The sequence below is a fragment of the Butyricimonas faecihominis genome, assembly GCF_033096445.1.
GTDB lineage: Bacteria > Bacteroidota > Bacteroidia > Bacteroidales > Marinifilaceae > Butyricimonas > Butyricimonas faecihominis.
Genome location: NZ_AP028155.1, coordinates 2,097,990 through 3,020,735, shown reverse-complemented (window position 1 = coordinate 3,020,735; position 922,746 = coordinate 2,097,990). Strand labels below are relative to the sequence as shown.

722 protein-coding genes, 14 tRNA genes, 3 rRNA genes, 1 other RNA gene, 7 pseudogenes and 8 riboswitches (1 of these 755 cut by a window edge) are annotated in these 922,746 nt (G+C 42.6%); of the genes and pseudogenes, 443 read left to right on the top strand and 304 right to left on the bottom strand.

The window, feature by feature from the left end:
* The 12 genes and pseudogenes from R8806_RS12545 to R8806_RS12490 all read right to left on the bottom strand — a co-directional run.
* Positions 1-490: the 5' portion of a type 1 glutamine amidotransferase family protein gene (locus R8806_RS12545; protein ID WP_124316857.1), read on the bottom strand. It extends 101 nt beyond the left edge of the window; 490 of the gene's 591 nt are visible here — the first part of the coding sequence; it begins with the start codon at positions 488-490; its stop codon lies off the left edge, out of view.
* Between the two features lie 4 nt (positions 491-494).
* Positions 495-1,091 carry an ORF6N domain-containing protein gene (locus R8806_RS12540; RefSeq protein WP_124316858.1) on the bottom strand — a complete coding sequence of 199 codons (597 nt, stop codon included), beginning with the start codon at positions 1,089-1,091 and terminating at the stop codon, positions 495-497.
* A 17-nt stretch (positions 1,092-1,108) separates the two neighbouring features.
* A pseudogene (locus tag R8806_RS12535) lies at positions 1,109-1,704 on the bottom strand (ORF6N domain-containing protein).
* Between the two features lie 17 nt (positions 1,705-1,721).
* A complete protein-coding gene (locus R8806_RS12530; RefSeq protein ID WP_124316859.1) occupies positions 1,722-2,312 on the bottom strand; it encodes an ORF6N domain-containing protein in 591 nt (196 codons plus the stop codon).
* 17 nt (positions 2,313-2,329) lie between these two features.
* On the bottom strand, positions 2,330-2,917 hold the full coding sequence (locus R8806_RS12525) for an ORF6N domain-containing protein (protein WP_124316860.1): 588 nt from the start codon (positions 2,915-2,917) through the stop codon (positions 2,330-2,332).
* Between the two features lie 130 nt (positions 2,918-3,047).
* A tRNA-Arg gene (locus tag R8806_RS12520) sits at positions 3,048-3,122 on the bottom strand.
* A gap of 80 nt (positions 3,123-3,202) precedes the next feature.
* On the bottom strand, positions 3,203-3,670 hold the full coding sequence (locus R8806_RS12515; protein ID WP_118303269.1) for an ExbD/TolR family protein: 468 nt from the start codon (positions 3,668-3,670) through the stop codon (positions 3,203-3,205).
* The gene (locus tag R8806_RS12510; protein ID WP_124316861.1) at positions 3,670-4,254 is read right to left on the bottom strand and encodes an ExbD/TolR family protein; all 585 of its coding nucleotides are present in this window, start codon (positions 4,252-4,254) and stop codon (positions 3,670-3,672) included. Before R8806_RS12510 ends, R8806_RS12515 begins: the two co-directional genes overlap by 1 nt.
* A 26-nt stretch (positions 4,255-4,280) precedes the next feature.
* Complete coding sequence (locus R8806_RS12505; protein ID WP_229782998.1) at positions 4,281-4,697, bottom strand: hypothetical protein; 417 nt, start codon at positions 4,695-4,697, stop codon at positions 4,281-4,283.
* 33 nt (positions 4,698-4,730) lie between these two features.
* On the bottom strand, positions 4,731-5,549 hold the full coding sequence (locus R8806_RS12500) for a MotA/TolQ/ExbB proton channel family protein (RefSeq protein WP_124316862.1): 819 nt from the start codon (positions 5,547-5,549) through the stop codon (positions 4,731-4,733).
* A gap of 128 nt (positions 5,550-5,677) precedes the next feature.
* Entirely contained in the window at positions 5,678-6,718 is a 1,041-nt protein-coding gene (locus R8806_RS12495) for an asparaginase (RefSeq protein WP_124316863.1), read from the bottom strand.
* 84 nt (positions 6,719-6,802) lie between these two features.
* Complete coding sequence (locus tag R8806_RS12490) at positions 6,803-7,588, bottom strand: TatD family hydrolase (RefSeq protein ID WP_124316864.1); 786 nt, start codon at positions 7,586-7,588, stop codon at positions 6,803-6,805.
* A 506-nt stretch (positions 7,589-8,094) separates the two neighbouring features.
* Here R8806_RS12490 and R8806_RS12485 point away from each other — a divergent pair.
* From R8806_RS12485 to R8806_RS12415, 15 genes are all read left to right on the top strand, one after another.
* Complete coding sequence (locus R8806_RS12485; RefSeq protein WP_124316865.1) at positions 8,095-8,637, top strand: RNA polymerase sigma factor; 543 nt, start codon at positions 8,095-8,097, stop codon at positions 8,635-8,637.
* Positions 8,638-8,753: 116 nt separating this feature from the next.
* On the top strand, positions 8,754-9,962 hold the full coding sequence (locus R8806_RS12480; protein WP_164719824.1) for a FecR family protein: 1,209 nt from the start codon (positions 8,754-8,756) through the stop codon (positions 9,960-9,962).
* 147 nt (positions 9,963-10,109) lie between these two features.
* Positions 10,110-13,445, top strand: coding sequence for a SusC/RagA family TonB-linked outer membrane protein (locus R8806_RS12475; protein ID WP_229782997.1), 3,336 nt, complete (start codon positions 10,110-10,112; stop codon positions 13,443-13,445).
* Between the two features lie 12 nt (positions 13,446-13,457).
* A complete protein-coding gene (locus tag R8806_RS12470; protein WP_164719822.1) occupies positions 13,458-15,044 on the top strand; it encodes a RagB/SusD family nutrient uptake outer membrane protein in 1,587 nt (528 codons plus the stop codon).
* A gap of 18 nt (positions 15,045-15,062) precedes the next feature.
* A complete protein-coding gene (locus R8806_RS12465; RefSeq protein ID WP_124317748.1) occupies positions 15,063-15,824 on the top strand; it encodes a DUF4843 domain-containing protein in 762 nt (253 codons plus the stop codon).
* Between the two features lie 18 nt (positions 15,825-15,842).
* Complete coding sequence (locus tag R8806_RS12460) at positions 15,843-17,519, top strand: PKD-like family lipoprotein (RefSeq protein ID WP_124317749.1); 1,677 nt, start codon at positions 15,843-15,845, stop codon at positions 17,517-17,519.
* Positions 17,520-17,545: 26 nt separating this feature from the next.
* On the top strand, positions 17,546-18,466 hold the full coding sequence (locus tag R8806_RS12455) for an ABC transporter ATP-binding protein (RefSeq protein ID WP_124317750.1): 921 nt from the start codon (positions 17,546-17,548) through the stop codon (positions 18,464-18,466).
* A 24-nt stretch (positions 18,467-18,490) separates the two neighbouring features.
* Positions 18,491-20,851 carry a Gldg family protein gene (locus R8806_RS12450; protein WP_124317751.1) on the top strand — a complete coding sequence of 787 codons (2,361 nt, stop codon included), beginning with the start codon at positions 18,491-18,493 and terminating at the stop codon, positions 20,849-20,851.
* Positions 20,852-20,993: 142 nt separating this feature from the next.
* A complete protein-coding gene (locus R8806_RS12445; protein WP_317146615.1) occupies positions 20,994-21,554 on the top strand; it encodes an RNA polymerase sigma-70 factor in 561 nt (186 codons plus the stop codon).
* A gap of 82 nt (positions 21,555-21,636) precedes the next feature.
* Positions 21,637-22,818 (top strand): FecR family protein, encoded by a 1,182-nt coding sequence (locus R8806_RS12440; RefSeq protein ID WP_124318008.1) that lies wholly within the window; start codon positions 21,637-21,639, stop codon positions 22,816-22,818.
* Between the two features lie 167 nt (positions 22,819-22,985).
* Positions 22,986-26,522: a SusC/RagA family TonB-linked outer membrane protein gene (locus R8806_RS12435; protein ID WP_124318007.1), complete on the top strand. Its 3,537-nt coding sequence runs from the start codon at positions 22,986-22,988 to the stop codon at positions 26,520-26,522.
* 22 nt (positions 26,523-26,544) lie between these two features.
* Positions 26,545-28,017, top strand: coding sequence for a RagB/SusD family nutrient uptake outer membrane protein (locus tag R8806_RS12430; RefSeq protein ID WP_151412072.1), 1,473 nt, complete (start codon positions 26,545-26,547; stop codon positions 28,015-28,017).
* 14 nt (positions 28,018-28,031) lie between these two features.
* A complete protein-coding gene (locus R8806_RS12425; protein WP_124316593.1) occupies positions 28,032-28,952 on the top strand; it encodes a hypothetical protein in 921 nt (306 codons plus the stop codon).
* A gap of 32 nt (positions 28,953-28,984) precedes the next feature.
* On the top strand, positions 28,985-30,997 hold the full coding sequence (locus R8806_RS12420; protein ID WP_124316594.1) for a TlpA family protein disulfide reductase: 2,013 nt from the start codon (positions 28,985-28,987) through the stop codon (positions 30,995-30,997).
* Positions 30,984-32,159 (top strand): TlpA disulfide reductase family protein, encoded by a 1,176-nt coding sequence (locus tag R8806_RS12415; protein WP_164719617.1) that lies wholly within the window; start codon positions 30,984-30,986, stop codon positions 32,157-32,159. The genes R8806_RS12420 and R8806_RS12415 overlap by 14 nt, the downstream gene beginning before the upstream one ends.
* Positions 32,160-32,249: 90 nt before the next feature.
* On the opposite strand, the gene R8806_RS12410 is transcribed toward R8806_RS12415, so the two are convergent.
* The 3 genes from R8806_RS12410 to dprA form a co-directional block, all read right to left on the bottom strand.
* The gene (locus R8806_RS12410; RefSeq protein WP_317715692.1) at positions 32,250-33,608 is read right to left on the bottom strand and encodes an MATE family efflux transporter; all 1,359 of its coding nucleotides are present in this window, start codon (positions 33,606-33,608) and stop codon (positions 32,250-32,252) included.
* A 186-nt stretch (positions 33,609-33,794) separates the two neighbouring features.
* The gene (gene gdhA / locus R8806_RS12405; RefSeq protein ID WP_124316597.1) at positions 33,795-35,129 is read right to left on the bottom strand and encodes an NADP-specific glutamate dehydrogenase; all 1,335 of its coding nucleotides are present in this window, start codon (positions 35,127-35,129) and stop codon (positions 33,795-33,797) included.
* Between the two features lie 193 nt (positions 35,130-35,322).
* Positions 35,323-36,435 carry a DNA-processing protein DprA gene (gene dprA, locus R8806_RS12400; protein WP_124316598.1) on the bottom strand — a complete coding sequence of 371 codons (1,113 nt, stop codon included), beginning with the start codon at positions 36,433-36,435 and terminating at the stop codon, positions 35,323-35,325.
* A gap of 285 nt (positions 36,436-36,720) precedes the next feature.
* On the opposite strand from dprA, the gene aroB reads away from it, so the two are divergent.
* The 11 genes from aroB (at position 36,721) to R8806_RS12345 (ending at position 53,382) form a co-directional block, all read left to right on the top strand.
* The gene (gene aroB, locus R8806_RS12395) at positions 36,721-37,752 is read left to right on the top strand and encodes a 3-dehydroquinate synthase (RefSeq protein ID WP_124316599.1); all 1,032 of its coding nucleotides are present in this window, start codon (positions 36,721-36,723) and stop codon (positions 37,750-37,752) included.
* Between the two features lie 15 nt (positions 37,753-37,767).
* A complete protein-coding gene (locus tag R8806_RS12390) occupies positions 37,768-38,976 on the top strand; it encodes a 3-phosphoshikimate 1-carboxyvinyltransferase (RefSeq protein WP_124316600.1) in 1,209 nt (402 codons plus the stop codon).
* A gap of 53 nt (positions 38,977-39,029) precedes the next feature.
* Positions 39,030-40,622: an aspartate:alanine exchanger family transporter gene (locus R8806_RS12385; protein WP_124316601.1), complete on the top strand. Its 1,593-nt coding sequence runs from the start codon at positions 39,030-39,032 to the stop codon at positions 40,620-40,622.
* A gap of 81 nt (positions 40,623-40,703) precedes the next feature.
* Entirely contained in the window at positions 40,704-41,279 is a 576-nt protein-coding gene (locus R8806_RS12380; RefSeq protein WP_164719618.1) for an RNA polymerase sigma factor, read from the top strand.
* A gap of 472 nt (positions 41,280-41,751) precedes the next feature.
* Positions 41,752-42,903 (top strand): FecR domain-containing protein, encoded by a 1,152-nt coding sequence (locus R8806_RS12375; protein WP_124317752.1) that lies wholly within the window; start codon positions 41,752-41,754, stop codon positions 42,901-42,903.
* A gap of 101 nt (positions 42,904-43,004) precedes the next feature.
* Complete coding sequence (locus R8806_RS12370; RefSeq protein ID WP_124317753.1) at positions 43,005-46,508, top strand: SusC/RagA family TonB-linked outer membrane protein; 3,504 nt, start codon at positions 43,005-43,007, stop codon at positions 46,506-46,508.
* Between the two features lie 2 nt (positions 46,509-46,510).
* The gene (locus R8806_RS12365) at positions 46,511-48,145 is read left to right on the top strand and encodes a RagB/SusD family nutrient uptake outer membrane protein (protein ID WP_124317754.1); all 1,635 of its coding nucleotides are present in this window, start codon (positions 46,511-46,513) and stop codon (positions 48,143-48,145) included.
* Positions 48,146-48,154: 9 nt separating this feature from the next.
* Entirely contained in the window at positions 48,155-48,805 is a 651-nt protein-coding gene (locus R8806_RS12360; RefSeq protein ID WP_151412073.1) for a fasciclin domain-containing protein, read from the top strand.
* Positions 48,806-48,824: 19 nt separating this feature from the next.
* A complete protein-coding gene (locus tag R8806_RS12355) occupies positions 48,825-49,265 on the top strand; it encodes a hypothetical protein (RefSeq protein WP_124317708.1) in 441 nt (146 codons plus the stop codon).
* Positions 49,266-49,270: 5 nt separating this feature from the next.
* Positions 49,271-50,569 (top strand): thioredoxin family protein, encoded by a 1,299-nt coding sequence (locus tag R8806_RS12350; RefSeq protein ID WP_164719802.1) that lies wholly within the window; start codon positions 49,271-49,273, stop codon positions 50,567-50,569.
* A 5-nt stretch (positions 50,570-50,574) separates the two neighbouring features.
* Positions 50,575-53,382 (top strand): M16 family metallopeptidase, encoded by a 2,808-nt coding sequence (locus tag R8806_RS12345; protein WP_164719804.1) that lies wholly within the window; start codon positions 50,575-50,577, stop codon positions 53,380-53,382.
* 176 nt (positions 53,383-53,558) lie between these two features.
* Here the strand turns inward: R8806_RS12345 and R8806_RS12340 are convergent, their stop codons facing one another.
* On the bottom strand, positions 53,559-54,887 hold the full coding sequence (locus tag R8806_RS12340) for an ATP-binding protein (protein ID WP_124317711.1): 1,329 nt from the start codon (positions 54,885-54,887) through the stop codon (positions 53,559-53,561).
* A gap of 290 nt (positions 54,888-55,177) precedes the next feature.
* Here R8806_RS12340 and R8806_RS12335 point away from each other — a divergent pair, with 290 nt between their 5' ends.
* The 9 genes from R8806_RS12335 to R8806_RS12295 all read left to right on the top strand — a co-directional run bounded on the left by R8806_RS12335 (position 55,178) and on the right by R8806_RS12295 (position 66,145).
* Entirely contained in the window at positions 55,178-55,861 is a 684-nt protein-coding gene (locus R8806_RS12335) for a DUF4163 domain-containing protein (protein WP_124315928.1), read from the top strand.
* 103 nt (positions 55,862-55,964) lie between these two features.
* On the top strand, positions 55,965-56,507 hold the full coding sequence (locus tag R8806_RS12330) for an RNA polymerase sigma factor (RefSeq protein WP_124315929.1): 543 nt from the start codon (positions 55,965-55,967) through the stop codon (positions 56,505-56,507).
* Positions 56,508-56,628: 121 nt separating this feature from the next.
* A complete protein-coding gene (locus R8806_RS12325; protein ID WP_124315930.1) occupies positions 56,629-57,792 on the top strand; it encodes a FecR family protein in 1,164 nt (387 codons plus the stop codon).
* Positions 57,793-57,894: 102 nt separating this feature from the next.
* A complete protein-coding gene (locus R8806_RS12320; RefSeq protein WP_124315931.1) occupies positions 57,895-61,434 on the top strand; it encodes a TonB-dependent receptor in 3,540 nt (1,179 codons plus the stop codon).
* A gap of 2 nt (positions 61,435-61,436) precedes the next feature.
* Complete coding sequence (locus R8806_RS12315) at positions 61,437-62,972, top strand: RagB/SusD family nutrient uptake outer membrane protein (RefSeq protein ID WP_124315932.1); 1,536 nt, start codon at positions 61,437-61,439, stop codon at positions 62,970-62,972.
* Positions 62,973-62,988: 16 nt separating this feature from the next.
* Positions 62,989-63,603 carry a fasciclin domain-containing protein gene (locus R8806_RS12310; RefSeq protein ID WP_164719564.1) on the top strand — a complete coding sequence of 205 codons (615 nt, stop codon included), beginning with the start codon at positions 62,989-62,991 and terminating at the stop codon, positions 63,601-63,603.
* Positions 63,604-63,615: 12 nt separating this feature from the next.
* The gene (locus R8806_RS12305) at positions 63,616-64,038 is read left to right on the top strand and encodes a hypothetical protein (protein ID WP_229782996.1); all 423 of its coding nucleotides are present in this window, start codon (positions 63,616-63,618) and stop codon (positions 64,036-64,038) included.
* A 58-nt stretch (positions 64,039-64,096) separates the two neighbouring features.
* Complete coding sequence (locus R8806_RS12300) at positions 64,097-65,383, top strand: thioredoxin family protein (RefSeq protein ID WP_164719565.1); 1,287 nt, start codon at positions 64,097-64,099, stop codon at positions 65,381-65,383.
* Between the two features lie 72 nt (positions 65,384-65,455).
* Entirely contained in the window at positions 65,456-66,145 is a 690-nt protein-coding gene (locus R8806_RS12295; protein ID WP_124315935.1) for a DUF4163 domain-containing protein, read from the top strand.
* A 56-nt stretch (positions 66,146-66,201) separates the two neighbouring features.
* Here the strand turns inward: R8806_RS12295 and R8806_RS12290 are convergent, their stop codons facing one another.
* Positions 66,202-68,043, bottom strand: coding sequence for a YfbK domain-containing protein (locus R8806_RS12290; RefSeq protein WP_124315936.1), 1,842 nt, complete (start codon positions 68,041-68,043; stop codon positions 66,202-66,204).
* A gap of 114 nt (positions 68,044-68,157) precedes the next feature.
* On the opposite strand from R8806_RS12290, the gene R8806_RS12285 reads away from it, so the two are divergent.
* Positions 68,158-68,736 carry an RNA polymerase sigma factor gene (locus tag R8806_RS12285; protein WP_229782389.1) on the top strand — a complete coding sequence of 193 codons (579 nt, stop codon included), beginning with the start codon at positions 68,158-68,160 and terminating at the stop codon, positions 68,734-68,736.
* The gene (locus R8806_RS12280) at positions 68,723-69,991 is read left to right on the top strand and encodes a carboxypeptidase-like regulatory domain-containing protein (protein ID WP_124315937.1); all 1,269 of its coding nucleotides are present in this window, start codon (positions 68,723-68,725) and stop codon (positions 69,989-69,991) included. Before R8806_RS12285 ends, R8806_RS12280 begins: the two co-directional genes overlap by 14 nt.
* Here the strand turns inward: R8806_RS12280 and R8806_RS12275 are convergent.
* From R8806_RS12275 to R8806_RS12265, 3 genes are all read right to left on the bottom strand, one after another.
* On the bottom strand, positions 69,988-70,944 hold the full coding sequence (locus R8806_RS12275) for a DUF4435 domain-containing protein (protein ID WP_183312879.1): 957 nt from the start codon (positions 70,942-70,944) through the stop codon (positions 69,988-69,990). The genes R8806_RS12280 and R8806_RS12275 overlap by 4 nt on opposite strands.
* A 100-nt stretch (positions 70,945-71,044) precedes the next feature.
* The gene (locus tag R8806_RS12270; RefSeq protein ID WP_124315938.1) at positions 71,045-71,881 is read right to left on the bottom strand and encodes an AAA family ATPase; all 837 of its coding nucleotides are present in this window, start codon (positions 71,879-71,881) and stop codon (positions 71,045-71,047) included.
* Between the two features lie 193 nt (positions 71,882-72,074).
* The gene (locus R8806_RS12265) at positions 72,075-74,111 is read right to left on the bottom strand and encodes an LruC domain-containing protein (RefSeq protein ID WP_124315939.1); all 2,037 of its coding nucleotides are present in this window, start codon (positions 74,109-74,111) and stop codon (positions 72,075-72,077) included.
* Between the two features lie 212 nt (positions 74,112-74,323).
* Here R8806_RS12265 and R8806_RS12260 point away from each other — a divergent pair, with 212 nt between their 5' ends.
* The 3 genes from R8806_RS12260 (at position 74,324) to R8806_RS12250 (ending at position 77,436) form a co-directional block, all read left to right on the top strand.
* On the top strand, positions 74,324-74,692 hold the full coding sequence (locus R8806_RS12260; protein WP_027200508.1) for a DMT family protein: 369 nt from the start codon (positions 74,324-74,326) through the stop codon (positions 74,690-74,692).
* Between the two features lie 192 nt (positions 74,693-74,884).
* Positions 74,885-76,699, top strand: coding sequence for a TrkH family potassium uptake protein (locus tag R8806_RS12255; RefSeq protein WP_124315940.1), 1,815 nt, complete (start codon positions 74,885-74,887; stop codon positions 76,697-76,699).
* A gap of 68 nt (positions 76,700-76,767) precedes the next feature.
* Complete coding sequence (locus tag R8806_RS12250) at positions 76,768-77,436, top strand: potassium channel family protein (RefSeq protein ID WP_124315941.1); 669 nt, start codon at positions 76,768-76,770, stop codon at positions 77,434-77,436.
* Between the two features lie 128 nt (positions 77,437-77,564).
* On the opposite strand, the pseudogene R8806_RS12245 reads toward R8806_RS12250, so the two are convergent.
* The 7 genes and pseudogenes from R8806_RS12245 to R8806_RS12215 form a co-directional block, all read right to left on the bottom strand.
* Positions 77,565-77,831, bottom strand: a pseudogene (locus R8806_RS12245) (AAA family ATPase); the annotation flags it as partial.
* Between the two features lie 97 nt (positions 77,832-77,928).
* Entirely contained in the window at positions 77,929-78,684 is a 756-nt protein-coding gene (locus tag R8806_RS12240; protein ID WP_124315943.1) for an ABC transporter ATP-binding protein, read from the bottom strand.
* Entirely contained in the window at positions 78,681-79,634 is a 954-nt protein-coding gene (locus tag R8806_RS12235; protein WP_373289749.1) for a FecCD family ABC transporter permease, read from the bottom strand. The genes R8806_RS12240 and R8806_RS12235 overlap by 4 nt, the downstream gene beginning before the upstream one ends.
* Before the next feature lie 175 nt (positions 79,635-79,809).
* Positions 79,810-80,808, bottom strand: a complete 999-nt coding sequence (locus R8806_RS12230) for an IS110 family RNA-guided transposase (protein ID WP_124318433.1) — start codon at positions 80,806-80,808, stop codon at positions 79,810-79,812.
* A 396-nt stretch (positions 80,809-81,204) separates the two neighbouring features.
* Positions 81,205-82,293 carry an ABC transporter substrate-binding protein gene (locus tag R8806_RS12225; protein ID WP_229783014.1) on the bottom strand — a complete coding sequence of 363 codons (1,089 nt, stop codon included), beginning with the start codon at positions 82,291-82,293 and terminating at the stop codon, positions 81,205-81,207.
* A gap of 163 nt (positions 82,294-82,456) precedes the next feature.
* Positions 82,457-82,662, bottom strand: a riboswitch (cobalamin riboswitch).
* 46 nt (positions 82,663-82,708) lie between these two features.
* Positions 82,709-82,878, bottom strand: a pseudogene (locus tag R8806_RS12220) (cob(I)yrinic acid a,c-diamide adenosyltransferase); the annotation flags it as partial.
* A 16-nt stretch (positions 82,879-82,894) separates the two neighbouring features.
* On the bottom strand, positions 82,895-83,548 hold the full coding sequence (locus R8806_RS12215; protein WP_229783013.1) for a hypothetical protein: 654 nt from the start codon (positions 83,546-83,548) through the stop codon (positions 82,895-82,897).
* A gap of 259 nt (positions 83,549-83,807) precedes the next feature.
* Between R8806_RS12215 and R8806_RS12210 the strand changes: the two genes are divergently transcribed.
* From R8806_RS12210 to R8806_RS12185, 6 genes are all read left to right on the top strand, one after another.
* On the top strand, positions 83,808-84,494 hold the full coding sequence (locus R8806_RS12210; RefSeq protein ID WP_124318206.1) for a hypothetical protein: 687 nt from the start codon (positions 83,808-83,810) through the stop codon (positions 84,492-84,494).
* 169 nt (positions 84,495-84,663) lie between these two features.
* Positions 84,664-84,865, top strand: a riboswitch (cobalamin riboswitch).
* Positions 84,866-85,100: 235 nt separating this feature from the next.
* A complete protein-coding gene (locus R8806_RS12205; RefSeq protein WP_164719542.1) occupies positions 85,101-86,816 on the top strand; it encodes a PKD-like domain-containing protein in 1,716 nt (571 codons plus the stop codon).
* Between the two features lie 19 nt (positions 86,817-86,835).
* Entirely contained in the window at positions 86,836-88,893 is a 2,058-nt protein-coding gene (locus tag R8806_RS12200; protein ID WP_124315739.1) for a hypothetical protein, read from the top strand.
* An 11-nt stretch (positions 88,894-88,904) separates the two neighbouring features.
* Complete coding sequence (locus R8806_RS12195) at positions 88,905-91,319, top strand: hypothetical protein (protein WP_124315738.1); 2,415 nt, start codon at positions 88,905-88,907, stop codon at positions 91,317-91,319.
* A 177-nt stretch (positions 91,320-91,496) separates the two neighbouring features.
* A riboswitch (cobalamin riboswitch) is annotated at positions 91,497-91,698 on the top strand.
* Positions 91,699-91,838: 140 nt separating this feature from the next.
* A complete protein-coding gene (locus R8806_RS12190; RefSeq protein WP_124315737.1) occupies positions 91,839-93,845 on the top strand; it encodes a TonB-dependent receptor in 2,007 nt (668 codons plus the stop codon).
* A gap of 32 nt (positions 93,846-93,877) precedes the next feature.
* A complete protein-coding gene (locus R8806_RS12185; RefSeq protein WP_124315742.1) occupies positions 93,878-95,038 on the top strand; it encodes a YncE family protein in 1,161 nt (386 codons plus the stop codon).
* A gap of 20 nt (positions 95,039-95,058) precedes the next feature.
* Here the strand turns inward: R8806_RS12185 and R8806_RS12180 are convergent, their stop codons facing one another.
* The 4 genes from R8806_RS12180 to R8806_RS12165 all read right to left on the bottom strand — a co-directional run bounded on the left by R8806_RS12180 (position 95,059) and on the right by R8806_RS12165 (position 99,965).
* A complete protein-coding gene (locus tag R8806_RS12180) occupies positions 95,059-96,996 on the bottom strand; it encodes a TonB-dependent receptor plug domain-containing protein (protein WP_124315736.1) in 1,938 nt (645 codons plus the stop codon).
* Between the two features lie 14 nt (positions 96,997-97,010).
* Positions 97,011-98,129 (bottom strand): DUF5074 domain-containing protein, encoded by a 1,119-nt coding sequence (locus tag R8806_RS12175; RefSeq protein ID WP_124315735.1) that lies wholly within the window; start codon positions 98,127-98,129, stop codon positions 97,011-97,013.
* Between the two features lie 96 nt (positions 98,130-98,225).
* Positions 98,226-98,425, bottom strand: a riboswitch (cobalamin riboswitch).
* 49 nt (positions 98,426-98,474) lie between these two features.
* Positions 98,475-99,293, bottom strand: a complete 819-nt coding sequence (locus R8806_RS12170; RefSeq protein WP_124315734.1) for a GIN domain-containing protein — start codon at positions 99,291-99,293, stop codon at positions 98,475-98,477.
* 75 nt (positions 99,294-99,368) lie between these two features.
* The gene (locus R8806_RS12165) at positions 99,369-99,965 is read right to left on the bottom strand and encodes a MarC family protein (protein WP_124315733.1); all 597 of its coding nucleotides are present in this window, start codon (positions 99,963-99,965) and stop codon (positions 99,369-99,371) included.
* A 116-nt stretch (positions 99,966-100,081) separates the two neighbouring features.
* On the opposite strand from R8806_RS12165, the gene R8806_RS12160 reads away from it, so the two are divergent.
* The 9 genes from R8806_RS12160 (at position 100,082) to R8806_RS12120 (ending at position 113,861) form a co-directional block, all read left to right on the top strand.
* Complete coding sequence (locus R8806_RS12160; protein WP_124315732.1) at positions 100,082-100,639, top strand: RNA polymerase sigma-70 factor; 558 nt, start codon at positions 100,082-100,084, stop codon at positions 100,637-100,639.
* A gap of 46 nt (positions 100,640-100,685) precedes the next feature.
* Positions 100,686-101,858 (top strand): FecR family protein, encoded by a 1,173-nt coding sequence (locus R8806_RS12155; protein WP_124315731.1) that lies wholly within the window; start codon positions 100,686-100,688, stop codon positions 101,856-101,858.
* Positions 101,859-102,000: 142 nt separating this feature from the next.
* Complete coding sequence (locus R8806_RS12150) at positions 102,001-105,627, top strand: SusC/RagA family TonB-linked outer membrane protein (RefSeq protein WP_229783012.1); 3,627 nt, start codon at positions 102,001-102,003, stop codon at positions 105,625-105,627.
* An 11-nt stretch (positions 105,628-105,638) separates the two neighbouring features.
* Positions 105,639-107,366 carry a RagB/SusD family nutrient uptake outer membrane protein gene (locus tag R8806_RS12145; protein ID WP_124315730.1) on the top strand — a complete coding sequence of 576 codons (1,728 nt, stop codon included), beginning with the start codon at positions 105,639-105,641 and terminating at the stop codon, positions 107,364-107,366.
* Positions 107,363-108,529, top strand: a complete 1,167-nt coding sequence (locus tag R8806_RS12140) for a hypothetical protein (RefSeq protein ID WP_124315729.1) — start codon at positions 107,363-107,365, stop codon at positions 108,527-108,529. The genes R8806_RS12145 and R8806_RS12140 overlap by 4 nt, the downstream gene beginning before the upstream one ends.
* Before the next feature lie 19 nt (positions 108,530-108,548).
* A complete protein-coding gene (locus tag R8806_RS12135; protein ID WP_124315728.1) occupies positions 108,549-109,910 on the top strand; it encodes a TlpA family protein disulfide reductase in 1,362 nt (453 codons plus the stop codon).
* Positions 109,911-109,947: 37 nt separating this feature from the next.
* The gene (locus R8806_RS12130) at positions 109,948-111,384 is read left to right on the top strand and encodes a TlpA family protein disulfide reductase (RefSeq protein WP_124315727.1); all 1,437 of its coding nucleotides are present in this window, start codon (positions 109,948-109,950) and stop codon (positions 111,382-111,384) included.
* A gap of 19 nt (positions 111,385-111,403) precedes the next feature.
* On the top strand, positions 111,404-112,486 hold the full coding sequence (locus tag R8806_RS12125) for a thioredoxin family protein (RefSeq protein ID WP_124315726.1): 1,083 nt from the start codon (positions 111,404-111,406) through the stop codon (positions 112,484-112,486).
* A 7-nt stretch (positions 112,487-112,493) separates the two neighbouring features.
* Complete coding sequence (locus tag R8806_RS12120) at positions 112,494-113,861, top strand: TlpA family protein disulfide reductase (protein ID WP_124315725.1); 1,368 nt, start codon at positions 112,494-112,496, stop codon at positions 113,859-113,861.
* A 66-nt stretch (positions 113,862-113,927) separates the two neighbouring features.
* On the opposite strand, the gene R8806_RS12115 is transcribed toward R8806_RS12120, so the two are convergent.
* Positions 113,928-115,121 (bottom strand): phosphoglycerate kinase, encoded by a 1,194-nt coding sequence (locus tag R8806_RS12115; RefSeq protein ID WP_124315724.1) that lies wholly within the window; start codon positions 115,119-115,121, stop codon positions 113,928-113,930.
* Positions 115,122-115,349: 228 nt separating this feature from the next.
* On the opposite strand from R8806_RS12115, the gene R8806_RS12110 reads away from it, so the two are divergent.
* The 6 genes from R8806_RS12110 (at position 115,350) to rpiB (ending at position 121,430) form a co-directional block, all read left to right on the top strand.
* On the top strand, positions 115,350-116,801 hold the full coding sequence (locus R8806_RS12110) for a tetratricopeptide repeat protein (protein WP_124315723.1): 1,452 nt from the start codon (positions 115,350-115,352) through the stop codon (positions 116,799-116,801).
* Positions 116,802-116,806: 5 nt separating this feature from the next.
* Positions 116,807-117,241, top strand: coding sequence for a nucleoside deaminase (locus R8806_RS12105; RefSeq protein ID WP_124315722.1), 435 nt, complete (start codon positions 116,807-116,809; stop codon positions 117,239-117,241).
* 89 nt (positions 117,242-117,330) lie between these two features.
* The gene (gene ruvB / locus R8806_RS12100) at positions 117,331-118,356 is read left to right on the top strand and encodes a Holliday junction branch migration DNA helicase RuvB (protein WP_124315721.1); all 1,026 of its coding nucleotides are present in this window, start codon (positions 117,331-117,333) and stop codon (positions 118,354-118,356) included.
* Positions 118,357-118,564: 208 nt separating this feature from the next.
* Positions 118,565-120,109, top strand: a complete 1,545-nt coding sequence (locus tag R8806_RS12095; RefSeq protein ID WP_151412074.1) for a sensor histidine kinase — start codon at positions 118,565-118,567, stop codon at positions 120,107-120,109.
* Positions 120,110-120,165: 56 nt separating this feature from the next.
* Positions 120,166-120,855, top strand: coding sequence for a response regulator transcription factor RprY (gene rprY / locus R8806_RS12090; protein ID WP_124316462.1), 690 nt, complete (start codon positions 120,166-120,168; stop codon positions 120,853-120,855).
* Positions 120,856-120,998: 143 nt separating this feature from the next.
* Positions 120,999-121,430, top strand: a complete 432-nt coding sequence (gene rpiB / locus R8806_RS12085) for a ribose 5-phosphate isomerase B (RefSeq protein ID WP_124316463.1) — start codon at positions 120,999-121,001, stop codon at positions 121,428-121,430.
* 74 nt (positions 121,431-121,504) lie between these two features.
* Here the strand turns inward: rpiB and R8806_RS12080 are convergent, their stop codons facing one another.
* Entirely contained in the window at positions 121,505-123,787 is a 2,283-nt protein-coding gene (locus R8806_RS12080; protein WP_124316464.1) for an NADP-dependent malic enzyme, read from the bottom strand.
* Positions 123,788-123,940: 153 nt separating this feature from the next.
* Between R8806_RS12080 and R8806_RS12075 the strand changes: the two genes are divergently transcribed.
* Positions 123,941-125,287 carry a TlpA family protein disulfide reductase gene (locus R8806_RS12075; RefSeq protein ID WP_124316465.1) on the top strand — a complete coding sequence of 449 codons (1,347 nt, stop codon included), beginning with the start codon at positions 123,941-123,943 and terminating at the stop codon, positions 125,285-125,287.
* 4 nt (positions 125,288-125,291) lie between these two features.
* Here the strand turns inward: R8806_RS12075 and mutL are convergent, their stop codons facing one another.
* From mutL to R8806_RS12050, 5 genes are all read right to left on the bottom strand, one after another.
* Positions 125,292-127,157, bottom strand: a complete 1,866-nt coding sequence (mutL, locus tag R8806_RS12070) for a DNA mismatch repair endonuclease MutL (protein ID WP_124316466.1) — start codon at positions 127,155-127,157, stop codon at positions 125,292-125,294.
* 10 nt (positions 127,158-127,167) lie between these two features.
* The gene (locus R8806_RS12065) at positions 127,168-127,476 is read right to left on the bottom strand and encodes a hypothetical protein (RefSeq protein WP_124316467.1); all 309 of its coding nucleotides are present in this window, start codon (positions 127,474-127,476) and stop codon (positions 127,168-127,170) included.
* Between the two features lie 28 nt (positions 127,477-127,504).
* Positions 127,505-128,599 carry a lysylphosphatidylglycerol synthase transmembrane domain-containing protein gene (locus R8806_RS12060; protein ID WP_124316468.1) on the bottom strand — a complete coding sequence of 365 codons (1,095 nt, stop codon included), beginning with the start codon at positions 128,597-128,599 and terminating at the stop codon, positions 127,505-127,507.
* 88 nt (positions 128,600-128,687) lie between these two features.
* Entirely contained in the window at positions 128,688-129,398 is a 711-nt protein-coding gene (locus tag R8806_RS12055) for a hypothetical protein (RefSeq protein WP_124316469.1), read from the bottom strand.
* A 428-nt stretch (positions 129,399-129,826) separates the two neighbouring features.
* A tRNA-Ala gene (locus R8806_RS12050) sits at positions 129,827-129,900 on the bottom strand.
* 99 nt (positions 129,901-129,999) lie between these two features.
* Between R8806_RS12050 and R8806_RS12045 the strand changes: the two genes are divergently transcribed.
* The 7 genes from R8806_RS12045 (at position 130,000) to R8806_RS12015 (ending at position 139,890) form a co-directional block, all read left to right on the top strand.
* Positions 130,000-130,581 carry an RNA polymerase sigma factor gene (locus tag R8806_RS12045; RefSeq protein WP_124316470.1) on the top strand — a complete coding sequence of 194 codons (582 nt, stop codon included), beginning with the start codon at positions 130,000-130,002 and terminating at the stop codon, positions 130,579-130,581.
* 109 nt (positions 130,582-130,690) lie between these two features.
* A complete protein-coding gene (locus R8806_RS12040) occupies positions 130,691-131,851 on the top strand; it encodes a FecR family protein (protein WP_124316471.1) in 1,161 nt (386 codons plus the stop codon).
* Between the two features lie 96 nt (positions 131,852-131,947).
* Entirely contained in the window at positions 131,948-135,514 is a 3,567-nt protein-coding gene (locus R8806_RS12035) for a SusC/RagA family TonB-linked outer membrane protein (RefSeq protein ID WP_229783011.1), read from the top strand.
* A gap of 12 nt (positions 135,515-135,526) precedes the next feature.
* The gene (locus R8806_RS12030) at positions 135,527-137,113 is read left to right on the top strand and encodes a RagB/SusD family nutrient uptake outer membrane protein (protein WP_124317906.1); all 1,587 of its coding nucleotides are present in this window, start codon (positions 135,527-135,529) and stop codon (positions 137,111-137,113) included.
* Complete coding sequence (locus R8806_RS12025; RefSeq protein WP_124317905.1) at positions 137,098-137,748, top strand: hypothetical protein; 651 nt, start codon at positions 137,098-137,100, stop codon at positions 137,746-137,748. The genes R8806_RS12030 and R8806_RS12025 overlap by 16 nt, the downstream gene beginning before the upstream one ends.
* Positions 137,749-137,757: 9 nt before the next feature.
* Positions 137,758-138,531 carry a hypothetical protein gene (locus R8806_RS12020; RefSeq protein WP_124317904.1) on the top strand — a complete coding sequence of 258 codons (774 nt, stop codon included), beginning with the start codon at positions 137,758-137,760 and terminating at the stop codon, positions 138,529-138,531.
* Between the two features lie 87 nt (positions 138,532-138,618).
* Positions 138,619-139,890 (top strand): thioredoxin family protein, encoded by a 1,272-nt coding sequence (locus R8806_RS12015; RefSeq protein ID WP_124317903.1) that lies wholly within the window; start codon positions 138,619-138,621, stop codon positions 139,888-139,890.
* Positions 139,891-139,897: 7 nt separating this feature from the next.
* On the opposite strand, the gene R8806_RS12010 is transcribed toward R8806_RS12015, so the two are convergent.
* The 6 genes from R8806_RS12010 to aspS form a co-directional block, all read right to left on the bottom strand.
* Positions 139,898-140,920 (bottom strand): endonuclease/exonuclease/phosphatase family protein, encoded by a 1,023-nt coding sequence (locus tag R8806_RS12010; RefSeq protein WP_229783010.1) that lies wholly within the window; start codon positions 140,918-140,920, stop codon positions 139,898-139,900.
* 188 nt (positions 140,921-141,108) lie between these two features.
* Positions 141,109-142,035 carry a rhomboid family protein gene (locus R8806_RS12005; RefSeq protein WP_124316902.1) on the bottom strand — a complete coding sequence of 309 codons (927 nt, stop codon included), beginning with the start codon at positions 142,033-142,035 and terminating at the stop codon, positions 141,109-141,111.
* Positions 142,036-142,048: 13 nt separating this feature from the next.
* Complete coding sequence (locus R8806_RS12000; RefSeq protein WP_087419625.1) at positions 142,049-142,873, bottom strand: rhomboid family intramembrane serine protease; 825 nt, start codon at positions 142,871-142,873, stop codon at positions 142,049-142,051.
* A complete protein-coding gene (locus R8806_RS11995) occupies positions 142,870-144,303 on the bottom strand; it encodes a PSP1 domain-containing protein (protein WP_087419626.1) in 1,434 nt (477 codons plus the stop codon). Before R8806_RS11995 ends, R8806_RS12000 begins: the two co-directional genes overlap by 4 nt.
* Before the next feature lie 108 nt (positions 144,304-144,411).
* Positions 144,412-145,539, bottom strand: coding sequence for a DNA polymerase III subunit (locus tag R8806_RS11990; RefSeq protein WP_124316903.1), 1,128 nt, complete (start codon positions 145,537-145,539; stop codon positions 144,412-144,414).
* 100 nt (positions 145,540-145,639) lie between these two features.
* Positions 145,640-147,391, bottom strand: coding sequence for an aspartate--tRNA ligase (aspS, locus tag R8806_RS11985; protein ID WP_124316904.1), 1,752 nt, complete (start codon positions 147,389-147,391; stop codon positions 145,640-145,642).
* A gap of 432 nt (positions 147,392-147,823) precedes the next feature.
* Between aspS and R8806_RS11980 the strand changes: the two genes are divergently transcribed.
* Positions 147,824-148,321 carry a CvpA family protein gene (locus R8806_RS11980; RefSeq protein WP_124316905.1) on the top strand — a complete coding sequence of 166 codons (498 nt, stop codon included), beginning with the start codon at positions 147,824-147,826 and terminating at the stop codon, positions 148,319-148,321.
* Between the two features lie 98 nt (positions 148,322-148,419).
* Positions 148,420-149,712, top strand: coding sequence for a tyrosine--tRNA ligase (gene tyrS / locus R8806_RS11975; protein WP_124316906.1), 1,293 nt, complete (start codon positions 148,420-148,422; stop codon positions 149,710-149,712).
* A 54-nt stretch (positions 149,713-149,766) separates the two neighbouring features.
* On the opposite strand, the gene R8806_RS11970 is transcribed toward tyrS, so the two are convergent.
* The 4 genes from R8806_RS11970 to R8806_RS11955 form a co-directional block, all read right to left on the bottom strand.
* Positions 149,767-150,477 (bottom strand): energy transducer TonB, encoded by a 711-nt coding sequence (locus R8806_RS11970; protein WP_124316907.1) that lies wholly within the window; start codon positions 150,475-150,477, stop codon positions 149,767-149,769.
* Positions 150,478-150,687: 210 nt separating this feature from the next.
* A complete protein-coding gene (hflX, locus tag R8806_RS11965) occupies positions 150,688-151,920 on the bottom strand; it encodes a GTPase HflX (RefSeq protein WP_124316908.1) in 1,233 nt (410 codons plus the stop codon).
* A gap of 63 nt (positions 151,921-151,983) precedes the next feature.
* A complete protein-coding gene (locus tag R8806_RS11960; RefSeq protein WP_124316909.1) occupies positions 151,984-152,676 on the bottom strand; it encodes an energy transducer TonB in 693 nt (230 codons plus the stop codon).
* Positions 152,677-152,958: 282 nt separating this feature from the next.
* Entirely contained in the window at positions 152,959-153,654 is a 696-nt protein-coding gene (locus R8806_RS11955; RefSeq protein WP_124316910.1) for an energy transducer TonB, read from the bottom strand.
* A 221-nt stretch (positions 153,655-153,875) separates the two neighbouring features.
* Here R8806_RS11955 and R8806_RS11950 point away from each other — a divergent pair, with 221 nt between their 5' ends.
* A complete protein-coding gene (locus R8806_RS11950) occupies positions 153,876-154,556 on the top strand; it encodes a 4'-phosphopantetheinyl transferase family protein (RefSeq protein WP_124317362.1) in 681 nt (226 codons plus the stop codon).
* Positions 154,557-154,576: 20 nt separating this feature from the next.
* On the opposite strand, the gene R8806_RS11945 is transcribed toward R8806_RS11950, so the two are convergent.
* From R8806_RS11945 to cobI, 12 genes are all read right to left on the bottom strand, one after another.
* Positions 154,577-155,650: a thioredoxin family protein gene (locus tag R8806_RS11945; RefSeq protein WP_124317361.1), complete on the bottom strand. Its 1,074-nt coding sequence runs from the start codon at positions 155,648-155,650 to the stop codon at positions 154,577-154,579.
* 2 nt (positions 155,651-155,652) lie between these two features.
* Positions 155,653-156,738, bottom strand: coding sequence for a TlpA family protein disulfide reductase (locus R8806_RS11940; RefSeq protein ID WP_124317360.1), 1,086 nt, complete (start codon positions 156,736-156,738; stop codon positions 155,653-155,655).
* Positions 156,739-156,848: 110 nt separating this feature from the next.
* On the bottom strand, positions 156,849-157,880 hold the full coding sequence (locus tag R8806_RS11935) for a hypothetical protein (RefSeq protein WP_167513928.1): 1,032 nt from the start codon (positions 157,878-157,880) through the stop codon (positions 156,849-156,851).
* Between the two features lie 14 nt (positions 157,881-157,894).
* Positions 157,895-159,463: a RagB/SusD family nutrient uptake outer membrane protein gene (locus tag R8806_RS11930; protein WP_151412076.1), complete on the bottom strand. Its 1,569-nt coding sequence runs from the start codon at positions 159,461-159,463 to the stop codon at positions 157,895-157,897.
* A 10-nt stretch (positions 159,464-159,473) separates the two neighbouring features.
* Positions 159,474-163,064 (bottom strand): SusC/RagA family TonB-linked outer membrane protein, encoded by a 3,591-nt coding sequence (locus R8806_RS11925; protein WP_124317356.1) that lies wholly within the window; start codon positions 163,062-163,064, stop codon positions 159,474-159,476.
* A gap of 77 nt (positions 163,065-163,141) precedes the next feature.
* The gene (locus R8806_RS11920; RefSeq protein ID WP_124316942.1) at positions 163,142-164,275 is read right to left on the bottom strand and encodes a FecR family protein; all 1,134 of its coding nucleotides are present in this window, start codon (positions 164,273-164,275) and stop codon (positions 163,142-163,144) included.
* 76 nt (positions 164,276-164,351) lie between these two features.
* Positions 164,352-164,918 carry an RNA polymerase sigma factor gene (locus tag R8806_RS11915; protein WP_158571808.1) on the bottom strand — a complete coding sequence of 189 codons (567 nt, stop codon included), beginning with the start codon at positions 164,916-164,918 and terminating at the stop codon, positions 164,352-164,354.
* 84 nt (positions 164,919-165,002) lie between these two features.
* Complete coding sequence (locus R8806_RS11910) at positions 165,003-166,373, bottom strand: redoxin domain-containing protein (RefSeq protein ID WP_124316941.1); 1,371 nt, start codon at positions 166,371-166,373, stop codon at positions 165,003-165,005.
* A 153-nt stretch (positions 166,374-166,526) separates the two neighbouring features.
* On the bottom strand, positions 166,527-167,516 hold the full coding sequence (locus R8806_RS11905) for an aspartate-semialdehyde dehydrogenase (protein WP_118303607.1): 990 nt from the start codon (positions 167,514-167,516) through the stop codon (positions 166,527-166,529).
* Between the two features lie 202 nt (positions 167,517-167,718).
* On the bottom strand, positions 167,719-169,479 hold the full coding sequence (locus R8806_RS11900; RefSeq protein ID WP_124316940.1) for a lipid A phosphoethanolamine transferase: 1,761 nt from the start codon (positions 169,477-169,479) through the stop codon (positions 167,719-167,721).
* Positions 169,424-170,596, bottom strand: a complete 1,173-nt coding sequence (locus R8806_RS11895; protein WP_124316939.1) for a BamA/TamA family outer membrane protein — start codon at positions 170,594-170,596, stop codon at positions 169,424-169,426. Before R8806_RS11895 ends, R8806_RS11900 begins: the two co-directional genes overlap by 56 nt.
* Before the next feature lie 59 nt (positions 170,597-170,655).
* Entirely contained in the window at positions 170,656-171,357 is a 702-nt protein-coding gene (cobI, locus tag R8806_RS11890) for a precorrin-2 C(20)-methyltransferase (RefSeq protein ID WP_317715691.1), read from the bottom strand.
* 217 nt (positions 171,358-171,574) lie between these two features.
* Positions 171,575-171,762, top strand: a riboswitch (cobalamin riboswitch).
* Positions 171,763-171,783: 21 nt separating this feature from the next.
* Between cobI and R8806_RS11885 the strand changes: the two genes are divergently transcribed.
* From R8806_RS11885 to R8806_RS11875, 3 genes are all read left to right on the top strand, one after another.
* A complete protein-coding gene (locus R8806_RS11885; protein ID WP_124316937.1) occupies positions 171,784-172,935 on the top strand; it encodes an ABC transporter substrate-binding protein in 1,152 nt (383 codons plus the stop codon).
* A gap of 4 nt (positions 172,936-172,939) precedes the next feature.
* On the top strand, positions 172,940-173,986 hold the full coding sequence (locus R8806_RS11880) for an iron ABC transporter permease (RefSeq protein WP_124316936.1): 1,047 nt from the start codon (positions 172,940-172,942) through the stop codon (positions 173,984-173,986).
* A 178-nt stretch (positions 173,987-174,164) separates the two neighbouring features.
* A complete protein-coding gene (locus R8806_RS11875; RefSeq protein ID WP_124316935.1) occupies positions 174,165-175,175 on the top strand; it encodes an ABC transporter ATP-binding protein in 1,011 nt (336 codons plus the stop codon).
* 203 nt (positions 175,176-175,378) lie between these two features.
* Here R8806_RS11875 and R8806_RS11870 read toward each other — a convergent pair whose 3' ends face one another.
* The 10 genes from R8806_RS11870 to R8806_RS11825 all read right to left on the bottom strand — a co-directional run bounded on the left by R8806_RS11870 (position 175,379) and on the right by R8806_RS11825 (position 188,703).
* Positions 175,379-175,594 (bottom strand): hypothetical protein, encoded by a 216-nt coding sequence (locus R8806_RS11870; protein ID WP_124318440.1) that lies wholly within the window; start codon positions 175,592-175,594, stop codon positions 175,379-175,381.
* A gap of 69 nt (positions 175,595-175,663) precedes the next feature.
* Positions 175,664-176,344 carry a hypothetical protein gene (locus tag R8806_RS11865; RefSeq protein WP_124318441.1) on the bottom strand — a complete coding sequence of 227 codons (681 nt, stop codon included), beginning with the start codon at positions 176,342-176,344 and terminating at the stop codon, positions 175,664-175,666.
* Positions 176,345-176,560: 216 nt separating this feature from the next.
* Positions 176,561-178,351 (bottom strand): cobalt-precorrin-5B (C(1))-methyltransferase CbiD, encoded by a 1,791-nt coding sequence (gene cbiD, locus R8806_RS11860; protein WP_124317958.1) that lies wholly within the window; start codon positions 178,349-178,351, stop codon positions 176,561-176,563.
* A 293-nt stretch (positions 178,352-178,644) separates the two neighbouring features.
* Entirely contained in the window at positions 178,645-180,465 is a 1,821-nt protein-coding gene (gene cobM / locus R8806_RS11855; RefSeq protein ID WP_124317957.1) for a precorrin-4 C(11)-methyltransferase, read from the bottom strand.
* A 4-nt stretch (positions 180,466-180,469) separates the two neighbouring features.
* Positions 180,470-181,654: a precorrin-6y C5,15-methyltransferase (decarboxylating) subunit CbiE gene (gene cbiE, locus R8806_RS11850; RefSeq protein WP_124317956.1), complete on the bottom strand. Its 1,185-nt coding sequence runs from the start codon at positions 181,652-181,654 to the stop codon at positions 180,470-180,472.
* Positions 181,655-181,772: 118 nt separating this feature from the next.
* Complete coding sequence (locus R8806_RS11845; RefSeq protein WP_151412077.1) at positions 181,773-182,189, bottom strand: endonuclease domain-containing protein; 417 nt, start codon at positions 182,187-182,189, stop codon at positions 181,773-181,775.
* A 121-nt stretch (positions 182,190-182,310) separates the two neighbouring features.
* Positions 182,311-183,717: a precorrin-3B C(17)-methyltransferase gene (gene cobJ, locus R8806_RS11840; RefSeq protein ID WP_124317011.1), complete on the bottom strand. Its 1,407-nt coding sequence runs from the start codon at positions 183,715-183,717 to the stop codon at positions 182,311-182,313.
* A 308-nt stretch (positions 183,718-184,025) separates the two neighbouring features.
* Positions 184,026-185,519, bottom strand: a complete 1,494-nt coding sequence (locus R8806_RS11835) for a PepSY domain-containing protein (RefSeq protein ID WP_124317009.1) — start codon at positions 185,517-185,519, stop codon at positions 184,026-184,028.
* Positions 185,520-185,526: 7 nt separating this feature from the next.
* Positions 185,527-186,453 (bottom strand): sirohydrochlorin cobaltochelatase, encoded by a 927-nt coding sequence (locus R8806_RS11830; protein ID WP_124317008.1) that lies wholly within the window; start codon positions 186,451-186,453, stop codon positions 185,527-185,529.
* A 9-nt stretch (positions 186,454-186,462) separates the two neighbouring features.
* Entirely contained in the window at positions 186,463-188,703 is a 2,241-nt protein-coding gene (locus R8806_RS11825; RefSeq protein ID WP_124317007.1) for a TonB-dependent receptor, read from the bottom strand.
* A 56-nt stretch (positions 188,704-188,759) separates the two neighbouring features.
* A riboswitch (cobalamin riboswitch) is annotated at positions 188,760-188,968 on the bottom strand.
* Positions 188,969-189,012: 44 nt separating this feature from the next.
* Positions 189,013-189,214, top strand: a riboswitch (cobalamin riboswitch).
* Positions 189,215-189,321: 107 nt separating this feature from the next.
* Between R8806_RS11825 and R8806_RS11820 the strand changes: the two genes are divergently transcribed.
* Positions 189,322-191,679: a TonB-dependent receptor gene (locus R8806_RS11820; protein WP_124317006.1), complete on the top strand. Its 2,358-nt coding sequence runs from the start codon at positions 189,322-189,324 to the stop codon at positions 191,677-191,679.
* Between the two features lie 391 nt (positions 191,680-192,070).
* Positions 192,071-193,288, top strand: coding sequence for a C1 family peptidase (locus R8806_RS11815; protein WP_124317005.1), 1,218 nt, complete (start codon positions 192,071-192,073; stop codon positions 193,286-193,288).
* A gap of 197 nt (positions 193,289-193,485) precedes the next feature.
* Here the strand turns inward: R8806_RS11815 and R8806_RS11810 are convergent, their stop codons facing one another.
* Genes R8806_RS11810 through R8806_RS11795 form a run of 4 tightly spaced genes read right to left on the bottom strand, consistent with a single transcriptional unit; the run spans position 193,486 to position 197,678 of the window.
* Complete coding sequence (locus tag R8806_RS11810; RefSeq protein ID WP_124316575.1) at positions 193,486-194,496, bottom strand: histidine kinase; 1,011 nt, start codon at positions 194,494-194,496, stop codon at positions 193,486-193,488.
* Between the two features lie 2 nt (positions 194,497-194,498).
* Positions 194,499-195,938 carry an MBOAT family O-acyltransferase gene (locus tag R8806_RS11805; RefSeq protein WP_124316574.1) on the bottom strand — a complete coding sequence of 480 codons (1,440 nt, stop codon included), beginning with the start codon at positions 195,936-195,938 and terminating at the stop codon, positions 194,499-194,501.
* Positions 195,939-195,941: 3 nt separating this feature from the next.
* On the bottom strand, positions 195,942-196,184 hold the full coding sequence (locus R8806_RS11800; protein WP_124316573.1) for an acyl carrier protein: 243 nt from the start codon (positions 196,182-196,184) through the stop codon (positions 195,942-195,944).
* A gap of 6 nt (positions 196,185-196,190) precedes the next feature.
* Positions 196,191-197,678: an amino acid adenylation domain-containing protein gene (locus tag R8806_RS11795; protein ID WP_124316572.1), complete on the bottom strand. Its 1,488-nt coding sequence runs from the start codon at positions 197,676-197,678 to the stop codon at positions 196,191-196,193.
* Between the two features lie 177 nt (positions 197,679-197,855).
* Between R8806_RS11795 and R8806_RS11790 the strand changes: the two genes are divergently transcribed.
* The gene (locus R8806_RS11790) at positions 197,856-199,172 is read left to right on the top strand and encodes a cobyrinate a,c-diamide synthase (RefSeq protein ID WP_124316571.1); all 1,317 of its coding nucleotides are present in this window, start codon (positions 197,856-197,858) and stop codon (positions 199,170-199,172) included.
* 109 nt (positions 199,173-199,281) lie between these two features.
* The gene (locus R8806_RS11785) at positions 199,282-199,764 is read left to right on the top strand and encodes a ferritin (protein ID WP_124316570.1); all 483 of its coding nucleotides are present in this window, start codon (positions 199,282-199,284) and stop codon (positions 199,762-199,764) included.
* Positions 199,765-199,818: 54 nt separating this feature from the next.
* On the opposite strand, the gene cbiB is transcribed toward R8806_RS11785, so the two are convergent.
* The 5 genes from cbiB to R8806_RS11760 are packed head-to-tail and all read right to left on the bottom strand — an operon-like array spanning position 199,819 to position 204,491.
* The gene (gene cbiB / locus R8806_RS11780; RefSeq protein ID WP_124316569.1) at positions 199,819-200,757 is read right to left on the bottom strand and encodes an adenosylcobinamide-phosphate synthase CbiB; all 939 of its coding nucleotides are present in this window, start codon (positions 200,755-200,757) and stop codon (positions 199,819-199,821) included.
* A 9-nt stretch (positions 200,758-200,766) separates the two neighbouring features.
* Positions 200,767-201,783: a pyridoxal phosphate-dependent aminotransferase gene (locus tag R8806_RS11775; RefSeq protein WP_124316568.1), complete on the bottom strand. Its 1,017-nt coding sequence runs from the start codon at positions 201,781-201,783 to the stop codon at positions 200,767-200,769.
* Position 201,784: 1 nt separating this feature from the next.
* The gene (locus R8806_RS11770; protein WP_124316567.1) at positions 201,785-203,263 is read right to left on the bottom strand and encodes a cobyric acid synthase; all 1,479 of its coding nucleotides are present in this window, start codon (positions 203,261-203,263) and stop codon (positions 201,785-201,787) included.
* Between the two features lie 60 nt (positions 203,264-203,323).
* Complete coding sequence (locus R8806_RS11765; RefSeq protein WP_124316566.1) at positions 203,324-203,896, bottom strand: cob(I)yrinic acid a,c-diamide adenosyltransferase; 573 nt, start codon at positions 203,894-203,896, stop codon at positions 203,324-203,326.
* Between the two features lie 58 nt (positions 203,897-203,954).
* Positions 203,955-204,491 carry a histidine phosphatase family protein gene (locus tag R8806_RS11760; RefSeq protein WP_124316565.1) on the bottom strand — a complete coding sequence of 179 codons (537 nt, stop codon included), beginning with the start codon at positions 204,489-204,491 and terminating at the stop codon, positions 203,955-203,957.
* A gap of 194 nt (positions 204,492-204,685) precedes the next feature.
* Between R8806_RS11760 and R8806_RS11755 the strand changes: the two genes are divergently transcribed.
* The 12 genes from R8806_RS11755 (at position 204,686) to cobC (ending at position 219,521) form a co-directional block, all read left to right on the top strand.
* Complete coding sequence (locus tag R8806_RS11755) at positions 204,686-205,198, top strand: bifunctional adenosylcobinamide kinase/adenosylcobinamide-phosphate guanylyltransferase (RefSeq protein ID WP_183312880.1); 513 nt, start codon at positions 204,686-204,688, stop codon at positions 205,196-205,198.
* A 76-nt stretch (positions 205,199-205,274) separates the two neighbouring features.
* The gene (gene cobT / locus R8806_RS11750) at positions 205,275-206,315 is read left to right on the top strand and encodes a nicotinate-nucleotide--dimethylbenzimidazole phosphoribosyltransferase (protein WP_124316563.1); all 1,041 of its coding nucleotides are present in this window, start codon (positions 205,275-205,277) and stop codon (positions 206,313-206,315) included.
* A 126-nt stretch (positions 206,316-206,441) separates the two neighbouring features.
* A complete protein-coding gene (locus tag R8806_RS11745) occupies positions 206,442-206,858 on the top strand; it encodes an endonuclease domain-containing protein (protein WP_124316562.1) in 417 nt (138 codons plus the stop codon).
* A 173-nt stretch (positions 206,859-207,031) separates the two neighbouring features.
* Positions 207,032-207,793 (top strand): adenosylcobinamide-GDP ribazoletransferase, encoded by a 762-nt coding sequence (gene cobS / locus R8806_RS11740; protein ID WP_087419672.1) that lies wholly within the window; start codon positions 207,032-207,034, stop codon positions 207,791-207,793.
* 70 nt (positions 207,794-207,863) lie between these two features.
* The gene (locus tag R8806_RS11735; protein ID WP_341873028.1) at positions 207,864-208,031 is read left to right on the top strand and encodes a Fic family protein; all 168 of its coding nucleotides are present in this window, start codon (positions 207,864-207,866) and stop codon (positions 208,029-208,031) included.
* 574 nt (positions 208,032-208,605) lie between these two features.
* Positions 208,606-211,782: a SusC/RagA family TonB-linked outer membrane protein gene (locus R8806_RS11730; RefSeq protein WP_229783009.1), complete on the top strand. Its 3,177-nt coding sequence runs from the start codon at positions 208,606-208,608 to the stop codon at positions 211,780-211,782.
* A gap of 13 nt (positions 211,783-211,795) precedes the next feature.
* Positions 211,796-213,283 (top strand): RagB/SusD family nutrient uptake outer membrane protein, encoded by a 1,488-nt coding sequence (locus tag R8806_RS11725; RefSeq protein WP_124317639.1) that lies wholly within the window; start codon positions 211,796-211,798, stop codon positions 213,281-213,283.
* 15 nt (positions 213,284-213,298) lie between these two features.
* Positions 213,299-214,096: a DUF4843 domain-containing protein gene (locus R8806_RS11720; RefSeq protein ID WP_124317640.1), complete on the top strand. Its 798-nt coding sequence runs from the start codon at positions 213,299-213,301 to the stop codon at positions 214,094-214,096.
* A 21-nt stretch (positions 214,097-214,117) separates the two neighbouring features.
* A complete protein-coding gene (locus R8806_RS11715; RefSeq protein ID WP_164719785.1) occupies positions 214,118-215,638 on the top strand; it encodes a PKD-like family lipoprotein in 1,521 nt (506 codons plus the stop codon).
* Between the two features lie 552 nt (positions 215,639-216,190).
* Complete coding sequence (locus R8806_RS11710; protein WP_124318399.1) at positions 216,191-217,336, top strand: PDDEXK nuclease domain-containing protein; 1,146 nt, start codon at positions 216,191-216,193, stop codon at positions 217,334-217,336.
* Between the two features lie 90 nt (positions 217,337-217,426).
* The gene (locus R8806_RS11705) at positions 217,427-218,560 is read left to right on the top strand and encodes a hypothetical protein (protein WP_151412078.1); all 1,134 of its coding nucleotides are present in this window, start codon (positions 217,427-217,429) and stop codon (positions 218,558-218,560) included.
* 433 nt (positions 218,561-218,993) lie between these two features.
* Positions 218,994-219,521: an alpha-ribazole phosphatase gene (gene cobC, locus R8806_RS11700; RefSeq protein ID WP_124316801.1), complete on the top strand. Its 528-nt coding sequence runs from the start codon at positions 218,994-218,996 to the stop codon at positions 219,519-219,521.
* Between the two features lie 3 nt (positions 219,522-219,524).
* Here cobC and R8806_RS11695 read toward each other — a convergent pair whose 3' ends face one another.
* The 13 genes from R8806_RS11695 to R8806_RS11635 form a co-directional block, all read right to left on the bottom strand.
* On the bottom strand, positions 219,525-219,767 hold the full coding sequence (locus tag R8806_RS11695) for a hypothetical protein (RefSeq protein ID WP_124316800.1): 243 nt from the start codon (positions 219,765-219,767) through the stop codon (positions 219,525-219,527).
* A 104-nt stretch (positions 219,768-219,871) separates the two neighbouring features.
* The gene (gene typA / locus R8806_RS11690; RefSeq protein ID WP_124316799.1) at positions 219,872-221,680 is read right to left on the bottom strand and encodes a translational GTPase TypA; all 1,809 of its coding nucleotides are present in this window, start codon (positions 221,678-221,680) and stop codon (positions 219,872-219,874) included.
* Positions 221,681-221,762: 82 nt separating this feature from the next.
* Entirely contained in the window at positions 221,763-222,758 is a 996-nt protein-coding gene (locus R8806_RS11685; protein ID WP_087419689.1) for a class II fructose-bisphosphate aldolase, read from the bottom strand.
* 239 nt (positions 222,759-222,997) lie between these two features.
* Positions 222,998-223,666, bottom strand: a complete 669-nt coding sequence (ung, locus tag R8806_RS11680) for a uracil-DNA glycosylase (RefSeq protein WP_124316798.1) — start codon at positions 223,664-223,666, stop codon at positions 222,998-223,000.
* Between the two features lie 95 nt (positions 223,667-223,761).
* Complete coding sequence (locus R8806_RS11675; RefSeq protein WP_124316797.1) at positions 223,762-224,880, bottom strand: glutaminyl-peptide cyclotransferase; 1,119 nt, start codon at positions 224,878-224,880, stop codon at positions 223,762-223,764.
* A 92-nt stretch (positions 224,881-224,972) separates the two neighbouring features.
* The gene (gene cysS / locus R8806_RS11670; protein ID WP_124316796.1) at positions 224,973-226,442 is read right to left on the bottom strand and encodes a cysteine--tRNA ligase; all 1,470 of its coding nucleotides are present in this window, start codon (positions 226,440-226,442) and stop codon (positions 224,973-224,975) included.
* 125 nt (positions 226,443-226,567) lie between these two features.
* Positions 226,568-227,374 carry a M48 family metallopeptidase gene (locus R8806_RS11665; RefSeq protein WP_124316795.1) on the bottom strand — a complete coding sequence of 269 codons (807 nt, stop codon included), beginning with the start codon at positions 227,372-227,374 and terminating at the stop codon, positions 226,568-226,570.
* Between the two features lie 89 nt (positions 227,375-227,463).
* Positions 227,464-228,366: a hypothetical protein gene (locus R8806_RS11660; RefSeq protein WP_124316794.1), complete on the bottom strand. Its 903-nt coding sequence runs from the start codon at positions 228,364-228,366 to the stop codon at positions 227,464-227,466.
* A 67-nt stretch (positions 228,367-228,433) separates the two neighbouring features.
* Positions 228,434-231,058, bottom strand: coding sequence for a valine--tRNA ligase (locus R8806_RS11655; protein WP_124316802.1), 2,625 nt, complete (start codon positions 231,056-231,058; stop codon positions 228,434-228,436).
* Between the two features lie 61 nt (positions 231,059-231,119).
* Complete coding sequence (locus R8806_RS11650) at positions 231,120-231,962, bottom strand: zinc ribbon domain-containing protein (RefSeq protein WP_087419705.1); 843 nt, start codon at positions 231,960-231,962, stop codon at positions 231,120-231,122.
* 3 nt (positions 231,963-231,965) lie between these two features.
* The gene (locus R8806_RS11645; RefSeq protein WP_124317815.1) at positions 231,966-232,751 is read right to left on the bottom strand and encodes a Nif3-like dinuclear metal center hexameric protein; all 786 of its coding nucleotides are present in this window, start codon (positions 232,749-232,751) and stop codon (positions 231,966-231,968) included.
* Between the two features lie 38 nt (positions 232,752-232,789).
* Positions 232,790-233,122, bottom strand: coding sequence for a MerR family transcriptional regulator (locus tag R8806_RS11640; RefSeq protein ID WP_124317814.1), 333 nt, complete (start codon positions 233,120-233,122; stop codon positions 232,790-232,792).
* Between the two features lie 106 nt (positions 233,123-233,228).
* Positions 233,229-234,203: a M23 family metallopeptidase gene (locus R8806_RS11635; RefSeq protein WP_027200388.1), complete on the bottom strand. Its 975-nt coding sequence runs from the start codon at positions 234,201-234,203 to the stop codon at positions 233,229-233,231.
* A 239-nt stretch (positions 234,204-234,442) separates the two neighbouring features.
* Here R8806_RS11635 and alaS point away from each other — a divergent pair, with 239 nt between their 5' ends.
* The 7 genes from alaS to R8806_RS11600 all read left to right on the top strand — a co-directional run bounded on the left by alaS (position 234,443) and on the right by R8806_RS11600 (position 243,628).
* A complete protein-coding gene (alaS, locus tag R8806_RS11630) occupies positions 234,443-237,070 on the top strand; it encodes an alanine--tRNA ligase (RefSeq protein ID WP_124317813.1) in 2,628 nt (875 codons plus the stop codon).
* Positions 237,071-237,182: 112 nt separating this feature from the next.
* Complete coding sequence (locus R8806_RS11625; protein WP_317715689.1) at positions 237,183-238,208, top strand: hypothetical protein; 1,026 nt, start codon at positions 237,183-237,185, stop codon at positions 238,206-238,208.
* Positions 238,189-238,905, top strand: a complete 717-nt coding sequence (locus R8806_RS11620; protein WP_317715687.1) for a tetratricopeptide repeat protein — start codon at positions 238,189-238,191, stop codon at positions 238,903-238,905. The genes R8806_RS11625 and R8806_RS11620 overlap by 20 nt, the downstream gene beginning before the upstream one ends.
* A 121-nt stretch (positions 238,906-239,026) precedes the next feature.
* Complete coding sequence (locus tag R8806_RS11615) at positions 239,027-240,322, top strand: TlpA family protein disulfide reductase (RefSeq protein ID WP_124317862.1); 1,296 nt, start codon at positions 239,027-239,029, stop codon at positions 240,320-240,322.
* Positions 240,323-240,462: 140 nt separating this feature from the next.
* On the top strand, positions 240,463-241,146 hold the full coding sequence (locus R8806_RS11610; RefSeq protein ID WP_124317861.1) for a hypothetical protein: 684 nt from the start codon (positions 240,463-240,465) through the stop codon (positions 241,144-241,146).
* A gap of 161 nt (positions 241,147-241,307) precedes the next feature.
* Positions 241,308-242,909 carry a sensor histidine kinase gene (locus R8806_RS11605; RefSeq protein WP_229783008.1) on the top strand — a complete coding sequence of 534 codons (1,602 nt, stop codon included), beginning with the start codon at positions 241,308-241,310 and terminating at the stop codon, positions 242,907-242,909.
* 26 nt (positions 242,910-242,935) lie between these two features.
* Positions 242,936-243,628, top strand: a complete 693-nt coding sequence (locus tag R8806_RS11600; RefSeq protein ID WP_087419711.1) for a response regulator transcription factor — start codon at positions 242,936-242,938, stop codon at positions 243,626-243,628.
* A 52-nt stretch (positions 243,629-243,680) separates the two neighbouring features.
* On the opposite strand, the gene R8806_RS11595 is transcribed toward R8806_RS11600, so the two are convergent.
* The 3 genes from R8806_RS11595 to hisS all read right to left on the bottom strand — a co-directional run bounded on the left by R8806_RS11595 (position 243,681) and on the right by hisS (position 252,685).
* The gene (locus R8806_RS11595; protein ID WP_124317736.1) at positions 243,681-249,404 is read right to left on the bottom strand and encodes an alpha-2-macroglobulin family protein; all 5,724 of its coding nucleotides are present in this window, start codon (positions 249,402-249,404) and stop codon (positions 243,681-243,683) included.
* Between the two features lie 199 nt (positions 249,405-249,603).
* Positions 249,604-251,103: a histidine ammonia-lyase gene (gene hutH / locus R8806_RS11590; protein WP_124316334.1), complete on the bottom strand. Its 1,500-nt coding sequence runs from the start codon at positions 251,101-251,103 to the stop codon at positions 249,604-249,606.
* A gap of 211 nt (positions 251,104-251,314) precedes the next feature.
* Positions 251,315-252,685 (bottom strand): histidine--tRNA ligase, encoded by a 1,371-nt coding sequence (hisS, locus tag R8806_RS11585; protein ID WP_124316335.1) that lies wholly within the window; start codon positions 252,683-252,685, stop codon positions 251,315-251,317.
* A 615-nt stretch (positions 252,686-253,300) separates the two neighbouring features.
* Here hisS and R8806_RS11580 point away from each other — a divergent pair.
* A complete protein-coding gene (locus R8806_RS11580) occupies positions 253,301-253,885 on the top strand; it encodes an RNA polymerase sigma-70 factor (RefSeq protein WP_229783007.1) in 585 nt (194 codons plus the stop codon).
* A gap of 30 nt (positions 253,886-253,915) precedes the next feature.
* On the opposite strand, the gene R8806_RS11575 is transcribed toward R8806_RS11580, so the two are convergent.
* Entirely contained in the window at positions 253,916-254,068 is a 153-nt protein-coding gene (locus R8806_RS11575; RefSeq protein ID WP_164719591.1) for a hypothetical protein, read from the bottom strand.
* 241 nt (positions 254,069-254,309) lie between these two features.
* Here R8806_RS11575 and R8806_RS11570 point away from each other — a divergent pair, with 241 nt between their 5' ends.
* The 15 genes from R8806_RS11570 to R8806_RS11500 all read left to right on the top strand — a co-directional run bounded on the left by R8806_RS11570 (position 254,310) and on the right by R8806_RS11500 (position 273,321).
* Positions 254,310-255,407, top strand: a complete 1,098-nt coding sequence (locus R8806_RS11570) for an AraC family transcriptional regulator (RefSeq protein WP_151412079.1) — start codon at positions 254,310-254,312, stop codon at positions 255,405-255,407.
* 97 nt (positions 255,408-255,504) lie between these two features.
* On the top strand, positions 255,505-256,668 hold the full coding sequence (locus tag R8806_RS11565; RefSeq protein WP_124316338.1) for a FecR family protein: 1,164 nt from the start codon (positions 255,505-255,507) through the stop codon (positions 256,666-256,668).
* A gap of 170 nt (positions 256,669-256,838) precedes the next feature.
* Positions 256,839-260,537, top strand: a complete 3,699-nt coding sequence (locus R8806_RS11560) for a SusC/RagA family TonB-linked outer membrane protein (RefSeq protein ID WP_164719592.1) — start codon at positions 256,839-256,841, stop codon at positions 260,535-260,537.
* A 10-nt stretch (positions 260,538-260,547) separates the two neighbouring features.
* The gene (locus R8806_RS11555) at positions 260,548-261,276 is read left to right on the top strand and encodes a RagB/SusD family nutrient uptake outer membrane protein (RefSeq protein ID WP_317715685.1); all 729 of its coding nucleotides are present in this window, start codon (positions 260,548-260,550) and stop codon (positions 261,274-261,276) included.
* Between the two features lie 13 nt (positions 261,277-261,289).
* Positions 261,290-262,135 carry a RagB/SusD family nutrient uptake outer membrane protein gene (locus R8806_RS11550; protein ID WP_317715683.1) on the top strand — a complete coding sequence of 282 codons (846 nt, stop codon included), beginning with the start codon at positions 261,290-261,292 and terminating at the stop codon, positions 262,133-262,135.
* Between the two features lie 33 nt (positions 262,136-262,168).
* Positions 262,169-263,146: a hypothetical protein gene (locus tag R8806_RS11545; RefSeq protein ID WP_124316341.1), complete on the top strand. Its 978-nt coding sequence runs from the start codon at positions 262,169-262,171 to the stop codon at positions 263,144-263,146.
* A 235-nt stretch (positions 263,147-263,381) separates the two neighbouring features.
* Complete coding sequence (locus tag R8806_RS11540; protein ID WP_124316342.1) at positions 263,382-264,485, top strand: TlpA disulfide reductase family protein; 1,104 nt, start codon at positions 263,382-263,384, stop codon at positions 264,483-264,485.
* A gap of 35 nt (positions 264,486-264,520) precedes the next feature.
* Positions 264,521-265,666, top strand: a complete 1,146-nt coding sequence (locus R8806_RS11535; RefSeq protein WP_164719593.1) for a TlpA disulfide reductase family protein — start codon at positions 264,521-264,523, stop codon at positions 265,664-265,666.
* 30 nt (positions 265,667-265,696) lie between these two features.
* On the top strand, positions 265,697-267,172 hold the full coding sequence (locus R8806_RS11530; RefSeq protein WP_229783006.1) for a hypothetical protein: 1,476 nt from the start codon (positions 265,697-265,699) through the stop codon (positions 267,170-267,172).
* Between the two features lie 864 nt (positions 267,173-268,036).
* A 16S ribosomal RNA gene (locus R8806_RS11525) occupies positions 268,037-269,561 on the top strand.
* A 78-nt stretch (positions 269,562-269,639) separates the two neighbouring features.
* Positions 269,640-269,713 (top strand) — tRNA-Ile (locus tag R8806_RS11520).
* A gap of 86 nt (positions 269,714-269,799) precedes the next feature.
* A tRNA-Ala gene (locus tag R8806_RS11515) sits at positions 269,800-269,873 on the top strand.
* A gap of 139 nt (positions 269,874-270,012) precedes the next feature.
* Positions 270,013-272,899, top strand: a 23S ribosomal RNA gene (locus R8806_RS11510).
* A 200-nt stretch (positions 272,900-273,099) separates the two neighbouring features.
* Positions 273,100-273,210: ribosomal RNA gene (rrf, locus tag R8806_RS11505) — 5S ribosomal RNA — on the top strand.
* The 16S, 23S and 5S rRNA genes sit together here with 3 tRNA genes alongside, the layout of an rRNA operon.
* A 37-nt stretch (positions 273,211-273,247) precedes the next feature.
* Positions 273,248-273,321 (top strand) — tRNA-Met (locus R8806_RS11500).
* A gap of 57 nt (positions 273,322-273,378) precedes the next feature.
* On the opposite strand, the gene R8806_RS11495 is transcribed toward R8806_RS11500, so the two are convergent.
* Positions 273,379-274,152, bottom strand: coding sequence for a DeoR/GlpR family DNA-binding transcription regulator (locus R8806_RS11495; RefSeq protein WP_027201863.1), 774 nt, complete (start codon positions 274,150-274,152; stop codon positions 273,379-273,381).
* Between the two features lie 315 nt (positions 274,153-274,467).
* Between R8806_RS11495 and R8806_RS11490 the strand changes: the two genes are divergently transcribed.
* From R8806_RS11490 to R8806_RS11470, 5 genes are all read left to right on the top strand, one after another.
* Positions 274,468-276,045: a glycerol-3-phosphate dehydrogenase/oxidase gene (locus R8806_RS11490; RefSeq protein ID WP_124317034.1), complete on the top strand. Its 1,578-nt coding sequence runs from the start codon at positions 274,468-274,470 to the stop codon at positions 276,043-276,045.
* A gap of 103 nt (positions 276,046-276,148) precedes the next feature.
* Positions 276,149-277,498 carry a glycerol-3-phosphate transporter gene (gene glpT / locus R8806_RS11485; protein ID WP_124317033.1) on the top strand — a complete coding sequence of 450 codons (1,350 nt, stop codon included), beginning with the start codon at positions 276,149-276,151 and terminating at the stop codon, positions 277,496-277,498.
* Between the two features lie 20 nt (positions 277,499-277,518).
* Entirely contained in the window at positions 277,519-278,940 is a 1,422-nt protein-coding gene (locus R8806_RS11480) for a glycerophosphodiester phosphodiesterase family protein (RefSeq protein ID WP_124317032.1), read from the top strand.
* 24 nt (positions 278,941-278,964) lie between these two features.
* Positions 278,965-280,320 (top strand): porin, encoded by a 1,356-nt coding sequence (locus tag R8806_RS11475; RefSeq protein ID WP_124317031.1) that lies wholly within the window; start codon positions 278,965-278,967, stop codon positions 280,318-280,320.
* Between the two features lie 251 nt (positions 280,321-280,571).
* Positions 280,572-281,222, top strand: coding sequence for a tetratricopeptide repeat protein (locus tag R8806_RS11470; RefSeq protein ID WP_124317030.1), 651 nt, complete (start codon positions 280,572-280,574; stop codon positions 281,220-281,222).
* Between the two features lie 112 nt (positions 281,223-281,334).
* Here the strand turns inward: R8806_RS11470 and R8806_RS11465 are convergent, their stop codons facing one another.
* On the bottom strand, positions 281,335-281,931 hold the full coding sequence (locus tag R8806_RS11465) for a MarC family protein (RefSeq protein ID WP_124317029.1): 597 nt from the start codon (positions 281,929-281,931) through the stop codon (positions 281,335-281,337).
* A 97-nt stretch (positions 281,932-282,028) separates the two neighbouring features.
* Here R8806_RS11465 and R8806_RS11460 point away from each other — a divergent pair, with 97 nt between their 5' ends.
* Both R8806_RS11460 and R8806_RS11455 read left to right on the top strand, forming a co-directional pair.
* Positions 282,029-282,808: a short-chain-enoyl-CoA hydratase gene (locus tag R8806_RS11460; RefSeq protein ID WP_124317028.1), complete on the top strand. Its 780-nt coding sequence runs from the start codon at positions 282,029-282,031 to the stop codon at positions 282,806-282,808.
* Between the two features lie 75 nt (positions 282,809-282,883).
* Positions 282,884-283,729, top strand: coding sequence for a 3-hydroxybutyryl-CoA dehydrogenase (locus R8806_RS11455; protein ID WP_124317027.1), 846 nt, complete (start codon positions 282,884-282,886; stop codon positions 283,727-283,729).
* 66 nt (positions 283,730-283,795) lie between these two features.
* Here R8806_RS11455 and R8806_RS11450 read toward each other — a convergent pair whose 3' ends face one another.
* From R8806_RS11450 to R8806_RS11440, 3 genes are all read right to left on the bottom strand, one after another.
* On the bottom strand, positions 283,796-284,371 hold the full coding sequence (locus tag R8806_RS11450; RefSeq protein ID WP_124317026.1) for an RloB domain-containing protein: 576 nt from the start codon (positions 284,369-284,371) through the stop codon (positions 283,796-283,798).
* A 5-nt stretch (positions 284,372-284,376) separates the two neighbouring features.
* A complete protein-coding gene (locus tag R8806_RS11445) occupies positions 284,377-285,660 on the bottom strand; it encodes an AAA family ATPase (RefSeq protein WP_151411483.1) in 1,284 nt (427 codons plus the stop codon).
* Between the two features lie 383 nt (positions 285,661-286,043).
* On the bottom strand, positions 286,044-287,810 hold the full coding sequence (locus R8806_RS11440; RefSeq protein ID WP_164720054.1) for an outer membrane beta-barrel family protein: 1,767 nt from the start codon (positions 287,808-287,810) through the stop codon (positions 286,044-286,046).
* A 745-nt stretch (positions 287,811-288,555) separates the two neighbouring features.
* On the opposite strand from R8806_RS11440, the gene R8806_RS11435 reads away from it, so the two are divergent.
* The 31 genes and pseudogenes from R8806_RS11435 to R8806_RS11285 all read left to right on the top strand — a co-directional run bounded on the left by R8806_RS11435 (position 288,556) and on the right by R8806_RS11285 (position 314,719).
* Positions 288,556-289,077, top strand: coding sequence for a UpxY family transcription antiterminator (locus R8806_RS11435; RefSeq protein ID WP_124318385.1), 522 nt, complete (start codon positions 288,556-288,558; stop codon positions 289,075-289,077).
* A 9-nt stretch (positions 289,078-289,086) separates the two neighbouring features.
* Positions 289,087-289,836: a hypothetical protein gene (locus tag R8806_RS11430; protein ID WP_124318384.1), complete on the top strand. Its 750-nt coding sequence runs from the start codon at positions 289,087-289,089 to the stop codon at positions 289,834-289,836.
* Between the two features lie 217 nt (positions 289,837-290,053).
* Positions 290,054-291,076, top strand: a complete 1,023-nt coding sequence (locus R8806_RS11425; protein ID WP_124318150.1) for a polysaccharide biosynthesis protein — start codon at positions 290,054-290,056, stop codon at positions 291,074-291,076.
* 2 nt (positions 291,077-291,078) lie between these two features.
* Positions 291,079-292,167 carry a DegT/DnrJ/EryC1/StrS family aminotransferase gene (locus R8806_RS11420; protein WP_124318151.1) on the top strand — a complete coding sequence of 363 codons (1,089 nt, stop codon included), beginning with the start codon at positions 291,079-291,081 and terminating at the stop codon, positions 292,165-292,167.
* A 23-nt stretch (positions 292,168-292,190) separates the two neighbouring features.
* Positions 292,191-293,234 (top strand): aminotransferase class V-fold PLP-dependent enzyme, encoded by a 1,044-nt coding sequence (locus R8806_RS11415; RefSeq protein WP_229783029.1) that lies wholly within the window; start codon positions 292,191-292,193, stop codon positions 293,232-293,234.
* The gene (locus R8806_RS11410; protein WP_151411484.1) at positions 293,234-294,181 is read left to right on the top strand and encodes a DapH/DapD/GlmU-related protein; all 948 of its coding nucleotides are present in this window, start codon (positions 293,234-293,236) and stop codon (positions 294,179-294,181) included. Before R8806_RS11415 ends, R8806_RS11410 begins: the two co-directional genes overlap by 1 nt.
* Positions 294,178-294,399: a phosphopantetheine-binding protein gene (locus R8806_RS11405; RefSeq protein WP_124318283.1), complete on the top strand. Its 222-nt coding sequence runs from the start codon at positions 294,178-294,180 to the stop codon at positions 294,397-294,399. Before R8806_RS11410 ends, R8806_RS11405 begins: the two co-directional genes overlap by 4 nt.
* A gap of 71 nt (positions 294,400-294,470) precedes the next feature.
* A complete protein-coding gene (locus tag R8806_RS11400) occupies positions 294,471-295,943 on the top strand; it encodes an oligosaccharide flippase family protein (protein ID WP_317715681.1) in 1,473 nt (490 codons plus the stop codon).
* A gap of 2 nt (positions 295,944-295,945) precedes the next feature.
* The gene (locus R8806_RS11395; RefSeq protein WP_151411486.1) at positions 295,946-297,124 is read left to right on the top strand and encodes a glycosyltransferase; all 1,179 of its coding nucleotides are present in this window, start codon (positions 295,946-295,948) and stop codon (positions 297,122-297,124) included.
* Entirely contained in the window at positions 297,102-298,133 is a 1,032-nt protein-coding gene (locus R8806_RS11390) for a hypothetical protein (RefSeq protein ID WP_151411487.1), read from the top strand. Before R8806_RS11395 ends, R8806_RS11390 begins: the two co-directional genes overlap by 23 nt.
* 9 nt (positions 298,134-298,142) lie before the next feature.
* Positions 298,143-298,865: a carbohydrate deacetylase gene (locus R8806_RS11385; RefSeq protein WP_124318452.1), complete on the top strand. Its 723-nt coding sequence runs from the start codon at positions 298,143-298,145 to the stop codon at positions 298,863-298,865.
* Positions 298,866-298,922: 57 nt separating this feature from the next.
* Positions 298,923-300,038 carry an EpsG family protein gene (locus R8806_RS11380; protein WP_151411488.1) on the top strand — a complete coding sequence of 372 codons (1,116 nt, stop codon included), beginning with the start codon at positions 298,923-298,925 and terminating at the stop codon, positions 300,036-300,038.
* 45 nt (positions 300,039-300,083) lie between these two features.
* Entirely contained in the window at positions 300,084-300,590 is a 507-nt protein-coding gene (locus R8806_RS11375) for a hypothetical protein (RefSeq protein ID WP_317715679.1), read from the top strand.
* A gap of 332 nt (positions 300,591-300,922) precedes the next feature.
* Positions 300,923-301,741, top strand: coding sequence for a glycosyltransferase family 2 protein (locus R8806_RS11370; protein WP_151411490.1), 819 nt, complete (start codon positions 300,923-300,925; stop codon positions 301,739-301,741).
* 12 nt (positions 301,742-301,753) lie between these two features.
* A complete protein-coding gene (locus R8806_RS11365; RefSeq protein WP_124317968.1) occupies positions 301,754-303,061 on the top strand; it encodes a UDP-glucose dehydrogenase family protein in 1,308 nt (435 codons plus the stop codon).
* A 17-nt stretch (positions 303,062-303,078) separates the two neighbouring features.
* Entirely contained in the window at positions 303,079-303,840 is a 762-nt protein-coding gene (locus R8806_RS11360; RefSeq protein ID WP_124317969.1) for a glycosyltransferase family 2 protein, read from the top strand.
* Positions 303,841-303,855: 15 nt separating this feature from the next.
* Entirely contained in the window at positions 303,856-304,074 is a 219-nt protein-coding gene (locus tag R8806_RS11355; protein WP_124317970.1) for an acyl carrier protein, read from the top strand.
* Complete coding sequence (locus R8806_RS11350) at positions 304,074-305,312, top strand: ANL family adenylate-forming protein (RefSeq protein ID WP_124317971.1); 1,239 nt, start codon at positions 304,074-304,076, stop codon at positions 305,310-305,312. Before R8806_RS11355 ends, R8806_RS11350 begins: the two co-directional genes overlap by 1 nt.
* A complete protein-coding gene (locus tag R8806_RS11345) occupies positions 305,309-306,040 on the top strand; it encodes an SDR family NAD(P)-dependent oxidoreductase (RefSeq protein WP_124317972.1) in 732 nt (243 codons plus the stop codon). The genes R8806_RS11350 and R8806_RS11345 overlap by 4 nt, the downstream gene beginning before the upstream one ends.
* A gap of 3 nt (positions 306,041-306,043) precedes the next feature.
* Complete coding sequence (locus R8806_RS11340) at positions 306,044-307,015, top strand: hypothetical protein (RefSeq protein WP_151411491.1); 972 nt, start codon at positions 306,044-306,046, stop codon at positions 307,013-307,015.
* Positions 307,016-307,025: 10 nt separating this feature from the next.
* Positions 307,026-307,706 carry a PIG-L deacetylase family protein gene (locus R8806_RS11335; protein WP_164719892.1) on the top strand — a complete coding sequence of 227 codons (681 nt, stop codon included), beginning with the start codon at positions 307,026-307,028 and terminating at the stop codon, positions 307,704-307,706.
* Between the two features lie 2 nt (positions 307,707-307,708).
* Positions 307,709-308,368, top strand: a complete 660-nt coding sequence (locus R8806_RS11330) for a sugar transferase (RefSeq protein ID WP_124317942.1) — start codon at positions 307,709-307,711, stop codon at positions 308,366-308,368.
* Between the two features lie 9 nt (positions 308,369-308,377).
* Positions 308,378-309,553, top strand: a complete 1,176-nt coding sequence (locus tag R8806_RS11325; protein ID WP_124317943.1) for a DegT/DnrJ/EryC1/StrS family aminotransferase — start codon at positions 308,378-308,380, stop codon at positions 309,551-309,553.
* A 159-nt stretch (positions 309,554-309,712) separates the two neighbouring features.
* Positions 309,713-309,991: a hypothetical protein gene (locus R8806_RS11320; protein WP_124317944.1), complete on the top strand. Its 279-nt coding sequence runs from the start codon at positions 309,713-309,715 to the stop codon at positions 309,989-309,991.
* Positions 309,927-310,328, top strand: a complete 402-nt coding sequence (locus R8806_RS11315; protein ID WP_124317945.1) for a hypothetical protein — start codon at positions 309,927-309,929, stop codon at positions 310,326-310,328. Before R8806_RS11320 ends, R8806_RS11315 begins: the two co-directional genes overlap by 65 nt.
* A 267-nt stretch (positions 310,329-310,595) precedes the next feature.
* The gene (locus tag R8806_RS11310; protein WP_124317946.1) at positions 310,596-311,219 is read left to right on the top strand and encodes a DUF6266 family protein; all 624 of its coding nucleotides are present in this window, start codon (positions 310,596-310,598) and stop codon (positions 311,217-311,219) included.
* Positions 311,220-311,226: 7 nt separating this feature from the next.
* The gene (locus R8806_RS11305; protein WP_124317947.1) at positions 311,227-311,595 is read left to right on the top strand and encodes a 3TM-type holin; all 369 of its coding nucleotides are present in this window, start codon (positions 311,227-311,229) and stop codon (positions 311,593-311,595) included.
* Between the two features lie 145 nt (positions 311,596-311,740).
* The gene (locus tag R8806_RS11300) at positions 311,741-312,346 is read left to right on the top strand and encodes an N-acetylmuramoyl-L-alanine amidase (RefSeq protein WP_151411492.1); all 606 of its coding nucleotides are present in this window, start codon (positions 311,741-311,743) and stop codon (positions 312,344-312,346) included.
* A 216-nt stretch (positions 312,347-312,562) separates the two neighbouring features.
* A complete protein-coding gene (locus R8806_RS11295) occupies positions 312,563-313,192 on the top strand; it encodes a hypothetical protein (protein WP_118305614.1) in 630 nt (209 codons plus the stop codon).
* A complete protein-coding gene (locus R8806_RS11290; protein WP_164720113.1) occupies positions 313,189-313,365 on the top strand; it encodes a hypothetical protein in 177 nt (58 codons plus the stop codon). The genes R8806_RS11295 and R8806_RS11290 overlap by 4 nt, the downstream gene beginning before the upstream one ends.
* A 150-nt stretch (positions 313,366-313,515) precedes the next feature.
* Positions 313,516-314,719: pseudogene (locus R8806_RS11285) on the top strand (ATP-binding protein).
* A 35-nt stretch (positions 314,720-314,754) separates the two neighbouring features.
* Here the strand turns inward: R8806_RS11285 and R8806_RS11280 are convergent.
* The 17 genes from R8806_RS11280 to R8806_RS11200 all read right to left on the bottom strand — a co-directional run bounded on the left by R8806_RS11280 (position 314,755) and on the right by R8806_RS11200 (position 332,314).
* On the bottom strand, positions 314,755-315,747 hold the full coding sequence (locus R8806_RS11280; protein ID WP_118261519.1) for an electron transfer flavoprotein subunit alpha/FixB family protein: 993 nt from the start codon (positions 315,745-315,747) through the stop codon (positions 314,755-314,757).
* Between the two features lie 63 nt (positions 315,748-315,810).
* Positions 315,811-316,593 (bottom strand): electron transfer flavoprotein subunit beta/FixA family protein, encoded by a 783-nt coding sequence (locus tag R8806_RS11275; protein ID WP_087420716.1) that lies wholly within the window; start codon positions 316,591-316,593, stop codon positions 315,811-315,813.
* A gap of 12 nt (positions 316,594-316,605) precedes the next feature.
* The gene (locus tag R8806_RS11270) at positions 316,606-317,745 is read right to left on the bottom strand and encodes an acyl-CoA dehydrogenase (RefSeq protein WP_124316846.1); all 1,140 of its coding nucleotides are present in this window, start codon (positions 317,743-317,745) and stop codon (positions 316,606-316,608) included.
* A 46-nt stretch (positions 317,746-317,791) separates the two neighbouring features.
* The gene (locus R8806_RS11265) at positions 317,792-318,997 is read right to left on the bottom strand and encodes an acetyl-CoA C-acetyltransferase (RefSeq protein ID WP_124316845.1); all 1,206 of its coding nucleotides are present in this window, start codon (positions 318,995-318,997) and stop codon (positions 317,792-317,794) included.
* Positions 318,994-319,653, bottom strand: a complete 660-nt coding sequence (locus tag R8806_RS11260; protein WP_087420719.1) for a 3-oxoacid CoA-transferase subunit B — start codon at positions 319,651-319,653, stop codon at positions 318,994-318,996. Before R8806_RS11260 ends, R8806_RS11265 begins: the two co-directional genes overlap by 4 nt.
* Positions 319,654-319,673: 20 nt before the next feature.
* The gene (kamE, locus tag R8806_RS11255; protein ID WP_124316844.1) at positions 319,674-320,462 is read right to left on the bottom strand and encodes a lysine 5,6-aminomutase subunit beta; all 789 of its coding nucleotides are present in this window, start codon (positions 320,460-320,462) and stop codon (positions 319,674-319,676) included.
* A gap of 133 nt (positions 320,463-320,595) precedes the next feature.
* Entirely contained in the window at positions 320,596-322,152 is a 1,557-nt protein-coding gene (gene kamD, locus R8806_RS11250) for a lysine 5,6-aminomutase subunit alpha (RefSeq protein WP_124316843.1), read from the bottom strand.
* A 15-nt stretch (positions 322,153-322,167) separates the two neighbouring features.
* Positions 322,168-323,580: a lysine 5,6-aminomutase reactivase ATPase KamC gene (gene kamC, locus R8806_RS11245; protein WP_229783028.1), complete on the bottom strand. Its 1,413-nt coding sequence runs from the start codon at positions 323,578-323,580 to the stop codon at positions 322,168-322,170.
* A gap of 81 nt (positions 323,581-323,661) precedes the next feature.
* Entirely contained in the window at positions 323,662-324,672 is a 1,011-nt protein-coding gene (gene kamB, locus R8806_RS11240) for a lysine 5,6-aminomutase reactivase subunit KamB (protein WP_124316842.1), read from the bottom strand.
* Between the two features lie 93 nt (positions 324,673-324,765).
* Positions 324,766-326,010 (bottom strand): lysine 2,3-aminomutase, encoded by a 1,245-nt coding sequence (kamA, locus tag R8806_RS11235; RefSeq protein WP_124316841.1) that lies wholly within the window; start codon positions 326,008-326,010, stop codon positions 324,766-324,768.
* 67 nt (positions 326,011-326,077) lie between these two features.
* Entirely contained in the window at positions 326,078-327,115 is a 1,038-nt protein-coding gene (gene kdd, locus R8806_RS11230) for an L-erythro-3,5-diaminohexanoate dehydrogenase (RefSeq protein WP_124316840.1), read from the bottom strand.
* Positions 327,116-327,329: 214 nt separating this feature from the next.
* The gene (gene kdd, locus R8806_RS11225) at positions 327,330-328,373 is read right to left on the bottom strand and encodes an L-erythro-3,5-diaminohexanoate dehydrogenase (protein WP_027201907.1); all 1,044 of its coding nucleotides are present in this window, start codon (positions 328,371-328,373) and stop codon (positions 327,330-327,332) included.
* Positions 328,374-328,405: 32 nt separating this feature from the next.
* Positions 328,406-329,233, bottom strand: a complete 828-nt coding sequence (gene kce / locus R8806_RS11220) for a 3-keto-5-aminohexanoate cleavage enzyme (RefSeq protein WP_118305606.1) — start codon at positions 329,231-329,233, stop codon at positions 328,406-328,408.
* Positions 329,234-329,247: 14 nt separating this feature from the next.
* Positions 329,248-329,634, bottom strand: a complete 387-nt coding sequence (kal, locus tag R8806_RS11215) for a 3-aminobutyryl-CoA ammonia lyase (RefSeq protein WP_118305605.1) — start codon at positions 329,632-329,634, stop codon at positions 329,248-329,250.
* Between the two features lie 44 nt (positions 329,635-329,678).
* Positions 329,679-330,326: a CoA transferase subunit A gene (locus R8806_RS11210; RefSeq protein WP_087420727.1), complete on the bottom strand. Its 648-nt coding sequence runs from the start codon at positions 330,324-330,326 to the stop codon at positions 329,679-329,681.
* Between the two features lie 276 nt (positions 330,327-330,602).
* On the bottom strand, positions 330,603-331,649 hold the full coding sequence (locus R8806_RS11205; RefSeq protein ID WP_124318269.1) for a helix-turn-helix domain-containing protein: 1,047 nt from the start codon (positions 331,647-331,649) through the stop codon (positions 330,603-330,605).
* 137 nt (positions 331,650-331,786) lie between these two features.
* Positions 331,787-332,314, bottom strand: a complete 528-nt coding sequence (locus R8806_RS11200) for a flavodoxin (RefSeq protein WP_229783027.1) — start codon at positions 332,312-332,314, stop codon at positions 331,787-331,789.
* A gap of 210 nt (positions 332,315-332,524) precedes the next feature.
* On the opposite strand from R8806_RS11200, the gene R8806_RS11195 reads away from it, so the two are divergent.
* Positions 332,525-333,424, top strand: a complete 900-nt coding sequence (locus tag R8806_RS11195; protein ID WP_124317896.1) for a helix-turn-helix domain-containing protein — start codon at positions 332,525-332,527, stop codon at positions 333,422-333,424.
* Between the two features lie 13 nt (positions 333,425-333,437).
* Here the strand turns inward: R8806_RS11195 and R8806_RS11190 are convergent, their stop codons facing one another.
* Both R8806_RS11190 and R8806_RS11185 read right to left on the bottom strand, forming a co-directional pair.
* Positions 333,438-333,722, bottom strand: coding sequence for a virulence protein (locus R8806_RS11190; RefSeq protein ID WP_124317897.1), 285 nt, complete (start codon positions 333,720-333,722; stop codon positions 333,438-333,440).
* A gap of 5 nt (positions 333,723-333,727) precedes the next feature.
* The gene (locus R8806_RS11185) at positions 333,728-333,904 is read right to left on the bottom strand and encodes a transcriptional regulator (RefSeq protein WP_118261509.1); all 177 of its coding nucleotides are present in this window, start codon (positions 333,902-333,904) and stop codon (positions 333,728-333,730) included.
* A gap of 85 nt (positions 333,905-333,989) precedes the next feature.
* Here R8806_RS11185 and R8806_RS11180 point away from each other — a divergent pair, with 85 nt between their 5' ends.
* Positions 333,990-334,784 (top strand): HhH-GPD family protein, encoded by a 795-nt coding sequence (locus R8806_RS11180; RefSeq protein ID WP_317715675.1) that lies wholly within the window; start codon positions 333,990-333,992, stop codon positions 334,782-334,784.
* 431 nt (positions 334,785-335,215) lie between these two features.
* Here the strand turns inward: R8806_RS11180 and R8806_RS11175 are convergent, their stop codons facing one another.
* From R8806_RS11175 to R8806_RS11150, 6 genes are all read right to left on the bottom strand, one after another.
* Complete coding sequence (locus R8806_RS11175; RefSeq protein ID WP_164719874.1) at positions 335,216-336,511, bottom strand: LruC domain-containing protein; 1,296 nt, start codon at positions 336,509-336,511, stop codon at positions 335,216-335,218.
* A gap of 244 nt (positions 336,512-336,755) precedes the next feature.
* Entirely contained in the window at positions 336,756-337,946 is a 1,191-nt protein-coding gene (gene kbl, locus R8806_RS11170) for a glycine C-acetyltransferase (protein ID WP_124317900.1), read from the bottom strand.
* A 343-nt stretch (positions 337,947-338,289) separates the two neighbouring features.
* Entirely contained in the window at positions 338,290-339,453 is a 1,164-nt protein-coding gene (locus R8806_RS11165; RefSeq protein ID WP_124316210.1) for an aminotransferase class V-fold PLP-dependent enzyme, read from the bottom strand.
* 188 nt (positions 339,454-339,641) lie between these two features.
* On the bottom strand, positions 339,642-340,943 hold the full coding sequence (locus R8806_RS11160) for a (Fe-S)-binding protein (RefSeq protein WP_087420734.1): 1,302 nt from the start codon (positions 340,941-340,943) through the stop codon (positions 339,642-339,644).
* Positions 340,933-341,436, bottom strand: coding sequence for a hypothetical protein (locus R8806_RS11155; RefSeq protein WP_124316209.1), 504 nt, complete (start codon positions 341,434-341,436; stop codon positions 340,933-340,935). Before R8806_RS11155 ends, R8806_RS11160 begins: the two co-directional genes overlap by 11 nt.
* 170 nt (positions 341,437-341,606) lie before the next feature.
* Positions 341,607-341,924: a TusE/DsrC/DsvC family sulfur relay protein gene (locus tag R8806_RS11150; protein ID WP_087420736.1), complete on the bottom strand. Its 318-nt coding sequence runs from the start codon at positions 341,922-341,924 to the stop codon at positions 341,607-341,609.
* A gap of 274 nt (positions 341,925-342,198) precedes the next feature.
* On the opposite strand from R8806_RS11150, the gene R8806_RS11145 reads away from it, so the two are divergent.
* Positions 342,199-344,853 carry an ATP-binding protein gene (locus R8806_RS11145; protein WP_164719578.1) on the top strand — a complete coding sequence of 885 codons (2,655 nt, stop codon included), beginning with the start codon at positions 342,199-342,201 and terminating at the stop codon, positions 344,851-344,853.
* Between the two features lie 498 nt (positions 344,854-345,351).
* On the opposite strand, the gene R8806_RS11140 is transcribed toward R8806_RS11145, so the two are convergent.
* A tRNA-Asn gene (locus R8806_RS11140) sits at positions 345,352-345,428 on the bottom strand.
* A 556-nt stretch (positions 345,429-345,984) separates the two neighbouring features.
* On the opposite strand from R8806_RS11140, the gene R8806_RS11135 reads away from it, so the two are divergent.
* From R8806_RS11135 to R8806_RS11045, 19 genes are all read left to right on the top strand, one after another.
* Entirely contained in the window at positions 345,985-346,551 is a 567-nt protein-coding gene (locus R8806_RS11135) for an RNA polymerase sigma factor (protein WP_124316207.1), read from the top strand.
* A 71-nt stretch (positions 346,552-346,622) separates the two neighbouring features.
* Positions 346,623-347,786, top strand: coding sequence for a FecR family protein (locus R8806_RS11130; RefSeq protein WP_124316206.1), 1,164 nt, complete (start codon positions 346,623-346,625; stop codon positions 347,784-347,786).
* A 198-nt stretch (positions 347,787-347,984) separates the two neighbouring features.
* Positions 347,985-351,338: a SusC/RagA family TonB-linked outer membrane protein gene (locus tag R8806_RS11125; RefSeq protein ID WP_124316205.1), complete on the top strand. Its 3,354-nt coding sequence runs from the start codon at positions 347,985-347,987 to the stop codon at positions 351,336-351,338.
* A 16-nt stretch (positions 351,339-351,354) separates the two neighbouring features.
* Positions 351,355-352,815 (top strand): RagB/SusD family nutrient uptake outer membrane protein, encoded by a 1,461-nt coding sequence (locus R8806_RS11120; protein WP_124316204.1) that lies wholly within the window; start codon positions 351,355-351,357, stop codon positions 352,813-352,815.
* Between the two features lie 15 nt (positions 352,816-352,830).
* Positions 352,831-353,526 (top strand): DUF4843 domain-containing protein, encoded by a 696-nt coding sequence (locus tag R8806_RS11115; protein ID WP_124316203.1) that lies wholly within the window; start codon positions 352,831-352,833, stop codon positions 353,524-353,526.
* A 16-nt stretch (positions 353,527-353,542) separates the two neighbouring features.
* A complete protein-coding gene (locus R8806_RS11110) occupies positions 353,543-355,057 on the top strand; it encodes a PKD-like family lipoprotein (protein WP_124316202.1) in 1,515 nt (504 codons plus the stop codon).
* Between the two features lie 222 nt (positions 355,058-355,279).
* Positions 355,280-357,358: an alpha-L-fucosidase gene (locus R8806_RS11105; RefSeq protein ID WP_124316201.1), complete on the top strand. Its 2,079-nt coding sequence runs from the start codon at positions 355,280-355,282 to the stop codon at positions 357,356-357,358.
* A 12-nt stretch (positions 357,359-357,370) separates the two neighbouring features.
* The gene (locus tag R8806_RS11100) at positions 357,371-357,691 is read left to right on the top strand and encodes a 50S ribosome-binding protein YggL (protein ID WP_151411494.1); all 321 of its coding nucleotides are present in this window, start codon (positions 357,371-357,373) and stop codon (positions 357,689-357,691) included.
* 213 nt (positions 357,692-357,904) lie between these two features.
* Positions 357,905-359,941 carry a M13 family metallopeptidase gene (locus tag R8806_RS11095; protein WP_124317788.1) on the top strand — a complete coding sequence of 679 codons (2,037 nt, stop codon included), beginning with the start codon at positions 357,905-357,907 and terminating at the stop codon, positions 359,939-359,941.
* Between the two features lie 360 nt (positions 359,942-360,301).
* Positions 360,302-361,042 (top strand): DUF169 domain-containing protein, encoded by a 741-nt coding sequence (locus R8806_RS11090; RefSeq protein WP_124317789.1) that lies wholly within the window; start codon positions 360,302-360,304, stop codon positions 361,040-361,042.
* The gene (locus tag R8806_RS11085) at positions 361,015-361,368 is read left to right on the top strand and encodes a hypothetical protein (protein WP_124317790.1); all 354 of its coding nucleotides are present in this window, start codon (positions 361,015-361,017) and stop codon (positions 361,366-361,368) included. The genes R8806_RS11090 and R8806_RS11085 overlap by 28 nt, the downstream gene beginning before the upstream one ends.
* A gap of 2 nt (positions 361,369-361,370) precedes the next feature.
* A complete protein-coding gene (locus R8806_RS11080) occupies positions 361,371-362,045 on the top strand; it encodes an ATP-binding cassette domain-containing protein (RefSeq protein WP_124317791.1) in 675 nt (224 codons plus the stop codon).
* Positions 362,026-363,336, top strand: a complete 1,311-nt coding sequence (locus R8806_RS11075; protein ID WP_124317792.1) for a MutS-related protein — start codon at positions 362,026-362,028, stop codon at positions 363,334-363,336. Before R8806_RS11080 ends, R8806_RS11075 begins: the two co-directional genes overlap by 20 nt.
* A gap of 83 nt (positions 363,337-363,419) precedes the next feature.
* A riboswitch (FMN riboswitch) is annotated at positions 363,420-363,541 on the top strand.
* Between the two features lie 93 nt (positions 363,542-363,634).
* Positions 363,635-364,741 (top strand): bifunctional diaminohydroxyphosphoribosylaminopyrimidine deaminase/5-amino-6-(5-phosphoribosylamino)uracil reductase RibD, encoded by a 1,107-nt coding sequence (gene ribD / locus R8806_RS11070; protein ID WP_124317307.1) that lies wholly within the window; start codon positions 363,635-363,637, stop codon positions 364,739-364,741.
* Positions 364,742-364,823: 82 nt separating this feature from the next.
* Positions 364,824-365,471 (top strand): riboflavin synthase, encoded by a 648-nt coding sequence (locus R8806_RS11065; protein WP_124317306.1) that lies wholly within the window; start codon positions 364,824-364,826, stop codon positions 365,469-365,471.
* A 49-nt stretch (positions 365,472-365,520) separates the two neighbouring features.
* Complete coding sequence (locus R8806_RS11060) at positions 365,521-366,774, top strand: bifunctional 3,4-dihydroxy-2-butanone-4-phosphate synthase/GTP cyclohydrolase II (protein ID WP_124317305.1); 1,254 nt, start codon at positions 365,521-365,523, stop codon at positions 366,772-366,774.
* A gap of 11 nt (positions 366,775-366,785) precedes the next feature.
* Entirely contained in the window at positions 366,786-367,247 is a 462-nt protein-coding gene (gene ribH, locus R8806_RS11055) for a 6,7-dimethyl-8-ribityllumazine synthase (RefSeq protein WP_027202226.1), read from the top strand.
* A gap of 700 nt (positions 367,248-367,947) precedes the next feature.
* Entirely contained in the window at positions 367,948-368,445 is a 498-nt protein-coding gene (locus R8806_RS11050; protein WP_124317304.1) for a hypothetical protein, read from the top strand.
* Complete coding sequence (locus R8806_RS11045; protein ID WP_124317303.1) at positions 368,435-369,472, top strand: hypothetical protein; 1,038 nt, start codon at positions 368,435-368,437, stop codon at positions 369,470-369,472. The genes R8806_RS11050 and R8806_RS11045 overlap by 11 nt, the downstream gene beginning before the upstream one ends.
* A 222-nt stretch (positions 369,473-369,694) precedes the next feature.
* On the opposite strand, the gene yidC is transcribed toward R8806_RS11045, so the two are convergent.
* From yidC to R8806_RS11030, 3 genes are all read right to left on the bottom strand, one after another.
* Positions 369,695-371,545, bottom strand: a complete 1,851-nt coding sequence (gene yidC / locus R8806_RS11040; protein ID WP_124317302.1) for a membrane protein insertase YidC — start codon at positions 371,543-371,545, stop codon at positions 369,695-369,697.
* Between the two features lie 59 nt (positions 371,546-371,604).
* Positions 371,605-373,212 carry a CTP synthase gene (locus tag R8806_RS11035; RefSeq protein WP_373289780.1) on the bottom strand — a complete coding sequence of 536 codons (1,608 nt, stop codon included), beginning with the start codon at positions 373,210-373,212 and terminating at the stop codon, positions 371,605-371,607.
* Positions 373,213-373,399: 187 nt separating this feature from the next.
* A complete protein-coding gene (locus R8806_RS11030) occupies positions 373,400-375,259 on the bottom strand; it encodes a DUF349 domain-containing protein (RefSeq protein ID WP_124317212.1) in 1,860 nt (619 codons plus the stop codon).
* Between the two features lie 147 nt (positions 375,260-375,406).
* Between R8806_RS11030 and R8806_RS11025 the strand changes: the two genes are divergently transcribed.
* The 8 genes from R8806_RS11025 (at position 375,407) to R8806_RS10990 (ending at position 381,151) form a co-directional block, all read left to right on the top strand.
* Positions 375,407-376,276, top strand: coding sequence for a lysophospholipid acyltransferase family protein (locus R8806_RS11025; RefSeq protein ID WP_124317213.1), 870 nt, complete (start codon positions 375,407-375,409; stop codon positions 376,274-376,276).
* 76 nt (positions 376,277-376,352) lie between these two features.
* Positions 376,353-377,360 (top strand): glycosyltransferase family 2 protein, encoded by a 1,008-nt coding sequence (locus R8806_RS11020; RefSeq protein ID WP_124317214.1) that lies wholly within the window; start codon positions 376,353-376,355, stop codon positions 377,358-377,360.
* Positions 377,361-377,428: 68 nt separating this feature from the next.
* Positions 377,429-377,998 carry an RNA polymerase sigma factor gene (locus R8806_RS11015; protein ID WP_027202215.1) on the top strand — a complete coding sequence of 190 codons (570 nt, stop codon included), beginning with the start codon at positions 377,429-377,431 and terminating at the stop codon, positions 377,996-377,998.
* Positions 377,999-378,025: 27 nt separating this feature from the next.
* The gene (locus R8806_RS11010; RefSeq protein ID WP_124317215.1) at positions 378,026-378,412 is read left to right on the top strand and encodes a hypothetical protein; all 387 of its coding nucleotides are present in this window, start codon (positions 378,026-378,028) and stop codon (positions 378,410-378,412) included.
* 23 nt (positions 378,413-378,435) lie between these two features.
* Positions 378,436-378,897: a hypothetical protein gene (locus tag R8806_RS11005; RefSeq protein WP_124317216.1), complete on the top strand. Its 462-nt coding sequence runs from the start codon at positions 378,436-378,438 to the stop codon at positions 378,895-378,897.
* A 103-nt stretch (positions 378,898-379,000) separates the two neighbouring features.
* Positions 379,001-379,090 (top strand) — tRNA-Ser (locus tag R8806_RS11000).
* 20 nt (positions 379,091-379,110) lie between these two features.
* A tRNA-Pro gene (locus R8806_RS10995) sits at positions 379,111-379,184 on the top strand.
* Positions 379,185-379,558: 374 nt separating this feature from the next.
* The gene (locus tag R8806_RS10990; RefSeq protein ID WP_124317217.1) at positions 379,559-381,151 is read left to right on the top strand and encodes an ABC-F family ATP-binding cassette domain-containing protein; all 1,593 of its coding nucleotides are present in this window, start codon (positions 379,559-379,561) and stop codon (positions 381,149-381,151) included.
* 796 nt (positions 381,152-381,947) lie between these two features.
* Here R8806_RS10990 and R8806_RS10985 read toward each other — a convergent pair.
* From R8806_RS10985 to R8806_RS10970, 4 genes are all read right to left on the bottom strand, one after another.
* Positions 381,948-382,682 carry a DUF4595 domain-containing protein gene (locus R8806_RS10985; protein WP_124317218.1) on the bottom strand — a complete coding sequence of 245 codons (735 nt, stop codon included), beginning with the start codon at positions 382,680-382,682 and terminating at the stop codon, positions 381,948-381,950.
* A 396-nt stretch (positions 382,683-383,078) separates the two neighbouring features.
* The gene (locus R8806_RS10980) at positions 383,079-384,134 is read right to left on the bottom strand and encodes a DUF3871 family protein (RefSeq protein WP_124318330.1); all 1,056 of its coding nucleotides are present in this window, start codon (positions 384,132-384,134) and stop codon (positions 383,079-383,081) included.
* Positions 384,135-384,550: 416 nt separating this feature from the next.
* Entirely contained in the window at positions 384,551-384,994 is a 444-nt protein-coding gene (locus R8806_RS10975) for a JAB domain-containing protein (RefSeq protein WP_124318331.1), read from the bottom strand.
* Between the two features lie 188 nt (positions 384,995-385,182).
* Positions 385,183-385,662 (bottom strand): hypothetical protein, encoded by a 480-nt coding sequence (locus R8806_RS10970; RefSeq protein ID WP_151411495.1) that lies wholly within the window; start codon positions 385,660-385,662, stop codon positions 385,183-385,185.
* A gap of 394 nt (positions 385,663-386,056) precedes the next feature.
* On the opposite strand from R8806_RS10970, the gene R8806_RS10965 reads away from it, so the two are divergent.
* A complete protein-coding gene (locus R8806_RS10965; protein ID WP_124318245.1) occupies positions 386,057-386,539 on the top strand; it encodes a nucleotidyl transferase AbiEii/AbiGii toxin family protein in 483 nt (160 codons plus the stop codon).
* Here R8806_RS10965 and R8806_RS10960 read toward each other — a convergent pair.
* From R8806_RS10960 to R8806_RS10950, 3 genes are all read right to left on the bottom strand, one after another.
* On the bottom strand, positions 386,536-387,243 hold the full coding sequence (locus R8806_RS10960) for a hypothetical protein (protein WP_317146620.1): 708 nt from the start codon (positions 387,241-387,243) through the stop codon (positions 386,536-386,538). The genes R8806_RS10965 and R8806_RS10960 overlap by 4 nt on opposite strands.
* Positions 387,244-388,568: 1,325 nt before the next feature.
* Positions 388,569-389,351, bottom strand: a complete 783-nt coding sequence (locus R8806_RS10955) for a hypothetical protein (RefSeq protein WP_151411496.1) — start codon at positions 389,349-389,351, stop codon at positions 388,569-388,571.
* A gap of 12 nt (positions 389,352-389,363) precedes the next feature.
* A complete protein-coding gene (locus tag R8806_RS10950; RefSeq protein WP_151411497.1) occupies positions 389,364-390,344 on the bottom strand; it encodes a hypothetical protein in 981 nt (326 codons plus the stop codon).
* Between the two features lie 641 nt (positions 390,345-390,985).
* On the opposite strand from R8806_RS10950, the gene R8806_RS10945 reads away from it, so the two are divergent.
* Positions 390,986-391,165: a hypothetical protein gene (locus R8806_RS10945; RefSeq protein ID WP_124316726.1), complete on the top strand. Its 180-nt coding sequence runs from the start codon at positions 390,986-390,988 to the stop codon at positions 391,163-391,165.
* 50 nt (positions 391,166-391,215) lie between these two features.
* Here the strand turns inward: R8806_RS10945 and R8806_RS10940 are convergent, their stop codons facing one another.
* Positions 391,216-393,060, bottom strand: a complete 1,845-nt coding sequence (locus tag R8806_RS10940) for a hypothetical protein (RefSeq protein ID WP_124316725.1) — start codon at positions 393,058-393,060, stop codon at positions 391,216-391,218.
* Between the two features lie 875 nt (positions 393,061-393,935).
* Between R8806_RS10940 and R8806_RS10935 the strand changes: the two genes are divergently transcribed.
* Complete coding sequence (locus tag R8806_RS10935; RefSeq protein WP_124316724.1) at positions 393,936-394,490, top strand: hypothetical protein; 555 nt, start codon at positions 393,936-393,938, stop codon at positions 394,488-394,490.
* Positions 394,491-394,586: 96 nt separating this feature from the next.
* Here R8806_RS10935 and R8806_RS10930 read toward each other — a convergent pair whose 3' ends face one another.
* The 3 genes from R8806_RS10930 to R8806_RS10920 form a co-directional block, all read right to left on the bottom strand.
* Positions 394,587-395,798: a site-specific integrase gene (locus tag R8806_RS10930; RefSeq protein ID WP_124316723.1), complete on the bottom strand. Its 1,212-nt coding sequence runs from the start codon at positions 395,796-395,798 to the stop codon at positions 394,587-394,589.
* 103 nt (positions 395,799-395,901) lie between these two features.
* Positions 395,902-395,974, bottom strand: a tRNA-Gly gene (locus tag R8806_RS10925).
* Between the two features lie 451 nt (positions 395,975-396,425).
* Positions 396,426-397,112: a hypothetical protein gene (locus R8806_RS10920; protein WP_124316893.1), complete on the bottom strand. Its 687-nt coding sequence runs from the start codon at positions 397,110-397,112 to the stop codon at positions 396,426-396,428.
* 482 nt (positions 397,113-397,594) lie between these two features.
* On the opposite strand from R8806_RS10920, the gene R8806_RS10915 reads away from it, so the two are divergent.
* Positions 397,595-397,804, top strand: a complete 210-nt coding sequence (locus R8806_RS10915) for a hypothetical protein (RefSeq protein WP_151411498.1) — start codon at positions 397,595-397,597, stop codon at positions 397,802-397,804.
* 282 nt (positions 397,805-398,086) lie between these two features.
* Here R8806_RS10915 and R8806_RS10910 read toward each other — a convergent pair whose 3' ends face one another.
* Genes R8806_RS10910 through R8806_RS10885 form a run of 6 tightly spaced genes read right to left on the bottom strand, consistent with a single transcriptional unit; the run spans position 398,087 to position 400,493 of the window.
* Positions 398,087-398,263: a hypothetical protein gene (locus R8806_RS10910; protein WP_167513897.1), complete on the bottom strand. Its 177-nt coding sequence runs from the start codon at positions 398,261-398,263 to the stop codon at positions 398,087-398,089.
* A gap of 2 nt (positions 398,264-398,265) precedes the next feature.
* Positions 398,266-398,415, bottom strand: coding sequence for a hypothetical protein (locus R8806_RS10905; RefSeq protein ID WP_167513898.1), 150 nt, complete (start codon positions 398,413-398,415; stop codon positions 398,266-398,268).
* Positions 398,416-398,442: 27 nt separating this feature from the next.
* On the bottom strand, positions 398,443-398,661 hold the full coding sequence (locus R8806_RS10900; RefSeq protein WP_151411499.1) for a hypothetical protein: 219 nt from the start codon (positions 398,659-398,661) through the stop codon (positions 398,443-398,445).
* Positions 398,662-398,663: 2 nt separating this feature from the next.
* Positions 398,664-398,819, bottom strand: coding sequence for a hypothetical protein (locus R8806_RS10895; protein WP_167513899.1), 156 nt, complete (start codon positions 398,817-398,819; stop codon positions 398,664-398,666).
* Positions 398,819-399,205, bottom strand: a complete 387-nt coding sequence (locus R8806_RS10890) for a hypothetical protein (RefSeq protein WP_151411500.1) — start codon at positions 399,203-399,205, stop codon at positions 398,819-398,821. Before R8806_RS10890 ends, R8806_RS10895 begins: the two co-directional genes overlap by 1 nt.
* The gene (locus R8806_RS10885; protein WP_151411501.1) at positions 399,192-400,493 is read right to left on the bottom strand and encodes a hypothetical protein; all 1,302 of its coding nucleotides are present in this window, start codon (positions 400,491-400,493) and stop codon (positions 399,192-399,194) included. The genes R8806_RS10890 and R8806_RS10885 overlap by 14 nt, the downstream gene beginning before the upstream one ends.
* 449 nt (positions 400,494-400,942) lie before the next feature.
* Here R8806_RS10885 and R8806_RS10880 point away from each other — a divergent pair, with 449 nt between their 5' ends.
* Positions 400,943-401,287 (top strand): hypothetical protein, encoded by a 345-nt coding sequence (locus tag R8806_RS10880; RefSeq protein ID WP_124318454.1) that lies wholly within the window; start codon positions 400,943-400,945, stop codon positions 401,285-401,287.
* On the opposite strand, the gene R8806_RS10875 is transcribed toward R8806_RS10880, so the two are convergent.
* The 27 genes from R8806_RS10875 to R8806_RS10745 form a co-directional block, all read right to left on the bottom strand.
* Positions 401,268-401,615 carry a hypothetical protein gene (locus R8806_RS10875; RefSeq protein WP_124318455.1) on the bottom strand — a complete coding sequence of 116 codons (348 nt, stop codon included), beginning with the start codon at positions 401,613-401,615 and terminating at the stop codon, positions 401,268-401,270. The two genes, R8806_RS10880 and R8806_RS10875, sit on opposite strands and share 20 nt — an antisense overlap.
* Before the next feature lie 285 nt (positions 401,616-401,900).
* Positions 401,901-402,737 (bottom strand): hypothetical protein, encoded by an 837-nt coding sequence (locus R8806_RS10870; RefSeq protein ID WP_151411502.1) that lies wholly within the window; start codon positions 402,735-402,737, stop codon positions 401,901-401,903.
* A complete protein-coding gene (locus R8806_RS10865; RefSeq protein WP_124318453.1) occupies positions 402,734-402,934 on the bottom strand; it encodes a hypothetical protein in 201 nt (66 codons plus the stop codon). Before R8806_RS10865 ends, R8806_RS10870 begins: the two co-directional genes overlap by 4 nt.
* Before the next feature lie 212 nt (positions 402,935-403,146).
* Positions 403,147-403,434, bottom strand: a complete 288-nt coding sequence (locus R8806_RS10860) for a DUF6804 family protein (protein WP_124318472.1) — start codon at positions 403,432-403,434, stop codon at positions 403,147-403,149.
* 27 nt (positions 403,435-403,461) lie between these two features.
* Positions 403,462-403,953: a hypothetical protein gene (locus tag R8806_RS10855; RefSeq protein ID WP_124318473.1), complete on the bottom strand. Its 492-nt coding sequence runs from the start codon at positions 403,951-403,953 to the stop codon at positions 403,462-403,464.
* A gap of 192 nt (positions 403,954-404,145) precedes the next feature.
* Positions 404,146-404,490, bottom strand: coding sequence for a hypothetical protein (locus R8806_RS10850; protein WP_124316950.1), 345 nt, complete (start codon positions 404,488-404,490; stop codon positions 404,146-404,148).
* A 26-nt stretch (positions 404,491-404,516) separates the two neighbouring features.
* Positions 404,517-404,843, bottom strand: a complete 327-nt coding sequence (locus R8806_RS10845) for a tellurite resistance TerB family protein (RefSeq protein WP_124316949.1) — start codon at positions 404,841-404,843, stop codon at positions 404,517-404,519.
* Positions 404,844-405,465: 622 nt separating this feature from the next.
* Positions 405,466-405,969 carry a JAB domain-containing protein gene (locus R8806_RS10840; protein WP_124316948.1) on the bottom strand — a complete coding sequence of 168 codons (504 nt, stop codon included), beginning with the start codon at positions 405,967-405,969 and terminating at the stop codon, positions 405,466-405,468.
* A 490-nt stretch (positions 405,970-406,459) separates the two neighbouring features.
* Positions 406,460-408,358, bottom strand: a complete 1,899-nt coding sequence (locus R8806_RS10835) for a hypothetical protein (protein WP_124316947.1) — start codon at positions 408,356-408,358, stop codon at positions 406,460-406,462.
* 1,330 nt (positions 408,359-409,688) lie between these two features.
* The gene (locus R8806_RS10830; protein WP_124316946.1) at positions 409,689-411,536 is read right to left on the bottom strand and encodes a DEAD/DEAH box helicase family protein; all 1,848 of its coding nucleotides are present in this window, start codon (positions 411,534-411,536) and stop codon (positions 409,689-409,691) included.
* Positions 411,537-411,591: 55 nt separating this feature from the next.
* The gene (locus R8806_RS10825) at positions 411,592-412,431 is read right to left on the bottom strand and encodes a hypothetical protein (RefSeq protein ID WP_124316945.1); all 840 of its coding nucleotides are present in this window, start codon (positions 412,429-412,431) and stop codon (positions 411,592-411,594) included.
* Between the two features lie 165 nt (positions 412,432-412,596).
* A complete protein-coding gene (locus tag R8806_RS10820) occupies positions 412,597-413,706 on the bottom strand; it encodes a hypothetical protein (RefSeq protein ID WP_124316944.1) in 1,110 nt (369 codons plus the stop codon).
* A gap of 99 nt (positions 413,707-413,805) precedes the next feature.
* Positions 413,806-415,023: a site-specific integrase gene (locus tag R8806_RS10815; RefSeq protein ID WP_124316943.1), complete on the bottom strand. Its 1,218-nt coding sequence runs from the start codon at positions 415,021-415,023 to the stop codon at positions 413,806-413,808.
* 113 nt (positions 415,024-415,136) lie between these two features.
* Positions 415,137-415,209 (bottom strand) — tRNA-Gly (locus R8806_RS10810).
* Between the two features lie 7 nt (positions 415,210-415,216).
* Positions 415,217-415,298 (bottom strand) — tRNA-Tyr (locus R8806_RS10805).
* 172 nt (positions 415,299-415,470) lie between these two features.
* Entirely contained in the window at positions 415,471-416,148 is a 678-nt protein-coding gene (locus R8806_RS10800; RefSeq protein ID WP_124316722.1) for a NigD1/NigD2 family lipoprotein, read from the bottom strand.
* A 158-nt stretch (positions 416,149-416,306) separates the two neighbouring features.
* Entirely contained in the window at positions 416,307-418,067 is a 1,761-nt protein-coding gene (locus R8806_RS10795) for a sensor histidine kinase (protein ID WP_124316721.1), read from the bottom strand.
* A gap of 24 nt (positions 418,068-418,091) precedes the next feature.
* Positions 418,092-418,775: a response regulator transcription factor gene (locus R8806_RS10790; protein ID WP_124316720.1), complete on the bottom strand. Its 684-nt coding sequence runs from the start codon at positions 418,773-418,775 to the stop codon at positions 418,092-418,094.
* Positions 418,776-418,786: 11 nt separating this feature from the next.
* The gene (locus R8806_RS10785) at positions 418,787-419,464 is read right to left on the bottom strand and encodes a phosphate signaling complex PhoU family protein (RefSeq protein ID WP_124316719.1); all 678 of its coding nucleotides are present in this window, start codon (positions 419,462-419,464) and stop codon (positions 418,787-418,789) included.
* A gap of 90 nt (positions 419,465-419,554) precedes the next feature.
* A complete protein-coding gene (gene pstB / locus R8806_RS10780) occupies positions 419,555-420,322 on the bottom strand; it encodes a phosphate ABC transporter ATP-binding protein PstB (RefSeq protein WP_027200782.1) in 768 nt (255 codons plus the stop codon).
* 78 nt (positions 420,323-420,400) lie between these two features.
* A complete protein-coding gene (pstA, locus tag R8806_RS10775) occupies positions 420,401-421,264 on the bottom strand; it encodes a phosphate ABC transporter permease PstA (RefSeq protein WP_087420782.1) in 864 nt (287 codons plus the stop codon).
* Positions 421,265-421,272: 8 nt separating this feature from the next.
* Positions 421,273-422,124 (bottom strand): phosphate ABC transporter permease subunit PstC, encoded by an 852-nt coding sequence (gene pstC, locus R8806_RS10770; protein ID WP_087420783.1) that lies wholly within the window; start codon positions 422,122-422,124, stop codon positions 421,273-421,275.
* 75 nt (positions 422,125-422,199) lie between these two features.
* Positions 422,200-423,258: a phosphate ABC transporter substrate-binding protein PstS gene (pstS, locus tag R8806_RS10765; protein WP_124316718.1), complete on the bottom strand. Its 1,059-nt coding sequence runs from the start codon at positions 423,256-423,258 to the stop codon at positions 422,200-422,202.
* Positions 423,259-423,357: 99 nt separating this feature from the next.
* Complete coding sequence (locus R8806_RS10760) at positions 423,358-424,344, bottom strand: porin (RefSeq protein ID WP_124316717.1); 987 nt, start codon at positions 424,342-424,344, stop codon at positions 423,358-423,360.
* A gap of 122 nt (positions 424,345-424,466) precedes the next feature.
* Entirely contained in the window at positions 424,467-425,006 is a 540-nt protein-coding gene (locus R8806_RS10755) for an RsmD family RNA methyltransferase (protein ID WP_124318301.1), read from the bottom strand.
* A complete protein-coding gene (locus tag R8806_RS10750) occupies positions 424,994-425,836 on the bottom strand; it encodes a DUF3822 family protein (protein ID WP_124318300.1) in 843 nt (280 codons plus the stop codon). Before R8806_RS10750 ends, R8806_RS10755 begins: the two co-directional genes overlap by 13 nt.
* Positions 425,837-425,862: 26 nt before the next feature.
* Positions 425,863-426,507 carry a hypothetical protein gene (locus R8806_RS10745; protein ID WP_124318299.1) on the bottom strand — a complete coding sequence of 215 codons (645 nt, stop codon included), beginning with the start codon at positions 426,505-426,507 and terminating at the stop codon, positions 425,863-425,865.
* Positions 426,508-426,690: 183 nt separating this feature from the next.
* Here R8806_RS10745 and R8806_RS10740 point away from each other — a divergent pair, with 183 nt between their 5' ends.
* A complete protein-coding gene (locus tag R8806_RS10740) occupies positions 426,691-428,112 on the top strand; it encodes an ATP-dependent DNA helicase (protein ID WP_118305275.1) in 1,422 nt (473 codons plus the stop codon).
* Positions 428,113-428,320: 208 nt separating this feature from the next.
* Here R8806_RS10740 and R8806_RS10735 read toward each other — a convergent pair whose 3' ends face one another.
* The 8 genes from R8806_RS10735 to R8806_RS10700 all read right to left on the bottom strand — a co-directional run bounded on the left by R8806_RS10735 (position 428,321) and on the right by R8806_RS10700 (position 436,396).
* Positions 428,321-430,063 carry a phospho-sugar mutase gene (locus R8806_RS10735; RefSeq protein WP_124318232.1) on the bottom strand — a complete coding sequence of 581 codons (1,743 nt, stop codon included), beginning with the start codon at positions 430,061-430,063 and terminating at the stop codon, positions 428,321-428,323.
* Positions 430,064-430,227: 164 nt separating this feature from the next.
* Positions 430,228-430,581 carry a 50S ribosomal protein L19 gene (gene rplS / locus R8806_RS10730; RefSeq protein ID WP_027200792.1) on the bottom strand — a complete coding sequence of 118 codons (354 nt, stop codon included), beginning with the start codon at positions 430,579-430,581 and terminating at the stop codon, positions 430,228-430,230.
* Between the two features lie 148 nt (positions 430,582-430,729).
* Positions 430,730-432,427 carry a dipeptidase gene (locus tag R8806_RS10725; protein WP_124317608.1) on the bottom strand — a complete coding sequence of 566 codons (1,698 nt, stop codon included), beginning with the start codon at positions 432,425-432,427 and terminating at the stop codon, positions 430,730-430,732.
* A 32-nt stretch (positions 432,428-432,459) separates the two neighbouring features.
* Positions 432,460-432,921 carry a DUF4293 domain-containing protein gene (locus R8806_RS10720; RefSeq protein WP_124317607.1) on the bottom strand — a complete coding sequence of 154 codons (462 nt, stop codon included), beginning with the start codon at positions 432,919-432,921 and terminating at the stop codon, positions 432,460-432,462.
* Positions 432,922-432,934: 13 nt separating this feature from the next.
* Positions 432,935-433,813 carry a nucleoside phosphorylase gene (locus tag R8806_RS10715; RefSeq protein ID WP_124317606.1) on the bottom strand — a complete coding sequence of 293 codons (879 nt, stop codon included), beginning with the start codon at positions 433,811-433,813 and terminating at the stop codon, positions 432,935-432,937.
* Between the two features lie 194 nt (positions 433,814-434,007).
* Positions 434,008-435,543 (bottom strand): ribonuclease Y, encoded by a 1,536-nt coding sequence (gene rny, locus R8806_RS10710; protein ID WP_087420794.1) that lies wholly within the window; start codon positions 435,541-435,543, stop codon positions 434,008-434,010.
* Positions 435,544-435,815: 272 nt separating this feature from the next.
* Positions 435,816-436,103 (bottom strand): cell division protein ZapA, encoded by a 288-nt coding sequence (locus tag R8806_RS10705; protein WP_124317605.1) that lies wholly within the window; start codon positions 436,101-436,103, stop codon positions 435,816-435,818.
* A gap of 2 nt (positions 436,104-436,105) precedes the next feature.
* Complete coding sequence (locus R8806_RS10700) at positions 436,106-436,396, bottom strand: hypothetical protein (RefSeq protein ID WP_087420795.1); 291 nt, start codon at positions 436,394-436,396, stop codon at positions 436,106-436,108.
* A gap of 88 nt (positions 436,397-436,484) precedes the next feature.
* Between R8806_RS10700 and R8806_RS10695 the strand changes: the two genes are divergently transcribed.
* Entirely contained in the window at positions 436,485-438,158 is a 1,674-nt protein-coding gene (locus R8806_RS10695) for a M23 family metallopeptidase (protein WP_124317604.1), read from the top strand.
* 8 nt (positions 438,159-438,166) lie between these two features.
* A complete protein-coding gene (locus tag R8806_RS10690) occupies positions 438,167-438,442 on the top strand; it encodes a tetratricopeptide repeat protein (protein ID WP_124318352.1) in 276 nt (91 codons plus the stop codon).
* A gap of 439 nt (positions 438,443-438,881) precedes the next feature.
* Here R8806_RS10690 and R8806_RS10685 read toward each other — a convergent pair whose 3' ends face one another.
* Complete coding sequence (locus R8806_RS10685; RefSeq protein WP_124318353.1) at positions 438,882-439,208, bottom strand: DNA-directed RNA polymerase subunit alpha C-terminal domain-containing protein; 327 nt, start codon at positions 439,206-439,208, stop codon at positions 438,882-438,884.
* Positions 439,209-440,148: 940 nt separating this feature from the next.
* Between R8806_RS10685 and rpsU the strand changes: the two genes are divergently transcribed.
* The 14 genes from rpsU to R8806_RS10615 all read left to right on the top strand — a co-directional run bounded on the left by rpsU (position 440,149) and on the right by R8806_RS10615 (position 454,701).
* On the top strand, positions 440,149-440,340 hold the full coding sequence (gene rpsU / locus R8806_RS10680) for a 30S ribosomal protein S21 (RefSeq protein WP_027200801.1): 192 nt from the start codon (positions 440,149-440,151) through the stop codon (positions 440,338-440,340).
* A 66-nt stretch (positions 440,341-440,406) separates the two neighbouring features.
* Positions 440,407-441,318 carry a tyrosine-type recombinase/integrase gene (locus R8806_RS10675; RefSeq protein WP_151411503.1) on the top strand — a complete coding sequence of 304 codons (912 nt, stop codon included), beginning with the start codon at positions 440,407-440,409 and terminating at the stop codon, positions 441,316-441,318.
* 18 nt (positions 441,319-441,336) lie between these two features.
* Entirely contained in the window at positions 441,337-441,633 is a 297-nt protein-coding gene (gene hpf / locus R8806_RS10670) for a ribosome hibernation-promoting factor, HPF/YfiA family (protein WP_027200803.1), read from the top strand.
* A 172-nt stretch (positions 441,634-441,805) separates the two neighbouring features.
* Complete coding sequence (gene tuf, locus R8806_RS10665) at positions 441,806-442,993, top strand: elongation factor Tu (RefSeq protein WP_151411504.1); 1,188 nt, start codon at positions 441,806-441,808, stop codon at positions 442,991-442,993.
* Between the two features lie 89 nt (positions 442,994-443,082).
* Positions 443,083-443,155: transfer RNA gene (locus tag R8806_RS10660), tRNA-Trp, on the top strand.
* 19 nt (positions 443,156-443,174) lie between these two features.
* Complete coding sequence (gene secE / locus R8806_RS10655; protein ID WP_027200805.1) at positions 443,175-443,366, top strand: preprotein translocase subunit SecE; 192 nt, start codon at positions 443,175-443,177, stop codon at positions 443,364-443,366.
* An 18-nt stretch (positions 443,367-443,384) separates the two neighbouring features.
* Positions 443,385-443,933: a transcription termination/antitermination protein NusG gene (gene nusG / locus R8806_RS10650; RefSeq protein WP_087420801.1), complete on the top strand. Its 549-nt coding sequence runs from the start codon at positions 443,385-443,387 to the stop codon at positions 443,931-443,933.
* 23 nt (positions 443,934-443,956) lie between these two features.
* The gene (gene rplK / locus R8806_RS10645) at positions 443,957-444,394 is read left to right on the top strand and encodes a 50S ribosomal protein L11 (RefSeq protein WP_027200807.1); all 438 of its coding nucleotides are present in this window, start codon (positions 443,957-443,959) and stop codon (positions 444,392-444,394) included.
* 24 nt (positions 444,395-444,418) lie between these two features.
* Complete coding sequence (rplA, locus tag R8806_RS10640) at positions 444,419-445,114, top strand: 50S ribosomal protein L1 (RefSeq protein ID WP_027200808.1); 696 nt, start codon at positions 444,419-444,421, stop codon at positions 445,112-445,114.
* Positions 445,115-445,143: 29 nt separating this feature from the next.
* Complete coding sequence (rplJ, locus tag R8806_RS10635; RefSeq protein WP_124316710.1) at positions 445,144-445,662, top strand: 50S ribosomal protein L10; 519 nt, start codon at positions 445,144-445,146, stop codon at positions 445,660-445,662.
* Positions 445,663-445,704: 42 nt separating this feature from the next.
* Positions 445,705-446,082 (top strand): 50S ribosomal protein L7/L12, encoded by a 378-nt coding sequence (gene rplL / locus R8806_RS10630; RefSeq protein WP_124316711.1) that lies wholly within the window; start codon positions 445,705-445,707, stop codon positions 446,080-446,082.
* Between the two features lie 93 nt (positions 446,083-446,175).
* Positions 446,176-449,988, top strand: coding sequence for a DNA-directed RNA polymerase subunit beta (rpoB, locus tag R8806_RS10625; RefSeq protein WP_124316712.1), 3,813 nt, complete (start codon positions 446,176-446,178; stop codon positions 449,986-449,988).
* Positions 449,989-450,078: 90 nt separating this feature from the next.
* Entirely contained in the window at positions 450,079-454,323 is a 4,245-nt protein-coding gene (rpoC, locus tag R8806_RS10620) for a DNA-directed RNA polymerase subunit beta' (RefSeq protein WP_124316713.1), read from the top strand.
* A 63-nt stretch (positions 454,324-454,386) separates the two neighbouring features.
* Positions 454,387-454,701: a DUF3467 domain-containing protein gene (locus R8806_RS10615; RefSeq protein WP_124316714.1), complete on the top strand. Its 315-nt coding sequence runs from the start codon at positions 454,387-454,389 to the stop codon at positions 454,699-454,701.
* 77 nt (positions 454,702-454,778) lie between these two features.
* On the opposite strand, the gene corA is transcribed toward R8806_RS10615, so the two are convergent.
* Positions 454,779-455,840, bottom strand: a complete 1,062-nt coding sequence (corA, locus tag R8806_RS10610; protein ID WP_124316715.1) for a magnesium/cobalt transporter CorA — start codon at positions 455,838-455,840, stop codon at positions 454,779-454,781.
* A 39-nt stretch (positions 455,841-455,879) separates the two neighbouring features.
* On the bottom strand, positions 455,880-457,418 hold the full coding sequence (locus R8806_RS10605; protein WP_206513579.1) for a mechanosensitive ion channel family protein: 1,539 nt from the start codon (positions 457,416-457,418) through the stop codon (positions 455,880-455,882).
* Positions 457,419-457,812: 394 nt separating this feature from the next.
* On the opposite strand from R8806_RS10605, the gene R8806_RS10600 reads away from it, so the two are divergent.
* Together R8806_RS10600 and R8806_RS10595 are read left to right on the top strand one after the other, a co-directional pair.
* Positions 457,813-459,657 carry a 2-oxoacid:acceptor oxidoreductase subunit alpha gene (locus tag R8806_RS10600; protein ID WP_124315988.1) on the top strand — a complete coding sequence of 615 codons (1,845 nt, stop codon included), beginning with the start codon at positions 457,813-457,815 and terminating at the stop codon, positions 459,655-459,657.
* A gap of 2 nt (positions 459,658-459,659) precedes the next feature.
* A complete protein-coding gene (locus tag R8806_RS10595) occupies positions 459,660-460,676 on the top strand; it encodes a 2-oxoacid:ferredoxin oxidoreductase subunit beta (protein ID WP_124315987.1) in 1,017 nt (338 codons plus the stop codon).
* A gap of 54 nt (positions 460,677-460,730) precedes the next feature.
* Here the strand turns inward: R8806_RS10595 and R8806_RS10590 are convergent, their stop codons facing one another.
* On the bottom strand, positions 460,731-463,103 hold the full coding sequence (locus R8806_RS10590; protein ID WP_124315986.1) for a GH92 family glycosyl hydrolase: 2,373 nt from the start codon (positions 463,101-463,103) through the stop codon (positions 460,731-460,733).
* A gap of 118 nt (positions 463,104-463,221) precedes the next feature.
* Between R8806_RS10590 and R8806_RS10585 the strand changes: the two genes are divergently transcribed.
* The 27 genes from R8806_RS10585 (at position 463,222) to R8806_RS10455 (ending at position 506,004) form a co-directional block, all read left to right on the top strand.
* Positions 463,222-465,375, top strand: coding sequence for a cation:proton antiporter (locus R8806_RS10585; protein WP_124315985.1), 2,154 nt, complete (start codon positions 463,222-463,224; stop codon positions 465,373-465,375).
* 17 nt (positions 465,376-465,392) lie between these two features.
* Positions 465,393-468,002 carry a hypothetical protein gene (locus R8806_RS10580; RefSeq protein ID WP_124315984.1) on the top strand — a complete coding sequence of 870 codons (2,610 nt, stop codon included), beginning with the start codon at positions 465,393-465,395 and terminating at the stop codon, positions 468,000-468,002.
* 48 nt (positions 468,003-468,050) lie between these two features.
* Positions 468,051-468,596, top strand: a complete 546-nt coding sequence (locus R8806_RS10575) for an RNA polymerase sigma-70 factor (protein ID WP_124315983.1) — start codon at positions 468,051-468,053, stop codon at positions 468,594-468,596.
* Positions 468,597-468,684: 88 nt separating this feature from the next.
* Entirely contained in the window at positions 468,685-469,848 is a 1,164-nt protein-coding gene (locus R8806_RS10570) for a FecR family protein (RefSeq protein ID WP_124315982.1), read from the top strand.
* A 106-nt stretch (positions 469,849-469,954) separates the two neighbouring features.
* Positions 469,955-473,524, top strand: a complete 3,570-nt coding sequence (locus tag R8806_RS10565) for a SusC/RagA family TonB-linked outer membrane protein (protein ID WP_124315981.1) — start codon at positions 469,955-469,957, stop codon at positions 473,522-473,524.
* A 20-nt stretch (positions 473,525-473,544) separates the two neighbouring features.
* Positions 473,545-475,047, top strand: coding sequence for a RagB/SusD family nutrient uptake outer membrane protein (locus tag R8806_RS10560; protein ID WP_164719566.1), 1,503 nt, complete (start codon positions 473,545-473,547; stop codon positions 475,045-475,047).
* 10 nt (positions 475,048-475,057) lie between these two features.
* On the top strand, positions 475,058-475,957 hold the full coding sequence (locus R8806_RS10555) for a zinc-binding metallopeptidase (RefSeq protein ID WP_124315979.1): 900 nt from the start codon (positions 475,058-475,060) through the stop codon (positions 475,955-475,957).
* 7 nt (positions 475,958-475,964) lie between these two features.
* Positions 475,965-476,966 (top strand): TlpA family protein disulfide reductase, encoded by a 1,002-nt coding sequence (locus R8806_RS10550; RefSeq protein WP_124315978.1) that lies wholly within the window; start codon positions 475,965-475,967, stop codon positions 476,964-476,966.
* Positions 476,967-477,093: 127 nt separating this feature from the next.
* On the top strand, positions 477,094-478,797 hold the full coding sequence (locus R8806_RS10545; protein ID WP_124315977.1) for a S8 family serine peptidase: 1,704 nt from the start codon (positions 477,094-477,096) through the stop codon (positions 478,795-478,797).
* A gap of 19 nt (positions 478,798-478,816) precedes the next feature.
* Entirely contained in the window at positions 478,817-479,950 is a 1,134-nt protein-coding gene (locus R8806_RS10540) for an aspartyl protease family protein (protein WP_124315976.1), read from the top strand.
* Between the two features lie 3 nt (positions 479,951-479,953).
* A complete protein-coding gene (locus R8806_RS10535; RefSeq protein ID WP_124315975.1) occupies positions 479,954-481,123 on the top strand; it encodes an aspartyl protease family protein in 1,170 nt (389 codons plus the stop codon).
* Positions 481,124-481,128: 5 nt separating this feature from the next.
* Positions 481,129-482,406, top strand: coding sequence for a thioredoxin domain-containing protein (locus R8806_RS10530; RefSeq protein WP_229782901.1), 1,278 nt, complete (start codon positions 481,129-481,131; stop codon positions 482,404-482,406).
* A 177-nt stretch (positions 482,407-482,583) separates the two neighbouring features.
* The gene (locus R8806_RS10525; protein WP_124317409.1) at positions 482,584-483,198 is read left to right on the top strand and encodes an RNA polymerase sigma factor; all 615 of its coding nucleotides are present in this window, start codon (positions 482,584-482,586) and stop codon (positions 483,196-483,198) included.
* Positions 483,199-483,674: 476 nt separating this feature from the next.
* Entirely contained in the window at positions 483,675-484,829 is a 1,155-nt protein-coding gene (locus tag R8806_RS10520; RefSeq protein WP_124317410.1) for a FecR domain-containing protein, read from the top strand.
* 149 nt (positions 484,830-484,978) lie between these two features.
* Positions 484,979-488,482, top strand: a complete 3,504-nt coding sequence (locus R8806_RS10515) for a SusC/RagA family TonB-linked outer membrane protein (RefSeq protein WP_167513900.1) — start codon at positions 484,979-484,981, stop codon at positions 488,480-488,482.
* A gap of 12 nt (positions 488,483-488,494) precedes the next feature.
* Complete coding sequence (locus tag R8806_RS10510; protein ID WP_124317412.1) at positions 488,495-490,072, top strand: RagB/SusD family nutrient uptake outer membrane protein; 1,578 nt, start codon at positions 488,495-488,497, stop codon at positions 490,070-490,072.
* A 15-nt stretch (positions 490,073-490,087) separates the two neighbouring features.
* Complete coding sequence (locus R8806_RS10505) at positions 490,088-491,038, top strand: hypothetical protein (RefSeq protein WP_124316440.1); 951 nt, start codon at positions 490,088-490,090, stop codon at positions 491,036-491,038.
* Between the two features lie 5 nt (positions 491,039-491,043).
* The gene (locus tag R8806_RS10500) at positions 491,044-492,177 is read left to right on the top strand and encodes a TlpA disulfide reductase family protein (protein WP_124316441.1); all 1,134 of its coding nucleotides are present in this window, start codon (positions 491,044-491,046) and stop codon (positions 492,175-492,177) included.
* A 16-nt stretch (positions 492,178-492,193) separates the two neighbouring features.
* Positions 492,194-493,330, top strand: coding sequence for a peroxiredoxin family protein (locus R8806_RS10495; RefSeq protein ID WP_124316442.1), 1,137 nt, complete (start codon positions 492,194-492,196; stop codon positions 493,328-493,330).
* Positions 493,331-493,573: 243 nt separating this feature from the next.
* Positions 493,574-494,125 carry a sigma-70 family RNA polymerase sigma factor gene (locus R8806_RS10490; RefSeq protein WP_124316443.1) on the top strand — a complete coding sequence of 184 codons (552 nt, stop codon included), beginning with the start codon at positions 493,574-493,576 and terminating at the stop codon, positions 494,123-494,125.
* A gap of 109 nt (positions 494,126-494,234) precedes the next feature.
* On the top strand, positions 494,235-495,416 hold the full coding sequence (locus R8806_RS10485; RefSeq protein WP_124316444.1) for a FecR family protein: 1,182 nt from the start codon (positions 494,235-494,237) through the stop codon (positions 495,414-495,416).
* A gap of 143 nt (positions 495,417-495,559) precedes the next feature.
* On the top strand, positions 495,560-498,862 hold the full coding sequence (locus R8806_RS10480) for a SusC/RagA family TonB-linked outer membrane protein (protein ID WP_164719607.1): 3,303 nt from the start codon (positions 495,560-495,562) through the stop codon (positions 498,860-498,862).
* 14 nt (positions 498,863-498,876) lie between these two features.
* Positions 498,877-500,325, top strand: a complete 1,449-nt coding sequence (locus R8806_RS10475) for a RagB/SusD family nutrient uptake outer membrane protein (RefSeq protein ID WP_244980126.1) — start codon at positions 498,877-498,879, stop codon at positions 500,323-500,325.
* A 4-nt stretch (positions 500,326-500,329) separates the two neighbouring features.
* A complete protein-coding gene (locus R8806_RS10470) occupies positions 500,330-501,097 on the top strand; it encodes a DUF4843 domain-containing protein (RefSeq protein ID WP_124316447.1) in 768 nt (255 codons plus the stop codon).
* A 13-nt stretch (positions 501,098-501,110) separates the two neighbouring features.
* Entirely contained in the window at positions 501,111-502,682 is a 1,572-nt protein-coding gene (locus tag R8806_RS10465; RefSeq protein WP_124316448.1) for a PKD-like family lipoprotein, read from the top strand.
* Between the two features lie 27 nt (positions 502,683-502,709).
* Complete coding sequence (locus R8806_RS10460; protein WP_124316449.1) at positions 502,710-505,001, top strand: TlpA family protein disulfide reductase; 2,292 nt, start codon at positions 502,710-502,712, stop codon at positions 504,999-505,001.
* A 427-nt stretch (positions 505,002-505,428) separates the two neighbouring features.
* On the top strand, positions 505,429-506,004 hold the full coding sequence (locus R8806_RS10455; RefSeq protein ID WP_221230304.1) for an RNA polymerase sigma factor: 576 nt from the start codon (positions 505,429-505,431) through the stop codon (positions 506,002-506,004).
* A gap of 159 nt (positions 506,005-506,163) precedes the next feature.
* On the opposite strand, the gene R8806_RS10450 is transcribed toward R8806_RS10455, so the two are convergent.
* The 5 genes from R8806_RS10450 to R8806_RS10430 form a co-directional block, all read right to left on the bottom strand.
* A complete protein-coding gene (locus R8806_RS10450) occupies positions 506,164-507,435 on the bottom strand; it encodes a thioredoxin family protein (RefSeq protein WP_229782902.1) in 1,272 nt (423 codons plus the stop codon).
* A gap of 15 nt (positions 507,436-507,450) precedes the next feature.
* Positions 507,451-508,350, bottom strand: coding sequence for a hypothetical protein (locus tag R8806_RS10445; protein ID WP_124315579.1), 900 nt, complete (start codon positions 508,348-508,350; stop codon positions 507,451-507,453).
* Between the two features lie 8 nt (positions 508,351-508,358).
* The gene (locus R8806_RS10440; protein WP_164719530.1) at positions 508,359-509,873 is read right to left on the bottom strand and encodes a RagB/SusD family nutrient uptake outer membrane protein; all 1,515 of its coding nucleotides are present in this window, start codon (positions 509,871-509,873) and stop codon (positions 508,359-508,361) included.
* Between the two features lie 20 nt (positions 509,874-509,893).
* Positions 509,894-513,454, bottom strand: coding sequence for a SusC/RagA family TonB-linked outer membrane protein (locus tag R8806_RS10435; protein WP_124315581.1), 3,561 nt, complete (start codon positions 513,452-513,454; stop codon positions 509,894-509,896).
* A 79-nt stretch (positions 513,455-513,533) separates the two neighbouring features.
* The gene (locus R8806_RS10430) at positions 513,534-514,709 is read right to left on the bottom strand and encodes a FecR family protein (protein ID WP_124315582.1); all 1,176 of its coding nucleotides are present in this window, start codon (positions 514,707-514,709) and stop codon (positions 513,534-513,536) included.
* Between the two features lie 107 nt (positions 514,710-514,816).
* Between R8806_RS10430 and R8806_RS10425 the strand changes: the two are divergent.
* Positions 514,817-515,080: pseudogene (locus R8806_RS10425) on the top strand (thioredoxin family protein); the annotation flags it as partial.
* A 667-nt stretch (positions 515,081-515,747) separates the two neighbouring features.
* On the opposite strand, the gene R8806_RS10420 reads toward R8806_RS10425, so the two are convergent.
* Positions 515,748-515,824, bottom strand: a tRNA-Asn gene (locus R8806_RS10420).
* A gap of 163 nt (positions 515,825-515,987) precedes the next feature.
* On the opposite strand from R8806_RS10420, the gene R8806_RS10415 reads away from it, so the two are divergent.
* The 9 genes from R8806_RS10415 to R8806_RS10375 all read left to right on the top strand — a co-directional run bounded on the left by R8806_RS10415 (position 515,988) and on the right by R8806_RS10375 (position 528,466).
* The gene (locus tag R8806_RS10415; protein ID WP_124315583.1) at positions 515,988-516,320 is read left to right on the top strand and encodes a diguanylate cyclase; all 333 of its coding nucleotides are present in this window, start codon (positions 515,988-515,990) and stop codon (positions 516,318-516,320) included.
* Between the two features lie 84 nt (positions 516,321-516,404).
* On the top strand, positions 516,405-517,883 hold the full coding sequence (locus R8806_RS10410; protein WP_124315584.1) for a catalase: 1,479 nt from the start codon (positions 516,405-516,407) through the stop codon (positions 517,881-517,883).
* A gap of 239 nt (positions 517,884-518,122) precedes the next feature.
* Positions 518,123-518,698, top strand: coding sequence for an RNA polymerase sigma factor (locus R8806_RS10405; protein WP_124315585.1), 576 nt, complete (start codon positions 518,123-518,125; stop codon positions 518,696-518,698).
* 94 nt (positions 518,699-518,792) lie between these two features.
* Positions 518,793-519,896, top strand: a complete 1,104-nt coding sequence (locus R8806_RS10400) for a FecR family protein (RefSeq protein ID WP_124315586.1) — start codon at positions 518,793-518,795, stop codon at positions 519,894-519,896.
* A gap of 136 nt (positions 519,897-520,032) precedes the next feature.
* Positions 520,033-523,320, top strand: a complete 3,288-nt coding sequence (locus R8806_RS10395) for a SusC/RagA family TonB-linked outer membrane protein (RefSeq protein ID WP_229782903.1) — start codon at positions 520,033-520,035, stop codon at positions 523,318-523,320.
* A gap of 21 nt (positions 523,321-523,341) precedes the next feature.
* Positions 523,342-524,775: a RagB/SusD family nutrient uptake outer membrane protein gene (locus R8806_RS10390; protein ID WP_124315588.1), complete on the top strand. Its 1,434-nt coding sequence runs from the start codon at positions 523,342-523,344 to the stop codon at positions 524,773-524,775.
* A gap of 12 nt (positions 524,776-524,787) precedes the next feature.
* The gene (locus R8806_RS10385) at positions 524,788-525,612 is read left to right on the top strand and encodes a DUF4843 domain-containing protein (protein WP_124315589.1); all 825 of its coding nucleotides are present in this window, start codon (positions 524,788-524,790) and stop codon (positions 525,610-525,612) included.
* A 12-nt stretch (positions 525,613-525,624) separates the two neighbouring features.
* Positions 525,625-527,103, top strand: a complete 1,479-nt coding sequence (locus tag R8806_RS10380; RefSeq protein ID WP_124315590.1) for a PKD-like family lipoprotein — start codon at positions 525,625-525,627, stop codon at positions 527,101-527,103.
* 10 nt (positions 527,104-527,113) lie between these two features.
* Positions 527,114-528,466 (top strand): TlpA family protein disulfide reductase, encoded by a 1,353-nt coding sequence (locus R8806_RS10375; RefSeq protein ID WP_124315591.1) that lies wholly within the window; start codon positions 527,114-527,116, stop codon positions 528,464-528,466.
* 41 nt (positions 528,467-528,507) lie between these two features.
* On the opposite strand, the gene R8806_RS10370 is transcribed toward R8806_RS10375, so the two are convergent.
* A complete protein-coding gene (locus tag R8806_RS10370; protein WP_124315592.1) occupies positions 528,508-528,891 on the bottom strand; it encodes an MmcQ/YjbR family DNA-binding protein in 384 nt (127 codons plus the stop codon).
* Positions 528,892-529,056: 165 nt separating this feature from the next.
* Between R8806_RS10370 and R8806_RS10365 the strand changes: the two genes are divergently transcribed.
* From R8806_RS10365 to R8806_RS10345, 5 genes are all read left to right on the top strand, one after another.
* Positions 529,057-530,112 carry an efflux RND transporter periplasmic adaptor subunit gene (locus R8806_RS10365; RefSeq protein ID WP_124315593.1) on the top strand — a complete coding sequence of 352 codons (1,056 nt, stop codon included), beginning with the start codon at positions 529,057-529,059 and terminating at the stop codon, positions 530,110-530,112.
* A gap of 62 nt (positions 530,113-530,174) precedes the next feature.
* A complete protein-coding gene (locus tag R8806_RS10360; protein WP_124315594.1) occupies positions 530,175-533,213 on the top strand; it encodes an efflux RND transporter permease subunit in 3,039 nt (1,012 codons plus the stop codon).
* Positions 533,210-534,505 (top strand): TolC family protein, encoded by a 1,296-nt coding sequence (locus R8806_RS10355; protein ID WP_124315595.1) that lies wholly within the window; start codon positions 533,210-533,212, stop codon positions 534,503-534,505. The genes R8806_RS10360 and R8806_RS10355 overlap by 4 nt, the downstream gene beginning before the upstream one ends.
* A 36-nt stretch (positions 534,506-534,541) precedes the next feature.
* A complete protein-coding gene (locus R8806_RS10350; protein ID WP_124315614.1) occupies positions 534,542-535,573 on the top strand; it encodes a sensor histidine kinase in 1,032 nt (343 codons plus the stop codon).
* Positions 535,566-536,339 (top strand): LytR/AlgR family response regulator transcription factor, encoded by a 774-nt coding sequence (locus R8806_RS10345; RefSeq protein WP_124315596.1) that lies wholly within the window; start codon positions 535,566-535,568, stop codon positions 536,337-536,339. The genes R8806_RS10350 and R8806_RS10345 overlap by 8 nt, the downstream gene beginning before the upstream one ends.
* 61 nt (positions 536,340-536,400) lie before the next feature.
* Here R8806_RS10345 and ssrA read toward each other — a convergent pair.
* Both ssrA and R8806_RS10335 read right to left on the bottom strand, forming a co-directional pair.
* Positions 536,401-536,802: a transfer-messenger RNA gene (gene ssrA / locus R8806_RS10340) on the bottom strand.
* Between the two features lie 60 nt (positions 536,803-536,862).
* Positions 536,863-537,417, bottom strand: coding sequence for a manganese efflux pump MntP (locus R8806_RS10335; RefSeq protein ID WP_087420870.1), 555 nt, complete (start codon positions 537,415-537,417; stop codon positions 536,863-536,865).
* A 99-nt stretch (positions 537,418-537,516) separates the two neighbouring features.
* Here R8806_RS10335 and R8806_RS10330 point away from each other — a divergent pair, with 99 nt between their 5' ends.
* Entirely contained in the window at positions 537,517-538,506 is a 990-nt protein-coding gene (locus R8806_RS10330; protein ID WP_124315597.1) for a GSCFA domain-containing protein, read from the top strand.
* A 256-nt stretch (positions 538,507-538,762) separates the two neighbouring features.
* Here the strand turns inward: R8806_RS10330 and R8806_RS10325 are convergent, their stop codons facing one another.
* Entirely contained in the window at positions 538,763-539,281 is a 519-nt protein-coding gene (locus R8806_RS10325; RefSeq protein WP_124315598.1) for an SPOR domain-containing protein, read from the bottom strand.
* A 147-nt stretch (positions 539,282-539,428) separates the two neighbouring features.
* Between R8806_RS10325 and R8806_RS10320 the strand changes: the two genes are divergently transcribed.
* From R8806_RS10320 to R8806_RS10310, 3 genes are read left to right on the top strand one after another with little or no spacing between them, the layout of a single operon-like run.
* Complete coding sequence (locus R8806_RS10320; protein ID WP_087420873.1) at positions 539,429-540,709, top strand: L-cysteine desulfidase family protein; 1,281 nt, start codon at positions 539,429-539,431, stop codon at positions 540,707-540,709.
* Between the two features lie 9 nt (positions 540,710-540,718).
* A complete protein-coding gene (locus R8806_RS10315; protein ID WP_124315599.1) occupies positions 540,719-541,393 on the top strand; it encodes a TatD family hydrolase in 675 nt (224 codons plus the stop codon).
* Between the two features lies 1 nt (position 541,394).
* Positions 541,395-542,111 (top strand): tRNA threonylcarbamoyladenosine dehydratase, encoded by a 717-nt coding sequence (locus R8806_RS10310; RefSeq protein WP_124315600.1) that lies wholly within the window; start codon positions 541,395-541,397, stop codon positions 542,109-542,111.
* 256 nt (positions 542,112-542,367) lie between these two features.
* Here the strand turns inward: R8806_RS10310 and clpX are convergent, their stop codons facing one another.
* Positions 542,368-543,585 (bottom strand): ATP-dependent Clp protease ATP-binding subunit ClpX, encoded by a 1,218-nt coding sequence (gene clpX, locus R8806_RS10305; RefSeq protein WP_118305787.1) that lies wholly within the window; start codon positions 543,583-543,585, stop codon positions 542,368-542,370.
* Positions 543,585-544,262: an ATP-dependent Clp endopeptidase proteolytic subunit ClpP gene (gene clpP, locus R8806_RS10300; RefSeq protein WP_124315601.1), complete on the bottom strand. Its 678-nt coding sequence runs from the start codon at positions 544,260-544,262 to the stop codon at positions 543,585-543,587. The genes clpX and clpP overlap by 1 nt, the downstream gene beginning before the upstream one ends.
* A 121-nt stretch (positions 544,263-544,383) precedes the next feature.
* On the opposite strand from clpP, the gene R8806_RS10295 reads away from it, so the two are divergent.
* Complete coding sequence (locus tag R8806_RS10295) at positions 544,384-546,777, top strand: glycoside hydrolase family 3 C-terminal domain-containing protein (protein WP_124315602.1); 2,394 nt, start codon at positions 544,384-544,386, stop codon at positions 546,775-546,777.
* Positions 546,778-547,012: 235 nt separating this feature from the next.
* Here the strand turns inward: R8806_RS10295 and R8806_RS10290 are convergent, their stop codons facing one another.
* On the bottom strand, positions 547,013-548,308 hold the full coding sequence (locus R8806_RS10290) for an alpha-L-fucosidase (protein WP_124315603.1): 1,296 nt from the start codon (positions 548,306-548,308) through the stop codon (positions 547,013-547,015).
* Between the two features lie 94 nt (positions 548,309-548,402).
* Positions 548,403-548,945 (bottom strand): RNA polymerase sigma-70 factor, encoded by a 543-nt coding sequence (locus R8806_RS10285; protein WP_124315604.1) that lies wholly within the window; start codon positions 548,943-548,945, stop codon positions 548,403-548,405.
* A 153-nt stretch (positions 548,946-549,098) separates the two neighbouring features.
* Between R8806_RS10285 and R8806_RS10280 the strand changes: the two genes are divergently transcribed.
* The 6 genes from R8806_RS10280 (at position 549,099) to R8806_RS10255 (ending at position 557,502) form a co-directional block, all read left to right on the top strand.
* Positions 549,099-550,286 (top strand): FecR family protein, encoded by a 1,188-nt coding sequence (locus R8806_RS10280; protein WP_124315605.1) that lies wholly within the window; start codon positions 549,099-549,101, stop codon positions 550,284-550,286.
* A 139-nt stretch (positions 550,287-550,425) separates the two neighbouring features.
* Positions 550,426-553,908 (top strand): SusC/RagA family TonB-linked outer membrane protein, encoded by a 3,483-nt coding sequence (locus R8806_RS10275; RefSeq protein ID WP_124315606.1) that lies wholly within the window; start codon positions 550,426-550,428, stop codon positions 553,906-553,908.
* An 11-nt stretch (positions 553,909-553,919) separates the two neighbouring features.
* On the top strand, positions 553,920-555,491 hold the full coding sequence (locus R8806_RS10270) for a RagB/SusD family nutrient uptake outer membrane protein (RefSeq protein WP_124315607.1): 1,572 nt from the start codon (positions 553,920-553,922) through the stop codon (positions 555,489-555,491).
* The gene (locus R8806_RS10265) at positions 555,479-556,135 is read left to right on the top strand and encodes a hypothetical protein (RefSeq protein WP_124315608.1); all 657 of its coding nucleotides are present in this window, start codon (positions 555,479-555,481) and stop codon (positions 556,133-556,135) included. Before R8806_RS10270 ends, R8806_RS10265 begins: the two co-directional genes overlap by 13 nt.
* 10 nt (positions 556,136-556,145) lie before the next feature.
* Positions 556,146-556,874, top strand: coding sequence for an ABC transporter C-terminal domain-containing protein (locus R8806_RS10260; RefSeq protein WP_124315609.1), 729 nt, complete (start codon positions 556,146-556,148; stop codon positions 556,872-556,874).
* Positions 556,875-557,175: 301 nt separating this feature from the next.
* The gene (locus R8806_RS10255) at positions 557,176-557,502 is read left to right on the top strand and encodes an RNA recognition motif domain-containing protein (RefSeq protein ID WP_124315610.1); all 327 of its coding nucleotides are present in this window, start codon (positions 557,176-557,178) and stop codon (positions 557,500-557,502) included.
* Between the two features lie 55 nt (positions 557,503-557,557).
* Here R8806_RS10255 and R8806_RS10250 read toward each other — a convergent pair whose 3' ends face one another.
* On the bottom strand, positions 557,558-558,097 hold the full coding sequence (locus tag R8806_RS10250; RefSeq protein WP_124315611.1) for an RNA polymerase sigma-70 factor: 540 nt from the start codon (positions 558,095-558,097) through the stop codon (positions 557,558-557,560).
* Positions 558,098-558,234: 137 nt separating this feature from the next.
* Between R8806_RS10250 and R8806_RS10245 the strand changes: the two genes are divergently transcribed.
* The 14 genes from R8806_RS10245 to R8806_RS10180 all read left to right on the top strand — a co-directional run bounded on the left by R8806_RS10245 (position 558,235) and on the right by R8806_RS10180 (position 579,636).
* The gene (locus tag R8806_RS10245; protein ID WP_124315612.1) at positions 558,235-559,329 is read left to right on the top strand and encodes a FecR family protein; all 1,095 of its coding nucleotides are present in this window, start codon (positions 558,235-558,237) and stop codon (positions 559,327-559,329) included.
* A gap of 90 nt (positions 559,330-559,419) precedes the next feature.
* The gene (locus R8806_RS10240) at positions 559,420-562,968 is read left to right on the top strand and encodes a SusC/RagA family TonB-linked outer membrane protein (protein WP_229782904.1); all 3,549 of its coding nucleotides are present in this window, start codon (positions 559,420-559,422) and stop codon (positions 562,966-562,968) included.
* Positions 562,969-562,970: 2 nt separating this feature from the next.
* Complete coding sequence (locus R8806_RS10235; RefSeq protein WP_229782905.1) at positions 562,971-564,536, top strand: RagB/SusD family nutrient uptake outer membrane protein; 1,566 nt, start codon at positions 562,971-562,973, stop codon at positions 564,534-564,536.
* 31 nt (positions 564,537-564,567) lie between these two features.
* A complete protein-coding gene (locus R8806_RS10230; protein WP_151411506.1) occupies positions 564,568-565,212 on the top strand; it encodes a fasciclin domain-containing protein in 645 nt (214 codons plus the stop codon).
* Between the two features lie 11 nt (positions 565,213-565,223).
* Positions 565,224-565,766 carry a hypothetical protein gene (locus tag R8806_RS10225; RefSeq protein WP_124315764.1) on the top strand — a complete coding sequence of 181 codons (543 nt, stop codon included), beginning with the start codon at positions 565,224-565,226 and terminating at the stop codon, positions 565,764-565,766.
* A gap of 120 nt (positions 565,767-565,886) precedes the next feature.
* The gene (locus R8806_RS10220; RefSeq protein WP_124315763.1) at positions 565,887-566,474 is read left to right on the top strand and encodes an RNA polymerase sigma-70 factor; all 588 of its coding nucleotides are present in this window, start codon (positions 565,887-565,889) and stop codon (positions 566,472-566,474) included.
* A 132-nt stretch (positions 566,475-566,606) separates the two neighbouring features.
* Positions 566,607-567,734 (top strand): FecR family protein, encoded by a 1,128-nt coding sequence (locus tag R8806_RS10215; protein WP_124315762.1) that lies wholly within the window; start codon positions 566,607-566,609, stop codon positions 567,732-567,734.
* 158 nt (positions 567,735-567,892) lie between these two features.
* On the top strand, positions 567,893-571,228 hold the full coding sequence (locus R8806_RS10210; RefSeq protein WP_164719545.1) for a SusC/RagA family TonB-linked outer membrane protein: 3,336 nt from the start codon (positions 567,893-567,895) through the stop codon (positions 571,226-571,228).
* Between the two features lie 16 nt (positions 571,229-571,244).
* Positions 571,245-572,726, top strand: a complete 1,482-nt coding sequence (locus R8806_RS10205; RefSeq protein WP_164719544.1) for a RagB/SusD family nutrient uptake outer membrane protein — start codon at positions 571,245-571,247, stop codon at positions 572,724-572,726.
* On the top strand, positions 572,723-573,478 hold the full coding sequence (locus R8806_RS10200) for a DUF4843 domain-containing protein (protein ID WP_124315759.1): 756 nt from the start codon (positions 572,723-572,725) through the stop codon (positions 573,476-573,478). Before R8806_RS10205 ends, R8806_RS10200 begins: the two co-directional genes overlap by 4 nt.
* A 20-nt stretch (positions 573,479-573,498) precedes the next feature.
* The gene (locus tag R8806_RS10195; RefSeq protein WP_164719543.1) at positions 573,499-575,058 is read left to right on the top strand and encodes a PKD-like family lipoprotein; all 1,560 of its coding nucleotides are present in this window, start codon (positions 573,499-573,501) and stop codon (positions 575,056-575,058) included.
* Positions 575,059-575,124: 66 nt separating this feature from the next.
* On the top strand, positions 575,125-576,564 hold the full coding sequence (locus R8806_RS10190) for a TlpA family protein disulfide reductase (protein ID WP_124315757.1): 1,440 nt from the start codon (positions 575,125-575,127) through the stop codon (positions 576,562-576,564).
* 27 nt (positions 576,565-576,591) lie between these two features.
* Positions 576,592-577,797, top strand: a complete 1,206-nt coding sequence (locus tag R8806_RS10185; RefSeq protein WP_124315756.1) for a TlpA disulfide reductase family protein — start codon at positions 576,592-576,594, stop codon at positions 577,795-577,797.
* Positions 577,798-577,806: 9 nt separating this feature from the next.
* Positions 577,807-579,636 (top strand): protein-disulfide reductase DsbD domain-containing protein, encoded by a 1,830-nt coding sequence (locus R8806_RS10180; RefSeq protein ID WP_124315755.1) that lies wholly within the window; start codon positions 577,807-577,809, stop codon positions 579,634-579,636.
* Positions 579,637-579,712: 76 nt separating this feature from the next.
* On the opposite strand, the pseudogene R8806_RS10175 reads toward R8806_RS10180, so the two are convergent.
* Positions 579,713-580,526 (bottom strand): annotated as a pseudogene (locus R8806_RS10175) (PD-(D/E)XK nuclease domain-containing protein); the annotation flags it as partial.
* A gap of 110 nt (positions 580,527-580,636) precedes the next feature.
* On the opposite strand from R8806_RS10175, the gene R8806_RS10170 reads away from it, so the two are divergent.
* A complete protein-coding gene (locus R8806_RS10170; protein WP_124315754.1) occupies positions 580,637-581,149 on the top strand; it encodes a DUF4494 domain-containing protein in 513 nt (170 codons plus the stop codon).
* A gap of 182 nt (positions 581,150-581,331) precedes the next feature.
* Here R8806_RS10170 and R8806_RS10165 read toward each other — a convergent pair whose 3' ends face one another.
* Complete coding sequence (locus R8806_RS10165) at positions 581,332-582,309, bottom strand: hypothetical protein (RefSeq protein WP_124315753.1); 978 nt, start codon at positions 582,307-582,309, stop codon at positions 581,332-581,334.
* 351 nt (positions 582,310-582,660) lie between these two features.
* Between R8806_RS10165 and R8806_RS10160 the strand changes: the two genes are divergently transcribed.
* From R8806_RS10160 to R8806_RS10130, 7 genes are all read left to right on the top strand, one after another.
* Positions 582,661-584,256, top strand: a complete 1,596-nt coding sequence (locus tag R8806_RS10160; protein WP_124315752.1) for an Mfa1 family fimbria major subunit — start codon at positions 582,661-582,663, stop codon at positions 584,254-584,256.
* 33 nt (positions 584,257-584,289) lie between these two features.
* The gene (locus tag R8806_RS10155) at positions 584,290-585,306 is read left to right on the top strand and encodes a FimB/Mfa2 family fimbrial subunit (protein ID WP_124315751.1); all 1,017 of its coding nucleotides are present in this window, start codon (positions 584,290-584,292) and stop codon (positions 585,304-585,306) included.
* A 3-nt stretch (positions 585,307-585,309) separates the two neighbouring features.
* Positions 585,310-586,725 (top strand): hypothetical protein, encoded by a 1,416-nt coding sequence (locus R8806_RS10150; protein WP_124315750.1) that lies wholly within the window; start codon positions 585,310-585,312, stop codon positions 586,723-586,725.
* Positions 586,726-586,742: 17 nt separating this feature from the next.
* Positions 586,743-589,067, top strand: coding sequence for a fibrobacter succinogenes major paralogous domain-containing protein (locus tag R8806_RS10145; protein WP_124315749.1), 2,325 nt, complete (start codon positions 586,743-586,745; stop codon positions 589,065-589,067).
* Positions 589,068-589,088: 21 nt separating this feature from the next.
* Entirely contained in the window at positions 589,089-590,726 is a 1,638-nt protein-coding gene (locus tag R8806_RS10140) for an L-type lectin family protein (RefSeq protein WP_124315748.1), read from the top strand.
* Between the two features lie 284 nt (positions 590,727-591,010).
* The gene (gene aspA, locus R8806_RS10135; RefSeq protein ID WP_124315747.1) at positions 591,011-592,423 is read left to right on the top strand and encodes an aspartate ammonia-lyase; all 1,413 of its coding nucleotides are present in this window, start codon (positions 591,011-591,013) and stop codon (positions 592,421-592,423) included.
* 70 nt (positions 592,424-592,493) lie between these two features.
* Positions 592,494-592,976: a DUF3332 domain-containing protein gene (locus tag R8806_RS10130; protein WP_124315746.1), complete on the top strand. Its 483-nt coding sequence runs from the start codon at positions 592,494-592,496 to the stop codon at positions 592,974-592,976.
* Between the two features lie 451 nt (positions 592,977-593,427).
* Here the strand turns inward: R8806_RS10130 and recG are convergent, their stop codons facing one another.
* Positions 593,428-595,530 carry an ATP-dependent DNA helicase RecG gene (gene recG / locus R8806_RS10125; RefSeq protein ID WP_124315745.1) on the bottom strand — a complete coding sequence of 701 codons (2,103 nt, stop codon included), beginning with the start codon at positions 595,528-595,530 and terminating at the stop codon, positions 593,428-593,430.
* Positions 595,531-595,653: 123 nt separating this feature from the next.
* Between recG and R8806_RS10120 the strand changes: the two genes are divergently transcribed.
* From R8806_RS10120 to R8806_RS10105, 4 genes are all read left to right on the top strand, one after another.
* Entirely contained in the window at positions 595,654-596,274 is a 621-nt protein-coding gene (locus tag R8806_RS10120; protein ID WP_124315744.1) for a hypothetical protein, read from the top strand.
* A 127-nt stretch (positions 596,275-596,401) separates the two neighbouring features.
* Positions 596,402-596,953 carry a cob(I)yrinic acid a,c-diamide adenosyltransferase gene (locus tag R8806_RS10115; protein ID WP_124315743.1) on the top strand — a complete coding sequence of 184 codons (552 nt, stop codon included), beginning with the start codon at positions 596,402-596,404 and terminating at the stop codon, positions 596,951-596,953.
* A 23-nt stretch (positions 596,954-596,976) separates the two neighbouring features.
* The gene (locus tag R8806_RS10110) at positions 596,977-597,666 is read left to right on the top strand and encodes a DUF2461 domain-containing protein (RefSeq protein WP_229782906.1); all 690 of its coding nucleotides are present in this window, start codon (positions 596,977-596,979) and stop codon (positions 597,664-597,666) included.
* A 108-nt stretch (positions 597,667-597,774) separates the two neighbouring features.
* Positions 597,775-597,948: a hypothetical protein gene (locus tag R8806_RS10105; RefSeq protein WP_164720125.1), complete on the top strand. Its 174-nt coding sequence runs from the start codon at positions 597,775-597,777 to the stop codon at positions 597,946-597,948.
* On the opposite strand, the gene R8806_RS10100 is transcribed toward R8806_RS10105, so the two are convergent.
* Positions 597,929-598,504, bottom strand: a complete 576-nt coding sequence (locus R8806_RS10100; RefSeq protein WP_124318477.1) for a Fic/DOC family protein — start codon at positions 598,502-598,504, stop codon at positions 597,929-597,931. The genes R8806_RS10105 and R8806_RS10100 overlap by 20 nt on opposite strands.
* Before the next feature lie 229 nt (positions 598,505-598,733).
* Between R8806_RS10100 and purD the strand changes: the two genes are divergently transcribed.
* Both purD and R8806_RS10090 read left to right on the top strand, forming a co-directional pair.
* Positions 598,734-600,002 (top strand): phosphoribosylamine--glycine ligase, encoded by a 1,269-nt coding sequence (purD, locus tag R8806_RS10095; protein ID WP_124317835.1) that lies wholly within the window; start codon positions 598,734-598,736, stop codon positions 600,000-600,002.
* A gap of 8 nt (positions 600,003-600,010) precedes the next feature.
* Entirely contained in the window at positions 600,011-600,985 is a 975-nt protein-coding gene (locus R8806_RS10090; protein ID WP_124317834.1) for a hypothetical protein, read from the top strand.
* Between the two features lies 1 nt (position 600,986).
* On the opposite strand, the gene R8806_RS10085 is transcribed toward R8806_RS10090, so the two are convergent.
* The 3 genes from R8806_RS10085 to R8806_RS10075 form a co-directional block, all read right to left on the bottom strand.
* Entirely contained in the window at positions 600,987-602,318 is a 1,332-nt protein-coding gene (locus R8806_RS10085; protein WP_124317833.1) for a dihydroorotase, read from the bottom strand.
* Positions 602,319-602,447: 129 nt separating this feature from the next.
* Positions 602,448-603,182: a polyprenol monophosphomannose synthase gene (locus R8806_RS10080; RefSeq protein WP_124317832.1), complete on the bottom strand. Its 735-nt coding sequence runs from the start codon at positions 603,180-603,182 to the stop codon at positions 602,448-602,450.
* Positions 603,183-603,193: 11 nt separating this feature from the next.
* Positions 603,194-604,486 (bottom strand): UDP-N-acetylmuramoyl-tripeptide--D-alanyl-D-alanine ligase, encoded by a 1,293-nt coding sequence (locus R8806_RS10075; RefSeq protein WP_124317831.1) that lies wholly within the window; start codon positions 604,484-604,486, stop codon positions 603,194-603,196.
* A 96-nt stretch (positions 604,487-604,582) separates the two neighbouring features.
* Between R8806_RS10075 and ispF the strand changes: the two genes are divergently transcribed.
* Positions 604,583-605,062 carry a 2-C-methyl-D-erythritol 2,4-cyclodiphosphate synthase gene (ispF, locus tag R8806_RS10070; protein WP_087421297.1) on the top strand — a complete coding sequence of 160 codons (480 nt, stop codon included), beginning with the start codon at positions 604,583-604,585 and terminating at the stop codon, positions 605,060-605,062.
* A gap of 197 nt (positions 605,063-605,259) precedes the next feature.
* Here the strand turns inward: ispF and R8806_RS10065 are convergent, their stop codons facing one another.
* The 3 genes from R8806_RS10065 to R8806_RS10055 form a co-directional block, all read right to left on the bottom strand.
* A complete protein-coding gene (locus R8806_RS10065) occupies positions 605,260-606,279 on the bottom strand; it encodes an META domain-containing protein (RefSeq protein ID WP_229782907.1) in 1,020 nt (339 codons plus the stop codon).
* A 104-nt stretch (positions 606,280-606,383) separates the two neighbouring features.
* Positions 606,384-607,898, bottom strand: coding sequence for a GH3 auxin-responsive promoter family protein (locus R8806_RS10060; protein ID WP_124315785.1), 1,515 nt, complete (start codon positions 607,896-607,898; stop codon positions 606,384-606,386).
* Positions 607,899-607,980: 82 nt separating this feature from the next.
* Complete coding sequence (locus R8806_RS10055; protein ID WP_124315786.1) at positions 607,981-608,586, bottom strand: ribonuclease HII; 606 nt, start codon at positions 608,584-608,586, stop codon at positions 607,981-607,983.
* A gap of 184 nt (positions 608,587-608,770) precedes the next feature.
* Here R8806_RS10055 and R8806_RS10050 point away from each other — a divergent pair, with 184 nt between their 5' ends.
* Both R8806_RS10050 and R8806_RS10045 read left to right on the top strand, forming a co-directional pair.
* Positions 608,771-609,304: a DUF4268 domain-containing protein gene (locus R8806_RS10050; protein WP_221230302.1), complete on the top strand. Its 534-nt coding sequence runs from the start codon at positions 608,771-608,773 to the stop codon at positions 609,302-609,304.
* Positions 609,305-609,319: 15 nt separating this feature from the next.
* Positions 609,320-610,423, top strand: coding sequence for a pyridoxal phosphate-dependent aminotransferase (locus tag R8806_RS10045; RefSeq protein WP_124315787.1), 1,104 nt, complete (start codon positions 609,320-609,322; stop codon positions 610,421-610,423).
* A gap of 477 nt (positions 610,424-610,900) precedes the next feature.
* Here R8806_RS10045 and R8806_RS10040 read toward each other — a convergent pair whose 3' ends face one another.
* Genes R8806_RS10040 through R8806_RS10030 form a run of 3 tightly spaced genes read right to left on the bottom strand, consistent with a single transcriptional unit; the run spans position 610,901 to position 613,098 of the window.
* The gene (locus R8806_RS10040; protein WP_124315788.1) at positions 610,901-611,413 is read right to left on the bottom strand and encodes an IbrB-like domain-containing protein; all 513 of its coding nucleotides are present in this window, start codon (positions 611,411-611,413) and stop codon (positions 610,901-610,903) included.
* Positions 611,400-612,704, bottom strand: a complete 1,305-nt coding sequence (locus tag R8806_RS10035; RefSeq protein ID WP_124315789.1) for a DUF3440 domain-containing protein — start codon at positions 612,702-612,704, stop codon at positions 611,400-611,402. Before R8806_RS10035 ends, R8806_RS10040 begins: the two co-directional genes overlap by 14 nt.
* Complete coding sequence (locus R8806_RS10030; RefSeq protein ID WP_118304454.1) at positions 612,679-613,098, bottom strand: hypothetical protein; 420 nt, start codon at positions 613,096-613,098, stop codon at positions 612,679-612,681. The genes R8806_RS10035 and R8806_RS10030 overlap by 26 nt, the downstream gene beginning before the upstream one ends.
* 271 nt (positions 613,099-613,369) lie before the next feature.
* Between R8806_RS10030 and R8806_RS10025 the strand changes: the two genes are divergently transcribed.
* Positions 613,370-614,047, top strand: coding sequence for an efflux RND transporter periplasmic adaptor subunit (locus tag R8806_RS10025; RefSeq protein WP_124315790.1), 678 nt, complete (start codon positions 613,370-613,372; stop codon positions 614,045-614,047).
* Positions 614,048-614,049: 2 nt separating this feature from the next.
* Positions 614,050-615,600: a DHA2 family efflux MFS transporter permease subunit gene (locus R8806_RS10020; protein ID WP_124315791.1), complete on the top strand. Its 1,551-nt coding sequence runs from the start codon at positions 614,050-614,052 to the stop codon at positions 615,598-615,600.
* Positions 615,601-615,610: 10 nt separating this feature from the next.
* On the opposite strand, the gene R8806_RS10015 is transcribed toward R8806_RS10020, so the two are convergent.
* Complete coding sequence (locus tag R8806_RS10015) at positions 615,611-616,627, bottom strand: aldose epimerase family protein (protein WP_164719549.1); 1,017 nt, start codon at positions 616,625-616,627, stop codon at positions 615,611-615,613.
* Positions 616,628-616,769: 142 nt separating this feature from the next.
* Here R8806_RS10015 and R8806_RS10010 point away from each other — a divergent pair, with 142 nt between their 5' ends.
* From R8806_RS10010 to R8806_RS09965, 10 genes are all read left to right on the top strand, one after another.
* A complete protein-coding gene (locus R8806_RS10010) occupies positions 616,770-617,933 on the top strand; it encodes a galactokinase (protein ID WP_317715821.1) in 1,164 nt (387 codons plus the stop codon).
* A gap of 24 nt (positions 617,934-617,957) precedes the next feature.
* Positions 617,958-619,583 carry a sodium/sugar symporter gene (locus tag R8806_RS10005; RefSeq protein ID WP_124315794.1) on the top strand — a complete coding sequence of 542 codons (1,626 nt, stop codon included), beginning with the start codon at positions 617,958-617,960 and terminating at the stop codon, positions 619,581-619,583.
* A gap of 286 nt (positions 619,584-619,869) precedes the next feature.
* Entirely contained in the window at positions 619,870-620,337 is a 468-nt protein-coding gene (locus R8806_RS10000) for a hypothetical protein (RefSeq protein WP_124315795.1), read from the top strand.
* A gap of 265 nt (positions 620,338-620,602) precedes the next feature.
* Positions 620,603-621,163 carry an RNA polymerase sigma factor gene (locus R8806_RS09995; RefSeq protein ID WP_158572041.1) on the top strand — a complete coding sequence of 187 codons (561 nt, stop codon included), beginning with the start codon at positions 620,603-620,605 and terminating at the stop codon, positions 621,161-621,163.
* 69 nt (positions 621,164-621,232) lie between these two features.
* Positions 621,233-622,390, top strand: a complete 1,158-nt coding sequence (locus R8806_RS09990; protein ID WP_124315796.1) for a FecR family protein — start codon at positions 621,233-621,235, stop codon at positions 622,388-622,390.
* A gap of 79 nt (positions 622,391-622,469) precedes the next feature.
* A complete protein-coding gene (locus R8806_RS09985) occupies positions 622,470-625,835 on the top strand; it encodes a SusC/RagA family TonB-linked outer membrane protein (protein ID WP_164719550.1) in 3,366 nt (1,121 codons plus the stop codon).
* A 20-nt stretch (positions 625,836-625,855) separates the two neighbouring features.
* A complete protein-coding gene (locus R8806_RS09980) occupies positions 625,856-627,364 on the top strand; it encodes a RagB/SusD family nutrient uptake outer membrane protein (RefSeq protein ID WP_124315797.1) in 1,509 nt (502 codons plus the stop codon).
* A gap of 9 nt (positions 627,365-627,373) precedes the next feature.
* A complete protein-coding gene (locus tag R8806_RS09975) occupies positions 627,374-628,234 on the top strand; it encodes a DUF4843 domain-containing protein (protein WP_164719551.1) in 861 nt (286 codons plus the stop codon).
* Positions 628,235-628,261: 27 nt separating this feature from the next.
* Complete coding sequence (locus tag R8806_RS09970; RefSeq protein WP_124315799.1) at positions 628,262-629,815, top strand: PKD-like family lipoprotein; 1,554 nt, start codon at positions 628,262-628,264, stop codon at positions 629,813-629,815.
* Between the two features lie 2 nt (positions 629,816-629,817).
* Positions 629,818-631,995: a TlpA family protein disulfide reductase gene (locus R8806_RS09965; RefSeq protein ID WP_124315800.1), complete on the top strand. Its 2,178-nt coding sequence runs from the start codon at positions 629,818-629,820 to the stop codon at positions 631,993-631,995.
* 36 nt (positions 631,996-632,031) lie between these two features.
* Here R8806_RS09965 and R8806_RS09960 read toward each other — a convergent pair whose 3' ends face one another.
* The 5 genes from R8806_RS09960 to R8806_RS09940 form a co-directional block, all read right to left on the bottom strand.
* Positions 632,032-632,583, bottom strand: a complete 552-nt coding sequence (locus R8806_RS09960; RefSeq protein WP_124315801.1) for a 2-oxoacid:acceptor oxidoreductase family protein — start codon at positions 632,581-632,583, stop codon at positions 632,032-632,034.
* Positions 632,584-632,734: 151 nt separating this feature from the next.
* Entirely contained in the window at positions 632,735-633,502 is a 768-nt protein-coding gene (locus tag R8806_RS09955) for a thiamine pyrophosphate-dependent enzyme (protein ID WP_087420937.1), read from the bottom strand.
* A gap of 3 nt (positions 633,503-633,505) precedes the next feature.
* Positions 633,506-634,591 carry a 3-methyl-2-oxobutanoate dehydrogenase subunit VorB gene (locus R8806_RS09950; protein WP_124315802.1) on the bottom strand — a complete coding sequence of 362 codons (1,086 nt, stop codon included), beginning with the start codon at positions 634,589-634,591 and terminating at the stop codon, positions 633,506-633,508.
* Between the two features lie 18 nt (positions 634,592-634,609).
* Positions 634,610-634,837 (bottom strand): 4Fe-4S binding protein, encoded by a 228-nt coding sequence (locus R8806_RS09945; protein WP_124315803.1) that lies wholly within the window; start codon positions 634,835-634,837, stop codon positions 634,610-634,612.
* Between the two features lie 248 nt (positions 634,838-635,085).
* Complete coding sequence (locus R8806_RS09940; RefSeq protein WP_118304444.1) at positions 635,086-636,402, bottom strand: pyridoxal phosphate-dependent aminotransferase; 1,317 nt, start codon at positions 636,400-636,402, stop codon at positions 635,086-635,088.
* Positions 636,403-637,236: 834 nt separating this feature from the next.
* Between R8806_RS09940 and R8806_RS09935 the strand changes: the two genes are divergently transcribed.
* The 29 genes from R8806_RS09935 to R8806_RS09795 all read left to right on the top strand — a co-directional run bounded on the left by R8806_RS09935 (position 637,237) and on the right by R8806_RS09795 (position 665,310).
* Positions 637,237-637,758 carry a UpxY family transcription antiterminator gene (locus R8806_RS09935; protein ID WP_124318213.1) on the top strand — a complete coding sequence of 174 codons (522 nt, stop codon included), beginning with the start codon at positions 637,237-637,239 and terminating at the stop codon, positions 637,756-637,758.
* Between the two features lie 9 nt (positions 637,759-637,767).
* On the top strand, positions 637,768-638,514 hold the full coding sequence (locus tag R8806_RS09930) for a hypothetical protein (protein ID WP_124318212.1): 747 nt from the start codon (positions 637,768-637,770) through the stop codon (positions 638,512-638,514).
* An 18-nt stretch (positions 638,515-638,532) separates the two neighbouring features.
* On the top strand, positions 638,533-639,930 hold the full coding sequence (locus tag R8806_RS09925) for an MraY family glycosyltransferase (protein ID WP_151411507.1): 1,398 nt from the start codon (positions 638,533-638,535) through the stop codon (positions 639,928-639,930).
* Positions 639,931-639,946: 16 nt separating this feature from the next.
* Positions 639,947-641,152, top strand: coding sequence for a UDP-N-acetyl-D-mannosamine dehydrogenase (gene wecC, locus R8806_RS09920; RefSeq protein WP_124317874.1), 1,206 nt, complete (start codon positions 639,947-639,949; stop codon positions 641,150-641,152).
* 2 nt (positions 641,153-641,154) lie between these two features.
* The gene (gene wecB, locus R8806_RS09915; protein ID WP_124317876.1) at positions 641,155-642,384 is read left to right on the top strand and encodes a non-hydrolyzing UDP-N-acetylglucosamine 2-epimerase; all 1,230 of its coding nucleotides are present in this window, start codon (positions 641,155-641,157) and stop codon (positions 642,382-642,384) included.
* Between the two features lie 64 nt (positions 642,385-642,448).
* Entirely contained in the window at positions 642,449-643,000 is a 552-nt protein-coding gene (locus R8806_RS09910; protein WP_229782908.1) for an acyltransferase, read from the top strand.
* A 27-nt stretch (positions 643,001-643,027) separates the two neighbouring features.
* Complete coding sequence (locus R8806_RS09905) at positions 643,028-643,588, top strand: acyltransferase (RefSeq protein ID WP_167513901.1); 561 nt, start codon at positions 643,028-643,030, stop codon at positions 643,586-643,588.
* Positions 643,575-644,165 carry an acyltransferase gene (locus R8806_RS09900; protein WP_124317875.1) on the top strand — a complete coding sequence of 197 codons (591 nt, stop codon included), beginning with the start codon at positions 643,575-643,577 and terminating at the stop codon, positions 644,163-644,165. Before R8806_RS09905 ends, R8806_RS09900 begins: the two co-directional genes overlap by 14 nt.
* On the top strand, positions 644,155-645,627 hold the full coding sequence (locus R8806_RS09895) for an oligosaccharide flippase family protein (RefSeq protein WP_151411508.1): 1,473 nt from the start codon (positions 644,155-644,157) through the stop codon (positions 645,625-645,627). Before R8806_RS09900 ends, R8806_RS09895 begins: the two co-directional genes overlap by 11 nt.
* The gene (locus R8806_RS09890) at positions 645,608-646,903 is read left to right on the top strand and encodes an O-antigen ligase family protein (RefSeq protein ID WP_151411509.1); all 1,296 of its coding nucleotides are present in this window, start codon (positions 645,608-645,610) and stop codon (positions 646,901-646,903) included. Before R8806_RS09895 ends, R8806_RS09890 begins: the two co-directional genes overlap by 20 nt.
* Positions 646,851-647,909, top strand: a complete 1,059-nt coding sequence (locus tag R8806_RS09885; protein ID WP_317715818.1) for a glycosyltransferase family 4 protein — start codon at positions 646,851-646,853, stop codon at positions 647,907-647,909. The genes R8806_RS09890 and R8806_RS09885 overlap by 53 nt, the downstream gene beginning before the upstream one ends.
* On the top strand, positions 647,906-649,177 hold the full coding sequence (locus R8806_RS09880) for a phenylacetate--CoA ligase family protein (RefSeq protein ID WP_151411511.1): 1,272 nt from the start codon (positions 647,906-647,908) through the stop codon (positions 649,175-649,177). Before R8806_RS09885 ends, R8806_RS09880 begins: the two co-directional genes overlap by 4 nt.
* A 13-nt stretch (positions 649,178-649,190) precedes the next feature.
* Complete coding sequence (locus R8806_RS09875; RefSeq protein WP_124316829.1) at positions 649,191-649,613, top strand: acyltransferase; 423 nt, start codon at positions 649,191-649,193, stop codon at positions 649,611-649,613.
* Positions 649,614-649,617: 4 nt separating this feature from the next.
* Positions 649,618-650,325, top strand: a complete 708-nt coding sequence (locus R8806_RS09870; RefSeq protein WP_124316828.1) for a WecB/TagA/CpsF family glycosyltransferase — start codon at positions 649,618-649,620, stop codon at positions 650,323-650,325.
* Positions 650,322-650,777: a WxcM-like domain-containing protein gene (locus tag R8806_RS09865; RefSeq protein ID WP_124316827.1), complete on the top strand. Its 456-nt coding sequence runs from the start codon at positions 650,322-650,324 to the stop codon at positions 650,775-650,777. Before R8806_RS09870 ends, R8806_RS09865 begins: the two co-directional genes overlap by 4 nt.
* A gap of 99 nt (positions 650,778-650,876) precedes the next feature.
* A complete protein-coding gene (locus R8806_RS09860; protein ID WP_124316826.1) occupies positions 650,877-651,215 on the top strand; it encodes a hypothetical protein in 339 nt (112 codons plus the stop codon).
* Positions 651,112-651,489, top strand: coding sequence for a hypothetical protein (locus R8806_RS09855; protein ID WP_164719634.1), 378 nt, complete (start codon positions 651,112-651,114; stop codon positions 651,487-651,489). The genes R8806_RS09860 and R8806_RS09855 overlap by 104 nt, the downstream gene beginning before the upstream one ends.
* Positions 651,490-651,633: 144 nt before the next feature.
* Positions 651,634-652,446, top strand: coding sequence for an AAA family ATPase (locus R8806_RS09850; protein ID WP_124316824.1), 813 nt, complete (start codon positions 651,634-651,636; stop codon positions 652,444-652,446).
* A complete protein-coding gene (locus R8806_RS09845; protein ID WP_124316823.1) occupies positions 652,443-653,375 on the top strand; it encodes a DUF4435 domain-containing protein in 933 nt (310 codons plus the stop codon). Before R8806_RS09850 ends, R8806_RS09845 begins: the two co-directional genes overlap by 4 nt.
* Before the next feature lie 269 nt (positions 653,376-653,644).
* Positions 653,645-654,874, top strand: coding sequence for an ABC transporter permease (locus R8806_RS09840; RefSeq protein WP_124316822.1), 1,230 nt, complete (start codon positions 653,645-653,647; stop codon positions 654,872-654,874).
* Between the two features lie 4 nt (positions 654,875-654,878).
* Complete coding sequence (locus R8806_RS09835; RefSeq protein WP_118304442.1) at positions 654,879-655,652, top strand: energy transducer TonB; 774 nt, start codon at positions 654,879-654,881, stop codon at positions 655,650-655,652.
* Positions 655,649-656,338, top strand: coding sequence for a ComF family protein (locus tag R8806_RS09830; protein WP_124316821.1), 690 nt, complete (start codon positions 655,649-655,651; stop codon positions 656,336-656,338). Before R8806_RS09835 ends, R8806_RS09830 begins: the two co-directional genes overlap by 4 nt.
* Before the next feature lie 82 nt (positions 656,339-656,420).
* Positions 656,421-658,334 (top strand): Ig-like domain-containing protein, encoded by a 1,914-nt coding sequence (locus R8806_RS09825; RefSeq protein WP_124316820.1) that lies wholly within the window; start codon positions 656,421-656,423, stop codon positions 658,332-658,334.
* On the top strand, positions 658,331-659,092 hold the full coding sequence (locus R8806_RS09820) for a DUF3108 domain-containing protein (protein ID WP_087420945.1): 762 nt from the start codon (positions 658,331-658,333) through the stop codon (positions 659,090-659,092). The genes R8806_RS09825 and R8806_RS09820 overlap by 4 nt, the downstream gene beginning before the upstream one ends.
* Before the next feature lie 133 nt (positions 659,093-659,225).
* A complete protein-coding gene (locus R8806_RS09815; protein WP_124316819.1) occupies positions 659,226-660,230 on the top strand; it encodes a DUF4837 family protein in 1,005 nt (334 codons plus the stop codon).
* Between the two features lie 3 nt (positions 660,231-660,233).
* Positions 660,234-661,406, top strand: coding sequence for an exo-beta-N-acetylmuramidase NamZ family protein (locus R8806_RS09810; protein ID WP_124316818.1), 1,173 nt, complete (start codon positions 660,234-660,236; stop codon positions 661,404-661,406).
* Positions 661,407-661,475: 69 nt separating this feature from the next.
* Entirely contained in the window at positions 661,476-664,556 is a 3,081-nt protein-coding gene (locus R8806_RS09805; protein ID WP_151411513.1) for an AsmA family protein, read from the top strand.
* A gap of 102 nt (positions 664,557-664,658) precedes the next feature.
* On the top strand, positions 664,659-664,952 hold the full coding sequence (locus R8806_RS09800; RefSeq protein ID WP_124317983.1) for a nucleotidyltransferase family protein: 294 nt from the start codon (positions 664,659-664,661) through the stop codon (positions 664,950-664,952).
* On the top strand, positions 664,945-665,310 hold the full coding sequence (locus R8806_RS09795) for a HepT-like ribonuclease domain-containing protein (RefSeq protein ID WP_124317982.1): 366 nt from the start codon (positions 664,945-664,947) through the stop codon (positions 665,308-665,310). The genes R8806_RS09800 and R8806_RS09795 overlap by 8 nt, the downstream gene beginning before the upstream one ends.
* Positions 665,311-665,492: 182 nt before the next feature.
* Here R8806_RS09795 and R8806_RS09790 read toward each other — a convergent pair whose 3' ends face one another.
* The 7 genes from R8806_RS09790 to R8806_RS09760 form a co-directional block, all read right to left on the bottom strand.
* A complete protein-coding gene (locus tag R8806_RS09790) occupies positions 665,493-666,671 on the bottom strand; it encodes an AIR synthase related protein (protein ID WP_151411514.1) in 1,179 nt (392 codons plus the stop codon).
* A gap of 144 nt (positions 666,672-666,815) precedes the next feature.
* Positions 666,816-667,532: a LytR/AlgR family response regulator transcription factor gene (locus R8806_RS09785; RefSeq protein ID WP_151411515.1), complete on the bottom strand. Its 717-nt coding sequence runs from the start codon at positions 667,530-667,532 to the stop codon at positions 666,816-666,818.
* Positions 667,533-667,543: 11 nt separating this feature from the next.
* A complete protein-coding gene (locus tag R8806_RS09780) occupies positions 667,544-668,608 on the bottom strand; it encodes a sensor histidine kinase (RefSeq protein ID WP_124317731.1) in 1,065 nt (354 codons plus the stop codon).
* Positions 668,609-668,747: 139 nt separating this feature from the next.
* Positions 668,748-669,968: an ABC transporter permease gene (locus R8806_RS09775; RefSeq protein ID WP_087420952.1), complete on the bottom strand. Its 1,221-nt coding sequence runs from the start codon at positions 669,966-669,968 to the stop codon at positions 668,748-668,750.
* A 155-nt stretch (positions 669,969-670,123) separates the two neighbouring features.
* A complete protein-coding gene (locus tag R8806_RS09770) occupies positions 670,124-670,867 on the bottom strand; it encodes an ABC transporter ATP-binding protein (RefSeq protein ID WP_124317733.1) in 744 nt (247 codons plus the stop codon).
* Positions 670,868-670,888: 21 nt separating this feature from the next.
* Positions 670,889-672,058, bottom strand: coding sequence for an efflux RND transporter periplasmic adaptor subunit (locus R8806_RS09765; RefSeq protein WP_124317734.1), 1,170 nt, complete (start codon positions 672,056-672,058; stop codon positions 670,889-670,891).
* Positions 672,059-672,083: 25 nt separating this feature from the next.
* On the bottom strand, positions 672,084-673,415 hold the full coding sequence (locus R8806_RS09760; RefSeq protein WP_124317735.1) for a TolC family protein: 1,332 nt from the start codon (positions 673,413-673,415) through the stop codon (positions 672,084-672,086).
* Positions 673,416-674,059: 644 nt separating this feature from the next.
* Here R8806_RS09760 and R8806_RS09755 point away from each other — a divergent pair.
* Entirely contained in the window at positions 674,060-675,427 is a 1,368-nt protein-coding gene (locus tag R8806_RS09755) for a Gfo/Idh/MocA family protein (protein ID WP_124317638.1), read from the top strand.
* Positions 675,428-675,496: 69 nt separating this feature from the next.
* Here R8806_RS09755 and R8806_RS09750 read toward each other — a convergent pair whose 3' ends face one another.
* From R8806_RS09750 to R8806_RS09695, 12 genes are all read right to left on the bottom strand, one after another.
* Entirely contained in the window at positions 675,497-676,918 is a 1,422-nt protein-coding gene (locus tag R8806_RS09750) for a monomeric [FeFe] hydrogenase (protein WP_151411516.1), read from the bottom strand.
* Complete coding sequence (locus tag R8806_RS09745; RefSeq protein ID WP_124317636.1) at positions 676,908-677,162, bottom strand: NADH-quinone oxidoreductase subunit NuoE family protein; 255 nt, start codon at positions 677,160-677,162, stop codon at positions 676,908-676,910. Before R8806_RS09745 ends, R8806_RS09750 begins: the two co-directional genes overlap by 11 nt.
* 36 nt (positions 677,163-677,198) lie before the next feature.
* On the bottom strand, positions 677,199-678,383 hold the full coding sequence (locus R8806_RS09740) for a SpoIIE family protein phosphatase (RefSeq protein WP_124317635.1): 1,185 nt from the start codon (positions 678,381-678,383) through the stop codon (positions 677,199-677,201).
* 11 nt (positions 678,384-678,394) lie between these two features.
* Positions 678,395-680,113 (bottom strand): [Fe-Fe] hydrogenase large subunit C-terminal domain-containing protein, encoded by a 1,719-nt coding sequence (locus tag R8806_RS09735; RefSeq protein WP_124317634.1) that lies wholly within the window; start codon positions 680,111-680,113, stop codon positions 678,395-678,397.
* The gene (locus R8806_RS09730) at positions 680,104-680,352 is read right to left on the bottom strand and encodes a (2Fe-2S) ferredoxin domain-containing protein (RefSeq protein ID WP_018338306.1); all 249 of its coding nucleotides are present in this window, start codon (positions 680,350-680,352) and stop codon (positions 680,104-680,106) included. The genes R8806_RS09735 and R8806_RS09730 overlap by 10 nt, the downstream gene beginning before the upstream one ends.
* A gap of 264 nt (positions 680,353-680,616) precedes the next feature.
* Complete coding sequence (gene secDF / locus R8806_RS09725; protein WP_124317882.1) at positions 680,617-683,622, bottom strand: protein translocase subunit SecDF; 3,006 nt, start codon at positions 683,620-683,622, stop codon at positions 680,617-680,619.
* Between the two features lie 97 nt (positions 683,623-683,719).
* Positions 683,720-684,145 carry a retropepsin-like aspartic protease gene (locus R8806_RS09720; RefSeq protein WP_124317881.1) on the bottom strand — a complete coding sequence of 142 codons (426 nt, stop codon included), beginning with the start codon at positions 684,143-684,145 and terminating at the stop codon, positions 683,720-683,722.
* A gap of 466 nt (positions 684,146-684,611) precedes the next feature.
* A complete protein-coding gene (creD, locus tag R8806_RS09715; protein WP_124317880.1) occupies positions 684,612-686,012 on the bottom strand; it encodes a cell envelope integrity protein CreD in 1,401 nt (466 codons plus the stop codon).
* Positions 686,013-686,077: 65 nt separating this feature from the next.
* On the bottom strand, positions 686,078-686,380 hold the full coding sequence (locus R8806_RS09710; protein ID WP_151411517.1) for a winged helix-turn-helix domain-containing protein: 303 nt from the start codon (positions 686,378-686,380) through the stop codon (positions 686,078-686,080).
* Between the two features lie 20 nt (positions 686,381-686,400).
* The gene (locus R8806_RS09705) at positions 686,401-687,054 is read right to left on the bottom strand and encodes a hypothetical protein (protein ID WP_124316727.1); all 654 of its coding nucleotides are present in this window, start codon (positions 687,052-687,054) and stop codon (positions 686,401-686,403) included.
* A 434-nt stretch (positions 687,055-687,488) separates the two neighbouring features.
* A complete protein-coding gene (gene mdh, locus R8806_RS09700) occupies positions 687,489-688,424 on the bottom strand; it encodes a malate dehydrogenase (protein WP_027202820.1) in 936 nt (311 codons plus the stop codon).
* Positions 688,425-688,621: 197 nt separating this feature from the next.
* Entirely contained in the window at positions 688,622-690,037 is a 1,416-nt protein-coding gene (locus R8806_RS09695) for an MATE family efflux transporter (RefSeq protein ID WP_124316728.1), read from the bottom strand.
* Between the two features lie 96 nt (positions 690,038-690,133).
* On the opposite strand from R8806_RS09695, the gene R8806_RS09690 reads away from it, so the two are divergent.
* Both R8806_RS09690 and R8806_RS09685 read left to right on the top strand, forming a co-directional pair.
* Entirely contained in the window at positions 690,134-691,105 is a 972-nt protein-coding gene (locus R8806_RS09690; protein ID WP_124316729.1) for a D-alanine--D-alanine ligase, read from the top strand.
* Between the two features lie 16 nt (positions 691,106-691,121).
* Positions 691,122-691,646: a hypothetical protein gene (locus R8806_RS09685; RefSeq protein ID WP_124316730.1), complete on the top strand. Its 525-nt coding sequence runs from the start codon at positions 691,122-691,124 to the stop codon at positions 691,644-691,646.
* A gap of 123 nt (positions 691,647-691,769) precedes the next feature.
* Here R8806_RS09685 and mnmA (R8806_RS09680) read toward each other — a convergent pair whose 3' ends face one another.
* Genes mnmA (R8806_RS09680) through R8806_RS09655 form a run of 6 tightly spaced genes read right to left on the bottom strand, consistent with a single transcriptional unit; the run spans position 691,770 to position 697,529 of the window.
* Entirely contained in the window at positions 691,770-692,900 is a 1,131-nt protein-coding gene (mnmA, locus tag R8806_RS09680) for a tRNA 2-thiouridine(34) synthase MnmA (protein ID WP_229782909.1), read from the bottom strand.
* Between the two features lie 10 nt (positions 692,901-692,910).
* A complete protein-coding gene (trmB, locus tag R8806_RS09675; RefSeq protein ID WP_124316731.1) occupies positions 692,911-693,669 on the bottom strand; it encodes a tRNA (guanosine(46)-N7)-methyltransferase TrmB in 759 nt (252 codons plus the stop codon).
* Positions 693,656-694,135: a gliding motility lipoprotein GldH gene (locus R8806_RS09670; RefSeq protein ID WP_124316732.1), complete on the bottom strand. Its 480-nt coding sequence runs from the start codon at positions 694,133-694,135 to the stop codon at positions 693,656-693,658. Before R8806_RS09670 ends, trmB begins: the two co-directional genes overlap by 14 nt.
* Before the next feature lie 14 nt (positions 694,136-694,149).
* Positions 694,150-694,770, bottom strand: coding sequence for an NUDIX hydrolase (locus tag R8806_RS09665; protein ID WP_124316733.1), 621 nt, complete (start codon positions 694,768-694,770; stop codon positions 694,150-694,152).
* Between the two features lie 49 nt (positions 694,771-694,819).
* A complete protein-coding gene (locus R8806_RS09660) occupies positions 694,820-696,580 on the bottom strand; it encodes a gamma-glutamyl-gamma-aminobutyrate hydrolase family protein (RefSeq protein WP_124316734.1) in 1,761 nt (586 codons plus the stop codon).
* Between the two features lie 58 nt (positions 696,581-696,638).
* Complete coding sequence (locus tag R8806_RS09655; RefSeq protein WP_124316735.1) at positions 696,639-697,529, bottom strand: S66 peptidase family protein; 891 nt, start codon at positions 697,527-697,529, stop codon at positions 696,639-696,641.
* Positions 697,530-697,620: 91 nt separating this feature from the next.
* Between R8806_RS09655 and metG the strand changes: the two genes are divergently transcribed.
* From metG to R8806_RS09590, 13 genes are all read left to right on the top strand, one after another.
* Positions 697,621-699,651 carry a methionine--tRNA ligase gene (metG, locus tag R8806_RS09650; RefSeq protein ID WP_124316736.1) on the top strand — a complete coding sequence of 677 codons (2,031 nt, stop codon included), beginning with the start codon at positions 697,621-697,623 and terminating at the stop codon, positions 699,649-699,651.
* Positions 699,652-700,088: 437 nt separating this feature from the next.
* The gene (locus R8806_RS09645; RefSeq protein WP_087420982.1) at positions 700,089-700,328 is read left to right on the top strand and encodes a hypothetical protein; all 240 of its coding nucleotides are present in this window, start codon (positions 700,089-700,091) and stop codon (positions 700,326-700,328) included.
* A 184-nt stretch (positions 700,329-700,512) separates the two neighbouring features.
* The gene (locus R8806_RS09640) at positions 700,513-701,094 is read left to right on the top strand and encodes an RNA polymerase sigma-70 factor (protein ID WP_167513902.1); all 582 of its coding nucleotides are present in this window, start codon (positions 700,513-700,515) and stop codon (positions 701,092-701,094) included.
* A 361-nt stretch (positions 701,095-701,455) separates the two neighbouring features.
* On the top strand, positions 701,456-702,619 hold the full coding sequence (locus R8806_RS09635; protein ID WP_124316628.1) for a FecR family protein: 1,164 nt from the start codon (positions 701,456-701,458) through the stop codon (positions 702,617-702,619).
* A 141-nt stretch (positions 702,620-702,760) separates the two neighbouring features.
* Positions 702,761-705,985 carry a SusC/RagA family TonB-linked outer membrane protein gene (locus R8806_RS09630; RefSeq protein WP_124316629.1) on the top strand — a complete coding sequence of 1,075 codons (3,225 nt, stop codon included), beginning with the start codon at positions 702,761-702,763 and terminating at the stop codon, positions 705,983-705,985.
* A gap of 17 nt (positions 705,986-706,002) precedes the next feature.
* Entirely contained in the window at positions 706,003-707,499 is a 1,497-nt protein-coding gene (locus R8806_RS09625; RefSeq protein ID WP_317715816.1) for a RagB/SusD family nutrient uptake outer membrane protein, read from the top strand.
* Positions 707,500-707,504: 5 nt separating this feature from the next.
* Positions 707,505-708,197: a DUF4843 domain-containing protein gene (locus R8806_RS09620; RefSeq protein ID WP_124316631.1), complete on the top strand. Its 693-nt coding sequence runs from the start codon at positions 707,505-707,507 to the stop codon at positions 708,195-708,197.
* 26 nt (positions 708,198-708,223) lie between these two features.
* Positions 708,224-709,585, top strand: a complete 1,362-nt coding sequence (locus tag R8806_RS09615) for a hypothetical protein (RefSeq protein WP_124316632.1) — start codon at positions 708,224-708,226, stop codon at positions 709,583-709,585.
* A gap of 106 nt (positions 709,586-709,691) precedes the next feature.
* Positions 709,692-711,722 (top strand): thioredoxin family protein, encoded by a 2,031-nt coding sequence (locus tag R8806_RS09610; RefSeq protein ID WP_124316633.1) that lies wholly within the window; start codon positions 709,692-709,694, stop codon positions 711,720-711,722.
* Positions 711,723-712,099: 377 nt separating this feature from the next.
* Positions 712,100-714,763, top strand: coding sequence for a TonB-dependent receptor (locus tag R8806_RS09605; protein WP_124316634.1), 2,664 nt, complete (start codon positions 712,100-712,102; stop codon positions 714,761-714,763).
* Between the two features lie 131 nt (positions 714,764-714,894).
* The gene (locus R8806_RS09600; protein ID WP_167513903.1) at positions 714,895-716,001 is read left to right on the top strand and encodes an OmpA family protein; all 1,107 of its coding nucleotides are present in this window, start codon (positions 714,895-714,897) and stop codon (positions 715,999-716,001) included.
* Between the two features lie 207 nt (positions 716,002-716,208).
* The gene (locus tag R8806_RS09595; protein WP_124317621.1) at positions 716,209-717,564 is read left to right on the top strand and encodes a TIGR00341 family protein; all 1,356 of its coding nucleotides are present in this window, start codon (positions 716,209-716,211) and stop codon (positions 717,562-717,564) included.
* 114 nt (positions 717,565-717,678) lie between these two features.
* Positions 717,679-718,638, top strand: coding sequence for a FimB/Mfa2 family fimbrial subunit (locus R8806_RS09590; RefSeq protein WP_124317620.1), 960 nt, complete (start codon positions 717,679-717,681; stop codon positions 718,636-718,638).
* Between the two features lie 15 nt (positions 718,639-718,653).
* On the opposite strand, the gene R8806_RS09585 is transcribed toward R8806_RS09590, so the two are convergent.
* The 4 genes from R8806_RS09585 to R8806_RS09570 are packed head-to-tail and all read right to left on the bottom strand — an operon-like array spanning position 718,654 to position 723,666.
* Positions 718,654-719,916, bottom strand: coding sequence for an MFS transporter (locus R8806_RS09585; RefSeq protein ID WP_124317619.1), 1,263 nt, complete (start codon positions 719,914-719,916; stop codon positions 718,654-718,656).
* Positions 719,906-721,312 (bottom strand): SpoIID/LytB domain-containing protein, encoded by a 1,407-nt coding sequence (locus tag R8806_RS09580; RefSeq protein ID WP_124317622.1) that lies wholly within the window; start codon positions 721,310-721,312, stop codon positions 719,906-719,908. The genes R8806_RS09585 and R8806_RS09580 overlap by 11 nt, the downstream gene beginning before the upstream one ends.
* Positions 721,313-721,314: 2 nt before the next feature.
* Entirely contained in the window at positions 721,315-722,247 is a 933-nt protein-coding gene (locus R8806_RS09575) for a DUF4922 domain-containing protein (protein WP_124317618.1), read from the bottom strand.
* Positions 722,248-722,268: 21 nt separating this feature from the next.
* Positions 722,269-723,666, bottom strand: a complete 1,398-nt coding sequence (locus R8806_RS09570; protein WP_151411518.1) for a glycosyltransferase family 2 protein — start codon at positions 723,664-723,666, stop codon at positions 722,269-722,271.
* A gap of 110 nt (positions 723,667-723,776) precedes the next feature.
* On the opposite strand from R8806_RS09570, the gene R8806_RS09565 reads away from it, so the two are divergent.
* The 7 genes from R8806_RS09565 (at position 723,777) to R8806_RS09535 (ending at position 735,171) form a co-directional block, all read left to right on the top strand.
* Complete coding sequence (locus tag R8806_RS09565) at positions 723,777-726,077, top strand: sensor histidine kinase (RefSeq protein WP_151411519.1); 2,301 nt, start codon at positions 723,777-723,779, stop codon at positions 726,075-726,077.
* A gap of 828 nt (positions 726,078-726,905) precedes the next feature.
* Positions 726,906-727,460 carry an RNA polymerase sigma factor gene (locus tag R8806_RS09560; RefSeq protein WP_164719970.1) on the top strand — a complete coding sequence of 185 codons (555 nt, stop codon included), beginning with the start codon at positions 726,906-726,908 and terminating at the stop codon, positions 727,458-727,460.
* 45 nt (positions 727,461-727,505) lie between these two features.
* Positions 727,506-728,624 carry a FecR family protein gene (locus R8806_RS09555; protein WP_124318076.1) on the top strand — a complete coding sequence of 373 codons (1,119 nt, stop codon included), beginning with the start codon at positions 727,506-727,508 and terminating at the stop codon, positions 728,622-728,624.
* Positions 728,625-728,765: 141 nt separating this feature from the next.
* Positions 728,766-729,797, top strand: a complete 1,032-nt coding sequence (locus R8806_RS09550; protein ID WP_317715814.1) for a SusC/RagA family TonB-linked outer membrane protein — start codon at positions 728,766-728,768, stop codon at positions 729,795-729,797.
* Positions 729,798-729,847: 50 nt separating this feature from the next.
* A complete protein-coding gene (locus tag R8806_RS09545; RefSeq protein WP_317715812.1) occupies positions 729,848-732,268 on the top strand; it encodes a SusC/RagA family TonB-linked outer membrane protein in 2,421 nt (806 codons plus the stop codon).
* 10 nt (positions 732,269-732,278) lie between these two features.
* Positions 732,279-733,772 carry a RagB/SusD family nutrient uptake outer membrane protein gene (locus R8806_RS09540; protein ID WP_151412127.1) on the top strand — a complete coding sequence of 498 codons (1,494 nt, stop codon included), beginning with the start codon at positions 732,279-732,281 and terminating at the stop codon, positions 733,770-733,772.
* Between the two features lie 16 nt (positions 733,773-733,788).
* Positions 733,789-735,171 (top strand): hypothetical protein, encoded by a 1,383-nt coding sequence (locus R8806_RS09535; protein ID WP_124318087.1) that lies wholly within the window; start codon positions 733,789-733,791, stop codon positions 735,169-735,171.
* Positions 735,172-735,283: 112 nt separating this feature from the next.
* Here the strand turns inward: R8806_RS09535 and R8806_RS09530 are convergent, their stop codons facing one another.
* Complete coding sequence (locus R8806_RS09530; RefSeq protein WP_164719985.1) at positions 735,284-736,564, bottom strand: M64 family metallopeptidase; 1,281 nt, start codon at positions 736,562-736,564, stop codon at positions 735,284-735,286.
* Between the two features lie 92 nt (positions 736,565-736,656).
* Here R8806_RS09530 and R8806_RS09525 point away from each other — a divergent pair, with 92 nt between their 5' ends.
* From R8806_RS09525 to R8806_RS09500, 6 genes are all read left to right on the top strand, one after another.
* The gene (locus tag R8806_RS09525; RefSeq protein ID WP_087421017.1) at positions 736,657-737,223 is read left to right on the top strand and encodes an RNA polymerase sigma-70 factor; all 567 of its coding nucleotides are present in this window, start codon (positions 736,657-736,659) and stop codon (positions 737,221-737,223) included.
* An 81-nt stretch (positions 737,224-737,304) separates the two neighbouring features.
* Positions 737,305-738,480, top strand: coding sequence for a FecR family protein (locus R8806_RS09520; protein WP_124317901.1), 1,176 nt, complete (start codon positions 737,305-737,307; stop codon positions 738,478-738,480).
* A 175-nt stretch (positions 738,481-738,655) separates the two neighbouring features.
* Entirely contained in the window at positions 738,656-742,183 is a 3,528-nt protein-coding gene (locus R8806_RS09515; RefSeq protein ID WP_167513941.1) for a SusC/RagA family TonB-linked outer membrane protein, read from the top strand.
* A 10-nt stretch (positions 742,184-742,193) separates the two neighbouring features.
* Positions 742,194-743,702, top strand: coding sequence for a RagB/SusD family nutrient uptake outer membrane protein (locus R8806_RS09510; RefSeq protein WP_124316153.1), 1,509 nt, complete (start codon positions 742,194-742,196; stop codon positions 743,700-743,702).
* A 10-nt stretch (positions 743,703-743,712) separates the two neighbouring features.
* Entirely contained in the window at positions 743,713-744,702 is a 990-nt protein-coding gene (locus R8806_RS09505; protein ID WP_124316152.1) for a hypothetical protein, read from the top strand.
* Positions 744,703-744,762: 60 nt separating this feature from the next.
* Complete coding sequence (locus R8806_RS09500; protein WP_124316151.1) at positions 744,763-745,962, top strand: TlpA disulfide reductase family protein; 1,200 nt, start codon at positions 744,763-744,765, stop codon at positions 745,960-745,962.
* A gap of 78 nt (positions 745,963-746,040) precedes the next feature.
* Here R8806_RS09500 and R8806_RS09495 read toward each other — a convergent pair whose 3' ends face one another.
* Positions 746,041-748,473 (bottom strand): bifunctional UDP-N-acetylmuramoyl-tripeptide:D-alanyl-D-alanine ligase/alanine racemase, encoded by a 2,433-nt coding sequence (locus R8806_RS09495; protein WP_124316150.1) that lies wholly within the window; start codon positions 748,471-748,473, stop codon positions 746,041-746,043.
* Between the two features lie 212 nt (positions 748,474-748,685).
* Positions 748,686-750,140, bottom strand: a complete 1,455-nt coding sequence (gene cls, locus R8806_RS09490; RefSeq protein ID WP_124316149.1) for a cardiolipin synthase — start codon at positions 750,138-750,140, stop codon at positions 748,686-748,688.
* Between the two features lie 57 nt (positions 750,141-750,197).
* Here cls and prmC point away from each other — a divergent pair, with 57 nt between their 5' ends.
* Both prmC and R8806_RS09480 read left to right on the top strand, forming a co-directional pair.
* Positions 750,198-751,058 carry a peptide chain release factor N(5)-glutamine methyltransferase gene (gene prmC / locus R8806_RS09485; RefSeq protein WP_124316148.1) on the top strand — a complete coding sequence of 287 codons (861 nt, stop codon included), beginning with the start codon at positions 750,198-750,200 and terminating at the stop codon, positions 751,056-751,058.
* Positions 751,059-751,070: 12 nt separating this feature from the next.
* Positions 751,071-751,526 carry a regulatory protein RecX gene (locus R8806_RS09480; RefSeq protein WP_087421026.1) on the top strand — a complete coding sequence of 152 codons (456 nt, stop codon included), beginning with the start codon at positions 751,071-751,073 and terminating at the stop codon, positions 751,524-751,526.
* Position 751,527: 1 nt separating this feature from the next.
* Here the strand turns inward: R8806_RS09480 and R8806_RS09475 are convergent, their stop codons facing one another.
* A complete protein-coding gene (locus R8806_RS09475; protein ID WP_124316147.1) occupies positions 751,528-752,247 on the bottom strand; it encodes a Crp/Fnr family transcriptional regulator in 720 nt (239 codons plus the stop codon).
* Positions 752,248-752,269: 22 nt separating this feature from the next.
* Entirely contained in the window at positions 752,270-753,850 is a 1,581-nt protein-coding gene (locus R8806_RS09470; RefSeq protein ID WP_124316146.1) for an NAD+ synthase, read from the bottom strand.
* A gap of 149 nt (positions 753,851-753,999) precedes the next feature.
* Between R8806_RS09470 and R8806_RS09465 the strand changes: the two genes are divergently transcribed.
* Positions 754,000-754,536 (top strand): 5-formyltetrahydrofolate cyclo-ligase, encoded by a 537-nt coding sequence (locus R8806_RS09465; RefSeq protein WP_124316145.1) that lies wholly within the window; start codon positions 754,000-754,002, stop codon positions 754,534-754,536.
* Between the two features lie 324 nt (positions 754,537-754,860).
* Here the strand turns inward: R8806_RS09465 and R8806_RS09460 are convergent, their stop codons facing one another.
* Positions 754,861-755,031, bottom strand: a complete 171-nt coding sequence (locus R8806_RS09460) for a DUF362 domain-containing protein (protein WP_071595998.1) — start codon at positions 755,029-755,031, stop codon at positions 754,861-754,863.
* A 290-nt stretch (positions 755,032-755,321) separates the two neighbouring features.
* Between R8806_RS09460 and R8806_RS09455 the strand changes: the two genes are divergently transcribed.
* From R8806_RS09455 to R8806_RS09400, 12 genes are all read left to right on the top strand, one after another.
* Positions 755,322-755,483 (top strand): hypothetical protein, encoded by a 162-nt coding sequence (locus tag R8806_RS09455; protein ID WP_164719577.1) that lies wholly within the window; start codon positions 755,322-755,324, stop codon positions 755,481-755,483.
* Complete coding sequence (locus R8806_RS09450) at positions 755,437-755,904, top strand: DUF6169 family protein (RefSeq protein WP_124316144.1); 468 nt, start codon at positions 755,437-755,439, stop codon at positions 755,902-755,904. The genes R8806_RS09455 and R8806_RS09450 overlap by 47 nt, the downstream gene beginning before the upstream one ends.
* A 165-nt stretch (positions 755,905-756,069) precedes the next feature.
* Positions 756,070-756,639, top strand: coding sequence for a 50S ribosomal protein L25/general stress protein Ctc (locus R8806_RS09445; RefSeq protein WP_027202775.1), 570 nt, complete (start codon positions 756,070-756,072; stop codon positions 756,637-756,639).
* A 20-nt stretch (positions 756,640-756,659) separates the two neighbouring features.
* Positions 756,660-757,229, top strand: coding sequence for an aminoacyl-tRNA hydrolase (gene pth / locus R8806_RS09440; RefSeq protein WP_087421030.1), 570 nt, complete (start codon positions 756,660-756,662; stop codon positions 757,227-757,229).
* Between the two features lie 142 nt (positions 757,230-757,371).
* Positions 757,372-757,743: an RNA-binding S4 domain-containing protein gene (locus tag R8806_RS09435; RefSeq protein ID WP_124316143.1), complete on the top strand. Its 372-nt coding sequence runs from the start codon at positions 757,372-757,374 to the stop codon at positions 757,741-757,743.
* A gap of 93 nt (positions 757,744-757,836) precedes the next feature.
* Positions 757,837-758,382, top strand: coding sequence for a DUF4924 family protein (locus R8806_RS09430; protein WP_027202772.1), 546 nt, complete (start codon positions 757,837-757,839; stop codon positions 758,380-758,382).
* Positions 758,383-758,418: 36 nt separating this feature from the next.
* Positions 758,419-759,459, top strand: coding sequence for a hypothetical protein (locus tag R8806_RS09425; protein WP_124316142.1), 1,041 nt, complete (start codon positions 758,419-758,421; stop codon positions 759,457-759,459).
* A gap of 1 nt (position 759,460) precedes the next feature.
* Positions 759,461-760,678: a M16 family metallopeptidase gene (locus tag R8806_RS09420; protein ID WP_124316141.1), complete on the top strand. Its 1,218-nt coding sequence runs from the start codon at positions 759,461-759,463 to the stop codon at positions 760,676-760,678.
* 8 nt (positions 760,679-760,686) lie between these two features.
* On the top strand, positions 760,687-761,328 hold the full coding sequence (locus tag R8806_RS09415) for an O-methyltransferase (RefSeq protein WP_124316140.1): 642 nt from the start codon (positions 760,687-760,689) through the stop codon (positions 761,326-761,328).
* A 90-nt stretch (positions 761,329-761,418) separates the two neighbouring features.
* On the top strand, positions 761,419-762,213 hold the full coding sequence (locus R8806_RS09410) for a thymidylate synthase (RefSeq protein WP_124316139.1): 795 nt from the start codon (positions 761,419-761,421) through the stop codon (positions 762,211-762,213).
* A gap of 191 nt (positions 762,214-762,404) precedes the next feature.
* Positions 762,405-762,893, top strand: coding sequence for a dihydrofolate reductase (locus tag R8806_RS09405; protein WP_124318097.1), 489 nt, complete (start codon positions 762,405-762,407; stop codon positions 762,891-762,893).
* Positions 762,890-763,627, top strand: a complete 738-nt coding sequence (locus R8806_RS09400; RefSeq protein WP_124318096.1) for a Kdo domain containing protein — start codon at positions 762,890-762,892, stop codon at positions 763,625-763,627. The genes R8806_RS09405 and R8806_RS09400 overlap by 4 nt, the downstream gene beginning before the upstream one ends.
* 1 nt (position 763,628) lies before the next feature.
* On the opposite strand, the gene R8806_RS09395 is transcribed toward R8806_RS09400, so the two are convergent.
* From R8806_RS09395 to R8806_RS09385, 3 genes are read right to left on the bottom strand one after another with little or no spacing between them, the layout of a single operon-like run.
* A complete protein-coding gene (locus tag R8806_RS09395; protein ID WP_124318095.1) occupies positions 763,629-764,681 on the bottom strand; it encodes a CDP-glycerol glycerophosphotransferase family protein in 1,053 nt (350 codons plus the stop codon).
* Complete coding sequence (locus R8806_RS09390) at positions 764,678-765,415, bottom strand: phosphocholine cytidylyltransferase family protein (protein ID WP_124318094.1); 738 nt, start codon at positions 765,413-765,415, stop codon at positions 764,678-764,680. Before R8806_RS09390 ends, R8806_RS09395 begins: the two co-directional genes overlap by 4 nt.
* 13 nt (positions 765,416-765,428) lie before the next feature.
* Complete coding sequence (locus R8806_RS09385; protein WP_124318098.1) at positions 765,429-766,484, bottom strand: pyridoxal phosphate-dependent aminotransferase; 1,056 nt, start codon at positions 766,482-766,484, stop codon at positions 765,429-765,431.
* A 442-nt stretch (positions 766,485-766,926) separates the two neighbouring features.
* Here R8806_RS09385 and R8806_RS09380 point away from each other — a divergent pair, with 442 nt between their 5' ends.
* The 5 genes from R8806_RS09380 (at position 766,927) to R8806_RS09360 (ending at position 771,033) form a co-directional block, all read left to right on the top strand.
* Positions 766,927-767,736, top strand: a complete 810-nt coding sequence (locus R8806_RS09380) for a glycosyltransferase family 2 protein (protein ID WP_124316540.1) — start codon at positions 766,927-766,929, stop codon at positions 767,734-767,736.
* 102 nt (positions 767,737-767,838) lie between these two features.
* Entirely contained in the window at positions 767,839-768,453 is a 615-nt protein-coding gene (locus R8806_RS09375) for a DUF4254 domain-containing protein (RefSeq protein ID WP_124316539.1), read from the top strand.
* Complete coding sequence (locus R8806_RS09370; RefSeq protein WP_124316538.1) at positions 768,450-769,514, top strand: glycosyltransferase family 9 protein; 1,065 nt, start codon at positions 768,450-768,452, stop codon at positions 769,512-769,514. The genes R8806_RS09375 and R8806_RS09370 overlap by 4 nt, the downstream gene beginning before the upstream one ends.
* Before the next feature lie 107 nt (positions 769,515-769,621).
* Positions 769,622-770,041, top strand: coding sequence for an adenylyltransferase/cytidyltransferase family protein (locus R8806_RS09365; RefSeq protein ID WP_124316537.1), 420 nt, complete (start codon positions 769,622-769,624; stop codon positions 770,039-770,041).
* Positions 770,041-771,033 carry an iron-containing alcohol dehydrogenase gene (locus tag R8806_RS09360; protein WP_124316536.1) on the top strand — a complete coding sequence of 331 codons (993 nt, stop codon included), beginning with the start codon at positions 770,041-770,043 and terminating at the stop codon, positions 771,031-771,033. Before R8806_RS09365 ends, R8806_RS09360 begins: the two co-directional genes overlap by 1 nt.
* A gap of 12 nt (positions 771,034-771,045) precedes the next feature.
* Here R8806_RS09360 and R8806_RS09355 read toward each other — a convergent pair whose 3' ends face one another.
* Positions 771,046-772,125, bottom strand: coding sequence for a CDP-glycerol glycerophosphotransferase family protein (locus R8806_RS09355; RefSeq protein ID WP_124316535.1), 1,080 nt, complete (start codon positions 772,123-772,125; stop codon positions 771,046-771,048).
* Positions 772,126-772,462: 337 nt separating this feature from the next.
* On the opposite strand from R8806_RS09355, the gene R8806_RS09350 reads away from it, so the two are divergent.
* Together R8806_RS09350 and R8806_RS09345 are read left to right on the top strand one after the other, a co-directional pair.
* Positions 772,463-773,755, top strand: a complete 1,293-nt coding sequence (locus R8806_RS09350) for an O-antigen ligase family protein (protein ID WP_164719613.1) — start codon at positions 772,463-772,465, stop codon at positions 773,753-773,755.
* 96 nt (positions 773,756-773,851) lie between these two features.
* Positions 773,852-775,156 carry an O-antigen ligase family protein gene (locus tag R8806_RS09345; RefSeq protein WP_229782910.1) on the top strand — a complete coding sequence of 435 codons (1,305 nt, stop codon included), beginning with the start codon at positions 773,852-773,854 and terminating at the stop codon, positions 775,154-775,156.
* Here the strand turns inward: R8806_RS09345 and R8806_RS09340 are convergent.
* The 12 genes from R8806_RS09340 to R8806_RS09285 form a co-directional block, all read right to left on the bottom strand.
* A complete protein-coding gene (locus R8806_RS09340; protein WP_221230300.1) occupies positions 775,149-776,576 on the bottom strand; it encodes a capsule assembly Wzi family protein in 1,428 nt (475 codons plus the stop codon). The genes R8806_RS09345 and R8806_RS09340 overlap by 8 nt on opposite strands.
* 30 nt (positions 776,577-776,606) lie before the next feature.
* Positions 776,607-777,299 (bottom strand): 2-C-methyl-D-erythritol 4-phosphate cytidylyltransferase, encoded by a 693-nt coding sequence (gene ispD, locus R8806_RS09335; protein WP_124316532.1) that lies wholly within the window; start codon positions 777,297-777,299, stop codon positions 776,607-776,609.
* Positions 777,300-777,313: 14 nt separating this feature from the next.
* Positions 777,314-779,533 (bottom strand): GH92 family glycosyl hydrolase, encoded by a 2,220-nt coding sequence (locus R8806_RS09330; protein WP_124316531.1) that lies wholly within the window; start codon positions 779,531-779,533, stop codon positions 777,314-777,316.
* A gap of 12 nt (positions 779,534-779,545) precedes the next feature.
* On the bottom strand, positions 779,546-780,499 hold the full coding sequence (locus tag R8806_RS09325) for an ROK family protein (protein ID WP_124316530.1): 954 nt from the start codon (positions 780,497-780,499) through the stop codon (positions 779,546-779,548).
* Positions 780,500-780,775: 276 nt separating this feature from the next.
* Positions 780,776-781,483 (bottom strand): tRNA1(Val) (adenine(37)-N6)-methyltransferase, encoded by a 708-nt coding sequence (locus R8806_RS09320; protein WP_124316529.1) that lies wholly within the window; start codon positions 781,481-781,483, stop codon positions 780,776-780,778.
* Between the two features lie 111 nt (positions 781,484-781,594).
* Complete coding sequence (locus tag R8806_RS09315; RefSeq protein ID WP_027202748.1) at positions 781,595-782,005, bottom strand: DUF5606 family protein; 411 nt, start codon at positions 782,003-782,005, stop codon at positions 781,595-781,597.
* Positions 782,006-782,113: 108 nt separating this feature from the next.
* A complete protein-coding gene (locus tag R8806_RS09310) occupies positions 782,114-782,848 on the bottom strand; it encodes a TerB family tellurite resistance protein (protein ID WP_151412129.1) in 735 nt (244 codons plus the stop codon).
* A gap of 1 nt (position 782,849) precedes the next feature.
* Entirely contained in the window at positions 782,850-783,449 is a 600-nt protein-coding gene (gene coaE / locus R8806_RS09305) for a dephospho-CoA kinase (protein WP_124317824.1), read from the bottom strand.
* A gap of 4 nt (positions 783,450-783,453) precedes the next feature.
* Positions 783,454-784,443, bottom strand: a complete 990-nt coding sequence (locus tag R8806_RS09300) for a CdaR family protein (RefSeq protein WP_124317823.1) — start codon at positions 784,441-784,443, stop codon at positions 783,454-783,456.
* A 90-nt stretch (positions 784,444-784,533) separates the two neighbouring features.
* Entirely contained in the window at positions 784,534-784,854 is a 321-nt protein-coding gene (gene yajC / locus R8806_RS09295) for a preprotein translocase subunit YajC (RefSeq protein WP_183312863.1), read from the bottom strand.
* Positions 784,855-784,866: 12 nt separating this feature from the next.
* Entirely contained in the window at positions 784,867-785,304 is a 438-nt protein-coding gene (locus tag R8806_RS09290; protein ID WP_124317822.1) for a DUF1573 domain-containing protein, read from the bottom strand.
* A 37-nt stretch (positions 785,305-785,341) separates the two neighbouring features.
* Positions 785,342-786,112, bottom strand: a complete 771-nt coding sequence (locus R8806_RS09285; protein ID WP_087421311.1) for an AMP nucleosidase — start codon at positions 786,110-786,112, stop codon at positions 785,342-785,344.
* 107 nt (positions 786,113-786,219) lie between these two features.
* Here R8806_RS09285 and R8806_RS09280 point away from each other — a divergent pair, with 107 nt between their 5' ends.
* Positions 786,220-787,479: an S-adenosylmethionine:tRNA ribosyltransferase-isomerase gene (locus R8806_RS09280; RefSeq protein ID WP_124317821.1), complete on the top strand. Its 1,260-nt coding sequence runs from the start codon at positions 786,220-786,222 to the stop codon at positions 787,477-787,479.
* Between the two features lie 4 nt (positions 787,480-787,483).
* A complete protein-coding gene (locus R8806_RS09275; protein WP_124317820.1) occupies positions 787,484-787,927 on the top strand; it encodes a type I restriction enzyme HsdR N-terminal domain-containing protein in 444 nt (147 codons plus the stop codon).
* 720 nt (positions 787,928-788,647) lie between these two features.
* On the opposite strand, the gene meaB is transcribed toward R8806_RS09275, so the two are convergent.
* From meaB to ppdK, 8 genes and pseudogenes are all read right to left on the bottom strand, one after another.
* Positions 788,648-789,760 carry a methylmalonyl Co-A mutase-associated GTPase MeaB gene (meaB, locus tag R8806_RS09270; protein WP_087421059.1) on the bottom strand — a complete coding sequence of 371 codons (1,113 nt, stop codon included), beginning with the start codon at positions 789,758-789,760 and terminating at the stop codon, positions 788,648-788,650.
* 202 nt (positions 789,761-789,962) lie between these two features.
* Positions 789,963-790,229: pseudogene (locus R8806_RS09265) on the bottom strand (HU family DNA-binding protein); the annotation flags it as partial.
* An 11-nt stretch (positions 790,230-790,240) separates the two neighbouring features.
* Positions 790,241-793,063 (bottom strand): fimbrial protein, encoded by a 2,823-nt coding sequence (locus tag R8806_RS09260; protein ID WP_229782911.1) that lies wholly within the window; start codon positions 793,061-793,063, stop codon positions 790,241-790,243.
* Positions 793,064-793,072: 9 nt separating this feature from the next.
* Positions 793,073-794,125, bottom strand: coding sequence for a fimbrillin family protein (locus tag R8806_RS09255; protein ID WP_124317665.1), 1,053 nt, complete (start codon positions 794,123-794,125; stop codon positions 793,073-793,075).
* 101 nt (positions 794,126-794,226) lie between these two features.
* Positions 794,227-795,285: a fimbrillin family protein gene (locus R8806_RS09250; protein ID WP_317715810.1), complete on the bottom strand. Its 1,059-nt coding sequence runs from the start codon at positions 795,283-795,285 to the stop codon at positions 794,227-794,229.
* A 56-nt stretch (positions 795,286-795,341) separates the two neighbouring features.
* Positions 795,342-796,352 carry a DUF5119 domain-containing protein gene (locus R8806_RS09245; RefSeq protein ID WP_124318327.1) on the bottom strand — a complete coding sequence of 337 codons (1,011 nt, stop codon included), beginning with the start codon at positions 796,350-796,352 and terminating at the stop codon, positions 795,342-795,344.
* Positions 796,349-797,548 carry a DUF3575 domain-containing protein gene (locus R8806_RS09240; RefSeq protein ID WP_162613769.1) on the bottom strand — a complete coding sequence of 400 codons (1,200 nt, stop codon included), beginning with the start codon at positions 797,546-797,548 and terminating at the stop codon, positions 796,349-796,351. Before R8806_RS09240 ends, R8806_RS09245 begins: the two co-directional genes overlap by 4 nt.
* Before the next feature lie 654 nt (positions 797,549-798,202).
* Complete coding sequence (ppdK, locus tag R8806_RS09235) at positions 798,203-800,935, bottom strand: pyruvate, phosphate dikinase (protein WP_151412130.1); 2,733 nt, start codon at positions 800,933-800,935, stop codon at positions 798,203-798,205.
* A gap of 267 nt (positions 800,936-801,202) precedes the next feature.
* Here ppdK and R8806_RS09230 point away from each other — a divergent pair, with 267 nt between their 5' ends.
* The 6 genes from R8806_RS09230 (at position 801,203) to R8806_RS09205 (ending at position 807,414) form a co-directional block, all read left to right on the top strand.
* Positions 801,203-802,141: a TIGR01212 family radical SAM protein gene (locus R8806_RS09230; RefSeq protein WP_124318450.1), complete on the top strand. Its 939-nt coding sequence runs from the start codon at positions 801,203-801,205 to the stop codon at positions 802,139-802,141.
* Between the two features lie 235 nt (positions 802,142-802,376).
* A complete protein-coding gene (locus tag R8806_RS09225) occupies positions 802,377-802,868 on the top strand; it encodes a prolyl-tRNA synthetase associated domain-containing protein (RefSeq protein WP_124318264.1) in 492 nt (163 codons plus the stop codon).
* A gap of 48 nt (positions 802,869-802,916) precedes the next feature.
* Positions 802,917-803,576 carry an aspartate kinase gene (locus R8806_RS09220; RefSeq protein WP_087421069.1) on the top strand — a complete coding sequence of 220 codons (660 nt, stop codon included), beginning with the start codon at positions 802,917-802,919 and terminating at the stop codon, positions 803,574-803,576.
* Between the two features lie 163 nt (positions 803,577-803,739).
* Entirely contained in the window at positions 803,740-805,065 is a 1,326-nt protein-coding gene (ffh, locus tag R8806_RS09215; protein ID WP_087421070.1) for a signal recognition particle protein, read from the top strand.
* A gap of 156 nt (positions 805,066-805,221) precedes the next feature.
* A complete protein-coding gene (gene folD, locus R8806_RS09210; RefSeq protein ID WP_087421071.1) occupies positions 805,222-806,097 on the top strand; it encodes a bifunctional methylenetetrahydrofolate dehydrogenase/methenyltetrahydrofolate cyclohydrolase FolD in 876 nt (291 codons plus the stop codon).
* A gap of 84 nt (positions 806,098-806,181) precedes the next feature.
* A complete protein-coding gene (locus tag R8806_RS09205; protein WP_151412131.1) occupies positions 806,182-807,414 on the top strand; it encodes a nucleoside recognition domain-containing protein in 1,233 nt (410 codons plus the stop codon).
* On the opposite strand, the gene R8806_RS09200 is transcribed toward R8806_RS09205, so the two are convergent.
* Entirely contained in the window at positions 807,374-807,940 is a 567-nt protein-coding gene (locus R8806_RS09200; RefSeq protein WP_124318367.1) for a DUF4251 domain-containing protein, read from the bottom strand. The two genes, R8806_RS09205 and R8806_RS09200, sit on opposite strands and share 41 nt — an antisense overlap.
* A gap of 125 nt (positions 807,941-808,065) precedes the next feature.
* Between R8806_RS09200 and R8806_RS09195 the strand changes: the two genes are divergently transcribed.
* From R8806_RS09195 to R8806_RS09180, 4 genes are all read left to right on the top strand, one after another.
* Positions 808,066-808,419 (top strand): BlaI/MecI/CopY family transcriptional regulator, encoded by a 354-nt coding sequence (locus tag R8806_RS09195; RefSeq protein WP_151412132.1) that lies wholly within the window; start codon positions 808,066-808,068, stop codon positions 808,417-808,419.
* 14 nt (positions 808,420-808,433) lie between these two features.
* Positions 808,434-809,414: a M56 family metallopeptidase gene (locus R8806_RS09190; RefSeq protein ID WP_124317796.1), complete on the top strand. Its 981-nt coding sequence runs from the start codon at positions 808,434-808,436 to the stop codon at positions 809,412-809,414.
* On the top strand, positions 809,411-809,947 hold the full coding sequence (locus R8806_RS09185; RefSeq protein ID WP_307720348.1) for an energy transducer TonB: 537 nt from the start codon (positions 809,411-809,413) through the stop codon (positions 809,945-809,947). Before R8806_RS09190 ends, R8806_RS09185 begins: the two co-directional genes overlap by 4 nt.
* Before the next feature lie 188 nt (positions 809,948-810,135).
* Complete coding sequence (locus R8806_RS09180) at positions 810,136-810,783, top strand: energy transducer TonB (RefSeq protein WP_151412134.1); 648 nt, start codon at positions 810,136-810,138, stop codon at positions 810,781-810,783.
* 78 nt (positions 810,784-810,861) lie between these two features.
* Here R8806_RS09180 and R8806_RS09175 read toward each other — a convergent pair whose 3' ends face one another.
* From R8806_RS09175 to R8806_RS09165, 3 genes are read right to left on the bottom strand one after another with little or no spacing between them, the layout of a single operon-like run.
* Complete coding sequence (locus R8806_RS09175) at positions 810,862-812,133, bottom strand: M16 family metallopeptidase (RefSeq protein ID WP_124317795.1); 1,272 nt, start codon at positions 812,131-812,133, stop codon at positions 810,862-810,864.
* A gap of 11 nt (positions 812,134-812,144) precedes the next feature.
* Complete coding sequence (locus R8806_RS09170; RefSeq protein WP_124317794.1) at positions 812,145-813,386, bottom strand: M16 family metallopeptidase; 1,242 nt, start codon at positions 813,384-813,386, stop codon at positions 812,145-812,147.
* Positions 813,387-813,402: 16 nt separating this feature from the next.
* On the bottom strand, positions 813,403-814,350 hold the full coding sequence (locus R8806_RS09165; protein ID WP_151412135.1) for an NAD(P)H-dependent flavin oxidoreductase: 948 nt from the start codon (positions 814,348-814,350) through the stop codon (positions 813,403-813,405).
* A gap of 415 nt (positions 814,351-814,765) precedes the next feature.
* On the opposite strand from R8806_RS09165, the gene R8806_RS09160 reads away from it, so the two are divergent.
* The gene (locus tag R8806_RS09160) at positions 814,766-816,418 is read left to right on the top strand and encodes an MFS transporter (protein WP_124318390.1); all 1,653 of its coding nucleotides are present in this window, start codon (positions 814,766-814,768) and stop codon (positions 816,416-816,418) included.
* Between the two features lie 79 nt (positions 816,419-816,497).
* Here the strand turns inward: R8806_RS09160 and R8806_RS09155 are convergent, their stop codons facing one another.
* Genes R8806_RS09155 through R8806_RS09145 form a run of 3 tightly spaced genes read right to left on the bottom strand, consistent with a single transcriptional unit; the run spans position 816,498 to position 818,916 of the window.
* A complete protein-coding gene (locus R8806_RS09155; RefSeq protein ID WP_151412136.1) occupies positions 816,498-817,445 on the bottom strand; it encodes a glycosyltransferase family 2 protein in 948 nt (315 codons plus the stop codon).
* 2 nt (positions 817,446-817,447) lie between these two features.
* Entirely contained in the window at positions 817,448-817,984 is a 537-nt protein-coding gene (locus R8806_RS09150) for a DUF4199 domain-containing protein (RefSeq protein WP_124317921.1), read from the bottom strand.
* Between the two features lie 14 nt (positions 817,985-817,998).
* The gene (locus R8806_RS09145) at positions 817,999-818,916 is read right to left on the bottom strand and encodes a glucosaminidase domain-containing protein (protein ID WP_124317920.1); all 918 of its coding nucleotides are present in this window, start codon (positions 818,914-818,916) and stop codon (positions 817,999-818,001) included.
* Between the two features lie 50 nt (positions 818,917-818,966).
* Between R8806_RS09145 and R8806_RS09140 the strand changes: the two genes are divergently transcribed.
* The 20 genes from R8806_RS09140 (at position 818,967) to R8806_RS09045 (ending at position 851,100) form a co-directional block, all read left to right on the top strand.
* On the top strand, positions 818,967-819,431 hold the full coding sequence (locus R8806_RS09140; RefSeq protein ID WP_229782912.1) for a cytidine deaminase: 465 nt from the start codon (positions 818,967-818,969) through the stop codon (positions 819,429-819,431).
* A 488-nt stretch (positions 819,432-819,919) separates the two neighbouring features.
* Positions 819,920-821,275 carry a DNA phosphorothioation system sulfurtransferase DndC gene (gene dndC, locus R8806_RS09135; protein ID WP_124317918.1) on the top strand — a complete coding sequence of 452 codons (1,356 nt, stop codon included), beginning with the start codon at positions 819,920-819,922 and terminating at the stop codon, positions 821,273-821,275.
* Positions 821,275-823,401 carry a DNA sulfur modification protein DndD gene (gene dndD, locus R8806_RS09130; RefSeq protein ID WP_151412137.1) on the top strand — a complete coding sequence of 709 codons (2,127 nt, stop codon included), beginning with the start codon at positions 821,275-821,277 and terminating at the stop codon, positions 823,399-823,401. Before dndC ends, dndD begins: the two co-directional genes overlap by 1 nt.
* A complete protein-coding gene (locus tag R8806_RS09125; protein WP_151412138.1) occupies positions 823,391-824,977 on the top strand; it encodes a DndE family protein in 1,587 nt (528 codons plus the stop codon). Before dndD ends, R8806_RS09125 begins: the two co-directional genes overlap by 11 nt.
* Positions 824,978-824,983: 6 nt before the next feature.
* The gene (locus R8806_RS09120; protein ID WP_317715808.1) at positions 824,984-826,090 is read left to right on the top strand and encodes a hypothetical protein; all 1,107 of its coding nucleotides are present in this window, start codon (positions 824,984-824,986) and stop codon (positions 826,088-826,090) included.
* Entirely contained in the window at positions 826,068-827,081 is a 1,014-nt protein-coding gene (locus R8806_RS09115) for a hypothetical protein (protein ID WP_124318045.1), read from the top strand. The genes R8806_RS09120 and R8806_RS09115 overlap by 23 nt, the downstream gene beginning before the upstream one ends.
* 702 nt (positions 827,082-827,783) lie before the next feature.
* Positions 827,784-828,647 (top strand): ABC transporter permease, encoded by an 864-nt coding sequence (locus tag R8806_RS09110; protein WP_124318044.1) that lies wholly within the window; start codon positions 827,784-827,786, stop codon positions 828,645-828,647.
* A 142-nt stretch (positions 828,648-828,789) separates the two neighbouring features.
* Positions 828,790-831,138, top strand: a complete 2,349-nt coding sequence (locus R8806_RS09105) for a golvesin C-terminal-like domain-containing protein (protein ID WP_151412140.1) — start codon at positions 828,790-828,792, stop codon at positions 831,136-831,138.
* Between the two features lie 251 nt (positions 831,139-831,389).
* On the top strand, positions 831,390-831,815 hold the full coding sequence (locus R8806_RS09100) for an immunoglobulin domain-containing protein (protein WP_124318486.1): 426 nt from the start codon (positions 831,390-831,392) through the stop codon (positions 831,813-831,815).
* Between the two features lie 483 nt (positions 831,816-832,298).
* Entirely contained in the window at positions 832,299-832,859 is a 561-nt protein-coding gene (locus R8806_RS09095; protein WP_124318354.1) for an RNA polymerase sigma factor, read from the top strand.
* A 47-nt stretch (positions 832,860-832,906) separates the two neighbouring features.
* The gene (locus R8806_RS09090; RefSeq protein ID WP_164720077.1) at positions 832,907-834,055 is read left to right on the top strand and encodes a FecR family protein; all 1,149 of its coding nucleotides are present in this window, start codon (positions 832,907-832,909) and stop codon (positions 834,053-834,055) included.
* Between the two features lie 105 nt (positions 834,056-834,160).
* Positions 834,161-837,544 (top strand): SusC/RagA family TonB-linked outer membrane protein, encoded by a 3,384-nt coding sequence (locus R8806_RS09085; RefSeq protein ID WP_151412142.1) that lies wholly within the window; start codon positions 834,161-834,163, stop codon positions 837,542-837,544.
* 10 nt (positions 837,545-837,554) lie between these two features.
* The gene (locus R8806_RS09080; protein WP_167513942.1) at positions 837,555-839,012 is read left to right on the top strand and encodes a RagB/SusD family nutrient uptake outer membrane protein; all 1,458 of its coding nucleotides are present in this window, start codon (positions 837,555-837,557) and stop codon (positions 839,010-839,012) included.
* A 31-nt stretch (positions 839,013-839,043) separates the two neighbouring features.
* On the top strand, positions 839,044-839,751 hold the full coding sequence (locus tag R8806_RS09075) for a DUF4843 domain-containing protein (RefSeq protein ID WP_164719909.1): 708 nt from the start codon (positions 839,044-839,046) through the stop codon (positions 839,749-839,751).
* Positions 839,752-839,762: 11 nt separating this feature from the next.
* The gene (locus R8806_RS09070) at positions 839,763-841,286 is read left to right on the top strand and encodes a PKD-like family lipoprotein (protein WP_164719906.1); all 1,524 of its coding nucleotides are present in this window, start codon (positions 839,763-839,765) and stop codon (positions 841,284-841,286) included.
* 1 nt (position 841,287) lies between these two features.
* Positions 841,288-843,264 carry an MGH1-like glycoside hydrolase domain-containing protein gene (locus tag R8806_RS09065; protein ID WP_151412144.1) on the top strand — a complete coding sequence of 659 codons (1,977 nt, stop codon included), beginning with the start codon at positions 841,288-841,290 and terminating at the stop codon, positions 843,262-843,264.
* A 6-nt stretch (positions 843,265-843,270) separates the two neighbouring features.
* Entirely contained in the window at positions 843,271-846,363 is a 3,093-nt protein-coding gene (gene lacZ / locus R8806_RS09060) for a beta-galactosidase, LacZ type (protein ID WP_124317840.1), read from the top strand.
* Between the two features lie 11 nt (positions 846,364-846,374).
* The gene (locus R8806_RS09055) at positions 846,375-847,841 is read left to right on the top strand and encodes a M20/M25/M40 family metallo-hydrolase (protein ID WP_124317841.1); all 1,467 of its coding nucleotides are present in this window, start codon (positions 846,375-846,377) and stop codon (positions 847,839-847,841) included.
* A 26-nt stretch (positions 847,842-847,867) separates the two neighbouring features.
* Positions 847,868-848,797 (top strand): ABC transporter ATP-binding protein, encoded by a 930-nt coding sequence (locus R8806_RS09050; RefSeq protein WP_151412145.1) that lies wholly within the window; start codon positions 847,868-847,870, stop codon positions 848,795-848,797.
* An 11-nt stretch (positions 848,798-848,808) separates the two neighbouring features.
* Positions 848,809-851,100, top strand: coding sequence for a Gldg family protein (locus R8806_RS09045; protein WP_124318209.1), 2,292 nt, complete (start codon positions 848,809-848,811; stop codon positions 851,098-851,100).
* Positions 851,101-851,140: 40 nt separating this feature from the next.
* Here R8806_RS09045 and R8806_RS09040 read toward each other — a convergent pair whose 3' ends face one another.
* Positions 851,141-852,190, bottom strand: a complete 1,050-nt coding sequence (locus R8806_RS09040) for an alcohol dehydrogenase (protein WP_124318210.1) — start codon at positions 852,188-852,190, stop codon at positions 851,141-851,143.
* Positions 852,191-852,328: 138 nt separating this feature from the next.
* The gene (locus R8806_RS20070) at positions 852,329-852,505 is read right to left on the bottom strand and encodes a winged helix-turn-helix transcriptional regulator (protein WP_353844631.1); all 177 of its coding nucleotides are present in this window, start codon (positions 852,503-852,505) and stop codon (positions 852,329-852,331) included.
* A gap of 287 nt (positions 852,506-852,792) precedes the next feature.
* On the opposite strand from R8806_RS20070, the gene R8806_RS09035 reads away from it, so the two are divergent.
* The 11 genes from R8806_RS09035 to R8806_RS08980 all read left to right on the top strand — a co-directional run bounded on the left by R8806_RS09035 (position 852,793) and on the right by R8806_RS08980 (position 876,307).
* Complete coding sequence (locus tag R8806_RS09035; RefSeq protein WP_317715806.1) at positions 852,793-854,538, top strand: GmrSD restriction endonuclease domain-containing protein; 1,746 nt, start codon at positions 852,793-852,795, stop codon at positions 854,536-854,538.
* 117 nt (positions 854,539-854,655) lie between these two features.
* Positions 854,656-859,467 (top strand): RecQ family ATP-dependent DNA helicase, encoded by a 4,812-nt coding sequence (locus tag R8806_RS09030; RefSeq protein WP_124317902.1) that lies wholly within the window; start codon positions 854,656-854,658, stop codon positions 859,465-859,467.
* Positions 859,468-860,562: 1,095 nt separating this feature from the next.
* A complete protein-coding gene (locus tag R8806_RS09020) occupies positions 860,563-863,673 on the top strand; it encodes a SusC/RagA family TonB-linked outer membrane protein (RefSeq protein ID WP_317146624.1) in 3,111 nt (1,036 codons plus the stop codon).
* A gap of 12 nt (positions 863,674-863,685) precedes the next feature.
* The gene (locus tag R8806_RS09015; RefSeq protein WP_167513929.1) at positions 863,686-865,161 is read left to right on the top strand and encodes a RagB/SusD family nutrient uptake outer membrane protein; all 1,476 of its coding nucleotides are present in this window, start codon (positions 863,686-863,688) and stop codon (positions 865,159-865,161) included.
* 11 nt (positions 865,162-865,172) lie between these two features.
* Positions 865,173-866,006: a DUF4843 domain-containing protein gene (locus R8806_RS09010; protein WP_124318013.1), complete on the top strand. Its 834-nt coding sequence runs from the start codon at positions 865,173-865,175 to the stop codon at positions 866,004-866,006.
* Between the two features lie 18 nt (positions 866,007-866,024).
* The gene (locus R8806_RS09005; RefSeq protein ID WP_124318012.1) at positions 866,025-867,635 is read left to right on the top strand and encodes a PKD-like family lipoprotein; all 1,611 of its coding nucleotides are present in this window, start codon (positions 866,025-866,027) and stop codon (positions 867,633-867,635) included.
* Between the two features lie 534 nt (positions 867,636-868,169).
* Positions 868,170-868,700 carry a sigma-70 family RNA polymerase sigma factor gene (locus tag R8806_RS09000; RefSeq protein ID WP_167513930.1) on the top strand — a complete coding sequence of 177 codons (531 nt, stop codon included), beginning with the start codon at positions 868,170-868,172 and terminating at the stop codon, positions 868,698-868,700.
* A gap of 68 nt (positions 868,701-868,768) precedes the next feature.
* A complete protein-coding gene (locus tag R8806_RS08995; protein WP_124318388.1) occupies positions 868,769-869,932 on the top strand; it encodes a FecR family protein in 1,164 nt (387 codons plus the stop codon).
* Between the two features lie 40 nt (positions 869,933-869,972).
* Positions 869,973-873,473 carry a SusC/RagA family TonB-linked outer membrane protein gene (locus tag R8806_RS08990; protein ID WP_151412084.1) on the top strand — a complete coding sequence of 1,167 codons (3,501 nt, stop codon included), beginning with the start codon at positions 869,973-869,975 and terminating at the stop codon, positions 873,471-873,473.
* A gap of 12 nt (positions 873,474-873,485) precedes the next feature.
* Positions 873,486-874,916: a RagB/SusD family nutrient uptake outer membrane protein gene (locus R8806_RS08985; protein WP_124317024.1), complete on the top strand. Its 1,431-nt coding sequence runs from the start codon at positions 873,486-873,488 to the stop codon at positions 874,914-874,916.
* Positions 874,917-874,924: 8 nt separating this feature from the next.
* Complete coding sequence (locus R8806_RS08980) at positions 874,925-876,307, top strand: TlpA family protein disulfide reductase (protein WP_164719674.1); 1,383 nt, start codon at positions 874,925-874,927, stop codon at positions 876,305-876,307.
* 78 nt (positions 876,308-876,385) lie between these two features.
* Here the strand turns inward: R8806_RS08980 and recR are convergent, their stop codons facing one another.
* Together recR and recJ are read right to left on the bottom strand one after the other, a co-directional pair.
* Positions 876,386-877,003, bottom strand: a complete 618-nt coding sequence (recR, locus tag R8806_RS08975) for a recombination mediator RecR (protein ID WP_124317022.1) — start codon at positions 877,001-877,003, stop codon at positions 876,386-876,388.
* A 3-nt stretch (positions 877,004-877,006) separates the two neighbouring features.
* Entirely contained in the window at positions 877,007-878,725 is a 1,719-nt protein-coding gene (recJ, locus tag R8806_RS08970) for a single-stranded-DNA-specific exonuclease RecJ (protein WP_124317021.1), read from the bottom strand.
* Between the two features lie 320 nt (positions 878,726-879,045).
* Here recJ and lysS point away from each other — a divergent pair, with 320 nt between their 5' ends.
* The 5 genes from lysS (at position 879,046) to R8806_RS08945 (ending at position 885,832) form a co-directional block, all read left to right on the top strand.
* On the top strand, positions 879,046-880,770 hold the full coding sequence (gene lysS, locus R8806_RS08965; protein WP_124317020.1) for a lysine--tRNA ligase: 1,725 nt from the start codon (positions 879,046-879,048) through the stop codon (positions 880,768-880,770).
* A 94-nt stretch (positions 880,771-880,864) separates the two neighbouring features.
* Positions 880,865-881,869 carry an NAD(P)H-dependent glycerol-3-phosphate dehydrogenase gene (locus R8806_RS08960; protein WP_124317019.1) on the top strand — a complete coding sequence of 335 codons (1,005 nt, stop codon included), beginning with the start codon at positions 880,865-880,867 and terminating at the stop codon, positions 881,867-881,869.
* Positions 881,870-881,970: 101 nt separating this feature from the next.
* On the top strand, positions 881,971-882,927 hold the full coding sequence (locus R8806_RS08955) for a nucleoside recognition domain-containing protein (RefSeq protein WP_151412085.1): 957 nt from the start codon (positions 881,971-881,973) through the stop codon (positions 882,925-882,927).
* A 4-nt stretch (positions 882,928-882,931) separates the two neighbouring features.
* Positions 882,932-884,134 (top strand): hypothetical protein, encoded by a 1,203-nt coding sequence (locus R8806_RS08950; protein ID WP_124317273.1) that lies wholly within the window; start codon positions 882,932-882,934, stop codon positions 884,132-884,134.
* A gap of 36 nt (positions 884,135-884,170) precedes the next feature.
* Positions 884,171-885,832, top strand: coding sequence for a putative transporter (locus R8806_RS08945; protein WP_124317274.1), 1,662 nt, complete (start codon positions 884,171-884,173; stop codon positions 885,830-885,832).
* Positions 885,833-885,852: 20 nt separating this feature from the next.
* Here the strand turns inward: R8806_RS08945 and R8806_RS08940 are convergent, their stop codons facing one another.
* Positions 885,853-886,416, bottom strand: a complete 564-nt coding sequence (locus R8806_RS08940) for a Crp/Fnr family transcriptional regulator (RefSeq protein WP_124317275.1) — start codon at positions 886,414-886,416, stop codon at positions 885,853-885,855.
* Positions 886,417-886,435: 19 nt separating this feature from the next.
* Positions 886,436-887,482 (bottom strand): tRNA 2-thiouridine(34) synthase MnmA, encoded by a 1,047-nt coding sequence (gene mnmA, locus R8806_RS08935; protein ID WP_124317276.1) that lies wholly within the window; start codon positions 887,480-887,482, stop codon positions 886,436-886,438.
* A 203-nt stretch (positions 887,483-887,685) separates the two neighbouring features.
* On the opposite strand from mnmA (R8806_RS08935), the gene R8806_RS08930 reads away from it, so the two are divergent.
* The 8 genes from R8806_RS08930 (at position 887,686) to R8806_RS08895 (ending at position 898,398) form a co-directional block, all read left to right on the top strand.
* A tRNA-Trp gene (locus tag R8806_RS08930) sits at positions 887,686-887,758 on the top strand.
* Positions 887,759-887,844: 86 nt separating this feature from the next.
* Entirely contained in the window at positions 887,845-888,498 is a 654-nt protein-coding gene (locus tag R8806_RS08925; RefSeq protein ID WP_124317277.1) for an HAD family hydrolase, read from the top strand.
* 63 nt (positions 888,499-888,561) lie between these two features.
* The gene (locus R8806_RS08920; RefSeq protein WP_124317278.1) at positions 888,562-889,134 is read left to right on the top strand and encodes an RNA polymerase sigma-70 factor; all 573 of its coding nucleotides are present in this window, start codon (positions 888,562-888,564) and stop codon (positions 889,132-889,134) included.
* A gap of 84 nt (positions 889,135-889,218) precedes the next feature.
* Positions 889,219-890,373 carry a FecR family protein gene (locus tag R8806_RS08915; RefSeq protein ID WP_124317279.1) on the top strand — a complete coding sequence of 385 codons (1,155 nt, stop codon included), beginning with the start codon at positions 889,219-889,221 and terminating at the stop codon, positions 890,371-890,373.
* Positions 890,374-890,537: 164 nt separating this feature from the next.
* On the top strand, positions 890,538-894,191 hold the full coding sequence (locus R8806_RS08910) for a SusC/RagA family TonB-linked outer membrane protein (protein WP_229783048.1): 3,654 nt from the start codon (positions 890,538-890,540) through the stop codon (positions 894,189-894,191).
* Between the two features lie 12 nt (positions 894,192-894,203).
* Positions 894,204-895,718, top strand: coding sequence for a RagB/SusD family nutrient uptake outer membrane protein (locus R8806_RS08905; RefSeq protein WP_167513931.1), 1,515 nt, complete (start codon positions 894,204-894,206; stop codon positions 895,716-895,718).
* Positions 895,719-895,739: 21 nt separating this feature from the next.
* On the top strand, positions 895,740-896,795 hold the full coding sequence (locus tag R8806_RS08900) for a hypothetical protein (RefSeq protein ID WP_151412088.1): 1,056 nt from the start codon (positions 895,740-895,742) through the stop codon (positions 896,793-896,795).
* 160 nt (positions 896,796-896,955) lie between these two features.
* Entirely contained in the window at positions 896,956-898,398 is a 1,443-nt protein-coding gene (locus R8806_RS08895) for a thioredoxin family protein (protein WP_151412089.1), read from the top strand.
* A gap of 275 nt (positions 898,399-898,673) precedes the next feature.
* On the opposite strand, the gene R8806_RS08890 is transcribed toward R8806_RS08895, so the two are convergent.
* Complete coding sequence (locus R8806_RS08890) at positions 898,674-899,975, bottom strand: chymotrypsin family serine protease (RefSeq protein WP_151412090.1); 1,302 nt, start codon at positions 899,973-899,975, stop codon at positions 898,674-898,676.
* Positions 899,976-900,592: 617 nt separating this feature from the next.
* On the opposite strand from R8806_RS08890, the gene R8806_RS08885 reads away from it, so the two are divergent.
* The 4 genes from R8806_RS08885 to R8806_RS08870 all read left to right on the top strand — a co-directional run bounded on the left by R8806_RS08885 (position 900,593) and on the right by R8806_RS08870 (position 908,317).
* The gene (locus R8806_RS08885; RefSeq protein WP_124317759.1) at positions 900,593-904,087 is read left to right on the top strand and encodes a SusC/RagA family TonB-linked outer membrane protein; all 3,495 of its coding nucleotides are present in this window, start codon (positions 900,593-900,595) and stop codon (positions 904,085-904,087) included.
* An 11-nt stretch (positions 904,088-904,098) separates the two neighbouring features.
* The gene (locus tag R8806_RS08880) at positions 904,099-905,613 is read left to right on the top strand and encodes a RagB/SusD family nutrient uptake outer membrane protein (RefSeq protein WP_164719820.1); all 1,515 of its coding nucleotides are present in this window, start codon (positions 904,099-904,101) and stop codon (positions 905,611-905,613) included.
* Between the two features lie 23 nt (positions 905,614-905,636).
* Entirely contained in the window at positions 905,637-906,692 is a 1,056-nt protein-coding gene (locus R8806_RS08875; protein WP_151412091.1) for a hypothetical protein, read from the top strand.
* A gap of 182 nt (positions 906,693-906,874) precedes the next feature.
* The gene (locus R8806_RS08870) at positions 906,875-908,317 is read left to right on the top strand and encodes a thioredoxin family protein (protein WP_151412092.1); all 1,443 of its coding nucleotides are present in this window, start codon (positions 906,875-906,877) and stop codon (positions 908,315-908,317) included.
* Positions 908,318-908,389: 72 nt separating this feature from the next.
* On the opposite strand, the gene R8806_RS08865 is transcribed toward R8806_RS08870, so the two are convergent.
* The 11 genes from R8806_RS08865 to R8806_RS08815 all read right to left on the bottom strand — a co-directional run bounded on the left by R8806_RS08865 (position 908,390) and on the right by R8806_RS08815 (position 922,599).
* A complete protein-coding gene (locus R8806_RS08865) occupies positions 908,390-910,057 on the bottom strand; it encodes a nucleoside kinase (RefSeq protein WP_124317660.1) in 1,668 nt (555 codons plus the stop codon).
* Positions 910,058-910,117: 60 nt separating this feature from the next.
* Complete coding sequence (locus R8806_RS08860; protein WP_124317659.1) at positions 910,118-911,044, bottom strand: lytic transglycosylase domain-containing protein; 927 nt, start codon at positions 911,042-911,044, stop codon at positions 910,118-910,120.
* A gap of 297 nt (positions 911,045-911,341) precedes the next feature.
* A complete protein-coding gene (locus R8806_RS08855) occupies positions 911,342-911,899 on the bottom strand; it encodes a hypothetical protein (protein WP_124317658.1) in 558 nt (185 codons plus the stop codon).
* Between the two features lie 11 nt (positions 911,900-911,910).
* Positions 911,911-913,254 carry an LPP20 family lipoprotein gene (locus R8806_RS08850; RefSeq protein ID WP_124317657.1) on the bottom strand — a complete coding sequence of 448 codons (1,344 nt, stop codon included), beginning with the start codon at positions 913,252-913,254 and terminating at the stop codon, positions 911,911-911,913.
* Positions 913,255-913,280: 26 nt separating this feature from the next.
* Positions 913,281-914,528 carry a DUF6175 family protein gene (locus R8806_RS08845; RefSeq protein WP_124317656.1) on the bottom strand — a complete coding sequence of 416 codons (1,248 nt, stop codon included), beginning with the start codon at positions 914,526-914,528 and terminating at the stop codon, positions 913,281-913,283.
* A gap of 10 nt (positions 914,529-914,538) precedes the next feature.
* A complete protein-coding gene (locus R8806_RS08840) occupies positions 914,539-915,453 on the bottom strand; it encodes a hypothetical protein (RefSeq protein ID WP_151412093.1) in 915 nt (304 codons plus the stop codon).
* A 39-nt stretch (positions 915,454-915,492) separates the two neighbouring features.
* Entirely contained in the window at positions 915,493-916,689 is a 1,197-nt protein-coding gene (locus tag R8806_RS08835) for a tetratricopeptide repeat protein (protein WP_124318372.1), read from the bottom strand.
* A gap of 12 nt (positions 916,690-916,701) precedes the next feature.
* Positions 916,702-917,043, bottom strand: a complete 342-nt coding sequence (locus R8806_RS08830; RefSeq protein WP_124318371.1) for a hypothetical protein — start codon at positions 917,041-917,043, stop codon at positions 916,702-916,704.
* Positions 917,044-917,073: 30 nt separating this feature from the next.
* On the bottom strand, positions 917,074-919,359 hold the full coding sequence (locus R8806_RS08825; protein ID WP_151412094.1) for a zinc-ribbon domain-containing protein: 2,286 nt from the start codon (positions 919,357-919,359) through the stop codon (positions 917,074-917,076).
* A 33-nt stretch (positions 919,360-919,392) separates the two neighbouring features.
* Positions 919,393-921,126 (bottom strand): zinc ribbon domain-containing protein, encoded by a 1,734-nt coding sequence (locus R8806_RS08820; protein ID WP_124317858.1) that lies wholly within the window; start codon positions 921,124-921,126, stop codon positions 919,393-919,395.
* A 12-nt stretch (positions 921,127-921,138) separates the two neighbouring features.
* Entirely contained in the window at positions 921,139-922,599 is a 1,461-nt protein-coding gene (locus R8806_RS08815) for a murein transglycosylase domain-containing protein (protein ID WP_164719856.1), read from the bottom strand.
* Positions 922,600-922,746 lie beyond the last annotated feature (147 nt).

Genomic DNA, 922,746 nt, shown 5'->3' with positions numbered 1-922,746 from the left:
TACCGTTAGCCGTTACTATGTTATTGTCTCTTACAGCTTGGTCGTTTATGTAATTAGTTTCACCCGTGTACTGGGTACCTGCATATTGTTTGAGGTAATCCAGCGTGTTACTTGTATGTTTTACGTGGTTGAGGAAACCATACATTCCGAGATACACGGAGGCATTACAGATTCCGGCAACCAGTTTGCTTTCCGCAATTGCTTTTTCCACTAATGATGCGATGGGTTTCGCCTCGGGCAAAAACCAGTTCATGCCGCCGATGAGTATAAGTCCTGCATGATCATCCGGTAGGTCGTTAATATCATAATCCGGCAATACCCTGAATCCACCTATCGAGGTAATGGGTTCTTTGGATAGTGACAACGTTTTCACCTTGTATTTAATCGGACATCCCGGTTTGACACCCATATTTAGGCAGGTGGAGATATAAGCACCTTCCCAGTCTGCAAAATTGTTTAGTAGTACAAAAATTACTTCTTTTTTATCCATTCTTTTAATATTTAGTTTTATCATCTTCTTCGTATCCCGGTAACTTGTACCCGATCTGTTTTCTTTCCTTGCATCCTCGGTCTTTTACCTGCAATTCCGCCAAGGTTTGATTTATTAGTTCAAGTTGCATCCGGGTATCGTCGTTAATGTCGTTGTAGTCGGAAAACACTTCTTCGATATAGTTTTCTATCGCATCCATTCGTTTTTCGAGTTCATCGATCTTATTTGTTTTGGGGCTGGCGATCATTTGGCGAATAGCCACAAAAGCCCGCATTATTGAGATATTTACATTAATGGCTATATCACTATTGAGGATTCCGGATAACATCGCTAACCCTTGTTCCGTGAATGCATACGGTAGATATTTCGTGTGTTCCCCTCTACCATTCTTTAAGATTCCAATTTGGAATCTTAAAGCTTCCCACTCTTCAGCTGTTAACTGAAACATGAAATCGGGAGGAAATCTTTTGAGATTTCGCTTTACAGCTTTGTTCAAGTTACCTGTTGTGACTTGGTATAACTCTGCCAAATCTCGATCCAACATCACCTTCCGTCCTCTGATCTCGTATATTTTGCTTTGTATCAATTGTAAATTATCCATGATTATGCTTGCGTTGTTTATTTCTTTTCCTCCTCTTCACATCCCGGTAGTTTGTATCCGATTCTTTTTCTTTCCTTAAATCCCCGGTCTTTTGTCTGCAGTTCCGCTAAGGTTTGATTTATTAATTCGAGTTGAATCATGGTATCATCATTGATGTCATTTTGATCTACTAGAACCTCTTCCATGTATTGTTTGAGTTCCTTTACTTGTGTTTCGATCCTTTCAACACGGCTTTCTATGGGGTTGGACAGCATTTGCCGGACTGCCACGAAAGCCCGCATTATTCCCCTATTTATTTCTATCGCAGGCTTGGAGTTCAAAACGCTACTAAGCATCGCTACTCCGAGTTCAGTAAAAGCGAAAGGAAGATATTTTATATTGCTTCCACGTCCCTTGTTCAAGGTCGCAAATTGCGTCCTTGAAAGTTCGGTTATTTCTTTTTTTGTAAGCTCAAACATAAAATCATCACCTTCAAACCTGTCTATATTACGCCTCACGGCTTCTTTGAGGCGTTTTGTTTCGACACAGTACATTCTGCTAGGTCGAAGTCTAACATCACCTTCTGTCCCCTAATCTCGTATATTTTGCTTTGTATCAATTGTAAATTATCCATAATCACGCTCGTGTTGTTTATTTCTTTTCCTCTTCGCATCCCGGCAACTGGTACCCAATCCGTTTCCTTTCCTTAAATCCCCGGTCTTTTGTCTGTAGTTCCGCTAAAGTTTGATTTATTAATTCGAGTTGCATTCGGGTATCGTCGTTAATGTCGTTATAGTCGGAAAACACTTCTTCGATATAGTTTTCTATTGCATCCATTCGTTTTTCGAGTTCATCGATCTTATTTGTTTTTGGGCTGGCGATCATTTGGCGAATATCCACAAAAGCCCGCATTATTGAGATATTTACATTAATGGCTATATCACTATTGAGAATTCCGGATAACATCGCTAACCCTTGTTCCGTGAATGCATAAGGAAATTTGCGAGTTCCTCCCCAATTTGATATTCCATTTTGGAAGATCAAGTTGGCTTTTAATTCATCAAATTCTTCCTTTGTGAGCTGAAACATAAAGTCTGGAGGGAATCTTTTAATGTTTCTTTGAACAGCTTTGTTCAAGTTACCTGTTGTGACTTGGTATAACTCTGCGAAATCTCGATCCAACATCACCTTCCGTCCTCTGATCTCGTATATTTTGCTTTGTATCAATTGTAAATTATCCATGATTATGCTTGTGTTGTTTATTTCTTTTCCTCCTCTTCACATCCCGGTAGTTTGTACCCGATTCTTTTTCTTTCCTTAAATCCTCGGTCTTTTGTCTGCAGTTCCGCTAAGGTTTGATTTATTAATTCGAGTTGTATCCGAGTGTCTTCGTTTATGTCGTTTTGGTCAGTAAAAACATCTTCGATGTATTCTTTCAGTTCCTTTAATTCGTTTTTTAGTTCACCGATATTATCAACAGGAGAGGTATGTATTAATTGACGCATTGCGACAAAGGCTCGCATGATACCCCTATTTATCTCGATGGCAGTTGGTGAATTAAGAACACTGCTAAGCATCGCTACTCCTAATTCTGTGAAAGCAAAAGGGGCATATTTTATGTTGGATCCTCTTCCTTTGTTCAAGATCACAATTTGTGATCTTGAAATTTCTTCTTTGGTAAGTTCAAACATGAAATCTTCTCCTTCAAAACGTGCTGAATTACGTCTGACTGCTTGTTTAAGTACCCTAGTTTCAATGCCATATAGCTCTGCCAGATCGAAATCTAACATTACTTTCTGGCCCCTGATCTCGTATATTTTACTTTGTATGATTTGCAAGTTAGCCATAATTACGCTTGTGTTGTTCTATACAAATGTAGGGAAAAACGAGAATAGTTTGTTGTTTTGGCTTATATATTGGCTATATAAAAAACAACCTGCTATAACATTTTGTGTTTTAGCAGGTTATGTGGTAAAGTGGTGATCCCCACGGGACTCGAACCCATATCAAAGGAACCGGAATCCTTCATTCTATCCATTGAACTAGGGGACCATATTATCCGAGTGCAAAGCTAATCAAATTTTTAAAAAAAGGGAGCAATTTGCTCCCTTTTTTAATGTATAATAGATAAACTATTTTACCTTTTTACGAGTAGCGTAGCTTACACGTAAAGAATTCGCTTTACGCAATTCTTGTTTTACGTCGGTTACGATACCCATTTTTGTAAACTGATCAACTTTTAAGTTATTCGTGATCATGTTCCGTTCTTCCTCTTTACGAGTTTCTTGTTCAGCGGCAACGAAACTACTGATTTCACTTACGTTTGCCAGCTTATCATTCAACTGAATACGAGGTTCACTTCCGTAAGTAGCCACGTACTGGTCTTTCGGTTTTCCGATGAAGATATTACTAACCAAAGATTTTTTCTCTAGCTTGCTAATCTCTTTTGCTTCGGGCATACCGTTATCAACCATCACGAGAACTTCTCGCATCGTGGTACTAACCATGAAGAAGAATAATAGCATGAACACGATGTCCGGTAGAGACGCTGTTGAAATTGCAGGGGTCTCTTTTCCGCCTTCTTTTCTAAATTTAGCCATTACTTCTTTCCTCCTTTCCCGATGTTTTTAGGTTCAGCCTCGGATATAGCGGTAGGAACAAGTTTTCTCACAGCGTCCATTTGTTCTTCCGTGAGTTCGCTATATTTCTTACCCCATTTTTCCATGGCTTTCATATCCCTAATTTCATTATATGCTGCTGTCAGTTCATCTTGAACGGCAATATACATTTTGTATGAAGTTCCTCGGTCACTTTGAAGAGAGATAATTCCTCTTGAAACTTCAGCTTGTCCGAAGAAAGGAATTTCCTTAACAACTTTACTCGGTAAATCTTCTCTGTTTTGCGGGTTCAAAATAAACTCTTTAGCCTTTTCCTTCAGGTTCTCAATTTGCATCAGTTCCCCGTTCACGGCCAACAAATCGTTCTTGTTTACCAACACTTGTAATATATTACGTTTGGCAACAGGAGGTGCAATCACCTGATCTGGTGGCGGCATCGGTGGTAACCGTCTGAATAATCCCGAATCCACATCCATCGTTGTTGTCATCAAGAAGAATGTCAACAGCAAAAATGCGATATCCGCGGTGGAGGAGGCATTAATTTCTGGTGTTTTTTTTCTTGCCATAATCTCTTTTTTATCCTTCAGGAAAATTATCTAACGCGTCTAATAATTTCTGTAACAACAATAGCACCAATAGCTCCTATTCCCAAGAAATAAGTTGTGATTAGGATGGTGTCAGTGAATTTTAAAGTTCCCGGAACGTTGTCCGCACCGCTATATCCCGGAATATTCATGATAGTTCCGTCAGACATCGAGTAAGCGATTAACACGAGGAGAATGATCCCTGCAAGGGCAATAAAGCTCTTCATCGCTTCCTTTGGTCTGGTGAATAATCTAGCAACCGGGAATATTAACGCTGCAACAATGGCAACGCCAAATAAAAGATATGACCACCATAGTAGTTGTTCCGTGTATACCGGGGTGGAATATTGTGAGTTTGGAAGTTCGCCTCCAAAATAAAATAACCCCAATAACACGATCGTAACGACGAACATTACGATGGTCATGATGTTTAATATTTTGTTTATTTTCTGCATGGTTTAGTGTTTTTGATTGTATTTGACAAGAATGTCTAATAAAGTTACGGAAGCGTCTTCCATGTCATTAACAATACTTTCAATCTTAGCAATACAGTAGTTGTAGAATACTTGAAGAATCATGGCCACGATCAAACCACCCACGGTCGTGATCAATGCAACCTTGATACCTCCAGCCACCAATGACGGTTGGATATCTCCTGCTGCTTGAATCTTATCGAAGGCGTCGATCATACCGATTACAGTTCCCAAGAATCCTAACATCGGGGCCAATCCAATAAACAAACTAATCCAAGACATTCCTTTTTCCAAAAGTCCCATTTGAACAGAACCGTATGATACAACTGATTTTTCAACCATGTCGATTCCTTGATCATAGCGGCATAACCCTTGATAGAAAATACTTGCAATGGGGCCTCTCGTGTTGCGGCAAACTTCTTTTGCAGCTTCAACTCCACCGTTGTTTAATGCATCTTCAACACTTACAATTAATTTTTTCGTGTTGGTAGAAGCCAAGTTCAAGTAAATGACTCTTTCGATAGCGATAGCCAAACCGAAGATCAAACACAAGATAACGAAACTCATGAAGGCGGCACCTCCCTCGATGAATTTTTGTTTCAAGGCAGCGTGGAAAGAAGTACTTTCGATTTGTGATTCGTCTTCTAACACGGTAGGATCTGTCGTTTCCTCTTCTTCTTGATAAGTTTCTGTCGTTTCAGTGGTCTCTGTTTGAGTTGTTTCATTCTCTTGAGCCATTAGCATAGATGATGCTCCAATAGTAAGCATTCCTAAAACTGCTATTAGTGCAAATAATTTTCTCATGATCAATTTAACTGATTTTTAGTTTATTAATAATTAAAATTTAACTCTATAATATCTATTTAAGCTGTTTCGTTCTTGTTTTACACCGTGTGCCGGTTAAAATCGGGCACCAAGGTATAAAAAAAATGTTAAAATCCAATATATTTGGGGGATATTTCTCCCTTTAAGCCGTTATTTAAATATTTTTTTATTTCGTTAGTGTCTTTATATTTGCCCAGTACATACATCATTTTGCATACAGCGGCTTCCGTGGTAATGTCGTGACCGCTGATGACTCCCGCGTTAAGTAGCTCTCTACTTGTTTCATACTTACCCATCTCGACGCTCCCACCTTGACATTGGGTGACGTTATACACGAAAATTCCCTTGGATAGTACTTCCTTGATCTTGTTAAGAAAAACTTTATTCGTGGGAGCGTTGCCTGACCCGTATGTTTCCAGAATGATTCCTTTTAACCCGGGAATCCCTGTTACTGCGTCAATCACTTCCGGTCTCATACCCGGGAATATTTTCAATATGGCGATATTCGTGTCCACGTCACAGAATGCACTTACGGGTTCCGTTCGCAGGGTGTAATCGATTGCACTGTAATCGTAATGAATATGTATCCCGATGTTTGCCAATGCCGGGTAGTTGAATGACTGGAAGGCATCGAAACTTTCCGCGTTTATTTTTGTCGTCCGGTTTCCTCGGAATAGTTTATCCCCGAACAGGATGCAGACTTCCGGGACAATGGCCTTTTCTTGATCGTAAGCGGCTGCTATTTCAATGGCCGCGATCAGGTTTTCTTTCCCGTCCGTTCTGATTTTCCCGATAGGTAGCTGGGAACCGGTAAAGATCACGGGTTTGGTCAAGTTATTTAACATGAAACTCAAGGCCGCGGCCGAGTAGGCCATGGTGTCCGTTCCATGCAGGACAACAAATCCCCGGTAATCATCGTAATTTTTCAAGATGATTGAACAGAGGTCTTTCCACAATTGTGGTTGGAGATCTGAGGAATCTATGATTTCCGGTAAGGTGTAACTATCTATCGTGAATCCAAATTCTTTGATTTCCGGAACCTCGCAAGCGATCTGGTCAAAATTGAAAGGGCATAACGCCCCAGTTTCGGGATCGTTTACCATCCCGATTGTACCTCCGGTATATATGATTAACACGGGTTTTGTCATACGCACTAAGTTAAAAACTAAAACATTACAAGCTTTAAGCTCCCTCTGCACTTTTCGTCAGTAAATTACCTGTCTGCATCTTTTCTATGAACAGTTCGCACTACTGACGTGCAAATTAAATAAATTCATTGCATTATTCGTTGTTATTTCCTCGACTTTTTTCGTGTCGATCCCTAGAATTTCAGCAATTTTAGCGGCTATACACGTAATATAACTACTTTCATTGCGTTTACCCCGGTAGGGAACGGGGGCAAGATAGGGAGCATCCGTTTCTAATACAAGGTGTTCTGCCCCGGTTTTCTCCACGACTTCAGCCATGGATGATTTTTTGAAGGTAACGACACCACCGATCCCCAGTAGAAAACCTAAGTCTATTGCCCGACGGGCATCTTCTTCCGTGCCGGGGAAACAGTGGAGTATACCTTTCATGTTATAGTGTTGTCTTTTTAACACGGTGAATATTTCCATTAGCGAGTCTCTCGAATGGATGATAACGGGCAAATCCATTTCCCGGGCGATGTTTAATTGTCGTTCGAAGACAATAATTTGTTCCTTGTAAAATGTTTTATCCCAGTAAAGATCAATTCCACACTCTCCGATTCCGTGTATTGTTTCTTGGCTTAGTAATTTCTCGAAAAGTTGCATTTCCGTTTTGTAGGATTCGTTTACGGAAGTCGGGTGTACACCCAGCGTGGGGTACATCATGTCCGGGTGGGCTTGCGCCAGTGATAACATTGCTTGCCGGGTCGTGTTGTCAATATCCGGCAGTACAATCTGTCGGACGTTGGCTGCTAACGCCCGTTGAATAACTTCTTCCCTGTCATTGTCGAACTCTTCGGCATAGATGTGTGAGTGAGTATCTATAAACATATTTGTGATATAAGTGTCATTCTTCTTGTCGCGAAAGTAGTGAATTGTTTATGGATTGGCAACTAGGAGTGTTTAGCATCCTTTTTCCCGGGGTTATCCATGTCCGTTACATGGCGGTAGGGCGACTATTGGGAGGCTGTTAGGCGCCATCGCCCGATTGTCGCCCGATGCTCGCCCGATTATCGCCGCCATTTTAACAGATGGAAAACAAAAATAACATACTCGAATATCCCGTCAACCGGGTTAATAACGAGGCTATTCACGCTCAAGAATAAAATTTCGGGCCATTATATCCCCGGTAAAGACCCGGGATAAGGGATGCTATTCCGGGTCTGCGGGATCTATCTCTTCGAAGTTTCTTAACAATAATCACGTTATCTTTATTGTTTTATGTCCGGAAATGAACGGGTATAGAGACGGGCGGCAAGTTTTTTTTTATGGCATGAGTTTGCTGCTTGTCATATTTTTCATTAGGTTTGTGTTTAATAACAAAAGAAAGCATTTGTATGGACGTGGAAAACGAGAGCTCGTTGCGGATAGACGAGCAAGTATTTAAAAAACTGTTTGATAAATTTTATCAAGCCTTGTGCGTTTTTGCGTCCACCTATTTGAAAGACGATGCCTTATCTGCCGATATTGTTCAGGAAGGGTTCGTGAAATTCTGGAATAAACGGGAGGGGTTTGATAATTATTTCAAGGTGAAATCGTTCCTTTATACCATAGTGCGGAATGATTGTTTGAACTATATACGCGATTACAAGTTGAGGCGGGAGGATCTTTCCGTGGTTGAATCTCTTGAATTTTACACGGAGACGCTGGTAGAGGAAGAGGCCTATCGAATGTTTTATAATGCCGTGGAATCCTTACCTCACCAAACCCGACAAGTGATTTTGTTGTCTTTGGATGGCTTGAAAAATAGCGAGATTGCCGGACAGCTGGGAATTGCCGAGAGTTCCGTGCATACGTTAAAGAAAATAGCGTACAAGAAATTGCGCGAGATTTTGCGAGAATATTATTATTTGGTTTTTATTTTCCTCCTGAATAAATAGCTGATTTTTAGAGCTGTTTGTTTTTTCTTTCAAAAAAGTGAATTTTTCGTTCCCCATAAATTCCATTTTTCGTGTTGTAATAGTATAAAAATAATATTACGTGCCGATAAATGAACATGGAACGAAAAAATGAATATAACGAAGAATGGACGGGAAATCCGTTTTTGCTAGCCTCTTGGATCGCAAAAGCCATGGCGGGGGAGTTGTCTGATGAAGAACAGCGGGCTTTGGATGATTGGCGGGAGACTTCCGAGCGGAATCGTCAATTGTATGATCGGATCGTTGATCGGGAGGGGAGGGAATCGAAACAAAAACATTTCACGACTTTTGATAAAGTTTCCGGTTGGCAGGGATACTCGAAAAAATTAAGGAAAACAGAGAAGAAGGCGATGCGCCGGCGAGTGTTTTTACGTTACGCGGCAGTTTTGTTGATCCCCTTGGGTGTTGCTGTTTATGGCGTTCTTCATTCGGGAGAGGAGACCGTCTCTTTGGCGGATCTGAATGCAATCACTCCCGGGGGAACCCGGGCAGAGCTGGTGTTGCCTTCGGGGGAGGTGGTTGATTTGGTTGCGAGATCCGGGGTTATATCGCGTGGGGAAAATACAGTCATTAATAACGAGGGAAAAACTCTTTCCTATAAAAATACAGGAAATCAGGCTCCGATGGACTCTTTAAGATATAACGAGGTGATCGTGCCGAAAGGAGGGGAGTATCAATTAGTGTTGAGTGACGGAACGCTTGTTTATCTGAATTCCATGACGAAGGTGCGTTTCCCGGAACGTTTTTCTGAAAAATGCCGGGAAGTGGAAGTGTGTGGAGAAGCTTTTTTCGAGGTAACTAAGAACAAAGATGTCCCTTTCATCGTGAAGACCGGGGGGTATGAGATCACAGTGTTAGGAACGAAATTTAATGTCACGGCGTACGCCGATGAACATGTGATCACGACAACATTGGTTGAGGGGGTTGTTTCCATCTCTGGTAAGTGTATTGGAGCGGCAAGAACATTATGGCCTAATGAACAGTTGGTGTTAGATCAGACATCTGGAGGCGTGGAAGTTAGGAAAGTGGACGTGAATTATTATACGGCTTGGAAGGATGGTATGTTCCGGTTCCGGGATGTTCGTTTGGAAGAGATCATGCGAGTCGTGGAACGATGGTATGATATGACTGTGGTGTACGAGGATGAGAGTGTCAAGGATTTACATTTCGGTTTTAACATGAGTCGTCTCGAAACGATAGAACCCTTGTTGAATATTTTTGAATTGAACGGCAAAATAAAGATAACGAAAGAGGGAAAAGTGCTGAAAATACAACGAGGTAGATAAAGGCAGGAAATGGTACCAACATTTCCTGCGGGAATTACTTCGTTAACATTGAGATAATTATTAACTAATAATTGGGAGAACAAATTTATGGAAAATTTTCTAATGTTTCTCAGGTGCAAACGTGAGAAATTACAAAAATTATGGCTTATGTCGAAATGGACTTTTTTATTTGTTTTTCTAGGGATAATAAACACGCACGGAACGGTTTATTCCCAGAACGAGCAACAGGTTACAATCTCTATGAAGAATGCCTATTTGAAGGATATTTTATGGGCAATTCAGCGACAAACCACGTTTGTTTTCATGTATCACGAGGAAGATTTGGATAAGGTGGGAAAAGTGAATGTTGAGGCAAAAGCCTCAACGGTGGAAAAGATTCTGAGTGACTGTTTGAAAGGAACCGGCTTGACGTATGTTTTTCAAAATGAGGTGATCGTGCTGAAACCTTTGAATGATGAAAAGAAGAAAGAAATCAAGATTGTCGGTAAGGTAGTGGATAAGGGAAAGATGCCGTTGCCGGGGGTAACGGTGGTGGTGAAAGGAACAAATTTGGGAACGGCAACTGATAGCGAGGGAAAATACAGGATGGTTTTACCCGCCATGCGTGATACTAATTTTGTGTTGGTGTTTTCATTTGTCGGGATGCGGACACAGGAGATTAAATATGTAGGACTGGATTCGATAAACGTTGTAATGGAGGAAGATCACAAGAAAATGGACGAGGTGGTTGTGACAGGGTACTCCAATATTCGTAAAGAGAGTTTTACCGGTAAAGCTACGACTGTAACTAAAGAGCAGTTAATGAAAGTGAATTCAAAAAACGTGATTGCAGCATTACAAACGTTTGATCCTTCATTCCGGATCAAAGATAATAAATTGTGGGGATCGGATCCAAATGCTTTACCGGAGTTTAATATCCGGGGAGAGACTTCTATTGGGCAGACGAAAGGATTGGATGTGGAACAGCAGAAAAGAACACAGCGTACGACTTTGGAAAATAATCCTAATTTGCCCGTGTTTATTTTGGATGGATTCGAGGTGGATGTTCAGAAAATTTATGATTTGGATGTAAATCGTATCGAGTCAATTACCATTTTGAAGGATGCCGCTGCAACAGCTATGTATGGTTCTCAAGCTGCTAATGGGGTGGTTGTCGTTACGACGGTTGCTCCTAAACCGGGAGAGATGCAGATTTATTATAATTTTTCCGGTAATGTGGATTTCCCGGATCTGTCTGATTATAATCTTTGTGATGCGGCTGAAAAATTGGAAGTTGAACGCTTAAGTGGTTTATATTCATCTGATGATCCGGAAAAACAAATTGAACTTACGGCTCAATATTATAAGAAACAAAATGCTATTTTGCGCGGGGTGAACACCGATTGGATGTCGCAACCTTTGCGGAATGCCTTTGGTCATATGCATAGTTTGAATGTATCTGGTGGGGAGGAGAGCATCAGGTATGGTATAGATTTGAATTATAATGCGAGTAAAAACGGTGTGATGAAAGGTTCTTTCCGTCATATTTATGGGGGAGGATTAACGTTGGATTATCGTGCGGGAAGTTGGTTACAATTATTGAATAATATTTCTTATACGGTTACAGAGTCTGAGGATTCTCCTTATGGGCAGTATACTCAATATGCTGAAGCACAGCCTTATGCTGAGATATATGATGAAAACGGACGCTTGTTGAAAGAAGTGCTTGGAACTACTGTTTCTATGATAAATCCCTTGTGGAAAGTGGCCAATTTGTCAACTTTCTATGGCAAGATGAAAAACCGGGATTTAACCAATAATTTCCAGTTGAACATTCATATTATGGAAGGATTGATGTTTAAAGGCCAATTAGGTCTTCGCAGAACGGATGGTCGTACGGATAATTTTAAGGATCCTGCAGATCCTGTATATGATGTAACTCCTGCCGATCAGAAAGGAGAGTTGAGTCGGCAAGAAAATGATAATTGGAGTTGGAATGGAAAAATGATGTTTTATTATAATCATGTTTTCGGCAATCATTTTATTAATGCAACAGCCGGAGGGGAGATTTCTGAAAGCAAAACGGAGTCGTTATCGTATGTATTAAATGGTTTCCAATTGGGGAATATGCATGAACCTCAATTTGCAGCCACTCAGGCCAGGCCGGTAAATGTGTCGGAATCTAAAACTCGTAAGATAGGTTTTTTAGCTTCCGTGAATTACGCCTATAATGATATTTATTTGTTCGACGGCTCTTTCCGTTTGGATGGAAGTTCCGATTTCGGTTCGGATAAGCAATTTGCTCCGTTTTGGTCAGTAGGAGCCGGATTGAATGTTCATAATTATGATTTCTTAAAAGGGCATTGGTTGATTAGTCGTTTAAAATTGAGGGCTTCTTACGGTTCTACTGGAAATGTGGGATTCGCTCCTTATTCGGCCATAACAACCTTCCAAACAGCAACAGATGCATGGTTTTTCACGGGGCCTGCAGCTTCTTTGATGGCTTTGGGGAATTCGCGGCTGACTTGGCAAACGACATATAAGTTGGATGCAGGTTTCAATATAGGTTTACTGAATGATAAAATTACTTTGGAGGGATCGTATTATCGGAATGAAACAGAAGATTTGATCGATGACGTGAAAATTCCGGCTTATTCCGGTTTTACTTCTTACAAGGAGAATTCTGGAGCAACGTTGAATGAAGGGTTTGAAGTTGCGTTGACTTCTACTCTTTTCCAGAATAAAGATTGGATGGTGACGTTTATGGCAAATTTATCTTCTAACAGGAGTAAAATTACTGAATTGAGTGAGGAGATGAATGCTTATAATGAAACGATTCTTGCCGAATACGAGAAAGAAGATTCTAAGTACAAAGATGTGTTAAGCAGGCCGTTGATATTGTATTATGAAGGAAAGTCCTTGTCTGCGATCTATGCGGTTCGTTCCGAGGGAATAGATCCGGCTAATGGACGTGAACGTTTTGTAAAGAAAAACGGGATGTCGACTTACACGTGGGATGCTAATGATCAAGTTGTTGTCGGGGATACGGAACCGGATGCCAAAGGTTCTTTCGGTATCAATGTGGCATGGAAAGGAATCACATTGAATGCTTATTTCAATTATCAGTGGGGAGGACAGAGTTATAATTCAACATTAGCGGAGAAAGTCGAGAATGCTCAGGTTAGCACGCAGAATGTGGATAAACGGGTGTTGTCTGCACGATGGAAAAATGCGGGAGACGTGGTTCCTTATTATGATTTGAGTAAAAATCCGACACAAAATCCGACTTCCAGATTCGTGCAAGATGATAATCGTTTGGATTTTACAAGTCTTTCAATAGGTTATGATTTTAGCCGTCAGTTGATTTCTAAGTGGAAACTCAAAAGCTTGAGCGTGCAGTTTAGTGCGAATGATTTGTGTAAATGGAGAAGTGTGAAAGAGGAGAGAGCTATAAATTATCCGTTTGCGAGAAGTTTTAATTTTTCATTAAATGTTGGATTCTAAATGGTATATGGCATGGGAAATTATATTAAAATATTAGCAGTTGTCATTGTTTTGGTATTTGCGGGATGTAAGGATTGGTTGGATGTTACACCAGCAGGGCAAGCAACTGAAAGTGATTTGTTTAGTACGGGTGACGGTTATCGGTCTGTTCTGAATGGTTTGTATAAGTCAATGGGTAAGCCGGAACTTTATGGTCGGAATTGGTCTTATGGAATGTTGGATTGTATGGCCCAGTTATATAATTTGGAGTCCGGCTCATTCAATGACGAGATGTGTAAAGCTGCAGCCAAATATGAGTACACAAACACGCAAGTATCTTCAAGTATAGAGAGTGCGTGGGGAATTGCCTATAATATTATTGCTAATGCAAATGACTTATTGCAGAATATCGAAAATGCTTCTAATGATATTTTTGCGGAAGGGGAAATGGAAAGGAAGATGATCACAGGAGAGGCATATGCTTGTCGGGCCTTGATTCATTTTGAATTGTTACGTTTGTTTGCTCCGGCTCCCATAAATGATGATGGACGTGCGTATATCCCTTATATAGAATCTTATCCGGTGTTGTCAGCCACAAAACTTGGAGTGAAACCTGTGTTAGAAAAAGTGATTGCAGATTTGGAAAAGGCTAGAGGGTTAGTTGCTGTTTACGATACAACAATAAATGGACAGGGAATTAATTTATCCGGTACGGGACGTTTTAATAACGATTTTACCTATAATTCTCAGACTATATCCGGGCAACAGATCGAGGATTTTGATGCTGCATTGATAGATGATTTCTTTAAAGGACGGGGGTATAGAATGAGTTATAATGCCGTTACTGCTTTATTGGCGAGGGTTTGCCAGTACGCGGGACGGGATCAGGATGCCTTTAATTATGCTGATGAAGTGGTAAAAGCCCATGTGGTATTTAGAGATGGTTCGAAGAATTTGATGTATAAGGATGATTATAGCGGTTTGACACAAGGTTGGGGTAATAATGAAGCAGATTTTAATAATCGAAAAGATTATAAAACGATGTCTAATTTAATTTTTGCTGCCTATAACAGTTTGTCTTATCAAGGAACAGGTAGTTGGTTGAGTGCGGATTGGAAAGGTGGAGTTTCTCCGAATTGGTTTCAAATTTCGGAAAGCTATTTTTCACATGGAGGTGTTGATGAGAAAAGTTCGGATCATCGATGGAATCATATGATTTTTTTAGGTAGTGGCGCCTATCCTGTTTCTGCTAAATATTTTATTCCCACTAATTTGGATACAAGAGATAAAACAGTGAATTTGTTTCCTGTAATTCGTCTTACCGAGATGAAATATATTATGGCCGAGTATTATGCACGTAACGGGAATGTAGGTGAGGCCTATCGAATTTTGAATGAAATCCGTGAAAATAGGGGGATTTATGGAAGTTCACTTGGAGGATCGACTTGGAATGAATTTGAGCAGGAATTACTCCATGATGCGCGTCGCGAGTGGATTTCTGAAGGACAATTGTTTTTCTTGTATAAACGTTTGAATACGGCGATTGTGAATGATAAAGGAACATTGCGTCCTATGACTCTTCAAGAAAGTATGTTCCCTGTGCCAGCAGATATTAAATAACGACATAAACTTTGAATCATGATGAAAAGATATTTATATTTTATGATAATGTTGATGTTTTTGTCCTTCTTTTCTTGCAATGAAGATGATATAAAAGTTTTTGATGGGCAGGCTCAGCTTTATTTTGATAAATTTTATATGAATGCCCTTCAACCGGGAACGGAGGGGGCAGACTCGACTGTGATGTCGTTCTTCTTTTATCCCGATGATACGAAAACAATAGAAGCTGAGGTGGTTGTGAACTATTCCGGATTACCGTTAACGGCAGATATTCCTTTTGGTTTAAAAGTGATAAGTGAGGGAACAACGGCTAATGAAGATGAGTATGATTTGGATGACCAGTATGTGTTTCATGCAAAACCTCTGTTGGAAGGGCAATTGGATATTCAAGATACGATAAAGATTAGGTTGAACCTGTCCGAGCGGTTAAAAAAAATGGAGAAGGGGGTACGGTTGTTTGTTGAGTTAGTACCAGGTGAAGGGATTGGCTTGGGACAGTATGAACGCCGTCGTGCTGTGATAATTTCTTCTTATGTGGCAGAAAGACCGGATTGGTGGAAAGAGAATGGTGAAGTTGAACTTACGCTTTTAGGGAAGTTTTCCAATACAAAATATAAGCTTTTCGTTGAACATGCTGATCCCGGTATGACAATGGACGAAAAGATGATAGAGGAACGTCCGGATTTGGCTATCGGATTGGTTTTAAAATTTAAAGAGTGGCTGATTGCCAATCCCGGACAAAAAGATGAGTATGGTAACGATATAACAGTTGTGATTTAATGATTAAAAGTTGCTATTATGAGAAAGATTCATATATTATTTTGTTTGTCGTTTTTTTTGATATTTGGTTGTTTAGAGGATGAGGGAAATTATGATTATTACGACATTAAGGAGCCTAAATGGCATACAGATCAGCCAATAAGCGTGTATGCGACAGAGCATAACGTGATGAAACTGCGCGGACATGATGCTTTTAGATGGGATACGGATTCTGTTTCGAGGGAGCGGGAAGTACGCTATGAGTGGAAGTTGAATGATGTGGTTATAGCTACAGAAGCAGATATTGATATTCCGGTGGATAGCGTAATTAAATGGACAAAGATGGAAGAACTTTGTGCTACAGACAAATGGGTAAGAGGTTCATTTACTGTTATCGATAAGGAGTTTGAAACTCGTTTCATGAAAGTGGTTTCTTTTTTTATAACACCGTATCGTAGTAATGGAGACTGGTTCGTTTTAACAGAAAAAGAAGGTGAAGGAGAATGTTATTTTGTAAAAAGAACATATAATCGGGAGGAATTGAAGGATGAATTTGAATTGCAGGATTCTTTTAGTGAAATAAATGCATTGTCAATTTCCGGCAAACCTGTTTTCTTGGGATATACTAGAACGGCTAAGAATGTGGGACCGATGGGGTCGGTTACGATTATGACTGACGAGGTTGCTTATGAAGTGGATGCCGCTACGTTCGAATTACATTCCGAACTGAAAGATTTGTTCGGAGGAGGAGTCCCGTCCGGGTTTTCTCCGGTTGCGAGGGTTGATGCGTGGGAAGCTTATAAGGGAACTGGGTTATGTACTTTTTTAGCCAATAAAGACGGTAAGCTTTACAGACGGCAATTGTCAAAAAATAATTTGGGAGGGATGTTTATCAATACTCCTTACGAATTGGATGAAAAAGGGTATAAAATTACGGAATTCGGTACCCGTTTGTATGGATTTACCTCAATTCCTTGTTGGGATGAAAAGAATAATCGGCTGATTATGATTGCTTTCGCTTCGAAACAGGCTGGAAGTGGCTGGGGAGATCCCTCCTATTTGGCGACGAGTTTGATTCCTTTAAAAAATAATGGTTCGTTAACGGATTGTCCTCCGGTTTGGGGATTTGAAAATGGGACTAAAGTATTGAATATGGGATATATGAAGAGTGCAATGTTGAATTTTACGACAAGTCTTAATGTATATTCTGTAATTTATAATGATGCATCAGGAAAGACTTGGTGTGGGGAGTTTATAATGAATCCGTCTGACGGTTCTATAGTGCAGTCTGTTGCTCCGATGTTTCCTTTTTATCCTGAGGGAGCGGATTCTCGTGTAGTAGAGTGCCCTGTCAGGATTTCTGATGATGCTTTGATATTAGTTACTTGTTCGTCATCTAATGCAAAAGCTAAGAATCAAGTGGTATATACGGATGGCAATCATGTGAATTATTTACTTGTTGCTAGCGAGTATGCGAGTAAGTCGATGATTACGGATTTTCCGGAAAAGGTGACCTATATCGGATATGGAACCTCTGATGTCGGTGCGATAGGTAAGTATGACTTGTTAGTTGTCGGAGGTGAAAATGGCACGTTGAAGTTTTATGACATCTCGGATAGAGATCGACCGAAGTGTGTGGAAACAATGACGTTTGACGGAAAGATAACCATGGCGAAAGAGATGGCCACGGGAGTGACGGGTGTAGATGAATATTAACAGAAGTTTGTATAAAATCATATTGTATGGAAGAATCAATTGTAAAGGTGGAGCATTTGTCCCATCGCTATAGTGTGCAGTGGGCGATTCGGGATATTAATTTTGAGATAACGAAAAATGGTATTTATGGGTTACTCGGCTCCAATGGAGCCGGGAAATCCACGACCATGAATATCATGTGCGGGGTGTTAAAACAGACAGAGGGGGATGTTTATATAAAGGGAATCAGTATTAGCCAGAATCCTGTTGAAGCGAAACGACATATTGGCTTTTTGCCGCAAGTGCCGCCGTTACATCCGGATTTGACTGTGGAGGAGTATCTGGAGTTTTGTGCGGAGTTGAGACATATCCCGGAGCGGGAGGTGAAAAAAGCGGTGCGGGAAGTTATGGGTCGTTGTGGTATTTCTCATTTTGCGAAACGGGTTATTCATAATTTATCCGGAGGTTATCAGCAACGGGTAGGGATAGCCCAGGCTATTATTCATAACCCGGAATTGGTTATTTTTGATGAGCCGACGAATGGATTGGACCCGAATCAGATTGTCGAGATTCGTCATTTGATTAAAGAGATAGCGGAAGAACGAACTGTGATTCTTTCTACTCATATCTTGCCGGAAGTGCAAGCAACTTGTGATTATATCCGGATGATCGAACAGGGAAATATGGTTTTTTCCGGAACGGTGGAAGAATTTGATAATTATATACAACCGAACACGTTAGTCGTTTCGTTGGGAGCACTCCCGTTGGTGGCTGACATACAGGCTCTTCCTGGGGTTGTTCGTGTAGAGGAGTTAGGTGGCCCGAGGTTCCGTATTCAATTTTCAGATGTCAAGGAGGCAATAAATAGTATTGTGGAAGCTAGTTATACGCGCGATTGGCAATTAATGGAATTACAACAGGAGAAAAGTTCGTTGGATACCATTTTTGCCGAGTTGTCCAAGAAATAGTGTTAAATTTTATTTGCAGTAAAGATGAGAATTATATTTAAGATAGCGAAAACGGAATTGCGGGATTTGTTTTATTCCCCGATTGCTTGGTTGATTTTGATTATATTCACGTTTCAAACGGGGATGTTGTTTTCCGGAACAATTTCAGAGATTGTGCAATCCCAAAGTATGGGGGGAATAGGATCTAATTTGACTCTCGGTATTTTTGGTGGGCAAAGAGGTTTGTTTGTCGCTGTACAGTCTTATTTGTATTTGTATATTCCTTTGTTGACAATGGGGCTGATGAGTCGGGAATTAGGAAGTGGTTCGATTAAATTGCTTTATTCTTCCCCGATTACGAATGCCCAGATTATTTTGGGTAAATATTGCGCCATGTTAATTTATGGACTGATCTTGGTCGGTGTTTTATTGGTTTACGGAATCTATAGTGTATGCACGATTGAGAACATGGACATTCCTGTTTTCTTGACGGGACTTTTAGGTGTTTATCTGTTGTTGTGTGCTTATGTAGCTATTGGTTTGTTCATGTCCAGTTTGACATCTTATCAAATTGTTGCTGCCGTGGGAACGTTGGCGGTACTTGCCGTGTTGACGTATGTAAAAGGGATGTGGCAGGCTGTTCCGTTTGTTCGGGAAGTCACTTATTGGTTTGGGATGACAGGGCGTTCCGATAATTTTATGTTCGGGATGATTTGTAGTGAGGATGTGCTTTATTTTATCGTGGTTGTGGTGTTATTCTTGTTGATGACTATTATCCGTATGCAGGGACGGCGACAAAAGGTCAGTTGGTTAACTTCTTTAGGTAAATATGCAGGAGTATGGGGGATAGCTGTCGTGTTGGCATTTGTTTCTTCTCGTCCTGTTTTTAAATGTTATTATGACGCCACTCATACGAAAGCAAATACGTTGACGCCTAATAGTCAAGAAATCATAAACAAGTTGAAAGGAGGATTGACAATTACTACTTACGTGAATATCTTGGACAAGTATAATTGGGTGGGTTATCCGAAAGAATATAACAATGATATTCGCCGTTTTGAGCAATATACGCGTTTTAAACCGGAAATAAAAATGAAGTATATACTTTATTATGATACAATAAAAAATGATTATCTAGAGCGGGCATTTCCGGGAATGAGTTATGAGGAGAAAGCGAAGAAGGTGATCGAGATGGAAAAATTGAATCCGAAGAAGATTTTAACTCCAGAACAAATTCGGGCAAAGATTGATTTGAGAACTACGGAAGGGAATCGGACTGTACGTTTGTTGGAACGTGAGTCTGGAGAGAAAACTTTTTTGAGATTATATGATGACCGTGAAATATTTCCTTCGGAATCGGAAATTTCAGCTGCTTTAAAACGGATGGTCATGACCTTACCCACGATTGGTTTCTTATCTGGTCACGGAGAACGGGAAACGGATCGCCCCGGAGATCGTAATTATTGTATGTTTACCCACTTGCCGATGTTGAGACAGGCATTGGTAAATCAGGGATTTAATTACAAAGATGTTACATTGGATCAAGAGATTCCTGAAGATATCAATATTTTGGTTATTGCTGAAATGCGTGAAGCAATGACGGAAGCGGAGAAAGTAAACTTTGATAAATATGTTGCTCGAGGAGGTAATTTGGTAATCATTGGGGAACCCGGTCGGCAAGATGCAATGGGAGCAGTGATGGAACCATTTGGTGTGAAGCTTGTGGATGGATTTTTGATTCAGCCAGAGAAACCGAAAGATCCTGAAGAGGAAAAGAAGGATAATAAGGATCTCGGCCCATTTGCTGGATTCGTTGCGCAGAAACAACCAATAGATTTAATTGTTTCGCAACCGACAAAGGATGCAGTGGAGTTATCGTATGCTTTCGGTTTTATGCGGCCTTATTACGTGGCAGCGATGCCTACGGCTGCTGGATTGGAATATACAACAGATAAAGGATTTGATGTTGTTCCGTTGTTTATGTCTGATTCAATTTGTTGGAACGAGTTGGAGAATACGGAAATTGTTGATCAAGAGGTTGTGTATAATCCGGCCGCAGGAGAGGTACAAAAATCTTACCCGTTAGCTTTGGCATTATCTCGTAAAATGGGAGAACGAGAACAAAAGATCGTTATTTTGGGTGATGCGGATTGCTTGAGTGATGGAGAACTTACTCGCGGTCGAAGTCCTTTGTGGACAGCAAATTCCGTGATTATTCAAGCTAGTTTCTTTTGGTTGTCGGATGGAGAGGTGCCTATTGATGTGAGACGTCCGTATGCGATTGATCGGAAGTTATTTGTGGGAGAGACAGGTGCAGAGATTCTTGATTACGCTTTATTGGGAGTTTTCCCGGGATTGCTGCTTTTCCTTTCCTTGTTCATCTGGTTAAGGAGAAGGGGACGATAGGAAATAAGTTGTATGAGTATGCCGACCGGGAAATAATGTACCGGTCGGTATTTTTTTTTGTAGATGATCATAGGATGATTGGAGCGATTTGTTTATTTATTTCCGAAAACCTATCTTTGTCAAAAATCCTATGGTAGTGAAAATGAATGGTACAGAGCAAGATTTTATTCGTCGTATAAATATAAAAGAGGAGACCGCTTTTCATGATTTATTCCTGAAATTCCGGAATTATCTGGTGCTGTTTGCCATGCGACGCATTGATCAGCTGGATGCGGCGGAGGATATCGTGCAGGAGACTTTTATTACCGTGTGGGAGAATAAAAAGATATATAATTCCTATCAAGGTTTGAAAGCGTATTTGTACGAGCTGGTACAGAATAAGTGTACCAATTACTTGAAACATAAACAGGTGGAGGATAAATATGTTTCTTACGTGAAAACCACGGGGGAGGAGACGGAGGGGGATTATAACTTGATGCAGGAGGAAATCTATCGGGAATTATATATGGCAGTTCGGGAGTTGCCGGAAAAGTGTCAGAAGGTTTTTGAATTGCACTTGGAGGGGAAAAAGAATGATGAGATTGCTGAAATACTGGGAATCTCCGTGTTGACCGTGAAGTCTCACAAGCAAAATGCGATTCATATTCTCAAAAAGAAAATGGGAAATCTCTTCCTTTTATACACCTATATCTACGAGGTGTAATTTTTTTTAAGAAAAATAATAGGTTTTTATTTGCTACTTTTTGCTCCCTTTCTTGTATATGGTGTAAAATAAAGAAGACATCATGGATCTGTACGATGAAAATATTGCCCGGTTAATACGACATTCCTTGATAGGAGAACTCTCCGAACAGGAACGGGGGAAGCTGGAGGCATGGTTACGTGATTCGGAAGAGCATCAGGTACTTTTTGAGAAAATCAAGAAAGAAATTCGCATCTCTTCTGAAAGTTCTCTTTTCCGCTCGTTGAATGACGAGGTGGCTTGGCAAAAGTTTAAAATTACCACCCGGGAAAGGAAAAGACGTGTCTATGTCAGGAGAATTTTGACATATGCGGCGGTGATCGTGTTGCCGTTGGCGGTTGTTACGGTTTTTTTGTTTTTAAATCGGGAAAAGAATACGCTTCCAATAGCGTCTGAACGTGTGGTTAAAATTACTCCCGGGGGGCCGAGGGCGGTATTGATCACGGCCGATCAAACCGTTCACGAGTTAAATGGCGTGCAGGGGCAGCGAGAGATAGAAGTGGAAAAAGGGGTGGTGATTAAACAAGGGGGAGCTAATTTGGAATATGATTCTTTAGTTGCCCCGGTGCAAGAAGTGGCGTTAGCCATGAACACGCTAAAGATTCCTCGCGGGGGAGAATTCCGGTTAAAATTATCGGATGGGACGAATGTCTATTTGAATTCTGCTTCGGAACTGAAATATCCGGTGCGCTTTGATGAAAAGGAACGAAAGGTTTATTTGTCGGGAGAGGCCTATTTTGAGGTGACGAAGGATTCGGATCGACCTTTCTACGTGGTGACGGAGGAGGTACAGGTCCGCGTGTATGGGACTGAGTTTAACGTGAACACGCATCAACCGGGGAAAGTTCACACCGTGTTGGTTGACGGTAAGGTCGGGATCAAAAAAAGAGGAATGACCGGGGAGATTACGATGAAACCGGGGGAATTGGCTAGTTTTGACCGGAATGCGGGAACATTCGAGGTGAAAGAAGTGGATGTGCGGCAATATGTGGTTTGGAAAGACGGGTATTTTACCTTTGAGAACGAGAGTCTGGAACAGATTCTGAACACGCTTTCACTTTGGTATGATGTTGACGTGTTCTTTCAGTCGGAATCCGCTAAACAACTGGTATTTACCGGGTATATGAAACGGTATAATGATATATCTGAAATTCTGAACGCGATTACGGAGGTTGTAGGAGTAAACTTTACGATAAACGGAAAAACTATAATAGTATCTAAATAAAAAACGGAAAGGGTTGGAGCCTTCCCGTTGAACTTTAATGAGATCAATAGGTCGCTGTTGGAGAGTGACGTATTGAAAGTTTAACTGTTCTAATTTACAAATGTATGGAAAAAAAACAATTATGCCATCGATTTTATCGAGGGTATGTTAAAAAACTTTTGATGCTTATGAAATTGTGTCTCTTGTTTATCTGTGTTTTCACGTTGACACTTTCAGCTAGCTCGTTTGCTCAACAAGAGCGGGTTAGTTTTGATTTGAAGAACGTGTCGGTGAAAGTTTTGTTGGATGAAATTCAAAAACAGACGAGTTGGTGTTTCCTCTTTAATCCGGAGCAAACGAAACAATTGGGAAAGTTGTCGTTACGGGTGGAGAATGAAACCGTGGAAGAGGTGTTGAATCGTATTTTGAAGGATACGGATTTAACGTTTAAATTTAAAAATGATCTTATCATGATTGTACCTAAAGAGGAGGTAAAGGATGATGATAAGAAAAAGAAAGATATTCAGATTGTCGGCTTGGTAACGGATAATAATAAATTGCCTTTACCGGGAGTAACTGTGATCGTGAAGGGATTGACGATAGGAACTGCCACGGATGCCAGTGGAAAATATACTTTGTCGCTTCCTAAAACGGAGAAGTTTTCTTTACTTTTCTCTTTTATTGGAATGAAGACGAAAGAAGTGGTATATACTGGTAAAGATACGATTAATGTTGTGATGCAGGAGGATGTCGAGACCTTGGACGACGTGATTGTAACCGGTTATGCAACCATCGATCGCGGTAGTTATGTGGGTGCCGTGACTCAAATTCGTGCGGAGGATATACAGGTGGCCGGGGAAGCTACGATTGACCAGATGTTACAAGGTGTGATTCCGGGAATGTCTGTTGTAAACAGAACCGGAAAGGTCGGGGGATCCCCAAAAATCCGTATTCGGGGAACTTCAACGTTGTTGGGAAACCAAGAACCGCTTTGGGTGGTTGACGGGGTGATACAAACAGATCCTCTTCCTCTTCCGGATGATGCTAGTCCTATTTCTTCCGAGATGGATGGGTTACGGGAAACGGCAAGTAATGCGATTTCTTGGCTTAATCCTGCCGATATCGAAACGATTACCGTGTTGAAGGACGCTTCAGCCACGGCTATTTACGGAACACGGGCCACCAATGGGGTGATCGTGATCACGACCAAGAAAGCAAAAGGAGATGGACTGAATATCTCGTACAGCGGTAATTTTAGCGTGGGTATGAAACCTAGTTATCGTATGTATGACATGATGAATTCTCAAGAGCATATGAGATTTTCTCGGGAGTTATGGGAAGATCGGGATAGCTACAACCAGAATATCCAGCCGATCGGGTATGCCGGGTTGATACAAAAATTGCAAAAGAAAGAGATTACTCAACAGCAATTCGAGCAGGAGTATCGGAAAATGGAGAATATGAATACCGACTGGTTTGACATTCTGTTTCGGAACAGTTTCAGTCATGTCCATAATATCAGTATATCAGCACAAGGCGAAAAAGTTTCCAGTCGTTTTTCGATAGGAATTAATAGCACGAAAGGCGAGGCAAAAGGAAACGATATGTTAACATTAACAGCTAATTCTAATACCACATTCCGGTTGGATGAGCGTTTGATTATTGATCTTCAGTTAAATGGTACCTATCGTGAGACGAAAGACTTTGCTTTTGGAGTAAGCCCTTATGAATATGCACTCAACACGGCACGGGACATTCCGGCTTATAATGAAGACGGGTCTTTGTATTATTACGAAAAAGCTGGAGCAACAAGCTATTCCATTCCCGATAAAGTTGCCTATAACTATAACATTCTAAATGAACGTGATAATTCCGGAACAGAAACGGACGGTACGAATTTGCAGGCAGCTTTAAACCTACGGTGGAATTTACTGAAGGATTTAGAATTTCAGACGACGGCATCTTATGCTATAGCGACGAATAAAATCAAATCATGGGCAACGGAGTACACGCATTATATTGCCCAGATTCGTGGTTATGAGGTGGGAGAAATTCTACCTAACTCAGCGGAGCAATATGCCAGTATTCTTCCGTTTGGAGGTTTATTGCAATCGGAATATGCTCAAACTAAAAACTATTCTTTTAGAAGTAGTTTAGTCTATAATAAGCTATTTAATGAAGATCATCGACTGACCCTGAATTTGGGTTTCCAAGTAAATTCCGTGGAACAAGATGGGAATGCAAACTTGCGCTATGGTTATCTATATTACCGGGGAGAAAAGTTTGCCACGGTTCCCACGGAAATAACGGCTGCCAATGGTTTACTCAAAAATTCACGAGATCTTCATGATGAAATGCGTGCGGGAACCACGGTGACAACAACGAAGAATAACACCGTTAGTGAGTATTTCACGGCTGTATATGGTTATAAAGAACGCTATATTTTGAATTTCAATGCTCGTTTGGATGCATCTAACCGTTTCGGTCAGGATGAAAATAACAGGTTTAATCCCAGTTTGTCAATCGGTGTAAAATGGCGTATCGGTAACGAGCCGTTTATGACGTGGGCTTCTTCATGGTACGATATGTTTGATATTTCATTTTCTTACGGTTGGCGGGGAAATGCCGTGGAAGCCGTTTCTCCCTATCTGATCGCTAAAGATGGCGGGTTAAATAAATATTTCCAACAGTATACCCTTGAAATGGTATCCTTACCTTATCCTGATTTGGGATGGGAGAAAACAGAAGATTGGAACCTGGGAGTAGATTTCTCCTTTTTTGAAGGAAGAATGAGTGCAGGTCTTAGCTGGTATAATAAGATCAGTCACGTTTTGGCTTCGCGGGATGTTCCGATTGAAAATGGGGTCGCCAATGCTTACGTTGATGGAACGACCATGAAGAATACCGGATACGAATTGGCTATTAGTGTCACTCCGGTAAGAACGAAAGATTTTACGTGGTCTCTTTCTTTCAACACGAGTAAGGTAAAAAATACCATTCGGAATAATGAACGGGAAAATACACGTGATGATTATCTCAATGGAACGGCTATTGTTGATGGGGAAAAATACGGGACTTTCTATGGGTTTGCATTTAACGGTTTGGACCCGACTAACGGAAGACCTACATTTAAAAATTTGGATATAGACGTTACGGAGAATGATTTGGATTATCTGGTCAAACTAGGTTGCTTGGAACCGGATATTTCCGGAGGTCTGAATACCTCCTTGCGGTACAAGAGATTGAATTTACGGGCTAGTTTTGCCATGTCGTTCGGTGCGCAGGCTCTTCTCCCTGAATTTTTTGCCACGGCAGGAGCTCCGCGGCCGGAGCAGAATGCCCCGCGTTATCTGTTTAAGCGTTGGCGGGAACCGGGGGATGAGAGAATCACGAATATTCCTTCCATTCCAGCCGGGAATCCAAATGAAATGGCTATTCAATTACCCGTAGAGGGTTATGTTTCCATGAGTCCTTACGCAATGTACAATCAGTCAGACTTGCGGGTAGCTGATACTGATTTTATCCGGTGTCGGCAGATTTCTTTACAATACGATTTACCTGACGCTTGGGTAAATAAGATTGGGGTCAGACGGGCTTCGGTGAATGCCTCTCTTTCTAATCCATTTTTTATTGCTTTTGACAAAGCGTGGGAAGGACGTGATCCTGAGACGGCAACTTGGCCCGCTCGTCGAACCTTTTCTTGGTCGTTGACTCTTAATTTTTAATTGAACGGATAAATTATTTGTTATGATGAAAAATAAGATATTTATTTTAGGGGCTATCACGGGGATGCTTACTTTGGGGGCTTGTGGAAATTTTTTGGAGGAAGAATCCCAGAGTGAGGTAATTCCGAAGACTACATCAGACTTTTCTGAACTTTTGTTGGGTACGGGGTATCCTGATGATGCAGAGCCTAATTTTTCTTTTATTTCTTTGATGGATGATGACTGTGCTCATTTTTTGACTTATGCCAGCACGAGTGATCCGGAAGGAACAGTGGGCACGTCCAATGCGATAACTCAGTTCCCGATCTATTCATGGCAACCGACTCTTGCCGATTATGACGGTTATGATAGTGAGATTAATGTAACGGCAAGTTCTACCACGTATGCCCAGTTCTATTCAAAGATACTGGGGTGTAATGCCGTGTTGGATTACATTGATGATGCGATAGGAACCCAGGAAGATCGAGACCGGGTGAAAGCAGAAGCGCTTGCAGTGAGGGCTTTAATGTATTTTCAACTGGTAAATATTTACGGGGAACCTTATAATCATAATAAGGAGGCGTTGGGAGTTCCGGTAAGATTGGTTTCCGATTTGACGGAAAAGCATATTGAACGTTCCACGGTTGGGTATATCTATGAAGAGGTGATACTGAAAGACTTGCTGGAGGCAGCCCGTTTGCTGGATCCTCTTCCGATTATGCGTAAGAATTACCGGGTCAATCAGCCGGCAATCCATATTTTACTTTCCCGGGTTTACTTGTATATGGAAAATTATACGGAATGTATTGCTGAGGTAAAGAAGGCCGAACAACAAGGTATCCAATTATTGAACATGGTAAATAACTTGGATGTCATTGCAAATGGTAATCTTTACACGCCCATTGCTTATACAAATCCGGAAGTAGAATGGCTATTTGGTCCATGTGCGGTTGCGAATCATTGGGAGTATCAACCGGCTACGGCTCCTGATTTCAGGGCTTTATGGGATCAGGAGAATGACCAGCGTTTCTTGGCAAATTGCTTTAAGTCTCAGGATGAATCAAATACCGTATACATGCAAAAACCCAATGGATCTTCCCAATTGGGGCAATCCATTCGTTCTGCAGAGGCTTTCTTGAATCGAATGGAGGCTTATGCTCTCTCCGGAGAAGAGGGATTGGCCTTGTCTGAATTGAATGATTTTCGAAAGACACGAATTGTCGGTTACTCGGATGTTAATTTGAGCGGTCAGGCTTTGTTGGATGAGATTCGTTTGGAACGCCGGAAAGAACTTTGTTTTGAAGGACATCGTTGGTTTGATTTACGTCGTCAGGGAATGCCGGAGATCAAGCATACTTACAAGGCAGAAAAGGGAGGATCTGTTTATGAATATGTGTTGAAACAGGGTGATCCCATGTACACGATTCCGTTCCCGAATAGTGTCATGTTACAAAATAGATCTCTTGTCCAGAATCCTTCAAGGGAAATGAGTGCGAGACAGGGAGAGATAAAATAATAAAACGAACGGTTATGAAAAAGATAATATTTATTATAATTTGTCTGTGGGGCGTAAGTGTATCTTGTAGCGAAGATCATAAAATAGGAGCACCGGATGAAATTCAGCCGGATTACGTGTTGCCGCAAGGTGATGCTTCCGACGAAGCGAATGCTAGGATACAGGATATATTTGATACGTATGGAAGTTACGTGCTTTATAATTACTCGTCTAAGGATGCATTTTGGACGCAGACATCTGCGGGTACAGGTACACAGACTTACGTAATCAGAATGGGCGAAACTCAATACGTGGACGAGATGCTTGATTACATTCATGAAATCTGGTTACAGTTTTTTCCGGATGACTTTTTGAAGAAAGGGGGATTACCTTACCGGGTCTTTTTGGCCGATTCAATCTATTGGGATCGTTCAGCCGTTTCTCCGGGATGGTATGTTTGCTATAATCAGCGAATTAATGGAAATTCTGTTTCTATTGCGGGGATGAATAAGGATTTAGCCGGTATGGATGCCGTAACTAAAAAAGCGAGAAAGAATGAATTACTATCCACCATGTGGGATTATTACATTGCTCAAGGGTTACTGAATGTTCCTGATGAATTTTATGAAGATACGGATTACGAGAATGCTCCCGTACTTCCTTCTTCCGGTGCAGAAGCTTTGGAAACTTATCGGAAAAGAGGATTCCTACCGTCGTCCTATTATAACGGAGAGCCGGAAGAATGGTACTACGGGGATTATGCTTGGACTCAAGCAAAGGCGAATGATTTGAAGTCTTTTTTGTATCATCTGCGGGAAAAGACGGATGAGGAAGTAGCTTGGTTCCTGAATAACCCGGAATACGAGTTGATCCAGAAAAAATGGAATATTTTAATTGATTACTACAAGAAAGAATTTGGTATTGATCTTCGGAAAATGGGTAATACGACTTTTTAATAAATCACTGTAAAGATAATTGTTTGTAGAGTATGAAAAAGAAATTTGTTTATGTTCTTTTTGCTTGCCTAGCCATGGTTAACATGGCTTTGGGCCAGCAAAACGAGTCCCGCTTGACCTTAAATCCGGAAGTACCCGTGGCCGGTCAGAGTTTGGAATTGACCTATAATCCGAAAGGAGGACCGTTAGAAGGTAGATCCGATTTGGTCGGGATTGTTTATATGTATAATTTTTATCACTGGGAGATGGGCGATGTGCAATTGAAGCAGGAAGGAGATCTTTGGAAAGGAACTTTCGAGATGCCGGAAAATTGTGCTTTTATCGCTTTTAAATTCCAGTCCACGTTTACCTTGCAACCGGACTCAACGGATAATAATAACGATAACGGGTTTATGTTTATCCCCAAAAATAGTGCGGGTGATTATTTGCCGGGTAGATACCTTGCTTGGGGTGTATTCCGGATGCCTTCGCTGGGATCGGAAACCGGGAATTATTTTTCCGGGAACTACAAGGAGATTTCTAACGAGGCCGCGATGATGTGGACGGATCAGGAGACAAAACATTATCCTCAATATGGTCGCCACTTTTTCGGGACTATGAAATCAGTTTTGAAAAAAATGTATGGGGATAACAGTCGTCCCGGAATAGCACACTTGTTGAAAGTCATGGAAAGCCAACCGGATTTGACCGAGAATGAATACGAGGAAATCAGTAGTACTTACCGGATTGATTTGAAAAATAAAGTGAAAGCGGATAGTATCAATCAGGTGATCCTCAAATTGTTCCCGCACGGGGGCTTGGCTCGTTTTAACCGTTCTTTCGAGTTGAATGCTTTGCCTGAAGAGGAATACTTTGCGGCTGCCGATCAGTTTCGAAAAGATTTCCCGATAGAGGCATGGAGGAAGAATCCGAATCCTAGAGGATTCGTGTATAATAATTTTTATCGGGAGTTGGCCACGAGGTATTACAAATCGGGGAATTACAAGAAACTGGAAGAAATATTGCCTGAGATGGATATGGTAATGATCAATGATGTATTCCGGAAAAGTGTCGAGTTTGCTATTCGGAAAACTCCCACGCCACCGGAAACCTATGTCGAGATTTCAAAGAAATTCATCGACCAGATGATTGCTAAGGTGGGTGACGGTTCGTATCGGCAGACGATAGCAGCTTCTCCCCGACAAGCGGAAGAGCTTGCTCGCTTGTGGTTGAATTACTACATCTGTGTTCATGCTCAAGTTGCCGAAAAATGTGGTCGTTACCAAGAGGCCGTGGACATGATGAATTTGATTGACGAGGATCAACGGTATATCTCTTATCCGGCAGGAAATGAGGCATACATCGTGAGTCTGGAAAAGTTAGGAAACCATACTGAGGCTTTCGAAGCAATGAAAGGTGCGGCAAGTGCCGGGCAGATGACTCCGGTAATTTATGACAAATTAAGAGAGCATTATACTACCTTGAAGGAGAAACCTGCCACATTCGAGGCATGGATTGCATCTCTGAAACCGAAGCATGAGGTAGAAAAAATCAAGAATAAACTTCGTGCAGAAATTATAGATATACCTTTTGAACCCTTTGTCATGGAATCACATCAGGGAGGAAAAGTGAAATCTGCCAGTTTCAAAAAAGATGAAATCGTGGTGATTGATTTTTGGGCTTTGTGGTGTGCGCCTTGTATTGCTGCTTTAGATGGGATGCAGATGGCCGTGGATCTTTATGCTAATGATCCGACCGTGAAATTTTATTTCGTGATCACGCAAGATGAACCGAACCGTGAAAAGATAGATGCTCTTTGGAAGAAGAATGATTTCCGGAACATGGAAGTCCTTTATGATGCGAATCCGAAAGGAAAGAATTCACGGAATGTCGTGTATAAATCCATGTTTCCCGGAACATCGGGTATTCCTCAAAAAGCCATCCTTAAAAACGGGCATATCCGCTATCGTGCGGAAGGGTACGGTGGAAGTCCCAGCGGTCTGATGGATGAGATTTCTTATGTTATCGAGATTCTTAAAGAGGAGGGAAATCATGCTGAGAAATAATCTGATTGTCCTGTTGCTTGCAGCAGCAGGACTTTTTTCTTCTTGCGGGAGCGGGAACCACTATTCGCTTACCGGGAGTTTGCCGACTCGTTATGATGGATGTCTGGTTAAGCTTACGCCTGCCACGTTCTTTTTCTCCGAGGAGAAACCCAGTCCAGTGGATAGCGTCAAAATTAAGGATGGTAAATTTCGGTTTGCCGGAACGGTGCAGGAACCGACCGTCTATATGCTGACAATTGATGGAGTGGATTATAAGATCCCGGATATGGCTTCAATAGCCGTGGTGATTGAACCCGGAGACGTTACGATAGAATACGATACGCTGGGAATCATTATGGCGGGAACCCCTGTAAATGAACGGTACATGACGACGATAGGAGAGGCCAAGCGGGAAACCGTGCGTCAACGCCAACTTTTATGGCAGGAACGGGATAGCGTGAAGCGTTTGCCGGGGAGTGTGGAAAATGAGGTAGATAACTACTATAATCTGAAAAGTAGTGCTATTTTCAAGGAGAATGTCATTCCGGCATCAGAAAACTTTATTCGAGAATACGCGGGTACTGAAATCGGGGAGTTCTTCTTCTTTCATTGTTGCGGGAAAGATGTGTATAGCAAGGCTTTTGTAGATGAGGTTTATCCGACTATTCGGCCGGAAATACGGGAGCAATACGAGACTTTAATCCGGGCTCGTCAGGAAAAACAGGATTATTTCGTGCATTCGCAGAAAGTCACAAACGTGGGAATGCCCTATCGGGAGATTGTGGCTCGAACAATAGACGGGAAAGAGATTCGTTTATCGGATTATGTCGGTAAGAAACAACTTATTTTACTGGATTTCTGGGCATCTTGGTGTATCCCTTGTATCCAGGAGGTTCCTCTGCTAAAGAGATTGCAGGAAAAGTATAAAAATCAAGGATTACAAATTGTGGGTGTGTCCGTTGATTCTGATCGGGAAAAATGGCAGGGAGCTTTGAATAAGCATCAGCCGGCAGGCATCCAGATTTCCGAATTGAAAGGTTGGGAAAGTGTTTCCCGTGTTGATTACGGGGTACAGGCGATACCGTTTACGGTTTTAATCGATGCATCCGGTAAAATCCTTGCTCGCAACCCGCATGGTCCGCTTTTGGAAGAGATCATCGAGAAGTATTTTTCTAAAAAATAGAAATCATTTTTAAATGATTTAGGGTTATATCCCGAAAAACTATCTTTGTTTGAAAAGTTTTTCGGGGTATAACCCTAAACATTTACCTTGTTAGGTAAAAATTGGCATTTCCTTGGGCCGGAATAACTTTTTCTGTACCACGTAGTATGCGACCAAAACGGCAGCACCCGTCACGATCCACGAGATGGGATAGATGACCATCAAGGCGTCGAAACTGGGCAATAAGGGACAGACAAGGTATATCCATAGCAATCGTAAGACGCAGGTACCAAACACGGTGAGGATTGCTGGTAGCATGGAATAGCCAAGTCCCCGGAGTGCAGCTCCGGCAATTTCGTATGAGCAGGCAAGACACTGTGTCAATAAGACGATATTCATGCGAAGTGCTGCATAATGGAATACTTCCGGACTGGACGTGAAGAAGCTGATGGCGAAGTGTTTTTGCCAGACGAATAGCACGTTCAGCAAGCCGCAACAGGCAACACTTAATAACATCGTCAGACGGAAAATTCTTTTACAGCGATCAATTTGTCCGGCCCCGTAATTTTGGCTGATAAAAGTTACCGCGGCTTGACTGAAAGCGCTAACGACAAAATAACAGTAATACTCGTAAGTAAGGGCTGCGGCGGAGCCTGCAATGGCTGCAGAACCGAATCGGTTGACGGCTGCTTGTATGAAAATGTTGGCAATCGAAAACACCATCCCCTGTATTCCTGCGGGGACACCGATTTGAAGAACTTTTCGTAATTCGGGACGATTGATGCGGAGGTGCTTGAAGTTTAGTTTGAATGGCCCTTGTTCGTGTCGCAGGATGTATATGATCACGCCTGCGCTGAACATGTTGGCAACGACCGTACCAATAGCGACGCCTGCAACACTCATCTTGAAGACAATGACCAACAGTAAGTTTAGCACGGTATTGATGATCCCGGCAGCAACAAGACAATAAAGCGGGCGTTTCGTGTCTCCCATGCTACGGAGAATGCTTGCCCCGAAGTTGTAAATCATGAAGAAGGGCATCCCGAGAAAGTAAATGCGAAGATACAGAACTGCCAAGTCAATGACATCATCGGGCGTGTCCATAGCTTCCAGTATCGGGCGGGCTATGAGTAAACCTACCACGAGTAGTAGGCACCCGCTTGTCAAGGCGATCACGGAGACCGTGTGTATGGCATTTTTGATTCCCCGTTCATCTTTTTGCCCGATGTAGTTGGCGATCACGACATTTGCCCCGACGGATATTCCCACGAACAGGTTAATCATCAAGCTGATCACCGAACTGTTGCTTCCCACAGCTGCCAGAGCCTGATCGCTGGCAAATCTTCCCACGACGGCTACATCTACCGAGTTGAATAACTGCTGCAGGATGCTACTTGCCGCTAATGGCAGAGAAAACAACAGAATTTTGTTCAGTAAACTACCGTGCAGCATTGTCCATCCGGACCGCACCTTGTGATGATTTATTATGAGTACGCATATTTTGATATTTTCATGACGCGAAAGTACAGGAAACAACCTGATAATAGCATACACGGATTACTTTTTGTTTTATCAATTTTACTGATCGGGTAATAGAGAGGAATAAAAAAATCCGCCTCGTTCGAGGCGGATTCTTTATATAGACTTACTGTATTATTAGCAGTGTCCTTGAGCGCACATAGCCTCAGCAACTTTGATAAAGCCACCGATGTTAGCACCCTTAACATAGTTGATCTTGTTACCTTCTCTACCGAATTTAACGCAAGTATCGTGGATGTCTTTCATGATCTGAGACAATTTAGCGTCTACTTCTTCAGCAGTCCAGCTATATCTCATTGAGTTTTGGCTCATTTCAAGACCAGAAACGGCAACACCACCAGCGTTAGCTGCTTTACCCGGAGCGAAAGTAATGTGCTCGTTCAAGTAGTTAACAGCTTCAGCAGTACAACCCATGTTAGAAGTTTCAACTACCATTTGGCAACCGTTAGCAACCAATTTCTTAGCATCTTCTTCGTTCAACTCGTTTTGGATAGCGCAAGGGAATGCGATGTCACATTTAACTTCCCAAGGTTTAGCTTTCGGGAAGAATTTAGCACCGAATTTCTCAGCGTAAGGAGCTACAACGTCGTTGTTGCTAGCACGCAATTCCAACATGTAGTCTACACCTTCTTGAGTAAGACCTTTTTCATCATAGATGTATCCGTCAGGACCAGAAATGGTAACTAATTTAGCACCTAATTGAACTAATTTCTGAGCAGCACCCCAAGCTACGTTACCGAAACCAGAGATAGCTACAGTCTTACCGGCGATTTTCTCACCTTTTTCAGCCAACATGTGTTGTGCGAAATAAACGGTACCGTAACCAGTAGCTTCCGGACGTACTCTTGAACCACCGAATTCACGGTTCTTTCCAGTTAATACACCAACGAATTCGTTACGGATTCTCTTGTATTGTCCGAACAAGAAACCGATTTCACGAGCTCCAACACCGATATCACCTGCAGGTACGTCAGTATCAGCACCGATATATTTGCAAAGTTCAGTCATGAAACTTTGGCAGAAACGCATGATTTCGTTATCTGATTTTCCTTTCGGGTTGAAGTCAGAACCTCCTTTACCACCACCCATCGGAAGAGTAGTCAAAGAGTTTTTGAAAGTTTGTTCGAAACCTAAGAATTTCAAACCGCCAAGGGTTACTGACGGGTGGAAACGCAAACCTCCTTTGTACGGTCCAATAGCACTGTTGAATTGTACTCTATAACCACGGTTGATTTGTACTTCACCTTTATCGTCGATCCAGGGTACTCTGAACATGATTACTCTTTCAGGTTCTACCATTTTCTCAAGGATCTTGTTAGCCTTGTATTTCGGGTTTGCCTGATAGGTATCCCATACAGTTTCAATCACTTCTTGAACTGCCTGGTGGAATTCTGATTCACCTACGGTTCTAGCCTTTAAGGCATCCATGAATTCTTTAATCTCTGCTTTCATTTGAATATTGTTTAAGTAAAAACTTTAAAAAAACATTTTCATTTACTTGAATTATCAAAATTCGGTTCAAAGGTATGCTTTTGTTTATGATTCCAAAAATTTTTCGAGTTATTTTTTGGTAGGTGCAAACGTTATAATAGTTTAAAATTTCAATCACGATTCATGAAGTGCTATGAATCTGTAATAAAACCTGTTAAATGAGCGTGTAACAATTACCGGGGAGTTGCATCACGTGACCTTCCAGCTCGAGTTTTAAAAGAAGTACGGAGAGGTCATGCACGGGTATGCGTGTAAGTTGATGTAACTGATCGATATTTTGTTCTCCTCTTTTTAACAGAGTCTCCATGAGTAATACTTCATTATTTGTTACGGGGAATAAATCTAGGGACATCTGGTAGGGTCCGGTTGGGAGAGGTGGCCAGTTGAGAATCCGGATCAGATCCTTGATGTTTTCTACCAAGGCGGCAATATTTTGTTTGATCAACAGGTTACACCCGGCGAAGGTCGGGTCTTCCGGTCTTCCGGGAATCGCCATCACGTCCCGGTTGTACGACAAGGCTTGTCGGGCGGTAGACATGGCCCCTCCTTTTATGGGAGATTCGGCGACAAGAATCGCCTCGCTCATGCCTGCCACGATTCGATTGCGTTGGAGAAAGTTTGTCGGTAAAATCTGTGCGCAAGTCGGAAATTCTGAAATTAAAGCTCCCCCTTGTTCCAAAATCTTTTCGGCCATACTTTTGTGTGAGGCAGGATAAACCATGTGTAGGCCGTGTCCGAGAACGGCCTGTGCTTTTAAACCGTAATGCATGCACGCCGTGTGGGCGGTAATGTCGATCCCGTAAGCCAATCCACTGATAATATTCGGGTGGTAACCTGTTTCGGCCAGTTCATGGAGCAACGTGTCTACTCGTTTCTTGCCCATTTCGGTTGCTTTGCGGGTCCCCACGATGGCAATATTCTTCGAGTCGGAGGCATCCAGAATCCCCTTATAAAATAGTACGAGCGGGGCATCCGCGCAATGTTTCAAAAGGCGGGGATAATTCGAATCTTCGATTCCGCATACCCGGATGTGATGTTTTTCCATGACGTCCAACTCCTGTTTTGCCATCTGTAACCAGCGGGAGCGTTCGGGTTGGATGTTTGTCAGGTTATTTTCCCGGAAAAGAGTCTCTATATTTTGATCTGTTTCTTCGAAAAAGCCGGAAATTCCGCCACATTGTTGGAACAAGGAGGCAAAAAGAGCATTGTTAAGCCGGGGTGCCATGGTGATGGCAACCTTTGTCAGGACCGAGTTTTCATGATTCATACGCCGATATTTAAAAGTAATTTATGACAAAAATACACCTTTATAGTTTAAAAAGCGAATGAAATGGAGAAAATGAGTCCATAAGGTTTGTAAAGTTTATAAGGTTTATAAAGTGGCGGGGTGTCCTCCGGGCAAAATCTATCGGCAAACCAAGCTGCCGTGGACAAAGGTCCCGTGGGTGTCCAAGAACTTTATGGACTTTATAAACCTTATGAACCTTATAAACCCTTTCTCTTTTGGGCATCTGATTAAAATAGTTTAATTTTGTACGGAAATACAGGATGAATGGAAAGTATCATTTTTACCACGGATGCCAGCATTGTCCTTGCCGAATTGCTGGGAGGAATCAGGCACGAGAATTTATTTATCGTGGCAGATAAGCACACGGTCGGTTTTTGTGATCGCTTGTTTGAGAAGGTGGATTGGATTCCCTCTCACGTGACGGTTCTGGATTGCGGGGAAGAGTATAAGTCGATTGAAAGCGTCAGCCGGATTTGGATGATGTTGAGTAAACGGGGGGCGCGTCGATCTTCCATTCTCGTGTGCGTGGGAGGTGGTGTCGTGACGGATTTGGGAGGATTCGCGGCTTCCACGTTCAAACGGGGGATGCGTTGCATCAATGTTCCCACGACACTGCTGGCGCAGGTTGATGCATCTTTGGGCGGTAAAACCGGGTTTAATTTCAACGGTTTGAAAAACGAGATTGGCACGTTCTCCATTCCGGAAAAAGTGATTATCGATGTCCATTTTTTAAGTCATTTACCCGTGCGGGAACGAATGTCCGGTTTCGCGGAGATGATCAAGCATGGTTTATTGTCAGACCGGGAGTATTTGACCCGGTTGTTGAGCTTGGAATATCAAGAAACGAGTCCGGAAGATTTTCTGGAGCTGATTCGGCGCTCCGTGACGATAAAAGGTGAAATTGTCTCCCAAGACCCTAGGGAACAGGGACTGCGTAAAGTGTTGAATTTCGGACACACGATCGGGCATGCCATCGAAAGCTTGTCTATCATGCGGGGAATGGCTCTTTTGCACGGGGAGGCGGTGGCATTGGGATTGGTGGCCGAATTATACCTGTCCGTCAAAGAAAAAGGTTTCCCGGAAGAAATTTACCGGGAAGTCCGGAATTTTGTCAAACGATATTATCCGAACTATCCTCTGATGGAGCATGTTGATACCTTGTATGAATTGATGTTGCATGATAAGAAAAACGAACGGCGGGGAGTGAATTTCACGTTACTCCCGGGTATCGGGGAATTTTCATTGGATAATTATTGTTCGAAAGATTTAGTGGTTGAGGCATTGAGCCAAGTGTAAATAACGAGTAGAATTATGGATCGAGTTATCGCGTGGGACAAGACAAAGATTGAAGGTGTGGCTGTTTTACCGGCTTCAAAGAGTATCTCGAACAGGGCGCTCGTGTTATGTGCCTTGGCAGGATGCCCGGTACCGGAGAATTTGTCGGATAGCGATGATACACGGGTGTTGCGGGAGGCCCTGTCCACTTCAGACAGGTTGGTCAACGTGGGACACGCCGGAACTGCCATGCGTTTCTTGACAGCTTATTTTGCCTTGAAAGGCGGGGTCCGGGAATTAACCGGTTCGGAGCGTATGAAACAGCGTCCCGTGCAGGTATTGGTGGATGCTTTGCGGGAATTAGGTGCGAGTATCGCCTACATGGGAGACGAGGGTTTTCCGCCTTTATGGATTACTTCCGCACCTTTACAAGGAGGGCGTTCCCTGTCGTTAGACGCATCCGTGAGTAGTCAATACGTGTCGGCCTTGATGATGATTGCCCCTTTGCTGCCGGGAGGCTTGACGCTCGATTTGGAAGAAAGAATCGTTTCTGCCGCTTACATACGGATGACGGTCGGCATGATGCGCTTGTTCGGGGTAGACGTGCGTTTGGAAGGGAAAAAGATTATTATTCCCGAGAAGGGGTACATCCCGGTAAACCTGCGCGTGGAATCCGACTGGACGGCAGCATCTTATTTCTACGAGATGGTTTCTATTGTCGGGCTGGGGGAAATCTTTATTTCGGACTTGAAAAAAGACAGTTTGCAAGGGGATGCGCTGCAATATAGATTGTGGGAACAATTAGGGGTGCAAACAGAATGGCAGGAATCGGGTGTTCTCTTGCGGGTTGTCGGTGAAAATACGGATTTTTTCGAGGCGGATTTTACTGAAATGCCCGATCTGGCTCTTACTTTTATCGTGACTTGTTGTTTAAAAGATATTCCGTTTCATATTTGCGGCTTGGAAACTTTGTATGTTAAAGAGTGTGACCGGGTAGCCGCCTCGATTCGAGAGTTACATAAATTGGGGTATGATCTGGATGTCTCCGTGCATGGCGAGTTGTCATGGAATCGGGAACGGAATACGTTGATTTCATTGGAAATAGATACTTATCAAGACCATCGTATGGCAATGGCGTTTGCTCCTGTCGGGTTAAAGTTACCCGGTTTGGTCATCCGCAATGCCGGGGTGGTGACGAAGTCTTTCCCTACATTTTGGGAACAGCTGGATAAATTATTGATTTAATCATCCGATTAATCACGAAATCATTAATCGGTAATCACGGAATCTATTTATTTATGGAATCATTATTACAATCTTCTTATTTTGCGTTGTTTTTAATTGTTGCTCTAGGTTTTATACTGGGACGAATTAATTTTAAAGGAATATCGCTGGACGTGTCAGCGGTCATTTTTATCGCCTTGCTTTTCGGTCATTTCGGGGTAATTATCCCGAAAGAACTGGGAAATTTCGGGTTGGTACTATTTATTTTCACGATCGGAATGCAGGCCGGGCCGGGATTTTTTACCTCTTTTAAAGCGAAAGGGAAAGTGCTGGCAATTATCACGTTATTAATCGTGGCCACGGCAGCACTGACCGGAATTGCCTCTAAATATTTGTTTGACATCGATACGCCGAGTGTCGTGGGATTGATTGCGGGAGCGTTGACGAGTACACCGGGTTTGGCTGCCGCTATTGATGCCACGGGTTCCTCGTCCTCTTCCATCGCTTACGGGATTGCCTATCCTTTTGGGGTGATCGGGGTGATTCTGTTCGTGAAACTTTTACCTAAGATATTATGCGTGGACATCCGTGCGGAGGAAAAACGGCTGGAAACCTTGCTGCAACAACAATACCCGGAGATCAAAACGGCTGTTTTCCGGGTGAGTAATCCGAACGCTTTTGACAAGAGCTTGGCTGATTTGCAAATTCGGACCATGACAGGAGCCGTGGTTTCCCGTTTGGTTCACGATAACCTGACCGAGATCCCAACCCCTCTATCCGTGTTGCGGGAGGGAAATTTGATCAAGGCGGTAGGCTCCCCGAATGCTTTGCGGCAGTTAGAAATCTTGGTCGGGGAAAAGATGAATCAGGATTTGCCTCTGGGGGATAGCATTGATATGCAGTACGTGCTGTTGACGAATAAAGAGGTGGCCGGGAAGAGCTTGGGTAGTTTGAACCTGCATCAGAATTATCACTGTACGGTGACCCGTGTGCGTCGTTCCGGTATTGACGTGGCCCCGAGTCCCGATTTAGTTCTGCGTTTTGGTGATAAGTTGACAGTAATAGCCCGGAAGGAGAGCATGAAGGACGTGTTGAATCTTTTGGGGAATGACAAGAGACGTTTGTCGGACACCGATTTTTTCCCGATTGCAATGGGTATCGTGTTGGGCGTGCTTTTTGGAAAGGTGAATATCTCTTTTTCCGATAGTTTCACCTTTTCTCCGGGATTGACGGGAGGAATTCTGATCGTGGCTCTGGTTTTGGGTTATCTTGGTAAGACTGGACCTATCGTGTGGTCTATGTCCGGCCCGGCCAATCAACTGTTACGTCAATTAGGATTGTTACTGTTTTTGGCGGAAGTCGGGACCTCGGCAGGCGTGAATCTGGTACAAACCTTCGTGAATAGCGGGTTAACCCTGTTCGGGGTAGGTTTTGCTATTACCTTGTTGCCGATGATCGTGGCTCTGTTGGTGGGGTACTACGGTTTCCGGATCAATATTTTGGATCTGATGGGAACGATCACGGGAGGAATGACGAGTACACCGGGATTGGCTGCCGCTGACTCCATGACTGACAGTAACATCCCGAGCGTGGCCTATGCAACGGTTTATCCGATAGCGATGGTGTTTCTAATTATCTGTATTCAACTATTAAGTATGTTAATTTGAACATAAATTACGAGGAATACTTTTTATAAGTGGAAAATAAAAAATATTTTTGTCCCACTATGGTTCAAAATAAGTGCGAAATTGGATGAATCAATATTGATAGAGAGATTACGACGGAATGATCGAAAAGCCTATTCAGATTTGTTTGACAGGTATTTCGACAAGTTGTTCACGTTTGCCTTGAATATGGTTTTCCGGGAAGACGTGGCCAATGATATTGTGCAGGAGGTCTTTATCGCGATCTATGAAAAATCGGTTCTGAAAAATTACCAAGGTTCCTTGAAAGCCTACCTTTACACGAGCGTGCGTAATCGTTGCTACAATTACCTGCGGGACGCGAAAGTCGAGGATCGTAACATGGCGTTATACGCCGAGGCGGCAGTCTATTCGGACAACGTGGACATGATTGATCGGGAGGAGATTCTGGAGAAAATCCGGGAGGTGCTGGACGAGTTACCGGAAAAATGTCGGGAAGTGTGCCTTCTTCGTTTCGTGCATGGGTACAAATACAGCGAGATTTCCGAACAGTTGGGGATGAATGAGAATACCGTAAAGGTACAGTTGCATCGCGGGTTGGAAAAGTTGAAACGTTGTTTCTCGGATTATGATTTCGCGCTAGTGCTTTTCATGTTGACGGTTTGTCTTGAAAATGTATAGGCTGTTTCAAATCGGCTCCATTCGTGTGTTGTGACGTGCGTGACCCGGGTAAGCTGTTTTTGTCCTTGAAAAACGAGATCTTGGGGGAAGCTTCTGCCGGGTATGGTTATTATATCACAATTAAATAGTTATTATAGACCAAACCGAATGTTAATATATCCTATCGTAATACAAATATTTGTTATTGTTATAGGAGGGGAATAGGGGAGGAATGGGAGCGGAATGGGAGCGGCTCGCAATATGATAACTGGATGATGAAATTATAATTACGATTTTTCACATTAGTTCAGATTTTTCTTGCTCGCAACATTTATGAAATTGCGGGGGATAATCGAGTTTCAAAAAAACGGTATCACTCGCAAATGGAAGGTTTGATTTTAATGATAAGATAAAATTCTGAAATTTTTTCATTTCTCCTGTAAACATTTTTCGAGGTTTCGTGTTATAGGGACGAAATTTTTAGAAAAATACGATGAAAATAGATTGGAGGTTGATAAAACGGAGCTTTACTTCTTCACTGGATGAGGAGGATAGGCAGGTTTTGGAAGCTTGGCTGGATGAATCGGAAAGACATCGACAGCTTTACGGGGAGATGAAACGTTTCGTGGCGAGGCGGGAGAATTTCCAGTTGAGCGTGGAGACAAAGAAACGATTTAAACAGGATTTCGAGACGAGAGTTGACGAGGCTTACCGGAGACGGGGACGACGGGTGTGGTTGAAGGTGGTGAGTTACGCGGCAATGTTGGCATTACCGATTATTGCGGGAATGTTACTTTGGACAAGGCAATCCGTGGAGGAAGTTGTGGATTACGGTATCGGGCCTATTGAGCATGGCGTGAGAAAAGCGACGTTGGTGTTGAATGACGGGAAAGTCCTTGCTCTTGATACTTCCCGGATGACACTGAAAGAGATTGACGGGGTGACGATTCACACGAATGATCAGGCGTTGGTTTACGTGGATTCTCTGGATGATCAGGATGTTAATTTACAGAATCGCTTGATTACTCCTAAAGGGGGAGAGTACACGATCATGCTGGCCGATGGGACGAAAGTGTGGGTGAATGCGGCGACAGAGATTCGTTACCCGGTGAAGTTTGCGGGTAAGGAGCGACGGGTACGGTTGGAGGGAGAGGCTTATTTCGAGGTGGTGAAGAATACCGAGAAACCGTTTATCGTGGAGGCGAACGGGATGGAGGTGAAGGTGTACGGAACGCAGTTTAACGTGAACTCTCGTCGGGATGACCAGATCCAAACGACGTTGGTGGAAGGTTCCGTGTCGGTGAAACCGAAGGGATTGGCGGAAGTGATGTTGAAACCGAACCAGCAAGCGGTGTTTAACAAGCTCGCGGGACGGGTTACGGTTCGGGACGTGGACGTGTTATCTTACGTGGCGTGGCAGCGAGGAAATTATTATTTCGAGAACAAGAGTATAGGCGAGATACTGGATGAACTATCGTTGTGGTATGATATTCAGGTGTTCTTTGTGAATAACGAGGTAAGAAACGAACGGTTTAGCGGGTATTTGCCCCGTTACGAGGAAATTAATGGGTTGTTGTCTCTGATCGAGAAGACATCCCATGTGCAGTTCGAGATAAAAGGTAGAGTGATAATCGTGCGAAAATAAAATTCCGGACAAGCGGCTACTTATCCGGAGTTTGAATTCATTCGGGTAAACAAATGCGACAATGTTTACCCAAGTAGTTTTTTAATTCAAAAATCAAATGTATGAAAAAAAACCAAAGTTTTTACTATTTCTATGGTAAAAAGAATTTATTGAAAATCATGAGGTTATTATTTATTTTGATGACAATGACCAGCATGACGATTTCTGCCAATGGCTTCTCGCAAGAACAGCGGGTGACGTTGGACGTGAAGAATGTTGGTGCGATGGAACTATTTAAACAGATTCAGAAGGAGACGAATTTGTTTTTCGTGTACAATGATGCCGATTTGGTCTCGTTTAACAACATTTCCGTGTCCGCCAAGGATGAGGCCGTGGAAATTTTATTGAAACGTACTTTTTCGGGTTTGGATTTTTTGTTTGAGGGGAATGTTATTATTGTAAAACCCTCTGTCGCTAAGGATGAAAAGAAGGAGGTAAAGAAATTCGTTATCAAGGGAAAGGTGATCGACGAAAAGAAACAACCGCTCCCCGGGGTGACCATTCGTTTGGATAGTACCACGGTGGGATGTTCCACGGATGCAGCCGGGTTGTTTTCCTTGACGTTACCTGTTTCGAAAGGTAAGTTGATATTCTCTTTCGTGGGTTTCAAACAAGAAGTGAAAACGTTTAAGGCCGGCGATGAGCTGATCGTGATGCTGAAAGAGGAGGTCTCTGACTTGGATGAAGTTACCGTGATCGCTTATGGAGAACGTAATAAAAAGGAATTGATCAGTTCCGTGTCATCCGTGAAGGCAAAAGATTTGGAGGAAGTTCCTTCTGCCAGCTTGGAGAATCTGTTGCAAGGTCACATGGCCGGAGTCGAGGTGAATAACGTGTCCGGGGCTCCCGGAGGTGGGGGTAGCCGTGTCGCCATTCGTGGTTACAATACTTTAATGGTCAAGGGTATCAGTGAAAATACTCCATTGTACGTGGTAGATGGTGTACCGGTTAATTCGTTTACATCTCCTTTAACAGGTACCAACACGCTGGCGGAGATAGACCCTATGACGATTGAATCCGTCGAGGTGTTGAAGGATGCTGCATCGGCTGCAATCTACGGTTCACGTGCTAGCAACGGGGTGATTTTGATTACCACGAAGCATGGTAAAGCCGGGCAGGCTACTTTTCAGGCAAATGCTTCTTATTCATGGACATGGTACCCGGAAACGCCCCTTCAGATTCAAGGTAACGGGGAACGTAAATGGTGGCTGGAGGCTGCTAAACATGTAGTACTCGGTTATTTCGATTCCAATAATCAGTTACATCTTCCCAATTCTCCGGAAGAGGCGATAGGGACTACCGGATTCTATGATTATTTCTGGCATAATGGTATTTCAAATGCACTTAGTGCTCCTCCTCTAAATAGGTTGTTGCAGGATAGTTTGAATCCGTTTTATAATAATTCCACGAACTGGTGGAAATATGCTTTCCACACGGGGAAAACGTTGAACGCGAATCTTCAGGCTTCCGGGGGAACGGAACGGGTGAAATATATGGTGGGACTTGGTTGGTACAACGAGAAAGGTATCAATGTCGGTTCTGATTTCTCCCGGGCAAATTTAATTTCCAATTTGAATTTAACCCCGCGGAAGAATCTTACTTTCGATATTCGTTTGGCTATGTCCTATTCTGATATGAGTATGGCTTCAGGTGGTTTGGGAAGTCATAATATTTCTTATATGACGGTAAACCCCAAAAGTACTTCAACTATGCTGGGTGCTGAAGGAGAAGTTTACGATAAAATATTTGAAAATTTGAATGATGTTTCTGAGAAGAAATATAATTATAATATTCGTTCAAATATTCGTTTAGCTTATAAGATTCTTGAGGGATTGGATTTTTCCGCATCGTTAGGAGTGGACTACACCCAATCTCAAGTAAACCGTTTTGAGCCGAGTACGATGGACTTTAATAACGGACTGAGCGTTTCGTACGGGCAGATGCAGGGGAGCGTGTTGCTTCAAACAGAAGAGTTATTGCATTATAATTTCAGTTTGAAGGAACGTCATAATTTCGATTGGCTATTAGGTTTTTCTTACACCCGTGAAGCTTCGAATAGCTTGAAAGGAAAAGGAAAAGGAGCCCCCAGTAATTATATTCATTATGTAACGTCGGTGATGCCTACGCTAAAGGAGATCGATGGGGTAATGAACGCGATGCAGTCTTTTAATTCTGATTTCAAGGAGAAGATCATGGTCAGTTATTTTGGTCGGGTAGCCTATAACTTGGATCGGAAATATTTGATAGAACTTACTTTACGTCGGGATGGTTCATCCGTTTTCGGGAAAGATGTGCGTTGGGCGACCTTCCCTTCCGTTGCTTTGGGATGGAACTTCTCTGACGAGGCTTTTATGGAAAATTTCTGGTGGTTGAGTCACGGTAAGATTCGCGGTTCCTGGGGTTCTTCCGGACAGGTTTTCTTGGATCCTTATTTAGCGCAAGGAGTTATCGGTGAGGGGGATTCTTTCTTGGGGGTTGCCGGATTGGTTCCTGCACAAATGGAGAATCGGAACTTGACATGGGAGAAATCCGATCAGTATGATCTCGGTTTGGATGTCGATTTGTTCGATTACCGGTTGAAATTGAAGATGGATTACTATTTTAAATACACGAAATCCTTGTTGTGGCAGGTGGATCTTCCCGGAACGGTTTATTTTCACAAGAATTTGTGGGATAATGCCTTGGAGATTTCTAACGAGGGAGTCGAGTTGGAAGCTCAATTGGATATATTGCGCGAGACGGCCGTGAAATGGCGGATGCGTTTCAATGTTTCCAGAAATTGGAACCGTTTGGAGAAAACGAACACGGGTATGGATGTTGACCAGAAATATGTGATCGGACGTTCGGCCAATGAGTTGCGTGTTTTCAGAAATCTTGGAACGGTTCAGAGTGATTCTGAGGTCCCAATTTATTACGATACTAAAGGAAACCCAAAACCACTAGGTGATGGAGGTATGGCTCAGCCTACCCGGTTGGGAATGAATTTGATTGATGATTTAAACGGGGATGGGATTATATCTGAAGATGACAAGTATTTCGCCGGCTCGACCCTGCCTATCGCTCATGGAGGTATTGCTCATGAAATCAAGTGGAAAGGTTTTGATTTGAATCTTTTGTTCAATTACTCTTTAGGACGGAAGATGATTAATGTCTTTAGAAAAGGTTCGTTGATGTTTGAGTCATCAGGTAAAACGGGAGCTATTTTTGAAGATTACCGGAATGTTTCCTTCTGGGAAAAACCGGGAGATAATGCTGATTATCCGATAATGTCTTCTGTTTATAGTTACTATTACGGACAGTATGATGCTTTGATTGATTCTAATATAGAAAAAGTGAATTTCCTTCGTTTGAAACAATTGACCTTGGGATATAATCTCCCGGCAGCTTGGGCGAAGAGAATTCATTTGCAGGGGTTGCGTGTATTCTTCACGGGAGAAAACTTGTTCTTGTGGACTAATTATTCCGGTCTTGACCCGGAAAACGTGGATGTAATGGAAGGGCTGGACAAGATGACCAATTACCCGAGTGCAAGGAAGGTGACATTAGGTTTAACGCTTAAATTTTAGTTATGAAAAAAATACTCTATATTTTATTGATCGCTCTGCTCGCTTCGTGTGACAGTCTGTTGGATGTAGAGCCGGAAACGGAAGTTACGTTTGATAATTTTTACAAGACCGAACAGGATCTAGAAGTGACTTTGTATCAAATGCAGAGTTTCGTGTGGCGAGTTGGTGGTGCCGGGAGCCATGCCGGCATGGGGGATATTAGGGAAGTGACATCCAGCTTGCGCCAGGCATGGGATCCGATAAAAGTGGTTGGAAGTAACGGTACCGGTTCTGCCGACTGGACTGAACGTTATTGGGTGATATACATGGCCAACGTGTTGCTGGATAATATGCATAATGCCCAGGGAAATGTTACCCCGGAACGGTTAGATTTTTACCGGGCTCAAGCTTATTTCGCGAAAGCATTAAGTTATTTTTATTTAAGTCGTACATACGGCGAAGTTCCGATCACTAGAAACAGTTCTTCTTCGGAGCCTTACGGGAAGAAACCGGTATTGGAGGTTCTGGATACGGTGATTGCGAATGCCACGAGGGCTTTTAACATATTGCCGGTTCAAGGGGCCGTGGTGGATCGATTGGGTGCCGTGATTAATTCCAAACAATTCGGGAGTAAGGGAAATGCTTGTGCCTTGCTTGCTCATGCTTATGCGTGGAAAGGGAGTATGATCGATCTTCTCGAACTTGAAGGTGATTCAAAGGATTGTTATAATAAGTCCATCGAATACGCCGGGTATCTGATTAAAGGAGATGTCGGGAATTACACGTTGGTTCGTGATCCGGAAAAGTTATCTCAACTTTTCTCTGATAACGAGGCGAATAATCCGGAGTCAATTTTTGAATATACCTTGGATATGCAGGACGAGTATATTTTCTCGACTTACCTGTTCGGACAAAAATATATCGGTTATCCACAGCATCTGGACTATTCCGCGAGCGAGCATAAATATAAGAAAGAGGAAGCGTTGATTGCCTATTCAACGATAAAATCAATGTATGATGAATCGGATTTACGTCCGCAAGCTTATTTTTATCGATATGCTTATTACAGCACGGATACGGTGGAACTGATGTTCATGGAAGATGAATACACCGAAGAACAAAGACAGTATAACCGGGATAGTGTTCGAGATGAAATAAACAAAATTACCGGAGGTTACGCTTTCCCCTATAGATGGCGGGTCGGGATATATGAAAAGGATGCCTATAATCCGAATCTATTGAAATTGGTGGCGATGAAGTCTAATTATGCCTATTGGCGTTTGGCTGATATTTATTTGTTACGCGCTGAATGTTACGTTAAAGTGGGTGAGGAAAGTTTGGCAAAAAAAGATTTGAACGAGATCAGAAGTTATAACCGGGCAAAAGCTTATCCGAATAGTAGTGGAGACGAGAAAGGATTGAAATACGCTATTTTCCACGAGAGAGAACGGGAATTGTTGATGGAAGGTCACCGGTTCTACGATGTCGTTCGGAACGGGATGGAATACATCAATACTTATTTAGAACCCACCGCCTTCAAAACGATGACCATTGCAGACGTGAAAAGTGGGGCTATTTTTTACCCGATCCACGATTCTGCATTTAAAAATAATAGTTTGTTAAGACAAAATACGTATTGGGCACAATATATAAACTAGAAAAGAGATATGAAACAAATAATATTATTAGGATTACTGGTATTGTCATTTATTGGTTGTACGAAATATAATCAAATTGATACCGGTTTGGCCCAGAAGAAGTACCCGGGAAACATGTACGAATATTTGCATTCAGATTCTTACAATTGGGATTCGCTTTTGGTGTTTATCGATTACCTGGGATTGGAAGATTATTTCACGGGGAAAAAAGCGGGATATGAAGAAATTACTTTTTTCGGACCGACGAATCATTCTATCCGTCGAAAAATATACGAGAAATATACATGGAGTGCTACTTGGCAGAAAGTTTACCTGTATCATAGCGTGAAAGAGTTTATCGAGGGTGAGGGAGAGGAGTATTGTCGTCAGTTGATATTAAGTCATATCGTGAAAGGTAAATACGAGGTTAAAGATATTCCGAGAGGTACCGACGATAATGCCGAGTCCGGAATGATAATGATATCGGTTAACGGATCGAAATTTAGGATTTATTCTTTCCAGGAGCCTTACGAGGAGACTCCGGAGGCGGGACCGGTCGTTCTGTATATAAGAGGAGGGAAATATATGGACACTAAAATTGATGTGGCCTCAACGGATATAGAGCCGACGAACGGGATTGTACATTCTTTGGCTTATGCGTTTACTTTGGGACAGTTTTAATTATTGATAGAGACAAAATATGAAACAAGTTATTCTATTTATATTTATAGCCATACTGGCATTCACTGGGTGTCATGATGTCAAGATTGGTTTTTTGAAAGCAGAAGGTGCTGAGTATGTTCCGGATTCTATTGTTATCCCCGCAAAGTTGGTAACAGCAGAAGAGAATCCTTGGACAAATGACCAGATCCGGATTGATAATAATTCTCCGTGGTTGACGAATGCGATTAGTGGAGTTCTCGGGACAGAGCCGTTACACTATGAATTTGTGAGCGTGAAGGCTTTTGACGGGGGAAATGCGGATTTGTTCTCGAAAGAAATCGTTGTGAGAGGTAATGGTCGGATGGAAGTTCCGCTGAGACCGACGGCACCTAAAGGACGTTACCTGGTGACTATCAAAGTAAGTAACGAAGGTTACTCGGCTGTTTTACCTGATGTATTTACATTTATTATTAAATGATTGTGATGAGAAAATATGTAATGATGATATGCTTCTCCCTGTTTATGGGGTGGAGTATGTCTGGCCAAGGCCAAGGAATTAAGTTCTTCGAGGGAACTTTTGATGAAGCGTTAGCGAAAGCTAAACAGGAAAAGAAATTAGTATTTGTGGATTTCTATGCCACGTGGTGCGGGCCATGTAAGCAGATGGCAGAGAAAGTTTTCACGGATGAGGAAGTGGGAAAATTCATGAATGAGCGTTTTGTCTGTATGCAGATTGACGTGGAAAAAACAGGATGGCAGAAGGAAACGGCGGAGAAGTTTAACGTGACGGTACTACCGACTTTGATATTTTTCAAGGGGGATGCCAGTGTGGTATCTCGTTTGGCCGGAGCCAGAGAAAAAGCTGATTTCTTGAATTTGGCAAAAGTGGCTACTGGTGAGCAGTTGAGTTTTGAGAAACTGTATGATCGGGCTAAATCCAAGAAAGATCTGGCCGATATGCAGTTGGTATTAAAACAAGCTCCTGAATATGTAGGAGGCTTGCAGGGTATGGAAGCTCAAAAATGGATAGTGCGGATTGATAAGTTGTACAATGAGTACACGAAGGCCAAGATGGGACCGGATTTTATCAACAAGGAGGATTTTCAGATTGTAAGCAAGTTCAACAAGAAAAGCGTGAAGGATGATGCCGTGATGGAATTCATGGTGAAGAATTTGGAAACCTACATGAACAAGCTGGGAGAGGCTCCCGGAATTTTGTTGGTGGAGTACAATAATAATGTTATTGGGGAACTGGCGAGAGCCGGTAAGGACGAGTATAAAAAATACTTGGAGAGAATTAACACGGAACTGGAGGCGGCTTACGCTATCATGCCGACGGGAACTTTGACCCCTTACGAGAAGTTCAAATATTACTATGACGGAATGTATTTGTTGTCTTACAAGAAAGATGTGACATCCTACGTGGAATTGATGACTAAGTATCTTGCCGCTTTGGGAGACCAGGTAGGGGCGAATGATTACGGAGAGATTGCCCAGAATATGTACGTCATGAGTAAGGGAAAATTGAATAATGAGCAGTTGGGACAGGTAAAGGATTGGTTGGTGAAAGCGATGCAATACGAGGGAACGGGTTTAATCGACCGGATTAATTTCGTGACGATGTTGGGTGATACTTACAAGGCGTTGAAAGAGTTTGATAAAGCGAAAGAGGCTTATAACCAAGGATACATGGAGGCATTGCAGATCGAGAACAAGATGCGGGTTGCCCAGATCCAAATGATTATCAAGCGGAAGTTGCAGGCGCTGGAATTAGCAAAATGAAAGGTATGAGGGGATTATTATTTACAATTACGATATTTCTTTTCACGGCTTTCGCCCCCTTGGCAGCGCAGGAAGGAATGGAGGGTTTACGTTACGGGAAGTTGGAGAATGGGTTGACTTATTACGTGAAACATTCCAAGGCAGAGCCGGGGCGGGTGAGTTTTTACCTGTTACAGAACGTGGGTTCGATCTTGGAAGAGGATCACGAGAATGGGTTGGCGCATTTTCTGGAACATATGGCCTTTAACGGGACGACTCATTTTCCGGGTGGGGTGATGCCTTATTTGAGAGGGAAAGGTGTTTTCACGTTTAACGCCCGGACTGGCATCAATCAAACCGTGTATAATATCGAGGATGTGCCCACGGCTGACGGGGGATTGGTCGATACGTGTATGTTTATCGTGAAGGACTGGTGTAACGAGATTTTACTAAAAGAGAAGGATATTGATGACGAGCGGGGTGTGATTATCGAGGAGTGGAGAAGTCATTATGACGTGGGACGACGTTTGCAAGAGGGGAGCGCTCCCGTGGTGTATAATCACACGAAGTATGCCCGGCGGAACGTGATCGGCACGGTGGAGTTGTTGAAAAGCTTCCCGTACGACGTGTTACGTGAATTCTACCACAAATGGTATCGTCCCGATTTGCAGTGTGTGATTATCGTGGGGGATATTGACGAGGTGGAGTACGAGAATAAAGTAAAAGAGATGTTCGGGCGGATCCCGGCACGGGTGAACCCGCTGGAACGCTACGAGGTGGAGATTCCCGACCGGGCGGACTTGGATTATATGTTGATCCTGGACCCGGAGAACCGCTCGAAAATGATTTCTTTTCACCAGCGGGCTCACCGGGTGGAAGGATTAGATGAACTGGGACGGAAATCCTACTCGTTCAAGGCTCGTATTTTCAACGCAATCTGGGGACAACGGTTGGCACGTATCGTGAATGACAACCGGGAGAAGTTTTTGAGCGCGTCGGCCGAGTTCGGTTCCTTTGTTCGGAATTACAATGGATTTTCTTTAGACATCGTACCTTATAAGGACAAGGATGTCGAGGCGTTTGAACAGGTGTGGACGGTATGGGAAGAGATTCGACGGTTCGGTTTCACGGATGTGGAAGTGGAACGGGTGCAGGAGGCACTTTTCCAAGAACTGCAGAAAATGGAGAGTGCTGCAGAGAAGGAGAGTAATTCTTACTACGTGAGCGTGTTCCAGTCTCATTTCCTGAGTGGTTTACCTTTCCGGGAGCAGAGCGAGGAGTTAGACGTCTTGAAAGAGGCGTTATTGGAGATCACACCAGAAGATATGGCCGATTGGATTCATTCGTGGGCCACAGATTCGAACCGGATTATCGTGGTATCCGGTAATGACAAGGATTACAAATATTTGACCAAGGATCAGGCGCTTGATGTCATGGCGGAGGTCGCTGAGAAAGACATCCAGCCGGAAGTGATTGAACACAAGATTCCGGAAGAATTTGATTTGAAACTCCAAGGGGGAACAATCAAGAAGGTGAAAAAGTTGGATCGGTTCAAGGCAGAAGAGTGGACGTTGTCCAACGGGGCTAGGGTGTTCTACAAGTACGTGGAAGAGGGGAATGGTTTCTTTTCCATGGCTTGTAGTAGTCATGGCGGGCGTTCCGTGGTGGATGCCGAGGATTTGCCGACGCTGGCTGCGATGCAGGCTTTGGCAATGAAGTCCGGGATATACAAGTACGACCTGAACACGTTGAAGAATCTCGTGCAGGGTAAACAGATTCGTCTGAACATGATGGTAAGTGATTACACGGAAGGTTTTGGCGGTAGCACGAAAGCGGATAATGCCGAGTTGTTGTTCCAGTTGTACTATTTGATGTTCGAGGAACCCCGTTTCGGTAGACCGCAGTTTGACAAATACGTGGAACGTGCTAAATATATGTACGAAAATCGTCGTCAGGCTCCACAGGATCTGGTTCAGGATTCGATTCGGAAGTTGACGACTCGTATCGACGATCGTAACCGGGATTGGGGTGCGGCTTATTTCGACAAGATGAATTTCGAGCGGATGAAGTCGCTTTACCGGGAACGTTTCTCGAATGCGAAAGAGTTTACGTTCTGTATCGTGGGTGATATTGACCGGGACGAGGCCGCCCGTCTGACGTGTGAATATATCGGCTCGCTGCCTTCTCGCAAGGGGAAGAAGGAGGAATATATCATTCGTAATTACGACGTGGATACCGACACGATTGCCCGTGAATTCAAGGTGGTAATGCCGGGAGACAAGGGAATGGTGAATTTGATGTTAGAGAATGACGGGAAGTTTTCCGATAAGGAGCAAATGGCCTTGACAATTTGGGGACAGATGTTGCGGAACCGTTTGTTCGCTATCGTTCGAGAACAGGAGAGTGCCACATATGGCGTTAACGTGGATGCCAACTGCATGACTTTCCCGTATCGTAAAGCTACTTTAATGGTAGGCTTCGAGACGCAACGGGATAAGGTGGAACGGATGAAGGAGATCATTTATAACGAGTTGGAGAGAAGTAAAGATGAGCTTTTCTCGGAGAGCGAATTGTCGCCAATTCTGATCTCTATCCGGCGGATGCAGGATCAACAGAATGAGAATATAGGTGTTGATTACTGGATGAACGTGTTGAATACTTACGCCGAGAGCAAGGTGGACGCCACGAATCACAAGGTTTTCGACAAGATTCTGGAAAGCATGACGATCGAGGATGTTCGTAACGCAGCCCGGAAGTTTTTGAAAAACGTGAAAGTAAGAGACTGGGTAATAAAGTCGGAAGAGGTGAACCCGCTATCCGATTGGGAAAAATAGTGGAGAGTGTGTGACTTGAAATGCGGATTTTAACTCTTGTGAAAGTCTGTACATGAAGTGCAAGAGACCGGAGGGGATCTTCCGGAAGATTACACCGGAACTCAGACCATGTATTTGGCTGAAGGTTCCGGTGTTTTGTTTCTTTGGAATGAGATGTTGAGAGAAATTATCCCGTTTTATTCGTTTATATGATAAATGTTACCAATGGCATATAATGGAATTACCTTGATGTTCTCATAAGCACAGAAATTTTCTGATGAACTCCGGATGCCGTAAGGTGATTGTTTTTCTTTGAGGAACAGGTGTAGGCTTTGCATGGAACCTCTTTTCCCTGACTTGATTTCGATGGGAATTATATCTTCATTTTTTTGAATGAGGTAATCTACTTCGGCATTGCTTCCCCGTTCTTCTCGTTTCCAGAAATACAAATCGTCCTTGTGATAGCAAGAGGTTGATTTTTGCAATTCCAGCCCCGCATAAATTTCTGCAATGGCTCCTTTGTTTACAACTTCAAAATCATCCGAGAGAAATATCTCTGACATATCCAACCCTAATATACGCTGGAATAAACCTGTGTCAAGAGGAAGCATTTTTCTTTTCTTTGGATTGATTTCCGCTCCGATCGGTATTCCATTTGCCGCTGAATGTGTTACGGGAATAACAAGGCCGGCTTTGATTAACAGGTCAAGGGCTTCCTTTATTTGTTTGTAGTTCGCATTTGCTGCACCCGCATAGATAAATGGTTTGCCTGCATTCTGCATAACACTGTCAAAAACTTCTGTGATGCGGGACTCTGGTACTCTTTTTTTGTATTTAGAAAAATCGTCTTTGTATGATATAATCAAGTCGTCCATGATTCTAAGACAATCCAACATGGATTTTCCTTGAACATAGGAAGCGATAACTTCCGGCATCCCTCCTAGTATCAGAAATTTTTTCAACAGTAGCAAGGCTTTTTTATGAATCGGTTCTAAAAGAGCTTTTTGTGGAGTGGCTTTTTGTATTGCTCCCCACAACATTGTTTCCTTGTTGGCAATAAGGAATTCCTCGAATGAAAACGGGTACACGAATAGGGAGCGAACTCTACCCACTCCGAATGAAGGTAGTTCTTCCAATGCGAATTCCAACAATGACCCGGCGGCCACGAGGTGTAGTTCTGGATATTTTTCATAGAAATATCGCAATGAGGAAATAGCCGCTATACATGCCTGAATTTCATCAAAAAATAAGAGCGTTTTTCCCGGAATAATGGGAATATTGTAAATCAGAGAAAGGTTCTCACAGATTTCTTGTGGCGAAATCCCCTTTTCAAATAATGTACATACTTCTTTTTGCTGGTCAAAGTTTACTTCTACAAAATATTCAAAATGTTGAGCCAAATTTTTTATTGCCGATGATTTTCCTACTTGTCTTGCTCCACGGACAAGAAGTGGTTTTCGTTTACTTTCTTTGCTCCAAGCTAAGAGCTGGTCATCTATTTTACGATATAAATATTCATTTTCCATTTTGTCAAGGCATTAAATCGATATTATTTCCATTTTGTCAAGGCTAATATAGTATTAAATTTCCAAAAAATCAAGGCTGAGTGTTGTTTTAAAGATTTTCCTGATACTTCTTTGATCTTCCCTGATTTTGATTGATACTTTTAGAGGGGATAAATTAATATGGTTTATATTATCACTAACTGATTTGACAGTTGGCGTTTTTTATTTCTAAAAGTTTATTTTTTTAAGTATAGACCCGAACTTTTGTATATAGCCTCCGTATAACCCTTAGAATTGAAACAGAAAAGGAGATGATGAGGAATTGTACTTTTGTAGTGGCATTGTTGGCGTTGTTTTTCACGGGATGTGAGGAGGCAACGATAAAAATAGGGAAGGATTTTTTGTCCCACAAGACCAACGAGTTTGATATTACGATCGCCTATCCGGTGTTTACCTCTCAGAAAGCCGAGGTGGAGCAAGGGTGTAAGGCGGTGAACGGGGAGATATCCCGGTTGATTGACAGCTTGCAAAATGATTTAAAGGCACAATTGAACGAGTACCTGCAAAAGGCACGGGAGATGAAAGAAGAGCCGATGATCCCGTTTGAATTGGATGTTAAGGATAGCGTGTTCATGGCGGATCGTCATTATATCAGTGTTCGCCTTGCGGTTTACATGTTGACAGGAGGGGCTAACGGGTTGACTGAGTATTATGCGGTCAATTACAGCTTGAAGGACAAGAAGTTTTTGAGTCCGGAGAGTATTCTGAATTATGACAAGAGTGCGGAGATTGACAAGCAGATTCAACGGAATTTCAAGAATCCGGAGAACTGTTTCTCGGAAGTTCCCACGCTGGCAAATGTAACCACGGTAAATTTTTCGGGAGGTGATATTTGCTTTACTTATAACCCGCTGGTTCTAGGAGCCCATTATTGTGGAGCTGCGGAAATATCCGTACCCCGTATGTTATTGAAAGGTGATTTATTGTTGAAATAGATAGGGAGAATTGTAGGGAAGACGAGGGCGATCCGAAAGGATCGCTCTTTTTTTGCATTGATATTTTTGAAAAAAGTCATATCTTGCAGGCAAAATATAAAGGGTGGATATACTGTTGCATCAATTTAACAGAGGGGACGAGCGAGCCTTTAAAAAGTTGTTTGATAGCTTTTTCGGGGCGTCATGTGCTTTTGTTAAACATTACATACCGGAACATGAGGCCGTGGAAGATGTGGTGCAAGAGACCTTTATAAATCTCTGGGAGAAACGGGGAATTTGCACGGATATGGTATATTTTAAAGCGTATCTTTATAAGTCTTTACGTAATAACGCTCTTTTTTATTTACGCCAGCATCGGGTGAATGAAGAGGTCGATCCTAGATTGGAGGACAATACGGAGTCTGTTCTGAACGTGATGATTGAAGAAGAAGTCCACCGGGAGATTATAGCTGCCATAAGTAAGTTGCCAAAGGAAAGAAGGCGTGTGGTGGAATTGAGTATGGCTGGTTTTTCCCAAGAAGAGATTGCTGAGAAAATGGCAATTTCCGTGAACACGGTGAAGACTCAAAAAAGGAAAGCGTATGCTTTTCTCCGGGAGGAGTTGAAACATTTGTTTATTATTTTCTTGGTGTTGATGAATATGTGATTCCTTGTTGATTATCATGATTTTATTCTGTCAGAATAATAAAAATTGAAAATTTTTAGTTTTCCGGTCACCCCTGAATTCTCTTTTTGCATATTAGGTATGTAAAAGTTGATAAAATAGTATGGAAAAATATAGAGAATCGATCGAGTTGGCGGAGCGAATTACCCGGTATCTGGAAGGGAATCTTTCTGATATGGAGGAATTGGAGTTGGAAAAGGATCTTCAGGGAATCCCCGAGGGAGAGAAATTGTTGGAACGTATTCGAGATCCTAAAGCGATTGTGGTTAAAAAAGAAATTTACGAATCTTTTGATGCGGCAAGGAGTTGGAATAAAATTCAGAAAGCAACAAGTACAAAGAATTCCAAGCAAATCTACCGTGTGTTCTGGTATGCGGCAATATTGATTTTACCGTTGGCAGTTGCAGCGTTTTTTTTGTACGTGAGTCATTTTAAGGTGGGAGAGCGTCCGAATTATATTGTGAACGCTTATTTTGAAAGTCATAAGACGATGTTAGAGTTGCCGGGGGGACAGTTGGTTGCTTTAGATACCGTAAAAAATGTTGCGGAAAAACTAAATCAATATGGTGTGCTTTTAGAGAATGGAATCGGGTTGGATTACACAGGAGTTGATTCAATAGCAGATTCAAAAGTTGAGTATCACCGGATTATCGTTCCCAGAGGAGGAGAATATAATCTGAAATTGGCAGATGGGACAAATGTTTGGGTTTTTGCAGAGTCGGAAATTCGATTCCCAATTCGTTTTAAAGGCAATAAACGAGAAGTATACTTGGAAGGAGAGGCTTATTTTGAGGTACACCATGATCCGGCTCATCCTTTCTACGTGAAAACGAAATCTCTCGATGTAAAAGTGTTAGGGACGAGTTTTAATGTAAAAGCATATAAAAATTCAGGTATTGTGGAAACCTCGTTGGTTGAGGGTATTGTGAGTGTAAAAGATAACGTGTTACGCCCTGATATGCAGGCAACTTATCATGAGCAATTGGGAGATTTCTCTTATCGTAAGATTAAGGGAGAGAATTACCGTTTGAGAAAGGAACAGATGTTCGTGTTCGAGGAAGAACGCTTGGATGACATTTTACAGGAGATGGCTCGTTGGTATGATTTCGAGGTGTTCTACCAGAATCCGGAGATGGCGGAAAAGCGATTTGGGTTTAAGCTGGAAAAGTATGAACATGTTGATTCTTTATTGAAAATATTGGAGTTGACAGGCGAGGTGAAATTTGAGATGCTTGGAAAATCGTTGACGGTGAAAAGTGGTAGTTGACCACGTATTGCTATAAATAAAAATGGGAGCCAGAGATTTTGTGGTGATTATTTCTGACAACCCATTTCATTAAATTCAATATCAATTTAATTTCTCAAAGTTATGAAAAAAAACTTTTGGACGTGGCTCCTGCACGATAAAAAAAAGGAGAAAAGTTCTATATGCATGAAAATTTGCTTGTGTATAGCGTTTTTTTTAGCTAGTGGAGCATTTCGAAGTGTGCATGCACAAACGGAAAAATTAACGCTGAAAAGGGAAAATGCCTCGATGCTGGACATCATTTTTGCTGTAGAGAAACAAAGTAAAATGACATTCGTGTATAGTATGGATGCCGTGAACAAAATTGGTAAGATCACGATTGACGTGAAGGACGTGTTGATTGATAGCGTGATGAATATTTGTTTGCGGAAGACGGATTACACGTACACTCTCGAAAAGAACGTTGTGGTTATCAAGAAGAAAGCTGCGGAAGAAGTAAAAGGTTCTACGGCTGTGACTCCGAAAAAGAGAGTGATCACGGGAACGATCACGGATAAGCAAAAGGGAAAGCTTCCCGGGGTGTCGGTTTACGTGAAGGGAACTACTGTCGGTGTCGTGACCGACGTGAATGGCGTGTATAAATTGGAGCTTCCGGCAACAGCCAAAGCGTTGTTATTCTCTTTCGTGGGGATGAAAACGAAAGAGGTTGAATTGAAGGATCAGACGACGATCAATGTCGTGCTGGAAGAGGAAATTTCCGATTTGGATGAGGTGACCGTGGTGGCTTACGGGGAACGGAAAAAAAGAGAATTGATTGGGGCTGTTTCATCCGTGAAAGCTAAGGAGCTGGAAGAGGTTCCTTCTGCCAGTCTTGAGAATTTGTTGCAAGGACACATGGCAGGTGTGGAAGTGTCGAATATTTCCGGTTCTCCCGGTGGGGGTGGAACCCGTATCAATATTCGCGGTTATAATTCCTTGTTGTCAGAATCACAGACGGATGGAACACCTTTGTACGTGATTGACGGAGTTCCCGTTCATTCATTTACTTCTCCGGTGACGGGTACGAACACGTTAGCCGAGATTGATCCTTCTACTATTGAATCCGTTGAGGTGCTGAAAGATGCGGCATCGGCAGCGTTGTATGGCTCAAGGGCAAGTAATGGAGTAATCCTAATCACCACGAAACAAGGGAAAACCGGTCGGGGTAAGTTCTCCGCGAATGTTTCTTACTCGTATTCTATTCTGCCGGAGACCCCGACACAGACGGGAGGACAGTTGGAACGAATTGCGAATCTCAATAAATTAAGGAATTATTGCACGGCTTACGGAAGCTGGCAAACAGGAATATATAAGATGCCGGAATCTTATCGTGATGCCTATCACCAGAATGGGGCGTATGATTATTTCTGGAATAGCGGGTATCCCTTAACTGAATATCAAATTGGTACAGGGAAACCTTTACAAGATAGTTTGAATCCATTTTACAACAATTCGACGAATTGGTGGAAATATTGTTTCGATGCGGGAAAGATTTTAAACGCAAATCTTCAGGCTTCCGGGGGGACGGAAACCATAAAGTATATGGTAGGGGCAGGATGGTATGACGAAACAGGAATCATGTTGGGGAGTAATTTTAAGAGAGCTAATATCCTGACAAACTTGAATGTTGTTCCCCGTGCAAATTTGAATATTGATGCCCGTTTGTACTTAGCCTACACGGATCGAAGCCGGGGAGCTGCAAATACTTCTTTTACAAATGCAAGTAAGATAGAGCGGTTGACAGTCGACCCGAAATCAAATTTATCCATTTTGCCGGGATCCGGCGAGATTGAGAAGGAGACCTTGAAACAGTTGAACGAATCTTCCGAGAAAAATATTACTTACCGGATCCGGGCAAGTCTGGCCGTTGCGTACGAGTTCGTAAAAGGATTGAAATTGTCTTCGAGTTTATCCATGGATTTCTCTGAAGGGAAACGGAACTCATTTACACCCAGTTATCTGGATGCGGCGAATAATTTGAGTGTATCAACGGGAAGCATAAGTAGTGGAACGCTATTCTCCAATGAGAATCTACTTGTTTATAATAAATCGATCCGGGATAATCATAACATGGAAATTCTGTTGGGTTTGTCTTATTTGAGAGAGGCAAAAGACCAGTTTAGCGGGAGCGGGAAGGGATCTCCAAGTGATAAGATTCATTATGTACTGAATGGATTTCCTACCACGTTCGAGGAATATGGAAGTGTTAAATCCTTACAGGCCTATCGATCCAATTTTGAGGAGAAAATCATGTTAAGCTATTTTGGTCGTGCCGCTTATAATTATAAAAAGAAATATTTGTTCGAGTTCACGTTGAGAAGGGATGGTTCGTCCGTGTTTGGGGAGGATGTGCGTTGGGCCACGTTCCCATCGGTCGCTGTCGGTTGGGCTTTTTCCGAGGAACCGTTTTTCAAGAAATGGTGGTTGAGTTATGCTAAAATACGGGCATCATGGGGAACTTCCGGGCAGCAATTCCGAGATGCCTATCTGGCACATGGAACTTTGGAATTTGCAAATACTTTCTTGGGGAATGCAGGGGTATTACCTTCCCAGATCGTTAATAGAAATTTGACTTGGGAGGAATCAGACCAGTATGATATTGGTTTGGATGTCGATCTCTTTGATTATCGTTTGAAGTTCAAGTTGGATTACTATTATAAATATTCGAAATCTCTGTTATTCAATGTTTCCTTACCGGGAGATTACTATTATCATAAAACCGCGTGGCAGAACGCAATGGAGATTTCTAATGAGGGAATCGAGTTAGAGTTGAATTATGATATATTACGTAACACGGAAGTAAAATGGCGGGGAAAATTTAATATTTCGAGGAACTGGAACCGCTTTGAAAAGTCGTACACGGATATGGATATGGTGAACGGTACTGGCCAGTTGGTTCTTGGGCGTCCTATTTACGGGTTGTATATTTACAAGGATCTGGGAATAATCGAGTCCGAGAAGGATATTCCGGCTTATTACGATCAGCAAGGGAATAAAAATCTGTTGCACTCGATGAATAAGAGTTATCCCTATTCGGCGGGAACCCGGATGATTCAGGATATGAATCAGGATGGAAAAATCAATGATGAGGATCGATATTATGCGGGATCGACCTTGCCGGTTGCTTACGGGGGATGGGCAAACGAGATCATGTGGAACGGTTTCGATTTGAATGTATTGTTTACGTATTCCTTGGGGCGGAAAATTATTAATTTGTACAAGATTTCTTCCTTGCAGAATAATTTAAGAACAAGTACGATTTTTGTTGATTATGCAAACACGACATTTTGGGAGAAACCGGGCGATAAGGCAGATTATCCTATTATAACCTCTAGTACTGATGGTTATATCGGTCAGTTTGGTGGAGATGTCTCTTCCAATATAGAGAAAGTGCATTATTTGCGCTTGAAACAATTGACTCTTGGCTATAATCTCCCGAAAGAGTGGATGAAGAAAATTAATCTTGAAGGGTGTCGTTTGTTTTTTACGGCAGAGAACTTGTTTCTGTTGACAAATTATTCCGGCGTGGATCCGGAAGTGGTGGACCCCTATACCGGGTATGATAATTTCATGTATTATCCTCTTGCCCGGAAGCTAACGTTAGGATTAACTGTAAAATTTTAGCCATGAGGAAAATTATATATATACTACTTTTCCCTTTGTTATGGGGATGTGATAGCGTTTTGGACGTGGAACCGGAGAATGCCATAACATTCACGAATTTCTTTAAAACCGAGGAGGATTTTAATGCCATGATTTTTCAGTTGGAGGGTTTTTTCCGGTACAAACAATTTGAAAATGAAGTGATGGCTTTCCGGGGGTTTTTGGCCGATCAGGTGAATAGCTCCTATTATGGGGATCAACGAATGTTGAATCAAACGTCAATAATAAATTCATTTTCCAATGGTTGGAGAAATCAGTATGATTTGATTTACGTGGCGAACGTGATTCTGGATAATTTATATCGGGCAGAGGGGATTCCGCAGGATAAATTGGACTTCTATGCGGGGCAGGCCTATTTCGTGAAGGGTTTTGTTTATTTCGATTTAGCGAGGAAGTGGGGAGATGCCGTTATCACGAGAAATAGTACCAGTATGGAGGTATATAACAAAAGTTCAATGCTGGATGTGTTGGATGAAGCGATAAAAAATGCCTCGGAAGGATATGAATTGTTACCGAAGTACGAGGATATGCCTCTTCTCGGTGCGAATACTTGGGTGTCAAAGCAATATGGTTGCAAGGGAAGTTGTGCGGCACTCTTGGCTCATTTGTATGCATGGAAAGGGAGCATGATTGATTTGTGCGGTCTGGAAGGAGATGCAAAAAAATGTTATGAAGAGTCGATAGAATGGTCTACGCTTTTGATTGAAAAGAAAGCGGGATTTTACGAGTTGGAACGCACGAGTGAAGAGGTGTGTACGAAAGCCATGAAAGGAATAGGTGCCAGTCAGGAGAATATTCTGGAGTTTGAGCTGGACCGTTTTCAGACTTACCCGATGGCGTACTTCCCGGGCAGGGTATGGATTACTTGGCCGGTAAAAGGTACGGAAACTCCGGGATCCGTGGTGACGAAAGACTTCGTGATCAAGGCCGAGACGGTTAAAAATCTTTACGAGGATACGGATGACCGGAGGGATGAATATTTCTTTAAGCTGGATTCCATGTCGCATGATACGATGTATAAAGTGAATCAAGGATATGCATACGTGTATAAATGGCGAGATGTAGTCTACAGGAATGTGTCGTGGAGTCCTACCCCTCAGGTCGCTTACATTGACGTGAATTATAGCTACTGGCGCTTGGCGGATATTTATTTGTTGAGGGCCGAATGCTACGCAAAACTGGGTGATGATCTGGCAAAAGCGGATTTGAATAAAATCCGCAATCGGGCTCACGCTACGCCTTATCCGGCTCCGGGAGAAAATGACATTCAACTGGCGATCTTTAAAGAACGGGAGAGGGAACTTCTGCTTGAAGGACATCGGTATTATGACATTATACGGAATGGACTGGAATACATACATACTTATATGGATGGTAATTACAAAACACTGGATCAGCAAGATGTAAAAGAAGGAGCTTTGTTTTTACCGATTGGGGATGAAGCATTTAATCTAAATGATTTGATACGTCAGAATATTTATTGGTCAAGATTCGAGTAAATTTAAAATGAAGACAATGAGAAATATAGGAATAATTTTGGTTTTGCTCTCGCTTTTTTCTTGCGAGACGAAATACAATTACATCGATTCGGGTTTAGCGAACGGCCGTTTTGACGGGACGATGTATGATTACCTGCATTCCAATTCTTACGATTGGGATAGCACGTTACTCTTGGTGGAACGTGCCGGTCTGGAAGATTTGTTTCAAGGGAAGCAGGTCGGGTACGAGAAAATAACTTTTTTCGGTCCGACAAATTTATCCATTCTTCGATGGATGATCGAGCAGGGATATAATGCTATTCGGGAAATTCCGGAAGCAACGTGTCGGGAGTTGATATTACGGCATGTGGTTGCCGGGATTCATTGGCGGGATGATATTCCCCGGGGCGAACAGATTTTGGGCGAGACGCAGGGGAAAGGTGGAAAAGTTTTCACCAGTGCTTTCGGGACAAAATTCTGGGTATACTCGTTTCAGGATACCTATCATGATATTCCGGACGTGGGGCCCGTGTATTTGTATGTCACTTCGTTTGACACGAGAACACAGATTGATGTCGCTTCAACTGATATAGAAACGGATAATGGAGTCGTTCATTCTTTGAATTACTCTTATACCTTGGGACAATTATAAAAACGAAATGCTATGATGAAACAAGTATATTTATTTCTTGTGCTGATTATCACCTGTTGGGGATGTCAGGATATGAAGGTCGGGTATTTGAAGGCGGAGAATGCCGGTTATTTACCGAATGAATTGGAAGTGAAAAAAACACTGGATCCGGTGGAAGATGCTGTCAGGATGGCGAATGAGGCTCCTTGGGTGACCCAGAAAATACAGGGAGTATTGGGTACTTCCCCCCTGTCGTTCGAATTTGTAAGCGTGAAGGCTTCGGAGGGAGGAGATGCGGAAGTATTCAAAAAAGAAATTACAGTCCGTGGTGGAGGAGTTATGGAGTTACCGTTATACACGGAACTACCCGTGGGGCGTTATGTCGTTACCTTGAAAGTTTCGAATGATGGTTACTCCGAGTTATTATCGGATGTCTATACGTTTGTGGTAAAATAAATTAATTCGGATAAAGTCTGATTCGATGAATCGGGCTTTATCTAAAACAAAAGTAAAAATGAAAACAATTCTGGTTATTGTATTGATATTTATAGGAGGAATTCAGTCTTTCGGTCAAGGAATTGAATTCTTTAAAGGAGATTATAATGCGGCTTTAGAAAAAGCCAAGCAAGAGGGAAAGATGCTGTTTGTAGATTTCTATGCGGATTGGTGCGGGCCTTGTAAACGGCTGGCTAAAGATGTTTTCACACTTGAGGCTGTTGGAAATTATTTTAATGAAAAGTTTGTTTCCATACAGATTGATGCGGAGAATCCCGCTAATCGTCAGGTTGTGAAACAGAATAAAGTAAGATCGTATCCTACACTGGCTTTTTTTGATGCGGATGGAAAATTACGGTCCCGCTTGGAAGGAGCTCTTGATGGTGCCGCTCTTATAAAATCGGCCAAGGTTGTCACGGGGGAAGAGATGAGCTTTGAGGAGATTTACACGAAGTTCAAATCTTCTAAAAATGATTTGGTACTAATGCAACAGTTGTTGCTAGGGGCCCCCGCTTACGTGAGTACATTGGAAAATATGGAACAGGCAAAATGGATTGCCCGAATCGAAAAATTTTTTAAGGACTATATTGATTTGAAAATGGGACCGGAACTGATAAATGTAGATGATTATCGTATTATCAATACTTTTCATCATACGGATAAGCCGGGGGACAAGTTGATGGAGTTTATGAATAAAAACATGGAGGCTTATTTGAAACTTGGGGAAGGGCCTGCTTATTTTGTGATGGAGTACAATAATAAAATCATGGAGAATATGGCTCGTGCCGGCAAGGAGGAATATAAAAAATACTTGGAACGCATTGATGGGGATATGAAATTGACATATAGCGTGGTTCCACAGAAAACGATGTCTGCCCGGCAGCGTTTCACTTATTTGTATGATGCCGAGTACTTACTTTTTTATAAGAAAGATGGGGAGGGATACGTGACGTCAATGGATGCTTATTTTAAAGAATTGGGAGAGGATGCCCGTGCCGTTGATTATGGAATGGCAGCCCAGCAAGTTTACACCGCTACCGGGGGAAAGGTGCCTGAAAGCGTTATTTTGAAAACGAAAGAATGGACGGTGAAAGCGTTGCAGTACACGGATATTTCGTTGATGGATAAAATTAACTTCTTGGCAATGCTAGGGGATACCAATAAGGTTTTGAAAGAATATGACGAGGCAAAGAAGTGCTATAATCAGGCTTTTATGGAATCCATGCAAATGGAACAGGAAATGACAAAAGCGATGATTCAAATGAGGATCAAGCAGAAATTGGCAGCTTTAGATTTGATAAAATAAAAGTGATGCAATGTGATAACAGTATATTTTAATTTCATAATTTTGTGATATACACAAAAAACAAAACACACAATGAAAAGTACACTAATTATGGCAGTTTTAATGGCATTTGCCTTTGTGGGATGCCAGCCAAAGGTTCAGGAGCTGAACGTGAAGAATGAAAAGGTTACGGCGAATTCTGAGAATTGGGACATTACGGTAAATCGTTCCATGTTCTCCTCTGCTGATGCGAACGTGAACAAGAGCTGCGAGGTCTTGAACAAGAAGATTGAGAAGTTCGTGAATGATTTGCAGGATAGTTTGAAGAGTAACGCGAACGAGTTTTTCCAGTCATGGCAGGAAAGTGGAGAAGAGCGTCCTGTATGGATATACGAATTGCAAGTGGGAGATAGCGTGTTTATGGCAAACGACCAATACGTGAGTGTACGCTTGATTGTTTACACTTTCACGGGCGGTGCGCATGGAATAACGAATTTCTACACCTTCAATTATGACGTGCAGAATCAGAAGTTCTTGACGAATCAGGAGATTCTGAATTATACTAACGAGACTCAGATTAATACCCAGTTGAAAGCGAATTTCAAGAATCCGGAAGGTTGTTTTACGACAGATCCAACGCTGAAAGATGTGACGGCTGTTAACTTTAACAAAACCTCAGTTTGTTTTACCTATGGTCAATATGTTCTAGGTGCTTACGCTTGTGGGGTGGCTGAAGTCGCTGTTCCCCGGACGGCATTGAAAAACGATTTGTTGATTAAATAAAGTGATATTGCTTTATAAAAATTGGCCGGAAAGCTTTCCGGCCAATTTTGTTTTATTCATTTTAGTAAGGCAGCACTTTCGACCAGCCGGATAAACTCTTTTCGATACCCTTCCGGGTCATAATTTGTAGCTTGTTTGGCGAGGTCGATAACGTTATCGAATGTAAAATCGTTCTTGTAATCCGAATTTTGTAATAACATCCCGAATCCTGCAACAGCGGCAGAGAACCGGAAATTTTCGGAACTCTTTTTTATAGGTGTATCTTTGTCGATAGCGGCTACTTCCATTTTAGAACTTTTATGTGAGTTCGGTTGTTTATAGCGAAGCTTCACGGTTAATAATTCCGGACTATCCGTTAAGGCTTTCTTTTCATCTTTTCCTGTTTTCTGGTATTTCAGTGGGTCGATGTTTGGTGCAAAATTACTTTTAACTCCGACCGGGATGATTTCGTACAAGGCAGTAACGCTATGTCCGGCTCCCATTTCTCCGGCATCTTTCGTGTCATCGTTGAAGTCTTTCGCTTCCAGCAGGCGGCTTTCGTAACCGATCAGGCGATAAGCTTGAACTTTAGCCGGATTGAATTCCACCTGAATCTTTACATCTTTGGCAACCGTGAAAAGGGTTCCTCCGAATTCGTTTACTAATACTTTTTTCGCTTCCGTCAGGTTGTCAATATAAGCGTGATTCCCGTTTCCTTTCTCCGCGAGAACCTGCATCCGGTTGTCTTTATAATTTCCCATTCCGAAACCTAATACTGTCAGGTATATACCGGTAGCCCGTTTTGTTTCAATCATCTTTTCTAGTTCTTTGGGTGAAGAAATGCCGATGTTAAAATCTCCGTCTGTGGCTAGGATAATGCGATTGTTTCCTCCTTTAATAAAATTATTCTCGGCAACCCGGTAGGCTCTTTGGATTCCATCTCCACCGGCAGTACCGCCACTGGCATATAATCCATCGATGGCAGCCAGAATTTTGGCTTTATCACTTCCCGGGGTAGAGGTAAGTACTTCTTTTGTTTGGTTCGCGTAAGTAACAATCGCTACTCGATCTTGTGGACGAAGTTGTTTCACGAGTAATTTCAAAGATGATTTCAACAGCGGGAGTTTGTTGGAGAAATCCATGGAACCGGATACGTCAATCAAGAATACAAGATTCGAGGCCGGAAGGTTTTCCGTGGCAATTTCTTTTGCCTTGATCCCGATATGTACCAGTTTGTGCTGCGTGTTCCATGGGGCGTTGGAAACCTCGGTGGTGATACTTACCGGGTCATTTCCTCGTGGGGCGGGGTAATCATAAGCGAAATAATTCAGGAACTCTTCCGTGCGTATGGCATCGACAGGAGGAAGAGTTCCTTGATTAATAAAACGTCGTACATTAGAATAAGCAGCGTTGTCCACGTCGATCGAGAACGTGGAAAGAGGCTTGTCCAAGGCCAACAGGAAGCAATTTGCGGCGAATTCGTTATACTCTTCCGTGTTTTGCTCGGAAGTTAATGTTACGGGCATTCCGGAACGGAGTTTAAGCACGGCACTTTCGTGGTGTATGGTTTCGTATCCGGTAACAATGCACTCGCTTACCATTGCCGTTTCGTCATCCGTATTCAGGTAAACGTTTAATGTCTTCTCTTTTACCGGGATATATAAAATTTCTAACCCGATAAAACTGAATCGTAAGGTATCTCCTACATTCGCCTGTATCGTGTAATCCCCTTGCGAATTGGTGGCTACGCCAATATTCGTGTTTTTAATGAGAACGGTTGCCCCGGGTAATGCCGAACTGTCCGCGGCAAGCATTACCTTACCACTTACTTGAATCTTTTGGGCTAAAACGACATTGGATAATCCAATGAATATAACTAATCCCCATGCTAATTTCTTTAAAACGCTATTTGTTTTCATAAGCTGTTATTTTTAAATTAATTTTATCCTAAGATGACAGACGAAAAGAAATTCCATAAATCTTTAGAGAGAATTTTTTTAATTCTTATATTTGTAAAAATCAATGTATAAATAGTGAAGCGGGGTCAAGAGAACATAACGGATGAAGAACTGCTGAAACGATATTGTGAAAGCGGTGACTTGGCGTATTTCGTGGAGGCTTATAAAAGATACATGCCCTTGGTCTATGGGGTGGCCTTAAAGTATCTGAAGCGACCGGAAGATGCGCAGGATGCCGTTATGCAACTATTCGAAGAATTGATTGTGAAGGTAAAAGAGACGGAAATACAATCCTTCAAAGCTTGGCTATATACTTGTATTCGCAATAACTGCTTGATGGAAATCCGGAAACGGAGTAAAAATTTGTCCGTTTCTTTAGACGATTCTTTTATGGAATTTTGCGATGATTTTCATCTTACTGTTGTAAACGAGAGGGAGAATCGAGAGAAATCGTTGCGGGAATGTATCGAGGGGTTGCCTGAAAGACAACGTGTCAGCGTGAAATATTTCTTCCTGAATGAACTTTCGTACAAGGAAGTGGAAGAACGCACGGGTTTTTCTTCGAAAATGGTAAAGAGTTTTATCCAGAATGGGAAACGGAACTTGAAATTGTGTTTGGAACGTAAAGGAATAACATCAAATGAAACGGATTGACGACATAAAAGAATACCTGCATGGCAACCGGAAAGGTAAGGCTGCTAACCGTATGGAGCGGGAGGCTTTGTCCGATCCGTTCTTGTTCGAGGCATTGGAGGGGTTGACTTCGACTCCCGGTGATCCTCTTGATGGCCTGATTCGTCTGGAACGCCAGTTGAACGAGCGCTCCCGTTCATCTCGTAAACAAAAACGGACATGGATGTATATTGCAGCCTCGTTTGCTATTTTGCTAGCTTGCGGGACATGGTGGTTTACCCGGCAAGAGAAAACTTTTGATGTACCCGTGATGGTAGTTGCTCAATTATCTGATTCGGTGAAAACCAAAGAGAGAGCGATACTGACACTTGAAAGTGGAAACACAATAGATTTATTTGATAAAACGGATTCTTTGACAGTGCCTCCGGGCGATAAAAAACAGTTGTTACGCTCGGATAACCGGGTAGCAAGAAAAAAGGATTCTGTACGGGAGATGGTGATGGAGGAACTTGCTGATCAAGAAGTTTCTTTGGCAAGTGTTCAGATTGAAGATACTTCCCGACTGGTAACCCGGAAAATGAAAGTAAACGATAATCACGTGTCGGGTATGATAACGGATGGGAAGGACAATCCTTTAGCGGGAGTGACAGTACTCCTTTCCGGCTCGACGATGGGGGTAGTCACGGATGCCAACGGCCACTTTAGTTTGGATCTTCCTACATCAGAGGGTTTACTTACCTTTTCTTTTATCGGGATGAAATCTCAGCATATTTTGGTTAAGGCGGGAGACGAATTGCAAGTGAAGATGGAAGAAGATGCAGAAAAAATGAATGAGGTTGTTGTTACCGGTTATGGTGTTGCAAAAAAGAAAGAGGTAGAAATGTCCAATATAAAAATGCAGGAAGTTTCTGTTATAACCAGTCGACAAAATGTTGTACTTGATACGTTGGTATCTAAAGATGATGTCCTCCATTTCAATCAATATATGGAAAAAGCTTTGCGCTATCCGAAAACCGACTTGGATTCGAATAAAATGGGGGCTGTAATACTTTCATTCGAGTTGAACAGGAAGAAAGTCCCCAGCCGAATCCGGATAGAGGATGGTTTCTCGAAGGAGAGCAATAAAGAGGTTATTCGATTGTTGGCCGAGGGGCCTAAATGGGAGAACACGCCATCCGGTAAGCGAATACAAGCCCGTATTCATTTCACGATTGGAAAGAATGGCGAATCCCATAAAGCCATCTTGGAGGTGTTACCTTCCGGGAGGAAACCTTAGAATAGAAGATGAACGTCTTCCTCTATCTTGCGAATGGCGGGATAAGCCCCGAAATGTAAATTCTTTTTCAATTGATCGTCAATACTGTTCCGGTAACCAAAAAGGTTGACATGAGGCGGTTGTTGTGAACCGGAATACGAATCTTTCGCGATTCTCAGTACCTTTTTACAAACTTCCCGGTTCAGCATGTAAACCATATCATAAATATTATGCCCCCGGATAAAGAGATACGTGGTGTCCGGGGTCAGCCCCATCTTTTGGTATTTTTCTTCCAGTATGGAAAGGTTCGCTTTGGGGTAATTCTTCCGGAGTTGGGCAAGTTTTTGTTCGATCCGTCCTTTCAACTTGTTTAACTCGTGGCGTCCGTTCTGTCGGATGTCCGGTCGACGTTGCCATTGAAACGAAATCAGTTCGTTGAAATCAGCGATCGAGAATCGTTTGGGATCTGCCACTAGGAAATATAGATGCCACAGGAATAATTTGTACACGATATTCGAATACTCTTTCAGAAATTGGTGAAAATCGAACACGTTATTAGGTAGGGTCGTGATCCGGTAGCATAACTCGTTCAACCCCTTGTCATAGCAATGATGGTTCTCGAAAGAGTAGGTATAGGTCTGGAAAATGTAATGTTTAACATCAATCCCTTGTTCTTGCAACAAATAGCGATAGTCACTGTCTATGCAGATAAAAAACTTCGGGTTTAAGTATTTGACATATTTCAGACATTGCGTCACGCCTCTGGTTTCATGGCCCCGTTCGTTCCGGGAACCCGCGATAAAATGAAACCGGTCATTCGGGCGGAAATGCTTGAAAATATTGCTCCAGAAAACAATATCGTCTTTATCTTCCACGTGAATAGCTGCCCTACAACGCAAGAGCTGTGCGTCCATCATAAAACGTTTGGCTGCGTGATAATAATATTTTTCTTTAGATACGGGAGGAGAAAACATAACAATTGAAAATTGAGAATTGAAAATGTAAAAAGACCATCAATCTACGATTAAAAGAGCTGGGTTGGAATCTAAAATCATAAATCTAAAATTGATCAGGTTAGTGAATCAATAGGTCTTCGATGAATACCAACTTGTCCCCCCAGCCATCACCGAACAGGCTCGGGGAGTGGGTAGAGGTAATGATTTGGCAATGCGGGTTCAGTTTTTGAATTTCTTCAAAAAGGCGGTACTGCCACTCGATATGTAACGAGATTTCCGGTTCATCCATAAGCAGGATGTAAGGTTGTTCGTCCATCAGGAACACGCGGAGCAGAATAATTAGTAATTGTTTCTCTCCCGACGATAGCTTGTAAAGATGGATAATTTCATCTCCATCCCGGAAGACCAATTGATTCGTCATTGGGTCAATCTCGATGGTCTTCCCTGTTCCGGCAAACAAGTGGTTCACCGTGTCGTAAAATTTGCGAATCCTGCGGTTGATCTTTTCCGCCTGATCCGGAAAATTCGTGGCCCGAAGGCGGTAATCAGAAAACGAATTGTTATTCTCGCCCACGCTGTACACGATTTCCTTTAACTCGCTGAGTAAGGGACTATCTTCTTTACCCATTTTTCGACGGTCTCGGATTGGTACGTCAAAGGTGCTGATCTTTAAATAGTTCACCCCGGCTAACTTTTGTCTTACAGATGCTAGGGTACTATCTTTCCGGAAACTGATCAAGATGTCGTCAATAGTGACCTCGGCCTCGATGTTGTACAATTTCAAGCGTTTAATATCTGCCGAAAGTAAGGCGTCAATAATATTGAAGAATGTGGTTTTCCCGCTACCGTTAATACCTGTCAGGATATTCACGTCGGGATTGAGATTTTCCCACCGGAAATTATATTTTCCCCATATATTGCGGATCTCTATTTTCTGAATCTTGTTCGCTTTCATGATACTGCACTTTGATGGTAAAGTTTATCCGTTATTTGAACAAAGATAGTGTTTACAGACTGAAATCTCTTAAAATTCTTGTTTTTTAAACAAAAATTTGCTTCTTTCGATGGGTGTGGATATATAAAAATCAGAGGCAGGCTGGTAGGCCTGTCTCTGAGATCGTGATATGAAATACTTATTAAAATCAGTATTATTTGGAGGCTGGGTATTCATACCAGTCTTTATTTTCTTCGCCTTTACTTTTTGCCCATTTATAGAACCCCGGGTAGAACTTGTCAATTTTTACACTCTCATCCGGTATCTGATAATCTGTGATAGGAAGATCGATGGCGAAGGGATAGTTATCTTCAGCGACATAGTAATTGGGTCCGATAGGATTTCCTTCTTGATCCAACGAACTTTTATCATTATTACGTCCGAAGAAATACAAATTGGCAAACGGGGTCGGGGGATAATTTGTGAGATGAATTTCACGACGAGCTTCTTTGCTTGTTGCATTGAATCCATCCGTGCTGACACAGATAAATGGATTGTAAAGTTTTTTTCTTGAGACATCATTGATCGAGTTCTTTCCGGCCAGTTCCAAGGTAACGGTTATCGCTCCGTTTTTAACAGCTTGTTGAATGTCATCAAACAACATAAATGTTGGTTTATCTTGGTTGATTTCCATTCCATTCTCGTTGAGGGCGGTTGATGAGGAATTCTCGATTTTAATATTGTCAATATCACTCTTGTCCATGTTCATTTGATAACCGAAAGCGCTTTTTAAAGCTCCGCCTGCATGGATTGGAGTGAATATGTCTTTGATCCCAATAATTTTATTGTCCTTGTCAGTTGTGAATGTGGTATGATACGTGACAACAACATCATTCATGTCATAATCTCCCTGACTGGGCCATAAATCCTCGAATACTAACGTACCTTCGAGGGCGTCACTTTCAATGGGTGGATATTCTTCATCCGGGTCGGTTGTTGGCTTGTTCGGGTCATAGATCGCCTCTTCGGGAGTGGAGGTCAAGTAGAAAAAAACATCTTTGTAATCCTTGTCTCCTCCGTCCTCGAAACCGTTTACAGTAGTTTTACTTTTCTCGTCGTATAGGCTTATGCATACACTTTTATTGTCTTTATTGAATTCATTATTCGAATACCGGATACCATATTTCGGATTCACAATGTTAACTTTATTTCCTGATGCTTGTTTGTAAACTTCAAACCCATCCGGAATCATAAACCATCCGATAGTGATGCCTGCCGGGAATACATTTGTCTCTTTCCCGTTTTTGTCAAAATATTTGAGTTGAATCTGATGACCAGACCATAATGGGGGCATATAATTACTTGTGATTCCGGAGTTTGACCCCCATGTAGAACAATTTGGGAAAGCGATGTATTTGGGTAGGGATTCGAACTCTTCCGCGCTTGGTGGATTCTGGGTTTCGTAATAGTAGTAACCGATTGCATTCCGGTATTCGGCCTCTTCTCCAAGGAATGTCAATTTAATGCTAGCATCTTTCAAGACATTCGTGTTTATAACTTTTGTCGAAACAGCAAAGCTAGAGTTATCTTTGGCGGTCAAAACATCGTTTAACCGGTTTACTAGTCCGTTGGGTACATCAACGGCAACCGGGTACGTGATCCCGTTATGTTCTTCCCTTAGAAGATAATCCGGCATCCCGTTATTATCATATCCTCCAAGGAACTGAATGTTGTACGGGTTCGTTTCCGTGTATGCTCTGGATAGCGCTTTGTCCATGATCGCCATCTGGGATGTCATGACCGGCGTGCTTGGTTGAAGATTTTTGATATAATCTTTCAGGTTGAATTTAATTCCCGAATTTTCGACCTCGACTTCCACGCTGGTCGGTAGAATATAATTCTCCGAATACAGGTAAATTTTCGTGCAAGCTGTTGGCAAATTGACAATACCGGAGTATGTACAATCTTCATCCGTGTACGCTTTTAAAATGGATTTTACATTTTCTTTTTTCTTGGCTTTTCCGTTTTCTAAAATAACGGGATCTTCCGTGAATACCTCGAACACGGCTTTGTTACCTTTCATGCCATAATCAATGTCCAAAGACTTATCGACGGTGGTGGCGAAGTCAAAAATATCTTTTGCCGGTTCATTCTTGTTTGGATCGTAGACATCCTTTTTACAGGCTGAAAACAATACTATACACGTCAACCATCCTAGTAGTAACATGCATACATGCTTGTAATTATTCATTGTCCTTTATATTTTTTACAAAAGTACGGAAGTTTTGCTTGCAAATATTGCAATATAGTATGCTATTTGTTTCCTTATGGAATGAATAGTGGAAGAATAGTGGAAGAATAGTCGAGTGATGTAATATTTGTGGTCTATTTCACGAATTTCTTTGAGAATTTGTATTTTTGTGCCGTCTTCTGAAGACTTATAAATAGATTAAAAAATACAGTATGCAAGGACTTTATGCGATATTATTGCTGATCGTTTCGAACGTATTCATGACTTTTGCTTGGTATGGCCATCTGAAGTTACAGGAAATGAAATGGATAGATAACTGGCCTCTCTTCGGGGTAATCTTGTTTTCATGGAGTATTGCTTTGTTCGAATATTGTGCCCAAGTTCCGGCTAATCGTTTGGGATTCATTGGGAACGGGGGGCCTTTTTCGCTGATGCAGTTAAAAGTGGTTCAGGAAGTGATCACGCTGACCATTTTCATTATCTTCTCCATGCTTTTCTTCAAAGGGGTAACCTTCCAGTGGAATCACTTGGCCGCTTGTGTTTGCTTGGTGCTGGCAGTTTACTTTGTATTCATGAAATAACTATATTGGGTTATCCCCTCTTGTGTTTTACCTTTTCGTGAAAATCAAAAATAGAAAAGTCTAGCGGAAAACTGAAAAATAATGAGTAAACTTGGAGACATTTCCCGGTGTTATCGGAAAGTGAAGAATTATCGGTGATTTATGTAACTTGCGGTAACTGCTTAACGTTATTTATTAAAAAAAGTTGGTGTTATGTTTTCAGTGGAATTCCGCTATCGGGCGAGAAAGATTTATAAGTCTGTAAAACAGATTGTTGAACTGGTAAGTAATGTGTTATTATTTCTAGCCTCTTTTCTCGCAATTATTTTAGTCATTTATCGTTTCGGCTTTGATATGCCGGCTGATTATTCTCATGAGATATACTACACCTATCGAGCGATAATTCGTCTTTTCGTAGTGCTTGGCTTGTTGCGGTTCTTGTTTAATTTCAGGCTGCTACGGGCGGAAAAAGGATTTTGGATAGAAGTGTTAGTGTTACTTTTCCTGTTTGCCTTGACCTTGTTCTCCAAACACTTCGACCGACCGGATTTCGAGGAGACTAACCCCTTCCTTTTCAAGGTCGAGCGAATATTGACGTATGCTGTGGTATTACTATTGAGTATCATACAACTCTCGAAACAGATATTTGTTGTCTTGCGAAGTCGGGTAAAGGCGGAAGTTCTTTTTGCCGCGAGTTTTTTATTTATCATCCTTTTGGGGGCTGTTTTGTTAAGATTACCTAATGCCACGTACGAGGGGATCAGTTTCATGGATGCCTTGTTTACCTCGACGAGTGCCGTGTGTGTGACCGGGTTGACTGTCGTTGATACCGGTGCCACTTTTACGTTGACCGGGCAGGTCGTGCTGCTCATGCTGATTCAAGTTGGGGGAATTGGGGTGATGACCTTTACCAGTTTTTTTGCCATGTCATTCTTGAGTGGCACCTCCTTTCACGATCAGTTCATGATGAAAAACCTATTGAACGAGGCATCTTTGAGCGATATTTTTCGGACGGTCGTGTATATCATTCTGACCACGTTTATCATCGAGGGAATTGGTGTTTACCTTGTCTACATGCAAGTGCAGGATGTAGCGGAAATTGACAATAAACTCTTTTTCGCCTTGTTTCATGGTGTTTCGGCTTTCTGTAATGCCGGGTTCTCCACGTTGCCGGGCAATCTCTATGATCCTTTGATCAGGCATTTGTATGGTTTGCAAGTCATTTTGGCTTTTTTGATTATATTTGGTGGTATCGGATTCCCGATCTTGTTCAATTACGGGCGACTCCTGCATTATGGTATTCGGAATAAGATCAAATGTCTGTTGGGTATGAATTACAAGGTGGTCCACGAACCTCGCATCGTGAGTACGACAACGCGAATCGTGTTACCGACCACTTTAATCCTGCTTGTCGTGGGGACAGCCTTGTTCTGGATATTTGAAAATCATAACGTGTTGGACGGAATGTCATTCACGGGAAAATTTGCCACTTCGTTTATGGGGGCCGTCACCCCTCGTACGGCAGGTTTTAACAACGTGGATATGTCCATGTTACACGTTCCGACAATCTTCCTCACGATTGTCTTGATGTGGATCGGTGCGGCTCCGATGTCCACGGGGGGCGGTATCAAGGTGACAACCTTCGTGATTGCTTTAAAAAATATATGGGCGAATCTCGCGGGGAACGATCGGGTTGTTATCGCGCATCGTCAATTGACTCGGGAGAACGTGAACCGGGCGCATTCAATCATCATGCTATCTATTCTGTGGATCATTCTGGCTGTTTTTGTCATCGTGATTCTGGAACCGAAGGCAACGCTGACTCAAGCTGTTTTCGAGGTCGTTTCTGCCTTGGGGACGGTGGGGCTGACTTTGAATTTGACGCCCCATTTATGTGTGGCAAGTAAAATGACCATTGCCCTCACCATGTTTGTCGGGCGTGTAGGCTTAATCACCCTTTTGGCTTGTTTCATCCGCCATCAGGAAGTGAAACTTTACACGTATCCCGATGAAACCGTAATCGTTTAATCAATTGAAAGTTGAAAACCAAGCTCCGTCTCACATTTTCAATTTTCAATTCTCAATTTTCAATTATTATGAAGTGTATCGTATTTGGATTAGGTAATTTTGGACTTGCACTATCGCAACGTCTGACCAAACGGGGAAACGAGGTGTTGGGAGTGGATTCTGACATCAGTAAGATTAATTTGTACAAGGATTCCATCACGAATACCGTGGCATTGGATGTGAAAAATGAACAAGCATTACAAACGCTACCTTTGACAGAAGTGGATGTGGTGTTTGTGGTGTTCGGGAAAGATTTTGGGACCTCCCTGTTCGTGATTGCGCTATTGAAACAATTTGGCGTGAAACGTATCGTGGCACGGGCCATTTCGCCGGTGCATAAGGTGATTCTGAAGTCTATGGGAATCACGGAGACCATCAATCCGGAATGGGAGTATGCCGATTTCTTCGCGACAAAAGTGGAGTTGGGGACAACTATAGATTCCTATGTTGTTGATGACGATCATTTGATTATCGAGTGGGAGATTCCACCTCGTTTTATCGGGCGAAAATTAGGTGATGCGAAATTCGAAGAAGAATTTGGGTTAAAATTGATAGCCTTAAAACGCTATGATGCTAAAGTCGATAAATCATTGGTAATGAATAACCCGTCCGATGATACCGTTTTTGTTGAAAAGGATGTGTTTGTACTTTTCGGTCATCCGAAGAACTTCCGGAAACTTGGAATCCAGATTGCTTGATTCAAGCGAGTCATAGCCAAGAGACAATTTGTGGAATAAATCTATTTTCGGATTGTCTCTTGGCTGGATGAATCCGAGCGTTATGACTCCACGATCCATTTCTCGATATTCCTTGTTTTCGAACTGAAATTTACACCGATTTTAAATATCTTGCGCTTGTCTGATTGGAATGGTTGAGCGTAATGCTTGTCATGGATTTCTTTTTCTCCCCAGAAATAGGCATCGAGCGTGGAGATCAATAGGCTTTTGCCAAAACGATGCGGGCGACTGAGAAAGTAATAACTACCTGTTTTTACCAGTCGGTAAATCAAGGCGGTCTTGTCAATATAGAAATAACCTTCTTTTCGGATTTTCTCGAAATTCTGGATACCTATGGGATAAATTTTCTCACTCATGCGCGTTCGTTTATGGATAATAATAGAACAAAGATACTCAATTTTATATGATTATCGAAAATGAGCGACAAGTTTAATGCCAGTCTTAAACAGCCTTTCACCGGACACGTATACGCAATTCTTTCGGGTCGAACGTGATGGTCTCGTTACGGAACAGGCGTTCGATATGACCGCTGTTAATCATCTGTCGCGTGGGTAGGTAATGCAAATGCGGACGATCGACCAGGGCGATGGAATCACAGAGCGTGAGAGCAATATCCAGTTCGTGGGTTGAAAAAAGGATACATTTGTTTTGTTCGTGAGCCAGTCTTTGCAATAGCACTCCCAGCTCGTAACGGTTTGGCAGGTCCAGAAAAGAGGTGGGTTCATCAAGCAAGATGATAGGAGTGTCTTGTGCGAGGGCCCGGGCGATCATGATTCGCTGGCATTCCCCGTCCGACATCTGGTCCATTGTTCGTTCGGCATAGGTGGACATATCGAGTAATGCGAGGGATTTATCAACGATTTCCCGGTCTCGTGGTTGCAGTCTTCCTACCCAGTTCGTGTAGGGGGCCCGCCCGAGGGCGACTACATCCCGGCATTTCAAGTTAGGAATCCGAACCTTTTCAGTAGTCACGAAACTGACGGTGCGAGCCAGTTCCTCCGGTCGCAACCCGGCAAGGTCTTTCCCGGCCAGCAATATTCGCCCGGACTTGATTTTCCCTAACCCCGCCGTGGCCCGCAGCAAGGTACTTTTCCCGCTGCCGTTACGTCCCAGCAAGGCGATCAGCCCGCCCCCGTCCAAGCTGGCCGACACCCGGTCCAGCAGGATTTGTTGCCCGTATCCCAGTGTTAAAGATTCCAGTTGTATCATGCCGGTCGAAGATTTTTATATACCACCCAAATAATTACCGGAATTCCCAGCAGGGCGGTAATACAATTCACGGGTAGCACGAGTGTTTTAGCAATAATATCACATATCAACATGGCCACGACTCCTAGTAATATGCTTCCCGGCAAAAGTGTCCGGTGATCCGCGTCGTTAAACAACATACGGGCCACGTGAGGCACGGCAAGTCCGAGAAAGCCCACCGGGCCGCAGAATGCCGTCACGGTTCCGGTCAACAACGTTGTCGACACGAAAATAAGCGTTCTGGCACGCCGTATATTCAGTCCCATCGTCTGGGCATAGCTCTCCCCGAGTAAAAGAAGATTCAATGCCTTGATACAATAAATCGAGAGAATGACGCCCACGCAAATCACGGGAATCATGATAAACAGTTTCGTGGTCGTGACGTGTCCCAAGGAGCCCATCGACCACAGGAAAAACATTTTCAATTGCTCGGCAGAACTCAAGTACTGTAAAATCTGTATGATAGCTCCCGCGATGTAACCGATCATCACTCCCATGATCAACACCCCAAGGATATTTTTCACGTAACGACTGATGATGGCAATCAGTAACAGGACCATGACGGCCCCGCCCCATCCGGCTCCGACAATACCTACCGACTGCCAGAACCCGGAATGTGCCAGTCCCAGCAAAGGAGCCCCTAGGATAAAGAAAGCAACGCCTAGTCCCGAACCGGAGCTTACTCCCAGCAGGTAGGGGTCTGCCAGCGGGTTCCGGAAAACGGTCTGCATCTGCAAGCCGCTTATCGAAAGTGCCACACCGATCAGAACGGCCACGATCACCCTTACCAAGCGAATCGACAGCACGATATTCCGGGTTGTCATATCCGTCTCGTTACCCGTGAACACGTTCCAAACCTGCCCGACGGAAAGTGCCGAATCTCCCGACACCAAGTCGAGCGCGAACAGCACGAAAACCAGCAGGCTCAGGAAAAGGAATATGATCGAATTGCGTTTCACGATAAAATTGAAAATGACATCACCGTTATTAATTTCTTGATTTATGATTTTAGATTCCAGCCGCACGGGGGGACGCTTTAACTACCCCCTCTAACTCCCCCTTATTCTTATGGTTTAAACAAGTAAATCAAGTAAAATTTATGGAATAAATATCATTTTTTCTAATGACGGCAAAAACACGAGCGACCAGCTTGGCCCTGATGGCATTGATGACGGTCATCTTGTTTTTGCCTTCTTCCACCTTTCTCTTGTAATACACTTTCAATTCACTCTTCTTTTTCCTTGTTATAGACAAGGCAGCCATGTGTAGTAACGTTTTTACCTGCTTGTTTGCCCTGCGCGAGACCCTGTTACGGGAGCGCACGCTACTGCCGGAGGTGTACTGGAAAGGGGCGATTCCCGCGTGACAGGCAAACTTTCTCGAGTCGGTGAACCTTGTGAACGCCGCGGTCTCGACGATAAAACACAAGGCGGTTTCCCTTCCAATGCCCTCCACCGAGGTTATTATTTTCATTTGACGTTTTAAAACATCACAAGAATCGATGATTCCCGTTATTTCTCGCTCCACGACATCGATCATCTTCTCTAGTTCCTTGATCACGTGTTTCAACCGGTTTGCCTTCGCCTTGTAAACGGTACTCTCCATGAAATTTTTCTGGTCCGAAAGTTGCCCCTTGTACTTGCTCAAGTCCGAACGGTAAAGAGAGCGTTCCTGTCTCAGTTGCTTGACCCGTTCCAGTTCCGGGGTAAGCTCGTGATACAACATGGCCTTGTCATTGAATCGAGAAGCGTACAACGCTATCCGCCGGGCGTCTACACGGTCGTTCTTGCCACGATGAACTCCCGACGAGTACTTCAACTGGGCGGGATTTTCCAGCCACAAACGACAACCTAGATCCCGGCAAGCCAACGTCAAGGGGTAAGTGTAATTTCCCGTGTGCTCGGCACAAACAAGGCAACTGCAAAGATCCAAGCCCCGCTTTTCCGCCATGTCGACAAGGAAACGGTGGATCGCGGACGGGTTATTATCTATAACGTCCTCTTGCAAAACTTCTTTACCTTGAAGAACGCAAATGTCAAGTTTATTTTTACTCACGTCGATGCCTATAAAACAATTATTTTCCATACTTTTGTGTTTAACAAGTCTAGAGAGAAAGGATTTTGAACCTGTCCCAAGTACCTTAACAATTCAAGTTAATTTCTTATACGGGCCTGGGTTCAAGAAAGGGAAAGGAGTCCAAATAAGGGGACGAGCATGAAAGCTCACCACAGGGGTTGGTTCACTCCATTCCCGCCTTTCTTTCAATACTTTGGTTTATCCTCCAAGTTTAAGCATTTATTATTATTGTTAGCCAAGTGTTCGTCTATTTATTTCGTGTACAAATCTAAGGTACACAGGGGGAGGATACGCTACATTGTAATATCGTAGCGCCTTCTCGCGTTCGTCTCTTCCCCTGTGTAAGGGGGAGCCGGTGGGGGTAGATGCTTTTTTCATTCTAAACTCTAAATTTTAAACTCTAAACTATTCCAAGTGCCTGTAATAATACAAATCCTCCGTCACCAGTTCCGGGTGCAGGATTTTGATCAGGTCCCGGAGTACGATGTCCGGGCGTACAACAGCCGATTCCCAGTAATCATTTCCCCCTTCGGGCGTTAAGCGCAAGTTATTATTATAGATCTTGTTTTCTTGGATGGCTTTCGCGTCCTTGAATTTCGGGTTCATGATCTTTAACTCGTCGAGAGTTGTTGCCATGCCTACATTCAACCACACGTCAGCCTCGCGAATCAACCCGTAGGCTGTTTCCAGTCCGATGGGTTCGGCCCCGTTAGAGGTGTTTTTCTTGTAAATATAATCCCCTCCCGCGTCCGTGATTAATTGTGCCACGTAGCTTTTCACGGAAGGCATGGCCCAACTGTCATTCCACGGCGTGTTCAGCATGACGGTAGGACGTTTTTCCACGTTTGCCGTTAACTGTTTCATGTTGTTATAACGTTCGGGTATTTCTTTAAATACTTTTGTACCTGTTTCCCGGCTATCCGTCAATTCGGAAATGGCAACCAACCATTCAGCCTTGCCCAGCGGAGATTCTTCCAAGTATTCCCCCACGTACATATAAGGAACATTCAATTCTTTTAATTTGTCCGTCACGGTTGATTGCGCGTCCCCGATGCCGTAAAGTAACACGAGATCCGGGGCCAACCCGACAAGAAGTTCGTAATTTACTTCTGCCCCCATGTCTTTTATGGTTTCTTTGTGGGCAAGGACATACGGGTTGGAAACATAATTCATCCCGGAAACTCCGACTACTCGATCTACTTGGTTAATGGCATCCAGCATGGCGATATAAGTGGATGACATGCACACAATTCGTTTGGCTCCCGCAGGAATAATCACCCCGTCAAAATCTTTCGGTGCCTGCTCTCCGTTCCGGGCCACGAAGTAGGACATTTCAATGCCTTCCGCTCCCTGCCAAGGATTACGCACGCGAATAATCGTGCTTTCCGTGTTATCAGCTCCCATGATGTCGAAGCCCGCGGCGTATTCCGGTGAGTAAACTTCCTTCGTGAAGGCGGTCGTGGACTTTGTTTTCGTCTGACAACCGGATAGCATCAGCAGAACGATTGACGTGAATAAAAATAGTACTCGTTTCATATATAATAGCTTTTATGCTTCGAGAGATATATTTACGCGAGCGGGAAAAACCTGAAACGGTAAATCAAAACAGAATGACCTTGCCATCCAACCTGACTACCATCTGAATCCCGCAGATGCAAATCTGTCCCTCATCATAGCAGGTCTTCTGACTTATCCCTTTTATCGTGCCTTCCCAGCATTCTAACCAGTGGCAAACGTACGATAAACTTTTCCTTTAAAAGGGGGAAATACAGCAACGGGTATTGTCCCGGATTTGCACCGGATTCCCTTTTTCATTCAATACAACACGAAGTGGTGTATGAAACTATGACGGTGCGAAAATAGGTCGTAATTTTTAATTAGACAATAAATTGGATAAAAGATTTTTATTTCATTGGTATGAACCACCTGTTAGGCGAGGTTTTCGATGATCAATCCCGTCACGGGGGAGGATGCCAAGCGTGTAATAATGTTTAACTTCTTGCATATCTGTCACAAGGTCCCCCATGCCGATGAATTCCCGCGGGCGTAACGTCCGGTAATCACGATTTCGGAGAGAGGGGGGAGCGTATGGACATTACACTCCCGCGTACACGCTTGGAGAGAAACGGGTGGTATCTTTATTGCCGAAAAACAAGTAGAGATGCAGGGGTGTCCCTTCCGGTTGTTTTGCTGCCGGAATGTCCACGGTCACCTTGCCATCGCCCCGAAACGAGTTAAAACACGTGATCATTTGCGGGGCGCGGGGTAAGGTCCCGTAAAAATATCCCACGTACACTTGATCTGACACGCTCGCTTTCGGGCAGTCAATGTCATTTTCCCAGTTTAGGGTCACGGACCATCCTTCCCTTGTGACACCCGTGATCACCGGTGCATCCAGCGTGCCTGTCGAGAATCGGAATGTCGGGAAAGCCCATACCCCTTCTCCCGGGCGAAAACATCCTCCGTTTTGAGAATGGAATAAGGAATCGCTTTTATTTATTCCCATCTCCTTGGCCATGAGTTTCCATATCGGTAAATCCCCGATGGCACGACGATAGATTCTCCACATTTTACGGGCTTCCGTGAAACGGCTGGAGGATTCCTCTTCCCCCTCGGTTCTTGTTTTTTTAGGGCTCCGTCGTGATTTGCAGGCCCGAACTTTATTGCCGTGTCGGTAATAGGTTATCCCGTCGATCCGGATAGAGCCTTGTGCCAAGAGAGCTACTGGAATAGATAATGTGTTTTCCATGATAATAATTATTTGATAATCACTCGTGTATTAATTCATGAGCAAAAATAGATAGAATATTTTTAATACGCAAATAAATCTTTTATAAAACGCTATTATATATAGCGCTTTAATAGCGTTTTAATAGCGCTTTACATGAAAGTGATCACTTATATCTCATGAATAATACATGTAATAATTTATTTATTTAGTTTGAAAGTGTGACTACATCGGTTTATTTGTGTATCTTTGCTGGCGAGGAACATAAAAATAACAGGATATGGCGGAATTTGTAAATCCACTTGGAAAGATTCGGGGTAAGTTCGGTAACGTGATCACTTACGGGGGACCAAGCGGGAAAAATTATTGCCGGGGGACAAGCATCTCGCGTAAACCGAGTCAGGAACCGCAAAAACGACAGTCCGCGGCTTTCGGGACGATAACGGAACGGAAAATATGGATGAGAAATGCCGTCCAGTTGGGATTTCCCGGAGGGAACGGTTACCCGAAAGGTTTTCGGGGATTTACCAGTGCGAACGTGATGGATGCGGTGACCGTGGAGAAAGCAAATCCGGAAAAACCTTTCAATAGCCGTAAGAAAGCAGTCAAGGAATTTAACGGGGTGATCAACTACGAGAAATTACGCGTGGCAGCGGGTTCGTTGGTGATCCCAGAAATTCGTGCCGAGGTTGATATGGAAAATCGGAGAATCTTTTTCACTCACGAGAAGGAAGAAATCGAGTCCGTTGATTGCTTTCTGGATGATAAGATTTATGCCGTGCTTCTTTGTAAGACGAAATATATTTGTCGTGTCGAGGAGTTGGGACTTCGGGGAGAGACGATAGAAAAAAGCGTGAACTTTTCAGAAAAAATAGCCGGGGAAGGCCTTGTCATTTATGTCTTTGCTAAAAATGCCGACGGGAAGGATGTTTCCGATTCGGTGTGCCTGTGGGAGGCTGAATCGTAAATGAGTGATGGAAGATACGAAATGTGATGAGGTTTCGTTTTATGAGAACGATGAGCTATAACGGATTGTATTGTAATAATTAATAATCATGTCGGGTATTTGTAAATGATAAATTTTGTAAAATTCTAGAATTATAACTTTAAAATTCAAATACTATTTGTTTTTTATATATTTTTGCGACGATTTTGGTGTCACACCCTGTTTCAGGCGTGTGGTGAAAAGGGAATCAGGTGCGAATCCTGAACAGACCTGCTGCTGTAAACTCCACTAAAGTCCGTGAACAAGACTCACATCCACTGTTTCGACACGAAATGGGAAGGGCGTTCAAGGATGGAGCAAGTCAGAAGACCTGCCAATATCATGGATCTAAAGCTTTCTGGGACTAGAGCTTGGATACAGAAAACATTATTTTTATCAGACTGTTGTGCGATAGACAATTATTGCTATTTGTATCTATTTGGACCGGAAAGCTGTTGTTTTGTGTCAGCTATGAATTGAATGCTTGCTTTTGTGGTGTTACCGCGGGCATATGTGGTATGTATTGCAAACAGGAGGTTGAAATAAAAATAGGATGAAAAGAATTGTCGAAATAACAGATTAATGATTATGAGAAAAAAAAATCAGATTAGGCTAGTGTTGCTTGTGATGTTCTTTATCGGGGGCTTTACGGCATGTGATGACGATGATGAAAAGGTTCTCGTCGGTAATCCCGATTTCTCTTTTAATTCAGAGACGGGAGAGTATAAGGTGAAGATAGGTAAAGAGGTGGCACTAAAGGCTTCGGTGACGGATGCAGTGAATCCTGTTTATTCTTGGAAACAGGAGGGGGTGATCGTGGCAAATGACACGGTTTATCTTTTTAAAGGTAGTCAATTGGGAGAGTTTTTCGTGAATTTCCGCCTTGATGCGGATAACGGTAGCGTGGAGAAACAAGTAAAAGTAACCGTGGTGGATCGTTTGGCACCTTCTATCACAATGTCGGCTTCGGCAGTGGCATATTGTGGTTTGGAGAAGGAGATGGCGGCCATGACGGACTACACGGATGAATCGACTACTTTTGAATGGAGCTATAACGGGAAAGTTGTTGGGCATGATTCTATTTATGTGTTTAAGGAGGATGATATTAATGTTTACACGGTGGCGTTAAAGGTGACGAATGAGGATGGGGCCGATGTGAAGAATATCAATATATCAGTTATTCCGGAGGAAAAGCCTATATTATTCTTTGATAACGGGCGTTACGTTTTGCCTTCTCAGTTGAATGATGTGCGTACGATGACTTGTCCGATCGGGAAAAATGTAGTACTCGCTCCCGTGAAATTCTCGATCAGTGATCTGGCTGTTTACGAGTGGAAAGTGGATGGTGTCGTGCAAGAGGGTGAAACGTCAATTTGTTATAATTTTACCCCTTCTGTTGAAGGGAAAACTTATGAGATTACCGTGACGGCAAACGATAAGGAAAAGACGGCGATGGCCACCGTGAATGTCGTTTGCGAGGCTCCGGAAGGAACTCATTTTAGAGAAACGAAAGCTACAAGTAGCTATATTTCGAATACTTGTTATGAATTTATTCCTGCTCCCGGTCAATTTATCAGGTTTACACAGAATCAGACGGCAGAGGATGCCCGGATGTCAATACAGAAGACGTTGGATAGCGGTGGAGGAGAGTCTTGGATAGCTTCTTTGGGAGCTTGGGGCGGTTATTTTATCTTGCAATTTGACCATAGCGTTAAAGATGATGGTAAAGGTGAGGCTGATTTTGATATCGTGGGGAACCCTCTTGGTAAACATTGGTGTGAATGTGGTGTCGTGTGGGTGAGTCAGGACGAGAATGGTAATGGCATTCCTGATGATACTTGGTACGAGCTTAAAGGTAGTGAAACTGGTAAGCCCGGCATCACTCAGCGATATGCGTTGAAGTATTTCCGGCCCACGGCGGAGAAACAGGATGTGCTGTCTATCGATAATGACGGGAATCTCCGTTTCTTGGCCCGTAATGCTTATCACCCGGATAGCGGTTATTTCCCATGGTTCCTTAAAGAAGAGTATTATATATTGACGGGTACTTGTTTGGGAAATCAATTTAAAACCGAGGGACTTGAAACGAACTGGGGTTTTGATTGGGGATACGTGGATAATATTAACGAGCCGACAGGTTTTCGCATCGAGAACGCGATCCAACAAGACGGTTCCCCGGCTAATCTTAAATACATAGATTTCGTGAAGGTTCATACCGCGCAAATGGGACAGGGGGCTGCTGTCGGAGAAGTTTCTACTGAATCCTCGGCTGCTATTGATTTACGTTTAAAAGCTAAAAAATAGGACTAAAAACAAGCGAATTATGAATAAGAATATACTTTGGGGATTTTTTCTCATGCTTTCTTTTATTATCGGTTGTGAAGATGATAATGATCCGTTTTCCGGAGATGACAATTTTATTACCTCGTTTACCCTTAAACAGGGCGATCAAGTTTTTGTCGCGTCTTTTCGGGGTGATACGATTTTATTGAATATGCCTGAGAATGTTTCTTTTTCAGGACTTGCCGCAGAAGTTATATGTAGTGAAAACACGACGATAAAACCCGATCCGTCAATGATTGATAACTGGGAACAACAGATGTATTTTGTTGTAACGTCACATTCCGGGGTGGAACGGAAGTATATGTATATTCCGTCCCGGAGTTATTTTTCTGCCGAGGGAATCATCATGCTTAATACGCAAGAGGAGGTTGATGCTTTTGGTGCGAAGGGGTATTCTCGTGTTGATGGCAGTCTTATTATCGGGCGTCAGGTAGGAACGGATACGATTACTTCGCTGGCGGCGCTTTCCTCTTTAAAAAAAGTGACAGAGAATGTGGTCCTTAATCGTTACTATTTAGGGAATCAGTTCGAGGGTTTGGATAATCTCGAAGAGGTAGGTGGTTCCCTCCAAATCAATTCAGCGGATAGCTTGTGGGTGGTGGTGATGGATAACCTCACTCGTGTAGGCGGTGATTTTAATATCACGAGTGCTTCTGCCGCGGAGGTTTCTTGCCCGAAATTGCAGTCTGTAGGTGGTAGCCTTACTTTGGCAACTCCTTTTGTATCATCAGATTTTTCGGCTTTGCAATCCGTGAGTGGTAATCTTTCCTTGAATGGTAAGTCCACTGTTCAGAAGATGGTTTTTCAATCTCTTGATAAGGTTGGAGGTTCTGTTAGCGTGAATATGCCTGTCGTGCGTCTGGAATTTCCTGAATTGATTTCTTGTGATAACTTGAACGTGGCGAAAGGGTCTCTATTGTTGCTTTATTGTCCGAATTTGCAAACCATTGCTTCTGCATTGAGTATTTTGGAAAATCCGTTATACGAGATTACATTCCCTGTCTTAACCCGTGCGGGAAGTATTAACTTGACGTGTACCGGTGTGAATCAATTTAATTTACCGTTGTTACAATCTGTTGATGGAGATTTCAGTATAGCGACGGCGGGTATTCTTTCCGATAATATCGCATCACTTGAGAGTGTGGGGGGAACTCTTACAATTAAAAGTAGTGCGGAGCGTTTGCAGTTTCCTTCCAGTTTGAAAAGCTTGAAGACTCTTGTCTTGGCGAATGGGATCGGGGAAGTTGATTTGCGGGGTGTTCAGATTGATGAACTGAGATTCACCGGTACCGGGCTTGAAACTACCACGGTTATCGCGGATGATCGTTTCAATGGTGGTATTAAGTTGGAGAATTTAGGTGGGTATATGCCTAAATTACAAGGATTTCATGAAATTGAATGGTTGACGATCAGTTCGTTGAGCTTGCGGGAGGGGACGGTTGAAATCAATGGTATTCGTAAGATAAACGGGGATTTTTCTTACTGGGTGAATTATAACATAAAACCAGTGTCTCTCTCAGATCTTGAGGAAATTGGAGGTAATTTTAAATTATATTCTTCGAGCGTGAAAGAGCATTTTCCCAAGTTGACAACTATTGGAGGGGATGCAACCATGAGTATTGATCTTTATGATGAAGAGACTTTCCCCTTGTTGGCAACCGTGGGTGGGAATATGATTATCCAGACGGGATACTCGTATTACGGGGATCGCGGTCCTCTGGAAATTCTCTACCCGTCTCTTAAACAGGTTGGTGGCACGCTTGATTTGCGTCCACTAGGACCGAATGTTTCGAGTGATAACGATGATGTTAATTACAAGAATACGAAATGGGAGAATTTGGATTTCCTTTCTTCGTTGGAGAAAATTGGGGGGCTACGTATCCGAAAACATGATAAACTTGCTTCTTTTGCCGCGATTAAGGCTGCCGTGCTGACTTGTCCGGAGGATAAATGGCAGGTTGAGGATAATCTTTATAATCCTACTTATAAACAGTTGGTGGAGGAAGGACAATGGACGAAACCAAATATTCAAGAATAAGAATGATGAAAATGAATAGATTTTTATATATACTCGTTGTAAGCTTTATGGCTTTACTTGTCTCTTGCGAGGATGATGACAGTATTTTTTCCGGAGACGAAAATTTTATTACTTCATTCCGTCTTCTTCAAGATGGTAATACTTATACCGGACTTGTTTCCGGAGATACGTTGTTGCTTCTTGTTCCCGAAAATGTGTCTCTTGAGGGGGCAAAAGTGGAGATCGTTTGTAGTGAGAATGCCAGCGTTTCACCTGATCCGGCTGAAGTGGAAAATTGGGGAGAGGCGTTTAATTTTACGGTTACTTCCTATAACAATAATCAGCGGGTTTACAAGTATATGGTTACCAGAACGGTTTTAGCTAGTGAGGGAGATGTCCGTTTGACAACCCCTGAGGAGGTTGAGGCTTTCGCGGCTCGTGGTATTGGTAAAATAGAGGGGAATCTTGTTATTGGTAAGCTGGCGGGAAGCGTGAAGGAGGATTCGCTTACTTCCATTGCTGCTCTCTCGGCTTTGAAGGAAGTTACGGGCGTGGTGACGATTAATCCTACTTACCGGGGAACTTCTCTTGATGGATTGCAGAATCTGCAACGGGCAGGAGGGTTCGTTATGACTCCGCGGCCATATGAGAATGGGCCGTGGGGAATACGTTTCGTACGAGAAGTGAATTTGCCTAATTTGCAGGCTGTTGGTGGGGATTTTACGATTTCTGCCGATACGCTTTATAATCTTAATTTACCTGCTCTTGAGAGCGTGAGTGGCAATTTTAATGTCCAGACTTGGAAGCTTGGGGAATTGGACTTTTCGGCGTTGAAGACGGTAGGAGCTAATTTCTATATCATGGGAAGGCAGTCAAGTTCCAATATTGTTGCTCCAGAGGAAATTGTATTCCCCTCTTTGGCGGTTGTTGGGAACAGGCTTGATCTTACACGTATTTATAATACGAGGAAAATTGCATTCCCGGTATTGCAATCGGTTGGGGTGCTTTATCTTGAGACGATGGAGGTGGTTGAGGAGTTTGATTTTAGTCAATTGACCTCGGTCAGTGATCAGATCACGTTGCAATGGACCCATCGGGTAAAGGAATTTAACCTGCCGAATCTTCGTTCTGCGGGAGGTTTTCGGGTGTATTATATTGAAGATCTCGAAGTAATTGACCTGCATAATCTTGCTACTTTGGGGAAGGGGGGATTGAATATTGAAGTTTGTTACAAGTTAGCTTCTCTTGATCTTTCTGCTTTGACTTCCGTGGTCGGTAAGTATGAATTGAAGAGTGGTGTTTTTACTGATATGAAATCTTTACAAGCGTTGAAAGAAGTGGGAGGTGATTTCACGTTTTCTTCGATGTCTGGTATCACCGCGATTGATGGCTTTTCTAATTTGACTTCGGTTGGAGGAAATTTCACACTATCCGATATGCAGGTAGCGGTATCTTTTACCGGGTTCAGCCGTTTAGAGACGATCGGGGGGAACATGTTCTTGAGTAACTTGAATGAGATTTCGGCTATCAACGGGTTGACGGCCTTACGTTCCGTGGGCAAGCAACTTTCTTTATCAGGAATGAAAAAGTTGGAAAGCTTTACTTTGTTGGCTCAACTTCAGACAGGTTCTCTTACTACTTGTTCTTTCAGCGGACTTGATGCTTTACAAGAGCTTGATCTTACGGGGTTGACTACGGCCACGGTTACGATTTCGGCCAGTCATGTGATTACGTTGAAAGGGAAGGGTTCTTTTGAAGGAGCTTTTACTTTGAATAAAGTTCCCGGGATGAATTTTGTTGGTTTTGACTGGATTGGGAGCTTGAATATTAATGATGTCCCGGTTTCGAAGACTGATCGTGTAGAATATAATTTCTCCGGAGTGAAGGAACTTGGGACTTTAAATATTACTCAAGGGTATAGTGAGAATAAGGGAGTCATTCGTCTTCCTGATCTTGAAGTTGTTGATAATGCTATGAAATTGACTGAAGGTCAGGGGGCACGGATGAGGGTGCAGCCCACGGAATATCCTAAACTCAAGAAGGTGGGTAGTATGACTTATGTGGGTGCGGCTGAAGCCTTGCGTTTCCCTGCCTTAGAGGAGGTGACCGGAAGTATGGAGATCACAACTTCTTTCGTGAACGGGATGTACCCCACGATGCTGGAGGAAATTTATACTCCCGTGTTGAAACGTGTCGGGAAACTTGTCATGACTTCGAGGGCGAATGACGAGACCCAATATAATACGACGATAACGGATTTGGATTGTTTTTCTGCTTTGGAACGTGTTGATGTTATTGATATACACAAACAAGGAGGACTTGTTTCTTTCAAAGGTTTGGAAAAGGCAATCGGGTCTCTTGACGATGAAATGTCATGGCTCGTTGGAGGGAATGCTTACAACCCGACTTTCGAGGAGGCAAAGGCTGGAAAATTGGTGAAACCGTAAGCTGGTTGTTAAACTAATGCCCGAGGGGAAGTGCTCATGATAATAGGTATCGAGCGCTTCCCCTCGAATTTTAATCGATAGGGGGAGGATAGAAATTCCTTTTTGTTTGTAAGCAAGAAATGTTGTGAATAATTGAATTTTTCGTTCTAAAATCCAAATAGTATTTGTTTTTTTATATATTTTCGTAACGATTTTGGTGTCACACCTCGTTTCGGGCGTGTGATGAAAAGGGAATCAGGTGCGAATCCTGAACAGACCCGCTGCTGTAAGCTCCGCCAAAGTCCGTGAACAAGACTCACATCCACTGTTTCGACACGAAATGGGAAGGGCGTTCAAGGACGGAGCAAGTCAGAAGACCTGCCAAGATCATGAGTTCGTAACTCTCTGGGACTAGAGTTTGCGAGGTGCAAGAAAAATAAATCTTTCTTGAATTAATGATTGGGTCCAAGGTGATTGCAAATGAAAGCGATTGCCGGAAATGGAATGATCGGATTTGTTATCGTTGTAATGGCAGAGTAAATGAAATTAATCGTTTTTGGTGTAATTTTATGGTGTTCCTTGTTTGGGAATGGTTCGTGGGCACAAAAAGTGGACACGACAAAGGTGTACAATATTGATGAGGTTGTTGTTTCCGCCAAGCGGGTTCAGAAGGAGGTGATTCCGGTTCAAACGATGGAAGGCCCGGTGTTACAAAGGTTGACGGTGCATTCCGTCGCGGATGCTTTGCGTTATTTTTCGGGGGTGCAGATCAAGGATTACGGGGGAATCGGGGGCTTGAAGACCGTGAATATCCGGGCGATGGGGACCCAACACGTGGGGGTGTTTTATGATGGTATCGAGTTGGGAAATGCGCAGAACGGGACCGTGGATCTGGGACGTTTTTCACTGGATAACATGGAGGCGATCTCTTTGTATAACGGGCAGCGGAGTGCCATATTCCAGTCTGCCAAAGATTTTGGCTCGGCCGGGTCTATTTACATGACAAGCCGTACACCGAGGTTTACAGACGGGAAGAAATATAACGCGAAGGTTACTTTTAAAACGGGATCTTTCGGGGTGGCGAATCCATCGGTGTTGTTTGAACATCGGTTGGGGGAACACGTGAGCGGGGCTTTTAGTTCGGAGTATATGTACACGACAGGAAAATACAAGTTCAGTTACCGGAAAAAGAACGGTTACGATACAACCGAGGTGCGTAAGAACGGGGATGTTCGTGCCTTGCGGGCAGAGTACGGTGTGTTTGGCCGGATGAATGACGGGGAGTGGAAGGCCAAGGCGTATTTTTATGATTCCGAAAGAGGTTATCCCGGAGCATCGGTACGGGAAGAGCCGGGAAAGTTCAAGCATCAGGATCGTCAATGGGATTCTAATTTTTTCCTTCAAGGTTCTTTTTTGAGGCATTTTAGTGGTTATAGTTTACAGATGAACGCGAAGTATGCCTATGATTTTCTGCATTATCTTTCCGATCCCCGGTTGGACGTGAGTACGATGTACGTGAATAATCATTTCCGGCAACACGAAATTTATGTTTCGTCAGCCAATATGTTTGCCATTTTGCCTTTTTGGAACGTGGATGTGTCCGTGGATTTTCAGTGGAACAAGCTGAATGCGGATTTGGTGGATTTTGTCTATCCGACCCGTTACACGACATTAGGGGCCGTGGCAACGGCCTTGCATTTTGATCGTTTTAAATTTCAGGCAAGCGTGTTGGGGACTTTCGTGCATGAGCGGACGAAGGTGGCGAATGGGGCAGCCGATGATATGCAGGAATATACTCCCACGGTCGTGATGGCGTGGCAGCCGTTCCGTGTGGCGGATTTTAACGTGAGGGCTTTTTATAAGCGTGTGTTCCGAATGCCGACGTTGAATGATTTGTATTATACTTTTATCGGGAATATAAATCTGGAACCAGAGTACACGAACCAGTATAACGTGGGAGTGACTTATAATCGCAACTTTGACAAAGGGGTGTTGCAGGGGCTGGACGTACAGGTGGACGCCTACTATAACGAGGTGTCCGATAAGATTATTGCCATGCCGACTTCCAACCAGTTTCGCTGGACGATGGTGAATTTGGGAGAGGTGGAAATTCGAGGTATTGATGTAGCCTTGCAGAGTAATTGGAGGTTCTGTCAACATTGGTTGTTGGATGCCCGGGTGAATTACACATACCAGAAGGCCCAGGATTTTACAAAGAAAGAGAGTACGTATTATGGAGATCAGATTCCTTATATCCCTTGGCATAGTGGTTCGCTGATTTTGAACGGGACGTACAAGAGCTGGTTTTTGAATTATAGTTTTATATACACGGGGAAGCGTTACGAGGCGAGCGCGAATATCCCGGAGAACAGGGCTAAAGAGTGGTACACGAGTGATTTCTCGTTATCGAAGAATTTCTCGTGGCGAAAGACTGCAATTAGACTGACGGCGGAGGCGAATAATATTTTTAACCAACAGTACGAGGTGGTGCAGTGTTACCCGATGCCGGGGACGAACGTGAAGTTTATTATCAACATAGAAATTTAGATAAAGATCGAATGATGTATTGTGAAAATCGAATGAAATTGGGTATGTTAATGTTCCTCGCGTTGGGAATGTTATTGTTTTTTTCTTGTCGGAATGATGATGATGAAATTATTCCGTCCGTGATAACGAAGGTTACCCCGAGCGATTCGGTGCCGGGGCCTGTAAAAGGTTTTTTCCTGTTGAACGAGGGGAATATGGGAAGTAATAAGGCCACGTTGGATTATTTCAATTATGCTTCCGGAGGGTATCATAAGAATATATTCGCGGAGCGGAATCCGGGCGTGGTAAAGGAGCTGGGAGACGTGGGGAATGATATTCAGATTTACGGGAATAAATTGTATGCGGTGATTAATTGTTCTCACTTGATCGAGGTGATGGATGTGAACACGGCGAAGGAAATTACGAAGATCACGGTAACGAATTGTCGTTATATTGTTTTTCATGAGGGATTCGCTTATGTCAGTTCGTATGCCGGACCGGTACAGATAGATCCGAATGCCCGTTTGGGTGAGGTGGTGAAGATTGACACGGCCACGCTGAAAGTCGTGGGGAGTTGTACCGTGGGGTACCAACCGGAAGAGATGGTGATTGTCGGGAATAAGTTGTATGTTGCAAACTCCGGGGGATACCGTGTGCCGAATTACGATAATACGGTGTCCGTGATTGACTTGGAAACGTTTAAGGAGACGAAGAAAATCACGGTGGCGATTAATCTACATCGTATGCGTGTTGACCAAAATGGACTGATTTACGTGACTTCCCGCGGGGATTATTATAACGTACATTCGAATACTTACGTGATAAACGCGAAGAATGATCTCGTGGAAGGAGCTTTGAATTTCCCGGCGAGCGAACTTTATTTGTGCGGCGATTCGCTCTATTCTTACAGTACAGAATATAGTAAGATTACGAGTAAGTGGACGGTCAATTACACGATTTATGACACGAAGGCGAAACGTATTGTTTCTCGGAATTTTATCAAGGACGGAACCGAGAAGTCTATCGTGACTCCTTACGCTTTGGCGGTAAATCCAGAAACGGGCGAGATCTTCGTGGGCGATGCCGGAGATTATGTTACTCCGGGGAGGTTGTATTGTTTCGGGTCCGACGGAAAGAAGAAATGGGATGTGCAAACGGGAGATATTCCTGCTCACATTGTGTTTACGACAAGGCCTTTACAGGAGTTGAAATGAAGATGTGAATAGATGCTTGTTTAAAATTCGAACATGACGGATGCCAAACAATTACGCAATGGCATAGGATAATATTGCGTGGACTCGTAGTAGGCATCAAATAGATTTTCTATCCGAATTTGAGGCGTGATTTTTATTTTGTGTAAAGAGAGTTTGTAACCTATGGTAATATTGTGTATCGTGTAGGCATTCGTTTTATAGGATTCGTCTGCCATCGTGTAACGAATACCTGTATAGTTCGTTTGATAGTTGAGAAAGCAATTCTTGTATTCGATGTTTAAAAGAGCATTTGCTTTGTGCTTGGGGATGTAAGGGAGTTGCTTTTTGTAGGTATCGTCTTCATCGAAATTGCGTTCTCGGTTGACAGAAGGGGAGTAGTTATAGTTGATGTTCAGGCGAGCATGAAAATGATTTGTCCGGAAAATTGCCTTGGCGGATAATTCTGCTCCATAACTACGCACATTTTGTACGTTACGAGGTTCCCAGAACCAGTCTTTTGTGGGTAACCACATGATCCAGCCGTCAATGTCCATCAAATATAGGGCAGCGTCAAGGTTTAGGGTGAAGGGGTCTCCTAACCGGGGTGTATATCCCAGTGTCAGGTCATAGGAGAAACCTTTCTCCGGGGTTAGGTTCGAGTTTCCTCCGGGCTGCCAGTATAGGTCGTTCATTGAGGGGAAACGATAATTGTATGCCACATTACCTTTTAAGGTTAACACGTTTTCATGTAAATGAGCAAAGAGCCCGATGGAATAGGTCGGGGCGAATTCCCCGTCGTTCCACTCTCCCATGAATTGACCATTGACCAACAGCCAAGGGGTTGCGGACCAACGGAAGTTTGCTTGCCATGAAATGACGTTTCGGGCGATGTTGTCAGAGGAAAAATTAGCGGCTTTAATCTGATCTCGGGTATAGTTGAGGGTCGTGTTGAGGTTCACAAATCGGGAGAGATTGTAGTGATAGTCTGCACCCACGTGGTAGGTGACAGAGCGATTAAAGGCTTCTTCGGCATATTTGTATGTTCCGTCACTCCATTTATCATATTGTAGGGTACTGAGGAAATAAGCGCCTTTCAGGAATAGCTTGTGTTTACCCCAAAGGTAATCGAATCCAATGTAACTTCTCAAGTCAAAATCTTCCTGTTTTTCATGTTGTGTGACGCTTACCATGATGGGTTGGGGTAACCTACGGTCACCGTATTGTAACCACACGTTGGCAGAAAGCATCGTGTTGGCGGAAGTTTTGAAGTAAGCCTCTTGCATAAATCCGGCTTGTTTGTATTGTGCCTCTTTTCGTTTTTCCCGGAAGGGATCCTTCATGAGTACTTTGTTCGTGTAGGTGTAATTGTTGTCTGATTGTTGGTAATAAGCTCGCGTGTGGAATGAGTGGCGGGAATTGCCGACACGCACGGATGCTGCTCCCGTGTAAGTGGAGTATGAACCGCCTTCTACAAATGCACGGGTGTGTATCTGATCGTCCCAGATGGGGGCGTTGGATAGATTGATGCTTCCCCCGATAGATCCGGTTCCGTTTTTCACGTTTCCAGCACCATATTGTAATTCCACGTTGTCGGTGAAGAAGACTGGAATTTGTGAGAAGTTGAAGGAACCTGCCATGGGAGGATTGATGTTGAGACCATTCCAGTTGACACGAGTGTGAGTAGAACTGGTCCCTCGAAAAGAAGAGGTTGCCAAGGCGCCTTGACCCAAGCTTTTGATGTACACGACCGAGTTTTCGGAAAGTAATTCAGCTAGGGATTTTGTCCGGTTGGAATTTAATATTTCGATGTCAATCGTGCTGACTCGTGTTCCGGCATTAGCGTCTTTTGCCTTATCAAGCTGTTTCTCCTGTACGAGTACGGTGTCAATTGTGCCATACATGGCAATACTATCACGGTGTTGGCCCTGGGCGAACAGGGATATAAGTGTTAGTAACAGGAGAAACAGCGTGTATTTCATGGGCGGGAAATTATTTATTTGTCGTATTCGGTAAAATGAATCATTCTAGGATATACTCCTACTCGTTGACTGACGATACTACCATTCTCCTTGTATTCCCGGAGGAAACCTCTTTGTCTAGAATAATCCAGACAATCACAGAGGAATACGTCACCATCAGGAGAAATTCCCATACCGTACATCATCCCTAAATCCGGAAGTCTGCGATAGAGAGCTATTTCGTGAGAATCAACATCCATGGTGAAAATAGCTCCGAGTCTGCTGTTTTTTTCAGATAGGATGGTCATGTAAAAGTATAGTTTACTTTTTGTCCGGTCTGTGTCCATTCTCGTGTACCAATCTGTTCCTGTGATACAATCATCAACGTAGTCCTTATCTCCTTCCTTCACGTACGGGATTTCGATGGTATCTTCTACTTTCTCTGTTTCCGGATTAATACCATTCAAGATGACTTTATCACTTTCTGTTGTTAGTATCCATAATTTATGGTTCTTGTCGAGGATCGGTTTGGCTGTTTTCATGATACTACCTTGTAGTCCTTCAACTAGACGCATGGATGAACCTTTTATGTTATCCACGTCAAAGACGCCAATACCTTTGTCGATAGCTGCACAGAATAATTTCTTGTCAATCGTGATCATTTTTTCAATTTGCATGGCTTCTGTTTCTGAGATGTCAATATATTCGATAACAGAATAATCTTTTATATTGATACGTGCAAGTTCTCTTCCTAAGGAGGAGACAATGGCTTCTGTTGCACTGATCGGTTGAATGAAACGAGGTGATATGTTGCTGTCTTCAAAAACGATAGTTGCAATCGAGTTGAATGTTTGAGGCTCGACGATTTCTACTTTTTTAGAACCATTTAGGGCCACAAAGTAATTACCATTGATATAGGTGATTGATTGGGCGATGTCACCTAAAGGCCTGTTGTTTACATCTTGGAATAGGTCAAAAGTGGTACTTCTATCATCATAAATCACGGATAAAGCCCCACTTCCTGTAGTAGCTGCTCCCTCGTTGACCACGATCATGTCGATGTGTTTACTTGGGTCATAGTCAGTATTATCATCATCAGAACAAGCTACGAATGTAGCGAAAAATAAAAGTAAGAATAAAAGTTTTTTCATCATTTTATTTGTTAATAAATTAAAAATTAAGGATGAAAAACAAGGAATAACGTATTTGGTACTACCAGATGCTAATTCGTTGTTTACTTCCCGAAACGTTGAATAAAATGAATGTTGGCAGGTTTTCTGGCTTTCTCTGTCATCCGGTGGCCTTCCCATTCATCACTGAACAGTGGCATAGCAGTGCCGGATCATTAAATAAGAGATTACAGCTGCGGGTACAGCCCCGGATTTACACCGGATTCCCTAATGGGTAATTAGATAAAAATTACCTTTGCTCCAAAATTCGGGTGCAAAGGTAATACTTTTCGAAAAGGGTGCAAAGAGTTATAGATAATTAAGAAATGCCTACTTTTCGTATTTTTTTCTATTCTCAAAGGATTTTGGCGTGATCTTGTTGATGTTGGAGGCTCCCGATGAGTGCAGGGAGAGGATGATCGGATCACCGGAGTATGTAGCTTTTGCGGCACCGGAGGTGTGTAGACTGATTTTTTCTTTGACTTGAAAATGAGCTTTTGCAGCTCCCGATACTTCTGCTTTCAGTTCGTTTATCGGAAAGTCTTCCAGGTTCGCTTTTGAGGCTCCTGATACTTCCATTTTGCAATGTACGGTGTTACCTTTAAGAGAGAGGTTTGATGCTCCGCTAATGTCGAAGGTTGATTCGGGACTGGTCATTTGTCCTTTGAGGTTTGAGGCTCCACTTAGTTCGATGTTAAGTTTTTCTTTTGCTAGGAAATCTCCACCTACAAGCATTTTACTGGCTCCGGAGAGGTCCACCTTTAGCTTGGCTGTCATGAAATCCCCGATGGTTTCCAATTTACAGACTCCGGTTAACTCCACATTGTCAAGGCTGGTAAAGGTAATCTCTGCCGTGAAACGATCATCGTCATTGTTTCTTTTGTTTTTGGTGGTGATTTTCCCATCGATGTAGATATGTAATTTCCCATCGGAATCTAGTTTCAGAACGAGTTGTTTTTCAAGTCGAGCTGGAATGTTTACGGTGACTCCGGTCGTGGTACCTTGTTTAGCCGTTATACTGAAGATTCCGTGAGCCTCGATTCCGGTAATCTTTTGTCCTTGGAAGCGGGAGATGCTGATTTGTTCCTGTGCGAATGCTCCGGTTATTGTGAGGCAGAGCATGAAAATGACAAATGATATTTTTTTCATAATGATCTGTTTTATGATGGGACGCTTAAAGGTAACGAAAAGTTACAGGACTCGGTAGGAAAGGAGGGAATTTTATTATATCATCAATGTTTCCAGTAAGGTGTTCAAGTTGGAGGTGAATATTTTTACCGACATGGCGAGCAGGATGATCCCGAAGAATTTCCGTAAAATGTAGACACCGCCTTTTCCCAATACTCGTTCCACGAGATAGACGTTACGTAGGACGATATATACGACAAGCATATTGAGTATAATGGCAATAATAATGCTGAACACGCTACATTCTGCTTTGAGAGTTAAAGTCGTGGCTAATGCTCCGGCTCCAGCAATCAGTGGGAATATGACAGGGACAATTGTTGCTGATCCTTCCGGGCCATCATTCTGGAAAATTTCTATGTTGAATGTCATTTCGACTGCTAGCACGAAAAGGACGAGCGCTCCTGCAAGGGCAAATGAGGAGATGTCGATGTTGAATAGTTTCAAGAGTCCATCTCCGGCAAACAGGAACGTGATGAATATCGCAAGAGATATTCCTGCGGCTTTTCCTGCATTGACTTTTTTACCTGCACTGTTGAGCCCGATAATAATAGGGGTTGATCCCGTGATGTCGATCACGGCGAAAAGTACCATAAAAGCGGTGAATATTTCTTTTATATTGATGCTAAAGTCCATGTTTCTATTTTCTGCTTGCAAAGATAAAGATAAAAACTGAAATTAGGAGAAAGGAAGAGGTTTTGAAAAAAGTCGTATATTTGTGATGCCCGGGTGCAAAATTTTATTTGGTGTCAATGGATGATTTGAATAGTATATTTATCCGTCAAATAAACGAAAAACAGGAAAAAGCTTTTCATGAGTTGTTTCTGCGTTTTTTTAATTATCTCGTTGTGTATGCCATGAGGCGAGTACAGCGACGGGATGTGGCGGAGGATATTGTGCAGGAGGTTTTCGTGAATGTGTGGGAGGGAAATAAGGAGTTTAACTCGTATGTCGGTTTCAGGGCTTTTCTTTATAATGCTGTGGCGAATAGATGCATGGATTATTTAAAACATCAAGTTGTAGAAGACCGATATGCTGCGGCGGTCATGAAAGAGGAGCATGAATGGGATGAGCTGGATATGGCAGAAGAGGAGATGTACCGGGAGTTACATCTCGTGGTGCAGGAATTGCCGGAGCGAAGTCGTGCGGTGTTTGAATTACATTTGGAAGGGAAGAAGAACGAGGAGATTGCTCAATTGCTTGCTTTATCAGTACTTACCGTGAAATCCTACAAGAAAAATGCCATGCAATATTTAAGAAAGCGCTTGGGTGATGCACATTTTTTATTATTAGTCGGTACATTTTTTTAAATCGGATACCCTCTTTTTGTTTTCGTGGTCGTATTAGGAGTAAAATATGATCATAGATATGGACTATAAAAATGAAATAGGTCATTTGCTTCAAAAATATTTCTCTGGAACGATCATGCCGGACGAACAGCGTTTGTTGGATAGTTGGATGAAGGAGAAGGAAGAGCATAAGCAGTTGTTCGATAGATTGCGGAAAGATACTCGTTTCGCGGAGGAATACGGGATATTTCGTGAGGTGGATACGACTCGGGCTTGGGAGACTTTCCGTGTGAAAAACGGGCTGAGGCGACAACGACGGATGACTACATGGATCAAATATGCGGCTGTAATTGCATTACCTTTGCTTATTGCTGGGGTATGGCTGTTGTTTCCTCGTGGAGGAGAGCGATCAATACCGGTGGCTCAAAATACGAAAATCGTGAAACGGGAGGAGAGTCCTGTTTTGGAGGTTGTTGGTGGAGGTAAAGTGATACTGGAGAAGGAAAAGGATAAAATGATAGAGGCGGGTAGGGGCGTTGACGTTCAACAAAGTTCCGGAATGCTGGTGTATTCGGATTCGGTTGTGTCAGAGTATGTGGATACGAATGTGTTGAGGATTCCCAAGGGTGGTGAGTTTAAGTTACAATTAGCAGATGGGACACGGGTGTATTTGAATTCAGCGACGGATTTAAGGTATCCGGTGGCTTTTACCGGGCCGGAACGACGGGTGTACTTGAAAGGAGAGGCTTATTTCGAGGTCGCAAAAGATGTGGAACATCCGTTTATCGTGGTTACGGATGATGTACAAGTACGGGTGTACGGGACTTCGTTCAATGTGAATACGCTTGGTGCTGATGGGGTTCGTACTGTGCTGGTGGAAGGAAAAGTAGGGATTCGAGGTCAGGATTTGGACCGGGAGTACGTGTTGAAACCGAACGAGCTTGCATTTTATGACCGGAATTCCCGTGATATGAAAATTGAAACAGTTGATCCCGATTTATATACTCTTTGGCGAAAAGGAATTTTCGTGTTCGAGCGGGAGACATTGGAAAATATCATGAATACTCTTTCTTTATGGTATGACATGGAGGTGTTTTTCCAGTCGGAGAGTGCCAAGCAGTTGCATTTTTCGGGACATATGAAACGTTATGAACAGATTGAAGATATTTTGCACGCGATAACGGATGCTACGGGGGTCGTGTTTACGATAAACGATAGAACCGTATGTGTATCAAGATAAAACGGAAGGTCGGCAAACCCTCCGTCTTTATTTCAAAAAGACAATAAACCTCGCATTGGAACCGTGAGGGTTTATTGAATGTTGAATTTATTACCACAAATGTATGAAAAAAAAACGATTATGTTTTCGATTGCCACGGGGCATGAGAGAAAAAATTGAAAAAGTGATGAAACTTTTCTGGATTTTAATGTGTGTGTTCACCTTTTCTGTTTCGGCGGAATCGCTTGCTCAACAGGAAAGAGTCAGTCTGAATCTGAAAGACGTGGCGGTACGGGCTTTGTTTGACGAGATTCAGAGGCAAACGAATCTGTATTTTGTTTTTAACACGGAGTTGACGGATCGGCTGGGACAGTTGTCCGTGAACGTGAAGGACGAGACGGTGGAAAACGTGTTGCAACAGATTCTGAAAGGAACGGGATTGACTTACAAGTTCCGGGGAGATCTGATCGTGATTCAACAGGAGGATAAGAAAGAGGATGTAAAAAAAGGCAAGAGAATAGTCGGAATAGTTATTGATGAGAACTCGGGTGATGTTTTACCGGGTGTAACCGTAAAATTATGTTCGGAATCTTCTGTGGCTTTAGGGACGGCGACGGATTATCAGGGGCGTTTTGTATTGACATTGCCCGTGGTCAAGGGTGCATTGGAGTTCTCTTTCGTGGGTTACGAGACTCAGAAAATGAATTTTACGGAGAAGACGGATAGCTTGAGAGTGGTGTTGAGAGAGAAAATGAACGAGTTGGAGGATGTTGTGGTGACCGGTTATCAGCAAATTGATCGGCGACATTTGACTGCAGCTGTTACGACTGTTAAAATGAGTGATATTGATGTCCCGGGCGTAAATCGTATCGACCAGATGCTGGAAGGACGTATTCCCGGTATGACTTTTATGCAGAATAGCGGTCAGGTGGGAGCTACTCCGAAATTGAGAATACGGGGAACTTCTTCTATTTTGGGTAATCAGGAACCGTTGTGGGTAGTGGATGGAATTATTCAGCAAGATCCGGTGAATATTGATCCCCAACAGTTGAATGATTTGGATTTCGTGAATTTGTTGGGGAACGCTATTGCCGGGTTGAATCCGGATGACGTGGAGCAGATTGACGTGTTGAAGGATGCGGCTGCCACAGCATTGTATGGGGTGCGGGCTGCCAATGGAGTTATCGTTATCACCACGAAAAAAGGGAAGGTGGGTCCCCCGAAATTATCATATTCGTTGACAGGTACGTTTTCTACTCGTCCTCGGTATTCGGATAGAGGGGTGAATTTGATGAATTCCAAGGAAAGAGTAGATGTTTCCCGGGAATTGATGGAACGAGGAGTTCGTTATACTGGTGTTTACAATAGTTTTACGGATTGGATTGGGTACGAGAAGGCATATCTGGATTATTTTAAATATGGTTCTATTAGTTTCAATGATTTTAAAGAGCGTTCCGCTTATTACGAGACGTTGAATACCGACTGGCTTGATCTTTTGTGTCGGGATGTGTTCTCGCATAATCACTCATTGAGTATCAGTGGAGGAAATGAGAGTGCTAAATATTATGCTTCTTTTGGATATGCAAATGAAGAGGGGAATATTAAAGGGGAGAAGAATGAGCGTTACACGGCAAGTGTACGAGTAACTGTGCAACATAAGAGATTGCAAATGCAATTCGGCGTTTCCGGTAATGTTCAGGATAAAACCTATAATCCTAGTGATTTAGGTATTATGAATTATGCTTATAATATGACCCGGGCGATTCCTCTCTACGGTGAGGACGGGGAGTTGTACACGTATAAAAAGGGGAATTATCCATTTAATATCATTCGGGAAATGGAGGAGTCTGATTATACAATTAATCAGAGGAATGCGAGTGCGAATGCACAAGTCCAGTATCGTTTTACAGATGCATTCAAGTTAATAGGTACGGCTTCTTATTCCATGGGAACTTCCGATGATGAAACGTGGTATGGCGAGAACTCGAATTATATCCTTAAATTGAAAGATGCGAATTCGTCCATGACTAGGAGTGAATGTCCTTTTGGTGGGGAGTTGAAAACAAATTCAAATCGTAGTAGTTCTTATACATTCCGGGTACAAGCGGATTACAGCAAGTTTTGGGATAAAAATAAGGACCATTTTACGAATGCTTCTATCGGTTGGGAATTGTCATCTTCTAAATATAATACTACGGCAAACACGGAGCGGGGGTATCTGAAAGATCGGGGAATGACTTTCGCCGCGTTAAAAGGGGAGGATTATTCCAAGTATCCGAAATATTTTGATTGGGTGATTCGGAATTATCCGAAATATAGTAAATCATTGACGAATACAACGTCGTTTTATCTTACGCTAACGTATAGTTACAAGGATCGGTATATTTTTAACGTGAATTCCCGAGCCGATTGGTCTAACGCATTCGGGAGTCGTAGTAACGAGAAACTTTTTCCGGTATGGTCTTTTTCCGGGCGTTGGAATATGACGAATGATGTCGTGAAGAATGTGAGTTGGATTAATAATCTGGCTCTACGCGTGTCTTACGGTATTCAGGGGAATATGCAAAATAATCAACCGACTCAATTAATTATCAATAAAGGCGGGTATGATTCTTCAAAAGGAGGATATATTTCAACTGTGGAGAAGTTTCCTAATCCTGATTTAAAATGGGAAAAGACGTATTCTTTTAATGCCGGGATAGATTTCAGTTTCCTTAAAGATAAAATTCAGGGTTCTATTTCCGGTTATTATAAAAAGACCGTGGATGCCTTTTTGTCCAAGACCGTGTGTGACGTGAATGGGGTGACAACTTATGTCGTGAATTCCGGTAATGTTGAAAACAAAGGTATAGAGTTGTCTTTGAACTTTAATCCGATTAACCGTGCTGTCTCGGCTAATGGGAAAAGAGGTTTTGTCTGGCGTTTTGATCCACAGATCGGGCAGACATTGAATAAGTTGTTAAACGATCGTATCAAACGGAAAGATAAAACGTTACAAGATGAATTGACTCTGTCGCAGTTTTTGAATGGTTCTGTTCAATTGTCCGGAACTCCGCTGAACACTTTCTTTTCATTCAAGTATGCCGGGTTGGATAATCAAGGGAAACCGACATTTAAGGATTTGGAGGCAGATCGGGCGGAGGAATTACATGAAAAGTACAAGAATTTGTCTAAGAAGGATGTGTGGTTGGCCGTGCTAGATGAGTCCGGAACTCGGGTGCCTGTTCTTCAGGGTGGTTTTAATAATTATTTTGGTTACCGAAGTTTTAGTTTAACGGTTAATTTTTCTTATAGCATCGGTAATAAAATTAGATTGTTACGAATTGCTTCCGGAGAATATAGTGCGGTGTCTCCCAAACCGATGCAAAATTTGCGCCGGGAGTTTGTGAATCGTTGGAGAAATCCGGGAGATGAAAAAATAACCGATATTCCGGCTCTGGATATAGAAGGTGGTCAGGATAAAGGATGGTGGAATGCTAATAAATATAAAGTTGAATGGGAGCCAAGTGGCAGTGCCACGATATATTCTATGTATGATGATTCAGACTTGAGGGTCGCGAGCGGGAATTATTTGCGTTTGCAATCTTTGTCCTTACGTTATTTGTTCCCAAGGGCGTTGGCTAAGAAGTTAGGTTTTTCTTCCGGTTATTTATCCTTGTCCGGTTCGAATTTGTTTACTTGGTGTAGTAAGGACCTGAAGGGGCAATCTCCGGAACAATCTGGAACTTCCAGCGTGGTTAATATATCTGTCCGTCCGAAGTATTCGCTTAATTTGAATGTTGTTTTTTAAAACGGTATACGATGAAAAAATATAGTATATTATGGTTTGCAGTTTTACTTTGTGGATTATCTACCTCATGTAAAGATTTTTTGAACGAGTATTCACAAAACTTGGCTTATATTGAAACCGCTTCGGATTTGGAGGAGTTGTTGTTGGGAAGTGGTTACCAAGACCCCGCCATGACGATTTGTCCGGGAGCGGCAATAGCTACATTTGGAAATAAGACACAGAATCGAGATTTTATGACGTGTATCCATTTGATGGATGATGATATAAAAGAAGCTCCAGCTCCGGTTGCAAAGGAATATAAAACAAGATCGTGGCAAATCGTGGCAGGATATTACCGATGGGCGGATGATCCCGCTATCGGTTTGACGGGGATAGCGGTGCAAGATTATATATGGGCGGACTTTTATAGACGTATCGCTGTTTTGAACTCGATCATTTCAGCCATACCGGAACAACGGTCAAAGCATAAGTTCGGCGAGGAGGAGACGTTGAATCAAGTGGGGGGAGAGACTTATTTTTTGAGAGCTTGGTATTATTTTATGTTGACAAATATATACGGGGCTCCATACGATAAGAGTAATCCGAATGCTACTTGGGGTGTTCCTTTAAAATTGTCGGAAGAAGTGATCGATATTTATTATTCACGAAATACGGTAGGTGAGGTTTACGCATCTATCGAGGCAGACTTGAAAAAAGCAATCGAGTTTTTTAAGTTGTTGTCTTCACCTAGGAAAAATGCCCAGCATGGAAGTATTGATGCTTGTTACGCTTTGTTGAGTCGGGTTTATCTTTACATGGAAAGATATGAAGATTGTATTGAGGTTGCGAATAAGATAGAGGGATACGGGGTGAAGAGTTTGAGTTCTTTGCCTGTCACCGAATCTTTTGCAACTTTGGAATCCGTGGAGACGATATTTTCCCACGGGCCACACGAGGCGTATTGGATTTTTGGAGATGATGCAGAGTTAGAGATATCTAGTCGAATAGATATAGATCATTTATTAGCCACTGGTGAGATCGTTATGATAACGACTCGTACGGTGAAACAGAACGGCTGGTCGTATGCTTGTTCGCCCGAATTCGAGGGATTGTTTGATGAGAATGACTATCGTTTAAACCGTTTCTTCAGTCGGACGCGTTATGCGAAGAATTTGGTTCCCCGAAAGTATAAGTCAAAAATATCTATTTCCGAGTATGATCCGGTAAGTATGGATACGGTTGTTTATGCAAATACCGGAACCCCTGCGTCAACTGGAGGGTGGTTACGATATCCCGAGATCCTTTTGAATAAGGCCGAGGCGCAGGCTTGTTTGGGACAATCGGAAGCTGTAAGCACGTTAAGGAGTTTGATGCAATATCGTTATAAAAAGATGCCAACGATTCCTTCCGGAGGAAAGGAACTTGTTGATTTTGTACGATTAGAACGGCGGAAAGAGTTATGTTACGAGGGACACCGTTGGTTTGATCTTCGTCGTTATGCTGTGAACAATACTTATCCATGTAAACGGGCCATAGAACATGTATGTTATCAAATTGCAACGGATGCGGGTGGGAGCGTAATAGCCGAGAAGGTGGGAGAGACAACGTTGGAAGAATATAATGATAATAGTTTTGGTTCATGGATGATCCCTATCCCGCAAAGTGTCATCGAATTTTGCGATGGTAATATGAAAAACCCTGTGAGAGGTGGAGTTACGGCAAATTTTGTAATTGAAAAAGAAGAGGAGGAAACGCTATGAGAAAATTAATTTATATTTTGTTAATAGGAGTATTTATAGCATGTTCCGGGGAGGAAACGTTGACTCCGATGGAAGTGAAAAATTGGTATGTTATTACTCCTACGGAAAATATGGACGAAGTGGATGATATGATTTATCGCCTATATGAGAAATATGATCTTGCAATTTTTTACAAGGATACGATCGGGATGGAGGATCGGGGATGGAAAGATGAAAACGGAGATCCGAAGTTTTATTATGAAGTGCTTCGTTTGGATTACGATATGACAGAAATTGCCAATATCCAGACTAAGATCACGTTCAATAAGGTTGATGTTACTAACCCGGAAAGTAAGGCTGCAATGATGCCGCTATTGAAGTTGCTGAACGAGAAGTTACTGGCTTGGATTGATGGGGTTGACGTATTTATCCCGGCAATCTTGATCGTGCAGGATATGGAAAAGGGAACGAAGCCCATGTATGTTTATCGCGGGTTTGGGGTTTTAGGTTTCGCTTTGAATGGATACGAGCAATCAAATCCGGATTCTCTCTTCCAACGGGCATTTTTACATGAAATTTGTTATGGTGCTTTGCAAGATTCTTTGTCCAGTTTTCAATCTGTTGTAACTAAGGCATTCGAAAATACATCGGCTTCACCGGCTATAATAAAAGAATGTTGGGGGGTAAATTATGAAACGTTCGTGCCTTCTTATGCGGATCGGTTGTTGAAAGTAAATAATATGCAATCCTATTATGATATGAAAGTTCTTTACATGGGAAAAAAGGAAGAGGCCTTAGCTCAACTGGAAAGAGATGATTTAACGGAAACAGAACGAAAAAAATGGGAGAGCGAGGTAAACCTTGCTAATAATGTGATTGCGGCTATGGATAAACAGTTGGATAGTTATGACGAGTATAAAGCTTACGTGGAGCAAAATTGTCCGGAGAATTTTGGATTATTGGCATTGGCTACATATAAATCCGATGGAAAAACTTATTATAATGTCCCGACAGCAGAAAATGATTTTGCTGCTTATCTGGATGCCGTTCTGGATTACGATAAGGAGGAGTTTATGAAGAAATATGAAGCTTATCCTTACGTACAAGCGCGTTATACATTGATGGAGTATGTGCTTAAAGGGGCAGGTTTCAATTTGGAACGGATTAGAGCGGATATAAAATAAAAAGATAAATCATTTATTTATGAAAAAGGTATTATTATTGATCACGGCAGTTTGCTGTGTTGTAGCAGTGTGTGCTCAGGATTTCACGGCAATCAAAGGAAAAGTGAAGGATCAATGGTTGTCACAGGTTAAATTATTTAAGACCGTGGATGGGACTCCGGTGGTGTGTGCGGTAAGTCGGGTGGAGGCGGATGGTAGTTTCGGTTTTCTGGTTAAGCCCGAGAAACCCGGGTTTTACGTGATAGGGGAGGATGAGCGGATGAATTTCCCCGTGTACGTGAAAGGGGGGGAAGAAATAAATATCGAGTTACAAGAAAACAAGGCTAACTTGATAGGCAAGAACACGAGGGAGAACGTGCAATTGTATAAATGGGTGGAATATGCTTATCATGTATGGCTGAAGAGTGTGTTTTTTGATAGAGTATTCAGCACGTATGAGGATTTCTTTCCTGATTTTGAAAAGTTTGTTGCCGGGTTGTCGGAGTTGAAGGCTGGTTTGAAGAGTGGTAACAAGGAGTTCGATGCATTGCTGAGAGAGTGGATTGATTATGCCACGGATTATTATGCTGTTGTTTTTTTACAAACCCCTCGATCGAAACATCCGAAGGTGTCTGATCGACCTGAGTATTACAAGCAGATTATTAATTCGAAGAAATTTGCGGATGAACGTGTGTTGGATTTTCCGAATGGAATTACGATGCTGAGATTGTACTCTATTTTTGCTGTGAACGAGAAGGATGTAAATCCGGCGGATAAGGCCTTGTACGAGCAGACTTGTTTGGAGGCGATCCCAAGTGATCGGCTGAGAGGGGAGTTTGTTGTAAGTCGTTTTTTTTCTGAGTATCGCACGTACGAGGAGTATTTGGACGGGATGAAGAGGTTCGAAAAATATTGGTTATCTCCCTCTTTAAAAGCCCGAGCGGAAGCAGTGGGAACTAAGTTGTACAAGACCCGTGCAGGAGGTGTCGCTGCTGATTTTACTTATCCGGATGTGAACGGTAAACAAGTGTCACTTTCTGATTTTAAGGGTAAGGTGGTGTTGATTGATGTCTGGGCAACTTGGTGCGCTCCTTGCCGGGGAGAGATCCCGCATTTGAAAAAATTGGAGGAGGAGATGAAGGGTATGGATGTCATTTTCTTGGGAGTGTCCGTGGATGAGGCTAGAAATAAACAAAAATGGTTAGATTTTATAGAGCAGGAGAAGTTAGGAGGTATTCAAGTTTTTGCTAGCGGTTGGAGTAAAATTACAAAGGATTACAAGATTAACGGGATTCCGCGTTTTATCGTGATCGACCGGAAGGGGAACGTGGTTTCTTTTGATGCTCCTCGTCCTTCGAATCCAGCTTTGAAAAAGATGTTGGAGGGTGCGTTAGGCAAGTAATGCTTTTAATGAACATGGATGAGAAAAATGTAACAATATGAAATTGAATGTTTTTATTGTAATCAAGGAGATCTTTGTTCTTTGTATTGCGTTGCTTTTTGCCGCTTGTGGTAGTGGGAATAAGTTACATGAACATGATAATGAGTTGGCTAAACTGTCATTGGACGCCTTTGCCGAAGTAAAGGGACAGGTGCATCGGGAAAAAATGGACGAGGTCGGGTTGTATGAAGTGGTGAATGGTGCCGAGACGTTGATTAGTAAAACTCGGGTGGGGAAGAACGGGTGGTACGGGTTTGCGATAGAGCCTGCTCGTCCCGGATTCTACACGGTTGGGGGTGAAAAAACGAGTGAACGAATCCGAGTTTATTTAGAGGCAGGAGACCGGGCAGAGGTGAATATATTGGAAGATACGTTAGTTATAACGAATCGTAATACTCCCGAGAATTTATTGCTAGCCCGGTGGGAGAGCATATTTGAACCAGTGCGTCGGAGGGTGGATCATAAGGATTTTATCTTTTTCACGTATAAAGAGTTATTCCCGTATTACATGGATTTTTTGCCGAAAGTAGAGGAGTTTAAGAGGGAGATTCGTTCTGAGAATCCGTTTTTTGAAGAGTTGCTGAGGCAAACCGTGGAGTATGACGTGGAGTATTTTGCATTGAGGATATTATCGGCTGTCAAGGTGGATCGGGCTGTGATGAGAGGATGTCGTCCCGAGCCGGGGGATTATCCTGATTATTATTCTACGTTAGTGTCGAAAGATAAATTGAACGACAGCAGCTTGTTGCGGCAGCCTTACGGGGTAGATTATTTGATGAGCTACACGAATCTTGCGTTGCAAAAGCTTAACCGGAAGCAAACCATTGTTGATCAATTGGAATGGGTTCCGTGTGATCTACTGAAGGCGGAGATCGTGTTAAGGCATGCCGGGTGGGCGAAAACGTACGAGAAATATGATGAGATCGTAACTTATTTTTCTAAGTATTTGACAACAGAAAGTCATCATCGGAGGATGGATGAACTGAGTGCTAAATTGTACGTGGGGAATAAGGGAGCAAAAGCAGCGGATTTTACTTATCCGGATCGGAACGGGAAATTGGTTTCTCTTTCGGATTTCAAGGGGAAAGTGGTCGTGGTGGATGTTTGGGCAACTTGGTGTGGTCCTTGTCGGAAAGAGATACCGTATTTAATTAAGCTGGAAGAAGAGATGCGGGGCAAAGATGTTGTTTTTATAGGGGTGTCCGTGGATGAAAAGAAAGATCATCAGGCTTGGTTGGATGTGTTGGATAAAGAGGGACTGGAAGGCATACAATTATTTGCCAGTGGTTGGAGCCAGATCGTCAAAGATTATAAAATTAAGGGGATTCCTCGTTTTATGGTGTTTGATCGCCAAGGAAAGGTGGTTACGATTGATTCTCCTCGTCCTTCTGATCCGAGGTTAAAGGCATTATTGGATGCGGAATTAGAAAAATAATTTAAGAAATAGGGTTATAATGAAAAAAATTCTGATATTTTGTTTGATAGTATGTAGCCTCTCACGGCTTGAAGCTCAAGAGCAGGGAGTCCAATTTCAAGAGTTAACTTTTCAGGAAGCACTAAATAAAGCAAAAGCTGAAAACAAACTTGTTTTTGTGGATTGCTACACCAGTTGGTGTGGCCCCTGTAAATATATGTTGAATAATGTCTTTGTTCTTCCGGAGGTGGGTGCGTTTTTCAACGAGCATTTCGTGAATGTGAAATATGATATGGAGCAAGGGGAAGGGAGATATTTAAACGGGCGTTTTCATGTTAGATCTTACCCGACATTCCTGATGATTCGTCCCGATGGAGCCGTGCAACACCGGATCGTGGGTTCCCGGAAAACAGAAAACTTCATGGAGTGTGTTAAACGGGGAGCTGAAGAAAGGACTTCCCGTTATTATCTGGAAAAGCTCTATAAAGAGGGAAAATTAGATGTGGAACAACGTACTTTGTATCGTAAAAGTTTGGAGGATGCTGGAGACCGGGATGAGGTGAAGGCATTAACAGGGGAAGAGTTCAAACAACTTTCCGATCAAGAAAAATGTTTACCGGAGAATTGGTATCTGTATGATCAAGATGAAGTTGGTCCTCAAGACGAGCGATTTGCTTATGTACTAGCTCATAAAGCAGATTTCGATAAGCAAATCGGTAAGAAGGTGGTGGATAAAAGATTGTATGATAATTATTATGGTTTACTCACGGGATTGAAATCCAATGTTCAGGTGGATGATCTGTTTGCTTTTTTGAGTAAGCAGTTAGAGACGGTTGATTTTGTCGGTAAGGAAGGCATCCTTTTATCTCTTCACTTTGTGAAAGCTCAGAATAGCCAGAATATAGACGATATGCTTTGTCTGTTAGAAAAAGATGTGCAGAATTTGCCGCATGCTTTTTTGTGGAAAGCTCCTTTCCTTGATTTTATCATAGAAAAAGGAAGTGAAGAACAGATCGCACGTTATGTCGCTTTGGAAGAAAGAATGATAAATGCATTGGATAATGATAAGATGAAGAATATTACGAAAGAGTTTTTTGCGAAATATCGTTCTAAATTAAATTGAGGGAGACATGAAAAAGGTATTTTTAATATTACTTGTTTTGGTTTTGTCCTTTTGTGCGATAGCTCAAAAACAGGATACGGTTGTGACGATAACAGGACGAGTAGCGTCTGGAAAACCGATGCACCTTTTGGTTGAACGGCAAGTTGGGATGACACAACGGTTGGTGGAGGCTGATGTCAGCGGAGAATATAGTATTACTTTTCCAGTCAAAGAACCTATGTTTTTATCGATAAGTATCGGTCGGCAAGTTTTTTCGGGTAATTTGTTTGTGGCTCCGGGAGCGAAGATTAATCTTGATTTGACTCAAGATGAGAAATTTCAAGGCTCTTATGCTGGGGTAAATAATTTATTACGACGTGTGTTAGCGGAAGAGTTTAAGCCGAAAACAGACGGGATAAAAACGTTTACAAAACCTTATGCCGAGGCGTTGTATCGTGGGTATCAAGAGCGGGAAAAAGTGATTGAAACTTCTGGTTTATCAATGAAAGATCAACAGATAGTCAAGGGATATATGCAATTCCGGTTACTGGAAAATCTGTATATGATGATACTGCGTTCGAAGGCTTTCGGGAAAGTTTTTAATCCTCCCGATGTGGCTCCTGATTACAGTGATCCCGTGTTGAACGTGAAATGGGTCAGAGAATTGACGTTTACCGGAGATTGGTTTGCTTTGTTTCAAGAGTGGTTGTACGCCCAGGTACGAAATGAAAAAATTAAGATAGGTTCTCGTGTAACTTACTTAAATGATATGGCGAGTGTGATTGAGGATCCTGTGTTAAAGGAGGCTTATTTGTTACGAGCGATAAAGTTAGAATTGTTACAAGGAAACGTGAAGGGTTTGGAGGGACGACTTCAAAAAGCAAAGTGTATCGTGAAATCCAAAGCGGGAAAAAACGAATTGGCTGTATGCGCTCAAGAATTGAAAAAAAGTGTGTATCGGGATATGTCAGGACTTGATTTTAGTAAATATAGTTTCCCGAATATTCATGGAGATACTATTTGTTTATCTGAATTCAAAGGGAAATACGTGTTTGTTGATCTTTGGTCCACGGGGTGTAATCCGTGTGTTGCTGAGATTAATTATGCCAAGAGGTTGGAAGATCGGTTGAAAGATTTACCGTTAGTATGGGTTTCGATCTCGTTGGATACACATGTTGATACTTGGAAAAAGTTTGTAAAGCAAAAGGATATGGATGGAGAACAGTTGTTATGTTCCCGGGCATATAAACATCCTTTGATGCAACAAATGGCTGTTCATGGGATTCCGCGTTTTATTATCTTGGACCCGACAGGAAAAGTATGGGATGCCTCTTCTCGTAGACCTTCCGATCCGGTGTTAGGAGAGTTGTTATTGAAAGAGTTGTCTGGAAATTAGTGTTAGATAATAAATATACCCTAACGATTTAAATCGCTAGGGTATATTTACTTATTATGAAGGGCGTTATTTCCCTCTAATAGCCGTGATTCCCGGTAACTCTTTCCCCTCGATGTATTCGAGCAGGGCACCGCCTCCGGTGGATACGTAGCTAACCTTGTCGGCCAAGCCGAATTGGTTGATGGCGGCAACAGAGTCGCCACCCCCGATTAAGGAGAAGGCGCCGTTTGCTGTGGCTTTCACAATAGCATTAGCGATGGCTTTGGTTCCCACGGCAAATTTAGGCATTTCGAATACTCCCACGGGGCCATTCCAAAGGATGGTTTTGGATTGCTCGATGACCTTGGTGAAGGAGGCGATACTTTCCGGGCCTACATCCAATCCTTCCCATCCAACGGGAATTTCCATGGAAGGAACGATCTGGGTGTTGGCGTTATTGTCGAAAGCGTCGGCAGCGACAGTGTCGGTTGCCAATACAAGATTTACACCTTTTTCTTTGGCTAGTTTCATGATTTCAAGAGCAAGGTCGAGTTTATCTTCCTCGCAGATGGAATTGCCGACATGACCGCCCAGTGCTTTTTTGAACGTATAAGTCATTCCACCACCTAGGATGAGGTTATCCACCTTATCCATGAGGTTCATGATAATATCGATTTTGGATGAAACTTTGGAGCCTCCCATGATGGCCGAGAACGGGCGGGTGGGGTTGTGCATTACTTTATCCACGCTTTCCAATTCTCCTTGCATGACGTAGCCGAATAGTTTGTCGTTCGGGAAGAATTTAGCTATGACTGCAGTGGATGCGTGAGCCCGGTGGGCTGTCCCGAAGGCATCGTTGATCCAAACGTCGGCTAAAGAAGCCAGTTTTTGAGCGAAATTCTCGTCTCCTTTTTCTTCTTCTTTGTAAAATCGAAGGTTTTCCAACAGGAGAACTTCTCCCGGTTTCAGGTCTGCTGCAGTTTTTACTGCGCTTTCCCCGATGCAGTCATCGGCGAACTTCACGGGTACACCTAGCAGTTCTTCCAAGTGTTTCTGGATATGTTTTAATGAAAATTTGTCTTCCGGTCCGTTTTTCGGGCGTCCGAGATGAGACATCAATATTACGGAACCTCCTCCCGCCAACACTTTCTTGATCGTGGGAACGGCTGCCCGCATACGGGTGTCGTCCGTGATCTCGAACTTTTCATTTAAAGGTACGTTGAAGTCTACGCGGATAAGCGCCTTCTTGTTTTTAAAGTTGTAATTATCAATTGTCTGCATAGCAATTGTTATTTTAATGAGTAAATTACTTAATCAAAAGATAAAGGTAAGGATAAAATTATTTAAACCAAAAAATATGCAGGAAGGAATTTAGTGGATGTACAGGATGAAAAAATGTGGGTGAAAATTTGTATCACTCACGGAAAATTTGGATTTTTACCTTCAATAAAAATGTGCATGGTAGTGAATAGACTATTAGCTTGGTGAGAGAAGACAAAATTAGCAAGAATGAGACAAGTTGGAATCATAATGTGCTTGGGGATAACAATTTTGTTTTTGTTGTCTTCTTGTCGGAAAAATGAGAAAGCGAAAACAGCAGAATTGTGCAGGGAGTTGGAGAACTCTGTGATGTTGTCGCCTGCGTTTGATTCTTTGGTAAAGGTGTCCGCAGAGTTACCTAATTTTTTTCGTTCGAAAGTATTGTTGGCAGCGGGAAGCTGTTATTCCACTAGGGTGGAGCAGATGCAACAGGCTCGGATTTACTTACGGGAGGCCTACCGGATTGCTCCGCGGGACGTGAAGAATCTGGTGGCGCTGGAATTAACCCGGCTTTACGGTTCTTTGATTTTGCGGGATAGCTGTGCGGAAGAGGCCATTCGTTTTATCAGCCGGGTACCTTCCAAGGTGGTGTTTACCCGGGAGGAAGAGGCTAAATTCTATTACTTGGGAGCTTGTTTTTTTAAATCGATCGATATAGACCGGGCTTTTAGAGCCGTGGATCAGGCATTGTCGTTGTATCGGGGACTTTCGGATACGGAGGGGGAGATTGAGGCTTATCGCTTGAAAGCAACTTTATACGGGGTTTTGCAGGAATATGAAGAACAATATGCCTGTTACGAGGAGGCCTATCGCCTTTTACGACGCTCAAGATTCCGGGGTAAGGTAAAGCCTTTTTACGAGCAGATGGCGGCAAGCCTGAAAAAGTTGGGAAGGCATGAGGAGGCATTACTCTGGTATGAAGAGGTTTTAAAGGAGTTGCCGGATTCAAGCGGGTTTGGACGTTATGGGATACAGGTGGCCGAGGCTTATTCCGGGTTGGGGTATCACGAAAAGGCTCGGGAGATATTGCGGGTTGGACTGGCGAATGAGAAACGAGGTGGGATGCGTAACGTGTTGCTTGCTCGTGTAGCCGAATCTTTTATCCATGAGGGACTTCGGGACTCGGCTTTGATGGCGTTAAAAAGTGCGATAGACTCCTACGAGATATATGCTCGTGAAAATCAATTGAAGGTTCCCGGTGTGATGTTCATGAATTATTTAAGGTATGGGCGTTGTTTGTGGGAGATGGGGGAAAAGGATAAGGCTGTTGCGTATCTGGAAAGTATTAGTTATAAAAAAGCAGAATCCCCGGAGAGTCAATTGGCTCAGGCTCGGGTGTTGGAATTGCTGAGCGAATATCACGAGGATATGGAGAATCGGCAGGCGTTTTGTGACGTCTTGCATCGACGGGATTCGGTTTTGGAGTTGTACGATTCCTTTTATGATAACGGGCGTTATCGTCAAGTGTTGAAAAAATACAAGAATCAAAAATTCTTGCGGGAGATCGAAGAGATGAACCGGAAACAGGAGTCTGCCAACTGGTGGTTGGTGCTGGCATTGCTTGTGACCGTGGGATTGATCGTTTCGGCCTTGATATATACATGGGTTTCGTGGAGAAAAGAAAGAGAATATAAAAAATAGTATTTATGGATAAGCACGAAATGTTCATGCGGAAAGCGTTGGAAGAAGCCCGCTTGGCTGAAGAAGAAGGGGAAATCCCGGTTGGGGCAGTAGTCGTTTGTAAAGGTCGGGTAATCGCCCGGGCCCATAATCAAACCGAGCGTTTGAATGATGTGACGGCACACGCGGAGATGCTTGCCATCACGTCCGCGACTTCTTTATTGGGAGGAAAATATTTAAATGATTGTACCTTGTATGTCACGTTAGAACCGTGCGTCATGTGTGGTGGTGCGCTTGCCTGGGCTCAATTGGGAGAATTGGTGTACGGGGCTGCCGACCCGCATCGGGGGTATGCCCGGCTTTCCCCGTCCGTGTTACACCCGAAGACAAACGTGGTTACCGGAGTTTTAGAGGATGAATGTGGAGAATTGGTAAAAAATTTCTTTGCCAGAAAAAGATAATTAATTTATTCTCCATTTTCCATTTTCCGTTTTCAATTGTTTTGTTGTACATTTACGAATTGAATAGATTGTTATTAATAAAATAGTACATGGGTAATTTTGATATAAGGACCGGGAATGTGCCAGATAGTGAGAAAGAACTGGAGAAGGCTTTGCGTCCGTTGAGTTTTAGTGATTTCCGGGGGCAAAAGAAGATCGTGGATAATCTGGAAGTCTTCGTGGAGGCGGCGAAGATGCGGGGTGAATCTCTGGATCACGTTTTGTTGCACGGCCCTCCCGGATTGGGAAAGACAACTTTGTCGGCTATTATTGCTAACGAGTTGGGAGTCGGGATTAAGATTACTTCGGGTCCGGTGTTGGATAAACCGGGTGATTTAGCGGGGTTGTTAACTAATCTGGAGCCGAATGATGTGTTGTTTATTGACGAGATTCACCGGTTAAGCCCGATCGTAGAAGAGTATCTTTACTCGGCGATGGAGGATTTCAAGATTGATATTATGATAGATAAAGGGCCGGCTGCCCGATCCGTGCAGATCCAATTGAGTCCTTTCACGCTGATCGGGGCAACCACGCGTAGCGGCTTACTGACAGCCCCGTTGAGGGCGCGTTTCGGTATCAATAGCCATTTGGAGTATTATGATCTCGACGTGCTGACGGGGATCGTGGAGCGCTCGGCAGCTATTTTAAGAACAAAGATTACGAGTCAGGCTTCGAAAGAGATCGCGTCCAGAAGTCGCGGGACTCCTCGTATCGCTAATGCCTTGTTGCGTCGGGTACGGGATTTTGCCATGGTGAAGGGAAACGGGGTGGTTGATCTTGAGATCACGACCTTCGCGCTGGAGGCTTTGAATATTGATAAGTTCGGACTGGATGATATGGATAATAAAATTCTGTTGACGATTATTGATAAGTTCAAAGGGGGGCCTGTCGGTTTGACCACGATTGCAACCGCGGTCAGCGAGGACCCGGGAACCTTGGAAGAGGTTTACGAGCCGTTCTTGATTAAGGAAGGTTTTCTGAAAAGAACTCCCCGGGGACGTGAAGTGACGGATTTGGCCTACAAGCATCTGCGGAAGAATCGACGAACGGATGACTGGCAAGCCACGTTATTCTAGCTAATTCCGGAGGGTTGGGAAAGCGGGAAGTGTTGGATAAAATAATAAATTCAAAAGTTTTATTAACGTTAAAAGTGGGTGAAAGCGGAGTTTTGACTTGTTTAATTTGCGGATTGGATAAAATTTTGAAGAGGATCAACGAGTTATATTTTTGTTAAATAGTATTAAGCCTGTCAATTGTTAAAATGGATTTGTTAAATTTGCGTGTATGAGAAAGCAACAGATAATCATATTAGGAATTGTGTTTGGTATATCCTTGCTGGGATTGATTATTCTCCAGACCAGTTATTTCCAAACGGCTTACGAGGTGAAGAAGGAGCAATTCTTCTACTCGGCTAACCGGGCCATGGATGATATGGTCGATTATATCCGCAAGCAGGAAGAGGCGGGAAGGCTTTCTGAGAACAGGAATCTGTCTGAGGCCAGAAGTCGGGGAGTGGAGATTGATGCCCCGATTTATATTGACCCGAAACGTCCGATTGCCGTGAAAAATGACCCGTCAGCAGTTGCCAATTCTATGCTTAATTTGATTGATGATGATTCGGAGGTGAAGGATGTCAGTGAATTCGTGGGAAGTAAGTTCAAGGAAGATAATTTGGCCACTTCTATCTCCAAGTTGCAGCAAGCCATGAAGGAACGAACCGGAGAAAATTACAGGTTTGTACCGGAAGGGAAAGAGGATAAACACGTGATCGAGGGGCGGGTGGATTTGAATAATCTATACGGTTTTATCGGTAACACGCTGACAGATGCGGGAATTCGTTCCCGTTTCGAATTCGGTATCAAGGAAAATGGTAAATTTATTCTGACCTCCAAGAATTTTTTAAGTCATGTCTCGGATGATGTGACGCTTAGCCGGAAGATATTCCCGGGTGAAAGCTCATCGGCTATCCTGTATCTGAAGTTCCCGGATGCATCGTCCGATACGGCAGGTTCCGTGTGGATGGTTCTGCCCGGGGTGCTGATCACGATTGCTATCGTGTTTTGTGCCGTGTTCTGTTTGATCGTTATCGTCCGGCAAAAAAAGTTGTCGGTGATCAAGAATGACTTTATTAATAATATGACGCACGAGTTCAAAACCCCGATTGCGACAATTTCTTTGGCATCGCAGATGTTGAAAGACGGGGCGGTGACGAATACCCCGGAAACCATTGACCGGGTGGCTACGATTATCCGGGATGAGAGTAAGCGTTTAACTTTCCAAGTGGAGCGGGTGTTGCAAACGGCTTTGTTCACGGAGACTCGGATGAAATTAAAGCTAAAGAATATAAATATTAATCAGTTGATTGAAGATTTATTACCTAAATTTAGCTTACGTGTGGAGGATAAAGGAGGTAAGTTCTCTGCTTATCTTGAGGCGGATCAAGATGAAGTGCTTGCGGATGAGGTGCATGTGACAAACGTGATTTCCAATCTCGTGGATAACGCGATAAAATATTGTGTAAAACCACCAGAAATTACCATTTATACTCGTAATAAAGATAAAGAAATTATAATAAGTGTCATTGATAATGGCATAGGAATTGCTAAGAAAGATCAGAAGTTGATCTTCGAAAGATTCTATCGTGTGTCCACGGGGAATTTGCATGACGTGAAGGGATTCGGCTTGGGACTATCATATGTGAAGAAAATCGTTGAGGCTCATGGTGGAAGGATTGACGTGGAAAGCTCCCTTGAAAAAGGTAGCTGTTTTGACATCATTTTACCTTTAACCGTAAAAAAGCAAAAAATAAAGAGAACCTTATTTTTCTAAATTCGTATATTTTTACAGAGAATTAAAAAATGAGAATTATTTAAAACAACATAGCTATGGATGAGAAAATTAAAATTTTATTGGCAGAGGATGATACCAACTTGGGTATGCTTCTTAAAGAATATTTGAGAGCTAAAGGTTTTGACACCGTTTTGTGTGAGGATGGAGAGATTGCATACGAAAGGTTTTTGAACGAACCGTTTGATATTTGCATTTTCGACGTGATGATGCCTAAAAAAGATGGTTTTACGCTTGCAAAAGAAGTTAGACAGATCAATAGCGAAATTCCGATTATTTTCTTGACGGCTAAGTCGATGAAAGAAGATGTGTTGGAAGGATTCAAGTTAGGAGCCGATGATTATATGAGCAAACCTTTCAGTATGGAAGAGTTGTTGCTGCGTATCGAGGCTGTCTTGAGAAGATCAACCGGGTTGAAACCGGAAGACGAACAAGAGATCTTCAAGATTGGTAAGTTAACATTCAATTCTAAGAAGCAGACCTTGTTTGACGGGGAAGAAGAACAAAAATTGACCACGAAAGAGTCTGAGTTACTTCGTCTGTTGTGCTTGAATGTAAACAAGGTATTGGAGAGAAACTACGCTTTGAAGAATATCTGGGCTGATGACAATTACTTTAATGCCAGAAGTATGGATGTTTATATCACGAAGTTACGTAAACATTTGAAGAAAGATCCGTCAGTGGAGATTATCAATGTTCACGGAAAAGGGTATAAATTGATTCTTTGATGATAAAAAGGGGATTCGGAAGAGTCCCTTTTTTGTTAGAAGTTGACAGGTTTCAAGTTGCAAGTTAAAAAGTTTCTATGTAAACTTGCAAACGATAACGAGTCAACTTTTGTTTTATAGTTAAGGACAATAATTTTAAAGAGATGAAAATAGCGATAGCATGTGACCACGCCGGTTACGAATACAAGGAACGGTTGGTAAAATACCTTCGGGAAAAAGGTCATGAAGTAAAGGATTTCGGTGCTTATTCAGCCGAGAGTATGGATTATCCGGATTCGGCTCATCCGATGGCTGCGGCCGTGGAGACTGGCGAGTATGAAAGAGGAATTGCCATTTGCGGAAGTGGTAACGGCATTTCTATGACTGCCAATAAGCATCAGGGTATTCGCTGTGCTTTGTGTTGGAACATGGAGCTTGCTGCTTTGGCTCGTCAGCATAATAATGCGAATGTGGTTGGATTACCTGCTCGTTTCATCGCTTACGAAGAAGCTCAAAATGTTGTAGACGTTTTCTTATCAACGGATTTTGAAGGAGGTCGCCACCAGAGAAGGGTGGAGAAGATTCCGGTGAAATAATTTACAATTTTAGATTTACGATTTATGATTACGAAAGCTAGAATCATAAATCGTAAATCTAAAATCGTAAATCGTCAGATTCGGCACATATCCACCGGCATTTCTTTCTGTGCGTCCGTCACGGCCAAGGTGGTCATGTAAACAATGTCTCTCACGCTACATCCCATTTGTAAAATATGTACGGGTTTATTCAAACCGAGTAGAACGGGACCGATGATTTCGTTGTTTCCTAGTTCTTGTAACACGCCCAAGGCTATACTTCCGGAACTAAGGTTCGGGAAGATAATCGTGTTCACGTCCTTGTCTGCCAGTGGGGAGAACGGGAAACGTGCTTGTCGCAATTCGGTATTGAACGCAATGGATGCGGACATTTCGCCGTCAACTAGGATTTCGGGGTATTTACGATGGAGTGTGTCAACGGCCTCTTGTATCTGTGCCGGACTACCCAAGCGGTATTCCCCGAAATTGGAGTATGAGGTAAGGGCGACAACCGGTTCCACGTTGAATTGTTTTACAGCCTCGTAGGTCAGGACGGTCACGCATTCCAGCGTGTCGGCTGACGGATGACTGTTGACTGTCGTGTCGGCTAGGAAATAAGTACCTTTTTTATTGGTCACGATGTGCATACCCACGGCATATTTACAACAAGCTCTTAGGCCGATGATGTCTTTGGCAGCCCGGAGTACATCGTGGTAATTAGAGTGAATCCCGGAAATGAAACCGTCTGCCTCTCCGGATTCAACCATCATTAAACCGATGAAATTCGGGTTCTTCATCAATTCTTTGGCTTGTTCCAGAATAACCCCTTTTCTTTGTCTTTTCCCGTAATAAGACTGGGTGTATTGATCTATTTTGTCGATCTCTTTTGCCGGGTCGAAAATGGTTAGTTCGGGTAACTCTAATTTATATTGTTTTTGGAGAGCCTCGATCTCGGTTTTGTTGCCGATGAGTATGGGATGAGCGATCTTTTCGGAAAGAATCTCCTGTACGGCCATCAGAGTTTTGATGTCAGCTCCTTCCGCAAACACGATTCGTTTGGGGTTGGTTTTGGCTTTACGGGTCATTCGGCGCATGAGTCGTTCGTCTTGGCCCATGCGTTTTTCCAGTTGATCCCGGTAGGCATCCCAGTCCTCGATTCCCGTGCGGGCAACTCCCGATTCGATGGCGGCTTTTGCCACGGCGGGGGCGATACGACTGATTAAACGGGTGTCCAAGGGTTTGGGAATGATGTAATTCCTGCCGAAAGCGATAGATGGGTCATTGTATGCCATTTTCACGTTTTCGGGAACGGGTTCTTTCGTCAATTCAGCCAGCGCGTAAGTGGCGGCAAGCTTCATCTCCTCGTTTATGCTCCGGGCTTGCACATCCAAGGCTCCCCGGAAGATATACGGGAATCCGAGTACATTGTTGATCTGGTTTGGGTAGTCCGAACGTCCCGTGGCGAAAATGATGTCCGGTCGGCTGTGAATGGCTTTTTCATAGCTGATTTCCGGGTTCGGGTTGGCGAGGGCAAATACGATCGGGTCTTTTGCCATGCTTTGAATCATCTCTTCGCTCAATATATCAGCGACAGAGAGACCTAAAAACATATCGGCCCCAACGAGAGCTTCGGTTAGTGTACGGGCAGAGGTCTTAACGGCAAATTCTTCTTTCTCCGCGTTGAGGCCGGCTCTTCCCGTGTAGATAACTCCTTTGCTGTCGCACATGATCATGTTCTCTTTCTTCACTCCCAATGCTTTATAAAGGCGGGCGCAGGAAATGGCTGCGGCTCCGGCTCCGTTGACTACGACACGAATAGTATCAATTTTTTTCCCGTTGAGTTCGAGGGCATTTAGTAACCCGGCAGCCGAAATAATGGCTGTCCCGTGTTGGTCATCGTGCATCACGGGAATATCCAGTTCTTCTTTGAGCCGGTGTTCGATTTCGAAACATTCGGGTGCTTTAATATCTTCCAGATTTATTCCCCCGAAAGTCGGGGAGATCATTTTAACCGTTTCGATGAATTTATCCACGTCTTTCGTGTCGAGTTCGATGTCAAACACGTCGATGTCCGCGAATATTTTAAACAATAATCCTTTCCCTTCCATGACGGGTTTGCCGGACAAGGCACCAATATCTCCTAGTCCGAGTACGGCTGTCCCGTTTGAAATCACGGCTACCAAGTTGCTCTTGGCTGTATATTTGTAGGCATCAATTTGATTCTTCTGGATTTCCAAGCAGGGTTCCGCTACCCCTGGGGAATAGGCCAGTGAAAGATCATATTGTGTACTATGTGGTTTTGTCGGAACGACTTCAATCTTTCCGGGACGTCCCATTGCATGGTAATGCAGGGCCTGTTTTTTATCCATGTTGTTCATATTTTTAATCATTTTAAGCGTGTGTAAAGCTATTTGGACTTGATTTAAATAACAAGGTGTGATACGTTAATAAAAAGTTAAAGTCAGGACATTAACTCGGGTTAAAAGAATTTATAATTAATTTAGCAAATTGTAACATTGGTGCGTTAGATCATGGGAAAATTTGGAGGCATAATATTGATCTTGATATTATTGATGTGGTGTTGTAATACCCGGAAAACGGTTGTGGAGTTTAATCTTATCGGGTCTTCGGGGATACAGCCGGAGCTGGTGGTTAACGGGGAGGAACGGGAAATTGAAGTGGATGACTCCGGCTATGCCAAATTGATGCTGACGGAGGGCGAACATGGATATGCAACGTTAAAATATGGAAAGGATCGTCTTCCTTTGTTTATTGAAGACGGAACGACATTACGAATATATATTTACGGGGATCATGCTAAAGGGAATATCCGTTTTGAAGGAGACGGCTCTCCTAAGAATAGTTATTTGAATAGTCAGGTCATGAAGAATCTGTCTTTTGATTATGAACTGAATGCCCCGGAGTTTTTAGACCAGTTGAAGGATTTGATTCAAGAGCAGTTTCATTATCTGGATACCATGGGTTTCGATGCCGCTTTTGCCGAGATGGAACGGAACCGGATCAAGTTTTCCACTTATAAAGCGTTGGAAAATTATCCCTTGTATCATGCTTGGAGTACAGGAAACATGGATTATCAGCCGGATACCGCTTATCTTTCCTGTATCAAAAAATTGATCAAAGAAGATGAGAAGTTGTTGGTTCTGAAGGAGTACCAAGAAGGAATGGCCTCCTTGGTTTCGTTGATCAGTACGTACCACATGAAGGAGCTGGATGCCTACAAGCAAGTGATGGCGCAGTTTGATTATGTGATTCACCATTTGACTAACGAGACGCTGGTGGAGTTCCTGATCGATCATTACGCTTATGCTTATTTGCTTGGTGTGGGAATTGACGAGCATATTGATGATGTCTTGCGGGTGTATGATTTTTACGTGAAGGACCCGGCATTGCGGAAACGGTTTCAAGAGATTTATGATCGTTGTGCGAAAATTGTCCCCGGTAGTCCTGCTTTTGATTTTATGTTTACGGATATTGCCGGGCAAGCTGTTGAATTGGAAGATTTCAGGGGAAAATACCTGTTCATCAACGTGTGGACTACTTGGGGCGTTCCTTGTCGCTATGAAAATCTGGCTTGGGAGAAACTGGAGAAAGAGTTTGAAGATGAAAATATCGTGTTCGTGGCTGTTTCTTGTGATAATGACCGTGCTGTCTGGGAAAAGCGGGTGCGGGAGAATCCCAAGGGAGAAGTACAATTATATATGGGGAGTGATCGTTCTTTCATGGATTTTTACATGATTCGCGGGATCCCTCGTTTTATTTTGATCGCTCCGGATGGACGTATTATCAATTCGGATATGTCACGACCTTCTGATCCCGAAACAGCGAAAACGTTGCGGGCTTATCTGAAAGAAAAATAGTTTTTTATTTAAACCACTGGGTTACGTCCTCATTTTTCAGAATGTGGATGATTGTCTTGCCGTCAGCCGTGTAATTGGGATGCTGACAAGCGAATAAGTTGTCGAACAGATCGCTCATTTCCTGTTTGTCCAGTGGGGTATTGTAATCCAGCGATGCCGCCTTTGCGAGTGATAGGGCTATGCGCTCCCTCATTTTATCCCGAATTGAACCTTCCGTGTTCTTGTAATGTTCAATTAGGCTGATAAGCACTTCTTTTCCGCGAGAAGTCGACAAGTCGGACGGGGTGGCGTAGATGGCGTAGCAATTCTTTCCGAATTCTCCGAGTTCAAAACCTAATATGGCCAGATCGTCCATGATTTCTTTTACGAGTAGAAAATCTTCAGCCGAGAGTTCTAGAGTTTCGGGGAACAGGCTTTTTTGTCCGCAGATTTGTTGGTGTGACAAGGTTTCCAGATAACGTTCGTATAGCACCCGTTCGTGCGCCCGTTTCTGATCAATGAACATCAACCCGGAATGAACGGGCGTGACAATGAATCTGCCTTTCATTTGCACGAAAGAGATGATTCCTTCGTGGTCCTCCTGTTTCTCTGCCATTTCGGGGATTTCAGTTTGTACTTCTTCGGTTTTATCTTCCAATCCGGCGAAGAGTGCATCCCAGTTTGCGGGAACTTGTTCCTTGTGCCGGGGTTCGAAGTTCTGGCGTGAACTATTACCGCCTGACTGTTCGAAGTTTGAATCTTCTTTCGAGATCGAGGTGGAATAGTTGAACGGGTTGTAATGGGGGTTATAACTGACCTTGGGAACCTTCGGGAGAATCGGTGAGTCGGGAACCGTGAAGTCAACCTTGCCTTCCGTATCAAAGTCGATTGTCGGGGTTACATTGAATTTGCCTAAGGCCTCTTTTACGCTGGCCAGTATAATTTGGAATATAGCACTCTCGTCTTGAAATTTGATCTCCGTCTTTGTCGGGTGGATGTTCACATCTATGATGGAAGGGTCCACCGTGAAATAAAGGAAATACGAGGGGATCATGTCCCCGCTAATCAAGCCGGCATAGGCTTCCGTGATTGCTTTATGGAAAAAGTTATGTTTCATGAACCGGTTGTTCACGAAAAAATACTGTTCCCCGTAAGTTTTCCGGGCGTGCTGGGGGATGCATACGAAACCATTGATGGTAACGATTCCCGTTTCGCAATTAACCGGGAGTAGTTTTGTATTAATCGTTTTCCCGAAGGCATTAACGATACGCTGTCGCAAGCCGGATGCTGGCAGGTTGTATATTTCGTTCCCGTTGTTGACGAGCGTGAATGCGATATCCGGGGCGGTGAGGGCCACTCGTAAGAATTCCGTGGTAATGTTACGGAGTTCCGTGGTGTCCGATTTCAGAAATTTTCGTCGGGCGGGAATCGTGTAGAACAGGTTTTTAACCAGCATATTTGTTCCCCGGGAACAATTGATATTTTCCTGATTTTTTAATTCAGAATCGGCCACGAAGAGGTAGGTACCCAGTTCATCCTCTTCCCGTTTGGTGCGTAATTCCACCTCTGCTACGGATGCAATTGATGCAAGGGCCTCTCCGCGGAATCCCATCGTGCGGATATTGAACAAGTCCTGTGCGCAGGATATTTTGGATGTAGCATGACGTTCAAAAGCCATGCGGGAATCTCTCGGGGACATTCCTTTCCCGTCGTCAATGACTTGGATAAATCCTTTGCCCGCGTTCTTTAGGATAACTTGTACTTTTGTTGCCCCGGCATCAAGGGCATTTTCCATTAATTCCTTCACCACGGAGGCCGGACGTTGTACGACCTCTCCTGCCGCAATTTGGTTCGCTACCGAGTCGGGTAATAATTGAATTACGTCTGCCATACCGGAATCCTTAGAATAATTTCATGATGAGGTCGATCTTGTACGTTGCCAAATAGAAGATCCCGATCAGTATAATGATAAGAATCATGAAGATACGGGTTGAGTAACCAAGACCTCCTCCGAGACGCTCATTTTTACGTTTGGCGTATTCTTTTTGAAGACTGGCCTTGACATCGGGAATATATTCATCCCCATCTTCCGCTAATCCCAGTTCTGCACGAATACGTTTTTCCCGTTCTTTTCTGGCCTCTGCTTCCGGGTCCCAGTAGCGGGGTTTTAAGTTGAAACGACGGTGTTCCGGTTGTTTAAATAGTCCCATGATTTTTATTCCTTAGCACGTTAAATCTTTAATTGTTCGTTTTCGTTTTCTTCGATGTCTTGCCAAAACTACGGGCAATCCATTTCGGTACGATAAATGCCCCGATGAACAGGTAAGGGTAGTAGCTGATGAGCCTCCATAAAATGGCCATCGCTATGGCAACCCCGGCGCTCGGAAGGAATTCCCCGAGGTATTTGGAGAAGACGAATTCCGCAAAACCGCTACCACCTGGTGTCGGGCTTACCAGCATCATGATCCACATGACGAGTTGTCGTGCAAAGATAAGAAAATGTTGCGCCCAATCATAACGTCCGAACCAAAAAGCCACGAGGATGGCGTTCACTACCCAGTAACGTGCTGTCCACGAGAAGAAAGTCGCTCCGAATGTTTTTAGCCAGAAGGAGAACGGCATACTTCTTAATTCGTGGGAATTCCGGATAATATCGGTTCCGGCTTCGTTGGCATCATGACGCCATTTGCGGAGAATACGCCACCGGAATAATTTCATGATCAGCCATTTCAAGCCCCGAGGATTCTTGAATAACCCGTAGCTTAACACGAGAAGGTAGGCAAGTTTCACGCTATATCCGATAACGGCCACGAGAATTAACCCGTCGGCTACTGCTTTCGTGGTATCCGGCATTTCCCACAGTGCCTGATGGTTGACGAATAGCAGTATGAGTGGAAACATGATGATGAAGTACAATTCGTCAAGAAAGGAGGTTGCCATGACCATGGCGGAACTTTTCCCGACCCCGATACCTTCTTTATGCACGAAAAGGATTGCCAAGCTGGTTCCCCCGATGGCGGAAGGGGTTACTGCCGAGGTGAATTCCCAGAGAAATATGATTCGGATGGATTGTATCCAGTTTAGTTTCCCGCCGGATAGTATTTTGATCCGAATGATATACCCGAAATCCCGGATGGCCATGCACAGGACGGCAACGAATAACCAGAACACGGTGTTCCATGTAAAGGTGATCATGTCAAATGCTTTGGGATCGAATTCTTTATATAACATGTAAGAGACCACGGCCAACCCGATAATGATGGGATATATGATTTTATACGGGCTGATTTTTTTTGTCAGTTTCTGGTTCTCTTCTTGGCGCTCCTGTTCCATAAACTTCGGTTTTTATTTGTGGCTAATTTACGAAAAAAAGGACAACGAGTTTAATACGTTGTCCTTTTTTTCAGGAAAGAGTGGTTAATTAGGCTACGATGATTTTTTCACTACGGGAGAGATTTTCGTGGTATCGTTTACTTACAGCCCGGTGAATGAGGTACATGTAAGGTAGTCCCAAGTTGGTTTCGAGAAGAGAGTTAACCACGATGGTCATGAAACTCGGGTTACGGATTCCTGTGATCAGTAGTACGAATTCCCATGCGAATTGTACTAGAATCCCGATGGCAAGAATCCACGGGATGTTAATCTTTCGGGTTTCATCTGTCGTTCTGATATTGTGAATACAAAGAATGGCATATCCCACGAAGAGGATGAGGGCCATGATGCCATGGTAGGCTCCCGTACCCCTTGAAATGGTGATCGGGGCGAAATTACCCCCGAAACTTTGGCTTAGTAACGAGGTGGTAAACCAAGAGGCGATAATCAAGATGGACCATTCCAATGCTCGTTTGTCCCGGTCGAGCCAGAGCCATATCCATACGAAATTCGTGAAACCGTAACTCATGCTTAACCACAGGAGAAAACAGAACGGATCGGCTCCTTCCACACTTCTTGTCCCTAAATACAGGTAAAAATAACCATAGTCAACAATGAAATACAGGATTCCGGCCAGTAATCCGACAAGGATTGCCAAATATCTTTTCGTGTAAACTAAGGTTGCACCTAAGAAAAGTAGGAACGCGACATCAAGGTACATGTAAAGTGCGTTCATCGTACGCGCTGCAATAACTTCCATTATGTTGTATTTTTAGGTTTAGTGATGATTTATGCAACATAATTTATGCCAAATTGGAATATTTTTGCTGAAATGCTAAAATTGTTCCTACCCGTTTCTGGGGGTTGTAATCTTCCGGGTGAAGTCTTGCCCTCGGTATGGCCTACTCTTGCGTCTTGTCGTTACCTCTTCGTTATCCTTTCGATGAAGTCGACTTCTATAGGAACGAAGGGAGACGGAGAGTGATAACAACATAAAGAGACAGATGTAAGTGTTGGTCTTGGGATGGAAGGGTAGAGAAATAGTTTTGAAATAAAAAATTTGAGTATTTGTACACCACTTTTCCTTGTTTTTTTAAGCCGTTCCAAAACCTAAAAAAAGCCCCGAAAAAACCGAAAACACTCTTTAAAATTTAAAGCATTGAATTTCAATGCTTTAAATGGTGTTCGTGGAGAATATCGGAATTGAACCGACGACCTTTTGAATGCCATTCAAACGCTCTAGCCAACTGAGCTAATTCCCCGTTTGCGATTGCAAATATAGATAAATATTTGAAAATAGGAAATGGTTGAGGTGTGATTTTGTCGATTATTCTTATATTTGCCGTGTAAATCGGCGTAAAATGACCAATGTTGATAATGAGTTGACAGTCTTCTTGCAAATGCAGCAGGGAGATCGGCGGGCGTTTGAATATTTCTTCAACACGTACGTGGATATGTTGCACGCTTATGCTTTGGGATATTGCCGGGATTCGGATGTAGCCGAAGACTTGGTGCAGGAGGCGTTCGTGCGGTTTTGGACGATGCGTGAAAAGATCACTTATTCGGAATCTATTTATGGCTATTTGCAGCGGACCGTGAGAAATACTTGTATCAATCAGAAAGTGCGGGAGCGGGTTGAGGAACGCTATCGGCAGGAAATGCTGAATGGGGAGACGGAGGAGTTCGATTGGGAAAATGACGATGCGTTGGAAGAGCTGAGAAAACTATTATTGGATGCAATAGATCGTTTGCCGGAAAAATGTCGGGAAATATTCGTGTTGAGTTGCGTGGAAGGGTTGAAGTACCAAGAGGTGGCCGATAAATTGGGGGTTACGATTAACACGGTGAAGACGCAAGTGCGTTTTGGTTATAAAAAAGTAAGATCGGATCTGAATCTTCCGGGGACCACCTTGTTCATGCTGTTGAGTATGTTGCTGAAATAGAGTTGCTTCCTTTCAACTTGAAAAATAAAGTAATTTCTTTTGAAAAAAATGTCTGTTTCTTTCACTCGTTTTGTTTCCGATCTTGTTAATAAGGTGTAAAGCAAGAAAAATGGAAACAGAGAATAAAGATCATATAGAGGAAATCCTGCGGCGTTTCTTGACAAAAGGAGAAACGATGAATTGGGATGAGTTGCGGGCGGAGCTGGGGAAGGACGAGTATGCTCACGTGAAGAAGGAGTTGCTAAGGATGAGGGCGATGCGGATGAAAACGAACCGGGAGAAAATTTGGAATGGGGTGCAGGAAAATTTACAACGGGATGCAAGGAGACGGCGCTTGTTGCGGGTTACCCGGTATGCGGCTATTTTAATACTACCATTATCATTATTCCTGTTATTTTGGTTAAATCAAGAGAAAGAATTGGCTCCCGTGAACGTTGCGACTGTCGGGACAATGGATTCCACGGGTATACGCAAGGCTTATCTGGTTTTGGAAGGAGGGGCGAAAATAGAGTTGTCTGCCCCGCATTTGGATACAATCCGGCAGGAGGACGGGTTGCCTCTGGCCGTGGATACGTTGGGAAAATTGGTGTATAATACGGTAGAGGAAGAGGTAGAACAATTATTCTATCATAAAATTGTGGTTCCTCGGGGCGGGGAGTACACGGTGGAGCTGAACGACGGGACCCGGGTGCGGTTGAATGCGGATTCGGAATTGAGGTTCCCGGTGAAATTCGCTTCGAATGAACGGAAAGTGTTTTTAAAGGGAGAGGCCTATTTCGAAGTGGAGCATGACACGTTAAGGCCTTTCCGGGTGGATGTGCATGATGATGCGATAATCGAGGTGCTGGGAACAGAATTTAATATAAATGCTTACCCGGAGAATGATGAAATCTTCACAACGTTGGTACGGGGAAAGGTGCGGGTAGACGATTTGCAGACGGATTCGACAGTCGTGTTGTTGCCGAATCAACAAGCGGTTCTTGTTGGTACGAGGATCGACGTGAAAGAGGTAAACCCCGAAGATTATATTACTTGGATTAACGGTCGATTCTATTTCGAGAAGATGACCTTGGAAGAAATTCTGATCCAGCTGGAACGGTGGTATGACTTGCAGGTATTTTGGACGGACGAGGAATTGAAGTCTTACGAGTTCACGGGTGCCGTGTGGCGGGATAACACGATTCGCCAGACGTTGGATATGATTGAAAAAACTACGGATGTTCGCTTTACGGTCTCCGGCCGGACGGTAACGGTGAATGCCCTGTTATAAAAAAACGGTATCTGTTCGCGCAGATACCGTCTTGATAATTCGACTAGCCTGAAGTTGGATTCAGGGTTGGTCATGTTAAACTATTAATACAAAATTATGGAAAAAAATCGAACGATGCAACAAAATGCGTGTCGGACTCTACGTTCGTCCATTTTGGTAAGTGCAAGAGTGTTACTGATTTTATTGTTCTGTGGCTTATCCGTGGCTTGGAATCCATTGTTTGCACAGGATAAAAGTGTGACGCTTCACGTGAAAGAGCTACCTTTGGGTGAGGTCGTGAAGGAGCTGAAAAAACAGACGGGAAAGGATTTCCTTTTCAGTAACCGGGAGGTGAACGTGGATCGTAATGTCACGGTGAGCGTTTCGAACATGGCGTTAAAGGAAGTTTTGCCTTTGGTCTTTGGTAAAGATTACCGTTTCGAGATCGGGGAAAATGTGGTGATCGTGCGACCATTTGTTGCCGTGAGAACTGATGGGCAGAAAGGCGGTTTCATTGTGAGAGGTGTGGTGATGGATGTAAAGAAACAGCCGTTACCGGGAGTGACGGTGAAAGTGGCAAATACCACCGTGGGTACGGCGACGAATAATGCTGGGCAATTCGTGTTGCGTTTGCCGATCACGAAAGGAAGTCTGGAAATTTCGTTTGTCGGGTTTAAATCTCAGACCGTGAACTTCACGGAAAATACGAGGGACACGATACGGGTTATCTTAAAAGAGGATGTGACCGGGTTGGACGAGGTGCAGGTGATTGCTTACGGGCAACAGAAAAAACGGACGGTGATTAGTGCGGTATCTTCCGTGAAGGCGGATGATATAAAGGAATTACCGACCCATAGTTTGGAAAGTTTGCTGCAAGGACATATGGCGGGCGTGGAAGTAAATAATATTTCGGGAGCTCCCGGAGGAGGTGGTTCTATCGTGGCGATTCGCGGTTATAACTCTTTTTTTGTTGACGGTGGAGGTGAAGGGGAAGATCGTGCTTACGGGACACCTTTGTATGTGATTGACGGTGTGCCCATGCAGGCGTTTACTTCCCCTATCACGGGAACGAATACATTATCCGATTTAGATCCTTCTATGATTGAATCTATCGAGGTATTGAAAGATGCAGCTTCTGCCGCTATTTACGGATCTCGTGCCGGTAATGGCGTGATCTTGATTACCACGAAAAAAGGGCGTGCGGGATTGACTAAATTTACAGCGAATGTTTCTTATTCTGCTTCATGGTTACCGAAAACACCGGAGCAGAGTGGAGGGCAATTGGAACGTTGGTACAATATTCGGGGGTTAAGAAATACGGTAACTCCGTATCAGGATGTGGATGGACATTGGAAAATACCTACTTCTTTCGAAGAAGTGTATCGTTTTAGAGCTACTACCACGAATCAGCCGATGTACGACTGGTTTTTAGGTACATCGTCAAGTGCGAATAGTGCTTATCATTTACAGGATAGTTTGAATGTATTTTTTAATAACTCAACAGATTGGTGGAAATATGCCTATCGCACGGCAAGCGTGTATAACGCCAATATCCAGGCTAGCGGGGGAACAGAAGCTGTTCGCTATATGATAGGTGCCGGTTATTACAAGGAGGAAGGTATTATGCGGAATAGTGATTATCAACGGGCTAACGTGATGACGAATATATCGGTTCATCCCACGAAACGTCTTCAGATAGATAATCAGATTTCTCTTTCTTACACGGATCGTAGTCGGGGAGGAAATAGTGGGGGTGCGAAGATTGAGGGAATGACGGTGAATCCTACGGTAGTTTCCTCGTTATACCCGGGAGATTCTTATATTAAAACCGAATTGTTGGAGAAAATGAATAGCATCACCCAGAAAAATCATGGTTACGGGACCCGCTATAATTTGGTATTGGATTACGAGATAATTCCTGATTTGCATTTACGTGTTTCGGGCGGAATCGATTATAATCAGCAGAATATGAATCAATTCTCGCCTAGTACTTTGGATAAATATTACCATTGGTCAACGTCGGAAGGTAATATTGGACGTAGCCTCTCCATTTTGAACGAGAATTTATTGAGTTACTCTTTTAGCCTGAAACAAAAACATAATTTTGATGTGTTGTTGGGACTTTCTTTCCAAAAAGACCAGAACTATTCCAATGCCGGAAGCGGAAGAAATGGTCCGAATGATTACGTGCAATATGTACAGGGAAAATGGGGAGATGGTGCCGGATTAGTTAATGTTGCTGATCCCAAGAGTGATGAAACGGTTTACGAATCTGCTTTTTCTTATGCTTCGGATTTCGAGGAAGAACGGATGAATAGTTATTTCGGGCGTTTAACCTATAATTTCAAGGAGAAATATATGTTTGAAACGACCATACGTAGAGATGGGTCTTCTGTTTTCGGAGAAAAAGTACGTTGGGCAACCTTTCCTTCGATTGCTGCCGGTTGGGCTTTTTCGGAAGAACCCTTCTTGAAACATTTGTATTGGTTGAGTTTTGGTAAAGTACGTGTAAGTTGGGGTAAATCTGGTCAGAAATTCGGTCAACGTTATCTGGCGCACGGTTTGATGACTTCTAGCGGGAGTTTCTTGGGTACGAGTGGAATTGTTCCGGATACGGATGGAGGGGTTATTAACCGGAAACTGACTTGGGAGGAAACGAGTCAATATGACGTGGGATTGGATTTCAGTTTATTTGACTATCGTTTGAAAGTAACGACTGATTATTATTATCGTTACACGAAAGGACAGTTGAATAAGGTTGATCTTCCCGGTGATATATATTTTCATAAATTCCAATGGCAAAATGCATTAGCTGTTTCGAATCAGGGTATCGAGGTCGAGTTGACTGCGGATATTTTGCGGGAAACAGCCGTGAAGTGGAGAATGAAATATAATGTTTCCCGGAACTGGAATCGTTTCGAGAAAAGTAGTGACGGATATGATTATGAACAAAATGTTTTGGGGGAACCTTTATACCGGATAAGGGTATTCAAAACAAATGGGTTTTATAATTCAATGGATGAAGTTCCCATGTACTACACGGAAGCAAATGGTTTACCGAAACCTTTGAATACAGGTAATACAGGTATCTTTTTTCCGGGAACACGTCGAATATTGGATCTGAATGGTGACGGTGTAATTTCGGAAGCTGACAAATATTATGCAGCAAGCCCTTTACCCGTCGCTCACGGTGGATGGATCAATGAGATAAGTTGGAAACAGTTTGATCTGAATGTTGTTTTTACTTATTCGTTAGGACGTCATATCATAAATAATTACAAGTACTCGTTTGCTCAACCCGGTAATGGACCTGCTCCGATCATGGGTGATACCCGGGATTTTGATGCATGGACTCAAGCGGATAATAAAGAACATGATTTTTCCAAGTTACAGATGTACACGGAGTTGAAGAATCAATTTTCGGGAGTTTATGACACTGCTATTGAGAAGGTTCATATGCTTCGTTTGAAACAACTCACGCTGGGATATAATTTAGATCGCCAAATTGCCGGTAAAATAGGGCTTTCTGGGACTCGTCTATTCATGACTATGGAGAACTTGTTTCTGTTAACAAACTACTCCGGTTTAGATCCGGAGATTGTGAGTATCTTCAGTGGATTGGATGCATTGTCTTCTTATCCGCTTCCCCGGAAATTTACTGTTGGATTGACTATTAATTTTTAAGATGTGACGGGTATGAAAAAGATATTATTTATTTTAATGCTTTTACCGTTTTTCTCCTGCAATGATTGGTTGGACGTGGAGTCTGAAAAATCGGTGACTTACTTGAATTATTTCAAGAGTGAACAGGATTTGGAAAAGGTGTTAATCTCTATGTTTAATAACGAAAAAGGAATATTTGCTCCTTATCATGTAAATGCTTTTGGCTGGGCCGGACTGCCATGTGATAATGCCGGCGACTATGAAGGGTATAGAAAGTTAGATCCTGCTGAATTTTTCAATAAAATGGGTATGGAAGGCTGGAGTGGTCATTATAGTGCCATGTATCTGGCAGATATGTTGGAAGAGAATCAATTCCGTTTTGAGAATATCTCTGATGAGAGGGCGAAATATTGGCTGGCCCAAGCGAATTTTGTTAAAGCATTAATGTATTTTGATTTGGTACAGAATTGGGGAGAGGTTCCTCTTGCCCCCGGAACGGAGTCCACGGAAGCTGAAGGAAAAAGTACGGTCGATGTTATTCTGAAGGAGGCTATACGTTGTGCTGAGGTTGCTTTGATTCTTCCGACGCATGATAAATTAATGGATGCGAATGGTAACGTGATTACCTCGAAACAATATGCCAGTTTAGGCACGGTACACACGTTGCTAGCTAATATTTACGCTTGGATGGGAGGATTGTATGGCGATACGGAATATTGGAAAAAAGCAGAAGAGCATGCGTCTTTGGTGATAGACGGGAAGGTCGGTTTTTATGATTTGGAAAAGACGATTTCTCTTCTGATCGCTAATACTTTGGGCGCAAATAGAACGAGTGACGAAACAATTTTTGCGATAGAAATAAATGAAACGGATGAAAATAGGTTTTGGAGGAAACAATTTGAGGAGCGTTACCCGGGATTGGTTCTGGTCGATTACCCGTATAGTGAAATGAATCCTCAGGAAATAGAATCGAATTATCGGAAACCTTGGATTTCGGTGAGATCTGTGCTGAATTTGTATCCGGATAGGAAGGACGAAAGACGGGACGAATATTGGTATCGATTGGGAGAAGTCAGCTATTGGGAGGATTCAGACTGGGATGATGATGGAAATGTGATTGATTCCGTAGAAATTATATCAGATTATGCTTTTTTAAATAAATGGCGTGATCCTATTCGTACCGTGAATCCGTCATTTATAGATAAAGACGGAGAGGCTCAACTATTGGCGATGGAGGGGAACCGGGTGGTATGGCGTTTGGCGGATCTGATTTTACTTCGGGCAGAATGTCGTGTACGTTTGGGGGAGGCTTCGGCTGTTAACGATTTGAATCGGATACGGAAGCGTGCCGGTTTGGATGATTATGATGGAAGAACTGATTCTGAATCTCTGCGGAGAGAAATTTTTCTAGAACGGGAGCGGGAATTATTTGGGGAAGGACAACGTTATTATGATGTCGTGAGAAACGGGTATTTCCGGGAAGAATTATCCTTGGTGTATGCAGCATTAACTGACAACGATATACGGGACGGAGCTCTTTATCTTCCCGTGTCTCGTAATTCATTTACAAAAAATCCATTAATGAAACAAAATATTTACTGGTCATGGCGGCAACAATAAAACATATAACTAAGGGGGCAATCGTGGTAATGGTGCTATGCCTTTGCTCTTGCACAAAATACAATTATATCAATGGGGGAACGGCAAACGGAATTCATGATTGTACGATGTGGGAATATTTTCACACGAATAGTTACGATTGGGATTCCACGGTTGTCATGATAGAACATGCAGGACTGAAATCTCTTTTCGATGGAACTGGTGAATATAAGCAAATCACTTTTTTCGGTTTGACAAGTAATAGTATCTTACGCTATATGTTAGAAAATAATTACGAGAGAGTGACAGATATCCCGGTTGGAAAATGTCAGGATATTATACAGAAATTGGTGGCTCCGAAACGCATCATGTTGAATGATGTTCCCCGGGGGAACCGGATACAATCGGGAGGGGGAATCGAGAGTGCGTTTGTGGAATATGATGGTTTGGTATTTGATTGTATTAGAGGTTCTCTTTTCTTGTGGACACAAAGGATGGCTTATAATGATATCGAGGATACCGGAGAGATCGCACTTTATATCGCTAGTCGAAATCAGGACGGGACTAGGAATGAGCGTGTTGCTTCCACGGATATACAAACTACGAATGGAGTTGTTCATTCGCTTAATTATGATTTCAGATTCCGTAACTTTTAAAAATAGGCGATGATGAGAAAGATATTATTATTCATGACGCTAGGATGTTCAATCCTGTTGGGTGCTTGTAGTGATGTGGAGGTGGGATACTTGGTTTCGGAACATGCGGCATATACTCAAGATTCTCTGCATTTGTATAATATAGAGAATCGACTGGAGGAGTTGATCAATATATTGAATGAATTCCACGGGAAAACAGGACCTCTTTTGGAAGAGAAAGCCGAATTAAGTGAACTCAGGCAAGAGAAACAATGGGATTTGTGGGATTTTGATGATTATGAGATTGCACCGGTACAAGAGCAATTAGCATCGTGTACGGATGCTGAAACATGTAAAAAATTGCAGGCTTTATTAGATGAGTTGAATGCACAACGGGAGGTGATGCGTAAAGAGATAAAAAACTTGGACGATCAGATATGGAATTTACAGCAACAGGTGAATCAGATTGCCGAGGAGCTGGGTTTTGGTTCTGAGAAGGAATTGACTAATCAAGTGGATAAGTTGAAGAATACTATCGAGTATGAGATTCCTTGGGTGACCTCTCCGATCGAGGGAGTGTTGGGGACTGAGCCTTTGGTGTATTCTATCGAGAACGTGAAGAATGAGAATGCTGCTAATGCGGAACTTTTCCGTAAGGGTTTGTCTATTATGGGAGGGGGACGTATGTACGTGGAGCAAAATCTGGAAGCTCCTGCCGGGCGGTATGTCGTTTCAATTCGCCTTGAGAATAAAGGACAACGTGCTATTCTGGAAGATGCGTTCACTTTTATCGTGGACGAATAGACCTATTTATAATTTGATATCCGCAGGCGGGATGGCCGCTTGCGGATACTTTGAGTGAATGTCTTCAAACGATTTAATTTGTTATTTATGAAAAAGGTGTTTTATTTATTGGTGTTCCTCGTGGGAACGCTAGGGAATCTCTCGGCTCAAATGGTATTGTTTGAAGGGACGTTCGAGGAAGCCGAAGAGAAAGCGAAAGAAGAGAAGAAAGACTTGTTCGTGGATTTTTATGCCGATTGGTGCGGACCGTGTAAAGCGATGGCTTCGGAAGTGTTTACCCGCCCGGAAGTGGGGGAGTATTTTAATGCGCATTTTATCTGTTTACAGGTGAATGTAGAGGCAAAGGAGAATGCGAATCTGGCAAAAACGTATCGTGTTATCGCTCTGCCGACGATGGTATTTATCCGCAGTGGCAAAGAATTACGTCGGATTGAGGGAGTCAAAGCTCCGGAGGCGTTTATCAAGGAGGCTAAAATCGCTTTGGGGGAAGAATTGAGTTTTGACCAATTGTATGATAAATTCAAGAAGGACAAAAAGAATTTTGAACTTCAACAGCAATTGTTATTGGATGCTCCCGTGTTTATGTCTTCCTTACAGGGATATGATCGGGAAAAGTGGGCATCCCGGATAGAAAGTCTTTTTCCGGACTATTTGAAAAATAAGAAGTTGGAGAATATGGTCAATGAACAGGATTTTACGATTCTCTCGATGTATCATTCTCAGGTTTCCAAGCAGGACCCGATCTTTGATTTTGTTGTTGCTCATTTTAATGAATATGCGCAAATCGTTGGGAAAGAACAAGTCAGTGGTTATTTGATTGGGTTGAATAATAGTTATATCATCCAATTGTGCAAGAAAGGAGATTTGGCTTATAAAGATCGTTTGGGACGGGTGAACAGGGATTTGAAAGAGGTGTATTCCGGGATTACTTTCGGGTCCTTGTCCGTGTTGGATGCGATAACGTTATTATCGGATGCAACCTACTATTTATATAAACAGGATGAGAGGAAATTCTTCGAGAATATGGATAAGTATTTAGCGGGAATGGGAGATAAAGCAGAGTTAGAGGATTATACCCAATCGCTAGAGGATCTTTCCGTGGCGTACAACGGGAATCTGTCGAAAACGGCTTACACAAAGAGTATCGTGTGGATCACGAAGGCTTTGGAAAAAGAAATGTCCCCGCAATTGCGTACTCGTCTGTTAATGATGATGGGACAATGTTTTCAGAGTATAGACAACAAAGAGAAGGCAAAACAGGCTTATAACCAAGCTTTCTTGGTGAGTGCGGAAATCTCGGATAAGATGCAGATGAAACAAATTCAAGAAACAATACAACAGTGTTTGTTAGGATTGTAGAAAAAATCTAAAATCGAATATCACTTTGCACCGGATAATGATCGGAATACTTAACGGTATCACGGGTATAAGATACGGTGCCGAGCGTTGGTGTGTGCAGGATGTGGTCAATACGGAACGAGGGGAATTCTCCGATATACGTGTTCCCGAGGCCACGTCCTTTTTCTATGAAACAGTCTTTCATCCCTTCGGACAATGTGTGGTAGGCGAAGGAGATCGGGGTATCGTTAAAGTCCCCGCAAATGATAACCGGGTAGGGGGATTGTAGCATATGATCTTTTATTATTTGCGCCTGTTTTGCCCGGTTTCGGTTGGCGGTAACCAGACGAGAAGATATAGTCTTGACACCTTGCGTGGCATTTTGCGTGTTGCCACTGGTGAGTTCCTTGTATATCTGCTGTTCATTTTTACCTAACCGGTAGGATTCAAGATGTACAGAGTATACCCGGATCGTGTCTTTACCGATGGCAATGTCTCCATAAACGCAGGCGGCCGAATGTCCTTTATCGAATTTAATCACACCTTTATTAATAATCGGATAGCGGGAGACAAGTGCAACATCCCGATTGCGGTGATAATACGGGTAGGCAGGGAATTTTTTGAAGGAGGCTTCCCGTTGAGGAAATTCCTGCATACAAACAATGTCGTTATTACTATTATTTATGTAATTTTCGATCTTTGCAGGTGCATCCTTTTCGCCTATTCCCAACATCTGGATATTGTAAGTCATGATGGAAAGATCATGAGGTGCATCGGGCACGGTTTGCGGGTTCAATCCATAGTAAGTGGTAATTAACGGGTACCCGGCTGCGATGATCAGTATGGATAGAATGGCTATCTTTTTCCAGCGTGCAATCCAGTAAAGCAATAGGATAATGTTTACAATCAATAAATAATGATAGGTGTAACCCAGCAGGGATGAAAAATAAAACACGTTAGGGTTAACATAGGGAGCGGTGTAGCTCCCAAGTAATCCGATCATGGCGATGATCGTGACGATCCTCATGATAATGTCAAATAATCGGCCCAAGGAATTTTAGATTTTAAATTTTAGATTCCAGCCGCACAGGGCTGACGCTTTTTGATTTTCTACTTTTATCTTTTAACTTTTAGCTCCGATCTTTCCAACTACCCCCTCTAACTCCCCCCTGTGTAAGGGGGAGCCAGAGGGGGTAGTTGTTTTTTCATTCTAAATTCTATATTTTTCATTCTTCATTTTCAATTGTTTTTCGATTTGAACAATATCTCCTTTTCTTCTTTTGTCAGGCTTTCATAACCATGTTTGGAGATTTTGTCCAAGATACTGTTGATGCGGTCGTCTTTTCGTTTTTTGTACTCGTTATATTCCATGTCATTCATGTCCGAGACTTTCTTTTTGTACTTGACTCTCATGGTCTTCTTATGGAATAGGCGGCTGTTGCCTAACTTGGTGAAGAGGGATGAAAGTCCTTTGGTCAAGTCGAGATTGCGACGGAAAGACAAGGTGAAAAGATAACCGAACAAGGCTCCCCCGAGGTGGGCAATATGCCCTCCCGCGTTACCGCTAGGGATACTTAGAAGGTCTATGACTGCCGTGAAGATCGCTAGGTGAATAAGTTTCACCGGGCCGATCAGAAACACGTATATCTTGTAGTTCGGGTGATAAGTACACACGGCGAACACGATGGCCATGACGGATGCCGAGGCACCGATGGCCCACGACTGGTAACGTTCAAGCTCGAAAGCGGGAAACAAGGCGTAGGCTGCCATGTAAATAATAGCCCCGGTAATTCCCCCAAGGAGATACACTCCCGTGAGTTTCTGACTGGAGAACGTGTTTTGAAAGATCGAACCGAACCAGTACAGCCAGAGCATGTTGAACAACAAGTGTAGAAACCCGAACTGGGTGAACATGTAGGTAATTATCGTCCACGGCGTGTAAAGCAGACGTTCCGGCAGCGCGGGAACACCTACGTAAGGCAACAGGAGTTGTTCGAAGCCCCGTTGTCCGGCCAGTACGAAGAATACTTCCAGAATCTTGATGACGAGAAAAACACCGATATTGATATAGATCAGGCGGGTAAGTGTCGTTCCTTGTTTGAAGGAGTTCTTTATCCCATTCCAGATTCCACCTGAAAAATTCGATCCATACGCCCTGTTGTACATAACCTATCTTTTTCTAGTAAAACTTCTTGCTGTGTTTTCGCCAGTAAAGAATCAAGAAGAAACCGAAAAGCATACCACCCAAGTGTGCAAAGTGAGCCACGTTGTCACCTACCGAATTCTGTAAACCGAAAAACAATTCGGCGGCACCATACAAAAGCACGAAGTACTTCGCCTTGATGGGAATGGGAATGAACATCAAGTATAACTCAGTGTTCGGGAACAACATACCGAATGCCAGCAATATGCCGAAGACAGCCCCGGATGCCCCGATAGTCGGAACGTTGGTATAGGCCTGAATAATACTTTGCATGTAATATTCTGCCTGTCCGGCAAACTGCGAACTGGCAGGTGCGGCATTCCAAGCATCGACAAATTGCATCAATTGCGAGAGTAATCTGGGGTTGCTCACGTGAGAGCGGACGAACTCGGCGAAGACTCCCGCGTCGGGAGTACTTTGGAACGCGTAGAATTGTTCCTGCATATTGTGCAGACCGTACCAGCTTACCAGCGAGTGGAGAGCGGCTGCGCCTAATCCGGTAACAAAATAGTAGATAATAAAACGTTTGGTACCCCATACCGATTCCAGTATCCGGCCGAACATGAACACGGCAAACATGTTGAAGAAAAGGTGAGTAAGCCCTTCTTGCGTGAACATGTGCGTGATATACTGGTAGATCTGGAAATACTGGGATTGCGGCAAGTGCATCCCAAGTATATTGACAAGATCAACGTCCGACCGCTGGCCGATCATGTTAACGGCCAAGAAAACGAGTACGTTGATAATGATGATGATCTTTACTGCCGGGGTGATCCCGGCGAAGGGTCTATAATTATTCATTGTTCAGCAGGTTTATTATTTTCCTTGTTTTCCGGTTTATTGTTTTTGTCTTGTTTACGTAACACTTTCGGTCCATCCGGGCGATTTGCCGGTTTCTCGTTGGAACGATTACCCTGTTGGTTATTATTCCGGTTTTCTGGGCGGTGCTTGGGCCTGTTGCCTTGCCTGTTTTCGTTTCTATTCTCGTTCCTGTTTTCAGGCTTGTTCCCCGTGTTGTTGCCCGGATTTTCCTTGGGTTTATTCTCGTTATTCGTGTTGTTGTTCTCTTTCTGATTGTTTTTCCGGTTATTACGGTTTCTGGAGTGATTTCGTTTGCCTTGATTTTGTTTTTTCTCGTCAAAACGATTCAAGCTTTCTTCTCCCACCCCGTCCGTGTAACCGATGTTCACTTGTTCTTCTTTTTCGACATCGACAGCTTTTGCCGGAATTTGTCCCCGTTTGTTCATGGCGATGATCTCTTTCACGCGGGCGACGGATAGTTTGATCAACGTACCACGTCCTTCTTTATCGAAAGAGTAGGACATATTGCGACCGAAAATATCTGTTTTCTGGTGATAGAGCATACCTTCGCCCGTGTTCAGCCAGATATTGGTGGACGGGAAATCTTTTTGCTCGTCAATATAAGCATCGACCTCGTAATTCAGACAACATTTCAACTTACCACATTGTCCTGCCAGTTTTTGCGGGTTTAAGGAAATGTCCTGATAACGGGCGGCAGAAGTGGAAACGGAAATAAAGTTCGTGATGAACGTGGAACAGCATAATTTACGTCCGCACGACCCGATTCCCCCGATACGTCCTGCCTCCTGACGGGCCCCGATCTGTTTCATCTCGATCCGGATGTGGAATGTTTCCGCCAAAATCTTGATCAGTTTCCGGAAATCCACGCGGTCATTGGCGATGTAGTAGAAAATGGCTTTTGTCTTGTCCCCTTGGTACTCCACGTCCCCGATCTTCATGTCAAGTCCGAGTTCGGCAGCGATAACACGTGAACGGATCATCGTGTCGTGTTCCAAGGCGATGGCCTGTTGCCATTTCTCGATGTCGTGGGGTTTTGCCTTTCGGTATATCTTTTTCAAGGGATTACGTTCCAAGTCGACTTTTTTCAGTCTCATCTGTTCCCGCACGAGTTCTCCCGTGAGGGATACGATCCCGATGTCATGTCCAAGAGCTGCCTCCACGGCCACGATGTCCCCGATATTTAGTTTCAGATTACTGTTGTTTAAATAAAAACCTTTCCTTGTATTTTTAAACCGGACTTCCACGATTTCAGAAGGAGTGCATCCTTCCGGGGTATCTTCCATCCAGTTATAGACCGTGAGTTTTCCTGCCAGCAGGCGGTGATCAATCACGGGAACAACCTGTGGTTGTTGCTTTATATTTTTGTTTTCGGAGTTATTCTGTACTTCTTCTTCGTTTATCTCACTCATACTGTATTAATTGAAAATTGAAAATTGAAAATTGAAAATGGTGTGATATTTATTTTCGGTTTTCAATGGTTCAATTTTTAGTTTATATCTTTTAGTTTTTCATGTTTTTCACGGTCTGATGTTTTGCATCACCTTGATGCAGAGATCCGTGAAAATTATTTTCCCATTCCCGTTTCGGATGATGTCACTATATGCACGTTCAAATTCATCGAAAAGGGGAATAATATTGCCTTCATGAACGTAGGGAGAGAATCTCGTGGAGAAAGTTTTCTCCCGTTCAGTCATGTATACTATTTTTTCAATACCAAAGTTTCTGACAAAGTTTTCCCGTAACATACGGATGCAATGCATCAGGAAACTTTTTTGCTTTTCTCTTCCGAGAGAAGCGAGTTCATTGACAAATTCGTTGACGGGGAGCATTTTCCGTTCCCAGCAGAGACGCATCATCTGCACGAATTTCTCTTGGTTGTAAACAGATTCGTCGGTTTCGTTCAGCATGCGGAGGGCTCTCAGCCAGCTACCGGATGCCACGTGAGCGACTTGATCGGCCGAGTCCCGGACCAAGTGTTTTTGAAGAACCAGTTGTTTCGCTATGTTTTCTTGGGTCAGAGGGGGTACCTTGATCCTCTGCGTCCGCGAGAGAATCGTGGTGATGATTTCCTCGGCGTGTTCGGTGACCAGCAGGAATAACGTGTTCGGGTAGGGTTCTTCCAGTATCTTTAAAAGTTTGTTGGAACATTCCGTTTTCATCTTTTCGGGCAACCAGATGATCATGACCTTGTAGTCCGATTCGAAGGATTTCAGGTTGAGTTTCCGGAGGATGTTCCCGCTTTCTTCCGTGTATATCAAGGCTTGAGCGTTCTCGTCGGCACCCATGGCTCCTAGCCATTCTTCCATGTCTATGTATAGACTTTTGAGCAGAAGGCTACGCCATTCGTTGATATACTCGTCACTGATCGGTGTTTTTATCTTGGCTGATTTCACCACGGGAAAGACGAAGTGTAAATCCGGGTGAATCAGTTTCTGCATCTTTTTGCACTCCGGGCAGACCCCGCAAGCATCTTCATGTTTATCGCCCGTGCAGAAAAGATACTGCGTGAAAGCTAACGCCAAGGCCAGTGAACCCGCTCCCGTATCACCGGAAAAGAGTTGGGCATGACTGATTCTTCCCGTTTGCAGGGAAGTAATCAGTCTTTGCTTTATTTCTTCATGTCCTATGACGTCTTTAAAAAACACCTTGTTAATTTTAGATTTAATGATTTTAGATTTAAGATTCCAGCCGCACGAATCAACGCTTTTTTTTGACAGGAATCATAAATTCATTCATTTTCAATTGTCAATTTTCCATTTTCAATTGAATTCCCAGTTCCTTGAATTGCTCCGGAGAGATTTCAGAAGGGGAGTCAATCATCACGTCACGCCCGGAGTTGTTCTTCGGGAAGGCAATCACGTCGCGGATAGAATCCAACCCGGCGAACATAGAGGCTAACCGGTCGAAACCGAACGCGATACCACCGTGAGGAGGAGCCCCGAATTTGAATGCTCCCATCAGGAATCCGAACTGAGCCTGTGCGGCCTCGTGCGTGAAACCTAGACAATCGAACATTTTGGATTGCAATGCCGAATCGTGAATACGGATAGAACCACCACCGACTTCCACGCCGTTAATGACCATGTCGTAAGCATTGGCACGTACTTTACCCGGGTCGGTATCCATTAATGGAATATCCTCTGGCTTGGGAGAAGTGAACGGGTGGTGCATTGCATAGAAACGTTGGGTTTCCTCGTCCCATTCCAGCAAGGGGAAGTCTACTACCCACAACGGTTTGAAGACATCCTTATCCCGTAATCCCAGACGATTACCCATTTCCAAGCGTAACTCGCACAATTGGGGGAGGGTTTTGAATTTCGGACCTACTAAAATCAAGATCAGGTCTCCCGGTTCTGCCTTGCAGGTTTCTGCCCATACTTTCAAGTCGGCTTCCGTGTAGAATTTATCAACAGAGGATTTGAATGTCCCGTCCTCGTTGTATTTCACGTAAACCAATCCTTTGGCCCCGATTTGCGAGCGTTTCACGAATTCGGTCAACTCGTCCAGTTGTTTACGGGTATATCCGGCACATTTAGGTGCGCAGATGGCCCCGATATATTCAGCATCGTTGAACACGGCAAAATCTTTCCCTTTGGCAACGGCAGTCAAATCCACGATCTTCATCCCGAAACGAAGGTCCGGTTTATCGCATCCGTATTGCTCCATGGCATCCATCCAAGTCATTTTTTCCAGTTTGGGAATATCCACGCCACGAACTTCTTTGAACAAGTGACTGATCAAACCTTCGAAAACTTCCAACACGTCTTCTTGTTCCACGAATGACATTTCGCAGTCGATCTGAGTGAATTCGGGTTGACGGTCAGCCCGTAAATCCTCGTCCCGGAAACATTTCACGATCTGGAAATAGCGGTCGAAACCGGAAACCATCAGCAATTGCTTGAAGGTCTGCGGGCTTTGTGGCAGGGCGTAGAATTGGCCTTGGTTCATACGGGAAGGTACCACGAAATCGCGGGCTCCCTCGGGTGTACTCTTGATTAATACCGGGGTTTCTACCTCGATAAAGTTCAAGTTACTCAAGTAGTTCCGGGTCAATTGTGCCATGCGGTGGCGTAATTCCAGATTTTTGCGAACGCAGGAACGACGTAAATCCAAGTAACGGTATTTCATCCGGATCTCATCCCCCCCGTCGGTTTGATCCTCGATCGTGAAAGGCGGTACTTCCGATTCGCTCAGAACATTCAATTCATTCACGATAATCTCGATATCGCCTGTCGGTATTTTATTGTTTTTGCTGGCTCTTTCGATCACCGTACCCTTTACTTGGATCACGAATTCACGTCCGAGCTTTGCCACGTTAGCTTTAATTTCTTCGGGAGCCGATTCCTCGACTACCAATTGGGTAATCCCGTAACGGTCACGAAGATCCACGAAAGTCATGGCTCCAAGTTTCCGTACTTTTTGTACCCATCCGCTAAGACAAACGCTTTCATTCACGTTCTCCATTCTTAGCTGCCCACAAGTATGTGTTCTATACATAAATTCTCAATTTTAATTCTGGCATAAACATTGTGCGAAAATAGTAAGAATTTGTCAGTTTAAGGCATAAATAATTGAAAATTGAAATGCGGATACTGAAAATGAAGAGATCCGTGGGAGATCGACGGGAGTTGAGAGGGAGATCGATGCCTACGGGAAGTTGATAACGGTTTTTCCTAGGTATTAAAGACGATCTAATTAGTCGGGTTTAACTCGTGGGGGAATCGGCTTTGTCTCGTCTTTGGGGACCGAACTCCGTTTGAACTCGGATGTAATTCCTCTTGATTTGTTTACAAGGGGAAAGTAGCAGATTTCAGTCATTGGGTGAAACGTGTTGAAACGTGGTAACCAATCGGAAAGTTTTTTTCAATATTATTATCCCGATTTTGTGATGAAACGTGGACAATTGCTTATCTTTGAAATCTGAATGAAATGATTAATAATTTAACGGTGAATTACATTGATGTGATTATATTGCTACCGTTGGTATACGGGGCTTATAAAGGGTTTAGCCAAGGATTGATTGTTGAGATGTCAACGTTGTTTGCGTTGGTGTTAGGAGTGTTTATCTCGTTGAGGTATGCCGTGAACGTGGAGGGCTTTTTGAAGGATTTCGTGGCTTTGCCGGAGTCGTATGCCTATTACATCGCTTTCGCCGTGACTTTCCTACTGGTTATTATCGTGATGCACCTGCTTGGGAAATTGTTGACCAAGTTGATTGATATGGTTTCATTGGGACTGTTTAACAAGTTGTTCGGGATCGTGATGGGCGTGTTGAAAGCTGCTATCGTGGTATGTGTGGTACTTTTCATCGTGAATGCGCTGGACGTTCGTTATGATTTTATTTCGGCAAAAACGAAGAGTGATAGCTTGTTGTACAAACCTTTTGTTAACTTTGCAAATGGCGTTTACGAAAGTGCGATAAAATAAGCTAAAAATTGAAAGCTAAAAATTAAAAGATAAGAGTTGAAAAAACTCGTAACTTATTAACTTATAACTCGCGAAGGCGAATTAAAAATTAAGAATCGATGAATTTTGTTGAAGAACTAAGATGGAGAGGGATGATTCATAATATCATGCCGGGAACCGAAGAACAATTAGCAAAAGAACAAACGACGGCTTATGTCGGAATTGACCCGACGGCTGATTCGTTACATATAGGTCACCTCGTGTCGGTTATGATGATGAAACATTTACAGATGGCCGGGCATAAACCGATTTTCGTGATTGGTGGAGCAACGGGTATGATCGGAGATCCCAGCGGTAAATCCTTAGAACGGAATTTGTTGGACGAGGATACCATTCAAAAGAACATGGCAGGGATTAAGGCCCAGTTGTCCAAGTTTATTGATTTCAATTCGAGCGAGCCGAACGCGGCGATCATGGTGAATAATTATGACTGGATGAAAAATTTCTCTTTCCTTGATTTTATCAGGGAGGTGGGGAAACATATCACGGTGAATTACATGATGTCGAAGGATTCCGTGAAGAAGCGATTAAGCGCCGATTCGACAAACGGGATGTCATTCACGGAGTTTACTTATCAGCTGGTGCAAGGGTATGATTTTTTGTACTTGCGTCGTAATTATAACTGCCTGTTGCAAATGGGTGGTTCCGATCAATGGGGAAATATCACCACGGGCGGGGAACTGATTCGCCGGAAAGATGGTGGGGAAGCTTATGGTTTGACTTGGCCGTTAATGACCAAAAGTGACGGTAAAAAATTCGGGAAAACGGAATCGGGTAACGTGTGGCTGGACCCGCGGCGGACTTCTCCCTACAAGTTCTACCAGTTCTGGCTGAACAGCACGGACGAGGACGCTGCCCGGTATATCAAGATTTTCACGATATTGCCACCGGCAGAGATTGATGCCTTGATTGTAGAACATCAGGAGGCCCCGCATTTGAGAAAGTTGCAGAAGGTGTTGGCGAAGGAGGTGACTTGCCTGATTCACGGGGAGGAAGCTTATGATTCCGCTTTGGAGGCCTCCCAAATTCTTTTCGGTAATGCAACATCCGATGCGTTGAAACGTTTGGATGAAGACACGCTATTGTCTGTTTTCGAAGGGGTGCCTCAATTTGACGTTGCACGAACTGATTTAGAGGCCGGAATTCATATCGTGGACTTGATGGCAGAGAAAACTTCCATGATGTCTTCAAAAGGAGAGGCTCGGCGTGCATTGAAGGGAAATGCGATCAGTATAAATAAGGAGAAAGTGCAGGATCAAGAATTAGTAGTTACTCCCGAATATTTGATCGACGGTAAGTTTATCCTTTTGCAAAGCGGGAAAAAGAATTATTTCTTGATTACGGTGAAGTAAGCGAGTTTATAAAATAAATGAATAGAGGCTGCATCCAATGCAGCCTCTATTCATTTATTGTAATTGAAAATTAATAGGAACCGTGAAAGATACTCTCACCGGTTTCTGTCTTTGCTTTCCGGGAGTCCATTTTGGCATGGATTGAATGACACGAATGGCTTCCTTGTCTAGGGAAGGATCCACGGATCTAGTGACTTGCACGTTTGAAACGCTACCATCTTTCTCGATGACAAATTGTACAAAAACTTTACCTTGGATGTTATTTTCCTGAGCGATCATCGGGTATTTGATGTGCTTGGAAATCCATTTCTGTACATTGCCTCCCGGGAATTTGGGCATTTCTTCAACGACTGCGAATACTTCGGATTCCCCGGAATATTCATCCCCATACCCGTAGTCTCCTTCGTACCCGTTACCCGTGCCGCTAAAGTCGTAAACTCCGTGGTTGGCAACGTTGGCTTCCACGTCCATGATGTCCAAGTTGTCGTCCAAGTTTATTTCTTCATCTACGATCTCTATCAGGTCGGTTAGCCGGGGTGCGGGAGGTGGTGGCGGAAGAGCGTGTTGTATTCGTTGGGTGACGGGTATGATCTCTTCATCCAATTGTTCTTCCGTGTTTATTACTATGAAGCCTTCTTCCATCTTCACGTCGACTTTCCACTCGAAAGCAAGGAATATGCAGGCTAATGCTACGATTAGTCCGATCTCGAAGAAGATTCCTTTTTTGTTTTCGAGGTTTGCCTTTGATGATTTCTTTACTTCCATAATGTTTATTTATGATGGTTAAGCTTATACCTCTAATATACAAAAAAATAGCCAGAAATCAAAATAAACGAATGGTTTTGTCAGAAAATAGGTGAAAGATGTATAATTATATATATTACTGATTCCCAGTATAAAAAAGGAGCGGCATCCAAATGTCGCTCCTGAAGGGGAAAGGGTCTGATTTCCCTATTTTTTTTTCTTGATAGCACCTTATTTTGTCTCTTCGTCTATCTCGAAATCCCGGTACAAGAAATCGTTGAATGGGAAACGTGCCGAGTGAATGTCTTTGGCAATATCGTATATCTTTTCTTTCAATTCCTCGATATTTTCTTTGGATTTAGCTGAAATGTACACGGTTTCTCCTTCCTGTTTGGACATCCACATTTGTTTCAAGTCCTCTAGGCTATAGTTTTTCCGTTCGATAGGAGTGAGATCGTCTTCCTCCTTTTTCGTGTACGTGAAGGCATCTATTTTATTGAATACGGTAATCGTGGGTTTAGAATTATCCATTAGCTCTCCCAGCGTTTCATTTACAACCCGGATTTGATCCTCGAATTGGGGATGTGAGATGTCGACTACATGCAAAATGACATCTGCTTCTCTCACCTCGTCCAGCGTGGATTTGAATGATTCCACGAGGTGGTGGGGAAGTTTACGGATAAAACCGACCGTGTCCGCCAGTAGTAGCGGGACATTTTTTATGGCTATCTTGCGTACCGTGGTATCCAGGGTTGCGAAAAGCTTGTTCTCGGCGAATACTTCCGATTTGCTCAGGAGATTCATGAGCGTGGATTTACCCACGTTGGTATAACCCACTAAGGCTACTCGTACGAGTTTTCCGCGGTTTTTCCGTTGTGTGACCATCTGTTTGTCAATCTTGGCTAACTGCTCTTTCAGGCGGGTGATTTTGTCCCGGATGATGCGTCTGTCGGTCTCGATTTCACTTTCACCCGGACCGCGAAGTCCGATACCTCCTTTTTGTCTTTCCAAGTGAGTCCACATACCCGTCAGACGAGGAAGTAGGTATTGATATTGTGCCAGTTCAACTTGAGCTTTTGCTTCTGCCGTACGGGCTCTTTTGGCAAAAATATCCAAGATGAGATTGGTGCGGTCAAGGACTTTTCTTCCTTTTAATTCTCGTTCCAAATTTCTGATTTGTGTCGGGCTTAGTTCATCATCAAAAATGATCAAGTCAATATCGTTATCTTCGACGTATGTTTTGATCTCTTCCAATTTTCCTTTACCGACAAAGGTAGCCGTTACCGGTTTATCCAAGTTTTGCGTGAATATTTTTACGGTTTCCGCTCCTGCCGTTTCTGCTAGGAAAGCGAGTTCGTCTAAGTATTCACACATCATGTCGTAGCTGATGTTTTCTGATTGTAGCGCTACACCTACAAGAATGGCTTTTTCTGCTTCTTTTTTCGTGTAAAAATATTCGCTCATAAATAGGAAAAGAAGGGGCTGACGATGATCGACAGCCCCTTGTTATAATTTAACATGTCTTATTTACTGTAACTGGAAGTTGATAGGTACAGTGTAAGATACTCGAACCGGTTTACCTCTCTGTTTCCCAGGTTTCCATTTCGGCATGGCTTTTACCACGCGGATAGCCTCCTTGTCCAAAGATGGGTCAACGGATCTGGCAACTTTCACGTCGCTAACACTACCGTCTTTCTCGATCACGAATTGTACGAAAACTTTACCCTGAATGTTATTTTCTTGTGCGATCATCGGGTATTTTACGTTCTTCGCGATCCATTTTTGTACACTACCTCCGGGGAACTGCGGCATATCTTCTACTACTTGGAAAATATCAGCTTCTCCATCACTCTCTTCTTCTCCCCAGCTGTCTCCGTCGTAATCGAAGTTATAATTACTCTTGTTTTCAACATCTGCTTCAACGTCGTCGATTTCAAGTTCCTCGTCAATACTTAATTCATCTTCCACGATCTCGATCAAGTCCGTCAATTTCGGGGCTGGAGGAGGAGGTGGGGGCGGTTTCATCATTTGTTGAGTAATAGGAATGATTTCCTCCTCAACCTGCTCTTCTTGGGTAATAACAAACCCTTCTTCTACTTTCGTGTTGGTCTTCCAGTTGAAAGCACTCAGTAGAATCCCTAGAGCTATAACAAAACCGATCTCAAGGAAAATGGTCTTTTTCCCTTCAAGATCTGCTTTAGGTGATTTTTTTACTTCCATGTTATTAGTTTAATATTATAGTTCTGTTTTTCTCACAATTTGCGTGGGTAAAAATAGTCAAATTCATAATAAACCGCAATATTTCTCTCCTTTTTTTTGAAGAAAATGTTAAAATGATCGCTAAACTTCATTAAAATCTTCTTAAAAGTTTGGGTTGTTGTTCATATCAGGTTGATTTCATGTCGATGATAGCTTGGGAGAGGGAAAGTAAAAAAGGACAACCTTGATCGGTTGTCCTTTTTCGGGATGTTCGTATTGTATGTAAATCACTGTATGTTTCTCTTATTTTAACTGGAATGTGATCGGGATGGTAAACCGAACTCTTACGGCTTTGTCCCGTTGCATTCCCGGAACCCATTTCGGCATGGCCTTAACCACGCGGATGGCTTCTTGTGACAGATCCGGATCAGCGGAGCGTACCACGTTAATGGAACTGATGCTACCGTCTTTCTCTACCACGAATTCAACAAATACTTTTCCTCCGATGCCCATTTCTGCACATCTTGCCGGGTATCTTAAATTTTTCCTAAGCCATTTGTTCAAGTCTCCGTTAAAACGAGGCATTTTTTCAACTGTAATAAACGGAAGATCTCTCTCCCCGGGATCATCACCCTCGTCATCATACCCGCTCTGCCAGTCGGTAGCCTTACCCGTTAAAGAGCCTTTCGTGTTTTCGTTATCATCAACAACGTCCATCTCATTTTCAAGATCCATCTCGTTTTCCACGACCTCGATGAAATCCAAAGGTTTCACGGAAATCTTGGGAAGTGGTTGTGAAGCTCTTTGTGGTACAAAAACGGGAAGAACTTCCTCTATATCACTCGTCTCTACTGGAAACGTGATCTCTTTGGCCTCTTCCTGGTAGTATTTTGTCTCAAAGGCAAAAAACACCGTAGCCAAGGCTACAATAAAACCGATCTCGCGGAAAATAAACCGCTTGTTCTCAAGATCGGAACGGGATGTTTTCTTTGCTTCCATGACGTTTATCTTTAAATGTTATTTAAACGTTAATTTGATGTTTCAAAAATAGAAGATAAAAATGATATAAACAAGTTTTTTGCCGAGAAATGTGAATATTTTCTTAAAATTTTTATCTTTTAATTTTAAAATAACGTTAAGATGCCCGTGTTTATTAGGTTTTTTGGATTATTTGTTTTAGAAAAGAAAATAGTTGTCTCTAACTTTTTTACCTTTGTGTTATGATTGAAGTATTATTTATTCAAATTCCGGCAGGAGCTAATCGGGATAAAATGTTTGTCGGGTTACGATCTGTTGTGTCTAAAGAATGTTGTGCCGAAGTCCTCGGGTATGGAAACAAGGAAGTTGCCCTTCGCAGGTTGTTAGGAGAGGCATTGGTTCGTTTTGCTCTGAAAAAATATTGGAATCTGACCTCGGAAGATTATCGGATTGACCGGGGAGAGAAGGGAAAACCTTTTATTGTGGGTGTAGAAAATGTATTTTTTAATATTTCACATTCAGGGGATTACGTTGTTTGTGCCGTGTCTGATCGGGAGATCGGTATTGATATTGAAAAACGGGCAAAAGCTCGTATGGAGGTTGCGGGACGTTTTTTTCACGGGGAAGAGGTGGCACAATTGAAAATGTTGGAAGAGGATAAGCAGGATCAATTATTTTTTAATTATTGGTCTGTGAAGGAAAGCTTTTTGAAATATATAGGTACCGGATTGGCCCGCCCGTTAAATAGTTTTATTGTTTCGTTTTCCGGGGGAGGTGTGTCTTTATTTGAAAGGGGAAATAAGTTACCGCTATACGTGCATGCCTGTCCGGTGGATGATGGATATGCCTGTCATGTCTGTTGCGAGTACGAAGAATTAACGGGGATACATGAAATCTTTTTAGAAGAGATCACCGGGTGTTAGATGATCTCTTCGTGGGGTTATTACTTGATGCGTGTAATTATTCTTTCGACTTGTTTTGTTTGAGTCGGTTGGAGTTTTTTGCAGATCTCCTCCAAATAAGAACAAGCTTTCTCTTTCTGTTGTTGATTTGCTATTTGTTGGAATCCTTGGAGTTCTTGCAACACGTTCATTTGTTCTTTGGTATCTGTAATCCGTTCGGGTAGATCCCGTAATACCGTGAGAATTTCAGGAATCCTGTCTTTTTGCTTGTTGTCGATTATTTGGCGGAATAACATACAATATCTTAGTGAAAGAACTCCTTTGTAATGGTCTTTTTCAAAAAGTTTAAGGTCAGCGATACGTTTCTCGAAGTCTATTCCCATTGATTTAAAGATGCGGAATTCTTCTAAATAGGCCGACATGATTTTCTCTTCGACTTCTTGCTGTCCGATTTGTTTGCTAAAAGCTTTTCGATTGTCAACCAGATAGCGGAATAGAGGGGTGTCGACATTTGTTATTTCTGTTTTAATGAGGGACCAGTTTTCTGCTTCGCATAGTTTTTTGACTCCCAGTTGGGGCATCGTTTCTCCCAGAACGATTTGTAGTTTTTGTTTATCCTGTTTTTGCAAAATAGTTATATATTTTTTTAGAAATGCCTGCTCTCGGTTTCCCGCGGCGTACTCCTTGTTTAATTCTGTCAGTTCGATTGCGTTTTTGACTTTTTGCACGAAATTATCTTCGGGCTTTGACACGCCTCCCCCGTCCATGCGGCAATAGAGACTTCCGTCATGGTTGATAAACAAGTATGTCGGATAGATTTGTACGTTGTATTTTTGCGCAATATCAATCCCTTCTCCTTCTTGCATATCTTTCATGATGCAGATATAGTTCTTGTTGAAATATTCCCCGCATTCTTTTAACGGGAAAATAAATTTGACCATGTATTTGCATGGTCCACAGGTTTTCGTGTAACAGTCGATGAATAATTTCTTCCCGGTTGTTTTTGCTTTTGCTAGGGCTTCCTGAAAGGTTAGATCCTCGAAGTTCGTACCTTCTTGAGCAATGCTGTTGCTGGCTAGAAGAAGTAATAAGCTAATGATAGAAATAAATTTCATGGTTATGATTTTAAGATGTTTTGAATTAAGTCTTTCATTTCTTTGTCGGGACTAGGGGCAAATACGGTGATGATTTTTCCTTCTTTGTCTATGATGAAATAACGAGGTACTCCTACTATTTGATAATCTGTTTCAAAATGAGAATCTCCTGTGGGAGAGATAATGAGATTTATTAATCCGGTCATGTTGTTTTCCTTGATAGCTTTTAACCACTTATCCCGGGTTCTTTCTTGATCAATAGAAACTGTTAGGAAAATAATGTTTCCATTTTCTTGAAATTCATTCTTTAATTGAATGAACTTCGGCATTTTTTCAATGCAACTGCAACACCACGTGGCCCATACGTCTACAACGATGACTTTGCCTTTAAAATTACCGAATGTGTAGATGTTCCCATCCGAATCTTGTAATGAAGATAATGGTGCCGGTTTGCCTTGGCCCAAGAGTTCATATTGCGTGTATAGTTTTAATATTTCAAGTTTTAAGGGAGAGGATTCTACATGTGATTCTATGATTGGGCGTAGTTGGGCAATTTCTTTTGTACAGCCATTGTTTTGAAGAAGGAATTTTATTTTTTCCAGATAAATCTCATGTAATAATTTATTGTTACCGGAAAAGATTTCATTTAGTTTCGTGTAGTCATTATGATTGAGGGCTCTTGTGGGAAATTGTGTCGAGATGGTGATACCGTCTCTTGCTGCATCAAAAGACTCTCCTTCTTTTAAGGCGAGAATCATGTAATAATAATTCGTGAATTCTTCTGGAGAATTTTGTTGCATGAATGTGATGACAGAGGAGTCATTTAACACTATGGGTGAAATTTCCTGAAGTAAAAGTTGAATATCTTCTTTTTCTCCTTTACTGCAAATGATGTATTCTCCGCTTTTTAAGGTCATAAAGCAATTATTGATGGTAGTAAATGCTGCCGTGTTTGTTCGTTTGGTATTATTGTGATAAGTCTTGATAATATCTTTGGCGGAGGAAAAATTCTTTGACCATTCTTGCTTTAGATGCTGATATGCATTGAGGTTTTGTGCAAAAAGAGGAAAATATAATAGTTGCAGGAAAATTAAAATTTTTATCTTCATATCTTGTGAGAGATTATGTTTTTTTCGAGTTACTCCAACTCCCCTCCCGTGTAAGGAGAGGGGAGTTGTGGTGTGGGATTCGTAATTAACGAAAGGACTTTTGACGCACCTTATTTCTGAGGTCCTTTGGCTATTCCTTCGAGATCAATGTTGTAATTGTTTTTTATATGGTTTACTACGATCTCATATCTTGAGTTGACAAGAGGATATGTTTCCGGAGAATATTTTTCTTGAAATTCTTCTTTCGTGTAAAATATGGCTGCTCTTATGTAGGATAGATAGTCTCTATACGGGTAGGCTTTTGTGTCCCAACTTGCATTTGTATATTCGGATATACTATACGGCGAGCTTTCTTTACTAAAATCTCTGGCAAGAATGTTAATAAAACCTCGAGTTAAATAATAATCTGGCTTGTCTTTTTGACTGTTTGTAATTGCAGTGGTGTAGTCAATTCCTTGTTTAAAACTATCCGGTTCATTTATTACTTTGTTTTGTAAAGCCGCTTCAAACATTAGATAAAGTAATGTTGCTCTTTTGATTTTTAAATCTTGTGAATTAGGATGAGCAATTTGATCGGCAGTGAAGCTAATTGCCCAATAATCAAAACCGTCTGTTTTTAATCCTACAAAATTGCGGTCCCCCGTTCCTGTTCCGGTCCCTGTTCCTGTTCCGGTTCCGGTTCCCGTTCCTGTTCCGGTTCCTGTTCCTGTTCCTGTTCCCGTTCCGGTCCCATTGGGATCCTCTCCCGGGTACAATCCTCTTAAATTATCCAGCATATATATTTTGGCTGGTAACACTAGTTTAGCAATTTCCGGAGTTACATAATTGAGAACATGATTTTTGAGAAAGTCGACGTAATACGGTGTTTGTTCGTCTGTTAAATCATTCCCGTAATATAATTTGCCTGTACCCAAGGAAGTCCATTTGCGATTAAGATCTTGGGGGGTAATACCTTTATATAGTAAGTATACCCCATAGACATCGTGAATGTCCTTGATTTCTTTATCCCACGAATTGTTTCCTTGAGGGAATTCAAGTCGTAAAACCGAATAATTACCGGAAGGGGTAACATCACCTTCATTGTAACAGGAGGTTAATATGAAGATACTACTTATAGCTATTAACAATATGATCTGTTTCATGGCATACTATTTAATTAAAGGTTAATACCGTTGCGTGGTGCGGGGGCCAATGGGTTTTGTTCTAGTAAATTATTCAATTCCAAAGCATCGGGAGGTAATGGAATCGTGTATCCGGGATCATGTTCTTTGAGCGTGTAAACGAGCGTTGATTGCGCATCTGGGTGCCATGTGTGTTGAATTTGTGGCATTCCCCAACGGCGTAAATCAAACCAGCGATGATCCTCAAAGCAGAGTTCTCGACGTCGTTCGTTATGTATAAATGTAATTAATTTCTCGGGGTCCGTGATATTCTCGTTTTGATAATTTAAAGGAAACCGGAATCTTCTAAATTCATTTAGTGTATTTAGGGCTTCTTGTCCGGCATTCGCTACTCCGGCTTTGTAAAGCATGGCTTTTGCCTCACAGAAATTCAAGTAAGCTTCCGACAATCGAAGACTTCTACCAAAAGCATCATTCGTTGCAACCGGTTGATAATATGCCTTAGAACTTACGTTTATTTTCCCGAAAGCTGAGGGCATTGCTTCAAGCTCGTTATCTTCATTGATAATTTGAAATTTACTACGAATGACGTAACGTTCTTTACGCAGGTCGTTTTCTGTTTCGTCAAAACAATTCATGAGTTCTTTCGAGGCTCTAAAAAACGGATGGTCATTTGTTGAGGCGCTTGCGTTGTAAACATATTTGGTTACATCTGTAATATTTCCGTATACCCAAATAACTTCGCTCGACGTCGTGTAAGAGTGATAGTTTATGTAAGAGGGGATACTAGGGTCTTCTTCTGAGTATGTTTTGATTGTGTTCAAATCCAATAAATGAAAATTCCCGTTTGTAATGACATGATTTGCGAAGGTTGCGGCTTTTTCCCATTCTTCCATGTATAAATAAGCTCTGGAAAGAAGGAGATGAACCATGGGAAGGCTGGTTCTTTTGTTGGGTTGCCATTGTTGATCGCTCGGTAAGGTCTTATATAAGCGTTCGGCTTCTAGAAGATCTTTTATAATTTGAACATACACTTCTTCTACGGTGTTTCTCTTCAGTTCGGATTCCTCAATACCACTATTTAACTTCAATGGAACACCTAGCGCTGTTTTATCGTAGTTGTAAGGGGTTCCGAATATGTTGATTAAATTGAAATAAAGGAATCCGCGAAGGGCTAAAGCTTGGGCTTTTACCGAATTGATAGCATTCTTGTCATCGTTTATATCATCAACATAGTCCAGAATAGCATTTGCTCCTAATATCAAGGCATAATAAGAGCTATAAAGGTTTGTGTATTTCTCTCCGGCAGAACCCATAATGTCATACATGTTGGATTGCCAAGTGTAAGGAGCATACCATCTGTTTGCATCTGAACCGACCTGCACTTCTTGATAAGGAGCTGGGGCGATATCGTCATCCAATAGGTGGAGAAATACATTTAATTCTGTAATATCGTTACGAGGATAAGCTTCTCCAAGTAAAAGTTCACTTAAGGAGTTGGCGTCTTTGGGAACAAATTCACTCTTGGATTTGGGTTCGAGAAAATCTCCACAACTTCCAAGAATTAGACTTACAATGCAAAGAAATATAATTCGTTGTTTCATAATGTTATCTTTAAAATCCTACACTTAAACCACAAGAAAAGATCTTGGGCATGACACTATCTCCTAACTCCGGGTCGAATCCATTGAAACGATTACTGCCAATGACGAATGGGTTATTGAGGTTTGCACTAATCGAACAATTGGTGGCTCCGAATTTAGAGCATATCCGGGGTGGCATATTCCACGATACTGAAATTTGATTACATCGTAAAAAAGAGGCATTAACAACCATTGCATCGGAATTTGCCCACATGGAGTAAATGGAATTGGATTGTGTTCCGTCAGGAAGTTGTATGTTATATACGTCTTCGACGGAAGTGTATAAAGCCGGGTAAATCGTGTGTTTTTCATCGCCGGGTTTTTGCCACCGTTTTAGCAGGTCTTTCGACAGGTTATGGTAAGGGTCCGGAAGTTTCCCGTAGTTGAAATTTGCATAAGGATTCGGAAGGCGTTTCTTGGCACCGAGTAACACGGAAAAATCGACACCTAATGACAGACTCTTGTAGCGCACACGTGTGTTAACTCCACCCGTGAAGTAAGGGTCCTTTTGACCGGAATATACCAAAAACGTGGTAGGATCAATATCGGGGTCGATTTCGTCGAAATCAATGCGGTTGAAGGTAGGGTAACCTGTTTGCGGGTCAAGTCCGGCAAAAGAATATGACCAGAAGGCACTTAGTGGATATCCTTTCTTTAATAAACGGTCAGTACTACCGTTAAGGAAATTATCTTTTGTCAGTTTATCTGCTTTTATCCGGACGTCATCGTTTTGGGCTTTATTCCAGTTTTTCGATGCGTTGATACCGATGGTCCATGCGAAATCTTTTCTTTTGTATGGAGTTAAATTTATAGAGTATTCAATTCCGTGATTATGAATCCGACCTCCGTTTAATTTCATAGTTGCTATACCGTATTCTTGTGCAATATCCTGATTGATAATGGCATTTGAACGTCTTCCATAGTATTCGAAACTCATGGTGATACCATTAAACAATTGCATGTCTAACCCTAAGTTCCAAGTTTTTGTGCGTTCCCATTTTAACAGGGGATTGGGCAAACTGGATATGCTCAAGTAATATTCGTCATAACCTTCCATAATTCCCCGGTACTGGGCGATAAGATCAGGGCTTACGGAATTTACAACATTTCCTTGAATCCCGTAGGTCGCACGTAAATTCAATTGGTTGAGCCATGACAGGTAGTTTTTTATAAATTCCTCCTCGGCAATTCTCCAAGATATACCGAAGGAATATGTCGGGTCAAATTGGTTGTTGACATCTTGCCCGAATCTATTAGATGCGTCTGATCTTATGTTGGCATTGAATACGTAGCGATCTTTTAAAGAATAGGCTAACGTAGCAAAAAATGACACGAAATTATTGGTAATACTTGTGTTTGCCCATCCTCCTTGGTAGAGTTTATCCAGCGCACCCCAGGAAATAGGGACGACTCCGCCAACGGGAACAATTTCTGTCGGCTTGGAGGGAGAGACTAATATCTCGCCTCGTTCGGGAACGTATCCCCAAACCGTGTTTGTGTTATTTTTGTTTGCTTCTGAACGGATTTCCATTCCGGCCATTGCGTTGATCCGGTGGAATTCGTGAATGGTTTTGGAGAACACGATTTTGTGTTGCATATTGTACGAGGTATTGTTTGTCTCGTTTGTGGCCAGTTCACCTCCGAATGGTAATAACGCTGCTTTGAATTTGGCGGAACCGGATGACTCTGAGCCATAAGCGTAACCTCGATAGTTGAGTTCAATGTAGGATGTTTTCTCTCCTGCAAATGATTCCGAATTATTCAGGTTGAAAGCAATACTTCCCACGAATTGGTATTGAAGCCAGGTAACAATATTCCAATTCACGTTAAGTGACATATTTACGTTTTTTGCTTTATTTTTAGAGTAACTGTTTTCCATCTCGTTCAAGATGTTGTAACCGTATTCAAGTTGCCCGGTTCTATTTAGTTTGTACTCGTAGTATTGTTTATAAAATACCCGATCTCCGTTTTCATCAACAAAAGGAATTGCCCGGCTGGTTTGTTTTGCGTAAGTTTCAGGACTAACTCCCGGTCCATATCCTTTCCTGTCAGTAAATGAATTACTTAGATTGAAATTAACAGAAAGAGATTCCAGTAGTTGGGCGTTGACATTCAATCGAGCGTTAAATTGTGTCATGTCATCACCTTTTTGCGTTCCGTGGCTTGAAGAGTAGCCAAAAGAAGCATTGTATGTCACTTTCTGGGAACCTCCGGTAATACTTAAGTTATGAGAATGACTGACAGAATTTCGACACAGGATGTCAAACCAATCAGTGTTACACGTTTCCAAGTATTCCATCTGTTTCATGAAATTTTCTTCGCTGATTTGACGATTATTGTACATGGCCATTAACCCTTCATAGGTATATATTTGAGGAAGAGGATCGCTCTGGTACCTGATTCCGGCGTCATAAGCTTCTTTACTGAATTGAATCCGTTCTTTGGAGTTCATGAAGTTGAACATCCCGTAGTTAGGACGGGCTCTAAATGATAAATTCGTTGAATAACGAATGCTTGTTCTCTCTGCGCTCCCTTTCTTCGTGGTAATCACGATGACCCCGTTGGAAGCTTTTGAACCGTAAATAGCCGTTGCGGATGCGTCTTTTAAAACAGTGATTGTTTCAATGTCAGCAGGATTTAACCATGATATCTGGTTCCCGATCAAGTTTTTCATATCTTCCGTTACAGCGGAGCTGGCATCAATGGGGAGTGGGTCTGGCTGGATGATGCCGTCAACGACCCATAGCGGATCCGTGTTTCCGAAAATAGTGGAAGTTCCGCGGATCGTGATTTTAGGTGAACTACCTATACGAGAAGAGGAATTGACGACAACCATTCCCGGAATCTTCCCTTGTAACATTTGGTCGATAGAATTGTATGCCGGCATCATAATATCTGCGGCTTTTACTGTCGTGTAAGAACCTACCATGTCCCGGCGATTGATGCTTTGATAACCTGTCACCACGACTTCATCCAGTTGGGCCTCCTCTGGCTCAAGGATTACCGTCACGGTTTTCCCGGCCATGCAGGAGACCTCTTTCGTTTGCATACCCACGAACGAGAAAATGAGAGTTTGTTCTTTTTGTTCATTTAACGTGATCGTGAAATTTCCGTTTACGTCTGTTGCGACACCCGATTTTGTTCCTTTAATAATTACCGTTACCCCGGGGAGCGGGTTGCCGGCTTGATCGACGACTTTGCCGGTGATCGTGTGTGTCGAAGTCGTGGGGGATGTTTCTTCCGTCTCTTTCACGACGACCACCCCTTCCACCATCGAATAGGTTAAACCGAAGTGTTTTAGTACGGTTTCAATAGCTTTGTTTACAGGTACATTTTTCAGTACGAGGTCTTTACATCTTTTATCTTTTACTTTTTCCAAGTTGTAAAGAAATTTTACCCCGGTTTGTTGCCGAAAAGAATTGATCGCTTCGACAAAAGAAACTTCTTTGTAGTTCATGTTTACTGCTTTGCCTTGTGCTTTTAAGTTCATATGACACGTAAGCAAAACAAATAAAAACAGAAAGCTTGCAAGAACCTGCATGATTCTTCCTTTTTTTTTCATAATTTTGAGACGTTTAGTTATATAAATTAAACCATATCAAACCGGATTTTAGTTGGCGCTTGGTCCGGTTTGTTTTTTTATAAACCTACTGTTAAAGTATTCCCTTTTAATGTTAGTTTTACATCAGCACTTTTTTCGAACATCTCGATGAAAGTTATAATATCCTTGAAACGACTGAGGTCTCCCGAAAAATGCAAATCTTTTACCTCTTCATTCGTGTAGAAAATGTGAATATCGTACCATCTGGACAATTGTTCCAGAATATCTTCCATCCTCATTTCCTCAAACAAGAACATACCATCTTTCCAGCAGGTGAAGTACTTGGTGTCCACTGTTCTTAACTTACTTTCTCCGCTCCCGTTGATCGATAATTGTTGATCGGGAGCAAGGACAATGCTCTTACCATTCGGTAGATCACAAGATACTTTTCCTTGTACTAACGTGGTTACGAGTTTCTCTTTTCCCGGATAGTTACACACGTTAAATTGAGTACCGAGAACCGTGATGTTTCCTAGGGACGTCTTCACGATAAAAGGTTTGCCTTCTTGTTTTGTAACTTCAAAAAAAGCCTCTCCTACCACGGAAACTTCTCTTGTGTTACCCGTGAATTGGATCGGGTACCTTAATTCAGAATCGGCATTCAGCCACACTTTTGTCCCGTCTGCCAACACTAACGAGTATTCTCCTCCCCGGGGAACAACCAGCGTGTTATAGAGGGTTGCCGTTTGCTGTTGAGCCTGTTCGGTATCATACCGTAGCCCCATGGAATCGATATGAATGTTAATCCCGTTTTGTTCGTCGATTTTCACGGAGTCTCCTTTCAATTCAATTTCCAGACCATCATGTTTAATCAAGAAAGCTTTACGTGTTCCCGGATGTACTTCGGTAAGAAAGAGTTCATCTGGGGTAGGTGTCAATTCGGGAAGTTGCTGGAAATACAGGAATGTCCCTGTTCCGATTAGGATAATAATGGCGGCTGCAATTTTTAATAAGCCGGGTGACACCCATCTTTTTCTTGGTTGAACAACTTGCTGGTAGGCCTTTAGGTAATTGAAGCGTTGTTGTTCCCGAAGTTTTTTGGATACGTAACCCTTCTCTTGCAGTTTATCTGCAAGTTGTTTTAGCATATTGTCATCGATAGGTTCTTCCGTGTGTTCTGTGATCTTTTTTAATAGCCACTCGGTCTTATCTGATAATGCATTCCATTTCATCGGATTCGATTTTTATGCGTTATTTTATCTATAAATCCGAAAGTGCTATATGCGGGTGACAGCTAGAGTAATTTTTTTACTTTAATATTTCTAGAATGTATATGAGAAGTAAACTTTGTTTTAAATTTTCTTTGAGAAACACGTAGGCTCTTTTCTTTTGCGTTTTTACCGTGTTGATGCTGATATTCAGTTGGTCGGCAATCTCTTGCACGGTCAAGCCGTCAATACTCAATAGCAAGATGTTTTTACGTTGTTCCGGTAATTGATCAATGACCACGTGTAATTTGCGGATAAGCTCTTCTTCGACGGCTTGGTAGAAATCAACATCTTCAACATCGTCTTGTTCTTTGCTCCATCTTTGTAATCTTTGATTATCGACATTCTTATCCCGGAGATATTTTAAAGCGTTATTGTGTACCGAACGGTATAGATAAACCGAGAGGGCTTTCATCTCTTGGAAATGGAGCGAAGAATTCCAGATGGAGATAAAGCATTCTTGAACGATGTCTTCCGCCACGGTTTCGTCTACAACAATTTTGGTCGTGTAATTGCATAGAGTCCCGTAGAAATAGCGATATAGCTCTTTCCATGCATCAGATTCTTTCTGATTTATCCCTTTTAAGAATTTCTCTTGACTTGACACGGTGTGATTTCCAATTGTTTTTGCAAATAAACAAAAACTTATTGAAATAAAAAAGTTGCGGCCCCATGCACGGGCCGCAAAAGTCTAATCTTGGATGGTCTCTTTGATAAAATCTTCCATGTTGGAAGACTGGAGAGGGGCTTGTAATTCTATGATCTTTCCAGCGGGATCAATGAAAATAAATTGAACCATGCTGGCAGCACTGTAATGACATTTCTGTAAAAAATGTTTATCGAATCCCGCGTAAAGATGAGTCCCGACTTGTGCTTCCTCGTTTTGTATGGTTTGAACCCAGTTGTCTTTTTTATTGTCAATAGACAAGTTAACCAAAACGATGTTTTTCTTTTTAAATAGAGGTTGTAGTTTTTTCAACTCGGAAAATTGTTGTATTGCGGGACTGACACATGGCCACAAATAGAGGCAAACATATTTGCCCTTGAAGTCTTTAAGGGAGAATTCTTTATCTGAAATATCAACGGCTTTAAAATCCGGAGCAGGTTGTCCGGGGGAAACTGCGGCCCAACTATCATACGTCTGCTGGTATTGGGCAAGTAGTTCTTTGTCTGTCACGTGTTTCCGGTAGAAAGCATCCAGTTCCGTACTTTTCTGAATTCCGGCATCCTTGATATAATTGTTGGCAATAATGGTGAGTAAATTCTGTTTAACTTGTTCATCTTTGGTGTTATTGTTGATGTACTCCATTTGTTTCATGGCTTTTTCGTAGGGAGTATGAATAGGCGTTTTACGACTCATGATGAATGTGGGAACTTCGGTCATGAGAGTGCGATATTGCCATAGGCACAATGAATTTAGGTCTTCTTCCAACCAAGCTTTAAGCTCGTTGTAATAATCATCTCCCGGGGTATATTCAATCTTTGCCATATAGGGGTGCATCCGGGGATAGTCGAGTAATGACAAGCCTAGCATGTATTTAATCCGATTTTTTTCGAGTTTGATGAATTTACTGCTTTCCTTTGTCAAGGCTGGTGTCAGGCTGTCTAACAATTGTTGATTCTTCTTTACTTTTTCTTTCAGCAATTTCACAAAGTCTTTTATGTCTAAAGCGAAGTCCTTATTCGCGGGCCCTGATATTTTCACGTTCTTCAAGTAATCGGCAATGTTTTCTCGCACTCCCTCCATTTTTAGTGTTTTCTTCATGCTTTCTCCGTCAAAGGATAATTGGATGTGATCTCCTTTTTCGGCATAAATCGTCTTCTGCTCGGCAAAGCCGTTATGGAGGGTTAAGTAAATCGCATCCATATCTTCGATACGATATTCTGCATGTCCTTTGTCATCGAAATCCATACCAATCATGGACTCTTTCAAGTAGGAAATGACAAAACCCATTTCCGGGGTTTTCTCCACATCTACGGAGAGCGTGATGTTGTTTTGACTTCTTGCAGTATGAGTACAAGAGGTTAGTGCGATTAGAAAAATAATAAACTTACATTTCATGTTACAAGTTTTAAATTTACAATGATTTTACGATCACAGAACACGTTATTAAATCCGGAACGGGTAGTTGCGGGTGACAGTGTTTATAAAAAAAATGAAGGCCGGCAAATAATTATTGCTGACCTTCATTTTTAATAATGAACTTACGGGTTCTTACAAAAGATCGTGTTTGTACAAGTATTCCGCTATCTGCACGGCGTTTGTGGCGGCACCTTTGCGTAGGTTATCGGAAACTACCCACAGGTTGAGGCTGTTGGGTTGGGAGAAATCCCGGCGTAAGCGGCCCACGAAGACTTCGTCTTTCTCGTTGGCTGTGATGGCCATCGGGTAAAGGTTCTGGGCGGGATCGTCCTGCACGATGATACCTTCTGAATGGGCGAGCAGGTCACGAAGTTCGTCAAGGTCGTAATCCTGTTTGAATTCGATGTTTACACTTTCGGAATGTCCGCCCATGACGGGAACCCGTACGGCTGTGGCAGTTACTTTAATCGTGTCGTCATTTAATATTTTGCAGGTCTCGTTGACCAGTTTCATTTCTTCTTTCGTGTACCCGTTGTCGGTGAATGAGTCGCAATGCGGCAGACAGTTCCGGTCAATTGGGTGAGCGTATGCTTTTTTCACCTCCCGGCCTTCCCGTTCGCCTTCGAGCTGGTTGATTCCTTTCAAACCGCTCCCGGTCACGGATTGGTACGTGGAAACGACGACGCGTTTGATCCCGTATTTTTTGTGAAGAGGGGCTAGGGTGACCAGCATCTGTATTGTTGAACAGTTCGGGTTCGCGATAATCTTATCTTCTTTGGTTAAGGTGTTTGCGTTGATTTCGGGGATCACCAATTTTTTCGTCGGGTCCATTCTCCAAGCTGACGAGTTGTCTACCACGGTAATTCCGGCTGCGGCGAATTGGGGTGCCCATTCCAATGAGGTGTCTCCCCCGGCAGAGAAAATAGCGAGTTGAGGTTTCATGTTGATTGCGTCCCGCATACCCATGACCTTGTAGTTTTTCCCCTTGAAGGTAATTTCTTTGCCTACCGAACGCTCGCTGGCTACCGGTATTAACTCTGTTACCGGGAAGTTTCTTTCTTCCAGAACCTGCAACATTTTTCTTCCGACTAATCCTGTTGCTCCTACTACTGCTACTTTCATCGTGTATAATTTGATTTAATGATTAGATTCCCTTTCCGGGAGTCTTTTTATGAGTTAGGTTATATTAACGCCTCAAAAGTAGTGAATAAGCATTGCTTGAACAATAGGGGCATGTTATTTTTTCAACAATCATACGGGATGTTAAATTCTTAACTCTTTTTAATCATCTAATCATAAAATCACTTAATAGGAAATCATAGAATCACTCAATTGAACAGTCCATTCCCCTTTTGAGAATCATCTCTTTATCTTGTTTCTTCAATCCGACCTCGTAATAATTCACGGGTTGGTCGTGGTCTCCGAGGTACATACGTGGTCTCCGGACAAAACCGGGATTGACGAGCGAGTAAGTGGAGTCAAAATAAGGGGTCTGAATCTCGGCCATATTCAACAGGGTATGGAAGATTGAGGCGTTCGAAGAAATGGGGGCGCTACTATTGTAACGTGCGACCTCGTACATCCTCGGCCTAGCGTCGATGTAATTATCCGAGAACCACATCAGGAATGGAATGTGTATCTGGTAATAGGTCGGGATCGGTGAGGCGTGCAGGAATCTTTTCCGGCTGTCGTCCAGTAAATCCTCCCCGTGGTCCGGCGAGTAAATCATGGTAGCATCAGCTCCCGAGTTCTTCAATATCCCGATCAGGCTGTGCAGGAAGTAATCCGTGTACAGGACACTGTTGTCATAAGCGTTGATGAGTTGGTCCTTGTTTTTGTACTCGACTTCCGTGGCGTTGGCCGGTTGGAATTTGGCAAATTCTTCCGGGTAACGTTCTTTATAGTTGAAGTGTGATCCGTAGGTGTGGAAGACAATAAATAGGTTCTCGCTCAACGAATCCACGTATTGCTGTATCAACGGGAGCATTTCTCCGTCGAATTTATTGACCGTGATTAACCCTCCGTCCGCTTGTGGACGTACATTGACATGAATGTCTGCCTCCGCGGCAAAGTAATCCGTGAATGATCGGTTCGGTGTCTGGTTTGACAGGAATATTGTTTTAAACCCGGCCTCTTTGAAGGCAGTTACGATGCTTTTATGCGTGTAGAGGTACTCGTAGTGGCAAGCGTCGGCGGCGGACAAGATGAGTGGTACGCTTTTGTGTGTCGTGTTAGATTGTGTTAAGGCATCTTTGTATAGTACCAAGTTATCCTCGTTTTTTAATAACGGGTTGGTTTCCCGATGATACCCCCACAGTTCCCAGTTTTCAGCCCTTCCAGCCTCCCCGATTACCAGCACGTATATTTCCCGGCGTTGATGAACGGAATCACGGGTGGCATGATAGACGAAATCTTTCGAGGTGACGGGGTAGTTCATGCTGCGGTTCCATTTCACTCCCGCGTAATATAGGTTATACATCACGTTTGCCGGGTATATATCTGTTTTTACCTCGTAGGTGTTATCCCGGTGTTTCTCGAAAGCGACCAGTCCGGAACCAATGATAAAGAAGATGATTCCCCACGTGATCATGTGCTTGCGGAATACGGCAGTACGTTTCACTTTATAGTGTACGGCAATAGAGGCCAGCACGATAACGGGGATATAAAGGACGCAGACAATGATAATGGAGGGCCATATATTTCCCAGCAATTCCCCGGCCTCGGAGGCGTTCGTGGTGGGTAGGTTCAGGAACATATCAACAGCGATGACCGACTCTCCGAAGAGATAGAACAAAACGAGCTGGAAGGCGTGTAAGATCAGTACCGGAATCAGTATCAATTGCATGAGGCCCGCCCGTTTGAACAGGGAGAACACGACCATGTAAACACCAAGTGGTAGCAGAATCAAGATCGTTTTGCCCAGTCCGGAGAGAGGTTCCGTGAAAAGCAGACAGAAATTCGGGACTAAATTCAATGCGATAAAGAGCCAAAACAATAGTTTTGGCCGTTTCACGAAATTCACGATCCCTTTAAAAAGCTTCGTTAATGCCGAAGTAGAATGCGCTGACGCCTTTGCCGAATCCATAATCTAATCTTACGTTTACTCTGTTTTTAAATTCCCAGCGATAACCTATTCCGTAGGTCGGCAGGGTTTGTTTCCACTTGAATTTGTCCATGTCGGGGAACACGTTTCCGGCTCCTGCCCATGCGGTGATTCCGTGGCGGTTGTATATCTTCTGGCGATACTCTACCTGAAATTGTATCAGGTCGTTGTCCCGGTATCTTCCCTCGTAATACCCTCGCATGGCGTATGATCCTCCCATGAGGGAAACCATGCTCCAAGGGGTATTCCCGTAGTTGAATGTTCCTTGTAACTGGCTGGCGAGTATGGCACCTTTCCACATTTTCTGGTAATATCTGAAATCCACGCTTGTGCGTTTGAAACTATCGTCATTTCCCAGCCATCCGGGGAAGAATTGTTGTTCCAGTTGGGCGAAAAAGCCTCTTGCCGGGTTCGGGATAAAGTCTCGCGAGTCATAAGATATAACGAGTCCCGGTCCGAAGGTGTTCACGTTTTTCTTGGCCCCGTTGAGGAACGTGATGTCATCGAAATTCCTTGCCGTGACATTGCGGAACATGAGGTTTGCCCCGGCGTACAAGTTGGGTGCGAGTTTGTATAGAAGTTCCAGTTTTACCTGTTGTTCCAATCGTTTGTACTCTGTCTTGTGATCCTCGTCTTTCCCCGCATCGTAGCCGATTCCCCAGTATTCACTGGGAAACGAGAAAAAGTACATATTGATGTTTGCCCGGAAACGGTCTTTCGGGAAAATCATGTTGCCCCGGATACCTAGCAGGTAAAAACCCGTGGTCGTGACATCCCCGTAAAGGGAAATGTTTGACGGGGAGATGGTTTTATCTTCCCGGTCGATGCGGAACAGTCCGGATGCGACCACGCCGAGTCCCAGTTTCGTGTCACTCGAAAAGTGCGGCCCGCCGATGATGGAGAAGTCGAATTTCTTTTCTTCTTTCACCTTGTTCGATTGCTCGAAATAACGATAGAGACGGTGAAAGAATCCATTCTTCAACGTGTCAGTTGTATTGTTCAGCGAATCTCTTGTCACGAGTTCCCCCGCCATGATGTCATGGAACGGGATAAACAATAAAAGGCATAACGACAATGCACATATTATTCGTTGAATCATATAATTAACCTGTAAAAATGTTTATAATCATTCATCTTGCGTCTTCTTGTACGCAATATCTATGCCAATTGTTTGCAAGGACGAATAATCATTAACGAGAAATAGGGGAAGTCTTTGCGTGTGATGTCGTTGTAAGCAGTCGTGTGTAGCTCGTCTGACGTGCCTACATTTTCGTAATAGTGGTACTCGTGGCAGGGACTTTTTTGCATGAAACGGTGTATTTCTTCCGTGCATTGCGAGAGTTTCATGATCACCACAACATGACCGTTGGAAAGAAGGGTGTCCAGTTCTTTGGCGGTGGTTATTCCCGGTAGGACGACGAGTTTTTCTTCTTGTTTCACAATGTGAAGGCCCGAGATGGCTCCTGCCGCAATAAAAGCAGGGACACCGGCCACGGTGGTAACGGGAAGGTTCATGGAAGCGAGTCTGTCGAACATGGAATTCACGGAAGAGTAAAAACCGGAATCCCCTTCCGCCGTGATGGCAACGTTTTTACCCGTGGCGACAAGGGATGCTATTTCCGTGCAAAGGGCATCATAGGCTTGATTGGCAAACGTGCGATCCTTGGACATGGGGACGTGGAAAAGTCGTATTCGTTCCATGGCCACGGGCAGGGCTTGCAGGATGTCCCGGGAACGGGATTTGGTCTGTGTGCCGGGACAATAGATAATGTCCGCTCCCTGTAAGGCTTTTAATGCCTTCAACGTGATCAATTCCGGTTCTCCCGGTCCCAACGATACTCCCACGATTTTTCCTTTCATGTCTAAATTAGTTTGTAAAGTTTATAAGGTTCATAAAGTTTATAAGGTTTATGGTCCCTTGTGAGGTGCTTAGTTCACGGCAACGGAAGTTGCCGACAGGCTTCGTCCGAAGGACACCCCGTTACTTTATAAGCTTTATGAACCTTACAAACCTTATGAACTCTTTTTCTTCGTTGCAAAAGTCGCTAAAAAAGGAATAGCCTCAAAATAATATTTATATATTTGCAGGCGTCTTGGTGCTTTCATGTTGGAAGAAAAGGGAATCCGGTGAAATTCCGGGGCTGTCCCCGCAGCTGTAAAGTCATTGCCCGTCCGAGAGGGCGGATCTTTTCGTTAGGCCACTGGTGATACCGGGAAGGGGAAAAGATGACAAGCCAGAAAACCTGCCATGAGACGTGATTAATTAATACTTTCGGAGGAAAAGAAATGAATGTAGTGCGTTTTTTTTATCTTTTATGCTTTTGTAGTGTTCTCTTTTGTTGCAAGTCGACTTCACGCAAACAGTCGTCGGGAGAACAGACCGTGAAAGAGAAGGTCGATACGGTTTCCCGGATTCATATTAAGTATGCTAAAGGTTTTTGGTTGGAGGAACGTGAGGGGTACGTGGTACTGAACATCAAGGACCCGCAGGAGAGTAGTCATACTCATTACCAGTACGCTTTGGTTCCGCGTGGATCGACGGTGCAGACCCCAAAAGATTTACCGGTGGTGGCGTTGCCCGTGCGGAGTGCCATTTGCATGACTTCGTTGCAGCTCTCCAATTTCATCAAGTTGGGGGCGATGGATCGGGTGGTGGGAATCACGAGTACTCGTTTCCTGTTTAACAAGGATATGCAACGGCAGGTGGACGAGGGGCTAACCCGTCGTATCGGTATCGAGGGAAATTTCGATAACGAGGTGATTATGAGTATTAATCCCGACCTGATGTTGATTTCCCCGTTCAAACGCGGGGGGTATGATGCCGTGAAAGATATTGGAATCCCGCTGGTGCCTCATCTCGGTTACAAGGAGATGACACCGCTCGGTCAGGCCGAGTGGATCAAGTTTGTCGGCCTATTATTGGGGATGGAGGACGTGGCGAACCGGGAGTTCGATCGAATCGAGCAACGTTATAACTCTTTGAAAGCGATGGTGGGAGAGGTGAAGTATCGTCCCGTTGTATTTAGCGGGGAGTTACGTGGGGGTGTTTGGTATGCCGTGGGAGGAAAGAGCTTTTTGGCGCAATTGTTCCATGATGCGGGGGCGGATTATTTCTTGAAGGATGATCCCCGTTCCGGTGGTGTGACGCTTGATTTCGAGACCGTGTACAATCAGGCAGAGAGTGCCGATTACTGGCGGATAGCGAATAGCTTTGCCGGGGAGTATTGTTACGAGGCCCTGAAGGCGCAGGACGAGCGTTACGCGGACTTCAAGGCGTTCAAGGAAAAACACGTGGTCTATTGTAATATGCGGGAAAAACCGTTCTACGAGAGTATGCCTGCCGAACCGGAAGTCGTGCTGGCGGATATGATACGGGTGTTCCACCCGGAAATCCTTCCTGATCATGAACCGGTGTATTATGATATTTTAAAAAAGTGAGCCGATGAAGAGAGGTAAGTACACGATACTCGTTTTTGCGATCACGATTTCCATTCTCGTGTTCTTGTTGTTAAACTTGTTGCTGGGTTCAGTGGCCATCCCGTTTCGTGCGGTTTGGAATATCTTGACGGGAGGCGAGGGAGATCCGGTGGCATGGCAGAATATTATATTGAAATCCCGTCTTCCCCAAGCGTTGACCGCTTTGGTGGCGGGTGCGGGACTTTCGATAAGCGGTTTGCAGATGCAGACGATTTTCCGCAACCCGTTAGCGGGGCCGTCCGTGTTGGGTATCAGCTCGGGGGCAAGTCTCGGCGTGGCGTTCGTGGTGTTACTTTCCGGTCAACTGGGTGGGGTGGCATTAAGTCGTCTCGGTTTTATCGGGGAGGTAGCCCTGTCGATTGCGGCTATCGTGGGAGCCTTGTCGGTGATGGGGCTGATCGTGCTGGCATCCCGGAAAGTGGCGGGGAGCGTGACATTGTTGATTATCGGGGTTATGATCGGGTATATCGCTAACGCGGTGATCGGGGTGTTGAAGTTTTTTAGCGTGGAAGAGGATATTAAGGCTTACGTGATCTGGGGATTGGGGAGCTTTGCCCGGGTTTCGGGTAACCAGATGATGCTGTTCGTGACGATCATGGCCGTGATTATCCCGTTATCGTTTTTGCTGATCAAGCCGTTGAATTTGCTGATGTTGGGTGATGGTTATGCCCGTAATCTGGGGTTGAATATCAACCGGGCCCGGGTGTGGGTGATTACCTGTGCGGGGGTGTTGACGGCAATCGTGACGGCGTATTGCGGGCCGATTATTTTCCTTGGGTTGGCGGTACCTCACTTGTGCCGGGCAATTTTCCAGACATCCGATCACCGGGTGCTGATGCCGGCCTCGATGCTCGTCGGGGCATCGCTGGCATTGCTCTGCAACTTGATTGCCCGCTTGCCGGGATTCGAGGGTGCGCTACCCGTGAATTCCGTGACGGCATTGGTGGGGGCGCCCGTGGTAGCGTCGGTGTTGTTTAGGAAGAGGAAAAGGCGAGATGCGGTGGAGTTTTAGGGATTCAGTGATTTCGTGATTTATGATTTTAGATTTACAACTACCCCCACCAGCTCCCCCTTGCATAGGGGGTGAGACGAACGAAAGAAGTCGCTTTTATGTTTCAATGTAGCGCATTCTCCCCCTGTGTAAGGGGGAGTTAGAGGGGGTAGTTAATACGTTTTCAGTTATAACAAGTATGAAACAGGCAACCATTCAATTAAGGAATCTGGCGATCGGGTACAAGGGAAAGAACGACACGAAGGTGGTGGCGAGCGATATTTGCACGGCGATTAACGGCGGGGAACTGACCTGTCTGCTGGGGGCAAACGGGGTAGGAAAATCCACGTTGTTGCGCACGCTATCCGCTTTCCAACCCAAGTTGGAGGGAGAGATTGATATTATGGGGCGGGAGATTGGCACGTATTCCGACAAGGAGTTGTCCCGCACGATTGGCGTGGTACTGACGGAGAAATGCGATGTCCGGAACATGACAGCCCGGGAACTGATCGAGATGGGACGCGCTCCCTACACGGGTTTCTGGGGTACGTTGCACGGGGAGGATCGGGAGATTGTCGAACGATCAATCGCTCTCGTGAAGATCGAAAATCTGGCGGATCGTATGGTTCACACGTTAAGTGATGGCGAACGACAAAAAGTGATGATTGCCAAAGCGTTGGCACAGCAAACGCCCGTGATTTTCCTTGACGAGCCGACGGCATTCCTTGATTTTCCAAGTAAGGTGGAAATCATGCAGTTACTTCACCAGTTGACCCGGGAGACCGGAAAAACGATATTCCTTTCGACCCATGATTTGGAGCTAGCCTTGCAGATCGCCGACAAAATCTGGCTCATGGATCGCCAACACGGCATCACGATCGGCACGCCGGAGGATTTGGCTCTTGAGGGACATTTGAGCGGTTTCTTCGCTCGCAAAGGAATTGTTTTCGACATGGAAACCGGATTGTTTCGCGTGGAAAACCAGTATTCATCCCAAGTGCGGTTAGTGGGCCACGGTCAGAAATACGCCATGGTGCGTAAGGCGTTACAGCGTAACGGCATCTTGGCAAACCGGAACGTGGAATCGAGCGTGTGGGTAGAAACGGGAGATTTAACAACTTCCGGTTTCCGGATCTGCCGGGAAGGGGAAAACGTGATTGAAGTGGGGACAATCGAGGAACTACTGGAACAATTGAAAATTGAAAATTGAAAATGAAAAAGACTACCCCCTTTGGCTCCCCCTTGCACAGGGGGAGAAACGAACGCAAGAAAGCGCCTCAATGTTTCAATGTAGTATGTCCTCCCCCTGTGCAAGGGGGAGTTAGAGGGGGTAGTTGGAAAGATTGGAGCTAAAAACTAAAAACTAAAAGATAAAAGTTGAAAATCTAGAAGGGTGATTTCGTGGGTGGAAATCTAAAATGAATAAACCTGTAACTTGCTGAGGGCAAAAAAATAAGGCAGATCCTTATTCAGATCCGCCTTATTTCTTTTGCGGTTATACACTTTCTTGGATTTGTGTACCCGGTTGATGTTCACCGGGTGGAGATGTTCTCGGATCTCCTCGTCCCGCCGGGCTTTTCTCATGGCTTTGAGGTAGTCGGCCCGGGTAATTTTAAATTTGCTTTTCATGCTTCAATTGTTTTAACGTGTTTCCAGTCACGTGTTTTTCAAGTACAAAGATAGCATTTATTTTCGGGATTATTCCGTGTCGGGAAGTGTGATCGCTTTATCCTCGGAAAAGGCCGTGTTATCTGCGCGTGCAAAGAATGGGTGGATACATACTTCACCGTCGTCATCGCGAAGGATGATTTCGCATTTCCCGTCTCTACGGGTAGTCCCGGTTTCTTTTTCGAGCGTGAAAGTGTCGCGGTAATCTGCATAGAATATACCTACCATCATGCGGTCTGTCGGGGCTGCGGAGGGTTCATCCCGCGGATCGTCCCACGTGATGGAGACAAGCGTGCCGTTCCGTGTCGCTCGTAGGTTGAGGGGGAGGGCGAGAGGGCCAAGACTGACTTGAAAACCTTCCATATCAAGAATTTTCCCCTTTTCGTCTAGGTATTTATAGTTGGTTGATTGTATCAGGTTATCATCGGTCATCCCTCGTTGGGCCGCGGCAATCTTCCAGACGGGTAGATCCCCAAATCTCTTGCGAATGAAGGCGAACATGTAGCGGGCAAAGGTGAATTTGGTGTTATTTTTCCTTTGTTTCGGTGTTCGATCAGGGATAATGTTGCCGTTCTCGTCTTTTCTTATCTTTTTCTTGAGAGTAATGCGCTTACTCGGGCAGGCTTGTAACTTGCCAAGCCTGTAATAATAGGTGATGCCTCCCACTCGGAAGCGTTTTTTCGGGGTTAACGAGGTGCCTTCTACTTGCATGATGATGTTTTTAGTGTTTTCGTGCGTGATTCGGAGATTCTTAAACTATTCACTTACTTCCCTCCGGTCCTTCGCTAATGTAAAAATAATCATTTAATTTGATATAAACAATACTTATACTGTATAAGTAGTATATGAATAGTAGAAGAGCAGTAGAAGAGCAGTAGATAGAGTAAAGAGAGGCCAAAGAAGAGCCAGCGAAGGATTGGCGAAGAGCTATCGTTGGCTATGTTCGGGAACTAGCGTAATATCTAGGCTGGCGTGTGGAAGTAGTGGACGGCAGACGGCGAGACAGCGATCAACAAGTAGGGCGAAAAAGGCCGGGGTGTCGGCAAAAAGTTCCCAAAGTTCACGGGCAAGGGTTATTCCGGCGATGCGGGCAACGCTTTCCGGGGAGCAGTGGCTTTCACGGGCGAGGGTGGCGATGAAGTCCCGGTTCATGATGACGTTGCGGCTATGCGTGTCCAGATGTCCCTCGGCGAGCTTGACGGCTTTACCGATCATGATGCCCATCGTGAGGTGGGTGATGCCTTCCTCTTCGGCAAGACGGAGGGTATCTCCGATATAGTTGCCGTAATGTACGAAGGCTTGCGGTGGGAGGTGGGGAAAACGGGAGCGGAGATAATTTTCGCTCTTGGCTCCGGAGTTGATAACGAGTTCCGTGCATCCAAGGGCCCGGGCAACTTGGATCTCTTTGCGTATGGAGTTGACAAAAGCCTCGGAGGAGAAGGGACGGACGATGCCGGAAGTACCGATGATAGAGATTCCCCCGGTAATACCGAGTTTGGGATTGAAGGTTTTTTGAGCGAGTTCGCTACCTCCGGGTACGGAAATGCGGACGGACACGCCGGACAACGTACCATGAGTGCGAAGCAACCGTTCGATCTCACCGGTGATCATGCGGCGGGGTGTTGGGTTGATGGCGGGATCGCCAACGGGTATGCCGATGCCGGGAAGGGTGACCGTACCGACGCCTTCGCCGGGCAGGAATCGCACTCCGGGAATGTCTGTGAGAGAGACGGTGGAAAAAATGGTGTAGCCGTTCGTGACATCCGGGTCGTCTCCGGCATCCTTGGTAACCCCGCAGGTGCAACTATCTTTGGTGAGAACGCACGAACTGACGGGGAGCGTTACCGTTTCTCCATCGGGAAGGGTAATCGTGGCGGAGTGTTGTGGAATTCGTGAAAGAAGGCCTTCGAGGGCAGCACGGGTGGCGGCGGTGGCACACGAGCCGGTGGTGAACCCGCTACGGAGAGGGTAAAAACCGGGAAGGAGGCGTTCCACGCGGTAGCGCAAGCCATGTTCACCGTTCACGACGTAGAAACTGTCGGGGAGCGGCGGACGGCGAATGACGATGACCGGGATGCCCAGTTGCCGGGCTGCGGTGATTTTTTCCTCGTAGTACCCGGATTCACCGCTTTCTTTGGTAAGGATAGCCCCGGGACGTAGCTGGCGGAACAGGGTTAGTTCGTCCTGTCCCTCCTGCCAGAAAAGGAGGTTTTCCGCGGGAAATCCTGCCCGGTGGGCGATCTCCCGGGAGTTATCCCGGTCGAGGACACGGAAATGGCAGGGATGTTTTTCCCAGTAACGTTGTAGTTTGGTTATGGTCTGGACCCCGGAAAGGGCCAACAGATCACGTATTTCGTGAGATTCGAGGTAATCAATGGCGTCATCGAAGGTGTCACACCACACGAGCGATTCGTCTCGTGGCGGATAACGACGTTCGAGGCGAATGACGGGCAGATCCAGTTGTTCGGAAACGGCAGCCACGGTGGTGTGGAGCAAAGAGGCGAAGGGATGGGCGGCGTCGATGATGAGGTGTATGTCGTGTGTCGAGCAAAATTCCGTCATGGCGTCATGATCCATGCCTCCCGCTACCCGGGTCCCATGTTTACATTCGATTTGCTGGGCATTGCCACGGGTGGAGTAGTAGTAGGGACTACCTGCCTCATCGAGTACTTTTACCGCTGTTCTTCCTTCTGTTGTTCCTCCGAAAATGAGAATCATGACGTTTTAATTTTAGATTTAAGATTCCAGCCACGCAAGGCCTTGCTAATTTTAGATTTTAAATTTTAGATTCCAATCGGGATTCGCCTTTGGCGAGTTACAGGTTTCTTTTACTTTTATCTTTTAGTTTTTATCTTTAACCTTTTCGACTACCCCCTCTAACTCCCCCTTACACAGGGGGAGGATGCGCTACATTGAAACATTGATACGATTTCTTGCGTTCGTTTCTCCCCCTGTGCAAGGGGGAGCCGGTGGGGGTAGTTTTTTCATTTTCAATTTTCAATTCTCCATTTTCAATTTCTAAACAGGTGTTTGAACTGGTGTGAATAGAGTTTCGACAGGCCTTGTCGGTTGTCGATGGCGTCACCCACGACGATCATGGTGGTGAGGGTGAGGTTATTCTCTTTCACGATCTTCGCCAAGTCTTGCAATTCTCCCCGGTATATCCGCTCGTCTTTCCACGTGAGATGGTAGCAGGCGGCGACGGGGGTGGTTGGCGGGTAGTGTTGCATCAGTTCGGATTGCACTTGATCAACGATAGAGGCACTGAGAAAGATGCACATTGTGCTTTGCGAACGGGCCAGCAGGTGGAGTTTCTCTTTTTCCGGCATCGGGGTACGCCCTTCTCCGCGGGTAAGAATGATTGTCTGCACTTTTTCGGGGATGGTGAACTGTGACTGCAAGGCCGCTGCCGCTGCAAGGAAAGAGGATATACCCGGTGTGATGTGGTAATCCATGCCGTATTCGTCAAAGAAAGCCATCTGTTCCTGAATGGCTCCGTAGATGCAGGGGTCCCCGGTGTGCAGGCGCACGATAAAGAGGCCCCGGTCATAGAATTCTTTCATGAGAGCGAATTGTTCTTCAAGGGTCATGTCGGCAGAACTGCGCACGGTGGCACCGGGTTTGGCGTAGTACGTGAGTTCCACGGGGACAAGACTGCCGGCGTAGAGGATGAGGTCGGCTTGTTCAAGGAAGTACTTGCCTTTAACGGAGATCAGTTCCGGATCTCCGGGGCCGGCCCCGACGATCTCGATGAATCCCCGGCGTTCGACAGTACGATTCATGGCAACGGCAAAAGTAAAGTCATTGCCCTCACTGAGTTTACCTTTCTGTTTTTCAAGGAGCAGACGGGTATTCCCGGTAGATTTCAGGGCGGCGGCCTCGGCGACGCTGGGGGAAGAAGTTACTTCACGTACTTTCTCCGAGGGGTTGGGAACGGAGATGTTCCGGAGTTCGTCGGGCGAGTACGAGTCCATTGAAAGTATTAAACTGTGAGTAAGAAGGTCGACAACAGGTTCATCCTTTTTGATGTCAATCGTCGCGAGGTTCGTGAGACTGGTCGGGGAGATTCCCGCCTCGATAAGACGTGCGGTGATGTATTCCCGTACACCCGACGGGTCACAGTTTTCCCGACACCCAAAACCGAGGGAAAGCACGTGTGGGCGATAGTAGAGGGTTGGGATAACGACGGGGTAGATGAAGGGGCTGACGATGAGCAGGGCCTCGTAACGATTCTGGTCTATTTCCTGAAAGGAGTTGTAAATGTCGACGTGAGGCGGTGCGGTACGTTCGAGGTTCCGGGTTCCGCTATCTTGGATGTCTAGGAGTAGGGCCACGGGACGGCGGTTGACGAACTTGTAGATGATTTCATTCATCGGCCCGACGGGTTCCGGGATCCATCCCTCGAACCTTTCGTGAATGGTGTCGAGGGCCCAGAGGTCGTTGTTGTCGCTTTGGGTGGTGATGACGGGGACGGCTCCGAGTATGGCAGCGAGCCGACGAGTAAGGGCATTGGCCCCACCGACGTGACCGGAGAGGACAGAAATGGCGTTCCTACCCATGGAGTCGATGCAGACGACGGCGGGGTCCGTGTACTTGGATTGCGTGCAAGGGGCGATGGCCCGGACACAGATGCCGAGAGCGCCGATAAAGACGAGACCTTCGTAGCGGGTAAAGTTGGTGGCGATGAAGGCCGGGATGGAGTCGATGGAGGTACAGGGATTTGCCTCTCCTTCGCCTGCGTAGAATAGTTCTGTTCCGGGAAGTTCCCGGTGTATGGTAAGGGCTGGTGCCAGTCCTTGACGGGAGGCTATGATGATGGCTATTTTTTTCATGGGATTATATTTTTTGTGCTTTCATGATTAATATGGGGTTGTGGTCATCGATGGCCACGTGTTGGGTGCTGACGAGAGTGAAGCCGTGTTGTTTGACGGTTTCGGCGAATAATTCCTGACTTTGCTTAGAGACGGAATTGAAGACGATAATTCCGTCCGGGAGCAGGTGTTCGCTGACTTTCCGGACGATTTGATCCATGTGGCCGCCGTGGCCGCCGATGAATACGGCGTCGGGGGCGGGAAGGTCGTCTAGTTCAGCCTGCAGGAAGTCTCCGATGCGGGTGATGATGCCGGGCGTCCCGAAACGGGCAGCGTTGAGTTCCATGAGGCGCTTGCCCTCGGGGCGTTGCTCGAAAGCCACGACGTGCAGGTGAGGGAACTGGAGTTTCGCCTCGATGGAGACGGAACCCGTGCAGAACCCGATGTCCCACAGGGTTTGATGGCGACGAAGATCCAGTTGTGCCAGCGTGAGCAGGCGGATCGGTGCTTTCGTGATCATGTTGACACGTCCGTCGAGCAGTTCGAAGTCGCTTTCGGGAATGCCGAAATGCCGCTGACGCTCGTACGTGCGGTAGAGAATGAGGCAGTTCGGGTGGCGGAAGGTGAGGGCCGTGGCATCATCGGGAACGAGGACGCGGACGGTTTCGGTGTCACTGCCGAGGGCTTCACCGACGTACATGATGTAGTTGTCATACCCGTAACGGAGCATACGTTCGGCGATGGTGGTCGGCGTGTGTTCCCGGTCGGTAAGCACGCCGATTTTCTCCTGTCCCTCGATGAGTGCTCGGTCGAACTCGTGCCACGGTCTCCCGGTGAGGGAAACGACGTGCATATCATGGTAGGGGAGCAGGAGGCGGTGAGCCAGTGTCTGCAAGGAGTTGAACGTGGGAATCAGGGTGATCTTGGCGTCGGGGAGACGTTTGAGTACGGTGTTGGCGAAACCGAAAAAGAGTGGGTCCCCGGAGGCGAAAACAACGATGTCCGGGTGGTTCTCGTATTGGCGGAACACCTCGTCCAGCGGGACGGTGATGTCGATCCAGAGGTGGGCCTCCGGCAGGTTGTCACGCATGATCTCGTGGTGCCTTTTCCCCCCGGAAAAAACGTGATGGGTGGCGATGGCCGCCCGGGCCTGTTCCGGTAATTCGGGATGATCCTTGTCATCTATACCGATGATTGTGAAGTTATTCATTTTAGATTTAATAATTTTAGATTTAACTCTCTCCCGGTTCCGCCGTACTCCCTCTATAAACAGAGGGAGAGTTGGATTACTCACCATCTTCGGGAATGGTTACCAGCTCCTCCTCTGTTTATAGAGGAGGTGGCAGCGTGGCTGACGGAGGAGTTTGTTGCGTTCCTTCAGTCAGTGCTATCCTTATCGTTTCGAGTATATTTTCCGGTTGTTCAAAAATTAGCTTGTTTTCAAAACGGAGAGTACGGATTCCATGTTTTTGCCAAAGAGATTCTGTCCGGCGTTCATCATTATATCCGCCATCGGGAGTGAAATGACTTGCCCCGTCTAATTCAATGCAAAGTCGGGCCGCCGGGCAATAGAAATCGAGAATATAGGTTTCGATACTAAATTGTCTACGCCATCTTAAATTATTTATTTGTCGTCCCTTGAGGAATTTCCAAAGAGTCGCTTCCGCTGGTGTTCCGTGCTGGTGTAGTTCCCTACGAATGTCCCGTTGTTTTTTCGTGTTGTGGGTAATTTTTGGGTTTGTCATGGTTTATCTTTTATGTTGAACTCCCTCCCCCTTCGGGTACTCCCTCTATAAACAGAGGGAGAGCTGGGTTACTCACTGGCTTCGGGAAATTTTCAATTTTCAATTCTCCATTTTCAATTCCTCAAAGGTCTCTTCCCGGTCGTAGCTGTGCGGCGTCATCGAAACAAAGGATGGCGTTGACGAGGGTGGCGGCGAGGTTACTACCTCCCTTGCGCCCCTCGATGACGAGCTTGGGTAGACGGGTGAAAGATTTCAGCATATGTTTGGATTCCCGAACGTTGACAAAACCGACGGGCGCACCGATAACACCGATCGGATGGGCCTTATCCTGACGCATGAGCTTGCATAGTTCCATGAGGGCCGTGGGGGCATTACCGAAAACGTAGAGTGCTTCGGGATGTTCTTCCACGGCAAGGCGTATGCCGGCTTGTGTGCGGGTGATTTTGAGACGGGATGCCATTTCTGCCACGCGAGGATCGTCGAGGTAGCATTTGACTTCAATGCCGAGACGTTCGAGGGCTCCCTTGCGGATTCCGGAGGCTGCCATGGTGACGTCGGTTACTATCATGCGTACCTTGCCATCGTGCAGGGCAGTATGGAGTGTTTCCACGGCGTCATTGTCGGTGTAGAGAATGTTCTCCATGTCGAAGTCGGCAGTGGTGTGGATGGCGTGTAACAACGCCCATTTACGGCCGAGGGGGATGTTTTTGTCCCTTAATTCGGATTCGATAGTGCGGAAACTGCGCATCATGATTTCCTGCCCGATACCAACGTTTTCGGTACATTGTTCCCGGTAGTAACCGCGGGGAGTGATGATCTTGTCATTCCACGTGTAGGACTGAGAGTTTCCGATGATTACAATCGTGAACATATCGATCTCTTCCGGGTTGAAATCATGTAGTGTCGTGATCTTGACTTCTTGTTCTTCACGTCCGGCTTGGCGGATGTAGCCGACAGGGGTTTCCGGTTCGCGGTATTTGAGAAATAGTTCTTTCAGGCGATAGAGTTGCCAGTAGCGTCCCTCGCTTTTGGGGTTGTAGACGGCAGTCACGAAATCGGCAGATGCGGCGGCTTCTATGCGACGCTCGATCTTTTCCCACGGGGTCATGAGGTCGGAGAGGGAGATGATGCAAAAGTCATGCCCGATAGGGGCTCCCAGTAATGCGGCTCCTTTCTGGAAGGCGCTGATCCCGGGAAGAATTTCTACCTCAACATCACTCGCTTTATCCCGTTTCATTTCAAGAACGAGGGGTGCCATCCCGTATATTCCGGCATCTCCGGAGCTGACAACACAGACGGTGTGTCCTTGTTCGGCATACTCGAAGGCAAGGGCTGCCCGGTCTTTCTCTTTTTTCATCCCGGTATCGATGCACTCCGTTTCGGGGCGGACGATGGATCGGATGAAGTTAAAGTAATATTTGTAACCCACCACGACGTCCGATTGCATGATGGCTGTCCGTACGGCTGGGGTAATGTCTTCCTCGCTACCCGGCCCAATGCCGGCGACATATATTTTTCCGTGTTTCATAAATAAAGACGTTATTTCGAGCAAAGTTACGATTTAGTTTGTAAAGTTTATAAGGTTTGTAAAGTTTATAAAGTGACGGGCGTCCTTCGGACGGAGTTTTGGGCTGTCCAAGAAGTCATTTTATATCAAAAAACTCCTCCGTCACTTCGTGCCACCTCCTCTATAAACAGAGGAGGAGCTGGTGACTTTCCCTGAAGACAGGGAGTATTTCAACTCTCCCTCTGTTTATAGAGGGAGTACCCCGAAGGGGGGAGGGAGTTTGAAAAATGACTTTTTGGACAGCCCAAAAAAGGTACCTGCGGGGGACACTACTTTATGAACCTTATAAACTTTACGAACTTTATAAACCTGTTTTTGAGGTATTTCACCGAAAGTACGATTCCCGTGAAGGAGACAACAGCACCGCCAAGGAGAAGGGTCCAAATGACCACGGTCCATAGTGCGGGGCGCTCGACGAGAAATTTGATGTCAAGGGTGTGAAGACCACGGTAAAGCCAGCGTTTCCAGCGTCCGTTGGTGTCGTAGTGAACGGGACGGAAAGATTCAAGGTTATAGTAATAACAGTCCTTCGCCTTGTTGTCGAACGTGACCTTGTAGACAGGGAGCGGTAGAGGACGACGACGGGATATATAGTAGTTGTCGTACTCGTTCATCTTGGTGATGGAGTAGGTGGTTGAGTCCCCGGCGAGGCGTTTGACGGCAGCGAGGATCATCTCTTCCGTGATGCGGAAAGGACGAATCGTGTCAGTGGAGGCGTCTAAGGTCACTTCCTTGCTGACCGTGCGGAGACGATAGAGGGGAATACCTTGGTAGTGGGTCCACTCGATGGTTTTGACAGGATCATCCGGAGTAGCGGTGAGGGTAATGGCTTTTCGATAGTCCAAGGCATAGTCGGTAGGTGACGGGGCTTGTCTTTCAGCCGGGCTTTGGCGGAATCCGCGGGAGTCCTGTTTGCCGAAGAGCCACGAAGGAAGCGGAGCCATGGACATATAACCGCTCAGTATCCACGTGAAGACAAATATACCGAAGAAGAAACCCGTGATGTGGTGCCACTTGAACCATCGCTTCTTGTACGGGGAGCGAAGAAAGCCTTTCCGGCGAGCGAGCCAGTAGGAACGTATGCCGAGAACGAATCCGGTAAAACACATGAACATTCCGAGATAACATGCCCAGTACATGAATTGTGTCCAAAGATTCTGGTTTTCCCGGATAACGGTGAAATACACCCAATGGGGAATGGCTCCAAACCATGCCCAGAAACGATTGTCGGAATCGGTAAACTGCAGGATATTGGCGGTTCGGGAAGAGACGTAAAGCTGGTATTTTTCCGGACCGTCGAAGTAGAATTTGTAGATGGGAAATTCCCGCTTGTAATGGGCGAGGGGGATCCATTGGTCGAGGGCGTACAGGGTATCCACCCGGGTAATCTTTCGATCGGCACACCAGCGAGCAGCCCGGTTTTCACAGAGTGCGTAGTTAATAACGGGAGCCACGACATTCGTGTCCGCGTATAACTCAACGCTTTGACGTCCTCCCCCTATACTGAATACGGGATCTCCATAAGGGTTGTTCAGGGAGAGTCCGCGGGTTGGCGTTTTGGCCGGGAGGCGGAGTAACACGTCTTGGATGGCGGGCAAGCCATTCGTATCAAGAATTTCCGCACGAGTGAACCGATCTTCTTGGCTTACACGGGGAAAGGAGTGGTAGATCATCACGATTCCGGATATGAACCATGAAAAGCACAGGATACAGAGAATTAACCCCAGTATCCGGTGGATATGGATAAACAATTTGGTTAACATGGGCGGGTTAGTCTATATCGTCTGTTTTCTCGTATTTCTTTTTCTTCACGGTGATGTCTTCCCGTTGGTGTTTGGTGGCGAATTTCACGTGTTGGATGAAAAGTTCCTGTATGGCGGGATATTCTCCCAGTCCTTTGAGCAGGACGTTTACTTTATAGCCTTTCTTTTCCAGTTCGTCTTTCCAGTCCCCGGCGATGTCATTCTTGGCATGGTCTCCGGCCACGAACATGAAGGGTATCAAGGTCACTTCTTTTGCCTTATTCGCTTCGAGTTCGCGGATTACATCATCCATCGTGGGGTAACCTTCGATCGTTCCCACGTGGTAGTTCTTGTGTCCTTGAGCTTTCATCACGTAGTCGAGCATCCCGTAGGTTGAGTTTGCCGGGTGGTAGGTCCCGTGGCATACGAAGACGCAATCCCCTTTTTCCTTGTCCTTGATTGATGCGGCAATCGCTTTTACCACGGCTTGGTAATCCTCGGGAGAATGAAGAAGAGCTGTCCCTAAGCGAATGTCTTTGAACTTCGTTTGGTATGATGCAACTTCTTTTTGCAGGGCTTCCATTTCAATTCCTTCGATGATGTTCGTGGGTTGAAGGATCAAGTGGGTATAACCGTCGGCAATCAGTTTGTCCATGGCCTCGGTCGGATTCAGTTTGACCATACCTTTCTCTTTGAGGCGGCGCATGATCATGCGGGAAGTGTAGGCTTCACGGACTTCCACTCCGGGGAATGTTTGTGACACTTTTTTGTTAATGGCCTCGATGGTCAAGGCTCGGGTGTCATCGTGAGTTGTACCGAAGTGAACCATGAGAATGGCTACTTTGTCATTAGGACCAAGAGTCTTGAATATATCGGAATGTTTGAAACCACCTCCACCGTGGGCAAATGTGAACAGACTTGTCAATAAAAGTAGAGCTGTAAATATGTTTTTCATGATGTTTGTTTATTTGGTGAAACGAATAATGAGACTGGCAAATAGTGTGCGTCCGGGGTTTAGCGTGGCATAGTTTACCCCGCTGGGGCGATCGTCCGTCCAGTCAAAGATGTTGTCAATCCCGGCGTTGATTTCGAACAGGAAGTTACCCACGGGAGCGAAGGTGTGGGTGGTCGCCAAGTTCCAGAGCTGGTACTTGGGGGCGCTGACGTCGGTGTAAATGTCTTTCCCGGTTGTTTTGTCCGTGGTCTTTTTGTAGATGTATTTTGAACCTTGCATTCTCCCGTTGATGTTGGCCCGTAGTTTGTACTTGTTCCATTCATGGCTCCACCCGGCCCGGAAGGTTGCCGCGTGGCGTACCGATTCGCTCAGGCGGCGTCCGGAATCATCGGCGGCATACACGCAGTTGTAGGATCCGGCGGCAGAAAACCCGGCACCCAAGTAGCTATTGATCGTGACATCGAAGCCTTTGATACTGGCTTTGTCGAGGTTGTGGTACACGTTCCGGGTTTTTATCCCGTTCGCTTTATCCTCGTCGGTAACCCCAACGTCGTATTTCTCGATGATGTCTTTCACGTCGTTGATGTACCCGTTGACAGAGACATTCAGATATTTCCCGGCATATTCCACGTTGATGTTGTAGTAGTTTGCTTTTTCCGGTTTCAGGTCTGGGTTCCCGATGGTGATAGCCCCGCGGGCTTCGTAATCGTAATATAGTTCTTGTATGCTGGGGGTTTTAAAACCGGCGGCGTAGGATGTTCTGAAATTGAAGGAGCCGAGGGTGTACATCAAGGCTATTTTCGGGGTAAAGCGGTTCTTAAACATCTCGTTGTACACGTAGCGGAATCCCGGCAAAATTTGCAGGTTTTTCCAGAGGCGAATCTCGTCTTGCGCGTACAGGGCCAGCGTGTAGATCTCTTCCGGTTCTTCGAGGTTTCCGGGGTTTTTCATGTAGTCGTTCGTGTACTCGGTACCTGCGGAAATTTTGTTGTATGAGCCTAGTTTAAACACGCCTTTCAGGTTCCCGTTGTAGTATTTCTGGCGTTTCGTCAATTCCTCGTCCCCGATGCGGAAGGTCGTGTCTTTTTTACTGACCTGTGCCACGGTGTACAGTTTGTTGTATTCGTAGTTGTCCATGTAGAGGTCCAGTGCGATGTAATCGGTGGAGTTTAGCTGGTAGCGTCCGCCCACGCCGATGTTGTAGTCCATGTAGGTTAGGTCATAGGTGTAGCCCCCGTCATCTTTCTTCTCCTGCACGGGACGGTTTACTTCCCGGTCAAAATATCCCCCTTGGGCGTACAGGCTTAGGCTTTTCACCGGGGCGTAGGTGAAGCGTTGATTGACAATGTTGGAATGGAACTTGCTGGAAGCTTCTCTTCTCGTGAGTATGGCTGTGTCCCCGTCAATCTCGTAAGGGCTTAATTGCCAGCCTCCCATCTGTCTCCTTTGGTAGGAGGTGGAAGAGGTGAATTTACCAAAGTGTAGGTCTATGCTGGCATTTTGCGAGAAGCTGGATTCTCCCCCGAAACGGGTCTTGGATTGCACGCTGATCGGGTCTTTCGGTTGTTCCGTGATGATGTTGATTACCCCGGCAATAGCGTCGGAACCATAGAGTGCGGATGCCGCTCCTTTCAGTATTTCGATACGCTTGACCCGGCTCATGTCAATACGGGAGAGGTCGGTGTTGTTGGACACGTCCCCGGCCACTTTTTTGCCGTCGACAAGGATGAGGATGTATTTGTTACTCATGCCGTTCAGCGTGAAGTAGGAACCCATGACGGTGGGACGTATGTTGAATGAAGGATTCAGTAACAGGAGGGCATCTTCGAAGGAGTTCACGCCCGCACTTTTCAAGTCAGTACCGCTGATGACCTCGATGGGTACGGGAGAATCTTTCAAACGGCGGTGTGTTCCCGTTCCCGTGACGACAACTTGATTCAGGTTTACCGGGGTGGCCGTGAGCCGGAATAGAATGTCGTTTTTGTTGCTGTTGACTTTTATCGAGGCAACTTCGTAGCCTGAATAGCTTGCCCGTAGCGTGTACGTGCCATCCGGAATATTTTCTAGAATGAACTCCCCTTTGTTGTTGGTGGCAATCCCTATGCTTGTTCCGACCAGACGAACGTTTGCACCGATGAGGGCTTTTCCACTCTTTGCATCTGTGACTTTTCCTTTTAATGTGATCTCTGCAAACGAGGTACTTACCAAGGCTAACATGAATATCATGCCTAGCATTACAATTCTCTTCATTAGATGATGATGTTTTAAATGTTTATAATAGTATTCCTGACCCCGAGAATACGCTATTACCTATGTTTGTCTTGGCAGGTCTCCTGACTACGCCTAAGAAAAATACCTTCCCATCCGTGTGGACAGTGGTGTAAGAATCTTTCTTTGAATCTCCTTATCCGGAGAAACGGGCATCACAGTAGCGGGCACTGTTCCGGATTCTAACCGGCTTCCCTCTTGTGTGTTAATTGGGCATCAACACATCACCTAAGACGAGACAAATGTATATAATTTTTTATAAAAGGTTGTTGCCGGATGAAAAAAATGTATTACTTTCGCACCAAGTTTTGGTGCGGAACCTTCGGTCATGGAGGTAACGCTTAATAGGGAACCCGGTGTGAATCCGGGACTGTACCCGCAGCTGTAAGTTCCTTTACAAGGGATTTTGTACTTCAAATGTCACTGGTTATAAACTGGGAAGGCAACAAAATCCGGAACAAGTCAGAAGACCTGCCGAACAAGATAAACCATAGCTTTCGGGAAAAAAAGCGAGAGGGAAAAAGACGGATTTTACCTTAGACTCATGTTGCCCAAAAGACTATGTTAATAATGCTTTATTCATTATTAATATATAGTTGTATGAAAAAAGTTGTTGTATTAGCATTGTTGCTGTTTGTGTGTGTCGGTTCGCTTCTCGCTCAAGAGAACGACAAGCGAAAGAAAAAGAGTATCACGGATTCTTTATTCCGTATCGATCAGGTGGATGTGATGCAGAAAAAGAAGAGGATTGATTTGTTGGGATTGGATGTGCCTTTACGTTTCGTTCCGATAACGGTGAGCAAGTTGTCTAGTCAGATGCTTGACCGGAAAGGGATTGTCGATCTGATGGATGCCGTTAAGTTTTTGCCGGGGATTGTAGCGAAAGACAAACAATACGGGCAATTCCAACAGTTTTCCATTCGCGGACAGGGGAGTGCGGTTGTTATGATTGACGGGATTCGCGATGAGCGGACGTTGAAGAATAACGTACCTTACGGGGATTTGGCTGCCGTGGAGTCTATCGAGTTATTGAAGGGTCCCGCTGCTATTTTGGCCGGACATTCGGCTATGGGTGGCGTGTTGAATATCGTGCGCAAGAAAGCATCTCCCGATTTCTCGGCCAACGCTCGTATCAGTTATGGTAGCTGGGATGAGAGACGAGCTACTCTTGGTTTCGGGGGAAAACTTGTGGGACCTCTCGAATATCGTGCCAATATCAATTATTCAACGGGTGACGGATGGCGTGAGGTGAATGCAAATCGTTTTTCCGTGTATGGTGTTTTGGGAGCTGATTTAGGAAAGTGGGGACGTATTGATGTGACCGGTAGTTATGCCGATGATGATTACACGACCGAGATCGGGGCTGCACCCGTTATGCCCGGTGATATGTTCTACGTGGACGGAGACAAACCGTACGCGCTGAAGGGGGATCGTCACCCGGAGGCGGATTACCGCGAGGTTTATAATGACTTTGCCAATAATTACATGAAACGGAAAGTATGGGATATGTCTGTGTCATACGTTTACCAGATCACGGATTGGATGAAGTTGAAAGAACGTTTTTCCTATTTCCACAGTGATTTGGATTATCATTGTATTGAGGGGCTTTCTTACCGCACTTCCAAAGACCCGATATACAAATGGTATTATAAAAAGTCAGAGACCGAGAAGATTTATGTTGACTTGGATACGGTTCAACGGGGAAATGCTGCCCGTCAGAACCCGTTGAATTTTAACCCGGACCATAAAAACGTGAATAACACGATCGAGTTGACCGGGAAGTTCGAGACAGGTTCCGTGTTGCATAACTACACGTTGGGATGGACGTACAATTGTTTTGATTTCGCCCAGTATAACGGTTATGGAGATGACGATTTGTGGGGGCCCGGCTTGGATGCACTTTTGCCTGTGCGGGATCCGCATATCGTGCAGGGGTGGTGGGACACGAAAGTTTCAGCCGTTTCCCTGCGCACGGAGAGAACGCATGGAATTTATTTGCATGACGTGATCGAATTTAATGATAAGTGGAAAATGATGGCATCCGGGCGTGTGGATTTGTATAGCCGGAAAACATCAAGTGCCACGATTGATGACGGGAAACAGAAATATGAAACGAAGAACAGGAAAGAATGGAAAGAGGTGGAGACCTCGGCATTCACGTATCGAGTGGGTGTCGTGTATTTCCCTATGCCTGAATTGTCATTCTACGGTTCTATTTCTTCTTATTTCAATCCTGTAACCACGACATATAGTCCTACCGTGATGTATTTGGACCGCAAGGGTAACGAGTTCAATCCTGACGAGGATGGGGGCGAAGTGTTCAAGCCGGAAAAGGGGTATTCCACGGAAGTCGGTGTACGTTACACCTTGAACGAGATGGTGGATATAAACGCAAGCGTGTTTTATATTCGTAAGTATAATATCGTGAAGAGTCTGGGAGACACGACGGTATTGGTGGATGGCGTGGCCACGGAGAAGAGTATCCGGGGACAAGTCGGAAGAGCCGACTCGCGAGGTTTTGACATTGAGGTGGTTGTTCGTCCGTTACCGACTTTACAAGTTACGGGAGGTCTCGGTTGGTCGGACTATCGTTTGCGGGAAATTGCCGAGAGCGGACGTTTCTCTAAATATAAGGAACAGAATAAAAATGTTCGTGCCACGGGTGTGCCTCGTACGACATTCTACGCTTATGCCGATTACACGATACCACGCGGGGTGCTAAAGAATTTGTCATTCCATTTGAGTGGAAATTTCAAGGATAAGGTGTTCCGGAATATAGATAACCGGTTGTACGATCCGGCCTTGTGGTTGATGGATGCGGGTATTTTCTACACGATCAAGAATCACGTAACACTGGCATTGAATGTTAACAACTTGTTTGACAAGGAATATTTCGAGCGGACCACGATCATGGCGAAACCCCGGAATTATCAGGCATCGGTTTCTTATACTTTTTAATTAAAGAAAGGGAATTTGAAAGAAGTCAAGGAGGATGTCAAACTCCCTCCCCCCTTCGGGGTATTGAGCCTGCAAGCAGTCTCGAATCGGCTCTCGCTCGACAGACAACGAGTAAACTCTCTGTCTGTTCTCGCTTACTCGCCGATTTTCCCCTATAAACAGAGGGAGAGCTGAAATACTCCCTGTCTTCGGGAAGAATCACCAGCTCCTCCTCTGTTTATAGAGGAGGTGGCCGAAGGCCGGAGGAGTTTATTTTGTAACAGAGAGAACTGTTTAGGCAGTTCTCTTTTTGTTATTGGCTAACGTAAATATATTCAGCTTGTCAGCTTGTTTTGCGGTTCTTTTTATACTTTTGCAGGCAGACAATTAAATCACAATCAATATAAAAGATATGAAGAGAACAGCATTTATTTTATTCGCCTTCGTTTTCGGAGGGTACATGATGGCCCATGCGCAGCAGAATACGACGGCACAGGACACGACAAAGCCTGTAGGCTACCAGTTTACTGATATCAAGAGATTGCCCGCTACCTCCGTGAAGGATCAGTATCGTGCCGGAACTTGTTGGTCATGGTCAACGTCCTCTTTCCTAGAGTCGGAAATGATGCGAATGGGGAAAGATTCGGTGAATTTGTCGGCCATGTATTTCGTGAAACACGCTTATTCGGATAAGGCGGATAAATATGTTCGCTTGCACGGGGTGTTGAATTTTGCGGTGGGAGGAGCCTCTTCGGATGTGACGAATATGGCAAAGAAATATGGGATTGTGCCTCTTGAGGTGTATCAAGGATTGAATTACGGGGAACCGAGTCATGTTTTCGGAGAGATTGATGCTGTTTTGAAAGCTTACGTGCAGGCGGTAGTGGAAAATAACAACAAGCGGTTGAGTACGGCGTGGAAACGGGGATTCGATGCTATTCTGGATACTTATCTCGGACCGGAGCCGGAGAAGTTTGAATATCAAGGAAAAGAATATACACCGCAGACTTTCGCTAAAGAGGTGGTTGGTTTAAACATGGATGACTATGTGAATTTAACCTCTTTCACGCACCATCCTTTCTACACGGAGTTCGCTATTGAGGTTGAGGATAACTGGTCTTGGGATAAGGCTTATAATCTTCCGTTGGAAGAGTTGATGCAAGTGATGGATTATGCTATTGATAATGGTTATACTTTCGTCTGGGGTGCTGACGTGAGCGAGAAAGGATTTGCTACGAAGGATGCAGGGGTTGCCGTGATCCCCGCAACGGACACGAAGGAGATGAGCGGTGCGGAAATTGCTAAATGGGAAAAGTTGCCGAAGGGACAGCAGATGATGGATGCTTTCAAGCAAGGTCCGGCTCCCGAAAAGACGATCACGCAGGAGATGAGACAGGAAGAGTTCGATCGTTACCTGACAACTGACGATCACGGAATGCATATCATTGGTAAAGCAAAAGATCAGAACGGAACTCCTTATTTCATCGTGAAGAATTCTTGGAATAAGTATAACAAATTCGGAGGGTATTTCTACACATCTTATCCTTATATGGCTTTGAAGACAATGGATATTATGGTTCACAAGAATGCTATCCCGAAGGCGATAAGGAAGAAATTGGGAATCAATTAATTTTAAATTTAATAATTTTAGATTTTAGATTCCAGCCGCACAAGGCTGACGCTTTAACTACCCCCTTCGGCTCCCCCTTGCACAGGGGGAGAGACGGACGCAAGAAATCGTATCAATGTTTCAATGTCGCGCATCCTCCCGCTGTGTAAGGGGGAGTTAGAGGGGGTAGTCGGAAATTTAAAATCTAAAATTTAAAATTAGCGAGTTGTTTTGTGCGTGGCATACACGCTGTCCAGTAGTTGGCGTCCGAGACAGGGGCGATAGTGCGAGCCTTCGTAGTAGTTCCGGATGTTATTTGTGTATTTGTTGATGCCGGAAAAGTCATAAACGTTTTCAGCTCCGAATATTTCTTTCAATTGCTTCACGTCCGCCGGGTTCAGACGTATTTGTTTGTATTCCGGGCTAATGATGATTTTGTACTTCGTGTGGTGATTTTGGAATACTTTTGCGATTTCCGATAACAGTTTGATTTGTGGTTTCATTAATACCGGAGGGTGAACCCGGTCTTCCCCGGGACGGGGACGGAATCTCTTTTTATGTTTTTCCCAGTAATGGTCACCGAGTTGTTCTATTTCGTGTTCCCGCGGGTTCCACAAGTCGTTTGTGACAACATTGCGGATGTTTTTGTCGGGATTCACGATTCCTCTCATGTAATTGCGGTAGCGTCGGCATACCCGGTAATCCATGTAGGGAACCAGAAATTTCGGGTTGAAGAATTCTTGTGTGAACTGGGATTGGAATTTGAATTTATTCATCCCGCTGACTTCCGGGGGAAGTAGGTGCATGTAGCCCGTGGATAACTGATATTCTCGTAATAGGGTGGCATCGACGATGAGCAGAACATTTGCAATATGTTCCTCTTCCTTGTCAAGAGCCATCACTTTCCGGTGTACGGCAGCCAATCGTTCAGCCGTCCCGTACAAGCGTATAGCCTTACTCCCGTTGAGGTATTTTTCCCAGTCGGAGGTCAGAAATGCCATCGTACAGGAATTTCCTAGGATGAAGGAATCGAAGTGCAGGGAATCCCGGTAATTCTTGTATGTCTTCCAACCGATGTAATCTTCGTTCAGGAAGATCGGATCATTGTCATATTTTTTGTATTCCCGCAGAACCTTAAAGGGATCATCGTAAAAATAGAACCCAGCGAGGACAAAGAAGGGAACGAGAAAAAGCACGCATTTTATTATAAATCCTTTGAAAGTTCTCATGGCTAAAACTGTAAATAAATGAAATCTTCAGATCCGAATTGTCCGAATAGGAACATGAGTAGTACGAGCAGGTAGTAGACCCCCCAACGTATGATTCTGTGGCGTTCGCTCAAGGCTTGCAATAGGTCCCGTTTCGACATAAAGTATTCGTATAGGAAAAGCACTACGACGGCAACCCCGGCAACGATACATTCTTGGTCGGTCATCCCTAGTCGCAGTTCTTTAATCGAGGTGTGCAGGTTGAAGGAGAGGTGACTGATCATGTATCCGGCATCGGATAGCGAGGGCAGACGGAAAAATAGCAGGGAGAACGCAAAGAGCAGGTAGGTCCGGAGGATAGAGTAAACCCCGAACACGTGTTTCCCCACGCTTGTTTCCACTTTATTCCGGTAGGCCACGGTCACCATCTCGTAGCTGATGATAAGTCCTTGGATTAACCCGTATATCACATAGTTCCAACCAGCCCCGTGCCACACGCCGAGTAACACGAAGGTTACCACAAGAGCGTAGACGATGCCCCACTGTCCCCAATATCGTTTACTTGCCGCGATGGGTTGGTAAAGGTAATCCCTGACCCAGAAGGAGAGGGACATATGCCAGCGGCGCCAAAAGTCGGTGATTGTCTTTGCCACGAACGGACGGTTAAAATTGGGTGACAGGCGATAGCCGAACATCATGGCTCCACCGATGGCCATATCCGTGTAACCGGAGAAATCGGCATAAAGCTCGATCGGATACAATAGTCCGGCGAGTAATAGCTGCGCCCCGGAAGCGTCTTGCACGGAGGCAAATATACTATCCAGATGCGGAGCCAGCCGGTCGGCGATCAGGACTTTTTTCATCAAACCGATCATCATGAGTTTCAGACCGTAGGTAACCGTGTCGTAGTCGAAACGTTTCTCGATTTTCAACTGCGGGAGCATATCGAAGGCCCGTTCGATCGGTCCGGAAAGGAATTTCATGAAAAATAGCATATAGAGCATGAAGTCCGGTAGTGAGCGTTCAGGTTCTTCCTCTTCCCAGTAGACATCAATAAGATAGCCGAGTGCTTGGAAGGTATAGAACGAGATTCCCAACGGGAAGAAAACAGAGGTGATGGCTCCTTTCCAGTCCACGCCGAACCAACCGAGTAGCACGGCGATGTTTTCCCCGATGAAATTGAGGTACTTGAATGCCACGAGGAACAGGACGAGAAAGACGATTCCCCCGACGAAGACTCTCCGGCGTTTGTTTTCCTGTTCCTGCATCCCGATCCAGCGCCCCCAGTAGAAGGTTATTGCCGCAATGAGTGCGGCTATCAGTAGGTATGCGATGTTGAAATAACCGACAAAGATGCAACTGGTTAGTAACAGGACCGGTTTCTGGTAGCTGCCTTTTACCGTGTAATATAGGATTAGGCAACAAGTAAACAGAATGACAAACGGTAGAGAGAGAAACATCATAGGCTACTTCTTTTTAGCTTGGATGGATGCGCACAGGTCACCCACGTGTTTGAATTTCAGTATTTCACGCAGGCCGAAACGAATGTTGTAATGTTTTTCGATGGCCGTGATGAGGCGCATATTCGTTAGAGAATCCCAGCCGTCCACGTCTTTTGCCGTGGTCTCGGGAGTTAACGTGATGTTTTCGTTTTTTAGAATGTCACGAAAGATCGTGTCCAGTTCGCGTAAGATTTCTTCGGTTTCCATAGTTTTTTATATTAATGTCGTTAATGCTTTCCGGTCAATTTTACCGCTGGTGTTTAACGGAAATTCTTCCAAAAAGTGAACTTCGGTTGGTAACATGTAGACGGGTAAGTGTTCCTTCAGATAATGGAGCAAGGTTTCCCGTTCATGGGGTGTTGTCCCGACGAACAAGTGCAATTGGCATCCCCCGTCATCCTCTTTCTTGGGAACGACGACGGCATTGGTCTCGTTCGGGAAGAATTTCTTTGTCCGGTATTCGATCTCGCTGAGTTCAACTCGGAAACCCTGCACTTTAACTTGGTAGTCTTTACGTCCGCGATAGATGATGTCCCCGTCCGGATCGATAGAACATAGGTCGCCTGTTTTATAATACTCTTTTCCGTTGAACTGGGCGAATACCTGTCGGGACTTTTCCTCGTCTTGCCAGTAGCCTCGCATGACTTGTTTCCCGCTTACCCATAATTCTCCTTGTTCTCCGGTCTGCACGGGTATTCCCTTCTCGTCCATAATCATGGTGTCGATTCCGGTGAAGGGGTGGCCGATGGCGATCATCCCGTTGTGTTGTTTGCAACCTTCGGGAGGAATCCGGTAAGCCGTACAATAAATTGTGGCTTCCGTGGGACCGTACAGGTTTACGAACTCCGCGTTGGGGGCGCAGGCCCTGAAACGTTGGAGAAGATCGGCATTTGCCGCTTCTGCCGTCACGATAAGGTATTTGAGTTTTGGAACGTGAATCTCGTCAAAGTAAGGGGACAGGAATTGTAATAGGGAGGGAGGCATGGCCACGAAAGTCAGTTCCTCGTCTTCCATCAATTCGTACACTCTCATGTATTTTAACTTGTTTGTTCCCACCGTGTAAATGCTGGCTCCGAGGGTTAACGGGTAGAGGGTGGACACGACTGAAACGTCGAATGTCAGTTCGAACATTTGCAACATCCGGTCTGTCGGCCCAAGTTGCCAGCCCAGTTGATGGTAGGCGGCATAGAATGCGTTCAAGTTTTTCCGGCTGATCGGGACTCCTTTGGGAACCCCGGTACTTCCGGAGGTGAAAATGATGTAGGCATTCTTGTTTGTATCCTGCGTTTGCTCTCCTGTTAGATGGTCTATATTTTCATCCCGTAGCTCTAATGTTGAAATACATTTGATCTCGTTGGAGAGGCCTTGCTGCGTACCGGATGCGTGACCGTATAATACCCGTTTCATTCCGGTGGATTCCACAATGGTTCTGTTCCGACTGTCCGGGTAGTTGGGATGGAGGATTACGTAAGTTTTCCCGGATAACAAAACGGCCAGAATAGAGGCGTACGTTTCGATGCAATCTTCCGCGATGATTCCGATAATGTCTTCCGGGCAATCCTGCACGAAGGGCATAATTCCTTGCACTCGGGCAAATACCTCCTGATAGGTGTAAGAGGTATCATCAATTACAAAAGCCACATGATCCGGGTAATTTCTGTAAACCCGGACGATGTCTTTAATCATGTCCATTTCCTTCATAAATCATTCCTTTATACTTGAGGCCCGCTCCCGGCGTCCATTCCGAAAGTTTATCCATGTTGCAACCGCCTCAAATATCGTAACGCTACAAAAATAGGCTTTTATTAGAAACATCCAATGTTATTATACTTTTATTATTTCGAGAAGTTTTATCTTTGCGTGTAAATGCTGAAAGAAATGAAACAGAAACCATTCATCATGATCGGGGCGGCAAGTTCCGGTAGCGGGAAGACGACATTCACGTTAGGTCTGTTGCGATTGTTGCGGAACCGGGGAATGAAGGTACAACCTTTTAAGTGCGGGCCGGATTATATTGATACGAAACATCATGCCATGGCCGCAGGAGAGGAATCCGTGAATTTGGATACTTACATGGCATCGGCGGCACACGTGCGGGAGCTGTACGCCCGGTACGGGACTGCGAGTGATGTCTGCGTGACGGAAGGGGTGATGGGGTTGTTTGATGGGTACGATGGGATGAAGGGGAGTAGCGCGGAGATTGCCGAGTTAATCGGTATTCCCGTCGTGTTGGTACTTAACGCAAAGTCCACGGCCTATACCGTGGCCCCAGTGTTGTATGGTTTTAAACACTTCTATCCGGGAATCCGGGTTGTCGGGGTCGTGTTTAACTTCGTGGCATCGGTAGCGCATTATGCTTATTTGCAGCAGGCTTGTGCGGATGCCGGAGTGGAGGCATTGGGGTATATCCCAAAGGATGAAAGTATTGTTATCCCGTCCCGTCATTTGGGATTGTCGATTGATGAGACGTTTTGTTTTGATACGTTCGCGGATCGGGTGGCAGAGGTGATTGACAAAACCGTGAATGTCGATCGTTTACTGGAACTTTGTACGGTGGAATTTTCCGGTGAACAGACGCAAGATGTCGTTTGTTTCGGGAACAGGAAGATCGCTATTGCCCGGGATGAGGCTTTTAATTTCATGTACCGGGAGAACGTGGAGGCATTGAAACGAGCCGGGGAGGTGGTGTTTTTTAGTCCGCTGCGTGATAAAAGTCTTCCGGAGGCCGATATGGTCTATTTTCCCGGAGGGTACCCGGAACTACATTTGGCGGAGTTGGCAGCTAACGAGGGAATGAGACAGTCTGTCCGGAAGTATTGTGAAAACGGGGGGCGAGTACTGGCAGAATGTGGTGGAATGATGTATTTGTGTGACACGATTACAGACGGTGACGGGAAGGTTTATCCTATGGCGGGCGTGTTGAAACAAGGGGCGACAATGGAGCAGATGAAATTGAAATTGGGTTATCGGGAAGTTCGTGTAAACGGTCAACGTATTCGGGGGCATGAGTTTCACTATTCCCGAATATTGCCTACGAATGAGAAAATACCTGTGATTGGCACGATATATAATGCCAAGGATATGGTGGTTGATACTCCGGTATATACCTATAAAAACGTGTTGGCAAGTTATATTCATTTTTACTGGGGAGAGTGTGGTATTGATCATTTTTTAATGTTAATGAGTCAAAAATGACAAAATGTCTTAAGCTATATTTTTAATGACATAATTTTGGAGTGGCATGTAATTTGTTCGTTCTTCAAACGATTTGGAAGAGTGAATATCAAATTTTAAATAAACAATTATGTTGAGCGAAAATTTAGTAAAGGCGTTTAATGCTCAGATTAATGCTGAGATGTGGTCATCCAATTTGTATTTGTCAATGTCCGTGTATTTTGCACAGAATGGTTACGACGGGATGGCATCATGGATGAGAGCGCAATCAAAAGAGGAATTGAATCATGCTTATGAAATGATTGACTTCGTGATCAAACGGAACGGGAATGTAGAAATTGGTCAGATCAACGTGGTACCGACAGCATGGGGTTCTGTTTTGGAAGTCTTCGAGCATGTTTATCAACACGAGTGTCATGTTTCTAAGTTGATTGATGATTTATTGGATGTAGCTATCAAGGAGAATGACAAAGCTGCCCAGAATTTTATCAATGAGTTCGTGAACGAGCAAGTGGAAGAAGAGTCTACTGCACAGACTATTGTTGATAGAATCAAGATGATGAACGGTCATAACTTGATTTATCTGGATGATAAATTAGGAGAACGGAAATAAATTAGTTCGAAAAAAAACGAGGGGTCACTTCAACATCGGTGGCCCCTCGTTCTTTTATATCAATGGTATGAAAACAAGGCAAATAAGGATTACCGTGATCAGGCATACCGATTGATTGATGCGGGCGGCACGTTTGTAATCCCTAATCGATAATTCCCTGTCGTTCGTTCCGATGTAAGGCTTTTCCACGAGTATTCCGTGATAAATGTTCGGTCCCCCGAAACGGCAATCGAGGATTCCGGCCATAGCGGATTCCGGGTAACCGGAGTTGGGACTGGCATGTTGGCGGGCGTATTTTCGGATGAAGGAAAAGATCCCTTTCCGGTAGCCGGACAGGACGATCAGAAGTGCTGTTAGCCGGGCCGGGATATAATTCAGTACATCATCCAGATGAGCCGAACAGCACCCGAAATCTTTGTAACGTGCATCTTTGTACCCGATCATGGAGTCGAGCGTGTTTACCATTTTATAAGCCATCATGGCAGGAAATCCTCCCAAGGCGTAAAAGAATAAAGGGGCAACTACCCCGTCACTTAAATTCTCTGCCATGGTTTCCAGCACGGCGGTATATATTTTTCTCGGGGGAAGTTGGCTAGTGTCTCTACCGACAATCCACGACAAGCGTTTTCGTCCGGCGTCCAATCCTTGTTCTTCAAGGGTTCGAATAACTTCTCCGCCTTCCTGTATAAGACTGTGGTTCGCCAATCCGTAGAAAACGAACACGGAGGCGACGCAGTAATACACGAAGGGGTGGAGCATCCAGCTTCCTAAGGCGAGAAGTCCCCCTAAAAGGAGTGTGGAAAGTGGTAGGATGATGGCAATCAGGCACCCGTTTCGTTTTTTGTGTTTCCCTTTGTTGAAATGTCGTTCACACCATCCGATAATATTTCCGAAGGCTACGATCGGATGAGGTAATTTCCGGGGGTCTCCAAAAATGAGATCGAGAAGATACCCGATGATGAGAGGGACGATGACGATTGAAAACGAGAACATGGTAACCGATTATAAATCAGTGATGGATAATAATCTCAACGCCCGGAGTAGCATCTGATTTTTTTCATCCGAGAGTGTGTTTACCCGGAAGTAATGTTCGTCCAGACCTCTGAAATTCGAGGCGTCCCGTATCAGAATCCCGAATTGTTTCAATAGTTCCTGTTTTAACACGTGGGATTTATGTATCGTGTGAATAAGGAAAAACGAGGTTTCCGAGGGGACGGGAGAGTATCCGGGAAGTTCATCGAAAGCGCGGACAAAATTCTCCTTACGCTTGAGCAACCTGCCCGTGTCGGGTAGAAGGTATTTTCCATTTTGCAGTAGGAATTTTCCGATCTCGATGGCTAGTGCATTCACGTTCCACGGGTGGGTGAAGCGTTTGATCCGGTCTATCAGGTTTTCGCTGCCCAACATATAGCCTAAGCGTAATCCGGGGATGGCATAACTTTTCGTCATGGAATGAATGACCAGTAGATTAGGATAACTGGCTAATAACGGTTCGGATGGCTGTGCCGTGGGGGCAAAGTCAATGAACGATTCGTCCACGACAAGTGTCATTTGAGGGTATTGTTGTAAAATATTTTCAATCTCTTCCAGCTTCCACACGTGCCCGTCAGGATTGTTGGGGTTGCAGATAAACATTAAGTCTGCGGGGCCTGCCTGAAAGTCTTTTATGGGTACGAATATCTGTTGGTGCCTGTAAAGGGTGCAAGCGTCTTCGTACTCCGAAAAAGAGGGAATGGGAAGGATGGTTTTACTCCCTTCGAAAGCGTGTGCGATCAGGTAAAACAGTTCCGTGGCACCGTTTCCGGCAATCACGTTTTGTGGTTGCAGGTTGTGGAACCGGGCAACTTCCCGTACGAATGATTCGGCGGCAGGCTCCGGGTAATGGAATATTTTGTCGATTTGGGTGATCAGCATGGAACGGAGAATATCCGTGTCCGCGTCATACCATACGTTGGTGGAGAAATTAGCTTTTATTTCCGTGTTTGATTTGTATATGTCATCTCCGTGTCCGTTCAGCATATTACTTGGTTTTAAGGGTGGAATAAATGTATGGCAGGTCAACGTGTGCGCGTACGTGATCGGCCAGTTTGTTATATTGTTGATCTTTGAAATCGGTATAATTGAAGGTTGTGGGGGTTGCTTGGGTCAGTCCTTCTGCCAGTTCGTTGAGGACGATGTCATTGTCCAGAATTCCGTGGAGGTAACTACCCCAGCATCTTTCGTTTAAGATATAGCCGTCCGTTCGCCCGTCGTGTAAACGGTTCAAGGGAGATTCCGGAACCCCGTCCAACAAGGTTGTTCGACCCATGTGAATCTCGTACCCCTTGCAGGTTTCCGGGTGATTGCGGAAGGTGAATTGGTCTTGGCGAGTGACTTTTTCAGGTTCCATGATCGTGACAAGAGGAAGGATGCCCAAGCCGGGAATGGCGGTCATGTCACCCTCTATCTGATCCGGGTCCTCGATCCGGGCGCCCATCATCTGGTACCCCCCGCAAATACCGATCACTTTTTTACCTTCCTTGTGAGCCCGGATGACTGCCTCCGCGATACCGTTTGCCCGGATGTTTCGCAGATCGGAGATTGTGTTTTTCGTTCCCGGTAGGATAATGATGTCGGCTTTGCCAATTTCTTCCACGTTATTCGTGTAGTAAGCATGAAATCGTTCGTCTCGTTCCAGTACGCTGAAGTCCGTGAAATTGGAAAGGCGTTTCAGGAGTACGATGGCCACGTTAATCTTGCCGCTCCCGGCTTTGGTGTTTTTGGTTTCCAGTGAGACGGAGTCTTCTTCTTCGATATAAATGTCCTTGAAATAGGGAATCACGCCGACAACAGGTATACCCGTGAGGTCGTGGATAATCTTTCTTCCCTCGTCGAAAAGAGATATATCTCCTCTGAATTTGTTGATGATAATTCCTTTAATCAATTTTTTTTCTTCCTCTGAAAGCAAGGCGATGGAACCGTAGACGGAGGCAAACACTCCCCCCCGGTCGATGTCCGCCACCAGATACGTGGCGGCATTTGTGCGCAATGCCATCCGCATATTCGTAATGTCTCTTTCCCGCAAGTTGATTTCCGAGATGCTCCCGGCTCCTTCCAGCACGATGGGAGAGTAGCGGGCTTGCAGACGTTCATAGGCAGCGTATGCTTGGTTGAATAATTCGGCCTTGTTGTTGGACATGAAGTATTCTCTGGCAGACATATTCCCGACCGGTTTTCCGTTGAGTACGACCTGCGAGCATTGTTCGTTCGTGGGTTTCAACAGAACGGGATTCATGTCGCTCTCCGGGGTAATGCCACATGCCTCGGCCTGTACCGCTTGCGCCCGTCCGATTTCCAGCCCGTCGGGAGTGGAATATGAATTTAGTGACATATTCTGCGCCTTGAAGGGGGCCGGGTGGTAGCCATCTTGTTTGAATATTCGGCAAAACGCCGTGTTAACAATACTTTTACCCGCATCCGAGCAGGTCCCGACAAACATGATTGAACGAAGAAAAGACATGTATATTTTAGATTTAATGATTTTAGATTTTAGATTCCAGCCGCACAAGGCGAACGCTATTCATTGATTCTTTTTTTTGTAAAGGAACGCTTTCCATCTCTCTTCTTCCGCACCTTGCTGATCCATTTCCCAGCGGGCCATGGTAAATAGTAAGTCCGAGAGGCGATTCACGAATCGCAGGATAAGTGGGGGAACTTCGTCTGTTTTGTTTAGGGTACATAATCTTCTTTCTGCCCGGCGGGCGATCGTGCGGGCCACGTGGCATTGGGCTGAAATCAGCGTTCCGCCCGGCAGGATGAAATGGGTGGACGGGTGTTGCATCTCGCTGTTCATACGGTCGATTTGTTGTTCGCAATACCGGTCTATATCTTCCGGTAGGATGTTCTGGTTTTGTTCCCGGATGTTTGAGGGAGTTGCCACTTGTGACATGACTATCATTAACGTTCGCTGTATGTATGCCAGAATTTCTTGCCGTTTATCCTTCTCGTCTAGCAAGGCTCGAATGACACCTAATGTGGCATTCAGCTCGTCAAGGGTCCCGTTTGTTTCAATACGAATATCATCTTTGTCCACCCGGCTCCCGCCGAATATTCCTGTTGTTCCTTTGTCCCCGCCTTTCGTGTATATTCTCATGTTAATTGAAAATTGAAAATTGAAAATTGAAAATGTGGAGATTCAATTTTCAATTGGGTTATACTGTTTGGTTGTCGTCCACTAACGTAAAACGTAGGCAACTTGTGTTTTCCATGATAGGAAGGTCGATCATGTCAATAGCCTTTTTCCCGTTGAGGTACGCGATAATTGCCCGGTTGAATGCTCCGTGTCCAATGGCCACTACCCGTTGGCCGGAGAAATTCTTTTTTAAATAGGCAATGAAATCGATAGCTCTTTGGAAGAGAGCATCTAGGGATTCCACGCTGGGAGGCAGGTTGGTCCAGTCCACGTCATCCAAGCGCTTACCTGTGTATATGCCCCAGTCCATTTCCCGCAGGAGGGGAGTTGGGTGAGGAGTCAGCCCATGTTTCCGGGCGACGGCGACCGCCGTGTTATAACTTCGGGCCAGATCACTGGAAACAATGTTGTCAATCGTTTCCTCTTGGAGCATCTCCGCCAGTCTCTCGGCTTGGGCTATCCCCAATGGAGATAAGGTCCCGGGAAGTTGGCCTTGGAGTATATGTTGTTGATTTTCTAATGTTTCCCCGTGTCGGGATAATATGAGTTCCATCATCACTTCTTTTTAGACTTCTAACTCACAAAGTTAGTAAACAATTTTGAATCTTTAGAGTATTTGTCGGGGTGCTTGATTGTTTTTGTTGGGAATCATCGTGGATGGTTTGCTGGGATGGAGTCGGAAATAAAGTTGTAGATTTTTCGGGCGATTACTTTGTATTTCTTGAAAAAACAGAGAAATTTGTCGTCATGATGAAAAGAAAAATAATTTTAGTTACGGGAGGACAAAGATCCGGGAAAAGTCGTTATGCCCAAGAGCTTGCGCTAAAATTGGCAGAGAATCCCGTATATCTGGCTACTTCGAGGGTGTGGGATGATGAATTCCGGGAACGGGTGAGACGTCATCAACAGGACCGGGGTCCGCAATGGACCAATTTGGAAGAGGAAAAAGCGATTAGTCGATGTGACGTGTCGGGGCGGGTCGTGGTCATTGATTGCGTGACCTTGTGGAGTACCAATTTCTTTTTTGACAATGATTCCGACGTGGATAAATCTTTGCGGGAAATAAAGGAAGAGTTCGACCGGTTTACCGGGCAGGAGGCAACTTTTATTTTCGTCACGAACGAGATCGGAATGGGGGGAGTTTCTATTGCCCCTGTTCAGCGGCGGTTCACGGATTTGCAGGGATGGGTGAATCAATATGTAGGAGATCGGGCGGACGAAGTTGTCCTGATGGTTTCCGGAATAGCCATGCGAGTAAAATAAAATGATAATATAATCTGAATTGAAACCTGAAAGTGTATATCTCATTTTCAATTTTCAATTTTCAATTTTCAATTGTATGAGAAGTTTTACAATAAAAGAGACCGACAAGGCTTTGTCTGAGGCTTTGATAGATAAGATTAATAATTTAACCAAGCCCAAGGGATCTTTGGGATTACTTGAAAAAACAGCACACCAGATCGGGTTGATACAGCAAACGCTTTCCCCGGAGTTACGGAACCCCCAGAATATTATTTTTGCGGCCGATCACGGGATCGTGAAAGAGGGGGTTAGCTTTTCGGCTCCGGAAGTGACCGCCCAGATGATTTTTAATTTCATCAAAGGGGGTGCCGGGGTGAATATGTTTTCCCGTCAACATCATTTCGGGATTAAATTGGTGGATTGTGGGGTAAATGCGGATTTCGAACCTATGGAAGGGCTGATTGATCGTAAAATCCGTAAGGGGACTTCAAATTATTTGTACGAGGCCGCCATGACCCCGGAAGAATTTGACCGGGCAATCGAGATCGGAGTGGAGATCGTGGATATGGTTCATGATGAGGGTTCGAACGTGGTGAGTTTCGGGGAAATGGGTATTGCCAACACCTCTTCTTCTTCCCTGTGGATGACTTACCTGACAGGTATTCCTTTGAGCGATTGTGTCGGAGCGGGTAGTGGGTTGTCTAGGGAAGGCGTTGAACACAAGTATAATGTGTTGAAACGGTGTATGGAAAATTACGAGGGGGATGGAACTCCGAAAGACATTATCCGTTATTTTGGCGGCTTCGAGATGGTGGCTGCCGTGGGAGGTATGTTGCGTGCTGCCGAATTGGGTATGGTTATTATCGTGGATGGCTTTATCATGACGAATTGTGTTCTTGCCGGAAAGATGTTGTACCCCGCTTTAACGGATTATTGCATCTATGGTCACCAAGGCGACGAATGCGGGCATAAATTAGTCCTGGATTTCTTGCACGCCCAACCTTTATTAAATCTCGGTTTACGCCTAGGTGAAGGGACGGGGGCCATTTGCGCTTATCCCTTACTCGTTTCAGCCGTGAACATGATCAACGAAATGGCCTCTTTCAAGGCGGCAGCAGTAACGAAATACTTTAAGTAATTGAAAATTGAATGTGGAAAATTGAAAATGAAAAGTTTCCTGAAGACGGAGAGTAATCCAACTCTCCCTCTGTTTATAGAGGGAGTACCCCGAAGGGGGGAGGGAGTTCAACATAAAAAATAAGCTATGATAAATCCCAAGATCACCCATAACGCCAAGTATCAACAAGAAACCCGTAGAGAACTACGTCTGCACGGTACACCAGCGGAAGCGGCCCTTTGGACACTCCTCAAGGGACGACAAGTAAATAATTTAAGGTGGCGTAGGCAATTTAGTATTGAAACATATATTCTCGATTTCTATTGTCCGACAGCCCGACTTTGTATTGAATTAGACGGGGCAAGCCATTTTACTTCCGATGGCGAATATAATGATGAACGCCGGACGGAATCTCTTTGGCAAAAATATGGAATCCGTACTCTCCGTTTTGAAAACAAGCTAGTTTTTGAACAACCGGAAAATATACTCGAAACGATAAGGATAGCATTGGCTGAAGGAATACAACAAACTCCTCCGTCAGCTACGCTGCCACCTCCTCTATAAACAGAGGAGGAGCTGGTAACCATTCTCGAAGACGGTGAGTAATCCAACTCTCCCTCTGCCAGAGAAAGATAAAAAGTAAAAACTAAAAGATAAAAGTTGAATGTAGTAAATCTAGAAGGGGTGATTTCGTGGGTGGAAATCTAAAATCATAAATCATTAAAACTAAAATCAGTATGCGTTCTCTTTTGGCAGCAATCATGATGTTTACTCGACTACCTTTGTGGCGGATTGTCAACGTGGACAAGCGTTATTTCACGGATGTCATTAAATACTGGCCTTTGGTCGGTTTTTTGACGGGGACCGTGACGGGGGGCGTTTTATGGCTGGCGGCACAGATTGTACCTTTGGAGGTGGCGTGTATTTTGGCGATTATTGCCCGAATCCTGTTGACCGGGGCGTTGCACGAGGACGGGTTGGCAGACTTTTTTGACGGGTTTGGTGGAGGAACTTCTAAAGAGAAGATTCTAGCTATCATGAAAGATTCGCATATCGGGTGTTACGGGACCATCGGTTTGGTACTCTACTTTATTCTCTATTATTCCTTGTTGTCCAGTTTCGACCCGGCCATGATTTTCCCGATCGTGATTGCGGCAGATTGTTTTTCCAAACTCTGTGCGGCCGTGATGGTAAATACGTTACCTTATGTCCGGAAAGAGGAAGAAAGTAAAATAAAACTTGTTTACAGCAAGGTACGCACGTTTATATTCGTGATCGTGGGATTAATCACGTTGATCCCCTTCTTCTTCCTGAAAGATGCGAGTTTCTGTTTCGCAATGATCCCCGCCATATTGACTGCCATCGGCTTACGTTTCTTCTTAAAAATCAAGATCGGGGGGTACACGGGAGATTGTTGCGGTGCATCCGTGTTAATCATCGAACAGGTCTTTTATCTGAGTGTGTTAGTTATTTGGTGTCGCCATCAATTTTTGTTTTAGACAGGGAGACTGTTGTCGAGTAGGACTTCCTGATCCAGAGTTTCATTCGGATGGTGCTTTTGTACAGGTCGTGTTCCGTTATGTTCGGAGCATTGTTGGGCAAGACCCCACAGTTACCCTACAGTTAAAAGAAGTTTTGATAATAATCGGTGACAATACATATTCGGCTAAAGAAATCATGGAGTTTATGGGGTTGAGAGATAAAAGTAATTTTTTGAAAAATTATCTTTATTCTTAATCTCACTAATTCTTTTGGTATCATGGGAGAAAACTATCTTTTTAGATTTAGCAATATAGTCTGTTTTTAGTCGATTCTAAAATCAGAAAAAGTATTGAAAAATGAAAAAGTATTTATATATTTGCAGGTATGATACGAATAGGTGGGAGAGCCTGCCTTTTAAAATATTGTGAGTTTGTGCTAATCTTTATCTGAAAATCGCCAATTGAAGGAAATAGGATTAGACGGTGAATTCACGCTGGTTAGGCGTGGATCGTTGTCTATTTATTTCCGGGCGTTTGGCGATGCCTCAGATAAGATAGAGTTGTTGACGGTCCTCGCTTTTTTTATTGTATCATTTTTTGTTTTGGGGATCGGCACTATAAAAGAAATTTTCGATTGATAAAGGATATTAAGGTTGCAACTTGATTAAAATAAACGGAATGAATAAATACCCAAAATTTATAAGCCATGAAAAATTAGAGAGATTTTTCTTATTAGAAGGATGAAAAAAAGAGGGTGAATCCTAAACTTTGCACGTTGAATATCACCCCCTTGCATCATTAGTTTTATAAACCAATTAATTATCAAAGTTATGAAAAAAACTTATGACAGGAAATTTTTTCGGCAAAAATTGCTATCGGAAAAAAAGACCGTCACCGCGGTTTCCCGCTTACTTATCATTTTATTGCTGGGCTTTCCCTTGTTGACAAGAGCCGGGACGAGTGGTTCAAGCCGGGGAGAGATCGATCCTTTATCGGGAACTTCCACACGGCAAGATTCGGTTGTTGCGACAGGGAAACCGGGAAATCAGAAACTAGGGTTTTACGAGGGAGAAGTCATGGACACGGAGGGGAATCCGTTACCCGGAGTGACCGTTTTGTTGAAAGGGACCCAAACGGGTACTTCCACGGACACGCACGGAGCATTCCGTTTCCCGGCAACAAAGGCGGGGAAAACCATGCTGGTCTTCTCGTTTATCGGGATGAAACCGGTGGAAAAGGACGTGATTCCGGGAAAGAAAGTGATCGTCACGATGGAAGAGGAAGTAGAAGGTCTTGAGGAAGTGATCATCACGGGTATCTACTCCCGGGATAAGAATAGTTACACGGGGTCGGCATCCACCTATTCCGCCAAGGAGTTGAAAATGGTTGGTGCTCAGAATATCATCCAGAGTTTGAAAACGCTGGACCCGGCCATGATGGTCTTGGAGAACAAACAATGGGGATCAGACCCGAATCGTATGCCCAAAATTGAAATCCGGGGAAAGACGAGCGTGGTCGGATTGCAGACAGAGTTTGAGAACGACCCCAATCAGCCCTTGTTTATCTTGGATGGTGTGGAGACCACGCTGGAAACCATCATTAACCTAAATATGGATCGGGTGGCAAGCGTGACGATCTTGAAAGATGCAGCGTCCACGGCTATCTACGGATCGAAGGCGGCTAATGGGGTGATTGTCGTGGAAACGAAATCACCGGAGTCAGGCCAGTTACGGCTGTCATACAGTGGGAATTACGGGATCTCGTTTGCCGATTTGTCGGATTACAATTTAATGAACGCTTCCGAAAAACTGGAATACGAGTTATTAGCCGGGCGTTATTCTCCCATGGAAGGATATGACGGTTTTGTTGATAAACTTCAGAAAATGCAGGATTATTATTCCCGGTTAAAAGAAGTGCTGAGAGGGGTGGACACTTATTGGTTAAGCGAACCGTTACGAACCGTCTTCAATCATTCTCATAACTTGTACATTGACGGAGGTGACCAAGCCATGCGTTACGGTTTGGGTATCAGCTACAATAACCGTGATGGTGTGATGAAAAAGTCCAACCGTGACGGTATGGGAGTGAACATTGACTTGATTTACCGTAAAAAAGGTTTACTCTTCTCGAACAAGGCGAGCATGGATCTCTCTAATTCTGACCGGGAGCCGGTGGCATTCTCCGAGTTTTCAAGAGCAAACCCGTATTACCGGAAAAGACAGGAAAACGGTACAATTCCCATGTATTTGGAGAGAAAGACAGGGTTGTACGGGGAGGATATGCTGAATCCCTTGTACGTGTGGAACATTGAAAACACGAATACAACCAAGGATCTCGCGTTGAGGGACAATTTCACGATGGAATGGACTACCTTCGATGCCCTGAGACTCCGGGCTCGGTTGGGAATATCCAAGAGCATCTCGAAAACAGAAGCATTCAAGTCCCCGAATCACACGGATTTTTTGGAGACGGAGAAATTAAAAAAGGGTTCTTTCTCGTTTAATCAGCATGAAAGCTTCTCGTACAATGGTGATTTGAACATTATCTTTGGTAAAATATTTAAGAATGTTCATCAAGTAAACTTTGTTGGAGGATGGTCTTTCAGTGAATCTCGCTCGGAAGCATCCGGTTACAGCGTGGTTGGGTTTAACGATGACTTCCACAAGAATCCTGCCTATTCCACGGGTTTCCGGGAAAATCAAAAGCCTACTTACTCGAAAGACCGTCGGCGTTCCACCAGTTTTTTCATGAACTTGAACTACTCGTATGACAATCGTTATCTGATGGACTTCAACCTGCGAGCTGACGGGACGTCCGTTTTCGGCAGTAACAAACTTTTCTCCACGACGTGGGCTGTCGGTTTGGCATGGAATGTTCATAACGAGGAATTTATAAAGAAATTGGGGTGGATCAACAATTTGAAGATCCGGGGATCAATCGGTAATCCCGGAAACGAAAACTTCGATGCCTACATATCACAAAAGACCTACGTGTATAATGTCGAGTTGCAAAATATGTTCGGGGCGAGTGCGTTGATTCAGAAGTACGGGAATAAAAATTTGGAATGGCAGCGAACCGTGGATAAAAACATCGGTGTCGACCTGTCTGTTTTGAACAACCGAATTCGTGTGACTTTTGACTATTATTTCAAAGACACGGACCCTTTGCTGGTTTCCATCGGAATGCCTCCTTCTGCTGCGGCGACGAGCTTGTACACGAACATGGGAAGGCAAATTTCTAGGGGATGGACGGGGACATTGAATTATGTCTTTCTGCGGAAAAAGGATTTGTCTTGTAGCGTAAACATGAACGCACGGGCGAATCATTCGGAATATCGTGACATCGGGGATAAATTGGATTACTTGAACAAGGTGGGGAGTTCTACTGCCTTGAACCGTTATTACGAGGGAGGCAGCCCCGACGATCTATGGGCAGTTCCTTCTTTGGGAATCGATCCGGCTACCGGGCGTGAAGTCTTCTTGAAAAAGGATGGAACGCAAACTTTCTTGTATTCCGCATCCGATGAGGTGATCGTGGGATCGTCCGTTCCGGATGTAGAGGGAATTGTTGGAATGTCATTCTATTACAAGAAGTTGTCTGCCTCTTTCAGTTTCCGTTATAGCTTGGGCAAAGAAACCATGGCCTCGGCATTGTATGATAAAGTGGAGAATATCACCCAAGACAATATCGGTAGGAATCAAGACAAACGAGCTTTGTACGACCGTTGGAAGAAACCGGGAGATAAGGCAAAATTCAAGGCGATAGATGATTATTCTTCCACGCCGATGTCTTCCCGTTTCGTGGTGACGGAGAACACTTTTTCCGGTGAATCCATTTCAATCGGTTACGATATGGATGCTGCATGGTTGCGGGTAGCGGGAATTCAGGGAATGAATTTCCGGGTTTACATGAATGATATTTTCCGGATCTCTTCTTTTAAAGAGGAGCGGGGTCTGGATTATCCTTTTGCCCGTTCGGTAAGTTTTTCCTTAGGTGTAAGATTTTAAAACAAGTGTGGATATGATACGAAAATTGAAATTATTAGTGTGTGTGGTGCTTGGCGCCCTCACGTTGTCTTGCTCCGATTGGTTGAAAGTCAGTTCGGAGGACCGGATCATGGAGAACGATCTTTTCCGTACTCCCCGGGGATTCATGACGGCGTTGAATGGTATTTATATAGATTTGTTGAATTCAAGTATGTACGGGAAAACTCTGACATGGGGAATGACTGATATTTTGGCACAATACTATACCTGCCGGGAGAAGGACCATAGTTATAAATCTTTGGCAGATTTTGATAACGTGACCCGGAATAATGCCGTGAGTGGTTGTTGGAATCGGTCGTATGCCCTTTTGAATAACGTCAATACGATATTGGAGCATTGCGAATCCGACCGGAATGTGCTGGATGATACCTATTATCACATGATCAAAGGGGAGGCTCTGGCCTTACGTGCTTTGTTACATTTCGAACTGTTCCGTATATTCGGTCCCAGTTATAGCAAGGACAAGGAAAAAGAGTGTATCCCTTACGCTTTGACTTCCGAGACAAAGGTAAATCCCTTGCTACCGGCAAGGGAAATTGCCCGGCTGATCATGGAAGATTTGAAAAATGCGGAGGAGTCGTTGACCGGGTATGACCCCGTGATTGAAACAGGAGCAGTGTGGGGTGATGATCCGGAAGGGGGCGTGAATGACATGCGTTATCGCTCCATGCGTCTGAATTACTATGCCGTTCAGGCTTTGATGGCCCGTGTGGCTCTCTATTGTGGGGAAAAGGAGGTCGCTTGGGAGTACGCGGAGAAAATGATTCGCGGGATACACGAGGAACATAAATGGTTCCCCTTCGTGACCCGGGAAGAAGTGGTGACGACAGATAAAGAAGATCGTATTTTCCAAAGTGAAATCTTGTTTGGCCTGTATAACCTGAAAAGAAAGGAGAGCGTTTACGAGGTCGGTTTCGGGGCAAACTTGAAACAGGGGAGCGTGTTACGTATTGATAAGGATATTATGCAGAATATATACGATGGGGATGACAATGATTTCCGGCTTGCATACTGGTTCGCGGAAATGGTTGATCCGGATAATAACTCGTATCTCCACGTGATCAAGTACAAGGATGTGGATGATATTGACACGAAAACGAAAATTAGCAAAGGCTATCGTTACATCATGCCTGTACTCCGGGTGTCCGAAGTGTATCTTATCGCGGCCGAGTGCTGTCCGGACCCGAAAGAGGGACGGAATTATCTGAATGCGGTGAGAACGGCACGTAACGTGAAAAACATTCAGGATGATGCCGATCTGACTGCGAGTATCGAGCAAGAGTACAAGCGGGAGTTTGTGGGTGAAGGACAGTTATTCTGGCTTTATAAACGCAAGGGGAAAACCGAGATTGCATCCGGCGAGAAACAGGGAAACGTTGTTTCCATGGAAGAACGCTTTTACTTGTTTGACCTGCCACAGTCGGAACAGGATTATAGAAAAGAAAATGATCTTGGTAAATAATTAAAATTTCTTCGTATGAAAATATATATATTTCTATTAGTTGTCGTTTTGTCATTTCTTGGATGTGAGAAAGAAATGATGGATTACGAGGGGAAAGATGGGGTTTATTTTTCGGTACAGGAAGCCCCACCCAGTTTATATGGTGACCCGGAAATTTGGGCTCATATGGACACGACATTGATTCCCTTTTCCCTGTTATTAGAGAATGATAGCACGGTGAGATTGAAAGTCCGGGTGATGGGGGATGTCGTGAATTATGACCGCTATTTTACCGTGTCGGTCGTCGATTCGTTGACCACCGCATTAGTGAACGAGGATTACGCTCCCTTGGAGGAACGCTACATGATTGCCGCCGGGGAACGTGACGGATTCGTGGAATTCACGGGATTCCGTCAGGCAAAAATGTTGGATTCCACGTATTACGTGACCTTACAGTTGATGGAAAACGAGTATTTCTCGTTACCGATGGATGTGTGGAGACCCTTGGAACTTAAAGATTACACGAAAGAGATACAGAACGTGGTCCGTCACGTGGTGGGACTTTCAGATGAGGTTTTCATGCCGAAGGCGTGGACGGTGAATTATTTTGGCTCCTACTCTAAAAAGAAAGTCAAATTACTGTGCGAGATGTTCGGTTTGAAGATGGCTGATTTTGATAACGTAATCGAAATGGATATGGAAAGACAGCGCACGTATGCTCAAGGGTTGGATAAATACTTGAAGGAGATGGAGGCGAAGGGGCAGACCGTTTACGAGGACGAGAAGGACAAGGATGGTAATCCGGTGAAAATGGCCGTGGGACCTTTAATTTAGTAATGTTGAATAATGAAAGTTATGAAAAAGAAACTAAGTTTACTCGTGCTATTGGCGATAGCTTTATGCATGGGATGTTATGATGATAAAGGGAATTACGATTACCATGAATTTAATGAGATAAGTATCGGTGATCGTGGTTTTGACACGGCTTATATCCTCACGTCGTTCGTGGACACGCTTCGGATTTCACCCGAAATCAATTTCAAGCTGGCGGAAAACACGCATCTGAAGTTCGAGTGGGTGGCTCGGTCTAATGGAGTCGGGAGTGAAGAATACCCGTTGGGAAATGAACGTGATTTGGTGTTCCCGGTAAGCTTGCCGACGGAGACATATACCTTGTATTTCAAAGTGACGGACACGCTGAACACGATGGAGTACTCGAATGTCACAGTGATGCAGGTTCAAGATTTACTTACCAGTGGTTGGATTATTCTCGGGGAGAACAGTAACGGGGAGGCACAACTGGACATGATTACTTATTCCGTGGACACGATGGTGTTGAAAGATATGTTGCATGATAGCGGGCTGCCCGCGTTGAGAGGTCCGGTGAAAGTGTGGGTAGTTGATAATTACAGGGATAACATGATTCATATTTCGACGGAAGACGGTACATACCGTTTGGATCGGGATAATTTCAAAGGAGGTGACCACACGCACCTGAAGTATAATTTTTATGACCCGGAGTCACTGGATCATTTTGTTCTTCAGGAGGTGGCCCAGATGCGTAGCTATAACAGGGCGGCAATTATTGATAATAAGTTGTTTCATAACGGTTTCTTGATCTCCAGTTCCGTATTCCAGAATCCGGCGAATCATTATCAGGGAACTTATGATCTTTTCTCTATCGGGGATAAGATTGCTTATAATCCGAAGGCTATGGCGTATTATTATATGTTGTACAATAATGATGCGAAACGTTTTGTTTATACCGGGGGAAGGGCTTATGGGTCACCTGTGGGATATTGTGACACGCTGAAAGATACGCGGAGTGACGTGGAGATTTTCTCTTGGAAAACGGGGTTGGATTACGTGACAAGTATAAGTAGTCGTTTGTTGGACGGGTATTCGTTTACCGTGTTGACTGATAGCAAGGGGAGCTACTACTTGTATTGCTACGCGTTGAAGTACCAGTGGGGCTGGGAAAGTATCGAGAAGAAGAAAAAATACTCTTTGGATAAAGCCACGGATATTGACAAGGCGAAATTCTTCGGGGTTAGTGCGCAAAGAACCTATTTGATTTACGCTACCGGTTCGAAACTGTACGCGTATGATTACGTGGCGGAAAAAGTGCAATTACTTAGGGATTTCGGTGGTCAGGAAATAACGTTGTTACACTACGACATTTTGATTGACGTGGGTGCCGGTGATGATTTCTTCTACGTGGGTACTTACGATCCTTCGTTATCTAAGGAGACGGGAGGAACGCTGACAATGTACAAGGTGATGAATGATCCGAATAATATTATCGTGGAGGAGGTTCCCGGCTTTAGCTGGTCCGGGTTGTGCAAGATCAAAAGTATTGATTTCAAAAGATATTAGTATAGCTGTTTGAATTTTGAGAAAGGCACCATTCTAACGTGGAATACACGGGAGAATGGTGCTTTTTATGTCCGAGATGATGTGTGATTAGTGCCGACGTTAGTCCCGATTACATTTTTATTAATTGATTAATATCGGATGATTGCCGTCATGAACCTTATAGATACCTTATAGAAACCTTATATGAACCTTATATATAATAAGGTTCATAAAATATATTAACAAGTTATTGAAAATATTGTATTAGGTAGTAATCAGGTATTGATCATCTATCGTAAACGAATTCAGAATTGACGTTAGCATGAATAGGCACGAAAGGTAGCATGGAGATTTGTGTTGATGTTGATTTATTGGGATAAAATTACTTAATGGAGCTGAGTTTCAGTATAAAAGCTCACTAAATATCAGTTTCTTTTGTTATTTTTGTAACTCTTGATGGCATATAACTACGAGACATTTTAGAATGAGATGATCGAGATAAATAAAAAATGCTTGCAGAGATATAGCGAATACTAGGTGTTAATAAAATTCTAAGTAACAGAGAATAAGGAAATGGATAATTGTAACATAGATAGAAAATTAGATGAAAGAGCAGAGGCTCTATTCGCTAGAATTTCTTTATTAATAGAGACGGCACGCAAAAATATTGCATCTACGGTAAATATCACAATGGTATATGCTAATTTTGAAACAGGTAAGTATATTGTTGAGGATGAACAACAGGGGGCGCATCGGGCTGAATATGGGAAATCTGTTCTGAAACAGTTATCTCAAAAACTAATAGAAAAATACGGAAGGGGATGGTCTGTTGAGAATTTGACACTCTATCGAAAATTTTATTTGGTTTATGCGGATTCGGTAAACATGATTGATCCGATTCAGAAAAAGTCACTTGGAAAGGATTTCGTAAACACTGTTTACGAAATTGGCAAGTCTGAAACGTTCTCGCAAATTTCTCAAAAGAGTTTTACGCTAAGTTGGTCACACTATCTGATATTGATGCGCATAGAAAATCCTTCTGAACGTAGTTTTTATGAGATAGAATGTGCACAGCAACAATGGAGTGTCCGGCAGTTACAGCGTCAAGTGAATTCCAGTCTGTATGAACGTTTGGCATTAAGTCGCAACAAACATGAGGTCGTTCGTTTGTCAAAGGAGGGCCAAACAGTAGAAAAATCATTGGATCTTATAAAGAACCCCTTGACGTTAGAATTTTTAGGATTGAAGTCAGAGACGGCATATTCAGAAAGTAAATTGGAAACAGCAATCATAGATAAGCTACAAGATTTTTTACTTGAATTGGGCAAGGGTTTCCTATTTGAAGCAAGACAAAAGCGTTTCACGTTTAATGAAGAACATTTTTTTGTTGATTTAGTATTTTACAATCGCTTGTTACAGTGTTATTGTTTGATTGACTTGAAGATAGATAAACTGACACATCAAGACTTGGGGCAGATGCAAATGTATGTCAATTATTATGACAGATATGTGAAGCAGTCTTTTGAGAAACCTACTATTGGCATCTTACTTTGTAAAGAACAAAATGAGGCTTTGGTGAAACTGACACTACCGGACGATGCTAATATTTACGCTACGCAATATGCACTCTATCTGCCTAATAAACAATTATTGCAAGCAAAATTGAACCAGTGGGCAGAAGAGTTTAAAGCGAACCATGATGAACTTGAGCAACCTTAGGTGTAGAGGGAATTAATTCGTTTATTAATCGGTTAAAAGCAACGTATTTACAGATATTTGTGATAAATTTGTAGGATACCAAAACAATTTATGGAAATGAAATCAATGATGATCTGTTTTTGCTTTTGTTGTCTGGGCTTTTGGGAGCATACGCTTTCAGCTCAAGAACAAGTTCGGGCGCTACGGCCGTTGGAACAATGTACTTTGGTTACCGATCTGGCGGACCGGATTGAGGAAATACAAGTGATCCCAATTAAACAGCGTTTTGATGCCGAGTCATTGGAATGGATGAGGAAAAAATTGCTGATCGGACCTGATGGGGATTTGTTTCTCGTGTACGGGCGGGAGGTGATGTGTTTTGATGCTGCCGGGAAGTATCAATTTTCAATGAAATATAATCAAGGGAAAGAATGTCCTTATCATCAGGATGCCTGTATCAGCGTGGATCAGAAAAAATTGTTGTTTGCGCATGGAGATAGTGAAGTCGTATTTTTTGATTTGAATGATGGGCGTGAGATTGAACGCCTCCCGATGAACAAGCCTCTACAATTGTTTGAAGAGATTGCCCCGGCTCCGGATGGAGGGTTTTATTATTATTCGATCTCGGCTCCTTGTACCAATAATTTTGAACGGGGACACCTCTTAGTGACCCGGTTTGACAAAAACGGGAAAAAGTTGGAGAGTTCAATTCCGCAGGTAGGGTTCACAGTGAATATTTTTCTCGTATCGCAGGCCGTAGGTAATACTTATCTGATTCGCACGCAAGGAGGTGATAATGCGTGTTACCGGGTGAATACGAAAGGAGAGTTGGAGAAGGCCTACACCTTTGATTTTGGCAAACGGGGGATACCGGATACTTACGGGATGTTAAAAGGTGATTTGATGTTACAGGATTACATGAGGGCAGATTATTACAAGATGCCGATCTATTTGTGTGAAGGCGGGAAATTCTTTTATTTCACCAGTTGCGGACCTCAGGCAGAGGCGTATAATTTTCTTTATGCCCGGGGTAAGGATTCGGGGATTTATTGGAAAGCGGATCCCGATTTGGAAATTCATTTTCTCTCGGCAGATGAGGACTATTTTTACGCGCTTTTAGAACCCGTTCCGGAAGAGATGACCCGGGAGACGCAAGACCCGTTATTACGGCAGATATTTAAACAGTTTGCCCTTTCGTTGGGAGAAGAGACGTCTGCCCGATTGGTGAAGGTCAAGTTTAAATAGCCGGGGACGTGAATACACTTTCGTGTTTAGTTTAGCTAGTTCATAGAACTGATTTTTGTGGATGTAACCACATAATTTGCCATAATTTTGCGATTTCATCCGCAAAATTTTGAATGTTCTTGTCCTTTCCCGTACTGTTAATTATAAATTTGGGTAGTTATATACTACTTTACAGTCCATTAAGGTAATGCTTGTTTTCATACTCAAACTCCTCCGTCACTTCGTGCCACCTCCTCCATAAACAGAGGAGGTGCTGGTGACTATTCCCGAATATAGAGAGTATTTCAGCTCTCCCTCTGTTTATAGAGGGAGTACCCCGAAGGGGGGAGGGAGTTAGTTTACAGTAAACTCGTATATAAATTCCTAAATTTATTGGTAAATCTTCGTGATATATCGAAAAAATGGCGAATTTTACAAGATAAACGATTTATATATGGAAGTATGTTTGATCAGACACACGAAAACGGCGGTTATTCCGGGAACGTGTTACGGGAATTCGGATGTTGACGTGGCCGATTCTTTCCTCGAAGAGGCAGGGAAGGTGAGGGAGAGGCTGAAAGGGGAGAGGTTTGATGCGGTTTATTCCAGTCCGTTACAGCGTTGCAGGAAGTTGGCGGTTTACTGCGGTTACGAGAATCCGATTCTGGATGACCGGCTGAAGGAATTGAATTTTGGGAGCTGGGAGGGGCAACGTTGGGAGGAGATTCAAGACCCTCGTTTGCAGGAATGGTATGATGATTGGTTAAGTATACCTGCCGGGGGAGCGGAGAGTTTTTTGGAACAATATAACCGGGTGTCGGCTTTTTTGGATGATCTGAAAGAAACGGGATACGGGAAGGTATGCGTGTTTGCTCATGGGGGAACGATTCGTGCGGCATTGATTTATGCCGGAAAATACAATTTTAACCAAGCATTCACGGATGATGTGAATTACGGTGCTCAGGTGAAGATGACGATATAGAAATTATTCCTTTTCCTCTTTCAGTTTTTTGCGAATGCCTCTTTCGATAGCTAGAACGAGAATGATTACTAGCGTGATGATAATCACGCTGATCCAAGATTGGTATGATAACTCGGTGAAATCGGTCATGGCCAGTTTCGTGATGGCAGCAAGTATCAGGATATACAGGCACGTGCGCACGTTCCGCAACTTCTTCTCGGTGGTAAGTTCGGCATTCTTTTCAGTGACATCCTTTTTAATTTTCATGATCTGTTTGTTGAGATACGTACTGCTTTGTAAAGATATGAAATTATATTCAAATTGTTTGGAAAGGAGAATAAATAAAAAAACCACCCGAAGGTGGTTTTGAATTATTCTATCGTTTTACTTCTTCTCTTTCTTTCGTTTTCATCGAGGTAGATCTTGCGAAGTCTCATTGCTTTTGGCGTAACTTCCACGTATTCGTCCTCTTTGATGTATTCGAGAGCCTCTTCCAAGCTAAAAAGGATAGGAGGTGCGATGTTTGTCTTTTCGTCAGAACCGCTGGCACGCATGTTGGTCAGTTTTTTAGACTTGCATACGTTAATCACGATGTCATCCTGACGGGTACTTTCACCGATTACCTGTCCGGCGTAAACCTCATCTCCCGGGGTAATGAAGAATCTACCTCTATCTTGCAGTTTATTAATAGCGTAGGCAAATGAATCACCTGTTTCCATGGCGATCAAAGAGCCGTTGGTACGCATTTCAATTTCACCGGCATAGGGTTCGAAACCTTTCAAACGGTGAGCGATTACGGCCTCTCCGGCAGTAGCGGTGAGTAGGTTACTTCTCAGACCGATGATACCCCGTGAAGGGATATTGAAAGTCAGGTGTACCCGTTCGTTACGGTGTTCCATGTTTGTCATGACACCTTTACGGCGGTTCACCATCTCGATAGCTTTTCCTGATACCTCTTCCGGTAGGTCGATGGTCAATTCCTCAACAGGCTCGCATTTTACCCCGTTAATTTCTTTGATGATAACTTTCGGCTGTCCGACTTGTAACTCGTAGCCTTCACGACGCATGGTTTCGATCAACACGCTTAAATGAAGTACGCCTCGTCCGAACACGATGAAAGAATCGGCACTTTGTCCCGGTTCAACCCGTAAAGCAAGATTCTTTTCCAGTTCCCGGTCCAAACGTTCTTTGATGTGACGGGAAGTCACGTATTTACCGTCCCGGCCGAAAAATGGCGAGTCGTTGATGGTGAACTGCATACTCATGGTCGGTTCGTCAATGGCGATAGGAGCCAGTGCTTCCGGGTTTTCGAAGTCCGCAATGGTATCACCGATTTCGAATCCCTCGATCCCAACAAGCGCGCAGATTTCTCCACATTGCACCTCGTCAACTTTCTGTTTTCCCATCCCCTCGAAGGTCATTAAATCTTTGATGCGGGTTTTAACCAGTGTTACACCGTCTCTTTTGCAGAGGGTGACTGGCATACCGGATTTTAATGTTCCGCGGGTCAATTTACCAATGGCGATTCGTCCCACGTAAGAGGAATATTCCAGAGACGTGATTAGCATCTGCGGGGTTCCTTCCTGTACTGTCGGGGCGGGAATATCTTTGATGATAGCATCCAATAACGGGGTAATGTCCGTTGTAGGTTTGTGCCAGTCGGTGGACATCCAACCTTGTTTGGCACTACCGTAAACGACGGTGAAGTCCAATTGTTCTTCCGTGGCATCCAAGGAGAACATCAAGTCGAATACTTGCTCGTACACGAAGTCCGGACGACAGTTCGGTTTGTCTACTTTGTTCACGACAACAATCGGTTTCTTGCCGAGGGCAAGCGCTTTTTGGAGTACGAAACGTGTTTGAGGCATAGTACCTTCAAAAGCGTCAACCAATAATAATACTCCGTCAGCCATGTTCAACACGCGTTCCACCTCTCCACCAAAGTCGGCATGGCCCGGGGTATCAATAATATTAATCTTGTAATCTTTATAATGAACGGATACGTTCTTGGCTAAGATGGTGATCCCTCGTTCTCTCTCCAGGTCATTGTTATCCAGTAATAGATCACCCGTATTTTCTGTTTCTCTGAATAAGTTTCCTTGAAAAATCATTTTGTCAACCAATGTGGTTTTCCCGTGGTCAACGTGCGCGATAATCGCGATGTTTCTAATCTTCTGCATTTTGCTCCTATGGTATTAAATCCAAATAGGGCGCAAAGTTAGTATTTTTTTTAAAGAAAAGGGACTCATTGAGCCCCTTTTTTTATTCTACCCTGTTGGCACTTCCTAAAACGTGTACCGTTTTGTGCTTGTATAATTCTTTTAATGCATCTCTGGCGGGGCCTAGGTACTTACGCGGGTCGAATTCTGCCGGCTTGTTTGCGAAGACTTCACGAACGGCTGCGGTCATTGCCAAACGGCCGTCGGAGTCGATATTGATTTTACATACGGCAGAAGTAGCGGCTCTACGCAATTGTTCTTCCGGGATACCCACGGCATCTTTTAATGCACCGCCATATTTATTGATAATAGCAACTTTGTCTTGTGGTACGGAGGATGATCCGTGGAGAACGATTGGGAATCCGGGGATACGTCTTTCGATTTCTTCCAAGATGTCGAAACGTAATGGGGGAGGAACGAGGATTCCGTCCGCGTTACGGGTACATTGCTCCGGTTTGAATTTATTTGCCCCGTGGGAAGTTCCGATGGAGATGGCCAATGAATCCACTCCGGTTTTCTTCACGAAGTCTTCCACCAAGTCCGGGCTGGTGTAAACGCTGGCTGCGGCAACCACGTCGTCTTCGATTCCGGCCAGAACACCAAGTTCACCTTCTACGGTAACATCATATTTATGAGCATATTCAACCACTTTCTTGGTTAATGCCACGTTCTCGTCATAAGGAAGGGCCGATCCGTCGATCATGACAGAAGAGAATCCCATTTCGATACAAGATACGCACAACTCGTACGTGTCGCCATGGTCTAGGTGAAGACAAATTGGAATATTGCATCCAAGTTCTTTGGCATATTCAACCGCACCTTGTGCCATGTAACGTAAAATGGTTTGATTTGCATATTTACGGGCACCGCTGGAAACTTGTAAGATAACAGGAGATTTTGTTTCCACGCAAGCTGCAACAATAGCCTGCATTTGCTCCATGTTATTGAAATTGAAAGCCGGAATAGCGTATTTACCTTCCATTGCTTTCTTGAACATTTCTCTGGAATTAACCAGTCCTAAGTCTTTGTAATTAACCATAGCTGCTATATTTTATATTCGTGCATCAAAGTTAAGCATTAAAAACAGAGATATGCAAGGAAACGAAGGAAAAATTTCAAACGTTTGCGGAGATTGAAAATTCCCTGAATTTTCAAGTTGCAGGTTAACGGGTTACAAGTTACAGGTTCGAAGTGTGAAGGTCATGTTTTGTCCGAATTTGCAACTTGTTAACCTGTAACTTGTAACTTGAAATCGCAGGGGTAAAAAAAATAGAGTGGTTACCACTCTATTTCTTTTAATCCATGCGATTTCAAATAAGCATTCGCCTGACTGAATTGGTGATTGCCGAACCAGCCGCCCCGGTTGGCAGACAAGGGGGAGGGGTGTACGGATTTCAGCACCAAATGCCGTTGGGTGTCGATGAAGGCACCTTTGCGTTGGGCGTAGGAACCCCAAAGGAAGAAAACGAGGTTTTCTTTTTTCTCGGAAATGATTTTGATGACGGCATCGGTGAAGGTTTCCCAACCTTTGTTCTGATGTGAACCAGCCTGATGGGCTCTCACGGTCAATGTAGCGTTGAGTAATAGCACTCCCTGTTCTGCCCAGCGTTCGAGGTTGCCGGACGTGGGGACGGGTTTACCCAAATCGTTATTTATTTCTTTGAAAATGTTCTGTAATGAAGGTGGTTGATCGATGCCTTCCGGAACGGAAAAACAAAGCCCGTGTGCTTGTCCGGGACCATGGTACGGGTCTTGCCCGAGAATGACAACCTTGGTTTGTTCCGCGGGACAATGATCAAAGGCATTGAAAATGAGTTTTCCCGGAGGATATATCTTCGTGGTCTTGTACTCGTTTTTCACGAATTGGATCAACTCGGAGAAATAAGGTTTCTCAAATTCATCTTTTAAGAGTTCTTTCCAAGAGGGCTCGATTTTTACGTCAACCATAGAATTTTGATTTTAGATTTAATGATTGGGTGATTGCCGATTTCGTGATTAGGTGATTCCTACATCACTGAATCGGAAATCACAGAATCACTCAATTATTTCGTTTTTATCTCAAATAACTTTGGCCAGTGTTTTCCGGTAATGTAAATCGTGCCCTTCTTTTCGTTGTATGCGATACCGTTTAAAACATCGTCGTTCTGGTCCAGTTTGGCTCTTTCGGAGGCGGTGAGTAGATTCGGGAGTAGTAGGTCCTGTACTACTTCGCCTGATTCCGGGTCGATGATGACAATCCGGTCTGTAAGCCATTCGTTTGCCCAGATATAACCGTTTATGTATTCCAGTTCATTTAAGTTGGTTACCGGACCTTTGTTGTCGAAAACTTCCACGGTTTTGACAACGCTGAAGAGGTTCGGGTCCAAATGGTACAAGTTATGTGAACCGTCACTCATGACGAGTTTGTCGCCCATCGTGGTCAGTCCCCAGCCTTGCTCCATGGAGTAGTCGAATGTCGTTAACAGGGTGAAAGAGGCCAAGTCGTAAACGAACGCTTTCTGGGAAGTCCAGGTAAGCTGGTATATCTTATCCTTGTAAACCGTGATCCCCTCTCCGAAATATTGGCTGTCCAATCCCAGCATGGCGAGTGTTTTGTTGTTCTCCAAGTCGATCTTGCGCAGGGTGGATTGGCCTTTGATCCCGGTTCCCTCGTAGATAATGCCGTCTATATATACTAATCCCTGCGTGGAGGCATCCGTGGCATGGGAATAGGTTTTCATCAGTTGGTATTGAAGTGGTTGGGGTGCCTTATCCGGTTTCACGATAAAGGATTGGGTGGCTACCCCGCATTTGTTGTTGGGATGGAATGCGATCACTTTGAGCGTGTTGGTACCACATTTTTCTTTCGGGATTTTGAACACGAATTCCCGGGTTGCGCTGTCGAGCGTGGCAATCTGTTTCTGGTTGAAGAACAGGTGGGCGGAGTCTATTTTATAGTGCTTGTTGTTCGCGTATACAATTTTGAGTTCCTCGTTAAACCGACAGGTGTCGAATTTCATGGGATACACGAATTGCACGCTTTTCACGTATTTAGGTCCCGTCGTTTTGCGGCTTTGGGCGCTGTCTACCGTAATCTGGTTCTGGTCCCCTTTACTCTTTTTTTCTCCCTGACAGGCAGAGAGCAACAGGAGCGAAAGTAGTATGTAGTAGAGATAAGGCATAATGTATTATGTGATTTAGTGATTTATGATTTCGTGATTCTTGTGTTTACGATCAAGTGTAATCACTCCATCGTAAATCACTTCATCTGCAATCATTCAAGGCTCCATTCGTAACCGTCCTTCGTGTCTTTTATCTGGATGCCTGCGTTTTTCAGCTCGTCACGGATGCTGTCGGAGGTAGCCCAGTCCTTGTTTGCACGGGCGGTTTTGCGCACGTTCATCATAGCGTCGATCACCTTGCCTAGGGCTTGGTTGCTGGCGCTGGAGTCCTCTTCTCCCTTGAGGCCGAGGATGTCGAACACGAAGCTGTGGAACAGGTTTTTCAACATTTCCAAGTTTTCTGCGTTGATCTTTTCCGAGCCTGCCGCGATGGAGTTGATGATGCGGACACCTTCGAACAAGTGGGCGATTAATATCGGCGTGTTCAAATCGTCGTTCATGGCCTCGAAACAGTTCGTCTGTAAAGTAGCGATGTCTACCGTGTTCTCGTTGGACGCTTTCAACCTGTTAAGTTGTGAAACGGCGGCCATCATTCGCTCGTAACCTTTCTCCGCTGCCTTTAATGCCTCGTTCGAGAAGTCAAGCGGGCTGCGATAGTGTGCTTGCAGGATGAAAAAACGAACGGTCATGGCGGAGTAAGCCTGTTCCAGCACGTTGTTGTTGCCCGTGAAGAGCTGATCCAGCGTGATGAAGTTCCCCAGGGATTTACCCATCTTCTGCCCGTTGATGGTCACCATGTTATTGTGCATCCAGTATTTTACCGCCTCGTGTCCTTGTGCGGCCACGTTTTGGGCGATTTCACATTCGTGGTGCGGGAATTGCAAGTCCAAACCGCCCCCGTGAATGTCAAATGTTTCTCCTAGGTATTTCTGACTCATGCAGGAACATTCAAGGTGCCAGCCCGGAAATCCTACACCCCAAGGTGAGGGCCAGCGCATGATGTGTTCCGGGGAAGCCTTTTTCCACAGGGCGAAGTCAAATGGGTTACGTTTTTCCTGTTGTCCGCTCAGTTCTCTCGTGTTGGCAAACAATTCGTCGATTTTACGACCGGATAGTTTACCGTAGTGATATTTTTGGTTATAGCGTTCCACGTCGAAATAGATATTTCCCTCGCTTTCATAGGCAAAACCGTTTTCGATGATCTGTTTGATTAATTCCTGTTGCTCGATGATGTGACCGGACGCGTGTGGCTCGATGCTGGGGGGTAGCGTGTTCAGTTGCTCCATGTTTTTGTGGTAACGGTTCGAGTAGAATTGTACCACTTCCATCGGCTCCAGTTGTTCCAGTTTGGCTTTTTTGGCGATCTTGTCTTCTCCTTCATCCGCATCATTCACGAGGTGACCCACGTCAGTGATGTTGCGGACGTATCTTACCCGGTACCCCATGAATTTAAGATAACGGAACAACAAGTCAAAGGTGATTGCCGGACGGGCATGGCCCAAATGAGCGTCCCCGTATACGGTCGGTCCACAAACATATAATCCTACGAAAGGCGGGTTAATGGGTTCAAATAACTCTTTTTTTCGACTTAACGTGTTGTATATCGTTAACTTGTTTTCCATGATACTATAATGCTTTATTGATATGATTCAACAAAAGTAGAAATTTTCTCCTTGAAAATGACGGGAAAGGGTAAATTAATGCCTTATTCTTGTCATTCATGGTTTGTTTTCCGTTTGTTGTTACTTTAGTTTTTCTTGTATTTTAACGCTTCCGGGATGGCCTCTTTTAGTTTAGCAATCCGTTTTGTGTCAGCAGGGTGAGTGGATAGGAATTCGGGCTGTTTGCCTGTTGATGCGTTTGCCATACGGGTCCAGAAAGCGACAGCCTCATTCGGGTCGTAACCGGCCATGGCCATGAAGATCAGTCCCAAGTGATCCGCCTCGTACTCGTGTTTACGGGAGAAGGGGAGTGTGATTCCCACGTTGGTTCCCATACCTATCGCGGCAGCTAAAATGGCTTTTCTCGCATCACTTTGGTCGTGACCAAGGATTTCGGTGGCAGCGGCCTGCCCGTATTGTATGAGTGCCTGCTGGCTCATGCGCTCGTTGCTGTGGTGAGCCACGGCGTGGGCGATCTCATGCCCCATGACGACAGCGATTCCCGCATCATTCTGACAGTAGGGTAATATCCCCTCGTAGAAAACGACCTTACCTCCCGGCATACACCATGCGTTGGGTTCGTTGCTGGCCACGAGGTTGAATTCCCATTGGAAATTGGCAATCTGGTCTTGCAGCCCATTTGCGGCAAGATATTGTTCAACGGCTTTCGAGATCTTTGCCCCGACATTTTTGATCCGTTGTTTATTGACGGCATCGGTGGATAGCTTGTTTTCCTTTAAAAAACTACTGTATGAGGTTAAACTCATGGAGACCATTTGGTCTTCCGGGAATAGGATAAGTTGGTGTCTTCCCGTAAGCGGCACGGTGGCGCATCGGAAGAAAAGCAGAACGATCCCTACGATGAACGTAAGGCGTAAAATTGTTCTTTTCATAAGCTGAATAATTGAACGGTTATATTTTAAGTGCTAAAATATAATACGGATTTGATATTTGCAATGTTTGTTAAAGAATGTCGTTTAGATTATTCTACATGAAAATATGACTGTTCCTTGGCAAGTTCTAGATAAAGAGTCTTTGTGCCTTCGATTTGCTGGTAATGTTCTCCGACTTTATGGCAGAAGTTCCAGCATATTTTTTGAGGGTTGAAGATGATGGTTGCGTCTTCCGGGTAGGATTCGCACCATTGATTTACGGATTCTTTATATTGTTTACCTTGGAATAATGAGGCTGTCTCGTTTTCAATCATAAAAATGAATTGTGAAAAGCCGAGTAGTTGGAAGTTGTTGGAAAGAAGATAGTAGGTTTGTCCGTCCTTTTGCAAGGTGAATATCTTCTCGATCTTTACGTATCCGGTGGTATCAATGGCTGTGGTATTCCAACCGCCTTTACCGTTCTCGTAAAGGAGGAATGAATACAAGGGGTTGTATGACCATTCTTGAAAATTTATGACTCCGACTTTGTGGTCTGCAGAGGCTACGTCAGCTAATAAATGTACATCCGGACATAGGCGGGCTGCTTGTTCGAGAAAACGAAAGAAGAAGACTGTTTCTTCGGTTGTCAGCTCTTCACCTCGATGGTTTTGGCGGTAGCCTAATTCATGTCGCATGAGTTCCAAGGCTGCTTGAACCTCTTCTGCCGGGTAGTATTTACGTTCTCCTATTTGGTATTTTTGTAGGAGTGCTACCGTGTGTATGACTTTTTGCTGCTCGGTGGAATCTGTGTGATAGGGAATGAAGAAACCTTGTTGTTGTAAGGAATCGAAATATGCCGTGAGATTTTTAGGTGCCGTGCTTTCTTGTATTGGGCCGTGTAACAGAAAGGTTTGTTCCAGTTTTTGTTTATTTTCCGAGCGATTCCGATTTGAGTTACATGAAATAATCAGGGCTGAGCTCAAGATGAATAGTAAAAGTATCAAGGGTCTCATGGCTTATATCTTTTTTTAAACAAGCAGTCCGACAACGGACTGCTTGTTTAATGTTTGAAATGATACTTTAGTTCAATTCTGCCAATTGTTGTTCAATGGCTTTGATTTTTGCTTCGGCATCAGCTTGTTTTTTACGTTCGTTCTCGACAACCTGTGCCGGGGCTCCACTGACAAACTTCTCGTTCGAGAGTTTTTTCATCACGGATGCCAAGAAGCCTTGGGCGTAAGCTAGATCAGCTTGCAGTTTGGCTCTGACTTCTTCTGTGTTGACTTCTCCTACTGCGGGGATGAAGTATTCAACCGTGTCGCAGATAAAGCTCCATGCTCCTTTTACCGTGTCGTTGACCATTTCTACATCTTGGATATTACCCATTTTACAGATAATACTCTCGAATAGTAGCGGGTAGCGGTCATTACTTTTCACTCTTAAAGAAATCGCATCCTTAAAGGCAATGTTGTTTTGCTTGCGAATCGTGCGGATTCCGGCGATCACTTCTTTCGTGTTTTCAAAGGTATTCAAGAAGTTTTCGTCGTATTTTCCGGGGATTGGCATCACGGAAACCATGATACTTTCTCCGTCTTTCCGCTCTCTCAAGTTCTGCCAGATCTCTTCCGTGATGAACGGCATGAACGGGTGAAGTAATTGTAACATTTCCTCGAAGAGGTAAATGGTCTTATCATAAGTGATCCGGTCAATCGGTTGCTCGAATCCCGGTTTGATGATTTCCAATAACCAAGAGGAGAACTCATCGCGGAATCCGGTGTACACGGTCATAAGAGCCTCGGAGATCCGGTATTGCTCAAATTGGGTGTTCAAGGTTTCTTTGCACTTGTTCAAGTATTGTTCGAACCATTCAAGAGCTAATTTAGAATGCAAGGGTTGTTCCAGGTCTGCGACTTTCCAGTTGCTGACTAGGCGGAATGCATTCCATATTTTAGTCGTGAAATTACGTCCTTGTTCCGGAAGACTTTCATCAAAAAGAAGGTCTCCCCCGGCGGGTGCGCACAATAACATGCCAACCCGTACACCGTCTGCCCCGTATTGGTTGATCAGGTCAATTGGGTCCGGAGAGTTACCAAGAGATTTGGACATCTTGCGATGCAGTTTATCTCGAACGATTCCAGTGAGGTACAGGTTCGAGAACGGTTTCTCGTGGCGATATTCATAACCGGCCATGATCATTCTTGCCATCCAGAAGAACAGAATATCGGGTCCGGAAACTAGGTCATTTGTCGGGTAGTAATAGTTAATATCTTCATTGTCCGGTTCCAAAATGCCGTTGAACACGGAGATAGGCCACAGCCAAGAAGAGAACCAAGTGTCCAAACAATCTTCATCTTGACGTAACTGATCTGCCGGGATGTCTTTGCCGAATTTCTCCTTCACCAGTTGTACTGCTTCCGTGGGTGTTGCGGCAACCACATAGTCGTTGCTATCCGGCAGGTAGTATACCGGAATCTGGTGGCCCCACCACAATTGGCGGCTGATACACCAATCTTTCACGTTCTCCATCCAGTAGCGATACGTGTTCTTGTATTTTGTCGGAGTTAGGAGAATGTCATCGTTCATCACGGCATCCAATGCTGGTTTGGCCAGCTCCTTCATTTTCAGGAACCATTGCATGGATAGCTTGGGTTCTATAACCACGTTAGTCCGCTCGGAATACCCCACCTTGTTATTATAGTCTTCTATTTTTACAAGGTTACCCGCTTTTTCCAGTTCGGGAATGATTTCTTGACGTACAACAAAACGATCTTTCCCCACGAAAAGTTGAGCATTCTCGTTTAATGTACCGTCATCGTTGAAAATATCGATGGTTTCAAGATGGTGTTTATAACCGATCTCGTAGTCATTGATGTCGTGGGCCGGGGTGATTTTTAATGCTCCGGTACCGAATTCCATATCCACGTATTCGTCCTGAATAATCGGGATCACACGGTTTACCAAGGGAACAATACATTTCTTGCCGGCCAGATGACGGAAACGCTCGTCATTGGGATTCACGCACACGGCACTATCACCCAAGATCGTTTCCGGGCGGGTCGTGGCAATGATGATATATTCATCCTCCGTCCCTTCAATACGGTAACGTAGGTAATATAATTTGCTATGCTCTTCTTTGTAAACAACCTCTTCATCGGATACGGCTGTTTTGGCCGATGGATCCCAGTTAACCATCCGGACTCCTTTATAGATAAGTCCTTTGTTATACAGGTCGATAAATACCTTTATCACGCTGGCGGAACGAATCTCGTCCATCGTGAAGCAAGTTCTGTCCCAATCGCAGGATGCTCCCAATCGCTTTAATTGTTCGAGGATGATCCCCCCGTGCTTTTCAGTCCATGTCCAAGCGTGTTTTAAAAACTCATCCCGGGAAAGGTCCCTTTTCTCGATGCCTTCACTTTTAAGTTTGGCTACCACTTTGGCTTCCGTGGCAATGGAGGCATGGTCGGTTCCCGGAACCCAACAAGCATTTTTACCCAGTAAACGGGCGCGTCTGACGAGTACATCCTGTATCGTGTTGTTCAGCATGTGTCCCATGTGCAGGACTCCCGTGACGTTAGGTGGCGGGATTACAATACAATACGGAGTTCTCTTTTTATCAACAGTGGAATGGAAAAATCTATGTTCCATCCAATATTGATACCATTTCTCTTCGCTCGTTCGCGGATCATAGTTTGTTGGGATCATTTTAATTCAGATTAAAATTATATATTCGTAAAAAGGCTGCTTTGTCGAGCAGCCTTGTTTTTTATTCTTCTGATTTTCTAAGTCTTCTTCCTTTTTTCTTTTGTGCATCAAGGAGAGCTTCAAGGTCTGCTTTTTGTTGCGAACCGTCGTAGTCACAGATGTATTTATCGATGAGAATACGACCACAGTACTCGCAGACGATGATTTTCTTCCGAGAACGGATGTCTAACTGTCTCTGTGGCGGGATTTTGTTGAAACATCCACCACACGCATCACGGTCAACGGTAACAACGGCTAATCCATTGCGGGCGTTGGAGCGGATACGGCGATATGCCGTCAATAGACGTTCGTCGATGGTAGCAGCAAGTTCTTCTGATTTTGTCTGTAAAGACTCTTCATCTTTGTGTGTTTCATTGATGATGTCATTCAGTTCGCCTTTTTTAGCTTCTAGATCAGATACTTTATCTTCATAACGCTTTTTGGATTCTTCCATCAGCGCTTCTTTTTCTGCTTTTGCTTTTTGAGCCTCCCGGATTCTCTTTTCCTGTAATTCAATTTCCAGTTTCTGGAATTCGATTTCCTTGCTTAAAGCATCGTATTCGCGATTGTTGCGAACGTTATCCAATTGTTCACTGTATTTTTTGATCGCTTCCTCGGCTTTCTTGATGTCCATTTTCCGAGTGGAAGAGGTTTTGTCAAGTTCACCTAATTCAACCTTCAAGTTTTCGATACGTGTTTCCAATCCCGCGATCTCGTCTTCAAGGTCTTGAACTTCTAACGGTAATTCTCCCCGTAGAGTCTTGATTTTATCGATCTCGGTGTCAATTCTTTGTAATTCATACAGGTTCTGCAGTTTTTCTTCAACTGTCAGTTCTTGCATTTTCTCATTGTTATTCGTCACCATATATTATAAATACTTAATCGGATTTGTATTAATCTCAGAAAACTGAACCGCAAATTTAGATATTTTTTTTGTAAGTATCTCATAAAATATCTCTTTTGTGAATTGTTCGCTTTCGTAATGGCCAATATCGGCAATCATAATGCGGTTTTCCGTGAGGAAAAAGTCGTGATATTTGAAATCCCCGGAGATGTATATGTCGGCCTGTCCGGCTAGGGCCTGCTTGAAAAAGGAGGCTCCGGCTCCGCCACAAACAGCCACCCGTTGTATGGAGGGCGTGTGAGGTGTCGTGTAACGTAACCTATCACACCGGAATATTTCTTTTACTTGCTGCAAAAAAGCCATGCTTTCAACGGGTTGTTGTAACTTGCCGATAATCCCGAAGCCGTTACCGGCCATCGGGTCCCCTTCCGGTTGAAGAACCTGCCGATGGTACAGGTCTAGTTTATCTGCCATACGTCCGCTTACACCGTTGGCTACCACGTCCATGTTCGTGTGTGCGGCGTAAATAGTGATGTCGTGTTTGATGGCATCGATCACGCAACGCTCCACGTAAGTTGCCGGAGTGATATGTTTTAGCCCGCTGAAAATGAGTGGATGGTGGGAAATAATTAAATTGTGTCCCTTATCAATCGCTTCCTTTACAACCTCTTCGGTAACATCAATACATAGTAGTATGGATGTTAATTCCCGTTCCGGGTCCCCGCAAAGTAATCCGGAATTATCGAAACTTGCCTGAAGTTTTAACGGGGCATAGTCTTCTATGAGCGAAATAATCTCTTTTATATACATATTTGGAATTTAAAATTTAGAATTTAAAATCTAAATTATTACGGTAGCTGGTTTTTGATGGATAACAGCTCGTCCTTAATTCCTTTCAGGCGTTTTATGACCTCGAAGTGTAATTCCGTTTCGTCTTTCCGGTTCTTGAGTTGTTGCTGGGCTCCTTTTAGTGTCATTCCTTTTTCCTTGACCAGATGGTAGATCAGATGGAAATTATCGACATCCGCTTTCGTAAATTGACGATTCCCTTTTTTGTTTTTGTGGGGTTTAATCACGTCGAATTCTTTTTCCCAGAACCGGATCAGTGAAGTATTGACTCCGAACATCTCGGCTACTTCTCCGATAGAATAATACAACTTTAATGATTCTTCAGCCACCATGGTTTAATTGAAAATTGAAAATTGAAAATTGAAAATTAGCTTTTCAAGTTTCGTTTTTCGGTGTTATACATTCATTTAGAATTCTAAATCTAAAATTTAAATTGGATCAGTCCATGCTTTGTCCCGTGTTATTTGCGGTCTCCACTAACAACTCGAACTCGTCGGGGGTGAGATCGTTGAAATAAAAGTTTATGGGATCTATCGGCTTGTCATTTTTCCGTACTTCATAGTGTAGGTGAGGTCCCGTGGATAGTCCGGTGTTGCCCAAATATCCGATAACGTCCCCTCGCTTGATTTTTTGGCCTTTTTTAGCCAAGATTTTATCCATGTGGGCATATAGCGTTTTGTAACTGAATCCGTGGTCGATAACCACGTGACGGCCATATCCCTTATCAAATTTACTTTCGATAACTACACCGTTACCTGTTGCGTAGATTGGGGTCCCGATGGTACCCGTGAAGTCCATGCCAGCATGGAATTTCGGGGTCTTGTAAATAGGGTGCATCCGGTAGCCGAATGAAGAGGTTACCTGATGTGTATTTTTGTCTTTTAACGATACCGGAAGGATAGCTGGAATGGAGGCTAACATGTCGATTTTGTTTTTGGCCAGTTCTTCAATCTTGTCAAAGGATTTGCTTTGAATATAGATTGCTTTTGATAATTCATCTATTTTCTTGGCAGTCCCGATAATCAGATCCGCATTGTCGATTTGTCTCAGATGTTCGTACTGGTCGACCCCCCCGGAACCTGCCCGGCGAATGGATGATGGGATGGGATCGGTTTCGAAAATAACCCGATAGATGTTGTCATCCCGTGATTCCATGTCTTTTAGGACGTTGTCCAGATGTTCTACTTTGTTACTTAATAGGCTATATTGAGTAAGAACTTCCTCGTATTTCCGTTTTAAAAGTTTTTCTTTTGGGGAATCAATGAAAGCATATACCAAGTATAGCATGACAATAGCCAAGGAGAAACTGGAAAAGAATTTCTTGAATAATCTCCAAAGCCTTTTTCTTAAAGATGATTCTATTTTATCAAAAGATAATGTGTCCGAATTAAAATGATACCCTGCTTTTCGCATAGTTGCTAATAAAAAATAGTGTTTGCGATGCAAAGTTAAAGAAATAATCTAAATTTGCAACTTGGTAAACAAGGCAGATCAAAGTGATAGCATGATCATCCCGGTTGAAATGCGCTTGGTAGGAAAGATGTCAGAAAGGGATCTGAATTTCTTTTCGAGCGAGGATTTGGGCAATAAGCATGGAGTTGATAGAGAGTGAAAGACAGAATCTGCGTATGTCATTTTTAAATTTAGAAGGTATGAAATCAGCAGAAATCAGACAGAGATTTTTAGATTTTTTTGAGAAGAAATCACATACAATAGTACCATCGGCACCGATGGTGATCAAGGGGGACCCTACTTTGATGTTCACGAATGCTGGAATGAATCAATTTAAAGATATAATTTTGGGAAATGTGCGTCCGAAGGCAACCCGGGTGGCAGATTCTCAGAAATGTTTACGTGTTTCCGGAAAGCACAATGATTTGGAGGAGGTGGGACATGATACCTATCATCACACGATGTTTGAGATGTTGGGCAACTGGTCGTTCGGTGATTATTTCAAGAAGGAGGCGATTGCTTACGCTTGGGAGTTCCTTACGGGAGAGATGGGGTTGGATAAAAATCGATTGTATGCAACCGTTTTTGAGGGAAGTAAGGATGATCGTTTAGAAGAAGATAAAGAGGCGTTGGAGTATTGGAAATTGTACTTGCCTGAAGATCGGATTCTGTACGGGAATAAAAAAGATAATTTCTGGGAAATGGGAGATATGGGACCTTGTGGACCTTGTTCGGAGATTCACATAGACTTGCGCTCGGAGGCAGAACGGGCATTGAAACCGGGACGTGAACTAGTGAATAAGGATAACCCGTTAGTGATCGAGATCTGGAATCTGGTGTTTATGCAGTATAACCGTAAGGCGGATGGTAGTTTGGAGAATTTGCCCAGCCATCACGTGGACACGGGGATGGGATTCGAGCGTTTGTGTATGGCCGTACAGGGAAAGACGTCCAATTATGACACGGATGTATTTACTCCGATCATCGGGGAGATTGCTCGATTGAGTGGAAAAGAATACGGGAAGGATGCGGCTGCGGATGTCGCAATGCGGGTGATTGCAGATCACTTGCGTACGATCGCATTTTCAATTACAGACGGGCAGTTGCCTTCGAACGTGAAAGCCGGTTACGTGATCCGGAGAATCTTACGTCGGGCTGTTCGTTATGCTTATACATTCTTGGATCAGAAGGATGCATTCATGTATAAGTTGGTGCCGGTGTTGATTGAGGTTATGGGGCAACATTATCCGGAACTCTCTTCCCAGCGGGTATTGATTGAGCGGGTAATACAAGAAGAGGAAAATGCCTTCTTGCGTACATTAGATAAAGGTATTAAGTTGTTGGATAAGATTATTGAGAAGACCAAGGCGGAAGATTTTTTGACTGTACCGGGGAATGTGGCCTTCGAGTTGTATGATACTTATGGGTTCCCGTTGGATTTAACCGAGTTGATTTTGAAGGAAAACGGATTGGTGGTAAATCGTCGAGAGTTCAAGGCCGAGATGGAAGCTCAGAAAGAACGTTCTCGTTCGGCTGCAGCTGTAAGCACAGATGATTGGGTGGAATTGATTGCTGATGATACTCAGGAGTTCGTGGGATATGACTACACGGAGACGGAAGTGCAGATTACCCGTTATCGTCGGGTGAATACGAAGGGGAAAACGCTTTATCAACTGGTGTTTAATATAACCCCATTCTACGGAGAGAGTGGAGGACAGGTCGGTGATCGTGGCTGGTTGATTTCAGAAACAGAAAAGATTAATGTTTTAGATACCCATAAAGAAAACGGGTTGACTGTTCATATAACAGATCGTTTGCCGGAGGATTTGACGCAAGTGTTTACGGCCAAGGTGGATTTGGACAAGCGGATTGCCACGGAAAACAATCATACGTCAACCCACTTGTTGCATTACGCTTTGCGGAAAGTGCTGGGAACACACGTGGAACAAAAAGGATCATACGTGAGTGATGAGTATTTGCGTTTCGACTTTTCACATTTCCAAAAGGTGACCGACGAGGAGTTGGAGCAAGTGGCTGCCATCGTGAACCAGGAAGTTCGTAAGAACTACCCATTAGAAGAAAGTCGAGCTATACCTATCGGGCAAGCCAAGAAAATGGGCGCAATGGCCATCTTTGGAGAGAAGTATGGAGATTTGGTGCGTGTGGTGAAATTTGGGGAATCTGTGGAATTGTGTGGAGGTACACATGCCCATGCCACGGGGCAAATCGGGTTTTTCAAGATTATTTCAGAGAGTTCCGTTTCAGCCGGGGTCCGTCGTATAGAAGCCATTACGGCAGCGAAGGCGGAAGAATATATCTTGAATTATTTCAAGATGATGAAGGAAATCGACAGTATGTTTAAATCTAATCGTGGTGTATTAGAGAATGTTAGAGAATTGTTGAACGAAAACGAGGGGTTGAAGAAAGATGTGGAAAAATTCACGCAAGAGAGTTTACGAATCATGAAAGAAGGGTGGAAGAACGAAAAGCGTGTTATCCGTGATATTAACATGATTGTGAAGACGGTTATGATGCCTCCGGCCAACGTGAAAGATATTGCATTCCAGTTAAAAGGAGAGTTGAATAACCTTATCTTGGTGATCGGTGGCGTATTTAACAACAAACCTCATTTGACCGTGATGTTCAGCGATTCTCTGGTGAAAGATTTCGGATTACACGCCGGACAAATCGTTAAAGATGCGGCAGTGGAAATTAAAGGTGGTGGTGGTGGACAACCATTTTTCGCAACTGCCGGAGGATCAAATCCCGATGGGGTTAGTAAAGCTTTGGAAAGAGCCGAGAAATTGATTTTGGATAAAATTCATTAGTTTTTGGTACAAAATTTGTGTAGCCTTTTATATATTAATAAAAAATTATACATTTGTTTTGTGAAAAAGGAAGTGAACTAATTTGAGTATTACAATAAAAATTAAGACGAGTATGAAAAAAACATTAGGTTTTGTTGCCGTTGTTGCCTTATCTGGGTTAATAACTGTGTCCTGTTCTTCATTGAATAAAATGAAGAAACGTGCAGGAGAAATCACGTATTCTGTTACTCCGGAGACATTAGTGGCTAAAGGAGGAATGGTTGATTTGAAGATAGACGTAACTTTCCCGGCTAAATATTTTAACAAAAAAGTGGCTATTGAGGCTACCCCTGTATTGCGTTTCAAAGGAGGAGAGAAAGCTTATGAAATGAAAGCTATCCAAGGTGAGAAAGTTCAGGGTAATGCAGAAGTGATTCCTTACGAAACTGGTAAGACCGTTTCTTACATGAGCCGTATTCCTTACGAGGATGCAATGAGACTTTCTGATTTGGAAATCGATATTACCGGGGCAAAAGGCGCTAAAACCGTGAAATTCGATCCGAGAAAAATTGGTGATGGTGTGATTGCTACTGAAACTTTAGTAGTAAATGCTCCTGCAACTTCAGTCGGAGAGGATAAATTCCAACGGATTATCAAACAACAAGAAGAGGCTGCTATCTATTATTTGATTAACTCTGCAAACATTCGTTCTAAAGAAATGACTTCTGAGGAAATGAAAAAGTTAGAGGCTTACATCAAAGAAGCTGCAGCTAAAGAAAATATGAACTTGAACGGAATTGATGTTAGATCATACGCTTCTCCTGATGGTGCTTATGACTTCAACGAGAAATTAGCTAACCAACGTGAAAAGAGTTCTTCTACTTTCTTGAAAAAACAAATGAAGAAAGGTAAAGTTGATCAGTATAAAGACGAGAACTTCTTCAAGAATTTCGTTGTAGCTGAAGACTGGGACGGATTCAAAAAAGCTATGGAGGAATCAAATATCCAAGATAAAGAATTGATTCTTCGCGTTTTGTCTATGCACTCTGATCCGGAAGTAAGAGAAAGAGAAATCAAGAATATCGCCTCTGCTTTCGCAGTTGTTGCTGATCAGAATCCTTCCGAAATTAAGAAGATCTTTGTTTGTTGTAAATACTGAATTGATTGGTAAGTCAGATGATGAATTGAAAGCTTTAGCTAAATCAAGTCCTGCAGAATTGAATGTTGAGGAATTGCTTTATTCTGCAACTTTATTCGATAACAACAATGACAAATTGGCTATCTATGAAACTTGCATGAGACAATTCCCGAATGACTGGAGAGGTTTCAATGATGCTGGTATGATTCAATTTGAAATGGGTAATATCGCTGCTGCTCAATCTAATTTCAATAAAGCTAACTCTATGTCAGCTAACAATCCGGTTGTTCAAAACAACTTGGGTGCAGTAGCTTTGAAGAATGGTGATTTGAAACAAGCTGAAATTTATTTCGGTGCTGCTACCGGTGCTGGTGACGAAGTTAACTATAACAAAGGTATCGTGGCTATTAAGAGTGGTGACTATGCTGCTGCTGTAAATTATTTCGGTCAATGCAATTGCGTGAATGCTGCTTTAGCTAACGTGCTTGCTGGAAATAATAACGAGGCATTGAAGAAATTGAATGCTGAAAACAAAGAATGTCCGATGTCTTATTACTTGAAAGCTGTTATTGGTGCTAGAACCAATGATGCTACTGCAGTAATCGAGAACTTGAGAAAAGCATGTTCTTTGGATGGTTCATTCAAACAATTGGCTGCAACCGATATGGAATTTGCAAAATTCTTTGAAAACAACGACTTCATTGCAATAACAAAATAATTATCTGTTAAGATATGCAAAAAGGCAACCATGCGGTTGCCTTTTTTATTTACCTTTTTTTTAACACATAGTTTTTTGCTGAATATATATCTTTGTATTCTAAAAATTAATGTGTTGACGCATGAGGAGTTTTGTAGGTATAATAATTATTATTCTTTTCGTTGCTTGTACCCGTAATAAAAGCGTACAAGTGTCGGGCCGGGTAGAGACGGGTGATACTGTTGTTTATTTTCAAGTAAATGATAGCCTTCATAAGTTTCGCTTGGATGAGAAACATTATTTTTCCGGTAAGATAGAACTGGAAAAGGGTACCTATGCTCGTTTCATTCCTTATTCAATTCAAGTTTTTTTAACACCCGGAGAAGATTTAGAAATCAGTATGAATAACGTGAGGAATGTGTCCAATTCCTTGCAGTTTAAAGGTACGTTGAGTGCGATCAATACTTATTTGAAGGAACAACAAAATCGATATCATATTTATGATCCTAATTTATATAAACTGAACGAAAAGGATTTTGTGAATAGGATGCGGGAAAATATTAATACTAGTATCGTTTTGTTAGAGGCAAAGAACTTGGGAGAAGAATTCACAAAGCAGGAACGGGAACGGATTAGGTATCGTGTTGCAGAACAGGCAATACATTATCCTCGTAGTCATGTGGCTTTTGATACATTGTATAAACCGGGAGCATTGTATGATAATTTCGTGTCCGAGTTTGACATTAATAACGAAGATATGTTAGCTTTTGATAGCTATCAACGTTTTGTTTTGACTTATATTTATTACAAGGGACAAAACTTCAGTATGCGTCGCTTGGTTAATTATATCCGCTCAAATGTCAATAGTGTAAAGGTTCGGGATTATTTATTATCCGAGGTTGTTTATAATTATTTTCAGGAAAACGGGTTAAAAGATGCCGATTATTTATTGGCAGTATGTTGGAATGAAGTGTCTGACACCAGTAAAATGGTGAAGATAAAACAACTGGTAGATCGCTGGCGTAAGCTGTCTCCGGGGGCTACCGCTCCGAATATTTCTTTACAGGATAGTGACGGGAAAGCATTGTATTTAAAAGATTTGAGGGGTAAATTCCTATATATATATGTTTGGGCTTCTAGCTATGGAGAGATGGATAAGGAGGTTCAGGCTGAGTGGACAAAGCTTGTTGAAGAGTATAAGGATAAGAATATTCTTTTCGCTACTTTTTGCATGGGGCCTTCCCAATGGCTGGGACAAGTAAAAAGTCTCCCCGGAGAACATTATGTCGTAAACAACACGTATGCTTTCTATTCTCGCTATATGGTTACTGTAATGCCCCGCTATATGCTGATTGATCCGGAGGGGCGAATTGTCGATGTTGATGCACCGAAACCATCAAGCTCTGCTAAATTACTTTTAAGAAGTGTGGGGTTATAAATTTTTTTGTATATTTGTCCATGTTTACAGGGGGTAATATTGCTCGCTGTGATGTATGGTTTATTATAAGAGCTTGATAAAATAACAGATGAAATTTACATTCATGGTAAAACATGGATGGGAGATAAAACTTATTTATTATGAAAAGATTTAGTTTATTTTTAGTACTTGCCACACTTTTGTTCTGTGCATGCGATAGTGATACGGTAAAAGTACGGGGAGAAGTAGAAGGACTGAACGGAACTGTAAAATTACTGGCAGAGATGCCGGGCGAACCGGGTTTGACGATTTTGGCTCAACAAGAGGTGAAAGATGGTAAAATAGATTTAAGAACAGATCAGTTTAAAATCCCGGGAAGAGTATGGGTTGATATTGATGGAAAGGCTACGGTTGAGGCTATTCTGGATACAAAAGATATGATCTGGATCAAAGGTAAAATCAAATTCCCGGATCAAATCGAAGCTGATGGTTCTGGTTTGATGGATGAGTACAAGGAAATCAAGAAAATGTACAAGGAAAGATTTGGTGAAGATATTGCCAAGATCGACAAGCGTATCGAGAAGATCAGCAAGAAAGAGAAACTTTCCAAGGATGACGAGGTTATGTTGGGTATTCACCAGTTGCAAAAACAACGTTTCCTGAAAAAACAAGCCAATTGGACAAGAGATTTGATTGTTGCTAACCCGCGTAAAGAAATTTCTTTATTTTTGATTAAAGACCAGTTAGTGGATAGTTTGGATTTGCAAAAGAAACTGTTCAACAAAATGACTGTTGAAAATAAAGAAAGTAACATTTATAAAGTGTTAGAGAGCAAACTGAAATAAAGCATAAAACCATTATGGTGGTTTTAATTTTCCCGTTTTTATTACTTAGTTGTTTTTTAGAGGTACCTTACCCGGGTACCTCTTTTTCATGATATTTTCTTTTCAAGTCATTGCATGATGAAATAAAAAATGCTATTTTCGCTGATTGTATATGGCAGCTTATGATTAAAAAAATAATAATCAGAATATTATCTATCATTATGCTTATCGCTTTTATTGCGGTGGTGAGCGTGCAATGGATTTGGATGAAATACAGTATGCGGGAAGGTGAGGCTCGTTTCACCTCAAAGGTGTACGATGTTTTAGGGAAAGCTGTCAATCTGGTCGAGCAAACCAATAATATCCGTCTTTTTAATGATTTGAAAGAACGCTACACGCAGGTGGAGGAAGTTATTTCTACAATGAATCATGCTCAGGATTCTGTATTGGCGGATGAAGACCCGGGCAATAATGGAATCTCTCTTTTTTCGCTTGCCTTCTCTAAAGGTAAAGTTGGAGAAGGGCAGGGAGGGAATATCTCTAGTATGTTGAGGATTTTTATGAATCCGGGAGGACGGATGGGTCCCGGTTATATCTTGGAAACTGACCGGGATAATAATATCCTTTATCAAGTGATGCGTTCTGCGACATCGGAGGCCGAAAGATTAGCCGATTCATTAGAGCGCCAGCGAATGATGGATCTGGTACGGGAGTTTGTAATTCGTTATTTGAGGGAGAAAGATCCGCAGATGGCGCAGGTGGAGAAACGCTTGGAGAATGTTGATTTGAATCCTTACTTGAAAGAGGAAATGATCAACACGGGAATTGATAACCCGTTCACGTGGAAGATTATGACCCGGGAGCAGATCGTACAATATATCAAGGAAAAGGGAACAAAAGGATTCTATTACGTGGAGTTGTTCCCCAATGACCAGACCACGAAAGATGCTAACCTGTGTGTGATGTTTGATACGAGAGATTCTCTTTTCTATAATAATATGGGATGGATGTTTATCGCTTCGGGTTTTTGTATTATCGGTTTGATGAGTGTGTTTATTATTACGATCGTGATTATCATGCGGCAGCAGAAATTGTCCGTGATCAAGAATGATTTTATCAATAACATGACACACGAGTTCAAGACCCCGTTGGCAACGATTTCACTGGCCACGTCTGCTATTGAGAAAGAAAAGGTGTTGAACGATCGAACACAGATATTGAAGTTTAATTCAATGATCCGTAACGAGAACGAGCGGATGAATAAATACGTGGAAAGAATCTTGTTGCAGGCTAAGCTGGACCGGAGAGAAGTACATTTGAAAAAAGTTCCTGTAAACTTGAACGTGTTGGTGGATGAGGCCGTGGAACATTTCAGACTACAAGTCGAAGAGAAGGGAGGAGTAATTCGAGCTGAGCTAGATCCGGAAGGTTATGTAATATCTGCGGACGAGGTACATATGTTGAATGTTGTCTGTAATTTGATTGATAATGCCATCAAATATTCCCATGATTCGTTGAATATATACATATACACGAAACAGGAGGGTAACCGTTTTATTATTGGAGTTCGGGACACAGGAATCGGAATTCCGAAAGAGGCGCAGGACAAGGTGTTCAAACGTTTCTATCGGGTGCCTAGCGGGAACGTGCATAACGTGAAAGGGTTCGGATTGGGATTGAGCTATGCGAAATCGATCGTGGAATTGCATGGTGGAGAGATCCAGTTAACCTCAAAGAAGAATAAGGGGACTCAAGTAGAGATTATTTTTAAAATGGAGAGTTGAAATAGTAAATATATAAATAAATAGATATGGGACATAAAATACTCTTGGTAGAAGACGATCCTTGTTTCGGGTCGGTTCTGAAATCTTATTTGGAGTTATCCGATTACGATGTGATACACTGCACGAACGGAGTCGATGGCTTTGAAGCATTTCGTAAGGAAAAGTTCGATTTGTGTCTATTGGATGTGATGATGCCCGAGATGGATGGTTTTACTTTAGGAAAGAAAATCCGGGAGCTGGACGTTACGGTACCTTTCGTGTATATCACTGCTAAAAGTATGAAGGATGACATGAAATTAGGTTACGAAATTGGGGCAGATGATTATATTGTTAAGCCGTTTGATTCCGAGTTGTTGATCTTTAAGATTAAAGCTATTCTCAGTCGTTGCGAACACGAGGAAACAGAAGTAAAACCTAAATTGATCGAGTTGGGAGCTTACCTGTTTAACACGGAGTTGCGTACGATTACAAAAGGTGATGAAGTTATCAAGTTGACCCCGAAAGAGTCTCGTTTGCTGGAATTATTATACTATCATCGGGATGGCCTGTTACAACGGGATAAGGCGTTGAACGAGATCTGGGGAGCCAGCGATTATTTTACGGCCCGTAGTATGGATGTTTACGTGACCAAGTTGAGAAAATATTTTAAGGATGATCCAGCAATCAAAATTGAGAATGTACACGGATCAGGTTTCCGTTTAATTCTGGAAGAAAAGTAAGATGATTATAAAAAGAAAAGTTGAGGATCAAATCCTCAACTTTTCTTTTTATCTATTGAATGGTGACACTTCCCGCATCGCTGTTCGCTGAATATTGTGGAGCATAGACACATTGTAATGTGGCAATACCATCTTGATAAGTTCCTCTTTGGGCGATCCACACCGTGTACTCGAACACGTGCGTGCCTTTAGGAAGAAAATCAAAGAAGAAATTTGTTGCAACATCCGTGGTTTCTTGGTAGTAACCAAGATTATCTTGCCAGCGGTTACCCGAGAGTTGTTCCGTGGGTTCGAAGCATCCGGCTCTCAGATCTTTCAGATGTACGAATTGCATATCTTGATCATTGGTTACTGTGATACGGATGCAAATTCGGTCTCCGACCTGTAAATTCTGTCCTGTCAGTGGTGTCAATGTATTTCCATTATCACCTTCTTTCTGGATGAAGAGATCTTTCTTCACGGAGATTTCACCTGAATGACTGGTAATCTTGTCTAATTTCTCAAAGTATTGTAAATATAAACCTCCCCAACTTGCTTGTTGCCGTTTCTTTGAAAGGGTTACGTTCATCATCTTCGGGGTAATTTCTTTACCCGTGAAAGTCTGCTTGATGTAACCGAGCGTTGTTTCTTCCGGGGAGATGTTCAAGTTCTTGTTTCCGAGTTTGACGCTTAGATCTTCCGGAGAAGCTAATTGATTATTGCCAGTGAGTAACAAGGCATAAACGGCATCTACTGTGGTTGGGGTTGATCCCCAGCTTTGAGTTTGTTTCTGGCGCAGTAACCATTGTTTCATTAATTCCGTGTCCGTGGAATTACCTTCAATTTCCCGGAAAGCGCTCATGACAGCCACGTGGGTTTGAATGGCGGAATTCGTGAACAGGCTAGAACGGTTGTTTGCCCAGTACATTCCCATTTCGGGAGTTATCGTGGAATATTCTTTCAGAGAACGAATGATTTGTTTTGCAATATCCGTTTTCCCGTAACGTTCCATGGCAATGGCGGTCAAGGCCTTTTCGTAAAGGGAAAGTTGTGTCCATGACGTCTCCAGTTGATTGAGATAATACTTGTGAGCTTCCAATGCATTTGTTAATGGAATATCCCGGTATGCGCTACGTGTGTACAGGTACAATATCTGAGAATATCCGGCTGTCTTCACGTGTTTGTATGATTCCTGTATTTGTTTATCCAGAAATTGTAGTGCTTTGATCTGCATCTTTTTCACCTGCTCCGGGTGACTTGTGATATTTAGTGTTACAAGTCTTGCCATGGCTTCAAGCACGTTTTCTGTCATGAATGTGCTGGAAGTAAATCCTTTAAACCAAGACCACCCGCCATCTTCATTTTGTAGTTCGGCAAGTTTGTTGATAGCCTGTTGCGAAATGTAGTTTTGACGGTTGACATCCAAAAGTTCTCCAAGGGAACGCATCTGTTGGGTTTCATTCTGGGCTTCGGTTACCCAAGGTGAAAGTTGCAACAGGATAGATTTCAATTCCTGGTTCTTTTCTAGCGGAGAGGTCAGTGCTGCGTCTGGTTTCTGCATCCATTGCCGGATGGTATTTGTGATTTGCGGGTTTGCGTTAGCAATAGCCGTGGCAAGTGTACTGACATAATAGGATGCCGTGATCTCCGTTACGTTGTCTGTCTGGGGCGTGTTTATTGTCGGTAATGCCAATACCGCGTACCATATCGGATTGGCCGTGAGTTCCAGTGTCAGACGGTACGGGGTAACACCTTTCGGGGCATTCAGCTTGAATGTTTGTTGCCCCTGTTGGTGCGTGAATATAGGTAAAGTCTGGGTAACTAGGGTTGCATCGGGAACCACGGGTAGTACATGCTGTTCTCCATCACTGAATTCCGAAGAAGAAGCAACAATACGGCACCCGAGTAAATCCATGTTTTTCGGGGCGGTGAATTCAAAACTGATGGTTTGATTTTCCTCAGCCTTCACGTTAAATGCAACCTGTTGTTTGCTGACTACGGCGTTCGTAGAGGGAACAAATAACTCAAGGTAAGCTTCTCCTTGTTGCTCTTCCGGTGTGAGATTGTTGATCGTGGTTTGTAACACGACTTTATCACCTGTACGTACAAAGCGTGGTAAGTTCGTGTTGACCATAAATTTCTTGCTTGTAACGACGAATTTTTCAATTTGTCCGAATTGCATGGTCGGTGTGTGTGCCAAGGCCATAAATTTCCATGTAGTGTTTGATTCCGGTACTGTAAATTTGATTACCACGTTACCGGTCGAATCTGTCAGGAGCTGAGGGAAGAAAAAGGCTGTTTCTTGGAAATTTTGTCTGATTTCCGGGGAAGCAAGTTCGCCGGCTACAAAGGCCTCGTCTCCGGATTCTTTAAAAGAAGATAAGCCTCTGATGTAGAATCTCGTGTCGGAATTACTTAAGTTGGAAACTCCTGCTACTTTTCCGAAAGCAACAACCGCTACGTCTTCTGTCGTAGATTCTTCCGCTAAGGCTCCCGGTACTCCATCGTATCCTCTTACCATGATCTGTGCCTCGTTAGAGAATCCAAACTGATTTAGGCCATATAGATTTAATACATCATATTCAAATCTGGGGACATTTGCCCATTTGATGCGTTCGCTTAAATAACCGTTTAGCGGATAGGTAGTATATCTCCATCTGGGGGGCATGCTATAGGTGGAATAGACGGGATTGAAGTTCCAGCGATGTGAATGGATTTTATCCAGCGAGGCATCGTACATACTTGCCATCATTTCAGCTATGACAGCTTTTCCTTGTTCTGTTTTGACCACAAATGACCATTCTTCTTGTTGTCCGGGGGTAAGGTGATCCCGGAATGTTTTCGTGGTAATATCCAGTTGTTTGCTTGTTTCTTTACGAGTTAAAGTAATGTTTTCTAGGAAGAATTTGTTATCCTTTATGTAACTGATAAAGACATCTGCTGTTGGGCCGTAAGTTTCCTTGTAAGGAATAGACAGCGTTGTATAGGAATTGTTCAGCATGAAGCGTTTGCGTTCCATGAATTTCTGATTGGAATATACCTCATATAATACATATACTTCTTTAGCGGACGAACCCACCAGAATTTTGGCATCTTCGCCGGGGACACATACCGTTTTCTCTTGCACGCACCAATAGTAAGTTGGATAGGGAGGACGTTTGTCTTGAGTGGAATACAGATAGACGATTCTTTGGTAAGTAATATCTTTATCGTTTCCTGTCCCTGTAAATTTCAACAAGTATGCACCGGAAGGCAAGGACGACAAGTTCATTTCCAGTTTTTTGTCTTCTCCAGTCGTGAACGTTCCTTCTCGAACTTTTTTGTCAATGGGTGGATTCCCTTCGTCGTATTGCTCTCCTAACTTTTGTAACGGTTTAAGAAAGAATAGTTCGTATGTGATATTTTCTGTCAAAGGATAACCGAGTTGATTTTGGGTTGTAACCAGAATCTTACTTGGAAGATCTTTATTGATTTCAGGGGTTATGAGGGAGTTTAACTGATAACGTTGATTTGTGATGATAATCGGGTATTGTGCTTCCTGAGTTTCCCCGTTGGACGTTGTAATCGTGACGGAAACTGTGTAAGTTTCGAATCCTCTGTATATTGTAGGTGTATTGGGTGATTCTTTCGTTTGGAAAGAAATTTCAAATTCTCCTTTTGCATTCGTTTGTGTTTTTCCTGTTGCAATCGTATTTTCCTGAAGGCTCCAATCAAAAGTACGGGTTTGTACGGTATAGGTAACCTTGCTATTTTCGATGTTGACACCGGAATAAGTTTTGGCAATACCGGAAACGGTAAGCCGGTCCCCTAATTTATAGGCATCCTTTAGCGGGGTAAACGTGATCTCGAATTTCGGACGTTTGTACTCTGCCACGGTGATCATTTGGCTACCTCCATCGGTAGAGATGATAAACATACCATTCAATACTTCTTTGGGCAAGGTGAACTTTCCAGCGAAGGAACCGAACTTGTTTGTCCGGACTTCTTGTTCCGCGATAACCTGTTGATTCACGTCTTGTAAAGTTACCGTGTAGTTTTTCCCGACAATCGCTTTGGATGCGTTTTGGGTGGCTTCCCAACTGATGCCGCTGAAATATACTATTTGTCCGGGGCGGTATATTGCCCTGTCCGTGAAAAGGTTTACCGATGATGATCGCTCATCCGTACGGCCAAAGTATTGGTAGGGAAGGCGATTTATCGTGCCGTGATTATCTTCTCCCAAGGTTACTTGGTAATAATTGTCAGGATTGGATTCATTCAACGTGGCAATCCCGTTTCTGTCGGAAGAAAATTCTCTCGCGAGACTGTACTTTTGTCCGTTTCTCTTGTAGATTTTTACTTTTGCGCCTTCGATGGGTTTCCCGCTGATGAGATCACAAACGAGGACATTATAAGTTGTTTCTCCCGTTTTACGGGCAATGGTAGATAGATGGCTGGAACTGAAATAGGATGAGTCCGCTTTGGAATTATTTGCGTAAGACACGGTTAACTGGTAGCGTCCCGTGTTAGGTACGGGAAGTCGTAGAATCGTGTCCTGAGAATCCAGTCGCTTGGGAAGACGATACGTGTGAGTCGATATTTTTTCCAGTTTCGGAACTCTTTTGTTCAAATTCAAGTATTCCAGAGTGGGTTCCGTGATTTTGTACAGTGAGATTGAAATCTCTGATAAGTTTTTGAAGGATAGGTTCACCTCTTGTTTGTGTCCCGGGTACACGTTGGGATTTATAGAATAAGATAGGGTAGTTTGGGTGATTTCCTTGGCTAATTGTTTTAAAATGTCTATCCGGAAATACTTGGGAAACTGACGAATACCGCTATTACATATATCTAAGGCTTTTTGAGTATCTCTATTACTTGAAATATAATTTCCTTGGTAATAATATTGGGCAAGTTTGTAAAGAATTTCAACTTTGTAAGGGTTCTTGCTATATTGTTGTGATAATTGTTCTAAAGCCTGAATGTATAAGGAATCGTTCAGACTTAAACCGATGATATTGTTTGCGTACTCCAAACGGTCCAGATCGGAAATAAGAATGGCATCCGTGCGTTGAGCCGCAATTTCAGATTGTAATAACGATTGATAAAGTTTGAGCGTGTTTGAATAAGCATCCATCTTTTTTACCTCGATGGGCATTTGGACAAATTCCTTTACCGGGGCGAACAGTAGTTGCTTGTTCGTGAGCAGTTCCTGTCTATCGTAACGAGAAATAGTGTTTAGAATGTCAATACTGCGATACACGAGAAAATCGTACATCGTTGGGCGAAGTGCCGGAGAGTTTTTCCCGAGTATAAGAATTTCTTTATAGGTAAGACAATTTACCTCGGAGAGTTGGGCTTGGGCTTTTACCGCGTCCAGTGCATGTTGGAATATTTTTTCTCTATATATGTTACCTGTCCATTCTGCCATATTGCGAGGTATGTAACCCGTGATTGGTGTCCTGCGATTGATCTTGCCTCGCTGGGTATCGAAGTACATTTGATAAAGTTCTGCCAATAACGAGTGGAGAATGCTTTTTTCAACAATATTTTGGTCTGTTTCAATGTATTCTTCCAAGTTTTGCAACATGGGAGGAATACTGTCCATGTCAATCAAAGATTGGTATTTGATCTGGCGGATTAATGATTGAATCAGTAGCGGAGAGTTTTTTTCTTTTATTGCTTTCTGATAATCCTTTTGTGCCTCGATTAAGGCTGTTTTCGGTGCTGCCTCGTTCTCTTTGTCGGAAACATCTCGTTGTCCGAAAGCGACGAGTGCGCCGAATAATAATACCGTGATAATAAGTAATCTTTTCATCATATCGTGATCTGTTTAATTATACTTTTCCTTTCTATGTTTATTCGCAATTCCCGGAGGAAATGTTATTACATAGATGCGGGGAGAACAGAAATTCCATAAATGTACGAATAAAAAATGTATGATGAATTTTAAAATAAACAAAAAAGAGAGGGAGACCCCTCTCTAATTTTAGATTTTTAGATTTAAGATTTTAAATCACCTAATTTTTAAATCCTTCAAATTCTCCTTGTTTCAAGAATTCAACGGCGGCCTCAATGTCTTGGTACATTACCCGGTCTTGGCTGTTGAACGGTACGATGGTACGGAATTCTGCCAAGAAGTTTTCCAGATATTCAGATGTTTTCGTCGGACGTTGCATATCGATGGCTTGTGCGGCATTCATCAATTCGATAGCTAACACGCGTTCCACGTTCTCGATCACTTTCACGGTCTTGGTTGCGGCATTACCACCCATGCTGACATGGTCTTCCTGCTCGTTGGATGACGGGATGGAGTCCACGGAACACGGGGAACATAATTGTTTGTTCTTGCTGACGATAGCGGCAGCGGCGTATTGCGGGATCATGAAACCGGAATTCAAGCCGGAATTGGCAACGAGGAATTCAGGTGTTTTACGATCTCCGGCAATCAAACGGTATACCCGTCTTTCAGAGATACTACCCAATTCGGCAATAGCGATGCTCAAGAAATCTAATACCAGTGCTAGCGGTTCACCGTGGAAATTACCCCCGGAAATGATCAAGTCATCCTCCATGAAAATCGTCGGGTTATCGGTTACCGAGTTGATTTCCCGTTCAACGACAGAGGCCACGTAAGCCACGGTGTCTTTCACTGCCCCGTGCACTTGCGGCATACAGCGGAAAGAGTACGGGTCTTGCACGTGAGTTTTTTCCATTTTCTGGAATTCTGAACCTTCCAGTAAGGTGCGGATATTGCGGGCCGTTTCAATTTGTCCCGGATGAGGACGGGCCTCGTGGATTTGCGGCAAGAACGGGTCGATACGTCCGTCGTATGCTTCCAGTGATAACGCCCCGATAATGTCAGCGTATTTTACCACTTTGAAGGCATTCAATAAAGCGTAAACAGCATGAGAACTCATGAATTGAGTACCGTTCAACAAGGCCAATCCTTCTTTGGCTCCCAGTTGGATGGGTTCCCAGCCAAATTTGGCATTAATTTCTTTTGCTGGATAGATTTTTCCCTTGTAGAATACTTCACCCTCTCCGATCAACGGCAAGAACAAGTTTGCCAGTGGGGCCAAGTCCCCGGATGCACCCAAAGAACCCAACTCTTTCACCACGGGAAGAACGTCATGGTTGAACATATCGATAATACGTTCTACTGTCACTTGTTGTACCCCGGATTTTCCTAAAGAGAGAGCATGAGCCTTCAACAACAGCATCAAACGGATAATATCTTTATGCACGGGTTCTCCCAAGCTGCAAGCGTGAGACATTACCAAATTAGCCTGTAATTGGCTTAAGTCTTCTTGCGAGATAGAAATTTTGCATAGAGAGCCGAACCCGGTCGTGATCCCGTACAACGGTTTGTCTGAAGTTGCGATCTTGTGATCCAAGTAAGCCTTGCAATCATTGATCAGTTTTTTGCTTTCGTCTGATAAAGCTAACTTATACTTTTTAGTTAAGATTTTTTCGATTTGCTCGAAAGTTAATTTCTCTGGGGTTATATAATGAGTCATAATTAATTGAAAATTGAAAATTAGAAATTGAAAATTGCGCACACACATAATAAGTTACAGGTTGAATCTTCGATTCTTCAGGTTGCAAGTGATTTAAACTTGTAACTTGTGAACTTGTAACTTGCAACCGTTAGATGCCCGATCACGGGAATCTGACATCAAATCCGTGGCTTTTCAGCGGACGTTGTTCTTTGCGATAGAGTTGCATATTTTAATTCTCGCTTTTAAGTTTGTCAACCAAGCTGGAAACGGCTACACTTTCTTGTTCTCCGGTGAGCATATTTTTCAGCGTGACCACGTTATTGTTTATTTCGTTTTCACCGACTAAGGCCACGTAGGGAATACTCTTTTTGTCGGCGTAAGTCATTTGCTTCTTCATCTTGGCGGCTTCAGGGTATATCTCGGAGTTGATTCCCGCGGCCCGTAGGGTTTTCAGCACGGGAAGACAGAAAGCCTCTTCTTTTTCTCCGAAGTTCACGAAAAGTACACGGGTAGTTGCCGTGGAATCCTTGGGGAAGATGTCCAGTTGGTTCATCACGTCGAAGATACGGTCGGCTCCGAAAGATATACCGACACCCGACATATTTTTCATCCCGAAGATACCGGTCAAGTCGTCATAACGCCCCCCCCCGGTGATACTCCCGATCTCCACGTCCTTGGCTTTTACCTCAAAAATGGCTCCGGTGTAGTAGCTCAAACCTCGGGCAAGTGTTAGGTCCAGTTTTACTTCTGTTTGGATGTCCAGTTGATTCAGGTAACGGAACACGGTGGAGAGTTCTGCAACTCCTTTTAATCCGGTTTCGCTGCCTTTCAGGACTTCTTGTAAGCGGGTCAATTTCTCCTCGTTGGAACCTTCCAAGTGTAGAATCGGCTGTAATTTCTCGATGGCCTCTTCTGACACTCCTTTTTCCCGGAGTTCGGCGTTCACGTTCTCTGCACCGATCTTGTCCATCTTGTCAATGGCAACGGTGATGTCAACCAGCTTGTCGGGATGCCCGATCGTCTCGGCAATTCCGGCCAGCACTTTCCGGTTGTTGATCAATAAGCGTACGTTTATTTTCAGCCGTTTGTACACCTCGTCCACGATTTGAACCAATTCCACCTCGTTCAGTAAGGAATCGCTTCCCACGACATCCACGTCACACTGGTAGAACTCGCGATAGCGTCCCTTTTGCGGACGGTCGGCCCGCCACACGGGTTGAATCTGGTAGCGCTTGAACGGGAATGATATTTCATTTTGGTGTTGTACCACGAATCGGGCGAAAGGTACGGTCAGGTCATAACGCAATCCCTTCTCGCAAATCTTGTTGGTCAACCGGGGAATATTGCGTTCCTCCACTTCGCTATTGGTGACAGGAGCCAAGAAATCCCCGGAGTTCAGTATCTTGAAAAGTAATTTATCCCCTTCCTCGCCGTATTTCCCCATAAGGGTCGAAAGATTTTCCATTGCCGGAGTTTCCAGCGGCAAGTAACCATAGAGTTTGAATACGGATTTGATCGTGTCGAATATATAATTCCTTTTCACCATAACTTCCGGTGAATAGTCTCTTGTTCCTTTTGGAATAGATGGAGTTTGTGCCATGTCTTCTTTTTTAGCTTTTATCTTAATAGTGATGCAAATATAAACGATTCTGATTTCTTTTGAAACTCTTCGGTGGAATAAATATTGATGACCGATGGGGTGTTGCTGTATTTTCAGGGTAAAACCATTGAAGTGTTTGGGATATATATCTGTAATAATCTCCTCTAGACCTTGTTTCAGGTTTTTCTCCCTCTTCATCGTGTATGGTAAAAGGGCGATGAAAGGGTGATGAAAGGGCGTGAGATGGGACATGGGAGATTATTGCTTTGTGAAAGGGCTGGTATTACGATGGCTTTAAACTATGTTTGCCCGAAATTCTATAGAGACTTTGCTATAAGTTCATTTAGACCACGAAGCATTCATCCTGCATTCATCTAGCATTCACCTTCGATAAAATTGATTTTTGATACGATTATATTTGAAACAAGGGTGTGTCGTGTACTATATTTGTTATATGGTAAAATAGGTTCGGATGTCGTGGGAAGGGGGAGAAGGGCTAGTTGAAAGCGGGAGAAGGGGGAAGCGATTATATACGAATTTTCGTATTTTCCTGTCATGGGAGCGTAAAATATAAAGAGAATCATTATTTTTGCTATCAATAAGAATATGTGGTTTATGCAGGATGAGTTAGTTTTGTTCCGGAAAATGCAGGAAGGAGATTGGAGTGCGTTCAATTCTTTTTTCGAGTCTTACTCGGAACAACTGTATCTTTACGCTTTGGGTTTTGTCGGGGACCGGGCGGAGGCAGAGGACATCGTGCAGGACACGTTTATTTACCTGTGGGTGAATCGGGCGAAAATTTCCCATTCTGGTTCTCTTTATGCTTATTTAAGTCGTTCCGTCAAAAACTCTTGTATCGATCGTAAGCTTCACGCGGAGGTGGAGCGACGCTACCAGCGAGAAATGATGGCGTCCGGAGAAGAATCGAGTGAGGATTCCGAGAATTTCGAAGAGTTGTACGAACGGCTGCAGATCGTGATGGACAGTTTGCCGCCCAAGTGCAAGGAGATTTTTATTTTGGGATGTATCGAGGGATTGAGTTACAAGGACGTGTCCGAACAATTGGGCGTGTCCGTGAATACGGTGAAGACACAGGTCAAGGTGGCTTACAAGAAAATTAAGTCCGAGTTTGGCGATCGGGATAAAAATTTCATGTTAATCCTGTGTAATTCTTTTTTCAAGGAAGAGGCGGGACAATAGGTCTTGATCATTCTTCAGGAAAAGAACAGGTCACTGATCCTTTTCCGGGGATGGCACCTTGTCGTCTTTTTCCTTTCCAAGTTTCATGCCTCTTTGACTTAGGGGTTGTGCCCAGAAGTCGATAAAATCCCATTGCCAAGCTGAATCGGCAAGGTTGGTTTCAAATAAGTTTTCGTCGTCCATAGTGTTTTTAGATGATAAATTCTTTCCGGTAAAAATAGGTTAAAGAAGAAAACCGGGATGTGCAAAGTATATAAATCGACCGTTCAAATCGTTCAAAAGTGAAAAAAGATAACATGACAAATCGTTCGAAGCGGGCTTGCAGTGCGTGAATCTTGAACGAAATGCACGAATGATGATAATTAAAGTATCTGTTGTACAGGGTGCTATTGCACGTTTTTTGATATATTTGTGTGATATGAGTATGCAAACATGGATATCGATTCTCACGAACCTGTTTCCGGTAATCTCGGCCCTGACCTGTTGCTTGTTAATGCTCCTTACTTATAAGGATAGCGTGCAGGAGGAAGAGCGTTACTTGAAACGGGGGCTATTCTTTTTCTATTTCTCGGTTGCTTTCGGGTGGGCCTGTGTGATTGTCTATACGTGGTCGCCTCGTCTTTTCGTTTATTTGAATAGCTTGTGTTATTGTTCGTTTATCATGATGTCCGTGACCTTCTATCATGTTGTTTTCTGGTTGACACGGGTGGATTCTTCCGAGCGTTTTTCCACGTGGCATTACGGGTTGCCCGTGCTGATCCCGTTTGCTCTTCTGGTATGGAGCCTTTTCGTACCTTTGGACGTGCAGGTAGCGATCGTGGCCGTGGATAGTCCGCTGGAAGATGTTTATTTTTATTTTACTCGTTTTTTCACGTCCCAATTGATGGTGGCGTTCCTGTTTTGTCTTTGTTATACTTTGCTGGGGCTGAAACGTTTGTTCCGCTACTGGCATCTTACGCGGGAGCGGTCGGGCGACATGGGAGAGCCTCCCTTGCGTTGGTTAGGGAGCGTGTTGCTTTTGTTTCTCGTTTCTTTGTGTATGCCACTATTGGAGCCTCTTTTTGCCGAAAGTTATTGGGTCGATTTTCTCCCGATCGGTATTTTGTTGTTGCAGTTCTCGATTATATCTTATAATGTTATCGTGGGGAATTACGTCTTGTGTCCTTGCGAGAGGGGGGCGTCCGGTGATCGTTTGGTTATCAAGAAACCACCGCTTTTGAATAAGGAAAGGTTCGAGAAATATATGCGAGAGGAAAAGCCTTACTTGAACCCGGAATTGAAGATAACGGACCTGACCGGGGGATTACAGACCAATCGCACGTATCTTTCCACGTTTATTAACCGCACGTACGGGATGAATTTTAATGCTTATATTAATGATTGCCGTCTTCGAGAGATGGAGTCTTTGTTGGCCGATTCGACTTACGCGGGAGAGTGCATGACGGAGTTGGCGATTCGTGCCGGTTTTGGTTGCTATCATAGCTATCGACGGGCAAAAAAGAGAAATATTACAAATTTCTAAAAAAAATTACGATTTCTTTTCACCCTAATTGATCTACTTCTCGCTTTACGTGTAGAAAGTCGGATGAGAAGGCTTTACGTTAAAAAAACGAGATAGTATGAGTACAAAAGACGAGAAAGATTGGTTACGGGCGATACTGGAGGGCAAGGTTAAGCCGGGGGATGCCGAGTGGGAGAGGATATGGAAGGAGGAGGATTTTACCGGGGTGAGGCGTGTGTTGAGAGAGGTCGGGATGCGGAAAAAAGACGAGTTGGTGGCGGATCGAGAGAAAATGTGGCGGATCGTTAAGCAATACCGGGGAGAGGGGCGGAACCGGAGGCGTGTGGTTGCATGGCGTTGGGTGGCTGCCGTGATGTTGCCTTTGTTATTGGGCGGAATTTTATGGATAAACTCACGGGAGAAAAAGGATGTTCTCGTGGCGGGAGTGGTCCCGGAGATAGAAGCCGGAACACCTCGTGCCGTGTTGCTTATGGAACAAGGGGAAAGAATCGATTTATCCTTGCTTGCCGGTGACACTATCCTGAATAAAGGTGATGTTCGCATCCGGCTCGATTCCTCTAAAAGCGTGACGTATGAACGGATGGCCGGGACACCCGCTAAGATCGAGTACAACACGATCATCGTGCCCCGCAAAGGGGAGTATCAATTGATTCTGGCTGACGGTTCGAAAGTGTACTTGAATTCGGAATCGAGACTTCGTTTCCCGACTCGTTTCGAGGGAAAAGAGCGGCGGGTGTATCTGGAAGGGGAAGGGTATTTCGAGGTGGCGAAGGATACTACGAAGCCTTTTATCGTGGAAGCGAAAGAGGTGGATGTGCGTGTACTGGGAACAAGTTTTAACGTGAGTGCTTATGTTTCGGAACAGGCTGTACGGACGACGCTCGTGAGTGGCAAGGTGCGAGTAGGTGATCGGTTGACCGGGAAGGGTGAAGTTATTTTACCGGGGCAACAAGCGGAATGGAAAGACGGGGCTTTTAAGACAAAAGAGGTCGACACGTCTATTTATACCGCATGGATCGACGGGAAGTTCTATTTCGAGGGAGCCACGTTGGAGGAGATCACGGTGCAACTGGAACGTTGGTATGACATCGATTTCTTCTTTACTTCCGAGAAGGTGAAACGTTTTGCTTTTGCCGGGGTGATTAACAAGGAATATTCAGCAAACAAGATATTCTCGATTATCGAGAAAACCACGCGGGTACGCTTTAGCGTGAATGGCCGGGTGGTGACGGTGAGTGAAGTAAATAATAAACAGGAATAATTAAAAACAATCCGGGAATTGCAGCAACAACTCCCGGTGTGGTAAACGTCCCGCGGGGACTCGCGATCCCTGAAGGATGATTGTTTAACTCTTATTACAAAAGTATGAAAAAAAATCGAACGGGCACGTGGATTCCGTTAAGAAATCGATGTGCCAAAATTTTGATGATTATGAAATTGACTTTTTTGTTAATATGTGGTTTCGTTTTTTCGCTTTCTGCATCTGTGAGGGCACAGGATCAGATGGTGACGCTGAAAGTGGAAGAAATGTCATTTGTCAATGTGATTTCGGAGTTGAAGAAACAGACACAATTGGATTTCTTTTACAGCTTTGACGAGATTAAGGTGGACCGGAAAATTTCGCTTGATGTGAAAAATGTGAAAGTGGATGATGTGTTGCAATATATTCTTGGTAATAATTTCACGTGGGAGTATGTGGATAATATGGTTATTATTAAACCTATAGTGTTAAAGCAATCTCAAAAGAAGTCGTTACGAGTGAAGGGATTCGTTTATGACACGCAAAAGCAGCCGCTTCCGGGTGTAACCGTAAAAGTAGCGGGAGTGCCCTTGGGAACGGCAACGGATACTAGGGGATGGTTCGCTATGGATTTGCCTATGACAGAAGGTATGTTGGAGTTCTCGTTCGTGGGATACCAATTGCGGCAGGTGAAGTTCACGGCAGCAAGCGACACGCTCCGCATCTTCATGGAGGAGGATGTGAACGAATTAGAAGAGGTAGTCTCCTTGGGGTATTACAATATGGACAAACGGAAATCCACGAGTTCAATCACCTCCTTGAAAATGGATGATATCATGCAGCCGGGAGTCAGCACGCTGGATCAAATGTTGGAAGGACAGGTACCGGGGATGATTTTCATGCAAAACACGGGGCAGGTGGGAGCCTCACCTAAGATCAAGATACGGGGAACGACGACTTTGTTGGGATCAACAGCGCCTTTGTGGGTGTTGGATGGAGTGATCTTGCAAGATCCGGTCAACGTGGATGCCTCGAATATCAATGATTTGGACTTCGTGAACCTGCTTGGGAATGCTATTTCCGGCTTGAACCCGAGTGATATTGATCAGATCGATGTCCTGAAGGATGCTTCTGCCACGGCGATTTACGGACCGAAGGCTTCCAACGGGGTGATCGTGATCACGACCAAAAAGGGGAAAGTGGGGAAACCTGCCGTGACTTATAGTTTAACCGGTACTTTCCGTCAGCGCCCGCGTTACACGGATCGGGCGGTGAACGTGATGAATTCGATGGAGCGTATCGCTTATTCTCGTGAGGCGATTAGTGCCGGATGGAGAATGCCGTCTCTTGGAGCTTGGGTCGGGTATGAGGCCGCTTACTCTGATTATTTGAATAATAAGATCACGTATAATGAATTCGTGGGAAAGGTGTCCGAGATGGAGACCGCCAACACGGATTGGTTGGGCATTTTGTTACAGGATACCTATTCTCACAATCACACGTTGAGCGTATCCGGGGGATCGGAAAATTTTCGCTATTATTCATCCTTGAGTTACATGGATGAGAAAGGAAACACGCGGGGTGAAGGTAACAAGCGTTACACGGCTATGACCAATTTGAGCGTGAATTATGACAAGTGGGATTTCCGTTTTGGATTGAACGGAAATTTGCAAAAGAAAGAGTATACCCCGGAAGATGTGGGGGTAGCAAATTACGCTTACAACACCTCTCGTAGTGTGCCTGCTTACGGGGAAGATGGGGAATTGGTATTTTATGATGTAGACCAAAACAGTCAATATAAGTCCGATTATAATATTATTAACGATATGGAGCATTCATGGCGGCATATTGATACGGATCAAATCGGGATGCAGATGGCGTTGGGCTATCGAATTATTTCCTCGCTGAAAGCGGAGGTGAACTTCTCGTATAATGTTTCCCACACGGACGATGACACTTATTACGGAGAAGAGACGAGTAGGATGTTGGCAATGAGGTGTATTGTGAAACGGGCCTTACCGAATTCTGCTTTGGAGATCGGTGACCAAAATGCTGCAGCGGCTACAAGTGTCGCCGGAGGAGAGTTGAAATTATCGAATACGAAAAACGAGAGTTATAGTCTTCGCGGAACACTCACTTATAACAAATCGTTGACTGAAAATCAAAGTATAACGGCAAACTTAATCGGAGAACTGAGTCATTCGAAATATTCTGGTTTCGGGATAACCAAGAGAAATTATCTTCCGGATCGCGGGATGATTTTTGATAATTGGGATATTAAGAAATACACGTCTTTCACGGAATGGTCGCATTCGGATGAGGCACGAGGTCGTATGGAGGATAATCTGACTCGTCAGGTGGGATTGATTTTCAGTGCTTCGTGGGCTTGGAAGAATACTTATATATTGAACGGGAACATTCGTGCGGATTGGTCGAATAAATTCGGGGACAGAAGTCATGAAAAGTTCTTGCCTATTTGGTCTCTTTCCGGACGCTGGAACATGCATGATAATATTTTATACGGATTTAGTTGGGTAAACACGTTTGCGTTGAAATTATCTTTCGGTTACCAGGGAAATATGTCCAACACGGAATCCCCGAAATTGATTATTCAAAAAAATGGTACACATCCGTTTTTTGACGAATATTATTCCACGATACAGAATTTCCCGAATCCCTTCTTGGGGTGGGAAACAACCTCAACTTTTAACGGAGAGATAGAATATTCTCTTTTCAAGAACAGGTTGAGGGGGAGCTTGGGGTATTACTATCGGCATACGAGTAATGCATTCATGAAAAAAACGGTTGCGGTGTTCAATGGGACAAGAGACTACATGGTAAATGCCGGGACATTGATTAACCAAGGATTTGAGTTTACCTTCCAGTTTACCCCGATCGATAATATGATCAATAAAGTATCTTCCGCGTTGAGTGAAGCGACTTCCGGAGGAGTGGAGCGTCGCGGCTTCCGCTGGAGATTTGATCCGCAATTCGGTTCGGTTTTCAATCAATTGTTGGATAAAGTGAAACCGAAAGATAAAAAGATTCAAGACAATGAGGTTACGATCCAACAATACTTGAATGGGCAAGTGCAGGTGTCAGGACGTCCGGTGAATACGTTCTATAGTTACCGGTTCCGGGGATTAAATCATGACACGGGAGCTCCTGAATTTTACGGGGCAATCGAGAAAGAACCCATGTTGGATAAAAATGGGGATCCCGTGTATGATGAAAACGGGGATCCGGTAATCATCAATAATGCCGAGATATATTCGAATATGGATAAGGAAGAAGTATGGAGAACGAAGTTGCTGACCCGCTCCGGTTGTCGGGAACCTTTCTTGCAGGGAGGTATCTACAACTCGTTCGAGTACAACAATTGGGTTTTGGCTTTTAATCTGACCTATAGCCTTGGTTCCAAAATTCGTTTGTTCCGGATGTACGATAACGGGGGATCTCTTCCGTTGCCGGAGAAGAATCTGCGTCGGGACTGGGAAAAACGTTGGCGCGTGCCGGGGGATGAACGGCATACCACGATTCCCGGTATCGTGGGCGGAGAAGCCTACTACCAGATGAATAACTATTGGTGGAAAAATAATACGTATGATTGGCAGCAGAATTACTGGACCATGTATGATTACTCGGATATACGTGTCGCGTCGGGTAATTACCTGAAACTTTCCAGTCTCCAGTTGCGTTACGTGGTGCCGGAACATTTGTGTAAACGTCTTTATATGAAATCAGCGTACCTATCCGTTAGTGGAACAAATCTTTTCACGCTTTGCAGCAAGAAGTTGAAAGGGCAGGATCCCTCTCAGTCGGGTAGTACGAACTTGATCAATATATCGGTTCGTCCGACCTATTCGTTGACGTTGAATGTAACATTTTAATTTTGATGATATGAGAAATATTATATTTTATATCTGGATATTCGTGTGCTATATGGTAGGAGGTGGATGTAGCGATTTTTTGGAAGAGTATTCTCGGGATCAGGTCTACGCTTCCTCGTGCAAGGATTTGGATGAGGCGTTGATAGGAAATGGATACATGGAGAGTAGAGGCGACGGGAAAGCACCTGGCTTTAATGACCTCTATTACGGTTACCTGTTCGCCTTGGATGATGATGCCGAAGAGCACGTGGCGATGGGGTGGGGGAGTCATAATCCTTCGTTCATACCACAAGTGCGTAATACTGCTACTTGGCAGAAAAATCCTTATTTGCAAACTAATACCGGTGAGGATAGCGAAGATAAAACGGTAGAGAAATTATACGCTCATATTGCTTACGTGAACACGATCATGAGTACTTTGGATGAATTCCCGAACGACCCGATCGAGGACCGGAAGCGTATCTTGGGGGAATGTCAGTTCTTGCGAGCGGCTTACTACCTGATGTTGAGTAATCTTTATGGTTGGGCATACGATGTGAAAAATAATGGAGCGGATTTGAGTGTCCCGCTGAAGACGACCGAATGGATCGTGGAGGATAAGTTTTCCCGGGCAACCGTGGGAGAGGTCTACCGGGTTATCGAAAGGGATTTAATCGGGGCAATGCGCAAACTTGCGCGGAGTAGAGCAAAAAAACTTTTATCGTACGAATCAATTAGCCGCACGGACACTGTTGAGTAGGGTGTATCTGTACATGGAGAGATATGATGAGGTGATCACGCAATGTGATTCGGCATTGAACATGGGATTACAGATGCTTGATCTAAACAATTTCTTTTATGACACGGAATGGCTGGATGAGCGGGATTATTTATACATGGCATCCAATCCGGAAATCGTGTTCACGATGGGGTATGCTACTGTTCAAGATTATGTTACGCCGGCAACGAATGATTATGGTAACACTTCTCTCGTGTATTCTGCTTCTCAGAGTCTGATAGATGAGTATAGGGTGGATGCGGAGGTGCTTGACCTTCGTTTTAGGTGTTATTTTGAACGACATTGGATAAATTCGGACCGGTTTGGAGTGGTAAAAAATTATAGTTATGAACAATATTGGGAATACCCGGTGGTATTTGATTCTTTCTTGATTCGCACGGTAGAAATATACTTGAATAAGGCAGAGGCGCAAGCGATGAAAGGGGATCTGGCAGGAGCGATAGCGACTTTACAGCCTTTATTTGATACTCGTTATGCCCCGGGAATGCAACCTAAATTGTCTTCATCGAGTGAAAAAGAGTTAGTAAATTTTATCCGCTCGGAGCGCCGCCGAGAACTTTGTTTCGAGGGACACCGTTGGCCGGATTTGAGGCGTTATGCAGTGAACACGAAATACCCGCTTGAGACAACTATCCGTCACATGGTTTATGAAACGGAAAACGGGGAGTATGCCGGTTACTATCTATTGAAACCTTACGGGACGGATAATGGCTGGATTATGCCTTTCGGGAGTAAGGAAATATCATATAGTGAGGGTGTATTGGAAAATCCGGATCGCCCGGAACGTCCGAATGAAGACCCGAATTTTAGAAGAGAATAGAGAATAAGTGAAGCAATTTTAATCACGGAAGATATGTTAAAGAAATACTTGTTATACGGAATTTTTGGCTGCCTGTTGGTTTTGGTTGGTTGCAACAAGGATGAGGAGGAGATTACCTCGCCTTCTTATGCCGATCGGAACTGGTTCGTGATACCGGATAAGCCGGGGGAATTTAATCAATTGGTCTATAAGATTTATGCTGAAACGGGAGTACCGATTTTTGTCAGTGATACTTTAGGAGAAGAATATTACGCGAAAGACGCGGAAGGGAATCCCATCTTGAGAACGGAAAAATTCAACCTTTCCTACGTGATGTTTGGTAGTACGGAAGATGATAGGCAAGGATCTACGCATTATATCGTTCAGAGTAGCGATACTCCTGCCATGTTAAAAGCGGCAGAATTGATCCGGAATCGGGTGCTTCCGCATGTACCCAAGGTGGGGGAGGCTCTTCCTAAATGTTATTTTCTTGTGGATTCGTTGAACGAGAACGCAAATTTGATATTACCTTGGTCGCAGCTCCCTTGTAGAATAGAAAATAAACCTTTGTACGTGGCGATGAAAGGTGTTGTCGTCGGGCAATTGTGTGATATTCTTCAAATGACGGACGAAGAAATTGATTTGTGGTGTGGTCGGGTGATCGCATCCAAATTGGTATCGTGGATGTTGAACGGGAATATGAATATGGATCTGGTAAAATGGTATGCCATAACCAATGAAGGGACGAGGGATGCCTATTATAATAAGGCGTATGCTAGTACCGCCTCGGAATATAATTTTGATGTGTACAAGGATATGGGGATGTTGGGGTGGTATGTTGACATCCCGGATGTTCGTGCGACATACACGCAAGAGGATGATTTGATCGAATACGTGGCGCGAGTGTACGCATATCGTGGACGCGAGCAGGAATTTTTGGATCGTTATGCTGATTATGATAAAGTTCTCCGTAAGTTCCAAATGATGCAAGGCTTCGTGAACACTTTTGAAGAGTGGTGGGATCTAAAATAGAAAAATTATCTAAGTAAAAATCAAGGGCTATATATCAGTCCTAAACAATGCAATGTTTTGCTCTTCCTGTTGCAAGGGAGGGTTGGAGAGGTTGATAACGACCTTCTCCGCTCTCTCCTTGTTTAGGAAGAAGCACGATATTGCCCTCTACAGGTGCTTGCAGGTCGTCCCTGTTGAAAAATCGACCTGCTATGATTGATGATGTTAAATTGTATGTACGAAAAATGTAAATGAGATGAAAAGAAGTATTTTAATGATTTTAGCGAGTTTGGTTTTCTGTGTTTGTAATGCTCAAAATAGTTACACGATAACAGGGAGTGTTGATGGTGTGGAAGTTGGGAATATTTACGTTTTAAAGGTTGAGGTCGGAATGCGTATGGTCGTGAAAGATACAGTTGCCGTTGCGGATATAAAAGATGGAAAATTTGAAATGAAAGGACATGTTAATGAACCGGTCATATTTGCAGTATTATCCCTTGGAGGACAACAAGTAACGAAGCCTTTCGTGTTGGAAAATGAAAATTATAAAGCAAAAATTGGCATTGCGGTTGGAGCGGATTCTTGGGTAGAAGGAGGAGGGGCAGAGCAGGCTGTTTTTAATCAACTTTGTGAAATCCAGAAAAAAGCTTATAAGAAAAGTGTAGAGTTTCAACAAGAGGCCTCTCAAGCAAAAGATCGGGCTAAGCTTGACTCGCTTCGAAAATGTATGGTTTATGCAGCCAAGGATAAACAAGATAAAGAGTTTGAGTTAGTTAAGGCGAATCCGGATTCCTATATAGCGGGTTATGTTGCTACCAGCTATACGCGTATACATGTTCTATCTATCGCGAAAGATTTATACAATTCGCTATCCGATAAAGGGAAAGCCACGGAATGGGGACGACAGGTAGCTGAAGATATTGCATACAGGGAAAGAACGGATATCGGGGCAACGGCTGAAGACTTCTCTTTCGTGGATCAGTCGGGGAAAAAGGTCAACCTGTATGACGTGAAAGGAAAAGTGAAGCTCGTCGTGTTTTGGAATACTGTCGCGCCGATGTCTCGTCAAGAAAACTTGGAAATTTCAACATATTATCGGGAGTTTCATGATAAAGGATTGGAAGTGATTAGTGTCTCCTTGGATAAGGATAAGGCACGTTGGGCAGAAATTGTTAAAGAGGATAACTTGCCATGGATGCAGGGAATCGCGTGGGAAAAAGATGGTAAAAACGTGGATTACTTGTATCGGATCGGGACGTCTTACCCGCTGATTTATATTTTGGATGAGAATAATCAAATTATAGATAGACGTTTAAGAAGAGAGCAACTAAAAGATAAATTATCGGAATTGTTGTCTTGACATTGAAAATGTTTACGCCCTTAAAATCAATATGTATGAAGTACCTGATAATATTATTGCTGTTGGGAATAGTAGGTTGTGTGCGGTCGACGAGTGATTCTTTCGTGTTGGAAGGCATCGCTCCCGGTGCGCCGGATAGCACGGAAGTGTCCCTGTATCCCAAGGATGGAAGTCACCGGAATATAACGGGATACGTCATCAACGGGCGGTTTGCGCTTCGGGATACCATGAAAACCCCTACCTATTGTTTATTGCGATTCAAATTGAAGCAAGAGAATCGTTTGAAATACAAGGATATCGAGTTTTTCGCAGAGAATGGAGAATTGAGATTCAAGACTCCCAATATAGATAGCCTGCCATCGGCATTTAGCGAGTATGATATTCGAAAAGAGAAAAATTACAGGGTAACAGGTTCTGTGGCACAAGATGACTATTTTGACTATCAGCAACAGACCCTCGAGCAAAGAGCCATTATCAAGGAATTGGAAGAGAAGAGCGGGGTGTCACAACGAGTGGAGGATTGGAAGCAATTACAACAGGAACGGGAAAAATTGGATCAGTGGTGCGTGAAGTTTATTCGGGCACATCGGAATGTACACGTAAATCTGTATGTGGCAGAAAAACTGAAAAGACAACCGTTTACTTACGATCGGTCTCGCGTGGAAAGAATGGGGGCGTTGTTCGCCTCCGATTCGGACACTTGCTTTTCGTTGCGGAAATTCCGTGACTACTTGCAAGAGGCGGTAAAGTTTGCAAAGGGGAGGAACTTAGAAGATGTTGAGATACTTGCGCTTAACGGGGAAAAAGTACAATTATTAGATCAATTGAACCTCAAAGGATACACGGTTATTGACTTTTGGGCTTCATGGTGTGGGGCTTGTCGGTGTAGTTCCTCTTATTTCAAAAAGATATATGAACGATACGGCGGACAGGTGAAATTTATGAGCATCGCCTTGAACGACGGGGAAGAGAATTGGAAAAAGGCTTTGAAAGAAGAACAAATGCCTTGGGCGCAATTTCGAGGGGAGGAACATGTTACCACAATGGTGAACGATTTGTATAAAATCACCTCTATTCCTACATTTCTGCTCGTTGACGCTAAAGGGAAAATTGTTTATCGTTGTTCCCAAAGCGGGGAGTTGGAAGTGCAATTGGAATCTTTGGTAAATAAAAGATTATGAAATATATCGGTGTATTTAATTAGTGTTAAGATGAAAATAGATTATCGTTTGTTGGTATTATTCTGTGCAGTGGTGATGACATTTCCGTCTGTTGCGCAGAAAAAGAAGTTGAAAAGAGAGGCTTGCGAGTATGTTGTTTTAGCCTCGGTCTCGGTGAAAAATGATGTGGAATGGATGAAAGTGGTGGATGTTTTACAGAAAAAACATGATGCAGAGGTGTTGTTTTACGATAAAGCGCAACGGGAAACCTTGGAAGGATTGAAACGTCTCCGCCCTCGCTACGTGGCAGTTGTTGATATGCCGGAAAATATAGGGCGGGAGACCATTATCGATTTCCATCGTATGAGCCGAGAGTTAGACGAGGATATTTACGAAGATTTTCTGTGGGGATTCATCACGGGATATGATGCTGCCTGCGCGATGAAAATGGTAAATAACAGTACGGAACCTTTGATCATTCATGATGCGATCTCTTCTATCACGGAATTGAGCAGTGCCAAATGGTTTGAGCGTTACGGCTGGGTGGACGATCACTTGGAAAATTTGAGGGGGGAGAAGGACGGTAAAGAGGAACCCGTGATCACGAGAACCATAGTGGGGGACGTGAGTGATGCATTTGCGAATTTGTACGTGAAGTATAACCCGGATTTGGTCGTTACGGCTTTTCACGCTTCGGAGAAGCATTTACAGATGCCTTTTGGCGGTTATTTTTCTTGTTACGATGGAAAATTGATCGGACACTCGGGACGTGGTCAATGGGAATTGCGGGACAGTGGCAAACGTAAAGTGTATTTTGCCGTGGGGAATTGCCTGATCGGGAACGTGAATAACACGAAGAACAGTATGGCGGTAGCTTGGATGAATGGGGCTAATGCGGCTACGATGGTTGGTTACGTCGTTCCGACCTGGCATGGGCGTGCCGGCTGGGGAGGACTGAAATATTGGTTGACGACTCCGGGGCGTTATACTTTGGCGGAAGCTATTTTCTTGAACCAGCAGGATTTTCTGAACCAACAGCACGAATGGTATCCTTGCCTGACAAAAGAAAAATACCCTTTTGGTTCATCCGTGTACGAGGGAATGGTCAAAGGTCGGGAATCCTTAACGAAATTGCTCGGTCGGGAGCCTTCTAAAGACGAGTTGGGATTTTGGTATGATCGCGATATGTTGGCTTATTACGGGGACCCGAAATGGAATGTCCGTTTGCAGGAACTCCCGGAAGAAAATGATTTCATGGTAACTTCTAAAGTCAAAGGGAAAAAATGTATTATTACGATCGAGACCAAGGAAAATTTCAATTTACAACGGATGAAAGGCGATCACTTCAAAAACGAACACGTGCTGGATTTGCCTTTCAGCTATTTCTTCCCGGAACGATTGAAAAAACCTCGTTTGGCGGAAGGACAAGATTGGAAAGTAGCCTTGGATGAAAACTTTTTATTAATATATAATTGTGATTTCGAGCCGAATAAAACATATCAAGTGATACTTAATGTTGAAAAATGAATAAACACAGTGTAGATTCATATAGAAAAATATAATCTTTGTGTGTTTTCCCATAGCTATTAATATTGTTTTTAATGATGTCGGAGTATTCTAAATGTGCGAATAGATTACTTCGACATCAAACTTTTTTGGGGAGAGGAATAGTAATTTAGTTTTTAGTGTGGAATTCTCGTTGCCCCCTCGTTGTTGTTTCCAGATATGAGTTTACTCCGGTTTACAATAACCTTTCCTAGCATAATACCCGTTGAACTCCCGTGGTATTCCTATTGAAGGCAGGGATCAAAGACGTATCACATTCGAATCAAAGACGTTTCAAAGGCGTTCGGGAGTGTCCTTGAAGCGTGCCTGTCCGGGTATTGAAGGGGAATATCCCCGGTTCTTCCCGCTTCCCGGGTTGGTTCTAGCCTGGCACTTCCAGTTGTAAAAGTCTGGATCCCAGCGTCGATTGAAAAAGTTTGAAAAAAAGTGGTTGAAAAGTTTGGAAAAGGGTAAATGTTTACCTTATCTTTGCACCCGCTAAAACGGGACAGGGGGAGGATGAAAGAGGGAGTCGGGTTCACGTGGAGGCGGCGTTCTAGTGGTGTTGACAACGATCTTTAACGACGTGAATTCTCTTTAACGAGGGTCACGAAAAAAAGTTTGAAAAAACTTCGAAAAAGATTTGGAAGGAAAGATAAAAACGCCTTATCTTTGCATCCGCTTTCGCTCCTGAAAAAGCGAGGGCGATGAAAATGACAAGAAGAGTTCTTTAACAATATTGACGTGAAAATAAACAACGTAGCGAGCGTGAATCGATAATCGACGCGAGTCGAGATTCATGAAACACATGACCCGGTCAGAATAAAAATTTCTGTAAATAACTTTACCATGAAGAGTTTGATCCTGGCTCAGGATGAACGCTAGCGACAGGCTTAACACATGCAAGTCGAGGGGCAGCGGGGAGTAGCAATACTTCGCCGGCGACCGGCGCACGGGTGAGTAACACGTGTGCAACCAACCCCGTACCGGGAGATAACCCGCGGAAACGTGGACTAACATCCCATAATACTGGAGGATCGCATGATCTTTCATTTAAAATTCCGGTGGTACGGGACGGGCACGCGCGACATTAGGTAGTTGGCGGGGTAACGGCCCACCAAGCCGACGATGTCTAGGGGTTCTGAGAGGAAGGTCCCCCACACTGGAACTGAGACACGGTCCAGACTCCTACGGGAGGCAGCAGTGAGGAATATTGGTCAATGGGCGCGAGCCTGAACCAGCCAAGTCGCGTGAGGGAAGAATGGTCCATGGCCTGTAAACCTCTTTTGTCAAGGAAGAATAGACGGCACGCGTGCTGTTTTGCCAGTACTTGACGAATAAGCATCGGCTAACTCCGTGCCAGCAGCCGCGGTAATACGGGGGATGCGAGCGTTATCCGGATTTATTGGGTTTAAAGGGCGCGTAGGCGGGACGCCAAGTCAGCGGTAAAAGACTGCAGCTAAACTGTAGCACGCCGTTGAAACTGGCGACCTTGAGACGAGACGAGGGAGGCGGAACAAGTGAAGTAGCGGTGAAATGCTTAGATATCACTTGGAACCCCGATAGCGAAGGCAGCTTCCCAGGCTCGATCTGACGCTGATGCGCGAGAGCGTGGGTAGCGAACAGGATTAGATACCCTGGTAGTCCACGCCGTAAACGATGCTCACTGGATCTTGGCGATACACTGCCAGGGTTCAAGCGAAAGTATTAAGTGAGCCACCTGGGGAGTACGTCGGCAACGATGAAACTCAAAGGAATTGACGGGGGCCCGCACAAGCGGAGGAACATGTGGTTTAATTCGATGATACGCGAGGAACCTTACCCGGGTTTAAATGTATTTTGCATTTCTTGGAAACAGGAATTCCCTTCGGGGCTAGATACAAGGTGCTGCATGGTTGTCGTCAGCTCGTGCCGTGAGGTGTCGGGTTAAGTCCCATAACGAGCGCAACCCCTATCGCCAGTTGCCATCGGTTGAAGCCGGGCACTCTGTCGAGACTGCCACCGTAAGGTGCGAGGAAGGCGGGGATGACGTCAAATCAGCACGGCCCTTACACCCGGGGCGACACACGTGTTACAATGGCCGGTACAGAGGGCAGCCACGGGGTGACCCGGAGCGAATCTCTAAAGCCGGTCGTAGTTCGGACTGGAGTCTGCAACCCGACTCCACGAAGTTGGATTCGCTAGTAATCGCGCATCAGCCATGGCGCGGTGAATACGTTCCCGGGCCTTGTACACACCGCCCGTCAAGCCATGGAAGCCGGGAGTACCTGAAGATCGTGACCGCGAGGAACGGGCTAGGGTAATACCGGTAACTGGGGCTAAGTCGTAACAAGGTAGCCGTACCGGAAGGTGCGGCTGGAACACCTCCTTTCTGGAGCAGGAGTTCATGTGGCTCGCTACACGTTTCACGTTTTTCACGTTAGATGATTGCCCGTGACGGGTTAACCATAGTCTCTTAGCTCAGTTGGTTAGAGCGCTACACTGATAATGTAGAGGTCCGCGGTTCAACTCCGCGAGGGACTACGATACTGAAATTTAAAATTTAGAATTTAAAATTTAAAATGGTGTTCATTCTAAATTCTACATTCTACATTTTAAATTACAAAGCCGGGGGATTAGCTCAGTTGGCTAGAGCGCCTGATTTGCATTCAGGAGGTCAAGGGTTCGACTCCCTTATTCTCCACGGATAAAGTTCTTTGACATGCTGGAACGTTAATGGATCATTTGATCCACGAAGTAACAATGTAGTAGAATAACACAGAGCCGTCCCTGTAGTGATACACGGGACAAGGTAAAATTATTTAAAAACACGACGCTAACGAACGTGAACAACGAAGGGCGCGCGGTGGATGCCTAGGCTCTCGGAGGCGATGAAGGACGCGATAAGCCGCGATAGGCCACGGCGAGGTGCAAGTAACCCTTGACCCGTGGATTTCCGAATGGGGCAACCCGGCCGTCTAGATGACGGTCATGCAGTAATGCAAGCGAACGCGGGGAACTGAAACATCTCATTACCCGCAGGAGAAGAAAACAAAATGTGATTCCCCCAGTAGTGGCGAGCGAACGGGGAAGAGCCCAAACCGTTGCCGTTTCGGCGACAGCGGGGTCATGGGACCGCGATATTCGACGGAAGACGAAGTGCAATTACCTGGAAAGGTAAGCCGTGGAGGGTGACAGCCCCGTGCACGACACCTCTTTCGAAGATAGCGGTATCCCGAGTAGGGCGGGACACGAGAAATCCTGCCTGAATTCGCCAGGACCTCCTGGCAAGGCTAAATACTCCCGAGAGACCGATAGTGAACCAGTACCGCGAGGGAAAGGTGAAAAGTACCCCGAGCAGGGGGGTGAAATAGACCCTGAACCCGCGCGCCTACAAGCGGTCGGAGCCGGGTAATCCGGTGACGGCGTGCCTTTTGCATAATGAGCCTACGAGTTAGTCGTCACCAGCGAGGTTAAGGGCTTCAGGCCCGTTAGCCGAAGTGAAAGCGAGCCTTAACAGGGCGTCGAGTTGGTGGCGCTAGACGCGAAACCTTGTGATCTACCCACGAGCAGGTTGAAGTCGCGGTAACACGTGATGGAGGACCGAACCGGTAAACGTTGAAAAGTTTTCGGATGACTCGCGGGTAGGGGTGAAAGGCCAATCAAACTGGGAAATAGCTCGTACTCTCCGAAATGCATTTCGGTGCAGCCTGTGATGTTCTGTTCCAGAGGTAGAGCTACTGGTTGGACGCGAGGGCTTCACCGCCTATCAAATCCGGATAAACTCCGAATGCTGGAACACGAAATCATGGAGTGAGCCCGCGGGTGCTAAGGTCCGCGGACGAGAGGGAAAGAACCCGGACCACCGGCTAAGGTCCCGGATGGACAGTTAAGTTGATCAAACGAGGTGGGATCGCGGAGACAGCTAGGATGTTGGCTTGGAAGCAGCCATTCATTTAAAGAGTGCGTAACAGCTCACTAGTCGAGCGATCCCGCGTGGATAATACACGGGCATCAAACTGTCAACCGAAGCCGTGGGGTTAGTGATGAGCTAACCGGTAGGAGAGCATTCCTGCCAGCTTTGAAGGTCACCCGCGAGAGTGACTGGAGCGGCATGAAAAGCAAATGTAGGCATAAGTAACGATAATGGGGGCGAGAACCCCCCACGCCGCAAGACCAAGGATTCCCCGGCAATGTCAATCAGCCGGGGGTCAGCCGGCCTCTAAGGCTCACCCGAAAGGGGATGCCGACGAGAAACGGGTTAACATTCCCGTGCTTCTCGTCACCGTGACGCGGTGACGGGGTGATGAATGGACCGCGCGCTGACGGAATAGCGCGTTGAAGGCCGTACCCTTTGAGGGTGGTAGTCAAGCACGCCACCCGAGGCGAAAGTCGATAGTACCTCGAGGCCTCGGCCGAGGGGATAGCGTCCAGGCAATTTACCCCCTAGAAAACCCGCTAAACTTCAAGTGACGAGGAACCGTACTGTAAACGGACACACGTGGTCGGGTAGAACATACCAAGGCGCTCGAGTGATTCATGGTCAAGGAACTAGGCAAAATAGTCCTGTAACTTAGGGAAAAAGGACGCTCTAGTGATAGAGCCGCAGAGTAATGGCCCAGGCGACTGTTTACCAAAAACACATGGCTATGCCAAATCGAAAGATGACGTATATGGCCTGACACCTGCCCGGTGCCGGAAGGTTAAGAGGAGAGCTCATCGGAAACGAGAAGGTTTGAATTGAAGCCCCGGTAAACGGCGGCCGTAACTATAACGGTCCTAAGGTAGCGAAATTCCTTGTCGGGTAAGTTCCGACCTGCACGAATGGTGTAACGATCTGGGCACTGTCTCGACCATGAGCTCGGTGAAATTGTAGTTCCGGTGAAGATGCCGGGTACCCGCGACGGGACGGAAAGACCCCGTGAACCTTTACTGCAGCTTCGCGTTGTTCCCGGGCACGGGACGTGTAGGATAGGTCGGAGGCTAGGAGTCGGTTTCGCCAGGAATCGAGGAGCCATCGTTGAAATACGACCCTTCTCTTGTCTGGGATCTAACCCATGGTAATGGGGACACCGCGTGGTGGGTAGTTTGACTGGGGTGGTCGCCTCCAAAAGCGTAACGGAGGCTTCCAAAGGTACCCTCGGGTTGGTTGGTAATCAACCTTAGAGTGCAATGGCACAAGGGTGCTTGACCGGGAGACTAACAAGTCGATCGGGTGCGAAAGCAGGGCATAGTGATCCGGTGATCCCGCGTGGAAGGGTCATCGCTCAAAGGATAAAAGGTACTCCGGGGATAACAGGCTGATCGCCCCCAAGAGCTCATATCGACGGGGCGGTTTGGCACCTCGATGTCGGCTCGTCACATCCTGGGGCTGGAGAAGGTCCCAAGGGTTCGGCTGTTCGCCGATTAAAGTGGCACGCGAGCTGGGTTCAGAACGTCGTGAGACAGTTCGGTCCCTATCTGTCGTGGGCGCTGGAGATTCGAGAGGTCCTGACTCTAGTACGAGAGGACCGGGTTGGACGCGCCGCTAGTGAACCTGTTATGACGCCAGTCGTACGGCAGGGTAGCCACGCGCGGACGGGATAAGCGCTGAAAGCATCTAAGCGCGAAGCCTGCCTCGAGATGAGATCTCCTTACAGGGTCGTCGTAGACGACGACGTCGATAGGCCACAGGTGTAAAGCCGGTGACGGCAAAGCCGAGTGGTACTAATCACCCGAAAGTTGACGTTCGGTGGGTGAGATGATTCAGTTAACGTTCCAAGCGATTGTCAATCAAGGTGATTGACGGTCGATAGAAAGCATGAATAAATGAACTTTAAAGATATTGTCACGTTGGCAAGAGTGCCACGAGAAGTGACGAAAGTTGGAAAAACAGTGAGGTAAGGAAATCATAATTTTCCATTCTCCATTTTCAATTTTCAATTGCATTAAAAGGTGTCTATAGCGACGGTGATCCACCTCTTCCCATCCCGAACAGAGAAGTTAAGCCCGTTAGCGCCGATGGTACTGCCGATAGGTGGGAGAGTAGGTCGATGCCGAATTTTCAAAATCGCTGGAATTTGTTTCAGCGATTTTTATGGCGAGGTAGCTCAGCTGGTTAGAGCGCATGATTCATAATCATGAGGTCTCCGGTTCAATCCCGGATCTCGCTACAAAATGAAACCCATTGAGAAATCAATGGGTTTTTTATTTGAATCAAATTTAATATTTTATTCGGCAACAGTTACCTCGATACCGCGTTCACGCAATCCCTCGAGAGTTTTACTAGGTACATATTTATCCGTGATGATGTGATCAACAGCATCCAGATCGCATATTTTTCCGAAACCTCTACGTCCGAATTTAGAAGAGTCAGCCAGAACGACTACTTTTTGTGCGGCTTGTATCATTACCTGATTTAAATTAGCTTCCATCATGTTCGTGGTAGTTAATCCATAATCTAAGTCTATCCCGTCAACTCCCATGAAGAGTTTACTACAAGAAAAGTTTTCCAGCATTTTTTCTGCATAATTTCCAACGACAGAGACAGAACTATTCCGTACGAAACCTCCGAGTTGTATTATATCTATGTTCTTGTTACGAGCTAGAATGTTTGTAACGTTAATGGCTGCGGCAATTACTGTGAGGTGGCCTTGAGGCACGATCTCTCGGGCCAACGCATGCATTGTTGTTCCGGATGCAATGAGAATAGAGTCGTCTGCTGTAATTAGACTTGCAGCATATCTGCCTATCAGTCGTTTTTCTTCGGGATAGGACTTTTCTTTCTCGTTTACATGGCGATCATTGATATAAGGGTTGATTAAAATGGCACTACCATGTGTGCGATAGAGCATTTCTTTTTCCTCAAGTAAAGTAAGATCCTTGCGAATCGTTACAGAAGATACTTTTAACTGGTTGGCGAGATCAACAACTGAAACGGAACCTTGCTGGCGTAATGTTTCCAATATATAGTTGTGCCTTTCACTTAAAGATAATGTTTTCATTTTGTTTCGATAATCATATTTCCATCTATGCAAATATACATCTGTTTTATTGAATATTACTTATCAAGTGTTGTAATTAATTTTAAACTGGGGAAATATATTTCTTAAAAAGTAGAAACTTTTGCTCTGAGTTTCCGTAAATTAAGATCAATACCAAAGAAAGAGATGGCACTACTCGTAACGAGAAATGAGCCATGGAGACCAATAACAAAGAACGGAATTTAAGAAAACGAAGTTTCGGTTCGTAAGTGTATAGTATGCTTGCGGAACGTTATTGGAATTTTATAGATTGTTGAATACATAAATAATTGTGTTATGAACCGAAAAGATATGTTGAATAAACTTCAGGAACCTGAGAAAGTATGGGATATGGTTGTGGTTGGAGGGGGAGCTACGGGTTTAGGAGTGGCGGTTGACGCCGCGACAAGAGGATATAGCGTTGTCCTTTTAGAAATGGCAGATTTTGCCAAGAGTACTTCCAGTCGGAGTACGAAATTGGTACACGGTGGTGTACGTTATCTTCAAAAAGGCGATGTCGCTTTAGTATTAGAAGCATTAAGGGAGAGAGGGCGAATGAAGGCTAATGCCCCGCATCTCGTGAAGGATCAGGCTTTTGTAATATCGAATTATACATACTGGGATAATTTCCTGTATTTCTGCGGGCTTACACTTTATGATCTGTTGTCTTTTGGTTTCGGGTACGGAAGAAGCCGTTTTATTTCCCCCACGAAGGTGATGGAGTATTTACCGACATCGGTGAAAAAAGGATTGAAGGGAGGTATTGTTTATCATGACGGGCAGTTTGATGATTCGCGGATGGCAATTAATTTGGCTCAGACCTGTGCGGATAATGGGGGCGTGATACTTAACAAAGCGAAGGTTTCCGGGATTGTGCATGACCAGAACGGGAAGGTCGCCGGGGTGAAGTTCGTGGATATGGAGTCCGGAAAAGAGATGCTGTTGAAGGCGAAGAGCGTGATCAATGCCTGTGGAATTCTCGTGGATGACTTGATGGCGATGGATTCCCCGGGGCATAGTAAGATGGTGACACCGAGCCAAGGAGTGCATCTGGTGTTAGATATGAAGTTTTTGCAGAGCGATTATGCGATCATGGTGCCGAAGACGAGTGATGGACGGGTGTTGTTTGCCGTACCTTGGCACAATAAGGTTGTCGTGGGGACGACGGACATTATGCGTCCGGTTCCGGAAATAGAGCCGAAACCGTTGAAGGAAGAAATTGATTTTATTCTGAAAACGGCTTCTTTATACATGGACCCGGCCCCGACGTATGCTGATATTGAATCCGTGTTTGCGGGGCAACGGCCGTTGGCAGCCCCGAAACACGAGGGAAAGAGTACGAAAGAACTTTCCCGCGGACACAAGATTATAGTTTCCGATAATAATTTAATCACGATCACGGGAGGTAAATGGACTTCTTATCGTTTGATGGCCGAAGATACGGTGGATAAAGCGATTGCCATGAAACTGGTGGATGCCAGACCCTGCGTGACGAAAAAATTCCATATACATGGGTACCGGAAGAACCCGAACCTGAAAGACCACATGTACGTTTATGGTAGTGATCAGGATGCGATTATGAAGTTGATCGCTGAAAATCCGGAATACGGAAAGAAACTGTCAGATAAATATGATTATACCGTAGCCGAAGTTGTTTGGGCAGTTCGGGAGGAGATGGCCAGAGAGGTAGAGGATGTTCTTGCACGGAGGGTTCGATTGTTGTTTGTTGACGCGAGAGAGGCGATTAAGGCAGCCCCGCTGGTGGCAGAAGTGATGGCGAAAGAACTTGGGAAGGATCAGGCATGGATTGATGAAGAAGTGAAGGAGTTCACTGAACTGGCAGGAAATTACATCGCGGCTAAGATCATGTTTTGATCTTAGCCCGGTGTATTTCATCCGGAAAGAGCTGCGAGTAGTAATGGAAACGTTTACGATAATCAGATTGGAATCAATATAATATTTATTAAAAATTAATATCATGTGGAGTTTTCTGAAGCCTGAGCCTCACAAACCCTTGTTGCCTAAAGAGAAAATTGACCCCACGTACAAGAAGTTACGTTTACAGGTCTTTTTAGGTATATTTATAGGGTATGCGGGGTATTATTTAGTACGTAAGAATTTTACTCTGGCAATGCCCTATTTGCAGGAGTTGGGATTTGACAAGGGAGATTTAGGGGTGGCTCTTTCGGCTAATGCTATCGCTTACGGGATATCGAAGTTTTTGATGGGAGGGGTTTCCGATCGGAGTAGCGCCCGTAAGTTTTTGCCGTTGGGACTGGTGTTATCGGCACTCGTGACGTTGTTTTTGGGAACAAGTGCAGGAGTCTCTTCAATCGTGGTCATGTTTATTACCCAGTTTTTGATCGGTTGGTTCCAGGGGATGGGCTGGCCACCTAGCGGCCGGGTGATGACGCACTGGTTTTCCTTGAAGGAACGGGGGACCAAAATGTCGATCTGGAACGTGGCCCATAATGTGGGAGGTAGTTTGGTCGGGATCATGTTTTCCGTGGGGTTGGTGTGGTTCGGTTCCTGGCAGTCTGCCACGTTTGTTTTTCCGGCTGTTGTGGCCTTGGTGGTTGCCGTGATTGCGTTTATTTTGATCCGGGATACGCCGCAATCGTGTGGTCTGCCGCCGATCGAGGAATATCGTAATGATTACCCTAAGAATTACAGTGCAAAGTCGGAGGAAGAGTTGACGGCAAAAGAGATCTTTTTCAAATATGTTTTGAATAACAAGATATTATGGTATATCGCTATCGCTAATGCTTTTATCTACTTGGTGAGATACGGGGTGCTTGACTGGGCGCCGACTTACCTGAAGGATGTGAAAGGGTACGATAGCGGTGCGGTAGGCTGGATTTATTCGGCTTACGAGATCGCGGCCATTCCCGGTACGATTATCTGCGGTATCGTGAGTGACTACGTGTTCAAGGGACGGCGGGCGATCACGACGATGATTTACATGGTGCTGGTGGCCTTGTTCGTGTTTATTTACTGGCAGACGGAACATGATCTGGTGATGGACAGTATATGTCTGATCGCTATTGGGTTCTTGATTTACGGGCCGGTGATGTTGATCGGGGTACACGCCTTGGATTTGGCGCCCAAAAAAGCGGCGGGAACGGCTGCCGGGCTGACCGGCTTTTTCGGTTATTTCTTTGGAACGGCTTTGTTAGCAAATATCATGTTGGGGTACGTGGTGGATCACCTCGGATGGGACTGGAGTTTCATTATCCTGTTGGGAGCCTGTGCTCTGGCATTCATTTTTACGGCATTTACAGTAAGAGAAGAACAATATCTGGTAAAGGAGAGTACTAACAAACATTAAACGCTCTAAAATTCAAAATTATGATTAAAAAGTTTTTTCATGCAGTGATGGCATGCGGGTTGATAGCCTTGGTCATGTCGTGTGAAGATCAAAAATTCAACAACATAAACGTCGATGTCGACAAGGTTGAATTGGATCATTTGACTCCCGATATGATTAAAGTGCGGGATTACGTGCCGGAGTACGCTGTTGTGGCTCACCGGGGATCGACGTTCTGGACCCCGGAGGAGACGGAGGCAGCGTATCGTTGGGCGAGAGAAATCGGGGCTGACTATCTGGAATGTGATATGCAGGTTTCGAAAGATGGGGTGGTGTTGGCGTTGCATGATGACAACTTGAAACGGACCACGAATATCGAGAACGTGTTCGGGGAGACCATTCCTTACGAAATCAGAAAGGCGTATTACCAGAAGATCGGTTACTCTGCCGAGGAGGCTGATGCGTTGGTGAAAGAGGATGCCAAGAATTTTGTTCCAAATCTTCCGGCTTATTATACCTACGAGGAGCTGATGATGCTGGATGCCGGTACGTGGTTTAATGAAACGAGTATCGAACAGGCTCGCCCGAGTTTTGCCTCACAACATCAATACATTTCTACGTTGGAGGATCTCGTGGCTTATTCCAAGGGGAAAATGCTGGAACGGGACGCACAAGGAAAACGAGTGTTCACGATGGGACAGAAAACTGGGGAGAAGATCAAGAGTTTAAGCGGTACGGCCGACGTAATCAAGTACACGTTCGGTTACGTGGATGATCCGGAGGACACGGGAAACCGCCCGGGAATTTATATCGAGTTCAAGGAGCCGTGGCTGAATCCTGCCGGGTTCGAGGAGATTGTCTACAAGGAACTGGATCGTTTGGGAATGAATATTATCACGCAACCGGAACCGGAAAGCAACCCGTTCTACGTGAATGGCAAGGTGAACACGGGGAACACGAATGGCAAGGTGATTTTGCAGACCTTCTCGTTGGAGAGCCTTGTGAGGGTTGCCGAGCATTTTGAAGGTAAGGTCCCGATGTGTTTCCTGTTGTGGAAAGGTACGGGAGCGACGGATATCACGTATGACGATCCGCTGGGTTATGCCTCGTTTATTAATTTGGGCGTGAAGTACAAGGCTCATTTTATTGGACCGTGTATTGCCGGAGCTCCGAATAATTACCCGGAACTGAACCAACCGTGGCAGGATTACTTGATTCACAAGGCTGGAATGAAGAATCATCCCTACACGTTTGACACGTATGACCAGATGGCTAAGTATTTCGGACAATATAATTTCGGTGTCGAGATTGACGGGAAATATAAAGCACCTTATCTGGATGCATTGTTTACGAACCATTCTGATATGAGTATCAACTATATGATTACTCAAGGCTGGCGAAAGAGTCCGGCTTCCGAGACGTTGGTTGACGCGAAGGTGGTGTTGGAGAGATTAGGTTACTAAATAATTGTTTAAATGCAGACCAGTATGAAAAAATATATATTATTCCCTGTTGTATTAGTCGCCCTCGTGTTGTCGTCTAATATGGTGAAAGCTCAGGCCGAGGATGTTTCCAATCCTCTTTTACAATATATCAATAAGGATAAAGGAATTCGTTTCACGGCAGGCGCTCGTTTGTTTGCTGATGTGGCTTATTATCATTCGGAGTACACGCCGATGAAGTCGGGGGCAGCGCTCACGGATGCTCGCATACGGACGTCGTTGACATACGGGCCGTTGTATTTTTACGCTGATTTCGATTTTTCGAAAGGGACTTTCAAGCAAAAGAATATTTTTGTGCGATATAATTTTCACGAATCGGTGTACGGGATTCATAGCGTGAAGGCGGGCTATTTTAACGAACCGTCGAGTATGAGTCTGAACGCAAGTTTGTATAATTACCATTTTATTTCCCGTGCGGCTCCGGCCATGGCTTTATCGGCCGGGCGTGGTTTGGGGATTACCTACAAGTATTATGATGCCACTTTCTTCGCTGATCAAGGGCTTTTCGCTGAGAACAAGTACAATGACCAGATTTCCGGTTTTCAAGGAGTAAGCTTGAGTGGACGCTGGTTGTACAAGCCGCTTAATAATGAGTTTATAACTCTGCATGTCGGGGCCTCTTTCCGCTACGGACGGATTAACACGGGCGAGGTGGTGAATAACGTGTTCAAGACGAATATGGAGTTGGAGTCGAATATGCAGACTTACGTGGACGGTACGACGGAATTTCTAAACGCGCAGGTGCCTTGGGCGAAGAACACGATCACGGTAGGACCGGAAGTGCTGGTGGTTACCAGTAATATGTTTTTGCGGGGCGAGTATATTTACAAGAGATTATACAAGAAAAGAAATGACGAGGCTTTGTTCGAGAATCAGTTGGGAGGCGTTTGGAGCTGGACTACCTTGGCATCTTGGCAGGCCGGAAACCCGATACGGAGTTCCAAGTTTCAAGGGGCGTACGTGGAAATGGGGTACTTGCTTTGCGGTGAAGGATACGGTTATGACGATGAGTACGGATTGTTACGGGGAAGTAACGAGAGGGGAGATCTGGAGATTGTGGCCCGTTATAGCTACACGGATTTGAATGACATTAATAAAGGTGATTTCTTTTTAATTGGTAAGCAGGTATTTTATCCCGGGGGAGTGGTGGCAGATTACCCGGCCGTGTCAACGAGTATTGGCGGGGGACGGTTACACGCGGCCACGATTGGCGTGAACTACACGTTGAACCAGTACGTGAAGGTGATGGGCGAGTACCAGTATAGTAATTTAAAGAATGTTTATTTCCCGTTGGATAAGAATTTCCATCAGTTGCAGATGCGTTTGATGGTGTCGTTCTGATAGGAGAGAAGGAAAAAGTGGCTGTCTAAAAAGTCAATTTTAAACAACTACCCTCACTAACTCCCCCTTACACAGGGGGAGCTGGTGGGGGTAGTTGGCAAATACAGGCAGGACTTTTTGGACAGCCTCCTTATAAACCTTATGACTTTGTAAACGATGTGGACTTTTTTAGCGATGTGGATTTGCTTTTTAATTCCTTTTCATTATTTTTGGGATTCGAAACACACAAACACTAATTTTATCGCCGAATTATGAAAAAAGTCACTTTGTTATTGATGACCTTGGTTGCTGTAACTAGTATGGCAACAGGTCAGGTTGATGTGAGTGCGGTCAATAAACCGATCGAGTTGTTGAACGAGGCAAATACGGATATAGAAAATGGAGATTATAAAGATGCTGTTCAAAAATTGATCGCGGCTAATCGGTTGAATCCGAAATTACGAGAGGTTTACTCGTCTTTGAATACAGCTTGTACTCACACGAACCAGATTTCTTTGCTGAAGGAGTTTCTAGTGAAAGGAAAGGGGATATTTGAGGAAGATGACGAACTTTGTTATTATTTGGGGAATATTTATCAGAATCAACAGAATTATGCGGCAGCCATTAAGGAGTATTCTCTGGCAATCCAATACGCTAAGAAAAATGGGGAAGAATACGAGTTGGTGTACGCTTATTATTTGAACCGGGGGAATTGTTATTTGAAGCAGCGTGAATTTGCGAAGGCGATACCGGACTATACCTATTCTCTCAAGCTGAACAAGGACAACGGTGCTATTTACGCGAACCGGGGAATTGCTTATTTCAGTACCGGGAAACGCAAGGAGGCGTGTGCCGATTGGCGAAAAGCTAAATCGTTGGGAGTGACGAGTGTGAATGCTTACATTAATCGCTATTGCCGATAGCGATTGTTACAAGTTGCAGGTTTATGGGTTACAGGTTATTTGATTTAACTTGTAACTTACAGAGTATAGCTCAACTTGTAACTTGAAACAAATAAAGAGGCTTTGGGCCTCTTTATTTAAAAATATCAATCAGTGATGTGAGGTTGCTGGTAAAGAGTTTAACGGAAATGGCAAGGAGAATGATACCCAAGAATTTACGTAATATATAAACCCCACCTTTCCCGAATACCTTTTCGACCAGCGATACATTTTTCAGTACGAAATAGACGACAATAATGTTTAGCGTCAAGGCGATAATAATGTTGATGATGTGATATTCCGCCCGTAAAGCTAACAAGGTGGTTAATGTTCCGGCTCCCACGATCAAGGGAAATACTAACGGTACGATGGATGCCGTTCCTGACGGACCGTCATTTTTGAAAATAGGGATTCCGAAGATCATTTCTACTGCCAGCACGAAGATCACGAGAGAACCGGCCACGGCAAACGAGGAAATGTCCACGCTGAACAAGTTGAGCAGGCCATCCCCGACGAAGAGGAATGCCACGAGAAGAATATATGATGCCAAAGCGGCTTTTATGGCACTAATTGTGTGTCCTTTATTTTGAATATCATTAATGATAGGCACGGCTCCCGTGATGTCAATTACTGCAAACAGGACCATGAATGCACTTGCAAGTTCTTGTATATTAATGTCTGAAAAACTCATATCAAAAAGATTGGTTTATTCTTGATTAAAGGTTATTTTTGCCTACAAAGATACAGAAACAAGAGGTGTTATCAAAATGAATCAAAATAGAAAAGTTATGGCGTATACGAAACTAATTGTCGAGAAACAGGATAATATTTGCACGGTTAAAATTAATAACCCGGAGGCGTTGAATGCTTTGAATTCGACGATTTTGAAAGAATTGGATGCTGCCTTCACGGCTATTGGAGAGGATGACAGTGTTGATGTTGTCATTCTGACGGGTGAAGGACGTTCGTTCGTGGCAGGAGCGGATATATCCCAGATGAGTACGTTGAATGCGGTGGAGGGGAAAGCGTTTGGAGAGTTGGGAGCGGCTGTTTTCCGCAAAATCGAATTGTTGAACAAGGTGGTTATTGCCGGTGTAAATGGTTTCGCGCTAGGGGGCGGATGTGAGTTAGCCATGGCTTGTGACATCCGTATCGCTTCGGTGAAAGCTAAATTCGGGCAACCGGAAGTAGGTTTGGGGATCACCCCGGGATTCTCCGGTACGCAACGGTTACCGCGTATAGTGGGATTGGGTAAGGCAAAAGAACTGATCTACACGGCAGACGTGATTGTAGCCGAGGAGGCCTATCGTATCGGGTTGGTGAACAAGGTGGTGGAACCGGAAGCGCTGATGGATGAATGTATGGCCATGGCGAAGAAGATCGCGGCAAAAGCTCCGCTGGCTGTGCGTTATGCTAAAGAGGCGATTAACCGGGGAGTGGAGACAGATATTGACACGGGTATTTCGGTTGAAAGTGATTTGTTCGGGTTGTGCTTTTCAACCGAGGATCAGAAAGAAGGAATGCAGGCATTTCTAGGCAAAAGAGGAGCGGAATTCAAGAAAAGATAAAAGCTGAAAAGCTGGCGTTTGTACGATAATAGAGAATTTGATATTATATATTTGAAGGTTTTAAATTAAGAGGAAATGAAAATTTGCGTTGTAGGTACAGGTACGATGGGTAATGGTATTGCCCAAACCTTTGCTCAAGCCGGGCATGACGTGTTGTTAAAAGGTCGTTCAGAGGCATCTTTAGGTAAAGCTCACAAGGCTATCGAGAAGAGCCTTTCCAAGTTGGTAGAAAAAGGCAAGATGGAAGCTGCCGAGAAGGAGGCTATCAATGCCCGCATCAAGGACACTATGGCATACGAAGATTGTAAAGATGCCGATTTGGTGATCGAGGTGGTTGCCGAGGATATGGCAACCAAGAACGAGATATTCAAAACGTTGGATGCGATCTGCAAGCCGGAAGCTATCCTGGCCACGAATACTTCTTCGCTTTCTATCACGGAAATTGCTGCCGCAACCAGCCGCCCGGAGAAAGTGATCGGTATGCACTTCTTTAACCCGGTGCCGATGATGAAATTGGTTGAGGTGATTAAAGGGCAGTTGACTTCTCAGGAGGTTCACGACAAGGTGATGGCAATCGCTGCAGAAGTGGGTAAAACCCCGGTAAGCGTGAACGAGGCTCCCGGTTTCGTGGTAAATAGAATCCTGATCCCGATGGTAAACGAGGGTATTGGAATTTACGCTGACGGTGTTGCTACCAAGGAAGAGATTGACGAGGCCATGAAATTAGGGGCTAACCACCCGATGGGACCTTTGGCATTGGGAGACTTGATCGGTTTGGACGTGTGTCTGGCTATCATGGAAGTGCTGTATAATGAATTCGGTGATTCCAAGTATCGCCCTCACCCGTTATTACGGAAGATGGTTCGTGCCAACTTGTTGGGACGTAAGACCGGAATCGGTTTCTATGATTACAGGAAATAAGGTGTAATAATTTATAGGAAGATGTATTAAAACTCGTTTTGATACATCTTCATACGAAGGCTTGTTTTACTTCATCACCTTGATAGCCTTCCATATATCAGAATATGATGTCCCGCTTCTGCCTAGTACTTCTGCTCGTTGCATAGCATGATCCATTTTGTTGTCTTTAATTAGTTCGGCAACCCACTTTTGATGCTTGAGAAAATTTTCCTTTTTGTCGAACTGGACAATGTATCTGCGCAAGGAACTGATTGCGTCACGAGAGGTGGCAAGGTGACGATTGGTCTTTTCGTAGTGAAGTAAAAACCAATATTCAATAGAGGGCATACTACATGCAAGCGTTACACGGGAATTATTATCGTATTTACAATGCAATTCCTTTATACGTTTTCCTTCTACTTGATCCCATCGCATGACATCTTCATCGAAGAAGCATATTACTTCTGCGTCATCATTAAGTCCCTCCTCGATGAGTTTGTTTATCTCCCCCATGGATTCATTACCAAATAGACGAGGGTATAGCTCAAACTTCAAGTCAAGTAGTGGCTTGAGGTGCTTTAAATACCAAAATTCAGTAAGTCCTGCTCCAACCACACGTTTCTGTAGTTGCCGAGTTTGTCGAGAATTAATCTTGCGTGCCATAAGTATTAAATATTTGGAAGTGCGCCAAATTGACCTTTACGATAGGCACGTTCAATCTTTGAAATCTTGTTCAATCCCTTGAATTCCACGAGAGAATACAAATCGGTAGCACCCGACTTGTCTTTTTCCACAAACCAGATATTATCCTTGCGGACAAGATCATCAATGGTATTAAGCAAGCCAGGATAATGTGTGGTTATGAGCATTTGACTCTCGTTACTATTCATGATATATTCTTGAAGAATAAACTCAATTAAATTTGGATGTAACGAAGATTCTATCTCATCTAGTATCAGGACTGAGTTATTTTTGATTGCCTCGTAGATAGCTGCTTCAATGTCCATTACACGTGTTGTACCATCGCTCTCTTGACGAGTGGATAACTCGTAAGTTTCCAGACCGCGTTCATTTTCTACCGTGTGTTCAAAACCTAAGACATGTTCTTTATAAGTTTCTGGAGTAAGTAATTCTTTCTTTTTATCTTCGGGTAAAGAATCTTGTATCTGTAGATATTTATGAAAATAAGGAGGTAACGGCTTTTCTTCAGTCTTTTCACTCAATCCAGTAATATTGAAGTCTGCCTGATGAAGGAAACGAAGTAAGTGCTCTTTAAAATTTACATCTTCTCTTACCTTTCTCTTGCTATATTTCTCCATGTTTGTAAATGGCCCCACCATAGGCATGAATCTGTTGCGAATCCATTGACGGACACCATCCACGTGTTCCATTTTCATATTCACGTGACCACGAGCTGCAAAAAATGACTTGTTCGGAAGGCAGTTTAGAGTGAGGGCTTTCTGTTCTTCCTGATCAATCTTCTGCACTGCAGGATTGAATGACAATACAGATTGCTCATCTTCCAATACTCGTTCAAACACTTTGATTGGCTGAACAGTCTTATAATATGACAATTTTTCGTGTATAACCAATTTTGTTGTAGCTGTAAGTTGATACCAATAGCGTATTCCGTTAACCCAAAATTTTATACTATATTCAGATGGCAGATTTGGCGTTTCCTTATCAAGTAAAAACGGTTCAAAACCTGTCGGTTCATCCATACTCTGTGGGTCAAACACCATAAAATCGCGAAGTGCGGAGATTGCATAAAGTAAATTACTTTTTCCGCCTGCGTTAGGACCGTAAACGATCCCGAGTTTAAGCAATCTTGTGCCATTAGGCATTGTCACCACGTGTTGAGTTTCAAATGTGGTATCAGGGGTTGCTTCGAAACTGAATGTCGTTTCTTTTTTAAAGGATAATACATTCTTGAATATAATTTCTTCTATCATGTCATGAGAAATTTGTTGTAACGATGTAAAGATAATGTTTTGATATGAATTGAAAAAATAAAAAGACAGAAATTCATTAGTCTTTATCTGATTTTAGAGTGGAATATGCTGATTTGTGAAATAAAATAGTCGTAATCGACTTCTTTATGGTGTTTTTAGGTTCAATATGCATTAAACTCTGACAATTTGTACTTTGCCGACCAACCAACTAATCGTTGTTTTTCGGTCTTTAATCGTTGAAAACTCTTTCTAAAGTGGTCGAATTCGACCACTTTAATTGGGATTATGGATAACTTCCCATGTGCTAAGGAATTCGATTATATAACGGTTTCTTGTTCAATGAACTGTTTACTGCGATGAAAAGTAGAATTTTCTGTAATATTTTATTGTCCTAGTTGTATTATTTGGCGTTTTTGCGGGTGAGAATCGTCTGCTGATGGACGGGATTTGAAGTTGTTAAAATTGAATGTTAGCCCGATCCAGTAAGCATGGGTGGCTTCTTTGCTGTAATTTGCCAGACGATAGGTGTCCGTGTTTGAACGGGCTTGCCATTCGGACGTGTCGAAGACGTCGGAAACGGAGAAACTGACTTGAAGGCGGTTGTTAAAGAAACCTTGTTTGATTGCCAGATCGAGATAGTAATTCTCTTCAATTTTGAATTGTGGAACCTTTGTTGGTGATTGATAGGAGAAGAGGGCTTGAAATTCGGTATGTTTTTTAGAATTTAAGTTTAATTCCAAGTTGCCCGACCAAGAGAAATCGTCAACATGAAGGTTTATTCCTTGATATTTCCCGTTGGCATGAGCGTGGACGAGGGATATGGAAGGTGTGATTGTCATCCATGAGGTGGGAGATCCGGATAGATTAATGTCCAAGCCGACCTTGTTTTCCATGCTACCATTCGTGTAAGATAGGGTTAACGTGTTGTCTTCCGAAAATAACGTGACAGGAGTGATAAACCTTTCGGTGGAATTGAAATAAAGATTCCCGTTCAGCTGGATCTTTTCCCCGTGTAGAAGATAATTGATTTCGGCCCGGCTCGTGATTTCGGGGCGTAATAGTGGGTTACCTTGCTCGAATGTTTGGTGGTCGATCGGGTTTGTAAATGGGTTTAGTTGGGTGTAATCCGGGTGTGCGGCCTTTCTAGTAAAATGAAAGGCCAGTTCTTGCTGATCAGAAGGCGTGTATTGGAGTGTTAGGTGTGGGTAAAAGTAGAATCGATCAAAATTATGTTTGTCCGTGTTTTCCATGAGCTTGGTGCGGGTGATATCGTAATCGGCGAGTATCCCTATTTTATAGTGCCAAAATTCTCCTTGTTGTTGGGAGTAGGAGAGATGCGCCGTGTATATGTATTCATGGTGGTTGAGGCCGTCGTTAAGGGGCAAATTCGATAACCAATTATTAAGGTTTTCTTCCGTGTCGTGAAGATTGTATCGGGTTTTATTCCATCTGGAAAAAAATTGAATTCCGGTTTCGAGTTGGCCTTGATTTTCGAATGTATAGAGGTAATCCATTTGCAGGCGGACGAATTCCGGTTTCTCGTTTCCGGTGGTGGTATAGGTGAGGAGATCATCGATTTGATACGTGCTTGGACGGGAGTCTTTCGTGTGGGAGAAGATCCCGTTTAGCGATAGTTCGTGTTTGTTTGTTTCGTAGATGTGTTTGTAGAATAAGGAACCTTCAATTGTTTTCCGGCTGAATGCTATTCGATGGTGTAGGTCATATTCTTTTGTTTGCGTGCGATTATTTATATCCCGGTTTGTCGTGATCTTGGGGAATTGTAGTTTGAGATTCCATAGGAAAAGGTTACGAGAAGAAGGGCGCATATCTAATAGGATAGCTACGGAATGGCTTAAATGGTGTTGTTCTGTCTCTAATAGTTGAGATGTTTTTGCCGAAAAAGAGCGAAATAACTCACTGCTGATTTCGATGCGATCCGAGTGTCCGGAATAATCTAGGAATAGATCCCAGTTCTTTTGTGTATATCCTAGGTTTACGTTTCCCGTGAAATTGTTCGTGAAATCATAGTTGAGGGAAACTGAACCGCTCCATGGGTTCTTGGTCTTTTTCTCGTTTTCTTGGGCGTAAATGTCGGCATTCGTGCAAAAGGTAAGAAGGCTGAAGAGTATTTGTGTGATGCGCTTTTTCATATATCTACATGGTTGTTTTATATGTTTGACAAGGGATATATGTGAAAACTTGCGCTTGCTGGGGCGTTTTAAGATTTTTTGTAATTTGTGGTTTCTGGAGAGAAACTCACGAGAAGTAATGGAGATGCTAGGGTGATAATCCCACTTTTTCGATGATGTCTCGAAGCTTAGTCGAAGCTTATTCATTTGGCAATGTATGAGCTACGTGTAAGTTTCGAATGAACTCTGAATGAGGGAGATTATTTGGGTTAGATTACTTCTTTATTTGGGTTGGTTTAGGGTGAGGATGGGTACTATGTTGAATTCGATTTTATGAATAGCGTGGTAAGACATCGTGATGAATATAATTTGGGTTTATATGATTTGAAATAATGACTGTAGAGCTTGATTTGAGAATGATTTAGATGTCTTAAAACGATCGTTTAATGCGCTGCAAATATACATCAATTTTAGATATCACCATCTATTTGTCAATTTTTTTTGGATTCTTGTAATTAGATATTTACACTTTTAGGTTATCAATTTAACAGATCTGCTTTATTAATATCATAAAACGATCGTTTTTTTATAGGAAATGATGTTTATGCAGACAGCTTCTATGCGTTATTGCTGTTTAAGTATAGCGTACAGAACACATGGCAATAAATCAGGACTCGTGGTAGGGTTAGTGCGCGAAGCGTATCCGGTCGGGTCGTAATCTTCGAAATTGCCAGTATAAACACGAGCTTTTGTTAAAAAACAATCAATGATAACGACTGATAAATTAAACTGGTATGCCGCCTATACCCGTGTAAATCAAGAATTGGTCATTAAAAAGAAATTAGACGAATTAGGAGTAGAAAATTACCTGCCGCAGGAAGAGCGGGTACGCGAAACTCCACTTGGTCGGAAAAAGATCCGGGTTATCCTGATTCACGGGATGATCTTTATCCGGACAGATAAAGCGACTAGTTTTTCTTTACTGAACGATCATCTGTTGAATATTGTTTACTTGAAAGACCGTGAAGGACGTCGTTCATTGATTATTCCGGATAAACAGATGGAAGATTTCATGTTTTTATTGGATTTTTCTACCGATGGAGTGGAAGTGCTTAATAAGGATCTGAAAAGAGGTGATCGTGTACGAGTGATCAAGGGACCTTTGCTGGGCTTGGAAGGGGAGCTGGTACGCTTGAAAGGACATAAGCGGGTTGTCATTCGATTGGATGGTGTGGCGTCTATTGCCACGTCTTATATACCAAGTTCGTTTCTAGAAAAAATAGAGTAATAGAAATCAATGGAAAAGAATTTATTTCGGGAAGTGTACAAGCAGGTGTGTGGATTGGCGTTGAAGGATTGTCCCCCCTCGTCCTTGTCTGGACTTTTGCATGGTTACTTGTCGGTTTATTCGATGGTACGTGTGTATCCATGGTTAGAAGACGAGTATGGCAGTCTTTGGGATATTCATGATCGAATACGAGAGATTGCTAGAGTGATTCAGGAATTGTTGAAGGATAAAGATATTCCAGTAGATACTCGTGCGGGGTATGCTGTAGATTTGATGGATGCTTACCTGTTGTATTCGGATATGAAATTCTTGGATGTGGCGTTAGATACTGCTTATGAGATTCTTATTCCTAAAGGGGGTGATAAGATCGTGCTGCCTTGTCATACACCGAATGTTTGTCGGTTGCTCTGTAATTGCTATTATTTTACAGGGGAAGAAGAATATGGTTTATTGGTGGGAAATCTTGTGACGGAGATTTTAGGATTAAGTCGTATAACAAGTCTAGAGGAATTGGTTGATTGGTGGAATGCGATAGGTCTTTACGAAAGTGTTGTAGGGGAAATGGACCTTCCTGTTGAAGAACAAAGACGTATGACGAAAGAGCGTGTACGTTGGGCTGTTCGAGTACAACAGTGGGAAGATGGAATAACAAAATGTGTTTTTGGGACATCAAGCGATATTTCTCAATCATTGGTAAACCTATTTTATGTTTTAGCAAAACGAAAGTTTACTGAATACAATTCATTGTACGGAAAATGAATATAGAGATTTTGTGTTCAAGTTTAGATTGAGAAATCATTATTTTGCTTCCCTATTTTGAGTCTTGGGTTTCAAGGTGTTTTATGGTATATGTGGATAGTCAAAGGATATCTTTACGGTATCGTAAATTAATATGAAACTTTTGGAGGAAATACTACTATTTGAAGAGTAATTCGCTTGTATATAAAATATTACTTGCTCAATAAATAATTGTAACATGTTTAAAAATAAAGTATTGATGATTACCGGAGGAACTGGTTCTTTTGGTAATGCTGTTTTGAAACATTTTTTAAATTCTGATTTGAGAGAGATTCGTATTTTTTCTCGGGATGAGAAAAAACAAGAGGATATGCGGATTGAATTGAAGAATGATAAATTGAACTTTATAATAGGTAATGTTCGGGATTTTGATAGTATAAATAATGCAATGAGAGGGGTGGATTATGTGTTTCACGCAGCAGCATTAAAGCAAGTACCGTCTTGTGAATTTTATCCGATGCAGGCTATTTGTACAAATTTGTATGGTGCGGAAAACGTTTTGGAGGCAGCGGCGAGAAATAACGTGAAAAAGGTAGTCGTGTTAAGTACGGATAAAGCTGCCTATCCAATTAACGCCATGGGGATGACAAAGGCGTTAATGGAAAAGTTAGCTATTTCTAAAGCACGTGATCAGCGAGTTCAAGATAACGGAGGTGTTATTTGTGCCACGCGTTATGGTAATGTGATGTGTTCCCGAGGTTCGATAATTCCATTGTTTATCAAACAAATTAAAGAAAGAGTTCCAATGACGGTGACTGTACCGGAAATGACTCGTTTTATGATGTCTTTAGATGATGCGGTGAATCTAGTTTTGTATGCTTTTGCACATGCGGAACCGGGAGATCTTTTTGTTCAAAAAGCTCCGGCTGCTACAATTGGTGATCTAGCAATTGCGGTAAGGGAATTATTTCAAGCGGATAACGAGATAAAAATGATAGGGGCACGTCATAGTGAGAAAATGTATGAGACGTTGTGTACGAAAGAGGAAATGTCCAAAGCTATAGACTTGGATGGTTTTTACCGTGTCCCGGCAGATTTTCGGGATTTGAATTACACAAAATACGTACAAAAGGATGGTCCGAAACTAATTCATGATGAGTATAATTCGGAAAATACTCATCGGTTGTCTATCGAGGAGTTAAAACAACTATTATTAACTCTTGATTATGTGCAGGAAGAATTAAAAACTTATAGAAAATAAGCATGATACCATTAGTTAAACCGTTTATCCCGGCTAGAGAAGTGTTGATGCCAGAATTGGAAAAGATCCTTTATAGTGGTTATATAGCCGAAGGGGAAGCCGTGTATCAATTTGAAGATAAATTCCGAGAATATTTAAAAAATCCGTTAAGCTTAGCTTTACATTCAGGAACAGATGCTCTTCATTTAGCTTTAATCTTGGCAGGAGTGAAATCCGGAGATGAGGTGATCAGTACTCCAATGACAGCCGAACCGACAAATACTTCGATTGCGATGGTTGGGGGAAAGGTCGTTTGGGGAGATGTTGATCCTCGCAATGGGTTGTTAGATCCGTATGACGTGGAAAAGATGATATCTGAAAGAACAAAAGCGATCGTGCTAGTTCATTACGCCGGAATGGTGTGTGATATGAACGAGTTTTATCGTATTTCTCAAAAGTATGATCTTCCTATTATTGAAGATGCGGCCCATGCATTAGGTAGTAAATATAGAGGACGAATGACTGGATGTAATTCTCCTTATACTGTTTTTTCATTGCAAGCAATCAAGCATATGACAACGGTTGATGGTGGTTTTTTATGCTTGCAGAATGTAGAGGAATTTGATAGGGCAAGAAGATTACGATGGTTTGGGTTAGATAAAAAACGTTCTCGTTTGGAGAATGATATCACGGAAGTGGGGTTCAAATACGCCATGAATAACGTGAATGCGACAATCGGTAATGTACAAATGCGTTATTTGGAAGATGTTATTAATCGTTATATTGTAAACGGGAAATATTATGATCGGGTACTAGCGGGAGTGGATGGTGTGCAATTAGTACAATATTCTCCTGATACGGAAGCTTCTTATTGGTTATACACGATGAAAGTAAAAGATCGAGAGAATTTTATCAAAATGATGGAAGCCAATGGTGTGATGGCTTCTCCTTTGCATCATCGTAGTGACACGCACAGTATATTTCAAACATCGAAAAGAAATTTACCGAATATGGATAAATGGTACAAGGAGTTCGTTCATATTCCTTGCGGTTGGTGGGTTGGTGACGAAGAAAGAGAAAGAATAGTGGAAACAATAAAGAAAGGTTGGTAATGATACCACTTTATAAGCCTTATATGTCAAAGAACTTGCCGGAGCTGGAATCTATTCTACATTCCGGTGCGTTGTCCTATGGAAGGTGGGGAAAATCATTCGAGAATAAGTTACGGGATTTTATAGGAATAGAGAACCTGTTAACCACGAATAGTTATGCTTCTGCAATTCAAGTGGCTCTAACGGTATTGGGATTACATTCGGAAGATGAAGTGATAACCTCACCAATGAGTTGCTTAGCTTCGAATCAACCTTTACAAACATTTGGGTTGAAAATCGTGTGGGCAGATATAGATCCGTTAACGGGAACTCTGGATCCGGAAAGTGTGCGTCAGAAAATAACAGATAAAACTCGTTTGATTTTCCATAATCATTTTTGTGGTTACGTGGGGTATGTTGATGAAGTTAACATGATTGGTATGGAACATGGAATTCCTGTAATAGATGATTGTGTAGAGGCTTTTGGTAGTAAATATAAAGGGAATTATACTGGAAATTTAGGAACAGACGTGACTATTTTTTCTTTTCAAACAGTTCGTTTACCCAATACAATAGACGGAGGGGCGATTGTGTTTAAAGACTCAGACCTTTATAAGAAAGCGTTATTGACCCGTGATTTTGGAATTCGAAGGGATATTTTTCGAGATGAAAATAATGAAATTTCTGCTAAATGTGATATTTCCCTTTCTGGTTATGGGGCGACAATGAGTGATATAAATAGTTATATCGGTTGCTGTCAAATGGACGAAATTATGATGTTATTAGAGAGTCAGCAGAGAAATGCAAAAAAATGGGATGTTATTATAGAGCAAACGTATCCAAGATTTTATAGGTTGAATCAAAGGGACCAGATACAACCTAATTATTGGGTATATGGTTTTTTGTGTGATCGTAAAATTGAGGTAATGCTTGACTTTCGAAAACAAGGTTATTACGCTTCTGGAGTCCACTTAAATAACAATTGTTATTCTGTATTTGGAAATACGGAAAAATTATGTGGCGTGAATGATTTTATGAAAAAATTTGTGGCCATTCCTTGTGGTTGGTGGTTAAATTTGAATTTATAATGAAAAAGCATTCAATTCAAATATCAGAAATATCAGAAATGTTAGGAATCCCTTTTATTGGGGCGAATGTTTACATTGAAGGTTTAAACCTTTGTAATAGAGAGTCACGATATAATTCTATATTGTCATATATTGCATCGACTAGATGTTTGGGATTATTGAAAAATAATGAATCGGTAAAAGCTTTATTTGTTTCTAGTGATGTATATGATGAATTAAAAATGGGTGGTTTATTTCAGATTCCGACATTGTTTATTGTAGAAAATCCGGAAGTTTCGTTCTATTATTTGCATCATTTGTTGCATAAAACAATCTTTTATGAGAAATATGATTTTAAGTCGGAAATAGGGAATGATTGTTCTATACATAAAACAGCAGTAATTGAGGATGGTGTGATTTTGGGAGATGGGGTTCAGATTGGAGCAAATAGTGTGATAAAAAAGGGGACTATTATTGGAAATAAAACTGTTGTTGGGTGTTGTTCTGTTATTGGTAGCGAAGGATTTCAATTGATATATGATGAGCAACATATACCTTTTACTGTAACTCATGTTGGAGGAACTGTAATTGGTAAAAATGTATTTATTGGAGATAACTGTACAATATGTAATTCTTTATTTGAAGGATATGTTACAATAGGGGATAATACAAAGATTGATAATCAAGTGCATGTGGGGCATAATTGTGTGATTGGGAAAAATGTAGTGATTACAGGAAACTCTCTATTAATGGGGTCTGTTGAAATAAAAGATAATGTATGGATTAGTCCTTGTTCTACAATTTCTAATAAATGTATTATTTCTAATAATGCTTTCGTTGGAAGTAATTCATTGGTTGTGAATAATGTTAGAGAAGATATGCGAGTGTGTGGGAATCCTGCAATACCTGTAAATGAATATTTTAGAATTTTGATTAATCAGAAAAAAAATATAAAAAGAAAAAAATGAAAGATAAATTGTTGTTGATAATAAATCAAATTAGATTAAATAATAATTTGAATGTATTAAATGTTATTTCAGAAACAGATGATTTACGTGGTGATATTGGTTTTAATTCTTTTGATTTGGCTGAATTAACTGTTCGTATAGAAAATGAATTTGATATTGATATTTTTGAGGACGGTATTGTAGCTACTGTTGGTGATATTTTAAATAAATTGAAATGATACTCAAAATACTGTGTGGATATAGTATCTAAAATTGAATCGCACATTGCTAATGGAAAGGTGTAAAATTGATGAAAGAAGAATCATATAAAAATATCTTTAAAACAACTTTTCTTTTTGGATTCGTACAGGTTTTTAATATTCTTATAAAAGTTATCACGAATAAAATTGTTGCAGTATTGCTTGGTGCAGAGGGGATGGGGATTGTGGGTATATATAATAATACTCTGGAATTTATAAAATCTGGAACTAGTTTAGGAATTTCTCAAAGTGCAGTGAGAGATATATCAGAAGCAAATGCAAAAGATGATGATAAACGTTTCTCTTCGACAATTTCTGTAACGAATCGAGTTATAATAATTACAGGTTTGTTGGGAGGAATTGTAACACTTCTGTTGTCCCCTTGGTTAAGTGAGTGGACATTGGGAAACCGAGATTATACGTTTGCTTTTATGCTTCTTTCTATAGTCGTTGTAGCGAGAATTTTAACTGATGGACAACTTGCAATTTTGAAAGGAATGAGGCAGTTAAGATATTTGGCAAAAGCAAGTATGTTGGGGGCCGTGGCTGGTCTTGTCGTAGGGGGGCCGATGTATTATTTGTATGGATTGCAAGGTGTTGTGCCGTCATTGATTACTTGTGCTTTAGTGGCATTGTTTTTCTCTAATTATTATGTAAGAAAGATTCGTTACGAGCATGTTGTTTTGACAATAAATGAAGTTATAACGAATGCTTCATCCATGATAAAAATGGGAATAGCATTGGTTTTTGCTTCTTTTCTTGCAAATATAGTAGCTCTTACTATATCGGCATACATGAGGGCACATGGAGGATTGCAAGATGTCGGATTTTATAATGCAGGACTTATGATTTTAAATGGTTATTTTGGCATTATTATTACTGCTCTTACTACGGATTATTATCCTCGGATTGCTGCTATTAATAATGATAATATTTTATTACAAAAAGAATTAAATAAGCAAGCTTCAGTTAGTCTTGTACTTTGTTGTCCTTTAGTTGTCTTTTTTCTTTTTTTGTTACCATTCTTTGTCCAAATTTTGTATTCAAAAGAGTTTATGCCTACAGTAGAGTTTATTCGAGTGGCTATTTGGGGAACATTGGTAACTATTTGTTCTAATCAAGTGGATATGATTCTTGTCGCAAAATTTAAAATGAAATTGTTCACAATTATAGCTATTTTATATCGTGTATTGCAGTTAGGGGTTAGTCTTGTTTTTTATCAATCTTATGGCTTGTTGGGAATGGGTATTTCTATGACTGTATTGGGTGTTATTCATATGTTGATTATGACAACTGTAGTTTATCAACTATATAAAATCCATTTTGACCGTTTATTTGTAAAGATTGTTATTGTTGTATCGGGATTAGCCATCAGCGCAATGGTCGTTTGTATGTTAGGTAATTTTATATTGAAATATTCAATAGGAAGTTTATTGGTGATTTTATCTTGTATGTTTTCTTTATATGTGTCTAATAAATATTTCGGGATAAATTTGTTGTTGTACTTGAAAAATAAAATTTGAATATGAGTGTTGAAAATGCAATGAAAGAGAATCCTCTTTTAAGTTTAGTTGTCCCGACGAAGGATCGGTATTATTATTTGAAATTTTTAATAGCGTTAGTTGATAGTTTTAGATTTAATGATTTCGAGATGATAATACAAGATAACACATATGACAACACTGAAATATTGAAATATTTAGAGGTATGTCAATATGATTTTGTGAAATATTACTATACTAAAGAACAAATATCTGTTAAGGAAAATTCTGATTTAGCTATTTTGCATTCCTCTGGAGAATATGTTTGTTTTATAGGTGATGATGATGGAGTTAGTCGGCATATATTAAAAGTAGTCAAGTATATGAGAAAGAATGGAATTGAGTCATTAACTACAATAAATTCTAAATATGTGTGGCCGGATGTACATGGATATATTTGGGATTTTTCTGGTTCATTATATTTAGATTCTTTTTCTAATAAGGTGGAAAATATAAATTGTAGTAAAGAACGAAGTAAAATTCTCAAAAGAGCTTGTTGGTCATATGTTAATAGTAAAATGCCGCGTGTATATCAAGGTATTGTAAGAAGAAGTGTGTTAAATAAAGTATATGGTGAAGCTGGTTCTTTTTTCCCAGGTCCAAGTCCTGATATTGCTAATTCAATGGCAATTAGCTTTTATATCACGAAACATGTTTATTGTAATTTACCTATAATAATATCCGGTTCATGTCATAGTAGTGCATGTGGAAAAGGAGCGAAACATGCTCATATTGGAGAGTTGAAAGATCAAAATTTTTTGGGAAAGAATGTCGAAAAGGAATGGGATAAACGTGTTCCAAAATATTGGACGGGAAGTTCTGTTTATGCAGAGTCTACGATAAAAGCTCTTGAAAAAATGAATAGAAAAGAGGAAATTAAACATTTCAATTTTAGTTATTTATATACATTGATGTATATTCGATATCCTTCCATACGAACTCTTGTTCGCGAGAAGATGTTATTTAAAGATTATCTTTTATTTCCTTTTGAATTTGTGGATATTATGGGTTTTAGATTTAGGTGTTTTGTGAAGAATTTTTTTAACCTAAAATTCGCAAAACATTTACATTTAAAGGTGAATGATATTGAGGAATGTGAGAGTATATTGAATAAAGAAATTTTGTTGAAATGTAAATGTTATGGTGACATTGAAATATTGTAATAGAGAATATATTGATAACGAAGAGTATATTTCTTTTTTGAAAAATGCTTTTGGAAATGAAAAAATGGATGTTCGTTATCAAAGAATGAAATGGTATTTTCAAAATTATGATTTTCATTTATTGTTAGCCTTTGATGGACAAAAGGTCGTAGGACAGTCATGTGCTCTGAAAGATATTATGTATTTAAGAAATAATTGTGATGAAATGTATTGGAGTGTTGATACCTATGTTTTAAAGGAAATGAGGGGACAAAAAATAGGTTTTTTACTGCAGAAAAAACTTCATGATGATTTTAATTCTTTTTCTTCAGCTTCCTATTCTCGCCCTAATGGAAATATCAAGATGAAGTTAGGTGAAAAGGTATTGTTAAGCTATAATGTACATTTCTATCCTATAAATATTTTTTTCTCTGTAATAAACGAATATGTTTGTAAGAAAATTTTTAAATGCAAATTAAATTTGACCAAGTTTGTTCCCAATCATAAGTTGTACTTTTATCTAAATAGAATTAATATAAATGGATTAGAATGTTCTTATAATATGGATTTGGCGAATATTAAAGGGCTTGAGTCTTTTATTGAAACAGCATTGTCTCGGTTTGAATGGCATTGTAATAAAAGTTTGTATCAACTAAGAACTAAATATTTGCATAACCCATCAATTAAAGTGAATAATTTAGTATTGAGAAAAGCGGGGAAATTGGTGGCTATGTGTATTTTTTCTGATGTTTATAAAAGAAATTTTTTACAATCAGAGTTGTATTATTGTAAAATATTAGAAATGTTTGTTATAGATCGTGATAAAAGGATATCTAAGAGTGTAATGTCATTAATTATAAATTATTTTTCTACTAAAGGAGTTCGTTTAGATGGAATAACTTCAATTAATGCGATGACGTATTGGCCCTCTATAAAGTATAAATGGGATTTGTTAAGTTCTTTTAGCGGTCAAAAGATTGATTCATTTTATTTGTCTTATGGTGATCAAGATATGGAACAAATGCTATAGTTGAAAAAGATGAAAATAATTATTAATGCTGATGATTTCGGTTATTCAAAAGCTGTAAATGAGGCAATTGATTTATGTATGGTGCAAGGATTGATTTCTTCAACAACCTTAATGGCGAATATGCCTTTTGCAAGTGAGGCTGTAAACCGAGCGTGCTTGAATAAATACGAAGAATGTATAGGAGCGCATATTACATTAACAGAAGGTAAAGCTTTATCTCGTTCAATTCTAAATTGTAATAGGTTAGTTGATAAAGATGGTTTTTTCCAGATTAAAAGGAATTCTCTGTTTTGGTTCACAAAATCAGAACGAAATGCGATAAAAGAAGAAATAGATGCACAAATTTCATGGTTGAAGTCTAAAGGACTGCGAATTTCTCATGTAGACTCTCATCATCATATTCATACTGAATTTTTAGTGTTGATACTGTTGTGTAAAGTGTGTAAAAAATATGGTATAACGAAAATAAGACTTCCATTATATTATAAGTCTAATAATATATTAATTAAAATATATAAATATTGTATTAAATTCTACGTGTTTTTCAACGGTTTTAAAACTGTGGATTATTTTGTAGATAAAAGTATGTTGAGTCATTTTGAGGGAAAGAATGTTGTTCTAGAGTTAATGGTTCATCCAATTATAAATGGTAATAGAATTATTGACTCTGTAACGAGTGAGTCTATAGAGGGAATAAATTTTGGTCATTTATTTTTTTATGATGAATTATAATGTATTTAAGTTATTTATGCTTATATTTAATCTTAATTTGTCATAATTTTGATAAAGATGGTAAATCCTACTTACGTTTTCTCTTGGTTTGACTTATTCCCATATTTTTTCTTAACGTTATTGATTTTGGTTTTATCAAAATTTAAATTTCGATATATTAACAATACATATTGTATTTATTTTGTATTACTGATTTTTGCTTGTTTGAGGTATGGTATTGGTTATGATTACTATAATTATAAAAAAGTAGTTTTAGGAGAAATGCCTGATTTCGTTTTTGATAAAATGGAACCTCTAGCTAAATTGTTTGTGAATGTTGCTTCTACGATACACTACCAAGTATTTTTTATTCTATTTGCATTAGTAACATTATATCCTTTGTATATTAGTGTAGTAAAGAAGTCGATTAACCCTTCTTTCTCTTTGATGTTATATTTTTTGTTCCCAATATTTTATCTTGAGTCTTTGAGTATTGTGAGGAATGCTGCGGCTTATAGCCTTGTTTTATTAGCATTTGTTTTTTTTCTTGAGCATAAGAGAGTTAAATATTTCTTATTGATGACTCTTGCGATATGTTTACATAAATCAGCATTTGTTGGATTTCTATTGTTGCCTATTTGTTATTTCCAATTCGGCAGAAAAGTGAATTTTGTAATTTATCTGTTATCATTTTTTCTATCCGCATGGATGTTATTTTTTCTTACGACTAAGGTTGATTCATTATCTATTTTGAAAAGTGTTTCTAATTATGCGTTAAATGGAGCTGTAGGAGCAGGGAATACAATGATGATCATAATTAATTTATTAGGAATTTTAAATTTCATATTTTGGAAAAAGTTGGAAATTGTAAATAGAGATGGTAAATTGTTATTAAACATTGTGAATTGTGGTGTTGTTTTATGGAATTTGTTTGCTTTTGAGGGGACATTGCGTTTAAGGTTATCTTCTTATTTTTTAATTTTTTCTATTATTTTATTACCAAATTATTTTTATTTGTGGGGAAAGAAATATTATCAACTCTCTCGACAGGTTGTTACGTCTTTTTTTATCATACTGTTTATTGCCTCTTTTTACATTAATATTAGTAATTATATCAAAAGAAATGATAGGATGTCGTATTTTCCATATCAAACAATATTTTATTATAAAGATTATATGAATTATTTATATTGATTCTTTACATGTTGTATTTGGAAATATATTTAATATGTTAATGGTATGAATTTTGTGTTGTATAAAGGAGCTTGGATAAAATCAATTCCTCCTCATAAAAGTTTGTGTGAAAGCTTGTTTTTGTGTAAACAAATGTTAAAAATGGGGGGGGTATTATTGATAAATACTTTTGATTTTGATACGGATGAAGAATTACCTTATTATTATGTGATAAAAGATTCTTTTGGTGGAATTGAAGAATTATCGACAAAAATGAGAAACCAAGTTCGTAAATCTTTTAAAACATACGATATAAGACGAATTTCTTCTGACGAAATGTTAAGAGTGGGATATCCTGTTTTTTTAGCGGCACTTCAAGGTTATAAGGTTAAGGCAAGAATAATCTCAAGGTTAGATTTTGTAAATAGGATTAAAAAAGAAAATTTAAAAGGGAATATTGATTATTGGGCTGTTTATGATAAAAAAACAGGAAAAGTTGTTGCTGTTGCTATAAATACATTACATGAAGATTGTTGTGAATATAGTACGATGAAAGCAATCCTCAATATTTGAATTCAACTTATCCGTATTATGGATTGATTTTTGAGATGAATCGTTACTATTTGGATGAATTGAAGTTGGTGTATGTAAATGATGGAGTAAAATCAATAACAGGTCATTCTAACATTCAAACCTTCTTAATAGATAAATTTAATTTTCGTAAAGCTTATTGTCGAGTGCAAATAGTATATCAATGGTGGTTTAAACTTATAGTTGTTTTACTTTATCCTTTTCGATCATTAATTCCAGTATTGAAGGTAAGAGCAATATTGAATATGGAAGAAGTACGTAGGGAAATGAATGGTTTGTAAGATGAAATTTATTTATATATAAATTAGATTATAATGGAAATAAGTGTTATCATACCGACTTATCGTCCTGCTTCTTATCTTGTTGATTGCCTTCGATCTTTGCAAGCGCAAACAATTGATCATTCAGTTTTTGAGATTTTGATTATTTTGAATGGTCCCAAAGAAAGTTACGAGTTCTTTATTCAAGATTTAGTAAAAAAATATTTGAATGATATTGTTGTTAAAGTGTTTTATACAGATAAGGCTAGTGTATCTAATGCACGAAATATAGGGATAGATAATGCTGCAGGAAAATTCTTGACTTTTATCGATGATGACGATTATGTTTCTCCCACGTATTTGTTAGAAATGTATGAAATTGCTTGTGAAAATATTGTTCCGTTAACTAATATACTTGCTTTTAATGATTTAGATAATAGCATTGTTGAGTATGGAATTTCTACACAGTATAAGTTAAAATGTAAAGATGTACACTTATCTCAATATAAAGTTCGTGCTTATTTTTCAGTTCCTGTTTGTAAGTTAATTCGTAAAGATATTATTGGCGAACGAAGGTTTAATTGTTGTTTTAAAAATAGTGAAGATGCGTTGTTTATGTTAGCGATTTCGGATAAGATAAATGATATGGCTTTTACAAGTTCTAAAGCAATTTATTACAGAAGAATTAGGAATAATTCGGCTACGACAAAAAAAAGGTCCTTTTTTTATCTATTGGGAGAAGATTGTAAGATATTGATTGAGGTTAGTAAGATATGGTGGGGGCATCCATTTGAATATAATTTGTGGTTGTTTTTGACGAGGCCTTTAGCTTTGCTTAAGGCGATGTATTATTCTTTTTTAAATAAGTATTAATTTATAATTGTCATGAATATAGCTATTGTAGGTACAGGTTATGTGGGCCTTGTATCGGGAACGTGTTTTGCTGAGATGGGGGTAAATGTTACTTGTGTGGATGTTAATCAAGAAAAGATTAATTCTTTATTGCGAGGTCAGATTCCAATATATGAGCCGGGTTTAGAATTTTTAGTAGAGCGAAATGTAAAGGCTAATAGGTTGCATTTTACGACGGATTTAACTTCAATTTTGCATGAGGTTGAAATTGTATTTTGTGCAGTAGGGACTCCCCCGGATGAAGGTGGGAAAGCTGATTTACGCTACGTGTTGGAAGTTGCTAAAACGTTAGGGCAAAATATCAATAAATATTTGGTTGTTGTAACGAAAAGCACGGTGCCTGTAGGAACCGCAAAAAAGGTGAAGAAAACAATTCAAGAAGAATTAGATAAACGTGGTGTTGATATTGGATTTGATGTTGCTTCTAATCCTGAGTTTTTGAAGGAAGGTAATGCGATAGATGATTTTATGAAACCGGATCGAGTTGTCATTGGTGTGGACACCAAGCGAGCTGAAGAGGTAATGACTCGTTTGTATAAACCGATGATGTTAAATAATTTTCGGGTGATATTCATGGATATACCTTCTGCTGAGATGACGAAATATGCAGCAAATTCAATGCTTGCTACTCGAATTAGTTTTATGAATGATATTGCCAATTTGTGTGAATTGGTTGGGGCTGATGTGAATATGGTTCGTCAAGGAATAGGAACGGATAGTCGTATTGGGAGTAAGTTCTTGTATCCGGGGTGTGGTTATGGCGGCTCTTGTTTCCCGAAAGATGTGAAAGCATTAATACAAACAGCAGAGGAGAATGGATATAATATGCGGGTTTTGAATGCGGTAGAGGCGGTAAATGAAACTCAAAAAAATGTTCTTTTCGAGAAATTCAAAAAATATTTTGGTGGAGAGGTAAAAGGTAAAAAGGTCGCAATTTGGGGATTGTCGTTTAAACCGGAAACGGATGATATGCGAGAGGCTCCAGCACTTGTGTTAATTGATAGTTTGTTACATGCGGGTTGTTCAATTACCGTTTATGATCCTGTGGCCATGGATGAATGTAGAAGACGAATTGGAGGAAAAGTGTTATACGCTAAAAATATGTATGACACGGTGGTGGATGCTGATGCAATCTTCCATGTAACGGAATGGAAAGAGTTTAGAATGCCGAGTTGGCAGGTGATTAAACGTTCAATGAAAGAAAAGCCCGTGTTGATAGATGGGCGCAACGTGTTTGATGAAAAAGAACTGGGCGGTATTGCTTATTTAAGAATAGGTTAAGGTAATATTCGAACAGAATGGGAGAGTTAGTTTCAATCATAACTCCAGTATATAATTGTGCTAAATTTATTGCAGAGACAATAAATTCCGTAATCGCCCAAACCTATATTAACTGGGAATTAATTATTGTTGATGATTGTTCAACGGATGATACGGAAAATGTTGTGAGGTCGTTCCAAGATCAACGTATTCATTATTATAAGAATGTGGAAAATAGTGGTGCGGCAATATCAAGAAATCGGGCTTTGCGTGAGGCTAAAGGGAGATGGATCGCTTTTCTAGATAGTGATGATTTATGGCTGCCGAATAAACTTGATAGACAGATTAAGTTTATGATGGATAATCATATTAGTTTTTCTTACACGAATTTAGGGGTGATTGATGAAGCATCAAATTCTTTGAATCGAGTTATAACGGGACCAAAACATATCACGAAATTTGGTATGTTTAATTATTGTTGGATAGGATGTTTAACTGTTATATATGATATGTCTGTTGTGGGGCTTATCCAAATCGCAGATATAAAGAAAAATAATGATTATGCCATGTGGCTTAAAGTGATACAGAAGGCGGATTGTTATTTATTAAATGAAAATTTGGCGAGTTATAGAGTTCGTACTGGTTCTATTAGCCGTTTAAAGAAAACTAGTTTAATCCAATGGCACTATAAATTATTCCGGGAGGTAGAGAAGGAACCAGTAATAGTGGCAGTTTTTAACACTATGCGTAATTTAATATTCGGAGTGATAAAAAAATGGTATTACGAGAAAAATGTATGAAATATTAAATGATTTATGGAAAAATTATTATCAATAATCAATACCGTGCTTGAAAATCGCGGTAAAAACACAGTAAAATTTATTTCTGAGGAATCTTCTTTGAAGAGTGATATCGGGTTTGATTCTCTTGATCTGGCAGAACTTACTGTTAGAATTGAGGCTGAATATGATATTGATATTTTTGGAGAGGGTGTTGTCTCGACTATTGGAGAAATAATGGAAAAATTAAAGTAATGGATGATGTTTTCTATATAGATGTAAAAGACGGTGTAAATATTTCTTATCATCAGTTGATAGAGGATGTTAGGAATACATCTGTTTACAATCCTTATTGTAAAGAGGAAAGTTATTATGAGGTGTTTAAGAATATAGTAACTTCACTTGTTATAGGAGAGGAAATAATCTTGTTGGATGCAGATTTCACGGATGTAGAGGTGAGAAAATTAGTGGGAGATGTTGATATAAAGGCTGCGACTCGTCCGGTTGTAATTGGAAATGAAATCCATGAAGGTAATTTTGAAGAAGTTATTTTATCAAATAGGGAGAAATGGCGAATGACTCTTTTTACTTCGGGGACAACAGGCTTGCCTAAGAGTGTATCACATTCGTTTGCTTCTATTACAAGGCAAGTAAAGAAAAGTGAAAGGCATATTAATGATATTTGGGGATTTGCGTTTAATCCAACTCATATGGCGGGGCTTCAAGTATTTTTTCAAGCCTTGTTAAATAGAAATAGTATTATTCGACTGTTTGGCCTTGATACTAGGGAAATTATTCATGAAATTAAAAGATATAATATCACAAATATTTCGGCAACTCCAACTTTTTATCGTTTGCTTTTACCTCCTAAAGATACGTGTGAATCAGTTACCCGTTTAACTTCTGGGGGAGAAAAGTTTGATGAACATACTCTTCATCAGTTAATCGGTCTTTTTCCTAATGCTAAGTTGACGAATGTATATGCTTCTACAGAAGCGGGAACGCTATTTGCTTCTGCGGGAAATGAATTTGTAATTAAAGAAGAAATGAAAAATTTGGTCCGTGTGGAGAATGGAGAGCTTTTAATTCATAGTTCTCTCTTGGGGAAGTCTTCTCTTGTGGATGTTGATGGTGACTGGTATCACACGGGTGATATTATTGAAATTGTTCATGACATACCTCTTACCTTCCATTTTCTTTCAAGAAAGAATGAGATGATCAATGTTGGGGGATATAAGGTAAATCCCCATGAACTAGAGGAATGTATTCGAGAATGTCAAGGAGTGATAGATGTTTATGTTTATGCGAAAGATAGTAAAATTTTAGGAAAGATCGTTTGTTGTGATGTTGTAAGGGAGAATGAGAATATTACAGAAAAAATGATTAGAGAACAACTTCGGCAGAAACTCCAAGAATTTAAAATTCCGCGAATTTTTAAATTCGTGGAACAACTCAATGTTACAAGGACAGGTAAAATATCACGAAAGTTATGAGTAATAAAAATTTTTTAGTGACGGGTGTTTCAAGAGGCTTGGGAGTCCAAATTGTAAGAAGTCTTTTGGGTGAAAAAAATGTGGTCGTTTATGGTATTAGTAGAAATAAATCAGAAGAATTATCTCAACTTATGGAGCAGTTCCCTGATAGGTTAAAATGGTTAGGGTATGATTTAAGTAATACTGAAGATGTGAGATCTATTTTTAAAAATTTTATTGGTTTTGACGTCCCTTTACACGGATTTGTTAATAATGCTGCTATCGCTTATGATGATATAATTACAAACTTGAACTATAATAAGCTAGAGCAAATGTATAAAGTTAACGTGTTTACACCCATGCTAATGACAAAATATGTCATAAGACATTTTTTACTTCATCAAGTTCAAGGAAGTATTGTGCATATGTCATCGATAAGCGTACACACTGGTTACAAAGGGTTAGCCATGTATGCTTCAACAAAGGGTGCTTTAGAAGCATTTTCTAAAGATACAGCGCGTGAATGGGGAGAAAAGGGAGTTAGATCTAATGCTCTTGTTGCAGGTTTTATGGAGACAAATATGAGTTCAACACTTACAGTAGAACAAAAAGATCGAATTTATAAGAGGACATCCTTGAAAAAGGCTACCACGATCACGTCTGTAGCTGATACAATAAAATTTTTGCTCTCGGATTCAGCAGAATCTATAACTGGTCAAAATATTCATGTTGATTCTGGTACTATATAAATTATGGTAATTAAAGTTTGCAAGACGACAGAATGGAGTGATCGAGATTGGGAAACTTATGTCATTGGTTATAATGAAGTATTCGGAACGGATGAAACGATAGCTGATTTTAAGAATAAATATTTTTCTGTTTGTAAAGGATATAGTTTGCATTCGTTATTAGTTTCTGATGAAGGGGATGTGGTTGGTGGTATTACAATAATTCCCTGCAATTATCGTTGTCATCAGGGATTTTTTCTTAACGGATTGGCTGTTGATGTTTTTATCCGGGAGTCTTTCAGAATAGATCCTTTGATGTTGAGAAAGTTATATAAACAACTTGTAGGGACACTTAAAGAGGAAGGTATTGAGGTGGTAACAGCGGTTCCTAATGCAACAGCATATCCTTATTGGAAGAATGTTGTGAAATGGAAAGATATAGGTGAAATAAGTTATTGGGTAATACCTATCAAAATTAATAAAATTTTAAATTTAAAATTTTGTGGATGGTTGTTTGAGGGATTAACTCGGATTTATTTGTTTTGTGTTCTTTGTTTGTCTTATTGGGTGTCTTTAGGGAAGAGTAAAGCGAAAGATTATGCTTACGAGATAGATAAAGATGATAGGTATATTCAGAATAAATTTCATGGGACTAAGTATGCTAATTTTTCAGTGCAAGATATATTTTATTCTTATAGAATAGTGAATGAAGAGGGGGTAAAAACTGCTTATATCATAGAAGCAACTCAAGAAGGGAAACGTTCGATGAAAGCTTTTTTGAAGGTAATAAAAGTAATACGACAACAAAATGTTGATTTAATAATTTATGTAGGAAAGATGGGAGTGTTTCAAACTCTTTTTATTAAAGTACCTAAGAAATTGGAACCTAAAAAATTGCCTCTTATGTGTGATGTGTTGATTCCTAATGACAAATTCTCTGATATATATGATATAAATAATTGGGATTTTGGATTACTAAATTATGATGTTCGATAGTTTAAGAGGTATGAAAAAAGTATTAGTAATTTCAGCTCATCCTGATGATGAAGTCTTAGGGATGGGGGGAACTATTGCTAAATTAACAGCAACAGGGTGTGAAGTACAACTTCTCATTGTTACAGATGGTAGTTCTTCTCAGTATCGCAATTCAGAGGATTTAATGGCTATTATTAGTCATAAGAAAGAAGAAACCAGGAAATCATCTGATATTTTGGGTATAAAATCTATTAGGTATGGAGGTTTACCAGATATGAGGCTTGATTGTACTCCACACGTTGAGATTAATAAGATTATAGAGAGTTCTGTTGATGAGTTTCAACCGGATACTATTTTTACTCATTTTTGGGGAGATGTAAATATTGATCATCAAAATGTATATAAATCAACTCTTGTTGCTGTTCGTCCTGTTTTAGGACAAGTCGTTAAGGAACTTTATTGTTATAGTGTTCCATCTTCAACGGAATGGACTCCAAACAAAAGTGAAACAATGTTCATGCCTAATGTTTTTGTAGATATAGAAATGTGCATGAAAAGAAAGTATGAAGCATTTAGTATGTATACGACAGAACTTAGGGAGTATCCTCATCCACGTTCTGTCCAGTATTTGAAAGAAGTGGATAGGGCTGCTGGTTTACGTGTAGGTTTATTTGCTGCCGAAGAATTTGTGCTACTTAGAATGATAAATTAATTATGTTCCTTTATCGTGTTGTAAAGAGAGTATTTGATGTATTATTTGCAGTCTTATTTTTGCTTGTTTTTTCTCCAATTTTTGTAATAACAATAATTGTAATTAAGATTGTTAGCCCGGGGCCAGTTTTTTATAAAGCTAGGAGAGTTGGTCTGCATGGTAATGTATTCACTTGTTATAAATTTCGCTCGATGTGTGTTGATAGTGGTGAGGTGAAACTGACGACCTTACAAAATGATAATAGAATATTTCCTTTTGGTTATTTTATCAGGAAAGCTAAGATAGATGAAATGCCTCAGGTATTTAATATTTTATTAGGACAGATGACGATTGTTGGCCCTCGACCAGAGGATGTCGCAAATGTTAGAAATTTATATCATGGTGAGTATAAGCGAATTTTGGATGTTAAACCAGGACTTACTAGTCCTGCTAGTCTTTATGATTATACTCATGGAGAGCAATATGAAGATGAAAAATTGTATGAAACTGAATTTCTTCCACAAAAGTTGGCATTGGAATTATATTATGTGAAAAATCGAGGTTTGTTATATGATATGCTGCTAATACTGAAAACTGCATTCGTTATTGTTATGACGCTTTTTGGAAAACAATACTTCAAAAAACCTAAAGAGTTGGATATGATTGAAATGAGTATAAAATAATAAATTAAGATGAAATCGAGAATATGGCTTTCTTTAGCTCATATGAGCGGGCGAGAGCAGGAATTTATACAAGAGGCGTTTGATACGAACTGGGTGGTTCCCTTGGGGCCAAATGTAAATGCTTTTGAAAAATCTCTTAGAGATTTTTTAATTGGAGATGGAGGGTTGCAAATTGAAAATGAGGGAATGCGAATCGTGGCGTTGAGTGCGGGGACTGCGGCATTACATTTGGGGTTGATATTACTAGGGGTACAACCGGGAGATGAGGTAATTTGCCAGTCGTTCACGTTTGCGGCATCAGCGAACCCGATTGCTTACTTGGAAGCGACTCCGGTTTTTGTGGATAGTGAGAAGGAGACATGGAATATGGACCCGGTGTTGTTGGAGGAGGCGATCAAAGAGCGGTTGGAAAAGACGGGAAAGTTACCGAAGGCGATTATTCCGGTACATTTGTACGGGATGCCAGGGAAAATGGACGAGGTGATGGAGGTGGCGAATTGTTACGGAATCCCCGTGTTAGAGGATTCGGCAGAAGCCTTGGGTTCTGAGTACAAGGGGAGGAAATGTGGAACGTTCGGAGAATACGGGGTACTGTCATTTAATGGTAACAAGATGATCACTACGTCGGGAGGTGGGGCATTGATATGTCCCAATGAGGAGAAAGCGAAACGGGCATTATTTTACGCAACCCAAGCAAGGGAACAAGCCCCGCATTACCAGCACGAGAAGATCGGTTATAATTACCGGATGAGTAATATCTGTGCGGGAATCGGGAGGGGACAGATGTTCGTGCTGGATGAGCACGTTACTCGGAGACGGGCGATTCATGACTTGTACGTGAAGTTACTAGCCGGAGTGAAGGGTGTGAAGGTGATGTGCCAGCCGGAAGGGGAGGGTTTTAACTCGAATTACTGGCTGACGTGTATCACTGTGGAACCGGAAGAGGCGGGTTTCACGAGAGAAGATGTCAGGTTAGCATTGGATGAGGAGAATATAGAGAGTCGGCCGTTGTGGAAGCCGATGCACTTGCAACCCGTGTTCAAAGATGCCCCGTATTACGGAAATGGGACAAGTGAACGTTTGTTCGAGATCGGGTTGTGCTTGCCGTCGGGTCCGACGTTGACAGATGAGGACGTGGAGAGAGTTACGAAAGTTGTGAAACAGCTTTCTGATTTTAGATTTTAAATATTAGATTGAAAGATTGAGAGCTTGATGATTTTTGGGTGAATGGTTGAGAGATTTGAGGAGGTATGATGATGTGATTTCCTGATTCCGATTTTTAAATTAAGAATATGTCCCGGGTAATAACGCCCGGGATTTTTTATTATTTTAAATTTAAAAACTATGACAGAATTGTTAAAGACGAGGTTCTTTGCATTATTGGCAGGAGAATCACAGGAGGAAATTACGAAAGAAAGTTTAGAGGAAGAATTAGGAAAATTTGTTGAAGAGGTTGCGGGGCTATGCGACACGGGAGAGGATTATTTGTCGACGTGCCGTGCGTTGAATTACACGAAGACTCGATTGCAGGCATTATTAGAGATGTACAAGGACTGTGATGGGGTGGGGGAAAAAAGAGGCGTGTCGGTTATGCTTTATCGGGCGAGGATTGCAAGTGGTTGAGGACGAATGGCTGCTTTTTCACGAGAAGATGGATAATCCGGAGAGGTTCCTGAAAAATAAGGAGAAGAAGGCGTTGGTGTACTGGAAGACGGAAAATGTGCTGACAAAAGTGATGGAACTATTGATTGGTTTCGAGGCTCTTGAAGAATTTTATTCTCCGACTGGAAAGTTGCTGGAGTTTTGCGAGTTAGTGGCTATTGCTGAACAGGTTTTGGGGATCCAGATCAAAAATTATCGGCAGTTGAAAAGCAGGGTATTGAGACGGTATAAGGAGGAGACGGTTTTGGATCAATTGGAGAGATTGATTGAGAAATTGAGGACACAGGTTTACAAGTAGATTAAAATTTAGAGTTTAGAATCTAGAGTGAAAAGTTGCTAAGATTTTAGGGTAGTAAGAGTTTAAAACACTTTTGCTACCCTTTTTTGTTGTCTTGAAAGTGGGAAATGAGTACTTTTTTGAATATTGGTAATCATAGGGTTGGGATTATTTTGTTTGACGGAACCGTGGCGTATAACAAGCGGGGAGGCGAATAGCTGTAATATTGCATTCGGAAATCAGCGAGAGTTGATGAGATAAAAGTAGTATTCATTTAAAAAAAGAGTTGTGGCTTTAGTGCTTAATGAATTTGGAATAAGGGGGCGAGTCGGAAATGTCGTTTTCTGCAAGCTGAACGGGAAGTCTTATATGAGGAGTTTGCCCGATAGAATTGACCCTAACACACCGAAACAACAGGAAGTGAGATCCCGTTTCCGGGTGGCCGTGCGTTTTTACAAGAAGATAAAGGAGACTCCCTTGAAGGGTATTTTGGATCTTTCGGCTGACAAGATCTGTAGTAGTGGGTATGCGCTTTTTATGAAAAAGAATTTGAAGGCATTTCGGGCAAACGGAAAGATCGGTGATTTTTCACAATTGCATTTTTCTGCCGGGAAACGACAGCAGGCATATAATCTGCAGGGGAGAATGGATGATCAAGGAATGGTCACGCTAGATTGGGAGAATGACGAGGAGGCGTACAATTTTGAGGCGGCAGATCGTTTGAATGTTATCGTGCTTCCGTCGAATCGTTCATTTAGTCCGAAGTTGTTGGAGGGGGTGGAGGTGTTGCGGGTGGCAGAAAAGGCGATTTTCCCGTTAGAGCGTGGCAAGGGGGTGAGGATACATTTGTATTGTTTTTTCGAGTCCCCGGATGGGAAACGATTCTCGAATTCGCAGTACATTAAATTGTGAACGGGGAATGAAACCGATAAGTGGAATTGTTAATTCGGTCAGCGAGTTGATTGGTCAATTAACGCTCCCGGCGAGGGAGAAAAAAGAGCTGGAAACCGGGTTGTTGAAATTGATTCAGGAACTGGAACGAGAATTAGCACAGGCGAGAGCGGTCACGGTACAGGAGGAAGTGAGGGGGAATTGGTTGCAACGGTCGTGGCGTCCGCTGGTGATGTTGACATTTGCCAGTGTTATTTTGATCGGGACTTTTACCAGTTTACCGATTCTGGATGAAACTTCCCGGTTCTGGGATTTATTGGAGATCGGGTTGGGCGGGTACGTGGTGGGGAGAAGTGGGGAAAAAATCATGCAGGCATTCGCACGAAAGCCACGCTAATTTTAGATTTGATGATTGTAGATCCTATCGATTAAGTGATTTAATGATTTTCGATTAAGTGATTTTAATCACCCAATCATCGAATCGGCAATCACGGAATCTTTTTCATTCTAAACTCTAAACTCTAAATTTTAAACTTTTTGTTATGGAGGTATTTTCAAGTTCTAATTCACCATTTTCAATTGTAAACCATCGTTTGGTGGGTGGTGGAGTAATTCATGTCGTGTGTGAGAAGAATAGGCGAGGATTGGGAGAGCCGGATATGATTATTTTACATTACACGGGAGGTACTAGTGCCATGTCTTCGGCAAAATTCTTGGTAAGGCCGGACGTGAAAGCGTCAGCGCACGTGGTGATCGGGCGGGATGGGCAGGTGATACAACTGGTGCCGTTTAATATCGAGGCTTGGCATGCGGGGAAGAGTAGTTACGGGGGAAGGTGCGAGCTGAATCATTATTCAATTGGGATCGAGCTGGATAACCTGGGGCAATTGCGACTGGAAGGGGGAAAGTTCGTGGCGGAGTGTGGTCGGGAAGTTCCCGTGAAGGAGGTGTATACGGAAGATTCGGGTGAAATGCTGACATATTGGCATGATTACACGGACGTGCAGATGCAGGTGTTGAACGAGGTGTGTGGTTTGCTGGTGGATGCTTATCCTATCGGGGACATCGTGGGACATTCTGATGTGACATCGAGGAAGGTGGACCCGGGACCGGCGTTGAGGGTGGCGGACTGGATTCGGTATTATTGATTTTAGATTTTAAATTTTAGATTGGAACTCCCTCCCCCCTTCGGGGTACTCCCTCTATAAACAGAGGGAGAGTTGGATTACTCGTTGTTTTGGGGAAACTTTTCATTCTAAATTTTAAATTTTATATTTTAAGTTCCATTCTTCGTGTAGGGCCCATGCGGGGAGTGCAGGATCATTTTAAATTTTCTGATTTATTTATTTTTAAATTTTAATGTTATGGCAAAATTTAATTCTTATTTATTAGGCAAGGTAAAGAAGTCCGTTGGTAACGTGACGATGTGTTACACGAACAAACAGAATATCGCAAAGGCGAAGATCTTTTCAAGGAGGGATAACCCGACACCGGAGATGCTTGATCAACGGGCGAAGATGAAGGTTCTGGTTCAGTTGTCTCGGAGATTGATTCCGGTGATTCGGAAAGGTTTCGTGGGTATGGGAAATGGTACGACTTCGAATGCTTTCGTGAAAGCGAATCAAGTAGCCGTGGAAGTGGACGAGAAACACGTGGCAACCATCGTGTTTGATCAGTTAAAGATGGCTACCGGGTTGTTGTACACGCCTAAGGTAACTGTAACGTACGCCTCGGAGAGTAAGATGTATTCTTTCGAGCAGGAGATGCAAGAAGAAGAGGAGGGGTATGCGTTGGCGGATGACAAGGTGTATGGCGTGTTGTTGGAAACCGTGTTGAATCGTGCCAAGATTGTTCCGTTGAGAGATCGGGGAGAGAATGGTAACACGAGTTACGCGCTTCCCGAGGATTGGGATGAGGCTAACGTGAAGGTGTATTGTTTCGCAACCTTGAAGAACGGGAGTGCGGCATCGGACAGTCGTTATTTGACGGTATGATAAGCGTGTACTTTTTTACCGGAATATTTTTCACGCTGGGATTTAATGCTTTCCTCTCACAGGTAGCTGATGATTTCGTGACAGGGGTGTTGAGTATCGTGGGAGGAGTGATTAGCTCGGTCGTGGTGGCTTGGTGTAAGAATCGATGGGAGCGGAAACGTTCCGGACGATAAGGGAAAGGGGTGGCTTCGGCTGCCCCTTTGGTTTGTAAAGTGAGGGAGGAGAGTTTTCATCATGATGAAAACTTTGATCTAATTTGCTTGAAGTTTTCATTATAATGAAAACTTTTTCGTATTTTTGGAAGAGTTTTAATTATAATGAAAATGGAGAATATAAAATATAGAGAACATTATTTGAGGAAAATAGAGCCCTTTATGGGAACGTCTTTGATCAAAGTTATGACCGGACAACGTCGAGTTGGGAAAAGTTATATTTTATTTCAACTAATAGAATTGATCCGGAAAAAGGAATCCGAGGCAAATATTATTTATATAAATCTGGAAGATATCGCTTTTGATTTTATAAAATCTGCAAAGGAGCTATATGCTTACGTGATGAGTAAATGCTTAAAAGAGAGTAAGAATTATATATTTATTGATGAGGTGCAGGAGGTTCGTGAATTCGAGAAAGCTCTACGTTCACTGGTTTTGGATGAAAATAACGATATATACGTGACGGGGAGTAATGCAAAAATGTTGTCCGGAGAATTAGCTACTTATTTGGGGGGACGGTATATTGAGTTCACGATATATAGTTTGTCATATCCTGAGTTTTTACAATTTCATGGACTTGAAAATTCGGATGAAAGTTTTAGATTATATACTAGGTATGGAGGATTGCCCTATTTGATGCATTTGAAATTAGAAGATGGAATTGTTTTTGAATATTTAAAGAGTATATATTCCACGATTATTTATCGGGATGTGGTTAGCCGATATGCTTTACGGAATACTGATTTCTTAGAGAGGTTACTTCTGTTTCTTGCAGATAATGTGGGAAGTATATTTTCAGCCAAAGGGATAAGTGATTATTTGAAATCGCAACGAGTCACGCTGGGGGTGAATCAGAATCCTGACTTATATCGAGCATTTTACAAATGCTTTTATTATTTCTTGTGTTGATCGGTATGATATTGTGGGGAAGCGTATTTTTGAGGTAGGAAATAAGTATTATTTTGAAAATCTGGGAATTCGAAATGTTATAGCAGGTTTTAAACTCCAAGATCAAGGGAAAGTATTAGAAAATATTGTTTATAATCATTTGCTTTATCAAGGGTATAAGGTTTCCGTGGGAGTATTGGAGAAACAAGAAGTTGATTTTATTGGTGAGCGGGAGGGAGAAAAGGTGTATGTACAGGTTGCGTTACAATTAAATGATGAAGCAACTATCCAACGGGAATTTGGCAATCTTTTAAAAATAGAAGATAATTATCCCAAGTTTGTCGTCTCACAAGATTTATTTCATGGAAATACTTATGAGGGAATACAATATTTGGGGATTCGTGATTTTTTAATGAATGTTAGGTAAAAAAAGAGACTGAATAATCAGTCTCTTTTTTCGTATTATCTTTTCAACTTTTCAGTTAAAAGCGGAACGATCTTGCGAACATCGCCCACGATACCCAAATCTGCCACGTTGAAGATCGGGGCAAATTTGTCTTTGTTGATTGCGATGATGTATTCGGATTCTTCCATACCGGCCAAGTGCTGGATTGCTCCGGAGATACCCATGGCGAAGTACAAGTCGGGACGTACGGTTTTACCGGTTTGCCCTACCTGACGTTCGTGTCCCAATACTCCGGCATCAACCATGGCACGAGATGCGGATACTTCAGCACCGATGGTGTTTGCCATTGCACGCAACATATCGAATCCTTCTGCATTACCCACTCCACGACCTCCGGAGATCAATACATGAGCTTCGGTGATGTCAACCAAGTTCTTGGTTTGTTTGACTGTTTCAAGAACACGTACACGGAATTTAGATTTATCGAAGTTGATTTTTACATCCTCGATAGTTCCTTTCCGGTTCTCGTCACGTTGTCCCATGCGCATTACGCCCGGACGAACGGTTGACATTTGAGGACGGTGTTCTTTGCAGATGATGGTTGCCATCAAGTTTCCACCGAATGCCGGACGGGTCATTAACAAATCCCGTTCTTCGGAAATTTCCAATCCGGTACAGTCTGCAGTCAATCCGGTTTCTACACGGGCAGACAAGCGCGGGCCGAGGTCACGACCGATGGTAGTTGCCCCGATCAGCACGATGCTTGGTTTGTTGTCTCGGATGATCTGGTAAATAGCCTGTGCGTAAGGTTCGGTAACGTAGGTTGCCAATTCCGGAGCATCCACGCGTAACACGGTGTCAGCCCCGTAAGCAATACATTCCTGAGCTTGCGTCGTCAGGTCATGTCCCAATAACATGGCATATACTTTCTCATTTAAAGCATCAGCTAATTCTCTGGCTTTACCTAACAATTCCAGACCCACGTTTTGGATAACGCCTTCTCTTTGTTCAACGAAGACGTAAACGTTTTTATATTGTGCCTTATCCATTTCTAATTTTAGATTTAATGATTTTAGATTTAAGATTAAAATAATCCTAATCTATCCTCTTCATTAGATAATAAATTTTTCTTTCAATTTGCTGATAATAATGTCTACAGCTTCTGCAGGGTCTACTTCGTAGATTTGTCCGGCAGCTTTTACACCCTTGGTGAATGATTTGAATACACGGGTCGGTGATCCGTTCAATCCGATCTTCTGATCATCCACGGTGATGTCGTTGTAGGTCCATGTTTCGATGGGGTGGTTGTAAGCCTCAACGATTCCTCTTACAGACATGTAACGGGGTTTTACTCCGGATGCCAATGCGGTGAACACGCAAGGAGTGTCTACTTGTACCATCTGGTAACCGTCTTCCATGGATTTCTTCACCGTGAAAGTCTTGTTCCCGTCAAAAGTCAAGCTTTCCACGTAAGTCACTTGCGGTAAATCCAGATGTTCGGCGATCTGCGGGCCAACCTGTGCGGTATCCCCGTCGATAGCCTGACGTCCGGTGATCACTAAGTCGAATTCCAGAGATCTCAAGGCTGCGGCAATAGTATTAGAAGTGGCCAATGTATCGGCTCCACCGAATTTGCGGTCGCTTAACAGGATGGCACGATCCACTCCCATGGCGTATGCCTCTCTTAGGATAGCTTCTGCCTGAGGCGGTCCCATGGTGATCACGGTCACGTGTGCTCCATATTGATCTTTTAATTGAAGGGCAAATTCAAGTCCTCCCTTGTCATCGGGATTCATAATACTGGGTACACCGTCTCTGATAAGGGTTCCTGTAACGGGGTCCAGTTTGATTTCCGTGGTATCCGGAACTTGTTTAATACAAACAACGATCTTCATGTCAACTGTCTTTTACTTTAATAAATTTGCTGCAATCACCATTCTCTGAACTTCTGACGTACCCTCGTAGATTTCAGTAATCTTGGCATCTCTCATCATTCTTTCAACGGGATATTCACGGGTATATCCATATCCTCCGTGGAACTGTACGGCTTTGGTCGTTACTTCCATGGCCGTCTCTGCCGCGAATAGTTTAGCCATAGCTGCATCTGCGGAATAAGGCACTTTCTGGTCTTTTTTGTAGGCAGCTTGTCTTACTAATAAGCGGGATGCTTCCACTTTGGTCTGCAGGTCAGCCAATTGGAATTGAGTGTTTTGGAATTGACCAAGGGATTTACCGAATTGTTTACGCTCTTTCACGTATTTCACGGTTTCGTCCATGGCTCCTTGGGCGATACCCAATGCTTGAGAAGCGATTCCGATACGTCCGCCGTCAAGTGTTTTCATGGCAATACCAAAACCTTTACCTTCTTGTCCGAGTAAGTTCTCGGCAGGAACGATACAGTTTTCCATGATCAGCTCGCAAGTAGCTGAACCGCGGATACCCATTTTCTTTTCTTTTTTACCGATAGAGAATCCCGGGAAATCTTTTTCCACGATAAAGGCGGAAATTCCTTTGGTCCCTTTGGATTTATCGGTCATCGCCATGATGATATACACGTGTGCATAGCCGGCATTGGTGATGAAGATTTTAGATCCGTTAAGCACGTAATGATCTCCCTCTTTCACCGCGAAAGTCTGTTGTGCGGATGCGTCTGTTCCGGCGTTCGGTTCTGTCAGACCGAATGCTCCGATCCATTCACCGGAAGTCAACTTGGGAAGATACTTGGCTTTTTGTTCGGGCGTACCGTGTTCCATAATCGGCGCACAACACAAAGAGGTGTGTGCGGATACGATTACTCCGGTCGTGGCACATACACGGGATAACTCCTCTACCGCCATCGTGTAAAGGATGTTGTTACCACCGGCACCGCCGTATTCAACCGGGAATGGGATACCCATAATACCAAGTTTTGCCATTTTTTGAACGGTTTCCATCGGGAATCTTTCTGATTCGTCCACTTCCGCCGCCAGAGGTTTTACCTCTTTCTCTGCAAACTCTCTTATCATTTGTAAGAAGAGTTGGTCTTGTTTTGATAGACTGAAATCCATTATTATAAATGTTTTTAATTGATCGAAGCTAGTTTTTAATTCTAAATCAACATTTCTTCAGAATTAAGGCCGTCCCCATGCCCCCTCCGATACAGAGGGATGCAAGACCTAATTTTGCTTCATTGTTTATCATTTCATGTACTAATGATACAACGATGCGGTTTCCTGAGGCCCCGATGGGATGTCCCAGTGCAATTGCACCACCGTTGATGTTCGTACGTTCATTTATCCATTCTCTCGTAACGCCGTGTTGTGCCATGAGTTCGTGAATGACTCCCAGTGATTGTGCCGCGAAAGCCTCGTTTAACTCGATCACGTCGATGTCGGATAGTTTGATTTCGGCGTTCTTGAGTGCGTTGGCAATGGCTGGCACGGGGCCCATACCCATGATGGCTGGGTCCACACCGCCTTGTCCGACACCAATGATCTCGCATAGAGGGGTTAAGTTGTATTGTTTTACAGCTTCTTCCGATGCGATCAGTACGAATGATGCCCCGTCGTTGATTCCCGAAGCGTTACCGGCCGTGACGGAACCCTCTTTTTTGAAAGCGGGACGTAAGGTCGATAATTTCTCTAGGGAGGTCGTCCGGTTCGGGAATTCATCCGTGTCGAACACGTGAGTCTCTTTCTTCACCTTGTACTCTATAGGCACGATTTCTGACTTGAATTTACCATTATCGATAGCCGCAATAGCACGTTGTTGCGATTCGATTGCAAATTCATCCTGTTCTTCCCGGCTGATCGCGTATTTTTCCGCGATGTTTTCAGCCGTTATGCCCATGTGGTATCCTTCGAAGGCGTCCGTCAGACCATCATACACCATGTGGTCCACTACTGTCACGTCGCCCATCTTGTGCCCGTCACGTACACGTGCCGGGAGGATATAGCCCGCATTGGACATGGATTCGGTTCCTCCTGCAATGATCAGGTTCGCTAGCCCCGATTTGATAGCGGTTACACCATTGAGCACGGCTTTCATACCGCTCCCGCATATCATGTTGATTCCGTAAGCCGGAACTTCTTGTGGGATCCCCCCTTTGATGGATGCCTGACGGGCTACACCTTGCCCCTGTCCGGCGGATAGTACGTTGCCGACGATCACTTCATCAATATTGGCGGGATTGACTCCGGTTTCCGCGATAATGTTTTTTATTACGGCGGCACCCAAGTCTGCTGCTGTCATTGAAAGAGTTGTTCCTAAAAATTTGCCGATCGCTGTTCTTTTTGCTGCTACGATATAGGTTTTTGTCATTGAGGCATTGCTTTTAAGTTTTTGGAAATTATTAATTCACAGCCTGTAGCTGCTTTGATGTCATCTAAAGTAAATTCAGGGTTTAATTCTACCAGTTCGATTCCGGCAGGGGTAATGTTCATAACACCCATTTCGGTGATAATCATGTCAACTTCCCCGGCAGCGGTTAACGGCAGTGTGCATTCTTTCAAAATCTTGTGATTCCCTTTTGCCGTGTGTTCCATGGCAAGGATCACTTTTTTAGCACCTACTAAAAGGTCCATGGCTCCACCCATGCCCGGGGCTTTTTTACCGGGGATGATCCAGTTTGCCAAGTTTCCTTTCTCGTCTACCTGTAAAGCACCAAGAATGGTGACATCCACGTGTCCACCGCGGATAAGTCCGAAAGAGGTTGCGCTGTCAAAGCTGCAGGCGCCTTCGATCGCCGTGATGTAGCCACCACCGGCATCCGTCAATTCCGGATTTTCTTTACCTTCTTCCGGTTTCGGACCCATACCTAATAATCCGTTTTCGGATTGTAGGATCACGTGTACGTTTTTGGGCAAGTAGTTCGGTACCATCGTTGGCAGTCCGATTCCCAAGTTTACCACGTCGCCGTCTTTTAATTCGAGAGCTACCCGTTTTGCGATAACTTCTCTTACTTGATCTTTATCCATACCGTTTTCAATTTAAAATGCTATTTATTTTTTCTTCTAACAAATTCTTGTGCAACAAATGACGCCACGTCATCCGCATAGGTGTTCATGCCGAAACCTGCATCGTAACCCAGCTCTTTTGCCAATTCGTGTGAGATACGAGGACCACCGCAAGCTAAGATTACTTTATCTCGCAAGCCTTCTGCCTCCAGCATTTCCACGAGTTCGATCAAGTTCTTGATGTGAACATCTTTTTGGGTAACGGTCTGGGATACCAGAAGAGCGTCGGCTTTCAGCTCGATAGCTTTGGCAATAAACTCTTCATTGGGAACTTGGCTTCCCAAGTTGTGAGCCTCGATCATGTCGTAACGTTCCAGTCCGTAGTGTCCGGCAAATCCTTTCATGTTCATGATGGCGTCGATTCCCACGGTGTGAGCGTCGGTTCCGGTACTTGCTCCCACAACAACTAAAGGACGTCCGATATTTTCACGGATGAACTCGTCCGTTTCGTGCATATCCCATTTCGTTCCTTCTACTTTCGGAACATGAATACTCGTGAAGTCCACGGTGTGCGTGCAGCTACCGTAACAGTTGAAGAAGGTGTAGCCTTCGGTCAACTCTTTATGGAATACCACTTGCGGGTTCTCGAAACCCATTTTTTTCAACAATTGTTTTGCGGCTTCGATAGCCTCATCCCCGGCAGGTACGGGCAACGTGAAACTCAACTGAGTTTTCCCGTCGTTCATCGTGTCCCCGTAAGGTTTTATTTTTTTCAGATCCAGCGTCTGGTCGAAATCATTTTTTTCGGTAGAATATAATCCTCCACTCATAATGAATTGAAAATTGAAAATGCAAAATTGAAAATTATCAATCGCATTGGTTTAAATTTTATTTTTATTCACACTCTTGAAACTTGGAACTAAAAATGACAAGTCGTCATTTTCAATTCTCAATTTTCAATTTTCAATTGCCTTTCAGCATTAACTCGATAAACGGGTTATAGTAGTTGGCGCCTTTGGCTGCAACTCCGTCAAGTCCTTTACCACCATTCTTCGGACGTTTCACGTCACCGAAGATTCCTTTTTCCAAAGCGGTGAAAAGACCTTCACGTTCAATGTTTTCAAGTAATGCGATAGCGTTGTTCAATACTTCCTTGGCACGATTCTGGATGATACCGTCCTTTTTGAACTCTACCTCGTCACCGATATTCTTCATGTTACCGAAGATATACTTGGCGTTCTCGATAGAAAGGTAACGGTCGGACATGAACGGCGTGTGGATAGCTTCCGTTGGCATACCCAATAATTGGATTCCTTGTGAAGTCCAGATTCCGATCATGTTGAAAAGTGCATCCTGAATGTGTCCGCGGAAAATATTTCCCGTCATGAATTTGGTCGGAGGCATATATTTTAAAGTGGCTTTCGGGAAAATCTCACGGGTCATTTGAGCCTGAGACAATTCCAGTAAGAATCCGTTTTCAAGAGACGGGTCCATTTCGAAAGCGTGTCCTAATCCCATTTGTTCTTCTTTCAATCCGGCGATCAAGGCTAATTGCTCGTTGATCAAGTCGGATGCCAGTACGGTGTGTGCCTGTTCCACGGCATCAGCGGTGGTTAGGTAGTTGTCCTCTCCGGTATTGATGATCACCCCGGCGAATCCGTTGATTACCCTTGACATGAACTGGTCAACCAGTGTACGCTGCATATTGATATCCCGGAATAGGATCCCGTAAAGAGCGTCGTTCAACATCACATCCAAGCCTTCCAGCGCTCCCATAGCCGCAATTTCCGGCATACATAAACCTGAACAATAGTTACATAAGCGGATGTAACGGCCTACTTCTTCGCTTACTTCATCCAAAGCCTTACGCATGATGCGGAAGTTTTCTTGTGTAGCGAAGGTTCCCCCGAATCCTTCCGTGGTAGCTCCATAAGGCACGTAATCCAACAAACTCTGCCCTGTTGTACGGATTACGGCAATGATGTCAGCCCCCTGACGTGCGGCAGCCTGTGCCTGTACCACGTCTTCGTAGATGTTTCCGGTAGCCACGATCACGTAGAGGTAGGGTTTCGGGCCTTCTCCGATCGTGTTCAAGTAGTTTTCCTTCTTGGCACGGCGATCACTGATCCGTTTGATACTTGCGTCAACGTGCGGTTTAAGTGCGGCTTTAATCTTGTCTGTCGGGTGAACGGGGAGCGTGGTAATGTCCAGTTCTCCCTCTGCAACCTTCTCTGCTATTTGTTGCGGGTTCATACCGGTTTCCACGATTGCGTTTCCGAGGAAGAATAGAATTCCTTCACCTAACACGCCTTTGTCTTTGATCTCGTCTACCAGCACGTTGGGTAGGGGCACGGTGTTAGCGTCAACCCCGTCAATACCGAGCAAACGGCATAACGTACGCTCAACGGCAACGGTAGAGTATTGTTCCACGAATTTTTGTACATCGTCGGCTATCTTCCGGGCCACGTCCTTTGCGTGTGCCACTTTGGTGAAATCAAGCCCTAGTTTACTGTTCTGCATATCTTTGTTCTGTTATTAATTTCTGTTCTTCTCTTCGTCATCCAAAAACTCCTCTGCTTTGTCCAACAATTCTTCGTCAACGCCCAGAATACGGGCGATGCGCATGGCTTCTTGCGGAACGGAGTCGTGAGTATCTTCGATTAGCGAGTAATCGATGAACTCGTTTATATTGTTGATGGTCAATAGACCTTTCACGTGTTCTTTTACAAATCCTTTTACCCGCATTTTTTTACAACGGGCTTTGATCCCGCTGTAATGGCTAGTAATCAAGGAACGGGCCCCTTTATCCGTTAGGAAGTCGAGCATGGCATTCACGATCGCCTTTCCTTCCGTGGGGTTGGTGGTTCTTGCCAGTTCATCAATTAAGATCAAGGCGTTTTTACCTGCTTTCACGTCTTGAACGATGGCATTTACCCGTAGCATTTCCGAGGCATACGAGGACAGTCCGTTTAATTCGGATTGCTCGTCCCCGATGCAAAGGAGAACTTCGTCAACCAAGGCAATCTCGGCTTGTTCTGCCGGAACGTAAAAACCGAATTGGAATAGTGTTTGTGCCAGTGCCACGGTTTTCAGGATAACGCTTTTCCCAGCCATATTGGCTCCGGTAATCAAACAGGCGCCTTGCTCGATGTCAATGTCAATGGCTTGGAATTTCTTGCCTTCTTGCCAAAGTACCTCTTTTACTTGTGGGTTGAATATTTTTATATAGCGAGTTGTGCCAGAGGAAATTTCCGGTTTGCACAACTGCATATCAATGGTCTGTTGGGCTTTTGCCAACAGGATATCTAAAGTTGCCGTGTTTGCCAAGGCTTCGTTAATTTCTTTTTTATAGGGATGAATCTGTTCGGATAGCTTTTCCCGGATTTGGTCTTCTAATTCCGTATGCTCGAATTGAAGTTGATCCAGTACTCGTTCTTCTGTTTTTTCATCCATTTTGAGCGTCTTCATTTTTGCCCGCAGGGCTGCCAGTTCCGGGGAATAGGCATCATACACGTAAAAATGAGGAATACGCATCTTTTCGGGATCTAGAATGTTTACTACCGGTTCCAAGTCCGGGAGTGAAACAACCGTGATATTTGCTGATAGGAGCAATTCCCGCATCTCCACGACCAGCAAAGAAAAAGCTTTTAATTCAAATAGTTCAATGTCATCCAGTATCTGTGATTCCGTCACCCGGTTCGCTGTTCCCCGGATGTCCTTCACTTGCATCAGTTTGACTTTGATCTTGGTAATGGTGTCTGTTAGTTCGGAGGTTTGTAGAATGTTGCGCATGACCTCGGTTTTGTCCAATTCTTGGGCAATTGCTTCCGGGGTACGCAAATAAGGTAATGTGTTCAAGATCCGTTTCGCCAGACCGGATTGAATTTCCAGTTTGTCGATCATGAATCTGAACCCGTTAATTTCTTCTATGGCACTTCTTAAAAACACCGCTACTAATTTTAGATTTAATGATTTATGATTTTAGATTCCAGCCGCACGGGCCATCGCTTCTAAATTCATTTTCAATTTTCAACTTTCAATTCTTTTGACGTCATAAACAGGAATTCCCAAGCTCTCTTGCATGGCTACTCTCAGTTCGTCGGAATCCAGACAATATCCTTCCGGAGATTGGGGATTGATGCAAACGGCCAGTAGTTTACTTTTTTGCAATACCTTCATGGTGCCGCCTTTTTTAAGGAAGGCGTAGTATGTTTCCATGGAGGCGAACATTTTGGTGAAATCACGGATGATCAGTGTGATCTCCTTGATTTGCTTCTGCTGCCGTAGGAATTGCAATAATTTGTCACTGATGGCGCCCGCCACGTATAACGTGTTCCCGTACTTGAAAACTTCGTCTTTGTTATTTTCAAGCATAAACACGGAAGGTATGTTCAGATCGTGAACTTTCCCGTTTTCGTCAATGGACCACATTCCTTGCTCGATGTCGATCAATTGCCGGATAATTTCCGGCTCTGCTTTCTCCAAGCAAATGAGGTCATACACGTATTTTGTTTTTCTAACCAGTTGAGGAATATTACAGGATACCGCGGCTCCCGTGGCTAACACCATGGCTTCCGTCACAGCCGGAGAGCTGAGACTGAGTCGGGAGAGAGCCCCGTCGACGATGGTGGTATCCACGTCAAAACGTTTCATCCCTTGGATGAGGGTTTTCAATGATCCCGTGTCGGCAGGCCCTGATAACAAGGCTTTCCCCGAACTGACAGCTCTGGCGGTTACCAGACGTCCTAACGAGGTTTGTTGTGTGCTGACATCCATGATCTCTGCCACCAGACGTTTCGACCGGTAATGCATCTCTGACGTGATGAATATCATGTCTTCAAAGATTTCAATTTCCGGTTTGGGCGTTTGGCAAACCTGATCCCTGTTTTCCCCGTCGATGCCTATTGAGGTAAGGGCGAAACGCTTTCCCGTATTCTTCACTTTCCGAAGAATATAGTTTAAGCATTCCGTTTTTCCGGCATTTTTTGCCAGACCCACGATTGCTATACTATTGTATTTTAGAATCTCCTCGATAAACATTGGTTATTGATGATTTGTTGGTTAAGTGATTCTGTGATTTCCTGAGAAGAGACTAAATCACTTAATCGGAAATCACGGAATCACTTAATTATTTTATTCGTGATGATTTCTCTCGTTACGAGCCAAATGTTTCGGTTCGATGGAGAGCATATCGCCATTTAACAGAGCGGCAACACCTTCTTTGCGAGCTTGCTCACATTCTGGGCAGTGACACTCTTCCTTGTAATCTGTCGGTTCCGTGTAGGTTGTGATAACACCTTCGTAGTTTCTCAATACAACCCGGTTCGGAGATTGAGAGATCACGTAGTTCGGCATTACCGGAGTCTTACCACCACCACCGGGTGCGTCAACCACGAACGTGGGAACTGCGTATCCGGAAGTGTGGCCGCGTAAGTTCTCGATGATCTCGATACCTTTGGAAACCGGAGTACGGAAGTGTTCGATACCCATGGAAAGGTCACATTGATAGATGTAGTACGGACGAACACGCATTTTTACCAATCCGTGCATCAATTTCTTCATCACGTAGGTACAATCGTTGATACCTCTCAGTAACACGGTCTGGTTTCCTAACGGAATACCTGCATCAGCTAAGCGAGCGCAAGCAGCAGCTGATTCTTCCGTGATTTCGCTTGGGTGGTTGAAGTGGGTATTTAACCAGATCGGGTGATATTTTTTCAGCATATTCACCAACTCCGGGGTAATTCTTTGCGGGCATACTACCGGGGTACGGCTACCGATACGGATGATTTCCACATGAGGGATAGCTCTCAAACGGCTGATAATGTATTCCAAACGATCGTCGCTTACCAACAATGCGTCACCACCGGACAACAGCACGTCTCTTACTTGCGGAGTCTTGGCGATGTACTCGATACATCTGTCAATACGTTCGGTCGGGGAGGCACTGTCTTTTTGTCCTGCAAAACGTCTGCGGGTACAGTGACGGCAGTACATGGAACATTGGTCCGTGATCAAGAACAACACTCGGTCCGGATAACGGTGAGTCAATCCCGGTACGGGAGAATCGCTGTCTTCGTGTAACGGGTCTTCCAAGTCTGCGCTGGCTTTGTGTAACTCCAATGCAGAAGGAACGGCTTGTTTACGTATCGGACAATGCGGGTCGTTCTTGTCGATTAAACTTAAATAATATGGGGTGATCGCCATTCTCAGCATTTGTAATGCTTTACGAATACCCTCTTCTTCGCTGGGATCCAGATCAAGATATTTTTTTAATTGATCCACAGTCTCAATTCTGTTTTTCACTTGCCATTTCCAGTCGTTCCATTGTTCATCTGTTACTTCCGGAAAAAATTCTTTTCGTCTGCTTTCAGCCATCTCAGTTTATTTATTTTAGATTTATCTTTTAATTTTTATCTTTTATCTATAAAATCGCAATGCGATTTTATTTCACATACAATCTATTAAATAGTTCCCGAATTTCCTCAGACTCCCGAATGATACTCAGTGTCAGTTCGGCGTGTCCTTTGGCGTATCCGTTCCCCACGATTAAATTTATATCTTTTCCTACTCCTTCAGCTCCCAATGCCGCTTTCGTGAAGCTGGTCGCCATGGAGAAGAAATAAACGCATCCTTGTCCTTTTGTGACGAGAATCGAGGTCATTTCTGTCGATGGAACGTTTACATTGTTAATCGTTACCTCACAACCTCTTTCCCCTGCAATGGCAGTCACTTTTTTATACACGTCCATCACTTTTGTTGCGTCGGCAACAATAACGTGAGTGGCGAGATTCATATCTTTAATTCTTCGGGCGTTCTCTTCCGAGTATTCCACCACGATGACCTTTCCGTAAGGTCCAACGTTTTTCATGGCCTGGTAGCAACAAAGTACTCCAGACTTTCCTCCCCCTCCGATGATACATACCGTATCTCCTTCTTTTACCAGACGGGCCACTTGAGCCGGGGCCCCAGCCACGTCCAACACGGCTAATGCCAATTTTTCCGGAATATCATTCGGTAGCACGGCATATAAGCCGCTTTCAAACAGGATCGCTTGCGCGTCCACGTCGACCTGATCTGATGCCGGGTCAAGATGCTTGATCTTGTTTATTTTTAATGGGGTCAGGGATAAGGAAACCAGTGTGGCAATTTTATCTCCGACCTTCAGTGATTTGTCCGGGAAATTAGGCCCGATCTCTTTCACCGTTCCGATGAGCATACCACCCGATCCGGTAACAGGATTTTGCATTTTACCTCTCTCTGCCACGATAGAAAGAATCATCTCTTTCATTTTGTCCGCCTCCCCGTTACAAGCGCTTTTAATCTGCGTGTAACTGGCCGAATCAATGTTTAATGTTTGTACATCAATCAGCAATTCGTTGTCATAAATGCTCATCGTGTTATCCAGCTTTAATGCCGGTTGCGGAAGTGTTCCTTCCGGAGTAATTACCCTGTGTGTTCCGTATCTACAACCCTTGTCCATCAAATGATTTTAAATTTTAGATTTTAAATTTAATGATTTATGAAGATGTATCAAAAACTCCCTCCCGGCTCCGCCGTACTCCCTCTATAAACAGAGGGAGAGCTGTAAATCTTCTTGAAACCGGGTAGTAATTTAACTCCTCCTCTGTTTATAGAGGAGGTGGCAGCTTTACTGACGGAGGAGTTTTTGAGACATCTTCATAAATCTTTAATTATTAAGCGTAAAGTTCAGTAAAGATCTTTCTTAAAGCTTCGCTTTCTCTCAGTTCTTGAAGAGTGATCTCTGCGTGTCCTTTCGTGTAACCGTTACCAACGATCATGGTCACGTCGCTACCAACACCTTCTGCTCCAAGAGCTGCTTTCGTGAAGCTGGTTGCCATAGAGAAGAAGTAAACAACTCCCGTGTTCTTCGTACAAAGGATAGAAGTCATTTCCGTATCGGTGATGTTCACGTTGTTGATCGTAACGTCGCACATTTCACCATTGGTCAATTCCTCGATTTTCTCCATTACCGGAACGGGTTGAGTTGCATCGGCAGAGAATACATAGTCGCAGAAACCAAGTTTCTGTAAACGTTCGGTACTCTTTTGGCTGTGGCACAAACCGATTACTTTACCAGTAACGCCTGCACGTTTTTTAGCCTCGTAACAGCACAACATTCCTGATTTACCACCAGCACCAATGATTAACACGGTATCGCCCGGTTTAACCAATTTTGCGGTTTGAGCGGGAGCTCCGGCTACGTCCAATGCAGACAAGGCCAAGTTTTCAGGAAGATCAGCCGGGATCTTGGCGTAGATACCACTCTCGAAAAGGATAGCCTTACCGTCGATGTCTACTTGGTCGATGTCCGGGCGAATATCTTTGATTTTGTCAATGCGAAGTGGGGTCAAAGAAAGAGAAACCAAAGTTGCGATCTTATCACCTTCTTTCAAATCGATTTTGCCTTTCAATGCATCACCGATTTTCTCCACCGTACCTAACAACATACCGCCTGATCCGGTTACCGGGTTACGATGTTTTCCTTGTTTTGCAACAATGTCCATCATGATTTCAGCGATCTTTGCTTTATCACCACCAGCTTGTTGCTCGATCTGAGTGAAACTAGCTGAGTCAATATTTAAAGTCTGAACGTCGATCAAGATTTCGTTGTCGTAGATCTCGTCCATGTTGTTGTCAATCTTGTTGGCGGGTTGTGGTAATACTCCCTTTGGTTCGATTACACGGTGGGTTCCGTATTTATTTCCTTTCTTTTGCATAGTATGATTAAATTTGAAAATTTATAAATCGATTATTTTAAAGGTTTTAATCCCAAAATTTCTCTTGCTTCTGCGGAGGTGGCGATAGGACGACCTAATTCTTTGGCGATACGAACCACTTTGGCAACTAATTCACCATTGGATTTAGCCAACACGCCTCTTTCCAAATAAAGATTGTCTTCAAAACCTACTCTCACATTACCCCCCATTGCGATAGCGGGAGCTGCAAGCGTGAAAGCATGACGACCGATTCCGGTTGCAGTCCACGTAGAACCTGCGGGAATTGCGTTTACAAGCCAGCAAAGGTTCGGTACCGTGGCAGGAGTACATCCGGGAACACCGAGAACGAAATTGAATTGCATCGGGGCTCCGGGAACCTGACCTTTTTTAGCCATGGTTAATACGGTGTCAAGATGTCCCATTTCGAAACATTCGTATTCCGGTTTGATGTTGTTTTCCAACATTCTCTTTCCGAAGTCTCTCATCATCGGCATGGTATTCTCGAAAACCTCGTCTCCGAAGTTACAGGTACCACAATCCAAGGTGGCCATCTCGGGGAACAGTTCTGTCGGCTGAAGACGTTCTTCAGCGGTCATTCCCACGGCTCCTCCGGTGGAGGGAATCAAGATAACGTCCGGGCATACCTTATAAATAGCGTCGATACACTCTTTGAAGCGTGCTTTGCTTTGGGTTGGGGTTCCGTCATCTTCACGAACGTGAAGGTGAACAATAGCTGCGCCTGCGTCTACAGCGGATTTCGCTTCTCTCACGATCTCTTCTACTGTATAAGGAACGGCGGGATTTTGTTCTTTGGTAACTTCGGCCCCGCAAATGGCTGCTGTGATAATTAATTTCTCCATAATAATAATTTAGATTATTTCTTTCTCTGGTCTTCTTTTTTCACCACGCAGGTTCCGCTTGCACGGCAAACAACGATCGGTTCTTCCAGTACGTCTGCTGCTGAAGCCGAAATGTCAGGTCTGGATGCGATTACTTTCTTTGCCTCGAAAACCATTTTCCGAGAAGAATTTCCTACTTTCACGATCTCTCCGGTAGCCTCGATATAATCTCCAGCATAAACAGGTGCCAAAAACTCCACGTTGTCGTATGCCACGAACAACCCTTCGTCACCGTCATGCATGATTAATAATTCCGTGGCCACGTCTCCGAATAAATGTACCATGTGAGCCCCGTCAACCAAATTACCACCGTAATGAGCGTCTTTTGCACTCATTCTTAATCTTATCATTGATTTTTCCATTTCCTTTAATTTTAAATTTTAGATTTTAAATTGAGAACCCATTTTCAATTTTCAATTATGAAGTCCACCATGATTGACGGAGTCTTCACGTTCTCTGCGGCGATTTCACCGACTTCAACCAGTTCGTTAATTTCGGCAATTACCAAATCAGCGGCAGAAGCCATTAACGGGTTGAAGTTTTGAGATGTTCCCCGGTAAACCAGATTTCCTGCTTTATCTCCAAGGCTGGCGCCAACCAACGCGATATCGGCTCTCAACGGTTTTTCCAACAAGTAGTCTTTGCCATCCACGTTGACGATCTGTTTTCCTTCGGCCACGATGGTACCCATTCCGGTTTGAGTCAGGATTCCTCCCAGCCCGCAACCGCCGGCACGTACACGCTCTGCCAATGAACCTTGCGGGCAGAATTCGATTTCAAGTTCTCCGCTATTCATTTGTTCGCTCGTGTGCGGGTTCGTCCCGATGTGTGACACGAAAAGTTTCTTTACTTGTTTGTTGGCAATCAATTGACCTACTCCTTTGTCCGGGTAAGCCGTGTCATTACAGATCAACGTCAGGTTCTTAACGCCTGATTTCGCTAACGCATCAACGATTTTGTTAGGAGTTCCGTTTGCGAGGAATCCGCCTACCATGATGGTCATACCATCTTTTACTTTTGATACAGCCTCTTCGATAGAAATAAATTTACTCATAGGAAGCATTTTTATATTGTTTCAGTTAAATATTTAACACATTCGCATTGATTTGTCAAATTTATATCATTTGGGGCAATAAATGAAATATTTTCAACATAAAAACGGAAATAATTCTTTATTGAGAATCATTTTACGTAGTCGAAAATAAATATCTGTCACCGCCTCTGAATTTGCGGTATTAAATTATAAAATTTTAAGATAAAAACCAACGGCTTGGTCGAAAAAAATATGATTATTTCTCTGAGAATCAATTTTAAAGAGAGCGTGAAGGGACTAATTGGGTTTATTGTTCCCTTGCTGTCTGTATTCGCTTGGAGAGCAACCTACGAATCTTTTAAACAGGCAGAAAAATGTTTGGGTATTGGGAAAGCCTAAGGCGAGAGCAATTTCTGAAATTGTTTTATTCGAGCTTGTTACGAGGTATTTTGCCATGTCTATTTTTTTCAGACGCACGTATTCCCGGAGTGTTTTTCCGGTTTCTACCCGTACGAGATCGTTGAGATAGGCAAGAGATTGGGGAATGCGGTCATGGACGTACTCGATCGAGCGTAATTCGGTTTTTGTCGCGTATTCTGCCTGTAGATATTGTTCCAAAAGTTGATTGAAATACGCCAAAATATCATTATTTATATTGCAACGGGTGATGAATTGGCGTTCGTAAAATCGCAGGCAGTAATCTAGGAGTAATTCAAGATGCACGGCTAACAACCGGAGGCTGAATCGGTCGATGTCTCGTTGCAATTCTTTTTGAAAATTGCTCATGCATACTAATACGATCTGTTTTTCTCGTTCGGATAAATGAAGGGATTCGTTTTCTTGGTAGGAAAAGAACGAGTATTCGGATTTCTTACAGACGAGTGAAGTTTCGTTGAAAACTTTGGGGTGGAATGCGATGCCTAAAATGCTGGTCTGTTCCGGAGCGTCATGTTGGGTGATGTCAATAGTTTGTCCGGGTGCTTTGAATACTAACGTGCAGGATTGGAAATCATGACACCTGCGCCCGTATCTGAAATCTCCACATTGTACTTGTTTGAAGTATAGAGCGTAGAAATCGCCGGAAATAGAGAGTTGACCGAGGCGTGTGGCTTCGGCTAGGTCAATAACGCTTAGGAGCGGGTGTAATGTCTTTTGCCCGATTAGCGTGTTTAGCTGACAGATGGTCTCTATTTTTTGCGTGTGGTTAGCCATGATGATATGATTCGTAAAGTCGGTAAAATTCTGCTTGTCGCTAGATAAACTCCTCCGGCCTTCGGCCACCTCCTCTATAAACAGAGGAGGAGCTGGTAACTCTTCCCGAAGACGGTGAGTATTCCAACTCACCCTCTGTTTATAGAGGGAAATCGGCGAGTAAGCGAGAACAGATAGAGAGTTTACTCGTTGTCTGTCGAGCGAGAGCCGATTCGAGACTGTTTGCAGGCTCAATACCCCGAAGGGGGGAGGGAGTTTAAAATGATTCTTTATTTTATCACATCAATCTCTTTCAACCATTTTTCTACTTGCGGGCGGGCTGAACTTGCTGATCCGCCACTGGTGATGAATCCTTTTTTATTCGTGGCCTTACTTGTGTTTTTCACGAAATCTTTAGAGCAACTTTGTTCGCCACCTCCACCGTGCGTGCAGAAGGGGATCACGATTTTACCTTCTAGCTTATAGCTCTCTAGGAATGTCAAGATCGGCATGGGCATTGTTCCCCACCAGTTCGGGAAGCCGATAAAGATAATATCATACTCTTCCATGTTCTTCACTTTCTCTTTTAATTCGGGGCGGGCGTTGTCATTTTTTTCTTTTTTGGCTGCTTCCGTGCAAGCGTGATAATCTGCCGGGTACGGTTTTGCTGTCTGGATTTCGAATAAATCTCCGCCTGTCAGCTCTTTGATATGATTCGCTATCGCTTTGGTGTTTCCGCTACGTGAAAAATAAGCGACCAGTACTTTCTTTCCGTTAGAAGTCTTTTGTGCTTTTACATTCATGCTAGATGTTGCCATAACTGTTGCAATTATTAAAAAATACATTGTTTTCATTCTGATATATTATAAAGTTGTCCATTTATTTTGTGATACAAAAATATAGGGTGTGGCGGGGATTGTGTGTAGATAAATTACAGATATGTGTACCATTTTTACTGATTTCAACTAGTTGGTAGAGAAACTTAAACAAGAATTGTTATTTTTGTTTCAAACAAAGCCTTGAAAATTATGGGTGAAATATTGAAAATGAATACGATTCATGATTATCATGAATTTTTAGGGGTAAAGACTTTGCATCCTTTGGTAAGCGTGATCGACCTGTCGGAAGTACCTCCGCTTCGTATGGCTCGCAAAAATTTGGGTTTTTACACGGTCTTTTTGAAAGATGTTAAGTGTGGGGATCTTCGTTATGGACGCAAAATGTACGATTATCAAGAAGGTACTTTAGTTTTTATCGGTCCCGGACAAATCGTGGGGGATGACGATAACGGGACAAGGGTACAGGCGAAAGGATGGGCGTTGCTTTTCCATCCCGATTTATTATTGGGGACATCTTTGGGGCGCAAGATGAAGGACTATTCTTTTTTCTCTTATGAGGCGAACGAGGCTCTTCATATGTCTGACCGGGAACGAGAGATCGTGATTAATTGTTTTCAAGAGATCCGGGAGGAGTTGGAACACGCTATCGATAAACATAGTCGATCCATCATTACCGCTAATATTGAAGTGTTTTTGAATCATTGTGTTCGCTTTTACGATCGGCAATTTATCACTCGTAAGGATGTGAATAAGGATATTCTTACCCGGTTTGAAGATTTGTTGAACGGTTATTTCGAGTCGGATGCCCCGGTTTCTTACGGATTGCCTTCTGTTGCTTTTTGTGCTGATAAACTTAATCTTTCTGCGAATTATTTCGGAGATCTGATAAAGAAGGAAACGGGGAAATCGGCTCAGGAGTATATTCAGTTTACCATTATTGATAAGGTCAAGGAACGTTTTGCCGATTCGTCCAAGTCCGTGAGTGAGATTGCTTACGAGATGGGCTTCAAATACCCTCATCATTTGAGCCGCTTGTTTAAGAAAATGGAGGGGTGTTCTCCTAATGAGTACAGGGTGGCATTGAATTAATCATGCCGCCTTGTTATTCTAGATTTTTAATGATCTCAGTAAAGTCAGACCAATCCTCCACCTTGAACGCTCTGATGTCTCTTACGGATTTTCTAAACCATTCTGTTTTTCGGAGTGCATCAATAGCTTTGTAAACAGTGGCTAGGTTGTTGTCTATGGATAGGTAGACACTACCTTGTGTCCATTCAAAACCACATTTTTTTAATAACATGCGAATCTCGAAATAGGCATTGTTATAAGGCTCTCCATAATTTTTTTTGACTTCTCCTATCGTGAGGTCGAATGATATTGCGTACATAATATTTAATTTAAAGATTGGAAAAATCTCTCCTGTCCAAAGAATATACGCCCATCATCAAGTTTAATAGATATGACAATACCATTAAACCTGTTGTTTTCAATATCTACGATAATCCCCTCGTACCAAGCATCTAATCCTGTTAAGTCGGGGGATACTTTTACTCTTTCACCAACTTTCATAAAGATCTTTTTTACCCCATAAAGATACGGAGATTAGGAATATAAACAAAAGAAGCATATAAAAAATTTGTGGGATAATTCTTGTATGGTTAAGAGATTTTGTCAATGGTTATATGAAGAGTGGTCGGAAAATTTTATTTTTGTTTGCCAAGAAGAAATGGTAAAGGGTACTTATGTTAGATTTGAATATAAATTGAGATTTATGCGGGAAGTCATGGTTCAATATCTGCAACATCGTTTGTTGAAGTGGTTTGACGAGAACCAGAGGATATTCCCGTGGCGGGAAGATCGGGCGACGAAGTACCAGCAAATTGTTTCTGAGATCTTGTTACAGCGCACGAAAGCGGAGACGGTGGCAAAGTATTATGATACTTTTTTCTCTAAATTTCCCGATTGGAACGCTTTGGCTAATGCTTCGCTTGAAGAGTTGGAAGAGATTATGAAACCTTTGGGATTATATCGTCACCGGGCTCGACGGCTGTATAAGCTGGGGGAAGATATTCGCCGACGGGGTGGGAGGATCCCGGGAAACGAGAACGAGTTGAGGGATTCCGGTTTTATCGGGTTGTACGTGACCAATGCGTTCGAATTGTTTATCTTGAGGAATCGTAAACCGCTTTTAGACGTGAACATTGCCCGGTTGCTGAAACGTTATTTTAAACCGGGAGATTTTATTGACGTGCGGCATGATAAGGAGATTCAGGAGTTGGCAAATGATATTATCGAGGTACGTCGATGCAAGGAATTGAACTGGGCTATTCTGGATTATGCGGCATTGGTGTGTAAAACTCGGAATCCGTTATGTGGGGAGTGCGTTCTTAATAAGCATTGTAAGTATTATGAGTTATCCCAAGGTGATGTAACCGAAGAGTCGGAGTAATAATCTCCTGCCATCTTTGTAACAAGTTTCCTTCGCTCTTGTTCGTATATTGGCGAAGGGCGATGAAAGGGCGATGAAAGGGAGGTGAAAGGGTAATGGGAGATGATTACTCTGATAAAAAGCAGGCTTTACACTAGCTTTAGGCTATGTCAACCTAGCATTCTCTTGATATTTTCTTGATAGTTCATTTAGATCAAGGAGCATTCAACAAGCATTCATCTTGCATTTATCTTCGATAAAATTGATTTTTGATACGATTATATTTGCAAGTTAGGTGTGTCGTGTAGTATTTTAGCTATCGGGTGGGATATGCTCTTGTTTGAAAAAAGGGATGGGGAGTGACGAGGGAGTTCAAGAGAGGGATTAGATCGGTAATAAAGCTAAAGAGACTTTAGAATGTATCAGAAGTCTCTTTAGTTTTATAATGGAACTTATTGTTTGATTAGTTCGCTGTCGTTACGATTTCCTGTCATGTTTTCGTACCAGTCTTTATGTTGTTCCCCGCCTGAAGTAGCCCAGTCTTTGAAATGGGGATAAGCTTTCAAAAAGTCTGCTTTTTCATGAGTATGAGGAATGTCGGTAGGGATATTGATCGCCCATACTAGGTTAGTGTTGGAATTGTAGTAGATCCCGCTTTTCCCGATATAGGAATTCCCTTCTTTCGTTTGTTCGTATGTGCTTTGTCCGAATTCTTCTGTCGGAGCGTAACCTCTCGTGTGGATTTCTTGCCATTGAGAGGCTCCTTCCTTTACAGGTTTAGCAATGAAAAAGTCAAATGCGTCAAGGGTAAGATCTGCTTGAGGAATTGAATTGCGGAATGCAATATAAAAGGTGATGTTTACCATATCGCCTTTTTGTATTCGTGCTTTGTTATCCGGATCTGTGTTAAGGAAAGCGAAACCTTTAGGAGCCTTCGTGTTGGTTCGGATGTTATCGAACCTGAATATAGGTGTATTTTTCACGCTATTACCCGGATTGAGTAACTTCATATCGGCCTCTTCCAAGGCATTGTAGGATTCTTGTTTTTCGCATTCTTCTATTTCCCCGGCTTTTATACCTTTTATAGCAAGACATAAGTCATAAGGTAGAGAGCCTCCAATGGCTTTGACGCGGATTCCGAGGATCATTTCCTTTACCATGTTTTTGTTATTGGGGTAAAGTTGCATCTTATAATTGACAACAAAGTCGTTAAAGTCATAATCCCCATAGGCCGGCCAAAGATCTTCGAACATCAAGGTCCCCCAACCGTTTTCTTGGGCAGGATAAAAAATAACTGCTTGACCATTTGCTCGGCTTAAGTTTGTTTTTGCTGAGTAGGCAAGAGGCGTTTCCATTTCTTTACTATCAGCGGGAACTGTATAAGTCACGGTATTATTGGTTATATCAAGAGATTTAGCTGCTGATAATCCTGCTTCCGTTTCGTATTTAACGTAAAGCGTGTTGATGTAGGTCGGTACGTTCAATTTGACTTGATCTATATCCTGTCCGACATAGAACGAGGCAAAAGGAGCCGTGTTTGCTCCAGTGGAAACGTACACTTTAGAGGCATGTTCCGAAGTGAAATTACAGGTCACATTTTCGGACATTTTCCATTCGAAATCAGCAGGAACGACTAATTCCGTGAATCCTGTTGTTTCTTTTTCCTTATGCTCGATATCTTTCTTGACACAACTGCTTACAATTGCAGATAAGAAGAATAAGGCCAAAATTAAGACTTTTGTTCTCATGATTAAATTTTTTGTTATTGCAACTAGACGCCGATATTGCATTATATTGCTATAATGTTGGTGTAAAGGTATGGTCTATTTTTCGAAATTCAAACTATTTAGCAATAAAAGTGCTGGATTTATGCTTTTTTATCTGATTGCGATAAGTAATTTCAAATAAATGCAGGTGTTTGGCATGGGGGGAAATAAAAAAACAGTTTGAGATTGCTCCCAAACTGTTTTGTATAATGTAGGTGTTATCTTCTTATTTGATAACGCCCAATTGTTTACCGATCTTGATGAAGGCAGCCAATGCGCGATCCAGTTGTTCCCGCGTGTGAGCGGCAGATAATTGGATACGAATACGGGCTTGTCCTTTCGGTACAACCGGGTAGTAGAATCCGGTAACGTAGATGTTTTCTTTCTGTAATTCGGCAGCGAATTGTTGAGAAAGAACAGCATCGTAAAGCATCAAGGCACAGATAGCTGATTCAGAAGGTTTCAAGTCGAATCCTGCTTCGGTTAATTTTGCACGGAAATAGTTAGCGTTGTCCATGACACGGTCTCTTAATTCGGTACTCTTTGACAGCATGTCGAACACGGCGATAGATGCACCGCAGATTGCCGGAGACAAGGAGTTGGAGAACAAGTAAGGTCTTGAACGTTGACGCAACATATCGATGATTTCTTTTTTACCGGTAGTGTAACCACCCATAGCCCCACCAAGAGCTTTACCTAGGGTACCCGTGAAGATGTCTACACGATCCATGCAGTGATGGTGTTCTGCAGAACCACGGCCTGTTTTGCCGATAAAGCCGGCAGCGTGACTATCGTCAACCATTACCAATGCGTTGTATTTTTCTGCCAAGTCGCAGATTTCGTTCATCTTGGCAATATCCCCGTCCATAGAGAACACACCATCGGTAACGATAATCCGGTAACGTTGAGCTTGAGAAATCTTCAATTGTTCTTCGAGGTCAGCCATGTTGGCGTGTTTGTATCTGTAGCGTACGGCTTTACAAAGACGAACACCGTCAATGATAGAAGCGTGGTTCAATTCATCAGAGATGATGGCATCTTCCTGACCGAATAACGGTTCGAATACACCACCGTTAGCATCGAAACAAGCGGCGTAAAGAATGGTATCTTCCGTTCCGAAGAATTGAGAGATTTTAGCTTCCAGTTCTTTGTGAATATCTTGGGTTCCGCAGATGAAACGAACTGAAGACATCCCGTATCCACGGCTGTCCAATGCTTTCTTTGCTCCTTCGATCACCGTCGGGTTAGAAGAAAGTCCTAAGTAGTTGTTTGCACAAAAGTTTAATACAGTTTCTCCCGTGGCAAGTTTGATTTCAGCATCTTGCGGGGTAACGATAATTCTTTCGCTCTTGTATAAGCCGGCGTCTTTTATGGACTGCAATTCAGTCTTTAAAAAGTCTTGAAATTTTCCGTACATATAACTAATTTTTTTGTTTGTTTTAATGGCCTCAAAAGTAATGAATTTTTGATTATGGCGTACTCGAAAATGAATATATCGTGTTTTATTTGGTAAATAAGTTTTGAAGTATTATTATTTGGGGATAAAAACTTAGAATTCTTTATAAATTGGGGCTATCTAAAAAGTCTTTTTTCAAACTCCCTCCCCCCTTCGGGGTACTCCCTCTATAAACAGAGGGAGAGCTGAAATACTCCCTGTCTTCGGGAAGAGTCACCAGCTCCTCCTCTGTTTATAGAGGAGGTGGCACGAAGTGACGGAGGAGTTTCTGAAATAAATGACTTTTTAGATAGCCCCTCGTCGATTAATTTCTAATGGCGGCGATTTCTTTCACGGCCTCGATGGCGGTGTTGACGTCTTCTTCTGTCGTGAAAGCACCGATGCTCATGCGGACGGTTCCATGAATGTCGAAGGTACCGATGACCTCGTGTACTTTCGGAGCGCATTGTAGTCCCGTACGTACGGCGATGTTGTAATCCACGTCAAGCATGGTTCCCACGTCTCCGGAATCGAATCCGTTGATGTTGAAACTTAATACCGGATTCTGGTTTTCGATGCTATGGGCGCAATAGGTAGTTACACCTTCGATGTTTTGTAAAGCTTTGCGAAGTTTATCCCAAAGTAGGATTTCCCGGTGATGGATGTTCATGATTCCTTGTTCTTGAATCCATTTTACCCCGGCATTCAGTCCGGCAACTCCTAGCAAGTTGAGGGTTCCGTATTCCAAGCGGTAAGGGTATTCATCCAGATGCACGGGATAAGCGGAGCGAACCCCGGTACCCCCGGCACGGGTGTGTTTGATTTCGATTCCTTCACGTACGTACGAACCGCCGATTCCCGTCGGTCCCATGAGACATTTATGGCCCGTGAAACAATACACGTCGATACCGGAGGCTTGCATGTCGAGATCAACGGCCCCGGCCCCTTGACTACCGTCAACCACGAAGATAACGCCTTTCTCTTTACAGATTTTCCCGATTTCGGTCAACGGCTGAATCGTTCCCAGCACGTTGGAACAATGGGTTACGACAACAAATTTCGTGTTCGGACGGATGGCGTTCTTTATGTCGTCGGGATGTACATAGCCGTGTGCATCAAAAGGCACGTAAGTTAAATCGATGGTTCCGTTTTGGTGGTGCATGTTAAGCGGGCGCAACACGGAGTTGTGTTCCAACATGGTAGATACCACGTGAATGCCTTTCTCCACCAAACCGTTAATGATCAGATTCAAGGAGTCCGTGGCGTTATAACTGAACGTTAGCCTGTTATGATCATTCCCGCCGTTGAATAGCTTGGTTAGCATTTTGCGGGTCGAGTTCACGACTTCCTCTGTCTCGACGGCAGCATCAAACCCGGAACGCCCGGGATTTACACCATGTTTGCGATAAAAGTCGTTCATGAAATCATAAACTACATCCGGCTTCGGAAAGCTGGTTGCTGAATTGTCTAGGTAGATTAATTTGCTCATAAGATTTATAAATTTTAGGTTTTAAGTTTATAAAGTTTGTAAGGTTCGTAAAGTTTATAAGGTTGAATTCACGGGAGATTTTTGGACAAAATTTATCGACAGCTCTGCTGTCATGAACAAAGCCCCGCAAGGGTCCATAGACTTTATGGACCTTATGAACTTTATGGACTTTATAAACTTTTTCATGATTAATTTTCAATTACTAGGGCATCAGCGACCAATTCCGCCACTGTCTTTATGGTGATACCCAGTTTGTACGTGTGATTAATTTGAGTTAGCTGGTCCACGCAATTGTGGCACGGGGTCACGACGATCTCGGCTTTCGTTGCGGTGATTTGGTCGGCTTTGATTTTGCCGATTTTGAGACGACGTTCGTTGTATTCGCTCATTGCGAGGGCTCCGCCACCGCCACCACAACAGAAGTTGTCCGTGCCGTAGGGTGTCATTTCCACCACGTTTGCTGCCGCGGCATTGACCACGAAACGGATTTCATTGAGAAGTCCCCCGTTTCGAACCAAGTTGCACGGGTCATGTATGGTGACAACCTTGCTATTCAGCGTTTTGTCGAGTTTTATTCTTCCACTCCGGATATATTCCCCGATGAGTTCAACCACCGTGAGAGTGTCAAAATCATACTGTGTTTTGAGATAATTGGGGCCTTCCCAGCGCATGGCTCTCGAACCGTGGCCACATTCACCGAGTACGAGGCGTTTGCCGTGCAGGCGGTGAATCTCGTCGTAAAGATTCCGGGCAATTTGAGTTGCCTCTTCATTATTACCGTTGAAATACCCGTAGTTGGTCACGTCGTAGTATTTAGACGAGAGGGTCCACTCTTCTCCTGCGGCGTAGAATACTTTTGCCATGGCTGAGATGGAAAGCGGGAAGAATTTCGGTTCCCGGGGATTCAAGGTGTAAAAAACGTTCTTGTCGGGCTGATCCAGAAAGATTCCGGCTTTCTCGTCTTCCAGTTCGTCTTGGAGTTCCTCTTCCATCCATTGGATCGTGTCAACAAACTCTTCCGTGGGAATACCCATGTTGTTCCCTGTGTTGACCGCCGCGTCGACAGTTGCTTGGAGGGTTTTGGGTACGAGTCCCATGACCGCAAGCATTTCACGTCCTTTTTTCACGAGGAAGGGAATGTCCACCCCGATAGAACAGTGTTTCACGCAGCGTCCGCACATGGTACAAGCCCCGAACAGGGAGTCGACCATCTCGTCGCATGTCTCTTGGTTCAGTTCCCGGGCATGGAATAACGACGGGAACATGGCCCCTTGCCAAGTCTTGTAGCGTCGGTAAATGGAACTGACGAGGTCAACCTTTCGTGCCGGGATGTATTTGCCCTCTTTCATCGTGAGGTAGTACATACAACTCGATGCACACAAACCACAACGTACACAAGCGTTTAGATGGGTCTCCAGCTTGCTGTCATTCGTGTTTGAAATGATGGCGAGGGCTTTGGCTTTTTGTTCGTTCGTGATATTATTTGTCATATTGAATCGCTTTTTTAGGAGGCCATGTTCCACGCCAGCCGTAGAAAAAGCCCAAATGATACCTTGCAAAGAAAAAGTAAAGCACGTGTTTGATTTTGCCCAAGGGCATCCACACGAAAAGAAGTGCCATTATAACATAATACGCTGCCCCGAATTGTAAGGTCAGCAGGGAGTAGGTCGTCAGGAAGAGCATGATGGTGCAGAGAAGATTAGAAATGTAATCATCTGCGCACGATAGGTCTCTCAGCTCTTTTTTGGCTAGTCGCTTGATGAATAAAGCCAATCCGCAAACGGCAGCAATAAAGATGATTGCAGCCAAGATCATGACGATGAGGTTTGTTGTGCTTTCAATAGGAATCTGAAAGTTGAAAATAACCGCAAGCGTGAAAAGAAGGTACACGGCTATTGCCAGGAAGTTTCCTATATGAAAAAATATACCTGCCGTGTAAGTGGGCAGGTGTAAGTATGCTGATTCTTTTTGCATAGGTGACATAGCTCCGATACAAGAGTAACAGACTGCCTGGGTAATATTCCCTGACTTTTGCGAAAGGTCCTTGGGAGAACCGTGTTTTAAAAGTCGTACAAAATATCCCCCCAGTAGTACTACACAAAAAAGAAGTGCAGCTAACGAGGTCCAAATATACCAAGACATGGTCGTGGGTATTAGACGCACCCGTCGGGTTTCGGTAACCCGGCCACCCGACACGCTCCTCGGGCTGGTCCTAATGGGAACAATTCATAAATGTCTTTCAATTTTAATCCGGTCTCTTTACAGATGGTACGAACCATCGGGGCATTCCCCTTTTCTTCAAAATTATCACGAATGATTTTGATAATTGCCCAATGTTTGTCATTTAATTCTGTGATTCCATCTGCCTCGGCAAAGAGTTTTGCCACGTCTTCATTCCAGATTGAAGGATCGGTGAGGAAACCGTCTCCGTCCACTTCGAACGTCTTTCCTTGAATTTCTAGTGTTGCCATAATGTTTATTGGTTTTAGATTGATTTGCAATATAATAAATATTTGAAACAACAACAATGATTTTTATCGGAGTTTGACGAAATTATGCGTGGTAGTAGTTTTTCTTGCATGGCGATGAGAATTTGCGGATGAATATTGGAAAATAGTAATTGAATATTGGATGATTTTAAGGTGTAAATGTAGCAAAATAGTAAAATTTATGTCTTGTTTTGTGGCAAAAGTATTATCTTTACAATCTATAACGTATGTTTGGTTGCGAAAAATACATGAGTGTATGAAAGTCTTGCAAATTCTTATATTGCTTTTTTTGAGTGGAATGTTGGGATGTGTTCGAAATGCTAGGAGTGAGACGGCTGCACCCCCGGAAATCAAACAAGTTTTGTTTGTCAGCTCCTATCATTCCGAACAGATTTGGGGACGAAAGGTGTTGAATGGAGTGAGAAAGCAGTTGGAAAAGATGCGCTATAACGTGGATCTAAGGGTGATTTATTTGGATTCCAAGCGTTTGACGAATTTGGAGGTGAGAGAATCTTTACTGGAAACGCAATTACGGGAAATACAGGGTAAATTGGATTTGATTATCGTTTCGGATGAGGAGGCGAATAATGCACTTTTTGCGTTGGATATGCCCTTGCTGGAAGAGACTCCTATCGTGTTTTGTGGGGTAATGGCGTATACAGGAAGACCCGGTCGTGACAACGTTACGGGAGTTATTTGTGATATTGATTACGAGAAAGTATTTTTACTAGGGCGGAAGTTGTTCCCGGAAGCTCGTCAGGCATACGTGTTATCGGATCAAACGGGAGCTGGTCAGGCACATCAGGCTTTGGCCCGGAGACAATTAGCCGGGTATGCAGACCGTTTCCCGATCGTTTTCAGTGGAGATACGGCTTTTAGCGTGAATGATTTTTTGGATGAACTTCGGAACGTGTACCCGCTTTCTTTCGTGATCTTGACCACGTGGCAGCAGGAGAAACAGGGAACGTATCTTGATCCGGATATTTACTATTCTATATATGCCAGTGAATGTCCCGTGCCGATTCTCACGGTTATTGATAACGGTTTGGGAAAGGGGATATTCGGGGGGATCGTCACGTTTGCCGACCAGATGGGGAGGCATGCCGGTAGTATTGCGGTTCGGATTCTGAATGGCGAACGGGTGGAATCAATACCTGTTGATACTGTTTGTCCCGTGCCCGTGTTTGACGATAATCAGTTAAAAAGATGGAGGGTTGACCGGGCAGAACTCCCTGCCGGATGTTTGATTTTGAACGAGCATGTGTCGTTCTGGCGTGTTTATGTGAATTACATTATTATTGTCGGGATCGCGTTTGTCCTGTTATTGTTGTTGGTAACATTTTTGATTTTGTCGCATTTGAGATACAGGAGGATGCTCCATAAAAGTGTTTACTTGGAGAAAGCAACGCAGCAGATTGCGGATATGTTGAAGAAGAAAACAGAATTATTGACCAACACGCTGTCTTCTATGAGTGAGGGGATTTTAGTTGTGGACCGGGATTTGCGGATTGTCGAGTTGAATTATGCTTCCTTGGTTGGCTTGGGATGTGGAAGTGACGTTATCGGTAAGCCTTTGAAGGATGTTTGTGAAATAAACCGGAATGGCACGGGGGAGGGAATAGAAGAATTGGCATGGAAGGTTATACAGGATGGGAAAAGGCAGGAGTTGGCGTTAAATACGGTGCTAATCCCGTGTGGTGCCCCCGTGCAGCAGGTGGCAGGGAGCATTTCTCCTTTGCTGAACGAGGGGAATGATGTGAATGGGGCCGTGATCATGATTCGGGATATATCTCGTGAGTGGCGGCAACAAACATTTTTAAGAATTTCGATAAATGCTTTGCAGGCATATTCATGGTACTACGATGTTGAACAAGACGTGTTGAGAATGGGGGAAGGTTTTTGGGAGGATGAATCCTTGAAGGAGGGATTGAACACGATTGATAAGCTGATTGATCATATTCACCCGGATGATCGGGATGAGTTGCGTTCGTGTTTGGAAAAGATCAAGAGGCATGATCTTCGGGAATTTGTTGGCGTGTTCCGGGTGTATTATCATCGTACGGGACGGTATCGTTGGTTGGAAAGCCGTGGCATTGTCGAGACGGTGGAGATGAGTAACGGGCGAAAAGTCATGTACGTGTATGGCATGGGGATAGATATTAGCCGTTACAAGGAGACGGAGGAAAAGATGGCATTGGCCATGCGTAAGGCCGAAGAGTCCGATCGATTGAAATCGGCGTTTGTTGCGAATATCTCGCATGAGATACGTACTCCTTTAAATAATATCGTGGGATTTGCCAATTTAATGACGGAAGAAGGGTTTCTGGCGGAAGAAAAGAAAGTATTCAGTGACACGATTGCCCATAATAGCCGGGCATTATTGGGGTTGCTGGATGACGTGCTGGATCTTTCTCGATTGGAAGCCGGGATGGATAAAGTGTTTTTCCGTGTTTGCGATATGTATTTCTTGGTACATTCCATGGTGGATGTGGGGCATTTGAACGTGGCGGAGGGCGTTGAGCTGGTGAACAAGGGGCCGGAAAAGGAGCTGTTGGTCGTTACGGATGAGGTGAAGTTAACGAAGGTGTTTATGAATCTGGTCGGAAATGCCAAGAAGTTTACCACGAAAGGGCATATTGCTATCGGGGCCCGGGTGTCCGAAGATGAAAAATGGATTGAGTGCGTGGTGGAAGATACCGGGATCGGTATTTCTCCCGAAAATCTGGAACATATTTTCGATCGTTTTTATAAAGTGAACGAGTTTAAACAAGGTACCGGGTTAGGGCTTTCCATTTGCGAGGCTATTATAGAACTTCTGGGCGGTCAGATCCGGGTGGAATCAACTTTAGGCGAAGGCACGACGTTTTACTTTAAAATTCCTTACCGAAAGCCGGAAGAGGAGGATATATGATTGTCCCTGTGAGAATTGTGGTGGTAAGGTTGTGGTTTCGCTTTTATTTCGGCCTCATTGCCTGTTACTTTCGTATCAAAGACACTCGCTGAACGTCTTTGATACGTCTTTGATACGAGAATGATACGTCATTGATCCCTGTCTTCTACCTGAATTCAACGGGTTTTGTTGGTTTGTTTATACTGAATTCCAGTCGACCTGTTTATGATGTTCGTATTTAAAGAGCTTAAATATAATGATTTATTTTTTAAGATAAAGTGACCACTTTTTGAAGGAGAGGTGACCACTTTGGTGACCAGTTGGTAGCAAATAAAGTGTAAATGATAGCAAATATGATATTTTTATACCTTGTTTGTCTGAATATGCTTATGATTTGAGATGGCGTGTCTAAGTCGTTTTAAAACAAGTGTTTATTTAATAGAAGGCTTGAGCTTTTGCATGAAAATTGAAACTTGCGGGTATGAAAAAAACCAGTATTTCTACTGGCTTTCAGCTTCTTGGCTCCTCAGGTAGGACTTGAACCTACGACCTACGGATTAACAGTCCGCCGCTCTAACCAACTGAGCTACTAAGGAATTTTCTCAAAAGCGATGCAAATATAGGAGTTTTGTTGAATCCTGCAAAATAAAAAAGGGGAAAAAACAGGTTGATTTGCTAAAAAAAATATGGTAATAGACGGGAATTCTGAGAATCAATAAATTGTATTTCGTGGCGTAAAAGGAGAATAGCGTATTTTGTTTTTGGGGAGATGTGAAAAGTGTTAAGTTTTTTTATGAGCCTGTTTAAATTTTGTTGAACAAAATCTTGTCGTTGCTTGATTACCTCTAGGTCATGCCAATATTCCTTCGATGTCCCTTCGGTGTTCCTATATGTTTCCGTCTCGATTCGTGCCGCATTCAAATGTATTTCCTCCGGTCATTACTCGCAAGTGACACGGAGAAAGCACGGAGAAACCTATACCAAACAATAGTGTAACAGCGTACCATGGGTATAATAAAGCACTTGTTAGTGAATAACTACCTTGCGAAATTTAAACGAGGTCCTATATTTTGAGAATTAATTACTTCGTGCATTCTTTGTTCTCTAATTTTTATTCATGTATATTTGTCAACATGAAGTGAAGGTGTTATCATGACAGAGGATGTAAAAAAAGAGTTTGTCTTAACAAAGAGCGTGTACAAAGAGGTATTTATGGCGTTTTATAAACCGTTATGTCTTTTTGCTCGGAAGATTTTGTCATGTGAGGAAGATGCTGAAGATATGGTTCATAACGTGTTTCTTGCCATTTGGGAACGTAAAATGAGCTTTATTGATAAAAGTCATCTGAAGGTTTATCTATACCGGGCTGTCTATAATCAATCCATAACTTATATCCGACGTCAGAAGTTTACCACCCGTTTGGAGGATCACGAGGAAGGGAACGAGATGGACGAGAATAATTATCTTCAGAATCGAATCGAGACGGAAGTATTTGTAGAAATCATGCAGGCCATAGATCGTTTGCCGGAACATAGACGGGAGATATTTAAATTGAGCTATATTGATGGACTGAAGATTTCGGAAGTAGCAGAACGATTGGGTATTGCAGAGGAAACAGTACGGTCGCAACGTGTGAAAGCCCGCAAGCAATTACAATCCTCTTTAAAAGATATGTCTCTTTTCTACCTGTTGGTATTCTTTCGTGTAAATGTTAAATAATATTTTTTTGACTTTTAGAGTAACTCATTTGCAAAGTTCGTTAGTCTTTGATGTAAGATAACGGATATAGTATGCACGATGAAGAAAAAGTAATACAGAGGATGACTCGTTTACTTCAAAAAGAGATTTTTGAAGAATTGACCATGGAAGATCGGGAGGAACTGGAAGATTGGTTGAAAACAGATGCAACCCGTCGGGAATGGTATGATCGGATGAGGTCTCGGGATTTTATGAAAGAGGATCATCGACATTATTTAGAAATAGCCGATCCGGAACAAGCTTGGGGACGGATGGAAGGGGATATGAACCGCAATGTGCGCAAAACCCGTTGGACGTGGATTGGTTCAGTTGCGGCCGTGGCTGTTATTATCTTTTGCGTGACATTCTTTTGGGGAAGAGAGGGGAAAATTAGGCCACCGGTTTATTTGTCCGTTAACGTGCATGAATCGGTGCTGATTTCCTTGATTGTTGATGACGGGAAAGATTCGATACCGTTGAACGTGAATCAGGATGTTTGTTTCGTTGAAAATGGTGTCCGTGCGGAAAACAACACGTTGATTTACGATACTGTTTTACGGCAGATGTCAGAAGTTGAACACCACACGCTGGCCGTCGGGCGTGGAGGCGAATATCGATTGACGCTTTCCGATGGTTCTGTCGTGTGGTTAAATGCCGGTTCATCTCTGCGTTATCCGGTTTGTTTTACAGGAGACCGGAGGGTGGTGGAGTTACACGGGGAGGCATTTTTCCAAGTTAGTCCGAATGAAAAGATGCCCTTCGAGGTAAAAAGTGGGGATTTTAGTGTGAGCGTGTTAGGAACCTCGTTTAATGTTACGAATTACATGGATGAACAATATGCCCGGGTTACGCTTGCAACGGGTAAGTTGCAGGTAAATAAAGGGGAGCATTGCGTGATTATTCACCCGAACCAGCAGGTACAATTGGGATCGGATTGCTTTGATGTGCGGGAGGTGGATGCTCGTTATTACACGTCGTGGATTGAGAATAAGTTTATGTTTGATGATGAGCCGTTGAATGTGATTGTCCGTAAACTGGCTCGTTGGTATGATTTAGATTATGAATTTACAGACCCTTCTTTGGAAGGAACTCGTTTTTCAGGTCAGTTACTTAAATATGATGATATTACAAAAGCTTTTGAACTACTGGAAATGACCACGAATGTGCATTTTACTATTAACCAAAATACAATACTGATTATGAAAGGAAAACAATAAGATCGAGAGTAATTAAAAAACCGGAGAGGCAACTCCGGTTCAACCAAATGTTCATCACTAGGTGATGAAGTATAGCACTTCAAATATACGTGAATTAATTGGAAAAACAATCTGATCGGTTTTTATTGGCGCTTTCCTTCGGGTGGCGTTAGGAGGAGGCCTTTGTCCGATCGTTTGTGAAATGAATAAAAATAAGGAATGATGAAAAAGAAATCGAAGTATGTGATCGGATGGTTTCCGGTAATTCTTTTACTTCTGGTTTGTCCTCTCTCGGGACAGGCGCAAGACTATCTTCAGAAGAGAATAAACGTGGATTATCAAAATGCGACCATGAGGGATGTTTTGAAGGATCTGACCCAGAAAACGGGTGTCGAGTTTTTGTACAATCAAGATGAGGTGAAACAAGTAAAACCCCAGACATTCAAGATGGAACAAGTGTCTTTAAAGGAGGTCTTGGATCACTGTTTTAGGGGTACAAAACTTGGATTTAAATATGTTGACGGGATGATTGTCATTACTCTTTTGAAAGGGGCTCCGACTGCCAATTTAATGAAAATAACCGGTAAAGTCACCTCGAATAAGGGAGAGCCATTGATCGGTGCAACGATCACGCTGAAAGGTTCCACGATCGGAGTGGCAGCGGATGTTGACGGAAATTATGTTCTTAACGTTCCGCACTCCAAGGATATGATTCTACTCGTGTCGTTCATCGGGATGAAAACGAAAGAGGTGAAGATTTTACCGGATGAAACCGTGTATAATGTACAACTGGAGGATGAGGATGTTCAGATGGAGGACGTGGTTGTAACGGGATATGCTAATATCCGGAAATCCAGTTTCACGGGGAATACGGTAAGGGTGATGCAGGATGAATTGAAGAAGGTGGCATCTCGTAACCTGATCGTGGCGTTGCAGAATTTCGACCCTTCTTTGCGGATTCAGGAGAATTCGGAATGGGGATCGGATCCGAATGCTCTACCGGAGTTTTATATCCGGGGACGTTCTGGTATCGGGGTAAAAGATTTGGATCGGGATAACTTGTCAAAATCGTCTTTACAGGGGAATCCTAATCTCCCCCTGTTTATCATGGATGGTTTCGAGGTATCAGTAGAGAAAATATATGACTTTGATATGAGTCGGGTGGCATCGGTGGAGATATTGAAAGATGCGGCAGCGACAGCTATGTACGGCTCTCGGGGTGCTAACGGCGTGGTTGTCGTGACGACGCTGGCCCCGCAACCGGGAAAATTACGTGTTTCTTATAATTTTGACGGGGCATTGACAGCTCCGGACTTGTCGGATTATAACTTGATGAATGCGGCAGAGAAATTGAATGCCGAATTTTTAGCCGGTTGTTATGATGCGGAGGGACCGGGGGAACTATTGAAGAAACAGCAGGAGTATAATTTGAAAATGTATAACGTGCAGAGAGGCGTTGACACGTATTGGTTATCTAAGCCCCTACGTACGATTTTCAATCATAAACATAGCGTGTACGTGGAAGGTGGTTCTGATAACTTGCGTTTTGGGGTTGACTTGAAGTATGATAATCAGGACGGGGTGATGAAAGGCTCTTTCCGGGATCGGATGGGGGCGGGTTTCTCGTTGGACTACCGTTTTAAAAGGTTACAGATAAAAAATTACATTTCTTATAACGTCACGAAGTCTAAAGAGTCGCCTTACGGAACCTTCCGGGATTATACGGAGAAACAGCCTTACGACGAGTATAAGGATGAAATGGGGAATTATTTGAAAGAAACAAAACTTTGGCATGACGGGAGTAATACAAATTTAAAGAATCCTTTGTATGAAGCGACACTAGGCTCGTTTGACAGGTCGTCCTACCGGGAACTACTGGATAATATCAGCGTGAATTGGTACATCATGGATGGATTACAGTTGAAAGGAGAGTTTAGTGTAACGAAAAAAGATTCAAAGAGTGATAAATTCACGGATCCGAAATCATCTACATACGATTATTTGCAGGGAACGGACTTGAAAAGAGGGGAACTTTCAAGATATAACGCGGAGAGCGTGGAATGGAACCTGAATGCCGTGGTGATGTATAATAAATTGATCGATAGACACAGCATTAATTTTACCCTTGGGGTGAATGCCGTGGATAAGTCCGCGTCCAACGAGACTGCATTATACAAGGGATTTCCTTCGGCCGAGATGTGGAAACCGGCTTACGCTTACGAGATTGTGACGAAGCCGACGTTCGACGAGAGCGCATCCCGATTGTTTGGCGCCCTGTCTTTTTTGAACTATTCGTATAATGACATTTATCTGCTGGATTTGTCTTGTCGTTTTGACGGGTCGTCAGAATTCGGGACTGATAAAAAATTTGCTCCTTTCTGGTCGAGTGGGATCGGTGTGAACATCCATAATTACAAGTATATAAAGGAACATCTGCCTAATCTTGACATATTCAAAATTCGGGCGACTTACGGGCAGACGGGTAAGGTTAATTTCGCTCCTTTTGAGGCACAGACGATGTACACGACTTACACGAAGGATTGGTATTCCACGGGATTTGGGGCAATTATTCAATCCTTGGGAAATAATAGGCTGAAGTGGGAAAAAACAAATACCTGGGATCTCGGTTTCGATTTAAAAATATACCGTGGTGCCTTGGATATGAGGTTCTCGTATTACAATAAGAAGACCGTGGATCTGGTTACGGACGTGGCAATCCCGTCATCTTCCGGTTTCAGCTCTTACAAGGATAATTTGGGAGAGGTCAGGAATGAGGGGGTCGAGGTGTCGTTGAAAACGATGATCTTGAATCGGGGTGACTTGCTGGTTTCCGTGTACGCGAATATCGCACATAATAAAAATGAAATATTGAAAATTTCTGAATCGCTGGCCGCTTACAATGATAAAGTGAACGAGTATTATAAGACGAAAGAAGTAGGCCGGGATTATTCAAAGGCGTTGACCAAATACGTTCCGGGAGGTTCCCTGACATCAATTTTTGGTATGCGTTCTTTGGGTATAGACCCGGCGACCGGGGATGAACTTTTCCTGAAAAATGATGGGACGACGACTTACACGTGGGATCCCACCGAGACTGTCGTGATTGGCAATACGGAACCGGATGCGCAAGGATCTTTCGGGCTGAACGTGGCCTATAAGAATTTCTTCCTGTATTGTTCGTTTATGTACGAGTTCGGTGGACAACGCTATAATTATACGTTGGTGAATGACGTGGAGAATGCTGATGTCTATAATTATAACGTGGATAAGCGGGTGTCTGCTGACCGTTGGCAAAAAGAGGGGGATATATCTCCTTTGAAGGATATTCGGGATCGGGATATTACCACGAATCCCACATCCCGGTTTATACAGGATTATAACGTTTTGGCGTTGAATTCTTTATCGATAGGATATGATTTTAACCTGGCCTTTGTAAAACCAATAGGATTAAGCATGTTGCGGTTACAATTTAACATGGGGGATGTGGTTCGTTTCTCGTCCGTGAAACAGGAACGCGGCTTGTCTTATCCGTATGCCCGGACGTTTAATATATCGTTGAATGCAAGTTTTTAATTTAAAATAGAGTGCTATGAAGTATGGTAAGATATATTTGTTTATTCTGGCGGTAGTGTTGTTCAGTTCCTGTAATGACTGGTTGACTGTTACACCGCAGAATAAGACGCAGGAAGATGATCTTTTCAAGACGGGTGACGGGTATCGGGTTGCGTTGAACGGACTCTATCAGCAGATGTCCGAAAACTCGTTGTACGGTCAGGAACTGACTTGGGGATTTATGAGTGTTCTCTCGCAGAATTACGTGTATGATAACTTGAAATCGCAGAGATATAAAGATGCGGGAGCTTACGAGTATGGAACAAGCGGGTGTTCGTCGATTATAGACGGGATCTGGCGGAAATTGTATAACACGATTGCGAACTGCAATAATTTGCTACAACGGATAGAGACGGAAAATCCCGGCCTTTTTGAATTGAAGGAACTGGAAAGGAACATGATTATGGGCGAGGCTTATTCTATTCGTGCTTTTTGCCAGTTCGAGTTGTTACGTCTGTTTGCCCCGGCTCCCGTTACTGATGATAAAAAGGTTTATTTGGTTTATGTTACGGAATATCCGACTCTTGTTGGTAAGAAATTACCGGTTACGGATTATCTCGATCTGGTGATAGACGATTTGAAAAAGGGGAAAAATCTGCTGGCAACGTTTGACACGATAGAACCTTATGTTGTTGGGGAACAGGCTTATTGGTTCCGGATGGAATGTAGTAGTTATCCTTCTTCTCCGGGGGCGTTTTTTAACGCGAGGGGTACTCATCTGGACTATTACGCGACAACGGCTCTTTTGGCCCGGGTGTACCAGTATGCTAATATGCAGGAGTTAGCTCTAAAAGAGGCGAGAGAGATATTGGAGTGCGAGTATTTTGATTTCACACCCGAGAGTCAGTTATCTATGGATCAAGTAAATGATCGGAATCAGAAAGCTCATTGTGACATCATGTTTTCCTTGTTCAATAATCAGGAAAATAAGATTGCTGAGTCCTATTATAATGGGATTGCCGGTTTCATGGAAATTAAAGATATGACTAATCTTTTCACGGGGGATGGCGATGATTACCGGAAAGCTTATATGGTTATAAAATCATACGACAGTAAGGATATATCTATCAAATGGCGAGAAAGTTCGAACCAAGAGGTGTTCAATCAACAAAATCCTTTGATCCCGGTGATCCGGCTAAGCGAGATGTATTATATCGCGGGTGAGGCTATTTTTGATAAAGATCCAGGACAGGCGATTGACTGGTTGGACGAGGCTCGTCTCGGACGGGGATGTAAAACCCGTTTGCCGAGGGAGCTTACGAAAGCCCAGTATCTGGAACGAGTTATTCAGGATGCTCGTAGGGAATATATAGCCGAGGGGCAGTTGTTTTATCTTTACAAACGTTTGAATCATCCGGTGATAGATGGTGATAAAACGATAGAACTGGGGGCGAAATTCGTGTTGCCGATTCCTGATAGTGATCTGGTTAGTTTTTAATTAAAAAGGAGATGTATGAAGAATTTATTATGGATAGTTTTAGCGTTGTTTTTATTCTCTTGTAACGAAAAGGGATTTAAAACTTATGATGGGGAAAATTATTTGGCTTTTACTAAAGATTTCACGAAGGATAGTACGATCGTCTCTTTTTTCTTCCATCCGGGTGAATCGGAATTAGACGTGCCCTTGGAAGTTACTTTAGCCGGAATTCCATTGAGGGAAGCAAGGACGTTTACTCTGGTCGCAGTCAAGGACGAGACGGATATCGATGCGGCGAATTACCAGTTGAGCGAGAGCTACACGTTTCGTTCCGGGATGGTAAAAGATACGATATACGTGCATGTGGTAAATTCCGAGGTGCTGAAAGCGAAAGCTTTTAAGCTGGTGTTGGAAATTCAGGGAAATGATGATTTTGTCCCGGGGGTGTCTTCTTTCCGAAAAACGAAGTTGGTGATCAGCGATATAGCGGCTCAGCCGGATTGGTGGACTTCGGTCGTGATAAAGTCCTATCTCGGAAAATACTCGGATAAGAAATATCAATTGCTGATTGAAGTAACAGGGGAGTCGGATTTTAGTGCCTGTACCCCGAGTGAATTTACGGCTTATGCTTTACAATTGAAATATTATTTACAAAAGCATATTGATGCCGGGAATCCCCCGATTTATGACGAGGATAACAACGAGAACATGAAAGTTACGGTAATCGGTTAATTAATGATTTGAATACATGAGAAGATTACAAATAATATGGATATTACTTCTTCCTTTTGTGTTAGGAAGATGTTACGAGGACAAGGGATCGTATGATTATAAAGAGATGAACAAACCGCAGGTTGCCGGCTTGGAAGGTTCCTATGCCGTGGGCTTGGGAGATGAACTGGACATTCGTCCCGAGATTACATTCCCGTTAAATAACGATTCCGGCATAAAATACGAGTGGAATGTAGGGGGAAAGATTATTTCCACTGAAAAGAATCTATATATTCCGCAATATAGCGGGGAGATTGGTACGACATATTGTAGTTTTAATATTATCAATGAGGCGGAAAATGTGACCTACATGAATACCTTTAATTTGAGGGTATCACCGACTTATTCCGTGGGCTGGTTGATTCTGTCGGAGAAAGACGGGAATACCAGTATTTCTTACATTCGCCCGAAAGAACAGGAGAAAGACGGGAAAGCGGAATATACTTTTGAAGAGTTTCCAGATGCTTATTTTAAAAACACGGGTGAGATTTTGGGAAAAAGTCCAGTGAAGCTGATGGAGCATTGGTGTTTTAATTATTCCGTGATGGGCGAGGTCTTAGTGCTGAATGGAGAGGGGGATTGCGTGGAATTGGATGGAGGGGCTTTGACTAAAAAAGTAGCTGTGAAACAAGAGTTCATAGGAGAAGCTTACCCGAGAGGTTTTAAGGCAAAAGATGCGACATTTAGTTTTAATAATAGTTACTTGATCTCTGAGGATGGAAAGATGTACAGTAGGAAATCCGAAGACGTGGGAAATTATCACACGGGGTTATATGGACAAGAACCTGTTTACGTGGCGGATAGTTTGAGTATCAAGTTTGCTATTCCGGCTAAGTTCATGAATGCGTACCACATGCTGGTGTATGATGGTTATAACCGTCGTTTGATATGGATTGCTTATGATACATATCAACCCGGCAAGATTAATCCTCTAGTTTACGCTGCCGATCCGAAGTTCACGAATCTGGGCGACATGGGGGATAAGGATTTGGTTTATTGTGGGTATTATAAAGTGAGCGATTTTGCTACCTCCGGGTATTTTGCCTTGTTGAAGTCGGATGCTGGGCAATATTATGTACGTGATTTTAAACTGTATTCTTACATTTTCTCGGCTATGGTGACAGATAATTACGAGATGGAATTTCCGGGGGCCAGCTTGATTAAGCCGGACAGTAAATTCCTGTCGTTACCATTGCGAAAGTATTTCTTCCTTTCTTCTGGTGATGTGTTGTATTATTACGACAAGGCGACTTTGGAGAAAGCTCCTAAAAGATATGTCGGATTTGACGGTGTGAGGATTACTTCAATTCAGAGCAACAAGGATAACAATCAGATTGCAGTTGGGCTTGAAAATGGTAAGTTCTATATCTATGATATTACGGATAAGTCATTGGCTGGCGGGGAACCCCAACTGGTGTACGAGGCTGAAACGAATTTTGGGAAAATTGTGGATGTGATTTATAAATATGGTACTTTGTTGAATTACATGTAATTGTATGTGTGTAATAGAGTGTGAGGTCGGTTAATTGCTAGCCGGCCTCTTTTTGCGTGTAGAAACTTAATAGGTTTGAAAATGTTATAGATGGAGGTAGTAAATTGGAATAATTTGTAGGTTAGCAGGCTTTAAAAACGTCAATAAATGCTATATTTACAGCCTCTATTTTGTGTAAAGTGTTTAAATTGTAAAAGTGTTTAAATTGTAAAAGTGTTTATTATGTTATTACGCGGATGTTTAGTTATTTTGTTGTTAGGCGTGCAATTCGCTTTTGGACAACAGAAACCCAATCCGGATTGGGTAAATCAGAAGTTTTCCATGTTTATTCACTGGGGATTGTATTCGGAGTTGGGGGGAGTTTGGAAGGGACAACCGGTTCGTTCCGGGTATAGTGAGCAGATACAGTCTTTTGCCAAGATCCCGAAGGCGGAGTACGAGGCGGTGGCGAAAGAATTTGATCCGGAGAAATGGAATGCTGATTCCGTGGTGGCTTTGGCAAAGGCAGCGGGGATGAAGTCCATCGTGTTCACGTCGAAACATCATGACGGTTTTTGTATGTATCATTCCAAGTACACGAAGTATAATATCGTGGATGCAACCCCTTTCAAGCGGGACGTGATGAAAGAATTGTCGGATGCTTGCCGTCGGCAGGGGGTGAAGTTTGCGGTTTATTATTCGTTGATTGATTGGAATTTCCCCGGAAATGGCATTACCCCTCATAATGCGGATGCCATCTCGAAGGAACACCATGCGTTCAGTATGCATCAAGTGGAAGAGATCATGACAAATTACGGTCTGATTTCTGAAATTTGGTTTGACATGGGGTCTTTGAGCGGGCAACAGAGTAAAGAGTTGTATGACCTTGTGAGTCGTCTGCAACCGCAGTGTATGGTGAGTGGGCGTTTGGGAAATGACCGGGGAGACTTTGCCGTGATGGCGGATAATGCTTATCCGGATTACAAGATTGGAGTGCCTTGGCAGACACCGGCCTCGTTTTTCGATGAGACATGGAGTTATCGCTCTTGGCAGGAACGGGGAAGTTTGGATAAAAAGATTGATGAGAAGTTACGTAGTTTAGTGAAGGTGGTAAGCCGTGGCGGTAACTTTTTACTGAACATTGGTCCGAGAGGGGATGGTTCCGTGGTAGAATTCGAACGAGATGCTTTATTAGCAATGGGGAAATGGATGAAACGTTACGGAGAAGGAATTTATAATACGACAGCTAATCCTTTTGATCATGCAGTTAAATGGGGGGACATTACTTGTAAGGGGAGTAATCTCTACTTGTTTGTTGAGAAGATCCCGGCTAACCGGGAGATTATTTTGAACGGGTTGATCGGGAAAGCGAAAAAAGCAAGTTTGTTAGCTGACGGGAAGGCCTTGAACTTGAAACAGGATGGGCAGTCCGTGTCGGTAAATATTCCCGGGGATGTGAAACCGGACCGGGGTATGATCGTGGTGAAACTGGAATTTGCCGGAGCCTTCCGGGTTGTTCCCGACCAGATCCTTGAAACGAGTGAATTGTCGGCTGTGAATGCAATTCCCGTGTATGCTTATTCCAGCATGGATTATTATTCCAGTTTCCGGAGTACGGTTGGGTTTAGCTGGCATTTCAGAAAATCCGGAAAGACCATTACCCCGACAATTGTTTACACGGCAGGAGAGCAGGGAAAAGAACTCCGTTTGGTCATTGACGGGAAGGAGCAGGATGTGACTTTGGTTGGCGGGGAAGTACAGAAGTTGAATAACCACCCGGAGGGGATCACGTGGGGTAAGGTGTATATGTTCGATCCTCAAGAGGAACGCTTTAATGGTACGATTCTTGATCCGAAAGTAAATGCGGTAGCTTGGCGTTTGTGGGATGATTTTAAACCGGGAAAAGCCTTAAATATCCCAATGCAGGAGAAACAGTCGGTGCATATATTACACGAATTAACGAGTGATCGGGAGCAGGATGTACTGGTTGAATTAGGGGTTGCCGACGGGGTGCAGGTAGCCTTGAATGGTAAGGATGTGTTGTTGCGTACATATGTTGGCGGAATACCCCGGACAAATGAGGTGATAAAACTACATTTGAAGAAGGGAAATAATCAGTTGGTCGTGAAGTTACACAATCGTTACGGGACAGAAGTAACCTATTTGATGAATCCGAACGTGAAACAAGAAGAGTATAAACTTCGTTTGAAATCAATGAAGCTTTACTCCGAGGAAATTCACGATTGCAGTCTTGGAATGGCTCATCCTGCCAACAAGAATAGCGATATGGGATTACGGGATATACGAGTAGAATTAGAATAATAAAATATAGATATGAAAAAGAGATTACGTAAGAAATTACATAGGGGAGAGTTCCGGGAACTGGGATTTTCTTTTGATGCCAAATTCAAGGCAGATACGGAAATGCAAGTGGTTGAAGCATGGTTACAGGAGTTAGCAAGCTTGTTGAATTCTCATTCTTTGGAAATGGGGGGAGGTTGGAATTCCAATGTTTGTGGGGGATTCATTACCCGTGAACGGGGTAGTGTTACTCCGGAAGAACAGGACATCGTACGGAAATGGTTTGATGAACACGGGCAGAATTTGGAATCCGTTACTGTCGGTGAGTTGAAAGATGCCTGGTACGGGTGGTAAAAAAACACCGATCAGTTTTCATTTCATTATAAAATATTATATTTTTGTCTGCGCTTGGGGCTGTATTTACAGCCCCAAGTTTGTAAGGTTCTCGTGGGTTGTTTATGCTCAACTTCTTTTCAGGGTTAACATGAATCGTGTATGTGATTTTATTGGTTGAAAGAACTTTACGGGTATTTTCCGTTATGGCGAGATGACTAGAAAACTGATTATATGAGAACAAAATTTTATTTACCTTTTATTGCTTTAGCATTGATAGCTACAAGTTGCAATAGTAAAAAAGAGGCGACCAAGGAAAGTGGAATCCGCCTCGCGAATCTGGATCAGACGATTAATCCGAGAAATGATTTTTACCAGTATGCCTGTGGAGGCTGGATGAAAGCTAACCCGCTCACGGATGAGTATTCAAGTTTCGGTTCATTCGATCAATTGGCCGAAAATAATCGTACCCAGATCAAAGGATTGATTGAGGAATTGGCCAAGCAACAATCCCAGCCGGGCAGTATCACCCAGAAAATCGGGGATTTGTATAATATCGCCATGGATAGTGCTAAGTTGAATGCGGACGGGGTTGCCCCGATTAAAGAATACTTGGATAAATTGGCGGCGATCAAAGATAGAAATGGTTTATCTCAGGAGATAGCAACCATGCACCGGGATGGTTTCGGACCTTTCTTCGGTTTGTACGTGGGGGCTGATGACATGAACAGTTCTATGAATATGGCCCAGTTGTATCAAGGAGGTTTAAGCTTGGGGGAACGTGAATATTATTTGGATGATGATGACCATACAAAGGAAATTCGCACGAAGTTTGAAGAACACGTGGGTAAGATGTTCCAATTGGCCGGGTTTACCGCGGAAGAAGCTCAAAAAGCGGCAAAGAATGTGATGACAGTCGAGACTCGTTTGGCTGAAGCTTCTAAGTCTGCCGTGGAATTGCGTGACCCGTACGCGAATTACAATAAAATTACAGTGGCACAATTGAAGAAAGAAGTTCCGTCAATAGATTGGGATGCTTATTTCACGACGATCGGGTTGAAAGATTTGCAGGAAGTGAACGTGGGACAAATGGATGAGATCAAAACGGTTGCCGATTTATTGAAAAAAGAAGATTTGGATGTATTGAAGGCTTATTTACAGTGGAATGTGATTAATACGGCATCTTCTTATTTGAGTGATAACTTTGTTGCACAGAACTTTGATTTTTATGGAAGAACTCTTTCCGGAACGAAAGAAATGCAACCTCGATGGAAACGTGCCGTTAGCGCTGTGAATGGTGTGCTGGGAGAGGCCGTCGGACAAATGTATTCCGAAAAATATTTCCCTGCCGCGGCTAAAGAGCGTATGATTAAGTTGGTTGGAAACTTGCAGAAAGCTTTGGGAGAACGGATTCAAGGATTGGAATGGATGAGTGAAGAGACAAAAGCGAAAGCTTTGGAAAAATTGGCCGCATTCCATGTAAAAGTGGGTTATCCTGATAAATGGAGAGATTATTCCAATCTGGAAATAAAGAATGATTCTTACTGGGCGAATATTATTCGTTCCAATCATTTCGATCATGATAAAATGATTGCCAAGGCAGGTAAACCAGTCGATAAGGACGAATGGTTGATGACCCCGCAAACTGTAAATGCTTATTATAATCCGACGACGAACGAAATTTGTTTCCCGGCAGCTATTCTTCAGTATCCGTTCTTTGACATGAATGCGGATGATGCTTGTAATTATGGTGCTATTGGAGTTGTTATCGGTCACGAAATGACTCATGGTTTTGATGATCAAGGGCGTCAATATGATAAGGATGGAAACTTGAAAGACTGGTGGACTCCGGAGGATGCCAAGAACTTCAAGGAAAGAGCCCAAGTGTTAGTAGACTATTTTGGAAATATCGAGGTGTTACCGGGCTTGAAAGCGAATGGAGAACTGACGTTAGGTGAAAATATCGCTGACCATGGTGGTTTGCAGGTGTCATTCTTGGCATTACAGAAAGCGATGGCTGAAAACCCGCTTGGAAAAGACGAGCATGGTTTCACTCCGGAACAACGTTTCTTCTTGTCATACGCTAATGTTTGGGCAGATAACACCCGTGATGAACAAATCCGTTTGCAAACGAAATCCGATCCTCACTCTTTGGGACGGTGGCGTGTGAATGCAGCACTTCCTCACATCAGTATGTGGTATGACGCGTTTGGCGTGAAAGAAGGTGATGCATTGTATTTGCCGGTTGAAAAGAGAGCTTCTATCTGGTAATAGGTGGTTTTTATGATATTGATTCCCCGGGTTGGCTATGCTGATTCGGGGAATGTTTTTTAGGGGTATCTCGCCTGTATTACAGTATACTTGCGTCGGTGTCTCGTTAGTAGGTTAACGAAAGGTTAACGAAAGGTCAACGATAGGTTAACGGTGTGGACTATCAATTTATGGGCGATATTTTCTTCATATATCATGTATATATACAGGAGACACCGAGGAGTGTACGGCGAGACTACTAAGCGTGTCTAAGGAAGGTATAAATCGGGAAGGGGCTAGGAACTAGGATTGTTGCCTGCATGGATTTGTTTTTAACCAAAAAATAATTTATATTTGCTTGATACTAAAATTAAAAGGGTTATGGACATAGTTAAGCGAGATCAGTTTATTGCTCTTTGGAAGAAATATTTCAATGATGCGGAACTTCCTGTTGCATTTTATTATTCAAAGGAAAATAATAACGCCACGATCGTGAAGAAGGCGATGGGGCATACTTGTATCATAGCCCAGCTTGGGCGAGTTCGTAAAGGTGAATCGCTTTGTTTTTTACCGGATTCGGTGGGATGTGGCGGGGGAAAGTTTTACTTGGGATTCAGTAAAAGTATGAGGGAGGGATTCGAATATTTCCTGTCTCACGGGGAAAACACGCCTCACTGCGAGCGCTATAAACGGACCCCAGAACAGGTGAATGCTTTCTTGAAGACGATCCATGAACTTCCGAGAAAAGGTGATTGTCTGGTGTTTAAACGTTGGGATCACTTGACGGAGCAAGACGAGCCGGAGGCTGTGTTTTTCTTTGCCCCGGCGGATGTTATCTCTGGGCTTTTCACCTTAGCCGGTTTTGACAGTTCGAAACAGGAGGCAGTGATTTCTCCTTTTGGGGCCGGCTGTACCTCTATTATTTACTATCCTTACCGGGAACAAATAGAGGGTACGAAAAGAGCGGTGCTTGGGATGTTCGACCCGTCGGCAAGGTTATGTACGGGTAGTAATCTATTGTCTTTTGCCGTGCCGATCTCGAAATTCATGGAGATGATTGACCAGATGGAGGAGAGTTTCCTGATCACGAACACGTGGAAGATGATGCAAAAACGGATGTGATGGATGTGAAACGGGGAGCCCGGTTATGCGTCTCGTTTTATGAGATGTTTGCGGCTTCCGCTCTTGCCGTGTCCTTTGCCTGCGGGCTGATTATGTTCATTTACCGGATGAAATCATCGGCCGTAGTGGCGGTGATCATTGTGGCTACCTTTTGGTTCAAGGTAGCCACGATGGTATTCATCCGGTTTACTACAAAACGGAAATCAGGACGTTTTTTCTATTATTACAAGAACGTGGGGATGTCGATCCGGTGGCTTTGGGGTATGGCTTTGGTGTTTGATTTCCTGACGTACGTGGTCTGTATGTTAATCGCTTATCAATTGTAATCATGCATACGCTTGATGTAAGTAATCTCCACTTGGAATACGGGTTTAAGCGTGTCCTGTGGGATACTTGCCTGCACTGTGAAACGGGGCAGGTCGTCGGTATTCTTGGCCGGAACGGGGGTGGAAAAAGTTGTCTGATGCAAGTTATTTACGGGGGATTGAGATTGAAGGATCAATATGTGGCTATTGACGGAAGGGTTTTGTTGACAAGAGAAAGGCGCCCGGAGGATATGCGTTATCTTTTACAACAGAGTTTCGTGCTACCGGGTTTGTCTGTAAAACAGGTGTTTGATGATTTCGGGGTGGCGTTCGAGAGTTTCGTGGAGGACTTTCCCGATTTTGTAGGGACAGCCCGAAAGCGAATGAAGACTTTTTCCACGGGGGAGCGAAGGATGATTGAGGTGTACGCGGTTCTGGCCTCGGATTCGAAATTTTGTTTGTTGGATGAGCCGTTCTCTTTTATGATGCCCCTGCACGTGCAGAAAATGAAAGAGGTGATCCGGCGGGAGAAAGAACGGAAAGGGATTGTAATTACCGACCACTATTTCGAGGACGTGATAGATATTAGTGACGAGTTATTTATATTGAGAAGTGGTAAAACTTGGCGGGTCAATGGACGTGAGGATCTCGAATTGTTAGGATATATAAGGAATACAGATGGAATTCAAGATAGATGAACAGACGTTGAACGATCTGGAGTTGTTCAATCAAGCTTTGGACGGGAAAAGTATTTTCTCTTGTTTCAATACCGCTTGCTCTGACGGGGGTAAGGCTTGTATAAGAAAGATGTTAGAAAGGCCGTTGACAGATGTCAATAAAATTCGGGGTCGAGTCGAGGCGATTCGCTATCTGGGGCAATTGCCGTTCTTTTTGGATATTCGTCGGGAAGAATTGAGTTTTATCGAGGTTTACCTGCAACAGGAGGATGTGCCTCAACGCAATATATATCATTTAACGAGTCGGGCGGTGAAAGGATGGTTGAAACCGGATAACGATTGTTATCTGCGCCAACGTGCAGTCCCGTATCTTGGGCGGCTTATCCGTGAGTTGGGGACTTTTATGGACGAGTTGCCAGCGGGGAGAGTGCCGGAGGTGGTAAGGGATATGCAACAGAGGGTGAAAGAAACGCTTGCCCGTGAAGGGATGCAATACTTGGTGAACCAGAAAAAAGATTCTTTTTGGACACGAGAAAGTCTGGACCTTTATTTTCGAGGGAAGGAACTTGATGGGGTTCGTGTTGTGCTGGATACCTTATATATGCTGGATGCTTTACGATCGTTGGGGATTATGACTAAAGGGAAGGAGTTGACGTTTCCGATTTTCACGGAAAGTGGGAGAATGGTGAGGATCGAGGGATTGTATCACTTGTTTTTGGAGAATCCGGTAAAGAATGATGTTTTGCTTGACGAACGGCAACATCTATGTTTCCTGACAGGGCCGAATATGGCGGGAAAATCAACTTGCATGAAGGCTTTCGGGGTGGCGGTTTATCTGGCTCATTGCGGCTTTCCCGTACCGGCAGATCGGATGGAATTGTCCGTGTTTAAAGGGTTATTTACCACGATTAATTTGTCGGATAATCTGTCATTGGGATACAGTCATTATTATAATGAGGTTGCCCGGGTAAAATATATCGTGGAACAGGTGCGGGATTTACAGGAAGTGGTGGTGGTTTTTGATGAACTATTCCGGGGAACTAACGTGAAGGATGCGTATGATGCCTCTTGTGCGGTGATTGGTGGATTGGCCCGGTTGGCATATGGGGTGTTTATGATTTCCACGCATATTGTCGAGGTGGCGGAATTTTTGAAACCGTTTCCTTCGGTATGTTTCCGTTTCTTTGAAATAGACATGACGACGGGAGAACCCCGTTACACCTATCGCTTGCGGGAAGGAGTTTCCGACGAACGGATCGGGATGTATATTTTGAAGAAAGCGGGGGTGGTGGATTTGATAGAATCGTTATGAACAAGTGAATACAGAAAAAAATCATGAATTATTCTTTACTTGTTTGTTATCATTAGAATTATTTCTATTTTTGTGTTTGTAAAATGTTTCTTCGGGGCAGGGTGCAACTCCCTACCGGCGGTTATAGTCCGCGACTCCCTTTCGAGGGACTGATTCAGTGAAATTCTGAAACCGACGGTTAAAGTCCGGATGATAGAGGAGATATTTAGTTGTAATTGATGTTATATTAATACAATATAAATCTATGCCCCGAATGTGTATGCATTCGGGGCATTTTTGTTTAAAGGAGATTTTGAACATGGTGAGACAGGAAGACATTGAATACATGCGACGAGCGATGGAGCTTGCCGAACGGGGAGTAGGATTCACGAATCCGAACCCGATGGTGGGAGCCGTGATCGTGAAGGGAGGAAAGGTGATCGGGGAAGGATGGCACGAGAGATGCGGAGAATGGCATGCGGAGAGGAACGCTTTCAAGAATTGTACGGTTCCTGCGGAGGGTGCCACGATGTACGTGACGTTGGAACCTTGTTGCCATTATGGAAAGACCCCGCCTTGCACGGAGGCCATTATTGAACATGGGATTGCCCGGGTGGTGGTCGGGATGGAAGATCCGAACCCGTTGGTGGCAGGGAAAGGTATTGCTTTGTTAAGAGAGGCGGGGATAGAGGTGGTTTGCGGGGTCGAGGAAGAGGCTTTGCGGGAACAGAATCGAGTATTTTTGAAATATATATCGACAAAGTTGCCTTGGGTGGCAATGAAGACCGCGATGACGCTGGATGGGAAGATCGCGACCCGGACGGGAGATTCGAAATGGATCACGGGAGCGGAAGCGCGAGCTTACGTGCATGAATTGCGGCATCGTTTTATGGCAATCGTAGTGGGAATCGGGACGGCCGTGGCGGACGATCCTTTATTGAATTGCCGGATTGAGGGCCGTGGTGTCAGACAGCCGATACGAGTGGTGGTAGATAGTAATGCCCGTTTGTCTTTGGATAGCCAGCTCGTGAAAACGGCCGGAGAGTATCGTACCATCGTGGCTCATACCCGTTTCGCTCCGGAAGAGAGTGTGAAAGCCTTGCGGGAAGCGGGTGTGGAGATGTTACTTTGCAAGGAGAAGGAAGGACTTGTGGATGTCAGGAACTTGTTGGAATTGTTGGGGCAGTCTGGAATTGATTCCATCTTGTTAGAAGGAGGAGGAAGTTTGAATTACACGTTTTTGGCGGAGGGGCTTGCGGATGAATTGTATGCTTTTATTGCCCCGAAGATCGTGGGGGGAATGAATGCCAAGACTCCGGTAGAAGGTGCAGGGATGGAGAAAATGGCTGATGCTATTAACCTTGAATTGGAAAACGTACTGAACGTCGGTCATGATGTCCTTTTAAAACTAAAAGTTAAAAACTAAAAGATAATAGATTTCGTGATTAAAAAAGTGAGGGCATTGAGCGAGGAAATCTAAAATCATAAATTGTAAATCTAAAATTAAGATGTTTACAGGTATAATCGAAGAAATAGGAACCATACGGGGTATCAAGCGGGGAAACCGGAGCGTGGTGCTGGAGGTGCAGGCAAAGAAGGTGTTGGAGGATTTGCACGTGGGGGATAGTATTGCCACGAACGGGGTTTGCCTGACCGTGATCTCTTTTGCTAACGGGAGTTTCTGTGCAGATGTGATGCCGGAGACGATGCAGCGTAGCAATTTAGGAGAGCTGCACGTAGGGGACCGGGTGAATCTGGAGAGAGCATTGACGTTGAACGGGCGTTTGGGGGGACATATCGTGTCGGGCCATGTTGACGGGTTGGGGAAGATTGTCGGGAGAGAGAAAGACGAGAATGCCATTTGGATCATGATTTCAGCCCCGGCAGAGCTGTTGCGGTATATCGTGGACAAAGGTTCTATCACGATTGACGGGATAAGCCTAACGGTCGTGGCCGTGACGGATACGGGTTTTACGGTTTCTATTATTCCTCACACGCAGGATGAAACGACGTTAGTGAAGAAAAAGATTGGTGACGTGGTGAACCTTGAAAATGACGTGATTGCCAAATACGTGGAGAAGTTAATGCGTCCGGCAGCCCCGGTAGAGCCTAAAGGCGGGTTGACGTTGGATTTCTTGTTAGCGAATGGATTCTAGGGAAGTTAAAAGGTAAAAACTAAAAGATATAAAATAAAGAAAACTAGATATGGAAGAATTTAAATTTAGTACGATTGAAGAGGCTGTTGCAGATTTGAGAGCCGGAAAGATGATTATCGCCGTGGATGACCCGGATCGGGAGAACGAGGGAGATTTGATTTGTGCGGCCGAGTTTGCGACGTTGGAGAACGTGAACTTCATGGCTTCTTATGCTAAAGGATTGATTTGTATGCCGATGAGCAAGGCTTTGACCACGAAGTTGGGGTTGGAACAGATGGTTGCCACGAACACGGATAACCATTGCACGGCGTTCACGGTGTCAATCGATCACGTGGACACGACCACGGGTATTTCCGCGTTGGAGCGTTCCGTGACCGCGATGAAAGCGGTAGAGGATAATGCGAAACCGGAAGATTTCCGTCGTCCGGGACATATGTTCCCGTTGGAGGCAAAGAAGGGGGGCGTGCTGGAGCGTATGGGACACACGGAGGCCACGGTGGACTTGATGCGAATTGCCGGGTTGAAAGAGTGTGGCTTATGTTGCGAGATTATGCGAGAGGATGGAACGATGATGCGTACACCGGAGTTGAAGGAGTTTGCTAAAGCGCATGGAATGAAAATGATTACAGTGTCGGACTTGATTACCTATCGTCGGAAAACAGAAATTTTGGTGGAACGGGTAACCGAGGCTGATATGCCAACAAAATACGGGGACTTCAAAGCCTACGGGTATGTGAACAAGATTAACGGGGAACATCATATCGCTTTAGTGAAAGGTGACGTGACAGATGGGGAACCGGTATTGTGTCGGGTACATTCGGAGTGTTTGACGGGCGACGTGTTCGGTTCTTTGCGTTGTGATTGCGGGGATCAGCTGAACGAGGCCATGCGTCGGATCGGAGAGAGAGGTCGGGGAGTATTGTTGTACATGCGTCAGGAAGGCCGGGGTATCGGTTTGATTAATAAATTGAAGGCTTATCACCTACAAGACGAGGGAATGGATACCGTGGAGGCGAATATCGCTCTCGGGTTTAAGGCTGACCTGCGTGAATACGGTACCGGGGCAGAGATCTTGGCGGATTTGGGTGTGAAAAAAATGATCTTGATGACGAATAACCCGTTAAAAATTAATGGTTTGACCGGATACGGTATTGAAATCGTGGGACGTGAGCCGATTGAAATGACTTGTAACGAGAAGAACGAGTTTTATATGTACACGAAGTACAAGAAGATGGGACACATGATCCACGTGCGTCAACGGGAAGAGATCGAGAAATTGAAAGAAGGATTAGAAAACAAATAAATATAAAGACTATGAATTTACTGGAAGGGAAATTACTGGCAGAAGGCCAACGAATTGGTATCGTTGCAGGACGTTTTAACGAGTTTATCACGAGTAAATTGTTGGGTGGAGCGTTGGATGCTTTCAAACGTCATGGCGGAGATGAGGCAAATATTGACTTGGCTTGGGTTCCGGGTGCTTTTGAAATTCCGTTAGTGGCTAAGAAGATGGCCGAGACGAAAAAGTATGATGCCGTTGTTTGCTTGGGTGCCGTGATTCGTGGGGCAACTCCTCATTTCGATATGGTGGCTAACGAGGCAACCAAGGGGATTGCTAATGTCGGGTTGCAAACGGGAACCCCGATTATCTTCGGTGTCCTGACTACCGACACGATCGAACAAGCTGTTGAAAGAGCCGGAACAAAAGCCGGAAATAAAGGTTTCGAGGCGGTAACTACGGCTATCGAAATGATTAATTTGTTGAAACAGATTTGATTTTTACAAATTGGAAAGAGGTTACCGTCTCGGATTTAATCCGAGACGGTTTTTTAGTTTTTGGGTCACTCATATATTTAAGAGTTCTCTAATTTCATCGATGGTGTATGTTTTCACGTCACCATTTTGGACTGATGCCATATAAATAGTAAAATTGCTCTTGTTTATTATTTTTGTCCCTTTTCTATGGGCATTCTAACGGATAAATATCCCAATTCTCAGCTGGTTGACAGGCTGTTGGGCGACTGTTAGGCGCCATCGCCCGATTGTCGCCCGATCATCGCCCGATTATCGCCGCCATTTTAACAGGATATAAGTAAAAATAACATTGTCGGGATTCGGACGATGGAAAGCAATCGGGTGGCAACAGGGGAGCAACGATAAATTTTCGTGGCTACGTTGCCATAGGAATTTCCATAGATTAGGGTATATAGTTGCATTTTGATGAATTTATTCTCATGTTGCTGTTTGCTTTGTTTAAAAATGTTGTATATTTGTGGCGTACGTCATAATCAGCGAAGTAGTGGATCTGCTTCAATTTCAGTGGCAGGCATTTTTTTTGCCTGCTGCTGTTGCCGATATTCGGTTCCGCACCCCCGTGGAGTGCATTAATGTGCCTCCGGCTTCGCTGAAGTGACGTACAACGGGTCAGGCGGGACCGTTCTTTTTGGAATACCCGTCTAAATTAATACATATTATTATGGAAGAAGATGTAAGCCGTGTGTCTGCGGTAGACATGGAAGCACCCGGGCGGGTAGCCAATCAGTTATCAATTGAGGAGAAACAAAAATTGATGGAGTATTACTCGAAACAACTCGAAATGATGTATCCGATTGCGTCACCGAGAATGACGGATAAAGCGGGACTTGTGACTCTCCAGAAAAGAAACACGAGATTGATTGAAATGTTGACATTATTCGATCGTTCATGGGCAGATGAAATTTCGGTGATTCAAAAAGCTGTTCTGCAATATTTGGCTACCGAGGGTATTTCTAAAAAGGAGCGGTTACGGATTGTAGAAGTATGGGGCGATTGGACTACTTTTTTGTTAGATAATTCTCGCTTTCGGGTGTTGCTTGGTCGATTTTTACAATATCATCAGCGTCAAGCGTGTGAATTGAATGAGTTATTGAAAACGGAGAATATGTCGTTGAACATAGACGGACAATCAATTAATAATCAGGATTATGGGGAATAGTGATTTTATCCCAGCATCGAATGTGTCGGAAAAATTTACAGGTGATGAATGTCTTTCCGATTCCTTAACCGAGAATCGTTTTTACCGACAAATAGTCGAGGATCTTAAAAAATGTAACGTGGATTTGGTTTCTGAAGATCCGTTGGAAACGATCTATAATTGTATTTGTCATCTCAATAATCTTTTCCGGGTACTTCGTCGTCCATGGAGTATCGAGTGTGGAAAAATACAAAAAGCTTGTGCCTATTATGTCGCTAACGCTAAACAGTCAAAGCAAGAGAATGAGGCTGTTATTGATGCGTCAAATGGCTTTATATCTTCGATCTGTTATTTCACGGAATGGTATGATTTTATCTGTCAGATGCAACAATTCCTTTGTCATCAGGAAAAAGAACTGAAGCGGGTGTTTAAGCAACAGAAGCAAAAAGTTGTCAGTAATGATAAACCTGCCATGGAAGCCACGACTTATTGTATGACCGTGGGGAATAGTGAAATCTACGGTGTGACGTACGAGCAACTCGAAGAACTTTACAAGACGGTCGGTTTATTCATCAAGCGAGAAAAAGCTCCTTTTGATTGCAATATTAAAGGGTATAACAGATATCCGATTAGTATTGATAAGAGTATAAATTTTGATGCACGTAAGGAAGTGTTTTTTGTTGAATATGGTCTTGACACGTTTGAATCCAGTTTGAATTGTATGTCGGCAGATCAATTGAAAAGGGTGGCGGATATTATTTATGAATTCTTGAAAATGTATGGAGAAAATGGAGATCGGAAGGTTTGTTGGGATGTTGCGGATTATTCTCCTGTTGTGTCTGGTCGGGAAATTTATTTTAGAGTGAATGAAGATTCCCGAGCTTCACATTTCATGACACCACCTTATGTTCGAAAGCGTATTGATAAGGTGGAAGATCGGGGAGTAGAGATCAGTTACGATATTGATGTGAACGAATTGGAATCTGTAAATTTGTCTTTTGAGGAATTCATATCGTTTTATCGACAATTGGGGAGTTTTTTGAATTAGTGAGTCTATAAAACGAGGCTGTCCAAAAAGTCATTTTTCAAACTCCCTCCCGGCTTCGCCGTACTCCCTCTATAAACAGAGGGAGAGTTGAAATGCTCCCTTTCTTCGGGAAGAGTCACCAGCTCCTCCTCTGTTTATAGAGGAGGTGGCACGAAGTGACGGAGGAGTTTTTTGAAATAAAATGACTTTTTGGACAGCCTCGTTAATGTTATTTGTAGTACCTTATTTCTTTTTCGGCATTTGTTTCATCCGTTGTTCCTGCATCCGTTGCATTTCTTCCAATTTCTGTTGGAATTTGGATTTCTTCACGGGTTTTGTTTTGGCGAGTTCTATTTGTTTCAACAATTTCTCGTCGTTTACGAATTTCCGGATAGCCCAAGTCTGAACAATCGTGATCAACGTGGCGATGAAGTAGTAGTAACTCAAACCGGATGAATAGCTGTTGAAGATGAACAGGAACATGATCGGCATGATGTACATCATCGTCTGCATTCCTTTCATCTGGTCATTCTGCGGTTGGTTCTTACTATTGTACCACATGTACAAGATGTTCGTGATCGTCATTAACAAACAGAACAGGCTGACATGGTTCCCGTAGAACGGAATGGTGAAGGGCAGCGTGGCGATGGAATCGTATGATGCCAAGTCGGTGGCCCACAGGAAACTCTTCTGGCGCAGTTCGATGGCTCCGGGGAAGAAGTAGAAGAGGGCAATCAAGATCGGCATCTGCAAAAGCATCGGTAAACATCCTCCCATGGGGTTCACTCCTGCCTTTTTGTACAATTTCATGACGGCTTGCTGGCGCTCCATGGCCTTGTCTGCAGGGATTTTCTTGTTGATCTCGTCAATTTGCGGTTTCAAAACTCGCATCTTGGCCTGTGACATATACGATTTGTAAGTCAGCGGGAAAAGAACAAGTTTAATGATCAGGGTCAACAGTAAAATGATAAGACCGTAGTTCAAGGTCACGTGCGATTCCAAGAAGTTGAAGATTGGAATTACGACGTAACGGTTAAACCAAGCGATCCATTTCCAACCCAAGTTAATCAACTGGGGAAGTTCAATATCTTTGCCGTATTCTCTTAGGACCGGATAGGAGTTCGGACCGAAAAAGAAACGCATATCGTATTTTTCAATGGCTTTCCCGGAGTAAGGTAATGAAATTTCAGCATCTGCCGTTTTCAAAAAGCCCGGGTTCGTGTTGTTGGCCGTGGAGACCAACACGTTCGGGAATGACTCTTTTGCGATAAGTACGGAGGAAAAGAATTGTTGTTTGTAAGCCACCCATTTCACGCTCGTAGGCAAGTCTACTTTCTCGTCTCCAGTCAGGGAAAGATGCTCTACATCATTGTTTGAGAAGTTATAGTATACCCCGGTATAACGGCTTTCAAAGTCTCTACTTTTTTCAAGTTGAGGCATATCCACTCCCCAGTATAGCGTGAGGAAGTTCGTGTTCGAGGCAATAACGTCATTCAGATTGTACGTGTTGATGTTGAAATCAACCATGTAAGAATCCGGGGCTAATTTGTACTCGAATTCGAGGTATTTATTTTCGTCCACGTAAGCCCGCATCGTAAGCACTTGTTCGGCCGCCTCGGCATTCAGTTCTTTTTGACTCGTGTTGGGAACGAAAATCAGATCTGCCGTGTTAATTTGCTTGTTCCGGGCGTAGAAGTTCAGGCCCATGGAACTCTTGTGGTCTTTCCACAGAATCAACGGGAGAGAGTCGTGTGTGCGATATCCTTTCAAGTCCACGTAGTCAATGCATCCCCCTTTGGTGTTGATGTGTAATTTGATTTTGTTGTTTTCTAGAGTGTATTGTTCTACCGGCAGTGAATCTTGTTTGAATATGGCCTCTGTTCCGGCTTGCTGTGCTTCTGTATTTTGTTGTTGTGCTGCAAAATCTGCCTGACGTTCTTTCTCCAATGCAGCGGCCCGTTGGGCTTCAACCCGTGCAATGGAGTCCCGGACATGCATGGCTTTCAGTTCCTCTTTGGAAGGACTCATGAAATAAGAGTAGCCGATTAGTATGAGCGCGATGACTACTAAACCGGTTATTGTATTTCTATCCATATTTTAATTTTAGGTTTTTAATTTTTAACTGTTATCTTTTAGTTTTTATCTTTTAACTTTTATGATAGACAGGCTTTCACAAACGCCACGAATAGAGGATGCGGGTTGGTTACCGTACTCTTGTATTCGGGGTGGAACTGTGTACCCACGAACCATTTATGGGTCGGGATTTCCACGATCTCAGTTAATCCCGTGTCCGGATTAACTCCTGTCGTGATCATTCCGGCCTGTTCGAATTGTTCGGTGTATTTGCCGTTGAATTCATAACGATGGCGGTGTCTTTCCTCAATATCTTTTGTCCCGTAGGCCTCGATAGCTTTAGATCCTTCTTTCAGCACGCATTTGTATGCTCCCAAACGCATGGTTCCCCCTTTGTCTGTAACTTCTTTCTGAGACTCCATCAAGTCGATAACCGGGTATTTGGTTTTCGGGGCCATTTCCGTGGAATCGGCTCCCTCCAAGTGAAGCACGTTACGAGCGTATTCGATAACGGCCATTTGCATACCCAAGCATATTCCTAGGAAAGGGATATTGTTGGTACGGGCGTATTCGATAGCAAGAAGTTTTCCTTCAATTCCTCGTTGTCCGAATCCGGGAGCCACGAGAATACCGTCAACATCTTTGAATATGTCACACACGTTTTCCACGTTGATGTCGTGAGCGCTGTGTACCCATTTAATATTTACTTTACAATCGTTAGCTGCCCCGGCGTGGATGAATGATTCCACGATAGATTTATAGGCATCGTGTAACTCCACGTATTTTCCGACGAGAGCGATGGTGACTTTGCGATTATAGTTTTTGAATTTGTACAGGAAACGTTCCCATGATTCCAAATCCGGCTCGTGTTTTAAAGGCAATCCAAGCTGGGAAAGAACGATTTCATCCAGTTTTTCTTCCCGCATTTTGATCGGTACCTTGTAAATAGTGTCAACGTCTATGGATTGGATAACGGCTTTCGGGTCAACATTACAGAAAAGAGCAACTTTTCTTCTCAGATCAGAGCCCAGTTCATGTTCGGTGCGCAACACGATGATGTCCGGCTGTACCCCGTTTTCGAGAAGGGCTTTAACCGAGTGCTGCGTGGGTTTGGTTTTCAACTCGCCTGAGGCACTCAGGTAGGGAACCAAAGTCAAATGGATGAACACGGATTTTTCGCCCAGCTCCCAGCGTAACTGGCGAACGGCCTCGATGAACGGTAAGGATTCGATGTCTCCTACCGTACCCCCGATTTCCGTGATTACCACGTCGTAATCCCCTTTTGCCCCGAGGAGTTTTATATTTCGTTTGATTTCATCCGTGATATGCGGGATGATTTGTACCGTTTTCCCGAGATAATCACCGCGACGTTCTTTCGTGATCACGTTTTGGTAGATACGTCCAGTCGTGATGTTGTTCGCTTGGGACGTCGGGATATTCGTGAACCTTTCGTAGTGTCCCAAGTCCAGATCGGTTTCTGCCCCGTCATTGGTCACGTAACATTCGCCGTGTTCATAAGGATTCAAGGTTCCGGGATCGACATTGATATACGGGTCCAATTTCTGGTTTGCAACTTTATAACCTCTTGATTGAAGCAGTTTTGCTAATGAGGAAGCAATAATTCCTTTTCCTAAAGAAGAAGCAACTCCACCCGTAACGAAAACATATTTTGTTGACACGATATAAATATTTTATAGTTATTTCTATATTATACATCCAACGGTTTGAAAATACTTGAACTTTTTGTTATTCAATGAATAACAATCAAATGGAACAAGTATGTTGAAACTTAACGACAAAAGTAAGAAAAAATATCATACAAACATAAAAAGAGGCACTTTTGAAATGCCTCTTTTTATGTTTGATGGTCTCAACTTAAATCATGCCATCGATGAGTCTCAGCTTTTCTTGCATTAATGCTAGTTTGTGGCGAGCGCTCTCGATCTTGTTGGAGAATTCTTTGACCAGACTCTCGGAATTGCTTGATTTGGAGAAGAATCCAATATTGTTTTCCCAAGCGTGAAGGTCTGTTTCCAGTTGCTTGATCTTGTTGACTAATTTTTCTCTTTCTTGAATGATCTTGCTGTCCTTGTCATCACTGTTGTCGAACGTGTTGATTTTGGACTTGAATCGTTCGATGTTTTTCTCGAATTCGTCGATGTCAAGCTGATCAAAATGATCGTTGATTAGTTTACGGAATTCGTTTTGAACGGTTTCTTTTTCTTTGATCGGAACAAATCCGATTTCTGCCCAGCGGGTTTGGAAGGCTTTCAATGCCTCGATGTCATCATCGTTATTACCGGTTAATTTGAAATTGCGTACTTCTTCGATCAGTTCTCGTTTCAGTTCAAGATTCTTTTCCTGATCGGAAGAGACATGTTTGAATTGAGCTGATTTTCGATCGAAGAAATGATCACAGGCAGACCGGAAACGGTTCCATATCTTGTTGGATACTTTTTTGGATACGGGGCCGATTGTTTTCCATTCTTTTTGGTACTCGATGATTTTCTTCGTGGTCGTACCCCAATCCGTGCTATCCTTTAACGCCTCGACTTTCTCGCAAAGTTCTATTTTCTTGGCTAGGTTTTTATTCTGCAAGGTCTGTATTTCTTGGAAGTATTGACGTTTCCTCTCGAAGAAAGCATCGCAAGCAGCCCGGTAACGTTTATACAGGCGATTGCGCTCCTTGATCGGAATTGTCCCGGCATGTTTCCATTCGGTTTGCAGGGCAAGAACGGTATCCGTGGCCACGTTCCATTCGGAGAGTTTTTCGAAGGAAACAGATGCGTAATTTTCCAGTTTCACGCAAATCTCTTCTTTGATTTTCAAGTTGTTGTCCTGTTCTTCCCGGAGGTTGTCAAAGAAACGGTGGTAAGCGCTGTTGATCTTGTCCGTCACTTCTTTGAATCGGTTCCAAGTTTCTTCTTGAACTTCTTTGGCAACTGGTCCGATCTCTTTCCATTGCGAATGGAGAGATTGCAGTTGTCGAAAGGCATTCCCGATGTTATTGTCTTCGAGTAAAGCGTTGGCTTGTTCAATCAAGGCATTCTTGGCATCTAGATTTTTTTTCAGATCAAGATCCCGCAACTCCTTGTTAATTTTAATATAATTGAAGAAGTTCTCCACGTGATGGTGATACGTTTCCAGCAAATCACTTGCTTGAGCTTGCGGAACCATACCCGTGTTTCTCCATCTGTCTTGCAAATTTCTGAAATCTTGGTATGTTTTGTTCAGTGATTCCTCGTGTTGAATCAGATCCTTTAATTCCTCGATAATCTGGAGCTTTTCCTTCAAGTTCTGTTCTTTCTCGCCTTCCAGCTTTTTGTAATATTCCGATTTTTTCTCCCGGTAGGTTCTGTACACGCTATAAAAGCGTTCTTTGGAATTGTCCTGATAGTCGAATGCCTCAGCCGGACTCCCGTCTTTGGTAAAATCGGCTAATGCTTTATCGTATTCTTTTTGATACTGGGCCTCGAAAACTTGGGGTAGGGAATCCAGCACCTTCAGGCGTTGCACGGGGAAATCGTCGATTAAAGACTTCATGTGAGAAATAATCTCGTCCGTGTTAAAACTGGAGAAATCCCATACCGGAACTTCCTTTTCGGGGGCTTTCTCTATCGGTGTAGGTTGACCCTGAACTGAAACCTCTTCTTGTGTTTCATCATTTAAAGTATCCGGAGAAATTGGCTCGTTGTTATTCAACTCTTCGGCTTGTTGTAAGTTTTCTTGCTCCATAACTGTTCGTATTTTTACGCATTCAACTCACGAAATTAATGATTAATTCTGATAATGCCAATTTATAATGAGTAAAAAAAGCGAGAGAAAGTTCTTTTTGGATTTCAATTGCAAAGCACGTATCTTTGACATTTATAATTGATGCTTATGTTTTCGTATATTCTGTATGGTTTTGTATGGTTGATTAGTTTCCTTCCGTTCCGAGTCCTTTATCTGGTGGCGGATTTGAACTATTTGTTACTTTACTACGTGATTCATTATCGGCGTAAGGTTGTGAGGACGAATTTATGTAATTCTTTCCCGGAGAAAAGCTTGCGGGAGATCAAGGCGATAGAACGGAAATATTACAAGCATTTGGCCGATTTATCTATCGAATTATATAAACTGTGGCATATGTCCGAGGGTTCGATCCGGAAACGTTGCGTGTTTAAAAACACGGAGTTACCCCAGTCGTATTTTGACGAGGGAAAGAGCGTGATCGGGGTGTTAGGGCATTATGGTAACTGGGAGTGGATGTCTTCATACAGTTTGTGGGAAACGGGGGCGGATTTTTTGGCCTTGTATAAACCGATTCGTGATAAAGTGACGGATCGCATGATGAAACAAATCCGTTCAAGATTCGGGGCGGTACTCGTGGCAAAGGATGACACGTTAAGGGTTATTGCTCGTTATCGTTCGGAAAATCGTTTGTTTTTGGCTGGTTTTATCGGTGACCAGACTCCTAACGGGCGTAATTTGAATTTCTGGACGCGCTTTTTAAATCAAGATACCCCGGTTTTACTCGGCACGGAGCGGATTGCCCGGAAGTATAATATTCCGGTGGTTTCGGTGCATATGCGTAAGGTGAAACGTGGGTATTACGAGGTCGAGTTCGTGGATGTGTGTGCCAACCCGTCCGAGTTACCCCAAGGGAAATTGACGGAAATGCATACTCGATTGTTGGAATCTTTTATACAAGAAGAGCCGGAGTTTTGGTTGTGGTCGCATAAAAGATGGAAACATAAGAAGAAGTTTTGAATTTAAAATTTAGAATGAAATCAAAAAGCGTTGGGCTTGTGTGGCTGGTATCTAAAATCATAAATCTAAAATTAGAATGGCGAAACGGGTAGCTGTTATTATATTGAATTGGAACGGGGAGAAGTTGTTACGGGAGTTTTTACCTTCGGTCGTGAAGAACACGAATACTGATTTGGGGCGTGTTGTCGTGGTGGATAACCATTCGACGGATGGTTCTTGGATATGTCTGGAACAAGAGTTTCCGGACGTGGAACGGGTGTTGTTCGAGGATAATTTCGGGTTCGCCGGGGGATATAATCGGGCAATCGAGATGATCGAGGCGGAATACGTGGTTCTTTTAAATAGTGACGTGGAGGTCGCCCCCGGTTGGTTGGAACCGTTGGTCGCCGTGTTGGACCGGGACGAGAGGGTGGCAGCCGTGCAACCGAAGATATTAGCATACCGGGATAAAAAGAAGTTCGAGTACGCCGGAGCAGCTGGGGGATACATTGATTATTTAGGATTCCCGTTTTGCCGCGGGCGTGTGATGGATACCACGGAACAGGATGATGGGCAGTATGATGATGAGGTCGATGTTTTTTGGGCAACGGGGGCCTCTCTATGTATTCGGCGGGACGTGTACCGTGCGGCAGGAGGGTTGGACGAGGCTTTTTTCGCGCACATGGAAGAGATTGATCTTTGCTGGCGATTGAAAAATGGAGGGTATACTTTAAAGGTGGTTCCTTCTTCTGTCGTCTACCATTTGGGGGGAGGCTCGTTGCCGATGAATCATCCGAGAAAGTTGTTTTTGAATTACCGGAATAATTTATTGATGTTGCATAAGAATCTGTGTGCTAAACAGCGTAAGAAAATCTTTTTTGCACGAGTTTTGCTGGACACGATGGCGGGAGGGCTTTTTCTGTTGAAAGGTCAATGGTCCAACACCCGTTCGGTAATCCGGGCATACAAGGCTTTCCGGGAGATGAGGAAAGCCTATCCGGTTCCTGAAAGTTCTATAAGTCTTTCGGGAATATATCCCCGGAGTATCGTGTTGGAATATTTCTTGCGGGGTAAAAAGAAGTTCTCGGATTTAAATTTTAAATGATGGTAAATAAACCTTTGACATAAAATGTTGTCATAGGGGTGTAGGCTTTAATGATATGATTAGAAAGCATGAACGAGATAAGTGATGAAGATATTGTAAGAATGTTTCATTCCGGAAATGGAGAGGAAAAAGCTTTTCGGTTACTTGTAGGAAAGTATAGCGAGAGGCTTTACTGGCATATCCGTAAAATCGTGATAGGGCATGAAGATAGCGATGATGTGTTGCAGAATACCTTTATCAAGATTTGGAAGGGGTTGAGGGAGTTTCGTTACGAGGCGAAATTGTTTACATGGATGTACCGGGTGGCGACGAATGAGGCGATTAATTTTTTGAGTGAAAAGCGTCGGAAGACTTATGGGAACTCGCAGGAGATTACTCCCATGCTGGAAAATCAGCTGGAAAGTGATAGTTTTTTTTGTGGGGATTCGATCCAGCGGGAATTGCAGAAAGCCGTGTTGAAATTGCCGGAGCGTCAACGTCTGGTATTTAATATGAAGTATTTTGATGACATGAAATATGAGGATATTGCCGAGGTACTGGATGTCGCCGTGGGAACGCTGAAGGCAACTTATCACAATGCGGTAAAGAAAATAGAGGAAAGTTTGAAGATTTCGGATACTTTACCCTCGTTCGAATAGTTATTGGATAATAGAAAATGGAAGGTTATGGATAATTTGGATGAGAAATATAAATCAAAGAACCCGTTCTCGGTGCCTGATCGTTATTTTGACACGTTGGGCGATCGGGTGATGGACCGGATAAAGGATGAGGAAGGGAAGACACGGGAAACGAGTTTGTTTCAGACGTTAAAACCTTATCTCGGTTTAGCGGGATTATTCGCTTTCGCAATGATCGTCGTACAGTTGCTGGTTCCTAATCTGGTGGATGAAAATCGGATACTGTTAAAGAATGGAGAGCAGGCGAACGTGACGGCACAAGCAGAGGATGAGAATATTTTCGATGCGGATTTTAATCCATCTCGTGAAGAGATCATCGAGTATCTGTCACAAGAGACTGATCCGATTGAGTTTTTATACGCGGAGCGTAGGTAGAATTGAATGTACAAGCAAAATATATGAAAAAGATAAGTTTGATTATATTGATGGTGGGGTTTGGTTTTTCTTTATTTGCCCAAAGCGGGAAATTGAGTGAAGACAAACGGAAAGAGTTCGAGGCTCAAAAAGTAGCCTTTTTTACTCAAGAGATGGATTTGACCCCGGAAGAGGCCACTAAGTTCTGGCCTTTATATAACGAGATGCAGCAGAAAATTCGTGTCGAGAATGATAAAATACGAGATTTAACCTGCCGGAAAGATAAAAAAGAGGTCCCGGAAGTGACGGAACAACAAGCTTTGAAGAATTTGGAGATCATGTTATCTGCCGAACAGGCTGTACGAGATATTAAGAAAGAATATATCGAGAAGTTGACCAAGGCTCTGTCCGCCAAGAAAGTGTGGATGATGATTCAGGCCGAGCAGAAATTCCATCATCAATTGTGGAAGAAGATGGGGAAATATCCTGCACCCGCGCAGAAATAGTTGATCGAGTGGGGAAATTCGTGGCTGGACGTGAAAAAAAAGAAAAAAATCACGTCAAAAGCTTGCAAGAACAATAAAAAGCACTACTTTTGTCAGCGCAATTGGAGAGATGGGTGAGTGGCTGAAACCAACAGTTTGCTAAACTGTCGTACGGGATACTGTACCGGGGGTTCGAATCCCCCTCTCTCCGCCACCAATTTTGAAGCTCATTTTCGGGGCGTAGCGCAGTCCGGTAGCGCATCTGCTTTGGGAGCAGAGGGTCGCAGGTTCGAATCCTGTCACCCCGACAGATAGACAGCCACGAGAGTGACTGTTTTTTTTATTTGAATAAATGCGTATCTTTGTCCCTATAAATTTAATACTTACACGAATGAAGATGTCTAAATAAACAAGTCGGTTGTAAAACCGGTAAAGTCTCCAAAGTCTACGTGATAGGAGCATCGGGTTTTATTAATTGTTTTATGTGCAGCATACAATTGTCTTGAAGTTGTAGTGAGCCGACTTTTAATTTAGGAATCATGTGTACCATCCAAAGTATTCATTTGTTATTCCGAACAGGTTACGTGAAAACAAGTTTTTAAAAGAACTTGTGAGAGATTCGTGTACATGTTTCCGCCCGAAATAAGTCAATCCGGTATTCATTTTTTTTATTTGAAGTTTTATGAGTGAGATTATAGTGAAACAGGTTATGTATAGCCATGCAGATAAGGAACTTTTGTTTCAGAATATCAGTTTTCGGGTTCCGGACGGAAGTAAGGTTGCATTGATCGGGAATAATGGTTCGGGGAAGTCAACGCTGTTGCGGATGCTTGCGGGTGATTTGCAACCCGTATCGGGAGAGATCATTGTCTCGGAGAAGCCTTATTATATCCCGCAGCACATGGGACAATTCGATTCGTGGACCGTGGCTGAGGCGTTGCAGGTGGAGCGGAAAATAGAAGCATTGCACGCGATACTTGGCGGGAGTGTTGATGTAGAGTCTTTCACGATTCTAGGAGATGACTGGGATATAGAGGAGCGGAGTCGTTCGGCGTTGGAGTATTGGGGATTACTGAACGTGAAACTTGGTCAAAAGATGTCTTCACTGAGTGGGGGAGAGAAAACGAAGGTTTTTCTGGCAGGGATTCAAGTGCATTCACCGGGGGTAATTTTGTTGGACGAACCGACGAATCATTTGGATAGAGGGAGTCGAGAGAAATTGTATGATTTGATTTGTCGGGGAAGTGCAACCCTGCTCGTGGTGAGTCATGACCGGGTATTGTTGAATTTGCTGTCGACGATGCTGGAGTTGGAACGTAAAGGGATAGTGCTTTATGGTGGAAATTATGATTTTTATAAAGAGCAGAAAGAGATACATTTGAATGCACTGCGTGAGCAGGTCGAGGAGAAACAGAAAGAGCTACGTCTGGCTAAAAAGATTGCCAAGGATGCGGCAGAACGACAGCAGAAACGGGAAGTTCGGGGAGAAAAGCAAAGTTTGAAGAAAGGAATTCCCCGGATTATGATGAATACGTTGAAGAATAAGGCGGAAAAGTGTACTTCCCATTTGAGAGATGTGCATGAGGGAAAAATAGATGCGATTTCCATGACTCTTTCGGAAAGCCGGGCGGCCTTGCCGGGTGTGGAACAAATGAAAGTAGATTTTAACCCGTCGCGATTACACGAGGGAAAAACCTTGGTTACAGCTCGTGGCGTTAATTTCAGCTATGACGTGGAATTATTGTGGGAACATGCGCTTTGTTTCGAGATCAAGAGCGGGGAACGTGTCGGTTTGGATGGAAAAAACGGTTCGGGAAAGACGACGTTATTAAAATTACTACTCGGACAATTGGAGCCGACAGAAGGCGTGTTGAGCCGGGGGGATTTTAAATATGTATATGTGGACCAAGAGTGTTCTTTGTTGCGGGACAATTTGACGGTCTATGAGCAGGCAGAAGGTTTTAACGAGCAGAATATCCCGGAGCATGAGTTGAAGATACGATTGAATCGTTTCTTGTTTCCCCGGGAGGTCTGGGATAAACCTTGTTGTAAATTGAGTGGAGGAGAGCGGATGCGTCTCGTGTTGTGTTGTCTGATGATCGGTAATAACACGCCTGACGTATTTGTGTTGGATGAACCTACGAATAATCTGGATATATTGAATATTGAAATTATAACTTCGACTATTAAGGATTACCGGGGAACAGTGATTGCCGTCTCGCATGATCGGAGTTTTATGGATGAAATTGGGGTGAGCAGGTATATAGAAGTATAAATGTTTTTTTATCATCTTATAAAAAATGATCTGTTGAAAATCCATCAAAGGCACTTTTGAACAAATTCATTTTGTTTAGCCTTCCAGTTTATGTAGAGAACCAAGTGTAATCTAACCGTGAAGTAATGGAGAAACTACCTCTCGTTCATTGCTTATTCAGAGCTTAACCGGAACTTATTTTATCTGGGCTGCATGAGCCACGAGTAAGCTCTGAATCAGTTTCGAAAAAGAGGTACCTTCTCTCTTAATTCTCGGTAGGATTACTATTACTTCTTTTATTTTAACGCACACACGAGGAGCCGGATAATGATTGGGTTTACATCTTGGTTTACACGGGGGGGGATTTTGCTTACATCATTGCTTACATGAGGGGGTAAAAACCATGAAAATGGCCTGAAATGAAAAAAGCACCTACAATCGTAAGTGCTTTAAAATGAGAGCGGAAAACGGGACTCAAACCCGCGACCCCCAGCTTGGAAGGCTGTGACTCTCTTCGGCAATGAAAAGCTGCGCTTTCCCTTGCTTCGACTGAGCCATCACCGCTTTACACTTACTTAAAATGCTTTTGTTTTTTTTCTATGGTTGACGTGTGGGTTGACAATTAGTATTGTGAGGCATTGATTAATAATGTTATCTAACTCTTTAATTACAAATGTTATATCTCAAGGGGCGTGTTTGGTGGAAAATTATCAACTTCCATATACAAGTCAGTTTTTTCAAATTTATCACCATGTATAAAAGAGGGTGATAAGCCTAAACCTATCACCCCTCACACCTAGCTAGCACACCATACTAATTACTCTTTGTATGTGATCGTTTTTGTGTAGCCATTTTCAATATCCTTTATTGTGGTAACATAGCCTTCATTATCGAAGGTATATTCATATTGATATAGAAGATCGTGCCATTCAGATTTAGCTGTTGAGATTAATTTCTTACTTCTATTACCGAAGTATCCACTTCTAAATAAAATGTCATTAAATTCTGCATCCTCTGTAAAGTTGATAGAGGTGATGTCAATATTACTCTTATTTTCGTATTCAGTATAAGTGAATGACATATCATTGCCTATTCTCAAAAGATTTTCGTTACTCCACGTAAGAATTTCGGAATCCCCTTCTTTCTCAGTTTTCACCAAATACTTGTCACTATACGAGAATTTAACAGGCTTTCCATTATAATCATCAGAACTTGCGACGATCATATCATTCTCTAAAGTGTATACGATTGTATTGTACAATTCATCATCTTCATAGTCTTTCATCGTGATCGTTTTATCCCCGTGTACGTATTCAAGTGTGTAACTATAAGCCTCATCGATATTGTAATATTTGTATTTAGTAATTCTTCCCTGAGAATCATACTCGAATGTTTCTTCAAGCTCTTTTATTCCTTCCGAACTTGATGTAACAATTTTACTAACCAACTTTACTTTGTCTGTTGGTTTGTCATCATCCTTTTCATCGTCATCATCAGAACACGCCACGAACACCGTAGCAAGTAACATCATCAATAAATAAATCTTTTTCATTTTAGATAATAATTAATCTTTACTTCCAACTACCAAAGAAGTAATTAATATAAACAAGAAAGCGTGGTAGTTGTCAGCTTATCTAGTAAGAGGTAACGACCAAGTAACCCAACTGAAAATAAACAGCAACCCCACGCTAAACCATGTATATAGTAGATATATATACGGCAAGCATGAGCGTTTGTATCTGCTTATCCTTTCAGTTCAAAAATTGGTCGTTTTCCTTACTAAGGATAAAGCTAAACGCTTCCATTAATTCAATATGTCTGCCCACCAGTTAAACTGGAAGACAACACAAAAGTAAACAAATTTCAGCATCTAACAAACGCTTTTAGGGTTGCTGTGTGGCAAATTTAGAGTAATCAATTGAATTAAAAGAATTAATTTCTAATGGTTTTACTCTATAAACCATTTATAAGTATTATCACCATGTAACGCCCTATCTATTCCTTCCGTTAATTGCGTGGAATTTAACGATCTATCTAGGAAGTTATCTATATAACTGCTCTTGTTAGCACCAGTAAGCATGTTATAGAATTTCCATAAATTGATCTCGTTCTCTCCATGTTCCTTTTTAAAGTTATCATCATGGTAATACGCCTTGGCAATAATGTTCACCTGTGAATCCGTCAATTCCATGTTGGGAAGTAACTTCTTCTCTTTTGCGGGCAAGCATTGATACAACCTGCTTTTCCCCAAGAACTGTGCGAATTGATGTTCCGTTAAGTAAGAACTAGTGAAGCTCTTCATCAACCGTAAATGCTTGTTGGCATCGTACTGTTGGAATAACTTCATAACCTCTCTAAACAGGTCATGTTGGCTCGTGGCTCTAAGGTCTGTTTTAAAACCGTCTGTAAATGTACACAGGTTACAACATACTTTGTTTTGGAAACCAATAGCGACACTAAACCTCTCTGCCACTTTCTTTGAATAAAGGTTCTCCCTGTTATACGCTCTCACGCCAGTGATACATAAATTTACCCTGTTACCGTCTATCGTTTCATAAATGGTAGGAATCTCAAAAGCGAATGCCATTCTCTCGTAATAGATTGTCTTGTCACTTTCTAACAATTGTGCCACTGGTTTATGTATGGCTTCTGGTATCCTTCCCTTTATAACGTGACTTACCATTATATCTGGTTCATCTATGCTTTCCCCTCTAAACAGTTCACTCGCTACCTTGTGTACCGTTTCAATAAACGAGGGATGAGATATTGTCATCTCGTTATCCTTGCTGAACACTGGGACGATGCAATCACTTTTTAAACGGATCATGTCAATGGGTTCAGTGTTAGCTTCAATGAAATGTTTTTTCCTTTTGTCCTTTCTAACAGGTTCATTCACTACTTCATAAGATGTGTATGTAGGTTCTTCCTTTCTTGTATTATTATTACCAAATAAAACTGGCAATAACCCTTCATTTTGACTTGGAATTAATGTTGTCGTGTTCATAATCTAATCTATTTAACGGTGGTGGAAATATTTGAAATTTCAGTTTATATATGCAATCCATTAATTTCCCACCAACCTTGGTTTCTAAAGTTCATTATCACTTTTACTTGTTTTATTTGTTCTCTAGCTTCAAGCCAATTAAAAAATTAAACTGGAAATATACTTTTACACCATGTATAATAGTGGTGGAAATTATCTTCCTTACAAGCTATATATACCAATACAGCCAAAAATTCACCAACTTTGATTTTTAAAGTTCATTATCACTTATCGTTATTCCTTTTCCTCTTTAACTTGGAGTAAACTAAGAAATTCAACGAGAAATAGGCTTCTATACGGTATATAATAGCGGTGAGAATTTCCTTTCTCTTTGGTCATATATACCTATCCAGTCAATTATTCACCAACTCCAATTTCTAAAGTTTACCGTTATCTGAATAACTGTAATAGTCTTCCTCGCAATACAAGATGTAATCCAGTAAATCTATATCTACATGTGAAAGTGCGATCTTTACCTGTTCAACCAGTTCATCATCCAGTTTAGCGGGTTCAAGATCACCAGAAGGTTGGTTTATACAAATGATCACTCCTTTACAATTAGAAAGTATAGCCAGTTGCAATATAAACCTTACATCCGTAATGTTGTAAGATAAGGCACCTTCACTTACGGTAGATACACCTAGTACTTTGTTACTGCCATTTAATAGAATAATTCTTGTAGAGATATGATGCTCTATTGTATCTTTAAACGGGGATACCAGTAACTCGTAAGCATCCCTAGCGGATTCAACCTTGTATTTTTTAGAAGGTTTCCTCCTGTACACCAGTTCTACCACTGGTAATTTCACTTGCTCGTTCATGATCTATTTACACTTTAATCACGTTGTCATTTTAATAATTCAAGCTCACGTTAGCTTGTTGGGTTTGGCAAGGGAAGAGAAACTTCGTGCCTCTATATTACCTGCTTGGAAAGCTTGAATGACTTCCCCCGCTTCAATATCGAAACCTCGTTTCCCTCCCCGTGCGCTCGCTGTCCCTGTATCTTTAACTACTCTTCCACTAGAGCGAACTTCTTAACGAGTAATTTTGCCCTTTGACCACGGTAAACGGCTGGTGTTTCAACCTGACCGCATAACACGATTTTCTTGTCTTTAAGCGTGGTGATAAGGGCGTCTAGCATCATGTTTCTGGCAAAAGAATAGATGAATTGTAACTTTTTACCGTACTTCTTTTCAACGATAGGATCGCATGGAATATCGTTAGGCGTGACATCTCCCGCTTGGCTAGTTCGCACGAGTTGAGTGTATTTAATCTCCCTCACCTCTTCCTCTCCCAAGGCGCATACAACTTGTAACTGCTGCGGGTTCTCCCCCTTGAAGTCAATGACGGTCATTTCATCGCCTACTTTCATTGGGGGTGGTATTACTGCCACCTGATTTTTAAAATGTTCTAGCAAGGCTGGATTGATCTCGATAGAACTGGAAGGTCTTGTTTCCTCCCTGTTTTGAATGTAAGTTTTTAAGTCCATAATTGAATTGATTTTTAATTAATTAAATTGGTTTTTATCTGGCTTGGGGTAGGGGTATCATGAGGTTACACTACTCTTGTATAGAACACACCTGTATATATTACCAACCTAAAATTAGAGGGGAGGGGGTGTTTTTTAGAGGATACTCTATTTTAACCAGTCTAATTCTCCTTGTATTTAGAAATATATTCTTAACTTTGTATATCAATCAAAGGAGAAGCATGGAGATACGGTTTGAAACAAAGGCAGAAAGCCAAGCTAGACGAGAAAAGGAAGCCAGTGAAAGAACCCCTAACGAGAGGTTCTTGTTCTTCTTGCGTTTAATGGTAGAGATTAACAAGTTTCAAACCAAGCGGGAAAAACATAGCAATAACTTTATTTTAGAACGAAAGGTATGAGTCTCGATTTCGATGAAGACGTGTGGATGTTCATATCCCTAGCGCAAAAGCATAACGTGAAGATGTTAATGGTTGGTGGGGGAGCTGTAAACTTTTACGGTTATCAACGCCATTCTGCCGATGTCGATTTTTGGATAGACACGACACCTTCAAATCTAGTGGCTTTACGAGATGCCTTGAATGAACTGGGTTACGAGTTTGATGATTTTCCAGAGGACGTGAAACGGGGACAACAGAACATATCTATCAAGATCAGCCCTGTCATCGACATCGAATTGATCACGTCTTTTAATCCTGGCAGAAGTTTCCCCGAATGTTACGAGCAAAGATACACGGCAACTAATACAGTAAACGGTCAAACTTTCTCTTACGAGGTGATAGCCTTTAATGATTTGATTAATAGCAAAATCAAGGCTGGACGTCCTAAAGATTTATACGACATAATAGAACTTAGGAAAATACAGGAAAACAAGAATTAGAGATATAACTCTACCTTCTCTTTTACCTCTTCTTGTGCAAACCTCTCCTTGTATATCTTTCTATTTATCAAGGAAGTTAGGAAGTATTGCAAGCTATGTACCTGTTCTGGTAGGTTGGGGCATAACTTGGATAGGTTATACTTTAGAGAATAGTAGTTTGCTTCTGTTTCATTTGAAATTGCAGCTTCTAAATCTGGTTCTGGGCGATTATACCTGTACTGGCACAATATTTCCATTAGCTTGTCATCGTACGGTGGTGGTACAACGTTCCTCTCTACACAATAATCGTGAATAATCTTGTACTTCTCTCTTGCGATCCCGTCTAAAAACGTGAAGCTATCCTTTACATGAGGTAAGTCCATGATTATATTGGTATCTGTTATAAAAAACACCTTGTTAATCTCTATGACCTTGCCCTCTTTTATCGCCATTTCCATGTATTTACTTACCGTTCCTCTATCCATGTTTAATAGTTGAGCGATCTTGTTTTTACTGTAAGAAGTGACATTAGTATTGTTAAGGCACAGGCATTTAAGCAACACCAAGAACGCCTTCAACTTGTTTGGAATCTCTTCCGTTAATAAACTGGCATCAAACCGTACCCAGTTCATCGTGGGAATGCTTATCGTGTAAGTTATACTTGTGCTGATCCTACCCGCCTCCTCGTTATACCCTTTAATGGAATACTTGTCTAGGAATTCCAATTCTTTAAACTTGTTCGTGTATTTGCTAATAGTGTCTTCATTTTTTAAGCCAGTAACGTTACAAAGTGTTTTTCTCAATACATGGGATTCACCCGTCCTGCAATTTGACTTGTAAAGTAGCCACATGAATACATAAGTTTCATCCAAGTTTAGTTTACCCGCTATATCTCTTGTTATGATACATTTTCTGCTTTTTTTCTGCTCGTTTGTCATTATAAATAAACCACTTAAACATCCATATATAGATAATCTATAGGTATTTAAAAGAGAGTATCTGGGTTAGTGGCATGGACTGGCAAGCCCGTGTCACCATTACTAGTTATTAGTATTACTAGTTAATAGTATATACCCTGTCAAACCCGCAACAGTGACACCCAGTGAAATCCCCAATTTTTAAATATTGATCTTTATGCATGGATAATCTCTCTATTTCTGGTCACGATCTCAGGTTACATGAAATACAATTATATCATGTAGATTTATAGATTAATCTTTATGAAGTGGCAACACTTGGATTCTAGTATCTTTATCTGGTATATAGTATATCTTTCTTACCTTGTCTACCTGTTTCTTGATCTTTTTCAGTCCTTTAGACCTTATCCAGAAACCAATGGATACCTTGTTATCTGGGATACCTGATTGCACGGCTAATCGTCTTAATTGCTCGTAAGTGTACATGATTTATAGAGGTTTAATTCGTTAAATGGTGTATCTAGCTTGGTGTCACTTTAAAACCAAAAATTACTCCTCACGGGTGGACTGCAAGGAGTAAAGATGATCTTCATTTGGAATGGTGGTCAATCATCTACTATTTATATGGTTGTTTAAAGTGGAATTTTTAACGTGACACAAAGATATTAAGTATCTAATATAACGACAAATAGATTACGGGGAGTCTTAAAAAATAGAGTGGAGATATAGCTATTGGAAAAGTTTAGGGGATAAGGGGAGCTAACAAGCAAGTTTTTTAATTGTAGATGTACTTGTACTTGTGATATTCTGGTTGGTGAGTTTTCTTCTGAATAGGTATATATAACTAAATCTACTATAATTTTCCACCAAATAAAAAAGGCAATAGAAATGAATCCATTGCCTTGATATTGTTTGTATATTTAGTATTGGATAACTATATACGGCAATATTCTAAATTTTATGGAAACAAAAAATTTTTCACTTAGATATTGATTATATTGGGACTGAAAATCTGTCTGCTATAGGCTTTTTCGTAAACCTTGTTAAATTGTAGTGAATTTCACCCATTTGGCGAAGTTTTTCTATTATTGCATCTTGTATGGCATTACTTAATGAATTTATCATAATATTAGTCATTGAATAAGCTCTTGTATAACTAGTCTTACTCGCTCAAATTCATATATAATAATTCCTATTACTATAAGCCAGATGATTACTTTTGCTACAATAGAAAGTGTTGGATATTTTTTTTTGAGTGTTTTTGCATCTGATAGAACCATTTCTTTATTGAGTTTATAAGGTGGCTTCTTTGAAAGCATCTCAATATTTATAAACTGGAATAAACTGCTAATTGCATAAATTGTCAAAATAAAAAAGTCCAATAAGAAATAGGTCATACAGAAACGTACAATAACGACTATTGCTATTTTTATAGTGAGACATCCGTCTATTTCATTAAATGACTTTGCTAAATGAATACTTGAAATATTTATCTGATACCCATATAATAATGACCCTATAAGAATTGATATAACAATTAAAGCAATAAAAATTGAATACGATGTCAAAGCATTAAATTGCCGAAGATAATTCCATGATTTCAATTTGTTAATTTTATCCTCATCCGTTTCAACATTAAAGTCTAATTCTTTAAACTTATCATAGACAATTACAATAAGAGCAAGAAAAAGACCTGTCATGATACTTAATGAACTTAATAAAAAGTCAATAATATCAGTACTTAATCCAGAATGATTTGTTAATACAAAAATGGAAGCTAATAAAATAGCAATCCATTGTAAAGTCGTAAAATATAATTTAGGTTTTGTGTTGGTACATGTAGCATTCTGATATTGCCATTTTTGCCCTTCTGAAATTAGATTGAGAATGTAAAATAACAAATTTGAAGTGTTCATAACAATATTATTCTATACTGTGTATATTTCATGACGAATTTGCCCTAAAAGCTCATCGCACATAGATTTAATATCTACCCTCTTCAAGGTGCCCAGCTCTGCATCTTGAAAACGATCTTCAATTTCAATGATTGGCTTTATTTTCAAATCATTCCCCAAAGAAAAAGAATAACTTTTATTCTCTTTTTTCAAAGTCCCATTCTTTCTAGAAAATTCAGATAACCGCTTTGTTACCAATCCTAATTTCATTGATGCCCCTCTCAGAGCATGTAACATATTATTAACCAGATCAAAATCTGTTTTATCTTCATTTGGAGGAGTAATTTTTATAGAGATACCATACTGTTTTTCGATAGGGTCTTCTCCTTCTTCATCAACGACACTTGTTGTCATATAATCAGTAAAGGTTAATGTATCAACAACACTACCATTTTTATATTCTTCAATCAAACTGCTAGGTACAAATCTTTCAAACTTCACAGCAGAACGATGCGTTTTCAATAATTCTATAAGCAAAAATTGTACAGCCGAACTTATCTTCAAACTTCCTTTCTTCTCAATTAACAATAATCCTATTTTTGAACCAAGCGGTAAATGAAGATACATATAAAATCTTTCAGTTACCATTTTATCTCGACCTAATTGCTCTCTTTGGGAAACATCTGTAGTTCGAGCAATAGTTTTGATTTTATCATATGGACCACCATTAACAAATCCTTCAATACAATTCTGTTCAGAATGATTTGATAAAATTGTATTTACATCTTCGCCTTCATTAACAAACAAAGACAAACCTAATTTCGTTTTATCAGATGTCCAAGCTGCATCTTCTGTAAGTTTATTAAGCAGTTTCCTGAACAGGTAGTTAGAATATTCTATATCAGTATTAATTGTAATTTCATCAGCTTCTGCTTTTTCTCTAATTATTTGACGAACGGTTTTACGCCCCAAAATAATCTTATATATTTCTAATTGACTTTCAGTTTGCGCCATAATCTTTCAATGTTTATTGGTAACAAAATTACAAAATTACCTAATACAACTATCACGGGATATAGTTAAGAAGATTTAACTTTTAAACAACACTTATTTGATAACAACAAGTTGGCCTTACAACTGACCGAAAATTCTTATTTTTAAGTTATTTTATGGCTGTTTTATAAAATTCACCAAAGTTTATGTAACAAAAAAAATAAACTTTGCTATTATGAAAACAATTGGTGAATTTAAATCATTATTCGATTTATTGCAAGCATTTCTAACGGAGGAAAGTTACATCAAGCATTTGAAATAGTAACGCTGGGCAAACGGTATTGTCATGGAAGAATAACTAATGACTAAACATTTGAGTTAGTGACTTTTCCTAAGAATTGGTATATAATAGTTAAAATGGAGAGAATTACTCACTAACTAAAATTCTGTTATGAGGAATATCTAAAATGCAATATTCGTTATCTTCCAAGCTGTCAACATAACAATAAATCAACACGTTATTACATATATAAATATTTGATATTCTGGTATATTTACTTGGTGCTATCCTATTCAATAAGTATCTTTGTACATGTAAATGATTGGCTTGATGTTCTTTCCTGAATTAGATACTCTTTTGTTTGTTAGAAAAATTTATTCCTATGAAATTACGTAAGAAAGGAAAAACCTCCAATTCAGAATGGTTTGGTGTAGAACATTATCGAATTTTCCATGAAATGGATTTATTCAGGTATGTAAACATGGAGAGATTAAAAATGTTATATCCTGATATTTTTGGAAATCCCAAACCGAAGCTCGTCAAGAAAAGACAGCACAACTAAATGCTTGAAGCCAGCACCCTAAATGTCCTTAAGGTGTTGGCTTTTTCTGTTTACTCGGAGTATATGATCTTTCGCCTAATGGTCTTGTAACAGCTAGTGCTTTTGCCGTCGATCTTTCTAGTCACGCTTTCAATCTCGAACCAGTTCGACAGGTCTGTCGCCACAGACTTCCTGTCTATTTCAAGAAAACCGTATATCTCGTTCAAGTCATTCTTTATTTCCGTTGCGGTTTTCACCGTTCCCGTGTCCGTGTACCCTTTTTGATACAGTAATTCCACGATCTTGTTGCCCTCGGAGGTTAAAGATAGTTTTGTTAGCTCTCTTTTGATGTTCGTGACGTTGTAATTCAACTCTTTAACCCTGCATTCCCCGATCTTGTAAAAAGCGGGTTTCACTAGCGGTTTTTGCCTTTCAATGATCGTTGCCCTGTCGTCCTCGAAAGAGAGAATCATGCTACCCGATCTTTTTAAATCGGCATACTCGTTAAACAAGTCCCGAAATGACTCCCTAGGTTTGGCAGGCATTCTCTTTTCCTTTTCCACCTCGCTAACGTGTGCCTCGTATTGATTTTTTAATATTAAACCTCTCTTGCGGTATTCTTCACGCACGGATTCTAAAGAAGTGTAATCGTGATTGGTTAGCTTGAAATTTCGGGTATCCATTTTTAACAGGTTGGGATCGTATTCCAGCGTGTTAGTTTCATCGTTCCACGTTATGTACTTCCCGTCAAAGCCTGTCTTCTTTAAACTCGCTATAACGGTTTTCCTGTGTTCCTCTTGCATTTGATTGATCGCCTCGACAAACGATTTGCTCTTTCCAGCTTGTCTTCCCGTTGCCGCTCTAAATTCTTCAAGACTGACGTTCGTCCTGTATTGATTCGTGTTATACAGGTGTGTGACCTCGGACTTGTAAACACTATCCCTCACACGTCCCGCCACCTGTATAAACGTTGTACTCATGTCAAGCAAGGTATGCCCCCTGTGAATATCCGTGATAATAAATGTCTTTCCTCTCTTGTCGTAAATATCGCATCCCTCGAAAGCGGTAGAGGTGTAAAAGTTAATCCTTTTAACGGGTGTTGTCGTGTCTTCAATCTCGTACCTTTCACCTAGTTTAGCTTGATTCTTGCCCCGACTTTCCGTTGAACAAACAATCCTAACCTCTTCGGGTTGCAAGCTCGCTTTTTTAATAACAGAGGATATAAACTCGACACTGTTCACGAATAAATGCAAGTTGTTGTCTCTCGGTTCAATTTCTATCAATCCAACGGTAGAGTTAATTAAATCGGTTGCGTGTATGGAGGTGATCCCCGTAATTTCGGGTTCTTCCCATTCAACCTTGACAACGGGTAATCCTGCAAGTTCATCAAGTAAAAATTCTCTATCGACAGGCGTGGCAGTCATGTAAGTAACCCTGTCGAATTGCAGGCTTTGCGCAACCAGCTTTCTAATAGCTGCCAATCTAAAGTTATAGCTATTTGTCAGCACGTGCAATTCATCAACGAGTAAATCCATGCCAGTGTACGGGTTCACCCCGTTTTGTTGAAGTAACCTTGTCACCCTCTCCACGCTGTTGTAAGTTGTCGCTATTTTTAACCTGTCTCCATGTTCATGTATGTATCTAGTAATTTCCTCGTCCCTTGTATCTCCTGTCACGCCTAGCAAGTGTTTAAACTGTCCTGTCTTGTTATAAACTAGGTTCTTGTAAGGCATGGCGATCAAGGTCGGGTAATCGTTGTTTATTGCAACGTGCGTTCCCCCGCACCCTGTCCTTCCCTTGTCAAGAATACACTTGTTGAAATCTTTATCGTTAAACCTGTCACTGAATACTAGCCGATCGCATAGATCGCTTAAATAATTTGTCCCTTTTGGTGCTGTTATACATTCTGTTTGCATTCCCATTTTAAAATAGGTGTTTATATATAGATAATCTCTGTTTCCCGCTAGACAGTTTTTTTAATTCTATATTCTTTATAAACAAGTGGTGAACTCGCAAGCGGGATTCCTGTCCGAAGTTGATCTTGAAAACGGGTTGATCTCGACAGGAATATTGATTTTATAAACTATATAAAGGAATAGTCATTTCAGAATCAGAAAACCTGTCCGAAGTTGGAAATTGATCTTGAAGTCAGTTTGTAATGGTGATCGAGTTCGTGGTGATAAGTGCCGATCTCTTTGTAAAATCTTGTTAGAGGGCGGTTGCTCGGGAAAAAAATCTACTTGATGATTAATTGGCTTGAAAGCGATAGTAAACGGGGTATTATTCATCATTCAAACTCTTACCAGTTTCTCCCAATTCTCTAGTACAAAGATACTTCAAAAGATAATCTAAACCTAACGTGTACCTCTCTTTTAAGATGTTTTATGTTAGCACGTTTCAAACAGGTTAAACGTCATGAAAACACGTTTTAAACAGGATAATCGTGCGTGAAACACGTTTTTGTCACGTTTATCGTGCAAATAACAGGCTAATGAGAGGATAATCGTGAATTATGATTGTAATTTAAAAAGGATTGAATACCTTTGCACTTGGAAGGACGTTTATGACGAAGTAGTCCCAGCTATGAAGTAAAGCGTGTGTTGGGGAATAGAACGTGTGGAGGGTCTATTTCTCACTTTTGGTCATCTGTCCACGATTTTATAGCCCATTGGCTAGGTGGTTAGTGATAACCATTATTAAGATGACATACAGCAGTTATATTGGAGAATTGGTAAAAGGTCGATAGTCATTAGACTCGGCTATATTTGATTAATTTAAAGATATAATTGACATGGAAACATATTCAGAGTTCCGAAAAGTCGTGGAAGAGCTGATAGCGACTCAAAACAAGTTAGCTCAGGTTGAAAAGGAGTTAGAAACCTTGAAATCCAAGCGTGAAAGTAAACGGAGGGCGAACCCCGATAGTGCTTTTAATAGTGTCCTGTCTAGTGCTAGGGGACGGTTAAGAGCGCAGGAGGGAACGCACGAAGAACTTGCACGTAAAATAATATTGAAAGCTCTAGTTAAGAACGGGATGCCCACAATCGAGTTCTTCGTGAAGTTTGATAAAGCTGTTAAGAGATTATTAGCTTTGAAAACTTTTAATGAAGAATGCAAGACATTCCGCTATTCTTTAACACCGAGATTCGTAGCTCAACACGTCGTGCTAGCAGGCGAAAAGCTAGTAAATGAAGTGTTCAAGAATGGACTAGAGAACACGTTTCATGAGAAATTGTATCGGATGAACTTCGCCATTTTCTCGGAAGATGAATTGACAAGGTATCAGAATGATCCTCTTTCAAAAGAAACTATTGATGAACTTGCAGAGGTTTCTTCTGCGGAATAGTCAATACAAATAAACAGCCTTTCCATTGCTGGGGTTCTTTGGAAAGGCTCATTTATTATAACCGTTTCCCCGAAATTGGAGAAACGGTATTATTGTTTATAGTAGGTTGCTCATTGCAGCCTCCATTTGCGTGTTCTCGAAACTATCGAGGTAGATTTGGGTTGTCTTTAAATCGGTATGTCCTAACATCTCGCTAATTAGAGAAATGTTGACACCCGAGTTCTTTAATATCGTGGCGAATGAATGCCTTGCGACGTATGTTGTCATGTCGGCTTCGATTTCGAGTTCAGAAGCGAGAACTTTCAATTCACGATTGACCTTTGCGAGTACCTTGTGCACCCTGTTCTTCTTCTGCACGGGTGTTTTGTGTACCTTGGCGTCGAAAATCGGGAACAAGTAACGAGCCTTTTTCTCGTGATACTTGTTGATGATCTCTCTCGCTTGGTCGCATAGTTTCAATTTTATCTCCCCGTGCGTTTTCTGTCGTGTGTACTTTAACTTCCCGTTACAGATATTATCCACCGAGAGGTTCGCTATATCTACAAACGATATTCCACCACACAAGTAAGAGAACGTGAAAACATCACGGGTTAAGGTTCTTAACTTCGTTGCGTTTATGGTTTCCGTGTAGATAATTTTCATCACCTCTTCTTTGGAAATGGCTCTTTTCTTGGTCTTCGTGTTAAACTTGCTGACCTTGTACTCGTCGAAAGGGTAAAACTTCTTGTTAGCGACACCTGCATCAATGGCTTTGTTATACGCACTTCGTAACGTTCTGAATTGTAAACTTATGGAGGTTTCTTTATTCCCTTTGTCCTTCTGCCATTGCTCGTACTTTTCTAGCCATTTTTTGTTAATGTTACTGAAATAGAAATCTAGCTTGTTCTTGGTAAACGCTTTCAAGGAGTTAAGTGAATCCGTGTATATACTAGTGTTACCCGCCTTTCCATTCTTTTTGAACTCTTCAATTAACTCGGAGTAGAATTCTTTCACCGTTTTAGGCTTAAGTTCCTGTTCCGTGCTTTCCACCAAAGAGGCTGCCGTGTATTCCTTTTGCTCGACCTTTAATTCAAGGATTTGCTTGTTGTACTCGGCTATCTTGTCCGCAATGATCTTGTTAATAAGTTCTTTATTCGGACACGTTTTCTTCGGGCAGTTCTTTGAAACGTCCCACAAGTTCGGGTGAATCGAGATACCGATGCTCACGAGTTTACGTTTACCATTTTTGTAAACACGAAGCATTAACGGGTGTTCCCCGTTTGAAAGTGTCTTGTACTTGTAGTAAACTACTGAAATAGAGGTTCCCATGTCAAATTTTTGGTTGACGCCTCGGTTGACAATTACTGTTGAAAACCCACTAAAACCGCTAAAAATAAAAAAGCACCTACAATCGTAAGTGCTTTAAAATGAGAGCGGAAAACGGGACTCAAACCCGCGACCCCCAGCTTGGAAGGCTAGTGCTCTATCGACTGAGCTATTTCCGCAATCTATTTATTTATAATCACTTACAACTTGGTAAATGTCTTTTTATTTCTGTGGTTTACCTGTTGGTTTACCTCAATGTAAAATCAGAAATGAAGTAATTTGTTTTGCAAATATTTAAATATCAATATATTATTGTTGATGTTTTCATTCCCAATTTTGATGAAAATCATGAATTTTTTTTATGATTTTACCTAGTTGGTAATAAAAATTTCTCATAAAATTCATAAGATAATGAGTAAAAATGATGTTCTACTGATTATCTCATCCTCTACACTTCAATAGTATTTATATCTTATATATTACAGATTGAAGTGTTGGTGGTTGGTATTTAGCTAGTGTTGCTCATAGGTCATTATTTTTAAAGTTATCAACTATCCTTTTATAGATGTGTGGTTGAATAGGAACTTAAATAAAATGCTTATGATTCACATTTAGTTTCTTCCATTAATCTCATTCCATATTATCTTCTTTCAATTGTTTTTGGAGTATTTTTAAGGGTATAGATGCAGCTATATAACATGAATCTATCTCTTGTATATATTCATATATAAGCATAACATCTCTTTCTAGGAACTCTTTTTGATCTTTATTTTTCAATCGAGAAATGAAGCTCCCATGCTCTAGTGATATAATATTTAAATAATATTCATTATATATAGAATCCTGTTCCCAATCAGCTAATGTTACTTGAATGTTTTTCATTTCTTCTGGGGTGTAGATTTGTAGAATTGTAATGCTATCTGTATCATTAACATTATCATGATCATGATTTATATAGGAAACTTCAATTGATCCCATGATGTTGTTATTATCATCAGGGATAAATATTATCTTTGTGAAGATGTGATTTACTTGATTCCATGTGAGTGATGCATTACTAAGCTTAGCAATTAGATTCTTTCTTTCCATTGGGGATAGGAGAGTATCTTCTTGCATTTTATCATATATATTGATATTAGATGTGATTCTGTGCTGTGCTTCTGTGTATATGTCCAAGTCTTTACTATTATATCCAGATATAATGGTATCTAGAGCTATATTGTAGTTATTAAATTGCGAACTTGTTTTGGTGTTACAAGCATTAAAGGAGATGATAAGGAAAAGGAATGTAATTATGATATTAGATTGTGTTTTCATCGTGGGACAGTTTTATTTGATTTTATATATGATTGATATGTTTTTGTCCTGTATATAGATATGAAATATAGATATTATAAAGTTAGTATAGGGATTAGAAAATTTAGTAATAAAGATTCAGTTTGTAAACTAATTGAATTGAGCTGTACAAACTTGTAGTGGCATCTGACCACCATCCTGTAGTTTCTTTATTAAATTCTCACTTATTTTCATAATATTAATTTTTAATTTTAAATTTTAATTACAAACTCTTAATCTTGAATTATTTACAAAAATAAAACTTTTTAACCTTGTTTCCTAGTAACCTTGTAAAATTTTAATTTACAAGATGTTGTGTTATTTTATCTAATTTCTTAATCTCTATGATATAGCTTTTATAGATTTATATATCTAAGAGAGGTATCTGCTTATTTTTCATAATTCATATTATTTCAATTGTTGTTATTTTATTATATTTGCTGTTATTAATTAAATCTTATATTATGAATTGTCCTAATCAAGAATGCCAGAGTGATATTTTCGATATTAATGAAACATATATAAATGGGAAAGATTATATTGTCATAACTTGTAGCAACTGTAATGCCCATATTGGAGTATTTCCAGATCCCCAACCTCTTCTTGACAAGATCAAAGAACTTGAAAGTAAGATTGAGGATTTAGAAAGTAGAATTAGTGATCTAGAGGGTTAGGATCTAATTCCTTTCTCTCTATTACATAACTTTTAGGTATCTCTATAAAATTCTTTGCCATAGAGTTTGGGATGCATATTCCATATATACTGGATGCCAAAACTATTACTTTATCATTTTCTGCTATTAAAAATCCTACTGTAGTAGTTGGGGTATTGATTTTGAAAATATTGAGTATTCGGATCTAAAGAGATTCCATCTCTATGTTGTACATAAGTTCCATCCCATGTTACTTGCATGAGAGGTGTTTGTTTTATTTCGTTATTCATACTCATGTTCATTTTAAATTGTTAGTTTTTCAGGAGGAAGTTCATAATGTATAAACCCATCTATATAATCCTCTTCTGATAGATTATGTTCTCTTATATATTCATCAAATTCTTCTTGAGAATAAAATACCATATATTCTTCTGTTGCTTTGAGCATTAAGGTTAAAGCATATCCACTTCCAATATTCATAATCATTCATTTTTATTATTTAGATTATTAGTTTCTTCTGGGAGAGGAATAATATTTTCTTCTTCTTTTATCTCTGGATCAGATAATACTGGGAAAATGACATCATTACCTTCATCATCTTTAATCCAAACAATAGGGCAAGGTATAAACATATTTATTCATTTTTATTATTTGAATTATTATTTTTCTTCTGGAAAAAGAGGTATATTCTCAAATAATGGATCTGGAACAGTTATGAATAATATTCCATCTTCATATTCTCCTTCTGATAGATTATTTACTTTTAAATATTCAAAGCTTTCTTTACGTGTTTTAAAACATTTGCATTCCCCAGTAATTTTATTTTCTATAGAATATAATATTCCTAAATGTTCATATTCATCATCATTCTCTTCCATAATTATTCATTTTTATTATTTAACATTGTAGCTCCTCCAATTGCTGTGGGAACTGTAGCATATCCATATTTACTAATTGCATTTATAAATTTACCACTATCTATTAACTGTAGAATTTCTGCCCCTGTTAGTGTGTTTAAATTACATTCATTATTCATTAATTAGTTTCTTTTGGAATAAATTTCTTTGTATCTAGGAATTCAATAATTTCATTATATTTATCATTATCTAATAATTTATAAAACTTGGAAGCTGTAATTATATATTCCTTAAGTTCTGATAGATTCTGAATATTAACTTTATCCAATTTGTTTTGGACTAGTCTTATTTCTTCTCTATTCTTATATTCAGAATAGTTTGTGTTATATCTTCCAAGATCTTTAAACATAAGGTATAATAAATTTAGATTATCCTTATTTACCTCACATAATAATTCATCTTTATTGAAAAAATCAAATATATTAGTGACTACATCAAAATTAGATTTGGCAGAATTATAAAATGTAACAAGTTTAAGTTCATTTAAATTATCATTTGGACTCATTGCTCATATTCATTAATGATTTAACACCTAAAAATCCGGGAATCACACTTGGAGCCAATTTAATTCCTTCAATCAATGTTTTATTATTTGAATCTACTCCTTTTATAAAATGTCTTTTATTTTCAATTATAAATTGTTTAGCTTCTTCATCAGTTAAATCTCTAGTTCCAATTTTATGTTTTACTCTAAATGCCCATAAATCTGAATGTAATTCATCTCCACTTGCAGCCCATTCATTAGAAGTATTTAAGAATTTACTTAATTTATTTCCTACATTAGTATTAGCATTTAGCTTTCCATAAGTTCCACTAGAGTTTAAAACATCTAATGACACTCCATAATTATTTTGTAATAAATGTGTTGCCTCATGGTTAGAAGTTCTTCTAATCTCCTTGGGTTTTCTTAAAATTCCAGAGTTATCTCTACGTTTTATAGCTATATCATTATATCCTTGAGAATCATCAAAATATCCTGTTATAGACTTATTTTTTAAATTTTCTTTTACAGAGCCTAAGTCGGATTCTCCTTTATATTGATAATGATTTCTTTTAGGACTGTTGTCATATAAAATAAACCTATTTATTTCTTCTCCATCCGAATCAAGCATATAACTATATTTATCTCTAACATTTAATCCAGAATTTTTAATTCTTTTTGCAATATTAGGATCAAGATCATATTTAACTAATTCTGGCATATATGGAGAATCTTTATATATTTTATATTTAGATAGATCAGAACTGCCATTCCACATTTGAATTACTTCGTCAATTCCTTTTTGGAAAGCTTTATCTTGTTGTTTTGTTATGATTTTTTCTCCTACTTTTGTTTTGGATGCTAGTTTATATAATTCATCTGGAAGTTTAGAAACTTTAGAAAGTTTTCCAGCACCATAAGGTAACATCTCCAACCCAGCTTGTACACCACCACTAACATAATCACCCTTAGCTGCACTAATCCCAGCATCACCCAAACCTAACACCATCCCTGCAGCTGGATTTAACATAGAAGTCCCAACTGCTGCATAATCTCTTAAATCCAATCCAACTTGTTTCAATTTATCTCCAAAATCTTGAATCTGTTTTAATGTATGATTAAGATTATTTGCTTCTCTAATATCTTTAGAAGGAGCTTGAGATAAATAAGTCCTATTATCTGGAAGCTCCTTTTCTTCTTTCTTCTTCAATCTAGGTTCTAGTTTACTATTTATTCTAGTATTATCTCTAGGCTGAGTTTTCTCTTTTAATCCTCTTGAGTAAGAATTTACTTTATCAAAATCTAAAGCCATTTCTTCATATTTATGTTTAAATTATTAGTTATTTTGTGGTGTAATTACAGCTCAAATAGTTCTTGCAACTTTAAAAATAATTGAGTATTAATTAATTTAATGGGAGGAACTAATTATGATCTGTAATTGCACCTTTTCAAAACCTGTCTTTGTACATGGTTATCGCCGCTTTAGATACGGTAAGTGGGAGGATGTGTCAGCATACTGCCGCAGATTACCTAGAAGGTAATAATATCTAAAGCCATTGCAGAGGGCTTTGTACTCTGCTATTTCTAAGTATTTATCTATCACAAATTTAATATATATTCTCATAATTTCCAATGTGTTATATATTATTTAGAATGAATATAAATAGTTGTTGAGACAACTTTTGTTGATTCTATATATAATTCATCAATTCTTGTCCTTATTTATTATATTTGCTGTTATTAATTTTAAATTTATTCATTATGAGCGATCGTCAAACTTACTTCACTCTTCGTGGTAAATCTAAAAAAGATTATGAGTTTTCTTGTTATTACCCTGAGGACATACTTCCAATTAAAGATTGTGTTTATATTCTAGTTATTGAAACTACATATCTCCATTTACCAGATACTGGAATGGATGTTGTCTTTTGTGGTGAAGTTGATAGTAGTGGTTTAAATTCCATTTCAAAAACTTATGTGTATGATGGTAAGACATATAATATTTTATATGTAGGTGTATTAGAAGAACCCTCACATGATGAGCGAATTAAAATTATAGATGACATCATTCAAGCTTTTCAAGATATTAAAAACTCTTTAGAATAATAATAGTACCATCTTCCATTGTGTATTTATCTGTGAGGTAGGGGCGTTTATATTCTGCTTTTACCTCCTTTTTCTTTTCTTCTGGAAGTTGATCTAACAGAGATTTAAATAACTCTAATTCTTCTTCTGTTGCCTCTAAATGTCCTCCTAATCTAGATGTAATGTATTCCTTATCATTTATTTTTCTAAATACAGAAAAATTAGGGTGTTCATAAGTAATAGCGTATATAGTCCCTTCTTCATTTTTAAATGCGGCTATGGGATATTCTGTACTTTGGTAACGCCAAGTAACTTGAATTTCTTTTGGTGTTTCTATTTTTGTGTACATAATTCATGTTCATTTTAAATATTTGTTATTAACCATATAATAGTTATAGGATTAAATCCGATTACTAATAACCATATTAAATATTTCCATTTTCTTATATAGCCATAGTATATAATTGAAGGAATTAGTAATATGATAGCCATTAGCAATATATAATCTGATATGTTAGATAATTGTTTCCAATATACTAGATTACATATTCCCCAATATTCTCTTAATGCGATTGCTATTAACATTGATGATATAACACTAAGATTTAATCCTGCAACTATTAATAATGGTAGTTTATTGGTAGTATTTATCTTCATTTGTATAATAATTCTTCATGTTATCTCTTAATAGAAATGATCCTTGTTTTGGATCAAATTTAATATCTTCACGTATTCTTAAAGTTTTTTCTCTTTCTGGGATACTATATTTACCTGTATATCTTGAAGGAAAATCATAAGTATCATATAATTTAATGGTATTAGTATTCTTATCCCATTTCATGCCAAACTTACCTAATATCTCTAATCCAGAAGCCCTATCTTGTATATAATTAGGATTTCTTTTAACTTCTTTGATTGACATATGTTCCTTAGCCTGTTGAGCTTTTCCTGAATCTAATAATTCCTTACCAAATTTGTACATATCATTCATTGTATCTTCTTCTGGTAATTCTGGATATTTTTCTTTGTATGTTTGATAGTTTCTTACTATTCTTCCCATGTTAAGAGTGTCAGCCAATGCTTGAACTCTTCTAGCTACTGGTTGAGGAACCCCAACATATTCTGAATTAGACCCATTTTCTTTATCCCAATTAATTTTAGATTTAGTATCAGGAACTAATGTTTTATTTCTACCTAAGTTTAAATAGTGTTTCCAATATGCTTCTTCTACTGGAGTTGCCATATCATTTTCAGGTCTTAGAGGTATAGTAGAGCCTAACCAACTATAAATTGGAAAAGTTGAATATCTTAATGTGGAGAAAAGATTAAACCCATCTGCTGGATTTATAAAATTATAGGCTCTTTCTGCCTGTGTCTGTTTAATAGGTTCATCCTTTTTCACTATTCCACCTTTACTAAATTTTCTTACTTTATTCAAATAAGCATTTACTTTCTCAAAATCTATCATCATTCTACAGTACTAATAAATTCACCTTCATCCTTAGTATTATATAATATCTCTCTAACTAATAACTTCCCAGCCTCAATTGCAGCATCATCAGTGCCTTCTTTAAATAACTCTTCTAACCTCTCAGTTACCTTTGGTCTGAATATAATCTCATTCTTCTCAATCTCAGCCGCTTGTTTAGTGGAACCTCCTTTTTCCATTAGGACAGGGATTCCTTTGTTAGTGACTACTCCTTCAACATTGATGTTGTGTTTTCTGGCGTGTAATGCTCCGATTGGTAGGAGGTTTACATCGTTTTCTTTGTCTTTTAGATATTTTCTGTAATGAGTGATGAATTTGGCTCCTTTCTATAGCCTCACTATTTAGAGGGACAAATCTAGTTCATTCTATATATAATTCATCAATTATTGTCCTACTCCTTATTTCTCACAATCTGGATAATAAATAGGATCATGGCAATAATATCAATCATCATCCATGCTCCTTTGTCATGTAAATAAACAGGAATAATAGGATTAAATAGTATAGCAACAATCCCAAACATGATGCTCCATATATTTATCCCGTTACTTGAATTTTGGAATGCTGCAATAACAGCACCAATGGTTATGGCTATTCTCACTAGGGTATAAAATCCCCCTGTGATTGGTAGGAGAGCTATTCCTAATATGATGCAACAAGCTATGTAAAGAGGTTTCATATTAGTAGTAATTGAAGTATCAGATTTCTATTTAAGGGTTAAGAACATTTTTCCTTGCGTGTTACCAACTTCCATTTTGGCTGAAGAAATGCGACCTGTTTTATTTTTCTGTATTGTTAATTGTATTTCAAATTTTATATATTGTGAAAACAGGTTTCCATTTACTTGTGCAAATTGAATTGGAATTGTGGGTAAATAATTATGAGATAATAGTGTACCTTTATATTGCTGCTCGCTTTCATAATAATAATCGTATGATTTGAATTGAGCTTTATCTAGGATGAAACTTTCTTCAACAATATTTTTTGAGTTATAAAAATTGATTTTGATTTGATCATCGAATTTAGTTATGCCGACTTTAGTTCCTAGCAATTTTCTTTTTATAGATTGTTGATCTAAAGAATAGGCTTTACTACTTGAAAATGAGACATCTGTTATTGTCAGTTTTTTTTCTTTACTACAAGCTGAAAATAGTAATCCAAGTATCAATAAGATTGGTATTATTTTGTATTTTTTCATACGGTGATTTATTTATTATTAGTAATTAGATAATAGTATCTTGGTGAATGGTTGAAATTTAATCGAATATCATAACTAGAATGCCTATAATAAAAGCCCAGATTATAGCTTTAATGATATAATGGGTAATCATTCCTGTTTTAAATTCTTCCCTGTCCATGATAAATTTTTAATTGCTATTACGATAGAATGTTAGGGTATAAATATAATATCCTCACCTTCTCTTGTTTTAAAATTGGGTTTACATTGGTTATATTCACATTGGTACATTAAATTCTGTATTTTCTGAAATAGAGCTACATCATAAAAAAGTCCACCAAATTCTTTTGTTGCGGTCAGTAGAATTTTCAATGTATCTATCTCAAGCTTGGTCATGCCATCTTGTTTTAACTCAGCCATTATTTGTGTTGCTTTTTGACGCATATATTGAGGTATATCAGAGAATCTACTGAGTGGTTTAGAAGTATTATAATTCACTAACTTGTTTAATCCTTTACAAAGTGTAGCTGTGTCTTTAGATGAAAATTTTACTAGCATATTTATTATATTTTGAGTGATCATTATTAAAGTAATTTGTTTATCCCCGTAGATTCAATGATAATATTAAATAATTGCATTTCTTGGGGAGCTTCTTTACCGTCTGCCTTTATCATCTCTATAAGCATTTTAACAAGAGCGAGTTTTTTATTATCAGACATGGTTTTTATAAGAACTAGAGAAAGTAAGATGTTCTGTTCTTTCCCTTGTTCAAATTCTTCTTGAGTGATTCCGATTGTGTTTTGTATTTGATTAAAATATAAAACTTCTCTTAAGTCGACATCGTTATCAACATTCATCATTCCAATTAAAATAGATGTAATAGCAATGCGTTCAATTTTATTAAATTCCATGGTTACTAGTGTATTTTTCCTCAATTCCCAGAAGGTATTATATAAAAAGAAAAGCGTGGGAACTGTTAGAATTATCGCAACTGAGGGTCTGGACTCCCTACACACGGATAAAACGACACCCCACGCTAAACCATTATATGCAAGTCGTATATATGGCAAGCATGAACGTTTGTATCGCTTATCCTCGTGTGTTGAAATTGTCCAGATTTCAGTTACAGGATAAAACTAAACGCCTTCTATATTTAAATTCCATCACCAGATCGCTCTAGTGACACAACAAAGATATAGAATAAATGGCATTTAACAAACGTCCACGAAGGGGTGTCGATTGCAAAAATATTAAAATTTAACATGATAATCTTCCGATCAATGATTTTCACCTCTCTGGCTGCCTATTCAATATAAACAACCAAAGAGGTGAAAATCCTTACCCTCTCTTGGATAGTAACAGGATTATAAAAAAGATAAAAACAGCACAAGATTCCACTATTGCTGATTTTGGATAGATGGTGAACAAGGCAATGGTGTAACCCATGAAAGTGATCAAGATCATCACCATGTACCGTTTTAAATTCCTTTCAAATTTCTTATCTCTCATCTATCTTGAGTATAATTATTCCTCCTAGTAACCTTCCTCTGAATAGCTGGAATAACCATCTTCCCCCACGATAATATGATCCAGACAATTCATGTTTAACAGCTTGCAGGCCTTCATCATGTTCTTGGTTATTTTTATATCCTCTGGACTGAAAGCCAAACTCTGGCTTGGGTGGTTATGGAATATAATTAGATTGACCGCATTGGTCTTTACCATCAATTGCAAGGTGGTTCTTGGGTCTATGATAGTATGCTCTTGATTCCCGACACTGAGCCTTGCGACACCTAACACCTTGCAGCTTGTATTTAATAGCATCACCCATGCTTCCTCATGGTGATATAAACAACCTTCAAAAAAGGGTTTGATGAGTTTATATGCCTCCATCGCCATCGTGACCCTTGGTCTATCCTTGGGTTTAACCTCTGGCTTGTATTTAATCTCCACCTCTGATAATAGTGTTAGATCATCACAATCTTCTCCCGCTTTAGTTTCATTGATGAGTGGTGATGATAGATTCTTTTCATTCATGATTATAAATTTAATTGATAAGACACTGGTTTTAAATAGAGAAGTGGATGAAAAATGAATGAAGTATCACCATGAATCATCCTCTTTCCATCTTGTTTTTATTTAAAGCCATGTTGGGGGATGTAAGAGGGGAATGCTCTTGTCATTCAACTGGAACTTGTAATAATTTTGATAGAACGGTGCTTGCCTGTAAAATCTTCCAGTATCTAACCAGATCATGATATTTTCAAACAAGCTCTTCATGATTCTGGCTAGATGGAGTAAAATATAAACCTTGATAAATTCTAGGGTAGGGGGGAATGAATTCAATCTCCCTCTCCATTTAACCCGTTATGATTATATTATTATTTTCAATATAGAGGTCTAGCTGGAGATATTAAAAAACAGGACTATTTTTTCGCTGGAAATAACAGTGATCCCAACTTGGATGATAGTGATTTTCCAAGCCGGGGAAATGGAGCTTGAGGACAAAAGAGTGTCTATTCTAATATCATTCATCAACTTTTGTCCCTTCCTCCATGATGGATTTCTCCCTTATAACGGTCATGGCATCCACTGTTTTCCCGTCTTGATTAAAATATCCATACCGGGTGATAAACCATTTATCTAAATCTGTAGCCTTGGCCCTTGCTGATTCTTGCAGCCCTAACTCTACATGATAAATATGGTTTAAGATCTCCCTCCAACTGCTGACTTCCAGTTTAACCGGTAAGGCATAACGTTTCTTGATGTAATCTACCACTCTTCTGGCATCTGGAATGTTTGCCAGTTTACCCAGCTCCCTCTTTATGTTAGAAGTTTTATATTTCATCTTCTTCACTTTATCCACACCCAGTTTTTCATAAGCCTCTTTCACTAGAGGGTATTCTTTCGCCAGAACTTGATGTCTTTCTTCTTCCAAGTTGAACAGTCTAGAGAAGTGATAAGCTAGAGAGTTTTCACCTTCCCTTTTTTCCATTAACTGGACATACTCTTCAAAGTAATCCTTGAAACATTTTCTGGTGGAGGTTCCTGCCAGTAATTTCAATGAAGGAGTTCTCTCGTGTGGAACATGGTCTATCTCGGAAACGATATAATTCTGGCTGCTGAAGGTTTGTTTCAAGTTTAAATCCTTTCCAAGTAGCTCACACCTTTTTTTGTAGTTATATAAATCCAGCATGTACTTGTTGGTATCCACTTCCAGCTTGGATTCTTTGTTTATAAAGATGCAAGTGTCATTCAATCCTTTTTTCACGAGATCTATCTCCCACAATCTATCTTTCTCTTCCAGTTTATTGATCCTTTCAATTCCAGCCCTAGTATTTTCCAGCTCTTTATCAATAAAAGCCTTGTACTCTTCCCATGATAATTCTAGTTTTTTGGGGAAAGGGCAAATGTAAGTCACCCTGTTCTTGTACTTGCTATCCCTGATCCTTCCACATATCTGTTTCATGGAGGTGGATATATCTATAATCCTACCTTCAGAGTTACCATCACTCACCACTATGGTGTAACCATTCATGTCTAGAATATCACTACCTTCAAAAACGGTGGAGGTGTAGAAGTTGAATTTTTTGGAAGGGGAGCTGGTGGTGGATATTTCTACTCCTTCACCCAGTTTTTTCTTGTTCATGTTATTATTGGAACACACCACTCTAAACAACCCCGGTGGTAACTGGGATTTTTTTATAATAGAGGAAATGAACGCCACGCTATTAACAAAGAAATGAAGGTTTATATCCCCTTGCATGGCACACCCTCTACTGTAAGCTATATAAAAAAGAACCTGTTCCAGCAAGCTGTTGGTTCTAACCACCGTGACCTTGACCGGCTCCAGTGTCTTCCAGCTAATTTCTTGCACTGGCAGGAATTTCAATTCATCCATGATAAACATTTCATCCACGGGTGTGGCAGTCATGAAGGTAACAGATTTAAACTTGGTAGCTTCATCCAGTAAATTCCTCACCGCTTTATCTCTAAACAGGTTATCAAGAAACAACCTGTGATATTCATCCACCAGTAAAAAGTAATCTTCATAAGCATTCCCACCTTTGGCAGCTATGATCTTTATAACCTTGGGTAATGAATCGTATGTAACCATTATTTTCTTCACTTCATGCTCGTCAATGTAATTCTTGATCTGGTATTCTTCCACCCCTTCCATCACACCCAGTATGTTATCCCTTCTCTCTTTTCTATTTAAATTAGGCTCTATCTTGTTTTTTATCAAATCCTTGGTAGGAACCGCTATAATGGTGTTCCTCTTGTCATTCAGAACCATTTCAGTACCCCCGCATCCAGTTTTTCCTTTATGTAACAAGCAATTAACTGGAAATTCTTCTAGATACTGGTTCAAGTATTCTTTCCCTTCCGGGATGGTTATTGTTTTTAAATATTTTATATTCATCATTATTTATATTTAATTGATAATGTTAATGTATTCTTTACCTGTTATTTATAAATTGTACTTGGAATAATAATGTCCTTGTCTAGTAATGATTATATCATGGAGTGGCAATGTTGAATAATCCTGTTGCCAACCTCAAGGATAAGTTTCATGAACCTCCCTCTTCTCTTGATCATCATCTCCCACAAGCTCAAAAAATCCGGAAGGGGAAATGAATCAAGAAAGTATCTATCTCTAGTATGTAAATGAATATCTGTCCATCAACCAATAAATTAACTAAACATCAATTAATAAAGAGATAGAAGGAAACAATCTATATCATGTGAATCAACCACCTCTTGATCGTTAAACCTCCATCATCCTTAACCATCTAAAACTTGGATGGGATCAAGACAAGCACCTGAAATGAAATATATCTAATCAAGATATTATATACTGTTTCTCCATCCAGTGAATATTGAATAGAAATCTATTTAATAACCATACCTTCATTATATTCTCTAGATCATCATTCTCTTCATTTCCTTTCAAAACTCTTTATATACGGGGTATAAATAATTAATTCCTGTACCATCCCGGATTTTTAGAGTGATATAAAATTGCTTGTTATAATAAAGGTATATTTAAAAATTTCAACCGGAATCGAGGTGGAAATGATTATTTATATAGAGATAATAAACAGGTATTCTTTTTAAATAGAATATTTCTTTTTCACTTTTTTGCTTGATGTCCATTTTATTGGTGTTTTCTTTATTGATGCTAGATTGTTCATTTATCATGTTATATTATTTTTAGATTGACTGATTTCTAGATTGATTGATGTATGTTATCTTTTTATCCAGTTTATATCATTGTTTTGATTGATAATATCCCGTTTAACAGGGGGAGGATTTATATATGATGTGTTTCTCCCCTCCAATTTTAAATATTGATTTCCAGGGGGTGTTATTTAAACATGGATAATTTACATGGCTTTTCCAATAGAGTGCCATGGATTGAATATTCAAGGTGTGAGAAAGTGATTATTTCACCTTTCCTTGTTTTTATCTCCAGGGAGAAATGAAGTCGAGCTTGATTCAATTTCATGATATAAAGATAAGAAAATCCGGCACGGGAAACTATGAAAATATCATCATGTTTGAATATTAATCTATTGATATATATATGTTTATATTCTGTTTCTCATTTTTTGCATGGATAAAGTATAGCCATAAAACAAGCCTTGGGCTGTTTTTACATGCTGGTTAAAAACTATTGATGACAGGGGATGAAGGACAATAATTGTTTATTTATATATGATAGATCCAGTTTTGTCCTTTTATATAGAATCTCTTCATGAAGCGATGAATTGTCTACCAACCTCAAGCAATATCCCGGTGTTAGTTTCTTTAAATTCTGGCCGGGGGTTATTCCCGGAAAGGGAGTATCTAGCATTCAATAGTAAATATCCTTTCTCTCCTTGCTTGTTCACTGTTCTCCTTTTAGAGGTTTCAAAGAAGCGGGAAATATCAGTGGCTTTAGCCTCCCTTTCCAGTTGGGCAATCTTGTATATATTATTCAATTCCTGTTTTATATATGATTCAGTGTATAACCTGTTTTCATGAAAGGTGTTCAAAACAAGATCAATGACAGGAAGCCGGGTTATCCCTCTATTGAACCTCTCCTTGATGATCTCTCTGGATAAGGTTTGTCGATCAAACCTCACCTCTTCAATAAATTCCCTAGTTAGGAGCTGGCAGGCCTCTAGTAACAGGGGATCTTCTTTTTTTAGAGAGTTGAAAATCATCTTTTGCTGCTGGTTTACAAGTGGTTCATTCAATTTGAAGTAATAGAATTCTTCCATGAATTTCATGTTCTTCATGAATTTGTTATATGTCCTTTTACCCAATCTCATCTCTTTATTCCCGTGATATTCTTCTGCAAAAGTGAGATTGAAGTAATCATTGCATTGCAGGTACGCTTCCCTCAATGTTTCCGGGGTCTGGTATATCCCCACCACCTCTTCATGATTTAACCTGTTATGAATCCTGTAACGGTTCAACTCCCCGTTTGGCATTATATATTCATGGATGGGAAGATGCTCTAGAAATTCTTGCAATGGACTTTGGAAAGAGTGGGGGAGTAACTCTTTATATCCCTTCACCAGCTTGTACGCATTATATTCTTCCATTATTTTTTGCAGGATTAATTCTTTAGATTCCGGTACAGCTTCTGGAGTGGTCAAGGCCAAGTGAGTGGTGGAAGCCACACCATTTCTGAACCTCCCTATAATTTGCCAAGTATCATCAAGGGGGGAGATCACAGAATTTCTGGCAACGCTATAATCGGAGAATATGATCACTTCTGGCTTGTAATCCAGTTCTATATCTAAGGCAGAGAAAAACCTGCTTGTAAGGAAATTATATTTATTGAAATTCCCTATCTGGTGATGGAATTGATGGTAACCATTCCTGTAGAGTTTATTCTTGTTATGCTCATCACCACTACAATAGATATTACTCTCCTCTTTAATCTCCAGCTTCTCCACCAGTTGCAAGCTGGTATCAATTGAATTTAAAAAGATGAAGTATTGTCTTGAAGTGTTTCTGGATAATATATCCTTCAATGTCTGGATGGTGTTGTTGGTGCTGATCACTGTTATATCTTTTTTGTATCTCTTCTCCAGTTTAATATCACAGGTGTATAGCCCCTCCTGTTTAAACAGCTCAACATCTTCCTTGGAGAAAGGGGAGGCAGATATTAGCGATCTCTCCTTGCACTTGAAGAAGTCTTCCAGTATGGCGGTGATAGCCACCCTAAAACGGGCATCATTGATTATCTTGTGAGATTCATCAAACAGCATGAAGTAAGAATGTAAATCTTCTCCAGTGGCATTGAAGGCTTCTCTTAACTTGTGAAATGATTCCGGGGTGGTCATGAATTTTTTATATCCAACCGTTGTCTTCAAGTAGTCTTTAATCTCTTTTACCTTAACCCCGTTTTTGACAGGGAAAAATTTCCCTTGCATGGATATTTCTTTCCCCTCGATAACTGGCAGGTTGGGTTCAATGATGATGGAGTTTCTGGGGGAATTAATTTCACAGGTGGTAGCCCCGCAGTTGGGTCTTGCCTTGTTAATGATGCAATTGACTGGTATGGCGGTGATATAACCTTCCTTGTTAAATTGTAATTTAGCTTTCATGTGAATTAGATATTTGACAGGAGAGGGGATTCCCCCCCTCCTAGAGGTTAAACATTTACTTGCTCAAAAGTTGGGAAAGTAGGTATTTAGTTTCACCTTCTTCTTTTAGATTGAAGGTCAACACCCCGAACTGGCTTTTATAGGATAAGTAGACATTCTGCTTGTTCCCGTAGTAAATTGTGAAATCACATTTCTTGCTCCCCAAAGACTTGAGGTACATTATTTCCCAGTCTTCTTCCATCCCGTCAAAGTCGCTGTTATTGAAGTCAACTTCATCATCAAGAACCCCCTCTTGAATGTACCTCAATAAACTCAAGAAGCTTTCACTGTTAGCCTTTAATGGCAACTTTATTGTTTCTGCTTCTCCAATCCCTATCCAAAATAGGCTATTCTCCCCGGCATCCTTGGCTGTAGTTATTCTCAGCACTGGTTTGTATGCGCAATGTCTTTTCAATTGCTCGTATTTTTTGGAGTAATTAATATTGTAAAAAGGTTTGATCTCAATTTTGGTCATCCTAGCAATAGCCTCTTTGATTCTATCCATACCAGTTACAGGTGCAGGAGACTGCTCTGCTGTTGTTTCTTCAACCTGCTCTTGAGCTACTTCCTCTTTTTTATCTGGATTTTCCATAACCTCTTCTTTAGTTTCAACTTTAGCCACTTGTTCTGCACGCTCTACTATTTGTTCTGCACCAATCTCTTCTTGAATCTTTTCGTTCATAATTTTTATATTAAAAAAATTTAACTTAAAACCCCATTCCGAATAATTGGCCATTTCATCCTTTCTGGGGGTGACGAGTTTCGGGGGTGAAGTTTCCAAACTCTCCATTTTTTCTTTTACCTTGGAGTGTCCCACCTTGTGAGACTGGAATCCTCTCAACCTTACATTCATCATTTTGTTCAATAGCTAAAGAACACCGTAACCAACTTTATGATGTTGATTACAATGCAAAGGTATGGCAATGGATTTTGGCAGGAAAAAATGTAATTCCAGAAGATAAGGGTGAATTTTCTATGTGATAAGAACCAGAGAGTTAAGGGTGTTTCATGGCATAAATTTTTACCAGTACTTGGGATTCCATATCTCCATTAATGTCTTCCCTTCTTCTTCATTAGATTCTGGTTGAATAGAGGCTTTCTCAAAAAATTCTTGTTTCTTGCTTTTATATGCCCCTCTTTCTTTCTCTCTCTCTAGATTGTACTTGATGTTAGTGCGAATGTTGTTGACCCAAGTGGAGAGAATCTTGCTCCTTTTCTTCTCTTCTTTTTTAATATTAAATTCATCATCATCCGGGACTATGGTAAGGAATCCCAGAACCTCCAAAAATTTGGTGATGAAGGTGCAGATTTTATCAGTTGTTTTCATTTCTGGGTCATGGTAGGGTGTTTCATCCTGCAAGAAGTGGTACAACTGGGTTACAATCCTGTGGAAGTCATGATCTGGTTTCGCTCCCACTCTATTTTTATATTCCTTCAATTCAAACTCCACCTCTTTAATATCATCTTCTTTTAAATACTGGCAAAGGTATTCTGTGAGATGGGTGAGAAACCAGTTATTCATGTTGTTCAATGTCAGGGAATGTTTTCCATAAGAAAGTGTTATATTTTTATATGGATCAGACCATGCCCCTTCCATTCTATATTTTGGAGAGTCTTTGTACTCTTGTTGATCGGAAGAGAAGTTTTTATGATTATCATGCAGGAATTTATATAGTGCCAGCATATCTGGTCTCACAAATTCATAGAAAATCCTGTAATTGTAGTCCCAGCATTCTGAATAATCTGGTTCAATGATAGATTCACTGTAAACGTAAAACATTATCCACAGGATGATCTTCTGTTTCTCATCCTTGATTAAATTGGATTCATCATCAAAAAATTCCTGTATCTTTTTAGCCAGTGATTCTGGGTAGACAATAGTGATTGGATGGTTCTCTTCAATGAAAAATTTCTTTGGATTGAAACGTGAATGATGCATTCCTTTTTCATCAACGGTGGTTTCTGTGGCTTGATTGTTATATAGTTTCTTGTTGCACCAGTCCAGCATACCATTTATTTCAAAGAGAGTGAATGAAAAATGTTCTTGCATTACTGGGAGTATCTCTTTTAAATCCCCACCGTTAAATTGATAGCCTAGATATTGCTCATCTTTTTGATCCACGCTTTCCATGATGCTTTTTGTTTTCAAAGATAGGGACAGAATTTGATTAATTATATAAGAAAAGAGAAAAAAAAGTCCTGAATCCAAGCTGGAAACAGGACTTTGTGACTATAAAAGGTTTTGCATTGCTGCATCAATCTGGGTGTTCTCAAAGCTATCCAAATAAATTTGAGTTGTTTTTAAATCTGTATGCCCCAACGCCTCGCTAATCAAGGCTACATTAACTCCAGATTTCTTTAAAACACTTGCAAATGAATGTCTCGCAACATAGGTTGTCACTTTTGATTCAATTCCAAGTTCAGAGGCTAGTTCTTTCAGTTCTTTATTAATTTGTGCCAACACTTTATGCCTCCTGTTCTGCTTTTGTAGTTCAGTTTTATGAATATTAGCATTCAAGATGGGGAAGAGATAAATCGCATTCTTTTGGTGTGAGGAATATCTTTTTATAATCTCCCTAGCTTGATCACACAATTGGAGGTTTATATCTCCATGTGTTTTCTGGCGGGTATATAAAAGCCTTCCTCTCTGGATATTTTTCATCGTTAGATTAGATATATCAACAAAAGGAATCCCACCGCATAAGTAGGAGAATGTGAATATATCTTTTGCAAGTTTCCGCAAAGGGGTATCCTTATTAGATTCTGTTGTGATAATTTGTTTCACATCATCCTTGGATATGGCTCTCTTCCTTGTTTTTGTTTTAAATTTTCCGATCTTGAAATCATCAAAAGGATAATCATTTTTACTTGCAGCCTTCTCCTCAATAGCTTTATTATATGCACTCCTGAGAGTTCTGAATTGCAAGCTGATTGTTGTCTCTTTATTACCTTTATTCCTTTGCCATTTTTCATAAGCCTGTAACCAATTTTTATCAATATCACTGAAATAGAAATTAAGCTCACTTTGAGTGAAAGCTTTTAAAGAGTTGAATGATGTTTTGTAAATAAGTCGATTGCCAACTTTATTGTTTTCTTCAAACTCCTTGATCAGTTGTTGATAAAACTCCTTCACAGTTTTTAGTTGAAACTTCTTTTGCTTGTTTTCTACCAATGATGCCGCAGTATATTGTTTTTGTGTTGCAGCTAGTTCTAAAATCTGTTGCTGGTATTCTGTTTCTTTCGCTAAAATGAGCTTGTTAATTAAATCTCTATCTGGACAATTGGGTTTTGGTTTGTTCTTTTGAAAGTCCCAGTGTTGGGGATGTACTGCTATTCCTAAACTATGATATTTCCTTTTACCATCTTTGGTAATTCTAAGCATTAATGGATGTTTGTTGTCTTTTAATGTTTTCTGTTTATAACAGATGATGCTAACTATTGCATTCATAGGCATTTAGTTTGCATTTCTGGTTTACATCTTGGTTTACATGAGGGGGTAAAAACCATGAAAATGGCCTGAAATGAAAAAAGCACCTACAATCGTAAGTGCTTTAAAATGAGAGCGGAAAACGGGACTCAAACCCGCGACCCCCAGCTTGGAAGGCTAGTGCTCTATCGACTGAGCTATTTCCGCGAATAAGTGGGGAGAGCAGGATTCGAACCTACGAAGACGATGTCAGCTGAGTTACAGTCAGCCCCAGTTGGCCACTTTGGTATCTCCCCTTTGTTCAAAGAACAGTTGCTTGTTTTAAGCGGGTACAAAGATAGGTAGTTTTGCGGAATTACCAAATATTACGTGGAAAAATCTTGAAAAAAATGTATTTCGTGGATAAAAGAATACGAGGAGCTTTCGGTACCGAAAACTCCTCGTTACATCTTATCGTCACTATGAGACCTATTTACGAGGACGATAAGTAATGTCAATGGTTCTTTCTTCCTCGAAACCTTTGTACTTGATGTGTAACTGTACGGAATCTCTTACCTCGTTAAATAATTCTTTTAGCGGGAAACTGACATAACCGTAAAGACTTTTGTTTTCCGGATCTCCGTATGCATTATGTCTGAATTCTAACAGGGTTTTCCCGTCCGCTGTTAATTCTTCATGCTTTGTCAGGTTGACCATGTGTTCTTTAGCGCCTCCGGCATAAAAGAATCGGAAGGTGATAAAGTCGTTGGCAATCCAGTATTCCGGTAATTCAATCGGATCCATACCCAAGCTGTCACTAATGGCTTCGGTATAGGGTACAATAGGTTTGGTAAGAAGCTTTTGCAGGTCGTTTACTCGCACGTAATGATCTACACTACTTCCCGGATTTGCATCTTGCAAGATGGTAAAATCCGCGTACACACGCATATTATTTTCTAAGTAACGTACCGGTACATTTGAAACGGATGGGTACAATACAGGACCTTTGTCCAGTATAATTCTGTAATCCTGATCACTTGTTTTTTCAATCGTACCGACTTCTAACCAGAATTTGTCCAAGCTATACCCGTCATCATTACAAGATGTGAAGGCGAATGTTGCCGAGAGCAAAAGAATAATTAGTGTCACTACTTTTTGATACTTCATTTTAAATCCCTTTTTATTACTCGTTGTTTTTTAGTTTTCATTACTTAGATGGATAATTGCGTGAATGGTTGCGTCTAATAATGTTAAAATCAATGGAAAAAGGCTATCATACATCGTATGATAGCCTTGATCCCTTGTTTTTGCCGGGATTTATGAATTTAGAAAAGAGTTTTTTTCAGGGAGAACAGGAATTCCAATCCCCCGTCTTTTCTATTTTTTGCCGAAATGTCTCCTTTATGGAAAAGAACGGCGTTCTTCACGATGGAGAGTCCTAGGCCGGAACCACCGTTTTGCCTGCTGCGTCCTTCGCATACACGATAGAAACGTTCGAAAATCCGGTTCAAGTGATTTTCTTCTATTCCTTGCCCCGTGTCATAGTAGGAGAAATAATAAAATTCCTTGTCTTCCATGTAGTTGTTTACCCCGATCGAAATATGATCTCCGGCATAATTGATGGAATTTTCAATGAGATTCCGGAATATAGCATAAACCAGCGTTTTATTTCCCTCGATAACCGTCTGGGGATTTATCTCGTTCTTCACGTTGATCCCGTGTGCTACGATCGGGGAATGCAGGTCATTAATGACCTCCTGCAAGGTGTTGTGAACATTCACTTGTTCCTTGTCAAAAAGTTCGGATGCCTCTTCCGTCTTGGTGATCAAGGCAATATCCCGGATTAAGTCGGATAGGCGAACGATTTGTGAATGCGTACGTTCCAAAAAGAAATGTTGCTTGTCCGGGGTAATATGGGGTTGTTCCAAAAGGGTCTCGATATAACCGCGAATACTGCTTACCGGAGTTCTTAGCTCGTGGGCGATATTATTCGTCATCTCCTGTTTTAGGAGCCTGTTTTTCTCGTTATCAGAGATGTTGTTTAGGGTGATTTCGAAACTGTTATCCGTGAAAATCAATAGTTTTACGGCAAAATGTTTGCCAGCCTTGCTGATCTTGTTCTGGTACACGGGGATATTGGTGGTATTTGGGTTTACCGGGGTGTTCTTTTGCAAGAATTCGTTTAGTTCTTTGAAATCCGGTTGTTCCAGAAGTTTTTCGACTTTGAATGTCGGTTCGTCTAGGATAATGTTCAAGTACTGGATAAAATGCGTGTTGGCATATATCTTTTCCCGGTTAGCGGAGAAGATGGCAATTCCCTCGTCGGAGTAGTGGAAGTGACGGAGAAGTTTCTCCTGTTCCACGTTGATCTGCTTGTTGCTCTCTTCTAAAAGTTGATAGTTATGAATGATCTTTTCACCGATCTCTCCCAGTTCCGTATTCGGGAAATGAATATTGTTGTAATTAATGTTGTGATTGTCGGCCGAAACGATAAAATCTTTCAGTCCGGAAATTGCTTTCCCGAAACGATCGGAGATATAAATCAGCGAGATCAGCGTGATAAAGAATAGTAGCGTGATAAAATACAGGAATATGTTGTCCGTCTTTAAAAAGTTCTGGATCTCGATGTCGTAAGGGAGAGCCACCCGGATAAAATAATTCATGTAGTCTTTGGCAAAATAATAGTACTCGACCCCGGTACTTTTAGAAAGCCGGATGGCGGTTCCTGTTTTTTGGATTAATGCCGTTTGGATTTCCGGACGCTGCAAGTGGTTTTCGATCTCTTGTTCCTTGTCGAGACTATTGTCATAAAGAACTTTACCATCATGATCCACTATTGTTAATCGTAAGTTGGAGGGCATAAGTACGAGTACATTCTTTAAAGAATCCATTTGCCCGTTGTTTATCAGATGATGTTGTTGAACGTAACGGGCGATGATGTCGGAATAATCGTCCAGCGTGGTACGCAAGGTCTCCGTTTTATAGGCTTTTTCCCGGTTCTGTTGGAAAAAGGTAATGACAACCGTGAAGACGGCGAATACAATGAAGAAGTAAATGAACAACTTCTGTTTATAGGATAATTTCATTGGAAATAGTTTTTGTATTAACGTTTAAAGTTCCACGCAATAGCCGTACCCGGAACGATTTGCGATATGTTTTCCCTGTTCGCCCAGTTTTTTTCTCAGTCGGGTGATGTGTACGTCGACGGTGCGTTCAAGCACGTAGCTGTCGTCACTCCATACCTTATTGAGAATGTCTTCGCGGGAGAATATTTTTCCGGGAGATTGTGCCAGCATGTTTAATATTTCAAATTCCTTTTTGGTAATCGGGATGAGCCGATCGTGGATGGAGACACATTTTGTACTTAAATCGATGTGCATCTCACCTATATCGATCACCTGTTTTTTATTGGCAGCATTCAACGAACCTGCTCTTTTCAAGACGGCTTTCACTCTTGCCGAAACTTCCTTGATCGAGAAAGGTTTGGATATATAGTCGTCGCCCCCGATATTGAAACCGGTGAGCATGTCATTTTCCGTGTCTTTGGCCGTCAGAAAGATGATCGGGGTTGAGTTGTGAAGATCTTTCCGAAGTTTCTCCGCCATCTTGAACCCTGACATTCCTCCCATCATCACGTCCAGCAGGATTAGATCATATTCCTCGGTCAGCATCTTTAGAGCCTCTTCCGCGGAGGGTGCGGTGTCAACTAGGTAACCTTCGCTCTCCAAGTTGAATTTTAAAATTTCTCTCAGGTCCTCTTCATCGTCAACCACTAATATCCGTTGTTTATCCATTGCTCTAAAATTTAGTTGTTATGAATATGTTTCGCGTTTTTCCCTTCCATCAGATAAATGGCCGCTTCAGCAATGTTTGTGGCGTTGTCCCCGATTCGTTCAATGTTGTATGACATTCCACTAAGGGAAAGGGCATCCAGCATATCTTGATCTTTGATCGTTTTGCCGACAAAGTGAAGAGGTATCCCGTGAATGATTTCTTTGTGGTTGTTGTCCACGAGGTCATCCGTCCGGATAATCTCTTTTGCCAAATTCTCGTCTTCACACGTAAAGGCAAAGATAGCATTTTGTGTCATTTTTTTTACCGTTTCCAATTGTAATAAAATGGTCGGGTGGAAAGATGCGTAAAGAGAACCCTGTAATTCAACTTCCCGGAGGAAGTCGGCAATATTGAGCAAGAGGTCACCGATACGTTCCAAGTAGGCCGTCATATCATGATAGGACATGATCTTTCGGCAATCACTGGCTCTGGGGCAGTAAAGTACGATGGAGTTGATGACTTCATCCCTGATTTTTACTTCCAGACCGTCAATGATAACTTCATTATGTTCGATCTTCGTGTATAATTCACCGTCTTTGTTGTCGTGGGTTGCGGTGATAACGAGTTCCATCTGTTGTAGTACGATGGTGGATAAGACTTCAAAGTCTTCTTTAATCTTTTCTAGGTATTTTTCTCTTATGGTAGTCATGTGGTGTAAGCTAAAAGTTATAAGCTAAAAGTTAATAAGGAATGTGTTTATAGAGGGAGTTCGATCTAAACTCATAAATCAAAAATTGTTTTATCCGAATTGTCCCGTCAAGTACTCTTCCGTGCGTTTGTCACTTGGGTTTGTGAACATTTTCTGGGTTTCGTCATATTCGATTAAATGACCGAGGTACATGAACATCGAGTAATCCGATATACGAGCTGCCTGTGACATATTATGTGTGACAATCAAGATTGTGAATTCGTTTTTCAGATCCAGCAACAACTCTTCGATTCGATTGGTGGCAATCGGGTCCAAGGCTGAGGTCGGCTCATCCATTAGCAAAACTTTCGGTTTTAGTGAAAGAGCCCGGGCAATGCATAACCGTTGCTGCTGACCACCGGAAAGGAAGGTCCCTTTCTTGAATAGGGAGTCTTTCACTTCGTCCCATAATCCCACGTTTTTAAGGCTTTCCTCTACTAACTGGTCTTTTTCCTGCTTGGGAAGAGAAATCCCGTTCAATTTATACCCGGCGATCACGTTGTCATAAATGCTCATCGTGGGGAACGGGTTCGGGCGTTGGAATACCATTCCCGCCATGCGTCGTACTTCCATGGGGTTTGTCTTTAATATATTTTTTCCGTTCAGGAGAATCTCTCCCGTGGTCTTGATGTCCGGGTACAATTCGTGCATCCGGTTGATCGCCCGTAACAAGGTACTCTTTCCACATCCGGAGGGGCCCATGATAGCCGTGATTTTCTTTTCTGCAATATCCGCGCTAACTTCTTCTACCGCGTTTTTTCCCGGGGTGTACGAAATGGAAACTTTTTTAAGTTGTAATATAGGATTTGTGATAACCATGATTAATTTTAGATTTTAGATTTTAAATTTTAGATTGAAAGCCTGTTTGTAATGCAATTTAAAATTTAAAATTTACAATTATTGAACTCTCCATTTTTTTGCAATTTGTTTTGCTATAATATTGAGGGTCAGAATTAACATTAACAGGAAGAGGGAGGAACTCCAGATCATGTCGATCAGGTTCGGGTCATTGTAAAACTCCCAGATCAACAAGGGAACCGCGCTCGTGGGTTTCAACACGTCCCAGTTGATAGCGGTGCTACCCAAGGCTGTTAACATCAGGGGTGCGGTTTCGCCCATAACCCGGGAGATAGCCAGCAAGATACCCGTGAACAATCCCCCGAAGGCTGCGGGTAACAATACTTTTAGAATGACACTGGTGTAGGAGGCTCCTAATGCAAGTCCGGCCTCTTTCAAACTTCCCGGGAGCATCTTTAACGTCTCTTCCGTGGAACGCACGATTAACGGGAGCATCATGATACTAAGGGCGACACTTCCCGCGAGGGCGGAATAACTACCTAGGGGTTTCACGACCCATGCATAAGCGATAATACCGATTACGATGGAAGGGCTACCTTGAATCAGATCTGTCAAGAAACGAGTGATGTTCGAAAATTTGGTCTTCGGGTGTTCCGAGAGATGAATGCCGACCATGATTCCGATAGGGATAGCAATAATTGCGGCTAGGACAACCATGAGTAACGTACCGGTAATCCCGTTTGCAATTCCGCCCGGAATAATGTCTCCCGTACCTCTGGCCAGCATGGCGTCCAAGGTACTTGGAGCGCTCTCCGTGAAAAAGTTCCAATTAATCTGTTTGTAGCCTTTTTTGATTAATTCCCAGATGATGGCGAATAACGGGATTACCGTCAGAGAGGCCAGAAAACAGGTCGTGTAGAAAAAGACCTTGTTTTTTATCGTTCTATATCTTAAACTACTCATTGTTGCAATCAATTAAGTTTCTTGATGATGAGTTTTGCCACTAGATTGATGATTGCCGTGATCAGGAATAATAGTAACCCGATGGCAATCAAGGAGCTTAATTTTAACCCGTCTGCCTCTCCGAACTGGTTTGCGATGATACTGGCCATCGTGTTACCCGTGTCTGCCAGTGAGGTGGGCAAGTTATTCGTGTTGCCGATAAGCATGGTTACTGCCATGGTTTCTCCAAGAGCCCGTCCCAGAGCTAGGATATAGCTGGCAAATACTCCGGAACCGGCAGAGGGAAAAGTGACTGTTCTGATCACCTCGTAGCGGGTGGCTCCCAAACTATATGCAGCCTCTTTCAGTTCGTTGGGAACCATGGATATGAACTCGCCACTGAGGGAGGATGCATAGGGGATGATCATGATTGCCAGAATAATGGATGAGGTCAATACTCCGAATCCTTGTGAATTGACTCCCATCTCGATGATAATCGGGCGGAAGGTATAAAATCCCCATAATCCGTACACGATCGAGGGAATTCCCGCGAGTAAATCTATAATGGAACTGATGAACGTGGCAATCTTTTTACCTCGAAAGAATTCACCCGTGAAAAGTGCCACGGGCAGAGAAAATGGGATACAGAATATAAGTGCCAGAAAAGAGGTTAGGAGGGTTCCCACGATAAAGGAAAGGGCTCCATAAGTTTCTCTGTCCGGATGGGGATCCCATTCTGTTGACCCGATAAACTGGAAGAATCCGTAATGGCTGAGAGCCGGGATCGAGCCGCTGACCAGTGAATAAATCATGCCGGCACTAATCAGTAGAATCAGGATACAACAAATAGAGAGTAGCCGTTTAAAAATAAGATCACGCATAGTTAGTTACAAGTTACAGGTTACAAGTTACAGGTTGGCAAGATTCAACTTGCAACCTGTAAACTTGTAACTTTATTAATTCAGGACTTTTTTGCCCTCGAAACTTATAGAGTTTAATAGTGTTTTGGCGTTAGCCACGGCTGATTGGGGAAGGGGAGAGTAATGAACTTTTGTAGTCAATGCTTGTGCTTCCGGGCTTAACATCCAATCGAGTAATTTCACGGTTGCCTGTGCTTGTGCTAGGCTTCTGTTTGCATAGGCTTGTTCCTTGTAAAGGATAATCCATGTGAAACAACTGATGGGGTAAGCGTCCGGTGCGGAAGAGTTCGTGATCATGGTACGGGTATCTGCCGGCATTTCGCCTTTTGCTGCTGCGGAAATACTTTCTGTATTCGGCATGATGAAGTTGCCGGAAGCGTTTTTCATTTGGGCCATCGGAATATTCAAGGAGAAAGCGTACTCTGATCCCACGTATCCGATCGCTCCGGGGGTTTGGCTGATTGTTCCGGCTACACCGGGATTACCTTTAGCTGCCAAGCCTGCCGGCCATTTCAATGATTTACCTGTACCCACGTTTTCTTTCCAATCATTGCTTACTTTCGTCAAGTAATCACTGAAAACGAAGGTGGTACCGCTACCATCTGAACGGTATACCGGGGTTAATTCTTTGTCCGGAAGAGTTACTCCGGGATTTAATTCCTGAATTTTAGCATCATTCCATTTGGTGATTTTGCCCAGATAGATGTCGGCAACCACCTCTCCGGAAAGTTTTAATTCTTTCACTTCCGGTAAATTGTAAGCCATAACCACGGCTCCCATACAAGTCGGGATGTGTACCGTTGCGTAGGGCATCTCTTGCATCTCCGCGTCAGACAGGTAGGCATCCGATCCCCCGAAATCAACAATCTTGTCTTTCAGGCTTCTGATACCACCGCCACTACCAATACCCCCGTAAGTCACGGCGTTACCCGTTTTCTCTTGGTAGGTCTTGAATGCCAAGTTGTAGAATGGTAAGGGGAAAGTAGCTCCGGCTGCAGCGATGTTCATTTTTTTGCTCTCGGACTCTTTGTTCTTCTTCGAGTTCCCGCAAGATGCAATAGCGATAGCTAAAATAAGGATCAATAAATTTTTCATTTCTGATAGTATTAATTTCAACGTCTTCTGATTCATTTATTACACTGCAAGTTTAGATGAATCTTGTTACACGAATGTTGCGCATTTGTTACATTAATGTTACAACTTGAATTCGATGTTCAGATAGACGAAAGAGCTTGATTTACCGTCTCTTGGGTTCCAAGTGGAGAAATTCGGGGCGATTTTTAGTTGTTTGATCGGGGCATATTGAACACCTACTAAGATTCGTTGTCCGTCAGCACTGCTCCAATCATCTTTGGAACCTAGGTTATCATATCTTCCGAAGAGATTGAATTGATCTTCCAGCTTGATAGTAGAATAAACGGAGAATCCGGATTGATCGTTGTCTTCCTTGAACTTGGTGTTATACATTTGGTTATATTCAGCTCCGATGGAGAATAACTCGTGTTTGTAACCAGCGAAGAAGGCTAAATTCTGTTGATCTTTAGTCTCGTCTTCTTCGATGTTCTTACTGGCAAGATCGTAATAAGCGCGCAGAGTCAAATTCTTAACGGGAAGAATTGTTGCTCCCACGGCATACCTGTATTTGTTGTCACCGTTCAATTTTTTGTAACCTTCCCCGTTACTAATCGTGATGTCGGCAGAGAGCCATTTTGTAAATTTGTATTTACCCAAGATTCCCATATCTGCGCTGGAACCGAATTTATACTCGTCTTGGAAGGATTTCATGATATAACGATATCCCCAGAATTTTTCCTGTACGTTGAATTGTTCCAAACCGATCAAACCGAAGTCCAGCGTGAAATTACCCGTCTTCCAGCTTAACATGGCATTCTTTATATACGCCACTCTTTCGAGGTCGGAACCTGAAACTTTGGTGGAACCCATGTCAAACACAACTTTTCCGCTTAATTTTTCTGTCAAGGAGAATTGATACCCAAGGTAAGCACGATCAAGTGCGAATCCGGATTCTTTATTTGCGTTTCCAATCCCGGCATGATAGTTCGCGAAAACAGTAACAATCGGTTGTCCCTTGATTTGGAATTTCTTCTTTTCTTCTTGTTTCTGACCGAAACTACTTAAACAAATAGCAGCTAAAACCACACTAATTAAAATCCTTTTCATTTGTCAAACTTTTAGTTAATATTAAAATTAAATACCTCTTGTTTTCGGCAGCTAAAGTAGACTGAAAAGGTTTCCTAAATAATACGATTCCGTTACATCAATGTTACATTTATTAGGTTTGTTTATTGTCTTTTGAAGATCGAGAAGTTAACACTACCGTACCGGCGATGTTCGAAAAAGTTGGGTTCCGAGGAGAAGTCCACGGTGCCGGGATGTTCGATAATGGCGATTCCGTCCGGGGCCAGTAGATCGTTATTGAAAATGGCAGCCGGAATCTCGTTGATTTTTTCTAGGTTGTAAGGAGGGTCTGCGAAAATGATGTCAAAGGTCGTTCCGTTCAGTTTTTTGCAGGCGATAAACACGTCTGTTTTGAAAATGGTCATATTCTTGAATCCCAATTGGGCGGCCGTCTTTTTTATAAAGGCGTAATGGTTATAGTTGAGTTCGATAGAAACTATTTTCCCTGCCCCCCGGGATGCGAATTCGTAACTGATACTTCCCGTTCCTGCAAAAAGATCCAGTACGGAGGCATCCTCAATATCTATATAATTGTTGAGGACATTAAATAAATTCTCTTTGGCAAAATCCGTTGTCGGACGTGCTTTGAAATTTTTGTCGGGTGTGATGATTTTACCTTTGTGTGTACCGCTTATAATCCGCATCGATGAAGATTTAACAAGTGAGTAAAATGAGAACTGTTGAATTCTTTATCGTGAAGAATACCGTTTAACAGGGGTTCTTTAGCAAAATAGGGATTCGGGAGATAGAGCGAGAGTAACTCTTTCAGTTTATTATCTTTGAGTGCCGGGCCGCATATCGAAAGATGCGCTTTCTCTTGGTTGATTCCGCACTCTTTGATACAATTTAATAAAAAGTACACGATGTCAGTCATCGCTTTGTAGCTAAACGTGTTAAATAGCTGAATACCGGAGTCTCGGATAAATAACAGATCAAAATAGTTGTCCTGAATGTCTAGGAAGATCTGCTCCGTGTCTCGTAGCGCCTTGCTCATGGCACCTAGTATAAAAGGGTATGCCCCATTTACGATTTGAACCACGGGAAAATGTTCCCGTACAAAATCATGAAACGATGAAATAACCGTCTCCACGAGATAGGCTTCTATCCCCTCTATGTGGTGATAGAGGATCGTGTCATCCGGTGATACTTCTTGGTTGACCGTGTAGAGGGTGGCAATATTGGCCTTGTCGAAAAAGGCTCCCGGAACCAGTAGTTTTTCCTTGAAACACGGCATGATATATACTTTCTTGAAACGGAGGTTCAAGATCGCATCATTCACCACGTAATTTTTTAACCTGGCCACGACGGCCTCTCTGGAATCCGCTGCATAGGGTTCGTGTACAAACACGACTAGCTTTTCCGTTTCATCATGCACGCAAAATGAAAATCCATCCGTTGCATAACGGATGGATAATATCGATTTCTTAGATGATTCGTAAGTAAAATTGGAGTCAACAAAATAAATGCTCTGCATGTATTTATTCGTTTACGAACCGGAAATTACTCCCAGTTACCCACGTTATTGTTTGCCTCTTGTACGCTACCCACTTTTAATCCCGGGTATTTGTTTAATCTTATTCTTTCACCGTTTTCCTCCAAAATGGCATCTTCGTATTCATCGAACAAGTCTTCAAAAATGACCATGTTTGAAATACGAGCCTCGAAAACAGGTACTTCAATACCGGAATCCGTCCAGATCATGTTGGTCCCCATCAAGAATTCATGTTTCTTTTTGGTAAAAGGAACATACCGAAGATCATCAATCGGATAGTTTTTACCGAATAATTGTTCTAAAGCGGCAACTCTGATCGTGTCACGGATAATCAACCCTTTTTTCAAAGCGTCTTGTTCCGTCATACCTTCTTCAAGTTGATCATCGGTAAGTTCTCCGATAGAACGTACGGTTTTCAATGAATCGTATTTCACGAAATTGATTAATGAATCGAAACTACTAGTGTATGTTCCATGGATACTCTTGAAAGCATCTTGAGCTGTTCTGATATCTTTCAATTTTTGGATAACCCTATCATATCTCTGTTTTTTCAATTTCTGAAATTGAATAGGATTCTGCACGCTTTCGTAGCACATATATCCCAGATAGAGAGCGGCAGCTGCTAAAAGAATTTGAATAATAATTTTTTTCATCTTTTTCGTCAGTATATTTATTATGTATTAAACAAGTTAGTTCTCGTTATTATTTAAGCTGTTTTTTCCTATCTTTACACGGTATTTTTTGACGATACCGAGAACAAATCCTTAATGGATTGTCGTGTCGGCAAATATAAAAAAAAAAAGATCACAGCACACTTTTGTCTATTAAATTTAGTGATGATAAATGAACATTTTGAACGTATTGTAAAAGAGAAGTTTGGATTCGATTTTTCGCCCACGCAACAGGCGGCAATGAAGAATTTTTTAGCTTTTCTCTTTGATCGTCATCCTGAAAGTTTGTTTTTATTGAAAGGATATGCCGGAACGGGGAAAACTTCTTTGGTGGCGGCCATCGTGAATACATTACTGCAATTTGAACAACAGGTTGTTTTATTGGCTCCGACGGGAAGAGCGGCGAAAGTGTTTTCCGGTTATTCTCATCAGCCTGCTTTTACGATACATAAAAAGATTTACCGGCAGAAAAATGCACAGGAGGGAGTCGGAATATTCAACTTGGGATTTAACGGGAATGCCAACACGCTTTTTTTCGTGGATGAGGCATCCATGATCTCAATGGGTTCTCAGGATTCGAATTTTGGGACGGGGTCTTTGCTGGATGACCTGATTGAGTTCGTGTACAACGGGAGGAATAACCGCTTGGTGTTAATCGGGGATACAGCCCAGTTACCCCCGATTGGCGTGGATGTCAGCCCGGCCTTGGAGGCTGATTTCTTGCAGGTGAGTTACGGAATGGAGATATATGAGGCAAACTTGACCGATATTATGCGGCAGTCGGAACAATCCGGGATTCTGTATAATGCTACTCGGGTACGGGAAATGATCGGGGCGGGACCTTTTGCCAAACTCTTGCTTCGGGTAGCGGGTTTTCCGGATATTGTACGGGTAAGTGGGAGTGAACTACTGGAAGAGTTAGATCAATGTTATAGCTCTTTTGGGATGGACGAAACGATGGTGATTTGTCGGTCGAATAAACGGGCCAATCGTTTTAACGAGGGGATACGGGCCAGAATCCTTTACCGGGAAGATGCTTTCAGTAGTGGGGATAAAGTTATGATCGTGAAGAATAATTATTTCTGGGGAGCGGAGTACGATAAGGTGGATTTTATTGCGAACGGGGATATTGCTACTGTGGAGAAGGTCGGGAAATATAAGGATTTATACGGATTCCATTTTGTCAATACTCGTCTAAGTATTTACGGTTACGAGGAAGAGATCACGGCATGGGTCATGTTGGATACCTTGACCACGGAACAACCTGCATTGAGTTATGAAGATTATCGGCGGTTGTATATGGCCGTGGAAGAGGATTATACAGATATTGCTTCCAAGCAAAAACGGTTTAAGAAAATTCAAGAGAACGAATATTATAATGCCCTGCAAATTAAATTTGCCTATGCAGTCACGTGTCATAAAGCCCAAGGGGGACAATGGGATGCGGTATTTGTTGATCCGGGATGGCTGGGAGAGGATTCTTATGACGATGAGTATTGGCGTTGGCTATACACGGCATTTACCCGGGCCCGCAAAAAATTATACCTGATTAATTTCAAGGATGAGATGATCGAGATGGAGGGATAAAAGAGAGGTGTCAAAAGTCATTTATTAAACTCCTCCGTCACTTCGTGCCACCTCCTCTATAAACAGAGGAGGTGCTGGTGATTTTTCCCGAAAATAGAGAGTATTTTCCCGAAAATAGAGAGTATTTCAGCTCTCCCTCTGTTTATAGAGGGAGTACCCCGAAGGGGGGAGGGAGTTTGAAAAATGACTTTTGACACCTTTATGCTTTTTATTGAAGCTTCAAATCCTTGATAATAGCATCAATACGGGCGTTCGCATCCTGCTGCACCCGTTCATAGTCATTCATATCTTTCATCTGGGCCCGGGCTTCAAAGTAAAATTTAATCTTAGGTTCAGTACCGGAAGGACGAACGGAAATCTTACTACCATCGGCCAAGAAGAATTGCAAAACGTCACTTTTCGTCTCGAAATTGAGGTGCGTTTTTTCTCCCGTTTGTAGGTTTGTTGCTTCCAAAGAGAGGTAGTCTTTTTTCAACACAACCGGACTATGATTAATCTCTTTCGGGGTGTTGTGGCGGAACTCTTCCATCATGGCTTTGATCTCTTGCGCCCCGCTTAAACCTTTGCGCACGATATAAATCATTCTCTCTTGCGAGAATCCGTATTTGGCATAGATTTCCTTGAGGAAAGAGTACAGTGTTTTATTTTGCATCTTTACCCAAGCGGCGATTTCGGCCATTAATGACGTGGCAGAAACCCCGTCTTTGTCCCGGGTAAATGCTCCCGGCATGTAGCCAAAAGATTCTTCCCCGCCACCGATGAATTTCTCCCCGCCTTCTTTGCGGATCACGTCGGCAATCCATTTGAATCCGGTGTACACGTCATAACAGATGATATGATTCTTTTCTGCAATGTCTTTAATCAACTCGGTAGTGACTATGGTTTTTACCGTGTATTCACCACCTTTAAGTTGGTTCAGTTCTTTTTTTCTGCGGATGATGTATTCCGTGAAAATAATATTGGTCTGGTTTCCGTTCAATAGCGTCCATTCTCCCGCGTCATTTTTTACGGCGATACCAATACGGTCCCCATCCGGGTCACAAGCCATAGCCAAATCTGCATCAATTTTGCGAGCCAAGTCTAGAGCCATTTTGAAAGCTGCCGGTTCCTCCGGGTTTGCAGATGCCACGGTCGGGAAATCCCCGTCGGGAATACTTTGCTCCGGTACGGTATGAATGTTCGTGAATCCCCAGTTATGTAAAGAGGCAGGAACAAGTTCGTAGGTAGTTCCATGTAGTGGGGTAAAGACGATTTTTAAATCGTGTTCTTTTTGTATGGCTTCCGGTGAAAGACTTAATGTTTTCACTTTATCCAAGTATTTTTTGTCAAAATCTTTTCCTAAAATGGTGATCATTTCCGGTACTCCTTCGAATTTAATATCCGAGACTTGTACTTTTTTTACTTCATCGATCACGTTTTTATCATGCGGGGGAACGAGTTGCGATCCGTCATCCCAGTATGCTTTATAACCGTTATATTCTTTCGGGTTGTGAGAGGCGGTAAGAATAACACCACCTTTACAGCCTAAGTCCCGGATAGCAAATGACATTTCGGGCGTGGGGCGCAAGTCTTCGAACAGGTAAACGTGTATTCCGTTGGCCGAGAAAATATTGGCGGCTGTTTCTGAAAAGAGCCGGGAGTTATGACGGCAGTCATGACCGATACATACGGCTTTTTTTTCATTCGGGAACATCTTGTTGATGTAGTTTGAAAAACCTTGCGTGGCAGCGCCTACCGTGTAAATGTTCATGCGGTTGGTTCCCACTCCCATGATTCCCCGTAAACCGCCGGTTCCGAATTCCAGATCGTTGTAAAACGATTCAATCAATTCTGTCGTGTCCGTGTTTTCCAACATGCGTTTTACTTCTTCGCGTGTTTTTTCATCGTATGCCTTGTCCAACCATTTTTCGGCTTTGGCTCGGGCTATTTTTATGATGTCATTATTTTCCATAAGTACTCATTTTATTTACCTTCTTGCAAAGTTAGGATTTTCTTAAATGAATAGTATGGATTTTGGAATTAAATTGTTACGTTTCAACGAAGAAATTTTGAGAAAATGTTTAAATAAAAAAGCCTCGTTTCAAACGAGGCTTTTTTATATGGCTAAAGCTTAAATTAAAATTTCTTCTCTTTAATTTTTGCTTTCTTTCCGGTAAGCTCACGGAAGTAGAAAATTCTGGATCTACGAACAACACCTCTCTTGTTCACCTCGATTGCATGAATGTAAGGAGAATTGAAAGGAATGATACGTTCTACGCCCACGTTACCAGACATTTTTCTAACTGTAAAAGTCTTGGTAGTTCCTGTTCCCTTAATTTGGATAACAACACCTTTGAAAATCTGAATACGTTCTTTGTTTCCTTCTTTAATTTTGTAGTGTACGCTAATGGTATCACCCGTGTTGAATGAAGGAATTTCGATAGCGTTTTCTTGAGCAAAAGCCTGTTCCGCAATTTTAATTAAGTCCATTGTCTTTATTTTAAAAAGTTTATTTATCGAACGCAGTATTACGACTTTTGTCTTTTATGTAAGAGACTACGTACGTTTCAAAATCGAGTGGCAAAGGTAGAAAAATAAATATTCCGATGCAAGCATCGGAATATTTATTTTGTAGTGTTTATTCTACCACCTCAAGTTTTTTACCCGTCTGTTCGATAATCATTCGGAGATACCATTCCGGTAAAGCAGGCTGCTCCACTTTCGGGTTTTTCTCTCCTGGGATTGCGGTTTTCACGTTACCATCCATGAATTTACAGAACAGGTAGCCGTAGAAATCTCTCCACGTGTCCACCAGATGATTTCCCGTGCGACAGGAAAAGTCCGTGATAAATTTAATCGCTGATTCTTTGTCTTGAGCTAACATCTCTTTTGCTCCGGCATCGATCATTTGGACGAAATTCACGTATTGTTGTTCCAGCGCAACTTGTTTTGCACGAATTTCCGGGTGAATCAAGTTATAGCGTGTGTACGCGAAGTTCGTTACTTGGTTGAATACCCAGAAGGCTGCTTTATTGGTGAATTCCATCATGCTGCCGTTACCAACTGCGAAAGCGAAAGGTACTTCCGTGGCTGCTGAATACATCGGGAAATACACGGAACTGGCTGCATCATCAACACCAAACCAAAGGATTCCTCCGATTTCATCGGGTAACCAACTTCTACATTGTGCTACAAATGTGAATCCGGTTTGTTGGGTTGCTGTTGCTCTTTCGTGAACATATTCCTTCCCGTCTACTTTGAAGCTCATCGGACGCCATCTGTACGGACATTCGTACGGACCGGCTCCCATATCCTTGCTCATATCCAGTTCTGTTCCTTCCAGGTGATCGCGCATGAAATCCATCACTTGCATCACGTCTACTTTCTCGCTGGGTTTAATCCATAACGGCATACGGTTGGTCGCGTAACCTTTGCTATCCCGTTGAATATTTCTTCCCGTGGCATAATCCCAGTATTGAGCCATGTCCGGGTTCACGGCATTAAAGAATGCCCAAACACGGATTTCACAGGCACGAGCCCCGCTGAAGTCAACTGGAGCGTAAGTATCAGAGAAACTGAAATCTTTATTTTTCCCGTCTTGAGGATAGAATCCTTTTTCTTTCGCGAAAGAGATCACGTCCTTGGAATACACGGTGGTGATATTCGGATCGTAAATCTTATTCATTTTGTCAGAAGAGATAGAAGTTTTACCTTCTAGCGGGAAAGTTGTGATACGAGCTTGGTTCGCGTGGGCGGAAACATACCCGTCCGGTACCATGCGTGCAACCCAAACAGCTCCTTTTTCTCCTTCTCCCTTACCGATGATTTCGATAATCCATACTTCGTTCGGGTCAATGATGGAGATAGACTCTCCACTACTTGCCCAACCGTATTTTTCAATCAAGTCGGTCATTATTACAATGGCCTCACGGGCATTTTTCGCACGTTGTAACGTGATATATATAGCACTACCATAATCTATAATAGCTCCCGTTTGGGATTCCAGTTCTTTACGTCCCCCGAAAGTGGTTTCGGAAATAGCGAGCTGATGCTCGTTCATGTTTCCTACCACGTTGTACGTGTGGGCTACTTGCGGGATTTTACCCATAAATTTACCGGTGTCCCACTCGTAGACATCGAGCATACTTCCGGCAGGCCAGTCTTGTGCGGGCCAGTGATACAATTCTCCGTATAAAACGTGGGAGTCGGCAGAATAAGTGACCATTGTCGACCCGTCTTTCGTTGCTCCTTTCGTGAATAAAAAGTTCGTGCAGGCCATCGTGTACGTGGTGCAGCAAACTAACGCTAGTGTAACCAGTAAATGTGCTTTTCTCATTTTTAGTTATTGGTTTATGATTATTTTGATAATTATCGAATTCTGTCAAAAGATTTGAGCAATTTGATGTCTTTAAGTATTCCCCTTATGGCCATGTATGTGAAAATAATACAGATCACGGGTAATATAAGGCTGAATTTATAAAGAATCTCGGCGTTCATTTTGTCCGCGAATTGATTGATGTGATACCACATCAAGATAATGGCACCGATCAATAGGATGATCTCCACGATACATAAGCGCAACTGGAGGAAACGTTTTTTGAACAGGAACACGTTCACTAAGGGAACCCCGATCGTGAAAATATTCATGATTAACAAGGCCCAGTAGTGGGCTTGTAGCACGCTGTTTTCTCCAATGAGAACCACTCCATAAGTAAAAAAGTTATAGCTCGCATCATTCGGGATAAGCAATTGGGCGATCGGCACGTACAATGGAATCGTCATGATGATTGCTACCACGAGCAAGTAAATAGTTTGAATCCTTTGAATCATAATTAATAAGTGATTAACGTATGAGAGAATTTAATGTATATTCAATAAGTTTCTTCATGTGCGGTTTGTAATCGGCCGAGGCATCCCCGGTTGCCCGGTTGGCAATGATCAGGCAAATCGTGGTGGCCCGGTGGCCCATAAGAGCGGCTAGGCCGGCAATGGCGGCACTTTCCATCTCGTAATTGACGATCTTGTAATTCCCGAATCTGAAACGGGCAATCTCGTCATTCACTGTCGGCATCTCGATCGGTAAGCGAAGCACTCGTCCCTGTGGCCCGTAGAATCCGTTTGCTGTCAACGTGACGCCTTTCACGGTAACGCCTTCCGTGTGTAATTTGTCCACCAGTTCGTCAGATGCTTTTACCGCGTACGGGCGGGCTGCTAAGGGTGTCCAGTGACACTCCTTGATAAAGGCCTCCTCGAAAGCGGCATCACATACCATTTCGTTATCCCGGTAGAAACGCAATACCCCGTCTATGCCGAGGCTCATTTCCGAGATCACGAATGAATGTACGGGTACATCTGCCTGCACGGAACCGGAAGTCCCGATTCGTACTATATTTAATGTTTTCTTTTCCGCGTTTATTTCTTTGGTGTGCAAGTTGATATTGGCCAAAGCATCCAGTTCATTCATCACGATGTCGATGTTATCCGCACCGATTCCGGTAGAGATAACTGACAGGCGGTGTCCCTTGTAATATCCGGTGATGGTACAGAACTCCCGATCGCTTTTCCTGACGTCTATTTTCTCGAAATACGAGGCAATCATTTCTACTCGGGAAGGGTCACCCACGAGGATCACTTGTTCTGCCAGATCTTCGGGATGAAGGTGGAGGTGAAAGACACTCCCGTCATCGTTCGTGATTAATTCTGATGATTTTATTGGCTCCATATACTGTTTACTTTTTGAGCAACCAAATTTAGTAAAACAAATAATACCGGACAAATGTTTGGGGGTTTTTAATCTTGTCGCTCCGGCTGGATTAAAAAGTTACAGGTTACAAGTTAAGTCTTCGACTTTAAACCTGTAACCTGCAACTTATAACCTATAACTTAAAAGTCCGGCAAAAATGGCCGGACTTTTATCTATTTCGCGTAATTTATAGCGCGTGTTTCTCGAATCACCGTGACTTTCACCTGACCGGGATAGGTCATTTCATCCTGAATCTTTTTAGCGATCTCGTATGAAATCTTCTCTGCTTCCGTGTCAGATACCTTTTCACTACCAACGACTACCCGCAATTCGCGGCCGGCTTGGATGGCGTAGGTCTTGACCACTCCATTATAAGAAAGTGCCAGGTCTTCCATCTCTTTCAGGCGCTTGATGTATGACTCAACCACTTCCCGTCTTGCTCCCGGACGTGCGCCTGAGATGGCGTCACAAGCCTGAACGATCGGGGCGATCATCGTTGTCATTTCAATCTCTTCGTGGTGGGCTCCGATAGCGTTGCAAATATCCGGTTTTTCCTTGTACTTTTCAGCTAGGCGCATACCGAGAATTGCGTGCGGTAATTCCGGCTCGTCATCGGGCACTTTTCCAATATCATGCAATAATCCGGCACGTTTTGCTTTCTTCACGTTCAAGCCCAATTCTGCGGCCATGATGGCACAGAGGTTGGCTGTTTCGCGAGCGTGTTGTAACAAGTTCTGCCCGTAAGAAGAACGATATTTCATTTTGCCGACTAACCGAATTAATTCCGGGTGCAACCCGTGAATACCCAAGTCGATGGTGGTGCGTTTTCCTGTCTCGACGATCTCTTCCTCGATTTGTTTTTTCACCTTGTTTACTACTTCCTCAATCCGTGCCGGGTGAATACGTCCGTCGGTAACTAATTGGTGGAGTGAAAGGCGAGCGATTTCGCGTCTTACCGGGTCAAATCCGGAAAGTACAATTGCCTCCGGGGTGTCGTCCACGATGATTTCAACACCGGTGGCTGCTTCCAGCGCCCGGATGTTACGTCCTTCCCGTCCGATGATACGTCCCTTGATTTCATCCGAATCAATATGGAATATAGATACGGCATTTTCGGTAGCGGTTTCCGTGGCCACCCGCTGGATGGTTTTTACCACGATCTTTTTCGCCTCCATGTTTGCCGTCATTTTTGCCTCTTCCATAATCTCGTTCACGTATGACATCGCTTCGGTTTCGGCCTCGTCTTTCAAAGAACTGATGAGTTTTTCCTTTGCCTGATCGGCAGACATTCCGGAAATGGCTTCCAGTTGCTCGATCTGTTGTTTTTTGAATTTATCCAGTTCGGCGTGTTTCTTTTCCAGTAATTCTTTTTGGGCCTCTAGCGTCTCCTGTTGTGTCTCTGCGTCTTTGATCTTGCGTTGACATTCTTCCATTTTACGAGCCAATTCGGCATCTTTTTGTTTTAGCTTGTTTTCCGCGAGAAGGATTTTGCTATTACGGGCATTCACTTGTTTTTCGTGTTCGGCCTTTATCTGCAGGAATTTCTCCTTTGCTTGCAAAATCTTGTCTTTTTTAATTACTTCCGCCTCTGCTTCCGCTTCCTTGATGATGTTTTTGCTCCTGTATTTCAAGGTCATGTTGATTAGCAGGTATCCGAGAACGAATCCCACTATCAGAGCAATAACACCGGTAATTATTATTGTTATCATATTCGTAACTTGAATTTATAGTTATATAATATATTTTGGTGTTTTTTGTTTATACAAAAAACCCGCATCATTTCTTCTTTAAAAAACCCCTGTTAGACACGGGTAGAGCTGCCGTCAGATTCAAACTTCCACCGTCCCGAAGGAACCCCGAAGGGTTGAGGCCTGTCTTTGGCTAACTAAGCTTCACTCTAATTGGTTAAGTGTTGAGTTTTCCAGTTAAATACGAAATAATGCGGGTATATCTATTTCCTTTTCAAAGAACTCTTTCTTTTTTACTCTTTCACAACTTCATCGAGCCTGCTATTAATCTTCTTCACCTCGTCCAATACCGGCTCCACGTCGTTTCGCCTTTCAGCCTCCAGCATCTTTACCGTGAATTGTAACGCAGTAACAGCTAGAAAATCAACGGGATCAGCAGTTGCGTACTTTTCCCTATATTTTGCAATCTTACTATTAATCAGCTGTGCAGCTTTTCTGATCTCCTCTTCTTCCTCTCTCTCTATGGTCAGAACGCAGGGCCTACCGGCTATATTTAGCGTAATAGTAAGTTTATCATTCATATTTAATTATTCAAAAGAGCAATACATTTATCAATCTCCCGCACAAGTTGGCTTATTCTATTTTTGGCCTCGGAACTTCCCTCTCCGGTCGAGATAGCGGCAGCCACCTTCAATGTCTTGATTTCTTCATGTAATTTCATGTTCTCACTTTTCATTCGCTCGATTTGAATCCTGAGTTCTTTCATCTCTGAATCCATCTCTCTGTTTTTGTCCAGTGAGGATATATATAGTTTTATCAGTCGTTCAACTTTTGTGTTTAGCTCGTTAATAACGGCATCTTGTTTTGCTGTCATAACATAATCTTTACACCACAAAGATAGAATAATTTCTTTTAAATATCAATAGTGTTATTAATTTTGCGATGGATTTAATGGTTTTTTTATGACAAACAAGATAATGTGGAGGGGGATTGGAGCATTGTTGTTGATGTTACTTCTTTTATCATCAAATGTTTGCGCACAAACAGACACGTTGCTTTACCCGTTGAAAAATGTTCCGCTATTGAGTGGAAATTTCGGAGAATTGAGAGCGACACACCTGCACTCCGGGCTGGATTTTAAAACCGGAGGGCGGGAAGGTCTACCGGTGATTTGCGTGAAAGACGGTGTCGTGGCACGTGTAAAGGTGTCTGCCACGGGGTACGGGAATGCCCTGTACTTGGAACACGAGGGGGGAATAACCACGGTGTATGGTCATTTAAGCCGTTTTGTACCCCGAATTGCGAAAGTCGTGAGAAATATACAATATAATAAGGAGTCATTCGAGGTGGACGAGAATATGTCGGGCTATGAACTCCGTTTTCGTGCGGGTGACACGATTGCTTATAGTGGGAATACCGGCTCTTCGGGTGGTCCTCATTTGCATTTCGAGGTGCGTGACACGAAAAGCGAGCGTGCTTTAAATCCTTTACGTTTTCTTTCGGTGAAGGATCAAACGGGACCGAGCGTGCGAGGGGTTTACGTGTATCCGATTTCAAACGAGGGGGTGCGGAATGCAACTCGTCGGGTGGAAGTGAAAAACACGGGTAACCGGGTGTTCCGGGGAGGAAAGGTCGGGGTACCCGCCGGGATGGTCGGGATCGGGATACAATCTGATGACTATATGAAAGATTCTTGGAACAAGTTGGGCGTGTATGACTTGAGCGTGAGTGCTAACGGACAGGAGGTCTTTAAAATGACCATGAACGAGCTTTCTTTTGACGAGACGTTTTTGGTTAACGAGTTGAAGGATTTTCATCATTACAGGGAAAACCGTTTGGTTTACTTGACTTTCGGGAACTATCAGGAGCAATTGTTGTCCGTTCGTAATCAGAACGGGGGATTTATCCCGGTTGAGAAAGATAGCGTGGTGGATGTTACAGTTGATTTATCGGACATTAATGGGAATCGTTCCAGTATCATGTTCCAGTTATGGGGTAAATCTCCCTCGCGGGAATTGGTATTGACGGACGAGGAAAAATTATTGATGAATCATCAAAACGATAGCTTGAAACAAGGAATATATACCCTGTGGTTGGAGGCGGATGCTTTATCCTATCCGATCGTGTGCAAGCCGGAGGTGTCTTCCCGCTTGAGAGATAGTGTCGAGACGATCGAGGTGTTTTCTACCGGGAAACAAATATACCCGTTGATGAAAAATGCCCGGTTGGTGGTTGGCGGGAAGTTCCCGGAAAAGTCCGTGATCTGTTTGCTGGAGAAAAGTAATCGTTTTGCTGCCTTGAAGACCCGATGGACGAAAGAGGGGCTTGAGGCATTTCCCCGGGTGTTGGGTGAATACACGGTTCGTCAGGACACGATTGCCCCGGTTGTTCTTTACACGGGGAGGGCCGGGCAGAAGATCCGGTTCAAGATGGTTGATGATTTGTCGGGCATCTCTTCTTATCGGGTTGAGGTAAATGGAAAATGGTGTTTGTTCACGTATGACGCGAAAAATCGCCTGCTGGAAGGTAACATAAATGAACCCGTTTTCGTGAAAGGAAAAAACAGGCTTGTCTTGAAGGTGGAGGATGCCGTGAAAAATATTGCTACCTTTGAGACGGATATTTATAAAAAGTAGAAATAACAATGAATATAGAAGAAGCAAAACAACTGGCAAAACAAGGCGATCGGGAAGGTGCAATTGCCATGCTCCGGCAAATGTTGGAACAGAATGAAGGAGAACGGGAACTCGTGCTGCTGGAACTGGGAGTGGTGTATAATGCCATGGGGGAGACAACGCAAGCGATAAACCATCTGAATGAGGTGATGCGTATAAATCCCGAAAATACAAAGGCGAAGGCTTATTTGGATATGATTAACGGAATTTTGAATTATTATTGTAAGGATTTGCTGAATCCCTGATTTATCACCGTAATTCTCTTGAAGTACCGGAGTAATAATCTTGCGTGATTCTTTCATCCAGCTCTTCACTTCGTTGCTCGCTTATTGGGAATGGGTTATGAAAGGGCGATGGAAGGGAGTTGGAAGGGCGTGAGGAGATTATTACTTTGGTAAAAGTCTGGTATTACACTGTCTTTAAACTATGTCAATCTATGCTTCTCTTGATTGTTTGCTGATAGTTCATTTAGACCACGGAGCATTCATCCTGCATTCTTCTTGCATTCATCTTCGATAAAATTGATTTTTGAGACGATTGTATTTGTAATTTGAGTGTGTGGTGTAGTATATTAGCTATCTGGAAAAATAGACTTGTTGGGCAGGTAAGGAAAGCGAAGTCTATGAGAAGGGGGGGCAGCGGCGAGCGAGTTCCCTCTCCCATCTTGTGATGGTATAGATTGGATTAATCCTCTTCTTCTTGTGCCAATTTTATTCCTACTGCGTTTAGCTTCGCTTCAATCTCGTTTGCTGATACACGCCCGCAGGAGCGTAAGTTTTGTATTTCGTATTTGGTGTATTTTGTTATGTCTTTCACTGTTTTTATCTCTGCCATCAATAAAACACTCATAGCCCTTGTGCTAAATCCAAACTCCCGAATGTTTGTTGCCAGTATTTGTTCTATTGTTTTGGCTTGTTTCTCCTTTTTGGTTGCGTATCCTTCCAATTCTGCAATTATTTCTTTAGCCTCGTTTAGAATCTTGATAAGTCTGTTGATTTTATCCTTTTCCATGATGTTGTGTATTTATTGGATGCAAAGATAATTTATTTGTGGTGAAAAATATCCTTGATAGCTTTATTTTTGCCTTGTAATTTGAATTAGTGAAAGTTGAGAATAAAGATTATGGTTATATAATTGATCCAGCTTTCACTGTTATTATAAAGTAATAAGTGAAGATTGTACTATTTTGTCGAAAACTTGAAAAATAGTTTAGTGCTTTTTTGTTTATGAGATAATTATTTATCATCTTTGCGCTAACAGAACGCAACACGTTCGGTTTTTATTGATAGCGTGCAATTATGCACTGTGAACGGAAACTAGCAACTTCTATATAGAGCACGGTGATTGCAACGCCTTCGTACTCGATTACGTATAGTAATATATATAGTCGGGTCGAGGCTTGCTTTTCGTCTCTATAGGTTTGCTAGACCTCCGTTACGAAGAGCAGCCCGGTCCGATTTTTAAATCTTCCGGATTGCTAAAATATAGCGCCGGATTTTTTTAATTCCGGTGCTAACAAGAAAGCAGCCGGAAACGCACAGGGGAGCCACGTTCATCTTCTCACGTTAGTAGTTTGAATCCCACCCGGCTGTTTCCTTTAAAAATAGAATTGATAGGTTGGATACTTAACGGCGAGAGAATCTGTTAACTCCTTCTCGTTTTAAGTCCATCCCTGAAACCGCCTCTTTTCCTTGAGGCGGTTTCATTTCTTCCCGCTTGTACTTCAGAACGCTAAAAACGAAATTTTATTTTTATATCTCGATTAATTGATTTATCTTTGCGCCCAGTTTTCGAATTGTTAAATATGAACTTCAATCCGCTTGAAAGGGGGTGGTCAATTATTTTTGAGATAGTAAAAAATATACATATATTTAATTAGTAAGCAGCACATTATGGTGTTGCCGGATTTTTTTATTATAAAATAAGTATTCATTTTTTTAAATTATAAATCATGATAATTGTACCATTAAAAGAAGGCGAAAATATCGAGAGAGCACTGAAGAAATTCAAAAGAAAATTCGAAAAAACCGGCGTGATTAAAGAGCTGAGAGATCGTCAGGCTTTCACCAAACCGTCTATTAGAAATAGAATGGCCCGGATGAAGGCCGCCTATCGTCAATCTTTGCAACAAGCGGAAGAATAAATCGATCACTTTCTTTGTTTTTCCAAACAAAAAACGTAACTTGCTTACGTTATTAAAATAGTAGAAATGATGCAGATAGAATTGTTCTTGAAGTATTTGAGTAGCGTGAAACGTTATTCGGAAAATACGATCATCGCGTATAAGGCGGATTTGTATCAGTTCTACGAATTTTGTGGATTGGAAAGGAGTAATGAGGATTTTTCTCGAGTGACGACCAAGCTCGTCAGAGAATGGGTCGTGGCAGAGATGAGGGGAGACCTGAGGGGTAACGGTGCCAGAGGAAAGTTAAGTGCCGCTTCCGGTAAGCGTAAGTTGAGCAGTGTAAAGGCGTTTTTTCGTTTCCTAGTAAAAGAGAAAGTGATAGAGGTGAATCCCGCCGAGAATATCAGCGGGCCGAAATTGCCGAAACGATTACCGGTTTTCGTGAGGGAAGAGGAGATGGAATGTACGCTGGATGACGCGGAAAAAAAGAAAGGTTTTTCCGGATTGAGAGATTTCTTGATCTTGTTGATGGCTTATGATACGGGAATGAGGCGTTCTGAAATTATTGGATTAAAGGTGGGGAATGTTGATCTTTCACGGCGTTGTATTCGTGTTTTCGGGAAAGGTGGAAAATGGCGAGAAATCCCAATCATGACCGAGTTGGTGCAGGACATCGAATGTTATTTGGATGCCCGGAGCCGCGTGGTGGAAGGGGAGCATGGCATGTTTTTCGTGACCGATAAGGGAAAGCCGCTTTACGCTAATTTCGTTTATCGTTTGGTGACGAAAGAACTGGAATCACATACTTCTTTAGCAAAACGCAGCCCGCACGTGTTGCGACATTCTTTTGCCACGCACCTGTTGGATAACGGTGCGCCGATTCAAGGAATTAAAGAATTGCTGGGGCATTCCAACTTGGCAGCTACTCAGGTGTACACTCATAATTCTGTGGAGAAAATGTTGAAGATTTTTAAACAAGCTCACCCGCGAGCATAAATTATAGGAGGAAACGATATGGACATTAGAATTAATCCTGTAGGTTTTTCAGTAAATCCAGTGCTGGAGGAGTTCATTAACAAGAAGTTCTCGAAATTGGAGAAGTATCACGACGGAATTATGAGTATAGATGTTACGTTGAAATTGGAAAAAGACGATCATCTGGAAAATAAGTTAACCGAGGTGCATGTTGATGTCAAAGGGCAAGACGTGTTCGCTAAAAAGAACGCGAAAACTTTTGAAGAAACAGTGGACGAGTTGTACGATGTATTGAAGAGACAACTTGTTAAAGCGAAAGAAAAAAGAGAAAATTAAGAAAAATGATCTCATTTATTGTGAGATATGATTTTTAATTTGTACATTTGCAAGCCAAATTAAATGGGTTTTCTCGCACTTGTCTGGGTAATTTCCAGGTAAACAGCGAGTTGCTTGCATGAAATTGAGTTATTGAGATAAATTGTTTAATAATAAAAATTGTTTTAGAGTTATGGCTAAAGAACATTTTGACAGGTCCAAACCACACGTAAATATTGGTACTATCGGTCACGTTGACCACGGTAAAACTACTTTGACGGCTGCTATCACTACGGTATTGGCAAAAAAAGGTCTTTCTGAATTACGTTCATTCGATTCTATCGATAACGCACCGGAAGAAAAAGAGAGAGGTATCACCATTAACACTTCTCACGTTGAATACCAGACTGCAAATCGTCACTATGCACACGTTGACTGTCCGGGACACGCCGACTATGTAAAGAACATGGTAACTGGTGCTGCTCAGATGGACGGTGCTATCTTAGTTTGTGCCGCTACTGATGGTCCGATGCCTCAGACTCGTGAGCACATCCTTTTGGCTCGTCAGGTAAACGTTCCGAGAATCGTTGTATTCTTGAACAAGGTGGATATGGTGGACGACCCGGAAATGTTGGAGTTGGTTGAGATGGAAGTTCGTGAGTTGTTATCATTCTATCAATATGACGGAGATAATACTCCGGTTATCTTAGGTTCTGCTCTTGGAGCATTGAACGGAGAAGCAAAATGGGAAGAGAAAGTAATGGAGTTGATGGATGCAGTTGACAACTGGATTGAGTTGCCGCAACGTGCCGTTGATAAACCGTTCTTGATGCCTGTTGAGGACGTGTTCTCTATCACTGGTCGTGGAACTGTTGCTACCGGTCGTATCGAAACTGGTATCGTTCACACGGGTGATGAGTTGGAAATTATCGGTTTGGGTGCTGATGGTAAGAAAACCGTATGTACCGGAGTTGAGATGTTCCGTAAGATTCTTGACGAAGGTCAAGCTGGTGATAACGTTGGTTTGTTACTTCGTGGTATCGACAAAGACGAGATCAAACGTGGTATGGTATTGGCAAAACCGGGTTCTGTTAAACCGCACGATAAATTCAAAGCTGAGGTTTATATCTTGAAGAAAGAAGAAGGTGGTCGTCACACTCCGTTCCACAACAGATACAGACCTCAATTCTATATCCGTACCTTGGACGTTACCGGTGAGATCACTCTTCCGGAAGGACGCGAGATGGTAATGCCTGGTGATAACTTGACAATCACTGTTGAGTTGATCACTCCGGTTGCTTGTAACGTAGGTTTGCGTTTCGCTATCCGTGAAGGTGGTAGAACCGTAGGTGCTGGTCAGATCACTGAGATCTTAGACTAATACAATTTTAGATTTAATGATTTTAGATTGTAGATTCGCAATTAAAATTTGAAATTTAAAATAATGAGCCGGCTTCGGTCGGCTTACACACGGGAGTGGCTCAGTTGGTAGAGCATCGGTCTCCAAAACCGAGGGTCGGGAGTTCGAACCTCTCCTCCCGTGCAAATTAAATATAGAACAAATGAAGATTAAAAGTTATATATCAGATGTTTATAACGAGCTGGTGAATAAAGTAACTTGGCCCACGTGGTCTGAGCTCCAGAGTAGTGCAACAATTGTGATGATTGCTTCCGTTATCATAGCGTTGTGCATTTTTGCAATGGATTTTTCGTTCAGACATATCGTGACCGGTATATATAATTTGTTTTACTAAAAATCTTGGAGGTCTAACATGGCTGAAATGAAAAAAAGATGGTATGTACTTCGGACCATTGGAGGAAAAGAGAAGAAGGTAAAGGAGTACATCGAGAACGAAATCGCCAGTTTAGGGCTTCAGGATTACGTTTCACAGGTTTTAGTACCTGCAGAGAAGGTGTATCAGGTGCGTAACGGGAAAAAGTATAGCAGTGAGCGAAATCTTTATCCGGGTTACGTGTTGATCGAGGCCGCACTCGTTGGAGAAATCCCTCACATACTTCGTGACATCACGAATGTGATCGGCTTCCTGGGGGAAACCAAAGGAGGAGACCCTGTACCGATGCGTCAAGCAGAGGTAAACCGGATCTTGGGTACTGTAGATGAACTTGCGGAACAACCAGAAGAAATAAGTATCCCTTATTTCGTTGGCGAGTCAGTTAAAGTGACTGACGGACCGTTTAATGGTTTTACCGGTGTGATAGAGGAGGTGAATACGGACAAGAAACGCTTGAAGGTAATTGTCAAGATTTTCGGACGGAAAACACCACTTGAATTAAGTTTCATGCAGGTAGAAAAAGAATAACAATTATTTGATTAAAAACAATCATGGCAAAACAAGTTGAAGCTATTATCAAGCTGCAAATTAAAGCCGGAGCTGCTAATCCTTCGCCTCCAGTAGGACCGGCGTTAGGTTCTAAGGGAGTCAATATCATGGACTTCTGTAAGCAATTTAACGCTAGAACTCAAGAGCAGGCAGGAAAGATCATCCCGGTAATTATACAGGTGTATGGTGATAAATCGTTTGATTTTATTACAAAACAACCTCCTGTTGCTATTCAACTTTTGGAAGTTGCTAAAATCAAATCCGGTTCCGCAGAGCCTAATCGTAAGAAAGTGGCCTCTATCACTTGGGATCAAGTGAGAGCAATCGCTACGGACAAGATGAAAGATTTGAACGCTTTTGAAATTGAGAAAGCAATGAGTATGGTAGCTGGTACCGCCAGAAGTATGGGTATAACCGTAACCGGTGACAGACCTTTTTAATGAACTTGTAACACTTCAAACGTAATGAGTAAACTGACAAAAAATAAGAAGTTAGCTTTAGCGAAGATCGAAGGTGGAAAAGTATATTCTATCGACGAGGCCGCACAGCTTGTGAAGGAAATCACTTTCACGAAGTTTGATGCGTCAGTTGACATGGACGTTCGACTGGGTGTAGACCCGCGTAAAGCCAATCAAATGGTGCGCGGTGTATGTACTTTACCTCATGGAACCGGTAAACAAGTAAGAGTTTTGGTTTTGTGTACGCCTGATAAGGTGGAAGAAGCTAAGGCTGCCGGAGCCGATTACGTTGGATTGGATGAATATATCGAAAAATTGAAAGGCGGCTGGACCGACATCGATATTATCATCACGATGCCTTCTGTAATGGGTAAAGTAGGTGCTCTTGGTAGAATTTTGGGTCCTCGTGGATTGATGCCAAACCCGAAGAGTGGTACTGTAACCCCGGAAATCGGGAAAGCAGTAACCGAGGTGAAGGCTGGTAAGATCGACTTTAAAGTTGACAAATTCGGTATTATTCACGCTTCTATTGGTAAAGTTACATTCGAGCCGAACAAGATTATGGAGAACGCTAGAGAATTCTTGAACGTGATCAATAAATTGAAACCGGCTGCCGCTAAAGGTACTTATATCAAGAGCGTGTATCTGTCAAGTACGATGAGTCCCGGTATTCAAGTAGACCAAAAGACTTTACTTGATTAATGTAGTAATCTAAAAAGGACTTCAGTAGTATGAAAAAAGAAGATAAAAAAGTCGTAATAGAAACCTTGACGGAGCAAGTGAATTCTTACAAGCACTTGTATGTTAGTGACATTTCCGGTCTTGACGCTGTAGACACTCAGGCTTTGCGTCGGGCTTGCTTTGATGCTAACATCAAACTGGTGCAAGTGAAGAACACATTGTTGAAAAAGGCTTTGGAAAACGCTACCAACAACTACGAGGAAATTTTTTCTGCGTTGAAAGGCGATAGCGCAATCATGTTGTGCGACACCGGAAACGGTCCTGCAAAACTGATTAAAGAATTCCGTAAGACTAAAGACAAACCGGTATTCAAGGCCGCATTCGTAGAAGAATGTGCTTATGTTGGCGAGGATCAGCTTGAATCGTTGATCAGTATCAAGTCTAAAGAGGAGTTGCTTGCAGACATTATCGCAATGTTGCAGGCTCCGATGCAGAATGTTATTTCCGCATTGCAATCCGGACAAAATACTATCGCTGGTGTTGTTAAAACACTTTCTGAAAAAGAATAATTTTTATAGTTTAGTAAACAAACAATTTTAAATAGTATAGAAATGGCAGATTTGAAAAAACTTGCAGAAGAGCTAGTAAACCTTACCGTAAAAGACGTAAAAGAATTAGCTGATATTTTAAAAGAAGAGTACGGAATCGAACCTGCAGCAGCTGCTGTAGCTGTTGCTGCTCCTGCAGCTGGTGGTGCTGCTGCCGCTGAAGCAGAGCAAACAGAATTCGATGTAATTCTTAAGTCAGCTGGTGCTGCTAAATTAGCTGTTGTTAAGTTAGTGAAAGAATTGACCGGTCTTGGATTGAAAGAGGCTAAAGAAATAGTTGACAAGGCTCCGGCTCCATTGAAAGAAAAAGTTTCTAAAGAAGAGGCTAACACGCTGAAGACTCAATTAGAAGAGGCAGGAGCTGAAGTTGAACTTAAATAAAATAAAACCGGTTGGTTTTTCCAGGTTTAGAGTCTCATGTGGACTCTAAACCATTTTGTTGTTATGATTGTTTAGGTTCAAAAAAAATAATAGATGTCTTCATATAATTCAAACAATAGAATAAGCTTTGCATCGATAAAGAATCAGTTGGAATACCCTGATTTTCTTGAAGTGCAATTAAAGTCTTTCAAGGACTTTTTTCAATTAGGTACCACGCCTGAGAACAGAAAGAATGAAGGCCTTTACACGGTTTTCAAGGAGAATTTTCCTATTACTGATACTCGGAACAACTTTGTTTTGGAATTTTTGGACTATTTTATAGATCCGCCTCGCTACACGATCGAGGAGTGTCTGGGTCAGGGATTGACTTATGGCGCACCCTTGAAGGCGAAATTGAAGTTGTACTGTACAGATCCGGAACATGAAGATTTTGATACCGTTATCGAGGATGTATATTTAGGAAATGTTCCTTACATGACCCCGAAAGGTACTTTCGTGATCAATGGAGCAGAGCGAGTGGTCGTTTCTCAGTTACACAGGTCTCCCGGTGTTTTCTTCGGGCAGAGTATTCATGCGAATGGTACGAAGCTTTATTCCGCTAGAATTATTCCGTTCAAGGGTTCCTGGATCGAGTTTGCCACGGACATCAATAACGTGATGTACGCGTATATCGACCGGAAGAAAAAATTGCCGGTAACCACTCTTTTACGAGCTATCGGTTTTGAAACGGATAAGGATATTCTTGAAATATTTGGTCTGGCTGATGAAGTGAATGTTTCCCGTACGGGGTTGAAGAAAGTCGTTGGCAGACGGTTGGCTGCTCGTGTTTTGAAATCTTGGATTGAAGATTTCGTTGATGAAGATACCGGTGAAGTTGTTTCTATCGAGCGTAACGAGATTATCGTTGACCGTGAAACAGTGCTGGAGCCTGAGCATATTGATGCGATTGTCGAGTCAGGTGCGAAGACGATCCTTCTTCACAAGGAGATGCAAAATCTGGCAGATTATGCCATTATATATAACACGTTACAAAAAGACCCCTGTAACTCGGAGAAAGAGGCCGTATTACATATTTACAGGCAGTTGCGTAGTTCGGAGCCGCCTGACGAGGCTACTGCCCGCGATGTGATCGACAAGTTGTTCTTCTCTGATAAACGTTACGATTTGGGTGACGTGGGACGTTACAAGTTAAACAAGAAATTGGGACTTGCAACAGATCCGGATATCCGTGTTTTGACGAAAGAGGATATTATCGAGATCATCAAATATTTGATTCGTTTATTGAACGCTAAGACCGACGTGGACGATATTGACCACTTGAGTAATCGTCGTGTACGTACTGTCGGCGAACAATTATATAATCAATTCGGCGTGGGATTGGCCCGTATGGCCCGTACGATTCGTGAAAGAATGAACGTGCGTGACAACGAGGTATTCACCCCGGTTGATTTGATCAACTCGAAGATTTTGTCTTCCGTGATCAACTCGTTCTTCGGAACGAATGCGTTATCTCAGTTCATGGATCAGACGAATCCATTGGCCGAGATCACTCACAAGAGACGTATGTCGGCCTTGGGTCCCGGAGGTCTTTCCAGAGATCGTGCCGGATTCGAGGTGCGTGACGTACACTATACTCACTATGGTCGTTTGTGTCCGATCGAGACGCCGGAGGGACCGAATATCGGTTTGATTTCTTCTCTTTGCGTGTACGCTAAGATCAACGATCTAGGATTTATCGAAACTCCTTACCGTAAGGTGAATAATGGTATCGTGGATCTTTCCGAGGAAGGGGTACGCTACTATTCGGCAGAGGAAGAGGAGGAGTTGGTAATTGCTCAGGCAAGTTCTGCTATCGATGAAGATGGCAAGTTTACGAATAAATGGGTAAAAGCCAGAAAAGATGCGGACTTCCCGTTGGCAGCCGGAGAGGATGTCGATTTGATCGATGTTGCCCCGAATCAGATTGCATCTATCGCGGCGTCTTTGATCCCGTTCTTGGAGCATGATGATGCCAACCGAGCGTTGATGGGATCGAACATGATGCGTCAGGCAGTTCCGATTATTTCCCCGCAATCCCCGATCGTGGGAACCGGTTTGGAGGCTAATCTGATTAAGGATTCCAGAACGCAGGTTGTCGCAGAGGGACCGGGAGTGATCTCTTTTGTTGACGGACGCAAGATTGTTGTTAAATATGACCGTACGGAGGAAGAGGCTTTTGTAAGCTTTGAACCTGATACGAAAGAATATTACCTGCCGAAATACCAACGTACAAACCAGAGTACGACGATCACGTTGAAACCGATTGTGAGAAAAGGTCAACGTGTGGAAGAAGGTCAGATATTGACGGAAGGATACTCTTCAGAAAAGGGAGAATTGGCACTCGGACGGAACTTGAAAGTGGCATTCATGCCGTGGAAAGGATACAACTACGAGGATGCTATCGTGATCTCCGAGAATATCGTGCGGAATGATGTCTTTACATCTGTTCACGTGGACGAGTATTCTCTGGAAGTTCGTGAAACGAAACGTGGATTGGAAGAGTTGACGGCTGATATTCCGAACGTAAGTGAGGAGGCCACGAAGGATTTGGATGAAAACGGAATCATTCGCGTGGGGGCTCGTGTTCAACCGGGAGATATCCTGATTGGTAAGATTACCCCGAAAGGAGAGTCCGATCCTAGTCCGGAGGAAAAATTGTTGAGAGCAATCTTCGGTGATAAAGCCGGTGATGTGAAAGATGCTTCATTGAAAGCTTCTCCTTCATTGAAAGGTGTTATTATTGATAAGAAGTTGTTCCAACGTACGGTAAGTGATCGGAAAACGAAAGCTGCCGGTAAGAACATTTTGGCCGAACTGGATGAACAATTCCAACGTAAAGTCGGAGATTTGACTACTTTATTGATCGACAAATTATTCGAGTTGGTAAATGGTAAGACTTCGCAAGGCGTGAAGAATTACTTGAACGAGGATATTGTTCCGAAGGGAGTGAAGTTCTCTTACAAGATGTTGCAGAACATGGACTTCTTGCAAATCAACCCGAACAAATGGACGACCGATAAGCAGAGAAACGATATGATTCGTGACTTGTTGCATAATTATATCATCAAGTACAAGGAGATCGAAGGTCAGATTAAACGTAAGAAGTATAACGCTACCGTCGGTGACGAGCTTCCTTCTGGAATTATCAAGATGGCTAAGGTTTACGTGGCTAAGAAACGTAAATTGCAAATCGGTGATAAGATGGCAGGACGTCACGGTAACAAGGGTATTGTATCCCGCGTAGTAAGGGTAGAGGATATGCCGTTCTTGTCCGACGGAACTCCGGTTGATATTTGTTTGAACCCGCTGGGTGTACCTTCCCGTATGAACTTGGGACAGGTATTCGAAACCGTGTTGGGTTGGGCCGGAAAGAATTTGGGATTGAAGTTTGCAACTCCTATTTTCGATGGAGCCTCTTTGGACGATATCAACAAATACACGGACGAGGCAGGTGTGCCTAGATTCGGAACCACCTATCTGTATGACGGGGGAACGGGAGAACGTTTCGACCAGCCGGCAACCGTGGGCGTGATCTATATGCTGAAACTGGGACACATGGTTGATGACAAGATGCACGCTCGTTCTATCGGACCTTACTCGTTGATCACGCAGCAACCTCTTGGAGGTAAGGCTCAGTTCGGAGGTCAGCGTTTCGGAGAGATGGAGGTTTGGGCTCTTGAGGCTTTCGGAGCATCACACATCTTGCAGGAAATCTTGACCGTGAAGTCTGACGACGTGATGGGTAGAACCAAAACTTACGAGCATATCGTGAAAGGTGAACCTCTTCCGACACCCGGAATTCCGGAATCATTCAACGTATTGTTGCATGAACTTCGCGGGTTGGGATTGAGCGTTAATCTTATATAATGGAAAATTGAAAATGGAAAATTGAAAATGGAGAACCGGAAGAATTAATTTTCAATTCTCAATTTTCAATTTTCAATTAACAGATAAAATATGGCCTTCAGAAAAGACAATAAAGTAAAAAATTTTACTAAGATCGCTATTGGATTGGCTTCCCCGGAAGAAATTCTGGAACGGTCCAGTGGTGCTGTATTAAAACCGGAGACGATTAACTATCGTACTTACAAACCCGAACGCGACGGTTTGTTCTGCGAACGTATCTTCGGTCCGGTGAAGGATTACGAATGTCATTGCGGTAAATATAAACGTATTCGATACAAGGGTATCGTTTGTGACCGTTGTGGTGTTGAGGTTACGGAGAAGAAGGTTAGACGTGAGCGTATGGGACATATCCAGTTGGTGGTTCCGGTGGCTCATATCTGGTATTTCAAGTCGTTGCCAAATAAAATCGGTTACTTGTTAGGGTTACCTTCCAAGAAACTGGATACCGTTATTTACTACGAGAGATACGTGGTTGTAAACCCGGGTATCATGGGGGATTCCGGTATCAAAACAATGGATTTCCTGACGGAAGAAGAGTATTTGGATATTCTGGATAAACTTCCAACAGATAATCAATATTTGGATGATGATGATCCAAACAAGTTCATTGCAAAGATGGGTGCGGAAGCTATTTCCATGTTGTTGGAACGTCTGAACTTGGATGATCTTTCATACGATTTAAGAAATAAAGCAAATACGGAGACTTCTCAACAGAGAAAGAACGAGGCGTTGAAACGTCTTCAGGTCGTAGAGGCTTTCCGTGAAAGTAAAGAAATTAATAAGCCGGAATGGATGATCGTGAAGGTGTTGTCTGTGATACCGCCTGAATTGCGTCCGTTGGTTCCGTTGGACGGAGGTCGTTTTGCTACTTCCGATTTGAATGATTTGTACAGACGGGTGATTATCCGTAATAATCGTTTGAAGAGATTGATCGAGATCAAGGCTCCGGATGTAATCTTGCGTAATGAAAAACGTATGTTACAGGAGGCCGTAGATTCGTTGTTCGATAACTCTCGTAAATCCAATGCGGTTAAGATTGAAAATAACAGACCATTAAAGTCTCTTTCCGACAGTTTGAAAGGTAAACAAGGACGTTTCCGTCAGAACTTGTTGGGTAAGCGTGTTGACTACTCTGCACGTTCGGTAATCGTTGTAGGTCCGGACTTGAAGATGCACGAGTGTGGTCTTCCGAAAGACATGGCGGCTGAATTGTATATGCCGTTTATTATCCGTAAACTGATCGAGCGCGGTATCGTGAAGACGGTGAAGAGTGCCAAGAAGATCGTGGATCGTCGTGATCCGATCGTTTGGGATATTCTTGAAAACGTGTTGAAAGGTCATCCGGTATTGTTAAACCGAGCCCCGACCCTGCACCGTTTGGGTATTCAGGCATTCCAGCCGAAATTGATCGAGGGTAAAGCAATCCGTTTGCACCCGTTAGCTTGTACCGGATTCAACGCTGACTTCGACGGTGACCAGATGGCTGTACACTTGCCATTAGGTAACGAAGCTGTATTGGAAGCTCAGATTTTAATGTTGTGTTCTCATAACATTTTGAACCCGGCTAACGGTGCGCCTATCACGGTGCCTTCTCAGGATATGGTGCTCGGTTTGTACTATATCACGAAACCGAGGAAGGGTGTGAGGGGTGAAGGCTTGAAGTTCTATTCTCCGGAGGAAGTGATTATCGCTTTCAACGAGAGAGCCGTAGACTTGCATGCTGAAATCGAGGTGAAGATTGATAACGTGGACAAGGACGGTCAACCGATTAGGCATATGATCAAAACAACGGTTGGTCGTGTGATTTTGAACCAGTTCACCCCGAAAAACTATCCTTATATCAATACGTTGATTACGAAAAAAGCGTTGCGTGACATTATCGGTGACGTGTTCAAACGTTGCGGTGTGGACGTGACGGCTAAATTCTTGGATGATATTAAGGATTTGGGTTATCGTAAGGCATTTGAGGGAGGTTTGTCTTTCAACTTGGGAGACGTTATCGTTCCGGAGAACAAACAAGATTTGTTACAAGAAGGATATGACCAGGTTGAAGAGGTAATGGCGAACTATAACATGGGATTCATTACCAATAATGAAAGATATAACCAGATTATTGATATTTGGACACACGTGAACGCGAACTTGACCGCCACGTTGATGAAACAATTGGCAGCGGATGACCAAGGATTCAATTCTATCTACATGATGTTGGATTCCGGAGCCCGTGGATCTCGTGAGCAGATTCGTCAGTTGGGAGGTATGCGTGGATTGATGGCAAAACCGCAGAAATCAGGTGCTACCGGGGGACAGATTATCGAGAACCCGATCTTGGCAAACTTTAAAGAGGGACTTTCGGTGTTGGAGTACTTTATTTCAACCCACGGTGCCCGTAAGGGTTTGGCCGATACCGCGTTGAAGACTGCAGATGCCGGATATTTGACTCGTCGTTTGGTTGACGTGGCTAACGATATCACGATTACCGAGGAAGATTGCGGTACGTTGAGAGGTATTACCATTTCGGCTATCAAGAATAACGAAGAGATCGTGTCTTCTTTGTCAGAGAGAATTTTAGGACGTGTTTCCGTGCATGATATTTATCATCCGAATACGGGTGAATTGATCGTGGCCTCTGGAGATGAGATCACGGAGGTAGTTGCCGATATTATCGAGAACTCCCCGATCGAGCGTGTTGAAGTTCGTTCTGTATTGACTTGCGAGGCGAAGAAGGGCGTTTGTGCTAAATGTTACGGACGTAACTTGGCTACCAGCCGTATGGTTGAGAAAGGTGAGGCTGTCGGGGTTATCGCTGCACAGTCTATCGGTGAGCCGGGTACTCAGTTGACATTGAGAACCTTCCACGTGGGAGGTACTGCGGGAAATATTTCCAGCGAAAACTCTTTGAAGGCGAAGTATGATGGTTACGTTGAGTATGAAGAATTACGTTCTGTTGAGTACACGCAAGATAACGGAACGACCTGTGACGTGGTTGTAGGACGTTTGACGGAGTTGCGTATATTGGATAAGAACACGAATATTATATTGATTTCTCACGCTATCCCTTACGGTGCTAAGTTGTTCGTGAAGGATGGACAGGAGATCAGCAAGGGTGAATTGCTTTGTGAATGGGACCCGTTCAATGCTTTGATCATTACCGAATTCTCCGGTACGGTTGGGTTGGAAAACTTGATCGAGGGTGAAACCTATAAGGAAGAATCCGATGAAACCACCGGATTTAGGGAGATGATCATTATTGAGTTCCGTGACAAGATGAAAGCGCCTGCTTTGTGTATCAATGATGCAGAAGGAAACACGGTGAAGAGTTACAACTTGCCGGTAGGCGCCCACATTGTCGTGAAGGAAGGAGCTGAGGTTGTTGCCGGTAGTACCATTGCCAAGATTCCGAGAGCTGTTGGTAAAGCAGGCGATATCACGGGAGGTCTTCCGCGTGTTACCGAGTTGTTCGAGGCTCGTAACCCGTCGAATCCGGCCGTTGTATCGGAAATTGACGGTGAGGTAACTTACGGTAAGATCAAACGCGGTAATCGTGAAATTATCGTGACATCAAAAGCCGGAGAGGTAAAGAAATATCTGGTTTCTTTGTCTAAACAAATTTTGGTGCAGGAGAACGATTATGTACGTGCAGGTACCCCGTTATCTGACGGTGCAATTACCCCGACTGATATTTTGAATATCGAGGGACCGATCAAGGTTCAGGAGTATATCGTGAACGAGGTACAGGATGTATACCGGATGCAGGGTGTGAAGATCAATGATAAGCATTTCGAGATCATTGTACACCAGATGATGCGTAAGGTATTGATCCAAGATGCCGGAGATACGAGATTCTTAGAGAATCAGGTGGTGGATAAGAGTGAGTTCATGGAAGAAAACGATGCAATCTACGGAAAGAAAGTGGTACTGGAAGCCGGGGATTCGGATCGGGTGAAACCGGGACAGATTATCTCTGTACGTATGTTGAGAGATATTAACTCACAATTGAAACGTAGAGACTTGAAGGTGGTAGAGGCTAGAGATGCTGTGCCCGCAACTTCAGCTCAGGTATTACAGGGTATTACCCGTGCTGCATTGCAGACGGCAAGCTTTATTTCTGCCGCATCATTCCAAGAAACCACGAAAGTATTGAATGAAGCTGCAATTTACGGTAAAGTCGATCCATTGGAAGGATTGAAAGAAAACGTGATTTGCGGTCACTTGATACCGGTGGGTACAGGTATGAAAGAATTTAGAAGTCTGATTGTAGGTTCTAAGGCGGATCTCGAAAGGATGGAAAAATAAAAATAGATAGAGGCGCCGCAAGGCGCCTTTATTGTTTGTATAAACTATTAACCAAGGACTATTATGGAAGAGAAAAAACAACAATGTGATATTGAATTAGATCGGGATGTTGCACAGGGAACTTATTCGAATCTGTCAATTATTTCTCATTCTTCCTCCGAGTTTATTATTGATTTTATCCGTATTATGCCGGGGATGCCTAAGGCTGAAGTGAAAAGCCGTATTATTTTGACCCCGGAACACGCAAAACGCTTGTTACTGGCATTACAGGATAATGTTCGGAGATTTGAGATTGATTACGGGAAGATTAATTTACCGGAAGGCGGCCCTATTGCACCCATGTTCCCGATGGATTTGGAACCGCAGGGACAAGCTTGATAATTTTAGATTTGATGATTTTAGATTTTAGATTGTGTGATAAAAATCTAAAATCTAAAATTTGAAATCTGAAATTATTAGAGCCACTTTTTTCTTTTGAAGTAAAGGAGCATGGTGATGGTGATGATGACCATGATGCCCCAGAGGATGAAGTAGGCGTAGTGGTGTTTTAATTCGGGGATATATTCGAAGTTCATTCCGTAGATTCCGGCGATAAAGGTGAGAGGGATGAAGATCGTGGAGAAGATGGTTAGTACTTTCATGACATCGTTTTGTCGATTCCCGATGTTGGTTTGGTAAAGATTGATTTGGTCGGATATCATGGAATAATATATCTCGATGGCTTCTTGAGCCTGTACAACCAGATCATCCAAGTCGTGTAAATACGTGTAGGTGTTTTGATTAATGAGGGGGGAGTCGCAATTGGTGAAGCGGGTGGTGACCTCTTTGAACGGGCGTACGTTTTTTCGGATGTATGAAAGTTCTGTCTTGTAATGATAAAGGTCCTCGATCACTTTGGCATCTGCCTCTAAAATGGTTTTACCGCGTTCTTCGATGGCGGCTCCTAATATTTCTAGGTTAATGATATAGTTGTCAACGAGGGTGTCCAGTAGGGCGTAACAGAGGTAATCCGTCCCGAAAGAGCGGATGCGGGTTTTGCCGTCGTATAGGCGTTTCTTCACGTCTTTAAAATAATCGGCATCTGTTTCTTGAATGGTAATCAGGTAGTGAGATCCGACAATAAAAGAGATTTGTTCCATGTGTACGATCCCGTCGTCCTTGCCGAAATAGAAGGACTTGGCAATGATATATAAATGGTCGGATTCTTCGCTGAACCGCGGACGTTGGTCCGTGTTTAGAATGTCTTCCAAAAATAGAGAAGATACATCGAAGGTCTTGCCCATATCGGCAATCAGTTTGGTATTTTGCAGGCCGGATATGTTGATCCAAGTCATGTGGTCGTTGGACACGATGTCAACAATGTTTTCCATCGTTTCGGGAAAGAACTCTTTCAGGCCTTCTGAAGTGTATTGAATAACCTGAATGGAGTTTTTTGTCATTTTTTGTTTGCCGATGAAGATCAAGGAGCCGGGTGCGGCTCCTTTTGATTTCGTTCGGTCTTTAAGAAAACGGGCCATGTGCGTGCGAATTGAAAGTTAAAAACTAAAAGATAAAAGTTATTTCGAGTCTGAGTCTGCCGGTTCTATTTTCAGTTTTATGGGGTTAGAACTATCTCCCCAAGTTAGCGTGCGATACGGGAAGGGGAATTCCACGTTCTTGGCATCAAATACTTTTTTCAGACGACGGCGATATTCCCGGCCAACGGCCCATTGTTGCATGGGTTTTGTCTTGATAACAAGGCGAATGACCACGGCACTATCGGCAAAGTCGTTTACCCCGCTGATGGCCACGGGTTCGAGCATCATTTCTTTGTAAACAGGGTCATTGAACATTTCGTCTCCGACTTGTTGCATGAGCATGACGGCATTATCCGTGTCTTCCTTGTAACCGATCCCGATTTGCAGAACAATGGCAGACCATTCTTTGGTCATGTTGGAGAGCGTGTCTATTTTCCCGTTTTGGAAAATGTGTACGGTGCCTGAACTATCCCGTAGAGTAACGGTTCTTAATTCAATTTTTTCAACTAGTCCTTCTGTTCCGTTAATTACCGCCCAGTCTCCGGTGCGTAGCTGATCTTCCAAGAGAATAAAGAAACCGGATATGAAATCCCGTACTAATTCTTGAGCCCCGAAACCGACTGCTAATCCGACAATTCCGGCACTGGCGAGGATGGGGGCGATGTTGATATTGAATTTTCCGAGTAAGATCAGTAGGAAGATCACCCAAAGAAAGATTCTTCCGATACCGTATATGATCCCCGTGAGCGTGTTAATTCGTTTTTCCGCCTCGTTGTTGTCAATGTTTTCAGTCTTATGGGCTTTATTGATGGCGAGCTTTTTCATTTTTCGGGTTGTGAATCGTAAGGCTCGGAGTAATGAAACGAATAAAATGACGAGAATAGCGATTGACGGGAGCTGGATGACACACCATGTAATTAGTTTTGTAAGCATTTCATTCCAGAATGCCGCTGTAAAGACGGCCGGAATATGTTGGGCTTCTTTCGTGTTCCAGAACACGACAATCCCATCTATTTGGGCGCTGTCAGGAATGTTTTTTTCGATGATCTGGTTTGTATTGTTATCCCACCAAGAATCATCCAGAGTTGCTTTGTTGATTAAGAAACTGGTGCTGACTTTCGGAACGGAAACGACGATCTCTCCCGAGGAAGGGAGATAGTTTATGTTGTGATAGGCATCCCGTATTTGTCCTAAATTGGAATTCAGCCCAATTCCTTCCGGGGTTTTGAATGAGGTGTCCCGAATGATGATGCGATTAATAAAAGAACTAGTGTCTCCGGCAACTTCCGGGGTGGCTATAAAAAGGAGTTTGCCGTTATTGTCATATACATTGTAATCATCAAATTCTTGATTGAAGAATCCACCTTTGTTTTTGATGAGCTTGATTTGTTTCGCAGGGAATATGGAGTACAGTTGATGAATATTTGTACCTCTGGTAATGGAGCCAACATGGGTAGAACTTATGGTGTAGGGATTTTGTGAATCATCCGGGATGCCCATCAACTCCGGGATGGATGATTTTTTCCCGCAACTTATCATCGTGAGTATCAGACAGAGTAGAATTAAATAGTTTTTCATGGTAAGTGTATTTTAAATAACTTTATAGCCGTGCAGGTGTTTACTTGATAAAATTATACAAAACTTATTATCTATACAATTTAAAGACTGATTTTGTTCCATATTGAAAGGAATTTTATCACCGGAATTTTCAAACGTAACAAAAAAGTAACCGAAAAACGACGGGAAAAGATTCGTTGTTTAGAATTGTTTTATTTTATTTGTGCTGAAAAATATGTTTTTTGGTATGCTCTGGCTTGATTGTCAAGGCAATATCTGAAAAGAAAAAAATACTGATACAAACTTGTTTAGATATTTCTATTGGCTACCTTTACGCATGTTTTACAACATAAAATTCGTGTGATATTATAGAATATAATTTATAATTTAATATTTAAGAACAAGTAACTAAGTCATGAGTGAAAAGACAGAAGTTATCGACAAAAAAGACATTGTAATTCGTTTCTCGGGAGATTCGGGAGATGGAATGCAATTGACCGGCCAGCAATTCTCGGATGCTGCTGCTTTATTTGGAAACGGTGTATCAACGTTTCCGGATTATCCTGCTGAAATACGCGCCCCGCAAGGTACGGTTGGTGGTGTTTCCGGGTTTCAAGTACATATTGGGAATGATCCCATTAAAACTCCGGGAGATTTTGCAGATGTGCTTGTGGCGATGAATCCTGCCGCTTTGAAGGCTAACTTGCGTTGGGCAAAAAAAGGTGCAACGATTATCGTGAACTTGGATGCATTTACCGACAAGAACATTGAAAAGGCCGGGTATAAAGAAAACCCGCTGGAAGATGTAGTCTTGCAAGATTATAACGTGGTCCCCGTGAAGATCACGACTTTAACGGAAGAGGCTTTGAAAGACAGTGGTCTGGATCAGAAGTCTATCGTTAAATGTAAGAATATGTTCGCTCTTGGTATGATTTACTGGATGTTCGACCGTACGGTGGATCACACGAGAGATTTTATTAACCAGAAATTTGCCAAGAAGCCGGAAATTGCAAGTGCTAACGTGAAAGTGTTGGAAAGTGGTTTCAATTATGCAGCTAATGTTCATGCTTTGGCTGTACACTTCAACGTGGCTCCCGCTCAGATCGAGAAAGGACGTTACCGGACGATTACCGGTAATAAGGCTACGGCATGGGGATTCTTGGCTGCTGCTGAAAAAGCGAATTTACCTTTGTTCTGCGGTTCTTATCCTATCACTCCGGCAACAGATATTTTACAAGAGTTGGCGTTGAGACGTGATTTGGGTGTGAAGACTTATCAGGCAGAGGACGAGATTGCCGGAATTTGTACTTCTATCGGTGCAAGTTACGTGGGTAATCTGGCTATCACGACGACTTCAGGTCCCGGTTTAGCATTGAAGAGCGAGGCTGCCGGTTTAGCCGTAATGGCGGAGTTACCATTGGTAATTGTTGACGTACAACGTGGTGGTCCTTCAACCGGTCTTCCCACGAAAACGGAACAATCCGACTTGTTGCAGGCTCTTTACGGACGTAATGGTGAAAGCCCTATGCCTGTTGTAGCTGCAAGTACCCCGGGTAACTGTTTCGACTATGCTTTCTGGGCTGCTAAAATAGCTGTAGAACATATGACTCCGGTTGTCCTGTTGACAGACGGGTTCTTGGGGAATGGCGCTCAACCGTGGAAGATTCCTTCATTGAAAGATTATCCTTCTATTACTCCGAGAGTGGCTAAAGAAGGTGATGATTATAAACCGTACGCTCGTGATCCGGAGACTTTGGCCAGAATGTGGGCTTTGCCGGGAACGAAAGGTTTGGAACACCGTATCGGTGGTTTGGAGAAGGTAAATGTAACGGGAGAGATTAGTTACGTGCCGGAAAACCACCAGATTATGACTGATTTGCGTGATGCTAAGGTGGCTAAAATTGCTGACAGCATTCCTCAACAGGAGATTTTCGGAAACCAAGACGGTGGCGATGTTCTTGTTGTTGGATGGGGTGGTACTTACGGTCACTTGTACTCGGTCGTTCGTGAATTGAGAGAAGAAGGTAAAGACGTGAGCTTGGCTCATTTCAACTTTATCAACCCGCTCCCGAAGAACACGGGTGAGGTTCTTGGTAAATTCAAGAAGATTATCGTTTGCGAGTTGAACTTGGGACAGTTTGCACAGTATTTGAGAGCTAAATTCCCGCATTACACGTATTATCAATATAACAAAGTAGCCGGATTACCTTTCACGGTAGTTGAGCTGAAAGAAAAAATAACCGAATTATTAGGAAAATAATCATGGCAGAACAATATACACCGAAAGATTTTAAGAGCAACCAAGAGATTCGTTGGTGTCCGGGTTGCGGTGACCATGGTATCATTAACTCCGTACAGAAAGCCATGGCTGAATTGGGGTACCCGAAAGAATCGTGGGCAGTTATTTCCGGAATCGGATGTTCTTCCCGTTTCCCCTATTACATGAATACTTATGGTTTTCATACGATTCATGGACGGGCTGCTGCTATCGCATCCGGAGCTAAAAGTGCTAATCCGAAATTGAATATCCTTCAAGTTTCCGGTGACGGAGATGCTTTGGCTATTGGTGGTAACCACTTTATTCATGCTATTCGTCGTAATATCGATATTACCACTTTGGTGTTCAATAACGAGATTTACGGGTTGACGAAAGGACAATATTCTCCGACCACGAAGTTGGGTACGAAAACTAAAACTTCTCCCTACGGAACAATCGAAACTCCGTTTAATCCGGGAGAGTTGGTAATCGGTGCGCAAGGAAGATTCTTCGCTCGTACGTTGGATATGAATATCAACTTGAGTGCAGAAGTTATCGAGGCCGGTGTGCGTCATAAAGGTACTGCTGTTGTGGAGATTCTTCAGAACTGCGTGATCTTTGCTGACGGGGTTCACTCTGCTATCACGGATAAAGAGATGAAGGAAGAGCGTCAATTAATCTTAAGACATGGCGAACCGATGGTTTTCGGAAAGAACAAGGACAAGGGTATCATGTTTGATATGAAGGCCGGTAAGTTGAAAGTTGTTGAGATTGGTAAGGATGGTATCACGTTGGATGATATTATGGTACATGATGCTCACAGCGAAAATCCTTCTATGCATTGGATGCTGGTACACATGAAAGCTCCGGAATATCCCGTGGCTTTAGGTGTGATCCGTGACGTGGAAGGTACGACTTATAATGATGCATTGGATGCCCAGATTGAGAACGTGAAGGCGAAGTCTTCTATCCGTTGTGTTGAAGATTTGTTGAACAGCGGAGACGTTTGGGAAGTAAAATAATGGTTTTTAATATGTAGAAAAGTCCGAGTTTAAAGCTCGGACTTTTTTGTTTTGTTATTTGGAATGGGGCATGGATGCAATCCCCCAACGGGTATTTGGGGTAGAGTCCATTTGTAGTTTCAAGTGTCCGCCGTTTATAATTTCCCGACGATAGAACCAGCAATCTTCTAACGGTTGCCCGTTGAGTGTCGCGGACTGCACGTAATAATGATCGGGAGCGTTATTTTCTGTTTCAATCACGAGTGTTTTACCGGAATAGTACCGGGGATCAAGTTTAATCGTGATTTTGCGGAATTTAGGACTGCCAATTTGGTAAGAAGGGGTGATGTTGGTTCCTCCCTGTACGTCGAATAAACCCACGGCAGCCATGACATACCAGGCTCCCAATTGTCCTTGATCTTCGTCCTGTCCGTAACCGTAACCGTGTTCCGGTGTGGTACCGTAGAACTCATCACAGATTAACCGGGTGTATAGTTGTGTCAACCACGGTTTGCCGGAATAGTTGAATAGCCAAGCATCGTGCAGGCAGGGTTGATTTCCTTGATTGTATAGTTTCTCGACACCGGAAAAACTATCAATCTCTTTTCCCCCACCGAACTGTGTTTTCCGGGATTCGACAAACGTATTTTCCAGTCTTTCGTTGAAGAGATCGGTTCCCATGAGGTTTATCAAACCTTGGATGTCGTGGGGAACATACCAGGTGTATTGTGCGGCATTCCCTTCTTGGAATCCTTGCCAGCCTTTTAGAGGGTCGAAGTCTTTCATGAAACTGCCATCCATTTCACGGGGACGCATATATTTTGTTTCCGGGTCGAATAGATTTTTGTAGGCGTACGAGTATTGTATGAGGGTATCGTAGGCGGCTGTTTTCCCGAGAGCTCTGGCCATTTGTGCCGCTGCGTAACAACTGAAGGCGTATTCCAGCGTGTGGGATGCCCCGAAGTTGCAGACCCAGTTATTGGGATACAGATAATCTTTCAAAGGAACAAAACCTTGTTTGATAAAGTATTCATTGTCGTATTTCCCGTTCCCCATATCCCGTCCTTTGTATTCCAGTTCGTTTTTACAGATGGCACTCCAGGCTGATTCTATGTTGAAATCACGAATTCCGGCTTGATAGGCGGCACATATGATTAATCCCTGGAAATTGGTTTGTACCCCGTTCGTGTATACTCCGGCAGCTTCCCCGTCGTGTAGCCAACCGGAATTTTTGAAGAAGTCCAGATTTGATTTTATGTAGCTGGAAAATATTTCAGGATAGGCTAACGTCCATATTTGGGTGAGGTTCCAGAAACCGCCCCACATCCCGTCGGTATTGTGATGAGAATAGAGCGGAATTCCGTTTTTGTCCAAAGGGATCTGGCCAATTGTTTTATCATGTTGAATGTACTGTCCGTTTATATCGTTGGCAATTCCCCTGCCGAGTAGGGTATGGTAGAGCCCGGTATAGAATTTGGTTTTATCTTCCGGGGTTCCGCCTTCTACTTGGATGCGACCGAGCATTTCATTCCAGGTTTGACGGGCGGCATTTTTCACGTCATTGAAACTTTTTCCGGCAACTTCTGTATCCCGGTTGTTACGTGCGTTTTCAATGCTGGTATAGGATAGGCCGACTTGCATTTGTACCTGTTCATATGCTTTTGTCGGGAAGGTGAGATATAGCCCGCATCCGGGGCCTTTTACCGTGTTGGAGTTTTCTTGTACCTTCTCGTCAATAAATGTTCCGATTGTTTGCGGTTGCTTGTCCAGTTTGGCGGCAAAATAGATTTTTATTTTCCCGTCCGGCTGGCAGAATGTGGTATAAATCGGGTAGTTTTCCACCCATCCGGTCACTTCGTTGGTTTCCGGATGGTACGTGACTTCCGCATCCGTGATGGTGGCACTTTCTCCTTGTTTATGCCCGATATCAAACAGTATTCTTGACGTGGCGGATTGGGGAAAGGTATAGCGGTGCAAACCCGTCCGGGTGGTTGCCGTGATTTCTGCTTTGATATTGTAATCCGTGAGAGTTACGGCGTAATAACCGGGAGTGGATATTTCTGTCGCCTTGTCGATGCGTGAACGATATCCGGAATCCGGATCTTCTAATGTACCCGGTAAGGTTTTTAATTCCCCGGTGGTAGGAATCGTTACTACACCGCCTATCTGGAACTCGTGAAAATGGGCGAATCCTTCAATGGAAGTATGTCGATCATCATATCCACAAGGAAGCCAGCTTCCATAGCTTCCGTAAGCATTCGTGGTCGGGGCGAGTTTGGCCATTCCCATGGGGAGTGCGGCCGGGGTATAGAAGAACCAACGACAATGTACCGAGCCGATTTGCGGATTAACCCAATCTACCGGTTGTTTCTTTTCCGGGGTGGGTTGGCATGAATAAAAACCTAGAATCAGTAAACATAGGCTAAAGAGACGGGTTGTAGTTTGCATCTTATTTTTAGGTTAAGGTGATTTTGCTGACAAATTTATCTTTTTTTACTTCTTTATTCATTAAAAAAGAATAAATTTGTAATGTAAAGAGTAAAAATCCGGCTAAAATATTTCTTCTATGTTGAATCTGAATATATTAAGTGTTACGATGCCATTAACGAATCCCGTGTTAATTTTTTCTGTAATCCTTTTTATTATTCTGTTTGCTCCACTTGTATTACATCGTTTTAAGATTCCGGATATTGTCGGTCTGATTATTGCCGGTGCTTTGATCGGGCCTTACGGCTTGCATATCATGGATCGGGATAGTAGTATCGTGTTGTTCGGGACGGTGGGTTTATTGTATATCATGTTCGTGGCGGGGCTGGAAATCGACATGGCGGATTTTAAAAAGAATAGTAAACGGAGTTTGATATTTGGTCTTTATACTTTTTTTATCCCGATGATTCTGGGAACGTTTGCCGGGGTTTATTTGTTAGATTTTTCTTATCCTACTTCCATTTTGTTGGCGAGTATGTTTGCCTCCCACACGCTGGTGACTTACCCGATCGTGAGTAAATATGGAATCACGAAGAATCGGGCGGTTAACGTGACGATTGGCGGGACCGTGGTGACTTGTTTGCTGGCACTACTCGTGTTGGCGGTTATCGTGGGAATGTCCACGGGAGAGTTGACCCAAGGATTTTGGATCCAGTTGGGGGTATCAACGCTCGTGTTTGCTTTTATCGTGCTTTGGGGATTTCCCTTTGTCGGACGTTGGTATTTCAAACGATATGATGATCGCGTGGGTCAGTTTATATTTGTTCTGGGCCTTGTTTTCTTTGCCTCTTTCTTGGCAGAGGCGGCAGGGTTGGAGGCTATTATCGGGGCATTCTTGGCGGGATTGGCATTAAATCGTTTGATTCCGAATACGTCGGCATTGATGAACCGGATTGAGTTCGTGGGGAATGCTTTGTTTATTCCGTTTTTCCTGATCGGGGTCGGAATGTTGGTAAATTTTCACGTGTTTTTGTATGATTTGACCACGATATGGGTGGCTGTTGTCATGTGTGTGGTGGCAACCGTATCGAAGTTTATCCCGGCTTGGTTGGCACAGAAGAATTTCCGGTTTACGACTTCTGAAAGGACATTGATTTTTGGATTGAGTAACGCTCAGGCGGCGGCTACTTTGGCGGCAGTTTTGGTGGGGTATAACGTTATTTTGGGAACAACTCCGGAAGGAGAACCGATTCGTTTACTGAATGAAAGCGTGCTGAACGGTACGGTCGTGATGATCTTGGTGACCTGTATTATCGCCTCTTTTGCCACGCAGAAAGGAGCGCAGGAGGTGGCTTTGGCCGAGTTTGCAGAAGATGAGAGCGTGGATAGTGAAGAAGTAGAAGATCGCATTTTGATTCCATTGAGTAATATCGAGAATGTGGAGGAGTTGGTCAGTTTGGCTGTAACGATTAAATCCAAAAAGGCGAAAGCCGTGATGACGGCTTTGAACGTGATTCAAGCGGACGAGGGGGACAGTATGGCGGAGAAGAAGGCGAATCTGTTACTGGAAAAGGCAACGAAAGCTGCTGCGGCAACAGACAATGAGTTGGTGACTTCTCTGCGTTATGATGAGGATATTGTAAATGGAATCAAAAATGCCACGAAAGAGCATAAGATAACTGATATTGTACTGGGACTTCGTAAGGAAGGGGTCATTTCTGATACTTTTTTGGGGAATCTGACAGACCGGGTGTTGTCAAAATGTGCGACGACCACGTTGGTTTACCGTCCCGCACAACCCTTGTCCACGATAAAACGTTACATTGTGGTGGTGCCGTTTCGGGCAGAGCGAGAAATCGGTTTCCCTTACTGGGTAATTCGTGTATGGAATATGGCTAAAAATTCAAGCAGTAAGATCGTGTTTTATGCCGATACTGCCGTGTTGAATGTATTGCAGGATATACAGGCTAAGCATCATATAGAGGTGGAATTTAATGAATTCAATAATTGGGATGATTTTTTGATCATATCCCGTGATGTAAAGGAGAATGATGCTTTGATGATCGTGATGAGTAGAAGGAATTATCCCTCTTATTTGAAAAATATGACGATGATCCCGACTTATTTGAACAAGTATTTCTGTAAAAATAGTTGTATTTTGGTTTATCCGATGCAGATAGGTATTGGCGAACAGGAATTAGGGGCGTTAAAGAGTATACCTCATGCAGATTCTCATGACAGCTTGGATGATCTGGCGGATGTGTTGAGAGGATTGTTCAAGAGAAATAAATGATTTAATTCGTTTGCCGTATGAAAAAAGTGATCGTTCTTTTGGGTATTATTTTATTGGGATATGCTTTTAACGAGTTTTCTCCTTTTGAAAAGAAGTTGATCACTAATTTTACGGCACAGATCCGGGAGTTGCAACAGGAAAAAGTGTACCTGCACACGGATAAAAGCGTGTACACGGTGGGGGATAAGCTGTGGTTCCGGGCTTACCAAGTACATGCGGCTGCGGTGTTTCCCATGGTTTATAGTCACTATATCTATGTCGATTTGATCGATCGACGGGATTCCGTGATTCAGCGGGTGAAAGTTGCTGAACGGGATTCTTGTTTCTTCGGGCAGATCGAGATCCCCAAGGATTTACAACAAGGGGATTATGCTTTGCGGGCTTTTACTTATTATATGCAGAATGGAGGGGAGGATTATTTTTTCAAAAAGAAGATCCGGGTGATTAACCCGAAAGATTCAAGGGTATGGACGGATGTGACTTACACGAAGAATCGGGAAAATAATTATACGGCAACGATTCGTTTGTCTGACGGGCAGGGAGAACCATATAGCCGGACGTCGGTAACTTATATTGCCGGGGTGAAGAAGGATCAGTATTCGGTGAAACCAGCCCGGACGGATAAAGACGGGAAGTTTGAAGTGAAGATTGATACCACGATGAAAACAATCGAAGTGGAATTTCGGGATGGACAACCTTTCCCGTTTAAACGCTATATTTATATCCCCTCACAATTAAAGGATTTTGACGTGCAGTTTTTCCCGGAAGGAGGAAATTTGTTATCGGGGAATTTTCAGCAAGTGGCGTTTAAGGCTATCGGGGCTGACGGGAGAGCCGTGGAGGCCTCGGGAGAAGTGTATCAAGATTCGATCGTGATTGCTACGGTTCATACCCAGCATGACGGAATGGGAAAATTTCGTTTGCCCGTGAATCCGGGAAAGAAGTTTTATGCCGTGATGAAGACGGAGGAAGGGGTAGAAAAACGATTTGATTTGCCCGAAGTTTCGGAGACGGGATGGGGACTTTCGGTTAGCCGGAAGGATTCAATTCTGAGTTATCGGGTGATCAAAGGGGAGAATGCTATATTGCCGGAGGAATTGTACACGGTAGTGCATTGTCGGGGTATCGTTGTCGGGATAAATCGGGTAAATGGCTTGCAAAGGGGAAGTGTGAATTTGAATATTTTGCCGGAAGGGATTTCACATATCGTGTTGCTTGATGCTGCGGGAAAGGTGTATAGTCAACGATTATTCTTCGTGAAACGTAACCAGCGTCCGGAGTTGAAAATTACGACAGATAAGCCGACGTATATTGCCCGAGAGTTGGTGGAAATGGAGATCGATTTCGAAGAGGCATATAAAGGCCTGTTAGACGGATCGTTTTCAATATCTGTGACAGATGATCAAAAAGTGGTGCAGGATTCTTTGGAGGACAATATTTTATCCAATTTATTGTTGACTTCGGATTTGAAGGGATACATTGATAACCCGGCTTATTATTTCAATGATACGACACCAGAGATTGCGGATAATCTGGATTTGGTGATGATGACACACGGGTGGACTCGTTTTGACGTATCCAAGTTGGCTAGGGGGGAGTTTGATGATTTAAAATACCCGTTGGAGATTGGGCAGGTGATTTCCGGGAGAGTGAATAATTTCTGGGGGAAGAAGTCGAAGGGGGCTAATATCGTATTGATTTCCAATTATGGATTGTGTCGGATGGCAGAAACGGATGAGACCGGGAATTTTTTGATTGACGGTCTGGCTTTCCATGACAGTACTTCATTTTTGGTGCAGGCATTAAGCGCTAAAGGACGTCGGGGGGTAACTGTGAATATAGATCAAGATGAATTTTTACCTCCACATTATACGTTGCCTAACACGTTGGAGACAAAGAAAAAAGAGGACGATTTTTATAAAAAGTTCGGGCAGGATTATTATTACGAGAACGGGGAGAAGGTGTACGTGCTAGACGAAGTACTCGTGTCTCGTCGGAAACAGAAAAAGAGCTATTCTTTTTACGATAATATAGCTAATCATCAATTGGATTCAGCCCAGATTGCAGAAAATGCAGCTTTGGATATAACTTGGATCGTGCAACAGTTGCCGGGTGTGACTTTTGAAAAAGATGATGATGGGGAAGATTGTTTCAAGCAATTCGGACGGAAATTGTACGTTTTGGTAAATGATTTTGAAGAAACGATGGATCAGATTCGTTTGATCCCGACGGGTGCTTTGCGGAATATATCTTTGTTGGATCAGATGCAAGGAAAAATCTTTTTTGGAGATCGGGGGGCTAACGGAGTATTAATTATCTCCGCAGAACCGGGGTGGACACCGAAGGATTTGGGACGTCCCAATGTGTTACCTTTTAAAATCATGGGGTACCAGATCCCGGACGAATTTTACGTGCCTAAATACGAGATTGATTCCGTGCGTCGGGATAATCGTTATGACGAACGCTCGACAATTTACTGGCAACCGGTTGTCAAGATCAGTAAAGATGCCTCGGCTAAATTGTCTTTCTACACGGCAGATACGTACGGAAAATATTCTGTTATCGTGGAAGGAATAACTTCAAGAGGAGTGATTTGTCGGAAACGTGTTCCCTTGATATTGAAATAATTCAAAATTTATTTGCATATTTGCCATTCATAGAGATGGATGATAGGTATGAACAGGAATTATTGTTTTACATTAACTAATGGTACACGGCTTGATTTCAAGCAAGTGTTCGATCAATATTTTAATTCCTTGGTTCTTTTTGCTGATCGTTATTTGGGAGAGCGAGAAGAGAGTGAATCTCTTGTGCAGGATACTTTCCTTGCTCTGTGGGAAAACAGGTTAGAGTTTCCGGATGAACTTTCCGTGAAGGCTTATTTATATTCTACGGTACGGAATAAGGCTTTGAATGTGTTGAAACATCGTAAGATTGAGCAACATTATATGAATGAAATTCTTCAGGACGAGGATGCGGAGCTTTATTATATGAGGTCGGTGATTGAAGAAGAAACACGCCGGTTAATTTTTACGGCCATTGATTCTTTGCCGGAACATTGCAGAAAGGTGTGTCTGTTGAATCTCGAAGGAATGGATAATCAGGAAATTGCAGATGAGTTGCGGATTTCCCTGAACACGGTGAAATTTCATAAAAAGAATGCTTACAAGCTATTACGGGATAAATTGAAAGATCAATTTTATCTTCTGTTTCTTATTTAGAACATCCTTACTAAAAAGATCGATTTTTTTAAGTTTTTCACTACCCGCTTTTTTATTTCAGTTGTTCTAGGAATATAAACGAATAGATATGACTAGAAAATATATTCGAATAGCGGAATTGATCTATAAGGATAAAATCGGGGAACTTACCGGGCAGGAGAAGCAAGAACTGCTTGCTTGGTTGGAGGAATCTGATTTTAATAGGCAGATATTCGATGAATTAGCAAAAGGAAGTTCATTAAGTCGGAGTTATGCTGAATACCGGAATGTACATCGGGAACAGGTGTGGAATAAAATTGAAAAACAGATAGCTCCGCAAAGGTCTCGGTTGTCGTTGCGATGGATCGGGTATGCGGCATCCGTGATGATATTGGTGGTGGCGGGATGGTTTGCCTTCCAAATGTCGGATAATAAGGATTCGGTACAGGAAGGTAAAAAAGTAGCCCGGATTACACCGGGGACACAAAAGGCGATATTGCATTTGGATAATGGGGAACAAGTCGTTTTAGCAGACAATAACACGGTGATTGTTGAAGACAGCCTTTCAGGGAAAATAGAACAAGTGGATAAGACGTTAGTGTATCAAACGGAATCCACCGTGAAGGAAGAACGACTTAACGTGTTGGAAATTCCGAATGGGGGAGAATTTCAAGTAACATTAGCTGATGGGTCGAGAGTATGGTTGAATGCGGGGACTAGATTGACTTACCCGATTGCTTTCGTGGGAAAAGAACGGCGGGTACGTTTGGATGGTGAAGGTTATTTTGAAGTTGAGCGGGATGAGAGCAAGCCTTTCATCGTGGAAATAAATGGAATGGAGGTGAAGGTGCTGGGGACATCCTTTAATTTGAGGTCTTTTGCTGCAGACAATCGTTCGACGGCAACTTTGGTGAGTGGTAAAATTGAGGTGAAAACTCCCACGCAACGTATTGAACTTTTACCGAATCAACAAGCGGATTTATTGGTAGGGGAAAACAAACTTGCTGTGCGTGAAGTTGATGCAGTTGCTTACAGTGCTTGGACGAAAGGAAGGTTTGTGTTTCGTCGGGAACGTTTAGAGACGATACTGGATGATGTGTCTCGTTGGTATAACGTGACGGTATTTTATGAACAAAGTCGGGTGAAGGATATACTTTTCTCCGGAATCGTGGAGCGATATGCAGATATATCCGAAACGTTGGAAATGTTAGAAAAGACAGGGAAAGTGAATTTTATAGTAGATGAACAGAAAATTATAGTGCGAGCCAAATAAAAAAACAGGAAAGTGCTCCAACACTTCCCTGCTTAAAGTTTCATTATTGGTAGTTTGCTCCAACAAACTAGCAATAGAGTTTAACCTTAAAGAATTAAACAAAACTATGAAAAAAAAACGAGAATTTGACTTTCTCAAGGGGAGAAAGTTGCAAATTAGTTTGTTAAAGATGAAAGTGACGGCATTACTACTTTTAGTGTGTGTCCTGCAAAGTATGGCAGGAGCGTATTCCCAGACAACGAAGTATGATATTTCGATGACAAGCGGGAGGTTAGAAAATGTGTTCAAGTTGATTGAACAGAAAGGTGAATATACCTTCTTGTATTCTATTGAAGACGTGGATCAGATTTCTTCTGTAAACGTGAATGTGAAACAAGCGGATTTAAAGGAAGTTTTGGACATTTGCTTGGCGAATACAAAATTGACTTACGAGATCAATGGCCGTTTGGTAATTATCCGGGTGAAGGATGAGAATCCTGAAAATAAAATGGTCGTGATTAAAGGAGTGGTGAAAGATAAAAAGGGGGAACCATTGCCGGGGGTAACAATTGTAGGGAAAGGAACGACTGTTGGTGTTGCTACCGGAATAAATGGAGAGTTTTCTTTTACGACCGTGAAACAAGATAGCGTGGTACTATTATTTTCTTTTGTTGGAATGAAGACTAAGGAAGTGAAGTGGCAGGGAGAGAAGATGTTGAATGTTGTCTTGGAAGAGGATACGAAAGAGGTTGAGGAAGTTGTCGTAACGGGTTACCAAACCGTGAAAAAATCAAATATGGCGGGTTCTGTCAGCACGGTGAAAGCCGAGGATTTGGTTTTAACAGGTACTCAATCTTTGGAACAGGCTTTGCAAGGGAAGTTAGCCGGAGTGGCAATTCAGAATCAAAGTGGTTTGGTTGGTACTCGTCAAAAAGTGCGGGTGAGAGGAACTTCAACTTTGTTAGGTAGTCAGGATCCTGTATGGGTAGTCGATGGAATCATTCAAGAAGACCCACTTCCTTTTAAGGCAACCGATTTGTCTATGTCTAACACGAATCCGGACAATATTGATATGATCCGTAATTTCGTGGGTAGTGCAATCTCTTGGTTAAACCCTTCAGATATTAAAGATGTTACTGTATTGAAAGATGCTTCTGCTACAGCGATTTATGGCGTGAAAGCGGCTAATGGGGTTATCGTGATCAACACAAAAAGAGGAGAAAAAGGACGTATGTCTATTAACTATTCTGGCAGTTTTTCAATAGGGTCTAAGGTAACTTACGACAAGATGAATTTGATGAACTCTAAAGAGCGCGTGGATGTTTCCCGGGAAATATACGAGAGAGGTTTGGTTAACGGTAACGTGTTGCAGGATGTAGGGTATCAAGAAGTGTTACAGCAATATTTGCAGGATAAGATTTCCTATGACCAATTTAATGCTAGTGTAAAGAGATTAGAGACAGTTAACACGGACTGGTTCGATCTGTTGTTTGAAAATCCATTCTCTTATTCTAATAGTATCAGCGTGTCCGGAGGTAGTGATAAGACTACGTATTATGCCTCTTTTGGTATGTCAAATAATAATGGTACGGCTAAGGGAAATGATTCTAAGAATTATCAGGGAAGTGTGAACGTGACAACGATATTTTGGGACCGTTTGCGTTTTTCTGCTAAAGTGGCCGGGAGTGTTGCTAAGACAAAGGGATTTCATGGTAGCGTGCAACCCTATTCTTATGCTTCTACTACGAGTCGTGTGATTTCGGCTTTTGATGATAATGGAGATTTATATTATTACAAGAATGCTAATAAGTTTAGATACAATATATTAAATGAGTTGGCAGGCACCGGAAATGAGAACACTTCCAATTCATTGAATGCGAATATTAGTTTGAATTTGGATATTTTACGTGGTTTGAAATATGAGATGTCAATTGGTTATAGCTACACTTCCTCTCACGGACAGTCTTGGGCAACAGAAAGAACTTATTATATTACGGCTAAACGTGGCTACGAATTCGGGCAATATGGTGCGAATGATGCAGAATATAAAAAGAGTGGGTTGCCCCATGGAGGTGAATTGAATATGCAGGATTCGCGTAATGAGAATTATACTTGGAGAAACCAGTTATCATACGTGAAAAATTTTGGTAGACACTTGTTGACAGCCACGGTAGGTCAGGAGGCCAGTAGCTCTAAATATGACGGTTTTACTGGTACTTTTTGGGGATATTTACCGGAACGTGGAAATACGATTAAAAATCCCCCATTGAATACCGAAAATAATGGATATCTTTCAGCGAATACAACTTACGCACAGCCTTCGAAGTCGATTATTAATAACAAGGCGAATAAATTGTCTTTTTATGGTGCATTTACGTACACTTTCGATGAGCGTTATGTATTTAACGCTAGTATACGATCAGATGCATCCAATCGTTTCGGGCAAGATAAAAGCGCTCGCTTTTTACCGGTGTGGTCGTTCGGGTTGCGTTGGAATATGGGACGGGAACATTTCTTAGAAGGACAAGATTTCTTGAACGAGTGTAGTTTCCGATTGACTTATGGATACCAAGGGAATGCTAATGAGGCTGCCTCTCCCGATTTGATCGCTAGAATTGCAGGCGATAATGAGGGAGGTATTGTTATGGGTGAATATGCATTGAATATTAAGAGCTTGCCTAATCCGAAATTAAAATGGGAAAAAACGGCAACATTGAATGCTGGGGTTGATTTTGTGTTTTGGAAAAATAAGATTAACGGATCATTTGAGTATTATTACAAAAAGACTACAGATGCAGTTATTAACAAGGAGGTGGGAATGGAAAATGGAGTGACGAGTATGCCAATGAATGGTGGTTCGTTGGAGAATTATGGATGGGAATTGAGTTTTAGTTTCGCTCCAGTGCGTACGAATAATTTCATTTGGACATTAGGGTTGAATACTTCCAAGAACTATAATAAGGTGACGAGTAAATTAGAGTCCAACAAGAACTGGACCCAAGCCACGACTGGAAACGTGAACAAAGAAGGATATGCTGTGTCCAGTTTTTGGGCATTTGAATTTGACGGGTTGAATCCAGAGGATGGTACGCCTCGTTTCAACTTACCGGGAGTCGATACTCCTGATGCTAAAACAGATGCCACGATATATATGAAACACATGGGTAAATTGGATCCCGACTTTACTTCCGGTTTGAGTATGGGTTTTCGTTTCAAGGATCTGTCACTTTCCTCGTCGTTCTATCTTTCCGTGGGTGGGAAGAAATTTTTAGCACCAATGTATGCTGCAGAGATGTATAATGATACTCCGAACGAATATAATAATTTGCCAAAAGATTTGGTGAAACGTTGGCGTAAACCGGGGGATGAAAATTATACGAATATACCATCTTTACCTCAGAAAGGGGAAAAGGGGATAACTTTACCGAATTCGAGTGAATATTTTGCGAAAGTATATAATTACGCAGATATTCGGGTGGTAAATGCTTCTTACTTGCGTTGTAACAATATTTCATTGTCCTACAACTTGTCCAAGGGATGGATCAAGAAGTTTGCCCAAAATATGAGCTTCTCGTTCAATGTGTCCAATCCTTTCATAATCGTGAGCAGTGAGTTTAAGGGCAGAGACCCCGAGGTGGCAACCGGATCGCAACCGATAACACGGAACTATTCATTTAGTGTAAACTTGAGTTTCTAATGATTAGACTAATAAATCGTATGAGAAATATACTATTATTTTTATTATTATTGGGATTTGCCGGATGCGGCGATTTCTTGGAAGAGTCCAGTAAGGACGAAGTACGTCCATCAACAGTGGATGATTTGATGCAGGTGATGGTTGGAGAGGGATACCCCATGGGAATGTTGGACTATCCTTATACAGATTTGCTTTCCGATGATGTGCAATGTAATGGTGCGGGAACTGATGAGACTATGGTAAGTCGAGTGGAAGAAATTCGCTCTCTCTTTCTCTGGGAAGATGATATGTTCGAGATATTAAAGGCTGATGGTTATAACTCATGGAAAAAGTGTTACAATAAGATTATGGGATGTAACACGATTTTGGATTATATTGATAAAGTAACAGGGGAACAAACGGCAAAAGATAACTTGCGGGGGCAGGCATACGTGTTACGTGCTTATTACTATTTCTTGTTGGTGAACTACTATGCGTTGCCCTATAATTTTGGAAATCCTGCTGAAAATCTAGGTGTGCCGTTGAAGTTGGAAATGGCTGTACATGATGGTTTTATGGCCCGGAATTCGGTGGCAGAAGTGTACGAGCAGATCGTGAAAGATCTGGAAAAGGGAATTCAATTGTTAGAAGAAAATCCGGTGGAGATGTCTCTATATAAAATCCATGCTTTAGCTGGAAAGTCTATTTTATGTAGAGTGTATCTTTACATGGAGGATTTGGATAATACTTTGAAATATGCTAATATGGTATTGGAGGAAAAGTCGACTTTAACTTCTTTAGCTAGTATGCCGACAGATGCTATGCAGTACCAAGGAAATAGTGTGTGGAGTATTTATAATTCGTCAACGAGTGACGAGATTATTTGGATGTATGGGGGATCGGGGATGTTCTCCAGTTTGTACCCGTCGGCCTATTCAGCAATGAATCCTTTTACTCCTTCTGATGAATTAATGGACTTGTATGATTTTTCAGCTACGGATGCGAATAATCATGGAGATTTACGGGTATATGCATATTATTATTGGAATATGTATTTGAATTGGTCCCCATTTGAATATGTTGCTTTCCCCGAATACGGGTATAAAGGAGGACGGAGTTTATCGTATGCAGCCCACGGAATCCGGACTGCGGAGTTGTATTTAAACAGAGCGGAAGTGTATGTACGTAAATTCATGGAAACCGGAGAGGGAAATTTCCGAACTTTGGCTTTGGCTGATTTGAATAAATTGCGTGAAAATCGTTATGATACGCGGACTACGGCTTACGAAGAAGTTGATATTAAGGATGCGGATGAGTTGTGGCAGTTCTATCAAGAGGAACGTCGGAGAGAGCTGAGTTTTGAAGGACATCGTTGGTTCGATCTACGCCGTTACGGTATGCCTGAATTATCACATGTTTATTTTGTAAAAACGGGTGAGGCGGAAACAATTACGACTTTGCGCGAGGGTGACCCTCGTTACGTGTTGCCGATTCCGCAGGTAGCTTTGGATCGTAATCCTTATTTAGAACAGAACAAACGTTAAGTATAAAGTTATGAAACAGCATATAATTTATTTATTATTATTGATGGCTTTGGCGGTCGCTTGTAGTGATGATGATCAGTTGACCCCGACGGAAACTCCTGAGTTCGGGTATTTCGTGCCGCAAGGAGAACATGATTACGATGATCGTATCGTGGATTGGAAAGAGAGATGCAATACATTCATTTTGTATAAATTTAATATGAAAGAGTTGTATTGGCAAGTGAATGGTTGGTATGAGTCAAAACCGGAACCGGAAGGTAGTTACTACCCTTTCACGAAGGGGTTGAGAGGTGAAGTTGCTGATGAACAGTATGTGGGGGAACAGTTGGATTTGATTGAATCGTTGTTTTTGAACTTTTATCCAGATACAACCTTGAATCGTTGTTTGCCGTTGAAAATATTATTGTGTAGTAAGTTAGACGAATATTCTGCTTATGGAGACTTGAGTAAGACATTCAATGTGTATAACGGTTATGATTATTTAGCGTTTAACTGGGGAAACGAAAGTGTGTTGACCTTCACTGATGTGCAAAAGAATAGTTTTAGAAAAGAGGTAAATAATGTTTTTCTTACACGTTTGTTGGATAAAGCCAAAGTGATCGTGGATCCGGCATTCTACGAAGGAATGAATTATGAGAGAATTACGGCTACTGACATGTACTCTCGTGGTTTTATTAAAGCTGGAACGAAACAAGCGGACGATGCTAAATATTTTATTGAAGCTATCATTTCGAATCCGTATGAGGATTTGATTGCAGAAAATACGAGTACGAATACGTATGTGGGTATTTTAAATCCGGTGAAGGATGTGAACGGTTTAATTCGGAAAAAATATGAGATTCTTGTAAATAGTTTCAAGGAGAATTATGGGATCGATTTGCAGGCGATAGGAGATGCTGAGTTGAAATAAAAAAGATATGTTGAAAATTCTATTTATATTTTTAGTCTTTCTCGGGGGGATTATCCCCGGGAAAGCTCAAAAAGGCTTAACATTATCTGGTAAATTACGGCTATTGTCTCCCACTGAAGTTAAAGTGACTTCTATTGATGGAAACGAGATATTCTCCATTTCCGTGGAGAACGGAAAAGAATTTCGAAAAGGACCGGAAAAAATAGTACCGGATGTATATATCTTAACTATTGGTAGCACGAAACAGCCTATTTATTTGACGAATGGGGATGTAACGGTGAAAGGATTTTATAATGAAAAAGCTCCAGAGAGTAGTTCGTTGGCTTTTACAGGAATTGACGATTTCTTGGAGTTATCGCGATGGATTCCGACGGAATTATCTGCAAAGAAACGGGTCGTGAATGCTGAAGTAAAGGGAAAATTGCGGGGAAATATGTATAGTGCTTTAGCTTATATTGCAGATATGACGCAATGGGAGTCTAACAAAATGTTATTAGAGCTTGTTCCTGAGGCAGATCGGAATACAACTTCAGCCCGTTGGTTGGCACACCGGGTGGATAGTTTAAGCCACTTTGCCGTGGGGGCACAGGCGTATAATTTTGAATTTGTGGATCCGGAGGGAAAAATGGTTAAGTTGAGTGATTTTCGGGGTAAATTTGTACTTGTTGATTTTTGGGCTTCTTGGTGTGGGTCTTGCAGGTATGAGATGAAATATCTTAGGCCGATTTATGATGAATTGAAAGGTGATGATCTTGTATTTATCAGTATATCTTTAGATAGACGGGAAAAAGACTGGAAGAAAATGCTTGAGGAAGAAAAATTACCTTGGATCATGTTGTGGGACAAGGAAGGATTTACATCTGGAAACGAACCTAACATGATACAGAAAGCATACGGCTTTTACACGATTCCTTTTATCGTTTTAATCGATAAAGAAGGGCGGATTGTTGATCGGGATTTGCGAGGAGAAAAAGTCCGGGAGGCGATAGAGAGAGCAAGAGGAAACTGATTTTGATTTTATATTTTTTGAGTTAGCGTTTTTTGATTTACTGCAAAATGGTGAATTAAAAAATCGACTAGATGATTTTTTGGATGTTTGAAGTTTTGTATCGTATAATATAATAAATTCTGTAGTAATGAAAAGATATTCTCTTTTATTTTTAATGTGCTTGTATGTGGGTATATTAAATGCACAACTTGTCAATCAGGATGATCAAACGGCTAAGAAACAGTCGGATTTGGATTGGTATAACTGTTCTTTTGATAAGGATGGAGTATATGGGGCAGAAGTGAATAAAGCTTATGAGTTTTTGAAAGGTAAAAAAGTAAAGAAAAGGCCGGTAGTCGCTTTAATCGGAACAGGATTGGATGTGGAACACGAAGATTTGAAACAAGCGATTTGGTTTAACAAGAAAGAGAAGGCGAACGGGAAAGATGATGATAAAAACGGGTTGGTGGACGACATTAATGGTTGGAACTTTTTAGGAGGTAAGGACGGGCAAGTGATGGAAAAATTGATGCAGGAAGGGGATCGTGAATTCTTACGTTTGAAAGAAAAATATGGTGATTATCTTCAAGGTAGAGAGGGTGAGTATTTTAAAATTATAGATGGAAAAAGAACAAAAGTTGCTCCTCCTGAAAATTTAGCGGAATATACTTATTTTATGAGCCACGTGGTTCCGGAATCGGAAATTGGTAGATATTACTTGGGGTCGCAAGCCGCCTATACTTATCAGGAATATGGTCAGATATTTAAAGAGGAACTGGAGAAAAAATACCCGGGAAAAGAGCTTACGGCAACGGAATTTGCAACTTGTTATGATCCTAAAGCTCCAGCTGATCCTTTGCGTGATCGGGCTTTTACCATGATTGCCATGGGCTTTAATATTTACAAAACTCCTAGTTTGGATTTCGTGTATAAGAATTTTGTTAATAAAATAGTGGCGGAATCCCAAAAGGATTACGAAAGAACACTAAAAGGATATGGGAGTGATGGACGTGCTGATATTGTCGGGGATGATTATATGGATATAAATGATAACAAATATGGAAATAATGTCCTGTTGACATCTGAAGCCGGAATGGGTACCATGCAAGCCGGGGTGATCGGTGGTAAAAGAGATAATGATTTAGGAGGGAATGGAATTATGGATCAGGCGGAAATCATGTGTTTACGAGTGAGTGCTTCCCGCGGGGAGCCTTATATGAAGGATATGGCATTGGCCATTCGTTATGCTGTTGATCATAAGGCGGATGTAATTGTGTTGCCTCAGCAAAATACGTTATATCCTGAAGGACAAGGACAATGGGTGGCCGAGGCGTTGCGTTATGCCGAAAGTAAAGGTGTATTGGTAATTGTTCCGGTTTGGGAATTATCACGAGACTTGTCAAAACAAACTTTTTTCCCGAATCGCTGGATGGATGGAGAGAAAGAATTGACTAATTTAATGGTTGTGGCTTCATCGGATAAAAATGGAAATCCTTCTTTGAATTCAAATTACGGGGCAAAAGAGTTGGATTTGTTCGCTCCGGGTATGGACATCTATTCTTCATATATGGGAGATACTTATCAAACAGGAAGTGGTGCGGGGTTATCGTCGGCTACGGTTGCCGGAGTTGCAGCTTTAGTTAAAGCTTATTACCCGAACTTGACTGGTTCCCAAATACGTAATATCTTATTGAAAACAGTAACCTCTCGCAAGGGCGTAGAAGTGGAGAAAGGGATTATTGTGAATAATAAACAGACACAAGATCTATTCCTTTTTGAAGATCTGTGTTTATCCGGGGGAATTTTAAATGCTTATCAAGCTATCATGGCGGCAGATAAGTTAACGAAATAATTTTGATGGAGGAATCAAGATGAAACAGAGAATATTGATTTCATTGTTATTGTGTGTGCTGGCAATCCCCGGGATTGCCCAGCCACGTAAAACTGTGTTACCTTACCGTTTGGTGGGGGGAAAGATGATCGTGGAGATGATCATGAACGGAACTCCCCGTTCGTTTATTTTTGACACGGGCGGGCAGACTGCGTTGTCTGGGGAGATTTGTGAGGAGTTGGGATTGCCATTAACAGATTCTTTGGTGGTGACGGATGTGAATAGTAAAAAACTTGCCTATCCTCGTGTAGAAATTGAAAGTTTGCTTTTCCCGGATAAAATGTATCATTTCATGCATGTTCCGGCCATTAAATTACCAACTCCTTCTCCGTTTGCTTGTTTTCAAACGGACGGGTTGATCGGTAGCGATATACTGAAAGGAATGATCGTGGAGCTTGATGGTAAAGCGAAGACGATCACCATTTCGAATGGAGAACAGGCTCCGACGATCTCTTTAAGAAAAATGCTTGGTTTTGTGAAAAAGGGGATGCCGGTGGTTGCTTTGCAAGCCGGAAGAGGAAATAGTATCAACTGTTTGTTTGATACGGGATTTCCCGGTTTCTTCTCTTTAAAAAGTACGGATTTTGAGACTTTGAAATCTGTAGGCGCTTTTACGGTATTGGCCGAAGGATTCGGGGGGGCGTCAATCGGGGTTGCCGGGGAGTCATCTGCGGCTTCTTTTTACCGGGTACAATTCCCGGAACTTTCTATAGGCGGTACTCGTTTTTTGAATGTAAGTTCGGAGACAGCCACGCCACCGTTGACGTTGTTGGGAGTGAAATTATTGGATTATGGTAAAGTGACATTGGATTATGCCCGTTCTCGTTTCTACTTCGAGGCTTACAAGGCGGAGAATGATTTGAAGAGCAAGCACTATAACGTGGCCTTACGTGTGAAAGATGGAGTCTTGGTGGTTGCAACCGTGTGGGATGCCATGAAAGGAGAAGTAGAAGTTGGGGATAAGGTGACTAAAATCGATGGTCAGCCGGTTAGTACGTATGATTTTTGCGAGAGTATCATTAATGGAATCCCGGAATTGAAGGCGAAGAAAAAGGTTAAATTGACTGTTCAGACCAAAAATGGCGAGAAGACTATCGTGTACGAAAAGAAGTAATTTATGGTAAAGTTAAAAATATTATTCGTGTGCGTGATGATGATGTCATTATTCGTGCGGGGAGTTGCTCAACAGGCGGTTTCTCGACGAATATGTGACACGATTCATTATGAGTTTATCCACGATAAAATTATTATTCCTGTTACGGTAAATGGCGTGACGGTGAAGTATATCGTGGATACGGGAGGAACGACCGGGACGATACGGGAAGCGGCCGTTGAAATGAAAGCTGTTGCGGCAGGAGGGGACCTTGGCGTGAGTGACATGAACGGTAATCGTGTTTCTTATCAGGAAGCTATTTTGTCCAATGTACAGCTGAGTCCGAATTATAAATTAGCTGAAATAAAAAGTCTGATATTTCCTCAGAATGGCTTTTTTAAAGAATTGGGAGTAGTTGGGTTATTAGGTAGTGATGCTTTCGGGCAGGCAGTACTTACTTTTGATGCCTGTGAGCAAATTATGATTATAAATTACCCTTATCGTCCTTCAGGTTTGAAAATTACGGAGGGCGTGCCTATGGTTGGCGGTGTCCCTCAACCGTTTGTGGACGTTGATTTTGGAGGAGTAAAAAAGCCTGTAATGTTTGACACGGGGGCAGACGGTTTATTGCATTTGTTTTACAATGATTACGAGGCATTGAAAGAAATGAAGAGTACTCATTCATTGGAGAAGGCATTTGGGATAAATGCACTGGGTATCGGAGGGCTGAATATGGACAATGCGAAGGAGATCGTCAAGGTACGTTTTGACGAGGTTAATTTCTTGGGAAAAAAGTTCACGAATTTTGAAAGTGTTACTACTCGGAGCGGAAGTTCTATTATGGGGGTAGATATGCTGAAATACGGTAAGGTGGTGATTGATTACATTCGCGGGCGTTTTTATTTTTTCCCTTACGAGGATCGTGTTGAAGATGGACAGGGAAAGCAAGAATTGTGGAATGTGGGTATTTTGCCCGTGAAAGGACATTTTGAGGTTACGTTAGTGTGGGATAGTTTGAAAGATGAGGTCGCGTTGGGTGATCAAGTGATTCGGATTAATGGTAAAGATTTATCTGAATTGGGACAAAGTCAATTAGAGGTGGATGCGTTGTTGAATGCTGTAGAGGGAAATTCGACGGAGATCGTTGTTTTGAAAGACGGGAAAGAGAAAAAGGTGAAAATTACTAAATTTTAGAAGATATGAATCATAAATTAATTATATTCTTGGGGTTGATGTTCATTTCGATGATTACGTTTGCTCAAACAAAGAACTCGGCTACAGAGGTAAAAGATTACCGGGAGGTAGATGGGAAAATCATTCTGGATGTGATCGTGAACGGGGAAGTTGCTCCGTTTGTGTTGGATTTGGCTGGACATACGGCAATATTACCGGAATACGTGGAAAAATTCCATATTGACACGAATGTGGCAGGTCGTTTACCCTATACCAATTTTTTGTACAAACAGGTGGCGACAACTGGCATCGTGTCCATTAATTCGATCGCTTTTGGAAACAACGTGTTCGGTAATGGTATTTCAGCTTTCGTTCTAGAAGACGAACCTTATTTACGGAAATTGGGGGTGGCAGGAATTATAGGAAGTACGTTGTTCCAGAACGTGGTCTTGACGATTGATGCACAACGTAAGAAAATAACAACTTCTAAACCTTATCGGCCCTCGTATATGAAACTGGACCATCGTGCAGATTTGGCGAATCCCCTACCGGGATTACCGGTAGTTTGCCAAGTGATACTTGATGGAGTTGCTTATCCGGTATTGTTTGATACTTGGTATGACGGGATGATTGCCATGAAAGCGGATGATTATGCCAAACTTTCTGGGAATAGGGGTGGAGAGGCTTTCATCACGAATGGATATAAGGAAACGGAAAAAACTTCTGAAACTAAAATTGTTGGTACTTGTGATTTTGTGAAGGAGCATTTAACTGATGTTGTGGTGACGGAGAATAAGAATTTGGCACGTTCTGTGTTAGGAACTGAAATTTTAAAGAGAGGAATTATCTCTATCGATTACCAGAAACAGAAGATTTATTTCCAGTCTTTTGATTTGGCGGAAGTGAAGGATGACGTGATTGAAGATATTGCAACGCAAATTGTCCCCGGAAAATTAAACCCGATTACCCGTGAATATTTTCTGGAGCATATTTACGATTATCGTAAAGATAAAGAGTTCGTGTTCAAGGGAGATAAACCCGTGGTCATTGATTTTTGGGCGACATGGTGTGGGCCTTGTATGCGTCTGATCCCGGAATTGGAAAAGATGGCAGAAAAGTACAAGGATCAGGTTTTGTTCTTGAAAGTGAATGCAGACAAGGAAAAAGAACTTTGCACGATGTTTAACGTGGTCGCTTTGCCTACCTTATTTTTTATTCCTGTTGGTGGAAAGCCTATTATTGATGTGGGTGCGCAACCAGAAAAACACGAGCAAATCATCAAGGAACAGTTACTGAAAAAGTAATGATTTGAAATCGTTAATAAAGGCAATCTTCCATGTGAGGGTTGCCTTTTTGGATTAATGAGACCGGATGGAAATATGATTTAGCTCTGTTTTTCAGGAAAAGTGATCGGCCTTTTGGAAAATGAAGAAATCTTGTCTATTTTTGAGTTTAGATAAAAAAGCAATAATACTCAATACGTGCGAGGGAAACAGGGACATACGATTCATTTTTCTGGAGGGAAGGTTTTCTCTGTGGATGAGTTGTACGATCGTTTTTACGATGAATTGGTTTTGTGGGCTGATACGATATTGAATGATATGGGGGAGGCGGAAGATTTAGTGCAGGACTTTTTCGTGCGGTTGTGGGAGAAGAAGTTGAATGAGAATCTGGAGGGGGAACGGGTTCGGTCGTATTTGTATGTTTCCGTGCGGAATATGGCTATCCGAAAGGTGAAGGATCAGAGTCGGATGCGGCGGATTCCGGATATATCGGTTGTGGAAAGGGTGTGGGAGGATGAGGAGGTGACGCACGAAGACATGATAGATCAGGTGCTGAAAGCGCTTGACGTGTTACCGCCTAGAAGCCGGGAGGTGTTGGAATGCGTGCATTTGAAAAATATGAAATATGCCGAGGTGGCGGAATTACTGGGAATTTCGGTGGCCACGGTAAAAACGTTATTGGTGCGTAGTCTGAAGACGTTGAGGGGGATTGTTTCTGATACGGCTTTTTTGTTGTACGTGCTTGTTTACGGGGAAGATCATAGAAGGTCTCGATTGTTTGGAAAATCTTGTCATAAATCCCCGAAACTTTAGGTTCCGAGAAGATGGTGGTAAGCGTTCTGATCTAGGAATGTTTGACAAAAGGTTTGTTTGAATAAATGTAAAATAGTGTTACTAAAATGCTATGATGTTGTTATCATATTGTGAGCCGCTCCCATTCCGCTCCCATTCCGGCCCTATTCCTGTCCTATTGAAATGATAAAATATTAGGTTATAATAGTAATTGTTAATGATTGGATAAGTCTATTATAATAGTTTGATCACAGAATAATAGTTCTAACTGTTAGGTGTTTTATTGAAATTTTTATTTTATAGGGACAAATTCCAGCTTACTTGGGCTACTTGCTAATAAGGGTGTTCGTAAAGGTAGCGATTTTAGTTGTATCTTTAATATGCTCTCTAGGAGGAGAAAAATCAATCATCACGATAATTTTTGAAAATATTTTCATTTTCTTGTCAACCGTTTTGCTTGTTGATGTCTATTATATATGAATATTGAGTAGAATAATATGAATCAAGAAGAACGGGATATACGATTACTTGAATACTGGCAGGGAGAATCACTCTCTTCGGAGGAGGTGCGGGAAGTGGAAAGTTGGTTGGGTGAGAAGGAGGAGAATCGCCGGTATTTCGAGGATTTGCAACGAGAGTTTTTGCGTCAGCGCTGGGTGATGCGGGAAAGGTTGGTTAGCCGGAAAGGCGAACGACGTTTCCGGCAGATGGCAAGGAAGAGGGCGATGTTCCGGCGAGCCGTGGCAGTTGCCGCTTGCGTGAGTGTTTTGCTCTTGGCCGGGGGCGGGTATTACTGGTGGACAGGAGAGGTGAGGAATATGCCATTGGCAGAAAGCGGGGTGATCCATCACGGTTCTTCCAAGGCACGGTTGTTTCTTTCGACGGGGGACGTGGTGGAGTTGGGAAAGGAACGGAAGTCGTTGCGGGAGCAACAGGCGGTTGCTATTGACGTGGAACAGGAAGGGATGGTGGCTTACCGGGATTCGGTGACTGCGGAAGAGACAGGGGACGTGGTGTATAACAAGCTGGTGGTGAATCGAGGGGGAGAGTACCGGATCGTGTTGGCAGACGGGTCCGAGGTGTGGGTGAATTCCGAGAGCGAGCTGGTCTATCCGGTGCGTTTTGTGGGGAAGAAGAGAGTGGTGCGGTTGAAGGGAGAGGCTTATTTCAAGGTGCAAGCGGATGCGGACCACCCGTTTGTCGTGGAGGCGAACGGGGTGGAAGTGGCGGCAGTCGGGACGGAATTCAACGTGAATTCCCGGAAGGAGAAGGTCGTGGAGTCTGTGCTGGTAAAGGGACGAGTGGGCGTGGAAAATGGAACCAGCCAAGTGATGTTGAAACCGAATCAACTGGCCGTTTGCGACGTGGAGACGAGCGGGATCGTGGTGAAAGAGGTTGACATCAGGAAGTATATCGATTGGACGAACGGGGATTTTGTTTTTAGCGATGATCGGCTGGAGGACGTGATGAACAAATTGGTTTTATGGTATGATTGCGATGTGGTGTATGCCGATGAAGAATTGAAGGAAATCCGCTTGTCCGGTGATATGAAGCGGTATGGCGAGGTGGAAGAGTTCCTGCATTTCCTGAAGATAAGCACGGGGGCGCATTTTAGCGTGAAAAATAAAACGATTGTAGTGAGCATAAAATAAAAACGGAAAAACTGGCAGGTCTTTCCGTCTTGTAGTGAACGCCAGTTGGCTCTGGCTAATAATAATCTATTATCGACAAAGTTATGAAAAAAAGTGGAGAATGTAAAGGAAATTTACGCTCGGCTCAAAAAATCTTTAGAGTGATGAAAATGATGTGTTTTCTAATGTTCGTGTTGCTGGTACAGGTTCGGGGGGACGTGGTTGCCCAGAATCAGGTGGTCAGCGTGGACATGAAAAATTGTAACGTGGAGGAGTTTCTTCGGGAGATTAAGGAGCAAACGGGTATTCGTTTTATGTACAAGAGTGAGTACGTGGAGGCTATTCCTCGTTTTGACGTGCGTGTTAAAGATCGGCAGGTGATGGATTTGTTGGACGAGGTTTTTGCGGGGAAGGGAATTAAGTGTCTGTATGATAATGGCGTGATCGTGTTGACAAAAGTGCAACAACAAAAAGGACCGGAAGAGGTGGTGATCAAGGGTGTCGTGAAGGACGAGAGGGAGCAACCGTTGCCGGGAGTGACCGTTTTGATCAAGGGAACGACGATTGGGGTGGCGACGGATTCGAAGGGGGAGTTTTCACTGACAACCGTGAAACAGGATTCCCTGACACTTCTGTTTTCGTTCATCGGGATGAAAAGCCGGGAGGTAAAGTGGACGGGGCAGAAGATGCTGCACGTGGTGTTGCAGGATGATTCCCACGATATGGAGGAAGTGGTGGTGACGGGTTACCAGACGATTAGCCGGAGGGAATCGGCAAGTGCCATTTCTACGGTAAAGGCTAAGGATATTATGGTACAGGGAGTCGGGTCGATTGACCAGATGTTGCAGGGGCGTATTCCCGGAATGATGGTGTTGAACACTTCCGGGGAACCGAGTGCGACCCCGAAGATCAGAATCCGGGGAAATGCTACGATCAATGGAAATAAGTCCCCGGTTTGGGTGGTTGACGGGGTGATTCTGGAACAGGACGTGCCGTTCACGGCCTCGGATATAAATAGCGAGGATGCCGAATATTTGATCGGTAATGCCATTGCGGGATTGAACCCGCAGGACATCGAGACGATCACGGTGTTGAAGGATGCCTCGGCGACGGCAATCTACGGGGTGAAGGCGGCCAACGGGGTGATCGTGATCACGACGAAAAAGGGCGTGGTGGGTCGTCCGGTGATCTCGTATAACGGGAATTTGACGCTGAATACCCGGCCATCTTATAAGAATTATCACCGGATGAATTCGCGGGAACGGGTGCTTTTCTCTCGCCAGTTGGTCGAATCGAATATGAATTTCGGACGTGTACCCACGGGAGAAACGTACGAGGCAGCTTACGAGCAATTGATGAGCAAGCAAATCTCACAGGCGGAGTTCGAGCAAAAGGTGGAGACGTTGCAGAGGAGGAACACGGATTGGTTTGACTTGTTATTCCGATCGGATGTCACGCATACTCACGCGTTGAATGTCAGCGGGGGGACGGAGGCCGTGAAATACTACGTGTCAGAGGGGTATTCAAATATCGAGGGGGCAGCCCGAGGGTCTGATTCGGAGAAGTTCAGTGCATTGGCAAAGGTTGACGTGGAGTATAATGAATATTTGGGTTTTACGGCCAAGATAGATTATGCCACGACTTCTAACACGGGGTATTCTTCCGTGGTGAATCCGTTTGATTACGCTTACTCGACAACCCGGACCATGCCGGCTTATAACGAGGACGGTTCGTATTACATGAGTTATCGGGCTGCCGGAATTACGGGGCGGGATTATATCGGGTATAATATTCTGAAAGAGTTGAAGAACACGGGTAAGTCTTCCAAGATGGATGATTTTAACGCTTTGTTGGCTTTGAGGTTAAAGTTGTGGAAAGGGTTGAAGTACGAAGGTACCTTCTCGTGGCATACCGGGAACACGAATACGAGGGATTGGGCGACTGCACAATCGTATAAAGTGACTGAAATCCGGGGATACGAGTATGGCGCTTATACGGAGTACGACTCGGAGTTTTCCGATTCAAAGTTACCTTATGGGGGAATGTTGACGCAGGGAAGTACTCGCAAAAGCGGTTACACGTTGCGTAATATGTTGTCTTATTCGCATCTGTTCGGCGTTCACGACGTTTCGGTTGCTGCCGGGACAGAGGCTCGTCGGAACGAGTATAAAGGTGTTTCCACGACGGGATACGGTTGGGTGCCGGAGTTCGGGGAGATGTTCAGCCCGGTGGAGACACCGAGTTATATCAGCACGTACGGGGGAAATAAACCGATGAATACAAATTCGTTCACGCAAGTCGCTTCATTCTTCGGGATTGCCAGTTATTGTTATGATAACCGGTACGTGTTCAATGCCAATATTCGTTCGGACGGTTCCAATAAATTTGGTAGTGACCCGAAGTACAGGTGGTTGCCGACTTATTCGTTTGCCGTGAAATGGATTGCCTCGAATGAATCATTTTTGGAAAATGCAAAATGGATTAATAATTTGTCATTCCGGGGTTCTTACGGTATCCAAGGGAATATTCACGAGAGCGCCACTCCTTACCTGATTGTTACGGTGGGGGATCGGGACAGGGTGACTGGGTTACCGGTTTCGAAGATTTCAAGGTTGCCGAATCCCGATTTGCGTTGGGAGAAGACAAAATCTTGGAATGCGGCCGTTGATTTCGCTTTGTTTGACGGGCGGGTAAAGGGAGGCTTTGATATTTACCGGAAGAATACCTCCGATTTGATCATGTCGAAACAAGTGGCGGCCTCCACGGGGCAAAACGTGTTGTATTATAATGCGGGGAAAATGGTGAACAAGGGTTTCGAGGGATTTGTGAACTTGGACTTGGTGAATAACCGGGATTGGGATTGGCGCTTCGGGTTTAATTTCGGGCGTAACGTGAACGAGATCACGTTGGCGAACCGGGATGATTTGAGCATGGCTACCGTGGTGGATCAGATGCTGGCCGGGACGTTGGCCGTGGAAGGGCAACCTATCGGTTCCATGTATGCTTATCGTTTTGCCGGGTTGAATCAGGATAACGGTTATCCTTTGTTTTACGCGAAGAACGAGCAAAAGGTGCATCGGGCGTCACGACAGGATTTGGAGTTAGTGCATTGCGGTTCTATTTTCCCGAAGCTTTCCGGGGGATTTGACACGCAGGTGACGTTCAAGAAAGTGCTGTCGTTATCTTTGAATTTCGCTTACAGCATGGGTAGCGTGTCCCGTCTTCCGAAATTTTACGATTCTTCCACGGTCGATCCTTTGACGAATCTTTCGGACGAGTGGCTGAAGTGTTGGAAACAGGCGGGGGATAACACGATTTATCCGGTTCCTTATAACTCAACGGATATGAATAATTATTTGGGTACGGAGACTGGCAGCGTGTATGATATTTCAGAGGGAATTTCCGGGTATTCAAATCCTTACAGGTTGTATAATGACAGCGACATTCGGGTAGCGAAGGCCGATTTCCTGAAATTGAAAATGGTGGCGTTAAGTTATAGCGTACCACAGAACGTGTTGGATTTTCTGCATGTTTCCAGTATGCTGGTGCGGTTCCAAGTGATGAATTTGTTCACGATTGCCGATAAGAAATGGAAAGGTCTGGACCCGGAGACGAATGGTGCGAATATCCCGGCCCTTCCAACGTATAGTTTTGGGATAAATGTGTCTTTCTAAAAATAGGTCGTTATGAAAAAAGTAAGTGTATATATTCTAATCTTGTTCTTGCCGTGGTTTTTGTCGGCTTGTGATGATTATTTGAAGGAAGATTCCGATGATTTGTTAATTCCTTCACTGGTGAATGATTATGTCCCGATATTATTGGGAGAGGGTTATCCGGATGAGTTTGCGTCCCAGATCGAATGGATTCATCTGATGACGGATGACGTGGAGATGGGCCCGTTATATTATGACGAGTCGATGTATAACAATAGTAAGGTGACGTTTATTGACGATTTCGATCCCGGCATGGATTACGGGGAGATGGTGTACACGTGGTGGGCGGATTATTCCCAGTATATCACGGATAATTTTTGGGATGCCCGTTACAAGAATATTCTGGCGTGTAATATTATCGTTGATGCTTTGCCGGACATGAAGTACGAGGCGAATGAATACGGGACTTATTGCAAGCTGGCGGCACAGACGTATGCTTTACGGGCTTATCATTATTTTTGTCTTGTAAACACGTATGGCGCACCTTGGTCGGAAGAGAACAAGAATAAGTTGGGTGTGATCAAACGTACGTCCCCGGTCGTGGATGTCAGCCCGACGGAACGGGCTACGGTGGGAGAGATTTACGCACTGATGAATGAGGATTTGAAGAATGCGGAGAAATATCTGGAGAGCGCGAGTACGAATTACACGAAATGGGAGATCACGCCTGCGGCTATTTATTTCTTGGCATCCCGGGTGGCCTTGTTCCAAGAGGACTGGGAGGAGGTGATTCGTACTTCGGAAGAGTTTATCGATCTAGGTGGCAATGAACTCTATGATTTGAATGATGTTGATCGGGAGACTTGCGGATTACCGGGAGCTTCTGGCGGAACATTCTGGATTAACCAGATTGCGATTGACGAGACGGTGTTTCTTTTTAGTAAGAATGATAATAAGTTTAATTATTTGGCACCTTTTCAATTCTACTCGTATTACACGCTGGGATTCCATACATCATGGACGGGAGACGATGCGTTATTAAATTTGTACGAGGAGGGGGATTTACGTAAAGAGGTTTATTTTGCCCGGTTGTTTAAACTGGGAGGAACTCGGTTGAGACCGGAGTATTTTTCGGGACAGGCTCTTCCGATGAAATCGGATCCCTATTTATCAACGAGTAAAGGAGAGGCTCGTGAATGTTGGCGGAGTCCGGAGGTGTATCTGAATTTGGCCGAGGCGTATGCCCGGAAGGAGACCGGGGTGAGCCAAACGGCGATTAATTGGTTGAACCAGTTGCGGGTAAAGAAGATTTCCCGGGATATTTATCAGGCGAAGAACGTTTCGGATTTTGCTTCTCGGGAGGATTTGATTCAATTTATTTGGGAGGAACGCCGTCGGGAGCTTTGTTTCGAGGAGGCCATGCGTTTCTGGGATATGCGTCGGCAGGGGATGCCCGAGGTAAAGCATGAATTCTATTCTTCGATGACTTCGTCGAAGACATTTGTGTTGAAACAGGGAAGTCCGAATTATTTATTACCGATTCCGCTTTCTGAAACGGAATACAATGACGGGATGACGAATAATTCTAGAGAAACAATTGTTGGAAATTAAAAACAATAAATAAAGATGAAAACGATAAAAATGGCGATATATATCATGTTGGCTCTATTCCTGTCGGGAATGGCCTCATGTGGATCGGAAGATTCAATAAACCCGATGCCGGAATTGGGGAATCCTCCTTTTGATTTACCTCGCGGGGAGGAGGGCTCATTGGAAGAGTTGATTTATTCCGTGTACGAGAAATACGGTTCGTTCGTGCTGTACGATTTTGATCAGACGGAGTTTTATACTACTTGGAACGGGCGGACGGTTTACTGGTACGCTCCCGTGAAAAGTGGGAGCGAGGCTTACGTGAGACAAATAGTTACGTTTATGCAGGAGAAAGTGTTTGCCGGTTATCCGGAGGCGTTTATTGCTAAGTTTTTGCCGAAGAAAATTTATCTGGTAGATTCTATATGTAAAACGTCTTCTTATAATAAATCGAATTTGGTAAACACGTTAGTGACGAATAATCATGGTTTGGCGGTTTCGAATGTCGGTGTGAAAATGGAATCTTTCACGGATAGCGATTGGGATTCCATGAATTCGGGAATCGTGACGGCAATTATGAATAATATATATAACACGATGGAGGTTCCGGATGAGTTCTTTGCTTTGGTGACGTATTTGGTTATTTATATGTTCGATGAAGAGGAGAATGCCGACCCGGAAGGGGAGTTTGACGCTTACCATTATGTCCTGTACACAAATGGATTCGTGGGGGCGAATGCTTTCATTGATTATGGTTTTTTTATGCCGCATAAGTATGGGGAGGATTTGGGGGATTATCTTTCCTTCTTGATGTCAACTCCGAAGAGCGAGATGGATCGCATTTTTGCCCGTTTCGATATTGTGAAACAGAGAGCTTTCTTGATCGCTGATTTTATAGTTAAAAAGATGGAGATGGATCCGATTGCCTTACAGAATTCGTTCTGCCCGAACGATCCGCTTCCTGCCGGTTATTTTGATAAAGAATAAAATAGATGATGATGAGAGGATTTTTAAGTTTGATGATGTGTTGTCTCCTTTGGGGGACAGCCTATTCTCAAATCACGTATGATATTACGGGAGTTTGGGAAAACGGTGCCGGCAGGACGATTAGCGTGCGGACGTTGGAAGATGGTAATGTCGAGGGCGAGTTCTTGGATTCGGTGGTCGTGACTGCCGACGGGACGTTTGCTTTACGCGGGAAAGTCAACAAGAAGAAATGTGCGATGTTGATGAATGCGAAGAATGGATTCCGGATGATCTTTTTGGACGGAAAACCTTTGCGGCTGACGATTAAGGAGTCCGAGTATTCATACAAGAATCCGTCCGGGCCTTACGTGTTGGAGAATGAAACAAGGGATCAGGCCGCAGCGCAAGCGATGATTCAGTTTTGGAGTGATGATTATATCCGTAATTTTTCTTTGGGAGGGTTGGGACTTTCGTTGAAGAGAGCCGATACTCGGCAAAAACGGGATTCTATTGCCCGGGAAATAGAACGAGTTACGAAAGAGCAACAGGATCAGATGGAGGCCTTTTTGAAATCGTACAGTGATAGTGATGTAGCTCCGTTTTTTATCGAGGTGAATATGTTGAGGATGATGTCTTTGGAACAAATCTCCGCATTTTATGATCGTTTTACGGATCGGGTGAAACAGACGGAGAAAGGAAAAGAGATGGGAGAGCGTATTGCCCAATTGAAACGGTTGGCTCCCGGTAGCCCGGCTCCCGAGTTCGAATTGACTACCCCTGATGGGAAAAAGCTCGCGTTGAAGGATTTGCGGGGGCATATCGTGTTGATTGATTTTTGGGCTTCGTGGTGTGGACCTTGCATGGATGAGATGCCTAACGTGAAAGCTATCTACGAGAAATATCATGACCGGGGCTTGGAGATCGTGGGGGTATCAATGGATAATAATAAGGCCAACTGGGAGAGAGCGATTGAAAGAGCCGGTTTGGTATGGCATCATGTTTCTTCTTTGAAGGGGATGAATCGTTGTCCGGTGGCTAAATTGTACCAAGTGGTGGCCATCCCGAAGTTGTATATTATCGGTAAAGACGGGAAGATTATTGCCAAAGACCTGCGGGGAGAAGAGCTGAGGGAAAAGATAGACGAGTTGTTTGAAGAATAATATAATAAAGCAAAATATGATGAAAATGTTGATGAGAGGGATATTCATGCTGGCGTGTTGCACGTTGGTGTTGTCGTGTTCGAAGGGTGTTTCTTACCGGATCGCGGGGACTTGGGAAAACGGGGAAGGGAAGAAGATTTATTTGAGTGAGATTGTTGGGAATAAAGAGTTTCGGGCGGTAGATTCTGCCGTGGTGGCTCCGGGTTTCACGTTCTTGTTGAAAGGAAACGTGGATCGGGTGCAAAAGATGGTATTAGTTTATAATACAGACAAGAGGAAGGAGATTATCGTGGATGGAGAGCCGATGAATGTCATGTTTGAGGAGACTACGAAAGAGTGGAAAGGAAAGCCCACGACTTCGGTGACGGTGACTTGCACGGGAAATAAGGAACAGGAGATCTTGGAAAAAGGGAGTACTTTGAAAACAACGATTTCCTTTATGCAGTTGGGGAAGATGATGGCAGCCAGTCAAGCTGACTATAGCGACCCGGTGGCCGTGGATTCGTTGAAACGAGTGTTTGCCCTTCTGGATAGTTCTTTGATGGCCGCCGTGAATAATTACATGGACTCGGCTCGTAATTCTTATGCCTCGACTTATTTCTTCGAGAGTCATTTGATGGATAACTACACGTTTGAAGAAGTTCAAGGTTTCTACAATAAGTTGACCGACCGGGTGAAACAATCTGTACCGGGTATCGAGTTGAAAAAGAAAATAGACGAGATGGGTATGGTGAGCGTTGGGGGTGTTGCTCCCAACTTTAAAGCGACAACTCCCAGTGGCCGGGAGTTGTCCTTGTATGATTTGCGGGGCCGTGTCGTGTTACTGGATTTCTGGGCCTCGTGGTGCGGGCCGTGTATGGCGGAGATGCCTAACGTGAAGGAGATTTACAAGAAATATCACGATCAGGGATTGGAGATTCTCGGTGTCTCGCTGGATTCGAAGAAAGAACCGTGGGTGAATGCCATCGAGAAAAACGAGTTGAACTGGCACCACGTTTCGACGTTGAACAAGTTCGATTGCCCGATAGCCCAGCGTTTCCGGGTAACCGGAATTCCACGGATGTATATTATCGATAAGGACGGAAAGATTATTGCGCAGGATTTACGGGGAGAGGCTTTGTCCAAAAAGATGGATGAGCTTTTTGCCCGGTAGAAAGTCTCGTTTAGATAATTGTTGTGGATGTGACATTTTAGGTGTCAAACATGGTACTCGGTGGGGTACCATGTTTTGTTTACCATACTTGCATTATTATCTTATAATAATTATACTTGCGTAATAGAAAATGACGAGTCGTGGGTAAATGTATTTAGTGAATGATTGTTTTTTGCTGTTATCAAGATATTTCCTACTTTTGGGAAAATAATTAAGTAGGTTGTTATTGGTAAAAACTCCTTCATGGATGTACTAACTGGGATAAATAATAAGGACAGGCAGGTATTCAAGGCTTTTTTCGAGGGAAATTTCTCTTCCATCGTGATGTTTGCCGATAAGTACCTGAATGATATGGAGGCGGCGGCTGACGTTGCCCAAGAGTGTTTTATCCGGTTGTGGCGTGGAGATATGACCTTCGAGACGGAGGATAAGGTGAGGGGCTTTTTGTACACGATGGCGAGGAATTTGGCTTTGAATAAGTTGAAACACGATTCCATCGTGTCCCAGTACGTGGAACGAGGAATGTTGGAGTCGGAAGAGTACTTGCGGGATAACGTGATCGAGGAAGAGGTGTATTCGATGATTTATAAAGCGATTGACGAGCTTGCACCGCAATCGAAGAAAGTTATATTATTATCACTTCAGGAACTTTCGAACGGGGAGATTGCCGAACAATTGGGAATATCGATAAATTCCGTGCGGACGTTAAAGCAAAATGCTTACAAAAAGTTGAAGGGATTGCTACAAGATTATTTTTATCTTCTTTTCTTGCTGAATTATACGGACTTATATTAATTGTTGTCCATTTTTATACGGAAGAAATGTTAAAATTGTAATTTTTTTTCATGTGGATTCATCGTTTTCATTTTTTCAGTTGTTATATAGATGTAATTAAAATGAAAACATGGATGTAATTTCGCAAAATAAGAGAATTTGTCAATTAATTGCCAAGCAACTTTGGGAAGGATTGAGTGATGAAGAAAGGGAAGAGTTGCAGTCGTGGATTCACTCCTCTCCGGGAAACGAATCGCTTTATGATAAGATTGTGAAACGGGAACGGGTAAGGCAATATATAGAGAAACGGGAGTCTATTGATGTCAGAAAATACATGACTACTTGTGAACGGGAGTTAGGTCTAGGGAGTAAGCGGAGGATGAGGCGCTGGCACTGGGGATATGCTGCGGCCATTTTCGTGTTGTGTGTTGTTGGCATTGGAATCTGGATGAACGAACGAGAAGAGGCTGGTGTCACTGAAATAGCTCAGACAACGATAGAGCCGGGAAAAGCAAAAGCATTGTTGGTTTTAGGTGATGGAAGAGAGATTGAATTGAGTAATCAGAATGTGAATAAAGTTTTGGAAGAAAGTGGAATCGTGGTTGTGAATGATTCCTCCCGAATAGAGTATAATCGGAATGCAGGGGGAGGAGATAAAGAGGTTATGAATAAAATTATTGTTCCCACGGGAGGGGAATATAACTTGATTTTGAGTGATGGGACTTGGGTATATCTAAATGCGGAGAGTGTTATCACGTATCCTCAAAAATTTGTCGGAGAGAAACGGGAAGTTACTTTGGAGGGAGAAGCGTATTTTCAAGTGACCGCTTCTAAGGAACGTCCGTTTGTTGTTAAGACAAAGGATATGGATGTACTTGTGACTGGAACGGAATTTAACGTGAAGGCTTATCCTGATGAATCGAATGTCCAGACAACTTTATTGCGAGGAAAAGTAGCTGTTTTTGCGGGGATTGATAAAAAAGAAAAAATAGAGATCAAACCTAATCAACAGGCAGAGTGGAGTCGGGAAAATGTAAAATTGCAGGTACGGGAGGTTGATCCGGATTTGTTCGTGGCGTGGAAGAATGGGCATTTTATTTTCCGGCAGGATCGGCTGGAGAATATTATGAAAACTTTAGCCCGGTGGTATGATATGGAAGTGGTTTATTTGGATGAGTCAATTAAAAATATGGCCTTTGCAGGGAAACTGGATCGTAGCGAAGATATAACACCGATTCTGAATGTGTTGCGGGCCACGGATAAGTTAACGGTGGAGGTAAATGGAAAACGAATAGTTCTAGGGGTGAAATAAAAACAGGTGATGCTGCGAACATCACCGGTTCAAACTTTCACTTTGATATAAAGTGTTTTTAATTAAAGCTGTATGACAAAGTTATGAAAAAAAAGTGGAAAGAATACTTTCCCCACGGGGAAATGTATGTAAAAATTTTTAGGATGATGAAATTATGTACGTGTTTGTTATTATGTTCCGTCATGTCAATATCGGCAAATGTACGGGCGCAACATGCAAGAATGAGCTTGGAGCTGAAGGGGGTGACGTTGGAAGAGGTGATCTGGGCTTTAGAGAAAAAGAGTGACATCACGTTTTTTTACAATGTAACGGATGTTGCGGGAAGTAATAAGGTGGATGCCGTGTTTAAAGATGCTCCTTTGGAAAAGATACTGACTGAGGTGTTGAGAGGAACGAATCTTTCCTATGAGATACAGGGAAAGGTGGTTGTTATTAAACGGTATTTGTCGTCTCCTGTTTCAGATAGTTTAAAATCGGTGACGATAAATGGTGTCGTGAAAGATTCTCACGGAAACGGTCTTCCTGGGGTAACCGTGGTGTTGAAAGGTACCACAACGGGGGTGGCTACTGCAAATGATGGAGATTTTTCGATCACGATTCCTAAACGTGATTCGGTGGTTCTGGTGTTTTCTTTCGTGGGTATGACCACGAAAGAGGTGGTGTGGAAAGGAGAGAAGACGTTAAATGTAGTGTTATTGGATGAGGTGAGTGAAATGGAAGAGGTGGTTATTACCGGAATTTTTACCCGAAAGGCAGAAAGTTTTACTGGTGCGGCGACCACGTTTAAACAAGCAGATTTAAAACGGATGGGGAATCAAAATATTCTACAAAGTTTGAAGAATATGGATCCTTCGTTTATGGTAATGGAGAATGTGGATTTCGGTTCTGATCCGAACAGGACTCCAGACATTCAAGTGCGTGGAGCTTCCAGTCTGCCTAATGTGAAGGGAGAATACGAGTCGAATCCGAATCAGCCTTTATTTATTTTGGATGGTTTTGAGGCAACGGTAGAAAAAGTGTTCGATTTGGACATGAACCGGGTGGCTTCGGTGACACTTTTGAAAGATGCGGCAGCTAAGGCTATTTACGGTTCTCGTGCGGCTAACGGGGTGGTGGTTATCGAGACGATACAACCGGAGAAAGGAAAATTAAAGGTTTCGTATTCCGGTGACTTGAATATTACAACTCCGGATTTGTCTAGTTATGATTTGTGTAATGCAAAAGAAAAGTTACAGGTAGAGTGGGAGAGCGGGCGTTATAAGGCTTATTACCCGATAGACGAGCAATTTAGTTTGGAACAGTATAATGCGATTGAACGGGAGATTGCCCGTGGGGTGAATACCTACTGGCTCGCAAAACCATTGAGAACAGGCGTGGGACATAAACATTCGCTATATTTGGAAGGAGGAGATGACTATCTGCGATATGGGGTTGATCTTTCATATAATAAAGTTGCGGGTGTGATGAAAGAATCAAGTCGTGAAAATGTGGCTGGAGCAATTACTTTGTCTTACCGATATAATAAGATGATTTTTAGAAATGTTTTGAGTGTGGCGTTTAATCGGGCAGATGATTCACCTTATGGTAGTTTTTCAGAATATACAAAGTTGAATCCTTATTGGAGTCCGAAAGATGAGAATGGTAATTTGAAACGAGTGTTGGGAACATTCCAGAGATCGTATTGGCAGACAGCAAGTGTGTATTATAATCCTTTGTATAATGCGACATTGGGGACAAAAAATTTCTCAAAATATACGGAGATTACAAATAATTTCTACATGGAATGGCAGATGCATAAAGATCTGAAGTTTATCGGCCGTTTCGGTTATACTCAGAAACAGGATAGTCGGGAGGATTTTTATCCGGGTAATCATACGAAGTTTGCTGATTGGACGGGAGATAACTATTTCAAACGTGGTTCTTATTACATTAAGGATGGAACGAGTAAGACCTTGAAATTGGATGCTACGTTGAATTACTCGAAACAATGGGATAAACATTTGTTGTTTGCCAATTTGAACTGGAATTTGCAACAGGATAGTTATGATTATCATGGTATGGAGGCTTGGGGTTTCCTGAATGATAAGGTGGATCACGTGGCTTTTGCCAAACAATATGCGGAAAATGGCAGCCCGTCGGGAGATGAGACTACGACACGGGAAATCGGTCTTGTCGGAGCGATAAATTATTCTTACGATAATCGTTATTTGGCGGATTTGTCTTATCGGTTGAGTGGGTCATCCGTGTATGGATCGGACAATCGTTGGGGTGGTTTTTGGTCGGCAGGTATCGGATGGAATATGCATTACGAGAGTTTTATGAGTGGGCAGGAATGGTTGAAACAATTGAAGTTACGGGCTTCTGTCGGGTACACGGGTAGCCAGAACTTTAATCCTTATCAAGCCATGGCAACGTATAAGTATTTCACGAATGCGGAATATGATAATATTGTGGGGGCGTATTTGATGGGAATGGCGAACGATAAGCTGAAATGGCAACGGACTCAAGATATTAATATTGGTGTGGATGCCCAGTTTTTCGGTTCTTTGACTTTTCGTTTCGATTATTATGTGAGCAATACGGATAATTTGTTGGTTGATTTCGATTTGTCTGGTTCAACGGGGTTCAATACTTTCAAGGAAAATTTGGGAGAAGTTCAGAATAAAGGGTTTGATGCTACGTTGAATTGGCGGGTGTATAATAATACGGAAAAGGATGCCTATTTCACGATTTTTGGTTCGGTTTCTCATAATAAGAATAAAATCGTGAAAATTTCAGATGCTTTGACGCATTCGAATGAGGCTCAAAATGACGATGATGTTAATCCGTCGAAGCCTTTCACTCGCTTTGAAGAGGGACAATCTACCAGTGCTATTTGGGCGGTTCGTTCATTGGGTATCGATCCGGAGACAGGAGATGAATTATTTTTGAATCGTAAGGGGGAGAAGACTTACGAATGGAATATTAACGATCAGGTTGTATGTGGGGAGTCTAATCCGAAATTTCAAGGTAATTTTGGATTTAATACGGAGTATATGGGATTTTCTTTGAATTGTTCGTTTAGTTATAAGGTTGGGGGTGATTACTATAATCAGACGTTAGTTGATCGGGTAGAGAATGTTGATATTCAATATAATTTGGATCGTCGGGTATTCTCCGGAACGTGGAAAAATCCGGGCGATGTTACGTTTTTTAAGCGAATAACTGAAACTCCGACAACTACCCGTCCAACGGATCGTTTCGTTGAGAGACAAAATGAGTTATCTCTGGCATCGTTGAATTTAGGGTATGATTTTAAACATCTGAATATATCTAAGTTTGCGGAGCGTTTGAAATTGGCTTTTTACATGACAGACGTGTTTCGGGTATCATCCGTGAAAACGGAGCGAGGCTTGGAATATCCGTTTGCCAGAACCTTTTCTTTTAGTTTGCAGGCAACGTTTTAATAATAAAAAATTGAATGATGAGAAATAAAATACATTTTTACAAAAGATGCTTGTACTTATGCGTTGTTATGCTGGCGACGGTATCTTGTAACGATTGGTTGGACGTGGAGCCGAAATCACAAGTGAAGGATAAGGATTTGTTTTCTTCAGAAACCGGTTTTAAAGAGGCGCTGTCCGGGGTATATAGTATTATGACTCAAGAGTATTTGTACGGGAAAGAGTTGACATTTGGTATGTTAGGTGTGTTAGCGCAGGAGTGGGACTATCAACCGATGGTTTATCTGGATGATAAAGATTATACATACGAGAGTATTCAGACGGAAATACGAATCGATTCTTTGTGGTGTGGGTTATATAATGCAATTGCGAATACAAATAAATTGCTGGGGGAAATTGATGCGAAAAAATCGCTGTTTACAAATCCTAATTATGAGGTAATTAAAGGGGAAGCTTTGGCATTACGCGGTTTCTTGCATTTCGATTTATTACGATTGTTTGGGGCTAGTTATGCTGAAGATCCCGCCAAGAAAGCAATCCCGTACGTGACGGAATACACGCCAGAGGTGTTCCCGCAGAAGACTGTTGCGGAGATTGTCGATATGGTACTAGTAGATTTAGGAAATGCGGCTGAATATTTGAAAAGTGACCCGATTTATACGGGAAAAGCAATTGCCGAGACAACAGATAATGGTTATCTGATGAACCGACAAGTGCATTTAAATTATTATGCGGTGAAGGGGTTGATGGCTAGGGCTTATCTTTACAAGAAGGACTATCAGAATGCAATCCGTTGTGCCATGGAAGTGATTGAATCCGGAAAATTTGAATGGGTAAAGCAATCGAATCTGACTAATGAAAAAATGGCCGATCTGTCTTTTTCATCCGAGCATTTGTTTGCCTTGAACGTGGTGACATTAGAAAGTCGGGCTGAGACTTATTTTTCCGGTAGCAATTCCGCTTTTGCTTTGGATGAATCTTCGTTATTGGATTATTACGAGGGAACGCAGGATTATCGTTACCTATACCAGTTTAAGAGTGGTACCGGGTTGAGTGCAGGAATGCATTATTTGAAAAAGTATGACCAATTGTCTGGTGACGGATCAACTGTTTGGCCGGTTGCTTACCGGAATAAAATGCCATTGATGCGGTTGTCCGAGATGTATTATATCTTGGCGGAGAGTCGTTACCATACTTCGGGTGATGTGTTGGGTGCTTTGAACGAGGTTCGTCGTCATCGGGGAATCGGGGATTTGGGAACAGGTGATTTGGAGAATTTTAATTCCTTGCTGGTATCGGAGTTTAGAAAAGAAATTATTGGAGAGGGACAATTGTTCTTTTGTTATAAGCGTTTGAATATGCCTACAATCAAGCGTACAGATGCTGATATGACAGGATTAGGATTATATAAACTTCCCTTACCGAAGGATGAATTGCAAAATCCGGGTTGGGTAAATAACAGGTAATGATATGAAAAAACAAATTATATGGATAGGGATTATCATGGCATGGATGCTGTGTGCCTGTAATGAAGAGGATAAGTTAATGTATGACCAGACAGAGAGAAGTTTGAATCTTTGGTTTGGTTCCGAGTTGTATTCCGGACGTGTGGATAGCATGGTGTATAATTACGCTTACCGTCCGCTGGGAACGGAATTGGATTCCATACAGTTTTATGTGAAATTGATCGGGAAGTCGTTGGAGGAGGATTGTCCTTTTGAATTGGAGGTTGTTGGAGGGGATTCTTCTTCTTTGATTGAGGGGAAGCATTATCAATTGCCGGTTTACGTGTTGAAAGCGGGAGTATCAGGAGGTTATTTCCCGATTTATTTCAAGAATACGAGTGATTTAAAAAATAGGGAATTTACAATTTCTTTAGCGCTAAAGACGAATGATTGGTTGACTATTGGTACGAAAGAGTATTCCGGATTGAAGTTGATCGTGAAGGATCGTGAAGAAAAACCAATATACTGGGATAATGATCCGGAACAATTTATACCGTTGAAACAATTTTTCGGTACGTATAGTCTTACGAAATACCAGTTTATGATAAAAGTAATCGGCAAGGCGGTCACTAGGGTCATTTATAGAGGTAAACCTACGGCTCCCGGAGAAGTGTCGTACGCAGAGGCTTTGTACCTGCAGGAAAAATGCCGTGTTGCGCTTGTGGAATATAATAATAATCCGGATAATCCCGATCGTCCTCTTTCGGATGAATACGGACCAATATCTTTTTAATTAAGTTGATATTATGGATATGTTAAAATATATATTATTGACCGTCGTGACTTGTTTGAGTTTATGGGGGTGTTATGATGATAAAGGTAATTACGATTACCATGATTTGGATGAGATTGTTATTGATTCAACAGGCGCAGGGATTCTGGCGAATTATTCTGTTAATCGGTTAGACGTTTTGGATATACCCATAAAGGTGTATTTCAAAGGAAAGTTAGTGAATGGTTCAGAATATCTGTATCCCGAACTGGAATGTAACTGGGTGGTGTATCAACAGGGAACAGATGTTCCGATTGCGGGAAGAGATACGATTGCGGAAGGAATCGAGTTGAGTCTTCCGTTGAATCTGGATGCTCGCCAATGGGAGTTGGTGTTCACCGTGTTAAATAAGGAAACGGGAGTTCGTGCATTTATGAAGTTCGGGTTGAAAGTTAATGCCGGTTTGAGTGAGGGATGGATGGTGTTGTATGAAAGAGATGGAAAGACTGACGTGGGGATCTTGGCTAATAAACGGATTGCACCGAATGTTGTTAACGAACAGGTTTGGGTTGATGTGTTTGAAACGTTTACTGGTGCATCGTTAGAGGGGGAACCTGTGCGATTGTTGTATTCGAAAGTGACGAAACCGGAGGTTGTTATGGCTGTTACCAAAAAGGATATGGTTGCGGTAGACCCATTGTCTTTTACTAAATTGTATTCTTTTGATGCCTTGTTTTGGACGGCTCCCGAAGTGAAAGCACCGGGGTATTACACTGCATTTTATAACAAGCGAGAAATGGTTATTAATGACGGGAAAGTACATACGGCTAATTACACGACGAGTGGTTCGGACAGATCGTCCATTCATTTTGGTGCGCCTTGTTACGGAGGATACGGGCGATTGGCGAATTGGAGTCCTACAACGTCATCTTATAGTGCTGTCTTGTATGATGAGGTTCAGCAATGCTTTAAATGTGTGAAAGCAAATAGTTCTGAGGTTTCTGATTTCCCTGCTCAAGATGCAGCAGTAGCTTTTGATTGTAAGAACGTGGGGTTGGAATTGGTGGCGAGTGATTATGGTCGGGCCATTATGTCTTCTGGTTTTGTTATGGGGCATTACGAGGATATTGTGATGAGAGATGCTACCGGGCATTATTATCTGTTGATTGCTGATTTTAGTTCTCAAACGATGGTTGGTGTCGGGAAGTATGATATGGGAAGATGTGAAGGTTTGTCGGATGGAATAGTTTCTGTTGCGGCAGGGTATAAGGGAGAGATTTTTTATTATGCTACAGGTAACGGGCTTTATCTATACGATTATAAGGGGACGAATACGACGGGGGATGGACCTGTTTGGAATGTGCCGACAGGAGAACAGATCACTTGTATCCGGTTGCAGAAATATTGTTACGGGACGACGATGATGGCTCCCATTCCGGTAAATGATTGCGAGGTGCTGTATGTCGCCACGTACAACGAGAAGGAAGGTAATGGAACCGTGTACCAATTCATGGTTGACCCTTCCAGCGGAGCCGTGGACAAAGGGAGCCTGCTATCTTTCTCCGGTTTCGGAAAGATAAAAGATATGGGATGGAAAATAGAATAGTAAATTAATTTTGTTATCAAAAAAAGTATGAAATGTAATTATTTATTGACGCTTCTTGGGATACTGGGAATTTTATTCTCAAGTGTAAAGGTGTCTGATGCGCAAATGACGGTTGCCAAAATCGATCAACAGCCTGTTGAAAAACAGGCAGAAAACGGAATTCGTTTTTTCGAAGGTTCATGGGAACAGGCTTTGGCTGAGGCAAAAAGTACTGGTAAACCGATATTTATGGATTGTTACACCTCTTGGTGTGTGCCTTGTAAAATGTTGGCGACAACCGTGTTCACGAAGAAAGAGGTCGGGGATTATTTTAACTCCCATTTCATTAACGTGAAGATGGATATGGAATCCAAAGAGGGTAAAACGTTGAATAAACAATATGAGATCCTAGGTTATCCTACATTGCTTTTTATTGATGGGGGAGGTAATATGTTTCATCGGATTGTCGGGACTACGCCTGCAGAGATACTGTTGAAAGAGGCCGCTCGTGCCTTGGACGGGAATGGATATAGCGTGATGAAAAAGAAGTATGGAGAGGGTAATCGTCAGCCGGATTTTATACAAGAGTATATGGAAGTGTTGAGTGTTGCCGGGGAAGATAAGGTTGCTGCCCGTGTATGTGTGGATTATTTCAATACGTTGGAGAAGTCTAGATTGAAAGAACCGGAGTATTGGAAACTTTTTCAAAAATATGTAAAAGATGTAGATGCTGGCATCTCTAAGTACATGTATAAAAATCGGGAAGAATTTATCACGCTTTTCGGGGAGAAAGAAGTAAATCGGAAATTGTATCAATTGTATAGTGAGGGGGCTTACCGTTACTGGAAGGATGATGTGTTTGACACGAAAGGGTTTGATCGGTACACGAGTCAATTAATGAAGACCGATCTGAAGCAGAGAGAACAGATTATAGATGAGGCTCGTATGTATTATGCCATGAAAACGAATAATTGGCAAGAATATATTCGGTTGGGAAATGAACGAATCAAGAAAGGATTGAATGACGATTTCATGATTTATAATTGGGGGTTGAAAGTGAATGTTTTGTGTAAGGACATGGTGTTACGTGAAGAGGCGGCTAAATGGCTTGATGTAATTGCAGCCAATTGCGATAAAAAGCCGAATGATAAAGATATGGCTGCTTTGAAGAATACATTTTTGGGTGTAGCTGATAAATTAAGACACCCGGAGAAGAATGATAAAAATTATCGTCCGACGATCAATATTTCCGGGAAAGTAGCAGCTTTACGGGAAGGAGAGGATATGATCCGTGTGATCAAGAAGGAGGGGTTTTTTAAGGAGGTTGTCGATTCGTGTGCAATAAAATCTGATGGAACTTACGAGTTGAAAATGCGTGTAGCGACTCCGGGTGTGTATATATTGGAATGTCAAGGAGGCCAAAGAGTGGAATTTTGGGCTGGGACGGAGGATTTGAGTGTTGATTTTCCCGGTTTTGGTAATGCGAAATTTAAAGTTGTTCGTCCTTCTTATTACCCGATCCGTGGAGGAAAGGATAATGAGGTGATGAACGCTCTGAACTGGGAAGTTTTTCAAATGTATGAAATGTTGACAAAGGTTCCTGTTCCTATTCGTGAATATATCAGTTTGGCTGATAGTGTAAAAAGGCAATTGGCCGTTGAGGTCGCTGATATTGTGAGTGGGGATTTACCGAATCGTTTACAATATTGGGCTGAGTTGTATGCTGATAGGGAGGCTGTTATAGCGATCTTAAAAGCTCTGGAGAAAAATGAATATGCGGAAATGGTAAAAAAAATTGCAGCAAATTTGTCAAAATTGTATCCAACAAGTACAGCTGTGAAAGAGTTTCAAGAGGTGTTAACTCAGAAAGAATTATCAGGACAAGGTCAGGTTGCACCGGAATTTGCTTGTCCGACACCTGACGGGAAAAAGAATATGGGACCACAAGATTTTCGTGGAAAGATTCTTGTCATGGACTTTTGGGCATCTTGGTGTGGTCCTTGTCGTGCTGAGATTCCCCATTTGAAAGAGGCCTATGCGAAGTATGGCGATAAAGGAGTAGCCTTCTTTAGCGTGTCAATTGATAAGAGCGATGCCGCTTGGAAAAAAGCTTTAGGTGAAGAAAATATGCCTTGGGAACAGGTGTGTGCCCCGCAGGCAGGGAAAGATGTGATGAGATTGTACCAATTCTCAGGGATCCCTTATGTTCTAGTTCTGGATAAAGAGGGGCGCATTGTTGGAACGAATTTGAGAGGTCAGGCATTAATGGATAAGTTGGAAGAATTGGTAAATGGGAGTAAACCCAAAGCAGCTAAATCATCTATGATGATGGTGAGATAGTATTAAAACCGGGAGATGCTATATGAGATTTTAATGCTTCTTTTTATCCACAGTTTATGCATGGCTTCCGGTTTTAAAGATAATTACAAGGAGTGCGTTGAGATAATTTTGACGTACTCCTTTTGTTTATAAAGGAATATTGATGATTAGAGAATTTTAATAAATATATTCATTTGTCGAAATAGTTATTCGACTTCTTACCTCTAAACGTCACTTTTGAACATTTTGTTTTTACAATTTCAGCATAAAATGTTTATTAAAAAAGGCAGGCTTGCTATTTGTTGATAGTGTATCGTGGTGATAAACAGATGTATGGTGATAAGAAAGTATTCGTATTGTACGATAGTATATTCTTTCTCCGGAAAATCTGAAGATTTTGATTGTACGATTTATTATGTATTTTTGTATGTAGATCAGATGGCCAATAATGGGTCAATGGAATTGGAAAAAACAGATTGAGTGTAATATGCGGAATATCGTGGCAGATATAAGGGAGGGAGATAAGAACTCGTTTAAGGAGTTCTTTGGAGATTATTATCCTATCCTATGTGTATTTGCCTCAAAGTATGTGAAGAACGAGGAGCAATGCAAGGATATCGCGCAGGAGACGCTATTGAGTTATTGGGAGAAACGGGCTGATTTCGAGGATATATATAAAGTAAAGGGATTTCTTTATATGGTGGCACGTAACCGGTGTTTGAATTACTTGAAACGAGAGCAAGTAAATCAGGCATACGTGGACGAGGCGAACCGGGAATCAGAAGAATATTTTCAAGAAGAGGTTATCGAGCAAGAAACTTATATGTTGGTCCGGAAAGCCATTGAGGGGTTGCCTCCTCAGATGAGAACCATCATCAAGTATGCCATGGAAGGATTGAAAAACCCACAGATTGCCAGTGAGATGGGGATTGCCGAGGGGACAGTTCATGCTTTGAAAAAAACAGCTTATCGTAAATTGCGGGAACAGTTAAAAGAGCATTTTTATCTCCTATTTTTTGTCTAATTTCCAAAGTAATACTAGTTTTAGAAAAGTCCATCAAAGAACGATAATTTACGATAGTCTATGACGAATTGATAGTAAAGTTATAGAATAAATGGTATTACATATATTTAATCTGCACCAATCTTTCACTTCGCCATAGACGTCTCGATCAATTTCATGTTATTTCAACAACTGTTCTTGAATGATTTCCTCACATTTCTCTGGTTGGTATCCTTCTAGTACCGTTGGTTTTCCACTTACTGGTACTAAAAGTAACATTGGAATCAGTTTTACATTGAACACCGCACAAAGTTCTTTTTCCTTGTCCACGTCTATTTTCATGAACACCACTTGGTCTTTGTACCTCTCGGCCATTTTTTCCAACTCGGGCATCAATTGCATACAAGGTTTGCACCACGTTGCCCAGAAATCGATAACTATCGGTTTATTTCCTTTAAATATGAACTCTTTATCTTTACGATAATCGTAAAGATGCTCCAAAAAATACTTTCGGTTAATCGAGTTCAATTTGCCGGGCACAATTTCAGTCACGACATTGTCCATCCCGTCATTTTGCACCTTCACCAAATCAAATGGTTGGAAATAAAGTTTCTGCTTTTTGTAATCAATGGTGACGATTCCTTTTCTGAGAATGTCGGATCCCAGTATGGAACGGGGCAGATTTTCGTTCTTGGCCACGACCACTTCACCCAACTCCTCATTCACGAAACGACCTTTAGCAACGACCTTGGTGGCGGTAGCCTTTTCCGTCGGCAGATATCCCTTCGTAATGGATGCCTTGCCACCTTTTTTGCCGTTTACCTTGGCGAAATCTTCCGGGGTCATGGAAACGAATCCCTCGTTCCAAGTGTCTAAAACTACAGGAAAAACTTCTTCATCCAATATTATCTCACAAGCGACAGTCGTACCGGCTACTAGCTCCATCTTCATCTGATAATCCTCTTGCATGTAAGGGGGGGCGGTCGGTGTTGATACGGTCAATTTCTTGCGTTGGGTGTCGATCGTCAGTACTTTTCCTAAAAACATTTCGCCGCCAAGTACTCCGGCTATGCCAAGTTTTTGAAAATAAGGAGCTTCTTCCAACACGCAAGCGGTGAGATTATTTGCGTAGGCAACATTTCCTAATGTTACCCACCCGAAAGTCTCCAATCGGGGCAAGGACATATCTTTGTACAAGAAAGTGGAATCCAATAGTCGATGTGCTATATGCTTTTCGGGGTTTGCCTCGTCCACATATTTCGACAAAATGGTCGTATGCCCAGCTAGATCGAGTGCGAACGGGAGGAATCGCCCGTTTACCATCACATCCACAATCATTTTCCCGTCCATTTCACGGTAATCTAACACCTCAGTGGCGGTGTTCTTCGACTGCGCAAATCCCACTACTGAAGTAAACGACATTGCCAATACTATAAATAATTTGCAATACATATTCTTTCTTCCTCTTTAATTTACTAATGTTGCATTACCTATTGCCTGCAAATCAATATTATAATTTTCTTTAAGGCAATTTACAAGCAAATCATACTTTTTTCGAATCAAACCGTTCTTATCCTTTTTCGGATTTAGAATCCCATTGTACGAATTCGGCGTCGTATCCTCCGCCATCAAATTTGCATACGGAGTCGAAATAATGGCAGTAATAAAGAATAGCGCATCGGTATCTTTCGAGGTGTTATAAAACAAACAGCCTTGCTCGTATGCGTTTGTGGAAGTCAATTGGTTATAATTCGACACTTCGAAGAAAGCGGGATCCACTGTTATCTTGGCTTTGTACATCAAACGTCTCAAGAATCCATCATTCGTTTCCACTCGAATCGCATTTTTTTGTGCGTCAGTCAGCGTCAAGACCTTCTCATTCCCCCAGTTGAAGGCCAAACAATCATAACCACTGTACATATTATATGTTTTATCGAATAATCCATAAACGCTGTAATGATCCAATTGGCTACACAGCAAAATCTTCAGTGGCAAACAACGCTTCAATGTTGTGTCCGAGTAAAAGCGCAAGAACTGTTCTTGAATCAATTCCAGTTGTTTTCCCACATACTTCTCGTCAGCAACTGCAGCTTTAAAACCACCTGTAGATTTATACGTACCACCATTCTCAATTGGTGTTTCCTCTATCCATTTGACTACTTCCCAATACAACTCTTTCAATTCAAACTTATATAGAGTGAACGTGTTGAATCTCTCTTTCCAATCCACGATCTTATCATCATAATCATGATTACCTTGAGGTACAGAATATCCGAATTCCGGAGTCTCCGTCGGGGTCAATGTCTCTTCCTCGTGACAAGCAACTGCGAAGATCACCAATAACAATAAAAATATTCTTCGTTTCATATCTTCTCTTAACGTTTATTTTGTGTTAAATAAGTATTATTATCCATGGCTGATGGTGGAATTGGCAACACGTAGCGGGGATCACCCTCTTGTAAAGTGACCGTTTCCTCCAATCCTTTCTCCACAAAGTAAATGTGAGTCAACTCCGGCATCCCGAAACGGCGTAAGTCAAACCAACGATGTCCTTCAAAGGCCAACTCGCGGCGTCGTTCTTTTTCATAAAAGTTCCACAAATCATCCTTGTCCGAGAAGTCCACATCTTTATAAGCTACATTTTGCGTATCAAAACGGGTGGCTCGCAATCTATTCAGATCCGCTAATGCCAACACCCGGAACTCATCGTTTCCCGTCTCCATGAATTTTCGTATGTGTGCCTCTGCCCGGTTCAAATACATCTCTGCCGTTCGAATACCAAAACTGGCATAATTCTGGCTCGGTCCGCCTTTATACCCGAAAATATAACCTACAAACATTGTAGTAAAGTCCATCACGTATTGATAATATGCGGGCAAGCGCAAATCGCCATAATTGTAATACCATTGACCCGACTCGGTATCATACCCCCAATCATTATATTCATACAAATTCTGCAAGTCTTCGGAAATCGAGAAAGGCGGGATTGATCCTTGCAAGGATGGAAAACAAGATGAGAATGTTTTATAATCACCATACATCCAAATAATCTCATCACTTACGGACAAATTGTAAACTGACCAAGTTGGACCCATAAATCCTGGTTCCATCATCCCTGTCGGCATACTCGCGAAGGAAAGTAACGTCGGCTTTTTCTTTAACACCTTATTCGCATATTCCAACGCGTGGTCCCAATCCTCCATGTAAAGGTACACTCGACACAATATCGCTTCACCAGCCAATGCATTAATTTTATACAAAGACATATCTTTAGGATGTTCCTCTAATAATTGGATTCCAACCTCCAAATCCTTCACGATCTGATCATATACCTCGGCCACCGTATTCCTCTTCATAAAACCGTCGTTTACGTCCATCACCAATTTCAAGGGTACTCCCAAGTTCGTCTTGGGGTCGCCAACATTATAAGGCATTCCATAGTAATTCACCAACAAGAAATAGTAGTAAGCTCGTAGCACATAGGCTTGACCGCACAGATTGTTCTTTACCTCTTGAGAACCGCTCACTTTATCTATATAGCCTAAAATTGTGTTACAGCCCATGATCTTGCGATACAAAGCTTTCCAAGAATTATACCCGTCTTCTGTCAATTTCTCGAACATATCGTCTTCCCAAAGGAACAGGGAGCGCATGTTGTCCATCGTGCTGATCATTGAGCCATCGCTACTTGATCCGTTACATTTTACATTGTCAGTCAATAGCTCGGTATAACCGTACTCCAAGAAATTCATCGGATATCCCTCGCCAGTCATTACCTGCATCAAATCCTCCACCGTCGACGGACGGATCTCGTCTTGACTAGATTCTTCCAAGAAGTCGTTACATCCGGCGACCCCCAACAACAATAAAAACAATAGTATATTTCTCATACGATTTATCTGTTTAATCATTAGAAACTTAAACTCATGCTAAAGGAATAATTCCTAGCTAACGGTTGAGAACCTGAGGCAACCTCCGGATCTTTACCCTTGAAATCACTGCTCACGATCGTGAACGGGTTGGTTACGTTAAACGAGAATCCCACATTTTGGGCAAACTTTCGAATCAGTCCGCTGGACAAATTGTAAGACAGCGAAATACTATTGCACCTCAAATAGGAAGCGTTCACGACTCGGTCCGTCGTGTAATTATACATCTGATACAGGTACGCTTTGCCGTTCGGCAGGTCGATAGAGCCGCAATTTCTAAACGGCAAAGAAGGAATGTTCGTCACGTCGCCCGGTTTCCGCCAACGTCCCACCCACTCTTTGGGCAAATTATTATATTCGTTCGGTGTGTCGTTGTACATATCCGAGGAGAACATCGGTGCTAGGAATTTCTTTCCACCTAGAGAAAGATAGAAAGACGAAGACAATGACAAGTTCTTGTAACGGAAAATCATGCTCAACCCGGAAGTGAAATCTGGGTTCAATTTACCCATATATTTCATATACACTGTTGCGTCAGCCTGAGCCTCCGGACTATCCACGTCTGGCAGGTTGTACACGGGTACGCCCGTTTTCGGATCTACCCCTTCCATCTCGAACGCCCAGAAACTGGACATGGCATAGCCTTCCTTGTTTACCCTACCGGTTGTCGCCTGTGTCCAATTTTTATTGGATTCCAAGGCGTCCGTCACCTTGTTGAAGTTTTGTGACGTGTTCAAGCTCACCGACCACATGAAATTCTTCGTGCGAATAGGGGCAAAACTGAAACTCAATTCCCATCCCGAGTTTTCCAGCGTACCACCGTTCATTGGCATGCTCACCACACCATTCTCTAACGGCACTGTCTTTTCGACAATGGCATCAGTCGTCTTTTTATGGTAATACTCAAACGAACCGTTGATCTTATTTTTCCAAAAAGCGAAATCGATCCCGGCATTCAACGTGGCCGTCTTCTCCCATCTAAGTTGCGGATTCGGTAGACTTTTGATATTCAGCACGTATTCTCCCATAACAATACCACCTTCGTTGTCCGATGGTATCCTAGCAATCAAATCGGAACAAGCGGCTTCACTGGCATTACCTTGGTATCCATAGGTCAACCGGAAACTGCACTCGTTCAAGAAATTTTGCCCCTCGAAGAAGTGTTCCCGACCCATATTCCAGCGCAACCCGAACGACCACACTGGTAAGAAACGGGAATTTTTGTCTTGTCCGAAACGGTTGGACGCGTCAGAACGCAAACTGGCGTTGAATACATAACGCTCGTCGAATGTGTAGCTGAGTGCCCCATACACAGACACTTGATTGGTCTTATTATCTATAATGCTATATGAACCTTGGGCATAATTTGTGTTGGGATAAAGCTGTTCATGCGATTCGATGTTCAACGGTGGATTTTTAATCGTTTTCCCGCGATCGGGCAAATATCCGTAAAATGTACCGGTAAACCCTCCATACGTGGAACTGCTGATCTCGTGGCCCAACGTGGCAGTCAGCAAATGTCGGCCGAAGTTCTTCACGTAGGATAACTGGTTACGCCACGTGTAGCTTTCGTTGCGGGTTTCCTGTAAGTTTAATACACCACCATGTGGTAGGTAGCTGGCTTTGTATGCCTCGTCTTGGGCATTGTATTGACCGAACTCGTATTTACGCATGTAAGTGATGTAATTGGTTCGCTCCGTTGCCCAGGATTCTCCGTGGGAAGAGGAGTAGTTGTAACCAAGCAACATCTCGTAACGGAGGCCTTTCATGATGTTCCAATTCAAGCTCACGTTCGTGTTTAAAGAACTGGTCGTGTTCTCGTTTCCGGATTCCGCCAACTCGTTCAACACGTTGTATTTGTAACCATTATTATGGTGATAGTAGTATAATTCCCCTTCGTCATCGAAAGCTTGTATCACTCTACTAGTCGTGGATGCGTAGGTATATGGCTCCACGCAGGAGTGGTAGGCGCGGGTCTTCTGCACGTTCCCGTTCACTCGGGCGGAGAAATCCAGACAGTTCCAAAAAGTAGTCGTCACGTTAACGCTCCCTTGGTAGCTTTTCGAATCATTACCTTTAGCCGTACCGTTATTGTTGGATACACCGAAGGATGCGTAGTACGTGATCTTCTCGTTACCACCAGACATACTAAGGGTGTTGGCATAGCTGAACGGATTCTCGTACAATAAATCGAACCAATCGGTGTTTACCACCTCCAACTTCTTCACGCCTGCATTGAATGTTTCGTGGGAAATCTTGTCCTCCAGATACTGTCGAAGCAAGTCTTGATAGCCCACTTTCAATAACGGTTGCGTGCCACACAGTCCTCTCGTGAAAATCTCTCGAGACACGTCTACACGTTCTTTGGAATTCATCAAATCTAATTTATCATAGGTTACTTTGGAGCCAATCGAAAAGCTACCGGAATAATTGATGGACATACGTCCCTTCTCTCCTCGTTTCGTGTTAATGACAATAACGCCATTAGCTGCTTTCACTCCATAAATGGCCGTGGCCGAGGCGTCCTTCAATACCGTAATATCCTTAATGTCCGCTGGGTTCAACCAAGAGATCGAGCTACCCACGAAGTTGCGAATCATGTCGATATTATCCGGATCCGTGCTCGCCATGGACAAATCGGTGGCCTTGAAGGGAAGCGGATCCGTTTGAATTATACCATCAACTACCCACACTGGCTCTTGGCTACCCAAAAGCGTGGAGGTACCTCGTACACGCACCTTTTGCCGGGTACCTACCAATCCGCTCTGGTTTTGAATGTCAACCCCTGTTAATTTCCCCTGTAAAGCCGCCTCTAAAGATTGAGTACCCGTTAAGACCAAATCCTCTGCCTTTACCGTACTCACGGAACCGGCCATGTTTGATTTTTTCATTCTCTGGTAACCTGTGACAACCACTTCATCCATGGATTGTGCTTCTTCCTCTAGTACGACGTTTAAGTCTTCTTGTCCCTTCCAAGCTATCTCCTTTGTCTTCATTCCCACGAAAGAGAACACTAGCACGATCTGGTCGCTCTTGACCGTTGTAAATGTGAAACGTCCCTCCCTGTCGGTTGCAACTCCCACGGAAGTTCCTTTTTCCAAAATTGTCACTCCGGGCAATGGTTCTCCCCTCGTGTCTTTCACCATACCTTTGATTACCACTCGTTCCTTGTCTTTCTCGTCCTGCTTGCGGATGACAATTGCGTTGTTTTGAATTTCATAACGTAAATGCGTACTTTTCAAACAATGATCTAAAATTTCGCTAATGGTTTTATTCTTCATGTTCACATTCAGTCCTTTCACCTCGGCAACGTCATTTGATCCGTACATGAACACGAAATCAGTCTCCTGTTGAATGTGCCAAATTACCTGCTCTAAGGTGGCGTTCTCCATCTTTACTGTCAGACGGACTTCCTGTGCATAGACAGACGTTGGTATGTACAAGCAAGTGTACAGTAGCAACATCACTTTCAAATTCATAACTAATAAAGATTTTCGCCATTTTCTTCGCTTAGAAGAAATGGACGTGTCATTTTTTTTCATAACTTTGAATAATTAAAGTATAACGAACTTTGATATTAACCTCGATGCGTTATGTGTGGCCAACACGAACGCATCTTTTTTATTTTGCACTCGAAATATATAACACGTTATCAACTTGCGTGACATGGACGAGGTTGGTCTTTTGCAACATCGAAAGGATGGGTGTAGCATCCTCGTAACGGTTAAGGCTTGCTCCTATCCGTACCTCCCTTGCCTTGTTGTCCAAAAAGCGGCATTCAAAACCGTACCAATGAGACAGATAAGTCATGATCTTCTCCAAAGGCTCATTGTGGAATATGAACTTACCGGATTTCCACGCCGTGTATAATGACACTTCCACCTGTCGTACGTCTATACGTCCCTCGGCAAGCATACACACGGCCTGCTCTCCAGGATGAATTTCCCGTTTTGTTAGGCTGTCGGACACGGCAACCTTCCCCTCGACCAGTGTCGTCACCATCTCTTGCTCGCCTTCATAAGCCCGCACGTTAAAGGAAGTTCCCAATACCCGTACTTCCGCTCCCTCCGTCTCGACAATGAAAGGATGCATTGGATCTTTTGCCACCTCGAAATAGGCCTCGCCCGACAAACGAATGCGTCGTTCACACCCCTTGAAACTTGCCGGGAATGTCACTTGTGTCTCGGCATTCATGAAAATCCGAGTACCATCTGCCAGCACTAGCATGTATTCCCTGCCTGTCATTGTTTCCATTGTGTTCCATATTTCCTGTTCAACCACCGAATCCGAGGCTTCGTAAACCATACCTAGGGAATCCGTCGTGATCGAAGTGCCATCTTCTTCGTGTAATTGCAAGTGGGCATTCTGCGTGATGTCGATCGCCTTGCCGTTCCCTGTTGTCAAGCGGGCACCGGTCGTTCCGCTTGCAAGCACTCTTGGCAATGGACATTGTTCTTCGACCTCATCCTTGTTCAACCACAAGGATGAGACTACGGCCACGAGCAAAAGCACGACTGCGGCAGTGTACCGGACCATCCACAGACGCAACTTTTTCGATTTTCCCGTTTTATCCAAGAGGACTTTAACCCTCTGCCATCTCTCCTCGCTGGGAAACTTTGCAAGCATTTTTTCGTTATATTCGAAATTATCTTCATTGAGAATCTTGGTCGTAAACTTACTACGCCGTTCGTTTTCTTGAATCCAATTTCGCAACTCTCCAACGTCTTGTTCTGAGTGGGAACCGGTGAAAAGTGCCGCTAATAATTCTGCTATCCTAAAATTAAACTTATCGTTCATTTTTTCTTGCCTTTTACATATTTATAACAATTTCTCGGGCAAACAGGGGTAGTTGAGGTATCACTTTTTTCAAGGAAAATTTAATTTAGGCATAATTCTCTGAATGTGTGGTTATTGATTTTTGGGCGACATGGTGCGACCCTTGTATGTGCTTGATTCCGGAAATGGAGGAGATGGCGGAGAAGTACAAGGATCGGGTTTTATTCCTGAAAATCAATGCTGACAAGGAAAAAGAGTTATGCAGTATGTTTAACGTGGTGGCTCTACCGACCTTGTTTTTTATCCCGGTGGGCGGTAAACCGATCATTGAAACCGGGGCTACTCCCGAAAAGTATGAACAGATTATTCGGGAGCAATTGTTGAAGAAATGATTGGAAGGGTATAATAATCGTCGAATATTATTGGAAAACCAGTGTGTGGGGATCATCCTGCACGCTGGTTTTTATTGGAATAGAAAAATTGGGTATAATATTGGTTTTAAAGGGGTATTTCCAAGGTTGATCATGGGAATTGTCTGGTTGTTGGGCGACTGTTGGGTGACAGTTAGGCGCTGTCGCCCCATTGTCGCCGCCTTATCGCCCGATTATCGCCGCCATTTTAACAGGATATAAGGAAAAATAACATACACCGTGTTCTGGGGGTGGAATGCAATAATGAGGCAATAGATAAGCAATTGAGATCCTTTTTTCACTTTCAACCCGGTTTGAGGTGGGGAATCAGGTATGATTTACTTTTATTTGTTGCTAATAAATGTAGATTAATAGCCTTTAAAACAATAGTTTATCCTTCGAAAAAAGGTGACCACTTTTTTTAGAGAAGGTGACCACTTTGGTGACCAGTTGATAGCAAATGAAGTGTAAATGATAGCAAATATGGTATTTTAATACCTTGTCTGTCTGAATATGTCTATGATTTTGGATGAAGTAGTTAAGTCGTTTTTAAACAAGTGTTTATGTAATAGATAGCTTGAGCTTTTGCATGAAATTCGAAACTTGCGAGCATGAAAAAAGCCAGTATTTCTACTGGCTTTCAGCTTCTTGGCTCCTCAGGTAGGACTTGAACCTACGACCTACGGATTAACAGTCCGCCGCTCTAACCAACTGAGCTACTAAGGAATTTTCTCAAAAGCGATGCAAATATAGGGGTTTTCAGGAGAACTGCAAAATATTTGCAAGAAAATTTGAAGAAAAATGTGGATCATGGCTATTAATTCGTGAAAATGGGAGAGCGGCACGATGAAAAATTGTAGTTTTGTGGATCAATTAAAAAATGACAGCTATGGATTACATGAAAGAATTGAACGTGGCCATCACGGTTTGCGATAAAGAAGGTAAGATTCTTCAAATGAACGATAAATCCCAAAAAACGAATCACGGCGATCTTGTTGGGCAGAACGTGTTGGATTGTCACCCGGAGCCTGCCCGGACGAAGTTGGTGCAGTTGATGGAAGAACACGCCACGAATGCTTACACGATCGAGAAAAACGGCGTGAAAAAATTGATTTACCAGACCCCGTGGTACGAGAATGGCGAGTTTATGGGGTTGGTGGAATTTTCTTTGGAGATTCCTTTTGAAATGCCGCACTACATCCGTAAACCGAAAATGGAATAGAAATTTTGATTCGTTTGTAAAACTTTTTAATGGTTAATAAGGTATAATCGGGATATAGATGATAACGAATATACCTTATTAACCATGGAAAAGAAACAGAAACTTACCACCGAGGCCGGCGCTCCGGTCGGTGATAACCAAAACATCCAGACAGCGGGACCTCATGGGCCGGCTCTCTTGCAAAACGTTTGGCTGATCGAGAAATTGGCTCATTTTAACCGGGAGCGGATTCCGGAACGTATCGTGCATGCTAAGGGAAGCGGGGCGTTTGGTACGTTCACGGTGACGAACGATATAACCCGTTACACGAAAGCAAGTATTTTTGCCAAGGTTGGCAAGAAGACCGACGTGTTCATGCGTTTCTCCACGGTTGCCGGGGAGCGGGGTGCTGCCGACACGGAACGAGATGTCCGGGGATTTGCCATGAAATTCTATACTGACGAGGGAAACTGGGATCTGGTCGGGAATAACACGCCTGTTTTCTTTATCCGGGACCCCTTGAAGTTTCCCGATTTTATTCACACGCAAAAGCGGGATCCGAAGACGAACCTGAGGAGTAACACGGCGATGTGGGATTTCTGGAGCTTGTCTCCGGAGACGTTGCATCAGGTCATGATTCTGATGAGTGACCGGGGGATCCCCCAAGATTTCCGTCATATGCACGGTTTCGGAAGTCATACGTTTAGTTTTTATAACGAGTATGACGAACGTTGCTGGGTGAAATTCCATTTACGCTGTATGCAGGGAATCGCGAACTTCACGAACGAGGAGGCGGAAAAGATCGTGGCGAAAGACCGGGAACATTCCCAGCGGGATTTGTTCGAGAGTATCGAGAAGGGAGATTTCCCGAAATGGAAAATGTGCGTGCAGATCATGCCGGAAAAGGACGCGGAGACGTATCGTTTTAACCCGTTCGATTTGACAAAAGTGTGGAGCCATAAGGATTACCCGTTGATCGAGGTGGGAGTGATCGAGTTGAACCGGAATCCGGAAAATTACTTTGCCGACGTGGAGCAATCCGCTTTCAACCCGGCTAACGTGGTACCGGGAATCAGTTTTTCGCCGGACAAGATGTTGCAGGGACGTCTGTTTGCTTACGGGGATGCTCATCGCTATCGTCTGGGGATTAACGCGGATTCCATCCCGGTAAATGCGCCTCGTTGCCCGATGCACAATTACCACCGGGATGGTGCCATGCGAGTGGATGGTAACGGTGGCGGAGCGGTGAACTACGAGCCGAATAGTTTCGGCGGTCCGGTAGATAACCATGCTTATAATCAACCGCCTTTTGATATCCGGGGGATGGGCAGTCATTATCAACAAGATAAGGATTACTACACGCAACCGGGTGACTTGTATCGTTTGGTGCCGGAAGACGAGAAAATGCGGATACACACGAATGTAGCCACGGCGATGGAAGGGGTACCCGTGAATATAAAAGTGCGGGTGGCGGCACGCTTTTACCAAGCGGACGAACGTTGTGGTAAAGGGATTGCCGAGGCGGCAGGCTTGGACATGAAAGAGGTGCTTGCCGAGGTGAAACGCCAGCAACAAGAAGATTAATAATAATTTTTACTGACGGACGGCTGGGGGATACGTTGTGTGTTCTGGAATAATTAAAGGTTGAATTTCCCCAACTGTCCGTCTTTGATTGTGTCCTGTAGAAACGAGAGTGTGACGATTTTTGGGTGTTGCGTGTGTTATTATTGTTGTTATTTATGATTTTTTCGCTTTTTCGATATGGAATAAAAACCTTTTTTTGCATAACAGTGAGTTTGTATTGAAATAATGCCTATTGTCTTATGCCAGATGAGTTGATCCTTTTCGAAAAAATGCAACGGGGAGATACCTCCGCTTTGGAGTACTTTTTTCGAGAGTACACGGATATGTTGTATTATCGTGCGTTTGGTTTTGTAAAGGATAATTTGGTTGCGGAGGACATCGTGCAGGAGGTTTTCATTCGTTTCTGGCAATTGCGGAAAAATTTAAAGATAACGGATTCTGTTCCCGGCTATCTGTGTAAGGCCGTGGATCATCGTTGCCAAAATTATTTGGAGCATTTGAAAGTGAAGCATCATTACGAGGAAAGTCAGCGGTGGGAGATCATGGAGGAAGAAGTTCCGGAAGATGAAGAAGAGTTGAATATCATGCGGGAACGCTTGAACGTGTTTGTTGACTCGTTGCCGGAGAAGTGCCGGGAGATATTTATTCTGGCCTGTATTGAGGGGTTGAAGTATAAGGAAGTGGCGGAAAGATTGGATGTTTCTGTTAATACGGTCAAAACGCAATTAAAAAGTGCTTATAGTAAATTGCGGACCGAATTCAATGAAAAGGATTTGGAAATCATTGCATTACTTATTTTCTTAGGATATATGTGAAAAAAGATCCTTCTTTTTTCACCCTTTTTTTTCTGTTACCTGTCATTAGTGTGTTTGAAAGAATGCAATAAGAATGTAAAGACGGGTTTTGAAAATGGAGAAAGAACAGTTACATAAGAAGTTGGATGATTTCTTGTCGGGTAGTAACAAGGAAAAAGTGGATAAGGAATTATTCTCTCTACTGGTCCGTATGGATGAGTGCCGGAAAAAGGCCACTCCACCGGATAAGGATCGTATGTGGGAACAGGTTTGCCGGACGTTGAAACATTCTCGGAGAAGAGAGCTGGTGCGAAGATGGGTGGTGGCGGCAGCCATCGTGATGCCCCTGACTGTCGGTATCTGGTTTTATGGTCATCATTCCAACGAGGTCGTTCCGATGTCGGAGAACGTGGGAAAACGTCATCAAGTATCGCTTACCTTGAATGACGGGCGAGTGCTTCAGGTGCAACAATGGAGTGGCGATTCGGTAATTCAAGAGAGCGGAACCGGGATTTTGGTGAGTGCCGGGCAACAGATGATTTATCAGGCGGAGAACGTGCAGTTGGAGGAAGAGATCTTTAACACGTTGAGTGTTCCCCGTTCCACGGAGTATCAGGTGCAATTGTCCGACGGGACGCGGGTATGGTTGAATTCGGAATCGGAATTACGTTACCCGGTTGATTTTGTCGGTACGGAACGCAAGGTTTTCCTTAAAGGAGAGGCTTATTTCCAAGTGGCGAAAGATGCCACGAAACCTTTCCGGGTGATGGTGAACGATATGCAGGTGGAGGCTTTGGGAACCGAATTTAATATCAATGCTTATCGGGATGACGATTGTTTGCGTACGACTTTGGCTGAAGGGAAAGTTCGGGTGTCCTATCCGGATACTCGTCAGGAATGTATTCTTGTAGCGGGGGAACAGGCTGTTTTGAAGGAAGGGGTGATCACGACCGGACAAGTAAATGTTGATGATATTATTGCTTGGAAGAAGGGGCGTTTCGTGTTTAGCGATATGTCTTTAGAGGCTATTGCCCATCAATTGGAGCGCTGGTATGATGTGGAGATTCGTTTTGATGATACGGTGGCGAAATATTATCGCTTTACCGGGGTTATGAAACGATATAACGAGCTGGAACAGGTGTTGGGATTAATCGAGGAGACGACTAATGTCAGGTTCAAGGTGGAGGGACAACAGGTGAAAGTATTTCGTAATTTATAATATGAAAACGGTAACCGTTAGTGCGATTACCGTAAGTGTGTTTTAATCGGCCGGACACAAATTGCAGTAGGCGTCCGGTAATTGTTAAACCCATAACTACAAATGTATGAATTTTTTATTGAAAACATGGAGGTTTATGAAATTAACCGTTTTTTTAATCCTCTTTGGTGTTTTGAGATTAAGTGCCGACACTTATGCTCAAACGGATAGTATTAGTCTCGATCTAAGTAATGCAACTTGTAAAGAAGCGCTTGACGCGATAAAGAAACAGACGAAACTGGACTTTTTCTACAACAATCAAGAAATTAATGCCGTGGGGAAAGTTTCGGTTCGTTGCCAGAATGTTTCCTTGGATGAGGCTTTGCGGCAAGTCTTGGGAAAGAATTTCACGTTCCGGATTGTTGATAACACGGTTGTTATCCGTCCGCAAGAAACGAAACCGGACCCCGTGCAGCAACGGGTTGCGAAAGGGGTCGTTGTGGATGTTCAAGGATTACCTTTGCCGGGGGTGACCGTTTTACTGAAAGGTACGACGTTGGGAACTTCGACAGATATGGATGGAAAATTCACTCTTTCTTTTCCTAATACGGCCGGTACGGTTCTGCAATTTTCTTTCATCGGAATGAAAACGACTGAAGTGACATTCTCCGGGCAGGCGGAGCTAAAAATTGTGTTGGAAGAGGAAACTACCCAAATGGACGAGGTGGTGGTGACCGGTATTTTCGAACGTAAATCCGAAAGTTTTACCGGTTCCGCGACGACATATAAGAAAGAGGATTTGAAAATGATGGGATCGCAAAATATTTTGCAGAGTTTGAAAACGCTGGACCCTTCTTTTCATATTACCCCGAACAACGAGTTCGGTTCCGACCCGAACAAATTGCCCGATATTGATATTCGCGGTAAAACGAGTATTGTCAATCTGAAAGAGGATTATGCCGTTGACCCGAATCAACCCTTGTTTATCTTGGATGGTTTTGAAGTAGATTTACAGACGATTGTCGATTTGAACATGGAGCGGGTGGCTTCTGTTACAATTTTGAAAGATGCTGCCTCCACGGCAATTTACGGTTCTCGTGCCGCTAATGGAGTGGTGGTCGTTGAAACTAAGCGTCCTGCCCCGGGAACCTTGCGTCTGTCTTATAATGGAGATCTCACGGTTCAGATGCCGGATCTCAGCGACTACAATATGATGAATGCCGCGGAGAAGTTGGAATTTGAGTGGCTGACGGGCTATTACACGAAGACCTCGAATGAAGAATATCTGGTCGATCGAATGAATCTTTACAACCAGCGGTTGAAAAACGTGCAGAGCGGGGTGGATACTTATTGGTTGAGTGAACCAGTCAGGACGGGGTTTTCTCATAAGCACAATATGTATGTCGAAGGGGGAGATGATGCTATGTTGTATGGAGTCGGGTTGAGTTATAACGGAACGCAGGGGGTGATGAAACAATCCGGACGTGATGTTTTGAGTTTCAATATTGATTTGCGTTACCGGAAAGGTAAATTCAGTTTTGATAATAAATTCACGTTGGATTACACGGAAAGTCAGAATGCACCGCAAAGTTTTTCGGTGTATGTACAGACAAATCCCTATTACCCGAAAGATTACGAGGGTTCCGTACCGAAGTATCTAGAAGAGTCTTCCGTGGATGGAGGTTTTTGGTCGATTAAAGTAGAAAATCCTTTGTACAATGCCAGCTTGAATTATTTGGACGATGCGAAAGAGATCTCTTTTCGTAATAATTTCCAGATGGAATGGCGTCCCATGGATGGGATCATGGCACGGGGAAGAATCAGTCTGACGAAAGGTAATAATAAAAGCGAAAAGTTTAAGTCTCCTTTCCATACTGATTTTGACGAAACGGAAAAGACGGAACGGGGTTCTTACACGAAATCAACAACCGATCGCTGGGGATATGACGGGGACGTGACCGTGACGTATGGAAAATTGTTGGGGGATGTACATCAGGTGAATGCCGTGTTAGGATGGAACTTTTCTTCTACACGTTTGATCAATGATGCTTTTACGGCCATCGGTTTCCCGGATGATAACGTTCCGAATCCCGCTTTTGCCAACGAGTATGCCACGGAAAGTAAACCGTCGTATAGTGAATCGACTACCCGTAGCACGAGTATCTATCTGAACTTAAACTATGCTTACAACAATCGGTATCTGTTGGACGTGAATTATCGTAAAGACGGATCTTCGGTATTCGGGACGAATAAGCGCTTCACGGATAGTTGGTCTGTCGGGGTGGCTTGGAATATTCATAATGAGGCTTTTATCGGGGATTGGGTGAACTGGTTGAAATTGCGTTTTTCAGTTGGTAATCCGGGAAATCAGAACTTCTCTGCCTATAAGGCCTATACGACTTACGTGTATAATACGAACCTGCAAAATGCTTTCGGGATGGGAGCTAATGTTTCCGGTTTCGGGAATCCCGATCTGAAATGGCAGAAAACGATGGATTATAATTTGGGATTGGATTTGACTGTGTTGAATAATCGTTTGAAGATCAATACGGATGTCTATTGGAAAGATACAGACCCCATGTTGGTAACTACTTCAATTGCCTCTTCCACGGGGCGTGATTCTTATATCACGAATCTGGGAGCGCAGCGTACGAAAGGAGTTAGTTTCAATGTTGTCGGAACTGTTATGGAAAAGGCGGAGGATCGTCTTAACTGGTCATTCTCTTTGAACGGGCGGCACCAGAAACAGACGTATCGTAACATCGGCGCGAGTTTGGAATTGCTGAATGACGAGTTGAAATCTACTTCCTTGACACGTTACCGGGATGGAGGTAGCCCGACTGATATATGGGCGGTTCGTTCTGCCGGTATAGACCCTATGACAGGATCGGAGATTTACATTAAAAAGGACGGGAGTTATACTTTCGATTATGATATAAATGACGAGATGGTGGTGGGAAACACGGAACCTTTGCTGGAAGGTGTGTTCGGTACCAACCTCTATTATAAAGGTTTTTCTATTAGTGCTTATTTCCGTTACCGGATTGATGCCGACTATTTTAACACGGAATTATATAACCGCATTGAAAATCTGAAGACAACGGAAATGACCACTTATAATCAGGATAAGCGTGCCTTGTATGATCGTTGGCAAAAACCGGGGGATCATGCTCAATATAAGAAAATCACTTCAACGGTTAGTGATAATGAAACTGCCCCGATGACTTCCCGCTATGTTCAGAAAGAGAACACGCTTAGCGGTGAGTCCATATCTTTAGCCTATGAATTCGGGGAACAGAAATGGTTGAAAAAAGTGTTTTTAAAGAATATGACGATACGTGCCAATATGAATGATGTTTTCCGTTGCTCTACCATTAAGGCAGAGCGGGGTACTTCTTATCCATTTGCACGGACTGTTTCTTTTTCTGTGAACATGACATTTTAAGCACGAGTAAAAAATGAAATTATGAGAAAAACGATTATTATATTGACAATTCTGGCGGGAGGTTTATTCTTCGGGGGCTGTAATAGCTGGTTGGATGTGAAACCTTACGACTCGATGGCAGAAGATCAGCTTTATTCCACGGAGAACGGGATACAGCGAGCGTTGAACGGCTTGTATTTGAGTCTTGCATCGAATGACCTGTATGCGGAGAATTTGGGAGGTGGTGCTATTGATGTGTTGGGGCAACGGTATAAGTTGTCCAGCGGGCATACGTATTACGATTTAAATGAATATAATTACACGAATGACGGACCGAAGGGAACCTTTGAAGCGATTTGGAAGGCGGCTTATAAATTGATAGCGGATTGTAATGAGTTTCTGGAAAAGGTACCCGAACATCAAGATTTGATGTCACAAGCCAATTACAGAATGTCGATGGGAGAGGCTTTGGCTATTCGTACTTTGTTGCATTTTGATATGTTTCGAATTTTCGGGCCGGTGTACTCTGAGGCGAATAAGAAAGAATCCTCCATCCCTTATTACAATATGGTGACGGATGTCACGCAGCCTATTCTTCCGGCAGACGAGTTGGTTGAACATTTATTCGCGGATATTGATTCGGCTATCGTGCTTTTGTCTGAGGATGTGATTTTGACAGAGGGTATTGTCAAAGATGAAGATTTTTGGGATTATCGTAACCTGCGTTTGAATTATTATGCCGTGTGGGCGTTAAAAGCCCGTATGTGCTGGTATTTAGGAGATGAATATGCAGATGAAGCATACCGGATTGCAACAACCTTGTTGGAAGGCAAAGATCCGAAGACTAACGAGGCGAATAATTTTAATACGGCCTTTACTCCGGTTTCGCAAACAGTCGCGGTAAAAGATCGGGTTTTCTTCTGTGAGGAGTTATTTGCCTTACATAACATGAAACGTACGACTATGTATAAAGAGTTATTTAGTTCCGATTTGGAAGATGATAATATTTTATTGTCAACCGAGAGTTATATAAATAAACTTTATGATGAACCGAATGATTATCGTAAGCATTCTTGGGAGGTGGCTACCGGGCGGCAGACTTCCGGTTTGATGGTATTTGTGAAGTATGCAGAACAAACGGAAAATAGAAGTGATCCTTATTTATATGAAATTCAGTCAATGTTACGATTGAGCGAGCTTTACTTGATTGCCGCGGCGACAACAAATGATGATGCGGTGGCTTCTTCTTGGTTGGAGAAATTGCGTATGATTAGAGGGTATCAGTCAGGAATGGTGGGGACGGATGTTCAAACAACGTTACGGCAGGAGTGGGAGAAGGAATTTTATGGAGAAGGACAATATTATTACTACTTAAAACGTAATGGTATTACTTCTGTTTCCGGCCCTAATGGCTCCAAGAAACCCAATTATATTATTCCATTACCTGAGAGTGAAACTGATAACAGACGAGATTAAGAAGAATGGATTATGAAACAAATATTGATATTTTTAGGAATTGTTTTGCTTTGCTGGAGTTGTGAAGAAGACAAATTGGATTTGTATAAAGGTTCGGATAGCATTTATTTCTGTTACCCGAAGGTGACTTCTGGTGTGTCTAACGTGTATATGGATACAACGGTCTTTTCTTTTGCCATGTATAATGTGCCGGATACGATTGTTAGATTGTCTGTCAGGGCTTTAGGGGATATGGTTGACCGTGACCGTGCATTTAAGGTGAAAATTGAGAGTGCGACGGCTGTGGCCGGAACGAATTATGACGAGTTACAATCTGAGTATATCTTGCCTAAGGACAGCGTGTACGGGGAAATTCCTATTCATATTTACCGGGAAGGCTTGGGAGATGCTACGGTTTCTATCGAGTTGCGCTTGGTTTCCAATGAATATTTCCTGCAAAATATACCCCAGAAAATTGTGGACAAGGATACTATCGATGTTACTCGTCACGTGTTGATGTTTACGAGTAAACTAACTAAACCGTCCATGTGGATGGAATCTTTTTTGGGATATTTCTCTGAGGCAAAATTTAATTTCTTTAATCAGGAAATGGGATTTGAGGCTACCGATTGGTTTAGTTCGGATAATGAAATAAAAAGTAGTATTGGCAATAAAATATTAATAGCGAATGTTTATTTCGCCAATTACCTGAATGCGATTATAGAGGCCGGAGATCCGACGCAGATGCCTCAAGATCCGGAAAATACGAATGAAGCGGATAAGGGATACATGACGTTCCCCGGTGTGGAGATACCGGAAGATTGGCCTGTTGCATCTGAATTGAATACAAACAATTAAAGGAAGAAGTGTATGTTGAAATATATTTATATCGGGTTAATAAGTTTGTTGTTGGCAGGAGTACTGAATTCTTGCTATGAAGACAAAGGTAATTATAGTTATAATTGGGTGCAGGATATCGATTTGACAGAGGTATTGAAAGATACGACGGTTGGGCGTGGTCATGTGTTGTATCTTGAAGTCGACTTGAAAAAACAAGTTTTGGGAACGGAGGGTAAGACTGAGGTCGCTAATCCGGAGGATTATACTTTCGAATGGAAGGTTATCACGGGTGATGGAGATGTGGTGTTAAGTACTGAGAAAGATTTGAATGAGACGATAGACTTGGCGAGCGGGGTTAGTTATCAGGTAAATTATACGGTAACAGAAAAAAAGACAGGAGTATCTTGGATCACTGATTTTAAATTGAATGTGGTCGAGGAACTGAAAGGTGGATTTATCTTTATGACGGAAGATGCAGACCGTAAAGTTGATATTGAAATCTATGCAGATGATACGGAAGGAAATAAGGTTCATCGGACCGGTTTGTTGAGTGGTTCGGGATTCCCTTATTTGTCCGGAGGGGCAAATTCCATCGTTTATACAAACGTCAAGAATTGGGGCGGGAAAAGGCTATGGGTGGCTACCGGAGAGGCTACCGGTTGGTTGAATATGCCTGATTTTTCATGGGAAGAGAAGAATATGTTGCGTATGATTATGTTGACACCCCAGCCGGTTAGTTATACTATGAAGTCCATGTATTATTTGTCGAATCAATTTATGTATTTCTTTACCGGGGAGGGGAATGTGCATCTTTTGACTTCTAGGAGTATTCTTTCGGCTGATGTTACTTATGTGAATAATAAAAAATTCAAGGCTGCTCCTTATTATGGAGGTGCTAGTAGTAATGCGGCAATTTTATTTGATCAGGATCGGGGACGTTTTGTGTCCTATGCAATGAAGAGTGGTGGATTTGTTACAGAATCCTGTTATGACATGAATGACGAGTCGGCACTTCCGAATTCGGATTTGTTGTACATGCAACGGGTGACGAATGAGGGGACAGTAGCAATTGTGAAAGATGAGGATGGGAAATATCAGCGTTGTCAGTTTAGCATAGAAGAAAATCCGACGGGTACGTTCAAGGGACATTTGGATCAAATGGAAGAGTTGAAAGGTAATGCAGCCATGATCGAGGGGGCTGAATACACGGTTATTGATTGGATGAACGGTTTCTTGTATTTCTCTGTTGGTAATAAGCTATATACTTACCGAAAAGGAATTGATGAATGTGTAGAAGTTAATGTACCGGATGTGAGTTTTGATGCTATCGTTTCTTTGAATGTAGTTACGAGTGGTGATTATAGTTCGAATATTTTTGTTGCAACTTATAGCGAGGCGAATGGCGGAAAAGTGTATCGGCTTACTCCGGAGAGTACCGATAGCCGTAATTTGACCGTAGAGGAAGTGATTGACACGGAAGGTGCTGTAAAATGTATAACTTATTGGTAATATTATTGATATGAAAATAAAATTAGGATTGATTGTTTGTTTGCTGGTTTCTGGGGTGCTACACGCCCAGAAACCGGTAACTGTGGAATGTAGTGTCGGAGAAGGGGTAGGAACGACTATTCAGTTGTTCGGAGTGGATAAAGGAGAGAAAAAAGTGCTGGCAAGTGCTTCTTATAACCAAAATGGTTATTATGGTTTTAGTTTTATCCCGAAATACGAAGGTTTTTATGTCGTGGGGGATGGTAGGCTTTATGAATACCCGCTTTATCTGAAAGCGGGGGATGCCGTTTCACTTTTTATGGATAAAGATACGGTGTATCTGACGGGTAAACATAATACGGCTGAGAATAAGGTGTTGTATGAGTGGGTAAATCTTTCTAAACGGGTGTGTGAAAAATCGACATATTTCATGCGGGTACGTAATAGTACGTATGAAGATTTTTTCCCGGACTTTGAAGCCTTACTTGCAAAGACAGAACCGTTTTGCAAGAGTATTAAAACGAAAAATACTCGTTTCAACGAATTGATGAAATATTTTGTCGGCTGCGAGTTGGATCGGTTTGCATTGAATTTTATTTATACCCCGCGTTCCAAGCATCCTTCTAAAGAACAGCGTATCGCCTATTATAGTACCATTACGGATAAAAATAAGTTTACGGATGAGAGGGTTTTGGAAATGCCTGATGGAATGAAACTCTTGAAATCGTACATGATGTTTTATTGTTTGGAGAATGGGAAAAGAGGGGGAGAGTTACAGGAGGCTCTATCTGTCATCCCCAGTAAGAAATTGCAGGGTGAGTTGGTCGTGAATCAGGCGAAAGGTTTCGGGCGTTCTTATTTCGAATATTTGGAGTTTATGGAGGAAGCTAAAAAATATGTGGATGCCGAGCAATTGAAAGAGTTGGAAGCTAAGGCTTCTGCCCTCTACGAGGCCAAGAAGGGGGAGAAAGCAATAGATTTTGCCTATCCGGATGCCGAAGGTAATATGCACTCTTTGTCCGACTATAAGGGGAAAGTAGTCGTGGTTGATGTATGGGCAACTTGGTGTTCGCCTTGTCGGGGAGAATTACCGCACTTGAAGAAACTGGAGAAAGCGATGGAAGGTAAGGATGTTGTTTTTATCGGGGTATCTGTTGACGAGAAGAAGAATTACGAGAAATGGAAAAAATTCTTGGTAGATGAGCAATTGCCCGGGGTTCAATTGTTTGCCGATGGATGGAGTAAGATAACGAAAGATTATAAGATTACGGGTATTCCCCGCTTTATGGTTTTTGCCAAGGATGGCAGTATCGTGGAATCTCAAGCTCCACGTCCTTCCGATCCTTCTTTACAGAAAATGATCGAGAGTGAACTTCAGAAATAATTACAAGAATGGGACCCAGTTGCCGGGTCCCATTCTTGTAATTATTTCCCCCGATTGGATTCCGTGAGTGAAAACTCCGGGAAATTCTCTTTTACAAAGCTTTTCGGAAGTTTTTGGATAACTTCCCGGTACGAGTGTTCAATGAGTTCTTCAATGAACTTGTCGGACAGGGTGCCGTGCATATTTATCCCGTTCCAGTATTTCTTGTTGAAGTGGTAGGCAGAAGTGATCTCCGGGTATTTTTCCCGTAATTCGATGGCCCAGTCCGGGTCACATTTCACGGCAATCCATTCGAATGGCATGATGTCCGTGCAGCAAAACATTTTGTTGAAAACCTTAAAGACTAACGTGGTTTCGTCAAAAGGAAATTCTTCGGTCGTGTGAGGAAAAGAGAGGCATAGCTCCCGGAGTTCTACGATGTCCATAAAATTGATGTTATTTCCACAAAGATAGGAATTTTTGTTTATTCCGGTGGAGACTTCATCTTTTCTATTCCTGTTTCGGTTACGGATTTCCCGGCTTGGGGAAAATAAAGTCGGTTCGGTACGGCTCCCCCTGTTATTTTTGTTTCAGAACAAAAAAATATGAAAATGAAAACAACAGGGAATTTTGGAATATTACTATGTTTTTGCATGATGTTACTTTCATGTAAAGATGCTGAACAAAAGGACCGTCAACAGGGAATGGTGGTCCGAGTGACACAAGCTGTGAAGCCTTCCGAGGGAGATCAGAAAGAATTTTCTTTTATATCGAAGCCTTTCCGTACTTCGGAATTGTCCTTCCGGGTAGGAGGACCGATCAAGCGGTTTGAGGTGTATGCCGGAACGTATTATAAACGGGGAGAGGTGATCGCGGAGATCGATCCTCGTGATTTCCGAATCCGAAAGGAACGTATGGAGGCGCAATACAATCAGGCGAAGGCCGAATACGAGCGTATCGAAGTCCTTTACCGGAAAAATAACGTTTCAGCAAGTACGTTCGAGAAAGCCAAGGCGGAGTATATTTCGGCGAAGACCGCTTACGAGACAGCTATGAATGAGTTGAACGATACCCGATTGGTCGCTCCTTTCGATGGGTATGTGGGAGAGGTGTATATCGAGGAGTTTCAAGATGTGAAAGCCTCTCAACCTGTCATTTCCTTTGTTGATCTCGGCCAGTTGAAACTGGAGGCCTACGTGACACAGGAGATCGCTTTCGGACGAGGGAATGTCCGGGAGGTTGAACTGGAATTTGATGCCATGCCCGGTAAGACTTATAAGGCGAAGGTAGAAGAGATTTCTAAAAGTACGACCTCGAACAATTTGTCTTATCTGTTGACAGCTTTATTGCCGAATCGGGAAGAGCATCTTCCGGCAGGTATGTCCGGGAAACTATTCCTGCGCTCGGATGGCGCTTTGCAACAGGCGGGTGTGATTGTCCCGCAGAAGGCCGTCTGTCATCGCCCGGTGGTTGGCGATTATGTCTGGACGCTGAATGCCGATGGGAACCGGGTAAGCCGAAAAAACGTGACTTTAGGGACATTGTTGCCGGGAGGAGAGATCGCCGTTGTGGACGGGTTGGAAGCGGGAGAGACAATTGTCGTGAGCGGACTTCGTTTTTTGTCGGAGAATATGGCGGTGCAAGTGGCTGACGAGAAACGTATTTAATGGATTCGGTTCGTTATAGCCCTTTTTAAGGGAAGATATTACTCGCTAAAAAGAATGTTATCATGAAACTGGTTAAATATTTTTTACAGAAAAAGTCTCTGACCATCCTGTTGCTTTTGCTTGTGCTGTTAGGGGGATTGTTCGCTTACGTGAAAATGGGGAAACTGGAAGATGCCCCGTTCACGATCAAACAGGCTTTGGTGCTTACCCCTTATCCGGGAGCCTCTCCATCGGAAGTGCAGACGCAGGTGACCGACGTGTTGGAGGAATCCATACAGTCGTTGGGGGAGCTCTATTATTTGAAGACGGAGAATCGGGCCGGGCTGTCAAAAATCACGGTTTACGTGAAGAAAGAGATCCGGGCGGATGAGATGCAGCAACTTTGGGATAAACTCCGGAGAAAAGTGAGTGATGTACAGGGAAAACTACCGGCAGGAGCGGGGCCTTCTGTCGTGAATGATGATTTCGGGGATGTGCTGGGTGTTTTCTATGGGCTGACAGGAATGGGACATACCTACCGGGAACTGGAGGATCAGGCGAAGTTGATCAAGAATGAGATTCTTAAGGTGAAGGATGTTGCCAAGGTCGAGATATACGGGGTACAGACCCCGACGATTGATGTGAAAATCAGTCCTTCGGTGATGGCACTTAGCGGTATCACGACCGCGGATATTGCCCGTGCTTTCGAGGGACAGAATAAAGTGGTGGATGCCGGGGGGATAGATGTCGGGGAGAATCGGGTGCGTATCGAGTCAACCGGGAATTTCTATTCGTTGGATGACATTCGGAATCTGACCATTGTTTCTAAAGGCGGGGAGCATTTCCGGCTGGCGGATATTGCCGAAATCGAGGAAGCCTATCAGACTCCGGCTTCCAATATGATGCGTGTGAACGGGGAACCCGCTATTGGTATTGCTATTTCTACGGTTCCGAAGGGGAACGTGGTGGATATGGCCGATGCGGTAAAAGAAAAGATAGATTGGTTTACATCCGAGATGCCTGAAGGATATGCTCTTTCCTGCATTTATGATCAAGGGTACGAGTCTGCCGTGGCAAATCGGGGGTTCATTGTCAACCTAATCGTTTCCGTGCTGACTGTCGTGGCGATATTGCTCTTCTTTATCGGTTTTAAAAACGGGTTGTTAATTGGCAGTGGGTTGGTGTTTTCCATTTTCGCCACGTTGATCGTGATGTTTGCTGACGGGATTGCCTTGCAGCGTATGTCTTTGGCCGCGATTATCATTGCCATGGGTATGCTGGTGGATAATGCGATCGTGGTATCGGACTCCGCATTGGTGAATATGCAACGGGGGATGCGCAAGCGGATGGCCATTATGAGGGCTTGTTCTGCGACGGCTTTGCCATTATTAGCCGCAACGGTTATTGCTATCCTGACTTTTATGCCAATTTATTATTCACCGCATATTACGGGGGAATTGCTGTCTTCGATGGTTGTTGTGATCGGGGTGTCATTGATATTTAGTTGGGTATTTGCCCTCACGCAAACGCCGTTCTTCATACAGGAATTCGTGCGTCGTCCACGTCCGGACGAGTTGACGGCAGAGTTGTTTACTGGTAAATGGTATGATCGTTTCCGACGCTCGTTACGGGTGGTGATCCGTCATAAATATGTGGTGGTGGGTTGTCTTGTGGTTATGCTTTGCGTGTCGGCGTGGAGTTTCCGGTTTATCCCGAAAGTTTTCGTGCCTTCGTTGGATAAACAATATTTCACGGTCGATATGTGGTTGCCGGAAGGGACCCGTATTGAAGAAACTGACCGGGTGGCGGACGATATGGCTGATTATGTCAGCACTTATCACGAGATGGAGATGGTGTCGGCTTTTGTGGGGCGAACTCCACCACGATATTATTTATCGAACGTGTCATTCGGGCCCCAGTCCAATTATGCTCAATTATTGATAAAATGTAGAACATCGTCGGAATCCCGTCAGCTACATGCCGTGTTACAAGATTCTCTCCCGGCGAAATACCCAGAGGCGTTTATCAAGGTGAATAGTTTCGAATTGAGTCCGTTGAACGAGGCGTTGATTGAAGCTCGTTTTCTGGGACCGGACCCGGCGGTGTTGGATTCTTTGGTGGGTGTTGCCGTGGATATTATGCGTCGCAATCCGAAAGTGGCGGATGCCCGTAACGAGTGGGGAAGTATGGCGATGATGATTCGTCCGGTGTATGATCCCGTGAAGGCCGGGGCCTTGGGGATCACGAAGGCGGATATGATGCAGTCGGTGAAATCCATTCAAGACGGGTTGACGGTTGGCGTGTATCGGGATGACGAGAAGAAGGTACCCGTGTTGTTGAAATCTGCCGGGGTGAATATTACGAATGCCGAGGCTTTGGGTAATTTCTCCGTGTGGAATGGGGTGAATTCTGCCCCTCTGTCGCAAGTGACGGAACGGATTGAAACCACGTGGGAGTTCCCACAGGTACGGACGTACAATCGGCAGTTGTCCATGGCCGCCATGTGCGGGGTGAAACCGGGTACTACTATGGCGGAAGTACACGGGGAGATTCGGGCAGAAGTTGAGAAAATACAACTCCCTGAGGGATATACATTCTTTTGGGATGCTCAATTCAAGGATCAAAAGGAGGCCATACAGGCCATCGTGATGTATTTCCCGTTGGCATTCCTGTTGCTTGTTGTCATTCTGGTGGCCTTGTTCGGAAACTTCCGGCAACCAATCATTATTCTTTGCGTGTTACCTTTGTCACTGATTGGCGTGGCTGTCGGGATGTTGCTCACGGGATTTGATTTCGGGTTCTTCCCTATCGCGGGATGGCTGGGATTATTGGGTATGATTATTAAAAACGTGATTGTGTTGATTGATGAGATCAACGTGCAGCACGGGAACGGGGTGGACTTGTACACTTGTATCGTGGAGGCCACGGTTGTACGTACCCGTCCGGTTTTGATGGCTGCAACAACCACGATCTTCGGGATGGTTCCTTTGTTGTTTGATATTGCTTTCGGGGGGATGGCAGCCACGATTATTTTCGGGTTGACATTTGCCACGCTATTGACGCTGTTTGTTACCCCGGCTCTTTATGCTATATTTTATAATGTAAAAGAAAATCAACGATGAAAAAGATATTTGTATTAGGTTGTATGCTGGCGGGTGCGTTTACCGTGTCCGCCCAACAAAGCTCTCTTCTTGAGAAATACCGGAACATGGCTTTGGAATATAACCATGATCTCAAGGCTGCGGAAAAGAATATTTCGGTGAGTATGGAACTGGAGAAATCCGCCCGTGCCGATTTGAAGCCGAAAGTGGAGGCGGGAGGAAATTTTCAGTACACGGGAAATCCCATGGAACTATCGGTAGATGTGCCTTCGTTGGGACGTTCCGTGGGGTTTAAGGGAAAAAATATGAAATACGGGGTGTCGATGTCGCTCATGCAACCGCTTTATACCGGGGGATGGGTGCTTGAATCGATTCGGATGGCCCAGTCACGGCAAGCCGTGGCGGCACAACAGGCGGAGGTGGTGAAGAATGCCGTGTGTTACCAGACGGATATTCAGTATTGGAACACGGTGGCCCGGCAGGAGATCGTGGGCGTGGCCACGGATTTTCGAAATTCGATGTCCTCGTTGGTAAAAACGATCCGGGAGAGAGTGGATGCCGGGTTGGTGGACCCGCAGGATTTATTGATGGCGGAGGTGCAACTGAACGAGGCGGAGTACCGTCTGTTGCAAGCAAAGAGTAATTTCGAGACGGGGCGTATGGCTTTAAATTCGATTATCGGGTTGGAGTTGTCTAACCCGACCATGATAGAAGAGAATGTTCCTTTATTGCTGGTTGAGGATTCGGTTCTTCGGGGAAACGGGAGTAATCGGCCGGAGATCAGGATGGCCGAGGAACAGGTGAGGATGGCGGAAAGTGCGTTGCGATTGAATGATGCGCAGTATAAGCCACAGGTCTATGTCGGGGTTGACGGGAGTTATTCTTCTCCGGGGTATAATTTCCGCACGGATATGGACCCGAATTACGTGGCGTATGCGAAAGTATCCATCCCGGTGTTTGAGTGGGGAAAGCGGCGAAGTGAGAAGAGAGCTTCCCGGGGGCAAGTCGGTATGGCTTCCGATCAGTTGAACCGGGTGAAAGACAACGTGGCACTGGAAGTACAGACGGCACGGCTGAATTTGTTACAGGCACTGGAACAGGTGAAATTGACGGGAAATTCGTTGGAGAAGGCCAAAGAAAATGAGACGAAAGCGTTGGAGCGGTATGGGGAGGGAAAAACGTCTATATTGGAAGTGATCGATGCTCAGACCTATCGGGAGAATTCGCAACTTAATTACGTGCAGGCTAAAACGGAGGCGCAGAGCTATTATTCCGGGTTAATAAAAGCCTTGAACGCGTACGAATCTTTGTAAATTAGACTAACTTTGCTGAATAGATTGGAGTATAATATGACTAAGAAACTGGATATTTTGCTGTATGCCGGATTATTTTCCGGGTTGGGGGTATTTTCATATCTCCTGTTAGTGAGTTATTCCGGTTTTTCACCATTGGTACAGGAAGAGTTGTATTCTTTCGGGGCTTGTCTGTTCTGTATTCTTGCATTTAATATTTTAGGGTATTTCACAATGCGTATCAGCTCGTGGCTGAACGTGAGCTACGCTTTGAATATCCGGAGAAGGTGGAGGATCGTTGTGATTTACTTGTTGGTGATGTTGATGTTCTTTTTGCTGAACTATGGTTTACTAGTTTCGGCTAAGTTACTGGCGGGGGCATCGCGTCCTTTTACTTTCTATGCCGGGGGAAAGTTCGTACTGGTTCTCGTTTGGTTGGTGGAATTAGTTATCTTGGGGTTGTTGCTGGCTTTCAGGGCTATACGAGAGATGTTGCGGTTACAGCAACATACTGCGGCTTTGCAGGAAGAGAATAATACGGCGCGGTACGTGGCTTTGCAGAATCAAGTGAATCCGCATTTCCTGTTTAATAGTCTCAACACGCTGATTGCCGAGATCGAGTATAATCCTCGTAATGCCGTGGAGTTTACCCGGAATCTTTCGAATGTTTATCGTTACGTGTTGCAATGTCAGGATAAGACTCTTGTGACGTTGGGAGATGAACTAGATTTTCTGGATGCTTTCCTGTTTTTGCATAAAGTGAGATTGGGAGATTGTATTACCTGCGATATTGAAGTGCCGGATGATTGCCGGGAACGGATGGTGCCACCGCTGACGTTGCAATTGCTGGCGGAGAACGTGATCAAGCATAATTCGATTTCTGCCACTCATCCGATGAGGATTGCCATTTGGGTTGATGATAATTTTCTGGTAGTGAGTAATTTGGTTCACCCTAGGAAGGATGTCCAGTCTTCCGGAATCGGGCTTCAGAATCTGGCAAACCGCTGTAAGTTGATTACAGGTAAAGAGATAGAAATAGTTGATAAATTAGGTGCATTTACAGTAAAAATACCTTTTGCTGATGAATAATTTGAAAGTAGCCATTATTGAAGATGAGGTGCCGGCAGCCCGTTTGCTACACTCTATGCTCCGGCGATTGCGTCCCGCTTGGGAGGTTATGGTTTTGCCGGGGAGCGTGGAAGAGGCGGTGCAATGGTTTGCCGAGAACCCGCATCCGGATTTATTGTTTCTGGATATTCAGTTATCGGATGGAGATTCGTTCAGTTTTCTGACATCTGCTCGCCCTTCTTCCGTGATTATTTTTACCACGGCTTATGATCAGTACGCAATTCGGGCTTTCACGGTAAATAGTGTAGACTATATCCTGAAACCCGTGGATGAGAAACGTTTGCTTGAGGCGATCGTGAAATATGAAACACTGGTTGCTGCAAATACATCTCCGGAAAACGGTTACTTGGATGTTATCCTTGATAGTCTCCGGCATCGGGAGAAAGCCTATCGTACTCGCTTTCTCATTGCGGGAGGGGAACGTTTCCGTCCGTTGGAAGTGAGTGACGTGGCTTATTTCTATTCCGAGAATAAAATCACATTTGCGGTGACCTATACCGGGCAGGAACATATTGTTGACCTTTCTTTGAATAAGTTGGTGGAACAATTGGACCCAGATCTGTTCTTCCGAGCTAATCGACAAGTATTGCTTTGCGTGAAAGCTATTAGTCATGTGGAACCTTATTTTAACGGTCGAATTGTGGTTTTCGTGAAACCACCCTATAAATCACAGATTATTATTAGCGAGGAAAAGATTACAGCATTTAAGTTGTGGTTGAATTTTTGATGTAATACATTCCCGTTTGAAGATAAACAGAAAAGAGGCTTTTTAGCCTCTTTCTGTTTGATGGTGGAGTAGTGGGGGATCGAACCCCAGTCCAAACACGGAATCCATATGCTTTCTACATGCTTAGCTTTTTGTTGGTTTTCGAATATAGCCCGGAAAAAAGCACCCAAACTATACCTTAGTTTCTGTTATTTCATCAGCACCACGAAACAAGATGTTGACTAACCTCGTATTGCCTGCACCCCGGATGCTGGTTGGCACAAGGTGGGACCGCCAGCGGGATGTCTCGTCTCCACTACCTTGAGCGGAGATTAAGCCTCAATCTACTATGATTCGATTAGGCAGCAAGAGCGTAATTTCTTTCGCCAATTAAAATTTTGCGTCCGGGATTTACGGGCCGGCTTCACTACGCCCGACATGCTTACATACCTATTCTTCATGCTGTCAAATCCACGTCTACCCCATAGATATGTGGATGCAAAGATACGAATATAATTGAAAATGGAGAATTGAAAATTGAAAATTATTCCATCAGATGCTCGATGAGGATTTTGACTCCGATAGCGATGAGGATGATTCCCCCGAATAATTCGACGTTGATGCCTTTGATTTTTCCGAAACGGTAACCACTGATAACTCCGATCAGGGAGAGGGCGAATGTCACGAAACCGATGATGAAGGCAGGGAAATAGATGCTTGTTTTAAGGAAGGCCATACTGACTCCGACGGCAAGGGCATCTATACTGGTGGCAACTCCCAGTGTGAGCAAGGTTTTGGTGGAAAAGGACGAGATGGTGGTTTCTTCTTCCCCAAAAGATTCGTAGATCATCTTACCACCTAGAAAACCAAGAAGGATAAAGGCAATCCAGTGGTCGAAGGCGGTAATGTACGAGCTGAAGCTGACTCCCATGAGCCAACCGAGCAAGGTCATCCCTCCTTGAAAAATTCCCATGGTAAGGGCCAGACGTAAAGACTGCCGCATGCAGAAAGGGCGCATGACAATTCCACCGCTGATACTTACGGCAAGGCTATCCATGGCGAGGCCTACGGCGATCAATAAAATGGAGATGATTCCCATGCATGAAATTTTTGACAAAAGTATAAAAATGATGGAGGAAATGAGCGTAAAAAATGTAACTTTGTAAAGATAGAGAGATTATTTATAATAAGTATAGATATGAATTTACAGACGAAGATTACAATTGCGGCACCGGATTTTTCGATAGATTATAATTCCAAGCTGATGATGTTGGGATCGTGTTTTGCGGAAAATATGGGTGGTAAGTTCTCGTATTACAAGTTTGACGTGGATGTGAATCCTTGCGGGATTATTTATAACCCGTTGTCCGTGGCAAACGTGTTGCGTCTGATTATGGAAGGAAAGCCGTTCGGGAAGGATGATTTAAGGAAAGTCGGTGAGAAATGGGTGAGTTTGTATCATCACGGGGCATTCTCGTCCACTGATCCGGAAGAGTGTTTGCGTCGGATAAACGAGCGTTTGGAGAGGGCCACGAGAGAACTTCGTTCTTTAGATTTATTGGTAATCACTTGGGGGACAGCGTGGGTGTACAAGCATATGGGGGAAAATATGATCGTGTCGAATTGTCACAAGATCCCTTCGCAGGAGTTTGAGCGTAGTCGGTTAAGCGTGGAGGATATTGTGAAGGAATACGTGGAGTTGATTGAGCGTTTACGGGAGATTAATCCGGGACTTCGAGTATTGTTCACGGTAAGCCCGATCCGCCATTGGAAGGATGGCGCTCACGGGAACCAGTTGAGCAAGGCCACGTTGTTGTTGGCGATTGATCAGTTGCGGGAGAAATTGGATCACGTGTATTATTTTCCGGCTTACGAGATCGTGTTGGATGAATTACGGGACTATCGTTTTTATGCAGATGATATGTTACATATGTCCGGTCTTACGGTGGATTACATTTGGGAACGTTTTCTGTATAGTTTCATTACTCCCGATGTGTTGGGGTTGATGAACCAGATCGGACGGATTAATAAAGGGGTGGCGCATCGTCCTTTCGACCCGCAGTCCGAGGATTATCAGCGTTTGGTAAAGAAAATGTTGGCTGAAATTGCCATGATTTCCCATTCCTACCCGATGATTAATTTCTCGGCGGAAGAGGAAAAATTAAAAAGTTTAGAATTTAAAATTTAGAATTTAGAATTTAGAATGAAAGAACTACCCCCACCGGCTCCCCCCTTGCACAGGGGGAGAGACGAACGCAAGAAGGCTTCACGATGTTTCAATGTAGTGTATCCTCCCCCTGTGTAAGGGGGAGTTAGAGGGGGTAGTTGGAAAACTAAAGGATAAAAACTAAAAGATGAAAGTTGAAGAAACCTGTAACCCGCCGAAGGCGAATCCGGGCTAGCATCTGAAATTGCATAGGGTTTGTGCGGTGGGAATCTAAAATCTAAAATCCCACGGGTGGTGCCGTAACCGTGTCTTGCTCCACTACGGGATTCAATTCTTGTAGGTAAATAGTCGTTTTTACCGGATAAGCACCTGAGTACTTTTTACGGATTCGTTTCAAGGCAGGGATTGCCTCGATGCGGGTGCGGAAATTACCTACCCGGATTTTAAAATCAGGATCAGTGTATTGCAGGTATGCCGGAATGTCCGGGAACTCTTCTTCGAATCGTTTGGTATAGCTTTTCAGCGTGTCCACGTTCGTACCGTATGAACTACGGGATAGGATTTGGATGCGATACCCTTGAAAAAGCTGTTCTTTCCGGTTCACGGAAATATTCAGTTTTAATAGTTGTTCGATTTTCGGATCGGCATGAATGATCACTTTACCTCCGGTAATAGAATCTGTTTCCGAGAGTTGTTTCACGAAGTCAATCTCTTTTTTGACCGGGGGAATAGAATCTGTTTGCGCCCAAGCGAGGGACGTGATGAAAAGTGATAATATGACGAGTGTTAATTTCATGGGTAAATCTCTATCGTGCGTTCAACTAATTCGACTTCAATCGACAAAGATAGTATAATTTGTCTTTTTGTGGTAGAAAAATAGATAAATAACACTATTTTTGTAGTCGCAAAAATTTAGCGTTCTACATGAAAAAGGAATAATAAGATGAATCAAGTAACAGATCAACAAATCATTGAAATATTGAGAAAAGAGGCCGTTCCGGCCTTGGGGTGTACCGAACCGGTAGCCTGTGCTTTGGCGTGTGCAAAGTGTAAAGAAGTATTGGGGGGTGTGCCCGAGCGTTTGGACGTACTGGTTAGTGGTAATATTTACAAGAATGGTATGGGTGTTGGCATTCCGGGAACAGGAATGGTCGGGTTGCCTATTGCTGCCGCTTTGGGCGCTGTTTGTGGAAAATCGGAGTACGGGTTGGAAGTGTTGAAAGAGGTGAACGTGGGGGATAACTTGCAGCGTGCGAAAGATATGTTAGGTCAGGTGACGGTTTCTTTGAAAGAGGATGCGCCGGATAAATTGTATGCCGAGGCTTTGGCCACGAAAGGAAATGATACGGTGAAGGTGATTATTGCTCACACGCATACTAATATCGTTTTGGTGGAGAAGAACGGGGAAGAGATTTTCAAAAGAGAATTCCGTCTGGATACGTCAAAACCGGAAGATAAAGGACCGGAATTGAGCGTGAAGCGTATCTGGGATTTCGTGCATGAAGTGGACGTGAAGGACATCGAGTTCGTGTTGCAGGGTGCCGAGATGAACAAGGCAATCTCAGCCGAGGGATTGAACTCGGAGTATGGGTTACAGATTGGTAAGACATTAAAAGAAAATATAGATAAGGGGTTGTTGGAAGATGACTTGCTAAACCGCACGTTGATTCGTGCTACGGCAGCATCGGATGCCCGTATGGATGGATGCCCGAAACCGGTGATGACGAACTCCGGTAGTGGTAATCAAGGAATCACGGTATATCTGCCGGTGGTGGTGGCTGCCGAGAAATTTGGGGCATCCCGTGAACAATTGGCTCGTGCTTTGGCATTGAGTAACTTGATTGCCGTGCATATTCACCATTACATGGGACACCTTTCAGCTCTTTGTGGTATTCTGATTGCCGGAACTGGTGCGGCATCCGCAATCACCTATTTGATGGGAGGAACTTACGATAACATGGTGAACACGATCAAGACGATGTGTTCTAATTTGACGGGTATGATGTGTGACGGGGCAAAACAGGGATGTGCTTTGAAGGTATATTCCGGGGTATCGGCTGCCGTACAGGCCGCTTTGTTGTCCATGAGAGGAATCAAGACGAATAATGATGGAATCGTGGAGGAAGATATTGAACGTACCATTCGGAACGTGGGTTTGATCGGAACGAAGGGTATGGAGGAGACGGATAAGACGATCTTGAATATCATGTGCAATAAGAAATAATAGAAAGAATTGAATTCGTACGTAAATATACACACGCATCATGTTGGTGAAGGAATTAACATTCTGGATGTTGGTGAAGGAAAGGCGTGGGTAGAAGGAGAAGAAAAACGGAAATCGGTGGAGGGGCAGGAGGTGTTTTATTCCGTGGGGGTTCATCCCATGAAATTAGCCGGGCTGGGAGAGAATGTTTTTACGGGGATAGAGGATACGGTACGGATGGAAAAAGTAATAGCGATAGGAGAGTGCGGTTTGGACCGTCGCTCTCCTATTTGTATGAAGACGCAGGAAGAGATACTGGACGTTCAAGTCGGTTTGGCGGAAGAGTTGCGTAAGCCGTTGATTATCCATTGTGTGAAGGCGTATTCGGAATTGATTGCCGTGAAGAAACGAACAGGTTCTTCCGTATCTTGGATTATTCACGGGTATAACAATAATGAACAGATATTGCGGCAGTTGTTGGATCACGGATTTTATATTTCCGTGGGAGCGGCTTTGCTGAATTCACGTTCGAATGCTTTTCAGTTATTGCGGATGATCCCGGTGGGAAGGTTGTTTTTAGAGAATGATGATAAAGAGGTAGAGATTTCGGTTATTTACGAGGCGGCATCTGCCATTCTAGGGGTAGATGTAGAGGCGTTGAAAGAAATAACGAGGAATAATTGTAATCAAGTTTTTAGAAAATAGTATGGATTGGCTGAGTAGAACGGAGTTGCTTCTGGGTGAAGAACGGTTGGGTTTGTTGAAGAAAGCTCACGTGTTGGTGGCAGGATTGGGAGGTGTCGGGGCGTATGCTGCCGAACAATTATGTCGGGCCGGAATCGGAGAGATGACGATTATTGACGGGGATTGTGTGGACGTGACGAATAAAAATCGTCAACTTCCGGCGTTGGATAGTAATATCGGTAAGGCGAAAGCCGAGATCATGGCGATCCGGTTTCGGGATATAAATCCGGATATTCAATTGCACGTGATCAATGATTTTATCAAGGATGACCGCATGATTGATATTCTGGAAATGGCGAAGTATGATTACGTGGTGGATGCTATTGATACATTGGCGCCCAAGATATTTTTAATATACCATAGTTTGCAAAAGGGGTATCGGGTCGTGAGTTCCATGGGAGCCGGGGGCAAGATGGACCCCGAACAAATCCGGATAGCCGATATTTCCAAATCCTATAATTGTAATCTAGCCCGGATGTTACGGAAAAGGCTGCATAAACTGGGTGTCTATAAAGGAGTAAAAGTCGTGTTTTCCCCCGAAGAAGTTGACCCGGAAGCTGTTGTTTTAAGCGAGAGTGAGAATAAAAAGTCGAATGTTGGGACAATTTCTTATATGCCACCTTTGTTTGGGTGTTTCTGTGCCTCGGTGGTGATCCGGGATATTACGAATCCGATTTGACGACATTATATTTACACAAATCCAACCCAAATAAAGAAGTAAATTAACCCAGATAATCTCGCTTTTTCAGAGATTACTCGAAGATTAGTCGTGGCTTAAATATTATGTAATGTCGGATCTCTGAGGAATCTTCGAGAGAGTTTCGAATAAGTGAAAGTATTTCTATTAAATTTTGGTAGGTTCTCTTGGGGTTCTCTTTAGTAAATAAAGAAAATGAGGGGGGTGATAAAATGACTTTTGACACCCTCCCCCTTTTTTAAGCTCTTAGCTTTTGTGCAGTCAGCCGGTCCATCTTGGATTCGGCGTATTCTTTGGTGATCGTGATCGATTCGCAATTTTGTGAAGGAATCTCGAACATCAGGTCTGTCATGATGGCCTCGCAAATGGAACGTAGTCCGCGGGCTCCCAGTTTGAATTCAACAGCCTTGTCCACGATATATTCGAAAACCTCTTCATTAAAGTTCAGCGTGATATTATCCAACTCGAATAGTTTCACGTACTGGCGGATAATAGCATTCTTGGGTTCCGTCAGGATGTTCCGCAGGGCTTGACGGTCCAGCGGCTCCAGATAGGTTAGTACCGGGAGACGACCGATGATTTCGGGAATCAACCCGAAAGATTTCAAGTCTTGCGGTGCGATATATTGTAACATATTGTCCCGGTCAAGAACGGCCGTTTCTTTGCTTGCCGTGAACCCGACTACCTGCGTGTTCATGCGTTGGGCGATTTTCTTTTCAATTCCATCGAAGGCTCCTCCGCAAATGAACAGGATGTTTTTCGTGTTCACGGGGATCATCTTCTGGTCGGGATGTTTACGTCCGCCCTGTGGAGGAACGTTCACGATAGAACCTTCCAGTAGTTTCAATAATCCTTGTTGCACTCCTTCACCGCTCACGTCACGCGTGATGGACGGGTTGTCTCCTTTACGGGCAATCTTGTCGATCTCGTCGATGAAGACGATCCCTTTTTCAGCGGCATCCACGTCGTAGTCGGCAGCTTGTAGCAAGCGGGTCAAGATGGATTCGATGTCCTCGCCCACGTAGCCGGCTTCCGTCAACACGGTGGCATCGACGATGGTGAAAGGGACGTGGAGCATCTTGGCGATAGTGCGGGCCAACAGGGTTTTCCCGGTTCCCGTACGTCCTACCATGATGATATTTGACTTCTCGATCTCCACGTCGTCATTAGAATGTTTCTGTGTCAATCGTTTATAATGGTTGTAAACGGCCACGGCGAGGTGCTTTTTCGCCTCGTCTTGTCCGATTACATATTGATCCATGAATTGTTTGATCTCTATCGGTTTTTTGACTTCGATATGATCCATATCAAGGGGGGTAGAATGGCCTCTTTGTTCTTCCTGTACAATGTCATACGCCTGTTGTGCGCACATATCACAGATAAAACCGTCTACCCCGGAAATCAGAAGATCAACCTCACTGCGTGATCTTCCGCAAAATGAACATTTGTCTTGCATTACTTGTGTTCCCGAATTAATACTGTGTCAATCATCCCGTATTCTTTGGCTTCGGCCGCGGTCATCCAGTAGTCGCGATCAGAGTCTTTCTCTACTTTCTTGATCGGGTTCCCGGAATGATCAGCGATGATCTGGTAAAGTTCTTTTTTTAATTTCATAATCTCGCGAGCCGTGATTTCAATATCGGAGGCTTGCCCTTGAGCCCCGCCCATCGGTTGATGAATCATGATGCGTGAGTGCTGCAACGCGGAACGTTTACCTTTTGTCCCGGCTGTCATCAGCACGGCACCCATGGATGCGGCCATTCCGGTACAGATGGTTGCCACGTCGCATTGTATATATTGCATCGTGTCGTAAATACCTAATCCGGCATAAACGGAACCGCCCGGCGTGTTGAAATAAATCTGGATGTCCTTGGTCGGGTCTGCCGATTCCAAGAAGAGTAATTGCGCCATGATAATGTTGGCTACATCGTCATCGATAGGTACTCCGAGGAAAATGATCCGGTCCATCATTAACCGGGAAAACACGTCCATGCTTGCCACGTTTAGCTGGCGTTCCTCGATAATGGTCGGGTTTATATAGCTGGAGACGGCAGATTCGAACCGGTGAAGGTTCAAGCTGCTAATCCCTTTATGCTTGGTGGCATATTTTTTAAATTCATCTTGTGAAAACATAATCTATGTATTTTAGTTATACGGGTGCTAAGTTACGAAAAAAAAGAAGGGGAAAAGATACTTTTGTCTATATTTGGGTTTAAAATTTGTGTTGTTGTGTTTAATCGAATAATGTGTTGCTATGCGGAAACAAAAGATTTGGTTATTTCTCGTGTTTTTTCTCCCGGTGATTTCCGTTTGTGGGGATGGGGTTTACAAGAAGAGTGGGAAGGGATTTCGGGACCTGAACAAGAATGGCAAGCTGGATCCTTACGAGAATCCGGCAGAGAGCGTGGAGGTGCGTTTGCAGGACTTACTCCGGCAAATGACGCTGGAAGAAAAAGTGGGACAGTTGGTTCATACCTTAGGCTGGAATTATTACGAGAAGGATGAAAATGGTCAGGTTCGGTTGACGGACTTGTTTCGGTCGGATCTGAAAAATCGTTATATCGGGTGTTTTTGGGCAACGCTGAGGGCTGACCCGTGGACCCGAAAGACTTTAAGGACGGGCTTGTCCCCGCGGGAGGCGGCAGAGATGACGAATGCCATGCAGCGTTACGCACGGGATAGCACTCGTTTGGGAATTCCCTTGTTTTTGGCGGAAGAGTGTCCGCACGGGCATATGGCTATCGGGACGACGGTGTTTCCCACGGCTATCGGGAGGGCAAGTACGTGGAACACGGAACTGGAGGAGCGAGTGGCCGAAATCGTGGCATTGGAGGCCCGTTTACAAGGGGGACATATCGGTTACGGGCCTGTGCTGGATGTTGCCCGGGAATTGCGTTGGTCTCGGGTGGAAGAGGGATACGGGGAAGATCCTTTCTTGAGTGGGAGTATGGGAAGTGCTTATGTCCGGGGGTTACAGGGAGGAAACGTGGGGAGTGGCGAAAATGTTATAGCCACGTTGAAACACTTCACGGCTTACGGGGTGCCTGAAGGCGGGCATAATGCCGGGATGGCTCATGTGGGAGTGCGGGAATTGTTGACAGAGTTGTCCTATCCTTTCGAGATGGCAGTGAAAGCGGGGGCGTTATCATTGATGACGGCCTATAACGAGGTGGATGGGATTCCTTGTACGGCGAATCCATTCCTGACGAATCAGCTTTTACGGGATCAGTGGGGATTTGCGGGATTCGTGGTTTCGGATCTCTACTCGATAGACGGGTTGATATCGCAGCGAGTGGCAGCCAGCCGGGAAGAGGCCGGGATATTAGCTTTACGTTCGGGAGTGGATTCCGATTTGGGTGGAAATTGTTTTAGTACCGATTTGGTGAAAGCTTGCCGGGAGGGGCGATTGGCCGAGGCTGACATTGACCGGGCCGTGAGTCGTATTTTACGGTTAAAGTTTAAAATGGGATTGTTTGATAATCCATACGTGAAGGTGAAGAAGGCAGAAAAGCTGATCGGCACGCCCGGGCATCGGGAGGTGGCGAGGGAAGTGGCTCGCCAGTCTGTTGTGTTGCTGAAAAATGAAAATCAATTGTTACCCTTGTCGAAGGAGGTGAAACGGGTAGCGGTTATCGGGCCGAATGCAGATAATGTTTATAATCAGTTGGGAGACTATACGGCACCACAGGCACCCGGTTCGGTAATTACTGTACTCGAAGGTATCCGGCAAAAGTTGCCCGGTGCGGAAGTCTGTTACGTGAAAGGGTGTGCCGTGCGGGACACGTTGGACACGTCGATCGGGGAGGCTTGTGAGACTGCAAAAAATTCCGATGTTGTTGTGGTGGTTTTGGGGGGGTCTAGCGCACGGGATTTTGAAACGGATTTCTTGGAGACAGGGGCTGCCGTTGCGAATGAACGCAAGGAGAGTGACATGGAGTCAGGAGAGGGGTTTGACCGGATTGGTTTGTCGCTGATGGGCAAACAAGTGGAATTATTGAAAACGTTATATGCCACGGGTAAGCCCGTCGTGCTGGTCATGATTCAGGGGCGTCCCTTGGAGTTGAACTGGGCCGCGGAACATATCCCGGCGATTTTAACGGCTTGGTATCCGGGCGGTGAGGGTGGTCGGGCCATTGCGGACGTGTTGTTCGGGGATTATAACCCTGCCGGACGGCTCCCCTTGTCTTATCCTCGTCACGTGGGGCAATTACCCGTGTATTATAATCATAAATCTGCCGGACGACATGATTATGTGGAGGGAACTGCTGCCCCATTATATCCTTTCGGGTACGGGTTGAGTTACACGACTTTTGTTTACGAGGGGATTGATGTGCGTGTCGAGGGGGATTCGGTTCGGGTTTCGGTAGATGTGAAGAATGTGGGAGGACGTGCTGGAGATGAGGTGGTTCAATTGTATTTGCGGGACGAACAGGCATCGGTGGTTACTCCTTTCATGCAGCTCAAGGCTTTTCAACGGGTTCATTTGACTTCGGGAGAATCCCGAAGGGTTGAATTTGTCCTTACAGGAGAACATTTACGAGTGCTTGATGCCTCGCTGAACTGGCGGGTTGAGCCGGGATGGTTCACGGTGATGATCGGGGCTTCATCACAAGATATTCGGCAAAGGACTAGATTTAGAATAGATTGATCGCCTCTTGGTTTCATCGTTCTTATTCCTTGGGCTATCTTTGCGTTCCATCAAAGGTACTCTTTTGGCATAACAATAACACGGCATAAATATAAGAATGTGTTTATGCTGTGTTATTGTTATGTTGATGCTATGTTTATGATATAGCGAAAGGATAGCCCAATCATGAATCAAGGGGAGTTTTGGGGTAATCCCATGTTATATTCTTTCCGATGAACAGGTTTTTTGACCGCTATTATCGGTAAGTGATTTCAACAACATGATCTATGTCCGTGGGGACTCTTCCCAGTTGTAGCAAGATTCCTTCTTTTGTTTTGGTGTATTTCACCGGAGTTTTGTCCTTGAAATGCACGATGGTCTTCACTTTTTTATTGGTGATCGGGAGTAAAAGCTGGTCTTTATTCAAATTTAGAATGTGAACGTAGAGTTTATTTCCTTTTTGGGTTGTGACTCCCCAGTCTTGGTGAGGGATGGTTCCGGCACGGGTTCCTTGGATAGTTTCACCGTAGGTGCGCATCCATTCTCCGATTTCTTTCAAGTGCGTAACTGATCCTTCGGGGAAATCTCCACCCGGACGGGGACCCACGTTTAATAATAAGTTTGCATTGTTCCCGGCGGCACCCACCAACGTGTGGATGAGTTGTTTCGTGGATTTAAAATTCCGGTCGTTGATGTTGTAGCCCCACGTGTTGTTCATGGTCTCGCAGCTTTCCAACGGTAGGGCGCTGATTTCTGCATCGGCAGAGTACCCGGCTTTGTTTTGTCCCGGTAGATCCCGTTCGAACATTTGGAAATCTTCCCCGTCGAAAGGGGCTTTGTGATGGTTATTCCCGATCAGGCATCCCGGTTGAAGGCGGTGGATCAAGGTGTATTGTCTTTCCAGTTGCCAGTCCGCGTCGGGTTTATCCCACCAACCGTCGAACCAGATACCACCGATCGGGCCGTAATTGGTAAGTAATTCGGTTAACTGGGCATCCATGAATTTCAAGTAATCTTCCCACGTGCCGGAAGGGGTACGACCCGTGTTCCGTCCCGTGCGTCCCCACGGGTAATAATCCGGACGGTGCCAGTCAATATGGGAATAGTAGAAGAATAATTTAAGCCCGTGTTTCTGGCAGGCCTCGGCCAATTCCTTGATAACATCCCGTTTGAAAGGGGTAGCCTTGACAATATTGTAATCTGATTGTTTCGTGTCGAACATCGAGAATCCATCGTGATGGCGGGAGGTGAAACAGATGTATTTCATGCCGGCGTCCTTGGCGATACGAACCCACTCGTCGGCATTGAATTTGGAAGGGTAGAACCCGTCAGCCAGTTTTTGGTACTCCGCCTCGTTCAGGCTTTTATTAGTTAACACCCATTCGCCGTCAGCCAGCATGCTGTATATTCCCCAGTGGATGAACATACCGAACTTGGCATCCCGGAACCATTCCCGGTTGATAAGGTTTTCTTGTGAAGGAACGTATTTCTCTTGGGCAGAGCAAAATACGACGGTTAATAATAAGAGCGTAGTAATGAATGTATTTTTCATGCTAAGGATTAGATTAAATTTTTACGAAGGTAATAAATGTGAAGAAAATGATCAAATGTTTAATAAATAAAACGGTAAAGGACTGAAAGCCTGTTTATCGTGTCGCTTTTTGGAGATAGAAAATTAAGAGTTCTAGGTGTTGAGAGAAGTGGGAACGCAGGTGTTTGATCCCGTTGCGTAACAAGGTTTTGACGGTGTTGATCGAGATGTGGAGATCGTCGGCGACTTCTTGGTATTTCATATCCTGCATGAATACACGGGTAATGACTTTTTGGGTTTGATCGGGCATTTGTGCCAGTTCTTCTCTGATTTCCAGAAGGAGTTTTTCGTCAAACGTGATGGTTTCCTCGTCAATAATTTCTTGCTTTATAATGTCGATGTGGTAACGCATGACATCTTTTTTCTCTATTTTGTCCAAGCAAGCGTTTCTGACAGAATTGAAAAGATAGGTTTTTATCACCTTTTCGTCTGATAACAGAATATCTCTTTTTTCCCAACAACGAATGAAGACATCCTGCACGATGTCTTCCGCATCGGCCTCTGTCTCCAAGTAATTGAGGGCGTAAAGACACAAGTTCTTCGCGTATTTATCGAAGATGTGCTGCAAATCGTGGTCGAGATCGTTTTGATTTTTCATGAATTTATTTATCGTGCAAATCTAAAATATTTTATTGAATAAAACAATCGTATGTAGCTTGTAAAGTGGATAATTGTTGATTTTTGAAAAATAATGTGTTTGTTGATTCACCCGTTTTTTGCTTTTCCCGTCTTAGAGGCAAAATGAAATGATATGAACCGAATTTCGGATGATGTAATAGAACGGATTATTGATTTTTACTTGGGAGATATTTCCGAGCGAGAGAAGATGGATTTGGAGAGATGGGTGAAGGAGACTCCGGGGCAAGAGCAATGCTTTAAACAAACCCTGAAGATGTGTCAACGGTTGCGGTTAAGTTCACGTGAGGAACGGGCAGGGGGGATGAAGACCCGGATACAGGAAAAATGGCGGGAAGAAAGGTTGAAACGGCGGAGACGATTCGTGTGGGGCGTGATCTCGTCCGCGGCGGCGGTCTTACTGTTGGTGGGTATTTTCCACGTGTACTACACGAACCGGAAAGAACCGGTGCCGGAGACATTGCCTAAAATCAGTTTGTTGGAGAGTAAGCACGGGGAGAGAGAGGCTATTTTGCAATTTCCATCAGGGAACGAGGTCATGCTGGGTAGAGAGAATGATCGAACCGTGCCATTGGCGGAAGGGATTGTCTTGAAGAGTGATTCAGTGAAAAATCTGTTCCCTCAACCGGAGAGCGGGAAGGACGTGATGACAGAGGAATATCACACGGTGATTGTTCCCCGGGGAGGGGAGTATAATCTGACGCTGGCAGACGGAACGAACGTGTGGTTGAATTCCGATTCGAAGTTGAAGTTCCCTCTTCATTTTGTCGGGAATCAACGAGCCGTTTATTTGGAAGGGGAGGCTTTTTTTGAAGTGACTTCCGATTCGTTAAAGCCTTTTGTGGTGAAAACGGCGGAGGTAAATGTCAAGGTGTTGGGGACGTCGTTTAACGTGATGAATTACACGGATGAGGCGAAGGTTGAAGTGGCATTGTTAAAGGGGAAAGTGAAATTCGAGGATACACGGAATCGACAGACTCGTGCGTTGGTGCCGGGTGAGGTGGTCCGTATGGACAAGGCGAGTACTTCGATCGTTCTCACGAAAGAGGATGTCAGTCGGGTGAGCGCTTGGCGTACCGGGTATTTTTATTTCGAGAATATGTCGATGGAAGAGTTGGTCGTGAAGTTGGAACGCTGGTATCAAGTGAAATTCACTTTTGCCAGCGAGAAGGTGAAACAGATGCGTTTTACCGGGGCCGTGACGAGATACCGGGATCTGGAATACGTGTTGAAAATGATCGAGAAGACGAGGGATATTTCGTTTGTCGATTTCGGAGATCAGATTAAAATATATGAAAAATAAAATCCCGAAACGTGTTGCGACCACGCTCCGGGAGGTTTAGTAATACCGTAAATATTAACTAACTCGAAACAAAAGTATGAATAAAAAACGAAGAAACAGGCTTGTTGGACACAACAAGTTGTCAAAAATTTGTCAGGTTATGAAGTTAGGCGTTTTTTTGATGGTCGTGTTTATCACGAATGTAACGGCCGGCACGTTAGCCCAGAAGACGATGACCGTCACGGGGAGCCAGTTGAGTTTCAAGGAAATTTTTTCCGAGATTCATAAACAGACCGGTTATACGGTGGTGTATAATAATCACCGTTTGAATAGTGATTACCGCTTGAATGTGAATTTCAAGAATACTCGTTTGGACGTGGTGTTGCGTGAAATATTGGAGGGAACCGGGTTGACTTACGAGTTGATGGATGAATTTATCATCCTTTCTGCACTCCCGGCCGAACCGCAGAAAGGGAAAATTATCTTGGGAAAAGTCACGGATGGTAAGAAAATACCGATGCCGGGGGTGACCGTGCGACTGGATAGTGCGACGGTAGGGACGGCCTCGGACGTGAACGGGATGTTCCGCTTGTCGTTGCCGATGGAAAAGGGAACGCTTGTGTTCTCTTTTGTGGGCTACAAGACCAAGAAAGTGAATTTCAGTGCCGCGACGAGGGATACGATTCGGGTGGTTCTGGAGGAAGATGTGTCGGATCTGGACGAGGTGACGGTGGTTGCCTACGGTTCCCAGAAACGGAGATTGATGACAAGTGCCGTTTCCTCGATCAAGGGGAGCGAGATTCAGGAATTGCCGACGCATAGTCTGGAGAGTTTGTTGCAGGGACGGATGGCAGGAGTGGAGGTGAATAATCTCTCCGGCGCTCCCGGTGGTGGCGGGTCTATCGTGGCTATTCGGGGATACACGAGTATCGGGGCAAAGGGAGAGGGTGAGGATCGGGAATACGGAACTCCTTTGTACGTGGTTGACGGAGTGCCTATTCAATCCTTTACGTCATCGGTTACCGGGGCTAACACGATTGCCGATCTTGACCCGGCAATGATCGAGTCGATAGAAGTGTTGAAAGATGCGGCAGCGGCGGCACTTTATGGTTCTCGTGCAGGGAACGGGGTCATACTGATCACGACCAAAAAAGGACGTGTCGGTAAAAGCCAACTTTCGGCAAAATTTTCTTATTCAGCTTCGTGGCTGCCCAAGACTCCTGAAGTTACCGGGGGACACGGGGAACGTATGTATGCGCTTAACGCTTTGAAACGTACGGTTGAGCCTTATTATGATGTGAAAACCAAAGAATGGAAAGTACCGACTTCTTACGAGGAGGTGTACAATCTGGTGGGGAAAGATATGGGACCGGTCTATAATTATTTTTGGGGTGGTAGAGATAAGATTGCTCCGGAGGTTCCTTATTTGCAAGATAGTTTGAATCCATTCTTTAATAATTCCACGGATTGGTGGCGGTATATGTACCGTACGGCTAAGGTGATAAATGCAAATTTACAGATGTCCGGGGGAAACGAGGCTATGCAATATATCGTGGGAGTTGGTTATTTTAAAGAGGAAGGGATTATCATCAGCTCTGATTTTCAACGGGCCACGTTATCCGCTAATATTTCATCTAAGCCGATGAGACATTTGAAGATGGATTTTATGAGTACTTTCACGTATAGCGACCGTAGTAGAGGGGAGGCAGAAAGAGGACTGAGTTCCAAGATACAAGGAATATCGGTTGATCCGAACCGGACTTCTTCGCTATTGCCGGGGGATAGTTACGTGAAGGAGTACATGATGGAAGATTTGAATTCCAAGATTGAGAAGAATAACAGTTACACGGCACGTTTGAATCTAAAACTGGATTATGAATTTATTCGTGATTTGCATTTGTCTGTTTCCGGTTCTCTTGATTTTAATCAACAGAATTTGAATAAATTTACTCCCAGTACGTTAGATCGGCAGAATCACTTTTCAAAATCGGAAGGTGATATTTCACGAAGCATTATGATGCTGAATGAGAATTTGTTGAATTATAAATTCAAGATAAAACATGATCACCAATTCGGTGTCTTGCTTGGGCTTTCTTTCGAAAAAGACCAAAAGTTCAATAATAGCGGATCCGGGTTGAAAGGGCCGAATGATTATGTGCATTACGTGGGAAAAGGTTGGGGAGGTGCTTCTAATATCGTGTATTCCGGAGGGTATGCTAAGGGGGCGTATACTTATGGCTCTTCTTTGACTGAGGAGACCATGTGTAGTTATTTCGGTCGGTTGTCTTATAATTATAAGGAGAAATATATTTTGGAAGGTACGATTCGGCGGGACGGATCCTCTGTCTTTGGAGAAAAGGTGCGTTGGGCAACATTCCCGTCCGTGTCTGCGGGGTGGGCATTTTCAGAAGAACCTTTTATGAAACGTTTTTATTGGTTGAGTTTCGGTAAACTTCGCGGTAGTTGGGGAACCTCCGGGCAAAAATTTTCCCAACCTTATTTGGCGCAAGGGCTGTTTTCGGCTTACGCGTATACTTTTCTCGGGCAATACGGTATGACCGCAAATAAGAAAGGCGGGCTGATTAACCGGAAGTTGTCTTGGGAATCAACCGACCAGTATAATTTAGGGTTGGATTTGGACTTGATGGACTATCGTTTTAAAATGGTTCTCGATTACTACTATCGTTACACGAAGGATCAGTTGAATCAGGTTGATTTGCCGGGTGATACTTATTTGTTCGATATGCAATGGCAGAATGTACTGGAAACTTCTAACGAGGGGATCGAGCTGGAGTTGCAGGCTAATATTTTGCGCGAGACTGCCGTGAAATGGCGGATGAAGTTGACAGCATCCCGTAACTGGAGTCGTTTCGAGAAGAGTTACACGGGTATGGATTATAAAGAACAGGTTATCGGGAAGCCGTTATATCAAATGCGGGCCTACAAGACTGACGGTTTTTATAATACTATGGATGAAGTTCCTTATATTTACTTGGCGAGTGGGGTGAAACAACCTTTGTATGACATGGGAATAAATGAAGGAATCTTTTATCCGGGGACTCGTCGAATTCTGGATCTAAACGGTGACGGGCAGATTACGGAGGATGACCAGTACTTTGCATCCAGCCCGCTGCCACAAATGCACGGGGGAATCTTTTGTGATTTACGATGGAAGGATTTTGATTTAAGCATGGCATTTAATTATTCGTTAGGCAGACATATATTGCGGGTATACGATGATTATAGTTTGCAGCCGTGGGAAACTCCTGAAAACTCTATCCGGGTGGACTTACGTAAGGTTCATGCGTGGGAGAATAAGAATACAAAGAATCCGAAATATCCCCGTTTGCAATCTTATAAGAATAATGGAGACCAATTTGTCGGGCTTTATGATAGTGATATCGAAAATATACATTTGTTGCGATTGAAACAGTTGACTTTAGGATATAATTTGAATGAGAATGTATCGAAAAAATTCGGGTTGTCGAGTGCTCGAATTTACGTGACGGCTGAGAATCTATTTTTACTATCCAATTATTCAGGATTGGATCCGGAGATCGTGAGTATTTTTGACGGAATTGATGCATTGGGATCTTATCCGCTACCACGTAAGTTTACGATCGGGTTGAGTGTTAATTTCTAATACAAAGAGTTATGAAGAAGATATGGATGTATTTATTTTTTCTACCATTGTTCGCTTGCGATGATTTTTTGACAGTAGAGTCGGAGAATGACGTGACTTATTATAGTTATTTCAAGACGGAACAGGATGTGGAAGCTGTTATTACGACTATGATGGCGATGGAAATTGATATGTGGGGATCTGTTATGAACGTCGATGTATTTGATATTGCAGCGTTACCATGTGATGAATATTGGAATGAAGACCAAAGGAATTTGGCCTTGACAGCATTCTCGATCATGGAAGGCGTGTCTTGGGGAGGTTATTATTCGATCATTGGACATGCTGATTTGTTAATTGATAATAGTTTCCGCTTTGGAGGAATGACAGAAGAGCGGAAAGAATTCTGGTTGGCTCAGGCTAATTTTATAAAAGCACTTTGTTATTTTAATATTGCCCGTAACTGGGGAGATGCCCCGATTCCGCCTAATTCCACGGCTACCGAACCTTTAGCGAAGAGTCCCGTGAAAGAGGTGTTGGGAAAAGCGATTGAATGTGCCGAGAAAGCGTTGGTTTTGCCAACGCATGAAAAGTTGGTCGATTCGTATGGTAACAAGTTAACCTCAAAGCAATATGCCAGCTTGGGAACGGTGAAAACATTACTAGCTAATATATATGCTTGGATGGGAGGACTTTACGGTGAGGAAAGTTATTGGGAGAAGGCAGAAAGGTATGCTTCGGATGTGATTGATGGTAAATGCGGCTTTTATAAACTAGAACCAACGATCGCCTTGTTGTTAGAGCGTACGCTTGGAAGGGTACGAGAGAGTGACGAAACCATTTTTTCAATAGAGGTTTCTGATAAAGATATGGATTATATGCAAATAGGATGGCTACAATATCTTTATCCGGGGATTTTATTGTGTACTTACCCGGAATTTGATTCTAGCCCGGAGCTTGCGGAAACAGGTTTTCCCCGTTATTTGGCGGCACGAATCTCGGTTGAAACCGTGGAAAATATGTTCCCGGAAGAGGATGATGCACGTAAAGAGTTATATTGGTATGATTTGGGAAATGTATTTTGGTGGAAAATTACGAAACGTGACGATGATGGTAATCCGATTGATTCTGTTAAAGTCATCTCCGATTACGCTTACTTTTATAAATGGCATGATGTGATTCGCTCTAAAATAGAAGGTGATCAAGGAGCTGTTCAAAATGTGGAAGGGAATAAGGTGATTTGGAGACTGGCAGACTTGAAATTATTGAGAGCGGAGAGCCGGGCCCGCTTGGGGCTGTCGACAGCCGTGGAAGATTTGAATGATGTGCGAGAACGATCCGGATTGGGGCCATATGCCGGATCGACAGATAGCGAGGATTTGCGTCGGGAGATATTTAACGAGCGTGACCGGGAGCTGTTCGGTGAAGGGCAACGGTATTTTGATATTATTCGTAACGGGTATTTAGACCGGCTTTCGGAAGCTTATCAGCAACTCACAGCTAAGGATATTGAAAATGGCGCTTTGTATAGGCCTGTTGCTCAACGGTCTTTTAATAATAATGAATTGATGACACAAAATAAATATTGGTTATGGAGAAGGTAAATGTATTTTTCAGGTGTTTGGTCGTGGCCACTCTTGTTGTTCTGGGTGCCTGTACGGATTACCAATATGTTGATACCGGTTTGGCAAACGGTAAGCATGATTGTACCGTGTGGGAATATTTGCATAGTCAGCCAGATGATTGGGATTCCACGATTATTATGATCGAACACGCCGGGATGAAAGAGTATTTTGATGGCTCAAGGCAGAATGAACAAATTACTTTTTTCGGGATTACAAATTTAAGTATATTGGCATATATGCTTGATTATAAGGAGGCACATCCGACAAAACCGTGGAAGATGGTACGGGATATTCCGGTAGAGACCTGTCGTCACATACTGAAACGACTTATTATCCCTCAACGCTTGGTGGTTGAGGATATTCCGAGAGGACGTTTGGAGGCGATTCGGGGTGGTTATACTGAAGTAGAAGGAAGAGTTTGTAAGACGCTTGAGGGAGAGATGTTCGTCTATACTTACCGGGAGGATTATAATTATATCCCGGAAAAGGGAGAGATTGGTTTGTATATCTATCTACATGGCTCCGGTAATAGTGATGCCAACCGAAGTGTGTCAACCGATATTCAAATGAATAACGGGGTGGTACACGCCTTGAGTTATGGTTTTAGTCTAAAAGGATTATAAAGTGTATACGATGAGAACAATATATTTATTGATAGCTTTTGCTGGTTTGTGCATGACTAGTTGTCAAGAGGTTACAATTGGTTATTTGAAAACGGAACATGCCAAGTATTCTATTGATACGTTATATGTTGGCGAAAGAAGTATTCTTGAACAGATTGAGGCAATGGAATTACAGTACCCGCCGGAGTTGAAAGAGATGGCTTTGGCGTATCGTGAATTGAACGTCTTGGAGGAGGAAATGGATGGTATATATGCGGAGAGTGATGCTTTGGAGGAGGAACTGGCATCTTTGGACGAAGAGACTGATGCGGGGCGGATGGAAGAGATATATACCCGGTTGGGTGAGATTGATGAATGGTTCTATCATTATGATGAGTTGGATGGTATTTACGGTAATGGCATGGACGTGTTTTGGGATGAAGGATACGATGACATTGATCCGATATGTGATGAATATATTGGGTTAATAACTAAGATTGAAGATGCTATTCCTTGGTCAACTTCTACGATCGAGGGTGTTCTGGGAACACAACCTATTATGTATTCGATTGCAGATGTAACTTCGACAGATGGTAATGCAGACCTTTTTAAAGAAGAACTTGTGATGCAAGGAGGTGGGCGAATGCAACTTCCGTTTGCCTGTAAAGCTCCCAAAGGAACCTATCGTATTGCAATTATTATAGAAAACGAGGGATATTCCCATCGTTTGGATAATGTATTTACGTTTATAATAGATTAACTCACCGTATTTCGATGTGGTGTGGACTGCCTAACCAAGTTTGGAGTTAGGCAGTCCTTCTTCTTGTATATAAGGCTGTTTGCTTTACAATACGTATGTAAAATCGCATATGAAAGAAAATAATTTGAAATAAATTTTCAAAAACGCTTGTATATCCGAAATAAAGCGTACCTTTGTCTCAGATTGAATTGAATCATTTGTATTTAAATCTCTTTCCTAGCATGTATTTGTATCGTTAAGTAGACTTTCTATCATTGTCCAATCTCAATCGTTTTTATTAATTAATCAAAAATTGTACTTGATGAACATTTACATTTCAAATTTAAGCTATGGCGTTGATGACGCAGATTTAAACACATTGTTTGCTGAATACGGTGAAGTTACTTCAGCTAAAGTTATTATGGACCGGGAAACTGGTAGATCAAGAGGATTCGGTTTTGTTGAGATTGCTGACGAGGCAATGGGACAAAAAGCAATCGATGAATTGAACGGTGCTGAATATGACGGTAAGGTAATTAACGTTAACGTGGCTAAACCGAGAGAAGAAAGATCAAACGGTGGAGGTCGCGGAGGATATAACAGAGGTGGCGGAAGTCGCGGAGGTTATAATTCAAACAGAAGATATTAAGATATTATATATTCTGAAGGGAAGAGGCTTGGAAACGAGTCTCTTTTTTTTTGTGTTAAATATTTAATAGCCAGAATAATAAACCAGTCGGAAGGTAATCTGCCAGTTCTTGGCGGAGTTTTTTCAAGGCAACTTCGATGTGTTTCTCTGCCGTGCGGGGAGAGATTTCCAATTCTTCGGCAATTTGGGCGATACTTTTACCATCGAAACGATTCATAATGAAAATCTTTTGGCATTGAGGGGGAAGTTGACGGATTGCCTTTTCAATATGTTCCCGAAGTTCTGATTCCACGTAATATTCCCAAGTGAGTAATCCGGTAATGTCCCCTTTTTGTAAAAGTTGCTCTTGGTACTCGTTGCGTACCTTTAATTGTTCCAAGTGATTCAGGCAACGGTTGCGGACGGATGAGAAGAGGTAGGCTTTCGCAGATTCCATGAGGAGTGAATCTTTTTTTTCCCAAAGAGTGATAAAAACGTCATGCACGATGTCTTCCGAGATCTCGATCTGGTTCGTGAAACGATTAGCATACACGATTAATCCTGAATAGTACAGGTTAAATAAGGATTCGAACGTCTTTTTCTCTATGTTTATCATACATCAGGTTTCCTACATCAAAACAAATTTAGAATTAATATTTTGATATTGATAAAATAAAAATGTAATTTTTTCGAGAATGTGACTACGTGTATTTTTTACTTGATCTGTCTTGGTTATATAAAGAGAAGAAAAATATGAGAGAGAAAGATCAAATCGAGAAGAATGACACGGAATATGATGAAGCCCGATTGGAGGAAACATTAGATATTTTCATGCAAATGCGGGCTGTGGATAAAGCGAAAGGTTACCGTAAAATCGTGGAACCCGTGAATCGCAGAGCCCGTCGCCGGCAATTTATTTTATTGAGTCGATACGCTGCAGTTATTGTCGTGATCGTGGTGGTGGGTATAATTTGGGGAGTGCGGGGGAGAGTTGACCACGCTGTTCCGGTGATTCAGGTTCAAGAGATTACTCCGGGAGAGATGAAAGCCAAGCTTATTTTAGCGACGGGAGAAAATGTCCTTTTAGATACTTTGTCCTTAAGAAGAACTGTTATTCAGGAGGCAGGGGTTACGATTCAAAAGGCCAATGGGGTTTTAACTTATGAACATTCGGGTAAAGAGGACGTTCATTCTGTGGAAGTTGTTTACAACACGCTAGAAGTGCCTAGAGGTGGGGAGTATGATGTAGTGCTGGAAGACGGTACGCGGGTGTGGTTGAATGCAGACTCCCGGTTGAAATACCCGGTTGTTTTTCCCGGTAATGAACGTCGGGTAATTTTGGAAGGTGAGGCATATTTTGAAGTGGCAAAAGACACGAATCGTCCTTTTTGGGTGGAAACAGGCGTACAATCATTGAGGGTGTTAGGAACGGCATTTAACGTGTATGCTTATCCGGATGAGGCAGATATTTACACAACATTGGTACACGGAAGTGTGGCTGTATCTGTTGAGAAACAAGGAAATGAACAGATCCTTGTGCCGGGGGAACAAGCTGTTTGTCATGTGGATAGAGGAAATTTTACGGTTAAAAAGGTTGATGTACAACAGGTGGCAGCTTGGAAAAAGGGGGTGTTTGTATTTGAAAATCAGAATTTGGAGCAAATCATGTTGAAATTGGCTCGTTGGTATAATGTGATGGTGTTTTTTCAAAATGAAGGTGCTAAAGCGATCGAGTTTAAAGGGAATTTACCCAAATACAGTAATTTTAAATCGATATTACAGGTGATAGAAAAGAGTAGTAATGTAAAATTTGATGTTCAAGGGCAAACAGTTGTCGTGAGTATATAAAAAAATCGGGGGAATTTGACAGCTTCCCCCAAGATTTGAAAACATCTGTTGACAGCAGATGTAATGTTAAATAAAATCATAAACAAAGTTATGAAAAAAAAGATCGGATGTGAACATTTTCCGGAAGGAAAATGGCGAAAAATTTTATTGATTATGAAGTTGAAGCTTTTTATTTTGTTATGTTGCATTCACACGTTAAGTGCCACGACTTATTCTCAGGATCAGAAGCTGGATGTGAAGTTCGAGAATGAATTGATCGTGTCGGTGCTTGATTACTTGAAAATGCAAACAGGGTATCAATTCTTTTTCCAAAAGGGAATCGTATCTGAGACGGAGAAAATTACGGTGGTCTTAAAGAATGCCACCTTGAATGAAGTGTTGGATAAGGTACTGAAGGATCATGGGTACTCTTACGAGGTGCTAGATGGCGTGATTGTCGTGCGACGAATGGAAGAACAAAAACAGGAGAAAAAAACGCTTGTCGGTATTGTTACAGACCAGAAAAAAGTACCGATGCCGGGAGTTACCGTGAAAATTTTTGGTACAAACATTGGAACGGCGACGAATGCTAAAGGGCAATTTTCTTTAACTTTACCCATGGCGCAAGGAGCATTGGAGTTTTCTTTTGTCGGGTATAAATCTCAGAAAGTAAATTTTACCGGAAGAACGAAAGATACGCTTCGTATCGTGATGGTGGAAGATATTCAGGCATTGGATGAGGCAGTTGTGGTGGCTTACGGAACGACGAATAAAAGAGAAATGACCGGGGCCGTGTCAGTTGTCAAGGCCGAAGAGTTACAAGGAATACCGGCTTCGGATATAGCCTCTCTTTTACAAGGACGGGTTGCCGGTTTGGATATTACGAATATGTCCGGGGCACCGGGAGGTGGTGGAACAGCTATCACGATTCGGGGATACAATTCTTTGGATGTGGAGCAAGGACGGCGGTTTTCTAATCCTTTGTGGGTGGTTGATGGGGTTCCGTTAAATTCTTTTGCTTCTCCGATTACCGGTACTAATTTACTGGCAGACATTAATCCGGATATGATTGAATCGGTTCAGATATTGAAGGATGCTTCTTCGGCTTCTATCTATGGTTCTCGTGCTGCCAACGGGGTGATTATCGTGACAACTAAAAAAGGAAAGAAGAATCAAAAAGCAACCTTTTCGATCAACGCATCTCAATCTTGGGGTATCGTTGCTGAATTTCCCACGATGGTTATTGGAAAAGGGGAACGTGATCTGCGTTTTAAAACGCTTGAAGGAACGCAATTAGCTTATTTAGATAAGACGACCAAGCGATATAAATATCCCTTGTCCAATGAGGAAGTTTTTTGGAATGATCAACATGCATCTTATGATTATTTCTTTTCTGCCCAGCCGGGCAATCCCGTAACATTGATTTATCAAGATAGTCTGAATGCTTTTTATAATAATGCAACGAATTTTTTCCCGGCTTATTTCCGAACAGGGAAAGTGACAAATGCTAATATTCAAACTTATGGTGGAGGGGAAAGGATGACTTACGGGATTGGTTTGGGGTATTATAATGAAAAAGGGGTATTTGTCGGAACCGGATATAATCGTATGGATTTGAATTCTTCTTTGAATGTAATGCCGGTCAATCGGGTAAACGTGGATTTACGTTTTAATGCAACATTGACGAATCGGGACCGCGGGGAAAAGGTGGAGGGTTTTGGTACGGCCCCAATGGTCGAAGGAGTACCGGGTGATCCTTTCTGGCAGAGTACGTTATTGCCGGGTAAAGGAACTGAGGCTTGGGAGGCTACGATTGATAAATTGAAAGGAACAAAAGAAAAGAACCGTTCTGTTCGTTTACGAACTAATTTTAAAATAGGGTACGAGATTATTGAAGGATTAAGTGTTTCAACTTCCTTGGCAACAGATTATTCTATCCATCGTAGAAATTATTTTCAACCTTCTTACTTGAGTGGTAAAGGGTATTCGATGAGCTTGGGTGAAACGGGGATAAACCTGATGGTGTTGAACGAAAATTTGTTATCCTATCGAAAAACGATAGGCGAAGATCATACTTTTGATTTTCTCGCTGGATTCTCTTATCAATATGATCAGATGGAATATAACGGGGGAACGGCTGAGAATTCTCCAAGTGATAAGATTTATTATGCACCGAGTGGATTGCCGGATTTGGGACAGGAAGTAAATGAATGGTCGGGAGAAACGGTCCCGGTGGCTTTTCAGCATTACCAGTCAAATATGGAGGAACAGAAACTATACTCCTATTTTGGACGTTTGGAATATAATTATCGCTTGAAATACTTGTTGTCTCTGAGTTTCCGTCGAGATGGGAGTTCCGTGTTCGGGCGGAATAATAAATGGGGAACTTTTCCCTCTGTGGCTGCCGGATGGAGCTTTTCAGAGGAGCCTTTCATTAAAGATAATTTGGGTTGGCTTTCGTTCGGGAAGTTGCGGGCTAGTTGGGGACGTTCCGGTAAAATGTTCGAATACCCTTATTTGGCTTACGGTTTGGTGGGTCCCGGAGAGTTTTCACATCAAGGGAATCCGACTTTGGAACCAGTGTATAATGGAGGACTTTATAATGAAGATCTTTCTTGGGAAGAAACCGATCAGTATGATTTCGGTTTAGATGTTGATCTCTTTGAGTACCGATTAGGTATTGTTCTTGATTATTATTATCGATATACGGATAAGTTGTTGTATCAGGTCGGACTTCCCGGGGATTATAATGGTTTTATGTCCCAATGGGCGAATGCGGCCGCTTTGTCGAATGAAGGACTTGAATTGTTGATTAAATATGAAATATTCCGTCGTTCTGATTTGTATTGGAAAATTTCTGTAAATGGAGCTAGAAATTGGAACAGGATTGAAAAATCATATAATGGCAAAGATTTGGGATTTGGAATTACAGGTAAGCCATTGAATCGAATCTCAGGATATAAAACGAATGGGTACGTGCAAAAACAGGAGGATCTTCCTCTATATTTCACGGCACAAGGTGAAAGTTGTTATCCATATTCTTTAATGGGAGGTTCCTATTCTTCTTTTTATCGTCCGGGAGATTATTATTACGTGGATGTGGATGGTGATGGTGTGATTTTTAATGATGGTGTATTTTTAGGAAGTGCTTTGCCTATTATAAGTGGGGGAATTGTAAATGAATTCCGGTGGAAAAACTTTGATTTGAATTTTTCCATGCATTATTCCATCGGGCGGCACATGGTGAATCAGTTACCTTCCATATCTTTGGCATTCTCAACTGATCCGTCCCAGAAATATTACAAGCATCCCGTATTCGTGGATATAAATAAAACGACTTTCTGGCAGCAAGAAGGGGATGATTCGGATTATGCCCAATTACGTCTTGGGAGTGAGGGGTATGTCTTAGACAGACAAGTAGAAAAGGTGAATTATTTGAAATTGAAAACATTGACTGTTGGTTATAATCTGCCCAAATCGTTGATCTCTAAATGGGGAATGGAGCAATTACGGGTATTTGTGAGTGGAGAAAATCTTTTGACTTTTTCCAATTATTCAGGGATGGATCCTGAAGTTGTGAGTATTGTAAACGGGGTAGATGACGGAATGAGTTATCCATTAGCCCGGAAGTTTACTTTAGGTCTAACTGTAAAATTCTAGTTATGTGTAAAATACAATATTTTGTAATAATGCTTTTCGGTTTATGTTTATTGTGTGGATGTGAGGATGCGTTGACCGTGAAGCCAGAAAATTCACTCACCTATGAAAACGGTTTGAGTACTCCGAAAGATTTCGAATCCTTTATCAATGGGGTGGATAAAGCTCTAAAAGTGTTGACTTACACGAATGAACCGAATCTTCAAATAAAGAAAGGTGTGTATGTCGATGACTATTACGATGATTCTGAAATGGAATGGTCCCAGACATTAAGTTTTCCTTCTTCTGAACTTTCATATTGGAATACCCGGAGTTGGCAGATATATTATCAACCGATAGCTAATGCAAATGTCGTGCTCGCTTATGCGGACGTGGCAGATTTATCTTCAGAGGAGCGTAATTTGTACAAAGGACAGGCTTGGTTTTATAAGGCTTTATTATATTTGGAAATTATCCGTCAATGGGGAGATTGTATGTTGATTCGAGATCAGGTCGAGCTATTGCCGACGGCGAAGACGAATTGGGATGAGGTGGCTGATTACGCGATTGATCTAGCAACGAAAGCTGCTGAGGTATTACCCGAGTTTGATAAAATCAGAATGGCAAACGGGAATGTGGCAACGTATAAATCCACCCCTTGCAAAGGAAGTGCAAATGCTTTATTGGCACATCTCTGCGCTTGGAAAGCGGGAGGGAAATATTTTGCTCACGATGATGCTTATGATGAAATGGAGTTATGGAAAAAGGCTGAAGAGGCGTGTACACGGGTTATTACTTCCGGCCAGTATGGTTTGGCGGCAAATCCGGAAGAAGTATGCGCAAGCGTGTTGTTAGGGGATAGTCGGGAGAGTATTTATGAAACGATTACACGTAATTTTTGGAACGAGGAGAGACTTCCTATGGGGCCTAAACATATTGTAGAGGACTATGCAGGATGGCCAATAATTCCGACAATACAGCCTTCGTCTGTTGCGTATAATGTTTGTCGTATAAAGGCCTCTTCCATGAAGGAGATGTATCTTCAAAATGATTTACGTCGGGAAGCTTATTTTTATAAATTGGATTCCATGAGCCATGATACGTTATTACCTGTGACCGGAGGGTATGCTTATTTGTACAAGTTTCGCAAATTTTACACGGAAAGGACGGACGACGGGTATATCATGGTACGCGGTTTGGATCAGAATAAAATCTGGTGGCGTTTGGCGGATATTTATTTGTTGCGTGCGGAATGTCGAGCCCGTTTAGGAGGTAATTACATGGAGGGGGCGATTGATGATTTGAATAAAATTCGAGAGCGTGCCAATGCTAAACTCTACGATGCCTCGGAGTATGGGGGAGATTTGAGATACGCAATTTTTAAGGAACGGGAAAAAGAGCTGTTGTTGGAGGGACAACGCTATTATGATATTATTCGGAATGATTATGTCCGAATGGAATTGAAAGGGAATTACCAAACGGTAACCAATCAGGATTTGAAAGATGGAGCTTTGTTTTTGATGATTGGTGACGGGGCTTTCAGCCAGAATCCCTTGCTGCGACAAAATACGTATTGGCATCGACGTTTGTAAATTAATTTGTTGAATCATGAAAAATAAGTTTATGAAAAAGATATGGCTATTATGGGGAATTATTGCTCTTGTTTGGGCTTGTGACACGGAACAAAAGGTGATTGATACGGGTGTTTCTAATCCTTATTTTGACGGGACAATTATGGATTATTTACGTTCGAATGATAAAAACTGGGATCTGACGGTGGAGATGATTGAGCATGCCGATTTGACGGATTTATTCGAGGGACAGGTGGATACTTGTCCGGAAATTACGTTCTGGGCTCCGCCTGCCTATTCTATTTTGCGGTTTATGCTGGAGTCGCAGAAAGCTGCGGTTCCCGGTGAGATTTATACGAAAATTTCGGATATGCCTAAAGAATTGTGCAGGACGTTCCTGTTGAAACATGTGGTGAGCAAGAAATATTTGAAGTCGGATATTGCTTACATTAATAAAGATTATTTTATCAACGAAGAGAAACAAGATGGGGGAACGGATATGACTTGTATCGGAGGCAACAAGATTCGAGCTTATTTACGAGGGTCTTCATGGGCCGGAGTTGCAGAGGCTGGGGCCGTGACACTTAATCTTTATTCTATGGAGCACGGGGAAATCCCTGTGGCTTCACCGGATATACAGCCCAAAAATGGTGTTGTACATGCATTAAATTACAGTTATAATTTTGGAAAAATATAAAAATTTAGAAGATGAGAACGCTAATAATACTTTTTATGCTGACTATCCCATTCTCGATGGTTAATATAGGATGTCAGGATATTGAAATCGGATATTTGATTACGGAGTATGCCGGGTATAGTTTAGATTCATTAGTAATAAATTATGAACTGGATGCAACACCCCCAGAAGAGGTATCGAATCCTGAATATCAAATGTATTTGGATATGGGATTTAGCCCGGAAGAAATTGCGATGTTTTTTCAAATTTACCCGACAATGTTAGTTGGGGGTGGAGAAGATTGGCTGCGGGTGACTTATGGTATGCCTTGGACAAGTACCCCAATTGAAGGAATAGAGGGAAGTAACCCGATCTGGTGTCAGGTGAAATCAATTACTTCGGAGGGCGGGGATGCTGATAAATTAGCCGCTTGTATTTCTGTCCGGGGGAATGGTGTCCTTTCTGTTCCGGTGGAGAATGATGTTCCTCGGGGAAGGTATAGTATTTCTTTAAACTTTTGGAATGAGGGCAGGTCAAAAGATGTGAATAACTGTTTTACGATTATCGTGAGATAATAACGATACGTGAATTGTATGATCGGGTGGGAGCGAATGGCTCTGCCCGATCATTTTTCGTGATATTATTTTTTCCATCTGATCGTTCGAGAATCCGGATTTTTGTGTAAGTTTGTCTCCATGAGTGGTGAGAATTGTATCATGGAAGAAGTTTTCTCTAAAATAAAGAATGGAGACCAAGGGGCATTTGAACAAGTGTTTCGGATGTTCTATATGCCATTGTGCGATTATGCAGTCATGATTCTTGGTGATCAGGCGGAGGCAGAGGACGTCGTGCAGGATCTTTTCACGTATCTCTGGAAAAGTCGGCAGGAGATTCGGGTGCAGGAGTCCGTGAAATCTTATCTTTTTACTTCGGTACGTTTCCGGGCTTTAAATGTATTGAAACATAAAATGATAGAGCGAAAACATGGAGCGTCATTGATGGCGTTTATTGAAGATCTACAAAATTCTGATTACTCGGAAGAGGAGATGCAACGTGTGGAGCAAATAAAAGAGATTCTGCAAACTTTACCTGCGCAATGCCGGACGGTGTTCACGATGAGTTGTTTAGACGGGAAAAAATACAAGGAGATTGCGGATGAATTGGGGATATCGGTGAATACCGTGAAGTCTCACGTGATGAAAGCGTATCGGAATATTCGAGCTAGGGTAGGTGGAGAACACACTTCCGTATTGCTTTTTATTGCTTTACAAGGCCAAAGATAGATGACATGAATTGAATATATAGGTCTTGATAATCAGATCGTTTTTAAATGTGTGATATTTTTCTTGAAAAAAGTTCATTTTTAACTCACCTTCTTTTGAAGGATGATTGTCGTATAGGAAAATAGATACGAAATGAACGATTTTCTGGAAAATAATTGGGAGCGCTTGACTTCTTTGTGGCGAAGGCCGGAGGAAGGAGAGCTATCTCAGGAGGAAAAAAAGATATTGCAACAACAATTCGAAATCCGGCAGGCCATGCACGGCTTGGACCCCCATCGTTATGACGTGGATAACGCGTGGCGGAAAATACAACCGAAAAGGGGTAGAAAATGGATGTTGTCGGTTTGTAAATATGTGGCCATGGTTGTATTGGGTGTTTCTTTGGTTTATGTCGTTACTCGTCCGGAGCCGGAAGAAAAAATTGTACGTGCTGAAGTGATAAAACCCGGTAGGTTACAGGCAGAATTGCGTTTGGGAACGGGAGTACGGTTAGCATTAAACGAGCATCAAGGAGTTTATTCCTCGGGAAATGCGGGAGTGGAGATCGTGAATGACACAGTGACGGGGAAAGTTTCCTATCATGTAAATAAGACAGGAATGGAAGATTCTTTGGTTTTTAATACCTTGATTGTTCCGAAAGGTGGGGAGTATTCTTTAGAATTACCAGATGGAACGGTGGTTTGGGTTAATTCTGAATCTTCTTTACGTTTTCCGGAGAAATTTACTTCCAATCGACGAGAGGTATTTTTGGAAGGAGAGGCTTATTTCGAGGTGAAAAAAGATGCGAACAGACCTTTCTATGTACACACGGAGGTGGGAAAAGTTCGGGTATTAGGGACAGCTTTCAACGTGTGTGCGTATTCGAATGATCGTTTTTGGCAGACTACTTTGGTTGAAGGTTCCGTGATGATTAATCAAGAGGAAAAAGAAGTTTTACTGAAACCGAACGAGCAATACCAGATTGATGTAAGAACCGGAAAAGCTGGACTGAGAGAAGTTTTGCCGGAATTGTACACGTCTTGGCGAGATGGGAAATTCTATTTTAAAGCATACACGTTTGAAGAATTGGTCGAGAAATTAGAGCGGTGGTATGATTTTAAAATGTTTTACATGAACGAGGAGATTAAAACTCGACGTTTTTCGGGAGTGGTTAACAAGTACCAACCTTTAGAAGAAATGTTTAAATTTCTTCAGATGACTTCAGATGTACAATTTAACGTGAAAGGAAATGTGGTAACGGCAAGTTTGAAAAATAGATAAACATATACGAGATCAAAAGAACGAGAGATTGCGGCTCCCGTTCTTATCTTAACCCGTATGGATTAATAAATATTTAATGTAACTACAAATTTATGGAAAAAAATGAGGATGTAGGTTTATTTTACTGGAAAAGTAGAATAAAAAAAATGTTATTGCTTATGAAGCTGATTTGTTTTTGGATTCTAGTCGGGTTGATGCAAGTGCATGCAACCGCTTATGGTCAGGCCGAGAGTGTGGCTTTCGAGAAGAAGAGTCTGACGATTGATCAAGTGTTTAGTACGATAACCACGCAGTTGAAATACGACATTTTCTACAGCGATGATGAGATTGACGTGGCTAAGGTGGTTCGGCTCCCAAATTTAACAGTGAATGTGGAAGACGTTTTGCGTTTGGTTCTTGGAGAACATTTTACCTATCAATTTGTCGGTAAGACTATCGTGATAGCCCCAAAAACTGAAATCCCGCAGAATCAAAAGGGACTTCAACTTAGAGGTTTTGTATCAGACACGAAAAAACAACCTATGCCGGGCGTGACGGTTAAGTTAGTTGGAACTTCTATCGGGACTGCAACTAACATGGACGGATGGTTTCAATTGCCGGATATTCCTGCGAATGCGGGAACTTTAGAGTTTTCTTTTGTTGGTTATAAATCGCAAAAAGTAAATTTTACAGCCAACACGAGAGATACTTTACGGATTGTGATGGAAGAAGATGTTACAGAAGTTGATGAGGTCGTGGTTACCGGTATGTTTACGCGCAAAGCGAATAGTTTTACCGGTGCAGCCCAATCGTTTTCTCGGGAGGAAATTCGTCGGGTAGGAAATACGAATGTATTGCAGAGTATCAAGAATCTTGATCCCTCCTTTCGTATCGCAGAAAGTCTTGCGAACGGTTCGAATCCGAATCAGCAATACGAGATCACGATGCGTGGGCAGTCCGGTTTCCCAGATTTGAAAGGAGAATATTCATCGAATCCTAATAATCCGTTATTTATTGTTGACGGTTTTGAGCAATCGCTAACTTATGTGATGGATATGGATATGAATCGTGTGGCTAGCGTGACACTTTTGAAAGATGCTGCGGCCAAGGCCATATACGGATCGAAAGCTGCCAATGGGGTGGTAGTTATTGAAACGTTACAGCCGGAAAAGGGAAAATTGAGAGTGAGTTACACGGGCACAATGAACGTTCAACTTCCAGATTTGACCAGTTATGATCTTTGTAATGCAGCAGAAAAGTTGGAAGTAGAATTCAATGCAGGGAAATATACCTATTTCAGGGATAACGGTTCGTCTATATGGGGAAATCCGGTTGAACAATATTCATGGGATCAGGTCTATAACGGACTGATGAAAGAGGTAATTGCCGGGGTTAATACCGATTGGAAGTCGATACCGTTACGAAATGGTATCGGGCAGAAACATGCTATCTACCTTGAAGGAGGGGATGATTTTTTCCGGTATGGTCTGGATGTTTCATATAATAATGTGGTTGGTGTGATGAAAGGTTCTAATCGGAACACGTTTTCTGGAGGTGTGACACTTTCATACCGGTATAATAATATCATGCTAAAGAATAGTTTTTCAGTAACCTATAATAAGGGAGAGAATTCTCCGTATGGTTCATTTAGTGAATATACCTCGATGAATCCTTATTATCGTTGTTGGGATGATGATGGTAACGTTATAAAAATACTTGGAGAACGTCTTGGTACATATCAAAATACGAATGTTTATAATCCTGTATGGAACGCCACGATCAACACGAAGGATTTTTCCGAATACACGCAGTTTGTAAATAATTTCTACGTGGAATGGACGCCTGCACGAGGATTTAAATTTACCGGACGGGTGAGTTTGAACAAGAGCGATACGGGTAGTGAAATATTTCATCCTGCATCACACACGGATTTTATCGGTTGGGAAGAGGATGAAGAAAAGATTTATCGACGCGGTAGCTATATCTATGGTGACGGAAAATCTTTTGCGGTGTCAGCAGACGTGCTGGCAAACTATTCCGTGCAGCTAGGTGAAAGACACATGATTTTTGCTAACGTGGGATGGAGTTTGAATAATTCTACATCGGAGTCGGTGACCTTTAAAGCAGAAGGATTTTCTAATGATAAACTTGATAATTTAGCTTTTGCACGACAGTATTATAAAGATGGACGTCCCTCAGCCTCCGAATCTACTACTCGTGATATTGGTTTTGTCGGTGCTGCGAACTACTCTTACGATAATCGATATCTTTTTGATGCGTCGTTTCGTTTGTCCGGTTCATCTCAATTCGGTAGTGATAATCGTTGGGGTACATTCTGGTCGTTAGGTTTAGGATGGAATCTGCATCAAGAAAAATTCTTTCATTCATTGACGGATTCAGGTATCCTTTCACAGTTGAAACTTCGTGGTTCTTTGGGATACACGGGTTCACAAAATTTCAATTCGTACCAGTCGATTGCAACTTATTCCTACTACACGTCCAGTGCTTACAACGGTAATATCGGAGCTGTCTTGGCTGGGATGCCTAATTCTCGTTTGAAGTGGCAAAGAAAATATGATCGGAATCTCGGGGTTGATTTTGGTGTGTTTAACGGGAGGTTACAGGGGCGTTTTGATTACTATTCGACAGTTACAGACGATTTATTAACCGATGTAACGATTCCTTCTTCTACTGGATTTACTTCATATAAAGAGAATTTGGGAAAAGTGGAGAATATTGGTTATGAAATCAGTCTTAAATACCGGGTTTGGCAGGAGCAGTCGAAGGATGCTTTCCTGAATATATTTGTGGCCGCATCACATAATAAAAATACGATCAAACAGATTTCTAACTTTTTGCAGACGTATAACGATACCCAAACGTCCTCTGTTTCCAATAAACCGATTACTCGTTATGAGGAAGGGCAGTCTATGTCAGCGATTTGGGCGGTGAAATCGATGGGAATCGATCCCGCGTGTGGAGATGAACTTTTTATAACATCGGAGGGAACACGCACGTATGAATGGGATTCCGATAATCTTCAGATTTGTGGGGATACAGAACCGACACTTCAAGGGAATCTTGGATTTAATTTTGATTACAAGGGAATTAGTTTGAATGTGACTGCCCGTTATCAGTTCGGAGGACAAGTGTATAACCAGACATTGGTTGATAAGGTAGAAAATGCGAACTTGGAAAACAATGTTGATCGTCGAATCTTTTCTGATCGTTGGGTAAAGAAGGGAGACGTGAGTTTGTATAAAAATATAAAGAATGAAGAGACGACTCAAGCAACTTCCCGCTTTGTCGAGGATGATGATCAGTTTGTGATTTCATCTCTTAATCTTTCTTACGAGTTGACGAGAATTGAAGCGATTAAACGTATCGGGATGGAACGTCTTCGACTTTCGTTTGATATGGCTGATTTCGGACGAATGCAGTCCGTGAAAATAGAACGAGGAACTTCCTATCCGTTTGCACGTACGTTCTCGTTTTCGCTTCAGGTAATGTTTTAATTAAAACCGCATGACAATGAAAACAATAAAAATTATTCTTTCTTTTATCATCATCTCGCTTTTCTCTATTTCATGCGATGATTGGCTTGATGTGAAACCTAAAACTCAGGTTGAGTCATCGGAGTTACTGAAAGATGAAGCCGGTTATAAAGATGCTCTTTGGGGTGTTTACACGTTGATGGTACAGAAATCAATGTACGGGTTAAACATGACGGTGTCATTGGATGCCATGGCAAAAATTTATTCCCGTGTCGGGACGTCGGCTACTCAATATCCTCTCAGTACGTATAGTTATACGAGTACGAAGGCTAAATCATTGATTAACGATGTTTGGCAAAAGACTTACACGACAATAGCTAACGTGAATAATATCATTGGTAATATTCAAGAGGCAGATCCGGCAATGTTTTCAAAAGACAATTATAATGTTATTTATGGAGAGGCTTTGGGTTTGAGGGCATTTCTTCATTTTGATTTGCTGAGGCTTTTTGCTCCTGCGTATGCAGATGATCCTGAAGCCCAAGGGATTCCTTACGTGGATCATTTTGATTACAATATCACGGAGGTACAGACTGTCAGCAAGACGATAGATCTTATATTGAAAGATTTGGAAGATGCTGCAACTCTTTTGAAAGTGGCGGATCCGCTTTGTACCGGACGAACGATCACGACTTCCGATGATAATGGTTATTTGCTTGATCGTACGTTTAGATTTAATTATTATGCCGTGGTGGCGACGATGGCAAGGGTGTATATGTGGAAGGGGGATAAGGTTAATGCGGCATTAAAAGCAAAAGAGGTTATTTCGGATAGTGGTTGTAAGTGGACTTCGATTGATGACATTGCAATAGCCGAGGAAAAGCGGGATCATACATTTACTCCGGAGCATATTTTCAGATTAAGGGTTGAGGAGATGGAAAAGAATATTGAATATACGTTCTCAACAATAATGGCATGGGCTACCGGGTATTCATTTTCAGTGATGGATCGGGATGCGGCAATAATTTATCCGCATACGACAGACTGGCGCGGTTGGAATACTCGTTACGGATGGAGTGAGAATTTGGGACTTAATTCTTCCTCTATTTATCGTTTGCCGAATAAGTTTTGGCAATATGAGGATATGCCTGCCGAGTTCAAAAATTTGATGCCGATCATCCGGTTCCCAGAAATGAAACTGATTGTGGCTGAATGTAATCCTACCACTGAAGGTGCTGAGATTATTAATGAAATACGTTCTCACCGGGGAATTACGGAAGAATTTTTAGCAACCTCAACTGAAACACAGGTGTTGGATGAGATTTTAAACGAGTATCGTCGGGAGTTTTATGGCGAAGGACTCATGTGGTATTATTATAAAAGGCTGAATAAGAAAAGTATTCCTTATTTAAGTTATGGATATTCATATTCGATGGCTATGGATCAGACCAAATATGTATGGCCAATGCCGGAAGAAGAGATCGAATTTGGAAACAGAAATAAAGAAAATGAGTTATGAAAATATTTAAATATGTAATTCTTGGTGCGATATTGATGACCCTGTTCGCCTGCGAGAATGAGAAAAATACTTTCAGCGATAATCCGTCAATTTACATTGGAGGTGATAAAGAACAGAATGCAACGGCAGACTCCGTTATCTTCTCGTTCAAAAAATATGATGATGCGGTACAATCTTATGATTTGAATCTGATGGTTTATGTAACCGGGGTGGTTTCTGATAGAGCGCGTACTTTTGTTTTAGAAGTGTTGGAGGACGGAACGAATGTTTCTTCCAACGATTACACGTTGGGAGATATGGAGATCCCTGCTGGAGCTTATTATGCGACGTTGCCTGTCACGGTAAAACGTAAGGTGGAGGGTATGGACCTTTCTGAACAAGTAGCTTCGTTGACTGTTCGGGTAAAGGCAAATGAGAATTTTGAGGAAGGACCGGAAGAAAATGCTGTTTATAAATTTGTTTGGTGTGATTATTTGATTCAACCGGCTTGGTGGCAGTCTGGTTTTACGAACGTTGCAGGTCCTTTCACTCAAGCACGTTATAAATTTATCTTGGATTATTACGGTGATGTGGATTTGTTCGAGTTGGGCATGATTGATCCGAATTCCGGTCGTTCGGATGATGATAATAAGTTATATGCTTTTATTGCAGAATTGATCGATTTATTGAACGAGTACAATGCTACTCACGATGAACCTTATATGAATGATAACGGGGATCCGCTAGAAATCGGAACGGGTTTAACGAATTAATCATGATAGGAGGAGTTATTATGAAAAAATATACATCGATAAAAGTTATTATTCTGTTGTTTGTCTTCGGACTAACGGCATGTTTGGATGACGAGGGAAATTATAATTATGCCGACCTCGGAAATTTTTACGTGGATACGGTGGGGATACAACATACGTATACGATCAAGCAATTTAGTTCTTTCGCGTTGACACCCAAGTTTATTTATGATGGGGATAAAAGTGTACTCAAGTATAAATGGGAACTCTACAAATCGGATGAGCCATATATAGGGCCTTCGTCATACGGAACCGGTTATTCACATGATTATACACGTGATGACTATCCGGATTACACGATTTCGACCGAGAGAGAATTGGACGTGAAGATCGAGGCAATACCGGGTGCGTATTATTTGGTATTTACAGCTACTGATACGACGAGTGGATTGAAAACCACAATGGATTGGCGATTGACGGTAGAGGGTGTGATTGGTTCCGGGTTAGCTGTATTATATAAAAATGCAGGGAGAAGTGATATTGATATTGTGTACTCTCCGCTATTTAATGGTTCGTTAACAGAGACCTCTTATAATCGTAATACTTATTCTACGGTAAATCCCACCCGCCCGCTTACCGGAGAACCAAAAGAATTGGTGAGTGCAATATATGCTTCTTATGATCTTTATTATTTATATATGACATCCGGGGAGGACGTGGTTCGTCTTTCGTCAATAGATATGAGTATTGCAGATGAGTTTGATGGACTTTTTGCCGGGAAGATTCCTGCTGTTAAAGATCTGAACGGAATTTTTGTTCGTAACTATAATACTTTCTTTATCAATAACGGTGTGGCTTATAAAGCGAATTCGGGAGGTTTACAGTTAACGCCGATGGCCATGAAAAATGATGATTATTATGCAGTGGCCGGAAATACAACTTGGCAAGTGAATTCGTTGTTTTACGATGGTCTGCATCGTCGGTTTATTTTCTCCAAAATGTGGAGTGCTGAAATTGACCCGGTTATTAATTCGGCTGCACATTTTGATTTTGGTAACGTGGGAAAGGATTTGATTCATTGGTCAAACGGTTATTGGCAAAGTGACAATCAGATAAATTATTGTTTCTTCAAAAATCCCGTTGACGACGGCAAACGTTATATGTATGTATTTGTTGCGGATAAATCGACAGCCAGTGCCTATACTTCTAAGTGTGCGATGGATATAAGTGCTTGTCCGGACATCGCTTTGGCCAATAGTTTTGCGACGGGGGAACGTGGTCCGGTTGTTTTTTATGCTACTGACGCTAACGTATATCGAATGAATTACAATGTGGATGACGCAACTTCAAGTGCAACTGCAGTTTGGACTCCTGCTGCCGGGGAAGTGATTACACGCATCGAATTTTTCAAGAATGCAGGTTTGAATCTGGAAAATAGTACAAAGGATAAGTATTTGCTTGTGGCAACTTACAACTCGTCGGGTAAAGGTAAAATTTATGTGATCGAGTCGGATATTTCCAGTGGGGTACTCGGTGCGGAGCCGGTTGCCGTGTATGAATTTGACGGTCGTATTGCCGATTTTGATTTTATAGCTCAATAATCAGCTATTGAAGGTTGCCTAAGAATTTCTTAGGCGCCTTCATTCATAAATTTAATTCGTATTGTTATGAAAAGTATTGTATTGACGATATTATATATCGTTTTGGCTTTGTGTGCTATGGCTCAGCGGCCGATGAATGAAAATCAGAAAAAAGCGTTAGAGGCTCAAAAAGCCGGAGGCGAGACGTTGGCTCGTTTTAAATCGGAACTTCTTTATAAGCTTAAAGGAAAAGAGGAAAGTGTCTATTCGGACGTGGCACAGTGTTTCTATTATTTGGGAATGGAGGCTACATTTGATTCAATACAAAATGTGATTGTAAAAAAATTCCCTCATGGGGTTTTAGCCAGAAATCGCTATTTAAACACCTATATCTACTCGGAAATGAATCCGGAGAAACAAGAGGTATTATTCAAAAAATGGATGAAACGTTTTCCTCCGGAAAAATTGGGAGAAAGTATCGTGTATGATTATGCCCGGAGTAGCGTGGCGGGAACATACGCGAGAAATGGTAATTGGCAAAAGGCAAAGGAGTATATTGATAGGATCGTTACGAAGGGATGGTTGGGAGAACCGTGTTCTGTGGTTGCGGGTGCTTTAAGTAAATGCGGGGATATGGAACATGCTCTTATGTTTTACAAGCTTGCCGTGGATAACTGCGAACAATTGCAAAAAGAGGGTGATAAGGCAAGTTTTGCCATCGCGATGAGAGGTTATCCCTCGTATTTGTCTAATTATGCAACAGCTTGTTACGAGGCGGGTTTGCATTCAGAGGCGTTAGCGACTATGGAAAAAATGCCTCCCCATAGACGTGATAAATCTTACGCTTTGTTAATGGCAGAAGCCGGACGACCGTTGGAATCATTTTTGTGTTTAGCGGATATGATCAAAGCGGGACAGGCAGACGAAGAAGTGAACCATAAAATAGAGGAACTTTATATACAACTAAACGGTAGTGAGAAAGGGTGTGATACTTATATCGGAAGATTGCGGAAAGCTCGTGCTGATCAACGAAACGAGGAAATCATTAAGAGTATGATTTCCCGGTCTGCCCCGGATTTCACATTGCCTGATGCGGAGGGAAAGGTTGTAAAACTTGCAGACTTGCGTGGAAAAGTTGTCGTGTTGGATTTTTGGGCTACTTGGTGCGGCCCGTGTAAGCGTTCGTTCCCAGCGATGCAAAAGACCGTAGAGAAATATCGAGATGATCCGAATGTGGTATTTTTGTTCATCCACACGTGGGAAAAAGAGAACAATGCGACTGAAGAGGCCGTGAAATATTTGAAAGATAACGATTATTCGTTTCGTTTGTTGATGGATTTAAAAGACCCGAAAACGAAAGCGAATGAAGTCGTGAAGAGTTATGGCGTAACCGGGATTCCTTCAAAATTTGTGATCGATCCACAAGGACAAATCCGGTTTCACGTGACTGGGGCTGCAGGGAGTGATGATGAGATCGTGGCCGAATTATCTCAAATGATAGAGATGGCACGTGAAAAAAAGAATTAAAAGAAATAGTGTTTTAAAATATTAGTTATGAGATATTTGTGTTTTAAGTATGTTAATATATCTGTTGTTCTTATCCTGTTATTTATTGGAGGAGGATGTGAGAAATCTGACAACTATAAAATCACCGGAATGCTCTATGGTTTTGCCGACAATACGAAAGTTAGCCTGACATTGGCAGCCACGCATCAAGATGAGAAAAAGGAGATGGAAACAACTGTACAGGATGGGAAATTCACATTTGTAGGAAAATTGGTGGAACCTCGTTATTATATGTTGACAATCGAAGAACCGACAGGAGTACGGGGTACTTACGGGTTTATGCTGGAAAATAGTGATATTACTTTTTCTGCGGTGAGAGGGGAACAACAAGAAGGAAGGCCATACGTGGAACTGAAAGATGTTCAATTGAAAGGCTCTGTGACGGATCAAATCTTCAGAGAGAAGATGGCTTTTCGTGAAAAGTTAGATCAAATGTTTGTCGATTATCGGGAGGCACATGCAGGGACGATAAAGAAAATATCGGAATTAAGGAAAAATGGAGATCGAAAAGTGATAACTGATTTTATGCAGACAGATGATTATAAGAATCTGGTGAAAGCTGAAAGAGAGGCTTTCCAAACGATTGAAAAAGTCATTCATGATAGCGTGGCGGCAAACGGAGATTCATTTTGGGGACCTCTTTTGTTGCTGAATAACAGGGCTTATTTCTCGTCAAATGATACAGAAGCTAAGGAACTATTCAATGGTTTTTCGGAAGAGGCGAAGAATAGTTTTTACGGTCAGGCTTTGAAGAAACAAATATTTCCCAAGACTTTGAAAGGAAAGTCAGTTCCGGAATTTTCTTTACCTGATCGGAATGAAAAGGTATATTCAATGAAAGAATTGAGTAAGGGAAAGAAATGCGTATTGATTGATTTTTGGGCTTCGTGGTGTGGACCTTGTCGCAAGTCGATTCCATTCTTGAAGAAAATGTATCAGGACCTTGTTGATCAAGGATTGGAGATAATCAGTATTTCAATCGATAAGAGTAATGCTGATTGGTTGAAAGCTCTTGACGAAGAACAATTACCTTGGCCTTGTTTAATTGATACGGAAAATGTTTTTGCAGAAAAGTTTGACGGTAGGGCGATCCCGATGTTTATTTTGGTGGATGAAAATGGTATTGTCGTTGAAGATAATCTTCGTGATCAGGCTTTAAAAAATAAAATTGAAGAGTTGATTCGGAATAAATAAAATTCGGATATGAAAATAATTCTATTAGGCTTGTTATTTCTGTTATGTTTTGATTTGCAGGCAGGGATAAGGAAAAGTAAACTGAAAGTGCTTTATGTTGGAGGATCTTCGGACGTGTACGCTAATATAAACAGAGGCAAGGTGGATTCTGTATTATTGTTGGAAGGGGCTAAAAAACGGACTGTGGCCTTCGAAAAACTGCTGAAACAATATTTTAAATATGTAACGGCTATTGATGCGAAAGACTACCAGCCAGTGTTGTCTGAGGATTACGATGTTACCGTGATGGACGGATTGCCTCAACCGATAGTTCCTCCGACTATGCAAGAAGATCCCTTTGGACGGTTTTACGGGGAGAAAAGAGAAGGATATTTACCACAGGATTTTGATCGACCCATGTTGTTGATTGCAGAATTGAGTAGTTTAATTGGTGCTCGTCTTGGGTTGAAAACGGACTGGTGCTGTCTGTGCTTGGATGCTGATGCTCATCACATACGTACAGAACATCCTATGTTTAAAGGACCATTCCCCGTTAAAATGAGTATGGTAATGAAACCTACACCGGAAAGTGCTAAATCTATTGCGAAATCCGAAGGAGAGGTCGTGCCTGATTCCATTTTGATGTGGCGAGTGCAAAAAGAAGGATATACAACGAAAGCCATACGCCCGGGGATGATCTCCAAGTCTGCCGGTTTTCTGGATTCTCCTGATGTAGAATTTATTTCAGGTGGCGTGTCTGCAAAAGGCTTGGAGGAAGTGGCCATCGGACGACATGGGAATTTCTTGCATTGGGGATTTTCAGCCTCACCGGAAGAGATGACGGAGGAGGCAAAATCAGTATTTGCCAACGCGATTGTCTATATTTCCCAATTTGCAGGACAGGCCCCGATAGCTAGGAAGTTCAATCCGTTTATCGTGACCGAGAAACACTTAAAATCAACGATTTTACGGGCAACTCGTGCTGCGTACGAAGAGCGGGTTTCTACATTAAAAAGGATCGGGAAAGAAGAATCGACTTATGGAGAGTATTTAAAAAGTATGTTCCCGGAATTGTATTTTTCATTTGGTACGGATGAAAAAGCGTACAAGGATTATTATATGAATAATGCTGGTTATTTTATGCCTCGACCGGGCCGGGTCTCTTTTCTTTTGGATGAGGATGCAAGAAGTCTGGGAATCTCTAATCATGACATTCGTCTTTTAGATGAGGCGATCCGTTTGTTGGAAGAGGGAACAGACGTGGCGAAAGGACACCGTTTGTTAAAAAGATACACGCTTTGTCGTTTCGAGACTCCGGCAGAATGGCGTACTTGGTTTGAAACAAATAAATCTCGCTTATTTTTTACGGAATCCGGAGGATGGTTCTTTTTAGTAAACACTCGGGATAAAAATGTGCCGGGAAACGATTATCGTGTTTTGTGTACGGAATCAATTAAAGAACCCATCGAGGAAAAAACGTTGAAAGAAGAGGATACGGATGAAAAGGAACCTGTAAAAGTACAGGCTTTCACAAAGAAAATGTCGAATGGGAATCGGTTGATTACAATTCGGATGAAAATCCATCCGGGATATCGAATTTATACCCAAGTGGATAAAAGTGATCCTTATCTTCCCACGACAATAACTTTTGTTTTACCGAAAGGAGTTGAAAAGGTGGGAGAGTTAAAGCGACCTTTAGGACGGGCGTATAATGGTACCAGAACTGTTGTCGTGGAAGAAGAGGCGATATTTACTCAAGAAGTTCTAGGAACGGGGAACGTGACTTGTGTCATTGAATACCAAAGTTGTAATGATCAAATGTGTATGCCGCCTGCAGAGCTAAGTTTAATTGTACAATAAATAAATCTATTTGTTCAACACATCCCATTCGAGATTGATCGAATGGGATGTAATTCTTTTAGCCAATATAGATAAGTTATTCCACAATCCACCTCTCGATATTCCGAGTATTATTATCAAAGTTAATCCCGATTTTGAACAACTGTCGGGAATCCGCTTCAAATGGTCGGGCGTAATGTTTCGCTTCGATTTGTTGTAAGGCTTCTTCGGCAGAACCTTCCAGTTTGAATTCCATCACGTAGATGTAACGGTCGGTTTGCAGTACGAGATCCACCCGGCCCTCGGATGTGTGATATTCCGCTTTCACATAGAAACCTACAAGACGAAAAACAATAAAAAGTACGTTTTGATAGTGTACTTCCAAATCCCGGATCAACTCGTAAGGTGTATCGGCAAAGAAGCTTTGCAGGCGACGCAGGAAGGCATCCGGTTGGCCGGATTCAATCTCTCGTGTGAATTGTTGTATCTCGAACGGGGATTCCACTTTGTTCACGTTCGTGTAGAAGGGCATTAGGAATTTGATAAATCACTCCTCTACTTCTCGGTTCGGAAATCCTAAAATATAATTCTCGAATCGGGGATCGTAATCCTTAATCGTGAGATACCCGCTTTGATAAATCACGGGGATAGGGCTTTCGTCGGCATAAATACTGTTGAGTACCTCGGAATTTGTCTCTTCATGAGACATCTGTTCGAGGTTATAATGATTTTGTTTCAATAATTCGACTAAGTAGGAGAAAGTGCCTGTTTCGAACTAGTAGCTACCGAATTCCTAAGGCAAATTTTATGTCCCCGTCCATGGTTTTCAAAGCCCCGTAAAATGGTTTCAGCCGTTGCAACTCGTCATTATTGATCGCTTGCAACATGGGTTTATCGTATTCGTCAACAAGGTAATGATTCGTACGTGTTGTATGCGGAATATTTTTGTAACTCGTGGAATAATTTTGGGGAGATTATTTTACTTTTGCTGTAGAATTAAACACATAAAAATAGAGAAGAAATGACAGCAAATTGGTTTGAAGCGAAGGTAAAATACGTGAAAATGGGCGAGGATGGAAAAGAGAAAAAGATGTCTGAGTTGTATTTGTTAGATGCAATGTCCTACACGGAGGCGGAGAGCCGGATCACGGAAAATCTGCGGGAGATGATCCAAGGGGATTTTTATATCGTGGGGTTGAAGAAATCGAACATCACGGAGTTGGTGGAGTCGAATGACGGGAATGACGATAAATGGTTCAAGGCAAAAGTGGCGATTATTGATGCGGACCAGATCAGTGGTAAGGAGAAAAAATCTCACCAGTATTATTTGGTGGCGGCAGCGGATATTGAGAAGGCGTTGGCTAATTTGCAGAAGAGTTTGTCAACCTACGTGGTGCCTTTCGAGATCAGTTCTCTGACCGATACGAATATCATGGATGTGTTCCCTTATTTCTCGGATGACGCAGAGCAAGAAATCCCGTCCAATTTAAAGCCGCTGGGCGATTTTGAACAAGAGGCAGAGATAGACGCTTAGTGTAAAATATATTGAAATAATGGGGCTGTACAAAAAAGTCTTATCCAGTATCTACAAGCTACCCCCTCCAACTTCCCCTTGCATAGGGGGAGAGCTGATTACCAAGCGGTTCCCCCCCCCCCTATGTAAGGGGAGTTCGTGGGGGTAGTTGTTTAAAATTGACTTTTTGTACAGTCCCATTATTATTTCAATATTTCGTCGATAATCCGGTATTGCGTGTTGAAAAACAACCGTCTCTCGATGCGTCCGCTCCTAGAAAGAAGGGTGGAAATATGGCATAGCGAGTTAATCCATTCTTTTATCTTATTGAAATTGTCTTCCGAATCCTGTATCATCGAAAAGCTGAAATTCGTTTGGAGCAAGGCGAGATGTTTGTTGCCGGAAAAGAAATAACTACTGGAAAAGCCCACGTTGATTGACGACACGAGAAAATCTGTTTCGGATGGTAAGGGAATGCGGGGAGTACGGGTTCCGTTTAGTGTCTTTTCTAATTGTGAAAGTATAAGTTTGAGTTCATTTTTGATGTCTTCTTTTTCCTGTTCGGAAATAATATGTGTTTTGTAAAAATTACTTATCTCTTTGGATAATGCCCAAATTAGCGAGCTATCCCAAATATAAAAAACGTGTTGAAAGTTATACACGTGATGATATTTTTCACCGATAGCCGACAACCTAGGGGGAAGTTTCCACTGGGAAAAATTGTTATACTCGTCGGATTGCACGAAATAGTACCCCCATTTAAAGAACATGAATTTCATCATAAGCGGGGAATGTATGAAACATTCCAGAGGCAACGAGTGGTAGACATTCCCGCTCGTGCCGGGTTCGTCCCGGTTGATCTCTTCGATATGTTTAAAATTAAGGTCTATCATGTCACATAGGGTATCGATAGAGTGAAATTTTAACGGGGTTTCCAGTATGAATGGGAGCCATTGGATGTCTTCTTCTTGGTATAAAAGACTATCGAGCGAGATATTCAGAATTTTGGCCAGTATTCCCATTTCCCGGATGGAAAAATTTACTTTACCCGCCATCCTCCGGTAGACCGACTCTTTTTCCAGTTTCAGTATGTCCGACACCTGATTAATAAGTTCAGCTCTCTTGGAATTTCTTTTGTGTAGTTCCTCGATGAATTTATCATGAAGATCTTTTTTTCTCATGGTGGTTCTATTTAGTCATATACTCGATTCAGATAATTGTGAAACAATAATCAAATATAAACATAAATCCAGAGGAATTTTTTTAATATTACGTTAAAACGCGGGTTGTTTTAAGAATAGATTCTTCCTCTTGAATGATTCTCCGTTTCGGAGAATGGCAAAATGGTAAATCCTCTGAGATGGAGGATATGCAATGCCAACGTCTATTTATGGTATGGATAAAATCAAAAATGGCAGAAATTCCGCAAAAATGTATGATTTACCGCGGGGCAATGGACTAAAGTTGTCTTTTTCGGGCGATCTCGATGGCCTACTTTTGTATTTAGAATATAATATTATAAAAGTAAGCGAATGAAAAATAGAATGGTTCTAATGTTAACACTGGCGGCGATCGTTTTTGTCGGTTGTGTGAATGAGAAGGAAGATAAGTCGCCGGTAGATGGCGGAGTGGCTGACGTGGCTTACATTTCTCTTCAAGTTAAAACAGAAAAAAACGAGGCTCGCTCCTCGGGTGAAAACGCGGGTATGAATGAAAGTGATTTGAAGACTCTCTACTTGATAACTTTCGACGAAACGGAAAAAGTGGTCGGTATACCCAAGACGACAGAGTATTATACCAAGATCGAGAATGCCGCTTCGAAACCGGATGCCATCAAAATCTCGGCGGCCTCTGAAAAGCTACTGGTGATAGCCAATCCGGGAGATAAACTGTTGGATGTGATTGAAAATATCAATGATCGAACCACCTTCTCCACGATAAATGCGGCAGTGAAAGAGGTTACCATGGCGGAGATTACAGATAAGGTGGACGCTATCGCCAAGGGGTTCACGATGATCAACAGCGGGAATGAGAGTGGGAAACAAGCTGGGGATAAAATTACCGATCCGTTGATTAGTCTTGTCGGTAAAATTCAAGTGGTGTCGAAGGACCTGAAAGAAGAGAATGCTATTGAAGAGGCCGAGAAAGAGGGTAACCGGGTCGACGTGAAAATTGAACGTCTGGCCTCTAAAGTGGAGTTGAAACTTAAAGGGGATAATAATGATAACGTCGTTGTTGAACCTACCGGGGCGACCTTCACGTTTAAAAACTGGACACTTGACGTGGTGAACAGTACGTTCTATCCTTTTGCCGAGAAAACCCTACTTACCGTGATTCATTCGTCCGGGGGAAGTTACGTCAGTAATTTTTATACCAAGGACCCGAATTTCACGGATGCCACGGGGATCGTGAATGCCTCGGTCAACCAGACGACGTATGAACCGGAACTGGTTGCCCCTTACTCTTGGATGGCGGCTGCAAACGGAATTTATTGCATCGAGAACACGATGAATGACAATGCCCAGATATTCGAGAATGCCACCCGTGTCGTGATCAAAGGGATATATTATCCTGAAAATCATGTCGGGACAGGAGATTGGTTTAGTTTTGCTGGTAAAACGTATGCTAATTTTGATGACCTGAAAGCGGCGTACAATGCCAGTGACGCGGGGCCTAACCTGAAGGCCGCCTGCGAGGCCATGTACTCTAGCATACGATCTTATGCGGATAAGCATAGTGATGTGAATCTTAGCGGGACATCGTTTAAAACCTTGGAAACATCCGATTTGGCGCAGGTTAAGAATGGAGGGGAAGTCCTTAAAAATGGGAAAACCCCGGTTATCCAGTGGTATCAAGAAGGCCTCTGTTACTATTATTACGAGATTCGTCATGATAATGATACTGATGAACACATGGCTTTCGGGAAATATGGTGTCGTGCGAAATAACTGGTATAAGTTGACCTTGGGTTTAGTGAAAGGTCCCGGTACACCTTGGTTCCCGGATATTGATAATCCCGGTCCCGGCGATCCCGATCCGGATGATCCTATCGATACTTCTACCGGGTATTTGGGAATCACCGTGGAGGTCGCACCGTGGATTATCTGGGAAAACGAGATCGATATTTAGTGATTGAGAAACTGGATTATAAAATTTCAACGTATGAACACGGGAAGGTTATATCGGGATTGGAGCCAAAGGATAGGAAGCGTGCTGGCGTGCTTGTTTCTGTGGTCATGCGACGTGATGAAGGAAGATACGGACAACTGTGGCGTGTACTTGGAATTTATCTATAATTATAATATGGAATATGTCGACTCGTTCGATCCGTGGGTCAACACGGTTGACATATTCGTGTTTGATACTGATGAGCGTTTTCTTTTTACGAAACATGCCCGGCGGGAAGAACTCGTCGGGGGAAAGCAAATGTTGCTGGCTGATAATCTACCCGTGGGACACTACAAGATCTTGACCGTGGGAGGTTTGACCAATCATTTCCGGGTATCGGATGTGCGGGGGAATGCGCTTTCCCCGGGCGAAACGATGTTAGAGGACGTGCGGATCGCTTTAGAACGGATCTCTCAGACCGTGTCTCATGAATTTTCCCCTTTGTGGATCGGGAAAACGATAGAGATTGATTATAAAGCGGATCGGGGCGTGTACCCGGTGTCTTTGGTTAAAAATACGAATCATTTTCACGTGTTACTAGCTGAAGTGGGTGGTAGTAGTGCGGGACGTGCGGACCGTCCCGCTTTTATTTTTGAAATCCTGACACCCGAGGGAGCGGTCTACGGACATGATAACGTTCCCCGGGTGCAGGAACCCGTGACTTACATGCCCTATTCCCTGATGGCGGGCGAGGGGCCGGAAGTCTTGTCAGGAGGCCACGTGAATACGGTTAGGCTACTTTACGATGAGGATTACGATTATAAACTGATCGTCTATGATACACGGACCGGATTGCGGGCATGGGATTATGATTTGATGAAACTCTTGGAGTCGAGAAAACCGATGCTGCGTCCGGACGGGAGTACGCTCCCCGTGCAGGAATTTCTCGACCGGCAAAGCGAGTGGCGTTTGGTGATCCTGTACAAAGAGGGGGAAAACCCGTCCGGTTTCGTGGCTTTGAGTATTGAGGTCAACGGGTGGATCGTTTGGCGTAATGACATAGAGGTTTGATGTATGAAAAGCAAAATGTTACATATCGTTTGGATTCTGTTCTTCTTGGTGGCCTGCATCGGGGAGCGTTCGGAGGATGGAGGGGGAGAATCTCTCGGTTCGCGGGGAAAGATCGACGTGGAAATACTCGTGCGGGGGGCCGATGAACATGATTTTGTTCGAACGGTTCGTTTTGTCGTGTTCGATGATGCCTCTGTATCCCCGACGTTGGACATAAACGAGTTAGTAGCCTTGGGTGACGAGGAACGTGATGCAACCCGATTTAAAACCACTCTGGAAGTGAAGACGAATCCGGATAAAATGCTTGTCGTGGTAGTGAACGAACCTCAGGTCATGACGAGTGTACTGAATGCGGTCATTGCCCCGGAACAACTGGAAGAGATGCTTTTCCGGATGGATGATACCTTTAGTTTTGATCACGTGCAACCCTTGATGTCCGGGATTCCGATGTCCGGGGTGAAACGGAAAATCGTGGTGGAGGAAAACGTCACGACCAACGAGAAGATCACGATTGAACGGGCCGTGGCCCGTGTCGAACTCTGGTTGAAGAAAGCCGACGAAATCGCTTTCGCCCGGCTTTCCACGTCCATGAATTCTAGGGTACTCTTGGAGAATACTTACGGGAAGGGCTATCTGGTGACGGGGACAGAAGCCGATAAAACCCGTTTCCAGACCGGGTTAGAGATCGAGAATAATTTCGGTTATATACAAACTCCTACTTCCGGTTTCGAACACGTCATTTGGAATTACCGGGATGCAAACGTGTTGGAACTATCGGATGCCCCGCAACGGATATGTATGTTCTACACGCCGGAACGAACTTACGAGGTTGCCGATGACCGGAATAAATTGTTTTTGGATATACGAGGACTAAGTTCTCCGGAAGGGGAGAGAGGCATCCGCACCGCACTCACGGAGTTTATCCCGGAAGGGGGAAGTAGCCCGCGGGTGATTACAGAAATTCGGCGGAATAATATTTACCGGATCATCGGGACGGTGAAAGAAAAGACGGTACAATTTGAACAGGCCGTACTCCCGTGGACCGAGGTGGAACAAGGGACAATTATCGATCCCCAGTACTACTTGCGGGTAAGTCGGGACGTTCTTCATGTGGGGCGTGTGGGTGATGTTGTTTCGATTTCGGTGGAGACAAACTATAACAGGAGCGACCGGGGGTTCCCCAAGGGCGTGCGGTTGGGTGAGATTAGCTACTATGATAAAGATGATCGGCCCTTGGAAACGACTGCCGGGGGACGGGATTGGTTGGTGGTTAATATGTCCGGAACGGACGGGGATTTATCCCGGAATGCGGAGTTCATCGCAAAAGCGAGCTTGGGCAGTGTTCCCGCGGGATATTACGCTTTGGTTGAAATTAAAGCGGGAAACCTGATTAAGATCATTCGGGTTACTCGCTCATGATAAATAACGAGTAAGATATGATGAAACGATTCAGAGGGTGTTCGAAACGGTTTAGCCTGATAATGGCCTTGCTCTTGTCGGGACTGGCGGGATGTGTACATGATAAGCTGGACGGGCCGGACCCGTCGGGGAAAGTCATGGATATAGAACTGGTTATTCCGGGATTCGAGATTCCCTTGACCCGCTCGATAGAAGGGGACAAAGGGGAAGCCGCGGTACGGGCGATAGACCTTTTATTTTTCGATCGGTCAACCCCGTCCGCTAAACTACTCCAACATCTGAGCGTGATCGATTTTAAGCAAGAACCCGCGGGTTCGGACTATAAAGTGAAATTTAGCTTGAATCTTGCCAAGGACGATCAGGTCAGCCTGATTGCGGTTGTCGTGAATGCCTCGGATGCGGTGGAACGGGCCTTGGCGGGAAGTCCGGCGGATGCCGAAAAACAAGAGCTATTAAAGGCCTTGACCTTCAGTACTTCCAAGGATAAGGATGACACGTATAAATGGAACGTGAACCCGCCGGGATATACGCCGGTTCCCATGTACGGCGAGATGGCCATGGAAGGAGTCGTGCCGGGCTATCTTGTCTCCGTCTCCTTGACCCGGATGCTGGCTCGTGTGGACGTGGAAAACAAGGTTAGCGGGGAAGTCTTCCAACTGGAGGAGATATTTCTGGTGAATTACAACACGTCCGGGTACATCGCCCCGAAATGGGACGAGACGACCGGTGTGCTTGTCCCGGACCCTTATACAGCAAACAAGAACCCGATGATTCCCGTCCCTTCGGGAAAACAGCCGGGTACGGAAGAGGTGGCGATGAAGTACGGGTACAAACAGGCCGCCAATGCCCCGGGAGCCTTGATGGCGGGGAAAATTTACACCTACGAAGCTGTTAAGAACGTGGCGGCTGACCCGAAAAACGGGGTTTGTTTGGTTGTCAAGGGCAAATACAGGGGCGAGGACTATTATTACCGGGTGGACTTCACGCGGACTGCGGGAGAGGCGGCTGATGTGGTGTGTATGCCGTTGTATCGTAATCACAAGTATGTTGTTACCATAACCGATGCCGAGGGTATCGGTTACAAAACCTTTAAGGAGGCTCTTCACGCATCCGGGGTATTGTCGAACTTGAAGACATCCATTTTGATCGTGAACTTGGAGGGAATAAATCACATCGTTTATGACGGCCAATTCTTCATGGGCGTGGAACGTCGTACGCTGGACCTGCCTTACGGTATAAGTCGGCAACTTACTTACCGGGTGAGTTCCGATTACCACGGGGCATGGGAGGCGCGAGTGATTGATTCGGATGCAAACACTTGGCTCCGGCTGGCCGGGGGACAACCGGTCACGAACGGGACGGATATAAACGGGAGCGGTTTGGAACTGGTGATTTCGTCCGTGTTCTCCCCGGGTGGCGGGCGTGATTACGTGACGGGGCAGATCGAGTTCACGGCGGGTCGTCTGCGGGATACCCTAACCGTGAGAAGGGTCCCGATCGCGGAGATGTTTGCCCGGAGCAATGTCGTGCTAAATTCCGGGGTACTGACTTTTGCCGTGACCGCGGAGAATAACCGGGAGATTCCCGCTTGGTCGCAAGGGGTGTTTTTCAAATGGGGATCGTTGGTGGCGTTAGCTCCAGCCGGGAATCCTTATGACCCGGAGGTGCAAGCCGTTTATTACCCGTCCCACCTGAACCCCTCGGATTGGAAAGGAGGTCTGGCCGGGTGGGATAAAATCCCGTATGCTCATTCGAATTTCAACTTCTCCATGCCTTCCGCTACTGGGGAGGACGTGGATGCTTTCGAGGAATATTCCGGTAATACCGGGTTCAGTGAAAGCGCGGGCGTGGGGGATATTTGTCGCTATATTTCCAGTGGGCCGGGTGGGAAAGGATGGGTCGAGGGCAAATGGCGTTTACCAACAAATGCCGAGTTGGAACTCTTGTATGAAGAAACTGGGATAAAAACGGTGTCGATGGGTGGTTTCGTCAACCTGACTGCCGAACTGAACCGGGATGCCGGAAACTACCTGCACGGGAACTTTGATTCTGAAAGCGGTTGGTTCCTAGGGGCAAACGTGGCGGGAACAACGGCAACGTCTGACCATAGAGCGGTACCCCCGTCGGGGACGGTCTTCCTGCCTGCATCCGGGCAACGTTACCCGGATGGTAACGGGGATGTGGTACATGTCGGTGCGTACGGTTATTACTGGGCTTCTACGCCCTATCCGGTGAATGGCGGATACATCACCGATTATCTTTTCATATATAAAAGTGGGGTTGATTTTAATGCAGCCGATCGCTCGTACGCTTTTCCCGTTCGCTGTATCAAAGATTATTAATAATCACTAACACGACGAGATATGATAAAGAGACTATTCTTTTGTTTGTTTGCATGGGTAATGTGTTCCGGTCTATCAGTGCGGGCTCAGGAGGGGCCGCTCCCTTTCTTCCGGTCATTTCTGGATGGAAATTTGAATAAAATAACCTTCCCCGGTCCGAATGAACCCGGGGCTTCCGGGCGAGCGGCTGATGGGAATTATAAGCGAATAAACCGGGCGGTTTTGAACCAGTGGGGGTTGCAGTTGACAAGAGGGAAGGAAGAGATCGGGGCGTTTTACTTGCCGGAATATATTTTTTCCACGCAAGACGGGTTGTTGATTGAATTCGAGTATATCATGATGTACACGAATGCGGAAGAAATTGGCATAACTGATGGAATTTGTATGTTCCTTGTCGATGCAACCACGAACGAGTATATCGGTTCGAACTTGAAATATGGAGCAGAGGGTGCGGGGTTTGGTTACACGCACCGCCGCTCCGGACACACGGATATTAGATATGGCGTGACCTCGATCACCGGGATGAAGGGAGGTTATCTTGCCGTGGCTTTGGATCAGGGGCATTTTAAAAATTGGCGTTTCGAAAATTATGAGATGCGGAACGGGATTCCTTACGGGGATGCTGGAATTGCGAACGTACAATCGGCAACATATAATACCCGGAGTAACGTGACAATTCGGGGGGCCGCGGGAAGAGGCGAAAAGGTGATAACCACTTCGCTCAAAACTCACCGGATAGCGGAAGGTCGCTGGGGTTATCCTGTTCTCATTACTCGTCACACGGGATGGGATGAGAAGACCGGACTGGAAGATCCCAATTCCGACGGGTTGAGAAACAAGGCCGGATTTATGTTGAACACCCAGACTGGAATGTATGAACAATATGTTGTCCCAAGAATCGATAACCCCTTCTGTATTGCAGGGGGAAAGCTGTTTTATCATTCAGATGAAAGTGCTTATCGGAAAGCGATCATCGCTTTGGAACCGAACACTATCGGGGGTGGATTCCGGATCACGGTGACCATCCAACACGGAACGGAAAAGACGGTCGTGATCGAGAACTATACCTATCCTTCTTCCTTGTTATATACGGAGAATGGTATTCCTGCCCAATTTATTCCCGGGGAATACCCCACGATTACCTATTACTCGAATCCGCCACAAACCGAACTGGCCCTCAAGACTCCGGAAAAACTGGCTATAGGTTTTATGGCATCGACAGGGCAACTTACTTCCTACACGAACATCATCCGGAACCTGCGGATAACTCCCTTGTACGGTGCCAATGCGGAGGATGATATTTACAACCATCGTCGCGGTCCCGTCATCGTGCGTCCGCTGGATAACGATGTCGCCTATCGGCTTGTCGGCAACCAACCGGGTGCCAGCAAAGACAACCTTGATTTAACGAGTTTCAGGATATGGACGGACGAGAAACATTGTCTGGGAGACGGCCAATTCGAGCATGAAGAAAAGGGTGTCGGGAAATGGAAATATAACCCGGAATCGGGTGAAATGACATTTTTTCCGGCAAAAGACGTGGGCGGGGAAGCCGTTATTTGGTATGACATTAAGAGTATACACAGCCCGTACGTTGCGGAGAAATACCGCTCGTCTCTGGCGAAAATCGTGATAAATTTTACGGATGATGAGGGTTAAGTTCACCCCTTCTCCCGGAAACGTTTGTAAAAAAGAATTGCAACGAGCTTTATTTTGTTAAATGTTTATATATATAATTGATTTGTAGTAGTATATGTTTTCGTGCATGGAACGTAAATTATGGGTTAAAATTTGGCTTTATACTATTAACTTTATACCTTTGCCGGATTAATTTTCTTCGGGTCGTTTGTTATGGACGAGAGACATTTAGTTATTGTTTTTAACGATCGGGTGAAACTTGAAAGAAATTCAAACGTATTTGGAAATAATTAATCTATAAAGTTATGAAAACAAGAATAGAACATGATTTACTAGGCAACAAAGAGGTGCCAATGGATGCGTATTATGGCGTTCAAACTTTGAGAGCTATCGAGAACTTTGCTGGTATCAGTAATTACACGATCGGAATGTTTCCGAATTACGTGAAGGCTTTGGCCATGGTAAAATGGGCTGCCGCGAAAGCAAACTTTGAATTGGGATTGATTCCTGCTGATATTACAAATGCCATCACCGCTGCTTGCGAGGAAATCATCGATGGTAAGTTGGCTGACCAGTTCCCGGTAGATATGGTTCAAGGTGGAGCCGGAACTTCCACGAACATGAACATCAATGAGGTTGTTGCCAATCGTGCATTGGAACTGTTGGGACACCAGAAAGGTGAATACCAATATTGCCACCCGAATAATCATGTGAATCTTTCTCAATCAACGAATGACGCTTATCCTACATCATTCCACTTGGCAATTATCCTGACCAATAAAGAAGTGGTTGCTGAAATTAAATTGTTGGTTGATTCTTTTAGAAGAAAAGCAAAAGAATTCGAACACGTGTTGAAAATGGGACGTACCCAACTTCAGGATGCCGTTCCGATGACTTTGGGCCAAGAGTTCGAGGCATATGCTTACACGTTGGAAGAGAATATCGAGCGTTTGAACGAGGCCGCTAAATTATTCTTGGTAGAAAACATGGGTGCTACGGCTATCGGTACGGGTATCAACTCAGAACCGGAATACGCTGAAATCTGCGCTCGTGAACTTCGCATCATCAGTGGTGAAGAGTTTGTTTTAGCTCCGAACTTGATTGCTGCAACCCCGGATACCGGAGCTTGTGTCACTTACTCTTCAGAATTGAAACGTTTCTGCGTTCAGTTGTCTAAAGTATGTAACGACTTGCGTTTATTGTCCAGTGGCCCGAGATGCGGTTTGAACGAGATCAATTTGCCTCCGATGCAACCGGGATCTTCTATCATGCCGGGTAAAGTGAATCCGGTTATCCCGGAAGTGGTTAACCAAGTATGTTTCCGCGTGATCGGTAATGACACGACCGTGATGATGGCTGCCGAGGCTGGTCAGTTGGAATTGAACGTGATGGAGCCGGTAATCGTTTACGCTTTGTTCAACTCCATGCAGATGTTGACCAAGGTTATGGATCGTTTGAGAATTTTGTGTGTTGACGGAATTACTGCTAACGCTGACCGTTGTAAAGATATGGTGATGAACAGTATCGGTATCGTTACTGCTTTGAACCCGACTTTAGGTTACGAAAATTCATCTCGTATCGCCAAGAGAGCTTTAACGGAAAACAGAAGTGTTTATGACTTGGTTTTGGAAGAAAAATTATTGACGAAAGAGGAGCTGGATAACGTGCTTCGCCCGGAATTAATGATTGCTCCGAAAAAATTCTACAAGAAAAAATAACAAAAAGTGCTTTAGTTTCGTAACAAAAAGCGTTACCTTCGTAAAACTAATTAAATTTAAAGCATAGGTTATGAAAAAAAGTTTTAATCAAATGATTGCTGTTGTGATGATCGCGGTGTCATCAGTGGCTTTCACAGGGTGTTACGGTTCTTTCTCTTTGACTTCCAAGTTACATAACTGGAACGGACAAGTGTCTAACGCTAAATTCGTGAACGAGTTAGTATTCTTGGGATTGTGTATCCTTCCGGCATACGAGTTGTGCTGCTTGGGTGATGTTTTGATCTTCAACTCTATCGAGTTCTGGGGTGGCCAAAATCCGGTTGCCATGAAAGCTGGAGATGTGGAAGAAGGTCAGGTAATGTACGCCGGACATCCTTACCATGTAACTAAATCTTTGAATAAGATGGTAGTTGCAAGTGAAGAGACTGATGCTGTTGCTGAATTCCAATATTTCCCGGAAGAAGAATCTTGGTATTTAATGGATGGTCAGAACAAGGCTAAGTTGATGAAAAACACGAAAAAGATGATGAAAGCTGTTGTAGCGATCAACTAATTTTTTTCGGTTCAGATAATGAAAGGACGTCTTCGGGCGTCCTTTTTTTTGTGTCCTTTTGTCGCGTGATAACAGGAATCTGCTCGCTGTTTTTGTATCGGCACGTTGAAGGTAAAGGGGGAATTCGTCGCCTGTAAATGGGGACGTGAATAAAGAATACATTTATACTAACTGATAAAATTCGGATGAATACCGAATATAGTATTTTAATTAAATTGTAAACATACTTTATGAACCTTATTATATATAAGGTTCATATAAGGTTTCTATAAGGTATCTATAAGGTTCATGACGGTATTCGTCCGGAACAGATCTATTCATTATTATGAAATATGCCATTGCTTGGTCGCTGACTCCCATCGTCTTAGGCTTGTTCTGCTTGGATTGTCGGGTTGAACGGGCGGGGAACTTGGACGATTGTGAAAATAGAGGCGTAGCTGTTTTTGGGAGGTTAACTGATATATCGCCAGTTGATTTTAGTTTTGAAAAGACGTTTTACTTGGGTGGCAAAGGTTTGATTCTCTTCTTTTTGTAGGAGAGGATCGTCTTCCAGAATGAGCGTGGCAGCTTGGGCAGCCTCGTTCAGGATGCGGCCGTCTTTCCCTAGGTTGGCTACCCGCAGGTTGCAAGTTAGCCCGCTTTGTTGTGTTCCTTCGATGTCTCCCGGACCGCGTAGTTTTAAATCGACTTCGGCAATCTCAAAGCCATCATTCGTGGAGGTCATGGTCTCGATCCTTTTACGGGACTCGTTAGACAGTTTGTAGGAGGTCATCAGGATACAATACGATTGTTCGGCTCCCCGTCCGACACGCCCGCGCAGCTGGTGCAATTGGGATAGTCCGAAACGTTCGGCACTTTCAATGACCATGATAGAGGCGTTGGGAACATTTACCCCGACTTCGATCACGGTGGTTGCCACAAGAATACGGGTTTCTCCCGATACGAAACGCCTCATGTGTTCCTCTTTCTCTGTCGGTTTGAGTTTCCCGTGAACGATGTCCGCCGTGTATCCCAAGGGGGCGAAATAACTCATCACGTGTTCATAGCCCTCTTCCAAGTTCCGGTAATCCATCTTTTCCGATTCGGAGATCATGGGGTACACGATGTAGGCCTGCCTGCCGAGTTCCAGTTCTTTCTGGATGAATTTATAGACTTGCAGGCGTCTTGCCTCGAATGCATGATGTGTGGTGATAGGTTTCCGGCCGGGAGGAAGTTGGTCGATCACCGATACATCTAGATCACCGTAGAGGGTCATGGCGAGAGTCCGGGGAATGGGAGTGGCCGTCATGACCAGCATGTGTGGGGGAATCGTGTTCTTTTGCCACAGTTTAGCTCGCTGGGCAACTCCGAAACGATGCTGCTCGTCGATAACGACAAGTCCCACGTTTTTAAAATTCACCACGTCTTCCAGTAGGGCGTGTGTCCCGATCAGGATTTGCAGACGTCCGTCGGACAGGGCCTCGTGAATGATTTCCCTTTCTTTTTTCTTGGTGGAACCTGTGAGTAGGCCGACGCTAATCGGGGTATCCTTCAGAAGCCCGGATATGGTTTCGTAATGTTGGGTGGCGAGAATCTCCGTCGGGGCCATGATGGCGGCTTGGTAACCGTTGTCGAGGGCGATCAGCATACACATCACGGCGACAAGGGTTTTGCCGCTTCCCACGTCTCCCTGCAACAGGCGGTTCATTTGCTTGCCGGAACCGCAATCGGAACGGATTTCTTTAATAACCCGTTTCTGCGCGTCGGTCAAGGGAAAGGGTAGGTGATTGTGGTAGAAATCGTTGAAATAATCCCCGACCGTGGTAAAGAGATGGCCTTGGAAGGCTGCCTTGCGGTTGAATTTCAGTTTCAGTATGTTGAGCTGAATGTAGAACAGCTCTTCAAATTTAAGCCGGTATTGTGCCTTGCGGAGCATATCCGGGTTTTCCGGGAAGTGGATGTTGTACAAAGCCTCGTGCAGGTAGATCAAGTTGTGTTTTTTGATGAACCATGCCGGGAGGGTTTCTTGAATCCTGCCGTTGATAGCTTTGAAAATATTTGCTTGTATCTTGTTGATCAGCCGGGAGGTCAGGTAACTTTTTTTCATCTTCTCCGTGGTCGGGTAGATGGCTTGGAAACCCACGAGTTGCTTGGCACTCGTTTCGTACAGGTCCATTTCCGGGTGGACGATGTTCATCTTGTGGTTGAAGATGGTGGGCTTGCCGAAAATTAGGTACTCCTTGTCAGGGGTGATCTGGCTGGAGAGGTATTTGTGGCCCGTGAACCACACGAGTTCCAATTCCCCGGTTCCGTCGTAGGCCGTGGCGACCATGCGCATCTGTTTGCCCGCGCCGACGGACGTGAGGTTCGTGATTTTAGCTTTTACCTGAATGTAGGGGAGGTCTGATGTAAGTTCCCGGATCGTGTAGACACGGGTCCGGTCAATGTATTTGTAGGGGATGTAATAGAGCATATCCTCGTAGCTTTGGATGCCCATTTCCTGCTCCAGCAACGAGGCTCTTTTCTCTCCAACACCCGGTACGAATTTTATGTTCAGTCCTGCCAGTTCCAAAATACAAGTTTTCGATGGTTCATTTCTCGAACGAAAGTAAAAAAAATAGATGACTTTAGTTGAGCATATCGGGAATAAATTTTAATTTCGTGGAATAAATAATTTGGACAGACAGTTTACCGGGAGATGTATAATTATTTAAAACAACGATTTAAACATGCCATTCGTTTTCGACATAAAAGGGGATACGGGGTACATTCCCCGTTCGTTTTTGATTTGATCACGAATGTAATAAAGGAAAAAGCGATCTATTACGATTTCGAGCGGATTGAATCGAAGGGAAATATTCGGGAGAAAGAGCGGAAGTTGTATCGTTTACTTTTTCGGTTGGCAGAATATTTTTCTTACCGGAACGTGCTGTGTGTCGGGGTGCGGTCGCCGTGGGCTTCCATGTACCTGGCGGCTGTTTCGAAACAGATGGTGTTGTTGAACGGGGGACGTGCATGTCCGGGAGCCGAATATACGGAACAGGTGAAACCGGGAGATTTGAAAGGTCGCGAGATCGATATGGTTTTCTTGGGGAGAGCGTTCGAGGAGGATTGGGATGAAACTTGGGAAGAGGTTTTGCGAGTGCGCAGGCGAGGCCCGCTATGCATCGTGATTAAAGATATTTACAAGGGACGCTTCAATTCTTTGGCATGGAGACAATTGAGGCAGGAGGGAACGGTTTCGATCGACATGATGTGGTATGGGATCGTGTTCTTTGACACGAGATTGCAGAAGGGAAAGTATAATGTAATAATTTAAAAGATTTTGTGATTGCCGATTGAATGATTAGGTGATTAAAAAAAGAGCGTGTTAGGTTGTGGGGGGAAAATCACTTAATCGGAAATCATTAAATCACTTAATTGGAAATCATTAAATCTAATTTAGTATGAAGGTTTACACGAAAACAGGAGATAAGGGGACGACGGCTTTGATCGGGGGAACCCGGGTGGCAAAGAATAACGTGAGGTTAGAGGCTTACGGGGGTGTTGACGAGTTGAACAGTCATTTGGGGATGATTCGGTCGTACCCGATTGATGAGGAGAGCGTGAAACAGTTGATCGAGATTCAAAACGTGTTGTTCGTGGTCGGGGCAAACTTGGCAACGGACACGGCGGTGAGTAATATGCAGAAGAAATTGCCTTGCACGGATGAGGACGTGGCTTTTTTGGAGAGGGCGATAGACAAGATGGATGAGGAGTTGCCGCCACTGCAGTATTTCGTTTTGCCGGGAGGACGGCCGGAGGTATCGGCTTGTCATATTGCCCGTACGGTTTGCCGTCGGGTGGAACGCCGGATTATTGATATGAGCGAGGAAATAGAGGTGGAGGATATTATCGTGCGGTATGTGAATCGCCTTTCCGATTATTTGTTTGTGCTGGGGCGTAAGCTGGCAAAGGATTGCGGGCTGGAAGAGGTGAAATGGGTGCCGAGAAATTGAAAATTGAAAATGGAGAATTGAAAATGAAAGAACCTGTAACTTGTAACTTTTCAATGGCGGAAGTGTTCCGGTTTTTGGAAGAGTTGAGGGAGAATAATAACCGGGAGTGGTTTAATGCGCATAAGGAGTGGTATTTGGCTGTAAAGGCCGGGCATGAGGATTTCATTAACCGGGTGATTCCGGCGTTGGCTGTAACGGAACCGGAGGTGGACGGGTTGACGGCGAAAGATTGTATTTTCAGAATTTACCGGGATGTCCGGTTTTCGCCGAACAAGGAGCCTTATAAGACGCATATTGGGGCGTACATGGTGAAGGGTGGTAAGCAAAGTCCCCGGGCGGGATATTACGTGCATATAGAACCGGGGAATTGTATGATCGGGGGTGGAATTTGGTGTCCGGAACCATCGTTGCTGAAGGCTTTGCGGAAAGACGTGTATGATAATGTAGATGAGTTTACGGGAATTATCCGGGATGCGGAATTCCAAAAACATTACGTGTTGGAGGGGGAGAAGTTGAAAAAGGTGCCTGCACCTTTTCCTGCCGATTTTCCGGAAGGGGATTTGTTGAAATACAAGTCTTACACGGTATCGAATTATGTTCCCGATTCGTTTTTCGAGGGGGAGGACGTGGTTGAACGGTGTGTGGAGCGACTTTTACTGATGCAGCCTTTTAATCGTTTTTTAAATTACACGGTGGAGGAAACGTGGAGGTGATCGCCAGAGGCGGTTGCAGGTTGTTTGGTTGCAAGTTTCAGGTTAAAAAGAGGGGAATTTGTGGCTGAATTGCTTTGATAATAAGGGGAAAAGTCGTATATTTGTAATATGGAAAAAATAAAAGAAAAGATGCCGCAGCTTGTAAAAAACGCCACGGTTCGGGAAGAGATTTTGCAAGGAATGATTACTTCATTCCAACTGGAAGGGATAAAAATTTCCCAAGAAACTGCTTATACTATTTTGGAACGGGTGGATTTGAAACTTAAAACGTGTAAGCGATAATCTGCTCCATTCTGGAGTAGTCTTTTCGTGCTACTTGCTGAACAGCGATAATATATTCATTAAAATCAATCCTTTTGAAGTTTAAGCCGGGGTAACCTTGTTTTCGTGCCATGAGGTTGGCGAGAATACGGGATGTCCTGCCGTTGCCTTCCCGGAACGGGTGGATGAAGAGTAATTCACCGTGTACTTTGGCGATGTCTTTTATCAGAGCTTGTTGGCTGGTGTAGTGATCAGGGAGTTGGGAAAGAATTTCTTCTTCGAAAATGCGCATACTATCTGGGATAAATCTTCCGGCCGGGAACACGAATCCGCCTTTGGAAATGTTGACGGAACGGAAACGCCCGGCAAAGGAGTAGAGTTCTTTTAGCGCCGTGCGGTGGATGTCACAGATGTATTTGACTGAAAATTTTGTCTTGGGCGTTAGCTTTTCCGTGAACAGGATTTCTGCCATCAGGAATCCCTCGAATTCCGCGTTGTGAAGTGTCTCATCGTCCGTGATTCCGAGTAAATTCGGGAGAATTTCTCCCTCTTCGCCATTGGTGGTGTATCTGTTCATGGCCTTGATTTTTAACAAAGTTATAGAAATCCGTCAATTACTCCAAATTTATTTGTGATTTATGATTTATGATTTATGCTAAAGCCTTATCTTTGTACATTCGGCAAGGCCGAGTTACAAGTTGACAGGTTGCAAGTTACAGGTTCTTGGGAATGATAACGCACCTGCCGATGAATGTGTCGGGATTCAACTTGTAACCTGTAACTTGTAAACTTGTAACTAAAAAAGGATGAAAGTATTATTATTGGGTAGCGGTGGACGCGAACATGCGTTGGCGTGGAAAATAAATCAGAGTGAAAGATTAACAAAGTTATATGTTGCTCCGGGAAATGCCGGGACGGCAGAGATAGCTGAAAATGTAAATATCAAGGTAACGGATTTCGAGGCGTTGGCAAATTTCGTGGAGAATAACGCTATCGATATGCTGGTTGTCGGACCGGAAGATCCTCTGGTGGAGGGTATTCGGGATTATTTTGAGGCAGACGCTCGTTTTGCCCGACTGATGATCGTGGGACCGGGAAAAGCGGGTGCTATTCTGGAAGGAAGTAAGGATTTTGCGAAGGAATTTATGTTCCGCCACCATATCCCGACAGCCGGTTATTTGACGGTGACGAAGGATAATCTTGAAAAAGGGTTTGCTTTTTTGGAGACGTTGAAACCGCCTTACGTGTTGAAAGCGGACGGGTTGGCAGCCGGGAAAGGCGTGTTGATTCTGGATAATTTGGAAGAGGCGAAGAGGGAGTTGGAACTGATGTTGGGAGGAAAGTTCGGGAAGGCCGGGAATCAGGTGGTGATCGAGGAGTATTTGAAAGGTATAGAGCTTTCCGTGTTCGCGCTGACGGATGGGAGAAGTTATAAAATATTGGGTTCTGCCAAAGACTACAAGCGTATTGGTGAGGGTGATATAGGGTTGAACACGGGTGGTATGGGGGCCGTTTCTCCGGTACCGTTTGCCAATGAAGAGTTCAACCGGAAGGTGGAAGAGCGGGTGGTGCGCCCCACGATCGAGGGATTACAAAAAGACGGGATTGACTACAAGGGATTTGTCTTTTTCGGCCTAATGAATGTTGGTGGTGATCCTTACGTGATCGAGTATAACGTGCGTATGGGAGACCCGGAGACAGAGGTGGTGATGCCGAGATTGAAAACAGATATTTTGTCTCTTTTCGAGGCGATGGCCAAGGGGGAGCTGGAACAGGCGGCGTTCGAACTGGATGATCGTTTCTGTACGACCGTGATGCTTGTTTCTCAGGGGTATCCCGGGGATTACGAGAAAGGAAAGGAGATCACGGGTGTACCGGACGTGAAGGGGAGTATCGTGTTCCACGCGGGGACGAAGTTGGCAGACGGGAAGGTCGTGACGAACGGGGGACGCGTGATTGCTGTGAGTTCGTTCGGGAAGACTATGCGGGAGGCTTTGGCCCAGTCTTACGAGAACGTGGCCAAGATTCATTTCGACGGGATGAATTTCAGAAGAGATATTGGTTTTGATTTGTAAAAGGATGGATGATGAGATTTAACGCCATTTTAAAAACCAAGAGAGTTTATATGCTGTATTTGCTGCCATTTATTTTGGCAGCAATTGCATTTCTACGTTTTACTTTCGGACCGGATGATTTTTCCGTTTGTCCGGATTTGGGCGTTATTTCTATTCCAGCTTTTCAGGAACAGGGTGGTTTGTGGTGGAAGGAAATTGGGGTACTGGCTTTGTTGTGCTTGTCGTTTCTGGTGTTCTTTGTTGCCGATCGGTATAAGTTTTTGTCTCATATCACGGTTCTCCCGGCGGTGGTTTATGCCTTCTTGTGTATCGGAGTGATCTGTCGTTACGGGATGAGTGATTATTTGGTGGCAGCCCTATGTGTCGTGTTGGCCGTGGCTCGTTTGCAGTCGGCCATCGTGAACACGCAATCCAATTCGCCGGTATTTGGTTTCGGGCTTTTTTCCACGTTGGCGGTTTTGCTTTGCCCGAAATTGATCATGCTGATCGTCTGGGCGATCATCGTTTTGCCTTTTTCGGGAAGGGCGGCATTGAAGGATTTGGTGGCGCTGTTTATAGGTATCTTTTCCGCGTTATTCTTCACGGGGTGTTATTATTTCCTAACGGATCGGTTGGCGACTCTACCGGATGTGTTCGTGCAGGCGTTGACGAGCGGGCAAGTGTTTTGGACGATCATGCCGGAGAAAGTGGCGGCTTTTGTCGTGATCGGTGTGCTGATCGTCGTGTCCTTGTATAATGTCGTGGTGAACTACCCGATGGCGATCGTGGCGCAACGGCGGGGTATGTTGTCGATGTTGTCGATGTTGCTTTTCGTGGGGAGTTCGTTGTTTTTTATCCCGTTTAATTGTCACGGGATCACTTTGATTACAGCGATCCCGTTATCTTATATGTTTACTCAATACTTTATTTCACATCGGACTCGCTGGCTGGGGAACGTGTTGTTCCTGTTGTTCATAGCGGCCTGCGTGCTTCTTGTTTTGTAGATTAATAGAACGTCAGCATTTCCCCGCGTACGTCGTCATTGATCTTGCCATGATCGTACACGATTTGCCCGTTCACGAGCGTCATGCTAACCCGGTAGGTAAAAGACATATCTTCGAGCGGTGACCAGCCGCATTTGTAAAGTAAATTTTCTTTCTTCACGGTCCACGGGTGTTTCTCGAAGATGGCGATGTCAGCCTTGTAACCTTCCCGCAGGTAGCCTCTTTCTTCGACATGGAAAATGTCGGCAGGGGCATGACACATTTTGTCCACGATGTTTTCAAGCGTGATCTGGCCTTTCTCCATGAGTTCTAGCATGACGGTCAGCGAGTGTTGTACCATCGGGCCACCGCTGGCTGATTTGGTGTACACTCCGGCTTTTTCTTCCGGGAGATGGGGAGCGTGATCCGTGGCGATGATGTCCAAACGGTTGTCATTCAAGGCTTGTAACAGGGCTTGCCGATCCTCTTCAGTTTTGATGGCAGGATTCCACTTGACGAGGTTGCCTTTGGTGTGGTAGGCCTGATCATTGAACCAAAGATGGTGAACGCATACTTCCCCGGTGATGTGTTTTTGGGTGCGGGGACCTTGATCCAGTAATTCCAATTCTTCTTTCGTGCTTAGATGAAGTATGTGCAGGCGGCTGTTGTGTTTACGTGCCAGCTCGGCTGCTAGCGAAGAGCTGGTGTAACAACACTCCCGGTTGCGGATCAAAGGATGGCAGAAAGGAGGAATGCCTTCCCCGTACTGTTGCTTGTATAGTTCCAAGTTACGGTCTATCGTGGGCGAATCCTCGCAATGGGTTGCGATAAGAATGGGGGATTCGGCAAATATCTTTTCCAAGGCCTCCCGGCTATCCACCAGCATATTACCCGTGGAGGAACCCATGAAAATTTTAATGCCGCAAGTCGTGTGAGGATCGACCTTTTTAATCTCGTCGATATTGTCAACGGTGGCACCGAGGTAAAACGAGTAGTTGACAGCCGCGTTCTCCTTGGCAATCTGTTGTTTTTCCCGAAGTAATTCGTTGGTTACGGTGGGAGGTTTCACGTTAGGCATATCCATGAAAGAGGTCACGCCCCCGGCTGCTGCCGCCCGGCTACCTTCCCGGATGTCTCCTTTGTGGGTGAGTCCGGGTTCGCGGAAGTGTACTTGATCGTCAATCACTCCCGGTATGACGTATTTCCCCGTGGCATCGATAACTTTGATGTCCCCGGGAACTGAATCCAATTCGCCTTCTATGATTTTCTCGATACGATCGTTGTGAATCAGGAGATCCCCTTTGAAGGTTCTCCCCTCGTTTATGATGGTTCCGCCTTGAAGTAATATACGCATAGTAATTTTAGATTTTAAATTTTAGATTTTAGATTCCGGCCGCACGAGGCTGACGTTTTAACTACCCCCTCTGGCTCCCCCTTGCACAGGGGAGTTAGAGGGGGTAGCTTAATTTTCCATTCTCCATTTTCAATTTTCAATTTTCTTACGTTTTCCCAAGCTCCGGAGTTTCATCGTGATGACACCCCAAAAGGCCTCGTTGAAGATGCCACCGCTCATTTTGGACGTGCCGAGGGTACGGTCTGTGAAAATGATGGGGACTTCTTTCAGCTTGAATCCCAAGGTCCACGCCGTGAATTTCATTTCGATCTGGAAGGCGTAGCCTTTGAAACGGATGTTGTCAAGGTCAATGGATTCCAAGACTTTCCGGGTGTAACAAACGAATCCGGCTGTGGCATCGTGTATTTTCATACCCGTGATGAATCTTACGTATTTGGAGGCAAAATAGGACATGAGAACCCGTCCCATGGGCCAGTTCACGACGTTAACACCTGTGACGTAGCGGGAACCGATCGCCATATCGCCTTCCCCGCTTTCGCAGGCGTGATACAATTTGACCAGATCATCGGGGTTATGGGAGAAATCCGCGTCCATCTCGAAGATGTAGTTATACCCGTGTTCCAGAGACCATTTGAATCCGGTGATATAGGCCGTGCCGAGTCCTAGCTTTCCTTTACGTTCGATCATGTGAAGTTGTGGGAACTCGGATTGCAGACGTTTTACAATCTGGGCCGTGCCGTCGGGAGAGTTGTCCTCTATCACGAGCACATCAAACTTTGGTTCCAGTTTAAAAACATAACGGAGAATGTTTTCGATATTCTCTTTTTCGTTATAGGTCGGTATGATGACAACTCTGTCGTTCATGGTCTGTTGTTTTATAAGTATTCTGTAATCCTTTCCAGTTTATTTCCCCGTGAACCTTTTATCAGGATAAAAGCGTGGCGGATCTCGTTCGCTTTGAGATACTCGATCAGCGTGTCCGTGTCGGGGAAGTAACGCGTAAAGGTATAGTTATTTGCGATGGATTCAAAACTCGACCCCACGAGGAATACCCGGGGAAAATTGTTTTTCTTCATGAGTTCCACGATGTTTTTGTGGGACTCTTCAGAAATGGCTCCCAGTTCACGCATTTCCCCGATAATCAGTAATTTGTTGTCTGCTTTCATTTCCCCGAAATTGGAAATGGCGACTTGCATACTGCTCGGGTTAGCGTTGTAGGCATCCAGGATGATCGTGTTGCGTTCCGTTTTCAGTAGTTGCGAGCGAAGGTTAGAGGGAGTGTAAGCCTCGATGGCGGCCTGTATTTGTAAAGGATCGATATTGAAATACGTTCCAACCGTGGTGGCTGCCATGGCGTTGTCGAAGTTATATCCCCCGATGAGTTTCGTCCGGATGTATAGTTGTCCGTGATGGGTTTTCAAGGCATACACGAGGTAAGGGGTGGTCTGAACGATTTCCCCGTTCGTGAAATGTCCGTCGATGCCATAGGTGTATCTTTTTTGGCCTTCAGATAGTTGGCACAATAATTTATCTTCCCCGTTCACGAATAAAATTCCCGATTTCTCCTTCACGGATTCGTAAAGGGCTCTTTTGGTTTGGATGATATTTTCGTAGCTCCCGAACCCTTCCAAGTGGGCGTACCCGATGTTCGTGATGATACCGTAGTCCGGTTCAACAATCTTACATAGTTCTTTTATTTCCCCCGGATGGTTGGCTCCCATTTCCACGATACCGAATTCCGTGGAGGCGTCCATGCTTAACAGGGTGAGGGGTACACCGATATGGTTGTTTAAATTGCCTTTCGTGGCAACGGTATTATATTTTTTGGAAAGAACGGCGTGACATAATTCTTTAGTGGTAGTTTTGCCGTTTGTCCCGGTGATTCCCAAGATGGGGATGTTCAATTTCCGGCGGTGGTGGTTGGCCAGTTGTTGCAGGAATTGCAGGGTGTCGGGAACGAGTACGCATTGGGGAGCCGTGTTGTAGGCGGCCTCATCAATAACGACGTGTTTCGCTCCTTGGGCCACGGCTTTCTCTGCAAAGGTGTTACCGTTGTGATTTTCACCCTTTAAGGCAATGAATATATCTCCTGTTTTTACCTCTCGGGAGTCTGTTGTAATCCGGCTACCTGCCAGAAAAGAATTATATATTGATTCAAGCTCTTTCATCTTTTCATAATATCCGATCAGAGTGACAAATTTATAAAAATAAATGAACCATGAACGGTTTTTTCATTAATATTGCAGGATAATAATATTATTACAATGAAAATAAAAACAGGTATAGGGATCGATGTCCATCGGCTGGAGCCGGGACTGGACTTTTGGTTAGGAGGGATTAAACTGGAACATGAAAAAGGGTGCGTGGCCCATTCGGATGGGGATGTGTTGATTCACGCAATATGTGATGCACTTTTGGGAGCTGCCGGGCTGGATGATATTGGGGTATATTTCCCGGATACGGACCCCGCTTACAAGGGTATTGATAGTAAAATTCTGTTGAAGAAGGTGATCGATATGATTGAGAACAAGGGATTTGCTATTGGTAATATTGATTGCGTGATATGCCTGCAAAGGCCGAAAATTAAAATGCGGACCTTGGAGATGCGGGAGTGTTTGTCTGAAATTATGGGGATTGATGTAGATGAAATAACCATCAAGGCTACCACGACGGAGAAACTGGGCTTTGAGGGGAGAGAAGAGGGGGTTTCGGCTTACGTGACGGTGCTGATTATTAAGTTATAAAAGGGGAGTCCCGAAAGTCATTTTTCAAACTCCCTCCCGGCTTCGCCGTACTCCCTCTATAAACAGAGGGAGAGTTGAAATACTCCCTGTCTTCGGGAAGAGCTACCAGCTCCTCCTCTGTTTATAGAGGAGGTGGCACGAAGTGACGGAGGAGTTTTTTGAAATAAAATGACTTTTGGGATTACCCCTTTCTATAACTATTTCTTTTCATGTAGTTTCAATACTTTTCCGTCGGGGAGGGTTAATTCGGCTTCTTTCCCTTTTCCCATCAGGCTTACTTGATCGTTTTTGTACATGTAGCCGGAAGCCATGCGTTGCTGCGGTAGCTCGTAGGTCTGGTCGTCAAGTGTCACGACTGCCAGTTCTTCCGCGGGATAGAAGGTAACTTCTACTTGGTATAGCATTTTGGTTTTACCGTCACCGCCTTGGAATACCACGTTAATCACGCTTTCGGGAGTTTCGGTGTACAATGTTTCACCGCGTTGTTCGATGATCCATTGTCCGTTTACCTGTCTTACGTTATAGGTGTCGTCATCTTCCACGTTCCAAGCGTAACCGCCTTTCGGTAGTTCACGTCTGTTTAGTAGCGGGTTGTTTTCCATGTTGGGAATAAATACTTCGGCCAACGTGGAATCGGTGGAGAACACGATGAAGGTGGAAAGTGTGGCTTGCGGATCGTTAACCGGGTTCATGCGAACACCGGATTCGAACAGGCGGATACAGTCTTTTCTAGCTTCAGACCAAGTGTAGCCTGCCGCGCCGTTACATCCGTGGGCGTCGTTTGCGACACCAACTTTTTCTTCTGTTTTAGGCACGAAAACAAGAGTTTGTTTCCGGTCTTTATCCGTTAATTTCAATTCTTTGTTTTCAATGCTGTACGAGGTCATGGCAGCCAAAGTCTGGATGTATTTGCTCTCGAATTGTAGATCCGGACAAGCCATCATGGTGCTTCCACCCGGTTCTAACTTGATGGTGTTACCTTCCGTGGAGTATCTTCCGAAAAATCGGTTACACCCGGAGAATCCGTACATCGTGTTGGTGTCGGTCAGCATGAGGGTGGGTACTCGTTGCGGAAGAGTGGTTTTCCCCTTTGTGGTTGTCATCTCTTTCAGTTGCCATTCGTTGGCAGTCAGTTGCGCTTTGTCTCCGCTGTTACTTTTACAGCCAGAGAAGCCAAGCGTCACGGCGATCATCATTAAAATAGTTGTTTTTCTCATATGTGTGTGAATTTTTTACAAAGATACGACCTAAAACAGGAAAAAGTTTATAATTGTTATAAACTTTTTCTTGCTTTGTCGGCGAGGGATTCATTATCTGAATCTTATCCTTGATTCATTTTTAGTAATTCATCGATGTGCGTGCGGTCGTTCCATAACTGTGGCACTTTATTCTGTCCACCGAGTTTCCCTTTTTCTTTCAGCCAGTCGTTGAAAAGGTTCGGACGAGCTGCATGGAGGATCAGACGCTGAAGTGACATATCTTTATAGCGTTTCGCCTCGTAGTCGGAATTTACTTTTTTCAGTTCCGTATCAAGGATATTGGCAAAATTTTCCAAGTCCACGGGGGGAGTTCCGTATTCGATAATCCATTCGTGGGCTCCTTTTTTACCATCCTCCATGAATACCGGGGCAGCCGTGAATGCCATCACTGTGGCTCCGGTCTTTTCACAGGTCTGTTTTAGGGCCTCGATGGCATTGTCGATAATTAATTCTTCCCCGAAAGCGTTGATAAACAACTTTGTGCGTCCCGTGATTTTGAATTTGTAAGGACGGGTAGAGGTGAACATAATCGTATCTCCGATCATGTAGCGCCATAATCCACCATTCGTGGAAATAACAAGAGCGTAGTTCACCCCGGTTTCCACTTCTTCCAATAGAAGAACCCGGGGGTGCGGTTTAGTCAGTTCGCTGATCGGAACAAATTCATAGTAAACGCCATAGTCCAGCATTAATAGCATGGACGAGTCGCCGGGATCATCCTGTAATCCGAAGAAACCTTCCGATGCGTTGTAGGTTTCCATGTATTTCATTTTCGGGTCGGGCAACAGGCGTTTGTATTGTTCCCGGTAGGGGGTGAAGTTTATGCCACCGTGAATAAATAGTTCAAGGTTGGGCCATACTTCGTGAAGGTTGCTTTTTCCCGTGCGTTCCAGAATCCGGTTGATGAGCGTGAGGAACCACGAGGGTACCCCCGCGAGACTACGTACATCTTCTTTGATTGTGGTGTCGCATATCTTTTCAATCTTTTCTTCCCATTCGCTCATGAGCATGATCGATTGGTCGGGGGTCTTCATCATGTTGGCCCAGAACGGGGTGTTGGAGATTAATATGGCGGACAAGTCTCCGTAGCGGCAATTGTTGTTTGTCTTGGATATTTCGCTACTTCCCCCCAGAGCCAAGGTCTTCCCGTTGAATACTTGTGCATCCGGGTATAGTTTATTGAAAATAGAGATAACATCCTTACCGCCTCGGAAATGACAGCTTTCCAAAGATTCTTTGCTGACCGGGATAAACTTGCTTTTTGCCGCTGTTGTGCCTGACGATTTGGCAAACCACGTGATGGGTTCCGGCCATAACAGGTTTTGCTCGCCGTTCATTAATCGCTCTGAATAGGGGGCCAGCTCTTCGTAGTGAATGATGGGCAGGCGCTCCCGGTATTGTTCTGCCGTCAAAATAGAGTCGAAATCATATTTCAGTCCGTACTCCGTGTCAGCGGCTCTGCGAAGTAATTCAACCAACGTGTCTCGTTGCACCTGAATCGGGTTTTCTTTGAAGAAATCGATTTGTGCCAACCTTTTGGTCGAGAACATGGATATGATGGAATTGATTACGGGCATAGGATTAAGTTAAAAATTAAAAGTTAAAAACTAAAAGTTAACCTCTATTGAGGGGTAACAACTATCGTACCATTTGTTATTTTTAGTGATCGAAATCTAGTTTTAGTTGCGGGTCGAGCAACGTGAAACTTTGTCGATGATAAGGGGTAACTCCATGGAGCAAAATGCCTTCCCGGTGCTTTTTGGTCGGGTAGCCTTTGTTGCTGATCCAGTCGTAAACGGGGTACTCTTCATGCAATTTTTTCATGTATTCGTCCCGGTGTGTTTTGGCCAGAATGGAGGCTGCCGCGATAGCCATGTATTTCCCGTCTCCTTTTACGATGCAATGGTGTTCGATGTTCCGGTAGGGTTTGAACCGGTTGCCGTCAATCAGAATATGTTCCGGGGTGACACTTAGTTGTGCCAGCGCCCGGTGCATCCCTTCGATGGAGGCGTTGAGGATGTTGATTTTGTCGATTTCGTTATTGTCCACGCTGGCCACCGCCCATGCGAGGGCTTCCCGTTCAATGATCGAGCGCAATTCATCCCGTTTCTTTTCAGAGAGTTGTTTCGAGTCGTTAAGCATTTCGTTGGAAAAGTCTTCAGGAAGGATTACCGCTGCCGCGAAAACCGGTCCTGCCAGACATCCCCTCCCGGCCTCGTCACATCCGGCCTCGATTTTATCTTGATAGTATTTTAATGTCAACATAAATAATGGGTTTATAAAGTTCATAAAGTTCATAAGGTCTAAAGTGACGGGTGTCTTTCGGACGGTGTTTAACGGCAACTTGGGCTACCGTGGACCAAGCGCCCCGCAAGAGTCCATTGACTTTATAAACTTTATAGACCTTATGGACTTTATGAACCTTAAACTTTATCACTCCCGCAAATATATGAAATACTTTGTAATTTTTGCTATATTTGCGGGGTTGTCCCTGCATACTAATTTTAATTTATCAGAGGTGTTCACGAAAGAAGAGGCAAAAGAGATTCGGGTGAAATTCTGGGAAGGTTTCAAGCGCTATTGCAAGCGGAAACATATTTACCGGAAATGGGTACTCACGGGGGTGAAGATACGATCCACGCAGTTAAAATTTTACGCGGACCGGGAGAAGGCTCTCGTGTTATTCCAAATAGACCATAAAAATGAGTTACGTCGGTTCGAGGTGTACGAGTGTATGTTATCTTACCAGACGTTATTTCGGGCGGAGTGCGGTGACGAGTTGAAGTGGGAGGAAGAATATACCGGGATCGAGGGGCAGGAGATCAGCGCGATTTATTTCGAGTTGCGGGGGGTGAACCTTTACCGGGAGGAGGATCACGAGCGGATTTACGCTTTCTTTGCCGAGAAGATGCCTTTGCTGGAAGACCTTTATTACGAATACAGGGATTTGATTAACGAACGATTGAAACAGAACGATAATTAAAAACGCTGGATTGCGATGAAAATAAACAAGAGTGGGGCCGCTCTTTCCCGTATCGTGCAAATCGGGGAGACGCTGAAAGAACTTTCCCAGAAGAGCGGGAAGGAGTATTTGCCCTTGAACCGGGGTGTGAATCAAGTGGTAAATATCGACTTGACAGAAGTCGTGAAATCAATAAACTTTAATTCTCCGGAGATACAGGTGTACCCGCATGGAGCTGGGCGTCCGGACTTACGAGCGGCAATTAACGAGGAGTTTTTTGCCGGAAAGTCTTCGCCGGATAATATATTAATTACGGCAGGGGGAATGCATGCCCTTGATCTCGTGGCACAGACCGTGAATATCGGAAAGTTATTCCTGCCCTCGTATTATTGGGGATGTTATTTCAAAATGCTCAAGATTCGTTCCGTGGAGAGCGAAGGATATGACAGTCAATCAGATTTACTCCCGATGATCGATCGTTTGCGGGGAAATGCCGTGTTAATTAGTGATCCGAGTAACCCGCTGGGAGACAAACATGATGACGAGGAACAGTTGAATATTATTCGGGCGTTGAATGATGCCGGGGTGGTGATTTTTTATGATTGTCCCTATCGTCGGTTGTTTATGGATGCTTCGGATGATTACTACACGCGTCTGATGAATCTGGATAACGTGATTATCACGGAGAGCTTTAGCAAGTCGGTCGGGTTGAGTGGCCAGCGACTTGGGTTTATCCACACGTGTAACAAGGAGTTGCATGATGAGTTGGAGGTGAGGGTGATGTATAACACGAACGGGATTAACGGTTTTGCACAGGAACTCGTGTTACGCTTGCTGACAACGCCGGAAGGGAAAAAGGCCGTGACGGCATTTAAAGAGCGTACTACCCGGGATATAGCTTTGAATATCGAGTATTTACGAGCCAGAGGCTTGCTGGCGGAAGAATTTTATCATGGAACCACGCCACGAGGCATTTTCGTGATCGTGAATCGTGGTGAGGAGGAGTTGCTGGAACACTATATCGGTGCCGTATCACTTTCTTTCTTCACGAAAACCCGGCAGGAGTACGCGAAGAATTATTCCCGTATCTGTGTTTCCGTGCCTCACGATAAGTTGGTGAAATACTTTGAAACGATTTGATCATTGCTGCCTTGTCATTCCCTAGGGTATGGCTAGGGATGGGCTAGGACAAATACCAAACAATTACATCACAGGAACACGGCAAGTACATGGAAGATTGTTCTTGCTATGTTCATGCTATGAAGATGCTATGTTTTTGCCCTAGTCTATCGATAGACTAGGGGATAATCACGGGCGAACAAATGGACTTGATACTCCGGATGGGGCTTATAAACTTTATAAATAAGTTTTTTATAACTTTGCCTAAATAAGAGTAAAGAGAACGTTTGTGAATCAAATATTATCCCTTCCTCTCCTGCCTACGTTTTTTGCCGGAATCTCTTACGAGCTGAACGACGGTATGGAACGTCTTTCCAGACCATCTTTTACCTCGTCTTCAATCTCATGGGACATTTGCAATTTATGATTTACGAAATGCATTGATCTTGTGGGAGAATCTAAAATCGTAAATCATAAATCTAAAATCAATTCGTCACTTCAATCATCTCTTGTCAGGCTAAATTCCTTGTCGGCAAATAATTCTGCCAGCCCGGAGATTTGTTTCAGGCGTAGTAATTCGTCTTTATCCATTCCGATATTGCGCATGATCCAACTGTCGGACATTCCGGCTTTGGTCAGTTCGGCCACGATTTCGGTCATTAATTCGATGCTATGCGTACCTCTTGCCCGGTTGTGCCGGATGGTAGAGGCCATACGGTTGGAAATATCTTTGTTGATGACGACTACGGGGAGCAATCCTTTTTCCCGTTCGAATATCCGTTGGGATGTTTTCATGACTTTGTAGCGGTGAAAACCGTCCACGAGTTCATAAATATCCTTTTCCGGGATGTAGTAACAAACGCAGGGCATCGTGTAGCCGTCTTCCCAGATGGATAGTTCCAATAGTTTCATTTCCGGGGGTGCCACCACGTTCGGGTTGTAGGTGTTGGCAACCACCTTATCAATCGGGACGGAAATAACGTTGTATACGGGACTTTTATATTCTTCCATAAGATTCCATGATAGATTTATATTTTTGCATCACCTTGGCCCGGCGTTCCCGTTCGGCTTTCGAGGGGGCGAACCCCATGTATTTACAGGCATGATCGTTTTTCAGGATACAAATGCAGATACGTTTGAACGTGGGGAGTTCTTTGAACTCCGGAATACGTACATCATCCTGATAATCCATGCGCACGGGCTTTTTATCTGTCTTGTAATTTGTCGTTTCGCTAACCGTGATCGGGATTCCCATTCGTCGGAGTTTGGCGATGGTCTCTTCTGCCAGACAGCCGCCTTTGTTTCGCCAAAATTCCATGCTCACGGAGAGTTTGTGCAAGTAGTTTTCCCTAGCCTCGTCCGGTAGGGTGCAAAGGAGAAATTTAAAGTAATCCGACCAAGTCATGTTCTCCGGGAGGGTGATGGACTGCCAGCCCATGGCGGAAGTTCCCCCGTATAACCCGGTAAAGTTGACTCCGTTGACCCGGTTAATCATTTTGCCCCATGTGTCCGGATCTATGGCCCGGTAGAGTTTCAAGCTGGAGAGCGCCTGTGAGATAAACGGGCTGGCTACGCGTTGCCTTTCAAGAGGAACTCCTGCCTGATAATAGAGATCATACAGGTGGTTGTAGTCCCATTGAAATTTTCCGTTGGCGGTCCAGATGTCCGTGGTAAGCCAGTCGTATATGGGGTAGGCGTTAAAGATATTTGCTGTTACTTTGTGAGTCCATTTCAAGTGCTTGTAACTGTGGTAATTCCTGTCCCGGTGGATGGCTTGCCAGCGATGGTAGCTTTCTTGCGTGCGAATCCCGATGAGGCAACAAGTACGTTGAGCGTTTTTCTTCCGGTGATACCATTCTGCAAATTTGACTTGAAAATCGTAGTCCCACATCTCTTCCGAGTAGAAATCAAAATCTTCTTTGCGGTAGCATATTTCGGGCATATCCCTGACCCACAGATCTCGTAAATTATCTTCCCACGGGCGCCAGAAACGCTGGTACATGGAAGTACACGTGGAGACTTTGAACGGGATGCATACTCGGTAGACTTCCAGTAAGTCGGCGTTATCGGCGAGCGTGCGGTCCACGTACCGGATCGTCTCGTTATACTGCACCTCGTAGTCCATGTGAAAAACGCCCAGTTTCCGTTTGAGCTTGTGCTGACGGATATAGTCGATGCACAGGTTTAGTAAAACCCCGCTGTCTTTGCCACCGGAGAAAGACACGTACACGTTATCAAAATCAGAAAAAATTCGTTCCAGTCGGTTTTGCACGACATCATACACACTTTTTTTTATTCTCATAAGCTGGAGGATATACCATTTTTATATACAATTTCCACTCTTTTGAAACTATAAAACCGTTTGTCTTGAAGGTTTCTGCATCTCGGGTGTGGGAAACGGCAAAAAGAGGTTGTTCCCCTGCAAATTCTTTTTTTGCGAAGTCAATCAAGGCGGATAGTAACAAGGAATTGCCTCCTGATACGTAATAATTATCAATACAGGCGCCCGTACTCTTTATGTCAATAGGCATGAAACCTTTCACCACTCCCTTCTCTGTAGCCACAAGCCATTTGTGGTGAACGGAGGTCTTGAACGGATAGTTATTATTGTACCGGAGTACGGGAATACTCATTACCAACGGTGCCACGAGTTGGTATAACCGAGGGTCCGTACCATGTAATTTTTCTATGTCCATTACCGATCGCTTTTTGCAAAACTAATAAAATTAAGCAATGATTCAAAAGAATAATAAATAAACCTTTTAATATAGGCTTTACAAAGTAAATGTCGAACGTGTATATTATCATCTGTTTCTTATGTGAAATATCGGGAAAAGTAATTTGTGTTCTCTTTTTCATTTGTTTGCAGCTCTTGTTGTCGATTCCTGTATTGTGATTATAACCTAACGGCTTGTCTTGACGTTTATAAGGTGAATATTTTAATTCTAACTAAACTGAACTCGATTTATGGCAGATACTACAACAACAGTCTCCGGTAAAGGGGAGAAGAGGAAGATTATATTCCTGATTATCTTTATCATCGTGGCAATCGTGGTTGCCGTTTTGTGGTGGCTGGATTACAGGAAGTATATCCGCACGGACGATGCGAATCTCGATTCGTTCCGGGTGAGTGTTTCGGCTCCGGTGGCGGGACAAGTGACCCGTTTGTACGCGATGGAGGGGGATACAGTGAAACAGGGTGACACATTGTTTATTCTTGACGATAGCGCTTGTATGGTGATGGCTCCCGTTGATGGCGTTGTCGGAAAACGTTGGGTTCTACCGGGAGATCGGATTGAGGCGGGACAGACTGCGTTTACCCTGAATCGGGGAACAGATATTTGGGTAGCGGTTTACTTGGAGGAAACGAAGTTTAAGGAGATTTATCTCGGGCAGAAGGCTCAATTCACTTTGGATGCTTACGATAAGCTAACTTTCGAGGGACGGGTGTATTACATCGGGGACAACACGGCCTCGGAATTCGCTCTTGTTTCTCCGAATAATGCATCCGGTAATTTCACGAAAGTAACCCAACGCATACCGTTGAAGATCTCTATTGATAGGGTTGAAGGTGATGACGGGCAAAAGGCTCGGGTGAAGTTGGTTTCGGGTATGTCTGCAACGGTTAAAATCGAGAAGGAGTGACCATGAATGTCGTTACCGCAACACCGATCGGAGGAAGAAGTTACAAGTGGCTCGTGCTGTTTAACGTCATGTTGACCACGTTTATGGCCGTGCTTGATTCCACGGTAGTCAACACTGGTTTACCCGTGATTATGGGAACGCTTGGGGCGTCCATGAATAGTGCCGAATGGATACTGACGGGCTACATGCTTTCCATGGCAACCATTCTTCCGGCTGCCGGGTGGTTGTCTGATCGTTTCGGTTACAAGCGAATCTTTATTTTCTCGTTAACAGTATTTACCGTGGGTTCGTTCATGTGCGGCAATTCCACGGCTATCGGGGAACTGGTATTCTGGCGTATATTTCAGGGAATCGGGGGTGGTTTGCTGATGCCCGTGGGGATGGCTGTGGTAACGACTGTTTTCCCGGTGGAGCAACGGGGTATGGCGCTCGGGTTCTGGGCGATCGCCTCGGCTGCCTCTGTTTCCTTTGGTCCGCTTATCGGTGGCTATCTCGTGGATAATCTGAATTGGAATTATATCTTTTTCGTGAATATTCCTATCGGGATATTCAGTATCATATACACGATGATCGTGCAACAGGAGTACAAGACGGGTATGAGGCAGAAGTTTGACATACCGGGTTTTATCACGTCTGCCGTGTTTTTGCCCGTTTTCCTGTATGGTCTGTCCGAGGTGACCTCAAGTACGAACACGAAAGGGTGGTCCAGCCCGTTGGTGTTGGGATGTATGTGGGTGGCAGTGGTTAGTTTCGTGTTATTCCTGTACACAGAATTGACGGTAAAACATCCTATGATTAATCTCAAGATATTCAAGGACCACAATTTCTCGCTGGCGAACCTGATCGTGTTTATATTCGGGATCGGGATGTTCGGGAGTACTTTTCTGATTCCCTTGTATATGCAGGATTCGCTGGGGTATTCGGCCTACCAGACGGGTTTGTTCTTCCTGCCCGTGGGATTTCTACAAGCGGTGGCATCCCCGTTGGCCGGAAATGCTTCCCGGTGGGTAAACCCAAAGGTCGTGATCGTGTTGGGATTGTTCTTGTTATGTACCAGTTTTTACATGAATTATTCTTTCTCCTTTCTGACCGATAAGTGGTACATCATGATCAGCCTCTATTTGCGGGGAGTCGGGTTAGGGATTCTTTACCCGCCCTTACTCAACGTCTCTTTGCGGCAAATCAGTAACCAACAGATGGCTCAAGCGTCGAGCGTGACGAACATCGTGCGGCAAATCGGGGGAAGTTTCGGGGTGGCCATGTTCAGCCATTTGTTGAGCCAGCGACAGACGTATCACACGGAACGTTATCACGAGGCCATTGCTTACACGGGAGAGACTTACTCGAACGTGGTGGATGGGTTAAGCCGCTTTTTTAGTTCGAGTGGCGGGTTGGGACATACGGAATCCGTGTCCTATGCGAAACAATATATACTTGAACACGTGGACATGGAGGCCTATATTAGTGGGATTAACGATGTGTTTTTCGTGGCATTCGTTACCACGTTGCTAGCCGTGATCCCGATGCTCTTTTTGAAAACCAAACGAAAATAAATCTATCGGTTTATCCCTCGGTTTCGTCCTCGTAGTCTTCTTCCACGCTGATACAGTTGAACGAGTAGATCGTTTTGTGAAGATACCGTTCGCCCGGGTTCAAACGGGTGGAAGGAAAACAAGGATGGTGGGGACTGTCCGGGAGCATTTGTGTCTCTAGGGCAATTCCCGAATAGGGACCGTAATGCTTTCCGCCTTTCCCGTTGCCCACGTCGATGTATTTACCCGTGTAAACCTGCAAGCCGGGGTAATCCGACAGGATGGTAACCGTGATCCCGTTTTTCGGGTGGGACAATTCGGCCATGAGTTGGGGTTCTATCGGATCTCCGAACGTGTAGCAATCATCCAACCCGTCTTCCTGCAAGGCGAGGAAAAGCGGTTTGTTGAAATCGAAAGCGTGTTTTTTGTCTGTCGAGAGGACGGTTCCCGTTGGGATTAAATCAGGAGTTGTTTCCAGATAGTGGGAGGTATAAAGCCGTAGTTCGTGATTCCCGATATGCTCGTCGGTCGGCCTTAGATTGAAATAGGGGTGTTGCGTGAGATTTACGTGTGTCGGTTGATCGCAACTAGCCTCGTAAATCACTCGGAACACGTTGTTTTCAATGGAATAACGAACCGTGACGTCCAATGTACCGGGGAAACCGTTCTCCCCATCCGGACTAGTGTAACGCAGAATGAGATGTTCGTTGTCCGGTTGTTCCGCGTCCCAAAGACGTTGATCGAATCCGGGCGTTCCCCCGTGGAGGGTATTTTCTTTTTCATTCTTGTTCAACACGTAAGTCTTGTTGTCAATTGTGATCTCCCCGCCTTTGATGCGGTTACCATAGCGTCCGATGAGCGCCCCGAAATAAGGGTAATTCTTCCGGTACTCCGGGTCAATATATTGTTCAAGGGTATCAAATCCTAAAACCACGTCTACAAGTTTCCACCTGCAATCGCGTACAAATATGTTTTTTATAATCCCGCCGAGATTACATACGTGAATTTCAAGGCATTCATTCTTGAGAATATATTCTTTCAGTTCCATGATCCATGATTTTAATCGACTCATAAAAATAAGCAATAGAATGTAATTTTCATTCGTGTTGAACATGAAATTTTAAAGAAAATACTTTAACTTTGTAGACATACGGGTGGCTAAAAAGCCTATTTTGAATTTTAAACTCTAAATGGTTAACATGGATACAGGCGTGTTGGAACAAAGATTTGAAGAGATTTACGGGACAAAGGTTGAACATCTGTACTTTGCTCCCGGACGGGTAAATCTAATCGGGGAACATATTGATTATAACGGGGGACGGGTGTTCCCGTGTGCGTTGAGTTTCGGGACTTATCTGGCCGTGGCTCGTCGGGATGATCGGAAGATTGCTTTCGCCAGTATGAACCAAACTTTTCAAGTGGAATGTGATCAAAGTATTTTTGAGAATAAACCTGATGAATGGGTGAAGTATCCTTTGGGGGTGGTGAAGGAGTTCTCGGATCGAGGACTTGCCCCGTGGGGTTTTAACATCCTGTATTTCGGGAATATTCCGAACGGGGCCGGGTTATCCTCGTCAGCCTCGATAGAGGTTGTGACGGCGTTTATGCTAAACGATCAGTTGAATGCCGGGCTGGACGTGGTGGAGTTGGTGAAAATGTCACAACGGGCAGAGAATGTTTTCGTGGGTATGAATTGCGGGATTATGGACCAGTTTGCCGTGGGTATGGGAAAGAAAGGACACGCTATTGCGCTGGATTGCAGTACTTTGGATTATGATTTGATCCCGCTAAACCTTAATGGATATAAATTGGTAATCACCAATTCAAATAAGAACCATGATTTGGTTACTTCCGAGTATAACGTGCGGCGGAGCCAGTGTGAACAGGCTTTGGCCGATATAAATCAAGAACTGGACGTGAAACATCTGTGTGATTTGAGCGAGGAAGAATTGGAGAGGGTACGTCATTTGATTTCCGATGAAACCGTTTATCGCCGGGTTCGTCATGCCGTTACGGAGAACGAGAGGGTGAATGAAGCCATTGACGTGTTGCAAAAGGGGGATTTGGTTCGTTTCGGGGAATTGATGAACGCGTCGCATCGGTCATTGAAGAAAGATTACGAGGTTACCGGTGTCGAGATGGATACGCTGGCGGAGGAAGGGCAGAAGTTACCGGGCGTGCTGGGGTCCCGGATCACGGGGGGCGGTTTCGGTGGTTGCACCGTGAGTCTTGTGAATGAGGATAACGTGCAGGAATTTATCGAGAAGTTGGCTTCCGTGTATCACGCTAAAGTCGGGTTTAATGCCGAGTTTTACGTGGCGGATATTGGTGATGGCGTGAGGAAAATTTACTAAGTATAAACCATAACAATTGGAAAAATGTTGAACACGAGTTTTGAGTTCTGGGATTATTTCATCTTCGGGGCGTATGCCTTGATGATTATCGCCGTGGGATTATGGGTGTCAAGAGGTAAGAAAGGTGTGCAGAAGACAACGGAGGATTATTTCCTTGCGAGCAAATCGTTACCATGGTGGGCTATCGGAGCCTCGTTGATTGCGGCGAATATCTCTGCCGAGCAATTTATCGGGATGTCCGGATCGGGGTTCGCCGTGGGACTGGCCATTGCCTCGTATGAGTTTATGGCAGCCTTGACCTTGATCATCGTGGGTAAATTCTTTTTACCTATATTTATCAAACAGGGGCTTTACACGATCCCCGAATTCGTGGAAAAACGTTTCTCGACGAACTTGAAGACCATTCTTGCCGTTTTCTGGATCGCCTTGTTTATTTTCGTGAACTTGACTTCCGTGCTTTTCTTGGGGGCAAAAGCTATTGATACGATTATTGGTACGGGTAACGGGGAGTTATTCATTCCCGCTATCGTCGGGCTGGCCTTTGTTGCTGCGGCATATTCCATTTACGGGGGACTATCGGCAGTGGCTTGGACGGATGTGATTCAGGTGGCCTTGTTGATCATCGGGGGCGTTATAACCACGCTTATCGCTTTGGATAACGTGTTGCCCGGTGGCGGTGTCGTGGAGGGATTTAAACACGTCGTGGACACGGCGGGCGATAAGTTCCATATGATTATCTCGAAGGATAACCCGGAGTTTAAAAACCTGCCGGGTATTGCCGTGCTTATCGGTGGTTTATGGGTGGCAAACCTCTATTATTGGGGGTTCAATCAATACATCATCCAGCGGACGTTGGCGGCCAAGTCATTGAAAGAGGCTCAACGAGGTATTGCTTTCGCGGCGTTTCTGAAATTGATCGTGCCTTTGATCGTGGTTATTCCGGGAATCGTGGCTTTCGTGATGTACACCGAGTCTAAAGACCCGTCCGTGACGGCTATGTTCGAGATGACGGGAGGAAATGATAAAGCCTATCCGTGGCTGATCGGGACGTTTGTTCCCACGGGTTTGAAGGGTTTGGTGCTGGCGGCATTGGCTGCGGCTATTGTTTCTTCGTTGGCCTCCATGCTGAATTCGACTTCTACCATATTTACGATGGATATTTATAAACCTTACATCAACCGGGAGGCCTCGCACAAAAAATTAGTGAGTGTGGGACGGATCACGGCAGCCGTGGCGTTGGTGATTGCGGGTTTGATTGCACCCATGATGGCTAATTTCGACCAGATGTTCGTGTATATTCAAGAGTACACGGGGTTAGTGAGCCCCGGTATTCTGGCCGTATTCCTGATGGGTTTATTCTGGAAGAAGACAACAAACCGGGGGGCTATAATCGGAGTGCTGATCTCTATTCCCGTGGCGTTGTTGCTGAAGTTCCTGCCCATCGAAATGCCGTTCCTCGATCAGATGATGTATACGTTCTTGTTGACGATGGTAACGATCGGTATGGTTAGTTTGGCTACCTGCAAGACGGATGATGATCCGAAAGGCTTGGTGTTGACTTCTGAAATGTTCAAAACCGATAAGGTATTTAATATTTGTGCTTACGTGATTTGTATTTTGTTAGCCGTGATTTATACGGCTTGTTGGTAGAGCGTGGATAGAGAATGAGGTGATGTTTCGGGGGTTAAAGGGGGTGATGAGCCTTTACCCCCGATTTTTTCTCTTTACACGGTCGGTACACGGTCGCTCGTGAGCGAGGGAGTAGCGAAGGAGTACCGAGAGTGTACCGAAGTCGATCCCTGTCTTCTACCTTACTTCATCCTATTTCGTTTGGGATGTGATTTACTACAAGTTTATATCACAAATTTTCATCATAAATAAATTTTGCCGAAATATATTGTTGTTCAATTTTTGTTCCATGTAAATAATTATAGCTATGAAAACATACATCAAATTTTTATTCATTGTTGTTGGTATTAGTTCCGTACTCATGGCATTCATTCCGACATCAACAATCAATACGAGTAGAATGTTAATCAATATTGATTGGAAATTACAGGACGTTTCAAATAATGGATATTCCATGATTGAGAGATTTAACGAGGGAGAATTAACAACTAAATTTATTCAAGGATACGACACGACGGTCTCTATAACATCTTATTATTTATCAGATACGCTAGTCAAGATATTCAATCCTAGGGAAGTTCGAGCATTGAGAAGAGGTGAATACAAGTATATTGTCGTAGAAGATGGGGAAAAAAGTAGAGAACCAAAAAATCCAACACTGATATATGAGATTTTAAATTTGAATAGTGATTCTTTAGAGATTCAATACATACCACGATATGGCGAAATAATACGTGAAGGGAGACCAGTAACATACAAACCATTGAAAAAATAAAACGAATTGTTTTGAACTTGATCCCTGTTTTTTACCTTATATTTCCTATGTTACTAGGGACATGGTTAATTATAAATAGTCAAGTTTAATAGCTGGTTTTCGGAAACCGGGTTATGTCTGTGCGGATTATGTTCTTCAGCACATTTTGCCCTTCCAGAGCAAGATAGTGTCATTAAAATTGTTAAGGGGGTTGTATCTAAAGAAAGAAAAGATTAACTTTGAAATCATCTAAAGTAAGTGTTTCTTATAATTAGTACTTATTGTTTTGACGAAATCAGAGGATGTTTTAATAAAAAAGTTCCGGGCTGGAAATGGTGTGATTTTCAAGGAGATTTTTGATCGATACTATCTCCCCGTGAAGTCGTACGGTTTCCAGTATATCGAGGACGATGAGATTGTTGAAGATTTCGTGCAAGATGCTTTCCTGAAGGTGTGGGAGAAACGGGCGGACTTTTATTTTGTTGCGGCAATTAAAAGTTTCCTGTATATGAGTGTCAGAAATGCTTGTTTGGATTACCTGCGTCACCAAAAAGTGCAACGTCGCAATGAGCCGGAATTAATCCTGTGGCTCACGGAAGAGGGAGAGGAAGAATTTATTCTTGAAGAGGAAGTTCATGCGATGGTGTACGATGCGATAAAGGATTTGTCGGAGCGATCCCGTCGGGTCGTGATTCTGACGATGGAGGGTCTTTCCAATCCTGAGATTGCGAAAGAGTTAGGGGTTTCCGTGAACACGGTGAAGACGATTAAATTGCGTGCTTACAGGGTGTTGCGGGAACGGTTGAAGGGTATTCAGTGGTTGTTATTACTTCTTTTGGGCGTTTAAAGAATTTTTTTTTACAAAGGGTGTCACCCTGTGGGGAGGTGTTCACGTTTTAGGGGAAATTTTTGAAAAATGGAGAAAATTGATCCTAGGATAGAGCTTGTTATTTATCGTTTTTTACGTGGGGAAATCTCCGCGTCTGAACGGGAGATGCTCGAATCCTGGTTACGTGAAGGAAAGCATAGGGAATTGTTCGAGAAAATCTGTGATAAGGAGAATATGCTGGAAAAGTCGTTCTATTTTGATCGACTGGATAAAGGGAGGGAGAAAACATGGCTCCGTTTGGAACGGGCTACCGGGTTGCGTCGTCGTCTTGTGGTGCGTCGCTGGGCGGTGGCAGCTTCGTTGATGGTTCCTCTTTTGATTGGAATAATGTACTTGAATATGCGGCAGGTAGAACCGGGAGTGCCAGAGCTACGGCAGGAGCGAATTGTTCCGGGAGTATCAACGGCACAGCTTTATTTACCTGATGGCAAAGTGGTCGATTTGGGTAAAGACAGTATTTGTGACTTACAGTTGTTTGAAGGTGGCCGGTTTGTGAATGAACGAGGGACGTTGACCTACAAAAGTGATAGTGCAGAAATAAGTGCGGCCCAATACAGCGAGATCCGGATACCGAGAGGGGGAGAGTATAAAGTCGTGCTGCCCGACGGAACGGTGGTATGGTTAAACGCGGAATCGTCTCTTCGTTTCCCGACCGTGTTTACAGGGAAGGAACGGAAAGTGTATGCGAAGGGGGAGCTTTATTTTGACGTGAAACATGATGAGGCGAAACCTTTTATCGTGGAGGTGGAGAAAGACTACGTGGTTCGGGTACTCGGAACCGAGTTTAATCTCCGGGCGTATGGCAAGTCTTCCCGAGCGACAACGCTGGTGAAAGGACGTGTACAGGTGAAAGGGGCGGATAACACGGTGCTGTTGAAACCGGGTCAACAAGCCTTTGAGGCTCCGGGTACAAATGATCTTGAAGTGCTTGACGTGGATGTGGCTCCTTACGTGGCATGGCATGAGGGAAAATTCCATTTTGTTCATGTTTCCTTGAAAAATATCATGGAGGAACTATCTCGCTGGTATGATGTGCAGGTTATTTTCGAGAATCCGGCAGTGATGGACGAGTGTTTCACGATCGAGATGCAACGATTTGATGATTTTAATAAAGTATTGAGATTAATTGAACGAACAGGTATGGTGACTATCTCCGTGGATGGCCATACGGTGACTGTAAAATAGAAAAACGGGAGATCTGGACCATCCCCCGTTTTAAGTAAGGTGCCTGAGGCACAATGTAAAATTTTAATGTTACAAAGTTATGAAAAAAATCAGAACGAGTGGGTTTTTTAGGCGAGCCCATGGGAATTTTTTGTTGATGATGAGGCTGACAATGTTGTGCCTGTTGATGACGTTTGTCTCGTTTACGGCCACGGCGCTGGGTCAACGAACGACGATCAAACTGGACAACGTGGAATTACAAGTTGCTTTTAACGAAATTAAACAGAAAATGGGGTACACCTTCGTGTACAATGATCAAGTGGTGAAGAACGTGGGGAAGATTTCCGTGAATGTTACGTCTTCTGATATAAGGCAGATTCTGGCGAAATGCTTGGAAGGGACATCTCTTGATTTTTATATCGAGGATAATATAGTTGTGATCAAGGCGAAGACGGAACAATCGGTTCGCGAGACGGAGAAAAAGCCCGTGACCGTGAAAGGAAAAGTGGTGGACGAGAAAAGACAAGCCCTGCCGGGGGTTACTGTTTTGATAAAGGGTACGACCTTGGGGGTAACAACCGGGGTTGAGGGTGATTTTTCGATCGTGGTCACCGACACGACGAATGCCGAACTGGTGTTCTCGTTTATCGGGATGGTATCTCAAACAATTCCTTATAAGAGCATCCCGAAAGGAGAGTGGACCATTGTTTTGAAAGATGACGTGCAGGAGATGGATGAGGTGGTGGTTACGGGTATCTATTCTCGTAAAAAAGAGAGTTTTACAGGATCATCGACAACCTATACGGCTAAGGAATTGAAAACCATCGGTAACACGAACGTGTTGCAGAGTCTGAAGACGATGGACCCTTCTTTTGCCATCATGGAGAACAATCAGTTCGGATCGGACCCGAACCGCTTGCCGGATATTAATGTGCGAGGTAAGACCAGCGTGATCGGCTTGACACAGGAGTACGAGATAGACCCGAATCAACCCTTGTTCATTTTGGACGGGTTCGAAACAACGTTACAGACGATTAGTGATCTGAGCATGGATCGGGTGCAGAACATCACGGTCTTGAAAGATGCGGCGGCCACGGCTATTTATGGTTCGAAGGCGGCTAACGGGGTGGTTGTGGTCGAGACGAAGGCTCCGGCTCCGGGAACGTTGAGGTTGTCATATAGCGGGAATATGAATCTTTCTTTTGCCGATTTGTCGGATTATAACTTGATGAATTCGTCCGAAAAGTTGGAGTTTGAGCGATTGGCCGGTTATTATGGCGATTTGGATGAGAATGGAGAAGTTGAATCGGAGAGTAAACAACGGTTGTACTACCAGCGTTTGGCGGAGGTTACCAGAGGGGTAGACACTTACTGGATGAGCGAGCCTTTGCGTTTTGCTGTTTCCCACAGTCATAATCTTTTTGCCGAAGGTGGAGACGACCGGATGCGTTACGGTTTGGGATTCAGTTATAATAAGACGCAAGGTGTGATGAAAGGTTCCGACCGGGATGTGATAAATGGTAACGTGCAGTTGCTATATCGGTATAAAACGTTGTCTTTCAAGAATTACTTGAACTTGGATTACACGATGTCTTCCCGGGAGAAGGTGGCTTTCTCGAAATTCTCCCAATCCAATCCTTACCACCGGAAAAAGAACGAGTTCGGTGTGGTGGAACAGGTGCTGGAACAGTATTGGGATTCGGATTCTGATTCTCCGACTTACTTGAAGGATTTAAATACATATAACCCGTTGTTTGATATGAATCAAGGAAGTTTTGACGAGACCACTTCTTTTGGTTTCAGGAATAATTTCGAGATTGACTGGCAGGTGATGGACGGTTTGCGGGCAAAGGGACGTTTCAGTATTTCAAAGTCATCGGCTCAAGGCGAAATTTTTAAATCACCCAAGTCATCGGATTTTGCGGAAGCTGCATCAACCGAACGAGGCTCTTATCGGGAAACGAGGGAAGAGAATTTAAGTTATGACGGGGATTTTAACGTGACGTATGCCAAGTTGTTTAATGAAGTACACATGGTGAATGCCGTGGGTGGAATTCGTTTGGCCTCTAGTAAATTGCAAACCAGTGGTTACGAGACGATCGGTTTTATCGATGACCGTTATTCGAATCCGTCGTTTTCAACGGGTTATCCTAGTGGGGCAAAACCTTCTTACTCCACGAGCGAGAAACGTTCCGTTAGTTATTACCTGAATGCGGGTTATGCTTATGACGATCGGTACCTGTTGGATGTAAATCTTCGTTCGGACGGTTCTTCCGTGTTCGGTTTGTCCCAGCAATTCACAACGACATGGGCGGTCGGAATCGGATGGAATGTTCACAAGGAAAGGTTTTTTCAGAATCAGAACTGGTTGAATTATTTGAAACTGCGCTTCTCTGTCGGTAATCCCGGTAACCAGAATTTTGATGCCTATATTTCCATGAATGTGTACAAGTATGCGACCGATTTCCCGAATCCTTTTGGGGTTAGTGCGATTGTTTCGACTTGGGGAAATAACAACTTGGACTGGCAGAAAACGATTGATCAGAACTATGGTATCGACTTGGCTTTTCTGAATAATCATTTGAAGATCACCGTCGATTATTTCTTTAAGAACACCGACCCGTTACTGGTTTACGTCCAGACCCCGACTTCCACGGGAACCTCTACCGTACCCATGAATCTGGGTAAACAGGTTTCTCAAGGGGTGACGGCCACGTTGAATTATATGATCCTGCAAAGAGAGGGCATAAGTTGGAACTTTAATTTCAACGCTCGTCATATCACGTATGAATACCGGAATATCGGGAATGCACTGGATAAGTTTAATTCGGATAACAGAAGTTCTAATTTAGTAAGATATTATGACGGGGGAAGTCCTTCCGATTTGTGGGCAGTACGTTCCGCGGGAATTGATCCGGCCTCAGGACGGGAGATCTTCATCAAGAAGGATGGCACGCAAACGTTCGTGCATGACTATGCCGATGAGGTAGTTGTCGGGAACTCGGACCCGAAGGTCGAGGGAGTTATCGGTACTTCTTTCTATTACAAGGGATTTACGGCATCTGTCAATTTGCGCTATCGCTTGGGAGGCCAGATATTCTTGTCCACGTTGTATAATAAGGTGGAGAATATTTCGCAGAATGCCTTGCAATACAATCAGGACAAACGGGCGCTATACGATCGTTGGCAGAAACCGGGAGACGTGAGCAAGTATAAGGCTATTTCGTTGACGGAAAAGACCCCGATGTCTTCTCGTTTCGTTGCCGACGAAAATACGCTGAGCGGGGAATCCATCTCTTTGGGATATGAAACTCAGGCTAGATGGTTACATCATATCGGGGCCTCATCGATGACGATCCGGGGCTATATGAATGATATTTTCCGTATATCCACGGTGAAGAATGAACGTGGATTGGATTACCCGTTTGCTCGCACGGTGGCATTTTCTCTGGGATTAACGTTTTAATGACTTAAAGGCATTAGTTTATGAATATGATTAGAAATATAAAATTAGGACTGATTGCAAGCGTGATGCTGTTATTCGTGTCCTGTAATTCATGGTTGGAAGTTGACCCTGACGATAGAATAATGGATAATTCTTTGTTCAAAGACAGGGAAGGTTTTCTTGCAGCTTTGAATGGCGTGTATTCGGAAATGAATACCCCGAGTTTGTACGGGGCCAATTTGTCAATGGGAATGATTGACGTGATGGCACAATATTATAACTGTAAATTCCAAGAGCATAACTACTCGGTTTATGCCAACTATTCGTACGCGCAGAAGGATTTCAAGAGTACCTTGGATAAGGTTTGGTCCGGGTTGTACTCGATGATCGCGAATTGCAACGCGATTCTTGAACATTGCGGGGAAGGGAACGCTGTTTTGCCGGATCAATATTATCGTCTGATCAAGGGGGAAGCTCTTGGACTGCGGGCCATGATGCACCTTGATTTGTTACGTATGTTCGGACCTATTTACACGGAGGAGAATAAAGGAGTGAAATGTATTCCTTACATGACCCGGGCGGACCGGGTGGTGCAGCCTTTGTTATCGGCTGATAGCGTGATGTATTACATTATCAAGGATCTGGAATCGGCATCTTCTTTACTTTCAACGGTGGATCCGGTGATCACGGACGGACCGAGAAATTATGATCCGGGGATGAATTCCAGTGATTTGTATTATAGACAATACCGGATGAACTACTTTGCCGTGAACGCTCTGATGGCGAGGGCTTATTTATGGATGGGAAACACGCAGAGGGCTGGAGAATGCGCCCGGACCGTGATCGAGAAGGTGAGTAACGAGGATAAACCTTTATTCCCGTTGGTTGATGCCGACTACATGGCGAAGAATTTGCCGGACGGGGTGTTCTCCCCGGAGGTGCTGTTCTCGCTCTATAATACTTCTCGCGAGAGTAAGGTATATAAGGAGTTCTTTGATCCCACTTTGTCCGTGGTTAAAATATTGACCATGACCGGGAATCTCACGTCGGGGCGGGTAAATACGACATACGACGATAAGGATGATTATCGCTACCGGATGTGGGCATCTACTATATCCAATAGTAAGGAGGTAACTTATTTGAATAAATATATCGACGAAACGGAGGCAGATTCGGCGTATCATTATCGCTATATGATCCCGTTAGTGCGTGTCAGCGAGTTATACCTGATCGCGGCGGAGTGTGAGACGGATGTTCCGACGGCTCTTGAGAAGTATTTTAATCCGTTACGTTTTTCCCGAAATTGCGTGAATCAGAGCGCATCCACTGCAGAAGAGATGAAGAGTTTGATTCGGGCTGAATACGTGAGAGAATTTGTAGGAGAAGGTCAGCTATTCTTCTATTACAAACGGAACGGGTTGCAGACGATCCCTGACGGGGCAACAGCGAGTGGCACGATGAACGTGCAATTAACAGATTACGTGTTCCCGTTGCCGGACAGCGAAACGAGCCAACGGGCAGAGTCACAGGATAATGTTTCACAAGAATAAGTTATGGCTATGAAAAAGATATTATATATGATCGCTCTCGTCTGGATGGCTTTTTGCGTGGCGAGTTGTGAAAAAGAGGTTAAAGACTATGACGGGCAGGAAGGCGTTTATTTTTACGTGCAATACGGTGCGGCACACGGTGATACTACGATTTGGGCCAGCCATTCTTCTACCCCGGTGGCATTTGCGAATGTTTCGGGTGATTATTACGATGTTAAATTGCGGGTGATGACCACCGGGAGGATAAAGGATTACGATAGGACTTTCCGGGTAGTTGTGGACAAAGATTCAACTACCGCCGTGGAAGGTGTAAATTACGAGCCTTTTGACGAGTTCCAAGTGGTGAAGGCAGGAGTTCATTATGCCGATGTGATGGTTCGTTTGAAACGGGATGTGAGTATCCAAACGGAAGAACGTGTGTTGGGGTTGAAGTTGGAACCTACTGATGATTTTGGAATTGGAATTAACCAATGGGGGAAACTTGATGGTTTGTGGTCCAGCGACGGGGGCAATGATTTTGATGCGTCCATGCATAAGGTTACCATGAATGATTTTCTTGTACGTCCGGCTCGTTGGATTCCGGCAAAAGATTACGCTGTAGGAGAGGCAGAAGGAGGTTTATGGGGAGCTTTCACGAGAAAGAAGTATGAGTTGATGTGTGAGAAATTTAATTTGACTTATGAAGATTTCGAATCGGAGGCTACGATGCCTAATGCGAAGCGGACGATGATAAAGGATTATTTCGTGAATTATTTGCAGGATCTTTACGACAAGGGAACTCCCGTGCTGGAGGATGACGGACGTGCCATGTGGTTCATGGGGGTATCGTGGAAAACGGTCGTGGGACAACCTTGGATTCCGGAACAATAATGGTTGAACAATGTAAATCTGATAATTATGAAACGAAATATAGTATTCTTTTTAACAAGCGTGTTCATCTGTTTGTCGGTGGCCTGTTATGATGACAAGGGGTCTTACGACTACAAGGACGTGAACGAGGTTGAGGTGGATGGCCTAGGGACATCGTATAACCTGATATTCAAAAAGGACACGTTGAAAATTACACCGGAACTAAAGTTCACGCAGGATAGTTTGAATTTGGATCGTTATGGTTACGAGTGGATCGTGGTATCGGGAATTTCGGGTTCCGAAGAGACCCGTGAGGTGATCGGTACGGAACGCAACTTGAAATACTTCGTGGAGTTGGAGCCAGGAACTTATACCCTGTATTTGAAAGTGAGGGATAAGCAGACCGGATTGTTATGGATGAACTACACCTCGCTCACAGTTCGGACAGAAGTCGGATTGGGGTGGTTATTGATTGGTGAAGATGCCGAAGGATATGTAAATGTCGATATGATTGCCATGCCGAATGATACGATCGTGATAAATAATTTGCTGTCAAATAACGGATTGCCTAGGCTGAAAGGTCCGAAAAGTATCATGTACACGGGAAGTCCATATGCGAGTTACTTGGCTCCTTACGAGAAGTTGTGGATTGCCACGGAAGACCGTTCTTATTACGTGAATACATCAACCTTTGAGGGAGAGCTGACGAATGTTTTCGAAATGATGGTTTACTCGTATCTTGATATTCCGGAGCAATTGAATCCGGTACATTTGCTCTCCCAAAGAACGGGAGGTTCGATGAACACAAGTAGATCGGTGGCTTGTGCTGAAGGTTTCGTGTTTAATATATCATCCCTTTTGAGTGGTGGTGACTATGCTAATCCTTTGAACCGTACGGCTGATGCTCCAGAAAAGTTGTTTAAGGCTTATCCGTACATCTTTGCCTCTTTAGGGTATGTTTCCGGGGGAGTACTTTATGATACGGACAATGGCCGTTTCTTGAGATTCACGTCTTCCGGTTCGACCTCAACGGCATTGCTTGATAATAGTGGTGAGGCGTTCCCGTGGATTCAGCCGGAAGGACGGACTTTGGTTTACGGGGAGAACACGATGGACACGGAAGGTGGTAGCCGGGGAAATTCGTTCACGTTGATGAAGGATGCGGGAACGGGCAAGTACTTCATCTATAAGTTCTATGCTTACGGTAGTTCTGCACAAAAACGTGCGGGTTACGAGGTAAAGAGTTCGCTTGCCACGGATATTGATAAAGCTGAATTTTATGCTTTTGCATCCAATCGTTCGCTCCTTTTATATGTAGTGGGAAAGACCCTGTATGCTTATGATTATAAAGTAGGCTACGAGAAGTTGTATTCCATGGATTTACCGGATGAAGTTTCGATGATGAAGTTTGATGTGAAATCGGGATATGGAGATTATAATGATCTTTATATTGCAACTTATAACAGTACGACGGGAGGAACGTTACAAAAATATGTGCTGGGAACCGATCAAAATAAGTTTGAGTTGAAACCGGATGAAAGATGTTACTGGACAGGGTTAGTGAAAGTGAAGGACATGGAGTGGAAAAATAGTGCACAATAAATATGAAGATAAATTTAATATTATTCTGGATGATAGCGGTAATTTTACCGCTGTCATCTTTTGCTCAAGGAGTTGATTTTAAGTCGTTGACGATGAAGGAGGCGCAGGCTGTTGCGGAGAAAGAGAAGAAGATGATATTCATTGACTTCTACACGACGTGGTGCGGACCGTGTAAGATGATGTCTTCGGAGGTATTTACCCAAGATCAGGTCGGCGAGTATTTTAACCGGACGTTTGTGAATCTGAAAGTGGATGCAGAGAAGGGAGAAGGGGTGGAGTTAGCTAAGAAGTATCAAGTGAAGGCTTACCCGACATTCGTGGTGTTACGGGCGGATGGGACAGAGGTTTATCGGACGGCAGGAGCCCGTCCGGCGGATGAGTTTGTCGACAAGATTAGGAAAGGAATTGATCCCAAGTGGTCGCCCGAAGGTTTGACTCGTCGTTACGAGAAGGGGGAACGCACCCCGGAATTGGTGAACGAGTATGCCCTGTTGCAAATGGAATCGGGAAACGGGGAGATCGGGGGAAAGGTCGTGCAAGAGTATTTTGATAAACTATCGGATAAGAAGAGAGTGAAACCGGAAAACTTCTTTCTTTATGATCGCTACACGTTGAATTATAAAGACCCGAAAGCGGATTATATGTTTGCCAACAAAGATCGTTTTATCAAGGTAAACGGAAAAGAGGTTGTCGAGCCTTTGTTGTATAATTGGCTACGGCAAGAGATGATCCCTTTCGTGATGGCGAAGGGAGTCCCGGATACGGGAGAAAACTTAAAGGCTTTGCAGGATTTGGAAACAAAGATTCAGAAGGCCGCTTTGGCGAATCCCGGTTGTATGTCTGAACTGGATGAGATCGCGAGGGTTCGTTGGGGAGGCGATTTGAAGGCTTATTTGGATATTTGCCGGGAAAAATTTGCCTCGCTGGAATCCAAGGATCGTTTTTCCATATTGCTTAGTTTGGGGGCCTTGCAAGAAGAGAATGACACTATAAAGACTTTGGCGGCCGGGTTACTCCGGGATCATTTGGATGAGTTTGAAAATACGAATCGGCGAGTGCTTTACATGACGCTGTTGAATCTTGAGGGAAAGAAGGAATACCGCCTGCGGGCCTCTATAGATGGGGTGAAAAAAGGGAAAGTGACGGTTTCTTACTTCTTGCGTGGAAAGTTTGAACGGGAAGATTACGAGTTCGATAATCACATGATAGATATTAGCCTTGCGGGACGGGACACGGTGGCCGCGAGTGTACGTTTGTTGTGTGAAGAACTAGCTTGTCCCACGGCAAGAGGGAATGATTATTATCCTCATTTTAACTTTATCGTTGTTCCGGGAGAGGCTGCCGTGGTGAAGGTTAACGCGGAGAAAGGGAAGGTTGCCGAGTTGGAATGGCAAAGAGGCGGATCGATTTCTCATGATTTTGTTCGTCTGAATTATGATCTGTTGGAGGCAGACGAGCGGGATTATAACCAACTGGTGATGGATAATATTATTCGTGGTGGTGATATTCGGGATTACCCGGACGAGTTCCAAGCGTCATGGGATGCGGGGAAACGTCGGGTCATGGCATTTATCCGGGAGAATCCGAATAGTTTTATCTCGGTGATGGAGTTGTGGGAACATTACATCTGGTTTGACGAGAACGAGGCCGAAGATATTTATAACCGTTTCCCCGCAAACTTGAAAGTAAGTCCCTACGGGCGGGTGATTGCGCAGCGTCTGGAGCGGAGTAAGGATTCGAGAACGGGGCAATCGGCAAAGAATTTCGTGAAGAAAGATATGAATGGGAAAACGGTGTCTCTTGAAAAGTTACGGGGAAAGTACGTGTTGCTGGATTTCTGGGGAAGCTGGTGCGGACCTTGCCGGGCATCGCATCCTCATTTGAAAGAGTTGTATGAAAAGTACAAGAAACAGGTCGTTTTTATTAACGTGGCGCAAGAGAACGTGAAAGATTTAAACGAGGCCCGGAAGCTTTGGAAGACGGCAGTTAAAGAGGATGGAATGACGTGGACTCAAATATTGAATAACGAGGGACGGGACGAGTATGACGTGGTACGTTTATTTAATATTTCCTCGTTTCCAACGAAGGTATTGATTGATCCCAATGGTGTCGTGGTATCACGAATGGTCGGGGGAATGGTTGATGCGGGGGAGATTCTAAAGAAAGTGCTGGGTAAATAAACAAATAACCCCGCCGGAAGGCGGGGTTATTTACTTTTATAGTTGGTTAACAACTTCAACGCTTTTCATTCCGGTCTGGATGGCCTCGATGTTCATCGGGATCATCTTGTGATGACGAGGGGGTAAAGATTTTTGCAAACCTTTTTCCACGTTGTCAAGTTTCACGATCGGTTTTACCTTCAAGAATCCACCAAGAACGATCATGTTGAACACTTTCGGGTTTCCTTGCTCTGCGGCAATGGCGGTTCCCTCGATCTTGTAGATATTGATGTCTTTTCTCGTCGGTTCGTGAGTGATACCGTTCGGGTCATAGATTAAGGTACCACCCGGTTTTACCATGCTTTCGAACTTGTCCATAGATTGTTGGTTCAAGACGATAGCGGTATCGTATTTCGTTAAGATCGGGGAGCTGATACGCTCGTCGCTCAGGATAACGGTCACGTTGGCAGTACCACCACGCATTTCAGGACCGTAAGAAGGCATCCAAGCAACTTCCTGATCTTGCATAATTCCGGAGTAAGCAAGAATCTTTCCCATAGAAAGAACTCCTTGTCCACCGAATCCTGCTATAATGATTTCTTCTGTCATAATTTTCTAATTGAAAATTGAAAATTGAAAATTGAAAATGTTGATAACCAATCTTCAATGTTCATGTTATTGTTTAAATTTTTCTAAATTTGGCAATAAGAATTGAAAGCTGAAAAGATAATATTCATTTTCAATTTTCAATTCTGCATTTTCAAATGTCTTTGATGTCTCCTAACGGGTATTTCGGGAACATGTTGTCTACCATCCATTTGTTGGCTTCTACCGGGGTTACTTTCCAACCGGAGTTACATGTACTAACGATTTCCACGAAAGAAGTTCCTTTGTCTTTCCGGGTGTTCTCGAATGCCTTGCGGATAGCGGCTTTTGCTTTACGTACGTTAGCCGGGGTGTGAACTGACTGACGGGTTACGTAGCAAGTTCCATCCAATTGTGCAAGTAATTCGGTTAATTTCATCGGGAATCCGTTCAATTTAGCGTCACGTCCGTAAGGAGTGGTAGCGGTTACCTGTCCCAAAAGGGTGGTAGGTGCCATCTGTCCTCCGGTCATACCGTAGATTGCGTTGTTGATAAAGATTACCACGATGTTTTCACCACGGTTACAAGCGTGCATGATTTCCCCGCATCCGATAGATGCCAAGTCTCCATCACCTTGATAGGTGAACACGTAACGATCGGGATGAATACGGCTGATACCGGTTGCAACGGCCGGTGCACGTCCGTGTGCTGCCTCTGCCCAATCAATATCCAAATAGTTGTAAGCGAGTACGGAACATCCTACCGGAGAAACACCGATGGTTTTGTCTTGGATACCCATTTCTTCAATCACTTCCGCGATAATTTTGTGAACCACGCCATGGGAACATCCCGGACAGTAGTGCATCACGTTATCGGTAAGCACGGGAGTTTTCTTGTAAACAATATTCTCCTCTTTTATTATATCTTTTAATTCTACTGACATAGCTTATGCTCCTATAATTTGTTTTTCAAGTGCTTCAACGATCTCTTCCGGTGTCGGGATTACTCCTCCGAAACGTCCGAAGTGTTCTACCGGGATGTTATTGGCCACGTTCAAACGAACGTCTTCTACCATTTGACCGGCACTCATTTCTACTGTCAAGATACCCTTAACTTGTTTAGACAAGCGTGCAATTTCTTTCTTCGGGAAAGGATAAAGGGTAATCGGGCGAAGGATACCTACTTTGATTCCTTTTTCACGGCATAGTTGTACTGCTTTTTGGCAAATACGAGATGCTGATCCATAAGCCACAAATATGTATTCCGCGTCTTCACATTGAATTTCTTCGAAAAGAACATCGTTTTCTTCCATCGCTTTGTATTTCTCTTGAAGTTTGTGGTTGAAAACCTCTTGTTTGTAAGAGTCTAGTTCCAATGAAGTTACCGTATTGTGAGAACGGTGTGCTTTCTTACCGGTTAAAGCCCAGCTATCAGACATTTTGTCGATTTCTTCTTGTGTCCAGCGGGGTTTATATTCGCTCAATTGAACTTTTTCCATCATCTGTCCGATAACACCATCGGCAAGGATCATGGCCGGGTTACGATATTTGAATGCCAAGTCAAAACCAAGTCCTACGAAATCGTTCATTTCTTGAACGGAAGCGGGAGCAAGTACGATCAAGTGGTAGTCTCCATGGCCACCACCTTTGGTTGCTTGGAAATAGTCACTTTGTGCCGGTTGGATGGTTCCCAATCCTGGACCTCCACGTACTACATCGATCACCAAGCAGGGAAGTTCTGCTCCTGCCAAGTAGGTTAAACCTTCTTGCATCAACGAGATACCGGGGCTAGATGATGATGTCATTGCCTTTTTACCGCAAGCAGCGGCACCGTATACCATGTTGATAGAGGCCAATTCACTTTCGGCCTGCAATACGACCATTCCTGTTTCCTCCCACGGTTTGCGTAACATGAGAGTCTCCATGACTTCGGATTGCGGGGTAATAGGGTAACCATAATAAGCATCACATCCACAACGGATAGCAGCTTCGGCTAATACCTCGTTCCCTTTCATTAATTTTACTTCTGCCATTTTCGGTAGTTTTTATTCTTATTGTACATTCATTTTGTAAACGGTGATCACCGAGTCTGGGCATACCAACGCACAGCTGGCACATCCAATACATGCTTCCGGGTTTACCATCTCGGAGTAGTGGTATCCTTTACCATTCACTTCTTTCGCCAAGTCAAGAGTTTTGGTAGGACACGCAACCACGCAAAGGTTACATCCTTTGCATTTTTCTTTGTCAACGACGATAGCGCCTCTAAATTTTGCCATAATTGAATTGATTATGATTTATAAATAAATTCTCTTTTTGCCTTATATTTTGTAACACATTTACGGGATAAAATTACAAACTTAAATTGAATCATGAAATAGTTTCCCTGTATTTTAACATTGTTTTACTTTCATGTTAAGACCATTCCACTGGAGCTTTTCCCGATTCAATTTCAGTAAATTGAAAACTTGAAGTTGAAAATTGAAAATGAGATTTTTGCAAGACATTTTCAATTTTCCATTTTCAATTATTTCGTGTGATCTGCCGCGAATCGTTTCAAGCGTTCTTCCAGTTCCGGCATCCGGTGGAGTCCGGTTTGAGAAACGCAAGCGCGGAGACCTTGTTTCTTGGAACCCGTGTCACGCAACGGGATCGCTGATATGCCGTAATACAGAATTTCTTTCGTGAGGTCACCACCCGTGAATCCCGGGTAGATGATCGTGAAATAGAACCCGTCAGCGATAGGTTCTTCCAGATCCCGGTCATACACGATCTCGAAACCGTATTTGGTGAACAGCTCTTTCATGGCGTGGGCTCTCTCCGCGTATTCCCGTACGCCGTCGAGGATATTGATACGTCCCTCGTTGGCGGCTTTCAAGATGGCAGCCATGGCGTACTGGCAGGAGTGTGTGGTTCCGGATGATAGCGTGTAGATGATCCGGTTCACGATAGTGTAACCCAAGGTACCCATTCCCCCGAAACGATCGTGCAGGTTGTCGTATTTCCGGTTGTATAAAGCGTCTGAAATACACATGATTCCCAAACGTTGTCCGGCGTAACTAAATAGTTTGGAACCGGAGATCATGACGATGTAGTTATCCGTGTATTTGCCAACTGAGGGTTGGAACGGGGCTTTACCCGGTACGGAAAGATCCCGACGGAAATCCATGGCGAAGTAGGCCAAGTCTTCCAGCACGATCACGTCATATTTGGTGGCCAGTTCCCCAACGATTTTCAGCTCCTCGTCCGTGAAACATATCCAAGCCGGGTTATTCGGGTTGCTGTACAGGATGGCAGCGATGTTTCCCTTGGAAAGATGCTCTTCCAGTTTCTCCCGTAATTTTTCGCCCCTGTAATTATAAACGTCAAATGACTCGAACGGTTTTCCGATGACTTGCATTTGTGTTTTTTGAACGGGGAATCCCGGGTCGATGAAAAGAACGGTGTCTTTTCCTTTCTTGCATTCCGTTACTGCCATGAAGGCGGCGAAACAGGCCTGCATGGAACCTACGGTCGGGATGATGCCTTCCGGCTTGATGTCGATGTCCACGAAGTTCTTCACGAACTTGGAACCTTCTTCCTTGAATTCCTTGTGGCCTTCGAGCATCGGGTAGAATTGAGCGCATCCGGCACGTAACGCCTCGATCTCGGCGTCGATACCTATTTTAGAAGGGGCAAGTCCGGGAACGCCCATTTCCATACGGATGAATTTTTCCCCGCTTTCGGCTTCCACCATATTCACCACTTTCACGATGTCGCGTATCGTGGCATCTTCCATGTCACTGATCCCGCAGGCTGCCAGTTTCTGGTCAACGATCTTTTTGTCAATTAGATTATTTTGCATGACTACTTTATATGATTTATTCTATTTTTTCTCAGCATGTACGCGAGTTTAATAAAAAATTGTCATTATATATTCCGAAATCGTTTTAAATTTGAAGTGGTGTGTCTAATTTAGTTTGATTCTGAAATTGATTATTCCCTCTTTCCTTGTGTTTTGCAAGTATCCGGATATAATCCCATTTTGAGTATCTGAAAAGAAATAGTTGTAATCGGGTAAATATGGCGTTATAATCTATTATGCCCCTTTGAAAACTCTTTGCTTGCCCTTGTTGCTATATTGGCAAAGGGCGATGAAAGGGCGATGAAAGGGTAGTAAAAGGGACCAAGGAGATTATTAGAGTGGTATTACCATGTTTTAAGGGTGGGTATAGGGTGTTAAACCGGATTTTAATCAGGGATTTTTTTTATGGACGATTATTGTTAAATGTGTGTGAAGATTGAGGGTATAATGCCATGTTATCTAAGTGGCTATGAACGTCGAAAAACGATCGTTTAATGCGCTGCAAATATACATCAATTTTAAATATCACCATCTATTTGTCAATTTTTTTTTGGATTCTTGTAATTAGATATTTACACTTTTAGGTTATCAATTTAACAGGTCTGCTTTGTTAATATCATTAAACGATCGTTTTTTTAATTCAAATGAATCGTTCGTGCAGACAGCTTCCATGCATTGTTGCTGTGTAGAGTGAAGTGCGTGGAACACATGGCCGTAAATCAGGACCCGTGACAGGGTTAGTGCGCGAAGCGCGTCCGGGCGGTTCGTGTGTCCGGGGATTACAGATACAAAGAAAATCATCGTTCGCTAGAAAATAGGGAAAGAATAAAAATAATGGTTGCGTGTAACAAGTTAAACTGGTATGCTGCTTATACCCGGGTAAATCAGGAATTATTGATCAAGAGGAAACTGGACGAGCTGGGAATCGAGAATTTTTTGCCGCAGGAGGAACAAGTTCGTGAAACACCCCTGGGTCGTAAAAAGATCCGTGTACTTTTGATTCATGGTTTGATATTTATTCGCACGGACAAGGCCACGAGTTTTTCCCTAATAAATGATCACTCGCTGAATATCGTTTATTTAAAAGATATAGAAGGACGACACTCGCTCGTGGTCCCCGACAAGCAGATGCAGGATTTCATGTTCCTGTTGGACTTCTCGACGGGTAGCGTGGAGGTTTTGAACAAGGGTATCAAACGAGGCGATCGGGTGAGGGTTATCAAGGGACCCTTGCTGGGCTTGGAAGGGGAGCTGGTACGTTTGAAAAATCACAAGCGTGTAATTATTCGTTTGGACGGGGTGGCCTCTATTGCCACGTCTTACATCCCGAGTTCATTTTTGGAGAAGATAGAGTAGTACAAAATAATGGAAAAAGTTTTATTTCACGAGTTGTATAAACGGTCGCGCGAGTTGGAAATGGGGCGTTGTCCCTCCCCGGCGTTGTCAGGATTCTTGCATGGTTACTTGTCCGTGTACTCGATGGTTCGCGTGTACCCTTGGCTGGAGGAGGATTTCGGGGAGGCGTATGCTATTCACGAGCGAGTCCGCGAGATTGCCCGGGTCATAGAACCGATGGCGGGGAACAAGAATTTGCCTGTTGATGCCCGTGCCGGGTATGCGGTAGATCTGATGGATGCCTATCAACTGTATTCTGACTTGAATTTCTTGAACACGGCGTTGGACGCGGCTTACGATATACTCACCCCGTGGGGAAGTGACAAGATCGTTCTGCCGTGTCGGACTCCGAATATCTGTCGATTGTTATGTAATTGTTATTATCTGACGGGGGAGGAGGAAAACGGGCTGTTGGCCGGAAGTTTGATCTCCGAGGCGCTGGGTTCTATTCGTGATCCGGGGCGTCAGGGATTGATGGCATGGTGGGATGCTTTTTGTTTTTATGAAAATGTTGTTGGGGCAATGGAGTTACCGGAAGTAGAACGGAAACGATTGGCAGAAGAACGGATTCGTTTGGCAGTTACCGTGAAACGGCAGGAGGAGGAAATGATTACACGTTTTACCCGGTCAACCGGGGAGAATATTGAATTGTTTGCAGGAGTGTTCCGTATTTTGGCTAGGCGGGAATTCGATACTTGTAATGAGACTATAGAGTGAAAGAATAAATTTGGTTGTATGTTTCTTTCTTCTTTTTTTATCAGTTTACTGGCCACGGCATACCTTATTCCTAAAATATTGCTTATATCTATCAGAAAACACTTGATCGATCAACCCAATGCTAGGAAGGTGCATACTTGTGTGTCTTCGCGTTTGGGGGGAGTGGCATTTTTCCCGGCGATTTTTTTCGCAATAGGAGTTACAGTTTCCGTGTTTTCTCGGTTTGACACGAATGTGATGGAAAATTTTATGACCGCGAGCTTTATTATGGTGATGTGTGCGTGTGTCCTGTTATACTTGATCGGGATAGCGGATGATGTGGTGGGCGTGAGTTGGCGAATCAAGTTCGTGTTCCAGATTATGGCTGCCGGATTGGTCACGTTGTCCGGCACATGGGTGAATAACTTGTATGGTATTTGTGGTATATGGGAAATATCTGCTTGGGTGGGAGTCCCTTTGACGATCTTCTTGATCGTGTTTGTAATCAATGCCGTGAACTTGATCGACGGGATCGACGGTTTGGCTTCCGGGTTGAGTTGTGTGGCGTTGTTGTTCTTGGGAATTTTATTCCTTTACGAGGGCAAAGAGACAAGTTCCTTGTTGGCTTTTACCACGCTGGGCGCCTTGATACCCTTCTTTTATTATAACGTGTTCGGGATTGCAAAAAAGAGATATAAAATATTCATGGGTGACACGGGAGCGTTAGTGATCGGTTTGATATTAAGTATATTGACCGTGAAGTTTGCATGTCTCGTGAGGAAAGAGGGAGTAGAGATGGCCTATCCGTTTATCGTGGTGTCTTTTTCCGTTTTGCTGGTGCCCGGCTTTGATGTCATTCGGGTGGTTCTGCATCGCTATCGTATGGGACAACCGCTTTTCTTGCCGGACAAGAATCATATCCACCATAAATTTTTGGCACTGGGATGTTCTCATCGTAAAGCCATGTTCACGATCCTTGCCTTAGCATCGTTGTTTATTATTCTGAATATGGCGTTATGCTTGTATATCAATATTAACGTGCTAATCATGTTGGATGTCGTGTTGTGGACGGCTTTGCATGTCTGGTTGACTTCTAAAATAAAGAAAAAGCGGGAAGAGTTAGCTCGTTTGGAGCAACAGCTTGTTGAAGCGGGATGTCGTAATTGTAAAGAGCGGGATGTCGTGAAAGTGAAGTTCTTTTTGGAAAAGAAAGCAGGAAAGATTATCACGATTGCTGATATAAAAGAAAAATCGGGTGCAGAGAGATTGCGTGTGGATTCTATCCTTTTCGATTTTGTACAGGAGGGACTTATCACCTTAGAAAAAGAAAATGAAGTAGAGTACGGAATTTATGCCGATAAGACAACAATTCGTTGGTTTGATTCCCGATTGCCGGTTGCGGTAGAATATTATTTGACGAGATTAATGAAAAACTAATAAATATATTTTGGAAATGAAGGCGTGCTTTATGGGGTTAGGCTATATCGGTCTGCCCACGGCGATAATTGCCGCAAAACATGGTGTACAGATAACGGGAGTCGATATAAATCCGAGAGTTGTCGAGTTGACAAACCAAGGGAAACTCCATATCATAGAACCGGGGATGGAGGAGATGCTCGGGGAAGTAATTACAAGCGGGGCGTTGCGAGCGTCAGTTGTTCCCGAGAAAAGCGATGCTTATTTTATGGTTGTACCTACGCCGTTTAAAGGGAATCATGAACCGGATATTTCTTACGTGGAGGCAGCTACCCGTGCTGTATTGCCTTTGCTGAAAGAGGGGGATTTGTACGTGATTGAATCGACTTCTCCTGTTGGTACGACCGAGAAGATGATGAGTTTGATTTACACGGAACGCCCGGAATTACGGGATAAAATCTATATTGCTTATTGTCCGGAACGGGTGTTGCCCGGGAATGTTATTTATGAGTTGGTACACAATGACCGGGTGATTGGTGGTATAAACGAGGCTTCAACAGAAAAAGCAGTCGAGTTTTACGTGCAATTCGTTCAAGGAACATTACATCGCACGAATGCTCGGACTGCCGAGATGTGTAAATTAACGGAAAATTCATCCCGGGATGTACAAATCGCTTTTGCAAACGAGCTTTCCCTGATATGTGACAAAGCCGGAATTAACGTGTGGGAATTGATAAATTTAGCTAATAAGCACCCGAGGGTGAATATTTTGCAACCGGGATGCGGCGTCGGGGGACATTGCATAGCCGTGGATCCTTATTTTATCACAGCGGAATTTCCCATGGAATCGAAGATTATTGCCGATGCCCGGGAAATTAATAATTATAAGGCGTTCTGGTGCGCTGAGAAAGTACAAAACGAAATGTTGAAATTCCAATTGAAATACCAGCGTACGCCTGTTATCGCCATGATGGGATTGGCATTTAAGCCGAATATCGATGATTTACGAGAATCCCCGGCAAAATATATCACGACGAAAGTGATGCAGGGATGTAGTAATGCGGATATTTTAGTCGTGGAGCCCAATGTTTGCGAGCATAAAGTATTCAAATTGACAAATTACCGGGAAGCCTATGATCGTGCGGACATCGTGGTGATGCTTGTCGCTCACGACGTGTTTAAAGAATTGCCTTGGACGGACGGGAAAGTGATTCTTGATTTTTGCGGGATATACAAGAAATAATGATGAAAAAAATAATGTTGGTTTTCGGGACACGTCCTGAAGCTATAAAAATGGCTCCTTTGGTGAAAGAATTTCAGAAACACCCGAAGGAATTTCAGACAATCGTGTGCGTGACGGGACAGCATCGGGAGATGTTGGATCAAGTATTACATTTATTTGAAATCGTACCTGATTATGATTTGAACATCATGAAACAGGGGCAGGATTTGTATGACGTTACAGCACGGGTATTGACCGGAATTAGGGATGTGTTGAAAGAAGTGCAACCGGATGTGGTACTTGTTCACGGAGATACGACGACTTCGACAGCCGCAGCTTTAGCGAGTTTCTACCAGCAAATTCCCGTGGGGCACGTGGAAGCGGGATTGCGAACTCATAATATTTACAGTCCTTGGCCGGAAGAGATGAATAGGCAAATCACAGGACGAATCGCAACCCATCATTTTGCCCCGACAGCTTTAAGTCGACAAAATTTAATGGTAGAGGGAATTAACCCGGAAACAATTACCGTGACAGGGAACACGGTGATAGATGCCTTGTATATGGTGGTGGATAAAATTAAGAGCAACGAGAGTTTGAATATTTCTTTGAGTGAAGAATTGCAGCGTGCCGGATATGATATGGAGCGTTTGAAAGATGGTGTAAGAAGATTAGTACTTATCACCGGACACCGGAGGGAGAATTTCGGGCAGGGATTTGTTCATATGTGTTTAGCGATAAAAACATTGGCGGAGAAGTATACTGACGTGGATTTCGTGTACCCGATGCATCTGAACCCCAACGTGCGGAAACCTATTCGGGAAGTATTCGGGGAAAAGGTCGCTTCTAATATGTTTTTTATTGAGCCATTGGAGTATTTGTCTTTCGTGTATTTGATGGAAAAGTCAACTATCGTGCTGACGGATAGTGGAGGTATTCAAGAAGAGGCTCCCGGCTTGGGAAAACCTGTCCTCGTGATGCGTGATACTACAGAACGCCCGGAGGCATTGGAAGCAGGGACGGTAAAACTCGTGGGAACAGATTTCGAGCGGATCGTGGGAGAGGTTTCGATGTTGTTGGAGGATAAGGTTTATTACGAGAAGATGAGTAAGGCGGTGAATCCTTACGGGGATGGGAAGGCATGTGAGGAAATTGTAGTATTTTTGGATAAACGACTAGGTATGAAGAAATATTTAGTGAAGCTGAGAAATAATGTGAATGAGAATTCTTCACATACAAGGTTTCTTTGTTAGATTTTCTATCTCAATAAGATGTTTGAAAATAATTATATGATTAATGTTTTTTATAGTTATAACGATGGACGAAATGCTTAATAATAGAAAAATAGGATTATGTTATTATTTTTTTCTTTTTTTGTATTACATTTTTGCAACTCACTTACCTGATTCTTATACTCCAATTATTGGGAAATGGTGTAATTGGCTAAGGATAGTATGCGTTCGACATATTTTTTTGAAGTGTGGAAAGATTTATACTTTTAATCGAAAAGTGAAGTTTGGGTTAGGGCAAGATATTCAAATAGGAGATTTTAGTGGAATAGGTGCAAATGTAGATATGCCTCATGATATTGTAATTGGTTCACATGTTATGTTAGGGCGTCAAACACATATTTTTGCTGCTAATCATACATTTGATAGAAAAGATGTTTCAATGAATATGCAGAGAGAAGTACATCGAAAAAGAATCATTATTGAAGATGATTGTTGGATTGGTTTACGGGTTATAATATTGCCGGGTAAGATTATTCGTAAAGGATCAATTATTGGGGCTGGTGCAGTTGTTACAAAGAATTTTGAAGAGTACAGCGTGATTGGGGGTAATCCTGCGAAATTAATTCGAAAAAGATAAAGTATGTAAATATAAAAGTTACAGTTTATGATGAGAAAAATATTTTTAATATTTAAATTTTATTATTATAAGATATTTTATCCTAAGTTTTATCGTAATATTAAACATGGGAAAAATTTTAGATGTCAAGCAGGAATAGACGCCGTGTTTCCAGAACTTATTGAAATAGGAGATAATTTTATAGCTGCTCCAGGGTCAAAAATATTAACTCATGATGCAAGTCTCTTGTTATTTACAGATAATTTAAAAATTAGAGCACAAAAAACGACAATTGGTAATTCTGTATTTTTAGGAGAATGTAGTGTTGTTATGCCGGGTGTTACAATAAATGATAATGTAATAGTTGGAGCAGGTTCTATTGTCACGAAGGATATTCCTGCAAATAGTGTTGTTGCTGGAAATCCTGCTAAATTAATTTGTACTGTTGATGCATATATAGAAAAGTGTAAACAATGTGGTATTTTATATGATGTATCTGAGAATTTTCAAAATGCTTTAAATAACGGTTTACCAATAACGATTGATTGTATGAAATCTATTCGTGAGAAAGTATATCAACAAATGGAAATTTGCAATGGATGTAAGTGAAATATTATCAGTATTTTCAATAGTTATTTCTCGATTTTTTTCTAATATACATAGTTTTTTTCTATTGTTTATATTAAAATTAAGAGGAATGAAAGGAGGAAGAGGATTAAGAATACATTCTACAGTGACAATGTGTGATTGGCTATGCAATATGCGGGTAGGGAGAAACGTTGTATTGCACAGGGGGGTTAGAATTGTAATGTCAAGGGGATCAAGTTTAGAATTGAAAAATAAAGCTTGGATTTCATATTATACAATTATAATTGCTTCTCGTGGAACTAAAATTGTTATTGGAGAAAATACGATGTTTGGAGGAAATTGTACAATTGTTTCTGCTGATCATGACGTAGGAGATAAATTGAGTTTGCGAGAGTCTGGTCATGTTGGTGGAGATATTATAGTAGGGGATAATTGTTGGATTGGTGCAAATTGTGTTATAACCAAAGGGGTTACAATAGGGGACGGTGCTATTATAGGTGCAGGATCTATTGTAACCAAAGATATTCCAGCGATGACCATTGCCGTGGGAAGCCCTGCTAAAGTGGTAAAAAAAAGAAATATAAAAAATGCTATTTAAGTTCTATAAAGAGAATGGTCCTATAAAAGAACTCGTTTCAAGTAGCTTATGGTCAATAGTTGGCACCATAATTTCAAAGGTGCTCTTGTTTGTTATTTGGATTATTGTTGCACGTTTACTTTCGCCTGGACAATATGGAGAATTTAGTATTATCAAGAGCACAACTTTAATGTTTGCTGATTTTGTTGGCTTTAGTTTTTCTATAGCGGCAACTAAATATATTGCACAATATTCTTTATGCGATAAAAGGCGAGTTGAAAAATTAATCGGTTTATTTCTTATAAGTAGTATCGTTATAGGATTTGTAGCATTTATTATGGTTTACCTCTCTGCCAATTGGATTTGTTCGAATTTTTTTAAGGCAGAATATTTATTCGGATATTTGCAGTGTTCATCAATTGTAATGCTTGTGAGTATATTAAATAATAGTCAACTAGGGATACTCCGAGGTTTCAATTGTTATAAAGAGATAGCTAAAATCAATACAATTCAAGTGCTATTATCTTTTCCTATATATATATTGGGGACATACTTTTGGGGAATAAGAGGAGCTGTTTGGGCATATGTTTTTTATAATGTAGTAATATGTTTTTTATCTCACTATGAAATACGAAAATATTGTAAAATAAATTATATTATTCCTACTTATAAAGGATTTTATAAGGAGCTGCATATAATTGTAAGTTATGTTTTTCCTTACTTTTTATCAATGCTATTGACAGTATGTAGCCAATGGTATAATGAATCAAGGGTTGTATCTTTAGGAAATGCGGGTTTTGTACAATTAGGATATTATTCTGCGGTAAACGTTATTCAGACAATGATTGTTAGTGTTGCGATTATGGTCTGTTCTCCTTTTGTTCCGATAATGGCTAAATATCGTCAAAATGGAGAAAATATAAGCGGAGTAGAGAAATTGAATATGCTTTTGCCTTTATATATGAGTTTGTTTATTGCTATTCCTTTGATGTTATTCCCTGAAGTTATATCACTATTTTATGGAGTTAGTTATGCAAATGATGATATGTATGTTATTACAGTAATCGTAATATCATATACAGTATTAATTATCTATAAGCAAGCTTTGGCTAGATCTGTCGCTGTTTATGAAATGCAATGGATTTATTTGTTAGATTCTATTTTACTTGCGATCTCTTTTGTTTTTGGATTTTATTATTTGTTTTACTTGGGGATTAAAGGACTTGTTTTTACCTTTCTTTTTTCTTATATATTTTCAACCCTTGTTTTCACACCGATATATATTCACAAGAAGATGCTTTTAATTGGAATTTTTAAAAGTGTTTTTTTATGGCAGATTTTGCTTTGTGCTATTATTGCAGGGTGTTCTTATTTTGTATTAGAAAATATCTATTATAGAGTTGTTCTTTTTATCGTAATGCTATTGTTTGTACTTTATTGCATAAAAATTGAATTAAGAAAATATGGTTTCTTTAAGAATTAATCTTTTAAATTTTTATGTTGTATTTTTGCCACGAGTACTATTTATTTGTTTTATTGTAATAGATTCCTTGAATGGATATTTGCAGGAGTTTTATAACTTGCATACTCCAATAGGTGTATTGTCAAGAGGAATAATGTTATTACTTATTTCTTCTTGTGTATTCGTAAAAATTAATCTTTTTATATACAAGTTGTTTAAATTACTTGTTTGGGTTTATTTATTTGCAATTCCTTTATGGTATATAAATGGATCAGAATTGATATTTTTTCGAGAGGTTCAATATCTATTTCGCTTTATCTATTTTTTTTGTATTTTGTTTTATTTTTATTCATATAGGTGTTGTTTCTCTATAAAGGAATTACTTAACTTGATTGTTATTTCTGCTTTTATTATTAGCGTAATAAATATTTTCTGTTTTTTTAGCGGATTGGGTATAAAATCTTATGGAGATGATTTTGGATTTGGTACAAAAGCATTTTATGCCGATGGTAATTCATTAGGACTTTACATGATATTAGCCAATTGTATATCAATTTGGTATGCTTTCTATGCTAAAGGAAAAATGTGGTTAATTGCGATTGTTATAAGTTTGGGTACAATGTTGATTGGCTCTCGTGCAGCACTTTTAGGAACAGCTGTTGCTTGGCCTGCGATGTTGCTATATTTTTTATTTGTACGAGATAACATGATCAAATTTTCTAAAGTAAATAAATTGTTTGTTTGTTTGTTGGGTGGTGGGATAATTATTTATGGTATAGTTTCAATATATATTTTTATATCTGGTTTTGATACTTATACGATGGAGCGTTTTTCTATTGAATCTGCTATATTGCCACGAGAAAATTTGATAATTCTTGGAAAACAAGTGATAAAGAATTTTAATTGGGGCGAGATATTAATTGGTAAAGGTTTTACGGGGGGAATGAGTGCTCTTGGAGAATTATATCCCTCATCTTTGGAAACAAAGTCTATAGAGTCGGATTGGTATGATATGATACTTTCTTTTGGCTGGTTTTTTGGTAGTTTGATGATTTTAATACAATTATTAATATTACAGAGAATATTGAAGGCTTTTGGGAGGAAGCCGTCGTCATTATCTTTTACTTTATCTATAGCAGGATGCTTGTGGATAGGTGCTTCTTGTATGGCTGGACATGGTTTTAATAATACAATGCTAGCTCCTTTATTGAGTGTTTTATTTATTACAAGTGATAAATTAATACATGGATATGATTTCGGGAGAATTATGCCGAAAGGTACTGATAATAGGAACTGATTTTAATGGGAAGGGAGGAATAGCATTCTTGTTGCATCTTTATTCTAAAATCTTTTCCCCATTTTTGTTTATATGTTCGCATCGTTTCACAACGAAATGGGTGCAATTAGGATTAGCAATTGTTGCGTTTTTTAAATTATTATATTATTGTATTTTTTCTTCAGTGAAAATTGTACATGTTCATACAGCCTCGTACCGATTTTTCTATAGGGAGTCTGTTTATATTTTATTAGCTAAAATCTTTCGACGTAAAGTTATCTTACATTTGCATGGCGGTGAATTTGAGCTTTTTTATAATAATTCTTCTCGTTATGTCAGATTTATTTGCAAGCAAGCTGATTTTGTTGTGGGGGTTTCAAAATATTTTGGGGAATTGTTTCGAGAGTTAAATCTAAATGAAAATATTTTTGTATTGTATAATGCAATACAACCTCCTTTATATGAAAAGAAAATAAATAATGATGGCAAAATACGAATTTCTTTTTTAGGAACAATTGATAATAATAAGGGCGTATTCGATATTATTGATTGTATGGTAGTTAATAGAGAGTATTTTAGAGATAAAATAGAATTACACATTGGCGGAATTGGTGATGAAAAACATTTATTGGCTAAAATGAAAGAAGGAAATATTATAGATTTTGTGCATTATGATGGATGGTTGGATGATATACAAAAAAATGAATTATTAGCTCAAACTGATATTTATTTACAGCCTTCATATTTTGAATCTTTGGGGATTGCGATAATTGAAGCTATGAGTTATGGTATCCCGATTATTGCGTCGAATACAGGGGGAATTCCAGAATTAGTGAAATCATCTGAACATGGATATTTAATAGCACCTGGTGATATAGAACAATTGTTTTATGTACTTCGTTTGTTGATTGAAAACAAAAATTTGCGAGAAAACTTTGGCAGAAACTCTTTAAAAAAATCTAAAGAATTTACCATAGAATCTATGGAAAAGAATATAATCCGATTATATAATATATTATTGAAATGATGAATTGGCGAGTATTATTGATGTCTTTTGTACGGCGAGGAAATTTGAAATCTATTTATAAACAAAATTTAGAACGTCAATATGAAGGTACAGAGGTAACAATTAAATGTGAAATGCAAGAAAATGCCATGAAAATTTTTCAATTTCATGTGCAAAATAATCCCAAATATCGAGAATTTTTAGATTCTAAAGGATTTGATTATCACAACTTGAAAAATATTATATGGGAAAATATTCCTATTATAACTAAGGATGATTTGAGAAAATACTATCCTGAAATTAAGTCTGAAACCTATAATTATACATCTTCAGGAGGTTCAACAAGTATTCCTTTGCAATATCCGGCTAGTAAAGAAAGTGCATTATTTATTTGGCCGGCTCATTGGACCATGCAACAAATATGTGGAGGAAGACCTTATGATAAAATATTGATGTTGATGGCTTATGGAAATGTAAAAAAGACGATAACAAAACGAATTTATCACGCTTTATCAAATTTTTATACGTTTAATTCGTTTACAATGACAGAGAAGCAAATGGAGAATATGTGTGAATTGATTCAAAATAAAGAAATAAAATTTATTTATGGTTATTCCTCTGCAATCAATCAATTCTTACGTTTTTTGAAAATTAAAAATATAATTCTTCCTCTAAAAGGAATATTTACGACAAGTGAAAATAAAATAAATTCTAGCTATTCTTTAGCTAGGGACTATTGTCATTGTGACGTGTTTGATCAATATGGAGCTCATGATGGGGATGTTTTTGCTTTTGAATGTGAGGAACACGCTGGACTTCATATTTTGCATGATTGGTCTACAGTAGAAGTAATAAATAATGAAATTATCTTGACTGCGGTGAAAAATAAAGCTTTTCCATTTATTCGTTATCAGGTCGGTGATGTATCATTGGGAGAAAAATTGATTACAGAAAAATGTAAATGTGGAAGGACTTTGTTTCGATTGAAAGGAATATCTGGGCGTAACACTTATTTTGTAAAAGATATCGATGGACGAGAAGTATCTGTTATGTTATTTACTTATCCATTTGATTCAGATTATAACATTTTGCAGTATCAGGTTGTTGAAGAGAATGGTGAGTTGAGAGTGAATTTCATTACAGACAAATATACGAAAGAACAATTAATAGATTTGTATATGCCATTCATTTTATCGAAACTCAAACGTCCGGTTGATTTTATGGTAAATCAACATATATATAAGTTGCCTAATGCTAAGGTACCATTATTTTACAAAATTAGCCAATAGTGTACAGTAAATTATGATTGTTAAAATTAGAAATTTTATTCGTTGGATTGTCATTATTGTTAGGCATTTTATTTATCGCACATTGTTTAAAATGGATATAAATAAAAGTGCTAGATTATCTTTTGGAGCGAAGTTAGATAAGACATATCCTATAGGGCTTCATATTGGAGCGGAAAGTTATGTTGCAAGTGGTGCTATTATTTTTACACATGATTTTACACGGAATATTCATAGCCATACCTATATAGGTGAAAAGTGTTTTATTGGTGCTAACAGTATTATTATGCCAGGAATTATAATTGGAGATCAGGTTATTGTAGGTAGCGGTGCTGTTGTAACAAAAGACGTTCCTTCAAATTGTATGGTTGTGGGTAATCCAGCTAGAGTTATAAAAGAAAATATCCGAACTAAAAGATTCGGTCAATTAATAAGTTGAATATATGTTAGATAGGAGGATTTTATTAAATGGGGTAAAAGTTCATCCTTTTATTTCGGGAGAAGAATTGTTGGCTTATGCGGAAAAGGAAAAAGGAATTCTTATTGCTATAAATGCAGAAAAAATTCTTCATGCGACAGAACAGACTAGGGAGATTATAAATCGGAATATCGGGTATTGTGATGGGATGGGGGCAGTCATGGCAATGAAGAAAAAGGGCTACAAGGATGTTGTGAAAATTCCAGGATGTGAGTTATGGTTGAAAATTATAGCTTCTTTATATCAAAGTAATAAGTCATTTTATTTAGTAGGAGGGAAACAAGAAGTGATTGAGGGAACCGTGAATAAATTGAAGAATGAGTTTGAGGGAATACAGATTGTTAATTATCGAAATGGCTATATTCAGACAGAAGAGGAGAGGGAAGCTTTGATTGAAGATGTGGTAAAGAAAAAACCTGATGTTGTATTTGTAGCAATGGGATCTCCGAAGCAGGAGCTATTGATGGAAGAAATGTTGGAGCGGCATGTTGCGATTTATCAAGGATTGGGTGGAAGTTTTGATGTTTATACTGGGAATGTAAAAAGAGCTCCGAAGTGGTGGGTGGATCATGGTTTAGAATGGGCTTATAGGCTTGTAAAACAGCCTTCAAGAATTAAACGACAAGTGTATCTGGTAAAATTCTTATTACTTGTAAAATTGGGTAGAATATGAGTAAGGTACAAGTTATTGAAGGGGAGATTTTCACCGATTATCGTGGATTGATATCTTCTTTGAATGATTTTGATTTCGAGGGGGTGGAGAGGTTTTATTTTATTCATCACCCGGATGCAGATGTGGTGAGAGGATGGCATGCTCATCAATTCGAGAAAAAATGGTTTTATTGCGTGAAGGGGGCATTCACGATCGGGTTGGTGAAAATTGATAATTGGGAACACCCGAGTGAGAATTTGAAAGCAGAAATATTTCGTTTGTCAGAGGCGAAAAGTGAGATTATCTGCGTGCCGGAGGGATACGGGAATTGTATTAAGGCGGAGGAGCCGGGGGCGGTATTGTTGGTGTTTTCGGGGAAAAGGTACGAGGAGGCGTTGGCGGATAGTTGGAGGTATGATAAGGATTTGTGGGTGGATTGGGAGAGGGGGGAAGCTAGAAGGAAGAATTCGTGATCCGGTTAAGTTAAGATTTAAATATTTGATTAATATGTTAATGTTAGGCCGCGGGAGAAGAGTTCCCGTGGTTTTTTTATAAATTAAAATGATGTGATTATGGAACATTTATTGAAAGGACAGTTATTTTTTTGGTTGAAAGAGGGTGCTCGTGAAATGTCGGACGAGCAAATAGAAGAGATGGTTCAAGATTTTGTGAATGATTTGGTGAAATGGGACGAGAGTGTGGGAGATTATAGAGAGGTAACTCGAGGTTTGGAGAGTCTTCGTATTCGGTTGCAGGTTTGGGAAGAGGTGTATAGAACTGGTGACGGGACTGGAAAAAAAGGCTATAGTGAGTCTATGCCTGCATGCCCTAAAAGGACGGGTGGAGCACGAGATTCGGTTGGTGCGAGAACGACAGGAGAAACCGGAATGGTTTGCCGGGAATTCGGATAACGAGCCGTTGTCACTCTGGACATCGAACAATAGCAAGATGGAGATTGCGGAACTGATGCTGGGGATTTACTTGGCGAAGGTGTTGCGGACACCGGATGGGATGGTGATGGAGTATCGAGAGGTGATCCGGTTGGTCGAACGTGCGTTCGGGGTGAAGATTTCGAATCACCGGGAGTTGAAACGGGATATTTTCAAACGGACGCACGAGCTGGTGATATTCCTGAAGCGGTTGATCTTTTTGATTGAACAGGAACGGGATAAGAAAGATGCTTAATAGGGAGAGGGGCGTGGTAAAAACTTTACCACGCCTTTCGTTTATAAAGTTGAACCATTGGTTCTGAAAGTTCATAAAGTCGAGCTGTTATTTTGAAAAGAAATTTTCCTACCTTTGTAAAGGTATTTACAAAAGAATAGGAGAATGGCAATAAAGCAGATAAATATAGAGGGAATTTGGGGTGGAAAGGGTGATATACATTGGGATAATATACATCCGGATGTAAATATTCTTGTCGGGAGTAATGGATCAGGGAAGAGTACTTTATTGAATATTCTGCGATTTTTGTTGTTGGGAAACACAAAAGAATTGAAAGAACTTGTTAAAAACGTGACTGTTTGCGTGGGTGAAGGTATGATCCGTTACGAGGTTTCTGAAAAGAGTGTGTTGTGGGAAACGAAAAATAGTTTCGACGTATATTACGTGAATACTTTTGATATTCCATCGGCAAAAAAAAGTGCCCAATCTCAATTGACACAACAACTGGACATGCTGTTGTACCAACGTCAGAAAGATGTTTATTCTTTTACGGATTATCGTTTGGAGACAACGACCCGGCCAAGAGAAAACGTGAGTCAAGAGCATATACATGATTTCTTGAATATTATAAATCGTTTTTTTGCCTCCACTGGTAAAACAATTCATATTAATGAACGAAACGAGATTGTTTTTGATAAAACAGGAGTGATATTAACTATTGAGCAGCTTTCTTCAGGAGAGAAACAGGTATTGATTCTTTTATTTACCGTTTTCTTGATGAAGCAACAAACAGCCGTGTTATTGCTTGATGAACCGGAGATTTCTTTGCACATGGACTGGCAGGATAAGTTGATTGAAACGTTGTTTGAAATTAATCCGAATTGTCAGGTGTTTTTAACTACTCATTCCCCGAATATTTTCGCAGACGGTTGGGGGGATAAGCTGGTGTTTATGGGTAATATATTGACAGAGAGATGACCCCGGAGGAGTACCAATTTCGGCAATTGGAAGCTAAGCGATATAAAGCTTCTTTATCTTTGTCTGGCCGTAGGGCAGTTATTTACATGGAAGATAAGAATGATAAAGAGTTTTGGAGTTCCGTGTTAAAGCATTACAAGCCAGAAGCCACATTCTACTTCGTGTACGGTTCTAGAACATCGGGAAGCGGGTGCCAACAGTGTTTTAAATATAAAGATTTTTTGGACGAGAAATTCCTTATAGCCGTGGATAGCGATTTTCGCTATTTGATGCAAGAAAAAGAGATTTCTGCCATGCATTACGTGTTGCAAACGTACACGTATTCTTTTGAAAATCATTATTGTTATAAAGATAATCTGCAAGGTGCTTTACGTCGTTCTTGTGAGGATGATTCTGTGGATTTAATATTTTCATTTCCTCGTTTTGTCGAAGAATTTTCGGAGATCATTTATCCTTTATTCGTGTATTTGTTGCATTGTATTCGTGTAAATAACAAGAATTTTACTCGCGAGGAATTTCGTGACGTGTTGAGCGGTATGATAAAAGTAGATGGGTCTATTGCGGAAAATGGGAAAAAGATATTGGATGTTCTTCGTGAAAGAGTGGAGATTCAATTAGAACAAATCAAATCAAAAGAGAAAACTTTTTCGTCGGAAACAGAGGCGTATTTGCACGAAGTGCTTGGTTTAAATAAGAAAACTACTTATCTGTATTTGCGGGGGCATGATATGTTTCGTATTTTGGTGTCACAAGGGCGTGAGGTTGTAAAATCACATATTCGTTACGAAAAGCAAAAAGCGGGGGAAGAACAATATAGGGTTGTTCTTGCGAAACATCATTCATTTGAAAAGGAATTACTTTCTAATTTAATTTATTCTTATCCGGAGATAGAAAAAATCGGTAAAGACATCCAAGATGTTTTGGGATAAAATTTTTCGCTAAATTTATTCTTGAGACGGTTAATCTTTTGATTGAACAGGCATTGGATAGAAAGGATACCATTGTTCATAACTTGTTTAGAATTGCTTGGCTGATTTAGTTAGATCCGATTTGCCCGAAAGGAGTGTCTAAATGTACTTTCTTAGACTGTCCCTTTCTAATCTCTTTTTGTTTTCGTAGTTTTGCATGATAAAACCGGGAAATTGGAGTATTGAAGTGATCGTCATTTTCAATTTTCAATTTTCAATTTTCAATTGTTATGAATCTGGAATGGTACATTGCGCGTAGGTTGTTGAAAGGGGACGGCACGAAATCCGTGTCGGTGCCGATCGTGAAGATTGCGATTGTTGGGATCGCCTTGGGGTTGTGCGTGATGTTATTGTCGTTGTTTATTATCACGGGGTTTAAGTACGAGATCACCGAAAAATTGTCGGGTTTCACGGCTCATTTGAGCGTGGTGCCTTTTGTCCCCGGTTCGACGAATGAGGGGGGAGTGGTCCGTGAATCGGAGAGTCTGGTGAAAAGCTTGAAAGAGGTGGAAGGAGTGAAGAACGTGTACGGGTATATCGAAAAGCCCGCGATATTTAAGAGTAAAGAGGAGATTCACGGGGTGGTGTTAAAAGGAGTAGATGTGGGGTATGATGTTGTTTTTTTCAGGGAGAATCTGAAGGAGGGGAAAATGCCTGATTTTGAAACGGAACGGGCGTCAAATGAAATATTAATTTCTGCATCCGTGGCGGATATGCTGGAAATCGGTGTCGGGGGAAAAGTCACGGCCCATTTCGTGCAGGACCCGCCGAGAGCGAGAGTGTTTACCGTTGCCGGAATTTACGACACGGGTTTCAAGGAGTATGATGACGTGATGGTGTTGGTTGATGAACGACATCTGGCGAAATTGAATGACTGGGGGCCGGGGGAGGTTTCCGGGATTGCTATCGAACTGGAGGATGTGGAGCGATTAAACGAGGTGGTAGAGGAGGTGGAAAATGTCGTGTATGATGCGAGTGGAAATTACGAGGTACAGACGCTTGCCGACGTGGCTCCGCAAATTTTTGACTGGTTGGCGTTGTTGAACATGAACGTGTGGGTGATCCTGATTTTGATTGTCACGGTGGCCGGTTTTAATATGGTGTCGGGGTTATTGATTTTGATTCTGGATAAGACTACTTTGATCGGGATATTGAAAGCGTTAGGCTACAAAAATGTTTCTTTGAGAAAATTGTTCCTGTACATATCGGCGGGATTGATTATTAAAGGAATGTTATGGGGAAATGTGCTGGCTTTTGTTTTGGCAGGAATTCAGGCGATATTCCGTGTGATTCATCTAGATCCTGTGACGTATTATATGGACACGGTTCCAATTAATTTTAGTCTCGGATACGTGATATTATTGAATGTAGGAGTGATCGTGATAACCGTTTTAATGTTGATTGTCCCGACGATGCTGATTTCCAAGATTAGTCCGGTGAAGGCGATTAAATTCGAGTAAAGTTATGAGCGTGAAAAATGATATATATGCTATTAGAGATTCTCTATTGGATTGGTTGAAGGAACACCGACATGGTGTGATGGGTACGGTAATTTTTCATCTCGTGCTTGCTATCTTTTTGGTTTGTGTCGGAATTTCACGTTTGGATTCGCAACAGAGGATGGAAATCGAGATTGATATGCCGGAACCGGAAATCGTTCAGCAAAAGCAAGAGGAGCAAAAAAAGAAGGAGCAAATTCTCCAACAAAGCGCTGACGAGGAGGTGAACGAGATGTTGCGTTCGTTGGCGGTGAACGAGGATGCCGTGAAGAAAAATGCTGAAACCCAGCCTCACGAACGAGTAGAAGAGTATATTGAACAGATTCAGGAGGAGATTGATAGTGATTATGGGGGACGTTACCGGGCGAATAAAAACAAGCATTACAAGGAGGATAGTATTCGTGTCCAGCGGGATAAGAAGGAACGGATGTTGGATTCACTCCAATCCACGGTTTACGTGGGGAAGAGCAGCGTGTCATATAATATAAAAGGGCGTTACAAGACTTATCTGCCGATTCCTGTTTATAAATGCGAATTCGGTGGAAAAATCGTGGTAGCGGTAGTCGTGAACCGGCAAGGACGGGTCATTAAGGCTGAGGTGGTGGATGCGGAGTCGAATAAAGATGATTCTTTGCGGGAGGTGGCAGTAGATGCAGCCTTGAAGTCGGAATTTAACGTTGACGAGAAGGCCCCGGAACGACAGACGGGAACGATCACGTATAATTTTGTCAAACAATGACACGGTTTGTTTCTTCTATTTTTTCCCGCTTTTTCAGATTGTTATATCCCCGCACGTGTGTGGTGTGTGGCGATGTTCTGGTTGATGGTGAGCTTTTTTTGTGTTCAGCTTGTTTAAGCGGTTTGCCTTTGAACGAGGGAGTTGATGAGGAGGCGGACAGGGTGCTTACGGATGATTTGGGAATCGAGCATTTATACTGGTTGTTCCGTTATGACCGGGCAAGTGATTTTCATAAATTAGTGTACGCCATCAAGTATCGTTCCAACCGGGAATTGGGCGTGTGGACCGGGAAAATGTTGGGAGAGCGGATGAAAGATGTTCGTGGGATTGATTGTATTATTCCCGTGCCGCTACATCCCGAAAGGGAGAAGAAACGGGGTTTTAATCAGGCTTTTCTGATTGGCACGGGGATTGCAAGTGTTTTAGGAGGACGGATCGAGCCGGAAGTGTTGAGGCGAGTGGTAAACACCCCTTCACAAACAGGTTTGGAACGGGGACAACGGGCTGATAACGTGGCCAAGGCTTTCGAGCTGGGAAATACTACTCGGGTGGAGGGATGCCACGTGTTGCTGGTAGATGATGTCGTGACAAGTGGAGCCACGATCCGGGCGTGTATGATGGAATTGAGTAAAATCAAGGGAGTACGGGTAAGTGTTGCTTGTTTGGGGAAGTCCGGCAGCATCTAAAAAAACTTGAATCTTAAATCTAAAATTGAAAGGATTTTAGCTTTTTTTCCCTAGTTTTGTAAAGTTAATATTTTTGAGGACTATGAATAAATTTTTTTGGAACGGATTCTGTTTTGTCGCTATTATCGTGGCGTTGATTATATATGCCTGTGCAAACAGGGGTTACCCGCAGGGAGGAGAGAAGGACGTGACTCCCCCTCAGGTTATCAAGGAGGTTCCGGAATCTTTTTCAACGAATTTCAAGGGAAAACAGATTGATATTTATTTCAACGAATATGTTCAATTAAAGGATATTAACAAGAAATTCGTGATGTCTCCCCCGATGAAGAAGAAAGCCCGGGTGAGCTTGCGGGGAAAATACGTGCGGGTGACGTTTCAGGATTCTTTGAAACCGAATACGACTTACACGCTGGACTTTGCCGACGCAATCGTGGATAATAACGAGGGAAACCCGCTCGGTTTCTATCGGTACGTGTTTTCCACGGGGCCGCAACTGGATTCGATGGAACTCGGGGGACAGGTTATTGATATGCAAACGCAGTTGCCCGTGCTGGGTGCTACCGTGATGTTCTACCAGAATACCGCGGATTCCGTGGCGTTGACCGATTTGCCGAGTTACGTGGCTAAAACGGATAGTGCCGGAATGTTTCGGGTGACTAATATTAAGGATGATACCTATCGGGTAATGGCAATCGATGATGCGAGAGGAAATTATTTGTTTGTGCCTTCAGAGACAAAAGTGGGTTTCATTGATTCTTTGATTCAGACTATATCGTTCCCCACGACAGTTTATGATACGATTCACCCGGACACGACGGTTGTCGAGGGACGGAGAACGAAGAAGGGAATGGAGTTCAAAGTGGTGTCAAAAGACACGATTGTCCGGCGTGATTTCACCATGTTCGGACCTACAAACTTGTTTATCCCGATGTTTGACGAGGAAAAGACTCAATTGTATCTGGTTGATGAGGCTCGTAAGGAGCGGGAACGATTGGATTTTACTTTCAGTATACCTGCTGATAACCAGTTGAACGTACGATTGTTAGGGGTACATCTGTTAGATAAGATTGATCAGGATGATTGGTATATCGAGGAACGTTCTGCCGGGAGGGATACGATTCAGTTGTGGATAAAGGACTCTTTGGTGTACAAGATCGATTCGCTCGTGGCAGAGGCCAGTTATTTGCGGACGGATTCGCTTGGTAAACGAGTGTTGCTTGCGGATACGATTAAATTCTATTACAAGGACAAACCGGAGCCCAAGGGTAAGCGTAAGAAGGAACAGGATTCCATTCCGGCAATTAAGTTTATGGAGATTAGCGCGGGGGTTGGTAGTACGGTGGATTTGAATAAGAATATCACACTGGAATTTGATCGTCCGATCGTGGAGGAGGGGTTGAAGAATATCCAATTGTTGGAAATGGTGGATTCCGTTTTGACCCCGGTTGACTTTAACTTGAAACATGATAGTCTGAAAATTCGTAGGTATTACGTGGAGAAAGAATGGAAGCCGGAAACGGAATATCAGCTGTTGATCGATTCGATGGGAATATATAGTATTTACGGGTTGTATAACAACAAGCTCGTGAAGGATTTTAAAACGAAAGCGATCGAGGATTACGGGAATATTATCGTGAACGTGAAGGAGGCTACAACCCCGATTATCTTGCAACTTTATCAGGGCGATAAGGAGATCAAGGTGCTGGAAGAACGGACGATCAAGGGAGATGGGAAGGTCATCTTTGATTACTTGGGAGAGGGAACTTATATGATCCGGGCTATTCTCGACCGGAACGGAAACGGGAAATGGGACACGGGTAATTACTTGAAACATTTGCAGCCGGAAGAGATAAAATATTTGCCCACGGAGATAAAATTGAAAAAGAATTTCGATGTCGAGCAAGACTTTGACATGAGTAAAACGTATAAGAGAGAAGATCCGAGTAAAAAGAAGAATACAGAAGGAGATAAAAAAAGAAATAGAACTAATCGATGAGAACGATTATATTGATAGTTACATTGTTTGTGAGCCTTCCTGCCATATCGCAGAAGAAGTTGCCTAACGTGATAGAGAAACTGACTTACAGGGGCTATTACAACTGGAGCTTTATCTGGATTAACGCGGGTTCGGTGGAAATGACCGTACAGCCTTCCGACAAGTATCCGAATGCCCAGTGTATATTTGCCGTGGGGTATTCGAATCCTTCGTGGGACTGGGTGTTCAAGCTGAGAGATACGTTGATATCGCATCATGATAGCATGACCTATAAACCTTACGAGTTTTCGAGAAAAGCGCACGAGGGGAATTACCATAAAACGTTCGATTACGTGTGGGATTACGATAGCGGGGTGATCCATGCTGATATACACCGGATCGGAAAATACCAACGTAAGGATACGATTAAATTGTTGCCGGACACGTACGATATGTTGTCCGTGGCATGGTATGCAAGGGAATTGGATTTTGATAACTACAAGAAAGGAGACCAGATCCCGATACGTATTCTACTGGACGATAAAATATATGATTTATATGTTCGTTACTTGGGGAAAGAGAAAGTGAAAACGGATAGCGGGCGGCGGATGTGTCACGTGTTTTCTCCCTTGCTCGTGGCTGGTGACGTGTTTAAAGGGGGAGAGAACATGAAGGTATGGGTAAGTGATGACGAGTATCGTATTCCCGTGATGGTTGAGGCCAAGATTATCGTGGGGTCGGTGAAAGGTATCTTGGATGAGGCCAATAGTAAGTTTTAGCAATTGAAAATGCAGAATTGAAAATATGCTGTGTTTTTGATTATATATATCGTTAGGAAGGGGTTTAATTAATATTGTATTGAGAGTGAGATTCATTTTCAATTTTCAATTTTCAACTTTCAATTCTATTATTATGAAGAATATTGTATTTGTTTTCGTGATGGTTTTAATGTTAGGTTCTTGTAAGGATGCCACGAAGAACCTGATGCCTGCCGTGACAGGAAAAATCAATCAGGTATTGATTATTGCCGAGAAGAACACGTGGGATGGTCCCGTGGGTGATACGATCCGGGAATTCTTTGGACAGGAACAGGATGGTTTGCCACAGGCAGAACCGATTTTTGATGTGCTTAACCTGCCGGAGAAGTATTTTGATAAGAATATGAAGGGACACCGTAACGTGTTGCAAGTCGTGATTTCTCCTTCTATTGACTCTGCTTACGTGCAGTATGCAGATAGCCCGTGGGCCAAAACACAGAAGTATATAAAGATTGCAGCCCCGGATAGGAAAACGTTTTTCAAGTTGTTTGATGAGAATAAGTTAAGAATTCTTGGTATTTATGCTAAGGCTGAGCGTGATCGGCTAATATCGGTTTATAAGCGGACTGCGGATACCCGGATCTTTAATTTGTTCAAGAAGAAGTATAATATATTGTTGTATTGTCCTACAGGATATTACGTGAATAAGGATACGACTGATTTCGTGTGGATGTCGAGTGAAACGACTAAGAATAGTAAAGGTATTATATTTTTTACTGAAAAGTACGAGCATGAGAGCCAGTTTAATTATGCCATTATTTTTGATCGGGTGAACGAGGAGTTGAAGAAACATATTCCCGGTCCGCATGAAGGATCGTATATGGCATTGGATCTGGAGGTACCTTATACAGCCGTGCAATACAAGTATAACGGGCATTATGCCGTGTTATTCCGCGGCTTGTGGATGGTGGTGAATGATTTCATGGCGGGACCGTATGAGTTGAACGTGGTGTTGGATGAGGAACATCAGCGAGTGATCTATATGATGGGGTACGTGTACTATCCGAACGAGGAGAAACGGGATATGATGAAACAAGTAGATGCTATCCTGAACACCATGGTGATTGATTATAAAGATAAGGAAGAGAAGACGAAGTAATCGATGAGATATTTAATATTATTTTTGGTGATAGCATCCGCGTGTACGGATGCTATTTCCGTGAATGTACAAGACGGGATTGAACGGTTTGAGGTTTACCGGAATCTGTTGACTGGAAAACGAGTTGGAATCGTGGCAAACCACACTTCCCGGGTAGACACGGTGCATAGTGTGGACTTCCTGTTGGAAAAAGGTATTCACGTGGTACGAATTTTTTGTCCCGAACATGGATTTCGGGGTACGGCTGATGCCGGGGAGACCGTTGGGGATTATATTGATGCCGGGAGTGATTTGAAGGTGGTGTCCCTGTACGGGAAGAAAAAGAAACCCCAGCCGGAGGATCTGTCGGGAATAGACGTGATGATTTTTGATATACAGGACGTGGGAGTACGTTTCTATACTTATCTGTCCACGTTACATTACGTGATGGAGGCCTGTGCGGAACAGAACATTCCCTTGATCGTGATGGACCGTCCTAACCCGAATGCTTTTTACGTGGATGGCCCGGTCCTGCAGAAAGAGTTTAAGTCTTTTGTCGGGATGCACCCGGTTCCGGTCGTGTACGGGATGACGATAGGTGAATATGCCGGAATGATTAACGGGGAAGGTTGGTTGAAAGATAGCGTGACCTGTGATCTGACCGTGATCCCTTGCGAGGGATGGAGTCGGGAACAACCCGTGGCGTTACCTTATGCCCCGTCTCCGAATTTGCCGGATTCTGTTTCCATCATGCTTTACCCGTCAACTTGTTTTTTTGAGGGAACAGCGATCAACGAGGGACGAGGGACGCTACGTCCGTTTCAGGTGTTCGGGCATCCGAGCTTGAAAGGTATGCCCTATTCTTACGTGCCTCGCCCGATTAAGGGAATGAGTATGCAGCCCAAATGCAAGGGGCAAACTTGTTACGGCATGGATTTGCAGGGAGAATACCACACTATTTTAAAGATGAAACGTCTGAATCTGGCTTGGTTATTGCTGGCTTATCAAGAGTATAAAGGCACGGAACCCTTCTTTAATGCTTTGTTCAACAAGTTGGTGGGAAATGATAGAGTGCAGCAACAACTGAAGGATGGAGTAACGGAAGAAGAGATTCGTGCCGGCTGGCAGGATGAGGTTGCGGGGTTTATGAAGGTGAGAGAAAAGTATTTGATTTATGATAAAAAAAATGTTGGTTAGCGGGAGGGAATCACTTAATCTAAAATCATAAATTAAGAAATTAATCAGATAATTAAATCTAACATCGTGATGTGGCGTTTATTAAAGTATTTCTTTATTTCACTATTAGTATTGGTGATATTAGTGTGTGCTTCGATAGGCATCGTGTTGAATTTTATTTTTACTCCTGAAAAGTTGACTCCTATCGTGGAGAAAAGTGCCAACGAGTTTTTGAATGCGGAAGTACATTTTGATGCGATCGAGTTAACCTTTTTCTCGACTTTCCCGGAATTCGGGCTTGAGATGCGAAATGGTAGCGTGGTGACGAAAGTCTTTCAGGATTCGTTGAAACAGGAGAATGTTTATGCCGCTACTGATTCATTGATGAGTTTCAAGCGTTGTCGGCTGATCGTGAACCCGATGGCTTATCTGTCTCGAAAGGAAGTTATCGTGAAAGAATTGCGTTTGGAAGAACCGCAGATTTACGCTTATATTGACACGAACGGGGTTCCCGGTTGGAATGTAATGCGGGAGTCTGCTGAACAGGATTCAGTGGTCATGGTGGAGACGGATACGATTCAAGAAAAATTGATTGAAAGTATTGATATTCGTAACATTCGTATTGAGGGAGGAAAACTCGTGTTTGATGATCGTGCGAATGAACTTTATGCCCGATTGGAGGGGTTCGGTTTGAAAATCGATGGAAATTTTATGGAGCGGAAGGCGGACTTGCTGTTGGATGTGAAAGCAAAGAATATTCTTTTCTGGCAAGAAGGTAATTTACTCGTGAAACGCTTGCGATTTGCTTTGCAAACAGGAATGCGTCTGGATCGAGATTCAATGCTTTACGTGTTGGATAAAGCTGTTATGAGGGTGAATAGAATGAAATTCGGGGTAGGAGGACGTTTACAGGCAGATACATTGAATCGTTTGTTGGACGTGGACCTGACCTTTGGGATAAAAGTTCCTTCTTTGAAAACCCTGCTTGACCTTGTTCCGGAAACAGTACTAAAACATGATGAAAACGTGACGGTATCGGGAGAGGTGTTATGCCGGGGAACGTTGAAGGGGAAATATGGAAAGGATCGAGTTCCCGTGTTGGATGCTCGTTTCAAAATAAATGAAGGCTCCGTGAAATACGCGGGGATGCCTTATTCGTTGGATAAATTGGATGTTGACTTGGAAGGTGTCGTTGATTTACAGAAAGAACAACCTTCGTTTTTGAAATTAAACCGGTTTTGCGTGAAGGGAACAGATGTGGATGTGGATTTAAATGGCCGGGTGGATCAATTACTTTCCAATCCTTTGATTACCGCGAGCGTGAAGGCGGATGTCGATTTCTCTATATTACCCAAAATATTCCCGATACAAGAGGAGGTGACATTGACGGGAAGTTTGAATGCTGGGCTAAAAGGAAATGTTTTATTGGCTGACATAAAGAATAAAAACTATGGAAAACTGGATATTCGAGGGGGGTGTCAATTAAAGAATGTTTTGTTAGCCAGCGAAAAGGATAGTTTGAGATTACGTTCAAAATCTGTGATATTGGGATTCGGAACCAACATGGAAGATAAGACTATCTTGCAGGAAAAGAACCTATTGAATGGAATCTTTGGTTTTGATAGTGTCGATATACAGTGGAAGAATGCTTTAACCTTTCACATGGATACTTCTTACGTGAAGGTAAAAACTTCTCCCTTGCGGGATACCACGGCAGTCGCCTCAATGTCGGCAGACATTCGTTTCGGGTGGATTGACTTGGTGATGGGTGACTCCCTGCGGTTCCGGATGGGAAATAGCACGGCTAATTTTGCCTTGGCTCCCTCTCCGGAAGATAAAAAGCTCCCGTTAGTAAAAGCGAAGGTCAATATGGATAGTTTACGGGTAAGAGCTAGAGGGAATCGTTTACGACTGGCGAATGCCGGATTTGATCTTTCGGGAGTTCCGGACCGGAAAAATAAACGTCAATGGCTCGCCAGTGGGGTGGTCGGCTTTAAGGATATGCGGGTATACACCCCCTTGTTTCCTCTGCGGATGCGTATGCCGGGGACGAAGATTACTTTAAGTCCCGGACATATTAAATTGAATGGTGCAAAGTTGAAGATGGGACGTTCTGATCTTTTGTTAACCGGGGAAGTGTACAATCTGGCGGGTGCATTTTTGCGGCAGGAGGATTTGAAAGCTAATTTGAAGGTGAGATCGAATATGATTAATTGCAATCAATTGATGAAAGCTATGGAAGTTGGGGCTGCCAATCGAATGAACATGAAGTGGGGGACAGAAGAGGAATTGAGTGAGGATGAATTGTCTGATGTGGATTTGGCGGCAGATTCCACGTACGTGGCTGACTCTACCATGTCTGTTTTTGTTGTTCCTCCCGGTGTTGATTTCACGTTTGAGACGAATATTAAGAAGGTGTTGTATGGAAAGTTGGAATTGGATAGTATTCACGGGAAAGTGGTGATGCAAAATCAATGTATCGAGTTGTCGGATTTGAGTATGCGTTCCATGGCGGCAGATGTGAAGACCACGATGTTGTACAAGGCTTCCGGGAAAGAGAAAGCGTATACCGGTTTCGATTTACGAATGGATGATATTGACGTGGGGGCGTTGATTAATTTTATGCCATCTTTGGATTCGATCGTTCCGATGCTACGCTCTTTCGATGGGCTGGTAGATTTCCATATGGCGGCGGAGACAGATCTGGATTCTACAATGATGGTTGATTTACCGACCTTGAGGGCTGTGGCTTACATTGATGGTAAGGATTTGGTGTTGATGGACGGGGAGACGTTCTCGGAGATTTCCAAAATGTTGATGTTTAAAAACAAGGAGCGTAATCTGATTGATAGCGTGGCCGTGGACTTCCGCATCAAGGATGGTATGATTGAAGTGTTCCCCTTCTTGGTTGAGGTGGATCGTTACAAGGTGGCCGTGGGTGGAGAACATAAGATTGACATGACTTTTAATTACCATATTTCCGTGTTAAAATCACCCGTACCCTTCAAATTGGGAGTAGATATTTACGGGTCGATGGAGAAGATGAAATTCAAGATTACGAAGGCTAAATACAAGAACCTATTTATCCCTTCCAAACGGGCGAAGGTGGATAGCGCCCAGATTAATGTACGTAATCAAATTCGACGGATATTGCAGTCAGCGAGGGAATGATGAAGGAGGCACGATGCCCGGAATATTATAATTAGCGATTAGGTTACTTGCTTTAGATTGAGATAATAATTATATTTGTGAATAACAAGTTTATAATGTTTTATGAAATCGATAAGTGAATATTTACAATTGCTTGCAGGATATATGAAAGCTAATGCTGCCAATTATCACATCACGCGGATGGGAATATTTGGGAGTGTTGCTCGTGGGGAGGAAACGGAGGTTAGCGATATAGATATTTGCTTTGAGGGGGAAGCCCCGACTTTATTTACTTTGGCACGGATCAAATATGAATTAGAAGAGTTGTTGGGGCGACCTGTGGACTTGGTTCGTGTGCGGGATCGAATGGATGAAGTTTTGAAACAAAATATTCAGAAGGAGGCCGTTTATGTATGATAAAAAGGTTTTACATTTACTTGATAAAATCATTGAATCTGTTGAGGTTATTCTAGAACGAACGGAGACTGTTGATAGTGTTAATGCTTTTTTAGATTCTTCTACGGGGACGCTCTTGTTGGACGGGGTTTGTATGAAATTGATTGCCGTTGGGGAAAGTATTAAAAATTTAGATAAGTTGACAACTGGAGGATTACTAGTTCATTACCCTCAAATTTCGTGGCGGGAAGTGATGGGGATGCGTGATATTATTGTACATCATTATTTTGAAGTTGATGCCGACGTTATTTTTAATACAGTAAAAGAAAATATACCAGTATTGCTGGAAATATTGAAACAGATACGAAAAGAAATTTGATAATAATAAGGAGGGAATCCTGGTTGGATACCCTCCTTAAAATATTTTATCATTTATAGGCTTGAAAGCCGGTGGTCGATAAGAATAGTTGGTTTGAGGAGGTAGGATTTCTATAAAAAAATAGAAACGGGATGAAACCCGTTTCTACATTATATATAGGTTTTAAGAATCAAACCCACGGTTCAGTATATGAACTTCCCGAGTCCGCTGATTATCGTGAGCTTATTACCTTTTCCCTCATCGTTATCGTAGCAACGACCGACGATTTGGGCATCGATGTTAAAGCTTTTGGAAATGGTGATGATGTCATCTGCAATCTCTTCATCCACGTAGATTTCCATACGGTGACCCATGTTGAATACCTTGTACATTTCGTCCCACGGGGTTCCCGATTGTTCCTGAATTAATTTGAACAAGGGAGGAACTGGGAACATATTGTCCTTCACGATGTGCATATTCTCCACGAAATTCATCACTTTGGTTTGGGCTCCACCGGAGCAGTGTACCATACCGTGAACTTGTTTCCGGTACTTGTCAAGCACCTGCTTGATTACCGGGATATACGTACGGGTCGGAGACAATACCAGTTTCCCGGCATCAATGCCCAATCCGGCAATTTCGTCTGTCAGTTTACATTTTCCGGAGTAAACGAGTTCTTCCGGAACGGAGTTGTCATAGCTTTCCGGGTATTTCTTCGCCAAATACTTGGCAAATACGTCGTGACGGGCAGAAGTTAGTCCGTTGGACCCCATCCCACCGTTGTATTCTGTTTCGTAAGAGGCTTGCCCGTATGACGAAAGTCCTACAATTACATCTCCCGCCTTGATACGGTCGTTAGAGATCACGTCCGAACGTTTCATCCGGCAAGTCACCGTGGAGTCCACGATAATGGTCCTCACAAGATCCCCCACGTCTGCGGTTTCGCCTCCGGTAGAATAAATGTTTACTCCCAGTTTCCGGTATTCCTCGATCAGCTCTTCCGTTCCGTTGATGATGGCTGCGATAACTTCTCCCGGTATCAGTTTCTTGTTTCTCCCGATCGTGGAAGAGAGCAGGATATTATCCACGGCACCCACGCAGAGCAAGTCATCGATGTTCATGATCAAGGCGTCCTGCGCGATACCTTTCCACACGGATAAGTCCCCGGTTTCTTTCCAGTACATGTAGGCGAGTGAAGATTTGGTTCCGGCCCCGTCGGCGTGCATGATGTTGCAGTAGCTTTTCTGTCCTCCGAGGTAATCGGGGATGATTTTGCAGAAAGCTTTCGGGAAAATACCTTTGTCGATATTTTTTATGGCGTTATGCACATCTTCTTTGGATGCGGACACTCCTCGCTGGTTATATCTTTCGTCTTTTCTCATGGCAATTGAAAATTGAAAATTGAAAGTTGAAAATGAAATGTTTTCATGAATTTCTCATTTTCAAGAATTCAAATTTTCCTAATACTAATTCTATTTATCTGTTCGCAAAGGTAGATATAATTTTCAATTTTCAATTTTCAATTTTCAATTAATTGCTCGTTTATCCAGCAATTCCATGAAACGTTCCTTGTAAGAATCGGAAATAGGGATGTAGAGTTTCCCGAACACGATTCGGTTCCGTTCGATGGTTTTAATTTTGTTGATATTGACAATATAGGAACGGTGTACCCGGATGAATATATCACCGGGAAGATGGTCTTCGATACTTTTCATGCTCATCAGCGTGAGAATACCGCCCTCCTTGTCCTCGGTTTGGATACGAATGTAATCTTTTAGTCCTTCGATGTAAAGAATATCCTTCAACAGGATTTGGATCAATTTGTAATCGCTTTTCACGAAAATGGAATCCGGCACGTTGGCGGAAACGTTTTCCGCCCGGCTCATTTCGATCCAACGTAAGGCTTTTGTGGCAGCCCGGAGAAATTCCGTGTAGTTGAACGGTTTCAGCAGGTAGTCTAGCGCGTCAACCCGAAAGCCTTCCAGCGCATATTGTTCGAAAGCGGTGGTAAAGATGATTTTCACTTTGTTGCCCACGAGACGGGATAGTTCCAACCCGTTGAGTTCGGGCATCTGAATATCCAGAAAAACCAAATCTATCGGTTCTTCCTCTATAACGGAAAGCGCTTTCACTGCACTATCACATTGTGCGATCAGGTGTAGGAACGGTGTCCGGCTCACGTAGCTCTCTAGCAAATCCAAGGCTAACGGTTCATCATCCACGATGAGGCAGTTCAGAGTCATGTCCTTTAATTTTAAAGTTGAATAAGCAATTCCGTGATAAATCGGTTGTTAAGGTTTTCAGCCTTAAAGATATATTTTCCGGGATAGAGTAACTCCAGACGGCGTTTTAAGTTGGTTAACCCGATACCGGAGCCACTCCGGTCGTTGTCTTTTTTAGGATAGTTACTGTTTTCCACGAGACAGTTGATCCGGTTATTCCCCTGCAATTCGAACTTAATGTTTATAAATGATTCCTGCGTGCTACTGACCCCGTGTTTGAACGCGTTTTCGATCAGCGGGATAAACAAGAGCGGGGCGATCATGATTCCGTTGCCTCTTTCCGGGATGGAAACTTCCAGCCGTGTGCTTTTAGGTAAGCGGAGACTCATTAGTTCGATATAGCTTTTCATGAACTCGAATTCTTTATCTACCGACACGAAATGTTGGTTGTTCTCGTATAGCACGTGACGGAGCATACGACTGAGATCATGGACGGCATACTGGGCCTTGTCCTGGTTGATAGCGATGAGCGAGTAGATATTGTTCAAGGTATTGAATAAGAAGTGCGGGTTCAACTGGCTTTTCAAGTTTTGAAGTTCCGCCTCGGCCTGAGCTTTTTTTAGTTCTTGTTTCTCGTTCTCGGTTTCATACCATCCCCCGGTCATTTTGATTGCCACGCTGAGGGCGACGGTCAATGCCATGAGCATCATGTCCCGGGCGATAAACACGTACCGAGGCGGTTTAGGTAAGGACTCTTGTAACTCTTTTAATGCTTTCGGAACGGGTTCAGATAAATGTTTCCGGTGAAAGTCCTGCCAGAAATGAAGGCTAGCTCCCAGGAGCATCACGAGAACGATGTTACTTAGAATAAATGTTGATACTTTTCTGCGGAAAAGCTGCCGTTCGATCAGCCAGAGAAAATTCGTGTAGAATATGATCAGGCAACTTAACGGGACGAAACAATATCCCAAATATCTGTTCAGGGTAATTGAAACACCTTCTCCGCGATAGAAGAAAAAGGGAAGGGCAAAGAATATTCCCCATCCAAGCACGTGGATGGCTCCCGTTAATATCTTCTTGTTCCGTGTCTTTTGCATTATATCGTCTTTCTCCACTTGCAAAGGTATAAAAAAAGTTACAAGTTACAGGGTTGCAAGTTACAAGTTTATGGAAGAAGTTCTGTCGAACCGGTAACTTAAAAACTTGCAACCTGTAACTGCCGGGTTCCCCGGCAATCTATTCGTATCGTATAGCATCGATTGGGTTTAACTGGGATGCCTTTTGTGCCGGATACCAGCCAAAGAATATTCCGGTAACCGTGCAGACCAGGAAGGAAAGCACGACAGAATACATCTGGATGTATATGGGCCAGCCGATAGCGTATTTAATAATAAGTGATGAACCGATTCCAAGAACTACCCCGATAATACCTCCCGTGACGCTGATAATGACCGCCTCGATAAGGAATTGGAATAGGATGTGTCGTCCTTTTGCCCCGATGGACATGCGAAGGCCGATTTCCCGGGTTCGTTCGGTGACGGATACATACATGATGTTCATGATTCCGATTCCGCCGACAAGTAAGGATATTCCGGCGATACAGGCCAACAGGACGGTCATCAAGTCGGTTGTCGTACTCATCATGGAGCTGAGTTCTTCTTGCGAGCGCACGTGGAAATCGTCTTCATCTCCAGTAGCTATTTTATGGTTTTGGCGCAAAATGGCGGATATTTCCTCGATAGCCTCTTCCGAATCGTCTTCCGTGACGGCCGAGGCGAATATTCCTTGAATGTAGGTGATGGCCAACAGACGTTTCTGTATAGTGGTATAGGGGGCGATAATCATATCATCCTGGTCCTGTCCCATGGAGTTATATCCTTTGGGAGTCAATACCCCGATGATGCGGAAGGGGGTTTTGTTGAACCGGATGGTCTTTCCCAGTGGTTCTTCTCCCTTCGTGAATAGGTTATCGACGACGGTTTGTCCCACGATACATACTTTTGCGGAAGTTTTGATGTCGTGATCCGTGAACATCTCACCTTCCCCCACGCTGAATTTCCGGATGTCAAGATAATCCTGGTTTACTCCGTAGATGGTTGTCGGGGCATTATTGGCTCCGTATATAACCTGACCGCTTGAATTCACGGAAGGGGTACATTTGTCGATCAAGTCCACGTCACGAACGATCGCCTCGTAATCTTCCAGTTTCAGCGTTTGCATGCTGCTGGCACTTTGACGGACTCCCCCGAACTTCCCGTTTCCGGGATGGATCATGATCATGTTGGAACCCATCTCTGATATTTGGTCACGAATGCTACGTTTTGAACCTTGCCCGATAGCCAGCATGGAAATCACGGACCCCACCCCGATAATGATTCCTAACATGGTTAAGAATCCCCGGAATTTGTTGTTTGCCAAGGCTCGTAAAGCAATTCGTATTAAATTTGCGTAGTTCATGTGTTAATTTTAGATTTATGATCCTATTAATTTCTTGATTTATGATTTTAGATCCTATCGATTAAGTGATTTAATGATTTTCGATGAAGTGATTTTAATCACCCAATCATCGAATCGGCAATCACGAAATCTTTTTCATTCTAAACTCTGAATTTTTAATCGTTCTCCTTTGGTAGTGCGTCCAATACTTCTTTGGCCGATGCTACATTCTGGTTAATCGTGTCTTCCGTGATGTGGCCATCCCGTAGGACTATGTTGCGACTGCTGAACTGGGCGATTTCGGGATTATGAGTCACGAATATAATGGTTCTTCCTTCCGCGTGAAGGCGTTGAAAAAGCGTGAGGATCTCGAATGAGGTTCGGGTATCCAGGTTTCCCGTTGCCTCGTCGGCCAGCAGGATCACCGGGTCGTTCACGATAGCTCGCGCGATAGCTACGCGTTGTTGCTGTCCGCCGGACATTTGGTTGGAACGATGGTTGATCCGATCACTCAGTCCCACTGCATTCAAGGCATTCATGGCTTTCTCCCGACGTTCGCGAGAAGAAAAGGCCGGGTTGTAAAGTAACGGTAATTCCACGTTCTCCAAGGCGGTCGTTTTGGGTAACAGGTTGTAGGACTGGAACACGAAACCAATCTTGCGATTTCTCAATGTGGCCCGGTCATTTTTTCCCATGTCTCTGACCGCGATACCATCGAGGTAATAGTCCCCTGAGGTGGGAGTGTCAAGACATCCGAGGATATTGAGCAGGGTGGATTTCCCGGAACCACTCGTACCCATTATCGTCACGAACTCTCCGGCACGGATCGAGAATGATATACCGCGCAAAGCATGAACGGTTTCCGATCCCACCTTAAAATCCCTCCTCAGGTTTTCTATTTTTATAATATCATTTGTCATGAGTTCAATCTTATACGGTAACTATTTTTTCTTTTGTCCCGGACGTGGCGGCATGAACGGGTTGGATTCCTCGCTGCCTCCTTGGGGTGCCACGTTCTTACTGCGTTGGATTCCCACGATCAAACGAGCGCCTTCCGGTAGACCGTCTTTCACTTCCGAGTATATTCCGTCGCTGACTCCAACTTTGATTACTTTAGGAACGATACCTTCTGCCGTTTGTAACCAAACGACTTTTTCACCTCTTCCCGCTTGCGGGGTTTGTGCGGTTTGCGGGTCTTCCGGGTTGGTCTCCGGGGTAAAGCGGAAAGCTTTCAACGGGGCCAGTAGAATGTTGTCCTTCTCCATCGTGTAGACCGTGATGTTGGCGGTTAGTCCCGGTTTCAGTTTCAGTTCCGGATTCGGGGCATCAATAACCACCTCGTAAGTGACCACGTTGGATTCTGTTGTCGGGTTTAGACGAACTTGAGTCACGTCGCCCTCGAACGTGTCATCCGGAAAAGCGTCAACCGTGAACGTCACGCGTTGTCCTTCGAGTACCTGACCGATGTCAGCCTCGTCCACGTCAGCGATCACTTGCATCTTGCGCAAATCGTTAGCGATGGTGAACATGGTCGGGGTTTCGAAACTAGCGGCAACTGTTTGTCCCTCTTCCACTTCTCTGGATAGAACAACCCCGTCAATCGGTGAGGTGATCGTTGCGTAATCGAGGTTTGATTGAGCCTTTACCATCGTGGCTTGTGCTTTCTCGTAAGCTTGTTGTGCTTTCTCGTATTGATATAATGCTTCCTCGTATTCTGTTTCACTAATCAAATTTTTTTCGTGTAACTGGCGCAGGCGCTTGAAGTTTTTATCTTGGTACTCGAATTCGCTTTTGCTTGATTTCAGGTTTGCCATTTCCGATTTTAACTCGGCTTCCAGTAGTTTCCTGTCGAGTTCGGCAAGTAATTGTCCTTTTGTCACGACGGAATTGTAGTCCACGTAGATGTGTGAAATCGTTCCGGATACCTGCGTACCCACGTCCACCTTGGTAATCGGTTCTATCGTTCCCGTGGCGGTCACCGTGTTATTGATGGATCCTTTTTTTAGTTCGACAGTCTCGTATGTCGTCACTTTTTTATCTCCCGAACGGAAGAAGAAAAAGGCCCCGACAATAACGGCTATGACGATGATTATGGTAACAATCTTTTTCATGTTGTTCTATAATTAATATTTTACATTAGATTTCGATAGGTTGATTACGGTAGAAGTTGAGTAGTTTGAGTGAAAGAATTGCCTCGAACTTTGCTTGAATCTGTTCCTGCAAGGCAGAAAGATAATTGTTCTTTTCCGTGAGTAGTTCCACCGTGTTTTTCATGCCGGCATCGAATTGTGCTTGAACAAGATTATAACTCATCGTGGCCGATTTCACGCTGTTCGTGGCAGCGACATACCTGCTTTGTGCGGAGATCACGTTCTGGTGGAGTGTCTCTACCGTTTTCCACAGTTCCTTGCGTGTATTCAGTTCTTCCAGACGGGCTGTTTCCGTTTGTAATTTTGCTTTTTCAACGGCTGATTTGATCTGGCGATTTTTAGAAATGGGGATACTGATGTTGATCCCCACGTTCTCGTTTAATCGATTATTTAGTTGTTTTGAAAAAGAGTGGTCTGATTCCGAGTCATGGTTCGTGCCCACGGATGCGCTGAGCGAGATGCTGGGTAAGCGATCTCCTGCCGCGATCTTTTCTTCCAGCTGTGCCGATTCCACGTTCAATTGGCTGTTTTTCATTTCTGGCATGGTTTCTAGGGCGATCTGGTAAACTTCCAAGAGGGAAGGTGCGGGGGTGAGTACTTGCGTGTCCTCCAGTTCCGGGAAATAGACGTCGAAACTATCTGTCGGTTCCAGTTCTAACAATTGTTTCAATTGCAATTTATTCAAGGTGAGCGTGTTTTCTGCCATCGTCACGTTGTACTGATCGTTGCTGTACTGTGCCTCAATCTGGGCATAATCGCTGGCGGCAATCGAACCGGCTGCTAGTAATTCTTTGGAACGTGCCAGCTGGGCGGCAGAAGTTTCCAACGTTTGTCGGTTGGTTTTTAGCGATTCGTTCGCGTAAAGTATTTGCAGGTAGGCCTCGGTGACGGCAATTTCGATGTCATTTTCGGCCATGTTTACCTGATACTCCTGTGCCGTGTTCGTGATTTGCTGTTGACGGATGGAACGGGTTAATTTACCCCCATTATAGATTGTCAGTCCGCCGTTCAAGGTGTAGCTGCCCGTGTAGGCGTTCTGCGATTTGAATTTACCATCTGTTTGTTCTGTTTTCTGGTGTCCCCAGCCTTGAGAACTACTAAATGTCAACGAGGGAAAAAGCTGGGCTTTCGCCTGTAACAAATCCACGTTAGCGCTTTGTTGTGTTACTTTTGCCGATTGCACCTGAATGTTGTTTTTCCGGGCGTAATCGATGCAATCCTTCAAATTCCAGGAAGAAGTGGGCTTTTCTTGAGAAAAGCCCACTAAGGACGGAATGATTATAAAAAGGATGGTTGCAATGTTCGTTTGTATATTCATCTTGTTTTCTTTTTTTGCTTTTTACAAAGATATAAGGTGTTGAAAGCGAATACAATTAATTTAGATATTGAGAGATTTTTTCCCGATGAATGAGTGTTTTTTGTCGACGAGAACAGGTATGTTCAGTTTCTCGTTTATCCGGGGTAATACCACTGAAATACTATTGTAGTTTCCTAAAATTGAGTAAACCGATTTTAGGAAACTACACTGGTATTACTTTGGGATTAGGCTATGTTTACTAAGCATTCACCTGAAAGTTATTTTATAGTTCATTTAGACCATCGAGCATTCAACCTGCATTCATCTTGCATTTATCCTCGATAAAATTAGTTCTTGATACGATTATGTTTGCATATCGGGTATTTCGTGTAGTATATTAGCTATTTGGAGAGATATACTTGGTTCATTGGCTAGGTATAGCCATTATATATCCAAGAATATCGAAAGGATAGCGAGGGATGGTTTGTTATGCGAATTAGATGAAACGTGTTTATTGGTAAAAACAAATGAACTAATGGCTGGGAGAGGTATTAATGTTATTTAAAATTTATATCTTTACACGTGATATGTTTGTTGTGTTTTTAATTTGACAATTTATGAGGAAAATAACGTTTGTATGTGTCGTGGCAGCCATTTTGTGCGGGATGATCTGTTCCTGTACTAATGGTGTATCAGAAAAAGAGACGAAGAAAAGTTTAATGATTGAGGTGCCTGTTCCCGAGCGTCCCGCTGGGCAGAAGGATGTAGTAAATTTGGTAACGCCGAAACTGGATACCGTGCGGGTAGGGTTTATCGGTTTGGGAATGAGGGGACCCGGTGCGGTGGAGCGGTTCCTGCATATACCCGGAACGAAGGTGGTTGCCTTGTGTGATATTCGCCCGGAGCAAGTGGAGAAATGTCAGGGAATTCTGAAGAAAGCAGGGATTCCGGAGGCTGCCGGTTACTCCGGGAGCGAGGATGCGTGGAAACAGCTTTGTGAACGGGAGGATATTAATTTAGTGTATATTGCTACGGATTGGCTACATCATGCCCCGATGGCGTTGTATGCCATGGAACATGGGAAGCACGTGGCGATCGAGGTGCCTGCCGCCATGAACATGGAGGAAATTTGGGCGTTGATTAATATGGCAGAGAAGAAACAGTTGCATTGCATGATGTTGGAGAATTGCGTGTATGATTTCTTCGAATTGACGACGTTGAATATGGCACAACAAGGTGTGTTTGGTGAAATCTTGCACGTGGAAGGGGCTTATATTCATAATTTGGAGGAATTTTGGCCTTATTACTGGAATAACTGGCGTATGGATTATAACCGGAAACACAGGGGAGATGTTTATGCTACTCACGGTATGGGACCGGCTTGTCAGTTGCTGGATATTCACCGGGGGGACAAAATGAATTACTTGGTATGTATGGATACGAAGGCTGTTTCTGCTCCCGAATATTTGAAGAATAAGACCGGGGAGGACGTGAAAGACTTCAAGAACGGGGATCACACGATCACGTTGATTCGCACGGAGAACGGGAAAACCATCCAAATTCAGCATGACGTGGTGTCGCCTCGTCCGTATAGCCGGATGTACCAATTGACGGGAACGAAAGGGTTTGCCAATAAATATCCGGTTGCGGGATATGCTTTGAAACCAACACAAATTTCATCAGATGTGGCTCCCGATCACGAGGATTTGAATTCTCACGGTTTTGTTCCGGAGGATGTGAAGAAGGCCCTGATGGAAAAATATAAACACCCGATTCAGATCGAGTTGGAAGAGCAAGCCAAAAAAGTGGGGGGACATGGTGGAATGGATTTTATCATGGATTACCGTTTGGTATATTGCTTGCGGAATGGATTACCATTAGATATGGACGTGTATGATTTGGCAGAATGGTGTTGTTTGGGTGAGCTGACTGCTCTTTCTTTAGAGAATAACAGTGCCCCGGTGGCGATTCCCGATTTCACTCGCGGAGGTTGGAACAAGACGAAAGGGTATCGTCACGCGATGGTGAAGTAAATTAATGATTTGAATATAAAAATAAAGGCGCTCTCCAATGGGGGCGCCTTTATTTTAAGTTATCTTATTTTATTTTTCTAACGCTTTTTTGATCTGCCGTTTGGCTAATGTAAGCGGAGCTAGTGAACAAGGTCCGTTCACGCAACCACCATCACACGCCATTACTTCGACAAACTGGGCTTCCGGTTTTTTCACCATAGTTTTCAGTAAAGTCTGATTTTTCTTGTCAAGTCCTTCGATGGAAAGAGTCGTGTAACCATTTCCAACAGCCTCTACAATAGCATTGCGAACCCCACCGGCTTGAGCGTATCCGCGGGCGAATTTCGTAACTTCCGGATCCAATGGTAATTCTTCACAAGTTTCCGGATTAATGTCATAAGCTACCATGAATGCTCCCAATTCTTCGAAACTCATCACGTAGTCTACTTCCGGAACGTACATTTCTGCTTCGTAACGTTTAGCCAGACACGGGCCGATAAATACGACTTCGGCATCCGGATATTGTTCTTTTACCCGGCGGGCGGCATAAACCATCGGGCTACGGGTGTCGGAAACAAATGGTTTTACCATAGGGGCGTGTTTGTCGACCCAACCCACGTAAGCCGGGCAGCAGGAAGTGGTCATGAAAGGTTTCCCTTCTTCCATGCGTTCCAAGAACTCGGCTGCCTCGTTGCGGGAAGTATCTTCTGCACCCAAAGCTACTTCTACCACGTCATCGAAACCGATGGCTTTGATGGCGGAAAGAATCTGTCCCGGAGTTGCATTGAACTGTCCGTAGATAGCCGGAGCCGGAATAGCTATGATTTTCTTGTCCGGGGCGGTAATGCTTTTGTACACGTCGATCACCTTGGAACGTTCCATGATCGCCCCGTAAGGACAAGTTTGCATACATTTTCCGCAATAGATACATTTATCTTTGTCAATATGCTCGGTTCCGTCTTCGCTTTTGGTGATCGCTTTCACCGGACAAACATCCTCGCAAGGTACGGGCGTGTACACGATTGCGTGGTAAGGGCAGACTTTAGAACACAGTCCGCAACCCACGCAGTCTTCCTGCGTGATGCAAGCTTTACCACCCTTGAAAGAGATAGCCGCTTTCGGGCAGTTCATCAAACAAGGACGTCCCTCGCAACCGCGACACATGTTGGTCACGAAGTACTGGGATTGCATACAAGCACTACAAGCCTCATGAACCACGGAAAGAATATTCTCTTTCGTGTTCTTGTTATCAAGTGCTTTCTGTGCGAATTCAGACAAGGGGATCAGGTCGATTTCCTCGTCCGTGATCTCGAAGCCCAAGATAGAGATAATCTTATGCTTCAAGATGTAGCGATCTTTATGCACGCAACACTTGATCGGTCTTTTATTTTTTGGGCGCATTTCCACTGGAATGTACTTCACCCCATTTACTAGATTTTCTTCCTTTAAAAGTTTTACAATTCTAATCAGTAACTCACGTTTCGTGAGCATCGCAAAATTGTCATATAACATTTCTTACTTCCTCTTTAACGATTTGTATTAAACTATTTTTACTAACGCCAGCAATACGTTTTCCATTTACTTCAATAAACGGTGGGGCTTGCTCACCTTTGCCACACCCTAAACATGGAGAATAGCTTACATTCAGATGTTCGAGGATATTTTGGGGAAGAGATTCAATCGTGTCTCTCAACTCTGCGCCACCCATGACATAGCACATGGTTCCTATGCATATTTTTACATTTACTTTTTCCATCGTGTTGTGAGTTGGTTTTGTTTTTGATTTTATCCCCTAAATATACATAATCTCTACATCTTTCAAATACTTTGTCTCCAATAAAAATTTTATTTTTTTGACCACGTTTCTCCGGATCTCTAACTCCACGGGAAGATTGGGATCCTGGTGCGCCGTGTTGATACGGGTTCCCACGAGTAACGTGATTTTATCACTATTCAACAACATTCTCACCATCAGCTCTGCCGGTCCGGCTTCCCGACGGCGGTCAATATCTCCTTCCGTCAGGATACGCTCAACCTTACCTAACGTCAGAATTCCTTCGGTGACAAGATCGACACCTTCCATCTTGGAGATGGGAGGGAGTTCTTTGTCCACGATATTCATGTCAACTTCCATTTTTGCTCCCAGTTCACGGGAGATAATGGTGGCCGTGGTTCCCCCGCACAGGATCTTTTTCCCTTGAAATTCCCGTACCCGGTTAGCCAGGTATTTATCGTTCTTCTCGTCGTAGGGAGGTCCGGTGCATACAAGCAAGTTACGGGGTTTTCGCATATAAATGACACAACAACTCGTGTCATCTTTCAGCGAGTAACCGTCGTTCTTTTCCGCTTGATTCACTATCTTATGTGCCAATTCCTTGGCGGATATATCATTATATTGATTTACTAGGTTTGCAATATATTCTTTTGCCCCGTCTTCCCAGCCAAAGGGCATTTTAGCCGTTCCCATGCCGGATTGGCTAACCCCGTCACTGAAGAAGATAATTCGATCTTCTTTTTCCAGCGTGAACTCGGAGATCCACAGAAACGTATTTTCAAGGTCTTCCCGTTCCACCGGAATTTTCTCCTTGGAAATACTGACGAAACGCCCGTTCCGGTACAAGTAGTAGGAGGGGGTTTCGTACTCGATAATTTTCACGTTACCGAAACAGTCGATGTCACAGATACAAAAGGTCGAATAACTGATCTTTCGCACCATGTCTTTCGGCAGGGTATTCATGATCGAGGTGGAGGTGCGTAGGATGCTCTCGTTCATGGCGGTAAAGTTCATGGCCATGGTTGCTGTCATCGTGGATAGGACACAGGCTTTGATCCCGCTTCCCAGACCATCTGATAACACGCTGATAACACGTCCCTCACCTTTTAGTTTTTGAGACATGAAACAATCCCCGCAGACAACATTGCCCGCTTTATTCTTCTGGAAGAAGTCAACCTCGATGAAATTACCGTTGTTTCTCAAGACAAATGAAATTAGAGTGGTTTCTTTTGATCATTTTTCTTGTAAGCCTCCATTACGGAGCGTAACGTTGCATCCGTGAAAGCGGCATTTTCTCCAAGCAAACAAGCTACTTGCTGGACGGTTTCCATGTGTTTCTTGATTACTTCTTGGGTCTTTTCGAGCATCCATTCTTTACGGACATAAGGTTCGCGTAAATCCTGTAATAACCCGAAAACCAACCGGTGAGGTTGTATGTTATAGATGGATATAATCCATGTGCGGTCTTCTTCCCGTACCTGTCGTTCGATAATTTCCTTACCGGTTGTCAACACGGCACGGAACAAGTCCTCGTAGGAACAGATGTTTTTCAGCTCCATACCGTTCAAACCGGGATCGACCTCGTAAATAGAGGCAATGTCCTCTCCCATGAGTGTGGCGCAGGATTGATTCATGTCTACGACTTTCAATTCCGAGTTGACGAGTAATACTCCGGCCGGAATCTTTTGGAGGAGTACGGTGGCCTTATCATGTGCGATTCTTCTCATGTAAGATACACACATATTTTCTTCGGCCCGCCCTTCCAGCATGGCAATGGCGAAATCACGACAAGTGTCGTAACCGCAACCACTACAATTTAATTCGTCTTCAGGTCCGGTTTTGCCCACGACGGCCATAGCCTGTTTGATTTCCTCTTCCGTGTAGGTGTGATCTTGCACGTGAGGGTCTTTGCAGAATAGAATCTGCAAATCGATATTTTTGAAATCATCCTTGGGGTTTCCCAATTCTGATTGATGAATAATCTCGTATCTTTTTAAGGCCGGGGATATGTGGCTCAATTTGGCAGGACCGTTGATGCATCCGCCCTTGCAAGCCAATAATTCCAAGAAAATGGAATCGTTCTCCCGGTGTGAATCCAGTTCTTTCAACACGTCTTTCACGGTTGAAAGTTCCGAGAAAGCCATGTGATGTATTTGTTTTTTGCCCTCTTGCATCCCTTTTAGCATCCCACCTTCGATAGGGTAGTAAGCGCCCAAGCCGGAACGGTAAGGCACGAAGCGGGCCTCCGGTTGATTTGGTGCGATATTTTTCAAGTTGATGTCGGATTGTTCGAACCATTTTTTCAGGTCCTTGAACGTGATCACCACGTCAACTAGATTGTTAAAGTAGTCAGCTTCCAACTTCTTGCAGATACAGGGACCTGCAAACACGATTTTCACATCTTCCCCGTACAATTGTTTCAGAATCTTGGCGTGAGCCAGCATGGGAGAAATAATCGGTGTGATAAAACGTGCGTGATCCGGGGAATATTTTCGGATATATTCAACAACAACCGGACAAGCCGAAGAGATGTACACGCCATTTTCGGCTTCTTCTAGGAATTTCTCGGTTCTATCCGTGACGATTTCAGCTCCAAGGGCAGTTTCCGATACACTTGTGAAACCTAAACGTTTGATGGCGGCAATCAGCACACTGGAATGAATTCCTTCGAATTCACTCACGTACGAGGGGGCCAGTGATAGAATGACTTTGGGATTCTGCGTAAGGGTTAATTTCGCACGGGTTAACCCGTCACGTATCTTTTTAGCCCCGGTTGGACACACTTGCGTGCAATGCCCGCAGTAGATGCAACGATCTTCAATGATAGATGCTTGGTTGTTTTCCATCCGGATTGCCTTCACGGGACATTCCCGGATACATTTATAACAATCCTGACAATTGTCCGGTTCTGTATAGATGGGTCTCAGTTGCATGGGAATTCTTCTTGTAAGATTTTGTACAAACGCGATAGATTTACTTCTTCATACACTTTGTCATCGATCCGGATAATAGGACCCTTACTACACAATTCCTCGCACAAATGCCCGCAGAAATCGATCTCTGCTTCCAAGTTATTTTCACTCAGATATTTCTTAATTGCTCCGAGGTTGGTATTGTTTCCCCGGGAAAAACAAGAACTTCCTAAACAGATTCTGATCTGACGCTTTGACATACTTGTAATTGTTCGATTATCCTGTTGCTGCTTTCTACGTTACAAAAGTAGGATATTTATTGTTATAAACCCAATTATATTGCAACTTTAATATTGATATATCATTTTTACTTTCAATTTGTAACTTTTTTGATGTTATGGAAGGGGGATTGTGGGACACCGGCATGTGTATACTGCAATACCGGGGAGTGAGCCTTTTATCTCGTGTGCAAAAAAATAGCTCCTTTTTACAGGAGCTATTTTGTATAAACTTGAAATATTTTTTTATTTCTTCTCTTCTACTTTCTTTTTGAATCTTCTGGTTAAGTCGAAAGAAATAGGAGTTGCGATGAACAGTGATGAGTATGTACCGACAATGATACCTACTAACAAGGCGAAAATGAATCCCTTGATTGAAGCACCACCGAAAACGAATATCGCTAACAACACGACGATGGTTGACAATGAAGTACTGAATGTACGACGTAACGTAGAGTTCAACGCATCATTTACTACTTGTTCATCATCACGTTTGGGGTATAGTTTACGGTACTCACGGATACGGTCGAATACAACCACGGTATCGTTGATTGTGTAACCAACAACCGTCAACACGGCAGCGATAAAGGATTGATCAACTTCCAAAGAGAACGGTAACAGACCTGCAAACAAGGAGAATGCCCCGATTACGATGATCGTGTTATGAGCCAAGCCGACAACAGCTCCGGCACCATATTGCCATCTGGAGAATCGTACCATAATGTAGATAAAGATACCGATCAAGGCGAATAATACGGACCATACAGCAGCTCTTGTCATGTCCTCAGCCACGGCGGGTCCGATCTTTTGTGTCTGTTGCAAGTTCACGCTGCGGAAAGTTTCGTAGTCTGTTCCGGCGGGAAGAATTTCTTGTAACCCGATATATAATAATGAGTCCACATTCGCATCAACCTCAGCTCCGGTTTCAGCAATCCGGTATTTCGTGGTGATCTTCACGTTATTTGCAGTTCCTACGGTCTTCACTTCCGGAGCGCTTCCGTAAACTTCTGCCAGTTTCTCTGCAACATCACCCACTTGTACGTCTTGTGCAAAAGTCACGGTATAAGTTCTACCTCCCACGAAGTCGATACCTTTATCCAAACCTCTAGTAAACAGGGATACGAAACAAAGTACAATCACGATACCGGAAATCGTGTAACTGATTTTCCGTTTTTTCAAAAACGGAAACTTGGTATTTCTCAACCAGTTTGCAGTTAACGGGGTTGTGAAGGTAACATTGTCACTCTTGGATGCAGCTCTTTCAAGGATCAAACGAGTGATGAAGATTGCTGTGAATAGAGAAGAAAGGATACCGATGATCAACGTGGTTGCGAAACCTTTGATCGGGCCTTCTCCGAAGTAGTACAGGATAAATCCAGTTAATAACGTGGTCAACTGACCGTCGATAATAGCCGAGTAGGCATTACTGTAACCTTCCTTGATTGCAAGTTTCAATCCCTTACCGGCTCTGATTTCCTCTTGGATACGTTCGTAGATCAACACGTTGGCATCGACGGCCATACCCATGGTCAACACGATACCGGCAATACCGGGTAAGGTCAATACGGCTCCAATGGATGCCAGAATACCGAACAAGAAGAACAAGTTGGCGAGCAATGCGATATCGGCAGCCAAACCGGCATTCTTACTATAAAAGAATAACATATAGGCCAATACCAACACGAACGCAATGATGAATGACCACATACCGGATTGAATAGCCTCTTGTCCCAGTGATGCTCCAACCACCTCGTCAGCGATGATACGTGCGGGGGCGGGTAATTTACCGGATTTCAAGATGTTTGCAAGGTCTCCTGCCTCTTTCACGTCAAAACGTCCGGAAATCTGAGAGCTACCGCCCTTAATCTCGTCGTTTACGTTGGGAGAGGATGCAACCATACCGTCAAGTACGATAGCGATGCAACGTCCGATATTATCTTTTGTCAAACGAGCCCATGTTTTGGTTCCCTCTCCGTTCATCTGCATGGAAACAACCGGACGACCTTGTTGATCATAGTCTTGTCTTGCATCAATTACAGCGTCTCCTTCAAGTGGGGCTTTACCGTTACGAGTGGTAATCTTGATCGCGTGTAAAGGAACCATGCCATTTACAGCTTTCATTTCCCACAACAAACGTGCGTTTCTGGGGAAAGCTGCTTTTACTTGCGGTAATCTTAAATAGGCGTTAATTTTAGCCGTATCTTTAATGTTGGCATATCCAATTGTAGAACCACCCACGGGTTGACCTTGTTGAGTCATGTTGGGTGATAATATGGCAAGAAGTGGATGTTCTTTCTCGTATTCAGCCATGCTGGTTACCGTTTTCAATGAATCGGATTCACCTTTGATCGCGTCTAGGATGGCTGATTCTTTATCTTGCACTTTAGTCGTGTCAGTTACCTGAGCAGTTGTTTCTTCATTCGCAACTTTGGATGCTTGGGCGTCAAGAACCTCTTTTAGTTTTTGATCAGCGGCTGCCAAGTAGTTGATGAATGCATCTTCTCCGGCATCTTGTCCCTTTGCGTTGTCGAATGTTTCATAGAATTCCAAAGCGGCAGTTCCTTGTAACAACTCTCTCACACGTTGCGGTTCCTTGATACCCGGCAACTCGATAACGATTCTTCCGGAGATGTCAGCTTTACGGATATTGGGTTGAGCAACACCAAAACGGTCGATACGAGTACGAAGAATGTTAAACGTGTTGTCGATAGCTCCGTCAGCCTCTTTGCGGATCACGTCAAGAACTTCCTTGTTGCTAGCTCCGACTTTGATCTTTTCTTTCATTTCGTGAGTACCGAAAATAGCCGGGGATGCCAGTTGCGCTCCCGGGGCAATTTTTTCGAAAGCCTCACCGAAAAGGGTTACGAAGTCTTTCGGGCTGGAAACTCTCATCTTCACGGCTTCCTCGATTGCTTGATTGAAAGCGGGATCCGTGCTGTGGTTTGCTAGACTTTTTACCACGTCTACCACGTCAACTTCCATGGTCACGTTCATACCACCCTTCAAGTCCAAACCGAGGTTCAGTTCCAACTCCTTACATTCCTTGTAAGTGAATTTGGCCAAACCGAGGAAATTGTAGACGGGTTGGTTTGCGACCGAATCTAAATACTCTTTCTCTTTAATAGGGTTACCGTTGGCGAACTCCTTCGCCGCGTTCTCTACCTGGTTGGTTTTATAAGTAAAAAACAACTGATAAAGACTCACCAATGCCAAAGCAACAGCGAGTAGTGTAATCGCTCCTTTATTCTGCATCTGTTTAATGAATTTATAATTACTTAAGCTTCAATTCTTCTTTTAACACATATTTAGTGCGCAAAAGTATAACAATTTTTTCAAAATTGCTATACAATTAGGCAGATACTTTTAATGTTAACTCCTTATTTCCATAATCAATGACCGCCTCATGCCTAACGAGAAAATCACTCCCCAACAATCCGGCAACCCTGCGCTGCAGGTGTTTGTCGTATAGAGAATTCACGTACTGCAAGTCGATGACTGCCGCGTGGATATTCTCGATTGTGTGGTTATCGATCTGTAGAGCCGTGATATTCACAAGCTGGACCTCATTAATTTCTCCGCACACCCCCCCGGAGTTAATCTCGGAAACATCATCCAGCGGTTCATAGCTAAACGGTGTAAGTTTGTCTATGACCGTCACGGATGCTCCCGTGTCTATAATGAAATCTCCCTCAATGCTACCGATTTGCAGAGAGACGATGATGTGAAAGCTGTTATCTTCCAGTTCAACGATCTCTATCGGAATCTTTATCTCCATATTTTAAAGTTTGCACAAACTTACGCATTTTCGGTGAAATCCAAAAAAGAGGAATGTTAATTTCAGAAAGAAATCGAGGAATAAAGCTAATAATTACAATTCGTTAATCCTGAAGTATGCTGTTCTTAGCACGATATGAATAAACAGTTGAACGTGTAAATGGTTATTAGAGAAGAAAATGCTACGGATAAAATTCCCAGTAAAATTATGTTGGCAGTTTGGGACTTAATATTGTAAAGGCCTATGATCACACTGGCTATGGATTGCAATCCGGAAATCCCGGAAATCGCTAGGGCAAGATAATGGCCGAGACGATTGTCGTATATTCCTATCGAGTACAAGGTAACTAGGAAAACAACGAGTAGGGATAGCGTGATGGATAAATTGTGTATCCAGAATTTTTTCATGATGTTGTCGATTTTTGTTTTTCCCCTTTCCGGTTGATCCCGGAAAGAGGAAAAAGTGGTTATTGGTTATTATACCAGTTTATTTTTTGAGAGAAATACATGATAATCGCTAAGATAACGAATAATCCGATGCTCCCCACCAGCAAGGCGTAGGTTTCCAGTTGGATCAGGAAGAAAATGTAGGCGTAAAGGCAAGCCAGAAGTCCCCCGATCGTTAATGCCGTTTTCTTTATTTTTAAAATACCGATCATGTAGAATGTGATTAGTAAAGTAGTCATGAGAGCAGAGATGATATAGGCAGGGGTGAATCCGATATGTTCGGACGTGGAGACTAATAGCGTGTAGAACAAGCATAGGGCCAGCCCGACAAGTAAATATTGAACCGGGTGAATGTTCTTTTTCTGGAATATTTCCACGAAGAAACTGACAACGAAAGTCAATATGATGATTAAAAAGGCGTATTTAGCGGAGCGTGTGGATTTCTGGTATTGGTCTACCGGGAACAGGAGATCTACCCCGAATGTGGATTCCGTAATGGCGTAGTTCGTGTATTGGAATCCCAAATTGTCATCCGTTATGTCCCTGTATGCGTTCGTGGTGGCACGATAGGGACTCTCTTTGAGAATCTGTGAATAGTTCCGGTTGAATTCCAGTACTTCCCATTTGCTCGTGAAACCTTCTGGCGAGACCTCTCGTTCCGTGGGTAAAAAGGCTCCATTAAAGCTTGGGGTTTGACAATTTGAACGAATGGCGACTTTTGTTGTTCTGCCAAGAGGGGTAAATTGAATGGACTCGGAGCCTTTCAGTTTGAGTTTTATCGTGAAATGAACGATCGAATCGTTTGCAAACAGTTGTTGTGGCGTGATTTTCGATGATATGCCGGAAACGACGAGGCTGTGGGGATCAACCCCCGGTGTGAAATTCAGTTTCCGGTTGTCCCATTCCAGCGAGATTTGTTCGTTGATTCCTCGCAAATCACTGATTCCAAGGTTGATTGTGGCACCTTCAATCAATTTGTCGTTGGGGAATAGGTTGCTTTCTTTTAAGTCTCTGGCCGAGAATGTCCCGGTAATCTCCAGCGTGGAATTGTAAACGATAATTTCATATAATCCTCGTTTGAGTTCCTGCGTGTTGACGTCTCCAGTGATATTCAGTTGTTCGGGAAGATAATTGATATATCCCTTTTTGTTCTCTCCTTTTTCGTTCTGGTAAAAATAAGGGATGGTTAATATCGGACCAATGAGGGTTTGAGACTTGCTCCATTTTTGTTGAACCTCTTGTGCGGCAGCATCTGCTGTCATTTCCCTTTCATTGATTAGCCCTCGAATCATGCTCATGGGGATGAAAGACAAGAGGATAAGGAAGGCTATGAGTACGATCTTTAGAACTAAAGAGTCTTGTTTGTTGAGACTTTTTCGTGTGCCGTTCTCTTTTTGATTTTTTGCTGTTTGTTCGTCCATGGTGTATTGTATTTAATGTTATTTGAAAAGAACTTTGAATTTCAAAGCATAATGAGTAAAAAAAATTATATATTCTGATTCTTTAAAAACTCTTCCAAGGCGTTTAAATGTTTCGCAAAAGCTTCCCGGCCTTTCTGCGTGACGGAGAACGTCGTGTTGGGGCGTCGTCCGATGAATTGTTTCTGGCATTGGATATATCCCAATTCCTCAAGACTCCTTGTGTGGCTGGCTAGATTCCCGTCCGTGAGATCGAGTAAATTCTTGAGTGTTACGAAATCTACCGATTCGTTGACAACCAAGATGGACATGATTCCTAGGCGTGCCTTGCTTTCAAAAGCCTTGTTTATATTTTCAAGGTATTCTTTCATGGATCGCAATTTACATTTGGTTACGGCCTTGCCGGATGCTGTTTGTGTTCAACTTTATAATAAAAGTATATTCCTGCCGCTATATGAAGTAATCCGAAACCTATAACCCAGAATAGAAGGGCATGGGTGATCACGAAACTGTCAACGAGGCCTAACAGTATCTCTGCGTAGCCTAAGTAGCGTATGTCCGAATAGGTGTATTTGGAACAATTCACGAGAGATAACCCGTAGAAAATGAGCATTATGGAAGAGGTTAATCCGTAGTATTGCTGCCAGATTAAAGAGAAACAAAGGATTCCCCCGGTCAGCAAGGGAAGAAAGAAGTTCCAGAGTAAACGGTGGACGGATTTATCTTTAAAGATGTTTCTACATCCTTTTTTGGCTTTTTGGTAGCTCATCGTGAATGCGGTGAGGAGTGAGAGTGCGAGTACTCCCAGCGCGATCAAGCAAATTGATGCGAGCTGGTAAGTGGTGTTGATATTTAATAATGGTATATTAAACAAGGTGTCAAAAGAGTCTTGTTTGTTTAGAATAAAGTAGGCCAAGCCGGTTCCGATGCAGGCATAAATGCCAACGAGAATAGCGGAAATTCCGCTTATCGACATGAATTTCGTGGATTTTTCCATGAGTTCTTTGATGTCGTGTAATGTATCGAGCGCTTCTTTATTTTCCATATTCTAAAAGTTCTTTGTATTGCAAAGTTAAAATAGATTTTTCATTAAATCAACAGTCGTGTGAATTATTTTATAAAATGGTGCGAGGAAACTAAAAGGTAAAGCTTGAAGAACGAGGGTTGAGGGGGATTGTGTATCGGAATCCACGGTAATACTACCGATATACTAGGGTAATAATCTCTCTCTTGCGTTACATCCCCGGAGATCAACCGTTACTCGGATAATGGGGAAGGGCGATGAAAGGGTGATGAAAGGGCGATGAAAGGAAGGTAGGAGATCTAAACGGTAGTATTACCATTTATTTACGGTTAGATTGCTTGGAATAGATGATATGTCATGAAAGGATTTTTTCACAACAAGGAAGATTAAAATAAAAACCGTCCCGGCGCCCCGGAACGGTTTTTTAAAGAATGATCGTGAAGTACTATTGTTAGTTAAAATAATTTCATGTTGTCAAGTACATCCATTACTGATCTAACAGCTTTAGCTGATTGAGCCAATAATTCTTGTTCGTCCTTGTCAAGTTTTACCTCGATAATTTTCTCGATACCATTCTTACCCAAGATTACCGGAACTCCTAAATAGATGTTGTTCATTCCGTATTCGCCATTCAACAAAGCGCAAACCGGGAATACTCTTCTGTGGTTGCACACGATTGCCTCAACCATTTGAGCGGCTGCTGCACCGGGAGCGTACCATGCTGAAGTACCCATCAATTTAACTAGTTCGCCACCGCCAACTTTCGTTCTTTCGATGATAGCGTTCAACGTGTCATGGTCAATCAAGTCAGTTACAGGAATACCTGAAACCGTGGTGTATCTTGGGAGCGGAACCATCGTGTCCCCGTGTCCACCTAATAACAAGGCTTGAATATCTTTCGGGGAAACATTCAATGCTTCAGCTAGGAATGCTCTGTAACGGGCGGTATCCAAAATACCGGCCATACCGAATACACGACTTGAATCGACTTTGGCAGTCAAGTAAGCGCAGTAGCACATTACGTCAAGCGGGTTAGACACGATAATAATCTTGGCATTCGGAGAATGTTTGATAATATTTTCAGTAACTGATTTTACAATACCGGCGTTTGTTGCGATTAAGTCATCACGGCTCATACCCGGTTTACGGGGAAGACCTGAAGTGATTACCACAACTTCTGAATTATTGGTAGCCTCGTAATCGTTAGTTACACCTTTGATACGGGTGTCATAAAGATTGATCGGGGCGGTTTGCCACATATCCAATGATTTACCTTCTGCAACGCCTTCTTTAATGTCCAGAAGAACAACTTCATTCACGATGTCCTTTTCAGCGATGCAGTTCGCGCAAGTTGCACCAACGTTTCCTGCTCCTACAACTGTTACTTTCATTTCTGTAATTTTTTTATTGTTATACGTTTCTTAAATGGCTATTTGTTGCTTTTTAACGCCGTCAAATGTAAGCCTTATTTTTTACATCAACAATCTTTATGCCGAAAAATTACAGAATTTTTTCTGTAATAATTTCATGTCGTTTTGACACGAAAAGAACGAGATTCTTATTGAATTCCGGTTTATACTTTCAATTTTCAATTAAATTGCTGCCAAAGACGACTTGCCACGGCGTGCATTTTTCCTAGGATTCCAGTGGGTTTGTAGCGTCCACTTAGTAGGCGTTTTTGAAATGATTGATACCAGATAGCCAGCACGATGCCCTTCATCACGCTGGAGATCGAGATGCTCCACCAGATGCCGTTTAGGCCGAGCGTGGGGAAGGAAACCAAGTAATAGGCCAACGGGATTCTGGCTCCCGTGAGGATGATTCCCACGATGGCGGGCGGGGTGGTACGTCCGCAACCGTTGAAAGCCCCGGCGGTGACCTGTTCGATGGCTGAGAATATTTGGGAAATAGCGAGAATTTTCAGGTATGCACTTCCTGCAACAAGTGTCTGCGGTTCGTTGATAAACACGCTGAATATTTCTTTGCTGAAAAACAGAAAGGCGAGACAAGCGATCAAGGCGATTCCCCCGGCGAGTTTCAACGTGTAATGGTATCCCAAGCGTATGCGGTCCAAGTTGCGGGCTCCGAAGTTTTGTCCAGTAAAAGCTGCCAACGCGGTGGAAAAACCGGCGGCGGTCATCCACGTGATCGCCTCTATCTGGGCGCCCACGCTTTGCACGGCAACCCCGATATGTCCCCATTGGGCCGCCACGGTGGCCAGAGTCAAGGAGAACATGGCGAATAAAGCACTTTGCATGCTTACGGGTAAACCGAGCGAGACGACGCGTTTCACGAACCGGGCTCTTAGCCGGGTGACAAAGTAGAGTTTTCCGATGGATGAATTACGGAAATAAAGGTTATAAATGAAGATGGAAAACACGACTAACTGGGAGAAGGTCGTGGCAATGGCTGCCCCTGCCGTTCCCATTGCGGGAACAAAACTGTACCCGTATATTAATAGCGGATCAAGAATGATGTTGAATATTAATCCGGTGGCGACAATCTTCAACGGGGTTTTACTGTTTCCTTGCCCATTATATAGCCCGCTATACGTGTTGTTATTGAACGTGAAGAACAGTCCGGGTGTGATCAGGCGCATGTACATGATGGACAGTTCCGAGATATTCTCTTCCAAGTGAAACAACCCGACCAGCATGGGAGCCGCGATATAAATAAAACAAGCGTAACCCAAGGCAATGATGGATGACAACATGGCCGATTGGTTGGCGTATGCCCGGGTCCTTTTGCTTGCCCGAGCCCCCAAGGATTGGGAGATCGTGACCTCTGCCCCGACTTTACTAATGAATGATAAAGCGTTACCTAACCACGTGAAGAATCCGGCGACACCGACTGCGGCCACGCTTTCGCTACCTAGATGTCCCAGCCAGATCATGTCGGTCATGCTGTATGCCATTTGAACGAAAGAGGCCGTGATAAGGGGAATTGCCATACTCCAAATTCCCTTGCTGATGCTGCCTTGTGTCAGGTCGTTTATCTTTGTCATATCCTTGTGTTATTGAGGCTTGCAAAAATATAAACTTTTTGTCATCTCCTATTCTCTTTTTTGTATTTTTGTTGTGTTATAAAAGATGAATTCAAAATGAAAAATATTGCCATTATCGCTGGTGGAAATTCCTCAGAATATGAGGTTTCCATGAAATCTGGGAAGAATATATATGATGAGGTTGATGAAACTAGGTACAATAAATATCTTGTTGTTCTGAAAGAACGGGATTGGCACGTGGAGATCGGGGAGGAAAAATACCCCGTGGATAAGAATGATTTCTCGTTTACCCGGAACGGGGAGAAGATCTTGTTTGATTTTGCCTATATCACGATACATGGAGTCCCGGGGGAGAACGGGTTGTTGCAGGGGTATTTGGATATGATGGGTGTACCTTACGGGTGCTGTAACGTGTTGGCCTCTGCCTTGACTTTCGATAAACACACGTGTAATACTTATTTGAAGAGTTACGGGGTAAACGTGGCTGATTCCGTGATGTTGATTCGGGGAATGGCATACGACGTGAACGAGATTATCAACGAGGTGGGGTTACCTTGCTTCGTGAAACCGAATGCCGAAGGTTCCAGTTTCGGGGTGACGAAAGTAAAGGAGGCTGCCCAGTTGGAAGATGCCTTGAAAAAGGCTTTTGCTCTCTGCCGGGAAGTGTTGATCGAGACATTTATCGACGGGACGGAACTGACTTGCGGGGTCGTGAAGGCCGGGGATATGGATATTACCATGCCGATTGCCGAGGTGGTTCCGAAGAACGAGTTTTTTGATTTCGAGGCAAAATATGATCCTACGAAGTCGGATGAAATTATCCCGGCTCGCATCTCGCCCGAACTGACTAACCGGATCAAGACATTGTCTTCGATGATTTACGATATATTAAGATGTGAAGGGATCATTCGGGTGGATTATATCGTGCGGGAGGACGAGATTTTTATGTTGGAGGTGAACACTACGCCGGGAATGACTTCCAATAGTTTCGTGCCGAAGATGGTGCGTGCCATGGGAGGAACGTTGCGGGAGGTATTGACGAAGATTATAGATAACAAGTTAAACTGATAAATTTAAATTACAAATGAGACGAATTGTTACCACGTTAATGGCTGCCTGCCTACTATTTTTTGTCGCTTGTTCGGATGAGGGGGATGATGTTACTATATATAATGGTGATACATTCACGTCTGATTACAAGGCGAATCAAATGTATTCCACCCTTTCATTATATGAAAGTATTGCCCGTCAGCCGGAAATGGCAAAAGAGTTGATACAAGCTACGGCAAAATTGGCTCAGTATGACACGATTACTGCTATCACTCCATTGGATAAAGAGGCGGAAGTGGAACGGGGAACGGCTCGGGGAAAATGTCTGTCAGCTTGCTTTTCCGCTATTGCCCGCCAACCGGAAGCGTATGATAATATTGTCTGGGCTGCCGAGAAGTTTCTAGGGACAACAGAGATAAAATCGATGTCCGAGAAAATATTGAAATATTCCCGTTTATACGCTTTGGAAGGGGTGACGGAGTCTTTAGCTCGTCAGCCGGAAATCATGGACGTGTTTGATTCTTTTTCTATGAAGTTCTTGGGTACCGGAATAAAATAATCCCACTTTCACTTCGCGAGTATGGGTAAGGGATTTTGTACCCGCGATTAGGTTGAGGGATTATAATACATTAGGCTGGAAGAAGAGAGTTCGATTTTCTTTTTCCAGCTTAAATTTTTGTATTCAGATAATGATTCCTCCCCCCACGACGTCGATCTCTTCATATAGAACCGCACTTTGCCCCGGGGTGATCGAATCCATTCCTTCGTGAAATTCTACTCGAAGGAAGTCGTTTTCGTGATAGACGGAGGCTTGCGCTCCCCGGTTGCGATAACGAATTTTGGCGTTTACTTCGAAGCCATCGGGTAGGGAGGCGTACTTCATTAGGTTAATATCCTTTGCCCGGAACGTTTTTCCTTGTAGTTCTTCCCGGGTTCCCAGCACGACTTCATTGCTTTCCGGTCGGATGTCGACCACGAACATGGGATGTCCTAGGGCGATGCCGAGTCCCTTGCGTTGTCCGATCGTGTAGTTGGGGAATCCCCGGTGTTCTCCCAAGCGTTTGCCGGAAGTGTCAACAAACAATCCGGGACCGTATTTCTCTGTAAAGTTTTCCACGTTCTCTGCGAGGAAGGTACGGTAATCATTATCCGGGATGAAACAGATTTCCTGACTCTCGCTTTTCTTGGAGAGTTTCTCGTATCCTTTCTCCAAGGCAATTTGTCGTACTTCAGGTTTTGTTAATTCCCCCAGTGGAAAGATCGTGCGAGCAAGATTTTCTTGGGTTAACGTCCAGAGAAAATAAGTTTGGTCTTTGGTCTCGTCCACACCTTTGCGCAGAAAATAACGTCCGTCCTGTTGACCGATGCGGGCATAGTGTCCCGTGGCAATATAATCACAGTCTAGCTCGTCGGCCATGGCAATCAATTTTCCCCACTTGATCGTGGAATTACAGAGTACGCAAGGATTGGGCGTGTGCCCTTGCAAGTATTCATCGATGAAATTCCGAATCACCAGATCATTAAAATCTTTCCGAATATCGAGAATATGATGTTCAAATCCCATTTGCTGGGCCATGTGTTTAGCCTCGAAAATGGCGTTCACGCTGCAACACCCCTTTTCTTTCTCCATGCAGGCTTGGGAGATTTGATCGTATACCCGATAAGTAACTCCTACCAGCTCGTACCCTTGGTCTTGTAACAACATGGCTGCCACCGTGCTATCAATTCCACCGCTCATCGCCATTAATACCCGGGGAGAATTCGCCTTCGGCGAGTTACAAATTGGCAGGTTACAGGTTACAGGTTCTTTCATTTTTTCATTTTCAATTTTCAACTTTCAATTGTCTCGTCATGAATTGTGTTTCACTGTGATAATCATCCTTTTCAATGTCGATTTCAGGTTCCATGAGTTGGGACGATCCGGCCAATGAAAATTGGATATATTTAATGGTTTTACCTCGTGACAGCCACTGTCGTTCATAAAAAGTCTTGATACCTAAAATCTTATCATCCAGTCCAACCCCGTAAAGATCATCCGTGTTGACGTTCACGGGGAGGTGGTTCACCTTGACCAGTTCTGCCGTGTATTGATAGAGGAAAGGGCTATCTGTTTTCAAATGGATGAGGCCGTCTTCCTTCAAAAACTTTCGGTACAGGGAGAGAAAACGGGTTCCCGTGAGGCGTTTGCGGGCTTTTGCCATTTGAGGGTCGGGAAAGGTAATCCAAATTTCGGAAACTTCTCCGGGTGCGAAAATAGATTCCAGTTCTTCTGCGTGAGTACGCAGGAAAACAACGTTTTTCATTCCTTTTTCTTTCGCGGCTTTCGCCCCTGTCCACATTCGGGCTCCTTTGATGTCAAGCCCGATAAAGTTCTTTTCGGGATAGAGTTCGCCTAATCCCACGGAGTACTCCCCTTTACCGCATCCCACTTCTAAAACGATCGGGTGATCATTGCCGAAAACCTGTTTTCCCCATTTTCCTTTTAACTTGTAATCCGTGCGGAATACTTCTTCATGGGTGGGTTGGAACACGTTTTCCAAGGTTTCCATTTCGGCAAATTTCGCCAATTTATTCTTCGCCATAATAAGTTGTGGATTTTATTTTAATTCCTATGTTTTTAATCCCTTTCAGTTGTTTATCTTTCATCCGGTGTTTGATTTCCATGGTATAAATACCCGTGGAGTCAAAATGGAAAATCCGGTCAATCGGTTGTACGACTGTTTTTAGTCCCGTGAGTCCTTGGCCGACCCACCTGCCGTTATTGTCGACAATGATAATGTCTGAATTCTCTTTATCCACTTCTACTCCTTGATGTCGGATGATCAAGTAGCAACTGATATTTCTTTGTTTGTAGTCAGTAGAGTGACGGATGCAGGTGCTGACATGATAACTGCCGGGTTGCGTGATGTTGAATTCGAATTTGTAATTGCTGTCTCGTTCCCATGTTTCGCTGCCAAGTGTTTTGTATTTTTCCTGTGTGGTGGAAAAATTACAAGCCATGCAGCCGAGTAACAGGAAGAGAATGTATATACAAAATTTGTTCTTCATCTTGCGTTCAGTCGTTATTGTTCGTTTTTTACCATGGCTTCCAGTTCTGCGATCATCATGGCCGTGGCTCCCCAGATGAAATTTTCTCCGATCTTGTAACCCGGGGCTATGATTTTTTGTTCCTGCCGGTACAATACCTGACTTGTTTTATTCTTGTCGTCCAGTAAGTCTTTTAACGGAATGATGATCACTTTTTCTACTTCATTTTTCGAGAGTACAAAATTAGGCATTTCCGGGATAGTTCCAACAAAGGGCGTTATATTAAAGTTACTTAATGGAATATACACGTCACTTAATTTTCCGATAACCGTGACCTCCTTGGGGGGTACCCCAATCTCTTCTTCACATTCCCGTAATGCCGTGTTCAGGCTATTCCCGTCTCCCGGTTCACTTTTACCACCGGGTAAGGCCATTTGTCCCCCATGATATTTCCCTGCATTTGTTCTTTTGATGAAAGGTATCGCCAAGTCTCCTTGGTAGGGAACAAGGAGCATCATAACGGCACTGCTAATGGGATGACCTTGATGGATTCCCTCTTTCCCTTCCACGTATTTCGGCTGGGGAGACATCCGTTCTTGTGCTGTTTCACCGGGTAGTTTGTGTATAAATTTCTGGTGTAACGTTTCGATCGTCATGGTTTAAAATGTGAAATTTAGCATGAGCTGAAAATTGCAAGCTTGTATTTTAATTTTGAACGGTATTCAATACTCTCAATAAATTATCTCCCCATAATTTATGCAGTTCTTCGGCGGTGTACCCTTGTCGGAGAAGTTCAACCGTGAGGTTAATCACTTCATTGGCAGCCCGGCAACCGGTTAGTTTTTCCGTGTCGTCACCGTCAAAGTCTGTGCCGATACCCACGTGGTCAATGCCGACAAGTCGCACGATATGATTGATATGTGCCACGGCGTCCAGAATCGTCGGGTTGGGTTGTTTGCTTAGGAACCAGTTATAGAGGCATACCTGCACCACTCCACCTTTGGCCGCGATCGCCCTGATCTGATCATCCGTGAGGTTTCTTGGGTGATCGCATAAAGCTCGTGCGGAAGAGTGGGATGCGATGATGGGTGCCGTGCTGAGTTCCAGAACATCCTGCACCGTTTTCGCGCTGGTATGCGAGATGTCGATGATGATACCGAGACGGTTCATCTCTTTCACTACTTCCCGACCGAACGGGCTCAATCCGTCATGTTCCGGCTCACCCTTGGCGGAATCGCATATATCATTGCTGCCGTTGTGGCATAAGGTAATGTACGTGATTCCCATGTCTTTGAACATGGAAAGATTGTTGAGGTCTTTGCCGATGGCATACCCGTTCTCGATGGCAAGGAAGATGGCTTTCTTCCCGGCATTTTTCAAGTAGATCAAATCATCCACGTTATAGGCAATACCTACTTGGCTTTCGTTGAGTTTTACCTGTTCGGAAATCTGGTAAAAGATATCCACGGCTTTTTGCGTGGCAGCTTGCAGGGATTCATCATCCCGGGCATCTTGATGAAGATAGGCTACCATGAAAACGGCATCTTCTCGTCCTTCCTGCATTTTGGGGAGATCGACTTTGACATCCTCGTGACGTTCCCCGAAATTGAATCCTTCGGTGAATTTCATCGGGGTGTCACAATGGGAATCCACGATAAGACTGTTTCGATGAATCTCTTTGGCTTTCTTAAACAAGGTTGCCTCGTCCACAAAATAATGAAATAACTTCATCATTTGCTCATCCGGGCGAACGGCCATTTTCTCCGGGTGCCATTGCACGCTGAATACGCGGTGCCCGGGCATCCCTTCCATGGCCTCCACGATCCCGTCGGGAGAGGTGGCACTTACCCGGAATCCGGGAGCCACGTCTTTGACTGCTTGATGGTGGTATGAATTCACGATCAAGGAGTCAGTTCCGAGAACGGAGTGGAGTACGGTGTTGTTGACAACGTTTACCGTGTGGGAACCGAATTCCCGGCTGATGGACTGGCTGTGTTTCAATAATTGCTGTTCATGCTGGGAATAGATGTCCTGATAGTTTGTCCCCCCGAAAGCCATGTTGATGATCTGGTGCCCGCGGCAGATTCCGAAGATGGGGATTTGTCGGTCGGCGGCCAGTTTTACCAACGTGAAATCGAATTGATCTCTGGCGGCATCAATACTTCCAAGCGGGGGGAGAGGCTCCTCGTTCCCGTACAGCGGATTAATATCCCCACCTCCGGTAAGCATCAATCCGTCGAGTGTTTCGATGGTCTTCCGGAGCGTTTCGATGTCGTTATGCACGGGAAGTAGCACGGGTATTGCGCCCGCCTGAAGGATTGAAATCACGTATGAGTGTTCGATACACGAGTTCCCGTTTTCGAAATTGGCAGAAATGCCGATCAAGGGCAAATCGTGTTGTGACTGGCGATGGTCAATCGCCCGGTATAGGGTGTCCAGCTTTGCCGGATAAACAATATTATTCATTGCAATGTAAATTAAAAATAGAGTTACCAATAAAATTTTGTGCATGGCTTGTACGTGATCAGGGGAAATGTAGTTCCGCTCCTTTCGGGTGAACGACTAATTCCACGTTTGCTCCCAAGATCAGGGGAAAATTGTCGCGCACGTGTCCGGCCGGAAGACCGAAACACACGGGATACGTGTAATCTTCCACGGCGTCATGAATCAGTTTATACACTTCTGCTTTAAATTCCGGGGTCGATTCTTTTCCGAATTCCCCGACTACCAATCCGGCCAGATGTTGGAATTTCCCGGCGTATTTCATACATTTCACGTTCCGGTCAATTTCGTACAGATCGTCAGACGGGTCCTCGATGAAAAGGATCGTCCCTCTCGTGTTCCGTTCGATGCAAGTGTCATGCAGGTTATGCACCCATTGCAACATTCCACCGATCATTTCGGTTTCCACGATTCCCGGTCGGTTGAACGGGTGTGCAGGGATGGCGTACGAGGAAATGATCCCGAAAAGGAAATTCCGTAATTGCGTGACCACTTCCGGGGAAGTTGTATTGTAATCGGAAGGCATGAAGGCGTGTAAACTCTCGATTCCGAGGGAATGGAGTTTGGCGTGTAACACCGTGATGTCGTTCATCCCGATCACCCATTTGGGGTTTCCTTGAAATATGGAATAATCCGCCTCTTGTACGATACGTAACATCCCGTAATCTCCCGCCATGCACCAGATGGCCCGGATGTCCTCGGCGTCAAGGGCTGTTTGTAAATCATGTAATCGTTCTTCATCCGTGCCTGCCAATCTCCCGTGTCGGGAAAGAACGTGTTGTCCGGGTACTGGCTCCAACTCCCAAGAGGTCAGGAGTGAACAGGCCGCATCCAGCTGTTCTTTTGTTGCAACGCCAGAGGGTGAAATTAAAGCCACCTTATCTCCCGGCTGCAGGTATATAGGTCGTAACATAAAAGTTGAAGTTTTGTTATTATAGTACGAAGGTAACTAATATTTTTCTAACTTTGCGCCACTAGAGTTCAAAAGTTTATAAACTGGATATATGAGTAAGTTCAAGAGAAATTTGATTACCACGGCTTTGCCCTACGCGAATGGACCCGTGCATATCGGACACTTGGCGGGGGTATACGTGCCTGCCGATATTTACGTGAGGTATCTGAGGAAGAAAGGTGAGGATGTGGCATTTATCGGTGGATCGGACGAACACGGGGTGCCGATCACGATCAAGGCTCAAAAAGAGGGTGTGACCCCGCAGGATATTGTCGATCGTTATCACAAGATCATCAAGGATTCTTTCGAGGAATTGGGTATTTCGTTTGATATATATTCCCGGACAAGTTCGAAGACGCATCACGAGTTATCTTCCGCTTTTTTCAAGAAGCTGTATGACGAGGGAAAATTTATCGAAAAGACCTCGATGCAGTTCTACGACGAGAAGGCAGGGCAATTTTTGGCAGACCGTTATATCGTGGGGAAATGTCCTCATTGCGGTAACGAACGGGCATACGGGGATCAGTGTGAGGCTTGTGGAACTAGCTTGAACGCTACCGATTTGATTGACCCGGTGTCTGCGATCACGGGAAACAAACCGGAACTGAAAGAAACAAAACACTGGTATCTGCCTTTGGATCAGTATGAAGGTTGGTTGAAAGAGTGGATTCTGGAAGAGCATAAAGAGTGGAAACCGAATGTTTACGGGCAATGTAAATCTTGGTTGGACAACGGTTTGCAACCTCGTGCGGTGACCCGTGACTTGGATTGGGGAGTACCCGTTCCAATCGAGGGAGCCGAGGGAAAAGTGCTTTACGTGTGGTTTGATGCCCCGATCGGGTATATCTCTGCCACGAAAGACCTGACTCCGGAATGGGAAAAATACTGGAAAGACCCGGAAACCCGGATGATTCATTTTATCGGGAAGGATAACATTGTTTTCCATTGTATTATTTTCCCGGCAATGTTGAAAGCCGATGGTTCTTATATATTACCGGATAATGTGCCGGCCAACGAGTTCTTGAATTTGGAAGGAGATAAAATTTCCACATCCCGGAACTGGGCGGTATGGTTGCACGAGTATCTCGTGGAGTTCCCCGGTAAACAGGACGTGTTACGCTACGTGTTGACGGCAAACGCTCCCGAGACGAAAGATAATGACTTTACTTGGAAAGATTTCCAAACTCGGAATAACAGCGAATTGGTGGCTATCTACGGGAACTTCATTAACCGTACGTTGGTGTTGACACAAAAGTATTTTGCCAACCGGGTACCGGAACGGGGCGAGTTGACGGATTACGATAAAGAAGTCTTGGCTGAAATTCCGCAAATCGTGGAACGTGTTGAGAAGAGTCTGGAGACCTTCCATTTTCGCGACGCGTTGAAAGAGGCGATGAATCTGGCTCGTTTGGGTAATAAATACTTGGCAGATACCGAACCTTGGAAAGTGATCAAGACGGACGAGGGACGGGTGAAGACGATTCTGAATATCTGTTTACAGATTTCTGCCAACCTTTCCACGTTGATGGAACCGTTCATGCCATTCTCTTCTCAGAAATTACGTGAGTTCATGAATATTGACGTGATTGATTGGGCTAAAATGGGTGATGGCGTGATTCCTGCCGGGCATGAATTGGGAGAGGCCGGATTGTTGTTCGAGAAGATCGAGGATGCGACGATACAGGCTCAAATTGATAAATTGTTGGCTACCAAGAAGGCAAACGAGATGGCATCCGTGAAGGCCGCCCCTGCCAAGGAGAATATCCAGTACGAGGATTTCATGAAGATAGATATTCGGGTAGGTAAGATCATCGCTGCCGAGAAAGTGGCTAAGACTAAGAAGTTGATGAAATTAACCGTGGACACGGGAATTGACGAACGTACGATTGTTTCGGGTATTGCCGAGCATTACACGCCGGAGGAGGTGATCGGGCGTCAAGTCAGCGTGTTGGTTAACTTGGAACCGAAACCGTTAAAGGGTATCGTGTCACAAGGAATGATCCTGATGGCCGAGAATGCCGACGGAACGCTTTCCTTTGTTTCACCGGATAAAGAGGTGAAACCGGGATCGGAAGTTCGATAAAGACTATTTACGCGGGATAACCCGATAGAATCATTACGGAATGTAGCGAATGGGACTGAAATGACCTTCGTTACATTCTTTTTTATGCCTGTTTTTATAAATATCAGCATAAAATCAAGATTCCCCGATAAATCGTTTCCCTTAAAAAATTGAGGTTTTAGGGGGTGAATTATGATTTCGTTAACGCTCTGTTGTGAGCATGAAATACCCTTTAACTCCTTGGATAGACGGGGAAAGCCGCTTTGGTTAATTATTATAAAAGAGAGGATTATCTTTTTTAAGCCTAACATATATTTAACCTTATGACAACTAAAGTATAACTTGGATAACTTTCCCGGTAGGGGGAAGTGTCGTACTTTTGTATTGTTGAAAGATAACAACAACGAAATAAAGAGAGTGATTAAAAATAGTTGTCTAATTTTTAAATATAAAATAAAATGATGAAGTATATTATAATAGTATTCGTGGCTGTAATTACAGTGTTTATCGGTGGACGTAGTTTAAACCAAGCTAAAGCTGAAAAAATCGTATGTGCTTATGCCGATCAAGAGAATGTAGAAAACACTACCGCGGTTGCTCCGGTGCAGAAAGTAGCAAGTCAAGACACGATCTTCGGACCGGTTAGTCTTCCCGAAGTGAAGGTAAATGTAAAAAGAAAAGTAAGCCAAGTTATTTAAGATAAGGTTATCTATTGAGAATAAGTAAAGAGAAGAGAGCTGTCTGCCGAATGGAAGACGGCTCTTTTTGATATTTGAAGTATTTATTTTGATTTGATAAAATAATACTTATTTTTGTAAACGCTTCTATTTATCGGAAGTTTTGATAGGAACGTGCGATAAGCAAATTAAGCATAGGGATTTGATGTATAATATTGATATTCAGTCACCGGAATTTGTGAAATGTCTGGAACGGGGGGAGCGGGAGGCTTTTCAGCGATTGTTCGAGATGTATCATAAGGCGCTATGCTTTTTCGCGACTCGTATAGTGCGGGATAGTTTGGAGGCGGAAGACATCGTGCAGGATGTTTTTCTCGCTTTCTGGAGAATGGATCGGGGTGGCTTCCCTAATTTGAAAACAGTAAAAACTTTTCTGTATAATAGTGTGCAGCATCGGTGTCTGAATTATCTCCGGGATTTGGAGATTCGGGACCGGAATTATCGAAATCTGAAACGGGAAGAGTTGGACGAAGACTATTTTCTTTGTCAACAGATCCGGGCAGAAGTGGTGGCGGAACTTTTTGGGGCAATTGACGAGCTACCTGATAAGTGCAAGGAAATTTTTAAACGTTCTTACGTGGATGGACAGGAGGATAAGAAGATTGCCGAAGAATTGGATATATCGTTGAATACTATCAAAACACAGAAACAACGGGCAAAGTCTTATTTACGGGGTAGATTAGGTGATTTGTTCGTTTATGCAGGGATGTTTTTTCCTGGTTTGTAATGAAGGTCTTTTCGTAATGATTCCTCTTTTGCCGGGGATGATCTTATCTTAATTATGGGAATTACTAGGCTGTTACTAGACTGTTGGGCGACAGTTAGGCGCTGTCGCCGCATACTCGCCCCATTATAGCCCGATGATAGCCGCCATTTTAACAAACAATAAATAAAAATAACTCGAACAGAACTTCTGTTTTGGCATACGATAACGAATTTTCTCGCAAGTAAGAAGGTGTCTTCATGCATTTATTGTTACAGGGAATCATTAGAGGTTATGTGGTATTACGTGTACGTGATGATATTTTTTTCATACTCTTGTCACCTATTTGTCGATCGAGTGTGTTTAAGGTGTAAAATTCAGGTATATGAAAGTTACAAAAGACATACATGAGTTGATCCTGGCTTATTTACGGGAGGATATTTCGGAAGAGGAAATGAGCCGTCTTCGGGTGTGGTTGGATGAAAACGAGCGGCATCAGAGGTTATTGGAAGAGTTGTGGGATAAGGATGTTTTGCAACGGGAGATCGTGGAGTACGCATCGTTTGACACGTCCCGGCGGTGGGAACAGTTGAAGGAGGTGATGGAAAAACCGGTTCGGAAGGGACGTTCTTTGTTGAAAGTGTGGGGAGCGGTGGCTGCCGTGGTGGTGGCTTTCGTGGGAGGACTGATTTATTGGCAAATGGCCGGTTCGTCTCAACCGGAAACGAAACAAGTCGCTGTTGCCCGGATAGAACAGGGTGGAACACGGGCCGTGCTGATAACAGGGACGGGGAAACACGTGGTGTTACAGGGATTGAAAGATACCTGTTTAAATATAACGGGGATGGAGACCTTGAATATTGGCGAGGACGGTAGTTTGAAGTATTCTTTATCTGCACTTTCGAGTATGCCGGAATGGCACACGTTACGAATTCCGAAGGGAGGGGAGTACAAAATCGTGCTGGATGATGGCACTGAAATCTGGTTAAATAGTGCGTCCGAGTTGAAATATCCCGCTCACTTTGTCGGTAACGAGCGGCGGGTGCAGTTGACCGGGGAGGCGTATTTTCAAGTGGCACGGAACGAGGCGGCCCCGTTTATCGTGGAGACTCGGGATATGGACGTGAAGGTGTTAGGGACTTCTTTTAACGTGTCGATATATGAGGATGAGGGAAGTTGTCATGCGACGTTAGTCGAGGGGCGGGTTGAAGTGAACGATAAGGTGAATGGAGAAAAGGTTGTGTTAACACCCGGGAAACAAGCGCTATTGCAGGGGAAAGAGATGACCGTCCGGGAAGTAAATACCAAGTTATATACCTTGTGGCGACTGGATCGATTTACTTTTGCCAGCGAGGATATGGAAGGGGTGATTCGGAAGTTATCCCGTTGGTACAACGTGGAATTCTTCTTCTCGAATCCTTCGATGAAACAAAAACGATTCACGGGGTCATTACCGAAATATGCGGATATATGTCAGGTGTTGAAGATGATCGAGATGACCACGGATGTTAAATTTGAAATAAAAGAGAATACAATAATAATACGATAAAAAACAGGAAGTGTTCGTACCACTTCCTGTGACATTGAAAAATTGATTTTAGTACAAACAATTTAACCTTACAAAATTATGAAAAAAAACCCAAATGTAAGGGCAGGAGGACAGCATGCCTTAGAAAAAATTAGTATGGTTATGAAACTCTGTCTTTTCCTGTTGTCGTTTTTAGTTTATTCGGTGTCCGCTAAAAGCATGGCACAGAATGTCAAGTTATCCATGGAGAAAAAATCGGAAAGTTTGGTGAAAGTTTTAAATGAACTGGGAGAGAAATCCGGTTATGAATTCTTTTACAATGATGATGAGGTGAGTGGGGTGAACGTGTCGGTTTCCGTGAAGAATGCGACAGTACGGGAAATATTAGAGAGCGTTCTGAAGGGAACGTCATTGGTTTATCATATCGTGGATAACGTGATTGTGATCTCTCCGAAGGTGAATGATGAACGTCCGGTTGCATGGCGGGTGTCCGGTGTGGTTAAGGATGGGAGGGGTATACCTTTGATTGGGGTTACGGTATCCTTAAAGGGGACAACCGTCGGAGTGGCAACAGATAAGGATGGGAAGTTTATTTTTGAATTTCAGAAAAGGGATAGTGTTGTGTTGGTATTTTCTTTCGTGGGAATGGTGACGCAAGAGAAAATTATAAAAACAAAAGAAACCAAAAATCTTGTTGTCGTGATGAAAGAAGACGTGGGGGAGCTGGATGAGGTGGTGATAACCGGATTCGGTAGTAAGGCGAAAAATAGTTACACGGGAGCGGCGACTTCGGTTGATAGAAAACAGTTGCTGACTGCCGGGACGAGAAGTTTGTTGAAAAGTTTGGCCGCTTTTGTCCCAGGTATGCAGATCGTGACGAATAACGATATGGGTTCAGACCCGAACACGAAACCGGAGATTTTGATCCGGGGACGGAGTAGTTTCGAGGGGGCGTCTAACGTGCCGACGTTTATTGTCGACGGGGCAGAGGTTAGTTTGGATTATGTTTTTGATATGGATGTGAATGATGTGGAGAACGTGACTGTGTTGAAAGATGCATCCGCTTCGGCTCTATATGGAGCTAAGGCTTCCAAAGGGGTTATTGTTATCACGACGAAGCCGTTGAAAGGTGGTAAAATGAGAGTCTCGTATGACGGAACTTTCGGGGCTTCGTTCCCGGATCTTAGTGATTACGACTTATTAAATGCCGAGGAAAAGTTGGAATACGAGAGAAGGGCGCATTTGTATGATGGGATGGGTGATGACGGGTACGAGAAAGACGTGGAGTATAATGAAATCTACAAGCGGGTGAGGGCTGGAGTTGACACGGACTGGATGTCGAAACCGTTGCGCAATTCTTTCACGCAAAATCATAACGTGAATATTTCCGGGGGAGATGATTTTATTCGGTATAGTTTGTCTGTGCGCTATGGTAGAGAAGAGGGGGTGATGAAGGAATCGAAGCGCGATCGTTATTCGATGAGTTTTAAGTTGTCATACAATAAGCAAGATCGTTTTTTTATCAATAGTACAACAACCATTAATGTCGTGAATAACGAGAATTCTCCATATGGTTCTTTCTCCAAGTATGTAGATTTGAATCCTTATGATCCAGTATATAATGAGGATGGGTCATGGAATAAATTGTTGACACATTATATATACAATCCCCTGTACGAGGCATCGTTGGGAAGTTATGACAAGGGCGAGCAGTTTTATCTGAACACGATTTTGAATTTGCGCGTGGAAGTGTTGAAGGGATTGCGCATGGAGGGACAGTTTTCTCTGAACAAGTCGAAAGATGATACAGAAGTGTTTGTTTCTCCTCAATCCAACACATTCAACGATGTAGTAACTGAGGAAAAAGGAAGTATCACCGTCAGCAACACGAAAAGGATGACATATGAAGGTCGTTTGATGTTAACTTACAACAAAATGTTTGGTGAAAGTACTTTGTTGAATGTACTTGGCGGTGGAACGATTTCATCCAGCGACGGAAATTCAAACAGTTATTCGGGAGTAGGAATCTTTTCTGATAAATTGGCTCACCCGGCTTTCACGTCGAGATACCCGGAAAACGGAAGACCTACGGGAAGTCAGGATATAGAACGCTCGATGGGATTTTTCGTGAACGGGAACATGATTTATGACAATCGTTATTTCTTGGATGTCGCTATTCGTTACGAGGGAAGCTCTAAATTCGGTTCAGACCAACGTTATGCACCTTTTTGGAGTGTCGGTGGCGGATGGAATATTCACAAGGAAAAGTTTATGCCTACTTCCGCCACGGATGTATTGAAATTACGCGCTAGCGTGGGATATACCGGGAATGCCTCTTTTTCTCCTTATCAGGCGATGACAACTTATAAATACGATGCCGATTTGAATTACGGCAAAGGGATCGGTGCGGTTCCTATGGCTATCGGTAATCCGGATTTGAAGTGGGAGCGTACGTTGACCTATAATGCGGGATTGGATGTCGTGTTATTTTCCAACCGATGGGATATGACACTCGATTGGTACCGGAAGGTGACGGATGATTTGTTGTTGGACGTGACAAAAGCCCCGTCTGTAGGAACGTCTTCGGCTAAAGAGAACATCGGTAAATTGCAGAATAACGGGATTGAATTTCAAACCCGGGTGACGGCTATCAACAATCAGAACTGGAATTGGGCAATGTCATTAACGATACAACACAATGAAAATAAGATCAAGAAGATTAGTAATGCTCTGAAGGCCATGAACGAGAAATTGAATGCCGAGAAGACGTTATTACCGCCCCCGGTGTATGAAGAGGGGCAATCTATCAGCGCGGTGAAAGCGGTAAAATCAGGGGGAATTGACCCGGCCACGGGACAAGAGATTTATATCGATATAGACGGGAATCCTACTTTCACGTATAATTATTGGGATAAGCGGGTGTATGGAGATGCCAACCCGGATATGTCCGGTGTTTTTGGTTCGTATCTGACTTTTAAGGGTTTCTCGTTAAACATGATGTTTGATTACTCCTTTGGCGGTACGATTTACAACCAGACGTTGGTTTCACGGGTGGAAGGATCTGACCCTCTGAAGAATGCGGATAAACGAGTGTTTTCTAGCCGATGGAAAGAGGCAGGAGATCAGGCGAAATATAAAGATATTGCCGATTCCTCGATGCCGGAAGTTACTAGCCGTTTTATTCGTGACGAGTATTATTTGAACATGAGAAGTTTGAGCCTGTCTTATGATTTTACATCTGATTTTTGTAAGAAAATATACTTAAGTCGTTTACGGGTTCAATTTATGACAAATGATTTATTCCGGATATCCACGGTTAAGCAGGAAAGAGGGTTGACCTATCCGTTTGCCAGAACTTTCGAGTTCTCTCTTAGTGCGGCATTTTAATAACAAATGAAGAAGATATGAAAAGAATAAGAAATAAATATAGTATGCTGGTTTGGGCTTTATGTTTCTGGACTCTTGCCGGGTGTGACAGTTATCTGGATGTAAATCCTAAAGGTACTTTGGAGCAAGAAAAGCAGTTTGAAGACGTGCAGGGATATCGTGACGCGATGTACGGGATTTATGCGACCATGGCTAAAACGAGTTTATACGGGGAAGCTCTGAGTTGGGGGTTCGTGGATTGGTTGGCACAATTGTCCTATGATAAATATATGCAGAGTGAAAAACTTGTGAACGTGAAAGCTGCTAATCAGTATAAATATGATGATCCGAATTTGGAGGGGCTAATCGGTAGTATTTGGGGAGAGGCATATCAATGTATTTCATACGCTAACAACGTGTTGGAGAATATTGAGACGGTTAATTTGGCGGAAGATCCGGATTACGCGTTGATTAAAGGAGAGGCATATGGGGTGCGTGCCATGTTGCATTTTGATCTATTGCGTTTGTTTGCCGAGAATATTCTTCTGCATCCGGATGCCGGGGGTATTCCATATGCTTATCATTTTGATTTGAAGAACAAGGAGGTTTTTTCGTTAAAAGAGAGTTATGACAACATTTTGGGAGACCTGACAAAGGCTGAGGCGTGTCTGGTAAATGATAACGAGATGAACCCATCGAATGCCGGTTCTGATTATCGAGTGGCTCGCGGAACGCATTGTAATAAATATGCTGTTTGGGCACTAAAAGCGCGGGTGTTTCATTATAAGGGGGATTTGGATAGTGCCGCATTCTATGCAGGGAAAGTAATCGATGCTCCGGATTTGTATTTGGTCCCGAGAGGAGCGTATGGAAATAAAGAGATGAAGCGTTTCCCCCGCGGGGATGAACCTAAGGAACGAGCTAGTAGTGAGATGATTTGGGGGCTGTACACAAGAATGATAGCAGATTCTTATAAAAATATGAATTTCGAGAATATAGGGGGGAGTGTAGTTGTGCTTCGGGATGATATAGATGATGTTTACGATATATCGAGGTCTTCTGCCACGAGTGAGGATGCTCGCTATAAAGCATTCTTTGCAAAAGTGGGAGAGATATCTTCAGATTACTTCTTTGTTCGTTTATTGGGGACAGAGGAGGACACGCACACCCTGCAGGGAGTTTGCCTGATCCGCTTGCCGGAGATGTATTACATATTGGCGGAGGCAACGTATTATCAGGATAAAGAGAAGGCTATGCGTTATTTTAATGATGTCCGGAATAGTCGGGGATTGAATGATTATGCTTCGGCAGAGGTAACTTCCCGGGAGGAGTTTATGGAGTTAGTTCTCGCGGAGCGTTATAAAGAATTTTGGGGAGAGGGGCAAACTTTCTTTTCTTACAAACGGGAAAATAAAGGGTTTAAACACCCGGATTCTTGGGATCATTATGGAGAGGTATATACCCCTTCGTCTGAAATGTTTGTATTGCCTTGGCCGAAAAAAGAATTGGAATTTGGTGGAACTAATAAAGACTGATCGATATGAAAAAGAGTATATTATATCAGATTTTTATCTTACTGGGAATTTTAATAGCGGGATGTGATGAAAATGGGGATGACGGGTATTACGATAACGCGTATCGTGTTTATTTTCCAAAAACATCGATGCTCTGTAAGTTGGGGACAGAGCCCGCGACGGTAACCCGATACACGGTGAACGTTCCGGTTAGCATACTGGGGTTGGGTGCCAAAGAGGGAATGAAAGTAAAAGTGAAAGTCGATCCGCAAAAGACAACGGCAGGTTCCGATTTGTATGCCACTATCCCGGAAGAAATAGAGTTTAAAAAAGATTCAATTGTTACCTACATACCCGTGGAGTTACTGCGGGATAATATTACTTCCGAGAAGGATACGACCTTTCAGATCTGCCTTACTCTGGTTGCGAATGAGTATTTTGCTTTAGGGATCAAAGAGAATCTGGGAGTTGAAATAAAATTCACTAATTATCTCGGAAGACCTTCTTGGTGGGGCGTGTTCGAGCAATATATCGGGAGATTCCACCAGAAAAAGTATCTGAAGTTGATGGAGATTTGGGGAGGAGAGGTGACTTTACTTGATGTCGCAGCAAAAGAGGCAAAACTTATTCTGGTATGCAAGGAAATGTATGACTTTTTTATGAAGAATCCGGAAGATGGGGTGGTATTGCCTCTTCATCCCATGTGGCCTTACGAGTAGTAATCTTTATAATAAATGAGTGAATTATGAGAAAATTAATTTATTTGTTACTGAGTATATGCACGTGTGTTTCTTGCATTGACGACGAATCGAAATTGGGTACAAATGCATTGTCAACATTATCGTTTGTGACATCTCTGAACGAATCATATACATGCGAGCATAATAATCAATTCGTGTTGACTGCTCCGGAGACAAAACAGGAAAATAGGGACAAAACTTTGTCATACGAATGGCAAGTGAATTATAAGGTGGTGTCAACTGCGAAAGATTTGAATTACACGTGCGAGGGGTATGGGGAGTTCCCGTGTCGCTTGAAAATATCCAACGAAGATGGAGCTATTTTCCATGAGTTTACGTTGAAAATTCCTTATCCGTACGAGAAAGGAGTCATGTTGTTGAGCCGTTATGACGGGCGTTCTATGATGTCTTTTCGCGGTGCAAACGATGCCTCCTTTATCAAAGATATATATCGCTTGCATAACCCGTCGGTGGAGTTGGGGAAAGAGCCGAAAGGAATAGCGTATAATGAACGTATGGAGTGTGTTTATATAGCCACCGAGAATCCGTTGAGAGTGGTGAAAGTAGAACATAATACGATGGATCTGTTGGATGTGTTACCCTATCCGGAGGAACGGGTTGAGGCTCTTTTCACGCTTCGTAGTATGTACACGTTGTATTTTACCGGAGGTGGACGAATTGTAAAATTGGATTGCGGATCGGATACTTTTGAAAACGGTTTTCAACAATATTTGACCGGGGAAATAATGGGCATGTTTCCGGACGCTTATTTGGCTAATAACATAGTAAGTCCCCTTTACGCCGGAGAGCCGATGTTTACGTTCGCCTTTGACACGAATAGCAAATCCTTTTTGCTATGGGATGAAGATAGTTATGTTGATGATTATGTTTGTTTAGAATGCCAAGGAATGTCACTTGTTGCGATGTTCTTGAGAAATACTTACGATGTCGTGCTTGTCATGAAGGATGGTGACGAGTTTAAGATTTTTGAATATAATATTAATTACGATGATACAGCTCCTGAGGTTTCTGCTACATCTTCCGGAATGAATGATAAGAGTGTTTTTATGCTGGACGAAAAGAAAGGTATATTGTACTACACGGACGGGGGGAATAATATATTCCGGTATAATCTTATTTCGAAAGGGAATTTCGAGCCATCAGATTACACGGTCGGTAATGACGGGGATGTGATTCAGGGTATGCTTCTGGATCAGGATGAGGGAAAATTGTATGTGGCGGTCAATGCCAAAGAGGGTGATTACCGGGGATGTGTTTATTGCTATAACAGCGTGACGAAAGAATTGCTGTGGGAGGAAAGAGGTGTAGCCGGGGAAATCGTGCAGATGATTTATAAAGATAAATAACGCGAGTGCTTCGTGCTGATTGAATGTTTTTTTATTCGTGTGCTTTTTATAACCGGAATGGTATTTTACCATTCCGGTAGTATTTAACTATAAATTTACGGAATCAATGAAAAATCTTATTTTTATTCTTATTTTTTTGTCCTTCAGTTTTACTGCTTTATGTCAGGGAGGGGTCAATTTTGAGCAACTGACTTTTGATGAAGCTTTATCTAAAGCTAAGGCTGAAAACAAGCTTGTGTTCATGGATTGTTACACGACTTGGTGTGCTCCCTGCAAATATATGGCTGATAATGTCTTTCCTCGAGAGGAGGCTGGCGAGTTTTTTAACCCGAAATTTGTTTCGGTAAAATTTGATATGGAAAATGGGGAAGGCAAAGAGTTGGCTCAAAAATTTGGAGTTCGTGCTTATCCGACCTTCCTTATCATTCGTCCCGACGGGAGTGTGCAACATCGAATTGTGGGGGGCGTGAATCTTGATAAATTTATTGAAATAGCGGAAAGAGGCTTGAACGTGAAAACATCTTTTGACTATCTCGATAGATTGCACGAGAAAGGGAAAATGAATAAAAAACAACTCATCTCGTACCAAATTGCGTTGAATGACGCGTATGAGGAAGAAAAAAGCAATAAGGTTGCCCAAGAGTTAAAGTCGATATTGAAGGAAAAGGATAAAATGCAAAAAGAGTATTGGCCTATTCTTGAAAAGGAAAGTTTCGGTTCTGATGGATTTAAACTGGTTTTGAACAACCTCTCTACTTTTCGGAAAAATGTAGGTAAGGAAAAGATAGACAATTATTTATTCGAGAATTATTTTTCCACTATCGGTGAGTCTTTAAATGCCGACGCAAAGCCCCACGGAGAGACTTTAAAACAGATAAAAAGTGAATTGGAAAATCTCGATATAGATGGTAAGGATGTTTTATTGTCTACTATAGAATTGAACCAAGCTTGTTTGATGTCGGATATAAATAAGATTATTTCTATCGCGGAAAAAATCAATACTAACGAAAACGGGGAACTCTGGTCTGCCATGGAAGCACTTGGTTTTATTAAAAACAAGGCTTCAAAGGATGATTTGAAACGAATCCTTCGTTTGGAAGAACAATACATGAATTTGGTCGAGGATGATAATAAAGAGTTTGTGAAAGATTATTTTGCAGATTTTAAAATAGCTATGATCGATGGCGTTAATTTTCAGGATTTAAGTTTCGAGGAGGCTTTAGAAATTGCCAATCAGCAAGGTCGGTTCCTTTTTGTCGATTGCAATACAAGTTGGTGTGAACCATGTCGTTATATGGAGAATGTCGTGTTTAAGCAAGAGAACGTGAGGAATTTTATGAATGCTAATTTTGTCTGCGTGAAGTATGATTTGGAGAAAGGGGAAGGTCCCATGTTGGCGAAAAGATTTGGAATACGGTCATTTCCAACTTTTTTACTTGTGGAGCCAGATGGAAGTCTTCGTCACAAGATCGTGGGTGGCACAGATTCGGAGTCCTTTGTTGCACTCGTGAAAGAAGGACTGGATGACAACACGGCGTTGGGGAGTTTGATGAAAAAATATGACAACGGGGAACGGGATAAGAAGTTTTTAGCGACTTATATCCGCACGTTGGTTGAGCTTGATGAGCCTATCGCAAAAGAAGTCGCGAATGAACTATTTAAAATACTCAATGATGAAGAGAGATTTTCTGATGATTATTGGTTTGTTTTTGGCTATGTTGAATTGTGTCCGTATAATTCTGAGATTGCGAAATTCTTGACAGCAAACCTTTCCAAGTTTTACCAGACTATTGGGAAAGAAAAAGTTGACAGTCGTTTGCGTGATGGATATATGGATGATATTATGAAGGTCATTAGCGGGAGAGAAAAAGACATCGATATGAAACGTCTGAATGTAATCGGACAGGAAATAAAGACGCTGAAATTGTCTGATGAAAAGACGATACTATCTGCACAACTAATAGCTAAGGCTATAAAAATGAATGATGTAGATCGACTTTTGATTGTTTGTGAAAAAGAAATTCCGAATCTGGGAACATGTAAGGATGATGTTGTTTATTATTTGTCCGGATATTTTGGAAAAGTTAGTGATGTGCAAAAGGCTAAATGGAAAGAAATACAGGATGCAAACCAGTAAATCCTAGGCTTGCTGGAAGCGTCTCTTTTACGAGAGACGTAGACAGAATATGAAGAGAGGGGCTGTCTAACAAGTCTATCTTTTAACGACGGCTTCTCCTAATTCCTCCTTACGCAGAATTGGAAAACGCTTGGTAATCAGCTTTTCTCTTGTGTAAGGTGAAGTTGGAGGGGCAGTTGGTAAATATCAAATAGGACTTCTTAGATAACCCTTCTTGGGATTGCTGGATGATAAATGAAAAATGATGGGATATATAAAAAATTCTAATGAATGATTAGGTATGTTGTAAACAAATAGCTACTTTCGCAGCGGGATCGACACTAAATAGACTTAAAGATGCCTGTCGTGTCTTGTTGTGTTTCATAAAGTAATATATTATGGGTAGTATGTTGTTAAAAGTGATTTGTGGGATTATGTTCCTGTTAGGTATGTCGTGGAATGTCATGGCAAAAGAGGTGATTAAGGGGAGAGTCGTTGATTCTCAGTCAAAAGAGGTGTTGATCGGGGCTACCGTGAGCGTGGAGGGAACGAGTGTCGGGTGTGCTACGGATGCGGAGGGATATTTTGAATTAGAGGTAGAAGAGTCGGGAACGGTTGTATTGGTGTTCCGAAGTGTAGGCTATTCGGAAGTGAAAAAAAGTGTTGTTGTGGATGATAAAAAGGTGGATCTGGGGACCGTGGGGATGTTGCCGATGTATATTAATTTGTCGGATGTGGTGGTGCGTGGTTCTTTAGCCGTGGACCGGAAGACCCCGGTAGCCTTGTCGGTAGTGACGGCGAAAGAGATCGAGGAGAAACTTTCAACACAGGAATTCCCGGAGATATTGAAATCTTTGCCGAGTGTTTACGCCACGAAAGAGGGGGGAGCGTTTGGAGACGGACGGATTAATTTGCGGGGATTCGAGACGGAGAATATAGCGGTGATGGTGAACGGAGTACCTATGAACGAGATGGAATGGGGAGGTATCTATTGGTCGAATTGGTCGGGTTTGGCTGATGTTACTCGCTTTATACAAGTGCAGCGAGGATTGGGAGCGTCGAAAGTGTCCGTGCCTTCTGTCGGGGGATCGATCAATATCGTGACGAATTCGACAAATGCGGTAGCCGGAGGTTCTGTTTCATACGGTGTGGGAAATGACGGTTACAATAAGGTCGCATTTAATCTTTCCACCGGATTGCTGAAGAATGGCTGGGCGATGTCTATTTTGGGGGCGAGAACTTGGGGAGATGGTTATATACAAGGAACGGATTTCGTAGGGTATTCTTATTTTGTGAATATTTCCAAGCGGTTGGGTGAAAATCATCAATTGTCTTTAACTGCTTTTGGTGCACCGCAATGGCACAACCAGAGAAACCGGAATGACAAGATGACAATCAAATCATGGGATGAGTTGGGGGATACCCAGTTTAATCCTTCTTACGGGTTCGCTAACCGGGATGGAAAGAATGTGCGTAAAGTATCTGCTTATAACAAATATCACAAGCCTCAGGTTTCGTTGAATCATCTTTGGGAGATTAATAATAAATCAAGTTTATCTAGCGTGCTTTACATGTCGTTGGGACGTGGTGGCGGGTATAGCGGCCAGGGAAAATGGAAAAATTCATGGTACGGGACGACCACGGCTGGAACTTTAGGGGTTAATCGTGCGGAAGATAAGACCTTTGCTTACGATAGTGTTTATAAATGGAATGAAAGTAGCCAGACGGGATCCGTGATGGCGATGTCCATGAGTAAAAATGAACATAACTGGTTCGGGTTGATTTCTACCTATACAACCAAGTTGGGACAGTATTTTGACGTGTACGGGGGAGTAGATTTGCGTTATTATAAAGGTAAACATTATAACGAATTGGTGGATTTGTACGGGGGGGAGTATTTTATTGATCCTAGTCGAAAGAATGTGAAGTACAAGGCTGATGATAAGGATTGGCAAGAGGAACATTTGCAAAAAGGAGATATTATTTTCCGGGATTATGATGGGTTCGTGATGCAGGAAGGGTTCTTTGCACAGGGAGAATATAACCGTGAAGCTTGGAGTGCTTTTGTTGCCGGATCGGTTTCAAACTCTACTTATTGGCGAAAGGACCGTTTTTATTATTCCAAAGATGAGGCAAAGTCCGATAAAGAGCATTTCACGGGATTCACGATAAAGGGTGGGGCTAATTATAACGTGACGGAGAAGCATAACGTATTTGCTAATATCGGGTATTTTTCTCGTCCCCCTCACATGCAGGGTGGCGTTTTTCTGCAAAATGATGTGAGTAATATTGTTAACTCGGATGCGATGAACGAGAAAGTGTTCTCGATAGAGCTGGGGTATGGATTCCGTTCTTCGTGGTTAAATGCGAACGTGAATTTCTACCGGACGGCGTGGATGGACAAGGCCACAAGGGTGAACGTGAAAGAAGATCGGGATGCTTTTGCTTACCTGACGGGAATTGATGCTTTGCATCAGGGAATAGAGGTGGATTTCGTGTTACACCCGATCGTGAATCTTGATATTACAGGAGTGTTTTCGATTGGTGACTGGCATTGGAATGGTGATGGTAAAGGATATGCTTATAATTCGGCAGGCCGACCTGTGGGTAAGAATGGTAAACCGTTAGGCGATGTGGGAGGGGAAGAACATGCTCAAAGTTTCATAAAAGTGAAAGATGTTCGAGTGGGAAATTCTGCACAAACAACTTTTGCTATTGGAGGACGTTACCAGTTCTTGAGAGGGTTGCACGTGGGAGTTGATTATTCTCATTTCGCACGAAATTATGCGAAATTTTCGTTCCCCACGGTAAATCTGGATGCCGAGAATGTGATTGAATCTCCTTGGAGGATGCCGGCATATGGTGTGTTGGATGCTAATATCAACTATCGTTTCCCGTTGAGTAAGGTGTTTGGCGTGATGGTTTCTGCGAACGTGAATAATCTTTTGGATAAAGAGTATATCGCTGATGCGGAGGATGGTGCCGGGCATGATAAAGATACAGCCAAGGTTTTCTATGGTTTCGGACGTACTTTTTCCGTGAACTTGAAGATCACGTTCTAAGATTATTGAGAGTAAAGATGTAGTTATTTTGTGTATAATAAAATACAGTAATTATATTTTTTATACATTTGTGGCGTTTTTCTCCAATTTTATTTGAGAAAGGTTGCAATATAAACTTTAACTATTTTAAAATGAAAAAAATCGTATTTTTAGTACTATTGGTAGTATTACACATTTCTACGTTTGCGCAGAATAATCAAGAAAGGAAACTGCCGGGTTATAAAACATCATTTGAAACCAATAAATTTTGGGATAATTGGTTTATTTCATTGAATTTAGGGGCTCAAACCCTTTATGCAGAGGGGTCTACTGATGCAAAGTTCGGTGATCGATTAACCTTTATGCCTGCCTTGTCTGTTGGTAAATGGTTTACGCCTTGGTGGGGATTGAGAGTTCAAGGTTTGGGAGGTGCTTTACATGGTTTTCAAAATGATGGGAAAATGATGTTGCACAAACATTATGGAGCTGTTCATGGAGACTTTATGTTTGGTTTGTTAAACTTCTTCGGTCGTTACAACGAGAATCGTTGCTTTGATTTGATACCTTTTGCAGGAATAGGTGGTGCTTTTATCGGTAGTGATCAATCTTTTACTATTAATGCTGGTATTCAAGCTCGTTTTCGGTTATCTCAACGTTTTGATTTGAATTTGGAATATGGTGGGATAATTTTGGATGATGATCTCGTGACCAGAGGCGGATTCCCTAATGACGGGATTAGTAATCTGAGTGTTGGAGTTACTTTCAGATTTAAAAATCGTTCGTTTAAAAAGGCTGTTAGCCAGAAACAGTATGCAGACCTTCAGAATTTGGCAACAGCACAAGACGCACGAATCAAAGAATTGATTAGCCGTACCCCGGATACCGTTGTCAAAGTGGTAAAACAAGAGATGCCAACAACTGAAACTAAAGTGGTGTTTAAGGCTTTACCGACAACGATAAACTTCGCTTTCAACAGTTACAAAATTGATCCTACTCAGGAGGTTGGTGTTTATAACTTGGTTCAATTTATGAAAGAAAACCCCGATGTGCGTGTTCGTTTGACAGGTTTTGCCGATAAACGAGGAACTGAGAAGGCCAATATGATTATTTCTGAAAAGCGAGTAAATGCGGTTGCAGATATGTTTATTAGTAAATATGGAATAAATAAAGACCGTATTGTGAAAGATCATAAAGGAGTCAGTTCTCGTTATGACAAGGATGATTGGAATCGTTGCGTTCTTGTTGAGATTATAAAATAACAGTTCATTATGATATAAGAACGAGTTTGTTCTTGCATGGAGTCGCCCCTAAGAAACTTGATAATAAGTTTTTGGGGGCGTTTCATTTATTGTCAGTCCTTTTATATATGGGAAAAATGGAAGAATATGTAATAGATTTTATACTTTTGCGAAGATTTAAAGAATATGAGCTATTTTGAGCTTTTTGTAGATGTATAGATTTAGAGTATGATGATATTATTACAGCGTTTTCGGGTGTATTTGCGTCAAATTCTGGACCCGTCAGATGAACAGGAGCGGGAAGAAGATACTGTGGAGGCTATCCGTAAGGGAATCGTGTTCCGGGGGACAAATTTGTGGGTATTGATTTTTGCCACGTTTATCGCGTCTTTGGGATTGAACACGAATTCGACGGCCGTGATTATTGGAGCCATGTTAATTTCTCCTCTGATGGGGCCGATTATGGGAATCGGTCTGGGAGTTGGAATCAATGATTTTGAACTGATCAAGAAGGCTTTCCGTAATTTGCTGATCGCAACGATATTCAGCGTGTTAACGTCTACTTTATATTTTTTGTTATCGCCTTTGAACGAAGCTCGTTCGGAATTGCTGGCACGGACAACCCCCACGATCTATGACGTGTTGATCGCTTTCTTTGGTGGAATGGCGGGAATCGTGGCGTCCTCGACGAAGTTGAAAGGAAACGTGATTCCGGGAGTGGCTATTGCTACTGCCTTGATGCCGCCGTTATGTACGGCCGGGTTCGGGTTGGCAAGCGGCAACCTGAGTTATTTCTTCGGGGCATTCTATTTGTTCACGATCAATTCGGTATTTATTGCAGTTGCCACGACTTTAGGAGTGCGACTGATGCACTTCTCGAAAAAGAAGTTCATGGATAAGGAACGGGAAAAGAAGGTACACCGTATCGTGTATTCAATCATTTTCCTGACGATGGTTCCGAGCGTGTATATCACCTACAATATGGTGAAAACGAATATCTTCGAGACGAATGCCAGTCGATTTATCAAAAATGAATTTAATTTTCCGAATACGTTGGTGGTGGATCGTTACGTGAAAACAGAGAACCCGGAGCGTCGGATTGAAGTATCACTGATCGGTAAGGAAATATCAGAGGAAGTGATCGTGTCGTTGAAAGAAAAGATGTTGCATTACGGGTTGCATGATGTTCCTTTGGTGATTCATCAGGGATTCGGGAAAGAGGATACTGAGATGCAAAATGACGTTAGTAATATGTTGTTGCAGGATTATTACATGCAGAATAAACAGCGGATTGCCTCGCAAGATGAAGAAATTTCCGTGTTGCGCGAAAGGTTGAACTCTTACTTGTTATATGATACGATCGGGCATCAGGTTACTCCCGAGGTGAAGATTCTTTATCCTTCCGTGAAAAGTCTTGCTATATCCAGAGTGATTCGTAATCAAGTGGATTCTCTGCATGCCGATACGTTACATATTGCTATCGTGGCGTTCGGGCAGAAATTATCTGATGTGGAGGAAGAGAAGTTTTCGGCTTGGTTGGCGGCCCGGATCGGGGTGAAGAATTTGAAGTTGATAAAAGAGTAAGTTGCTGTAAAATTTGATAGACCAAGTGAGATTTGTTGATTTCATAAACTTTTACCTGTTTTATTTCGTATATAGACCGTATTTTGGTTGATAATCAAATTAAAATAAGGTACTATGAAGAAATTAATGATTGTAATGCTTGGTCTTCTGACTTTAGTTTCGGCATGTTCAGACAATGATGATGAGGGATCTTATGGGGTAACGTCTGGATTAATTACTCCTAAAATAAGAGCTCGGGTAACCGATCCGCTTAATCAGAATCCTTTCACGGGGATTCTTGAGGTATATCCGTGTAAGGATGAAACCTCTATTTACTATGGAAACTACATAAATGGAAAGCTCACGGTATTTAATGGTTATTACGTCATATCAGAGGGGGACGTGTATGGGGACAATAACCGAGAACTTCACCTGCCTATCGGCGAGTATAACATGGTGTATTGGGGGACACCCAAATACGATGAGCCGATTTATAATTCTCCGGCAATTACTCACCCGGGGTTAACGAATGGAGCTGATCTGGCAAAACTCTATTTTAGCTTGCGACCCAATACTGACGGGACTTATATGCCCGTGTATGATTTGGTCCATGCGATAAAACCGGCACGTATTGGAACGGAGGATTTGACAGCTTCTCTTACACGGGTTACCGCCGGTTTGAAGGTAATACTGAAACAAGAGGATAATAGTGCGTTCAGTTCCAGCATAACAAGCGTGAACGTTCATATTGGAAATATTGCCGAGAAGATGAATTTTTACACGGCCGAGGCGGAGAACATGACGAAAACCGTGAAATTCGAATTGTCCCGTTCTGAGGATGCCACCATCATGAGTAATCCTACCGTGATGTTGTTTCCTTCCGCCCCGAATCCTTTGTTGGAGTTGTTTATCACCTTGGCGGATGGTTCCGTGCATACTCTTTCTAAAGCGTTGACTTCCACGTTATCTCCCAATACGCGGCTCACGTTGAATATTGTTGTCGGTAAAATATTACCCGGTGGTGATCCCGGAAATTTTACGATTGAGAGTTGGAACGAGGAAAGCGAGACGATCGAATTTCCGGTTGTCGACTAATTTCAGTCTCTTTATTCATATTTTGATGTATTTCACGGCAATAAAACTGGGGATGGTACAAAGCATGATCCAGAGAAAGAAGTGTTGGTAACCGATCAGTTCTTGGATATAGCCGGAGATCATGCCGGGGAGCATCATGCCGAGGGCCATGAATCCGGTACAGATGGCGTAATGGGCGGTTTGCTGCGGACCTTTGCTGAAGAGCATCATGAAATAGGTGAGGGCCGTGAAACCGAACCCGTAACCGAATTGTTCGATGGCGACGGCGGAAGAGATTAGCCAGATGTTGGAAGGGTGGACGAATGCCAGATAAACGTACACGATATTGGGCAGGTTCATGGCAGCGGTCATCCACCAGATCCAGTGTTTTAGGCCATTCTTAGCCATGAAGATACCGCCTAGGATACCGCCTATCGTGAGGGCGATAAGGCCAACGACGCCATAGATGGTACCGACTTGCATGGTGTTTAGTCCCAAGCCACCGACTTCGGGATTGTCCAGTAAGAAAGGGGAGGCGATTTTTACAAGTTGTGATTCTGCAAAACGGAAGAGCAGAATAAAGGCCAAGGCTGCAATGATTCCTTTCTTTTGGAAGAAGGTAATAAAGGTTTGGAAAAAGGCATTCAGTGGGTTACCGTTTTTCACGGGAATATCATTTTCCGGTTTGGGGAGGATGAACTGGTGGTAGAGGAAGAGAAGTACGAATAAGATTGCCAATAGATAGAAGGTGACTGACCATGCTCTAGGAACGGCAATCTCTTCCGGGAACGTGGAGGAATAGGTCTTTTCAAGCCAACCGGCAAACATGACAATCAATCCTTGTCCGGTGAGCATGGCGAGGCGGTAAGCCGTGTTACGGATGCCGACGAAGAAGGCTTGTTTCTTGGTGTCGAGTCCCAGCATATAGAACCCGTCTGCCGCGATGTCGTGGGTGGCAGAACTGAAAGCTAATAACCACATGAATGCTAACGAGTAGCGGAAGGCATGAGGCCCGGGAAGAGTCAGTGCTATTCCGGCTAATCCTCCACCGATCACTAATTGCATGGTGATCACCCACCAGCGTTTGGTCTTCACGATGTCTACCAGCGGACTCCATAGGGGTTTAATCACCCATGGTAAATAAAGCCAGCTCGTGTAGAGAGCTATATCCGTGTTGTTTATTCCCAACCGTTTGAACATGATAACGGCAAGTGTCATGACAACGACATAGGGTAGACCTTGTGCGAAATATAGAGTGGGGATCCAGGACCAAGGGGATTTAGTGATTTTAGATTTCATGATTTATGATTTCATTTTCAATTTTCAATTCTCCATTTTCAATTGTTTGTAGTTTCGTGTTCGGGAAATAGTGCGAGAGGATTTGCTTGTAATCATAGCCTTTGGCACTCATGACGGCAGCTCCGATTTGGCAGAGACCGACTCCGTGTCCCCATCCCGCACCTTTCAAAGTGAAACGGGTAATAGCTCCGGAGGTATCTTTCTCTGTTTCCACGATGAAGGCCGAGCTATACAGGTGGGATTGGGAGAAAGCTTTGCGAATGACAAGTTCTTTCCCGATGATCATGTCTCGTTTTGAACCTTGGATGCGGAGACGGGTGATGCGCCCGGAGACACCTCTTTCCACAGATTCTATGGATTGAATGTCCCCGAAGTCAATCCCGATACGGGAGGTTATTAATGCAGATAGTTCCGGGGGAGTGTAGGATACTTGCCAGCGGAAAAAGTCCTGAGTTTCCTGATCATAGTCATTGAGAACGTTGGACAGGATGGCCTTGTCCCGGGTATTGCAGAATACATTCGGGGTGGAGAGAATCCATTTTCGGGCATTCTCTTCTTGGGATAAGTCGGGAGTTGAAGACTGGGTATCGCTATCAATCACTTTTGTAAGATAGGGATGATTCACGGGTTCCCAGGTGTTTTCAAAATACTCGGTTACTCCCCCGCAGCACTTGGAGAACCGGGCATCGCAAATATCTCCGCCATACACAAGGACCTCCCCTCGGGTGGCCTCGATGGCTTGTTGGACAAATGGCGTGTAGGCTTTGCTAATACCTTGGTAGCGTTGACAATGATCGTCCGCGCACACGTCGAAATGCTCGTGGTCTTCCCGGTCATACCACCGGATATATTGTTGTTCATCCTGTATGCAGGACTGGTAAGTGTCGGTTAGTTTCTCGCTCTTTATTTTTTGTGCGATCAGCCAACTGCGGGAAATGACCGCGTGGGCTTTCAGGAGTTCCAAAGATGAGGTGGCACTCATTTCGGAAGAGATCACGCTTAGTAAATAATCTTCTAGGGGTAATATGTTGATTGCTGTCAGATGTTTCCCCTCGTCCATGATTTTCAATGTACCTTTGAACTTCTGGTCTTCCGTGCGTTGCCAGTGGAAATTGATCCCGATCATGACATTTAACAGATCGAAGTTTGTCGTTTCATCGTTCTCCGGTGTAAGGGTGAAGTGATCCGGTACGATCTGTGTTCCTGAAGATGAATGTAGAATCAAGTTCTTCCCTTCTTTGGAAATGGTATATTCTCCGGAATATTTTTGATCCTTGTTCCAGTAGGTTCCGTTCAAACGGAAGGTGATGGCAGGAGCGAAAAGGATGCCAATGGAAAGAGTGATCGCCTGCGGCGAATTACAAGTTGATCGATTACAAGTTACAGGTTCTTTCATCTTCATAAATCGTAAATCATAAATCGTAAATTCTCAAACTGTTTGTCGGTAAGGGTTAACTGGGAAAAGAGTTCTTCCAGCAAGGGGGCGTCCAGACGGTTGAAATCTTTTTCCCGAGGTGAGATGATCAGACCGGCAAAGTCTACACAGCCGGGACTGAACAGTATGTTTTCATCTCCTTCCGCGAAGAATTGCCACGGGCGGTGTTGACGACGGGGAAACATGACTACCCACCATTCGTTGTTTTCGTACCAGGCAAAGAGGTTCATCATGGGTTCCGGGTCGTTCGGGGTGATTTGGCCCACGAGTGACACTAATTGCTCGAAAATATTCATTAATTGCTCTCGGTTGTTTGAATGAAGTATGATATTCTTGCGGAGGTAGTGATGAATACTTTCGATTGTGGTTTCCCGTGATTCGGAAGTCCACAAGATTTCTTTCGGGCAGGAGTTTACATCGGTTTCTAGGGGCATGATGTGACGGGGTGCCAGTTGGAAATGAAAATGATCCGGGGCGGAGGCTCCGCTACGGGGACCATTATAAAAGATCGTGTACTCCGGATAAGTTTGTGCAATGGCCAGCATATCTTGGAAATGTCCCTTGATGAGCTGGGGAATGTGTTGCTTTGCCGGAACCGTGTAATGGCGGTCGAATATGGGATAAGGGTTTACCCGTATATCCAGTGTGGGGTTATAATCGAAACTAGCTTGTTCCGGCGGAATGTTTTCTTTACACAAGAAACAGGCTCTTGCCTTGATTGATTGCTCGTCTATTTTAGCCACGGCCGATTGAATCCGGTCCGGGTTGTACTGGATGCGAATCTGGAACCCATCGAAATCAATCGTACGATAAATGACATTCCGCAAGCGTTCGTAATTGTTCCGTGCCAAGGGCCAAGAGGCTAGTTGTGATTTCGTAAATTCGTCGAAAAACATGATAAGGAATTAATTTTTGATTTAAGATTTTTCTTCATTTCCAATTTTCAATTCTCCATTTTCAATTCTCTGTTGCCTTGCCAATATTTCAATCATACGTATTTTATCTTTATAGTAATTATTCGCATTTACACGTTGGATGTTCAAGTCCGCGTCGGAATTACCTTCCCAGCGACGACATAAATATAGCGGTTCATAAATACGTTCGATCTGGTATTCACGGGAGATTGCGAGTGCCGTGGCATAATCCTCCCCGTAACTGACGTTCGGGACTCTGATTTGCCGGAGTAATGGCGTGTAAAATGCTCGGGGCGCCCCTAGCCCGTTAATACGTAAGGCGTTGTTATGCCCGTTGTCCGTTGTCCATTCCTTGTGGTCAATGATGCCGGGAGGTATTTCTTCCAGCTTGAAATTAACCATCTTGTAACTACCGATAATCATGGCACATTGATGTTTGTGGAACGTGTCGACAATGCGTTGGAGTACGTGTCGATTGATGTACAAATCATCACTATCCAACTGGATGGCGAATCGTCCGCAATGTTCGCTCATGATGGCATGTGTCCAGCATCCCCCGATGCCAAGGTCGGTGCGAGGGGGAATGATATGGATTATTTGCGAGTGCTTTTGGGCCATTTTTTTAACAATAGCGGTCGTGTCGTCGGTGGAATGATTGTCGATAACGAGAATATTATACTTGAAATTGGTCTGTTGTGAAAAGACGGATCGTATCGCTTCTGCGATGGTCTTTTCCCGGTTGCGGACGGGAATAATAACCGAGACTTCAGTTTCAAAATGCTCGTCTTGGAACGGGACGGTTTTGAATGCAGGAGGCAAGTAGGCGCCTATGGCCTTCAAGTGAGCCGTGAAAGCCTGTTCCATTTCAATTTGTACTTCCCGGTTACGAGGGTTCACGTAATCAAATTGCTTTTCACCGGAACGTCGGGAATCGTGTTCCTTTTCCGAGTACAGGAATTCGGGAATCCGGAAAATCAATCCTTCCCGGGAAAGACGCAGGCGCAGATCGTAGAGTGCGGCAAAATTGTACTCCGTGTCCATTTCGCTGATCACTTTTTTTAAAACGTCTGTTCTGAATAAAAGTATTGATCCGAAATCAAAATCATCCCTGACGCTCCCCAATTGATAGTCAATAGTCGGGTGTGCCGTTTGCGAATCATCTTGTTCCGTGTAATAATCCGAATAAAGCATGACGGCTCCTGTGGCTTGTGCTACCTGAAGAAAACGTTTTTGTGCGTGTTCTCCTAATCGTGGAGTCGGGTATTTCGTGTAGAAAAAGACATAAGGTGAATCTATCGTGGTAACGATTTCCCGTAACGTGGCCGTTTGTTCAAAATGCACGTAGGTGTCTGTTTGTTCGTCCCTTTTTAGCCGGGAAATGATACAAAAAATAATAGACATAAATTACAAATTTAAGGTTTAAGCCAAAGATATATCTTTTTGTAGAAAGTGTATGAATTTTGGCGTATTTTAAGTGAAAATAAATATCTTTGCGAAGTTACAAATAGAAGATGTTGGAGTTTTTTATAAAGCTATATAGGAATCTTAGGTACACGGGGGTGTTATTTGTTTTGTTGTTCGTCTCTTGGACAACAAAAGGAGGAACCGGTGAGCCCGATTCTCGGATATTAATTATCAGTTCCTACAACCCGGAAACTTCCCAAACTGCTAGGAATATATCGGATTTTATAGAAGAGTATGGCCTACTTGGCGGAAAATTTTCGATTGACATAGAGAATATGAATTGTAAAAGTTTTTCCGAGGCTTGTATGTGGGAGGGGCGGATGAAAGAAATATTGGATAAAAATATCGAAAAGGGTTTACCGAAACTCATTATTCTATTAGGGCAGGAGGCATGGACGGCTTATTGGTCTCAGGATTCACTGGTTACTCGGGATGTCCCGATCATGGGAGGGATGGTGAGTCGGAATGCTGTCTTGTTACCGGAGGAGGGTACCGATTTGGAGAACTGGGAGGCGGAGAGCGTGGACGTGATGAGTGACAACATTCGGGAATTGGAGGTTTTCGGGTTTGCTTACGAGTATGACGTGATAGCGAATCTTCGGTTAATTTTGGATTTTTATTCGGGAACTAAGCATATCGCTTTTATCACGGATAATAGTTACGGGGGAGTCTCTCTGCAGGCTTTGGTGAAGAAGAAGATGAAGGAGAAATTCCCGGAGCTGGATTTGATTCTTTTGGATGGCCGGAAACATACGATTTATTCGATCAGTGATGCTATTGCCCGGTTACCGGAGAAAACGGTTATCTTGTTGGGGACGTGGCGAGTAGATAAAAATGATGGTTATTTTATGCGGAATGCCACGTATTCGATGATGATGGCGAATCCTAAAATTCCGGCTTTCACGATTACTTCTATCGGGATGGGGCATTGGGCTGTCGGGGGATGTGTACCGAAGTACCGGACTGTCGGAAAAGATATGGCCAAACAAGCTTTGGCGTTAGAGAGGCAACATGATTCGACCGTGCTGGCGGGTATGCAGATCATTCCGAACGAGTATTGTTTTGATTATGCCAAGTTATGTTCAGAGGGATTCTTGAATAAAGCGGAGGTCAAGAATGCTGTTCTTTACAACAAGAAGTTGTCCTATTTCGAGGAATATAAATACCAGATTATAGGGGTGTTTTTGGCTTTTTTAGTTTTATTGTTCGGTTTTTTCCTAGCCTTATATTTCTATTTTAGAACCAAACGTTTTAGAGATGCCTTGTGGCAGGCCCAAAAAGATAATATCTTAATACTGAATAATGTTAATTCCGGGATCAAGTTTATTAATCCGGATTTCACGATAAAATGGCATAACGGGATTGATTATGATGTCGATCCGGAAAAAATTAAAAGTTCCAAGGGCCAAGTTTGTTATAAAGTTTTGAGAGGACTGGATGAACCTTGTTCTTTCTGTCCGGCGGTAATGGCCATGAAAACGGGAAAAGTGGCTGATGTTGTTGTGAAACATGGGAATTATTACGTGTATATGTTGGCGAATCCTGTTTTTGATGATGATAATAATTTGTTGGGTGTCGTGGTGCGTATGGAGGATATGACCAAGCAAAAGCAGGCGGAGCTAGAGTTACGGAAGGCAAAGGAAAAGGCAGAGGAGTCTGATCGGTTGAAGTCTGCATTTTTGGCTAACATGAGTCACGAGATTCGTACCCCGTTGAATGCTATCGTGGGATTTTCCGGGGTTCTGACTTCGGATGATTGTGACGCGGAAAGCCGTCATGAGTACGTGGCTATCATCCAAAAAAATTCAGATTTATTACTTCGCTTAATCAATGATATTTTGGATATATCCCGCTTGGAGACGGGACGATTGAAGTTGTCTTACGAGGAGGTTGAGATCGTTTCTTTGTGCCAGAGCGTGTTGGCGACAACTAGTTACGGGAAACGGGATGTGGTGGAGTACGTGTTCCAAACACCCTGTGAAGAATTTATACTGGAGACGGACGTGCAACGTTTGCAACAGATATTGATTAATTTGTTGTCGAATGCCAATAAGTTCACGGAACAGGGGAGTATCACGCTGGGAATCGAGATTAATGAAGAGCAGGATTGTGTTTATTTTAGCGTGACCGATACGGGACGGGGAATTCCGGAGGATAAACAGAAGAAGGTGTTCGAACGTTTCGAGAAACTGGATGAATACGTGCAGGGTACCGGTTTGGGATTGGCCATATGTAAGTTGACGATCACGATGATGGGCGGAGACATTTGGGTGGATGGGGATTATAAAGAGGGGGCCCGTTTTGTGGTTCGCCACCCGTTGCATTTGGACCCGCTTTCTGAAGAATAATTCGCTTTATAATAGTACTTTTCTAATATTAAATTCGATCGAAAAAGAACAGATTTGGAATTGTTATCACGAGATGTCTGGAGAAGGTAAGAGCGAGGCTGATGATTATAATCTGGTCGAGATTGTGGCGGAGGCTCTTTTCATGTGGTGTTTGTGATGACTCCCGTCGGTGATTCGTCGGTATCTTGATTGTATGTCTGGGTAAAGTCAGGGTAAAATGAACGCCGCATTTCGGTAACTTATCGAAGACTTATCGGTAACTTATCGAAGAGTTACAAGTGAGACATGGGTGTAAGCGTCATGGAATACAGTCGGATAACCGATGAAAAGCACGATACTTATCCGAAAGGGGTTAATGTTTGATAACAATTATGTTATGAAATGTGAAAGTGAATGGGTATTAATGTAAAATGAAACGATATGGGAGTAGATGAAATATACGATTTTTGAGGTAGAAGAATCCGTTCATCTCTTTTTTGTGAAAACATCTTGGCGGATGTGAAATTTGATATGTCGAGAATGGGGAAATGGAAATTTACAGTGAAGTTATCAAATTGATATTCAATAATAAGTTGGAAATACTACATATAATTTGCGACAGGTTATTCTTGTATGGATTACGGTATGAATGCTCCTTTTTGAAGAAATCATTAAACGAACGTTTAATGATATTTCGGCAAAACAATTTAATTTTTAACATTTCAAAGGTGAAATATTGATATTGTTTTCTATAAAAAAATATCTATACCTTTGAATATGTTACAAAATTAAACTTGTTTTGCCGAAATATCATTAAACGTTCGAATATTTATCTTTAAAGCTTGGATCGTGTCGGAAAAATCGGACATTGAAATTGTACGTGATATAAAGAACGGGAGTGTCTCTGCCTTTCAAGAGTTGTATTCCCGGTATGCTGATATTGTGTATCGGAATATCCTTGCACGTGTGAACAGTTCCTTTGATGCGGATGATATTTTCCAAGACTTTTTTATCCAAGTGTGGGAAAAAAGAGATTCTTTTCAGGTTTCGTCTTCCGTGAAAGGGTATCTCTTGATTTGGTTGAGAAATCATATATTGAATTCAATCAAGCAAGAACAGATTCGTGATAAATATCAGGATATATGCGCCCCGAATGAAGAGGATAATTACACATGGGTGAAGATCGTGGCTAAGGATTTGGATGAAAATATCCGGCGAATCGTGGATGGGTTTCCACCTCGTTTGCAATGCGTGTATATGCTCCGGCAGGAGCAAAATTTATCGATAAAAGAAATTGCCGAAAAGTTGGCCGTGTCTGAACAAACCGTTAAGAATCAATTAGGTGATATTACACGTAGGCTCCGATGCGAGGTGGGTCGTAAAAATTTTTTATTTTTCATATAGTACCTTTTGTTCCCCGGAATTGTCTTTAAGGTAAATACGGCGAATATGGGGATAAATGAAATATACGATCTTTTAAAAAAGTACCGGGAACATCGATGTACTCCGGACGAGGAAGAGCGAATTGCCCGATGGTACGAGCAATTTGATGATGACGTCGAGAATTTACCGGAAGTTCCTGAAGGTAAACTAGAACAATTATGGTTTTCAATCAAACGCAAGATACATGTGTCTTGGAATCGGCGAGTGGTTGTGTTCTATCGTTATGCCGTGGCTATTATTATTTTAGCGATGGTGGGAAGTAGTGTGATTTATTTCCGAGGATCGGGTGAATCGGAACGGCAGGAGCTGACCCGACAGGAAATTCTACCAGCACAAGGTGTTGCAGTTTTGCAATTGAGTGATGGCCGGGAAGTGCCTTTAAATAGTACGGCCATTATTCAGGAACAAGAAGGCGTGGTAATAAAAAATGATTCTTCCCGAGTACTGGACTACACGTTGGCTACCACTAAATCGGAACCTTTATATAACACGATTACAGTTCCGGCAGGGGGTGAATTTCAAGTACTCTTATCTGACGGGTCAAGTGTGCGCTTGAATTCCTGTTCTGCTTTGACTTACCCGGTGCCTTTTACCGGGGACGTGCGAGAGGTGAAGTTAACGGGCGAGGCTTATTTTGACGTGACGAAATCGGATAAACCTTTCATCGTGAAAATGGCAGATATTGACGTGCGTGTATTGGGAACTTCTTTTAATCTTTCCGGTTACACGACGGATCAAGATGTTTCGGTGACGTTGGTTAGCGGGAAAGTCGCCGTGCGTAATCACCAGTTACAACAGGATTTCGATATTACCCCGGGGATGCGATTCGAGTATAATCGAGAGAATCATCAAGTGAAGATGGCTGAGGTAGACCCGGAACTTTATATCTCCTGGATGAAGGGAAAGTTCCGGTTCGAGGATATGCGTTTGGAAGACATTATGGTCACGTTGAATCGTTGGTATGATTGTACGGTGTCTTATTCTGATGACGCTTTGCGGGATTTACGTTTTACCGGGGCTGCAGAGAAGGATCGTCCTGCCAGTTATCTACTAGAACTTATCGAGATGATTACGGAAGTGAAATTTCAAGTAGATGGAAAGCATATATTAATTACCCGAAAATAAAATACAGGGAAATCTCACCTTCCCTGTATCTATGGATAACAACATTCACGAAAAAGTTTACCAGACGATGTTCGTGAGTGAGTCATTAACTTTAATTACAAATGTATGAAAAAAAATGGATCGGTAAAATTTTTAAGGTACATGCGAAATCTATTTTTTCTATTATTGATTTCAGCCTCCAGCGTTTGGGCGAAAGATGTTTATTCCCAAGGGGCGCAGGAGATGTTCAGCGTGAAGAGTGGGACTATCGAGTCGATCTTCAAGCAAATTAAGAAACAGAGTAACTATGAGTTTTTTTACAACACGGCAATTTTGGATGTGAAACAGAACGTGATGCTGACTTCCACTAGCGGGACATTGGATGAGATTCTGGCACAGGTGTTGGGCAAAAAGTACGAGTATCAGGTCAAAGATAACTATGTTCTTATTTCAGAAAGAAAGGTGAACGCGCCGGATGAGGTGAAAAAAGTTACGATTAAAGGCGTGGTGAAGGATAAAAAGGGAGAATTGTTGCCGGGTGTTTCCGTTTTACTGAAAGGGACTGTAATAGGTGTTGCTACTGATGTGAAAGGTGAGTTTACGTTAGTCATCCCGGAACAGGAGAAGATCGTGCTGATGTTTACTTTTATTGGAATGAAAACAAAAACAATAGAGTATAAAAAGCAAGAGAAACCAATCGTTGTAATACTTGAAGATGATGTTACCGAGATGGATGAAGTTGTGGTAACTGGTTACCAAGAAATTAAGAAAACAAGAATGACGGGTTCCGTTGAGGTCGTGACTTCTAAAGATATAGCCAATAAGGGATATACGAGTATAGAAGATGTGTTGAAAGGGCAGATGGCGGGAGTTGCCGTTATGAATTTGTCTGGTAGGCCGGGGGCTCAGGCAACGATCCGGATTCGGGGTATAAATTCGTTGACCGGAGATACCGATCCTATTTGGATTATTGATGGAATGCCTCTTTCTGGTGATGTTCCGGAAATAAGTATGGGTGGTACTGAATTTCAAGAGACTGTATTGACGAGTGGTATTGGTAATATTCCTCCTGATGATATTGAAAGTATTACTGTGCTAAAAGATGCCGCTGCAACAGCGATCTATGGATCACGGGCTGCTAATGGAGTTATTGTTGTTACCACAAAGAGAGGATTGTCGGGCGTTCGTATATAAATATTCAAGCATCCTATGGTTTGAGTGAAGCTCCTAGTAATCGTTTAACAATGATGAATACGAAGGAAAAAATTGCTTTTGAACGTGGTATTTATGAGGATTTCCCAGGGCTGAATATCGGGGGACGGGTATTCCAATTATTGAAAGATGTTGATAATGGAAAAATATCTAAAGTAGAAGCTGATGCCGAGATAGATCGTTTAAGCAAGATTAATACGAATTGGTTTGATGAAATTTTCAGAGTGGCTCAGACTCAAAATTATAGTATCTCTCTTTCCGGAGGAGATGAAAGAACACAATATTATGGTAGTCTTTCTTACCTTTCTCAAGAAGGAGTTATGCCGAATAATAAATATGAAAGTATGGGAGCTTCGATAAAATTAACCCATGATTTTAATAAATTCTTGCGAGTTCATTTTGATGTGCGTAGTACATTAAGGAATGATCGTAGTTCTGCTTCTCCGGTAAATCCGCTGGATTATGCTACTTATGCAAATCCATATGAACGTTTGTATGATGAAAATGGAAATTATGCTTATGACCGTAGTTCTTATTCAACCAAAAGTTCGATCAAAGATGGTTACATGTATGATTTTAATATTTTAGAGGATTTAAATAATAACACGACGAAATCAAGGTATTTGAGTAACCAGGTAAGTTTGAAGTTGGAATTCAAAATCATAGAAGGTTTGATGCTTTCTTCCATGGGTACGTTTGCGAATTCAAATAATCATTCTATGCAAGAATTGGTACCGGGGTCATTTGCTTCTAAATATAATTCATGGTTAGGAGGAATTTATTCGGAGGAAGAAGTTCCGGATGCGATGAATAATGGAATGATGAAAGAATCAACGTCTCGCTCTCAACAATGGACGATTCGTAACCAGTTGGAATTTGCCCGTGGATTCTCAGACGGAGATCATTATATTAATGCTTATTTGGGGCAGGAAGTTTCTTCAACAAAAGGATATGGTTTTTCAAGTATGATTCCTGAATGGAGCGATATTTATGGTGTGGCAAGTTATCCTGATTTAACTGGAATGACGATAAAATCAGCGTTTAAAAGTTCATTGTCCAGTCTAGGAGGGCATTCAGAATCACAAGATAGAAGTGTTTCCTTGTTTGTGACAGGATCTTATAGTTATAAGGATCGTTACGTGGTACAGGGAAGTGCTCGTTTGGATGGTGTTGATATTATTGGAACAAAGAATCGTTTTTCTCCTCTTTGGAATGTGAGTGGAAAGTGGAACCTGCATAATGAACCTTTCATGACTCGATTCGGTTTTATAAGCCAATTGGCAATTAGAGCTTCTTATGGTTTTGTTGGAAGTATTGACCGTAATGCCCTTCCTTTCTCTGTTTTGAGGAAAGTTGGTAATTTAACATATGATGGCGAGAAAATCATGGATCGTTATGCTCCTTCGAATCCTTCGATCAAGTGGCAGCGTCAGGAAAATCGGAATATTGGTTTTGATGCTTCGTTATTTAACAATCGAATTAATTTAGTCGTCAATTATTATAATAATGATACTCGTAATTTGTTAGATGATAAGAAAATTGCGGCATCAACAGGACGTCTTTCCGTTGCAGCGAATGTCGCTTCCGTTAATAATAAAGGTTGGGAAATCAGTTTGAGGACATTGAATATTCGTACTGATGATTTTAGCTGGGTGACTTCGGTTAATTTTACTAAGAATAAAGATAAGGTTACGGAAACGTATTATCAAGATTTGAGTGAAATCTCTGCAAGTACCAATTCTACGTTTGAATCGTTGTACAGTCTGTATATTCAAGGGCAGCCGGTAAGAGCCTTTTATGGATATAAATTTGCGGGAGTTGATCCGTATACAGGGAACACGTTGGCTTATGTAGATGGTTTTGATGATGATGGAAATCGATTGGGAACGTTAAATACTGAGGGAAAATATGTTTATAATATGGATAATGATTTGACAACTCAGTTGGCAAATGCTTCTCGTGGTTATCTAGGGCGGAGTGATCCACCTATTACCGGAGGTTTTACAACACAATTTAATTATAAGCGTTTCAGTCTTTTTGCCCAGTTTACTTATATGACAGGGCATTTGGCTCGTTCTTTCCAATATTATTCCGGAGGAACAGCTTATGCATCGGCCAAAAATGTACTTAAGATCGAAGCAAATCGTTGGAGAAAACCTGGCGATATAACTGAAATACCCAAGTATGGTTCGTCACGAACTGAATATTTGTATCAATTGTTTGATTTCCGTTTTGAAAAAGGGGATTATTTGAAATGTAATAATATTTCATTAGGATATAATTTAGAACAAAGTATTTGTGATAAATTACATATTACTCGGGCTCGATTGAATTTCAATATGACAAATGTATTCACATTGACTAAATTCCGGGGGATAGATCCTGAAACAAAAGGAGCCTTTACTTATCCGAGTGCGCGCTCATATACATTCTCTTTATCAATAGGTATTTAATTCTGGGATTATGAAAAAGAATATATTATTAGTGCTTGTTGTATTTTTATGTGGGGCATGTTCGGATTTTTTGAATATGCCTCCTAAAAATACGAAAGTTGTTTATACGATGGAAGATGTACGAGGGGCAATGTCTACCTTGTTGTTTGCAACTACTTCATCAAGTTATTGTAAAGGATACGTAAGTAGTCCGGTTATGTTTAACGGTGAGTACGTACAATATCCCTTTACGAGACGTAACAATGTTTCTTCTATTTTGTATACAAATGATTTGGATTTGGAAAATTTCTTGTTTGATGATTTTGCGAATCCGTCTCGAGGGGGACAGAACTTTATTAAAGAGTATGGAGAGATAAAAAATTGGGAAGGATATTTATTCCCAAGCGATCTGTGGAAGGAAGTGTTTGTTTCGATAGGTTACATCAATATGGTCTTGAAAGATCTTGAAAATGTACCAGATTATAACAAAACAGATTATGAACGGATAGCAGGAGAGGGTAGAGTGATGCGAGCTTATTATTTGTTGAGATTGAATCAATTATTTGCTCCTTATGATAAAAATGACTATGGTATCCCGTTTAATTTTGATGCTGATGTTGTGCAAGGAGGAAAAAGATGGAAACAAACAGATTTGTATAAGAAGTTGATCGGGGAGATCACGGATGTTCTAGAATATGAAACTGTTCCAGAGGAGTCTTGGAATATCTTTTTTAACAAGAGAATTATGTATGCGATTTTAGCCCAGACTTATCAATTTAAAGCCGGGTCTTGTGCTGCTGAGGAGGAAGATTGGAGTAAGGCAGAATTTTATGCAAAGGAAGCGAGGAAAGGAGCTCGTGTGGAAAGTACTATTGACGAGCAAGCTGAATTGACAACGGTGCCATTGACGAAATCCACGACAAAGCCTCATAGATTTGCTTTGTTACGTTTCTCTTTATATGCTTACGGTGGGAATGATTATGCTCCTTGGGGAAGACCGGAACAAATGTTGGTTCAGCGTCCTTCCAAAGAATTGTATGACCTTTATGATGAGAATGATATTCGTCGAGAAGTTTATTTTAAAGAGATAGATGGTAAAGTATATGTTACAAAATGGCAATGTACAGATGAACATGATATTAATGATGTACACATTCTTTTCCGTTTTTCTGATTTATTATTGATTGAAGCAGAGGCCTTGGCTAGACAGGGGAAAGACGGTGCGTTAGATTTGTTAAATGAATTCAAGAGTAGTAAAATTCCGGGATATTCTGGTTATACTGGTAGTGATATTATCGGTGAAATATTAAAAGAACGTCGTAAAGAATTTGTCTATGAAGAACAGATGAATTGGTTGGATATGAAACGGACTGGGGCTAGTGTTTCCCGTACGGCAAAAGATGAAGAAACTGATGAAATCAAGACCTATACGCTGGAAGGTAATGACTATCGCTATACATTCCCTCTTCCTGCTGATTATGAATTGATGTATAATAATGTTCCCCAGAATCCTGGTTGGAAGTAATGTAAATATATATATTATGAGATATATAATAGTTATTTTTGTCACACTGCTTATGCTAAGTTCGTGTGAAAAAGAGGAGAGTATAATTCATGATTTGAATATTTCTCCAGATGAGATTTCAAAAATTGAATTGCGTGCAGATCATAAGACGTTAGTCCCTAATGGAGTTAGTAAAATGGGATTCCATACGTTTGTATATGCCAAAAGAAACGTGATGTCTTATGGCCGGGATGAAGAGACAGGAGAGTTTTATGGTAAAGAGATTGAAGAGGAGTTTTTAGTTCCAGACGATCAAATTCCTGCTGGCTATGTAAAAGTGTATGACCAGAATGGTAATGTGTTGGAAGATGGTTATTATGCAACGACGAGTGATGCTCCCGGAACGATTCTGCAATTTTATGCAAAAGGGGGAAATATGGAAAGTAATCGTCTAGAGATTACAATAAGGGAGTTACCTGAAGAGGATTATGAGGAGATTGTGATTCCTGTTGTCTTTCATGTACTCGTTCCTCCGGCAACAGCGGCTCCTGCCTATGATTTAAGCGTGGAATTTTTGGAAGAACAACTTCAGCGAGTTTCTGATGCCTTTAATCGTAAGATAACAACTGATCCTAATGCAGGAAACGCTAAAGTCGTGTTTAAGTTGGCAACTTATGATCAAAATGGATTAAAAATGCAGGAGCCGGGAAAGAATATAGAGAATATTTCAGCATCAGATTTTACAAATATGGGAACTTCTTCCAATAAGACTAAACCTTATTTGTCATATATATTGACAAAATGGAAACGCCTTATTTGGGACCCTAATAAATACTTGAATATCTGGTTAGCTAAGTTTACCACGTCTACTTCAGCAACGGGAACTTCTACGTCGTATCAGATGTGGTCTCCTAAGGTGATGCATCCGGATTATGATTTGGCTTCTATTCCGGGTTTGGATTTGGAACATAAGGAGTCTTTTACTTTAGATGATGTTGAGGACTGTCGGGAAGTTGGTTTCATGGTGAATCTGGCAGCTCTTTACACGCCAACAGCAGTACAAGGATCAAATGAATTCAGTTTGGCTACCCCTATGGCAGAATATTTTGGTATTCTTCAAACGAGGTGTGATATGTATGAGTATTTGAATGAAGATGGTGATAGTGATTATTGTCCGGATACTTATAGTTTTGATTATGGTTTTTATCCTTCTGTGTTTAAGGGTAATAACTTGGATGGACAACCGGAAAATGATCCAACTCGTCCTTTGGAGTATTTCACTTCATTCAATGTGATGGATATGTATAGTTACAAAAATTCACTTTCTATCGATCAAGTGAAACGCTTAAGAATGGTTTTGCAACAATGTCCTTCTCGCTGGGCCTATAAATCTGATTGGGCTTTTACGGGAGGAAATTGATGTTTGTGTGTAGTGTTTAAAGACTCGATTCTGGGTCTTGTAAGTCGAAATCGTACCTTCTGTGGTACAATTTATACTGAAAAACGTACCTTCAACAGTACGTTTTTCTTATTTATCGGGTATAGAAATCGATTTGTTTCTTGATAGCCCGGATGCAAACGGGGCAGAAGTCATTACCGGATAGGGTGTTCATCAAACAGTCATAACGAGGACGGTAAACGCCCTTGGACACGTAACCACCTCCTTCATAGGCCCCGAGTTTCTTGGGATTTTGGGGATCGTAGGTAGTGGGAACGGGAGTATCTTTATCAAGCATATCTTTCCATTTCTTGTTAAAGTTTGTCAGTGTGGTAAGATTAGCCTCCCAAGGTTCCACGTTGGTCGGGTACATATCATTATAACTGCTACCGACTTCCACGTATTCGTCTCCAAGACCGAGAAACAAGTGGCCGAACTCGTGAACATAAACCTTGGCTGCATGGAGGTTACCGGAAATGCTGATACCGTAATGGTTATAGATGGCTCCACCACCATATTTTTGCGTGTTGGCAATAATGTAGATGAAGTCGTAGGGGACGTTAGCGGATAAATCCCGTAAACTTTTATTATCGTAGGTCATGATGTAACGTTCGGAATCGAAAGTGTAAAAGGAAGAATTCAGGATGGTATTCTTCCAAATGTATTCACCGGGAATATCGACACCGGATTCTTGTGAAGGGGCAAGAACGGCCCGGATATTAAATAAACCTTGATTTTCTTTGTAAGGAGAAAGGCTGAACAGACCTTCCGCGAAAAGTTTGCAATCGGCTTTAAATTTGTCCATTTCATCTGCCGTGTAACCTTCGGGGAGCAGGACGATGTCCACCCGGCGTGACGGGTTTCCAGTGTAATGCACGTCATAAGTCGGGTACTGCATCCGGCGATCCTTTTTGATAAAATAGCTATCAACATCCACCGTGTATTCAAATTTCTTTACGAATTTACCTTTCTTGTTCCGGGCGGATATTTCAATGCGTACGTCATTTTTCGGGAAAGGCATGACTACAGTCTCTGAACAGCAACGTTGAGTTGTTTTCGCTTCATCGGTGGTTTGCCATTCCCAGAAAAGAGTGCAATATCCCCGGGAATAGATGAGTTGGTTGGAGGCCACGTCGTACACGTTGAGATAATAATTCCCGTAGAACATTGTATCAATGAGGTTAGTTTTCGAACCGCCCCAGTAAGGTTCCTCCAATAACTCCTCGAAATAAATTTCGTCGTGCTGGCTATTCCCGCAATGGGCGTAATCCATACGTAAAGTCTTGTTGTGAAAGTATTTGTCGAATTGTGCCCAGGATAGATTTGCTTGTAGCAATAATATCATGCAGGGCAAGAGTGCTATGATTCGTTTCATAAATTTGTTTTATTATGTGTTTATCTTTGTGCAAAGATAGTTTTTTACTATTTTTATACACGAATAAATCTGTATAATAATCCTTAGGGAAAATGGTTCAAGATGAGTTATTAATAGAGCAGTTGAATCAAAAGCAGGTGGGAGCTTTTAAAATATTGTTTGACCGATTTTATCGTTATCTCGTGCTATATGCCATGAAATGGGTAGAGAGACAAGAGATTGCGGAGGATGTCGTGCAGGACTTATTCGTGCAGGTGTGGGAACGGGATACGATTTACAGTTCTTACTATGGTTTTAAGAATTTCTTGTATAACTCGGTGAAGAATGCCTCGTTGGATTATTTGAAACACAAGGAAGTGGAGGGAAAGTATGTGCGTTACACACTTCGGACATCAGAGGCGGGCGAAATGCCTGAATTGGAGGTTATGAAAGATGAGGTGTACCGCCGTTTATACCAAGTGTTGGACGAGTTACCCAAACGGTGCCAGGAAGTATTTAAACATTATTTGGAAGGAAAAAAGAATAGCGAAATTGCGGAAATTCTTCAAATATCCGAATTAACCGTGAAGACTCAAAAACGGAATGCTATTGTTTATTTGCGAAAAAGATTGGGTGGGGTATATGTGCTATATGCCTTGTTTAAAGTGGGTTTCATGTGATTGGAAAATATTTTCTAAAAAAAGTCGATTTTTTATACTCCTTTTTTTTGCTCTTGTCGTCTTTGGTGTAAAATAACAAGGATGATGAAACATTACGATGAATATATCATACAATTAATCCAACTTTATCTCGTGGGGGATTTATCCGGGGAAGAAAAAGTGAAGTTGGAGGAGTGGGTTAGTCAAGATCCTTCGCATGAAAAACTTTTTAAAGAGATTTGTGATGAAAAGAATGTTGCCCATGATTTTGGTATTTACGAGAATGTGAATAAAGATTCTGCATGGGAGAAGGTCATTTTGAAGGGAAACATCAAACAGAAGCATAATACCCGTCGTTTAGGGTGGTATAAATTCGTGGCTGCCGTGATGATTCCCTTGCTAGTGGTGGCAGCGGGATATTTTATAAGAGAAACGAAACCGGGTGCCAAACAAAAAGGTTCGGAATTGGCCAGTATAGAGCCCGGAAAGAGCAAGGCTATTCTTCGGTTGGCTGATAATCGGGTGATTGAAATCACGAGAGAACAAGAAACTCGTTTTGATGTGGCAGAAGGTATCGCGGCTACCAATAACTCGTTAGGAATGGTTTACCCGGAGCAGGTGGCAACGGGAAAGACGGAATATAACGTGTTGGAAGTTCCTCGTGGAGGAGAATACACGGTTACCTTGTCCGACGGGACGGTTGTTTACCTGAATTCGGGCAGTGAATTGCGTTACCCCGTGGCTTTCGGGGCTGAACGGCGAGACGTGTTTCTTTCCGGGGAAGGATATTTTGAAGTGGCAAAAGATGCAAAACGGCCTTTTTTCGTGAATGCGGATAAATTAAAAATCCGGGTTTATGGAACTTCTTTTAACGTAAACACGTGCAATCTTGCAAATGTTGAGACTGTTTTGGTCGAGGGAAAGATTGGTATTCAAGAAACGAATTCGGACATTGAATATTCGGTGATGCCGGGACAGTTGGCTCTTTATAACAGAGAGAAAGGCACTATGGAAATTCGGGATGTGGATGTGCGGCCTTACGTGGCGTGGAAAGAACATGAGTTTATGTTTGATAACGAGAGTTTGGAAGAGATTATGAACACGTTGTCTTTATGGTATGACGTGGATGTGTTCTTCCAGACGGCAAGTTTGAAACAACTGCATTTTACCGGGCATTTGGGACGTTACGAGGAAGTTTCCCATATTCTCGATGCTATATCAGGAGTGACTCAGGTGAAATTCTCTGTGAAAGGAAGGACAATTATCGTGATGGAATAAAAGAATAGCGGAAAATGTTACGAGCATCTTCCGCCATTAATGATAATAGGACAACAGGCTAATGTTACGAGCAATGCCTGATTGTAAATACTAACATTCTAACTACAAAGGTATGGAAAAAATTCTATTATGCCTTAGGGTTTACCGACCCCATGGACAAAAATTTTGGAAAACGATGAAGCTTTTTATTTTTTTGATGTGTTGTTTCACATTTTCTCTTTCGGCAAATAGTTTTGCCCAACAGGAGAAAGTCAACTTGGATCTACAAGGAGTATCGATAAAAACGTTATTTAGCGAGATCCAGCGTCAGACGAATCTGCATTTTATTTTTAACACGGAACAAACGGAACAGTTGAATAAACTGACTGTAAAAGCAAAAGAGGAGTCCGTGAAATCCGTGTTGGATAGAGTTTTTGAGGGAACAGGTTTTACTTACACGTTCCGGGATAATATTATCATGGTCCGTTTCGAAGGGAAAAGTTCCGTGCAGCAAGCAAATAAGGAGATGGAAATTCGTGGTGTAGTGAAAGATAAAAGCGGGGAACCATTACCGGGCGTAACCGTGCTTATCGTGGGGACCCAATTAGGAACGGCCACGGGAATGGATGGTGATTTCTTGTTACGGGTTCCGGAACAGGACAGCGTGAGACTGCGTTTTTCATTTGTAGGGATGAAAACGAAGGATGTTCCTTATAAGAAAAATCAACCCGCTTTGGTTGTCGTGTTAGAGGAAGAAGCGGAGAGTATCGGGGAGATCGTGGTAACGGGATACCAGCAAATCGAGAAACGTAATTTGACGAGTTCTGTGGTGACGGTGAAAACAAGTGAACTAAAGACAATTGGAGCTTCGAGTATCGAACAGATGTTGCAAGGTGTGGTTCCGGGGCTTTCCGTGGTGAATACATCCGCGGCTCCGGGTGCGGCTCCTAAGATTCGTATTCGCGGTACAGCGACCATCTCCGGTAATGCAGACCCGTTATGGGTATTGGATGGCGTGATTCTGGAAAATTCCGTCCCGGTGACGGCTGCTGATTTGAACAGTCCGGACGTGATGAATATGTTCAATTCGGTGATTGGTGGTATTAACCCGAATGACATCGAGAGTATTACCGTGCTGAAAGATGCTTCTGCAACTGCTATTTATGGAACACGTGCTGCCAATGGCGTGATCGTGGTCACCACGAAGAAGGGGAAGGCCAATAGTTTTAATATCGCGTATCAACACACCTCAACCCTAAGTATTCGTCCTTACTACGATAATTTTGATTTGTTGAATTCGAAAGAACGTGTCGCTTTGGCTTGGGAGAATTATGTGGATGGTTTGGATCTTTGGGGTGGTACTTATTCAGAAGGGACTTCCGGCTTAGAGGGATTGCTAAATAGCTACAGTTTAGGACAGATGACTAAAGAGCAAGTAAATTTGATGGCTAATAAACTGGAAGGTATGAATACGGATTGGTTTAAAATATTATTCCGTAATGCTTACACGCAAACTCATAATCTAAGTATTTCCGGGGGAACTGAGAGAACGAATTATTATATTTCTTTGAATTATAATGGAGAAGAGGGCGTCGACAAGGCTAGCGAGTACAAAAATTATGGTGGAATGGTAAAGGTGAATACGGAACTTTTCCAAGGTGTGAATATGGGGGCTATACTTCAGGTTGATCGTCGGGACTGGGAAATGTATCATTCTTCTATTGACCTGTTCAATTATGCCGTTCGTTCTTCAAGAGCTATCCCTTTATGGGAAGAAAGTGGTGATTTGCATTATTATCAGAGTACGGTAAGTGGTCGGGCTTATAAATTTAATATATTGAACGAGCTGGCAAATACCGGAAACGAGAGTACCCAGACAGACCTAAAAGGAATTGTCAGTTTGAATGTGAATTTGTACAAGGGATTAAAATACGAGGGGTTGTTTAGTTATTCTTCTTCTCATTCAACAGCCCGAGATTATGCTACTGAAAAAAGTGCTTATGTAGCAGATATTAGAGGGTACAATTATGGAGAAGGATCGGAAGAGGATATAGAAAAATCTCCGATGCCTTATGGTGGTGTGTATAATGAGACAACTTACGAACAGCGCTCTTCATTAATTCGTAACGGATTAACATACAAGGGAAGCCTGACAGAAGATTTGTCTATTGATGTGTTGTTAGGGCAAGAATTCAGAAATACAAATTATAAGGGTTTAAAATCAAATAATTACGGGTATTTCCATGACCGGGGAAATACATTTTATGAACCCGCTTTGGGAGAGAGTACGGGGAATTTACAACGAAACAAAGTGACTCGTAGTCTGGTTGATCGTTCTAATATATCTTATTATGGTGTGATTTCAGCCATGTATGGTGATCGCTACGTGTTGAATGCCAATATTCGTTTTGACGGATCGAATCTTTTCGGCTCTAATCCTAAATATCGTTACTTGCCTTTATGGTCTGTTTCCGGAAGATGGATTATCAGCAATGAATCATTCCTATCGGATAACGAGATCCTAAGTAATTTGGCACTTCGAGCTTCTTACGGTTTAAGAGGTAATATCGTGGAGGATAGTAACCCATCGATCATTGCTGCGGCTTTACCACCTAATGCGGTGACTGGTTTGTTCGAGATGGAAATTCAACAGGCTCCTAATCCTGATTTGAAATGGGAAACGACGGCTTCATTTAACGTGGGTTTGGAATTGGGGTTATTTGACGATTGCTTGACTTTGGATGTTGATTATTATTTGGATGAAAGTAAAGACTTGATTGCTTACAAGAGTGTTTCGTCCGTTTCTGGTTTTACGGGAAAATATGTCAATTATGCCGATGTGCGTAACCAAGGGATTGATGTCTCTTTAAGTGGAACTCTTTTGAAAAATAAGGATTGGAGATGGACTGCCGCTTTCAACATGGGATATGTTAAGAATAAGGTGACGAAATCCAAGAGTACCGCACAGACTAAATATCTAGTACAAAGTGTTTATACGCCGGGTGAAGTATATGAAGGGAAACCTGTGAATGGAATGTTCTCGTACCGTTTTGCCAAACTGGATGAAAAAGGTATGCCCATGTTCTATGATAAGGATGGGAAGGTACTTGGCGTGGATAGTGAGGAAATTGTGAACTTCCCTTATGATTTGGCGAATTTGAAATATGAAGGAACTCGTGACCCGATGTTCTCCGGAGGGTTGAATACCAGAGTGTCATATAAAAACGTTTCCTTGTCAATGTTGTTCGCTTTCGGGTTGAAGAACGTGGTGCGTTTACCGGCTCGTGCGTATGTATCCGCTCCATCGGCTGATGAAAATGTGAATAGTAGTATAAAAGATCGCTGGTGTCCGGGACAAGATAATACGGGTAAAACGATCCCGGCTTTATCTTTGGGTGATGGATATATCACGACGGCTGATGGTAATTTCTTTGCGACAGATTGGTATAATTTATCAGACCAAACGGTAGTTCCCGGTGATTATCTCCGTTTTAGAAACCTGATGATTGAATATCAATTACCTGTTCATTGGGTGAATAAAGTAGCTATTGGAGATCGTAAATTGGGAAGTGTTACTTTGAAATTTCAAGCTCAGAATTTATTCGTGATTGCGGACAAACGTTTGAAAGGGTATGATCCTGAGACGATTAATTATACGACAACATCTTATGGTTCTTTGCCGTTGGCTAGGACGTTTACTTTGGGCTTGAATGTCAATTTTTAAATGAAGGATTATGGAAAAGAAATATTTATATAATTTGCTGATCGTGGGCCTGTGTCTTGTCCTTGGGGCATGTAATGGTTATTTGGATGAAATACCGCAAAACAAGCAGAAACTATCTACAACAGATGATTATGATCAATTATTGAATAATGCGTATTTGACTAAAGTTGTACTTCCGTATATAGATGTTCTAACGGATGATATGGATTATATTGCTGCGGATCGTGATCCGGGATTTGCGAATAGTTCTGATACTTATTTGGGGGCTCACTTGTGGGATAATAGTATTGAAACGACTATGCCTAATGGAGATGAGGCTTTCGAAAATTTTTATAATAGCATCTTTAACACGAACGTTGTGATCGAGAATATTGATCATGCTGTCGGGGATGTGTTGGACGAAACAGTCGTTCGTCAGACTCGTAACCACATTAAAGGGGAAGCTTATGCTTTACGGGCTTTCCGTTATTTTTATTTGGTAAATATGTATGCATCTCCATACGATCCGGCAACTTGTGAAACGGCTCCCGGTATTCCGATTAATTTGGAAATCACGGCGGATGATAAGGTTTATCGCCGTTCTTCGTTAAAAGTTGTGTACGAACAGATTGTTGGAGACTTGGAAAAAGCGATTCCTTTATTGGAAGAAAATCCGATAAATAATGGTAAAACTCGTTTTTCTGCCATTGCAGCTAAGGCGCTGTTGGCAAAAGTATATTTATATATGCAAGAATGGGATCTTGCAATAGCACAAGCGCAAGAGGTGATAAAAGCTAATCCGGCATTGTTCGATTTGAGGGAGGCGGGAGAGAATCCTGTGATTTACACGGAATCTCCCTTGGCGTATTGGACTGCAGATAATGTTCCCGGTATAGGCTATTTGAGTGAGAAAAACTCAAACGTTCTGTTTGTGAATGGAATCAATGAGGTTTACAGGATTTTAAGTGGTGATAATGCTCAAACTGTTTTTTATCCGAGTGAAACGTTGTTCAATTCTTATGAACCGGGAGATGTACGTAGATATTATTTTATGCGTAGGAATACCCGGGGACGAATTCGCTACATGAAAAACAGGTATTATAGATTAAATTATCTAGACTTTGTTGTGCAGTTGAGTTCAGAGTATGGATATACTCGTGTTCTCCGAACAGAAGATATGTATTTAATTCTTGCAGAGGCTTATGCTCACAAGACGGATGGTATCAAGATGGCAGTCGGATATTTAAATACATTACGTGAGGTGAAATTCCGGGCTCAAGATTTTGAAACGACGGGACGACTTGATCCGGAAGATTTTAATCAACAGACCTTGTTGGAGACGATCTGGACAGAGAGAAGGCGGGAATTTTGTTTCGAAGAACAGCGGTGGTTTGACCTCCGGCGTACAACTCGTCCTTCAATTACACATTACGGGATTACCGGAAGTTCAACATTGGAAAAGGATGATCCTCGTTACGTCTTGCAAATTCCTCAAAAGGAACTGAATGTAAATCCAGAAATTGGTGCTAACCCTAGATAAACTGATAAATATGAAAACAATATATGGAATATTAGTACTGGTCGGCTGGTTGGTTATTGGTTCGGCCTGTCATGAAAGTAGTTTAACTCCTGAATTTACTTATAACGGACCAATTCCGGCCATTGTTGACGGGACTTCAGAGGCCCAGAAAATTTGTTATGATTTGTACCAGAAATATGATCATCACGTGTACTATACTTTAAGTGGGGATGAAGCCTTACGCACGAATGTGGGGATAACACAAACGAATATGATCGAGTATAATACTCCGGAGGCACTTCCCTTGGAGGCTGCGGATGAGGTGACTGCTGGGTCGTTCCTGAAATTATTGCGTACATTTTATAATGCATTACCTGCAGAAATAGTGAAGACAACGGTAATAAAACGTCAGGTATTGATAAAGAAAAATCTTTGGTATGATAATTTGGGTGAGTATGTCGGTTATTACGGGTTAATGTTGCCGACGCCGAATTTAAGTATCGGTTATATTGATGAAGCTCAGCAAGGAATTGTTTACTGGGGGGAGATGGATGATGATCTTGGGCCTCAACCGGAATTGTGGAAATACAGTATTGCAAGTAGTTTCTTCAGAACAAGAACATCGACTTATTTTACTTTAGATATGCCTTCTCCTGATGCTTTTATTCAGGTTTCGAAAGGCAAGTATTTTAACGAAATGTCTTACGAGGAACAGGATGAGGCAATGATGGATATGGTTGATTGGGAAACGGAAGAATGGAATATGGATTATCTGAGAAGTTTGGGTTTTGTGGATCCCTACGCATTTTTTATGCTGTCAAGTAAGTATTCTCCCAATGAAGACATGGCAAGCTATGCGACGTGGATTGTTTGTACACCCCTTGAAGAACGACAAGATATATTGGATACTTATCCTCTTGTACAAGAAAGATATAATCTGACTCTTGAATATTACAAGAATTACCTGAAAATCGATTTGGAAGAATTCAGTAAATTCTGGGTAAATGTGACAGTGGAATAAGCTAATGAAGGTATATATTTTTGATTGAACTTGTAGATAATAAATTTTAATATAGAAGGTATGAGAAGATTATTGTATGGTATTGTTTGTTTGGGAACGTTGGTTGCCTGTCAGCGGGAACCCGGTTATAAGATTAGCGGTTCTGTTCCCGGCACACCTGATGGAATGAAGGTGTATTTATATAATTGGAACACTCCGGTGGATTCGAGTGTCGTGAAAGGGGGAAAATTCGTTTTGACTGGGAAAGTGGATGTTCCGACACGCTATCAGTTGTTGATTGATTTATCTCCGGATAAGGTCGAATCATATGAGAAAGATTTGCGGGGATCGGATGTGTTTGTGGATAACGTGGATATAAAGTATGAAAGTCCTTCTATTGATTCTTTGCCTTCCCGTAACAGTTTTCGGCGAAAAGTGAAAGGAAACGTGACAGTAACGGGTTCGCCGGTGCATGATTTATTCTTGAGTTATCAAGAAAAGCTTAAACCTTATCGAACTAGGAATAGTGAGGCATGGGATAAATATTTGCAGGTTTATCATATCCCGGCAAGTGAGGGTGTGTTTAATACACGAGAGGGGATTGCGTTAACCCGGGAAATGAATGATGCCCAGAAAGAGATTACCCGAATTCAATGGGATTTCATAAAAGCTAATCCGAAGTCTCCGGTTTCCGTGGATGTGGCACAGAATATGGTTTATACTGCGAAATTCTCAAAAGCAGATATGGATAATTTGTTGCAGACTATAGATCCTTCCTTGCGTGAAACACCGGGGTATAAGCAATTGAAAGAGAGTTTGGAAAGCATCGCCCCGATCGCTTTAGGAGAAAAGTACAAGGATCTGGAGTTGGTGGATGAGAACGGTAAAACGGTGCAATTGTCTGATTACGTGAAACCGGGTCAATATAACATGGTAGAATTTTGGGCCTCTTGGTGTGGTCCGTGTCGGGGGGAGATTCCTCACTTGCGCCACGTGTACGATGCTTATGGAAAGGGGAAAGATGCCTTTAACATGATCAGCGTTTCGATCGATGACAAGGAAAAAGATTGGAAACAAGCTTTGAAAGAAGAGAATATGAAATGGACACAATTATGTGATTTGAAGGGTTGGAAAGGTGAGGTAATTAATAAATACAAAATACAAGGAGTTCCTTTCTGTTTGATTCTGGATAAAGAAGGACGTATTATAGATCACGGGGTGAGAGGTTCTGAGTTAGATGTTTTGTTGATCAAGTATTTAGGTGATCGTTATGAAGAGTAAATAGCTTCTCGTAAACATACACAGTGGAGAAATCCTTCCCAGTTCTGAAAAGAATGTAGGGAAGGGTTTTTATTTATATTATTCTTTGTAATATACTCGTTTCACGCGGTGAGAGATGCCCGTGAGGATTTCGTACGGGATGGTTCCCAGTTGCTCCGATAGTTCGGTGACGAGGATATGTTTCCCGAAAATCTCCACCTCGTCCCCGATGGTGGCATTCGTGTCCGTGACATCAATCATGCAGGTGTCCATGCAGATGTTGCCGATGATCGGAACTCTTTTCCCTTTGATGAACACGTTACCGACACGATTACTCAAGTGACGGTTTAGCCCGTCGGCATACCCGACCGGGATTACGGCAATCCGGGAAGGACGGGTGGTGTAACTTTTGCGCCCGTACCCGATGGATTGGTCTGTCGGGACATTCCGAATGGACGAGATGTAGGTTTTAAAACTACTTACAGGTTGGAGGTTAGCGTGTGTGGCACTGATACCATGTAAACCGATCCCGAGGCGGACCATGTCGAAGTGGTATTGTGGGAAGCGTTCGATCCCGGCGGAATTCAGGATGTGTCGCCAAATTTTATAGTTGAATTGGGCTTGGATTCGTTCGGTCATGCGTTCGAACAGGTGTATTTGTCCCAGCGTGAACTCGTCATGCACGGTTTCGTCGCTTCCTGCGAGATGGGAGAACATGGAACGGATGTACACGGAGCGTTCCGTTTGGAAAAATTCCAGTAACTGCGGGAGGTCCTGTTCGTCGAAACCGGAACGATTCATGCCGGTATTCAGTTTGATATGTACGGGGAATCGTTTGATCCCGTGTTTATTTAGCGCCCTGTTGAAATCTTCGAGAATGTCCAGCGCGTAGATCTCCGGTTCGAGGTTGAACATGATCATGTTGTCAAAGGCTTCCCGTTCGGGATTCATGACGGCAATTGGGATGGTAATTCCCGCGGCCCGTAATTCGATGCCCTCGTCGGCGAAAGCAACCATGAGGTAGTCTACCCGGTGATATTGTAGCAACGAGGCAATTTCACGGGAGCCACTACCGTACGAGAAGGCTTTGACCATGACGGCAATATGCGCATCGGTCAGTGACCGGAAATGATTCAGGTTGTGAACCATAGCGTCCAAGTCAACTTCCAATATGGTGCTATGTGATTGTTTTTGCAGGAATCCGGCAATGTATTCAAATTGAAAAGCCCGGGCGCCTTTGATCAGGATGATCTGGTTGTTGAAATTATCCCGTTCTTCTTGGCGGAGAAAATGTTCCGTGTCTTCATAGAATCGGGAATTAGCGGAAAAATCATGACGATGTTCACTTAAGTGTTTACCGATCCCGATGAACAGGGATATATTTGCTTGGCGGAGAGTCTCGGCAATAGAAGGGTATAAGTCGTCTCCGGCTTTTCCCGTATCCATGAAATCGGAGAGGATAACGACCCGCTCTTTTGAGGCATCCTGCGTTGCCAGTATATTCAACGCCAGTTGGAAAGAGGATGGGTCTGAATTATAGTAGTCGTTCACGAGCGTGCAATTATTGATCCCGTCTTTGATTTCCATGCGCATGGCAATGGCGGAAAGCTGTTGTACCCGTGAGGTGATCACGTCGGGAGAATATTGTTTTAATAGCAATATGCTGACGGCGTTCATGCAATTTTCGTAGGAGGCAATGTCCGGAAATGGAATATCAAGGATAAAGTGCTTATTACCGAATGTTACCTGTACTTCCCTGTGTCCAAGTGCGATGTTCATTGTTTTTACATGAATGTCAGCCTTCGGGTCTTCCCCCCAAAGAAGAAACGAGGTGGTAGAAGGTACTCGTGTTTTGATATATTCCAGCGCCTCACCTGTTTGCCCGATCACCCATTGGCAAGACGTGAATAGTTGTGCTTTCTCGGCTAGTTTTTCTTCTCTGGAGGCAAAGTTTTCACCGTGTGCATCCCCGAGATGCGTGAAAATGCCAATAGTTGGCTGTATCATCTGTTGCAAGTGCTGCATTTCTCCTTTTTGGGATATCCCGGCTTCGATAATGGCAATTTCGGTTTTTGGATCAATCCCCAGTAGAGATAGAGGAACTCCTACTTGCGAATTGTAACTCCGGGGACTGCGGTATACGGCGTGATCGTTTGCTAGGAGTTGGTAGAGCCACTCCTTTACGACAGTCTTCCCGTTGCTTCCGGTGATCCCGATGACCTCGGCTTGCGTGTGTTGTCGATGATGGGCAGCTAGCTGTTGTAAAGCAGTCAATACATTTTCAACGACAATGAAGTTGGCGCCTGTCAGTTGGTTGAATTCTTCTCGAAATTCACTGATGACAAAGGCTCGTACTCCATCGGTGTATAGTGTACGAATGTAATCGTGTCCGTTATGATTGTTCCCGGTTAAGGCAAAAAATAGGGTATGTTCAGGAGTAACAACAGAACGGCTGTCTATGCTGTATTCCGTGATTTCCACGGGTATCCCGCTATGTAAAGTACCGTTAATGATTTCGGCGATCTCGTTCATAATAATTGAAAATTGAAAATTGAAAATTGAAAATGAGGGATTTGCAATTTTCAATGGTGTTGTTCTTATAACTGCAAAGCTACGGATTTTAGAGGCTCGTTTTACTTGCTTGCTGGAGAAAATTTTGATGTAGGGTGAGGGTGTTGGGGAAATGAGGGAGAGGATGCCGGTTTCTCGCTAAACTCTGACTGAACAGGGATTGAAGTATAGGGTTAGAGCAACGGGGCGAAAAGTCGAGCTAGAGATTCCCGGATTTTATCCCGTTTCGGGCGGAATTTCCAGCGATGGATACTGATTTCGGAACTGCCTTTCAGGTCGTCCAGAAAATCGGAACCGAGTTGGCGACTGACGTTGCGGTCGTAGATGATGAGGTTGACTTCGAAGTTTTGTTCGAAACTACGTATGTCCATGTTGGCAGTACCCACGGAAGATACCAGTCCGTCCATGACGATTACTTTGCTGTGGTTGAATCCTTTACGATATTGAAATACTCTAACCCCGGCTTCCAGTAGTTCCTCCACGTAGGAGCGTGTACACCAGTGCGTGAGTAGCGAGTCGGATTTATACGGGATCATGATACGCACGTCCACGCCGCTCATGGCGGCGGTTTTCAGCGAGTTGATCGTGGTTTCTCCCGGCATGAAATAGGGGGTCGAGATGAAAACGTACTTCTTGGCCATGTTGATTAGCGTGAAGTAGGCTTGTTGAATGGATGTCCAGTCGCTATCGGGACCGGATGCCACGGTTTGAACAACCACGTTGCCATCGACTTTCTTGTTGGGAAGGTATTCCGCCTTGTTCAGTAGAAGTTCCTGACGAACAAAGTACCAGTCAAACAGGAAAACCACTTGCAGGGAGGTGACGGCTTCCCCTTTCACTTTCAGGTGGGTGTCGCGCCAGATACCGATGCCGGGTAATCCGTGCAGATAACGGTCGGCGAAGTTTAACCCGCCAATGAACCCGGTGTCCCCGTCCACGACGACGATTTTCCGGTGGTTCCGGTAGTTCACCTTGTTGGTGAACAAGGGAAAACGCACGGGAAGAAACGGGTAGATCTGAATCCCGGCGACCTGCATCTCTTTGATGTAACGTTTGGGTAATTTCCACGACCCCACGTCATCATAGATCACGCGAACCTCCACGCCTTCCTTGGCTTTCGTGATAAGTAATTCCTTCAGTTTCTCTCCGAGTTCTCCTTTATCAATGATGTAATATTCGAGGTGAATGTATTTTTTGGCTTTGGCGATGGCCTTGAAGATCGAACTGAAGGTGGCCTCCCCGTTGTTGAGAATCTCGACCGTGTTATTCCGGGAGAGAAGGGCTTTGCTGTTGTTCAGGAGTAATGTCATCAACGGTTTCACTGCCTCCATGTCTTCTTTTTTCAACAATTCGGCTTTCTTGATACGTTGTTTCTGGTCTTCGCTCATGTATTGCAACCACTTGAAGTCGCCCAAGCCTTTCATGGAGAACATCTTGATCTTCCGGTAGTTCATGCCGAAATAGATGTAAAAGAGCAGCCCGATACCGGGGGCCAGCACGAGTACGAGTATCCACGCAAGTGTACGTACCGGATTTCTGTTTTCCAGTATGATCGTGTATATGATCGCCAAGATGGTGAGAATATACAGTACAATGCCAATGTCAATCGCAATACCCGTCCAGTTCACGCAATTAAATTTTCAATTTTCAATTTTCAATCTTCAATTAAACCGTATCTTTGTTCCATGAATACGATGTTTGATTTACAGCAATACGCATTACAGAAGCTAAAGGATACTTATACCGAGCATGAAATAAAAGTTTTATGCTCGCTCTCCTTTTGCAAGCTGTTGCATTATACAAATATAGACATACATCTTAAAAAACACGAATTTTTAGCAAAAAGCTTTATCGATAAATTCGTTCAAATCGTGGAGGAGTTAAAAACGGATAAACCGATCCAGTATATATTGGGAGAAACGGAATTTGCCGGTATTGATTTTCAGCTAAATAGCGAAACCTTGATTCCCCGACCGGAGACGGAAGAACTGGTGATGTGGATCGTGGAATCGGGTGTGCAGCCGGGTGCGAGTGTCTTGGATATTGGAACGGGGAGTGGGTGTATCATCGTGTCGTTGGGTAAGTTGTTGAAAGGAGTACGGCTTTGTGGGGTGGATATTTCCCCGGCGGCCGTGCGACAAGCTGCCGACAATGCCCGGAGAAATGGTGTGGAGGTGAAATTTGAAGTACGTGATATATTGCGTTACGAGGAATGGGAATGGCCCGGTTTCGACGTGATCGTGAGCAATCCACCTTATGTGCGGGAGTCGGAGAAGGCGCTTATGCACGATCGGGTGTTGAATTATGAACCCTCTCGGGCTCTTTTCGTGCCGGATACCGACCCGTTAATGTTTTACCGGAAGATTGCCGGATTCGGTCGTGATCATCTGAATCGTGGAGGAGTGCTGTTTTTCGAGATCAACGAGGCTTTTGGGAAAGAAACCGTCGAGTTACTTCGGGAGATGGGGTACGAGGAGGTTGAGTTGCGGAAGGATATTAATGAACGGGAGAGAATGGTGAAAGCCCGGGGAAATTTTAAATTCTAAATTACATCGAAAGTGGATGCGAAGAAAGCGTTGAATATTGTTGCCGGGCAGTGTAGTAAAAAGGAGTATTGTAGTTTTGATATTCTTAAAAAGTTACAGCGGTGGGAGTTAGAGGAAAAGGATATTGCCGCGGTCATGGAGTTTTTGGTGAAGAATCATTTCTTGGATGATACTCGCTTTGCGGAGGCGTATGCCCGGGATAAGCATCGTTTTAATCGCTGGGGAAAGTTGAAAATCATGCAGATGCTCCGGCAAAAGCGTGTGCCGGAACGTATTATCGAACAGGCGTTGTCCTCTTTACCCGATGAGGAAAGTGACGCCACGTGTCTGGCGCTGTTGAAACAAAAGAATCGGGGCCTGAAAGAGGAAGATCCCTATAAACGAAAAGCAAAGCTTTTCCGCTTTGCTTTGAGTCGTGGCTTTGATTATGAAACCATCAGCCGGTGTATCGATCAATTGCAGGATTGAATTATCCCATATCGCTTACTTTTTCCAGCGCTTCCATGTTCGTGATCTTGATTTGCTTGCCGGAAAGTTCCAGTATGCCTTCCGAGGCAAAGTTGGATAGCGTGCGGATGGCATTGGAGGTGGTCATGTTCGAGAGATTGGCCATATCTTCCCGCGAGAGACAAATTTTCAACGTCATGTTATCATCCTCGAACCCGTAAGTGTCTTTCAGCACGAGCAAGGCCTCAGCCAGACGTCCGCGAATATGTTTTTGCGTGAGTGTTACTGTTCGGCGATTCGAGAATCCGAGGTCGGTAGCCAACGCCCGGATCACGTTCATGGCAACATCCGAGTTGCTGCGCACGATACCGAAAATAAGCTCTGTTTTCATGATGCAGACAATGGATTCCTCGAGTGCCTCCGCTGATGCGATGTGCATTTCCTCGGCAAAGAAAGCCCGGTAGCCGATGAATCCGACGGGTTTTGCCATACGCACGATCTGTTCCCGTCCTGCGATACCTTTCTTGGCGATTTTAGCTTTCCCGGTGATCAGACAAATTAACCCGAAAGGTTTATTCCCTTCTTCGTAAATCAAGTCTCCTTTCCTGTACATTTTGCAAATGCTGGTTTGGCGAATAATGCTTTTGCTACTTTCGTCAAGACTTGCAAAAAGGGAATTGGGACTATCAATGCAAATGTTGCAATATTTTTCGTGTAACTCTTTGTCTTTTATCGTTCTCATAAACTCGTTCTCTTATCTGGTGTTATAGTTTGGCAACAAGTGGCATACGGCGTCCGCTGCCGAACGCTTTTTTACTGACTTTCAGTATAGGTGGGCATTGTGCCCGTTTGTAGTCGTTACGATTGACCAAGGTTATCGTTTTTTCAACGATTTCTGGGGCGAATCCTTTCGCTATGATTTCCTGTTTGGAACTATTTTCTTCGAGATATAGTTTCAAGATAGCGTCGAGTGTGTCGTAATCCGGTAGGGAGTCCTGATCTTTTTGCCCGGGCCGCAGTTCAGCAGAGGGGGCTTTCGTGATGGTATTCTCCGGGATCAATTCCCCGTTTCGGTTCATGTAACGGGATAATTTGTACACGTCGGTTTTGTACACGTCGCCCAGCACGGAAAGTGACCCGCACAAGTCCCCGTACAGGGTTCCATAACCCACGGCTGCCTCGCTTTTATTGGAGGTGTTCAAAAGGATATGCCCGAATTTATTGGAAATGGCCATAACGAGAGACCCGCGAATACGGGCTTGTAGGTTTTCTTCGGCCACGTTGAAGGGAGCATCCTTGAAGACAGGGTGTAGTGTGGCGATAAAGTTGTCGTATATTTCTTTTATGGGTAAGGTTTCGTGTGAGATCCCCAAGTTTCTTGCCAGATCAACGGCATCCGTGACAGAGTGGTCGGTGGAGAAACGGGAAGGCATCAGTATGCCCAGCACGTTTTCTTTTCCAAGGGCTTCTGTAGCCAACGCGGCAACGAGGGCCGAATCGATTCCCCCGGAAAGTCCGAGTACGGCTTTCGAGAACCCGTTTTTGTGGAAGAAATCTTTTATTCCGAGGATAAGTGCATCGTGAATAAGAGCAATGGTATCCGGTCCTTTTTCTTTGAGGGCCGGGGCATTAAGCAGTCTTTCCGTGTCGATGACCATGAAATCTTCTTTGAACGCGGCTAATTTGTATGTTGAAATCCCTTTACTGTTGACCACGAAGGAGTTTCCGTCAAATATCAGGGAGGCGTTCGCTCCCACGTGATTGAGTGATATGAGCGGGCATTTCTGTTTACGCGCGATGTATGATAGACTTTCTTTCCGGTAAGCAAAACTTTCCGTGGTGAAAGGTGTCGAACCGACATGTACGATGATCGTGTCGGTCTTCTCGATCATGTTGGATTCGTACTCGTCGAAGATTACCCGGATATTCTGGTTCTTGTAGCGTAGGGGCGTGTTGGATTCTCCCGGGATGAAGTACCGGCTCTCGTCGAAAACGTCGTAGTCGCTCAATATGGTTTTGTTTACCCCGCCTCGCACTTCCCCGTCGTACATGAAAAACATGGCGTTCATCAATATGCCATCTTCCAAGTCTAGGTTCGGGCCGCCCACTAATGCCGCTATGTTATGACATTGCTCGGCGATCTTTTCAATGCTGATACGGCATTCGTTCACGAAATATTCTTTCTCGAAAAGGTCTTGCGGGTAAGCCCCACAGATGGCGTGTTCGGGAAAAAGAACGAGTTCCGCTTTCATGGCTTTCGCCTTTTTTATGGCAGCAATAATAAGATCCCTGTTTTTGGAAATATCTCCGATGTGGTAGTTGATTTGAGGTATCGCTATTTTCATAATTCTGCACGTTGTATCCCTTGACGGGATGGATTGTTGGTAAGCGTCCAAATATATCTGATAACTCTTTGGCAGCTTGTTTTGTTTATTGCTGCAAAAGTACGATTTTTGCGCAAAATAATGAATAAAGATTCGGAAGATTGTTTACCATGGATAAAAAAGAATTGCGAAAACAAGTTAAAGTTTTGAAAAGCCAGTATTCTCTGGAACAAAAGGTGGAGATGTCTCGTCCCTTGTGGAAGGAGTTGGAACAGACGGATTTTTTCAAGGAGGCCCGGACCGTGTTGCTCTACTGGTCGATGGACGACGAGGTGTTCACGCATGATTACGTCTGCAAGTGGGCGGGGAAGAAGACTGTCCTGTTGCCTTGCGTGAAAGGGGACATGTTGGAATTACGGGTGTTCAAGGGCATGGAATCCCTGCAACCGGGGGAGGCTTTCGGCATACTGGAGCCTGTTGGCGAATTATACACGGATTACGACGCAATTGACTTGATTGTCGTGCCGGGTGTGGCTTTTGATCGCCACGGGAATCGTCTGGGACGAGGTCGCGGGTATTACGATAAGATTTTGAAAGAGACACGTGTTGCCCGGAAAGTGGGGATTTGTTTCGGGTTTCAGTTCGTGGAAGAGGTGCCTGTCGATGAGTTGGACGTGCGGATGGATCTCGTAATTCATGGGATTTAACGGGGTATTTTTGGGGTAAAGTTTGAAAATTGGGTGGTTGTTGGGCGGTTGTTGGGTGACTGTTAGGCGCTGTCGCCCGATTGTCGCCGCCTTATCGCCCGATTATCGCCGCCATTTTAACAAAGTATAAGTAAAAATAACTTTGGCCACGTTCCGGTTGTTCACGGGAACAAGGATACGACTTGCAAACAAACGTGAGGCATCGTGCTTTTACAACCCCGTGAGAAGGGTTGATTTGAGGGAGTTATCGGTAATGGTTTCGAATAGGTACAAAAAGAAAGCTGCCCCGAGAGAGGCAGCTTTGTTCTTTTCTTTTTATGATGATTAAGCTTCTTTCGGAGCTCCAACAGGACATACACCAGCGCAAGCCCCGCATGAGATACATTCATCAGCATTGATTTGATAGTGATCATCACCCATAGAGATTGCTCCTACCGGGCACTCTGATTCACATGCTCCACAAGAAATACAATCATCAGATATTACGTAAGCCATTTCTAAAAAAATTTGTTTGTTAATAATGACGCGAAAATAAGACCTATAATTGAAACAAAAAACTTTTTCGAAATAAAAAGGGTTGTTCCGTGTGAAAACTTGTCATTGAAAATGGCGGATTTTTGATTGTTTGTTGTTGATTTTCAGTGTGTTGTTTGAAGTGTTGGCGAGATGAGGGTAAATGCTTATTTATATTGATTGTAAATGATATTAATTCGTGACATTGTTATGGAGTTTGGATTGTTATTTGTATCTTTGTATTTGTAAATAAGGACTTAAAAATCATTGAAATGAAAACACCAAAAGTAGAAACGAAAAGTTTTTTCCAAAAATTGTTGGAGGATAAGCGTGCTATTCGGGAGTGTATTCAGAAGAATGGTGATTTGAAAAAATTAGCTAAAGAGCGTGATATCAAATTTGCAACTCCCGTATCATATCGTTCAGACAGATGATCTGGCATATAAATTTATAACGCAAAGCGGTGTTGTTTACGCCGCTTATTTTATTGATATTAGTGAAGCTTTCGGGGCAGATCATGTTTATACTTTTTCTTTTGATGCAGTGGGGAAACCTGTGAATGATGGGAGGGTGCGTTACACGATTGTCAAGATTTTGAGTGATTTTTTTCAAGTAAATCAAAATTCGCTTATTGTTGTTTGTGAGACTTGTGATAAGAAGGAGAATGCTCGTTTTCGATTATTTGAAAAGTGGTATTGCCAAACAGGTGAGCATGACATTGAGAAAATTGATGCATTTGTGGATCATGCAGACTATAATTTTCGCTCCTCTCTTTTGCTTTTCAAAGAACATCCTCGTTACCAAGAGATCAAGGGTATATATGACGAGTGGGTAAAAAGTGAGATGGAGAAATGAAGATAATCGCTTTGAAAAAAGTGTTGTGATTCTGATAATTTGTTCGTACATTTGCGCTGCATTAAAAGTACGGGGATAGTTTTAAACGTGTAATGGGAATGCAGACGTGGCTTATAACCCCGGGGCATCAGTCTGGATTTGAGTAGCACAAGCAATGTTATTATTATGCAAGTATTTGATTTAAAAGGAGAAGTAAGAAACGATTTAGGTAAAAAAGCTACCAAGGCTGTAAGATATGCGGAGAAAGTTCCATGCGTTCTTTATGGTGGAGAGGCAAACGTTCATTTCGCAGTTTTGGATAAAGATTTGAAGAAACTTCTTTACACTCCTAATGTATATCTGGTAAATTTGGATCTTGATGGTAAATCTTACGGTGCCGTGATGAGAGATATTCAATTCCACCCGGTGACGGATAAGGTTTTACATATTGATTTCTACCAGACCTCAGAGGATAAGCCAGTTGTAATGGACGTTCCTGTTCGGGTAACGGGACACGCTGCCGGAGTTCAAGCCGGAGGTAAGTTGGCTATCATCACTCGTAAGTTGAAAGTAAAAGCTCTTCCGAAAGATATGCCGGATGAAGTGGTTGTTGATGTTACTTCTTTGGGTGTCGGTAAGGCTATCAAAGTACAGGATATTCACGTGGAAGGCGTAGAGTTAATGAATGCCAAGAGCGTTGTGGTTGCTCAGGTTAAATTGACAAGAGCTGCAAGAGCTGCACAAAGCGCTCAATAGTAGTTTGAAAAAATAGACAGATGAAATATCTTATTGTGGGATTGGGCAACATAGGTCCCGAGTACCAGAATACACGACATAACATCGGATTTAAAGTATTGGACGCCTTTGCTAAGGCGTCCAATGCTGTTTTTGAAGATATGCGTTATGGTGCGGTTGCCACGGTGAAGTTGAAGGGACGTACCCTGATTTTGTTGAAACCGAACACGTACATGAACCTGAGTGGTAAGGCGGTCAGTTACTGGATGCAAAAAGAGAAAATCGAGTTGTCGAACCTTTTCGTGGTGGTGGATGACTTGGCGTTACCTTTCGGGACGATCCGTTTGAGAGGCAAGGGAAGTGACGGGGGGCATAACGGTTTGAAGAGTATTAACCAGTTGCTGGGTACGCAGGATTACGCCCGTTTGCGTTTTGGTATCGGGAACGAGTTCCCCAAGGGAAAACAGGTGGATTACGTGTTGGGAGAGTGGTCTTCGGAGGAAGAGGAACGTTTTCCGGCCATGTTGAAGCATTGCGGGGAGGTGATCGAGAATTTTATTTTTATCGGGGTAGATAAGACGATGAGCCTGTGTAATAATTTGCGATTTTAGATTTACGATTTGTGATTTTGAAGTCGTGACTCCGAATTTTAAAATGAAGATTTCAGGTTCGTGATTTCAGGTTGGCATTTGTTTTGTCATTTGCAGAATAAGTTTTAGCTTTGACAGATTGTAAGTTATAAATGAATAAGCCGTGGAGAAGGTTAGAATAGATAAATGGTTATGGGCGGTTCGAATTTTTAAAACCCGCTCGTTAGCTGCAGAGGAATGTGGTAAAGGTCACGTCTCTATCGGTGATGCGCACGTGAAAGCGTCCCGGGAGGTAAAGGTCGGGGATGTCGTGAAAGTACGGGTCCCGCCGATTGAACGGGAGTACGTGGTGAAACAAATCACCGATAAACGAATGTCTGCCCAGTTGGCCGTCGATTTCGTGGAAGAGATCACCCCGCAGGAGAAACTGGATATTCTCCGGGGAACTTTCATGCAATTCGAGAGCCGGGATCGTGGTTCGGGACGTCCCACGAAACGGGATCGGAGGTTGATTGATAAACTCAAAGAACTATAAAATTTTAGATTTAATGATTTTAGATTTTAGATTCCAGCCGCACAAGGCCCACGTTTTTAATCGTAAATCATGAATCGTAAATCATAAATTAGTATGTTGATAGCACGCGAGAAGAGAAAGAGTAATGTGGCCGAATATATCCTGTATATGTGGCAGGTGGAGGATATGTTGAGGGCGATGCAGATGGATATTGAGCTGGTGAACCGGAACGTGGTGAGCCAGTTCGGGGGGGATGACGCGACACGGAAGGAGATCAGCGATTGGTATGACAACTTGATCGAGATGATGAGGAAAGAGGAGGTGACGAAGAGCGGGCATGTGCAGGTGGTGAAGAACATGGTGAACGAGTTGACGGAGTTGCATTTCCATTTACTCCATAACGTGCAGGATATGAAGTACAAGCAGTTGTTCATGATGGCCGCGAATAATTTGCTGGATTATCGCCGGAAGACGAACTTGCCGGAGGAGGTTTCCGATGTCGAGCTGGCACTTCATGCTCTTTATGGTCATTTGATGTTGCGATTACAGAAAAAAGAGATAAATTCGCAAACGACAATGGCAATGGAGACGTTTAGCCGGATGCTGGCTTACCTAGCTCTGCGGTACAAAGAGGTGGAGGAGAACGAGGAGATGATGTGATTTGTTGTCGAGTAATTCATGATTAAATCAATCGATATGAAGAGATTATTATTATTGGCAATTGTTTTGTTCGGAGCGGTAAACGCTTGGGCTGAGGAGGGATCAAAGGAGTTTAAGAAGAGCTTTCCCGCGGCATCCATTAATGAGTTGACGGTTACGAACCGCTATGGGAATATCGATGTTAAGCAGGAAGGTGACGAGTTTTCCATCACGACTTCCGTGTGGGTGGAGGCAAAAACAAAAGCCAAGGTTGACGAGATATTAGAGTATATTTCCATAACGGCCAAGGAGCAGGGGGCTGTGTTGAACGTGGAGACGTTGTTCCAGAAGGATATGAGCCTGCGGCAGATGTTCGCGGGGGTGACGGTGAGCGTTGACTATCATATCAAGGTCCCGAAAGGTAAGAAAGTACGTCTGGTATGCACGGAGGGAGGAGCCTCGGTGGCCGATTTCGTGGGGGATATGAACGTGGAGATCGTGTCCGGTAATTTTAAGGCCAATTCCGTGACGGGCGGAGAGTTTTCCGTGAAACAGAATAAGGGGGAATTTGAGGTGGAGAAGTTGGGAAACATGACGGCCGAGTTCAAATCCTGTAAGGTGAAGATTGGGGAAGGGAAGGAGATGAAACTGGATTGCACGTCAACGACTTTGCAGTTGATGGAGGCGGATAAACTCTCGTTGAAAACATCGGGAGGAACCTGTTATCTGGGGATGGTCGAGGATATGGACGGGACTTCTTTTTACACGAAATACGAGGTGCAGGATATTGGCGGATCACTCAAGATGGATATGCGTTGGGGAGAGTTGAACGTGCGTAATATCAATTTCTCGTTCGCTACTGTTGATGTGAAAGGTTCTTCCACGAAGGTGGGATTGACTTTCATGGAAGGATGCGGTTACACGCTGGAGTTGGCACGTAATAAAAATTTGAAGGTGGAATTGCCCGAGGGCGTGGCGCTGGAGAGTAAACCGACGACGGATAAGAATACCGTGTTGGAGACCGGGTTTATCGGGAATAAAAAATACGCGGGAAAAGTGAATCTGAATTTGTCGGGAGGAAGTCTTTTTATTCAATAAAATGTATCAAACACATATATTTGCTAATGGATTACGATTAATCCATAACTATGTTCCGAATAAAGCCGCTTATTGCGGGTTGATTATAAACGTGGGGAGCCGGGATGAACGGGAGGATGAACTGGGGATGGCTCATTTTATAGAACACGTGATTTTTAAAGGTACGGAGAAACGTAAAGCCTATCATATATTGAGTCGTCTGGAGGATGTCGGGGGTGAGTTAAATGCTTATACCACGAAGGAGGACACGTGCGTGTATGCCACGTTTATGGCAAAGGATTACGAGCGTACGTTGGAATTGTTTGCCGACATCGTGTTTCATTCGGTGTTCCCGGAGAAGGAGATAGAGAAGGAGAAAGACGTGGTACTGGATGAGATAAACTCGTACAAGGATAACCCGGGAGAGCTGATTTTCGACGATTTCGAGGAGTTGATTTATACCGGTTACCCGATCGGGCGGAATATTCTGGGCGACGAGGCTTCCGTGGAACGGATTTCCCGGGGTATGGTGCTGGATTTCGTGAGACGTAATTATTTCACGAACCGGATGGTGATTAGCTCGGTCGGGGATATCCCGTTCGAGAAGTTGGTGCGTCTGGTGGAAAAGTATTTTTCGCCTTACGAGGCCGGAACTCCATTGAGGACCCGGATTAAGCCGGAAATTTACACTCCCCGTTTCGTGGAAATGGATCGGGACACGCACCAAAGTCATTGTATTATCGGGAATATCGCTTACGATTACACGGAGGATAACCGATTAGCCTTATCGCTGTTGATGAACTTGTTGGGAGGGACGGGAATGAATTCCCGTTTGAATTTGAATATCCGTGAAAAATACGGTTTGGCTTATAATATCGAGGCGTCGTACACGCCTTATTCGGACACGGGGGTATCCATGATTTATTTCGGTTGTGATCCGGAAAATGCCGAATGGTGTCTGAATTTGTGCAAGAAGGAGATGCGGGCCTTGTATGAAGAAAAATTGGGACCCTTGCAGTTGAAACGAGCAAAGGCTCAGATGGTGGGGCAACTGGCTATCTCGTCGGAGAATTACGAGAACTTGATGTTGTCGATCGGGAAGAGTTTCCTGATTTACGATAAGGTGGATAGTCTTGAAGATATTTATACCCAGATCGAGGAAATTACACCGGAGTTACTGATTCGGGTGGCGAAGGAGGTCTTCGACGTGGAAAAGCAATCTGTATTACTATATAAATAGAGACTGTCATGTTGGAAATGGATGCTGAATTGGAACAATATATATTGGCGCATAGCGAGCCGGAGGGGGAAGTGTTGGCCGAGTTGTCAAGGGCGACCCATCTGAATGTATTGCGTCCGAGAATGTTATCCGGGAATTTGCAAGGGCAGTTCCTGAAAATGATATGTCGGATGATTGGCGCCCGTCGGGTGCTGGAGATCGGGACATACACGGGGTATGCCGCTATTTCGATGGCTGCCGGGGTGGAGGAAGGGGGAGTGCTGCACACGATTGACGTGAACGACGAGTTGGAAGATTTCACTCGCCAATATATTGAAAAAAGTGGTTTGCAGGAGCGTATCGTTTTTCACGTGGGGGATGCTTGCGAGATTATTCCCACGCTGGATGAAATGTTTGATTTGGTGTTTATCGATGCCGATAAACGGGAATATTCGGAATATTATCGCTTGGTATTTGATAAGGTTCGTCACGGGGGAATCATTGTCGCGGACGACGTATTGTGGGATGGCAAGGTGGCGGATCCGCGAGTGAAACCGGATGCCCAAACGAAAGGTATATTGGACTTTAATGAAATGGTACAGGCCGATAGCCGGGTGGAGAATATCCTGTTGCCTGTTCGTCACGGGCTAATGATCGTGAGAAAAGTTTAGAATTTAAAATTTAAAGGCTATCTTTGTTCTATCATCTATTGAAAATTGAATAGCGCATTTTCAATTTTCAATTTTCAATTTTCAATTATTATGAGGCAATATTTAGATTTACTGGATAGGATTTTGAAGGAGGGGACAGTGAAAGAGGACCGGACTGGGACGGGAACGATTAGCGTGTTCGGTCACCAGATGCGGTTTAATCTAGAAGAAGGTTTCCCTTTGCTGACCACGAAGAAATTGCATTTGAAGTCAATTATATACGAGTTGTTGTGGTTCCTGAACGGCGATACGAACGTGAAGTATTTGCACGATCACGGGGTGAGTATCTGGGATGAATGGGCAGATGAAGAGGGGGGATTGGGACATATCTATGGTTACCAATGGCGTTCATGGCCTAAGCCGGACGGGACTTCTCTGGATCAGATTTCCCAAGTGGTGCATGACATCAAGCATAGTCCGAATTCCCGTCGGTTGATCGTGAGTGCATGGAATGCCGGGGATATTGAAAATATGGCATTGCCCCCTTGTCACGCATTGTTTCAGTTTTACGTGGCTAACGGGAAATTGTCCTGCCAATTGTATCAGCGTAGTGCCGATACTTTTTTGGGTGTGCCGTTTAATATTGCCTCGTATGCTTTGTTGACGATGATGATGGCGCAGGTGTGTGGTTTGAAACCGGGAGAATTTGTACATACCTTGGGTGACACGCATATTTACTTGAATCATATCGAACAGGTGAAATTGCAGTTGACTCGTGAACCCCGTGCCTTACCCCGGATGGAAATCAACCCGGACGTGAAAAATATATTCGATTTTAAATACGAAGATTTCACGTTGTGCGATTATAACCCGCATCCACATATAAAGGGGGCGATATCGGTATAATGTAGAATTTAGAGTTTAAAATTTAGAATGAAAAGATTCCCGAAGGCGGGGAGTATTCTAGCTCTCCCTCTGCCAGAGAAAGCTAAAAGGTAAAAGTTAAAAACTAAAAGTTTAAAGTTGGAAATCAAAAAGCATTGGCTTTGTGTGGTTGGAATCTAAAATCATAAATCATTAAATCTAAAATTAATTCGATGGTTTTATCAATAATAGTAGCAGCGGCAGAGAATAATGTTATCGGAAGGGATAACGGGTTGATATGGCGACTTTCGGCTGATTTGAAACGTTTTAAGGCCTTGACCACGGGGCATACGATATTAATGGGACGGAAGACGTTCGAGTCGATCGGTCGGGCATTGCCTAACCGGAGGAATATCGTTATTTCCCGGAATCTGGAATTCGAGGCCGCTGGATGCGAGGTGGCGCATAGCGTGGAGGAGGCTTTGGAGTTGACGAAAAATGAAGACGAGGTATTCGTGACCGGGGGCGGGACGATTTACAAGAAGTTGTGGGATAAAGCAGACCGGTTGTATCTTACCGTTGTCCATCAGGAATGTGAGGGCGATACGGTGATTCCGTCTGTTGACCCCGAGGTTTGGAGAGAGGTTGCGAGAGAAGTGGGGAGGGCGGATGAGAAAAATGAATGTGATTACACGTTTATAAATTACGAGCGGGTAAAATGATTGATTACCGAATTAATCCGAAATATAAGTCATTGGAAAAGGCTATTCTGGATATTCCTAGTCGTTTTGATTTGGAAGGGGAGGTTATTGAGAATAACCGGAACGTGATTAAGGTTCTGGACGTGGAAGGAGAACGTTTTAACGTGAAATCCTTTAAGAAACCCAATATCATTAATCAATTTGCATATGCTTACGTGCGGAAGGGAAAAGCTCAACGCTCGTTCGAGTACGCGAATACGTTGTTGGAGAGGGGGGTGAATACCCCGGAGCCAATTGCTTGTATCGTTTATCGGAATGTCTTCGGGGTAACCCGTAGTTTTTATATTTCCCGGCAGGAAGAGTATGATTATACTTTTCGGGATTTGCGGGTGAAACGTCCGGCTGATCTGGAATTTATTTTACGGGAGTTCGCCCGGTTCACGTATCATTTTCACACACAATCCATCTATTTTATCGATCATTCACCGGGGAACACGTTGATCCGGAGAGAGGGTGAACAGGTTCATTTTATGTTGGTTGACTTGAACCGGATCAAGTTCATGACGATTTCCCCGCTGGTGGGATTGAAGAACTTTTACCGCTTGAATGCAACAGATGATATGATTGATATTATCGCGGACGAATATGCCCGGTTGACACATTCGGACGCGATGGAAATGACTCGTTTGTTGAAAGAGTGGACTCATGCCCACGACGAGCAGGTGTTCAAACGGAAAGCCAAGAAGAAGAGTTAGTTTATCTTCTTTTGACTTTGCCGAATTTCTTGATACTGGTGTATTTACGCCAAAGATTTAATTTTCGTTTCTTGGGTACTCCGTGGCGGGAGATATAGTCTCTGGCGGCGTCAAGCATACGGTGGCAGACTTTCCCGTCCAGATAGGGGTCGTAGTTGTCGATGATCCATTTGCGTTTTGAGGCGAGTGTTGCATCTTGAAATACGAGATCGAAGGCATCGGGAAGGTCTTCCGGGTTTTGAATATCCAGCCAGTAAATATCTTGAGCAATAGTCTTGTACGTGATGACCGGTTTGTCGAGTAGTAAGAATTCGTACACGGTCGAAGAGGTGTCACTAATCATGACATCGGCCATGATCTGGTATTTCGTGATATTGTGATCCTCGACCCAAAGCATATTTTCATGTTCCTCGGCCAATTGCCTGTATTCTTCCATCCATTCACTCCGGGTTAACGGGTGAAATTTCAGGATGAGCAAGACATCTTTTTCCCGGGCTAATTTTTCCAGTCCCTTTTTTATGAATGGCAGGGAAGTTAACGACGGGGAAAAGGTTGGGGCATACAAGGCCAATTTGCTTTTCTGGTGCTTTCGGAGTAGTGCGTTTTTTTCAGCGTCAAAAGTGTGGAGATTTTCATAAATCCAGTCTTGGCGAGGCCATCCTGTTTCTACAACTTCAAAATCCTTGTATTTTTTGGCAAGTGCTTTAAAGCCTTCCGTGAAGAATGGGCCTTGGGTAAAATAGGAGTCAAAATAACGGCGGATTACCCAATGATCCTTTTTCTCGGCAGCGTAGCCGTGAAAGATTTGTATTTTCACTCCCGGCAAGTAGTAGGGAACAATGTTGCAGGGAACGAATAGGACATCCGGGGAGAAATCGTAGATTTCCTGTATGCTGTTTGTCCATTTTACCTCGTCTTTTAACGGGAAATCCGGGATGTTTCTAGACTGAACATACCAGATCACGGAATGTCCCCCTTCTTTATTGGCCTCGACTTCGAGAGGCTGTAAAATATTTATCGCGTATTTTTGTTCGCAAAATAGTACAATTTTCATGCTTGTAGGTGTTTGGGTATTCGATTGATGGCGTCGTGAAAATCTTCGGGAGTGTCAAGCTCCATGGAGAAATAGGCGCTCGTGTCCACCGGATAGAAATATTGTCCTCGTGCAATCAAGCGTTCGAAGGCTAATTCATAAAAAACATTATCCAGTTTTTCGTGTAGGATCATGTGTTCCAGTTCTTCGTGTAGGGCAAGGAGATAGGCATGAGATATTTTTTCAATGCCGATGGATTCACCAATGGCCTTTTCTATGGAACACGTTTTGCTGAGTTCCGTGATTTGATTTTTCCCGTTCACGATGACTTTGATCTCTTCCTCCCCGAGTTTATGACTGTCCAGTGCTAGGCAGTTAGCATGAGGGGCATCCCGTAATATTTTTATCATGAGCGGATCAAATAAAATGTCGCTGTCAAGTAGAATAATTTCTTTTTCCTGTTGAACTTCGGGTAATGCCAACCACAAGGAATATATGTTATTGGTGGAGGCGTAAAGTTCATTGCGGATGAATTTGATGCTTAAAGAAGGATACCGGGTTTGCACGAAGGATTCCAGCATTTCATGTAGGTAACCGGTAACGATAACAATTTCACGGATATTATTTTCCAATAAGGCATCAATCGTTCTTTCCAACAAAGAACGATTGCCTATTTTTAGCAGGCATTTCGGTCGATCGTTTGTGAGCGGTCGTAACCGGGAGGCAATACCCGCGGCAAGGATTATAGCTTTCATACACGTTGCCGGGTTAGGATGGGGTTGACACGACTTCTTTGATGGTGTCTATCACCAAACGGTTTTGTTTTTGGGTTCCCAACGTGATCCGCATGTGCGTGTTAATATCTTCCTCGTTCATGAATTTGATGATTAGGTCTTTCGCTTTGAACGCGTTCTGTAATTGGGATTTTAATGAAATCGGGTATTTCACCAGAATAAAGTTTGCTTCCGAGTGATACACTTTGAATCCTTCCAAGGCACCGATTTCCCGCATATAGGTTTCCCGGTCTTCTGCCATGAGGTCTGCCACGTTCTGGTAATAATCGTTTGCTTTCAATACGGCAATACCGATTTCTTCGGAAAGTCGGTTATAACCTAAATATTTCGTGCTATAATTCAAGAACGAGGACAAATTCTTCCCGATAAAGGCAAAGCCGAGACGCAATCCGGGAAGTCCGTAGAACTTCGAGAGGGTCCGGATGATCAGTAAATTCGGGAACTCTTCAATGAGCGGTTTTATGTATGACGTGTCTTTATTGCTAAAAGACGCGTAAGCCTCGTCAATGACAATGGCTGTTTCCCGGGGGATAAAGGAGAGAATCTCGTGTAACTCTTCTTTTGACAAGGAATTTCCGGTCGGATTGTTCGGGGAGGCGATTAACACGATTTCCGGTTTTTCCCGTTCTACCGTTTCCCGGATGCTCTGAATATCATATTTGAACGTGTTCCCGTCCTCGAATAGCGGGTAGAAGATGGTTCGTCCGTTTACCTCGTCCGCGATGGATTTGTAGTACCACCACGAAAATTTAGGGATTAATAGTGTTTTTTGTTTTTGTCCGCCGGATAGGAAGTAGTGAACGACTTGTTTTAAAATATCTTCTCCACCATATCCCAAAATGACTTGTTTTTCCGGGATATTATATAGTTCGGCGATGTAATCGGATAGAATACTCTTTTTGCCTTCGTCGTAAATTCTTGTGTAAAAACATAATTTGTCCGGATCAAAGTTTCTTAAAACTTTTTCAACTTCTGGGGCGGGACCGTAGTTGTATTCATTGCGGTCCAAGTATACAGTTTGTTTTTCTATCATAAATTGATCGTTTAATAACGTGCGAAATTAAATAATAACACCAACAAATACAAATAAACGCTCATTTATTAATCGCACTAATAATCAATTTATTACAATTATTTCTTTTTGAAAAAAAGTTTAAATTCAAAGAATATAAATAAACGATCCTTTATTGATCTTGTTGATAATTAGAATGATTATTGGTGTCATCATCTTTGCTAAGATAATAAGTTTCATTTATTATGACAAGAAATTGAGGATGAAAAAAATAGTGTATTTATTTGTTGTACAATTTGTTAGGCGTGTATTGTCGTTCGATTTTTTTTCAGGCTGCATGGCTGGCGATTGGAAGGGAATAAATATTCTAAAGATGAATGTTTTTTTGTGATTATTGTACTTGATAATGTAGTTAAATTATAGAGATTAAGGCGATTGTTTTTATTAAAATAAGGTATATATGCAAGTTTCTGTTGTGGTTTCTACTTATAATCAGCCAGAGTGGTTGGAAAAAGTTTTATGGGGATATAATATGCAAAGTTTTAAGGATTTTGAATTGATCGTTGCAGATGATGGGTCGGGAAGCGCATCTCGGGAGATGTTGAAACGAATCACGCCTAAATTATCATATCCGTTAAAGCATGTGTGGCATGAGGATGTGGGTTTTAGAAAATGTCTTATCTTGAATGAAGCTATTTTAGCTGCAAGTGCGGATTATCTTATTTTTACCGATGGAGATTGTATTCCTAGAAAGGATTTTGTTGAGCAGCATATGAAGTTTAGAAAAAAGGGGCATTTCCTTTCAGGTGGATACCATAAATTATCTATGGAAACTTCACGGGCAATACAATTATCGGATATTGAAAGCCAAGCGTGTTTTAATGTACGTTGGCTAAAAGAACGTGGAATGAAATGTTCTTTTAGAAATAATAAATTGACAACTTCTAAGCTCCTTGCTTCTATTTTGAATGCTGTAACTACGACAAAACCAACATGGAACGGGCATAATGCTTCCGGGTGGATGGAGGATGTTATGCGTGTGAATGGTTATGACGAGCGAATGGAATATGGAGGACAAGATCGAGAGTTTGGTGAGCGGCTTGTAAATTGTGGCATTACTGGTTTACAAATTAGATATTCTGCAATTTGTTTACATTTGGATCATGCCAGAGGGTATATTAATCAGAAAGCTTGGGATAGAAATAGAGAGATTCGTAAAGAAACCGTATCTTTAAAACATACATGGACGGATTTCGGGATAAAGAAATAAACATTATTGTCAAGGTTTTGTAAAGGGGAGTACATGATTTTTGTAAAAGTGGAACACTTTTTGCTATTTTTGTTCCGGATATTGAATTGAAAATCGGGTACTATGTTGTTTGCAGAATTATGCTACCAAATCTTTGAAGAAAGTACGGCATGTTATCATGTACAAGATTGTGTTGATGCTGAAATGGAGAATCCATACGAGTATAAATCAATCGAATATTATTTATTTCTCAAAAATTGGGTAGATGCAGTCCAGTGGCATTTGGAGGATGTCATTCGGGATCCGGATATAGAACCCGTGAAAGCGTTGGAAATCAAACGGCGTATAGATCAGTTGAATCAACGTCGGACGGATTTGGTCGAGTTGCTGGATGGATATTTCTGGGATAAATATAAAAACGTGAGAATCTTATCTTGCGCAACCGTGAACACGGAGAGTCCGGCATGGGCGATAGACCGGTTATCTATTTTGTGTTTGAAGATTTATCACATGGAGCAGGAGGTGCAGCGTAGAGAGGTTGCTCAAATACATGTAAAGGAGTGTGATGATAAGCTAAGCGTGTTGCTGGAACAGAAAAGGGATTTAATACTCGCGATCAATCAACTTTTGGGAGATATAGAAACGGGACGTAAATACATGAAAGTCTACAAACAGATGAAAATGTATAACGATCCGGAATTGAACCCCGTATTATATAGAAAAGGGCAAGGAGTATGAGTGTAAGAAAAGTATTGGTGATTCGCTTTAGGAGAATAGGGGATGCGGTACTATCCGTCGTGATCTGTAGCTCTTTGCGAAAGAGTTTTCCGGAAGCGGAAATTCATTACGTGTTGAATGATCATATTGCTCCTTTGTTTGAAAATCATCCGGATATAGATAAGATTATCACCTTTTCGGATGAAGAAAATAACCACTTCTTTGAATACTTGCGAAAAGTCCGGCAGTTGATGAAAACGGAACGCTATGACGTGATCATCGATACTCGTGCCACGATAAAAACCTTATGGTTCAGTGCCTTTTCTTTAAGAACGAAATATCGTATCGGAACATCTAAATTTTATAATCATTTTTTTCATAATTACCGGGTGCGTAATCACGTGAATGACGACTTGGATGAAGTCGTGAGAAATCTGTTATTGTTACAGCCCTTGGAGCGAGAAGGGAAGTTGGTAATGACCACTGATTTTCGGTTGTACGTGACAGAACAGGAAACGGCTGAATTCAGGAAATACATGGAACAGGAGGGAATTAATTTTTCCCGCTTTATCGTGGTATGTACTCCTTTTACCAGAGTGGCGAGGAAGGCTTGGGATATGGCGAAGATGAAGGAGATATTGTTTCGTATCATTCAGCGTTATGATGCCCAGTTGATTTTTAATTATTCCCGGGAAGAAAAGGCTGCGGCCTTGGCATTGTACGAAGATATGGGGAAAGACGAGCATATTTTTATTGATATAGAGGCCGATTCGTTACGGAAATTGGTATCCATGCTGGAAACAGCCGATTTCTTTTTTGGAAATGAAGGTGGCCCCCGGCATATCGCACAGGCGTGTCACTTGCCGGGGCTGGCTATTTACCCGCCTTGGGTTGAACTGCCTAGATGGCTGCCGTCCAATGATCCGCGTTATCAGAGCGTGAGTCCTTTTGATATGTTTCCCGGGCAGGTAATCGAGGGGAGAACAGAAAAGGAGTTGTTCGATTTACTTTCCGTGGAATACGTGTGGGAACGTCTGCAACCTATGATGGATGAGGCTTTTATTCGAAAAGCTAAACTTTGATACTTAAACTCTGAACTTTAAACTATATTTACTACCTTTGGCATCGTGATTCCGGTTGTGGTAAGAGAATATAGGGAGGCCGGATGTGATCAAGTAAATTAGGTAGTATGAAAAATGTATATGTTATAGGGGTTTTTGACCTTTTCCATTTTGGACACGTCGAATTATTGCGACGTGCCAAAGAATTAGGTGATCGTTTAATCGTGGCAATTAACGGGGATGAAATGGTGGCCTCGTATAAACGCCGACCGTTTTTGTCTGAACAGGATCGTCTGGAAGTCGTGAAAGCTTGTCGTTACGTAGATGATGCTTTTATTATTCACGAGTATGATAATAAGGAATACATTAAAAAATATGATATCGACATCATCGTGCATGGTGATGATTGGGATGGAGAAGGGTACTTGAAACAGATTCGTGTCACTCCGGAATTTTTGGAAGAACACCATGTTTCTATGGTTTACTTACCTTACACGAAGGGAATCAGCACGTCTGAACTAGTCGAAAAAATAAAAGCATCAAAATAATGTATTACAAGACGATCAATGTTCCTATCGTTTTAGAACTCGGGGAGGATATTTTTGTTCATCTGGATGATATATTGAAGGAAAACCATCTATATTTCAATGAGAAAATATTGGTTACTTCTTTGGAATTGAGGAATTTGTACAAATCAAGATTGGATAAATTGTCTTTCGAGGATATACTCCTTATCAAAGGAGGTTCTTACGATGAGGCTCTGGAGGCCATGAATACGATCACGAATAAGGAAGTCCTTTTAGTTGCTTTTGGAGGAGGTAGTATTATTGATGCTGTTAAGTTAATGGCAAATACCTTGGACTTAACTTATATAACAGTGCCTTCAACGTTATCTAATGATGCAATTTATTCCCCTATTGCCCGTCTATTGAAAGATGGTAAAAAACAGAGCTTTGGCGTGAAGGCTCCTTTGGGTATTATTGCGGATGTGAATATTATAAAAGGTTCTCCCGAGAAATTACTCTTGGCAGGAGTAGGGGATCTCGTGTCCAATGCTAGTGCGGTGAAAGATTGGAATCTGGCACATATTGACAAAGGAGAAAGTATTAATAATTTTGCCATGGCTTTGGCTTCATTGAGTGGTAATTCCGTGATCCCGTACACCTTTAATGATATTCGGTCTTCTCGTTTCATTGGTGACCTTGCGAACGGGTTAGTGATTTCGGGGTTGGCCATGGTGCTTGCCAATAGCTCACGACCGGCCAGTGGTGCGGAACATTTGATTAGTCATGCCATTGATGATTTGTTTCCCAATCGCTCAACTTTACACGGTTTGCAAGTGGCTTGGGGACATTTGTTAGTGGAACGGGATTTCCGTAAGCCGGAAAATGATTACGAGAAGTTGATGATCTTTTTCGAACGCATGAAAATATTGGACGAAATAGAACGGGATATAACTTTCTCGAACGGGGAGATCGAGCAGATTATAAACCGGGCTAAAACGATTCGTAATAGGTACACGATACTGACGAAAGTTTGACTAGTATTATGCTTAGATATTACTGTTAAGCTCCAGTAGTTTATCTACAATTCTTTCGGACACTTTGCCGTCAACAATACCCACTATATGGCGGCTGAGTTTTTCTCGTTTTTCTTTGTTTTTATCCGGATTAGTAAGGTTTTCCTTGGCATTTTGTAACATTTCGGCATAGTTTCTCGGGGTGTCTCCTACTTCCCAGAGAAAAAAGTTGGCTGTATCTAATCGTTTGGTTATTTTATGAGGGAATATACGATGAAGTAAACGGTATCTTAGAAACATATTGATAATTGCCGGCTTACCGACTCCCGAAAATTCAAATACGGCACTTGACATATCCGAGATCATCAGATCGGAGGCATGAAGGAAAGGGAGAATGTTGGTTTCGTTGAATTTAGCTAGATAAACGTTCGGGTATTTCGTCCACGATTCCAGTCTGTGCAGGTCTTTCGTGTATTTTTTCCGTAAGAACAGGTGCGAGTGTGGTTTTAGGATAATATTGTAATCGGCAAGATCTTCCGGGAATTTCTTACTCATTTTCAGAATAGATGATGGATAGAAAGTTGGCGCATACAATATCGTTTTCTTGTTTATATCTAAATTACAATGCTGAAGAAATTTCACCCGGTCTTCTTCTGTGAATTCGAAATAACTATCCAGTTTTGAATATCCGGATACATAATAGATGGATTTCTTTTCAGGAAAGAGTTTAGTTAAACTGTTTTCTAGGAATTCTCCATCTAAAAAGCGTAGATCTACATCATTCAGGCCCGATGCATAATTAACCATTTTCCCTCCCCATACTCCATGCATGATAAGAGCTGATTTCTTGAACGGGGTATGAATAGGGCGTGGCGTGTTTCCAAAAATCATGATATTACATTCACAGTCGTCTTCTTCGAAACAATATGTGAAACCTTCTTCTTGGCAGTGTTTAATGGATTCTCCACGTTGATTTAACTCATCCCGTTCCCGGTTTTTTGGAATAATTACCACGTACGATATATTGCGTTTGATGATTTCTTTAATAACGGGTTCAAATTGAGGAGAATAGTATAACTTTTCGAGATAAAAGCCAATCGTGTAATTTTTCATGCGTGATTTTTAGAAACAGGTTAATTAAAAAATAATTATCTGGTAGATAGCACTTAATGAATGTTTATATGCTATCAATAAATGTTCGTTTATTGATATGCAAATATACATCATTTTCGGCTAACACAATCTTTTTTTCTATCTTTTTTGTAGCCCGTAGCAGATTGAACATTAGCTATTTAGTTCTGTTGTATGAGATTGTGATGAAGTTCGTTATTTATATGATTAAATGAATATTTATTATAAATCAAGATGAAGAGGATTATTATCAGTATGCCTAATTTTATCGGGGATTCAATCAATACAATTTCAGTAATTGATTTTACAAAAAATGAGCATGAGTGGAATGTGGGAGATATGTTTTTTACTAAATGGATTTTTACTGGGTAGCTTGGCTCCTTTGTATGGGAAAACATTTAATTATTATCTCCTTTTCATGGTTCTTTTTCATGCTGTTACTCGTAAGGATTCTTTTGTAAAAGATTTGCAAACAGGAGGAAAATATGTTCTCGTGTTTGGCACGTATTTTATTTATATATTGTTACAGACGTTATTTACAACACGGAGCTGTACATGGGCAGACAAGCCCTATTATGGGATATTTGAAGATTTGTTGCTTGATTTTATTTTAATCCCGATATACGTTGTTTCTTTAAAAGAATGGTTAACTCCCCGTTTGCTTACACGTTTTCTTTTCTTGTTCTGTGCCGGATGTTTGTTGTTAAATATATATGTCATCTTTGATCTTGTCGGGATTGGTTTATTTACAGACACTTCATCTGCAATTAATTTCCTGTATGCAAATCGTTTGGGAGGGAATAAGCTGGATTTCTTAGGAGGCAATTTATACTTGGAACCCCAGACGCTTTATATAGCCTTGACCGCGTTAATCGCTTATTTCTTGATTTTCATTTATAGAAACAAAGGACTAAAAGTTTTTTTAGGGGTAATGTTTTTATTGCTTACGCTTTTTTTGTCATTTACGGTGACTAAAGCCGGTATTCTAGCTTTTATTCTAGGTTTCGGGATAATGAACTTCTATCTCTTTATGCGTAGTTCGTTTCGTGTGCGCTCGGCAATACTTGTCGGAATTGTGTTGTTGGTACCTGTATTTGGAATCTTCGTGTTTGATGGTTTGAAGGGGAAATACGAAGAGCGTACAGAAGAGATCGTGAGAGAAGTTGAAAATGTAAAACAGGGAATATATGCGGGTGGAACGATAGCCCCTCGTGTCGGTTTTATTCGTGAAAGTTTTATTCATGTTGACGAGTTCGGTGTCTGGGGATTAGGAATATATGCTAAACATAGAGTAAATAACTGGCTTCAGTCCTCGGGAGATGGATTGGGGGTATTTACCAATGTACACAATTCGTTTATACATTATTGGATTCAAGGTGGAATTTTGGGCTTGGCAATGATCGTATTTCTTTTTTGCGCTCCTTTTTATCGTATGTTTAGAACCCGGAGAATTTCTTGGTTAATATGTGCTTTACTTGTTGTGATTTTCGTGATGAATAATACATGCATCTTGTTAGCATTAAATAATTCAAGATTAATGATTTTACTATTATTAGGTATGTTTTATTTTTATAATGATGTTTTCTGGCGATTGGAAAGAGGTGATCGTTAAATGTATCTGCAATAAAATTCATTTATAATATAATTTTATATACTTGATGGCAGTATAAGAAGCAAATCATGTATATTTGTGTTGTAAATGAGAGTTATGAATCTAGTTGTGAAATTTCAACAATATTTTTTCCTGCTTGTCGCTTTTTTGTTGGGAAGTCTAGCGCCATTGTACGGGAATGTATTTAATTTTGTCCTGTTGGCCTTTATGTTGGTCTTGCTTGGGGTAAACAGGAAAGAGATGCTCCGGAATTTACGATATGTCCGTTGGTATATTGGGATTAACGTGGCTTTCTTGATTTATTTCTCTTTACATACATTGGTTGTTCTTTTGAAAGACGAGCCGATCGCTCCTCCCAGTTTCGGGACTTTTGAGGTTCTATTGTTGAATTTTATACTTGTTCCGATGTACGTTTCTACGTTTAAGAATTGGATTACGCCGGGATTGTTGAAAAAGTTTCTATTTTTTTTCTGTCTGGGGTGTACGTTACTAAATATATATATATTCTTTTCATTGACAGGAACACAACTATTTTCAGCCCCGGCAGATACGTTAAGTTGGATTTATAATATGCGTTTTGGGGTAAACCGGGATGTGTTGGGTAGTAAGTTTTGGTTAGAGGCTCAAGCGATGATCATTGCAATTGCCTCTTTAGCCTCTTATTTATTAGTGATAGGTGCGAAAGGTTGGAAGATGAAGTTGTTTTGTGGTTTTATGTTCTTGATGCTGGTATTATTTCTTTCTTTTACTGTTACCAAATCGTCTATTTTAGGTTTTTTGGCCGGTTTCTTGATCTTGAATGTATGTTTGTTCCGAAAATTTTCTCTTCGTATGCGCTATGGACTTATTGCCGGATTGTTGGTTTGCGTGTGTGGCTTTTCGTTATTGACGGATTTGGCCATGTACGAGAAGAGAATTCAGGAGATTGAGGCTGAGATTCAAAGTGTTCGGAATGGTGAATACAGGGGTGCAACGATTGTTCCCCGGGTTGCTTTTATTCGGGAGAGCTTTCGCCATCTGGATGAATTCTCGGCATGGGGATTAGGTGTCTGCACGAAACATCGGATTAAAGCGTGGTATGAAAGCTCTGATTTGAATATTGCAAACTATAATAACGTGAATAATGCTTTCCTGCAATACTGGATTACAGGGGGAATATTCGGACTGGCGTTAGTCCTCTTTTTATTTGTGGCCCCGATTTATCGTATGATTCGAAGAAAGAAATTTTCTTCCTTGATTCTTGCCATGTTAATTGTATTCTTTACCGTGAGTAATACGTGCGTCACCCTATCCTGGGCAAATTCCCGGTTATTCATGTTACTCTTTCTGGCTATGTTTTGTTTTTATGGAGATCTTTTCGCTTGGCTTGAGGATTTTTCGGAGGATAAACCTATTATTTAATCAATTTCCCCTTGCGACTAAGTTTAATCGTGAATCCGAAATTGTCTTTAAACAGATCTCCTAAATCACCGTAGATACCTGTTTCCACGGTAAACGGTAAGTTCTTGAATGGCAATGTTACTTCCAAAGCTCCGGAGAGTTGATTCTTTTTCATGGGACTCCCGTAAGTACCGTAGTTTCTGGAATAGGAGAGCATGAGTTTATAGGGAGTGGTTTGCCATGCCATACCTTTCATCCCGATGTGGTGGGCTATAACCCGGTTGTTAATGATTCGGGTGATGTTTCCGGAAAGTCCGGGTGTCATGAACGGGCTACCGATAACTCTCTCGTATAAGGTCCAACCGCTTCTGTATTCACCATTGTTGAAATAGTTGTCGCATCCGCCAAGTACTTTTCGGCCATAGAAGTGACTGTTTGGGTCTTGTTTCTCCATTTCTTCCGGGGTGGCGGGGCGATCATGTTGGGAACCGGATTGATATTTCGTGTAATAGAATTCGTACATAACGTCTGTGATCCATTGATCCTTTTTCTTGGAACCGTAATAGAAACAATAAGTTCCGTCCGGGAAAGAGCGAAAATCCGTACCCGAACCATCTTCAAAAGGGATGTCGTGGTAGAAAGATAAGATATAGTTGTCCGCCAAATAATTAATGGCCAAGTGTTCCCTGCCCAAGTGATTTCCCAAAGCATTAATCGAATCGCTGACACTAGCTCCGGTTCCTCCTTCTTTGGCACAAATGATCCGGATATAATCCTTGAATGATGAAGGTTGTTTGCCTCCATCGGGAGAGGTCCCCGCCCATTGAGCCCAATGTTCAAGGCCGACAATGATTTCCCAGCGTTGATGAGGCTTTATTTTCAAAAAAGCCGATTTATTGTGTAGACGGGTGTCTTCCACGTAACGATCATCAATCATCATGTAGTCTGCCCAATTGAATTTAATAGATAAAACTCCTTTAGTGCAAGGAATTTTCATGTATTCACTATTCAAATTGTATCCGGGAAAGGTTCGAGAGTTGCCGGAACGGACGAAATTCCCGTTTGTAGAGGAAACACCGTTGTATTCTTCCTTGGGATGAATCATTCCTAGGTCCAGACGAAGGTTGCGCCAGCGTGCGCTTGCGTAGAGTTGGTCTAAAATGATGTTGTTGTCCGGACGGGATAAGAAGCCTGCGGCTGATACCCCATACGCGAATTGAATTTTGTGGCGATCCGTGAAATCGGAGAAAAGTCCGATTTCCAGTAAAGCCCCGTTCCCGTTGGGAATTAAGCCATGTTTGTTGTTTATTGCCCAGAAAGGTAATGTATTCTGGTATGCCACGAATCCTGTGAGTGAAGTTGTATAATCAACACTTCGTTTTTGTCCCTGCGAGTAAAGGAATAGTAGGGATATCAAGATTAATAATGCTGTTTTTTTCATTTCGCTGTTTTACGCACGTCCTTATTTTTGCTAGGACAAAAGTAACTTTTCTACAATAGAAATATCTTCTTTGTAGGTTAATTTAATATTAAATGGTAAACCTTTGGTTATTTTAATGGGGATTTCCGGCATATACCGTTTTATGACCCCGCAATCGTCCGTGCTGGAAAATTCGGGATCTGTCAGGGCCTTGTTATAGGCTTTCGTTAGGATGTCGGAATGGAAGCCTTGCGGGGTCTGGACTTGAAAGAGCGTGGAACGATCCGGGATGTTGTTCACGAATTGGCGAGAGGTATCACTTTGCAATATCGTGTCGGTAGAGGGGATCGCGGTTGTGCAAGCCTTGTGGTTTTCGAGAGCCTCGATGACGTCTTCTATGATTTGCGGCGTGACTAGCAGGCGGACGGCATCATGGATGATTAAATTACATTTCTCTTCCTTGTACACGTTTAAAGCGGCGAGGGTGGAGGCATAGCGTTCTTTGCCCCCCGGGACAATGTGTTTCACTTTTTGAAATCCTTCAAGGCGAACAATTTCTTCCGCTTCCTTGATGTAATCTTTGTGTACGACAATGATGATTTCATCAATGCGTTCATGTTTCTCGAATGTGTGAAGCGTGTGTGCCAATACGGTTTTCCCGGCAATTACGATGAATTGTTTGGGTAACTCGCTTCCTAACCGTCGTCCGGAACCTCCAGCTAGAATTACTCCGATATTTTTCATTTCCTTGACTCTGTTTATTCTTTTATTTTTGAGGGATTTTCAGGTGTTAACACGAATTCCAATTCTCCACCATCCATGATTTCGTCATGAGTAATCCAAGTGCGATCGAGTTTGTCTCCATTCAGTAAAACTTCTTTCACGTAGATATATTGGTCGTTTTCTCGGTTTGCTTTAATGACAAATTTACGATCTTGTCCCAATTTGATTGTTACTTTCTTGAACATGGGTGTTCCCAGTTGATATTTTCCGTCACTCGGGTTCATGGGATAAAAGCCCATGGCAGAGAAAACATACCATGCAGACATTTGTCCGCAATCTTCATTGCCACAAAGTCCGTCGGGACGATCCGTGTAGAGTTCCCGTCTGATTTTATCCACGTAATATTGTGTTTTGTAGGGCGTATCCGTGTAATTGAACAAGTAAACCACGTGGTGTGAGGGTTCGTTTCCTTGGGCGTATTGTCCGATCAACCCGCTGATGTCGGGGGAAACATTGTCCCCCTCGATGGTTGAGGGAAGGGTGAACAGGCTGTCCAGTTTGTTGGCGAAAGCGGTTTTCCCCCCGTGTAATGCGATAAGTCCCTCCACGTCATGTGGTACAAACCATGAATATTGCCATGCGTTTCCTTCGGTGTAGTCATCATCCCTGTGGGCTGAAGCAAACGGGGAGAAAGGTGTTTTCCAGTTTCCATCGGAAAGCTTTGCCCGCATGAAACCGGTAGAGGAATCGAACACGTTTTTATAGTTCTTGGAGGCTTCCATGAAATAGAGGTAGTCATCCTCTTTATTCAGGGCTTTGGCCATTTGTGCCATACACCAGTCATCGTAGGCGTATTCGAGGGTTTTGGAAACAGATTCTTTTTCGAGGTCACAGGGAATATAGTTATAAGTTCTGAATAGTCCCAGTCCATTCCCTTGGGATAGAGACGTTTCTTTCATGGCCTCGTAGGCTTTTTCAACATCGAAATTCCGAATACCTTTCAAGTAAGCCTCCGTGATGATGGGGATGGCGTGATTCCCGATCATGCAATGACTTTCGTTGCCCATCAGTTCCCAGTTCGGGAGCAAGCCGTGGGCTTCGTAATGGCGAATGAATGATTTTATCATGTCATTTACCCTGTTCTTCTGGGTGATTGTGAACAGGGGATGAGCGGCACGGAAGGTGTCCCACAATGAAAATACGGTGTATTGATTTGCTTTACCCACGCTATGAATCTCTCCGTCCGGACCTTTGTAATTCCCGTGTGCATCAGAAAAAAGATAGGGAGCCAAATAGGCATGGTATAATGCCGTGTAAAAAACTCTCGTTTCTTCTTTGCTGGCACCTTCTGCTTTAATTCTAGATAGAATGCGTTTCCATCGTTGTTTCGCCTCCCGTTTCACTTTGTCAAAGCTCCAGTGAGAAAGTTCTTTGTCTAGGTTTGCGGCGGCCCCCTCGCAGTTCGCGGAGGAAAGGCTTACTTTCACGAGGACCTTATTGGTGGTTGTTCCGAAATCAATGAACGCGTATCCTTGATTGGAAACCAGTTTCTGCCCGTTCTTTAATAATTTCAGCGTGTCATTTCCAGCCCAGACGTCTACATCTTGGGAAAATTCCATGAAAAAGTAAACATTATGTTCTTTTGCCCATCCGGTTGACTTCCGGTATCCTTGTATGGTCCGGTTATTGATTTTCTTGATCGAGGTCATCACGGTCCGGTCCCAGTTACGTGCGGTTGTCAGGTCAAGAGTTAATCCGTAAACCGAGTTGGTTGGGTATTGATAGGAGTGCATCCCGCAACGAGAGGTTACCGTTAACTCGGTTTTAATCCCGTTGTCGAAGGTCACGCTGTAATATCCCGGTTCAGCCGTTTCATTGGCATGAGAGAATTTGGCATATCCTTTCGTGATGAAATCGATCGCTTTTTCTCCCACTTGCGGGCGGGTCGTGACAGGCAACAGGCGGATGTCCTGTAAGTCCCCAATACCTGTTCCGCTCAAATGCGAATGGGAAAACGAGGATATAATACTATCGCTGTAATGATAACCGGAACACCACTCCCAACCACTTCTTGGGTTATCCGGACTGAGCTGAATCCCGCCAAACGGGACGGTCGCCCCGGGGAAACAGTGTCCCTGACCGGCAGTGCCGATGAATGGATCAACAAAATCCGTTACTCGAGTTTCTTTTTCTCTTTGGCAAGATGTCAAAAGACCGATAAAACAAAGCAGGAGTAGAAGGAGTCGTGTTCTCATGGTGTTTAATGTCTAATTGTTTAATTCAGTCCATACAAGTGCGGATGCTCCATAAATGGCGGCATTCGTGGGAAGAGACGAACGAAGTATTTTGATTTTTTGTTTAAATATATACAGCATATTGGCTTCCATTTGTTCCTGTGTGGTTTTGAAAAGCCATTCTCCCGCATTGGCTACCCCTCCTTGAAGGAATATCGCCTCCGGGCTGATAATGGCTACTAGGTTAGCCAAGGCTTTACCCAGTTGCTCGCCCGTGATCCGGAAGGCCTCCAAGGCGATCGGGTCTCCTTTTTGTGCAACGTCATATACTTTTTTAGCCGTGATTTCCGTGTAAGGAATATCTCTTAACGCGCTAGGCGTATTTTCCAAGGCGAGTAATTCGCAGGCGGTGCGCTTTATTCCGGTGGCAGAGGCGTATGTTTCCAAGCACCCCCGACGTCCGCAATTGCAGTATCTATCCCCACCACAAACCAGCGTGTGGCCTACTTCACCTGCCAGCCCGTCATGTCCGTACACTAATTTCCCGTTCACCACGATGCCACTTCCCAAGCCTGTTCCCAGCGTGATCACGACGAAGTCTTTCATCCCTTTTGCCCCGCCGTACACCATTTCACCGATAGCGGCAGCTTTGGCGTCATTGGTGATAAAAGCAGGTACGCCAAATTGTTTAGTCAAAAGTTCTACCATCGGGATGGTTCCTTTCCAAGATAAATTTGCCGCGTTTTCGATGGTTCCGTTGAAGTAGTTCCCGTTGGGAGCGCCGACCCCGATACCGACAAGTTGCACGTCTAATTTGTCCAGTTCTTTCTTCACTGTTTTGTACAGGTCTTGGACAAAATCTTGTGGTGTGTTATATGCAGTTGTGGGTAATGAGCCATTTGCCAGACAGTTACCGCTTTTATCAATGATGCCGAATGCGATATTGGTTCCTCCAATATCAATACCTAGTGAGACAGTTGTTTGCATAATAATATATAAATTTGACAACAAAAATAATTGCAACCTAATGCGTGGTTAAAAGTAATAAAAAAAAATAAGAGACCGATGGGGCGATCTCTTATTTAATTACTAACTACTAACCTAAACATACAAACTTATGAAAAAAAACTGTGTCTTCTATCTGTTTTCTACATTACAAAGATAGGGGGTATTCTCATATTCGATAGTTAATAGATCGTTAATCTTTTCTGTAAGGAGATTTAAATCCTGATGAAAATGTGGAACGGGATAAACCTTCGGGAATCAGAGTTTCAAGTAAAAATCTCTGGTTAGGTTCGCGTAACTCTCGTGAAGTGTATGTCTCTCTATTTCAAGGGTTATTGAATCTTTTATGAGGTGTTTTTTTACTTTCGAGAGTTCGATGAGTTGACGTTTGGGAGCCTTGTCGGGAGTGGGGTAAACTGTTGATAATTTGTTAACAAACCATTTTTTGCCTTGGGTTAATTCTATAAAATGTTTGGCTTCGTTAACAGGTAGTATGACACAGAGTTTGCCTTCCGGTAAGAGTAAATTGTCGCTAACTTGGAGAAGATCCTCGTGTGATAATGTTTCGCAATGCCGGGCTAACGTGCGATTGAGTTCCGGATTTTTAGTAGAATTGATAAAGAAAGGCGGGTTACAAACAATGATGTCGTATTTATGCGGGGGTGCAAATGCTTGCACTTCACCTTGAAAAAGATGGATACGTTCCCGCCATGATGTATTGTTCGCATTCTCCCGTGCCTGCTCAAAAGCTGCCGGGTCAATTTCAATAGCATCAATAATTAATTCGGGATTGCGTTGTGCCGCCATGATGGCTATAAGTCCGGTTCCTGTACCGATATCAAGCAAACGTCGTGCATGAGTTACAGCAGTCCACGCTCCCAAAAGGACACCATCCGTGCCGACTTTCATGGCACATCTTTCTTGCCGAATGGTGAATTGTTTGAATTGGAAATAGTCGTTTGCCATGACGGGATAATGGGTTTGTAAAGTTTGAAAGTTTATAAGGTTTATAAAGTCTCATTATGTTAGTAGAGATATAACTTTATAAACCTTACAAACTTTATGGACTTTATAAACTTATTCTTCTTTCTTTTCTTCTTCCGGTTCGTCGAAGTTCAAAAGATTTTTGTCTAGTAATAAATTATACCATTGGATCATTTTCCGCATGTCTGAAACGTAAACGCGATCTGCATCATATTCCGGGATGACAGATTCTATATAATTCGTGATCGCGGCGGATGATTCTTTGTGATTGATAGCCGGTTTCCCCTCTTCTTTTTCGTACATACGTTTGAACACGGTTTTCAGAGGCATGTCTTCATCTTCCGTGTAAATTGAAATATCTTCGAGGGCGATAATTTTAGCATTAGAATATGCAGGAAAGCGTTTCCCGTCAAGTAATGATTCTACAATCAAGGCATTTGCGGTGTTATTGATTAATTTGAATAACCCGGGTTTTCCTGATATGGATAAAATTTCTTTCAACATATTTCTTTCTTTTTGTGTTTTGTTATTGGTGGGCAAAAGTACGAATCAATGTTTAAAAGTAAAAGCAATGAAATATTTATTTTTTTAATTTCAATCCACTCTACCCGACTAATTGATGCCCCGTTGTTTTTTGATTTTCTCGTAAGCCTCGTTGATGGCCATGAATTTCTTCTCGGCAGCCTTGCGAATATCTTCTCCCATGTACCCGACTTTGTCCGGGTGGTTTTCGATAGCCATTTTCCGGTAAGCTTTTTTCACTTCCTCGTCGGTAGCGGAGGACGTGATGCCTAGGATGCTGTAAGCAGAATCCAAATCGTCATAGTACATGGCTTTGATTGACTGGTACGTGGTTGAATCAATTCCCAGTAAATTAGCTATTTTATCCAGCAGGGAAATTTCGTGTTTACATACCGTTCCGTCGGCCTTGGCCAGTCCGAACAGGAAATATAATAATTGTGTACGGGAATAGACGTTCATGTTCATGCGGATCTGGGTGCAAACTTGATCCACCTCGATGTTTTTGTTCAATAGGTCCTTGATAATCGTCAAGGCCTCTCGTTCTCCTTCCAGCCCGAAATTATCCCGGAAGAACTTTTTCACGTAGTCCAGTTCATTGCGGGTCACTTTCCCGTCGGCTTTCATCAAGGCTGTTGCCAAGACGACAAGGCTCAGCAAAAAGTCACCTCTTCCCGTGGGGCGGGTACCCGGATCGTTCGCCGGGCCGGATGTTACAACTGTTGCCGTGTCGAACGTGGAACCGATGAAGTAACCGAACAAGGCTCCGATGGGACCTCCCATGACAAAACCTAAACCAGCTCCGATCCATTTTCCGTATTTTGCCATATTATGCTTGTTTTGAATGAATATTGTTTAATTGATGAATGATGGAAAGGATTTGTTTTATCACCTTGTCATCATTATTGTTGTAAATTACGAAATCCGATTTCGATTGTTTTATTTCATCGGGCATTTGATTGTTGATACGTTCAATCACTTTCTCCCGGGTGGTAGCGTCTCTTGAGATCACCCGTTCCACGCGGGTTTCCAAGTCTGTCGAGATTAGAATAATGTAATCAAAAAGGTGTTCGAGTTTTGCTTCGAACAGAATGGCCGATTCGAAGAATAGAAACGGGCGTCGTTGTGCCGAACACCACGTCATGAAATCCCGTGTTACGGCAGGATGAACAATGCCATTTACTTGCTTGATCGCCTCTTTATCATTGAATATGATTGTTGCCAGCCGTTTTTTATCCAGATACCCGTCGGGCTGGTAAATGTCTTTGCCGAATAGCTCGGTTAAATGTTTCTTGATTTCTTCATCCCGGTTGATTAGCTCGGATGCCTTGGAGTCACTAATATACACGGGGTACCCCAATGTCTCGATAATTTTAGCTATCGTGGATTTTCCACTTCCGATGCCTCCTGTCAAACCAATTTTTAGCATGGGATTATTTTTTCTTTTCGATAAGATACTCGACGGTTTCCGGGGTGAATACCAAGTCTTTTATGTGACGGGGAGAGCGCTCGATTTGGATTTTCAAGGATGCCGGGTTGTTCTTGATTTGGTTGTAATCCACGTAGAAAGAGAAACTGGTGTCGGAAACTACTTCATAGCGGCTTAATCCCACGTCAAATGTCACGTCAATGGCGTGAGGGAACAGGCGGATCAAGAGTGAGTCCGGGAGATTTTTAACGACGAGGGGTACTGTTTTTTTAGATTCCGTGAATCGTTCCACTTCGACCTTGACTTTAGCGTCATTTTCATTGATCTGGGTTCCGTAGATTTCCTCAAACGATACGGTTTTGGTCACGTCTTTCGAGAGGTTTTTTAAAGAGATCGGTTCCGTGTACACCGCTTTTAGCGTGTCAAGAATGGAGGCCGGTCCACTGATGTCCACGTAATCGGGGGTAACGGAAATATCGTTTTTCAACATGTACTGCCGTTTCAACGTGTAATCGACCCGGGGAATTACCGGAACTCTTTTACTTTCGAACCGGGAGAACTGAAATGTGATACTTTCCGGTTTAATGGAGATTAGCTGGATGTCCGTGTTCAACTGGGCGCTGATCCGCTCTTTTATCTCTGACGTGTTTACCGTGTATTCCAACTGGTCTTTTTTGTCCAGTAACGAGTTCACGTTAAGCACGATCGGTAGAAAAGAGGTGCTGATGCTGTAACGCAGCAAGGCGAAACCGTGGGCCTTTATAGCCAACGTCATCTCTTTGGGTGGTTCGGAAACGAGTAGCTTTCCTTTGGGGAGATCCATGTATTTTATCGGGTAGGTGATTTCCGTGGTATATTCTTTATTCAATGCGTTTAAAAACCATAGCACAGTCGCGATGATAACGCATACCCCGTACGTGACTACATTACGTTTGATGTGTAATTCATGGGATGCACCGAAATAGCCTAGTATTTTACCGATAAGACCACGCATATACTGGAAGAGTTACAAGTTGCAGGTTACAAGTTGCAGGTTACAAAGAATGAAACTTGTAACTGGCGAACTTGTAACCTGTAACTAAAATTATTTGCTAGCCGGAACGTCCGTCATGTCTTTCACGATGGCTTCCTTGCTTACTTTTAATCTGGCTTGACTTTCTACTTCAATGATAACGGTAAAGTCGTTGATCTCGACAATTTTTCCGAAGATTCCCCCGGTTGTCATGATTTTGTCGCCTTTTTTCAATTCATCCCGGTATTTTTTCAATTCTTTTTGTCTTTTCATCTGGGGTCTGATCATGAAGAACCAGAATACAACGACAATAAGAATAAGGGGTAAGAATTGCATGAAAGCGTTACCTTGTGTAGCAGTTTGTTGTAATGTTAACATGAAAATTGTGTTCATAAATTTACTTTTTTATTTATTCTTGATATTTGCGATTATTTTTAGTTCAATCACTTTTTCCGGAACGTTTGCAAAGATATTAATTACTTTGTATTGTTTACCATATCTGCCCGAAGAGTTAAATTCAACCTCGATTTTTCCTTCTCCTCCCGGCGGGATCGGTTTTTTGTCATACTTGGGCGTGGTGCAGCCACAACTAGCCTCCACGTTGAGAATAACAAGACTTTTGGTCCCCGTGTTTTTGAAACGGAACGTGTGCGTGACGATTTCTCCTTCTTGCAGGTCACCAAAGTTGAATGATTTTTGAGGGAATTCAATTTTGGCAATGGCATTGGAATCATTCACGCTCGTTGGGGTATTTACTTCCTGCCCATCCTGTTTTTTACTTTTGCTGTCACATGAACAGGCAAGAATGATCCCTAAGAAGATGTAAAATAGTCCCTTCAGCATATGTAATTAATTTGACAACGAAAATACGACATAATATTTAAAAAATGAGATGCCTCATGGAATAATTTTTATCCTTGATGTATTGCATGGTTTCAATGCCAATATCGAGATGTTGCCGGACGAAATTTTGCGTGACGATTTTGTCTGATTCAGACGTTTTTATGCCGTCGGAAATCATGGGCCTGTCTGATATTAGCAATAAAGCTCCCGTCGGAATACGGTTGGCGAACCCGACGGTGAAAATCGTGGCGGTTTCCATGTCCACGGCCAGCGCCCGTGTTTTTATCAAGTATTCTTTGAAATTCTCGTCGAATTCCCATACTCGTCGGTTGGTGGTATACACCACTCCCGTGTAATATTGCCTGTCATGATTCGTGATTATTTTTGAACAGGCTTTCTGAACGCTGAAAGAGGGTAGGGAAGGGACTTCTTTCGGCATGTAGTCGTTGGATGTACCCTCGCCTTTAATGGCGGCAATAGGAAGGATGTAGTCCCCCTCGTGGTGTTTGGCTTTTAGTCCCCCGCATTTCCCGATAAATAGCACGGCCTCTGGTTCTATGGCGGAAAGCAAGTCTAGAACGGTGGCGGCGTTGGCGCTACCCATTCCGAAGTTAATCATGGTGATCCCGTCGTGCGAAACGTTGGGCATATTTTTATTCTCGCCAATGATAGGAGCATTGTATTTTTCAGCGAACAGATCTAGGTAGTAATCAAAGTTAGTCAGGATGATGTGTTTTGAAAAATCTTCCAAGGCCCGTCCCGTGTACCGGGGCAGCCAATCCTCCACTATATCTTTTTTTGTTTTCATGCTCATAATATGTCGGTTGGGAAATTTGAGAATGGAGTATCCCATTTCCTTTTTTTTCGTTATTTATCATTACTTTTGCAGCCTTAAAAGTAAGATATTATTGCCGAATGACAAAAAAAATAGCGATCGAAAATTCTCGTGAAATGGTAGAAAAGCTAAAAGAAATTAGGATCGAGGATTACACGTATGATTTACCCGACGAACGGATTGCCAAGTTTCCACTGGAAAACCGGGAGGCGTCGAAGTTGTTGATTTATGACGAGGGTAGGATTGACGAGAGGCATTTTTACGAGGTGCCGGAAATTCTTGATGCCGGGAAGATGTTGGTGTTTAACAACACGAAGGTGATCTATGCCCGGATTCTTTTTCAGAAGGTCACGGGAGCCATGATCGAGGTTTTCTGTTTGGAACCTTACCGGCCCTCGGACTACGTGCAGAGCTTTGCCGCTTACGGGAAGTGCGAGTGGAAATGTATGGTCGGAAATTTGAAGAAATGGAAAGAGGGAACGATTTTTTGTCATTACCGGTTTGAGGGGAAAGAGTATCAGTTGGCCGCGACGCGGAAACTTCGGGAAGAGAATGATGTTATCGTGGAATTTACTTGGGATGCCCCGGCCAGTTTCAGTGAAGTGCTAGAGTGTTGCGGACGTATCCCGATCCCACCATACTTGAACCGGGAGTCGGAAGAGGATGACAAGATTCGCTATCAAACGGTGTATTCCAAAAATGAAGGATCGGTGGCAGCCCCGACGGCCGGGTTGCATTTCAGCGTCCCCGTGTTGAAAGCCTTGCGGGAAAAAGGGATAACGATCGAGGAGCTGACCTTGCACGTGGGGGCCGGGACGTTTCGTCCCGTGAAAAGCGAGACGATCGGGGGCCACGATATGCACACGGAACATATTTCTGTTCGGCGGGAAGTCGTGGAGCATCTGTGTACTCACCCGGAAAATATTATTGCCGTGGGAACGACATCCGTCCGTACGCTGGAAAGCCTTTACTGGATGGGCGTGAAACGAATTTTGGGAGATGAGGATTTCAGTTCTCTGGGACAGTGGGAGGCTTACGACTTGCCTTCCGGTTACTCGTTGAAAGAGTCTATGACTGCCTTGCTGGGGTGGTTCGATGAACGAGATGTCGAATTGTTGAAGGCTAAGACCACGATTATTATTGTTCCCGGCTATTCGTACCGGGTGATCACGGCGATGTTTACTAATTTCCATCAGCCACAGAGTACGTTATTATTATTGGTTGCGGCGGCTATCGGGGAAGATTGGCACAAAGTGTATGATTACGCCTTGGCTCATGATTTCCGTTTTTTGAGTTATGGTGATAGTAGTTTTTTGAAAGTAAGAAAAGATAAAAAGTGATTGCGTGAAAAGTTTGAACTTACCTCCTTTCGAGTACAAGGTGAAAAAGCAGAACGGGCAGATCTGGATTTTCGATATGATTCGGAAAAGGTACGTCGTTTTGACCCCGGAAGAGTGGGTGAGGCAGCATTTTATTCATTTTTTGATCGAGAGTAAAGGTTATCCCGCCCAGTTGATTGCCGTCGAGAAAGAGATTCAAGTGTGCGGCATGAAAAGGCGTTTTGATCTGGTGTGTTATGACAGGCAGGCGAACCCTTACTTGATCGTGGAGTGTAAAGCGCCTTCCGTGGCGTTATCGCAGGCTGTCTTCGATCAGGCATTCCAGTATAATCTGTCCATTGCAGCTCGTTTTATCGCGATTACGAACGGGTGCTTGCATTTTTGCGGGGAGATCTCCGGGAATGGAAAATTTCAAATGTTAGCCGAAATTCCGAATTTTTGCGGGTAAACAGGATTTTTGTTTAAAAGAATTGAACATATCCCCGGCATCGCCTAAGCGATGCCGATGGGAATGTAACATGTTCTTTCACATACAATTTGCAACCATAGAGGCGGACTCTGAATTTCTAAAGGCTACATTAATCCTTCTATATCATTAAACCAACGTTTAATGCCACTCAAATATAAACAAATTTCGCCAAATTCTCACAAATCATTTCTTTTTTTTGAATCTGTGTATCAACAATTCACAGGTTATTAAAAAATTATTATATTTGTTAGGTATGGATGAAATGAATTTTTATTAAACGTTCGTTTAATGATTCTTCTACAAAGGAATATTTGACGCTTGTACTTATCTTAAAACTGTATTTTCGGAATATGTGTTGGTATGTCCTAACATAAATCAATACTTTTATCGGGGCTTAGAATAGATAAAAATTTGAAATTGGATCTATGTTGACCTATTGTTGTCTTGTTTCGTGCGGATGTGTCCTATGTTATTTTTACTAATCATCTGTTAAAATGGCGGCGATAATCGGGCGACTAGGCGGCGACAATCGGGCGATGGCGCCTAATTACCTGCCAACAGTCGCCCAACAGTCAGGTAATTTTCATGTAAAGCCCTGTGAGAAGGTGTTCTCAGGTGATATAAAACCAGAACGGGAGATCATCCAAAGGTGATTTCGGATATTCTCCCGTTCCGAGTAGGTTGGAAGTATTTTTACGATTATAGTTTCGTATCTTCCTTGAAATAGTTGTCTAACAAGCGGAAGGCCGCAGCAAAAGAACTTTCCTCGTTATGCTGCACTTTTTCTTCTGCCTCTTTTATTTGTTCTTTCTGGCTCTGGTAGAAACGATTCCTCAGTTGTTCGTCAATGGTTTCGTACATCCAGTACTTGGCTTGTTCGCTGCGACGGATGTCGAAATATTTGCTTTGTTGGGTTTCGCTGCAATAGTGCAGTATGTTTTCCCATATTTCCTTGATCCCGGTTTTCTCGTAAGCGGAGCAGGTCATGACCTTCGGTTCCACGCCTGATTCGTGAGGGGGGAAGAGGTGAAGAGCATTTTGCAACTGAACTTTAGCAAGTTCGGCACGGGTGATGTTGTTACCGTCAGCCTTGTTAATGATAATACTGTCGGCCATTTCCATGATGCCTCGCTTGATGCCTTGCAATTCATCCCCGGCTCCGGCAATTTGTACCAGCAGGAAGAAATCGACCATCGAATGTACGGCAGTTTCACTTTGACCGACCCCGACGGTTTCAATCAAGGTAATGTCAAATCCGGCAGCCTCGCAGAGCAACATGGCCTCTCTCGTTTTGCGGGCAACGCCGCCCAGCGAGCCGGCCGATGGGGAAGGGCGGATGTAGGCGTGTGGATCACAGGCTAACTCTTCCATACGGGTTTTATCTCCAAGAATACTCCCTTTTGAACGTTCACTACTCGGGTCGATGGCAAGCACGGCAATTTTATGTCCTTGTCCGGTAAGGAATTTCCCGAACGCCTCGATGAAAGTACTTTTCCCGGCCCCGGGTACACCCGTGATCCCGATACGGACGGATTTACCCGTGTTCGGGAGGCAACGGTTGATTACTTCCTGTGCCATGGCTTGGTGGTCAACGCGGGCGCTTTCCACGAGGGTAATGGCTTGGCTTAAAATGTTAATGTCCCCGCGAAGAATACCTGCCACGTACTCGTCCGCGGTAAGCGTCTTTTTCCTCAGATGCTTCAATCTTTCTGCGATGGCCGGGTTCACGGGATCCGGCTGTTCGATACCCTTGTTGACGGCCAGTCCTTCATAACAAGCTTCGTTTTCAGGATGTTCTATATTTTGTTGCATAGCGTTTTAAATTAATCTTCGACAAAGATAGAGTTAATGTGGGGAAGTTACAAGTAAAAAATCGTGGTTTCAGGGTGAGTCTTATCCCGGAAAGTTTATTGTATGCAGGAGCGATGAATAACGAGGAAGGCGAGATCCATCGCGGAATCTCGCCTCGGTATTCAGGGAATCTTGATGAAAAGAGTCCCCTTTCTGGTTGCATTTATTTTCTTTTTTGTAACGTTGGTTTAAATTTTATCACTTTCCGGGAATCAAGGTGTCGTCGTTCTTTCGAGTACACGTTGTAACTTATTCGCGGGCCTCGCTCTTGGGTATAAAAGGAACCGAATCCCATGAACGTCACCCGTCCCCCGGCGAGTATAACCTCGGAAATGCAGTCGATCGTAGCTTGTAGCGTCGTGTGAACGTCCTTTTTCTTGAATCCGGTGCGCTCTGCGATAAGTGCTGTAAGTTCTCGTTTATTCATATATACTTTTTTTACTAATTAATGTCTCTTACACAGCGGACTCCGCCACGGTCTTCGTCTTTGTGATTAATCAAGTAATATACCGATCCTTCATTTTCAACGGAAAAACCAACGCGTTCGCCACCGGCTGTGTTAAAGCTGAAACTACTTCTGGAAAAATGGTCGCTCAGGGGCCAAGAGGTCGCGTTTCTTGGCATCCTGGAGTACATTAATGCCAGTTCTCTTTGATTGGGAACCCTCCATCCTTTGGGGCATACCGGATTTGTTCCTCCGGGTTGAGAGCGGGCGTTAACCATCTCCCAGGTTAACCCGTTTCCGTATGTCTTGGCATTTATTTCAAAAGCGTTCCAAGGTTTGTTGTACCCGCGAACGTCTCGTTCGTTGTGATTGGGCAACTCTTCTACGGTACTGAAACCTCGTATCGATTTGGGATCTAGTTTTGTTAAAGTGATGGTTCTATTTGCGGCATCATACGTGACGAAATCTTCTGGATGGTCATTTTCGCTCGCCTTTTTGGCTAGTCCTAGATTCCTGACACACCTGTAGTACACCTTGGTCGAGGTAATGGATCCGGGTCCATTTAAAGGACCGACGGTTGAACCTTCCGAAGACCACAATATCTGGGGAATGTCCCTGTAAGTATAAGGAAACAAATTAGTACCCAATCCTTGGCGGTCTTTATCTAGTACGGTGCTGCTGGCGTACCATTGTTTGTTTTCTTCCCACGTGCTGAATTTGTATAGTCGGGATTGCGAGTCAAAGGAGTTTTCTCCGATCCACAAGTCCGAGAGTTGATTGATACTGGCCAAGTACCATTGAACCTCCTCCTTGTCGATTCGCCCGTTGCCATTCATGTCGCGATTAAGGCGCAAGCATTTGTACTTGGCCGCTTCATACGAAGCTTGCATTTCCCATGTCGTGGGATCTATGTAGGTGTTCCAATTCATGGTTTCGTTTCCAATCCACATGTTGATGGAGTTTTTTCGTCCGTTATTGAGATCGTTATACGTGCGATTCGTTTTAGTTCTTTCTGTTTCAAACGGGAGAAGAGTTTCATCCTGTATAGCCTCGGAGCCCCATGCGGTGAAGTTTTCAGTCAAGTTTTTGTTATACATGGTTTGTATGGATGATTGCCTGATGGAGTACAATGCGATGGATTTGGTACTCATCTGGTCTTGACTGTATTGAAGATTGGATAAAATATTGAGCACTCTTTCCTGTGTATTGACGAATTTTTTCCAAAGCCCGTTTTCCACGGTTTCAGATGTGTTTTCCGGGTTCACGTCATAGTAATACTCTTTAAGATAGGTGGTAAATATGATTTTATCTCCACTATCAAATAAATGGTTCCCTTGTGATGCGAGATACCTGCGTTTACATTCCTTCAAAATGCTGACGAGTTGTTTGATGTTTAGCATTTTCTGTGTTCCATTGTTTATATCGTTCATGTAACGATCCAGGGGGTGTTGGTACTTCTTATCTTTGAATTCGGCATCCGTGTAAACACCATTATCTCCTTGGTAGGTTACAAAAGTTTCGGTATAAAAATTTCTACTTTTTGTGTTAATGTTGAAATATATCCAGTCATAGTCTTTGGGATTTTCATTTTCTGCTCCATTGGAGAATGGGGTGTAAACGTTCCAAGTCAAGCTCTCGTCGATATTCTTTTGCTCGAAAGTTGTCGTGAAAATTTCATTGTGGGCATCGAATCTTTTAATTCGTTCGGCGACAACAACATCTCCCTCGCTTCCGGGTGAGGGTTCTTCGCCTGTTGTTGATTCAACCTCGACGATGATGTCTTCCACGCTATTGATGGTTACCGTGTAAGTATAAAAATGATTTCTGAGGCTGTTGTAATCGTTCACGCCATTCACTCCTCCGAGGTGAATGGTGTAAGTTACGTCTGCTGAAATTTCTTGTCCCCCGCCGATGCTATAAAAAACATTTCCTTTCAATTTCACGTAGGTCGCCCGTTGATCCGCGTACCGGTAAGCCCCGTTTGTCACGCTTCCGTCAGCGTTAGGTGTTTTTTCTTGTTTTTCCCGTAGGGCATATTGATCGCGATATTCCCCCTCTGCGGGTATTGTTTCCTTGGGGTTTACTTTGTTTTCGGGTATGTAGAACGCGAACGTGATGGCGTTCGTGGTGGAGATTTCAAAGTTATTCCACTCGCTGTTAAAGTAATTCTCAAATTCAAATTGTCCTTGTGTGGTGTTCGGTAACACGCTTACTTCTCGCGGTATAGCCACGATCTTCCACTCGCGAGGGGTGAATGTTACGCCTTCTTTCGTTTGCACGTTGAAACGTACTTTTGCGTCGGTTCGTGTCAATGGGATGTCGATCGTGTTATTTTGGTTTGCTATTAACTCGGCTCCTTCTTTCATCCCGCTCATCAGAAACTGGATTCCTCTCTCGATGTATTTTCCCTGCATGTGCGATGTCAGTGCCAGCAAATCGGCTTTCGAGGTGACGGCATCCAGCTTCGTGTCGTTCAGGTCGTGAATCGTCGTGTTGATGTTCGCGATAACAGCTATGGTCTTGCCGTTCCCGGCGGGAATGTTCTCCACCTTGGTCGTGTAAGTCTTTGATTGGTGTATGTTATTGTAAAATTGTCCGAACACCTTGCTCCCGTCTTGATTGAAAACGAACACGTAAGCGTTGCTTATTATTTGTTCATCCTCGTCACTTGACACGGCGCGTGACAGCGTGTTGTCTGAAGAGTTGAAATTCAATGTTAATGTTGCATTCCCGCTATTTTCATGGTCCCCGAGTTTATCATCTTGACAGGCGGCTAGGACAAGCATCAAGGCATATGCGATGTATATATATCTTTTCATAGTTTTCTGTTATTTAAATTCGGGTACGTTAATTGTTTGTTGTTGCCATGACTCTACCGTGCAGGTCAATGTTAAGTCTGCCAAAGTGGAAACTAGTATATTTATCGAGTAGCGTTGCCCGGCGATCAAAGTACTTATTATCCGGTTTAGTGGGACTGTTATCGTTTGGGTCTGAATATTTCCTGTCACTTGGTATTCCACGGTGACTTTAATCTCGTCCGAATCATCAATCCCTTGTGGCAATAGCATCAGGGATGCGTTGTCGGTGCTGATTGGCTGGTAGGTGGTCGTGATGGTTTTCAAGTTCACGTCCTTTAGTAGTCCGTTATTGATGGTTAGCATATAGGATTTGTCCGAGGCGTCCTCGGTCGGTGTCCAAGAAAATGTCCCCGGGGTATTGCCGACGTCGTAAGAGAGTGTCGCTTTGTTCTTGAAATTCCCGAGGGTGATGGAGGTTACTTTCACCGGGAAATCGCAAGCGTCTGTCATCTTGGCTTTGAACACGATGCACGAGAGAGCGTGTCGGAATGTTAATGGTAACTTACCGTCGGCGTTCCTCGATGTTTTCGTTTGGTTGAGTAGGGGAACGGATACGAGTAAATCTCGTTGGATAATCACGTCATCCGGTACCGTGTAGGTTAGTTGGGGATACCCCGCCGTGGAGGAGGAGGAACTTAAAGAGGTGTACGAATCTCCTTGGCTTGCGTAAGGGGAATAGGCGAAAAATGACAGTTTCCCATTATTAGGCCAGAACATGAGAGGCTCGTAAGTCCATGTGCCACTTGTCTTTTTCACGTGGGTGTTACACATGAAATTCGGGGTGCTAGTCCCCGGGATAAAAGCGTCGGCCGTGTAGTAGGCGTATACACCGAAATCTTGCATGTCGTCGTTTCCCGTTTCGCTTCCCCGGGCTTGATCAGCCTGGATGAAGGATTCGTGAAATGGCGTGGCAATAAAATCTATTTTATCACCGTCGTTGGCAGGTTCCGGGGCGTTTTTGTCGCACGATGTGAACGCGATCAATAGGGCTGCCGACAGTAAAATGTATTCTTTTCTTTTCATCGTTTGACTTTTTTGAGGTTTTATTAGTACCCGCGGGCAGACGTTCAACCGCCCGCGAGTGAGCCGTTAGGCCATGTTTAGGGTTGCATGAAACGCGAGGGCTATTTTACCTCGATGGTACCACCATCAACAGGTTGCCACTCTTCTACTGTCGTTTCGAATTCGATCGGATTCAAAATGCCTGCTGTTGCGCCGATGTTTAAGTTGTAAGTGATCTTTTGATTTCTTTTCCACTCTCCGGAAATACCGACTGTTACAGGAGCATATTTACTTTCGCTACCTTTTAGATAAATTTTTATACCATCTGCAAGTTTTTGGTATATCTTGCAATTGATCGTCAGGTAATTACCAGTTCCTACATTTTCTGTATTTGCCTCCAAGGTTTGTGGCAATAGCATCAATGCCTTGTCTGCGCTTCCGATCGTGGTGAATGCTTGAGCGCCATTCGTTACTTGATAACCTGCTTCATTAATGGCATCGGAGGTAACCGTGTAGCTGGCTGGAGTAGCCTCAGTGTTTAAAGTCCATGCTTCTGTCGAAGATGCAAAAGTTCCCGTGTTTTTCAGATTGTGAATTTGAATCCCGTTCTCCTCAACATCCACGAACAGGTTTGTGGCACTTGTCCCGATTGCAAAATGCACCTGAGTCAAGGCGTGTTTGAATGGCATGGTTACGCTGTTTCCGTTATCAGGTTTTGTTTGGTTTGTGGCAACAGCGTACATTAAGTCCACTTGATTGGCTTCTTCGGCTGGAACGGTATAGTTCAACGTTAAACCGGTCGTGGCGAAAGTTTTCGCCGTGATAGCTGCATTCTCGTGCGGGGAATAGGCGTAAAAATCAAGCAATTCGCCATTCACAGGCCAGTAAGCTTGATCGCTTGCTTGGGCGTAAGTCCATTTCGCCCCGTCAGATACGATTTGAATGCCCTCGGCAGTCGTTCCCATGTAAGGACTTTCATTTAGGACTGCATTTATCTTGATAAATGCAGTTACTCCAAAGGCGTTGTCTTTTGTTAAAAATTCGTTATTGTCATCTACCGGGTTTCCCCTGGAGATGTTCTTGTAAGTGGAGAACCCGATCAGGTTACCCTCCTTATTGATTTCCGAATCAACCACGTCGTTTTTTGCGCAACCGGCAAGCATGGCTGCCGCAGTTAGCATTGTACAATAGATTCTTTTTCATGATCAGTAAATTAAAAGTGAATAATTCATTATTTTTAAATTGGTAATTCCGTTTCAATTTCTTCCCATTCTTCAACCTCCGGGTGGAAAACCCCGTCACCGTTACCGATGGCTTCCGGGAGAGTCACCTCGGCCCGGATTTTGTGGACGGTTTGTACCCCGTCATGTGAAGTTTCAATTAAATCTTTCACGTTAAGGGAAACCGTGTGGGTTTCTCCGTTCACGAGGATGAAATTCATGACGAGTTGGTGATCATTGAGGCATTTCCCGTTTGCTTTTTCCGGACCAAACGAGATGAGTTGCTTCGTGATCGTGGCGAGTTTATAGTTGTCCGGGTCTACCCGTTTGTTGTTCAGCACGAACTCGTGTGTGATACCATGCCCGAACTTTATCGCTTTTTCCATGTTTTCGCTTTCACACATGGCCGTCAGGTGGGAACGTGGGGCCCCGGCAGCTGACGTGATGTTCATCACTTTTACCTCAATGTCGATTAATTCTGTTTGTCGTTCCGGGGTGACTTCGATCGTTTGGCTGACCTCGTGTTCTCCGGTAGCCGGCTTTTCCTTGTAATAGTGAATATCTTTCGGGGTAATCTCGATCGCCTTGACGAGTGCTCTGGCTAGGATGTCGCATGCTGTCAAGTAGGAATTATTATCTTCTGCTTTTGATAATAGATTCGCGTACTTCGGCTCTTTATTGGCCGAAATGACAGCGTTGAACGTGTGTAGGTTTTCGATACCGGTAAAGTCAATGCTTGCTAATTCCTCTTCCGTGTTGTTTATCACCATGATGTCATATTTACCCGGGTAAAGGGGAATATCAATCGTGTTAGGGTCGCTGCTGATCAAACATTCACAGACAGCTTTTCCGCTTTCGTTGTCGAACACGTAGGCTGAGGTACCGTTCGGTTCTAATTGTGAGGGTTCCCAATTGATATTCAGGCGTACAAATCCTTGTTCTTCCGTGGCGTAAAACAGATTGTCCCTGTCGCATGAAGAGCAGGCAAGTGTGAAACAAAGAGTTGCGATATAAATTATGTTTTTCATTTCACACCTCCTTCTTTTTTTACTGTTTTTTTATTTAATAACCAAACGAGGGAAACTTTTGCGAACGTTGGACCAAACCATTGTTTCCTCTCTACTTTCCACGGGAACCTGAAAACTTTTATGTCCCCGTACATCGTGTCGTTCACTTTATCATACTCTTTCGTGTCCCTTTGTAAATAACCCACGCCGAGGCTATACTCCATGTGGAAATGCTTGCCGATCTTGTGAGCGTAAGCGGCTTGAAGACCTGCATCAAAGAAGTCGCCTTGTTCCCCGTCTTTATCGAAAAGTTGTAGATCGTATTTCCCCACTCCGCCGTAAAGGCCAATGTTCCATCCCGTGAGAACTTCTTTTGCGTCACGATCCCCGAGCCAGTATTTCACGCTGGCGTGTCCCGATAGTAATTGCATGGTCCAGTCGGCACGTGATGCTTTCCACCACGGGAATATTCCTTCTGCAGCCACGGACCATTGTTTACCGATGGGAATTTCTATTTCTAGGTTCACGGCCGAAAGCACGTCGTAGAGAAGGTTCGTTTTCATGGCGAATAACGGTTTCGAGATGATTAGCGGGATGACCGGAGTCTCCGGTTCCGATTTTTGTGGAGGGATAATCTTCTCTTCTTTCTTCGGTTCCTCCTTCTTTTCTTCCTTGACAGGCTCCCGCTTATAGTAGATCACGCAGACAGCACCCGTGCGTAATTGTGGTAAGAAGTTTTTCCTGATATAACGCCATGATTCCCCGTTCGCTAGAGTCTTGATCAACCATTCCTTGGCTCCGTTCTCACGATCGGAATTTATGATGTTAATTAATCTTTCCCGGTGCGGGATGTTTTTATCCGTTTCGATCATACGTTTGAAATCAACCCAGTTCTCACCGGTGTATCGTGCATAGACAAGCTCTTTTTTGATCTCGGGATATTTCCCCGTGATATAAGCTTTGACACTTTCGGCTCTTTTCCTCGATAACTCCAGGTTGTATGCTTCCTTGCCATCAGGAGAAGAGGAGGCCACGATGGTAATGGAGTCGAGATTAGGTATGATTAATTCATTTTTGATTAACTCATCCAGTTTCTTCAAAGATTCATTGTTTCCCATGTACGTGCTATCTAAAATAGCCCCGTCAATTTTAAAATAGAGGACAATGTTGTTTGTCGAGTCTGTCTTGTGTTGATGTTCCTGAGCCCGAACACGCATTATGCTTCCAGTTAAAAGCATTATTAAAATAAGAATGATTGCATACACCTTCATGATTTGTAATATTTCTGATTTATTGTCAATATCAAAAAATGATCATTTAATGATGTTAATTTGTTTAACAATTTTTATATAATACAAAAACCATATAACTATATAATTATCAGCTACAAAAAAAGTAATTTCAAAAAAAACGTTATATGATTAAATATTGTATTTTTGTTGTCGGAATAAATGATCGTTTTTTGATATTTTCAAAAATATTGCTATTATGCTGTTTTTATGTTGTTTAACTAGCTTCTTTATGTCGATAATTTGCCTACTGTTCTCACCCGATATTATTTATTTTATATGTAAATAATATGTAAAATGTTAATATTGTTATTTAGAATGAATTTAACAAGTAGAATTGAGATGTAAATATATGTATCAATATATTTATTGTATTTTTAATCTAAAAAATGGCTCTATGCGTTAGTGGGTGATGAATTTGTGTCGTGAATGAATAACATATTTTTACCATTTACTGGAAAGAGAAATAGCTTTCGGGGGAGATCGCACGAAAAATTTAGGAGAAGAATGTGTAGAATCAAACATGAAAAAAGGAGCTGTCTCCTTAAAAAACAGCTCCTCGTTTATTTATTAAAAATTGTCTTATTTGTTGGTGTGCATGATAGCAGCCTGAGCCGCAGCCAAACGTGCGATGGGTACACGGAACGGTGAACATGAAACGTAGTCCATACCCACTTTGTCGCAGAAGATCACGGAAGAGGGTTCTCCACCATGTTCTCCACAGATTCCGAGTTTCAACTTGCTGTTAGTTGAACGTCCTTTTTGAGCTCCCATTTGAACTAATTGTCCCACGCCTTCTTGATCCAATACGGCGAACGGATCGGTCTTCAAGATACCTTTCTTGATATATTCCGGTAAGAATTTACCAGCGTCATCGCGAGAATATCCGAAAGTCATCTGGGTTAAGTCGTTCGTACCGAAAGAGAAGAATTCTGCAACTTCTGCAATTTGGTCTGCGGTTAATGCGGCACGAGGAATTTCAATCATGGTTCCTACCATGTAATCTACTTTCACGCCCTTTTCTGCAAATACCACGTCAGCAGTGCAACGGATGATGTTCGCTTGTTGTCTTAATTCTTTCACAGTACCTACCAACGGAACCATGATTTCCGGCTTCGGGTTAAAGCCTTTCAGCTTCAAGTTACAAGCAGCTTCAATGATTGCACGGGCTTGCATTTCGGTGATTTCCGGGTAAGTGATTCCTAAACGGCAACCGCGGTGACCTAACATCGGGTTGAATTCGTGTAACGCATCCACTTTTTCTTTGACAACTTCTACTGAAATACCCATTTTTTCAGCCATATATTTTTGAGATTCCGGCTCGTTCGGGGTAAATTCATGTAATGGCGGGTCTAATAAACGGATGGTAACTCCGAATCCGTCCATAGCCTCAAGGATTCCCTCGAAGTCACTTCTTTGCATCGGAAGGATTTTTGACAAAGCGATACGGCGTTGTTCAACGGTATCAGACAGGATCATTTCACGCATGGCGTCGATACGGTCGCCTTCGAAGAACATGTGTTCCGTGCGGCAAAGACCAACACCCTTGGCACCGAAATCACGTGCTACTTTGGCATCACGAGGTGTGTCTGCATTGGTTCTCACGTACATGCGAGTATGTTTCTCGGCCAAATCCATGATAGTTCTGAAGTCATGGTCCAGTGACGCCTCGGTGGTGGCTACTTTACCCAAGTAAACTTCTCCGGTAGAACCGTTCAAAGAAATCCAGTCGCCTTCATTGATGGTAACACCTTTCACTGTGAAGGAACGTTTGTGGTAATCAACAACGATTTCTCCGGCTCCGGAAACACAGCATTTACCCATACCGCGGGCAACAACAGCCGCATGAGAGGTCATACCCCCCCGTGCGGTAAGGATACCTTCGGAAACGTTCATTCCGCGTAAATCTTCGGGAGAAGTTTCCAAACGGACTAATACTACTTGCTCGCCTCTGTTTTTCCATTCTTCCGCCTCGTCAGCAAAGAATACGACACGTCCGCAAGCGGCTCCCGGGGATGCCGGTAAACCTTTGGTTAATACTTTTGCTTTGGATTGTGATTCTTTGTCGAATACCGGGTGAAGTAATTCATCCAGTTTAGCCGCTTCCAAGCGAAGTATAGCGGTTTCTTCATTGATCATGCCTTGTTCGAGCATGTCAACCGCCATTTTTACCATAGCCGTACCGGTACGTTTTCCGTTACGGGTTTGCAACATCCATAATTTACCGTCTTGGATGGTAAATTCAAGGTCTTGCATATCGTGGAAATAGTCTTCCAGTTTTTGTTGAACGGCATTTAATTCAGCGTAGGCGGCTGGCATGGATTCTTCCAGTGAAGGATATTTAGCGGCACGCTCTTCTTCTGAGATATTTTGCATTTTAGCCCAACGGCGCGATCCCTCGATGGTAATCTCCTGCGGGGTGCGGATTCCGGCAACAACGTCCTCTCCTTGCGCGTTGATCAGGTATTCTCCGTTGAAAATATCTTCACCGGTAGCGGCATCACGCGTGAAAGCAACTCCGGTCGCAGAATTGTTACCCATGTTTCCGTAAACCATGGCTTGAACATTTACCGCTGTTCCCCATTCTTCAGGGATTTGATTCAACTGGCGGTACAGAACGGCACGCTCCGTCATCCATGAATCGAACACGGCGCAGATGGCTCCCCATAATTGCTCCCACGGGCAGGTCGGGAAATCTTTACCGGTTTTGGTTTTAACGACAATTTTGAAACGACGAACAAGTTCTTGCAGGTCTTCAGCCGAGAATTCGGTGTCGTTAGAAATATTTTTTTCTGCTTTTAATTTGTCGATTTCAACTTCGAACGGGTTGTGTTCGCCTTTTCCGGCTGCAACGCCCATCACGACATCTCCATACATTTGTACGAAACGACGGTATGAATCCCATGCAAATCTGGCGTTACCTGATTTTTCAGCCACGATTTTAACGGCATCATCATTCATTCCCAAGTTCAACACGGTATCCATCATACCCGGCATGGACACCCTGGCTCCGGAACGCACGGAAACTAAAAGAGGGAAAGCCTCTCCTTTTGATCCGAATTTGGCATTCATTAACTTTTCTGTAGCTGCGATACCGGCTTTAACATCATTCTCGATTAGTTTTATGACAGCGTCTTTTCCTTCTTGATTATAAAGGGTACAAACTTCTGTTGTGATAGTAAAACCTGCAGGTACAGGAACTCCGATGAGATTCATTTCGGCAAGATTGGCGCCTTTGCCTCCTAGCAGGTTTCTCATGTCTGCTTTTCCTTCTGCTTTTCCGTCACCAAAGGTGTAAACGTACTTCGTACTCATAATTCTGTTAGATTTTTGCGTTTACCTCCTGACATTCAGGAGTGATTGTTTATAGATCATTCTTTTCTCAAAATTTCATCTTAGGGATGCAAAGATAATTTTTTTTCTTGAATATATAAATAGGAAAAAATAGTTAAAATCTACGCAAACGTATGAAATTGGTAACTTTTCGGTAAAAATAGAGGTGTTGATAAAAAATTAGTGGGTTTTGTTAAATTCTAAACAGATAAATATTTATTTTTGCGAGCTGTTAATATTTTGTTCCAGATGAAATTTGAACTCGGTAAAAAACGATATAATGATTATCCGACTTTTTTTAAAACTCTTTTCGAGGAAAGGGTACAAAAGTTGTCGATAGATGGAGGATTCACTTGTCCTAACCGGGATGGGAGTAAGGGAGTGGGGGGATGTTCGTTCTGTAATAACGAGAGTTTTAACCCCGATTATTGTCGAGCGGTGCGGGGAATTACGGAACAGATCGATGAAGGTATCCGTTTTTTTGCCCGGAAGTATAAGGGACAAAGATATTTGGCTTATTTTCAGGCGTATTCGAACACGTATGCGCCGTTAGACGTGTTGAAGTTACGTTATGAAGAGGCTTTGGCTCATCCGATGATCTCGGGATTGGTAATCGGGACGCGACCGGATGTGGTGAGCGAGGAGGTTTTGGATTATCTGGAGGAATTGGCAAGGCGGTATTATGTCTGCGTGGAATACGGGGTGGAGTCCGTGAATGATACTGTTTTACGTCAGGTAAACCGGGGACATGATTTTGCCGTTGCAGAACAGGCTATCCGAGCTACAGCGGGACGTGGAATAACGATTGGTGCGCATTTGATTTTCGGGTTACCGGGGGAAAGTCGTGAATCCATGTTGGAGGGGGCTATTCGTTTGTGTGAATTGCCGATTCAAGTATTGAAACTTCACCAGTTGCAAATTGTGAAAGGGACTCGATTGGCGGAACAATATTTGGAAAATCCGGCACTCTTTCGTCTTTACACGTTGGATGAATATTTGGATTTTGTCGTGGAAGTTATCGAACGTATCCGGTCCGATGTTTATTTGGAGCGTTTCGTGAATCAATCACCTCCCGAATATTTAATCGCTCCACAATGGGGAATTAAAAATTTCGAGTTCACGGCAAAATTGGATAAACGTTTGGAAGAATTGGATACGTGGCAGGGAAGGTTAAAAGATAAAAGTTAAAGGTTAAAAACTAAAAGTTTGAATGAAGTTTATGGTTTTGGGTAATGTAGAATTTAAAATTTAGAATGAAAGGACTACCCCCACCGGCTCCCCCTGTGTAAGGGGGAGTTAGAGGGGGTAGATTGGAAAGGTAAAAGATAAAAACTAAAAGATAAAAGTTGGAAATCAAGAAGCGTTGGCTCCGTGTGGCTGGAATCTAAAATCTAAAATCATAAAATCAAAAATTAATTAATACATGGTAGGACAGGAGAAAGTATATGAAACGTTGGCAGCTCTGGGGATAGAGTTTGAATATACGGAACATCCGGCTGCACCGACGATTGAGATTGCCAGACAATATTGGAAAAATCTGGATAGTACACATTGCAAGAACTTGTTTTTCAGAAATCACAAGGGGAATCGTCATTATTTGGTAATTCTTCAATGTGATCATGATATGGCTATCCATGATATGGAAAAAATGTTGAAGCAGGGTAAGTTAAGTTTTGCCTCTGAAACTCGAATGGAAAAATATTTGGGATTACGTCCCGGTTCTGTCAGTCCTTTTGGTTTGCTGAATGATGCGGAACACCACGTGTATGTATTTCTGGATAAGCATTTACAGGAAGCCAAAAGATTATCATTCCACCCGAATGACAATCACGCCTCGTTAGCCATAAAAACGGAAGATTTCATTCGTTATATGGATTACGTGGGAAATGCTTACGAGTGGATAGAACTATATTAATAATGAGAGAAATAATTTTCAATTTTCAACTTTCAATTTTCAATTAACATGATCAGTGTAGCCCAAGCAGTGGAAGGAATCGTAAAGCATAAACCTTATTTGTCGGAATCTTTGGCGGCAGGGATTATCAATATCTCGGCTTTGGCCCGACAGATACAGGAAGAAGTGGAGAAATTATTGGGAAAGCCGGTAAATGCAGGTGCAATCGTGATGGCGTTGAATCGGTTGGCTCCTTATTTACAAGTGCGGGAACAGGTACAATTAAACAAGTTGCTGAATAACATGGGGGATATTATCTTGAGGAGTAACTTGTGTGATTACACGTTTAAAAATTCGAATACTCTGATGGATTGCCATATCCGGGTGCTGAAATCCATTGCACGAAGAGACGAGGTCTTCTACACGATGGTGCAGGGGGTTTTCGAGACCAACCTTGTCGTGAGTGAAATCATGGAAGGGATGGTGGATGAACATTTCAAGGAGGAACAGTGTATTTTCAAAAAGAATGGTTTGTCGTCCGTTACGTTGAAGCTCCCTAAAGGAAATATATTGCAACCCGGTTTCTATTATTGCATAATGAAGGAGTTATCTTGGGAGGGGATCAACTTGACGGAGGTTATTTCTTCCACCAACGAGTTTACCGTTGTGGTAGATAATTCGTTAATAGACAAAACGTTTGTGGTGTTGAAGAACATCAGTCGGAAATAGTAAAAAGAAGAGTGTCGCAAAATTGAAAAGTGAAAATGTATGTTTTCGGGTAAAATTATTAATTTTGCGGGGAATGAATTAATTAAGAGTTATAATAGCGAATTTTGAAGATTAGATGTGAGTGCATTGTAATTTTCAATTTTCGAATTTCAATTGATAAATTATGTTTGAGAATCTATCGGAGAGGTTAGAAAAATCGTTTAAGATTTTAAAAGGACAGGGAAAGATCACCGAGATTAACGTGGCCGAAACGCTTAAAGAGGTGAGACGTTCATTGTTGGATGCCGACGTAAACTATAAGATCGCGAAAGAGTTTACCAACACGGTAAAAGAAAAGGCATTGGGAATGAACGTGCTGACGGCCGTGAAACCGGGTCAGATGATGGTGAAGATTGTTCACGATGAATTGATCCAGTTGATGGGAGGGACCCATGTCGATATTAATATAAAAGGTAATCCGGCTGTTATCTTGATGTCGGGTCTGCAAGGTTCCGGTAAAACAACATTTTCTGGTAAACTGGCTAATTTACTGAAGACAAAGCGGGGAAAACATCCTTTGTTAGTAGCTTGTGACGTTTACCGTCCTGCAGCTATCGAGCAGTTAAAAGTGCTTGGGGAGCAGATCGGGGTACCCGTGTATAGCGAGGAAGGAAACAATGATCCTGTGAAAATTGCCTTGAATGCCGTGAAAGAGGCCCGGGCTACGGGTAAAGATGTCGTGATTGTCGATACTGCGGGACGTTTGGCTATTGACGAGCAGATGATGAATGAAATTGCTGCCATCAAGAAAGCAATCGATCCGGAAGAGACCCTTTTCGTGGTGGATGCCATGACCGGACAGGATGCCGTGAACACGGCGAAGGAATTTAACGATCGTCTGAACTTTGATGGTGTGATCCTGACCAAGCTGGATGGTGATACCCGTGGTGGTGCGGCATTGTCTATTCGTACCGTGGTGAGTAAGCCAATTAAATTTGTCGGTACGGGTGAAAAACTGGAGGCTCTTGATGTGTTCCATCCCGAACGTATGGCTGACCGTATCTTGGGTATGGGTGATATTGTTTCTTTGGTTGAAAAAGCTCAGGAGCAATTTGACGCGGAGGAGGCGAAGAAGTTACAGAAAAAGATCGCCAAGAATCAGTTTAATTTTAATGACTTCTTGAGCCAGATTCAGCAGATCAAAAAGATGGGTAACATAAAAGATCTGGCATCCATGATCCCGGGTGTGGGTAAAGCATTGAAAGATGTGGATATTGATGATGATGCGTTTAAAGGAGTTGAGGCTATCATTTACTCGATGACCCCGGAAGAGCGGGAGAATCCGGAACTAATCAACGGTTCTCGTCGTAAACGTATTGCATCCGGTAGCGGTACCACTATTCAAGATGTAAATCGCTTGTTGAAACAGTTCGATGAATCCAAAAAGATGATGCGAATGTTATCCAAGGGCGGTAAGATGATGGGGAATGCCCCGATGAAGAGACGCTAAAGATTTTAGATTTTAAATTTTAGATTTTAGATTTAATCCTTTTATCAGGTTTGAATTTGAGGTTTAAGATTTAAAATCAAATAGATAAAATTGTAATTTTAGATTTTACGTGAATGTTCATGTGAAATTTAAAATCTAAAATTTAAAATTGATTAGATGGAAATTATTGACGGTAAAAAAATTTCAGCACAGGTAAAGCAAGAGCTTGCAGATGAAATCGCTGCTTTCGTGGCAGAAGGGAAAAAGGTTCCGCATTTGGTTGCTGTACTTGTAGGAAATGACGGGGCTAGCGAAACGTACGTTGCTAGTAAAGTGAAGGCCTGTCAGGCGGTAGGGATGAAAAGTTCAGAATTGCGTTATGGTGATGACATCACTGAAGAGCAGTTGTTGGCAGTCATTGATAAGTTGAACGAGGACCCCGATGTGGATGGGTTTATTGTGCAGTTACCTCTCCCGAAACATATTTCCGAAGAGAAAGTTTTGAACCGTATTCATCCGGATAAGGATGTGGATGGTTTCCATCCTTGTAACGTGGGTCGCATGGTGTTAGGATTACCAACCTATTTGCCAGCAACCCCGGCGGGTATTGTGGAATTGCTGACCCGTTATAACATCCCGACAGAAGGCAAGCATTGTGTTGTTGTCGGAAGAAGTAATATCGTGGGAACACCCATGGCGGTATTGATGTCCCGGAAAGCCAAAAATGCTAATTGTACCGTTACATTATGTCATAGTAGAACGGCGAATTTGAAAGATATTACTCGGCAGGCGGATATTTTGATCGTGGCGATTGGTGTTCCGCATTTCCTGAAAGAAGATATGGTGAAAGAGGGAGCTGTTGTGGTGGATGTCGGGATTCATCGTATTCCTTCGGAAACTGCAAAGAATGGCTGGAAATTGGTCGGTGACGTGGATTATGACCACGTGGCTCCTAAATGTTCATATATTACTCCGGTTCCCGGTGGTGTGGGACCGATGACCATCGTGACGTTGTTGCAAAACACGATAAAAGCTTGTAAAGCAAAACATTAAATAATTGAAAGTTGAGAATTGAAAATGAAAGATGATTTCTTTTTTTAATTTTCAATTTTCAATTTTGCATTTTCAATTGATTTTATGGTTCTCAATTATATCTGGATTTTCTTTTTTGGTGCGGCATTTATCGTGGCGTTTTGTAAATTGATCTTCATGGGTGATACAGAAGTTTTTTCTGCCATCGTGAAGGCCACCTTTGATATGTCCAAAACGGGGTTTGAGATCTCGCTAGGTTTAACGGGAGTATTGACCTTGTGGATGGGGATCATGAAAATTGGAGAACGGGGAGGGGCCGTGAAAGTGATGTCATGGTTGATCAGTCCTTTTTTCCGGAAGTTGTTCCCGGAATTGCCACCGGATAGTCCGGCATACGGTTCGATCATGATGAATATTGCGGCAAATATGCTCGGGTTGGATAATGCAGCCACTCCCGTGGGATTGAAAGCGATGCAGCAAATGCAGGAGGTGAATCCTCATAAAGATCGGGCTTCCAATGCACAAATCATGTTTCTGGTGCTGAATACTTCCGGTTTGACGATTATCCCGGTCTCGATCATGGTGTATCGAGCGCAGATGGGGGCCGCGAATCCGGCTGATATATTTATTCCGATCTTGTTGGCAACTTACGTGTCCACGTTAGCCGGGCTGATTGCCGTGGCGGTATATCAACGGTTGAACCTGTTTAACCGGGTTGTCATGGCTTATTTGATAGGGGGCACTTTGGCCGTGGGTGGTTTAATCTGGTATTTTTCCGGGTTGGACAAGGAAACGATCACGACGATTTCCACGGTGGCGAGCAATGTTATTCTTTTTTCGATCATCACGGCTTTTATTGCGATGGGAGCTTGGCGTAAGATAAATGTGTACGACGCTTTTATTGATGGTGCAAAAGAGGGTTTTTCTGTCGCGATAAAGATTATTCCTTATTTAGTGGCTATTCTTGTAGCGGTTGGAGTGTTTCGGGCAGCGGGAGCGATGGACATGTTGATGAATGGATTGGAACGTTTGTGTCTGGCTTGTGGATTAGATGCTGATTTTATACCGGCCTTGCCTACGGCCTTGATGAAACCGCTTAGTGGAAGTGGGGCGCGGGGGCTGATGATTGATACCATGAATACGTTCGGGGCAGACTCTTTCGCCGGGCGATTAGCATCAACTTTTCAAGGGGCTACGGATACGACATTTTATATTATCGCCGTGTATTTTGGTGCGGTGGGGATTAAAAATACACGTTACGCGATACCTTGTGGATTGATTGCCGATTTTGCGGGTATTATTGCTGCTTTGGTGATGGCCTATATCTTTTTTGCGTAGTAGAATTTAAGGGTGTTATTTGCCCGACATAACTGATAGGAGCCCGCTTACGGTCACTAAAATATAAATAGCAAGTTCCGTCATATTGAATATCCATGTTCAGATAACAAATATCTTGGTTGGAGCGAACGGTTATTTGATAGGCAATCGCTTTCTTTTTTCCATCTTGGTAAATTTTTACCGTGCGACTGAATAATACCGTGTTGAAGGAAACTGAATCTAAGTGTGAATTTGATGCCCATGTAGCTCTGCCGAAATAAGGAAGTTGTGTCGTTACCAAGGAGTCATTTATGCTTAGATAACAATTTTGTGGGTTAATGTCAATGTTGGCACCCGCCCCCGGCGATGTGAAAAGTGTTTGTACGGTGGGGGTCGCAATATAGAACTTAACAGTGAATTGATCACTATTCACCAGTGCCAGTGTTTTCTGAAACTCTTTTTCGAAACGAATTTCTTTTTTATTCTGAGCCTGACCTGTTGTAAAGAATAGTATTCCAATCAAAAAGATAAACGTAATTCTTTTCATATTTCCCTTTTTCGAGTACTATACGTGGGTAGATCGAAAATGTTATAAATATATCTTCTACGAAAAGCTTGTATTATTACGAAAATTTCGTAGATTTGCGAAAGAATCGTAAATAAATAGTTCGTATGGAAAAATTGACACATCAGGAAGAAGAGGTAATGTTGATCATCTGGCAGGTGAAAAGTGGCGTGATAAAAGATTTTTTGAACCGGATGGAAGAACCGAGGCCGCCTTACACGACGGTCGCTTCTATCGTGAAGAACTTGGAGAAAAAAGGATTCCTGACCAGTAAGAAGCATGGAAATATTTACGAGTATATTCCCGTCATGGATGAAAGTGAATATAAAACGAAATTCATGTCCGGGGTGGTACGTAATTATTTTGAAAATTCTTACAAAGAGATGGTGACGTTCTTTGCTAAAGAGCAAAAGATCTCGGCAAAAGATCTCGAAGAGATCATCAAGTTAATAGAGAAATAATAAAATATACAATTATGGATGAGGCGTTCATTTATTTGATAAAGGTAAATATTGCGCTGGTCGTTTTTTATCTTTTTTATCGGCTATTATTTAGTCAGGATACCTTCTTTGTCATCCGGAGATTTTGTTTATGGACAATATTGGGTGTATCATTTGTTTATCCTTTGGTTGCATTTTCATTCGAAGAAGAACAAAAGATGGCTATTCAACAAGCGGTTGTTCAATACGCACCCAATTTACTTCCAGAAGTAAGCGTGTTCCCGGAAGGACATCAAGTATCAGTGGGCGTCTGGGATATTCTAAGGTTTTGCTATTGGGGTATCGTAACACTTTTACTCGGTCGGATTGTTATTCAATTGGTTTCAATCGTTCAGCTAGTCTATAAAGGGAAAAGGGCGTGCTGTTGTTCGACTTCGGTGATTACGTTATCGGGGAAGATTACACCGTTTTCTTTTTTTAAATGGATATTTGTAAGTCCATCGTTATACAATTCTGATGATATGCAAGAGATTATCACTCACGAGCGGATTCATGCGGAACAGTATCATTCGTTGGACGTGATGGTTTCCGAAATTTTATGTGCTTTCTTTTGGATGAATCCCGCCATGTGGTTACTGAAACGCGAGATTCGTCGTAATCTTGAATTTTTGGCGGATAAGTGTGTTGTTCACTCCGGTTTTGACCGTAAGGCTTACCAATATCACCTTCTCCGTTTATCCCATCCTTCGGCTGCAGCTCAAATAGTAAATAAATTTAATGTGTCACCATTAAAAAAACGTATTATGATGATGAATAAAAAAAGAACCTCCAGAATGGGGTTAATCAAATATGCCTTGCTTGTTCCGATTGCAGGACTGTTGATTTTATCCAGTAATGTGCAAGCAATCGTGCAAGTGAATGAAAATGTAATGGGCGTTACGGGGCAGGATTCTATAGTTGCCAAAGGAATTTTGTTGACACTAATGACCAGCCTCTTGTTGGAGCAAGTGTCATAATAAAGGGGACAGGTATTGGGACGATGACGGATGATAAGGGAGAATTTTCGATTACTGTAAAACCGGAAACCGTGCTTATTTTCTCTTACGTTGGAAAGGCAAATCAATTTCTTCCCGTGAAGAATGCCAAAAAAATGCGGATAAAAATGACAACAGAACCGGTTGTGTTGGATGAGCTAGTGGTTGTAGGATATAAAGAAAAAGGTGATAAGGATGAAGAGGTTTTCCAAATTGTAGAGGATATGCCTAAATTCGTGGGTGAAGATGGTAACGTGATGAAATTTTTGGCAAAAAGAATCCGTTACCCTTTTGAAGCGATGAAAAAGAATATTACAGGAAAAGTTTTCGTGACTTTTGTCATCAATAAAGACGGGGAGCCTGTAGATTTTAAGATTGCAAGGAGAGTGGATCCTTTGTTGGATCGAGAGGCCATACGTGTCCTGCAGTTGATGCCAAACTGGAAGCCGGGTACACAGAGAGGAAAGCCTGTTAGTGTTGAATATACTGTCCCGATTAATTTCCAATTGCAGTAGTTGTAAAGATACAAACCTCTTGTTGTATATAAATCTCCTATTTTGCATTATATATAATGTAAAATAGGAGATTTGTAAATTATTTTAATATCTTTGAAAAATAGTGTGAAGGTATAGGAACAGGTTGAAGTAGGTGTGTGGCTTGAGCTTGTTTTTGGCGGATTTATTAATTATTAAAAAGGTTCGTTATGACTACAAAGGGGAAAAGAGGTTTAAAGATGAAATGGGATTGGTGTATCCCGTTTTTTTCCATGTTGGGAATTTTGTTTTTAACTACTTGTCTGCAAGCGGCAGAAAAGGATTCGGTGAAGTTCGTGGCGAAAGGGATGGTGGTAAATAAGAATAAACAGCCCTTATGCGGGGCTTGTGTCATGGTGAAAAACTCGAACGAGAGAATATATACCGGGGTGGACGGGAAATTCTCGCTGGCGGTTAAGAAAGGGACGAAACTCGTGGTTTCTCTTTTGGGCAAGATGGATAAAGAGGTCCGTGCAAAGATTGACAAGGAGATGCAAGTGGTGTTGACTGACGAGGAATATATCGAGGAGAGAATGCCGCAATTTGTAGGCGAGGGGGTGGAAATGTATATCGTGCGGAATATAAAATATCCGAAAGATGCCTTGGAAATGAAGATTCAAGGGAAAGTCTACGTGCAATTTATTATAGAGAAAGACGGGAGCGTGTCGGAAATAAAAATTCTTCGTCCCGTTTATCCTTCTTTGGATTATGAGGCGTGTCGGATAATACAGGAAATGCCTCGATGGCGACCTGGAATTCAGAAAGGTAAGCCCGTGAGGGTTTCCTACACGATCCCGATAAATTTCATGTTGCAATAAAATACTCCCGAGAGGCGTTCAAGGGCGACCTCCCCTATCCACACCTAAAATGACTTCATGGAGTGGATAGGGGAGGTTTCAATTTTTCCCAGCTGTCACGATATACATATCGTCCACGGTCAAGTATTTTTGTGCCAGACGCGTAATGTCTTCGGGGGTACAGGAACGGATCTTGTCGATAGCCCGGAGATAGAACGTGTTATCTTGCCCGTAATTGAGTTTGTGTTTCAAGGCATCGGACTGGGAGAAAACACCGTCTAGTTCTCGTAATAATTCCCCGTTAAAATAACTCTTCACGAGACTTAATTCTTCTTCGGGAACGAGTTCTTCCTGTAGACGACGAATCTCTTTTATACATTCTGTTATCGTGGCCTCGGTTGCCTCGGCATTGACATCTGTTGCGATCATCCAGTGGGCTGCTTGCGGCATGGTAACGTTGTATGAGCCGATGCCATAGGTGTACCCTTTTTCTTCCCGGATGTTCGACATCAGGCGGGAACCGAAATAGCCACCGAGTACCATGTTTAAAAGCTGGAAATACGTGTAGTCTTCATCCAATAAGGTTACCCCACTTTTTCCGATGCGAATGCTGGTTTGCACGGCATCGGGTTTCGAGACATGATATTTACCGGGGCTGCTTGGTCGCATGGTATAAACTTTATCCGGTGGTAGTGGGTTACTGCTCATGGGCGAAAAGGCTTGGCTTACTTCTTGTAAAACGGTATCACTGACATTCCCGCAAATCATGATTCTGCATTGTGATGCCTGCACTCTTTCCCAGTAGAAATCATGTAATAATTCCGGTGTCACTTGGTCGAAATCTTCCAGTGCGAAACAGTTTGCATAAGGATGTTCCTTCCCATACATACGGTAGATGAATTCCATCCGGGCAAGGTAAGAGGTCTTTTCTATGTTTACCAGATGTTGCTGTTTTCGATTACGGATATACGTTTCCAGCTCTTTTTGCGGGAATGTACTTTCAAGTGTCATTTCTGCCAGCATACGAATGGTTTGCGAGGCGTATTTATTAAGCGAAATCAGGCTTAATTCAGCTTTGTGCATACCGCAATTGAAATCCACGTATGCTCCATGATAATCAAACAGCTCTGCAATTTCAGCAGAGGTATGTTGACGGGTTCCCTCGTTGAGCATGTTAATCATGCTTGATGCGACAACCGGACGGGATTGGTTGTAAATCCCGGCTGAGAGTACCACGTCCATCTTGAAAACCTCTTGATTGGGATCGTGAAGGTACACGATTTCGATTCCATTGGGAAGCGTGATTTGTTGATGCCCCCACAGCGATGGACGGGAGATTTCAGTGATGGACGGTTCTATATTCCTATTCATAAAAATAACAATTATTTGTCTTTAAGATACCACAAGGTAGAGCAATTCTGTGCGGAGAATAATTCTCGGGCGGTCTGTTTTATCGAATCAAGAGATACTTCTGCGTATCGGGTACACTCCGAATTAATCAAGTTAATATCTCCCAGATAGTCAAAAAACGCCAAGTTGGCTGATTTTCCTTGATAATTGATCTCGCTGTAAGAGATTCGGGCTTCAGTTTTGTTGATTACCTTTTGGAGTTCCCGTTCAGAAATCGGGTCTTCGATAAAACGATCAATTTCGTTTTGGATGGCGGCTTCAGCCTCTTCTATCGCTACTCCTTCCGAGAGTTTCCCGGAGAAAATGAATAATCCCGGATCCATGTCCCCGGTGATATAAGCGTCTACTTCCGAGAATAATTTCCCGTTTTTAATGAGGTTGATGTACAAGCGGGAGGATTGACCGTTGGATAATATGTCCGAGATCGTGTCGCACGTGTAGAAATTATCCGATCGGCGGTCGCCCATGTGGTATACTTTATAGATTGCATCTGCCGGAACTTTGTTATGCTCGCATACGAGGCGACGCTCTTCGGTTTGTTGCGGTTCCATGGGTAATGCTTTTCTCTTATAACGGGCGGGAGGAATGTCCCCGAACCATTTTTTCACGAGTTCAAGGGCTTTCTCGTCGGTAATATTACCACTGATACTTAGTATGGCATTATCCGGGGCATAGAAACGATGAAAGAAGTCTTCCACCTCTTCTAAGGATGCCCCTGCGATATGGTCAATGTTTTTCCCGATAGTAGGCCACTGATACGGATGTACCTTATAGGCTAATGGACGTAATTTCAACCAAATGTCCCCGTAAGGATTATTGAAGTAGCGCTGTTTGAATTCTTCAATGACCACGTTGCGTTGAACGTCAAGTGATTTTTGGGAAAAATCGAGTGCTAGCATCCGGTCTGATTCTAGCCACAAGGCCGTTTCGATATTGGGAGCCGGAATCGTGATGTAATAATTCGTGTAGTCGTTATTCGTGAAAGCATTACTATCCCCGCCCGCTTTCTGAACGTGATAATCGTAATCTGCGATGTGTTTGGATCCCCCGAACATTAAATGTTCAAAAAGATGGGCAAAGCCCGTGCGATTGGGATCTTCGTCCCGGGCACCTACTTTATAAAGGATGTTCACGGATACAAATGGAGTACTGGTATCCGTGTTACAAATCATTGTTAAGCCATTGTCTAGGGTGTGGCGTGTAAATTTTATCATAAATGTAAATTCATTTTCACAGTTTCAGATCGCCCAATTTGCTTGTTGTTTTGTTGAAATCAGCGATAATATCTTCCATAATTTCAGCCACGGTTTCTTCTTTGTGCAACATGGATGCGATTTGTCCGATTTCTAACTCGCCTTCCGTCATGTCACCTTCGAAGATTCCTTTCTTAGCCCGTCCTTTACCTAGAAGTTCGGTTAATTGGGCGGCCTCAGCTCCGGCGTCTTCCAGTGCTTTTACCTGATTGAAGAAGTCGTTTTTAATCAGACGAGTGGGGGCGAGTTTTTTTAATGCCAACATGGTGCCACCTTCTTCCGTGTCAAATACCCGTTGTTTGAATGTCGGATGGGCGGAAGATTCCGCGGCAACGGCAAAACGGGTTCCGATTTGTACTCCTTCCGCTCCGAGAGTCATGGCGGCTGCCACGGATTTTCCTGAGGATATTCCTCCTGCGGCAATAACAGGGAGGGAACAGGATTCCACTACATTGGGAATCAAGGTGAGCGTGGTTGTTTCTTCCCGTCCGTTATGTCCCCCGGCTTCAAAACCTTCTGCGACAACCGCATCTACTCCTGCCTCTTCGCATTTCTTTGCGAACAGGGTACTACTGATCACGTGTACCACAGTGATACCATGCGACTTTAACAGGGGAGTCCATTTTTTCGGGCTTCCGGCAGAGGTGAACACAATTTTAACACCTTCTTGGATGATGATATTCATAAGCCGGTCAATTTCCGGGTAAAGTAACGGGACATTGATCCCCCACGGTTTATCCGTGGCCTCTTTCATCTTCCGGATATGTTCCACCAGTACTTCCGGGTGCATGGAGCCAGCTCCTAGTAATCCTAATCCCCCGTTGTTACTTACTGCGGAGGCTAGGCGCCAGCCGCTACACCATACCATACCTCCTTGAATGATCGGGTATTTTATATTGAAAAGTTTTGTTATTCTATTTTCCATGATGTATGAATAAAGTCATTTGTAATAATCTTTAGTAAAAAATTAGCTATAGGAACCGCTTCTAGCTATAAAATCACTCTTCTTGGAAGGCGTGCCGTAAAACAAAGATAAAGAAAAATGCTTTCTGTAGACAACATTTTCCCGCAAAAAGTGCTTTCTTCAGAAAGCACTTTTTGCGGGAAAATGTTTGTACGGGGGAAAGTCCCTTGATATTCAGTAATTCTGGACTGAAATCCGGCAGTTCCCTTTTATTTTGGATTTCCCGTATTTTTAAAGAATAACAATGATTCTCTATTAAAAATAAATACTATTTTTGTTGCAAAATAAATTATTTACTTAGATGTGAAGAGGTAAAGGTGCGTGGTTATAGGAAAACATTGTTTATTTTCTTCATTTCTATAAAAAATAAATTCAAATGACAGAAAAGCTTACTCTTAGAGACAATGCAGCCGTTCGGTGGGCCGCTTTATTGTTGCTGGCATTAGCCATGTTTTGTTCATACATATTTATGGACATTTTATCACCGATTAAAGATTTGATGCAGTCGGAACGTGGTTGGGATTCGTTGGCATTTGGAACAATGCAAGGTTCTGAAACATTCTTGAATGTATTTGTATTCTTTTTAATTTTTGCCGGTATCATTCTGGATAAAATGGGTGTTCGTTTTACGGCTCTTTTATCAGGTGGTGTAATGTTAATCGGTGCGGTTATTAAATGGTATGCTGTTGCAGAAGGCTTTAAGGGAAGCGGGTTGGAAGCATGGTTTACGAACAATTTGAATTATATTCCGGGTTTTGACGAGTTGGGAATCTCCCCATTCTATCAGGGGATGCCTGCATCTGCTAAACTGGCTGCGGTTGGTTTCATGATCTTTGGCTGCGGTGTGGAAATGGCAGGTATCACGGTTTCTCGCGGTATCGTGAAATGGTTCAAGGGACGTGAAATCGCTTTGGCAATGGGGTCCGAAATGGCATTGGCTCGTTTGGGAGTTGCTACTTGTATGATTTTCTCTCCGTTCTTCGCGAAACTTGGTGGGCAAGTTGATGTTTCTCGTTCTGTTGCTTTTGGTGTGGTTCTATTGATGATTGCATTGATCATGTTCATTGTTTATTTCTTCATGGATAAAAAATTGGATGCACAGACCGGAGAGGCTGAAGAAAAAGATGAGCCCTTTAAAATTAAAGATATTGGGAAAATCCTGTCCAGTGGAGGTTTCTGGTTGGTTGCATTACTTTGTGTATTGTATTACTCGGCTATTTTCCCGTTCCAGAAATATGCGGTTAACATGCTACAATGTAATTTGACATTTACTCCTCCTGCCGAAGGTTCTTTCTGGGCTGGGAATGCTGTGACAATTATTCAATATTGTATCATGCTGGTTGTTGCAGCCACTGCATTTGCATTTAACTTTACAAGCAAGAAGGCATTGAAAACTTTGTTGCTAGCTATCTCTGTAATAGGTTTGATTATTTTCTGCTACATGGGTTATATGCGTCAGTCGGCAGAGACTATTTTTGCCGTATTCCCGTTGTTGGCAGTGGGTATCACGCCGATTCTTGGTAAAGTGGTTGACAATAAAGGTAAGGCTGCTACCATGTTGATGTTCGGTTCAATCTTGTTGATCGTGTGTCACTTGACATTTGCATTTATCTTACCTCTGTTTAAAGGTAGTGCGATCGGAGGTGTTTTGATTGCGTACGTGACCATTTTAATTCTGGGAGCATCGTTCTCGTTGGTTCCGGCTTCATTGTGGCCGAGTGTTCCGAAGTTGGTTGATCAGAGAGTGATAGGTTCTGCTTATGCATTGATCTTCTGGATTCAAAATATCGGTTTGTGGCTTTTCCCGTTATTGATCGGTAAAGTGTTGGATAACACGAATCCTCAAGTTGTAAATGACTTGAAGAATCACGTGATCACCCCGGAACAAGCAGCTGTTTCCTATGACTATACTTGGCCTCTTGTCATGTTGGCTTGTTTGGGGGGAGCCGCTTTGGTTATCGGTGTAATCCTGAAACGTGTTGATAAGGTGAAAGGCCTTGGTTTGGAATTGCCGAATGTTCAACAATAAGAGGAAAATTGATTATATTTATATTGAAAATGTCCACTTCAAATGAGGTGGACATTTTTAATTTAGAATATTTTGTGATTTATATTTTTTTCTCGATCCTGTACACGTTCCGATCGCTGGCACTTCGGGAAACTAATTCTGCCAGAAAACCGGACAAGAAAAGTTGAGAACCGATGATCATGCAGGTCAGAGCGATATAGAAGTAAGGATTGTTTGTTACCAGAGGGACTCTCAGGTTATGGGCCACGGCGATCAGTTTTTCAATACCAATCCAAGCGGCGGCACAAAATCCGATAATAAATAACAGCGTTCCCAGCGCACCGAATAAGTGCATGGGTTTTTTAGCGAACCGGGTAATAAAAGTTACGGAAAGTAGGTCGAGGAAACCGTTAATAAATCGGTTCAACCCGAATTTCGTTACCCCGTATTTTCGGGCTTGATGATGAACCACCTTTTCCCCGATCCGGGTGAATCCGGCCTGTTTGGCCAAAATCGGAATGTAACGGTGCATCTCCCCGTACACTTCGATATTCTTCACTACCGTGTTTTTATAAGCCTTTAACCCGCAATTAAAATCATGTAACTTGATGCCGGAGAACTTCCGGGCAGTAGCGTTGAAGAGCTTTGTCGGGAGTGTTTTGGTTATCGGGTCATATCTTTTCTTTTTCCAGCCGGAAATCAAGTCATAATCTTCTTCCGTGATCATGCGGTAGAGTTCAGGAATCTCATCCGGGCTATCCTGCAAGTCTGCATCCATGGTGATTACCACGTCTCCTTGTGCATCCTCGAAACCACAATGTAATGCGGCTGATTTCCCGTAATTACGGCGGAATTTAATGCCGCGTACATGATTGTCTTTAGCAGACAGTTGTTCGATCACTTTCCATGACTTGTCGTTACTCCCGTCATCTACCATGATAATTTCGTAGGTAAAATTGTTCGTTGTCATGACTTTTTCAATCCATGCGGAAAGTTCCGGTAACGATTCCTCTTCGTTATATAACGGTACGACTACTGAAATATCCATGTTTAAAATTCTTGCGGGTTAAACGGTAATTTACTTCTTCTGACCAACCCGGCTATAAATAGCGAGAAGGCCGTTCCCACGATGATTCTATTGAATAATTCCCCGAAAGCGATACTGGCGGGAACAAAATATACATCAACGTTTTCTTCGAGCATTTTGAAGAGTGGGGAATTCTGGCCGGTAATTTTCAGTGTGTTTATTGTCACGTTTTTGAATTCGGTCAGTAAGTCTGCGTTGAACGTGTATAAAAAGAACACGTACACGGCATAGCATAACGAGGCGATGCAAAGGATGAATATGCCTGTTTTCAGTGCTTTCCCGTAGGAAATGACACCAGCCAACTGTTCATCCCTGTATTTCCGAACACCGATGAATATCCCGAAAATGGTTAGCATCATGATGATGTTGTGGAATTGTGCGTTTACCACGATTCCTTTTCCTGCCAGGATAAATAACAAAGATGCGAAAATGAAGGTACCCCCGATCAGGCACCCGAATATTGAATTCTGCTTTAAGAATAGCTCGTTATTTTTTTCCATTTAATTTTTCTCCTTTAGTATAATTGGGCGGGACCTCTTAACGAGATCATTTCTCCAACCTGAGGTTTTTCGCCGTTTTCCATGTAGTTATATTGCAACAATTTGGCGAGCTTGATTCCATATATCTGGGAGATCATGTACATGGTGTCTCCGGCTTTCGTTTTATGGAACGTGTAACCTTTGGGAGCTTTATTCTTTTTCTTTGCCAAGAACACGTGCATTCCTGTACGGATCGAAAGTTCGTTTTTATCGTTGTATTTTAATAATTTCTTCAACGGAATATTGAAATACTGGGCGATACTTTCAAACGTGTCCCCTTCTTTCACTTTTACAGAAGGAATCCGATTGATATATACCACCCGGCTCTGGTAGTTTTTGCTTTCGCTGAGTTTGTAGTTTAATTCATTGGGTATCGGACGGACTTTTTTTGCCGGACGATCGAATTGATATAACTCTTCTTCCTCGATAATCTTAATGAGTTTTTGTGCGTAATCGGAGGCGGTTGCATATCCTGCTTTTTTCAATCCTTTAGCCCAGCTTTTGTAATCTGTTTTTGGCAGGTCGAACAGAAAGGCATAGCGGGGACGGGTGAGCAAGAATTCACTGTGATCTACCCATGATTCTTCCGGATTCCTGTATTTTCGGAAACATTCGTTTCGTTTATCATCGTCCATGGTGAAACTGGCCCCGTTCCAGTTGTGGCATTTGATACCGAAATGGTTGTTGGCATTGACCGCCAGTTTGGATGTTCCGCATCCGGATTCCAACATTCCTTGTGCCAGCTTGATGCTGGCGGGGATTCCCGTACGATCCATCTCTTCGATGGCGATACTTTTATATTTTTTGATGAACGCTTTGCGACTGTCCGTAGAGGCTCCACATATGTTAACACATATAAAACTCAAAAATAAAATAACGTAAATCTTGCTCATAGTTTCCGATAATGTTTTATATTGGCGGTAAAATTACGAAAAAAAATAGAATGGAGAAAGCGGAATTGAAGATTGATTACACGGTGTACCGGGAATCTTACCCGGAAGGGTACGAGGAATTGTGTCGTGCTGCCTTGGATGTCACGAAAAATGCGTATTGCGTGTATTCCGGTTTTGCCGTGGGAGCCGCCGTGCTGATGAATAACGGAGAGGTCGTTTGTGGTACTAATCAGGAGAATGTTGCTTATCCTTCCGGGTTGTGCGCTGAGCGGACCGCATTGTTTTATGCTTGTTCCGCTTATCCGGAGATGGGGATTAAGGCAATCGCTATTGCAGCCCGTGATCATGGTGTGGAAGTGGATGAAAATGTTACTCCGTGCGGGGCCTGTCGGCAAGTGATGGCAGAAATTGTTCAACGTTATAAAGCGGATTTTGATGTTATCATGATAGGCAAAAAAAGAACCCTTTTGATCAAGGCCAGCCAGTTATTACCTTTCTCGTTTGTCATGTCTTAAAATGTCTTCCCGAAGAGAATGAAATATCGGTTTGATTAAACCAGAATTAGGTGTAATGCAGTTGTAATCTAATAGAGAACAGTACCCTTTTTCGTTGATCATTCAGAGATAAACCGTTGATTCGCCTGTCGCTGTTATCTGAGTTCTGTTTAAGCTCTGGGGAGTTTTCGAAAGAGGGGTAGCTTTTCGGTTAGATCTCTTCTTGTTCTCGGTTAGATTTGTTGGGTTTTGTAGTTGGTTACGGGGTAGTTGTTGTTGTGCTATAAATTTGTATGTTAGGAAATATTTTGTTTTTGGTACTTAATTATATCGGATAAAGAAGATATAGATTAAATCTTTTTCAATGATGGAAATTTACTAATACCTTAGGGTATTTAATTGCTTGTTCTTGTATTTTTTGTAGTTTTGTAATCTAATAAATTTTCGAATTGCCATATTAAAAAAGCTAATATATCTCGTGTTTATGGAGATTTAAATAATAGAATAAAATGAGTTCTCAAAGAATTAATTATATAATATCAGAATTAATTGATCAATATTTGATAGAGGATAATTTACGTCCTTGGATAATAGGTTTTAGTGGAGGAAAAGATTCTACGGTTTTACTTCAGTTAGTGTGGTATGCAATAAGCAAAATTCCAGAAGAGAAGAGACAGCGTTGTGTGTATGTTGTTTGTAATGACACTTTGGTTGAAAATCCAATTATAGCAAAATATGTTGATAATGTTTTAGGAAAAATACAGACTGCTGCGGTTTGCCAAGATATGCCTATATATGTGAAAAGGACAATTCCGCGATTAGAAGATTCTTTTTGGGTAAATGTTATAGGACGGGGATATCCTGTACCTAATAATACTTTTCGTTGGTGTACTGATAAGATGAAGATAAAACCTACGTCTCGTTTTTTGATAGAACAAGTAGCAGAATATGGAGAGGCTATAATTCTTATTGGAACTCGTAGTGCAGAAAGTGTTAATCGTGCAAAATCAATAAAGAAACATTCGTTACGTGGCAAAAGGTTGGCTAAACATCCGTATAATCCGAATACGTATGTTTATTCTCCTATAAAGGACTTGATGTTGGAGGAGGTTTGGTACATAATTAATGCGATGACTTCCCCTTGGGGGGCAGATAATTCAAAGTTATTTCAAATTTACATGAATGCAAGTGCAGACGATTATGAATGTCCTACAATTGTAACGGATAACAGTCATGGGGCATGCGGGCAAAGTCGTTTTGGCTGTTGGACTTGTACTGTTGTTAAAGAAGATAAATCTTTAACAGCATTGGTTGCGAATGGAGAGGAGTGGTTAAGGCCTCTTTTGCGATTTAGAGAAGAGTTATTTAATGGTCGTAATCTCTCCAAGAATCGATTGTCGACACGAAGGAATGGACAAATTGCTGTTTCTAATGATGGTCATAATCAAGGAACATATACGCCAGAATATCGTATTAAGTTGCTTGAAAAATTGCTTATGGCTCAACGAGAGGTTCAATTTGAGCGATCTGATATCGAATTAATAAATAATCAAGAATTAGTTGCAATTCAAATTGTATGGAATAGGGATGAACTTTATAAAGAGGATGTTAAATTTTTGCGGACTGTCTCCGAAATATATAATAATATCTATGATAAAAAAATAGAAATGGAAAAGCATACCCAGAAAATGCAAAGAGAATTAGACTTATTAGCTAAAGTTTGCTCTGATGACAAGTCTGATTACGAATTGATTCGAGAACTTTTAGGGCTACAGAGAAATAAAGCTTTATTGAATCGGAAAAGAGGTTTAAAAGACGATATGGAAAGGGTCATTGAAAAGTATATTAATAAAAAAGTAGGGTAATGTTTATCAAAGAAATACAATTAAATAATTTTAGAATATATAAAGGGTGTAATACTATTTCTTTATTACCGTCCAATGACGCTAATGTTGTTGTTATCAGTGGTAAGAATGGATTTGGTAAGACTACTTTTTTGATGTCGTTAGTGTGGTGTTTGTATGGTAAACAGATGGAGAAAGTGGATGAGCTATACGAAAAAGAAATTAGAGATAAAGGTAATTACACTAAATATATAGTGGAAAGTTTAAATCGGAGAGCTCGTGAAGAGGGAGAGACTGAATTTTCTGTTATGATTACTTTTTCTGATGTAAAAATTCCTGATATAACTTGTAATGAGGTGACAATTAGGAGATCTTATAATATAATAACAAGTTCATCGGATAAAGTAGAGGTGCTTATTGATGGGTATCCTAATGAGTTAATTGAAGATCTAACGAAAGAAAATCAAAAAGGAGAGGAAATTTTTATTCGTGATTTTATCTTACCTATTGAGATTGCAAAGTTTTTCTTTTTTGATGCTGAAAAGATTGTATCATTAGCGGAAGTTAGTTCTAATTTGCAGCGGCAGCAATTGAGTCGAGCATATTCTCAGGTTTTAGGCATACAAAAATATGAGGATTTAAAAACTACTTTAGAAGAAAAGCAGGATGAATATAGACGTCGTTCTGCAAAGCCTGAAGAAAGGAAAGAATTGACGCAACTTCATGCGGATATAAAAAATTATAGCGAAGATGTTGCTGATTTGAATAAGCAAATAGAAGATCTAAAAGAGGAGAAAAATATAACCGAGAAAGAAGTAGAAGAAATTCAAAGAAAACTCATAAGAGAAGGAGATCGAATGTCGTTAGAAGAACTAAATGCCTTGAAAGCAGAGCAATTGTCTCTAGAACAAAAGATTGTTGACAAACAAAGTGAGTTGAAAGAGCTTCTTGATATAATACCTTTTGCTTTAGCAGGAGAAACTGTTGCTAATGTATCAGAACAATTAAATAATGAAAAGTTAGCTTTAGAACAAAAGTATAAACAGGAAGATATTTTAGATAAAATTGATAAAATAAGAGCTGATATAGAAAATGCTCGATTATATACAAATATTGTATTTGATAAGAATGGTATTAAAATTCGAGAGTTTTATGAAGAACAGATCAAGAGATTGGTAAAAAAATATTTTTTTGTAGAAGAATCTCCGATCCCTGAAAATTTTAAAGTTTTACATGATTTTTCTAGTTCTCAATTTAATGAATTTGTTCAGTTAGTTAATACTATAAAACATAGTTTTAAAGATAAATTTACTCAATTAAATACGGAATATTCATTTTATAAAAATCAATTAGATTCTATAAATAGAAAAATTCGTGATGCTCAAAAAAATGCAGGAGATGAATATACGTTGGCTTTGAGAGATAAAAAAAATGCTCTTATTTCACGAATAAATCAATATTCGAATGAGATAGAAACTACTGTTTTAAAGATTGGAGAGACGCAAAACCAATTAAAAGCTTGTCGTCAACGGCAGGAGATTTTGAGAAAAAAAATAGATGAATCTAGCTCATATTCTTTAAAAGAGCAGAAAACAAGACAATTGATAACTAAATTGCAAAATTTTATAGTTTTGTTTAAAGAAGAAAAAAAGAAATCTTTAGAAGTAAAAATGTTGAATTCCTTAAATATCCTGTTGCATAAGAAAAATTTTGTGACTCGTGTGGAGGTCGATATTAACTTCACCGGAGATGATATTGATATTGTTCTATATGATAAACGTGATAAGGTTATAGATAAAGCATCCCTGTCGATGGGAGAAAGGCAAATGTATGCTTCGGCTTTGTTAAGTTCATTAGTAGATGAATCTGAAATAGAGTTTCCTGTGTTTATTGATAGCCCGATGCAAAAATTTGATGAACAACATGCGGAGAATATTATTAAATATTTTTATCCTAGTGTGTCAAAACAAGTTGTAATTTTCCCATTAATAAACAAGGAATTAACGGAAAGGGAATATTGTTTGTTGAAACCCAATGTTAGTCGGGCGTATTTAATAAATAATGTTAGTACTGATAATTCTGAGTTTGTAGAAACATCTCCTGAAGATTTTTTATCAACGTATAATTTGATATATAATGCAGATTAATATAAAAACTTCTGAAAAAAATCAAGAAATTGTACGAAAGTTAACAACAAAGCTTCCGTATGGTACAAAAGAAAATGTGATTGCTCGAATTGCGTTAGGCTATTCTTTGCAAACAGGGAAAAAATTTCAAACAAGTGATTTTAATTTATATGATTCAAAGGGTAAAGAATATAAAGATCATATTTTATTTGATGAGAAATATAGAGATTTTTATATAGCGTTGATTTCTCAATATTATGGGTTGTACAAAACAGATGAAGTAAATATCCCTCGGTATATTAAATTACATATTGATCATGGTTTAGAATTACTTGATAATATATTTCAAGATAATTACAATTATACATTCTTTGATTTTCTTATCGAATATATAGAAAAGGGTACGCTTTATTTGACAGATTTGAATGTTCCTTTAGATGCAGTACGTAATAATCAACAACATATAGATAAGTCTTATTACACTGGAAGTATTAAAATCAATGTTGGAAGTACGGTAGAAGAAAATCCTCAGACCATTTATTTATCTTTAAATGATACTAGTAGATATAATAATTGTCACATTGCAATTGCAGGAAATTCAGGAACGGGTAAAACGGAATTTGCATTAGAATTTCTATCTCAAATTTATGAACAGTCAAATGGGCATGTAAATTTTATTTATCTTGATTTTAAAGGTTTGAAGCAAGATGATATAAAAAATAGAGAACCTTTTTTTAAAGCAACTAAGACAGATTTTGTTGATGTACCACAAATGCAATTTCCCGTAAATCCTTTAACATTTATAGATAATGTTAATGAGGTTAATAAGAATATGGGTATAGATAAATTTGTTGATATTATTTGTAAATATTCAAATATTGGTATTAAGCAAAAAGGTAAATTGAGAGAAGCTGTTCAGGAAGCTTTTATTAGCCAAAAGGGTGGGACATATCCAAGTTTGAGTATGGTTAATGAGCATCTACATGGATTGGTCGGAGATAAAAGGGATTCATTAACAGAAATAATGGATGAATTAAGTCGGTATAAAATTTTTATTGATGATCCCAAAAATGAATCTAACTTTTTGAATAAAAATTTGTATCTCTCGTTATCAGGAGATTTATCTAATTCTGTTAGATTTACTTCTCTTTTTCTAATTATAAATTATATTTATAATGTATTTATGAATATGGATAACACTTCTGTTGACAATGCATTGAAAGCAATGAGGTATGTTATTCTTATTGATGAAGCTCATGTTTTATTTAAAGAGAAAAAATATCAATATATTTTAGAGAAAATTTTAAGGGAAATACGTTCGAAGGGGGTTGCCGTTGTTTTATTATCTCAAGGTATAGAAGAATATAATCAACCTGATTTTGATTTTTCTACCATGTGTGAGATCGCTTTTTTGCTTGATATAAAAGATAAGAATCCCAAAGTAATGGAAAAGTTTTTAGGACTTTCTGGTAAGAATGTTGTAACTTTAGCTCGTAATATGGAGCAAATCGAGAAAGGGCAAGCTATTTCGAACATAAAAGAATTTGAAGTTGCTCGAAAGTTTTGGATAAAACAGTATTGGAAACGTAATAAATAACTAGCTATGGAAACAACTTCTGATTATCAGACTATATATTACAAAGATTTAATTTTATATCCGCAAAATCCTCGTCTGCCTCGATCAAAGCATAATTTGGATGAAAGAGGAATTATTGATTATATGCTTTTGGAAGCTGCGACATTAGAATTAATGCAAGCGATAGGGGAGAATGATTTTTTTAAAGGAGAGCAATTGTTAGTTGTTCATGAAGGGAATAAATATAAAGTATTAGAGGGGAATAGACGTTTAACCGCAATAAAGCTTTTAAATGAACCTGAATTAGCATCAGTGAAGAAGGCTTCTGTTCGAGAGATTTATGAGGCTGCCCAACATCGTCCAACTCATATTCCATGTTTAATTTTTAATACAGAGGATGAAATTCGAAGATATTTAGGCTATAGACACATAACTGGAATAAAACCTTGGGGGCTGACTGAAAAATCGCGGTATTTGTACAAGTTATATTTCGATGAATTTAAAGGTGAAAATATAGATAATGCTGTTAGTGAATTAGCTAAAAAAATAGGTAGTCGGAAAGAGTATGTGAAAAGAGTCATTATTGCCTACGAGATATATCGAATTGTAGAAGATGAAGGTTTTTATAAAATAAAGGATTTAGATGATACGACATTTTATGTAGGATATTTAGTGGATTCATTGAATCGAAGTCATATTGCTGCATTTCTAGAAGTTGATATGTCATCAGATAGACCTTTGAAAAGTCTGAATAAAGCAAATTTGAAGGAATTAATATTTTGGTTTTTTGAAAAGAATGATCAAAATAAAACTAGGATTAAGGGTAAAAGTAGCGATTTAAATAGTTTAAACGCTGTATTAGGGAGTCCTGTAGCTTGTTCTGCTTTTAGAGAGGGAAAAGACTTGGAACGGGCATTTGAACTTACAGAAAATGTTGAATCTGTATTTTTTACAAATATACAAAATTCTTTAAAATCTTTGGAGCAAGCAGATGCATTAGTTCATAAAATTACAGATTTCTATATAAATCTTGAGTCTGATTTGGTGGAAATTAGAAAACTTACTTCTAAAATAAAGCAGACTAAAGATGAACTACTAAAAAAAGGAGTATTTGGAGATGGTGATGAATTTTAATGAAAAATTGAAAAAGCAATTTCAAGATTTTACTCTTGAAACTCCCAATGTACAAAAATATATAGAACATGTGTATGCTGATTTTGTAGAGTTGAATGCTTTATTTCTAAAAGAAGAAGTAACTGTTGCTGATATTTCAGATAAATTACAAGATATAAAAGATTCTAATATATTAGAGGTGGATGCACTTGACGATGTTGAGAATAAATTGGAGGAAATAGCTTCGCTCGAAGCAGAAAAAAATGATATAATTGAAGAAAGATTTTATTCAATTTTTAATGTCTGTCGTGAACGAGAAAGTTTATATAGTTCTGATGAGTATCCTTTTATTATTAAGAAGAATCAAATTAAATTGAAAGAGCATTTATCGAGTAAGCATAAATTATATATATTACTACTTTTGTGTTCTAATTTGAATTGTTTTAAGGATATTGCTTCAGAGTTGGCTGTCGATTTTGAGACATTATCTTTTTATAGTCTGAAATCCTTTCTCCCGCCAAAAGCTATAATAAAAGTATTTGGGAAAAAGTCATTATATAAAGGTAATGCTAAAACTAAGATTTCAAAATTGGCAGAAGAATTGAATATGAGAATAAACTTGGACAAATTGAATTCAATTCCTAACACGAATACTCAAGAAAGAGGCTTAGATATAATAGCTTGGTTACCTTTTATTGATAGAATTCCCAATATGATTATAATACTTGCTCAATGTGCTTGTGGAAAAGAGTGGAATTATAAGCAATATGATACCCAGAGATTTAAAGAATTTCTCTGTTTTTCTAAATTAGCAATTCACGCTATGTTCATTCCATATGCAATAAGTATTCCAATGAAAAAAAAATTTCATCAACATGATGAAATTTTGTATGATCAGCTTCTTTTTGATAGGAAAAGAATCATTGAGCAACTTGAAGAGTTTGAGTTTATTTCGGAATTACAGTCGTTTCTTGCTGTTGAAAAAAGTATTCGAGAGAGGATTGCCGTATAGTTCTCTTTATCAAAATTTTGCGGATTGCTAGTAAGGATACTGGAAAATGATTTTTCCTGTAGAATACTTACCGGAATAGACCGTTTGATGAATATGTTTATTTTGATGAATGTATCTATTGGGGGTAAAGACTTATATAAATTTTCATCAAATTTGAATTTATATATGTTCTCTGATACTGCTTTAGATAGAAATTCTTTCTTGATCAGTGGTATATTCAAATTTTGTAAAGAGGTGCTGATACATGGTTGGGTAGCAAAAGTATAGATATTTGTGAATTTCTCTACAGCTATAAGTGAGGAGGGAGAAATTACTATCCGTACGGATATTGGCTATTTTAAATAACAATCTATGATCAACAATAAAAGCCGATCTCTTTTTCTTTTCAGTTGGATTTGTATAGTATCGGAGTTTATTGTTTGTTACTCAATACTTTGCTTTACATCTGTTCGTTATCTATTCGTTATATCATCGTTAAATCTAGGTTCTATAGTAACGGAGACTTAACGATGATATAACGAAACGATGAAGGGACAGATGTAAGAGTAAGTGTGAGGGGGAAAGGGAGAACAGGTGAAATTAATATGGTCGGTTTTTTATAATTTTTGAGAATCGGGATAATACTTTTTCTTCATTGATGTGACTTATATATGGAGGCGGCTTAGGGATATGATGTGTGTGTAAAAATTAAAATGTTGTATTATGGGTAAGAACAATATTTTTATAGAGGCGGAATACGAATTCAAGCGGGTGCGTAGGAGTATCTTGTTTCGAATTTTTGCGATTTTGGCTCTTTTAGGGGCTGTCGTATATCAGTATTCGTTCCTGTCAAGGGGAGATGGTAGCGGTTCGATAAATGATTTGTTACAATTCCACATGGATTGGTCCTCTCAGGCTTTGGCTTCATCTATCCCGTTTAAAAGTGCCTATTATTTTAATTTGATTCAACTGTTACTTGTTGTTTCTCTCGTGGTGAACGATTTGAGAAAATATAAAATAGGTACGAAAGAGGCTTTATATTCTCATCCTCAGAGTAACCGGGAAATCGTGACTGGTAATTTTCTAGGGAAATTGTTGGTCGTGACCTTATTAAATGGGCTTGCATTTGCCGTTTCGATAGTTATTAATCTTGTTTTGTATTCTCATTCTTTTGATTTGTCATATTACTTGTTTTATTGGATTACACTCACGTTTCCGACATTAGTTTACTTCCTAGGCTTTTCCGGTTTCATGATTCGTTGGGTGCGTAATTCGGGAATGAGTCTTATTTTGTTAGTGTTGATATTTAGTGGGTTGACTTTTGGTACGGCTCATTTGTTACATGGATTGTTAGATCCTTGTGCTCGTTATGTACCCAATATGTTTTCTGATTTTACGGGACACGTAAATCTAGAGAGTTATCTTTTACAAAGAGGGAGTGTTTTGTTAGCTGGGATCGGTTTTTTTCATATTGTCTGTTATTTCTTATCCAAGAATTCCGAATGGTCTTTTCGTGATGCGGAAAAGCTTATGGGGGGCTTCTGTCTTGTTTGTTCTTTCCGGTTGTTTGGCTTTTATGTATTATAATCATTATAGGGTAATAGATAATAATAGAAAGCTTTATCGGCAAGTATATAATGAAAATAGTACATATTCAGGAACGAGAATTGTGTGCAATGATTTATACGTGAAAATGTTGGAAGGGGGAGGTCTTACAATAAAAAGCCAAATGGAGATTACGAATGGAAATTCGGAAAGGATACCTCTTGTCATGTATTTGAACCCGGGCTTGAAGGTAAGTCGGGTTGAAGTAAATGGGGAAAACGTATTATTCAGGAGAGAATGTCAAGCGATTATTTTGGATAAAGAATTAGCTGCCAGTGAGAGATGTCGTGTTGTGGTTCTGTATGAAGGGAATATTGAAACGGATATATGTTTCTTGGAACAAGAGAATAAGGAATATGATTTCTCTAATGTGAATCGTCTCGGAATATTTTGTTACGGGTATACACCTGCTTTTTGTAGTGAGGATTATACTTTATTGACCCCGGAATGTATATGGTATCCCGTGTCTGTACCTCCTTATAGCCCGTTGGAGTATAGAAAAGTGAATTTTACCCGTTATTCGTTGACCGTTGAGCATGAACCTCGTCTGGTAGTAATTTCACAAGGAGATACGGTGGATGAGAAAGAGGGGAAGACTTCATTTGTTTTTACACATGATATGCCGGGCATAAGTTTGTGTGTCGGTGAATATCGGAAACGGGAAGTGACCGTGGCCTCAATGGGGGCAGCTGATACGACTCGTTTGGAATTGTATTATTTGCCTCGCCATGAATACTTGTTGGAACAATATACTATGCCTGAAGATCAGTTGGTAAAAGTGTTGACAGATAGCAAGGTTAATTTTGAGATGCAGGGGTGTATAAAGAAAAGACAGAGTCTGACAGATAAAGAATGGGAGGAGGTAAATGCGTTGGATGATGGAACACGGAACATGGGGGAATTGATTAGGGAAGTGCTTGCTAAAAGAAAGTTCGACCCGACCCAGCATTACCCTTATCGTCGGTTAACGCTTTTGGAAACTCCATGTAATTTTTATTGTTTTTCTAATTTGTCTCGCTTGACGGGAGAGCGAGAACAGGCAGGAATGGTGTTCCTTCCGGAAAAATTATATTCGATCGAGAAATATCAGAACAAGGTGACTGATAAAGAAGATGATTCGGAAAAAATGGTGACCAAATTGAATGTAGATATTGCCACGATTTTGGGAAGAGGAAGTTGTAGCATAATACCTACGTTGTTTGGTCAAACGTTGTTTATTGATTCCGAGGAATATCCGATTCTGCATGATGTATTACTAAATATGACACATAAGGATCGTGGGGGTGGTATAACCGTGACTGATCATTGGCAAGCTGTACATTATTTGAAAAACAATAGTTTAAAGGATGCTTTGCAGGATCGTGCTTTGTCGCCAGAAGTGGTTCGTGGTATAGTTCTTAAGAAAAGCGAAGAATTGTTCACGTATCTGATGTTGAAGATTGAGAGTGGTGAATTTTGTAAATTTCATATGGATTCCATTGCTAGTACGCATTTTGCAGAAGTCTCTTGGGCTGTGTATTGTCAAAAGTTTCAACAGGCGTTTGGTTTTAGGTTGGATTCTCTCGTAGAAAAATGGTATCATGCGAAAGGTTTACCACAATTGGATATACGTGAATTTCAGGCGTTTCATCTTGGAGGAAAGGATGTTTTTTCTTCGTCTGATATATTTTGTCGTTTTAAAGTATTTAATCGGAGTGATGTGCCGGGACTTATCATGACAATGGATATGCAGGGGTGGATTATTCCACCTCATGAAGGGAGGGAAATTAAGGTTCGTAACCGGAAAAACATGGGACTTATTACTAATAATTATTCTTTGAATATGCCTTTAGCTGAAAATTTTCCATGTGCAATGTCTGTTAGATTGGAAAAACCGGAAAGAGTTCTTGGTGATACCGTGACTGGGATTTTTAATTTGGATTCGATGACATTTTTCCAAAATACGAATGAAATTATCGTTGATAACGAAGATCCCTGTTTTAGGATAATAAAGGCGAAAGGTTTTGATATCGTGTCTTTGTTTCGAGGCGAGGAAGGACCGCAAGAATATCAAACAAGAGCGGGGGAACCGGATACTTGGAAGCCTGTTATTGATAATAATTTTTACGGTATGCCTGTGCGAAGTGCTTTTTATAAACGAGCCGGTTCGGGTGGATCACGTGTAGAATGGAATACAGTATTGTCACAGCCGGGTGAATATGAGGTGTTTTTTTATCATACGAAGCCTGTTAATACAGCGGTAGATCCTAAACAAGAACTTCATTACACGATTTGTAATGGAGAAGAAGAATATAATGTGATTGCAACAGTAGATAGCAAAGAGGCGGGATGGATCTCGTTGGGGGTATTTAATTTCTTAAAAGAGGCAAAAGTCACATTGAGTGATAAAGATCGAAAGGATAAGTTTGAGACAAAATACGGTTGTCTGCCTCAAGAGATTGTGGCAGATGCAGTAAAATGGGTTAAACAATAGGAGGAATAATCTTGTTTTTGGTTAGGCTGCTAACCAGTTGACCGGTTTGACAGAGAATGTTACAGAGAAATATTTATTCCTGTGGGTAAAGCTGTAAGTTTTTGTATCATAATTTTATTATTTTTTTGAAATTAGGGTAATACTTTTTTTTAGTTGATGTGACTTATATATGAAATCCTATTAGAATAAATAAAAAATGTAGCAACTTATATTTGTTATAACCATATTATTAACCTACAAAACAATGAATTATGAAAAAACATTTATTATTGATTTTTGCATTAATCTCTTTGATTAGCTTAATGTCTTTTACTGTAGATTATGGTCAAAAGCCTAAAGAACAAACTCAAAAAGTTGGTATGCTAAGTGATATTGTGGGGGCTCCTATAATTATTGCACCGCCGCCTTCAACTATTACTGTTTTTAGAGGAAGTAACGTGAGTTTTAAGGTTACTTTTATTTCAGATTTGCAAGTTGATGGTGTGTTGACAAAAATAAATAAATATGGAGCAAAAGAACGTCTTCAAAGAGATTATACTCTTCATATAATAGGAAATGACATGATCATTACACTGGATGAGGTTCGGGAGGCAGATGAGGGTGAGTATGATTTAGAAATATTTAATAGGAAAGGAAGTGTTTCTGTTAGATTTAAATTGAATATAATTTTATATTAATAATGAGTTGTGACTAATGAATGTTATAAAATAGATTATAATTAAGAGGAATAAATCATGTTTATATGATGTCAGGGTTTGTTGAAATTGAGAAATCTTGGGGAAGATGACGAAACTTATCTCTCCTGAGATTTCTTAATTTTATTCGGATTGAAAATTCACGGGTAGGAGCAAGTCGTGGGACCGAATTTTATATATTGTCGGACATATAGAATGATACTAAAATGGTTATAAATCTCTCGATGTAATAAATTATTCTTATTTTTGTGTTAATTAAAGGATCGTTTAATGATCAGGACGAATTGGAAAATTGATAAAAGAATAATTGTTTGATAATTAGGAAAGAAAAAATTGAAGGAGTGGTAATAACTAGTAATTATTAAACGATCGTTTAGTGAGATTTTTATGAGCTTGTATGTATGGTAGGCCTATAAAAACGGTTCTTTTTGGGTGCAAGATGTAAATGTGTAAATACAATCCGTTATGGAGTTGGAAATGAATGATGTTAAGGGGTTAAAGCAGGGAGATCGTTCTTGTTTTGAGAATATTTTTAATGAATATTCTCCTGACTTGTATGTTGTGGCGTACCGGATTACCGGTAATAAAAGTACGGCAGAAGATATAGTTCAGGATTTTTTCGTGAAATTGTGGGTGAATAGGGAGAAGTTGTCTATTTATAAATCCTTCCGTTATTATTGTTTCTCTGCAATACATTATGCGTCATTAAATGCGACAAGGACGAAATATAGGGATACGGAATTGTCAGAGGAATTGGAGGATCCTTCTTGTGTGGAGTATGAAATGGAACGGGCAGAGTTAAGCGAAAAAATTCATTTGGCAATTAATTCTTTGCCGGAAAAATGTAAAGCAATTTTTGTGGATGCCTGCATCGAGGAATGTAGCTATGTTGAAGTGGCGGAAAAGTATGATATATCGGTAAATACAGTAAAAGTACAAGTAAGTAAAGCGTATCGGATTTTACGGGAAAAATTGACTAAAGAACAATTTCCTTTTTTTTTGTTGATTTTTCTGAAATCCGAGTAATACTTTTTTCAAGTTGATGTGACTTGTTAATGAAAGGCTATTTGAATATGGAAGAATATAGATCAAATATGAATATTCTGAAAGAGGTTTTACGAGGGAAACGTCCTCATGATGACGTGGAGTTCGTGGTGTGGTTAAAGGAGTCTGAGGAGCATCAGAAGTGCTACGAGGAGGCTTTACTACAAGCAGCGAGCGATTTGAGGATTAAAAAATCGTTTAATCGACAATTGGTGTGGAATCGGGTGTTGGATGAAACCCGGAAGAAGGAACGGGTACGGATGTTGCGACGTTATTTTGTGCGTTATGCGGCCGTATTGTTGCCGTTTGTGATTTTGTTTGCTTGGTGGTTACTGAAGACGGGAGACGTGGAGTCAAGTGTGGAGGTTACTGCTAATGAGGATGGTATTATGTTGTTTCTTTCTAACGGGGAGCGGGTGAACATTAGTCAGTTCGATTCGACTGGAGTACTGGAAAAGAACGGGATGAAAATTAGGATGACGGAGAAAAGGGATCAAATCGTGTACGAGAATCATGATGACATTTCCAAGGAATTAATTTATAATACATTGAGTGTCCCCGCCCGTGCAGAATATTGTCTGACTCTAGAAGATGGTACAAAGGTGTGGTTGGCAGCAACCTCCCGGTTAAAGTATCCGGTTAATTTTGTGGGAACTTCCCGGGAAGTATATTTGGAGGGTGAAGCGTTTTTTGACGTGGCGAGGGATACGTCAAAACCTTTTATTGTGAATTGTGCCACTTTTTCGGTGAAGGCTTTGGGGACATCTTTTGATGTGAGTTGCTATAATGATGATGAATTTGGCTTGGCAACTCTTGCCTCGGGAAAGATTGAGGTAGCTCTTGGGGATCAGAAAAAAGTATTGAGCCCCGGGGAGCAAGCCTTGATCAAAGAACAATCCTTATCGGTGAAAGAGGTGAATATTTTGCCTTATACGTCTTGGATGGAAGATCGGCTTTACTTTTTTAATGAAAAACTCGAGTCGATTATGAAACGGATGGCTCGTTGGTATGGAATTGAGGTGTGTTATGCGGACCCGGGCATTCGGGAATTACACTTTACAGGGAATGTGCCCAAGTATACCGATATTGAAAAAGTATTTGATATACTGGAGTTTGCTACCCATTTGGATTTTTCTTTAGAAAAAGGTAAAGTACTCATTTCCCGATCGAAGAAATAAGGAATTTTTGAGTAAATAATGTGTGATATTGAACGTGAAAATGTTCAATAAGGGGAATACTATATACTAATGTTTTTTAATCATATAAATTAAAACCAATAACTTATGATGAAAAAAGTTGTGATTCAATTGCGGAAATTCTTGTTTATTTTCGTGACTCTGTTGCTGGCTTACGGGACCATGCTAAGGGAAGAGGTTTCAGCCCAAACGCAACAAATGAGTGTTAAGTTTGAAAATATGTCTCTTTTGGATGCCTTGGGACATTTAAGCAAACAAACGGGTGGAAAGATATTATACAATCATGAGCGGATAGATAAATCCGTGAGGATTAATGTCGTATTGACGAACAAAGCTCTTCCTGAGATTCTGAATAAATGTTTGCAAGGGACAAAGTATATGTACAAGGAAGTAGATGGGGTATATGTTATTTCCGAGAAAGAAGAGGTGGTTGTTCAAGAAAAGAAGGAGATTGTGGTGAAAGGAAATGTAAAGGATGAGAGGGGTGAGCCCATGCCGGGTGCCACGATTATATTGAAAGGTACGACGATCGGTATAACCTCTAATGAGACGGGAGATTTTACATTGCTTCTGCCTGCTAAAGACTCGTTGATATTACTTGTTTCCTTTATCGGTTATGAAACACAGGAGATAAAAGTACAAGGAGACAAGAAGCTGAATATACGGATGAAGATCGAGACGAGTGCTTTGGAGGATGTGGTCGTGACTGGATATGCCAATATTGATAAAAAGAGCTTTACCGGAAATGCTGTTAGCGTGAGCAAAGAGGAATTACTGAAAGTTTCCAAGTCAAACGTGATTCAAGCATTACAGGTTTTTGACCCTTCCTTTAGAATTAGGGAGAATAATAAATGGGGATCAGACCCGAATGCATTACCAGAGGTGAATATCCGGGGTACTTCCAGTACGGGAGTGAAGGCGTTGGATGCCGATCCGTTGGATAAATCGAATTTGAAAAATAATTCAAATCTACCAACATTTATTATGGATGGCTTCGAAATTAGTGTGGAGAAGTTATACGATTTTGATCCTAATAGAATTCAAAACATTACAATTTTGAAGGATGCTGCTGCAACTGCGATTTACGGTTCTCGTGCTGCCAATGGGGTGGTGGTCATTACAACCGTGGCTCCGAAAGCCGGACAGTTGTCTGTAACATATGGTTTGACCGGAAAAGTTTCTACTCCTGATTTGAGTGATTATAATTTGATGAATGCCAGAGAATTATTGGATACGGAAATTGCGGCAGGTTTTTATGAGGCAGAGACTTTTCCCGAATTGTATTCTAAGCGGGAGGAATTGTTAGCTAAGGAGGCGAATATAGTGCGGGGAGTGAATACTTATTGGCTGTCGCAACCTTTACGTACTGAATTCAACACACAGCATAGTTTGTATATCGAGGGGGGAGCTCAAGGACTTCGATATGGAATCGATTTTAGTTATCGGAATGATAAAGGAGTGATGAAAGAATCTTTCCGAAAGAGAGTAGGAGGAGGCTTTTCTATTAATTACCAGATTAAAGGATTGTCAGTACGAAATTATATCTCTTATAGCGTGATGAATTCAGAGGATTCTCCATATGGCTCTTTTTCTAGTTATACATCTGCGTTGCCTTATGATCGTTATAAAGATGAAAATGGGGTAATTGCCCAAAATTTGCCTCAATGGCATAATAGATCCGGGATGACGACTGAGGATTTGGGACGGGTAAATCCATTGTACGAGTCAACGTTGAATAATTTCAGTGGATCAAAGTATGAAGAGCTAATTGATAACTTTGGTGTGAATTGGATGTTTGCTGAGCATTTTCAGTTAAAGGGTGATTTTAGTGTGACCCGCCGTTTTTCTACGACAGAACGTTTCGTTGATCCAAAGTCTTTACAAAATAAGAATGAATCATTGTCTGTAAATAATATGTCTTCTGGCTCGTATAATTTAAGTAAGAGTGAAGAACTTAGTTGGAATACCAATATTTTGTTTGCATATAATCAAATGGTGAATGGGCATAATATAAATTTGACTGCCGGGATGAATATTAAGGCAAATAAAAGTGAGGGGAGTTCCAGTCAATACAAAGGTTTCCCATCGGGTTCGTTGAACTCTATTAATTATGCCGAGGAAATATATGAAAAGCCGACTGCTAATGAACGTTTGAGTCGTATGGTTGGTTTTTTGGCCGGATTGAATTACACGTATAATAATATTTATTTATTGGATGCTTCTTGTCGTTTTGACGGTTCTTCAGATTTTGGTAAGGATAAAAAATTTGCACCTTTCTGGTCAGCCGGACTCGGTATTAATATTCATAATTATGAATTTATGAAACAACAAGGTGTGTTGTCAACATTGAAGCTACGAGCTTCATACGGAGCTACGGGTAAGGTGAATTTTCCCCCTTATGTGGCAAAAACAACTTACAAGGTGTTGACAGAGGAATGGTATCGTACCGGATTTGGTGCATTACTGAAAGCATTGGGTAATCCGGCTTTATCTTGGGAGAAAACGAAAACTTTTGATGCCGGATTCCAATTAGGTTTTATGCATGACCGTTTGTTTATCACGGGAAGTTGGTATCACAAGAAAACGACAGGTTTGATTACCACGGTAGCTATTCCGACATCCTCTGGTTTCAATGATTATTATGATAATATGGGTAATGTTTTGAATAAAGGTATTGAGTTGGATGTGAAGTACGAGATTGTAAGATGTCAGGATTGGAATTTCTCTGTCTATGGAAATATGTCTCATAATAAAAACGAGATATTAGCGATTTCGGAGGCATTAAAACGGTATAATGACCGGGTAAATCAGTATTACCAACGAAATTCGAATTTGAAATCGTCTTCGGAAATTTTAACAAAATATGAAGAAGGAGGTTCTAATACGGCCAAATATGGAATGAAATCTTTAGGAATTGATCCGGCAAATGGTAAAGAGATGTTTTTAAAGAAAGATGGGACGATTACTTATACTTGGTCTGGAGACGAGATGGTGATTATCGGTGATACGGAACCGGATGCTCAGGGGTCTTTCGGATTTAATGTGCGTTATAAGAATTTGTCATTGTTCGCTTCGTTTATGTATAAGTTTGGTGGCGATGCCTATAATTCTACTTTGGTGACGAAGGTTGAGAATGCTAAGATTTACGAGGAAAATGTGGATAAACGTGTTTTGAAACAAAGATGGCAGAAACCAGGAGACAACGCTAAATATAAGGATATTAGAAATCAAGATGGGTACACAAAACCGACATCTCGTTTTATGCAGAAGGATAACGAGCTTAGTTTGAATTCTATTACATTAGGTTATGATTTGGATTCTAAATTCTTACGAAAATATAAATTTGGTTTGGTTCGTTTTGAATTAGGTGCAAATGAATTGTTCCGAATCTCAACGATCAAGCAAGAGCGGGGAACGGAGTTTCCTTATGCTCATTCGTATAATTTCTCTATTAAAGTTAATTTTAATTAATGCGATGAGTATGAAAAACAAAATATTGTTACTATTGTTTTTACCGCTATTGTTTGGATGCAATGGCTGGTTGAATGTCACTCCGCAATCGGAAGTTGATGAAGAAGACCTTTTTGCAGACGGGGAAGGGTATCGTAATTCGTTGAACGGCGTTTATTCCCGGATTTCGGAATCGGATATGTATGCTCAACAATTGACTTGGGGATTTATGGATGTGCTGGCTCAATATTATAATTTTGACAAGATGAATCAATACGGGGCTTATCCTAAAGCTTACAAAGGTGATTACGATAATAGTGAGGTCAAAGGGATTTTAGAGAGTATTTGGCAGGGGGCTTACAAGTCAATAGCAAATTGTAATAATTTGATTCAGAATATAGATAAGGCGGATGTTACAAAATTTTTGGGGCGTGAGGGAGAAAAGAATATGTTGAAGGGGGAAGCTTTGGCTTTACGGGCTTTTTTGCACTTTGATTTATTACGCTTGTTTGCTCCCGTGGCAGTTGAATTAAATGGGGATAAAACGGGATATGTGCCTGTTAATGATAATAACGAGTATCTTCCTTATTGTGAAACTCATCCTGCGATGTTCCAGAAACGGGAGAATGTACAAGGTTATTTGGACAAAGTTATTCGGGATTTAAAAGATGCCAAAACTTTATTGGCCACGTTTGATACCGTTTCTTCTGTGAGAAAAGATCAATTGAGAACAACTAATCGTTTATTAGGAACTGCAGGAGCGGTAGAGGATTTATTCTATTGTTTCCGGGGATTCAGGATGAATTACTATGCGGCAACCGCTATGTTGGCTCGTGTATATAATTATAAAGGCGAGTTACAATTAGCGGCAGAACAAGCTCAGGAAGTGATAGATAACGGGTCTTTTCCGGTTAAGGGAGATTATGCTAAGCCCAAGCAATATGAGGATGTTATATTTGCATTGAGTAATCGGAAATTGACAGAACTTTTTGAGGCTTACTATACCGGAACCAATAAGGTGTTATGCGTGTCGAACACGGCACTAAATAAGATATTGGGATCTGATACTTATGATTATCGTGGGTATTATCATATGCAAAATTTGGATGGAGCGAATAAAGTGAGTAAAAAGTATCTTCCTGTAAGTTCTGATCAAGGAACGATCCCTAATGAAATCATCCCGATTATTCGTACAAGTGAGATGCAGTATATTGCGGGAGAGTATTATGCCTCTATTAAAGATTATGCGACGGCAGCTTCTCGTATTACGGTGGTAAAGCAGGCATCGGGTGCCTATACCCCGGTAACGGTACAAAGTCTTGAGGATTACCATAAGGCATGGATAAATGATGCTTACCGTACGTTTATCGGTGAAGGACAGTTGTTTTTCTTGTATAAGAAGTTGGGGACAGAATTTTATTCGGGAATGAAGGATGAGGCGTTTGTTTTCGCAATTCCGGATAGTGAAGATGTAACTTTAAATCAATAGGGAAATAATGGTCACCAAAAATATAAAGATTATGAAAGGACAGTTTATCTTTTTATTCCTTCTTTTGGCCGTTTTCGGATGTAAGGAAGATGAGTTCGATACATATAGTAGTGTTAATTATTTGAGTTTTTATAATAATCCGGCTACGGATAGCATCGTGGAAACCTTCTTCTTTCATCAGGGGAAGGATGCGATTGAAGTTTCCGTGAAATTTAATTTGGGAGGCCAGTTATTGACTGAGGATTGCCCGATCAAGTTGTGTGTAGTGGATTCTTTGTCGGGATTGTTGAAAGATGGGAAGGTGGTATCTCCGCTTTCAGATGCGGATTTTGCATTTCCGGATGAGATGGTTTTTCATAAAGGTGTGAATGTCGATTCGGTGTTTGTAGTATTGAAGAAAACGGCTCAATTGGAAGATGCTTATTGTCGGGTTGTATTACAAATTGAGCCGAATGAATTTTTTGAAATAGGTGAAACTATTTATAGCCAAGCAAAGATATACTTTACTTCAGCGATTTCAATTCCAGGATGGTGGGACGAGACAGTTAATAAATATTATTTAGGTGGATTTACTCCTAAGAAATACGAGATTTTTTGTCGGGAAGTGGGTGTGACTGATCTGACGGGTGTTGAGGAAAAATATATACGGGAGTATGCCTTGAAGTTTAAGCGTTATTTGGAGGCTCATCCGGAATACGAGGATGATGGAACTAGAATAACAGTGACGGTAATCGGTTAATAATGAATGTTATGAAAAAGATATTGATATTGTGTCTTGTGATGGCTTGGAGCATAACAGGATGTTACGAAGATAAAGGCGATTATGATTATCGCAATTTGGCAGAGGGTACAATCGGAAATGTAAATGGATCATATCATGTGTCTGTTGGAGATACGTTGATTATTGAGCCGGAGATCGTGTTCGATTTGGAAACGAAAGTTGGGTTAAAGTACGAATGGTCCGTGGAGCTTGATTCTGTGTTTTCCCGGGAGAAAAATATAGAATATATTATTCCCCTGGATGCTCCGGAGCAGATGAAATGGGTGTTGCAGGTAACTGATACATTGAGTGGATTAACTTTTATGACCCAGACGATGGTAAGGGTTAGTTCACTTTATTCCGATGGTTTTTTGATTTTATCAGAAAAAAATGGAGTGTCATCATTAAGTTTTTTAAAAAGAGTGAAAGGGGAGTGGGATCGGTGTATCTATGATATTTATGAAGGTATTGAAGGCGTTTCTTTGGATGGGAAACCTGTACAGATTCATCTGCATGATTTAGGAAATCAGACAGACGAACATATTATGCTACTGCAGGATGATTTTTATAAATGTCTTGACTTAGATGGTGCGAATTTGGAAAAATCTTTGGAATTGTCGAAAGAATTTCAGGTGATCCCGGAGAACGTGAGACCTAAGCAAGTATTCTTTGATGATTGGTATAGTTTTTTGCTGGCCGAGGACGGACGGGTATTCGGGCGTAAGAATTTTAGTTCAGAAGCTTTCCATACGGGATATTTTTCGCAATATCCGATGGTGTATATGGAACCTGATGTTGTGGGTGAAGAGGTTGCTCATCAATTGAATGCAGATCGTTTCGTGTATGATATGAATACAGAAAATGGGTACGTTTTCGTGTATGAAAAAGAGAGAAAACGATTCTTGTATATCCGGGGGGCTTCCAGCTATGGAACTATTGGTGAGCCGAAATGTGCTGGTTATCCGAATGGATTTATTCCCATGGATAACTTGGGTAATAATGAGTTAATAGCAACAAGCGGGTATTGGTGGAATGACTATTATATTCCGGCTGGCGGGTTGTATAATATCATCAAACGTGCGGATGGAACTTACGTGGGACAAATGTTATTAACAGATGACCCTGAAGATATTGTGGCAGAGTCTCAACGGGAATTTAAGGGGGATATGATGAATGATAATATTTTATTGTTGATTCCGGATAATGGTAGGGGCCGGGGATTTGGTTGTCCGTATGCTTTCATTGCTTCCGGTAATGTTTTGTATTATTTTGGAAAAGATGCGGAGGGTGAGATTGTGCCGGAACGGTATTATAGTTTTCCGGCAGAAATTAAGGCGATGGAGGATGAGTTCTATGCTAATGAATATTTGTGTGTTGGATTGGCTAATGGTGAAGTTTACCTCTTGAAGATTAATTCAGAGGGATTTGCGTCGGATGAGGCGGGACGTTTGGTTATGAAGATGGATCAAAATGTTGGTACGGTAAAACAGATTATTCATAAAGCAGCGGAATAGTATGAAATATATATGGCTTTTTGTAATCCTTCTGTGCGGGTGTGCGGGACAATCGTTTTTTAATGTACAGGCTGACTATCGTAATGTACTGAATATATCTAACTGGCCTCAAGGCATCAGAGAAGGAGTTTCTCTTTTCTCCGATTTGGGGGCATGGCATGGATTTGCCTTTATTCCGGATAGTGTCGGAATGGCAGGAGGTTTTTCCGGTCCCATGTCTATGGCATCCAATTATGCCGTGGGCTCTTATACTGCGGTTGCATCAGTGGTTGTTGACGGAGTATTACAGGAAGTTACGAATGCTATTGTTGAAAAAAGTTATTTCCCGGGTCGGATGATTCAGTCCTTTACCTGGGAGACTCTAACCTTGACACAGGAGATTGTTTTTGTAAACAATCGGATTTCTTTGTTGCGGACTCGGGTCCGCAACACGGGAGGTCCTAAAGAGGTTAAGATTATTTATGAGGGGAGCTTTTTTACTCAATATTTCCAAGGTCAGGTTATTGACGGACGGACGGTGTATTTGGAGTTTCCCGCAACGAAATGTTGTTTTGAAATAGAGGCGGGTGAAGGCTGTCATGCGGTAGTTTTGGATGGAAAGTACCGTTTTGAAACGGAGGTACGAAAATTCGGGCGAGGTGAGGAACGGGAGGATATGTTTGTTTATTCTGCCTATTTTAATGACGAACCAGAACATGTGAAGCATCCGGTACTGGAGGGAAATCCTTTCGAGGAGAGTGAACCATTCTTTGAAATGGCAGCACAACGATGGGAGCGCTATATTGAAAAGCTGTTTGAGAATAAGTCGGAATTATTTACTGATTTGAAATACAGAAGAGTAGCAGTCAAGTGTTTGATGACGCTGATGGCGAATTGGCGGAGTGCGGCACATGATTTATTGCATGATGGAGGCTATCCTTCCTATTGGGGATTCAGCACGGGATTCTGGTCATGGGATTCTTGGAAAATTGCCGCGGCGATCGGACGTTGGGAACCGGAGTTGGCTAAAGATCATATTCGGGCTTTGTTTGATTACCAAACGGAAGAAGGTATGATTCCGGATTTTGTCAGCCGGATAAAGTATATTAATAATTTGCGGGACACGAAACCCCCTTTGGCTTCATGGGCCGTGGAGGAAATTTATGATGCGGACGGGGATTTGGCCTTTGTCGAGGAGATGTTTGATCGGTTGTTGAGATATCATAATTGGTGGTATGCTTATCGGGATGTTGATCAGAACGGACTGTGTGAGTACGGGGCAACGGACGGGACTTTGCAGGCTGCGGCTTGGGAAAGTGGGATGGATAATGCCGTGCGTTTCGATAGTACGGAGATGTTGAAGGGGGAGTTGCCGAAAGCTTGGTCAATGAGTCAGGAAAGTGTGGATTTGAATACTTATTTGTATGATGAAAAGAGGACGCTTGCCCGCTTTGCCCGCTTGCTAAAACGGGAGGAGCTTGCCAACCGGTTGGAAAAAGATGCGGGTATTCTGGCTGACAGGATTCGACAAATCATGTACGATGATGAGAATGGATATTTCTTTGATGTTCGATTAAAATCACACGCTTTTATTCCAGTTTACGGACCGGAGGGCTGGTTACCGCTTTGGGCCGGAGTGGCCAATCAAAAACAAGCGGATCGGGTGAGGAATGTTATGATGGATGTGAATCGGTTCAATTCTTTTGTGCCTTTGGGAACCTTGGATCTAAGTCATCCCCGTTTAGAACCGGAACGAGGCTATTGGAGGGGACCGGTTTGGTTGGATCAGGCGTATTTCGGTATTCGGGGGTTGAGAAATTACGGGTATGATAAAGAGGCCAATGAATTGACATTAAAAATATTAAATAATTGCCAGGGGTTGTTGGGGGATCAGCCTGTTCATGAAAATTATAACCCCTTGACCGGAGAGACCTTGAATGCTCCGCATTTTGGTTGGTCTTCAGCACATTTGTTATTAATGATGTTTGAGTATAAATAGTTAATTATGAGGTGTTTGTTATTTATTTTTATGCTGATGGCATTGTCGGCAGGGGCGCAGAATGACTGGGAAAATCTGGATGTTCTTCAGAGAAACCGGATGCGTAGCCATGCTTTCTATATCCCGTTTGATAATCGGGAACAGGCATTGGTATGGGATGTGGAAAATTCCTCTCGTTATCTTTCTTTGAACGGGGTATGGAAATTCAAGTGGGTGAGTAAGCCGGCAGACCGTCCAATGGATTTTAACAAAGTTGGGTACGATGTCCGTAAATGGGATAATATCGAGGTTCCTTCTAACTGGGAATTAAAAGGCTACGGGGTACCGATTTACGTGGAAACAGGCTTCGGCTTTAAAGCCAAGTGCCCGAATGTGGACTCGGAGAACGATCCGGTTGGTTCTTACAAGAGGACATTCCGTGTACCCGATGATTGGATTGGGAACAAGATTGTGTTACATTTCGGGGCTGTGAGTTCTGCTTTTTACGTGTGGGTAAACGGTCAATTGGTAGGCTATTCTCAGGATTCGAAAACTCCGGCGGAATTTGATGTAACTTCTTGCGTGCGGAAAGGAAAGAACGAAATTGCCGTGCAGGTTTTCCGTTGGTGTGATGGTACTTACGTGGAGGATCAGGATTTCTGGCGTTTTTCCGGTATCCAGCGGGATGTATTTCTTTATGCCCGTCCCCGTTCAAATGTATATGATTTTCAGCTTGCAACGGATTTGGATGCTGATTACCGGGATGCTTTGTTGCGTCTGAATATGGAATTGGAAAACCGGGGAGAAAAGTATGATGTAGCCTTGACGTTGAATGACAGACAGGGTAATACGATATTTTCAGAAGTGATTACTTCCGGAAAGAAGGAGGGTATGGATACGGTTTGTATTGAAAAGAAGATTTTGAATCCGTTGAAATGGACGGCAGAGACGCCTAATCTATATGATTTGATCATCGAGACCCGTGTTGAGGAGCGGGGGCGTAAAGTGGTCCGGGAGGTATTAACCCAAGCGGTAGGTTTCCGTAAATCAGAGATTAAGGGAGGGCAATTGCTGGTAAACGGGCAACCTGTTTTGTTGAAAGGGGTGAATCGTCATGAACATGATCCTAAAAAGGGACATGTGGTGGATCGGGAATCGATGTTGACGGATATTCGCTTGATGAAAGAGATGAATGTAAATAGTGTGCGTACGGCTCACTATCCCAATGATCCTCTTTGGTATCGGTTGTGCGATGAATATGGGTTGTATGTCGTTGATGAGGCGAATGTTGAAAGCCATGGAATTGGTTATGATCCCCGGGAGTCTCTGGCGAACAGACCGGAATGGACGCATGTCTTTATTGATCGTACGGAACGGATGTTCCAAAGAGATAAAAATCATGCTTGTATTATAGCTTGGTCGTTGGGAAACGAATCCGGGTCCGGAATTAATTTTTTGGCAACCTATAAATGGTTGAAAGAGCATGATTTGTCACAGCGTCCGATTCATTCTGAGGATGCCGGAAAGAAAGAGTTTACGGATATTTACTGTCCGATGTATAAACAGATTGATGTTCTGATTAATCATGTGTTGTCCCGGCCGGATAAGCCTTTGATCTTGTGTGAGTATGCTCATGCGATGGGGAATAGTGTCGGGGGACTGAAGGAGTATTGGGATGTGATTCGGAAATATCCTTATTTGCAGGGGGGACATATATGGGATTGGGTTGATCAAGGTATCGAGCAAGTGGATAGTAACGGAGTGAAATATTGGGCATACGGGGGAGACTTCGGAGGTCCGGAAATTCCTTCCAGTAATAACTTTTGTTTGAATGGCATAGTTCGGGCTGACCGCTCATGGAGCCCTGCGGCTTGGGAGGTGAAAAAGGTATATCAAGATGTGGCATTTCGCTTGTTGGATTATAACCGGGGCATCGTGGAGATTTTTAATGAGTTGTTTTTTAAATCTTTGGAGCATACGGATCTGAAATGGGAATTGTTGAAGGATGGAATTGTCGTGAACTCCGGTACGGTACCTAATCTAAAGGTGATGCCACAGGAAACATGTTTATTGGAATTGCCATTCCCGAAACTTGAAGACCGTGGTGCAGAATATTGCGTGAACGTGTATGCTATTGCTAATAAAGATTATTCCTTGATCAAGAAAGGGTATGTGTTGGCTGCAGAACAGTTTGTATTACCTTGTTTGGATAAACTACCTGCTTTCGCAGAGAATGGAGAGGTTAAAGTGGTTGAGAACAGGAATCGGGTTTCTGTGCAAGGACGAGATGTCATGCTTGAGTTTGATCGAGAAACGGGTAAATTGATTTCGTATCAGATAGACAACAAAGAGATTCTAATGAATGGTTTGGAAGCTAATTTCTGGCGGCCGGGAACGGATAATGATTTCGGCAGTGAATATATAATCCCGGAATGTATCGGTTGGAAAGGGGCTGCTTCACAAGCGAAATTAGTGAATTTCGACGTGAAACAACAAGGAAAACTCGTGGAGATTCGAACCGATTTCGAATTGGAGAAAATGAATACGACATATCAGTTGTGTTACCGTTTGAATGGGGCGGGAGAGATGGAAGTCCGCTATCATGTGGACGCCCGGAATTGTACTTCGGAATTGATTCCCCGGGTAGGACTGACTTGGCAGCTTGTTCCTGATTTTACCCGTGTAGAGTGGTATGGCCGGGGACCGCAGGAAAATTACATAGATCGTTGTTCAGGGGCTTTTGTTGGACGGTATAAATGTCCAGTGGAAGATTGGTATGTACCTTATGCCCGTCCTCAAGAGAATGGAAACCGGACGGATATTCGCCGGATGAGGCTTGAGGGTGATGATTTGAGTTTGGAAGTGATCGGGGATGTTCCTTTCGGATCATCTGTTTACCGGTTCTCCAATAATGTACTGGATGAACCGGGTACCGACAAGACACAGCGTCATTTGAATGAAGTGAAAGAGGAAAATTTGATTACCTGGAATATTGATTGGCGGCAAATGGGTGTTGGCGGGGATACGACTTGGAGTTTGCGGGCAGTGACTCATCCGCAGTACTTGATTTTGCCGGGGATATATGATTTCACTTTCTGGGTATTACCTGTTAAAATGTAAATAGTTCGAGTATGAGATATTGGATTTTGATTTTATTGGTCGGTTGGTGTTGTTCGGTGAAAGCCCAATACGGAAAGATGTCCAAGGAGATAATGGATGTGTTTCACTCCATTTCAAGTGATGAAATCATGGAATATGTTCATGAGTTATGCAAGAAAGAATATAACGGACGGCTTGCCGGAACGGGAGAATATATGAAATGTGCTTTTTGGTGCGCAGAACAATTGTGTGATTTCGGGTTAGAACCTGCGGGGGATGATGGTTCTTATTTACAACATTTTCGGATGCCTACGACGAGTTTGATCGATTGTAGATTGAAAAAAGTGGGAAATGAACAAGAATATGTCTTCCCGCGGGATTTTTATCCGGGGATGAACTCGGATTCGGGGAAGGTGGAAAATGCAGAAGTGGTATATGCTGGGTATGGAATCACGGCCCCAGAATACGGGTATGACGATTACGAGGGGATAGATGTAAAAGGAAAGATTGTGATCATTGAACGGGGCATACCATACCGGGATAAGGATGAAAAGAAACGTTTTGATCTTTATATGCGCTATGCTTCCGAGAGTTATAAATTGCCTCAGGCTTTGAAGAAAGGTGCGGCAGCGGTGTTGTTGGTTGGAAAACTGGCACACACGGGAATCGCTTTTTCGAAAGGAATGATTTATACCCACGTGGATCCTTCCATGGTGGATGAGTTGGTTACAAAAGCCGGGTATACGCGGGACGGGTTGAAAAAACAGATCAGTGAGAAACAAAAGCCCTGTTCTTTTAATACCGGATGTCGTTTGAATATGGATGTTGTGACTCGTCACTATCCTTATGCGACCACCTGTAACGTGATCGGCGTGATCAAGGGCGTGGATACGACTTCTTCCATTGTATTGGGGGCACATCTCGATCATTTGGGCAACAATGGACTGATATTTCCCGGTGCTTTGGATAATGCTTCCGGAGTTGCTTTACAATTGGCCGTGGCGAAGGCTTTGGCCGCTAGTGGAATCAAACCGGAGAAGAATATCGTGTTCGCTTTTTTCGGGGCGGAGGAAAGAGGCATAAAAGGAGCGATTCATTATTTGAATCATCCTACGTTTCCACTGGACAAAACCATGTGTATGCTGAACATTGATATGGTTGGAAATGGAAACGGTTTGTCGGTTTGGGGAGCAGAAAGCTTTCCCGCAGTGGCAAAAATATTTGCTGAGGTGAACGATCGATGGTTACATCGGGAATTTGAGGTAACTCCTTACGAGCGGGCCGTGAGTTATTCTCAGGCGGATGGTGATGAATTTTCCAAACGGGGGATTCCGGCCTTATATATTGCCACGACCGAGGAGTTGAAACCGATGTATTATCATGATCCGAGAGATCAGGCTGAAACATTGACTCCTGAAATTATGGAGGATGCGGTCAGAATGTTGTTTCTGGCATTACCGGAGATTGTAAAAATCAAAGGTGTTCTGAGAGAAAAATAGACGTGTAAATTATAAAATTTAAATGTATGGATGTCGCTATTGTAAAAGTAGAAAATCTTTCTCATCGCTATAGTTCCCAGTGGGCTATACAGGATATTAGTTTTGAGATTAACCAGACGGGAGTCCTTGGATTATTGGGCTCGAATGGAGCCGGGAAATCGACCACGATGAATATCATGTGTGGCGTGTTGAAACAGACGAAGGGAGAAGTGTATATTAATGGTGTGAGTTTGCGGGATAACCCGGTGGAGGCGAAGAAGCATATCGGTTTTTTGCCGCAGAAACCGCCTTTACATCTGGATTTGAATGTGGATGAGTATTTAACACATTGTGCTTATTTGCGTTCCGTGGAGCCCAAGCATATCAAAGCTGCCGTGGAGAAGGCGAAGGATAAATGTGGAATTATGCATTTCAGCAAGCGTTTGGTACGTAATCTTTCCGGGGGATACCAGCAGCGTTTGGGAATAGCGCAGGCTATCGTGCATGATCCGAAATTCGTGGTGTTGGATGAACCAACGAACGGGTTAGATCCCAACCAGATCGTGGAGATCCGGAATTTGGTAAAGGAGATTGCCGTGGATCGGGCCGTGATGCTTTCCACGCATATTTTGCCGGAGGTGCAAATGACTTGCGATCAGATCCGGATGATTGAGTCCGGGCATATGGTGTTTGCGGGGACGATGGATGAATTTAATAATTACATCAAACCGGATTCGTTAGTCGTGTTGATGGATGCTCCGCCAAGTGAAAACGAACTGCGGGCTATTCCGGGAATTGTGGGTGTGGAAAATTTGACAAACAAGCGCTTCCGTTTGCACTTTGACACAATGGATGCTATTTCGGAAAAAGTGATCGAAGCGAGCGTGGCTAACGGATGGCATTTGCAAGAGATCAATATGGAAAAGAGTTCCTTGGATGTGATCTTTGCTAAATTATCGGGTAAAAAAATCAATTAATATAGAATCTTATGAGAAAAATATATAGAATAGCAAGAACGGAATTGCAAACCTTGTTCTATTCCCCTATAGCTTGGTTAATTCTTATCGTGTTCACCTTCCAGACTTGTATGGTTTTCGTGCAGGAAATGGAAGGATATGTAAGGTCTCAAGCCCTTGGTTACGGAGTGTATAGTGTTACTTCCCGCTTGTATGCGAGCTGGACGGGTGTATTCTCGAATGTCCAGAATTACCTGTATCTTTATATGCCATTGCTGACGATGGGGTTGATGAGCCGAGAGTTAAGTAGTGGTTCGATAAAGTTATTGTATTCGTCTCCGGTTACCAGTTGGCAGATTATTTTCGGGAAGTATTTGGCTATGGTGATTTATGGGTTAGTGTTGATTGGTATTTTGTGTGTGATGATCATATTCAATTTGTTTACGATTGAAAATATGGATTATGGGTTAGTCTTTACTGGATTACTGGGAATTTACTTGCTGATTTGTGCTTATGCGGCAATTGGGTTGTTTATGTCCTGTCTAACTTCTTACCAGGTGGTTGCAGCTATCGGTACATTGGCCTTATTGGCAGCACTGAATTTTGTTGGCGGGATGTGGCAAGGGATTGATTTGATACGTGATATTACGTATTGGCTTTCTATATCCGGTCGTGCGGATGAGTTGATTGCCGGGTTGATTTGTAGTGAAGATGTGTTGTATTTTGTCATTGTTATAGCTGTCTTTTTAGGTTTTAGCATACTTAAATTACAATCCGGAAAACAGAGGACAACTTGGTATATGACATTAAGTAAATATGTCGGTGTTTTCTTGATTGCGATATTTCTGGGTTATTTGAGTTCTCGTCCGGCGTTGAAATTCTTCCATGATTCTACAGCCACGAAAATAAAGACTTTGACTAAAAGTAGTCAGGATATCATGAATAAGATGACCGGTGATCTGACGATAACGACTTACGTGAATTTGTTGGAAGATAATTGTTGGTCGGGACTTCCGGTTAGCCGGAATGGGGATATTGGGCGCTTCGCACAATATATTCGTTTTAAACCGGATATTAAAATGAAGTATGTGTATTACTATGACCGGACTTATAATCATGCGGCATTGCAACAGCGTTATCCGGGATTGAGTGATGAAGAGATTGTGGAAAAATTGTGCGAGACGATGAATCTGAATCCGAAGATGTTTATGAAACCGGAAGAGTTTCATAAGATTATAGATTTGTCGGATGAGTACAATCGTTTTATCCGTGTGTTAGAGCGAGGCAGCGGGGAGAAAACTTTTTTACGGGTATATGAAGATAATCAGAAACATCCGCATGAACGAGAGATTTCTGCGGCGATGAAACGTTTGGTGATGGATTTGCCGAAAGTCGGTTTTGTGCAAGGACACGGGATGCGTGATATATGGAAAACAGGGGATTTGGATTATTATAATTTTGCTCATAATAAGATATTCCGTTACTCGTTGTTGAATCAAGGTTTTGATGTGACAGCCTTGACATTGGATCAGGATGTTCCGGAAGATGTGAATGTGTTGGTTATTGCCGAGATGAAGACCCCGTTCTCAGATGAAGAATTGGAACGTTTGAACAGGTATGTTGAGAGAGGGGGTAATTTGTTGATCGCGGGTGATGCCGAGAGGCAAGAGGTTATGAATCCCGTGGTGGCTCCATTCGGAGTGAAGTTCCTACCCGGTCGTTTGGTACAATCGGGGGAACATGTAGCTAATTTGATCGTGGGGAACGTGACGCGGGAAAGTTGTGATTTAAACTATATGTTTAGAGATATGTTCCATGTTTACACTGTTACAATGCCGGATGCGGTGGCTTTGGAATGTGACACTACTAAAGGATTTACAGCAACCCCTCTGTTGGTGACTAAAAATAAAGGAAGCTGGATCGAATATAAGACGACGGATTTCGTGGATGACAAAGCCGAGTTGAATCCGGAAGACGGGGAAGTAGAACAAGCCAATTTGACGGCTTTGGCGTTGAATCGTAAAGTTGGGGATAAAGATCAGAAAATCATTATTCTTGGTGATGCGGATTGTATCAGCAACGGAGAGATCAGCCGTCAGAGGTCGAATATAATAGCATCCAACTATTCTTTTATAAATGCGATGTTCTTCTGGTTGTCTGATAATGAAGTACCTATCGATGTTCGTCGGCAACCGGCTAAGGATAATGCCGTACACGTGAGTATGGACGGAATGTCAGTGGTGAAGGTTGGATTCTTGGGAGTATTGCCTATCTTGTTGTTACTATGTAGCGTGTTCATTTGGGTGAGAAGAAGAGGAAAGTAAAGGTGAACGATTAAATACGTGTAAGGTTCATCCGGTAAAATTAAAATACCGGATGAACTTTTGTTATAGCTATTTTTATCACCCCGTCAAGTTTGTTTTCGAATATATGATAGGCTTTTTCGATTTCGTTTAATGGAAAACGGTGTGTGAGAAGTGGGGTGGTATCAATTTTGCCCTCTTCTATCAAGTGAAGAATTTCGGCACAATCGCAACCATCTACACCTCCGGTTTTGAACGTGAGATTTTTGCCATACATATTGGGTAACGGCAAAAGTTGCGGTTTGTCGTAGAGCGCAACCACGGTTACAATGGCGTTAGGGCGGGCACACTCCCATGCAAGATGGAAGGAATCATCGCTTCCGGCAACTTCTAGTACGACATCAGCCCCGCCATGATCGCTATGCTCAAGGACAAATTTTTGGCATGTTTCCGGTTCTGTTATTAATACATCGGGATAGTGTTCCCGGACAAACTGAATCCTTTCGGGGGATTTTTCACAGACAATAATTCGTTTCGGATTCTTCAACATTACACAAAGTAGCGTGCATATTCCGGTTGGTCCGGCTCCGATGATCAATACCGTATCGTCTTCCGTGATTTCAGAAATACGTGCAGCCCAAAAGCCGGTGGCAAGTACATCACCCACGAAAAGAGCTTGTTCGTCACTAACCGTATCGGGAATACGGTTTAGTCCGCTATCGGCATAGGGGACACGTACATATTCGGCTTGTCCCCCGTCAATGCGGCATCCCAAAGCCCACCCGCCATGAGGATCGGTACAATTGTTTACGAATCCTTTTTGGCAAAAGAAGCACTCTCCGCAAAAGGTTTCCACGTTAACGGTTACTCGGTCTCCGGGCTTTACGGTCGTCACGTCAGCTCCTGTTTGTTCTACAATACCCACCATTTCATGCCCAACGGTAATTCCTGGTACAGCACGGGGGACACTTCCGTGTTTGATATGTAAATCGCTGGTGCAAATACTTCCCAGTGTGACGCGAACAATGGCATCTCGTGAATCTTCTATTTGGGGAAGCGGCTTCTCTTGGAGCTTGAAATTTCCCTTGCTGATGTAGGTGTATGCTAACATAGGGGCGTATATCTATACTTTACTATTACAATTAATAAAAACCACTTTTTATTAATTACAAATATAGGGTATAAATCTCAAAAGAACACTTCGGGAGGTTTGAATTAGGAGAGAAAACTAAATTTTAATTGTAGCTTTTTAGTCCAAATATTCAATCACGCTCCATGTGCCGGTTCGATCAGAACCTTCTCTTTTAATTCTTCCTTTTTTGATTAGTTGAGATAAGTGGTACTTTACACTTCTCTCGGTACTGTTTAATAGATAGATCAATTCCTTTCTTGTGATAGTTGGATTTGATTGTATCGCATCAATTATTTGTTGCTGAAGCGTTCTGTTTTTCTGGATGTTTTTTCTTAATATACAGTTTGGAGATTAGAATCTATATATTAAGAAATTTTATGAATAGTCTCCCAAGTTGAGGGACAAATTGAAAGGTGAACATGATGGCTTTCAATTGAAATATTATTTTTTTTGTAAAAAGGCTAACATATTTGTTTTATTTATTAAGTTTGTATAATTAGTTCGAGCGTTTCGTATTTGTAGAGGGGATATTTGTTGTGTGTGTAAAAAATGAGGATTGGTAAATTGTAATATTCGAAGGTATGGCAACTCTTTTTCGTGAAGTAAACTATAAGTTACAAGCTCTTGTGAACGATATAGATATGGGAATTATTGGACTTCCTGACATACAACGTCCTTTTGTATGGAAAGATATTAAAGTGAGAGATCTTTTTGATTCGATGTATAAAGGGTATCCTGTCGGTTATTTATTGTTATGGGCAAATGCAAATGTTGATAATAGTAAATATATAGGTGTGGGAGGGAAACAGAAAATTCCAAATTTATTAATAGTGGATGGGCAGCAGCGATTGACATCAATTTTTGCTGTGATGAAAGGAAAAGAGGTGATTCGAGAAAATTTTAATAAAGAACATATTATAATTTCATTTAAACCTTTAGAAGAAAAATTTGAGATTCCTGATGCAGCTTCACGACGAAGTCCCGAGTATGTGCAAGATATTTCAAAATTATGGCAACCGGATTTTAAAGCGCATATTTTTATCGGGGATTTTATAAAAAATTTAGAGGCTTCTCGTGCTTTAACAGAAGATGAAAAAGCTAAAATATGGGAAACGATTCAAAATGTAAAAAATTTAGAACATTATTCTTTCTCGGCTTTGGAATTGTCTGCGAATATTTCGGAAGAAGAAGTTTCTGATATTTTCGTGCGGATCAATAGCCAGGGTAAAACTTTGAATCAAGCTGATTTTATATTGACACTGATGTCTGTTTTTTGGGATGAAGGAAGAACCGATTTAGAACGATTCTGTCATGAAACTCGTACTCCCAACCTGCAGGCGGCTTCTGCGTTTAATTATATCATAACTCCTAGTCCGGATCAAATGTTGCGAGTGTCAGTTGGATTATGCTTTAAGAGGGCTGTATTGAAATATGTATATAGTATTCTTCGGGGAAAAGATTTAGAAACAGGTACTTTTAGTGAGGAACGAAGGGAGAAACAATTTGAATTACTGAAAGAAGCTAATAAAAAGGTTCTTGATGTTACCAATTGGCATGAATATTTGAAATGTATCAAACAAGCTGGATACATAAAAGGTGATATTATAAGTTCGAAAACGACGATTATCTATGTTTATACGATGTTCCTAATTGGTCGGGAAGAGTATAAGATGGATATGTTTGAATTGCGGAAACTCATTTCTCAATGGTTTTTTATGTGTATCATAACTGGACGATATACCGGATCTCCTGAATCCCAGATGGAGTTTGACTTGTCTCAATTGCGAGGTGTTTATTCTGCAGAACAATTTAAAAATATTCTTTTAAATATTATAAACACGAAGTTTACAGATGATTTTTGGAATATTACTTTGCCGAACAATTTAGCTACTTCATCTGCGATAAGTCCTTCTATGTATGCCTACTATGCTTCTTTAAATATATTGAATGCGGATGGGTTGTTTTCAAAAATGAAAGTTCATGATTTGTTGCAGGAAGGTTTAAGATTTAAAAAGTCACCTCTTGAAATACATCATTTATTTCCGAAAGCATATTTGATAAGTATTGGCATTACCGAGCAACAGCAAACCAATCAGATAGCGAATTATGCGTTAGTTGAATGGAGCGATAATATAAAAATAGCAGATACAGCCCCGGCCGAGTATCTGCCTAAATATTTAAGTCGATTAACCCCGGAACAACAAAAGCAACAGTATTATTGGCATGCTTTACCCGATGGTTGGGAGCGTATGAATTACTTCGAGTTTTTGAGACAGCGTAGGAGTTTAATGGCTCAAACGGTGAAAGATGCGTTTAGCACTTTATAAGTAATCTCGATGCTTTGTTTTATGGAAAATAATGTGATATATTTTAATATATTTGTAAATGATCATTGTGGATTGATAGAGATATTTTTTGAATAGAAATGTAGGTAAATGTAACTTATGAAATCCATCACTTTTTTTGATCTTGAGATAGATGCTAATAGTCACGGTATTGCTGATATAGGGGGTATAAAAAGCAATGGAGAGACATTTCATTCTACTTCTATCAGAGATTTTTTGGATTTCTTAGATGGAACGGGATATGTATGTGGGCATAATATATTCAAGCATGATTTGAAATATATGGAAAAAGTGATGCCGGAAATAAACAGTTTCAATAGAGTGGATACACTTTATTTTTCACCTTTATTATTTCCTGCTCAACCATACCACAATCTTGTTAAAGATGATAAACTTGATCCGGAAAATTATAACAACCCTCTTAATGATTCTCAAAAAGCAAAGCGATTGTTTCATGATGAGGAAAATGCATTTAGGCAACTGGATGAAGAATTGAAACAAATTTATTATCTGCTTTTAAGTGATATAGAAGAATTTTCCGCTTTCTTTCGGTACATGGATTATTCTGCAAGCTCTTTGAAGGTAGAAACTTTAATTAGGCAAAAATTCAATGGAGAAGTTTGTGATAAGGCTGATTTTGAGTGTTTTGTACATCAGTATCCGGTAGAACTTGCTTATTGTCTTGCTTTGATACACGCTCGAAACCGTTATTCAATAACACCACGTTGGGTGCTTAAAAACTATCCAGGGGTGGAGAACGTCATGCATTTGTTACGAGGTAATCCTTGTTTAACGGGCTGTTCTTATTGCAGGCGTTCACTGGACATCCATGTGGCATTAAAGCGTTATTTTAATTTTGACTCGTATAGGAAATATGCGGAAGAGGCTTTGCAGGAAAATGCCGTGAAAGCTGCCGTTACCAATAAATCAATATTGGCAATATTTCCAACTGGTGGAGGAAAGTCTCTGACGTTTCAAGTGCCGGCACTCATGGCTGGAGAGAATATGAAGGCGCTTACGATTGTGATTTCGCCCTTGCAGTCGTTGATGAAAGACCAGGTGGATAATCTTGAAAAAAGTGGTATTACTGACGCTGTGACAATTAACGGTTTATTAGATCCGATTGAAAGAGCTAAATCTATCGAAAGAGTCGAAAATGGTTCGGCTTGTGTATTATACATTGCCCCGGAATCGTTACGTTCTAAAACCATTGAACGTTTATTACTTGGACGTAAAATCGCCCGGTTTGTGATTGACGAAGCACATTGTTTTTCGGTATGGGGACAGGATTTTAGACCGGATTATATGTATATCGCGGACTTTATAAAATTGATACAGGAGGAAAAACAGCTTAATGAACCCATACCGATCTCGTGTTTTACAGCCACGGCAAAGCAAAAAGTAATAGGAGATATAAAGGCGTATTTCAAAGATAGGCTTTCGGTGGAACTTGAACTTTTTGCTGCCAATACCTCTAGGACGAACCTTCATTATGAAGTTTATAATAATGGAAGTGACGAAGAAAAGTACAATGTGTTGCGTAATCTGCTAGAATCTAAGGATTGTCCGGTCATCGTGTACACGTCCAGAACACATAGGGCAGCAATGCTTGCGGAACAACTTCGAGAAGATGGATTTGATGCGCGTGCGTACCACGGGAAAATGGATGTGAAGCAGAAAAAAGAAAATCAAGATGCTTTTATGGCAGGGGAAGTTCGAATTATCGTGGCTACATCTGCCTTTGGAATGGGGGTTGACAAAAAGGATGTGGGGATGGTTATTCATTATGAGATTTCCGACTCTCTTGAAAATTACGTACAGGAAGCGGGAAGGGCAGGGAGGGATGAAAACATAACGGCTGATTGTTATGTCTTGTTTAATGAACAGGATTTGGACAAGCATTTCACGTTACTTAACCAGACTCGATTGAACCAGAAAGAGATTCAACAAATCTGGAAGGCTATTAAAAATCTTACTGGGTTCAGGTCAAAAATATCTAATTCGGCAATAGAAATTGCCCGAAAAGCGGGTTGGGATGATAATCTGAATGAAATAGAAACGCGAGTGAAATCTGCCATTGCGGCACTTGAGGAAGCAGGGTACTTGAAACGAGGTCAGAATACGCCTCGGGTTTTTGCAAATAGTATTCTAACGAGAAATGCGGAAGAGGCAATCACGAAAATTAGAAAGTCGTTCCGTTTCGATGATAAACAAAAAGAATATGCAACTCGGATCATAAAGAAACTGTTTTCGACGAGAAGTCGCAGGCATACTAACGATGAAATTGCGGAATCCCGGGTTGATTATATTTCCGATCATTTAGGCATTGCACGGGAAGACGTGATTCACATTATAAACTTGATGCGTGAAGAGCAAATACTGTCAGATGCAAAGGATCTTACCGCTTTTATAAAAAAGGGAGAAAAATGTAATCGCTCGCTTTCCATCCTTGAAACATATTGTAAAGTAGAAAATTACTTGCAATCGGTTTTAAATGAAGAGGGAAACACGTATAATTTAAAAGAACTTAATGAAGGAATATCAGGGGGGCAGGATAAAAATGTTACTCTTGATAAAATAAAAACGATTATTAATTTTTGGGATATACAGAAGTGGCTGAATCGAAAACGATATGATAGTAGTAATTATTCTAAAAATCATGTTGTTTTGGCGCTTAAACAGCCTAAAGAGAAGATCGAGGAGTGGTTGGAAAAGCGGCAACAGTTGGCAAAATTCATTTTGGAGTATATTTACGAGAAGAATAAAAAAATCATATTAGAATCCTCGAATGATGAGGTCTTGATAGAGTTCTCTGTTCTTGAACTGAAAAATGCGTACGAGAAACAGCAAGCTCTTTTTAAGGTGAACGTGGGACTTGCTGACGTGGAAAATGCTTTGTTTTATCTTTCTCGTATAGAGGCAATTAAAATTGAAGGTGGATTTTTGGTCGTTTATAACAAGCTAACTATTGAGAGATTAGAAAAGAATAATTATAAACAGTACACGAGTAATGATTACGGGAAACTCGATCAATTCTATAAAAATAAGACAGAACAGATCCATATTGTCGGAGAGTATGCGAAAAAGATGATTAGTGGTTACAAGGAAGCTTTACAATTCGTGGATGATTATTTCCGTTTAAATCATACTTCTTTTTTAAACAAATATTTTAGCAGTAGCAGGCAGAAAGAGTTGGCAAGGAATATTACACCGTCTAAATTTCAGCAGCTTTTTGGAGAACTATCCATTGAACAATTAAAAATTATCAGGGACAATAAATCTAAATATATTGTTGTTGCGGCTGGTCCGGGGAGCGGAAAAACGAGGGTGTTGGTTCATAAATTAGCGTCATTGCTCCTTATGGAGGATGTAAAGCACGAACAATTATTAATGCTTACATTCTCTCGAGCTGCCGCAACCGAGTTTAAGAAACGATTAATTAAACTGATCGGTAATGCTGCAAGTTTTGTAGAGATAAAGACATTTCATTCTTTTTGCTTTGATTTATTGGGATTTGTCGGTGATTTGGAGAAATCCAAGAATATAATTCGTGTTGCAATCGAAAAAATCAGTAGTCGGGAGGTCGAGTTGTGCAAGATCACCAAGACCGTCTTGGTGATTGATGAGGCCCAAGATATGGACAAGGATGAATTTGCCTTGGTGAAAGCATTGATGGGTTTTAATGAAGAGATGCGTGTTATTGCGGTTGGCGATGATGATCAAAATATTTATGAATTCAGGGATAGGGATGCTGATTCTAAATATTTGGAAAAATTGATCACGGAGAATGATGCCATTAAATATGAATTGATAGAGAATTATCGGAGTAAAAATAATTTGGTACTGTTTTCGAATGAATTTGTCAGATGTATTCAAGGTCGATTGAAGAAAGAACCCATTGTTGCCGTTCAACGAGATAACGGAAAAATAAAAATCACCTACTATAATAATACCAATAATCTTATTGTTCCCTTGGTTGAAGAGGTGTATGGTACGGGACTTATGGGTACAACTTGCGTGCTTACGAAGAAGAATGAGGATGCGGCACAGATTGCCGGATTGTTGTTGAGAAAAGGCTTGCGTGCAAAACTTATACAGTCTAATGATCAATTTAATTTGTACGATTTACAAGAGATAAGGTATTTTGTGGGACAATTTCATTCTGAATTTTATGCACCTAAAATAAGTGATGAGAAGTGGAAGTATGCCAAGTTGGAATTGCAAAAAATGTATGGGAAGAGTTCTAAGATTGAAATCGTTAATCGACTTCTTAAAGATTTTGAAGAAACAAATAAATCCGGTAGATATAAATCGGATTTAGAATTGTTTATAAGAGAATCCAAACTTGAAGATTTTTTGGAACAAGATGGGGAAACTATTTTTGTGTCAACGATGCATAAAGCGAAAGGACGGGAATTTGATAATGTTTTTTTACATTTGGAGGGGTTCCCCTTTTCTTCTGATGAAGAAAAAAGATTGCTTTACGTGGCAATGACTAGGGCAAAACAAAATTTATACATTCATTCGAACTGGTCGTATTGGAATCATGTAAATATGGAAATTGCTGAGAAAATTGTGAATAGTAATGATTATGGAGAACCTGATGAGTTATGTTTACATTTGGGGCATACGGATGTCTGGCTGGGGTATTTTATTTACAAACAACAATATATTGATGGTTTAACGAGTGGCGATGAGTTAGTATTTGAGGGAGATACTTGTTTTACTCGACAGAAACAACCTGTATTGAAATTCTCGAAAGACTTTTGGAAAAAATTGAAAATTTTACAACAAAAAGGGTATATGTTTAAAACGATCAAGGTCAATTTTATCGTGTATTGGAGATGTGATGAGAATAAAGAAATCAAGATTATACTTCCAGAACTTATCTTGAGAAAACTTTCTAAGTAAGGGAGAAGATTGTATTATTGTTATTGTCAAACCTACTATGAATACTTTCGATCATTGGTTATTAGTTATGTCAGAAATATTTGTGATTTTATCTAGCCAGCCATTCATTGCGATAAATGGAGAATGGGTAGCAATGATTAATTGAACATTTGGATTAAGTTTTCTAATAACCTAAATATCATCATTTAAGGTCCATTTTATATCTTTGTAACCAAATAATTTAGTAATCTCGATCTGCTTAATCTTCCTTGCTTCCATTTCGTTCTAGTATATTTGTTGTAAAATTAGAGAAAAGATAAAGAAGAAGCAAATAGAGTGGTGGTTATTTTATTGCTTGGTGATAGGCTTGAAAGGGTGAAAGAAATAATGGAGCATGGAATAGGCTGAATCCAAGTGATAAATCTGCTATCCAGCAATATTTACAACTATAAAATAATAAAGAAATATTTGCTTTCTGTAAAAATGTTTATATATTTGCAATGCATAACATACTCAACGGCGGGGAATCCTGCCACAGTGTAGCAGGCATTTTTTTTGCCTGTTAACTCCATACGGCGGTTCCGTACCCCCGTGTGGAGTGTTAATGCACCCACAGCCGTTGAGTGGTGTTATGCAACGGGACAGACGGAACCGTTTTTTTTCGTCCTAATCTTTAAACAAAAAGGCTTATGGGAGGGAATCGTAATTGTATCTTTGCGTGTAAAGGGAGAAGTTCGGCTTCGATAATTCTTTTGATTTTTAGTCTTAAAGGGATGGTATAAAGGTATCATCATGTGCTTGTAACGAGATCGGCGTGACGAACATTCGTGTTGTGAGCCGGGAATGTTCAGATCTTTGTATTTCTTCATCAGTTTTTATAGAATCTTTGTTTTGAATGACAAGGAGGTAGTTTGTTATGCCATAATTGGCATGACACAATAGAGTGGAGTGGTTGTAGTTTTGGTTAAAAGAAAAGAATAAAATGGAATAATGAACATGAAACACGGTGCGCAAAGCAACTGAAAAATAAAAGAGGGGTGTATTCTATGCCTGAGAAACGTTGAATATCACCCCCTTGTGTAAATCAATTTTATCAATTAATTAACAATCAAAGTTATGAAAAAAACTTATGACAGGAAAGTTTTTAAGCGAAAGTTACTGTCGGATCGAAGTACGGTAACCGTGACAATCCGGTTATTTATGATTTTATTGTTGGGCTTTCCGCTATTGACGAGGGCCGGGACGGTGGATTCCACTCGTGTGGCAAACCGGGAAGTGAGGGGAAAGGTGATAGACGAGAAAAAGCAGCCCATTCCGGGAGTTTCGGTACGTCTGGGAGGAACATCAATGGGAACAGCCACTGATGTAGATGGGAAGTTCAAGTTATTGATCCCGGCTGACACGGCCACGCTAGTCGTTTCCTTTATCGGGATGAAGACGGAGGACGTGAGGATTCCCCGGTTGAAAGCGGGCGTGGAACAGAAGGAGTTGACGATCGTGTTGCGGGAAGAGGACGTGAAACTGGAAGACGTGGTGGTGACGGGTATCTTCACGCGTAAGAAGGAAAGTTTCACGGGATCGGCATCCACTTACTCGGCTGCCGAGTTGAAAACGATGGGTACGCAGAACGTGCTGCAAAGTTTGAAGACGCTGGACCCGGCTTTCGCCATTATCGAGGATAACCAGTTCGGGTCGGACCCGAACCGTTTGCCGAACATGGAAATCCGGGGAAAGTCGAGTATGTTAGGTTTACGGGACGAGCTAGATGCCGACCCGAACCAGCCGTTGTTTATCCTTGATGGGTTTGAGTCAACGTTGGCAGCGATTAATGATTTGGATATAAACCGGGTGGCCTCGATCACGATCTTGAAAGACGCGGCGTCGACGGCCATTTACGGTTCGAAGGCGGCTAACGGGGTGATCGTGGTGGAAACGGTGAAACCGGAGGCCGGGAAATTGCAGGTAAGTTATACCGGAAACATGAATCTCTCGATGCCCGATTTGTCGAGTTATAACTTGATGAATTCAAGGGAAAAGCTGGAATTTGAATTATTGGCAGGGAGGTATGATCCGGTGAATTGGTCCACGACGAACGAGGTGGAATTAACCCGTTTGTATAACGAGAAATTGAAGAAAATCGAGAGTGGTGTAAACACGTACTGGTTGGCTGAACCTTTACGGGTAGGAGTGAACCAGAAACATTCACTCTACGTGCAGGGAGGCGAGGGGAATTTCCTGTTCGGCTTGGGAGCGGGATACAACGGGATTTCCGGGGTGATGGAAAAGTCGGAGCGGGATGTGATCAGTGGCAATATCGACTTGATTTACCGGATGTCGAAATTCCAGTTCTCTAACAAATTCTCGTTGACCTCAACTCATTTCAAGAACCCGATCGTGGCATTCAGCGCGTATGCTGCGGCGAATCCTTATTACAAAAAGTATAATGACGAGGGAACGGTGGATAAATGGTTGGAATATAATGATTACTTCAAAGCTTCGAACCCGCTGTGGAACGCGAGCCAAAATAGTCGGGATAAGGGAAGTAATCTCTTGTTGAACAATTATTTCATGGCGGAATATTTCCCCACGACGGAATGGCGGGTACGTGCCCGGTTGGGATTGACTTACGGGAATGATGACACGGAGAAGTTCTATTCCCGGAATGATACCCGATATGAGAACGTGGAAACTACTAAAAAGGGAGAGTTTCATTCAAATAACGTCCGAACAAATCAAGTTGAGGCGGAGTTAAGTGTCACGTACGCGAAAGTACTGGGAAAACACAGGATTAACTTGGTTGCCGGGGGAAATATTTCCAGCAATAAATCGCTTACGCAGGGGTATTCTGCGGTAGGATTCCCGGACGGAGATTTTTCTTACCCCTCTTTTTCGAACGGCTACCCGGAATACGGGACTCCTGCATACTACGAGTCGGTTTCCCGTTCCGTGAACGGTTATTTCAACGCGGGGTATTCTTTTGACGATCGTTACTTGATGGATTTCAGCCTGCGGACGAGCGGTTCATCGGTTTTCGGTACTTCCCGGAGATACAATACGACGTGGTCGGTCGGGTTGGGCTGGAACTTGCACAAGGAGAAGTTTATCATGGATCACGTGGCATGGATTAATATATTGAAACTGCGGGCCTCTATTGGAAATCCGGGGAACCAGAGTTTTGACTCCGCGCAATCCTTGTTGACTTACTCGTTCCAGTTTGGTTCCATGAACTACTTCGGGATCGGGGCGGAATTGTCGCAGATCGGAAACCCCGATTTGGAATGGCAGATCACGGTGGATAAGAATATCGGTCTCGACGTGACGTTGTTTAATAAACGCTTTTCGTTGACGGCAGATTACTATTACAAGGTGACCGACCCGTTGTTGATCAAGGTGAGTACACCGCTTTCTTCCGGGACATCCACTTACATGACGAACGCGGGAGAACAGGTGTCACAAGGGTTGACGGCATCGGTGTCCTATTTTATTTTCCAAGATTTCGAGAAACGCTTCTCGTGGATGGTACGGGCGAACGTGCGGACGCAGAAAACCCGGATTGACAAGATCGGGAACAAGCTTTCCTCTCTGAATGCCAGTGGAAAGGGTGAAAACACGGTGAGGTATTATGACGGGGCCGACCCGGATGATATTTGGGCGGTAAGGTCCGCGGGGATTGATCCCTCGAACGGGAAGGAGTTGTTTTATGCCAAGGACGGGAGTTACACGTACGATTTCTCGTATGATGACGAGGTGATTTGCGGGAATACCCGCCCGGACGTGGAGGGCGTGATTGGTTCATCGCTCAATTGGAAGGGATTTTCCGTGAGCTTGAATTTCCGTTACCAGATGGGGGCTGACGTGTTCAACGAGGTTCTTTATAACAAGGTGGAAAATATTTCGAGAAATGATCTGAACAAGAATCAGGACAAGCGGGCGTTGTACGAGCGTTGGCAGGAAGTGGGGGACATCGTGCATTTCAAGGATATTGCCAGTGCGGAGACGACCCCGATGTCTTCCCGTTTCGTGCAGGAAGAGAACGTGTTGACCTTGGAATCTATCTACGTGGGATACGAGTTCTATGACGGATGGATCAAAAAATTAGGGTTAAGTAGTTTGAAGATTCAAGCATCCATGCGTGACGTGTTCCGGGCATCGACCATCCGGTCCGAGCGAGGAATTGCCTATCCTTTTGCCCGGAGTATGGAGGCAGGACTTTCGTTTAATTTTTAAAGATGAATGGTTATGAAATTATGGAATATCATTTGGATCGGGGTTGTACTCGTGTGTGGTGTAGGGTGTTCGAGTTTTCTGGACGTGCAGCCGAAAGACAAGCAATCGGAGAAACAATTATTCGCCACGAGAGGCGGTTTTTATACCGCGGTGAACGGGATATATAACAAGATGGCATCCCCGGCTCTTTACGGGAAGAATCTTTCCTACGAGCTGGTGGACGTGATCTCGAAACGTTACCAGCCTCTTCCGGTGAACACGTACTTGACAGCGTTGAGTACCTTTGCTTACACGGACGAGAACGTGAAAAAAACGTTGGAAAGTACATGGACCACGGCTTACAACACGATTTTGAATTGTAACGTGGTGTTGGAGAATATTGACGAGAGTGAGGGTGTGTTACAGGAACAGGAGTATCGGGTGTTGAAAGGGGAGATGTTGGCGGTACGTGCTTTCCTGCATTTTGATATGTTGCGGTTATTTGGTCCGGTCTATAAATTGCATCCGGAGGCGGAGGCTATTCCTTATAATGAATCGTCGAAAGTGGTTGCTTTACCGTTGATGACGGCAGATTCCGTGCTGCATGAAAAGATTTTGCGGGATTTGGATGAGGCAGAGGAGTTACTGGCGGATAGTGACCCGGTAATAGAGAATGGACCGATGGCTTCTCTTGAAAAAGACGAGGAGGTGTATCTACGTTATCGCCAGTTACGAATGAATTATTATGCCGTGTTGGCGTTGAAGGCTAGAGTGTACTTGTACGTGGGGGAACAAGCGAACGCATTGGTTGCGGCTCGGAAACTGTTGGCGGACTCGAAAGTGAATGAACATTTCCCGGCGGTGGACCCGAATAAGTTGTTGGCAAACCAAAGTAATCCCGACCGGGTGTTCTCCACTGAAGTGTTGACCGGGATTTACAAAAAAGACCGGGTGGACATTTATACAAATTATTTCAGTGCCGAGCAAGCGGGGAATAATTACTTGCACCCTAGAAAAGATTTCGTGGGGACGAGTCTTTTCGCAGGAGAGACACAGGATTACCGTTTCCAAACGTGGTGGCAAGTTGCTTCCGGCGTGGGGGAGAGCGGGCATTCTTTGATCAAATACAAGGGGATAGATAAGCCTAGCGGAACAAAGGAATCGGAATATTTCTATGCAGTCTTCATGTCGTTGATTCGGTTGAGCGAGGTGTATTATATTGCGGCAGAATGTGAACCCGTGTTGTCAGATCGGTATGGATGGCTGAACCAGATGCGTACCCGTAGAGGATTACCCGAATTGACGGTTGTTTCGGAGGATGATTTCATGAAACGCTTGCGTTCGGAATATTTGCGGGAGTTTATCGGAGAGGGACAGATATTTTTCATGTACAAACGGCTGTATATTAATATTAACAGTGACGAGAATGGGTATGATACCAATACGTATGGAGCTAAGGAAGAACGTTACGTGTTACCCTTGCCTTCCGGAGAAGTTGATAATCGTTAAATTGTAAGATTATGAAATGGAAAATTATATTGTTTGTTTCAAGCTTGACGCTTGTTTTCTGTGCTTGTGAAAAGCAAGATATTTCGGTCTTTACTACGGATGATAGCGGAATTTATTTTCAACGGGTGACCAGTTATATTTATAATAGTACCACGGAATATTACGGGGATTCGGTGGCTTATTCATTCGCCTCTGCCAAGGCCTCGGTGAAGAGTGTGGTGCTTTCCGCGACAATTCGGACGATGGGGAAGGTGGTTGATTACGATCGCCCTTTTAAAGTGGTGGTGGATCAAGAGGGTACGACAGCTATCGAGGGGAAACATTACGAAGTGAATTTGGATACGGTAGTTGTACCTGCGGGAAAAAGTACGGCTTACGTGCGTGTCCGTTTCTTTCGTACGGATGATATGATGGAGAAAGCGGTGCGTCTGGCAATTCGTCTGGAGGATAACGAGTATTTCAAATGTTATTTCCCGGAGTATAAGAATACGAATGCTTATTCGGCCACGGGGGTGATGATTCACGGGGATGAGTTTGTTTTTTCATTAAGTGAGATGTACACAGAGCCGTGGTATTGGTCCATGTTCGGGGATGGTTTCTTTGGGAATTGGACTCCGAAAAAATTTCTTGTTGTTAATTCTGTTTGCGGGTTGAGTGCTGCAGATTGGGATAACGCCGGGTATGCCGGAGCGAAAATTCAGTATGGACGATTCAATTTTTTTACTACTACGGTACAGAAATATTTACAGGAACAGGCAGATGCCGGAACTCCGGAATTGGATTCGGACGGAAGTTATATGCAACTTGCTCCTTCTTACTCGGTTGACTATTCCCGGTATGAATAATATTAAAAACATAAGGTTATGAGAATAAATCCTATTATACTGTTTTTGTTTGTTTTTTCCTTTTGTAGTTGTTTTGACGATAAGGGGAATTACGACTATCACGAGGTGGCGGAAATAACCATTGAGAACATTCCCGAAGTGGTGGAGGTGTTGGGAAATTCCGACCATATTGTTGTGAACCCGAAAGTCGTTTCTTCGCTAGAGGGAGAGATCGGTAAGGAGAATGCTAATTTTGAATTTAGTTACAAGATCGAGAAGAAGTTAGGTGGCGTATTGGTATCCGGGCAACACTGGGTCGATCTGAATCCTTCGGGCTCATTGGATTTGGACACGTTGGCAGCTTTTGCGGCAGACACGTATATTGCATGGTTCTCCGTGACGGACAAGCGTTCTGGTGTTCAGACGTCTAAGACATTTGATATTAAAGTGTCTTCTCCGACGTATGAGGGATGGATGGTGCTTTGTGATGAAGGGGAGGAAGAGCGTGTTCGGATGGATATGATTTCGGTGATCTCGGCAGAACGGGTGATTCCGGCTTATGATTTGTTGACTTCACTAGGATTACCGGAGTTGAAACATGCCAAGGGAATTGGGTTTTATCCTAATCGATATGCGAATCCTGCCGATTTGATTTACGTGATGTCGGCAGAGGGAACGTATATGCTGGATCGGGAAACGTTTAAAACGGATGAGTCTTTAGAAATTGGTAATGTTGATTTTATCATTCCTCCGGTAAATGAATATGTCGTGTATTACACGGCGGTAAATGGTACAAGTATAGCTGGTGCTTTAGCTAATCTCTGCGTGACGGATGCCGGAAACGCTTATGCACAGGTGAGGGATTATTCTGGTCCCGCTTTTGAATATCCGATCAACACGTCGGAAAGGGGAAAGACTCCGGAATATAAGGTGGCTCCTTACGTGGGAGTAAGTATGGCTCGTCCGGGAAATGGACGTGCGGCTTTACTGTATGACACGGATAATAAACGTTTCGTGGGCTGGAAGTATGGTTATGTCGCTGATGCCATGCAGATTTTGACCCCGGTTGCAGACACGGAAGACGGTTTGTTTAGTTTCAAGACGGGGATGGAATTGGTGTACATGGAAAGTACCCGGTATTCCGGTGGTTTGGTATATTCTATTTTGCAGGATGCCGAAGGGAAACGTTGTATTTACGGGATCAATATGTCGAATAACGGTTTCGTGCAGGAGGCGAAATACGAGAATTTGAATGCACCCGATTTTGACAAGGCGACGATTTTTGCTTTTCATTCTCTATTCCCTTATATGTTTTATGCCGTGGGGAACAAGGTGTATTTGCATAACTTAGGAACAAACACGACTTACCCGATGAATACGATTGCTTTAGGGGAAAACGAGACGGTTACGATGTTGAAATTTAACTTGTACAGGCAATGTTCATTGAATGATTTGAATAACCAGTCCGACGAGTTTATGGCTCGGCAGTATGAGTTGATGGTGGGTTCGTACAATACGGCAGCCCCGGATAACAATGGTGGGAAGCTAGGGTTCTACCCGGTGGATGGGGTGAATAATAGTGTGACGAAAAGGGCGGAATACAGTGGTTTTGCAAAAATAAAGGATGTCGTGTATCGTGAGCGGCGATAACGAGTGAAGGTGGCTCTGTTTTTAACTCCCTCCCCCCTTCGGGGTACTCCCTCTATAAACAGAGGGAGAGTTGAAATACTCCCTGTTTTCGGGAAGTATCACCAACTCCTCCTCTGTTTATAGAGGAGGTGGCCGAAGGCCGGAGGAGTTTATCGAATAATTAATAAGACTTTGTTGGGCATGAGATCGGTCTACGGCTAGAGTGTGGGAAGAGGTCTCCGCAAGAATGGGGGGAAATAAGGGCATACAGATTTCAGATAAGCGTGTCCCCGGCGGTGTAAAGACGTTCAAGGAGAGCGATTATCGAACGAGGACGAAACGTCTATGATCTGTGCGTGTGGCCTTATTTCCCCCTGATCTGTTTTGTAACCGGGAATGTGATGTAAATAAAATGTGGTGGAAGAGTGATTTATTTTTTGTGGAAAGAAGGTTTGTTGAATAAGATTATGATTAAAATAAAAATATTTATCTTTGAACGGACATATGAGGAAAAAGGATCGATGCCAAAAGTATGGATCAAATTGAAAGATAATAGTGGATAAAGAAAAGAGGGACACGTTTGAGTTTTTGTATAAAACTCACTATAAAGAGTTGTATGTTCATGCTTTAAGCTTTGTCCGGGATGAAGAAGAAGCGAAAGACATCGTAACGGATGTTTATGAATACGTGTGGAAGAATTTTGAAAAATTGGATTCTTCGGTTTCTCTGCGTCCCTTTTTATATTCTCTGGTTCGTTCCCGTTCTCTTGATTTTTTGAGGAAGGAGAAAACAAAAGAGAAGTTTTTGGCCTATAAAAAGACCTTTCCCGAAGAGGAGGAGGAATACGTGGAGTATGAACAACTCATCGAAAAAGTGATGCATATTATTGAAAATATGCCTAAACAGACTGCTGTCGTGTTCAAAAAATGTTTCATCGAGCGGAAAAAATACAAGGAGGCGGGGGATGAACTGGGAATTTCGATTAACACGGTTCGGTGGCATATAACGGAGGCTATCAGTATATTAAGAGAGAAAACATCAGATCTCGAATTGATGTTGTTATATGCGTTTTTCTTAAAAAAATAAAAAATATTGTTTTTTGACCCACATCATTTGCCATGCTTTACGTGTAATAGTAAAATGAACGTGAAGTTATGAAATTCGAGAAAGAAGAAGATCGCTTAAATTTTGTCATCGAGTTACTGAATCATCCTGAATTGTTGCAGGAAGTTCGGGTGCAGGAATGGTTGGCAGAATCCCGTAACAAGGAGTTGTACGAGGAGTGTCGGAGGTACTTGGAAGGGGGGCTTCGACTAGCCGTGGGTGATCAGTTGGATGTTGAAGGGGAATATTGGAATTTTACTCGAAAGATGAAATCCGGAGGTCGGTCTCGACGAATGACTTGGTTGTCTGTGGCTGCGGCTGTGGTTATACTTATTTCCGCTAGCTGGTGGTTACTGGAAAATTCGTTGTCGTCGAAAAAGCAAGAGGTGATTCCGGTGGCAGAACACATTGCGCCCGGAAGGAATCAGGCGGTGTTGATCACGGAATCCGGAGAGGAACTTGTGTTGGGGGCATCCGGGAGTGAAAGTCGAGAATTGGGTGAAGGTGTCAGCGTGGAGTATGATAGTTTGAGGGGGATTAATTACAAATTAACCGAGAGGGCAGTGGTCAGTTATCACACGCTTCGGGTACCTAAAGGGGCAGAGTACAAATTGACCTTGAACGATGGAACGATTGTATGGCTAAATTCTGAATCGGAATTGCGTTATCCGACTTCTTTTGCGGGTGAAAGCCGGGAGGTATTCTTGAAAGGAGAAGGTTATTTCTCCGTGGCACACGATGAGCAACATCCTTTTATTGTTGTTTCTTCCGATATATATACAAAAGTATACGGGACGGAATTTAATGTACGTTCCTACGAAGAGGAGGATGTTCACGTGACATTGGTACAGGGCCGGGTTTCGGTGAAGAAAACGGAGGACGGTTCGGAGTATACTTTAAACCCGGGAGAAAATGCCCGCTTTGTCGAGAGCGTGCCGGAGATCACGAAGGTAAACGTGAATCGGTATATAGCTTGGAAAGACGGGTATTTCTATTATGAAAATGAATCGCTGGAATCTATTATGGATGATTTGAAACGTTGGTATGGTTTTGATGTAGTATATGTAGGAAACAAGGCCAGGGACTATCGATTTGAATTGTGGGCGAGCCGGGACAGCGAAATCTCTGTGATCACTGATTTGTTGATGAAGACGAATCGGGTTGGAATAAAGGTGAATGGAAAGACATTGGTCGTTTCCGAAGTAATAAGATAAACAAGTAATCATTTTAATTTATAACCAAAAACTATCATTTATGGCGATACTTTTGAGTAAGAAGCGTTCCATTGACAGGAACGTTAGTAGAAGAATTGTGAAAATGTTTTTGATACAATTCGTGTTTTGCTTGTGTTTTTTCACAAGTATTGCATCCGGTGTGACACAAAATCGGGTGGTGAACCTGGACTTTGAAAATGTGGAATTGTCGAAAGCGTTGAAAAGTTTGAGTGAAGCGGCTAATTGTAAGTTTGTCTTCAATTATGATGACTTGAACAGCTATAAGGTGTCTGCAAAGTTGGAAAATAAGAGTGTGGAGGAATGTTTGGATATTTTGTTAAAGGGCATGCCTTTCAAATATAGCCAAGAGGGGGAGTTAATTGTTATTTCTTATAAGAGTAATGATGAGAAGAAGGTTTATACGGTTCGAGGAGTGGTGAAAGATGAGACGGGGATGCCTCTACCCGGTGTAGCGGTGATTCAGAAAGGTACGACGTTTGGGGCTGCAACCGATGTGGATGGGAGATTCGAGTTCAAATTAACAGAAAAGAACGTTACCTTGGTATTTTCATTTGTTGGAATGAAGACGAAGGAATTGTTGTATGATGGTTCGGATAAATTATTGGACGTGACGATGGAGGAAGAGGTTGAGATGCTGGGAGAAGTGGTGGCTACCGGTTACCAGACGATTTCTCGTGAACGTTCAACGGGTTCCGTGACAATTTTGAAAGCGGAAGATTTAGGCAAAGTACAAAGTACGAGTTTGGTTTCCAAGATTGAAGGTTTGACTCCCGGTTTGTCTACTTATGGAGATGAGTTGGAGATTCGGGGGGCTTCATCTTTTGCCGTGAGTTCAACCCCATTGCTGGTGGTGGATGGAATCGTGATGAATCAATCTTTGAGTTCCATCAACCCGGATGATGTGGAAACGATAACCGTGTTGAAGGATGCTGCGGCCACTTCATTATACGGGGTACGTGCTTCTAACGGAGTGATCGTGATCACGACGAAAAAAGGAAAAGGGGATAAAGTGAGTATTGATTTGTCGGCTAGCTTTTATATAAAGCCAATTCCTAAAATGAGTTATATGGATTATGCTTCCACGAGTGATATTATTGATTTCGAACAAGACTTTTTGTTTAATTATACGGAATACGGAACTGATCCTAGTGCTTATTTTACTAATAAGGATGCCTCTAATGCTCCTAAAGCATATACTCGTATCGAGCGTTATTATCGGGAAATGCTTGACGGCAATATGACAGAAGCCGAGGTAAATCAGGCGATAAATGCAATGAGGGATAATGACTATCGTCGGGAAGCACAAAAAATATTGACTCACACAGCTTTGAGCCAAAACTATAATTTGTCGTTATTAAAAGGAGGGGAAAAGTCTAATTTGTATTTTTCACTTCGTTATGAAGATAACGGACAATATTTAAGATCAAATTCGGCTAATCAATATAGTATTTATCTGAAAAACGAGTTGAAATTAGCGGATTGGTTTACATTGACGTACGGATCTAATGTTTACCTTACTAAGACAGAAGTATCTCAATCAGGCGTATCTTGGTTTGATGCGATGCCGTACGAGTGCGTGGTGTCTGATGAGGGGGATGCGGTTTATCAATACAAGGAAAATTATTATCGTGCCATGGATATTAATGAAACAGAGGGGTTGGAGTTTATGGGATATAATTTGAAAGAGGAGATGTATAAAAACATGCTAACCACGAAGAGTGTGTATGTGCGTTTGTTTACGAATGCTGATTTCAAGTTGTATAAAGGATTGGATTTAGGAGTAAAATTCCAGTATGAACGTACTAAGTCAGATGCTAAGCAATATGATGAGGCGGATTCTTATATTATGCGGGACATGGTGAATCGTTACGCATCTAAGTCTAACAATAACTTTATTTATAATATTCCTCAAGGAGGACATATGGCTGAAAAGCATTCCGATTCGGAGTTCTTTAATTTCCGGGCGCAGTTGAATTACCAAACGACAATTGCCGACAAGCATGATTTGACGGTTCTTGCCGGAGCTGAAATTCGTCAAGATGAATGGGGTGAATCTCAAAGTGAACGTTACGGTTATGATGATAGAAAGTTGACTTATAAGCAAGTGAACTGGGAAACATTGATGACGAATGGTGTACAAGGACAGTTGACAGATGCTCTTCAGAAAAAGTCTGAATTGTTGAATGTGACGAATACGAAACACCGTTATGTTTCAGCTTATGCCAATGCGGGGTATACTTACGATTCTAAATATAGTCTGAATGCAAGTATCCGAGTGGATCAGGCAGACCTTTTCGGTACGGACCCGAAATATCGCTATCGTCCTTTATGGTCCGTGGGTGCAAGTTGGTTGATGACTAGGGAATCATTCTTGAATGATATCGCTTGGCTGGATATGTTGAAATTGCGTACAACTTATGGAATCACGGGTAACGTGGATCAGTCTTCTTCTCCTTACTTGCTGGGAACTTATGCAAACTCGCTGTACACGCAGGCTAGTATAACTTTGATCACGCAAGCTCCTAATAAGATGTTACGTTGGGAAAAAACATCCACGTTTAATGTGGGTATGGATTTTGCGTTAATCGGAAGATTGAGCGGATCATTGGAGTTCTATCGTCGCTACAGCTCGGATTTGTTGGCTAATAAGACGTTGGACCCATCATTAGGTTTCGAGACGGCCAGAGTAAATAATGGAGCCATGAGAAATACCGGTTTGGAAATTTCCGTGTCATACGATTGGTTAAAGAAGAAGGATTGGGCTTTGAACACGACGTTGACTGCGGCGAATAATAAGAATGTGATTAAAAAAGTGGGTTACGTGCCTTCTAATGCCATTGATATGTTGCAGTATCCGGGAAGTAATTATTTAAAGGGAGATTCCTATAATTCGGTGTACGCTTATCGCTATGCAGGTTTGACAAAGACTGGAGATCCTTCTGTATACGACCAGAATGGAGAGGTAAAATCGAACGAGCCTGTACGTGATATCGCAGTCTTGGTAAACGCCGGACAATTAACTCCGAAATGGAACGGAGCTTTGACGATCAATTTAAGATGGAAGAGCTTGGAATTCTTTACGAAGTTTGTGTATTACACGGGACATTCTTTGAGAAATGATGTAACGCCTCTTTATTCAACTTACGTAGATATTACGGGCAGAATGCATAAAGATATGGCGAACCGATGGACTGAGACAAATAAAAACACGGATATTCCGGCAATGGGAGCCTTCGGAGCAAATCAGGATCGTAATTATCTTTGGAAATATGCTGATGTACACGTGTTGAGTGCTTCTTTTATCAAATGTCGTAATATCGGAATTACCTATTCTTTACCCAAAGATTTGATTAAGAAGGTGAATTTGCAAAATGTTAGTCTTCGGGCTCAAGTGGATAATCCTTTCTATTGGGCAAGTAACGGGGAAGGCATTGATCCGGAATCATTCAATGCAAATGCGGGAACTCGTACGGAGTTGTTGATGCCGACCTATAGTCTTGGTTTGAATATTAACTTTTAATTGAGTGGACGTATGAAAAAATATATAGTTGTTATATGGTTATCTTTGGTGATGGGACTTGTGTCCTGTGATAACTATTTGGATGTGGTACCTAAGGGAGAAGCGGTATTGAATTCGACAGATGATTATTTGGGATTGATTGAAGCGGCTAATCCGAAATTTTCCATGACTTCTTTCTGGTATATGGCAAATGAAGTTACCTATTATAAAAAGGCAGAGTTGGAATCTTACTTGTATCCGATGTATTCTATCGGGTTCTTTTGGGATGAGAGTGTTGATCGTTATAATTATATGGTAGATGGTGATATTGCAGAGTTATATTCTGATTGTTATTCCAGAATTGCGTCGTACAATGTTGTAGTAGAACATATGAATGATGCAGAGGGACCGGATACGGATAAAAAGTTGGGAATTGCTCAGGCTAAAATAATGCGGGCGTATAATTACTTTTTCTTGGTGAACACTTTTGCAAAGCCTTATAAGAAAGAGACTGCGGCAACCGATATGGGTATTATTATCCATAAAAAGTTTGATTTGGAGTCTGAAAGTAAGCAATATACGGTTAAGGAAGTTTATGAATTTATAGAACAGGATATAGAGGAGGCTTTAGCTGATCTGCCGGAACAGGCTTTGAATTCATATCGTCCGACAAAGGGGTTCGGATATGCTTTACAAGCTAAGGTGCGTCTGTATAAAGGAGAGATCGACCTAGCCTTGGAGTCCGGGTTGAATGCTTTAAAGTCAAGTTATCATAAACTTTGGGATATGAATGAGATGTATAATGAGGCGCTTGCAACATATCCTTTCCTTCCAACAATGCCAAGTATGTGGATGACCGCTGCAAAACTTGAGGATTCGAATCCGGAACATTTATTATATCAGTTTGGACATACTAATACAGATCCGTATCCGCAGTATGCTCGGAAAGAAATGCTCGATTTGTATGACAAGAATAATGATTTACGTTATATCACTTGTTGGGGATATTATATGCCTCCACGTCCTACGGCAGAAACTGGGGCAATTATGTTTGGTAGTACGAATGTGAAGTGGAACCCGGGAGGTATGCGTTTGTCAGAAGTTTACCTGATGATAGCCGAATGCTATGCAAGAAAGGATGATAAAGATAACGCAATGAAATATCTGAATGATTTGTATCGGAATCGGGTGTTTCCTGGAACGGCAGAGTTAACCGCTGCTGATGCCGATGAGGCATTTAAACTAGTTCGTGAGGAGAGAAAGAGAGAATTAGTTTTGACTTATAACGGATTCTTTGATATGAGACGTTTCTGTACAGAATTTAATGAAACGTTGACAAAGACTTATGTGAATGAGGCCGGAGAAACTAAAACGTATTCTTTGCGTCCGGATTCACCTCTGTTAGTGTGGCCTTTCCCACAGCAAGCGATGGAAACGAGTAATTTGGTTCAAAATACGAAATGATGTCCCATATGAATAAAATATGTTGTGTATTTTTGATATTAACGGTTCTGGCTTTTGCCGGAACTGGATGTCAGGATAAGACGGAATCGTCTACGAAGGCGAGAGTGGAGTTTAAGAATACGATTGAAGGAAACTTCTTTTTTATTCCGGAAGGGTCTACGGCCGGATATACGAAAATGGAACCGGATTCTTTGGGAAATTATGCTTATGAGGTGGATTTGAATGTACCGAGTTATTTCCGTTATGTAGGGGTGAACAAGAAATTTTATTTGGTTTATTTGACTCCGGGAGCACGGGTGGAGATACAAGAAGGTGCGGATGGTGTTGTGTTTGCGGGAGACCATGTTGCCGAGAATACGTTTTTGTCTGAAAATGTATATTTAGGTTCTGTACCTGAGGATGTTCCGCTTTACTCGGCAGAGTGGGTGAGACTGAACACGGAGGAGGTGAATCGCTTGATTGGAAATTTGGAAACTTCCGGTTTGGATCAGGACTTTATTCGGCTGCAAAAATTGAAGTATCGTTGTGATTTTTACTTGCAAAGATTGAATGGACCTGCGAATACTGCGATGTTTGCTCCTCAGTTGAAGATTGAACTGGCAGATAATTTTTATGATTTCATGAAAGAGGTGAACTTTTCGGATTCGTCTCTCGTGCAGATACCGAAATGGTTTAACATGATGCTGGGGACATTCGAACAGATGGAAAAGAAGGGATGGATTGAGGTTTCTCCGGAAAGATACATGGAAATTTACGCGCAGAAGATCGGGGATGAGAAGGTTCGTTCTATGTTCTTGGTGGAATTGTTGAATCTTACATTACAGAAAGGATATTCTGATGATTTCCCGGTTTATCTGGAAGGGGTTCGTCAATATATAACCCATCCGGAGGCGTTGGCGGCATTGCCGGCTTTGGAGTCTCGTTACCAAGAGTCTAAAGAAACCCATAAAACTATCGCAAGAGGGCAGATGGCTCCGGAATTTAAGGCGGTTGACGTGAAGGGAAAAGAGTATACTTCTGCCGATTTCAAGGGAAAGGTGCAGGTGTTGGATTTTTGGTTCACGGGATGTATTCCTTGTCGTGCGGAAATGCCTTATATGGAGAAATTGGCTGATGATATGAAAGGGGAGAATATCGTATTTATTTCGATGTCAGTGGATACAGGTGATGAGTTGATGGCTTTGTGGAGAAAGATGGTTAAAGATAAGAAGGGTGCCGAGTTGCAGTTGAACGTGCCGGGAGGTTTTAAATCGGATTTGGTAAAGAAATACTTGATTCATGGGGTCCCTCGCATCGTGATCGTGGACGAAGAGGGGAAAATTGTGGATGCGAATGCCAAACGTCCCTCGGATCCTAAATTACGAATGCAGTTGGAACAATTGGTGAAATAATTATCATGTAGTTCAAAGTGTAATTTAAAAAGAATCCGTCCGGAACTCCGGACGGATTCTTTTTAATATGTAGGAAAATCATCCATTTAGACTGAATTTTACCCGGTTTACTAGGGAGCGTCCCAGTGTGAGTTCATCGGTATATTCGAGGTCATTACCTATGGCGATACCTTTGGCAAGGGTGCTGACCGTGATTTCATCCCGGCGAGGGAGTTTTTTGAAGATGTAATATCCCGTGGTGTCTCCTTCTATGGTGGCTCGCAAGGCGAAAATAACCTCCTTCACGGAAGGATTGACCACTCGTTCCAGTAGAGAATTAATGTGAAGGTCAGAAGGACCTATGCCGTCCATGGGCGAGATAATCCCCCCTAAAACGTGGTAAAGCCCGTGGTATTGACCGGTGGCTTCAAGGGACATGATGTCCTTGATGTTTTCCACGACACATATCGTTTGGGTATCCCGTTTGGGGTCGGAACAAATCTCACAAGTGTCACTGTCTGAAATGTTGTGGCAGTATTGGCATTCTTTGATGGATTCTTTCAAAGCAGTGATACTGTCTGTAAATTGCTTTACCTCTTCGGGGCTTTGGCGCAGCATGTGTAGCACGTAACGTAAAGCTGTTTTGCGTCCGATTCCCGGAAGGGAAGCAAATTGTTCTACTGCTTTTTCCAATAGTTTGGAAGATAAAGATTGCATGTTTTATTCCTCTTTGAATTTTAAATCTCGAATCATCATTTGAATGTCGCTTTTCCCCATGAATTCGTTTTCTTGAAGGGTGTAGCAAATATCAAAATATTCACCTTTACTGATACGGGAAAATGCCTCTCCCATGCCGAAAGCTATACCACTCCGGTCGTTGCAGACTCTCGTGTCATCCACGACCACCAGTTTTAGGTGTTCGTTGTTACGTCCCACTTGTTTTGAACCAATGAAATTCGTCACGTTTTCAGTCATGAACACGGGAATCGTGTTGTTGGGGCCAAACGGGGCGAACTTCTGAATCATGGCGTAAAGATCCGGGGTGATGTCGTTTAATTTGATTTGGGCATCAATATTGATCTGGGGTGTCAACATCTCTTCCGTGATCGTTTCACTCACGATTTTCTGGAATTTAGCCTTGAAAGGTTCAATGTTTTCAAGCCTTAATGTCAGTCCTGCCGCGTATTTGTGTCCCCCGTAATTTTCCAAGAATTCGCTACATTGTGAAATGGCGTAATACAGGTCAAATCCTTCCACTGAACGAGCGGATCCGGTTGCCAAACCGTTGGACTCTGTCAGGATCACGGTCGGTCGGTAATAATATTCCGTTAGACGAGAAGCCACGATCCCGATGACACCTTTGTGCCAGTTCGGGTTGTAAAGTACGGTTGCTTTTTGGGATTGATCGTAGTGGGACTGGTTGATGTACTCAAGGGCTTCTTCGGTGATGTCGTGATCCAGTTTCTTGCGTTGGTCGTTAAAGTTGTTAATGCTTGCAGCGACTTCCGTGGCTCTGGTCTCATCATCGGCTATCAGGAGTTCTACTGATTTGTTTCCCGATTCAACTCGCCCTGCCGCATTGATTTTGGGGCCTATGCGAAAAACAATGTCATTTATTGTCAGGTCTTTACCTATTCCGGAAAAACTTAATATCGTTTTTAATCCTAGGCTGGGTTTTCTATTTAATTGCAATAAACCGAAATGGGCGAGGATACGATTCTCTCCCGTGATCGGAACAATGTCACTGGCAATACTGACGCAAACCAAATCCAACAATTTGTACAGGTCTGCCATCGGCAAGTTGTGTTTCATGCTATATGCCTGTGCCAGTTTGAAACTGACCCCGCAACCGCTTAACCACCGGTAGGGGTAGTGACAATCTTTCCGTTGCGGGTCGAGGACGGCAACGGCATCCGGAAGTTCGTCGCCCGGGGTGTGATGGTCACAGATGATGACATCCACGCCTTTGGATTTCGCATAACGGACTTTCTCCACGGCTTTCACGCCACAGTCAGTCACGATCATGAGTGAAATCCCGTTGCGAGCCGCATAATCGATAGCCAAGATGGAAACTCCGTAGCCTTCCGTGTATCTGTCCGGGATGTAATATTCAGGATACTCGCATTTATTTTTTAGGTATTTATAGAGTAAAGCAACCGCCGTGGTACCGTCTACGTCGTAATCGCCGTAAATCATGACTTTTTCCTCGGTGCTGATTGCTTTTTCCAACCGGAGAACGGCTTTATCCATATCCTTCATCAAAAACGGGTCATGGAGCATGTTGAGGGTTGGATTGAAGAAAGCATGGGCCTCTTCTGCAGTGTCCACACCGCGTTGCAAAAGCAAGTTCGCGATAACATGACTGCAGTTAAGTTCTTTGGATAGTTTGTCAATTTTTTCCCACTCGGGTGGGGTGTTGATGACCCATCTTTTTTTCATTATCTCTTTCTCCTATTCTGCTACAAAGAAGCAGAAATTCCTTGGGATTTCAAAAGAATACGGATTATATTTTTTAACAGGTTTGTTCTAAATAAGGTTATGCGATTGTGTTTCAGTTGTATAAAAATAAGATTGAATTTAGGGTGATAAAATTTTAACAAAAAGCAGGGGAAATGTAAATAACGAGGGAGAGCTCCCCTTTTACTTTCTTCTTTGCACTTTATTTATTATCTTTGCACATTAATTTTTGAATAAAATTTAGAGCGGGCGTATACCCGGTGATAAAATAGATTTTATATAACCTTTTAAAGCATATAAAAATGAGTCTTGCAGAATTAAGCGAACAGGAAATTATTCGCCGGAACTCTTTAAACGAGTTGAAAAATTTGGGAATAGATGCCTATCCGGCACCGGAATTTAAAGTAACTCACCTTTCTAAAGAGATTCTGGATAAATTTGAAAAATCACCGGAGGAATTGCAAGAGGTTGTAATTGCCGGGCGAATGATGAGCAGGCGGATTATGGGTAAGGCTTCATTTTTTGAATTACAGGATGCCGAAGGTAGGATTCAGGTCTACGTGAGTCGGGATGATGTGAGTCGGGATGAAGCTTGCACGATGTATAATACCGTTTTCAAAAAGTTGATGGATATTGGCGACATCGTGGGCGTGAAAGGATTCGTGTTCCGCACGAATATGGGGGAGATTTCGGTTCATGCGAAAGAACTGGTGATATTGTCCAAGTCCTTGCGTCCGCTACCGGTTGTGAAAGAAAAGGATGGTAAAGTGTTTGATGCTTTTACCGATCCGGAATTAAGATACCGTCAACGTTACTTGGATTTAATCGTGAACCCGCAGGTGAAGGATGTGTTTATCAAGCGTACGAAAATGATCAACGCCATCCGTCAGTTCTATACGGAAATGGGATGCTTGGAGGTGGAGACTCCTGTGCTGCAGGCTATACCGGGAGGAGCTTCGGCCCGTCCGTTTATCACGCATCATAATGCATTGGATATTCCGTTCTATTTGCGTATTGCGAACGAGCTGTATCTGAAACGTTTGATCGTGGGAGGCTTTAATGGAGTATTCGAGTTTTCCCGTAATTTCCGTAACGAGGGAATGGACCGGACGCATAACCCGGAATTTACTTGTATGGAGGTGTACGTGCCGTACAAGGATTATTTGTGGATGATGGATAGCACGGAGAGAATGATTGAGGCGGCGGCAATGGCCGTGAACGGGACAACTAAAGCTCCTTTCGGGGAGAACGAGGTGGATTTCAAACGTCCGTTCAAACGAGTGAGAATGTCAGAGGCGATTCAAGAATATACCGGATTTGACATCACGGGTAAGAGCGAGGATGAGATTCGGGCATTCTGTTTGTCTATCGGCTTGAACGTGGATGAGACGATGGGTAAGGGTAAGTTGATTGACGAAATTTTCGGAGAGAAATGTGAAAGTCACTATATACAGCCGACCTTTATTTATGATTACCCGGTGGAGATGTCTCCGCTGACTAAGATGCATCGTTCAGATCCCGGATTGACGGAACGTTTCGAGTTGTTCGTGAATGGTAAGGAGGTTGCTAACGCTTACTCTGAGCTGAATGACCCGATCGATCAGTTGAATCGTTTCAAAGATCAGTTGGCACTTCAGGAAAGAGGGGATGATGAGGCCATGTTTATTGATTACGACTTCGTGCGTGCCTTGGAGTACGGTATGCCCCCAACCTCGGGAATGGGTATAGGGATAGACAGGCTTTGTATGTTCCTGACCAATAGTCCGTCTATACAGGATGTGTTGTTGTTCCCGCAGATGAAACCGGAGAAAGTGGCTACCGTGGATGCTGACGAGAAATTTATCGAGCTGGGAATCCCGGCTGATTGGGTTGCCGTGGTTCGTAAAGCTGGTTACCAGACCGTGGAAACCTTGAAGGCGGTAGAGAACCCGAACAAGTTGCATCAGGAATTGAGCGGTTTAAATAAAAAAATGAAATTAGGCTTGAAGACTTTATCCCCGGATGAGGTAAAAAGCTGGTTTAACTAAAATAAACGTTGCTGGTTACAGGTTGGCAGGTTACAAGTTCGTGTAGGACAAAACCTGTAACCTGTAACTTGTAAACTTGTAACTTATTGGTATCATGGAAATAGTTGAAAAACCAAGGATTGGAGTAGTTGGTGGGGGTAGTTGGGCTACCGCTATCGCTAAAATGCTGACAGAAAATAACGGGCATATTAATTGGTTCATGAGAAACATTGAATCGATAAAGGCCTTTAAAGTATTAAAACACAATCCGCGGTATTTGTGTGGTGTCGATTTTGATATAGACAAAATCTCGTTCTCGGATGATCTGGATTGGGTGATCATGAATTCCGATGTGATCGTGTTCGCCATCCCGAGTGCTTTCCTACAAAACGTGGTAACTCCAAGGTTGCAAGTGTCGTTGAAAGATAAGATTATCGTTTCGGCCATTAAGGGGATGATTCCGGATGAGAATCTACTTATCGGGGAGTTCTTCCACCAGAAATACGAGGTACCTCTAGGACAGATTGTAATTATCTCCGGTCCCTGTCATGCGGAGGAAATAGCTTTGGAACGTTTGTCTTATCTGACATTCTCCAGTGAGAACCTGCGGGTAGCACGGACTGTGGCTCAATTATTCGAGTGTTTCTACGTGAAAACCACGATTTCCGATGATATATACGGGGCCGAGTATGCCGCAGTGCTGAAAAATGTTTTTGCTATTGCGTCGGGAATCTGTCACGGATTGCGATATGGCGATAATTTTCAGGCAGTGTTGGTTGCTAATGCCATCCAAGAAATGGAGCGCTTTGTGAATGCCGTGCATCCGATTCAACGGGATATTAAATTTTCCGCGTACTTGGGAGACTTGTTGGTAACAGCCTATTCTCAGTTCAGCCGGAACCGGACATTCGGTACGATGATCGGGAAAGGATATTCTGTGAAGTCCGCACAAATGGAGATGCTGATGATTGCCGAAGGGTACTTTGGCGTGAAAGGAATTCATGAAATCAATCAACAGTATAAAGTCCACATGCCCATCACGGAGGCTGTTTATAACATTCTCTACGAGCGAATCAGTCCGACAATGGAAATCAGATTGTTAACCGATGAGTTGAGATAGTTTAGAGTTTAAAGTTTAGAATTTAGAGTTTAATGTTGATTATTGGGGAATTGAGGTTTTAGCATTTTCAATTTTCAATTTTCAATTTTCAATTAAAAAGTATGTCAAATTACAGTGCGAGGGTTTTGGGATGTGTGAAGAAGGCCTTACCCGTGGCGATAAAGACATCAATATGGTTTTTGAAAATCATGCTACCGGTATCTTTGTTCGTGACTTTGTTGTCATACTTTAATATACTGCCTTATATTTCTTCATTTGCATCCCCGTTGTTTACCTTGATCGGTTTGCCGGGAGATGCAGCCTTAGTCTTTGTTACCAGTATATTTACGAATATATATACCGTGATCGCTTTGCTTTCTACGCTTGATTTTTCCGTGCGGGAAAGTTTGATTATGGCAACGATGTGTTTGATTTCCCATAACTTTGTCGTGGAAACGATCGTGTTGCAGAAGACGGGTTCGTCTGCTGTGTGGATGGTGATCTTGCGAGTCTTGGGAAGTTTTGTTGCGGCCATCGGTTTAAATTGGTTGTTGCCGGAAATGAGTGGGAAGATGATGGCGGAAACGGCGGTTTCTCTCGGTTTTTGGGAAACGATGTTGCATTGGCTGGAAAGTAGTGTGATGCTGGGGCTGAAAATCGTACTGGTGATTTCGGGGTTGATGATATTGCAACGGTTGTTGGAAGAGTTCGGCATTTTGAAAATATTGTCTGCCATGTTATCCCCGTTAATGCGCTTGTTCGGACTGAATCCGGATGTGGCTTTCCTGTGGCTGGTGGGGAACACGGTCGGATTGGCTTACGGTTCCGCGATCATGATGGATTATGCCAAGACGGGAAAACTGGGACATCAGGAGGCAGATTTGCTGAATCATCACTTGGCGATTTCTCATTCGCAACTGGAGGATCCGCTGTTGTTTGCCGTGATGGGATTACCTGCGGGGTGGTTGATATTTCCCCGTGTCGTGTTAGCCGTGATTGTTGTGTGGATTCGTCGGGGCATTTATTTATTGCAGGTGCGAGTACACCCACCGGTAAAAGTTGAAAATATTAGTTTATAAAAATATGAAATACACTATTGAAGAGGTTTTGAACGAAAAGCAAGCAAAAGAATTTTTGTTGCTACCTGTATCCCTTTATAAGAATGACGAGAATTGGGTACGGCCTTTAGATAATGACATCACGAAGGTTTTCGATCCGGCAAAGAATCCGTTTTTCAAGCATGGCGAGTGTACCCGCTGGTTATTGCGGGATGAGAAAAGTCGATGTGTTGGTCGGGTGGCTTCTTTTATTGATAGAAGTTCCTGCCATTTGGATTCCTACTCGGTGGGGGGAATGGGTTTCTTCGAGTGTATTAATGATCAGGAAGCTGCTTTCATGCTGTTCGACCGTTGTCGTTCGTGGTTGGAGGAGCGAGGCATGGAGTCCATGGAAGGACCGGTGAATTTCGGAGAGCGTAACGAGTGGTGGGGATTGCTGGTCGATGGTTTCAAACCGCCTGTATTCCAAATGCCCTACACGCATAAGTATTATGTTCCGTTCTTCGAGAACTACGGGTTCCGTGACTATTTCAAACAATATATCTACCGGACTCGCTTGGTGGAGGAAAGTCTTTCCAAGGTAGTGGTCTGGAAGTCGGAACGGTTGTTGAAAAATGAAGATTACCGGATTATTTCCTATCGTGAAATGACTCCCCGGCAGGCGAAAGATTCTTTCCTGACCATTTATAATAAGGCGTGGAACTTGAACGTGCATGGTGTCGGGGGGATGGATAAGGAACAGGTGGAGGTGTTATTCAAGACCCTGAAACCCGTGCTTGATCCTGATTTATTGTATTTTGCTTACTATAAAGGGGAACCTATCGGTTTCTTTATCATGATTCCGGAATTGAACTATATCGTGAAACACGTGAATGGTAAGATTAGCGGGTTGGGTATTTTGAAATTCCTGTATTATCGTCATATCAAGCGGGGGCGTGTGGCCTTAGGATTAATTTTTGGTGTTGCATCCGAATTCCAAGGGCGTGGAGTGGAGGCTGCTATGATTTATGCTTTCTGTAAGAATATCATTTTGTCAAAGAAGACGTATGATTGGTTGGATATGAGTTGGGTCGGAGATTTTAACCCGCAGATGATGCACTTGATGGATTACATTGGTGCAAAACAATCCCAGACTTATATTACTTATCGTAAGTTGTTCCGGGATGATATTGAATTTTGCCGTTCTATCGATAAAAAAGTGAAAGACCCAGAGAGTTCAGAGGGATAAAATAACGAGTTTCTCAATTTAAAATCTAAAATAAGTATGTCTTGGTTAAGTGAACTGTTTTTTGGACAGGGAATTGCTCATTCAGTGTTAATGTTCGCAATCGTTATCGCTCTGGGGATTGTGCTTGGAAAGGTAAAGGTTTGGGGGATTTCTTTGGGGATAACCTGGATTCTTTTTGTGGGGATTATTTGTAGCCATTTGGGAATGCGGGTGGACGGTCATACCTTACATTTTATGAAGGAATTCGGATTGATTTTATTCGTGTACTCTGTGGGATTACAGGTAGGACCCGGTTTTTTCTCTTCTTTCAGAAAAGGAGGCTTAACCTTGAATATGCTGGCCGCGGGCATCGTGTTCTTGGGCGTGGTGACCACATATATTATTCATGTTGTGACCGGATTACCGATTACAACGATGGTCGGTATCCTTTCCGGAGCAGTGACGAATACGCCGGGATTGGGTGCTGCTCAACAAGCTTATTCGGATATGGCAGGGGTAAATGACCCCACGATTGCTTTAGGATATGCGGTGGCTTACCCCTTGGGAGTGATCGGTATTATTGGGTCGATTCTGCTGATGCGGGTGATCTTCCGGGTGAAGTTCGAGAAGGAGAACGAGGATTTGGAGCGACAGGATGGGGAGCGTGCGAACGGGGCTCAACAGTTTTCCGTGCGAGTAACAAATCCGGCTTTGTTTGGTAAGGATTTGATGGAAATTACCCGTTTGATAAATCGAAAGTTCGTGTTTTCACGGGTTTGCCACGAGGATGACCGTATCGAAATCGGTTCTTCCGAGACTTGTCTACGTGAAGGAGATAAATTGCTTGTCGTGGCTGCTTTACAGGACATTGATGCGATTGCAGCTTTTCTTGGGGAACGTGTCAACGTTGCTTGGGAACAATTGGATAAACAACTGGTATCTCGTCGGATCGCAATTACGAAGGGGGAGGTGAACGGGAAGATGTTAGGAGAGATGCGGTTGCGGAATTGTTTCGGGGTTAACGTGACTCGGGTAAACCGTGCCGGGGTGGATTTGGTAGCTAAACCGAATTTGCAGTTACAGATTGGAGATCGCTTGACGGTTGTTGGGCCGGAAGCTGCCGTTACGAACGTGGCGAAAGTGTTGGGTAACTCTTTGCGTCGTTTGAGGGAGCCTAACTTGGTAGCCATATTTTTAGGTATATTCTTGGGTATTTTACTGGGAAGTATTCCGTTTACTTTCCCCGGTATTCCTCAGCCGGTAAAGCTGGGATTAGCGGGAGGTCCATTGATTATTTCTATTTTGATCAGTCGTTTCGGTCCCCAATACGGTTTGGTGACTTACACGACAATGAGTGCTAACCTGATGTTGCGGGAAGTAGGTATATCCCTTTTCTTGGCAAGTGTCGGGTTGGGGGCCGGAGAAGGTTTCGTGTCGACCATTATTGATGGCGGAGGGTATGCTTGGGTAGGTTATGGTTTTATTATTACCGTGGTGCCTTTGATTATAATCGGGATTATTGCCCGTTCCATATATAAAGTGAATTACTTTACGTTGATGGGGTTAATGGCTGGAAGTATGACAGACCCGCCAGCATTGGCTTATTCCAATGGTATCGTGGGAAATGACGCTCCCGCCGTGAGTTATGCCACGGTGTACCCGCTCACGATGTTCTTGCGGGTACTGACAGCACAGATGCTGATTTTGTTTTTTGTTTAGCGGTGATGCTCGTGTAAGATTTATTTCAAGTGAGCCCGGATCCGGCTTAATGACTGAGGCGTGATGTTTAGGTATGAGGCGATTTCTTTTAACGAAACTCGTTGTAAGAGTTGCGGGTATTCTTTTATCAGTATTTGATACTGGTGGCCTTTGTCGGCCCAGTAGTACTCGATGAAATAATGCTCGTACTCCTGCATGGTCTTTTCCATCAGTTTGCGTCCCCAGTTTGCCAGTTCTAGGGAATGAAGGAAGAGGTATTCCAAGTGAGAACGGGAGATTTGCACGAGCGTGGAAGATTCGAGGGTTTCTAGCGTGAATTTAGCTGTCGGTGTTTGTGACAGGTTTGGCATGGTGGCGGCCATATCTCCCTCGAATGCAAACAATAGGGTAAACTCCTTACCTTCCCGTTCGATAAATCCTCGGACAGAACCTTTTTCCACGAAATAAATATACTCATTGCGTTGCCCTTCCTGCACGATGGGTTCTTTTCTGTTGAAAGAGATGGTTGTTACATCTTTAAGGAGAAGGTGGATACTATCCTCGGATAGTTTATATTGTTGTTGGAGTATATCTGAAAATGTCATGTCATGATATTTTAAAAGGTTATAGGACGATCCCCCCACCGATTACCCGGTCTTCCCGATAAAAGACAGCCGGTTGTCCGGGGGCAATGGCCCACGCGGGAGAGGAAAGTTGTACGTGTAATGTCCGATTGGGTTGGAAAGATAGTTGTGCGAATCCTTCCGGGTTCAGCCCGATACCCCGTACTTTAACTTCTATGTCTTGTGAATGAATTTCTTCAGGATTAATTAAATGAATTTGCCCGAGAGTAAAGGTCGTTCGGTGTAGGCTTGCCTTATCTCCCACGACGATTTGGTTCGTGGACGGGGATAGGCGTGAAACATATTGTGGGAATTGTCCCTTGGACGGGATTCCTCTCTTTTGTCCCACGGTGTAATTCACGATTCCAGTATGTTCTCCCACGTGATTTCCGGATTCATCCACGATCCGGCCGGGTGTGAAACAAGAGTCTGTCCCCGGCTGGCTGGCGATGAAAGCCCGGTAGTCTCCTTTTTCAAGAAAACAGATACTCATGCTTTCTTGCTTTTCAGCCAGACGGATAAACCCGTGTTCTTTGGCCATTTCCTTTACCTGTGTTTTCGTGTAATGTCCTAATGGGGTGATGGCCCGGCATAGGATCTCTTCCGGAACGCCCCATAAGAAGTACGATTGGTCTTTATTCGGGTCAACTCCTTTATGGACGTAATAATGGTTCGCAAAAGGGTGAATCCGAATGTAGTGTCCCGTGGCGACATGGTGTACTTTTAGTTCGTTTGCCAAGTCTCGAAGTAGATTCCATTTGATAAAGCTGTTACACGTGGCGCACGGGTTGGGGGTAATTCCTGAAAGGTAGCCTTGGATGAAGGGTTGGACCACTTGTTTTTGGAAAAGTTGCCTGCCATTTAACCGGTAGAGCTTGATGCCCGTTTGTTTACACAATTCCTCGACTTCCGGTTCTTGCGAGGAGCTGGCCCGTGATGCCCATAATTGCAGGTGGACACCAATAACTTCAAAACCCTGTTGTTGTAACAGGAGTGCCGTAACAAAACTATCCACGCCTCCGCTGAGACCAACTACAACTTTTTCCATGTCCTTTTTTATTGAAGTCGGGGGACAAAAATACGGTTTAATTTTAGAATTGTCATAGGGTTTTGTATTTTGTTGGATGAATTTGTTGCTTGAACTCCTGATACTTGTGGGATAGCAAGCATTTTTAAGGTAATATTTTTACGAGTACTTCCGGGTGGGACTTGTTTTTCTCGTTTAAATTACCTTAATTTGCAGCACGAAATACGGGAGTGGCTCAGTTGGTAGAGCATCGGTCTCCAAAACCGAGGGTCGGGAGTTCGAACCTCTCCTCCCGTGCCGAAAAGAGGTTGTTATTGCAGCCTCTTTTTTATTTCCCATGTATGTATACTTTTGTGATATAAAAAGAAATATAGGAATGAATTATGACAAAGTTGGTGATTTTTGATCTGGATGGGACATTGCTGAACTCCTTGCAGGATTTGGCCGCAAGTACTAATTATGCTTTACGGCAACATGGGTATCCGACACATGAATTGCCTGCTTTTCGTTATTTTGTGGGGAATGGAATTAACAAATTGCTTGAACGAGCCTTGCCGGAGAAAGAGAGGACACATGAGAATATGTTGAAGATTCGGGAAGATTTCATGGCTTACTATGCCGAGCATAAAGCTGACTTTACGGCTCCTTATGATGGAATTTGTGAATTGTTGAAGACGCTGAAACGTCATCATGTATTGTTGGCTGTGGCTTCCAATAAATATCATGCAGCTACTCGGGAATTGATCCCGGAGTATTTTGGTGAGGGACTTTTCGATTTCGTTTATGGTCAACGGGAGGGGATTCCCGTGAAACCTGATCCCACGATTGTTTTCGATATCATGAAGGAAGCAGGAGTCTCGAAGGAGGAAGTCCTTTACGTGGGGGATTCGGGTGTGGATATGCAAACAGCTGTGAATAGCGGTGTTACATCGGTTGGGGTGACGTGGGGATTCCGGGATCGGAAAGAGTTGCAGGAAAACGGAGCACAATATATAGCTGATGAACCTTATGAGATTATGAAGTGGGTTGTTTTGTAGGCATTTCTTATTTTTCTTGTTAACTCGAAAATATGTATTATTTTTGTGCCAAATGCGTGTGAAATGGCAAACTCGGGAGAGATATTATCTTTGTACAAACAAGATGAAAGGGTTGCTCTACAGAAACTTTTTGATGTATATTATGAGCCTCTTTTGCTTTATTGTTACCGATTGATACGAGATCTGGAGAGTGCAGAGGATATCGTACAGGATTGTTTTGTACACATTTGGCGTTCTAGACGTTTGGAAAATTTCGAAGGAGAATTGGATCGATTTATGTTTCAAGCAATAAAGTTTAGGGCGATTAATTATGTGCGTGATCAGTGCCGAAAAGATCGATTGTATAGTAACATTTCTGAAAGAGAGTATGAGCTATCTGCTTATTTTGGGGAAGAGGAGGTCGGGAAGGAGATGGAATTACTATATCGCACGATTAGTCGTCTTCCGGATGAATGCCGAAAGATATTTTTGATGGCTTGTTTGGATGATATGAAGTATCGTGAAATTGCTGATGTATTGAATATTAGTATTAATACGGTTAAAACTCAAATGAAAATTGCTTTGCGATTTTTGCGTGAGAATCTAACTCGGGATGCATTCTCTTCTATTCTACTTTTTATGTCTACGGGGAAATAATTAAGCATTTGAGAAAAAAAAATCTTTTTCTTTTCACCCTAAATGAAAAGTGTGGTGATATATATATAGAAAATAAATATTAGGATGAAAGAAAATGATATAGATCGAATTTTAGCAGGAAGTTTTACCGGAGAAAAACTTTCCGAGGAGGAGAAATGTCTGTTGGAAGAATGGAGACGGGAGAATGAATGTAGGAATCGGTTTGAGGGAGAATTGCATGAATTGCGGAAACTTGGTGTGGGATTGAAATATCGAGAAAACAAGGATTTTGTTTTTGCGCGAATTGAAAGAATTGTACAAAAGCAACGGAAAGAACAATTATTTATTCGTTGGAGTTCTGTTGCTGCGGGAATCATGCTTTTGCTAGGTATTATGGGATATTTCATATATTCTCAAGAAGACGGAAATGAAATAATAGAGATTGCAAATATAGGTCCAGGATCTCCTAAGGCCGAACTTATATTACCTCAAGGACAAGTTATTGAGTTGGACTCTTCTTTTCAAGAGATTGTTTTTGCCGAACATCAATCGAAAGTGGCAAGCGTAAAAAATACATTAATTTATGATGCAGGGATGAATGTGGAGACTATTGATTTTCATACGATTCGTGTTCCATTAGGAGGGGAGTTTAATCTCCAGCTATCAGATAATACGCGAGTGCATTTGAATTCTGGTTCATCATTGCGCTATCCGGTTAGGTTTGCAGGAGATATTAGAGAAGTCTTTTTGACTGGGGAGGGATTTTTTGAAGTAACAAAAGACGAGGAGCGACCTTTCGTGGTGAAAACAGAGGAGGTAGACGTGAGAGTGTTAGGGACCTCTTTTAATGTAAATGCTTATCCGGATGAGAAAGTGGTTGCAACTACATTGGTCGAGGGGAAAGTAAGAGTTGGATACGGATCGAAAAATTTTGATTTAGATCCGGGAATGCAATTTGTGTATGATCGAGAGGATAAGACTGCAAATGTACGTACTGTTGATATGGAGCTTTATACTTCTTGGAAAGATGGTTATTATTATTTTAAACAGGAGTCTTTGGAGAGAATAATGGATGTGTTAGCTAAATGGTATAATTTGAATGTCTTTTTCCAAAATCCGGAATTGAAAAATATGGAATTTGGTGGACGTTTGAAACGCTATGAGGATATCAGTTATTTGTTGGAAAAGATGGAGGAAACTCAAGATGTTCAGTTTATAATTCATGGTAACACAATTATTATAAAAAGAAAAACAGATTGAAAATCTGGTAAATCTTCAATCTGCTGAATTGAAATATACTTTTCTTGTCATTTGCACTGGAAGAAAAAGTATATCATGTATAATTTAATAACAAATTTATGAAAAAAAAACGAAATGGCGTCTGGTCATTCTATTGGATATCATGGCGCAAAATGTTAATGTTTATGAAATTGTTAGGAGTTTTATTATTTAGCGTGTGTATGTCAGTGCACGCAAAAGGATTAGCTCAGGATGTAAAGGTGACAATTGATTTGAAAAATGTCTTCTTGACAACAGTTTTAGAAGAGTTGGGTAAACAGTCGAAGTGTGATTTTTTTTATAATTATGCCTTGCTGAAGACGAAAGGAATGGTCAGTGTAAAAGCTGAGAATGAAGAGCTTGTGCGAGTCCTAGAAAAGTTGCTATCTGATTTAGGGTTAACCTATTCTTTTGATGGAAATGTTGTGGTTATTAAAGAAAAAAACGTGACATCGGAGAAAGAAAAATCGAAAGTGATACAAGGATGGGTGTACGATAAAGATCGTCATGCTTTGCCTGGTGTAACCGTGAAGGTTGCGGGGACATCAATAGGAACTTCCACGAACGTGAAAGGTTGGTTCAGGATAGCCTTACCCATGCAACAGGGCGCTTTGGAATTTTCTTTTATTGGCTTTAAAAAGCAGCTTGTAAATTTTACTGTAGCAACGGATACATTACGAATCGTTTTGGAGGAGGAGTTGATGGAGTTGGATGAAGTCACGGTATCCACGGGATATTATAAAGTGGATAAACGTCATTTGACCAGTTCCGTGACCACGTTGAAGATGGATGATATCATGCAACCGGGAGTCAGCACGTTGGACCAGATGCTTGAAGGTAGAATCCCGGGAATGATTTTTATGCAGAATAGCGGGCAAGTGGGGGCCGCTCCCAAGATTAAAATACGCGGAACAACAACACTGTTGGGAAGTACCGCTCCTTTGTGGGTGTTGGATGGAGTCATTTTAACGGATCCTGTAAACGTGGATCCTGCGAGTATTAATGACTTGGATTTCGTGAACTTGTTGGGAAATGCCATTTCCGGTTTGAATCCCGAGGATATTGAAAAGTTGGACGTGTTAAAGGATGCGTCTGCTACTGCCATTTACGGGCCTAAAGCTTCTAATGGTGTTATCGTGATCACCACGAAGAAGGGAAAAGTCGGAGCTCCCTCTGTTTCTTATTCTTTATCGGGTACATTCCGGCAACGTCCTCGTTACACGGACCGTTCCGTTGACGTGATGAATTCGAAGGAACGAATTGATTTTTCCAAGGAAGTTGTACGCAAAAAACAACTTATTCCGGATTTATCTAGTTACGTGGGGTATGAAGCGGCTTACAACGATTACGTGAACGGGGTAATATCTTCCGATGAGTTTATTCGGAAAGTAAAATACATGGAGACCGTCAACACGGATTGGTTGGGGTTGTTAATGCAAGATACCTATTCTCATGCGCACACGTTGAGCATTTCCGGTGGATCTGAGAATGTTCGGTACTACACTTCTTTAGGTTATTCTGCGGAAAATGGTAACTTGAAAGGAGAGGAAAATAATCGTTATAGCGCAATGGCCAAGGTGGATGTTAATCATAAGAAGTTTCTGATGTCTTTTAGTTTGAATGGGAGTGTGCAGAAAAAGCAATACACCCCTCAAGAGGTCGGACTAATGACCTATGCGTTAAATACTGCCCGGAGTGTCGGTGCCTATAACGAGGATGGCAGTTTGATGTTTTATCAAAGAGATGATGATTTGGAACACACGTATTCCAAGCCATTTAGTATTATTAATGAAAGAGAAAATACGGATGATAATATCCAAACTAACGCTATTAATGTAAGTACAAATATAGAATATCGTTTAATCCCTTGTTTGAAGGCGGGAGTCCAATTTTCTTACGGAATCTCTAATTTGGAAGAGAGGGTTTATTTCGGTGAAAAAAGTTGGTATGCGGCTAATTTAAGAAAAGAATATGCTCCTGGGCAAGATAATGTGGGGGTATCTTCTTATTCGGAAATGCCTGTTGGTGGAGAACTGCGTTTAAATAATACTAAAAATGAAAATTATAGTGTCCGGGCAAATCTATCATTTAATAAATTTTTGGATAAAGAAAGTAGACATCAGTTCCAAGCTTCTGTTATTGGAGAGTTGAGTTCAACTCTTTATACTAGTTTTGCAATAACGAAAAGGGGATATATCCCGGAACGGGGGATGCTTTTTGATGATGTGAATTTACCTGATTCGTGGGGATACGTGCCATTTCCTAATTATGATAGTTGGTTAAAAACTAATTCTTCCGCCAAGGGAGTTTTGACGCATAATTTAACCCGTCAAGTAGGATTAGTGGGAACGTTGTTTTATGCTTATAAAGATTCGTATATTCTTAATGCGAATATGCGTATTGATGGAAGTAATAAATTTGGAGATAGAAGTAATGAAAAACTGAACCCGATATGGTCTGTTTCCGGTCGATGGAATATGCACGAGAATCTGTTGTCTGATAAATGGTGGATTAATACCTTAGCATTAAAAGCGTCGTTTGGTTACCAAGGAAATATGTCTGCTCAAGATTCTCCGAAGTTGATTATACAGCGAAAGGGTACTCATTGGGCGTTTAACGAATTATACTCTTCCATTAAGTATTACCCGAACCCGCATTTAAAATGGGAGAAGACGTCAACCTATAACATCGAGTTGGAATACTCGTTGTTTAATAACAAGCTAGTCGGGAATTTCAGTTATTATTATCGTCACACGACGGATGCGTTTATGTCGAAAACGGTTTCAAGAATTAATGGTGTTAGTACTTATACGGTGAATAGGGGTACCTTAAATAATCAGGGGTTTGAGTTTAATTTTAATTTTACGCCTATCGAGAATCTTGGAGCTGGCGGGGAGAAACGCGGTTTCGTGTGGCGAATAAACCCGAACTTCGGTTCCGTGTTGAATCAGTTGGTGGATAAAATAAAAGCCAAAGATGAGGTTTTGCAGGATGAAATCAGATACGGGGATTATCTGGACGGTCGGGTTCAAATTGCCGGGCGTCCCGTAAACACGTTTTATTCTTACAAATTTACGGGTTTGGATCCCAAGGACGGGCGTCCTACTTTTTACGGCACGGATGCAGGCGAGATAGTCGGGACGGATAAGAACGGTAACGAGATTACCCGCCAGAAATCGTACGAGTTGATGACGTTGGGGGATGTTTGTATGGAGGTGATGGAACATTCCGGTTGTAGAGAACCTTTTTTACAGGGAAGTATCAGTAACTATTTGGGCTGGAGAAACTGGGGGTTGTCCTTCAATTTGGCTTATAGCGTGGGGGCAAAGGTTCGTTTGTTACAAATGTATGGAAGTAGTAATTCGGCAGTACCGGCTCCGGTGATGAACATGAGAGGCGAATTTGTTCATCGTTGGCAGCGTCCTGGGGATGAGAAATACACGAATGTTCCCGGGATGTTGGATGCAGAGAGTTACAAGAGAACAAGAACGCCATGGTGGAATGACAAGTCGTACGAATTTGCCGGAACGATTTGGAATATGTATGACAATTCCAATGTCCGTGTCGTTTCGGGAGATTACTTGAAATTGACAAGCTTGTCATTGCGTTACGTTGTCCCGAAGAGAATTTGTCAGAAGATGTACATGAAGTCAGCTTATTTGAGTGTGAGTGGAACAAATCTATTTACCATATGTAGCAAAAAATTGAAAGGGCAGGATCCCTCTCAATTCGGTTCTTCGGAGTTGATAAACATATCTGTTCGCCCGACTTATAGTCTTAGTTTGAATGTGACATTTTAATGAATGAAAAAGATGAAAAGATATTTAATCTTAATACTTTGTGTGTTATTGTTTAATTCATGTGGGAAATTTTTGGAAGAATTTTCACAGGATTTGGCTTATGCGGAAAGTTGTGCCGATTTAGACGAGATTCTTATCGGAAACGGATATATGGAGCAACCGGAGGGTTTTGCGAAGGCAAGTATTTACGGTAATGGATACTATCCCTATATTCACGTGATGGATGATGATGTGATTATGACAGTATTTAAAAAAGACGGTGTTACGGATCTCATAAATGAGATGGTTCCTTATAAGAATTTCTATGACTGGTCTGATCAGTTGACTATCAATCCAAAGACAGATGAGGAGTGGGAGGATAAGGATTGGGAAAAAATGTATAGCCATATAGCGTACTTGAATGTTATTATCGCTCACGTGAAAAAATTCTCCCATGACTCTGTTGAGACTCGGAATAGAGTGGAAGGAGAGGCTCGTTTCCTGCGAGGTGCTTATTACTATTTGTTAACGAATCTCTATGCGAATCCTTACGTGAAAGAATCAGCATCTAGTGATATGGGTGTCCCATTGAATCTTACAGAAGACATAGTAGATGAGTATTATAAAAGAAATTCAATGGAGGAGTGTTATCGTGTTATTGTGGAGGATTTGAAAGTCGCTGCCGATAAGTTGAAGGGGGTTACACAACCTACGATCTATAGAGTGAACGAACTTGCCGCCCGGATATTATTGAGCAGGGTGTATTTGTATATGGGAGAATGGCAGTTGGCGTTGGATGAATGTCAAAAGGCGTTGGCTTTGGAGGGTGTGGAATTAATGGATTTAAAATCGTTTCAGGGAAGAGAGAAAGAGCGATACGTGTTGGATAATAAAAATCCGGAAATCGTCTTTACGCAAGGGTATAGTGCGACCAATACTTTTTATGATCAGATGTCTTATTTTTGCATATGCACCTTTGGTGGTTCAGAAGACTTGATTTCTTTATATAACCGTTTTGAAGAGCAACAAATAAAGGACTTGAGATTAGATGCTTTTTTTGAGGTTATAGGAGATGAGCAATACAAGATGTCAAAAGTAGGGGAGAAAGTGTACGATTGTTTCGTGATCCGAAGTGCGGAGTTATATTTGAACAAGGCGGAAGCCGAAGCCATGTTGGATAAAGCGGAGGCGATACAGACGATTAAAACGTTGTTGAACAATCGTTTTGAAGGTGGCATCCCCGATATAGACGGTTTGAGTGGAAAAGATTTGGTTTCATTTATCCGGGATGAACGACGCCGTGAACTTTGTTTTGAGGCTCACCGTTGGTTTGATCTGCGTAGGTATGCGGTGTCTCCGAAGTACCCGGAGAAAAAATCTATAAGACATACGGCTTATGACATAAAAGGTAAGTTGGAAGGGGATTACGTGTTAAAACCGTACGGTGAAGACCCGGCGTGGGTGTTACCGATTCCCGGTTACGAGATCGTGTATAATCAAGGTAATTTGGTTGATAATCCCCAGCGAGTGGAAAGAGAATTGGAGTAACGGATCATAAAAAATAGTGATATGTGGAAAAGTTATTTATTATATAGTTTATGCGTCTTCACGTTATTGACTTCTTGTAACGAAGAAGACATTAAACTGGATGCAAGTACTGTCGTTGACTGGTTTGCAGTGCCGGATAGACCAGGAGAGTTGGGGCATTTACTCCATAAAATATATAAAGAAACAGGAGTTTCAATTTTCGTTAACGATACGTTGGGATACGTGGAAGATGGGATTGATGCTAACGGGGAACCGGTGAGATTTTATGAAACTGTAAGTGAAAAATATCTTCTTTATAGTTCCGTATCAAGAGATATTCGTTTCGTTTTATCGCGAGATACGGTAGCGATGTTAAAAGCGGTCAATACGATAGAGAAGTGGGTGTTTCCGAATTTGCCGCCTTCTGGGAAATATCGGATAAAATCTTTATTGTTGGTGGATAGTTTGTTAACAGAAGATTATGGGGGAGATACGATAAGAAAAGGTGGGAAAACGGCTTGGGTCTTTGAGGAATCGATTGAAACAACGCCCGTGGGTAAATTAGCGGATATTAAAAACATGGATGAACCCACGTTGAAATTTTGGGCGGGAATGGTGTTGAGTACTAAAGTGTATAATTGGTTAAACAGCCACTGTTCGGATTCTTTAAAAGTATTTTATAAAATGACAAATTCGGATTTACCTAAAAAAGCACGAACATTATATAATTTACATGGTTATAAATTTTATCGAATGATCGATACCGGGGAGGAAATTGATTGGAATCCTGATTGGTATTTCGGTGCGGAGTTATGGGATTACTGGCGTATGGGATTCCTGGAATGGGGGGATGCCGAGTGGTGTGAAATAGATCCTAAAGATAGTAGCAGGTGGATCGTGCATCGAAAAGCTCTGGAGAAATCTTGTGATGCGATGAATTATATTGCCTCTGTTTACGCCTTTTCGGATGAAGAGTTCAAGAATCTTTTCGCGGGTGTAGAGTATAGCGAAAAATGTATTCAACGACGTTTGTACATGAAAAAGTTAGTTGATCTTTTTTGTAAAGCAAACGGGGTTACTTGTCAATCTTTTCACTAGAAGGAGTTACGTAAATTAAGAAATAGGACAGAAGGAAACTGATCGTGCTAGTTGAAATTGGTTTCCTCTCTGTTCTTGGGAGGAAGTTTGCAAATGAAAACAAGTTTTACTTCATTCCCGGTAAAGTGGTATATGTTCGTATTGTTAAATAATATTGTGTATGAAAAAAAGTATGTTATTAGTGATAAGTCTTTTGACTTATTGTAGTGTATTTGCCCAAAGTGTAAAATTTGATACCTTGTCTTTGGATCAAGCTCTTTCACGGGCACGAGCGGAGGGAAAGTTTGTTTTTGTTGATGTTACCGCTTCTTGGTGTGGGCCGTGTCAAGTGATGCTTGAAGAAGTGTTGAGTAGAAAAGACGTGGGGGAGTATTGTAACAAACAATTTATTTGTATACAAATGGATGTAGATAAATTGGAGGGGAAAGACTTTAAAAAGAAGTACGGCGTGAACTCCATCCCGACATTTTTTATTTTGCAAGAGGATGGCACAGTAAGACATCGCTTGCGGGGAGCAAGAAGACCGGAAGATTTTCTAGCCTGGGCTAAACGTGGTGTAAATGAAACGTCATCATTGTTTTTTTTGAATGGTTTGCTTGAACGAAAGCAAAAAATGAGTTTGCAGAATAAAGTTGATTATTATTTGGTATTGAAAGATATAAGAAAATTGCATGATGCCGATAGCCTTCGGACAGTTTTGTTTGAGCAGACCCCGTTTGAAAAATTAACAGATAAAGAATGTTGGTCTCTTTTTAGCGAAGAGGTATATGGAAGCCAATATTTTGAATACGTGGTGAAACATGGTGACAAGTTCCGGGAAAAGCAAGGAAAAGAGCGAATTGATGATTACCTGGTTCAAGGCTATAAACAAGAAATTCAGCGTTTGATGTATGGCAGTCAAGCTTCTCCAGAGGCGTTCGATTTGATAAAACAAATTACGATGGCAGTGTCCACCCCAGACCGTACTGTTATCTCGGGGGAAGATAAAGTAAAAGTTGTATTGGCTTGGGCAAAAGAAGTAAAAGCTTTCCTAGAAAATGATATCCCGGGGATGGTGGAAGGGATGCAAGAACTGGTGGAACTAAAAGAGTGGCGGGATTGCTTGTGGCACGCGATGCAATATGTAGGATTGAACGGAAAAGATGAAGACAAGGAACGAATGGGTCAGTTTACTTCCAAGATGCTCTTTGAATTTGCTAAAACTCCCGTGGAACAATGGGATTTTTATCAAAAATTCAGGTACCTGGGTTTTCCGATAAGTTGTAACGGGAAATTTTGGAGTGATGCTTTGGAGAGAGTAAAGGAAAAAAATAAGCCTTTGTTGTTGGAATGCGTAAGAGGTAGTGATGCTTATTTTATTATGCGGAATTGGGCGTGGGATTTACCCGAGCGGGTGAATTATCTGGATTCTTTATGCGTTAGCGTGAGGATAGACATGGATGATCCCGATGTTGCTTTTTTGAAAGAGAGATTTGAAATAACGAATTACCCTGCTTATTTCTTGTTGGATAAAGAGGGTAAGGTCAGATATTCTTGGGAAGGCATGATAGAGGAGGATCAAGCTTTTAGAGATTCTTTACGGAAAGGGTTGGAGGGGATTTGAGGTATTTGTAATAGTCAAGACTTATTCTGACAGCTTTTTGCTTGATAGGAAACCACCTGTCAGAATAAGTTCTTGGATATTTTAAGTTAGGGAATTATATACGAGTTTACAGTAATGTAGAATAGTCGCACGGGAGTTTTGTTCGTAAGTTAACCGGAAAATGGATGAGGCAGACCAGTGTATTTGACTTTGATGTTTCCTTGTTGGTTGTTAGAAATGATAACGAGATTTCGGCTCAAGTTATAATCAATAGTTGCGCATACTAGTTACAAATTTCAATAACATGAAATATTAAAAGTTTCATTAATATATTGAGCTTGTACAATATAAGCTTCGTTGTATGTACTGCGACCTTGATGAATACCAACAAGAGCTGATTCATTATGAGCTGTTGAAACATAGATAGCGCTTCCGCTGTCTCTAGGTTCGCTTGTATAATCAGCAGTGTACATTTCGCCAATCTTGGTACCATTCTTGAACGTGACCCAAACATTTGCACTTGTAATTTTTCCTGTATTTGCATATTGGTCTCGGTGCATTCTTACAATACAACCAATAGGAACAGATCGTACTGGTATCATATGTACATTAGTATGAGGTATTTGTAATAAATCACAAATGTCAGTGTCAATAGTGCAAAATGCAGCATCAATTTTGCCACTTGTTTGAGATTTGACACATGAGCCAATGAATTCAAATGGTCCTTCTTCTGTGATAGGATAATATAAAGAACCTCCTTCCCAAAGAAAATGTCCAGAAACGACAAATCCCTTACTTCCATCTGACATCGTTGCTCTGTATCCTAATGATGCAGTTGTGTTTATTCTATCTTGGTATATACTTTTTGAGTTACGAACAAAGGTTCCCGGGGAAAGTTGAAATTTAGACTCAATGGAATTGTATCCAGAGGCAGCTTCAAATTTAATAGCAGGAGAATCGCTTATATTTTCTCTAAATTCACTTATTCTTTTCTCCGAAAATTCTAACAACCCGATAACAATGCAGTTTTTATCTTCTTGGAAGCGGATGTATGAAATGTTTTGCATAATGGAGGGATGTTGAGAATTTTCCTGATAAGATTTAGTTACAGTATTCATTATTTGTTTTAAATATGCATAAGTGAAAGTACATTTCTTTAGAATGAAATTTCCACTCCCGAGTATGTTTTCGATACTTCTTTTATTTTCTTTTGTTGTGTCGCTTAAGAGAATAACGAGTTGATTATTGGAGTTAATATAAGCTCCTCCATAATATGATGGATAAATTATAGAATCGGTTTGCGACCTAGAAATACGGAATGATTGCAATAAAGTTTGATATGTCTCCCCTGCGGAAAGATTGGCTTTTGAAGCATCATTCATTGAGGGGAAATTGTCTGTACGTTCCTTTTGTAAATTTGTTTTTTCTTTGTTTGTACACGCCGCAAGCAAAATTACAAAAGAGATTATCAAGATTCGTATATGGATTGTTTTCATAGATAGGTATTTATTTGAAATAATATTTTCTATAAAGGTACGAAAATGATATTTAACACGGATGTTAAATATTAGAATTTTTAGAAAAAATACAAGCTTCATGCAAAAGGAATATTAGTTAGATTAAAATTGTAGATGGATAAATAAAATGAATTGAAAGTTGTGGGAATGAAAAAAGTATTCATATATTTGTCGTAATGAAAAAATGGGTAGGAGAGCCTACCTTGAATATATTGTGAAATTATTACATCTTGAGCCTAAAATCGCCAAATTTAAAGCACACAGGATGGACATATGTTCACGCTGGCAAGCGTGGATTGTTGTCTATTTGTGTGCAGGTGTTTGGCGATACCGAGGTTCAAATAGCACAGTCCCCGCTTTTTTATTGTATAATTTTTGCTTTTGGGGATTGGGGTAAAACTAAAATTTACACTATGAATAAATCGCCAGGGTAAAAAATTAAAGAAACTTATCTAGCCATATTCACAAGGTGAAACTTGGAATGCTTTTATACCTGTTTCTAAACAATGTTTTTGTCTTCTTGTACGGTATGCTTTTTATGATTGAGGCAATGATTAAAATTGAATATTCGTATGAAAAGATTGAATGCTTGTAGAAACTAAGGTTGAATTCTATACAAAAAAGAGAGTCCAACGCCTAGGAAACCTTGGAACTCTCCTAAAACAAAAATGTTTTATTAAATTATGTAGCGCAAATTTATGGAAAAAAAGCGAAATCACGCTTGGTCATGCTATGGGATAGCATGGCGCAAAATGTTAATGTTTACGAAATTATTCGGAATCTTGTTGTTTGTTGTGTATATGTTTTTGCCTGCTAGAGGAATAGCTCAGGAAGGAGTCGCGTCAAAGAAAGAAAAATCCAAGGTCTTACAGGGATGGGTGTATGATAAGAACCATCAAGTCTTGCCAGGTGTAACGGTGAAAGTTGCCGGGACGTCGGTAGGAACTTCCACGAACGTGAAAGGTTGGTTCAGGATAACCTTACCCATACAACGGGGTACTTTGGAGTTTTCTTTTATCGGTTTTAAAAAGCAACTAGTAAATTTTACGGATAAAACGGATACATTACGAATTGTTTTGGAGGAGGAATTGATGGAGTTGGATGAAGTCACGGTATCCACGGGATATTATAAAGTGGATAAACGTCATTTGACGAGTTCCGTGACCACGTTGAAGATGGATGACATCATGCAACCGGGAGTCAGCACGTTGGACCAGATGCTGGAAGGTCGAATCCCGGGAATGATTTTTATGCAGAATAGCGGGCAAGTGGGAGCCGCACCCAAGATTAAAATACGCGGAACAACAACCTTGTTGGGGAATACCGCTCCTTTGTGGGTGTTGGATGGAGTCATTTTAACAGATCCTGTAAACGTGGATCCGGCGAGTATTAATGACTTGGATTTCGTGAACTTGTTGGGAAATGCTATTTCTGGATTGAATCCCGAGGATATTGAAAAATTGGACGTGTTAAAAGATGCCTCTGCCACGGCCATTTACGGGCCTAAGGCTTCTAACGGAGTTATCGTGATCACCACGAAAAAAGGAAAGGTCGGGGCTCCCTCTGTTTCTTATTCTTTATCGGGTACATTCCGGCAACGTCCCCGTTACACGGATCGTTCTGTTGATGTGATGAATTCTCAAGAAAGGATCGATTTCTCGAAGGAAGTGGTACGGAAAAAACAAGTTATTCCGGATTTATCCAGTTACGTGGGATATGAGGCTGCTTATAACGATTACGTGAATGGAGTAATCTCTTCCGATGAATTTGTTCGGAAAGTAAAATTTATGGAGACGGTCAATACAGACTGGTTAGGATTATTAATGCAAGATACCTATTCTCATGCACACACCTTAAGTATTTCCGGTGGTTCGGAGAATGTACGATATTATACTTCATTGGGGTATTCGAACGAGAAGGGTAACTTGAAAGGGGAAGAAAACAGTCGTTATAGTGCCATGGCCAAGGTGGATATCAATTATAATAAGTTTATCATGTCTTTCAGCTTGAACGGGAACGTGCAGAAAAAGGAATATACACCCCAAGAGGTTGGATTGATGACTTATGCCTTGAACACGGCCCGCAGCGTGGGTGCGTATAATGAGGATGGTAGTTTGATGTTTTATCAAAGAGACAATGATTTGGCACACACGTATTCCAAGCCTTTCAGTATAATTAATGAGAGAAAAAATACAGATGATGACATTCAAAGTAATGCGATCAGTATGAGTGCGAATATAGAATACCGACTCATTCCTTGTTTGAAGGCCGGTATGCAATTTTCTTATGGAATCTCTAATTTTGAAGAAAGGGTCTATTTTGGAGAAAAGAGTTGGTATGCTGCGAATTTGAAAAAAGAATATGCTCCTGATTCTCCTAATAGTGGCTATCTTTCTTCTGAGTCAGAAATGCCTGTGGGTGGAGAATTGCGTCTAAATAGTACTAAAAATGAGAATTACAGTGTTCGGGCAAATCTATCATTCAATAAATTTCTGGATAAGGAAAATACACATCAATTTCAAGCTTCTGTTATCGGAGAATTAAGTTCAACCCTTTATACCGGTTTTGCTATAACGAAGCGAGGATATATTCCGGAACGGGGAATGCTTTTTGATGACGTAAATTTACCTGATTCGTGGGGATACCTGGAATTTCCTAATTATGATGGTTGGTTGAAAAGTAATCCTTCTGCTAAAGGAATTTTAACCCATAATTTGACTCGTCAAGTAGGATTGGTGGGAACGTTGTTTTATGCTTATAAAGATGCGTATATCTTTAATGCTAATATGCGTATAGATGGAAGTAATAAATTTGGAGATAGAAGCAATGAAAAACTGAACCCGATATGGTCTGTTTCCGGTAGATGGAATATACATGAAAATTTATTGTCTGATAAATGGTGGATTAATACCTTGGCATTAAAAGCCTCGTTTGGTTACCAAGGAAATATGTCCGCCCAGGATTCTCCGAATTTGATTATACAGCGAAAGGGTACTCATTGGGCATTTAATGAATTGTATTCTTCCATCAAGTATTACCCGAACCCGCATTTAAAATGGGAAAAAACCTCAACTTATAATATCGAGTTGGAATACTCGTTGTTTAATAACAAGCTAGTCGGGAATTTCAGCTATTATTATCGCCACACGACGGATGCATTTATGTCCAAAACGGTGTCAAGAATTAATGGCGTCAGCAGTTATACCGTAAACCAAGGAACGTTGAATAATCAAGGGTTTGAGTTTGATATTAATTTTACTCCCATTGAGAATCTTGGAGCTGGTGGGGAAAAGCGCGGTTTCGTGTGGCGTATAAATCCGAATTTCGGTTCTGTATTTAATCAGTTGGTGGATAAAATAAAATCCAAAGACAAAGTTTTACAGGATGAAATTAGGTATGGGGATTATCTGGACGGTCGGGTACAAGTTGCCGGGCGTCCCGTGAACACGTTTTATTCCTATAAATTTACGGGTTTGGATCCCAAGGATGGACGCCCTACTTTTTACGGAACGGATGCAGACGAGATTGTGGACACGGATGCGGACGGTAACGAGATTACCCGTCAGAAATCATACGAGTTGATGACGTTGGGGGATGTTTGCATGGAAGTGATGGAACATTCCGGTTGTAGGGAGCCTTTTTTACAGGGAAGTATCAGTAACTATTTGGGTTGGAGAAACTGGGGGTTGTCCTTCAATTTGGCTTATAGCGTGGGTTCAAAGATTCGCTTGTTACAAATGTATGGAAATAATAATTCGGCTGTGCCGGCTCCGGTGATGAATATGAGAAGAGAATTTGTTCATCGTTGGCAACGTCCCGGGGATGAAGAATACACGAATGTTCCGGGTTTGTTGGATGCTAAGAGCTACGAGAAAACCAAAACTCCTTGGTGGAATGATAAACCCTATGAATTTGCCGGGACGATTTGGAATATGTATGATAATTCCAATGTACGTGTGGCTTCGGGAGATTATCTAAAATTGACAAGTTTATCTTTACGTTATGTTGTCCCGGAAAAGATTTGTCGGAAAATGTATATGAAGTCAGCTTATCTGAACGTGAGTGGAACAAATCTATTTACGATATGTAGTAAAAAACTGAAAGGGCAAGATCCCTCTCAATTCGGTTCTTCCGAGTTGATTAATATATCTGTCCGTCCTACTTATAGTCTTAGCTTAAATGTAACATTTTAATGAATAGAAAGATGAAAAGATATTTAATCTTGATACTTGGTGTGTTATCTTTTATTTCATGTGGAAAATTTTTAGAAGAATTTTCACAGGATTTGGCTTATGCCGAAAGTTGTACCGATTTGGACGAGATTCTTATCGGTAATGGATACATGGAACAACCGTTATATTTTGCGGAAGCGAGTGTTTATGGGGGTGGGTACTATCCTTACATTCATGTGATGGACGATGATATGGCAATGACGATATTTAGAAGAGATGGAGCTGGTGATGTTATTAATGATATTGCTTCTTTTAAAAATTTCTATGACTGGTCTGATCAATTGACGATTAATCCAAAAACAGGCGAAGAGTGGGAAGACAATGATTGGGAAAAAATATATAGCCATATAGCCTATTTGAATGTCATTATCGCTCACGTGAAAAAATTTACACATGACTCCGTTGAAATTCGAAATAGAATTGAAGGAGAGGCTCGTTTCCTGCGAGGTGCTTATTACTATTTGTTAATGAATCTCTATGCGAATCCCTATGTGAAAGAAACTGCCTCCACGGATATGGGAGTCCCTTTAAATCTTACTGAGGATATTATAGATGAGTATTATCATCGTAATTCCATGGAAGAGTGTTATCGTGTAATCGTTGAGGATCTGAATGTTGCCGCCGATAAGTTGAAGGGGGTTACACAACCCACTATTTACAGGGTGAATGAACTTGCTGCACGGATTCTACTAAGTAGGGTATATTTATATATGGGAGAGTGGCAATTGGCGTTGGATGAATGCCAAAAGGCATTGAATTTGGGAAATGTGGAATTAATGGATTTAAATTCATTTCCGGGAAGGGAGGAGAATCGGTATATATTAGATGTTGAAAATCCGGAAATAATATTTACCCAAGGATACAGTGCAACTAATGTATTCTACAAAAATATCTCTTATTTTACCATATGTTCTTTTAGTTGTTCTGAAGAATTGATCTCTTTATATAATAGTTTTGATGACCAAGTAATTAAAGACTTGAGACTGAATGCTTTTTTTGAGGATAATGGGGACGAGCAATACAGGGTGTCAAAAGTGGGGGAGAAGGTGTACGATTGTTTCGCGATTCGAAGCGTAGAGTTATATTTGAACAAGGCGGAAGCCGAAGCCATGTTGGATAAAGTGGAGGCGATACAGACGATTAAAACCTTGTTGCATAATCGTTTTGAAGGTGGAATCCCCGATGTGGACGGTTTGAGCGGAAAAGATTTGGTTTCATTTATCCGGGATGAACGACGCCGTGAACTTTGTTTTGAGGCTCACCGATGGTTTGATTTGCGCAGGTACGCGGTGTCTCCCAAATATCCGGAGAAAAAATCCATAAGACATACGGCTTATGACATAAAAGGTAAGTTGGAAGGGGATTACGTGTTAAAACCGTATGGCGAAGACCCGGCTTGGGTACTACCCATTCCCGGTTACGAGATCGTGTATAACCAGGGTAATTTGGTGGATAATCCTCAACGAGTGGATCGGGAATTAGAATAATTGAGTATTAAAAAGGTAATTATATGTGGAAAAGTTATTTATTATATAGTATATGCGTCTTCACGTTATTGACTTCTTGTAACAAGGAAGATATAAAACTGGATGCAAGTACCGTTATAGATTGGTTTGCCATACAGGACAAACCGGGAGAACTGGGGCATTTACTTCATGAAATATATGAAGAGACGGGAGTTTCAATTTTTGTTAACGATACGTTGGGATACGCGGAAGACGGGGTTGATGCTGGCGGTAATCCGGTAAAGTTCTATGAGACGGTAAGTGAAAAATATCTTATTTATAGTTCTGTGTCCAAAGATATTCGTTTTGTTTTATCACAAGATACGGCTGCCATGTTGAAAGCAGCCTATGCGATAGAGAAATGGGTATTGCCTAGTTTGCCCCCTTCCGGTAAATATCGGATAAGATCTTTGTTGTTAGTGGATAGCCTGTTAACGGAGGATTATGGCGGTGATACGATAAGAGAAGGAGGAAAAACGGCTTGGGTCTTTGAGGAATCGATTGAAACAACGCCCGTGGGTAAATTGGCTGATATAAAAAACATGGATGAACCCACGTTGAAATTTTGGGCGGGAATGGTGTTGAGTTCTAAAGTGTATAATTGGTTAAACAGTCACTGTTCGGATTCTTTGACAGTCTTTTATAAGATGACAAATTCGGATTTACCTAAAAAATCACGAACATTATATAATTTGCATGATTATAAATTTTATAGAATGATCGATACCGGGGAGGAGATGGATTTGAATGCGGATTGGTATTTCGGTGCGGAGTTATGGGATTACTGGCGTATGGGATTCCTGGAATGGGGAGATACCGAGTGGTGTGAAATAGATCCTAAAGATAGTAGCAGGTGGATCGTGCATCGAAAAGCTCTGGAGAAATCTTGTGATGCGATGAATTATATTGCCTCTGTTTACGCCTTTTCGGATGAAGAGTTCAAGAATCTTTTCGCGGGTGTAGAGTATAGTGAAAAATGTATTCAACGACGTTTGTACATGAAAAAGCTAGTTGAACTTTTTTGTGCGGCAAACGGTGTTGCCTATCAATCTTTTCACTAGAAGGAGTTAAGTAAATTGGGAAATAGAACAGAGGGAAACCGATCGTGTGAATTGAAATTGGTTTCCTCTCTGTTCTTGGGAGGAAGTTTGCAAATGAAAACAAGTTTTACTTCATTCCCGGTAAAGTGGTACATGATCGCTTTATAAAATAGAGAAGATCATATGGTTAAATAATATTGTGTATGAAAAAAAGTATGTTATTCGTGATAAGTCTTTTGACTTGTTGTAGTGTATTTGCCCAAAGTGTAAAATTTGATGCCTTGTCTTTGGATCAAGCTCTTTCACGGGCACAAGCGGAGGGAAAGTTTGTTTTTGTTGATGTTACAGCCGCTTGGTGTGGGCCGTGTCAATTGATGCTTGAAGAAGTGTTGAGTAGAAAAGACGTGGGGGAGTATTGTAACAAACAATTTATTTGTATACAAATGGATATAGATAAATTGGAGGGTAAAGACTTTAAAAAGAAGTACGGGGTGAACTCCATCCCGACATTTTTTATTTTGCAAGAGGATGGAACAGTAAGACATCGCTTGCGGGGAGCAAGAAGACCGGAAGATTTTCTAGCCTGGGCTAAACGTGGTGTAAATGAAACGTCATCATTGTTTTTTTTGAATGATTTGCTTGAACGAAAGCAAAAAATGAGCTTGCAGAATAGAGTTGATTATTATATGGTATTGAAAGATATAAGAAAATTGGATGATGCCGATAGCCTTCGTGCGGTTTTGTTTGAGCAGACCCCGTTTGAAAAATTAACGGATAAAGAATGTTGGCCTCTTTTCAGCGAAGAGGTGTATGGAAGCCCGTATTTTGAATACGTGGTGAAACATGAGGACAAGTTCCGGGAAAAGCAAGGAAAAGAGCGTGTTGATGATTACCTGGTTCAAGGCTATAAACAAGAGCTCCAGCGTTTGATGTATGATTGTCAGGCTTCTCCGGAGGCGTTCGATTTGATAAAACAAATTACGATGGCAGTGTCCACCCCAGACCGTACTGTTATCTCGGGGGAAGATAAAGTAAAAGTTGTATTGGCTTGGGCAAAAGAAGTAAAAGCTTTTCTAGAAAATGATATCCCGGGGATGGTGGAAGGGATGCAAGAACTGGTGGAACTAAAAGAGTGGCGGGATTGCTTGTGGCACGCGATGCAATATGTAGGATTGAACGGAAAAGATGAAGACAAGGAACGAATGGGTCAGTTTACTTCCAAGATGCTCTTTGAATTTGCTAAAACTCCCGTGGAACAATGGGATTTTTATCAAAAATTCAGGTACCTGGGTTTTCCGATAAGTTGTAACGGGAAATTTTGGAGTGATGCTTTGGAGAGAGTAAAGGAAAAAAATAAGCCTTTGTTGTTGGAATGCGTAAGAGGTAGTGATGCTTATTTTATTATGCGGAATTGGGCGTGGGATTTACCCGAGCGGGTGAATTATCTGGATTCTTTATGCGTTAGCGTGAGGATAGACATGGATGATCCCGATGTTGCTTTTTTGAAAGAGAGATTTGAAATAACGAATTACCCTGCTTATTTCTTGTTGGATAAAGAGGGTAAGGTCAGATATTCTTGGGAAGGCATGATAGAGGAGGATCAAGCCTTTAGAGATTCTTTACGGAAAGGGGTGGAGGGGATTTGATATATAAACAGAGGAAGGGTTGGAATACTACCTATGATGAATAGGAATTACTAGCTCTTCCTCTGGCATATTCTAGTATTTGAACGAACTTCCTCCCAAGAACTCCCTTAAGATAGAGGTGGGTGGTATTTCACGGGTAGGTACGGCTTGGACGTACGAGAAGAACTTCAACAGGCGTTTGGCTTTGGAGTGTTCCGGGTATTTTACCAGTACTTCTTCCAGCAATGGAACAGCTTGTTGTTTCAAGGCTCCCAACTCATACACGAGAGCCGAGTTAAACATGACATCGGCCTCTTCTTGGTAAGGTGTGATGTGTTTTTGTTCACCGGAAAGCACGCTTTCCCATCTTTTCAAGGTATCGAGAGCTGAGTAGCCCCGGTATTTGTGATCCCGGACCATACGGCGAATCAAACGATTGTCCGATGGGTTGATAATGTTATGGTTATCAATGGAAATTACCGTAAGTGCCGAGATGAATATTTTGAACAGGCTTTCATGAGGCAGGCATTCGGTTAATTTGGGATTCAGCCCGTGAATGCCTTCCACGATAATCACGTTGTTGCGGGTCATTTTTAATTTCTCTCCGTCATAGAAACGTTGGCCTGTTTCGAACGAGAATTTGGGTATCTCCACTTCTTCACCTCTTAGTAGGCTCATGATGTTTTCGTTGAAGGTATTGATGTCCAAGGCGTCAATCGTCTCGAAGTCGTATTCCCCTTTTTCATCCCGGGGAGTATCTTCCCGGTTCACGAAATAATTGTCCAAGGATAGATTGACGGGTTTGATGCCGTTCACTAATAGCTGGATGGCTAATCGCTTTCCGAACGTGGTCTTGCCCGAAGAGGAAGGACCGGCGATAAGCACGACTTTTACCTTTTTCTGTTTCTTGATTTGGTCAGCGATCTGGGAGATCTTTTTCTCGTGCAGGGCTTCGCTTACCTTGATCATATCCCCGGCGTGTTTATGTTCGATGGCTTGGTTTAAATGCCCAATTTGCATAACCTCGGAGATCTTTCCCCAGCGTTTGAACTCGCTGAACGTGCTGAACAGTTTTTCTTGGGGTACGAACGGGACTATTTGTGTCGGGTTCGTGCGTTCGGGTGGCATTAATAACATCCCATCCTTGTAATCCATCAGGTCGAACACTTTCAAGCATCCGGTGGAAGGGGCCAGCGTCCCGTAGAAATAGTCACAAGTGCCGTCAATGGAATAAACGGAGGTAAACATCTTTCCTCGTGTGGAAAGTAATAATTCTTTATCCTTTAGACCCTGTCGGTTAAAAAGCTTGATGGCTTCTTCCGTGGGGGTCTCCGTGCGCATGATCTCGTAATCGTGGTCGATGATGCGTTGCATCTCTTTTTTTATCTCGGTGATCCTCTCCCCCGTGAGAATAAATTCTTTATTTGCCAGACGGCAGAATATCCCGTTAGAAAGGTGATATTCCACGACAAGCGTTTTTTTCGGGTAGAGATTATGTATCGCCTTGTAAAGTACGAAAATAAGAGAACGCAAGTACACGCTATACCCGTCCAGTGTGGTTACGTCAACAAAGTTCACGTATTTCGGGTTGTATATCTCGTAATGCAGGTCTTGTACTTCGTTATTGACTAATGCTCCCAGAATGTTTTGGTGATTCATGGGGAACACGATTTTTTTGAATTCTTTTAAACTAGATCCCGTGGGTATCTGGTATTCTTGTCCATTGTTTTCACAAAAGACGGTTATTTTATTCTTTTCCATGTTGGGAGGTTTTTTACATCCAATATAGGCAGGGTGGTACAAATAGCGTGCCGAATATTTTTACTTGTATGCCTGCTTGTTTTCCGGAATAGCAATATAGTACGTTTTATGCTTTCCAACTTTTAACGAGGTCTGTCGCAACCAAGGGTTAAAGCGTTTCAGCGTTTTATAGGATATTCCGTGTTCTTGGGCAAAATCCGCTAGGTTTTTTATGTTTTTAGTCACTTTCACTTGTGTGGTTGGTTCCACGGGATACAAATGGTCCACGTAAAAATCGTATAGGTGGGGTTCTTCCATGATTTGCTTTAATGCCAGCATACGGTACACGTATCTTCCGGTTTCTTCACCAAGCAAAAGATCGTAAAAGTTTTTTTCCTTTTGTCGGTCCATTTGTCTGGTGAGCATATTCATGCCTCCGTTATAAGAGGCTGCGGCTAATGTCCATGAACCGAATTTTTGATAGGCTTTTTTCAAATAGGTACAAGCGGCACGGGTAGCTTTTTCCACATGGTAGCGTTCGTCCACGTCATTCGTCACCTCTAGCCCAAGTTCTTTGGCCGTTGCACTCATGAGTTGCCATATTCCCGTGGCTCCAGCGTAAGATACGGCCAACGGGTTCAAGCTACTCTCGATGACGGCTAGGTATTTGAAGTCGTTGGGAACTCCTTCCGCTTTTAGGATAGGTTCGATGATATGAAAATAGCGGGGAGCATTTTTCAAAACTTGGATCGTGTGTGAATGCAAGTAGGTATTCACGATGAGTTCTTTTTTGAAGGCTTCCGCCACGTCAATTCTTTCTAGGGGAACCGGTTCTCCTGCCAAGCTGAATGTTGTCGGGAAATCCACGTCTGATGATTTCATGAGGTGGAATGGTGGTTCCTCGTTTTCTTCATGTTCCTTCTGATCATGATAAACGTAATATCCGATCGCCGCACTATTTAATAAGACAAGAATTGTCAGAAATGTAAGTAAAATGTTCCTTTTCACAACCAATGATTTTATTTTTTCGAAAATACATCTTTTTCTTGATTTTTACGGCAAAGTGGAGAGAAAAGATGTGTGTAGAATCGCTAAGAATTGTTCATTTTAAGCGGGAGGGGGATGGTTGTGGGAGGGAAGTTGAGGGTATATGATTGAGGATGAGAGATTCGATGTTAAAATAAAGGAGCTGTACAAAAAGTCAATTTTAAACAACTACCCCCACTGACTCCCCCTGTGTAAGGGGGAGCTGGAGGGGGTAGTTGGCAAATACAAGCCGGACTTTTTGTACAGCCCCTTTATTAGTTACTTTTTCGAATTCTTGTCAATGTGTTTCAAGAAAAGGCGTTGCAGCAAATCCCGATCTACGGTAACCGCATCATTCTTTTCAAGTTCTTTATACAAATTTTTCAAGTAATCGTCTCCTTTGAGTTCCAGAACGATATAATTAATAAATTGTCCGGTCTTTTCGTCTTTGTCCCAGCGGTCGAATACGATCGTGGCTCCCGCCAAGGTTTGATTCACGGTTATTTTCGTTTTATCCGTAAGTAAAGACTTGGATTCGGAAGACATACCTTCTGACAGGATCGTCGAGTACTCTTCGGTTGTAGATTCCACCGTTTTAGCCAAAATAGCGGCTAATTCTGCTGAAGCGGCCATTTGGGCTTTTTTCCGGGCAGAGGCTTCGCTGTCGGACCTGCCTGAACCCCAGCCCCGAAGTACACCGTTGCCGCTGACAAGGTCTGCTCCCGGCATGATAAACGTGGTGACGGGGCTTTTTTCTTGGATTTTCTTTGACGAACCGCAACTGCTTAATAAAAAGAATGCAGCTACAATCAATCCCCATAAGACATAGTGTTTCATAATACTACCTTTTAATTGATTTTTAATTTTTTAATCTGGGCCGGCAATTCCCGGTTCACTCGTTTTATCACTTCCCGGATACACATCGAGAGTGATGCGGTTGCCGATTTGTTTACGGGTACTAGAACTTTAACTTGGTTTACCGAATAGTTCAAGAGCATTTGCTGTGTTTTGTTATTGTAAATCTTTAGAACTAGGGAACAGTAACATGTATTTAAGTCATACGTTCCCCCGGTAACGACTTCTCCCATTTCCAATTTAGTGGATAAATCCACGAAGCACGTGGCGGCATCGGGGTCTTCCGATAATGTGAAATAATTGTTGGTCAGTAGGCTACTGATCTGGCGTTCGATACCTTCCAGCTCGTTATCCTCGTTTACGTAGAGGTAGGCCGTGATCGGTGCGCTCTTCAATGAAATCGTGACTTTAGCCGAGGGCCAAGTTTGATTTTGCAACAATTGACGATATGCCTCGGGTAGACTATTCATGAACGAGTCGTCAATGGTGATGCGCAATTCCTGCACCTCTTCTTTCGAGGTAATATTCGTTACGTAAAATTCCGCTGTACCCGTGTAGTCTGTCTGTATGGCGGGGGATACAGTGCCATTACCGGATGCGAATGAAGCCTTTAATTTAACATTCGGAACGACAACCCCGTTTTTGGAAAGACATCCGGCGATAGGTTCGGCAATTGCTTTAAAGGCCTCGCCTTCTACCATCATGACGTTGGTCGTGATGGCCATTCCGCTGAACACATTCACGTAAGCGTTATAGAGTTCTATGGGAACATTCACGGATGAACCTCCGGCATTTGTAGTCAAATCCATAAATGCCCAAGGCTCCACGGCTTCCAGTCCTTTGCCGTAGAGCTGGGCAGCTTGCGAAAGATTCATGGCGCTTTCCTCTCCACGTCCTTTTTGCAGGTAATCCATGCCTGTCCTGATCGCTTGTTGTCTGCGTTCTTCGGCTTTTCGGGCATATACTTTTTTATCCAAGGCGTAATACACGTAATATTTTTGTTCCGACTGGTAACTGCCTTTCAGTTCTTGTCCTTCCAGCCAAGCTACCATTGAACTGTGAATTTTGTCTTCCAGCATTTCACGTGTTTTGCCATCCACGTCTACCCGGTGCAAAAAAGAATTGTTTTCAAGTTTTACAGCGATCTGTGAAACGATGTCCAACAAGGCGTTCTGGGTCGCTTTTTTCATGTAATCGGTTTCCGATAACGACGCGACGCCAATACCGATGTAAGCGTCAGACGAAGTCGGGCGTTGGGTTACCCAGTCGGGTGCTTGTGCCTCGGCATGGAAAACACTGCATATCGAGAGTAACAGGCCTAGAATAATCTTTCGCATAATTTTAGTTTTTGTGTTATTACTTGTTACAAGTCCAGCATTAACAAAATTGTGTTTCCGTCAATGCGAACGGTTCCTGAAACGTCTTGTGCCTTGAGCTGATCGTTCAGGTCTTTTGCGAACTTCGAGGAGGTCATTTTGAAGCCGTTTTTGTCTTCCCTCGGGATCATCACGTAATCAAATATGGCCGATTCGTCCATGATACCTTGTATATGATAATCTCCTTCGTGTGCGTTACGGTCCAGCCAGTTTTGGATGAAATCTATAATTCTTTCCCCGTTAGCACAGCAAGCATCTTGCAAAGAACCCGTCGAGTTCCCACTAATGGAGATTTGCAGGACAACTCGGGCAGGAAGGGAGAAATTTTTAATGATTTGTTCCAAGAAAGGGGAAAGATGATCTTTCACGGCATAAGAACATAGGACCTCCGTTTGTGTTGTCTGGAAACGATTTGTCCAGCCGTCTTCCGATGCCCAGATCGTTCCGCTTGCGGTTTCGTATGCTTTCATGATTAATGCTACGCGGGCGCCTTGTGCCGTGTAATCTTTCATCAAGTCCACCGTGACATAAACGTCTGCTCCGGAAGACATCAAAAGTTGCTTATCGTTGGATTCTGCGGCTCCGGCATTTTCTTCATATTGACCCCGACGATTCATGGCGTCAATTCGTCCTTGTAGATCAATGGTCTTGATGTCGCAGGCTTCCAATCCTTTTTGCACGGCACTCACGGCAATACGATAGTCGTTGTCGTTTTCCAACTTCGCCTCGAAACTCTCTCCCTTTTTCTTGTAAGGGACCACGATAATCGTTGGTTTGGGAAGACGTGGTTTGGGAATTTCAGCCATTACCTCGTCGTAATGTGTGTTTTTCCGGACATCATTAATCAATTGGCGAAGACGTAAAGTAATTCGCATCGTACCTTGGAAACGTCCACCTACTTTTGTTGCTTTCACTGCTTCTTCCGCACTAACCACGTAAGGAGTGTAACGAGCCAAGTTATTAAAGAAGGTATTCGTGTAAGCCTCATTGGGTTTGCTGACTAAAGGTTTCCCGTCATTAACACCTTCTACACCCTGAAAAAACAGGGTGTAGATAAGTGATTTGATGGCATCTGTTTCGATCCCTTTCTTGTTATCTGCGATTCCAGCCGAGGAGAAAACGGCGTTTGCTCCTTTGTCGGCTTCTAGAGAAACGATCTGAAGGTACTCTTGGGCTTTGACAGAAGTTGAAAAGAGGAGTAACAGCATGCCAAATATGTTCACTACTTTCTTCATAAATAACCGATTACAATGAGAATAAAGGTGCTATCGTTGCTTTCACTTTTAGAGGTTGTTGCTTTTGGGCAGCCTCGTCAAGAGCTTGGAAAGCTTCCATGGCAGTGAATATTTTCTTGTCGCCTTGTACTACTTTACATTGTGACATGGTTCCATCTACTACTTCTTCCACTTTCATTTTACCGATCTCGCTGTATGTCGTACGACCCGCTCTTACGCTAGGAGCTAATACGGAGAAATAATCTCCTTTTTTCACTCCATGATCAGAGCCTAGGTTGATATAACATTTCACCAATTTGTCTTTTTTCACTTCATAATCCATAGGAACAATCGTGCTTTCCAATGGAAATTCTTTGATCAGGAAGTTTTCAATGTCACTTGCGATCATGTTGACTGCACTTGCGATGGCTTTGTCTTTTGAATCCGATAAATCCAAAAGTTTACCTACCGTACCACCAATCCCGGAGGGGGAGTGATCAAATGTGGCACTTGCAACCGTTGTTGAAGTGGCTACTTCTGTCACGGTTACTGAATAATTCAATACGCAGGAATACATCGTTTTCCCGTCTTTCTGTTCGGATTTTACGGAGCAGGCCAGTACGTTTCCTCCTAAAATGTAATCATGTCCGGCAGCGGTGATGGTTTGTGTGCGTGATTTCTCGTCACTCATTGCTTTTTCATCCGTGCGCCGTTCTTCTTCTTTTTTCATGGAATACTCGGCATCTTGATCTACCAGTTCAAATCGTTTCGTTTTGTTGAGGGCTGCCATGACCGCTTGGCGAACTTTGTCGCTATTTGCTTCCTCAACTCCATCTGCTTCCGTGAAGTATTCAACATACATCCTCGGTTTCTTCACCTCTTGTGCTTTAACTGCGATAACAGCAACACAGAGTAACGCCATAATTGTAATAATTCTCTTTAGCATAATAATGAATTTAAATTAAAGGTTAATAGAAATATGATATTATAATTTCGATTTTGCTTCTTCGTGTCCCATCTCTGCGGCTTTTTTGAAATTCTTCCGGGCCATCATCCCGTTACTTCCCACTGTGCCGCAGCCGTTTTCATAAATCAATCCCAGCATGTAATATGATTTTGCACTTCCGGATTTTTTGAAAAGACGAATGGCATCCAGTCCTTTCCCTTTCTCGTAAGCTTCCATTCCTGCGTCATACTCGGCATCTTTCTTTTCCACGGCGGGTTGCGTCTGCACCTTTCCCGTTTGTATCTCTTTTTTATCGGGAGTGATTGCAGGGGGAGTGGTTTTGGTTTGAACCGGGGGAACAGCCTTTTGTTTCGTAGCTGTCTGCTTCTGTTCTGTCGGGGATGGCACGGGAGTTTCCTTGATCAGATGTTCTTTCTTCGATAAGATAAAATAACCGGCAAGTACAACGAGTATGATGACACTCAGGGAAATCCATTTGTTTCTTCCCGATCCCGGCCGTGAAATGGGATGTTGGTGAGTCCCGGTTAAGGCTCCTATACCTTTCTGGTTGGCTTCCTGTGATTGAGCTGGGCGATCCGAGGAAGGGGTAGAAACCACGGCCGGTTGAGTGGCTTTACTTGCCGGTTTATACAATTCTATCATCTCTTTTTCAATGTCGGCTTTCACGTCTTCCACGTCCAATTCTCTGGCTTTTTGATCCATCATCTGTCGGCCGGCGATACCGATATTGCTGTTGGTCGTCAGAAGTAGCTGTTGGAAAGCAAGGCGATACTCGTTAATAGATTTTTTTTCGCATTCCACGCAACGATTTTTTCCTTTTACTTTGCAGTCAAAGCAAATCTCTTTCCCGCATTTGGGGCATCTGGCATGCCTTTCGTCAAAAGGATTTCCACATACCTCACAATACTCGGCTTCTTCTTTCTCCATGACAATCGTCGTGTTGTTATGGACCGTGGAAGAGTTATCGACACTGGATGTATTAATATTAGCATGGGTGGTGGAGGTTTTATTAATTCCTCCGGTAATATTTGCACGTGCTCCTGCGCCTATAATCGGTTCGCTTGTCTCTGAAGGTTTCACTTTATTTAGTGGGCCTTCCGGGATGCCCGTGTTGTTGGTGGGTTCAAACGGGACTTCAGCCCCGCAATCCGGGCAGAAACGTTCGTCTGCATTCACGGGCTGACCACATTCCGGACAAAATCTCTCTTTGCTCATAATCTCGTAAGTTTATTTATTTTTCTTTTTCAGTGATTTTTTTGATTTATGTGGTAAGGGAAGTTCGATGGGATCCCCGACAGGTATTTCTGTCGGCTGAGGAAAGACTTCCGTGCCATCATCCAATAAAATGGATGTAACTAGAAAACTCCCTGTTTCTTCCTCTGCGTTCCCGGAAACTCCGATATGCATTCCATCGTAAGGGATAAAAAACGGGTCACCGGCGGGTAATATCCCGGCCCGGTAAAGTTTATATTTTTTACCCTCATCATCTGTCAAGATAGCTCTCCGGCCTTCGGATTTAGACCCGAGGTTCAATAAGGGACATTCCAGAATTCCATGAATGATAGTCATATCTTTATACATTGAATTGAAAAATCGTTTTTACATGATTCCGGCACCGCAATCAGCACAGAATTTTGTTCCGGGTTCCAATGGCGCTCCACATTCCGGGCAGGTTGCCGGTGTGGCTGTTTTGGCCGCGGGTGATTGTGGCTCTTGCGTTTGCTGTGGTCGTGGGGCTTGTGGTTCGGGTTGCGCGGGAACCGCTTGTTGTGGCATTTGCGGTGGCATATTATTATGGGTCGTGTAATCCAATGCCCGGTCATAAGCCGTGTCCATCCGTCCCTCCTGACGGAGAATACGTTCATCACGTTCGCGCAATTGACGTTCTTTTTCATCTACCTTTTGGGCTTGGATGCCCCCGGTCATGGTCATCATATCCCGCATCATCTGGAACATTTGGGATTGATTTTCCCGGTGTTCGCTATCACGGGAGGCCCGTTCTGCTTCCAACCGGGCTTCCATTTCCCGTCGTTGTGCTTCCAACCGTTCGCTTGCCTCGCGTTCGGCCTCCGAGCTGTACTTGTTTTCCGCGTACGCCACGGCGGCATCCCCGCCGTTTAGAGCCCACACTTTTTCATCGGAAAGTTCTTTCGCGTTTTCCCATTTTAAACGTTCCATCTCCTCGGCCGTCTTTAAACGGTTTTGTTCTACTTCCGCCTCATGCTTGCGTTGATTTTCTCTTGCTTGTTCTTCCGCGTTTTGGATCGCCATGAATTGTTGGAACTGCGTGTCATCATCTTCCCGTTCCATGTCGTGCATCCGTTTGGCATCATTGTATTCCATATCCCGCTGGCGTTGATCCAGATCGAGATTGGTTTCGGCAACCGTGCGTTGTTTTTCGACTTCTTTATAGAAACGGCCATCCGCGTAATCATCTTGTAGTTCTTGTAATTCAAGCTCTTTTCTGACAATCAGGGTCGCTTTTTCAGCTTCGCCCTCCATGCGGGTACGTTCGAACTCGATACCGTCACGGAGTTGCATCATTTGGAACATCATCCCCCGTTGGTAATCGTTCGTTTTCAATTGATCTTGAAGGGCCCGTGCTTCATCTTCCCGGATGAATCCTGTTTTGGCAATTTCCAGAAGAGCGGCATTTCGTTCATCGTCGTTTTGAGCCTCCCGTACGATGCGCTCGTTCCTCAAGAAATATTTAAACTTCTCCACCTCGTCTTCATGCAACAGCCGATCGTGATTTATAGTCTCCAGTTGTTTGTCCAATTCAAGATCCGTCGCGGCCTCATGCAGTCGTTGCGAATTTACGGTATCCGCCATCCGGTTTTTGAAATCATTGGTGCGTCGGAGATAATCCAGTTCTTTGTCCGAGAGGTAGAGTTCGCGGCTCAATACCCTGAAGCGCTCTAAATCCTCGCTGGTCGCTGAAATTTCGACAATACGCACGATGGAAATGCCGAAAAAGGCTTCTGCGGCGATGGCATTAATCTTTTCTTTCAGTAAGGCGTGGAGTTCTTGGGGTATGCGATTGGACGAGAGTTCCGTGTCGTATAACGTTTCCTGCAAAATGTTCCGGATGGTATCCGTGAGTTCATCCACGATGACCGTTGTGTTCAACATCTGGCGTTCGGTCAGGTAATGAATGATAAATCGTTCCGGATCCGAGATTTTGAAATATGCGTTTACGCCTAACGCCATATCCAGATACCGGGTTTGTATGTTCATCGGGACAAAATCCTTGTAAGCATCAAGCGTTCCTTGCTTGGAACCGAAAAGAAGCGGGAAAGACTTATCCAGTAAGATAACAACAGAGAAAGCGGCTCCTTTCTTGGCGTTTTCCAGAATCAGATTTTGCTGTTGTAGGTAGAGAGTTTCCGTTGTCGGTTTCTCTTCCTTTTTCTTGTTTTTGAATAAGTTGACGATAAATTCCCATCCTTTCCGCAGTGAACCTGTCAAATGGTTGGAAGAATCACTCGAAGAGCCTGTGAAATTATAGGTTCCCCCGCTGATAGAAGCAATCGTGCGTCCGTTGGCACGAATATAGGCGGTTGTTCCTTCCGGGATAATAATACCTTGAATATTGTTATAAGAGTCAAATTCCGTTTCGTTAATGATGCGAGCCACTTGCCCCGGTTGTATGTTCCAGTAGATGCGTCCCTTGACAGAATTAATGTCCGATGTCGTTTCTTGTGACGTGGCGGATGTCTTTTCTGCAAGAGTGACCCGCTGTCCGCATTTGATGCAAAATTTGGCTCCTGATTTTAACGGGGCTCCGCATTGAGTACACGTGGCCGATGTCTCTATTTTTTGTCCGCAAGAAGTACAAAACTTTACTCCCGGACGAAGAATGGCGTTACATTTAGGGCAATTCATACTTGTATCGTTTATTGTTTCACTTTAAGCTGTTTATTTGGTAGAGTAAACTCTCTTGATTTTCCCGTCCGTGCTTGTCGTGACAACCCAACGGGTCGGTATTTTCCTTTCGGAAGTCAGGTCATAATTGAATTTCAACTCTTCCTGTCCGTTATTATATTTAATCTTTAAAATCTCTTCTACTGGCCGCGGTTTTATCCCGTAATTTGTGTACAGGTACTGGCCAATCGTGGCATGAATCTGTTGAATATTAGCGTCCACGGCTCCTCGTACCTGTTCTAGGATAGAACCTTTTCCCGTTCCATGTCCCACCTTCTCGATTGTACATCCTATTTGGGTATCTTGTTCAGCTAGAGCCGTTTTTCGGGTCATTTTATTTCCGGACTTCAAGCTTGTAAGAGCGTTCATCGTGATCATCGGGTCGCCGAAAAGATTGAATTCCACGACTGTCAACGCGGTATGCGGGTCTCCCGGGACGGTTTCTTGTAACACGGCACCGCGGGCAATAAATAATGCTTCGGCTACCGTGTATCCTTGTAAGATCGCGTTGATGAAATAACCGGCTATGATGTCCGCGTAGCTAACCGATACCCGGGATTGGGACGAGGATAGATCATCAACGGCTCCCCAAGCCACGCGTGATGATCCGACGAATGCTAACGTGTTGGTAAAGAGTGAAGCCAGCATCATGCTGTGGCGTTTATCCAGACCGATAAAACGTCCTCCATAACAAGCCTCGCTGATCACGATATTAGGTTCCTCGCAGGTCATCATGTGTTCCGGTTCTATGGCCGGTAAAGCCCCGTATTCTTCCTTGTTAAGCATAACTCCTGCGTAACCGCGAGATTCCCGTCCTTCCCCGCCGTGGAGATTGAAATAATATAGCGAGGCATTCGTGTGAAAAACCTGATGAAGATTTCCTTCCACGATCATGGGGGAGAGAATCAATCGGTTATAATAGTAGTCGGCTGACAGGTAATTACCTAAGTCGCGCAAATAATTTCCTTGCAAAAGGTCATTTGCCACGCGACTGGACACCTTTTTCCAGTGGGGGTCACATTGGCCGTAAGCCTCGTTCATCGGGAAACCAAGGGAATAATTAACGTCACGTTCCAAGTAATCGCGTAAATCTTCAAATGAAGCATCTTCTCCGAGTGGCAACCTCCCCACGAAAAAGAGTTGATCGTACGTAAACGCTTCTTGGTTTTCGAGCAATGCAAGCATCTCTTTGCCATAGGGATAAGCGTAGAGAATGTCCGTGTCGATACTGTCATCGTTGGCATCGTCGGAGATGTAGTGCCGGATGCACGGCATGGGAATAATGTCATTGCTACCTATAATAAATAGGTATTGCGATATTTCATCTCCTCCCGCTTGTTCCCCGTTGTGGACATCCATCAGTATGTCCATGTAATCCCACAACGGGCTGTTGGCTTTTAAATGTGCTTTCTTCGTGTTTCCCAAAAAACCACTTTTCTGGTACGAATAATTACCGGCATCGATAAGTTTGTACGAGATCCCGTATTCCCGTTTCTGTTGGATAAATTCATCAAAAATGGTGATCAAGATTTGCTCGTCCACTTCCAGCTTTCCGGCCAGTAGGTGCAAGTTCGTGAAAATCAACCCGTGCATGCCCATGTTTTGGGGGTGGGGCGTATTCGGTGCTTTCTTCTCGGTATGACAAAGCCATTCTATTTTTGTTCCGCATTCCGGACAAAAATGTATATTCTGATCTTCTATACGATGGCCACATTCTGGACAAAACATTGTTATTCCTTTTTATGGTTTAAGATATTTTTCCCGTCGCTTGCTCACTCCTGAAACATAGTTTCGGGCTTCGCTCGTGCTTAAACGATTCGTGAGATGGTGGTACAATTGTTCATAATTGTATTTATTAATTAGCGGGATTGCCTTATTTAGATTGGTGGCTCCGGTGAAAGCCCTGCTCACGTTTCCGGCCCCGGTGTTATATCCGGCAATGACGCAAAGCCTGCGGCAATGCGGGTCGGTAACCGATGAGAATTGATTCATGAGGACACGGAGATAGGCTGTGCCCAGTTCTATATTATTACGTGGTATGAAAAGATAGCTCCGTGTCGGGACCCAACAGTTCTTGTACACGTAATTATAGGCATCCAACCCTCCGGAGGTGGGAACCAATTGCATCAGCCCGTAAGCGGGAACCCAACTCGTGGCCTCCGGATTGAAACGGGATTCTTGTTCCATCACGGCAAAGATAAGCGGTTGTTCGATCTGGAAAATTTGTGAGAATTCTGCCACGAGGTCTTTGTAAAGAGCCGCGTTTTTCGAGAGATTGTCGGAAACGAGGTTCATCTCTATTTGTACTACTTGACGTACTTTCCCGTCATTCCCTTTTATTTTCGTGATCTTTTTCTTGCTTTGTGCGGCGATCGTTTTTATCATAATGGCCTTTTCCGATTCATTCTGCCATGCCTGTGCTTTTTGTTCTGCTCGTCTGTGGGCATCTTCCCGTTTGTTTGCGAGAGGATTATTGGAACCTCTGTTTCCTTCTTCCTGTACGCGGCGGGCCATGGTAATCCCGGTTGTGGTGGAATCCCCGGATGAATCTTCCTTTTGATTGTTATTGAGAGTTAGTTTTTTCCCTTTGACCGTTGGCGTGGGAGGTGCTGTACGGGTAAGTGTCGGATTTTGTCCCGTCAATTCTAGTGATTTATCAGGTTTGTACATGGAAAAATCAACCAATCCATCCAGTACGGGGTTGTTGGTCAGCGGCTTTGATACATCAACAGAGGATGGATAGGGACAGGTTGATCCCTGACTATTCAACATGCGTTCAATGGCAACAGCCAGACAGGCATTTATCGTGGCGGAATCCATCGTGTTGCCATCCTCAAGTGCGACTTCCACGAGAATTTTTCCTTTATCAAAATTAACGATCGAACGATTTTGATAATCATTACTGTATTCTACCCATTGTGTCGGTGTATTATCCACGATACTGTCACCGCCCCATGTTTGTTTGATCGAGCGAGTGTAACGAGAATAGTCCGCACGGGCTTGTGCCTCGTATTTTTCGTATTCTTCCCGTGCTTTCTTGCTGTATGCTTCGAAATCAGCGATTGTTTGTGTCGCTTCTTTTTCGAATTGCCTGCGAATAGAATCCATTGCCGTTGTGCTTGTTGATCTCACGGATTGAGCATAACTGACAGCCGGCAACAGAATGATACACAGAATGAAAATAAATCTTTTTGTGTTCAAGTAATATTTAAATTTTAGTTCCACGCTTAAATAAAATTGTTCCTATCTAGTGTGTTTTTTATTCGATCAAAAAAGGATCGTTTAAAAACGAGTGGAATTGAGCTTTAGGACTTCTTATCTGTTTTGTGTCTAACTCTCTGTTTACGA

Bases quoted from the DNA above. Each gene is read 5' to 3' on its own strand.
- R8806_RS12540 (WP_124316858.1), bottom strand. From the start codon at position 1,091: ATGGATAATTTACAATTGATACAAAGCAAAATATACGAGATCAGAGGA.
- R8806_RS12530 (WP_124316859.1), bottom strand. From the start codon at position 2,312: ATGGATAATTTACAATTGATACAAAGCAAAATATACGAGATCAGAGGA.
- R8806_RS12525 (WP_124316860.1), bottom strand. From the start codon at position 2,917: ATGGCTAACTTGCAAATCATACAAAGTAAAATATACGAGATCAGGGGC.
- R8806_RS12515 (WP_118303269.1), bottom strand. From the start codon at position 3,670: ATGGCTAAATTTAGAAAAGAAGGCGGAAAAGAGACCCCTGCAATTTCA.
- R8806_RS12510 (WP_124316861.1), bottom strand. From the start codon at position 4,254: ATGGCAAGAAAAAAAACACCAGAAATTAATGCCTCCTCCACCGCGGAT.
- R8806_RS12505 (WP_229782998.1), bottom strand. From the start codon at position 4,697: ATGACCATCGTAATGTTCGTCGTTACGATCGTGTTATTGGGGTTATTT.
- R8806_RS12500 (WP_124316862.1), bottom strand. From the start codon at position 5,549: ATGAGAAAATTATTTGCACTAATAGCAGTTTTAGGAATGCTTACTATT.
- R8806_RS12495 (WP_124316863.1), bottom strand. From the start codon at position 6,718: ATGACAAAACCCGTGTTAATCATATATACCGGAGGTACAATCGGGATG.
- R8806_RS12490 (WP_124316864.1), bottom strand. From the start codon at position 7,588: ATGTTTATAGATACTCACTCACACATCTATGCCGAAGAGTTCGACAAT.
- R8806_RS12485 (WP_124316865.1), top strand. From the start codon at position 8,095: ATGGACGTGGAAAACGAGAGCTCGTTGCGGATAGACGAGCAAGTATTT.
- R8806_RS12480 (WP_164719824.1), top strand. From the start codon at position 8,754: ATGGAACGAAAAAATGAATATAACGAAGAATGGACGGGAAATCCGTTT.
- R8806_RS12475 (WP_229782997.1), top strand. From the start codon at position 10,110: ATGTCGAAATGGACTTTTTTATTTGTTTTTCTAGGGATAATAAACACG.
- R8806_RS12470 (WP_164719822.1), top strand. From the start codon at position 13,458: ATGGGAAATTATATTAAAATATTAGCAGTTGTCATTGTTTTGGTATTT.
- R8806_RS12465 (WP_124317748.1), top strand. From the start codon at position 15,063: ATGATGAAAAGATATTTATATTTTATGATAATGTTGATGTTTTTGTCC.
- R8806_RS12460 (WP_124317749.1), top strand. From the start codon at position 15,843: ATGAGAAAGATTCATATATTATTTTGTTTGTCGTTTTTTTTGATATTT.
- R8806_RS12455 (WP_124317750.1), top strand. From the start codon at position 17,546: ATGGAAGAATCAATTGTAAAGGTGGAGCATTTGTCCCATCGCTATAGT.
- R8806_RS12450 (WP_124317751.1), top strand. From the start codon at position 18,491: ATGAGAATTATATTTAAGATAGCGAAAACGGAATTGCGGGATTTGTTT.
- R8806_RS12445 (WP_317146615.1), top strand. From the start codon at position 20,994: ATGAATGGTACAGAGCAAGATTTTATTCGTCGTATAAATATAAAAGAG.
- R8806_RS12440 (WP_124318008.1), top strand. From the start codon at position 21,637: ATGGATCTGTACGATGAAAATATTGCCCGGTTAATACGACATTCCTTG.
- R8806_RS12435 (WP_124318007.1), top strand. From the start codon at position 22,986: ATGAAATTGTGTCTCTTGTTTATCTGTGTTTTCACGTTGACACTTTCA.
- R8806_RS12430 (WP_151412072.1), top strand. From the start codon at position 26,545: ATGATGAAAAATAAGATATTTATTTTAGGGGCTATCACGGGGATGCTT.
- R8806_RS12425 (WP_124316593.1), top strand. From the start codon at position 28,032: ATGAAAAAGATAATATTTATTATAATTTGTCTGTGGGGCGTAAGTGTA.
- R8806_RS12420 (WP_124316594.1), top strand. From the start codon at position 28,985: ATGAAAAAGAAATTTGTTTATGTTCTTTTTGCTTGCCTAGCCATGGTT.
- R8806_RS12415 (WP_164719617.1), top strand. From the start codon at position 30,984: ATGCTGAGAAATAATCTGATTGTCCTGTTGCTTGCAGCAGCAGGACTT.
- gdhA (WP_124316597.1), bottom strand. From the start codon at position 35,129: ATGAAAGCAGAGATTAAAGAATTCATGGATGCCTTAAAGGCTAGAACC.
- dprA (WP_124316598.1), bottom strand. From the start codon at position 36,435: ATGAATCATGAAAACTCGGTCCTGACAAAGGTTGCCATCACCATGGCA.
- aroB (WP_124316599.1), top strand. From the start codon at position 36,721: ATGGAAAGTATCATTTTTACCACGGATGCCAGCATTGTCCTTGCCGAA.
- R8806_RS12390 (WP_124316600.1), top strand. From the start codon at position 37,768: ATGGATCGAGTTATCGCGTGGGACAAGACAAAGATTGAAGGTGTGGCT.
- R8806_RS12385 (WP_124316601.1), top strand. From the start codon at position 39,030: ATGGAATCATTATTACAATCTTCTTATTTTGCGTTGTTTTTAATTGTT.
- R8806_RS12375 (WP_124317752.1), top strand. From the start codon at position 41,752: ATGAAAATAGATTGGAGGTTGATAAAACGGAGCTTTACTTCTTCACTG.
- R8806_RS12370 (WP_124317753.1), top strand. From the start codon at position 43,005: ATGAAAAAAAACCAAAGTTTTTACTATTTCTATGGTAAAAAGAATTTA.
- R8806_RS12365 (WP_124317754.1), top strand. From the start codon at position 46,511: ATGAAAAAAATACTCTATATTTTATTGATCGCTCTGCTCGCTTCGTGT.
- R8806_RS12360 (WP_151412073.1), top strand. From the start codon at position 48,155: ATGAAACAAATAATATTATTAGGATTACTGGTATTGTCATTTATTGGT.
- R8806_RS12355 (WP_124317708.1), top strand. From the start codon at position 48,825: ATGAAACAAGTTATTCTATTTATATTTATAGCCATACTGGCATTCACT.
- R8806_RS12350 (WP_164719802.1), top strand. From the start codon at position 49,271: ATGAGAAAATATGTAATGATGATATGCTTCTCCCTGTTTATGGGGTGG.
- R8806_RS12345 (WP_164719804.1), top strand. From the start codon at position 50,575: ATGAGGGGATTATTATTTACAATTACGATATTTCTTTTCACGGCTTTC.
- R8806_RS12340 (WP_124317711.1), bottom strand. From the start codon at position 54,887: ATGGAAAATGAATATTTATATCGTAAAATAGATGACCAGCTCTTAGCT.
- R8806_RS12335 (WP_124315928.1), top strand. From the start codon at position 55,178: ATGATGAGGAATTGTACTTTTGTAGTGGCATTGTTGGCGTTGTTTTTC.
- R8806_RS12325 (WP_124315930.1), top strand. From the start codon at position 56,629: ATGGAAAAATATAGAGAATCGATCGAGTTGGCGGAGCGAATTACCCGG.
- R8806_RS12320 (WP_124315931.1), top strand. From the start codon at position 57,895: ATGAAAAAAAACTTTTGGACGTGGCTCCTGCACGATAAAAAAAAGGAG.
- R8806_RS12315 (WP_124315932.1), top strand. From the start codon at position 61,437: ATGAGGAAAATTATATATATACTACTTTTCCCTTTGTTATGGGGATGT.
- R8806_RS12310 (WP_164719564.1), top strand. From the start codon at position 62,989: ATGAGAAATATAGGAATAATTTTGGTTTTGCTCTCGCTTTTTTCTTGC.
- R8806_RS12305 (WP_229782996.1), top strand. From the start codon at position 63,616: ATGATGAAACAAGTATATTTATTTCTTGTGCTGATTATCACCTGTTGG.
- R8806_RS12300 (WP_164719565.1), top strand. From the start codon at position 64,097: ATGAAAACAATTCTGGTTATTGTATTGATATTTATAGGAGGAATTCAG.
- R8806_RS12295 (WP_124315935.1), top strand. From the start codon at position 65,456: ATGAAAAGTACACTAATTATGGCAGTTTTAATGGCATTTGCCTTTGTG.
- R8806_RS12290 (WP_124315936.1), bottom strand. From the start codon at position 68,043: ATGAAAACAAATAGCGTTTTAAAGAAATTAGCATGGGGATTAGTTATA.
- R8806_RS12280 (WP_124315937.1), top strand. From the start codon at position 68,723: ATGAAACGGATTGACGACATAAAAGAATACCTGCATGGCAACCGGAAA.
- R8806_RS12275 (WP_183312879.1), bottom strand. From the start codon at position 70,944: ATGTTTTCTCCTCCCGTATCTAAAGAAAAATATTATTATCACGCAGCC.
- R8806_RS12270 (WP_124315938.1), bottom strand. From the start codon at position 71,881: ATGAAAGCGAACAAGATTCAGAAAATAGAGATCCGCAATATATGGGGA.
- R8806_RS12265 (WP_124315939.1), bottom strand. From the start codon at position 74,111: ATGAATAATTACAAGCATGTATGCATGTTACTACTAGGATGGTTGACG.
- R8806_RS12260 (WP_027200508.1), top strand. From the start codon at position 74,324: ATGCAAGGACTTTATGCGATATTATTGCTGATCGTTTCGAACGTATTC.
- R8806_RS12255 (WP_124315940.1), top strand. From the start codon at position 74,885: ATGTTTTCAGTGGAATTCCGCTATCGGGCGAGAAAGATTTATAAGTCT.
- R8806_RS12250 (WP_124315941.1), top strand. From the start codon at position 76,768: ATGAAGTGTATCGTATTTGGATTAGGTAATTTTGGACTTGCACTATCG.
- R8806_RS12240 (WP_124315943.1), bottom strand. From the start codon at position 78,684: ATGATACAACTGGAATCTTTAACACTGGGATACGGGCAACAAATCCTG.
- R8806_RS12230 (WP_124318433.1), bottom strand. From the start codon at position 80,808: ATGGAAAATAATTGTTTTATAGGCATCGACGTGAGTAAAAATAAACTT.
- R8806_RS12225 (WP_229783014.1), bottom strand. From the start codon at position 82,293: ATGCTATCCGGTTGTCAGACGAAAACAAAGTCCACGACCGCCTTCACG.
- R8806_RS12215 (WP_229783013.1), bottom strand. From the start codon at position 83,548: ATGGAAAACACATTATCTATTCCAGTAGCTCTCTTGGCACAAGGCTCT.
- R8806_RS12210 (WP_124318206.1), top strand. From the start codon at position 83,808: ATGGCGGAATTTGTAAATCCACTTGGAAAGATTCGGGGTAAGTTCGGT.
- R8806_RS12205 (WP_164719542.1), top strand. From the start codon at position 85,101: ATGAGAAAAAAAAATCAGATTAGGCTAGTGTTGCTTGTGATGTTCTTT.
- R8806_RS12200 (WP_124315739.1), top strand. From the start codon at position 86,836: ATGAATAAGAATATACTTTGGGGATTTTTTCTCATGCTTTCTTTTATT.
- R8806_RS12195 (WP_124315738.1), top strand. From the start codon at position 88,905: ATGAATAGATTTTTATATATACTCGTTGTAAGCTTTATGGCTTTACTT.
- R8806_RS12190 (WP_124315737.1), top strand. From the start codon at position 91,839: ATGAAATTAATCGTTTTTGGTGTAATTTTATGGTGTTCCTTGTTTGGG.
- R8806_RS12185 (WP_124315742.1), top strand. From the start codon at position 93,878: ATGAAATTGGGTATGTTAATGTTCCTCGCGTTGGGAATGTTATTGTTT.
- R8806_RS12180 (WP_124315736.1), bottom strand. From the start codon at position 96,996: ATGAAATACACGCTGTTTCTCCTGTTACTAACACTTATATCCCTGTTC.
- R8806_RS12175 (WP_124315735.1), bottom strand. From the start codon at position 98,129: ATGATGAAAAAACTTTTATTCTTACTTTTATTTTTCGCTACATTCGTA.
- R8806_RS12170 (WP_124315734.1), bottom strand. From the start codon at position 99,293: ATGAAAAAAATATCATTTGTCATTTTCATGCTCTGCCTCACAATAACC.
- R8806_RS12165 (WP_124315733.1), bottom strand. From the start codon at position 99,965: ATGGACTTTAGCATCAATATAAAAGAAATATTCACCGCTTTTATGGTA.
- R8806_RS12160 (WP_124315732.1), top strand. From the start codon at position 100,082: ATGGATGATTTGAATAGTATATTTATCCGTCAAATAAACGAAAAACAG.
- R8806_RS12155 (WP_124315731.1), top strand. From the start codon at position 100,686: ATGATCATAGATATGGACTATAAAAATGAAATAGGTCATTTGCTTCAA.
- R8806_RS12150 (WP_229783012.1), top strand. From the start codon at position 102,001: ATGAGAGAAAAAATTGAAAAAGTGATGAAACTTTTCTGGATTTTAATG.
- R8806_RS12145 (WP_124315730.1), top strand. From the start codon at position 105,639: ATGAAAAAATATAGTATATTATGGTTTGCAGTTTTACTTTGTGGATTA.
- R8806_RS12140 (WP_124315729.1), top strand. From the start codon at position 107,363: ATGAGAAAATTAATTTATATTTTGTTAATAGGAGTATTTATAGCATGT.
- R8806_RS12135 (WP_124315728.1), top strand. From the start codon at position 108,549: ATGAAAAAGGTATTATTATTGATCACGGCAGTTTGCTGTGTTGTAGCA.
- R8806_RS12130 (WP_124315727.1), top strand. From the start codon at position 109,948: ATGAAATTGAATGTTTTTATTGTAATCAAGGAGATCTTTGTTCTTTGT.
- R8806_RS12125 (WP_124315726.1), top strand. From the start codon at position 111,404: ATGAAAAAAATTCTGATATTTTGTTTGATAGTATGTAGCCTCTCACGG.
- R8806_RS12120 (WP_124315725.1), top strand. From the start codon at position 112,494: ATGAAAAAGGTATTTTTAATATTACTTGTTTTGGTTTTGTCCTTTTGT.
- R8806_RS12115 (WP_124315724.1), bottom strand. From the start codon at position 115,121: ATGCAGACAATTGATAATTACAACTTTAAAAACAAGAAGGCGCTTATC.
- R8806_RS12110 (WP_124315723.1), top strand. From the start codon at position 115,350: ATGAGACAAGTTGGAATCATAATGTGCTTGGGGATAACAATTTTGTTT.
- R8806_RS12105 (WP_124315722.1), top strand. From the start codon at position 116,807: ATGGATAAGCACGAAATGTTCATGCGGAAAGCGTTGGAAGAAGCCCGC.
- ruvB (WP_124315721.1), top strand. From the start codon at position 117,331: ATGGGTAATTTTGATATAAGGACCGGGAATGTGCCAGATAGTGAGAAA.
- R8806_RS12095 (WP_151412074.1), top strand. From the start codon at position 118,565: ATGAGAAAGCAACAGATAATCATATTAGGAATTGTGTTTGGTATATCC.
- rprY (WP_124316462.1), top strand. From the start codon at position 120,166: ATGGATGAGAAAATTAAAATTTTATTGGCAGAGGATGATACCAACTTG.
- rpiB (WP_124316463.1), top strand. From the start codon at position 120,999: ATGAAAATAGCGATAGCATGTGACCACGCCGGTTACGAATACAAGGAA.
- R8806_RS12080 (WP_124316464.1), bottom strand. From the start codon at position 123,787: ATGAACAACATGGATAAAAAACAGGCCCTGCATTACCATGCAATGGGA.
- R8806_RS12075 (WP_124316465.1), top strand. From the start codon at position 123,941: ATGGGAAAATTTGGAGGCATAATATTGATCTTGATATTATTGATGTGG.
- mutL (WP_124316466.1), bottom strand. From the start codon at position 127,157: ATGGCAGACGTAATTCAATTATTACCCGACTCGGTAGCGAACCAAATT.
- R8806_RS12065 (WP_124316467.1), bottom strand. From the start codon at position 127,476: ATGGGACTATTTAAACAACCGGAACACCGTCGTTTCAACTTAAAACCC.
- R8806_RS12060 (WP_124316468.1), bottom strand. From the start codon at position 128,599: ATGGAACAGGAGCGCCAAGAAGAGAACCAGAAACTGACAAAAAAAATC.
- R8806_RS12055 (WP_124316469.1), bottom strand. From the start codon at position 129,398: ATGGAAGTTATTGCAGCGCGTACGATGAACGCACTTTACATGTACCTT.
- R8806_RS12045 (WP_124316470.1), top strand. From the start codon at position 130,000: ATGACCAATGTTGATAATGAGTTGACAGTCTTCTTGCAAATGCAGCAG.
- R8806_RS12040 (WP_124316471.1), top strand. From the start codon at position 130,691: ATGGAAACAGAGAATAAAGATCATATAGAGGAAATCCTGCGGCGTTTC.
- R8806_RS12035 (WP_229783011.1), top strand. From the start codon at position 131,948: ATGGAAAAAAATCGAACGATGCAACAAAATGCGTGTCGGACTCTACGT.
- R8806_RS12030 (WP_124317906.1), top strand. From the start codon at position 135,527: ATGAAAAAGATATTATTTATTTTAATGCTTTTACCGTTTTTCTCCTGC.
- R8806_RS12025 (WP_124317905.1), top strand. From the start codon at position 137,098: ATGGCGGCAACAATAAAACATATAACTAAGGGGGCAATCGTGGTAATG.
- R8806_RS12020 (WP_124317904.1), top strand. From the start codon at position 137,758: ATGATGAGAAAGATATTATTATTCATGACGCTAGGATGTTCAATCCTG.
- R8806_RS12015 (WP_124317903.1), top strand. From the start codon at position 138,619: ATGAAAAAGGTGTTTTATTTATTGGTGTTCCTCGTGGGAACGCTAGGG.
- R8806_RS12005 (WP_124316902.1), bottom strand. From the start codon at position 142,035: ATGTACAACAGGGCGTATGGATCGAATTTTTCAGGTGGAATCTGGAAT.
- R8806_RS12000 (WP_087419625.1), bottom strand. From the start codon at position 142,873: ATGAATAATTATAGACCCTTCGCCGGGATCACCCCGGCAGTAAAGATC.
- R8806_RS11995 (WP_087419626.1), bottom strand. From the start codon at position 144,303: ATGAGTGAGATAAACGAAGAAGAAGTACAGAATAACTCCGAAAACAAA.
- aspS (WP_124316904.1), bottom strand. From the start codon at position 147,391: ATGTATAGAACACATACTTGTGGGCAGCTAAGAATGGAGAACGTGAAT.
- R8806_RS11980 (WP_124316905.1), top strand. From the start codon at position 147,824: ATGATTAATAATTTAACGGTGAATTACATTGATGTGATTATATTGCTA.
- tyrS (WP_124316906.1), top strand. From the start codon at position 148,420: ATGAATTTTGTTGAAGAACTAAGATGGAGAGGGATGATTCATAATATC.
- R8806_RS11970 (WP_124316907.1), bottom strand. From the start codon at position 150,477: ATGGAAGTAAAGAAATCATCAAAGGCAAACCTCGAAAACAAAAAAGGA.
- hflX (WP_124316908.1), bottom strand. From the start codon at position 151,920: ATGAGCGAATATTTTTACACGAAAAAAGAAGCAGAAAAAGCCATTCTT.
- R8806_RS11960 (WP_124316909.1), bottom strand. From the start codon at position 152,676: ATGGAAGTAAAAAAATCACCTAAAGCAGATCTTGAAGGGAAAAAGACC.
- R8806_RS11955 (WP_124316910.1), bottom strand. From the start codon at position 153,654: ATGGAAGCAAAGAAAACATCCCGTTCCGATCTTGAGAACAAGCGGTTT.
- R8806_RS11950 (WP_124317362.1), top strand. From the start codon at position 153,876: ATGATTGAAGTATTATTTATTCAAATTCCGGCAGGAGCTAATCGGGAT.
- R8806_RS11945 (WP_124317361.1), bottom strand. From the start codon at position 155,650: ATGAAATTTATTTCTATCATTAGCTTATTACTTCTTCTAGCCAGCAAC.
- R8806_RS11940 (WP_124317360.1), bottom strand. From the start codon at position 156,738: ATGAAGATAAAAATTTTAATTTTCCTGCAACTATTATATTTTCCTCTT.
- R8806_RS11935 (WP_167513928.1), bottom strand. From the start codon at position 157,880: ATGAAACAGATCATATTGTTAATAGCTATAAGTAGTATCTTCATATTA.
- R8806_RS11930 (WP_151412076.1), bottom strand. From the start codon at position 159,463: ATGAAACAACGAATTATATTTCTTTGCATTGTAAGTCTAATTCTTGGA.
- R8806_RS11925 (WP_124317356.1), bottom strand. From the start codon at position 163,064: ATGAAAAAAAAAGGAAGAATCATGCAGGTTCTTGCAAGCTTTCTGTTT.
- R8806_RS11920 (WP_124316942.1), bottom strand. From the start codon at position 164,275: ATGAAATGGAATGCATTATCAGATAAGACCGAGTGGCTATTAAAAAAG.
- R8806_RS11910 (WP_124316941.1), bottom strand. From the start codon at position 166,373: ATGAAATGTAAGTTTATTATTTTTCTAATCGCACTAACCTCTTGTACT.
- R8806_RS11905 (WP_118303607.1), bottom strand. From the start codon at position 167,516: ATGAAAGTAGCAGTAGTAGGAGCAACAGGATTAGTCGGAAGAAAAATG.
- R8806_RS11900 (WP_124316940.1), bottom strand. From the start codon at position 169,479: ATGGATTCGGCAAAGGCGTCAGCGCATTCTACTTCGGCATTAACGAAG.
- R8806_RS11895 (WP_124316939.1), bottom strand. From the start codon at position 170,596: ATGATTCAACGAATAATATGTGCATTGTCGTTATGCCTTTTATTGTTT.
- cobI (WP_317715691.1), bottom strand. From the start codon at position 171,357: ATGAAAGGAAAAATCGTGGGAGTATCGTTGGGACCGGGAGAACCGGAA.
- R8806_RS11885 (WP_124316937.1), top strand. From the start codon at position 171,784: ATGAATGTAGTGCGTTTTTTTTATCTTTTATGCTTTTGTAGTGTTCTC.
- R8806_RS11880 (WP_124316936.1), top strand. From the start codon at position 172,940: ATGAAGAGAGGTAAGTACACGATACTCGTTTTTGCGATCACGATTTCC.
- R8806_RS11875 (WP_124316935.1), top strand. From the start codon at position 174,165: ATGAAACAGGCAACCATTCAATTAAGGAATCTGGCGATCGGGTACAAG.
- R8806_RS11870 (WP_124318440.1), bottom strand. From the start codon at position 175,594: ATGAAAAGCAAATTTAAAATTACCCGGGCCGACTACCTCAAAGCCATG.
- R8806_RS11865 (WP_124318441.1), bottom strand. From the start codon at position 176,344: ATGCAAGTAGAAGGCACCTCGTTAACCCCGAAAAAACGCTTCCGAGTG.
- cbiD (WP_124317958.1), bottom strand. From the start codon at position 178,351: ATGATTCTCATTTTCGGAGGAACAACAGAAGGAAGAACAGCGGTAAAA.
- cobM (WP_124317957.1), bottom strand. From the start codon at position 180,465: ATGAAAAAAATAGCCATCATCATAGCCTCCCGTCAAGGACTGGCACCA.
- cbiE (WP_124317956.1), bottom strand. From the start codon at position 181,654: ATGAATAACTTCACAATCATCGGTATAGATGACAAGGATCATCCCGAA.
- R8806_RS11845 (WP_151412077.1), bottom strand. From the start codon at position 182,189: ATGACAAACCCAAAAATTACCCACAACACGAAAAAACAACGGGACATT.
- cobJ (WP_124317011.1), bottom strand. From the start codon at position 183,717: ATGAAACACGGAAAAATATATGTCGCCGGCATTGGGCCGGGTAGCGAG.
- R8806_RS11835 (WP_124317009.1), bottom strand. From the start codon at position 185,519: ATGTTAACCAAATTGTTTATCCATATCCACCGGATACTGGGGTTAATT.
- R8806_RS11830 (WP_124317008.1), bottom strand. From the start codon at position 186,453: ATGAAAAACATATTTACAGCTCTACTTTTATTGACAAGTCTGTTCACA.
- R8806_RS11825 (WP_124317007.1), bottom strand. From the start codon at position 188,703: ATGAAGAGAATTGTAATGCTAGGCATGATATTCATGTTAGCCTTGGTA.
- R8806_RS11820 (WP_124317006.1), top strand. From the start codon at position 189,322: ATGAAAAAAGTTGTTGTATTAGCATTGTTGCTGTTTGTGTGTGTCGGT.
- R8806_RS11815 (WP_124317005.1), top strand. From the start codon at position 192,071: ATGAAGAGAACAGCATTTATTTTATTCGCCTTCGTTTTCGGAGGGTAC.
- R8806_RS11810 (WP_124316575.1), bottom strand. From the start codon at position 194,496: ATGAGAACTTTCAAAGGATTTATAATAAAATGCGTGCTTTTTCTCGTT.
- R8806_RS11805 (WP_124316574.1), bottom strand. From the start codon at position 195,938: ATGATGTTTCTCTCTCTACCGTTTGTCATTCTGTTTACTTGTTGCCTA.
- R8806_RS11800 (WP_124316573.1), bottom strand. From the start codon at position 196,184: ATGGAAACCGAAGAAATCTTACGCGAACTGGACACGATCTTTCGTGAC.
- R8806_RS11795 (WP_124316572.1), bottom strand. From the start codon at position 197,678: ATGAAGGAAATGGACATGATTAAAGACATCGTCCGGGTTTACAGAAAT.
- R8806_RS11790 (WP_124316571.1), top strand. From the start codon at position 197,856: ATGAAACAGAAACCATTCATCATGATCGGGGCGGCAAGTTCCGGTAGC.
- R8806_RS11785 (WP_124316570.1), top strand. From the start codon at position 199,282: ATGTTGAGCGAAAATTTAGTAAAGGCGTTTAATGCTCAGATTAATGCT.
- cbiB (WP_124316569.1), bottom strand. From the start codon at position 200,757: ATGTTCTCGTTTTCAATCGTCATCGTCCCTCTCATCATCGGGTATCTT.
- R8806_RS11775 (WP_124316568.1), bottom strand. From the start codon at position 201,783: ATGCTGAACGGACACGGAGATGACATATACAAATCAAACACGGAAATA.
- R8806_RS11770 (WP_124316567.1), bottom strand. From the start codon at position 203,263: ATGTCTTTTCTTCGTTCAATCATGTTTGTCGGGACCTGCTCGGATGCG.
- R8806_RS11765 (WP_124316566.1), bottom strand. From the start codon at position 203,896: ATGAGAATATACACGAAAGGCGGGGACAAAGGAACAACAGGAATATTC.
- R8806_RS11760 (WP_124316565.1), bottom strand. From the start codon at position 204,491: ATGATGGAACTCATATTATCCCGACACGGGGAAACATTAGAAAATCAA.
- R8806_RS11755 (WP_183312880.1), top strand. From the start codon at position 204,686: ATGAAAAGAAAAATAATTTTAGTTACGGGAGGACAAAGATCCGGGAAA.
- cobT (WP_124316563.1), top strand. From the start codon at position 205,275: ATGAGAAGTTTTACAATAAAAGAGACCGACAAGGCTTTGTCTGAGGCT.
- R8806_RS11745 (WP_124316562.1), top strand. From the start codon at position 206,442: ATGATAAATCCCAAGATCACCCATAACGCCAAGTATCAACAAGAAACC.
- cobS (WP_087419672.1), top strand. From the start codon at position 207,032: ATGCGTTCTCTTTTGGCAGCAATCATGATGTTTACTCGACTACCTTTG.
- R8806_RS11730 (WP_229783009.1), top strand. From the start codon at position 208,606: ATGAAAAAAACTTATGACAGGAAATTTTTTCGGCAAAAATTGCTATCG.
- R8806_RS11725 (WP_124317639.1), top strand. From the start codon at position 211,796: ATGATACGAAAATTGAAATTATTAGTGTGTGTGGTGCTTGGCGCCCTC.
- R8806_RS11720 (WP_124317640.1), top strand. From the start codon at position 213,299: ATGAAAATATATATATTTCTATTAGTTGTCGTTTTGTCATTTCTTGGA.
- R8806_RS11715 (WP_164719785.1), top strand. From the start codon at position 214,118: ATGAAAAAGAAACTAAGTTTACTCGTGCTATTGGCGATAGCTTTATGC.
- R8806_RS11710 (WP_124318399.1), top strand. From the start codon at position 216,191: ATGGATAATTGTAACATAGATAGAAAATTAGATGAAAGAGCAGAGGCT.
- R8806_RS11705 (WP_151412078.1), top strand. From the start codon at position 217,427: ATGGAAATGAAATCAATGATGATCTGTTTTTGCTTTTGTTGTCTGGGC.
- cobC (WP_124316801.1), top strand. From the start codon at position 218,994: ATGGAAGTATGTTTGATCAGACACACGAAAACGGCGGTTATTCCGGGA.
- R8806_RS11695 (WP_124316800.1), bottom strand. From the start codon at position 219,767: ATGAAAATTAAAAAGGATGTCACTGAAAAGAATGCCGAACTTACCACC.
- typA (WP_124316799.1), bottom strand. From the start codon at position 221,680: ATGCAGAAGATTAGAAACATCGCGATTATCGCGCACGTTGACCACGGG.
- R8806_RS11685 (WP_087419689.1), bottom strand. From the start codon at position 222,758: ATGGTTAATTACAAAGACTTAGGACTGGTTAATTCCAGAGAAATGTTC.
- ung (WP_124316798.1), bottom strand. From the start codon at position 223,666: ATGGTTGACGTAAAAATCGAGCCCTCTTGGAAAGAACTCTTAAAAGAT.
- R8806_RS11675 (WP_124316797.1), bottom strand. From the start codon at position 224,880: ATGCCTTATCTCTACTACATACTACTTTCGCTCCTGTTGCTCTCTGCC.
- cysS (WP_124316796.1), bottom strand. From the start codon at position 226,442: ATGGAAAACAAGTTAACGATATACAACACGTTAAGTCGAAAAAAAGAG.
- R8806_RS11665 (WP_124316795.1), bottom strand. From the start codon at position 227,374: ATGAAAAGAACAATTTTACGCCTTACGTTCATCGTAGGGATCGTTCTG.
- R8806_RS11660 (WP_124316794.1), bottom strand. From the start codon at position 228,366: ATGAGACCCTTGATACTTTTACTATTCATCTTGAGCTCAGCCCTGATT.
- R8806_RS11655 (WP_124316802.1), bottom strand. From the start codon at position 231,058: ATGATCCCAACAAACTATGATCCGCGAACGAGCGAAGAGAAATGGTAT.
- R8806_RS11650 (WP_087419705.1), bottom strand. From the start codon at position 231,962: ATGGTGACGAATAACAATGAGAAAATGCAAGAACTGACAGTTGAAGAA.
- R8806_RS11645 (WP_124317815.1), bottom strand. From the start codon at position 232,751: ATGTATATAAAAGAGATTATTTCGCTCATAGAAGACTATGCCCCGTTA.
- R8806_RS11640 (WP_124317814.1), bottom strand. From the start codon at position 233,122: ATGGTGGCTGAAGAATCATTAAAGTTGTATTATTCTATCGGAGAAGTA.
- R8806_RS11635 (WP_027200388.1), bottom strand. From the start codon at position 234,203: ATGCGAAAAGCAGGGTATCATTTTAATTCGGACACATTATCTTTTGAT.
- alaS (WP_124317813.1), top strand. From the start codon at position 234,443: ATGAAATCAGCAGAAATCAGACAGAGATTTTTAGATTTTTTTGAGAAG.
- R8806_RS11625 (WP_317715689.1), top strand. From the start codon at position 237,183: ATGAAAAAAACATTAGGTTTTGTTGCCGTTGTTGCCTTATCTGGGTTA.
- R8806_RS11615 (WP_124317862.1), top strand. From the start codon at position 239,027: ATGAGGAGTTTTGTAGGTATAATAATTATTATTCTTTTCGTTGCTTGT.
- R8806_RS11610 (WP_124317861.1), top strand. From the start codon at position 240,463: ATGAAAAGATTTAGTTTATTTTTAGTACTTGCCACACTTTTGTTCTGT.
- R8806_RS11605 (WP_229783008.1), top strand. From the start codon at position 241,308: ATGATTAAAAAAATAATAATCAGAATATTATCTATCATTATGCTTATC.
- R8806_RS11600 (WP_087419711.1), top strand. From the start codon at position 242,936: ATGGGACATAAAATACTCTTGGTAGAAGACGATCCTTGTTTCGGGTCG.
- R8806_RS11595 (WP_124317736.1), bottom strand. From the start codon at position 249,404: ATGATGAAAAGATTACTTATTATCACGGTATTATTATTCGGCGCACTC.
- hutH (WP_124316334.1), bottom strand. From the start codon at position 251,103: ATGACTCATTATATAACCCCAGAGAAATTAACTTTCGAGCAAATCGAA.
- hisS (WP_124316335.1), bottom strand. From the start codon at position 252,685: ATGGCACAAACTCCATCTATTCCAAAAGGAACAAGAGACTATTCACCG.
- R8806_RS11580 (WP_229783007.1), top strand. From the start codon at position 253,301: ATGCAGGATGAGTTAGTTTTGTTCCGGAAAATGCAGGAAGGAGATTGG.
- R8806_RS11575 (WP_164719591.1), bottom strand. From the start codon at position 254,068: ATGGACGACGAAAACTTATTTGAAACCAACCTTGCCGATTCAGCTTGG.
- R8806_RS11570 (WP_151412079.1), top strand. From the start codon at position 254,310: ATGCAAACATGGATATCGATTCTCACGAACCTGTTTCCGGTAATCTCG.
- R8806_RS11565 (WP_124316338.1), top strand. From the start codon at position 255,505: ATGAGTACAAAAGACGAGAAAGATTGGTTACGGGCGATACTGGAGGGC.
- R8806_RS11560 (WP_164719592.1), top strand. From the start codon at position 256,839: ATGAAATTGACTTTTTTGTTAATATGTGGTTTCGTTTTTTCGCTTTCT.
- R8806_RS11555 (WP_317715685.1), top strand. From the start codon at position 260,548: ATGAGAAATATTATATTTTATATCTGGATATTCGTGTGCTATATGGTA.
- R8806_RS11550 (WP_317715683.1), top strand. From the start codon at position 261,290: ATGGAGAGATATGATGAGGTGATCACGCAATGTGATTCGGCATTGAAC.
- R8806_RS11545 (WP_124316341.1), top strand. From the start codon at position 262,169: ATGTTAAAGAAATACTTGTTATACGGAATTTTTGGCTGCCTGTTGGTT.
- R8806_RS11540 (WP_124316342.1), top strand. From the start codon at position 263,382: ATGAAAAGAAGTATTTTAATGATTTTAGCGAGTTTGGTTTTCTGTGTT.
- R8806_RS11535 (WP_164719593.1), top strand. From the start codon at position 264,521: ATGAAGTACCTGATAATATTATTGCTGTTGGGAATAGTAGGTTGTGTG.
- R8806_RS11530 (WP_229783006.1), top strand. From the start codon at position 265,697: ATGAAAATAGATTATCGTTTGTTGGTATTATTCTGTGCAGTGGTGATG.
- R8806_RS11495 (WP_027201863.1), bottom strand. From the start codon at position 274,152: ATGAAAACATTATCTTTAAGTGAAAGGCACAACTATATATTGGAAACA.
- R8806_RS11490 (WP_124317034.1), top strand. From the start codon at position 274,468: ATGAACCGAAAAGATATGTTGAATAAACTTCAGGAACCTGAGAAAGTA.
- glpT (WP_124317033.1), top strand. From the start codon at position 276,149: ATGTGGAGTTTTCTGAAGCCTGAGCCTCACAAACCCTTGTTGCCTAAA.
- R8806_RS11480 (WP_124317032.1), top strand. From the start codon at position 277,519: ATGATTAAAAAGTTTTTTCATGCAGTGATGGCATGCGGGTTGATAGCC.
- R8806_RS11475 (WP_124317031.1), top strand. From the start codon at position 278,965: ATGAAAAAATATATATTATTCCCTGTTGTATTAGTCGCCCTCGTGTTG.
- R8806_RS11470 (WP_124317030.1), top strand. From the start codon at position 280,572: ATGAAAAAAGTCACTTTGTTATTGATGACCTTGGTTGCTGTAACTAGT.
- R8806_RS11465 (WP_124317029.1), bottom strand. From the start codon at position 281,931: ATGAGTTTTTCAGACATTAATATACAAGAACTTGCAAGTGCATTCATG.
- R8806_RS11460 (WP_124317028.1), top strand. From the start codon at position 282,029: ATGGCGTATACGAAACTAATTGTCGAGAAACAGGATAATATTTGCACG.
- R8806_RS11455 (WP_124317027.1), top strand. From the start codon at position 282,884: ATGAAAATTTGCGTTGTAGGTACAGGTACGATGGGTAATGGTATTGCC.
- R8806_RS11450 (WP_124317026.1), bottom strand. From the start codon at position 284,371: ATGGCACGCAAGATTAATTCTCGACAAACTCGGCAACTACAGAAACGT.
- R8806_RS11445 (WP_151411483.1), bottom strand. From the start codon at position 285,660: ATGATAGAAGAAATTATATTCAAGAATGTATTATCCTTTAAAAAAGAA.
- R8806_RS11440 (WP_164720054.1), bottom strand. From the start codon at position 287,810: ATGAAAAAGCGCATCACACAAATACTCTTCAGCCTTCTTACCTTTTGC.
- R8806_RS11435 (WP_124318385.1), top strand. From the start codon at position 288,556: ATGATAACGACTGATAAATTAAACTGGTATGCCGCCTATACCCGTGTA.
- R8806_RS11430 (WP_124318384.1), top strand. From the start codon at position 289,087: ATGGAAAAGAATTTATTTCGGGAAGTGTACAAGCAGGTGTGTGGATTG.
- R8806_RS11425 (WP_124318150.1), top strand. From the start codon at position 290,054: ATGTTTAAAAATAAAGTATTGATGATTACCGGAGGAACTGGTTCTTTT.
- R8806_RS11420 (WP_124318151.1), top strand. From the start codon at position 291,079: ATGATACCATTAGTTAAACCGTTTATCCCGGCTAGAGAAGTGTTGATG.
- R8806_RS11415 (WP_229783029.1), top strand. From the start codon at position 292,191: ATGTCAAAGAACTTGCCGGAGCTGGAATCTATTCTACATTCCGGTGCG.
- R8806_RS11410 (WP_151411484.1), top strand. From the start codon at position 293,234: ATGAAAAAGCATTCAATTCAAATATCAGAAATATCAGAAATGTTAGGA.
- R8806_RS11405 (WP_124318283.1), top strand. From the start codon at position 294,178: ATGAAAGATAAATTGTTGTTGATAATAAATCAAATTAGATTAAATAAT.
- R8806_RS11400 (WP_317715681.1), top strand. From the start codon at position 294,471: ATGAAAGAAGAATCATATAAAAATATCTTTAAAACAACTTTTCTTTTT.
- R8806_RS11395 (WP_151411486.1), top strand. From the start codon at position 295,946: ATGAGTGTTGAAAATGCAATGAAAGAGAATCCTCTTTTAAGTTTAGTT.
- R8806_RS11390 (WP_151411487.1), top strand. From the start codon at position 297,102: ATGGTGACATTGAAATATTGTAATAGAGAATATATTGATAACGAAGAG.
- R8806_RS11385 (WP_124318452.1), top strand. From the start codon at position 298,143: ATGAAAATAATTATTAATGCTGATGATTTCGGTTATTCAAAAGCTGTA.
- R8806_RS11380 (WP_151411488.1), top strand. From the start codon at position 298,923: ATGGTAAATCCTACTTACGTTTTCTCTTGGTTTGACTTATTCCCATAT.
- R8806_RS11375 (WP_317715679.1), top strand. From the start codon at position 300,084: ATGAATTTTGTGTTGTATAAAGGAGCTTGGATAAAATCAATTCCTCCT.
- R8806_RS11370 (WP_151411490.1), top strand. From the start codon at position 300,923: ATGGAAATAAGTGTTATCATACCGACTTATCGTCCTGCTTCTTATCTT.
- R8806_RS11365 (WP_124317968.1), top strand. From the start codon at position 301,754: ATGAATATAGCTATTGTAGGTACAGGTTATGTGGGCCTTGTATCGGGA.
- R8806_RS11360 (WP_124317969.1), top strand. From the start codon at position 303,079: ATGGGAGAGTTAGTTTCAATCATAACTCCAGTATATAATTGTGCTAAA.
- R8806_RS11355 (WP_124317970.1), top strand. From the start codon at position 303,856: ATGGAAAAATTATTATCAATAATCAATACCGTGCTTGAAAATCGCGGT.
- R8806_RS11350 (WP_124317971.1), top strand. From the start codon at position 304,074: ATGGATGATGTTTTCTATATAGATGTAAAAGACGGTGTAAATATTTCT.
- R8806_RS11345 (WP_124317972.1), top strand. From the start codon at position 305,309: ATGAGTAATAAAAATTTTTTAGTGACGGGTGTTTCAAGAGGCTTGGGA.
- R8806_RS11340 (WP_151411491.1), top strand. From the start codon at position 306,044: ATGGTAATTAAAGTTTGCAAGACGACAGAATGGAGTGATCGAGATTGG.
- R8806_RS11335 (WP_164719892.1), top strand. From the start codon at position 307,026: ATGAAAAAAGTATTAGTAATTTCAGCTCATCCTGATGATGAAGTCTTA.
- R8806_RS11330 (WP_124317942.1), top strand. From the start codon at position 307,709: ATGTTCCTTTATCGTGTTGTAAAGAGAGTATTTGATGTATTATTTGCA.
- R8806_RS11325 (WP_124317943.1), top strand. From the start codon at position 308,378: ATGAAATCGAGAATATGGCTTTCTTTAGCTCATATGAGCGGGCGAGAG.
- R8806_RS11320 (WP_124317944.1), top strand. From the start codon at position 309,713: ATGACAGAATTGTTAAAGACGAGGTTCTTTGCATTATTGGCAGGAGAA.
- R8806_RS11315 (WP_124317945.1), top strand. From the start codon at position 309,927: ATGGGGTGGGGGAAAAAAGAGGCGTGTCGGTTATGCTTTATCGGGCGA.
- R8806_RS11305 (WP_124317947.1), top strand. From the start codon at position 311,227: ATGAAACCGATAAGTGGAATTGTTAATTCGGTCAGCGAGTTGATTGGT.
- R8806_RS11300 (WP_151411492.1), top strand. From the start codon at position 311,741: ATGGAGGTATTTTCAAGTTCTAATTCACCATTTTCAATTGTAAACCAT.
- R8806_RS11295 (WP_118305614.1), top strand. From the start codon at position 312,563: ATGGCAAAATTTAATTCTTATTTATTAGGCAAGGTAAAGAAGTCCGTT.
- R8806_RS11290 (WP_164720113.1), top strand. From the start codon at position 313,189: ATGATAAGCGTGTACTTTTTTACCGGAATATTTTTCACGCTGGGATTT.
- R8806_RS11280 (WP_118261519.1), bottom strand. From the start codon at position 315,747: ATGGATAAGGCACAATATAAAAACGTTTACGTCTTCGTTGAACAAAGA.
- R8806_RS11275 (WP_087420716.1), bottom strand. From the start codon at position 316,593: ATGAAGATCGTTGTTTGTATTAAACAAGTTCCGGATACCACGGAAATC.
- R8806_RS11270 (WP_124316846.1), bottom strand. From the start codon at position 317,745: ATGGATTTCAGTCTATCAAAACAAGACCAACTCTTCTTACAAATGATA.
- R8806_RS11265 (WP_124316845.1), bottom strand. From the start codon at position 318,997: ATGACAAAAACCTATATCGTAGCAGCAAAAAGAACAGCGATCGGCAAA.
- R8806_RS11260 (WP_087420719.1), bottom strand. From the start codon at position 319,653: ATGGATAAAGATCAAGTAAGAGAAGTTATCGCAAAACGGGTAGCTCTC.
- kamE (WP_124316844.1), bottom strand. From the start codon at position 320,462: ATGAGTGGAGGATTATATTCTACCGAAAAAAATGATTTCGACCAGACG.
- kamD (WP_124316843.1), bottom strand. From the start codon at position 322,152: ATGCAGAACAGTAAACTAGGGCTTGATTTCACCAAAGTGGCACACGCA.
- kamB (WP_124316842.1), bottom strand. From the start codon at position 324,672: ATGTTTATCGAGGAGATTCTAAAATACAATAGTATAGCAATCGTGGGT.
- kamA (WP_124316841.1), bottom strand. From the start codon at position 326,010: ATGGCTGAAAGCAGACGAAAAGAATTTTTTCCGGAAGTAACAGATGAA.
- kdd (WP_124316840.1), bottom strand. From the start codon at position 327,115: ATGGACAAGGGTTGTAGATACGGAACACACAGGGTAATTACTCCGGAA.
- kdd (WP_027201907.1), bottom strand. From the start codon at position 328,373: ATGCAAAAGAAAGGAAATAAATACGGAACCCACCGTGTAATCGAACCA.
- kce (WP_118305606.1), bottom strand. From the start codon at position 329,233: ATGGAGAAATTAATTATCACAGCAGCCATTTGCGGGGCCGAAGTTACC.
- kal (WP_118305605.1), bottom strand. From the start codon at position 329,634: ATGGAAAAATCAATGATAAGATTAAGAATGAGTGCAAAAGACGCTCAT.
- R8806_RS11210 (WP_087420727.1), bottom strand. From the start codon at position 330,326: ATGAGTAAATTTATTTCTATCGAAGAGGCTGTATCAAAAGTAAAAGAT.
- R8806_RS11200 (WP_229783027.1), bottom strand. From the start codon at position 332,314: ATGGCAACATCTAGCATGAATGTAAAAGCACAAAAGACTTCTAACGGA.
- R8806_RS11195 (WP_124317896.1), top strand. From the start codon at position 332,525: ATGGGTGAAATATTGAAAATGAATACGATTCATGATTATCATGAATTT.
- R8806_RS11190 (WP_124317897.1), bottom strand. From the start codon at position 333,722: ATGTACGCAATATCATTCGACCTCACGATAGGAGAAGTCAAAAAAAAT.
- R8806_RS11185 (WP_118261509.1), bottom strand. From the start codon at position 333,904: ATGAAAGTTGGTGAAAGAGTAAAAGTATCCCCCGACTTAACAGGATTA.
- R8806_RS11180 (WP_317715675.1), top strand. From the start codon at position 333,990: ATGGTTAAGAGATTTTGTCAATGGTTATATGAAGAGTGGTCGGAAAAT.
- R8806_RS11175 (WP_164719874.1), bottom strand. From the start codon at position 336,511: ATGAGAACAAAAGTCTTAATTTTGGCCTTATTCTTCTTATCTGCAATT.
- kbl (WP_124317900.1), bottom strand. From the start codon at position 337,946: ATGTACGGAAAATTTCAAGACTTTTTAAAGACTGAATTGCAGTCCATA.
- R8806_RS11165 (WP_124316210.1), bottom strand. From the start codon at position 339,453: ATGAGCAAATTAATCTACCTAGACAATTCAGCAACCAGCTTTCCGAAG.
- R8806_RS11160 (WP_087420734.1), bottom strand. From the start codon at position 340,943: ATGACAAATAATATCACGAACGAACAAAAAGCCAAAGCCCTCGCCATC.
- R8806_RS11155 (WP_124316209.1), bottom strand. From the start codon at position 341,436: ATGTCACCTATGCAAAAAGAATCAGCATACTTACACCTGCCCACTTAC.
- R8806_RS11150 (WP_087420736.1), bottom strand. From the start codon at position 341,924: ATGGCAACACTAGAAATTCAAGGAAAGACGTTCGAAGTGGACGGAGAC.
- R8806_RS11145 (WP_164719578.1), top strand. From the start codon at position 342,199: ATGAAAGTCTTGCAAATTCTTATATTGCTTTTTTTGAGTGGAATGTTG.
- R8806_RS11135 (WP_124316207.1), top strand. From the start codon at position 345,985: ATGACAGAGGATGTAAAAAAAGAGTTTGTCTTAACAAAGAGCGTGTAC.
- R8806_RS11130 (WP_124316206.1), top strand. From the start codon at position 346,623: ATGCACGATGAAGAAAAAGTAATACAGAGGATGACTCGTTTACTTCAA.
- R8806_RS11125 (WP_124316205.1), top strand. From the start codon at position 347,985: ATGATGAAAAAGAAATCGAAGTATGTGATCGGATGGTTTCCGGTAATT.
- R8806_RS11120 (WP_124316204.1), top strand. From the start codon at position 351,355: ATGAAGTATGGTAAGATATATTTGTTTATTCTGGCGGTAGTGTTGTTC.
- R8806_RS11115 (WP_124316203.1), top strand. From the start codon at position 352,831: ATGAAGAATTTATTATGGATAGTTTTAGCGTTGTTTTTATTCTCTTGT.
- R8806_RS11110 (WP_124316202.1), top strand. From the start codon at position 353,543: ATGAGAAGATTACAAATAATATGGATATTACTTCTTCCTTTTGTGTTA.
- R8806_RS11105 (WP_124316201.1), top strand. From the start codon at position 355,280: ATGTTATTACGCGGATGTTTAGTTATTTTGTTGTTAGGCGTGCAATTC.
- R8806_RS11100 (WP_151411494.1), top strand. From the start codon at position 357,371: ATGAAAAAGAGATTACGTAAGAAATTACATAGGGGAGAGTTCCGGGAA.
- R8806_RS11095 (WP_124317788.1), top strand. From the start codon at position 357,905: ATGAGAACAAAATTTTATTTACCTTTTATTGCTTTAGCATTGATAGCT.
- R8806_RS11090 (WP_124317789.1), top strand. From the start codon at position 360,302: ATGGACATAGTTAAGCGAGATCAGTTTATTGCTCTTTGGAAGAAATAT.
- R8806_RS11080 (WP_124317791.1), top strand. From the start codon at position 361,371: ATGCATACGCTTGATGTAAGTAATCTCCACTTGGAATACGGGTTTAAG.
- R8806_RS11075 (WP_124317792.1), top strand. From the start codon at position 362,026: ATGGAATTCAAGATAGATGAACAGACGTTGAACGATCTGGAGTTGTTC.
- ribD (WP_124317307.1), top strand. From the start codon at position 363,635: ATGGTGAGACAGGAAGACATTGAATACATGCGACGAGCGATGGAGCTT.
- R8806_RS11065 (WP_124317306.1), top strand. From the start codon at position 364,824: ATGTTTACAGGTATAATCGAAGAAATAGGAACCATACGGGGTATCAAG.
- R8806_RS11060 (WP_124317305.1), top strand. From the start codon at position 365,521: ATGGAAGAATTTAAATTTAGTACGATTGAAGAGGCTGTTGCAGATTTG.
- ribH (WP_027202226.1), top strand. From the start codon at position 366,786: ATGAATTTACTGGAAGGGAAATTACTGGCAGAAGGCCAACGAATTGGT.
- R8806_RS11050 (WP_124317304.1), top strand. From the start codon at position 367,948: ATGGAAGAAGATGTAAGCCGTGTGTCTGCGGTAGACATGGAAGCACCC.
- R8806_RS11045 (WP_124317303.1), top strand. From the start codon at position 368,435: ATGGGGAATAGTGATTTTATCCCAGCATCGAATGTGTCGGAAAAATTT.
- yidC (WP_124317302.1), bottom strand. From the start codon at position 371,545: ATGGATAGAAATACAATAACCGGTTTAGTAGTCATCGCGCTCATACTA.
- R8806_RS11030 (WP_124317212.1), bottom strand. From the start codon at position 375,259: ATGGAGCAAGAAAACTTACAACAAGCCGAAGAGTTGAATAACAACGAG.
- R8806_RS11025 (WP_124317213.1), top strand. From the start codon at position 375,407: ATGTTTTCGTATATTCTGTATGGTTTTGTATGGTTGATTAGTTTCCTT.
- R8806_RS11020 (WP_124317214.1), top strand. From the start codon at position 376,353: ATGGCGAAACGGGTAGCTGTTATTATATTGAATTGGAACGGGGAGAAG.
- R8806_RS11015 (WP_027202215.1), top strand. From the start codon at position 377,429: ATGAACGAGATAAGTGATGAAGATATTGTAAGAATGTTTCATTCCGGA.
- R8806_RS11010 (WP_124317215.1), top strand. From the start codon at position 378,026: ATGGATAATTTGGATGAGAAATATAAATCAAAGAACCCGTTCTCGGTG.
- R8806_RS11005 (WP_124317216.1), top strand. From the start codon at position 378,436: ATGAAAAAGATAAGTTTGATTATATTGATGGTGGGGTTTGGTTTTTCT.
- R8806_RS10990 (WP_124317217.1), top strand. From the start codon at position 379,559: ATGAGTGAGATTATAGTGAAACAGGTTATGTATAGCCATGCAGATAAG.
- R8806_RS10985 (WP_124317218.1), bottom strand. From the start codon at position 382,682: ATGAAAAAGATTTATTTATTGATGATGTTACTTGCTACGGTGTTCGTG.
- R8806_RS10980 (WP_124318330.1), bottom strand. From the start codon at position 384,134: ATGAACACGACAACATTAATTCCAAGTCAAAATGAAGGGTTATTGCCA.
- R8806_RS10975 (WP_124318331.1), bottom strand. From the start codon at position 384,994: ATGAACGAGCAAGTGAAATTACCAGTGGTAGAACTGGTGTACAGGAGG.
- R8806_RS10970 (WP_151411495.1), bottom strand. From the start codon at position 385,662: ATGGACTTAAAAACTTACATTCAAAACAGGGAGGAAACAAGACCTTCC.
- R8806_RS10965 (WP_124318245.1), top strand. From the start codon at position 386,057: ATGAGTCTCGATTTCGATGAAGACGTGTGGATGTTCATATCCCTAGCG.
- R8806_RS10955 (WP_151411496.1), bottom strand. From the start codon at position 389,351: ATGAACACTTCAAATTTGTTATTTTACATTCTCAATCTAATTTCAGAA.
- R8806_RS10950 (WP_151411497.1), bottom strand. From the start codon at position 390,344: ATGGCGCAAACTGAAAGTCAATTAGAAATATATAAGATTATTTTGGGG.
- R8806_RS10945 (WP_124316726.1), top strand. From the start codon at position 390,986: ATGAAATTACGTAAGAAAGGAAAAACCTCCAATTCAGAATGGTTTGGT.
- R8806_RS10940 (WP_124316725.1), bottom strand. From the start codon at position 393,060: ATGCAAACAGAATGTATAACAGCACCAAAAGGGACAAATTATTTAAGC.
- R8806_RS10935 (WP_124316724.1), top strand. From the start codon at position 393,936: ATGGAAACATATTCAGAGTTCCGAAAAGTCGTGGAAGAGCTGATAGCG.
- R8806_RS10930 (WP_124316723.1), bottom strand. From the start codon at position 395,798: ATGGGAACCTCTATTTCAGTAGTTTACTACAAGTACAAGACACTTTCA.
- R8806_RS10920 (WP_124316893.1), bottom strand. From the start codon at position 397,112: ATGAAAACACAATCTAATATCATAATTACATTCCTTTTCCTTATCATC.
- R8806_RS10915 (WP_151411498.1), top strand. From the start codon at position 397,595: ATGAATTGTCCTAATCAAGAATGCCAGAGTGATATTTTCGATATTAAT.
- R8806_RS10910 (WP_167513897.1), bottom strand. From the start codon at position 398,263: ATGAATATTGGAAGTGGATATGCTTTAACCTTAATGCTCAAAGCAACA.
- R8806_RS10905 (WP_167513898.1), bottom strand. From the start codon at position 398,415: ATGTTTATACCTTGCCCTATTGTTTGGATTAAAGATGATGAAGGTAAT.
- R8806_RS10900 (WP_151411499.1), bottom strand. From the start codon at position 398,661: ATGGAAGAGAATGATGATGAATATGAACATTTAGGAATATTATATTCT.
- R8806_RS10895 (WP_167513899.1), bottom strand. From the start codon at position 398,819: ATGAATAATGAATGTAATTTAAACACACTAACAGGGGCAGAAATTCTA.
- R8806_RS10890 (WP_151411500.1), bottom strand. From the start codon at position 399,205: ATGAGTCCAAATGATAATTTAAATGAACTTAAACTTGTTACATTTTAT.
- R8806_RS10885 (WP_151411501.1), bottom strand. From the start codon at position 400,493: ATGGCTTTAGATTTTGATAAAGTAAATTCTTACTCAAGAGGATTAAAA.
- R8806_RS10880 (WP_124318454.1), top strand. From the start codon at position 400,943: ATGAGCGATCGTCAAACTTACTTCACTCTTCGTGGTAAATCTAAAAAA.
- R8806_RS10875 (WP_124318455.1), bottom strand. From the start codon at position 401,615: ATGTACACAAAAATAGAAACACCAAAAGAAATTCAAGTTACTTGGCGT.
- R8806_RS10870 (WP_151411502.1), bottom strand. From the start codon at position 402,737: ATGATGATAGATTTTGAGAAAGTAAATGCTTATTTGAATAAAGTAAGA.
- R8806_RS10865 (WP_124318453.1), bottom strand. From the start codon at position 402,934: ATGGAAAAAGGAGGTTCCACTAAACAAGCGGCTGAGATTGAGAAGAAT.
- R8806_RS10860 (WP_124318472.1), bottom strand. From the start codon at position 403,434: ATGAAACCTCTTTACATAGCTTGTTGCATCATATTAGGAATAGCTCTC.
- R8806_RS10855 (WP_124318473.1), bottom strand. From the start codon at position 403,953: ATGAAAAAATACAAAATAATACCAATCTTATTGATACTTGGATTACTA.
- R8806_RS10850 (WP_124316950.1), bottom strand. From the start codon at position 404,490: ATGCTAGTAAAATTTTCATCTAAAGACACAGCTACACTTTGTAAAGGA.
- R8806_RS10845 (WP_124316949.1), bottom strand. From the start codon at position 404,843: ATGGAATTTAATAAAATTGAACGCATTGCTATTACATCTATTTTAATT.
- R8806_RS10840 (WP_124316948.1), bottom strand. From the start codon at position 405,969: ATGAATGAAAAGAATCTATCATCACCACTCATCAATGAAACTAAAGCG.
- R8806_RS10835 (WP_124316947.1), bottom strand. From the start codon at position 408,358: ATGATGAATATAAAATATTTAAAAACAATAACCATCCCGGAAGGGAAA.
- R8806_RS10830 (WP_124316946.1), bottom strand. From the start codon at position 411,536: ATGAAAGCTAAATTACAATTTAACAAGGAAGGTTATATCACCGCCATA.
- R8806_RS10825 (WP_124316945.1), bottom strand. From the start codon at position 412,431: ATGATGAATGTAAGGTTGAGAGGATTCCAGTCTCACAAGGTGGGACAC.
- R8806_RS10820 (WP_124316944.1), bottom strand. From the start codon at position 413,706: ATGGAAAGCGTGGATCAAAAAGATGAGCAATATCTAGGCTATCAATTT.
- R8806_RS10815 (WP_124316943.1), bottom strand. From the start codon at position 415,023: ATGAATGCAATAGTTAGCATCATCTGTTATAAACAGAAAACATTAAAA.
- R8806_RS10800 (WP_124316722.1), bottom strand. From the start codon at position 416,148: ATGAAGTATCAAAAAGTAGTGACACTAATTATTCTTTTGCTCTCGGCA.
- R8806_RS10795 (WP_124316721.1), bottom strand. From the start codon at position 418,067: ATGAAATTATCCTATAAACAGAAGTTGTTCATTTACTTCTTCATTGTA.
- R8806_RS10790 (WP_124316720.1), bottom strand. From the start codon at position 418,775: ATGGATAAACAACGGATATTAGTGGTTGACGATGAAGAGGACCTGAGA.
- R8806_RS10785 (WP_124316719.1), bottom strand. From the start codon at position 419,464: ATGACTACCATAAGAGAAAAATACCTAGAAAAGATTAAAGAAGACTTT.
- pstB (WP_027200782.1), bottom strand. From the start codon at position 420,322: ATGGTTATCACAAATCCTATATTACAACTTAAAAAAGTTTCCATTTCG.
- pstA (WP_087420782.1), bottom strand. From the start codon at position 421,264: ATGAGTAGTTTAAGATATAGAACGATAAAAAACAAGGTCTTTTTCTAC.
- pstC (WP_087420783.1), bottom strand. From the start codon at position 422,124: ATGCGTGATCTTATTTTTAAACGGCTACTCTCTATTTGTTGTATCCTG.
- pstS (WP_124316718.1), bottom strand. From the start codon at position 423,258: ATGAAAAATTTATTGATCCTTATTTTAGCTATCGCTATTGCATCTTGC.
- R8806_RS10760 (WP_124316717.1), bottom strand. From the start codon at position 424,344: ATGAAAAGGATTTTAATTAGTGTGGTTTTAGCTGCTATTTGTTTAAGT.
- R8806_RS10755 (WP_124318301.1), bottom strand. From the start codon at position 425,006: ATGCGGATTATAAGCGGTACACACAAAGGTAAAATCATCACACCCGAC.
- R8806_RS10750 (WP_124318300.1), bottom strand. From the start codon at position 425,836: ATGCAGAGCATTTATTTTGTTGACTCCAATTTTACTTACGAATCATCT.
- R8806_RS10745 (WP_124318299.1), bottom strand. From the start codon at position 426,507: ATGAAAAAAATTATTATTCAAATTCTTTTAGCAGCTGCCGCTCTCTAT.
- R8806_RS10740 (WP_118305275.1), top strand. From the start codon at position 426,691: ATGATAAATGAACATTTTGAACGTATTGTAAAAGAGAAGTTTGGATTC.
- R8806_RS10735 (WP_124318232.1), bottom strand. From the start codon at position 430,063: ATGGAAAATAATGACATCATAAAAATAGCCCGAGCCAAAGCCGAAAAA.
- rplS (WP_027200792.1), bottom strand. From the start codon at position 430,581: ATGGACTTAATTAAAATTGCGGAACAGGCTTTTGCTCAAGAAAACGCT.
- R8806_RS10725 (WP_124317608.1), bottom strand. From the start codon at position 432,427: ATGAGAAAAGCACATTTACTGGTTACACTAGCGTTAGTTTGCTGCACC.
- R8806_RS10720 (WP_124317607.1), bottom strand. From the start codon at position 432,921: ATGATTCAAAGGATTCAAACTATTTACTTGCTCGTGGTAGCAATCATC.
- R8806_RS10715 (WP_124317606.1), bottom strand. From the start codon at position 433,813: ATGGAGCCAATAAAATCATCAGAATTAATCACGAACGATGACGGGAGT.
- rny (WP_087420794.1), bottom strand. From the start codon at position 435,543: ATGATAACAATAATAATTACCGGTGTTATTGCTCTGATAGTGGGATTC.
- R8806_RS10705 (WP_124317605.1), bottom strand. From the start codon at position 436,103: ATGAATGATAAACTTACTATTACGCTAAATATAGCCGGTAGGCCCTGC.
- R8806_RS10700 (WP_087420795.1), bottom strand. From the start codon at position 436,396: ATGACAGCAAAACAAGATGCCGTTATTAACGAGCTAAACACAAAAGTT.
- R8806_RS10695 (WP_124317604.1), top strand. From the start codon at position 436,485: ATGACAAACAAGATAATGTGGAGGGGGATTGGAGCATTGTTGTTGATG.
- R8806_RS10690 (WP_124318352.1), top strand. From the start codon at position 438,167: ATGAATATAGAAGAAGCAAAACAACTGGCAAAACAAGGCGATCGGGAA.
- R8806_RS10685 (WP_124318353.1), bottom strand. From the start codon at position 439,208: ATGGAAAAGGATAAAATCAACAGACTTATCAAGATTCTAAACGAGGCT.
- rpsU (WP_027200801.1), top strand. From the start codon at position 440,149: ATGATAATTGTACCATTAAAAGAAGGCGAAAATATCGAGAGAGCACTG.
- R8806_RS10675 (WP_151411503.1), top strand. From the start codon at position 440,407: ATGATGCAGATAGAATTGTTCTTGAAGTATTTGAGTAGCGTGAAACGT.
- hpf (WP_027200803.1), top strand. From the start codon at position 441,337: ATGGACATTAGAATTAATCCTGTAGGTTTTTCAGTAAATCCAGTGCTG.
- tuf (WP_151411504.1), top strand. From the start codon at position 441,806: ATGGCTAAAGAACATTTTGACAGGTCCAAACCACACGTAAATATTGGT.
- secE (WP_027200805.1), top strand. From the start codon at position 443,175: ATGAAGATTAAAAGTTATATATCAGATGTTTATAACGAGCTGGTGAAT.
- nusG (WP_087420801.1), top strand. From the start codon at position 443,385: ATGGCTGAAATGAAAAAAAGATGGTATGTACTTCGGACCATTGGAGGA.
- rplK (WP_027200807.1), top strand. From the start codon at position 443,957: ATGGCAAAACAAGTTGAAGCTATTATCAAGCTGCAAATTAAAGCCGGA.
- rplA (WP_027200808.1), top strand. From the start codon at position 444,419: ATGAGTAAACTGACAAAAAATAAGAAGTTAGCTTTAGCGAAGATCGAA.
- rplJ (WP_124316710.1), top strand. From the start codon at position 445,144: ATGAAAAAAGAAGATAAAAAAGTCGTAATAGAAACCTTGACGGAGCAA.
- rplL (WP_124316711.1), top strand. From the start codon at position 445,705: ATGGCAGATTTGAAAAAACTTGCAGAAGAGCTAGTAAACCTTACCGTA.
- rpoB (WP_124316712.1), top strand. From the start codon at position 446,176: ATGTCTTCATATAATTCAAACAATAGAATAAGCTTTGCATCGATAAAG.
- rpoC (WP_124316713.1), top strand. From the start codon at position 450,079: ATGGCCTTCAGAAAAGACAATAAAGTAAAAAATTTTACTAAGATCGCT.
- R8806_RS10615 (WP_124316714.1), top strand. From the start codon at position 454,387: ATGGAAGAGAAAAAACAACAATGTGATATTGAATTAGATCGGGATGTT.
- corA (WP_124316715.1), bottom strand. From the start codon at position 455,840: ATGGCCCGTTTTCTTAAAGACCGAACGAAATCAAAAGGAGCCGCACCC.
- R8806_RS10605 (WP_206513579.1), bottom strand. From the start codon at position 457,418: ATGAAAAACTATTTAATTCTACTCTGTCTGATACTCACGATGATAAGT.
- R8806_RS10600 (WP_124315988.1), top strand. From the start codon at position 457,813: ATGAGTGAAAAGACAGAAGTTATCGACAAAAAAGACATTGTAATTCGT.
- R8806_RS10595 (WP_124315987.1), top strand. From the start codon at position 459,660: ATGGCAGAACAATATACACCGAAAGATTTTAAGAGCAACCAAGAGATT.
- R8806_RS10590 (WP_124315986.1), bottom strand. From the start codon at position 463,103: ATGCAAACTACAACCCGTCTCTTTAGCCTATGTTTACTGATTCTAGGT.
- R8806_RS10585 (WP_124315985.1), top strand. From the start codon at position 463,222: ATGTTGAATCTGAATATATTAAGTGTTACGATGCCATTAACGAATCCC.
- R8806_RS10580 (WP_124315984.1), top strand. From the start codon at position 465,393: ATGAAAAAAGTGATCGTTCTTTTGGGTATTATTTTATTGGGATATGCT.
- R8806_RS10575 (WP_124315983.1), top strand. From the start codon at position 468,051: ATGAACAGGAATTATTGTTTTACATTAACTAATGGTACACGGCTTGAT.
- R8806_RS10570 (WP_124315982.1), top strand. From the start codon at position 468,685: ATGACTAGAAAATATATTCGAATAGCGGAATTGATCTATAAGGATAAA.
- R8806_RS10565 (WP_124315981.1), top strand. From the start codon at position 469,955: ATGAAAAAAAAACGAGAATTTGACTTTCTCAAGGGGAGAAAGTTGCAA.
- R8806_RS10560 (WP_164719566.1), top strand. From the start codon at position 473,545: ATGAGAAATATACTATTATTTTTATTATTATTGGGATTTGCCGGATGC.
- R8806_RS10555 (WP_124315979.1), top strand. From the start codon at position 475,058: ATGAAACAGCATATAATTTATTTATTATTATTGATGGCTTTGGCGGTC.
- R8806_RS10550 (WP_124315978.1), top strand. From the start codon at position 475,965: ATGTTGAAAATTCTATTTATATTTTTAGTCTTTCTCGGGGGGATTATC.
- R8806_RS10545 (WP_124315977.1), top strand. From the start codon at position 477,094: ATGAAAAGATATTCTCTTTTATTTTTAATGTGCTTGTATGTGGGTATA.
- R8806_RS10540 (WP_124315976.1), top strand. From the start codon at position 478,817: ATGAAACAGAGAATATTGATTTCATTGTTATTGTGTGTGCTGGCAATC.
- R8806_RS10535 (WP_124315975.1), top strand. From the start codon at position 479,954: ATGGTAAAGTTAAAAATATTATTCGTGTGCGTGATGATGATGTCATTA.
- R8806_RS10530 (WP_229782901.1), top strand. From the start codon at position 481,129: ATGAATCATAAATTAATTATATTCTTGGGGTTGATGTTCATTTCGATG.
- R8806_RS10520 (WP_124317410.1), top strand. From the start codon at position 483,675: ATGAATCAAGAAGAACGGGATATACGATTACTTGAATACTGGCAGGGA.
- R8806_RS10515 (WP_167513900.1), top strand. From the start codon at position 484,979: ATGATGTGTTTTCTAATGTTCGTGTTGCTGGTACAGGTTCGGGGGGAC.
- R8806_RS10510 (WP_124317412.1), top strand. From the start codon at position 488,495: ATGAAAAAAGTAAGTGTATATATTCTAATCTTGTTCTTGCCGTGGTTT.
- R8806_RS10505 (WP_124316440.1), top strand. From the start codon at position 490,088: ATGAAAACGATAAAAATGGCGATATATATCATGTTGGCTCTATTCCTG.
- R8806_RS10500 (WP_124316441.1), top strand. From the start codon at position 491,044: ATGATGATGAGAGGATTTTTAAGTTTGATGATGTGTTGTCTCCTTTGG.
- R8806_RS10495 (WP_124316442.1), top strand. From the start codon at position 492,194: ATGATGAAAATGTTGATGAGAGGGATATTCATGCTGGCGTGTTGCACG.
- R8806_RS10490 (WP_124316443.1), top strand. From the start codon at position 493,574: ATGGATGTACTAACTGGGATAAATAATAAGGACAGGCAGGTATTCAAG.
- R8806_RS10485 (WP_124316444.1), top strand. From the start codon at position 494,235: ATGGATGTAATTTCGCAAAATAAGAGAATTTGTCAATTAATTGCCAAG.
- R8806_RS10480 (WP_164719607.1), top strand. From the start codon at position 495,560: ATGATGAAATTATGTACGTGTTTGTTATTATGTTCCGTCATGTCAATA.
- R8806_RS10475 (WP_244980126.1), top strand. From the start codon at position 498,877: ATGATGAGAAATAAAATACATTTTTACAAAAGATGCTTGTACTTATGC.
- R8806_RS10470 (WP_124316447.1), top strand. From the start codon at position 500,330: ATGAAAAAACAAATTATATGGATAGGGATTATCATGGCATGGATGCTG.
- R8806_RS10465 (WP_124316448.1), top strand. From the start codon at position 501,111: ATGGATATGTTAAAATATATATTATTGACCGTCGTGACTTGTTTGAGT.
- R8806_RS10460 (WP_124316449.1), top strand. From the start codon at position 502,710: ATGAAATGTAATTATTTATTGACGCTTCTTGGGATACTGGGAATTTTA.
- R8806_RS10455 (WP_221230304.1), top strand. From the start codon at position 505,429: ATGGGTCAATGGAATTGGAAAAAACAGATTGAGTGTAATATGCGGAAT.
- R8806_RS10450 (WP_229782902.1), bottom strand. From the start codon at position 507,435: ATGTATTGCAAATTATTTATAGTATTGGCAATGTCGTTTACTTCAGTA.
- R8806_RS10445 (WP_124315579.1), bottom strand. From the start codon at position 508,350: ATGAAACGAAGAATATTTTTATTGTTATTGGTGATCTTCGCAGTTGCT.
- R8806_RS10440 (WP_164719530.1), bottom strand. From the start codon at position 509,873: ATGAGAAATATACTATTGTTTTTATTGTTGTTGGGGGTCGCCGGATGT.
- R8806_RS10435 (WP_124315581.1), bottom strand. From the start codon at position 513,454: ATGAAAAAAAATGACACGTCCATTTCTTCTAAGCGAAGAAAATGGCGA.
- R8806_RS10430 (WP_124315582.1), bottom strand. From the start codon at position 514,709: ATGAACGATAAGTTTAATTTTAGGATAGCAGAATTATTAGCGGCACTT.
- R8806_RS10415 (WP_124315583.1), top strand. From the start codon at position 515,988: ATGGATTACATGAAAGAATTGAACGTGGCCATCACGGTTTGCGATAAA.
- R8806_RS10410 (WP_124315584.1), top strand. From the start codon at position 516,405: ATGGAAAAGAAACAGAAACTTACCACCGAGGCCGGCGCTCCGGTCGGT.
- R8806_RS10405 (WP_124315585.1), top strand. From the start codon at position 518,123: ATGCCAGATGAGTTGATCCTTTTCGAAAAAATGCAACGGGGAGATACC.
- R8806_RS10400 (WP_124315586.1), top strand. From the start codon at position 518,793: ATGGAGAAAGAACAGTTACATAAGAAGTTGGATGATTTCTTGTCGGGT.
- R8806_RS10395 (WP_229782903.1), top strand. From the start codon at position 520,033: ATGAAATTAACCGTTTTTTTAATCCTCTTTGGTGTTTTGAGATTAAGT.
- R8806_RS10390 (WP_124315588.1), top strand. From the start codon at position 523,342: ATGAGAAAAACGATTATTATATTGACAATTCTGGCGGGAGGTTTATTC.
- R8806_RS10385 (WP_124315589.1), top strand. From the start codon at position 524,788: ATGAAACAAATATTGATATTTTTAGGAATTGTTTTGCTTTGCTGGAGT.
- R8806_RS10380 (WP_124315590.1), top strand. From the start codon at position 525,625: ATGTTGAAATATATTTATATCGGGTTAATAAGTTTGTTGTTGGCAGGA.
- R8806_RS10375 (WP_124315591.1), top strand. From the start codon at position 527,114: ATGAAAATAAAATTAGGATTGATTGTTTGTTTGCTGGTTTCTGGGGTG.
- R8806_RS10370 (WP_124315592.1), bottom strand. From the start codon at position 528,891: ATGGACATCGTAGAACTCCGGGAGCTATGCCTCTCTTTTCCTCACACG.
- R8806_RS10365 (WP_124315593.1), top strand. From the start codon at position 529,057: ATGAAAACAACAGGGAATTTTGGAATATTACTATGTTTTTGCATGATG.
- R8806_RS10360 (WP_124315594.1), top strand. From the start codon at position 530,175: ATGAAACTGGTTAAATATTTTTTACAGAAAAAGTCTCTGACCATCCTG.
- R8806_RS10355 (WP_124315595.1), top strand. From the start codon at position 533,210: ATGAAAAAGATATTTGTATTAGGTTGTATGCTGGCGGGTGCGTTTACC.
- R8806_RS10350 (WP_124315614.1), top strand. From the start codon at position 534,542: ATGACTAAGAAACTGGATATTTTGCTGTATGCCGGATTATTTTCCGGG.
- R8806_RS10345 (WP_124315596.1), top strand. From the start codon at position 535,566: ATGAATAATTTGAAAGTAGCCATTATTGAAGATGAGGTGCCGGCAGCC.
- R8806_RS10335 (WP_087420870.1), bottom strand. From the start codon at position 537,417: ATGGGAATCATCTCCATTTTATTGATCGCCGTAGGCCTCGCCATGGAT.
- R8806_RS10330 (WP_124315597.1), top strand. From the start codon at position 537,517: ATGAATTTACAGACGAAGATTACAATTGCGGCACCGGATTTTTCGATA.
- R8806_RS10325 (WP_124315598.1), bottom strand. From the start codon at position 539,281: ATGAAATTAACACTCGTCATATTATCACTTTTCATCACGTCCCTCGCT.
- R8806_RS10320 (WP_087420873.1), top strand. From the start codon at position 539,429: ATGAATCAAGTAACAGATCAACAAATCATTGAAATATTGAGAAAAGAG.
- R8806_RS10310 (WP_124315600.1), top strand. From the start codon at position 541,395: ATGGATTGGCTGAGTAGAACGGAGTTGCTTCTGGGTGAAGAACGGTTG.
- clpX (WP_118305787.1), bottom strand. From the start codon at position 543,585: ATGCAAGACAAATGTTCATTTTGCGGAAGATCACGCAGTGAGGTTGAT.
- clpP (WP_124315601.1), bottom strand. From the start codon at position 544,262: ATGTTTTCACAAGATGAATTTAAAAAATATGCCACCAAGCATAAAGGG.
- R8806_RS10295 (WP_124315602.1), top strand. From the start codon at position 544,384: ATGCGGAAACAAAAGATTTGGTTATTTCTCGTGTTTTTTCTCCCGGTG.
- R8806_RS10290 (WP_124315603.1), bottom strand. From the start codon at position 548,308: ATGAAAAATACATTCATTACTACGCTCTTATTATTAACCGTCGTATTT.
- R8806_RS10285 (WP_124315604.1), bottom strand. From the start codon at position 548,945: ATGAAAAATCAAAACGATCTCGACCACGATTTGCAGCACATCTTCGAT.
- R8806_RS10280 (WP_124315605.1), top strand. From the start codon at position 549,099: ATGAACCGAATTTCGGATGATGTAATAGAACGGATTATTGATTTTTAC.
- R8806_RS10275 (WP_124315606.1), top strand. From the start codon at position 550,426: ATGAAGTTAGGCGTTTTTTTGATGGTCGTGTTTATCACGAATGTAACG.
- R8806_RS10270 (WP_124315607.1), top strand. From the start codon at position 553,920: ATGAAGAAGATATGGATGTATTTATTTTTTCTACCATTGTTCGCTTGC.
- R8806_RS10265 (WP_124315608.1), top strand. From the start codon at position 555,479: ATGGAGAAGGTAAATGTATTTTTCAGGTGTTTGGTCGTGGCCACTCTT.
- R8806_RS10260 (WP_124315609.1), top strand. From the start codon at position 556,146: ATGAGAACAATATATTTATTGATAGCTTTTGCTGGTTTGTGCATGACT.
- R8806_RS10255 (WP_124315610.1), top strand. From the start codon at position 557,176: ATGAACATTTACATTTCAAATTTAAGCTATGGCGTTGATGACGCAGAT.
- R8806_RS10250 (WP_124315611.1), bottom strand. From the start codon at position 558,097: ATGATAAACATAGAGAAAAAGACGTTCGAATCCTTATTTAACCTGTAC.
- R8806_RS10245 (WP_124315612.1), top strand. From the start codon at position 558,235: ATGAGAGAGAAAGATCAAATCGAGAAGAATGACACGGAATATGATGAA.
- R8806_RS10240 (WP_229782904.1), top strand. From the start codon at position 559,420: ATGAAAAAAAAGATCGGATGTGAACATTTTCCGGAAGGAAAATGGCGA.
- R8806_RS10235 (WP_229782905.1), top strand. From the start codon at position 562,971: ATGTGTAAAATACAATATTTTGTAATAATGCTTTTCGGTTTATGTTTA.
- R8806_RS10230 (WP_151411506.1), top strand. From the start codon at position 564,568: ATGAAAAAGATATGGCTATTATGGGGAATTATTGCTCTTGTTTGGGCT.
- R8806_RS10225 (WP_124315764.1), top strand. From the start codon at position 565,224: ATGAGAACGCTAATAATACTTTTTATGCTGACTATCCCATTCTCGATG.
- R8806_RS10220 (WP_124315763.1), top strand. From the start codon at position 565,887: ATGAGTGGTGAGAATTGTATCATGGAAGAAGTTTTCTCTAAAATAAAG.
- R8806_RS10215 (WP_124315762.1), top strand. From the start codon at position 566,607: ATGAACGATTTTCTGGAAAATAATTGGGAGCGCTTGACTTCTTTGTGG.
- R8806_RS10210 (WP_164719545.1), top strand. From the start codon at position 567,893: ATGAAGCTGATTTGTTTTTGGATTCTAGTCGGGTTGATGCAAGTGCAT.
- R8806_RS10205 (WP_164719544.1), top strand. From the start codon at position 571,245: ATGAAAACAATAAAAATTATTCTTTCTTTTATCATCATCTCGCTTTTC.
- R8806_RS10200 (WP_124315759.1), top strand. From the start codon at position 572,723: ATGAAAATATTTAAATATGTAATTCTTGGTGCGATATTGATGACCCTG.
- R8806_RS10195 (WP_164719543.1), top strand. From the start codon at position 573,499: ATGAAAAAATATACATCGATAAAAGTTATTATTCTGTTGTTTGTCTTC.
- R8806_RS10190 (WP_124315757.1), top strand. From the start codon at position 575,125: ATGAAAAGTATTGTATTGACGATATTATATATCGTTTTGGCTTTGTGT.
- R8806_RS10185 (WP_124315756.1), top strand. From the start codon at position 576,592: ATGAGATATTTGTGTTTTAAGTATGTTAATATATCTGTTGTTCTTATC.
- R8806_RS10180 (WP_124315755.1), top strand. From the start codon at position 577,807: ATGAAAATAATTCTATTAGGCTTGTTATTTCTGTTATGTTTTGATTTG.
- R8806_RS10170 (WP_124315754.1), top strand. From the start codon at position 580,637: ATGACAGCAAATTGGTTTGAAGCGAAGGTAAAATACGTGAAAATGGGC.
- R8806_RS10165 (WP_124315753.1), bottom strand. From the start codon at position 582,309: ATGAGAAAAAAAGATCTTCATGATAAATTCATCGAGGAACTACACAAA.
- R8806_RS10160 (WP_124315752.1), top strand. From the start codon at position 582,661: ATGAAAAATAGAATGGTTCTAATGTTAACACTGGCGGCGATCGTTTTT.
- R8806_RS10155 (WP_124315751.1), top strand. From the start codon at position 584,290: ATGAACACGGGAAGGTTATATCGGGATTGGAGCCAAAGGATAGGAAGC.
- R8806_RS10150 (WP_124315750.1), top strand. From the start codon at position 585,310: ATGAAAAGCAAAATGTTACATATCGTTTGGATTCTGTTCTTCTTGGTG.
- R8806_RS10145 (WP_124315749.1), top strand. From the start codon at position 586,743: ATGATGAAACGATTCAGAGGGTGTTCGAAACGGTTTAGCCTGATAATG.
- R8806_RS10140 (WP_124315748.1), top strand. From the start codon at position 589,089: ATGATAAAGAGACTATTCTTTTGTTTGTTTGCATGGGTAATGTGTTCC.
- aspA (WP_124315747.1), top strand. From the start codon at position 591,011: ATGAAAACAAGAATAGAACATGATTTACTAGGCAACAAAGAGGTGCCA.
- R8806_RS10130 (WP_124315746.1), top strand. From the start codon at position 592,494: ATGAAAAAAAGTTTTAATCAAATGATTGCTGTTGTGATGATCGCGGTG.
- R8806_RS10120 (WP_124315744.1), top strand. From the start codon at position 595,654: ATGTATAATTATTTAAAACAACGATTTAAACATGCCATTCGTTTTCGA.
- R8806_RS10115 (WP_124315743.1), top strand. From the start codon at position 596,402: ATGAAGGTTTACACGAAAACAGGAGATAAGGGGACGACGGCTTTGATC.
- R8806_RS10110 (WP_229782906.1), top strand. From the start codon at position 596,977: ATGAAAGAACCTGTAACTTGTAACTTTTCAATGGCGGAAGTGTTCCGG.
- R8806_RS10105 (WP_164720125.1), top strand. From the start codon at position 597,775: ATGGAAAAAATAAAAGAAAAGATGCCGCAGCTTGTAAAAAACGCCACG.
- R8806_RS10100 (WP_124318477.1), bottom strand. From the start codon at position 598,504: ATGAACAGATACACCACCAATGGCGAAGAGGGAGAAATTCTCCCGAAT.
- purD (WP_124317835.1), top strand. From the start codon at position 598,734: ATGAAAGTATTATTATTGGGTAGCGGTGGACGCGAACATGCGTTGGCG.
- R8806_RS10090 (WP_124317834.1), top strand. From the start codon at position 600,011: ATGATGAGATTTAACGCCATTTTAAAAACCAAGAGAGTTTATATGCTG.
- R8806_RS10085 (WP_124317833.1), bottom strand. From the start codon at position 602,318: ATGCGTATATTACTTCAAGGCGGAACCATCATAAACGAGGGGAGAACC.
- R8806_RS10080 (WP_124317832.1), bottom strand. From the start codon at position 603,182: ATGAACGACAGAGTTGTCATCATACCGACCTATAACGAAAAAGAGAAT.
- R8806_RS10075 (WP_124317831.1), bottom strand. From the start codon at position 604,486: ATGAAAGAGCTTGAATCAATATATAATTCTTTTCTGGCAGGTAGCCGG.
- ispF (WP_087421297.1), top strand. From the start codon at position 604,583: ATGAAAATAAAAACAGGTATAGGGATCGATGTCCATCGGCTGGAGCCG.
- R8806_RS10065 (WP_229782907.1), bottom strand. From the start codon at position 606,279: ATGAGAAAAACAACTATTTTAATGATGATCGCCGTGACGCTTGGCTTC.
- R8806_RS10060 (WP_124315785.1), bottom strand. From the start codon at position 607,898: ATGCCCGTAATCAATTCCATCATATCCATGTTCTCGACCAAAAGGTTG.
- R8806_RS10055 (WP_124315786.1), bottom strand. From the start codon at position 608,586: ATGTTGACATTAAAATACTATCAAGATAAAATCGAGGCCGGATGTGAC.
- R8806_RS10050 (WP_221230302.1), top strand. From the start codon at position 608,771: ATGAAATACTTTGTAATTTTTGCTATATTTGCGGGGTTGTCCCTGCAT.
- R8806_RS10045 (WP_124315787.1), top strand. From the start codon at position 609,320: ATGAAAATAAACAAGAGTGGGGCCGCTCTTTCCCGTATCGTGCAAATC.
- R8806_RS10040 (WP_124315788.1), bottom strand. From the start codon at position 611,413: ATGGAAGAATATAAAAGTCCCGTATACAACGTTATTTCCGTCCCGATT.
- R8806_RS10035 (WP_124315789.1), bottom strand. From the start codon at position 612,704: ATGAGAATAAAAAAAAGTGTGTATGATGTCGTGCAAAACCGACTGGAA.
- R8806_RS10030 (WP_118304454.1), bottom strand. From the start codon at position 613,098: ATGGACATAGAAAAATTACATGGTACGGACCCTCGGTTATACCAACTC.
- R8806_RS10025 (WP_124315790.1), top strand. From the start codon at position 613,370: ATGGCAGATACTACAACAACAGTCTCCGGTAAAGGGGAGAAGAGGAAG.
- R8806_RS10020 (WP_124315791.1), top strand. From the start codon at position 614,050: ATGAATGTCGTTACCGCAACACCGATCGGAGGAAGAAGTTACAAGTGG.
- R8806_RS10015 (WP_164719549.1), bottom strand. From the start codon at position 616,627: ATGGAACTGAAAGAATATATTCTCAAGAATGAATGCCTTGAAATTCAC.
- R8806_RS10010 (WP_317715821.1), top strand. From the start codon at position 616,770: ATGGTTAACATGGATACAGGCGTGTTGGAACAAAGATTTGAAGAGATT.
- R8806_RS10005 (WP_124315794.1), top strand. From the start codon at position 617,958: ATGTTGAACACGAGTTTTGAGTTCTGGGATTATTTCATCTTCGGGGCG.
- R8806_RS10000 (WP_124315795.1), top strand. From the start codon at position 619,870: ATGAAAACATACATCAAATTTTTATTCATTGTTGTTGGTATTAGTTCC.
- R8806_RS09990 (WP_124315796.1), top strand. From the start codon at position 621,233: ATGGAGAAAATTGATCCTAGGATAGAGCTTGTTATTTATCGTTTTTTA.
- R8806_RS09985 (WP_164719550.1), top strand. From the start codon at position 622,470: ATGAAAAAAATCAGAACGAGTGGGTTTTTTAGGCGAGCCCATGGGAAT.
- R8806_RS09980 (WP_124315797.1), top strand. From the start codon at position 625,856: ATGAATATGATTAGAAATATAAAATTAGGACTGATTGCAAGCGTGATG.
- R8806_RS09975 (WP_164719551.1), top strand. From the start codon at position 627,374: ATGAAAAAGATATTATATATGATCGCTCTCGTCTGGATGGCTTTTTGC.
- R8806_RS09970 (WP_124315799.1), top strand. From the start codon at position 628,262: ATGAAACGAAATATAGTATTCTTTTTAACAAGCGTGTTCATCTGTTTG.
- R8806_RS09965 (WP_124315800.1), top strand. From the start codon at position 629,818: ATGAAGATAAATTTAATATTATTCTGGATGATAGCGGTAATTTTACCG.
- R8806_RS09960 (WP_124315801.1), bottom strand. From the start codon at position 632,583: ATGACAGAAGAAATCATTATAGCAGGATTCGGTGGACAAGGAGTTCTT.
- R8806_RS09955 (WP_087420937.1), bottom strand. From the start codon at position 633,502: ATGTCAGTAGAATTAAAAGATATAATAAAAGAGGAGAATATTGTTTAC.
- R8806_RS09950 (WP_124315802.1), bottom strand. From the start codon at position 634,591: ATGGCAGAAGTAAAATTAATGAAAGGGAACGAGGTATTAGCCGAAGCT.
- R8806_RS09945 (WP_124315803.1), bottom strand. From the start codon at position 634,837: ATGGCAAAATTTAGAGGCGCTATCGTCGTTGACAAAGAAAAATGCAAA.
- R8806_RS09940 (WP_118304444.1), bottom strand. From the start codon at position 636,402: ATGCAAAATAATCTAATTGACAAAAAGATCGTTGACCAGAAACTGGCA.
- R8806_RS09935 (WP_124318213.1), top strand. From the start codon at position 637,237: ATGGTTGCGTGTAACAAGTTAAACTGGTATGCTGCTTATACCCGGGTA.
- R8806_RS09930 (WP_124318212.1), top strand. From the start codon at position 637,768: ATGGAAAAAGTTTTATTTCACGAGTTGTATAAACGGTCGCGCGAGTTG.
- R8806_RS09925 (WP_151411507.1), top strand. From the start codon at position 638,533: ATGTTTCTTTCTTCTTTTTTTATCAGTTTACTGGCCACGGCATACCTT.
- wecC (WP_124317874.1), top strand. From the start codon at position 639,947: ATGAAGGCGTGCTTTATGGGGTTAGGCTATATCGGTCTGCCCACGGCG.
- wecB (WP_124317876.1), top strand. From the start codon at position 641,155: ATGAAAAAAATAATGTTGGTTTTCGGGACACGTCCTGAAGCTATAAAA.
- R8806_RS09910 (WP_229782908.1), top strand. From the start codon at position 642,449: ATGGACGAAATGCTTAATAATAGAAAAATAGGATTATGTTATTATTTT.
- R8806_RS09905 (WP_167513901.1), top strand. From the start codon at position 643,028: ATGATGAGAAAAATATTTTTAATATTTAAATTTTATTATTATAAGATA.
- R8806_RS09900 (WP_124317875.1), top strand. From the start codon at position 643,575: ATGGATGTAAGTGAAATATTATCAGTATTTTCAATAGTTATTTCTCGA.
- R8806_RS09895 (WP_151411508.1), top strand. From the start codon at position 644,155: ATGCTATTTAAGTTCTATAAAGAGAATGGTCCTATAAAAGAACTCGTT.
- R8806_RS09890 (WP_151411509.1), top strand. From the start codon at position 645,608: ATGGTTTCTTTAAGAATTAATCTTTTAAATTTTTATGTTGTATTTTTG.
- R8806_RS09885 (WP_317715818.1), top strand. From the start codon at position 646,851: ATGGATATGATTTCGGGAGAATTATGCCGAAAGGTACTGATAATAGGA.
- R8806_RS09880 (WP_151411511.1), top strand. From the start codon at position 647,906: ATGATGAATTGGCGAGTATTATTGATGTCTTTTGTACGGCGAGGAAAT.
- R8806_RS09875 (WP_124316829.1), top strand. From the start codon at position 649,191: ATGATTGTTAAAATTAGAAATTTTATTCGTTGGATTGTCATTATTGTT.
- R8806_RS09870 (WP_124316828.1), top strand. From the start codon at position 649,618: ATGTTAGATAGGAGGATTTTATTAAATGGGGTAAAAGTTCATCCTTTT.
- R8806_RS09865 (WP_124316827.1), top strand. From the start codon at position 650,322: ATGAGTAAGGTACAAGTTATTGAAGGGGAGATTTTCACCGATTATCGT.
- R8806_RS09860 (WP_124316826.1), top strand. From the start codon at position 650,877: ATGGAACATTTATTGAAAGGACAGTTATTTTTTTGGTTGAAAGAGGGT.
- R8806_RS09850 (WP_124316824.1), top strand. From the start codon at position 651,634: ATGGCAATAAAGCAGATAAATATAGAGGGAATTTGGGGTGGAAAGGGT.
- R8806_RS09845 (WP_124316823.1), top strand. From the start codon at position 652,443: ATGACCCCGGAGGAGTACCAATTTCGGCAATTGGAAGCTAAGCGATAT.
- R8806_RS09840 (WP_124316822.1), top strand. From the start codon at position 653,645: ATGAATCTGGAATGGTACATTGCGCGTAGGTTGTTGAAAGGGGACGGC.
- R8806_RS09835 (WP_118304442.1), top strand. From the start codon at position 654,879: ATGAGCGTGAAAAATGATATATATGCTATTAGAGATTCTCTATTGGAT.
- R8806_RS09830 (WP_124316821.1), top strand. From the start codon at position 655,649: ATGACACGGTTTGTTTCTTCTATTTTTTCCCGCTTTTTCAGATTGTTA.
- R8806_RS09825 (WP_124316820.1), top strand. From the start codon at position 656,421: ATGAATAAATTTTTTTGGAACGGATTCTGTTTTGTCGCTATTATCGTG.
- R8806_RS09820 (WP_087420945.1), top strand. From the start codon at position 658,331: ATGAGAACGATTATATTGATAGTTACATTGTTTGTGAGCCTTCCTGCC.
- R8806_RS09815 (WP_124316819.1), top strand. From the start codon at position 659,226: ATGAAGAATATTGTATTTGTTTTCGTGATGGTTTTAATGTTAGGTTCT.
- R8806_RS09810 (WP_124316818.1), top strand. From the start codon at position 660,234: ATGAGATATTTAATATTATTTTTGGTGATAGCATCCGCGTGTACGGAT.
- R8806_RS09805 (WP_151411513.1), top strand. From the start codon at position 661,476: ATGTGGCGTTTATTAAAGTATTTCTTTATTTCACTATTAGTATTGGTG.
- R8806_RS09800 (WP_124317983.1), top strand. From the start codon at position 664,659: ATGAAATCGATAAGTGAATATTTACAATTGCTTGCAGGATATATGAAA.
- R8806_RS09795 (WP_124317982.1), top strand. From the start codon at position 664,945: ATGTATGATAAAAAGGTTTTACATTTACTTGATAAAATCATTGAATCT.
- R8806_RS09790 (WP_151411514.1), bottom strand. From the start codon at position 666,671: ATGAGAAAAGACGAAAGATATAACCAGCGAGGAGTGTCCGCATCCAAA.
- R8806_RS09785 (WP_151411515.1), bottom strand. From the start codon at position 667,532: ATGACTCTGAACTGCCTCATCGTGGATGATGAACCGTTAGCCTTGGAT.
- R8806_RS09780 (WP_124317731.1), bottom strand. From the start codon at position 668,608: ATGCAAAAGACACGGAACAAGAAGATATTAACGGGAGCCATCCACGTG.
- R8806_RS09775 (WP_087420952.1), bottom strand. From the start codon at position 669,968: ATGAACTACGCAAATTTAATACGAATTGCTTTACGAGCCTTGGCAAAC.
- R8806_RS09770 (WP_124317733.1), bottom strand. From the start codon at position 670,867: ATGACAAATGATATTATAAAAATAGAAAACCTGAGGAGGGATTTTAAG.
- R8806_RS09765 (WP_124317734.1), bottom strand. From the start codon at position 672,058: ATGAAAAAGATTGTTACCATAATCATCGTCATAGCCGTTATTGTCGGG.
- R8806_RS09760 (WP_124317735.1), bottom strand. From the start codon at position 673,415: ATGAATATACAAACGAACATTGCAACCATCCTTTTTATAATCATTCCG.
- R8806_RS09755 (WP_124317638.1), top strand. From the start codon at position 674,060: ATGATCTGTTCCTGTACTAATGGTGTATCAGAAAAAGAGACGAAGAAA.
- R8806_RS09750 (WP_151411516.1), bottom strand. From the start codon at position 676,918: ATGTTATATGACAATTTTGCGATGCTCACGAAACGTGAGTTACTGATT.
- R8806_RS09745 (WP_124317636.1), bottom strand. From the start codon at position 677,162: ATGGAAAAAGTAAATGTAAAAATATGCATAGGAACCATGTGCTATGTC.
- R8806_RS09735 (WP_124317634.1), bottom strand. From the start codon at position 680,113: ATGCAACTGAGACCCATCTATACAGAACCGGACAATTGTCAGGATTGT.
- R8806_RS09730 (WP_018338306.1), bottom strand. From the start codon at position 680,352: ATGTCAAAGCGTCAGATCAGAATCTGTTTAGGAAGTTCTTGTTTTTCC.
- secDF (WP_124317882.1), bottom strand. From the start codon at position 683,622: ATGCAGAATAAAGGAGCGATTACACTACTCGCTGTTGCTTTGGCATTG.
- R8806_RS09720 (WP_124317881.1), bottom strand. From the start codon at position 684,145: ATGGAGATAAAGATTCCGATAGAGATCGTTGAACTGGAAGATAACAGC.
- creD (WP_124317880.1), bottom strand. From the start codon at position 686,012: ATGGACGAACAAACAGCAAAAAATCAAAAAGAGAACGGCACACGAAAA.
- R8806_RS09710 (WP_151411517.1), bottom strand. From the start codon at position 686,380: ATGAAAGAATACCTTGAAAATATAAACAAGGCTTTTGAAAGCAAGGCA.
- R8806_RS09705 (WP_124316727.1), bottom strand. From the start codon at position 687,054: ATGGAAAATAAAGAAGCGCTCGATACATTACACGACATCAAAGAACTC.
- mdh (WP_027202820.1), bottom strand. From the start codon at position 688,424: ATGAAAGTAACAGTTGTAGGAGCAGGAAACGTTGGTGCAACTTGCGCG.
- R8806_RS09695 (WP_124316728.1), bottom strand. From the start codon at position 690,037: ATGACAAAGATAAACGACCTGACACAAGGCAGCATCAGCAAGGGAATT.
- R8806_RS09690 (WP_124316729.1), top strand. From the start codon at position 690,134: ATGAAAAATATTGCCATTATCGCTGGTGGAAATTCCTCAGAATATGAG.
- R8806_RS09685 (WP_124316730.1), top strand. From the start codon at position 691,122: ATGAGACGAATTGTTACCACGTTAATGGCTGCCTGCCTACTATTTTTT.
- mnmA (WP_229782909.1), bottom strand. From the start codon at position 692,900: ATGAAAGAACCTGTAACCTGTAACCTGCCAATTTGTAACTCGCCGAAG.
- trmB (WP_124316731.1), bottom strand. From the start codon at position 693,669: ATGGCGAAGAATAAATTGGCGAAATTTGCCGAAATGGAAACCTTGGAA.
- R8806_RS09670 (WP_124316732.1), bottom strand. From the start codon at position 694,135: ATGAAGAACAAATTTTGTATATACATTCTCTTCCTGTTACTCGGCTGC.
- R8806_RS09665 (WP_124316733.1), bottom strand. From the start codon at position 694,770: ATGACGATCGAAACGTTACACCAGAAATTTATACACAAACTACCCGGT.
- R8806_RS09660 (WP_124316734.1), bottom strand. From the start codon at position 696,580: ATGAATAATATTGTTTATCCGGCAAAGCTGGACACCCTATACCGGGCG.
- R8806_RS09655 (WP_124316735.1), bottom strand. From the start codon at position 697,529: ATGTTACGACCTATATACCTGCAGCCGGGAGATAAGGTGGCTTTAATT.
- metG (WP_124316736.1), top strand. From the start codon at position 697,621: ATGAGTAAGTTCAAGAGAAATTTGATTACCACGGCTTTGCCCTACGCG.
- R8806_RS09645 (WP_087420982.1), top strand. From the start codon at position 700,089: ATGATGAAGTATATTATAATAGTATTCGTGGCTGTAATTACAGTGTTT.
- R8806_RS09640 (WP_167513902.1), top strand. From the start codon at position 700,513: ATGTATAATATTGATATTCAGTCACCGGAATTTGTGAAATGTCTGGAA.
- R8806_RS09635 (WP_124316628.1), top strand. From the start codon at position 701,456: ATGAAAGTTACAAAAGACATACATGAGTTGATCCTGGCTTATTTACGG.
- R8806_RS09630 (WP_124316629.1), top strand. From the start codon at position 702,761: ATGAAACTCTGTCTTTTCCTGTTGTCGTTTTTAGTTTATTCGGTGTCC.
- R8806_RS09625 (WP_317715816.1), top strand. From the start codon at position 706,003: ATGAAAAGAATAAGAAATAAATATAGTATGCTGGTTTGGGCTTTATGT.
- R8806_RS09620 (WP_124316631.1), top strand. From the start codon at position 707,505: ATGAAAAAGAGTATATTATATCAGATTTTTATCTTACTGGGAATTTTA.
- R8806_RS09615 (WP_124316632.1), top strand. From the start codon at position 708,224: ATGAGAAAATTAATTTATTTGTTACTGAGTATATGCACGTGTGTTTCT.
- R8806_RS09610 (WP_124316633.1), top strand. From the start codon at position 709,692: ATGAAAAATCTTATTTTTATTCTTATTTTTTTGTCCTTCAGTTTTACT.
- R8806_RS09605 (WP_124316634.1), top strand. From the start codon at position 712,100: ATGGGTAGTATGTTGTTAAAAGTGATTTGTGGGATTATGTTCCTGTTA.
- R8806_RS09600 (WP_167513903.1), top strand. From the start codon at position 714,895: ATGAAAAAAATCGTATTTTTAGTACTATTGGTAGTATTACACATTTCT.
- R8806_RS09595 (WP_124317621.1), top strand. From the start codon at position 716,209: ATGATGATATTATTACAGCGTTTTCGGGTGTATTTGCGTCAAATTCTG.
- R8806_RS09590 (WP_124317620.1), top strand. From the start codon at position 717,679: ATGAAGAAATTAATGATTGTAATGCTTGGTCTTCTGACTTTAGTTTCG.
- R8806_RS09585 (WP_124317619.1), bottom strand. From the start codon at position 719,916: ATGAAATCTAAAATCACTAAATCCCCTTGGTCCTGGATCCCCACTCTA.
- R8806_RS09580 (WP_124317622.1), bottom strand. From the start codon at position 721,312: ATGAAAGAACCTGTAACTTGTAATCGATCAACTTGTAATTCGCCGCAG.
- R8806_RS09575 (WP_124317618.1), bottom strand. From the start codon at position 722,247: ATGTTTTTCGACGAATTTACGAAATCACAACTAGCCTCTTGGCCCTTG.
- R8806_RS09570 (WP_151411518.1), bottom strand. From the start codon at position 723,666: ATGTCTATTATTTTTTGTATCATTTCCCGGCTAAAAAGGGACGAACAA.
- R8806_RS09565 (WP_151411519.1), top strand. From the start codon at position 723,777: ATGTTGGAGTTTTTTATAAAGCTATATAGGAATCTTAGGTACACGGGG.
- R8806_RS09555 (WP_124318076.1), top strand. From the start codon at position 727,506: ATGGGGATAAATGAAATATACGATCTTTTAAAAAAGTACCGGGAACAT.
- R8806_RS09550 (WP_317715814.1), top strand. From the start codon at position 728,766: ATGCGAAATCTATTTTTTCTATTATTGATTTCAGCCTCCAGCGTTTGG.
- R8806_RS09545 (WP_317715812.1), top strand. From the start codon at position 729,848: ATGATGAATACGAAGGAAAAAATTGCTTTTGAACGTGGTATTTATGAG.
- R8806_RS09540 (WP_151412127.1), top strand. From the start codon at position 732,279: ATGAAAAAGAATATATTATTAGTGCTTGTTGTATTTTTATGTGGGGCA.
- R8806_RS09535 (WP_124318087.1), top strand. From the start codon at position 733,789: ATGAGATATATAATAGTTATTTTTGTCACACTGCTTATGCTAAGTTCG.
- R8806_RS09530 (WP_164719985.1), bottom strand. From the start codon at position 736,564: ATGAAACGAATCATAGCACTCTTGCCCTGCATGATATTATTGCTACAA.
- R8806_RS09525 (WP_087421017.1), top strand. From the start codon at position 736,657: ATGGTTCAAGATGAGTTATTAATAGAGCAGTTGAATCAAAAGCAGGTG.
- R8806_RS09520 (WP_124317901.1), top strand. From the start codon at position 737,305: ATGATGAAACATTACGATGAATATATCATACAATTAATCCAACTTTAT.
- R8806_RS09515 (WP_167513941.1), top strand. From the start codon at position 738,656: ATGAAGCTTTTTATTTTTTTGATGTGTTGTTTCACATTTTCTCTTTCG.
- R8806_RS09510 (WP_124316153.1), top strand. From the start codon at position 742,194: ATGGAAAAGAAATATTTATATAATTTGCTGATCGTGGGCCTGTGTCTT.
- R8806_RS09505 (WP_124316152.1), top strand. From the start codon at position 743,713: ATGAAAACAATATATGGAATATTAGTACTGGTCGGCTGGTTGGTTATT.
- R8806_RS09500 (WP_124316151.1), top strand. From the start codon at position 744,763: ATGAGAAGATTATTGTATGGTATTGTTTGTTTGGGAACGTTGGTTGCC.
- R8806_RS09495 (WP_124316150.1), bottom strand. From the start codon at position 748,473: ATGAACGAGATCGCCGAAATCATTAACGGTACTTTACATAGCGGGATA.
- prmC (WP_124316148.1), top strand. From the start codon at position 750,198: ATGAATACGATGTTTGATTTACAGCAATACGCATTACAGAAGCTAAAG.
- R8806_RS09475 (WP_124316147.1), bottom strand. From the start codon at position 752,247: ATGAGAACGATAAAAGACAAAGAGTTACACGAAAAATATTGCAACATT.
- R8806_RS09470 (WP_124316146.1), bottom strand. From the start codon at position 753,850: ATGAAAATAGCGATACCTCAAATCAACTACCACATCGGAGATATTTCC.
- R8806_RS09465 (WP_124316145.1), top strand. From the start codon at position 754,000: ATGGATAAAAAAGAATTGCGAAAACAAGTTAAAGTTTTGAAAAGCCAG.
- R8806_RS09460 (WP_071595998.1), bottom strand. From the start codon at position 755,031: ATGGCTTACGTAATATCTGATGATTGTATTTCTTGTGGAGCATGTGAA.
- R8806_RS09455 (WP_164719577.1), top strand. From the start codon at position 755,322: ATGAAAACACCAAAAGTAGAAACGAAAAGTTTTTTCCAAAAATTGTTG.
- R8806_RS09445 (WP_027202775.1), top strand. From the start codon at position 756,070: ATGCAAGTATTTGATTTAAAAGGAGAAGTAAGAAACGATTTAGGTAAA.
- pth (WP_087421030.1), top strand. From the start codon at position 756,660: ATGAAATATCTTATTGTGGGATTGGGCAACATAGGTCCCGAGTACCAG.
- R8806_RS09430 (WP_027202772.1), top strand. From the start codon at position 757,837: ATGTTGATAGCACGCGAGAAGAGAAAGAGTAATGTGGCCGAATATATC.
- R8806_RS09425 (WP_124316142.1), top strand. From the start codon at position 758,419: ATGAAGAGATTATTATTATTGGCAATTGTTTTGTTCGGAGCGGTAAAC.
- R8806_RS09420 (WP_124316141.1), top strand. From the start codon at position 759,461: ATGTATCAAACACATATATTTGCTAATGGATTACGATTAATCCATAAC.
- R8806_RS09415 (WP_124316140.1), top strand. From the start codon at position 760,687: ATGTTGGAAATGGATGCTGAATTGGAACAATATATATTGGCGCATAGC.
- R8806_RS09410 (WP_124316139.1), top strand. From the start codon at position 761,419: ATGAGGCAATATTTAGATTTACTGGATAGGATTTTGAAGGAGGGGACA.
- R8806_RS09405 (WP_124318097.1), top strand. From the start codon at position 762,405: ATGGTTTTATCAATAATAGTAGCAGCGGCAGAGAATAATGTTATCGGA.
- R8806_RS09400 (WP_124318096.1), top strand. From the start codon at position 762,890: ATGATTGATTACCGAATTAATCCGAAATATAAGTCATTGGAAAAGGCT.
- R8806_RS09395 (WP_124318095.1), bottom strand. From the start codon at position 764,681: ATGAAAATTGTACTATTTTGCGAACAAAAATACGCGATAAATATTTTA.
- R8806_RS09390 (WP_124318094.1), bottom strand. From the start codon at position 765,415: ATGAAAGCTATAATCCTTGCCGCGGGTATTGCCTCCCGGTTACGACCG.
- R8806_RS09380 (WP_124316540.1), top strand. From the start codon at position 766,927: ATGCAAGTTTCTGTTGTGGTTTCTACTTATAATCAGCCAGAGTGGTTG.
- R8806_RS09375 (WP_124316539.1), top strand. From the start codon at position 767,839: ATGTTGTTTGCAGAATTATGCTACCAAATCTTTGAAGAAAGTACGGCA.
- R8806_RS09370 (WP_124316538.1), top strand. From the start codon at position 768,450: ATGAGTGTAAGAAAAGTATTGGTGATTCGCTTTAGGAGAATAGGGGAT.
- R8806_RS09365 (WP_124316537.1), top strand. From the start codon at position 769,622: ATGAAAAATGTATATGTTATAGGGGTTTTTGACCTTTTCCATTTTGGA.
- R8806_RS09360 (WP_124316536.1), top strand. From the start codon at position 770,041: ATGTATTACAAGACGATCAATGTTCCTATCGTTTTAGAACTCGGGGAG.
- R8806_RS09355 (WP_124316535.1), bottom strand. From the start codon at position 772,125: ATGAAAAATTACACGATTGGCTTTTATCTCGAAAAGTTATACTATTCT.
- R8806_RS09350 (WP_164719613.1), top strand. From the start codon at position 772,463: ATGAGTGGAATGTGGGAGATATGTTTTTTACTAAATGGATTTTTACTG.
- R8806_RS09345 (WP_229782910.1), top strand. From the start codon at position 773,852: ATGAATCTAGTTGTGAAATTTCAACAATATTTTTTCCTGCTTGTCGCT.
- R8806_RS09340 (WP_221230300.1), bottom strand. From the start codon at position 776,576: ATGAAAAAAACAGCATTATTAATCTTGATATCCCTACTATTCCTTTAC.
- ispD (WP_124316532.1), bottom strand. From the start codon at position 777,299: ATGAAAAATATCGGAGTAATTCTAGCTGGAGGTTCCGGACGACGGTTA.
- R8806_RS09330 (WP_124316531.1), bottom strand. From the start codon at position 779,533: ATGAGAACACGACTCCTTCTACTCCTGCTTTGTTTTATCGGTCTTTTG.
- R8806_RS09325 (WP_124316530.1), bottom strand. From the start codon at position 780,499: ATGCAAACAACTGTCTCACTAGGTATTGATATTGGAGGAACCAATATC.
- R8806_RS09320 (WP_124316529.1), bottom strand. From the start codon at position 781,483: ATGGCAAACGACTATTTCCAATTCAAACAATTCACCATTCGGCAAGAA.
- R8806_RS09315 (WP_027202748.1), bottom strand. From the start codon at position 782,005: ATGTTGAAAGAAATTTTATCCATATCAGGAAAACCCGGGTTATTCAAA.
- R8806_RS09310 (WP_151412129.1), bottom strand. From the start codon at position 782,848: ATGGCAAAATACGGAAAATGGATCGGAGCTGGTTTAGGTTTTGTCATG.
- coaE (WP_124317824.1), bottom strand. From the start codon at position 783,449: ATGCTAAAAATTGGTTTGACAGGAGGCATCGGAAGTGGAAAATCCACG.
- R8806_RS09300 (WP_124317823.1), bottom strand. From the start codon at position 784,443: ATGCGTGGTCTTATCGGTAAAATACTAGGCTATTTCGGTGCATCCCAT.
- yajC (WP_183312863.1), bottom strand. From the start codon at position 784,854: ATGAACACAATTTTCATGTTAACATTACAACAAACTGCTACACAAGGT.
- R8806_RS09290 (WP_124317822.1), bottom strand. From the start codon at position 785,304: ATGCTGAAGGGACTATTTTACATCTTCTTAGGGATCATTCTTGCCTGT.
- R8806_RS09285 (WP_087421311.1), bottom strand. From the start codon at position 786,112: ATGAAAACAAAAAAAGATATAGTGGAGGATTGGCTGCCCCGGTACACG.
- R8806_RS09280 (WP_124317821.1), top strand. From the start codon at position 786,220: ATGACAAAAAAAATAGCGATCGAAAATTCTCGTGAAATGGTAGAAAAG.
- meaB (WP_087421059.1), bottom strand. From the start codon at position 789,760: ATGCAACAAAATATAGAACATCCTGAAAACGAAGCTTGTTATGAAGGA.
- R8806_RS09260 (WP_229782911.1), bottom strand. From the start codon at position 793,063: ATGAAAAGATATATATACATCGCATATGCCTTGATGCTTGTCCTAGCC.
- R8806_RS09255 (WP_124317665.1), bottom strand. From the start codon at position 794,125: ATGAAAAGAAAAGAATACATTTTACTGTCGGCAGCCCTATTGATCGCG.
- R8806_RS09250 (WP_317715810.1), bottom strand. From the start codon at position 795,285: ATGCTAACTGCGGCAGCCATGCTTGCCGGTTGCGCAAAAAACGACGTG.
- R8806_RS09245 (WP_124318327.1), bottom strand. From the start codon at position 796,352: ATGAAAAACATAATTTATATCGCAACTCTTTGTTTCACACTTGCCTGC.
- R8806_RS09240 (WP_162613769.1), bottom strand. From the start codon at position 797,548: ATGCGTGTTCGGGCTCAGGAACATCAACACAAGACAGACTCGACAAAC.
- ppdK (WP_151412130.1), bottom strand. From the start codon at position 800,935: ATGAGTACGAAGTACGTTTACACCTTTGGTGACGGAAAAGCAGAAGGA.
- R8806_RS09230 (WP_124318450.1), top strand. From the start codon at position 801,203: ATGAAATTTGAACTCGGTAAAAAACGATATAATGATTATCCGACTTTT.
- R8806_RS09225 (WP_124318264.1), top strand. From the start codon at position 802,377: ATGGTAGGACAGGAGAAAGTATATGAAACGTTGGCAGCTCTGGGGATA.
- R8806_RS09220 (WP_087421069.1), top strand. From the start codon at position 802,917: ATGATCAGTGTAGCCCAAGCAGTGGAAGGAATCGTAAAGCATAAACCT.
- ffh (WP_087421070.1), top strand. From the start codon at position 803,740: ATGTTTGAGAATCTATCGGAGAGGTTAGAAAAATCGTTTAAGATTTTA.
- folD (WP_087421071.1), top strand. From the start codon at position 805,222: ATGGAAATTATTGACGGTAAAAAAATTTCAGCACAGGTAAAGCAAGAG.
- R8806_RS09205 (WP_151412131.1), top strand. From the start codon at position 806,182: ATGGTTCTCAATTATATCTGGATTTTCTTTTTTGGTGCGGCATTTATC.
- R8806_RS09200 (WP_124318367.1), bottom strand. From the start codon at position 807,940: ATGAAAAGAATTACGTTTATCTTTTTGATTGGAATACTATTCTTTACA.
- R8806_RS09195 (WP_151412132.1), top strand. From the start codon at position 808,066: ATGGAAAAATTGACACATCAGGAAGAAGAGGTAATGTTGATCATCTGG.
- R8806_RS09190 (WP_124317796.1), top strand. From the start codon at position 808,434: ATGGATGAGGCGTTCATTTATTTGATAAAGGTAAATATTGCGCTGGTC.
- R8806_RS09180 (WP_151412134.1), top strand. From the start codon at position 810,136: ATGACTACAAAGGGGAAAAGAGGTTTAAAGATGAAATGGGATTGGTGT.
- R8806_RS09175 (WP_124317795.1), bottom strand. From the start codon at position 812,133: ATGAATAGGAATATAGAACCGTCCATCACTGAAATCTCCCGTCCATCG.
- R8806_RS09170 (WP_124317794.1), bottom strand. From the start codon at position 813,386: ATGATAAAATTTACACGCCACACCCTAGACAATGGCTTAACAATGATT.
- R8806_RS09165 (WP_151412135.1), bottom strand. From the start codon at position 814,350: ATGGAAAATAGAATAACAAAACTTTTCAATATAAAATACCCGATCATT.
- R8806_RS09160 (WP_124318390.1), top strand. From the start codon at position 814,766: ATGACAGAAAAGCTTACTCTTAGAGACAATGCAGCCGTTCGGTGGGCC.
- R8806_RS09155 (WP_151412136.1), bottom strand. From the start codon at position 817,445: ATGGATATTTCAGTAGTCGTACCGTTATATAACGAAGAGGAATCGTTA.
- R8806_RS09150 (WP_124317921.1), bottom strand. From the start codon at position 817,984: ATGGAAAAAAATAACGAGCTATTCTTAAAGCAGAATTCAATATTCGGG.
- R8806_RS09145 (WP_124317920.1), bottom strand. From the start codon at position 818,916: ATGAGCAAGATTTACGTTATTTTATTTTTGAGTTTTATATGTGTTAAC.
- R8806_RS09140 (WP_229782912.1), top strand. From the start codon at position 818,967: ATGGAGAAAGCGGAATTGAAGATTGATTACACGGTGTACCGGGAATCT.
- dndC (WP_124317918.1), top strand. From the start codon at position 819,920: ATGAGTTCTCAAAGAATTAATTATATAATATCAGAATTAATTGATCAA.
- dndD (WP_151412137.1), top strand. From the start codon at position 821,275: ATGTTTATCAAAGAAATACAATTAAATAATTTTAGAATATATAAAGGG.
- R8806_RS09125 (WP_151412138.1), top strand. From the start codon at position 823,391: ATGCAGATTAATATAAAAACTTCTGAAAAAAATCAAGAAATTGTACGA.
- R8806_RS09120 (WP_317715808.1), top strand. From the start codon at position 824,984: ATGGAAACAACTTCTGATTATCAGACTATATATTACAAAGATTTAATT.
- R8806_RS09110 (WP_124318044.1), top strand. From the start codon at position 827,784: ATGGGTAAGAACAATATTTTTATAGAGGCGGAATACGAATTCAAGCGG.
- R8806_RS09105 (WP_151412140.1), top strand. From the start codon at position 828,790: ATGGAGATTACGAATGGAAATTCGGAAAGGATACCTCTTGTCATGTAT.
- R8806_RS09100 (WP_124318486.1), top strand. From the start codon at position 831,390: ATGAAAAAACATTTATTATTGATTTTTGCATTAATCTCTTTGATTAGC.
- R8806_RS09095 (WP_124318354.1), top strand. From the start codon at position 832,299: ATGGAGTTGGAAATGAATGATGTTAAGGGGTTAAAGCAGGGAGATCGT.
- R8806_RS09090 (WP_164720077.1), top strand. From the start codon at position 832,907: ATGGAAGAATATAGATCAAATATGAATATTCTGAAAGAGGTTTTACGA.
- R8806_RS09085 (WP_151412142.1), top strand. From the start codon at position 834,161: ATGATGAAAAAAGTTGTGATTCAATTGCGGAAATTCTTGTTTATTTTC.
- R8806_RS09080 (WP_167513942.1), top strand. From the start codon at position 837,555: ATGAAAAACAAAATATTGTTACTATTGTTTTTACCGCTATTGTTTGGA.
- R8806_RS09075 (WP_164719909.1), top strand. From the start codon at position 839,044: ATGAAAGGACAGTTTATCTTTTTATTCCTTCTTTTGGCCGTTTTCGGA.
- R8806_RS09070 (WP_164719906.1), top strand. From the start codon at position 839,763: ATGAAAAAGATATTGATATTGTGTCTTGTGATGGCTTGGAGCATAACA.
- R8806_RS09065 (WP_151412144.1), top strand. From the start codon at position 841,288: ATGAAATATATATGGCTTTTTGTAATCCTTCTGTGCGGGTGTGCGGGA.
- lacZ (WP_124317840.1), top strand. From the start codon at position 843,271: ATGAGGTGTTTGTTATTTATTTTTATGCTGATGGCATTGTCGGCAGGG.
- R8806_RS09055 (WP_124317841.1), top strand. From the start codon at position 846,375: ATGAGATATTGGATTTTGATTTTATTGGTCGGTTGGTGTTGTTCGGTG.
- R8806_RS09050 (WP_151412145.1), top strand. From the start codon at position 847,868: ATGGATGTCGCTATTGTAAAAGTAGAAAATCTTTCTCATCGCTATAGT.
- R8806_RS09045 (WP_124318209.1), top strand. From the start codon at position 848,809: ATGAGAAAAATATATAGAATAGCAAGAACGGAATTGCAAACCTTGTTC.
- R8806_RS09040 (WP_124318210.1), bottom strand. From the start codon at position 852,190: ATGTTAGCATACACCTACATCAGCAAGGGAAATTTCAAGCTCCAAGAG.
- R8806_RS09035 (WP_317715806.1), top strand. From the start codon at position 852,793: ATGGCAACTCTTTTTCGTGAAGTAAACTATAAGTTACAAGCTCTTGTG.
- R8806_RS09030 (WP_124317902.1), top strand. From the start codon at position 854,656: ATGAAATCCATCACTTTTTTTGATCTTGAGATAGATGCTAATAGTCAC.
- R8806_RS09020 (WP_317146624.1), top strand. From the start codon at position 860,563: ATGAAAAAAACTTATGACAGGAAAGTTTTTAAGCGAAAGTTACTGTCG.
- R8806_RS09015 (WP_167513929.1), top strand. From the start codon at position 863,686: ATGAAATTATGGAATATCATTTGGATCGGGGTTGTACTCGTGTGTGGT.
- R8806_RS09010 (WP_124318013.1), top strand. From the start codon at position 865,173: ATGAAATGGAAAATTATATTGTTTGTTTCAAGCTTGACGCTTGTTTTC.
- R8806_RS09005 (WP_124318012.1), top strand. From the start codon at position 866,025: ATGAGAATAAATCCTATTATACTGTTTTTGTTTGTTTTTTCCTTTTGT.
- R8806_RS08995 (WP_124318388.1), top strand. From the start codon at position 868,769: ATGAAATTCGAGAAAGAAGAAGATCGCTTAAATTTTGTCATCGAGTTA.
- R8806_RS08990 (WP_151412084.1), top strand. From the start codon at position 869,973: ATGGCGATACTTTTGAGTAAGAAGCGTTCCATTGACAGGAACGTTAGT.
- R8806_RS08985 (WP_124317024.1), top strand. From the start codon at position 873,486: ATGAAAAAATATATAGTTGTTATATGGTTATCTTTGGTGATGGGACTT.
- R8806_RS08980 (WP_164719674.1), top strand. From the start codon at position 874,925: ATGAATAAAATATGTTGTGTATTTTTGATATTAACGGTTCTGGCTTTT.
- recR (WP_124317022.1), bottom strand. From the start codon at position 877,003: ATGCAATCTTTATCTTCCAAACTATTGGAAAAAGCAGTAGAACAATTT.
- recJ (WP_124317021.1), bottom strand. From the start codon at position 878,725: ATGAAAAAAAGATGGGTCATCAACACCCCACCCGAGTGGGAAAAAATT.
- lysS (WP_124317020.1), top strand. From the start codon at position 879,046: ATGAGTCTTGCAGAATTAAGCGAACAGGAAATTATTCGCCGGAACTCT.
- R8806_RS08960 (WP_124317019.1), top strand. From the start codon at position 880,865: ATGGAAATAGTTGAAAAACCAAGGATTGGAGTAGTTGGTGGGGGTAGT.
- R8806_RS08955 (WP_151412085.1), top strand. From the start codon at position 881,971: ATGTCAAATTACAGTGCGAGGGTTTTGGGATGTGTGAAGAAGGCCTTA.
- R8806_RS08950 (WP_124317273.1), top strand. From the start codon at position 882,932: ATGAAATACACTATTGAAGAGGTTTTGAACGAAAAGCAAGCAAAAGAA.
- R8806_RS08945 (WP_124317274.1), top strand. From the start codon at position 884,171: ATGTCTTGGTTAAGTGAACTGTTTTTTGGACAGGGAATTGCTCATTCA.
- R8806_RS08940 (WP_124317275.1), bottom strand. From the start codon at position 886,416: ATGACATTTTCAGATATACTCCAACAACAATATAAACTATCCGAGGAT.
- mnmA (WP_124317276.1), bottom strand. From the start codon at position 887,482: ATGGAAAAAGTTGTAGTTGGTCTCAGCGGAGGCGTGGATAGTTTTGTT.
- R8806_RS08925 (WP_124317277.1), top strand. From the start codon at position 887,845: ATGACAAAGTTGGTGATTTTTGATCTGGATGGGACATTGCTGAACTCC.
- R8806_RS08920 (WP_124317278.1), top strand. From the start codon at position 888,562: ATGGCAAACTCGGGAGAGATATTATCTTTGTACAAACAAGATGAAAGG.
- R8806_RS08915 (WP_124317279.1), top strand. From the start codon at position 889,219: ATGAAAGAAAATGATATAGATCGAATTTTAGCAGGAAGTTTTACCGGA.
- R8806_RS08910 (WP_229783048.1), top strand. From the start codon at position 890,538: ATGAAATTGTTAGGAGTTTTATTATTTAGCGTGTGTATGTCAGTGCAC.
- R8806_RS08905 (WP_167513931.1), top strand. From the start codon at position 894,204: ATGAAAAGATATTTAATCTTAATACTTTGTGTGTTATTGTTTAATTCA.
- R8806_RS08900 (WP_151412088.1), top strand. From the start codon at position 895,740: ATGTGGAAAAGTTATTTATTATATAGTTTATGCGTCTTCACGTTATTG.
- R8806_RS08895 (WP_151412089.1), top strand. From the start codon at position 896,956: ATGAAAAAAAGTATGTTATTAGTGATAAGTCTTTTGACTTATTGTAGT.
- R8806_RS08890 (WP_151412090.1), bottom strand. From the start codon at position 899,975: ATGAAGCTTGTATTTTTTCTAAAAATTCTAATATTTAACATCCGTGTT.
- R8806_RS08885 (WP_124317759.1), top strand. From the start codon at position 900,593: ATGGAAAAAAAGCGAAATCACGCTTGGTCATGCTATGGGATAGCATGG.
- R8806_RS08880 (WP_164719820.1), top strand. From the start codon at position 904,099: ATGAAAAGATATTTAATCTTGATACTTGGTGTGTTATCTTTTATTTCA.
- R8806_RS08875 (WP_151412091.1), top strand. From the start codon at position 905,637: ATGTGGAAAAGTTATTTATTATATAGTATATGCGTCTTCACGTTATTG.
- R8806_RS08870 (WP_151412092.1), top strand. From the start codon at position 906,875: ATGAAAAAAAGTATGTTATTCGTGATAAGTCTTTTGACTTGTTGTAGT.
- R8806_RS08865 (WP_124317660.1), bottom strand. From the start codon at position 910,057: ATGGAAAAGAATAAAATAACCGTCTTTTGTGAAAACAATGGACAAGAA.
- R8806_RS08855 (WP_124317658.1), bottom strand. From the start codon at position 911,899: ATGAAACACTATGTCTTATGGGGATTGATTGTAGCTGCATTCTTTTTA.
- R8806_RS08850 (WP_124317657.1), bottom strand. From the start codon at position 913,254: ATGCGAAAGATTATTCTAGGCCTGTTACTCTCGATATGCAGTGTTTTC.
- R8806_RS08845 (WP_124317656.1), bottom strand. From the start codon at position 914,528: ATGAAGAAAGTAGTGAACATATTTGGCATGCTGTTACTCCTCTTTTCA.
- R8806_RS08840 (WP_151412093.1), bottom strand. From the start codon at position 915,453: ATGCTAAAGAGAATTATTACAATTATGGCGTTACTCTGTGTTGCTGTT.
- R8806_RS08835 (WP_124318372.1), bottom strand. From the start codon at position 916,689: ATGAGCAAAGAGAGATTTTGTCCGGAATGTGGTCAGCCCGTGAATGCA.
- R8806_RS08830 (WP_124318371.1), bottom strand. From the start codon at position 917,043: ATGACTATCATTCATGGAATTCTGGAATGTCCCTTATTGAACCTCGGG.
- R8806_RS08825 (WP_151412094.1), bottom strand. From the start codon at position 919,359: ATGAATTGCCCTAAATGTAACGCCATTCTTCGTCCGGGAGTAAAGTTT.
- R8806_RS08820 (WP_124317858.1), bottom strand. From the start codon at position 921,126: ATGTTTTGTCCAGAATGTGGCCATCGTATAGAAGATCAGAATATACAT.